This is a genomic window from Actinomadura sp. NAK00032 (assembly GCF_013364275.1).
Classification (GTDB): domain Bacteria; phylum Actinomycetota; class Actinomycetes; order Streptosporangiales; family Streptosporangiaceae; genus Spirillospora.
The window spans coordinates 6215760-7138505 of the sequence record NZ_CP054932.1 but is presented as its reverse complement, the minus strand read 5'-3'; the positions used below and the strand labels follow the sequence as shown (position 1 = coordinate 7138505).

Annotated in this window: 771 protein-coding genes, 9 tRNA genes, 3 rRNA genes, 1 other RNA gene and 9 pseudogenes (2 of these 793 running past the window's edge); 428 read left to right on the top strand and 365 right to left on the bottom strand. The window is 72.8% G+C overall.

Translation table 11 applies throughout. The annotated features are described in order from the left end of the window. The 3 genes from HUT06_RS32585 to HUT06_RS32575 form a co-directional block, all read right to left on the bottom strand. Positions 1-204 carry the 5' portion of a hypothetical protein gene (locus tag HUT06_RS32585; RefSeq protein WP_254715499.1) on the bottom strand. Its footprint begins 129 nt before the window's first position, so the window shows 204 of its 333 coding nt (coding positions 1-204); its start codon is at positions 202-204; the stop codon falls past the left edge of the window. Positions 205-310: 106 nt separating this feature from the next. Continuing rightward, positions 311-958 carry a response regulator transcription factor gene (locus HUT06_RS32580; protein WP_176199202.1) on the bottom strand — a complete coding sequence of 216 codons (648 nt, stop codon included), beginning with the start codon at positions 956-958 and terminating at the stop codon, positions 311-313. Between the two features lie 13 nt (positions 959-971). Continuing rightward, entirely contained in the window at positions 972-2174 is a 1203-nt protein-coding gene (locus HUT06_RS32575) for a sensor histidine kinase (protein ID WP_254715498.1), read from the bottom strand. 301 nt (positions 2175-2475) lie between these two features. On the opposite strand from HUT06_RS32575, the gene HUT06_RS32570 reads away from it, so the two are divergent. Then, positions 2476-2682, top strand: a complete 207-nt coding sequence (locus tag HUT06_RS32570; protein ID WP_176199201.1) for a hypothetical protein — start codon at positions 2476-2478, stop codon at positions 2680-2682. A 143-nt stretch (positions 2683-2825) separates the two neighbouring features. Next, positions 2826-3617, top strand: a complete 792-nt coding sequence (locus tag HUT06_RS32565; RefSeq protein ID WP_176201778.1) for a methyltransferase domain-containing protein — start codon at positions 2826-2828, stop codon at positions 3615-3617. A 12-nt stretch (positions 3618-3629) separates the two neighbouring features. Here HUT06_RS32565 and HUT06_RS32560 read toward each other — a convergent pair whose 3' ends face one another. The 4 genes from HUT06_RS32560 to HUT06_RS32545 form a co-directional block, all read right to left on the bottom strand. Further along, on the bottom strand, positions 3630-5285 hold the full coding sequence (locus HUT06_RS32560; RefSeq protein WP_176199200.1) for an acetolactate synthase large subunit: 1656 nt from the start codon (positions 5283-5285) through the stop codon (positions 3630-3632). A gap of 141 nt (positions 5286-5426) precedes the next feature. Continuing rightward, positions 5427-6446 (bottom strand): LLM class F420-dependent oxidoreductase, encoded by a 1020-nt coding sequence (locus HUT06_RS32555; protein WP_176199199.1) that lies wholly within the window; start codon positions 6444-6446, stop codon positions 5427-5429. A gap of 144 nt (positions 6447-6590) precedes the next feature. Next, positions 6591-6791 (bottom strand): DUF397 domain-containing protein, encoded by a 201-nt coding sequence (locus tag HUT06_RS32550; protein WP_176199198.1) that lies wholly within the window; start codon positions 6789-6791, stop codon positions 6591-6593. Beyond that, positions 6788-7633 (bottom strand): helix-turn-helix transcriptional regulator, encoded by an 846-nt coding sequence (locus HUT06_RS32545; protein WP_176199197.1) that lies wholly within the window; start codon positions 7631-7633, stop codon positions 6788-6790. The genes HUT06_RS32550 and HUT06_RS32545 overlap by 4 nt, the downstream gene beginning before the upstream one ends. Positions 7634-7826: 193 nt before the next feature. Between HUT06_RS32545 and HUT06_RS32540 the strand changes: the two genes are divergently transcribed. Continuing rightward, positions 7827-8381, top strand: a complete 555-nt coding sequence (locus HUT06_RS32540) for an ATP-binding protein (protein WP_254715497.1) — start codon at positions 7827-7829, stop codon at positions 8379-8381. A gap of 49 nt (positions 8382-8430) precedes the next feature. Here the strand turns inward: HUT06_RS32540 and HUT06_RS32535 are convergent, their stop codons facing one another. Then, the gene (locus HUT06_RS32535; protein WP_176199196.1) at positions 8431-9027 is read right to left on the bottom strand and encodes a TetR/AcrR family transcriptional regulator; all 597 of its coding nucleotides are present in this window, start codon (positions 9025-9027) and stop codon (positions 8431-8433) included. A gap of 60 nt (positions 9028-9087) precedes the next feature. Between HUT06_RS32535 and HUT06_RS32530 the strand changes: the two genes are divergently transcribed. The 19 genes from HUT06_RS32530 (at position 9088) to HUT06_RS32440 (ending at position 30953) form a co-directional block, all read left to right on the top strand. Further along, the gene (locus HUT06_RS32530; protein ID WP_176199195.1) at positions 9088-9723 is read left to right on the top strand and encodes a GNAT family N-acetyltransferase; all 636 of its coding nucleotides are present in this window, start codon (positions 9088-9090) and stop codon (positions 9721-9723) included. After that, on the top strand, positions 9720-10226 hold the full coding sequence (locus tag HUT06_RS32525; RefSeq protein ID WP_176199194.1) for a hypothetical protein: 507 nt from the start codon (positions 9720-9722) through the stop codon (positions 10224-10226). Before HUT06_RS32530 ends, HUT06_RS32525 begins: the two co-directional genes overlap by 4 nt. 64 nt (positions 10227-10290) lie before the next feature. Further along, positions 10291-11577: a precorrin-6y C5,15-methyltransferase (decarboxylating) subunit CbiE gene (gene cbiE, locus HUT06_RS32520; RefSeq protein WP_176199193.1), complete on the top strand. Its 1287-nt coding sequence runs from the start codon at positions 10291-10293 to the stop codon at positions 11575-11577. Between the two features lie 52 nt (positions 11578-11629). Continuing rightward, positions 11630-12226, top strand: a complete 597-nt coding sequence (locus HUT06_RS32515) for a precorrin-8X methylmutase (RefSeq protein WP_176199192.1) — start codon at positions 11630-11632, stop codon at positions 12224-12226. After that, complete coding sequence (gene cobC, locus HUT06_RS32510) at positions 12223-13248, top strand: Rv2231c family pyridoxal phosphate-dependent protein CobC (RefSeq protein ID WP_176199191.1); 1026 nt, start codon at positions 12223-12225, stop codon at positions 13246-13248. The genes HUT06_RS32515 and cobC overlap by 4 nt, the downstream gene beginning before the upstream one ends. A 16-nt stretch (positions 13249-13264) precedes the next feature. Beyond that, positions 13265-14365 (top strand): nicotinate-nucleotide--dimethylbenzimidazole phosphoribosyltransferase, encoded by a 1101-nt coding sequence (gene cobT, locus HUT06_RS32505; protein ID WP_176199190.1) that lies wholly within the window; start codon positions 13265-13267, stop codon positions 14363-14365. A gap of 185 nt (positions 14366-14550) precedes the next feature. Then, complete coding sequence (gene cobA, locus HUT06_RS32500; protein WP_254715496.1) at positions 14551-15789, top strand: uroporphyrinogen-III C-methyltransferase; 1239 nt, start codon at positions 14551-14553, stop codon at positions 15787-15789. After that, the gene (locus HUT06_RS32495; RefSeq protein ID WP_254715495.1) at positions 15786-17729 is read left to right on the top strand and encodes a dynamin family protein; all 1944 of its coding nucleotides are present in this window, start codon (positions 15786-15788) and stop codon (positions 17727-17729) included. The genes cobA and HUT06_RS32495 overlap by 4 nt, the downstream gene beginning before the upstream one ends. After that, positions 17726-19444 carry a GTPase family protein gene (locus HUT06_RS32490; protein WP_176199188.1) on the top strand — a complete coding sequence of 573 codons (1719 nt, stop codon included), beginning with the start codon at positions 17726-17728 and terminating at the stop codon, positions 19442-19444. The genes HUT06_RS32495 and HUT06_RS32490 overlap by 4 nt, the downstream gene beginning before the upstream one ends. 85 nt (positions 19445-19529) lie before the next feature. Then, complete coding sequence (locus tag HUT06_RS32485) at positions 19530-19994, top strand: single-stranded DNA-binding protein (protein ID WP_176199187.1); 465 nt, start codon at positions 19530-19532, stop codon at positions 19992-19994. A gap of 439 nt (positions 19995-20433) precedes the next feature. Next, positions 20434-21723 carry a GGDEF domain-containing protein gene (locus HUT06_RS32480; protein ID WP_176199186.1) on the top strand — a complete coding sequence of 430 codons (1290 nt, stop codon included), beginning with the start codon at positions 20434-20436 and terminating at the stop codon, positions 21721-21723. 66 nt (positions 21724-21789) lie between these two features. Further along, positions 21790-23454, top strand: a complete 1665-nt coding sequence (gene ettA / locus HUT06_RS32475; protein ID WP_176199185.1) for an energy-dependent translational throttle protein EttA — start codon at positions 21790-21792, stop codon at positions 23452-23454. 750 nt (positions 23455-24204) lie between these two features. Next, a complete protein-coding gene (locus HUT06_RS32470) occupies positions 24205-24681 on the top strand; it encodes an RNA polymerase sigma factor (protein WP_176199184.1) in 477 nt (158 codons plus the stop codon). Next, entirely contained in the window at positions 24678-25316 is a 639-nt protein-coding gene (locus tag HUT06_RS32465; protein WP_176199183.1) for a hypothetical protein, read from the top strand. Before HUT06_RS32470 ends, HUT06_RS32465 begins: the two co-directional genes overlap by 4 nt. 101 nt (positions 25317-25417) lie before the next feature. After that, positions 25418-26929: an aldehyde dehydrogenase (NADP(+)) gene (locus tag HUT06_RS32460; protein ID WP_217711556.1), complete on the top strand. Its 1512-nt coding sequence runs from the start codon at positions 25418-25420 to the stop codon at positions 26927-26929. Next, positions 26926-28254, top strand: a complete 1329-nt coding sequence (locus HUT06_RS32455) for an enolase C-terminal domain-like protein (protein WP_176199182.1) — start codon at positions 26926-26928, stop codon at positions 28252-28254. Before HUT06_RS32460 ends, HUT06_RS32455 begins: the two co-directional genes overlap by 4 nt. 55 nt (positions 28255-28309) lie before the next feature. Beyond that, positions 28310-28741: a thioesterase family protein gene (locus HUT06_RS32450; protein ID WP_176199181.1), complete on the top strand. Its 432-nt coding sequence runs from the start codon at positions 28310-28312 to the stop codon at positions 28739-28741. Next, positions 28738-29331: a GNAT family N-acetyltransferase gene (locus HUT06_RS32445; protein WP_176199180.1), complete on the top strand. Its 594-nt coding sequence runs from the start codon at positions 28738-28740 to the stop codon at positions 29329-29331. The genes HUT06_RS32450 and HUT06_RS32445 overlap by 4 nt, the downstream gene beginning before the upstream one ends. 197 nt (positions 29332-29528) lie before the next feature. Beyond that, positions 29529-30953 carry a S28 family serine protease gene (locus HUT06_RS32440; RefSeq protein ID WP_176199179.1) on the top strand — a complete coding sequence of 475 codons (1425 nt, stop codon included), beginning with the start codon at positions 29529-29531 and terminating at the stop codon, positions 30951-30953. Positions 30954-31049: 96 nt separating this feature from the next. On the opposite strand, the gene HUT06_RS32435 is transcribed toward HUT06_RS32440, so the two are convergent. The 4 genes from HUT06_RS32435 to HUT06_RS32420 all read right to left on the bottom strand — a co-directional run bounded on the left by HUT06_RS32435 (position 31050) and on the right by HUT06_RS32420 (position 34733). After that, positions 31050-32633, bottom strand: a complete 1584-nt coding sequence (locus HUT06_RS32435) for a glycoside hydrolase family 13 protein (RefSeq protein ID WP_176199178.1) — start codon at positions 32631-32633, stop codon at positions 31050-31052. A gap of 67 nt (positions 32634-32700) precedes the next feature. Next, complete coding sequence (locus HUT06_RS32430) at positions 32701-33084, bottom strand: globin (RefSeq protein WP_176199177.1); 384 nt, start codon at positions 33082-33084, stop codon at positions 32701-32703. Between the two features lie 49 nt (positions 33085-33133). Then, complete coding sequence (locus tag HUT06_RS32425; RefSeq protein WP_176199176.1) at positions 33134-34195, bottom strand: mechanosensitive ion channel family protein; 1062 nt, start codon at positions 34193-34195, stop codon at positions 33134-33136. A gap of 232 nt (positions 34196-34427) precedes the next feature. Continuing rightward, positions 34428-34733, bottom strand: a complete 306-nt coding sequence (locus HUT06_RS32420) for a hypothetical protein (RefSeq protein WP_254715494.1) — start codon at positions 34731-34733, stop codon at positions 34428-34430. Between the two features lie 380 nt (positions 34734-35113). Between HUT06_RS32420 and HUT06_RS45345 the strand changes: the two genes are divergently transcribed. Both HUT06_RS45345 and HUT06_RS32410 read left to right on the top strand, forming a co-directional pair. Beyond that, on the top strand, positions 35114-36748 hold the full coding sequence (locus HUT06_RS45345; protein WP_302931852.1) for an XRE family transcriptional regulator: 1635 nt from the start codon (positions 35114-35116) through the stop codon (positions 36746-36748). A gap of 6 nt (positions 36749-36754) precedes the next feature. Beyond that, entirely contained in the window at positions 36755-37345 is a 591-nt protein-coding gene (locus tag HUT06_RS32410; protein WP_176199175.1) for a GNAT family N-acetyltransferase, read from the top strand. Between the two features lie 34 nt (positions 37346-37379). Here HUT06_RS32410 and HUT06_RS32405 read toward each other — a convergent pair whose 3' ends face one another. Both HUT06_RS32405 and HUT06_RS32400 read right to left on the bottom strand, forming a co-directional pair. Next, positions 37380-38150 (bottom strand): class I SAM-dependent methyltransferase, encoded by a 771-nt coding sequence (locus HUT06_RS32405; protein WP_176199174.1) that lies wholly within the window; start codon positions 38148-38150, stop codon positions 37380-37382. Then, positions 38147-40246: a prolyl oligopeptidase family protein gene (locus HUT06_RS32400; RefSeq protein ID WP_176199173.1), complete on the bottom strand. Its 2100-nt coding sequence runs from the start codon at positions 40244-40246 to the stop codon at positions 38147-38149. Before HUT06_RS32400 ends, HUT06_RS32405 begins: the two co-directional genes overlap by 4 nt. Before the next feature lie 300 nt (positions 40247-40546). Between HUT06_RS32400 and HUT06_RS32395 the strand changes: the two genes are divergently transcribed. Continuing rightward, positions 40547-41056, top strand: a complete 510-nt coding sequence (locus HUT06_RS32395) for an HNH endonuclease (protein ID WP_176199172.1) — start codon at positions 40547-40549, stop codon at positions 41054-41056. Positions 41057-41111: 55 nt separating this feature from the next. Then, positions 41112-41330, top strand: coding sequence for a zinc ribbon domain-containing protein (locus HUT06_RS32390; protein ID WP_138635566.1), 219 nt, complete (start codon positions 41112-41114; stop codon positions 41328-41330). On the opposite strand, the gene HUT06_RS32385 is transcribed toward HUT06_RS32390, so the two are convergent. From HUT06_RS32385 to HUT06_RS32375, 3 genes are all read right to left on the bottom strand, one after another. Next, entirely contained in the window at positions 41327-41674 is a 348-nt protein-coding gene (locus tag HUT06_RS32385) for a DUF1330 domain-containing protein (RefSeq protein WP_176199171.1), read from the bottom strand. The genes HUT06_RS32390 and HUT06_RS32385 overlap by 4 nt on opposite strands. A gap of 123 nt (positions 41675-41797) precedes the next feature. Beyond that, positions 41798-43663, bottom strand: a complete 1866-nt coding sequence (gene ilvD / locus HUT06_RS32380) for a dihydroxy-acid dehydratase (protein ID WP_176199170.1) — start codon at positions 43661-43663, stop codon at positions 41798-41800. A gap of 267 nt (positions 43664-43930) precedes the next feature. Further along, entirely contained in the window at positions 43931-44785 is an 855-nt protein-coding gene (locus tag HUT06_RS32375; protein WP_176199169.1) for a nuclease-related domain-containing protein, read from the bottom strand. A 225-nt stretch (positions 44786-45010) separates the two neighbouring features. On the opposite strand from HUT06_RS32375, the gene HUT06_RS32370 reads away from it, so the two are divergent. Together HUT06_RS32370 and malQ are read left to right on the top strand one after the other, a co-directional pair. Then, on the top strand, positions 45011-46435 hold the full coding sequence (locus tag HUT06_RS32370) for an amidase (RefSeq protein WP_176199168.1): 1425 nt from the start codon (positions 45011-45013) through the stop codon (positions 46433-46435). Positions 46436-46463: 28 nt separating this feature from the next. Then, the gene (malQ, locus tag HUT06_RS32365; RefSeq protein ID WP_176199167.1) at positions 46464-48464 is read left to right on the top strand and encodes a 4-alpha-glucanotransferase; all 2001 of its coding nucleotides are present in this window, start codon (positions 46464-46466) and stop codon (positions 48462-48464) included. On the opposite strand, the gene HUT06_RS32360 is transcribed toward malQ, so the two are convergent. Together HUT06_RS32360 and pepN are read right to left on the bottom strand one after the other, a co-directional pair. Continuing rightward, positions 48425-49420 carry a hypothetical protein gene (locus HUT06_RS32360; protein WP_176199166.1) on the bottom strand — a complete coding sequence of 332 codons (996 nt, stop codon included), beginning with the start codon at positions 49418-49420 and terminating at the stop codon, positions 48425-48427. The two genes, malQ and HUT06_RS32360, sit on opposite strands and share 40 nt — an antisense overlap. Before the next feature lie 120 nt (positions 49421-49540). After that, a complete protein-coding gene (gene pepN / locus HUT06_RS32355) occupies positions 49541-52075 on the bottom strand; it encodes an aminopeptidase N (RefSeq protein WP_176199165.1) in 2535 nt (844 codons plus the stop codon). A gap of 177 nt (positions 52076-52252) precedes the next feature. Between pepN and HUT06_RS32350 the strand changes: the two genes are divergently transcribed. From HUT06_RS32350 to HUT06_RS32320, 8 genes are all read left to right on the top strand, one after another. Continuing rightward, positions 52253-52867: a DsbA family protein gene (locus tag HUT06_RS32350; protein ID WP_176199164.1), complete on the top strand. Its 615-nt coding sequence runs from the start codon at positions 52253-52255 to the stop codon at positions 52865-52867. Positions 52868-52995: 128 nt separating this feature from the next. Beyond that, positions 52996-53712 carry an energy-coupling factor ABC transporter permease gene (locus tag HUT06_RS32345; protein WP_217711555.1) on the top strand — a complete coding sequence of 239 codons (717 nt, stop codon included), beginning with the start codon at positions 52996-52998 and terminating at the stop codon, positions 53710-53712. Positions 53713-53725: 13 nt separating this feature from the next. Beyond that, complete coding sequence (locus HUT06_RS44100; RefSeq protein WP_217711554.1) at positions 53726-54079, top strand: PDGLE domain-containing protein; 354 nt, start codon at positions 53726-53728, stop codon at positions 54077-54079. After that, positions 54079-54843, top strand: coding sequence for a cobalt ECF transporter T component CbiQ (gene cbiQ, locus HUT06_RS32340; protein ID WP_176199163.1), 765 nt, complete (start codon positions 54079-54081; stop codon positions 54841-54843). The genes HUT06_RS44100 and cbiQ overlap by 1 nt, the downstream gene beginning before the upstream one ends. Further along, complete coding sequence (locus HUT06_RS32335; protein WP_176199162.1) at positions 54840-55592, top strand: energy-coupling factor ABC transporter ATP-binding protein; 753 nt, start codon at positions 54840-54842, stop codon at positions 55590-55592. The genes cbiQ and HUT06_RS32335 overlap by 4 nt, the downstream gene beginning before the upstream one ends. Positions 55593-55712: 120 nt before the next feature. Then, positions 55713-56672 carry an ATP-binding protein gene (locus HUT06_RS32330; protein WP_176199161.1) on the top strand — a complete coding sequence of 320 codons (960 nt, stop codon included), beginning with the start codon at positions 55713-55715 and terminating at the stop codon, positions 56670-56672. A 46-nt stretch (positions 56673-56718) separates the two neighbouring features. Continuing rightward, on the top strand, positions 56719-57741 hold the full coding sequence (locus tag HUT06_RS32325; protein WP_176199160.1) for a hypothetical protein: 1023 nt from the start codon (positions 56719-56721) through the stop codon (positions 57739-57741). A 67-nt stretch (positions 57742-57808) separates the two neighbouring features. After that, the gene (locus HUT06_RS32320; RefSeq protein ID WP_176199159.1) at positions 57809-58285 is read left to right on the top strand and encodes a ribose-5-phosphate isomerase; all 477 of its coding nucleotides are present in this window, start codon (positions 57809-57811) and stop codon (positions 58283-58285) included. Between the two features lie 74 nt (positions 58286-58359). On the opposite strand, the gene HUT06_RS32315 is transcribed toward HUT06_RS32320, so the two are convergent. Then, positions 58360-58599, bottom strand: coding sequence for a hypothetical protein (locus HUT06_RS32315; RefSeq protein WP_176199158.1), 240 nt, complete (start codon positions 58597-58599; stop codon positions 58360-58362). Between the two features lie 191 nt (positions 58600-58790). On the opposite strand from HUT06_RS32315, the gene HUT06_RS32310 reads away from it, so the two are divergent. Then, on the top strand, positions 58791-59909 hold the full coding sequence (locus HUT06_RS32310; RefSeq protein ID WP_176199157.1) for a PP2C family protein-serine/threonine phosphatase: 1119 nt from the start codon (positions 58791-58793) through the stop codon (positions 59907-59909). Positions 59910-59913: 4 nt separating this feature from the next. Here the strand turns inward: HUT06_RS32310 and HUT06_RS32305 are convergent, their stop codons facing one another. Next, positions 59914-61116: a serine/threonine-protein kinase gene (locus HUT06_RS32305; RefSeq protein WP_176199156.1), complete on the bottom strand. Its 1203-nt coding sequence runs from the start codon at positions 61114-61116 to the stop codon at positions 59914-59916. A 390-nt stretch (positions 61117-61506) separates the two neighbouring features. Here HUT06_RS32305 and HUT06_RS32300 point away from each other — a divergent pair, with 390 nt between their 5' ends. Next, complete coding sequence (locus HUT06_RS32300) at positions 61507-62871, top strand: HAMP domain-containing sensor histidine kinase (RefSeq protein WP_176199155.1); 1365 nt, start codon at positions 61507-61509, stop codon at positions 62869-62871. A 3-nt stretch (positions 62872-62874) separates the two neighbouring features. Here HUT06_RS32300 and HUT06_RS32295 read toward each other — a convergent pair whose 3' ends face one another. Beyond that, a complete protein-coding gene (locus HUT06_RS32295) occupies positions 62875-64299 on the bottom strand; it encodes an amidase (protein WP_254715493.1) in 1425 nt (474 codons plus the stop codon). A gap of 102 nt (positions 64300-64401) precedes the next feature. Here HUT06_RS32295 and HUT06_RS32290 point away from each other — a divergent pair, with 102 nt between their 5' ends. The 5 genes from HUT06_RS32290 (at position 64402) to HUT06_RS32270 (ending at position 70477) form a co-directional block, all read left to right on the top strand. Next, on the top strand, positions 64402-65865 hold the full coding sequence (locus HUT06_RS32290) for an acetyl-CoA carboxylase carboxyltransferase subunit alpha/beta (RefSeq protein ID WP_254715492.1): 1464 nt from the start codon (positions 64402-64404) through the stop codon (positions 65863-65865). 34 nt (positions 65866-65899) lie between these two features. Continuing rightward, on the top strand, positions 65900-66637 hold the full coding sequence (locus HUT06_RS32285) for a type 1 glutamine amidotransferase (RefSeq protein WP_176199152.1): 738 nt from the start codon (positions 65900-65902) through the stop codon (positions 66635-66637). Then, positions 66606-67223 carry a class I SAM-dependent methyltransferase gene (locus tag HUT06_RS32280; protein WP_176199151.1) on the top strand — a complete coding sequence of 206 codons (618 nt, stop codon included), beginning with the start codon at positions 66606-66608 and terminating at the stop codon, positions 67221-67223. The genes HUT06_RS32285 and HUT06_RS32280 overlap by 32 nt, the downstream gene beginning before the upstream one ends. A gap of 54 nt (positions 67224-67277) precedes the next feature. Beyond that, complete coding sequence (gene sigJ / locus HUT06_RS32275) at positions 67278-68183, top strand: RNA polymerase sigma factor SigJ (RefSeq protein WP_176199150.1); 906 nt, start codon at positions 67278-67280, stop codon at positions 68181-68183. Positions 68184-68299: 116 nt separating this feature from the next. Then, a complete protein-coding gene (locus HUT06_RS32270; protein ID WP_176199149.1) occupies positions 68300-70477 on the top strand; it encodes an MMPL family transporter in 2178 nt (725 codons plus the stop codon). Positions 70478-70485: 8 nt separating this feature from the next. On the opposite strand, the gene HUT06_RS32265 is transcribed toward HUT06_RS32270, so the two are convergent. Continuing rightward, positions 70486-70764, bottom strand: a complete 279-nt coding sequence (locus HUT06_RS32265; RefSeq protein WP_176199148.1) for a hypothetical protein — start codon at positions 70762-70764, stop codon at positions 70486-70488. Between the two features lie 583 nt (positions 70765-71347). Here HUT06_RS32265 and HUT06_RS32260 point away from each other — a divergent pair. From HUT06_RS32260 to HUT06_RS32240, 5 genes are all read left to right on the top strand, one after another. Continuing rightward, the gene (locus tag HUT06_RS32260) at positions 71348-71758 is read left to right on the top strand and encodes a hypothetical protein (RefSeq protein ID WP_176199147.1); all 411 of its coding nucleotides are present in this window, start codon (positions 71348-71350) and stop codon (positions 71756-71758) included. A gap of 93 nt (positions 71759-71851) precedes the next feature. Next, positions 71852-72280: a hypothetical protein gene (locus tag HUT06_RS32255; RefSeq protein ID WP_176199146.1), complete on the top strand. Its 429-nt coding sequence runs from the start codon at positions 71852-71854 to the stop codon at positions 72278-72280. A 77-nt stretch (positions 72281-72357) separates the two neighbouring features. After that, positions 72358-73158 carry an SAM-dependent methyltransferase gene (locus tag HUT06_RS32250; RefSeq protein ID WP_217711553.1) on the top strand — a complete coding sequence of 267 codons (801 nt, stop codon included), beginning with the start codon at positions 72358-72360 and terminating at the stop codon, positions 73156-73158. Between the two features lie 107 nt (positions 73159-73265). Further along, positions 73266-73877, top strand: coding sequence for a hypothetical protein (locus HUT06_RS32245; RefSeq protein WP_176199145.1), 612 nt, complete (start codon positions 73266-73268; stop codon positions 73875-73877). Between the two features lie 54 nt (positions 73878-73931). Continuing rightward, the gene (locus tag HUT06_RS32240) at positions 73932-74981 is read left to right on the top strand and encodes an alpha/beta hydrolase (RefSeq protein WP_217711552.1); all 1050 of its coding nucleotides are present in this window, start codon (positions 73932-73934) and stop codon (positions 74979-74981) included. Here HUT06_RS32240 and HUT06_RS32235 read toward each other — a convergent pair. Then, positions 74978-76405: an aldehyde dehydrogenase family protein gene (locus HUT06_RS32235; RefSeq protein ID WP_176199144.1), complete on the bottom strand. Its 1428-nt coding sequence runs from the start codon at positions 76403-76405 to the stop codon at positions 74978-74980. The two genes, HUT06_RS32240 and HUT06_RS32235, sit on opposite strands and share 4 nt — an antisense overlap. 4 nt (positions 76406-76409) lie before the next feature. Beyond that, positions 76410-77915 (bottom strand): PucR family transcriptional regulator, encoded by a 1506-nt coding sequence (locus HUT06_RS32230; protein ID WP_176199143.1) that lies wholly within the window; start codon positions 77913-77915, stop codon positions 76410-76412. A gap of 91 nt (positions 77916-78006) precedes the next feature. Here HUT06_RS32230 and gabT point away from each other — a divergent pair, with 91 nt between their 5' ends. Beyond that, on the top strand, positions 78007-79380 hold the full coding sequence (gene gabT / locus HUT06_RS32225) for a 4-aminobutyrate--2-oxoglutarate transaminase (RefSeq protein WP_176199142.1): 1374 nt from the start codon (positions 78007-78009) through the stop codon (positions 79378-79380). A gap of 37 nt (positions 79381-79417) precedes the next feature. On the opposite strand, the gene HUT06_RS32220 is transcribed toward gabT, so the two are convergent. The 3 genes from HUT06_RS32220 to HUT06_RS32210 all read right to left on the bottom strand — a co-directional run bounded on the left by HUT06_RS32220 (position 79418) and on the right by HUT06_RS32210 (position 82558). Then, positions 79418-80404, bottom strand: coding sequence for an LLM class flavin-dependent oxidoreductase (locus HUT06_RS32220; protein ID WP_176199141.1), 987 nt, complete (start codon positions 80402-80404; stop codon positions 79418-79420). A 55-nt stretch (positions 80405-80459) separates the two neighbouring features. Beyond that, a complete protein-coding gene (locus tag HUT06_RS32215) occupies positions 80460-80768 on the bottom strand; it encodes a hypothetical protein (protein WP_176199140.1) in 309 nt (102 codons plus the stop codon). 101 nt (positions 80769-80869) lie between these two features. Next, a complete protein-coding gene (locus tag HUT06_RS32210; protein ID WP_176199139.1) occupies positions 80870-82558 on the bottom strand; it encodes an ExeM/NucH family extracellular endonuclease in 1689 nt (562 codons plus the stop codon). 184 nt (positions 82559-82742) lie between these two features. On the opposite strand from HUT06_RS32210, the gene HUT06_RS32205 reads away from it, so the two are divergent. Then, positions 82743-83537: an IPT/TIG domain-containing protein gene (locus tag HUT06_RS32205; protein WP_176199138.1), complete on the top strand. Its 795-nt coding sequence runs from the start codon at positions 82743-82745 to the stop codon at positions 83535-83537. Between the two features lie 3 nt (positions 83538-83540). Here HUT06_RS32205 and HUT06_RS32200 read toward each other — a convergent pair whose 3' ends face one another. Beyond that, positions 83541-84983 carry a hypothetical protein gene (locus tag HUT06_RS32200; protein ID WP_176199137.1) on the bottom strand — a complete coding sequence of 481 codons (1443 nt, stop codon included), beginning with the start codon at positions 84981-84983 and terminating at the stop codon, positions 83541-83543. Positions 84984-85155: 172 nt separating this feature from the next. Between HUT06_RS32200 and HUT06_RS32195 the strand changes: the two genes are divergently transcribed. Further along, positions 85156-85725 (top strand): hypothetical protein, encoded by a 570-nt coding sequence (locus HUT06_RS32195; protein ID WP_176199136.1) that lies wholly within the window; start codon positions 85156-85158, stop codon positions 85723-85725. Between the two features lie 13 nt (positions 85726-85738). On the opposite strand, the gene HUT06_RS32190 is transcribed toward HUT06_RS32195, so the two are convergent. Continuing rightward, entirely contained in the window at positions 85739-86923 is a 1185-nt protein-coding gene (locus tag HUT06_RS32190; protein ID WP_176199135.1) for an MFS transporter, read from the bottom strand. 206 nt (positions 86924-87129) lie between these two features. Here HUT06_RS32190 and HUT06_RS32185 point away from each other — a divergent pair, with 206 nt between their 5' ends. The 3 genes from HUT06_RS32185 (at position 87130) to HUT06_RS32175 (ending at position 91248) form a co-directional block, all read left to right on the top strand. Beyond that, the gene (locus tag HUT06_RS32185) at positions 87130-88416 is read left to right on the top strand and encodes a lipase family protein (protein WP_176199134.1); all 1287 of its coding nucleotides are present in this window, start codon (positions 87130-87132) and stop codon (positions 88414-88416) included. Positions 88417-88513: 97 nt separating this feature from the next. Continuing rightward, entirely contained in the window at positions 88514-89491 is a 978-nt protein-coding gene (locus HUT06_RS32180) for an acyl-CoA desaturase (protein ID WP_176199133.1), read from the top strand. After that, positions 89488-91248, top strand: a complete 1761-nt coding sequence (locus HUT06_RS32175) for a fatty acyl-AMP ligase (RefSeq protein ID WP_176199132.1) — start codon at positions 89488-89490, stop codon at positions 91246-91248. Before HUT06_RS32180 ends, HUT06_RS32175 begins: the two co-directional genes overlap by 4 nt. Positions 91249-91251: 3 nt before the next feature. On the opposite strand, the gene HUT06_RS32170 is transcribed toward HUT06_RS32175, so the two are convergent. Continuing rightward, a complete protein-coding gene (locus HUT06_RS32170) occupies positions 91252-92496 on the bottom strand; it encodes a CdaR family transcriptional regulator (protein ID WP_254715491.1) in 1245 nt (414 codons plus the stop codon). 195 nt (positions 92497-92691) lie between these two features. Here HUT06_RS32170 and selA point away from each other — a divergent pair, with 195 nt between their 5' ends. From selA to selD, 3 genes are read left to right on the top strand one after another with little or no spacing between them, the layout of a single operon-like run. Continuing rightward, positions 92692-94008 (top strand): L-seryl-tRNA(Sec) selenium transferase, encoded by a 1317-nt coding sequence (gene selA / locus HUT06_RS32165; protein WP_176199131.1) that lies wholly within the window; start codon positions 92692-92694, stop codon positions 94006-94008. Continuing rightward, the gene (locus HUT06_RS32160; protein WP_176199130.1) at positions 94005-95771 is read left to right on the top strand and encodes a SelB C-terminal domain-containing protein; all 1767 of its coding nucleotides are present in this window, start codon (positions 94005-94007) and stop codon (positions 95769-95771) included. Before selA ends, HUT06_RS32160 begins: the two co-directional genes overlap by 4 nt. Further along, positions 95768-96775 carry a selenide, water dikinase SelD gene (gene selD / locus HUT06_RS32155; RefSeq protein ID WP_176199129.1) on the top strand — a complete coding sequence of 336 codons (1008 nt, stop codon included), beginning with the start codon at positions 95768-95770 and terminating at the stop codon, positions 96773-96775. The genes HUT06_RS32160 and selD overlap by 4 nt, the downstream gene beginning before the upstream one ends. A gap of 9 nt (positions 96776-96784) precedes the next feature. Here the strand turns inward: selD and fdh are convergent, their stop codons facing one another. From fdh to HUT06_RS32135, 3 genes are all read right to left on the bottom strand, one after another. Further along, the gene (fdh, locus tag HUT06_RS32150) at positions 96785-100036 is read right to left on the bottom strand and encodes a formate dehydrogenase (protein ID WP_254715490.1); all 3252 of its coding nucleotides are present in this window, start codon (positions 100034-100036) and stop codon (positions 96785-96787) included. 128 nt (positions 100037-100164) lie between these two features. Continuing rightward, positions 100165-100920 (bottom strand): evbL, encoded by a 756-nt coding sequence (locus HUT06_RS32140; protein WP_176199127.1) that lies wholly within the window; start codon positions 100918-100920, stop codon positions 100165-100167. A 41-nt stretch (positions 100921-100961) separates the two neighbouring features. Further along, positions 100962-102068 (bottom strand): Lrp/AsnC family transcriptional regulator, encoded by a 1107-nt coding sequence (locus HUT06_RS32135; protein WP_176199126.1) that lies wholly within the window; start codon positions 102066-102068, stop codon positions 100962-100964. 70 nt (positions 102069-102138) lie between these two features. Between HUT06_RS32135 and HUT06_RS32130 the strand changes: the two genes are divergently transcribed. The 6 genes from HUT06_RS32130 to araB all read left to right on the top strand — a co-directional run bounded on the left by HUT06_RS32130 (position 102139) and on the right by araB (position 109789). Next, on the top strand, positions 102139-103344 hold the full coding sequence (locus tag HUT06_RS32130; protein ID WP_176199125.1) for a M20 family metallopeptidase: 1206 nt from the start codon (positions 102139-102141) through the stop codon (positions 103342-103344). After that, positions 103341-104750 (top strand): MFS transporter, encoded by a 1410-nt coding sequence (locus HUT06_RS32125; RefSeq protein WP_176199124.1) that lies wholly within the window; start codon positions 103341-103343, stop codon positions 104748-104750. The genes HUT06_RS32130 and HUT06_RS32125 overlap by 4 nt, the downstream gene beginning before the upstream one ends. Before the next feature lie 107 nt (positions 104751-104857). After that, the gene (locus HUT06_RS32120; protein WP_254715489.1) at positions 104858-105910 is read left to right on the top strand and encodes a LacI family DNA-binding transcriptional regulator; all 1053 of its coding nucleotides are present in this window, start codon (positions 104858-104860) and stop codon (positions 105908-105910) included. 66 nt (positions 105911-105976) lie between these two features. Further along, positions 105977-106648 (top strand): L-ribulose-5-phosphate 4-epimerase, encoded by a 672-nt coding sequence (locus HUT06_RS32115; protein ID WP_176199123.1) that lies wholly within the window; start codon positions 105977-105979, stop codon positions 106646-106648. Further along, positions 106645-108141: an L-arabinose isomerase gene (gene araA / locus HUT06_RS32110; RefSeq protein WP_176199122.1), complete on the top strand. Its 1497-nt coding sequence runs from the start codon at positions 106645-106647 to the stop codon at positions 108139-108141. Before HUT06_RS32115 ends, araA begins: the two co-directional genes overlap by 4 nt. A gap of 19 nt (positions 108142-108160) precedes the next feature. Further along, positions 108161-109789 (top strand): ribulokinase, encoded by a 1629-nt coding sequence (gene araB / locus HUT06_RS32105; protein ID WP_176199121.1) that lies wholly within the window; start codon positions 108161-108163, stop codon positions 109787-109789. Positions 109790-109794: 5 nt separating this feature from the next. Here the strand turns inward: araB and HUT06_RS32100 are convergent, their stop codons facing one another. Together HUT06_RS32100 and HUT06_RS32095 are read right to left on the bottom strand one after the other, a co-directional pair. Further along, positions 109795-110766 (bottom strand): hypothetical protein, encoded by a 972-nt coding sequence (locus HUT06_RS32100; RefSeq protein WP_176199120.1) that lies wholly within the window; start codon positions 110764-110766, stop codon positions 109795-109797. A gap of 28 nt (positions 110767-110794) precedes the next feature. Beyond that, positions 110795-111337: a VOC family protein gene (locus HUT06_RS32095; protein ID WP_176199119.1), complete on the bottom strand. Its 543-nt coding sequence runs from the start codon at positions 111335-111337 to the stop codon at positions 110795-110797. 57 nt (positions 111338-111394) lie between these two features. On the opposite strand from HUT06_RS32095, the gene HUT06_RS32090 reads away from it, so the two are divergent. Next, on the top strand, positions 111395-112021 hold the full coding sequence (locus tag HUT06_RS32090) for a TetR/AcrR family transcriptional regulator (RefSeq protein WP_176199118.1): 627 nt from the start codon (positions 111395-111397) through the stop codon (positions 112019-112021). 14 nt (positions 112022-112035) lie between these two features. On the opposite strand, the gene HUT06_RS32085 is transcribed toward HUT06_RS32090, so the two are convergent. From HUT06_RS32085 to HUT06_RS32040, 10 genes are all read right to left on the bottom strand, one after another. Continuing rightward, the gene (locus HUT06_RS32085) at positions 112036-113043 is read right to left on the bottom strand and encodes a LacI family DNA-binding transcriptional regulator (RefSeq protein WP_176199117.1); all 1008 of its coding nucleotides are present in this window, start codon (positions 113041-113043) and stop codon (positions 112036-112038) included. 44 nt (positions 113044-113087) lie between these two features. Further along, a complete protein-coding gene (gene mmsB, locus HUT06_RS32080; protein ID WP_176199116.1) occupies positions 113088-114329 on the bottom strand; it encodes a multiple monosaccharide ABC transporter permease in 1242 nt (413 codons plus the stop codon). Beyond that, entirely contained in the window at positions 114326-115876 is a 1551-nt protein-coding gene (gene mmsA / locus HUT06_RS32075) for a multiple monosaccharide ABC transporter ATP-binding protein (protein ID WP_176199115.1), read from the bottom strand. The genes mmsB and mmsA overlap by 4 nt, the downstream gene beginning before the upstream one ends. 64 nt (positions 115877-115940) lie before the next feature. Beyond that, positions 115941-117071 (bottom strand): multiple monosaccharide ABC transporter substrate-binding protein, encoded by a 1131-nt coding sequence (chvE, locus tag HUT06_RS32070; protein ID WP_254715488.1) that lies wholly within the window; start codon positions 117069-117071, stop codon positions 115941-115943. 178 nt (positions 117072-117249) lie between these two features. After that, complete coding sequence (locus HUT06_RS32065; RefSeq protein WP_176199114.1) at positions 117250-117420, bottom strand: hypothetical protein; 171 nt, start codon at positions 117418-117420, stop codon at positions 117250-117252. Positions 117421-117451: 31 nt separating this feature from the next. Further along, on the bottom strand, positions 117452-117805 hold the full coding sequence (locus tag HUT06_RS32060; protein WP_176199113.1) for a PRC-barrel domain-containing protein: 354 nt from the start codon (positions 117803-117805) through the stop codon (positions 117452-117454). A 63-nt stretch (positions 117806-117868) separates the two neighbouring features. Next, entirely contained in the window at positions 117869-119065 is a 1197-nt protein-coding gene (locus HUT06_RS32055; protein ID WP_176199112.1) for a TIGR04053 family radical SAM/SPASM domain-containing protein, read from the bottom strand. After that, positions 119062-120483 (bottom strand): nitronate monooxygenase, encoded by a 1422-nt coding sequence (locus HUT06_RS32050; RefSeq protein WP_176199111.1) that lies wholly within the window; start codon positions 120481-120483, stop codon positions 119062-119064. The genes HUT06_RS32055 and HUT06_RS32050 overlap by 4 nt, the downstream gene beginning before the upstream one ends. After that, positions 120476-120973, bottom strand: coding sequence for a hemerythrin domain-containing protein (locus HUT06_RS32045; protein WP_176199110.1), 498 nt, complete (start codon positions 120971-120973; stop codon positions 120476-120478). Before HUT06_RS32045 ends, HUT06_RS32050 begins: the two co-directional genes overlap by 8 nt. A gap of 28 nt (positions 120974-121001) precedes the next feature. After that, on the bottom strand, positions 121002-121970 hold the full coding sequence (locus HUT06_RS32040) for a hypothetical protein (protein WP_176199109.1): 969 nt from the start codon (positions 121968-121970) through the stop codon (positions 121002-121004). 188 nt (positions 121971-122158) lie between these two features. Here HUT06_RS32040 and HUT06_RS32035 point away from each other — a divergent pair, with 188 nt between their 5' ends. Then, complete coding sequence (locus tag HUT06_RS32035) at positions 122159-123496, top strand: multicopper oxidase domain-containing protein (protein ID WP_176199108.1); 1338 nt, start codon at positions 122159-122161, stop codon at positions 123494-123496. Beyond that, positions 123493-123927, top strand: a complete 435-nt coding sequence (locus tag HUT06_RS32030; protein WP_176199107.1) for a hypothetical protein — start codon at positions 123493-123495, stop codon at positions 123925-123927. Before HUT06_RS32035 ends, HUT06_RS32030 begins: the two co-directional genes overlap by 4 nt. Positions 123928-123951: 24 nt before the next feature. On the opposite strand, the gene HUT06_RS32025 is transcribed toward HUT06_RS32030, so the two are convergent. Both HUT06_RS32025 and HUT06_RS32020 read right to left on the bottom strand, forming a co-directional pair. Continuing rightward, positions 123952-126564 carry an HAD-IC family P-type ATPase gene (locus HUT06_RS32025; protein WP_176199106.1) on the bottom strand — a complete coding sequence of 871 codons (2613 nt, stop codon included), beginning with the start codon at positions 126562-126564 and terminating at the stop codon, positions 123952-123954. 156 nt (positions 126565-126720) lie between these two features. Further along, positions 126721-127392: a response regulator transcription factor gene (locus HUT06_RS32020; protein ID WP_176199105.1), complete on the bottom strand. Its 672-nt coding sequence runs from the start codon at positions 127390-127392 to the stop codon at positions 126721-126723. 202 nt (positions 127393-127594) lie between these two features. On the opposite strand from HUT06_RS32020, the gene HUT06_RS32015 reads away from it, so the two are divergent. Beyond that, positions 127595-128071: a cyclic nucleotide-binding domain-containing protein gene (locus tag HUT06_RS32015; RefSeq protein WP_217711551.1), complete on the top strand. Its 477-nt coding sequence runs from the start codon at positions 127595-127597 to the stop codon at positions 128069-128071. Positions 128072-128107: 36 nt separating this feature from the next. On the opposite strand, the gene HUT06_RS32010 is transcribed toward HUT06_RS32015, so the two are convergent. The 5 genes from HUT06_RS32010 to HUT06_RS31990 form a co-directional block, all read right to left on the bottom strand. Further along, positions 128108-129157 carry an NAD(P)-dependent alcohol dehydrogenase gene (locus HUT06_RS32010; RefSeq protein ID WP_176199103.1) on the bottom strand — a complete coding sequence of 350 codons (1050 nt, stop codon included), beginning with the start codon at positions 129155-129157 and terminating at the stop codon, positions 128108-128110. Between the two features lie 59 nt (positions 129158-129216). Further along, positions 129217-130371 (bottom strand): hypothetical protein, encoded by a 1155-nt coding sequence (locus HUT06_RS32005; RefSeq protein ID WP_176199102.1) that lies wholly within the window; start codon positions 130369-130371, stop codon positions 129217-129219. After that, positions 130368-131336, bottom strand: coding sequence for a DUF916 domain-containing protein (locus HUT06_RS32000; RefSeq protein ID WP_176199101.1), 969 nt, complete (start codon positions 131334-131336; stop codon positions 130368-130370). Before HUT06_RS32000 ends, HUT06_RS32005 begins: the two co-directional genes overlap by 4 nt. Positions 131337-131392: 56 nt before the next feature. After that, the gene (locus HUT06_RS31995; protein ID WP_176199100.1) at positions 131393-132397 is read right to left on the bottom strand and encodes a hypothetical protein; all 1005 of its coding nucleotides are present in this window, start codon (positions 132395-132397) and stop codon (positions 131393-131395) included. 114 nt (positions 132398-132511) lie between these two features. Then, entirely contained in the window at positions 132512-133282 is a 771-nt protein-coding gene (locus HUT06_RS31990) for a hypothetical protein (protein WP_176199099.1), read from the bottom strand. A 127-nt stretch (positions 133283-133409) separates the two neighbouring features. On the opposite strand from HUT06_RS31990, the gene HUT06_RS31985 reads away from it, so the two are divergent. The 8 genes from HUT06_RS31985 to HUT06_RS31955 all read left to right on the top strand — a co-directional run bounded on the left by HUT06_RS31985 (position 133410) and on the right by HUT06_RS31955 (position 143005). Further along, positions 133410-134030 (top strand): hypothetical protein, encoded by a 621-nt coding sequence (locus tag HUT06_RS31985; protein ID WP_176199098.1) that lies wholly within the window; start codon positions 133410-133412, stop codon positions 134028-134030. Continuing rightward, entirely contained in the window at positions 134027-135064 is a 1038-nt protein-coding gene (locus tag HUT06_RS31980; RefSeq protein ID WP_176199097.1) for a hemin ABC transporter substrate-binding protein, read from the top strand. Before HUT06_RS31985 ends, HUT06_RS31980 begins: the two co-directional genes overlap by 4 nt. Next, positions 135061-136155: an iron ABC transporter permease gene (locus tag HUT06_RS31975; protein WP_176199096.1), complete on the top strand. Its 1095-nt coding sequence runs from the start codon at positions 135061-135063 to the stop codon at positions 136153-136155. Before HUT06_RS31980 ends, HUT06_RS31975 begins: the two co-directional genes overlap by 4 nt. Then, a complete protein-coding gene (locus tag HUT06_RS31970; RefSeq protein ID WP_176199095.1) occupies positions 136152-137000 on the top strand; it encodes a heme ABC transporter ATP-binding protein in 849 nt (282 codons plus the stop codon). The genes HUT06_RS31975 and HUT06_RS31970 overlap by 4 nt, the downstream gene beginning before the upstream one ends. Next, positions 136997-137668 (top strand): heme oxygenase (biliverdin-producing), encoded by a 672-nt coding sequence (locus HUT06_RS31965; RefSeq protein WP_176199094.1) that lies wholly within the window; start codon positions 136997-136999, stop codon positions 137666-137668. Before HUT06_RS31970 ends, HUT06_RS31965 begins: the two co-directional genes overlap by 4 nt. A gap of 20 nt (positions 137669-137688) precedes the next feature. Continuing rightward, positions 137689-137817, top strand: coding sequence for a putative leader peptide (locus tag HUT06_RS45700; RefSeq protein ID WP_368406996.1), 129 nt, complete (start codon positions 137689-137691; stop codon positions 137815-137817). Positions 137818-137839: 22 nt separating this feature from the next. After that, on the top strand, positions 137840-138343 hold the full coding sequence (locus HUT06_RS31960; protein ID WP_176199093.1) for a cysteine dioxygenase family protein: 504 nt from the start codon (positions 137840-137842) through the stop codon (positions 138341-138343). A 126-nt stretch (positions 138344-138469) separates the two neighbouring features. Then, entirely contained in the window at positions 138470-143005 is a 4536-nt protein-coding gene (locus HUT06_RS31955) for a cation-translocating P-type ATPase (protein ID WP_176199092.1), read from the top strand. Between the two features lie 8 nt (positions 143006-143013). Here HUT06_RS31955 and HUT06_RS31950 read toward each other — a convergent pair whose 3' ends face one another. Beyond that, positions 143014-143970 (bottom strand): YafY family protein, encoded by a 957-nt coding sequence (locus tag HUT06_RS31950; protein WP_176199091.1) that lies wholly within the window; start codon positions 143968-143970, stop codon positions 143014-143016. 61 nt (positions 143971-144031) lie between these two features. Here HUT06_RS31950 and HUT06_RS31945 point away from each other — a divergent pair, with 61 nt between their 5' ends. Beyond that, complete coding sequence (locus HUT06_RS31945; protein ID WP_176199090.1) at positions 144032-144568, top strand: DinB family protein; 537 nt, start codon at positions 144032-144034, stop codon at positions 144566-144568. Beyond that, entirely contained in the window at positions 144568-145005 is a 438-nt protein-coding gene (locus HUT06_RS31940; RefSeq protein ID WP_176199089.1) for a VOC family protein, read from the top strand. The genes HUT06_RS31945 and HUT06_RS31940 overlap by 1 nt, the downstream gene beginning before the upstream one ends. Before the next feature lie 12 nt (positions 145006-145017). Here the strand turns inward: HUT06_RS31940 and HUT06_RS31935 are convergent, their stop codons facing one another. Further along, on the bottom strand, positions 145018-145602 hold the full coding sequence (locus HUT06_RS31935; RefSeq protein WP_176199088.1) for a DsbA family protein: 585 nt from the start codon (positions 145600-145602) through the stop codon (positions 145018-145020). A 113-nt stretch (positions 145603-145715) separates the two neighbouring features. Between HUT06_RS31935 and HUT06_RS31930 the strand changes: the two genes are divergently transcribed. Further along, entirely contained in the window at positions 145716-146306 is a 591-nt protein-coding gene (locus tag HUT06_RS31930; RefSeq protein ID WP_176199087.1) for a TetR/AcrR family transcriptional regulator, read from the top strand. Between the two features lie 24 nt (positions 146307-146330). On the opposite strand, the gene HUT06_RS31925 is transcribed toward HUT06_RS31930, so the two are convergent. The 6 genes from HUT06_RS31925 to HUT06_RS31900 form a co-directional block, all read right to left on the bottom strand. After that, positions 146331-147332: a proline racemase family protein gene (locus tag HUT06_RS31925; protein ID WP_176199086.1), complete on the bottom strand. Its 1002-nt coding sequence runs from the start codon at positions 147330-147332 to the stop codon at positions 146331-146333. After that, positions 147332-148282, bottom strand: a complete 951-nt coding sequence (locus HUT06_RS31920; RefSeq protein WP_176199085.1) for a dihydrodipicolinate synthase family protein — start codon at positions 148280-148282, stop codon at positions 147332-147334. The genes HUT06_RS31925 and HUT06_RS31920 overlap by 1 nt, the downstream gene beginning before the upstream one ends. Then, positions 148279-149706: an NAD(P)/FAD-dependent oxidoreductase gene (locus HUT06_RS31915; RefSeq protein ID WP_176199084.1), complete on the bottom strand. Its 1428-nt coding sequence runs from the start codon at positions 149704-149706 to the stop codon at positions 148279-148281. Before HUT06_RS31915 ends, HUT06_RS31920 begins: the two co-directional genes overlap by 4 nt. Then, a complete protein-coding gene (locus tag HUT06_RS31910; protein WP_176199083.1) occupies positions 149703-150017 on the bottom strand; it encodes a (2Fe-2S)-binding protein in 315 nt (104 codons plus the stop codon). Before HUT06_RS31910 ends, HUT06_RS31915 begins: the two co-directional genes overlap by 4 nt. Beyond that, positions 150014-151174, bottom strand: coding sequence for an FAD-binding oxidoreductase (locus HUT06_RS31905; RefSeq protein ID WP_217711550.1), 1161 nt, complete (start codon positions 151172-151174; stop codon positions 150014-150016). The genes HUT06_RS31910 and HUT06_RS31905 overlap by 4 nt, the downstream gene beginning before the upstream one ends. A gap of 87 nt (positions 151175-151261) precedes the next feature. Beyond that, on the bottom strand, positions 151262-151873 hold the full coding sequence (locus tag HUT06_RS31900; RefSeq protein ID WP_176199081.1) for a helix-turn-helix domain-containing protein: 612 nt from the start codon (positions 151871-151873) through the stop codon (positions 151262-151264). Positions 151874-151999: 126 nt separating this feature from the next. On the opposite strand from HUT06_RS31900, the gene HUT06_RS31895 reads away from it, so the two are divergent. Next, complete coding sequence (locus tag HUT06_RS31895) at positions 152000-152665, top strand: GntR family transcriptional regulator (protein WP_176199080.1); 666 nt, start codon at positions 152000-152002, stop codon at positions 152663-152665. Between the two features lie 17 nt (positions 152666-152682). Here HUT06_RS31895 and HUT06_RS31890 read toward each other — a convergent pair whose 3' ends face one another. Further along, positions 152683-153240: an ATP-binding protein gene (locus HUT06_RS31890; protein WP_176199079.1), complete on the bottom strand. Its 558-nt coding sequence runs from the start codon at positions 153238-153240 to the stop codon at positions 152683-152685. 179 nt (positions 153241-153419) lie between these two features. Between HUT06_RS31890 and HUT06_RS31885 the strand changes: the two genes are divergently transcribed. The 3 genes from HUT06_RS31885 (at position 153420) to HUT06_RS31875 (ending at position 156535) form a co-directional block, all read left to right on the top strand. Next, complete coding sequence (locus tag HUT06_RS31885) at positions 153420-154376, top strand: LysR family transcriptional regulator (RefSeq protein WP_176199078.1); 957 nt, start codon at positions 153420-153422, stop codon at positions 154374-154376. Between the two features lie 68 nt (positions 154377-154444). Next, positions 154445-155113, top strand: coding sequence for a GntR family transcriptional regulator (locus HUT06_RS31880; RefSeq protein ID WP_176199077.1), 669 nt, complete (start codon positions 154445-154447; stop codon positions 155111-155113). A gap of 150 nt (positions 155114-155263) precedes the next feature. Beyond that, positions 155264-156535 (top strand): S1 family peptidase, encoded by a 1272-nt coding sequence (locus HUT06_RS31875; protein WP_176199076.1) that lies wholly within the window; start codon positions 155264-155266, stop codon positions 156533-156535. A gap of 58 nt (positions 156536-156593) precedes the next feature. On the opposite strand, the gene HUT06_RS31870 is transcribed toward HUT06_RS31875, so the two are convergent. After that, complete coding sequence (locus HUT06_RS31870) at positions 156594-158087, bottom strand: aminopeptidase P family protein (RefSeq protein WP_176199075.1); 1494 nt, start codon at positions 158085-158087, stop codon at positions 156594-156596. Positions 158088-158203: 116 nt separating this feature from the next. Between HUT06_RS31870 and HUT06_RS31865 the strand changes: the two genes are divergently transcribed. The 5 genes from HUT06_RS31865 to HUT06_RS31845 are packed head-to-tail and all read left to right on the top strand — an operon-like array spanning position 158204 to position 163725. Next, positions 158204-159868: an ABC transporter substrate-binding protein gene (locus HUT06_RS31865; protein WP_176199074.1), complete on the top strand. Its 1665-nt coding sequence runs from the start codon at positions 158204-158206 to the stop codon at positions 159866-159868. Further along, the gene (locus tag HUT06_RS31860; RefSeq protein ID WP_176199073.1) at positions 159868-160815 is read left to right on the top strand and encodes an ABC transporter permease; all 948 of its coding nucleotides are present in this window, start codon (positions 159868-159870) and stop codon (positions 160813-160815) included. Before HUT06_RS31865 ends, HUT06_RS31860 begins: the two co-directional genes overlap by 1 nt. Further along, positions 160812-161801 carry an ABC transporter permease gene (locus tag HUT06_RS31855; protein ID WP_176199072.1) on the top strand — a complete coding sequence of 330 codons (990 nt, stop codon included), beginning with the start codon at positions 160812-160814 and terminating at the stop codon, positions 161799-161801. Before HUT06_RS31860 ends, HUT06_RS31855 begins: the two co-directional genes overlap by 4 nt. Further along, the gene (locus tag HUT06_RS31850) at positions 161798-162766 is read left to right on the top strand and encodes an ABC transporter ATP-binding protein (protein ID WP_176199071.1); all 969 of its coding nucleotides are present in this window, start codon (positions 161798-161800) and stop codon (positions 162764-162766) included. The genes HUT06_RS31855 and HUT06_RS31850 overlap by 4 nt, the downstream gene beginning before the upstream one ends. Continuing rightward, positions 162763-163725, top strand: coding sequence for an ABC transporter ATP-binding protein (locus HUT06_RS31845; RefSeq protein WP_176199070.1), 963 nt, complete (start codon positions 162763-162765; stop codon positions 163723-163725). The genes HUT06_RS31850 and HUT06_RS31845 overlap by 4 nt, the downstream gene beginning before the upstream one ends. A 68-nt stretch (positions 163726-163793) precedes the next feature. On the opposite strand, the gene HUT06_RS31840 is transcribed toward HUT06_RS31845, so the two are convergent. Continuing rightward, complete coding sequence (locus tag HUT06_RS31840) at positions 163794-166277, bottom strand: collagenase (RefSeq protein ID WP_176199069.1); 2484 nt, start codon at positions 166275-166277, stop codon at positions 163794-163796. Positions 166278-166656: 379 nt separating this feature from the next. Here HUT06_RS31840 and HUT06_RS31835 point away from each other — a divergent pair, with 379 nt between their 5' ends. Continuing rightward, positions 166657-167181, top strand: coding sequence for a pyridoxamine 5'-phosphate oxidase family protein (locus HUT06_RS31835; RefSeq protein WP_176199068.1), 525 nt, complete (start codon positions 166657-166659; stop codon positions 167179-167181). A 34-nt stretch (positions 167182-167215) separates the two neighbouring features. Here the strand turns inward: HUT06_RS31835 and rox are convergent, their stop codons facing one another. Both rox and HUT06_RS31825 read right to left on the bottom strand, forming a co-directional pair. Next, positions 167216-168700 (bottom strand): rifampin monooxygenase, encoded by a 1485-nt coding sequence (gene rox, locus HUT06_RS31830; RefSeq protein WP_176199067.1) that lies wholly within the window; start codon positions 168698-168700, stop codon positions 167216-167218. Positions 168701-168909: 209 nt separating this feature from the next. Next, on the bottom strand, positions 168910-169599 hold the full coding sequence (locus tag HUT06_RS31825; protein ID WP_176199066.1) for a pentapeptide repeat-containing protein: 690 nt from the start codon (positions 169597-169599) through the stop codon (positions 168910-168912). Between the two features lie 45 nt (positions 169600-169644). On the opposite strand from HUT06_RS31825, the gene HUT06_RS31820 reads away from it, so the two are divergent. From HUT06_RS31820 to HUT06_RS31810, 3 genes are all read left to right on the top strand, one after another. Next, on the top strand, positions 169645-170880 hold the full coding sequence (locus tag HUT06_RS31820) for an epoxide hydrolase family protein (protein ID WP_176199065.1): 1236 nt from the start codon (positions 169645-169647) through the stop codon (positions 170878-170880). Between the two features lie 42 nt (positions 170881-170922). Then, positions 170923-171255 carry a hypothetical protein gene (locus HUT06_RS31815; protein ID WP_176199064.1) on the top strand — a complete coding sequence of 111 codons (333 nt, stop codon included), beginning with the start codon at positions 170923-170925 and terminating at the stop codon, positions 171253-171255. 307 nt (positions 171256-171562) lie between these two features. After that, positions 171563-173197, top strand: coding sequence for a ubiquinol-cytochrome c reductase cytochrome b subunit (locus tag HUT06_RS31810; protein ID WP_254715487.1), 1635 nt, complete (start codon positions 171563-171565; stop codon positions 173195-173197). Here the strand turns inward: HUT06_RS31810 and HUT06_RS31805 are convergent. Continuing rightward, on the bottom strand, positions 173181-174218 hold the full coding sequence (locus HUT06_RS31805; RefSeq protein WP_254715486.1) for an SDR family NAD(P)-dependent oxidoreductase: 1038 nt from the start codon (positions 174216-174218) through the stop codon (positions 173181-173183). The genes HUT06_RS31810 and HUT06_RS31805 overlap by 17 nt on opposite strands. Positions 174219-174302: 84 nt before the next feature. Between HUT06_RS31805 and HUT06_RS31800 the strand changes: the two genes are divergently transcribed. Beyond that, a complete protein-coding gene (locus HUT06_RS31800; protein WP_176199063.1) occupies positions 174303-175235 on the top strand; it encodes an AraC family transcriptional regulator in 933 nt (310 codons plus the stop codon). A gap of 10 nt (positions 175236-175245) precedes the next feature. Here HUT06_RS31800 and HUT06_RS31795 read toward each other — a convergent pair whose 3' ends face one another. The 4 genes from HUT06_RS31795 to HUT06_RS31780 all read right to left on the bottom strand — a co-directional run bounded on the left by HUT06_RS31795 (position 175246) and on the right by HUT06_RS31780 (position 179308). Further along, positions 175246-175782 carry a hypothetical protein gene (locus tag HUT06_RS31795; protein WP_176199062.1) on the bottom strand — a complete coding sequence of 179 codons (537 nt, stop codon included), beginning with the start codon at positions 175780-175782 and terminating at the stop codon, positions 175246-175248. A gap of 147 nt (positions 175783-175929) precedes the next feature. Then, positions 175930-176469: a GNAT family N-acetyltransferase gene (locus tag HUT06_RS31790; RefSeq protein ID WP_176199061.1), complete on the bottom strand. Its 540-nt coding sequence runs from the start codon at positions 176467-176469 to the stop codon at positions 175930-175932. A 293-nt stretch (positions 176470-176762) separates the two neighbouring features. Then, on the bottom strand, positions 176763-177632 hold the full coding sequence (locus HUT06_RS31785) for a discoidin domain-containing protein (RefSeq protein WP_176199060.1): 870 nt from the start codon (positions 177630-177632) through the stop codon (positions 176763-176765). Further along, complete coding sequence (locus HUT06_RS31780; protein WP_217711549.1) at positions 177629-179308, bottom strand: alkaline phosphatase; 1680 nt, start codon at positions 179306-179308, stop codon at positions 177629-177631. The genes HUT06_RS31785 and HUT06_RS31780 overlap by 4 nt, the downstream gene beginning before the upstream one ends. A 433-nt stretch (positions 179309-179741) precedes the next feature. Between HUT06_RS31780 and HUT06_RS31775 the strand changes: the two genes are divergently transcribed. Further along, positions 179742-180929 (top strand): GDSL-type esterase/lipase family protein, encoded by a 1188-nt coding sequence (locus tag HUT06_RS31775; RefSeq protein WP_176199059.1) that lies wholly within the window; start codon positions 179742-179744, stop codon positions 180927-180929. A 297-nt stretch (positions 180930-181226) separates the two neighbouring features. On the opposite strand, the gene HUT06_RS31770 is transcribed toward HUT06_RS31775, so the two are convergent. Further along, positions 181227-181616 (bottom strand): ATP-binding protein, encoded by a 390-nt coding sequence (locus HUT06_RS31770; RefSeq protein ID WP_176199058.1) that lies wholly within the window; start codon positions 181614-181616, stop codon positions 181227-181229. Positions 181617-181722: 106 nt separating this feature from the next. Between HUT06_RS31770 and HUT06_RS31765 the strand changes: the two genes are divergently transcribed. The 4 genes from HUT06_RS31765 (at position 181723) to HUT06_RS44880 (ending at position 184809) form a co-directional block, all read left to right on the top strand. Beyond that, positions 181723-182535: a helix-turn-helix transcriptional regulator gene (locus tag HUT06_RS31765; protein ID WP_176199057.1), complete on the top strand. Its 813-nt coding sequence runs from the start codon at positions 181723-181725 to the stop codon at positions 182533-182535. After that, positions 182532-182723: a DUF397 domain-containing protein gene (locus tag HUT06_RS31760; RefSeq protein ID WP_176199056.1), complete on the top strand. Its 192-nt coding sequence runs from the start codon at positions 182532-182534 to the stop codon at positions 182721-182723. The genes HUT06_RS31765 and HUT06_RS31760 overlap by 4 nt, the downstream gene beginning before the upstream one ends. Before the next feature lie 523 nt (positions 182724-183246). Next, on the top strand, positions 183247-183750 hold the full coding sequence (locus HUT06_RS31755) for a SigE family RNA polymerase sigma factor (protein WP_176199055.1): 504 nt from the start codon (positions 183247-183249) through the stop codon (positions 183748-183750). 3 nt (positions 183751-183753) lie between these two features. Continuing rightward, positions 183754-184809: a hypothetical protein gene (locus HUT06_RS44880; protein WP_254715485.1), complete on the top strand. Its 1056-nt coding sequence runs from the start codon at positions 183754-183756 to the stop codon at positions 184807-184809. A gap of 112 nt (positions 184810-184921) precedes the next feature. On the opposite strand, the pseudogene HUT06_RS45695 reads toward HUT06_RS44880, so the two are convergent. Both HUT06_RS45695 and HUT06_RS31745 read right to left on the bottom strand, forming a co-directional pair. After that, a pseudogene (locus HUT06_RS45695) lies at positions 184922-185101 on the bottom strand (transposase); the annotation flags it as partial. A gap of 264 nt (positions 185102-185365) precedes the next feature. Further along, a complete protein-coding gene (locus HUT06_RS31745) occupies positions 185366-185533 on the bottom strand; it encodes a hypothetical protein (protein ID WP_176199053.1) in 168 nt (55 codons plus the stop codon). On the opposite strand from HUT06_RS31745, the gene HUT06_RS31740 reads away from it, so the two are divergent. From HUT06_RS31740 to HUT06_RS31720, 5 genes are all read left to right on the top strand, one after another. After that, entirely contained in the window at positions 185534-185731 is a 198-nt protein-coding gene (locus HUT06_RS31740; RefSeq protein WP_217711548.1) for a hypothetical protein, read from the top strand. A 266-nt stretch (positions 185732-185997) separates the two neighbouring features. Then, positions 185998-186375 (top strand): MmcQ/YjbR family DNA-binding protein, encoded by a 378-nt coding sequence (locus HUT06_RS31735; RefSeq protein WP_176199052.1) that lies wholly within the window; start codon positions 185998-186000, stop codon positions 186373-186375. A 7-nt stretch (positions 186376-186382) separates the two neighbouring features. Further along, positions 186383-186751, top strand: coding sequence for an MmcQ/YjbR family DNA-binding protein (locus tag HUT06_RS31730; RefSeq protein ID WP_176199051.1), 369 nt, complete (start codon positions 186383-186385; stop codon positions 186749-186751). Positions 186752-186820: 69 nt separating this feature from the next. Beyond that, positions 186821-187237: a PPOX class F420-dependent oxidoreductase gene (locus HUT06_RS31725; protein WP_254715484.1), complete on the top strand. Its 417-nt coding sequence runs from the start codon at positions 186821-186823 to the stop codon at positions 187235-187237. Positions 187238-187826: 589 nt separating this feature from the next. Next, on the top strand, positions 187827-190109 hold the full coding sequence (locus tag HUT06_RS31720; protein WP_254715483.1) for a M20/M25/M40 family metallo-hydrolase: 2283 nt from the start codon (positions 187827-187829) through the stop codon (positions 190107-190109). A gap of 23 nt (positions 190110-190132) precedes the next feature. Here the strand turns inward: HUT06_RS31720 and HUT06_RS31715 are convergent, their stop codons facing one another. From HUT06_RS31715 to HUT06_RS45690, 6 genes and pseudogenes are all read right to left on the bottom strand, one after another. Then, entirely contained in the window at positions 190133-190591 is a 459-nt protein-coding gene (locus tag HUT06_RS31715) for a VOC family protein (protein ID WP_217711547.1), read from the bottom strand. Between the two features lie 72 nt (positions 190592-190663). Continuing rightward, the gene (locus tag HUT06_RS31710; protein ID WP_176199049.1) at positions 190664-190933 is read right to left on the bottom strand and encodes an ATP-binding protein; all 270 of its coding nucleotides are present in this window, start codon (positions 190931-190933) and stop codon (positions 190664-190666) included. Between the two features lie 574 nt (positions 190934-191507). Further along, positions 191508-191578, bottom strand: a tRNA-Gly gene (locus HUT06_RS31705). A 94-nt stretch (positions 191579-191672) separates the two neighbouring features. Then, a tRNA-Pro gene (locus HUT06_RS31700) sits at positions 191673-191746 on the bottom strand. A 63-nt stretch (positions 191747-191809) separates the two neighbouring features. Further along, positions 191810-193858 (bottom strand): alanine--tRNA ligase, encoded by a 2049-nt coding sequence (alaS, locus tag HUT06_RS31695; RefSeq protein ID WP_217711546.1) that lies wholly within the window; start codon positions 193856-193858, stop codon positions 191810-191812. 26 nt (positions 193859-193884) lie between these two features. Continuing rightward, positions 193885-194406: pseudogene (locus HUT06_RS45690) on the bottom strand (alanine--tRNA ligase-related protein); the annotation flags it as partial. Positions 194407-194609: 203 nt separating this feature from the next. Here HUT06_RS45690 and HUT06_RS31690 point away from each other — a divergent pair. After that, positions 194610-195077, top strand: coding sequence for a hypothetical protein (locus HUT06_RS31690; RefSeq protein ID WP_176199048.1), 468 nt, complete (start codon positions 194610-194612; stop codon positions 195075-195077). Here HUT06_RS31690 and HUT06_RS31685 read toward each other — a convergent pair. After that, a complete protein-coding gene (locus tag HUT06_RS31685; protein ID WP_176199047.1) occupies positions 195011-195409 on the bottom strand; it encodes a helix-turn-helix domain-containing protein in 399 nt (132 codons plus the stop codon). The genes HUT06_RS31690 and HUT06_RS31685 overlap by 67 nt on opposite strands. Before the next feature lie 120 nt (positions 195410-195529). On the opposite strand from HUT06_RS31685, the gene HUT06_RS31680 reads away from it, so the two are divergent. Next, positions 195530-196111 (top strand): YceI family protein, encoded by a 582-nt coding sequence (locus HUT06_RS31680; RefSeq protein WP_176199046.1) that lies wholly within the window; start codon positions 195530-195532, stop codon positions 196109-196111. An 8-nt stretch (positions 196112-196119) separates the two neighbouring features. Here HUT06_RS31680 and HUT06_RS31675 read toward each other — a convergent pair whose 3' ends face one another. After that, positions 196120-196806, bottom strand: a complete 687-nt coding sequence (locus HUT06_RS31675) for an HAD family hydrolase (protein ID WP_176199045.1) — start codon at positions 196804-196806, stop codon at positions 196120-196122. Beyond that, the gene (locus tag HUT06_RS31670) at positions 196806-197411 is read right to left on the bottom strand and encodes a TetR family transcriptional regulator (RefSeq protein ID WP_176199044.1); all 606 of its coding nucleotides are present in this window, start codon (positions 197409-197411) and stop codon (positions 196806-196808) included. The genes HUT06_RS31675 and HUT06_RS31670 overlap by 1 nt, the downstream gene beginning before the upstream one ends. Positions 197412-197493: 82 nt before the next feature. On the opposite strand from HUT06_RS31670, the gene HUT06_RS31665 reads away from it, so the two are divergent. After that, the gene (locus tag HUT06_RS31665) at positions 197494-198291 is read left to right on the top strand and encodes an SDR family NAD(P)-dependent oxidoreductase (RefSeq protein ID WP_217711545.1); all 798 of its coding nucleotides are present in this window, start codon (positions 197494-197496) and stop codon (positions 198289-198291) included. Between the two features lie 132 nt (positions 198292-198423). Here HUT06_RS31665 and HUT06_RS31660 read toward each other — a convergent pair whose 3' ends face one another. Both HUT06_RS31660 and HUT06_RS31655 read right to left on the bottom strand, forming a co-directional pair. Continuing rightward, positions 198424-200256 carry a glycosyl hydrolase family 18 protein gene (locus HUT06_RS31660; RefSeq protein WP_176199042.1) on the bottom strand — a complete coding sequence of 611 codons (1833 nt, stop codon included), beginning with the start codon at positions 200254-200256 and terminating at the stop codon, positions 198424-198426. Between the two features lie 233 nt (positions 200257-200489). Beyond that, positions 200490-201005 carry a MarR family winged helix-turn-helix transcriptional regulator gene (locus HUT06_RS31655; RefSeq protein ID WP_254715482.1) on the bottom strand — a complete coding sequence of 172 codons (516 nt, stop codon included), beginning with the start codon at positions 201003-201005 and terminating at the stop codon, positions 200490-200492. A gap of 62 nt (positions 201006-201067) precedes the next feature. On the opposite strand from HUT06_RS31655, the gene HUT06_RS31650 reads away from it, so the two are divergent. Beyond that, the gene (locus HUT06_RS31650; protein ID WP_176199041.1) at positions 201068-201484 is read left to right on the top strand and encodes a cupin domain-containing protein; all 417 of its coding nucleotides are present in this window, start codon (positions 201068-201070) and stop codon (positions 201482-201484) included. Positions 201485-201515: 31 nt separating this feature from the next. Here HUT06_RS31650 and HUT06_RS31645 read toward each other — a convergent pair whose 3' ends face one another. Beyond that, complete coding sequence (locus HUT06_RS31645; protein WP_176199040.1) at positions 201516-202160, bottom strand: response regulator transcription factor; 645 nt, start codon at positions 202158-202160, stop codon at positions 201516-201518. Then, a complete protein-coding gene (locus HUT06_RS31640) occupies positions 202112-203419 on the bottom strand; it encodes a sensor domain-containing protein (RefSeq protein ID WP_254715481.1) in 1308 nt (435 codons plus the stop codon). The genes HUT06_RS31645 and HUT06_RS31640 overlap by 49 nt, the downstream gene beginning before the upstream one ends. A 263-nt stretch (positions 203420-203682) precedes the next feature. Between HUT06_RS31640 and HUT06_RS31635 the strand changes: the two genes are divergently transcribed. Continuing rightward, positions 203683-206196, top strand: a complete 2514-nt coding sequence (locus tag HUT06_RS31635; RefSeq protein ID WP_176199039.1) for a Tex family protein — start codon at positions 203683-203685, stop codon at positions 206194-206196. Between the two features lie 89 nt (positions 206197-206285). Here the strand turns inward: HUT06_RS31635 and HUT06_RS31630 are convergent, their stop codons facing one another. Then, positions 206286-207482 carry a DMT family transporter gene (locus HUT06_RS31630; RefSeq protein WP_176199038.1) on the bottom strand — a complete coding sequence of 399 codons (1197 nt, stop codon included), beginning with the start codon at positions 207480-207482 and terminating at the stop codon, positions 206286-206288. A gap of 228 nt (positions 207483-207710) precedes the next feature. On the opposite strand from HUT06_RS31630, the gene tig reads away from it, so the two are divergent. The 4 genes from tig (at position 207711) to clpX (ending at position 212276) form a co-directional block, all read left to right on the top strand. Then, positions 207711-209195, top strand: a complete 1485-nt coding sequence (tig, locus tag HUT06_RS31625) for a trigger factor (RefSeq protein ID WP_176199037.1) — start codon at positions 207711-207713, stop codon at positions 209193-209195. A 289-nt stretch (positions 209196-209484) separates the two neighbouring features. Then, positions 209485-210117: a ClpP family protease gene (locus HUT06_RS31620; protein ID WP_176201759.1), complete on the top strand. Its 633-nt coding sequence runs from the start codon at positions 209485-209487 to the stop codon at positions 210115-210117. Positions 210118-210201: 84 nt separating this feature from the next. After that, a complete protein-coding gene (locus HUT06_RS31615) occupies positions 210202-210828 on the top strand; it encodes an ATP-dependent Clp protease proteolytic subunit (protein WP_176201758.1) in 627 nt (208 codons plus the stop codon). 173 nt (positions 210829-211001) lie between these two features. Next, entirely contained in the window at positions 211002-212276 is a 1275-nt protein-coding gene (gene clpX / locus HUT06_RS31610) for an ATP-dependent Clp protease ATP-binding subunit ClpX (RefSeq protein WP_089329243.1), read from the top strand. Positions 212277-212441: 165 nt separating this feature from the next. Here clpX and HUT06_RS31605 read toward each other — a convergent pair whose 3' ends face one another. The 3 genes from HUT06_RS31605 to HUT06_RS31595 form a co-directional block, all read right to left on the bottom strand. Further along, positions 212442-213098 (bottom strand): response regulator transcription factor, encoded by a 657-nt coding sequence (locus HUT06_RS31605; RefSeq protein WP_176199036.1) that lies wholly within the window; start codon positions 213096-213098, stop codon positions 212442-212444. Then, entirely contained in the window at positions 213099-213896 is a 798-nt protein-coding gene (locus HUT06_RS31600) for a sensor histidine kinase (protein ID WP_176199035.1), read from the bottom strand. 132 nt (positions 213897-214028) lie between these two features. Beyond that, positions 214029-214700 (bottom strand): hypothetical protein, encoded by a 672-nt coding sequence (locus HUT06_RS31595; protein WP_176199034.1) that lies wholly within the window; start codon positions 214698-214700, stop codon positions 214029-214031. A gap of 475 nt (positions 214701-215175) precedes the next feature. Between HUT06_RS31595 and HUT06_RS31590 the strand changes: the two genes are divergently transcribed. Next, positions 215176-217797 (top strand): valine--tRNA ligase, encoded by a 2622-nt coding sequence (locus HUT06_RS31590; RefSeq protein WP_176199033.1) that lies wholly within the window; start codon positions 215176-215178, stop codon positions 217795-217797. Between the two features lie 159 nt (positions 217798-217956). Next, positions 217957-218883: a hypothetical protein gene (locus HUT06_RS31585; protein ID WP_176199032.1), complete on the top strand. Its 927-nt coding sequence runs from the start codon at positions 217957-217959 to the stop codon at positions 218881-218883. On the opposite strand, the gene HUT06_RS31580 is transcribed toward HUT06_RS31585, so the two are convergent. Further along, entirely contained in the window at positions 218855-220057 is a 1203-nt protein-coding gene (locus HUT06_RS31580; RefSeq protein WP_176199031.1) for a hypothetical protein, read from the bottom strand. The genes HUT06_RS31585 and HUT06_RS31580 overlap by 29 nt on opposite strands. A 105-nt stretch (positions 220058-220162) precedes the next feature. On the opposite strand from HUT06_RS31580, the gene HUT06_RS31575 reads away from it, so the two are divergent. From HUT06_RS31575 to HUT06_RS31490, 18 genes are all read left to right on the top strand, one after another. Beyond that, positions 220163-221536 carry a folylpolyglutamate synthase/dihydrofolate synthase family protein gene (locus HUT06_RS31575; RefSeq protein ID WP_176201757.1) on the top strand — a complete coding sequence of 458 codons (1374 nt, stop codon included), beginning with the start codon at positions 220163-220165 and terminating at the stop codon, positions 221534-221536. Further along, positions 221533-221877 (top strand): DUF4233 domain-containing protein, encoded by a 345-nt coding sequence (locus HUT06_RS31570; protein ID WP_176199030.1) that lies wholly within the window; start codon positions 221533-221535, stop codon positions 221875-221877. The genes HUT06_RS31575 and HUT06_RS31570 overlap by 4 nt, the downstream gene beginning before the upstream one ends. Positions 221878-222005: 128 nt before the next feature. Further along, positions 222006-223502: a hypothetical protein gene (locus tag HUT06_RS31565; protein WP_176199029.1), complete on the top strand. Its 1497-nt coding sequence runs from the start codon at positions 222006-222008 to the stop codon at positions 223500-223502. A gap of 47 nt (positions 223503-223549) precedes the next feature. Beyond that, positions 223550-223960 (top strand): nucleoside-diphosphate kinase, encoded by a 411-nt coding sequence (gene ndk, locus HUT06_RS31560; protein WP_176199028.1) that lies wholly within the window; start codon positions 223550-223552, stop codon positions 223958-223960. 196 nt (positions 223961-224156) lie between these two features. Continuing rightward, the gene (locus HUT06_RS31555; RefSeq protein ID WP_067794123.1) at positions 224157-225191 is read left to right on the top strand and encodes a rod shape-determining protein; all 1035 of its coding nucleotides are present in this window, start codon (positions 224157-224159) and stop codon (positions 225189-225191) included. A gap of 83 nt (positions 225192-225274) precedes the next feature. Beyond that, complete coding sequence (gene mreC / locus HUT06_RS31550; protein WP_176199027.1) at positions 225275-226282, top strand: rod shape-determining protein MreC; 1008 nt, start codon at positions 225275-225277, stop codon at positions 226280-226282. 3 nt (positions 226283-226285) lie between these two features. Continuing rightward, positions 226286-226885: a rod shape-determining protein MreD gene (gene mreD, locus HUT06_RS31545; RefSeq protein WP_138641146.1), complete on the top strand. Its 600-nt coding sequence runs from the start codon at positions 226286-226288 to the stop codon at positions 226883-226885. Next, positions 226882-228954: a penicillin-binding protein 2 gene (gene mrdA / locus HUT06_RS31540; RefSeq protein WP_176199026.1), complete on the top strand. Its 2073-nt coding sequence runs from the start codon at positions 226882-226884 to the stop codon at positions 228952-228954. The genes mreD and mrdA overlap by 4 nt, the downstream gene beginning before the upstream one ends. Further along, positions 228951-230135 carry a rod shape-determining protein RodA gene (gene rodA, locus HUT06_RS31535; RefSeq protein WP_176199025.1) on the top strand — a complete coding sequence of 395 codons (1185 nt, stop codon included), beginning with the start codon at positions 228951-228953 and terminating at the stop codon, positions 230133-230135. The genes mrdA and rodA overlap by 4 nt, the downstream gene beginning before the upstream one ends. 61 nt (positions 230136-230196) lie before the next feature. Further along, positions 230197-232119 carry a TIGR03960 family B12-binding radical SAM protein gene (locus tag HUT06_RS31530; RefSeq protein ID WP_176199024.1) on the top strand — a complete coding sequence of 641 codons (1923 nt, stop codon included), beginning with the start codon at positions 230197-230199 and terminating at the stop codon, positions 232117-232119. Between the two features lie 236 nt (positions 232120-232355). Continuing rightward, on the top strand, positions 232356-233213 hold the full coding sequence (locus HUT06_RS31525) for a TIGR03936 family radical SAM-associated protein (RefSeq protein ID WP_176199023.1): 858 nt from the start codon (positions 232356-232358) through the stop codon (positions 233211-233213). Positions 233214-233420: 207 nt separating this feature from the next. Next, entirely contained in the window at positions 233421-236663 is a 3243-nt protein-coding gene (locus tag HUT06_RS31520; RefSeq protein ID WP_176199022.1) for a ribonuclease E/G, read from the top strand. 291 nt (positions 236664-236954) lie between these two features. Next, positions 236955-237269, top strand: a complete 315-nt coding sequence (gene rplU / locus HUT06_RS31515) for a 50S ribosomal protein L21 (protein ID WP_176199021.1) — start codon at positions 236955-236957, stop codon at positions 237267-237269. A 14-nt stretch (positions 237270-237283) separates the two neighbouring features. Next, positions 237284-237541, top strand: coding sequence for a 50S ribosomal protein L27 (rpmA, locus tag HUT06_RS31510; protein WP_138638714.1), 258 nt, complete (start codon positions 237284-237286; stop codon positions 237539-237541). Positions 237542-237633: 92 nt separating this feature from the next. Next, on the top strand, positions 237634-239031 hold the full coding sequence (gene obgE, locus HUT06_RS31505; RefSeq protein ID WP_176199020.1) for a GTPase ObgE: 1398 nt from the start codon (positions 237634-237636) through the stop codon (positions 239029-239031). Positions 239032-239050: 19 nt separating this feature from the next. Next, positions 239051-240157: a glutamate 5-kinase gene (gene proB / locus HUT06_RS31500; protein ID WP_217711544.1), complete on the top strand. Its 1107-nt coding sequence runs from the start codon at positions 239051-239053 to the stop codon at positions 240155-240157. Positions 240158-240212: 55 nt separating this feature from the next. Then, positions 240213-241475 carry a glutamate-5-semialdehyde dehydrogenase gene (locus tag HUT06_RS31495; protein ID WP_176199019.1) on the top strand — a complete coding sequence of 421 codons (1263 nt, stop codon included), beginning with the start codon at positions 240213-240215 and terminating at the stop codon, positions 241473-241475. A gap of 64 nt (positions 241476-241539) precedes the next feature. Next, positions 241540-243294 carry a TIGR03767 family metallophosphoesterase gene (locus HUT06_RS31490; RefSeq protein WP_176199018.1) on the top strand — a complete coding sequence of 585 codons (1755 nt, stop codon included), beginning with the start codon at positions 241540-241542 and terminating at the stop codon, positions 243292-243294. A 42-nt stretch (positions 243295-243336) separates the two neighbouring features. Here the strand turns inward: HUT06_RS31490 and HUT06_RS31485 are convergent, their stop codons facing one another. Continuing rightward, complete coding sequence (locus HUT06_RS31485; protein WP_176199017.1) at positions 243337-244368, bottom strand: M48 family metallopeptidase; 1032 nt, start codon at positions 244366-244368, stop codon at positions 243337-243339. Between the two features lie 139 nt (positions 244369-244507). On the opposite strand from HUT06_RS31485, the pseudogene HUT06_RS31480 reads away from it, so the two are divergent. The 9 genes and pseudogenes from HUT06_RS31480 to HUT06_RS31440 all read left to right on the top strand — a co-directional run. Beyond that, positions 244508-245571: pseudogene (locus HUT06_RS31480) on the top strand (RNA-guided endonuclease InsQ/TnpB family protein); the annotation flags it as partial. Positions 245572-245687: 116 nt separating this feature from the next. Next, the gene (locus tag HUT06_RS31475; RefSeq protein ID WP_217711543.1) at positions 245688-246974 is read left to right on the top strand and encodes a phenylacetate--CoA ligase family protein; all 1287 of its coding nucleotides are present in this window, start codon (positions 245688-245690) and stop codon (positions 246972-246974) included. 53 nt (positions 246975-247027) lie between these two features. Beyond that, positions 247028-247615, top strand: coding sequence for a nicotinate-nucleotide adenylyltransferase (nadD, locus tag HUT06_RS31470; RefSeq protein WP_176199015.1), 588 nt, complete (start codon positions 247028-247030; stop codon positions 247613-247615). A 316-nt stretch (positions 247616-247931) separates the two neighbouring features. Then, positions 247932-248339: a ribosome silencing factor gene (rsfS, locus tag HUT06_RS31465; protein WP_176199014.1), complete on the top strand. Its 408-nt coding sequence runs from the start codon at positions 247932-247934 to the stop codon at positions 248337-248339. Further along, complete coding sequence (locus HUT06_RS31460; RefSeq protein ID WP_176199013.1) at positions 248332-248991, top strand: histidine phosphatase family protein; 660 nt, start codon at positions 248332-248334, stop codon at positions 248989-248991. The genes rsfS and HUT06_RS31460 overlap by 8 nt, the downstream gene beginning before the upstream one ends. A gap of 78 nt (positions 248992-249069) precedes the next feature. Then, positions 249070-249142: transfer RNA gene (locus HUT06_RS31455), tRNA-Ala, on the top strand. Between the two features lie 286 nt (positions 249143-249428). Then, positions 249429-249620, top strand: a complete 192-nt coding sequence (locus HUT06_RS31450; protein WP_217711542.1) for a hypothetical protein — start codon at positions 249429-249431, stop codon at positions 249618-249620. A 113-nt stretch (positions 249621-249733) separates the two neighbouring features. After that, positions 249734-250195: a hypothetical protein gene (locus HUT06_RS31445; RefSeq protein WP_176199011.1), complete on the top strand. Its 462-nt coding sequence runs from the start codon at positions 249734-249736 to the stop codon at positions 250193-250195. A gap of 81 nt (positions 250196-250276) precedes the next feature. Continuing rightward, positions 250277-250349, top strand: a tRNA-Ala gene (locus tag HUT06_RS31440). Positions 250350-250398: 49 nt separating this feature from the next. On the opposite strand, the gene HUT06_RS31435 is transcribed toward HUT06_RS31440, so the two are convergent. From HUT06_RS31435 to HUT06_RS31420, 4 genes are read right to left on the bottom strand one after another with little or no spacing between them, the layout of a single operon-like run. After that, the gene (locus HUT06_RS31435) at positions 250399-251508 is read right to left on the bottom strand and encodes a Vms1/Ankzf1 family peptidyl-tRNA hydrolase (protein ID WP_176199010.1); all 1110 of its coding nucleotides are present in this window, start codon (positions 251506-251508) and stop codon (positions 250399-250401) included. Between the two features lie 47 nt (positions 251509-251555). Next, entirely contained in the window at positions 251556-252065 is a 510-nt protein-coding gene (locus HUT06_RS31430) for a DUF1360 domain-containing protein (protein WP_176199009.1), read from the bottom strand. Then, positions 252062-252421, bottom strand: a complete 360-nt coding sequence (locus tag HUT06_RS31425; RefSeq protein ID WP_176199008.1) for a VOC family protein — start codon at positions 252419-252421, stop codon at positions 252062-252064. The genes HUT06_RS31430 and HUT06_RS31425 overlap by 4 nt, the downstream gene beginning before the upstream one ends. Further along, positions 252422-252679 (bottom strand): Rho termination factor, encoded by a 258-nt coding sequence (locus tag HUT06_RS31420; RefSeq protein ID WP_176199007.1) that lies wholly within the window; start codon positions 252677-252679, stop codon positions 252422-252424. A gap of 65 nt (positions 252680-252744) precedes the next feature. On the opposite strand from HUT06_RS31420, the gene HUT06_RS31415 reads away from it, so the two are divergent. Continuing rightward, on the top strand, positions 252745-255984 hold the full coding sequence (locus tag HUT06_RS31415; RefSeq protein ID WP_176199006.1) for a BTAD domain-containing putative transcriptional regulator: 3240 nt from the start codon (positions 252745-252747) through the stop codon (positions 255982-255984). A 111-nt stretch (positions 255985-256095) separates the two neighbouring features. Here HUT06_RS31415 and HUT06_RS31410 read toward each other — a convergent pair whose 3' ends face one another. Together HUT06_RS31410 and HUT06_RS31405 are read right to left on the bottom strand one after the other, a co-directional pair. Continuing rightward, positions 256096-256920 carry an ABC transporter permease gene (locus HUT06_RS31410; RefSeq protein ID WP_254715480.1) on the bottom strand — a complete coding sequence of 275 codons (825 nt, stop codon included), beginning with the start codon at positions 256918-256920 and terminating at the stop codon, positions 256096-256098. Then, complete coding sequence (locus HUT06_RS31405; protein ID WP_176199005.1) at positions 256917-257888, bottom strand: ATP-binding cassette domain-containing protein; 972 nt, start codon at positions 257886-257888, stop codon at positions 256917-256919. Before HUT06_RS31405 ends, HUT06_RS31410 begins: the two co-directional genes overlap by 4 nt. 857 nt (positions 257889-258745) lie before the next feature. Here HUT06_RS31405 and HUT06_RS31400 point away from each other — a divergent pair. From HUT06_RS31400 to rrf, 3 genes are all read left to right on the top strand, one after another. Then, a 16S ribosomal RNA gene (locus HUT06_RS31400) occupies positions 258746-260264 on the top strand. 403 nt (positions 260265-260667) lie between these two features. Beyond that, positions 260668-263771: ribosomal RNA gene (locus tag HUT06_RS31395) — 23S ribosomal RNA — on the top strand. 159 nt (positions 263772-263930) lie between these two features. Then, positions 263931-264047, top strand: a 5S ribosomal RNA gene (gene rrf / locus HUT06_RS31390). Together the 16S, 23S and 5S rRNA genes form the textbook arrangement of a ribosomal RNA operon. Before the next feature lie 48 nt (positions 264048-264095). On the opposite strand, the gene HUT06_RS31385 is transcribed toward rrf, so the two are convergent. Next, the gene (locus tag HUT06_RS31385) at positions 264096-264911 is read right to left on the bottom strand and encodes a phosphotransferase family protein (protein WP_176199004.1); all 816 of its coding nucleotides are present in this window, start codon (positions 264909-264911) and stop codon (positions 264096-264098) included. Positions 264912-265086: 175 nt separating this feature from the next. Between HUT06_RS31385 and HUT06_RS31380 the strand changes: the two genes are divergently transcribed. Together HUT06_RS31380 and HUT06_RS31375 are read left to right on the top strand one after the other, a co-directional pair. After that, positions 265087-265296, top strand: coding sequence for a DUF397 domain-containing protein (locus HUT06_RS31380; RefSeq protein ID WP_176199003.1), 210 nt, complete (start codon positions 265087-265089; stop codon positions 265294-265296). A 281-nt stretch (positions 265297-265577) separates the two neighbouring features. Next, positions 265578-265928 (top strand): hypothetical protein, encoded by a 351-nt coding sequence (locus tag HUT06_RS31375; protein WP_176199002.1) that lies wholly within the window; start codon positions 265578-265580, stop codon positions 265926-265928. Positions 265929-265934: 6 nt separating this feature from the next. Here the strand turns inward: HUT06_RS31375 and HUT06_RS31370 are convergent, their stop codons facing one another. Further along, positions 265935-266426, bottom strand: coding sequence for a DUF523 domain-containing protein (locus HUT06_RS31370; RefSeq protein ID WP_176199001.1), 492 nt, complete (start codon positions 266424-266426; stop codon positions 265935-265937). Positions 266427-266548: 122 nt separating this feature from the next. Here HUT06_RS31370 and HUT06_RS31365 point away from each other — a divergent pair, with 122 nt between their 5' ends. Continuing rightward, positions 266549-267769, top strand: coding sequence for a PP2C family protein-serine/threonine phosphatase (locus tag HUT06_RS31365; RefSeq protein WP_176199000.1), 1221 nt, complete (start codon positions 266549-266551; stop codon positions 267767-267769). Positions 267770-267782: 13 nt separating this feature from the next. Here HUT06_RS31365 and HUT06_RS31360 read toward each other — a convergent pair whose 3' ends face one another. The 4 genes from HUT06_RS31360 to HUT06_RS31345 all read right to left on the bottom strand — a co-directional run bounded on the left by HUT06_RS31360 (position 267783) and on the right by HUT06_RS31345 (position 272080). Next, on the bottom strand, positions 267783-268601 hold the full coding sequence (locus HUT06_RS31360) for an SDR family oxidoreductase (protein ID WP_176198999.1): 819 nt from the start codon (positions 268599-268601) through the stop codon (positions 267783-267785). Positions 268602-268734: 133 nt separating this feature from the next. Continuing rightward, positions 268735-270276, bottom strand: a complete 1542-nt coding sequence (locus HUT06_RS31355) for an NAD(P)/FAD-dependent oxidoreductase (protein WP_176198998.1) — start codon at positions 270274-270276, stop codon at positions 268735-268737. A gap of 2 nt (positions 270277-270278) precedes the next feature. Continuing rightward, positions 270279-271280, bottom strand: a complete 1002-nt coding sequence (locus tag HUT06_RS31350) for a diiron oxygenase (RefSeq protein WP_176198997.1) — start codon at positions 271278-271280, stop codon at positions 270279-270281. Between the two features lie 95 nt (positions 271281-271375). Beyond that, a complete protein-coding gene (locus HUT06_RS31345; protein WP_254715479.1) occupies positions 271376-272080 on the bottom strand; it encodes a TetR/AcrR family transcriptional regulator in 705 nt (234 codons plus the stop codon). A gap of 229 nt (positions 272081-272309) precedes the next feature. Here HUT06_RS31345 and HUT06_RS31340 point away from each other — a divergent pair, with 229 nt between their 5' ends. The 3 genes from HUT06_RS31340 to HUT06_RS31330 all read left to right on the top strand — a co-directional run bounded on the left by HUT06_RS31340 (position 272310) and on the right by HUT06_RS31330 (position 276876). Further along, positions 272310-273080, top strand: a complete 771-nt coding sequence (locus HUT06_RS31340) for an ABC transporter ATP-binding protein (protein ID WP_217711541.1) — start codon at positions 272310-272312, stop codon at positions 273078-273080. Then, on the top strand, positions 273077-275587 hold the full coding sequence (locus tag HUT06_RS31335; RefSeq protein WP_176198995.1) for an ABC transporter permease: 2511 nt from the start codon (positions 273077-273079) through the stop codon (positions 275585-275587). Before HUT06_RS31340 ends, HUT06_RS31335 begins: the two co-directional genes overlap by 4 nt. Positions 275588-275664: 77 nt before the next feature. Beyond that, complete coding sequence (locus HUT06_RS31330) at positions 275665-276876, top strand: pyridoxal phosphate-dependent aminotransferase (RefSeq protein ID WP_176198994.1); 1212 nt, start codon at positions 275665-275667, stop codon at positions 276874-276876. 21 nt (positions 276877-276897) lie between these two features. Here the strand turns inward: HUT06_RS31330 and HUT06_RS31325 are convergent, their stop codons facing one another. Continuing rightward, positions 276898-278943: an ATP-dependent DNA helicase gene (locus HUT06_RS31325; protein WP_176201752.1), complete on the bottom strand. Its 2046-nt coding sequence runs from the start codon at positions 278941-278943 to the stop codon at positions 276898-276900. 154 nt (positions 278944-279097) lie between these two features. Between HUT06_RS31325 and HUT06_RS31320 the strand changes: the two genes are divergently transcribed. Beyond that, on the top strand, positions 279098-280057 hold the full coding sequence (locus tag HUT06_RS31320; RefSeq protein ID WP_176198993.1) for a DUF4192 domain-containing protein: 960 nt from the start codon (positions 279098-279100) through the stop codon (positions 280055-280057). 182 nt (positions 280058-280239) lie between these two features. Here the strand turns inward: HUT06_RS31320 and HUT06_RS31315 are convergent, their stop codons facing one another. Further along, complete coding sequence (locus HUT06_RS31315) at positions 280240-280611, bottom strand: hypothetical protein (protein WP_176198992.1); 372 nt, start codon at positions 280609-280611, stop codon at positions 280240-280242. Between the two features lie 150 nt (positions 280612-280761). On the opposite strand from HUT06_RS31315, the gene HUT06_RS31310 reads away from it, so the two are divergent. The 4 genes from HUT06_RS31310 (at position 280762) to HUT06_RS31295 (ending at position 285040) form a co-directional block, all read left to right on the top strand. Continuing rightward, positions 280762-281583: a polysaccharide deacetylase family protein gene (locus HUT06_RS31310; protein WP_217711540.1), complete on the top strand. Its 822-nt coding sequence runs from the start codon at positions 280762-280764 to the stop codon at positions 281581-281583. A gap of 35 nt (positions 281584-281618) precedes the next feature. Continuing rightward, positions 281619-282128, top strand: coding sequence for a DUF1707 and DUF4870 domain-containing protein (locus HUT06_RS31305; protein WP_176198991.1), 510 nt, complete (start codon positions 281619-281621; stop codon positions 282126-282128). A gap of 197 nt (positions 282129-282325) precedes the next feature. After that, positions 282326-283693, top strand: coding sequence for an FAD-binding oxidoreductase (locus HUT06_RS31300; protein ID WP_176198990.1), 1368 nt, complete (start codon positions 282326-282328; stop codon positions 283691-283693). A gap of 81 nt (positions 283694-283774) precedes the next feature. Then, entirely contained in the window at positions 283775-285040 is a 1266-nt protein-coding gene (locus HUT06_RS31295; RefSeq protein ID WP_176198989.1) for a cyclopropane-fatty-acyl-phospholipid synthase family protein, read from the top strand. A gap of 91 nt (positions 285041-285131) precedes the next feature. On the opposite strand, the gene HUT06_RS31290 is transcribed toward HUT06_RS31295, so the two are convergent. Beyond that, on the bottom strand, positions 285132-285626 hold the full coding sequence (locus HUT06_RS31290; protein ID WP_176198988.1) for a cupin domain-containing protein: 495 nt from the start codon (positions 285624-285626) through the stop codon (positions 285132-285134). A gap of 241 nt (positions 285627-285867) precedes the next feature. Then, positions 285868-286242, bottom strand: coding sequence for a DUF4267 domain-containing protein (locus HUT06_RS31285; RefSeq protein WP_176198987.1), 375 nt, complete (start codon positions 286240-286242; stop codon positions 285868-285870). Between the two features lie 89 nt (positions 286243-286331). Here HUT06_RS31285 and HUT06_RS31280 point away from each other — a divergent pair, with 89 nt between their 5' ends. Next, on the top strand, positions 286332-286904 hold the full coding sequence (locus tag HUT06_RS31280) for a TetR/AcrR family transcriptional regulator (protein ID WP_176198986.1): 573 nt from the start codon (positions 286332-286334) through the stop codon (positions 286902-286904). A gap of 98 nt (positions 286905-287002) precedes the next feature. Further along, positions 287003-288010, top strand: coding sequence for an ATP-dependent DNA ligase (locus HUT06_RS31275; RefSeq protein ID WP_254715478.1), 1008 nt, complete (start codon positions 287003-287005; stop codon positions 288008-288010). Between the two features lie 76 nt (positions 288011-288086). Here the strand turns inward: HUT06_RS31275 and HUT06_RS31270 are convergent, their stop codons facing one another. After that, positions 288087-289106 carry an aldo/keto reductase gene (locus tag HUT06_RS31270; protein WP_176198985.1) on the bottom strand — a complete coding sequence of 340 codons (1020 nt, stop codon included), beginning with the start codon at positions 289104-289106 and terminating at the stop codon, positions 288087-288089. A 246-nt stretch (positions 289107-289352) separates the two neighbouring features. Here HUT06_RS31270 and HUT06_RS31265 point away from each other — a divergent pair, with 246 nt between their 5' ends. Further along, a complete protein-coding gene (locus HUT06_RS31265) occupies positions 289353-289868 on the top strand; it encodes a TetR/AcrR family transcriptional regulator (protein WP_254715816.1) in 516 nt (171 codons plus the stop codon). A gap of 116 nt (positions 289869-289984) precedes the next feature. Next, positions 289985-291553 carry a GMC family oxidoreductase gene (locus tag HUT06_RS31260; RefSeq protein WP_176198984.1) on the top strand — a complete coding sequence of 523 codons (1569 nt, stop codon included), beginning with the start codon at positions 289985-289987 and terminating at the stop codon, positions 291551-291553. Here HUT06_RS31260 and HUT06_RS31255 read toward each other — a convergent pair. Continuing rightward, a complete protein-coding gene (locus HUT06_RS31255; RefSeq protein ID WP_176198983.1) occupies positions 291522-292400 on the bottom strand; it encodes an alpha/beta fold hydrolase in 879 nt (292 codons plus the stop codon). The two genes, HUT06_RS31260 and HUT06_RS31255, sit on opposite strands and share 32 nt — an antisense overlap. Before the next feature lie 163 nt (positions 292401-292563). Here HUT06_RS31255 and HUT06_RS31250 point away from each other — a divergent pair, with 163 nt between their 5' ends. Further along, entirely contained in the window at positions 292564-293955 is a 1392-nt protein-coding gene (locus HUT06_RS31250) for an aspartate aminotransferase family protein (protein WP_176198982.1), read from the top strand. Between the two features lie 149 nt (positions 293956-294104). After that, a complete protein-coding gene (locus HUT06_RS31245) occupies positions 294105-295352 on the top strand; it encodes a cytochrome P450 (protein ID WP_176198981.1) in 1248 nt (415 codons plus the stop codon). Positions 295353-295437: 85 nt separating this feature from the next. On the opposite strand, the gene HUT06_RS31240 is transcribed toward HUT06_RS31245, so the two are convergent. Then, positions 295438-296982 (bottom strand): long-chain fatty acid--CoA ligase, encoded by a 1545-nt coding sequence (locus tag HUT06_RS31240; protein WP_176198980.1) that lies wholly within the window; start codon positions 296980-296982, stop codon positions 295438-295440. 336 nt (positions 296983-297318) lie between these two features. Here HUT06_RS31240 and leuS point away from each other — a divergent pair, with 336 nt between their 5' ends. Then, on the top strand, positions 297319-299787 hold the full coding sequence (leuS, locus tag HUT06_RS31235) for a leucine--tRNA ligase (RefSeq protein ID WP_176198979.1): 2469 nt from the start codon (positions 297319-297321) through the stop codon (positions 299785-299787). A 180-nt stretch (positions 299788-299967) separates the two neighbouring features. Here the strand turns inward: leuS and lexA are convergent, their stop codons facing one another. Next, a complete protein-coding gene (lexA, locus tag HUT06_RS31230) occupies positions 299968-300669 on the bottom strand; it encodes a transcriptional repressor LexA (RefSeq protein ID WP_176198978.1) in 702 nt (233 codons plus the stop codon). Positions 300670-300826: 157 nt separating this feature from the next. On the opposite strand from lexA, the gene HUT06_RS31225 reads away from it, so the two are divergent. The 5 genes from HUT06_RS31225 to HUT06_RS31205 all read left to right on the top strand — a co-directional run bounded on the left by HUT06_RS31225 (position 300827) and on the right by HUT06_RS31205 (position 307100). Further along, the gene (locus HUT06_RS31225; RefSeq protein WP_176198977.1) at positions 300827-301177 is read left to right on the top strand and encodes a LysM domain-containing protein; all 351 of its coding nucleotides are present in this window, start codon (positions 300827-300829) and stop codon (positions 301175-301177) included. Between the two features lie 365 nt (positions 301178-301542). Further along, positions 301543-302016, top strand: coding sequence for a transcriptional regulator NrdR (gene nrdR, locus HUT06_RS31220; RefSeq protein ID WP_089327490.1), 474 nt, complete (start codon positions 301543-301545; stop codon positions 302014-302016). A 118-nt stretch (positions 302017-302134) separates the two neighbouring features. Then, positions 302135-304945 (top strand): vitamin B12-dependent ribonucleotide reductase, encoded by a 2811-nt coding sequence (locus HUT06_RS31215; protein WP_176198976.1) that lies wholly within the window; start codon positions 302135-302137, stop codon positions 304943-304945. Between the two features lie 192 nt (positions 304946-305137). Next, complete coding sequence (gene sigJ / locus HUT06_RS31210) at positions 305138-306079, top strand: RNA polymerase sigma factor SigJ (protein WP_176198975.1); 942 nt, start codon at positions 305138-305140, stop codon at positions 306077-306079. Between the two features lie 85 nt (positions 306080-306164). Continuing rightward, positions 306165-307100, top strand: coding sequence for an NAD(P)-dependent oxidoreductase (locus tag HUT06_RS31205; protein WP_176198974.1), 936 nt, complete (start codon positions 306165-306167; stop codon positions 307098-307100). Between the two features lie 42 nt (positions 307101-307142). On the opposite strand, the gene HUT06_RS44095 is transcribed toward HUT06_RS31205, so the two are convergent. Continuing rightward, positions 307143-307871 carry a DoxX family protein gene (locus tag HUT06_RS44095; RefSeq protein WP_217711539.1) on the bottom strand — a complete coding sequence of 243 codons (729 nt, stop codon included), beginning with the start codon at positions 307869-307871 and terminating at the stop codon, positions 307143-307145. Positions 307872-308003: 132 nt separating this feature from the next. Here HUT06_RS44095 and HUT06_RS31195 point away from each other — a divergent pair, with 132 nt between their 5' ends. Continuing rightward, positions 308004-308465, top strand: coding sequence for an OsmC family protein (locus HUT06_RS31195; RefSeq protein ID WP_176198973.1), 462 nt, complete (start codon positions 308004-308006; stop codon positions 308463-308465). A gap of 40 nt (positions 308466-308505) precedes the next feature. On the opposite strand, the gene HUT06_RS31190 is transcribed toward HUT06_RS31195, so the two are convergent. Then, positions 308506-309471 carry a pirin family protein gene (locus tag HUT06_RS31190; RefSeq protein WP_176198972.1) on the bottom strand — a complete coding sequence of 322 codons (966 nt, stop codon included), beginning with the start codon at positions 309469-309471 and terminating at the stop codon, positions 308506-308508. Between the two features lie 104 nt (positions 309472-309575). On the opposite strand from HUT06_RS31190, the gene HUT06_RS31185 reads away from it, so the two are divergent. The 3 genes from HUT06_RS31185 to HUT06_RS31175 all read left to right on the top strand — a co-directional run bounded on the left by HUT06_RS31185 (position 309576) and on the right by HUT06_RS31175 (position 313078). After that, a complete protein-coding gene (locus HUT06_RS31185) occupies positions 309576-310625 on the top strand; it encodes a biotin/lipoate A/B protein ligase family protein (protein WP_176198971.1) in 1050 nt (349 codons plus the stop codon). Between the two features lie 120 nt (positions 310626-310745). After that, positions 310746-312221 (top strand): TerD family protein, encoded by a 1476-nt coding sequence (locus HUT06_RS31180; RefSeq protein ID WP_176198970.1) that lies wholly within the window; start codon positions 310746-310748, stop codon positions 312219-312221. A gap of 197 nt (positions 312222-312418) precedes the next feature. Further along, on the top strand, positions 312419-313078 hold the full coding sequence (locus tag HUT06_RS31175) for a nitroreductase family protein (protein WP_176198969.1): 660 nt from the start codon (positions 312419-312421) through the stop codon (positions 313076-313078). A gap of 7 nt (positions 313079-313085) precedes the next feature. On the opposite strand, the gene HUT06_RS31170 is transcribed toward HUT06_RS31175, so the two are convergent. The 3 genes from HUT06_RS31170 to HUT06_RS31160 all read right to left on the bottom strand — a co-directional run bounded on the left by HUT06_RS31170 (position 313086) and on the right by HUT06_RS31160 (position 315503). Further along, on the bottom strand, positions 313086-313718 hold the full coding sequence (locus HUT06_RS31170; RefSeq protein ID WP_176198968.1) for an endonuclease: 633 nt from the start codon (positions 313716-313718) through the stop codon (positions 313086-313088). Positions 313719-313802: 84 nt separating this feature from the next. Next, entirely contained in the window at positions 313803-314498 is a 696-nt protein-coding gene (locus HUT06_RS31165; RefSeq protein ID WP_254715815.1) for a ribonuclease HII, read from the bottom strand. A 96-nt stretch (positions 314499-314594) separates the two neighbouring features. Next, positions 314595-315503 carry a haloalkane dehalogenase gene (locus HUT06_RS31160; RefSeq protein ID WP_176198967.1) on the bottom strand — a complete coding sequence of 303 codons (909 nt, stop codon included), beginning with the start codon at positions 315501-315503 and terminating at the stop codon, positions 314595-314597. A gap of 233 nt (positions 315504-315736) precedes the next feature. On the opposite strand from HUT06_RS31160, the gene HUT06_RS31155 reads away from it, so the two are divergent. Genes HUT06_RS31155 through HUT06_RS31145 form a run of 3 tightly spaced genes read left to right on the top strand, consistent with a single transcriptional unit; the run spans position 315737 to position 320202 of the window. Further along, complete coding sequence (locus HUT06_RS31155) at positions 315737-318328, top strand: AAA family ATPase (RefSeq protein ID WP_176198966.1); 2592 nt, start codon at positions 315737-315739, stop codon at positions 318326-318328. Positions 318329-318372: 44 nt separating this feature from the next. Beyond that, on the top strand, positions 318373-319458 hold the full coding sequence (locus HUT06_RS31150) for a winged helix DNA-binding domain-containing protein (RefSeq protein ID WP_176198965.1): 1086 nt from the start codon (positions 318373-318375) through the stop codon (positions 319456-319458). Between the two features lie 48 nt (positions 319459-319506). Further along, positions 319507-320202 carry a histidine phosphatase family protein gene (locus HUT06_RS31145; RefSeq protein ID WP_176198964.1) on the top strand — a complete coding sequence of 232 codons (696 nt, stop codon included), beginning with the start codon at positions 319507-319509 and terminating at the stop codon, positions 320200-320202. A gap of 26 nt (positions 320203-320228) precedes the next feature. Here the strand turns inward: HUT06_RS31145 and HUT06_RS31140 are convergent, their stop codons facing one another. The 10 genes from HUT06_RS31140 to HUT06_RS31095 all read right to left on the bottom strand — a co-directional run bounded on the left by HUT06_RS31140 (position 320229) and on the right by HUT06_RS31095 (position 330335). After that, positions 320229-321077 (bottom strand): biotin-dependent carboxyltransferase family protein, encoded by an 849-nt coding sequence (locus HUT06_RS31140; RefSeq protein WP_176198963.1) that lies wholly within the window; start codon positions 321075-321077, stop codon positions 320229-320231. A 19-nt stretch (positions 321078-321096) separates the two neighbouring features. Next, positions 321097-321711, bottom strand: coding sequence for a 5-oxoprolinase subunit PxpB (gene pxpB / locus HUT06_RS31135; protein ID WP_176198962.1), 615 nt, complete (start codon positions 321709-321711; stop codon positions 321097-321099). Next, positions 321708-322460: a LamB/YcsF family protein gene (locus HUT06_RS31130; protein ID WP_176198961.1), complete on the bottom strand. Its 753-nt coding sequence runs from the start codon at positions 322458-322460 to the stop codon at positions 321708-321710. The genes pxpB and HUT06_RS31130 overlap by 4 nt, the downstream gene beginning before the upstream one ends. Positions 322461-322516: 56 nt before the next feature. Further along, positions 322517-322885 carry a hypothetical protein gene (locus HUT06_RS31125; RefSeq protein ID WP_176198960.1) on the bottom strand — a complete coding sequence of 123 codons (369 nt, stop codon included), beginning with the start codon at positions 322883-322885 and terminating at the stop codon, positions 322517-322519. Beyond that, positions 322882-324909 carry an SseB family protein gene (locus HUT06_RS31120; protein ID WP_176198959.1) on the bottom strand — a complete coding sequence of 676 codons (2028 nt, stop codon included), beginning with the start codon at positions 324907-324909 and terminating at the stop codon, positions 322882-322884. The genes HUT06_RS31125 and HUT06_RS31120 overlap by 4 nt, the downstream gene beginning before the upstream one ends. A 63-nt stretch (positions 324910-324972) precedes the next feature. Next, positions 324973-326640: an SseB family protein gene (locus HUT06_RS44875; protein WP_254715477.1), complete on the bottom strand. Its 1668-nt coding sequence runs from the start codon at positions 326638-326640 to the stop codon at positions 324973-324975. Between the two features lie 107 nt (positions 326641-326747). Further along, entirely contained in the window at positions 326748-328292 is a 1545-nt protein-coding gene (locus HUT06_RS31110) for a hypothetical protein (RefSeq protein WP_176201747.1), read from the bottom strand. Between the two features lie 176 nt (positions 328293-328468). After that, positions 328469-328717, bottom strand: a complete 249-nt coding sequence (locus HUT06_RS31105) for a hypothetical protein (protein WP_176198958.1) — start codon at positions 328715-328717, stop codon at positions 328469-328471. Positions 328718-328903: 186 nt separating this feature from the next. Next, positions 328904-329644, bottom strand: a complete 741-nt coding sequence (locus HUT06_RS31100; RefSeq protein ID WP_176198957.1) for a cytochrome b/b6 domain-containing protein — start codon at positions 329642-329644, stop codon at positions 328904-328906. Then, positions 329631-330335 carry a molybdopterin-dependent oxidoreductase gene (locus HUT06_RS31095; RefSeq protein ID WP_217711538.1) on the bottom strand — a complete coding sequence of 235 codons (705 nt, stop codon included), beginning with the start codon at positions 330333-330335 and terminating at the stop codon, positions 329631-329633. The genes HUT06_RS31100 and HUT06_RS31095 overlap by 14 nt, the downstream gene beginning before the upstream one ends. 94 nt (positions 330336-330429) lie before the next feature. Between HUT06_RS31095 and HUT06_RS31090 the strand changes: the two genes are divergently transcribed. The 3 genes from HUT06_RS31090 (at position 330430) to HUT06_RS31080 (ending at position 335428) form a co-directional block, all read left to right on the top strand. Then, positions 330430-331011, top strand: coding sequence for an HhH-GPD-type base excision DNA repair protein (locus HUT06_RS31090; RefSeq protein ID WP_176198956.1), 582 nt, complete (start codon positions 330430-330432; stop codon positions 331009-331011). A 349-nt stretch (positions 331012-331360) separates the two neighbouring features. Further along, positions 331361-333517, top strand: a complete 2157-nt coding sequence (locus HUT06_RS31085) for a SpoIIE family protein phosphatase (protein WP_176198955.1) — start codon at positions 331361-331363, stop codon at positions 333515-333517. A gap of 252 nt (positions 333518-333769) precedes the next feature. Continuing rightward, positions 333770-335428, top strand: coding sequence for an RNA polymerase sigma factor (locus HUT06_RS31080; RefSeq protein ID WP_176198954.1), 1659 nt, complete (start codon positions 333770-333772; stop codon positions 335426-335428). A gap of 113 nt (positions 335429-335541) precedes the next feature. Here HUT06_RS31080 and yaaA read toward each other — a convergent pair whose 3' ends face one another. After that, complete coding sequence (yaaA, locus tag HUT06_RS31075) at positions 335542-336285, bottom strand: YaaA family protein (protein WP_176198953.1); 744 nt, start codon at positions 336283-336285, stop codon at positions 335542-335544. Between the two features lie 47 nt (positions 336286-336332). Between yaaA and HUT06_RS31070 the strand changes: the two genes are divergently transcribed. Continuing rightward, positions 336333-337049 carry a GNAT family N-acetyltransferase gene (locus HUT06_RS31070; RefSeq protein WP_254715476.1) on the top strand — a complete coding sequence of 239 codons (717 nt, stop codon included), beginning with the start codon at positions 336333-336335 and terminating at the stop codon, positions 337047-337049. 181 nt (positions 337050-337230) lie between these two features. Here the strand turns inward: HUT06_RS31070 and HUT06_RS31065 are convergent, their stop codons facing one another. The 3 genes from HUT06_RS31065 to HUT06_RS31055 all read right to left on the bottom strand — a co-directional run bounded on the left by HUT06_RS31065 (position 337231) and on the right by HUT06_RS31055 (position 339553). Next, positions 337231-337461 (bottom strand): hypothetical protein, encoded by a 231-nt coding sequence (locus HUT06_RS31065; RefSeq protein WP_176198952.1) that lies wholly within the window; start codon positions 337459-337461, stop codon positions 337231-337233. 119 nt (positions 337462-337580) lie between these two features. Next, on the bottom strand, positions 337581-338654 hold the full coding sequence (locus HUT06_RS31060; protein ID WP_217711537.1) for an ABC transporter permease: 1074 nt from the start codon (positions 338652-338654) through the stop codon (positions 337581-337583). Then, the gene (locus HUT06_RS31055) at positions 338651-339553 is read right to left on the bottom strand and encodes an ABC transporter ATP-binding protein (RefSeq protein ID WP_176198951.1); all 903 of its coding nucleotides are present in this window, start codon (positions 339551-339553) and stop codon (positions 338651-338653) included. Before HUT06_RS31055 ends, HUT06_RS31060 begins: the two co-directional genes overlap by 4 nt. A gap of 247 nt (positions 339554-339800) precedes the next feature. Here HUT06_RS31055 and HUT06_RS31050 point away from each other — a divergent pair, with 247 nt between their 5' ends. From HUT06_RS31050 to HUT06_RS31030, 5 genes are all read left to right on the top strand, one after another. Further along, a complete protein-coding gene (locus tag HUT06_RS31050; RefSeq protein ID WP_176198950.1) occupies positions 339801-341891 on the top strand; it encodes a type IIA DNA topoisomerase subunit B in 2091 nt (696 codons plus the stop codon). Between the two features lie 271 nt (positions 341892-342162). Continuing rightward, on the top strand, positions 342163-343299 hold the full coding sequence (locus HUT06_RS31045; RefSeq protein ID WP_217711536.1) for a sensor histidine kinase: 1137 nt from the start codon (positions 342163-342165) through the stop codon (positions 343297-343299). An 11-nt stretch (positions 343300-343310) separates the two neighbouring features. Then, positions 343311-343955, top strand: coding sequence for a response regulator transcription factor (locus HUT06_RS31040; RefSeq protein ID WP_217711535.1), 645 nt, complete (start codon positions 343311-343313; stop codon positions 343953-343955). Between the two features lie 74 nt (positions 343956-344029). Beyond that, positions 344030-344371: a hypothetical protein gene (locus tag HUT06_RS31035; RefSeq protein WP_176198948.1), complete on the top strand. Its 342-nt coding sequence runs from the start codon at positions 344030-344032 to the stop codon at positions 344369-344371. 92 nt (positions 344372-344463) lie between these two features. Beyond that, entirely contained in the window at positions 344464-344826 is a 363-nt protein-coding gene (locus tag HUT06_RS31030) for a nuclear transport factor 2 family protein (RefSeq protein WP_176198947.1), read from the top strand. Between the two features lie 23 nt (positions 344827-344849). Here the strand turns inward: HUT06_RS31030 and HUT06_RS31025 are convergent, their stop codons facing one another. Then, a complete protein-coding gene (locus HUT06_RS31025; RefSeq protein WP_217711534.1) occupies positions 344850-345413 on the bottom strand; it encodes a TetR/AcrR family transcriptional regulator in 564 nt (187 codons plus the stop codon). After that, entirely contained in the window at positions 345406-346245 is an 840-nt protein-coding gene (locus HUT06_RS31020) for an alpha/beta fold hydrolase (RefSeq protein WP_176198946.1), read from the bottom strand. Before HUT06_RS31020 ends, HUT06_RS31025 begins: the two co-directional genes overlap by 8 nt. A gap of 151 nt (positions 346246-346396) precedes the next feature. Between HUT06_RS31020 and HUT06_RS31015 the strand changes: the two genes are divergently transcribed. Then, the gene (locus HUT06_RS31015; protein ID WP_176198945.1) at positions 346397-346942 is read left to right on the top strand and encodes a flavoprotein; all 546 of its coding nucleotides are present in this window, start codon (positions 346397-346399) and stop codon (positions 346940-346942) included. A gap of 111 nt (positions 346943-347053) precedes the next feature. Continuing rightward, the gene (locus HUT06_RS31010; RefSeq protein WP_217711533.1) at positions 347054-348343 is read left to right on the top strand and encodes an RNA-guided endonuclease TnpB family protein; all 1290 of its coding nucleotides are present in this window, start codon (positions 347054-347056) and stop codon (positions 348341-348343) included. A gap of 24 nt (positions 348344-348367) precedes the next feature. Here the strand turns inward: HUT06_RS31010 and HUT06_RS45340 are convergent, their stop codons facing one another. The 4 genes and pseudogenes from HUT06_RS45340 to HUT06_RS30995 all read right to left on the bottom strand — a co-directional run bounded on the left by HUT06_RS45340 (position 348368) and on the right by HUT06_RS30995 (position 350158). Continuing rightward, positions 348368-348496: a hypothetical protein gene (locus HUT06_RS45340; protein WP_302931898.1), complete on the bottom strand. Its 129-nt coding sequence runs from the start codon at positions 348494-348496 to the stop codon at positions 348368-348370. A 77-nt stretch (positions 348497-348573) separates the two neighbouring features. Further along, positions 348574-348777: pseudogene (locus tag HUT06_RS44870) on the bottom strand (SDR family NAD(P)-dependent oxidoreductase); the annotation flags it as partial. Further along, positions 348774-349733 (bottom strand): alpha/beta fold hydrolase, encoded by a 960-nt coding sequence (locus HUT06_RS31000; protein ID WP_176198943.1) that lies wholly within the window; start codon positions 349731-349733, stop codon positions 348774-348776. The pseudogene HUT06_RS44870 and the gene HUT06_RS31000, both read right to left, overlap by 4 nt. 71 nt (positions 349734-349804) lie before the next feature. After that, positions 349805-350158 carry a hypothetical protein gene (locus tag HUT06_RS30995; RefSeq protein ID WP_217711532.1) on the bottom strand — a complete coding sequence of 118 codons (354 nt, stop codon included), beginning with the start codon at positions 350156-350158 and terminating at the stop codon, positions 349805-349807. A gap of 178 nt (positions 350159-350336) precedes the next feature. On the opposite strand from HUT06_RS30995, the gene HUT06_RS30990 reads away from it, so the two are divergent. Further along, the gene (locus HUT06_RS30990) at positions 350337-350747 is read left to right on the top strand and encodes a DUF4259 domain-containing protein (protein ID WP_176198942.1); all 411 of its coding nucleotides are present in this window, start codon (positions 350337-350339) and stop codon (positions 350745-350747) included. A 33-nt stretch (positions 350748-350780) separates the two neighbouring features. Here HUT06_RS30990 and HUT06_RS30985 read toward each other — a convergent pair whose 3' ends face one another. Both HUT06_RS30985 and HUT06_RS30980 read right to left on the bottom strand, forming a co-directional pair. Continuing rightward, entirely contained in the window at positions 350781-350984 is a 204-nt protein-coding gene (locus tag HUT06_RS30985; RefSeq protein WP_176198941.1) for a DUF397 domain-containing protein, read from the bottom strand. Further along, a complete protein-coding gene (locus HUT06_RS30980) occupies positions 350974-351882 on the bottom strand; it encodes a helix-turn-helix transcriptional regulator (RefSeq protein WP_176198940.1) in 909 nt (302 codons plus the stop codon). The genes HUT06_RS30985 and HUT06_RS30980 overlap by 11 nt, the downstream gene beginning before the upstream one ends. Before the next feature lie 183 nt (positions 351883-352065). On the opposite strand from HUT06_RS30980, the gene HUT06_RS30975 reads away from it, so the two are divergent. Then, a complete protein-coding gene (locus HUT06_RS30975) occupies positions 352066-352842 on the top strand; it encodes an ATP-binding protein (protein WP_302931849.1) in 777 nt (258 codons plus the stop codon). A 40-nt stretch (positions 352843-352882) separates the two neighbouring features. Here HUT06_RS30975 and HUT06_RS30970 read toward each other — a convergent pair whose 3' ends face one another. Continuing rightward, on the bottom strand, positions 352883-355372 hold the full coding sequence (locus tag HUT06_RS30970) for a DNA topoisomerase (ATP-hydrolyzing) subunit A (RefSeq protein WP_176198938.1): 2490 nt from the start codon (positions 355370-355372) through the stop codon (positions 352883-352885). A 148-nt stretch (positions 355373-355520) separates the two neighbouring features. Between HUT06_RS30970 and HUT06_RS30965 the strand changes: the two genes are divergently transcribed. The 5 genes from HUT06_RS30965 to HUT06_RS30945 all read left to right on the top strand — a co-directional run bounded on the left by HUT06_RS30965 (position 355521) and on the right by HUT06_RS30945 (position 360574). Further along, on the top strand, positions 355521-356684 hold the full coding sequence (locus tag HUT06_RS30965; protein WP_217711531.1) for a lactate 2-monooxygenase: 1164 nt from the start codon (positions 355521-355523) through the stop codon (positions 356682-356684). Positions 356685-356749: 65 nt separating this feature from the next. Continuing rightward, positions 356750-358030: an alpha-amylase family glycosyl hydrolase gene (locus HUT06_RS30960; RefSeq protein ID WP_176198936.1), complete on the top strand. Its 1281-nt coding sequence runs from the start codon at positions 356750-356752 to the stop codon at positions 358028-358030. 91 nt (positions 358031-358121) lie between these two features. Next, positions 358122-358784, top strand: a complete 663-nt coding sequence (locus HUT06_RS30955; RefSeq protein ID WP_176198935.1) for an ABC transporter ATP-binding protein — start codon at positions 358122-358124, stop codon at positions 358782-358784. A 57-nt stretch (positions 358785-358841) separates the two neighbouring features. Beyond that, positions 358842-359972 carry a sensor histidine kinase gene (locus HUT06_RS30950; protein ID WP_176198934.1) on the top strand — a complete coding sequence of 377 codons (1131 nt, stop codon included), beginning with the start codon at positions 358842-358844 and terminating at the stop codon, positions 359970-359972. Beyond that, positions 359969-360574, top strand: a complete 606-nt coding sequence (locus HUT06_RS30945; RefSeq protein ID WP_176198933.1) for a DNA-binding response regulator — start codon at positions 359969-359971, stop codon at positions 360572-360574. The genes HUT06_RS30950 and HUT06_RS30945 overlap by 4 nt, the downstream gene beginning before the upstream one ends. 10 nt (positions 360575-360584) lie before the next feature. Here HUT06_RS30945 and HUT06_RS30940 read toward each other — a convergent pair whose 3' ends face one another. The 5 genes from HUT06_RS30940 to HUT06_RS30920 all read right to left on the bottom strand — a co-directional run bounded on the left by HUT06_RS30940 (position 360585) and on the right by HUT06_RS30920 (position 363945). Beyond that, on the bottom strand, positions 360585-361274 hold the full coding sequence (locus HUT06_RS30940) for a class I SAM-dependent methyltransferase (protein ID WP_176198932.1): 690 nt from the start codon (positions 361272-361274) through the stop codon (positions 360585-360587). Between the two features lie 39 nt (positions 361275-361313). Further along, entirely contained in the window at positions 361314-362063 is a 750-nt protein-coding gene (locus HUT06_RS30935; RefSeq protein ID WP_176198931.1) for an SDR family NAD(P)-dependent oxidoreductase, read from the bottom strand. 80 nt (positions 362064-362143) lie between these two features. Then, positions 362144-362725 (bottom strand): TetR/AcrR family transcriptional regulator, encoded by a 582-nt coding sequence (locus HUT06_RS30930; RefSeq protein ID WP_176198930.1) that lies wholly within the window; start codon positions 362723-362725, stop codon positions 362144-362146. Between the two features lie 39 nt (positions 362726-362764). Continuing rightward, positions 362765-363334 carry a hypothetical protein gene (locus HUT06_RS30925; RefSeq protein ID WP_176198929.1) on the bottom strand — a complete coding sequence of 190 codons (570 nt, stop codon included), beginning with the start codon at positions 363332-363334 and terminating at the stop codon, positions 362765-362767. A gap of 95 nt (positions 363335-363429) precedes the next feature. Continuing rightward, the gene (locus HUT06_RS30920; RefSeq protein ID WP_176198928.1) at positions 363430-363945 is read right to left on the bottom strand and encodes a hypothetical protein; all 516 of its coding nucleotides are present in this window, start codon (positions 363943-363945) and stop codon (positions 363430-363432) included. Between the two features lie 185 nt (positions 363946-364130). Between HUT06_RS30920 and HUT06_RS30915 the strand changes: the two genes are divergently transcribed. The 12 genes from HUT06_RS30915 to HUT06_RS30860 all read left to right on the top strand — a co-directional run bounded on the left by HUT06_RS30915 (position 364131) and on the right by HUT06_RS30860 (position 375983). Next, positions 364131-365378 (top strand): sensor histidine kinase, encoded by a 1248-nt coding sequence (locus HUT06_RS30915; protein WP_176198927.1) that lies wholly within the window; start codon positions 364131-364133, stop codon positions 365376-365378. Next, on the top strand, positions 365366-366013 hold the full coding sequence (locus HUT06_RS30910; RefSeq protein WP_176198926.1) for a response regulator transcription factor: 648 nt from the start codon (positions 365366-365368) through the stop codon (positions 366011-366013). Before HUT06_RS30915 ends, HUT06_RS30910 begins: the two co-directional genes overlap by 13 nt. Then, entirely contained in the window at positions 366010-366819 is an 810-nt protein-coding gene (locus tag HUT06_RS30905; RefSeq protein WP_176198925.1) for a DUF4097 family beta strand repeat-containing protein, read from the top strand. Before HUT06_RS30910 ends, HUT06_RS30905 begins: the two co-directional genes overlap by 4 nt. A gap of 483 nt (positions 366820-367302) precedes the next feature. After that, complete coding sequence (locus tag HUT06_RS30900) at positions 367303-368376, top strand: methionine ABC transporter ATP-binding protein (protein ID WP_176198924.1); 1074 nt, start codon at positions 367303-367305, stop codon at positions 368374-368376. Continuing rightward, on the top strand, positions 368373-369029 hold the full coding sequence (locus HUT06_RS30895; protein WP_176198923.1) for a methionine ABC transporter permease: 657 nt from the start codon (positions 368373-368375) through the stop codon (positions 369027-369029). Before HUT06_RS30900 ends, HUT06_RS30895 begins: the two co-directional genes overlap by 4 nt. 20 nt (positions 369030-369049) lie before the next feature. Beyond that, the gene (locus HUT06_RS30890) at positions 369050-369865 is read left to right on the top strand and encodes a MetQ/NlpA family ABC transporter substrate-binding protein (RefSeq protein WP_176198922.1); all 816 of its coding nucleotides are present in this window, start codon (positions 369050-369052) and stop codon (positions 369863-369865) included. 144 nt (positions 369866-370009) lie between these two features. Continuing rightward, complete coding sequence (locus tag HUT06_RS30885; protein WP_176198921.1) at positions 370010-370975, top strand: STM4015 family protein; 966 nt, start codon at positions 370010-370012, stop codon at positions 370973-370975. Beyond that, on the top strand, positions 370972-371955 hold the full coding sequence (locus HUT06_RS30880) for an STM4015 family protein (RefSeq protein ID WP_176198920.1): 984 nt from the start codon (positions 370972-370974) through the stop codon (positions 371953-371955). Before HUT06_RS30885 ends, HUT06_RS30880 begins: the two co-directional genes overlap by 4 nt. Beyond that, positions 371952-373031, top strand: a complete 1080-nt coding sequence (locus tag HUT06_RS30875) for an STM4014 family protein (protein WP_176198919.1) — start codon at positions 371952-371954, stop codon at positions 373029-373031. The genes HUT06_RS30880 and HUT06_RS30875 overlap by 4 nt, the downstream gene beginning before the upstream one ends. A gap of 29 nt (positions 373032-373060) precedes the next feature. Further along, complete coding sequence (locus tag HUT06_RS30870) at positions 373061-373852, top strand: STM4013/SEN3800 family hydrolase (RefSeq protein ID WP_176201739.1); 792 nt, start codon at positions 373061-373063, stop codon at positions 373850-373852. Beyond that, complete coding sequence (locus HUT06_RS30865) at positions 373849-375129, top strand: STM4012 family radical SAM protein (protein WP_254715475.1); 1281 nt, start codon at positions 373849-373851, stop codon at positions 375127-375129. The genes HUT06_RS30870 and HUT06_RS30865 overlap by 4 nt, the downstream gene beginning before the upstream one ends. Beyond that, on the top strand, positions 375129-375983 hold the full coding sequence (locus HUT06_RS30860) for an STM4011 family radical SAM protein (protein WP_176198918.1): 855 nt from the start codon (positions 375129-375131) through the stop codon (positions 375981-375983). Before HUT06_RS30865 ends, HUT06_RS30860 begins: the two co-directional genes overlap by 1 nt. A gap of 53 nt (positions 375984-376036) precedes the next feature. Here HUT06_RS30860 and HUT06_RS30855 read toward each other — a convergent pair whose 3' ends face one another. Genes HUT06_RS30855 through HUT06_RS30845 form a run of 3 tightly spaced genes read right to left on the bottom strand, consistent with a single transcriptional unit; the run spans position 376037 to position 378933 of the window. Continuing rightward, a complete protein-coding gene (locus HUT06_RS30855) occupies positions 376037-377188 on the bottom strand; it encodes a DUF6745 domain-containing protein (RefSeq protein ID WP_176198917.1) in 1152 nt (383 codons plus the stop codon). 9 nt (positions 377189-377197) lie between these two features. Then, positions 377198-377524: a hypothetical protein gene (locus HUT06_RS30850; protein WP_176198916.1), complete on the bottom strand. Its 327-nt coding sequence runs from the start codon at positions 377522-377524 to the stop codon at positions 377198-377200. Positions 377525-377562: 38 nt separating this feature from the next. Next, positions 377563-378933, bottom strand: a complete 1371-nt coding sequence (locus HUT06_RS30845) for a threonine/serine exporter ThrE family protein (RefSeq protein WP_254715474.1) — start codon at positions 378931-378933, stop codon at positions 377563-377565. Positions 378934-379087: 154 nt separating this feature from the next. Here HUT06_RS30845 and HUT06_RS30840 point away from each other — a divergent pair, with 154 nt between their 5' ends. Next, on the top strand, positions 379088-381181 hold the full coding sequence (locus HUT06_RS30840) for an ATP-dependent DNA helicase RecQ (RefSeq protein ID WP_176198915.1): 2094 nt from the start codon (positions 379088-379090) through the stop codon (positions 381179-381181). 392 nt (positions 381182-381573) lie between these two features. Here the strand turns inward: HUT06_RS30840 and HUT06_RS30835 are convergent, their stop codons facing one another. Further along, positions 381574-382236, bottom strand: coding sequence for a TetR/AcrR family transcriptional regulator (locus HUT06_RS30835; protein WP_176198914.1), 663 nt, complete (start codon positions 382234-382236; stop codon positions 381574-381576). A gap of 63 nt (positions 382237-382299) precedes the next feature. Here HUT06_RS30835 and HUT06_RS30830 point away from each other — a divergent pair, with 63 nt between their 5' ends. Beyond that, positions 382300-382965: a methyltransferase domain-containing protein gene (locus tag HUT06_RS30830; RefSeq protein WP_176198913.1), complete on the top strand. Its 666-nt coding sequence runs from the start codon at positions 382300-382302 to the stop codon at positions 382963-382965. A gap of 26 nt (positions 382966-382991) precedes the next feature. On the opposite strand, the gene HUT06_RS30825 is transcribed toward HUT06_RS30830, so the two are convergent. Next, positions 382992-383339: a hypothetical protein gene (locus HUT06_RS30825; protein WP_176198912.1), complete on the bottom strand. Its 348-nt coding sequence runs from the start codon at positions 383337-383339 to the stop codon at positions 382992-382994. A gap of 303 nt (positions 383340-383642) precedes the next feature. Between HUT06_RS30825 and HUT06_RS30820 the strand changes: the two genes are divergently transcribed. Further along, on the top strand, positions 383643-385151 hold the full coding sequence (locus tag HUT06_RS30820; RefSeq protein ID WP_176198911.1) for an alpha/beta fold hydrolase: 1509 nt from the start codon (positions 383643-383645) through the stop codon (positions 385149-385151). On the opposite strand, the gene HUT06_RS30815 is transcribed toward HUT06_RS30820, so the two are convergent. Both HUT06_RS30815 and HUT06_RS30810 read right to left on the bottom strand, forming a co-directional pair. Further along, positions 385139-385639 (bottom strand): pyridoxamine 5'-phosphate oxidase family protein, encoded by a 501-nt coding sequence (locus HUT06_RS30815; RefSeq protein ID WP_176198910.1) that lies wholly within the window; start codon positions 385637-385639, stop codon positions 385139-385141. The two genes, HUT06_RS30820 and HUT06_RS30815, sit on opposite strands and share 13 nt — an antisense overlap. A 1-nt stretch (position 385640) precedes the next feature. Continuing rightward, positions 385641-386726 (bottom strand): serine hydrolase, encoded by a 1086-nt coding sequence (locus HUT06_RS30810; RefSeq protein WP_176198909.1) that lies wholly within the window; start codon positions 386724-386726, stop codon positions 385641-385643. 651 nt (positions 386727-387377) lie between these two features. Here HUT06_RS30810 and HUT06_RS30805 point away from each other — a divergent pair. Then, the gene (locus tag HUT06_RS30805; protein WP_217711530.1) at positions 387378-388403 is read left to right on the top strand and encodes a LysR family transcriptional regulator; all 1026 of its coding nucleotides are present in this window, start codon (positions 387378-387380) and stop codon (positions 388401-388403) included. Positions 388404-388448: 45 nt separating this feature from the next. Here HUT06_RS30805 and HUT06_RS30800 read toward each other — a convergent pair whose 3' ends face one another. Further along, a complete protein-coding gene (locus tag HUT06_RS30800) occupies positions 388449-389372 on the bottom strand; it encodes a carbohydrate kinase family protein (protein ID WP_176198908.1) in 924 nt (307 codons plus the stop codon). Between the two features lie 168 nt (positions 389373-389540). Between HUT06_RS30800 and HUT06_RS30795 the strand changes: the two genes are divergently transcribed. Beyond that, positions 389541-391979: a GNAT family N-acetyltransferase gene (locus HUT06_RS30795; protein ID WP_176198907.1), complete on the top strand. Its 2439-nt coding sequence runs from the start codon at positions 389541-389543 to the stop codon at positions 391977-391979. Positions 391980-391992: 13 nt separating this feature from the next. Here the strand turns inward: HUT06_RS30795 and HUT06_RS30790 are convergent, their stop codons facing one another. Next, on the bottom strand, positions 391993-392310 hold the full coding sequence (locus tag HUT06_RS30790; protein WP_176198906.1) for a hypothetical protein: 318 nt from the start codon (positions 392308-392310) through the stop codon (positions 391993-391995). An 86-nt stretch (positions 392311-392396) separates the two neighbouring features. Here HUT06_RS30790 and HUT06_RS30785 point away from each other — a divergent pair, with 86 nt between their 5' ends. The 3 genes from HUT06_RS30785 (at position 392397) to HUT06_RS30775 (ending at position 394992) form a co-directional block, all read left to right on the top strand. Continuing rightward, on the top strand, positions 392397-392978 hold the full coding sequence (locus HUT06_RS30785) for a DUF5998 family protein (RefSeq protein ID WP_089327551.1): 582 nt from the start codon (positions 392397-392399) through the stop codon (positions 392976-392978). After that, positions 392978-394090, top strand: coding sequence for an alkaline phosphatase family protein (locus HUT06_RS30780; protein ID WP_176198905.1), 1113 nt, complete (start codon positions 392978-392980; stop codon positions 394088-394090). The genes HUT06_RS30785 and HUT06_RS30780 overlap by 1 nt, the downstream gene beginning before the upstream one ends. A 71-nt stretch (positions 394091-394161) precedes the next feature. Beyond that, entirely contained in the window at positions 394162-394992 is an 831-nt protein-coding gene (locus HUT06_RS30775) for a sulfurtransferase (RefSeq protein WP_254715473.1), read from the top strand. Positions 394993-395027: 35 nt separating this feature from the next. On the opposite strand, the gene HUT06_RS30770 is transcribed toward HUT06_RS30775, so the two are convergent. Genes HUT06_RS30770 through HUT06_RS30755 form a run of 4 tightly spaced genes read right to left on the bottom strand, consistent with a single transcriptional unit; the run spans position 395028 to position 399028 of the window. Further along, positions 395028-397535 (bottom strand): CHAT domain-containing protein, encoded by a 2508-nt coding sequence (locus HUT06_RS30770; RefSeq protein ID WP_254715472.1) that lies wholly within the window; start codon positions 397533-397535, stop codon positions 395028-395030. Beyond that, complete coding sequence (locus HUT06_RS30765) at positions 397532-397981, bottom strand: hypothetical protein (protein WP_176198903.1); 450 nt, start codon at positions 397979-397981, stop codon at positions 397532-397534. Before HUT06_RS30765 ends, HUT06_RS30770 begins: the two co-directional genes overlap by 4 nt. After that, positions 397978-398502: an RNA polymerase sigma factor gene (locus HUT06_RS30760; RefSeq protein ID WP_176198902.1), complete on the bottom strand. Its 525-nt coding sequence runs from the start codon at positions 398500-398502 to the stop codon at positions 397978-397980. The genes HUT06_RS30765 and HUT06_RS30760 overlap by 4 nt, the downstream gene beginning before the upstream one ends. Next, a complete protein-coding gene (locus HUT06_RS30755; protein WP_176198901.1) occupies positions 398492-399028 on the bottom strand; it encodes a hypothetical protein in 537 nt (178 codons plus the stop codon). Before HUT06_RS30755 ends, HUT06_RS30760 begins: the two co-directional genes overlap by 11 nt. Positions 399029-399362: 334 nt before the next feature. Here HUT06_RS30755 and HUT06_RS30750 point away from each other — a divergent pair, with 334 nt between their 5' ends. Then, positions 399363-399857, top strand: coding sequence for a DUF3145 domain-containing protein (locus HUT06_RS30750; protein WP_163057090.1), 495 nt, complete (start codon positions 399363-399365; stop codon positions 399855-399857). A gap of 203 nt (positions 399858-400060) precedes the next feature. Here the strand turns inward: HUT06_RS30750 and HUT06_RS30745 are convergent, their stop codons facing one another. The 10 genes from HUT06_RS30745 to HUT06_RS30700 form a co-directional block, all read right to left on the bottom strand. Then, the gene (locus tag HUT06_RS30745) at positions 400061-401368 is read right to left on the bottom strand and encodes a beta-ketoacyl synthase (protein ID WP_176198900.1); all 1308 of its coding nucleotides are present in this window, start codon (positions 401366-401368) and stop codon (positions 400061-400063) included. 84 nt (positions 401369-401452) lie between these two features. Beyond that, the gene (locus tag HUT06_RS30740) at positions 401453-401704 is read right to left on the bottom strand and encodes an acyl carrier protein (RefSeq protein WP_138637210.1); all 252 of its coding nucleotides are present in this window, start codon (positions 401702-401704) and stop codon (positions 401453-401455) included. A 56-nt stretch (positions 401705-401760) separates the two neighbouring features. Further along, entirely contained in the window at positions 401761-402729 is a 969-nt protein-coding gene (locus HUT06_RS30735) for a beta-ketoacyl-ACP synthase III (protein WP_176198899.1), read from the bottom strand. Beyond that, positions 402726-403640 carry an ACP S-malonyltransferase gene (locus tag HUT06_RS30730; RefSeq protein ID WP_176201735.1) on the bottom strand — a complete coding sequence of 305 codons (915 nt, stop codon included), beginning with the start codon at positions 403638-403640 and terminating at the stop codon, positions 402726-402728. The genes HUT06_RS30735 and HUT06_RS30730 overlap by 4 nt, the downstream gene beginning before the upstream one ends. 137 nt (positions 403641-403777) lie before the next feature. After that, positions 403778-404959 (bottom strand): CdaR family transcriptional regulator, encoded by a 1182-nt coding sequence (locus HUT06_RS30725; RefSeq protein WP_254715471.1) that lies wholly within the window; start codon positions 404957-404959, stop codon positions 403778-403780. Positions 404960-405012: 53 nt separating this feature from the next. Then, positions 405013-406080 (bottom strand): alpha/beta hydrolase, encoded by a 1068-nt coding sequence (locus HUT06_RS30720; protein ID WP_176198898.1) that lies wholly within the window; start codon positions 406078-406080, stop codon positions 405013-405015. Continuing rightward, positions 406074-407249, bottom strand: coding sequence for an acyltransferase (locus tag HUT06_RS30715; protein ID WP_176198897.1), 1176 nt, complete (start codon positions 407247-407249; stop codon positions 406074-406076). Before HUT06_RS30715 ends, HUT06_RS30720 begins: the two co-directional genes overlap by 7 nt. After that, entirely contained in the window at positions 407242-408189 is a 948-nt protein-coding gene (locus HUT06_RS30710; RefSeq protein WP_176198896.1) for an alpha/beta hydrolase, read from the bottom strand. Before HUT06_RS30710 ends, HUT06_RS30715 begins: the two co-directional genes overlap by 8 nt. Before the next feature lie 132 nt (positions 408190-408321). Next, positions 408322-408987, bottom strand: a complete 666-nt coding sequence (locus tag HUT06_RS30705; protein WP_176198895.1) for a response regulator transcription factor — start codon at positions 408985-408987, stop codon at positions 408322-408324. Then, positions 408984-410285 carry a sensor histidine kinase gene (locus HUT06_RS30700; RefSeq protein ID WP_176198894.1) on the bottom strand — a complete coding sequence of 434 codons (1302 nt, stop codon included), beginning with the start codon at positions 410283-410285 and terminating at the stop codon, positions 408984-408986. Before HUT06_RS30700 ends, HUT06_RS30705 begins: the two co-directional genes overlap by 4 nt. 84 nt (positions 410286-410369) lie before the next feature. Between HUT06_RS30700 and HUT06_RS30695 the strand changes: the two genes are divergently transcribed. Next, the gene (locus HUT06_RS30695; RefSeq protein WP_217711529.1) at positions 410370-411398 is read left to right on the top strand and encodes a PHP domain-containing protein; all 1029 of its coding nucleotides are present in this window, start codon (positions 410370-410372) and stop codon (positions 411396-411398) included. 21 nt (positions 411399-411419) lie between these two features. Here HUT06_RS30695 and HUT06_RS30690 read toward each other — a convergent pair whose 3' ends face one another. Beyond that, positions 411420-412052: a hypothetical protein gene (locus HUT06_RS30690; protein ID WP_176198892.1), complete on the bottom strand. Its 633-nt coding sequence runs from the start codon at positions 412050-412052 to the stop codon at positions 411420-411422. 178 nt (positions 412053-412230) lie between these two features. Here HUT06_RS30690 and HUT06_RS30685 point away from each other — a divergent pair, with 178 nt between their 5' ends. Beyond that, on the top strand, positions 412231-413082 hold the full coding sequence (locus tag HUT06_RS30685) for a helix-turn-helix transcriptional regulator (RefSeq protein ID WP_176198891.1): 852 nt from the start codon (positions 412231-412233) through the stop codon (positions 413080-413082). Between the two features lie 19 nt (positions 413083-413101). Further along, the gene (locus HUT06_RS30680; protein WP_176198890.1) at positions 413102-413317 is read left to right on the top strand and encodes a DUF397 domain-containing protein; all 216 of its coding nucleotides are present in this window, start codon (positions 413102-413104) and stop codon (positions 413315-413317) included. Between the two features lie 3 nt (positions 413318-413320). Here HUT06_RS30680 and HUT06_RS30675 read toward each other — a convergent pair whose 3' ends face one another. Beyond that, on the bottom strand, positions 413321-414334 hold the full coding sequence (locus HUT06_RS30675; RefSeq protein WP_176198889.1) for a PHB depolymerase family esterase: 1014 nt from the start codon (positions 414332-414334) through the stop codon (positions 413321-413323). 26 nt (positions 414335-414360) lie between these two features. Continuing rightward, positions 414361-415677 (bottom strand): tannase/feruloyl esterase family alpha/beta hydrolase, encoded by a 1317-nt coding sequence (locus HUT06_RS30670; RefSeq protein ID WP_176198888.1) that lies wholly within the window; start codon positions 415675-415677, stop codon positions 414361-414363. Positions 415678-415936: 259 nt separating this feature from the next. Between HUT06_RS30670 and HUT06_RS30665 the strand changes: the two genes are divergently transcribed. The 5 genes from HUT06_RS30665 to HUT06_RS30645 are packed head-to-tail and all read left to right on the top strand — an operon-like array spanning position 415937 to position 420494. Beyond that, entirely contained in the window at positions 415937-416710 is a 774-nt protein-coding gene (locus HUT06_RS30665; RefSeq protein ID WP_176198887.1) for an ABC transporter ATP-binding protein, read from the top strand. Next, positions 416697-417389 carry an ABC transporter ATP-binding protein gene (locus HUT06_RS30660; RefSeq protein WP_176198886.1) on the top strand — a complete coding sequence of 231 codons (693 nt, stop codon included), beginning with the start codon at positions 416697-416699 and terminating at the stop codon, positions 417387-417389. The genes HUT06_RS30665 and HUT06_RS30660 overlap by 14 nt, the downstream gene beginning before the upstream one ends. 10 nt (positions 417390-417399) lie before the next feature. Then, entirely contained in the window at positions 417400-418638 is a 1239-nt protein-coding gene (locus HUT06_RS30655) for an ABC transporter substrate-binding protein (protein WP_176198885.1), read from the top strand. Between the two features lie 12 nt (positions 418639-418650). Then, entirely contained in the window at positions 418651-419511 is an 861-nt protein-coding gene (locus HUT06_RS30650) for a branched-chain amino acid ABC transporter permease (RefSeq protein WP_176198884.1), read from the top strand. After that, positions 419508-420494 (top strand): branched-chain amino acid ABC transporter permease, encoded by a 987-nt coding sequence (locus HUT06_RS30645; protein ID WP_217711528.1) that lies wholly within the window; start codon positions 419508-419510, stop codon positions 420492-420494. The genes HUT06_RS30650 and HUT06_RS30645 overlap by 4 nt, the downstream gene beginning before the upstream one ends. 46 nt (positions 420495-420540) lie before the next feature. Here HUT06_RS30645 and HUT06_RS30640 read toward each other — a convergent pair whose 3' ends face one another. Then, positions 420541-422424 (bottom strand): GAF domain-containing protein, encoded by a 1884-nt coding sequence (locus HUT06_RS30640; RefSeq protein WP_254715469.1) that lies wholly within the window; start codon positions 422422-422424, stop codon positions 420541-420543. Between the two features lie 11 nt (positions 422425-422435). Then, entirely contained in the window at positions 422436-423224 is a 789-nt protein-coding gene (locus HUT06_RS30635; protein ID WP_176198882.1) for a 3-hydroxybutyrate dehydrogenase, read from the bottom strand. A gap of 178 nt (positions 423225-423402) precedes the next feature. Here HUT06_RS30635 and HUT06_RS30630 point away from each other — a divergent pair, with 178 nt between their 5' ends. From HUT06_RS30630 to HUT06_RS30615, 4 genes are all read left to right on the top strand, one after another. Next, positions 423403-424353 carry an alpha/beta fold hydrolase gene (locus HUT06_RS30630; protein WP_176198881.1) on the top strand — a complete coding sequence of 317 codons (951 nt, stop codon included), beginning with the start codon at positions 423403-423405 and terminating at the stop codon, positions 424351-424353. Positions 424354-424381: 28 nt separating this feature from the next. Further along, a complete protein-coding gene (locus HUT06_RS30625; RefSeq protein ID WP_176198880.1) occupies positions 424382-426313 on the top strand; it encodes a WD40 repeat domain-containing serine/threonine protein kinase in 1932 nt (643 codons plus the stop codon). Continuing rightward, positions 426313-428100, top strand: a complete 1788-nt coding sequence (locus HUT06_RS30620; RefSeq protein ID WP_176198879.1) for a WD40 repeat domain-containing serine/threonine protein kinase — start codon at positions 426313-426315, stop codon at positions 428098-428100. Before HUT06_RS30625 ends, HUT06_RS30620 begins: the two co-directional genes overlap by 1 nt. An 81-nt stretch (positions 428101-428181) precedes the next feature. Beyond that, complete coding sequence (locus tag HUT06_RS30615; RefSeq protein WP_176198878.1) at positions 428182-428889, top strand: YafY family protein; 708 nt, start codon at positions 428182-428184, stop codon at positions 428887-428889. Between the two features lie 39 nt (positions 428890-428928). On the opposite strand, the gene HUT06_RS30610 is transcribed toward HUT06_RS30615, so the two are convergent. Continuing rightward, positions 428929-429615 (bottom strand): TetR family transcriptional regulator, encoded by a 687-nt coding sequence (locus HUT06_RS30610; protein WP_176198877.1) that lies wholly within the window; start codon positions 429613-429615, stop codon positions 428929-428931. A 121-nt stretch (positions 429616-429736) separates the two neighbouring features. Here HUT06_RS30610 and HUT06_RS30605 point away from each other — a divergent pair, with 121 nt between their 5' ends. From HUT06_RS30605 to HUT06_RS30585, 5 genes are all read left to right on the top strand, one after another. Continuing rightward, positions 429737-430717: an aldo/keto reductase gene (locus HUT06_RS30605; protein ID WP_176198876.1), complete on the top strand. Its 981-nt coding sequence runs from the start codon at positions 429737-429739 to the stop codon at positions 430715-430717. A 93-nt stretch (positions 430718-430810) separates the two neighbouring features. Next, complete coding sequence (locus tag HUT06_RS30600) at positions 430811-431176, top strand: VOC family protein (RefSeq protein ID WP_217711527.1); 366 nt, start codon at positions 430811-430813, stop codon at positions 431174-431176. A 192-nt stretch (positions 431177-431368) separates the two neighbouring features. Further along, positions 431369-432676, top strand: a complete 1308-nt coding sequence (locus tag HUT06_RS30595) for an aspartyl protease family protein (RefSeq protein WP_176198875.1) — start codon at positions 431369-431371, stop codon at positions 432674-432676. A gap of 1011 nt (positions 432677-433687) precedes the next feature. Continuing rightward, a complete protein-coding gene (locus tag HUT06_RS30590) occupies positions 433688-434941 on the top strand; it encodes an IS4 family transposase (RefSeq protein WP_176198874.1) in 1254 nt (417 codons plus the stop codon). Between the two features lie 468 nt (positions 434942-435409). Continuing rightward, positions 435410-436654, top strand: a complete 1245-nt coding sequence (locus HUT06_RS30585) for an HNH endonuclease signature motif containing protein (protein ID WP_176198873.1) — start codon at positions 435410-435412, stop codon at positions 436652-436654. 1064 nt (positions 436655-437718) lie between these two features. Here the strand turns inward: HUT06_RS30585 and HUT06_RS30580 are convergent. After that, positions 437719-438144: a MarR family winged helix-turn-helix transcriptional regulator gene (locus HUT06_RS30580; RefSeq protein ID WP_176198872.1), complete on the bottom strand. Its 426-nt coding sequence runs from the start codon at positions 438142-438144 to the stop codon at positions 437719-437721. A 103-nt stretch (positions 438145-438247) separates the two neighbouring features. On the opposite strand from HUT06_RS30580, the gene HUT06_RS30575 reads away from it, so the two are divergent. Continuing rightward, the gene (locus HUT06_RS30575; RefSeq protein WP_176198871.1) at positions 438248-439666 is read left to right on the top strand and encodes an MFS transporter; all 1419 of its coding nucleotides are present in this window, start codon (positions 438248-438250) and stop codon (positions 439664-439666) included. 13 nt (positions 439667-439679) lie between these two features. Here the strand turns inward: HUT06_RS30575 and HUT06_RS30570 are convergent, their stop codons facing one another. The 4 genes from HUT06_RS30570 to HUT06_RS30560 all read right to left on the bottom strand — a co-directional run bounded on the left by HUT06_RS30570 (position 439680) and on the right by HUT06_RS30560 (position 442132). Continuing rightward, on the bottom strand, positions 439680-440129 hold the full coding sequence (locus tag HUT06_RS30570; protein WP_176198870.1) for a substrate-binding domain-containing protein: 450 nt from the start codon (positions 440127-440129) through the stop codon (positions 439680-439682). Then, positions 440130-440255 (bottom strand): hypothetical protein, encoded by a 126-nt coding sequence (locus HUT06_RS45335; protein ID WP_302931846.1) that lies wholly within the window; start codon positions 440253-440255, stop codon positions 440130-440132. 312 nt (positions 440256-440567) lie between these two features. After that, the gene (locus HUT06_RS30565; protein ID WP_176198869.1) at positions 440568-441407 is read right to left on the bottom strand and encodes a hypothetical protein; all 840 of its coding nucleotides are present in this window, start codon (positions 441405-441407) and stop codon (positions 440568-440570) included. Next, on the bottom strand, positions 441401-442132 hold the full coding sequence (locus HUT06_RS30560) for a MerR family transcriptional regulator (RefSeq protein WP_176198868.1): 732 nt from the start codon (positions 442130-442132) through the stop codon (positions 441401-441403). Before HUT06_RS30560 ends, HUT06_RS30565 begins: the two co-directional genes overlap by 7 nt. 660 nt (positions 442133-442792) lie before the next feature. On the opposite strand from HUT06_RS30560, the gene HUT06_RS30555 reads away from it, so the two are divergent. Beyond that, complete coding sequence (locus HUT06_RS30555) at positions 442793-443167, top strand: VOC family protein (RefSeq protein ID WP_176198867.1); 375 nt, start codon at positions 442793-442795, stop codon at positions 443165-443167. Positions 443168-443368: 201 nt separating this feature from the next. Here the strand turns inward: HUT06_RS30555 and aceE are convergent, their stop codons facing one another. Beyond that, positions 443369-446149, bottom strand: a complete 2781-nt coding sequence (gene aceE / locus HUT06_RS30550) for a pyruvate dehydrogenase (acetyl-transferring), homodimeric type (protein WP_176198866.1) — start codon at positions 446147-446149, stop codon at positions 443369-443371. A 295-nt stretch (positions 446150-446444) separates the two neighbouring features. On the opposite strand from aceE, the gene HUT06_RS30545 reads away from it, so the two are divergent. From HUT06_RS30545 to HUT06_RS30520, 6 genes are all read left to right on the top strand, one after another. After that, positions 446445-446642, top strand: coding sequence for a DUF1918 domain-containing protein (locus HUT06_RS30545; RefSeq protein ID WP_176198865.1), 198 nt, complete (start codon positions 446445-446447; stop codon positions 446640-446642). Positions 446643-446715: 73 nt separating this feature from the next. After that, positions 446716-447123: a YjbQ family protein gene (locus tag HUT06_RS30540; protein ID WP_176198864.1), complete on the top strand. Its 408-nt coding sequence runs from the start codon at positions 446716-446718 to the stop codon at positions 447121-447123. Positions 447124-447332: 209 nt separating this feature from the next. Then, on the top strand, positions 447333-447761 hold the full coding sequence (locus tag HUT06_RS30535; RefSeq protein WP_176198863.1) for a DUF3052 domain-containing protein: 429 nt from the start codon (positions 447333-447335) through the stop codon (positions 447759-447761). A gap of 102 nt (positions 447762-447863) precedes the next feature. Beyond that, complete coding sequence (locus HUT06_RS30530) at positions 447864-448328, top strand: peroxiredoxin (protein WP_176201731.1); 465 nt, start codon at positions 447864-447866, stop codon at positions 448326-448328. 71 nt (positions 448329-448399) lie between these two features. Next, positions 448400-448783, top strand: coding sequence for a hypothetical protein (locus HUT06_RS30525; protein ID WP_176198862.1), 384 nt, complete (start codon positions 448400-448402; stop codon positions 448781-448783). Positions 448784-448930: 147 nt separating this feature from the next. Beyond that, positions 448931-449989, top strand: coding sequence for an ion channel (locus HUT06_RS30520; protein WP_176198861.1), 1059 nt, complete (start codon positions 448931-448933; stop codon positions 449987-449989). Between the two features lie 142 nt (positions 449990-450131). Here the strand turns inward: HUT06_RS30520 and HUT06_RS30515 are convergent, their stop codons facing one another. Continuing rightward, a complete protein-coding gene (locus HUT06_RS30515; RefSeq protein ID WP_176198860.1) occupies positions 450132-451082 on the bottom strand; it encodes a phosphoribulokinase in 951 nt (316 codons plus the stop codon). Between the two features lie 192 nt (positions 451083-451274). Here HUT06_RS30515 and HUT06_RS30510 point away from each other — a divergent pair, with 192 nt between their 5' ends. Together HUT06_RS30510 and HUT06_RS30505 are read left to right on the top strand one after the other, a co-directional pair. After that, positions 451275-451931, top strand: a complete 657-nt coding sequence (locus tag HUT06_RS30510; RefSeq protein ID WP_176198859.1) for a response regulator transcription factor — start codon at positions 451275-451277, stop codon at positions 451929-451931. After that, the gene (locus HUT06_RS30505; RefSeq protein ID WP_176198858.1) at positions 451928-453112 is read left to right on the top strand and encodes a sensor histidine kinase; all 1185 of its coding nucleotides are present in this window, start codon (positions 451928-451930) and stop codon (positions 453110-453112) included. The genes HUT06_RS30510 and HUT06_RS30505 overlap by 4 nt, the downstream gene beginning before the upstream one ends. Here HUT06_RS30505 and HUT06_RS30500 read toward each other — a convergent pair. Next, positions 453084-454280: a trans-acting enoyl reductase family protein gene (locus HUT06_RS30500; RefSeq protein ID WP_176198857.1), complete on the bottom strand. Its 1197-nt coding sequence runs from the start codon at positions 454278-454280 to the stop codon at positions 453084-453086. The genes HUT06_RS30505 and HUT06_RS30500 overlap by 29 nt on opposite strands. Positions 454281-454404: 124 nt before the next feature. Here HUT06_RS30500 and HUT06_RS30495 point away from each other — a divergent pair, with 124 nt between their 5' ends. After that, entirely contained in the window at positions 454405-454581 is a 177-nt protein-coding gene (locus HUT06_RS30495; protein ID WP_176198856.1) for a hypothetical protein, read from the top strand. Here HUT06_RS30495 and HUT06_RS30490 read toward each other — a convergent pair. Then, the gene (locus HUT06_RS30490) at positions 454538-455452 is read right to left on the bottom strand and encodes a LysR substrate-binding domain-containing protein (RefSeq protein WP_176198855.1); all 915 of its coding nucleotides are present in this window, start codon (positions 455450-455452) and stop codon (positions 454538-454540) included. The two genes, HUT06_RS30495 and HUT06_RS30490, sit on opposite strands and share 44 nt — an antisense overlap. Before the next feature lie 250 nt (positions 455453-455702). On the opposite strand from HUT06_RS30490, the gene HUT06_RS30485 reads away from it, so the two are divergent. The 8 genes from HUT06_RS30485 to HUT06_RS30450 all read left to right on the top strand — a co-directional run bounded on the left by HUT06_RS30485 (position 455703) and on the right by HUT06_RS30450 (position 461950). Continuing rightward, the gene (locus tag HUT06_RS30485) at positions 455703-457136 is read left to right on the top strand and encodes a form I ribulose bisphosphate carboxylase large subunit (protein ID WP_176198854.1); all 1434 of its coding nucleotides are present in this window, start codon (positions 455703-455705) and stop codon (positions 457134-457136) included. Next, entirely contained in the window at positions 457136-457585 is a 450-nt protein-coding gene (locus HUT06_RS30480) for a ribulose bisphosphate carboxylase small subunit (protein WP_176198853.1), read from the top strand. The genes HUT06_RS30485 and HUT06_RS30480 overlap by 1 nt, the downstream gene beginning before the upstream one ends. Further along, a complete protein-coding gene (gene cbbX / locus HUT06_RS30475; protein WP_254715468.1) occupies positions 457582-458562 on the top strand; it encodes a CbbX protein in 981 nt (326 codons plus the stop codon). The genes HUT06_RS30480 and cbbX overlap by 4 nt, the downstream gene beginning before the upstream one ends. 79 nt (positions 458563-458641) lie before the next feature. Beyond that, on the top strand, positions 458642-459550 hold the full coding sequence (locus HUT06_RS30470; RefSeq protein WP_217711526.1) for a PAC2 family protein: 909 nt from the start codon (positions 458642-458644) through the stop codon (positions 459548-459550). 53 nt (positions 459551-459603) lie between these two features. Beyond that, positions 459604-460023, top strand: a complete 420-nt coding sequence (locus HUT06_RS30465) for a CBS domain-containing protein (RefSeq protein WP_176198851.1) — start codon at positions 459604-459606, stop codon at positions 460021-460023. Beyond that, positions 460020-460655: a dienelactone hydrolase family protein gene (locus tag HUT06_RS30460; protein WP_176198850.1), complete on the top strand. Its 636-nt coding sequence runs from the start codon at positions 460020-460022 to the stop codon at positions 460653-460655. Before HUT06_RS30465 ends, HUT06_RS30460 begins: the two co-directional genes overlap by 4 nt. Further along, positions 460655-461818, top strand: a complete 1164-nt coding sequence (locus HUT06_RS30455; protein ID WP_176198849.1) for a geranylgeranyl reductase family protein — start codon at positions 460655-460657, stop codon at positions 461816-461818. Before HUT06_RS30460 ends, HUT06_RS30455 begins: the two co-directional genes overlap by 1 nt. A 57-nt stretch (positions 461819-461875) precedes the next feature. Next, positions 461876-461950 (top strand) — tRNA-Val (locus HUT06_RS30450). A 46-nt stretch (positions 461951-461996) separates the two neighbouring features. On the opposite strand, the gene HUT06_RS30445 is transcribed toward HUT06_RS30450, so the two are convergent. The 3 genes from HUT06_RS30445 to HUT06_RS30435 all read right to left on the bottom strand — a co-directional run bounded on the left by HUT06_RS30445 (position 461997) and on the right by HUT06_RS30435 (position 464493). Beyond that, positions 461997-462164, bottom strand: a complete 168-nt coding sequence (locus tag HUT06_RS30445; protein WP_176198848.1) for a site-specific integrase — start codon at positions 462162-462164, stop codon at positions 461997-461999. Between the two features lie 1316 nt (positions 462165-463480). After that, positions 463481-463741, bottom strand: a complete 261-nt coding sequence (locus tag HUT06_RS30440) for a hypothetical protein (protein WP_176198847.1) — start codon at positions 463739-463741, stop codon at positions 463481-463483. 65 nt (positions 463742-463806) lie between these two features. Further along, positions 463807-464493 (bottom strand): DUF899 family protein, encoded by a 687-nt coding sequence (locus HUT06_RS30435; RefSeq protein WP_176198846.1) that lies wholly within the window; start codon positions 464491-464493, stop codon positions 463807-463809. A 92-nt stretch (positions 464494-464585) separates the two neighbouring features. On the opposite strand from HUT06_RS30435, the gene HUT06_RS30430 reads away from it, so the two are divergent. Next, positions 464586-464972 carry a VOC family protein gene (locus HUT06_RS30430; RefSeq protein ID WP_176198845.1) on the top strand — a complete coding sequence of 129 codons (387 nt, stop codon included), beginning with the start codon at positions 464586-464588 and terminating at the stop codon, positions 464970-464972. A gap of 46 nt (positions 464973-465018) precedes the next feature. Here HUT06_RS30430 and HUT06_RS30425 read toward each other — a convergent pair whose 3' ends face one another. Further along, positions 465019-466392, bottom strand: a complete 1374-nt coding sequence (locus tag HUT06_RS30425; RefSeq protein WP_217711525.1) for a S9 family peptidase — start codon at positions 466390-466392, stop codon at positions 465019-465021. Positions 466393-466455: 63 nt separating this feature from the next. Between HUT06_RS30425 and HUT06_RS30420 the strand changes: the two genes are divergently transcribed. Continuing rightward, positions 466456-467397: a DUF5937 family protein gene (locus HUT06_RS30420; RefSeq protein ID WP_176198844.1), complete on the top strand. Its 942-nt coding sequence runs from the start codon at positions 466456-466458 to the stop codon at positions 467395-467397. A gap of 60 nt (positions 467398-467457) precedes the next feature. Here the strand turns inward: HUT06_RS30420 and HUT06_RS30415 are convergent, their stop codons facing one another. Continuing rightward, positions 467458-468522, bottom strand: coding sequence for a nitrous oxide reductase family maturation protein NosD (locus HUT06_RS30415; RefSeq protein ID WP_176198843.1), 1065 nt, complete (start codon positions 468520-468522; stop codon positions 467458-467460). 351 nt (positions 468523-468873) lie between these two features. Here HUT06_RS30415 and glnII point away from each other — a divergent pair, with 351 nt between their 5' ends. After that, entirely contained in the window at positions 468874-469887 is a 1014-nt protein-coding gene (glnII, locus tag HUT06_RS30410) for a glutamine synthetase (RefSeq protein WP_176198842.1), read from the top strand. A gap of 241 nt (positions 469888-470128) precedes the next feature. Next, a complete protein-coding gene (locus HUT06_RS30405; protein WP_176198841.1) occupies positions 470129-470752 on the top strand; it encodes a hypothetical protein in 624 nt (207 codons plus the stop codon). Positions 470753-470755: 3 nt separating this feature from the next. Here the strand turns inward: HUT06_RS30405 and HUT06_RS30400 are convergent, their stop codons facing one another. Then, entirely contained in the window at positions 470756-471577 is an 822-nt protein-coding gene (locus HUT06_RS30400) for a hypothetical protein (protein WP_176198840.1), read from the bottom strand. A gap of 339 nt (positions 471578-471916) precedes the next feature. On the opposite strand from HUT06_RS30400, the gene HUT06_RS30395 reads away from it, so the two are divergent. The 5 genes from HUT06_RS30395 (at position 471917) to HUT06_RS30375 (ending at position 485236) form a co-directional block, all read left to right on the top strand. After that, complete coding sequence (locus HUT06_RS30395; RefSeq protein WP_176198839.1) at positions 471917-472948, top strand: alpha/beta fold hydrolase; 1032 nt, start codon at positions 471917-471919, stop codon at positions 472946-472948. A gap of 220 nt (positions 472949-473168) precedes the next feature. Next, a complete protein-coding gene (locus HUT06_RS30390) occupies positions 473169-478910 on the top strand; it encodes a beta-ketoacyl synthase N-terminal-like domain-containing protein (RefSeq protein WP_176198838.1) in 5742 nt (1913 codons plus the stop codon). Further along, a complete protein-coding gene (locus tag HUT06_RS30385) occupies positions 478907-483184 on the top strand; it encodes a beta-ketoacyl synthase N-terminal-like domain-containing protein (protein WP_176198837.1) in 4278 nt (1425 codons plus the stop codon). The genes HUT06_RS30390 and HUT06_RS30385 overlap by 4 nt, the downstream gene beginning before the upstream one ends. Then, positions 483181-484410: a glycosyltransferase gene (locus tag HUT06_RS30380; RefSeq protein ID WP_176198836.1), complete on the top strand. Its 1230-nt coding sequence runs from the start codon at positions 483181-483183 to the stop codon at positions 484408-484410. Before HUT06_RS30385 ends, HUT06_RS30380 begins: the two co-directional genes overlap by 4 nt. Positions 484411-484498: 88 nt before the next feature. Beyond that, complete coding sequence (locus HUT06_RS30375; protein WP_176198835.1) at positions 484499-485236, top strand: maleylpyruvate isomerase family mycothiol-dependent enzyme; 738 nt, start codon at positions 484499-484501, stop codon at positions 485234-485236. Between the two features lie 27 nt (positions 485237-485263). On the opposite strand, the gene HUT06_RS30370 is transcribed toward HUT06_RS30375, so the two are convergent. Together HUT06_RS30370 and HUT06_RS30365 are read right to left on the bottom strand one after the other, a co-directional pair. Beyond that, positions 485264-485917: a DUF1361 domain-containing protein gene (locus tag HUT06_RS30370; protein ID WP_176198834.1), complete on the bottom strand. Its 654-nt coding sequence runs from the start codon at positions 485915-485917 to the stop codon at positions 485264-485266. Continuing rightward, the gene (locus HUT06_RS30365) at positions 485904-488714 is read right to left on the bottom strand and encodes an ATP-binding protein (protein ID WP_176198833.1); all 2811 of its coding nucleotides are present in this window, start codon (positions 488712-488714) and stop codon (positions 485904-485906) included. Before HUT06_RS30365 ends, HUT06_RS30370 begins: the two co-directional genes overlap by 14 nt. A gap of 203 nt (positions 488715-488917) precedes the next feature. On the opposite strand from HUT06_RS30365, the gene HUT06_RS30360 reads away from it, so the two are divergent. Then, positions 488918-491062, top strand: a complete 2145-nt coding sequence (locus tag HUT06_RS30360; protein ID WP_176198832.1) for a hypothetical protein — start codon at positions 488918-488920, stop codon at positions 491060-491062. Here the strand turns inward: HUT06_RS30360 and HUT06_RS44090 are convergent, their stop codons facing one another. From HUT06_RS44090 to HUT06_RS30340, 5 genes and pseudogenes are all read right to left on the bottom strand, one after another. Continuing rightward, the gene (locus HUT06_RS44090; protein ID WP_217711908.1) at positions 491063-491821 is read right to left on the bottom strand and encodes a M48 family metalloprotease; all 759 of its coding nucleotides are present in this window, start codon (positions 491819-491821) and stop codon (positions 491063-491065) included. A gap of 705 nt (positions 491822-492526) precedes the next feature. After that, positions 492527-492622 (bottom strand): annotated as a pseudogene (locus tag HUT06_RS45685) (DUF2510 domain-containing protein); the annotation flags it as partial. 71 nt (positions 492623-492693) lie between these two features. Beyond that, complete coding sequence (locus HUT06_RS30350) at positions 492694-493092, bottom strand: hypothetical protein (RefSeq protein ID WP_089330424.1); 399 nt, start codon at positions 493090-493092, stop codon at positions 492694-492696. A 49-nt stretch (positions 493093-493141) separates the two neighbouring features. Beyond that, complete coding sequence (locus tag HUT06_RS30345) at positions 493142-493486, bottom strand: DUF6191 domain-containing protein (protein WP_176198830.1); 345 nt, start codon at positions 493484-493486, stop codon at positions 493142-493144. A 51-nt stretch (positions 493487-493537) separates the two neighbouring features. Continuing rightward, entirely contained in the window at positions 493538-494053 is a 516-nt protein-coding gene (locus HUT06_RS30340; RefSeq protein ID WP_176198829.1) for a pyridoxamine 5'-phosphate oxidase family protein, read from the bottom strand. 113 nt (positions 494054-494166) lie between these two features. On the opposite strand from HUT06_RS30340, the gene HUT06_RS30335 reads away from it, so the two are divergent. The 4 genes from HUT06_RS30335 to rnpB all read left to right on the top strand — a co-directional run bounded on the left by HUT06_RS30335 (position 494167) and on the right by rnpB (position 497346). Next, the gene (locus tag HUT06_RS30335) at positions 494167-494988 is read left to right on the top strand and encodes a Nif3-like dinuclear metal center hexameric protein (protein ID WP_176198828.1); all 822 of its coding nucleotides are present in this window, start codon (positions 494167-494169) and stop codon (positions 494986-494988) included. Further along, on the top strand, positions 494985-495728 hold the full coding sequence (locus tag HUT06_RS44080) for a zinc ribbon domain-containing protein (protein WP_217711524.1): 744 nt from the start codon (positions 494985-494987) through the stop codon (positions 495726-495728). Before HUT06_RS30335 ends, HUT06_RS44080 begins: the two co-directional genes overlap by 4 nt. After that, entirely contained in the window at positions 495725-496873 is a 1149-nt protein-coding gene (locus HUT06_RS30330; RefSeq protein ID WP_254715467.1) for a bifunctional RNase H/acid phosphatase, read from the top strand. The genes HUT06_RS44080 and HUT06_RS30330 overlap by 4 nt, the downstream gene beginning before the upstream one ends. A gap of 76 nt (positions 496874-496949) precedes the next feature. Continuing rightward, an RNA gene (rnpB, locus tag HUT06_RS30325) (RNase P RNA component class A) lies at positions 496950-497346 on the top strand. A 7-nt stretch (positions 497347-497353) separates the two neighbouring features. Here rnpB and HUT06_RS30320 read toward each other — a convergent pair. Both HUT06_RS30320 and HUT06_RS30315 read right to left on the bottom strand, forming a co-directional pair. Further along, positions 497354-499048 (bottom strand): exo-alpha-sialidase, encoded by a 1695-nt coding sequence (locus HUT06_RS30320; protein WP_176198826.1) that lies wholly within the window; start codon positions 499046-499048, stop codon positions 497354-497356. 85 nt (positions 499049-499133) lie between these two features. After that, positions 499134-499856 carry a FadR/GntR family transcriptional regulator gene (locus HUT06_RS30315; RefSeq protein ID WP_176198825.1) on the bottom strand — a complete coding sequence of 241 codons (723 nt, stop codon included), beginning with the start codon at positions 499854-499856 and terminating at the stop codon, positions 499134-499136. A gap of 150 nt (positions 499857-500006) precedes the next feature. Between HUT06_RS30315 and HUT06_RS30310 the strand changes: the two genes are divergently transcribed. From HUT06_RS30310 to HUT06_RS30280, 7 genes are all read left to right on the top strand, one after another. After that, the gene (locus HUT06_RS30310) at positions 500007-501602 is read left to right on the top strand and encodes an ABC transporter substrate-binding protein (protein ID WP_176198824.1); all 1596 of its coding nucleotides are present in this window, start codon (positions 500007-500009) and stop codon (positions 501600-501602) included. A gap of 63 nt (positions 501603-501665) precedes the next feature. After that, a complete protein-coding gene (locus HUT06_RS30305; protein ID WP_176198823.1) occupies positions 501666-502625 on the top strand; it encodes an ABC transporter permease in 960 nt (319 codons plus the stop codon). Further along, positions 502622-504583, top strand: a complete 1962-nt coding sequence (locus HUT06_RS30300; RefSeq protein WP_176198822.1) for a dipeptide/oligopeptide/nickel ABC transporter permease/ATP-binding protein — start codon at positions 502622-502624, stop codon at positions 504581-504583. The genes HUT06_RS30305 and HUT06_RS30300 overlap by 4 nt, the downstream gene beginning before the upstream one ends. Continuing rightward, a complete protein-coding gene (locus HUT06_RS30295; RefSeq protein ID WP_176198821.1) occupies positions 504580-505596 on the top strand; it encodes an ABC transporter ATP-binding protein in 1017 nt (338 codons plus the stop codon). The genes HUT06_RS30300 and HUT06_RS30295 overlap by 4 nt, the downstream gene beginning before the upstream one ends. After that, positions 505593-506531 carry a dihydrodipicolinate synthase family protein gene (locus HUT06_RS30290; protein WP_176198820.1) on the top strand — a complete coding sequence of 313 codons (939 nt, stop codon included), beginning with the start codon at positions 505593-505595 and terminating at the stop codon, positions 506529-506531. Before HUT06_RS30295 ends, HUT06_RS30290 begins: the two co-directional genes overlap by 4 nt. Beyond that, on the top strand, positions 506528-507388 hold the full coding sequence (locus tag HUT06_RS30285) for an ROK family protein (protein WP_176198819.1): 861 nt from the start codon (positions 506528-506530) through the stop codon (positions 507386-507388). The genes HUT06_RS30290 and HUT06_RS30285 overlap by 4 nt, the downstream gene beginning before the upstream one ends. Continuing rightward, entirely contained in the window at positions 507385-508074 is a 690-nt protein-coding gene (locus tag HUT06_RS30280) for a putative N-acetylmannosamine-6-phosphate 2-epimerase (protein ID WP_176198818.1), read from the top strand. The genes HUT06_RS30285 and HUT06_RS30280 overlap by 4 nt, the downstream gene beginning before the upstream one ends. On the opposite strand, the gene HUT06_RS30275 is transcribed toward HUT06_RS30280, so the two are convergent. Continuing rightward, positions 508032-509027 carry an alpha/beta hydrolase gene (locus tag HUT06_RS30275; RefSeq protein WP_176198817.1) on the bottom strand — a complete coding sequence of 332 codons (996 nt, stop codon included), beginning with the start codon at positions 509025-509027 and terminating at the stop codon, positions 508032-508034. The two genes, HUT06_RS30280 and HUT06_RS30275, sit on opposite strands and share 43 nt — an antisense overlap. A gap of 207 nt (positions 509028-509234) precedes the next feature. Here HUT06_RS30275 and HUT06_RS30270 point away from each other — a divergent pair, with 207 nt between their 5' ends. Beyond that, complete coding sequence (locus tag HUT06_RS30270; protein WP_176198816.1) at positions 509235-509435, top strand: hypothetical protein; 201 nt, start codon at positions 509235-509237, stop codon at positions 509433-509435. A gap of 137 nt (positions 509436-509572) precedes the next feature. On the opposite strand, the gene HUT06_RS30265 is transcribed toward HUT06_RS30270, so the two are convergent. The 3 genes from HUT06_RS30265 to HUT06_RS30255 form a co-directional block, all read right to left on the bottom strand. Continuing rightward, a complete protein-coding gene (locus HUT06_RS30265; protein WP_176198815.1) occupies positions 509573-511813 on the bottom strand; it encodes a SulP family inorganic anion transporter in 2241 nt (746 codons plus the stop codon). A 303-nt stretch (positions 511814-512116) separates the two neighbouring features. Continuing rightward, the gene (locus tag HUT06_RS30260) at positions 512117-513904 is read right to left on the bottom strand and encodes a hypothetical protein (RefSeq protein WP_176198814.1); all 1788 of its coding nucleotides are present in this window, start codon (positions 513902-513904) and stop codon (positions 512117-512119) included. Positions 513905-514172: 268 nt separating this feature from the next. Further along, a complete protein-coding gene (locus tag HUT06_RS30255; RefSeq protein WP_254715466.1) occupies positions 514173-514757 on the bottom strand; it encodes a YbhB/YbcL family Raf kinase inhibitor-like protein in 585 nt (194 codons plus the stop codon). A 391-nt stretch (positions 514758-515148) separates the two neighbouring features. On the opposite strand from HUT06_RS30255, the gene HUT06_RS30250 reads away from it, so the two are divergent. Further along, positions 515149-516552 (top strand): NAD(P)/FAD-dependent oxidoreductase, encoded by a 1404-nt coding sequence (locus HUT06_RS30250; RefSeq protein WP_176198813.1) that lies wholly within the window; start codon positions 515149-515151, stop codon positions 516550-516552. Between the two features lie 74 nt (positions 516553-516626). After that, complete coding sequence (locus HUT06_RS30245; protein ID WP_176198812.1) at positions 516627-519812, top strand: BTAD domain-containing putative transcriptional regulator; 3186 nt, start codon at positions 516627-516629, stop codon at positions 519810-519812. A gap of 62 nt (positions 519813-519874) precedes the next feature. Here the strand turns inward: HUT06_RS30245 and HUT06_RS30240 are convergent, their stop codons facing one another. Both HUT06_RS30240 and HUT06_RS30235 read right to left on the bottom strand, forming a co-directional pair. Next, entirely contained in the window at positions 519875-520684 is an 810-nt protein-coding gene (locus HUT06_RS30240; protein WP_176198811.1) for an ABC transporter permease, read from the bottom strand. After that, positions 520681-521673 carry an ATP-binding cassette domain-containing protein gene (locus tag HUT06_RS30235; RefSeq protein ID WP_176198810.1) on the bottom strand — a complete coding sequence of 331 codons (993 nt, stop codon included), beginning with the start codon at positions 521671-521673 and terminating at the stop codon, positions 520681-520683. Before HUT06_RS30235 ends, HUT06_RS30240 begins: the two co-directional genes overlap by 4 nt. A 258-nt stretch (positions 521674-521931) precedes the next feature. On the opposite strand from HUT06_RS30235, the gene HUT06_RS30230 reads away from it, so the two are divergent. Together HUT06_RS30230 and HUT06_RS30225 are read left to right on the top strand one after the other, a co-directional pair. Next, a complete protein-coding gene (locus HUT06_RS30230) occupies positions 521932-522492 on the top strand; it encodes a PH domain-containing protein (RefSeq protein WP_176198809.1) in 561 nt (186 codons plus the stop codon). Beyond that, a complete protein-coding gene (locus HUT06_RS30225; protein ID WP_176198808.1) occupies positions 522489-523928 on the top strand; it encodes a PH domain-containing protein in 1440 nt (479 codons plus the stop codon). Before HUT06_RS30230 ends, HUT06_RS30225 begins: the two co-directional genes overlap by 4 nt. On the opposite strand, the gene sepH is transcribed toward HUT06_RS30225, so the two are convergent. Beyond that, positions 523900-525600 (bottom strand): septation protein SepH, encoded by a 1701-nt coding sequence (sepH, locus tag HUT06_RS30220; RefSeq protein WP_176198807.1) that lies wholly within the window; start codon positions 525598-525600, stop codon positions 523900-523902. The two genes, HUT06_RS30225 and sepH, sit on opposite strands and share 29 nt — an antisense overlap. 408 nt (positions 525601-526008) lie before the next feature. Here sepH and HUT06_RS30215 point away from each other — a divergent pair, with 408 nt between their 5' ends. Then, positions 526009-526998 carry a hypothetical protein gene (locus tag HUT06_RS30215; protein WP_176198806.1) on the top strand — a complete coding sequence of 330 codons (990 nt, stop codon included), beginning with the start codon at positions 526009-526011 and terminating at the stop codon, positions 526996-526998. Here the strand turns inward: HUT06_RS30215 and HUT06_RS30210 are convergent. Continuing rightward, the gene (locus HUT06_RS30210) at positions 526995-528305 is read right to left on the bottom strand and encodes a D-arabinono-1,4-lactone oxidase (protein ID WP_176198805.1); all 1311 of its coding nucleotides are present in this window, start codon (positions 528303-528305) and stop codon (positions 526995-526997) included. The genes HUT06_RS30215 and HUT06_RS30210 overlap by 4 nt on opposite strands. 138 nt (positions 528306-528443) lie before the next feature. Between HUT06_RS30210 and HUT06_RS45330 the strand changes: the two genes are divergently transcribed. From HUT06_RS45330 to HUT06_RS30195, 3 genes are read left to right on the top strand one after another with little or no spacing between them, the layout of a single operon-like run. Continuing rightward, positions 528444-529733 (top strand): lytic transglycosylase domain-containing protein, encoded by a 1290-nt coding sequence (locus tag HUT06_RS45330; protein ID WP_302931842.1) that lies wholly within the window; start codon positions 528444-528446, stop codon positions 529731-529733. A 42-nt stretch (positions 529734-529775) separates the two neighbouring features. After that, positions 529776-530684 carry a ferrochelatase gene (locus HUT06_RS30200; RefSeq protein WP_176198804.1) on the top strand — a complete coding sequence of 303 codons (909 nt, stop codon included), beginning with the start codon at positions 529776-529778 and terminating at the stop codon, positions 530682-530684. Beyond that, positions 530681-531490: an inositol monophosphatase family protein gene (locus HUT06_RS30195; RefSeq protein WP_176198803.1), complete on the top strand. Its 810-nt coding sequence runs from the start codon at positions 530681-530683 to the stop codon at positions 531488-531490. Before HUT06_RS30200 ends, HUT06_RS30195 begins: the two co-directional genes overlap by 4 nt. A gap of 113 nt (positions 531491-531603) precedes the next feature. Here HUT06_RS30195 and HUT06_RS30190 read toward each other — a convergent pair whose 3' ends face one another. Then, on the bottom strand, positions 531604-531780 hold the full coding sequence (locus HUT06_RS30190; protein WP_171068827.1) for a hypothetical protein: 177 nt from the start codon (positions 531778-531780) through the stop codon (positions 531604-531606). A gap of 209 nt (positions 531781-531989) precedes the next feature. Between HUT06_RS30190 and HUT06_RS30185 the strand changes: the two genes are divergently transcribed. Together HUT06_RS30185 and HUT06_RS30180 are read left to right on the top strand one after the other, a co-directional pair. Continuing rightward, positions 531990-532643, top strand: coding sequence for a response regulator transcription factor (locus HUT06_RS30185; RefSeq protein WP_176198802.1), 654 nt, complete (start codon positions 531990-531992; stop codon positions 532641-532643). Further along, positions 532640-534037: a cell wall metabolism sensor histidine kinase WalK gene (locus tag HUT06_RS30180; protein WP_254715465.1), complete on the top strand. Its 1398-nt coding sequence runs from the start codon at positions 532640-532642 to the stop codon at positions 534035-534037. Before HUT06_RS30185 ends, HUT06_RS30180 begins: the two co-directional genes overlap by 4 nt. 79 nt (positions 534038-534116) lie before the next feature. Here the strand turns inward: HUT06_RS30180 and HUT06_RS30175 are convergent, their stop codons facing one another. Then, positions 534117-535772 carry a serine/threonine-protein kinase gene (locus HUT06_RS30175; RefSeq protein WP_176198801.1) on the bottom strand — a complete coding sequence of 552 codons (1656 nt, stop codon included), beginning with the start codon at positions 535770-535772 and terminating at the stop codon, positions 534117-534119. A 525-nt stretch (positions 535773-536297) separates the two neighbouring features. Here HUT06_RS30175 and HUT06_RS30170 point away from each other — a divergent pair. Together HUT06_RS30170 and HUT06_RS30165 are read left to right on the top strand one after the other, a co-directional pair. Then, entirely contained in the window at positions 536298-536594 is a 297-nt protein-coding gene (locus HUT06_RS30170; RefSeq protein WP_067893074.1) for a DUF4193 domain-containing protein, read from the top strand. 17 nt (positions 536595-536611) lie between these two features. Next, on the top strand, positions 536612-537427 hold the full coding sequence (locus tag HUT06_RS30165) for a hypothetical protein (RefSeq protein WP_254715464.1): 816 nt from the start codon (positions 536612-536614) through the stop codon (positions 537425-537427). 79 nt (positions 537428-537506) lie between these two features. Here HUT06_RS30165 and HUT06_RS30160 read toward each other — a convergent pair whose 3' ends face one another. Further along, positions 537507-537794, bottom strand: coding sequence for a DUF4235 domain-containing protein (locus HUT06_RS30160; protein ID WP_176198800.1), 288 nt, complete (start codon positions 537792-537794; stop codon positions 537507-537509). A 120-nt stretch (positions 537795-537914) separates the two neighbouring features. On the opposite strand from HUT06_RS30160, the gene valS reads away from it, so the two are divergent. Further along, entirely contained in the window at positions 537915-540443 is a 2529-nt protein-coding gene (valS, locus tag HUT06_RS30155) for a valine--tRNA ligase (RefSeq protein WP_176198799.1), read from the top strand. Positions 540444-540492: 49 nt separating this feature from the next. Here the strand turns inward: valS and HUT06_RS30150 are convergent, their stop codons facing one another. From HUT06_RS30150 to HUT06_RS30110, 9 genes are all read right to left on the bottom strand, one after another. Then, positions 540493-541779 (bottom strand): cytochrome P450, encoded by a 1287-nt coding sequence (locus tag HUT06_RS30150; protein WP_254715463.1) that lies wholly within the window; start codon positions 541777-541779, stop codon positions 540493-540495. A 112-nt stretch (positions 541780-541891) separates the two neighbouring features. Further along, entirely contained in the window at positions 541892-542581 is a 690-nt protein-coding gene (locus HUT06_RS30145; RefSeq protein WP_176198798.1) for a YidC/Oxa1 family membrane protein insertase, read from the bottom strand. A gap of 47 nt (positions 542582-542628) precedes the next feature. Beyond that, positions 542629-542928, bottom strand: coding sequence for a DUF6412 domain-containing protein (locus HUT06_RS30140; RefSeq protein WP_176198797.1), 300 nt, complete (start codon positions 542926-542928; stop codon positions 542629-542631). Positions 542929-543015: 87 nt separating this feature from the next. After that, positions 543016-543570, bottom strand: a complete 555-nt coding sequence (locus tag HUT06_RS30135; RefSeq protein WP_217711523.1) for a hypothetical protein — start codon at positions 543568-543570, stop codon at positions 543016-543018. Between the two features lie 18 nt (positions 543571-543588). Then, positions 543589-543756: a hypothetical protein gene (locus HUT06_RS30130; RefSeq protein WP_176198796.1), complete on the bottom strand. Its 168-nt coding sequence runs from the start codon at positions 543754-543756 to the stop codon at positions 543589-543591. Next, on the bottom strand, positions 543744-544298 hold the full coding sequence (locus tag HUT06_RS30125) for a hypothetical protein (protein ID WP_176198795.1): 555 nt from the start codon (positions 544296-544298) through the stop codon (positions 543744-543746). The genes HUT06_RS30130 and HUT06_RS30125 overlap by 13 nt, the downstream gene beginning before the upstream one ends. Continuing rightward, positions 544295-544756, bottom strand: coding sequence for a hypothetical protein (locus HUT06_RS30120; RefSeq protein WP_138633699.1), 462 nt, complete (start codon positions 544754-544756; stop codon positions 544295-544297). The genes HUT06_RS30125 and HUT06_RS30120 overlap by 4 nt, the downstream gene beginning before the upstream one ends. After that, positions 544753-545274 carry a MauE/DoxX family redox-associated membrane protein gene (locus HUT06_RS30115; RefSeq protein ID WP_176198794.1) on the bottom strand — a complete coding sequence of 174 codons (522 nt, stop codon included), beginning with the start codon at positions 545272-545274 and terminating at the stop codon, positions 544753-544755. Before HUT06_RS30115 ends, HUT06_RS30120 begins: the two co-directional genes overlap by 4 nt. Next, a complete protein-coding gene (locus HUT06_RS30110; protein WP_176198793.1) occupies positions 545271-545969 on the bottom strand; it encodes a hypothetical protein in 699 nt (232 codons plus the stop codon). Before HUT06_RS30110 ends, HUT06_RS30115 begins: the two co-directional genes overlap by 4 nt. Positions 545970-546134: 165 nt before the next feature. Between HUT06_RS30110 and dut the strand changes: the two genes are divergently transcribed. Then, positions 546135-546626, top strand: a complete 492-nt coding sequence (gene dut, locus HUT06_RS30105) for a dUTP diphosphatase (protein ID WP_138633705.1) — start codon at positions 546135-546137, stop codon at positions 546624-546626. 3 nt (positions 546627-546629) lie between these two features. Next, positions 546630-547445: a DUF3710 domain-containing protein gene (locus HUT06_RS30100; RefSeq protein ID WP_176198792.1), complete on the top strand. Its 816-nt coding sequence runs from the start codon at positions 546630-546632 to the stop codon at positions 547443-547445. A gap of 244 nt (positions 547446-547689) precedes the next feature. Here the strand turns inward: HUT06_RS30100 and HUT06_RS30095 are convergent, their stop codons facing one another. Further along, the gene (locus HUT06_RS30095) at positions 547690-548385 is read right to left on the bottom strand and encodes a PIG-L deacetylase family protein (RefSeq protein WP_176198791.1); all 696 of its coding nucleotides are present in this window, start codon (positions 548383-548385) and stop codon (positions 547690-547692) included. 77 nt (positions 548386-548462) lie between these two features. Here HUT06_RS30095 and HUT06_RS30090 point away from each other — a divergent pair, with 77 nt between their 5' ends. Continuing rightward, entirely contained in the window at positions 548463-548810 is a 348-nt protein-coding gene (locus tag HUT06_RS30090) for an SdpI family protein (RefSeq protein ID WP_176198790.1), read from the top strand. A 10-nt stretch (positions 548811-548820) separates the two neighbouring features. On the opposite strand, the gene HUT06_RS30085 is transcribed toward HUT06_RS30090, so the two are convergent. Then, entirely contained in the window at positions 548821-550101 is a 1281-nt protein-coding gene (locus HUT06_RS30085; RefSeq protein ID WP_176198789.1) for an ArsB/NhaD family transporter, read from the bottom strand. Positions 550102-550332: 231 nt separating this feature from the next. Here HUT06_RS30085 and HUT06_RS30080 point away from each other — a divergent pair, with 231 nt between their 5' ends. The 4 genes from HUT06_RS30080 (at position 550333) to HUT06_RS30065 (ending at position 553762) form a co-directional block, all read left to right on the top strand. Continuing rightward, complete coding sequence (locus tag HUT06_RS30080; protein WP_176198788.1) at positions 550333-551130, top strand: ABC transporter ATP-binding protein; 798 nt, start codon at positions 550333-550335, stop codon at positions 551128-551130. A 1-nt stretch (position 551131) separates the two neighbouring features. After that, complete coding sequence (locus HUT06_RS30075) at positions 551132-552490, top strand: FtsX-like permease family protein (RefSeq protein ID WP_176198787.1); 1359 nt, start codon at positions 551132-551134, stop codon at positions 552488-552490. 125 nt (positions 552491-552615) lie between these two features. After that, positions 552616-553038, top strand: coding sequence for an OB-fold nucleic acid binding domain-containing protein (locus tag HUT06_RS30070; protein WP_176198786.1), 423 nt, complete (start codon positions 552616-552618; stop codon positions 553036-553038). 46 nt (positions 553039-553084) lie between these two features. Further along, positions 553085-553762: a DUF3159 domain-containing protein gene (locus HUT06_RS30065; protein ID WP_254715462.1), complete on the top strand. Its 678-nt coding sequence runs from the start codon at positions 553085-553087 to the stop codon at positions 553760-553762. A gap of 45 nt (positions 553763-553807) precedes the next feature. Here HUT06_RS30065 and HUT06_RS30060 read toward each other — a convergent pair whose 3' ends face one another. Then, positions 553808-554467, bottom strand: coding sequence for a TrkA family potassium uptake protein (locus tag HUT06_RS30060; protein ID WP_176198785.1), 660 nt, complete (start codon positions 554465-554467; stop codon positions 553808-553810). Continuing rightward, positions 554467-555132 (bottom strand): TrkA family potassium uptake protein, encoded by a 666-nt coding sequence (locus HUT06_RS30055; protein WP_176198784.1) that lies wholly within the window; start codon positions 555130-555132, stop codon positions 554467-554469. Before HUT06_RS30055 ends, HUT06_RS30060 begins: the two co-directional genes overlap by 1 nt. A 226-nt stretch (positions 555133-555358) precedes the next feature. Between HUT06_RS30055 and HUT06_RS30050 the strand changes: the two genes are divergently transcribed. The 3 genes from HUT06_RS30050 to HUT06_RS30040 are packed head-to-tail and all read left to right on the top strand — an operon-like array spanning position 555359 to position 559936. Continuing rightward, complete coding sequence (locus tag HUT06_RS30050; protein ID WP_176198783.1) at positions 555359-557392, top strand: APC family permease; 2034 nt, start codon at positions 555359-555361, stop codon at positions 557390-557392. Then, complete coding sequence (locus tag HUT06_RS30045; RefSeq protein WP_176201721.1) at positions 557382-558722, top strand: class I SAM-dependent RNA methyltransferase; 1341 nt, start codon at positions 557382-557384, stop codon at positions 558720-558722. Before HUT06_RS30050 ends, HUT06_RS30045 begins: the two co-directional genes overlap by 11 nt. A gap of 35 nt (positions 558723-558757) precedes the next feature. Next, a complete protein-coding gene (locus HUT06_RS30040; RefSeq protein ID WP_176198782.1) occupies positions 558758-559936 on the top strand; it encodes a GNAT family N-acetyltransferase in 1179 nt (392 codons plus the stop codon). A gap of 24 nt (positions 559937-559960) precedes the next feature. Here the strand turns inward: HUT06_RS30040 and HUT06_RS30035 are convergent, their stop codons facing one another. Beyond that, positions 559961-560986 (bottom strand): glycoside hydrolase domain-containing protein, encoded by a 1026-nt coding sequence (locus HUT06_RS30035; RefSeq protein WP_176198781.1) that lies wholly within the window; start codon positions 560984-560986, stop codon positions 559961-559963. Positions 560987-561231: 245 nt separating this feature from the next. On the opposite strand from HUT06_RS30035, the gene HUT06_RS30030 reads away from it, so the two are divergent. Together HUT06_RS30030 and HUT06_RS30025 are read left to right on the top strand one after the other, a co-directional pair. Further along, positions 561232-562170, top strand: coding sequence for a CARDB domain-containing protein (locus tag HUT06_RS30030; RefSeq protein ID WP_176198780.1), 939 nt, complete (start codon positions 561232-561234; stop codon positions 562168-562170). 60 nt (positions 562171-562230) lie between these two features. Further along, a complete protein-coding gene (locus tag HUT06_RS30025; RefSeq protein WP_176198779.1) occupies positions 562231-563157 on the top strand; it encodes an LLM class F420-dependent oxidoreductase in 927 nt (308 codons plus the stop codon). A 57-nt stretch (positions 563158-563214) separates the two neighbouring features. Here HUT06_RS30025 and HUT06_RS30020 read toward each other — a convergent pair whose 3' ends face one another. Continuing rightward, positions 563215-564921, bottom strand: a complete 1707-nt coding sequence (locus tag HUT06_RS30020) for an MFS transporter (RefSeq protein ID WP_217711522.1) — start codon at positions 564919-564921, stop codon at positions 563215-563217. Between the two features lie 171 nt (positions 564922-565092). Between HUT06_RS30020 and HUT06_RS30015 the strand changes: the two genes are divergently transcribed. Then, positions 565093-565827 carry a TetR/AcrR family transcriptional regulator C-terminal domain-containing protein gene (locus HUT06_RS30015; RefSeq protein WP_176198777.1) on the top strand — a complete coding sequence of 245 codons (735 nt, stop codon included), beginning with the start codon at positions 565093-565095 and terminating at the stop codon, positions 565825-565827. A 27-nt stretch (positions 565828-565854) separates the two neighbouring features. Here the strand turns inward: HUT06_RS30015 and HUT06_RS30010 are convergent, their stop codons facing one another. Next, positions 565855-566685 (bottom strand): TIGR02452 family protein, encoded by an 831-nt coding sequence (locus tag HUT06_RS30010; protein WP_176198776.1) that lies wholly within the window; start codon positions 566683-566685, stop codon positions 565855-565857. A gap of 65 nt (positions 566686-566750) precedes the next feature. On the opposite strand from HUT06_RS30010, the gene HUT06_RS30005 reads away from it, so the two are divergent. Further along, on the top strand, positions 566751-568175 hold the full coding sequence (locus tag HUT06_RS30005) for a 3' terminal RNA ribose 2'-O-methyltransferase Hen1 (protein WP_176198775.1): 1425 nt from the start codon (positions 566751-566753) through the stop codon (positions 568173-568175). Beyond that, complete coding sequence (locus tag HUT06_RS30000; RefSeq protein WP_176198774.1) at positions 568172-570718, top strand: polynucleotide kinase-phosphatase; 2547 nt, start codon at positions 568172-568174, stop codon at positions 570716-570718. The genes HUT06_RS30005 and HUT06_RS30000 overlap by 4 nt, the downstream gene beginning before the upstream one ends. A gap of 57 nt (positions 570719-570775) precedes the next feature. Here HUT06_RS30000 and HUT06_RS29995 read toward each other — a convergent pair whose 3' ends face one another. From HUT06_RS29995 to HUT06_RS29980, 4 genes are all read right to left on the bottom strand, one after another. Continuing rightward, entirely contained in the window at positions 570776-571048 is a 273-nt protein-coding gene (locus HUT06_RS29995; RefSeq protein WP_176198773.1) for a zf-TFIIB domain-containing protein, read from the bottom strand. A gap of 67 nt (positions 571049-571115) precedes the next feature. After that, positions 571116-571877: a phosphotransferase family protein gene (locus tag HUT06_RS29990; RefSeq protein ID WP_217711521.1), complete on the bottom strand. Its 762-nt coding sequence runs from the start codon at positions 571875-571877 to the stop codon at positions 571116-571118. Between the two features lie 161 nt (positions 571878-572038). After that, positions 572039-573748: an AMP-binding protein gene (locus HUT06_RS29985; RefSeq protein WP_254715460.1), complete on the bottom strand. Its 1710-nt coding sequence runs from the start codon at positions 573746-573748 to the stop codon at positions 572039-572041. 67 nt (positions 573749-573815) lie between these two features. Continuing rightward, a complete protein-coding gene (locus HUT06_RS29980) occupies positions 573816-574307 on the bottom strand; it encodes an Lrp/AsnC family transcriptional regulator (RefSeq protein ID WP_176198770.1) in 492 nt (163 codons plus the stop codon). A gap of 105 nt (positions 574308-574412) precedes the next feature. On the opposite strand from HUT06_RS29980, the gene HUT06_RS29975 reads away from it, so the two are divergent. From HUT06_RS29975 to HUT06_RS29940, 8 genes are all read left to right on the top strand, one after another. Next, entirely contained in the window at positions 574413-575561 is a 1149-nt protein-coding gene (locus HUT06_RS29975) for an MFS transporter (RefSeq protein WP_176198769.1), read from the top strand. A 309-nt stretch (positions 575562-575870) separates the two neighbouring features. Further along, positions 575871-576992, top strand: a complete 1122-nt coding sequence (gene manA / locus HUT06_RS29970; protein WP_368407041.1) for a mannose-6-phosphate isomerase, class I — start codon at positions 575871-575873, stop codon at positions 576990-576992. After that, complete coding sequence (locus tag HUT06_RS29965; RefSeq protein ID WP_176198768.1) at positions 576989-577924, top strand: ROK family protein; 936 nt, start codon at positions 576989-576991, stop codon at positions 577922-577924. Before manA ends, HUT06_RS29965 begins: the two co-directional genes overlap by 4 nt. 51 nt (positions 577925-577975) lie before the next feature. Continuing rightward, complete coding sequence (locus HUT06_RS29960; RefSeq protein WP_254715459.1) at positions 577976-578239, top strand: sigma factor-like helix-turn-helix DNA-binding protein; 264 nt, start codon at positions 577976-577978, stop codon at positions 578237-578239. Between the two features lie 192 nt (positions 578240-578431). After that, a tRNA-Ser gene (locus tag HUT06_RS29955) sits at positions 578432-578516 on the top strand. Between the two features lies 1 nt (position 578517). Next, positions 578518-578590 (top strand) — tRNA-Met (locus HUT06_RS29950). 11 nt (positions 578591-578601) lie between these two features. Further along, positions 578602-578674, top strand: a tRNA-Arg gene (locus tag HUT06_RS29945). Positions 578675-578676: 2 nt separating this feature from the next. Then, positions 578677-578748: transfer RNA gene (locus tag HUT06_RS29940), tRNA-His, on the top strand. A 40-nt stretch (positions 578749-578788) separates the two neighbouring features. Here HUT06_RS29940 and HUT06_RS29935 read toward each other — a convergent pair. After that, complete coding sequence (locus tag HUT06_RS29935) at positions 578789-583870, bottom strand: type I polyketide synthase (protein ID WP_217711520.1); 5082 nt, start codon at positions 583868-583870, stop codon at positions 578789-578791. Between HUT06_RS29935 and HUT06_RS29930 the strand changes: the two are divergent. From HUT06_RS29930 to HUT06_RS29920, 3 genes and pseudogenes are all read left to right on the top strand, one after another. Continuing rightward, a pseudogene (locus HUT06_RS29930) lies at positions 583848-584327 on the top strand (2,3-dihydroxybenzoate-AMP ligase); the annotation flags it as partial. The gene HUT06_RS29935 and the pseudogene HUT06_RS29930 overlap by 23 nt on opposite strands. A 143-nt stretch (positions 584328-584470) precedes the next feature. Beyond that, entirely contained in the window at positions 584471-585769 is a 1299-nt protein-coding gene (locus HUT06_RS29925) for a wax ester/triacylglycerol synthase domain-containing protein (RefSeq protein WP_176198766.1), read from the top strand. 55 nt (positions 585770-585824) lie between these two features. Further along, positions 585825-586430 carry a class I SAM-dependent methyltransferase gene (locus HUT06_RS29920; RefSeq protein WP_176198765.1) on the top strand — a complete coding sequence of 202 codons (606 nt, stop codon included), beginning with the start codon at positions 585825-585827 and terminating at the stop codon, positions 586428-586430. Positions 586431-586453: 23 nt separating this feature from the next. On the opposite strand, the gene HUT06_RS29915 is transcribed toward HUT06_RS29920, so the two are convergent. Next, a complete protein-coding gene (locus tag HUT06_RS29915) occupies positions 586454-587800 on the bottom strand; it encodes a cytochrome P450 (protein WP_176198764.1) in 1347 nt (448 codons plus the stop codon). A gap of 291 nt (positions 587801-588091) precedes the next feature. Between HUT06_RS29915 and HUT06_RS29910 the strand changes: the two genes are divergently transcribed. The 4 genes from HUT06_RS29910 (at position 588092) to HUT06_RS29895 (ending at position 591864) form a co-directional block, all read left to right on the top strand. Then, on the top strand, positions 588092-589936 hold the full coding sequence (locus tag HUT06_RS29910) for a glycoside hydrolase family 3 protein (protein ID WP_254715458.1): 1845 nt from the start codon (positions 588092-588094) through the stop codon (positions 589934-589936). Positions 589937-590027: 91 nt separating this feature from the next. Further along, entirely contained in the window at positions 590028-591161 is a 1134-nt protein-coding gene (locus tag HUT06_RS29905) for an ROK family transcriptional regulator (protein ID WP_217711519.1), read from the top strand. A 116-nt stretch (positions 591162-591277) separates the two neighbouring features. Further along, positions 591278-591586 carry a hypothetical protein gene (locus HUT06_RS29900; protein WP_176198763.1) on the top strand — a complete coding sequence of 103 codons (309 nt, stop codon included), beginning with the start codon at positions 591278-591280 and terminating at the stop codon, positions 591584-591586. Then, a complete protein-coding gene (locus HUT06_RS29895; protein WP_176198762.1) occupies positions 591583-591864 on the top strand; it encodes a hypothetical protein in 282 nt (93 codons plus the stop codon). Before HUT06_RS29900 ends, HUT06_RS29895 begins: the two co-directional genes overlap by 4 nt. Positions 591865-591915: 51 nt before the next feature. On the opposite strand, the gene HUT06_RS29890 is transcribed toward HUT06_RS29895, so the two are convergent. The 10 genes from HUT06_RS29890 to pdhA form a co-directional block, all read right to left on the bottom strand. Continuing rightward, complete coding sequence (locus HUT06_RS29890) at positions 591916-593025, bottom strand: AAA family ATPase (RefSeq protein ID WP_176198761.1); 1110 nt, start codon at positions 593023-593025, stop codon at positions 591916-591918. After that, positions 593022-593672, bottom strand: coding sequence for a nicotinamide riboside transporter PnuC (gene pnuC / locus HUT06_RS29885; protein WP_176198760.1), 651 nt, complete (start codon positions 593670-593672; stop codon positions 593022-593024). Before pnuC ends, HUT06_RS29890 begins: the two co-directional genes overlap by 4 nt. 38 nt (positions 593673-593710) lie before the next feature. Then, complete coding sequence (locus tag HUT06_RS29880) at positions 593711-594436, bottom strand: anti-sigma factor (RefSeq protein ID WP_176198759.1); 726 nt, start codon at positions 594434-594436, stop codon at positions 593711-593713. Then, positions 594433-595023, bottom strand: a complete 591-nt coding sequence (gene sigK / locus HUT06_RS29875) for an ECF RNA polymerase sigma factor SigK (protein ID WP_217711518.1) — start codon at positions 595021-595023, stop codon at positions 594433-594435. Before sigK ends, HUT06_RS29880 begins: the two co-directional genes overlap by 4 nt. Before the next feature lie 65 nt (positions 595024-595088). Further along, on the bottom strand, positions 595089-596441 hold the full coding sequence (locus tag HUT06_RS29870) for a nickel transporter (RefSeq protein WP_176198757.1): 1353 nt from the start codon (positions 596439-596441) through the stop codon (positions 595089-595091). After that, positions 596438-597751 (bottom strand): lipopolysaccharide assembly protein LapB, encoded by a 1314-nt coding sequence (locus HUT06_RS29865; RefSeq protein ID WP_176198756.1) that lies wholly within the window; start codon positions 597749-597751, stop codon positions 596438-596440. The genes HUT06_RS29870 and HUT06_RS29865 overlap by 4 nt, the downstream gene beginning before the upstream one ends. After that, positions 597751-599301, bottom strand: coding sequence for a DUF4331 domain-containing protein (locus HUT06_RS29860; protein WP_176198755.1), 1551 nt, complete (start codon positions 599299-599301; stop codon positions 597751-597753). The genes HUT06_RS29865 and HUT06_RS29860 overlap by 1 nt, the downstream gene beginning before the upstream one ends. Positions 599302-599534: 233 nt before the next feature. Next, positions 599535-600818, bottom strand: a complete 1284-nt coding sequence (locus HUT06_RS29855; protein WP_176198754.1) for a dihydrolipoamide acetyltransferase family protein — start codon at positions 600816-600818, stop codon at positions 599535-599537. Then, on the bottom strand, positions 600815-601831 hold the full coding sequence (locus HUT06_RS29850; protein WP_176198753.1) for an alpha-ketoacid dehydrogenase subunit beta: 1017 nt from the start codon (positions 601829-601831) through the stop codon (positions 600815-600817). The genes HUT06_RS29855 and HUT06_RS29850 overlap by 4 nt, the downstream gene beginning before the upstream one ends. 11 nt (positions 601832-601842) lie before the next feature. Continuing rightward, the gene (gene pdhA, locus HUT06_RS29845; protein WP_176198752.1) at positions 601843-602958 is read right to left on the bottom strand and encodes a pyruvate dehydrogenase (acetyl-transferring) E1 component subunit alpha; all 1116 of its coding nucleotides are present in this window, start codon (positions 602956-602958) and stop codon (positions 601843-601845) included. A 150-nt stretch (positions 602959-603108) separates the two neighbouring features. Here pdhA and HUT06_RS29840 point away from each other — a divergent pair, with 150 nt between their 5' ends. Next, positions 603109-603741 carry a GntR family transcriptional regulator gene (locus tag HUT06_RS29840; RefSeq protein WP_254715457.1) on the top strand — a complete coding sequence of 211 codons (633 nt, stop codon included), beginning with the start codon at positions 603109-603111 and terminating at the stop codon, positions 603739-603741. A gap of 53 nt (positions 603742-603794) precedes the next feature. On the opposite strand, the gene HUT06_RS29835 is transcribed toward HUT06_RS29840, so the two are convergent. After that, complete coding sequence (locus HUT06_RS29835; protein ID WP_176198750.1) at positions 603795-604484, bottom strand: GntR family transcriptional regulator; 690 nt, start codon at positions 604482-604484, stop codon at positions 603795-603797. 131 nt (positions 604485-604615) lie between these two features. Here HUT06_RS29835 and HUT06_RS29830 point away from each other — a divergent pair, with 131 nt between their 5' ends. The 14 genes from HUT06_RS29830 to HUT06_RS29765 all read left to right on the top strand — a co-directional run bounded on the left by HUT06_RS29830 (position 604616) and on the right by HUT06_RS29765 (position 624706). After that, a complete protein-coding gene (locus tag HUT06_RS29830) occupies positions 604616-605845 on the top strand; it encodes an NRAMP family divalent metal transporter (RefSeq protein WP_176198749.1) in 1230 nt (409 codons plus the stop codon). Between the two features lie 3 nt (positions 605846-605848). Further along, a complete protein-coding gene (locus HUT06_RS29825; protein WP_176198748.1) occupies positions 605849-606457 on the top strand; it encodes an allophanate hydrolase subunit 1 in 609 nt (202 codons plus the stop codon). Then, positions 606454-607374 carry a biotin-dependent carboxyltransferase family protein gene (locus HUT06_RS29820; RefSeq protein ID WP_176198747.1) on the top strand — a complete coding sequence of 307 codons (921 nt, stop codon included), beginning with the start codon at positions 606454-606456 and terminating at the stop codon, positions 607372-607374. The genes HUT06_RS29825 and HUT06_RS29820 overlap by 4 nt, the downstream gene beginning before the upstream one ends. Then, positions 607371-608162 (top strand): putative hydro-lyase, encoded by a 792-nt coding sequence (locus HUT06_RS29815; protein ID WP_176198746.1) that lies wholly within the window; start codon positions 607371-607373, stop codon positions 608160-608162. Before HUT06_RS29820 ends, HUT06_RS29815 begins: the two co-directional genes overlap by 4 nt. Before the next feature lie 39 nt (positions 608163-608201). Beyond that, positions 608202-609542, top strand: coding sequence for a cellulose binding domain-containing protein (locus tag HUT06_RS29810; protein ID WP_176198745.1), 1341 nt, complete (start codon positions 608202-608204; stop codon positions 609540-609542). A 194-nt stretch (positions 609543-609736) separates the two neighbouring features. Then, positions 609737-611023, top strand: coding sequence for an ABC transporter substrate-binding protein (locus HUT06_RS29805; RefSeq protein ID WP_176198744.1), 1287 nt, complete (start codon positions 609737-609739; stop codon positions 611021-611023). After that, positions 611020-611934 carry a carbohydrate ABC transporter permease gene (locus tag HUT06_RS29800; protein WP_254715456.1) on the top strand — a complete coding sequence of 305 codons (915 nt, stop codon included), beginning with the start codon at positions 611020-611022 and terminating at the stop codon, positions 611932-611934. The genes HUT06_RS29805 and HUT06_RS29800 overlap by 4 nt, the downstream gene beginning before the upstream one ends. After that, positions 611931-612821, top strand: coding sequence for a carbohydrate ABC transporter permease (locus tag HUT06_RS29795; protein ID WP_254715455.1), 891 nt, complete (start codon positions 611931-611933; stop codon positions 612819-612821). The genes HUT06_RS29800 and HUT06_RS29795 overlap by 4 nt, the downstream gene beginning before the upstream one ends. Continuing rightward, positions 612821-615109 (top strand): alpha-xylosidase, encoded by a 2289-nt coding sequence (gene yicI, locus HUT06_RS29790; RefSeq protein ID WP_176198743.1) that lies wholly within the window; start codon positions 612821-612823, stop codon positions 615107-615109. The genes HUT06_RS29795 and yicI overlap by 1 nt, the downstream gene beginning before the upstream one ends. Further along, positions 615109-616476: a GH1 family beta-glucosidase gene (locus HUT06_RS29785; RefSeq protein ID WP_176198742.1), complete on the top strand. Its 1368-nt coding sequence runs from the start codon at positions 615109-615111 to the stop codon at positions 616474-616476. The genes yicI and HUT06_RS29785 overlap by 1 nt, the downstream gene beginning before the upstream one ends. Before the next feature lie 41 nt (positions 616477-616517). Next, a complete protein-coding gene (locus HUT06_RS29780; protein WP_176198741.1) occupies positions 616518-617747 on the top strand; it encodes an MFS transporter in 1230 nt (409 codons plus the stop codon). Beyond that, entirely contained in the window at positions 617731-618738 is a 1008-nt protein-coding gene (locus tag HUT06_RS29775; protein WP_176198740.1) for a LacI family DNA-binding transcriptional regulator, read from the top strand. Before HUT06_RS29780 ends, HUT06_RS29775 begins: the two co-directional genes overlap by 17 nt. An 88-nt stretch (positions 618739-618826) precedes the next feature. Further along, positions 618827-621817 carry a glycoside hydrolase family 3 protein gene (locus tag HUT06_RS29770; RefSeq protein WP_217711517.1) on the top strand — a complete coding sequence of 997 codons (2991 nt, stop codon included), beginning with the start codon at positions 618827-618829 and terminating at the stop codon, positions 621815-621817. A 60-nt stretch (positions 621818-621877) separates the two neighbouring features. Further along, the gene (locus tag HUT06_RS29765; RefSeq protein ID WP_176198739.1) at positions 621878-624706 is read left to right on the top strand and encodes a beta-galactosidase; all 2829 of its coding nucleotides are present in this window, start codon (positions 621878-621880) and stop codon (positions 624704-624706) included. A 43-nt stretch (positions 624707-624749) separates the two neighbouring features. On the opposite strand, the gene HUT06_RS29760 is transcribed toward HUT06_RS29765, so the two are convergent. Then, the gene (locus HUT06_RS29760) at positions 624750-625220 is read right to left on the bottom strand and encodes a nuclear transport factor 2 family protein (RefSeq protein ID WP_176198738.1); all 471 of its coding nucleotides are present in this window, start codon (positions 625218-625220) and stop codon (positions 624750-624752) included. A 288-nt stretch (positions 625221-625508) separates the two neighbouring features. Between HUT06_RS29760 and HUT06_RS29755 the strand changes: the two genes are divergently transcribed. After that, positions 625509-625904 carry an SSI family serine proteinase inhibitor gene (locus HUT06_RS29755; RefSeq protein ID WP_217711516.1) on the top strand — a complete coding sequence of 132 codons (396 nt, stop codon included), beginning with the start codon at positions 625509-625511 and terminating at the stop codon, positions 625902-625904. Between the two features lie 73 nt (positions 625905-625977). After that, positions 625978-626301, top strand: a complete 324-nt coding sequence (locus tag HUT06_RS29750) for a hypothetical protein (RefSeq protein WP_176198736.1) — start codon at positions 625978-625980, stop codon at positions 626299-626301. Positions 626302-626328: 27 nt separating this feature from the next. On the opposite strand, the gene HUT06_RS29745 is transcribed toward HUT06_RS29750, so the two are convergent. The 11 genes from HUT06_RS29745 to HUT06_RS29695 all read right to left on the bottom strand — a co-directional run bounded on the left by HUT06_RS29745 (position 626329) and on the right by HUT06_RS29695 (position 638704). After that, complete coding sequence (locus HUT06_RS29745) at positions 626329-626811, bottom strand: nucleoside deaminase (protein ID WP_176198735.1); 483 nt, start codon at positions 626809-626811, stop codon at positions 626329-626331. 14 nt (positions 626812-626825) lie between these two features. Then, complete coding sequence (locus HUT06_RS29740) at positions 626826-627836, bottom strand: LacI family DNA-binding transcriptional regulator (protein WP_176198734.1); 1011 nt, start codon at positions 627834-627836, stop codon at positions 626826-626828. A 40-nt stretch (positions 627837-627876) separates the two neighbouring features. Next, a complete protein-coding gene (locus tag HUT06_RS29735; RefSeq protein WP_176198733.1) occupies positions 627877-629301 on the bottom strand; it encodes a GH1 family beta-glucosidase in 1425 nt (474 codons plus the stop codon). Next, positions 629298-630197, bottom strand: a complete 900-nt coding sequence (locus HUT06_RS29730; RefSeq protein ID WP_254715454.1) for a carbohydrate ABC transporter permease — start codon at positions 630195-630197, stop codon at positions 629298-629300. Before HUT06_RS29730 ends, HUT06_RS29735 begins: the two co-directional genes overlap by 4 nt. Then, positions 630194-631183, bottom strand: coding sequence for a carbohydrate ABC transporter permease (locus HUT06_RS29725; protein ID WP_176198732.1), 990 nt, complete (start codon positions 631181-631183; stop codon positions 630194-630196). Before HUT06_RS29725 ends, HUT06_RS29730 begins: the two co-directional genes overlap by 4 nt. A 120-nt stretch (positions 631184-631303) precedes the next feature. Further along, positions 631304-632599, bottom strand: coding sequence for an ABC transporter substrate-binding protein (locus HUT06_RS29720; protein WP_254715453.1), 1296 nt, complete (start codon positions 632597-632599; stop codon positions 631304-631306). A gap of 210 nt (positions 632600-632809) precedes the next feature. Then, the gene (locus tag HUT06_RS29715; RefSeq protein ID WP_176198730.1) at positions 632810-633856 is read right to left on the bottom strand and encodes a LacI family DNA-binding transcriptional regulator; all 1047 of its coding nucleotides are present in this window, start codon (positions 633854-633856) and stop codon (positions 632810-632812) included. Positions 633857-633866: 10 nt separating this feature from the next. After that, positions 633867-635495, bottom strand: coding sequence for a glycoside hydrolase family 13 protein (locus tag HUT06_RS29710; protein WP_217711515.1), 1629 nt, complete (start codon positions 635493-635495; stop codon positions 633867-633869). 82 nt (positions 635496-635577) lie between these two features. Next, positions 635578-636402, bottom strand: a complete 825-nt coding sequence (locus HUT06_RS29705; protein ID WP_176198728.1) for a carbohydrate ABC transporter permease — start codon at positions 636400-636402, stop codon at positions 635578-635580. Then, complete coding sequence (locus HUT06_RS29700) at positions 636399-637394, bottom strand: carbohydrate ABC transporter permease (RefSeq protein ID WP_176198727.1); 996 nt, start codon at positions 637392-637394, stop codon at positions 636399-636401. Before HUT06_RS29700 ends, HUT06_RS29705 begins: the two co-directional genes overlap by 4 nt. Then, entirely contained in the window at positions 637391-638704 is a 1314-nt protein-coding gene (locus HUT06_RS29695) for an ABC transporter substrate-binding protein (protein ID WP_176198726.1), read from the bottom strand. Before HUT06_RS29695 ends, HUT06_RS29700 begins: the two co-directional genes overlap by 4 nt. 206 nt (positions 638705-638910) lie before the next feature. On the opposite strand from HUT06_RS29695, the gene HUT06_RS29690 reads away from it, so the two are divergent. The 9 genes and pseudogenes from HUT06_RS29690 to HUT06_RS29650 form a co-directional block, all read left to right on the top strand. Further along, the gene (locus HUT06_RS29690; protein ID WP_254715452.1) at positions 638911-639612 is read left to right on the top strand and encodes a nucleotidyltransferase domain-containing protein; all 702 of its coding nucleotides are present in this window, start codon (positions 638911-638913) and stop codon (positions 639610-639612) included. Next, the gene (locus HUT06_RS29685) at positions 639609-640355 is read left to right on the top strand and encodes a nucleotidyltransferase domain-containing protein (RefSeq protein ID WP_217711514.1); all 747 of its coding nucleotides are present in this window, start codon (positions 639609-639611) and stop codon (positions 640353-640355) included. The genes HUT06_RS29690 and HUT06_RS29685 overlap by 4 nt, the downstream gene beginning before the upstream one ends. A gap of 113 nt (positions 640356-640468) precedes the next feature. Beyond that, positions 640469-641128 carry a GTP cyclohydrolase II gene (gene ribA, locus HUT06_RS29680; protein ID WP_176198725.1) on the top strand — a complete coding sequence of 220 codons (660 nt, stop codon included), beginning with the start codon at positions 640469-640471 and terminating at the stop codon, positions 641126-641128. After that, positions 641128-641979 (top strand): CDP-alcohol phosphatidyltransferase family protein, encoded by an 852-nt coding sequence (locus HUT06_RS29675; RefSeq protein ID WP_254715451.1) that lies wholly within the window; start codon positions 641128-641130, stop codon positions 641977-641979. Before ribA ends, HUT06_RS29675 begins: the two co-directional genes overlap by 1 nt. Beyond that, the gene (locus HUT06_RS29670; RefSeq protein WP_176198724.1) at positions 641936-642907 is read left to right on the top strand and encodes a zinc-binding alcohol dehydrogenase; all 972 of its coding nucleotides are present in this window, start codon (positions 641936-641938) and stop codon (positions 642905-642907) included. The genes HUT06_RS29675 and HUT06_RS29670 overlap by 44 nt, the downstream gene beginning before the upstream one ends. Positions 642908-642917: 10 nt before the next feature. Next, entirely contained in the window at positions 642918-643316 is a 399-nt protein-coding gene (locus tag HUT06_RS29665) for a 6-carboxytetrahydropterin synthase (RefSeq protein ID WP_176198723.1), read from the top strand. Beyond that, positions 643313-644392 carry a glycosyltransferase family 4 protein gene (locus HUT06_RS29660; RefSeq protein WP_176198722.1) on the top strand — a complete coding sequence of 360 codons (1080 nt, stop codon included), beginning with the start codon at positions 643313-643315 and terminating at the stop codon, positions 644390-644392. The genes HUT06_RS29665 and HUT06_RS29660 overlap by 4 nt, the downstream gene beginning before the upstream one ends. Next, on the top strand, positions 644385-645230 hold the full coding sequence (locus HUT06_RS29655; RefSeq protein WP_176198721.1) for an SAM-dependent methyltransferase: 846 nt from the start codon (positions 644385-644387) through the stop codon (positions 645228-645230). Before HUT06_RS29660 ends, HUT06_RS29655 begins: the two co-directional genes overlap by 8 nt. Before the next feature lie 83 nt (positions 645231-645313). Beyond that, positions 645314-645991 (top strand): annotated as a pseudogene (locus HUT06_RS29650) (lysylphosphatidylglycerol synthase transmembrane domain-containing protein); the annotation flags it as partial. A gap of 3 nt (positions 645992-645994) precedes the next feature. Here the strand turns inward: HUT06_RS29650 and HUT06_RS29645 are convergent. Together HUT06_RS29645 and HUT06_RS44860 are read right to left on the bottom strand one after the other, a co-directional pair. Continuing rightward, positions 645995-646759 (bottom strand): creatininase family protein, encoded by a 765-nt coding sequence (locus HUT06_RS29645; protein WP_176198720.1) that lies wholly within the window; start codon positions 646757-646759, stop codon positions 645995-645997. A gap of 49 nt (positions 646760-646808) precedes the next feature. Further along, a pseudogene (locus HUT06_RS44860) lies at positions 646809-647345 on the bottom strand (phosphatase PAP2 family protein); the annotation flags it as partial. Positions 647346-647627: 282 nt separating this feature from the next. On the opposite strand from HUT06_RS44860, the gene HUT06_RS29640 reads away from it, so the two are divergent. The 4 genes from HUT06_RS29640 (at position 647628) to HUT06_RS29625 (ending at position 650645) form a co-directional block, all read left to right on the top strand. Beyond that, on the top strand, positions 647628-648191 hold the full coding sequence (locus HUT06_RS29640; RefSeq protein WP_176198719.1) for a DUF1349 domain-containing protein: 564 nt from the start codon (positions 647628-647630) through the stop codon (positions 648189-648191). A 56-nt stretch (positions 648192-648247) separates the two neighbouring features. Further along, positions 648248-649210: an alpha/beta hydrolase gene (locus tag HUT06_RS29635; RefSeq protein WP_176198718.1), complete on the top strand. Its 963-nt coding sequence runs from the start codon at positions 648248-648250 to the stop codon at positions 649208-649210. 102 nt (positions 649211-649312) lie between these two features. Then, on the top strand, positions 649313-649816 hold the full coding sequence (locus HUT06_RS29630) for a hypothetical protein (RefSeq protein WP_176198717.1): 504 nt from the start codon (positions 649313-649315) through the stop codon (positions 649814-649816). A gap of 124 nt (positions 649817-649940) precedes the next feature. Beyond that, positions 649941-650645: a DUF4234 domain-containing protein gene (locus HUT06_RS29625; RefSeq protein WP_176198716.1), complete on the top strand. Its 705-nt coding sequence runs from the start codon at positions 649941-649943 to the stop codon at positions 650643-650645. 105 nt (positions 650646-650750) lie between these two features. On the opposite strand, the gene HUT06_RS29620 is transcribed toward HUT06_RS29625, so the two are convergent. Together HUT06_RS29620 and HUT06_RS29615 are read right to left on the bottom strand one after the other, a co-directional pair. Further along, positions 650751-651374 (bottom strand): hypothetical protein, encoded by a 624-nt coding sequence (locus HUT06_RS29620; protein WP_176198715.1) that lies wholly within the window; start codon positions 651372-651374, stop codon positions 650751-650753. A 131-nt stretch (positions 651375-651505) separates the two neighbouring features. Then, positions 651506-651943 carry an ATP-binding protein gene (locus tag HUT06_RS29615; RefSeq protein WP_176198714.1) on the bottom strand — a complete coding sequence of 146 codons (438 nt, stop codon included), beginning with the start codon at positions 651941-651943 and terminating at the stop codon, positions 651506-651508. 99 nt (positions 651944-652042) lie between these two features. Here HUT06_RS29615 and HUT06_RS29610 point away from each other — a divergent pair, with 99 nt between their 5' ends. Genes HUT06_RS29610 through HUT06_RS29600 form a run of 3 tightly spaced genes read left to right on the top strand, consistent with a single transcriptional unit; the run spans position 652043 to position 653739 of the window. Beyond that, on the top strand, positions 652043-652855 hold the full coding sequence (locus tag HUT06_RS29610; RefSeq protein WP_176198713.1) for a helix-turn-helix transcriptional regulator: 813 nt from the start codon (positions 652043-652045) through the stop codon (positions 652853-652855). Further along, complete coding sequence (locus HUT06_RS29605) at positions 652852-653052, top strand: DUF397 domain-containing protein (protein WP_176198712.1); 201 nt, start codon at positions 652852-652854, stop codon at positions 653050-653052. Before HUT06_RS29610 ends, HUT06_RS29605 begins: the two co-directional genes overlap by 4 nt. A gap of 45 nt (positions 653053-653097) precedes the next feature. After that, positions 653098-653739: a signal protein gene (locus tag HUT06_RS29600; RefSeq protein WP_217711513.1), complete on the top strand. Its 642-nt coding sequence runs from the start codon at positions 653098-653100 to the stop codon at positions 653737-653739. Between the two features lie 27 nt (positions 653740-653766). On the opposite strand, the gene HUT06_RS29595 is transcribed toward HUT06_RS29600, so the two are convergent. Beyond that, complete coding sequence (locus HUT06_RS29595; protein ID WP_176198711.1) at positions 653767-654378, bottom strand: phosphotransferase; 612 nt, start codon at positions 654376-654378, stop codon at positions 653767-653769. A gap of 119 nt (positions 654379-654497) precedes the next feature. Then, on the bottom strand, positions 654498-654701 hold the full coding sequence (locus HUT06_RS29590) for a tautomerase family protein (RefSeq protein WP_176198710.1): 204 nt from the start codon (positions 654699-654701) through the stop codon (positions 654498-654500). A 76-nt stretch (positions 654702-654777) separates the two neighbouring features. On the opposite strand from HUT06_RS29590, the gene HUT06_RS29585 reads away from it, so the two are divergent. The 3 genes from HUT06_RS29585 (at position 654778) to HUT06_RS29575 (ending at position 657202) form a co-directional block, all read left to right on the top strand. Beyond that, positions 654778-655602: a J domain-containing protein gene (locus HUT06_RS29585; RefSeq protein ID WP_176198709.1), complete on the top strand. Its 825-nt coding sequence runs from the start codon at positions 654778-654780 to the stop codon at positions 655600-655602. A gap of 34 nt (positions 655603-655636) precedes the next feature. Then, a complete protein-coding gene (locus HUT06_RS29580; protein ID WP_176198708.1) occupies positions 655637-656152 on the top strand; it encodes a hypothetical protein in 516 nt (171 codons plus the stop codon). A 186-nt stretch (positions 656153-656338) separates the two neighbouring features. After that, complete coding sequence (locus tag HUT06_RS29575; protein ID WP_176198707.1) at positions 656339-657202, top strand: J domain-containing protein; 864 nt, start codon at positions 656339-656341, stop codon at positions 657200-657202. Here HUT06_RS29575 and HUT06_RS29570 read toward each other — a convergent pair. From HUT06_RS29570 to HUT06_RS29560, 3 genes are all read right to left on the bottom strand, one after another. Continuing rightward, positions 657179-657796, bottom strand: coding sequence for a hypothetical protein (locus tag HUT06_RS29570; protein WP_176198706.1), 618 nt, complete (start codon positions 657794-657796; stop codon positions 657179-657181). The two genes, HUT06_RS29575 and HUT06_RS29570, sit on opposite strands and share 24 nt — an antisense overlap. A gap of 279 nt (positions 657797-658075) precedes the next feature. Further along, entirely contained in the window at positions 658076-658558 is a 483-nt protein-coding gene (locus tag HUT06_RS29565; protein WP_217711512.1) for a J domain-containing protein, read from the bottom strand. Between the two features lie 4 nt (positions 658559-658562). Further along, a complete protein-coding gene (locus HUT06_RS29560; protein ID WP_176198705.1) occupies positions 658563-659273 on the bottom strand; it encodes a hypothetical protein in 711 nt (236 codons plus the stop codon). 220 nt (positions 659274-659493) lie between these two features. Here HUT06_RS29560 and HUT06_RS29555 point away from each other — a divergent pair, with 220 nt between their 5' ends. Continuing rightward, positions 659494-660846, top strand: a complete 1353-nt coding sequence (locus tag HUT06_RS29555; RefSeq protein ID WP_176198704.1) for a hypothetical protein — start codon at positions 659494-659496, stop codon at positions 660844-660846. 10 nt (positions 660847-660856) lie between these two features. Here the strand turns inward: HUT06_RS29555 and HUT06_RS29550 are convergent, their stop codons facing one another. Then, positions 660857-661975: an ROK family transcriptional regulator gene (locus HUT06_RS29550; RefSeq protein WP_176198703.1), complete on the bottom strand. Its 1119-nt coding sequence runs from the start codon at positions 661973-661975 to the stop codon at positions 660857-660859. Between the two features lie 148 nt (positions 661976-662123). Here HUT06_RS29550 and edd point away from each other — a divergent pair, with 148 nt between their 5' ends. Genes edd through HUT06_RS29530 form a run of 4 tightly spaced genes read left to right on the top strand, consistent with a single transcriptional unit; the run spans position 662124 to position 666011 of the window. Beyond that, positions 662124-663935, top strand: coding sequence for a phosphogluconate dehydratase (gene edd / locus HUT06_RS29545; RefSeq protein ID WP_176198702.1), 1812 nt, complete (start codon positions 662124-662126; stop codon positions 663933-663935). Positions 663936-663985: 50 nt separating this feature from the next. After that, positions 663986-664960: a glucokinase gene (gene glk, locus HUT06_RS29540; protein WP_176198701.1), complete on the top strand. Its 975-nt coding sequence runs from the start codon at positions 663986-663988 to the stop codon at positions 664958-664960. Further along, positions 664957-665577 (top strand): bifunctional 4-hydroxy-2-oxoglutarate aldolase/2-dehydro-3-deoxy-phosphogluconate aldolase, encoded by a 621-nt coding sequence (gene eda / locus HUT06_RS29535; protein ID WP_176198700.1) that lies wholly within the window; start codon positions 664957-664959, stop codon positions 665575-665577. Before glk ends, eda begins: the two co-directional genes overlap by 4 nt. Positions 665578-665627: 50 nt before the next feature. Next, positions 665628-666011: a PPOX class F420-dependent oxidoreductase gene (locus HUT06_RS29530; protein ID WP_176198699.1), complete on the top strand. Its 384-nt coding sequence runs from the start codon at positions 665628-665630 to the stop codon at positions 666009-666011. Here the strand turns inward: HUT06_RS29530 and HUT06_RS29525 are convergent. Then, a complete protein-coding gene (locus HUT06_RS29525; RefSeq protein ID WP_176198698.1) occupies positions 666008-666172 on the bottom strand; it encodes a hypothetical protein in 165 nt (54 codons plus the stop codon). The genes HUT06_RS29530 and HUT06_RS29525 overlap by 4 nt on opposite strands. A 73-nt stretch (positions 666173-666245) precedes the next feature. Here HUT06_RS29525 and HUT06_RS29520 point away from each other — a divergent pair, with 73 nt between their 5' ends. Beyond that, positions 666246-667181, top strand: coding sequence for a LysR family transcriptional regulator (locus HUT06_RS29520; RefSeq protein WP_217711511.1), 936 nt, complete (start codon positions 666246-666248; stop codon positions 667179-667181). A 29-nt stretch (positions 667182-667210) separates the two neighbouring features. Here the strand turns inward: HUT06_RS29520 and HUT06_RS29515 are convergent, their stop codons facing one another. Both HUT06_RS29515 and HUT06_RS29510 read right to left on the bottom strand, forming a co-directional pair. Continuing rightward, positions 667211-667741: a DUF1707 domain-containing protein gene (locus HUT06_RS29515; protein ID WP_176198697.1), complete on the bottom strand. Its 531-nt coding sequence runs from the start codon at positions 667739-667741 to the stop codon at positions 667211-667213. Positions 667742-667743: 2 nt separating this feature from the next. Further along, on the bottom strand, positions 667744-668424 hold the full coding sequence (locus HUT06_RS29510; protein ID WP_176198696.1) for a PadR family transcriptional regulator: 681 nt from the start codon (positions 668422-668424) through the stop codon (positions 667744-667746). A gap of 214 nt (positions 668425-668638) precedes the next feature. Here HUT06_RS29510 and HUT06_RS29505 point away from each other — a divergent pair, with 214 nt between their 5' ends. Further along, positions 668639-670627 carry a phosphatase PAP2 family protein gene (locus tag HUT06_RS29505; protein ID WP_176198695.1) on the top strand — a complete coding sequence of 663 codons (1989 nt, stop codon included), beginning with the start codon at positions 668639-668641 and terminating at the stop codon, positions 670625-670627. A 31-nt stretch (positions 670628-670658) separates the two neighbouring features. On the opposite strand, the gene hpnH is transcribed toward HUT06_RS29505, so the two are convergent. The 6 genes from hpnH to hpnC are packed head-to-tail and all read right to left on the bottom strand — an operon-like array spanning position 670659 to position 677817. Next, entirely contained in the window at positions 670659-671663 is a 1005-nt protein-coding gene (gene hpnH / locus HUT06_RS29500; RefSeq protein WP_176198694.1) for an adenosyl-hopene transferase HpnH, read from the bottom strand. After that, positions 671663-673612: a squalene--hopene cyclase gene (gene shc, locus HUT06_RS29495; protein ID WP_176198693.1), complete on the bottom strand. Its 1950-nt coding sequence runs from the start codon at positions 673610-673612 to the stop codon at positions 671663-671665. The genes hpnH and shc overlap by 1 nt, the downstream gene beginning before the upstream one ends. A 17-nt stretch (positions 673613-673629) precedes the next feature. After that, the gene (locus HUT06_RS29490) at positions 673630-674640 is read right to left on the bottom strand and encodes a polyprenyl synthetase family protein (RefSeq protein ID WP_176198692.1); all 1011 of its coding nucleotides are present in this window, start codon (positions 674638-674640) and stop codon (positions 673630-673632) included. Then, positions 674637-676043 (bottom strand): hydroxysqualene dehydroxylase HpnE, encoded by a 1407-nt coding sequence (gene hpnE, locus HUT06_RS29485; RefSeq protein WP_254715450.1) that lies wholly within the window; start codon positions 676041-676043, stop codon positions 674637-674639. Before hpnE ends, HUT06_RS29490 begins: the two co-directional genes overlap by 4 nt. After that, positions 676040-676957: a squalene/phytoene synthase family protein gene (locus tag HUT06_RS29480; RefSeq protein WP_176198691.1), complete on the bottom strand. Its 918-nt coding sequence runs from the start codon at positions 676955-676957 to the stop codon at positions 676040-676042. Before HUT06_RS29480 ends, hpnE begins: the two co-directional genes overlap by 4 nt. Further along, a complete protein-coding gene (gene hpnC, locus HUT06_RS29475) occupies positions 676954-677817 on the bottom strand; it encodes a squalene synthase HpnC (RefSeq protein WP_176198690.1) in 864 nt (287 codons plus the stop codon). The genes HUT06_RS29480 and hpnC overlap by 4 nt, the downstream gene beginning before the upstream one ends. Positions 677818-677984: 167 nt before the next feature. Between hpnC and HUT06_RS29470 the strand changes: the two genes are divergently transcribed. Continuing rightward, positions 677985-678968: a DUF2804 domain-containing protein gene (locus HUT06_RS29470; protein WP_176198689.1), complete on the top strand. Its 984-nt coding sequence runs from the start codon at positions 677985-677987 to the stop codon at positions 678966-678968. Here HUT06_RS29470 and HUT06_RS29465 read toward each other — a convergent pair. Beyond that, positions 678931-680721 carry a glycoside hydrolase family 2 protein gene (locus HUT06_RS29465; protein ID WP_176198688.1) on the bottom strand — a complete coding sequence of 597 codons (1791 nt, stop codon included), beginning with the start codon at positions 680719-680721 and terminating at the stop codon, positions 678931-678933. The two genes, HUT06_RS29470 and HUT06_RS29465, sit on opposite strands and share 38 nt — an antisense overlap. Further along, entirely contained in the window at positions 680718-682028 is a 1311-nt protein-coding gene (locus HUT06_RS29460; protein ID WP_254715449.1) for an MFS transporter, read from the bottom strand. Before HUT06_RS29460 ends, HUT06_RS29465 begins: the two co-directional genes overlap by 4 nt. Positions 682029-682185: 157 nt before the next feature. Between HUT06_RS29460 and HUT06_RS29455 the strand changes: the two genes are divergently transcribed. Continuing rightward, entirely contained in the window at positions 682186-683769 is a 1584-nt protein-coding gene (locus tag HUT06_RS29455) for a carboxylesterase/lipase family protein (protein ID WP_217711510.1), read from the top strand. A 12-nt stretch (positions 683770-683781) separates the two neighbouring features. Here the strand turns inward: HUT06_RS29455 and HUT06_RS29450 are convergent, their stop codons facing one another. Beyond that, positions 683782-684078, bottom strand: a complete 297-nt coding sequence (locus HUT06_RS29450; protein WP_217711509.1) for a DUF1905 domain-containing protein — start codon at positions 684076-684078, stop codon at positions 683782-683784. A gap of 157 nt (positions 684079-684235) precedes the next feature. Then, positions 684236-684979, bottom strand: coding sequence for a hypothetical protein (locus tag HUT06_RS29445; RefSeq protein WP_176198685.1), 744 nt, complete (start codon positions 684977-684979; stop codon positions 684236-684238). Positions 684980-685234: 255 nt separating this feature from the next. On the opposite strand from HUT06_RS29445, the gene acnA reads away from it, so the two are divergent. After that, complete coding sequence (gene acnA, locus HUT06_RS29440) at positions 685235-688000, top strand: aconitate hydratase AcnA (RefSeq protein WP_302931841.1); 2766 nt, start codon at positions 685235-685237, stop codon at positions 687998-688000. A gap of 51 nt (positions 688001-688051) precedes the next feature. On the opposite strand, the gene HUT06_RS29435 is transcribed toward acnA, so the two are convergent. Further along, on the bottom strand, positions 688052-688672 hold the full coding sequence (locus HUT06_RS29435; protein ID WP_217711508.1) for a LysE family translocator: 621 nt from the start codon (positions 688670-688672) through the stop codon (positions 688052-688054). 46 nt (positions 688673-688718) lie between these two features. Here HUT06_RS29435 and HUT06_RS29430 point away from each other — a divergent pair, with 46 nt between their 5' ends. From HUT06_RS29430 to mug, 3 genes are read left to right on the top strand one after another with little or no spacing between them, the layout of a single operon-like run. Further along, a complete protein-coding gene (locus HUT06_RS29430; protein WP_176198682.1) occupies positions 688719-689648 on the top strand; it encodes an aldo/keto reductase in 930 nt (309 codons plus the stop codon). Between the two features lie 35 nt (positions 689649-689683). After that, positions 689684-690403 carry a sulfite exporter TauE/SafE family protein gene (locus tag HUT06_RS29425; protein WP_176198681.1) on the top strand — a complete coding sequence of 240 codons (720 nt, stop codon included), beginning with the start codon at positions 689684-689686 and terminating at the stop codon, positions 690401-690403. Further along, positions 690403-690966: a G/U mismatch-specific DNA glycosylase gene (gene mug / locus HUT06_RS29420; protein ID WP_176198680.1), complete on the top strand. Its 564-nt coding sequence runs from the start codon at positions 690403-690405 to the stop codon at positions 690964-690966. The genes HUT06_RS29425 and mug overlap by 1 nt, the downstream gene beginning before the upstream one ends. Here the strand turns inward: mug and HUT06_RS29415 are convergent. From HUT06_RS29415 to idi, 6 genes are all read right to left on the bottom strand, one after another. Further along, positions 690953-691606 (bottom strand): Uma2 family endonuclease, encoded by a 654-nt coding sequence (locus tag HUT06_RS29415; protein WP_254715448.1) that lies wholly within the window; start codon positions 691604-691606, stop codon positions 690953-690955. The genes mug and HUT06_RS29415 overlap by 14 nt on opposite strands. 91 nt (positions 691607-691697) lie before the next feature. Further along, complete coding sequence (locus HUT06_RS29410; protein WP_254715447.1) at positions 691698-692126, bottom strand: hypothetical protein; 429 nt, start codon at positions 692124-692126, stop codon at positions 691698-691700. A gap of 250 nt (positions 692127-692376) precedes the next feature. Next, the gene (locus tag HUT06_RS29405; protein ID WP_176198677.1) at positions 692377-693228 is read right to left on the bottom strand and encodes a carbohydrate ABC transporter permease; all 852 of its coding nucleotides are present in this window, start codon (positions 693226-693228) and stop codon (positions 692377-692379) included. After that, a complete protein-coding gene (locus HUT06_RS29400; protein WP_254715446.1) occupies positions 693225-694190 on the bottom strand; it encodes a carbohydrate ABC transporter permease in 966 nt (321 codons plus the stop codon). Before HUT06_RS29400 ends, HUT06_RS29405 begins: the two co-directional genes overlap by 4 nt. Beyond that, positions 694187-695494 (bottom strand): ABC transporter substrate-binding protein, encoded by a 1308-nt coding sequence (locus tag HUT06_RS29395; RefSeq protein WP_254715445.1) that lies wholly within the window; start codon positions 695492-695494, stop codon positions 694187-694189. The genes HUT06_RS29400 and HUT06_RS29395 overlap by 4 nt, the downstream gene beginning before the upstream one ends. A gap of 143 nt (positions 695495-695637) precedes the next feature. Further along, positions 695638-696216, bottom strand: coding sequence for an isopentenyl-diphosphate Delta-isomerase (gene idi / locus HUT06_RS29390; protein WP_176198676.1), 579 nt, complete (start codon positions 696214-696216; stop codon positions 695638-695640). A gap of 150 nt (positions 696217-696366) precedes the next feature. Here idi and dxs point away from each other — a divergent pair, with 150 nt between their 5' ends. After that, positions 696367-698322 (top strand): 1-deoxy-D-xylulose-5-phosphate synthase, encoded by a 1956-nt coding sequence (dxs, locus tag HUT06_RS29385; protein ID WP_176198675.1) that lies wholly within the window; start codon positions 696367-696369, stop codon positions 698320-698322. Between the two features lie 10 nt (positions 698323-698332). Here dxs and HUT06_RS29380 read toward each other — a convergent pair whose 3' ends face one another. The 7 genes and pseudogenes from HUT06_RS29380 to HUT06_RS29350 all read right to left on the bottom strand — a co-directional run bounded on the left by HUT06_RS29380 (position 698333) and on the right by HUT06_RS29350 (position 707100). Continuing rightward, the gene (locus HUT06_RS29380; protein WP_176198674.1) at positions 698333-698698 is read right to left on the bottom strand and encodes a hypothetical protein; all 366 of its coding nucleotides are present in this window, start codon (positions 698696-698698) and stop codon (positions 698333-698335) included. An 82-nt stretch (positions 698699-698780) separates the two neighbouring features. Further along, positions 698781-700139 carry an FAD-dependent oxidoreductase gene (locus tag HUT06_RS29375; RefSeq protein ID WP_176198673.1) on the bottom strand — a complete coding sequence of 453 codons (1359 nt, stop codon included), beginning with the start codon at positions 700137-700139 and terminating at the stop codon, positions 698781-698783. A gap of 56 nt (positions 700140-700195) precedes the next feature. Next, a pseudogene (locus tag HUT06_RS29370) lies at positions 700196-700993 on the bottom strand (SAM-dependent methyltransferase). 70 nt (positions 700994-701063) lie between these two features. Beyond that, the gene (locus HUT06_RS29365) at positions 701064-702548 is read right to left on the bottom strand and encodes an amino acid permease (protein ID WP_176198672.1); all 1485 of its coding nucleotides are present in this window, start codon (positions 702546-702548) and stop codon (positions 701064-701066) included. 218 nt (positions 702549-702766) lie between these two features. Beyond that, a complete protein-coding gene (locus HUT06_RS29360; RefSeq protein ID WP_176198671.1) occupies positions 702767-704854 on the bottom strand; it encodes a 3-hydroxyacyl-CoA dehydrogenase NAD-binding domain-containing protein in 2088 nt (695 codons plus the stop codon). Beyond that, positions 704851-706053, bottom strand: a complete 1203-nt coding sequence (locus HUT06_RS29355; RefSeq protein ID WP_176198670.1) for a thiolase family protein — start codon at positions 706051-706053, stop codon at positions 704851-704853. Before HUT06_RS29355 ends, HUT06_RS29360 begins: the two co-directional genes overlap by 4 nt. A gap of 189 nt (positions 706054-706242) precedes the next feature. Next, a complete protein-coding gene (locus HUT06_RS29350; protein WP_176198669.1) occupies positions 706243-707100 on the bottom strand; it encodes a cyclopropane-fatty-acyl-phospholipid synthase family protein in 858 nt (285 codons plus the stop codon). A 305-nt stretch (positions 707101-707405) separates the two neighbouring features. Between HUT06_RS29350 and HUT06_RS29345 the strand changes: the two genes are divergently transcribed. After that, positions 707406-708254: an AfsR/SARP family transcriptional regulator gene (locus tag HUT06_RS29345; protein ID WP_176198668.1), complete on the top strand. Its 849-nt coding sequence runs from the start codon at positions 707406-707408 to the stop codon at positions 708252-708254. A gap of 74 nt (positions 708255-708328) precedes the next feature. Here HUT06_RS29345 and rfbA read toward each other — a convergent pair whose 3' ends face one another. Genes rfbA through HUT06_RS44855 form a run of 3 tightly spaced genes read right to left on the bottom strand, consistent with a single transcriptional unit; the run spans position 708329 to position 710903 of the window. Next, a complete protein-coding gene (rfbA, locus tag HUT06_RS29340; protein WP_176198667.1) occupies positions 708329-709213 on the bottom strand; it encodes a glucose-1-phosphate thymidylyltransferase RfbA in 885 nt (294 codons plus the stop codon). Further along, positions 709210-710670, bottom strand: a complete 1461-nt coding sequence (locus HUT06_RS29335) for an NDP-hexose 2,3-dehydratase family protein (RefSeq protein ID WP_176198666.1) — start codon at positions 710668-710670, stop codon at positions 709210-709212. The genes rfbA and HUT06_RS29335 overlap by 4 nt, the downstream gene beginning before the upstream one ends. Then, the gene (locus HUT06_RS44855; RefSeq protein ID WP_176198665.1) at positions 710667-710903 is read right to left on the bottom strand and encodes a DUF5988 family protein; all 237 of its coding nucleotides are present in this window, start codon (positions 710901-710903) and stop codon (positions 710667-710669) included. The genes HUT06_RS29335 and HUT06_RS44855 overlap by 4 nt, the downstream gene beginning before the upstream one ends. 511 nt (positions 710904-711414) lie before the next feature. Between HUT06_RS44855 and HUT06_RS29325 the strand changes: the two genes are divergently transcribed. The 3 genes from HUT06_RS29325 (at position 711415) to HUT06_RS29315 (ending at position 715357) form a co-directional block, all read left to right on the top strand. After that, positions 711415-712230: a helix-turn-helix domain-containing protein gene (locus HUT06_RS29325; protein WP_176198664.1), complete on the top strand. Its 816-nt coding sequence runs from the start codon at positions 711415-711417 to the stop codon at positions 712228-712230. 179 nt (positions 712231-712409) lie between these two features. Next, positions 712410-713792 (top strand): hypothetical protein, encoded by a 1383-nt coding sequence (locus HUT06_RS29320; protein ID WP_176198663.1) that lies wholly within the window; start codon positions 712410-712412, stop codon positions 713790-713792. Between the two features lie 173 nt (positions 713793-713965). Further along, positions 713966-715357, top strand: coding sequence for an NDP-hexose 2,3-dehydratase family protein (locus HUT06_RS29315; protein ID WP_176198662.1), 1392 nt, complete (start codon positions 713966-713968; stop codon positions 715355-715357). A 71-nt stretch (positions 715358-715428) separates the two neighbouring features. Here the strand turns inward: HUT06_RS29315 and HUT06_RS29310 are convergent, their stop codons facing one another. The 3 genes from HUT06_RS29310 to accD are packed head-to-tail and all read right to left on the bottom strand — an operon-like array spanning position 715429 to position 719133. Further along, positions 715429-716793, bottom strand: a complete 1365-nt coding sequence (locus HUT06_RS29310; RefSeq protein WP_176198661.1) for an acetyl/propionyl/methylcrotonyl-CoA carboxylase subunit alpha — start codon at positions 716791-716793, stop codon at positions 715429-715431. Positions 716794-716797: 4 nt separating this feature from the next. Continuing rightward, entirely contained in the window at positions 716798-717349 is a 552-nt protein-coding gene (locus HUT06_RS29305) for an acetyl-CoA carboxylase biotin carboxyl carrier protein subunit (protein WP_176198660.1), read from the bottom strand. Next, complete coding sequence (accD, locus tag HUT06_RS29300; protein ID WP_176198659.1) at positions 717349-719133, bottom strand: acetyl-CoA carboxylase, carboxyltransferase subunit beta; 1785 nt, start codon at positions 719131-719133, stop codon at positions 717349-717351. Before accD ends, HUT06_RS29305 begins: the two co-directional genes overlap by 1 nt. Positions 719134-719456: 323 nt before the next feature. On the opposite strand from accD, the gene HUT06_RS29295 reads away from it, so the two are divergent. From HUT06_RS29295 to HUT06_RS29255, 9 genes are all read left to right on the top strand, one after another. Then, positions 719457-721448, top strand: coding sequence for a BTAD domain-containing putative transcriptional regulator (locus HUT06_RS29295; protein WP_176198658.1), 1992 nt, complete (start codon positions 719457-719459; stop codon positions 721446-721448). Between the two features lie 321 nt (positions 721449-721769). Further along, a complete protein-coding gene (locus tag HUT06_RS29290) occupies positions 721770-723044 on the top strand; it encodes an NAD(P)/FAD-dependent oxidoreductase (protein WP_176198657.1) in 1275 nt (424 codons plus the stop codon). A gap of 91 nt (positions 723045-723135) precedes the next feature. After that, the gene (locus HUT06_RS29285; protein ID WP_217711506.1) at positions 723136-724380 is read left to right on the top strand and encodes a cation:proton antiporter; all 1245 of its coding nucleotides are present in this window, start codon (positions 723136-723138) and stop codon (positions 724378-724380) included. Positions 724381-724439: 59 nt separating this feature from the next. Then, a complete protein-coding gene (locus HUT06_RS29280) occupies positions 724440-726110 on the top strand; it encodes an NAD(P)/FAD-dependent oxidoreductase (protein ID WP_217711505.1) in 1671 nt (556 codons plus the stop codon). Between the two features lie 44 nt (positions 726111-726154). Beyond that, positions 726155-732415, top strand: a complete 6261-nt coding sequence (locus tag HUT06_RS29275; RefSeq protein ID WP_176198655.1) for a type I polyketide synthase — start codon at positions 726155-726157, stop codon at positions 732413-732415. A gap of 18 nt (positions 732416-732433) precedes the next feature. After that, a complete protein-coding gene (locus tag HUT06_RS29270) occupies positions 732434-741526 on the top strand; it encodes a type I polyketide synthase (RefSeq protein WP_176198654.1) in 9093 nt (3030 codons plus the stop codon). Beyond that, complete coding sequence (locus tag HUT06_RS29265) at positions 741513-743966, top strand: beta-ketoacyl synthase N-terminal-like domain-containing protein (RefSeq protein ID WP_176198653.1); 2454 nt, start codon at positions 741513-741515, stop codon at positions 743964-743966. The genes HUT06_RS29270 and HUT06_RS29265 overlap by 14 nt, the downstream gene beginning before the upstream one ends. Continuing rightward, entirely contained in the window at positions 743963-744763 is an 801-nt protein-coding gene (locus tag HUT06_RS29260; RefSeq protein ID WP_176198652.1) for a thioesterase II family protein, read from the top strand. The genes HUT06_RS29265 and HUT06_RS29260 overlap by 4 nt, the downstream gene beginning before the upstream one ends. Before the next feature lie 31 nt (positions 744764-744794). Further along, positions 744795-745349 carry a flavin reductase family protein gene (locus HUT06_RS29255; RefSeq protein ID WP_176198651.1) on the top strand — a complete coding sequence of 185 codons (555 nt, stop codon included), beginning with the start codon at positions 744795-744797 and terminating at the stop codon, positions 745347-745349. An 87-nt stretch (positions 745350-745436) separates the two neighbouring features. Here the strand turns inward: HUT06_RS29255 and HUT06_RS29250 are convergent, their stop codons facing one another. Further along, the gene (locus HUT06_RS29250; protein WP_176198650.1) at positions 745437-746198 is read right to left on the bottom strand and encodes a helix-turn-helix transcriptional regulator; all 762 of its coding nucleotides are present in this window, start codon (positions 746196-746198) and stop codon (positions 745437-745439) included. A 682-nt stretch (positions 746199-746880) separates the two neighbouring features. On the opposite strand from HUT06_RS29250, the gene HUT06_RS29245 reads away from it, so the two are divergent. Then, positions 746881-747651, top strand: coding sequence for a YcnI family protein (locus HUT06_RS29245; protein ID WP_176198649.1), 771 nt, complete (start codon positions 746881-746883; stop codon positions 747649-747651). Between the two features lie 55 nt (positions 747652-747706). Here HUT06_RS29245 and HUT06_RS29240 read toward each other — a convergent pair whose 3' ends face one another. From HUT06_RS29240 to HUT06_RS29190, 11 genes are all read right to left on the bottom strand, one after another. Continuing rightward, positions 747707-751729, bottom strand: coding sequence for a non-ribosomal peptide synthetase (locus tag HUT06_RS29240; protein WP_176198648.1), 4023 nt, complete (start codon positions 751727-751729; stop codon positions 747707-747709). Further along, entirely contained in the window at positions 751726-752556 is an 831-nt protein-coding gene (locus tag HUT06_RS29235; RefSeq protein WP_176198647.1) for a thioesterase II family protein, read from the bottom strand. Before HUT06_RS29235 ends, HUT06_RS29240 begins: the two co-directional genes overlap by 4 nt. Continuing rightward, entirely contained in the window at positions 752544-754091 is a 1548-nt protein-coding gene (locus tag HUT06_RS29230; protein WP_176198646.1) for a GMC family oxidoreductase, read from the bottom strand. Before HUT06_RS29230 ends, HUT06_RS29235 begins: the two co-directional genes overlap by 13 nt. Beyond that, on the bottom strand, positions 754088-758707 hold the full coding sequence (locus HUT06_RS29225) for a non-ribosomal peptide synthetase (RefSeq protein WP_176198645.1): 4620 nt from the start codon (positions 758705-758707) through the stop codon (positions 754088-754090). Before HUT06_RS29225 ends, HUT06_RS29230 begins: the two co-directional genes overlap by 4 nt. A gap of 52 nt (positions 758708-758759) precedes the next feature. After that, entirely contained in the window at positions 758760-762938 is a 4179-nt protein-coding gene (locus HUT06_RS29220; RefSeq protein WP_176198644.1) for a non-ribosomal peptide synthetase, read from the bottom strand. Positions 762939-762995: 57 nt separating this feature from the next. After that, positions 762996-773765 (bottom strand): type I polyketide synthase, encoded by a 10770-nt coding sequence (locus tag HUT06_RS29215; protein ID WP_176198643.1) that lies wholly within the window; start codon positions 773763-773765, stop codon positions 762996-762998. Next, entirely contained in the window at positions 773765-785536 is an 11772-nt protein-coding gene (locus tag HUT06_RS29210) for a type I polyketide synthase (protein WP_176198642.1), read from the bottom strand. The genes HUT06_RS29215 and HUT06_RS29210 overlap by 1 nt, the downstream gene beginning before the upstream one ends. 20 nt (positions 785537-785556) lie before the next feature. Beyond that, on the bottom strand, positions 785557-791133 hold the full coding sequence (locus HUT06_RS29205) for a type I polyketide synthase (protein WP_176198641.1): 5577 nt from the start codon (positions 791131-791133) through the stop codon (positions 785557-785559). Positions 791134-791169: 36 nt separating this feature from the next. After that, positions 791170-805002, bottom strand: a complete 13833-nt coding sequence (locus HUT06_RS29200; RefSeq protein WP_176198640.1) for a type I polyketide synthase — start codon at positions 805000-805002, stop codon at positions 791170-791172. Positions 805003-805378: 376 nt separating this feature from the next. Beyond that, positions 805379-806212: a methyltransferase domain-containing protein gene (locus HUT06_RS29195; protein ID WP_176198639.1), complete on the bottom strand. Its 834-nt coding sequence runs from the start codon at positions 806210-806212 to the stop codon at positions 805379-805381. Between the two features lie 79 nt (positions 806213-806291). Beyond that, a complete protein-coding gene (locus HUT06_RS29190; protein ID WP_176198638.1) occupies positions 806292-807545 on the bottom strand; it encodes a cytochrome P450 in 1254 nt (417 codons plus the stop codon). 198 nt (positions 807546-807743) lie between these two features. On the opposite strand from HUT06_RS29190, the gene HUT06_RS29185 reads away from it, so the two are divergent. Then, positions 807744-810953, top strand: a complete 3210-nt coding sequence (locus HUT06_RS29185; protein WP_176198637.1) for a BTAD domain-containing putative transcriptional regulator — start codon at positions 807744-807746, stop codon at positions 810951-810953. Here the strand turns inward: HUT06_RS29185 and HUT06_RS29180 are convergent. Continuing rightward, the gene (locus HUT06_RS29180) at positions 810939-812237 is read right to left on the bottom strand and encodes an activator-dependent family glycosyltransferase (protein WP_176198636.1); all 1299 of its coding nucleotides are present in this window, start codon (positions 812235-812237) and stop codon (positions 810939-810941) included. The genes HUT06_RS29185 and HUT06_RS29180 overlap by 15 nt on opposite strands. A 17-nt stretch (positions 812238-812254) precedes the next feature. Next, a complete protein-coding gene (locus HUT06_RS29175) occupies positions 812255-813448 on the bottom strand; it encodes a cytochrome P450 (RefSeq protein ID WP_176198635.1) in 1194 nt (397 codons plus the stop codon). A 181-nt stretch (positions 813449-813629) separates the two neighbouring features. Here HUT06_RS29175 and HUT06_RS29170 point away from each other — a divergent pair, with 181 nt between their 5' ends. From HUT06_RS29170 to HUT06_RS29160, 3 genes are all read left to right on the top strand, one after another. Continuing rightward, positions 813630-814577 carry an alpha/beta fold hydrolase gene (locus tag HUT06_RS29170; RefSeq protein ID WP_176198634.1) on the top strand — a complete coding sequence of 316 codons (948 nt, stop codon included), beginning with the start codon at positions 813630-813632 and terminating at the stop codon, positions 814575-814577. Between the two features lie 123 nt (positions 814578-814700). Beyond that, positions 814701-815621 carry an ABC transporter ATP-binding protein gene (locus HUT06_RS29165; protein WP_176198633.1) on the top strand — a complete coding sequence of 307 codons (921 nt, stop codon included), beginning with the start codon at positions 814701-814703 and terminating at the stop codon, positions 815619-815621. Next, positions 815618-817300, top strand: a complete 1683-nt coding sequence (locus tag HUT06_RS29160) for an ABC transporter permease (protein WP_176198632.1) — start codon at positions 815618-815620, stop codon at positions 817298-817300. Before HUT06_RS29165 ends, HUT06_RS29160 begins: the two co-directional genes overlap by 4 nt. 1 nt (position 817301) lies before the next feature. Here the strand turns inward: HUT06_RS29160 and HUT06_RS29155 are convergent, their stop codons facing one another. The 3 genes from HUT06_RS29155 to HUT06_RS29145 are packed head-to-tail and all read right to left on the bottom strand — an operon-like array spanning position 817302 to position 820897. After that, complete coding sequence (locus tag HUT06_RS29155) at positions 817302-818135, bottom strand: class I SAM-dependent methyltransferase (protein ID WP_176198631.1); 834 nt, start codon at positions 818133-818135, stop codon at positions 817302-817304. Between the two features lie 46 nt (positions 818136-818181). After that, entirely contained in the window at positions 818182-819567 is a 1386-nt protein-coding gene (locus tag HUT06_RS29150) for an FAD-binding oxidoreductase (RefSeq protein ID WP_176198630.1), read from the bottom strand. 31 nt (positions 819568-819598) lie between these two features. Beyond that, positions 819599-820897, bottom strand: a complete 1299-nt coding sequence (locus HUT06_RS29145) for an activator-dependent family glycosyltransferase (RefSeq protein ID WP_176198629.1) — start codon at positions 820895-820897, stop codon at positions 819599-819601. A gap of 158 nt (positions 820898-821055) precedes the next feature. On the opposite strand from HUT06_RS29145, the gene HUT06_RS29140 reads away from it, so the two are divergent. Next, complete coding sequence (locus HUT06_RS29140; RefSeq protein ID WP_176198628.1) at positions 821056-822024, top strand: ATP-binding cassette domain-containing protein; 969 nt, start codon at positions 821056-821058, stop codon at positions 822022-822024. Further along, positions 822021-822869 (top strand): ABC transporter permease, encoded by an 849-nt coding sequence (locus HUT06_RS29135; protein WP_176198627.1) that lies wholly within the window; start codon positions 822021-822023, stop codon positions 822867-822869. The genes HUT06_RS29140 and HUT06_RS29135 overlap by 4 nt, the downstream gene beginning before the upstream one ends. Before the next feature lie 61 nt (positions 822870-822930). On the opposite strand, the gene HUT06_RS29130 is transcribed toward HUT06_RS29135, so the two are convergent. From HUT06_RS29130 to HUT06_RS29115, 4 genes are read right to left on the bottom strand one after another with little or no spacing between them, the layout of a single operon-like run. Continuing rightward, entirely contained in the window at positions 822931-824175 is a 1245-nt protein-coding gene (locus HUT06_RS29130; protein WP_176198626.1) for a class I SAM-dependent methyltransferase, read from the bottom strand. 41 nt (positions 824176-824216) lie between these two features. Continuing rightward, positions 824217-825347: a DegT/DnrJ/EryC1/StrS aminotransferase family protein gene (locus tag HUT06_RS29125; protein WP_176198625.1), complete on the bottom strand. Its 1131-nt coding sequence runs from the start codon at positions 825345-825347 to the stop codon at positions 824217-824219. Next, the gene (locus HUT06_RS29120) at positions 825344-826633 is read right to left on the bottom strand and encodes an acyl-CoA dehydrogenase family protein (RefSeq protein WP_176198624.1); all 1290 of its coding nucleotides are present in this window, start codon (positions 826631-826633) and stop codon (positions 825344-825346) included. Before HUT06_RS29120 ends, HUT06_RS29125 begins: the two co-directional genes overlap by 4 nt. 29 nt (positions 826634-826662) lie before the next feature. After that, positions 826663-827073 carry a nuclear transport factor 2 family protein gene (locus HUT06_RS29115; RefSeq protein WP_176198623.1) on the bottom strand — a complete coding sequence of 137 codons (411 nt, stop codon included), beginning with the start codon at positions 827071-827073 and terminating at the stop codon, positions 826663-826665. Positions 827074-827480: 407 nt separating this feature from the next. Between HUT06_RS29115 and HUT06_RS29110 the strand changes: the two genes are divergently transcribed. The 3 genes from HUT06_RS29110 (at position 827481) to HUT06_RS29100 (ending at position 829154) form a co-directional block, all read left to right on the top strand. Next, positions 827481-827762, top strand: a complete 282-nt coding sequence (locus HUT06_RS29110) for a hypothetical protein (RefSeq protein ID WP_176198622.1) — start codon at positions 827481-827483, stop codon at positions 827760-827762. 103 nt (positions 827763-827865) lie between these two features. Further along, on the top strand, positions 827866-828393 hold the full coding sequence (locus HUT06_RS29105; protein ID WP_254715444.1) for a MarR family winged helix-turn-helix transcriptional regulator: 528 nt from the start codon (positions 827866-827868) through the stop codon (positions 828391-828393). Between the two features lie 110 nt (positions 828394-828503). Further along, positions 828504-829154, top strand: coding sequence for a TetR/AcrR family transcriptional regulator (locus tag HUT06_RS29100; RefSeq protein ID WP_176198621.1), 651 nt, complete (start codon positions 828504-828506; stop codon positions 829152-829154). A 22-nt stretch (positions 829155-829176) separates the two neighbouring features. Here HUT06_RS29100 and rfbB read toward each other — a convergent pair whose 3' ends face one another. Then, positions 829177-830163: a dTDP-glucose 4,6-dehydratase gene (rfbB, locus tag HUT06_RS29095; RefSeq protein ID WP_176198620.1), complete on the bottom strand. Its 987-nt coding sequence runs from the start codon at positions 830161-830163 to the stop codon at positions 829177-829179. A 172-nt stretch (positions 830164-830335) separates the two neighbouring features. On the opposite strand from rfbB, the gene HUT06_RS29090 reads away from it, so the two are divergent. Further along, entirely contained in the window at positions 830336-832120 is a 1785-nt protein-coding gene (locus HUT06_RS29090; protein WP_368406995.1) for an AMP-binding protein, read from the top strand. Here the strand turns inward: HUT06_RS29090 and HUT06_RS29085 are convergent. From HUT06_RS29085 to HUT06_RS29075, 3 genes are read right to left on the bottom strand one after another with little or no spacing between them, the layout of a single operon-like run. Next, a complete protein-coding gene (locus tag HUT06_RS29085) occupies positions 832047-833258 on the bottom strand; it encodes a cell wall metabolism sensor histidine kinase WalK (protein ID WP_254715443.1) in 1212 nt (403 codons plus the stop codon). The genes HUT06_RS29090 and HUT06_RS29085 overlap by 74 nt on opposite strands. Then, positions 833255-833917, bottom strand: coding sequence for a response regulator transcription factor (locus HUT06_RS29080; protein WP_138638225.1), 663 nt, complete (start codon positions 833915-833917; stop codon positions 833255-833257). Before HUT06_RS29080 ends, HUT06_RS29085 begins: the two co-directional genes overlap by 4 nt. Positions 833918-833958: 41 nt before the next feature. Beyond that, positions 833959-834789, bottom strand: a complete 831-nt coding sequence (locus HUT06_RS29075) for an RNA polymerase sigma factor (RefSeq protein ID WP_176198619.1) — start codon at positions 834787-834789, stop codon at positions 833959-833961. 182 nt (positions 834790-834971) lie between these two features. On the opposite strand from HUT06_RS29075, the gene HUT06_RS29070 reads away from it, so the two are divergent. The 5 genes from HUT06_RS29070 (at position 834972) to HUT06_RS29050 (ending at position 838849) form a co-directional block, all read left to right on the top strand. Further along, a complete protein-coding gene (locus tag HUT06_RS29070; RefSeq protein ID WP_176198618.1) occupies positions 834972-835487 on the top strand; it encodes a hypothetical protein in 516 nt (171 codons plus the stop codon). Further along, entirely contained in the window at positions 835484-836515 is a 1032-nt protein-coding gene (locus tag HUT06_RS29065) for a peptidoglycan-binding protein (RefSeq protein ID WP_302931840.1), read from the top strand. Before HUT06_RS29070 ends, HUT06_RS29065 begins: the two co-directional genes overlap by 4 nt. Further along, positions 836512-837219 carry an ABC transporter ATP-binding protein gene (locus tag HUT06_RS29060; RefSeq protein ID WP_176198617.1) on the top strand — a complete coding sequence of 236 codons (708 nt, stop codon included), beginning with the start codon at positions 836512-836514 and terminating at the stop codon, positions 837217-837219. Before HUT06_RS29065 ends, HUT06_RS29060 begins: the two co-directional genes overlap by 4 nt. Then, positions 837216-838409: an ABC transporter permease gene (locus HUT06_RS29055; protein WP_176198616.1), complete on the top strand. Its 1194-nt coding sequence runs from the start codon at positions 837216-837218 to the stop codon at positions 838407-838409. Before HUT06_RS29060 ends, HUT06_RS29055 begins: the two co-directional genes overlap by 4 nt. Positions 838410-838486: 77 nt before the next feature. Further along, positions 838487-838849 carry a hypothetical protein gene (locus HUT06_RS29050; RefSeq protein WP_176198615.1) on the top strand — a complete coding sequence of 121 codons (363 nt, stop codon included), beginning with the start codon at positions 838487-838489 and terminating at the stop codon, positions 838847-838849. 32 nt (positions 838850-838881) lie between these two features. Here the strand turns inward: HUT06_RS29050 and efeU are convergent, their stop codons facing one another. From efeU to HUT06_RS29030, 4 genes are all read right to left on the bottom strand, one after another. Then, positions 838882-839742 carry an iron uptake transporter permease EfeU gene (gene efeU / locus HUT06_RS29045; RefSeq protein ID WP_176198614.1) on the bottom strand — a complete coding sequence of 287 codons (861 nt, stop codon included), beginning with the start codon at positions 839740-839742 and terminating at the stop codon, positions 838882-838884. A gap of 117 nt (positions 839743-839859) precedes the next feature. After that, entirely contained in the window at positions 839860-841065 is a 1206-nt protein-coding gene (locus HUT06_RS29040; RefSeq protein ID WP_176201696.1) for a ribonuclease D, read from the bottom strand. A 256-nt stretch (positions 841066-841321) separates the two neighbouring features. Continuing rightward, positions 841322-841888: a DUF3000 domain-containing protein gene (locus HUT06_RS29035; protein WP_176198613.1), complete on the bottom strand. Its 567-nt coding sequence runs from the start codon at positions 841886-841888 to the stop codon at positions 841322-841324. Between the two features lie 154 nt (positions 841889-842042). Then, the gene (locus HUT06_RS29030) at positions 842043-842276 is read right to left on the bottom strand and encodes a hypothetical protein (RefSeq protein ID WP_176198612.1); all 234 of its coding nucleotides are present in this window, start codon (positions 842274-842276) and stop codon (positions 842043-842045) included. Between the two features lie 229 nt (positions 842277-842505). On the opposite strand from HUT06_RS29030, the gene hemE reads away from it, so the two are divergent. Beyond that, positions 842506-843519, top strand: coding sequence for a uroporphyrinogen decarboxylase (hemE, locus tag HUT06_RS29025; protein ID WP_302931889.1), 1014 nt, complete (start codon positions 842506-842508; stop codon positions 843517-843519). Here hemE and HUT06_RS29020 read toward each other — a convergent pair. From HUT06_RS29020 to HUT06_RS29010, 3 genes are all read right to left on the bottom strand, one after another. Next, the gene (locus HUT06_RS29020; protein WP_176198610.1) at positions 843516-844514 is read right to left on the bottom strand and encodes a DUF4349 domain-containing protein; all 999 of its coding nucleotides are present in this window, start codon (positions 844512-844514) and stop codon (positions 843516-843518) included. The two genes, hemE and HUT06_RS29020, sit on opposite strands and share 4 nt — an antisense overlap. Positions 844515-844632: 118 nt before the next feature. Then, on the bottom strand, positions 844633-845748 hold the full coding sequence (locus HUT06_RS29015) for a hypothetical protein (protein ID WP_176198609.1): 1116 nt from the start codon (positions 845746-845748) through the stop codon (positions 844633-844635). A 15-nt stretch (positions 845749-845763) separates the two neighbouring features. Beyond that, positions 845764-846867: a hypothetical protein gene (locus tag HUT06_RS29010; RefSeq protein WP_176198608.1), complete on the bottom strand. Its 1104-nt coding sequence runs from the start codon at positions 846865-846867 to the stop codon at positions 845764-845766. 151 nt (positions 846868-847018) lie between these two features. Between HUT06_RS29010 and hemG the strand changes: the two genes are divergently transcribed. Together hemG and hemQ are read left to right on the top strand one after the other, a co-directional pair. Further along, positions 847019-848491: a protoporphyrinogen oxidase gene (hemG, locus tag HUT06_RS29005; RefSeq protein WP_176198607.1), complete on the top strand. Its 1473-nt coding sequence runs from the start codon at positions 847019-847021 to the stop codon at positions 848489-848491. Beyond that, on the top strand, positions 848448-849146 hold the full coding sequence (gene hemQ, locus HUT06_RS29000) for a hydrogen peroxide-dependent heme synthase (RefSeq protein WP_176198606.1): 699 nt from the start codon (positions 848448-848450) through the stop codon (positions 849144-849146). Before hemG ends, hemQ begins: the two co-directional genes overlap by 44 nt. 45 nt (positions 849147-849191) lie before the next feature. Here hemQ and HUT06_RS28995 read toward each other — a convergent pair whose 3' ends face one another. After that, positions 849192-849746 (bottom strand): TIGR04222 domain-containing membrane protein, encoded by a 555-nt coding sequence (locus tag HUT06_RS28995; protein WP_254715442.1) that lies wholly within the window; start codon positions 849744-849746, stop codon positions 849192-849194. Between the two features lie 38 nt (positions 849747-849784). Continuing rightward, on the bottom strand, positions 849785-850186 hold the full coding sequence (msrB, locus tag HUT06_RS28990; protein ID WP_176198605.1) for a peptide-methionine (R)-S-oxide reductase MsrB: 402 nt from the start codon (positions 850184-850186) through the stop codon (positions 849785-849787). 65 nt (positions 850187-850251) lie between these two features. Between msrB and HUT06_RS28985 the strand changes: the two genes are divergently transcribed. Together HUT06_RS28985 and HUT06_RS28980 are read left to right on the top strand one after the other, a co-directional pair. Beyond that, positions 850252-851337: a DNA polymerase domain-containing protein gene (locus HUT06_RS28985; protein WP_176198604.1), complete on the top strand. Its 1086-nt coding sequence runs from the start codon at positions 850252-850254 to the stop codon at positions 851335-851337. Positions 851338-851409: 72 nt separating this feature from the next. Next, positions 851410-852177, top strand: a complete 768-nt coding sequence (locus HUT06_RS28980) for an MBL fold metallo-hydrolase (protein WP_176198603.1) — start codon at positions 851410-851412, stop codon at positions 852175-852177. A 45-nt stretch (positions 852178-852222) separates the two neighbouring features. Here HUT06_RS28980 and HUT06_RS28975 read toward each other — a convergent pair whose 3' ends face one another. Beyond that, positions 852223-854163, bottom strand: a complete 1941-nt coding sequence (locus HUT06_RS28975; RefSeq protein WP_176198602.1) for a Xaa-Pro dipeptidyl-peptidase — start codon at positions 854161-854163, stop codon at positions 852223-852225. Positions 854164-854376: 213 nt separating this feature from the next. Here HUT06_RS28975 and HUT06_RS28970 point away from each other — a divergent pair, with 213 nt between their 5' ends. Continuing rightward, positions 854377-854604, top strand: coding sequence for a DUF4236 domain-containing protein (locus HUT06_RS28970; RefSeq protein WP_368406994.1), 228 nt, complete (start codon positions 854377-854379; stop codon positions 854602-854604). On the opposite strand, the gene leuA is transcribed toward HUT06_RS28970, so the two are convergent. Then, entirely contained in the window at positions 854601-856349 is a 1749-nt protein-coding gene (gene leuA, locus HUT06_RS28965; protein WP_217711504.1) for a 2-isopropylmalate synthase, read from the bottom strand. The two genes, HUT06_RS28970 and leuA, sit on opposite strands and share 4 nt — an antisense overlap. Positions 856350-856544: 195 nt before the next feature. Here leuA and HUT06_RS28960 point away from each other — a divergent pair, with 195 nt between their 5' ends. Next, positions 856545-857240, top strand: coding sequence for a FadR/GntR family transcriptional regulator (locus tag HUT06_RS28960; RefSeq protein WP_176198601.1), 696 nt, complete (start codon positions 856545-856547; stop codon positions 857238-857240). Here HUT06_RS28960 and HUT06_RS28955 read toward each other — a convergent pair. Further along, positions 857223-859613: an ATP-binding domain-containing protein gene (locus HUT06_RS28955; protein ID WP_176198600.1), complete on the bottom strand. Its 2391-nt coding sequence runs from the start codon at positions 859611-859613 to the stop codon at positions 857223-857225. The two genes, HUT06_RS28960 and HUT06_RS28955, sit on opposite strands and share 18 nt — an antisense overlap. A gap of 219 nt (positions 859614-859832) precedes the next feature. Between HUT06_RS28955 and HUT06_RS28950 the strand changes: the two genes are divergently transcribed. After that, positions 859833-861518, top strand: a complete 1686-nt coding sequence (locus HUT06_RS28950; RefSeq protein WP_176198599.1) for an alkaline phosphatase — start codon at positions 859833-859835, stop codon at positions 861516-861518. A 48-nt stretch (positions 861519-861566) separates the two neighbouring features. Here HUT06_RS28950 and HUT06_RS28945 read toward each other — a convergent pair whose 3' ends face one another. Further along, on the bottom strand, positions 861567-862658 hold the full coding sequence (locus tag HUT06_RS28945) for an ATP-dependent DNA ligase (RefSeq protein ID WP_176198598.1): 1092 nt from the start codon (positions 862656-862658) through the stop codon (positions 861567-861569). A 64-nt stretch (positions 862659-862722) separates the two neighbouring features. Between HUT06_RS28945 and HUT06_RS28940 the strand changes: the two genes are divergently transcribed. After that, entirely contained in the window at positions 862723-863421 is a 699-nt protein-coding gene (locus tag HUT06_RS28940) for a dihydrofolate reductase family protein (RefSeq protein WP_176198597.1), read from the top strand. Here HUT06_RS28940 and HUT06_RS28935 read toward each other — a convergent pair. Then, positions 863403-864122, bottom strand: a complete 720-nt coding sequence (locus HUT06_RS28935) for a pyrimidine reductase family protein (protein ID WP_176198596.1) — start codon at positions 864120-864122, stop codon at positions 863403-863405. The genes HUT06_RS28940 and HUT06_RS28935 overlap by 19 nt on opposite strands. Before the next feature lie 149 nt (positions 864123-864271). Here HUT06_RS28935 and HUT06_RS28930 point away from each other — a divergent pair, with 149 nt between their 5' ends. Continuing rightward, positions 864272-864673 carry a hypothetical protein gene (locus HUT06_RS28930; RefSeq protein WP_176198595.1) on the top strand — a complete coding sequence of 134 codons (402 nt, stop codon included), beginning with the start codon at positions 864272-864274 and terminating at the stop codon, positions 864671-864673. Positions 864674-864685: 12 nt separating this feature from the next. Here HUT06_RS28930 and glgX read toward each other — a convergent pair whose 3' ends face one another. The 3 genes from glgX to HUT06_RS28915 all read right to left on the bottom strand — a co-directional run bounded on the left by glgX (position 864686) and on the right by HUT06_RS28915 (position 868127). Next, positions 864686-866779: a glycogen debranching protein GlgX gene (gene glgX / locus HUT06_RS28925; protein WP_176198594.1), complete on the bottom strand. Its 2094-nt coding sequence runs from the start codon at positions 866777-866779 to the stop codon at positions 864686-864688. 188 nt (positions 866780-866967) lie between these two features. Next, on the bottom strand, positions 866968-867540 hold the full coding sequence (locus HUT06_RS28920; protein ID WP_176198593.1) for a GNAT family N-acetyltransferase: 573 nt from the start codon (positions 867538-867540) through the stop codon (positions 866968-866970). Between the two features lie 38 nt (positions 867541-867578). Continuing rightward, positions 867579-868127 (bottom strand): DUF4262 domain-containing protein, encoded by a 549-nt coding sequence (locus HUT06_RS28915; RefSeq protein WP_176198592.1) that lies wholly within the window; start codon positions 868125-868127, stop codon positions 867579-867581. 102 nt (positions 868128-868229) lie between these two features. On the opposite strand from HUT06_RS28915, the gene HUT06_RS28910 reads away from it, so the two are divergent. Then, the gene (locus HUT06_RS28910) at positions 868230-869024 is read left to right on the top strand and encodes a DeoR/GlpR family DNA-binding transcription regulator (RefSeq protein ID WP_176198591.1); all 795 of its coding nucleotides are present in this window, start codon (positions 868230-868232) and stop codon (positions 869022-869024) included. Between the two features lie 452 nt (positions 869025-869476). Here HUT06_RS28910 and HUT06_RS28905 read toward each other — a convergent pair whose 3' ends face one another. Further along, positions 869477-870547 (bottom strand): DUF2776 family protein, encoded by a 1071-nt coding sequence (locus HUT06_RS28905; protein WP_176198590.1) that lies wholly within the window; start codon positions 870545-870547, stop codon positions 869477-869479. A 368-nt stretch (positions 870548-870915) separates the two neighbouring features. Between HUT06_RS28905 and msrA the strand changes: the two genes are divergently transcribed. The 4 genes from msrA to HUT06_RS28885 all read left to right on the top strand — a co-directional run bounded on the left by msrA (position 870916) and on the right by HUT06_RS28885 (position 874356). Further along, entirely contained in the window at positions 870916-871425 is a 510-nt protein-coding gene (gene msrA, locus HUT06_RS28900) for a peptide-methionine (S)-S-oxide reductase MsrA (protein ID WP_176198589.1), read from the top strand. Positions 871426-871582: 157 nt separating this feature from the next. Then, complete coding sequence (locus tag HUT06_RS28895) at positions 871583-872134, top strand: TetR/AcrR family transcriptional regulator (RefSeq protein WP_176198588.1); 552 nt, start codon at positions 871583-871585, stop codon at positions 872132-872134. Next, positions 872131-873663: an MFS transporter gene (locus HUT06_RS28890; RefSeq protein ID WP_176198587.1), complete on the top strand. Its 1533-nt coding sequence runs from the start codon at positions 872131-872133 to the stop codon at positions 873661-873663. Before HUT06_RS28895 ends, HUT06_RS28890 begins: the two co-directional genes overlap by 4 nt. Positions 873664-873765: 102 nt before the next feature. Further along, positions 873766-874356, top strand: a complete 591-nt coding sequence (locus HUT06_RS28885) for a TetR/AcrR family transcriptional regulator (protein ID WP_176198586.1) — start codon at positions 873766-873768, stop codon at positions 874354-874356. A gap of 42 nt (positions 874357-874398) precedes the next feature. Here HUT06_RS28885 and HUT06_RS28880 read toward each other — a convergent pair whose 3' ends face one another. Then, positions 874399-874860 carry a MerR family transcriptional regulator gene (locus tag HUT06_RS28880; RefSeq protein ID WP_176198585.1) on the bottom strand — a complete coding sequence of 154 codons (462 nt, stop codon included), beginning with the start codon at positions 874858-874860 and terminating at the stop codon, positions 874399-874401. A 38-nt stretch (positions 874861-874898) separates the two neighbouring features. On the opposite strand from HUT06_RS28880, the gene HUT06_RS28875 reads away from it, so the two are divergent. Then, positions 874899-875543: a class I SAM-dependent methyltransferase gene (locus tag HUT06_RS28875; RefSeq protein WP_176198584.1), complete on the top strand. Its 645-nt coding sequence runs from the start codon at positions 874899-874901 to the stop codon at positions 875541-875543. 11 nt (positions 875544-875554) lie between these two features. On the opposite strand, the gene HUT06_RS28870 is transcribed toward HUT06_RS28875, so the two are convergent. Continuing rightward, the gene (locus HUT06_RS28870; protein ID WP_254715441.1) at positions 875555-877060 is read right to left on the bottom strand and encodes an SDR family oxidoreductase; all 1506 of its coding nucleotides are present in this window, start codon (positions 877058-877060) and stop codon (positions 875555-875557) included. A 245-nt stretch (positions 877061-877305) separates the two neighbouring features. Between HUT06_RS28870 and HUT06_RS28865 the strand changes: the two genes are divergently transcribed. After that, positions 877306-878304, top strand: coding sequence for a DUF523 and DUF1722 domain-containing protein (locus HUT06_RS28865; protein ID WP_254715440.1), 999 nt, complete (start codon positions 877306-877308; stop codon positions 878302-878304). 128 nt (positions 878305-878432) lie between these two features. Then, positions 878433-880016 carry a thiamine pyrophosphate-dependent enzyme gene (locus HUT06_RS28860; RefSeq protein ID WP_217711503.1) on the top strand — a complete coding sequence of 528 codons (1584 nt, stop codon included), beginning with the start codon at positions 878433-878435 and terminating at the stop codon, positions 880014-880016. A gap of 318 nt (positions 880017-880334) precedes the next feature. Here the strand turns inward: HUT06_RS28860 and HUT06_RS28855 are convergent, their stop codons facing one another. Then, complete coding sequence (locus HUT06_RS28855) at positions 880335-881138, bottom strand: NAD(P)H-dependent oxidoreductase (RefSeq protein ID WP_176198583.1); 804 nt, start codon at positions 881136-881138, stop codon at positions 880335-880337. A 140-nt stretch (positions 881139-881278) separates the two neighbouring features. Between HUT06_RS28855 and HUT06_RS28850 the strand changes: the two genes are divergently transcribed. Beyond that, on the top strand, positions 881279-882124 hold the full coding sequence (locus tag HUT06_RS28850; protein ID WP_176198582.1) for a helix-turn-helix transcriptional regulator: 846 nt from the start codon (positions 881279-881281) through the stop codon (positions 882122-882124). 481 nt (positions 882125-882605) lie between these two features. On the opposite strand, the gene HUT06_RS28845 is transcribed toward HUT06_RS28850, so the two are convergent. Both HUT06_RS28845 and HUT06_RS28840 read right to left on the bottom strand, forming a co-directional pair. Continuing rightward, positions 882606-883205 (bottom strand): superoxide dismutase, encoded by a 600-nt coding sequence (locus HUT06_RS28845; RefSeq protein ID WP_176198581.1) that lies wholly within the window; start codon positions 883203-883205, stop codon positions 882606-882608. Positions 883206-883477: 272 nt separating this feature from the next. Then, the gene (locus tag HUT06_RS28840) at positions 883478-883684 is read right to left on the bottom strand and encodes a hypothetical protein (protein WP_176198580.1); all 207 of its coding nucleotides are present in this window, start codon (positions 883682-883684) and stop codon (positions 883478-883480) included. Between the two features lie 518 nt (positions 883685-884202). Between HUT06_RS28840 and HUT06_RS28835 the strand changes: the two genes are divergently transcribed. From HUT06_RS28835 to HUT06_RS28815, 5 genes are all read left to right on the top strand, one after another. Beyond that, positions 884203-887394 carry a DUF6603 domain-containing protein gene (locus tag HUT06_RS28835; RefSeq protein WP_176198579.1) on the top strand — a complete coding sequence of 1064 codons (3192 nt, stop codon included), beginning with the start codon at positions 884203-884205 and terminating at the stop codon, positions 887392-887394. Continuing rightward, on the top strand, positions 887391-889802 hold the full coding sequence (locus tag HUT06_RS28830; RefSeq protein ID WP_176198578.1) for a hypothetical protein: 2412 nt from the start codon (positions 887391-887393) through the stop codon (positions 889800-889802). Before HUT06_RS28835 ends, HUT06_RS28830 begins: the two co-directional genes overlap by 4 nt. 89 nt (positions 889803-889891) lie before the next feature. Continuing rightward, positions 889892-893608: a hypothetical protein gene (locus HUT06_RS28825; protein ID WP_176198577.1), complete on the top strand. Its 3717-nt coding sequence runs from the start codon at positions 889892-889894 to the stop codon at positions 893606-893608. A gap of 23 nt (positions 893609-893631) precedes the next feature. Continuing rightward, positions 893632-894873: a hypothetical protein gene (locus HUT06_RS28820; protein WP_176198576.1), complete on the top strand. Its 1242-nt coding sequence runs from the start codon at positions 893632-893634 to the stop codon at positions 894871-894873. 287 nt (positions 894874-895160) lie between these two features. Continuing rightward, on the top strand, positions 895161-895334 hold the full coding sequence (locus HUT06_RS28815) for an SET domain-containing protein (protein WP_176198575.1): 174 nt from the start codon (positions 895161-895163) through the stop codon (positions 895332-895334). Between the two features lie 183 nt (positions 895335-895517). Here the strand turns inward: HUT06_RS28815 and HUT06_RS28810 are convergent, their stop codons facing one another. From HUT06_RS28810 to HUT06_RS28795, 4 genes are read right to left on the bottom strand one after another with little or no spacing between them, the layout of a single operon-like run. Then, entirely contained in the window at positions 895518-895811 is a 294-nt protein-coding gene (locus tag HUT06_RS28810) for a DUF1330 domain-containing protein (protein ID WP_176198574.1), read from the bottom strand. A gap of 33 nt (positions 895812-895844) precedes the next feature. After that, on the bottom strand, positions 895845-897233 hold the full coding sequence (locus HUT06_RS28805; protein WP_217711502.1) for an MFS transporter: 1389 nt from the start codon (positions 897231-897233) through the stop codon (positions 895845-895847). Positions 897234-897274: 41 nt separating this feature from the next. Next, positions 897275-897733, bottom strand: coding sequence for a MarR family winged helix-turn-helix transcriptional regulator (locus HUT06_RS28800; protein ID WP_254715439.1), 459 nt, complete (start codon positions 897731-897733; stop codon positions 897275-897277). Positions 897734-897757: 24 nt separating this feature from the next. Further along, a complete protein-coding gene (locus HUT06_RS28795; RefSeq protein ID WP_176198572.1) occupies positions 897758-897943 on the bottom strand; it encodes a hypothetical protein in 186 nt (61 codons plus the stop codon). On the opposite strand from HUT06_RS28795, the gene HUT06_RS28790 reads away from it, so the two are divergent. The 3 genes from HUT06_RS28790 (at position 897859) to HUT06_RS28780 (ending at position 899946) form a co-directional block, all read left to right on the top strand. Further along, the gene (locus HUT06_RS28790) at positions 897859-898656 is read left to right on the top strand and encodes an amidohydrolase family protein (protein ID WP_302931838.1); all 798 of its coding nucleotides are present in this window, start codon (positions 897859-897861) and stop codon (positions 898654-898656) included. The two genes, HUT06_RS28795 and HUT06_RS28790, sit on opposite strands and share 85 nt — an antisense overlap. Before the next feature lie 16 nt (positions 898657-898672). Then, positions 898673-899071, top strand: coding sequence for a RidA family protein (locus HUT06_RS28785; protein WP_176198570.1), 399 nt, complete (start codon positions 898673-898675; stop codon positions 899069-899071). A gap of 335 nt (positions 899072-899406) precedes the next feature. After that, the gene (locus HUT06_RS28780; protein ID WP_176198569.1) at positions 899407-899946 is read left to right on the top strand and encodes a nitroreductase family protein; all 540 of its coding nucleotides are present in this window, start codon (positions 899407-899409) and stop codon (positions 899944-899946) included. Between the two features lie 167 nt (positions 899947-900113). On the opposite strand, the gene HUT06_RS28775 is transcribed toward HUT06_RS28780, so the two are convergent. The 5 genes from HUT06_RS28775 to HUT06_RS28755 all read right to left on the bottom strand — a co-directional run bounded on the left by HUT06_RS28775 (position 900114) and on the right by HUT06_RS28755 (position 904068). After that, on the bottom strand, positions 900114-900422 hold the full coding sequence (locus HUT06_RS28775) for a hypothetical protein (RefSeq protein WP_176198568.1): 309 nt from the start codon (positions 900420-900422) through the stop codon (positions 900114-900116). Positions 900423-900535: 113 nt separating this feature from the next. Continuing rightward, on the bottom strand, positions 900536-900862 hold the full coding sequence (locus HUT06_RS28770) for a hypothetical protein (protein WP_217711501.1): 327 nt from the start codon (positions 900860-900862) through the stop codon (positions 900536-900538). Between the two features lie 21 nt (positions 900863-900883). Then, on the bottom strand, positions 900884-901327 hold the full coding sequence (locus HUT06_RS28765) for a VOC family protein (protein WP_176198567.1): 444 nt from the start codon (positions 901325-901327) through the stop codon (positions 900884-900886). A 372-nt stretch (positions 901328-901699) separates the two neighbouring features. Further along, positions 901700-902068, bottom strand: a complete 369-nt coding sequence (locus HUT06_RS28760; protein WP_176198566.1) for a hypothetical protein — start codon at positions 902066-902068, stop codon at positions 901700-901702. Between the two features lie 1208 nt (positions 902069-903276). Beyond that, positions 903277-904068: a hypothetical protein gene (locus HUT06_RS28755; RefSeq protein ID WP_217711500.1), complete on the bottom strand. Its 792-nt coding sequence runs from the start codon at positions 904066-904068 to the stop codon at positions 903277-903279. A 243-nt stretch (positions 904069-904311) separates the two neighbouring features. Here HUT06_RS28755 and HUT06_RS28750 point away from each other — a divergent pair, with 243 nt between their 5' ends. Together HUT06_RS28750 and HUT06_RS28745 are read left to right on the top strand one after the other, a co-directional pair. Then, positions 904312-905538, top strand: a complete 1227-nt coding sequence (locus HUT06_RS28750; RefSeq protein ID WP_176198565.1) for a histidine kinase — start codon at positions 904312-904314, stop codon at positions 905536-905538. 52 nt (positions 905539-905590) lie between these two features. Continuing rightward, on the top strand, positions 905591-906253 hold the full coding sequence (locus HUT06_RS28745) for a response regulator transcription factor (RefSeq protein ID WP_176198564.1): 663 nt from the start codon (positions 905591-905593) through the stop codon (positions 906251-906253). A gap of 317 nt (positions 906254-906570) precedes the next feature. Here HUT06_RS28745 and HUT06_RS28740 read toward each other — a convergent pair whose 3' ends face one another. Next, positions 906571-908151: a hypothetical protein gene (locus tag HUT06_RS28740; RefSeq protein ID WP_176198563.1), complete on the bottom strand. Its 1581-nt coding sequence runs from the start codon at positions 908149-908151 to the stop codon at positions 906571-906573. 454 nt (positions 908152-908605) lie between these two features. Between HUT06_RS28740 and HUT06_RS28735 the strand changes: the two genes are divergently transcribed. Continuing rightward, on the top strand, positions 908606-909319 hold the full coding sequence (locus tag HUT06_RS28735) for an SMI1/KNR4 family protein (protein WP_176198562.1): 714 nt from the start codon (positions 908606-908608) through the stop codon (positions 909317-909319). A gap of 91 nt (positions 909320-909410) precedes the next feature. Beyond that, the gene (locus HUT06_RS28730) at positions 909411-909785 is read left to right on the top strand and encodes a hypothetical protein (RefSeq protein ID WP_176198561.1); all 375 of its coding nucleotides are present in this window, start codon (positions 909411-909413) and stop codon (positions 909783-909785) included. Positions 909786-910247: 462 nt separating this feature from the next. Here the strand turns inward: HUT06_RS28730 and HUT06_RS28725 are convergent, their stop codons facing one another. After that, positions 910248-911876, bottom strand: coding sequence for an acyl-CoA dehydrogenase family protein (locus HUT06_RS28725; RefSeq protein WP_176198560.1), 1629 nt, complete (start codon positions 911874-911876; stop codon positions 910248-910250). 142 nt (positions 911877-912018) lie between these two features. Between HUT06_RS28725 and HUT06_RS28720 the strand changes: the two genes are divergently transcribed. Next, a complete protein-coding gene (locus HUT06_RS28720) occupies positions 912019-912720 on the top strand; it encodes a DUF1707 domain-containing protein (protein ID WP_176198559.1) in 702 nt (233 codons plus the stop codon). A gap of 6 nt (positions 912721-912726) precedes the next feature. Here the strand turns inward: HUT06_RS28720 and HUT06_RS28715 are convergent, their stop codons facing one another. The 5 genes from HUT06_RS28715 to HUT06_RS28695 form a co-directional block, all read right to left on the bottom strand. Continuing rightward, the gene (locus tag HUT06_RS28715; protein ID WP_176198558.1) at positions 912727-912942 is read right to left on the bottom strand and encodes a hypothetical protein; all 216 of its coding nucleotides are present in this window, start codon (positions 912940-912942) and stop codon (positions 912727-912729) included. A gap of 37 nt (positions 912943-912979) precedes the next feature. Next, on the bottom strand, positions 912980-913714 hold the full coding sequence (locus HUT06_RS28710; RefSeq protein ID WP_176201688.1) for a sirohydrochlorin chelatase: 735 nt from the start codon (positions 913712-913714) through the stop codon (positions 912980-912982). An 11-nt stretch (positions 913715-913725) separates the two neighbouring features. Next, positions 913726-914436, bottom strand: a complete 711-nt coding sequence (locus tag HUT06_RS28705; protein ID WP_176198557.1) for a phosphoadenylyl-sulfate reductase — start codon at positions 914434-914436, stop codon at positions 913726-913728. 227 nt (positions 914437-914663) lie between these two features. Then, positions 914664-916316, bottom strand: a complete 1653-nt coding sequence (locus HUT06_RS28700; protein WP_302931837.1) for a nitrite/sulfite reductase — start codon at positions 916314-916316, stop codon at positions 914664-914666. A gap of 299 nt (positions 916317-916615) precedes the next feature. After that, positions 916616-916786: a hypothetical protein gene (locus tag HUT06_RS28695; protein ID WP_176198555.1), complete on the bottom strand. Its 171-nt coding sequence runs from the start codon at positions 916784-916786 to the stop codon at positions 916616-916618. Between the two features lie 341 nt (positions 916787-917127). On the opposite strand from HUT06_RS28695, the gene HUT06_RS28690 reads away from it, so the two are divergent. From HUT06_RS28690 to HUT06_RS28680, 3 genes are read left to right on the top strand one after another with little or no spacing between them, the layout of a single operon-like run. Further along, positions 917128-918192 (top strand): YihY/virulence factor BrkB family protein, encoded by a 1065-nt coding sequence (locus tag HUT06_RS28690; RefSeq protein ID WP_254715438.1) that lies wholly within the window; start codon positions 917128-917130, stop codon positions 918190-918192. Positions 918193-918219: 27 nt separating this feature from the next. Further along, entirely contained in the window at positions 918220-919206 is a 987-nt protein-coding gene (locus HUT06_RS28685; protein WP_176198553.1) for a phosphotriesterase, read from the top strand. Between the two features lie 58 nt (positions 919207-919264). Then, positions 919265-920023, top strand: coding sequence for a phosphoribosyltransferase (locus HUT06_RS28680; RefSeq protein ID WP_254715437.1), 759 nt, complete (start codon positions 919265-919267; stop codon positions 920021-920023). 267 nt (positions 920024-920290) lie between these two features. On the opposite strand, the gene HUT06_RS28675 is transcribed toward HUT06_RS28680, so the two are convergent. The 3 genes from HUT06_RS28675 to HUT06_RS28665 all read right to left on the bottom strand — a co-directional run. After that, positions 920291-920587, bottom strand: coding sequence for a WhiB family transcriptional regulator (locus HUT06_RS28675; RefSeq protein ID WP_021600082.1), 297 nt, complete (start codon positions 920585-920587; stop codon positions 920291-920293). Positions 920588-920770: 183 nt separating this feature from the next. Beyond that, positions 920771-921601 (bottom strand): sucrase ferredoxin, encoded by an 831-nt coding sequence (locus tag HUT06_RS28670; RefSeq protein ID WP_368406993.1) that lies wholly within the window; start codon positions 921599-921601, stop codon positions 920771-920773. A 209-nt stretch (positions 921602-921810) separates the two neighbouring features. Continuing rightward, on the bottom strand, positions 921811-922746 hold the 3' portion of the coding sequence (locus tag HUT06_RS28665; RefSeq protein ID WP_176198551.1) for a glycerol-3-phosphate dehydrogenase/oxidase. It continues 618 nt past the right edge of the window; the window shows 936 of its 1554 coding nt (coding positions 619-1554); its start codon lies off the right edge, out of view; the stop codon is at positions 921811-921813.

The following is a 922746-nucleotide window of genomic DNA, read 5'->3' as shown; positions in this document are numbered from 1 at the left end:
CCCCCACCACTCGGCGGCCAGCGCGATCGTCGCGTGCAGCGAGCCGAAGCCGATCAGCGAGAAGAGCAGGACGACGCCCGCCGGGGTCGCGGTGTGCGCGAACAGCGCCGGGCCCCGGGCCGGGCCGCGCAGGCCGCGGCGCAGCCCCGCGAGGACGGCGCCCCAGCCGGCGGCGCACAGCGCCCAGACGACGAGGACGGCCACGGGCAGCCCGTTCAGCGATTCCGGTGCCAGTGCGGTGTTCCTTCCCCGATCGTCCCCGTCCGCGTCCCCGCGGCGCCTGCTCGTGGCGCCTTCCTGCGGCGCGCGGTCAGACCATGAGGCCCGTCTCCCAGGCCCAGGCGGCCGTCTCCACCCGGTTGCGGGTGCCGAGCTTGCGGTGGACGCTCCCGAGGTGGGTCTTGACCGTGGACAGCGACACGAACAGCTCCCCGGCGATCTCCTCGTTCGTCCGCCCGCGCGCGACCCGCTTCACCACGTCCAGCTCCCGGTCGGTGAGCGGCTCGCGGGGCGGCGCGGCGGCCGGGCGGGGCCGCGCCAGCCGCTCCAGCAGCCGCACGGTGATGGACGGCGACACCAGCGACCCGCCGCTCGCCGCCGCGCGGACCGCCTCCACCAGCAGCGCGGGGCCGCTGTCCTTCAGCAGGAACCCGACCGCGCCGCCGCGCAGCGCCCCGTACACGTACTCGTCCATGTCGAACGTCGTGACGATCACCACGCGGAGCGGGTCGGGGACGCCCGGCCCGGCCAGCGCGCGGGTCGCCGCCAGCCCGTCCATCACCGGCATCCGGATGTCGACCAGGGACACGTCGGGACGGAGCCGGCGGGCCAGCGCGACGGCCGCGGCGCCGTCGGCGGCCTCCCCGACCACCGCCATGTCGGGCTGCGAGTCGACGATCATCCGGAACCCGGTCCGGACCATCTCCTGGTCGTCGGCGACGAGTACGCGGAGGGTCACCCGGCCGATTCTGTCAGCTCCCGCCGGGCGGCCGCTCCCCGGCCGGGAGCAGCGCGACGACCTCCCAGCCGCCCCCGGGCGCCGGGCCCGCGCGCAGCCGCCCGCCCGCCGCGCCGACCCGCTCCGCCAGCCCGGTGAGCCCGAACCCGCCGGACGGCAGCCGCCGGCCGCGACCGCGCCCGTCGTCGCGCACCGCGACCTCGACGTCGCCGCCGGCCCGCTCGAGCGTGACCCGCACGGTCGCGGCGTCGGCGGCGTGCTTGCGGATGTTGGTCAGCGCCTCCTGCACCACCCGGTGCGCCGACGCCGCGACCTCCGGCGGCAGCGTGCCGAGGCCGGGCGCGAGCGTCAGCGTCGCCGGCGGGTGGGTGAACCCGGCGACGAGGTCGCGGAGCTGCCCGAGGTCGCCGACGGGCCGGGTGGCGGCGCCGCCGTCCGGGAGGGCGTCGCCGTCCGGCGCGTTGACGTTCTGCGCGTCCCGCAGCAGGCCGACCATGCGGCGCATCGAGGTCAGCGCCTCGGTGCCGGCCTTCTCGATGCCGCCGAACATGCGGTCCAGGTCCTCCGGCGACTGGCCCGCGCCCGCCTGCGCCGCGAACCGCGCCGCCTGCGCCTGGACGACGATGCCCGTCACGTGGTGGGCGACGAAGTCGTGCAGGTCGCGGGCCAGCTCCAGCCGCTCGTCCCGGCGGGCCGCCGCCAGCGACCGGGACCGCCGGGCGTCCAGCGCCCGCAGGTACAGGCCGATGCCGAGCGCGATCGACACGGTGATGCCGAGCGGCGCGCTGACCAGCGCACCGGCGACCGCCGACCAGCGCAGCGGCGTCGCCAGGACCGCGGCGCCGAGCAGCGCCGCCAGCGGGACGAGGTGCTCGCGGCGCGCCGTCCGCGTCGACCGGGCGAGGACGATCAGCAGCCCGCCGATCTCCGCGGACACGCTCGGCGCGGTGTAGTCGGGACGGACCGCCAGCCCGAGGTACAGGGTGCTGAACACCGACAGCGCGCCGACCGCGATCGCCCACGCGACGACCCGGCCGGCCACGGCCGCGTAGCTGACGACGACCGCGACGGCCAGCAGCCACAGGTTGGGGGCGTTCCGCGCCATCGAGACCAGGCAGCCCAGCAGGAACAGCCCCGCGAACCCCAGGTACGCGGCGCGCATCAGGCAGCCGCCCACCGAGTGGATGCGGTCCAGCGGTGTCGCTACGTCGCTCACGGTGATGCAGGGTACGGCCTGCCGGGGACCCCCGGATCGGCCGTTCGGCTGATCCGGGGGCCGGCCGCGCTCCCGGCCGGCCGTCGCGCTCTGTGATCATCGGCCCGTCCCGCCGCCGGGCCGCTCGAATAAAGGTTCGAGAATGTCAGAGGTGCGCCGTAGCGTTGACCTTGTGATTTGGGAGACACCTGGGAACAGGTGTCGAACCGAGTGGCTTGTAACGACGTACCTAGGGGTATGTGACTGACGGTGGCACCCGCACAGGCGCGGGTGCCGCCGGGTCAAGGAAGGGGTGTTGGCAGTGAGCGCAGCGACCGGCACGTTCCATCTCTCCCACCCGCGGCTTGACGGGCCCGCCGAGCGGACCGTCGTCGAGCCGTGGCTCACCGAGCTCTCCCATGCGACGCTGAACGCCTACGCCGACACCGCGCCCCCGTTGGCCGTGGTCGAGGCCCTGCCCCTGCGTCCGCAGCCCGCGCCGGCCCGCCGCGTCGCCGTGGCGGCCTGACAGGAACCACTCGGAAGGGGATCGGGCACCGCCCGATCCCCTTTTCCGCGCCTGCTGCTCATCTCATATATTGATACACAGTTCTCAAAGTATGAGAAGCGGGCGTACCGTGAGGGACACCCGAGGACAGAGAGGTGATCCCGATGCCGGCCTACACCCATGGCCACCACGAGAGCGTCCTGAGCTCCCACCAGTGGCGCACGGTCGAGAACTCCGCCGCCTACCTGATCGAGCACCTGCGCCCTGGGCTGTCGGTCCTGGACGTCGGCTGCGGCCCCGGCACGATCACCGCCGGCCTGGCCGGACGCGTGGCCCCCGGCCGCGTCGTCGCCGCCGACGCCGCCGAGTCCGTGCTGGACGAGGCCCGCAAGAGCACCGCCGGCCTGGCCAACGTCGAGTTCGCGGTGGCCGACGTCCACGCGCTGGACTACCCCGACGGCACCTTCGACGTCGTCCACGCCCACCAGGTGCTGCAGCACGTCGCCGACCCCGTCCAGGCCCTGCGCGAGATGCGTCGCGTCACCCGCCCCGGCGGCGTCGTCGCCGCGCGCGACGCCGACTTCGGCGCCATGGTCTGGTACCCGGACCCGCCCGGCATGGACGCCTGGCTGCCCGTCTACTACCAGGTGGCGCGCGGCAACGGCGGCGAGCCCGACGCGGGCCGCCGCCTGGTGTCCTGGGCCCGCGCCGCCGGCTTCACCGACGTCACCGCGTCCGCCTCGTCGTGGTGCTACGCCACCCCCGAGGAGCGCGAATGGTGGAGCGAGTCCTGGGGCGGCCGCATGATCAGGTCCGCGGTGGCCGACCACGCCGTCGCCGGCGGCCACGCGACCCGCGACGACCTCGACCGCGTCTACGCGGGCTGGAAGGCCTGGGCCGCCGCCGACGACGGCTGGTTCTCCGTCACCCACGGCGAGGTGATCTGCCGCGCCTGACCCCGCCGGTGCCTAGAACGGGTCGGTGAGGTCGCCCAGCTTGTCGGTCAGCCGCAGGTTGTGGGAGTAGTCGACGGGGACGGTGACGACGGAGACGGCGTCCTCGGCCAGGGCCTTGCGGAGGGTGGGGAGCAGCTCGTCCGCGGACTCCACGCGGTACCCGGTGGCGCCGAAGCTCTCCGCGTACTTCACGAAGTCGGGGTTGCCGAACGTGATGTGGGAGCTGCGGCCGAGTTCCAGGTCCATCTTCCAGCCGATCAGGCCGTAGGCGGAGTCGTCCCAGATCAGCACCGTGATCGGGATGTTCTCCCGGACGGCGGTCTCCAGCTCCTGGGAGTTCATCAGGAACGCGCCGTCGCCGGTCGCGGCCAGCACGCGGCGATCGGGGCGAGCGAGCTTGGCGGCGATCGCGCCCGGCACGGCGAAGCCCATCGACGACAGGCCGTTGGAGACCAGCAGCGTGTTCGGCTCGTAGGTCGGGTACATGCGGGCCATCCACATCTTCACCGCGCCGGTGTCGGCGAGGACGATGTCCTCGCGGCCCATGGCGGCGCGGATGTCGGCGACGACGCGGCGCGGCGACAGCGGGTGGCCGCCCTCGGCGGCGCCCTCGGCCAGCTCCCGGCGGAGCATCTCCCGGATCCTGCGCCCGGTCTCGTGGTTGTCGAAGCGGCGGTGGACGGAGTCGGCGAGCGCGTACAGCGAGCGGGAGATGTCGCCCTGGACGCCGACCTCGACCGGGTAGTGGTCGTCGACCTCGGCGGGGAACTGGTGGATGTGGATGATCTTCTTGTCGGCGGCCGGGTTGACCTTGACCGGGTCGAACTCCTGGAGCTCGTAGCCGACGGCGATCAGGACGTCCGCCTCGTCGAAGCCGAAGTTGACGTAGTCGTGCCGCATGAAGCCGACCGCGCCGAGCGCGTTGCGGTGGTCGTCGGGGAAGACGCCCTTGCCGTTGAACGTGGTCGCGACCGGCAGGCCGAGGTGCTCGGAGAAGTAGACCAGGGCGTCGCCCGCGCCGGCGCGGGTGGCGCCGTGCCCGGCGAGGACGACCGGCCGCCGGGCGAGCGCGAGCACGTCGGCGGCGCGGGCGATCTGGGACGGCGACGGCTCCTGCGTCCGGACGGTGTTCACCGGCAGCGGCGCGAGGCCCGGGTCGACCTTCGCCGCCTCGACGTCCTCGGGGATGGCGAGGTAGACGGCGCCGGGCCGCTCGGTCTGCGCGGTCTTGAACGCCTTGCGCACCATCTCCGGCAGCGCCTCGGCGCGCGGCGCCAGCTCCGCCCACTTGGTGATCGGCCGGAACAGCGACACCAGGTCGATGATCTGGTGCGACTCCTTGTAGATGCGGTCCAGGCCGACCTGCGCGGAGATCGCCACGACGGGAGTGCTGTTGGTGGTGGCGTCCGCGACGCCGAGCTGCAGGTTGATCGCGCCGGGGCCGAGGGTCGCGGACGCCACCCCGGCCCGGCCGGTGAGGCGCCCGTAGATCTCCGCCATGAACGCGGCGCCCTGCTCGTGCCGGACCAGGACATAGCGGATCGACGAGTCGTTCAGGGCGTTGACGAAGTGGATGTTCTCCTCGCCCGGGATCCCGAAGACGTACTCGACCCCCTCCGCTTCGAGGGTCCTGACGAGCAGCCGGGCGGCGTCCTCCTGCGTGGACATCGTGTGTCCCATCTCCAGTCCGCGAATCGTGGTGCGTGTCTTCGAGTGCATCCGGTGCAGCACCCGGAGACATGCCTCCATTCCGCCTGGTGATGTGCAGTTGATCTCGTCAAGAAACGGCGTCTGCCGGCGGCCGTTTTGTCAGGAGTCGGCCAGGTCCTTGATGGCGCGCAGGGTCGGCTCGTCCTTCACACCGGCGATCAGCAGGGTGGTGACGGGGCTGTCGCGCCAGAGTTGGAGCCGCTCCTTGATCCGGCCGATCGGGCCGAGCAGCGAGATGGCGTCGGCCAACTCGTCCGGCACGGCCTTGATCGCCTCGTCGCGGCGGCCGGACAGGAACAGCTCCTGGACGCGCTCGGCCTGCTCCGCGTAGCCGAGCCGGCCGATCAGGTCGAGGTGGAAGTTGCGGTCCTTGGCGCCCATGCCGCCGATGTAGAACGCGAGCGGGATCTTGGCGAACTCCAGCGCGGAGGCGAGGTCGTCGGTGACGATCGTGGTGACGGTCGCGGCGATCTCGAAGCCGTCCGGGCGGTGCGCGAGCGAGGCGCCGAAGACGGAGTCGATCTGCTCCGGGTCGACGAACAGCGGCAGCCAGCCCTGCGCGACCTCGGTGGACAGCGCGACGTTCTTCGGCCCCTCGGCGCCCAGGTAGACGGGGATCTCCGGGCGGAGGGGGTGCACGATCGACTTCAGCGGCTTGCCGAGCCCGGCGCCGCCGGGGTGGGGCAGCGGGTAGTGCGGGCCCTCGCTGGTCACGGGTGCGTCGCGGCGCCACACCTGGCGGACGATGTCGAGGTACTCGCGGGTGCGGGCGAGCGGCTTGGGGAACGGCTGCCCGTACCAGCCCTCCACGACCTGCGGGCCGGACGCGCCGAGGCCGAGGATCACCCGCCCGCCCGACAAGGCGTCCAGGGTGAGCGCGTGCATCGCGGTGGCCGCCGGGGTGCGCGCCGACATCTGCACGACGGCGGTGCCGAGCTTGATCCGGGACGTGCGGGCGGCGTACCAGGCCAGCGGGGTGAACGCGTCCGAGCCGTACGCCTCGGCGGTGAACACCGAGTCGTAGCCGCAGCGCTCGGCGGCCAGCACCGTCTCGGTCTGGTCGTCGGGGTCGCGCTGCCAGTAGCCGACGTTGATGCCGAGCTTGAGTTCCGCGGTCACGTTCACCCTCCGGTTGTCGACGCACCGCGATAGTAGAACACGTTCTAGTTTCTCCGGAAGGGGGCCGGTGGGTCGAGGGCCGGCGGCCGGACACGCCCGGGGGCCGCGGCGGGCGCCTCGCCCACCGCGGCCCCCGGCCGCTCGCTAGCTCTCCTTGATCGCGTCCAGCAGGCCCCGCCAGGCGGACGGCGTCAGCACCAGGGCCGGTCCGGCGGGGTCCTTGGAGTCGCGCACCGCGCGGAGGGTGCGGGTCAGTGGCGCCACCTCGACGCACTGGTCGCCGCTTCCGCTGCGGGACGACTTGCGCCAGACGGCGCCGGTGAGTTCGCGCTGCAGGTTGGTCACGGGCTGCTCCTTGCTGCCTCGGCTATGAGGTGCGCGGAATCCTCGGGGGACAGGGCGGCCGCCTCGATCCGATCGAAGCGGTCCCTATGCTTCGCTATTTCCTCGGCGCTCTCAAGGTAAACGTCACCCATAGTGCCCTCGACGTAGGCGATATCGGGGTCTGCGGGGTCTGGATACGACAATATGGTGAAACGTCCGTCAAGGCCCGCATGTGCCGCTGCTGTGTACGGAAGTACCTGAATCGTCACGCTTGGGTGGGTCTGTGTGATGGCGACGAGCGCCTCCAGCTGGGCCCGCATCACCTCCGCGCCGCCGATCGGGCGGTGCAGCACCGCCTCGTCGAAGATGACCTGGAAGCGGGGCGCCTCGGCGCGGTCCAGCAGTGCCTGCCGGATCTTGCGGGCGGCGATGCGGCGCTCGATGTCCTCCTGGGCGGGCAGCAGCCGGCCCGCCGTGATCACGGCGCGCGAGTACGGCTCGGTCTGCAGCAGCCCGTGCACGAGCTGCGGGTCCCAGGTGCGGATGTGGGACGCCTCGTCCTCCAGCGCGACGTAGCTGCCGGCGAAGACGTCCTGGTAGGCGGTCCACCAGCCGCGCTGGCCCGCCTGCCGGGCGAGGGTGATGAGCGCGTCGCGGTCCGGGCTCGGGACCCCGTAGAGGTCGAGGATGTCGGCGATGTCGCCGGGCTTCGGGCGGGTCTGGCTGGTCTCGAGGCGGGAGACGGTGGCGCGCGACCAGTCCAGCCGGTCCGCCACCTCCTGCAGGGTCAGGCCCTGCTTCTCGCGCAGCTTGCGGAGCTCCCGCGCGAGGCGGCGGCCACGGACGGTGGGGCGGTAAGTCATGGGAGTGGAGTCTTGCGACTCTCGCCGCCCGTCACAACGCGATTGGCGAACCCCGCGCCCGGTGCCGGGCAATTCCCTGAAGACGCTTGCGATCGTGAGAATCTCACGAGAGTCTGGGATCCGTGACCGCCCGAAGACCGACAGTGACGGCGGGCGGTCGCGTGCCCGGGCACCTTGACCCACGGGAGGACCCGTGAAGAGCACGCCGGCCGAGCCTACGGCGGACGCCATCACCGACCCCTTGACCATCACCGAGGCCGAGAGCCCGCCCCGCGCCGCGCGGGACGGCGACATCGCGCGCGACGACGACGCGGGCGACGGCATGCCCGGCTGGGTGTGGGCCCTGCCGGGCGGTCCCGGCTGCGCCGGGCACGCCCGCCGCGTCCTGCGCGACGCGCTCGGCTCGCTCGGTGTGCCGCCGGACGCCGTCGCCGACGCGCTGCTCATGGTCAGCGAGCTGGCGACCAACGCCTACCAGCACGCGGGCGGGCACGGCCCCCACGAGCTGTGGCTCTACCAGGGCGGCGGCCGGGCGCGGGAGATCCGCTGCGCGGTCTTCGACGCGTTCGCCGACGCCGCGCTGCCCGGCTACTCCTGGACGTCCGGCGACTGCGGGCGCGGGCTCAGCATCGTCCGGGAGCTGTCCGGCGGGCGCTGGGGGCTGCGGCGCACGCTCTCCCGGCTGGGGCCGTCCGTGCGCGGCAAGGCCGTCTGGTTCGCCGTCCCCGGCGCGGCCTTCTCGTCCTGAGCCCGCCTGGGCCGCCTGCCCGGGGCGCCCCCCTTGAGCGCGCCCGGGGTCAGTCCTTCTCCAGGGCGGGGCCGATGTCGCTGACCAGCGCCAGCAGCGACCGGGAGAGCAGCGTGTGCACCTGCTCGCGGTCGAGCTTCTTCTCCTGCAGCCACTGCCGCGTCGCCGCGTCCACCAGCCCGGAGTAGACGCGCAGGACGGCCCGCAGCGTCTCGGTCGGCTCCGGCACCCGCAGGACGGCGAGCATGTGCTCGACCGCCTCGTCCTTGAACCGGTTGACGATCCGCAGGAGCTCGGGATCCTGGCCGAAGCCCTCGGCGTCCAGCGCCGCGAACCAGGTGGTCGCGTTCCGCTCGGCGGTGTCCAGGAACAGGTTCACCAGCAGCTCGACGGACTCGGGCAGCGTCAGCCGGTCGTCCGGCGGCGGGGCCTGCATCGCGGCGGACGCCGTCAGCCCCTGGACGACCTTCAGGAACAGCTCGCGCTTCGTCCCGAAGTAGTAGTGGATCAGGCCGCGCTGCACGCCGGTCTCCCGGGCGATCGCGGCCGTGGACACCTCGGCGTACGGCAGCTCGGTGAACATCCGCCGGGCGACGGCCAGGATCTGGGCACGCCGTTCGTCCGGGGACAGGCGCTGGTAGCTCACCGTGGCAGCCTATTCTGTGCGGGCGGCCCGCGCCGTGCGGGCGGCGTGAGGGGAGCGCGCGTGAACGGCTTCGAGGAGACCGTGCGCCTCGCCGGCGAGCGGCTCGTCCTCCGCCCGTTCGGCCTGGACGACGCCGCGGCGCTGATCGAGGTGATCCGCGCCGGGGAGGACTGGCTGCCGCCCAACTTCCCGAGCGTCCTCGAGGCCGAGCCCATCGCCTGGTTCCTCCAGGAGGGCGTCCACAACGTTCAGCATCTGGGTCTGGGAATCCATCTCGCGGTGACAGAGCGGTGCTCCGGTGACCTTATCGGCACGATCGGGCTGTTCAAGGTGGAGTGGACGCAGCTGACGTGCGAGGTCGGTTACGGGACGCGGCCGAGCGCGCGCGGGCGCGGCCACGCGACCGAGGCGCTCGGCCTGGTCACCGACTGGGCGCTGCGCGACTGCGGGCTGTTCCGCGTGGAGCTGCGGGCGATGGTCACCAACCACGCCTCGGTCCGCGTCGCGGAGAAGGCCGGATACCTGCGCGAGGGCGTCGCGCGCGGCGCCGAGCGCGACGCGGACGGCGTCAACCGGGACATGATCGTGTTCAGCCGGATCGCGACCGATCCGCCGCCACCCGGCGCGCCGCGGCCGCATCCGGACGGCGCCTCCGCGAGGCTCGGCGCCGACGACGAGGAGGGACGGCACCAGTGACCGCGACGGATCGGACGCTCGTGATGTACGGGGAGGGCGCGCGCGAGGCGGCCCATCGGATGCTCCCGAAGCTGCCGGCGGAGCGGTTCGCCCCGGTCGGCGCGGGGCCGCAGGCGGTCCGCGACGCGGTCGGGACGGCGGTCAAGGAGGGGCTCGCGCAGGTCGTCCTGGTCGCGGGCCTGGGCGAGCAGATCGCCGTGCTGGGCGGCATGACGGGCCTGCTGGAGTCGGTCACGCTCGACATGGACTGCGGGGTCGCGCTGGCCGGGGAGGTGTCGCGGGCGGCGACGCCGCGCGACGTGTACGCGCTCTGGGAGGCGGCCGGCAAGCTCGGGCCGTGCGGGCGGGAAGTGTGCCGCCGGACGGCCGGTGAGCTGGAGCGCGTCGCCGCCGAGGCCGCCGGCGCGCGGGCCGGGTCTGACGCGCCGGTCGCGGCGCAGGTGGTCCTGGTGGACGCGGCGGGCGAGCGCATGGTCGGCATGTACGGGCGGATGGCCCGCTAGACCGGCCCGGCAGGGATCGGTTCGGTAGGGGATCGGCTCGGTAGGGGATTGGCAGGGCAGGGCGATGCTTACGGTCGTCGGCCGCGACGGTTCGCCGCTTTGCGGCGCGGCCGTGGCGGCCTTGGAGAGTGCTGCGCTGGTGGTGGGCGAGGCTCGCCTGCTGGACGGCCTGCCGTTGCCGCCGGACGCCCGCAAGGTCGCCGCCGACGACGTGGCCGCGGCCTTGCGAAAGGTCTTGGACGAGGCCGATGCCGGCGATCAGGACGTCGTGCTCGTCGTGGACGGGGACCCGGGCTACTTCGGCATTGTCCGCGAACTCCTCGAACAGGGGCACGCGCCTGAAGCCATTCCTGCGACGCCCCTGGTGGCGCGGGCGTTCGCCCAGGCGGGGCTGCCCTGGGAGGACGCTGTCGTCGTCTCCGCCAGAGGCGGGCACCTCAGGCAGGCGGTGAACGCCTGCCGAGCCCATCCGAAGGTGGCCGTGCTGACCGGGCCTGGTGCAGGGCCTGCGGAACTGGCGCGCGCGCTGTTCCCGGTGACGCCGCGTTCGTTCGTGGTCTGCGAAGACCTGGGCGGGCCTGGGGAGCGGGTCGTGTACGTCCGTCCTGCTGAGGCCACCACGCGTCCGTGGAACAGCCCTGATGTGGTGCTCGTCCTGGACAACCGGCACGCCCTCGGTGAAACGGGCTGGGCTTCCGGGCCTCCGCGTACGCCCGCCGGGTGGGCGCTGCCTGCGGACGCCTTCGGCGACGGATCCGGTCTGGGCCCGGAGGTCCGGGCGTTCGTGCTGGCGAAGCTAGGGCCGGGCCTGGGCGACATGGTGTGGGACGTGGAGTCGGGCGACGGCTCGGTGGGCATCGAGTGCGCGCGCTTCGGCGCCGCCGTGGTCGCCCTGGACCGCGACTACGCGGCGTGCGAGCGCGTCCGGCGGAACGTGCGCCTGCACGGGGTCAAGGTGGCGATGGCGTCCGGGGACGTCGGGTCCGCCGCAGGCCACCTGCCCAGGCCAGACGCCGTGTTCCTCGGGCCGGGCGTGTTCTCCGGGCGGGGCGGGGCGGAGGCCGTCCGGGCGTGCGCCGCGCTGAGTCCGTCCCGTGTCGTCGCCGTGCCCGCGCTCGCCGACGTTCAGGTCATACTGGACATCCTGGATGAGCACGGCTTCACCTCCGGCGCCGTCCAGCTCCAGGCGGCCCGGCTGACCCCACCGGAGCGGCCGGGAGATCCGGTGGCCGTCGTCTGGGGGGAGCGGGACGTCCCGGCCCCGGCGCGGCGGGCGCCCCGGACGGACCGTCCCATCGAGACGATCCCCGCGCCGCCCGACGAGCCGGACATACCGCCCGGCGTGGCGTGAAACCCTGGTACCCCGTCCGGAAGCAGGCATCCGGAGCACTGGAGGAGCGCAGTTGACCGTCCGTCAGCCCCACCCGATCGAGGTCCGGTCGTACGAGATCCTGCGGTCCCGCGTCGACCTGTCGCCGATGCCGCCGCTGTGGCGCGCCGTCGCCGAGCGGGTGATCCACGCCACCGCCGACCTGGAGTACGCGGTGGACCTGCTGACCCGGGAGGAGCACCTGGCCCAGGGCTGGGCCGCGCTGCGCGGCGGGGCGCCGATCGTCACCGACGAGGGCATGGTCGCCGCCGGGATCACCGCGCGCGAGACGATCTGCCACGCCGCCGACCCGGCCGCCGCCCGGATGGCGCGCGCCGCCGGCATCCCGCGCTCCGCCGCCGCCGTCCGGCTGTCCTACTCCGAGGTCGGGCCGGGCGCGGTCTGGGTGGTCGGCTCCGCCCCCGAGGCGATCTTCGAGATCATCGCCCGCCGGGTCGACCCGGCGCTGGTCATCGGCATGCCGGTGGGGTTCGTCGGCGCCTGCGAGGCCAAGGAGGCGCTGCGCGCCAGCGGGCTGCCGCAGCTCAGCAACGTCTCGGAGAAGGGCGGCTCCGCGGTCGCGGCGGCCGCCGTCAACGCCCTGCTCTACCACGAGGCGGCCCGCGCATGAGCGCCGCGTACGAGGTCGATCTGCGCCACCACGGCGACGCGGAGGTCGGCGGCGGGCTCGCCGACTTCGCCGTCAACGTCCGCACGGGCATGCCCCCCGCGTGGCTGGCCGAGCGCATCCGGGACTCCGTCGCGGACCTCGCCGCCTACCCCGACCCGCGCCCGGCCCGCCGGGCGGTCGCGCGGCGGCACGGCAGGTCCGTCGAGGAGGTGCTGCTCACCGCCGGGGCCGCGGAGGCGTTCGTGCTGCTCGCGCGGGTCCTCGCGCCCCGCCGGGCGGTGGTGGTGCACCCGCAGTTCACCGAGCCCGAGGCCGCGCTGCGCGCCGCCGGGCACGAGGTGGAGCGGGTGATCCTCAGCAAGGACTTCACCCTCGACCCCGGGCTCGTCCCCGAGGACGCCGACCTCGTGGTGGTCGGCAACCCGACCAACCCCACGTCGGTCCTGCACCCGGCGGACGCCGTCGCCGCCCTCGCCAGGCCCGGCCGGACGGTCGTCGTCGACGAGGCGTTCATGGACGTCGTCCCAGGCGAACCGGAGTCCCTCGCAAGCCGGCTCCCTACAGGCGTCGTGGTCATCCGGTCCCTGACCAAGACTTGGGGGCTCGCCGGGCTCCGCGCAGGCTACGTCCTGGCCGACCCCCACCTGGTGGGACGGCTCGCAGAAGCACAGCCACTCTGGGCGGTGTCCACCCCTGCGCTCGTCGCCGTCGAAGCCTGCTCGTCGCCGGAGGCCGTCGCCGAAGCCGAGGCATGGGCCGTCCAACTCGGCGAAGAACGCGACCGGCTGGCCGCGGAGCTGACCGGACGCGGCCTGTACGTCGTCCCGGAAGCGCGCGCGTCGTTCCTGTGCCTGTGCGTGCCGGACGCCCTCGGCATCAGGGCGCTGCTAAGGCAACGCGGCTACGCCGTCAGGCGCGGCGACACCTTCCCAGGGCTCGGCTCGGACTGGCTGCGCATCGCCGTCCGCGACCGTCCGTCCAACGACCGGCTGCTCGACGTGCTGGGCGAACTCGGCATATAACCGCAGAGAGGACGCTGTGAACCTGATCGACGAGACCATCGCCGCCATCGCCCCGCTGGACGAGGCGGCCGTCCGGGACGCCCGCGAGCACCAGGCGCGGCTCACCAAGCCGCCCGGGTCGCTCGGCGTCCTGGAGGAGGTGTCGGTCAGGCTCGCCGGGCTGGCCGGGCGGTGCCCGCCGCCGCTGCCCGAACCCGCCGCCGTCGCGGTGTTCGCCGCCGACCACGGCGTCCACGCGCAGGGCGTCACCCCGTGGCCGCAAGAGGTCACCGCGCAGATGGTGGCCAACTTCCTGGCCGGCGGCGCCGTGGTCAACGCGTTCGCCGCCCAGGTCGGCGCCCGCGTCAGCGTGGTCGACGTCGGCGTCGCCGCCGAGCTGGACGCCGCCCCCGGCCTGCTCCGCCGCAAGATCGCGCCCGGCACCGCCGACATGACGGCCGGGCCCGCGATGACCCCCGACCAGACCCGCCGCGCCGTCGAGACCGGCATCGGCGTGGCGCGCGCGCTGGTCGCCGAGGGCGCGCGGTGCCTGATCACCGGGGACATGGGGATCGCCAACACCACCGCGTCCGCCGCGCTGATCGCCGCGTTCACCGGCCTCCCGCCCGAGGACGTCACCGGCCGCGGCACCGGCATCGACGACGCCACCCACGCGCACAAGGTCGCGGTCGTCCGCGCCGCCCTGGACCGGCACGGCCTCGCGCCCGGCCACGGCACGGCGCCGCTGGACGTCCTCGCCGCCGTCGGCGGGCTGGAGCACGCCGCGCTCGCCGGGTTCGTCCTCGGCGCGGCCGCGCTGCGCGTCCCGGTCGTCCTCGACGGGGTGATCGCGGGCGCCGCCGCGCTGGCCGCCGCCGCGCTGTGCCCGGACGCCCTCGCCGGGTGCGTCGCCGGGCACCGCTCGGCCGAGCCCGGCCACGCCGCCGCCGTCGCCGCCCTCGGCCTGCGGTCGCTGGTCGACCTGGAGCTGCGGCTCGGCGAGGGGACCGGCGCCCTGCTGGCGTTGCCGCTGGTCCAGGGCGCGGTGCGGGTCCTGCACGAGGTCGCCACGTTCGACTCCGCCGGCGTCAGCGAGAAGCCCGGCGCGGCCGGGGACGACGTCCCCGCGGGGCCGTAGCGGCGTGATCAACGGTTGAGTCACGCTCGGCTATCGACTGGGCGGAGCCCCTCTGCATGGACTCCATATCCCGAGTACCTTTATTCAACAAAGGAACTTGCCGGTCACCGTCGTCCGCAAGCGTCGCCCACGTCGAACGAACCGCACGTCAGCCGCCCACCGCACCCGACCGAGAGAACCATCACGTGCCCCCGTACCTGCTAGGCCTGCGACTCGGCGGGCGACGCGTCCTCGTCGTCGGCGGGGGCCGGGTCGCCCAGCGCCGCGTGCCCGCGCTGCTGGACGCGGGCGCCGCGGTCGTCCTCGTGTCGCCGCACGTCACCGCCACCCTCGAAGGGCTCGCCGAACGCGGCCGGATCACCTGGCATCAGCGGCCCTACAAGCGCGGCGACTGCGCCGGCGCCTGGCTCGTGCAGGCCGTCACCGACGACGCGGCGGTCAACGGGGACGTGGTCGCCGAGGCCGACGCCAAGCGGATCTGGGCGGTGCGGGCCGACGACGCCGAGTCGTCCCCGGCCTGGACGCCCGCCAGCGGGCACGCGGGCGACGCGACCGTGGGGGTGCTGCTCGGCGGCGACCCCCGCCGCGCCGCGGGCATCCGCGACGCCGTGGTGGAGGGGCTGCGCGACGGCGCCCTGGAATCCCGGCACTCCCGGCGCAAGCCCGCCGGCGTCGCGCTCGTCGGCGGCGGCCCCGGCGACCCCGGGCTGATCACCGTGCGCGGGCGGCAGCTGCTCGCCATGGCCGACGTCGTCGTCACCGACCGGCTCGCCCCCGGCGGCCTGCTGGACGAGCTGGCCGCCGACGTCGAGGTGATCGACGCGGCGAAGATCCCCTACGGCCGCACCGTCACCCAGGACCGCATCAACGAGTACCTCGTCGAGCACGCGCGGGCCGGGCGCTTCGTCGTCCGGCTGAAGGGCGGCGACCCGTTCGTGTTCGGGCGCGGCGGCGAGGAGGCCCTGTACTGCGCCCGCCACGGCGTGCCCGTCACGGTCGTCCCCGGCATCACCAGCGCGGTCGCCGTGCCGTCCGCCGCGGGCATCCCGGTCACCCACCGGGGGGTGTCGCAGGAGTTCCACGTCGTCTCCGCGCACGTCCCGCCGGACCACCCCGACTCCACCGTCGACTGGGCCGGGCTGGGGCGCGCGCGGGGCACGATCGTCCTGCTCATGGCGGTGGAGCGGATGGCGCTCATCGCAGCGGCCCTCATGCGCTATGGTCGATCGTCCGACACGCCGGTGGCCGTGGTACAGGACGGCACGCTCCCCGCCCAGCGGTCGCTGACGGCGACGCTGGGCACGGTGGCCGGCGCGATGGCCGACGCCGAGGTCAGGCCCCCGGCGATCGTGGTGGTCGGCGACGTGGTCACCGTGGCACGAGAGATCGACATGATTCGAGCGGACATGGGACGGGATCCGTGACACCCCCGGCAGAGCGAAGCGCGGTCCACGACGAGGAGGCCGCCGGCCAGGGACGCGGAATCGAGGACTCCGCGCCCGACAACGCCGTGCCCGAGAAGGACGCCGTGCCCGACAAGGACGCCCCCGAGACCCCAGAGCCCCCCACGACCCCCGCCGCCCCCGAAGCCGACGCACTGGAGCAGGTCGCCCCGCCCGCCAGGGCGAAGGGCAAGGGCCGCCGCCGCGCCGCCCCCCGGACCGGCGGCGGGACGGTCCGGCAGGGCGAGCTGATCCGCGCCCTGACCGCGCTCCGCGCGCAGCTCGGCGCGTTCGACCTGCTGCTGGACGTCCCCGGCGTCGAGGAGGCCCGCGAGGCCCGCGACGAGCTGCGCGGCCAGCTGGAGGACTACGTCCTCCCGCGCATCCAGGCCGCCGGCGCGCCGCTGCTGGTGGTCCTCGGCGGATCGACCGGCGCCGGCAAGTCCACCCTGGTCAACACGCTCGTCGGCGCCCGTGTGAGCGCCACCGGCGTGCTGCGCCCCACCACCAGCAGCCCCATCCTCGTCTGCCACCCCGACCACACGGAGTGGTTCATGGAGGGGCCGATGCTGCCCGGCATGGGACGCGTGCGCGGCCCCGCGCCCGACGCCATCGCCGGCGACCAGCTGGTCATCATCGGCAGCGACGTCCTGCCGCCCGGCCTCGCCCTGCTCGACAGCCCCGACTTCGACTCCGTCTTCGAGGACCACTACGAGTTCGCCACCAAGTTGATGGCCGCCGCCGACCTGTGGCTGTGCGTCACCACCGCCGCCCGGTACGCCGACGCCCAGGTGTGGCAGATGCTCCAGCGCGCCAAGGAGAACGGCGCCACGATCGGCGTCGTGCTGTCCCGGGTCCCCGACGGCGCCGGCGCCGAGGTCGTCGAGCACTTCGGCGAGATGCTGGACGAGCACGAGGTCGGCGACGCGCAGCGCTTCACCATCCCCGAGACCCGCATCGAGAACAGCCGGCTCCCCGAGGAGACCGTCGAGGACATCCGCGGCTGGCTGACCGGCGTCGCCGAGGACGCCGAGGACCGCGAGATCGTCATCAGCGACACCCTCGCCGCCGTCCTGGACAGCCTCCGCACCCGCGTCCCCGAGGTCGCCCGGCACGTCGAGGCGCAGGTCGGGCAGCGCGCCGAGCTGGCCCGCGAGGTCGAGGCCGGCTACGGCACCGCCCTCGCCGAACTGGACGAGGCCACCCGCAACGGCTCCCTGCTGCGCGGCGAGGTCCTCGCCCGCTGGCAGGACTTCGCCGGCACCGGCGACCTGCTGAAGGCCCTGCACGTCCAGCGGTCCCGGCGCGGCCGGGCCGCGGGCCGCCGGGCGGGGCGCCGCAGCCCGGCCCGCGTCCGGGCGCTCAAGGCCGCGCTGCGCAGCGGGCTCGAATCGCTGATCATGTCGTCCGCCGAGCACGGGGCCGAGCAGGTCCTCGCCCGCTGGCGCGACCACCCCGCCGGGCGGCAGGTCCTCGCCGGGACCGACGCCGACCTCGCCCACGTCTCCCCGGAGCTGTCGCGGCGCGTCACCCGGGCCGTCAGCTCCTGGCAGGACCACGTCCAGGAGCTGATCCGCACCGAGGGCGTCACCAAGCGCTCGGTCGCGAAGCTGGTCTCGTTCGACACCGAGGCCGTCTCGCTCGTCCTGATGATCGGCCTGCTCGGCTACGGCACGTCCGACGTGGCCGTCGAGGGCGGCAACAGCGCCGTCCCGCAGCGGCTGCTGAAGGCGCTGTTCGGCGCCGAGTCGCTGCGCGGCATGGGCGCCAAGGCCCGCGCCGACCTGCGCAGCCGCATCGGGATGCTGTTCGACGAGGAGGCCATCAGGTTCGGGCAGGTGCTCGACTCCGCGGGCATCCCCGACGAGACCGTCCCCGTCCAGCTGTACCAGGCCACCTACAACCTCGAGGTCGCCCGATGACCACCTCGGCCCTCCCCGCGAACTCGCCGGCCGGCACCGGCGGGATCCCGCTCGCCGACGCGGCCGGGCCGGCCCCCGCCGCGCCCGCGCCCGCGCCCGCCGGGCCGCCCGCGCTGGTGGACCGGCTCAACGCCCTCGACCGGCTCGTCCAGAGCGGGTTCGGGCGGCTCGACCAGCCCGTCCTGGACGACACGGGCGCGCTGCTCGACCGGGCCGGGCAGCGGCTGCGGCTGTCGGGCGACCACACCGTGGTGACCCTCGCCGGCGGCACCGGCAGCGGCAAGTCCTCCCTGTTCAACGCGATCTGCGGGCTCGAACTCTCACCCACCGGCATGCGCCGCCCGATGACGTCCAAGGCCCACTCCTGCGTCTGGGGGCTGGACGGCGCCGGGCCGCTGCTCGACTGGCTCGACGTCGACAAGCGGCACCGCTACGCCCGCGCCAGCGCCCTCGACCTGGAGCGCGCCGACGCCGGCATGCAGGGCCTCGTGCTGATCGACCTGCCCGACCACGACTCCATCCAGGCCGTGCACCGCGCCGAGGTCGACCGGTTCGTCACCATCGCCGACCTGCTGGTCTGGGTCGTCGACCCGCAGAAGTACGCCGACGCCGCCCTGCACCGCAACTACATCGTCCCGTTCGCCCGGCACACCGGCGTCACGCTGATCGTCCTCAACCAGGTCGACCGGCTCGCCCCGCACGAGATCGACGACTGCGTCGCCGACCTGCGCCGCCTCCTGGAGGCCGAGGGCCTCGCCGACCCCCGCATCGTGACCACGTCCGCGGTCGCCGCCGACGGCGTGCACGGGTTCCGGGACGTCCTCATCGACACCGTCGCCGCGCGCCGCGCCCGCACCGAGCGCCTGTCCGCCGACGTCGACCGGGTCGCCGAGCGGTTCACCGCCTACCGCCTCGACGCCGAGCCGCCGACCACCGTCGACGAGGGCCGCCGCACCGAGTTGATCCAGGCCTTCACCGACGCCGCCGGCGCGCCCGCCGTCGCCGAGGCGATGGAGAGCGCCTACGAACTGCGCGCCGCCGACTTCGTCGGCTGGCCCGTCACCGCCATGATCGCCCGCCTGCGCTCCGACCCGCTGCGCCGGATGCGGCTCACCGAGCTGCGCGAGGAGCTCCGCAACGCCTTCACCGGCCCGGTCGGCGCCCAGCAGGGCGACGTGGACAACGCGCTCCAGAGCGTCACCGAGGGCCTGACCCCCGACCTCCCCACCCACTGGGGGCGCTCCGTCCGGGCTGCGGCCCGCGCCCACGCCACCGAGATCCCCGAGGCGCTCGGCGAGTCGCTGAAGGCGGCACTGCCCAGCTTCAACACGGTTCCGCGCTGGTGGTGGCTGGTGAAGACCTGGCAGTACTTCTTGATCCTGGTCGCCGTCCTCAGTGTGGTCTGGATCGGCTTCCTCGTCGCCTACGGGCTGCTGGGCGCCGGCGGCGACGACCCGTCCGGCCTCATCGGCCAGGCGGGCCTGATCCCCTACGTGGCCGTCCTGGTCGTGTGCACGCTCGGCATGGGCTGGCTCACGGCGTCCGCGTGCCGCAACCTGGTCGCGCTGTCGTCCGCCAAACACGGCGAGAAGATGGAGCACCACATGCGGCAGGGCATCGAGCACGTCGCGTTCGAGAAGGTCATCGAGCCCATCGAGGACGACCTGGACGTCTACGCCCGCTTCCGCAAGGACGTGGACGTCGCCCTCGGCTGAGTTATCCACAGTTCCGCGAGGCGCTGCCCGCCGCGCGGCCGCCGCGCCACCGTTGACTCGTAAACCGAGAACAACGGAGGACGCAGTGAACGAGGCACACGTCACCATCACCGGCTGGGTCGCCGCCGAACCGCACTACGCCGTCACCGCGAACGGAACCCCCTACCTCTCCCTGCGCGTCGGCTGCACGCCCCGCCGCTTCGACCGCCAGACCAACCAGTGGCAGGACGACGACTCCCTCTTCGTGACCGTCAACTGCTGGCGCAACCTCGCCGAGAACGTCAACGCGTCCGAACTGCAGCGCGGCACCCCCGTCCTGCTCACCGGCCGCCTGCGCATCCGGCAGTACGAACGCGCCGACCAGTGGCGCTTCTCCGCCGAGGTGGAGGCCCTCACCCTCGGCCCCGACCTGAACCGGGGCACCGTCGACTACCGCCCCGCCCAGCGCAGCGGCCCCCTCACCGACGAAGACCGCCAGCTGGCCCGCGAGGCCGCCGACCAATGGGCCCTGACAGCCCCCACCGACGAGGAAGAACCCAAAGCCGCCTGACCCCCGCCCGCCGGTCGGGCCTCAGCCGGCTCGCCGCGCCGGTTCCGGGTTCCGGTGGACGCTCGGGCATGTGCCGCGCAGTCGTTCGAACGCCACGCTCAGGGCGTAGCCGTTGGCGTATCCCACGGGCTCGGGACGCGTGGTTCGGCGCCGCCAGCGCCTTTGCGGGGTTCGGCTGGGGGGAGCGGGGGCGTGGCCGGCGTGGTCGCCGGTCGGCGCCCCCGCGCCGTCGGGGTTTTGCGGCCTGGTCAGATCCAGGAAATGCCGCGCATGACGATTTCCCCCTCAGGATGTGCTGAGCACCGCGATTCCGCGGGCCCTGATGCCGGTGCCCGGAACGGTCACCCGCATGTGCCTTCCCGAACGTACCTGTTTCACGCCCGTTCCGCACACGTTGCAACTATCGTGTTACACAACGTGATGCGCGTAAGGGGGAAGGATGACGGCAGTGCAGTCGTCCGCCGAGGACCATGGTGGGGAGCTGGCCGGCAAGCCCGGGCGCCGGGTACGACCGGGGCGTCCGTCCCTGCTCGTGGTCTACGTGCCGGTGGTCGTCGCCGTCCACCTCGGGCTCGTCGTCGCCGGGCTGGTGGAGACCCCGTACCGGGGCGGCGACCTGGTGACGTTCGCGGCCCTGCTGGCGTGCGGGGCCATGTGCATCGAGGCGACCCGGCGGCTCGGCATGCCGGCCGGTGTCGCGCGCGACCTGCTGTCGGCGTGGTGGCTGCCGGTGGCGCTGCTGCTGCCGCCGCTGTACGCGCTGCTGCTTCCCGTGCCGCTGCAGGCGCTGCTGCAGTTCCGGGTGCGCCGCACGCTGATCTACCGGCGGGCGATCGTCGCCGGTGCGCTCGGCATCGCCGGGGCGTGCGCGTCCGAGGTGTTCCACCTGGTGGTGCCCGAACCGCTGGAGGGGGCGCCCGAGTGGGTCGTCGAGTCGTACCCGGGCATCCCGGCGGCCGTCGGCTGCGCGGCGCTGTTCACCGTGGTGAACACGGCGATCGTCGCGGTCGCGGCGCACGCGGCGAACCCCGAGAGCCGCTGGCGGGACGTCCTGTGGAACCGCGAGAGCCTGCTGCTGGACGTGGTCGAGCTCTGCGTGGGCGTCATCGTGGCGATCACCAGCGCCCTGTCGCTGGGGCTGCTCCTGCTGGCGCTGCCCCCCGTGATGCTGCTGCAGCGCAGCATGATGCACCAGCAGCTCCAGGCCGCCGCGCGGACGGACGCGAAGACGGGCCTGCTGAACGCGTCGGCCTGGCAGCGGGAGGCCGACACCGAGCTGTCCAGGGCGCAGCGCACCCACGACGCCGTCGCCCTGCTCCTGATCGACATCGACCATTTCAAGCGGGTCAACGACACCCACGGCCACCTGATCGGCGACCAGGTGCTGGTGGGGGTTGCGAGCACCCTGTGCCACCAGCTGCGCGACTACGACGTGGTGGGGAGGTTCGGCGGCGAGGAGTTCGTGGTGCTGCTGCCGGGCGCCGACACCGTGGAGGCGTGCCGGGTCGCGGAGCGGCTCCGCGGCCGGGTCCGCCGGCTCGCGGTGCCGGCCGAGGAGGGCACGGTCACGGTCACGGTCTCCGTGGGCGTCGCCCTCTTCCGCACCCACGGCCAAGACCTTCTGGAGCTGCTCGCCGCCGCCGATCTGGCCCTGTACCGCGCCAAGTCGTCCGGCCGCGACCGCGTCTGCCTCCCCGCACTGGAGGGGCCCAAGGCAGCGGGCGGCTGAGCCCGCCCGGGGCGGTCGGCGCCGGAGGGCGACGAAGCGGTCCCAGGACCCTCTAGGCTTGAGGATATGGCCGAGTACATCTACACGATGCAGCGTGTGCGCAAGGCACATGGCGACAAGGTCGTCCTCGACGACGTCACCCTGCATTTCCTTCCGGGCGCGAAGATCGGCGTCCTGGGGCCGAACGGCACCGGTAAGTCGACGCTGCTGCGGATGATGGCCGGTCTGGAACAGCCCTCCAACGGCGACGCGCGCCTGATGCCGGGGTTCACCGTCGGCATGCTCCAGCAGGAGCCGCCGCTGAACGAGGAGAAGGACGTCCTCGGGAACGTGCAGGAGGGCGTCGCCGAGACCAAGGCGATGGTCGACCGGTTCAACGAGATCGCCGAGAAGATGGCGACGGACTACTCCGACGCGCTGATGGAGGAGATGGGCAAGCTCCAGGAGCAGCTCGACCACCGCAACGCGTGGGACCTCGACAGCCAGCTCGAGCAGGCGATGGACGCGCTGCGCTGCCCGCCGCCGGACGCCGACGTCACCAAGCTGTCGGGCGGTGAGCGCCGGCGCGTCGCGCTGTGCAAGCTCCTGCTCGAAGCGCCCGACCTGCTGCTGCTGGACGAGCCCACCAACCACCTGGACGCCGAGAGCGTGCAGTGGCTGGAGCAGTTCCTCGCCAAGTACGAGGGCACCGTCCTGGCCGTCACGCACGACCGGTACTTCCTCGACAACGTCGCCACCTGGATTCTCGAGCTCGACCGGGGCCGCTGCTACCCCTACGAGGGCAACTACTCCGTCTACCTGGAGAAGAAGGCCGAGCGCCTCAAGGTCGAGGGCAACAAGGACGCCAAGCGCAAGAAGCGCCTGGAGGACGAGCTGGAGTGGGTCCGCTCGAACCCGAAGGCGCGGCAGACCAAGAGCAAGGCCCGCCTGGAGCGCTACGAGGAGATGGCGGCGGAGGCCGCCAAGACCCGCAAGCTGGACTTCGAGGAGATCCAGATCCCGCCGGGCCCGCGCCTCGGCAACACGGTCATCGTGGCCGACAAGCTCACCAAGGGCTTCGAGGACCGGCTGCTGATGGACGACCTGTCGTTCAACCTGCCCCCGAACGGCATCGTCGGCGTCATCGGCCCGAACGGCGTCGGCAAGACGACGCTCTTCCGCATGATCGTCGGCGAGGAGCAGCCGGACGCCGGCACGCTGCGGCTCGGCGAGACCGTCAAGGTCTCCTATGTCGACCAGGGCCGCGGCGGCATCGACCCCAAGAAGACGGTGTGGCAGGTCGTCTCGGACGGTCTGGACCACATCAACGTCGGCCAGGTCGAGATGCCGTCCCGCGCCTACGTCGCGGCGTTCGGGTTCAAGGGCCCCGACCAGCAGAAGCCCGCGGGCGTCCTGTCGGGTGGCGAGCGCAACCGCCTTAACCTGGCGCTGACCCTCAAGCTGGGCGGTAACGTCCTGCTGCTGGACGAGCCGACCAACGACCTGGACACCGAGACCCTGTCCAGCCTGGAGAACGCGCTGCTCGAATTCCCCGGCTGCGCCGTGATCACCTCGCACGACCGGTGGTTCCTGGACCGCATCGCCACCCACATCCTCGCGTGGGAGGAGGGCTCGAACTGGTTCTGGTTCGAGGGCAACTTCGCCGACTACGAGAAGAACAAGATCGAGCGCCTGGGCGCGGACGCCGCCCGCCCCCACCGGGTGACGCACCGCAAGCTCACCCGCGACTGACCCACCGCACCACGCCCGACGGCCGCGCGGACACCTTCACCGGTGCCGCGCGGCCGTTCGGCTTTCCGCCCAGCCGACCCGTCCGGCGACGCGGTGGCGGTCAGGGCCGCGTCGTCGAGGCCGATCGGGCCGGTGCGATCGCAGCGACGTCCGGGGCGACCGCGACGGCCGCAACGGAGCCGACGCTGTTCCCGACCTCGCTGCCGACCGAGCGGCGTGAGGGAGGCCGTCCAGGTGCACGCCCGGCGGCGCGAACCGCTCGATTCGGGCCGCGAGCTTTTCGCGCACCTGGCGTTCGGCGGTGGCATGCACTGCTGCCTGGGGGCGGGCCTGGGCGCGTATGGAGGTGGGCGAAGCGCCGCCTCGCGTCTTCACGTGGTTCCCGTGCATGGCCTTGTCGGCTACGGCCGGTGGGAATCCGGGGCCTTCCACGCCCCCATAGAACTCCAGGTCTCCCGTCTGGTTGACACTTTCGAATTTGGTTCGTGGTGGTGTTGGGTGAATGTCTGTTTTGGACATCGGGCCATTCTTGGTGATCTTTGTCGGGAGTGTTGGTGCAGGTGGAGGGCGAGATGCAGTGACCTAGTGGTCATTGATGTTTTTGATCACTGAGCTCGGGATCGTGGCGGGGGATGTTGGGGATTGTGAGCCCTGGTGGCGCTTTTATGCGTAAGACTGGGGTGAAAGCAGTTCCTGTGTGCCGCAAAGGAGATTCGTGGACGGGTCAACGATGACGGGGCGGGCGGCGCGATGAACGCGGAGCGGGAGTCGCTGACGTCGTTCCCCGCGTTCCACCGGCACTGGGCGCCGCTGCTCACCGGGTACCTGCGGGCGCAGACGGCGGACGGGCGCTGGGTCGAGGACGTCGCGCGGGAGAGCATGCTCGCCGCGCGGTGCGGCTGGGGCGAGCTGGTCACCTGCGAGAAGCCGGGCGTCTGGCTGTTCCGGATCGCGACGACCCTGCTGCGCCGCTGGCAGGCGAAGGCGCGCGAGCAGTGCACGTCGCTGGACGAGATGGCCGGCGCCGAGCCGGACGGCCTGATGGCGGCGGTGCGGAGCCTGCCGCGCCGGCAGCGGGAGGCCGTCGCGCTGCGCTGCCTGCTGGAGTTCCCGATGCCGGACGTCGCGGAGATCCTGGACGAGAGCGAGGCCGCCGCCGCGGTGCATGTGGAGCGGGCGCGGCGGCGGCTGGCGGGGCGGGTGCGGCCGGCGGAGGTCGACGCGTGACCCTGGACGGTGCCCTCGCCGCCGCGGCGTCCGCGATCGCGGGCATGCCCGAGGCCGAGTTCGCCGTCGGGCTCGCGGAGGTGGAGGAGGAGTACCGGCGGCGCGACGACATCGCGCGGGCGCGGCACGCGGCGTTCGTCGCGTCGCTGCAGCTCGACCGGGCCGCGTACGAGCTGGGCTGCCGCCACGAGGCGGACGGCGACCTGGCGGAGGCCGCCCGCTGGTTCCGGGTCGCGGCCGGCGGCGACCACGCCGACGCCGCGCTGCGGCTCGGCCGGACGCTCGACCGGCTCGCCGGGGCCTGCGGCCGCGCGGAGCTGCACCTGGTGACCGAGGCGGCGCAGGCGTACGCGGAGGCCTATGCCGCCGGCTATCCCGAGGCCGCCGACCGGATCGACGAGATGCTGGCCGGGTTCGCGGGCCGCCGGGAGCTGCCGCGCGAGCCCCCGGAGCGCTGTACCCACGTTCGCGAGCTGGCGCCGCCGAACGAGGTGCTCAGCGACGAGCGGATCCGCGAGCTGAGCCGTCATGCCGCGCGGTGCATCACCTGCCTGGCCGACTTCGTCGCCCTGCTGAAGAGCGCCTCGGCCGCGCTTCCGTCCGGCACGGTGACCGATCCGTTCGCCCAGGATTGATGCTCCGAGTGCATCGAACAATGCGTTTTTCGTGTTGGACAGGTATCGTTCCCGTCTCCTAGGGTCCGTTTTGACGTGACCTGACGGAGGAGGACGGACCCTTGGCGCAGCTCACCGGACGCATGGTGATCGGCTTCGACCGCGTCGCCGGCACGGGGCGGGCGATCACCGCCGTCGACCCCCGCACCGGTGAGGACCTCGATCCCGAGTACCGCTACGGCGACCAGGCCGACGTGGAGCGCGCCTGCGCCCTGGCGGAGCAGGCCTTCGACGCCTACCGCGCGACGACGGCCGAGCAGCGCGCCGCCTTCCTGGAGTCGATCGCGGGCAGGCTCGACGCCCTCGCCGGCGACCTCGTCCAGCGCGCGATGTCCGAGACGGGCCTCCCCGAAGCGCGGCTGACCGGCGAGGTCGGCCGCACCACCGGCCAGCTCCGGCTCTTCGCCGCCGACCTGCGCGCCACCGCCGCGCCCGGCTCCCTGGACGGCCTCCGCGAAGGCGACCGGCCGACGCTGAGCACCGACCCGGCGGGCGAGGGCGGGCCCGAGATCCGGCAGGGGAGGATGCCGCTGGGGCCGGTCGCCGTGTTCGGGGCCAGCAACTTCCCGTTCGCGTTCTCGGTGGCGGGCGGCGACACCGCGTCCGCGCTGGCGGCGGGCTGCCCGGTCGTCGTGAAGGCGCACGACGCGCACCCGGGGACGTGCGAGCTGGTCGGGACGGCGGTGTCGGAGGCCGTCCGGGAGGCGGGGCTGCCCGAGGGCGTGTTCTCGATGCTCTACGGCGACGGGCCCACGCTCGGCATCGCGCTGGTCACCGACCCGCGCGTGCGGGCGGTCGGGTTCACCGGGTCGCGGAAGGCGGGGCTGGCGATCGCGCGGGCGGCGGCGGGCCGTCCCGTCCCGATCCCGGTCTACGCGGAGATGAGCAGCGTCAACCCGGTGTTCCTGCTGCCGGACGCCCTGGCCGCGCGCGCCGGCGAGCTGGCCGAGGGGTTCGCGGGGTCGGTGACGCTCGGCGCCGGCCAGTTCTGCACCAATCCCGGGCTGGTCTTCGCGGTGCGGGGGACGGACCTCGACGCGTTCCTGGACGCGGCGGCCAAGGCGATCGAGGCCGACCCGGGGGCGCCGATGCTCACCCCGGGCATCGCCCGCGCCTACGCCGACGGCGTCGCACGGCTCGAACGGCATCCGGACGTGGAGGTCATCGCCCGCGGCCGGGAGCCGGACGCGGCGGCCGGCTGCCGCGCCGCGCTGGCGACGGTGGACGCCGCCGACTTCGGCCCCGACCTCCAGGAGGAGGTCTTCGGCGCCTGCTCGCTGGTGGTCCGCTGCGACGACCTCGACCAGGTCGTCGACGTGGCGCGGGGCCTGGAGGGCCAGCTGACCGCGACGATCCACGGCGCCGGGGACGACGCGGCGCGGCTGCTGCCGGTCGTCGAGCGGCTGGCCGGCCGGATCGTGTGGGACGGCTGGCCGACCGGGGTCAGGGTCGGGCACGCGATGGTCCACGGCGGCCCGTACCCGGCGACGTCCGACGCGCGCACGACGTCGGTGGGCAGCCTCGCCATCGAGCGGTTCCAGCGGCCGATCGCCTACCAGGGGGCGCCCCGATGAGCACGCCGGTCGTCACCGGCATGCGGGTCGTGCCCGTCGCGGGCCACGACAGCATGCTGCTCAACCTGGGCGGGGCGCACGGCCCGTTCTTCACGCGGAACGTGCTGCTGCTGACCGACTCGTCCGGCAGCACGGGCGTCGGGGAGGTGCCGGGCGGCGAGGGCATCCGCAAGACGCTGGAGGACGCCCGGGAGCTGATCACCGGCAGGCCCGTCGGCCGCTCGGACGAGATCCTGAACTCCGTCCGGGCCGCGTTCGGGCACCTGGACGCGGGCGGGCGCGGCCCGCTGACGCACGACACGCGGATCACCGTCCACGCGCTGGCCGCGATCGAGTCGGCGCTGCTCGACCTGTTGGGGCGGTTCCTCGGCGTGCCGGTGGCTGCGCTGCTCGGCGACGGCGTCCAGCGCAGCTCCATCCCGATGCTCGGCTACCTGTTCTACATCGGCGACCGGAACAAGACGGACCTTCCCTACCAGGAGCCCCCGAAGGACGCGGACGGCTGGCTCCGGCTGCGGCACGAGGAGGCGCTGACGCCGGACGCGATCGTCCGGCAGGCGGAGGCCGCGCAGGAGCGGTACGGGTTCGCCGACTTCAAGCTCAAGGGCGGCGTGCTGCGGCCCGACGAGGAGGCGGAGGCGGTGCGGGCGCTCGCCGAGCGGTTCCCGGACGCCCGCATCAACCTCGACCCGAACGGCGCCTGGTCGCTCCAGGAGGCCGTCCGGATCGGCAACGGTCTCAAGGACGTCCTCGCCTACGCCGAGGACCCGTGCGGCGCCGAACTGGGCTATTCGGGACGCGAGACGATGGCGGAGTTCCGCCGCGCGACCGGCCTGCGCACCGCCACCAACATGATCGCGACCGACTGGCGAGAGCTGGGCCACGCGATCCGGCTGGACGCGGTCGACATCCCGCTCGCCGACCCGCACTTCTGGACGATGCGCGGCTCGGTGCGGGTGGCGCAGCTCTGCCAGGCGTGGGGCCTGACCTGGGGTTCGCACTCCAACAACCACTTCGACGTGTCGCTGGCGATGTTCACCCACGTCGCCGCCGCCGCGCCCGGCGAGATCACCGCGATCGACACGCACTGGATCTGGCAGGACGGCCAGCGCCTCACCAGGGACCCGCTCCGCATCGCGGACGGCCGCGTCGGCCTGCCGGACGCACCGGGCCTCGGCGTCGAGATCGACGAGGAGCGGCTGGAGGAGGCGCACCGGCGCTACGTCCGGCACGGGCTCGGCGACCGGGACGACGAGGCGGCGATGCGGTACCTGGTCCCGGGCTGGACGTTCGACCGCAAGCGCCCCTGCCTCGTCAGGGGCTGAATCGGCTGCGGGTAACATCGGGCCGACCCCGGTTCCCCGATCCCCAGGCGAGGACATGCAGCGGACGCCTACGGCCGAGTACCGGCACGTCTACGAGTTCAACATCCGGTTCGGCGACATCGACTCCCAGGGCCATGTGAACAACGTCAAGTTCCTCGGCTACCTGGAGGACGCCCGGCTGGAGATGTTCCACGGCGATCCGGTGCGCAAGGGCGAGGAGCCCGTGCGCGGCATGGTGATCTCGCGGCACGAGATCGACTACCGGCTGCCGCTGCTGCCGACCGTCTACCCGATCCGGGTGGAGACCTGGGTGACCGAGGCCCGCGCCGCCTCGTTCAAGCTCGGCTACGAGGTGCGCGACGACGAGAACGTGTACGCGGTGGCGACCTCGACGCTCGTCGCGTTCGACGTGGAGGCGAACCGGCTGCGGCGCTTCACGCCGCAGGAGCGCGAGTTCATCGGACGCTACGTGGTGCCGGGCGCATGACCGCGCTGGCCGGCCCGCCGCCCGCGCTGGACCGACCCCAGCCCGGCGTGCGGCTGCGCGTCGTCCAGATGGCGGACGCCGAGGCGCTCGCCGCGCTGTGCCGGGACAACCGCGAGTACCTGCGCCCGTGGGAGCCGGAGCGGGACGACGCGTACTTCACGGTCGACGGCCAGCGCGACAACACGCACGACCTCATCGAGGCGTACGCGGTGGGGGAGATGTGGCCCGGCCTGATCCTGGTCGACGGCGAGATCGCCGGACGGATCACGCTCAACAACGTCCTGCGCGGCCCGCTCCAGAGCTGCTTCGTGGGCTACTGGGTGGCGCGCGCGCACGCCGGCCACGGTGTCGCCACAGAGGCGCTGAGGCAGGCCCTGGACGTGGCGTTCGGCGCGCTGCGCCTGCACCGCGTCGAAGCCTTTACGCGGGTCGACAACCATGCGTCCCAGCGCGTCCTGTGCAACAACGGCTTCACGGCCGTGGGGACGGCCCGCCGCCACATCCACCTGGACGGGCGCTGGCACGACGAGCACCTCTTCGAACGCCTGGCCCCGTGGGACGACGGGGTGTCCCTCACGCCGCCCGCGTGACCCTCTGAGCGCCCCTCCGCGTGACCCCGCGTGCGTGGTGTTCTGTCCTGGCGCGCCCGGTGACAACCGAGCCGTCACGGATAGGTAACAAGCACCACAGCAATCCGTTTTAGGGCCTCTTCTCCCTCTAGTGTCGCGACGCGAATGTGGAGAACCCACGTGAAAGGGGCACAATGCGGCGCGTCTCACAAGGAGCGATGGCACTGCTGCTCGCCGCCGGAATGACCGGGGCGGGCGCCACTGCGGCGCAGGCGGCGATCACCACGCAGGCGGGCACCGCGCAGGTGGGCACCGCGCAGGCGGGTGCGGCCCAGGCCGGCGACATTCTGGCCCAGCTCAAGGCCATTCGCGGAATGCGGGTGACGGAGAAGGACTCGACGATTCCCGGGGTCCGCTGGTTCTGGCTCGAATACCGCCAGCCCGTCGACCACCGCAAGCCCTGGGGCCAGTGGTTCGAGCAGCGCATCATGCTGCAGCACAAGTCGGCGGACAAGCCCATGGTGCTCTACACCAGCGGCTACGACACTCCCGAGGTGATGTTCACGGCCGAGCCCACGGCCCTGGTGGACGGCAACCAGATCTCGGTCGAGTACCGCTACTTCACCCCGTCCCGCCCCGAGCCGACCGACTGGTCCAAGGACAACATCTGGCAGGCCGCCACCGACGAGCACCGGCTCATCCGCGCGCTCAAGACCATCTACAAGGGCAAGTGGATCTCGACCGGCGCCAGCAAGGGCGGCATGACGGCCGTCTACCACAAGCGCTTCTACCCGGGTGATGTCGACGGCAGCGTCGTGTACGTCGCGCCCAACGACGTCGACAACAACGACGACCGCGCCTACGACGCGTTCTTCCGGACCGTCGGGGACGACCCCGAGTGCCGCGCCCACGTCAAGGCGCTCGCGCGCGAGTTCCTCAAGCGCCGCCCCGCCATGCTCCAGCGCTTCAAGGCCGCCGCCGACGAGCAGGGCCTGACCTTCACCATCCTGCGCACGATGGACCGCGCGTTCGAGAACTCGGTGATGGACTACGAGTGGGCGTTCTGGCAGTACAGCCTGCAGTCCGACTGCCCGTCGCTGCCGTCGGTGGACGCCTCCGACGACGAGATCTACAAGACGCTCGACACCATCTCCGGGCTGTCGTTCTACAGCGACCAGGGGCTCGCCCCGTACATTCCGTACTACTACCAGGCGGGCACCCAGCTCGGCTGGCCGTCGCCCAAGTTCAAGCACCTGCGGCCCCTGCTGCGCTACGAGGAGAGCTACCAGCCGCGCACCTACGTCCCGCGCGACATCCCGATGCGGTTCGACCGGGGCCGCGCCATGCGCGACATCGACCGCTGGGTGCGGCACAACTCGAACCACATGCTCTTCCTGTACGGCTCCAACGACCCGTGGGGCGCCGAGCCGTTCACCCTGGGACGGGGCAGCCGCGACTCGGCCGTCTACGTCGCGCCCGGCCTGAACCACAGCGCCCGCCTCATCGCCAAGCTGCCCGCCGGCGAGCAGGCCGCGGCGGTCGCGGACGTCAAGCGCTGGGCCGGCGTCGAGTCGCAGGCCCGGACCTTCCAGGCGGTGCCGCCCGCCGACGACCCGCTCCAGATCCAGCGCCCGCCGATGTGACCGGCCCTTTCCGCCGGTGAAGGCCCGCGGTGTGCCGGTCCGTGCTCTGATCCCTGGCACGGCCCGGCACACCGCGTTCTTCGTCCTCCGGGCTTCTCAGACCGTCCGGAGCCAGGCGGCGGTGTTGCCGGGGAGCAGGTCGCCGTAGAGCGGGGTGCTCGTCAGGAGCGGGGTTCCCGGCGGGAGCCGCACCGGATTCTCGCCGCAGTTGAGCGCGCACGTGAGCGGGCCGCGCCGGAAGTAGAGCGCGCCGCCGGGGGAGTCGAGCCACTCCAGGTCCTCGGGCAGGTCGTTCGCCAGGCGGCGGCGCAGCGCCAGCGCCTCCCGGTACCACCGCAGCATGGAGGACGGATCCGGCACCTGCGCCTCCGCCGTCATCGACGCCCACTCAGGCGGCATCGGCAGCCACGGCCGGACGCCCGCGGGGGAGAACCCGAACGGCTCGGCCCGGCCCGACCAGGGCAGCGGGACCCGGCAGCCGTCCCGTCCGGCGAGTTCCCCGTTGGTGCGCTCGAAGATCGGGTCTTGCCGGGCCTCATCGGGGAGGTCCGTCACCTCGGGCAGCCCCAGTTCCTCGCCTTGGTACAGGTAGGCCGACCCTGGGAGCGACAAGAGCAGCAGTAGCGCCGCCTTGGCTCGCGCACGCTCGATGCCGGGGATGCCCTCCGGCCGCTCGTAACGCGTCATGTGGCGGATCGAGTCGTGACTGGACAGCACCCACGTGGGAGCGGCCCCGGTAGGCGCGACGGCCTTCAACGCGGCGTCTATCACGTCGCGGAAGGCCGTCGCCGACCACGGAGCCAGTTGCAGGTCGAACTGGAACACCTGGTGCAGTTCGTCTGGACGCAGATAGAGCGCGAGGTCTTCGGGGCCGTCCGTCCACACCTCGCCTATGGCCATGCGGTCGCCGCCGTACCCGTCCAGGATCTGCCGCCAGCGGCGATACACCTCGTGGACCTCGGGACGGCTGTAGATCGGGCCGTTCGAGACGCGGCGGTCCCGTCCGGCGAGGTCGCAGAAGGACTCGTCCTTGAACAGGCCGGCGGCGACGTCGATGCGGAAGCCGTCCACGCCCCGGTCGAGCCAGAAGCGCAGGACGTCCTCGAACTCGTGCCGGACCTCCGGGTTGCGCCAGTTGAAGTCCGGCTGCTCGCGCGCGTACAGGTGCAGGTACCACTCGCCGCCGCCGGCTCCGTCGTCCACTCGCGTCCAGGCCGGGCCGCCGAACGCGGACGGCCAGTCGTTGGGCGGCTGCTCCTCGCCGGGACGCTCCCCCGGCCGGCCGGGACGGAAGATGTAGCGCGCGCGCTCAGGGGATCCCGGGGGCGCGGCGAGCGCCTCCTGGAACCAGGGGTGCCGGTCGGACGAGTGGTTGGGGACGATGTCGACGATCAGCCGCATCCCGTGCGCGTGCACGTCGGCGACCAGCGCGTCGAAGTCGTCCAGCGTGCCGAACCGGGGGTCGACGTCGCGGTAGTCGGCGACGTCGTAGCCGCCGTCCGCCAGCGGGGAGCGGTAGAAGGGGGTGAGCCACAGCGCGTCCACGCCGAGGTCGCGCAGATGGCCGAGCCGGGACCGGATCCCCTGGAGGTCGCCTTCACCGTTCCCGTCGGCGTCGGCGAAGCTGCGGACGTAGATCTCGTACACGACGGCGTTGCGCCACCACGGGATTCGCGTCATACACCGCGATCTACCCGATTACCCCGCAGCGGTCACGCGCGGCCGCGACACGGCCGCGCCCGGCCGGTCACGTGGGCGTGTTCACCAGGCTCCGCGCCGCCATCGTGAAGTAGTCCCAGAGCTGCTTCTCCAGCGGCTCGGGCAACTCCAGCTCCTCCACCGCGGCCCGCATGTGCGCCAGCCACCGGTCGCGCTGGGCCTCGTCGATGACGAACGGCACGTGCCGCATGCGCAGCCGCGGATGCCCGCGCCGCTGGCTGTAGGTATTGGGGCCGCCCCAGTACTGGATCAGGAACAGCCGCAGCCGCTCCTCGGCGGGGCCGAGATCCTCCTCCGGGTACATCGGCCGGAGCTCGGGGTCCTCGGCGACGCCCTGGTAGAAGCGGTGCACCAGCCGGTGGAAGGTCGCCTCACCGCCGACCGCCTCGTAGAAAGTCACCTGTTCAGCCATAGCGGTCCCCACCCTATGTGAGATGCGTCCCGATCCTCACCTTGATCGCTTACGGCGCCGGGGTGGCCACCGTGACGCCCGCCTCATCGAACGAGCGCTTGACGCGTTCGCGCAGCTCGCGGGCGATGTCGCCCTGCTTGCCGGGAGCGGTCTTCAGCACCACGCGGATCACGATCGCGTCCCCCGCGAGGGCCTGCACGCCCCACACCGACGGCTGCTCCAGGACGAGGTCCTTCCAGGACGTGTCGGCGGCCATCTCGTCGGCGGTGGCCTGGAGGATCTCCTTGACCTTCTCGGTGTCCTCGTGGATGTCGACCGGGATGTCGAGGACGGCCCGCCCCCAGTTCTGCGACTCGTTGCCGACCTTCTTGATCTCGCCGTTCGGGACGTACCAGACGACGCCGTTGACGTCCCGCATCCGGGTGACCCGCAGCGTGACGGCCTCGACCGTCCCCTTCGCGGTGCCCACGTCGATGAAGTCGCCGACGCCGTACTGGTCCTCCAGCAGCATGAACAGCCCGGCGAGCAGGTCCTTGACGATGTTCTGCGCGCCGAACCCGACCGCGACGCCGATCACGCTGGCGCTGGCCAGGATGGGCGCCAGGTTCAGGCCGAGCGAGCCGAGGATGCTGAACAGCGCCGTCCCCATGATCAGGACGGACGCGATCGAGCGCAGCACCGAGCCGAGCGTCTGCGCGCGCTGGGCGCGCCGCTTGTTCAGCAGGGCGGGGCTGCCCTCGAAGACCGTCCGGGCCCGCTCGCGGGCCCGCTCGGACATCGTCCCCTCGGCCATCCGCAGCGTCACCTTGGTGATCATGCGGTGCGCGATGTTCTTCACGATCAGCGCGACCACGAAGGTGATGATGATCAGCAGCAGTGTGGTGAGCGGCTTGTCGAGCCACGTGGCGAAGAACTTGGTGAAGTCGGTGTTGTGCGAGACGTTCCAGACCAGCCGGCACGCCGTGGTCGGGTCGGGGGCGCCGCAGGCCGACTCCGGGGACCCCTTGTCGGCCCAGGGGAGCAGCGGCTCGCCGCCGGGCGCGGCCAGCGGCCCGGCGAGCGGCGATGCGGCGAGCGACGGCGCGGCAAGAGACGACGCGGCGAATGACATGGTGCAGACCCTCCCCGGCCAATTGTGGTGCCTCGGCACCTCACTGTGGACCCGCGGCGGGCAACGAGCCGATCGTAGGGGACGTTTCCGACCGGTTCGTACGCCGCCGGACGAGGTGCCGCCGGGGCGGAGCCCGGGGGGCACGGCCGGGGAGGGGCTGATCGGGCGAACGTGTCCCGCGGCCGGCGGCTGCCGCGCCGTTCCGGCCGCGGACCGCGGGACACGCCCGGTCTCAGGGGCGGGAGCCCACCTCCCGGGAGAGCGGCTGCAGGACGTGCGCCAGCTTCATCGCGGCGCCGCCGACGTCGTCCACCCGGTGCATGCGCTCGCCCCAGGACCACCAGAAGTAGTGGTCCTTGGTCTCGGGGGCCGGCGCGCAGGTCACGTCCTCGGCGAGGCTCGCCGCCTCCGGGTTCACCACCCGCAGGAAGGCCGGCCCCGAGCGGGTGCGGACGACACGGGCGACCAGGCCCTGCGTGTCGAGTTCGTGCTCCAGTTCCTCGAGGTAGCCGACGCGTCTGTCGCTGACCACCTTCACACCCCCTCCATGGGCGAGCGCCGGGCTTGACCGGACAGGGGCGGATGATCGACTCTCTGGATCCGTCCGGTCACTCGCGGCGAGAATTGCAACTCTCACACTGGCGGGTCAAGGGGGCGACCGTCCGGCGAAGTACCGGATTACCCCACCTCAGAGGAAGGGCGCCCTACTGCGGAGGAAGAATCTCTACCCACGGGGGGTGAGGCGTCCTCCGGCCGCTGCTTCTTCCGTGAAACCGCTTGGCGGCCAATGTGACGGGGGTTACGCTGCGTGCGCGAAAGATTATCTGTCGTGGCCATCTAGTGACCGGTCGCCGTGGCAGGGACGACCGCCCTCCCCCCGGGGGAACGGCGTCCCGGCACGACGGTGAGGAGGCCGGAGTGTCGGATCCCCCCCGGAAAGAGACGGAAGTCGCCCGCCGGATCCGCGCGCACGCTCTGGCCCGGGGCCAGGGCCCGGTCCAGATCGCGCAGGAGATCCACGAGCAGTGCGGGCCGCTGTTCGGCACCAGCCGGGTGAAGGCGCACCGCCTCGCCCACGGTGTCGCGCTGTCCGACATCGTGGCGCAGGTCAGGGCGCTGTACGAGGTCGACGGCAAGCCGCCGCCCCGGCTCGGGGAGACGCTGCTGTCGGCCTACGAGAGCGGGTACAAGCGGCCCGGTCCCGAGTACCTGCACTACCTGTGCGCCGTCTACCGGGTGGAGCCCGACGCGCTCGACTACCAGAGCCCCTGCATCTGCGGCCGCGGCCACGCGGCCCGCACGGGGGCTCCGAGCGTCCCCCCGCCGCGCGCCCCGGAGCGGCGCGCGGCATCCGACCCCGACGCGCTCGTCGGGGCGATCGTCCCCAGGGGCGAGGAGCGTCCCTGGGTCACCGTCAACGACGTACGGGGCCCCGACCGCGCCGAAGGCCCCCTGACCATTGATGTGGGAGAGGAGGACATCGTGCTTCGTAGGACCCTTCTGCAACTTCTGGCCGGAGCGGGCGTGGCGCTCGACGGTCAGTTCCTTGGGGCCGTCGACAACCTGCGCCGCAGGATGGACGACACCCTGGTCGGCGCGACCGTCTCGCCGACCATGCTCGACCAGTGGGAGGAGACGACCTACGGCTACGGCCGGCAGTACCAGGCGACCCCCTCGCTGCGGATGCTCTGCGACGTCCTGCTGGACTTCAGCGAGGTGCGGCGCATGTGCGACAAGCGGCAGCCGGTGGAACTGCAGGAGCGGCTGTGCCGGATCGCGGCGCAGCTGTCCGGGCTGTCCGGGCTGATCATGATCAACCTGGGCGACCACCGGCTGGCCCGCTCGTTCTTCCGCACCGCGCGCACCGCCGCCGACGAGACCGGCGACCGGCAGCTGCGCGCCTGGGTGACCGTCCGCGAGTCCCTCGTGCCGATGTACTACGGCGACCCGCGCGAGGCGCTGCACCTGGCCCGCAAGGCCCAGGACCTCGCCGGCCGCACGCCCGGCGTCGCCGCCGCCATGGCCCCCGCCGTGGAGGCCCGCGCGCTCGGCATGCTCGCGCTGCGCGGCCGCGGCGACGCCGCCCCGAGCGCCCGCCGCGCCCTGGTCCGGGGGCGCTCGGTGTTCGACCAGTTGTCCAAGACCGACACCGGCGACCTGGTGTTCGGGTTCACCGACCGGCAGATGGCCTTCTACGAGGGCGACACGTTCACCAACCTCGGCGACCACAAGCACGGCGACGAGGTACTGAGCCACGCCCTCACCCTCTACTCGCCCACCGACCGCGTCGACCTGACCCTGGTGCGCCTCGACCGCGCGATGTGCAAGCTGCACGCCGGCCATCCCGACGCCGCGCTGGTGGCCGGCCGGGAGGCCATCCTCGACCTGCCCGCCGACCACCGCAGCGACATCCTGGTGCACCGTGCTCGCCAGATCGGCGCGGCCGTCTCGGCCAAGCACGGCGAGATCGCCTCGCTGAAGGACTTCTACGAGGCGCTCTCGGGCACCTCGGTCAAGAGTCCCGTCACCGCGCCGCCGGCGGAGCAGGTCTGACCGGGCATGGGCAGCACCTTCTCGCAGGGCCACCTCGTCCGGCTGGAGGACGAGCCGCCCGTCTGGCGGTTCGGCGACCTGCGCATCCGCCGCTACCACGCGGCCGACCACGGCACCGTCCTGGCGCTGCACCGCGAGGGCCTCGCCCAGGTCGGCCTGCGGCCCGGTGACGGCGTCTACTACGACCACGACTTCTTCCGGATGGAGGACATCTACCTCCGCAACGACGGCGAGTTCCTCGTCGGCGAGCTCGGCGCCCGGATCGTCGCGATGGGCGGCCTGCGCCGCGCCGACCTCATCCCCGGCGGCCACGCCCGCGCGTTCGGCGGCTACGCCCCCGGCGCCCGCGAGCTGAACGCCGTCGAGATGGTGCGCCTGCGCGTCCTGCCGGCCGTCCAGCGCCGCGGCTACGGCGCCGCGGTCGTGCGGGCCCTGGAGGAGCGCGCAGCCGAGTACGGCTACCGCGTCCTGCGCGCCGACACCACCGAGCTCCAGGCCCCCGCGCTGGCCCTCTACCGCAGGTTCGGCTGGCGCGAGACCCGCCGCGAGACCATCGGCGGCATCGTCAACATCTACATCGAGAAACCGCTCCGCTGACCCCCGTGCCCCTCCTGGCCCGCGCCGCCGCGGGTCAGGGGAGGCGGGCGGCGAGCATCTGCATCAGCGGGTAGCGGTGCCGGCGGACGCCGGTGAAGCCGCGGGCGGTGAGCGCGCGGGTCATCTCGCGGTCGCCGAAGACCGTGAAGCCCGTGGCGCGGCGGATCAGCTCGCCCGCGATGCGGGCGCTCGGCAGCGGGACGGGCCGCCGGGAGGTGAGGATGACGAGCCGGCCGCCGGGCCGCAGGACGCGGGCCATGCCGTCCAGCGCCCGCCACGGGTCGTCGAACAGGTAGAGCGCGCCGAAGCAGCAGACGGCGTCGAACACGCCGTCGCGGAACGGGAGGCCGACGGCGTCGCCGCGCACGTAGTCGATGCGGGCGTCGTCGAGGTGGGGCTCGGGGGTGTCGCGGACGGCCTGCGCCAGCATGGTCTCGGACGCGTCCAGGCCGACGACCAGCCCGTCGCGGCCGACGCCCTCGGCGAGGGCGCGGGTGACGTTGCCGGGGCCGCACGCCACGTCCAGCACCGTCGCCGCCGGGCGGCCGGTGAGGCCGAGCCACTCGCGGGCCGTCGCGTGCTCGGCGGCGGTGTCGGGGCCGAGCGGCCAGCCCTTGGCGAGGTTGAAGCCGATCGGCCGCCACACCTTCTCGTAGATGCGCGGCAGGAACGTCGACTCCATCGCCGACTGGGCCAGTGACGGCTTCGCCGGCGGGCCGAGCAGGTCGAGGTAGCCGGCCGACGTGTCGGGCTCCGCCGGCGGCTCGCGCAGGAGGTCGAGGACCGTGGTGGTCTGCACCGTCATCCCGCTATTAGACCATGAGTCAATTCGCCGAAGGACAGCCCGGTCCGCGCGGCCATGAACGTCAGCGTGTCGGTCATCAGGTCGGCCGAGCGGCTCACCGAGCGGGCGGCGTGCCCCACCTCCGCCTCGTTGCGCAGCAGGACCGGCGCGTCCGACGCGGTGGCGTACTGCAGCGCCGCGCACAGCTTGCGGGCGTGCAGCGGGTCCACGCGGGTGTCGCTGCCGAACGTCGTGAACAGCACGGCCGGGTACGCGGTGCCCGCGTGGACGTGGTGGTACGGGGAGTAGCCGATGAGCCAGCCGAACTCCTCGGGGTCGTCCGCCGTCCCGTACTCGTCGTTCCAGGTCTGGCCGAGGCCGAACCGCTCGTAGCGCACCATGTCGAGCAGCGGCGCCGAGCAGACCACCGCCCGGTACAGGTCGGGGCGCTGGGTGAGGGCCGCGCCGACGAGCAGGCCGCCGTTGGAGCCGCCCGAGATCGCGAGCTGCGCGGGCGTGGTCAGGCCGTCGGCGATCAGCTTCTCGGCGGCGGCGTGGAAGTCGTCGAACACGTTCTGCTTGCGCTCCCGCATGCCCGCGCGGTGCCACTCCTCGCCCTCCTCGGACCCGCCGCGCAGGTTGGCGACCGCGTACACGCCGCCCGCCTCCACCCAGGCCAGGATGCTCGCCGAGTAGGACGGGGTGAGCGAGATGTTGAAGCCGCCGTACCCGTAGAGGACCGCCGGGCGCGGGCCGGACAGCCCGGGACGGGACGCGACCAGCATCCGCACCTGCGTGCCGTCCCGCGAGGTGTAGACCACCTGGCGCGTCTCGATCTCGGGGACCTCGACCGCACCCGGCGCCGAGGCCCACAGCGTGGTCTCGGCGGTGCGCGCGTCGTAGCGCATCACCGAGGACGGGGTGGTGTTGTCGGTGTAGCCGAACCACGCCTCGTGCCCGCCCTCGGGCCGCTCGACGATCCCGCCGATCGAGCCGAGGCCCGGCGTCGGAACGGTGCCGATCCGCTCGCCGGTCGCCAGGTCGTGGACGGTGATCTCGCTGATCGCGTGCCGCGTCCACCCGGCCAGCAGGACGGGCCGCTCCAGGCCGTCGAGGATCGCGAAGTCGGTGAGGACGGCCTCCGGGTCCTCCGGGAGGAGGTCTTGCCAGTGCTCGTAGGACGGGTCGGCCGGGTCGGCGACGCAGAGCCGGGAGCGGGGCGCGTCCCGGTCGGTGAAGATGTAGGCGCGGCCGTCGCGTCCGACGTGCAGGCCGGTGCCGGCGTCGACGCCCTCCTGCACGGGCCGCAGCGCCGGCGCCTCCGGGGGCGAGGCCGACAGGTCGGCGATCCACAGGTCGTTGCGGGGCGCCGTGCCCTGCGACGACGAGACCGTCAGCCAGCGCCCGTCGCGGCTGACGCCGGCCCCGTAGTAGTTGGTCTTGTCCCGGCCCGCGCCGAAGATCAGCACGTCGTCGGCGTCGGGGTCGGTGCCGACCCGGTGGAGGTAGAGGCGCCGGTGGTACTGCTCCTCGCCGTCCGGGACCTCGTGCGCGGGCAGCCGCCGCGCGTAGTAGTACGCCTCGCCGCCCGGCAGCCACGCGACGGCGGAGTACCGCGCCCGCTCGATCGGCCCCTCGACCCGCTCGCCGGTCGCGACGTCGATGACGTACAGCAGGGACTCCTCGTCCCCGCCGGTGGAGACCTTGTAGGCGAGGCGGCGGCCCTCCTTGTCCGGCTGCCAGCCGTCGAGCGTCGTCGTGCCGTCCGGGTCGAGCGCCATCGGGTCGACGAGGACGCGCTCGGCGCCATCCGGGCCCGCCGTGTAGAGGACGGGGTGCTCCTGCCCCGCGCCGCGGCGGGTGAAGAACCGCCGCTCGCCCCGCCACACGGGGGAGCCGACGCTTCCCGCGCCGAGCAGCTCGCCGAGCCGCGCGCGCAGTGCGTCGCGGCCCGGCAGCGCGTCCACGACCTTGTGGAAGAGCCGGTCCTGCGCGGCGAGCCACTCCGTGGTGTCGGCGCTGTCGGCGTCCTCCAGCCACCGGTACGGGTCGGCGACACGGTGGCCGTGGATGTCCTCGACGATGTCCTGGCGCTGCGCGGGCGGATACGGCGTCATGGATGCACTGTATTTGCCCGCCGGGGCTGCCCGCCCGGCCACTCCCCACTGGCCTGGAGGCGGGTCCGCGTTCGTTCCGGCGCACGCTGGGGGATTATTGGGGTAGCGGACGGGCTCCCTCAGACGCCACACTGATGAAGGTCGGTTCGCCCCTGGGGAGGTTCTCATGGCGAGAGCGCAGGAACCGGAGACGATAATCGGGCCTCGGTCCGGGGCGCGGTCGACCGCGCCCGCCGAGGCGACACACCCGCCGAACCCGCCGAATCCGGCGGCCCCGCCGACCCCGGCGGAGGCCGTCTGATGCGACAGGTCCTGCTCCTGAACGCGACGTACGAACCACTCACCACGCTGCCGCTGCGGCGGGCGGTCTGCCTCGTGCTCCGGGAGAAGGCCGAGATCGTCCATCACGACACCACGGGCGCGGTGCTGCATTCGGCCACGATGGCGGTCGAGGTGCCGTCGGTGATCCGGCTGCGCCGCTACGTGCGCATCCCGTTCCGCACCCGCGTGCCCCTGACCCGGGCCGCGCTGATGCGCCGCGACAACTTCCGCTGCGTCTACTGCGGGCGCCGCGCCGAGACCATCGACCACGTCCATCCGCGCAGCCGCGGCGGCAAGCACGTGTGGGAGAACTGCGTCGCCTCCTGCATGACCTGCAACCACCGCAAAGCCGACCGGCTGCTGTCGGAGATCGGCTGGACGCTCCCCGTGCCGCCCGCCGTGCCGCGCGGCGCGCACTGGCGGCTCATCGGCCTCGTCCAGGACGGCGACCCCCAGTGGGCCGCCTACGTCTCCGAACCGGCGGCCTGACCGGCGGCCCGCCGCGCGGCGGCCCCGCTCCCCGGCGACCACGTATCCTGGGGCCGTGCCTCGCTATGACTACCGCTGCCGCGCGTGCGGATCGACCTTCGAGGTCTCCCGCCCGATGATCAACGCGTCCGACCCGGCCCCGTGCCCGGACGGCCACGACGACACGGTCAAGCTGCTGTCCACGGTCGCCGTCACCGGCACCTCCCGCGGCACGGCGCCGCCGCCCAAGCCCGCCGGCGGAGGCGGCTGCTGCGGCGGAGGCTGCTGCTCCTAGCCGTGCTGGGCGGCGCGCATCGCCCGCCCGGTCGCCGCGGGGTCGTAGCCCGGCGGGACGCCCGGCAGCAGCACGGCGGTGCCCGGGACGTGGTCGGTGCGCATGGGGAGGATCGCCTGGTAGGCGTCCGACTCGTACCAGCCGCGCGCCCTGTCCATGTCGGGGAACGCGATCAGGACGTAGCCGCCCTCGACCGTCCCCTCCACTACCTCGGGGTTCGCGCCGTGCACGAGGAAGCGGCCGCCGAACGGGTCCATGGTGTCCTGGATGCGCTCGATATAGGTGAACACGTCGTCGTGCAGCGGCGGCTGCGGGCGCAGGTGGGCGAGGGCGTAGGCGGTCATCGCTGACTCCTTCGGCGGTGGGCGCCGGGCTGGTCTCGCCCGGCATCCACCACTGTGCCGGAGCCGGGGAACGGGAGCGATTACCCGCCAGGTAATGCGCCGCGCCCCCGCCCCCCGCCTCGCTCAGCTGTTGGGGAGGCGGTCGAGCTGCGAGACGTCGCGGGCGGCGCCGGTCGAGGCGGACGTCGCCATCGCGGCGTAGGCGCGCAGCGCGGCGCTGACCGGGCGGTCGCGGTCGCGGGGCCGGTAGCCGCCGAGGTCGGCGAGCAGCTTCTCGCGGCGGATCTCCAGCTCGTCCGCCGGGACGTCCAGCTCCAGGACGCGGTTCGGGATGTCGATGACGACGCGGTCGCCGTCCTCGACGAGGGCGATGATCCCGCCGCCCGCCGCCTCCGGGGAGGCGTGCCCGATGGACAGCCCGGACGTCCCGCCGGAGAACCGGCCGTCGGTGATCAGCGCGCACGCCTTGCCGAGCCCGCGGCCCTTGAGGAAGCTCGTCGGGTACAGCATCTCCTGCATGCCGGGCCCGCCCTTCGGGCCCTCGTAGCGGATCACGACGACGTCACCGGGCGTGACCCGGCCGGCGAGGATGCCCTCGACGGCGTCGTCCTGCGACTCGAAGACGACGGCCGGGCCGGTGAAGGTCCACAGCTCCTCCTCGACGCCGGCGGTCTTCACGATCGCGCCGTCGGGGGCGATGTTGCCGCGCAGGACGGCGAGCCCGCCGTCGGCGGTGTAGGCGTGCTCGACGGAGCGGATGCAGCCGTTCTCGCGGTCGAGGTCGAGGGTCTCCCAGCGGGCGCTCTGCGAGAAGGCCGAGGTGCTGCGGACGCCGCCGGGCGCCGCGTGGAACATCTCGACGGCCTCGGGCAGGACGCCGGGGGAGCGGACGTCCCACTTGGCGACGAACTCCTCCAGCGACGCGGAGTGGATCGAGTGCGCGGAGCCGTGCAGCAGCCCGCCCCGGTGCAGCTCGCCGAGCAGGGCGGGGATGCCGCCGGCGCGGTGGCAGTCCTCGACGTGGTACTTGGCGGTCGCCGGGGCCAGCTTGCAGATGCACGGGACGCGGCGCGACACCGCGTCGATCTCGGAAAGCCCGAACTCGGCGCGCGCCTCGGTGGCGGCGGCGAGCAGGTGCAGGATCGTGTTGGTCGAGCCGCCCATCGCGACGTCCAGCACCATGGCGTTCTCGAACGCCTCGGGGGTGGCGATGTTCAGCGGCAGGACGGACTCGTCGTCGCCGTCGTAGTACCGCTTGGCGATCTCGACGACGGTGCGGCCGGCGTCCTCGTAGAGGCGGCGGCGGGCGGTGTGGGTGGCGAGGACGGTGCCGTTGCCGGGCAGCGCCAGCCCGATCGCCTCGGTGAGGCAGTTCATCGAGTTCGCCGTGAACATGCCGGAGCAGGACCCGCAGGTCGGGCAGGCGGACTCCTCCATCTCCAGCAGCTTGTCGTCGGCGATCGAGACGTCCGCGGAGGCGATCATCGGGTCGATCAGGTCGAGCTTGTTGCCGCCCATGACGCCCTCGACCGGCTTGCCGGCCTCCATCGGGCCGCCGGAGACGAACACGGTCGGGATGTTCAGCCGCAGCGCCGCCAGCAGCATGCCCGGGGTGATCTTGTCGCAGTTGGAGACGCAGATGAGGGCGTCGGCGCAGTGCGCGTTGACCATGTACTCGACGGCGTCGGCGATCAGCTCGCGGGACGGCAGCGAGTACAGCATGCCGCCGTGGCCCATCGCGATGCCGTCGTCCACGGCGATGGTGTTGAACTCGCGGGGCACGCCGCCGGCCTCGCGGACCGCGCCCGCGACGACCTTGCCGACCTCGTCCAGGTGGACGTGGCCCGGCACGAACTGGGTGAAGCTGTTGGCCACCGCGACGATCGGCTTGCCGAAGTCCTCGCGTTCGACGCCGCTGGCGCGCATGAGGGCGCGGGCGCCCGCCATGTTCCTGCCGTGCGTGACCGTGCGTGACCTGAGCGGTGGCATCGTGACCTCTCCAAACCTGTGGCGTGCGGGACGACGGGCCGCGCGTGGTTCGGCGTGGCGGGGCGGGTCGCCTTCTGGAAGCGTGCTCGCAGCGGCGGATCGCGGCGCTGCCGCCGGCTCAGCGGAGGTCGCGCGCGGGCCGGCCCGTGACCACCGATGCTACCAACCGGGGAGCGGGCATGAGAAAAGCCGGGACGCGGACGTCCCGGCGGGCTCGCCGTCGAGCCTCTGGGGCGGGCGGCCCGGGGAAGCAGGCCGCCCTCGGCCTCAGTCGGGGTACTTCGGCGGCAGGGCCTTCTCCGCCGCCTGGAAGATGCGCTGCACGTCGCCGTCGGTGAGGATCTTCGGACGGCGCCGCAGGTAGGCGCGGGCCCGGTTGCCGGCGTAGACGTCGACGTCGCGCACCCGCATGACCTTCCACGGGATGGACGGCCCGTAGATCGCCACGGAGGCCTGCACCGGGACCTCGAAGCCGACCCGCTCGGCGAGGATGCTGCTGGCCATCTGGGCCTCCCAGCGCGCCTCGTCCAGCCGGTCCTTCTTGTTGAAGGGGCCGTGGAAGAGCTTGAGGTGGGACATGGTGCGCACGGGGAGGCGCTTGTCCCACTTCTCGGAGTCGATGGCGTAGACGCCGCTCGGCCCGATCACGAGGTGGTCGATCCGCCCGTCGCTGACGCCGTCGTCGTCGCGGGGGACGGCCCGCGCGTGCAGCACGAGGTACCCGTTGCGCTGCAGGGACTTCAGCTGCTTCTCGGTGCGCCGTTCGGCGGCCGAGGACTTCTGCCAGGCGGTGACGGAGGAGCTCCGGCGGGACGTGCGGACGACGTCGCCGACGACCACCAGCACCGCGACGGCGACGCCCAGCCGCCAGCTCGACAGGACCATGACGGCGGCGCCCGCGACGACGGCCGCGCCGGCCCGCCACGCCCAGCGGCGGATCCGGGGGTCGTCGAGCGGCGCCGCGGCGGTGCGCTCGCCCTCCTCCGGGCGCTCGGTCACCGGCGCCGGGTGATAGTGCTCACGCGCTTGCTCCGACCGTGCCTCCACCGGCCGCGACTCCTCGGACTCGGCCCGGGGCTGGCCCCGGGCGCCCTGCGTGTTGCCCCGCTCCGTGATCGCCATGAGTGACGCTCCGTATTCCTTTCCCCTCGGGGGCATGATCCTCCGTGCGCAGAGTAATCATCCGGCCGGTCGGCGACTAGTCATGCGGGGTTAATAGTTTTGTCGCCCTCGGGACAGTGAGTAACTTACGCGACGGACGGGTAGGCCGATACTCTTCTCCTTCCTCCGCCTTTACGTCCCTGCCCTCTTTGATGCCCGCGCACACGGCGTCTAGCGTTCCGATTCGTGACACAAACCCATGACCTGAGCGCCACCCAGATGGCCGCCGCCGTGCGCACGAGGGAAGTATCCCCGGTCGAGCTCGCCGACCACTATCTGGCCCGTATCGACCGGCTGAACGAGCAGGTCGGCGCCTACGTGACCGTGACCGCCGACCGCGCCCGCGAGGAGGCCCGCCGCGCCGAGAAGGCGGTGCTGGAGGCGGCCGACCCGGCGGACCTGCCGCCGCTGCACGGCGTGCCGGTCCCGATCAAGGACCTGAACATGGTCAACGGCGTCCGGATGACGTTCGGCTCGGCGGTGTACGCCGACCTGACCGGGTTCGCCGACGACCATGTGGTCACCAAGCTGGCGCAAGCGGGGTCCGTGCTGCTGGGCAAGACGACGACGCCCGAGTTCGGGCTGCCCTGCTATACGGAGGGTGACGTCGCGCCCCCGGCCCGCACGCCCTGGGACCTCACCCGGTCGGCGGGCGGCTCGTCGGGCGGCGCGGCGGCGGCGGTCGCGTCCGGGCTGGCGCCGATCGCGCAGGGCAGCGACGGCGGCGGCTCGATCCGGATCCCGAGCAGCGCCTGCGGCCTGTTCGGGATCAAGCCGACCCGCGGCCGGGTGTCGGCGGGGCCGATCGTCCCCGACCTGTTCGGGCTGTCGACCAACGGCCCCATCGCCCGGACCGTCCGTGACGCGGCCCTCATGCTGGACCTGATGGCCGGCCACATGCCGGGCGACCTGTACCGGGCGCCGCAGGCCGACGGGCCGTTCCTGGCGCACGCCGACCGGGCGCCGGGCCGGCTGCGCATCGCGCGGAGCATGCAGCCCCCGGTGCCGGGCGTCGAGGTCCACCCCGACTGCGCCGCCGCCTACGAGGACGCTTCGGCGCTGCTGGAGGAGCTGGGCCACGAGGTCGTCGACCTGCCGGAGGTGCTCGGCGCCGACCTGCTCCCGCACTTCGCGACGCTGTGGGGCGTGATGGCGACGATGACGCCCGTCCCGGAGGGGAGCGAGCACCTGCTCCAGCCGCTGAGCCGCTGGCTGCGCGGGCTCGGCGAGGCCACCACGGCGCCGCAGCTGATGCAGTCGCACGCCGCGCTGCAGGGCGCGCTGCGCGCCGCGTTCCCGATCACGGACGGGTTCGACGCCATCCTGCACCCGACGCTCGCGTCGCCGCCCGTCCCCGTCGGCCACTTCCACGGGCAGGAGCCGGAGGAGAACTTCCGGCGGCAGACCAACTTCACCCCGTTCACGGCCGTCTACAACGTCTCGGGGCAGCCGGCGGTGAACGTCCCGCTGCACTGGAACGACGAGGGGCTGCCCATCGGGGTCATGCTGGCCGGGCGGCTCGGCGGCGAGGGCACGCTGATCTCGCTGTCCGCGCAGCTGGAGGAGGCCCGCCCCTGGATCGGGCGCACGCCGGAGATCTGGACGGCGTGACGGCGCCCGCACCGGGCATGGTGCAGGCGTGGGCGACGACGAACTGATCAGGCTGGCCGGGCACCACGGCGTCGCGACGCGGTACGCCGACTGGCGCGGCCGGGAGGCGGCGGTCGCGCCGGACACGCTCGTCGCCGTCCTGGCGGCGCTCGGAGTGGACGCCTCCACCCCGGGCGCCGCCAGGGCGGGGCTGGAACGCGTGCGGGCCCCCGCGCGGAGGCTGCCGCCGGTCGTGGTCGTCCGCCACGGCGACGGCCCGCCGGACTTCCCGGGCGCGAGCGTCGAACTGGCGACCGGCGAGACCGTCCCGCCGACGGCGCGGCTGCCGCTCGGCTGGCACCGGCTGCACGCCGGTGCCGAGAGCGCGCCGCTGCTGGTGGCGCCGCGCCGGCTGCGCACCCCCGACCGGGTGTGGGGGCTCACCGTCCAGCTGTACTCGGTGCGCTCCCGCGCGTCGTGGGGGATCGGCGACCTGCGCGACCTGGCCGACCTCGCCGCGTGGAGCGGCCGCGCGCGGGGCGCCGGATTCGCGCTGATCAACCCGCTGCACGCGGCCGAGCCCGTCCCGCCGGTCGGCGCGTCCCCGTACTCGCCGATGAGCCGCCGCTTCACCGCCCCCATCTACCTGCGCGTCGAGGACCTCCCCGAGTACGCGGCGCTGCCGCCCGAGGACCGCGCGGGCCTGCGCGCGCTCGCCGAACCGCTGCGCATCCCCGGCGGCGCCATCGACCGCGACGCCGTCTGGTCGGCCAAGCTCCAGGCGCTCGAACTGCTGCACCGAGTCCCGCGCGGCACCGCGGCCCAGCGCGGCTACGACGCGTTCCGCGCCCGCGAGGGCCGGGCCCTCACCGCGTTCGCGACCTGGTGCGCGCTCACCGAGAAGCACGGCCCCGACTGGCGCCGCTGGCCCGCGGAACTCCACGACGCCGGCGGCCGGGCCGTCGCCGACGAGGCGGCCCGGCTCGCCCCGCGCGTCGACTTCCACGCCTGGCTGCAATGGCGCCTGGACGGCCAGCTGGCGGCCGCCCAGCGGGCCGCGTCCGACGCCGGGATGCCGGTCGGGATCGTCCACGACCTGGCGGTCGGGGTCGCGCACGGCAGCGCCGACACCTGGATCCACCGCGACCTGTTCGCGCCCGGCATGAGCGTCGGGGCGCCGCCGGACGAGTTCAACCAGCGCGGCCAGGACTGGGGCCAGCCGCCCTGGCACCCGCACCGCCTCGCCGGCGCCGCCTACGCCCCGTTCCGGGAGATGCTCGCCGCCGCGTTCCGGCACGGCGGCGGGCTGCGCCTCGACCACGCGATGCAGCTGTCGCGCCTGTGGTGGGTGCCCGAAGGCGGGTCACCGGCCGACGGCACCTACGTCCGCTACGACCGGGACGCGCTCCTCGGCTGCCTGGCCTGGGAGGCCGAGCGGGCGGGCGCCGTCGTGGTCGGCGAGGACCTCGGCACCGTCGAACCCGACTTCCGGGACGACCTGGCCGACCGCGGCATGCTCGGCACGTCCCTCCTCTGGTTCGAGCGCGACGCCGCGGGACGTCCCAAGCCCCCGGCCGAGTGGCGCGAGCTGTCCCTGGCCACGGTCGGCACCCACGACATGCCGCCCATCACCGGCTTCGTGCACGGCGACCACATCGCGCTCCGCGACCGCCTCGGCCTGCTGACGCGGCCCCGCGCCGAAGAGGAGGCCGACCACCGCCGCCAGCTGGCCGACTGGCTGGCGCTCCTCCACGAGGACGGCCTGCTGCCCGCGCCCGCCGCCGAGGTCATGCAGGCCCTCGCGGAAGGCGCGACCACCTACGACCAGCAGATCGTGGACGCCCTGCACGCCTTCCTCGCCCGCACCCCGGCCCGCCTCAGGGGGATCTCGTTGGCGGACGCCGTCGGCGAGCGCCGCACCCAGAACCAGCCGGGCACCACCGACGAGTACCCCAACTGGCGTGTACCGCTGGCAGGCTCCGACGGCCTGCCCGTCCTCCTGGAGGACCTTCAGGAGAGCGCAGACGCGATGCGCTTCGTCACGTCGTAAAGGAGCGTGTCGGGGCGCAGATCGGTCGCGGCGATGGCGGAGAACAGTTCGGGCAGGCCGCGCAGGGGGTAGGAGCCGCCGACGTCCGCCAGCGCCTTGTGCCCCAGCGGATGGCGTGAAAGCGACTTGCGCGCGCGCGTCCACGCCGCCTGGACCTCCTCCGGCGACGGGACGCCGAACCCGTGGCCGACCGGCGCCGCATGGCGGAGCTTCACCAGCGCCCCGTCGGTGAACTCCACGGCGAGCGTGCACCGCTCGGTGAGGTCGGCGCGGACCGGGTCGTCCAGGCGCGTCATGACCGAGCAGGGCGTCCGGCAGCGGGCCGCGCAGTCGCCCAGCGCGGACGCCACCTGGCTGTGCTGCCGGTCGAGGTAGGCGCGCCAGCCGGGCCCCGGCTCCTTCGCGACGCGGAGCGTCCGCTCGCAGGCGGAGCGCTCCGGCCGGGTGTGGTCGCACATCCGCGGCGCGCCGGGCTCCACCGGCACCCCGAACCGGCTGCCCGCGCCGGTCACCGAGGCGCCGATGAGGGCCGGGTCGCCGGCGTGGCCGAGGACGGGCTCCCAGGCCAGCATCGGCAGGTACTCGGCGGCGATGTGGACGGCGGCGACCAGCGCGGCCATGTCGCGGCGCCGCCAGCGGATCTCGATGACCTCCAGCAGGAGGGAGTACGCGGGGCGCAGGCTGGCGAGGGCGCCGCGCGGGCGCTCCCGGGGCGCCTGCGGCATCCGGCTGGCGCGGGCCCGGTCCAGCAGGTCGGCCGGGACCTCGCCGGCCGCCTCCGGCATGCCGAAGTCCTCGGCGTCCAGGTCGAGGACGCGCTGGCCGAACGCGCACAGCGCCGCGACCGCCGCCGAGCCGCCGCCCGCCGCCGGCCCGCCCTGCGCGACCAGCGCCTCCAGGTCGCCGAACGCGTAGCGCCGAGCGAGCGCCGCCAGCACGTCCCTGGCCGTCTCCATCTCACCGTCCTCCAGCCCGGAAATCCCCCGCCCCGTGACCGTGCAACGATCCCACGGTCACGGGGCGGGTGGACAGCCTCAGGCGGACAGCCTCAGGTGGACAGCCTCAGGCGGACGGGCTCAGGCGGACGCCGCGTCCTTCGCGCGGGCGCGCAGCGCGCGGGCGACGCCGTCGCGGCCCTCCGACAGCAGCCGGGCGAGGGCCGCCGGCGGGTGCTGCTCGGCGATGTAGGCCTCGGTCCGGTCAATGGTGGACTGCTCGATCACCAGGAACGGGTAGGCGACCTCGGCGAACGTCTGCGACATGTCGCTCGTCCACTCCTTCCACACCCGGCCGACCTCGGCGAAGTACCGGTCGACGTAGGGCAGGAGCAGTTCGGCCTGGTCGGGCTCGACGAACCCGCCGAGCGTCGACCGGTAGACGGCGTTCGGCAGCTCGCCCGACACGATCCGCTCCCACGCGGACGCCTTCGCCGCCGTGGTCGGGATCGCGGCCTTGCAGGCGGCGGCGTGCCGCTCGCCCGCGGCGGTGCGGTCCCGCTCGTGCTCGGCGTCGATCTCGGCCTCGCCCGCCCGCCCGGTGACGACGAGGCGGCGCAGCAGCGCCCAGCGCAGGTCGGTGTCGACCGTGAGGCCGACGAGCTTCTGCGAGCCGTCCAGCAGGCCCTGGACGAACGCCAGGTGCTCGTCGGACACGGCCGACGCGGTGAACGCCTGCGTGTAGGCGAGCTGGAGGTCCGAGCCGGGCTCGGCCTCGCGCGCCAGGTCGGCGAGCGTGCCGGCGAGCAGGGCGAGGCCCTCCGTGCGCCACGCCGGGTCGGCGTACTGCTGGACGGCGGTGCGCGCCTGCCGCAGCAGCGTCTGCGTGACCGAGATGTCGGTGACGCCGCGGATGCCCTTGGCGACGAGCCGGACGTAGTCGCGGGTGGCCATCTCGGCGTCGCGGGTCATGTCCCACGCCGCCGACCAGCACAGCGCGCGCGGCAGGCTCTCCCTGATGTCGCCGATGTGCTCGATGAGCGTCTTCTGGGAGTGCTCGTCCAGCCGGATCTTGGCGTAGGTGAGGTCGTCGTCGTTGACCAGGACGAGGTCGGGCCGCTTCTGGCCGACGAGCTGCGGGACCTCGGTGCGGGCGCCGACCACGTCCAGCTCGACCCGCTCGCGCCGCACGAGGCCGTCGGCAGTGCGGTCGTACAGCCCGATCGCGAGGCGGTGCGAACGCAGCGTCGGGTAGTCGGCCTTGGCCTCCTGCAGAACGGTGAACGACGTGAAGTTGCCGTCGCCGTCCAGCTCGTACTCGGGCCGCATCGTGTTGACGCCGGCCGTCTCCAGCCACTCCTTCGACCAGGACGCGAGGTCGCGGCCGGAGGTCTCCTCAAGCGCGCCCAGCAGGTCCGCCAGGACGGTGTTGCCCCACGCGTGGCGGTCGAAGTACCGGCGGACGCCCTCCAGGAAGTTGTCGAGGCCGACATAGGCCACGAGCTGCTTCAGGACGGACGCGCCCTTGGCGTAGGTGATGCCGTCGAAGTTGACCTCCACCGCGCGGATGTCGGGGATGTCGGCGGAGATCGGGTGCGTGGACGGCAGCTGGTCCTGCCGGTACGCCCACGCCTTCTCCAGGTTCGCGAACGTCGTCCACGACCCCGTCCACTTGGTGGCCTCGGCCTGGCACAGGACGCTCATGTACGTGGCGAACGACTCGTTCAGCCACAGGTCGTCCCACCAGCGCATGGTCACGAGGTCGCCGAACCACATGTGCGCCATCTCGTGCAGGATCGTCTCGGCGCGGCGCTCGTAGGCGGCGTCGGTGACCCGCGACCGGAAGACGTAGTCCTCCAGGAACGTCACGGCGCCCGCGTTCTCCATCGCGCCCGCGTTGAACTCGGGCACGAACAGCTGGTCGTACTTGGTGAACGGGTACGGGCGGCCGAAGACCTTCTCGAAGTAGGCGAAGCCCTGGCGGGTCACGTCCACGATGGCGGGGGCGTCCAGGTGCTCGGCCAGCGACGACCGGCAGTACACGCCGAGGGGGATGACGGTGCCGTCCTCGCGGCGGTACTCGTCCCGGACGACGTGGTACGGCCCGGCGATGAGCGCGGTGATGTAGGTGGAGATCTGCGGCGTCGGCAGGAAGTGCCACGTGCCGCCCTCCGCCGACTCGGCGGGCTCGTTGGTGACGACCTCCCAGTCCTGCGGCGCCTTCACGGTCAGCTCGAAGGTCGCCTTGAGGTCGGGCTGGTCGAAGCAGGTGAACATGCGGTGCGCGTCGGCCGTCTCGAACTGGCTGTAGAGGTACACGCCGTCGTCCACGGGGTCGACGAACCGGTGCAGGCCCTCGCCCGACCGCGAGTACTCGCAGTCGGCGACGACGCGCAGCTCGTTCTCCGCGGCGAGGCCGGGCAACGGCACGCGCCCCTGCCCGGCGTCATAGGACGAGGGGTCGAGGGCCTTGCCGTTCAGCGTGACCTCCCGCACGACGGCGCCGTGCAGGTCGATGAACGTGGACGCGCCCGTCTCGGCGCTGCCGAACCTGACCACAGTGGTGGACGCGAACCGCTCCGCGCCCGTCGTGAGGTCCAGTTCCACCGTGTACGACTCGACGGTGAGCAGCCGGGCCCGTTCCCGCGCCTCGTCGCGCGTGAGGTTGCCTGCCACATGTACTCCTTGGTCGGCTTAATCGCTTGGTGAAGTCATGTCTACCAACCGGACGCCGTCCCGGTCCGCCCGCCACGGCCTAGAGGGGGGCTTCGATAGCCTCCCCCCGCCGGGAATCGGGGAGGGGATGCCCTGGTTGTCGCGTAAAGCAGTTCTTTCACGCTCTAGGAGACGACGTTGGCTGAGAACGCACCCACACCGGTGGACTTCTGGTTCGACCCGCTGTGCCCTTGGGCGTGGATCACGTCCCGCTGGATCCTGGAAGTGGAGAAGCTGCGCCCGATCGAGGTGCGCTGGCACGTGATGAGCCTGGCCGTCCTCAACGAGGACAAGGACATCCCGGAGGACTACCGGCGGATGCTCGCCGACGCGTGGGGCCCGGTGCGCGTGTGCATCGCCGCCGAGCAGAAGTACGGGCCGGAGGTGCTCGGCCGCCTCTACACCGAGATGGGCACGCGCCGCCACCACGAGCGGCAGACGCTCGACCGCGCGTTCGCCGAGGCGGCGCTGACCGCGGCCGGCCTGGACCCGGCGCTCGCGGACGCCGCCGACTCCACCGCCTACGACGAGGCCCTGCGCGCGTCCCACAAGGACGGCATCGACCGCGTCGGCCAGGAGGTCGGCACGCCCGTCATCGAGGTCGAGGGCAGCGCCTTCTTCGGCCCGGTCGTCACCCCGATCCCGCGCGGCGAGGCGGCAGTCAAACTCTGGGACGGCGTCGTCGCCGTCGCGAGCACGCCCGGCTTCTTCGAACTCAAGCGAACGAGGACGGTCGACCCGATTTTCGACTGACCGGGGCCGGAACCCGGCGGGGTTGCCCGCGAGTGACAGCCGCCTTGCTATTGCGACCGTATTGCAACTACTAGGTGTGTGCCGTCAAACTGGGCCTATCGCTCGCAACAGGTAGGACGGTGGGAGACGTGCACGTACCGGACGGTTTCATCGATGCTCCGGTGTCCGTCGCGACCGGCGCGGTCGCGGTGGCCGGGGTCGCGGTGGCGCTGCGCGGCGCCCGGCGGGAGCTGGACGACCGGACCGCGCCGCTCGCCGGCCTGACCGCCGCGTTCGTGTTCGCGGCGCAGATGCTGAACTTCCCGGTCGCGTCCGGGACGAGCGGCCATCTGCTCGGCGGCACGCTCGCGGCGATCCTCGTCGGGCCCTACACCGGGGTGCTGTGCGTCTCGGTCGTCCTGCTGATGCAGGCGCTGCTGTTCGCGGACGGCGGCCTCACCGCGCTCGGCACCAACATCACCACGATGGCGCTCGTCACGGTCGTCGTGGGGTACGGGCTGTTCCGGTTGCTGCTGCGCGTGCTGCCCGAGTCGCGGACGTCGGTGTCGGTGTCGGCGTTCATCGCCGCCGTCGTGTCCGTGCCCGCCGCCGCCGTCGCCTTCACCGCGATCTACGCGGTCGGCGGGACGGCGGACGTGTCGATCGGCAAGGTCGCCACCGCGATGATCGGCGTGCACGTGCTCATCGGCATCGGCGAGGCGCTGATCACCGCGGTGACCGTGTCGAGCGTGCTCGCCGTCCGCCCCGACCTCGTGTACGGGGCGCGCGGGCTGCTGAAGCCGCTGGAACTGCGCACCGGCGCCGAGCAGGGGGCGGACGGCCCGGCCGAGCCGTCCCGCGCCTGAGAGGGGAACTCACATGACCACCAAGCGCTTCTTCGCCGGGTTCCTGCTCGTCTCGCTCGTCCTCGCGGGCATCGTCAGCTACTACGCCTCCGCCAGTCCCGACGGCCTGGAGAAGGTCGCCGAGGACAAGGGCATCAGCGCCAAGGAGAAGGACCACTCGCTCAAGGACTCCCCGTTCGGCGACTACGGGGTGAAGGGCATCGAGAACGCGCGGCTGTCCGGCGGGCTGTCGGGAGTGGTCGGCGTCGGCGCCGTCCTGCTCGTCGGCGGCGGGCTGTTCTGGGCCGTCCGGCGGCGCGGCGCGCCCGCCGCCCGCGACGCCGGTCGGGACGAGGCCGCGCCGTCCGAGCCGGCGCGGAAGGGCTGATGGGCGCCGGGCACGCGCACCGGCTCTACCTGCCGGGCACGTCGCCGGTGCACCGGCTGCCGCCGCAGTGCAAGCTCGTCGCCGTCCTGGCGTTCGTGCTGCTCGTCGTCGCCACGCCGCGCGAGCGCATCTGGGCGTTCGGCGTCTACGCGCTGCTGCTCGCCGCCGTGGCCGCCGCCGCCCGCGTGCCGTTCCGGACGGTGGCGCGGCGCGTCGTCATCGAGGTGCCGTTCGTCGCGTTCGCCTTCCTCATGCCGTTCGTCGCGGAGGGCGAGAAGGTCGCCGTGCTGGGGCTGCGGCTGAGCGAGAGCGGGCTGTGGGGGGCCTGGAACATCCTCGCCAAGGGCACCCTCGGCGTCGTCGCGTCGATCCTGCTGGCCGCGACCACCGAGCCGAGGCTGCTGCTGCTCGGCATCGAGCGGCTGCGGATGCCGCAGCTCATCACGCAGATCGCCACGTTCATGCTGCGCTACGGCGACGTCGTCACCGCGGAACTGGGCCGGATGAGGACGGCCCGCGCGTCGCGCGGCTTCGAGGCGCGCGACATCCGCGCGACGGGCGTGCTCGCCAAGTCGGTGGGCGCGCTGTTCCTGCGCTCCTACGAGCGGGGCGAGCGCGTCCACCTGGCCATGCTGAGCCGCGGCTACGACGGCCGGATGCCCGTCCTGCACGACGTCGGCGCGACCACCGCGCAGTGGAGCGCCGCCGCCGCGCTGCCGCTGGCCGCGGCGCTCGTCGCGCTGGCTGCTTGGATGGTGCCATGACCCCGTCCCTTGAGGTGAAGGGCCTGGCGTACGCCTACCCCGACGGCACGCAGGCCCTGTTCGGCGTCGACCTGACGATCGGGCGCGGCGAGCGCGTCGCGCTGCTCGGGCCGAACGGCGCCGGGAAGACCACGCTCGTCCTGCACCTGAACGGGATCCTGCACGGCGGCCTGGGCGAGGTCAGGGTCGGCGGCCTCGCGGTCGACCCGAAGGACAAGAAGGCGCTGCGGGAGATCCGGCGCCGCGTCGGCATCGTCTTCCAGGACCCCGACGACCAGCTGTTCATGCCGACCGTCCGGGAGGACGTCGCGTTCGGGCCCGCCAACCTCGGCATGCGCGGCACCGAACTGGACGGCCGCGTCACGGCCGCCCTGGAGCGCGTCGGCATGGCGCACGCCGCCGACCGGCCGCCGCAGCACCTCAGCTTCGGCCAGCGCCGCCGCGTCGCCGTCGCGACCGTGCTGGCGATGGAACCGGAGATCCTGGTGCTGGACGAGCCGTCCTCGAACCTGGACCCGGCGAGCCGCCGGGAGCTGGCCGAGATCCTGCTGAGCCTGGACGTGACGGTCCTGATGGTCACGCACGACCTGCCGTACGCGGCGGAGCTGTGCCCGCGCTCGGTCATCCTGTCCGGCGGCGTCATCGCGGCCGACCGCCCCACCCGCGACCTCCTCGTGGACGCGGACGAACTCGCCGCGCACCGCCTCGAGCTCCCCTTCGGCTTCGACCCGGCCGCCGCGCTCCGCTGACCGGGGTTCGTTCATCGGTTACGGCCTGTTCGGCCGTTCCGCTTGCCTCACCGCCCGCCCTTCGCAAGACTCGGTTGTGACGACACTGGTAACGGTTTTCATACCCGAAATGAGGCATTCGTGAAGGTTGCGTTCGTCGGCAAGGGCGGCAGCGGCAAGACCACCCTGTCGTCGCTGTTCGTCCGGCACCTGGCCGGGCGCGGGCTGCCGGTGGTGGCCATCGACGCCGACATCAACCAGCACCTCGGGGTCGCGCTCGGCCTGGACGAGGCCCGCGCCGCCAAGATCCCGGCGCTCGGCGACCGGCTCACCGAGATCAAGGAGCATCTGCGCGGCGGCAACCCGCGCATCTCCTCCGCCGCCGCGATGGCCAAGACCACTCCGCCCGGCGCCGGGTCGCGGCTGCTGCGGTTCCGCGGCGACGACCCGGTCCACGAGGCCGGGCAGGAGGTGGACGGCGTCACGCTGCTGGCCACCGGCCCGTTCAACGACGACGATCTCGGCGTGGCCTGCTACCACTCCAAGACCGGCGCGGTGGAGCTCTACCTCAACCACCTCGTGGACGGGCCGGGCGAGTACGTCGTCGTCGACATGACCGCCGGCGCCGACACGTTCGCGTCCGGGCTGTTCACGCGGTTCGACCTGATGTTCCTGGTCGCCGAGCCCACCCGCAAGGGCGTCGGCGTCTACCGGCAGTACACCGAGTACGCCCGCGACTACGACGTCGCCATCCGCGTCGTCGGCAACAAGGTCCAGTCCGAGGACGACGTCGCCTACCTGCGCGAGCACGTCGGCGACGACCTGCTGACGTGGCTCGGCCAGTCCGCGGCCGTCCGGGCGCTGGAGCAGGGCCGGCACGGCGTCGCGCTGGAGGACGGCAACACCGCCGCGCTCGACCGCATGCGCGCCGAGGTCGACGGCCGCGCCCAGGACTGGGCGAAGTTCCGCCGCCAGGGCGTGGAGTTCCACGTGAAGAACGCGCGGAGCTGGGCCAGCCGGGCGGCCGGGGAGGACCTCGAGGCGCAGGTCGACCCCGGCTTCCGCTTCCCCGCCGAGGCACCGGGCGCCTACGCGGGGTGACGCCGGGCCTACCGCCGCGCCGCGATCGGCACTAACCTAGCCCGCCATGACGATGCGGCGGATGCTGGTCATGGCGGGCGGCGCGGTGGTTCCCATCGCCCTCATCTCGATCCTCCTCGGCAACCAGTGGGTGGTCGACGCGATCAACGAGACCGGGATCCACTACGACGAGGGGATCGCGCCGCCGCTGTACTGGCTGCTCTATCCGAGCTGGCGGCTGACCGCCGGGGACGCCACCTGGAAGTTCCTGGTGGCGGTCGACCTCGGCACGATCCTGTTCTTCGTCCTGCTGATCCTGCTCGCCGTGGCGGGCGCCCGCGCCGTCGACCCGCAGCGCGGCGCGCTCGGCGCGGCGGTGACCGGCTGGTGGGCCACGGTCGTCGCGGGCGGCGTGGCCGGGCTGTTCGACGGGATCCTGATCAACTGGGCGCTGGACCTGCCGGACGGCGCCGGCCCCAACGTGTTCAACTCGGTGACGCACGGCGCGTCCTTCGGGTTCGGCTACGGCTGGCTCGCCGGGCTCGGCATGCTGCTGGGCTTCGTCATGTCGCGCGGACGCGGCGCGGGGGCGCAGCAGCAGCCCGGCGGCCCGTACGCGCAGCAGCAGGCCGGCCCGTACGCCCAGCAGCCCTACGGTCAGCCGATGGCGCCCATGCAGCAGCAGCCCATGCAGCAGCCGATGCAGCAGCAGGCCGCGCCGTACGTCCCGCCGCAGGGGCAGCCGCAGCAGCCCTGGGGCGGCGTCCCGCAGCAGCCCATGCAGCAGTACCCGCAGCAGCAGGCCCCGCAGCCGTACGGGGCGGCGCCGATGCCGCCGCAGCCGCCCGCCCAGCAGCCGCCGCAGGCCCAGCAGCCGTCCGTCCCGCAGCAGCCGTCCGCGCCGCCGCCCGAGCAGGCCGCTCCGGCCGAGCAGGCGCCTCCGGCGGCCGCCGAGGCACCGGCCGAGCCCGAGCAGGACGCCCCCAAGGACACGCCTGAGAAGGCGTCCGACGACGCGGCCGACTCCGACGACCTGAACCTCGCCGACCGGACGATCGTCGACCGCAAGCGGGACGGCGGCGACTCCTGACCCGGCGGCTGACCCGGCGGCCCGACCCGGGCGCGGGCACCGCGCGGCGGCCTGCGAGAATTTCCGCATGCGCGTGTTTCTTGGATCCGACCATGCCGGCTTCGAGCTGAAGGAGCACCTGGTCTCCTGGCTGAAGCAGAACGGGCACGAGGCCGTCGACTGCGGCGCGTTCGTGTACGACGCCGTGGACGACTACCCGCCGTTCGTCCTGCGCGCCGCCGAGCGGACGGTCGCGGAGCCGGGGACGCTCGGCATCGTCATCGGCGGCTCCGGCAACGGCGAGGCGATCGCGGCCAACAAGGTCAAGGGCGTCCGCGCCGCGCTGGTCTGGAGCGAGGACACCGCGACCCTCGCCCGCGAGCACAACGACGCCAACGTCATCGCGCTGGGCGCCCGCCAGCACGACCCGGCCACCGCGACCCGGTTCGTCGAGCTGTTCCTCGGCACGGCCTACTCCAAGGAGCCGCGCCACACCCGCCGCATCAGGATGCTCGGCGCCTACGAGCACACGGGCGAACTCCCCCCGCTCCCGCGCGAGGGCTGACACCCGCGTCCCGCGCCCGAGCGGACGCCGCGCGCCGCGCGAGGGCCGGGGCCGGCGTCCCGAGGGGGCGCCGGTCAGCGGCCGTTCTCGGGCGGGCGCCCGTTCTCGGACGGGCGGCGGGCGGCGGCGCCGCGCTTGCCCTGGCGGCGCCGCTCGTTCTTGGCGGCCTTCGTGCGCCGGGCGGGTTCGGCGGGCTTGCCGGGGCCCGGCCCGGCCGCTGCGGGCGGCGGTTCCGCGCCCTCGGGGCGGGGGCTCGAGACGTCCCGCGCCCGCATCGCCGCGTCGATCGTGATCCGCATGCCGGGCTGGACCATGCGCCCGCTCCTCTCGCCGCGGCCCCGCGCTGACGGGGCCCCGCCATCACCGGGACCCTGCCACCACCGGGGCACCATGTGTCCCCGGGGTGACACATACCCAGATAAAACCGTCGTGGACCGTTACAAGGAGTCACCGGTGCCCCGGATACCGACCGTCCGGGGTGATTGCTCGATACAGTGCCGGAGTCATGCTTCAACGACTGGTGCAGCTGCTGCCGCCGCGGGTGCGGGCCGTCCTGCGGCGGATCCCGCTGCTCGTGGCGCTCTACCGGTGGGCCAGGCAGGGCAAGCTGACCCGGGAGCGGTACGTCTTCGCGGTGCTCGCGGCCGGCGCGATCGCGATCGGCCTCGCCACCACCAGTGACTCGCGCGGGCTGGCCCCGTCCGGCGCGCTGGTGCTGATCGTGCTCGGCGGCGGGCTGCTGCTGAAGGTGCGCAGCCTGCTCGCGCTGCTCGGCGTCGTCGTCGCCATGGTGACCTACAACGCCTGGCAGGACGTGGCCGCCATCGGCCCCGGCATGATCGCCACGCTGACCATCACCGCGGTGCTCGCGCTCACCCTGGCCCGGACGCGGCAGCAGCTCGGCGTGCAGGGCCTGCGCGGCGACTCGATGCTGCTGGAGCTGCGCGACCGGCTGCGGCGGCAGGGCGAGATGCCCGAGCTGCCGGACGGCTGGTCCTCGCAGGTCGTGATGCTGCAGGCCGGCGGGTCCTCGTTCGGCGGCGACTTCGTCGTCTCGTCCTGCGACGACGGCCGGCTGGAGGTCGCGCTCGTCGACGTGTCCGGGAAGGGCACCGACGCGGGGACCCGGGCGCTGATGCTGTCGGGCGCGTTCGGCGGCCTCCTTGGATCGGTCCAGACCGACCGCTTCCTGCCCGCCTGCAACGCCTACCTGCAGCGCCAGCGCTGGGACGAGGGGTTCGTCACGGCCGTGCACGTCGTCGTCGACCTGAAGTCGGGGGAGTACACGGTCGAGTCGGCGGGGCACCCGCCGGCGGTGCAGTTCGACGCCAGCCGCGGCGACTGGCGGGTCAGCTCCGCCAAGGGCGTCGTGCTCGGCGTCGTGCCCGACCTGAACTGCGTCCCGGAGCGGGGCACGCTGCGGCCGGGCGACGCGCTCCTGCTCTACACCGACGGGCTGGTGGAGTCGCCCGGCAGCGATCTGGACGCCGGCATCGACCGGCTGCTCGGGGAGGCGGAGCGGCTCGTCCCGCAGGGGTTCGGCAGCGGCGCGCGGGAACTGGTCGAGCGGATGGCGGCGGCCCGCGACGACGACTGCGCGCTCGTGCTGATCTGGCGTACCTGACCGCTCAGCCGCGCTTGTGGCGTCCGGCGTGCCTGCCCTTGTGCCCGCCGTGCCGCGCCTTGTGCTTCGCCCTGTGCGTCGCCTTGTGCGTCCTCGCCGGGACGCTCGTCGTCGCCGGCGTCGACCGGACGTGGGGTGACGGCGCGGCCGGTGCGTCGCCCCGGCCCTGCGCGAGCCCCGCGATGATGGCGCCGACCAGGACGGTGCCCGCGGCGGCGCCGACACCCGCCAGGAACCGGGTCCGGGTGGACGGCGCGGTATCGGCCATGCCGGGCGGCGTGAACTCCCTGGTGTCGGCCCCGGCCCGGTCCGCCGGACGGGACCGGCCCGCCGGGGCGGGCGTGCGGCGCGGGCGCGGCGGCGGGCCCGCGTCCGGCCAGCCGCCGACGTGCGGCTGCGCCTGCGGCTGCTCGACGAGGGCGAGCAGCAGGTCGGACGCCGTGGGACGGGCGGCGGGGTCGGGCGCGAGCGCGGCCCGGACGGCCGGGACGAGCGGCTCCGGCAGCCCGTCCAGGTCGGGCTCCCCGGTGCGCAGCGTCGCGGGGTCGCCGCCGATCGGCATCTGGCCGGTCCCGGCGTGGGCGATGAGGCAGCCCCAGGCGAAGATGTCGGCGGCCGGGGTCGCGGGCCCGCCGACGAGCACCTCGGGCGCCATCCAGCCGGGGGTGCCGAGCACCTGCCCGGACGGTCCGGGCGCGGCCGCCGAGTCCGGCCCGCTGGCGATGCCGAAGTCGATGACGCGGCAGCCCGACAGCGTCAGCATCACGTTGGCGGGCTTGAGGTCGCGGTGCACGAGCCCGGCGGCGTGGATCGCGGCGAGCGCGGACGCGACGCCGACGGCGACGCCGTGCAGGTCGGCGGGCGGCAGCGGCCCGTCGTGGACGAGCCGGTCGTGCAGCGAGACGCCGCCGACGTAGTCGGTGACGAGGTAGGGCCGCCCGTCCTCCTCGCCGTGCGCGAGGACCCGCGCGGTGCAGAACGACGCGACCCGGCTCGCGAGGTACGCCTCGTCCTTGAACCTGCGGCGGTAGACGGGGTCGACGGCGAGATGCGGATGGATCGTCTTCACCGCGACGCGGCCCCCGGACTCGGGGTCGGCGCCGAGGTAGACCGTTCCCATGCCGCCCGACCCGAGCCGGCCGAGCAGCGGATGCCCGGCGACCTGGCGCGGGTCGGCGGGTTCGAGCGGCCTGATGTCTCCGTCCATGCGATGTACCCGGCCCCCCTCAGGTTTCCTCGCTCCCTCAGGTGTCTCGGGTCCGTCCATCCCCGTTCGAAGGCAGATTATGGCCCCTTCCAGCAGGAAGTACGGAAACGTGATCGTCATGTCGATGTAGCACCGCGTGCACCGGAGGCGTGCAGAGTAGAGGGAAGACGGTGCCCGCGCGGACGGCTCCCCAGGGGTGGGAGGCGCCGTCCGCGCGGGCGCCGGTCCCGCTCCGCGGTGAGGTTTCGCCGCGGACCGGCCAGGTAAGAACCACTTCTGCGTCAACCCCCCGGCGCCGGGACGCGGCGCGTACGGCGGCCAGGTCGCGGTCCGGCACGCCCCGCTCGCGGTCCGGCACGGACCACGAGCCGCGAGGGGGAGGGGCGCCGGGTGCGGAGACTCGGGGGCTGGCTGTCGCCGTCGCGCTGGTCGGTGCGCACCCGCGTGAGCGCCATCGCCACCCTCATCGTGGGGCTGCTCATGGTCGTCGGCGTCGTGCTCTTCTACCAGGCCGTGCGGTACACGGTGTTCCAGGGGCTGCGGGAGCGGGGCGGCTTCGTCGCCGCCGACCTCGCCACCATCGTCCGCACGAGCGACCCGCGCGGCACCCTGCACGTCAGCGACCCCGACTTCACGCTCCTGCAGATCGTGAGCGGCGAGGGCGGCGTCCTCGCGGCGAGCGAGTCCATGCGCGGACGCGGCCCGCTGCGGGTGCCGGCCCCGCCGGTGCCGGGCCGCCGCGAGTACAGCACCGTCGAGATGCGCGGCAAGGGCGGCGTCTACTTCGTCGCCGAGCGGCTGCGGACCCCCGATGGCGAGCGGATCCTCTACGCCGGCGCGCCCATCACCGAGTTCACCCGGTACCGGGGGCTGTTCACGGCGCTGCTCGCGCTGTCGGTGCTCGTCGCGACCGCCGCGGTCGGCTGGGTCGTGTCGCTGGCGGTGCGGCGGGCGCTGCGGCCGGTGCGGGTGATGAGCGCGGAGCTGGCGGAGATCACCGGCGGCGAGCACGACCGGCGGGTCAGCGTGCCGAGCCCGAACGACGAGGTGTCCGACCTCGCGGAGTCGGTCAACGTGACGCTGAACCGGCTGGCGGACGTCATGGCCCGGCAGCGCGCGTTCGTCGCGGACGTCTCGCACGAGCTGCGCAGCCCGCTGACCGGGCTGCGCGCCCAGCTGGAGGTCGCGCTGGAGCATCCCGAGGACGAGGACTGGCCCGCGGTCGCGCGGGCGGCGCTCCGGGACGCGGGCCGGCTGCAGGGCATCGTCAGCGACCTGCTCATCATGGCGAAGCTCGGCGCCGGCGTGCAGGTCGAGCGGGAGCGGGTCGACCTCGGCGCGCTGGTGCGGGGCGAGGCGGGCGGCCGGTCGCGGCGGGTCCCGGTGGAGGTCGACACCGCCGAGGGCGTCGTGGTGCGGGCCGCCCCGCACCACCTGGTGCGGGTGCTGACGAACCTGCTCGACAACGCCGAGCGGCACGCGCGGTCGCGGGTACGGGTGACGGTGGCGGCGGACGGGCCGGACGCCGTGCTGGAGGTCCGCGACGACGGCGCGGGCATCCCCCCGGCGGATCGCGAGCGCGTCTTCCGGCGGTTCCAGCGGCTGCCCGAGGCCCGGGCGCGCGACGCCACCGGCACCGGGCTCGGCCTGACGATCTCCCGCGACATCGCCCGCGCGCACGACGGCACGCTCGTCGCCGCCGACAGCGACGAGGGCGCCCGGTTCGTGCTGCGGATCCCGCTGGCCGAGCCGTAGCCGCTACGCGAGCGGCGGCCGGCGCGCCGCGTGCCGGGTCGCCTGCTCGAACGCGTGCCCGAGCCGCAGGACGTCGAGGTCGGCGCGGTGCGGGCCGACGATCTGCAGCCCGACCGGCAGCCCGCCGGGCCCGGCCGAGGTGAACCCGGCGGGCACCGACAGCGCGGGGCAGCCGGTCGCCGAGACGAGGAAGCAGGAGCGCATCCACTCCAGGTAGTCGGGCATGGGCCGCCCCGCGACCTCGTCCGGGTACTCCAGACCGGCGTCGAACGGCGGTACCTGGCTGACCGGCAGGAGCAGCGCGTCGTACCGCTCGAAGAACTCCCGGACGCGGTGGAACAGCGCGGTGTGCAGCATCTCGGCCCGTCCGAGGTCGGCGCCGGTGAGGGACCGCCCGGCCTCGATGTTCGCCGCGAGGGACGGCTTGAAGTCGGCGGGCCGCTCGTCCAGCAGGGGGCGCAGGGCGATGTCCCAGTGCCAGGCCCGCAGCGTCCGGAACGCCTCGTCGGCGCCGGAGAGGTCGGGGCAGGCCTCCTCGACCGCGCAGCCCAGCTCCTCGAACACCTTCACGGCGGGTTCGAGGACGGCGGTGACGGCCGGGTCGACGGGGACCGTCCCGCCGAGGTCGGGGGACCAGGCGACGCGGAGCCCGGCGGGGTCCCGGTCGAGCGGCCCGGCGAACGCCGCGCCGGGCGTGTCCAGCGCGATGGGGCTGCGCGGGTCGGGGCCGGCGAGCACCGACAGCAGCAGCGCCGCGTCGGCGACCTCGCGGGCCATCGGGCCCTGGACGCTCATCGTCGACCAGCCCGCCGGCACCGGCCACGACGGCACCCGGCCGGGCGACGGGCGGAACCCGACGACGTTGCAGAACGACGCCGGGTTGCGCAGCGAGCCGCCCATGTCGCTGCCGTCGGCGAGCGGATGCATCCCGCACGCGAGCGCCGCCGCCGCGCCGCCGCTGCTGCCGCCCGCCGCGCGGGAGAGGTCGTAGGGGTTTCGGGTCAGCCCGAAGACCGGGTTGAAGGTGTGCGACCCGGCGGCGAACTCCGGCACGTTCGTCTTGCCGAGCGTGATGGCGCCGGCGGCGCGCATGCGCTCGACGACCAGCTCGTCCCGGTCCGGCACGTGGTCGGCGAAGATCGGCGACCCGGAGGTGGTGCGGACGCCGGCGGTGGCGTGCGTGTCCTTGTGGGCGACGGGCAGGCCGTGCAGGGGGCCGGGCGGTGCCCCGCCGGCGAGCCGCTCGTCGGCGTCGCGGGCATGCTCCGTCGCCCGCTCGGCGACCAGCGTGACGATGGCGTTGACCTGCGGGTTCGTCCGCTCGATCCGGTCGAGGTGGGCTTGCAGGACCTCCCGTGCCGACAGCTCGCGGGCGCGGATCCGGCGCGCCAGCTCGCGGGCGGGCGCGAAGCAGATCTCCTCGGACACGTGGCCTCCCCTTCCGCCGGGTTCCTCCCAGTGTCCACCCCCGGATGCCGGATGGCCCGCCCCTGCGGTCATGATGCTGGGAAGACCGAGGGAAGGGGCCGCGTGACGGAACGTGTCGGCGCCCGCGAGCTGCTGCGCCGCGTGCTGGACGGCGGCTGGACGTCCTGGGACGCGCCGCCCGCCGCCGCGCCCCCGCCCGGCTCGCGCTACGCCCGGGACCTCGCCGCCGCCCGCGAGCGCAGCGGCGGCGACGAGGCCGTCCGTACCGGGGAGGGGCTGCTGGGCGGCCGCCGGGTGGCGTTCGTCGTGTCGGAGTTCGGCTTCCTCGCCGGCTCGATCGGCCGCGCCACCGCCGACCGGATCGTCGCCGCCGTCGAGCGCGCCACCGCCGAGCGGCTGCCGCTGCTCGCCGCGCCGGCCTCGGGCGGCACCCGCATGCAGGAGGGGACGGCCGCGTTCGTGCAGATGGCGCGTATCACCGCGGCCGTCGCGGCGCACCGCGCCGCCGGGCTGCCGTACCTGGTCTACCTGCGCCATCCCACGACCGGCGGGGTGTTCGCCTCGTGGGGGTCGCTCGGCCACGTGACGGCCGCCGAGCCCGGCGCGCTGATCGGCTTCCTCGGCCCGCGCGTGTACGAGGGCCTGCACGGCGAGCCGTTCCCGCCCGGCGTGCAGGTCGCCGAGAACCTCGCCGCCAAGGGGCTGCTGGACGCCGTGGTCGGCATCGACGACCTCGCGGAGGTGGCGTCGCGGGCGCTGAACGTCCTGTGCGGCCGGCCGCCGTCGGCGCCGGTGCCCCCGCCCTCTGCCGGGCCGCCGCCGGACGGGACGGCGTGGGACGCGATCGAGCGGTCCCGCCGCCCCGGCCGCCCGGGCGTCCGCGAACTGCTCCGGCACGGCGCCGCCGACGTCACGCTCCTGTCGGGCACCGGGCAGGGCGAGGCCGACCCCGGCCTCATGCTCGCCCTCGCCCGGTTCGGCGCGGCGCCGTGCGTCCTGGTCGGCCAGGACCGGCGCAGCCAGCGCACCGGCCACCCGCTCGGCCCGGCCGGGCTGCGGGTCGCGCGGCGCGGCATGCGGCTCGCCGCCCAGCTCGGCCTGCCGCTGGTGACCGTGGTCGACACGCCGGGCGCCGTGCTGTCGGCGGACGCGGAGGAGGGCGGCCTCGCCGGCGAGATCGCCCGCTGCCTCGCCGACCTGATCACGCTGCCCGCGCCGACCCTGTGCCTGCTGCTCGGCGAGGGGACGGGCGGCGCCGCGCTGGCGCTGCTGCCCGCCGACCGCGTCCTGGTGGCCCGGCACGGGTGGCTGGCCCCGCTTCCGCCCGAGGGCGCGTCGGTGATCGTCCACCGGACTCCGGAGCGCGCGGCGGAGATGGCGGAGACGCAGGGCGTCCGCGCGGCGGACCTGCTGCGCGACGGCACCGCCGACGTCCTGGTCGACGAGCGCCCGGACGCCGCCGACGAGCCGGAGGCGTTCTGCCGCCGCGCCGCCGCCGCGATCGAGTCGGGGCTGTCCGGCCTGGCACCGGGCGGGCCCGCCGCCCGCCAGGCCCGTTACCGGTGACCTGTCCGGGGAAGTACCCGGAGGGGAGGTTCCGTTGCGCGCCCTGCTCATCCAGCACGATCACGTGGCCCGGCCGGGGCCGGTCGGCGAGCGGCTGGCCGCCCGCGGGTACGACATCACCGAACTCCCCGTGGTGCCCGCCGCCCGGCGGTCGTCCCCGGACGTGCGCTGCGCGTTCCCCGACCCGCTCGGCTGGGACCTGATCGTCCCCATGGGCGGCCCCTGGTCGGTGGACGATCCGCGGGTGGCGTCATGGCTCGTCCCCGAACTCGACCTGCTCGCCACGGCCCATGCCGCGGGCGTCCCGGTGCTCGGCATCTGCTTCGGCGGGCAGGCGCTGGCGACCGCCCTCGGCGGCGGCGTCGAGCGCGCCCCGCGCACCGAGGCCGGCTGGGTGGCGGTCGAGACCGACGACCCGTCGCTCGTCGCGCCGGGGCCGTGGTTCCAGCTCCACCGCGACCGCTGGCGGCCGCCGCCGGGCGCCGCCGAGATCGCCCGCACCTCCGTCGGCCCGCAGGCGTTCGTCGCGGGCCGCTCGATGGGCCTGCAGTTCCATCCCGAGATCACCGCGGCCGGGTTCGCGCTGTGGCTGGCGGACGGCGCGGGCGCGCTCATGCGGGCCGCGGGCGCCGACCCCGGCGCGGTCATGGCCGAGGTCGTGCGCGCCGAGCCGGACGCGGCCCGCCGCACCCGCTCGCTCGTCGACGCGTTCCTCGACCGGGCCGCTAGGGTCGAACCTCATGACGGAGACCGACACCCGAACGGCCTATGACGCCGTTGCCACCCTTTACGCCGACATGTTCAGCGACTCTCTCGACGGCCTCCCTCTCGAGCGCGCGATGCTCACCGCCTTCGCGGACCTCGTCCGCGGCAAGGGCCCGGTCGCCGAACTGGGCTGCGGCCCCGGCCACGTGACCGCGTTCCTGCACTCCCTCGGCCTGGACGCCTCCGGCCTCGACCTGTCGCCCGCCATGATCGCGCGGGCCCGCGCCGACCACCCCCACCTGAGCTTCGCCGAGGGCACCATGACGGCCCTCGACCTCCCGGACGGCGGACTCGCGGGCGCCCTCGCCTGGTACTCGATCATCCACCTGGAGCCCGCCGAGGTCCCGCGCGCCTTCGCCGAGTTCCACCGCGTCCTGGCCCCCGGCGGGCACCTGCTCCTCGGCTTCCAGTCCGGCGGCGGGCAGGAGCCGGAGGGCTTCGACCACAAGGTCGTCCGGGCCTACCGCTGGCCGATCGACGCCGTCGCCGACGCCGGCCGCCGCGCGGGCCTGACCGAGGTCGCCCGCATGCTGCGCGCCCGCACCGAGATCGAGCGCTTCCCCGCCGGCAGCCTGCTCCTCCGCAAGGACTAACCGCCTTTCCGGGCGTGGATGTCACACTTCGGGAGGCCGCGTCGTCCTCGGGGCATGAGAGTCGCAGGTATCGGTGGGAGCGGGGGCCCGGCGGAGGATCTGGCACGCGCTTTCCAGCAGGAGAGGGCCCGGCTGCTGCGCGTCGCCTACGCCACGACCGGCTCGGTCGCCGAGGCGGAGGACTGCGTCCAGGAGGCGTGGCTGCGGCTGCGCGTGCTGGACGACCCGTCCGAGATCCGCGACCTGCGGGGCTGGCTGATCAGGACCGTCGGGCGGCTGGCGCTGGACGCGCTCGGCACCGCGCGGGCGCGGCGCGAGCGCTACGTCGGCACCTGGCTGCCCGAGCCGCTGGTCGCGGACACCGGCGCGGACCCGGCCGAGCGGGTCACCCTCGACGAGTCGGTGAGCATGGCGCTGCTGCTGGTGCTGGAGAGCCTGTCACCGGCCGAGCGCGCGGCGTTCCTGCTGCACGACGTGTTCTCGATGACCTTCGAGGAGGTCGCGGAGGTCGTCGGCCGGACGCCCGCGGCCGTCCGGCAGCTGGCCTCCCGCGCCCGCCGGCACGTCGCCGCGGGCCGGCCGCGGTTCCCGCCCACCCCGCAGGAGCAGCGCGCGCTGGTGGAGGCGTTCGCCGCCGCGTGCCAGGGCGGCGACCTCGCGGCGCTCACCCGGCTGCTCGACCCGGACGTGGTGTACCGCGGCGACGGCGGCGGAAAGGTCAGCGCCGTTTCCGGCGAGGTGCTCGGCGCCGGGCAGGTCGCGCGCCTGCTGCTGGCGTTCACCTGCGCCGCGCGGTTCGACGTCCGCGTCGTCACCGTCAACGGCATGCCGGGCCTGATCGTGCGGGCCGCGGACGCCGTGCTCTCGGTCGCCTCCATCACCGTGGACGACGGCCGGGTCACCGCGGTCGACGTGATCCGCAACCCCGACAAGCTCGCCTACGTCCCCGTCCCCGACTGACGATCCGAATCCGCTGAGGCTCCGGCCGCCGCACACGCGGCCGGGCCCCTGTCACCGCACCCTCGTGCGATCACTCAACGCATTCACATTGATTCAATCTGTGATGGGAAGGTCTCATGACATTCACCGAGGAACGGCGGCCGACGGCGCCCGCGCCCCCGGCAGGAGTGTTCGGCCGGGTCGCCGCCTTCGCGCACCGCCGCCGCTGGCTCGTCCTGATCCTGTGGACCGCCGTGCTGGCCGGGATCTGGGGAGCCGCGTCCCTCAGCGGCGACGACTACCACCAGGACTACGCGCTGCCGGGGACCGAGTCGCAGCGCGCGGCCGACCTGCTCACCGCGCACGGGTCCGGCCGCGCGGGCGACACCGTGCAGATCGTCCTGCACCGCGACGCCGGCCTGACCGACCCGGCCACCCGCGCCCGCGTGACCGGCATGCTCGACAGGGTCGCCGCGCTCCCGGTGATCGCGCGGGTCCACGCCCCGTACGCGGACGCGTCCGCGATCGCGCCCGGCGGCACCACCGGCTACGCCACCGCGATGCTCACGGTCCCCGGCAAGGAGGTGACCCGCGCCGACGCCGAGGAGCTCCTGGACACCGCGCGGACCGCCGCGGGCGACGGCCTCCGGGTCGAGCTCGGCGGCGAGCCCGCCCGGCTGCTCGCCACGGGCCAGGGCGGGCTGGCCGAGGGCGTCGGCATCCTCGCGGCACTGGTGATCCTGGTGGTGATGTTCGGTACCGCGGTCGCCGCGGGCCTGCCGATCCTGACCGCGGTGTTCGCCGTCGGCTCGACGCTCGGCGCGATCATTCTGGCCTCGCACCTGTTCACGATCGCCGAGTGGACGCCGTACGTGATGATGCTCGTCGGGCTCGGCGTCGGCATCGACTACGCGCTGCTGGTCTTCGCCCGCTACCGCGCCGAACTGGTCAACGGCGCCACCTCCCAGCGCGCCACCACGACGGCGCTGGACCTGGCGGGCCGCTCGGTGTTCTTCGCCGGCTGCACCGTGATCCTCGCGCTGCTCGGCCTGGTCGCCCTCGGCCTCGGGGCGCTGCGCGGCATGGCGCTGTCGGTCGCGCTGACCGTCCTCGCCACCATGATCGCCTCACTCACCCTGCTGCCCGCCCTGCTCGGCGTCTTCGGCCGCCGCTTCGCCCGCGTCTTCCCCGCCCGCGCCGCCCGCCGCGCGGCCCGCGGCCGCGCCGAGGAGGGCGCGCTGTGGCGCCGCGTCGGCACCGCCGTGCAGCGCCGGCCCGTCGCCGCCCTGCTCGCCGGCGGCGTCCTGCTCGGCGCCCTGGCCGCACCGGCCCTCGGCATGCGGCTCGGCTTCGCCGACGCCGGCAACGACGCCCCCGACAGCACCAGCCGCAAGGCCTACGACCTGCTGGCGGACGGCTTCGGCCCCGGGTTCAACGGCCCGCTGATGCTCGTCGCCGACGGCGGCCGGGACGGCGCGGCGCAGGCGGCCGCCGCCGCGTCCCGCGCCCTCACCGGCACCTCCGGCGTCCGCGCCGCGGCCGCGCCCGTGCCGTCCGCCGACCGGCAGATCGCCACCGTCCTCGTGTACCCGACGACGTCACCGCAGGCGAAGGAGACCTCCGACCTGGTCTCGCGGCTGCGCGGCGACGTCCTGCCGCGACTGGAGGCGCAGACCGGAGCGCGGTACGCCATCGGCGGGACGACGGCCGCCGCCGAGGACTACGCGGCCAAGGTCGCCGACCGCATGCCGCTGTTCGTCGCCCTCGTCGTCGGCCTGTCGCTGCTCCTGCTCATGATGGTGTTCCGGTCGGTGCTCATCCCGCTCAAGGCGGCCCTGCTGAACCTGCTCAGCATCGGCGCGGCGCTGGGCGCGATGACGCTGGTGTTCCAGCACGGCCTGTTCGGCGTCGAACCCGCCCCCATCGAGGCGTACCTGCCGGTGATGGTGTTCGCCGTGGTCTTCGGCCTGTCCATGGACTACGAGATCTTCCTGGTCTCCAGGATGCGCGAGGAGTGGCGGCGCACCGGCGACGCGGCGCACGCCGTCCGCGAAGGGCTCGCCCACACCGGCTCGGTCATCACCGCCGCCGGCGCCATCATGGTCGTCGTCTTCGGCGCCTTCATGCTGAGCCCCGAGCGGCTGCTGCAGCAGACCGGCTTCGGCATGGCGGTCGCCGTCTTCGTGGACGCCGTCATCATCCGCTGCCTGCTCGTCCCCGCGGCGATGCGCCTGCTCGGCCGCCGCGCCTGGTGGCTCCCGCGGCCCCTGGCCCGGATGCTGCCCGAAGTGCGGATCGAGAAGCACGGGACCTGACCTCGCCACTAGCCCTCGTCGTCCGGGGGAGTGCGGTCGCCTGACGGACCGCGGGGCCGGGCCGCCTCGGCGGAACCCGCCCCGCGGTTCCAGGGACGCGACCGGCGCAGCCGCCGCCTGCCGCGATGGCCGCGCGGCATGAACGACGCGACGACCACGGCGGCTCCCAGCGCCGCGAACAGCGCGAGCACGCCGGTGGTGAGGAGGTGCAGCCGGCACGCCGGCGCGGCATTCCCGCACGGGGGGTCCGGCACGCTCGCGGAAGGCACCGGGGTGTCGTCGGCCATGTCGTTCGCTTTCCTGCTCGTGGGGGCGCCTTCGCTCTCACGTCACAGTTTGTCACAGCACGGCCACCCTGTGCATCGTGGTAATCCCGTACCGGGCCCCGGCTCCCCGCGCATGGCCGGTCTCGCGCTCGCGCCGATGCGCGAATGGACGCGGCTCTTATGCCAATTTTTCGATGCCGTGTCAAGGCAGTCTTATCTGTCCGCTGCGATGTGGGCGCTTGTGGTCGTCCAGAGCCCTTGCGTATTCGATTCGGCTGGGCTGCATCGCCTTCGCTTTTGCGCGGATATCAGCCGTGCGGAGCCGGTGAGTTGCTTGCTGTGATCGTTTGGGTGATGGCGATTAGGACGGGACGCGTTGCGCGCTATGTTCGGGTTTACTGGTTTGTGGTGTGATCTGGGGTCATGGAGGGCTGGGCGATGTGGGGGTCTTCCTGGGAACATCCCCGCGGCGGTCGCGTGCGGTGCCGGGTCGCGATGGTGGGCGGATACGTCGGGGCGGCCGTCGGCGGTGCATTCGGCGGCCGGCTGGGCCGGCGGTTCTACGGTGGTCAGACTGGAATGAGACTACTTCGGCGGAGATGAGATGGGCGCTGCGGCGACACCGGTGGAACCCCTGTCGTGGTGGGTCGCCGCGATCTGCTTCGGCATGTGCTTCATCGGATTCTTCCTTCGCTTCGCGTATCGCAGGAAAGGTCGTTTCGCGGAGACCTGGCTGCGCCACCAGTACTTCAATGAAAATCTGTCGCCAGTCATCAGATGCGCGCCGCTGAATCTGGTGCCGACGTCCAGTGTCTTCGCCTTGTGGGGAGTGGTGGCGGTGCTGAGCCATCTTCCTGGCAATGACTTCACTGATTACGGTATCGCCATCCTCGCGGTCCTGTCGGCGATTGCCGCCGCCATCGCCGTCAAGCGGCATCTGAGCGGCTATCCGGACCGGGTCAAGCCACGATGGCTGCTGGACGAAGAGCGTAAGCGAAAGATCTCGATGGAATGATCGATCGCGTGGCCGCCGTTTTCGTGTGGTGTGCGCGACCCGTGTGGAAGGGGGGCGATAACAGTGCCCGATGGGGGCATGGTGGCGTGCGAAGTGAGTGCGTGTCCTGGTCGGCTGGCCGCAGAGGCGCAGGTCGAGCCCGTGTCGTGGTGGGTCGCGGTGTTGTGCTTCGCCATGTTCGCCCTCGCGTTCTACGGGTATTTCGCCTACCGGCGGTACGGCCGTCTCAGCAGGTCGTGGCTGCGGTACAACTACTTCAATGAGAACGTGCCGGGGATGATCAGGTACGCGCCGTTGAACATGCTCCCCATCGCGAGTGTGTTCGGCCTCTGGGGGTTGATCGCGGTGGTGAGCCACCTTCCCGAGAACGACGTCACGTATTGGATTTCGGCCGTCCTCGTCGTCCTGTCGCTGATCGCGGCCGTCATCGCCGTCACGCGGCACCTCGCCGGTTACTCGGACGAGAGGAAACCGCAGTGGCTCATCGACGAGGAGCGCAAGCGCAACATTCCCGCCGAATGAACTGATCCGAGCGGGGCGGGAGCGGAGCGGCGGTATCCGCTAGATTGGCGGAAAAACGACGATCCGGAGGTGCCGCCGTGGGTGACAGGCCGCAGATCGACACGAGCGTTCCGCATTCGGCGCGGGTGTGGAACTACCTGCTCGGCGGGAAGGACAACTACGAGGTCGACCAGCAGGCGGCCGAGCAGTTCCGCGGCATGTTCCCGCAGATCGTCGACGTGGCCCGCGCCGACCGGGCGTTCCTCGGACGGTCCGTCCGGTACCTGGCGGGCGAGGCCGGGGTGCGGCAGTTCCTCGACATCGGCACCGGGCTGCCGACGATGGACAACACCCATGAGGTCGCCCAGCGCGTCGCCCCGGACGCGCGGATCGTCTACGTGGACAACGACCCCCTCGTGCTGACCCACGCGCGGGCCCTGCTCAGCAGCAGCCCGCAGGGCGCCTGCGACTACCTCCACGCCGATCTGCGCGAACCGGGCGACATCCTGGAGAAGGCCGCCGCGACGCTCGACTTCGGGAAGCCGGTCGCGATCATGCTGCTGGGCATCATGCACTTCGTCCACGACGACGACGAGGCCCGCCGGCTGCTCGGGGTGCTGCTGGACGCCGTCCCGTCCGGGAGCCATGTGGCCATGACGCACTCCACCCTCGACTTCGACCAGGGGGAGACGGCTCAAGCGGAGGCCCAGGACGACTGGAACGAGAAGTCGGCCAACCCGATGGTGCCGCGCACGCGCGCGGCGATCACCCGGTTCTTCGACGGCCTGGAGCTCCTGGAGCCGGGCGTGGTCTCCATGTCGCGCTGGCGTCCCGAGCACACGCCCTGGGGCCGGCCCGACGAGGTGCCCGGGTACGCCGCCGTGGCGCGCAAGCCCTGATTCACCCGAGCGGGGGAGGCGGATCGCGCCGGCGGGGGATCGGTGCCGGCGGCCGCGGCTGTGATCGTGGTGTCCCGGAGCAGGGAGCGCCATGAGAGGAGACCGCGATGACGGTCATGACCATATCGCCGGCCGAGCGGGTCCGGGCCGGGTGGCGGAGCGCGCATGACGCGGTCGACGGGGTCCCGCGGTGGGCGCGGATCGCCGCGCTGGCCATCCCGTTCACCGTGCTGCCCGCGGGGCTGTGGCGGGTCGCGGCGTTCGCGCTGCACCTGCCGATCATCGACGGGGACGGCCTGGGGCCGGGGGACGGCCGGGGCGACCTCCCGGGCTGGCTGCCCATGGAGGCCTACGTCGTGGTGCTGTCGCTGGTGTCGGAGCTGATCGCCTTCACCGCCGTGGGGCTGATCGCGCGGTGGGGCGAGGTCTTCCCCCGGTGGGTGCCGGGGCTGCGGGGGCGGCGGGTGCCGACGATGGCCGCGGTGATCCCCGCGTCGGTCGGCGCGGCGGTGCTGACCGTGCTGTGGACGGTGTCCGTGGTCAACTGCCTGGTGTTCCAGAAGACCATTCAGGGGCGCCCGCTGCCGGACGGCTTCCCCATCCACTTCAACAGCTGGGAAGGGGTGCTCGGCGTCCTCTCCTACGCGCCGCTGCTGGCGTGGGGGCCGCTGCTCGCCGCCGTCACCGTCGCGTACTACCGGCGACGCGCCCTCGCCTAGCGGGAACCCGCCCGAGTACGGTATGCGGCATTTCCCCCCGCGTTGGAGGTTTGTGTGGCCTCGTTGGTCGAGATGGTGCCGCCGTCGGTGTCCGGTCGGATGCTGCGAGGCGTCTTCGCGTTGCCGGAACCCGTGAAGCGGCTGATCGTCGGGGCGCCGGTGCGCCGGGACGGGCAGGAGCTGGCGCTGGACGCGCAGCTGCTGCTGATGATGATGCGGCTGGACGGTGAGCGGCGGCTGGCCGGCGGGTCCGTCGCGGACGCGCGGGCCGGCCTCGCCCGGACGAAGCCGCTGCTGCCGGGGATGCCCGCGCGGCCGGTGCGCACGCGGGCGGTCGACGCGGGCGGGGTGCCGTCCCGGCTCTACACGCCGAAGGCCCTCCCGGACGGGTCGCCGCTGCTCGTCTTCTACCACGGCGGCGGCTGGGTCATCGGCGACCTCGACACGCACGACACGGTGTGCCGGTACCTGGCGGTGCACGCCGAGGTGCGGGTGCTGTCGGTGGACTACCGGCTCGCCCCCGAGCACCCCTACCCGGCCGCGCCGGACGACGCGCTCACCGCCTACGCGTACGCCGTCGGGCACGCCGCGGAGCTGGGCGCCGACCCCGGGGCGATCGCGGTCGGCGGCGACAGCGCGGGCGGCAACCTCGCGGCGGTCGTCGGGCTGCTCGCGGAGCGCACACCCGACTTCGCGCTGCTGTTCTACCCGGCGACCGACCTGTCCGACCGGCGGCGGTCGCGGACGCTGTTCGCGGAGGGGTTCTACCTGACCGACGCCGACATGACGTGGTTCGGCGACCACTACTGCCCGCAGGAGCGGCGCGCCGAGGTGAAGGCGTCGCCGCTGCTCGCCGACGACCTGAGCGGGTTCCCGCCCGCCTACATCGCGACGGCGGGCTTCGACCCGCTGCGGGACGAGGGCGAGGAGTTCGCGAAGCGGCTGGACAAGCACGGGGCGCGGGTCGCGCTGCGCCGCCAGGACGACCTCTTCCACGGTTTCGCGAACACCTGGTCGCTGGGCGGGCGGGCCCGAGAGGCGCTGTCGGAGGCGGCCGGGGCCCTGCGCACCGGGCTGTACGCGGGGCCCCGGGACCGGGACTAGAGGGGCAGGCCCGTCAGGATCATGACCTTCTCCTCGGTGTAGTCGGCCATCGCCGACCGCAGCCCCTCCCGGCCGACGCCGGAGTCCTTCACGCCGCCGTAGGGCATCTGGTCGGCGCGGTAGGAGGGGACGTCGCCGATCACGACGCCGCCGACGTCGAGCTCGCGGTGCGCGCGGAACGCGATGTCGAGGCTGCGCGTGAACACGCCCGCCTGGAGGCCGAACTTGGAGTCGTTGACGAGCGCGAACGCCTCGTCGACGCCGTCCACCGGCTGGACGAGCATGACCGGGCCGAAGACCTCCTCGCGGGACACCTTGGCGTCGGCGGGGACGCCGGCGAGGACGGTCGGGGCGTAGGCGGCGCCCTCGCGGGTGCCGCCGGTCAGCACCTTGGCGCCCGCCGCGACGGCCTCGTCCACCCAGGACTCGACGCGCTCGGCGGCCTCCCGGCTGACGAGCGGGCCGACCTGCGTCTTGTCGTCCCACGGGTCGCCGGTGACGAGCGAGGCGACGGTGTCGACCAGCTTCGGCACGAACTCCTCGTACACGGACCGGTCGACGTAGACGCGCTGGACGGCGATGCAGCTCTGCCCGGCCTGGTAGTTGGCGAACAGCCCGATGCGCTTGGCGGCCCAGTCGAGGTCGGCGTCCGGCAGGACGACGGCCGCGCCGTTGCCGCCGAGTTCGAGGGTGACGTGCTTGCGCGGCGCCCGGTCGTTGATCGCCCAGCCGACCGGCACCGAGCCGGTGAACGACACGATCGGCAGCCGCGGGTCGTCGACCAGGCCGGACGCGCGGTCGTTCGGCACCGTCAGGATCGAGAACATCCCGGCGGGCAGGTCGGTCTCGGCGAGCAGCTCGCCGAGCAGCAGCGCCGACAGCGGCGTGGCGGGCGCCGGCTTGAGCACGATCGGGGTGCCCGCCGCGATCGCCGGGGCGATCTTGTGCGCGGCGAGGTTCAGCGGGAAGTTGAACGGCGAGATGCCGAGCACCGGGCCGCGCGGCACGCGGGTGATGTAGGCCATCCGGCCCTCGGCGGCCGGGTCGGTGTCGAGCCGCTGGGTGGTGGCGCTGAAGCGGCGGGCCTCCTCGGCGGCGAACCGGAACGTCGAGATCGCGCGGGTCACCTCGCCGCGCGCCCACAGCAGCGGCTTGCCGTTCTCGGCGGTGATCAGCCGGGCGATCTCCTCGGCCCGCTCGGCGATCCGCGCGGACACGTGCGCGAGCGCCTCGGCCCGCACGTGCAGCGGCAGCGCCGCCGCCTCCCGGCGGACCGCGTCCGCGGCGGCGATCGCCTCCTCCACCTGCGCGGGCGTCGGGACGGCCGCCGTCCCGACCACGCGGCCGTCGTAGGGGTGCGTCACGGTCAGCTCGCCGTCACCGGTCTCGGGCCGGCCGGCCAGCCAGAATGGGGTCGCGTTCATGCGTTCACGCTATCTCCGGCAGGCCCGAATGGGAGTCTCCACGATGTCCAATCCGGTCGCCTCGACTGGACGTGACGGCGAGCGCGATCCACAGTTCGGCGCGGACGGCCGGGTCGTCCGGGTCGCGTCCCAGGAGCTCGGCGGCCTTGCGCATCCGCGCGCGGAGGGTGTGCCGGTGGACGCCCAGCGCGCGCGCCGCCGCCTCCCCCTGCCCGTTGGCCGCGACATAGGCCCGGACGGTCTCCACCAGCTCCTCCTTCCGCAGCGGCGCGAGAAGCGTGTCGGCGAAGGCGCGGGCGACGGCCGGGTCGAGGAGGCCGAGGACGCCCTGCCCGGGCAGGTCGGCGTAGCGGAGCACGTCCCTCCCGGTCTGCCGCGCCGCCGCCAGCGCCTCCTCGGCCTCCCGGAGGGCCGCCGCCAGATCCCCGGACGCCGGGGTGCCGACGCCGACCGGGCCGGTGCCGGCGAGCAGCGCCTCGACCGTCCCGGACAGCTCGTCGGGGACGATGACGGCGACGTGCCCGTCCAGCGGCACCGCCGGGCAGCGCGTCCCCGCCGGGTCGGACTCCAGCGCGTCCAGGACGGCGGTGCCGCCCGCGCAGGCCAGCACCCGCACCGGCCCGCGCGGCACCGCGGGCCCGTCGCCGGGCCGCCCGAGCAGCAGCGCGGCGAGGGAGGCGCGCAGGTCGCGGCCGGTGCGCGGCCCCTCCGACTGGAGCGTCAGCAGGGCGACGGCCGCGCCGACGAGCGTGTGCGCGGCGGGCGGCAGCGGCGCGCCGGTGCCCACCGCGAGGAACCCGCGCGGGCGCCCGCCGAGCCCGATCCGCTGCACGGCGATGTGGTCGTCCCGGTCGGACAGCGCGAGGCTCGCCGCCGGACCGCCCCGCGCCGGACCGCCCGCCGGATCGCCCTTGGCGGGACGGCGCCGCAGCCGCGCCAGCTCGGGCGCGAGCGCGCCGGCCCGGTCGCGGGCGCCCGCCGGTTCGGCGTGCCGGACGGCCCCGGACGCCTCCAGCAGCAGCGCCCAGCCGCCGAGCAGCCGCGCCAGCCGGGTGACGACCGCGCCGGGCCCGGTGAGCGCCGCGCGGGTCAGCTCCCGCTGGCCCTGGTACGCGCGGGTGACGTCCTCGTACCATTCGGCGGCGAGCATCCGCGACACCGCCTTGCCGACGGCGATGAACGGGGTGGGGCGCGGCACCTCCAGCAGCGCGAGCCCCTGGCCGCGGGCGGCCGCGAGCAGCTCCGCCGGGACGCTCTCGTGGATCACCCCGACCGCGAACCCGAGCCCGGCGACGCCCCGCCCGACCAGCCGGGACACGTACCCGGCGGCGTTCGCCGGGGTCAGCCGCATGCCGGTGGTGAGGACGAGCTCGCCGCCCTCCAGGAACGGGGTCGGGTCCTCCAGCTCGCTGACCGCGACCCACACGACGGGCGCGTCCGGCAGCGGCCCGGTGCGCGACCGCAGGCCGAGCTGCGGGAGGGCGGCCACGGCGGCCAGCGTGGGCGGCATGTCAATCCCTGTGCAAAGTGTCTACCTCGCCGGACGGATTTCGCCGTCCCGTACGGTTCATCGTAGGCGGCTCCCGGCTTATGTTCAGGCCATGACCAGCCAGGACTCCGCCCTCGGCGCGACCGGGGCGAGCGGCGGCGCGCCGCCGCAGGAACGCCGCGTGCTGACCGAGATCCCCGGGCCGCGCTCCCGTGAACTGCAGGAACGGCGCACCGCGGCGGTGCCGCCCGGCGTCGGCAGCGTGCTGCCGGTGTACGTGGCGGACGCGGGCGGCGGGGTGATCGTCGACGTCGACGGCAACTCGCTGATCGACTTCGGCTCCGGCATCGCGGTGACGGGCGTCGGCAACGCCAACCCGCGCGTCGCCGCGCGGGTGAAGGCGCAGGCCGACCGGTTCACCCACACCTGCTTCATGGTCGCGCCCTACGAGTCGTATGTGGCGGTGTGCGAGAACCTCAACCGGATCACGCCCGGCACCCACGAGAAGCGGTCGTTCCTGGTGAACAGCGGCGCGGAGGCCGTGGAGAACGCCGTCAAGATCGCCCGGTACGCGACCGGGCGGGACGCGGTCGTCGTGTTCGACCACGGCTACCACGGCCGGACGCTGCTGACGATGACGCTCACCGCGAAGAACATGCCGTACAAGCAGGGGTTCGGCCCGTTCGCGCCCGAGGTCTACCGGATGCCGCTCGCCTACCCGTTCCGCTGGCCGACCGGCCCGGAGAACTGCGGCCCGGAGGCGGCGGCGCAGGCCATCGACCAGATCACCAAGCAGATCGGCGCGACGAACGTCGCGGCGCTGCTGATCGAGCCGATCCAGGGCGAGGGCGGGTTCATCGAGCCCGCGCCGGGCTTCCTGCCGGCGCTCGCCGAGTTCTGCCGCGCCAACGGCGTGCTGTTCATCGCCGACGAGGTGCAGACGGGCTTCGCCCGCACCGGCGACATGTTCGCCTGCGAGCACGAGGGGATCGTCCCCGACCTGGTCGCGACCGCGAAGGGCATCGCGGGCGGGCTGCCGCTCGCCGCCGTCACCGGCCGCGCCGACATCATGGACAAGGTGCACGGCGGCGGGCTCGGCGGCACCTACGGCGGCAACCCGCTCGCCTGCGAGGCGGCCCTGGCCGTGCTCGCCGAGATCGAGGACGGCAAGCTCACCGAGCGCGCCCGCCGGATCGGCGAGACCATGCTGCCCCGGCTGCGGGAGCTGGCCGCGCGGCATCCCGCGATCGGGGACGTGCGCGGCCGCGGCGCGATGGTCGCGATCGAGCTGGTGCGGCCGGGCACGAAGGACCCCGACCCCGACCTCACCGCGCGGGTCGCGCGGCGCTGCCACGAGCGGGGCCTGCTCGTCCTGACGACCGGGACGTACGGGAACGTGCTGCGCTTCCTGCCGCCGCTCGTCATCCCCGAGGAGCTGCTCGCCGAGGGCCTGGACGTGCTGGCGGAGGCGTTCGCCGAGGAGTGAGGGGGCGGCTCGGCGCCGGGCCGCCCCCTGCCCGGCGTCAGGCCGCGAAGCTCTCCTTGTAGAGGTCGGCGACGATGTCGTACGAGCGCAGCCGGTCGGCGTGGTCGAACACCTGCGTCACGACCATGACCTCGTCGACGCCCGACCGCTCGATCAGCGCGTCCAGCTGCGCGCGGACGGTCTCCGGCGCGCCCATGACCTGGTCGCCGAGCCGCGCGTCGATCATCTGCCGCTCCAGCGGCGTGTACGGGTGCGCGGCGGTCTCCGCGGGCGTCGGCAGCGGCCCCGGCCGGCCCTGCCGCAGCCGCAGGAACCCCAGCGCCTGCGGCGCCGCCAGCTCCCGCGCCCGCTCGTCGCTGTCGGCGGCGGTGACCGACACGCCGATCATCGAGTACGGCTCCCGCAGCGCGCCGGGGCGGAACGAGTCGCGGTACAGCGTCAGCGCCGGGACGGTGTTCTCGGCGCTGAAGTGGTGCGCGAACGCGAACGGCAGCCCGAGCAGCCCGGCGAGGCGGGCGCTGTAGCCGCTGGAGCCGAGCAGCCAGATCGGCGGCTCGTTCCCGGCGGCGGGCGTCACCGTGCTCTCGGCGCCGAAGTACTCGCGCAGCTCGATGACCTGCTCGGGGAAGTCGTCCACCGACAGCGCGTCGGGGGAGCGGCGCAGCGCCAGCGCGGTCGCCTGGTCGGTGCCGGGCGCGCGGCCGAGGCCGAGGTCGATGCGCCCCGGGTAGAGCGCCTCCAGCGTCCCGAACTGCTCGGCGACGACCATCGGCGCGTGGTTCGGCAGCATGATGCCGCCCGACCCGACCCGCATCGCGGTCGTGGCCGCCGCGACCTGCCCGATCAGCACGGCCGTCGCCGAACTGGCGATGCCGGGCATCGCGTGGTGCTCGGCGAGCCAGTACCGGTGGTAGCCGAGCCGCTCGGCGTGCCGGGCCAGGTCGAGGGTGTTGCGCAGCGCCTGGCCGGACGTGGAGCCGCTGACGACGGGGGCGAGATCGAGGACGGAGAAGCGCACGGTCATACCGTGTGCCAACCCGCCGGACGGCGGTCCTCTTCCCGCCGGTGCGGGAAGAGGGCTACGACAGCAACTGGTACGCGGCGACCAGCACGGCGATCACCGCCCCGATCGCGACGGGGATCCCGATGCAGAGCCACGACCAGGTCACGAGCGCGCGGGCGCGCGCCGGGTTCTCGGCGAACCGGGTCTCGGCGCGGGTGTAGAGCAGCGCGGCGACCACGGCCAGCGGAAAGAACGCCAGCATCGTGAAGGTTCCGAGGATGAAGGCGGCGGTCTGCCCGACCCGGGTGTACGTCCCGTCCGGGCCGATGCCGAAGGCGAGTGAGGGGGCGGGCGAGGGGGCGGCGATGGGGGCGGTTGCGGTCATCTCTGCGCACCGATCACTAGGACTGTGACGTGGATCATACGCGTGGTGACCGCCGGACGCGAGAGGCCGGCCGCCGGTTTCTGGCGGCCGGCCAACAAGCGTCAGCGCAGGTTCAGTCCCAGGAGGACGGGGTCGTGGTCGGACGAGCGGAACGCGTCCGGCCGGTAGAACCTCGCCGGGTTGTACTCGGTGTTGTAGTCGAGGAACACCGGCTCGTCGCTGTTGATGTGCCAGATCGTCGCGCCCGTCACGCGGCGCGACAGGGACCGTCCGGCCAGCGCGTGGTCGAGCTCGCCCGACTGGCCGTCGAACACGTAGCTGTAGCGGTCGGCGGGGCGGACGAAGCGCTGCGTCTGCGAGGCGAGCCCGGCCTTGGCGAGCACCTTCACCGGGTCCTCGGCGCCGTAGGCGTTGAGGTCGCCGACGACGAGCGGGTTCGGCATGCCGCCCGCCAGCTCCGCGATGGCCTTCGCCTGGGCGACGCGGCGGGCGTTGTAGCAGCCCTGCCCGTCGCCCTGGTCCTGGTCGGGGCCGGTGGCGCCGCCGCAGCCCTTCGACTTGAAGTGGTTGACGATCATCGTGAACGCCGTCCCGCCGGACGCCGGGCGGAACGTCTGGACGAGCGGCGGCCGGTCGAAGACCGGGTCCTGCGACGACCGCGCCGCGCCGGCCGGCGCGACCTTCGCCGGCTTGTAGATGAGCGCGACGTGGATCTCGTCCGTCCCGGGGTAGGGATGCCGCACCCACGCGTACGTCCCGGCCCCGGCCCGCTGGTTCAGCCGGTCGACGAGCGCCTTCACCGCGGTGTCGCCGTTGTTCTCGACCTCCATGAGGCCGACGACGTCGGCGTCCAGGCCGGTGAGCGCGGCGGTCAGCTTGGCGAGCTGCCGCTCCTGCTCGGCGGCGGTGTCCGCGCCGCGCTTGTCGAGCGTGGTGAACCAGTTGAGCGTGTTGAAGCTCGCCACGCGCACGTCGCCGCCCACGTGCCGGGGCTTCTTGGGCGCCTGGTTGGTGTTGGCGAAACGCGCCGTCTTCGTCGGCTCCAGGCGGTACTCCCCGAACCCGTAGTCGAGGACGCCGGTGAGCCCGTTCACCGAGTCGCCGATGCGCAGGACGCGCGGGTCGGTGTACGGGATCGCTTCCGGGTTCTGGACGTTCGACCCGTCGTCGACGAGCAGCTTGCGCGCGTCGTTCGCGGCCTGGGTGGAGCCGTGCCCGCCGGTCGGCTGGAAGAGCCGGCCGCCCGCCGACACGGTGACCTGGCCGTACCGTCCGAGCTGGTAGACCTCGGTGGCGGTGAGCCGCTGCCCGAACCGCAGCAGCATGCCCTCGTACCGCTCCAGCGTGGCGCCGTCCCGCAGCGGGAGGCTCACCCGGGCCGGCGCCACGCGGCCGGTGCCGCACACGTCCACCGCGGACACGGGCGACAGCTCGGTCAGCCCGTTGTACTCGACGGCCTTGCCGGAGACGAGGACGCGGTCGCCGACCGACACCTCCCGCGTGGAGTAGACGAAGAGCCCGTCGGAGGTGCGCGGGTCCCGGTCGGGCGTCGGGTCCTGCACGAAGAAGCCCTTGAGCTGGTCGGGCCGCTGGAAGTCGGCCGTGACGACGCCCTCGACCCGGACGGTCCGCCCGGCGACGGGGCTCGCGTCGCCGCCGCCCTGGACGTCGGCGATCTGGTGGTCGGCGGGAGTGCCGCAGGTGGGCGGCTCCGCCGCGGCGGCGGCCGGCACGCCGGCGGCGAGGCCGGCGGCCAGCACGGTCGCGAATGCTGCTGCTGTTCGGCGCATGGCGGGAGAGTAGGGCTCGGCTTCGGCGAGTCGGCGAAGCGTTAATGAATACTCCATCAATTTGCAACGGATTGTCCTAATCATGGGCACCGCTCGACCCGGCCTTTGCGAACGCGCCCGTTTGCGAAACGGTCCGCACGCCAGAAGGGATAACCGGCTGGAGCAGTCGAGCCGAAGGAGAGAAGTGGCCGAGTCGCCGGTCGGATCCCAGTACGCCCGCACCCGGGACGTCCTCGCGGTGGCGGCCGTCCTCCTCGCGTTCACGGCGGTGCTGGTGGTCGTGCTCGTCCAGGCGTGGCCGCCCGCCCCGGTGACCGCGCCGGACGGGCGCACCGAGATCCCCGTGCGCAGCACGACCGTCCGCCTGCCGGGCTGGTCGCCGTCCCTGTCGCGGGAGGCGAGCCTGTTCGTGGTGGTGATGACCGCCGGCGCGCTCGGCGGCGTGGTGCACGTGCTGCGGTCGTTCTACTGGTACGTCGGGAACCGGGCGCTGCGCCGGAGCTGGCTGATGATGTACCTGCTCCTCCCGTTCGTCGGGGCGCTGTTCGCGCTGATCGTCTATCTGGTGCTGCGCGGCGGCCTGACCTCCCCGGCGGGCGGCGCCGCCGACATCAACCCCTACGGGATGGCGGCGATCGCCGCGCTCGTCGGACTGTTCTCCCGGGAGACCGCCGAGAAGCTGCGCACCGTCTTCGGGACGCTCCTCGCGCCGGCGCCGCCCGGCCGCGACCAGGCCCTCGCGCCGCGCATCACCCTGGTCGAGCCGGTGAGCGGCCCGCCGGGCACCGCGGTGACCGTCCACGGCAGCGGGCTGGCGGCCGCGACGGGCGCCCGCTTCGGGCCCGCCCGCGCCCCCGTCACCGACGTGACCGACACGCGGTTGCGGACGACCGTCCCGACGGGCGCGGCCTCCGGCTGCCTCATCGTCTACACCCCGGCGGGCGGCACCGCGAGCCCGGAGCCGTTCACCGTCGAGTGACGGCTACTCCTCGTCGCGCCAGTGGGCGTGCCAGGCCTCGTAGGCGGCGCCGGGGAAGACCCGGGGCAGTTCCGAGGTGGGCAGGCGGCCCAGCTCGGCGCCCGTCCGCGCGACCCCGAACTGCCGGTCGCTGGCGTAGGCGGTGCGGTCGAGGCTCTCCGGCCCCGCGACCAGGCAGGTGTAGCGGGGGCCGGGCAGGTCGGCGTCGGGGATCGCGGCGCCGACCGCGAGGCTGTTGGACACCGTCACCCAGGCGCCCAGCTCGGTGATCTGCCGCTCGGCGCCCTGGTCCTCCCACCGGTACTCCAGGATCGGCTTGGAGAAGATCGGGACGAGCAGGTGCGACACCCCGCAGGCCAGCAGCTCCCGGTCCCAGCGGATCGAGCGGCCGAGGTCCTCGCAGATCAGCACGGCGAGCCGGCCGAGCGAGGAGTCGAGCACGCTGACCTTGCGGCCGGGCCGCAGGTGCTCGGCGGCGGTGCCGGCGTCCGGCGCGTCGGGCAGCCGCCAGAGCCGCACCTGCGCCGGGTCGAGCGTGAACCCGGACAGCTTGTCCTGGACGAGCAGCTCCCGGCCCGTCCAGCGGTCGAGCAGGACGGCGCGGTTCGGCGGCGGGTCGCCGCCGCCGAGCGGGCCGGTGCCGAGCATGAGGAAGCGCAGCGGGCGGTCGCGCGCGGCGGTGTCGAACGCGACCTCCTTCCAGTGCTCCAGCAGCGCGTCCGACAGCGACGCCTCCGGCATCACGGCGAGCTGCGCGCCGGACTCGTCCAGCCGCCGGACGATCGCCTTGATGCGGCTGCGCAGGCCGGAGGAGTCCATCGGGCGGAGCCGGTAGACGGTGCCGCCGCCCCGCTCGGCGAACTCGATCTCGACGTCGTCGTAGGTCTCCAGCACCGGCGCGCACCCGACCGCGACCGGCTCGTCCCGGTTGAAGTGCGGGTCGTGCACGGTGGGCAGGACGCTGTGGTCGATCATGTCCCACTCGCGCTTCGGGACGCGGTGCACGCCGAAGAACTCCGCCTTCGACCGCAGCCCGCGCGGCCGGCCGGGGAAGGCGCAGCGGGGCAGCAGCGCGCCGGTCGTGGCGGGCCCGTTGAACTTGCCCTCGGTGAGGTAGGTGACGAGCACGCCGGCCAGCGCGGGCGCCCCGTGGAAGGGGGCGTACGGATTGGCGTGCGCGAGCGCCATGTCGAGGCCGAGCAGGAGGGTGAACCGCCCGAGGTCCCCGCGCTCGAGGATGATCTCCGCGGTGGCCGCGGGATCGAGGGCGCCGTTCTCCAGCACGGTCTCGGCGATCTCGTTCGCGCGGCTTCGCACCCGCTCGTTCTCGTACCAGCGCGTTGCCGTCCAGCCCTGGAAGACGTCGTCGGGCATCGAGTCGTAGAGCTGGACGAAGAGATCAGCTGGATCGGCCGGATAGACGGCTGCGGCCAACTGACCCGTCATAGGCGCCCCCGGGGGGATTGACAGGCACGGTCACGGCTGGTGGCTCGATGGTAACCCTCCTGAGCTCGCCAGACCGTGTCCTCTGCAACAGAGAGTCGCGTCACTTGACATTCACTTGGCATGCCCGCACGCTGGAGGTGTCCGGTGCTGCTCGTCGATCTAGGAGTGAGCCGTGCACACCACCGACAGCGATCCCGCCCCCGCCGCCCACGACCGCCGCGCCGAGATCCGGCGCCTCCTCGACGCGATGGAGCACGCCAAGATCATCAGCGACGGGCACTTCTCGGCGCTCGGCATGCTGATCACCGACGCGTCGCTGAGCGCGGACGAGCCGGCGCTGACCGAATGCCAGGACGGCCTCCAGTGGCTGCACCGGCACTACCTCGACGTCGACCGCCTCGACGCCGCGCAGCGCGAGCAGCGCGGCCGCATCCTCGGGCTGATCGACGTCGTGCACTGGGCGCTGAAGCGGCTCCCGTCCGGCCTCCAGCTCGCGTTGCAGCCCGACGGGTACGCGGCGCGCTTCCTCGTCGCGGTGTCCCGCCGGCAGGGCCTGTCGAACCAGCAGCTCGCCGCCGAGCTCGGCACCGACGAGACCGAGATCAGCCGGGTCGGCCGCAGGCTGCTGTCGGCCGGCGTCGTGTGGCGCCGCAAGGAGTGGCGCCACAACGCCTGGGACCTCACCCCCAGGGGGCGCCACTACCTGGAGACCTCCGGCCTCCTGCCCGCGAACCCCGGTTAGGGGCGGGCTCCGGTCAGGAGCGGCGGGCCAGCGGCAGCGCGAGCAGCATCACGGCGGCCGTCAGCCCGAAGGCCAGCGGGTAGCCGGTCTGCGCGACGGCGGCGCCGAAGGCCGCGCCGCCCGCGCCCATGCCCCCGTCGTAGCCGATGTTCCACAGCGCGCTGACCGTCCCGTAGGCCGACGCGGGCGCCCGCTCGTACATCATCGACAGGCTCGCGTTCTGCGTGACGCCGAAGCCCGCGCCGAACACGGCCATCGCGGCGAACACGGCGGCCGGGTGCGGGACGAGGACGAGCAGCGCCATGCCCGCCCCCGAGACGGCCAGCGCGGGCGGCAGCAGCCGCGCGGCGCCGTGCCGGTCGCTGACGCGGCCCGCCCACCAGCGCGCGGCCGTGGTCGCGGCCGGCTGGACGAACAGCGCCGCCGCCGCGACGCCCCCGTTCGGCACCGCCTCCGGCAGGAACGTGATCAGGATGCCCGCCGCCATCGCGGTCGCGGCGAACGCGGCGGCCGGGCGGAGCAGCGCCGGCGACCGCAGCCCCGCGACGACCCCCAGCGGCCGCTGCGCCGAGGGCGCCGCCGAGGGCGCGGACGGCGCGGCGAGCCCGCGCGGGACGCCGGGCAGCACCGCCAGCGTGACGAGCGAGACGACCGCGCTGGCGAGGAACACCGGCTCGTAGCCGACCCGGTCGGCGAGCCACACCCCGAGCGGGAGCGCGAGCACCGCCGGTGCCCCGGCGGTGATGCCGAACAGGCCGAGCGCCTCGCCGCGCCGCTCCGCCGGGGCGAGCGCCGCCACCAGCGCGTTCGGGACGACCACCGCCACGCCGAAGCCGAGCCCGCGCACCAGGCTCGCGCCGACCACCATCGGCAGCCCGGAGGACAGCGGCAGCGCGAGCGTCGGCAGCGCGAGCAGCAGCGTGCCGACCGCGAACACCGCCCGGTACCCGAACCGGGTGAGCAGCCGGGGGAGGGCGAGTTCGGCGAGCACCGTCGTCAGCATCAGCGCCCCGGTGGCGAGGCCCGCGCCCGCCTGCCCGGCCCCGCCGTCCACCGCGTACATCGGGACGACCGACATCAGCAGGAAGACGCCCGTCAGGCTCGTGAAGGTCGCCGCGAACAGCACCGCAAGCGGCCGCGTGACCAGGCGCGGACGGGCGCCGCCGCTGCGCTCGGCGCCCCGGAGTGACTCGCTCATCAACCCGACATTAGGCGACCGATCGGACCAGCCCGGTCGCCGAGCGGAGCTCGTCCGTTGGATGGTGGTGGGTGGGGGCTGGAGGACGGTTTGGGTTCGTTGCTAAGAACGGGGGGCGACCCTGTGAGGAGACTTCATTCCGCGCGCGGAGCGTGATCGGCACAGTCGTCAGCATTCGGTTTCCAGTCCCATCCCCTGGAGCGAGAATGCGCCTCCGTACCCTCTTCAGCACCGCCGTGCTCGGCGCGGCGCTGGCGGTGCCCGTCGCCGCGCCGCCCGCACTGGCCGCCCCGGAGAGGGCCGCGCCGCCGGGGTGCGACGCCACCGACGCCGAGATCTACGCGGCGCCGCCGGCCGCGGTCACCGGGAACCCGGGCGACCTGCTCGCCTGCCGCCCGGCGAAGCTGACGAACATCCCCGGTGACGTCCCGATGAAGGCGTGGAAGGTCCGCTACGTCTCGACCGACGTCAAGGGCGCGAAGAACGTGGTGACGGGGACGGTCGCGGTCCCCGACGCCGCCTGGACGAAGGGCGGCTCGCGCCCGACCGTCGCGTTCAACCCCGGCACGCTCGGCTCCGGCCTGCAGTGCGCGTTCTCCAAGCAACTCGCCGGGCAGTTCGTCGACATGTACGAGGGCGCGAACCTGACCCTGTTCCTCAAGGCCGGGTTCGCGGTCGCCGCCACCGACGGGGTCGGGTACCTCAACGGGCAGGTCCACACGTACATGATCGGCGCGAACGCGGGGCACGCGCTGCTCGACGCCGTCCGGACGTCCCGGCGGATCCCCGGCGGGACGCTCGCCGCCGACGGCAAGGTCGGCATCTCCGGCTACTCCGAGGGCGGCGCCGCCGCGCTGTGGGGCGCGCAGCTCGCCGCGTCCTACGCGCCCGAGCTGGACGTGGCCGGCGCGGCGGCGGGCGGCGTGCCCGGCGACCTGAAGCTGACCGCCGAGCAGCTGAACGGGAGCTTCTTCGCGGGCTTCCTCGCCGACGCGCTCGTCGGCCTGAACGCCGCCTACCCGGAGATGCCGTTCACCGAGCTGATGAACGACAAGGGCGCGCAGGCCATCGAGGACGTGAAGTCCAACTGCCTGTACGGGACGCTCGCGGTGTTCCTCGGCGCCCGCATCGAGAACTTCTCCAAGGACAGGCTGAGCCTGGAGCAGCTCTACGCGCTCAAGGGCCCGGACGGCACCACCTGGGGCGAGATCGTCGACCGGCAGAAGCTCGGCGTGGACATCGGCACCCCCGCCTCCGCCGCCAAGTACAAGATCGGCTTCCCGGTCTTCCAGTACCGCGGCTGGCTGGAGGAGATCATCCCGCACGAGACCGAGGACGCCACCCGCCAGGCGTACTGCACGGCCGGCATCAACACCACCTGGAAGAACACCTACCCGACCGAGCACCTGTCGACCGACTGGGGCGCCGCCGGGGACGTGACGAACTTCCTCGGCGACCGGTTCGAGGGCAAGCCGGTCACGGGCAACTGCTGACCCTCCCCCCGCCCGCGGGCCGGGCCGCCGGGACGACCGGCGGCCCGGACCCCGTGAGCGGGGCTCCCCGCACGCCTCACCACTAAGGAGTCCGAACATGACAGCGGGTGTCGCCGACGCCGGCAGCCGAACCCCGCAGCCCGACATCTCGGGCACGGTCCCGTTGCCCGAGCGCGTCGCGGTCGTGGTGTTCGTGGTCGCGCCGATCCTCGGGCTGCTGGCGGCCGTCCCCTTCCTGTGGGGATGGGGCCTCGGCTGGACGGACGTCGCCATCTTCGCCTTCCTCTATCCGCTCAACGCCCTCGGCGTCACGGTCGGCTACCACCGGCACTTCACGCACGGCGGCTTCAAGGCCAGGCGGTGGCTGCGGATCGCGCTCGCGATCCTCGGCGGGCAGGCCATGCAGGGGTCGGTCGTCCGGTGGGTCGCCGACCACCGCCGCCACCACAAGTACTCCGACCAGGAGGGCGACCCGCACTCGCCGTGGGCCTACGGGCCGGGCGTGTGGGGCCTCACCAAGGGCCTGTACCACGCGCACATGGGCTGGCTGTTCAGCAAGGACCGCACGTCCCGCAGCAAGTACGCGCCCGACCTGCTCAAGGACCGGGACATCCGGTTCCTGTCCCTGGACCCCGTGTACGCCGTCATCGTCCTGTCGACGTTCCTCGTCCCGATGGGCCTCGGTGCGCTGCTCACCCAGTCCTGGCACGGCGCTCTCACCGCGCTGTTCTGGGCGGGCCTGATGCGGGTGTTCGTCGGCGAGCACGTGACGTTCTCGATCAACTCGATCTGCCACGTGTTCGGCAGGGAGGACTTCAAGACCCGCGACAAGGCCCGCAACGTGTGGTGGCTGGCGATCCCGTCGTTCGGGGAGTCCTGGCACAACCTGCACCACGCCGACCCGACCTGCGCGCGGCACGGCGTCCTGAAGGGCCAGATCGACATCAGCGCCCGCGTCATCTGGCTGTTCGAGCGGCTCGGCTGGGTCTGGGACGTCCGCTGGCCCGACCACGAGCGCCTCGCCGCCCGCCGCACCACCGCCGACAGCGCCACCGCCAACGGAGAAGCAGCATGACCGACGTCCCCGAACTCGACCGGACCCCGCTGATCGAGCGGCTCGCCCGGTTCGCCAAGGACTTCCCCGGCGACCGCGCGTACACGTTCATGGACTACATGACCGACCCGGACGGCGTCGCCACCGATGTCACCTGGGGCGAGCTGGACCGGCGCGCCCGCTCCGTCGCCGCCGCCATCCGCCGCGCCGCCGAGCCCGGCGCCCGGGTGGCGCTGCTCGCCCCGCAGGACCTGCACTACGTGACGGGGTTCCTCGGCGCGATGTACGCCCGCGCCATCGGCGTCCCGCTGTTCTCCCCGGACCTGCCCGGCCACGGCGACCGGCTGCTCGCCGTCTACCGGGACGCCGAGCCGGACGTCGTGCTCACCACGCGCGCGTCGCTGCCGCACGTCGAGGCGTTCCTGGCGGGCGAGGGGGTGCGCGCGCCGAAGGAGGTCATCGTCACCGACGAGGTGGACCCGGCGCTCGACTGGGCGCCGGAGCCGACCGACCCCGGCGACGTCGCCTACCTGCAGTACACCTCCGGCTCGACCCGGACCCCGGCCGGCGTCATCATCACGCACGGGAACTTCGCGACCAACGCCGAGCAGCTGTGGCGGACGTTCGAGGGCATCCCGCGCGAGTCGTCCGGCGTGAACTGGCTGCCGGTGTTCCACGACATGGGCCTGGTCACCACGGTGGCGCTGCCGCTCGTCTACGGGAACCCGGGCGTCATCATGGACCCGGTGGCGTTCATCATGCGCCCCGTCCGCTGGCTGGAGCTGCTCAGCGCGCAGAAGCACGCGTTCACCGGCGGCCCCAACTTCGCCTACGAGTACCTCACCGCGCAGGTCACCGAGGAGGAGAAGCAGAAGCTCGACCTCAGCGGCGTGCAGGTGTTCATGAACGGCGCGGAGCCGATCCGGGAGAGCACCCTCACCGGCTTCTACGAGGCGTTCAAGGACTGCGGGCTGCGGCCCGAGGCGCAGGTGTGCGCCTACGGCCTGGCCGAGGCGACCGTGTACGTGTCGGCGTCGTCGCGGTTCCGGACGCCGACCCGGGTGGCGTTCGACCACGAGCGGCTCCGCCGCGGCACCGCCGAGCCCTGCGACGCCGGCGCGCCCGGCGCGATCCAGCTGATCGCGTGCGGGACGTCCTACGGCCAGCACGTCGCCATCGTCGACCCCGCGACCGGGGTCCGGCTCGCGGACGGCTCCGTCGGCGAGATCTGGGTGCACGGCCCGAACGTCGCGGCCGGCTACTGGGGACGGCCCGAGGCGACCAGGGAGACGTTCGAGGCGGAGCTGTCCGGCACGGTCGGGGACCTGCCGCGCGGGCCGTGGCTGCGCACCGGCGACCTCGGCGTCCGGCACGGCGGCGAGCTGTTCGTCACCGGCCGGATCAAGGACCTGGTCATCGTGGACGGCCGCAACCACTACCCGCAGGACATCGAGTTCACCGTGTCCGGCGCGCACAAGGCGATCCGCCGCGAGTACACCTGCGCGGTGTCGGTCGAGACCGGCGACACCGAGGGCCTCGTCGTGATCGCCGAGCGGAACCGGCGGGTCCCGGTCGCGCTGCTGGACCCGGCGGACGCGGCGCGCGCGGTGCGGGCGGCGGTGAAGCAGCAGCACGACCTCCGCGTCCACGACTTCGTGCTGATCGAGCCGGGCGGCCTGCTCCGCACCAGCAGCGGCAAGATCGCCCGGTCGGCCTGCCGCCGCGCCTACCTCGACGGCACGCTGCCGGTCACCCGGACCCCCGCCGGGAGGGAGTGACGCTCACGCCTGCTCCCCGTCCGGGGCGTCCCGCAGCCAGACGGGGAGCAGCAGCATCAGCTCCAGCCGGATCGCCGGGTCCTCGATGTCGTAGTCGAACAGCTCGTGGAGCTGCGCCAGCCGGTACCGGACGGTCTGCGGGTGCACGCACAGCGCCTCGGCGGCGTCCGTCGCGTTGAAGCCGTGCTTGAGGCACTCCAGCAGCGTCGCGGCGAGCCGGGAGCCGCGGTGCGCGCCGACCGCGGCGAGCGGGGCCAGCCGCCGCCGCGCCGCCGCCTCGGCGAGCGTCCAGCCCTCCTGGAGCAGCAGGCCGGGCACGTGCTGGTCGGCGTGCACCAGCGTCCCGGGGGCGGCCGGGGTGAGCCGGCCGTCCGCCATCAGGTCGAGGGCGCGGTGCGCCCAGTGCAGCGACACGCCGGCCTGCGCGGTCGGCACCGACGGCCCGACCGCGCCGGTCCAGCCGCCGAGCGGCGCGGTGAGCCGGCCGGTGCCGCCGGGGCGGTCCGGGTCCGGCATGACCAGGCACGGCCGGCCCCGGTCCAGGCCGCTCAGCAGCAGCGGCGGCAGCCCCGCCGGGCCCTCGCCGCCGCTGCCGGGGCGCGGCAGCAGCACGATCACCGCGAGCCGCTCGGGCAGCGCCCAGCCGGCGAGGTTCGCCTGCTCGGCGAGGACGTCCGCCGGGGCGGGCGGGTCCGACAGCAGCAGGCTCAGCAGCCGGCCGCGCCGCTGCTCGCGCTCGCCCGCCGCCTTCTCCCGCGCCCGCGCGTAGCCCTGCGCGGCGGCGGACGCCAGCAGGTCCAGGTAGGCGAAGTTCACCTCGGTCAGCGAGATCGCCAGCTCGCGCGGCTTCTGCAGCCGGTCGGCCTCCCGCGACAGGTACCGCCACGCCGTCCGCGACGCGACCCGCAGCGCGTTCTGCAGGTGCTCCAGGGAGCGGCCCTCCATCGCCTCCCCGTACCCGATGTCGAAGAAGACCTGGTGGACCTCCTTCCAGGACGCGTCCGGGTCGGCGATCAGCTGGATGAAGTGCTCCATCCCGCGCATCACCGCGACCCGCATCACCTCGGTGTAGACGGGGTCGTCGGGCCGGGCGTACTCGGGGACGTTGCGGAGCACGCCCTCCACCATGGTGTCGACGAGGGCGGACAGGTGCGGGCGCAGCCACCGCGCCTCCTCGCGCGGTACGTCCCGCCAGGGCTCACCGGACAGGCCGCCTGCCGCCGCGGACCTCTCGTGCAGCTCGGTCAAAGCGTCACCTCCGTCAGCGGACACCAGGGCCGCCAGGCTAAGTAACCCGCGTCACACATGACACTCACACCGTTGACAATGCCCCCGGGGCCGTTGTCATCGGCGGCGCAATCGGCGGGCCGGTTCCGGGCGCGGCGCGGCGCCCGTTTCGGTGCGATGCTGGACGGGTAGCGCTCTGCATCGGAGGTGCGCCTGATGGATCGTGCGGCCGTGCCCGCCGGGCAGGACGGGCGGCGGCGGATCGCCCGCACCGATGTGCTGCTCGCCGACCCGCGGCTCGCCGCGGCGGCCGGCCGGCTCGGGCGCGGGGTGGTCAAGGCGGCGGTCGTCGGGGCGCAGCGGCGGGCCCGCGCGGGCGAGATCCCGCCGGACGCGGTGGCCGACACCGCGGTCGGGTCACTGCCGCCGACCGCGTCGGGCCTGCGCCCCGTCATCAACGCGACCGGCGTGCTGCTGCACACCAACCTCGGGCGGGCACCGCTGTCGGACGCGGCCCGCGAGGCCGTGGCCGTGGCGTCGGGCGCCACCGACGTGGAACTGGACCTGGAGACCGGGCGGCGGGCCGGGCGGGGCCGGTCCGTGCTGGCGGCGCTGCTGGAGCGGGTGCCGCAGGCGGAGGCCGCGCACGTCGTCAACAACGGCGCGGCGGCGCTCGTGCTGGCCGCGACCGCGCTCGCGCCCGGCCGGGAGATCGTCATCAGCCGCGGCGAGATGGTGGAGATCGGCGACGGCTTCCGGATCCCCGAGCTGCTCGCCGCGACGGGCGCGCGGCTGCGGGAGGTCGGCACCACCAACCGCACCTCGCCGGACGACTACGCGGCGGCGGTCGGCGAGCGGACCGGGTTCATCCTGAAGGTGCACCCGTCCAACTTCCGGATCGAGGGGTTCACCCGGAGCGCCGGCGTCGCCGAGCTGACCGGGCTCGGCGTCCCGGTCGTCGCCGACATCGGCTCCGGCCTGCTCGCGCCCGAACCGCTGCTGCCGGACGAGCCCGACGCCGCGTCCATGCTCAAGGCGGGCGCGCACCTCGTCACGGCCAGCGGCGACAAGCTGCTCGGCGGGCCGCAGTGCGGGCTCGTCCTCGGGCGGGACGACCTGGTCCGCACGCTGGCCCGCCATCCGCTGGCGCGGGCGCTGCGCGTCGACAAGATGACGCTCGCCGCGCTGGAGGCGACCGTCCGGGGGCCGCGCACCCCGACCGAGCAGGCGCTGCGCGCCGACGCCGCCGCGCTGCGGGAGCGGGCCGAGCGGCTCGCCGCCCGCCTGCGGGACGCCGGGATCGACGCGGTGCCCGTGGAGAGCGACGCGGCCGTCGGGGGCGGCGGCGCGCCCGGCGTCGTGCTGCCGAGCGCGGCGGTCGCGCTGCCGGAGCCCTTCGCGGCCCGGCTGCGGCGCGGCGTCCCCGCCGTGATGGGCCGGGTCGAGGACGGGCGGTGCCTGCTCGACCTGCGCGCCGTGCCCCCGGACGAGGACGACGCCGTGGCCGAGGCGGTCCGGGCGGCGGCGCGATGACGCACGTCGTCGCGACCGCCGGGCACGTCGACCACGGCAAGTCCACGCTCGTCCGCGCCCTCACCGGGATGGAGCCCGACCGGCTGGAGGAGGAGCGCCGCCGCGGCCTGACGATCGAGCTGGGCTTCGCCTGGACGACCCTCCCCGGCGGCGACCGGCTCGCGTTCGTGGACGTCCCCGGTCACGAGCGGCTCGTCACCACGATGCTCGCCGGTGTCGGGCCCGCCCCGGCCGTCCTGTTCGTGGTGGCCGCCGACCAGGGCTGGCAGCGGCAGTCGGAGGAGCACCTCGCGGTGCTCGACGCGCTCGGCGTCCGCCACGGCCTCCTCGCCGTCACGCGCAGCGACCTCGCCGGCGACGGACTGGCCGAGCTGGCGCGCGACGAGGCCCTCGCGCACATCGCGGGCACCTCGCTCGGCGCGGTCGAGTCCGTCATGGTCAGCGGCGCCACCGGCGAGGGCCTGGACGAGCTGCGCGCTGCGCTGGAACGGCTCACCGCGTCCCTCCCGGCCCCCGACCTGGACGCCGACGTGCGGCTCTGGACCGACCGGATCTTCACCATCCGGGGCCGGGGCACTGTCGTGACCGGGACGCTCGGCGCCGGGACGATCAACGTCGGCGACCGCCTCGCCATCGGCGGCGACCTGGTGCGCGTGCGCGGCCTGCAGAGCCTCAAGGAAGACCACGACGGCATCGGCGCCGTCGCCCGCGTCGCCGTCAACCTGCACGGGAACGTCCGGCGGGCCGGCCGCGGCGACGCCCTGCTGACCCCCGGACGCTGGCTCACCGCCGACGTCGTCGACGTGCGGCTGCGCGGCGAACCGGCCGGCGACCTGCCGCGCGAGCTGACCCTGCACGTCGGGTCGGCGGCGGTGCCGGTCCACGTGCGGCCGCTCGGCGCCGACACCGCGCGGCTCGCGCTGCGCCGGCCGCTGCCGCTGCGGGTCGGCGACGTCGCGCTGCTCCGCGACCCCGGCGCCCACCGCGTCCCCGCCGGGGTCACCGTGCTGGACGTCCGCCCGGAGCCGTTCCGGCGGCGCGGCGCGGCGGCGGCGCGGGCCCGCGAACTCGCCGCGATCAGCGGGCGGCCCGACGGCGCCGGCGAGCTCCGCCGCCGGCGCCTGATCACGCGGGCCGAACTGGCCGCGATGGGCGTGCCCGCCCCGTCCGAACCCGTCGCGGGGGACTGGCTCGCCGACCCCGACCACTGGGAGGACCTCCGCAAGCGCCTCATCACCGCCGTCGAGGAGCACGCCGCCGCGCACCCGACCGACCCCGGGCTGCCCGCCGACGCCGCCCGCCGCGCCCTCGGCCTGCCCGACCGCGCCCTCGTCGAGGCCCTCGCCGACGGGCTGCACCAGCGCGACGGCCGGATCTACGGGCGGGCCACCGCGCCGGAGCTGCCGCCGCCCGTGCGGGCGGCCGTCGACGCCGTCCGCCGCGACCTGGCCGAGGCGCCGTTCCAGGCCCCCGACGCCGGCCGGCTCGCCGACCTCGGCCTCACCCCCAAGATGCTCGCCGCCGCCGCGGCGGCCGGCGCGCTGCTGAAGGTCGGCGGCGGCATCGTGCTGCTGCCCGGCGACGACGCCCGCGCCGCCGCGCTCCTCGCGGGCCTCGGCGGCCCGTTCACGCTGAGCGAGGCGCGCCGCGCGCTCGGCACCACCCGCCGTGTCGCCGTCCCGCTCCTGGAGCACCTCGACGCGGCGGGCTACACCACCCGGGTGGACGACCTCCGGCGGCGCTGTACGGAGAGGACGACATGACCGAGACGGCGAAGCGGCTGACGCAGTACGCGCACGGCGGAGGCTGCGCCTGCAAGATCCCGCCCGGCGAGCTGGAGGACGTCGTCGCGGGCCTGACCACCGCCCCCGAGGCCCCCAACGGCGAACTGATCATCGGGCTGGACACCGGCGACGACGCCGCCGTCGTCCGGCTGCCCGGCTCGCGCGGCGGGCTCGCCGCCGTCGCCACCGCCGACTTCTTCACCCCGGTCGTCGACGACCCCTATGACTGGGGGCGGATCGCCGCCGCCAACGCCCTGTCCGACGTGTACGCCGTCGGCGGCCGCCCGCTCGTCGCGGTGAACCTGCTCGCCTGGCCCCGCGGCGTCCTGCCGTTCGAGCTGGCGCGCGAGGTGCTGCGCGGCGGCCTGGACGTCGCCGCCGAGGCGGGCTGCCATGTCGGCGGCGGCCACAGCGTCGACGACCCCGAACCGAAGTACGGCATGGCCGTCACCGGCGTCGCCGACCCCGCCGCCCTGCTGCGCAACGACACCGGCAAGCCCGGCCTGCCGCTCACCCTGACCAAGCCGCTCGGCGTCGGGGTGCTCAACAACCGGCACAAGGCGACCGGGGAGGTCTTCCCGCACGCCGTCGCGGCGATGGCCGCGCTGAACCGGGACGCCTCCGCCGCCGCGCTCGACGCGGGCGCGACCTGCGCCACCGACGTGACCGGCTTCGGGCTGCTCGGGCACCTCTACAAGCTGGCCCGCGCGTCCGGCGTCACCGCCGTGGTCGACGCCGCCGCCGTCCCGTACCTGGACGGCGCCCGCGAGTCGCTGCGCGCCGGGTACGTCAGCGGCGGCACCCGCCGCAACCTCGACTGGGTCGCCCCGCACACCGACTTCCGCGACCTTCCCGAAGAGGACCGCCTCCTGCTCGCCGACGCGCAGACCTCCGGCGGCCTGCTCGTCGCGGGCGAGATCCCCGGCGAGCCGGTCATCGGCGAACTGGTCCCGGCGGGCGAGCACCCGCTGGTCGTCCGCTAGGCCCCGCCGCTAGACCTCGGTGCCCGTCTCGTCGGTGATGCCCGCCTCCTCCTGGTAGCGGCGCACCAGCTCGCCCGCGGCGGCGCCGCGCGGGCGGCGGCCCGGCCGGATGTCGACCGACAGCGCCTTCGCCTCCTGGATGTGGGTGTTCGGGTCCAGGGACAGGTGCAGCAGCTCGTTCGCGGCGTCGCCGGTGCTGTAGCCGTTCGGCCCCCAGTGGTAGGGCAGGCCGATCTGGTGCATCGTCCGGCCGTCCACGACGAGGGGCTGCATCCGCTCGGTGACCAGGACGCGGGCCTCGACGGCGGCGCGCGGGCTGACGATCGTCGCCCAGCCGCCGTGCTCCAGCCCCCGCTCGGCCGCGAGCTCCGGCGACACCTCGCAGAAGAACTCCGGCTGCAGCTCCGCCAGGTACGGCTGCCACCGCGACATGCCGCCCGCCGTGTGGTGCTCGGTGAGCCGGTACGTCGTCGCGACGTAGGGGTACACGGCCGCGCCCGGCGAGCCGTCGCTCGGCGCGTACCGGTTGTCGGGGTGCGGCGGCAGCAGCTGCCGGACGGGGTTGCGCTGCTGCCCGTACAGCGGGTTCGTGAACGGCGACTCCTGCGGCTCGTAGTGCGTCGGCAGCGGGCCGTCCGTCAGCCCCGCCGGGACGAACAGCCACGCCTTCCCGTCCGCCTGCATGATGAACGGGTCGTCGCCGGCGAGCGCGTCCGGGCCGGTCGCGTCGCGGGGCGGCTTGTAGTCGGGCGGCCGGTCGGCGACGAAGTCGGGCACGTCATGGCCCGTCCACTTGCCCTCTTCGGCGTCCCACCAGACGTAGGCCTTGCGGTCGCTCCACGGGTTGCCGTCCTTGTCGGCGGACGCCCGGTTGTACAGGATCCGGCGGTTCGACGGCCATGCCCAGCCCCACTCGGGCGCGACCCAGTGCTGGTCCTTGCCGGGCTTGCGGCGGGCCGTCTGGTTGACGCCGTCGGCGTAGCAGCCGCAGTAGATCCAGCAGCCGCACCGGGTGGACCCGTCGTCCTTCAGCTGCGTGTAGGACGACAGCGGGTTCCCGTCGGCGTCGAAGCCGTTGACCTCGGCGAGCACCGCCTCGGCGTCCGGCTCCTCGATGTCGCCCTTGGTCGGGTAGTCCCACGTCAGGTCGAGGACCGGCCGGTTCATCTCCTCGTCCGACCCGGCGAGCTTCTCCCGGATGATGCGGCCGAGGTGGTAGGTGAACCACAGGTCGCTGCGCGCGTCGCCGGGCGGCTCCACCGCCTGGTGGTGCCACTGGAGCATCCGCTGCGTGTTGGTGAAGCTGCCGTCCTTCTCGGTGTGCGCGGCGGCGGGCAGGAAGAACACCTCGGTGCCGATGTCCTCGGTGCGCATCTCGCCCGACTCGATCTCCGGGCCGTCCTTCCACCAGGTCGCCGACTCGATCAGCGAGAAGTCCCTGACGACGAGCCAGTCCAGGTTCGCCATCCCGAGCCGCTGGATCTTGGCGTTGGCGGACCCGACCGTGGGGTTCTCGCCCATCAGGAAGTAGCCCTTGCACACGCCGTCGATCTGCGCCATCGCCGTCTCGTAGGTGCTGTGCGAGCCGGTCAGCCGCGGCAGGTAGTCGAAGCAGTAGTCGTTGTCCTCGGTCGCCGCGTCGCCCCAGTACGACTTCAGCAGGCTCACGGCGTAGGCGCGCATGTTGCCCCAGAAGCCCTTGCGCGCCGACTCGGCCTGGACGAACGAGTCCAGGTCCTCGTTGCTGTGCGCGTGCGGCATCGGGATGTAGCCGGGCAGCAGGTTGAACAGCGTCGGGATGTCCGTCGAGCCCTGGATGGACGCGTGGCCGCGCAGCGCCAGGATGCCGCCGCCGGGCCGCCCGATGTTGCCGAGCAGGCTCTGCAGGACCGCCGCCGTCCGGATGTACTGGACGCCGACCGTGTGCTGCGTCCAGCCCACCGCGTAGACGAACGCGGACGTCCGGTCGCGGCCCGAGTTCTCGGTGAGCATCTCGCAGACCTTGCGGAACTGCTCCTGCGGGACGCCGCAGATCCGCTCGACCATCTCCGGCGTGTAGCGCGCGTAGTGCCGCTTGAGCACCTGGAAGACGCAGCGCGGATGCTCCAGGTGCGGGTCCCGCTCGGGGTCGCCCTCGCCGATCGCCGCGCCGCCGGAACCGTGCGCCTCGCCGCGCCCCGCCTCCGCGACGGAGTTGACGCGTTCGTCGTAGGCCATGTCGCGCTCGCCGGCCGCCGACTGGACCTCCATGCCCTCGTACTGCCACGTCGTGTGGTCGTAGCTGCGCGTCTCCGGGTTCAGCCCGGAGAACACGCCGTCGAGGTCCTCGGTGTCGCGGAACTCCTCCGTCAGGATCACCGGCGCGTTGGTGTACGCGACGACGTAGTCACGGAAGTACTTGTCGTTCTCCAGGACGTAGTTGACGATCCCGCCGAGGAACGCGATGTCGCTGCCCGCCCGCAACGGGACGTGCAGGTCCGACAGGGCGCTGGTCCGGGTGAACCGCGGGTCGACGTGGATGACCGTCGCGCCGCGCGCCTTCGCCTCCATCACCCACTGGAACCCCACCGGATGGCACTCGGCCATGTTGGAGCCCTGGATGACGATGCAGTCGGAGTTCTGCAGGTCCTGCTGGAAGGTGGTCGCGCCGCCTCGTCCGAACGTGGTTCCCAGACTGGGAACGGTGGAGGAGTGTCAAACGCGCGCCTGGTTCTCGATCTGCACCGCGCCGAGCGCGGTGAACAGCTTCTTGATCAGGTAGTTCTCCTCGTTGTCGAGCGTGGCGCCGCCGAGGCTCGCGACCCCGAGCGTGCGCCGCACCCGCACCCCGTCCTGCTCCCACTGCCAGCCGTGCCGGCGCGCCTCGATCACCCGGTCGGCGATCATGTCCATCGCCGTGTCGAGGTCGAGGTGCTCCCAGTCGGTGCCGCCCGGTCGCCGGTACAGCACCCGGTGCTCGCGGGCCGACCCGGTGGTCAGCTGGAGGGTCGCCGAGCCCTTCGGGCACAGCCGCCCCCGGCTGACCGGCGAGTCGGGGTCGCCCTCGACCTGGGTGACCTTGCCGCCCGTGACGTACACGTCCTGCCCGCAGCCGACCGCGCAGTACGGGCAGACGGACTTCACGACCCGGTCGGCGGTGTTCACCCGCGCCTTGATCCGGTCGGACCCCGCGCTCTTCGCCGCGGCTCCGCGCCCGAGCGGGTCGTCCCCGGTGAACTGGCGGTAGACGGGCCACGACCCGATCCAGGTACGAACGCCCACGTCACACCACCCCTTCAGCTCGGCGCGCCGTCCACCTACCCGCCGCCCGGCCGGCGAAACAGTGCGCCGTCAGGACACCGCGGAGCGAGTGGCCGCCGCACCGCGTCTCGTCCCTTCCCGACAGACCGTCAGGGGAGGACGGCCGCGCCCGCCTTCGCCACCAGGCCCGCGAACTCGGCGCGCTCGGCCGGCGACAGCGCCCGCTCGTACACGGCGGCGGAGAGCCGGTCGGTGATCTCCTCGGCCTCGGCCAGCCGGGGCTTCAGCGCGGTGCAGTCGGGGAACTCGCCCCGCCAGCCGCAGAACTTGGCCTTGCCCTCGCCCTCGTTGGTCAGGACGGCCTCCAGCGGCGTCAGGCCGACCGCCGTCGTCGCGACCAGGTGCATCCCGCCGCGCAGCTCGCGCAGGACCTGGAACACCTGCACCAGGCGGCCGGGGCCGGGCTCGGGCAGCGGCTCGGCGCGCCAGCCGCAGAACAGCGGCAGGCCCGCGCCGTCGGCCGCGTTCGCGACCCGCTCGGCCAGCTCGCACAGGCGCGGGTCGGCGGGGACGCGCTCCTCGGCCCAGGCCGTGAACGCCCGCGTGTACCGCCGCGCGGCCTCCCGCGCCCCGGCGACCGCGACGCCCTCGTCCCACATGGCCCGGACGACCCCCGGCTCGAAGAAGCCCAGCGCGGACCACACCACGCCGCCGTCGGCGTCCCCGAGCACCCCGCCGCGCCCGGCGAAGTAGAACGCGAACGGGTTGGCGTACCCGAGCTCCTTGCCGCGCTCGGAGACGGACGGGTCCAGCATCCAGGTCGAGCCGATGTCGTGGATGGTCTTGTCGGCGGCGCGCGCGGTCTCGGCGGCGCTCAGCTCCGGCAGTTCCGTCAGATCCGTCATGTGGGGGGCTCCTCGGGTTCGGGCGACCGGTAAGCGGGAGATTACCCGCCGGCCGGAGGGCCGGGGAGGGCAGGGGCGCGGTGCGGGCCGGTGCGCAGCCGGGCGACGAGCGCCGCCAGCTCGGTCTCGGTGCCGGGGTCGTCCCACGTCCAGAACGGGACGGTCCGCAGGTACCGGCCGCGCGGGTCGAGCAACTGGCCCGCCAGCTTCAACTGCCACAGCGCCACCGCCCGGTCGGTCACGGCCAGCCGCGGGAACCGGCGCCGCAGCGCGGCCTCGAACGACTGCACGTGCTCCACCGAGCGCAGCCACACGGCGAACAGGACGTTGTGCGGGCCCGACAGCGACGCGCACATGCGGGTCTCCCGCATCCCCGCGAGCTGCCCGGCGACCTGGGCCACCTCGTCCGGCGGCGTGGTCGCCCACAGGTAGACCGTGACCGGCCAGCCGGACGCCGACCGGGCGACCTCGCACCGATACACCAGCGCGCCGCCCCGGTGCAGCCGGGCGAGCCGCCGCCGGACGGTCGTCGGGCTGAGCCCGGTGCCCTCGGCCAGCCGCGCGACCGGCTGCCGGCAGTCCCGCACCAGCAGCCGCACCAGCTCCTCGTCCTCGGGCCGCAGCGCCCAGTCGCCGGTGGCGCGCGCGGGGTCGCCGACCAGCAGGTCCCGCTGGGTCTGGTCGAGGCGGTCCAGCCGCCAGCGGCTGCCCTCGGCGTGCAGGGTCGTGGCGAGCTGCGTGCGGGTCGCGGTGACGCCGGGCAGCCGGCCGACCCGGAACCCCACGTACCGGGCCAGCTCCGCGTTGTCGCGCAGCACCACGGTCATGATCAGGTCGCGCCCGCCGGTGACATGCTCCAGGTTGAACACGTGCGGGTCCTCGGCGAGTTCGGCGGCCACCGCGTGCAGCCGGCCGGGCGCGCAGTCGACCTCGATGAACGCGACCACCGGCGTCATCCAGTCGACCGCGACCGGGAAGCACGTCAGCCAGGCCAGGCCGGACGCGGTCAGCCGCGCCCAGCGGCGGGCGGCGGTGGAGGCGTCCACCCCGAGGGCGGCGCCGATGCGCCGCCAGTCGGCGCGCGGCGCGGTCTGCAGCGCGGTGACGAGCAGGTGGTCCAGTTCGTCCAGCGCGGCTGATTCCTGCATTCGATCACGCTCTTACGGCGGATACCGGCATGTCACCGGCAGCGAAAGGTGCAATCCGCACCATACCTCCATGTCCCTCTGTGACGACGCCGCCGACCTGCGGCACGAGCTGACCGAGCTGCGCCGCGCCCTGCACCGCGAGCCGGAGACCGGCCTGGACCTGCCGCGCACGCAGGAGAAGGTCCTCGCCGCGCTGGACGGCCTGCCCCTGGAGATCAGCACCGGCAAGGGCCTGTCCTCGGTGACCGCCGTGTTGCGCGGTGGAAAGCCCGGTGGAGAGCGCCGCCCGGCGGTGCTGCTGCGCGCCGACATGGACGCCCTGCCCGTCCAGGAGGACACCGGTCTCGACTACGGCTCGCGGATCCCCGGGCGCATGCACGCCTGCGGCCACGACCTGCACGTCGCCGGGCTGGTCGGCGCGGCCCGGCTGCTCGCCGCCCGCCGGGCGGAGCTGCCGGGCGACGTCGTGCTGATGTTCCAGCCCGGCGAGGAGGGCATGGGCGGCGCCAAGATCATGGTGGACGAGGGCGTGCTGGACGCGGCCGGCGAGCGGGTCGCCGCCGCCTACGCCCTGCACGTCTTCTCCACCGCCCTGCCGCGCGGCATGGTCGTCACCCGCCCCGGCCCGATGATGGCCGCCAGCGACGAGGCGCACGTGGTGATCCGCGGCCGGGGCGGGCACGGCTCCTCGCCGCACGGCGCCAAGGACCCGGTCCCCGCGCTCGGCGCGATGATCACCGCGCTGCAGACGATGGTCACCCGCGACCTGGACGTCTTCGACCCCGCCGTCGTCACGGTCGGGTCCGCGCACGCCGGGACGGCCGCGAACGTCATCCCCGAGACGGCCGAGCTGACCGCCACGGTCCGGTCGTTCTCCGAGGACGCCCACGGCCGGGTGCGCGCCGGGTTCGAGCGGGTCGTGCACGGCATCGCCGCCGCCCACGGCGTGACCGCCGAGGTCGACTACCGGGAGCAGTACCCGGTCACCGTCAACACCCCGGACGAGGCGGAGTTCGCGCTCGGTACGGCCCGCGACGTCTTCGGCGGCGACCGCGTCCTGGAGGCGCCGCGCCCGGTCGCCGGCTCGGAGGACTTCTCGTTCGTCCTCCGGCAGGTCCCCGGCGCGTTCGTCTGCCTCGGCGCCTGCCCGCCCGACCGCGACCTCGCGACCGCGCCGATGAACCACTCGCCGCAGGCCGTCTACGACGACGCCGTCCTGCCGGACGCCGCCGCCCTCCTCGCCGAGCTCGCCGTCCGCCGCCTGGAGGCCGAATGACGACCACGGCGCCCGGGGACGAGAAGTCCCCGCCCGTCGCGTCGGTCACGGCCGTCGTCGGGCTGCTCGTCCTGTTCGAGGTGGTGAGCGGGTTCCTGCAGGCCGGCATCGCGCCCGTGCTGCCCGGCATCGGGGACGAGTGGGGCGTGTCGGACTCCGCGCTGACCTGGGTGATCGCCGTCCAGCTGCTGTCGGCGGCGGTGTCGCTGCCCGCGTTCGGGCGGCTCGGCGACCTGTACGGGCACCGCCGCATGCTCCGGATCGCGCTCGTGTCGGTCGCGGTGGGCTCCATCCTGGTCGCGTTCGCGCCGTCCTTCGGCGTCCTGCTCGCCGGCCGGTTCCTGCAGGGCCCGCTGGCGGCGCTGCTGCCGCTGGAGATCTCCCTCGTCCGCGACCGGCTCCCGGTGGAACTCGCCCGCTCGGCGATCGCCCGGCTCGTCGGCGCGCTCACCCTCGGCGGGCTGCTCGGCGGGCTCGGCATGGGGATCGCGGACAAGGCGTTCGGCGACGTCCGGCTCGCGCTGGGCGTGCCCGCCGTGCTCACGCTGGTCTGCGTGGCGGTGTCGTTCGTCGCCATCCCCGAGTCGGCGCGCCGCGCCGCCGGGCGGGTGGACTGGCCCGGCGTCGCGCTCCTCGGCCTCGCCGTCGTGGCCGTCCTGGCCGGGGTGTCCGGCGCGGCGGACGGCGGCTGGCTGTCCGGGACGACCCTCGTCCCCGTCCTGGCGGGCCTGGCGCTGCTGGCGGCCTGGGTCGTGGTCGAGCTGCGGACCGCCGAGCCGCTGGTCGACCTGCGCGCCATGGCCGGACGGCACGTCGCGCCCTACTACTTCGCCTCCTTCGCGTTCGGCGTCGTCTACTTCGGGAGCCAGTCGCCGAACTCGACCTTCTACGCGACCGACCCGGACGAGGCCGGCTACGGGTTCGGGCTGTCGTCGCTGTCGATCGCGCTGGCGATGCTGCCCGCGATGCTCGTCAGCGTCGTCGCGTCGGCGTCCACCGCCGTCGTCGCCCGCAAGATCGGCTACCGCAACGCGCTGATCGGCTCGTTCCTGCTGGTGGCGGCCGGGTTCGCCGCCTTCGCCGCGGCGCACGACGTGCTGTGGGTGGTGGTCGCCGAGCTGACCGTGCTGGCCGCCGGGATGGGCGTGGCGCTCGGCGCGATGCCGACCGTGATCGCGGAGGCGTCCGACCCGTCCCGCACCGGCGTGTCCACCGCCGTCTACAACAACGTCAAGACCGTCGGCGGGGCGGTCGCTGGCGGGATGTTCGGGACGCTGCTCGCCGCCCCGGCGGGGTCCGACGACCCGGCCGAGAGCGGGTACGCGGCCGTCTGGCTGGTCGGCGCCGGCTTCGCGCTGCTGGCCGCCGTGCTCGCGCTCGCCGCGCGGGGGCGCGCGGCGGACTGACGGCCCGGCCGCGGGCGCCCCGCCGGCGCGGGGCGCCCGCTGTTGACATTCGGGGGAGTTAGCGCAAACATTCGGGGCGTAGCGATGGCTCGGCTCGGGGAGGCGATGTGGCCGCCGAATCACCGGAGGCGCCCGACGGCCGGCGGCTGGCGGTGATGGAGGACGTGGCCGCGATGGCCGGCGTCTCGGCGATGACCGTGTCGCGGGTGCTGAACACGCCCGAAAAGGTGCGCCCGCAGACGCGCGCCCGGGTGATGGCGGCGGTCCAGGCGCTGGACTACCGGCCGAACTCGGCGGCGCGGGTCCTCGCGACCGGCCGCTCCGGAGTGCTCGGCGTGGTCAGCTTCGACACCACCCTGTACGGCCCGGCGTCCACGGTGTTCAGCATCGAGCAGGCCGCCCGCGAGCACGGCTACAACGTCAGCATCGTCAGCCTCAGCTCGCTGAACCGCCGCTCGATCGGCGAGGGCGTGGAGCGGCTGCGCGCCCAGTCCGCGGACGGGATCATGGTCGTCGCGCCGCACGAGTCGGCCGCCGACGGGCTGAAGGAGCTGCCGTCCGACACCCCGCTGGTCGCGGTCGGCGCCGGCGGCGACGTGCCGTTCCCCGTCGTCGCGGTCGACCACCGGGCCGGCGCGGAGCGCGCCGTCCGGCACCTGCTCAGCCTCGGCCACGAGACCGTCGCGCACCTGGCCGGCCCCGCCGACTGGGTGGACGCGAGCGGCCGCACCGACGGCTGGCGCGCCGCGCTGGAGGCCGCCGGGCGCGAGGTCCCGGCCGCGTCACCGGGCGACTGGAGCGCCCGGTCCGGCTACGAGCTCGGCCGCCGGATCGCCGCCGACCCGCAGGTCACCGCCGTGTTCGCGGCCAACGACGCGATGGCGCTCGGGCTGCTGCGGGCGCTGCGCGAGGCCGGCCGCGACGTGCCCGGCGAGGTGAGCGTCGTCGGCTTCGACGACGTGCCCGAGGCCGCCTACTTCCCGCCGCCGCTCACCACCGTCCGGCAGAACTTCGCCGAGGTGGGGCGGCGCGCGTTCGGCCTGCTGCTCGACCGGGTCGAGGGCGGCGCCCGGCCGGCCCCCGCCCCGGACGGGACGCACCGCGTCGTCGAACCCGAACTCGTCGTGCGGGAGAGCACCGGGGTGCGCCGCCGCAGCTGACTTCCGTCCGTCCCCGCGAGTCCCCGTCGGCAGCCCGTTGATGTTAGCGCTAACAAAGGAGCGGACATGAGAGAGCCGGAGACCGCCGCGCTCCGCACCGAGCTCACCGTCCTCCACCGGATGCTCGTCGAGGGCGGGCTGGTCGTCTGGACCGCCGGGAACGTGTCCGCCCGGGTGAGCGGCGACGCCTTCCTCATCAAGCCGAGCGGCGTCCCCTACGCGGACCTGACCCCGGACGCGATGGTGCTGTGCGACCTGGAGGGCGAGCCCCTCGGCGAGTCGCCGCTCAAGCCGTCGAGCGACGTGTTCGCCCACGCCTACGTGTACCGGCACCGCCCGGACGTCGGCGGAGTCGTGCACACCCACTCCACCTACGCCACCGCGTGGGCGGCGCGCGACGAGCCGATCCCGTGCGTGCTGACCGCGATGGCGGACGAGTTCGGCGGCGAGATCCCGGTGGGCCCGTTCGCGCTCATCGGCGGCGACGACATCGGCCGCGGCATCGTCGAGACGCTCGCCGGGCACCGCAGCCCCGCCGTCCTCATGCGCAACCACGGCGTGTTCACGATCGGCGCCGACGCCCGCGCCGCGGTGAAGGCGGCCGTGATGTGCGAGGACGCCGCCCGCACCGTCCACCTGTCCCGCCAGCTCGGCGAGCCGCTGCCGATGGACGCGGGCGACATCGACCGGTTGTACGACCGCTACCAGAACGTCTACGGGCAGAGGGGCCGACCATGAGCTTTCCGAACCGCGAGATCTGGTTCCTCACCGGCAGCCAGGCCCTGTACGGCGACGACACCCTGCGCCAGGTCGCCGAGCAGTCCGGCGCGATCGCCGCGCGGCTCGGCGAGGCGCTGCCGGTCGCGCTGCGCTGGCGGCCGGTGCTGACCGACGCCGACGCCATCCGCCGGACCTGCCTGGACGCGAGCGCCGACGACTCCTGCGTCGGCGTCATCGCCTGGATGCACACCTTCTCCCCGGCGAAGATGTGGATCGCCGGGCTGGACGCCCTCACCAAGCCGCTGCTGCACCTGCACACGCAGGCGAACGTCGAGCTGCCCTGGCACTCGATCGACATGGACTTCATGAACCTGAACCAGGCCGCGCACGGCGACCGGGAGTTCGGCTACATCCAGTCGCGGCTCGGCGTCGCCCGCAAGACCGTCGCCGGGCACGTCTCCGACCCGGCGGTGGGCGCCCGCGTCGCGGCGTGGGCGCGGGCGGCGGCCGCGCACCACGAGCTGCGCACGCTCAGGCTGGCCCGGTTCGGCGACAACATGCGGGACGTCGCCGTCACCGAGGGCGACAAGGTCGAGGCGCAGCTCAGATTCGGCGTCTCGGTCAACACCTACGGCGTGAACGACCTGGTCGGCGTGGTGGACGGTGTCTCCGACGACGGCGTCACCGAGCTGGTGAAGGAGTACGAGGAGCGGTACGACGTCGTCCCGGCACTGCGCGCGGGCGGCGACCGGCACGATGCGCTGCGCTACGGCGCCCGGATCGAGCTGGGCCTGCGGACGTTCCTCGACGAGGGCGGCTTCAAGGCGTTCACGACGAACTTCGAGGACCTCGGCGGGCTGCGGCAGCTGCCCGGCCTCGCCGTGCAGCGGCTGATGGCCGACGGCTACGGCTTCGGCGGCGAGGGCGACTGGAAGACCGCGACGCTGCTGCGCACGCTGAAGACCGCCGCGGCCGGGCTGCCCGGCGGCACCTCGTTCATGGAGGACTACACCTACCACCTGGAGCCCGGCAACGAGCTGATCCTCGGCGCGCACATGCTGGAGGTCTGCCCGTCCGTCGCGGCCGGGCGGCCGTCGCTGGAGATCCACCCGCTGTCCATCGGCGGGCGCGAGGACCCGGTGCGGCTGGTGTTCGACGCCGCGCCCGGCCCCGCCGTCGTGGTCGGCCTCGCCGACATGGGCGACCGGTTCCGGCTCGTCGCCAACGAGATCGAGGTCGTCGCGCCGCCGGAGCCGCTGCCGATGCTGCCGGTCGCGCGCGCGGTCTGGCGCCCGCAGCCGGACCTGCGCACCTCCACGGAGGCCTGGCTGACCGCAGGGGCGCCGCACCACACGGTCCTGTCGGCCGCGCTCGGCACCGAGGTGCTGGACGACCTCGCCGAGATGGCCGGGGTCGAGCTGCTGACCATCGACGCCGGCACCACGATGCGCCAGTTCACCAAGGAGATCCGCTGGAACCAGGCGTACCATCGCCTGGCCCTCGGCTTGTGACGACCACAGGAGGAGCCCTATGAGCGCGGACGAGCGGTACGTCGTCGGGGTCGACTTCGGCACGCTGTCGGGGCGGGCGGTCGTCGTCCGCGTCCGGGACGGCGCCGAACTCGGCGACGGCGTCCACGAGTACGGCCACGGGGTGATCGACGCGGCGCTGCCGTCCGGCGCCGCCCTCCCGCCGGACTGGGCGCTCCAGGCGCCGGCGGACTGGGTGGACGTGCTGCGCTTCGCCGTCCCGAAGGCGCTGGCCGTCGCGGGCGTCCCGGCGTCGCGGGTCATCGGCATCGGCACCGACTTCACCGCGTGCACCGTCCTGCCGGCGACGGCCGACGGGACGCCCCTCTGCGAGCGCCATCCCGACCGCCCGCACGCGTGGCCGAAGCTGTGGAAGCACCACGCCGCGCAGCCGCAGGCCGACCGGATCAACGCGCTGGCCGCCGAGCGCGGCGAGCCGTGGCTGCGCCGCTACGGCGGCAAGATCTCCTCCGAGTGGGAGTTCGCGAAGGCCCTGCAGCTCCTCGACGAGGACCCGGAGCTGTACGCGGAGGCCGACCGCTGGATCGAGGCCGCCGACTGGATCGTCTGGCGGCTCACCGGCGCCGAGTCGCGCAACATCTGCACGGCCGGCTACAAGGGCATCTACCAGGACGGCCGCTACCCGTCCGCCGGGTTCCTCGCCGCGCTCGACCCCGGCTTCGCCGACTTCCCCGCCAAGCTCGGCCACGACCTGGCCCCGCTCGGCGGCCGCGCCGGGACGCTCACGGCGGAGGCCGCCGGCTGGACGGGCCTGCCCGCGGGCATCGCGGTCGCGGTCGGGAACGTCGACGCGCACGTCACCGCCGCCGCGGCCGACGCCGTCCGCCCCGGCCAGATGGTCGCCATCATGGGCACCTCCACCTGCCACGTCATGGCGTCGGACGCGCTCGCCGAGGTCCCCGGCATGTGCGGCGTCGTCGCCGACGGCATCGTGCCGGGCCTGTGGGGCTACGAGGCCGGGCAGTCCGGCGTCGGCGACATCTTCGCCTGGTTCGTCGACAACTGCGTGCCCGCCTACTACAACCAGGTCGCCGCCGCCGAGGGGCGGACCGTCCACGAGCACCTCACCGCCCTGGCCGCGGCCCAGCCGGTCGGACGGCACGGGCTCGTCGCGCTCGACTGGCACAGCGGCAACCGCTCCGTGCTGGTCGACCACGACCTGTCCGGCCTGATCGTCGGCCAGACGCTCGCCACCCGGCCCGAGGACGTCTACCGCGCGCTGATCGAGGCCACCGCGTTCGGCGCCCGGATGATCGTGGAGACGTTCGAGGCGGCCGGCGTCCCCGTCGAGGAGCTGGTCGTCGCGGGCGGGCTGATGAAGAACGCCTTCCTGATGCAGGTGTACGCCGACGTGCTGCGCCGCCCGCTGTCGCTGATCGGCTCGGCGCAGGGCCCGGCGCTCGGCGCCGCGATCCACGCCGCCGTCGCCGCCGGAGCCCACCCCGACATCACCGCGGCCGCCGCCGCGATGGGACGGCGCGTCCCGGCCGCCTACGTGCCCGACCGGGCCCGCGCCGACGCCTACGACGACCTGTACGCGATCTACCGCAGCCTGCACGACCACTTCGCCGACGGCGAGATCATGCACCGCCTCCGCGCGCTGCGTTGACCCGCTCACTGCGTTCGAGCGGAGCCGGGCAGGAGGTAGCTGGTCGTGTCGGTGCGGCCTGATGCCAGGCCGACGGCGCCGACCTCGACCGTTCCGGGCGGCGAAGCGCGCAGAAGCCGGTATTCGAAGCTTCCGTCGTCCGCGGCGGTGAGCCGGTACCGGCTTCGCGCGCCCTGCGGCCAGGTGTAGGTCAGCTCGACGGTCTCGCCGGGCTTGAACCCGGTGCCCTTGATCGGGCAGGCCGCGCCGTCGGTCGGGTTCGCGCACGCGGTCAGGCTCACCGGCCCGGTGACCTCCCCGCCGTCCGTCCGCCCGCTGCTCAGCGCGACCTCGGTGGCCGGTCCGGGGAGGTTCTGGTGGATCACCAGCCGGGCGGTGCCGGCGCTACCCGTCCGCCTGGTGACGGTGATCTGGCAGGGGTCGCTGTGGACGGCGAGGGTCTGGTGCTCGCAGCCGGTGTGGCCGTAGGCAGCGGCGGCGGGTCCCCGGAGTTCGATCGCGCCGATCCGCAGCGGCAGGGTCCCGGCGTTGGACACGCGCACCGTCCCCTCGCATGCCGTCCCCGTGTCGTCGCAGTCCAGTTCCAGCGGTGCGGGCTCCGCCTTGATGTGCAGGCCGGTCCTGGTGGGGTTGCCGCTGAACTCGCCGAGGCCGCCCTTGCCGCCGACCGGGGGAAGCGGCAGGTGCGGGACGGTGCGCCCGGTGGCGCTGTCGACGATGGTGAACCCGCCGTAGGTGACGGCCAGCGCGACGATGGTGATCATCAGGCCGGCGCCGATGCGCAGCCGGTGCAGCCGGCCGACGGTGGCGATCATCGGCGCGAGCGCCGCGCCCCCGGCGGCGGCGGCCATCCGGGTGGCGGGCGACAGGTCGAGCGAGGTGGTGATCAGTGTGCCGACGATCGAGCAGCAGAGCGCACCGAGCATCGCCGGCAGGACCGGGCCGGGGCCGCCCCGGCGCTGTCGCGGACCGGCCACGAGGGTTCCTCCGTCGCCGCCGGGGGCGTTACGGCCGGTCATCTGACCTGCTGCTCCGGGCCGTGCCGGGCTCATCGGTGCCGCGCGCCGCGTGGGCGCGCCTGCGCTCGGCCTCGGTGCCGATCGGGTCGTCCACCACCAGGGGCGTGCCGTCGGCGGGAATCGGGGTGTGGTGCCCGGTGGTGTAGAAGCGGACCTCGTGCCCGTCGGGGTCGTGCGTGCCGGGCAGGATCCAGCCGATGGTGGCGAAGTGGACCCCGGCGTGCTCTTCGCCGAGCGCGGTGAGCCGGGCGGCCAGCCGTTCGAGCTCCGCCCGGCCCGGCACGCCGATCGCGAAGTAGTCGAAGCCGCTCGCCCGCCGGGCGCGTTCGGAATCGAGGACGAATCCGATCATCGGCCCGCCGTCCGGGTGGGCCATGGTGATCCCGGTCGTCCGGCCGTTCCCGGTGAACTCGATCACCGTCACGTAGCCGAGCCGGGAGGCGTACCACGAGCGTGAGCGCTCGATATCACCGACCGGTAACTTCAGGTGGTGCACGCCGTCCAGAGCAGGAGTGTCGTCGTTGTTCATGGAGTTCTTCCCCTCTAATTGCAGTACCACTGCATCATTACAGTTAGACTGCATCGAATGAACGAGCCTGTCAAGGGACTTCGCGCCGCCCGGGTGGCCGAGACCGAACGGCGCATCCTCCGGGCCGCGCGGGCGCTGTTCGTCCGCGACGGCTACCACGCGACGACGCTGACCGCGGTCGCGGACCACGCCGGGGTCGGGCACCGGACCGTCTACGTCCGGTTCGGCACCAAGGCGGCGCTGCTGCGGCACGCGGTCGACGTGGCCGTGGCGGGGGACACCGCGGACCGCGCGGTCGCCGAGAGAAACTGGTACCAGTCGGCCCTCACCGGCCCGGCTCTCGCCGACCGGATCGAGGCGCTGGTCGACGGGACCGCCGGCCTGATGGAACGCGCCGGTGACCTGTTCGACGTGGTGCTCCAGGCCCAGGCCACGGAGCCCGAGCTGGCGGAGGCCTTCCGGGCCGGCCGCGCCGACACCCGCGAGCTGCTGCGCCGCTTCGTCCGGAGCGCCCGCGCCGACGGCCTGCTCACCGAGACGCCAGACCCGGAGTGGCAGGAGGAGACGGTGGCGCTGGCGGGGCAGGCGGAGACCTACCTGCTACTGCGGCGCACTACGGGATGGGCACCCGCGCAATACCGCGACTGGCTGCACCGCACCCTGGTGCAGGTGCTGACAGCGTAGGGACGCCCCTGGGGTCAACGGGCCGGGGCGGTGCTCCGCCGGATGATCAGGTTGCTGGGGACCAGTTTCGGCGCGTCCGCCTCGCTCCCGGTCAGCTGCGCGATCAGCAGTTCCACGCAGTGCCGCCCGAGGGCGGTGAAGTCCTGCCGGACGGTGGTGAGCGGCGGGGTGAGGAACGCCGCCTCCGGGATGTCGTCGAACCCGATGACGCTGACGTCGTCGGGGACCCGGCGCCCGCTCTCGTGGATCGCCCACAGCAACCCGAGCGCGATCTGGTCGTTGCCCGCGAACACCGCCGTGACGCCCGGGTCGGCGGCGAGCACCCGGCCCCGCTCGTAGCCGGACCTGGCGCTCCAGTCGCCGGGCGCGCAGTCGGGGACGGCGGCGCCCGCCTCGGTCAGCGCGTCCCGCCAGCCGCGGGTGCGCTCGGTCGCCTCCGACCAGTCGTCCGGCCCCGGCAGGTGGTGCACCGTCCGGTGCCCGAGGCCGAGCAGGTACCGGGTCGCCTCCATGGGCGCCAGGTAGTGGTCGGCCGACACCGTCGGCACGGCGGCCGGCGGCCCGAGCAGCACCGTCGGCAGGTCGCCGGGCAGGTGCCGCAGCGCCTCGTCCGGCGGGACGTGCCCGGGGATCATGATGATGCCGTCCACGCCCTGGTCGCGGAACCGGTCGACCGCCCCCGCGACCGCGCCGTGGCCCGGCGACTCCAGGCTCGCGACGCTGGTGAAGAACTCGGCGGCGCGGGCGGTCCGCTCGATCGCCGCGATGATCGACGCGGGGCCGAACAGCGCGGTGTCGAAGCTGACGACGCCGAGCGTGCGGGACCGGCCGGTGGCGAGGGCCCGCGCCGCCGCGTTGGGCCGGAAGTCCAGCTGCGCGGCGGCGGCGAGCACCCGGTCGCGGGTCTTCGGGCTGACCATCGGATGGTTCTTGAACACCCGCGACACGGTCTGGTGGGAGACCCCGGCGAGCCGGGCGACGTCGCGGAGCCCGGGCCGGGCCGGTGGTGGCGTGGCGGTCATGTCACCTCGGAACCTACCGCGTCCGCCGTCCCCGGGCGGCCCGCTCAGCGCGACGTCCCGGCGCGCCGCTTCGCCCAGATGTCGAACGCGACCGCCGCCAGCAGCACCAGCCCCTTGATCAGCATCACCCGCTCGCTCGGCGCGCCGAGCAGCGACATGCCGTTGTTGATCACGCCCATGATCAGGCCGCCGGTGATCGCGCCGACCACCTTGCCGACCCCGCCCTGCACGGCCGCGCCGCCGATGAACGCCGCCGCGATCGCGTCCAGCTCGAACATGTTCCCGGCCGTCGGGCCCGCCTGGTTGAGCCGTCCCGCGAACACGATCCCGGCGACGGCCGACAGCACGCCCATGTTGACGAACAGCCAGAACGACACCGACTTCACCTTGATGCCGGACAGCCGCGCCGCGAGCGGGTTGCCGCCGAGCGCGTACACGTGCCGGCCGAACACGGCCCGGTTCATCACCAGCGTGGAGCCGAGCACCAGCACGCCCAGCAGGACGAGCACCCACGGCATGTTCTTGAACCGGGCGAGCTGCACGGCCATGAACATGACGACCACGACGGCGAGGGCGTTGCGCAGCGCGAACACGGGAAGCGGCTCGACCTGCTGCCCGTAGCCGATGCGGCCCTGCCGGTTCCGCCACCCGAGCGCCACGTACCCGCCGACCAGGGCCAGCGCGACCAGCAGCGTGAACAGGTCGGCGCCGCCGAGCGGCCCGAGCCCGATGTTGCCGAGGTAGCCGGCCAGGAAGCCGTTCGCGATCGTCCGCACCTCGTCCGGGAACGGCCCGATGCCCTGGTTGCCGAGGATGGTGAGCGTCAGCGCCCGGAACACCAGCATCCCGGCCAGCGTCACGATGAACGCCGGTATCTCGAAGTAGGCGATCCAGTACCCCTGCCACGCGCCGATCGCCGCGCCGGCGAGCAGCGTCAGCAGGATCGCGAGCGGCCACGGCACGTCGTGCTCGACCATCAGCACCGCCGCGATCGCGCCCGTCACCGCGACCACCGACCCCACCGACAGGTCGATGTGCCCGCCGATGATGATCAGGATCATCCCGATCGCCAGGATCAGGATGTAGGAGTTCTGCACGATGATGTTGGAGATGTTCTGCGGGGACAGCAGCTGCCCGTCGGTGAGCACCGCGAACAGCGCCACGATCAGGGCGAACGCGATGTAGATCCCGCTCTGCCGCAGATTGACCGGCAGACTCCGCCCCGGCTTGGGCCGCTCCGCCGGCGGCGGTTCCACGGCCTTTCCGGCCGACGCGACGCTGCTCATGCTGTGGTCTCCTCGATCTGCTGGGTCTGCCGGGTCATGAATTGCATGAGGCGTTCCGGGGTGGCTTCGGCGCGGGTGACCTCGCCGGTGATGCGGCCCTCCGCCATCGCGTACAGGCGGTCGCAGATCCCGATCAGCTCCGGCAGCTCGGACGAGATCACCAGGACGGCGCGGCCCTGGTCGGCCAGCCGGTTGATGATCGAGTAGATCTCGTACTTGGCGCCCACGTCGATGCCGCGGGTGGGCTCGTCCAGGATCAGCACGTCCGCGTCCGTGAAGATCCACTTGGACAGGACGACCTTCTGCTGGTTGCCGCCGCTCAGCTGCCCGGCCGGGGTGAGCACGCTCGGCGTCTTGATGTTCATCTCGGTGCGGAACCGCTCGGCGGTCGCGTACTCGCGGCCCGCGTCCACCCAGCCGGCCCTCGCGAGGCCGCGGAGCCCGGCGGCGGAGATGTTCCGCTTGACGTCCTCGATGAGGTTGAGGCCGTAGGTCTTGCGGTCCTCGGTCGCGTAGGCGAGCCCGTGCCGGATCGCGTCGGTGACCGTGCGGACCGAGACCTCCGCGCCGTCCTTGTAGATCCGGCCGCTGATGCCGGTGCCGTAGCTGCGGCCGAACACGCTCATCGCGAGTTCGGTGCGGCCCGCGCCCATCAGGCCCGCGAGCCCGACGATCTCGCCGCGGCGCAGGGTGAGGGAGGCGCGGTCCACCACGACGCGGCCGTGCTGGGTGGGGGAGTGGACGGTCCAGTCCTCGATCCGCAGCACCTCCTCGCCGATCGCGGGGACGCGGTCGGGGAACCGGTGGCGCAGGTCCCGGCCGACCATCCCGGCGATGATGCGGTCCTCGGACACGTCGCCGGCCATGTCGAGCGTCTCGATGGTGCGGCCGTCCCGCAGGATGGTGGTGGAGTCGGCGATCGCGCGGATCTCGTTCAGCTTGTGGGAGATGATCACGCAGGTGATGCCCTCGTCCCGCAGCCCGCGCAGCAGGTCGAGCAGGTGCGCGGAGTCGGCGTCGTTCAGCGCGGCGGTCGGCTCGTCCAGGATGAGCAGCTTGACCCGCTTCGACAGCGCCTTGGCGATCTCCACGAGCTGCTGCTTGCCGACGCCGAGGTCCATCGCCGGCGTCACCGGGTTCTCGCGCAGCCCGACCCGCTCCAGCAGCCGCGCCGCGTCGGCGTTCGTCCGGTTCCAGTCGATCAGCCCGAGCCGGCCGCGGCGCTCGTTGCCGAGGTAGATGTTCTCGGCGATCGACAGGTACGGGCTGAGCGCCAGCTCCTGGTGGATGATGACGATCCCGTGCTGCTCGCTGTCGCGGATGCCGGAGAACCGGCAGGCCGCGCCCTCGAACTCGATCTCGCCGGTGTAGTCGCCGTGCGGGTGCACCCCGGACAGCACCTTCATCAGCGTCGACTTCCCGGCCCCGTTCTCGCCGCAGATCGCGTGGATCTCGCCGCGCCGCACCTCCAGGTTCACGTCCTGGAGGGCGGTGACCGCGGGGAAGGTCTTGGTGATGCCGCGCATCCGCAGTATCGCGTCCGTCATGGTCCTCCTCGCGGACGGGCGGGCGCCGCCCCGGGGGAGGTGCCGGGGGGCGCCCGCCCCGCCGTCACCCCAGTTGGGCCTCGGTGTAGTAGCCGGTCTCGATGAGCTCCTTCTTGTAGTTGCCCTTGTTCACGATGACCGGGTTGAGCAGGAAGGACGGCACGACCTTCACGCCGTTGTCGTAGTCCTTGACGTTGTTCACCTCGGGCTTGCCGCCCTTCAGCACGGCGTCCGCCATCTTCACGGTGACCGCGGCGAGCTGCCGGGTGTCCTTGTAGACGGTGGAGTACTGCTCGCCCGCGATGATCGACTTGACCGAGGCGACCTCGGCGTCCTGGCCGGTCACGATCGGGTAGGGCTGGCCGGGCGTGCCGTAGCCGTTGGACTTCAGCGCCGACAGGATGCCGATGGACAGGCCGTCGTAGGGGGACAGGACGCCGTTCACCTTCGTCCCGCCGCCGTAGTGGCGGGTGAGGAGGTCCTCCATGCGCTTCTGCGCGCGCTCGGCCTCCCAGCGCAGCGTGGCGATCGTCTTGAAGTCGGTCTGGCCGCTCTTGACGACGAGGGCCTTCTTGTCGAGGTACGGCTTCAGGGTGTCCATGGCGCCGTTGTAGAAGTACGACGAGTTGTTGTCGTCGGGCGAGCCGGCGAAGACCTCGATGTTGAACGGGCCCTTGGCGGTGCCCTCCGAGCCGTCCGCCTTCTTCAGCCCGAGGCCGATGAGCAGGGACGTCGCCTGGAGGACGCCGACCTTGTAGTTGTCGAAGGTGGCGTAGTAGTCGACGTTCGGGGAGTTGCGGATCAGCCGGTCGTAGGAGATGACCGGGACGCCCTTGTCGGCCGCCTTCTGCAGCTGCGTGGTGAGCGCCGTGCCGTCGATGGAGGCGATCACCAGCACCCGGGCGCCCTTGGTGATCTGGTTGTCGATCTGGTTGGCCTGGGTGGGGATGTCGTTCTCGGCGTACTGGAGGTCGACCTTGTAGCCGAGCTGCTCCAGCTGCTTCTTCAGGTTGTCGCCGTCGTGGATCCAGCGCTCGGACGATCGGGTCGGCATCGTGACGCCGACGAGCGCGCCCGCCGCCGGCTTCTTGTCGGCCTTCTCCTTGTCGACGGTCTTCTGCGTCGAGCCGCACGCGGTCATGCCGAGCGCGAGGCCGAGGCCCAGCGCCAGGCTGACGAGCTTCCTGTGCTTCACGTCTCACCTCGGGGGTGGTGCCGGTGTCCCGGACACAGTGTTACCGGTCACACTGCCATGTCAAGAGCCCCCCGTGGGCCGCGTCACAACCGTGACCCGGTTGTTGTTATCGCAAACATTCGCCGCCGCGCTCCCACGCGGCGGCGCCTGCGGAGCCGGTGTGCCCGTCCGTGCCCAGCTAGCGGGTCGGGCGGGAGCTGCGCCGGTGCCCCATCCGGATGCCGCTCAGCACCAGGTTGATCAGGAACAGCACGATCCCGATGATCAGCAGGTAGAACAGGCCCTTCACGACGACGCCGATGATGCCCAGCGCCACCGCGACGAGCAGGATGAACAGGAACAGGGCCACGGTGCGATCCCTCCTGGACGCGGGCCGGCGCTCAGCGGCGCGCGAGCCGGCGCTCGTCCGGCGCGGCCTCGTAGGCCAGCTCGTAGTGGGCGAAGACCGCGCCCTCGTCGGCGGCGAGCAGCTCGCCGTCGGTGTCGATCGCGGGCGCGTTCTTGATCTGCTTCTTCGGGTGGGCGACCCGGACGTGGTCCGGCCCGAGCGTCGCCCCGTCGAGCGGCGCGAACACCAGCCGCTGCCGCGTCGGCATGCCCGTCTTGACGGTGGCGAAGGCCGGCTGGTCGGTGAGCGTGTCGACGTAGACGGCCTCCAGCTCGCCGACCTTGCTCCCGGACTCGTCGACCACGGCCCGGCCGCGCCATTCGCGGATGTCCTCGACTTGGAACATGTCCCTTGCCCAGCCTTCTGGATCGGATGCCTTCTGTCAGGTCATCTACCCAGCTCACGGCGGTTATGTCCGGTGCGCCCCCTGGATCGGGAGGCCGTGGGCGGCGAGGTCGTCCCGGTAGGGGAACGACCCGGGCTCGTAGGAGCACCAGGGCTCGGCCGCGTACGGGTCGCCGGACACCGCGAGGGCGCGCGAGCGGGAGCCGCCGCAGATCGTCCGGAACTCGCAGGCGCCGCACTTCCCGGTCAGGTTAGCGGTGTCGCGCAGGCCGGTGAACAGCGGCGAGTCCCGGTAGATCCCGGGCAGCGGCTCCCGCCGGACGTCGCCCGCCGCGGCGGGCAGGAACCCGCTCGGGTGGACGGTCCCCCGGTGCGAGACGAACACGAACCCGCGCGCCGAGCCGACGTCCATCGGCGGGCGCCGGGCGCGCCGCACCGGCAGGTCCAGGTCGGCCAGCCGCCGCCGCAGCGTCTCGTACAGCGGGCCCAGGCCCAGCACGGCCGCGTGGTCGGCGCCGTGCCGCGCCAGGATCTCCCGCTGGACGGCGATCCGCCGGAAGTGGTGGGCCTCGGTCGTGCGGGCGGGGACGTGGGCGCCCGCGTCGTAGACGAAGTTGAGGACGTCCTCCACCTGGTGCGGGTCCAGGCCCGGCAGCAGCCTGCCGCGCCCGGTCGGGACGAGCAGGAACGCGCTCCACGTCAGCGCGCCCATCTCCCGCACCAGCCGCACGATCTCCGGCAGGTCGGTGAGGTTGTGCCCGGCGACGGTGGTGTTGATCTGCACCTTCAGGCCGAGGTCGCGGGCGGCGCGCCAGGCGTCCAGCGTCCAGCCGTAGACGCCCGGCGTGGCGCGGAACGCGTCGTGGATCCGCGCGGTCGACCCGTCCAGGCTCAGCGAGATCGCCCGCGCGCCCGCGTCCCGCAGGCCGGTGAGGCCCGCCTCGGTGAGCGTCGGCGTGCCGGACGGGGACACCGCGACCGGCAGCCCGAGCCGGGTCCCGTGCCGGACGAGGTCGAACAGGTCGGGGCGCTGGAACGGGTCGCCGCCGGTGATGACGAACACCGGCGGCGGCTGCCCGAACGAGGCGACCTGCGCCATCAGCCCGCACGCCTCGGCCGTGGTCAGCTCGCCGGGATCGCGGTCGGGCCGGGCCTCGGCGCGGCAGTGCCGGCACGCCAGCGGGCACGCCCGGGTGGCCTCCCAGATCACGATGAACGGCCGGTCAGCGGGGTCGTGGCGGGGCACGCGGATCTGCTTCATCGGCCGAGCAGGTAGTCGACGGCGTCGGCGGCGGAGTAGTCGGCTCCGGCCGCCCGGACGAGGCCGGGCAGGAAGCCGAGGTCCTGGCCGAGGGTGAGCAGCGGCGGCTCGGCGTAGCCGTCCGGCCGGTGCTGGCCCCGGCCGGTGTTCGCGACGAGCCCGTTGCACAGGCAGCGGCGGCCGGCGGTGTCCCCGGCGTCGCCGCCCTTGCGGACGTAGGCGTCGACCGGTTCGGCGGGGCAGCGGTAGCCGACCGCGCCGTCCGCCTTGAGGTAGGGGGTCCGCAGGTAGCTCAGGTCGCACAGCCGGGGGCGCGCCGCGTACACCTCCGGTTCGGAGAGCGTGCCCGGCAGCTCGGCGACCTTGAACGGGAACCCGGTCGAGGACGCGCGGGGGTCGTTGCGCACCCGGAGCGTGCCGTCCAGCGCCCGCCCGATGAGCCGGCGCCGCAGCTCCGGATCGAGGCCGGACTCCCGGCACAGCGCGAACACGCTGCCGGCCTGGACGCCCGCCGCGCCGGCGGAGCGCGCCTCGTCCGGCGCGCCGGGCCGGGCGTGCCCGCCCGCGAGCCAGAACGGCAGGCCGAGCGCGGCGACCTTCGCGGGGTCGATCCGGTCCCGCTTCCCGTAGACGGGCTCGCCGCCCTCGTCGAGGCGCAGCCGCCCGCGCGGCGGCGCGCTGTGCCCGCCCGCGACCGCCGCCTCCAGCACGAACCCGTCCGGGCGGGTCGCGGGCGACCGGTGCAGGTACAGCGCGAGGACGGGCGACGACACGATCGCCAGGAACCGCGGCCGGGCCGCCGCCGCCGTCCCCGGCGCGGCGAGCGACGCCGGGTCGAACGCGAACGGGCGGCCCTCGTCGGCGCCCGCGACGTCCACCGTGACCTTTCCCGGCGACCCGGCGGCCAGCGCGTCCAGCAGCGCGGGGATCTCGCTCGGGATGCCCGCGCCCATCAGGACGTAGTCCGCGCCCGCCAGCATCGCCCCGTACGCGGCGGCCGGGGTGGCGAGCTGGATCTTCTCCAGGTAGTTGACGCCGACCGGGCCGCCGTGCCCCTGCTTGGCGAGCCACACCTCGGCGAAGTTCCCGGCGACGGTCAGCTCGTCGCGGGTCCGGTTCGGGCGCAGGCCGAGCTTCGGCACCGGCCGGAACCGCCGCCCCGGCTCGATCCCGCCGGGCACGAAGTAGCGCTCCAGGACCCGCTCGGCCACCCCCGGCAGCGGCAGGTGGGCGAGCGCGCGGCGCAGGTGGCCGCCCTCGTCGCCGGTCTGCAGGCCGCGCGCGAGGAGGGCGTCCAGCGCGACCCCGGACACCACGCCGAGCTGCCCGGTCCGCGCGACGGCGCGCGCCAGCCGCCAGCCCGAGACGCCCGCGCCCATGCCGCCCTGGATGATGCGCGGCGCGGCCGGCTCAGACATTGCGGGCCCGCGCGGTCGCGGCCCACGTCAGCAGGTCCAGCCCGGCGGCGCGCGCGTTCCGCCGCGTCTCCAGGATGGAGCCGACCGTGGCCTCGGGGAGGGTCTCCACCATGATCGACAGCCCGTCGCAGTCGCTGACGTGCGGCAGGATCCGCCGGGCCAGCTCGATCCCGCGCTCGGCCTGCCGGGGCGTCAGCCGGTCGTGCTCGGTGAGAACGTACAGCCGCCGGACGGTGCGGATCGCGCCGTCGTGGTCGGTGAGCAGCTTCGCCACGTACTCGGCGCCGAACACGGCGACGAGCTGCGGGTACATCGACTCCTCCTCGTACCGGAAATGGGGCCCGGTGGCGGCGTCGACGGCGACGACCAGCTCGCGCGCCCGCTCGGTGTCCCGCAGCCGGAACGCCTCCACCAGGTCGAGCAGCAGGTCGCGGACACCGCGGTGCTCCGCACGGAACACCTTGGTGAACTCGTTGACGAGTGTGGGCATCGTTCGCCTTTCTCGGTGCGGTCGCGGATCAGACGCGTTCCAGGACTTCCGGGAACGGCCGGCGCGGCGTGCCGGGCACGGGCCGCCCGTAGCCGAACCGGATGACCGCCTGGATGTGCCCGTGCGGGCTGGGCCCGGACGTCGCGGGGCCGCGCCCGTCCAGGAGCTGGGTGAGCATCGACGCCGACACGCCGCGCCGCGCGGCGGTCAGCAGGACCCGCTGCAGGGCCTGCCCGGCCAGCAGCCAGTCCCGGGGGCCGTCGCCGCGGGTGAGCAGCACGCCGAGCTGGGGCCGCGCGGCGAAGTCGTCGGCCGTCCGCCCGGCGGCCGGCCCGGACAGGCCGAAGTCGCGCAGCGGCAGGCCGCGCCCGCTCGGCCGCGGCCCGAAGGCGTACCAGGGGACGCCGTCGCCGCGGGTGCGGCCCGGCGTCCAGCCGGCCAGCTCGGCGCGGTAGGCGGGGTCGGCGGTGAGCCGCGCGTCCGCCGCGGCGATCAGGCTGAGCAGGTACGCCGTCGTCTGCGGGCCGGGCAGGGCGAGCATCGCCCCCTCCTCCTGCGCGGCGGCCAGCAGTTCGTCCCGGACGACCTGCGGCACCCGCCGCTTGCCGAACGGTCCGCGGTTGGTGCGCCGGTGCGGGATGGTCGCGTACAGCTCGGACTGGCCCGGCGACGGCATCGTCGCGTCCACCGCCCGGACGGACGCCAGCAGCGCCGGATGCCGTCCGGGGTCGGGGAACCGCTCGATCAGCGGGCGGTGCCCGGTCGACCGGATCGCCAGCCGCAGGTTGAGCAGCGCGGCGCCGCAGCTGATGTGCAGGGCCCGGCCGCCGGGGTCGATGACCGGCAGCGCGCGGCCGGGGTCCGCGTGCAGTTCCAGGACCGACGCGTCCCGGTCGAGCCGGAAGAGCCAGGGCTGGGTGTTGTGCACCGACGGCGCCGCGATGGCCGCGGTGACCAGTCGGCGCACTCCGACGTGCGTCGCGAACGGATGGGGCATGACGCACCTCCACATGCCGGCGCTGTGCCCTTCCAGGCTTTCGGCGCGGGGCGGTGCGGCCCCAGGGCCGAAGGTCCCGCGAGGCGGGGGACCAAGGACGGTCCGTCCGGGGCCGTCGCACGGGCGGGCCTTTCGGTCCGGGCCGGCGGGACCTTGGACCCTCTCGCGCCGCGCGCTCGGCCGCGACCGTGGAACGCGTGAACCTTTCGCGCGGCGCGCGGCCATCGCCGCCGGTCGCCGGTGTCCTGGTCGGCTGCCTTCTGACCGCCTTGGCGGTGGTGTTCGCGACGAGCGGCCGGACCGACTCGCCCGCCCGCACCGTCACCGCGTCGGGGACGCGTGTGGTGGAGGTGACGTTGGCGAACATGCGCATCCGGCCGGGGACGATCGAGGCCGCGCCGGGTGCGCGGTTGGTGTTGCGGGTGACGAACAGGGATGCGATGCGGCATGACCTGCGTCTGGCGTCGGGTCAGGCGACTCCGATGCTGGATCGGGGGGAGTCGGCGACGCTGACGGTGCCGCCGCTGAAGGGGGCGGTTGACGGCTGGTGCACGGTTGCGGGCCATCGTGCCGCCGGGATGACGATGCGGATCAAGCCGACCGGCGGGCACCAGGCGCACGCGCCGTCGATGAACCATCAGGCGATGGGCACCGGCGGGCTCGACCTGTCCGCCCAGCCCTCAGCGGGCTGGGCCCCCTACGACGCCGCGCTCAAGCCCGCCCGCGGGGTGAGGGAGCACCGGGTGGAGTTGCGTGCCGGGGACCGGGAGTTGGAGGTCGCGCCCGGGGTGCGGCAGACGATGTGGACGTTCGGCGGCAGTGTCCCGGGTCCGGTGTTGCGCGGCAGGGTCGGGGACGTGTTCGTGATCACCCTGGTCAACGACACCACCATGGGCCATGGCATCGACTTCCACGCGGGCAGCCTGGCCCCGGACGTGCCGATGCGCACGATCGGGCCGGGGGAGCGGTTGACGTACCGGTTCACCGCCGAGCGTGCGGGGGCGTGGCTGTATCACTGCTCGACCATGCCGATGCTGCAGCACATCGCCAACGGGATGTACGGCGCGGTCATCATCGACCCGCCCGATCTGCCGGCGGTCGACCGTGAGTACGTCTTGGTCCAGGGCGAGTTGTACGTGGGCGTGCCCGGCTCGCAGGATCAGGTGGCCAAGATGCGCGAAGGCCGTCCGGACGCGTGGATGTTCAACGGCACCGCCGCCGGCTACGACCATGCTCCGCTGACCGCTCGTACCGGTGACCGCGTCCGCGTGTGGGTGGTGGACGCCGGACCGTCGTCCGGCACCGCGTTCCACATCGTCGGCGCCCAGTTCGACACCCTCTACAAAGAGGGTGCCTACCGACTCCGCAAGGGGGACCCGGGCGGCGCGCAGATCCTCGATCTGGCACCGGGCCAGGGCGGGTTCGTCGAGACCGTCGTCCCCGAAGCGGGCCACTATCCCTTCGTCGACCACGACATGCGCCACGGCGAAACCGGCGCCCACGGAATCCTGAAGGTGACCCCATGACCTGGTGGTCCGTCATCCGCTTCCTGCACGTCTCGGGGGCCGCGCTGTGGGTGGGCGGGCAGCTCACCATCTCCCTGGTCCTGCTGCCGCTCGCCCGCCGGAAGCTCGCCGCCGGGCAGTACACCGGGATGGCGCGGGAGGTCGGCCGCCGGTTCGGGATCTTCACCGGGGCGGTCTTCCTGCCGGTGCAGATCACCACCGGCGTGGCGATGGCCTGGCACAAGGGCGTCACCTGGGCCTCGCTCGCCGAGCCCGGCTACGGCCGCATCCTGGCCGCCAAGCTGCTGCTGTTCGGCGCCGTCGTCGCCGTCGCGGGCGTGCACGGCTGGGCCAGCTCCCGGCACCCGTCCTTCGCCCGGTCCATGGCGATCGCCTCGCTCGTCGGCTCCGTCGGCATCGTCCTCATGGCGACCGCCCTGCCCAGCACCTGATGGAGGATGCGCGAGGCCACCGGCTCAGCGGGGCCGCTGGGCGAGCTTGAGCGCCTCCACCACCAGGTAGGAGATGACGGCGATGACCGCGATGCGCGCCCAGGCGGCGGCGTCGAGAGGCGCGGAGTCGAACACGTCGTTCATGAAGGGCGTGTAGGTGTAGAGCGCCTGGAGCGCGGCGAGGGCGACGACGCTGACGGCGACCCACGGGTTGCGGCGGACGCCCCGCCACAGCAGCGGCCGGTCCAGGGACAGGCAGTTGAACATGTAGGTCAGCAGCGTCAGCGCGAACACGTTGACGACGATCGTCTGCGCGACCTCCGGGGAGGCGCCGTGGCCGCGTTCCCAGTGCTGGAGCCCGAACGAGCCGGCCAGCAGGATCGCCGAGACCAGCAGGATCCGCGTGGTCATCGCGCGGGTGAGCAGCGGCAGCGCCGGGTCGCGCGGCGGGCGGCTCATGATGTGCTCGTCCTTCGGCTCGACGGCGAACGGCAGGCCGAGGACGAGCACCGCGGTCATGTTCAGCCACAGCACCTGGAGCGGCAGGATCGGCAGCGCGGTCCCGGCGAGGATCGCCGCGACGAGGACGAGCCCGAGCCCGATGTTGGACGGCAGCGCCCACACGATGAACTTCACCAGGTTGTCGAAGACGCCGCGCCCCTCCTCGACGGCCTGCTCGATGGAGGCGAAGTCGTCGCCGGTCAGCACCATGTCGGCGGACTCCTTGGCGGCGTCGGTGCCGCTGCGGCCCATCGCCACGCCGATGTCGGCCTGCTTGAGCGCGGGCGCGTCGTTGACGCCGTCGCCGGTCATCGCGATGACGTGCCCGGAGCTCTGCAGCGCCTGGACGAGGCGGAGCTTCTGCTCGGGGGAGACGCGGGCGAAGACCGTGGTCGCCCGGACCCGTTCGGGGGAGACGTCCCCGGTCAGCTCGGCGCCGGTCATGACCTCGCCCGCCAGCCCGACGCGGGCGCCGATGGCGGCGGCGGTCGCCGCGTGGTCGCCGGTGATCATCTTGACCTGGATGCCGGCGCCGTGGCAGGTCCGGACGGCGTCGGCGGCCTCCTCGCGCGGCGGGTCCAGCATGGCCTGCAGGCCGAGGAACGTCAGCCGGGGCAGCCCGTCCAGCGTGTCGCCGCGCCCTCGGGCGAACGCCAGCACGCGCAGGGCCTCGCCGCCGTAGGCCTCGGCGCGGGCGATGACGGCGTCCGGGTCCAGCGGGACGGGCGCGCCGTCGGGCCCGGCGGCGTCGTCGCACAGCTGGAGGACCCGTTCGAGCTGGCCCTTGACGTAGATGGTGCCGTCCTCGTGGAGCGTCGCCATGTAGCGGCGCTCGGAGCTGAACGGGAGCGTCGCCGTCCGCTCCGGGACCCGGTCGAGCCCGGCCTTGGCGGCGCTGGTGAGCAGGGCGCCCTCGGTGGGGTCGCCGGTGATCCGCCAGCCGCCGTCGGTCTCGGCGAGCCGCGCGTCGTTGCAGCCGAGCCCCGCCAGCAGCGTCTCCCTGAGCGCCGGATGGCCGGCGGCGTCGACCGGCCGGCCGTCCCGCTCGACCGTGCCGTGCGGCGCGTAGCCGGTGCCGGTGAGGGTGTAGTCGAGCCCGCCCGCGCTGATCGCGGTGACGGTCATCTGGTTCTGGGTGAGCGTGCCGGTCTTGTCGGTGCAGATGACGGTGGTGCCGCCGAGCGTCTCCACGGCGGGCAGGTGCCGGACGATCGCGCCGCGCCGCACCATCCGGGCGACGCCGAGCGCCAGCGTGATCGTCACGACGGCGGGCAGGCCCTCGGGGATCGCGCCGACGGCGAGCGCGACCGCCGCGGTCAGCATCTCGGTCGCACCCCGGCCGCGCAGGACTCCGATCGCGAAGGTGACGGCGGCCAGCACCAGGATCGCGACCGTCACCACCCGGCTGAACTGGGCGATCTTGCGGGTGAGCGGGGTCTGTACCGCCGCCGTGCTCTGCACCAGCCGGTTGATGCCGCCGAGTTCGGTGTCCGCGCCGGTCGCCACGACGAGTCCGGCGCCCCGGCCCGCGGTCACCAGCGTGCCGGAGAACGCCATCGCGGCCCGGTCGGCGAGCGCGACCTCCGGCAGCTCCGCCGGGTCCTTGGCGACCGGCGCCGACTCGCCGGTCAGCGCCGACTCGTCCACCGCCAGCTCGTCGGTGCGCAGCAGCCGCAGGTCGGCCGGGACCTTGTCGCCGGCCTCCAGCACGACCAGGTCGCCGCGGACCAGGTCGGCCGCCGGGACCTTGACCGGCGCGCCGTCCCGGACGGCGACCGCCGTCGTGCGCGCCATCGCGGCGAGCGCGGTCAGCGCCTTCTCCGCCCGCGACTCCTGGACGAACCCGACCACGGCGTTCACGACCACCACGCCGAGGATCACCAGCGCGTCCACGTGCTCGCCGAGCAGCGCGGTCACGGCCGCCGCCGCGAGCAGCACGTAGATCAGCGGGCTGTTGAACTGGAGCAGGAACCGCGCCACCGGCCCGCGCCCGCGCGCGGCCGGCAGTGTGTTGGGCCCCTCCCGCTCCAGCCGGGCCGCCGCCTCGGCCGCGGCCAGCCCGCGGGACGCGTCGCCGCCGAGGTCGCGCACGACGTCCTCGGCGGGTCTGCGGTAAGGCGCGAGAGCCGTCGTCATCCCCAACCTCCTGTCACCCCCGAGCCCGCGCCGCCTCCGGCGAGCCGGTGCGGGCTCGCAGGGGCGATGGTCCCGCGAATCTCCCGCTTCATGCCCCCGGGCGTGCCGCTGACGCCCGCGCGGCCGGGGACGTGCGGGGCCGGGGCGGAAGATCAGCTAGATGTGCGAGTCCCGGCGGTCGGCCTTGAGCTGGGCGGCGAGCGCGGCGGCCTGGGTGCGGCGGCTCATGCCGAGCTTGGCGAAGATGCTGGAGATGTAGTTCTTGACGGTCTTCTCGGCGAGGAAGAGCCGCTCGCCGATCTGCCGGTTGGTGAGGCCCTCGCCGATCAGGTCGAAGATGTGGCGCTCCTGGTCGGTCAGGGCCCTGAGCGGGTCCTGCTTCTCCTGCCGGTCGCGCAGCCGCTGGAGCATGCGGGCGGTGGAGCGGGGGTCCAGGAGGGACTGGCCGGTGGCGACGGTGCGGACGGCGCCGACGAGGTCGGAGCCGTGGATCTGCTTGAGGACGTACCCGGCGGCGCCCGCCATGACGGCCTCGAACAGGGCGTCCTCGTCGTCGAACGAGGTCAGCATGAGGCAGGCCAGGTCGGGCAGCCGGGAGCGGATCTCGCGGCAGACGGTGACGCCGTCGCCGTCGGGGAGCCGCACGTCCAGGACGGCGACGTCGGGGCGCGCGGCGGGGATGCGGGCGAGCGCGTGGTCGGCGGTGCCGGCCTCGCCGACGATCTCGATGTCGTCCTCGGCCGACAGCAGCGCCGCGACCCCGCGGCGGACGACCTCGTGGTCGTCCAGCAGGAACACCCGGATCGTCCCGGCGGCCTCACCGCTCATGGCCCCGCCCTTCGCCTCATCGCTGACAGAACGGACGCTACCCGCGCCCGCGCGGTGGCGCGACCGCCGGACGTCCCGCCGCCATGGGACCAAGGTCCCGGACCGGCGGAGGTCCCGCGGGCAAGGGCCTTTCGGCCCTGTGGCGGGGGTCACCCGCTGCGCTGGGATGGGGGGACGGACCACACATGATCGGGGGCGAACCGTGAGCATCCTTACGGCGGCCGACCTCGCGCGGGAGCCCTTCCTGCACGGGATGCGCGGCGCCGACCTGGCCAGGCTGGCGACCGCGGCCCGGCCCGCCGCGATCCCGGCGGGGCGGCGGATCATCGCCGAGGGCGGGCCCGCCGAGCGGTTCTGGCTGATCCGCGACGGCGAGGCGGCGCTCGACCTGCGCGTGCCCGGCCGCGGGACGGTCGTCGTCGACACCTCCGGGCCCGGCTCGGTGCTGGGCTGGTCCTGGCTGTTCCACCCGTACCGGTGGCGCTTCGGCGCGACGGCGGTCACCGGTGTCGAGGCCGTCGAGTTCGACGGGCGGCTGGTGCGCACGCTGTGCGCGGTCGACCCCGCGCTCGGCTACGAGCTGACCCGCCGCTTCACCGAACTCGCCGTCGACCGGCTCCAGGCGGTGCGGCTGCGGCTCCTGGAGGCCGCCTCCGCCGCGCCCGCGCCGCACCCGTGACCCGCGCCGCACCCGTGACGCGCGCGGGCCGTCGCGTCAGCCGGGCACGATCACGGCGCGGCCCTCCAGCCGGCCCGCCTCCATGTCGCGGTAGGCGTCGAGCGCCCGGTCCAGCGGGAACTCGGTGACGTCGGGCCGCAGCAGCCCCCGCGCCGCCAGGTCGAGGACCTCCGCCAGCTCCGGCCGCGTCCCCCAGTAGGTCGTCTGGAACGACACCTCGTAGGGGACGGAGAAGAACGACACCGGCAGCGTGCCGCCGCCGATGCCGACGATCGTCACGTCGCCGAGCATCCGCGCCGACGCGGCGGCGATCGCGAGCGTCGCGTCCACGCCGACGAAGTCGAGCACCACGTCCGCGCCGCGCCCGCCGGTCGCCTCCCGCACGGCGTCCGCCGTGCCGCCGCCGGACGGGAGGGCGAGGTCGGCGCCGTGCGCCATCGCGCGCTCCCGGGCCTCCTCCCGCGTGTCGACGGCGATGACCCGGGCGGCGGTGGTGGCCTTGAGGACCTGCACCCCCAGGTGGCCGAGCCCGCCCGTCCCGATCACGACCGCGGTCGCGCCCGGCGGCAGCTTCGCCCACGACCGCCGGACGGCGTGGTACGGGGTGAGCCCGGCGTCGGTCAGCGGCGCCGCCGCCACCGGGTCGAGGCCGTCCGGCAGCGGCAGGAGGAACCGCGCGGCGGGGACGAGCAGGTACTCGGCCATGCCGCCGTCGAGGCCGAGCCCGCCGCCGCCTCCGGGCACCGGCGCCTCCGCCGGGTTCTCGCAGTAGTCCTCCGCCCCGATCTGGCAGCGCGGGCAGATCCCGCAGCCCCACGGCCCGTACACGGCCACCGGCCGGCCCACGTCGAGCCCGCGCACGCCGTCGCCGACGGCGTGCACCCACCCGGCGTTCTCATGGCCGAGGGTGAACGGCGGCCCCCACGGCAGCGTCGCGCCGTCGAAGTCGCGCATGAGGTGCAGGTCCGAATGGCAGGCCCCCGCGCCCCCGACCTTGACGACGACCTGGCCCGGCCCCGGCTCCGGCTCGGCGACCTCGACCAGCTCCGGATCGGACTTCCACTCCAGCAACCGAAGTGCGCGCATGATCCCTCCCTGAAATGCCCCGTCCCACCCCGCATACCCCGAAACCGGGATGCGTTGCGCTAAGTGGGCAGGCTGGAGGGCGGGCCGGTGCCGGCGCGAGGGGTGAGGCGGGCGTCCTCGTCCTGCGCGCCGGCCGGGGCGGGGAGCAGCAGGGCGGGCAACGGGATGCCGAGGAACGTGCTCACCGCCTCCAGCGTGTCCGCGTCGAACGAGCAGGCGGGCGTGGCCGGGGGCAGGTCGGCGGCCGTGTACGGGCGGCCGGTGGCGACGGTGAGGGCGTCGGCCAGCGCTTCGGGCGTGTGGCCGCGCGCCCGCGTCCACCAGGCGATGTTGGCGGCCACGTTCTCGTTCATGCCGCGCGGCTGGCGGGCGGCGGAGGCCGGGCGGGGGCGGGGTCTCCGGCGGCGGGCGGCCAGGGGCAGCGGGACGAGCAGCGCGCCGAGCAGCGGCAGCGCCCACGGGTAGCCGGCGGTGTGCGCGGTGAACGCGATCGGCTCGTCCAGCCCGCCGATCTCGCCGCGCACGGTGTAGCGGCCGAACGCCGGCGCGCCCAGCGTGAACGGGATGTCGTACGTGCGCTCCTGGCCCGGGTCGAGCGTGCCCAGCGCGGGCGCGGTGACCAGGTCGGCGGGGTCGGGACCGCGTCCCATGGTCAGCGAGAGCGGGACGTCGGTGAGGGGTGTCGTGCCCTCGTTGCGCAGGGTGACGCGGAGGGTGCGGTCGGCGGCGCCGCCGAGCCAGCCGTCCAGGAGGCCGCCGCCGCGTACCGAGACGGCGGTCGCGGACAGCCGGCGGGTCCCGCCCGCTGCCGACGCGGCGGGACGTTCGGCGGCCGACAGCGTCGGCACGCCCGCCACCTTGATCGGGACGGTCCGGGCCGCGCCGCCGGTGACGGGCCGCACCGCGATGACGCAGGGGCAGCCGACCGGCGGCTTGGCGACGTTGAGCATCACGGCGGTGGCCTTGCCCTCGCCCGCGTAGGTGCTGGCGGACGCCGCCACCGCGCAGTCGGCGGTGCCGCGCCGCGCCTGGTTGCCGCACAGTTCGACGAGGAGGTTGCCCGGTGCGAAGCCGGTCAGGCGCACGGTCACGGTCTGGCCCGGCTTGACCGCCGTCCGGTCGAGGCCGATCGCGGGTTCCGCGTGGGCGGGAGTGGCGAGCAGCGGCACCGACGCGGCGGCGGCGAGGGCGGCGGCGAACCTGAGCGTTCTCATCGGGCGCTCCTCGGACGTCGGCGCCGCGCGTACACGGCCCCGGCGGCGAGCACGGCGACGGCGCCCGCGATCAGCCACGGAACGTGCCACAGCGACGCCTTGCGGGCCACCGGCCGTGCGGCGACCGGCCTGCCGGTCTGCGGGTCGGTCGGCGAGAGCCTGACCGAGGCGGCCAGCCGTCCCGCCGGCGGGACGCCGCCGATCCGCTCCGTGAAGGTGTAGCTGCCGCCGGGCAGCAGTTCGGGGATGCCGCGGGAGACCTGCTCCCCGAGCGGCAGCCCGAACGGCCCCTGCGCGCCGATCCTGGCCAGCGCGGTCATCCGCAGGTTCCCGGTGTTGCGGACGGTGTAGGTGACGTCCATCCGGCCGTTGCCGACGAGCGGCGCGTCGTACCCGGTGCGCAGCGCGGTGACCTGGAGGGCGGGCGCGAGCGCCCCGGCGGCCCGCAGGTAGACGCGCGCCGCGACCCGCCGGTCGACGTTGACGCGCTGCCCCCGCGCGGTGGTCCGCTGCTCGGTGACGGACGCGACGATGCCGCCGCCGTGGTCGCCCGGCGTGGCGTCGTGCGGCACCTTGAGCGTGAACGGCACCTGCACCGTCCTGCCCGCCTTGACCGTGTACGAGCCGCGCTCGATCGTCACCCACGTCCCGACGCCGGTCGGGGTGCGGTCGGCGGTGAGCAGGCCGAACGAGCCGTCGGCGGTGGTGAAGGCGTCGGTGGCGTACACCCGGAACGTCCGGGCGCGGTCGCTCAGGTTGGAGATCGACACCTTGTCCCGGACGGTCTGCCCGGGGGAGAGCGAGTAGCCGAAGTAGTCGCGCCCGCTGGGGCCCTTCGGCCCGGCGGGCCGCACCGCCCAGGCCATGGCGCCCGGGTCGCCCGGGGCGGCCGCGGCCGGCGCGGGCGGGATGAGGAGGACGGCCGTCAGGACGGCACCGCCCGCGAGGGCGGCCTTGCTGGTCATGGTGGGCTCCGCGGGTGGGGGTGGCGCCGCGGCGGGGCGCGGCGCCACCGGACGGGTCAGGACAGGGTCAGCGTGAGCGTGCCGGTGTACGAACCGGGGGTGACGCCGGCCGGCACGAGCAGGTCGAGCCCGGCGCCGGCCTCGAAGACGCCGCCGCTGGCCCCGGCCGCGGACGTGGCCAGGGTCTGCGCGGTGCCCAGGCCGCGGACCCGCGGTCCGGGGGCGACGGCCGCGCCGGAGCCGTCCTCGACGACCGCGGCGCTCGGCGTCCACGCCAGGTTCGCCGCCGGGATGGTGCCGCCCTCGGCCGAGGACAGGTCGCTCATCTGGCCGACGAGGTTCCAGCCCGCGTCGGTGCCGCGCGCGTCGGTGACGGTGGCCTTGTGCAGCGCGCCGGTGGCGCTGCCGCCGGGCGCGGCGTCGGTCAGCGCCACGTCGGTGCCGGCCATCGACATGCTGAGGGCGCCGGTCCGGGTGACGTCGGCGGTGATGCGCTGGTCGCCCGTGCCGCCGCCCGGCTCACCGGTGCCGGGGTCCCCGCCGCCCGGGTCCGGGTCCGGGTTCTCGCCGCCGGTGAAGGTGACCGGCGTCGCGGTGTCCTGGCTGCGGTCGGGCGACCCGTGGGCGGCGAGCGTCAGGATGTAGCACTGGGTGGTGAGGCAGTCGACCTTGTTGCCGTCGCCGTCGGTGTACTGGGCCTTGACGCCGGTCAGGGTCAGGTCGAAGGTGCCGTCGGCGTTCATCTTCGCCTGCCCGGAACTGCCGGACGCGTTCTTGTGCACCCACTTGGTGGCCTGGAACGCGTTGGCGTTCAGGTACCAGTCGGCGCCCTTCTTCGGGCCGAACGCCACATAAACGCCGAAGCCGTTGTTCTTGTCCGGGTCGAACCCGGCGCCGGTGACGCGGATGTCCTGGCCCGCCGGATCGGCGCCGGTCGTCGGCGTCACGGTCGTGGACGGTCCGGCGGCGAGCGCGGGCGCCGCCGCGAGGCCGAGCCCGAGGACGGCGGCCGCGCCGAGGACGGCGGTCCGGCGCGACGTCCGACCGAGGGGGGATCTCATGGATTCTCCTAGCGAGGAGGGGACACCGGCGCGAGCGCGCCGGAGACGGTGGCCGCCGGGCCGGGCGGCACGGCGGGGGCGGGTCCGGAGGAGGCGGGTCCGGAGGAGGCGGGATCAGCGGCGGCGGGCGAGGCGCCGCACCGCGAGCGCGGCGGCGGCGACGGCGCCGACCGCGAGCCAGAACGGCCATGGCGACCGCGCGGGAGCTCCGGCGGCCGTGACGCGGTACGGCTCGACGGCGAGCGGTGTCGCCGATCCGGCCGGGGACGCCTGCGGCGCGGCCCCGGCGGCGGTGGGGGAGGAGGAAGCGGCGGTGCTCGCCGTGGTGTTCGGGGCCGCGGTCGTCCTGCCGCTCGGCGCGGCGGCCGGGCTGGAGGCGCCACCGCCGGGGGCCGTCCCGCCGGAGGGGCGGGAGGCGCGGAACGACACCGGGACGAAGGCGTCCTGGCTGCGGTCCGGCACGCCATGGGCGGCGAAGGCCATCACGTAGCAGCCGGTCGCGGCGCAGTCCACGGCGCGCCCGTCGCCGTCGGTGTACTTCGCCTTCACCCTGAGCGTCACCGTGAACGTCCCGGCGGCGGACATCCGGGCCTGCCCGGCGCCGCTGCCGCCCCGGTGCACCCATACCGCCGACGCGAACGCGTTGGCGTTGCGGTGGAAGTCGCCTCGGCGCGGCCCGAAGACCACGTACACGCCGAACCCGTTGTTGCGGGCGGCGTCGAAGCCGGAGCCCGCGACCGTCACCTGCTGCCCGCCCGGAGCGAGGTTCGCCGTCGGGGAGACGCGCAGCGACGCCGCGTGCGCCGGGGGCGCGACCGCGACGAGGCCGGCGCCCGCCGCGGCGACCGCGACGACCGGACCGAGGATGCGCTGACACCGGCTCACGCTGACGACTCCTGTTAGGTAAGGCTTGCCTAATGAAAGTTAGGTAAGGCTAAGTTAAGGTAATGATCCGCTCGGCGTAAAGAGGCAGAACGCCGGGTCAGCACGGCAACGGCATTGGGACGGACGAATGAGACCGCTGCGCACCCCCCTCCTGCTCGGTGCCCTGGGACTGGCCGCATGGACCGGAACGGCGGCGGCCCACGCCGACGCCGGCTCGGCCACCGGCGCCCGGGGCCAGACCCTCACGGTGTCCAAGACGTCGGGCCTGAAGGCCGGCGGCGAGACGGTCACCGTCAGCGGCAAGGGCTTCGACACCCGCAAGGGCGTCTACGTCGCCTTCTGCAAGGACAACGGGCCCGGCAAGGCGCCGAGCCCGTGCGGCGGAGGCGCCGACACGACGGGCTCCACCGGCGCGTCCCACTGGATCTCCGACAACCCGCCCCCGTACGGGCGGGACCTCGCCGTGCGCTACGGGACCGGCGGCACGTTCAGCGTCACCCTGAACGTCGCGGCGCGGCTCTCCGCCACCGTGGACTGCGCGGAGACTCGGTGCGTGGTCGCCAGCCGCGCCGACCACACCCGGACGGCGGACCGCACGCAGGACGTCCGCGTCCCCGTCTCCTTCGACGGCGGCGGGACGCCCGCGGCGGTGTGGGCGGGCGGTGCCGGAGCGGCGGCCGTCGTCGTGGGAGGCGGAGCGGTGCTCGTGCTGCGCCGCCGCCGGAGCGCCGCGGAGCACGCGAGGTGAACGTCGCCAGACCGCGCCTTCTCGGCGCGTCCGCCGTCGTCCTGGCGGGGCTGCTGCTGAGCGGCTGCGCCGCCGGCACGGCCGCGTCCAGGACCACCGCCGCCGACCCGGCGGCGACCTGCGGGCCGTCCACGGTCGAGGTCGCCCGCGACGTGAAGCCGATCGGCCCCGCGCCCGAGCCGAGGCTGCCCGTGACGGTGCGGTCGGCGGACGGCCGGGACGTCACCGTCCGCAGCGCCGACCGCGTCCTCGCGCTCAACATGTACGGGTCGCTCGCCGAGATCGTCTACAGCCTCGGCCTCGGCGACCGCATGGTCGGCCGGGACGCCTCCACCACGTTCGGCGGCGCCGCGCACCTGCCGCTGGTGACCACGAACGGCCACGACCTGTCGGCCGAGGCCATCCTGCGCCTGGACCCGAGCGTCGTCATCGCCGACGCCGGGATCGGGCCGCCCGAGGCGATGGACCAGCTCCGCGCGGCCGGCGTCCCCGTCGTCCTCGTCGGCGACGACCAGACGCTGCCCGCGATCGGTGAGCACGTCACGGCGGTGGCCGCCGCGCTGGGCGTCCCGGCGGCGGGCAAGGCCCTGCGCGCCCGCATCGACGAGGAGATCGAGGCCGGCCGCGCTGCGGCGGCGGAATCGGCCGCGCCGCTGCGCGTCGCGTTCCTCTACCTGCGCGGCACCGCCGGGGTCTACCTCATCGGCGGCAAGGGCGCCGGCTCCGACGCGCTGATCGAGGCGATCGGCGCGACCGACGCCGGAACCGCCGCCGGGCTGTCCGGGTTCCGGCCGCTGACCAGCGAGGGCATGATCAACGCCGCGCCCGACGTGATCCTCGTCCTGACCAAGGGGCTGGCGTCGGTCGGCGGCGTGCGCGGCCTGGTCGGGCTGCCCGGCATCGCGCAGACGCCCGCCGGGCGCGACAGGCGGGTCGTGGACGCCGACGACGGGAGCCTGCTCACGTTCGGCCCCCGCACCGGCGCGACCATCAAGGCGCTGGCCGCCGCCGTCCACCGGCCGTGCGCGCCATGACCGCCGTCCAGGAGAAGGCCGCCCCTCCGGCGGCGGCCAGTGGGGGGAAGCGCCCGGCGCGGCTGCGCGGGACGCTGCTGATCGGCGGGCTGGCCGCCGCGCTCGTGGCGGCGGTCATCGCGGGCGCGAGCCTCGGGCAGGTCGGCATCCCGCCCGCCGAGGTGCTCGGCTCCATCGCGCACCGGCTCGGGCTCGACCTCGGGCCGGTGCCGTCGGGACCGCAGGGCGACAACGCGCTGTGGGTCGTCCGCTTCCCCCGCGTCGCGCTCGCCGTCGTCACCGGCGCGGCGCTCGGCTGCGGCGGCGCGATGATGCAGGGCGTCTTCGGCAACCCGCTCGCCGAGCCCGGCGTCATCGGGGTGTCGTCGGGCGCCGCGACCGGCGCCGCCGCCGTGATCGTGTTCGGGCTGACCGCGTTCGGCGGCTGGACGGTCGTCCTCGCCGCGTTCGCCGGCGGGCTCGCGACGACGCTGCTGGTGTACGCGGTGTCGCGGGCGGGCGGCCGTACCGAGGTCGTCACGCTGCTGCTCACCGGCATCGCGGTCAACGCCGTCACCTCCGCCGCGCTCGGCCTGCTGATGTTCGCCTCCGGCAACGACGCGCTGCGCGCCATCACGTCCTGGCAGCTCGGCAGCCTCGCGTCCGCGACCTGGCCCGCCGTGGCGGCCGTCGCGCCGTGCGCCGCGGCGGGCATCGCCATCGCCTGCGCGTGCGCCCGCCGGCTGGACGTCCTCGCGCTCGGCGAGCGGTCCGCGCGGCAGCTCGGCGTGGACGTGGAGCGGCTGCGCTTCACGGGCATCGCGGTCATCGCGCTCACCACCTCGGCGGCCGTGGCGTTCAGCGGGATCATCGCGTTCATCGGCCTGGTCGTCCCGCACCTGGTGCGGATGGCGGCGGGCCCGGGCCACCGCGTCCTGATCCCGGCGTCCGCGCTCGGCGGCGCGGTGCTCGTCGTCGTCGCCGACGTGGTGGCCCGGACGTCCATCGCCTACCAGGAGCTCCCGCTCGGCGTGCTGACGTCGCTGGTCGGTGGCCCGTTCTTCTTCTGGCTGCTGCGCCGGACCCGGACCCGCGCCGGAGGCTGGCAGTGATCGCCCTGCGCCGCCGGACGCGCCTCCCCGGGCCGTCCGAGCCGGGCTCGGTGGCGCTCGCCGCGCACGGCGTCACCGTCAGGCGGGGCGCCCGGACCGTCCTGGACGGCGTCGACCTGGAGGTCCGGCACGGCGAGACCCTCCTCCTCGTGGGCCCGAACGGCGCGGGGAAGTCGACGCTGCTGTCGGCGCTGGCCGGCGACCTGCGCCCGTCGGCCGGGCGGGTCGCGCTCCACGGCCGTCCGCTCGACGCGTGGACGCCCCGCGAGCAGGCCATGCGCCGGGCCACGCTGCCGCAGCACCACGCCCTCGCGTTCGCGTTCACCGTCGCCGAGGTCGTCCGCATGGGCCGCAGCCCCTGGGCGGGCACCGAACTGGAGGACGAGGACGACGCCGCCGTGGCACGCGCCATGCGCGACGCGGACGTGGCCGAGTTCGCCGACCGTCCGTTCCCCGCCCTGTCGGGCGGCGAGCAGGCGCGGGCGGCGCTCGCCCGCGTGCTGGCCCAGCGCGCCGGGACGCTGCTGCTCGACGAGCCGACCGCCGCCCTCGACATCCGGCACCAGGAGCAGGTGTTCGCCCTGCTCCGCGGCGAGGCGGCGCGAGGGCGCGCCGTCATCGCCGTCGTCCACGACCTGGACCTGGCCGCCGCCTACGCCGACCGCGTCGCGGTGCTGGCGCACGGCCGGATCGCGGCCTGCGGGCCGCCCCCGCACGTCCTGACGACCGCGCTGCTCAGCGAGGTCTACCGGCACGACATCGAGGTCATGCCCCATCCCCGTACGGCCCGCCCGGTGGTGCTGCCGCACCGCCCGCCGGCACCCGACCGCAAGGAAACGACATGACACAGACCCTTGAGCGCTTCTCGGCCCGCCTCCGCACGGCCACCCGCCCCGACCACGGCGGCACCGAGCAGACCGCGTACATGACCGCCCTGCTGGACGGGCGGCTCACCCGCGACCAGTACGCCGCCCTCATCGGGCAGCTGCACTCCGTCTACGACGTCCTGGAAGAGGCCGCCGACCGGATGCGCGCCGACGAGGTCGCGCGCCGGTTCGACTTCCCGGTGCTCCGCCGCCGCGCCGCGCTCCAGGCCGACCTGGCGTTCTACTACGGACCGGACTGGGCGGCGCGCGTCCGCCCCAACGACGCGACCCGCCGCTACTGCGACCGCCTGCGCGAGGTGTGCTTCGACTGGCCCGCCGGGTTCGTCGCCCACCACTACACCCGCTACCTCGGCGACCTGTCCGGCGGCCAGGTCATCGGCGCGCGGGTCGCGCGGACCTACGGGCTCGCCGGTGCGGACGGCGTCCGCTTCTACCGCTTCGACGACCGGCCGAAGGCGCTCAAGGACCGCTACCGGACCCTGCTCGACGCGGCGCCGTGGGACGAGGCCGAGCAGGACCGCGTCATCGGCGAGGTCCGCGTCGCCTACCGGCTCAACGCCGGCCTGGCCGCCGCCCTGGACGGGGAGCTGCCGGCCGCCTCGCAGATTCCCGGTAATTCCCGTTGACTTAGTAGGGAATTGCGGCCATGCTGGTCGGCATGCACGCACGGACCTCTTCTCTGTGGACGCGGCCGCACGTCGATCTGGGCCGTCTGGCGAGCGCGCTGTGTCGCCCCGCCGCGCCGCTCGGCGGCGCAGCGCAGCGGCACCCGTGAACCAGGAGAGGAACCCGGCAGGATGACGACGAGCACGAGCGCCCCGGCGGCGGGCGCACCGGCGACGGGCGCACCGGCGACGGGCGCACCGGCGACGGCGGAGGGCACGCTGGCCGAGACGGCGGCGGCGCTGGCGCGCAACAGCGGTGAATGGCTGGCGCGGGTGCGGTTCGACCCGCAGGGGCGCTGGTACGAGCGCCTCCACCGCGACGGCGACCGGGAGATCTGGCTGATCAGCTGGCTCCCCGGCCAGAGCACCGGCCTGCACGACCACGGCGGCTCGCGCGGCGCGTTCGCGGTCGCGCTGGGCGCGCTGGAGGAGTCCGACCCGGGCGCGGTGCGCACGCTGGCGCCGGGCGAGGTCCGCGCGTTCGGGCCCGACTACGTGCACGAGGTGCGCAACACCTCGGCCGCCCCGGCGGTCAGCGTGCACGCCTACTCCCCGCCGCTGGCCGCGATGAACCGCTACGACCTCGTCGGCGGCCGACCGGTGCTGCGCGACACCGAGGAGGCCGGCCGCTGGTGAGGGCCGCCTCTCCGGGGGGTGGCCCCGGGGAGGCGGCCGTTTGCGGTGCCCCCGGCGGGGTACTCGCCGTGCCTGGCCGGTCGCGGTTTCGGCAGGGGGAGGAAACGGTCGGTGGGGATTCCGGGGATGTCCCTGGCCAGGACGGTGCTTTCCATACCGAACGCGGCGTCGCGGACGGCCGTGCGCGGTGCCGCCGCCGGAGTGCGGACCACCGTGCGCGCCGGCGCCGGAGCCCTGGGCTCGGTCGCCACCCTCGCCGCGGGCGGCCCCCGGCGCCGCGTCTGGGCGCACGGCGGCCGGGCGCACATCCAGGCCAACGGCCTGTCGGGCGGCGGCCCGCGCCACCGGCGGTACACCGGTGCGCTGACGAGCGCGCTGCGGAACCTGGACGGCGTCGACTGGGCGGAGGTCAACGCGGTCGCGGGGAACGTCCTCATCACCTACGCGCAGGGCGCGGTCGACGTGGACACCCTGGTCGAGACCGTCCGGTCCGTCGAGGAGGCGCACGGCGCCACCCGCTTCGACGAGGAGGCGCACTTCCGCCGGCCCGACGACGACATGGCGCGGGCGTCGGCGGTGAGCGCGCTCGCCGCCGACTGCGCCGGGGTCGCCGCCGCCGTCCTCGGCAGGCTGCTCGTCCTGCCGCCGGTGCCCGCCCCGGTCCGCGCGGCGGTGACGCTCGCCGAGACCGTCCCGAGCCTGCGGACCGCGCTGGAGCACCGGCTCGGCGTGCTGCGCGCCGACGCCCTGCTGGGCGTCGCGACCGCCGCCGTCCACGGCGCCGGGCAGGGGATCGCGCCGCCGGTCACCGACGCCGTGCACCGCGTCTTCCAGCTCTACGAGTTCCGCGCGCACCGCGAGGCGTGGCGGCTCCGCGAGCCGCAGCTGGCGGTGCCGGGCCGGCAGCCGCACGAGTGCGGCACCCCCGCCGAGCGGCCGCGCCCCCTCCCGGACGGGCCGGTGGAGCGGGCGTCGCGGCGCACCGCGCTGGCCCAGCTGCTCGGCTCCGGCGGCGTCCTGGCGGGCACCCGCGACGCGTCCGCCGCCGCCGAGGTGCTGCTGGCGACCGTGCCCAAGGCGGCCCGGCTCGGCCGGGAGGCGTTCGCGGCGGTGCTCGGCCGCGACCTCGCGCGGCGCGGCGTGGTCGTCCTCGACCCGGGCGCGCTGCGCCGCCTCGACCGGGTCAGCGCGGTCGTCCTCGACTCCGCGGCGCTGTGCGACGGCGAGCTGCGGCTGCTCTCCGCGGTCTCCACGAGCGCCGCACTGGACGACGCGGACGTGTGGCGCGCGGCCGGCGAGGTGCTCGCCGGCCACGGCCGCGCCGCGCTGGAGGGGCCCGGCCCGTGGCCGGGCGCGGGACGGCGGCTCGCACGGGCGCCGGACGCGCCGTCCGGCGGCCCCGGCGACCCGGACGGCATCACCCTCGACCTCCTCGACGACCGGGGCGAGCGGTGCGGCCGGGTCCGGGTCGGCACCTCGCTGGACCGGCTGGCCGAAGGGCTGCTGGCGGCGGCGCACCGGGCCGCCGACGTGGTCGTGCTGACCGAGCACGCGAGCACTCGGGAGCTGCTGGCCTGGGGCGACGACTCCCCGGTGGCCGCCGAGGACCTGGCGCGCTCGGTCGAGGCGCTGCAGCGCGACGGCCATGTGGTGCTGGCCTTCTCCAGCGGCCGGAGCGAGGCCCTGGACGCGGCGGACGTGGGCGTCGGCGTCCTGCGCGGCCACGGCCTGGCCGACTGGCGCGCCGACCTCGTCTGCGGCCCCGGGCTGGCGGAGGCGTGGCGGCTGCTGGACGCCGTCCCGGCGGCGCGGCGCGCGAGCGAGCGCTCGGCGCAGCTCGCGCTGAGCGCGTCCGCGCTGGGCGCGCTGCTGATCGCGGGACGGCCCCGGCGCCCCGCCCGCCGGGGGCCGCTCAGCCGGATCACCGGCACCTGGCGGGACGTCCCGCCCGTGCACGCCGCCGCGCTGTCGGCGATGTTCGCCAACGCGGTCGGCGCCCGGCGGCTGAACCACCGGCCGCTGCCGCCGCCCGTCGTCCGCGACGCCTGGCACGCCCTCACGGCGGCGGAGGCCTACCGGCGGCTCACCCCCGTCGCCGACGGGGACGAGGCCGGCGGGCCCGGACTCGCCGAGGCGCCGGTGCTGCGCCGCGCGGCCGGGCCGCTGCGCACGGGCCTGCGCCTCGCCGCGGCCGTCCGGCAGGAGCTCGACGACCCGCTCACCCCCATCCTCGCGCTCGGCGCGGCGGCCTCCGCCGTCGTCGGGTCCAGCGTGGACGCGGCCCTGGTCGCGGGCGTCATGACCGGCAACGCGTTCATCGGCGGCGCGCAGCGGATGCGGGCCGAGCGCGCCCTCGGCGAGCTGATGCTGGGCCAGCAGGTCCACGCCCGCCGGGTGCCCGCCGCCGCGCTGGAGACCGTGCGCGGCCCGGACGGCTTCGCCCGGCTCGGGACCGCCGGCGGCGACCGCGTCGCGGCCGCCGGCCTGCGCACCGGCGACGTGATCCTGCTGCGTTCGGAGGACGTCGTCCCGGCGGACGCCCGGCTGCTGCACGCCGAGTCGCTGGAGGTGGACGAGGCCACGCTCACCGGCGAGTCCGTCCCCGTCGACAAGGGCACCGAGCCGTGCCCCGGCGCCGAGCCCGCCGACCGGCACTGCATGGTCTACGAGGGCACGGTCGTCGTCGCGGGCGAGGCCGCCGCCGTGGTGGTCGCCACCTCCGACGCCACCGAGACCGGACGGGCCGCCGCGCTCGCCGGCGCCGCCGACACCTCCGCCAGCATGCAGACGCGGCTGGCCGAGCTCACCCACCAGGCCCTGCCCGCGACCGCGCTCGGCGGCGCGGCCGTCACGGTGCTCGGGATGCTGCGCGGGCTGCCGCTGCGCAGCGCGCTCGGGTCCGGCGTGGCGGTCGCCGTCGCCGCCGTCCCGGAGGGGCTGCCGCTGGTCGCCACCGTCTCGCAGCTCGCCGCCGCGCGGCGGCTGTCGCGGCTCGGCGTGCTCGTCCGCTCCACCCGCGCGCTGGAGGCGCTCGGCCGGGTGGACACCCTGTGCTTCGACAAGACCGGCACGCTCACCGAGGGCAGGCTCCGGCTCGTCCGCGCCGCCGGGCCCGCCCGCGCGCTGCCGCTCACCGGCGACGACGCGCGGCGCGTCCTGCGGGTCGCCGCGCGCGCGTGCCCGCCGCCCGGCGGCCGGACCGCCCCGCACGCCACCGACCGGGCCGTCCTCGAACGGGCCCGCGGCCTGCCGCCCGACCGGCGGTGGCGGCTGGAGGAGGAGCTGCCCTTCGAGACCACCCGCGGGTTCTCCGCCTCGCTCGGCCGCGACGGCGACCGGTGGCTCATCGCCGTCAAGGGCGCGCCCGAGGTGCTGCTGGCCAAGTGCAGCCGGCTCGACGGGGAGGGCGGCCGGCTCACCGCGTCCCGGCGCCGCGCCGCCGCCGGGACGGTGCGGCGGCTGGCGGGGGAGGGGCTGCGCGTGCTCGCGATCGCCGAGCGGCCCGTCGCCGACGCCGGCGAGGTGCGCGGCGACATCGCCGACCACGTCGCCGACCTGACGCTGCTCGGCTTCATCGGCATCGCGGACCCGCCGCGCCCCACCGCCGAGGAGGCCGTGCACCGGCTGCACGAGGCCGGCGTCCGGGTCACCATGATCACCGGCGACCATCCGGCGACCGCCGCGGCCGTCGCCGCCGAACTCGGCATCCCGGGCGCCGGCGAGGTCGTCACCGGCGCCGAGCTGGACGCCATGCCCGCCGGGGAGCGCCGCCGGGCCGTCCAGCGGGCCGCCGTCTTCGCCCGCGTCACCCCCGCCCACAAGGTGCGCATCGTCAAGGACCTGCGCCGGGCCGGCCGGGTCGTCGCGATGACCGGGGACGGCGCGAACGACGCCGCCGCGATCCGCCGCGCCGACGTCGGCATCGCGGTGGCCGGGCGCAGCTCCGGCGCCGCCCGCGACGCCGCCGACCTCGTCCTCACCGCGCCCGACACCGCGCTGATCCTGGACGCGCTGCGCGAGGGCCGCGCGCTGTGGCACAGCGTCCGCGACGCCGCCGCGATCCTCGTCGGCGGCAACGCGGGCGAGGTCGCCTTCACCGTCCTCGGCACGGCGCTCGGCGGGAACGCCCCGCTCAGCACCCGCCAGCTCCTGGTGGTGAACATGCTGACCGACATGCTGCCGTCACTCGCCGTGGCGATCACCCCGGCCGACCCGCGGCCCGCCGCCGAGGTCCCGCTCGGCACCGCGCCCGTGCGCGGGTTCACCGGCCAGGACATGGGCCGGGTGCTGGCCGTGCGCGGCACCGCCACCGCGGCCGCCGCCCTCGCGTCCTGGCACACCGGGCGGCTCACGGGGCTCGTCCCCGGCGGCCGCCGCCGCGCCTCCACCATGGGCCTCGCCGCGCTCGTCGGCGCCCAGCTCGGCCAGACCCTCATCGCCCGCTGGCACAGCCCGCTGCTGCTGGCCACCTGCGCCGTCTCGGCCGCCGCGCTGTTCGGCATCGTCGAGACGCCGGGCATCAGCCAGTTCTTCGGCTGCACCCCGCTCGGGCCGGGCGCCTGGACGGTCGTGACGCTGTCGGCGGCGGCCGCGACCCTCGGCGCCGCCGTGGCGCCCCGGCTGCTGCCACCCGGGGACGGGTGGCAGGCCGCGCCGGAATGACGGGCTGCTCAGCCCCGGGCCATCGCGCCGAGGCGGCCGGCGAGCCGGGCGGCGGCCTCGCGCAGCTCCGGCGGCTCCAGCACCTGCGCCTCGAACCCCAGCCGGGCCACGTGCACGGCGAGCCAGTCCAGGTCGTCGCCTCCGACGACGAGGACGCACCAGCCGTCGCGGTCGTCCTCGACCCGCCCCACCTGCGGCGGTATCAGCTCCCGCACCCGGCCGGGCGGGGCGTGCAGCCGCACCCGGGCCAGGTACCGGTACGGCGCCTCGGCCACGGCCCGCTGCACGAAGGCGGCCGGATCCGGATGCTCCCGCGCCCGGAAGTGCCAGGTCGTCGCCACCGCCTCGCGCATCCGGTCCAGCCGGAAGGTGCGCCAGTCGGCGCGGTCGACGTCCCAGGCCATCAGGTACCAGCGGCGGCCGGTGGCGACCATCCGCACCGGCTCCACCGTCCGCTCCCGGTCGGCGCCGCCGCGCCCCGCGTAGCGGAACCGCACCCGCACGGCGTCGCGGCACGCCCGCGCGAGCGTCACCAGCAGCTCCGGATCGACCTCGACGCCCGGCGCGGCGAGGGTGTCGGTGGCGCCGTGCACCGCCCGCACCTCCGCGCGCAGCCGGGGCGGCATCACCTGGTCCAGCTTGGTGAGCGCGCGCAGCGCCGCCTCGCCCGACCCGGCGACCGTGCCGCCGGACGCCATCCGCAGCGACACCGCCGTGGCGATCGCCTCCTCGTCGTCCAGCAGCAGCGGCGGCAGCCGGGTGCCCGCGCCGAGCCGGTAGCCGCCGCCGACGCCCGCCGCCGCGCGCACCGGGTAGCCGAGGGCGCGCAGCCGCTCCACGTCCCGCCGCACCGAGCGGTCGGTCACCCCGAGCTCGCCGGCCAGCTCGGCGGCGGTCCAGGACGGCCGCCGCTGCAGCAGCCCCAGCAGCCGCAGCACGCGCTCGGTCGTCGCCTCCACCGCCATCCGCGCATCGTCCCACAGATCGCGGAACGAACCTGTCCGCTATTGCCGCCAAGCTGGAGCCATGACCGACCAGACCACGAACTCCCTGCTCCGGGAGCAGCTCACCTGGCACTGGGACCACCAGCTGCGCGACCGCCTGGACGGGCTCACCGACGACGAGTACTTCTGGGAGCCGGTGCCCGGCTGCTGGACCGTCCGCCCCGGCGGCGACCCGCCGATCGACTTCGCGTTCCCGCAGCCCGATCCGCCGCCGTTCACCACGATCGCCTGGCGGCTCGCGCACGTCATCGTCGGCGTCCTCGCGATGCGCGGCGCCGCCCACTTCGGCCGGGCGCCCGTCGACTACGGGTCGTTCCCGTACGCCGCGACCGCCGCCGAGGCGCTGCACCAGCTCGACACCGAGTACGCCGCGTGGCTGGACGGCGTCGAGTCGCTCGGCGAGTCCGGCCTCGCCCGCCCCTGCGGCCCGGCGGAGGGCCCGTACGCCGAGTACCCCATGGCGACGCTCGTCCTGCACATCAACCGCGAGATGATCCACCATCTTGCCGAGGTGTGCCTGCTCCGCGACCTGTACCTGCACCAGAAAGAGGCGAGCTGATGGCCCGCGACGTCCAGATCACCTTCGACTGCGCCGACCCCGCCGCCCTCGCGGCGTTCTGGGCCGAGGCCCTCGGCTACCGGCTGCAGGACCCGCCCGGCGGCTTCGCCACCTGGGACGACGCCCTGGAGGCCATGGGCGTGCCGCCCGCGAACCGCAACGACGCCTCGGCGGTGCTCGACCCGGGCGGCGCCGGCCCCCGGCTGTTCTTCCAGCGCGTCCCCGAACCGAAGCGGGTCAAGAACCGCGTCCACCTCGACGTCCGCGCCGCCCCGGGGCTCCAGGGCGACGACCGGATGGCCGCCCTCGAAGCCGAGGCCGACCGCCTGGTCTCCCACGGCGCCGCCCGCCTCGAACGCCACGACCCGGCCCCGCCGCTCGGCGCCGGCCACATCGTCATGGCCGACCCCGAGGGCAACGAGTTCTGCCTCGACTGACCGGGGCGCCGGTCACTCGCGGACGGCCGACTCGTGCTCGGTCCGCTCGGCGACCCAGCCGGCCGGCAGGCGGGCGGCGGTGCGCACCGCCTGCCTCAGCTCGTTCCGCAGTGCCGCGAGCGACACCGCCCCGACGAGGACGGTGCCGTCCGGGAACCGGAAGACCGGTACGCGCGGTCCGCGCTCAACGGGGCGCTCGCCGTCCCTCGGCCATCGCCAGGGGACGCCGGTCTCGGACGCCAGGCTCCGCAGCACCCCCGCGTCGGCGATGTCCAGACCATCGGTGAAGTAGGCCCGGTACAGGCGGGCGGCCATGTCCTCGGCCTCGCCGTACACGGCCGCCAGTGCGATGAGCCGGTGGGCCTGGAAGGTGTCGGCGGGCACGATCCGGTCGAGACGCATCACCAGGCCCTCGGCCGCGGCCGCGCGCGCGATCCGGTCGGCGGACTGCGGCCTTTGCGGCCGTCCCGCGTACGGCCGGAAGACCACCTCCAGGTCACCGCCGCCGGCCCGGTGCTCCTCGGCGGCCCGCCGGAAGCGGGCGTACCCGAGCGCCGACCGGACACAGGCGATGTCGTGGGTGATCTCAACCTTCATGACGGTTTCCCTCGCAGGCGGCACGGATCGTTCCGTGCCGCCTCAGGATGCCGTGCGCCGTCCCGCCGAGTCAATACGGAACGTTCCGTTCCGCCCGACGCTATGCTGTCCGCATGTCGCCCCGACGTCCCGAGCGCCGCAGCGAAGAGGCCGCCAACGCCGTGATCCAGGCCGCCACGGACCTGTGCCGGGAGGTCGGGTACCGCAGGCTCAGCATCGAGGGCATCGCCGCCCGCGCCGGCGTCGGCAAGAACACGATCTACCGCTGGTGGCCGTCCAAGGCGGCGGTGCTGCTGGACGGGCTGCTGTCCATCTGGAAGGGGGACGCGACCTTCCCCGACACCGGCGACGTCGTCGCCGACATCAAGGCGCAGATCGCCGCCGCCTCCCGCGTCCTCGGCGACCCGGAGGCCGTCCCCCACTACCGCGCGCTGATCGGCGAGGCCCAGCACGACCCGGAGATCCACCGGGCCCTCTGGGACAACCTGCTCGGCCACCTGGCGGCGGCCGCCGCCGAGCGCATCAGGACGGCGCAGCGCGCGGGCCAGATCCGCGCCGACGCCGACCCCGACCTCGTCACCGAACTGCTCTACGGCGCCGTCTACTACCGGCGCCTGCTCACCCCGCGCGTGGCGGACACCGATCACATCAACGCGGTCGTCGACCTGGCCTTCGCGGGCTTGGCCCCGCCCGCCACCGGCTAGCGCCCGGGGCGCCGCGGCCTCGCCTCAGAGGACGAAGCCCTCGGGGAAGGGGTCGGCGGGGTCGAGCAGGTAGGTGGCGGTGCCGGTGATCCAGGCGCGTCCGGTGAACTCGGGCACGACGGCGGGGACCCCGGCGACGTCGGCGGTGCCCACCAGCCGCCCGGTGAAGCGCGTGCCGATGAACGACTCGTTGACGAAGTCGGTGTGCAGCGGCAGCTCGCCGCGCGCGTGGAGCTGCGCCATGCGGGCGGACGTCCCCGTGCCGCACGGCGACCGGTCGAACCAGCCGGGATGGATCGCCATGGCGTTGCGCGAGTGCCGCGCCGTGGACCCGGGCGCGAGGAACTGGACGTGCTTGCACCCCGCGATCAGCGGGTCGGCCGGATGGACGGGCGGATCGGCGTCGTTGATCGCCGCCATCACCGCCAGCCCCGCCTTGAGGATGTCGCCCTTGCGGGCCCGGTCGAACGGCAGCCCGAGCGGCGCCAGGTCGGTGATGGCGTAGAAGTTGCCGCCGTAGGCCAGGTCGTAGCGGACGTCGCCGAAGCCGGGCACCGCCACCACCGCGTCCCGCCGGAGCGCGAACGAGGCGACGTTGCGGAGCGTGACGTGCTCCGCGACGCCGTCGCGCACGGCGACCCGCGCCTCGACGAGCCCCGCCGGGGTGTCCAGCCGGACGACCGTCTCCGGCTCGGTGACCGGGACCATCCCGGTCTCGACCAGGACGGTCGCGACGCCGATGGTGCCGTGCCCGCACATCGGCAGGAAGCCGCTGACCTCGACGTAGACGACGCCCCAGTCCGCGTCCGGCCGGGCCGGGGGCTGCAGGATCGCGCCGCTCATCGCGGAGTGGCCGCGCGGCTCGTCCACCAGGAAGCGGCGCAGCCCGTCCAGGTGCCGGACGGCGTGGTCGCGGCGCGCGGCCATGGTCGCGCCGGGGATCGGCGGCACGCCGCCGGTGACGACGCGGGTCGGCATCCCCTCGGTGTGCGAGTCGACGGCGCTGATCGACCGGACGGAGCGCATCAGGCGGCCCCGTCGAGCAGCGCGGTGACGGTCTCGTCCCGCAGCGCGGCGATGGCGCGGTCCATGTCGGCGGTGACGGCGGCGCGCTGCGCGGCGCCGAGCGGGCCGCGCGGCGGGCGGCACGGCCCGCCGTATCGGCCGACCTGGTCCATGCCGAGCTTGATGGCCTGGACGAACTCGGTCCGCGAGTCCCACCGGAACGCGGCCACCAGCGGCTCGTACAGGGCGCGCGCCTCCGCCAGTCTCCCGGCCGAGGCCAGCTCGTACAGCCGGGCGGACGCGGCCGGGAACACGTTCGGGAAGCCGGCGAACCAGCCGGTCGCGCCCATCAGCAGCGACTCCAGCACCACGTCGTCGGCGCCCGCGACGACCTCCAGCCCCGGCGCGGCCTCCTTGATCTCCAGGACGCGGCGGACGTCGCCGGAGAACTCCTTCACCGCCACGACGCCGTCGATCCGCGCGATCTCGCCGAGCAGGGCGGGGGACAGGTCGACCTTGGTGTCGATCGGGTTGTTGTAGACCATGACCGGCAGCCCGACCGACGCGACGGCCTCGTAGTGCGCGACGATCTCGGCGGGGTTGGCCCGGTAGAGGGTCGGCGGCAGGCACAGCACGCCGTCCGCGCCGTCCTCGGCGGCGACCTCCGCCCAGTGCTTGGCCTGGTGGGAGCCGGGGCCGTGCACGCCGGCGACCACGACCCCGTCGCCGCCGACGGCCTCGACGGCGGTGCGCGCGACGCGGCGCCGCTCCTCGTCCGTGAGCGCCGAGTACTCGCCCAGGGACCCGTTCGGGCCGACGCCCCGGCAGCCGCTCGCGACGAGCCAGCGGCAGTGCTCGGCATAGGCGTCGTAGTCGACGGCGAGTCCGGCGGGGGCGGCGGCGTCCGCGCGGTAGGGCAGCGCCGCGGCGACGATCACGCCGCCGAGGCTCCGGAGCTCCGTGTCGCTCATCGAGCGCTCTCCTCCTGGTCAGTGGTGCCGGTGGGAGGATTCGCGAGTTCGCCCAGGCGGATCGGCTGGGCGATGGGCCGGTGGTGCGGGTTCGCCGCGTCCACCAGGCCGGACAGGAGTTCGGTGACCGCGGGGCCGCAGACGCGCGCCTGGCACGGGCCGAGGCCGGCGCGCGTGCCGAGCTTGACGGCGCGGGCCGACGCCCCCGCCGGGTCGCGGGCCGCGTCGAGCAGGTCGCCGTACCGGGCGTCCTCGCAGCGGCAGACGACCGTGCCGGGCCGCAGCCAGCCGCGCCAGGCCGCGCCGACCGGGTGCGCGGCGGCGAGGCGGGCGGCGAACGCCCGGCCCCGGTCGCGCCGGCGGCGCGCCGCCGCCGCGACGGGGGAGTCCGAAGCGCCGCCGCCCGCGGCCCACCCGGCGAGCAGCCCTTCGGTACGGGCGGCCTGGGCGCCGGCGATCCCGGTGATCTCACCGGCGGCGTACACGCCGGCCACGGTGGTGCGCTGGTCGCCGTCCACCTCGACGGACCCGCCGCCGTTCCGCAGCCGGCAGCCCGCCGCGACGGGGAGTTCGAGTTGCGGGCTGAACCCGTGGGTGACGCACAGCGCGTCCACCGTGACGGTCTTCTCGGTGCCGGGGACCACCGACCAGTCGGGACGCAGCCGCGCGGTGACCGCCTCCTCCACCCGCCCGTCGCCCCTCGCCTCGATCACGGCGCGGCCCGTCCGGTAGGGGACGCGGTGCCGGGCCAGCAGCGCGGCGTACCCGGCGAGCTCCGCCGCCTTCCCGGTCTCGGACGCCAGCTCCCGGGGACGGCGCGTCCAGCCGCGCGCGACCGTCGCCGCCGGGCCGGCCTCCAGCACCGCCCGGACGGCCGACCCCGCCTCCAGCAGCGACGCGGCGACCGGCAGCAGGAACGGCCCGGTCCCGGCGATCAGCACATGGCCGCCGACCGCGACCCGCTCGCCCTTCGCCAGCGCCTGCGCCGCCCCGGCGGAGTGGACGCCGGGCAGCTCCCAGCCGGGGAACGGCAGCACGCGGTCATGGGCGCCCGGCGCGAGCACGAGCGCGTCGGGCCGCAGCACCCGGCGCTCCCGCCCCATCGCGTCGGCCTCGCCCCGCAGCACATGGACGTGCGGCGCGCCCTCTCCTTCGCGCTCCAGCGACCAGACCGTGCTCTCCGGCCACCAGTCGCAGCGCGCGTGCCCGAGCACGTGGTCGCGGAGCCGCACGAACCCGCGCCAGCCGTGGTGCAGCCGGCCGGGGTCGGCGGCGGCGTAGGCGTCCGGGAGCATCCGGTGGTACTGGCCGCCCGGGTTCTCGGCGGCGTCGAGCAGCGTCACCCGCGCCCCGGCGCGCAGCGCGCCCGCCGCCGCGGCGAGGCCCGCCGGACCGGCGCCGACGACCGCGACGTGCCGGGTCACCGGGCCTCCCGCCCGGCGCGGGACTGGGTGGCGACGGCGTCGCCGTCGCGGGCCCGGCGGCGGCAGGCCCGCACGTCGCGGACGCCGTTGACGGTGACCAGGCAGTCGAAGCACGCGCCGATGCCGCAGAAGACGCCGCGCGGGGTTCCCGACGGGCTCTCCCGCCAGGCCGTGCGGCCGGCCGCCATCAGCACCCCGGCGATCGTCTGGCCGGCGATGCCGGTGAGCGGCACGCCGTCCACGGTGATGTGCAGCGGGACGTCGCGGCGCCCGGTCGCGTCGCGGTCCGCGCGTACGAGTCGCGGGCTCATCCAGGTGCTCCTTCCGGCCTGACGGCGGGCCGGTCGACGCGGAACGGCTCCGCACCGGCCTCGGGCTCGCGGCCGAGCAGCAGGTCGCGCAGGACGGCGGCCGTCCCGGCGGCGAGCCCGATGCCGGCGCCCTCGTGCCCGGTGGCGTGCCACAGCCCGGCCAGGGCAGGGTCGGCGCCGATCACCGGGAGGTGGTCGGCCACGTAGGGGCGGAACCCGCCGTAGGCGCGCATCACCGGCACGCCGGCCAGCGACGGGAACAGCCGCAGCGCCTTGCCGGCGATCACCGACAGCACGCCGGGGCGCGTCCGGTCGTCGAACCCGACCCGGCGGCGCGACGAGCCGAGCAGGATCGTCCCCGCGCGGGTGGACTCCACCACCGCCGAGGATTGCAGCTCCCCGTCGCCGCTGCCGACCGCGCCCACGTAGTCGGCGTCGTAGACCTTGTGGAAGACGGTCGGCGGCTGCGGCGCGGTGACCAGGACCTCCCCGCGGCGGGGCCGCACGTCCAGCCGGACGCCGAGCCGCGCGGCGACCTCGCCCGACCAGGGCCCGGCCGCGTTGACGAACGCGTCGCCCTCGACCGTCCCGGACGGGGTCCGCACGCCGGTCAACCGGCCGCCGCGCGTGACGGCGCCGAGGACCTCGCAGCCGGTGCGCAGCTCCGCGCCGAGCCGGACGGCGTGCGCGAGCAGCGCGGTAGCCGCGCCGGTGGGCTGCACCTGGGCGTCCTCGGGGTAGTGGACGGCGGCGGTCACGTCGGTGGTGAGGTGCGGTTCGGCAGCGGCGAGGGCGGCGGCGTCCAGCTCCCGCGCGTCGACGCCGGCGGCGCGCTGGCCGGCGGCGAACCCGCGCAGCGCCTCGGCGCCCGCGTCGGTGGTGGCGACGACGATGCCGCCTTTGGGATCCCATTCCGCGCCCTCGGCACCGGGGAGCCCGGCGAGGACCGCGGGCCACAGCCGCCGGGACAGCCGCGCCAGCTCCAGCTCGGGGCCGGGCGGCTTGTCGGACACCAGGACGTTGCCCTCGCCGTGCGCGGTGGTCGCGGCGGCGGGCCGGCCCCGCTCCAGGACGGTGACCGCGCAGCCGGCCAGGGCCAGCTCACGGGCGCAGGCGGCGCCGATCATCCCGGCGCCCACCACCACGACCCGCGTCATCACGGCTCCCATTGTTCGATAAACCGAACGATTGCGAGCGTACGTCGGCGCCGCGCGGGATGTCAACGGCCCGGCGGCGGCGGATCGTCAGGGCGTGTCGGAGCGGTGCGGCGGCTGCGCGGACGCGGAGTGAACCCGCTGGTCGGCGTCGTACTGCAGGAGCAGGACCGAGCGGACGGGGCCGTCCAGCGCGGCATAGGAGTGCGGGAGGCGGGCGTCGAAGCTCACGTAGTCGCCGGGGCCCAGTTCGACGTCCTGGTCGTCCACCCGAACGGCGAGCCGCCCGTCCTGGACGACCGTGTGCTCGGTGCCCACATGGCCCAGCGAGTCCTGCCGCCGGCCGGCCCGGAACCGCTGGTCGTACACCTCGAACAGGGCCCCGCCGGAGGCGATCCCGCGCAGCGGCCGCAGGTCGACGCCCTCGCCGCGCAGCACCTCCACGTCCGCCGCGCGCACCACGGTGAGACCGGCCGGCTGCTGCCCGTCGAGCAGTTCGGAGATGGGCACCTCCAGCACGCGCGCCAGGCTGAACACCGTCTCGATGGTGGGGTTGCCGGCGCCCGCCTCCAGCTGCGAGAGCGTCGCCTTGCCGATCTTCGAGCGGCGGGACAGCTCGGACAGCGACAGGCCGTGCTCCAGGCGCGCGCGCCGCAGGTTGCCCGCCAGCACGTCCCGCACCGATTCCCCTGACGCGCTCACGCTCCCGGCCGCCCCTCACTAGCGTTCGTTTTAACGAACAGCCAGTGTAGCGCCGCGACGACCGTCAGGTGCGAGTGCAATACTACATGTCACTACCGCCCGGCCCGGAGGGGAGACCCCGCCGCGATGCTGAACCTGCCGTCCCTCGGCCCGCGCAAGAGCGTGCGGGTGCAGATCGCCCACGCGCTGCGGGCCGCGATCGTCAGCGGCGAGATGCGGCCGGGCACGGTCTACTCGGCCCCGGCGATCGCCGACCGGTTCGGGGTGTCCCCGACGCCGGTCCGGGAGGCGATGATCGACCTGGCCCGCGAGGGGCTGGTCGGCGTCGTCCGCAACAAGGGGTTCCGGGTCACCGAGCTGTCCGACCGGGAGCTGGACGAGATCACCGAGGTGCGGGCGCTGGTCGAGGTCCCCGCCGCCGTCCGGGTCGCGGAGTCCGGCCGCGCCGCCGAGGTCCGCGCGCTGCGGCCGCTCGCCGAGGCGATCGTCCGGGCCGCCGGGGAGCGGGACGTCCTCGCCTACATCGAGGCCGACCACCACTTCCATCTCGCCCTGCTCGGGCTCGGCGGCAACTCCCACCTCGTCCGGCTGGTGAGCGAGCTGCGGTACAGGTCGCGGCTCTACGGCGTCCCGCGGCTGGCGGAGCGCGGCGAACTGGAGCCGTCCGCCCGCGAGCACGAGGAACTCCTCGACGCGGTGGCGGACGGCGACGCGGCGCGCACGGAGGCGCTGATGCACCACCACCTGCGCCACATCCGCGGCATCTGGGCCGACCGCCCCGAGCGCCGCTGACCCGGCCCGCCGCCGGCTCAGCGGAGCCCGCGCGACGGCGCGCCGGACTCCTGGAGGATCAGGAACCTCAGCGGCAGGGGGACGGCGACGTAGACCGCCTTGCCCGAGACCGGGTCCCGGCCGGGCGCGGCGTACCCGCCGAGCTTGGCGCGGCCGGGATGCACGCCCCAGCGCCCGCCGATCTCCGCAGTCAGCGCGCTGACCAGCGCGAGCCCGCGGCCCCGGCAGGCGTCGGACGGCTCGACCGGACCCGCGGGAAGCGCGGCGGGCCCGCGCCAGGGGCCGGCGTCGAACACCGTGAACGTGACATGGGGCCGGTTCCGCCGGCCGATCCGGGCCCACAGTTCCGCGCTCCACCGGTCGCCGTGCAGGACGGCGTTCGCCGCGAGCTCGGAAATGATCGTGCGGACGTCGTCCGTCACGGACGCGGAAAGACCCAGTTCGGCGGCGAGGCGCCCGGCGATGGCCCGCGCTTGCGCCGCCGCCGTCGGATCGGGCGGCAGCGGCCAGGCGGGAAAGGCGCTCCCTGACCGGGCGGGCTCCGTTCCGGAGGTCCGCGAGTTGTGCGTCATCATGATCGCTTTCCCTGGGGCGTACCGGCCCGGCGCGGGCCGGGCCGCCGGAAGGGGGAGGCGGTGAGGAGGCCCCCTCCCGGCGGCGGGGAAACGGGGTGGCTCCCTTCTGCCGGAGAGGTACCGGAAGTATTGCCGCAGGCCCGGAAGGGCGGGCATCAGCTGGTGCATAATTTCCGGCTATGGATCTCGATATCGGTCATCTGCGCATGGTCTGCGCGATGGCGGAGACGGGAAGCGTCACCCGGGCCGCGGCGCGGATGGGGGTGTCGCAGCCCGCCATGTCGAGCCAGCTCCGCCGGGTCGAGGAGATCGTCGGCGGGCGGCTGTTCGAGCGCAGCCGCGCGGGCCTGGAGCCGACGGCGCTGGGGCGGCAGGTCGTCGCCCGGGCGCGGACCGTGCTCGCGGAGCTGGACACCCTGTTCGGCGAGCTGCCCGCGGCGGCGGAGCCCGGCGCGGGCCTCGCGCTCGGCTGCGTGCACCTCGCCTGCGTCGGCAGCATCGTCGAGCGGGTCGGCGAGGAACTGCCCGGCCGGGAGGTCTCGCTGCGCATCGAGCCGTCCTCGGCGCTGCTCGGCGACGCCCTCAACCGGGGCCGGCTCGACGCCGCGCTGCTCGGGGTCATGGAGGGCTTCGACGTCGCGCTGACCGCCCCGGTGGTCAGCCGCACGCTGGTGCCCCGCTACCCGATCTTCGTCGCGCTCGCCGCGGACCACCGGCTGGCCGGGCGGGACGAGATCGACCTGGTGGACCTGAAGGACGAGTCCTGGATCGGCCCGCCGGGCGCCGACGACGGCTCGCTGGCCTCGCTGCGCGCGTCCTGCCGCGCCGCCGGCTTCGAGCCCGTCGTGCGCTACGAGGCGCCGAGCGGCGCCGCCTGCCCGCTGGTCGCGGCCGGGCACGGGGTGCGGCTGGTGGATCCGTCGTGGCCGCCGCAGCCCGGCACGGTGGTCCGGCCGCTGGCGGGGGAGCCGCAGGTCGCCAAGCTGATCGTGGCCTGGCGCCGGGACCGGCTGAGCGACGCGGGCGCCGCGGCCCTCTACCGGGGCCTCGCCGCCGCCTTCGTGGAGCACGCCGACCGCCATCCGGCGTTCGGCGCCTGGTGGCACGCCCATCCGCACGTTCACCCGCTGCTGTGAGCACGGCGCCTGCGCTGCGGCTTCGCCCGCGTGGAACGGTATTCTGATCGCGGGCGAGGAGGAGGCATATGGATACGGTGGCCGACGCCGTGGGCGGACTTCCGGACCTCGGCGGCCACACCAGCCTCCGCGGACAGGTGGCCGAGGCGCTGCGCGGCGCGCTCGCCAGCGGTGCGCTGCGGTCGGGCGTCGTCTACTCCGCGCCCACGCTGGCCGAGGAGTTCGGCATCTCCGCCACGCCCGTCCGCGAAGCCATGATCGACCTCGTCCGGGACGGGCTGTTCGAGGCCGTGCGCAACCGCGGCTTCCGGGTGGTCCCGCTGTCGGACCGCGACCTCGCCGAGCTGACTGAGATCCGGGAGATGGTCGAGGTCCCCGCGGTCGTGCGGCTGGCCGGCGCCGTGCCCGCGGAGGCCCGCGCGCGGCTGCGCGGCATCGCCGGGGAGGCCGCGGAGGCGGCGGCGCACGGCGACCCCCTCCGCTTCCTGGACGCCGACCGCCGGTTCCACACCGCGCTGCTCGAACTCACCGGCAACCGGACCCTCGTCCGGACGGTCCTCGACCTGCGCAGCCGGTCCCGCATGCACGGGCTCGTCAGGCCCGCGGCGGCGGCCGAGCTGGCGGCGTCGGCCGACGAGCACCTCCGGCTGCTGGACGCCCTGGTCGCCGGCGACGCCGAGCGCGCCCGGGACATCATGACCCGGCACCTCGACCACGTCCGGAACGCGGCCACCTGACCCCACCCGCCTGATCCCGCACATTCCGATCTGACTCGGCCCCCTTGGCAGGAGCCATTTTACATTTTACAGTGCAATTTCACATTGCACAGCGGACGCCACGGCACCGGGCCGTGGCACTCCCCCCGGTCCGCGAAGGAGGAACCCCGGATGGTCCGCCACAAGCGCAGCCGCGCCGCCCTGGCCCTGGCCCTGGCCGCCGCGCTGTCCGCGACCGCGCTCACCGCACCGGCCCGCGCCGGTGCGGCGGGCGACCGCGGCGCGCCCCCCGCCCCGTCCCCCCGTACCGGCTCCCAGGTACACACCCAGAAGGAGGCCGAGCAGGCACTCATCACGCAGCTCACGAAGGACCACGGCATCTCCGCCGCCGAGGCGCGGCGGCGCGCCGACCGGCAGCCCGCCCAGCTGAAGCTCGCAGCCCGGATACAGAAGGACCTCGGCGCCGCCTACGGCGGAGCCTGGATCGACCAGGCGCACGGTGGCCGGCTCACCGTCGGCGTGACCGCCGGCTCGGCGGCGCCCAAGGCGCGTGCCGCCGCCAAGGCGTCCGGCATGGGCGACACCGCAACGACCACCGTCCGGTACGGCTTCGCCCACCTGCAGAAGGTGTCGGACGCGCTGGCCAAGCGGATCGCCAAGGCCAACAAGGGTGCCCGTAACGGACTCCAGAGCGGCATCGTCACCTCCCGCAACACGGTGAAGCTGGGCGGCGTGCGCGGCGCCGCTCTCACCCGCGCCCAGAAGGACGTGCTGAGCTGGGCGAAACGCGAGTTCGGCGCGGCCGTGGAGGTCTCCGCGTACGCGCACCGGTCGGTGCCCCGGTACTGCTACGACGACTACGCGTGCGACCCGCCGCTGCGCTCCGGGCTGGCGATCTTCACCGGCGGGGCGCGATGCACCAGCGCGTTCACCGCGTACTCGGGCGGCAGGTACTACATGCTCACCGCCGGCCACTGCGCCGAGCTCGGTTACTGGTGGGACGTGTCCACCTACAGCTACGGCTACCAGAATGTCGGGGGCGTCGCCGACTACACGTTCGGCTGGTACGGCGACTCCGCGATCGTGTCGGTCGGCGACCCCGGCTGGTGGCAGCCGCGCGGCTGGGTGCTCTACGAGACGCCCGTCCACGGCAGCGAGGCCGACTACGTCGGCGGATACGTCTGCAAGCAGGGCTCGACGACCGGCTACACCTGCGGAACGGTCACCGAGGTCGACGCCACCGTGTCCTACCCGAACCGGACGCTCTCCGGCATGACCTGGAGCACGGCGTGCGACGGTCCGGGCGACAGCGGCAGCGGCGTCTTCTACGGCAACTACGCCCACGGCATCCTCAGCGGCGGGCCGAACTCGGGGTGCGGCATGATCCACGAACCGATCGGACGGGCCCTGTCCACCTGGGGCGTGTCACTGCTCAGCGGCTGACACCGTCCGGACACCGTGCCGCACCCGCCGCCGGGTGCGGCACGGCCTTTCGGCGCGCTCAGCCGGCGAGCGACTGCAGCCAGATCTCGATCTCCTCGGGATGGCGCGGCAGCTCGGCGGACATCAGCCGCGCCCCGCTCTCGGTGACGACCACGTCGTCCTCGATGCGGACGCCGATGCCGCGCAGCTCCGGGGGCAGGGTGAGGTCGTCCGGCTGCAGGTAGAGGCCCGGTTCGACGGTGAGGACGTGCCCGGGGCGCAGCTCCGCGTCGAGGTATTGGGAGGCGCGCGCCGCCGCGCAGTCGTGCACGTCCATGCCGAGCATGTGCCCGCTGCTGCACAGCGTGTACCGGCGGTAGACGCCCGACTCGGGGTCGAGCGCCTCCTCCGCGCTGCGCAGCACGCCCCACTCCTGCAAGCCCTCGGCTATGACGCGCATCGCGGCCAGGTGGAAGTCGCGGAAGCGGGCGCCGGGGCGCACCGCCGCCAAGCCCGCCTCCTGGGCGTGGTAGACGAGGTCGTAGACCTGCCGCTGGCGCGGGGTGAACCAGCCGCTGACCGGGATCGTGCGGGTGACGTCGGCGGTGTAGAGGGTGTCGGTCTCCACGCCCGCGTCGAGCAGGAGCATCTCCCCGAGTCGCAGCGTGCCGTCGTTGCGCGTCCAGTGCAGGACGCACGCGTGCGCACCGGACGCGGCGATCGTCTCGTAGCCGACGCCGTTGCCCTCCATCCGGGCGACGCGCTCGAACGTCCCCTCCACCCAGCGCTCGCCGCGCGGCATCCCGGTCGCCCGGGGGAGCGCGGCGGCGACCGCGGTGAAGGCCGACACGGTGTGGTCGACGGCGGCCTGGAGCTGCGCGACCTCCCATTCGTCCTTGATGAGGCGGAGCTCGGCGGCGGAGGCGGCGAACTCGCGGTCGAGCTCCGGGTCCCGGACCGGGACCGCCGCGTCGACCGCCGGGTCCACGCCCCGGATCACCCGGGCGGGGCGCGGCCCGCGGAGCGCGCCGGCGAGGTCGTCCAGCGGCGCGCAGGCGAGGCCGAGCCGCTCCTCGGTCTCGGCGAGGGCGGCGCGGCGGCCGACCCAGAACTCCCCGTGCCGGCGGTCCCGGTAGAAGCCGCCGTCGCCGCGCGGCGACCGGGGCCGGTGGTAGAGGACGGCGTCGTGCCCGGCGGCGGTGGGCTCCAGCACCAGGACGGCGCCGGTCCCGGTGTCCGCCCCGGTGTCGCCGGACAGGTGCGCGTAGGCGGTGTGCGGACGGTAGCGGTGGTCGCAGTCGTTGCTGCGCACCTTCGGCGGCCCGGCGGGCAGGACGAGGCGCTCGCCGGGGAAGAGGGCCGAGAGCGCGGCGCGCCGCTTGTCCGCGTAGGCCGCGACCGGCAGCCGTGCGGCGGGCGGCTTCTCGGCGGCGGCCCAGTCGCGGGTCATGAAGGAGGCGAGCGCGGCGGATACGGGCAGGTCATGGCTGCCCGTGGCGAACCGGTCGGTGAGGCTGGCGGTGAGGCTGGCGGTGGGGCTGGCGGTGGGGCTGGCGGTGGGGTGGTCGTCCATGTCGGCCGTGTCCTCCGTGTGCGGTCCCGGATGTGGAGATTCGATAACGGGCCTTGTGGTGCAATTGTACTGTACTATTTTATATGGCACTCCGCCCGACGATGTACGGAGATGCCATGAGACGTCCGGTAAGGACCTGTTTCGCCCTCGCCCTCTCGCTGGCCGTCGCCGGCGGCGCGTCCGCCGCCTGCGGCTCGGGCGGCGACGGGGCCGCGGCCGAGACCGGGGGCACGCTCACCGTCCTGTTCAACGAGGACTTCGCCCATCTGGACCCGCAGCGCAACTACGTGATGTTCGCGATGGACTTCGGCACCCGGCTGCTCTACCGGACGCTGACGACCTACGCCGCGAAGCCCGGCCAGGCGGGCACCGAGGTCGTCCCGGACCTCGCGACCGGCACCGGCACCACGGCCGACAACGGCAGGACCTGGACGTTCCACCTCAAGCCCGGCCTGAAGTTCGAGGACGGCTCGCCCATCACGAGCGCGGACGTGAAGTACGGCGTGGAGCGGTCCTTCGCCCCCGACCTGCCGGAGGGTCCCGGGTACGCCAGGACGATGCTCGCGGGCGGCGACCGGTACAAGGGCCCCTACCAGGACAAGGGCGGCCTCGCCTCCATCAGGACCCCGGACGCCCGGACCATCGTGTTCCAGCTGAAGGAACCGTCCATGGACTGGCCGAAGATCACGACGCTGCCGACGTTCGCGCCCGTCCCCAAGGCCAAGGACACCGGCGTCAACTTCGACAGGCGGCCCTTCTCGTCCGGCCCCTACAAGGTGGAGTCCTACGACCGGGGCAAGAGACTGGCGCTGGTCAGGAACCCGCACTGGAGCAAGGCGACCGACGGCGTCCGGCAGGCCAACCCCGACCGGATCGTCGTGGAGGAGGGCATCGCGCAGCCCACCATCGACCAGCGGCTGATCGCCGACCAGGGCAAGGACCAGCGGGCCGTCACCCTCTACAGCGTCGCCCCGGCCAGCATGCCCCGCATCCTGACCCGCCCGGACGTCAAGAAGCGGTTCGTCAGCGCGACCAGCCTGTGCACCCGGTTCCTGGCGATGAACACCTCCAAGCCCCCGTTCGACGACCCGAAGGTGCGGCAGGCGATGCAGTTCGCGGTCGACAAGGAGGCCTACCGCACCGCGCACGGCGGCAGCGGCGTCGGCGAACTCGCCGGCTCCTACCTGCCGCCCGCCATGACCGGCGGGCGGGCCCAGGACGTCTACAAGGCCCCGCCCACCGGCGACCCGGCCAAGGCCCGGCAACTGCTCGCCGCCGCCGGCGAGAGCGCGGGCCTGTCGGTCCGCCTGACCACGACCAGCACCGAGCAGGGCAAGGCCGAGGCCGAGGCCGTCCAGCAGGCGCTCGCGCGGGCGGGCGTGAAGGTCCAGATCAACTCCGTCGCGAAGAGCGTCTACTACGACGCCATCGGCGACATCGAGAAGGAGGACGAGCTGGTCTTCTACGGCTGGTGCGCCGACTACCCGTCCGCCGGCTCGTTCATCCCGCCGATCTTCGACGGCCGCACCATCGCGCCGAAGGGCAACACCGTCGTCTCCCAGCTCGACGACAAGGGGATCAACGCGAAGATCGACGCGGCCGTGCAGGCGAACGACCCCGCCCGGTGGCAGGCGCTCGACCGCGACCTGATGGGGCTGTCGCCGATGGTCCCGCTGATCCACGACAAGCTGCCGCTGCTGCACGGCTCCAAGGTCACCGGCGCGTTCGGCCACCCCATCTGGGAGGGCGAGCTCGACTTCGCCGTCCTCGGGGTGAAGTAGTGGCCGTCCCGTCCCTCACCGAGGCGGCGGGCGGCGCGCCGGCGCCCGCCGGCCGGTCGCCCTGGCGGCTGGCCGGCGGGCGGCTGCGCCGCGACCCCGCCGCCCTCGCCGGCCTCGCGATCATCGCGCTGTTCGTGCTGATGGCACTCGCCGCCCCGCTGCTCACCGCGCTGACCGGGCACGGCCCGAACGAGTTCCACCCCGAGAAGATCGACAAGGCGCTCGCCGGGGCGCCCCGGGGCGCGTTCGGCGGCATCGACGGCGACTTCTGGCTGGGCGTCGAGCCCGGCACCGGACGCGACGTGTTCAGCCGCATGGTCTACGGCGCCCGCGTCTCGCTGCTGATCTCCGTCGCGGCGACCTGCGTGTCCACCGTCGCCGGCACCGTCCTCGGGCTCGCCGCCGGGTTCGCCGGCGGCCGGGTCGACGCGCTGATCAGCCGCACCATGGACCTCGTCCTGTCCTTCCCCCACCTCATCTTCATGATCGCCCTGGTGTCGGTGCTGCCGGAGGCGAACCGGATGCTGGAGCTGGTGTTCGTCATGGGCTTCTTCGGCTGGCCCTACATCGGGCGGATCGTGCGCGGGCAGGCGCTCTCGCTGCGCCACCGGGAGTTCGTGGACGCCGCCCGCGCCACCGGCATGCCGCGCACGCGGATCGTGTTCCGCGAGGTGCTGCCGAACCTGCTGGCACCGGTCCTCGTCTACGCGACGCTCACCATCCCGATCAACATCGGCACCGAGGCGGCGCTGTCGTTCCTCGGCATCGGCGTCCGGCCGCCGGACGCGTCCTGGGGGCAGATGATGGCCAAGGCGATCGACTGGTACCAGGTCGACCCGACGTTCTTCGTGGTGCCCGGCGTGTGCCTGCTGCTGACCGTGCTCGCGTTCACGCTGCTCGGCGACGCGTTCCGGGACGCCCTCGACCCGCGGGAGGCCGGCCGGTGATCCGCTACCTCGCGCTGCGCCTGGCCGGCGTCGCGGGCGTGCTGCTCGTCATCTGCGCGGTCACGTTCACGATCTTCTACGTGTTCCCCGCCGACCCGGCGCTCCAGGCGTGCGGGAAGTCGTGCACGCCGGAGCGGCTCGCGATGCTGCACCACCAGATGGGCCTGGACCGGCCGCTGTGGCGCCAGTTCACCGACTACCTCGCCGGGATCTTCGCCGGACGGACGTACGGGTCGGGGCCCCTGGCCGTCCAGTGCCACTTCCCGTGCCTCGGGTTCTCCTACCAGAACAACATGCCGGTCTGGGACCTGATGATGCAGCGGCTCCCCACGACCCTGTCCATCGGGATCGGCGCCGCCGTCCTGTGGCTCGCGGGCGGCGTCGGCGTCGGGGTCGTGTCCGCGCTGCGCAAGGACACCCTGCTCGACCGGACGCTGATGGTCGGCACGCTCACCGCCGCGTCCCTGCCGATCTACTTCACGGCGATGGCGCTGACCGTCCTGGTCGTCCAGCTCGGCGGCCTGCTGCCCTACTCCAGCTATGTGCCGATCGCCGACGACCCCGTCGGCTGGGCGCGCAACCTCGTCCTGCCCTGGGTGGCGCTCGCGCTGCTGTACGCGGCCATGTACGCGCGCATGTCGCGGGCGTCGATGGTGGAGACGATGGCCGAGCCCTACATCCGGACGGCCCGCGCCAAGGGCCTGCCCGAACGGACCGTCGTCGCCAAGCACGGCCTGCGGGCCGGGCTCACCCCCGTCCTCACCGTGTTCGGCATGGACCTCGGCGCGCTGCTCGGCGGCGCCGTGATCACCGAGAGCGTGTTCGGGCTGCCCGGCGTCGGCCGGCTCACGATCGACTCGATCGACAAGTCCGACCAGCCGGTCGTGATGGGCGTCGCGCTGCTGGCCGCGTTCTTCATCACCTTCGCCAACCTCGCCGTCGACCTCCTCTACGCCGCGATCGATCCCCAGGTGAGGTACGCATGACGCCGCTGACCGTCCGGGACCTCGTCGTCGAGTTCCCGACCCCGCGGGGGCCGGTGCGCGCGGTGGACGGCCTGTCGTTCACCGTCGGCGCGGGCCGCACCCTCGGCATCGTCGGCGAGTCCGGGTCCGGCAAGTCCGTGACCAGCCTCGCCGTCATGGGGCTGCACGACCGGGCCCGGGTGACCGGGTCGATCGACGTCGCCGGCACCGAGGTCGTCGGCGCCGGCCGGGAGCGAATCCGGGCGCTGCGCGGCCGCCGGATCGCGATGATCTTCCAGGACCCGCTGACCTCGCTGCACCCGCACTACCGGGTCGGCGAGCAGATCGCCGAGGCGCGCCGGCTGCACTTCGGCGAGTCCCGCCGCGCGGCGCACGCGCACGCCGTCCGGCTGCTCGGCGACGTCGGCATCCCCGACCCGGGAACGCGCGCCGGCGACCACCCGCACCAGTTCTCCGGCGGCATGCGCCAGCGCGTCATGATCGCGATGGCGTTGGCCTGCGAGCCGGAGCTGCTGATCGCCGACGAGCCGACGACCGCGCTGGACGTGACCGTGCAGGCGCAGATCCTGGAGCTGATCGCGCGGATCCAGCGCGAGCGCGGCCTCGCCGTCCTGATGATCACGCACGATCTCGGGGTGGTCGCGCGGGTCGCCGACGACGTCCTGGTCATGTACGCGGGACGGGCCGTGGAGCGCGCGGCTGCCGGTGCGCTGTTCGCCGCGCCCCGGCACCCCTACACCCGCGGCCTGCTCGGCTCGCTGCCCCGGCTGACCGGGCCGCCCGGCGAGCTGGTCCCGATCCCGGGCGCCCCGCCGTCGCCGTCGCGTCCGCCGGCGGGGTGCCCGTTCCATCCGCGGTGCCCGGAGCGGATCGCGGTGTGCGAGACCGACCGCCCGGCGCTCCGGGGCGCGCCGCACCCGGCGGCCTGCCATCTGCTGACGATCGGAGAGGAGGTGGCGGGATGACGCCGCTGCTCAGCCTGGACGGGCTGACGAAGACGTTCCCCACCCGGCGCGGCACCGTCCGCGCGGTGGACGGCATCGACCTTCAGGTGCGCGCCGGGGAGGCGCTCGGGCTGGTCGGCGAGTCCGGCTGCGGCAAGTCCACGACCGGGCGGATGCTCGTCCGGCTGCTGGACCCGACCGCCGGGCGGATCACCTTCGACGGGCGCGACATCACCGGGCTGTCGCAGCGGCGGATGCGCCCGCTCCGCCGCGACCTCCAGATCATCTTCCAGGACCCGTTCGCGTCGCTGAACCCCCGGCACACCGTCGGCTCCATCGTCGCCGCGCCGCTGCGCGCGCAGGGCGAGGACGACCCCGCCTCGCGGGTGCGGGAGATGCTGGAGTTCGTCGGCCTCGGCGCCGAGCACGCCGACCGGTACCCGCACGAGTTCTCCGGCGGGCAGGCGCAGCGGATCGGGATCGCGCGGGCGCTGGTCACCGGTCCCCGCCTGGTCGTCGCGGACGAGCCGGTGTCGGCGCTGGACGTGTCGATCCAGGCCCAGATCGTCAACCTGCTGGCCGGGCTCCGGCGGCGCCTCGGCCTGGCGTACGTGTTCATCGCGCACGACCTCGCCGTGGTGCGGCACGTGTGCGACCGGATCGCCGTGATGTACCTCGGCCGGATCGTCGAGATCGCCGACCGCGACGCGCTCTACGGCGCCCCGGCGCACCCCTACACCCGGGCGCTGCTGTCGGCGATCCCGCTGCCCGACCCGGTGGCGGAGCGGACGCGGGAGCGCATCGTGCTGCGCGGCGACCCGCCGAGCCCGTCCGCGCCTCCGCCGGGCTGCGCCTTCCACCCCCGGTGCTTCAAGGCGCAGGACCGCTGCCGGGTCGAGCGCCCGCCCCTCGCCCCGCTGGACGGGGCCGCCGGGCGCGCGGCGGCCTGCCACTTCCCGGAGCTGGGCCCCTTCGCCTGACCGGGTCACGACACGAAGCCGGGGCCGGACCTTCGCGGTCCGGCCCCGGCCTTCTAGCCGCTGCGAGGTCAGTACTCGACCTTCACGGCCGCGCCGCTGAACGCCTCCTTCCCGTACAGGCTGACGTAGTTGTAGCCGGCCGGCGGGTCGGCGATGGTGAGCGTCTCGCCGTTCCCGGCGCCGGTGGAGCGCTGGTTGTAGGACGACGGCGTCGCCCAGCTGCCGGAGCTGTAGTAGAGGTCGCCGTCACCCGTCCCGCCCGAGGACGTGATGGTGATCGACCGGGTGCCGGACGGGATGTAGAGGTAGAGGTAGGCGGTGCCGCCCTTGGCCGCCGACAGGTTGCCGCGCTGGCAGTTCCGGTCGAGCTGCCGGATGTCGGACCCGGTGCACTCGGGGGTCGTCCCGCCGCCCCCGGCCGACACGGAGATCCGCTGGGACGTGGTGCCGGTGGCCCCGGCGTCGTCGGTCACCGTCAGGGACACGGTGTACGTGCCGTCCGCCCCGAAGGTGTGGGACGGGTCGGCCGCCGTGGACGTGGCGCCGTCGCCGAAGTCCCAGCGCCGGGACGCGATCGTCCCGTCGGTGTCGGTGGACTGGTCGGTGAAGGCGACCGCCAGGCCGTTCGCGGAGTAGGCGAACCGCGCGGACGGCGCCTGGTTGCCGCCGCCCCCGCCGCCTGCGCACGCGCCGGCCGCGCACGCGGCGAGCCACGTCCGCCAGTCGCTGTCGTAGCGGCCGCCGATCGTGCTGGTCAGGAACGAGCGGGCAGCGTTCCAGTTGCCCGTCCGGTAGTAGCCGAGCACGGTGGAGATGTCGCCGGGATGCTTCTCGAACATGTACCGCACCGCCAGGTAGCCCCAGTAGTAGATGCGGGTCGTGTCATGGCTGTAGGTGGTGTCCCAGAGCGTGCTCAGTGCGTAGGTGCCCTTGGCGGCCTCAGCGATGGCCGAGTCGTTGGTCACCTTCCGGTACGAGTAGGAGACGTATTCGGCGAACCCCTCGATCCACCAGATCGTCGGCGTGGCGACGTTCGCGTTGAAGTCGCCGTACATGTCGAAGCGGCCGTCGAGGTAGTGCGTGTACTCGTGGTTGAGGTTCCAGATCTCGAACTTCGGGCGCACCCATTCGGCCTCGTAGGCGATGAACCGCGGCTGGTTCCCGGAGGCGGCCGGGTCCCCTTCCAGGTACATCCCGCCGTTGTTGGTGTCGATGCCGAACATCGCGCCCGCGTACGTCTGGTAGTCGGTGCTGGAATCGAAGACGCAGACCTCGATCGTGGTGTTGCCGTCGTTGGCGACGGGCTTGTTCCCGTCCTTGACGAGGCCGTGGAAGTAGGCGTCCTGGTTCAGCAGGCTCGCGCAGGTGTCCGACAGCTGGGACGCGGTCATGTCCTGCGCCCGGATCTTGATGCTGGAACTGCACGAGTGCGTGATGGTCAGGACGTTCTGGGCGAGCCGCTGCTGCAGGTTGCAGGTGTCATAGTAAGAGCAGTTCGCCTTGTCGTAGGAGTCGGTCATCTCGGCGATGCCGACCCACAGGGGAGCGGTCTTGCCGGTCATCGCGCTCTTGCCGAGCAGCCCCTTGGCCAGCGGCCTGACCTTGCCCAGCAGCGGGGAATGCTGCAGGAACCGGGCCATCTCCCGTCCCGCGTTGGACGCCAGGTAGCTGCGGTCGGTACCGAGCAGACCGAGATGGTTCGCCGCGAAGGAGTTCAACGTGTCGAGAACACTCGGATCCGACTGGACCGCCGTGACGAACTCCGGAACCTGGTGGCCGCGGAACAGCACCGTGTACACGTTGTTGACGGCGTTGAGCATCCACCACGACGCGTCGTAGGAACTGTTGTAGCCGTTCAGGAGCCGCTTCACCACGTAGATGTAGCGGGCGTTCTCCTGCGCGCTGTCGATGAGCGTGACCGCCTCGGCGAGGACCTCGCCGTTCGCGTCACTGACCGTCGACGACTTCGCATTGCCGAAATAGGCGTCCAGGCCGGACTGAATAGCGGTCTTCAGCGACTGGCCGTAACTCCCCACGGTCGAGGGGTTGTACCACTGCACGTAGTACCCGGCGCGCAGGTACAGGACGAGCTGCGCGGTACCGGTGCTGTTGTCGCCCGGATAGTAGACGCCGTTGTCGCGCAGCGCGTACGCGATCGTCGTCATCTGCGACTCGCGGAACGCGTAGTAGGCGTCCCCGCCGGTCAGGCTGAACAGCGAGTTGATGCAGTCGGTCGTCGAGGACTCGACCTGCTGGACGAGCGCGCTCCCGGAACGGCTCGTGAACTCGCTCGGACTGCAGGCGGCGGCCTTCAGCCCCTTCTTCGCCGCGCTGGACGGCCGCCGATGCTTTGTCGCCTTCGCGTCGTGGCTCTTGAGCGCGTCCTTCTCCGCCGCCAGCGGCGGCCGGTCCTTCACCGGCAGCGGCGACTTCTGCGGGTGCCGTGCCACGTCACCGCCGGTGACGGGTGGCGGCTTCGGCGCGGCGACCGCGGGCGCGGCCAGGAACGTCGTCCCGAGGACGACCGCCAGCGACGCCAGCAGGCATCGCATGGCTCTGCTTCTGTTTCTCACGGGGGTTTTCCCTCCGGGGGTGGACCGTCCGGCGCCGATGCCGGACGGATTCGCAGGGGACTCCGGGGCCCAATTCCCGGAGGCTCGGAAAAGCGTGCGCCCGCAGTGTCCGAACCAGACCCGCCGTGTGGTCATACGCAGATCCATCGGACTGCGTTATGGAGCACCCACCTCGGCACTCCCGGCGGCACCCGCGTCCGCAGGCCACCGGTCGCCGGCCATCGGCCGCCGAAGAAACCTGCCAGGAGATGTCAGGTTTTGCCGCCAGGATGGGTTTCACCGGCCGCCGTCACGCGCAGATGCGGACCGGAGCCCACGCACGACCCACGAACGAGCACACTCAGAGAGAAGGACCTCGATGTACGAAACGCCCGCGGACCTTGACGAACTGCAGGCCCTCCTGGACGCCTCCCGCTCCCGCTCGACCCCGCATCTCCGCTCGATCATCAACGCGGAGCGCGCGGTGACCGCGGACCGGCTCACCAAGGTCCTCACCGGCATGTGCGTCCTGGCCCTGTCGACGGTGACGGCGAAGGGCGAGCCGCGCATCAGCGCCGTGGACGGGCACTTCCTGCACGGCAGATGGCACTTCGGCACCGACCCCGACGCCGCCAAGGCCCGCCACCTCGCCGCCCGTCCCGCCGTCAGCGCCGCCCATCTGCGAGGCGAGGACCTGGGCGTGTTCACGCACGGCACGGTGGAGGTCCTCAATCCCCGGGGCGGCGAGCCCGCCGCGGACTGGCCCGAAGTGCTCGCCCACCTCAAGGACTTCTACAGCGCCGATGCCTTCGACTGGGACGAGGTCGTCTACTACCGACTCCGCCCGCACTGGATGGTCGCCTACGCCCCCGACACCGCCGAACCGGCGGAGTCGGGGGCGTAGACCGACATCAGCGGGGGGCGGGGCTCAGACGGGATCAGCTGGCGGGTTCGCCGAACCAGCGCGAAAGGTGGCCGTCCAGGTCTTGCTGGTCGTCGCCGATCCAGGCGACGTGACCGTCCGGACGTAGCAGCACGCACGGAGCGTCCAATTCCGCACCGGGATCCGCGAGGTGGTCGACCCGGTCCGACCAGCCGCCGGCGGTCAGGCGCTCGGTGCGGTCCAGCAGCAGACCGCGGCCGCGATGAAGCCGGCCGTAGAGGTTGCCCTGCTTCAGGCCGATGTCGCGCAGGCGGCGTCCGAGCAGGTCGGGGCCCTCGCCGAAGTCGTAGCGGATGCCGATCGCGCTGATCTTCTCGGTCAGGTGCCGGTTCACCTCGTCGAGGTCCATCAGCTCGGCGAGCAGCCTGCGCACGGCCCGCGGGCCCGGTCCGGCGGACATCAGCTCCGTCTGCGCACGGGTGTTGTCCAGCACTTGCTCGGCGATCGGACGGCGTTCGGCGTGGTAGGTGTCGAGCAGTGTCTCCGGCGCCCAGCCGCGGATCTGCGCGGCGAGCTTCCAGCCGAGGTTGAAGGCGTCCTGAACACCGAGGTTGAGGCCCTGACCGCCGGCCGGCGGGTGGATGTGCGCCGCGTCGCCGGCCAGCAGGACCCGGCCGACCCGGTAGCGCTCGGCCAGCCGGGTGGCGTCGCCGAAGCGCGACAGCCAGCGGGGGGAGTGCACGCCGAAGTCGGTCCCGGCGATGGCGCGCAGGCCGCGCTTGAAGTCTTCGAGCGTGGGCTCCGCTCGATCGCCGGCCTCCGCGGCGGGGACCACGACGCGATAGGCCTTCCCGCCGAAGGGGCCGAGGCTGAAGGCCTGATGGGTGGCGCGGACTTCGGCCACCTTGGCGGCGATCTCCTCCTGCGGCGCACCGACCTCCATCTCGCCCATCAGCGTCTCGTTCCGCGAGGGCTCGCCGGGGAAGCCGACGCCGAGCAGTTTGCGCACCGTGCTGCGCGCGCCGTCGCAGCCGACGAGGTAACGCGACCGCAGCCGTTCACCATCGGCCAGCTCGACGGTCACCCCCTCGCCGTCCTGCTCGAGACCGGCCACCGCGCAGCCGTGCCGGACCTGCGCACCCAGCTCGACCGCGCGCTCTTCGAGCAGCCGATCGATGACCGGCTGCGGGATGCCCAGCAGGAAGGCGTACGCGGAGTCCAGATCCTTGGGCGCGGGTTTGGCGATGGCGGCGAAATAGGCGCCGGCCGGACGCCGTCTTCCGTGTTCGAGGACGCGCTCCAGCAGCCCGCGCATCGCCAGCAGTTCGAGACTGCGGATGTGCAGGCTCACGACACGGACGAACGACCCCGGCTCGGTCTCCTTCTCCAGGACGAGTACCCGCACATCGTGCAGCCGCAGTTCGGCGGCCAGCATCGCGCCGGTCGGCCCGCACCCGGCGATGATGACGTCGTAGGCGAAGGGTTCGCGATCGACCGTGCCGTCCGAGGACGTCCCGGCGGTGGGTTGCGAGGAATGCATGGGGTGTTGCCTTTCGGGAGTGCCTGGTGTGTCGAGGCGCTCCCGGCGAGACCCCTACGTCAATCGCCCGACCATGACGACGAGGGGAGCACCCACATCGATACAGCGTTCATGGGGCTCACCTCCTCGGCAGTGTCACGGCCACCCGCAAGCTACAAGCCCGCGCGCTACCTCGTCCACTCCTTTACCGACCGCCTGCGGTGCCCACGTCAGTCGATCGTGATGCCCAGCGCGGCGGCGAGCTGGTCGAGGAGGGCGGTGGCGTCCGCCCGCGACATGATCGCGCCTTCCAGTGAGCCGATCCCGCCGATCCCGGACAGGTCGCAGCCGGAGAAGCGGACCTGGGCCAGCTGAGCCGCGGAGAACTGCGCCCCGGTGAGGTCGCAGCGTTCGAACTGGACCCGCGTCAACTCGCTGTTCTGGAAGTTCGCCTCGGACAGGTTGCAGTCGCGGAACACCACCTCGCGCAGCTGGGCGAACCGGAACGAGGCCAGGTTGGCGCGGCAGCCGGTGAACAGCACCTCGCGCAGCGCGCCGTCGTCCAGCCGCATCCCGGTCATCCGGCAGTCCAGGACGGCCGCGGTGGTGACGTGGGAGTCCAGGAGCCGCAGGTTGGCCAGGTCGCATCCGGTCAGCTCGGCGTCGGTGATCTCGGCCCGGGCCAGCGATCCCGCCACCGTGGTGCCCGTGAAACGGCACCGCTCGACCTCGGCGTTCTCGGTCTCGGCGCCGGTCACCCGCTCGGGGCCGTAGGCCAGCGACAGGTACTTCCCATCGTGGGCCAGCTCCCGGTCGGCCGGGGACGCCGGGGACAGACTGGCCGGAAGCCGGGGCGGTCGGGGGTCGCGGAGCGGCGTGACACGGTGCACGCGCCGGGCGCTGCGGGTACGGGCTGGCATGGCCGCGACGTTACCGGCTCCCACCGGACCGGAAAGAATCACGCCATGAGCACAGCGCGCACCTTTCCGCTTGAGTCCACTCCGATCCATGTGCCCGACGAGGCCCTCGATGATCTGCGCGCCCGGCTGGTCTTGACCCGCCCGCCACTGGACGAGGCGAACGAGGACTGGTCCTACGGCGTCCCCGACGACCATCTCCGCGGACTGGTCGCCTACTGGCGGGACGAATACGACTGGCGCAAGGCCGAGGCCGCCATCAACGCCTATGAGCACTACCAGGTCGGCGTCGCCGGCGTCCCGGTGCACTTCATGCGCAAGCCGGGCCGCGGCCCCCGCCCGATCCCGCTGATCCTCACCCACGGCTGGCCCTGGACGTTCTGGCACTGGTCGAAGGTGATCGACCCGCTCGCCGACCCGGCCGCGTCCGGCGGCGACCCCGCCGACGCGTTCGACGTCATCGTGCCGTCCCTCCCGGGCTTCGGTTTCCCCGGCCCGCTCACCGGCTTCCCGGACGTCAACTTCTGGAAGGTCGCCGACCTCTGGCACACCCTGATGACCGAGACGCTGGGATACGAGAGGTACGCCGCCGGGGGCTGCGACATCGGCGGGATCGTCTCCAGCCAGCTCGGCCACAAGTACGCCGGCGAGCTGTACGGCGTCCACATCGGCTCCGGGCTGCCGCTCGACTTCTTCAACGGCCCCCGCGCCTGGGACTTCGCCCGGAACCGCCCCCTCACCGACGACCAGCCCGCCGACGTCCGCGCCCGCATCATCGAGCTGGACCACCGCTCGGCGTCCCACCTCGCCGTGCACACGCTCGACGGCGCGACCCTGGCCCACGGGCTGAGCGACTCGCCCGCCGGACTGCTCGCCTGGCTACTCGAGCGCTGGAACGCCTGGAGCGACAACGGCGGCGACGTCGAGTCCGTCTTCACCAGGGACGACCTGCTCACCCACGCCACGATCTACTGGGTGAACAACTCCATCGGCACCTCGATGCGCTACTACGCCAACGCCAACCGCTACCCCTGGGCCCCTGCCCACGACCGCACCCCGGTCGTCCAGGCCCCGGTCGGCCTCACCTTCGTCACGTACGAGAACCCGCCCGGCATCCACACCGCCGACGAGCGCGTCCAGGCGTTCAAGACCGGCCCCCAGGCCGCTTGGTTCAACCACGTCAACGTCAACGCGCACGACCACGGCGGCCACTTCATCCCCTGGGAGAACCCCGAAGCCTGGGTCACCGACCTGCGCCGCACCTTCCACACCCGCAGGCCCTGAACCCCACCCGAGTCATATTGCGTGGGGGCAGAAGGAGAACCCGTGAATGACGATGTGGGCCGCGCCGCAGAAGTGGTCGAGTACCTCCGTCAGCGGCTCTCGGCCGAGAATCTCTCGGCGACCTTCGAGTTTCCGCTCTACGAGCATCCCTGCGGCGTGGACGTCGAGTTTTCTGCCGGGGGAGGCTCCTTGCTGGAAATAAGCGCGGCGGTCCGCGAAGTGAAGGTCCTGGACGTGACTGACTTTGCGTTGACCGTCACGGAGCTCGGGGACTATGTCGTGATGCGTGCGCGCGGGATGTCGTGCAGGGACGCGCTGAAGGTTCTCAATGAGAAGCCGCGTCGAACGCGATGGTGGCGGCGCGCGTCATCCTGATGCGGGTTGAGGCCCTGCTCGGCCACGGTCCGGCCCGGCAGGGGCGACGGCGGACGGGGCGGTACTGCTTCGTGGGATGTGTGTTTCCTCTGCGGACGCGCTGAGTTGTCACATCCCGAGGGACCTACCTGGTCATCTCTTGCTGAGAGCCAATGATCCCTGAAAAGGACCGAATCCGTATGCGAGTCATCACTCTTCGAAGTTGTGCGGCCGGTCTCGCCGTGCCGTCCGTGACGGACATGCCCTCCCTGCACTCGGCCGAGAGCGGTGCCATCGTGCGGGCGCGTGCCGCAGGCGGGAGGTTCCCGTGGTAGCCGACCAGAAGGGGCGCAGGCCGCCGACGGCCGTCGTGGGCGCGGCGGGCGCGATCGACGAGCGGTTCGGGGGGATGGCATGGGTCCGGAGGTCGATGCGCAAGGCGTTCCCCGACCACTGGAGCTTTCTGCTCGGTGAGATCGCGCTGTACGCGTTCGTCGTCGTCCTCGTGACCGGGGTGTTCCTCACCCTGTTCTTCGTGCCGAGCATGGAGGAGGTCGTCTACGACGGGTCGTACACCAAACTGCGGGGCGTCGAGATGAGCAAGGCGTACGAGTCCGCCCTGCGCATCTCCTTCGACGTGCGCGGCGGGCTGCTCGTCCGCCAGATCCATCACTGGGCGACGCTCCTGTTCATCGGGGCCATCCTCCTCCACCTGCTCCGCCATTTCTTCACCGGTTCGTACCGCAAGCCCCGCGAGCTGAACTGGCTGGTCGGAGTCGTGCTGTTCATGCTGGTGATGGTGAACGGGCTGCTCGGTTACTCGCTCCCCGACGACCTGCTGTCGGGCACCGGCCTGCGGATTCTCGAGGGCGTCCTGCTGAGCGTCCCCCTCGTCGGCTCGTACGCGCAGATGTTCCTGTTCGGCGGCGAGTTCCCGGGCGACATGATCATCTCTCGGCTGTACGTCGTCCACGTCCTGCTGATCCCCGGCCTGCTGGCCGCGCTGATCCCGCTGCACGGGGTGGTGATGACCTGGCGGGTGATGCACACGACCTTCCCCGGCAAGCGCGCCACCAACAAGACGCAGTACGGCGACCCGTTCTACCCGGTCTTCATCGCCAAGACCACCGCGTGGTTCCTCTGGATCGTCGCCACGTGCGTCATTCTCGCCACGTTCTTCCAGATCAACCCGATCTGGCTGTACGGCCCCTACGACCCGGGCGCGATCAGTTCCGGCTCGCAGCCCGACTGGTACATGGGCTGGCTGGAGGGCGCGCTGCGGATGATGCCCGGCTGGGAATGGAACGTGATGGGGCACACCTTCGCGCTCGGCGTGCTCATCCCCGCCCTGGGCGTCCCCGGCGTCCTGTTCACCGGGCTGGCCCTCTACCCGTTCCTGGAGCGCTGGGTGACCGGCGACCGCCAGGTCCACAACCTGCTGGACCGCCCCCGCGACGTCCCCGCCCGCACCGGTCTCGGCGTGGCCGCGATCGTCTGGTTCGGCACGCTGTGGGCCGCCGGCGGAAACGACGTCATCGCGAACACCTTCCACATCCCGCTCTACTGGACGACCTGGTTCTTCCGCGTCACCTTCATCCTCGGCCCGGTCCTGGCGTACGCCGTCACCTACCGGATCTGCCTCGGCCTGCAGTCGCGCGACCGCGCGCTGGTCGAGCACGGGGTGGAGACCGGCGTCATCGTCCGCTCTCCCGACGGCCGGTACTCCGAGGTCGAGCGGCGTCTGACCCCGGAGGAGGCCGCTCCCATCACCGACGAACGCCCGCCTCCGGCCATCGTCCTCACCCGCCCTGAGCACAACGGAGTCCCGTCCCCCGAAAGCCGCCCCGTACTCGGCAGGCTCCGCCTGGCGCTCAACCGCCACTACACCGCCGACCTGGCCAAGCCCTCCAACGGCCACCAAGCCCAGAAACAAAAGGCGATGGAACCTACCGCTCGCGAATAGCCGGGGAGGAGGCGGACGAGCGGCCGGCGTTTCGAGGTACGGCCGTCTCGATGGCGTTGGTGGCGAACGTCCAGAGCCGGTCCGCGGCCTCCGGGTCGAGCGCGTGGGCGGCGACGGCCCCGTTGGGCTCCTCGTCTCCCGTCGCGGGCCGGATCTCCTGGTTGTCCTCGAAGTAGCGTCCGCTGATGCCGTCGAGCAGGGGCGAGGCCGCGAGCAGCACGGAGGTCGCCGCTCCTTGGGCGGGGGTCTTGTAATGGGGCGGCTGGACGAGGTCGCCCGCCTCGTCCAGCACGCCGAAGCCGCGCATCTCGTCATCGCTGAGATGGCGTTGCAGCTTGGTCAGGATGAAACCCGGGTTGAGCGCGTTGGCGGTGATCCCGTCCTCGCCCCAGCGCTGGGCGACACCCACGGCGTGCAGGCCCATCGCGGTCTTCGACTGGCCGTAGGCCGACCACGGGTCGTACGGGCGCCGCTCGAAATGCGGGTCGTCGAAGACGAACGGCGAGTAGAGGTTCGCCCCGGAGCCGACCAGCACGATGCGGGACGAGCCCGCAGCCTTGAGATTGCCGTGCAGGCCGTCGGCAAGGGCGAAATGGCCGAGGTAGTTGGTCGCCAGTTGCATCTCCCAGCCGTAGGAGGTGAGCCGCCGAGCCGGAAGCGCCATGATCCCCGCGTTGGCCACCAGCGCGTCGAGCGGCCCCCGCCACGCGTCGGCGAAGGCGGCGACCGACTTCAGGCCGGCCAGATCGATCGCCGCCGCCCTGACCTCGCCCGCCCCGGGCACGGCCGCCAGTTCGTCGATGAGCGCCCCGGCCTGGGCGGGGTCGCGGGTGGCGACGGTGACCTCGGCCCCCGCGCGGGCGAGCGCGCGGACCGTCTCGCTGCCGAGGCCGGACGCCCCACCGGTGACGATCATGCGCCGGCCGGTGAGGTCGACCCCGTCGAGGATCTCGGCGCCGGTGGCGCGCGGGCCGAAGGGAGTGGTGAGACGCTCTCGCGTCCTGTGCGTTGTCCTGTCCACGAATCCTCAACGTACGGGCCGAGAACTGGACTCACTATGATCGAACGTCCGGATTCCTTTAGCGAGCGTCCAGGGAGGCCGGGGATGGATCCCTTGGAGGACGTCCTGGCGCTGCTCGGCGCCACCAGCCGCATCTCCACGTCCCTCGCCGCCGGCGGTAGCTGGGCGATCGAGTTCGGCCCCCCGGCCGGAGTGAAGTTCAACTCCGTCCGGCGAGGTCGATGCCACCTGAGAATCGAGGGCCGGGACGCTCCGTACGACCTTGAGCCGGGCGACTGCTTCCTGCTGACCCGACCGCGGCCGTTCACGCTCTTCAGCGATCCCGCGGCGGTTCCGGCGGCGGCGGGACCGATCTTCCGCGCGGCCGTCGACGGGGTGGCGCGCGCCGGCGACGGCGACGACGTCTTCATGATCGGTGGTGCCTTCTCGTTCGGCGATCGGGCGCGCACCCTGCTGCTCGACGACCTGCCGCCCGTCGTCCACGTCCCGGCGGCGGCCGAGGAGGCGGCCGGCGTCCGGTGGGCGATCGGTCAGATCGACACCGAACTGCGGCACCGGCGGCTCGGTTCGACGCTCGTCGCCGAGCACCTCGCCCTCGTCATGCTGATCCAGGTCCTTCGGGTCCACCTCATGCGGGACGCTCCGCACACGTCGGGCTGGCTGGCCGGCACCAGCGACCCCGTGGTCTCCGTGGCGCTGCGGCGGATCCACCTGCGCCCCGCGCATCCGTGGACGGTGGAAGAACTCGCCCGGGCGGCCGGTGTCTCCCGTTCGACAATGGCGGCGCGCTTCGGGAGCACCGTCGGCATGGGCCCATTGGAATACCTCACCGATTGGCGGATCGAACTCGCCGCCGACCGCCTCCGGCGCGGTGACGGCACTGTCGCCACCATTGCCCGCGAGGTCGGATACGGCTCCGAAAGCGCGTTCAGCGTGGCGTTCAAACGGGTCATCGGCATATCTCCGGGCGCCTACCGCCGAAAGCCGAAGCCCCCGCCCGTCGCCGTCAGCGGATGAGGGCTTCGCCCTACCGACGCTTTGCACCGGGGCCGATGCGGACGGGACGGATCTCGGCGAACAGGGTCAGTTCGACGGGACGAAGCCGCCGCCGTGCCTCGCGCGGCCACCACAGGGCGGCCGACGCGAACACCGTCTGCAGGACGATCTTGAGGTAGGGGGCACCGGTGCGCGCGTTCGGCACCTGGGTGCAGGTTCCCGACAGCGCCGTCCGCGTGTCCCGGTGTCCGAGGGCGAGCGTGCCCCGTCCCTCCAGGCCGTGCGGCCGCGTCTCGGTCGGCCGCAGGCCCGATGCCTCCCAGGACAGGCTGGACGGGGACCGCCCCCACCGCCGGGCCGAAAGCGCGTGCTCGGGCAGGTCGAGGTCGAGGGTGAAGCCCGACAGCAGCCCGGAGGGGCCCAGCACGAACGACCCCTCCAGGTCCGCCGACCGGAAGATCGGTTCGACGCCGCTCGGGGTGACCATCGACAGCACGGCCTCGCCGGCGGCGCCTTCGATCGACCATGAATCAGGGTCGGAATAGTAGTTTCCCGGCAGCGCGTCCATCTCGGCTCCCCATCCTCGTCACCGGCGGGTGAAGGCCGGCTCGGCTTTAAGGAAGACAGGCCCGGGGCCGCAGATGTGACATCGCGTCGCCTCTTGCGCGCCGATATCCTGCGTTCAGGTGATGAGTCCTTGCAGGACGCGATGGCGCTACAGGCCATCCGCCTCGAGGTCGCCGGGGCGCAACCGGTATTCCTGGAGCCGCAGCCCGTAGTACTTCTCGGTCTCGCCGACCCACTCCATGCCGATCCGTTCGACGGTCGCGGCGGCGCGCTCGTTCGCCGGCCGGACGAGCGCGATCACCTCCTCCAGCCCTTGCGTGAACGCCCACCGCGCCAGGGCCGTCCCGGCCTCGGTGGCATAGCCGTTGCGCCACGCCGTGGGCCGGAGCTGCCATCCCATCTCGTACGCCTCGTCCGGCGGCAGCGGCAGCAGCGTCGCGCCCCCGACCAGGTCCCCGGTCTCCCGGTTCTCGATGGCCCAGCGGCCGCCGGGGACGACCATGCGCGCGCCTTCGGCGATCCACCGCTCCATCAAGGAGCGCATGCCGGCGACGTCGGCCACCCTGTCCATGGCCGGGCTGAGCCAGCGCGTGACCTCGGCGCTGCCGTAGATGTCAAGCGCCGCCTCGGCGTCGTCCACGTCCCACGGCCGCAGGACGAGCCGCTCGGAAACCAGTTGATGCGTCATCTCGTATCCTCCGATGAAGCAGGTGTGCTGAGCAGCATGCGTACCCTCGGCACGACCACTGCCACCCATTCGGGGGCAAAGGCGGCGCGCGTCCTCGCCCACCCCCTGGGGCGAGGACGCGTCCCCGCTGACTGACACCGATCACCTTCCCGGTTCACTCGGCGGGACGGACCAGGGTGCTCACCGGCCGATTCCCTGGGCGCCCAGCGTCCCCGGACAGGTGATCGCAGGTGTCGCGAACGAGTGTGCAGCCTGGTCTCAACAGAACGGACAAGAGCAACTCGTCCCGTTCCTTACGAGCCCTGGTAGACCTCCAGCTCGATGATGCGGGAGTAGTCGCCGCTGTTGGACGCCAGTGCGGCGATGCGCACGGCCGTGGTGGAGACCGCCGGATCGAGCGGTATTTCCAACCGGCCCGCGGTGTTGCCGCGGACGCTCGACACCGTCGTCCACTCACCGCCCTTGCCGGGCACCTGGACGTCGAAGTCCCGCAGGCCGTAGCGGGCGGCGGGGTAGCGCGCGGAGTTCAGCGTGTACAGGACGACCCGGTCGACCGGCTGCGAGCCGCCGAACTCGACCGTGTAGGTGTCTGGGAAAACGGCGCGCGTGCCGTCGTTCCAGCCGGTCAGCGTGGACCAGTCCTCGGAGTCGGTGTTGGCGTCGACGCCGCCGCAGACGCGGAAGTTGCCGTGCGTGGACGAGGCGCTGACGGGGCCGCCGAGAGCGAGGTTGGCGCCCGGTCCCGACGGCTTCGGCGTGACCGTGACGGCCGCCTGCTGCTCAGGCCCCCGCGGCCCCAGCCGCAGGGACACCTCATGCGTCCCACCGGCGGAGCCGAGCGGCGCGGAGACCTGCGCCCGGACGACGACGTCGCGGTTCGGCGGCACGTAGGTCGAGATGACGTCATGCGAGGTGAGGAGCGGGCGCTCCGGCGCGATGAACACGTCGACGTACTCGCCCTCGGAGCCGGAGTTGGCGAGTTCGATCACCAGCGGCCTGCCTCCGCAGGGTGCGGCGAGCACGTCCAGCGCCCCGGACCGCACCGTCATCGTGACCGACCCGCGCCCCGGCCTGGCGGCGGAGGCCGTGCCCGCGTACACGGCGACACCGGCGACCGCCGTGAGCGATACGGCCAGCAGTGCGATGATCTTGCGAACGCTCACGTGCGGTTCCCCTTCAGCGGCTCGGGAGGGTCGACTTCGGAGGCGGACAGGTAGCTCTTGCCGCGTGCCGTGCTCTTGGAGTCGGCCTGTAGGCCGGGCCTGCCGTCCTCTACGGCGAAGCTCGCGCGGGTGAACACGGGCGCGCCGCGTTCCCGGACATACGGGACGACCCGGTAGGACGCGTTCCAGGTGTCCGGTGTGACGTGGAACGTCATGTATCCGCGCTGCCCGTTGTAGAAGCGGATGTGGTCGTTGGCCGCGAGGAACTGCGAGCCGTACTCGTCCATGTCCGCCCCGTCCCTGCCGGATGAGATGGACGACCCGAGGAACTCCGTCGCGATCGTGGGGGAGGCGGGGTCGTCGAAGTCCCGCTTGACGTTCGCGGCCATGCTGCGGTGGAAGTCGCCCGACAGCACGATCGGGTTGCGGACGTTCCGCTCGGCGATCCCGTTCAGCAGCCGGTCGCGGGAGGGCTTGTAGCCGTCCCACAGGTCCATCCCGAACGCCTGCCCGGGATCGGTGTTGAAGTCGACCTGCGACAGCATCACCTGCTGTGCCAGAACGTTCCACTTCGCTACGGAACGTCCAAGGCCGTCCAGCAGCCATGACTCCTGGGCGTCGCCGAGCATCGTCCGGGACGGATCCAGTCGCTGGTCGCAGTCGGTCTTCAGGCCGTCGCCGCACGCCTGGTCACTGCGGTACTGGCGGGTGTCCAGGACGCTGAACTCCAGCAGCCGGCCGAAGGTGAACCGGCGGTACAGCGGCATGTTCTGGCCGGCCGGCTCCAGCGCCCGCAGCGGCATGTGCTCCCAGTACGCCCGGTAGGCGTTGGCGCGGCGGACGAGGAAGTCCTCCGGCGGCGCCGACGGATGGGCGAGGTCGGCGTAGTTGTCGACCACCTCGTGGTCGTCCCAGGTGACGATCCACGGCGCCATGGCGTGCGCGGCCTGCAGTTCCGGATCGAGTTTGTAGAGCGCGTACCGGTCGCGATACTCCGACAGGTGAACGGTGGGGGTGTGGAACTTGTCCGGCACCGGTGTGTCCGGCCTGCCGCCATTGGTCTGCACGCCGAATTCGTACAGGTAGTCGCCCAGATGAACGACCAGGTCGAGGTCCTCCTCGGCCAGGTGACCGTACGCGGTGTAGTAACCGTCGAACCATGCCTGGCACGACACCATTCCGAAGGCGAAGGCATTCGCCGTCGTCCCGGGCGCGGGAGCGGTCTTGGTCCGTCCGGTCGGTGAGATCTCGTTGCCCGCCTTGAACCGGTAGAAGTACTCCCGCCCGGGGCGCAGGCCGCGCACATCGACGTGGACCGAGTGCGCGTACTCGGGCCTGGCGGTCGCCGTCCCCTGCCGGACCACCCGGCGGAACCTCGCGTCCTCGGCGACCTGCCACCGGACGGGGACGCGGTGCGGCTCCATCCCGCCCAGCGAGGCCAGCGGTTCCGGCGCCAGCCGCGTCCACAGGACGACCGAGTCGGGCAACGGGTCGCCGGACGCGATGCCGAGGCTGAACGGATCGTTCTTGAACCGGGACACCTCACGGGTCGGGCCCGACGGCTCCGCCTGCAACGGCCCGAACGCCAGCGCCAGCGCGCCGATCCCGGAGTACCCCAGGAATCGCCGCCTGCCCGGATCGCTCAGAGCAGGCCCGGGTTCTACGTCTCTGCTCACCTGCACGCTTCCCTTCCCGTCCGCCGTCCCCACGCAGAACTGAGTCCATATCAGGATCGCCTGCGATCTCGACGTTAAAATAACGCCAAACTTGATAAATGTCTCCCCCTGTTTAACACTCGGGACGACCGCAAGGGCTGAAGCCTCCCGCCCCAGCCCAGGACGCACCCGACGCCAAGGCGCCCTGACCGGCGTGAACACTGAGGCCGGCGTGAACGGCCCGCCGATCGAGCCGCCGGTGGCCCCATGCGCATGCCTCCCTCGTCCCGCCCCATTTCGCTGGGAGATGGCGGTGATGTCCTGGCGAGCGATCCACAGTGCGATGTCCGGGCCGTCAGAAAGCACTCCCCGCTCAGCCAATCCCGCTGTCATCACACTGTGTAATCATCAGGTCGCGAAGCGTTCGCCGAATCTCGCCTGGGAGGTTCCATTCATGACCAAAGGCAACAAGCGTCCTGGATTCGCCATACTCGCCACCGCCGGGATGCTGGCCGCCTACTCGGCCTGGGCGCCGCAGGCCAGAGCCGCGGACGAGGCGCCCCTCAAGCAGCAGGCCGAGCCGGTGGCGGTGTCGCTGGGAGACAGCTTCATCTCCGGCGAGGCGGGCCGCTGGTGGGGCAACGGCGACCTCGCCGCCGCGGCGTTCTGCACCCGAGGCGGAACCGACCGCGCCGCCTACCGCTTCGCCGGCATCTGCCGCTATGACCCGAAGCGCGTCTACGACGGCACGGCGGTCGATCCCCAACGGCCTCGCGCCACCGGATGCCATCGCTCGGACGTGGCCGAGATAAACGGCACCCGGCAGGTCGCGCTCACACCGGTCAATCTGGCCTGCTCGGGAGCCGAGACCAAGCACGTCCTCAGCGAGCCTTACAAGGAGAACAAGGAGTCGCAGTCGCGGCTACTGCAAACACTGGCCGCGACTCACCAGGTGAAATTGATCGTGGTGTCGATCGGCGGCAACGACCTGAACGTGTCGGACGCCCTGCGCCACTGCACCGATCAGTACATGAACAGCAGGCCATCGTGCGCCGCCACCGGCGAGGGGGACCGCCTCCTCGCCCAACTGCCGCAGGTCGCCACGAACGTCGGAAAAGTGATCGACAAGATCCGCGAGGTGATGAACGCGGCCGGAACGCCCTCCGACGGCTACAAGCTGATCGTGCAGTCCTACCCCTCTCCGGTACCGACCAGCGCCAAGGTGCGAGACATCTTCCCCGAGGCCGGGGGCGGCAAGACCAAGCGGACACTCGTCGGCGGCTGCCCGCTGTGGAACGCCGACTTCGACCTCATGCACGACACGCTGACACCCGCGATCGACGCAATGCTGAAGAAGGTCGCCGCCGAAAAGAACGTGACTTTCCTCAGCATGATCCACGCGCTGGACGGCCACGCCCTCTGCGAGAACGGCACCCGCCAGGCAGGTCCGACGGAAGACGCGAGCAAACTGGGCGGTCAGATGGAATGGGTGCGCTTCGGCACCGCCGGAATGAAGATCAGCCAGGGCTACCAGCAGGAGTCACTGCACCCCAACGCCTTCGCCCAGCAGTCCCAGGGCCGCTGCCTGGCCGCCGCCTATCAGAACCCCTCGCTCACCCAAACCTGCACCAGCGCAAGCTGACCCCCGCCTCATCAAGCGCCCAGTCGATCGCGAGAGGAATCGTCCGACAGTGAGGAGGCGTCCTCCGCCGGCCCGCGTGAGCGTGGGCCGGCGGTGCCCCTCTTTATCCGACACGACGCCTGCCCGCCCAGCATGAAGGGAAGCGTGGCCCCGCCTCTCCGCTCCGGGGGTGAAACAGAGAGGCGGGGCGGACGGTGACGAGCGACGGCCCGAACATCCCAGCCAGGAGCCGTGCATCACCGCCGGGAAAGAGGAACCACCCCTGAGCCCGTCCCACGGGGTCATCCCTCTGGACGTTCAGAGGGCGCACCTGGCCCAAACGATCTTTCCGCCTTCCGCGATCGGTCGGGTTCCCCAGTCGTCCACGACTCGCGACATCAACAGCAGGCCCCGCCCCGAGGTCGCCTCGAAGTCCTCCGGGCCGACCACCGGAAGTCCGTCCCCCTGGTCCCACACCTCGATCATCACGAGGTCGGGGCGGACGTCGCGGAAGACGCGGAGGATGATCTGACCCTCGCCGTGCCGCCAGGCGTTGGTCACCAACTCGCACACCACCAGACGCGCCATGAAGTCGTCCGCGGAGCCCCACTCCCGGAACAGAGTGGCAAGGAAATCCCTCGCCAACGCCGGCGCGTTTTCGTTGGGTTCAAGAAGAAGAGTCGGGATTTCTGGGGCAGGTACGGACATATTGGTACGACCTTCGGAACGTTGCCGGTTACTTCGAGTACAAGCGTGCTCGCTCTCGGCTACGCTCGCTACGTTCCGGAAGCATCCGCAACAAACGGGAGAGGCCATGCTCGCGCGGGAGTCGCTCGACCCGTCAAGATCGATCTGGCATTTCGTGGCGTTCCACCTGCGCCGCTATCGCAAAGCGCACGGGATGTCAGGGCAGGCTCTCGGTGACCTGCTTGACTGTGACCGTTCGACTGTTTCCCGGTACGAGTCCAACACGCTCAAGCTCAAGCGGGAGCACGCGGAGATCATCGACCGCGTGTGCAACACGGAAGGCATGTTCACGGCCTTGGTCGGGTTCGCCGCGCGTGCCGACGAGGGCAACTGGCTGCTGGAACTCGCCGAGTTGGAGGCTCGCTCATCAAGGATCAGGATGTGGGAGTCATCAGTCATCCCAGGGCTGTTCCAGACGCCGGACTACGCGCGTGCCGCACTGAGCGCCGGAACTGCGGAGGACCTCGAAGCGGCCCTTGAGCGGCGGCTGGCGCGGCAGGCCGCCGTGTTCGGCAAGACGAAGCCACCGCGAGTGACGGCCCTTCTCAGCTGGGTGGGGGTATCGCAAATCGTGGGCGGTCTGGACGTCATGCGCGGCCAACTCACTCGGCTGATAGAGCTGAGCGACCTTCCCTTCGTCAGTATCCGGATAGTGGAGAACAACGCGGGTGCGCATCCGGGCCTCGACGGCCCTTTCGTTCTCCTCACGGTCGGGGACCGGGACCTCGCCTACACCGAAGCGGCGACGCGTGGCTGCTTCCTCATGGACCCGTTCGATGTACAAGAAGTGGCAGTAAGGTACGACTTGATGAGCGACATAGCCGCCCCGGTCGGCCCAAGTCGGGCCATCCTGGAGGCTGAACTGGAGAAGTACACATGACCCAGTGGCGCAAGTCGAGCCGCAGCGGTACAGGCGGTCAGTCCAACTGCGTGGAGGTTGCGAATCTCTCTGGTGATGTCGGCGTGCGTGACAGCAAGGACCTGAGCGGTCCCCGCATCACCCTCCCGGTCGAGCGCTTCCGCAGTCTGGCCGCTGACATCAAGCGCGGAGCACACGACCTACCCTGACGCCCCATCCTGCGCGTTAGGACGAGAGCCCCTGAGCCGAGCTATGGCCGGGGGCTCTTGAGGTGCGTCAGGGGCCGGCGTCACGGCCTCGCCCTGCCGGAACTGCGGAGCATAGATGCTTACTCAGCGGCTCAGCCTGTGTCGGACGCACTCCGTCTGGGCCGATGCTGGGCAGCGCCACCGCCGTGAATGTTCGCCTTCTTCGGTCCTGAGGTCGTGAGGCAGACGGCGAACAGCCCACCAACTCAACCGCAGTTGAGATCAAATACGCTGGTCAAGCCCGGTCGGCATCCCCTCCGCCAGCCGAGACGGAACGCGATGACACCGCCGACGTGATAAGGCTCTGAGTTCGTGCACGCGCATGAGTGGGCGCCGAAGGGCCGCGCCCCGTTTGCGTAGGTGGGCCGTTCGAATGGCGTAGCTCCAGAACCGGCACCTTGACGTGGAACAGACTCCCCTTGCCGGGCAACCATTTCGGGGGGCCAGCCGGTAGATGTCGGCGAGAGATCTACTGGGAGGTCGAATGCGGGAGCGACCGGACTACGCGGCGTACGTGACGGAGCGGTCGCCGCGGCTGCTCAGAACGGCCTATCTGCTGTGCCGCGACTGGGCGCAGGCGGAGGACCTGCTGCAGACGGCGCTGGTCAAGGCGTGGCGCTCGTGGCGGCGGATCGAGGACAACCCCGATCCGTACGTCTACCGGATCCTGGTCAACACGCACGCGTCGTGGGCGAAGCGACACTGGCGCGGCGAGCGGCCCACGGAACGGCTCCCGGACGGCCTCGACCCGGCGGACGGCATCGGCGCCGCTGAGGACAAGGCAGTCCTGTGGGCGGCGCTCGGCCGGCTTCCACACCGGCAGCGCGCCACGCTGGTGCTGCGCTTCTTCGAGGACCTGTCGGAGCCGCAGGTCGCCGAGGTGCTCGGCTGCTCGGTCGGAACCGTGAAGAGCCAGACCAGCAAGGCCCTCACCAAGCTCCGGATCGATCCGGGCGTCCTGGCCGCCGTACCGCAGGGAGGGGAGTGACCGATGGCACGCGAACTGAAGGACCTGACCGAGGTCATGGAGGCCGAGAGCGCTCGCGGCGTTCCGTCACCGGATCTGCTGGACGGCGTCCGCCGCCGGGTCCGGCGCGGCAACCGGCTGCGCGCCGCCGCCGGGGCCTTGGGCGTGGTGCTGATGGCGGGGGCGGCCTTCGGGGTCGTCCAGCAGCAGGACGGCGACGCCCGCGACCGGCACGCGCTCGCACCGACGATGACCGGCGTCGTCAACCAGGACTTCCAGAGGTCCGCGAGGCGGGACGGCATGCAGCCGCTGCAGGAGGTCGGCTTCTCAAAACTTCGGGCCAAGGGACGGTTCACCATCACGCCGACCGGGCCGTTCATCAACATCACCCTCCGGTGCTCCGGCGATTTCATGGTCTACCAGCAGCGGGAGAACGGTGCCTTCAGCGGCGGCGGCTGCAGCAAGGGCTCACCCGACGACAACTCCGCCTGGGTCTCCAAGGTCACGCCGGGCGTGCCGATCACCCTCGAGGTCGTGGCTCTCCCGCTGAAGGACACCAGTGCACAGGACCCGAACACGTTGAGTTCGATGACCGGCATCGACCGGTACCTGAACAGCCACGAGCCGACGTCGGGCAACTGGAGCGTCCGCGTCTACAGCGGCCAGTGCAACACAGACCGCTGCTCCAGGTTGACCCGTCCCCCGACGCAGCCGAAACAACTTGCGGTGACCGGGCTGAAGCGGTTGGCGTGGGTCACCGGTAGCGCCGACGGCCGGTCCCGGACGGTGCCGCTCAACGAGCCGGGGAAGTCGATGCGGATTCGGTTGACGTGCGTGGACGGCGCGGCGGTGGCGGTCGTCCGGACCGGCGGGCAGGCCAAGGTAGTCGACTGTGAGATCGCCGAATCCACGGGCATCACCTGGGACCAGCACGTCGAAGCCGGGACGAACGGAATCAAGATCGCCGTGCTGCCCGCCGAGGCGGGCAAGGTGCACGGCACCAGCGACGCCGCGCTGGCAAAACTGATGAAGAGCGCGGAGCCGGCGGGAAAGTGGACACTGGAGGTCTACGCCCGCTGAGCCCCGCCAGCACCGCCGGCTGACGGTCGGCCACCACCGGACCTCGGCGGTGGCCGACCGCCACCGGACCGCGAAGCGGCACAGAAGTGCGGCGGGTCAGGTAGTCCTTGGTCTGCGGGTCGCAGCGTTTCAATGTGAGCGCGATGTGGTGCAGGGCACGGTTCAGGGCTCGGTCGCCGTGGGGGGTGAGGCGATGCCGGACGTTCCGTCCGCTGCTGGGCTGTCCGAGTCGTCGGTGTAGGTGTCGCTGAACAGGCGGGGGCCGGCGCGGGCGCCGGGCCCGCGTGTGCATGCGCATGGTCGATCAGGTGGGCGTCGGAGGCGGCGAGGGCGGTGTCCAGTTCGGCGTCGGTGGGCTCGTTCTCCGGCGGGACGGGATCGTCCGAGGTGGTCATCGCCCTAACGTGCCTGGTCATGACTGTGGATTTCCTCAACCGAGCAGTGGCCCGCTATCGCCGGTTGTGACCTGCGGTGTCGGTGGCCGAACTCGGGCAGCGGCTCCGATGTCCGGTCGCCGGTCCGGCGGGTTTGTGATGGCGAGGGTTGGGGCGCTTCATCAGGTGATCGGTTGGCTGGTGAGCAGGGGCCGGACCTTGGTGAGCATCAGGTCGAGGAACTGGTCGGGGCGGACGGAAGGAGGCGAAGTGGCTCGCGTCCTGGATGAGGCCAACGCCACCAGGTCTTCCTCCTGATCGCCGGGCAGGTACGCAACCTTGCCCAGCAAGTGGCCGACTTCGACGAGGACCACAACCGCGAATGGGGCCGCCTGACCACCGAACTGCTCAACCGCCACAGCGATCGCTTCCCCGCCTTGACCAAGGTGATCGCCGACGGCGCATTCACCTCCACGGAGCTCGATCCACTCGACTTCGGCCTTGATCGCATCCTCGACGGCGTCCAAGCGCTCATCGACCGCGCTTAGCTGTACTCGGCCATCGGGTTGGTGACACGCCTGGGCCGTAGTACGAGCATGCCGCTTGACCTGGACGGACGAGGTTTTCGGCAGGGACGGCGTCCTTTACGCGCACATGGCCGTTCCCCGCGCGGATGCGCCAACAGCCGGGTATGGGGCTGAAAGGCGGATGAGATGCCTGTTGAAGCGCTCAGTGATGGGGTTGGGACGACGGCGGGCAGTGAGCGTGCCGACGCCGCGCGCTCGTACTCGCGACCGCAGAGGAGGTTGCCGCGTTGCACGGGAAGGCTCTGCAGGCCACGGCGCAGAAGCGGGCTGAGGAGTTGCCGGCGACCACGCTGTATTCCTTCGAGCCCGGTTGGGAAGCCGCCAGGGTCGTGGACAAATGGTTCATGTTGGTGACCGAAGTGCCCGGCCGGCCGGTGGTGATCTTGAAGTCGCGTCCGGACGACGCCCAGGCCTTGTGCGAGGCGTATACGGACATCACTCCCGGGTATCACATGAACAAGCGGCACTGGATCACGCTGTCTCCGGGCGACTCGATCGACAAGAGACTGGTGGAGGAGCTGGTCACCGAGTCCTACCGGCTGGTGGTCGCCAATCTGCCCAAGTCGCGCCGGCCGGTCGACCCGGCGCGGTTCGGCACCGGGTGAGCCGGCCATGCCCCTCACCGGCGATCGACTTCAGCGTCTGGCCCGCAGCACGGCCGGCGAGCTTCCCGGCGTCAGTCACGGACGGCCGTTCACCGACAAGCTGGACGTCTACAAGGTGGCGGGAAAGGTCTTCCTCATCGTCACCGACGACCCGCACGAGCAGATCATCACCGTGAAGACCGAGCCCGAGTACGCGCGGTCGCTGCGGCGACGGCACGAATCGATCACGGTGGGCCGGTACCTGAACAAGAAGCACTGGATCTCCCTGGCCGCGGGCCAGGAGATCACCGCCACGCTGGTCAAGGACCTGGTCGCAGAGTCCTATGACCTGGTCGCAGCGTCGGTGCCCGCCCACCGCCGCCCCGGGTCGGGATGAGCGGCCACTGACCTGCTGGGCGGTACCCGCCTCGGGGCGCACCGAAAGAAGAGGAGTCCGATGCACACCATGTCGACACAGGAGTGGCACGAGTTCGTCACGCGCGGCGCACGCACGGGGAAGTTCTCCACGGTCGGACCCGACGGCACGCCGCACATCACTCCCGTGTGGTACGTCTTCGACGGCGAAACGTTCGCGTTCACCACCAACGGCCAAGCGGCGAAGACACGCAACCTGCGGCGTGATCCGCGTGCGGCACTGTGCGTCGACGACGACGCCCCGCCCTTCGCCTACGTCGAGGCCCGCGGCGAAGTGACCTTGAGCGAGGACCTGGACGAGTTGGTCGATGTCGCCACCCGGGCCGGTGCCCGGTACGCGGGCCCGGACCAGGCCGAGGAACTCGGCAAGCGCAACGGAGTACCCGGCGAGGTCGTCGTCCGGCTCCGCCCCGCAAAGGTGATCGCCTACGCCGGGATCACCGAATAGAGCACCCGCACCCGATCACCGGCGTCGCGCCAAGACCGTCGGCAAGGTCCGTCGCGCCCTCCGGAGGTTCCTACCTGGCGTATCTCAGACGACCCGCGCCCATGTGCTCACCGACGAGGCGCGAAACGACGTACATGGCGTTCGTGCAGGAACTGGGCATCTCATGCGTCATTGCCGGGGGCGACGAGCTGGACTTGGAGCTGCTGCCGGACGAGTTCGCCTCGCTGTTCGGGATCGAGACGCCGATGCTCGTCGGCGGAGGCGTCCTGAACTGGTCGTTCATCCCAGGCCGGTCCGTGCGACGAGCTGAGCGTGGTCATTGTCCCGGCCGCGGACGGCTCCTCTGCGACCCCCGGCGCGCATGCAGCCGCCACGGTCGACCATCGGTGCCGCAACAGAGCAGGCGGGACGTTCGCAGTCATCCGCCGATCCGAACGGCACATCGAGTCGCAGGCGAAGGGCGGACATCGCCGCCGGTTCGATCCGCACCTTGAAGTGTTCAACGTGAACAGGGGTGCGGAAAACCGCAGCCCGACGGGGTTGCGCGCCCCATTCCGGGCCTGTGCCGGCGGGCCTAGCGTCGGGCTGCGTGACGGAGAGATTGTTCGACGCATCACGCCGTGTACTCGCCGGCGTTCTCGGATTGCTGGCCCTCGGCGTGGTCATGTTCGCCGCGGCGGTGGCGGACGGCCCACCGCGCCCGCTGCCCGTGGACGCTCGGGCGGACGAGTTCAGTGCCGCGCGAGCCCTCGGCCATCTCAGCCGGTTCGCCACCGAGCCGCGGCCGATCGGTAGTGCGGCGAGCGCGAGGACACGCGACTACCTCGTCGAGCGCCTGCGGGCCGAAGGGTTCGGCGTGCAGGTGCAGCGTGCGGTCGGGGCCTCCTCGGGGGTGGGGCTGGCGGCGTTCGGGCGGGTGGAGAACGTGGTCGCCACGCTGCCGGGCAGCGACCCCACCGGGACGATCATGCTGGCCGCGCACTACGACTCCGCGGCGATGGGGCCCGGCGCCTCCGACGACGGTGCGGCCGTGGCCGCGATCCTGGAGACGGCCCGCGCGCTACGGGAGCGCGGCCCGCTGCGCAACGACCTGGTCCTGCTGCTGTCCGACGGGGAGGAGGACGGCGTGCTCGGCGCCGAGGCGTTCGTCCGGGAGCATCCGCTCGGCCGCGCCAAGGGCGTGCTCCTCAACTTCGAAGCGCGCGGGGCGGGCGGGCCCACCCTGATGTTCGAGACGACCCGGAACAATGCCCGGCTGGTCAGCGCGTTCGCGGACGCGGCCCCGAGGCCGCACGGTGACTCCTCGATGGTCGAGCTGTACCGGATGCTGCCGAACAACACCGACTTCACCCCGCTGTCCGAAGCCGGGTTCCGCGGCATGAACTTCGCCTGGATCCAGCGCGGTTCCCACTACCACACGGCCACGGACTCGATCGCAAACCTCGATCGGGGCAGCCTCCAGCACCAGGGCGCCACCATGCTCGCCCTCACCCGCACACTCGGGAACACCGATCTGGCCGACCTGGACGATCGGGGCGACGCGACCTACTTCCGGCTGCCCGGGGTGATGGTGACCTACCCGGGGGCGCTGGTGCCGGTCCTGACCGTCCTGTCGGTCCTGGCGTTCGGCGGGCTGGTCGCGGCGGTGCGGAAACGGCGGCTCGCGAGCCTGCCGCGCATGCTGCTCGCCGCGGTGTCCGCGGTGCTGCCGCTGGTGCTGACGGCCATACTGGCGCAGGTGCTGTGGAGCGTCCTTGCGGGCGTGCGGCCCGACTACGACACGATGGGCGGCCTGCTGCACCGGCCGGTGCCCTACCGGGCCGCCGTCGCCGCGCTGGCCGTGCTCGCGCTGTCCCTGTGGTACGTCCCGCTGCGCCGGAGGCTCGGCCCGGCTGCGCTCGCGGTCGGCGCGCTCGCCTGGCCGACGGGTTTGGGCGTCCTGCTCACGTGGGTCGCGCCGGGCGCCGCGTTCCTGTGCACGCTGCCCGCTCTGGCGTGCGCGCTGGGCGGTCTCGGTGCCGTCCTGCTGCCGCGCGGGCGATTTGCGGCGCTGGTGCTCGGGCTCGTCGTCCCCGGGTTGCTGTTGCCCGCATGGGCGCAGGTGGCCTTCGACGGCATGGGGCTCGCGCTGGCGGGCGTGCCCGCACTGGCGCTGGCACTGTTCGGGCTGACGCTGCTTCCCCTCGCCGAACTCGTTCTACCCGAGCGGCGGGCCGCGCTCGCCGTGCCGTCGGCCCTCGCGCTCGCCGTCGCGCTGGCCGTGACCGGGCTGGCCGTCGATACCTACGACCAGACGCGCCCGCGCCGCACCCACCTGGCCTACGTGATGAACGCCGACAGCGGCACCGCGCACTGGGTGAGCGGTGACGCGGATCCCGGTTCCTGGACCCGGCGGTACGTGTCCGGCCACGACCAGGGCGGGCTTCCGCCCGGATACGCGCGCAGCCTGCGGTGGACGGGTCCGGCTCAGCCGATGCGGGCGGCCGAACCCAGTGTCCAGATCGTCTCCCGCGACGGCGACCTCTTCCGGCTGCAGGTGAGGGTCGGACGCGGCGCCCGCTCGGTGACGCTGCGCTTCGACCGTCCGATCACCGAGGCGTCAGCGGCCGTAGCGGGTTCCAAGCCCGCACACGTGGCGGTCGACGGGACACGGCGCAAGACCTGGCCGGGCGAGGTCCGCTTCCGCGGCCTCCCCGCCGGCGGCGCCTCGATCAGCGTGCGGGTACCGGGCGGCCGGCGGCTCACCGCGATCGCGGAGACGACCGGTCTCACGACCGTGCCCGGCTTCGTGCCGCCGCCGCGCGATCTGGTGCCCTCCACGCGTGAGGACGGCGACCTGACCGCCGTGACCCGCACCTACAACCTGCGGTAAAGCGCTTGCCGACCGCCCGCGCGCTAGGGCATGTTCCGAGAGTCCGGGTTGCCGTGGCCAGTGGTTGATGGCGTCGATGTGGTGCGTGGCCGATGGGCCCGGACATCCACAGGGCGACCATCGGGGTCGCGCACCGTCATCGTCCATTGAGTGGGGAGTGTCTCGATCTGTCCGACCGGCCACCCGGCGTCCTGTATCTGTTCGCGAAGCTCACAAAGCTGCGCGTGTGTGCCAACACGCAGTCCCCAGCCCGCCCGGCCCAGTGGATCGAGATCAGTGGTGGGGGCGGTGGCGGTTTCGACGATCATCAGGTGGTCGGCCCCGCCGACATCGATGACCGCGACCCGAGGATCGACAGAGGTCGCAGCGCGCTCGAACGCGAGCGTGGCTCCGAGCAACTCCGTGTAGTACGTCACGAGCCGGTCGATGTCGGTCGTGGATAGCGTCAGATGGTTGATTCCGTGCAGTTCGAGCATGGTCATCCGAGCGTAGTGCAGCCGCTTGACGTGGCCGCAGTGGGCCGATGGTGCTCCCCGCGCTGCCAGCGAAGGTTTTCAGTCTGCCGGTTCCGACAGGGGCAGACGCAGCACCATGCAGGTGCCGTTCGGACGGTCGGCGATGCGCGGACTGCCGTGATGAGCCTGGGCGACCTGGCGGGCGATCGGCAAGCCCAGACCGGTCCCGGCCGGGTCGGCGCGGCGAGTCGGATTCTCGATGTCGTGCAGGGCGCGGCCGAGTTGGTGAGCACTCTCTTCGACAGGGTTGTAGGACGTCACCAGCATCCCGTCGGAGGGCAGGTTCGGGTGAGTCAGAGCCTGCGCCACTGTTGTGAACGCTTTCGGTCTCCTTCGCGTTGCCGGCCTTCGGTGTTCACCTCTTGCTCGTCCGATGCGGAGGCCGGGTGGGTGCAGCTCCGCCAGGTCAGGGCGGAAAACCAGGTCAGAGTCCGAGCGAGATGCTGGACCGCGCCGGCGGGGGAGTACGGCGCAGGTGGAGGCGACGTGGCTCGATCTGTTGTCCCAGAGGGCGATGAGCGCGTGGCGATCCTCGTCGAAGGCCTACGCGGTCACAGTTCCCCTTGTGTCCTTTGATGGCCTCTTGCGCGATGCCAGGGCGTGGGGCGGAGGGTGACGAGGTTCGTCCTTCTCGTCGCCGCCCGTGCCCGCTGCTCGGCGACGAGCCGGAGGGCCCCGAACGTGGACGATCTGTCCGTGATGTCCAGTCCGCTGAGGGCGAGGCGGTGTCCAATCGGCGGACCGAAGGAGTGCTATGCGGTGCCGGTCCGGATGACGGGATCACCATGATCACGGACAGGTGCAGTGATAGAACCAGTGATAGAAAATCTTGGAGTCACTCCAAGATCACCGTTATATGGCCTCTGACCTGGGGAGATGGGAGAGCGGGCGACGGGAATCGAACCCGCGTAGCCAGTTTGGAAGACTGGGGCTCTACCATTGAGCTACGCCCGCGGGCGGATGGAGAGCCCTTGGGGTCTCGATCGCCAAACCGTAGCGTACAGGGTTTCGGGGACGGGTGTTGACGGTGGTCGGACGGTCTCCCCGGTCGGGCTGGCGGGATTCGAACCCACGACCCCTGGCACCCAAAGCCAGTGCGCTACCAAACTGCGCTACAGCCCGCGCATCACCGCTGATCGCGATGACGGGGAGAAGTCTAGTCCTGATCGGACCCCGGTCGCTCGCCTAGCCGAGGAGGGCGCGGGCGTCGGCCGCCGCCGTGGCGATGGCCTGCGGGAGGTTCTCGGGGTTGCGGCCGCCCGCGTTCGCGATCCTGCCCTTGCCGCCGGCGCCGCCGCCCAGCCGTTGCGCGGCGCGGGTCAGGAGGTCGCGTGCGGTGATGTCGAGGTCCGTGCCCACTGCGGCGACCAGTGCGGCCTTGCCGCCGGTGGCGGTGCCCAAGATCACTATGCCGCGCGGGGTGAGGACGTCGGTCGCGATGGTGCGGAGGTCGGTGGGGGTCAGGTCGGGGATCGTCTGGGCCAGGAGCCAGCCGTTGGGGTGGAGTTCCTTTCGTGGGGATAGGCGCTGGGCTTGGTTGCGGAGGTTCGTGGTGTGGAGGGTCTCTAGTTCGCGCTGGGTCTCCGCGAGGGTTTCCAGTCGCTGGCGGAGGCGGTCTGGTGCTTCGTTGGGGTGGACGTTCAGGAGTGTTGCCAGTTCGTTCAGGAGGTGCGTTTGGTGGTCGTAGTGGCGCAGGGCATCGGGGCCGGTGAGTGCCTCTATCCGGCGCAGGCCTGTGCCGATGGACGATTCGCCGACGATGTGGACGGGGCCCGCCTGCGAGCCGTGGCCGACGTGGGTGCCGCCGCATAGTTCGCGGGACGCGTCGCCGATGTCCACGACGCGGACGTCGTCGTTGTACTTCTCGCCGAACATCGCCAGTGCTCCTGCCTTCTCTGCGGCGGAGCGGCTTGTTTCCCAGACGTGTACTTCCGGGTCGTCCAGGAGGTAGTCGTTGACGAGGGTCTGGACGGGGACGGGGTCGACGGGGGAGAAGTGCGCGAAGTCGAAGCGCAGGCGGCCGGGTTCCACGCGGGAGCCGCGCTGGGTCGCGTGGTCGCCGAGGAGGCGGCGCAGCATCGCGTGCAGCACGTGGGTCGCGCTGTGGGAGCGCGCGGTGGCCGCGCGGCGGTCGCCGTCGATGGACGCCTCGGCCTCGTCGCCGGGGCGTAGCTCGCCGTTCACGATGCGGACGGTGTGGACGTGGAGGCCGTCGAGGCCGAGTCGGGTATCGAGGACGTGGAGGGTCGCGTCCGGGGTGCGGATCGTTCCGGTGTCGCCGACCTGGCCGCCTGATTCCGCGTAGAACGGGCTGCGAGTCAGGATCACGTCGAGTTCGGCGCCCTCGTGAGCGATCGGGAGTTCGCCGGTGGGGCCGAGGAGCGTGGCGATGCGTGTTTCCGCTGTTTCGGTGTGGTGGCCTACGAAGTCCGTGAGGCCGTGGCGTGCGGTGACGCGGCGGTAGAGGTCCTGGCGGGCGACCGCGTCGCCCTTGCGGTCCCGGCCGGCCTGGTGCGCCTGGCGGCGCTGCCGGTCGAGGAGCTCGGCGAACTCGTCCTCGTCGACGGTGAGGCCCGCGGAGCGCGCCGCGTCGATGGTCAGGTCGATCGGGAAGCCGTAGGTGTCGTGCAGTTCGAACGCCGTGCGGCCGGAGATGGTGGACGTCGCGCGGGTGATCGCCGTGTCGAGGAGGCGGCCGCCCTGGCGGAGCGTGCGGTCGAACGCCTCCTCTTCGGAGGTGACCACCTGGCGGATGAGGTCCGACTGCGGTGCCAGCTCCTGGTAGTTGCCGACGACGCTGGACGTCAGGTCCGGGAGCGCGAGGTCGATGCCGAGGCGGCGGGCGTGCCTGATCGCGCGGCGCATCAGGCGGCGCAGGACGTAGCCGCGGCCGTCGCGGGCGGGCAGGACGCCGTCCGCGATGAGGAACGCGATCGAGCGGGAGTGCTCGGTGACGACGCGGAAGGAGGTCGAGTCGTCGCTTCCGTCGCGGCCGGGGTAGGTGCGTCCCGACATTTCCTGGACGAGGCGGAGGGTCGGCGAAAGGAGGTCGGTTTCGCAGACGGTGTCGACGTCCTGCAATATCGCGGCGAGGCGGTCGAGGCCGAGGCCGGTGTCGATGTTCCGCGCCGGGAGTTCGCCCAGGATCGGGTAATCGTCCTTACCCGATCCTTCGCCGCGGAGGTTCTGCATGAAGACCAGGTTCCAGAGTTCCTGGTAGCGCTCGCCGTCCACCGCCGGGCCGCCTTCGCGGCCGAAGGACGGGCCCGGTCGTAGTGGAGTTCAGCGGACGGTCCGCACGGGCCGGGTATGCCCATCGACCAGTAGTTGTCCTCCATGCCCAGTCGCTGGATGCGGCCGGAGGGGACGCCGATGCGCCGCCAGAGGCGGTGTGCTTCGTCGTCGTCCCGGTACACGGTGACCCACAGGCGTTCCGGGTCGAGGTCGTAGTGGCGTGTGAAGAGTTCCCACGCCCAGGCGATCGCGTCTTCTTTGAAGTAGTCGCCGAAGGAGAAGTTGCCGAGCATTTCGAAGAACGTCGCGTGCCGCGTGGTGCGGCCCACGTTCTCGATGTCGGACGTGCGCGCGCACTTCTGCACGGACACCGCGCGGGGATGCTCCGGCGCGGTCTCGCCGAGGAAGTACGGCTTGAACTGGTTCATGCCCGCGTTCGTCAGCAGCAGCGTCGGATCGGACGGGACGAGCGGGCTCGACGGCACGACGCGGTGGTCGCGTTCCTGGAAGAAGTCGAGAAAGGTCGCGCGGATGTCAGCAGAGCGCATGGGACGGCCTCACGAGGTCGATGGGATGACTGCGCACACCGCCGAGCCGGGCCGGGCACGACTGCTCGTCCCCCAGCTCGGCGCGGCTAGCTCGCCGTCCCACCTCGTGAATGACCATCGCCGCCCAACGTACCTCCGCGGCCGGGGCGGTGGCACATGGATTTTCGGGTGCGGTGAGCGGCGGCCGATCCTACGGTGGCGCTATGTACGCCTATGTGGGGCCGCCGGAGTTGCTTCAGCACGTCCGTCCCGGAACGGCGGGTGAGCCCGTCGGTTCGGCCGCGGACGTCGAAGCGCAGGACGAGCCTTTCACCTTTGTGGTGACTCTCGACGGGCTCCTGCGCATCGCCCCGCGCCGCAGTGAGCATGTGGTGTGCGCCGGCGGACGCGACGTCCTGGCCGCCGGTGAGATCGCCTTCGACGGTGCGGTGGTCACCGAGGTCAGCAACCAGTCGACCGGATATTGCCCGGGGGAGGAATCCTGGCCCGCGGTCGCCGCCGCGCTGGACCGCGCCGGGTTCCAGCGGCCCGAGGGTTTCACGGCCTTGTTCGTCTTCCGGCATTGCGCCGAATGCCGGGAGTTGAATGTCGTGAAAGACGAGTACTACGTCTGCGTGTTCTGCGACGCGGACCTCACAAGGGACGCCTCCGTGGCGGCGCGGGCGTCGTAGTCGGCGCGGGCGCTGTCGATCTGGTCGATGTGGGCCGACGCCCACATGACGAGGGTCTCGGCCGCGTCCATCAGGGTGGCGCCCATCGGGGTGAGGGAGTACTCCACGCGTGGCGGTACGACCGGGTACACGGTCCGCGTGACGATGCCGTCGCGTTCCAGGCCGCGCAGCGTGACGGTGAGCATCCGCTGGCTGATGCCCTCGATCTCGCGCTTGAGTTCGGTGAAGCGCTTGGTCCCCTCGCCGAGCAGCGCGATCACCTGCAGCGACCACTTGTCGCCGACCCGGTCGAGGATCTCGCGGGCCCGGCAGTGCACCGGGTTGTGCTCCATGGTTCCCTCCAGGTGACCGGGGCAGAAAAAAGTGCCTTCTTGTGCCGAGCCCGAAGTCTCCGCACGATGGAAGCGGTTACCGATCGGAACCGCCTTACCATCCATAACTTAGGAGACACCATGACCGCCGAACTTGTCGAGGTCCCCGACTACATCGCCGGCACCTGGGCCATCGACCCCCTGCACTCCGGCGTCGGCTTCACGATCAGGCACCTGATGGTCAGCAAGGTCCGCGGCCGGTTCGGGACGTTCGCGGGGACGATCGTCACGGGCGACGACCCCCTCGGCTCCTCGGTGACCGCGACCATCGACCTCTCCTCGGTCGACACCGGCAACGCCACGCGGGACGAGCACGTCCGCTCAGCCGACTTCCTGGACACCGCGAAGTACCCCGAGATGACCTACCGGTCCACCGGTGTGCGCAGGGACGGCGACGGCTTCGTCCTGGACGGCGAGCTCACGCTGCGCGGCCTGACCAGGCAGGTCCCGCTGAAGCTGGAGATCGAGGGGTTCGGCCCGGACCCGTTCCGGGAGGACGACCCGTTCAAGGGCGCCCGCGCCGGGTTCACCGCGACGGGCGAGATCAGCCGGCTGGAGTTCGGGGTCGGCGACACCGCCAAGGTCCCGGGCGGCAGCGGGCTCGGGCTGGGGGAGAAGGTCCAGATCATCCTGGAGATCGAGGCCGTCCTGCAGACCGGCTGACCCCCGCGTCAGCGGTCGCCGAGCAGCCGGGGAAGCGCCTCCAGCGTCGTGATGCGCGGGACGGGCGGCTCACTCGGCGCGGGGCCGCCGGAGCGGTCGAGCCACACGCCCGTGAGCCCGGCCGCTGCGGCGCCCTGCGCGTCCGTGACGAGCCGGTCCCCGACGTGGGCGGCGCACTCCGGGGCGACGCCGAGGCCCACACAGGCCGTCCGGAAGATCCCGGCGTCCGGCTTGGCGGAGCCCGCCTCGCTGGAGGCCACGACGTACGGCAGGACGTCCGCCAGGCCGATCGCGCCGATCTTCCTGCGCTGCTGCCGGGCGTCCCCGTTCGTGATCACGCCGAGCCGCAGGCCGCGCGCCGCCAGGACGTCCAGGACGCGCCGGGCCTCGGGGAACGGGCGCCACGCCGCCTCGTACAGCGCCACGTACCGGACGAGCCACGCGTCGGCGCGGGCGTCGTCCCAGTCGCCGAGCCCCAGTTCCAGGGCGAGCCGGAGGATCCGGGCGCGGCGCTGGCCGGTGAAGTCCAGCTCGCCCGCCAGGTACCGGTTCACGGCCTCCTCGGTCAGCTCGTGCCAGCGCCGGACGAGCCACCCCTCGTCCACGTCCGGGAACAGGCGGGCGACCGCCTCGCCCGCGGCGCCGTCGTGGTCGAGGAGGGTCCCGTCGAGGTCGAACAGCGCCGCGCTGATCATCACGCGGTCCCGCCGGAGCCGTGTGCTTCGGCGAGGACGCGGGCGGCCTCCAGGACCGCCGTGCGGCGGCGTGCCAGGGCGGCGGCCTCGTCGTCCTCGTCCAGGATCAGCCGCCGCAGCTGCGGGACGGCGAAGCTCCACGCGATGAGGCCGAAGACGGTGAACATCAGGTCCCTGGCCTCCGGGGACCCGGCGCCCGGCTCCGTGCGGCCGCCGGCGGCGCCGGCGAAGCGGTCGGCCTTGCGCCGGAACGCCTCGCGCCGCTCGTCCTCGCCCTGGACCTCGCCCCGCGTCTCCAGGGCCTCCCAGAGCAGCAGCCTGATCAGCTCCGGATGCTCCCGGTACCAGTCGAAGAGCCGGCCCACGGACTCGGTCAGCCGGCCGGGGTCGATCTCGGTCGTCTTGCCGATCTCCTCCATCGCGCCCCGCACCACGGCGCCGAACAGCTTCTCCTTGCCGCCGAAGTAGAGGTAGATGGCCTGCTTGTTGGCCCGCGCCTCGGTGGCGATGCGCTCGATCCGGGCGCCCGCGAGCCCGCGCGCGGCGAACTCGGCTGTGGCGGCCTCGAAGATCCGCCGGCGGGTCGCCTCGGCGTCGTAGCTCATGCCCGAATTAAACCATCCGGTTGACTTGGGACCGGCCGCGGGTCCATTCTAAAACAACCGGATGGTTTATTTAGGAGGAGCCATGACCACGACCACCGCACCCGTCCCCGTCCGCTCGCCGCTCCCGTGGAGCCTGGCCGGACGGACGGCGGTGATCCTCGGCGGCAGCTCGGGCATCGGCCTGGCCGCCGCCGGCCTGCTCGCCTCGGTCGGCGCGCACGTCCTGCTCGTCGGCCGCGACAAGGAGCGGCTGGAGTCCGCCGTCGCCCGCGTGACCGAGGCCGGCACGGACGCCGCCGCCGAGGTGCGCGGGGTGCCCGCCGATGTCACCGACGGCGACGCGATGGAAGAGGTCTTCGCACGAGCCGGCTCCGTCGACCACGTCCTGATGACGGCCGGATACCCGTCGGGAATCGGCCCCGTCACCGAGCTCGGCCGGGACGAGGCGCGGGCCGCCGTCGCGGCTCCGGCGGGGGCGGTGCTCGACATCGTGCGCGCCGCCGTCCCCCGCATGGAGCCGGGCGGCTCGATCACGCTCAGCTCGGGCGTCCTCGTGGCCCGCCCGCGCTCCGGCATGGCCGCGCCGGTCGCGGCGGCCGGCGCAGTGGAGACGCTCGCCCGTGCGCTGGCCGTCGAGCTGGCGCCAGTCCGCCTGCGGGCCAACGCGATCCGGTACGGCGCCATCGACACGCCCCTGCTGCGCAGCCGCTACGGGGCCACCGGCGCGGGTGACGCGGCGATGGCCGAGGCGGGCGCCGCCATGCCGCTCGGGCGGTTCGGGACGGCCGAGGAGGCCGCCTCCGCCGCCGTGTTCCTGATGGCCAACCCCTACATGAGCGGCGAGGTCCTCGCGGTGGACGGCGGTCAGTCCCTCGCCTGAACCCGGCCACAAGAAGAAGGAGGCGGGCCCCCGACCGGCGTCCGTCTGGTCGGGGGCCCGATGTCTCGGCCTGCTGAGGGGGCTGGGAGTACCCCTTCCTGCGAACAGCTCAGCCGAGACGGCTCATCGCGCTCAGCCGAGTCCGCCGCGCATCGCGGCGATCAGCTCGCCGTTCGCGGTGTCGCCGCTGAGCTCCCAGAAGAAGGCGCCCGCCAGGCCCTGGTCCTTGGCGAAGGACATCTTCCCCCGGATGGTGGACGGGGTGTCGTAGCTCCACCACTCGCTGCCGCACTTGGCGTAGGCGGTGCCGGCGACGGTGCCGGTGGCGGGGCACTTGCCCTTGAGGACCTTGTAGTCCTCGATGCCGGCCTCGTAGGTGCCGGGCGCGGCGCCGGTGGCGGTGCCGCCGGGTTCGGACTGGGTGACGCCCGTCCAGCCGCGGCCGTAGAAGCCGATGCCGAGCAGCAGCTTGCTCGCCGGGACGCCCTTGGCCCTGAGCTTGGCGATGGTGTCGGTGGAGTTGAACCCGGCGTGCGGGATGCCCGGGTAGGACGTGAGCGGCGAGTGCGGCGCCGTCGGTCCCTTGGCGTCCCAGGCGCCGAAGTAGTCGTAGGTCATCGGGTTGTACCAGTCGACGTACTGGGCGGCGCCCGCGTAGTCGGTGACGTCCATCTTGCCGCCGTCGCCGGCGTCGGCGGTGATCGCGGCCGTCACGAGGTTGCCGGACCCGAACTTGGCCCGCACCGCGCCCATCAGCCTCTTGAACGCGTCCGGCCCGCTGGTGTCGCAGGTCAGGCCGCAGGCGTTGGGGTACTCCCAGTCGATGTCGATGCCGTCGAACACGTCCGCCCAGCGCGGGTCCTCGACCAGGTTGTAGCAGGACTCGGCGAACGCGGCCGGGTTCTGCGCGGCCTGGGTGAACCCGCCGGACCACGTCCAGCCGCCGAACGACCAGAGGATCTTCAGGTTCGGGTGCAGCTTCTTCAGCTTGCGGAGCTGGTTGAAGCTGCCGCGCAGCGGCTGGTCCCAGGTGTCGGCGACGCCGTCGACGCTCTGGTCGGCGGTGTAGGCCTTCTCGTAGTCGGCGTAGGAGTCGCCGATCGCGCACCGGCCGCCGGTGACGTTGCCGAACGCGTAGTTGATGTGGGTCAGCTTGTCGGCGGAGCCGCTCGTCTCGATGTTCTTGACGTGGTAGTTCCGCTGGTAGACGCCCCACTCGGCGAAGTAGCCGATGACCTTGTCGCCGGCGCCGGGGTTGCCGCCGCCGCCGTCGTCGGTGGTGACCGACACGGAGGCCGACGCGGGGGAGGTGTTCCCGGCGGCGTCCGAGGCCTTGACGGTGAAGGTGTAGGCGGTCTTGGCGGACAGCCCGCCGACGGTGGTGCTGGTGCCGGTCGTCGACGCGGCCTTGGTGCTGCCGTTGTAGACGTCGTAGCCCTTCACGCCGACGTTGTCGGTCGACGCGGTCCACGACAGCGTCACGCTGGTGGCGGTCTTGCCGGTGACCGTGAGGCCGGACGGGGCGGTCGGGGCCTCGGTGTCGTCGCCGGGGGTGCCCGTGCCGTCGCAGGACGCGCCGTTGACCGTGCAGTTGGTGAACCACCCGGAGCCGCTGCCGCCGAACCCGAAGCTGGCGCTGGCACCGGCCGCGATGGTGCCGTTCCAGCCCGCGTTGGTGAAGGTGTAGTGGTTCCCGGAGACGGTCTTCGTCGCGTTCCAGACGTTGCCGACGGACGTCCCGGACGGCATGTCCGCTTCGAGCTTCCAGCCGGTGACGGCCGCGCCGGTCCCGTTGGTGATGGTGCAGGTCCCGTCGAAGCCGGTGCCCCAGTCGGAACCCTTCTTGCAGGTGGCGGTGACGGTCCCCGCCGACGACGCCGGAGGCGCCGTGAGCAGGGCGGTGGCCACCGCCAGTGTCGCTGCGCCGGCGAGCGCGATGGCCCGCCGTCCGCCCGGTCTTGACATGATTCTCCGTTCGGTCCGGCCCCCGAATCAAACAGGAATCCCCGCTCAATTCTTAGGAAAGTTTCCTAAGAATTGGGAGGATGGTAACCGGGCGGAACGGCGCGTTCAAGGGCCTGCGGCAAGCCCGCGGGCCCCGCCGCGAGTGGTCTAAGCGACTGCCTGGACCCGTACGGTCACCGAGCGCGAAAAAGTTCAGCCGGCGAAGTCCGGCGGTGCGGTCGGGGCGGCGACGTTCAGGCGGTTCCGAACCAGCCGGGCATGTCGAGCCGCCACAGGTCGGCGGGGGTCATCCGGCGCAGGTCGTGCTCCAGCGCCCGGACCCGGTCCGCGCCGAGCGCCCGCACCCAGTCGGCGCGGATCCGCTCGAAGGCCAGCGCGGAGCGGTCGAGCGAGTCGATCCCGCGCGCGGTCAGCCGGACGATCTTGCGCCGGGCGTCCCGCGGGTCGGTGCCGCGCTCGACGTACCCGGCCCGCTCCAGCGACTTCACCATCTTCCCCGCGGCCTGCTTGGACACCCCGAGCCGGTGGCCGAGCTCCACGGCCGTCGTGCCGTCAGGGCCGATGGCCTGGAAGACGAAGCCGTGCATCGGGCGCAGTTCGGGATGCCCCTCGCGCGCCAGTTCGGCGTGCACCTCGTCGACGATCACGCGGAAGGCGAGGAAGAGCCGCAGTGGAAGCTCGAAGCCGGGCGCGTCCTGGAGCCCGCCGTCACCGGCCATGCCGTCACGCGCCGTGCCGTCACTTGACATAAAAGACAACCTCGTTGACTATAAGGACAACCATGTTGTCTAACCCTAGGGGATCGGGACCCATGACGCTCATCCGCGACGCCGACGGCCGCCGCACCGAGACGCCGAACGGCACCATGACCACGTTCGCGACGCCCACCCAGGGCGGCACCGAGGGCATCGCCGTCTGGCGCGTCGACATGCTCCCCGGCAGGACCGGCCCGCTGCACGCCTTCGACACCGAGCAGGTGTGGACGTTCCTGGACGGCGCCGCGACCATCGACCTCGACGGCCGCAGGCTGGAGGCCGGGCCGGGCGACACGCTCGTCCTCGCGCCCGACGTGCCCCGGCAGATGACGACCGGCGACACCGGATTCACCGCGGTCGTCGCCGCCCACGCCGGCTGCCTCGCCTACGACCCCGACGAGGTCGTGGACGACACCAAGTGCGCGATCGCGCCCCAGGGCACCGAGCGGCTCGTCCCGCCGTGGGCCCAGTAGCCCGGCCCGCTAGCCCGCCCGGCGGAGGGGCTCAGGCGCCCAGGTAGGCGAGGACCGCCAGCACCCGGCGGTTGTCGTCCTCGGACTGCGGCAGCCCGAGCTTGCCGAAGATGTTGTTGGTGTGCTTGCTGATCGCCTTCTCGGTGACGAACAGCTTCGCGGCGATGGCGGCGTTCGAGCGCCCCTCCGCCATCAGCCCGAGCACCTCGCGCTCGCGGGGGGTCAGCTGCTGCAGCGGCTCCTCGCGGGCGTGCCGGGTGAGCAGCTGGGCCACCACGTCCGGGTCGAGGGCGGTGCCGCCGTCCGCGACCCGGCGCACCGCCTCCACGAACACCTTGACGTCCGAGACGCGGTCCTTCAGCAGGTAGCCGATGCCGCCGCTGCTGTCGGACAGCAGTTCCCGCGCGTACAGCTGCTCCACGTGCTGCGACAGCACCAGCACCGGCAGGCCGGGGATCTCCTTGCGGGCCTCCAGCGCCGCCCGCAGCCCCTCGTCGGTGAACGTCGGCGGGAGCCGGACGTCCACCACCGCGACGTCCGGGCGGTGCGCGGTCAGCGCCCGCCGCAGCGACGGCCCGTTGTCGACCGCCTCGACGACCTCGAAGCCGAACGCGCCGAGCAGGCGGATCAGCCCGTCCCGGAGGAGGGCGAGATCTTCGGCGATGACAACGCGCACGGCAGCTCCATGGTGACGACGGTCGGCCCGCCGGGCGGGCTCGTCACCGCCATCGTCCCATCGAACGCGGCGAGCCTGCGCTCGATACCGCGCATCCCGCTGCCGGCGGCGGGGTCGGCGCCGCCCGTCCCGTCGTCCCCGATGATCATCAGCAGCCGGCCGCCGGAGTGCTCGATCTGGATCCAGGCCCGCCGCGCGCCGGAGTGCTTGACGACGTTGGCGAGCATCTCCGCGACCGCGAAGTAGGCCGCCGACTCGACCGGCGCCTCCGCGCGTCCCGGCAGGTCGACGTGGACGTCCACGGGCAGCGGCAGGGTCAGCGCCAGCGCCCGCACCGCCCCGTCCAGGCCGCGCTCGGCCAGCACCGGCGGGTGGATGCCGCGCACCAGGTCGCGCAGCTCCGTCAGCGCCGTCCCGCTCGCCTCCCGCGCCTCGGCGAGGAGCTGCTGCGCGGTCTCCGGGTCGTGCTTCATCATCTCCTCGGCGAGGCCGATGTTCATGCTCAGCGCGACCAGCCGGGCCTGCGCGCCGTCGTGCAGGTCCCGCTCGATGCGGCGCAGCTCGGCGGCGGAGGCGTCCACGGTCTCCGCCCGCGTCTCGGTCAGCCGCCGCACGCGCTCGGCCAGCGCGCTCCGCGTCGGCGCCAGCAGCGACCGGCCGAACAGCGCGTGCGCCTTCAGGAGCGCCCCGCCCGCCGGGACCGAGAGCACCAGCAGCAGGGCGCCACCGATGATCGTCCCCGCGTACCCGACCACGCCGAAGTCGTTGAGCATCCAGAACGGGCCCCAGCCGTAGTCCGCCAGCAGCGCGACCCACCACGCCACGAACACGCCCTCCAGCCCGTACACGGTCAGGCCCCCGGCCAGCACCCCGAGGACGAGCGCGACCGGCACGTTCAGCAGCGACCACAGCAGGTCCCGCCACGTCGCCGGGTCGCCGAGCACCCACTTCAGGCGCCCGATCGGACCGGACGCCCCGGCCGGTTCCGGCCGGTACGGCTCCGGGATCGGCACGCCCTGCCAGTCCGCGGCCAGGGTCCGCTGCAGATTCGCCACCGCCCGGATCGCCAGCAGCACCGGCGGCGCCAGCACGATCCCGACGCCCAGCGGGATGAAGGCGATCGCCAGCACCGCGAGGATGAACAGCGGGAGGTTCGCCGCGTAGGCCAGCACGATCTGGGCCACCGCGCGCAGGACGTTGAGGAACGTCCCGCGGGCGAGCCCGCCCAGCCGGTCGATGAGGCGATTCCTGCCGTCCACCCGTCCTCCAAGGGTTCCAAGGTCATGGGGAGCGCGCCGCGGCGGCTCCCGGTCCCACCATTGTGTCGCCGGACGCCGCGCGGCCCAGTGGGCCTAGGCCCCCGAACCGGGGCGGATCATGGAGGAGTTAGGCCTACCCTCTGGCGGAGTGAGCGGGACGGCCGGTCGCCGACCGGTCCGTCATTCGAGCGGTGACAAGACAACCGGCCCCGTTCCCTGGACAATGCACAGGCGACACCCAGGGGAGAAAGCGAATCCAAGCTGTGACAGCGACCATCAGCCAGACGTCCACCGGCCAGACCACGCCGACCATCACCCAGCGCATCGCCGAGGAGATCGGCGTCCGCGAGGGGCAGGTGCGGGTCGCGGTGGACCTGCTCGACGGCGGGGCGACCGTCCCGTTCATCGCCCGGTACCGCAAGGAGGCCACCGGAACGCTCGACGACGCGCAGCTCCGCGCCCTGGAGGAGCGGCTGCGCTACCTGCGCGAGCTGGACGAGCGGCGCGCCGCCATCCTGGAGTCGGTCGAGTCGCAGGGCAAGCTCACCGACGAGCTCCGCGCCCAGATCATGGCCGCCGAGTCCAAGGCCCGGCTGGAGGACATCTACCTCCCGTACAAGCCGAAGCGGCGCACCAAGGCGCAGATCGCCCGCGAGGCCGGCCTCGAACCGCTCGCCGAGCTGCTGCTGGACGACCCGTCCCGCGACCCGCGCGCCGAGGCCGCCTCCTACGTCGACGCCGAGAAGGGCGTCGCGGACGAGGCCGCCGCGCTGGAGGGCGCCCGCGCGATCCTCGTCGAGCGCTTCGCCGAGGACGCCGACCTCATCGGCGCGCTGCGCGAGCGCATGTGGAACCAGGGCCGGATGGTCTCCCGCGTCCGCGAGGGGAAGCAGGAGAGCGGCGCCAAGTTCTCCGACTACTTCGAGTTCGCCGAGCCGTTCGCCAAGCTGCCCTCGCACCGCGTCCTCGCGCTCCTGCGCGGCGAGAAGGAGGAGGTCCTCGACCTCGACCTGGAGCCCGAGGAGGCCGACGACTCCGCGCCGCGCAGCTCCTTCGAGGCGGAGATCGCGCGCCGGTTCCAGATCTCCGACCAGGGCCGGCCGGGCGACCCGTGGCTGGCCGACGCCGTCCGCTGGGCCTGGCGCACCCGGATCCTCGTCCACCTCGGCATCGACCTGCGCACCCGGCTGCGGCAGGAGGCCGAGGACGAGGCGGTCCGGGTGTTCGCCGCCAACCTGCGCGACCTGCTGCTCGCCGCGCCCGCCGGCACCCGCGCCACCATGGGCCTGGACCCGGGCCTGCGCACCGGCGTCAAGGTCGCCGTCGTGGACGCCACCGGCAAGGTCACCGCGACCGACACGATCTACCCGCACGAGCCGCGCCGCAAGTGGGACGAGTCGATCGAGACGCTCGCGCGGCTCGCCCGCGAGCACCAGGTCGACCTGGTCTCGATCGGCAACGGCACGGCGTCCCGGGAGACCGACAAGCTCGCCGCCGAGCTGATCGCCCGGCACCCCGACCTCAAGCTCACCAAGATCATGGTGTCGGAGGCGGGCGCGTCGGTGTACTCGGCGTCGGAGTACGCGGGCCGCGAGCTGCCCGGCATGGACGTCTCGCTGCGCGGCGCGGTGTCCATCGCCCGCCGCCTGCAGGACCCGCTCGCCGAGCTGGTCAAGATCGACCCGAAGTCGATCGGCGTCGGCCAGTACCAGCACGACATCTCCGAGGTGAAGCTGTCCCGCTCGCTGGACGCCGTCGTCGAGGACTGCGTGAACGCCGTCGGGGTGGACGTCAACACCGCGTCCGCGCCGCTGCTCACCCGCGTGTCCGGCATCGGCGAGGGCCTGGCGGAGAACATCGTCGCCCACCGCGACGCCAACGGGCCGTTCCGCGGCCGCTCCGGGCTGAAGGAGGTGCCGCGCCTCGGGCCGAAGGCATTCGAGCAGTGCGCGGGCTTCCTGCGCATCCCCGGCGGCGACGACCCGCTGGACGCCTCCAGCGTGCACCCGGAGGCCTACCCGGTCGTCCGCCGGATCCTGGAGGCGGCCGGGAACGACGTCAAGGGCCTCATCGGCAACACCGCCGCGCTGCGCGCGCTCAAGCCCGGCGACTTCGTCGACGAGACGTTCGGGCTGCCGACCGTCACCGACATCCTCGCCGAGCTGGAGAAGCCCGGCCGCGACCCGCGCCCGGCGTTCAAGACCGCCGTGTTCAAGGAGGGCGTCGACAAGATCTCCGACCTCGAACCGGGGATGCTGCTGGAGGGCGTCGTCACCAACGTCGCCGCGTTCGGCGCGTTCGTCGACGTCGGCGTCCACCAGGACGGGCTCGTGCACATCTCCGCGATGTCCGACAAGTTCGTCGAGGATCCGCGCGACGTCGCCAAGCCCGGCGACATCGTCCGCGTGAAGGTCCTGGACGTCGACCTGCCGCGCAAGCGCATCTCGCTCACCCTCCGCCTGGACGACGAGCCCGGTGGCGGCAAGCAGGCCGGCGGCAAGTCCGGTGGTGGCAGGCAGGCCGCCGGCAAGCAGGGCGGCGGCCGGCAGGGCGGGCCGCGCCAGGGCCGTGACCAGCAGGGCGACGGCGGCGGGCGGCAGAACCGCGGCGGCCAGAACCAGCGCGGCGGCGGGCGCGGCGGCCAGCCCCGGGGCAACCAGGGCGGCCGCGGCGGCCAGCCGCGCGGCGGCCAGGGAGGCGGCGGCGCCATGGCCGACGCCCTGCGCCGGGCCGGCCTCGACAAGGGCCTCCCGGGCGGCGACTCCAAGCGCCGCTGAGACGAACCGGTCCCCGGCCCCTCAGCGGGGGCCGGGGGCCGTCGTTGTCCGGAACAGGCCGATCCGCCGGGGGCGGGTCGGTCGCGTGGTCACTCGCTGAAGCCGCGCCAGCGCCCGTCCGACCCGGTCTCGGTCGGGCTCTGCGGACGGATCGGCCGGCGCGGCGGGGCCGCCTCGCGCGGGGCTCCCTCGCGCGGGGCCGGCGCCTCCGGGTGTTCGTATCCCTCCGGGGGGTTGTAGGGCCCCTGGCCGAGCGGGTCCTGCGCGTAGGCGGAGCGCGGCGGCGGCACCGGAGCCCCGTACACCTCGCCGAGCCGCGGCCCGCCCAGCACCGGCCCGCCGACGGCCGTCCCGCCGAACGGGTCGCGAGCGGCGGCCATGTCGTCCGGGGCTCCGGCCTCGCCGGACGCCTCCGCCGGCTCCTCCTCGACCGGCCGGTGCCGGGGGAACTGCAGGACGGCGATCGCGCCCAGCGCCAGCGCGCCGAGCCGCATCGCCGAGCGGGCGGCGTCCTGCGGCCACGGCTCCCCGTACATGAACGAGCCCATGGCCAGGAGGTAGGACTTGGCGGCCACCGTCATGACCGTCGCCACGATCGAGACCCGGCAGCGCTGGAACGCCATCACCATGATCCCGAATCCGATGGCGGCCGCCACCACGGTCAGGTAGGGCCACGGCGTCGCGAGGATGCCGGCGTCGGCGGCGTGCGGGTCGTCGCTCCACCCCTTGATCGCCAGTTCGGCGGTGCCGACCGGGAAGCCGGCGCTCAGCCCGTAGGCGATGCCGGTGACCGGGCGCGCGTGCCGGCCGTCCGGCCGGTGGTCGCCGAGCACGAGGATGAGCACCGGCACCACCACCGCCGGGGCCACCACGACCGCGATCTTCCACAGCGGGGCGTCCGCCGAGCCGATCGGCTCGTCCCCGCTGAGGGACGCGGTCAGCAGCAGGATCGCCGCGCCGGTCAGCAGCAGGCTCAGCCATTCGCGCGCGGTGAGCCGCTCGCCGAAGAACACCAGCGCGATCAGCAGCAGCGGGACGATGCCGGACATGAAGATCGGCACGGCGGTGGACAGCGGCAGGTTGCGCAGTGCGATGATCTGCAGGGTCAGCCCGCCGAGCACGACCGCGAGCGCGATCAGGAAGATCCAGTTGCTCACGATCGTCCAGATCATGTGCGGGATGCGGTTGCCCCGGAGCGCGGGCATCCGGTCCGCCGCCAGCTTGAACACGGCGAACCCGAGGTAGTAGAGACCGGTCGCACTGAAGGCCGCGGCTATCCCGTTCATCCCGGACGAGTATGGGGGTTCCGGGCACTTATGTCACTGCCTGTGCGGCATCGTTGACAGGTGTTCGCCGCCGTTGCGGGCGTCCGATGTCCGCAGCCGGCGCCGTGACCCCATACACTTGAGCGCGCGAAGGCGCGGAGCCGGCTCTCGGCGTGCCCGCGCCCCTCGAGTTGAGCACGCGTCGAACGCCGCGGCCGAGACAGCGCCCGATCAAGGAGACCAACCCCAGTGAAGACCGATGTCGAGGAGCTGACCCCCACCCGGGTCAAGCTCACCGTCGAGGTTCCGTTCGACGAGCTCAAGCCGAACCTCGACAAGGCGTACAAGGAGATCTCGCAGCAGGTGCGGATCAAGGGCTTCCGGCCCGGCAAGGTCCCCGCCCCGCTGATCGACAAGTACGTCGGCCGGGGTGCGGTCCTGCAGGAGGCCGTCAACGACGCCCTTCCGGAGCTGTACGGCCGCGCCGTCGAGGAGACCGAGATCTTCGTGCTCGGCCAGCCCGACGTCGAGGTGACCGAGCTGGACGACGGCGCCCAGTTCGCGTTCACCGCCGAGGTCGACATCCGGCCGAAGTTCGAGGTGCCCGACTACGACGGCCTCGAGGTCGTGGTGGACGACGCCGAGGTCACCGACGAGCAGGTCGAGGAGACGCTCGGCAACCTGCGCGAGCGGTTCGCCTCGCTCACCAATGCCGAGCGCGCCGCCGAGGAGGGCGACTTCGCCTCCATCGACCTGGTCGCCCGGATTGACGGCGAGGAGATCGAGGACGCCTCCACCACCGGCTACTCCTACGAGGTCGGCAGCAACTCCGCCATCGAGGGGCTGGACGAGGCGCTGACCGGCCTGGCCGCCGGCGAGGACAAGACGTTCACCGGCACCCTGGTCGGCGGCGAGCACGCCGGCGACGAGGCCGAGATCACCGTCACGGTGCAGAGCGTCAAGGTCAAGAACCTGCCCGACCTGGACGACGAGTTCGCCCAGCTCGCCAGCGAGTTCGACACCATCGAGGAGCTGCGCGGCGACGTCCGCGCCCGGCTCGGCCGGCAGGTGAAGCTGCAGCAGCTGTCCGAGGCGCGCGACAAGGCCCTCGAGGCGCTGCTGGAGAAGGTCGACATCCCGCTGCCCGAGAAGGTGGTGGAGGAGGAGATCGGCCGCCGCAACCAGCAGCTGGAGCAGCAGCTCCAGATGGCCGGCATGACCAAGGAGGACTACCTCAAGGACGAGGAGAAGTCCGCCGAGGAGTTCGACACCGAGGTCGCCGACGCCGCCCGCCTCGCGGTCAAGGGCGGGTTCGTCCTCGACCAGCTCGCCGTCCAGGAGGAGCTGGGCGTCGAGAACGAGGAGCTGAGCGAGTACGTCGTCACGCAGGCGATGCAGATGGGCGTGCAGCCCCAGCAGCTCGCCGAGTACCTGACGCAGAACAACCAGCTCCCGGCGATCGTCTCCGAGGTGCTGCGCAGCAAGGCGCTGAACCTCGTCGTCGAGCACGTCACCGTCAAGGACGAGTCGGGCAACGAGATCGACGTCGAGGCCGTGCAGCGCGAGCTGAACGGCGAGACGGGCGAGACCGTCCAGGCCGAGGAGGAGGGCGAGGACGCCCCCGCCGCGGACGCCGCCGACGAGGCCCCCGCGCAGACCGCTGAGGCCGCCGCTGAGGAGGCCCCGGCCGCCGAGGCTCAGGACGAGAAGGACGCCAAGGACAAGGACGCCTGAGGCTTCTGACGGCTTCGCCCCGCCACGGGGGAGGCCGCACGCCTCCGGGACGTCCCCGGCGCGCCGCGGACACGCCCCGCACCCGACCACCGGGTGCGGGGCGTGTCCCGTTCCGGCCGGGCCGGGGCGCCGCGTTGGCGAAGATCGTCCGGAACGCGCGGGACATCCGGCCGCACGCGGGTACGCCCCTGGCGAAAAGGCGGCCCCCCGGGCTTAAGCGGGCCCGGTGGCGCGTTAATGTCCAAGCATCCGAACCGATTGAAAAGGACCGGAGGAACACCCGGTGAGCATGCCTCCGACTTTCGACGAGTCGTCGCGGATCCAGGCGCGGGTCGCCGAGGCGCCCCAGCTGCCTCTCGGCGACCAGCTGTTCCAGTGGCTGCTGCGCGAGCGGATCGTCTTCCTCGGCCAGCAGGTCGACGACGACATCGCCAACCGCATCTGCGGCCAGCTCCTGCTGCTGTCCGCCCAGGACGGGCGCCGCGACATCACGCTCTACATCAACTCGCCAGGTGGCTCCGTCACCGCGGGAATGGCGATCTACGACATCATGCAGTACGTCCCGAACGACATCGTCACGGTGGGCATGGGCCTCGCCGCGTCGATGGGGCAGTTCCTGCTGTGCGCGGGCACCCAAGGCAAGCGCTACGCCCTGCCGCACGCCCGGATCATGATGCACCAGCCGTCGGGCGGCATCGGCGGCACGGCCTCCGACATCAAGATCCAGGCCGAGCAGATGCTCTACGTGAAGAAGACGCTCGCCGAGAAGATCGCCGAGCACACGGGTCAGGCGCTCGACCAGATCGAGCGCGACTCCGACCGCGACCGCTGGTTCACCGCCGACGAGGCCAAGGACTACGGGTTCGTCGACCACGTGGTGCTCAGCGCCAACCAGGTGCCCTCCGAGGGCCCCGTCTCCTGACGACCTGACCACTGATCGGAGGCCCCTATGAGCGACCTGTACCGTCCCGGTTTCGCCGATATCGTCCGGCCGGGCGCCGGCCCGATGCCGGTCGACAACCGCTACATCATTCCGTCGTTCGTCGAGCGCACCACGTACGGGGTCAAGGAGATGAACCCGTACAACAAGCTGTTCGAGGAGCGCATCATCTTCCTCGGCGTGCAGATCGACGACGCGTCCGCGAACGACGTGATGGCCCAGCTGATCACGCTGGAGTCCATCGACCCGGACCGCGACATCAGCATCTACATCAACTCGCCGGGCGGGTCGTTCACCGCCATGACGGCGATCTACGACACGATGCAGTTCGTCAAGCCGGACATCCAGACGGTCTGCATCGGGCAGGCCGCCTCCGCCGCCGCGGTGCTGCTCGCGGCCGGCACGCCCGGCAAGCGGGCCGCGCTGCCCAACTCGCGGATACTGATCCACCAGCCCGCGACCGAGGGCACCTACGGGCAGTCCAGCGACATCGAGATCCAGGCCCGCGAGATCATGCGGATCCGCGAGCTGCTGGAGAGCATCCTGGCCGAGCACAGCGGCCGGAGCATCGAGGAAGTGCGCCGCGACATCGAGCGCGACAAGATCCTGACGGCGGACGAGGCCAAGGACTACGGCCTCATCGACGACGTCTTCGCCAGCAGGAAGCGGAAAGCCGAGGTAGTGTCGTCCTGAGACGGCACACGGACGGGAGAGTCCCCGAGCCCGGGCGCCACACTTCCGGGCGAGGGGCTTTCCAAGTCCATCGGAGGCGGTAACGTCGAGTCCAACGTCGAGAGCCTTCGGGACGCAACCGAGCTGCGCCGCATCCTCCAAGGCGGGCGGCCCCACGAAAAGGAGACAGTTGGGTGGCACGCATCGGCGACGGTGGTGACCTGCTCAAGTGCTCGTTCTGCGGGAAGAGCCAGAAGCAGGTCAAGAAGCTCATCGCGGGTCCGGGCGTGTACATCTGCGACGAGTGCATCGATCTCTGCAACGAGATCATCGAGGAGGAGCTCTCCGAGACCTCCGACCTCAAGTGGGACAACCTGCCCAAGCCGCGGGAGATCTACGAGTTCCTCGACTCCTACGTGATCGGGCAGGAGACGGCGAAGAAGGCGCTCTCCGTCGCCGTCTACAACCACTACAAGCGGATCCAGTCGGGCGACACCGGCAGGGACGACCCGGTCGAGATCGGCAAGTCGAACATCCTGCTGCTCGGCCCCACCGGATCCGGCAAGACGCTACTCGCGCAGACGCTCGCCAAACTCCTCAACGTCCCGTTCGCGATCGCGGACGCCACGGCGCTGACGGAGGCCGGATACGTCGGGGAGGACGTCGAGAACATCCTCCTCAAACTGATCCAGGCGGCCGACTACGACGTGAAGAAGGCCGAGACCGGGATCATCTACATCGACGAGGTCGACAAGGTCGCGCGCAAGAGCGAGAACCCGTCGATCACGCGGGACGTCTCGGGTGAGGGCGTCCAGCAGGCGCTGCTGAAGATCCTGGAGGGCACCACCGCGAGCGTCCCGCCGCAGGGCGGCCGCAAGCACCCGCACCAGGAGTTCATCCAGATCGACACCACGAACGTGCTGTTCATCTGCGGTGGCGCCTTCGCCGGGCTGGAGAAGATCGTCGAGTCCCGGGTCGGCAAGCAGGGCATGGGCTTCGGCGCGCAGATCCGCTCCAAGTCCGACTTCGAGGAGTCGTCGGCCGTGCTCGGCGACGTGATGCCGGAGGACCTGCTGAAGTTCGGGATGATCCCCGAGTTCATCGGCCGGCTCCCGGTGATCACCTCCGTGCACAACCTGGACCGCGAGGCCCTGATCAACATCCTCACCGAGCCGAAGAACGCGCTGGTCCGCCAGTACCACCGCCTCTTCGAGCTCGACGGGGTCGACCTGGAGTTCACCGACGACGCCCTGGAGGCGATCGCCGACCAGGCCATCCTGCGCGGCACCGGCGCCCGCGGCCTGCGCGCCATCATGGAGGAGGTCCTCCTCTCCGTGATGTACGAGGTCCCGAGCCGCCAGGACGTCGCGCGCGTCGTGATCACCCGGGAGGCCGTGCTGGAGCACGTCAACCCGACCCTCGTCCCGCGCGACCGCCCCAAGCGCGAGCCGCGCGAGAAGAGCGCGTAGGACGAGCGAGAGACACCCGGAACGCCCCCGGCCACCGGCCGGGGGCCGTTCCGCTTTCCAGGGGGGCGGACGGCCCGGAACGGGACGCGCGCACGCCGGGAAAGCAGCCCGACGGCCGCGTCTCACGGCATGAAGGCGCCCCGGCCCGCCGGCGGGGGCGCGGGGTCAGCGCGGGGTGGACTCGCCGAGCCCGGCCTCGCGGGCCAGGACGATGGCCTGGGCGCGGTCGGCGACGTGCAGCTTCATGAAGATGTTCGAGACGTGGTTGCGGACGGTCTTCTGGCTGAGGAAGAGCGTCGCGGCGATCTCGGCGTTGCTGCGGGCCTGCGCGATCAGTTCGAGGACCTCCCGCTCCCGCTCGGTCAGCTCCGGGAACGCGGCCTGCCGCGGGTCGGGCATGTCGGTGAAGTAGGTGAGCACGCGGCGCGCGATCTCCGGGCCGTAGATGGCCTCGCCCGCCGCGACCGCCCGGACGGCGCGCGCGATCTCCTCGGCGCCCGACTCCTTCAGCAGGTAGCCGCGGGCGCCGGCGCGCATCGCCGCGAACACCGAGTCGTCGTCGCGGAACATGGTGAGCACCAGGACGCCGATGCGCGGGCTCGTGCGGGTGATGGTGCGGGTGGCCTCGATGCCGTTGCCGCCGGGCATGTGCAGGTCCATCACGACGACGTCCGGTTGCAGCTCGGCCGCCATCCGCACGGCCTCCGGCCCGTTCTCGGCCTCGCCGACGACCTCGACGCCCAGCGCCTGCAGGAGGCCCTTCAGGCCCTGCCGGAACACCGGGTGGTCGTCGGTGATGAGGACCCGGATGGTCTCCGACATCTACGCCCGCTTTCTCCCGACCGAGGGACGTTGATGATACCCGGCGGCGCTCTCCGCGGCGCCGAGCGGCAGCCGGACCGCGACGAGGGTGCCGCCGCCGCTGCGGGAGGTGATCTCGCAGCTGCCGCCGACCTCGGCGGCCCACTCCCGCATCGCGGCCAGGCCCCGGGCGGGCCGCGGTCCGCCGCCGCGCGCGGCGTCGGGCAGGCCGGGGCCGCTGTCGGCCACCACCAGCCGCAGGTCGGCGTCCCGCTTCAGCCGGACGGACGCGCAGCTCGCCGGCGCGTGCAGCCGGACGTTCGTCAGCGCCTCCTGCGCGATGCGGTACGCGGCCACCTCCACCGCGGCGGGCAGCCCGGCGGGCTCGCCGTCGAACCGGACGTCGACCCGCTCGCAGCAGCCGTCCGCGAACGACTCGATGGCGGCGACGAGGCCGAGGTCGTCCAGCGCGGGCGGCCGCAGCCCGTGCGCGAGGTCGCGGATCTCGCCGACGGCGCTGGCCAGCCGGTCCCGGACGTCGGCGAGCAGCGGGTCGGCCCGCTCCGGCTCGCAGGCGAGCGTGATGCGGGCGGCGTCCAGCGACATGGCGAGGCTGGCGAGGGTCGGCCCGAGCCCGTCGTGCAGGTCGTGCCGCAGCCGCCGCCGCTCCTCCTCCCGGCTGGCGAGGATCCGCTCCCGGGAGCGCTGCAGGTCCGCGGTGAGCCGGCGGAGGTGAGGGATGGTCGCGGCACGTGCCGCCACGGCCCCCGCTGTGAACGCGCCGGCCAGCACGGCGGCGCGTGCCAGTACCGCTCGCATCCCGTCCCTCTCTCTCCGCCCGGTGTCGCGGACCTCAGGCCACCACCTTTTCGGGCGGGGCGACCCGGTGTCAGGTGACCTGTGTCCCGACCTCGGCGGGAAAACGCTCTCAGCCGGCGGCGCGGGGGCGGCTCAGTCCTCCACGTCCGCGCGGATGTCGCGCATCGTGTCCTGGACGTCCTTGTGCCGGTCGTGCTCGTCGTCGATGGCGATGCGGGTGATGATCGCGAACGTGGTCCGCGTCGACCACGAGGCGAAGAAGGTCGTCGAGCTGGTGGTGCCCGTCGGCCCCTGCGTCTGGGCGTACACGTTCGTCCCCAGCGCGACGCCGTCGCCGCCGGCGTCCTGGCTCTTGAAGGTGCTGACGCGGTAGGTGGTGCCGCCCGAGTCCCGGAACTCCGCCGAGAAGGCGCCGTTCACGGCGATCTCGGGGTCCTTCAGCTTGTGGTCGCCGTTGACGCCGACGAACAGGTACTTCTCGCCGCCGTTGCCGTAGACCGCGCTCACGGTGCTGCGGACCTTCCAGTCGGTGCCGGCGGCGTAGATGATATCGGTCAGCTTGTCGACGGCTTTCCGGGTGCCCGATTCGGCCGGGTAGTCACGGCTCAGCCCGTCCGCGACGGCCGGGGTGGACAGCGTGTGCGAGGTGCGCACGAAGTAGATCGCGTACCCGCCCACGCCCAGCAGCACGACCAGGGCCGCGGCCCCGATCAGGATGGCGAGCGCCTTCCCGCCGCCCTTGCGGCGCGGCGGCCCATAGGGCGCCCCCGGAAAGGGCCCGCCGGGCGGCACGGGCCCACCCATCCGCCCACCGGGCGGAAAGGGCCCACCGGGCCCGACCGGCCCACCGGGCGGAACGCCCCCGCCTGGCGGAATACCGCCGCCAGGGGGAACGCCCCCGCCGGGTGGAATGCCGCCGCCGGGGGGAATGCCCCTGCCGGGGGGAATGCCGCCGCCTGGGGGGAGTGCTCCGCCGGGCGGGACCGGGGCGCCCGGTCGGGCGGGGGCGGCCGGAGGCGCCGGGGTGCCGGGAGGCGGGGGGACGGGCCCGCCGGGCGGGACCGCGCCGCCGTGCGCGGGCGGAGGCTGGTGCGGCGCGGGCCGGCCGTGAGGGGTGCCGCCGGGCGGGGGAGGGGGGTTCCAACCGCTCAACTTGAGTCCTTTCCAGGAGCCGGAACGGCGAGGCGGCTCGGCGGGGTGCTCGCCGGTGCCGATTGTCGCGCACCGGTGCCCGTCCCCGGGGCGCCTCACCCCTTGCGTCCCCGTAGAATCGTCAGCCGTGACACAGCCCAGCAGTGAGCGCGGCCAGGGGGCCGCCGCGGACGTCGACCTGCCCACCCAGTACCGACCGGCCGATGTCGAGGGCCGGCTCTACGAGCGGTGGGTATCGGCGGGGCTGTTCACCGCCGATCCCGGGCGGGCGCCGGAGCGTCCCGCGTACTCGATCGTGATCCCGCCGCCGAACGTCACCGGTTCGCTGCACATGGGGCACGCCCTCGACCACTCCATCCAGGACACCCTCGTCCGGCGGCGCCGCATGCAGGGTCACGAGGCGGTGTGGGTGCCGGGCATGGACCACGCCGGCATCGCCACCCAGAACGTGGTGGAGCGCGAGCTGGCCAAGGAGGGCCTGTCGCGGCACGACCTCGGCCGCGAGGCGTTCGTCGACCGGGTCTGGCGGTGGAAGGCCGAGTCCGGCGGCCGCATCCTCGGCCAGATGCGCCGGCTCGGCGACAGCGTCGACTGGACGCGCGAGGCGTTCACGATGGACGACGACCGCGCCCGCGCCGTCCGGACGATCTTCAAGCGGCTGTTCGACGACGGCCTGATCTACCGCGCCGAGCGCATCATCAACTGGTGCCCGCGCTGCCTGACCGCCCTGTCCGACATCGAGGTCGAGCACGAGGAGGTCGACGGCGAGCTGGTCTCGATCCGGTACGGCTCCGGCGCCGACGAGCTGGTCGTCGCGACCACCCGGGCGGAGACGATGCTCGGCGACACCGCCGTGGCCGTCCACCCGGACGACGAGCGCTACGCGCACATGGTCGGGCGCGAGATCGAGCTGCCGCTGACCGGCCGCCGCATCCCGGTCGTCGCCGACGCGCACGTCGACCCCGAGTTCGGGACGGGCGCGGTCAAGGTGACCCCGGCGCACGACCCGAACGACTTCGAGATCGGCCGCCGCCACGACCTGCCGTCGATGTCGGTGATGGACGAGCGCGGCGTCGTCACCGCGCCCGGCCCGTTCGAGGGCCTCGACCGGTTCGAGGCGCGCCCGGCGGTCGTCGCGGCGCTGCGCGAGCAGGGCCGGATCGTCGAGGAGGTCCGCCCCTACAAGCACTCGGTCGGGCACTGCCAGCGCTGCGCGACGGTCGTCGAGCCGCGCGTGTCGCTGCAGTGGTTCGTGAAGGTGGAGTCGCTGGCGCGGGCCGCCGGCGACGCCGTCCGCGACGGCCGCGTGGCGATCCACCCGCCGGAGATGGCGTCCCGCTACTTCGAGTGGGTCGACAACATGCACGACTGGTGCATCAGCCGGCAGCTGTGGTGGGGGCACCGCATCCCCGTCTGGTACGGGCCGGACGGCGAGGTCGCGTGCCCGGGCCCGGACGAGGAGCCGCCCGCCGGCTGGACGCAGGACGGCGACGTCCTCGACACCTGGTTCTCCTCCGCGCTGTGGCCGTTCTCCACGCTCGGCTGGCCGGACAAGACGCCCGAGCTGGAGCGGTTCTACCCGACATCCGTGCTGGTGACGGGCTACGACATCCTGTTCTTCTGGGTCGCCCGCATGATGATGTTCGGCCTGTACGCGATGGACGGCGTCCAGCCGTTCCACACCATCGCCCTGCACGGGATGGTCCGCGACCAGCACGGCAAGAAGATGTCCAAGTCGTTCGGGAACGTCATCGACCCGCTCGACTGGGTGGACGCCTACGGCGCCGACGCGACCCGCTTCACCCTGCTGCGCGGCGCGAACCCGGGCGGCGACGTCCCGGTGGCCGAGCAGTGGGCGCAGGGCTCGCGCAACTTCTGCAACAAGCTGTGGAACGCGACGCGGTTCGCGCTCATCAACGGCGCGCACGTCCGCGGCGACATGCCCGCCGAGGTGACGACCGTCGACGCGTGGATCCTCTCGCGCCTCCAGACGGTCATCGCCGAGGTCGACGAGCACCTGGAGTCCTACGACTTCGCGAAGGCGTGCGAGGCGCTCTACCACTTCGCGTGGGACGAGGTCTGCGACTGGTACGTCGAGCTGGCCAAGGTGCAGCTCGCCGACGAGCGGGCCGAGGCGACGCGGCGCGTCCTCGGCGAGGTCCTCGACAAGCTGCTGCGGCTGCTGCACCCGGTCATCCCGTTCGTGACCGAGGAGCTGTGGACGTCCCTGACCGGCGGTGGCACGATCGTCACCGCGCCGTGGCCGGCCGCCGAGCCCGCCCGCGCCGACAAGGCCGCCGAGGCCGAGATCGAGTCGCTGCAGCGGCTCGTCACGGAGGTCCGCCGGTTCCGCTCCGACCAGGGCCTGAAGCCGGGCCAGCGGGTCGCGGCGGCGCTGGAGTGGGACGGGTCGCCGCTGGCCGCGCACGAGGAGGGCGTCCGCGCGCTGCTGCGCCTCACCGCGCCGGGCGACGGGTTCGCCGCGACCGCGTCGCTGCCCGCCGAGGGCGTCACGGTACGGCTCGACACCGCCGGCGCGATCGACGTGGCCGCCGAGCGCAAGCGCCTGGAGAAGGACCTCGCCGCCGCCCGCAAGGAGGTCGAGCAGGCCGAGCGCAAGCTCGGCAACGAGGCGTTCATGGCGAAGGCGCCCGAGGCCGTCGTCGCCAAGAACCGGGACCGGCTCGCCCAGGCGGGGGCCGACATCGCCCGGCTGGAGTCGCAGCTGGCGGCGCTGCCCGCGGGCTGACGCGCCGGCCACGGAAGCGAACGGACGCGACCCCGCGAACCGTCGGCGCGGCGGGCCCGCCGCCGTTACGATCCGGGTGGGCCTGCGGGCTTTAGGCGGTACGTGAATCTCGGGAGTGTAATGGCGGAATCACCCCCTCATTCCGGCATTCCGGACTACTTGTCCGGTGATGAGACGGGCGCGGGCGGAGCCGCGCAGGGGGGCGCCGAGGCGGCGCCCTGGGGCGGGAAGCGCCCGTGGTGGTCGGCCGAATCCGGCGGGACGGGCCCGCTGCCGTCGCTGGGCGGCACGGGCGGGCACCCGATGGTGGGCGGCTCGGGCGCGTTCCCGCGCGTCGGCACCGGCGGGCAGCGCGTGGTCGGCACCGGTGGCCACCCCGCGGTGGGCACCGGCGGGCATCCCGTCGTCGGCACCGGCGGTCACCCGGTGGTCAGGGACGGCACGGGCCCGCTGCCGCCCCTGCCCGCCGCACCGGCGCCCGCGCGGCGGCGGCGCGTCCCCCGGCTGCTGCTCGTCGGCGGCGCCGCCGCGGTCGCGGCGGTCGCGCTGATGGCCGGGGCGCTGGCGTTCCGGACGGGCGGCGGCGACGCCCAGGACACGCCCACGGCGGCGCTCCCCGCGTCCACGAAGGTGATCACGGCGGGCGCTGCGGCCGGCGGGCTGCACAGGGACGCGCTGACGGCGCCGAAGGCGAGCGCGGCGTACCCGTTCATCGCGGGCGCCGTCGAGGCGGGCGGCGTCCCGGCCGCGAAGCAGGGCACCGCCGTCTACACCGCGGAGCCGGTGCGGAAGCTGAACGTCCTGTTCATGGGCGGGACGGGCGCGGTCGGCGACCCGGCGGCGTTCCTGCGCAAGGCGCGCCCCACCACGTTCATCCAGGGCCAGGACACCGCGCCGGGCGGCAAGGGCGCGAAGGCGTTCTGCGGCACGTTCGCCGTCTTGGCCGAGACCCACACGTACTGCGCGTGGGCGACCAGGGACTCCTACGGCATCGTCGCGGCGAACCGCGCGACGGTGCACCCGCAGTTCCCGCTGATGACCGACGTGATGCGGCGCATCAGGAAGGACGTCGAGAGGCCGAAGTGACGAAGAGCCGCTCGGTGTCGGCGCCGAGCACGTCCAGGACGTGCCCGGTGAAGTAGCCAGTGCCGAGGACGGCGACGCGGTGCCCGAGCGTCGCCAGCGACTCCGGCGTGATCGCGCCGGAGTCGACGACGTCCCAGTGGTCCGGCAGCGGGCGGGTGAAGCGCAGGTGCGGCAGCGGCAGCCGGACGAACGTCACGGGCAGGTCGCCCAGCGCGGCGACGGCGCCGTCGAGGTCCTTGTGGTCGGGGAGGCAGACGACGGCGTGGTCGACCGTCCCCCAGGCGTTCCGCGCGGCGGCCAGCGCGGCGGAGATCCCGGCGCCGTCGATGGCGGCGTCGACGAGCACCTCCGTGGCTGACCCCGGCACCGCGTGCCGGGACGCCCGGCCGGGCAGGACGACCGACGCCAGCACCTCGCGGAGCCGCGCGGCGGGGGGCTCGGCCGCGCCCGGCAGGCGGCGGGCGGCGGCGACGCCGAGTTCGGCGGCGGCGACGCCGAGCCCGGCGGGCAGCAGTTCGCCGGGCAGCCCCGCGTCGCCGGGTCCGACGACCTCCACGCCCCGCAGCACCTCGGCGACCTGCGCGGACTGCGGCGCCGACAGGACGATCGTCCCCGGCGCCGCCACACCGAGCTTCTCCCGGGCGATCTCGGCCTCGGTGTCCCCGAGGACGCCGGCGTGCTCCAGGAAGACCGGCGTGATCGCGGCGACGTCCGGCGGGAACAGGGCGACCTCGTCCGACCGCCCGCCCATGCCGGCCTCCAGGACGAGCGCGTCCGCGCCCGCCCGGCGCGCGTGCAGGACGCCGGCGAGGAGGAAGAGCCCGGACGGCGAGAGGTACCCGTCCGAGGGCGGCGGGAGCGCGCCGATGGCCGTGTCGAGGGCGTCCGCGAGAATGGCCAGTTCCCCGCTGGAAACGGCGCGTCCGTTAATCCGGATCCGGTCGCGATTGGTGCGCAGGCCGGGGCTCGTGACGGTGCACACGCGAAAGCCGGCGGCGGCGAGAAAGGCCGACGCATAAGTCGCCGCCGTGCCCTTCCCCTTGGAGCCGACGACCGCCAGGACGGGCGCGGCCGGGCCCAGGACGCCCAGGGCGCCGGCGAGGGCGCGGGCCCGCCCGACGTCGCGGGTCTCGCCCGGAGCGCGGCGCTCCCATTCCCGGAAGAACACGTCCACACCTCCAGTGTGGGCCCGGACGGAGCGTCGCGCGCCGCCGAGTAGGCTCAGACCGTGAGTGAGCGAACCGAACCGGCCGGCTACCGGGCGACCGTCGCCGCGATCATGGCGCGCGGGGTCGAGTGGGAGATCGACCCCACCCTGGACCGCGTCCGCGATCTGGTCGACGTCCTGGGGGAGCCGCACCGCGCGTACCCGGTGATCCACATCGCCGGGACGAACGGCAAGACCAGCACCGCCCGGCTCGTCGAGTCGCTGCTCCGCGAGCGCGGGCTGCGCACCGGCCTCTACACCAGCCCCGAGCTGACCACGCTGCGCGAGCGCATCGCGATCGACGGGGAGCCGATCAGCGAGGAGCGGTTCGTCGCGGCCTTCGACGACGTCCTGCCCTATGTCGAGCTGGTCGACGGCAAGCACGCGTCCCGGCTGTCGTTCTTCGAGGTGCTGACCGCGATGGCGTTCGCCGCGTTCGCGGACGCGCCGGTCGACGTCGCCGTGGTCGAGACCGGCATGGGCGGCGCCTGGGACGCCACGAACGTCGCGGACGGCGTGGTCGCCGTGATCACCCCGATCGGGCTCGACCACACCCGCTACCTCGGCGACACCCTGGAGGAGATCGCCGGCGAGAAGGCCGGGATCATCAAGCCGGGCGCGGTCGCGGTGCTGGCGCAGCAGCCGGTCGAGGCGGCCGAGGTGCTGCTGCGCCGGGTCGCGGAGATCGGCGCGACCGCCGCGCGCGAGGGCATCGAGTACGGGGTGCTGAGCCGCGACGTCGCGGTCGGCGGCCAGCAGCTCCGGCTCCAGGGCCTGCACGGCGTCTACGACGAGATCTTCCTGCCGCTGTTCGGCGAGCACCAGGCGGGCAACGCCGCGACGGCCCTGGCCGCCGTGGAGGCGTTCGCGGGCGGCGCGCCGACCCGGGGCGAGGCCAACCTGGAGGCCGCGACCCGCATCGCGGCCGGCGAGCCCTACCTCGGCGGCGAGGAGGGCCAGCTCGACCCGGCGCTGGTGCGCGGCGGCTTCGCCCAGTCGGCCTCGCCGGGCCGGCTGGAGGTCGCGCGGACGGGCCCGACCGTCCTGCTGGACGCCGCGCACAACCCGGCCGGGATGGCGGCGACCGTCCAGACGGTCACCGAGTCGTTCGGCTTCACCCGGCTCGCCGGGGTGCTCGCGATCTCCGCCGACAAGGACGTCGCGGGCGTGCTCGACCAGCTCGAACCCGTGCTGACCGAGCTGGTGGTGACCCGCAACTCCTCGCCCCGCTCGATGCCGCCCGAGGAGCTGGCCGAGCTCGCCGAGGGCATCTTCGGCCCCGAGCGCGTCCATGTCGCCGAGCGGCTGGACGACGCGATCGACCGGGCGATCGGCATCGCCGAGGAGACCGGCGAGTACCGGGGCGCCGGGGTGCTGATCACCGGGTCGGTGGTCACCGCGGGCGACGCCCGCACACTGCTGCGCGTGGCGGAGGGACGCTCATGAGCACCCAGGTCGCGGACAACCCGGCGCGCCGGCTCTTCGCCACCGTGCTGGCCTGCGAGGCGATCGTGATCGCGCTGGCGATCCCGGTGGCCGTGGCGGTGCTGGACGTGGACGGCGCGCTCGCCGGCGGCGTCTGCGGGACCCTCGCGCTCGCCTGCCTGGTGATGGCCGGGCTGCTGCGCCGCCCGTGGGCGATCCCGGCGGGCACCGTGCTGCAGGTGCTGCTCATCGCGACCGGGTTCATGGTGCCGGTCATGTTCTTCCTCGGTGTCGTTTTCGGGGCACTCTGGTGGACGGCCATTTGGCTGGGACGCAAGGCGGCGAACGCGCAGCCGCGCTAAGTTCTGCGGGGACGGCAGCCACTCATCCCGCCGAATACCGCGAATTCTATTTATCGTCCCAATTTGGACATCCTTCCCTTTGTGGAAATGCGCGCCGCGGCGGATGACGACCTCCGAAGGAGCAGGCCGTGTCCGGCAGCGCAGCGTCCGGCGACCCGGTGTCCAGCGACCCCGTGTCCGGCGACGCGACACACCCGCCTCCCGCCCCGCGCCCGCCGGCGGAGCACCCCGGCGAGCGCGCGGCGCGCCGCCGTCTCGCGGGGCTCGGCGCGCTGCTGCTGACCGGCACCGCGCTGCCCGCCGCCGTGCTGACCGTGCCCGACGCGACCGCGGGCGTCCTGCCCGCCGCGATGGGCGACCTCGGCCTCGGCGACGCGGGCGCCTCCCGGCTGCTGCACGTCACCGGGCTCTCGCTGCCCGCGCTGCTGCTGGCCGTGCCGCCCGCCGCCGCGGCCGCCCGCCGGTTCCCCGCCTGGGCCGTCCTCGCGACCGGCCTGGCCCTGCTGCTGGCCGGTCTCGGCGCCGCCCGCGCGGCCCCGTCCCTGCCGCTGATCGGCCTGGCCCGGACGGTCCAGGGTGCCGGCGCCGGCATCGTCCTGCCCGCCTCGCTCGTGCTCGTCTGGGAGCACCGCGACCGTCGCCTCACCGCCACCTGGGCGGGCGTCCTCGCGGGCATGCTCGTCCTGGCCATGCCGCTCGCGCTGGTGACCGCCCCCGGCCCGGCCGCAGGCGAAGCCTGGCGCACCGCCCTCGCACCCTTCCCCTGGTTCGCGCTCGTCGCCGTGAGCGCCGCACTGCTGCGCCCCCTCCTGCGCGGCCGCGTCCCATGGGCCCTCCCCGCCGGCGGCTACGGCGAGCGCAGCCTGCTCCTGCTGCCGCTGGCCCCGGCGGCCGGTTTCGGGTTCCTCGCCGTCGCCGCCGCCCGCGAATGGTCGCCCGGCGCGCGGGTCGTGCTCGCGGGCCTCGCCGTGCCCGCCCTCCTCGGCCTCGCGGCCGCCGCCGGGCGCCGCGCCCCGGCGGGCAGCCCGCACGGCTGCGCGATCGCCATGATCGCCGTCGGCCTGCTCGGCTACCCGGTCGCCGCGCCGCTGGCCGGCATCGCCGCCGCCCACACCCGCGGCGACGGCGTGCCGGTGCTCCCGTTCGCCGCGGGAGCCGCCGCGGCCCTGGCGGGCGCGCTCGCCGCGACCCGCGCGCCCGCCCGCGGCGCGGTGCCCGCCGGGTTCCTGCTGCTCATCCTGGCGCTGCCGCTCGGCGTCGCCGCCGGCGCGGGCGCGGGGCCCGGCGGCCAGTGGGCGCTGCTGGCCCCGCTGCTCCCGCTCGGCGCCGGCGCCGGGCTGGCCCTCGCCGCCTCGCTGCGCGGCGCTGCGCCCGGCGCGGCGCTGTTCGGCCTGTCGCTGTGCTTCCCCGCCGCGCTCGCCGGGCAGCTCTGCGTCCTGTCCCTGCAGGCGTCGCGGCTGGACCGGGCGCGCCCGGCGACGGGCGCCGGGCAGGTCCGCGCCCTGCTGGCCGGCTACCACGACTGGCTCATCGCCGCCGGAATGGCGGCCGTGCTGCTCGCCGCCGCCACCGCCGCGCTGACGGCGCGCCGCCGTAATGCCGCTTCCGGCCCGCGAGCCGGGTAGTATTCGCGCGCTTACCGAAACCGAAAATTCCGCAAGGAGAACCACTCGTGTCCGAGCGCACTCTCGTCCTGGTCAAGCCCGACGGCGTCCGCCGCGGGGTCGTCGGCGAGGTCATCTCCCGGATCGAGCGCAAGGGCCTGAAGCTCGTCGCGCTGGAACTGCGCACCCTCGCCCGAGAGACCGCCGAGTCCCACTATGAGGAGCACGCGAGCAAGCCGTTCTTCGGCGAGCTGGTCGAGTTCATCACCGGCGGCCCGCTCGTCGCCATGGTCGTCGAAGGCCACCGCGCGATCGAGGCGTTCCGCTCGCTGGCCGGCGCCACCGACCCGGTCAGCGCCACCCCCGGCACCATCCGCGGCGACTTCGCCCTGGAGATCGGCGCGAACATCGTGCACGGCTCCGACTCCACCTACTCCGCCGAGCGGGAGATCAAGCTCTTCTTCCCCGAACTCGGGTGACACGCGCCCGCGAGGGCGCCGTTCGAGCGCGGGCCGGATCTTCCGGCCCGCGTCTTCTTTAGCGAAAACCGAGCTGGTCAGGACGCGTTTTTTCCGCGACGCGCGGCGGCGGGGTGACTGCCCGCGGACGGGGGCGCACGTTACGATGGACGCGCCGCTATACACGCCCGTCAATCATGAAGGGCTCCCTTTCTTCATGGGTAACAAGCTGTCGTTTCTTGGCCGGGACATGGCCGTCGATCTTGGTACCGCCAACACACTGGTGTACGTGCGCGGGCGTGGCATCGTCCTGAACGAACCCTCCGTGGTGGCGATCAATACCAACACCGGAAAGATCGTCGCGGTGGGCATCGAGGCGAAGCGGATGATCGGCCGCACGCCCGGCAACATCGTGGCCGTCCGCCCGCTGAAGGACGGCGTCATCGCCGACTTCGACGTCACCGAGCGCATGCTGCGCTACTTCATCCAGAAGGTCCACAAGCGTCGGCACTTCGCCAAGCCGCGGATCGTGGTGGCCGTGCCGAGCGGGATCACCGGCGTGGAGCAGCGCGCGGTGAAGGAGGCCGGCTACCAGGCCGGCGCCCGCCGCGTGTACATCATCGAGGAGCCGATGGCCGCCGCGATCGGCGCCGGGCTGCCCGTCTACGAGCCGACCGGCAACATGGTCGTCGACATAGGGGGCGGCACCACCGAGGTCGCGATCATCTCGCTCGGCGGCATCGTCACCAGCCAGTCCGTCCGCGTCGGCGGCGACGAACTCGACCAGGCGGTGATCTCCTTCTCCAAGAAGGAATACTCGCTGATGCTCGGGGAACGGACCGCCGAGGAGATCAAGATGGCCATCGGCTCGGCCTATCCCGGCGGCGACGAGGAGCCGCACGCCGAGATCCGGGGCCGCGACCTCGTGAGCGGGCTGCCGAAGACCGTCGTGATCTCCGCCGAAGAGGTGCGGCGGGCGATCGAGGAACCGGTCAACGCCGTGGTGGACGCGGTGAAGACCACGCTGGACAAGTGCCCGCCCGAGCTGTCGGGCGACATCATGGACCGCGGGATCGCGCTCACCGGCGGCGGCGCGCTGCTGAAGAACCTCGACGAGCGGCTCCGCGAGGAGACCGGGATGCCCATCCACCTGGTGGACAACCCGCTCGACTCGGTGGTGCTCGGCACCGGCAAGTGCGTGGAGGACTTCGAGTCGCTCCGCCAGGTCCTCGTGCCGGAGCCGCGGCATTGATCGGACGGGTCCGCCCGCCGTAGGACGGGTCCGCCCGCCACAGGCAGTGCACCCGGGGGACTGAGGAAACCGGAGGTCGGTGCGTGAAGGACACCCGGCGCACCCGCATGGTGCTCGGCGGGCTGCTCGTCGTGGCGCTCACGATGATCACCGTGGACTACCGCGGCGGCGCGCATTCGCCGCTGCGCGGGCTGCGCGACCTGGGCGCGAGCGTGTTCGGCCCGGTCGAGCGCGCGTCCGCGGCCGTCGTCCGCCCGGTGGGCGACACCTTCGACACGATCACCGACGCGCCCGGCGAGCGGCACCGCGCCGACGAGCTGGCGCGGCAGAACCAGCGGCTGCGCGAGCAGCTGCGCTCCGCCAAGCTCGACAAGGAGCGGTCCGCGCAGCTGCAGAAGCTGCTCGGCACCGCCGGGATGGGCGGCTACACGATCCACGCCGCGCAGGTGATCTCCGCCGGGCAGGGCTTCGAGGACACCGTCACCATCGACGTCGGCGGCCGCAGCGGCATCAAGCCCGACATGACCGTGATCAGCGCCGCCGGGCTCGTCGGCCGCGTCACCCGGGTCGGGCCCGCGACCTCGACCGTGCTGCTCGCCACCGACCAGACCTCCTCCATCGGCTCCCGGCTGGAGGCGTCCAAGGAGATCGGCATCACCCAGGGCCGGGGCCGCCGCGGCCTCGGCGGAGGCGGCGCCACGCCGCTGCGCTTCCAACTGCTGGACGCCGCCGCGCCGATCCACGTCGGCCAGCGGATCGTGACGCTCGGGTCGCAGGGCCAGCGCCCGTACGTGCCCGGCGTCCCGATCGGCGAGGTCGCCCGCATCGAGAAGTCCACCAGCGGGCTGACCCGCACCGCCTACGTCCGGCCGTTCGTGAAGTTCACCAGCCTGGACGTCGTCGCCGTCGTGGTCGCCCCGCCGAAGACCGACCCGCGGGACGCCGTGCTCCCGCCCAAGCCGAAACCGCCGGCCACCCCTGCCCCCAGCAAGAGCCCGAAGGCGACCAAGAGCCCCAAGGCGCGCGAGAGCGGCGACGCGCGGCCGAGCGGCTCCGCGAGCCCGTCCACAGAACCGAGCGCGGGGGACTGAACGTTGCTGAACCCACCCGAGGCGTCGCCGGCCGGCCGCAGCGCGGTGGCCGCGGTGGTGATCGCCGTGACGCTGATCCTGCAGGTGTCGGTGGCGAACCGGCTGCCGCTGCCCGGCGGCGTGCAGCCCGACCTGGTGCTGCTGGCCGTCGTGGCGCTGGCGCTCGTCGCCGGGTCGATGACCGGCATGGTCACCGGGTTCCTGGCCGGCCTCGCCGCCGACATCATCCCGCCCGCCGACCACACCATCGGCCGCTACGCGCTCGTCTACTGCCTCATCGGCTACCTGTGCGGCGTCGCGTCCGCCGAGATGGACCGCCAGTCCGTCGTCCCGTTCTTCGCCGTCGCCGCGGGCGCCCTCGCCGGGACCGTGCTGTACGCGGCCACCGGGATGATCCTCGGCGACCCGCGCGCCGAGTGGGGGACCGTGTCGCGGATGGTGCCGCTGCAGGTCCTGTACGACATCATCGCCAGTCCGTTCGTCGTCTGGGCGGTGCTGCGCGCCACCCGGCGCTACGAGAGCGGCGAGCGGTCGCGCGGCGACGGCCTCGCCGTGCCCGCCGCCCGGTACCGCGCGATGTCCGGGCGGGGCGGGGCCCTGTGAACCCCAGGACCCACTTCCGCCTCGTCGTCCTGTACGTGCTCGTCGGCGCGCTGCTGCTCGTCCTGGTCGGACGCATGTGGACGCTCCAGGTGCTGGAAGGCGAGCACTACCAGGGCATCGCCGCCCAGAACCGCACCCGCGACATCGTCGTCCCCGCCGTCCGCGGCGTGATCATGGACGACCGGGGCAAGCCGCTCGTCCGCAACCGCAGCGCGCTCGTCGTGTCGGTCAACCGCACCACGCTGTCGCGGCAGGAGGACGGCGGCGAGGCCGTCCTGAAGCGGCTCGCCGCCGTCCTCGGCACCAGCTACGACGAGATGTCCAAGCGGATCCGGCTGTGCGCGCCGAACGTCAAGCGGCCGTGCTGGCCCGGCTCCCCGTACCAGCCGATCCCCGTCGAGGACCACGTCGACCCCAAGCGCGCCCTCCAGATCATGGAGCGGCAGGAGGACTTCCCCGGCGTCACCGCGCAGATCCAGGCCGTCCGCGAGTACCCGGAGCCGGACGGGGCGAGCGCCGCGCAGGTCCTCGGCTACCTCCAGCCCGTCACGCAGGAGGAGCTGGACAAGCGCAAGGGCCTGAAGGTCACCGGGTACAGCGGCGTCGACCTCGTCGGGCGCGCCGGGCTGGAGGCGCAGTACGACGCGGTGCTGCGCGGCGAGCCCGGGTACCGCCGGGTCCTCGTCGACAGCCAGGGGCGCGTCACCGGCCTCGCCGAGGAGCAGCCGGCGGTGGCCGGCAACAACCTCGTCACCAGCATCGACGCCGGGGTGCAGGGCGCGGCCGAGAAGGCGCTCAAGCACGCGATCGACAACGCGCGCAAGGGCGGCCACCCGGCCGACGCCGGCGCCGCGGTCGTGATGGACGTCCGCACCGGCCGGATGGTCGCGATGGCCAGCTACCCGACCTACGACCCGTCGATCTGGACCGGCGGCATCTCGCAGGAGAAGTACGACGCGCTGCTCGGCAAGAAGAACGGCGAGCCGCTGATCTCCCGGGTCACCCAGGGGCAGTTCGCGCCCGGCTCCACGTTCAAGATCTCCTCGGTGGCCGCCGCCGTGAAGGAGGGGGCCAGCCTGAAGGGCATCTACCCGTGCCCCGGCTCCTACAACGTCGGCAACCGCCCGTTCACCAACGCCGGAGGCACCGGGTACGGCCCGATGACGCTGCACACCGCGCTGGTGAAGTCGTGCGACACGATCTTCTACCGGTTCGCCTACCTGGAGTGGCAGCGCGACGGCGGCATGCACCCGAAGAAGAACGTCACCGACTCGATGGTGGACATGGCCCGCGAGTACGGCTTCGGGACCAGGACCGGCATCGACCTGCCCAGCGAGAGCAGCGGCCGCATCCCGGACCGCAAGTGGAAGAAGGACTACTGGGAGGCCACCAAGGCCGCCAACTGCAAGGGCGCCAAGGAGGGCTACCCCCAGGTCGCGAAGACCGACCCGGCGCGCGCCGCCTACCTCAAGGCGGTCGCGACGGAGAACTGCACCGAGGGATACGTGTGGCGCCCCGGTGACGCGGCGAACTTCTCGGTCGGCCAGGGCAACGTCCTGGTGACGCCGCTGCAACTGGTCCGCGCGTACGCGGCGGTCGCCAACGGCGGCAAGCTGGTGGTGCCGCGGCTCGGGGTCGCGGTCGTGCGGCCGGACGGCACGGTCGTCCGCCGGATCGAGGCCCCGGAGCCGGAGAGGCTGCCGGTCGACACCAAGGTGCTGAAGTACATCCGCGCGGCGCTCGGCGACGTGACCAAGGAGGGCACCGCGGCGGGCGCGTTCAACGGGTTCGACTTCAAGCGCGTCGACGTGGGCGGCAAGACCGGTACCGCGGAGGTCTACGGCAAGCAGGACTCCTCCTGGTTCGCCTCGTTCGGCCCGGTGAAGGACCCGCGCTTCGCGGTCGTCGCGATGGTCTCGCAGGGTGGCTTCGGCGCCTCGACGTCCGCCCCGGCCGTCCGGGAGATCTGGGAGGCCATGTACGGGACGAAGGACAGGAAGCCGCTGCTCAAGGACGGCAAGCTCCCGTCCGAGCTGCCGAAGACGCCGGGCTCGGGAGCCGCCCCGTGATCACCGGTTCCGGCGTCGGGAGCGTCGAGGCGTACGCGGCGCGGCGGACGTGGCAGGCCCGCGTGGCCGGGCTGCGCCGGCTCGACTGGCCGCTGTTCGTCGCCGTGCTCGCGCTGTCGCTGGTGGGCGCGCTGCTGGTGCGCTCGGCGACGTTCCACCTGCTCACCGAGCAGGGCAAGGACCCCGAGAGCTTCCTCAAGCGGCACGTGCTGAACCTGCTCATCGGGTTCGTGCTCGGCGGCGTCGTCACCGTCCTGGACTACCGGCTCCTGCGCGCCTACGTCCCCATCCTGTACGGGGTGGCGTGCGTCGGGCTGCTCGTCGTGCTGACCCCGCTCGGCTCGACGATCAACGGGTCGCACTCGTGGATCGTGCTCGGCGGCGGGTTCCAGGTGCAGCCGTCGGAGTTCGCGAAGGTCGGGCTCGTGGTGCTGCTCGCGATGATCCTCGGCGAGCCGCGGGACGGCGAGATCGGCCCGGGCCGCCGGGACGTGCTGCTCGCGCTCGTCCTCGCCGGGGTGCCCGGGGTGCTGATCATGCTCCAGCCGGACCTCGGCACCACGCTGGTGTTCATCGCGGTCGTGCTCGGCATGCTGGCGATCTCCGGGGCGCAGAAGCGCTGGCTGTTCGGGCTCGTCGGCGGCGGGCTCGCCGCGGCCGTCGCCGTGTTCTTCTTCGGGCTGCTGGAGGACTACCAGATCGACCGGTTCACCGCCTTCCTGAACCCCGAGGCCGACCCGCGCGGCGCCGGCTACAACGCCCAGCAGGCCCGGATCGCGATCGGGTCGGGCGGCGTGTTCGGCAAGGGCCTGTTCCACGGCGAGCAGACCGGCGGCCACTTCGTCCCCGAGCAGCAGACCGACTTCATCTTCACGGTCGCGGGGGAGGAGCTCGGCTTCGTCGGCGCCGCGATCATCGTCGCGCTGCTCGGCGTGGTGCTGTGGCGCGGGCTGCGCATCGCCACCCAGGCCGCCGACCTGTTCGGCACGCTCGTGGCGACCGGCGTCGTGTGCTGGCTCGGGTTCCAGGCGTTCGAGAACATCGGGATGACGATCGGGATCATGCCGATCACCGGGCTGCCGCTGCCGTTCGTGTCCTACGGCGGCTCCGCCACCTTCGCCAACATGATCGCCTTCGGGCTGCTGCAGGCGGTCCACGTGCGCCGCCGCGCGTTCGATTAGCCGGCCGCCACCGCGTAGGCTGGACGCTCATCCCCACGTCCCCAGCACGGAGGATTCCGTCATGCCGGTCGAGTCGCTCTTCCCGCGCCTGGAGCCGCTGCTCCCGAGCGTGCAGAAGCCGATTCAGTACGTTGGCGGCGAGCTGAACTCCCAGCTCAAGGACTGGGACGAGGCGGACGTCCGCTGGGCGCTGATGTACCCCGACGCCTACGAGGTCGGGCAGCCGAACCAGGGCGTCCAGATCCTCTACGAGATCCTGAACGAGCGCGACGGCGTGCTCGCGGAGCGGACCTACTCGGTCTGGCCCGACATGGAGGCCGTCATGCGCGAGCACGGCATCCCGCAGTTCACGGTGGACGCGCACCGCCCGGTCGCCGCGTTCGACGTGCTCGGCGTGTCGTTCTCCACCGAGCTCGGCTACACCAACCTGCTCACGGCGCTCGACCTCGCCGGCGTCCCGCTGGAGGCCGCCGACCGCGCCGACGGCCACCCGATCGTGATCGCGGGCGGGCACGCGGCGTTCAACCCCGAGCCGATCGCCGACTTCGTCGACGCCGCCGTGCTCGGCGACGGCGAGGAGATCGCGCTCGGCATCACCGAGATCATCCGCGAGTGGAAGACCGAGGGCGCGCCCGGCGGGCGGGACGAGCTGCTCATGCGGCTCGCCGCGACCGGCGGCGTGTACGTGCCCCGCTTCTACGACGTGACCTACCTGCCCGACGGCCGCATCCAGCGGGTCGCGCCGAACCGGCCGGGCGTCCCGTGGCGGATCGAGAAGCACACCGTCATGGACCTCGACCAGTGGCCCTACCCGAAGAAGCCGCTCGTCCCGCTCGCCGAGACCGTGCACGAGCGGTTCAGCGTGGAGATCTTCCGCGGCTGCACCCGCGGCTGCCGGTTCTGCCAGGCCGGGATGATCACCCGCCCGGTGCGGGAGCGGTCGATCACCACGATCGGCAACATGGTGGAGCAGGGCCTGCGGGAGTCCGGCTTCCAGGAGGTCGGGCTGCTCAGCCTGTCCAGCGCCGACCACAGCGAGATCGGCGACGTCGCCAAGGGCCTCGCCGACCGCTACCAGGGCACCAACACCTCGCTGTCGCTGCCGTCCACCCGGGTGGACGCCTTCAACATCACGCTCGCCAACGAGTTCTCCCGCGGCGGCCGGCGCTCCGGCCTGACGTTCGCGCCGGAGGGCGGCTCCGAGCGGATGCGCAAGGTGATCAACAAGATGGTCACCGAGGACGACCTGATCCGCACCGTCAGCACCGCCTACGAGAACGGCTGGCGGCAGGTGAAGCTGTACTTCATGTGCGGTCTCCCCACCGAGGAGGACGAGGACGTCCTCGCGATCGCCGGCATGGCCAAGCGCGTCATCCAGGCCGGGCGGGAGGCCACCGGCCGCAAGGACATCCGCTGCACCGTGTCCATCGGCGGTTTCGTGCCCAAGCCGCACACGCCGTTCCAGTGGGCCGCGCAGTGCGACCACGAGACCGTCGACCGGCGCCTGCACGCCCTCAAGGACGCCCTGCGCGGCGACAAGGAGTACGGCCGCGCCATCGGCCTGCGCTACCACGACGGGCAGCCGTCCATCGTCGAGGGCCTGCTGTCGCGCGGCGACCGGCGGGTCGGCAAGGTCATCCGCGCCGTCTGGGAGGACGGCGGCCGCTTCGACGGCTGGAGCGAGCACTTCTCCTACGAGCGCTGGACGTCCTGCGCCGAGCGGGTCCTCGCCGGCGAGCCCGTCGACCTGGCCTGGTACACCGTCCGCGAGCGCGACGAGGTCGAGGTCCTGCCCTGGGACCACCTCGACGCCGGGCTCGACCGCGAGTGGCTCTGGCAGGACTGGCAGGACGCCGTCGACGAGACCGAGGTCGAGGACTGCCGCTGGACGCCCTGCTACGACTGCGGCGTGTGCCCCACGATGGGCACCGAGATCCAGATCGGCCCCACCGGCAAGAAGCTGCTGCCGCTCTCCGTGGTCTGAGGGCCCCGGCGGTCTGGGGGGGCGCGGTCTGAAGGGCCCGGTGGTCTGAGCTCCCGTGCGGCGACCCGCGCGGGAGTCCAGGTGTCCGGAAGCGGTTGCGGGATCGCCCTGAGCAGCGGCGGTCCGGGCCTTGCGGCACCCGCGCTTGGCCGAACGATGCTCGGGGACCCGTACTCTATAGGGAGACCTAGTTTTTCGACTCGACCCGAGTAGGAAGGACCAGAACCCTGGCACCCATGCCGGAGGGTCCGGCGCCGGCCCCCGTGACCCAGCGACTGCGCGTCCGCTACGCCAAGCGGGGCAGGCTGCGGTTCACGAGCCACCGCGACATTTCCCGGGCCGTGGAACGCGCCGTCAGGCGCGCCGGGATCCCTGTCGCGTACAGCGGCGGATTCACCCCCCACCCGAAGATCTCGTACGCGGGTGCGGCGGCGACAGGGGTGGCCAGTGAGGCCGAATACCTCGAAATCGGGCTCACCGAGACCCGCGACCCTGCGCGGGTCCGGGCCGATCTCGACGCGGCCCTGCCCCCCGGGCTCGACATCGTCGATGTCGTGCCGGTCCGGGCGGGCCGCGGCGACGCACCCGTCAAGCCGGGCGCGTTCGCCGATCGGCTCCAGGCGTCCGAATGGCGGATCAGGCTGGACGGCGTGCCCGCGGGCGACGCCGCGGCCGCCGTGGCCGCCTTCATGGCCGCCCCGGTCATCGAGGTGGAACGCCTCACGAAGAAGGGACGGCGCCGTTTCGACGTGCGCGCCGCCGTGTCCGCCTGCGAGCTGGACCGGCGCGCCGCGGAGGCGGCGGATGCCCCTTGTGCCATACTTCGAATGGTTGTTCGGCATTCCACACCGGCCGTACGACCCGACGACATCCTCACCGGACTGCGCCAGGTCGCCGACCTCGCGCCGCCGTCACCACCGCTGGTGACCAGGCTGGCGCAGGGGCCCCTCGACGCGGACACCGGTGGCCTCGCGGATCCCCTGGATCCCGACCGGGAGACCGGCCTGCCGTCCGGCGACGACGCCGAGACGGCCCGCGGCCACGCGCGGCCGCAGCCCGGGGACACCGCGAGCGCGGATGCCGTCAGCGCCTGACCGGGGGACCGAAGCCGTGGGAGCACGGAACCGGTTCCGCAGGGTACGGCTGGCGCGCCCCCGACGACTTCGTCGTCGCGGCCGGACCACCGTCCGGCCATGACGACGCCGATGACTGACGAGGTGCTCCCGCGCGGCGCACCGCACCGATCCGCCCCCGGGCGGGACGGGCGGACGCGCCCGGGAGCCTGACGGGAGATTGCCCGGATGCTTGAGAACGAAGTCGATTCGGCCGCGGCCGACGGCACCGACGAAGAGACGACCGAGACCGCGAGCGGCGCGAACGGGAGTACGGCGGAGCAGGGCTCGGGGGTGACCTCGCGCCCGCGCCGGGCGAGCCGGCCCGCCGGCCCGCCGCCCGAGGTGGACGACGCCCCCGCGCAGCCCCCCGCCGCCGAGGCCGAGGAAGCCGAGACCGAGGAAGAGGCGGAGGCCGAGGCCGCGGAGCCCGCGGTCGCGGAGGCCGCGCCCGAGGTCGCGCGCGAGCCGGAAGCCGAGCCCGAGACCGCGGAGCCGGCCGCCGCGGAGGCGCCCGAGCCGCCGAAGCGCGCCACCCGGACCCGCAGCCGCGCCCGCACCGCGAAGGCCGCCGCCGAGACGCCCGCGCCCGTCCCCATGACGGGCGCCGAGACCTCCCCCGAGACCTCCCCCGAGCCCGAGGCGGACGCCGCGGAGACCCCCGCCCCCCGCACGCGCACCCGCGCCCGCCGCCGCCCGGCCGCGGCCGCCGAGCAGGCCGCCGAGTCGGCCGCCGCGCCCGCCGTCCCGCCGGTGCCGGAGATCCCCGCCGTGCCGGTCGCGGGCGCCGAGGTGCCCCCCGAGCAGGTGTCGGAGACCGAGCCCGCGAGCGGCGTCGGCATCCCCGGCGTCACGTTCCAGCCCCCCATGGTCGTCTTCCAGCCGCCGCAGCCGAAGGCCGAGGCCCCCGCCCGTCCGAAGGACGAGCCGGAGCAGGCGCCCGCCGAGCGCGACACCGGCGACCACGACCACGACGCCGGTGACCACGAGCACGGCCCGGCCGACGAGGACGACTCCGAGGACCGCCCGTCCCGCCGGCGCCGCCGCCGCGGCGGCCGGGGCCGCGGCCGGGGCAAGGACGGCGCCGACGACGAGGCGCAGACCGAGGAGCCCGAGGCCGAGGAGCCCGCCAAGGAGGAGCAGCCCAAGTCCGGCAGGCCCAAGAGTACGAGGTCCGGCAAGGCCGCCAAGAAGGACGCCGCCAAGAAGGACGCCGACAAGGAGCCCAAGGCGGAGGAGGCCGAGCAGGAGGCCGCCGACGACGAGGACGACGGCGACGCCCAGTCCGGCACCAGCCGCCGCCGGCGCCGCCGCAGGCGCCGCTCCGGCACCGACGGCGAGAACGGCGCCGACGTCGACGACCCGCCGAACACGGTCGTGCACGTTCGCACCGCCCGCGAGGAGCGCGCCGCCGCCGAGGACGAGGTCCGCTCGGTGCGGGGCTCGACCCGGCTGGAGGCCAAGAAGCAGCGCCGCCGCGAGGGCCGCGAGCAGGGCCGCCGCCGCCCGCCGGTGATCACCGAGGCGGAGTTCCTGGCCCGCCGCGAGTCGGTCGAGCGCGTCATGGTGGTGCGACAGGAGGGCGAGCGCACCCAGATCGCCGTCCTGGAGGACGACGTCCTCGTCGAGCACTACGTCAACCGCGCCACGCACCAGTCGTACGTGGGCAACGTCTACCTGGGCAAGGTCCAGAACGTCCTGCCGTCGATGGAGGCGGCGTTCGTCGACATCGGCAAGGGCCGCAACGCCGTCCTGTACGCGGGCGAGGTCAACTGGGACGCCTCCGGGCTGGAGGGCCAGCCGCGCCGCATCGAGTCGGCGCTGAAGTCGGGCCAGTCGGTGCTCGTCCAGGTCACCAAGGACCCGCTCGGCCACAAGGGCGCCCGGCTCACCAGCCAGGTCTCGCTGCCCGGCCGCTACCTCGTGTACGTGCCGGACGGCTCGATGACCGGCATCAGCCGCAAGCTCCCCGACAAGGAGCGCAGCCGCCTCAAGTCGATCCTGAAGAAGGTCATGCCGGAGAACGCCGGCGTGATCGTCCGCACCGCCGCCGAGGGCGCCACGGAGGAGGAGCTCTCCCGCGACGTGTCGCGCCTGGCGGCCCAGTGGGAGAGCATCCAGAAGAAGGTGAAGACGGCCTCGGCGCCGTCGCTGCTCTACGGCGAGCCCGACCTGACGATCCGGGTCGTCCGCGACATCTTCAACGAGGACTTCTCCAAGCTGGTCGTGTCCGGCGCCGAGGCGTGGGACACCGTCTCCGAGTACGTCGAGTACGTGGCGCCGCACCTCGCCGACCGCGTCGAGCGCTGGACGGGCGACCAGGACGCCCTGTCGGCGTTCCGCATCGACGAGCAGATCGCCAAGGCGCTCGACCGCAAGGTGTGGCTGCCGTCCGGCGGCTCGCTGGTGATCGACAAGACCGAGGCCATGACGGTCATCGACGTCAACACCGGCAAGTTCACCGGGCAGGGCGGCAACCTGGAGGAGACCGTCACCCGCAACAACCTGGAGGCGGCCGAGGAGATCGTCCGCCAGCTCCGGCTCCGCGACGTCGGCGGCATCGTCGTGATCGACTTCATCGACATGGTGCTGGAGAGCAACCGGGACCTGGTGCTGCGCCGCCTCGTCGAGTGCCTGTCGCGGGACCGTACCAAGCACCAGGTCGCCGAGGTCACCTCGCTGGGCCTGGTCCAGATGACCCGCAAGCGGGTCGGCCAGGGCCTGCTGGAGGCGTTCTCGGAGACCTGCGAGTCCTGCAACGGGCGCGGCATCCACGTCCACCTGACGCCGGTCGAGCCCAAGCCGGACAAGACGGCCGGCAAGGAGAGCGGCCGCCGCCGCAAGCGCAAGGGCGAGGTCGAGAAGGCCGTCGAGGAGAAGCTGGCCCAGCACGACGCCAAGCCGAAGGAGCAGGCGGCCGAGCCGGAGCCCGCGCCCGCGCCCGCCGCGGAGGCCAAGGCCGCGCCGGCCCGGTCCCGGCCGAAGAAGTCGGGCCCGGCGAAGCGTCCGGCGGGCCCGCCGCCCGAGATCGACGAGTCCCCGGCCCAGGCCGCCGTGGAGGCCGCCGACGCCGCCGAGGAGGCCGCGGGCACCGCCCCCGGCACCCTGGACTCCGCCGAGCCCGTCCCGGTGACCGCGAACGGCGCCGAGCCGGCAGGCACCGAGGCGTCCGGCACCGAGGCGTCCGGCACTGAGGCGTCCGGCACCGAGCTGAACGGCGCGGGCCCGGTCGCGGCGGACGCCGCGGCGGCCGAGTCCAACGGCTCCGCGCCGGCCGAGGTCGCGCCCGCCGAGGCCGCGCCCGCCGAGGCCGCGCCCGCCGAGGCCGAGGCCGGCGGCGAGCCCGAGCCGGAGGCCGAGCCGGCCGCCCGCCGGCGCCGCACCCGGCGCCCCCGCGCCACCGCCGACGTCGGCGAGTCCGCGGACGACTGACGAGGGCCGGACGCCCTGGCCGCACGCGTTCGCGTTGCGGTCAGGGCATCCGGTATCCTTGTACATCGGCGCGTCGTGGGCGCGTCGCCCGAACCCGCACCACGAACCCCGTCCGGGGTCCGTTCGGTGCTCACCTCACCGATCCGGTGAGGGCAAGCAGAGAGCGCCAGGGGTCTCTCCTGGTGTGCCGCCCTCGGCCCGGTGCCGGGGGTAGGCCCCCATCCGGGGGCTGGTAAGCCACGCGCGGGACCGGTTCAGTCCGGAAGCGCGCGCAGACGAAGGGTTTCCGCGGTGTACGCGATTGTCCGCGCAGGCGGCAGGCAGGAGAAGGTCACCGTCGACGACGTGCTGACCGTCGACAAGCTGGCCGGCGAGGTCGGCTCGACCGTCACGTTCCCGGCGGTCCTCGTCGTGGACGGCGAGAACGTCGTCAGCGGCTCGGCCGACCTGGCGCGCTACGAGGTGACCGCCGAGATCCTCGGCGCGGTCAAGGGCCCGAAGATCAACATCATGCACTACCGGAACAAGACCGGGTACAAGCGGCGGATGGGCCACCGTCAGCCGTACACCGAGGTCAAGATCACCGGTATCAAGGCCGGGAAGTAAGGGAGAGCGGTCTCATGGCACACAAGAAGGGCGCATCGTCCAGCCGTAACGGTCGCGACTCCAACGCCCAGCGGCTCGGTGTGAAGCGCTTCGGCGGCCAGGTCGTCAACGCGGGCGAGATCATCGTCCGGCAGCGCGGCACCCACTTCCACCCCGGCCCGGGCGTCGGCCGCGGCGGCGACGACACGCTGTTCGCGCTGGTCGCGGGCTCGGTGCAGTTCCGCCGGTACCGCGGGCGCAACGCGGTGAGCATCGTCCCGCCGGCGGAATAGTCCGCCTGGGTTCCAGACGTTTCGAAAGGGGCGGACCGTTCGACGGTCCGCCCCTTCGCCTTTTTCACGAGGTTTCACCGAGGAGAGTCACCGTGGCCGCAGGAGCGGGATCGGGCGCGCAGTTCGTCGACCGGGTGGTGGTCCACGTCGCGGCGGGCGCCGGCGGCAACGGCTGCGCCTCGATCCACCGGGAGAAGTTCAAGCCGCTCGGCGGGCCGGACGGCGCGAACGGCGGCCGCGGCGGCGACGTCGTCCTCGTCGTCGACTCCAACGCCGCGAGCCTGCTGGAGTACCACCGGCGCCCGCACCGCAAGGCCGGGAACGGCAAGCAGGGCCAGGGCAGCATGCGGACCGGCGCGGACGGCGGCGACGTGATCCTTTCCGTCCCGGACGGCACGGTCGTCAAGGAGGGCGACCGGGTGCTGGCCGACCTGGTCGGCGAGGGCACCCGGTACGTGGTCGCGAAGGGCGGCCACGGCGGCCTCGGCAACGCGGCGCTGGCGTCCGCCAAGCGCAAGGCGCCCGGGTTCGCGCTGCTCGGCGAGCCGGGCGAGGCCCGGGACGTGGTGCTGGAGCTGAAGAGCGTCGCCGACGTCGCGCTCGTCGGGTTCCCGAGCGCGGGCAAGTCGTCGCTGATCGCCGCGCTGTCGGCCGCCAAGCCGAAGATCGCCGACTACCCCTTCACGACGCTGATCCCGAACCTCGGCGTGGTCAGCGCCGGCGACACGACGTTCACGGTCGCGGACGTGCCGGGCCTGATCGAGGGCGCCAGCGAGGGCCGCGGCCTCGGCCTGGACTTCCTGCGCCACATCGAGCGCTCGTCCACCCTCGCGCACGTGCTCGACTGCGCGACGATGGAGCCGAACCGCGACCCGCTCAGCGACTTCGAGGTCATCGAGCGCGAGTTGCGGGCCTACGACCGGGTGCTCGGCGACCGGCCGCTGTCGGACCGGCCCCGCGTCGTGGTGCTGAACAAGATCGACGTCCCCGACGGCCGCGACCTCGCCGAGATGGTCCGGCCCGAGTTCGAGGCGCGCGGGCTGAAGGTGTTCGAGGTGTCGGCGGCGACGCACGAGGGGCTGCGGGAGCTGTCGTTCGCGATGGCGGCGATGGTCGCGCAGTACCGCGCGTCGCTGCCGCCGGCGGAGCCGACCCGCATCGTGATCCGGCCGGAGCCGGTCGGCGGCGACACCGACTTCGAGGTCAAGGACCTCGGCGACAACACCTACCTGATCACCGGGACGAAACCCGTCCGGTGGCTGCGGCAGACCGACTTCGCCAACGAGGAGGCCGTCGGCTACCTCGCCGACCGGCTCGCCCGGCTCGGCGTGGAGGACGCGCTCGCCGAGGCGGGCGCCGACGCGGGCGCCACGGTCCTGATCGGCACCGCCGACGACTCGATCGTGTTCGACTGGGAGCCGGACGTCCCCGCCGGCGAGGCCGCCATGGGCCCGCGCGGCACCGACCGCCGCCTGGACGGCTGGTCGTGAACCGGGAGGTGCGGGAGTCGTGAGCGACCGCGAGGAGATCGCCAAGGCGCGCCGGATCGTGGTGAAGGCGGGGTCGTCGTCGCTGACGACCCAGCGCGGCACGATCGACGCGAACCGCATCGACGCGCTGGTGGACGTCCTCGCCGCGCGTCGCGCCGACGGCACCGAGATCGTGTTCGTGTCGTCCGGCGCGATCGCGGCCGGGCTCGGCCCGCTCGGGCTGACCCGCCGCCCCGGGGACCTCGCGACCCAGCAGGCGGCGGCGAGCGTCGGGCAGGGCCTGCTGTTCGCCCGCTACACCTCGTCCTTCGCCCGGTACGGGCTGACGGTCGGGCAGGTGCTGCTCACCGCCGACGACATGATGCGCCGCTCGCACCACCGCAACGCGCAGCGCACGCTGGGGCAGCTCCTCGCGCTAGGGATCCTGCCGATCGTGAACGAGAACGACACCGTCGCCACCGACGAGATCCGGTTCGGCGACAACGACCGGCTCGCGGCGCTCGTCGCGCACCTGATCCGCGCGGACGCGCTGGTCCTGCTGTCGGACGTCGACGCCCTCTACACCGGCGACCCGCGCCAGCCCGGCGCCCGCCGCGTCGACGACGTCCGCGGGCCGGACGACCTGAAGGACGTGAAGCTCGGCCGGTCCGGGCGCGTCGGGACGGGCGGCATGGTCACCAAGGTGGAGGCGGCCCGCATCGCGGGCATCCCGGTGGTGCTGACCAACGCCGCGTCCGCCGCGCACGCGCTCGCCGGCGACCGGGTCGGCACGCTGTTCCACCCGGCCGAGGGCCGCCGCATGTCGACGCGGAACCTGTGGCTCGCGCACGCCACCACCGGCCAGGGCCGCGTCACGCTGGACGCGGGCGCCGTGGAGGCGGTGGTGCGGCGCCGCAAGTCGCTGCTCCCGGCCGGTGTGACGGGGGTGGACGGCGACTTCGCCGCCGGCGACCCGGTCGACCTGTGCGACCCCGAGGGCCGCGTCGTCGCGCGCGGGCTGGTGAACTACGACGCGTCCGAGATCCCGGAGCTGATGGGGCGCTCGACGCGCTGGCTGGCCCGGGAGCTGGGCGCGGGATACGAACGCGAGATAATCCACCGCGATCATCTGGTGATCTTGGACTGACCGCAGGCTTGGGGGGCGTCCCCCCCCAGCACGACTCGAACGAGGGAGCGTTGTGATGGGCGACGGCGAGCGCGAGGAGTTCCTGCGGGTGGCGCGGCGCGCCAGGGACGCGGCGGCCGGGCTGGCGCCGCTGCCGCGGGCGGCGAAGGACGCGGCCCTGCACCGGATCGCGGACGCGCTGGTCGCCGCGGCCCCGGAGATCGTGAAGGCGAACGAGGTCGATGTCGCGCGGGCGCGCGAGAACGGCACCTCCGAGTACATGGTCGACCGGCTGAGCCTGTCGCAGGCGCGGATCGCCGCGATCGCCGAGGCGGTCCGGCAGGTCGCCGCGCTGCCCGACCCGGTGGGGGAGACGGTGCGCGGGAACGTGCTGCCGAACGGCCTGGAGCTGCGGCAGGTGCGGGTGCCGCTCGGCGTCGTCGGGATGATCTACGAGGGCCGCCCGAACGTCACGGTGGACGCCGCGGCGCTGTGCCTGAAGAGCGGGAACGTGGCGATGCTGCGCGGCTCGTCGTCCGCGCACGACTCGAACACGGTGCTGGTCCAGGTGATGCAGGGCGCGCTCGCCGACACCGAGGTCCCCGCCGACGCGGTGCAGCTGGTGCCGGGGACGTCCCGCGAGTCGGTGAAGCACCTGATGCGGGCGCGCGGCCTGGTGGACGTGCTGATCCCGCGCGGCGGCGCGTCGCTGATCAACTCGGTGGTGGAGGAGTCGACCGTCCCCGTGATCGAGACGGGCGTCGGGAACTGCGCCGTCTACGTGGACGCCGCCGCCGACGTGGACATGGCCGTCGAGATCCTGCTGAACGCCAAGACGCAGCGCCCGTCGGTGTGCAACGCGGCGGAGACCTTCCTGGTGCACGCCGACATCGCCGACACGTTCGTCCCGCGCGCGCTTGAGGCGCTCAAGGGCGCCGGGGTCACCGTCCACGGTGACGACCGCATCCGCTCCTACAGCGGCGACGTCGTGGAGGCCGGCGAGGACGACTGGTACGCCGAGTACCTGTCGCTGGACATCGCCGCCCGCGTGGTCGACTCCCTGGAGGACGCGGTCGCGCACATCCGGACGTACGGGTCGGGGCACACCGAGGCGATCGTGACGGCGTCCCAGCCGGCCGCGAAGCGCTTCGTGTCGCTCGTCGACTCGGCCGCCGTGATGGTGAACGCCTCGACGCGCTTCACCGACGGCGAGGAGTTCGGCTTCGGCGCGGAGATCGGCATCTCGACGCAGAAGCTGCACGCGCGCGGCCCGATGGGGCTGCCGGAGCTGACGTCCACGAAGTACGTGGTGACCGGTGAGGGCCACACCCGCGGCTGACCCGTCCAAGTTGTGACGTTTTTGCCATTGATGTCACGTTGAGGCTGTGGTCTGATTCACGATTGTGACTCGTGAGTACAGCCGCCGCCGCGTGCTGAAGGGCGCCGCCCTCGGCGCGGGCATCGCCTCGACCGGGCTGGCCGCGTTCCCCGCGCGTCCCGCCGCCGCTGCCGCGCCCGCCCTCGCCGGCCCCGCCGCCGGCACCACCCTCGACCGCACGTACGTGCTCGGCGCGGCGGGCGCCGGCGGCTACCGGCCGGTGATCACCGGGCCGGGGGAGCCGCACCTGCTGCGCCGCGACCTCGGCGGCACCGCCGCCGCCCGGCGCGCCGCGACCCGCCGCGGCGTCCTGGCGTTCGGGCACCTCACCGACGTGCACGTCATCGACGCGCAGTCCCCGGCCCGGGTCGAGTTCATCGACCGGATCCGGGACCTGGTGGGCGGCTTCCCCGAGGGCGGATGGCGGCCCCAGGAGATCCTGTCCACGCAGGTCGCCGAGGCGATGGTGCAGGCGGTGAACGGGGTCGGCCGCGGCCCGGCGACCGGCCTCGGGCTGGCGTTCACCATCAACACCGGCGACGCCGCCGACAACGTCCAGTACAACGAGATCCGCTGGATCATCGACCTGCTGGACGGCGGCCGCGTCCGCCCCGACTCCGGCGACCCGAACCGGTACGAGGGCGTCATGGACTGGACGTCCTACGACCGGGCGTACTGGCACCCCGAGGGCGCGCCGCCCGGCGCCCAGCCCGACGTGGGGTACGCCAAGTACGGCTTCCCGCGCGTGCGGGGGCTGATCGACGCCGCCCGCCGGCCGTTCCAGGCGACCGGGCTGACCATGCCGTGGCTCGCCGCGTTCGGCAACCACGACGGCCTCATCCAGGGCAACCTGCCGGTGAACCCGCTGGTCTCCGGCCTCGCCACCGGCGGCATCAAGATCGGCGCCCCGGCGGACGACGGCCAGGCCGAGCGGCTCGCCCGCATGATCAAGAACGCCGACGCCGCGGAACTCGTCCGGCTCAGCCGCGAGCAGGGCGGCGCGGGCGGCCTGTTCCGCCCCGTGACGCCCGACTGGAACCGGCGGATGCTGTCGCGCCGGGAGGTCGTCGCCGAGCACTTCACGACCTCGGCGTCCCTGCGCGGCCACGGCTTCACCACCGCCAACCTCCTGGAGGGGACGGCCTACTACGCCTTCGACCAGGGCGTGGTGCGCGGCCTCGTCCTCGACACCGTCAACCCGAACGGCTACTCCGAGGGCTCCCTCGACAAGAAGCAGTTCGCCTGGCTGGAGGCGCAGCTCAAGGCGGGCAGCAGCCGCTACTACTCCGAGGACGGCACGGTCGTGAAGAGCAACGTGAAGGACCGGCTCTTCGTGCTGTTCAGCCACCACCCGATCGGCTCGCTGGAGAACCCGCTCGGCGGCGACCGCGTCCTGGGCGACGAAGTGCGGGCGCTGCTCCTGCGCTACCCGAACGTCATCCTGTGGGTGAACGGCCACACGCACCGCAACCAGGTCATCCCGCACGCCCGCGAGGGCTCGGGAGGGTTCTGGGAGGTGAACACGGCCGCGCACATCGACTTCCCGCAGCAGAGCCGCATCATCGAACTCGCCGACAACGGCGACGGCACCCTGTCGGTCTTCGCGACGATCCTCGACTCCGCCGGGCCGGCCTCCTACGGCGGCCGCCTCACCGACCCCGTCCGGCTGGCGTCGCTGTCGCGCGAGCTGGCGGGCAACGACTGGCAGGACCGCGACTCCGACCGCCGCGGCGAGACCGCCGACCGCAACGTCGAACTGCTCGTCCCGGCCCCGTTCTGAGAGGAGGGCCGCCGCGTCCGTGTCGCGGCGGCCCAAGCCCGGCTACCGGCCCGTCGGCCCGTTGTCGCGGCGGGTGATCCGGTCGAACAGCCCGCCGGCGGCGCCCGCCGCCGCGTCCGCCACGTCGCGGACCTTGCCCACGAACGGGTCGGCGGTCCGCTCCCACGACTCCCGGTAGGAGCGCGCCGCGTCCTTGATCTCGTTCCGGACGGACGCGCTCTCGTCCTCGTCCCGGCGCGGGTAGTCCCCGGCGAGGATCCGCTCGTACTCGCCGCCGCGCGCCCACCGGTCGATCTCGGCGAACCGGATCACCGCGAACGGGTGCGACTGCCCGAGCAGGTTCAGGAACTTCAGGATCCCGTCCCGCACATCGCCGGCCGCGTCGTACTCGCGCGCCTGCTGCAGGAACGCCTCCGCGCTCATCTCGCCGAGCCGGACCCCGCCCGCGAGCTTCATGTTGACCCGCTTCGCCGCGTCCACGTCCTGCCCGGCGAGCAGCCCCGCCCGGTCCGAGGACAGCTCCGCCTTGCGGAACCACTCCCGCAGCCCGATGATGATCGCCGCGATGCCGACGTTGCCGAGCGGCAGCCACGCCAGCCGCGACCCGAGCTGCAGCAGGATCTGCATCATCGTCTGGTAGACCGCGTGCCCGGACAGGATGTGCCCGACCTCGTGCCCGATGACGAACCGCAGCTCCTCGTCGTCCAGCAGGTCGATCAGCCCGGTGTTCAGCACGATGAACGGGTGGTCGGAGCCGAGCGCCATCGCGTTCGGCGTCGGGTCCTGCCGGACGAACAGCTCCGGCACCTCCGGCATGTCCAGGATGTAGCAGGCGTCGCGCACCATGTCGTGGATGTGGCGGAACTGGTCCTCACCGACCCGCACCGTCCCGCCGAGGAACATCAGCCGCAGCGACCGCTCGTTGATCAGCCCCGACATCTTGCGGAGCACGACGTCGAACCCCGAGAGCGAACGCAGCGCCACCAGCGCCGATCGGTCCGCCGGGTGCTCATAGGCCCGGGAACTGATCCCCGGGAACCGCGTCCGCGCTCGATCCGGTGTGTTCTCCGTCATGTCTGACCTCCTGAAGGGTGCGAAGCCCGGTCTGCGGGCGGGCCGGGCCCGGCGGCGGCGCCGTGCCACCGCGGCTCCGGACGAGAGAGAACGGGGAAACGGCCTGTTCTCGATCATATGTTCGGATAGTGTGCGACTCGTGACGCAGCGTGTCCAGAAGACCTTCCGATACCGCTTCTACCCGACGTCGGAGCAGGCCGAGCAGTTGGGCCGCACTTTCGGCTGTGTACGTCTGGTCTACAACATGGCCCTGGAGGCACGCATCCGGGCTCTCCAGGACGGGCGTCCGCTGACCTATGGCGAAACGTCCGCGTTGCTCACCGCCTGGAAGAAGAAGGACGAGCTCTCCTTCTTGAGGGACGTCTCGTGCGTGCCGCTGCAACAGGCGCTGCGTCATCTGCAGACAGCCGCCGGCAATTTCCTTGCCGGACGAGCCAGGCGACCGCGGTTCGAATCGCGCAGGCGATCCCGTGCGTCTGCCGAGTCCACGCGATCGGCCTTCACGTACTGCGACGGCCGACTGAACCTGGCCAAGATGAGGTCGCCGTTGCGGATCGTGTGGTCGCGTCCGTTGCCGGAGGGGGCGGAGCCCTCCACGGTGACGGTGTCGCGAGATGCCGCCGACCGGTGGTTCGTCCGCCTTCTGTGCCATGTCACCGTGCGGCCCTTGCCGCCGACACAGCGTGCGCTGTCCAGAAAGCAGCCCGGGTCGGCCAACCATGCCAAGGCCAGGCTCCGGCTGGCCCGGGTCCACGCCCACATCGCCGATCGGCGGCGTGATCACTTGCACAAGCTCACGACTCGTCTCGTCCGCGAGAACCAAGCGGTCGTCATCGAGGATCTCAACGTCGGCGGAATGGTCCGCAATCATCGTCTCGCTCGCGCCATCGCGGACGCCGCCTGGCGAGAAACGAGGTCGATGCTTGAGTGCAAATGCGCCTGGTACGGACGTGAGTTGATCGTCGTGGACCGCTGGTTCCCCTCGTCCGAACGCTGCTCGTCCTGCGGCACCGTTCGGCAGGACATGCCTTTGGACGTGCGCAAATGGACGTGCGGATGCGGAGCGGAACACGATCGGGACGTCAACGCGGCCCGTAACATCCTCGCCGTCGGGCTGGCGGAGAGGCGAAACGCCTGTGGAGCCGATATCAGACCTCAACGGGAGACTTCTTTCCGAGCGGGCGATCGGCGATGAAGCAGGAATCTCCCTTCAACAGAGGAGAAGCCAAGTCTGGCATGGTAGTTCCGACGAACGGTCGGGCGGCAGGGTTCCACGCCGGGGACCGCCTGCCGGGTCCGGCCGCGCCCGGGAGGCAGCCATGTTCGACCCCAAGGCCGAGGCGATGTCGGTGGACGAGCGGGCCGCGCTGCAGCGGCACCGGCTGTGGGGGCTGGTCGACCGGCTCCTCGCCGCCGGCGGCGTGCAGGGTCGCCGGCTGAAGGACGCCGGCGTCACCGGCGGCTCCGACGTGACGCTCGCCGGCCTCCGCGACCTGCCGTTCACCACCAAGCAGGACCTCTGGGACGGCTACCCGTTCGGGATGCTCGCCGTCCCGCGGGACCAGGTCGCCGCCGTGCACGGCTCCAGCGGGACGCGCGGGCGCCCGACCCTCGTCGCCTACACCAGGGGCGACCTCGACCTGTGGGCGGCGATGTGCGCGCGCTCCCTGTCGTGCGCCGGGGCGTCGCCCGGGAGCATCGTCCACAACGCCTACGGGTACGGGCTGTTCACCGGCGGCATCGGCATCCACCAGGGCGCCGTCGCGCTCGGCGCGACCGTCGTGCCGATGTCGGGCGGCATGACCGACCGGCAGGTGCGGATGCTCGCCGACCTGCGCGCCGACATCCTGACCTGCACCCCCGCGTACGCGCTGCGGCTCGGCGAGGCCGTCGCCGAGGCCGGCGTCGAGCTCCCCGCGCTGACGGCCGGGCTGTTCGGCGCCGAGCCCTGGTCGGAGGAGCTGCGCGCCGCCATCGAGGCCGTCCTGCCGATCAAGGCGATGGACGTCTACGGCCTGTCCGAGGTCATCGGGCCCGGCGTCGCCACCGAGTGCCTCGAACAGGACGGCCTGCACGTCAACGAGGACCACTTCATCGTCGAGGCCGTCGACCCGGCCACCGGCGAACCCGTCGCCGACGGCACGCCCGGCGAACTCGTCTTCACCACCCCGACCAAGCAGGCGCTGCCGCTGCTGCGGTACCGGACCGGCGACATCGCGTCCCTGACGCGCGGCGAATGCGCCTGCGGCCGGACCCTCGTCCGGATGAGCAAGGTCCTCGGACGGGTGGACGACATGATCGTCGTGCGGGGCGTGAACGTGTACCCGAGCGAGGTCGAGCGGGTCCTGCTCGGCTCCGGGCTCGTCCGGCCGCACTACCAGCTCGTCGTCGACCGGCGCAGCCCGTCCGCGCGGCTCCTCGTCGCCTGCGAGGCCCTGTCCGGCGACCCGGGGGCCGACCTCGTCCACGCGCTGCGCGAGACGCTCGGGCTCGCCGCCGAGGTGTTCGTGCTGCCCGGCGGCACCGTGCCGCGAACCGAGGTCGGCAAGGCCGTCCGCGTCGTGACCTGGGACGACGGCCACCCGCCGATCCCCGGCCTGAGCTGACGCCGGGGGGCCGGACGTTCCGGGCACCGGCCCGGCTGGCTATTCTCGTCGCCATGACGCAAAAGCGGCGGCTGGGTGTGATGGGCGGCACCTTCGACCCCATCCACCACGGGCACCTCGTGGCCGCGAGCGAGGTCGCGCACTTCTTCTCGCTCGACGAGGTCGTGTTCGTGCCCACCGGCCTCTCGTCCCACAAGGAGGGCCGCGACGTCACCCCCGCCGAGGACCGCTACCTCATGGCCGTCATCGCGACCGCGTCCAACCCGCGCTTCTCCGTCAGCCGCATCGACATCGACCGGCCCGGCCCCACCTACACGGTCGACACCCTCCGCGAGATGCGCGACATCCAGGGCCCCGGCACCGACCTGTTCTTCATCACCGGCGCCGACGCGCTGGAGAAGATGCTCACCTGGCACGACACCGACGAGTTGTTCGAACTCGCCCACTTCATCGGCGTCACCCGCCCCGGCCACCGCCTCGCCGACCCCGGCCTCCCCAACGGGCGCGTCTCCCTCATGGAGGTACCGGCCCTGTCCATCTCCTCCACCGAATGCCGCGAACGCGTCCAGGCAGGCGAACCGATCTGGTACCTGGTCCCAGACGGCATAGTCCAATACATAAACAAACGGAGCTTGTACTAGTTGTGTTATCCGAGGGGCGTGGCGCCTACCCGGCCCACCCCCTCGCGGGGTTTGAGCCTCTCCACGTGGGGTTGAACCCCAGCCCCCCGACCCACGGGTCGGGCGGCCGGAGGGCGCTCCAGCGCCCGGAGGCCGCCCGGCCCGCCGGTCGAGAGGCCGTTTCCCGAGACGCGCCAGCGGCTCGTGAAACGGCCTCTCGACCGTGACGGGGGTTCCAGGGGGTCGCCCCCCTGGGTAAACAGAGAGTACTGATGTCCGTGGCACGTGAGAGGGTGTCAACGGAGACGACCCCTACAGGGAGGATCGCGAGCGCATCGTGACCGCATCCGAGAGGGCGGCAGAGCTCGTCCGGATCGCCGCCGAGGCGGCGGGCGACAAGCTGGCCGACGACATTCTTGCCTACGACGTGAGCGAGCAGCTCGTCATCACCGACGCGTTCGTGCTCTGCTCCGCCCCCAGCGACCGGCAGGTCCGCGCCATCGTGGACGAAGTCGAAAGGCGCCTGCGCGAAGAGGCGGACGCCAAGCCCGTCCGGCGCGAGGGCGAGCGTGAGGGCAGGTGGGTCCTGCTGGACTACGCCGACATCATCGTGCACATCCAGCACGAAGAGGACCGCATGTACTACGCCCTCGAACGCCTGTGGAAAGACTGCCCCCTCATGGACCTGCCGGAGGACGTGACCGCCCACCAGCGCGCCCGTGCCGTCGGGAGCCCGAGTGAGTGACACCCGCACCCGCGAGCCCGGCAAACGGCGGCTCGTCCTGTGGCGGCACGGCCAGACCGCGTGGAACGTCGAACGCCGCTTCCAGGGCAAGACCGACATCCCGCTCGACGAGACCGGCGTCCAGCAGGCCCAGCGCGCCGCCCGGCTCCTCGCCGGGCTGCGCCCCACCGCCCTGCTCGCCTCACCGCTGCGCCGCGCCGCCGACACCGCCCAGGCCCTCGCCGACATCACCGGACTCCCCGTCCGCTACGACCGGGACCTCATCGAGCGCGACGGCGGCGCCTGGGAGGGCCTCACCTCCCGCGAGATCCGCGAGCGCTACCCGGCCGAGCACGCCGCCTGGCAGCCGCCCGGCGGGGAGACCAGCGCCCAGGTCGCCAAGCGCGTCGGCGCCGCCCTCGAACGCGCCCTCGACGAGCTGCCGCCCACCGGCCAGCTCGTCGTCGCCTCGCACGGCGCCGCCCTGCGCCTCGGCATGTCCCACCTCCTCGGGCTCCCCGAGGAGACCTGGGAGCGGCTCGGCGGCCTGTCCAACTGCTGCTGGTCCGTCATCACCGAGATGCGCGACGGCGGCTGGCGGCTTGCCGAGCACAACGCCGGCACCCTGCCCGAACCCGTCCTCAGCGACGACCGTCCCGACGCCGGCACCTGACCGGCAAACGATTCGAGAGCAGCCCCGTCCGTCCTATACACTGACGGGGCGCTGCGGGATGAACGTCCACGCAGCGGCGGGGCTATGGCGCAGTTGGTAGCGCGCCTCCATGGCATGGAGGAGGTCTGGGGTTCGAATCCCCATAGCTCCACTCGGAGTTGGGAGTGGTGTGGTCGGAGCTTTGCTCCTTTCCCGCCACTCCTTCGTCGTTTTGTCCGGGGGGCGACCCCCGGGCCCCCGATGTGGGGGGCTCCGCCCCCCACGCCCCCTTGCCGGTCGCGGTCTGCGGTCGTCCACCGCTTGCTTGGGTGCCCCTTGGCTCTTGGTTGGGGCCGTCTGGCGAATGGGAGGGTGCTGGACGGCCTGAGCATGGGGGGCGGGATGGTTTCATGCGGGGTATGGGAAGACATCGCAGGGGGGCGAAGCGAGAGGTCACCGTGGCCGACCTCATCGACGAACTGCGCCGGTTCGAGCCGGGGACGCAGGTGCGGCTGGCGGTCCAGCCGCGGATGCCGCAGGAGCACGCCGTGGGGGGCGTCGCGGAGGCGGACGGCATGGTGTGGATCGGCGACGGCGGGCACCGCGGGTACGCGCCCGACGAGGTCGCCGAGCGGCTCGGGTGGAGCTGACGCAAAGCCTTCGCCATGGCGGCGGCTACCTTTGCTCCGGCCGCGCTTCGCACTGTCGATCATGCGGGAACAGCCAATGACGTGGCGATGCATGATCGAGAGGGTTGACCCCAATGAGAACCCCGAAGCTCGGGCTGCTGCCCGCCGCGGTCGCGGCGGCGGCCGTCACGGCGGTGGCCGTGCCGGCGTCCGCGGCGGAGGCGCCGCCGCCCGTCCCGCGGACCTACACCCTGAACGACTGCCCCGAGGCGCTGAACTTCCTGACGTCGCTGCTCAACTCGCTGCTGAAGAGCCCCGACCTCACCAGGGCCGTGTGCACGACGAGGGCCGAGCAGAACTCGCAGGACGCGCCGGGTGCAGCGGACGGGTGGGACACCAAGGGCACCGAGGGCGCGGAGGGCGCGGAGGGGGCGGAGACCGCGCCGGTCGAGGGCACCTACACCGCTCCGGACGGGCGCACCGCCGCCCAGGACGACGCCAAGCTCCTCGGCCTCGTGGAAATGCCCAAAAGCCTCACCGTCACGGTGCCGACCCTCGACGAGGGCACGTACACCTACACGGCCGGCGGCCGCTGACCCTCACGGGCCGCGGAGGGGCGTCCTTCGCGGCCCGTGTCTCAACCGCTCCCAGCGTGCACTAAGCTTTTCCTCGACCGAGGGGCTATGGCGCAGTTGGTAGCGCGCCTCCATGGCATGGAGGAGGTCTGGGGTTCGAATCCCCATAGCTCCACGCTCGGCTTCGGAGTGGTCGGCCTGCGGGCCGCCACTCCTTCGTCGTTTCAGGCGGGGGTCGTGGTGTAGCGCAGGACGGCGCCCACGGGCTGGTCCGGAGCCTGGTCGTTGGACGGCACGACGACCAGTTCGCTGTCGGTGGCCGCTGCGGCGCGCACCAGGGCCGCGTCCGCGCGGTCCGCCCGGGGGTCGGTGATGCCGAACTCCTCGCGGAGCTCCTCGGCGGTGGCGGCCACCTGGATCGGGTCGGGGCCGATCCACAGCCGGTCGTCCGAGTCGGTGTCGTCCATGAGGAGCAGCGTCTCCACCTGGCCGTGCCGGAGCGCCTGCGTCGTCGCGGGCAGGCCCGACACCGCGCGCTCGCCGTTGGCGAGTTCGCGGTCGAAGCGCTCGGCGACGGTCATGACGCGTTCGGCCGTCTTCAGCTTGAGGAGGCGGTTCAGCTCCTCGTCCAGCTCCGGGTCGTTGATGCCGGTGTTCTTGTCCGCCTCGACGGTGTGCTCCAGGACGCTCTCCGACACCTCCTCCAGGACGGCGTTGCGGGCCCGGATGTCGCCGGCGATCACGACGGCCTCGGCGCGGCAGCGGTCGGCGGCGCGGTCGATCTCGTGGGCGACCTTCTTGGCGTTGATCTTCCAGGTGTTCTCCGAGGAGCGCTGGTACCGGGACTGGTTCCAGTCGCCGGCCTTCACCTTGCGGATGGGGAACTCCTCGTCCCCCCGCACGTCGATGTGCTCGTGCCTGCCGTCGGCGCCGACGCAGTCGATCGCGCCGCCGCGCCGGTCGACGACGGCCACCAGATGCGGGAACTGCTCGCCGCGTTCGGCCAGGTACGGCAGGACGTCCGGGAGCGGCGCGAGGGTCGCGCGGGTGATGCGGGGCGGGTGGGGGAGGCGCTCGCGGTGCACGACCTCGCCGTCGGCCGCGAAGACCACGATGCCCTCGGAGCGGCGCATCGCCAGCTCCTCCTCGATGGTCCGCGCGATCGCGCGGAGGGTGGCCTTGGGGGTGTTCTGGTCCTCCAGTTCCGCGCGCAGCGCCCGCCACCGCAGCTCCGCGGCCTTGGCCGCGTCCTCGGTCGTCCGGGTCAGGTCGGCGTAGACCGACGCGTAGGGGCCCGGACGTTCATACAGCGTCTTGAGGAATGCCAGATCCATGGGACGGCCGTACCCGTTGCAGCTGGGACAAACGTAAAGAAGTCCGGTCAGCCCTCAGCCGACTGCTGGAGGCGCGCGTAGGCGAGCTGCAGCCAGTCCGAGCCGGCGACCGCCGTCATGGTGACGCCCGCGAGACGGGTGGCCTCCGGGGCGAACACCAGGCCCGCCGCGTAGGCCGTCGCGACCCACTGGGCCGTGCAGAACGGGCAGGTGATCAGCTCCCCGACGGCGTGCCGGACGCCCCTGCCGCGCACCTCCTCCGCGACCTCGGACGGCCCGGCCGTCCCCGAGTAGCGGGTGAAGGGGGCGCGCAGCGGGCTCGTCACCGGGTCCTTGGCGATCAGCCGCGCGACCTTGTGCGTCGTGACCGTCATCAGCGCCAGGTCGGCGGCGCCGATGGCCGGCGGACGGTCGCGCAGCCGGCGGCCGATCAACGCCATCGCCGCCGTCGTGAGCGCGTACACGCCGAGCGTGCCGAGGTAGGAGCCGAGCGGGCGGTCCGCCCCGGCGGCGTACTCCTCCTTCTGCTTGCGCGCGGTGTCGACGACCGCGTTCATCGCTTCTCCTTCCGGGGGTCGACGATCAGGCAGAACTCGTTGCCCTGCGGGTCGGCGAGCACCGTGGTCGGCCAGCCGTCGTCCACGAAGGGCCCGCGGACGACGGTGGCGCCGAGCCCGGTGACGCGGGCGAGTTCCGCGCCCATGTCGGTGACGCGGAGGTCCGGGTGCATGCGGTTCTTGCCGGACTTCGGCTCGGGGACGCGCTGCAGCAGGATCATCGGGCCCCGCCCGGACGGGGCCGTCAGGTGGACGTACGGGGGGTCGTATCCGCCGCGGTCGTAGCCGAGGGCGGCGGCCCAGAAGTCGGCGAGCGCGTCGGGGTCGCGGCAGTCCAGCACGAAGACGAGTTCCATCTAGTGGTCGCGCAGCGCCTTGACCAGCTCCGACTTGTTCATCGAGGAGCGGCCCTGGATGCCGATCTCGCGGGCGCGGCCGAGCAGTTCGTCCTTCGTCCAGTCGTCGTAGGAGGGGTTCTTGCCGCCCTTGCGGCCGACGTTCTTCTTGCCGCGGTTCGCGGAGGCGTTCGCGATCCGCGCGGCCTTCTCCTTGCTCTCGCCCCGGTCGCGCAGCTTCTGGTACGTCTTCTCGTCCTTGATCTGTGCTCTAGGCATACGGAACGACTACCCGACACACGAAGTCCACACATCGGCGAGAATGGCACCCGGAAAGGGGACTCGTGCGCATCGGCATCCTGGGCCCGCTCGACGTGCGGGACGAGGCCGCCCGGCCCGTCGAGGTCGGCGGCCGGCGGCTGCGCGCCCTGCTCGTCCGGCTGGCCGCCGAGGGCGGTCGGCCCGTGTCCGCCGAGCGGCTGCTGGACGACCTGTGGGAGGGCGCCCCGCCCGGCGGCAACGCACTGCAGGCGCTCGTCTCCCGGCTGCGCGGCGTCGCCGGCCGGGACGTCGTCGAGCACGGGCCGGCCGGCTACCGGCTCGGCATCGACCCGGCGGAGGTCGACGCGGTCGCGTTCGAGCGCGGCGCCGCGGCGGCCCGCGCCGAGGGCGACCCGGCGCGGCGGGCGGCCGCGCTGCGGGCCGCGCTCGCGCTGTGGCGGGGCCCCGCCCTCGCCGACGTCGCCGACGCCGACTTCGCGTACCCGCTCGCCGCGCGGCTGGAGGAGCTGCGGGTCGCCGCCGTCGAGGACCGCGTCGAAGCGGAACTCGCCGCCGGCCTGCCCGTCCCGCCGGCCGCCGAGCTGGAGCCGCTCGCCGCCGCCAACCCGCTCCGCGAACGGCTGCGCGGGCAGCTCATGCGCGCGCTGTGCGCGGCGGGGCGGCAGGCCGAGGCGCTGGAGGTGTACGAGGAGACGCGGCGCGCGCTCGCCGACCGGCTCGGCGTCGACCCGTCCCCGGAGCTGGCCGCCGTCCACCTGTCGATCCTGCGGCGGGAAGCACCGGCTGCCGAGCCCGCGCCCGCCGCCGTCCCGGCCGTCCCCGCCGCCGCGCCCGCCCCCCGCACCAACCTGCCCGCGCAGCTCACCAGCTTCGTCGGCCGGGAGGAGGAGTCGCGGCGGGTCGGCAAGCTGCTCCGCGAGACCCGGCTCGTCACGCTCACCGGCCCCGGCGGCGCCGGCAAGACGCGGCTGGCCGGTGAGAGCGCCGCCGCGCTCGTCGACGAGATGCCGGACGGCGCCTGGTTCGTCCCGCTCGCCCCGGTCAGTGAACCCGGCGACGCCGTGCAGGCCGTGCTGTCGGCGCTCGGCGTCCCCGAGACCGTCCGGCCGGGCGAGACGCGGATGGCCGTGCGGCCCGTCGAGCGGCTCACCGACTTCCTCGCCGCCAAGCGGATGCTCATCGTGCTCGACAACTGCGAGCACCTCATCGACGCGGTCGCGCGGCTCGTCGACCACGTCCTCGCGCAGGCGCAGGGCGTCCGGATCCTCGCGACGAGCCGCGAACCCCTCGGCATCACCGGCGAGTCGCTGTGCCCCGTCCCGTCGCTGCCGCTGCCGGACGAGGACGCCGCCGACCCGGCCGCCGCGCTCGGCTACGCGTCGGTCCGGCTGTTCGCCGACCGCGCCGGCGCCGTCCGCCCCGGCTTCGCCGTCGACGCCGGCACCGCCGCCGACGTCGTCGCGATCTGCCGGGCGCTCGACGGCATCCCGCTCGCGATCGAGCTGGCCGCCGCCCGGCTGCGCTCCCTCACGCCCGGCCAGGTCGCGGCCCGGCTCGGCGACCGGTTCCGGCTGCTGGCCGGCGGCAGCCGCACCGCGCTGCCCCGGCACCGCACGCTGCGCGCCGTCGTCGACTGGAGCTGGGACCTGCTGGACGACGCCGAGCGCACCGTCCTGCGCCGGCTCTCCGTCTTCGCCGGCGGCGCCACCCCCGAGAGCGCCGGGCACGTGTGCGGCCTGGACGCCCCCGACGCCCCCGACCCGCACGACGTCATCGACGTCATCGCCGCCCTGGTCGACAAGTCGCTGGTGATGGCGGACGGCGACGCCGAGGTCCGCTACCGGCTGCTGGAGACCGTCCGCGTGTACGCGGGGGAGCGGCTGGAGCAGTCCGGCGAGGCCCGGCGCGTCCGGGACGCGCACGCCGGCTACCTCGTCGGCTTCGCCGAGCGCGCCGAGCCGGAGCTGCGCCGCCACGACCAGCTGCGCTGGGCCGAGCGGATCTCCGCCGAACGCGGCAACATCGCGGCGGCGTTCCGCCACGTGACCGAGACCGGCGACGTCGAGACCGGGCTGCGGCTGCTTGCGGCCCTGGTGTTCTTCTTCATCCTGCGCGACATGGAGACGGAGGCGGGCGGCTGGGCGGTCGCCGTGCACGCGATGGCCGGCGACACCCCGCCCCCCGGCCTGGAGGAGGAGCACGCGCTCTGCGTCATCTCGTCCCGCCTCATCACCGAGATGAAGAAGGAGGCCGGCCCGACAAGGGAGGCGCTGAACACCGCCCTGGAGGAGATCGCCTCCGTCATCCCCGACAGGCCGACGCATCCCATCCTGGCCCTCGCCCAGTGCGCGGCCAGCATCTTCAGCGGCGACATGGAGACGATGCGACGGCGCCTGAACGACATCGACGACCATCCCGACCCGTGGCTCCGCGCCATCGTCCGCGTCTGCCTCGGGCACATGGCGATCCACACCGGGGAGATCGACGAGGCGGCCGCGGAGACCGCCGACGGCTACGCGCGGTTCCGGGAGATGGGCGACCGGTTCGGGATGATCGTCGCGCTGAGCGGGATGATGCAGGTCGCGCTGGCGCGCGGCGAGGCGGCCGAGGCCATCCGGCTCGGCGAGGAGGCGCACGGCTACGCCACCGCCCAGGTCAGCCCGGAGCAGGGCGCGGGGATCCTCATCCAGCTCGCCCGTGCGCGCGCCCGCCAGGGCGACGTCGAGGGCGCCCGCGCGGACCTCGACCGCGCCGTGGAGCAGACCGAGCGGGTCGGCGAGTTCGCCGAAGCGGCCGGCGCCTCCCTGCAACTGTGCGAGCTGTCCCTGCACGAAGGCGACCGGGACGCCGCACGCGCCCACGCCGAGCGCGCGCACAAGTGGGTCGAGGCGCGCGGCCACCGGCCCGACTTCGTGCAGACCGCCCGCCGGACCCACAGCCGCCTCGGCTGCCTCGCCGAGGAGGACGGCGACCTCGACCAGGCACGGCGCCGGCACTCCGAGGCGTTCCGCGACCTGCACGACGACGTCCTCATGGGCAACCCGACCGTGGCGTCGCTCATCGAGGGGCTGGCCGCCTACGCCGCCGCGCGCGGCGTCTTCGTCCGCGCCGCCGAACTGCTCGGCACCGCGCACACCCTGAACGGCTACCGCGACGACACCTCCTACGAGATCCGCCGGACGCTGCCCGCGGTGACCGGCGCCCTCGGCGACGACGCCTTTGCCGCCGCCTACGAGCGCGGCCGCCTGGTCACCCGCCAGGACGTCTTCGAGCAGAGCGCCGACCTCGTCGCGTCCATCTGAGTCGCGTCCATCTGACGGCCGCAGCCGGCCGCAGCCGGCCACCCCGGGGGACGCGTGCGCGCGCCATCCGGGGAGTGGTCCGGGGATGGCGCGCGCAGTGGTGGACGGGCGTCAGGCCCGCCGCGAGTACATGCGCATGGCGAGCGGGAACGTCGCCAGGGTGATCCCCGCCGCCCACGCGAGCGTGTACCAGACGTGGTTCCCGACCGGGCCGCCCACGGTCAGCGCCCGCACCGACGCGGCCAGGTGGGTGACCGGGTTGATGTCCGTCCACGCCTGCAGCCATCCCGGCATCGTGGCCGTGTTCGGGACGAGGATGTTGCTGCCGAACGTCAGCGGCATCACCCAGAGGAAGGACAGGCCCTGGACCGTGTCCGGCGACGGCGCGATCAGGCCGACCAGCACCGAGAACCAGCACACGGCCAGGTAGAACACGTACGCCAGCGCGAACGCCGCCACCACCGACAGCGGGTCGGTGTGGAACCGGAAGCCGAGGACCGACCCGAAGCCCACCAGCATCGTCATCACGGTGACGAACCGCGCCGTGTCCCCGAGGACCGTCCCGATGAGCGGCGCCGAACGGGCGATCGGCAGACTGCGGAACCGGTCGAACACGCCCTTGTGGATGTCCTCGTTCAGCGCCGTCCCGACGCCCATCGTCGCGAACATCGTCATCATCGCGACGAGGCCCGGCAGCAGCTCCTGCAGGTAGGCGTGCGTTCCGCCCGCCACCGCGCCGCCGAACACGTAGAGGAACAGCACCAGGAACACGATCGGCATGAGCGTCGTGTCCAGCAGCTTCTCCGGCGAGTGCCGCAACTGGGCGAGGTTGCGCCACGCCAGAGTCAGGCCGTGCCGCAGCGTCCGCCGCGGGCTGACGCGCGCGGGCGGCTCGGCCGCCGCGCGCGGCCGGGAGTCGACGGTCATCGTGGTCATGCCACGCTCCTTTCGAGTTCGAGGCCGGCCTCTTCGGCGAGGTGGCCGGTGAGTGTGAGGAACACCTCGTCGAGGCTCGGCATCCGCAGCGCCAGCTCGGCCGCCGTGATGGACGCCTCGTCCAGCCGCCGCACCAGCGCGGACAGCAGCCCGGGATCGTTCACCGGCGCCGTGACGAGCCCCGTCGCCTCCTGCACCTCGGGGCGCTCGCCGGTCAGCTCGGCCACGATCGCGGCGAGCTGGCCGGCGCGGTACGGCTCGGCCGCCCGCACCGCGAGCGTCTGCCGTCCGATCCGCCCCTTCAGCTCGTCGGACGTCCCCTCGGCGATGACCCGGCCGTGGTCGAACACCGCGATCCGGTCGGCGAGGGCGTCGGCCTCCTCCAGGTACTGCGTGGTCAGCAGCACCGTCGCGCCGTCGGCCACCACGGTCCGGACCGTCTCCCACACCTCGTTGCGGGCACGCGGGTCCAGCCCGGTCGTCGGCTCGTCCAGGAAGATGACCTCGGGATGGTTGATCAGGCTCGCCGCCAGGTCGAGCCGCCGGCGCATACCTCCCGAGTAGGTCTTCACGGCACGCGACGCGGCGTCGGTGAGCCGGAAGCGGTCGAGCAGCTGCCGGGCCCGCGCCTTCGCCTCCCGCCGGCCGAAGTCCAGCAGCCGCGCGATCATCACCAGGTTCTCGGTACCGGTCAGCTCCTCGTCCACCGACGCGTACTGCCCGGTCAACCCGATCTTCGCCCGGACGCGCGCGGCGTCCCCCGCCACGTCGTAGCCGCACACCTCGGCCCGTCCGGCATCCGGCTTGAGCAGCGTCGCCAGTACGCGGACGGCGGTGGTCTTGCCCGCGCCGTTGGGCCCGAGCACGCCGAGCACCGTGCCGCGGCGCGCCGCGATGTCCACACCGTCCAGCGCCTTCGTATCGCCGAATGTCTTGCGCAGCCCCTCTGCGCGGATCACTTCGTCCATCGGTCCTGCCTTTCGCCATGCGTCATCTGTGACGGTGACCACGGTGGGGGACGGCGCTGACGCGGCGCCGACATCGGCGCCCTGACACTGACGCGGCACTGACACGGGACTGATGTCGCCGCCGTGAACCCCAGGTGACCTGCGGGTTTCGTGCTTCGGCAGGAGGTGGAGTGCAGGCGGCCTCGGCTGAGTCCGGCGGCACGCGGGCGGCGGAGGGCGCGCAAAGCCCTTGTAGGCGGCGCGTTCAGCGGGTCGTGTCGATTTGACGGGGTGTCCGGGGCTGCCTAATGTCTGTCGTGCCCCAAGGGGATGCGGGACGCCGAGAGGCGGACGGCCCCGGGGGAAGCCGAAAGAGGAAAACGGTTCGCGGCTTGCTTCGAACCGAGGTACTCTCGAGTGGCAAGCCCGGACGGGATGCAGGACGCCGCGAGGTGGCCGGCCCGCAGGGCGACTCCTACGGATCGATCGTCGCCAGGCTCAGTGCCTGGGGGTGAGTCGTCGCCGCGGGGGGACTGGGAAGCCTCCGACCGTCAAAAAGATCTTCGCGGATCGACTTGACAGCGGGAGCGGAACAGGTAAGTTAGAAGGGTTGCCCCGGAGCCGGGGTCCGCGAGAGCGGGGTTCGGCGCGGTGGGTGTCCGTTTCTTGAGAACTCAACAGCGTGTTAAAAGCCAGTGCCTTTATCGGCTCGGTGCTCTCTTCGGGGAGTCCGGGTCGCCCCGTCGCCGTCAGCCCTTCCGGGTTGATGGTGGGGATTTCTTTGAGGCAATGCGCGACTCTTCGGAGTTGTGCTTTTGCTGGGATTTTCTTCGAGGTTTGGCCGGCTGGGGTTCGCCCCCCGGTTGGTCGTTTGGACCTTAATGGAGAGTTTGATCCTGGCTCAGGACGAACGCTGGCGGCGTGCTTAACACATGCAAGTCGAGCGGAAAGGCCCCTTCGGGGGTACTCGAGCGGCGAACGGGTGAGTAACACGTGAGCAACCTGCCCCTGACTCTGGGATAAGCCCGGGAAACTGGGTCTAATACCGGATATGACCGGCCTTCGCATGGAGTGCCGGTGGAAAGTTTTTCGGTTGGGGATGGGCTCGCGGCCTATCAGCTTGTTGGTGGGGTGATGGCCTACCAAGGCGACGACGGGTAACCGGCCTGAGAGGGCGACCGGTCACACTGGGACTGAGACACGGCCCAGACTCCTACGGGAGGCAGCAGTGGGGAATATTGCGCAATGGGCGGAAGCCTGACGCAGCGACGCCGCGTGGGGGATGACGGCCTTCGGGTTGTAAACCTCTTTCAGCAGGGACGAAGCTAACGTGACGGTACCTGCAGAAGAAGCGCCGGCTAACTACGTGCCAGCAGCCGCGGTAATACGTAGGGCGCAAGCGTTGTCCGGAATTATTGGGCGTAAAGAGCTCGTAGGCGGTTTGTCGCGTCTGTCGTGAAAGCCCACGGCTTAACCGTGGGTCTGCGGTGGATACGGGCAGACTAGAGGCAGGTAGGGGAGAATGGAATTCCCGGTGTAGCGGTGAAATGCGCAGATATCGGGAGGAACACCGGTGGCGAAGGCGGTTCTCTGGGCCTGTACTGACGCTGAGGAGCGAAAGCGTGGGGAGCGAACAGGATTAGATACCCTGGTAGTCCACGCCGTAAACGTTGGGCGCTAGGTGTGGGGTTCTTCCACGGATTCCGCGCCGTAGCTAACGCATTAAGCGCCCCGCCTGGGGAGTACGGCCGCAAGGCTAAAACTCAAAGGAATTGACGGGGGCCCGCACAAGCGGCGGAGCATGTTGCTTAATTCGACGCAACGCGAAGAACCTTACCAAGGCTTGACATCGCCGGAAATCCCGCAGAGATGCGGGGTCCTTTTTGGGCCGGTGACAGGTGGTGCATGGCTGTCGTCAGCTCGTGTCGTGAGATGTTGGGTTAAGTCCCGCAACGAGCGCAACCCTCGTTCCATGTTGCCAGCACGTAGTGGTGGGGACTCATGGGAGACCGCCGGGGTCAACTCGGAGGAAGGTGGGGATGACGTCAAGTCATCATGCCCCTTATGTCTTGGGCTGCAAACATGCTACAATGGCCGGTACAGAGGGCTGCGATACCGTGAGGTGGAGCGAATCCCTTAAAGCCGGTCTCAGTTCGGATCGAAGTCTGCAACTCGACTTCGTGAAGTCGGAGTCGCTAGTAATCGCAGATCAGCAACGCTGCGGTGAATACGTTCCCGGGCCTTGTACACACCGCCCGTCACGTCACGAAAGTCGGCAACACCCGAAGCCCGTGGCCCAACCAGCAATGGGGGGAGCGGTCGAAGGTGGGGCCGGCGATTGGGACGAAGTCGTAACAAGGTAGCCGTACCGGAAGGTGCGGCTGGATCACCTCCTTTCTAAGGAGCACACAACTGGCCGGGGCTGCTTCCTCTCGGGGAAGGCTCAGGTCGGTGGCTACTGTTGACAGCGAGTGTCTGTCAGGTGGCTGCTCATAGATGTGGAGCACTGGCTACTCAGCTCACCGCCCGTGTGAGCCGGCAAGTACCGCCCCTTCGGGGGAGTGGGAACGACGGTTTCGGGTGGGTGGGGGGTTGGACACGCTGTTGGGTCCTGAGGAAACGGGCTTTGCCCGGTGACCTCGGACTGCGGGACCAGACGCCGCTTCGCTCGCAATGAGCGTGGCGGCGCTGGTGGGCCCGGTTGTTTTTTGAGAACTGCACAGTGGACGCGAGCATCTCTGGCGAGAATGCGGTCTTTGGATCGTGTTCTTGTCTGCGATTTGTTTTGATCGTTTTGTGTGTTCAAGTTTTTAAGGGCATACGGTGGATGCCTTGGCATCAGGAGCCGATGAAGGACGTGGGAGCCTGCGATATGCCTCGGGGAGTCGGCAACCAGACTTTGATCCGGGGATTTCCGAATGGGGAAACCTGGCACCCGTCATGGGGTGTCGCCGCCTGCTGAATGTATAGGCAGGTTGGTGGGAACGCGGGGAAGTGAAACATCTCAGTACCCGCAGGAAGAGAAAACAATAGTGATTCCGTGAGTAGTGGTGAGCGAAAGCGGATTAGCCTAAACCGTGCGCGTGTGATAGCCGGCAGGTGTTGCGTGTGCGGGGTTGTGGGACCATCCTGATCTAGCTGCCGCTGGGTCGAAGAGTTACAAAATATCGTGGTAGTCGAACGGCATGGGAAGGCCGACCGTAGACGGTGAGAGTCCGGTAGACGAAACTGCGGTGTCTCTTGGGTGTGTTCCCGAGTAGCACGGGGCCCGTGAAATCCCGTGTGAATCTGCCACGACCACGTGGTAAGGCTGAATACTTCCTGGTGACCGATAGCGGACCAGTACCGTGAGGGAAAGGTGAAAAGTGCCCCGGTGAGGGGTCGTGAAATAGTACCTGAAACCGTGTGCCTACAAGCCGTCAGAGCGTCCTCAGGAGCTTGCTCCTGTTCGTGATGGCGTGCCTTTTGAAGAATGAGCCTGCGAGTTATGGTGTGTGGCGAGGTTAACCGGTGGCGGGTAGCCGTAGCGAAAGCGAGTCTGAATAGGGCGTTTGAGTCGCATGCTGTAGACCCGAAGCGGGGTGATCTAGCCATGGGCAGGGTGAAGCGCCGGTAAGACGGTGTGGAGGCCCGAACCCACCAGGGTTGAAAACCTGGGGGATGACCTGTGGTTAGGGGTGAAAGGCCAATCAAACTCCGTGATAGCTGGTTCTCCCCGAAATGCATTTAGGTGCAGCGTCGCGTGTTTCTTGCCGGAGGTAGAGCTACTGGATGGCTGATGGGCCCTACAAGGTTACTGACGTCAGCCAAACTCCGAATGCCGGTAAGTGAGAGCGTGGCAGTGAGACTGCGGGGGATAAGCTTCGTAGTCGAGAGGGAAACAGCCCAGATCATCGGCTAAGGCCCCTAAGCGTGTGCTAAGTGGGAAAGGATGTGGAGTTGCTGTGACAACCAGGAGGTTGGCTTAGAAGCAGCCATCCTTGAAAGAGTGCGTAATAGCTCACTGGTCAAGTGATTCCGCGCCGACAATGTAGCGGGGCTCAAGCACACCGCCGAAGCCGTGGCATTGACACGTTTGTGTTGATGGGTAGGGGAGCGTCCTGTAGCCGGTGAAGCCGCCGAGTGATCGAGTGGTGGAGGCTGCGGGAGTGAGAATGCAGGCATGAGTAGCGAGTCACACGTGAGAAACGTGTGCGCCGGATGACCAAGGGTTCCTGGGGCAGGCTAATCCGCCCAGGGTAAGTCGGGACCTAAGGCGAGGCCGACAGGCGTAGTCGATGGACAACGGGTTGATATTCCCGTACCCGCTGGTATGCGCCAACGCTGAACCCTCTGATGCTAAGACCCCGAATCCTGGTTGGGGCCTTCGGGCTTCTTCTGGGCCTAGCGGTCGACCCGAGGGGGTAGTAGGTGAGTGATGGGGTGACGCAGGAGGGTAGCTCAGCCCGGGCGATGGTTGTCCCGGGGTAAGGCTGTAGGGAGAGAGACAGGTAAATCCGTCTCTCGTGAATCCTGAGAGCTGATGCCGAGCCGTTTTAGGTGAAGTGAGTGATCCCATGCTGTCGAGAAAAGCCTCTAGCGAGTGTACTGGCGGCCCGTACCCTAAACCGACTCAGGTGGTCAGGTAGAGAATACCAAGGCGATCGGGTGAACTGTGGTTAAGGAACTCGGCAAATTGCCCCCGTAACTTTGGGAGAAGGGGGGCCTCGTCCGGTGAAGGAACGTGCTTCCGGAGCTGGGTGGGGTCGCAGAGGCCAGGGGGAAGCGACTGTTTACTAAAAACACAGGTCCGTGCGAAGTCGTAAGACGCTGTATACGGACTGACGCCTGCCCGGTGCCGGAACGTTAAGAGGACCGGTTAGATCTCTTCGGGGGTCGAAGCTGAGAATCTAAGCGCCGGTAAACGGCGGTGGTAACTATAACCATCCTAAGGTAGCGAAATTCCTTGTCGGGTAAGTTCCGACCTGCACGAATGGCGTAACGACTTCCCCGCTGTCTCAACCACAGGCCCGGCGAAATTGCAGTACGAGTAAAGATGCTCGTTTCGCGCAGCAGGACGGAAAGACCCCGGGACCTTCACTATAGCTTGGCATTGGCGCTTGGAGCGTCTTGTGTAGGATAGGTGGGAGACTGTGAAGCCGGCACGCCAGTGTCGGTGGAGTCGTTGGTGAAATACCACTCTGGTCGTTTTGAGCGTCTAACCCGCACCCGTGTATCCGGGTGGGGGACAGTGCCTGGTGGGTAGTTTAACTGGGGCGGTTGCCTCCTAAAGTGTAACGGAGGCGCCCAAAGGTTCCCTCAGCCTGGTTGGCAATCAGGTGGCGAGTGTAAGGGCACAAGGGAGCTTGACTGTGAGACGGACGTGTCGAGCAGGTGCGAAAGCAGGGCCTAGTGATCCGGCACCTACGTGTGGAAGTGGTGTCGCTCAACGGCTAAAAGGTACCCCGGGGATAACAGGCTGATCTTCCCCAAGAGTCCATATCGACGGGATGGTTTGGCACCTCGATGTCGGCTCGTCGCATCCTGGGGCTGGAGTAGGTCCCAAGGGTTGGGCTGTTCGCCCATTAAAGCGGCACGCGAGCTGGGTTTAGAACGTCGCGAGACAGTTCGGTCCCTATCCGCTGCGCGCGTAGGAGAATTGTGAGGGTCTGTCCCTAGTACGAGAGGACCGGGACGGACGGACCTCTGGTGTGCCAGTTGTCCCGCCAGGGGCACGGCTGGTTGGCTACGTTCGGTCGGGATAACCGCTGAAAGCATCTAAGCGGGAAGCCTTCCTCGAGATGAGTTCTCCCACTCCTTTGTGGGTGTAAGGCCCCCGGTAGACGACCGGGTTGATAGGCCGGAGATGGAAGCGCGGTAACGTGTGGAGTCGACCGGTACTAATAGGCCGAGTGGCTTGAACACACTGAACGTTCAAAGCGAGTCGCTGCTACGAGATTTTGTTCGCGTCCCTGTGTGGTTCTCAGGAAACAACCTGGAACCGCAGCACATAACTGAAGTATTCTGAGCCTGCCGGCTTGGACGTTGATTTGCTCACCCGTGTGCGGGTGGTGCGTTGAGACGTTCGGTGGTTTTGGCGAAGGGGAAACACCCGGTCCCATCCCGAACCCGGAAGTTAAGCCCTTCAGCGCCGATGGTACTGCATGGGAGACTGTGTGGGAGAGTAGGACGCCGCCGGACACATATTGCAGGAAGGCCCCGCCGTCACCGGCGGGGCCTTTCTCATTTCTAGCCCAGCAGTTCCAGGACTCTCGTCGCCTGGGAGATCAGGACGGGGGAGCCGTCCGTTGATCGGCCTTGGCCGCTGCCAAGGATCCGGAGCAGCCAGAAGAACGCGTGCAGGCGCCGGCAGTCCGCGAACCTCGAAGAGCCATGTTCCTCTGGCGCCACGTGCTCCAGTGCTCGGACGACGGCGGTGCCGCCGCGCTGCCGTACCGAGATGTGCTCGATCATCTCCGCCAGCTCGTAGGCGCGGTCGCTGCGGCCGGAGTACTCGAAATCGACCAGGCGCGCCTCGGAGCCGTCCCACAGGTAATTGGCCAGATTCCCATCCCCGGTTCCGAACACCGGCGTCCCCGGCTGGGAGAGGCGGGCGGCCAGATCAGGCCGTTGGAGCCACTGCGATCCCGCTGCCAGCGCCTTGGCGGCCAAGGGTGAGGCGTCGCCGCTCGATGCCTCAACGCACCATTCCGTCACCTGCTGGAGCAGCTCGGCCGGCCGGCCCGCGCGGGGTGGAAGCTCGGCCAGGGCCGTCCGTGGAATCGCCTCCTGGACATGGACGACGGTGCGTGCGACGGCGGCGGCATGCTCCGTGCCGACAGGGTCGGGCAGAGGCAGCCCAGGCAGGCGGGACATCACGACCACGGGAAGGACGGCGGAGAGGTCGGCGGACACTGGCGTGGGCGCTGTCCCGGGGGCGTGCTCGTCGAGGAGCTGCAAAGCAGTCCACTCCCGCTCCGGTTGCCGGTACTCCCATGACCGGTAGCGCTTGACCACCAGCTCCGTTCCGATCTCGAGCAGATGCGTGGTCGACTGGTCGCTCATGCCGTCCCCTTCGAGGCCGGGCCCAGGCTCCTCGCCCGCCGAGCGCGGCAGCCCGGACGGCGTGGTTTAAGTGACCCATCGGTCATACCGTTGATCAGCTTCGGGATGTCCTAAACCCGCTCTTCTGAATGGTTTGTTTAATGAGGGTAGGGGGTTCGGCAACCAGGGAGGGTCAATGGATCGGGTTCGTGCGGCGCGCGACGGCGCCACGTGGCGCAAGAGCTCCTGGAGCAACGGTTCGAGCAACTGTGTCGAGGTCGCTCACCTGCGTCCCGGCATCGGGATCCGGGACAGCAAGGCACCGGCCGGGGCCGTACTCGTCCTCGATGCGGAGCATTGGGCGACGTTCCTTTCGGCGGTCAAGGCGCGGCTGAACGCGACCTGAGCCGACTGGGAAGGCGGTAAGTCACCAGACGGGCGGCCCGGGGCATCGGCCGGGAAAGCGAATCCGGCCCTCCTCGTAATGGTCGTCGGTCGGTGCTCTTTGGCCCGGTGGTGATGCCTGCGGTATGTGGATGCCAGGTGCTCAGGCGAGCGCGTTGAAGACGGCTTCGGGGGCGCGTCCCGTCTCGTGTCGAGGTTCCTGGCGGTGTCGGCGATGTCGTCGGGCTTCAGGGGCCGTACCGCCATGTCGCCCAGACCGCCGGGCTGGGACGTGATCATCCGGTGGATGTCGCCTCGCTCGATGAGACCGCCGATCATCAGGGTCCCTGCGCAGACGCCGCGGTCGGCCAGGCCCGCGTGCTGGGTGACGGCATAGCTGCGGAGGGCGGCCGCGGAGACGGCCAGGCTGCCGAGCATCGGCATCGGCACGACCGAGCTGAGGCCGCCGGCGAACAGCGGCGCGCTCGTCCCGCGGAGGTCGCCGAGCGGTCCCTGGCCGACCTGGACCCGTGGAACGGGTTCGTCGCCTACGTCGAGGGGCTCTTCGAACTGCAGGCGCGGGACCGCGGGCTGAACGACGTGCGCGCCCGGCGGCTCCCCGACGACCAGGCCGTCGAGCAAGAGGCCGGCTGAGGCGGGTCAGGCTTCCAGTGTTGCCAGGTGGGCCTGGACGGCTTCCAGGTCGTTCTCGCTGAAGACGTCGATGCCGGCGCGCTGGAGCAGAGCGGTCGTCACGCCCGTGCCGGGGTGGTGCGCGCCCGTGAAGGTGCCGTTGTAGATCCGGTGGCTGCCGCAGGAGGGGCTGCCCTCCTTGAGCAGGGCGACGCGGGCGCCGGAGCGGCGGGCGGTGTCCAGGGCGAGGCGGGCGCCGCGGAGGAACTCCTCGGTCACGTCTTCGCCGGCGTCGGTGAGGATGCGGGCCGTGCCGTCGAGGACGTCGGCCCCGTCGCCGCCGACGATCTCGGCGGGTGGCCGCGGCACGGGCAGGCCGCCCGATACTTCGGGGCAGAAGGGGACGAGGCGGCCTTCAGTCCGCCACTGGTGGAAGAGGTCGTCCCCGACCGGCTTGGCCGCGCCGTCGTAGCGGACGCGCCGCCCCGCGAGGCACGAGCTGACCAGGATGCGTTCCATGGCGTCCAGCCTATGCCGGAGCCGTAGCGAAACGCTTCGCCATGATCTGCGTCACCTTTTGGATCGGTCCGCGGACCTCGGGTAATAGTTGCAGAACGTCAACTAACGAACATACGGGTGCAATGTTGGAGAACTCAGCGGGCACCGGGGACCGGGCCGCCCGCGAGCTGGAGCGGATCCGGGCGATCACCGATGAGGCGTTCGCCCTGATGGACGTGGACGAGTTCCTCGATGCGCTGCTCGACCGGCTGCGCCGGGTCCTGGACGTCGACACCGCCGTCGTGCTGCTGCTCGACCGGCAGCGGCGGTTTCTCGTGGCGGCGGCCGCGAAGGGCATCGAGGAGGAGGTCAGCCAGGCGGCGTACGTCCCGGTGGGGCAGGGGTTCGCCGGACGGGTCGCCGCGGAGCGGCGGGCCGTGTACATCCCGGACGTGCCGACCGGCGGCGTGTTCAATCCGCTGCTCGTGCAGCGGGGGCTGCGGTCCCTGCTCGGCGTGCCGCTCATCGGCGGCGGCACGCTGGTCGGCGTCCTGCACGTCGGTACGCTCATCCCGCGCCGGTTCACCGAGGACGAGACCGAGTTGCTGCGGCTCGCGGCCTCGCGCGCCGCGATGGCCGTGCAGTCGCTGACGAGCCGCGCCGAACGCGCCGGTGCCCGGGAGTTGCAGCGCAGCCTCGTACCGGCCGCGCTCCCCGACATCCCCGGCGCGGAGCTGACCGCGCGCTACCGGCCGGGCAAGGCCAGTGTCGGCGGGGACTGGTACGACGTGTTCACGCTCCCGTCCGGCGAGATCGGCATCGTGATGGGGGACGTGGCGGGGCACGGCCTCGGCGCCGCCGTCGTGATGGGGCGGATGCGCAGCGCGCTGCGGGCGTACGCGCTGGAGAGCACCGACCCGGCCGAGGTGCTGCGCAGGCTCGACCGGAAGATGCAGCACTTCGAGCCCGACGCGACGGCGACCGTGCTGTACGGCGTGTTCGACCCCGGCCTGCGGCGGGTGCTGCTGTCGTCGGCCGGGCACTGCCCGCCCGTCCTCGCGCTGCCCGGCGAGGCCGCGCGGCCCGTCGAGGCGAAGCCGGACGTGCTCATCGGCTTCGGGGACGACATGCCCCGCGAGACGATGGCCCTCGACCTCCCGCCGGGGGCGCTGCTGTGCTTCTACACCGACGGGCTGATCGAGCGGCGTGACGCGTCCCTGAACACCGGGATCGAGCGGTTGTGCCGCGCGGTGTCCGCGGGCCCGCCCGAGGACGTCGGCGCCGCGGTGATGGCGGCGCTGATCGGCCGCGAGCAGGCCGAGGACGATGTCGCGCTGCTGGTCATCCGCCGGTCGCCCGAGTGAGGGCGGGCCCGGGTCACTTCCCGGCGCGGATCCGGCCGACGGCGATCTGGGCGACGCGGACGGCGGCGCCCGGGTTGAGGCGGACGCCGCGCCAGGCGAGCCGGCCGTGCGCGGGCGCGACGATGAGCGCCTGGTTCTTCGCGACGCCGCGCATGATGTCGCGGGCCAGCTTCTCCGCCGTGTAGAGGCGCGGGGACGCCTTGGCGATGTCGCCGGTCGCGTCGCCGCTGAGCGCCGTCTCGGGCAGGTCCGGGTTGACGTTGTGCAGCAGCGGGGTGTCGACGAAGGACGGGCAGACGACGCTGACCTTGACGCCGCGTCCGGCGGCCTCGGCGCGCAGGCCGAGGGAGAGGCCGACGACGGCGTGCTTGGTGGCGGTGTAGGGGATGCCGATCGGCATCGGGACGAGCCCCGCCAGCGACGCGGTGTTCACGATGTGGCCGGAGCCCTGCTCCAGCATGATCGGGTAGGCGGCGTGGACGCCGTGGACGACGCCCTTGAGGTTGATGTCGATCGCGCGGTTCCAGTGGTCGAGGGTGAGCTCCTCGGCCAGCCCGCCGATCGCGATGCCGGCGTTGTTGAACACCAGGTCCAGCCGGCCGTGCTCGGCCTTGACGCTCTTGTACAGGTCGGCGACGGCGACGGCGTCGGTGACGTCGAGGGCGGCGGAGGACGCCTTGCCCCTGCCGAGGGTGTTCAGCTTCTCGGCGACCTTCGCCGCGCCGTCGGCGTTGATGTCGCTGACGAGGACGGTGTCGCCGCGCGCCACCAGGGACGTGGCGATCGCACGGCCGATGCCGGAGGCGCCTCCGGTCACGATCGCGATGCTCATTGCGCGCTCCGCTCGATGAACCGCGGGCCCGGGCCGGATGGGGAGTGGCCCCGGCCCGCGGTGGCTAATTGGATTTGATGTTCAATTACGGGGGATTGTAGAGGGCGGGCGGTGCCCGCCGATACTCGCGCCGCTACAAAGCGGGGGCGGCCCGCTCGTCCCGGCGCCCGCTGTCCCGCTCGATCTGGAAGTCGTCCGGGTCGAGCCGGCGGGTCCGCAGCCAGAAGTTCAGCGTGGACGCCGGCCACGCGGCCCGGTTGACGCCGGCGCGGTCGAGGTACCAGCTGTCGCAGCCGCCGGAGACCCAGACGGCCCCCTCCGACTTGCGCTGCACCCACTGGTTGAACCGGTCCTGGGCGGACGGCTTCACCGAGATCCGCGCGCCGCCCGCCGCGTCCAGCATCGCCAGCGCCCGCAGCACGTAGCGGACCTGCGCCTCGATGATGAAGATCATCGAGTTGTGGCCGAGCCCGGAGTTGGGCCCGAGCAGCAGGAACAGGTTCGGGAAGCCCGCGACCGCGACGCCGAGGTGCGCCTCGATGCCGTCCTTCCAGGCGTCCTGGATCTTCAGCCCGCGGCGGCCGACGATGTGCGCGCCCTCCATCGCGTCGGTGACATGGAAGCCGGTGCCGAAGATGATCGCGTCGACCTCGTGCTCGCGGCCGTCCCGCGTGACGATCGAGTGCTCGCGGACCTCGGCGATGCCCTCGGTGGTCAGCTCCACGTTGGGCCGCATCAGCGCCGGGTAGTAGTCGCTCGACACCAGCGTCCGCTTGCAGCCCATCGTGTAGTCGGGGGTGAGCTTGCGGCGCAGGTCCCGGTCGGGGACCTGGCGGGCGAGATGCCACCGGGCGAGGGAGCCGGCCGCCTTGAGCAGGCTCGGGTTCTTGAACCCGAGGACGAAGCTCTCCTGCATCAGGTAAATGCCGTTGCGGTAGCCGCGCTGGACGAGCGGGACGCGCCGGAACAGGGCCCGCTCCACCGCGGTGACCGGCCGGTCGGGCTTCGGGATGATCCACGGCGGCGTCCGCTGGAACACCGTCAGGTGCCGGACCCGCTTCGCGATCTGCGGGACGAACTGGATCGCGGACGCGCCCGTCCCGATCACCGCGACGCGCTTGCCGGCCAGGTCGTAGGAGTGGTCCCACTGCGCGGAGTGGAACGTCGTCCCCTCGAAGGAGGCGAGACCCGGCAGGTCGGGGATGCTCGGGTGGTGCAGCGGGCCCATGCCCGCGACGAGCGACCGCCCCCGGACGATCTCGTCGCCGTTGACGGTCACCCGCCAGGTGTCGGTGGCGTCGTCGTACTCCGCCCCGGTCGCCTCGGCGTTGAACCGGATGTGCTGCGCCAGCTCGTACTTGTCGGTGATGTCCTTGATGTACTGCAGCAGCTCCGCCTGCTTCGGGAACATCCGCGACCAGTCGGCCTTGGGCTCGAAGGAGTAGGAGTACAGCAGCGACATGATGTCGCACGCGCAGCCGGGGTAGGTGTTCTCCCGCCACGTCCCGCCGACCTCGTCCGCCTTCTCCAGGATGACGAAGTCGTGCACGCCGGCCTTCTTCAGCCCGATCGCCATGCCGAGGCCGGAGAAGCCCGTGCCGACGATGACGACCTTGTACGGGCCGCCCGGCCCCGCCGCCGGCGTCACCACGGCGGGGTCCCGCACCGCCGCCATCGTCAGGCGGCCTTGCCGGATCCGACGGCGCGGCGCTGCTTGGGCTCGTCCCAGATGCCGAACGCCTTCCACACCCGCTTGTTCAGCGGGTCGATCACCTTCAGCTCGGCCATCAGGTCGCGGATCTTGCCGACCGAGTTGGAGATCTCCGCCTGCGACGCCTCGTTGCGGTAGGCGGCGCGGACGACGTCCTTCGGGATGTTGAAGTGCCGCACCATCGGCCCGGGCGGGGACAGCATGATCCGCGCCATCACGCCGAGCACGACGGGGGTGGCCAGGCCGAGGATCCGGCGGCGCGCCGGGTGCATGTTCGGCACCCGGTGCTTGAGGTAGTGCCGGGCGAACGAGATGTGCCGGGCCTCCTCCGCGATGTGGATCTTCATGATCGTCTCTTCGAGCGGGTGCTTGATGTGCCCGCCCTTGAGGGACTTGCGCTGGACGTAGTCGATCGGGTCCTCGCCGCCGAGCACGAACACGAAGAACATCTCGGTGCTGACCAGCGGGATCCACGGCGCGGCCTGCGCGATGAGGCTGAGCGAGCGCGGCATGCCGCGGATCGGCATCTTCGTCCGGTTCACGAACTCCTGGAACATCATCCCGTGGTGACATTCCTCGGTCGTCTCGTGGTAGACGTACCGGAACTCGGGGCGGCCGTTCGGCAGCCGGTAGGCGTAGTTGAGCAGCCCGCGCTTCAGCAGGTTCTCGAACTGGAGCCCGATCTTCATCGCGGTGGCGACGCGCCACAGCCCGATCTGCGCCTGGATCTCCGGCGGCTGCGCCTGGTACCAGGCCGTCTCGCCGAGCCGGTCGAACGGCGGCAGGACCCAGCGCGGGTCGGTCTTGTCGACGACGAACTCGGGGTCGTCCCAGGGGATGTCGGCGTAGGCCTCCCAGTGCTTGTCGACCGACGCCTTGTTCAGGCGGTCGATGACGCCCAGGTACGACTTCTTGTCCTTGACCTGCTCGCGGACCTCGTCGGCGAGTTCGGTGGGGGCTTTCGGCATGTGAGGCGCTCCCTCGGGGTGCTGCGGCCGGCGCGTACCGATCGCGGGCCGGCGGTGGTGCTGGGGGTGGTGTCGGGGGGTGTCGGCTGAGTGGGTCACACGGATTGCTGCGCGGACGCCTTTTCGGGGGTGTCGGGCATGGGCGCGCCCGACGGCGCCCCCTGCTGCGGGACGATCAGCTGCGCGACGTCCTTGACCTGGCGCAGCACCGCGGCCTGGTGGCCTTCGGCGTCGTCGTCCAGTGCGTGCTGTATGGAGAGCCCGACGAACATCGCGAACAGGGCGCGCAGCATCGTCGGGGCGAAGTCGGGGGGCAGCGTGTTCTGCGGGAACAGCCGCTCGAACGTCTCCAGGATCACCTGGAGGATCCGCTCGTTCAGGTCGATGCACAGCGGCCGCAGCTCGTCGTCGGTGCGGGCCGCCACGGCCAGCTCAATGAGGGCCTTGGCGGGACGGCCCCGGAACACCTCCCACAGCAGGTCGAGGGCGCCCGAGACGTTGCGCCGCTCGGCGGGGAGGACGGCGAACGCCGTCTCGTACGCCAGGCGCTGCGCCTCCAGCAGGTGCTCCAGCGCCGCCGCGACGAGGACCATCTTCGTCGGGTAGTGGTGCTGCTGCGCGCCGCGCGAGACCCCGGCGCGGCGGGCCACCTCCGTGGTGGACGTTCCGGACCAGCCGAGGTCGACCAGGCACTCCATGGTCGCCTCCAGGAGCCGGGCCCGGGTGCGCGCCCGGCGTTCCTCCTGCGTACGGCGGCTGGAGGAGCCGTGGCGGTGCCGTCGGCGGCTGCTTACTGCCATGGCTCGACGGTACGAGCGCGGATACAAGCAAGCAAGCCTGCATGTATGTTGCCCACATCACAATTGGACATCGTGTCTTATTGATCTTCGTGAGGGGTGCGGGGCCCGCGGCGCGGCCCAGTACCGCGGCGGACGTAGCCGAAGCGGGGCCGGGTGCGTCCGGGGGAGCAGCGCGGGTGCCTCTCCTCGCCCGACGACGGGCGGCATGGCGCGCGGCCACGATCCCGGCATGGGAAACGCAGCAGAGGCAAGACGAACGGTCAGCGAAGTCGGCGGCGGCGCCCGGACCGAGCACCTCGGCAAGGTGTACGGGTCCGGCGACATGGCGGTGCGCGCGCTCGACGACGTCACCATCGAGTTCCCGGACGGCCGGTTCACCGCCATCATGGGCCCGTCCGGCGCCGGCAAGTCCACGCTCATGCACTGCGTGGCCGGGCTGGAGGACGCGACGTCCGGCAAGGTCTACGTGGGCGGCCAGGAGCTCGGGGCGCTGTCGGACCGGCGGCTCACCAGGCTCCGCCGCGAGCGCATCGGGTTCGTGTTCCAGGCGTTCAACCTGATCCCGACCCTCACGGCGCGCGACAACATCCTGCTCCCGCTCACGCTGGCGGGCACGAGCCCGGACGGGGAGTGGCTCGACACCGTCGTCCGCGTCCTGAAGCTGGGGGACAGGCTCTCGCACCGGCCCGCGGAGATGTCGGGCGGGCAGCAGCAGCGCGTCGCGCTGGCGCGCGCGCTCGTCACCCGCCCGCAGATCGTGTTCGCGGACGAGCCGACCGGCAACCTCGACTCCCGCACCGGCGCCGAGGTCCTGGCGCTGCTCCGCAACGCCGTGGACGACCTCGGCCAGACCGTCGCGATGGTCACCCACGACCCGGTCGCCGCCGGGCACGCCGACGCGGTCGTGTTCCTCGCCGACGGCCGCATCGTCGACGTCATGGACGCCCCCACGCCCGACCGGGTGCTGGACCGCATGCGAGGGCTGGGAGACCACTCATGACCGGGCTCGTGTTCAAGGAACTGTGGGGACGCAAGCGCCGGCTGGTCGGCTCCCTGGTGGCGGTCTTCCTCGGCGTGACGTTCCTTACCGGAACGCTCGTCCTCGGCGACACGCTCGCGGCGAGCATCGACGGCTACTTCTCCAAGGCGTACGGCAGCACGGACGTGACCGTGCGGAACGCGACCAAGGTGAGCGACGCGCCGTGGGGCGCGCGCGGGGAGATCGACGCGTCCGTTGTGGACAAGGTGCGCCAGGTGGACGGCGTCGCCAACGCCGAGCCCACCATCCAGGGGTCGGGGCAGCTGCTCGCCAAGGACGGCACCACGATCCAGTCGCGCGGCCCCCGGACGGCCGGCAACTGGGTGACCGACCCTGAACTCAACCCGTACCACCTCGTTTCCGGACGGGCGCCGCGCGCGCCCGACGAGGTCGTCGTCAACAAGATGTTCGCCGACCAGGGAGACCTCAAGGTCGGCGACCGGACGGCGGTGCTCACGCCGCGGAAGGTCCCGGTGACCGTCGTCGGCATCAGCAAGTTCGGTGACGAGGACGCGTTCGGCGAGACGTCGTTCACGGCGTTCTCGCTGGAAGGCGCCCGGCAGTACGTCGCGATGGGGACCGACCGCGTCGGCGGCGTCGCCGTCCGCGCCGAGGACGGCGTGAGCCAGGCGGAACTGGCCTCCCGCATCAAGCCGGTCCTGCCCGCCGGGGTGGAGGCGGTCACCAACAAGGCGCAGGTCGAGGAGGGCATGAGCCTCGTCGAGAGCGGCTTCCTGCGCATCTTCCGGATCGTCCTGGCCGCGTTCGGCGGGGTCGCGCTGCTCGTCGCCGCGTTCTCCATCCACAACACCTTCGCGATCACGATGGCGCAGCGGACCCGCGAGTCGGCGCTGCTGCGCGCCCTCGGCGCCGGCCGCCGGCAGGTCGTCGCGATCGTCGGCTTCGAGGCCCTCGTCGTCGGCGGCGCCGCCACCCTCGCCGGGCTCGCCGGCGGGCTCGGCTTCGCGGCGCTGCTCCGGTGGCTGTTCATGGAGTTCCGGATCGGGATCGCGATGGAGGGCCTGTCCGTCGCCGCCACCACGATCCTCATCGCGGTGCCCGTCGGCCTGGTGGTCACCCTGGTCGCGGCGCTCGGGCCCGCGCTGAAGGCGTCCCGGACACCGCCGCTGGCGGCGCTGCGCGAGGTCGCGGCCGAGGCGTCCCGGCCGTCGGACACCCGGATCATCGTCGGCGGCGTCTTCGCCGCCGTCGCCGCCGGGACCGTCGTGTTCGGCGCGGTCACCGGGCAGATGGCGATGGCGGCCGCGGGCGCGGTGGTCACCGTCGCCGCGATGGTCGTGCTCGGGCCGGTCGCCGCCCGCCCGGTCGCGGCCCTCATCGGCGGTCCGGCCGCGCGGCTGCGCGGCGTGCCGGGCCGGCTCGCCCGCGACAACGCCTCCCGCAGCCCGGCCCGCACCGCCGGGGCCGCGACCGCGCTGATGATCGGCGTCGGCGTCGTCTCGCTGATGACCGTGTTCATCGGGTCGCTGGGCGCGTCCCTGGAGAACAGCGTCGCCGGGTCGTTCAAGGGGGCGCTCGTCGTCAACGCCGGCAACAACGAGACCGGCGGGTTCAGCACCCGGCTCGTCCAGGACGCCGCGCGGCTGCCGGAGGTCCGGGAGATCGCCGGGGCCGGGACCGGCAGCATGCGGGTGGACGGCGACCCGTCGACCGTCAGCGTCGCCGACCCGGCCGCCCTCGGCCGCGTCCTCGACCTGGACGTCACCCAGGGCGCCATGAAGGACGCCGGTACGTTCGCGGTGTCGAAGAGCGTCGCCGACGACAAGGGCTGGCGTGCCGGGTCGCAGGTGGACGTGACGTTCGCCGACGGCGCGTCCCAACGGCTCACCGTAGGCGCCGTCTACGAGAACACCGACCTGACCGGCGACTACCTCGTGCCGCGCACTGTTTGGGACGCCCACACCAGGCAGCCCTTGGACACGAGGGCGTTCGTCGAACTGCGCCCAGGAGCGTCGGCTGCCGCCGCCACCCGCGCCCTCACCCGGCTGAGTGCGGCCTACGGCGCCCCTGAGGTCCAGACGCGGGACGACTTCGTCGCCTCGCAGACGGAGGAGCAGCAAGGGTTCATCACCGTCGTCTACGGGATGCTGATCCTCGCCATCGTCGTCGCTCTGCTCGGCATCGCCAACACCCTGTCGCTCGCCGTCCACGAACGGACCCGCGAACTCGGGCTGCTGCGCGCGGTCGGCGCGACCCGGCCGCAGATCCGGTCGATGGTCCGGTGGGAGTCGCTGATCGTCGCGCTGTTCGGCACCGCCGGTGGGATCGGGCTCGGGCTGTTCCTCGGCTGGGGGCTGGGCAGCGCGCTCGGCAACCCGTTCGCCCCGCCCGCCGTCCAGCTGGCGGTCATCGCGCTGGTCGGCGCGGTCGCGGGGGCGCTCGCCGCGATCCGGCCCGCGCGCCGCGCGGCGCGGCTGGCGATCCTGTCCGCGATCTCCGCCCCGTGACGCGCGCCGTCCCCGTTCCTCCCGCCACACCGGGGGGAACGGGGATTGCGGGCGCTTGCCGCGGATATGGTAAGTCCATGCAGGTCAACCAGTCGGGGAAGCTCACCAACGTCTGCTACGACATCCGCGGGCCCGTGCTCAAGCGCGCCAAGCAGTTGGAGGCCCAGGGCAACAACATCCTCAAGCTGCACATCGGCAACCCGGCCCCGTTCGGGTTCGAGGCCCCGCCCGAGCTGCTCCAGGACATGGTCCGCAACCTGCCGGACGCGCACGGCTACAGCGACTCCAAGGGCATCCTCCCCGCGCGCCGCGCCATCGTGCAGCGCTTCGAGGACAACGGCGTCGCCGACATCGACGTCGAGGACGTCTACCTCGGCAACGGCGTGTCCGAGCTGATCGTCATGACCCTGCAGGCGCTGCTCAACGACGGCGACGAAGTCCTCATCCCCACGCCCGACTACCCGCTGTGGACCGCCGCGGTCTCGCTCTGCGGCGGCACGCCCGTCCACTACCTGTGCGACGAGGACGACGGCTGGCAGCCGAGCCTGGACGACATCGAGGCCAAGATCGGCGACCGCACCCGCGCGATCGTCATCATCAACCCGAACAACCCGACCGGGGCCGTCTACTCGCGCGAGGTCCTCGCCCGGGTCGTCGAGGTCGCCCGCCGCCGCAACCTGCTGGTCTTCGCCGACGAGATCTACGACCGGATCCTCTACGACGAGGCCGAGCACGTCCCGATCGCCTCGCTCGCCCCCGACCTGCTGTGCCTCACCTTCGGCGGGCTGTCGAAGAACTACCGGGTCGCCGGGTTCCGGTCCGGCTGGGTCGTGCTGTCCGGGCCGAAGGAGCACGCCGAGTCCTACATCGAGGGCCTGGACATCCTCGCCAACATGCGGCTGTGCCCGAACGTCCCCGGCCAGCACGCCATCCAGGCCGCGCTCGGCGGCTACCAGAGCATCGACGACCTCGTCCTGCCGACCGGCCGCCTCGGCGAGCAGCGCGACCGCGCCTGGAAGCTGCTGAACGACCTGCCCGGCGTGTCCTGCGTCAAGCCGCAGGGCGCCCTCTACGTCTTCCCCCGGCTGGACCCGGAGATGTACCCGATCGAGGACGACATGCGCTTCGCCCTCGACCTGCTCGAACAGCAGAAGCTGCTCATCGTGCAGGGGACGGGCTTCAACTGGCCGGCCACCGACCACTTCCGCGTCGTCACGCTCCAGTACGCCGACGACCTGGAGGACGCCGTCGGCCGCATCGGCGACTTCCTCGCCGGCTACCGCCGCTGAGTCACTGCGCGCGCCGCTGAGTCACTGCGCGGCGGCCGCGTCCAGGCGGCGCAGCGCGCCGCGGACCACGTCCGGGTCGGTCGTCGCCCAGAACGGCGGCAGCGAGTTCTTCAGGAAGCCGCCGTACCTGGCCGTGGCGAGCCGCGGGTCGAGGACGGCGACGACGCCGCGGTCGTCCATCGACCGCAGCAGCCGGCCCGCGCCCTGCGCGAGCAGCAGCGCGGCGTGCGTCGCGGCGACCGCCATGAACCCGTTGCCGCCGCGCGCCGCGACCGCCCGCGACCGCGCCGACGACACCGGGTCGTCCGGGCGCGGGAACGGGATGCGGTCCATGATGACGAGCTGCAGCGACGGGCCGGGGACGTCCACGCCCTGCCACAGCGACAGGGTGCCGAACAGGCACGTCCGCTCGTCCTCGGCGAACTGCTTCACCAGCAGGGAGGTCGAGTCCTCGCCCTGGCAGAGCAGGGGGTGGGACAGGTGGTCCTTCAGCTCGTCGGCGGCCTGCCGCGCCGCCCGCATCGAGGAGAACAGGCCCAGCGTGCGCCCGCCCGCCGCCTCGATCAGCTCGGTGATCTCCGTCAGGTAGGCGTCGGCGAGACCGTCCCGCCCCGGCTGCGGCAGGTGCCGCGCGACGTACAGGATGCCGGCCTTCCCGTGGTCGAATGGCGAACCCGCGTCGAGCCCGGACCACACGACCTCGGTCTGCTCGCCCTTCTCCGTCGCGGTCTGCGCGAGCCCTTCCGCGGCGGTCTTGGCGTCCCGCGGCGCCTTCTCGTCCAGCGGCGGCAGGCCCCACTGCCTGGCGAGCGGCTCGAACGACCCGCCGAGCGTCAGCGTCGCCGACGTCAGGATCGCGGTGCGCCGCTCGAACAGCGTCGCCCGCAGCAGGCCGCCGACCCCGATCGGCGCCACGTGCAGCGCCGGCGGACGCTTCGGGCGCCCGTCCGGGACGAACGGCTTCTCCACCCACACCACGTCGAAGCGCTCGGCCATCTCGGGCTGGAACGCCTCCAGCATCCGCACGGCCGTGTCATGCAGGTCTTCCAGCGACGACCGCGCGGCCTTGCGCGCGGCCATGTCACCGGGATCCGACTCCTTCTTGTCCGGGCCGAGCGCCGTGACGCACGCGTGCGCGGCGTCCCGCACCACCGCGATGGTGTTGCCCAGAGCGCTCGGTAGGACGTCCATACGCCCCTGGGGCAGATCCTCCAGAAGGACGCCGAGCCCCTCCGCCGCCTCTTTCAACCGGTCGGCGACGGCCTCCTCGATCAGGCGCCCGCACCGCCGCGCCGCCGTCTCGACCCCGGCCCCGCTCAGGTCGCCCGTGGCGACCGACGTGACCCGGTCGACCAGCTCGTGCGCCTCGTCCACGACGACCACGTCGTGCTCGGGCAGGACCTGGAACTCCTCCAGGGCGTCGATGGCCAGCAGCGCGTGGTTGGTGACCACGATGTGCGCCTCACCGGCCTCCGCCCTGGCCAGCTCGGCGAAGCACTCCGTGCCCTGCGGGCACCGCTGGGCGCCCAGGCACTCCTTCGCGGTGACGGCCACCTGCCGCCACGCCTGCTCGCTCACCCCGGGGACCAGCTCGTCCCGGTCGCCGGTGCGGGTCTCGTCCGCCCACTCGTTCAGCCGCTTGACCTGGCGGCCCAGCGTCGACAGCTGCTGCGGGTCGAACAGGCTCGGCCCGTCCTCCTCCTCGGGGACGCCCGTCTGCACCCGGTGCAGGCACAGGTAGTTGCGGCGCCCCTTCAGGATCGCGAACTTCAGCTCCGTGCCCAGCATGGGCCCCAGGGCCTCCGCCAGCCGGGGCAGGTCGCGGTCGACGAGCTGCCGCTGCAGCGCGATCGTCGCGGTCGACACCACCACCGTCGTCTGCTTCTCCACCGCGTACCGGATCGCGGGCACGAGGTAGGCGAGCGACTTGCCGGTGCCGGTGCCCGCCTGCGCGGCGAGGTGCTCGCCGGAGTCGATCGCCTTCTCCACCGCCCGCGCCATCTCCACCTGGCCTGGGCGCTCGGCACCCCCGATGGACGCGACGGCCGCGGCGAGCAGGGTCGCCATGTCCGGAATCTGGGTATCGCTGGCGTTCAGCAGATCAGGGGCGGGCACGCCGCCCAACGCTACCGCCCCCGGCGGACACCCACGTCCGCCCGGAGTTATCCACATCCCGCGGATCCGCCGCGCGCCGTCGCCGCCCGCTGCGAACGTCGACGGCATGGCACCTCTCGTGATCCGCACCGCCCATGACGCCATCGCCGCCGTCCCGTACCTGCTCGGCTTCCACCCGTCCCGGAGCCTCGTCGTGATCGGCTTCGAGGGCGGTCGCGGCATATGCGCGATACGGCTCGATTTACCGGCCGCCGACGACGGCCGGGCGGCCGCCGTCCTCGCCGCCAACGGCTACGCGCGCTCCCTCCTGCTCGGCTACGGCCCCGCCGCCGAGGTCGAGGCCGCCGCCACCCCGATGCGCGCGGCACTCGCCTCGGCCGGCGTGCCCGCCGCCGAGGCGATCCGCGTCGCCGCCGGCCGCTGGTGGTCGCTCACCTGCCGCGACGCCTGCTGCCCGCCCGAAGGGACCCCGTACGACATCTCCGCCACCACCGTCGCCGCCCAGGCGACCTACGCCGGCCACGTCGCGCTCGCCGACCGCGACGAACTCGTCCGCTCCGTCCAGCCCTTCGACGGCCCCGCCCGCGCCGCCATGCGCGGCGCCACCGCGCGGGCCGAACGCCGCCGCGCCCGCACCCGCTCCACGGAGGATGACCTCGCGCGCCTGCTCGCCCTGCTCGACCACGCCCGCGCCAGCCCCACCGACGACGACGTCGCCTGGCTCGGCCTCCTGCTCACCGACCTGCGCTTCCGGGACGAGGCATGGATACGCATCGACGAGGACGCCCCCGCCGCCGACATCGCCTTCTGGCGCGACGTCCTCCGCCGCGTCGAGGAGCGGTACGCCCCGGCCCCCGCGTCCCTCCTGGCCTTCGCCGCCTACACCGCCGGCGACGGCGGCCTCGCCAACGTCGCCCTCCAGCGCGCGCTGGCCGCCGACCCCGCCTACTCGATGGCCGTCATCCTCCGCGAGGTCATCAACGCCGGCATCCCACCCTCCCAACTCCCCCTGCGCATGACCCCCGCTGAACTAGCCGCCGCCTACAAGAACAAAGAGGCCGGCTAACACCATGTTGCCGGGCCCCACCCAACCCAACGCCACTGCCCGCGTCACCGCACACGCGCAGGGCGTGCCATGTGCCCGTGCGACGAACGGGCCGGCGCCGTGGTCTTGTTCTCATCCAACGAGCGATACCGCGTCACCGCGCACGCGCAGCGGGCGCCGGGTGTTCGCGTGGTGGTGGGGGGTTAGGGGGCTACGGCTTGGCCGGGGGTGCCGGGGTCTATGCGGCGGTCGGGGTTGCGGGCGTTCCAGGCGCGCATGCGGGGCGGGTAGCCGACGATCTGGACGTCGTAGATGGGGAGGCCGAGGTCGCGGGCCACCTTGCCGATGACCTTGGGGGAGCCGACGCGGCGGCGGGTCCACTCGCCGTCGTGGGCGACGGCCACGGCGGTGGTGTCGGTGGCGAAGGTCTCGGGCTCGACGAAGAACTCGACGCCGCGGCGGGAGCGCGCGAAGGCGATCAGGGCCTCGATGTCGGTGTCGGTCGCCTCGCGGTCCAGCCGCGTCACCGTGGACCCGCGGTTCTTGCGGATCCCGAACCGGTCCCGGAACCTCATCGCCCACCCCGTCCTCTGGTCGCGGATGCGGTGTACGACGATAACGACATTCCGGGTGCGCGGGTTCCCGACACAGCGGCGGAATGCCCGGCTGGCAAGGGCTTGAGCCCTAGACTGGCTGATCTTGGGGGAACGTCAGCGGGGGTGTTGATGGGCGGGCTGGAGCTTGTCCGGCGGGGGGCGGCGGGCGTGCTCGCGGCCGCGGTCTGCGGGTGGCTCAGCTCGCTCGGCGGGGGCCCGGCGGAGGTCGGGCTCACCGCCGCGCGGAGCGAGGCCCCGGCCGCGAGACCGAAGCCGAAACCGAAGCCACCGCCGCCGCCTCCGGACTGCGCGCGGGTCAAGTGCGTGGCGCTGACGTTCGACGACGGGCCGGCCGCCAGCACGGAGGAGCTGCTGGACGTCCTCGCCGCGCGCAAGGTGCGGGCGACGTTCTTCGTGGTGGGGGAGAACGTCGTTCAGCACCCGGAGCTGGTGCGGCGCGAGCACGAGGCCGGGCACGAGATCGGCGACCACAGCTACACGCACGCCGACCTCGGGACGGCCTCCAAGAAGACGGTGATGTCGGAGCTGACCCGGACGCAGGAGGCCGTCCGCCGCGCGTCGGGGGTCACGCCGGTGCTGCTGCGCCCGCCGTACGGGTCGATGTCGAAGCGGCTCACGAAGATCGCGCGGGAGCAGGGCCTCGCGCAGGTGCTGTGGACCGTCGATCCGCTGGACTGGCAGCACCGCGACAGCGAGTACGTCGAGAAGCGGGTGCTGAAGGCGGTCAAGCCCGGCTACGTGGTGCTGATGCACGACATCCATCCGACGACGGTGAAGGCCGTCCCGCGGATCATCGACCGGCTGGCCGCCGAGGGGTATGTGTTCGTGACCGTGTCGGAGCTGTACGGCGGGCGGCTCGTCCCGGGGAAGGAGTACGGCCGGACCGGGCGGCCGATGGCCGATTCAGGGGCGGCTCAGGGTCATCCCTGATGGTCCGCGGGCGCCGGCGCGCCCAGCATGGAGGTATGGACAGCAGCTACGCGGTGGGGGATCTGCGGGTCTCGGACGCCGAGCGCGAGTCGGCCATCCAGCGGCTCCAGGCCGCCTACGCCGAGGGACGGCTCGACGAGGACGAGTTCGACATGCGCGTCCAGCTGGCGATCACGTCGAAGACGCGCGGCCAGCTGGGCGGCGTCACGCGCGACCTGGAGCCGGTGCGGGCCGCGCCGGTCGCCGAGGCCGTCACGGGGGAGGACCGGATGCTCGCGGCGGCGGCCCACGCCGTGGCGGTGCCGACGCTGTTCGTCGGGCCGCTGGTGCTGATGCTGGTGAGCGGCAAGCGGTCGGAGTTCGTCCGGCGGCAGGCGGCGGAGGCGGTCAACTTCCAGGTGACGCTGCTGCTGCTCACGATCGTCACGTTCGGCCTCGGCGGGGTCGTGTACGCGGTCGCGTGGGTGCTGTCGGCGATCGCCGCGGTGTACGCGCTGACCGGTGGGACGTTCCGCTATCCGTGGATCCTGCGCCTGGTCAAGTGACCGGGGTTTGTCGGCATGCGCCTCCGGGGAAAGGTTGACGTGGCCGCCCTGTAGCGGTTTCCGTCGCCTCCAGGAGACGAAACGACCGATGTGTACGCCGACGGGGTTATTCCCCTCTCGACCTGTGACACCTGCAACGTCCGAATTATGTGGACGATGCATGGGATGATCGATTTACTAGGTCAGGGAGGGGTTAGATGACGGAGCTTGCGGTCAAGGGCGACCACCAGCGGGCGGTGGATGCGCTCAAGAGGTCCTACGAGGCGATCCCGAAGGGGACGCCGGTACGGCTGGCGAAGCGGACCTCGAACCTGTTCCGGTGGCGCGACCCCTCGGCGGCGCCCGGCCTGGACGTGTCCGGGTTCGACAAGGTGCTGAGCGTCGACGCGCGGGAGCGCACGGCGCAGGTCCAGGGGATGACGACCTACGAGGACCTCGTCGACGCGACGCTGCCGCACGGGCTGATGCCGACGGTCGTCCCGCAGCTCAAGACGATCACGCTGGGCGGGGCGGTCACGGGGCTCGGCATCGAGTCGACGTCGTTCCGCGACGGGCTGCCGCACGAGGGCGTCCTGGAGATGGAGGTCCTCACCGGGGACGGCGAGATCGTCACGGCGACGCGCGACAACGAGCACTCCGACCTGTTCTTCGGGTTCCCGAACTCCTACGGGACGCTCGGCTACACGCTCCGGCTGAAGATCGAGCTGCGGCCGGTCAGCCCGTACGTCCGGCTCCGGCACCTGCGGTTCACCGACGCGGCCGAGCTGGCCAAGGCGATGGGCGAGATCACCGAGTCGGGGACGTTCGAGGGCGAGTCCGTCGACTTCCTGGACGGGACGTACTTCAGCCCCGGCGAGCAGTACATCACGCTCGGCTTCTTCGCCGACTCGGCGCCGTACACCTCCGACTACACCGGCCAGCAGATCTACTACCGGTCCATCCAGGAGCGGTCGGTCGACTTCCTGACGGTCCGCGACTACATCTGGCGCTGGGACACCGACTGGTTCTGGTGCTCGGGCGCGTTCGGCGTGCAGAACCCGACGGTCCGGCGGCTGTGGCCCGACAAGTACAAGCGCTCCGACGTGTACCGCAAGCTGGTCGCCTACGACCGGCGGTACCACATCATCGCGCGCGCGGAGCGCTGGCGGGGGCTGCGCCCGCGCGAGGACGTCATCCAGGACATCGAGGTGCCGGTGGAGCGGCTGCCCGAGTTCCTGGAGTTCTTCCACGACAAGGTCGGCATGAGCCCCGTCTGGCTGTGCCCGCTGCGCGCGAAGGAGCGGTGGCCGCTGTACCCGCTGGAGACCGGCCGCCCGTACGTGAACGTCGGCTTCTGGGGGACGGTCCGCATCCCGCCCGGCCAGATCCCCGAGTACCACAACCGGCTCATCGAGCGGAAGGTCGCGGCCCTGGAGGGGCACAAGTCCCTCTACTCGACGGCCTTCTACGGCCGCGACGAGTTCTGGCGGTACTACGACGGGGAGACCTACCGGCGGCTCAAGGGGCGCTACGACCCCGGCGAGCGGCTGCTGGACCTCTATGACAAGTGCGTGCGCGGACGCTGACATGCGCCCGCCGTATCGGGGGAGCCCACGGGGCCGACGGCCGGCAGGCCGGGTCCGGGCGGAGAGACAGGAGGGATCACCATGACGCTGGCCAGGGTCTTCGAGCGGCTCGCCGGGGCTGAGGCGCCAGTGGAGTTCACGGCGTACGACGGATCGCGGGCGGGGGTGCCCGGCGCCGACATCCGGTTCGACGTCCGTTCGCCGTACGCGGTGTCGTACCTGCTGCGCTCACCGGGTGCGCTGGGCCTCGCCCGCGCCTACGTCACCGGGATGATCGACGTCGACGGCGACATGATCGAGGCGCTGACGACGATGCAGCAGGTGCTGAGCGAGGTGACGCCGCGCGACAAGACGCGGATCGCCGGCTCGGTCATGCGGGACCCGCTGCTGCGCGGCGCGGTCTCGCGCCGGCTGGACCCGCCGCCGCAGGAGGCGCCGTTCAGCCGGATCCCGTCGTGGCTGCGGCATTCCAAGCGGCGGGACGCGAAGGCCATCTCGCACCACTACGACGTCTCCAACACCTTCTACGAGTGGGTGCTCGGCCCCTCCATGGCGTACACGTGCGCGTGCTACCCGCACGAGAACGCGACGCTGGAGGAGGCGCAGTTCAACAAGCACGACCTGGTCGCGAAGAAGATCGCGCTGAAGCCGGGGATGCGGCTGCTGGACGTGGGCTGCGGCTGGGGCGGCATGGTGATGCACGCCGCGAAGGAGTACGGCGTCAAGGCGCTCGGCGTCACGCTGTCCAAGCAGCAGGCCGAGTGGGCGCAGAAGGCGATCGCCGACCGGGGCCTGTCCGACCTCGCCGAGGTCCGGCACATGGACTACCGCGACGTGACGGAGACCGGCTTCGACGCGATCAGCTCCATCGGCCTCACCGAGCACATCGGCAAGGCGAACCTGCCGTCGTACTTCTCGTTCCTCTACGGGAAGCTGCGCAAGGGCGGCCGGATGCTGAACCACACCATCACGCGTCCGGACAACACGGCCCCGTCCCGCAAGGAGAACGGGTTCATCAACCGGTACGTCTTCCCGGACGGTGAGCTGGAGGGCCCCGGCTACGTCCAGATGCAGATGAACGACGCGGGCTTCGAGATCCGGCACCAGGAGAACCTGCGCGAGCACTACGCCCGCACGCTGACCGGCTGGTGCCGCAACCTGGACGAGCACTGGGACGAGGCCGTCGCCGAGGTGGGCGAGGGCACCGCGCGGGTGTGGCGCGTCTACATGGCGGGCTGCGTGCTCGGCTTCAACCAGAACTGGATCCAGCTGCACCAGACGCTCGGCGTCAAGGTCCACGACGACGGCGCGAGCAACATGCCGCTGCGCCCCGACTGGGGATCGTGACGGCGGCCCTGCTCCCGCCAGTGTGACGAGCCGACCGGGCGTTCTCGGTCGGCTCGTCGGCGTCCGGGGCGCGTGACGCGCGGCGGGCGCGTCACGCGCGGGCGGCGTCCCAGGCGGCGCTGCCGAGGAAGTAGGTGTCGTAGAGCTCCTGGACGTCCAGGAGGCTCTCGGGCGGCACCTTGCCGTAGGCGATGCGCTCCAGGTGCCGGAAGTACTCGAACCGCTCGACGCCCGGCGTGATGACGATGAGGATGTCGGCGTCCTCGCCGGGCGCGGCGGCGAAGGCGTGCGCGAGGCCGGGCGGGACGACGACCAGGTCGCCGCGTTCGGCGGTGACGACCTGCTCGCCGGACAGCAGCTGCGCGGTGCCCTCCAGCATGTAGAACAGCTCGGCGGAGCCGTCGTGGCGGTGCGGCTTGGCGCCGTCCGCGCCGCCGGTCAGCGTGACGCGCTGGGTGGACAGGGCACCGCCGGTCGAGCTGCTGTCGGCCAGCAGCCGGATGGTGGTGGGTGCCCGTCCGATGACCTCGGCCTCGGCGGAGCGGACGATGACGGACGAGTCGAAGTCCGGCGAGATCAGCGACATGGTTCCTCCTGGGTTCGGAACGCTTCGGGACGGTAGGGCATGTTCGGTCGGGGCCGGTGGTGCCCTTACCGGCCGCCGCGGCGCCGGCGGTGCGCCGCGGCCGGGACGGGTGGCACCGCGCGGCCAGGCGATGCGGTTGTCATATCAGCCGGCGAGGACGAGGTCGGCTCCATCCGGACTCGGGACGGCTCCCGTTGGGGACCGGGGACCGGTCGGCGGGTGCTCGTCCGCAAGGCCGGTGTCAGGCGGCGAAGAGCAGGGCGGCGCTGATGAGCACGATCACGGCGGTCGCGAAGTGGATGCCGAACGCGGTGGCCTTGGTGCCGCCGTGGCGCAGGACGATCAGGGTGTCGCCGAGGGGCGCGACCGCGACGACCAGCATGTACCAGCCGGCGGCGTGGGCGCCGGCGAAGGCGATGAGGGCGAGGCCGAGGAGGCCGAAGGTGAGGTCGCGCACGCCCTTGATCGTCAGGTAGGCGTCGGCGCCGCTGCCGGGCTCGGCGGGGACGCCGTAGCCGGCGGCGGCCGCGTGCGGTGCGTAGAGGAAGCGCGCGCCGATGAAGGTGACGAACAGGGCGAGCACGGTCGCGAGGCCGTAGGCGATGGGGGCGAGCATCGGTGTCTCCAGGTGCTAGCAGTGCTAGGAACGAGATCGAAGCTAGCACAAGCATTGGCAGATTGGCTAGCACTGCTAGAATCACTCCCATGTCAATCCAGACGCGCCGGGAGCGCGAGCGGGCGGAGCGGGAGCGGCTGATCGTCACGGCCGCGCGGGAGCTGGCCGAGGCCGAGGGCTGGGACGCGGTGACCACGCGGCGGCTCGCCGCGGAGATCGAGTACAGCCAGCCCGTCCTCTACAGCCACTTCAAGGGCAAGGACGCGATCATGGCGGCCGTCGCGGTCGAGGGGTGCGCCGAGCTGGCCGCCGACCTGCGCGGGGTCCGCGAGGCGGCCGCCGATCCCGCCGCGGCCCTCGCGGCCGTCGCCCGCGCCTACGCCGGGTTCGCCGACCGCAGGCCCGCCCTCTACGACGCGATGTTCGTCCTCGCCGTCGACCTGCCGTTCGCGACCCCCGAGGCTCCGCCCGCGCTGAAGGAGGCGTTCGGCGAGCTGCGCGAGACCGTCCGGCCGTTCGCCGGCGAGGACGAGCCCGAGACCCTCACCGAGACGTTCTGGAGCGCGCTGCACGGCCTGGTCTCCCTGATGCGCAACGGCCGCATGCGCCGCGAGCACCACGAGCAGCGCCTCGCCGTCCTGATCCGGCGCTTCTCGAACTGACCTCCCGGCGGTCAACATTCGTCCTGCCGCGATATCGCCGCAGGTCAGTGCGGGTAGGGCGTGGTCAAAGGACCAGCGAGCGCGGGGGACGGGAGGCCATGCACATCCGGTCCCCGGTGAAGCCGATGCTGACCGTGACGGTCGACCGCGTCCCGCCGCCGCAGGCGTGCCCGGGCGGCTGCCGCTACGAGCCGAAGTTCGACGGGTTCCGCGCGGTCGCGATGGTGGACGAGGACGGCGCCGTGCAGCTGTGGTCCCGCCGCCGGGTGCGGTTCAACGACGCGTTCCCCGAGATCGCGGCGGCCGCCGGCGCCGCGTTCGCGCCCGGCACGGTGGTGGACGGCGAGATCGTCCGCTGGGGACCGGACGGCCGCCTCGACTTCGGCGCGCTGCAGCGCCGGCACGTCGCCGGCCGCCGCCGGGCCGAACTCGCCCGCGACGAGCCCTGCCACTACGTCGTGTTCGACGTCCTCGAATCGGGCGGCGCGGACCTGCGCCCGCGGCCGCTGCGCGAGCGGCGGGACGTCCTGGAGGCCCTGCTCGGCGGTGCGCCGCCCGGTGCGCGCGTGATCGGCACGCCGCAGACCTCCGACGTCGAGGAGGCCCTGCTGTGGTTCGAGGCGCTGGCCGAGCAGGGCATCGAGGGCCTGGTCGTGAAGGACGCCGACGCCCCCTACCAGGAGGGCCGGCGCCGCTGGTGGAAGGTGAAGCGGCGGATCACCGCCGAGGCGGTGGTCGGGGGGGTGACCGGCACGCGGCAGGCGCCCGAGTCGCTGATCCTCGGCCGCTACGACGCGGAGGGCCGGCTCCGCGTCGTGGCGCGGACGACGCCGCTGGCGCCCGCCGCCCGGACCGTCCTCGGCGGCGTCCTGCGGCATGCCGAGCCCGACCATCCGTGGCCGCCGGAACTGCCCGCCGGGTTCGCCGGCGGGCTGTACGGCTCCCATCCGCCGATCCGCTACGTGCGGACCGAGCCGGAGGTCGTCGTGGAGTTCAGCGGGGACGCCGCGGTGGAGGGCGGCCGGTGGCGGCACGCCGTCCGCTACCACCGCATCCGGACCGACCTGCCGCCCTCCGAGGTCCCGGAGTTCGGCGCCCCCGCCTGACCGGCCCGGCCGGGCGAGGCGCCGATACTAACCGGAACATGGTTCCGACATGATCCGGAACAACGCGCGCGATGCCTCAGCGGCGGCGCAGGGACGGGTCGAGCAGGGCGGGCGGGGTGTCGAACTTCTCGTGCGCCGCGAGGTCGGTGCCGGGGGCGACGATCGCGTCGATCGCGTCCAGGACGTCGGCGGGCAGCACGGTGTCGGCGGCGGCGAGCTGCGAGTGCAGGTGGTCCAGCGTGCGGGGCCCGATGAGCGCGCTGGTCACGGCCGGATGCGCGGTCACGAAGCCGAGCGCGAGCTGGATCATCGTCAGCCCGGCCTCGTCGGCGACCGCCGCGAGCCGCTCGACCGCGTCCAGCCTGGCCTGGTTGGCGGGGATGGACAGGTCGAACCGCTCCGGCATCAGCGCCGAGCGGCGGGTGTCGGCCGCCCGCCCCGCGCGGACCGCGCCGGTCAGCCACCCCGAGGCCAGCGGGCTCCACGCCAGCACGCCGAGGCCGTACTGCTCGGTCACGGGCAGCACGTCCGCCTCGATCCCGCGCTGCAGGATCGAGTAGCTGGGCTGCTCGGTCGTGTAGCGGCTCAGGCCGCCGGCGCGCGCCGCCCACTCCGCCTGGACGATCCGGTACGCGGGGTACGTCGAGGAGCCGAAGTAGCGGATCTTCCCCGCGCGCTGCAGGTCGGTCAGGGCCGACAGCGTCTCCTCGTCACTGGTCGAGGGGTCCCACCGGTGGATCTGGTAGAGGTCGACATGGTCGACGCCGAGGCGGCGCAGGCTGTTGTCCAGCTCGGTGGCCAGCCAGCGGCGCGAGGCGCCGCGCTGGTTGCGCTCGTCGCTCATGGGCAGGCCCGCCTTCGTGGCGAGCACGATGTCGTCGCGGCGCCCGGCGATGGCCTTGCCGACCATCTCCTCCGACTCGCCGCGGCCGTACATGTCGGCGGTGTCGATGAGGTTGACGCCCGCCTCCAGCGCGGCGTCCACGATGGCGGTGGCCTCGTCCTGCGGGGTGTCGCCGATCGCCCCGAAGTTCATCGCGCCGAGCGCCAGCGAGCTGACCTGCACGCCGGTGCGGCCCAAGGTGCGGTACTGCATGGACGGTCTCCTTCAGAGGTGGATGCGCATGACCGGTGCTCCGCTCTGGCATCATGGAGTCAAAGCGGAACCGTGTTCCTGAACAATACGGAACATGGTTCCGCATTGCAAACGCGAGCTGTGGAGGGACGCGTGGTGAACGACGGCGGCGAGAGCGGCGAGAGCGGCGAGGGTGGCGAGGGCGGCGAGAACGCGCGGGACGCGGCCCCGTCCAAGCGCAAGGACGCGCGGCGCAACCGGGAGGCCCTGCTCAACGCGGCCGCGGCGGTCTTCGTCGCGTCCGGGGTGGACGCGCCGGTGCGCGACATCGCGGCCAAGGCCGGCGTCGGGGTGGGGACGATCTACCGTCACTTCCCGACGCGGGCGGACCTCATCATCGCCGTCTACCGGCACCAGGTCGAAGCCTGCGCCGAGGCGGGGCCCACCCTGCTCGCCAGTTGCCCGACCCCGTACGCCGCGCTGGGGCGCTGGATCAACCTGTTCGTCGACTTCCTGGTCACCAAGCACGGGCTCGCCGCCGTGCTGCGGGCCGACGACCCGGGCTTCGGCGCGCTGCACGACTACTTCCTCGACCGGCTCGTCCCCGTGTGCGGCCACCTGCTCCAGGCCGCCGCCGGCGCGGGCGAGATCCGCTCCGACGTGGACGCCCTCGAACTCATGCGCGGCGTCGGGAACCTCTGCATCGGCGCCGACTCCGATCCCCGCTACGACGCGCGCCGGCTGGTCGGCTTCCTCATCGCGGGCCTGCGCCGGCCGGAGTGACGCGGCCCGCCGGGGCCGATGGGCGGGACCGCCGGGGCCATGGACGCGACCGGCCCCCGGTGGTAAGCAAGCACTGACGGGCCGGTGTCGCGGCCCGGCGGAGTGCGGAGGCCCTCATGGACTACGACTACGTCATCGTCGGAGCCGGATCCGCGGGCTGCGCCCTGGCCGCGCGGCTGTCGGAGGACCCGTCCGTCACCGTCGCCCTGCTGGAGGCCGGCGGCCCGGACGACAAGAGCGAGATCCATGTCCCGGCCGCCTTCGCCAAGCTCTTCAAGACCGAGTACGACTGGGACTTCAGCACCGCCAAGCAGACCGAGATGGACGGGCGGGAGCTGTACTGGCCGCGCGGCCGGATGCTCGGCGGGTCGTCCTCGCTCAACGCGATGATGTGGGTGCGCGGCCACCGCGCCGACTTCGACGGCTGGGACGTGCCCGGCTGGTCGTACGCCGACGTCGAGCCGTACTTCAAGCGCGCCGAGGGACGGGTCGGCAGCAACGAGGGCGGCGTGTACGGGACGTCCGGGCCCGTCACGATCTCCGAGCAGCGCAGCCCGAACGCCTCGACCCGCGCGTTCCTCGACGCGTGCGCCGCCGCCGGGCTGACCCGGCTGCCCGAACTGAACGGCCCGTCCAACGAGGGCTACGCGCAGACGCCGGTCAGCCAGCGGCGCGGCCGGCGGTGCAGCGCCGCCGACGCCTACCTGCGCCCCGCCCGCAGGCGCCCGAACCTGTCGGTCGTCACCGGCGCGCCGGTGACGAAGATCCTGATCGAGGACGGCCGCGCGACCGGCGTCCAGTACGGTGCCGAGCGCGTCACCGCCCGCCGCGAGGTCGTGCTGTCGGCGGGCGCGATCGGCTCGCCGCACCTGCTGCTGCTCTCCGGGATCGGCGACCCCGACCAGCTGCGCGGCGCCGGCGTCGAGCCCGTCCTGGAGCGGCCGGAGGTCGGCCGCCACCTCCAGGACCACCTGTCGGTCGGCGTCGTGCGGCACTGCCCGAAGAAGGTCACGCTCGCGGGCGCGGAGTCGCTGCCGAACATCGTCCGGTACCTGGTCGCCCGGCGCGGGCCGTTCACCTCCAACGTCGGCGAGGCGGTCGTGTTCCTCCGCAGCGATCCGGCGCAGCCCGCGCCCGACCTGGAGCTGGTCTTCGCGCCGGCGCCGTACGTGGCGCACGGCCTCACCCCGCCGACCGAGCACGGCGTGACGCTCGGCGTCGTCCTGCTGCGGCCCGAGTCGGCGGGGCGGATCACGCTCGCGTCCGCCGACCCGGCCGCGCCGCCGGCGATCGACCCGGCCTACCTCACCGGCGAGAGCGACCTGCGCCGCCTGGTCCACGGGCTCAAGTACGCCGACGAGCTGATGTCGGGCGACGCGCTCAAGCCCTACGTCGGCGCGCCCATGGACCCCTACGTCGGGCCGGACGACGATGAGGCCCTCGCCCGCTACGTCCGGGGGCACGCCGAGACGCTGTACCACCCGACCGGCACCTGCCGCATGGGCACCGACGACGACGCCGTGGTCGACCCGCAGCTGCGCGTCCGCGGTGTCGACGGCCTGCGCGTCGCGGACGTCTCGATCCTCCCGGAGATCACCCGCGGCCACACCAACGCCCCCGCCATCATGATCGGCGAGCGCGCCGCCGACCTGGTCAGGACAGCCAGCCGAGGATCCGCGCGTTGACCTCGTCCGGCCGGTCGAGCTGGAGGAAGTGGCCGGCCGCCGCAACGGATTCGGCGCGCGAGCCGGGCGGGAGGGCCGCGCGGACGGCGCCGAGGTCGACGACGTCGGCGCCGAGGCAGCCGTCGTCGGCGCCGTGCAGGTAGAGGACGGGCACCTCGCCGATGGCGGAGGCCGCCTCCTGCTCGGCGGCGTACCGCTCGATGAGCTTGGACGGGTCGAGCATGGCGCGGTAGTAGCCGATCGCCGCCTCGGCGTTGGCCGGGGTGGCGAGGCACTCCATGACGTGGTCGACGTCCGCCGTGCGGTCGCGGCCGTCCGCGGGTGACCAGTCGCGCCACAGGCCCTCGATGAACGCGCGGTTCAGCGCCGGCTCCGCGAGCGGCGTCTGGAAGACGAAGATGTAGAACGAGCGCTTGAGCTGTTCGTAGTCGAAGAACGCGGTGGTCATCACCGACATCGGCGGGACGGACAGGGCGACGGCCTTCCGCCACCGGCCGGGCGCGACGTTCGCGGCGCCGTAGGCGGTGAAGGCGCCCCAGTCGTGGCCGATGACGACGGCGTCCGGGCCGCCGCCGAGGGCCTCGTGCAGGGCGACGGCGTCGGCGGCCAGCGCGCCGGTCTGGAAGGCGCCGTCCTCCGGGACGGACGTGGGCGCGTAGCCGCGCATGAACGGCGCCACGGCGCGGTGCCCGGCGGCGGCCAGTTCGGGCATGAGGTGCCGCCAGGTGTGCGCCGAGTCGGGGAAGCCGTGCAGGAGCAGGGCCAGGGGGCCGTCCTGCGGGCCGGCCGCCAGGTAGCCGAAGTCGAGCCCGTTCGCCGTGACCGATCCGGTCGTGATGTCGCTCATGTGCCGCCTCCTCGGTTCGCGGCGCACGCTACCGGGCGGCTGGGCGACCCCGACGATCAGGCCACGCATCCTTCGGATATCGGCGTATCGCTATCTATTTACAGCGGATTCCGTACTCACTTAGCATCATGACAACGGGATCAATCGCATCAGAGGGAACGTGATGACGGAGCCGGACGTGACGAGCGAGCAGCACGACGCGATGCAGAGGGCGGCGCGCGACCATCTGTGGATGCACTTCGCGCGCCACTCGGGGTCCCAGGGCGGCGCCGAGATCCCGATGATCGTCCGGGGGGACGGCCCCTACGTGTACGACTCGGCCGGCCGCCGCTACCTGGACGGGCTGTCCGGGCTGTTCACCGTCCAGGCCGGGCACGGGCGCGAGGAGCTGGCGCAGGCCGCCGCCAAGCAGGCCGCCGAGCTGGCCTACTTCCCGATCTGGTCGTACGCGCACCCGAAGGCCGTCGAGCTGGCCGAGCGGCTCGCCGCCCTCGCGCCCGGCGACCTGAACCGCGTCTTCTTCACCACCGGCGGCGGCGACGCCGTGGAGAGCGCGTGGAAGCTCGCCAAGCAGTACTTCAAGATGACCGGCAGGCCCGCCAAGCACAAGGTCATCAGCCGCGCGGTCGCCTACCACGGCACCCCGCACGGCGCCCTGTCGCTGACCGGGCTGCCCGGCCTGAAGTCCCCGTTCGAGCCGCTCGTGCCGAGCGCGTTCCGGGTGCCGAACACCAACATCTACCGGGCCGCCGAGCACCGCGACGACCCCGAGGCGTTCGGCCGGTGGGCCGCCGACCGGATCGAGGAGGCCATCGAGTTCGAGGGCCCCGAGACCGTCGCCGCCGTGTTCCTGGAGCCGGTGCAGAACTCGGGCGGCTGCTTCCCGCCGCCGCCCGGCTACTTCCGGCGCGTCCGCGAGATCTGCGACCGGCACGACGTGCTGCTGGTGTCGGACGAGGTCATCTGCGCGTTCGGCCGGCTGGGCACGATGTTCGGCGCGCAGCGCTTCGGCTTCACGCCCGACATCATCACCTTCGCCAAGGGGGTGACCTCGGGGTACGCACCGCTCGGCGGCATGCTCGTCGCCGACCGCCTGTTCGAGCCGTTCCGGCACGGGACGGAGATGTTCGCGCACGGCTACACCTTCGGCGGGCACCCGGTGGCGGCGGCCGTGGCGCTGGCCAACCTCGACCTGTTCGAGCGCGAGGACCTGAACGGCCACGTCATGCGCAACCGGGACGCGTTCCGCGCCACGCTGGAGCGCCTGCGCGACCTGCCGATCGTCGGGGACGTCCGCGGCGACGGCTACTTCTACGGCATCGAGCTGGTGAAGGACGGGGACACCCGCGAGACGTTCGACGACGACGAGTGCGAGCGGCTGCTGCGCGGCTTCCTCGACAAGGCGCTGTACGAGGCGGGCCTGTACTGCCGCGCCGACGACCGCGGCGACCCCGTCGTGCAGCTGGCGCCGCCGCTGGTCTGCGACCAGTCCCACTTCGACGAGATCGAGCAGATCCTGCGGTCGGTGCTCACGCGGGCGTGGGCGCGGATGTGAGCGCGATGCCGGGTCGGGCGGGCGGGCCGGGCCCGGCGCGGCTAGTGTGAGGCGGGTCACCGCGCCGATCAGTGTGCGCTCGCCGCTTTACTTTGAGAGGCTGCCTGTAAACCGAATCTGGTTCGGAACGCGATGAGGTGGTGGGCAGCGTGCTCAAGGTCGAGGACATCAACCTGACCGACTGGGAGTTCTGGCGGCGGCCGCACGAGGACCGGCACGAGGCGTTCAAGGCCCTGCGCTGGCATCCCGAGCTGGTCCGCTTCGAGGAACCCGACATCATCATCGCGCCGCGCGGCCCCGGATACTACGCGCTGACCCGGCACGCCGACATCGTCGAGGCGTCCCGCCGCCCGCAGGACTTCTGCTCCGGCAAGGGCGCCATCAGCATCCCGGACATGCCGGGCGACATGCACGAGTACTTCGGCTCGATGATCAGCATGGACGACCCGCGGCACGCCAAGATCCGGCGCATCGTCTCCCGGGCGTTCTCCCCGCGCATGATCCAGCGGTTCGAGGACCAGGTCGAGCGCGTCGCCGGGGAGATCGTGGCGAACGTGGCCGCGGGCGGCGGCACCGGCGACTTCGTCGCCGACGTCGCGGCCCGGCTCCCGCTCAAGATCATCTGCGACATGATGGGCATCGGCGAGGAGCACTACACGACCGTCCTGGACGCCACGAACGTCATCCTCGCCGGCAACGACTCGGAGTTCCTGCCCTCGGAGAACGCCGAGGAGATGGCGATGGCGCTGCTCGGCGCCGGCGAGACGCTCAAGGGCATCGTCGAGGAACTCGGCCGGCGGCGCCGCGAGAACCCCACCGACGACCTGACGTCCGCGCTGGTGAACGCCAACGTCGACGGCGAGTCGCTCAGCGACCAGGAGCTCGGCTCGTTCTTCATCCTGCTGGTGGTCGCCGGCAACGAGACCACCCGCAACGCCATCGCGCACGGCCTCGACCTGTTCACCCGCAACCCCGACCAGCGGACCCTGCTCACCGCGGACTTCGACGGCCGCGTCGCGGGCGCGATCGAGGAGATCGTCCGGTACGTGTCGCCGGTCATCTGGATGCGCCGCACCGCCACCCGCGACACCGTCCTCAACGAGCACGAGATCAAGGAGGGCGACAAGCTCGTCCTCTACTACTGGTCCGGCAACCGGGACGAGTCCGTCTTCGCCGAGCCGGAGAAGTTCGACATCCTGCGCGACCCGAACCCGCACATCGGGTTCGGCGGGCCCGGGCCGCACTTCTGCCTCGGCGCGCACCTGGCCAGGCGCGAGATCACCGTGATGTTCCGCGAGCTGCTGCGCCGGACGCCGGAGATCCGCGCGACCGCCGAGCCCGCCCGGCTGGAGTCCAACTTCATCAACGGGATCAAGCGCCTGCCCTACACGTTCTGAGCCGCCCGCGCCCCTCCCGGGACGACGCCCCGGGGCCTCGGTGCGCGCTGAGGCGCCGCGCCGAGGCCACCGGCCCGCCGGGCGGTCAGCGCAGCTCGCGCTTGAGGATCTTGCCGGTGGCGGTCATCGGCAGCTCGTCGCGGAACTCCACGATCCGCGGGTACTTGTAGTTGGCGAACTGCTCCTTGCCCCACGCGACCAGCTCGTCCTCGGTCACGGCGGCGCCGGGCGTGCGGATCACGTACGCCTTGATCTCCTCGCCGTGCGAGGGGTGCTCGACGCCCACGACCGCGGCCAGCGACACGTCCGGGTGCGTCATCAGCACCTCTTCCAGCTCCCGCGGGTACACGTTGTACCCGCCGCGGATGATCATGTCCTTGGAGCGGTCGATGATGTAGTAGTAGCCCTCGTCGTCGCGGCGGGCCACGTCGCCGGTGCGGAACCAGCCGTCCTTGATCGAGGCGTCGGTCGCGTCGGGCCGGCCGTAGTAGCCCTTCATGATGTTGTGCCCCCGGATGGCGATCTCGCCGGGCCCCTCGCCCTCGATCTCCTTCCAATCGTCGTCGATCAGCTTCATCTCGACGCCCCACACGGGCAGGCCGATCGAGCCGGGCTTGGTCGGGCGGTCGGGGCGGTTGAACGACGCCACCGGCGACGTCTCGGAGAGGCCGTAGCCCTCCAGGACGTCCACGTCGAACTTCTCCTTGATCCCCTTGAGCACCTCCATCGGCAGCGCCGACCCGCCCGACACCGCGACCCGCAGGTTCTCCTTGATCGTCGCGATGTCCGCGGCGGCGGTGTCGTCGGTCAGCAGGCCCCAGTACATCGTCGGGACGCCCGCGAAGATGTTCACCTTCTCCTTGACCATCAGCTCGACGGCCTGCTCGGCGTCGAACCGCGCCTGCATGACGAGGGTCGCGCGGCGGTAGAAGCCGACGTTCATCACGCACGTCTGCCCGAAGATGTGGAACAGCGGCAGCGTCACCAGGGAGGTGTCGTGCAGCGTCCGGTAGAAGAGCGTGTCGTCCACCATGGCGTTGGACAGCAGGTTGCTGTGCGTCAGCTCCGCGCCCTTGGGCTGCCCGGTCGTCCCGCTGGTGTAGATGATGACGGCGGTGTCGTCCGGGCCCGTCTGCGCGGTGTCGAACGTGCCCGGCTGACCGGCGAGCGCGGCCCAGAACAGCTCCGCGCCCTCGATCGGGGACTCGGTCGCCGCCGGGTTCGCGGGCAGCAGGAAGAAGTGCTCGCACCCCTCCGCCTGCGCGAAGCCGGCGTGGCCCATCTCGCCGAGCGGCAGCTCCGGCGTGCCCTCGAAGCAGAAGAACGCCTTCGCGTCCGAGTCGCCGAGGTGGTAGGCGATCTCGCGCGGCTTGAGCAGCACGTTCAGCGGGACGACCACCGCGCCCGCCTTGAGCGCCCCGAAGTACACCATCGGGAAGTACGGCAGGTTCGGGCTGGACAGCGCCACCTTGTCGCCCGGTCCGATGCCGCGCGACCGCAGCAGGTTGGCGACCTGGTTCGCGACCGAGTCGATGAACGCGTAGGAGAGCCGTAGGTCGCCGAAGACGACGGCCTCCCGTTCGGGCGTCTCCCTGGCGGCGTCCTCCAGCAGCACGGACAGGTTGAGCATGGCACTCCTCGCGCGAAAGGTGACCGGCCGGTTAGTTACCGACGAGTCTACGAACGGTTCCGCACATCCTGCTGTACCGGGGCGGGAGAAGGCCACCTCTTCCGGCGCTTTGACGTGCCATTTCGTTCTTGTCCCGCTTCTACCGTCCGCGCCGGTGCCTTAACCACCGGCGGGAGGGCTTGCGGCTGCGCTACTCTTGATGTATGTCAGCCAGGCTGCTCCTCGAAGGACCACGTTGACGCACTGACGTCAGCGTGGTGGCCCCTCCTGTGCGAGGGGCCGTTTCATGTCGGCGGACGGCCCAGGACCCTGAAGGACGAAGCGGAGTCTGTAAGCGTGAGCAGCGACGAGCAATACGACCCACGGGCGGTTCAGGACAAGTGGCAGGCCCGCTGGGCGGAGCTCGACCCGTTCGCGGCCGATGAGAAGGACACCGCCAGCGAGCGCCGCTACGCGCTGGACATGTTCCCCTACCCCAGCGGCGACCTGCACATGGGGCACGCCGAGGCGTTCGCCATCGGCGACGTCCCCGCGCGCTACTGGTTCCAGCGCGGCTACAACGTCCTGCACCCCATCGGCTGGGACTCCTTCGGCCTGCCCGCCGAGAACGCCGCCATCAAGCGCGACTCGCACCCCGCCGAGTGGACCTACGCCAACATCGAGACGCAGGCCGCCTCCTTCCAGCGGTACGCGCCGTCCTTCGACTGGACGCGCCGCCTGCACACCTCCGACCCCGAGTACTACAAGTGGACGCAGTGGCTGTTCCTGCGCTTCTACGAGCGGGGCCTGGCCTACCGCAAGGGCGGCCACGTCAACTGGTGCCCGAAGGACCAGACCGTCCTGGCCAACGAGCAGGTCGTCGGCGGGCACTGCGAGCGCTGCGGCGCGCTGGTCGAAAAGCGCGTGCTGACCCAGTGGTACTTCAAGATCACCGACTACGCCGACCGGCTGCTGGACGACATGGCGCAACTGGAGGGCAAGTGGCCCGAGCGCGTCCTGCTGATGCAGCGCAACTGGATCGGCCGCTCCACCGGCGCCGACGTCGACTTCGCCGTCGAGGGCCGCGACGAGCCCGTCACCGTCTACACCACGCGTCCCGACACCCTGTTCGGCGCCACGTTCATGGTGGTCGCCGCCGACGCGCCGCTGGCCGAGGAGGTCTGCCACCCCGACCACCGGGCCGCGTTCGAGGCCTACCGCGAGGAGGTCTCGCGGGAGAGCGAGATCGAGCGGCTGTCCACCGAGCGCGAGAAGACCGGCGTGTTCCTGGGCCGCTACGCGGTCAACCCGGTCAACGGCGAGCGGCTGCCCGTCTGGGCGTCCGACTACGTGCTGGCCGAGTACGGCCACGGCGCGATCATGGCCGTCCCGGCGCACGACCAGCGCGACCTGGACTTCGCGCTGAAGTTCGGCCTGCCCGTCCGCGTCGTCGTCGAGACCGGGCTGGACGACCCCGCCGAGACCGGCGTCGCCACCCCCGGCGACGGCGCGATCGTCAACTCCGGGCCGATCGACGGGCTGGGCAAGGCCGACGGCATCGCCCGCATCATCGAGGTCCTGGAGGAGCGCGGCACCGGCCGCGGGTCGGTCAACTTCCGGCTGCGCGACTGGCTGGTCTCCCGGCAGCGGTTCTGGGGCTGCCCGATCCCGATCATCCACTGCGAGGCGTGCGGGGAGGTCCCCGTCCCGGACGAGCAGCTGCCGGTGCGGCTGCCCGAGGGCCTGCGCGGCGCCGACCTGGCGCCCAAGGGCACCTCGCCGCTGGCCGCCGCGTCCGACTGGGTCAACACCGACTGCCCCAAGTGCGGCGGCGCCGCGACGCGTGACACCGACACCATGGACACGTTCGTCGACTCGTCCTGGTACTACTTCCGCTACTGCTCGCCCGGCTACGAGGGCGGCCCGTTCGACGTCGAGCAGGTCCGCCGGTGGATGCCGGTCGACCAGTACACCGGTGGTGTCGAGCACGCCATCCTGCACCTGCTGTACAGCCGCTTCTTCACCAAGGTCCTGTACGACATGGGCATGATCGAGTTCACCGAGCCGTTCCGCCGGCTGCTGAACCAGGGCCAGGTGATCAACCAGGGCAAGGCGATGTCGAAGTCGCTGGGCAACGGCGTCGACCTGGGCGAGCAGATCGGCGAGTACGGGGTGGACGTCGTCCGGCTGGCGATCCTGTTCTCCGGCCCGCCCGAGGACGACATCGACTGGGCCGACGTGTCCCCGCACGGGATGTCGAAGTTCCTGTCGCGTGTGCACCGCATCGCCGCCGAGGTCGCGTCCGCGCCGGGCGCCGACCCCGCGACCGGCGACACGGCGCTGCGCCGCGTCACGGCGCGCACCGTCGACGAGGCCACCACGCTGGTCGAGACGGAGCGGTTCAACGTCGCGATCGCGCGGATCATGGAGCTGGTCACCGCGACCCGCAAGGCCATCGACTCCGGGCCCGGCGCCGCCGACCCGGCCGTCCGCGAGGCCGCCGAGACGATCGCGGTCCTGCTGTCGCTGTTCGCGCCCTACACCGCCGACGAGGCGTGGGAGCTGTTGGGCCGCACCGCCCCGGTGATCCGGGCCGGCTGGCCGGCCGCCGACCCGGCGCTGCTGGTGGAGGAGTCGGTCACCTGCGTCGTGCAGATCGCCGGCAAGGTCCGCGACCGGCTGGAGGTGCCGCCCGGCATCGCCGAGGAGGAGCTGGAGCGCCGCGCGCTGGCCTCCGCCAAGGTCCAGGACGCGCTGGGCGGGGCCGAGATCATGAAGATCATCGTCCGCGCGCCCAAGATCGTCAACATCGTTCCCAAGCGCTGACCACCGCCCCGCGCCCCCGGCCTGCGGGGGCGCGGGCCAGGTCGGCCCCTGCGTCCGGACGTGCCGCCCCAGCCCGGCCGGACGCGCGGGCGGGGCGGTGTGCCGGCGGATACGAGCCCCATGCCGCGGCGAGCATGCCGATAGGCCGCCGGAGAGCCTCCGGCGACCGTCTCGCCGACGCTACATCTTGCGGAGGACGGCGACGACGCGGCCCAGAACGGACGCCTCGTCGCCGGGGATCGGCTCGTAGGCGGGGTTCTGCGGCATCAGCCAGATGTGGCCGTCGTCGCGCCGCTTGAAGGTCTTGACCGTGGCCTCGCCGTCGATCATGGCGGCCACGATGTCGCCCTGCTCGGCCACCGGCTGCTGCCGGACGACGACCCAGTCACCGTCCGCGATCGCGGCGTCGATCATCGAGTCACCGGTGACCTTCAGCAGGAAGTGCGTGCCCTCGCCGACGAGCTGCTTCGGCAGCGTGAACACGTCCTCGACGGACTCCTCGGCGAGGATCGGGCCACCGGCGGCGATCCGGCCGACGAGCGGCACGTAGGCGGGCGCGGGCTGCGCCGTGGCCGGCTGCCCTCCCGCGGCCTCGTAGGCCTCCTCGTCGGTGCGCACCGGCGTCGCCCCGGGCACCCGCACCTCGACGGCGCGCGGGCGGTTCGGGTCGCGGCGCAGGAAGCCCTTGCGCTGCAGCGAGCGGAGCTGGTGCGACACGCTGGAGGTGCTGGTCAGCCCCACGGCCTCGCCGATCTCGCGCATCGACGGCGGGTAGCCGCGGCGCTGGACCGAGTCGCGGATCACCTCCAGCACCATGCGCTGCCGCTGCGTCAGGCCCGTCTCGTCCATCGGCCCGTCGGGCAGGTCCCGGACCTTGCTCATCGCTCGTCGCCTCCCGGGCGCCTCGATCGGTCACTCCTTGTCATGAACGCTATCGCGTCCCGGCCTAATGATCAAACAATTGTTCGAAGATGTACTCGCTTTTTCCGGCCGCCGCCTGATAGAACATCGTACAGGTGTTCGATCGAAAATTCATTCGATGACGAGGAGGGGAGAGATGTCCGGTTCGCTGCACGGTGACCGCCCCCCGATCCGCCTGACCCGCCGCGGCCGCGCCGTTCTGGTGGGCTTCGCCGCCGCCGTCACCCTCGTCGCCCTCTGGCTCACCGTCGGCCCCGGCGCCTTCGCCGGCGCCGGCGGGCACGGCGGTCCGTCCGGCCCGGCCCGAACCGTCGTCGTCGAGCCCGGTGACACGCTGTGGGGCATCGCGTCCGCCGCCGACCCGGGCACCGACCCGCGCCTGACCGTCGACCGCATCATGGACCTGAACGGCCTGCGCGGCGACCCCGTCGTCCACCCCGGCCAGGAGATCCGCCTCCCCGCCGGCTGACACCCCGCCCGGCCGCCTGGGGTGACGAGCCCTCCGGAGGGCGCGTCGGGGGCGTGGCGGGGCCCGGGGCGGCTACCTGCCCGGACGTCCGGCGGGGCGGGGGTTTCGGGGCCACAGGGCCTCCGACCAGGCGTTCTGTGATCATCGCGGACGCTGGGTGACGACACGCCCGGGTGGAAAATGGGGAGCCGCGAGGTGACCTGCGCGGACGTGCCGGATGTGACGAGCGAGGCTCCCGATCAGGTTGCGAAGGCCTGCGTCGAGCCGTACGGTTGACCACAACATCTAGTAGTCACATCGATGTAGTTCCCTATATATGGCGCTCACATCGAGGTAACTCGTTTACGTCAGGGAGGGGATCGAGCGTGCACTGCCCGTTCTGCCGCAACCCTGACACCAAAGTGATCGACAGCCGTTCCACCGATGACGGGGCCGCCATTAGGCGGCGCCGGTCGTGCGCGGAATGCGGCAAGCGATTCACCACGCAGGAGAATGTGCTCGTCATGGTGGCCAAGCGCAGCGGGGTCACCGAGCCGTTCTCCCGGGAAAAGATCATCGCCGGGGTGCGCAGGGCCTGCCAGGGCCGCCCGGTCGACGAGGATGCGCTCGCGAAGCTGGGGCAGCGGGTCGAAGAGGCGATCAGATCGTCCGGATCCGCGGAAATCCCCTCGCACGAGGTCGGCCTCGCGATTCTGGGGCCGCTGCGTGAACTCGACGAAGTCGCGTATCTGCGATTCGCCTCGGTCTATCGGAGCTTCGAGTCGCTGGACGACTTCGCCAAGGAGATCGAAGCACTGCGGAAGGCCGGTTCCTCGGGGGAGCCCGGCCCGCCCCGGTAGGGGCGGTCACGGCGTCCACAAAGCACAGTGAAAGCGCCTCCGCGCGGGCATGGTCCGTGCGGTGGCGGGGTTGTTCCTGAACAGGGTCCGGCGGGAGGGCCCGAGAAGGGGGAAGGTCATGACGGAGACGGTGAGCGGCTCGGCGGCGCGGCGCGGCAAGGGGGGCCGCAAAGGGCTGAAGGTCGAGCGCATCTTCACCACGCCCGGCGTGCACCCGTACGACGAGATGCGCTGGGAACGTCGTGACGTCGTCATGACCAACTGGCGCGACGGCTCGGTGAACTTCGAGCAGCGCGGCGTCGAGTTCCCCGACTTCTGGTCGCTGAACGCGGTCAACATCGTCACGTCCAAGTACTTCCGCGGCGCGGTCGGCACCCCGCAGCGGGAGTGGAGCCTGAAGCAGCTCGTCGACCGGGTCGTGCGCGGCTATGTGGAGACCGGCCTGCGGGAGGGCTACTTCGCCTCCGAGGAGGACGCCGAGGTCTTCGACCACGAGCTGAAGTACGCGCTGGTCCACCAGCTCTTCAGCTTCAACTCGCCGGTCTGGTTCAACGTGGGCACCAAGTCCCCGCAGCAGGTGAGCGCGTGCTTCATCCTGTCGGTGGACGACACGATGGAGTCCATCCTCGACTGGTACAAGGAAGAGGGCGTCATCTTCAAGGGCGGCTCCGGCGCCGGCCTGAACCTGTCCCGCATCCGCTCCAGCAAGGAGCTGCTCTCCTCCGGCGGCACCGCCAGCGGCCCCGTCTCCTTCATGCGCGGCGCCGACGCCTCCGCCGGGACGATCAAGTCCGGGGGCGCGACCCGCCGCGCCGCGAAGATGGTCGTGCTGGACGTCGACCACCCCGACATCGAGGAGTTCATCGAGACCAAGGCGCGCGAGGAGGACAAGATCCGCGCGCTGCGGGACGCCGGGTTCGACATGGACCTCGGCGGCAAGGACATCGGCTCCGTCCAGTACCAGAACGCCAACAACTCCGTCCGCGTCTCCGACGAGTTCATGCAGGCCGTCGAGTCCGGCGGCGAGTTCGGGCTGCGCGCCCGGATGTCCGGCGAGGTCGTCTCGACCGTCCGGGCCAAGGAGCTGTTCCGGCTGATGGCCAAGGCGGCGTGGGAGTGCGCCGACCCCGGCATCCAGTACGACGACACGATCAACGACTGGCACACCAACCCCGAGACGGGCCGCATCACCGCGTCCAACCCGTGCTCGGAGTACATGAGCCTGGACAACTCGTCCTGCAACCTCGCCAGCATCAACCTGCTGAAGTTCCTCACCGAGGCGGGCACGTTCGACGTCGCGAAGTTCGTGAAGCTCACCGAGCTGATCATCACGGCGATGGACATCTCGATCACGTTCGCCGACTTCCCGACCGAGAAGATCGCCGAGACGACCCGCGACTACCGGCAGCTCGGCATCGGCTACGCCAACCTCGGCGCGCTGCTGATGGCGACCGGGCACGCCTACGACTCCGAGGGCGGCCGCTCCCTCGCCGCGGCGATCACGTCGCTGATGACGGGCGTCGCCTACCGCCGGTCCGCCGAGATCGCCGGCGTCGTCGGCCCGTACGCCGGCTACGCCCGCAACTCCGAGGCGCACAAGCGCGTCATGCGCAAGCACGCCGCCGCCAACGACGGCATCCGCACGCTGGACGAGATGGACAAGGCGATCCACGCCGCCGCCGCCAAGCAGTGGGCGGACTGCCTGAAGGCCGGCGAGAAGCACGGCTACCGCAACGCCCAGGCCAGCCTCCTCGCGCCGACCGGCACGATCGGCCTGATGATGGACTGCGACACCACCGGCATCGAGCCCGACCTCGCGCTGATGAAGTTCAAGAAGCTCGTCGGCGGCGGGTCCATGCAGATCGTCAACCACACGGTGCCGCGCGCCCTGGAGAAGCTCGGCTACCAGCAGGAGCAGATCGAGGCGATCGTCGAGTACATCGCCGAGCACGGCCACGTGGTGGACGCGCCCGGCCTGCGCCCCGAGCACTACGAGGTGTTCGACTGCGCGATGGGCGAGCGCGCGATCAGCCCGATGGGGCACGTCCGGATGATGGCGGCCGTCCAGCCGTTCCTGTCCGGCGCGATCTCCAAGACGGTCAACATGCCGGAGCAGGCCACCATCGAGGACATCGAGAAGGTGTACTTCGAGGGCTGGCGCCTCGGCCTGAAGGCCCTCGCGATCTACCGCGACAACTGCAAGGTCGGCCAGCCGCTGTCGGCCGCCGGCAAGAAGGACAAGGACAAGGCGGAGCCGGCCGAGGCGCTGGCGCCGCGCCCGGTGCGGCGGCGGCTGCCGAAGCAGCGCCCCGCGACCGTCACCCGGTTCTCCGTCGCCGGCGCCGAGGGCTACATGACGGCCTCGTCCTACCCGGACGACGGCGTCGGCGAGGTCTTCCTCAAGCTCGGCAAGCAGGGCTCCACGCTCGCCGGCGTGATGGACGCCTTCTCCATGGCGATCTCCATCAGCCTGCAGTACGGCGTCCCGCTGGAGACGTGGGTGGAGAAGTTCACCAACATGCGGTTCGAGCCGGCCGGGATGACCGACGACCCCGACATCCGCATGGCGACCTCGGTGATGGACTACATCTTCCGCCGCCTGGCGCTGGACCACCTCCCCTACGAGGAGCGCGCGGGCCTCGGCATCTTCACCGCCGACGAGCGCGCGATGCAGGCCAACGGCGAGGACCCGGCGGCCCTGCACGCCGAGGACGAGGTCGACCACGAGTCGCTCGCCCAGTCCGCCGCGATCACCCGTCCGGCCGCGCCGGCCCCGGCCGCCGAGGCGCACTCGTCGGTCGAGGCGATCGAGAGCCGCCAGGGCCGCACGGCCGACGCCCCGCTCTGCCTCACCTGCGGGACGAAGATGCGCCCGGCCGGCAGCTGCTACGTCTGCGAAGGCTGCGGCTCCACCAGCGGCTGCAGCTGACACGAGCGGGCTGTGGTTCGCTGAGCGGCTCGGTCCGATCGGCTTCGGCCGGACCACCGGGCTGAACCAGTAGAGGCGAAAGGGGAACCGGCCAGGGCCGGTTCCCCTTTCGGCATGGCAAGGGTGAGGGTTCGGCCTGCTCTGTCGTCTTTGTGCCGGTGTCCACGTTGGTGCGAAGACTACGATCAGCGCATGCCCTTGACGGTGGATGACGTCGACCGGTTCGAACTGGCGAGGCCTCGGCTGGAGGCCATCGCCTACCGCCTCCTCGGCTCCGCGGACGAGGCGCAGGACGTCGTCCAGGAGACGTTCTTGCGCTGGCAGGCCGCCGATGTCGACCGCGTCGAGGTTCCCGAGGCCTGGCTGACGAAGGTACTCACCAACCTGTGCCTCAACCAGCTCGCCTCCGCGCGGGCGCGCCGCGAGACCTACGTGGGGCAATGGCTCCCCGAGCCGCTGCTCGCGGGCGACCTGATGCTCGGCCCGGCCGACACCGCCGAGCAGCGCGAATCGGTGTCCTACGCGGTCCTCACCCTCATGGAGCGCCTGTCTCCCAACGAACGGGCCGTCTACGTGCTGCGGGAGGCCTTCGACTACCCGCACCGGGAGATCGCCCAGATCCTCGACATCACCGAGGCCGCCAGCCAGCAGATCCTTCACCGGGCCAAGAAGCACGTCGCGGACGGCAAGGCCCGCAGGGAGATCGACGAGGCCGCCGCCCATCGGATCGTCGAGGAGTTCCTCGCGGCCGCGACCAGCGGCCGGACCGGTGAGCTTGTACGCCTGCTCACCAAGGACTCCATCGCCATCGGCGACGGCGGGGGGAAGGTCCCGGCACGCGCCAAGGCGTTCGAGGGAGCCGCCGCGGTCGCGACGTTCGTGCGCGGCCTCTTCAAGCCCGCCGAGGCCAAGCGCGCCATCGTCGGCGGCTCGTCCGAGTTGTACGCCTGGACAGCCAATGGCGAACCCGCCGTCGTGGGCGTCGTGGAAGGCCGGGTCGTCGCCGTCATGTGCCTGGAGGTAACAACCGAGGGCATCATCGCCTGCCGAACCCAGGCGAACCCCGACAAGCTCGAACGCGCGACCGAGCAATGGGCGGCGGCCGACCACGGGGAGCCTCTGCTCATGGTGTGACGCACGCCACAACTGACTCCTGTCAGCGATCGGCGGCCCATCCGGTTCAAGGGACGAACCCGAACCGGAGAGCAAGGGAGCTGACATGAGAGTGCTGGTGGCAGGAGCGACCGGAGCGATGGGCAAGCAGTTGGTGCCGCGTCTGATCGGTGCGGGGCACGAGGTCTTCGCCATGACGAGGAACGAGTCGAGCAAGGCCGGGCTGTCGGAGCTGGGCGCGGTGCCGGTCGTCGCCGACGCGCTCGATCGCGGCCGGGTCGAGGCGGCCGTGCGCCAGGCGAGGCCCGATGTGATCGTGCATCAGCTGACCGCCATCGGGCACGTCGACACCCGCCATTTCGATCGCAGTTTCGCCGCCACCGACCGGCTGCGGATCGAGGGCACCGACAACCTCCTCGCGGCGGGGCGCGCGGCAGGCGTGCGGCGGTTCGTGGCGGCGAGCAACGGTGCGTTCACCTATGCCCGGACGGGCGGGCCGGTGAAGAGCGAAGAAGACCGGCTGGACCCGTCACCGGTCAGCCGGATGGCCCCGATGATCGCCGCGGTCGGGCACCTGGAGAGGGCCGTGCTGGCTGCCGACTGGACCGAGGGGATCGTGTTGCGCTACGGCGCCTTCTACGGCCCCGGCACCTCCATGGCGCCGGGCTCCGATCAGTTCGAGATGATCCGCAAGCGCAAGTTCCCGGTCGTCGGCGACGGCGCCGGGGTGTGGTCGTTCGTGCACATCGCCGACGCCGCCGAGGCCACGGTCGCGGCGGTGGAGAACGGCGGCGGCGGTGTCTACAACATCGTCGACGACGACCCCGCCCCGGTCGCCGAATGGCTGCCGGAACTGGCGGCGATGCTGGGCGCCAAGAAGCCGATGCGCGTACCGCGGTTCATCGGGCGGCTGGCCGCGGGGGAGGCCGGCGTCGTGCTCATGACCGAACTGCGCGGAGCGTCCAACGCCAAGGCCAAGCGCGAACTGGGCTGGCACCCGGCGCACCCGAGCTGGCGGCAGGGCCTCCAGGGTGCGATGTGACGTGGCGGCTGACCGAGGAGAAGCGGGGGAGCCCGGCTCAGGTCAGGGGGACGTCTTGTCGTCGCCCGCGGGCTTGATCGGCTGGGTCGTCGAGGCGCGGCGGCGGTGGGACGCCTTGCGGCGGCCCGCCACCAGGACGTCGTCGGCGGGGTCGTCGGCCGGCTTGTCCTGGGGCGCCGCGGGCTCCGGCGCGGGCGTCCCGGGCGCGGACGAGGGCGCGGCGGGCGGCTCGGAGGCGCGGGGCTTCGGGGCGCGGCGGGGCTTCTTCGGGGGCTTCAGTTCGGCCTCGCGCAGCGATTCCACGAAGCTCGCGGCGTCGTCCTCGGCCTCGTCGGAGGCGGCGCCGCGCAGGCGCCTGCCGATGATCCACTGGTCGAGGGTGAGGCGGCCGCCGCCGCCCGCGGCGAACAGCAGGCCGGCCATGCCGAGGGCGAGGACGAGTTCGTAGCCGTTCCGGACGGCGCCCTCGTCCACCATGAACAGGCCCTGGTCGGCGTGGACGAAGAGGAACGCGCCCGCCATGTCGAGGAACAGCAGGGCGCCGGTGACCGGCAGGCCCAGCCCGACGATCAGCGCGGCCCCGCCGAGGAGCTCGACGAACGCGGAGTACACGGCGGCGGCGGTGGGCAGCGGCACGCCGAGGCCGTCGAACGTGCGGCCGGTCGCGGTGATGCCCGCTTCGATCTTCTGCCAGCCGTGCGCCATGAACACGATGCCCACGCCGAGCCGCGCGAGGGCTGCCACGACGTCGTAGAGCGGCCGAGTGCGCATGCCGTCGACTCCTTAGACACGGGGATGGGCCCGGTTTGCCGCAGAGTATGACGGCATGCCGCGAGATATCGCGAACGGTGCAGGTGAGACGATCACGGGCAGGACGCGGATCCGATGGAGCGGGAGGCCGGGATGAAGAGCCACGAGTACGAGGTGTCGGTGACGTGGACGGGCAACACCGGGTCCGGGACGAGTTCGTACCGCGCCTACGAGCGGGCACACGACGTCCAGGCGGAGGGCAAGCCGCCGCTCCCGGGGAGTGCCGACCCCGCCTTCCGGGGGGACCCGTCGCAGTGGAACCCGGAGGAACTGCTCGTCGCCTCTCTCGCGCAGTGCCACATGCTGTGGTTCCTCCACCTGTGCGCCGTGGAGAAGCTCGTGGTGACCGCCTACGAGGACCGTCCGCACGGCACGATGACCGAGACGCAGGACGGCGGTGGACGGTTCACCGAGGTCGTCCTGCGTCCCCGGGCGGTCCTGGCCGACCCCGGGCAGGCCGGACGGGCCGCCGAGCTGCACGAGCGCGCCCATGAGCTGTGCTTCATCGCGAACTCGGTCAACTTCCCCGTCCGGCACGAGCCGGAGTTCGGGTAGCGCGCGGAGCGGCCGGGCCCGTTGGAGCGGCCGGGGCCGCTCAGCGGGTGCGGCCGCGCGGCTTCAGGCGGGTCGGGGGCATGGCGGGGGCCGGCAGCCGGTCGCCGTGGTAGCCCTCGACCGTGCCGAACCGGTCGCCGGTCATCCAGTCCTCCCGCGCCCGGGCGATCTCCTCGCCGGCGCGCGCGACGAAGTTCCACCACATCACGAGCTTCTCCTCGAACGGCTCGCCGCCGAGCAGCACGAACGAGCCCGCCTCGTCGGCGCGGACCCGCAGCTCGCGGCGCCCGCAACCGAGGTAGAGCATGGACCCGGGCTCCAGCCGCTCGCTGTCGACGTCGAGCCGGCCGGACATGGTGAGCGCCGCGTACTCGAAGTCCGGGTCGACCGGTATGCGCACGTCGGCGCCGTCGTCCAGGGTGATGTCCGCGCCCATGATGGGGGTGAACGTCGTTCCGGGGGAGGCGGCGCCGTCGAGTTCGCCCAGCAGGACCCTGGCCGTGAAACCGGGCGCGGTCACCTCGGGGAGGTCGGCGTGGTACTCCCACGTGGGGTCGGTGTGCCGGTGCCCGTCCGGTAGCGCGACCCACAGCTGAGCGCCGTGCAGGATCGGCGAGTGCGCGCGCGGGGACTCCTCCGAGTGCGCGATGGCCCGGCCGGCCGTCATCAGGCCGAGCTGCTTCGGACGGACCGTCTGCAGGCTGCCGAGGCTGTCGCGGTGCAGTACCTCACCGCCGTGGAGCCAGCTCACCGTCTGCAGCCCGATGTGCGGGTGCGGCGGCACCTGCATGCCGGGCTCGTCGGTGATGTCGTCCGGCCCATAGTGGTCGACGAAGCACCACGCGCCCACCATGCGCCGCCCCAGGCTGGGCAGCAGCCGGCGGACGACCGTGCTCTCGCCCAGCGGAACCCGCCTCGGCGGCAGCAGCTCGTGCACGGGCCGCGCCGTCACCTCGTCGCGCCCACCGGTCTGCACCGGCTTAGGCCGGACATCGAGATTGCTCACCGGAACCGTCCCCTCCCCGCAAAGCGTCCCTTAACGATGCCCTATGCCCCGCGCGGTCGAACCTATGGAATGGGGTACCAGTGCACCGGGTTCTCCTCTATGTGATGCACGGTGAGTACAAGGTCCCCGGCGGCAAGCTCGTGGTCGCCGATGTCGATGTCGTTGACGGGCTTCTGCGCGCCCCCAGGATCAGCGGCGATTTCTTCCTCGAACCGGACGAGGCCCTGGACGCGATAAACGACGTCCTGGACGGGCTGCCCGCCGGGCTGGACGCCAGGGCGATCGGTGTCCGCGTCCAGGCGGGGCTTCCGCGCGACACGGTGATGCTGGGCCTCACCGCGGAGGCCGTGGGCATCGCGGTGCGGCGCGCGGTGGCGCGGGCGTCCGACTGGCGCGACCACGACTGGCGGCTGATCCACGAACCGCCGCAGGAGCCCGCCCTGCACATGGCGATCGACCAGGTGCTCGCCGAGGAGGTCGGCGCGGGCCGCCGCCCGCCGACGCTGCGGGTGTGGGAGTGGGCGTCGCCCGCCGTGGTCATCGGCAGCTTCCAGTCGCTGCGCAACGAGGTCGACGCGGAGGCGGCGCGGGAACACGGGGTGGACGTGGTGCGCCGCATCAGCGGCGGCGGCGCGATGTTCATCGAGCCCGGCAACACCATCACCTACTCGGTGTACGCGCCGGAGACGCTGGTGGCGGGCATGTCGTTCGCGGAGAGCTACGCCTTCCTGGACGACTGGGTGCTGGGCGCGCTCGGCGAACTCGGCATCAAGGCCTGGTACCAGCCGCTGAACGACATCACGTCCGACAACGGCAAGATCGCCGGCGCGGCGCAGAAGCGGCTCGTGTCCGGCGCGGTACTGCACCACGTGACGATGGCCTACGACATCGACGCCGAGAAGATGCTGCGGGTGCTGCGGATCGGCCGGGAGAAGGTGTCCGACAAGGGCATCGCCAGCGCGGTGAAGCGGGTGGACCCGCTGCGGCGGCAGACCGGCCTGCCCCGCGAGGAGATCATCGACCGCATGATCGCGCACTTCCGGGGCCGGTACGGGCTGTCCGACGACCGGGTCGGCGAGGACGAGATGCGGCTGGCCCGCAAGTACGTCACCGACAAGTTCGCCACCCCCGAGTGGACGGCGCGCGTGCCCTGACGCGGTACGCGTCGGGCGGAACCTGGGGGCCTCGCCGTGCGTCCTCCTCTCAGGGCAGGTCGCGGGGCTGATGCGGCACGCCATAGGTTGGTCACCGTCGGCCGATGATGAGGAGCGTTCATGTCGATGCAGAAGGGTGCCAACACCGCGGTGCCCGTCCCCGCGGTGCGGGTCGAGCTGGGCTGGCAGGCCGGTCCCGGCGTGCCGGACGCGGACGCGTCGGCGCTTCTGGTGACCGAGAGCGGCCGCGTCCGCTCCGATGACGACTTCGTGTTCTACAACCAGCCGTCGCACGCCTCCGGCGCCGTCCGGCACGACGGCAAGCAGCAGGGCCCGACGGTGCTGGACGTCCTGTCGGTCGACCTGAACCGGGTCGAGCCCGCCATCGACAAGATCGTCATCGCGGCGTCCTCCGACGGCGGCACGTTCGGCCAGTTCCAGGGCCTGTACGTGCGCGTCGTGGACGCGGCGGGCGGCGCGGAGGTCGCCCGGTTCGACAGCCAGGGCGCGACCTCGGAGACGGCGTTCGTCCTCGGCGAGCTGTACCGGCGGCAGGGCGCGTGGAAGTTCCGCGCGGTCGGCCAGGGCTACGACTCGGGTCTCGGCGGCCTGGCCACCGACTACGGCATCTCGGTCGACGACCCCGGCCAGGCGGCGCCCCCGCCCCCGGCCCCGCCCCAGCCTGCCCAGCCGCAGGCACCGGCGCAGCCGCAGTACGCGCCCCCGCCGCCCCCGCCCGGCGGCCAGTACGTCCCGCCTCCGCCGCCCGGTGGCCAGTACACGCCGCCCCCTCCCGGGCAGTACGCGCCACCCCCGCCTCCTGGGCAGTACGCGCCGCCTCCGCCTCCACCTGCCCCGGGCCAGTACGCGCCCCCGCCTCCGCCGGGAGGCCAGTACGCGCCGCCTCCGCCCGGCCAGTACGCGCCTCCGCCCCCGCCTGCCGGGGCGGCGCCGCAGCAGCAGGGCGGCAAGATCTCCCTGACGAAGAACGCGCCGTCGGTGTCGCTCACCAAGCACGGTGCTACCGGCGGCCACATGCGCGTCAACCTCAACTGGACCGCTCGTGAGGGCGTCGCCAAGGGACGCCTGGGAAAGCGCCGCCGCGGCGTCGACCTCGACCTCGACCTGTGCTGCCTCTGGGAGCTGCAGGACGGCCGCAAGGGCATCATCCACGCGATCGGCGACATGGGCGCTCTGGAGCGCGCGCCGTTCATCAAGCTCGACAAGGACGACCGCACCGGCGCCATCGAGTCGGGCGAGAACCTCCACATCAACCTCGACCACACCAAGGACTTCAAGCGCATCCTGGTGTTCGCCGAGATCTACGACGGCGCCGACGACTTCCGCGGCCTGGACGCCATCGCCACGCTGTTCCCGGTGGGCGCCCCGCCGATCGACATGCGGATGGACGACTGCGTGGACGCCTCCCGCGACGCCGTCCTGGCGCTCATCGAGAACGTCAACGGCGAGCTGGTCGTCCGCCGCGAGGGACGCTTCATCCTGCCGCCGCCCGGCCGCCCGCGCTGGGGCAAGATGGCCGTCGACCAGGCCTACGCCTGGAACCTTGAGTGGGTGGCGTCACGCGGTAAGGACTGACCGGCGGCTGGAGCGGAGCTCCAGCGGAGCGGAAGACGCCGGTCAGTCGCTCTTTTCGGGGGGTGTGGGGGGTCGTCCCCCCACAAGGACACCGAGCTCATCCCCCTGCGGGGAGCGCATGTGGTCGGAACGGGCCCGGAACGTTGGCTGATGCTGCCGATTGTGCCGGGCCCGCCGGCGGCGGTAGGAACGATCACATGAGCACTCAGCCCTATCCGGTCGTCCCCGCACCCCGCTTCGACGTCCCGGCGGTGGAGGCGGCGCGGCGCGCCGAGGCGTTCGCCGACACCATGGCGCTGCGCCGCACGGTGCGGGACTTCTCCGCGCGCCCGGTGCCGCCGGACGTCGTCGAGCACGCGATCCGTGCCGCGGCGACGGCGCCGAGCGGCGCGAACCTGCAGCCGTGGCGGTTCGTCGTCATCACCGACGCCGAGCGCAAGAAGCGGCTCAGGGAGGCGGCCGAGCGGGAGGAGCGCGAGTTCTACGAGCGGCGCGCCTCCCAGGAGTGGCTGGACGCGCTGGCCCCGCTGGGCACCGACTGGCGCAAACCGTTCCTGGAGGACGCGCCGGCGGTCATCGTCGTCTTCGAAGTGCACAAGGGCCCGGACACGCCCCGCCCGTACTACGTGAAAGAGTCCGTCGGCATCGCGGTGGGTTTCCTCTTGGCCGGGCTCCACCAGGCGGGGCTGGCGACCCTCACGCATACGCCGAGCCCCATGCGGTTCTTGAACGAGGTGTGCGAGCGCCCGCTGGAGGAGCGCGCGTACGTCGTGATCCCCGTCGGCTACCCGGCGGACGACGCGATGGTGCCCGACATCACCCGCAAGCCGGTGGACGAGGTCATCGTGCGCCTCTGACCGCCCCTCACGCGGCCTTGACGTGGTCCGCGAGCTTCTTGTCGTGGGCGACGCGTACCAGGGCGGCGGTGAAACGGGCCAGGTCCTTGTCGGTGACCTTGTCGGCGAGCTCGCCGGGGTCGGTGGGCAGCCCGATCCGTTCGGCGCCCTTCTTCACCTGGTCGTCGATGTGGGGGCGCAGCCACGGCCAGATGGCCTGGGCCTCGCGGCAGAAGATGTCCACGCCCGTCGGGCCGACCCCCGGGAACTCCTGGAGCAGGTCGGCGGCCTTCTCGGGGTCGCGCTCGGCCTCGATGGCGAGGCGCCGCAGATCGCCCTTGTACTTGTCCTGGACCAGGTCGGCGGTGTCGCCGAGGCGGGACGCGGTGCTCTCGTCGTAGCGGACGTAGTGGCCGCGTCCGAGCGCGTCCACCCGGTCCTGCCACGACAGCCGGGCCATCCCGCGGGCGGTTCCGCCGCCGGCCGCGAACAGTTCGCGGGCGGCGGAGACCGCGATCTCGGACGAGATGCGCGCGCTCAGCAGGTTGGCCAGGACGAGCAGCTTGAACAGCGCGGCCGGCTGGTCCTTCAGCGTGATGCCCGCCTCGTCGGCGAACGTCCGGCCGGACTCGTGCAGCAGGTTCTTCACAACGGCATCCATGGCATGTACCTCCCGTGGATGGCGCTTACCCGGCCGGACGGGTCTGACTCCTGGACGGTGCCCGTGCAGGGGTGCGTACAGGCGTCACAAAAGGCTGAGCTGGCCTTCCCCCGCGAGCGGGTCACGGTGCTTCTTCAGATGCCGCCAGCGCGGGAGGTCGTCCAGGTACGACCACGACATCCGGTGGTGCGGTGTGGGGCCGTGCTCCTCCAGCGCCTTCTGATGGACGGGTGACGGGTATCCCGCACTGTCGGCGAACCCGTAACCGGGGAACTCGCCGTCCAGCTCTGCCATCAGCCGGTCACGGTGGACCTTCGCCAGGACGGATGCAGCCGCGACCGTCACCGACCTTTGGTCGGCCTTGACCTCGCACCGGACCCGCCAGGGGCGTCCCAGGAAGTCGTGCTTGCCGTCGAGGAGGATGACGTCGGGCCGGACCGGCAGCGACTCCAGCGCGCGGACGGCGGCGCGCCGCAGCGCCTCGGTCATGCCGACCTCGTCGATCTCCTCGGGAGGCGACGCGCCGATCGCGTGTCCCTTGAGCCAGCCCGGCAGGAGTCCGGCGAACGACTCGCGGTGCGCCCCGGTGAGCAGCTTCGAGTCGGTCAGCGCGATGGTCTTCTTGCCGCGGCCCGGCACGACCGGCGGCGGGCTCAGGTCGGTGATGGCGGCGCACACCACGACGGGGCCCGCCCAGGCCCCGCGTCCGACCTCGTCCACACCAGCGATCGTGAGCGGCCCGTCCTTGCCGGACGGCGCGGCGCAGAGCTCGTCCTCGATCTCGTAGCCCGCGACGCGCGGGATCCCGCGCGGGCCGCCGCCGGGGGCGGGGTCGAATCCGGGCAGGGCGCCGGTGGGGTCGGTCAAGGAGGCTCCTCAGGAACGCATGAACGCCGCGATCGCGTGGCCGAGCCGTTCCCCGTCGTCCTCCTGGAGGAAGTGGCCCGCGCCGTCGATCGTAGGGTGCTCGACGCCCCGCGCGCCCGGAACCAGCTGCTTGAACAGCGGCGCCATCGCCCCGGTGATGGGGTCCTTGTCGCTGAAGGCCACCAGGAACGGCTTGTCCCACGCGCGCAGGACGTCCCACGCGTCGCGGTTTGGCTGCGCCTCAGGGTCGTCTGGCTCGGCCGGGACGAGGGCGGGCATGGCGCGCGGTCCCGCCTTGTACGACTCGTCCGGGAACGGCGCGTCGTAGGCGGCGCGTACGTCGTCGGCCAGCGCGGTGCGGCAGCCGGCGGCGATGTTGCGGGCGATGTCGAATTCGGGTGCGGTGCGGACGGATTGCCGGAATTTCAGCCATGTCTCCGGCATCGGGAAGTCGCCCGTGGGGAGCCCGGTGTTGGCGACGACGACTCGGGAGAAGCGGTCCTGGTGGGCGGTCACCAGGCGCAGGCCGATGAGGCCGCCCCAGTCCTGCCCGACGAGGGTCACGTCCCGGAGGCCGAGGGCGTCGAACACCAGCGCGCGCGTCCACTCGATATGCCGGGCGTAGGTGTGGTCGGTCATCTCGGCGGGCTTGTCGGAGCGGCCGAAACCGACCAGGTCGGGCACGACCACGCGCAGCCCTGCGTCCGCCAAGACCCGCATGACGCGGCGGTAGAGGAACGACCAGCTCGGCTCACCGTGCAGGCACAGCACCACGGGACCGTCGGACGGGCCTGCCTCGACGTAGGCCATCCGCAGGGTTCCGTCACCGTCCTGGGCCGGGACGTCCGCGTAGCGGGGTCCATAAGGAAAGTCGGGGAGGTGCGTGAAGCGTTCGTCTGGCGTGCGCAGGATCCGCATGGGCCTCATCATGGCAGCGCTGTCGCGGCGGGTTCTGCGGTAGGCGCGCCCTGGGACGTTACGTATTCGGCCGGTGTCGGCTGAAGAATTCGACCTGCACTTTTTGGACAGTACAAATGTCCTGGTCTCGGGATCGAGGCGCGTCTGGCCGCGCCCAGGCAGACCGTACGAGAGCCAACGTTCCCCGCACGGGGAGTCCCGTTCCGGGCGGTCCTGCGCTTTACTCGCTCTTGATGGCTTTGTTCGGCAGGTCCCGCTCCCGCCCGGCGAAGGACGCCGCGGCGCGGGATCTTTTCGAGCGCCTGCGAGTGCGCTACTTCCAGGTCACCCCCGGACTGCGGTTCCTGGGCGGGCTGCTGCTGATGGCGATGGTCCTGGCGGGCACCGTCCTGCTGAAGGGGCCGGTCCTGGGCGTGGCGGTGGGCGCGATCGTCCTGCTGGTCGTCGTCCACCTGACGCTGCGTTCGCCTACGGGCATGGCTGTCGTCGCGGTCATCGCGTCCTGGCTCGCGCTGTTGGTGCCCTTGGGCAGGCTCTATCCGGACGGTGAGCACCCGTCCTATCTGAGCCCCACGCTGCTTCTGGCGGTGCTCGCCGTCCCCGTCGCGGTGGTCGCGTTCCGCCTGCGCGGATACACGCCCTGGCGCACGACCCTGCTCACCCTGGCCGCCGCAGGGGCGGTGACGGCGGCGGTCGCCCAGCCGCTGCCGGAGGCGAGCGCGGCGCCCGGCTGGGCCGCCGCCCTGGCCGTCCTGGCCTACCGCTGGGACCGGGCCCGCCGCACGGTGCCCGCCGAGGCGTACGAGACCGGCTGGGTGCAGGAACAGGCGGGCTCGGAGGGCGACGCGATGCCGCCGGCCCCGCGCAAGAACCCGCCCACTTCGTCCGCGCCGGACAAGCCTGACAAGCCCGACAAGCTCGACAGGTCCGACAAGAAGGACCGCCCGAGCAAGCCCGACCGGCGCGCTCCGGCCGACGACCCCGCCGAAGCCGCGCAGGCGGCCGCACAGGCCGCCGCACAAGCCGCCGAGGCCGCGCCGGCCCCGCAGCGGCAGCCGCCGCCGGAGCGCCGCACGGACGCCGCGCCGGACATCTCCGTCGCCGACGCGCTCGCCGAGCTGGAGAACATGATCGGGCTGGAGCCGGTCAAGCGGCAGGTCCGCTCCATCGCCGCGTCCATCGAGGCGGCGCATCTGCGGGCCGCCGCGGGCGTCCCCACCGAGAAGCCCATGCGGCACTTCGTCTTCGTCGGCCCGCCGGGCACGGGCAAGACGACCGTCGCGCGCGTCCTCGCCAAGATCTTCTACGCGTTCGGGCTGCTGCCCGAGCCCGCCCTGGTCGAGGCCCAGCGCGCCGACCTCGTCGGCGAGTTCCTCGGCGCCACGGCGCTCAAGACCAACCGGCTCGTCGACTCCGCCCTGGGCGGCGTCCTGTTCATCGACGAGGCGTACGGGCTGGTCAACTCCGCCGAGGGGCAGCCCGACCGGTTCGGCGACGAGGCCGTCCAGACGCTCCTCAAGCGGGCCGAGGACGACCGCGACAACCTCGTCGTCATCCTCGCCGGATACGACGCGCAGATGGCCGAGTTCCTCGACTCCAACCCCGGCCTGGCCTCGCGCTTCGGCACGCGCGTGCACTTCCCGTCCTACCGGCCGTCCGAGCTGCTGCAGATCGCCGGCTACCACACCGGGCTCCGCGAGGACCGGCTCGACCCGGAGGCCCGGCGGCGGCTCGCCGCGCGCTTCGAGGAGGTCGAGCGGCGCGGCATCATCGACGAACTGGGCAACGGGCGGTTCGTCCGGTCGCTGACGGAGGCGGCGGCGCGCGCGCGGGACGTCCGCGTGGTCGACGCGGCCTCCGCGTCCGGCGGGCCCGCCCAGCCCAGCGCCGACGACCTGGTCACCCTGCGCGCCGAGGACGTCGAGACCGCGTTCGCCGAGGTCACCGAGCGGTACCGCGGCTACGCCGAGACGCCCACGCTGGACGAGGCGCTCGGCTCCCTCGACGCGATGATCGGGCTCGAACCGGTGAAGCGGCAGGTCCGGGAGATCGCCGCCCAGCTCCAGGTGGCCCGGATGCGGCAGGAGCAGGGCCTCCTCACCCGCCCGCCGACCCGCCACTTCGTCTTCACCGGCCCGCCCGGGACCGGCAAGACCACCGTCGCGCGCGTGCTCGGCCGCATCTTCGCCGCCGCCGGGCTCCTCGCCCGCCCCGAGGTGGTCGAGGCCCAGCGCGCCGACCTCGTCGGCGAGCACCTCGGCGCCACGGCGCTCAAGACGAACAAGGTCGTCGACTCGGCGCTCGGCGGGGTCCTGTTCGTCGACGAGGCGTACGCGCTGAGCAACCCGGGCTACGGCGGCGGCGACGCGTTCGGCGCGGAGGCCGTGCAGACCCTGCTCAAGCGCGCCGAGGACGACCGCGACCGGCTCGTCGTCGTCCTCGCCGGCTACGACGCCGACATGGACCGGTTCCTCGCGTCCAACCCGGGGCTCGCCTCGCGGTTCGACGTGCGCGTGGAGTTCCCCTCCTACGGGCCGGACGAGCTGCTCCGTATCGCCCAGCTCGTCGCCGACCAGGGCGGCGACCGCTGGGACGACGGCGCCCTGGACGACCTCGCCCTCGTCTTCCAGCGCGTCTGCGGCACGGGCCGGATCGACGAGTTCGGCAACGGGCGCTTCGCCCGCTCCATCTACGAGAAGGCGTGCGCGTGCCGGGCGCTGCGGGCGGCGGAGCTCGGCGACCGCGCCACCGCCGACGACCTCACGCTCCTGACGCCGGGCGACGTGCGCAGCGCGTTCGCCGACCTCGCCCACCGGCTGGCCTGAGGTGGGCGGACGATTGTGTCCGCGGCCTGCGATGTAATCGGGGCATGACAGCGGTGACGTGGGCGCAGGTTCTCGCCTGGCGGATGCGGCGGCAGTACATCGAGCCCCAGGGCGAGGCGTCGGCGGTGGACGTCGCGCGTCGGCTTGCGGGCGTGCAGGCGCAGGTGGCGTCGGCTGCGGAACTCGCTGTCGCGGTGCGACAGCGGAACCCTGAACGAGGAGCTGTGGCCAAGGCCCTCCTGGAGGAGCGGACGCTCGTCAAGACGTGGGCCATGCGCGGCACCCTGCATCTCCTGCCCGCCGATGTGGCCGCCGCCTACCTCGCGTTGTGCTCCACTACCCGCCATTGGGAGAAGCCCAGTTGGCAGAAGACTTTCGGTGCCACGCCCGCCGACCTGGAGGCTCTCGCAGAGGCGGCCACCGCCGCGCTGGGCGGCGGTGAGGTGCTGACACGGGAGGAACTCACCCAAGTCGTTGTCGAGAAGACCGGTTCACGGCATCTCGCCGAGGTACTGGGGTCGGGCTGGGGTGTACTGCTCAAACCCTTGGCGTGGTGGGGCGTGCTGTGCCACGGCCCGGCGCAGGGCACGCGCGTCACGTTCACCGCACCGGAGAGGTGGCTGCCCGGCTGGACGGGCCTTCCGCCGTTGGACGAAGCCGCCCGGACCGTCGTCCACGCCTACCTCGCCGCGCACGGGCCCGCCACCCCGGACATGTTCGACAACTGGCTGATGCGCAAGGCGAGCCGCAAGAAGGACGTCAAGAGCTGGTTCGCGGCAGCGGAAGACGGCCTGTCCACGGTGGAGGTGGACGGCGTCCAGATGTACGTACTGGCGGAGCACCGCGACGAACTGCTCGCCACCGAGCCCACCACGTCGGTCCGGCTGCTGGGTGCGTTCGACCAGTACGTCCTAGGGGCGGGGACAGGGGCGACGTACCTCGTCCCTGCCGAGCATCGCGGCAAGGTGAGCCGCACGGCCGGCTGGATCTCCCCGGTGGTTCTGCACGGGGGACGCGTGGCGGGCGTCTGGGAGGTGCGGGACGGCGACGTGGCCGTGACGGCGTTCGAGGACGTCCCGCCTGGGCCGCTCAAGGAGGAGATCGACCGCGTGGGTCCGCTGGTCTCCTGACGGGGCCGGGCGCGGGGTGCGCTGCGACGATCGTCTAGGGTGCCGAACGTGGACGAGCGGGAGGAGCCGGTCGAGTACCGGCAGACGCGGTACAAGGCGCCGGACGGCGCGACCGAGATTCTTCTGGTCAGGCACGGTGCGTCGGCGCCGGCACGCGTCGACCGGTCGTTCCCGCTCGTGGACGGCCACGCCGACCCCGAACTGGCACCCGAAGGGCGTGAGCAGGCCGAGCGCGTCGGCGACCGCCTCGCGGAGGAGAAGCTCGACGCCCTCTACGTGACGTCACTGCGCCGCACGGCGGAGACCGCGGCGCCCCTGGCGCGCCGCCTCGGCCTGGAGCCGCGCGTCGAGGCGGGCCTGCGCGAGGTCTACCTCGGGGAGTGGGAGGGCGGCCTGTTCCGCCAGAAGGTCGCCCAGAACGACCCGGTGGCGCAGCGCATGTTCGCCGAGGAGCGCTGGGACGTCATCCCCGGCGCGGAATCCGCCGCCGGCTTCGCGGCGCGCGTCGAGGAGAGCCTCACCCGGCTCGCGGCGGCGCACGCCGGCGGCCGGATCGCGGTGTTCACCCACGGCGGCGTGATCGCGCAGGCGCTCGCCGCCGCGACCGGCGCCCGCCCGTTCGCGTTCCTCGCCCCCGACAACGCGTCGATCTCCCTGCTGGTGCGCATCGGCGACCTGGCGTCCGTACGCGGCTTCAACGACGTCTCCCACCTGGACTGGTCCGCCCCGGCCCCGCTGACCTGACCCTTGGTTTTCGGCCCGGAGGCGGCCTAGCGGCGGAAGCGGACCTGCTGGCCCGGACGGAGTTGAGCCGCGTCCGGCACGGCGTCCGAGGCGAGCACCGCGATCACCGGGTAGCCGCCGGTGGGCGGATGGTCGGCCAGGAAGATGATGGGCAGCCCGCTGGGCGGCACCTGGACCGCCCCCGTGACCATCCCCTCGCTGCCCAGTTCGCCGTCGCGCGCGCGGACGAGGGGACGGCCGTCCAACCGGACCCCCACGCGGTTGCTGTCGGGCGACACCGTGTAGGGCGTGGACGTGAGCGTGGCCAGTGCGTCATCGGTGAACCAGTCGTCGCGCGGGCCGGGCGATACCCGGAGCACGGGTGTGTCCGGCATGGCCGGTGCGGGAGCGACGTCCACGCCGATGTCGGAGAGACCCTCGGCGGGGCCGACCGGTAGTTGGTCGCCCGGCGAAAGCGGGGCCGGGCCCAGGCCGGACAGAAGGTCGGTCGACCGGCTCCCAAGGACCCGATCGACCACGACACCACCACGCACGGCGAGATAGCTGCGGAGCCCGGACGAAGGCGGGCCGATCTCAACGGTTCCCCCGTCCGGGACGAAGCACGGTGCGTTCGTCCCATGGGCGCGGTCGCCGACAAGGACGGGTGCAGGGGCGCCCGCTACCGCGATCCAGGCGCGCCTGTGGAAGCGCAGTGCCGCACCGCCGAAGGTCAGTTCGACGCCCGCCGCCCCCTCGGGATTGCCGACGAGCCGGTTTGCGAGCCGCAGCGCGCGCTCGTCGGCCGCCCCGGACCGCGGGACGCCGAGGTGGGCGCGGCCAGGACGGCCGAGATCCTGCACGGTCGCCAGCGGACCGGGCCGCACGACCTCGATCAAGAGCGCTCCTCGGGCTCGGTCAAGAACGCTCCTCGGGGACGAAGCGGACGCGCGTGCCCGGCCGGAGCAGCGAGGGCGGGTCGCGCGTGACGTCCCACAGCCGCAGCCCGCTGCGCCCGAGCAGCCGCCACCCGCCCGGCGACCGGGACGGGTAGACCGCCGCGTACGGCCCCGCGATCGCCACCGACCCGGCGGGGACCGCCGTCCGCGGCGACTCGCGGCGCGCCACGTGCAGCGCCGGGTCGAGGCCCGTCAGGTAGCCGAAGCCGGGCGAGAAGCCGAGGTAGGCGACCGTGTAGGCGCCCCCGGAATGCCGCCGGACGACCTCCTCGCGCGACAGCCCGGTGAGGCGGGCGACCTCGTCGAGGTCCTCGCCGTCGTAGACCACGGGGATCTCCACCGGTGCGGCGCCGCCCTCCACGTCGTCGGGCAGCGGCAGTCGCGGGAGGCGTGCGGCGAGGCGTTCCAGGTCGGCCGAGGGGGCGGTGACCACGAGGACGGTCTGCTCGCCGGGAACGACGTCCACGACGCCCGGCGGCGGGTCGTCCCGGAGGGCGGCGTTGAGGCGGTGGGCCGTGGCCAGGTCGCCGGTCTCCACGAGCAGGGCCGCGTCACCCGCCCGCAGCACCTTCACGCGAACGGCTCCAGCGCGACGCCCGCGCCGGACAGCGCCGACCGGACGGACCGTGCGAGGGACACCGCCCCCGGTGTGTCACCGTGCACGCAGATGGAACGGGCCTTGAGGGAGACCTCACTGCCGTCGACCGCGACGACGGTGCCGTCCACGGCCATCCTGACCGCGCGCTGCACGACCGCCTCCTCCTCATGGACGACGGCACCCGGCTCACGGCGCGACACCAGCCCGCCGGACGGTGTGTAGGCGCGGTCGGCGAAGCACTCCGCGACCACGGTCAGCCCGTCGGCGACCCCGTGCACCGCAGAGCCGGGGAGGGTCAGCAGCGGCAGCGACGGGTCGTAGGCCCGGACGGCCTCCGCCACCGCACCCGCCTGCACGGGGTCGCGGCTGACGCGGTTGTAGAGCGCTCCGTGGGGCTTCACGTAGGCCACACGCCCGCCTTCCGCGCGCGCGATGCCGTCCAAGGCGGCGATCTGGTACAGCACCTCGGCGGTCAGTTCGGGCGCGGCCACGTCCATCTCGCGGCGCCCGAAACCGGCCAGATCCCGGTACGACACCTGCGCGCCGATCCTCACCCCGCGCGCCACGGCGGCGGCGCACACCCGCCGCATGATCAGCGGATCGCCCGCATGGAACCCGCACGCCACGTTCGCACTCGTGATCACGTCGAGCAGCGCCAGGTCGTCGCCCAGCTCCCAGATGCCGAACCCCTCGCCGAGGTCGGCGTTGATGTCGATGACCGCCATGTCCAAAGACCTACCACCGATCCCGCGTCACTGACCGAGCGCACCCGCCCCGGGGCTCAGGCGGTCTCCTCGTGCAGGTCCTCGACCTCGTGCCTGGACGCCCACGCCTGGTACACGCCGCGGTCGAACAGCTCCAGGCCGAGGCCCTCCGCCACGGGAGCCTTACCGCCGCAGTACTCCACCCGGAGCCAGCCCTCATGCTCGCCTAGCACCACGAAGGGTTCACCGCGCCACGTGCAGTGCGTGGTCACGTACTGCAGGCGGTCGACATCCGCCAGGGGCACCACCTGGACGAACCGGTCCGGCGAGACCTGGCGGAAGCCGTCCGCGTGCCGGGCGGCGTACAGCCGCACCTGCTCGCCGTCGGGGCTGGCCTCGTACTCGCCGCCGCGCCAGCCCGCGTAGAACCCGTGCCGGATGCTCATCCCCGTCCTCCCGGCAGCTTCACCAGCCACCTGCGCAGATCGGCGTCGTACCCCGCGACCAGCGTCTCGGCCCCGCGCGCGTCGAGCCGGTACAGCCCGGCGCCGTGCGGGAGCCGCTGGCTCTCGATCTTGAACTCCGGGATGGCCGGGCCCTCGCCCGGCGCGTACCCCGACCCGGGGAACGGCGCCCGCTCGATCACCCAGCCGCCCGGGATGATGCCCATGCTCCACTCGTCGATCCCGCCCAGCGGGCGCCGGAACAGCGCCGGCCGCACCGCCGGCCACCGGATCACGAAGACCTGCTCGTCCGCGTGCGTGAAGGGCGACCCCTCGTACACCAGCCCGAGCGCCCGGATCATCGCGGCGGGGGACCGGATCTCCCGCACGTCCTGCAGGCGGTGGACGTAACCGGCGACAAGGTCGTAGCCGCCCTCCAGGTAGTGCTGCACATGCTCGGGCCGCACCACCTTCTGCATCACCACCACTTGGGACGGAGCGTCGCGGCGCGCGTCATCGCCGCTCTGTGCTGCGGCAGGGGTCTCTTCCCGCTCAGGGGTGGGCTTTTGCTTGGGGGCGGGTTTGTCCCGACGGCCCTTGCCCTGGCCGTAGAGCGGCGCGACCGGGAGGCCATGCGGATCGCTCGGCGTTTCCCGAGGCGGCGTTTCCCGTGGCGGCGTTTCCCGCGCCGGCGGTACCGGTGCGGCGGGCGGAGGCGGCGGTGGGGCGGCCGCCGCGGGGCGCGGGGGGTGCGCGGGCGCCGGAGGACGCGGAGCCGGGGGCGCCGGCGGGGCGGGCGGCGGCGGAGGGGCCGCCGTCGGAGCGGCCGCCGGGGCCGGCGCGGCGGGGGCCGGAGTCGGTGCGGTGGGGGTCGGAGGCGGTGCGGCGGGGGCCGGAGGCCGGGCCGCGCGGACGGGCGGCCGTGGCGGGACACCGGCGCGGGGCGGGCCTGTGGGCGCCTCTGGCGGCACGGCGGACGCCGCCGGTGCCTGCGGACGGCTCCGCGCCGGTTCGGGGCTCTGCGGCGGCTTGGCGGTCTGCGGCCGCAGGGGACGGATGTCGGTGCGGGTGTCGGTGCCGGACGGCGCGGCGTCGCGGGCCCGGCGGCGGGACGACGGCCCCGCGACGTGGACGTCCGTGGGCGCCGGCGGCGTCGGGGCGGCGGGCCTGCGCGGCTCCTCCGGCTCGAGAAGCGCCTTGGCGTCCAGGTAGCAGGCACTGGGCAGGCCGGGGTTCACGGCCAGCTGCCACTCGGGATGCGGCCAGCGGCGGGCGAGCTCGGCCAGCGTCGCCTCGCGGTGGTGGACGGCCTGGCCCTGCAGGGAGCGGTCCATGGCGCCGGGCGAGGTGAACGCCAGCACGAACGTGCCGTCCCCGAACTGGGCCGTGGCGAACTGGTGCTCGCCCGCGCCCGGCTCACCCGGCGCGGGCAGGTAGAGGGTCGCGCGCGCGAGGAGCTCCAGGTAGCCGTGCTGGTCGCCGCGTTCCCTGGCGTCGGTGAGGGCGTCCTCCAGGGCGGAACCGGACGGCCGCGCGGCACGGGCGGCGGACGCGGCCCGCCGGGCCTCGTCCTCGGGGACGGCCAGCGGGATGCCGAGGCCGGGCAGTGCCAGCGGCCCGCCCTCCGGCCCGGCCTTGCTCGCCTGGTAGACCAGCTCGAGCGGGGACTCGATGCCGTACACGTCGCGGAAGGCGGCCACCATCTGCCCGGCCAGGAGCGCGCACGCCTCCACGTGCTCGGCCGAGGCGCGGCCGCCGCGGTCGCGCCAGGTGTGGCGGTCCCACCAGTTCTTGCGCTCCTCCCCGGCCGGGGACTCCCAGCCGAGCGCGCTGAGGCGCCGCTCCTGCCGCGGGGCCAGCGGGCGGGGCAGGAACGCACTGCCGACGGCCTCCGCGTCCAGCACGCCCTCGGAGCGCATCGCCTGCACGTAGGGCAGCCCGCTCGGCCCCTGCACGATGAGGAACGACTTGACCGGCAGCCGTGAAAGCTCCAGCGTCAGCCGTTTGGCGAAGTCGTTCCAGTCCACTCGGGATCCACTTTCACGTCCGCGGGGCGAGGATGCCGTACTCGACGGTAGCCGAACGGTGAGTCACTCGGTCCAGGGTGCCGGAACGGCGTCGGCCCTTACCTGAGTCCAGACGCCGCCTATGGCGTCGTACACCGCGAGCGGTGTCTCGTCACCGTCACTGGACGTCCGCCAGAGCCGGGTGCCGTGGGGCAGCCGCATGGGGGCGCCCGCAGGCCGCCTCTCGGGGGAGGAAGGCGTGTTCGGCGCCCGGTTCGCGGGTTGAGCGGGCTGAGCGGACTGCACGGGCTGCTCGGGGGCAGGCCGGGGCGCCGGCGGCGGATCGCTGCGCGGCTGGTCCTGGGGCCGCTGCTCCGCGGGCGGCTGAGCGTCCGGTGCCCGGTCGTCGGACGGCCTGTCCGCGGGGATGTCCGCGGGCTTGTCGGACGGCCTGTCCGCGGGCTTGTCGGTCGGTGCGCCGAGGGGAGGCGCGGCGGCCGGTGCCGGTTCGCGCGCCTCGGGCTCGGCCGTGCCCGCCGCCAGTGCCGCCCGCAGGTCGTCCACCGTGTACGGGTCGATCGCCGTGTGCGAGTCGTCGTAGGAGTCGTGCCGGCCGTCCGCACCGGGCAGGTCGGGGACGGAACCGTTCAGACTGGGAACGGAGCCGTTCACCTCCGGGGCCGAGCCGTTCAGCCCTGGGGCCGTGCCCCCGGCGACGGGGTTCGGCCCGGAGAGCGCGTTGGGATCGACCCTCCCGTACGGATTGGACGCCTCCTCCGGCCCTGCCGCCGCAGGAGGCTCCTCCGGGCCGCCGCTCAGCCGGACGAGGGCTGACGAGTCGAGCAGCACCTCGCTGGGCAGCCCCCAGTTGATCGCCACGCGCCACGCTGGATCCGGCCAGCCGGAGGCCAGCCGCGCGAACGTGGTGCGCCGGTACAGCCCGGGGTGGCGGTCGCCGGTGCGCGCGAGGGCGCCCGGCGAGGTGAACACGGTGACGTGGGTGTCGCCGCCGATGGCGATGGTGGGGAACTCGGCGCGGTCGGGGTCCTCCACGGCGGAGGCGGTCGCGGGGAGCACGAGGTCGGCGCTCTCCAGCAGCCTGAAGTAGGTGGTGTTGTCACCGTTCGCCTTGGCCTCGGCCAGACGGGGCTCCAGCAGGTCGGCCTCCGCACCCGGCAGCCCGTCCGTCGGCAGCGGCATCGGCGTCCCCGCCGGGGGAGGACCGGCCGGCTGCACGCCGGCCTCGGGCAGGACCCCGCCGGACGCGGCGCGCCGCTTGCTCACCCTGGACGGGTCGGCGACGTCGATACCGAACCCGACGAGTTCGATGAGCCCGGTCCCGTGCCGATGGAACGATTCGTACACCAGGTCGGACGGGCGCCGGACGCCCTGGACGTCGCGCAGGGCCGTGACCATCACGTCGGCCAGCCGCGAGTAGTCGCCGTCCGTCACGCCGAGCATCCCGCCGGGGGCGCCGGCCTCGGGCAGCTCCGTCCACCAGTTGCGCGGCGCGGGGTCGGCGGGCGGGCGCCAGCCCGCGTCGCTCATGACCTCCTCGTCGGCCACCGTGAGCAGCAGCGGCCCGTCGAGGAAGTTGTTGCTCACGGCCTCGGCGTAGAGCCGGTCGGGCTCGCGCATGGCCTGGACGTAGTGACGGCTCTCCTCCCGCTCGCGCACGATGAGGATCGTGTCGCGCTCGAGCCCCGCCAGCTCACGTCCCAGCCGCCGGGCGAACTCGGACCACTCCAACAAGATCACTCCCTACGGCCGGGGGCCGGCCCCCGGGCCCCGGAGACCCCGCGAGACCATGCCCGGGTCCCGATGATTGTCGTCGGGGACGCCGCGCGCAAACCGGGAGTTCACTCGGGCGGGGGTTCGTGACGAAGCACACGCAGCGCGTCGCGGAGCGCCTCCGGGGCGTGCCCGAAGCGGTCGAGGACGTCGATGAGCCGGTGCAGGATCTCGTGCCGTTCGTAGCCGACGTCCAGCAGCGCCTGGGCGGTCGTCCACAGCTGCGGGGGCCGGCCGTCCCACAGCCGCGCGGCGAGGCGCTCGTGCGCGTCGAGGTGGGCCTCGTCGGCGCCGGGATGCTCGAACTCCAGGATCGCGCGCCGGTCCTCCGGATCGGCCGGATCGAGTTTCGACAGGTCGATGAACCCGTGCCGGCCCGACCGCCGGTGGGTGCCCGACAGGAACGGCATGGCGAACGCCCGGCGGGGCAGCGCCTCCAGGTCGCCGTCGGGCAGCAGCCGCTCGACGAGGTCGCGGTCGAGGCCGAACGCGGCCGGGTCGCGGTAGGCGTCGGCGAACTTCGCGGTGGCGTCCCAGAGTGCGTCCAGCGTGGCCCTGATGCCCTCCTCTGGAAGACCCGTGCGCCGCCCCGCCCACCGGACCCAGGCGGCCAGCACGTGCGGGACAGCCTCTTGTTCCGAGGGGGACAGCAGAACCTTCCTCGGCAGCCAGTCGAGGAGGAACATCTCGCATTTGACGGGGGAGACCCGCAGCGGCCGGCCGAAGTCGTGGGTGCAGCCGTAGTCGATGATCCGGTCCGCGCACTTGCTCGCGGCGGAGAGGTCGGACAGCTCCTCCGCCTCGTCCGAGGCGAGGAACCGGGCCGCGATCGTGGCGCGCCTGTCCCGCCCGTACACCGGCGGCTGGGGCAGCCGCCCGCCGGGCGGCAGGATGTCCACGCGCGCGCGGACGAACGCGTGGTAGGTGCCGAATGTGTCGTTCACCGGCGGGTCGTCGAGGTCGTTGGTGAGCTCCAGGGCGCTGCGCAGCAGCGCCGCGGTGTCGCGGAGGTCGAGCTCCTCGAACCGCATCAGCGGGTTCTCGCGGCCGTCGCGGCGGCACCGGTCCAGGAGCGCGTCGACCCGGGAGGAGACCCAGGCGTCCCTGACCATGCCGCTCACCGGCGGCACCGCCGGCGCCGCCGGGACGGCGCGGGCGAACGGGTCGCCGGACGGCCGGACGGCCCCGGCCTTGGTGCGGTCGACCACGATGACCAGGGCGTGCCGCTCGGTGCCGCCGTAGGTGTAGGTGCAGACGACGGAGTCCTGGTCGCCGTAGACGTCCCGGGAGACGAAGCACCCCTCCGGCTGCACCATTCCCACGCGGTCGGCCCATCCCGGCCGCGCGACGCCGCCGGCCATCAGCTCCAGCGCCGCGCGCTCGGCCTTGGCCGCCTGCCGGGGCGTGCCCAGGTAGGCCATCCCGGTCAGCAGGGCCAGCGCGGCGGGCGTGGCGGCGGCCCTGGCATGGTCGACCAGCGCCTCGCCGAGGACCTCCTCGACGTCGCCGTCCGGGAGCCGGTGCCCCCACCAGGAACCGAGGATCTCGCTGACGATCAGCTCCGCGTCCAGGGGGCTGCGCACGGCGAGGAGCTCGCGCGCGTGCTGCAGCATGCCGTCGAAAATGGCCGAGACCTCGTCCGGGGGATTGTGGCCGTCCCGGGCCGGGTCCCCGGAGGAGCGGTTGCGGCTGCGGGGACTCACCCTCCTAGCCTCTCAGATCGCGCGCGCACGATGGCCGGGACACGGCCGAATACCGGGGGGATCCGCGCCTTTCGCGCGCGAGCCGCTCAGCCGTCCGCCCCTCCGGCCTGGCCGCGCCCGGACGGCGGCTCCGACTTCAGGACCCCGGTGAGATGCTCGCGCGCCATTCGCTCCACTCTGTCGGGCGTGGCGTCCAGTCCCAGGTGGTCCATGCATGCCCGGACGTCGTCCACGCACCGCCGGACCGCGTCCGAGGGGAAGGTGGTGAACTCGTCACAGAGGCGCCGTGCGAGCGCTTCGCGTGTCTCGATTTGGTGATCGGTCAGTGCAGGCATCTTGCGCACACCTCCGCGCACGGGGTTCCGGCAGGCGGGGACGCCGCCGGCTGAGGCGAGGCGCGGCACGGACCGGCCCCGGCGGGGGGATTCCGTGGAAACCCCGCCTCGATGTCCCATTCCAGCGCTTTAACGGGAAGAGTCAAGACATGCCGGGGGCGGCGTTCGGCAAATTCTGGACGGCCCTCAGGTGCCGCCCCGGTGCCGCCCGTGCGTTCCGGCGCCGTGCGTTCCGGAGCCGCGCGGCTCGGTGCTGTGCGGCTCGCCAGGCGCCTCACTGTCGCCCCAGGCGGCGTGGTGGCGCGCTGCCCAGCGGCGGTCCACCCGCCCGGTCAGCATCCCGGTGAGCGCGTCACGATCCCGCAGCGCCTCCCACAAGTGCCCGGCCGTCACCACGACGACGGCGAGGAAGAGCCAGTCGTGGACGAACGTGGCCCCCGTCCGCCACCGGTCACCCCACGGGTCGGGGAACGTCATGATCTCGCCGGTGCCGAGCATGACGAGGATCGCGCCCGCGGTGAACGCCGCGTTGAGCTTCTGCCCGGCGTTGAACTTGCCCACCGGCAGGATCCCCCGCCCGCCCTGCACGGCCCTGCGGTCGCCGCGTCTGAGCCATTCCCAGTCGTGCGGGGCGAACCTGTTCAACCGTCCGAGGTCGGCCCTGAACGCACGTGACAGCAAGCCCAGCACGATGGGCACGGGCAGCGCGAACCCGCACCACACGTGGACGGTCTTGACCATCTCCCTGCGGCCCACCAGCGTCGACAGGACCGGCAGATAGAGCAGCGCGGCGGTCAGCAGGCAGACGAGCATCAGGAGTGCGGTCACATGGTGGATCGATCGCTCCGCCCGCGTGAACCGCAGCAGCCAACGCGACGCACCCGCCTCCCGGACCTCCTCGTGCCCGCGCGTGTCATGTCGGTGCATCGTTACGTCCGTTCGACCGTCCGACCCAGGCGTCCACGTCGTAACCGAGGTTCTCCCAGTAGCCGGGCTCCACCCTGTTGGTCAGTTCGATGCCGCCGAGCCATTTCAGCGACTTGTAGCCGTACATGGGCGCCACGTAGAGGCGGGTGGGGCCGCCGTGATCGTGGGTTACCGGCTTGCCGTCCATCTGCGTCGCCACCAGGACGTCCCTGCGCCGTGCCTGTTCCAGCGTCAGCGACTCGGTGTAGACGCCGTCGAACGACGTGAACCGCACGGCGCGCGCCTGCGGTGACACGCCGACCGCGTCCAGCAGGTCGGGCAGGGCGACTCCCACCCAATGCACATCCGGCACCCGCCAGCCCGTCACGCACTGGAAATCGCGGTCGATGACCGTTTGGGGAAGCCGCGCCAGATCGGCCAGCCGGAACGCCTGGGGCTTGGCGACGAGGCCACTAACGGTCACGCGGTGGGTCGCCGCGCTGTGCCGCTTCACACCGTCCGTGACGGAGTAGTAGCGGAAACCGCCTGCGGCCGGCAGGACGTCCCCGATCGGGCCGACCGGTGCCAGCGTCCGGCTCACCTTGTCCTGGACGGACGCTCCCACGGCGACTCCCGCGACGCCGATGCCGAGCATCCCCAGCACGACCCGCCGCCCGACCGGGCTGCCCTGTGTCCGCTCATGCTCACTCACCACTTCATTCGAGCACCGTGCGGCCGCACCCACCAGGGCCGCGCCGCGCCCGTAAGACTTCTGACAGATCTCAGGGCCGCCCTAAGCTGGTGCCATGGCCACGAAGGTTCAACTCGCACAGCGTCCAGAAGCCGACGAGCTGCTCGGACGCAGCCCGCTGGCGGCGCTGGTGGGCATGCTGCTCGACCAGCAGATCCCGATGGAGTGGGCCTTCTCCGGCCCCTACACCATCACGCAGCGGCTCGGTTCGGACGACCTGGACGCGCACGAGATCGCCGCCTACGACCCGGAGCGGTTCGCCGCGGTGCTGTCGGAGAAGCCCGCCGTCCACCGCTACCCCGGCTCGATGGCCAAGCGCGTCCAGCAGCTGTGCCAGTACCTCGTGGAGAACTACGACGGGGACGCCGAGAAGGTGTGGAAGGGCGTCGACAGCGGCAAGGAGCTGTACAAGCGACTGAACGGCCTGCCGGGGTTCGGCAAGCAGAAGGCGCAGATCTTCCTGGCGCTGCTGGGCAAGCAGTACGGCGTCCGGCCGGAGGGCTGGCGCGAGGCCGCCGGCGCCTACGGCGAGGAGGGCTCGCACCGCTCCGTCGCCGACATCACGGGACCGGAGTCCCTGGCCCAGGTGAGGGCCTTCAAGCAGGAGCAGAAGGCCGCCGCCAAAGCCGCCAAGTAGCCGCGCAGTGCCAAGTAGCCGCGCAGCGGGGCGGCGAGCCGGAGACACACCCGGACTGGGGAAGTTGACGCGCGGTGACGCCGGAGGGTCGTAACATTCCCTACTCGCCGTCCGGACGGGCCGCCCCGCGCGTCCCGTACAGCGGTGTCCGAATCCGGTGCGTTCGTCCGGGACCGAAGGGACAACGATGTTCAGCAGGGGTTCCGTACACGCCGAACCATCGGGATGATGAATACCTGACTCCGACCGGTGTTGTGATGGAGGCGGGAGCGCTAGCCTGCTCCCATTCACTCATAGTGATGAAAACTTGCCGCGCGGTACGGGACCCTCTGGGGCGGAGGTGTTGTCCATGAGCACCGAGACGTCCGTTCCGCATCCCCGCGTCTCAGGGGTGGAGGGCAGGCCCATGGATGCGTCCGATGCCGCGCTGTACGCGACCTTGCTGAAGGAAGGCCCCGGCGGGCTGGCGTTCTTCGACCGCGACCTGCGCTGCCGCAAGGCCAACGACGCCCTGGCGGCGCTGCTCGGCGTGCCGCTGCGCGAGCTTCTGCAGCACAGACCGTCCGAGGTGCTGCCCGAGGCGCTTGCCGCGGCGTTCGAGACGGCGCTGCGGAAGGTGGTCGACGAGGACCGCCCGGTCAGCGATCTGGACCTCGTGGTTCCGGCCGGCGAGGCTCCCGGCGGCTCCGCGCCCGACCCGGCGCCCGGTGCCGCGCCCGGTGTCGCCACGGCCGTCGAGGAGCGCATCCTGGCCTGCACGTGGCTGCCCGCCAGGGACGCCGAGGGCACCCAGACGGGCGTCGTCCTCACCGCGCTGGACGTGACTGAGCGTCGCCGGTCCGAGGAGGTCATCCGCCGCAAGGAGCAGCGCTACCGCTCGCTCGTGGAGGCCAGCGCCCAGGTGGTGTGGGTCGCCGCCCCGGCGGGCGGCGTGATCGACGACGCGCCCGAGTGGCGCGCCATCACCGGGCAGACGCCGGACGACTACGCCGTCGGCGGCTGGCTGTCGGTGGTGCACCCCGAGGACCGACCCCGCATCGAGTCCGCCTGGCAGGAGTGCGTCGAGGAGAACCGTGTCTTCGAGACCAACTACCGCATCCGCACCAAGAGCGGTACGTATCGGCACTTCGACGTCCGGGCCGTGCCGATCTGGCAGGGCGACACGGTCATCGAGTGGGTCGGCGCCAACACCGACGTGACCGGCCAGCGCGAGGCCGAGGAGATGCGCGGCAGGCTGACCGAGCAGCTGTCGGCGGCCGCGCTGCGCACCGCGCGCCTGCAGCAGGCCACCTCGATGCTGGCCGAGGCCCTGACGGTCTCCCAGGTCGTCCAGGTCATCACCGAGGTCGGACGGTCCGCCATAGGCGCCGACTACTCCGCCGTGGCACTGCTGGACGACGACAAGTTGCGCCTCAGCATCGTTACGCCGTCCCAGCCGGGCTCGGAGGGCGAGACCAGCCCCGCCTCCCGCGACGACATCAAGGTCAGCGACCAGACCGTGATGTCGGTGGCCGTGCGGGAGAGCCGGCCGTTCCTGGCCGAGCACCCCGACAGCCTGCGCCTGCAGCTCGGGCACGGTGAGCGCGACCTGTTCGCCCAGCACACCGAGGAACGCGCCTGGGTGGGCCTGCCGCTGCTGGCCGCGGGCGCTCCGATCGGCGCGCTCCGCTTCTCGTTCACCCGGCCCAGGGAGATCACCGAGGAGGAGCGGGTCTTCCTGGAGGCCCTCGCCGGCCAGTGCGCCCTCGCCGTCGAGCGGGCCCTGCTGTTCGAGCGCGAGCACCGCACCGCCGAGGAGCTCCAGCGCAGCCTCCTGCCCAGCGACCTCCCGCAGCTGCCCAGCATGGTGCTGGCGGCCCGCTACAACCCCGCGACGCGCCACGTCCAGGTCGGCGGCGACTGGTACGACGTGTTCCGGCTGCCCGACCGCCGGCTCGCCGTCGCCGTCGGCGACGTCATGGGCAAGGGCGTGCTCGCCGCGGCCGGAATGGGACGCGTCCGCAACGCCCTGCGCGCGCTCGCGCTGAACGACCCGCGCCCCGCCGCGGTCCTGGCCGGCCTCGACCGGCTGTTCAGCGCCACCGAGGACGAGGAGCAGTTCACCACGGTCGCGTACGTCGTCATCGACCCCGAGAGCGGGCAGGGCGAATTCAGCAACGCGGGCCACCCGCCGCCCCTGCTGATCTCCCACGATTCGCCCGCGCGCGTCAGTTCGCTGGAGCCCGGCACGCCCCTCGGCTGGCCCAGCCAGCGGCAGCAGACAAGTTTTTCCATCGAGACCGGCAACACTGTGGTGTTCTATTCCGATGGACTTGTGGAGAACCGTAGGCGTGGGGTGGACGCCGGGCTGGACGAGCTTGTCGCCGTGGCCGCGGACGCCCCACCTGAAGTGGTAGGAGATCCCGAGAGACTCGTCGACTTCCTGGTCGATCGGATGCTTGCCGGATACGAGCAGGTGGACGATGTGACCGTGCTCGCCCTGCACGTCCCGCCCGAGCCCGCGTGAAAACCGCCTGAGACCGCGTCAAGACGGAGTAGCACGTTCGAAGGACCGTCCCGCGCCCTCTAAGGTGGAGTGTTACCGGGTAGGACTCCAGGGCGGAATGCGCAGCAGTGCCAGAATGCTTGACCCAGACAGAGCGGGTACGCTGCGGTCCCGCACCGGTGGTCCGCTCCGTGTGTGGTCCCACCCAGTGTGAGGCCGGGCCCGTCAGGGCACTTGGGTCAACCAAGCCACACGTTCGTTCGAGAGGTATTTGTGTCGCCTGCTAGCTCGACCTCGAAAGCGTCGGATCTGCACGATCACGTCATCGCGCAACTGATCGAGCGTGGACGGTCCCAGGGTTACCTCGAAGCCGACGACGTACGCCGTACGTTCGAGGAGGCCGACATCCCCGTGTCGAAGGCCTCCAGCATTTTGCGGAGCCTCAGCAAGGAGGGTGTGACCGTCATGGTGAGCGCTGCCGACTCAGCGGCGCCCAAGCGTCCGCGCAAGCGCGCGGCGCAGGCGGCGCGCAAGCCCAGGACCGCCGCCGCCGCGAAGGAGCAGCCCGACACGGTGACCGCCGTCGTCGGCGACGACGCGCCGGAGGAGGCCGCCGCCGAGCCGCGCCCGGCCGCCGCCAAGCCGGCGCCCAAGAAGCCCGCGCCCCCCAAGGGCGCCAAGACGAAGAAGGCCGCGCCCGCCAAGAAGGCCGCCGCCGCCGTCAAGGGCGCGCCCGTCAAGGCCGCGCCGGCCAAGAAGGGCGAGGGCCCCGAGGCCGACGACGAGGTCGAGGTCGACCTCGACGAGGACCTCGCCGACCTCGACGTCGAGCTGGAGGACGACACGGCCGCCGAGGTCGAGGAGCCCGAGGCCGACGAGGAGGAGGCCCCGGCGGCGCCCGCCGCCAAGGCCGCCCCCGCCGGGAAGGGCGCCGAGGGCGCCACCCCGTCCGAGGAGGAGGGCTTCACCCTCGGCGACGACGACGAGGACGCGCCCGCCCAGCAGATCGCCGCCGCCGGCGCCACCGCCGACCCGGTGAAGGACTACCTCAAGCAGATCGGCAAGGTCCCGCTGCTCAACGCCGAGCAGGAGGTGGAGCTCGCCAAGCGCATCGAGGCCGGGCTCTTCGCCGAGGAGCGCCTCGCCGTGTCCGCCGCCGCGATGTCCGAGGAGGACCTCGAGGACTTCGAGTGGATCGCCGAGGACGGCCGCCGCGCCAAGAACCACCTCCTGGAGGCCAACCTCCGCCTGGTGGTGTCGCTGGCCAAGCGCTACACGGGGCGCGGCATGCTGTTCCTGGACCTCATCCAGGAGGGCAACCTCGGCCTGATCCGCGCCGTCGAGAAGTTCGACTACACCAAGGGCTACAAGTTCTCCACGTACGCCACCTGGTGGATCCGGCAGGCGATCACCCGCGCGATGGCCGACCAGGCCCGCACCATCCGCATCCCGGTGCACATGGTCGAGGTCATCAACAAGCTGGCCCGCGTGCAGCGCCAGATGCTCCAGGACCTGGGCCGCGAGCCCACCCCGGAGGAGCTGGCCAAGGAGCTCGACATGACCCCGGAGAAGGTCGTCGAGGTCCAGAAGTACGGCCGCGAGCCCATCTCGCTGCACACCCCGCTGGGCGAGGACGGCGACAGCGAGTTCGGCGACCTCATCGAGGACTCCGAGGCGATCGTCCCCGCCGACGCGGTCAGCTTCACGCTGCTGCAGGAGCAGCTCCACTCCGTCCTGGACACGCTCAGCGAGCGCGAGGCCGGCGTGGTGTCGATGCGGTTCGGCCTCACCGACGGCCAGCCGAAGACCCTGGACGAGATCGGCAAGGTGTACGGGGTGACCCGGGAGCGCATCCGGCAGATCGAGTCCAAGACCATGTCGAAGCTGCGGCACCCGTCCCGGTCCCAGGTCCTGCGCGACTACCTGGACTGACGTTCGACCCGGGATTCGACCTGAGATGAGCAGGGCCTCGCGCGCACGCGCGGGGCCCTGCTCTCGTCATGCCGGTGGAACGGGCGCGTCGACCGCCTGCTCCCGCCGGTGCGTCAGTCGTGCAGGACCACGTCCAGGTCGGTGCCGTTCAGCTCGGCGGTGTGGCCGAGGTCGGCGACGGCCTTCAGGAGCTCCTCCGGGGTGCGCGGCGCGGCGCCCGCCTTGAGGAGGTCGTGGGCGATCTTCCCGCGGGTCGCCTTGGCCATGTGGCTGACGACGGTCCGCTTGGGGACGCCGCCGGTGACGCGCTCCCGGAACACGCGGACGGCGACGGCCGGCTGCGGCGCCTTCCACGCCGACGCGTACGGGCCGGAGCGCATGTCCACGATCAGGTCGTCCTCCAGCCGCAGCGCCTTGCTCATCGCCGGGCGCCACAGCGTCCCCAGACGGCCCGTGGGCGGCAGGGACACGCCCATGGCCAGCCGATAGGGCGGGACCCGGTCCGTGAGCCTCAGCGCCCCCCACAGGCCCGAGAAGACGATGATCTGCGCGGCGGCCGCGTCGGGGTCCAGGCCGGGGAGGTCGAGGTTGTCGTAGAGGACGCCGGTGTAGAGCCGCGCGGCGGGGAGCGTGGGCGCCTCCCGCAGCGCCTTGTTCCGGGCCAGCGCCTCGTCCGCCTGGCCGGCCGGGAGCCCGAGCACGTCGGCGGCGTCTCGCCGCTTGCACGCCCTGGTGAGGCCCGCGAGGACGCGCTTGCGCGTCGGGGTGAGCCCGGGGAAGCTCAGCGAGGCCAGGTCGAGGGGCGGACCGTCCCCGTCGGTAGCCTTCTTCTCCGACGGCGGCAGCAGGATGTGCACGATCCCCCCGAAAGCGGTGACAGGTGGCGCGGTCTCTGGAGACCCGGTTGGGCGAGCTCGTCGCTGAGGCGTGGCCCGCGCCGTCCAGCCAGGATATTGGCGGCTGGACGCTGCGCCACGCCGAAGGCGTGACCAAGCGGGCCAACTCCGTCCTGCCCCTGGGAGATCCAGGGGACGTGGACCGGGCCGTGGCCGAGGCTGAGCGCTTCTATGGCGCGCTGGGGCTTGCGACCGTGTTCTCGGTGGACGCCCAGGCACGCCCTGAGGGGCTCGACGGGTTTCTGGAGAGACGAGGTTACGAGCTGGTCGATCCGACGATCGCGATGGTCGCCGACCTGGCCGACCCACCCGCTGCCTACGAACGGGATGGGGTCGAGGTCATGGAGGCGCCGTCGCGGGAGTGGCTCGACCTGTGGTGGTCGGTGGACGGCCGGTACGACCACCAGCTGCCGATGGCGGAGAAGATCCTGACCGGTGTACGCGCCGGATACGCGTCCCTGGACGGCCTCGCCGTCGGACGTGGCGTCCCGCAGGGGGAGTGGTTCGGCGTCTACGCCATGGCCGTCGCGCAGGAGGCGCGCAGGAGGGGCCTGGGGCGACGCGTGCTGCGGGCCCTCCTCGGATGGGGGCGCGAGCAGGGGTGCGAGCGGGCGTACCTGGTCGTCGTGGAGCGGAACGCGCCGGCGAGGGCGATGTACGAGGCGGAGGGGTTCGTTCCTGCGGGTGGCTATCACTATCGAGTGAAGAATGTCACTCCAGGGTGAGAACCATGTAGATGGAGTGATCCGGCTCATGGTCAGAGCCAATTTCACTACACTATGTGATCGCTTAATTACTCTCTGAAGTCAACGCCTCATTGCCGCTCCACGGGGCACTGAAGGGTGAAATGCGAACGGCGGCCACCATTGCCGGTGACCGCCGTCCCTGGGGTTTCTATGGGGAGATCTACCGCTCCTCGGTGGACGCGGTGGCCGGGGTTTCGTTGAGCCGATCGGTCTCGTCCTGTATGTCGGCCCCGTTGGCTCGCAGCGCCTCTGAGTACTTGCGTCCGTGGTGGGCGCAGAACAGAAGGTCGCCGCCGCCTACAAGAACAGCACGGACGTAGGCCTGGGCGCCGCAGCGGTCGCATCGGTCGGCGACGGTCAGCGGCTTGGTTGGGGCAAGGGCTCCAGTCACGGCACCTTCCTCATGCTCGGGGTCGGTACTTAGGACAACATCTAACCCGACGCTGGCGTTCCCAACCTGGTTCTCCGTACGCCCACAGCAGAATGGCCCAATAAGTGACCGAGGTCACATTAGGCGTCGTCCCACCGGAACAGGCGCACGGCGATCAGCGCGCCGACCACCGCAACCCCCAGTAGAACGGCGATTTGCGGCAGTGCAGACGACGGACCCAGCCCGCGTCCCATCACGTTGAGCATCCCTTCGTTGAGATACCTCAGCGGGAAGACGTAGGACAGCGTCTTCAACCAGCCCGGTGACGCGTCCAGCGGGAAGAAGGACCCGCCGAGGAACGCCATGGGCAGGACGACGAGCTGTGTCAGCACTTGGGCGGTCTCCTGCGTCTTGGCCCACGCCCCGATCAGCATCCCGATCGACAGGAAGGCCAGTGCGCCCGCCATGACCATCGGGATGGCCATCCACCAGGCCCCGTTGAGCTGCAGCCCGAATACCGGCAGCTGCGCCACCAGCACGAACAAGGCGAACTGCACGAGCGCGATGGCGAGGCTGACCACGACACGCGCGGCGAACACGGTGGGTATCGGGGCAGGCGAGAGCTGGAGCCGGCGCAAGATGCCCTTGGTCCGCCACGTCACCAGCGTCTGGGACGCCGCGAAGACGCCCGCCGATGCCAGCGCCCAGCCGAGCAGGCTCGGCGTGAAGAACTGGATGGCCTTGAGCGAGTCGTCCTCCACCTGCTGTGCGGCCATCGTGTAGGCGGGCGGCCTGCCGGTCGCCGCCTGGTTCGCCGACTGGACGATCGAGTCCATCAGGCCCCGCACCGTCCCCGACTTGACCTGGTCGGTGGCCGAGTAGTGCACCACCAGTTCGTTGCCGCGCTGCTCCACGACGGCGTCCGCGTCGCCCTTCTCCACCTTGCGCAGCGCGTCGGCGCGATCGGACGTCCTGGTGACCTTCAGGACCTTGGCGAGCTCCTCGGCCCCCTGCGTGACGGCGCCGTCCAGGATCGGTGCCTTGCCGACCTCCAGAACCGTGACCTTCGACGTCGTCTGGTGACCGAAGATGCCACCGAAGACGACCAGGAACATCAGGGGGAACAGCACGGTGAAGAACAGCGCGGTCCGGTCCCGCCTGAAGCCGAGGAACATCGCCCGGGACAGGCTCTTGAAGCTCTGGTAAGTGCTCACGCCCGGTACTCCCGTCCGGTGAGGTCCAAGAAGACGTCCTCAAGGGTGGCGCCGCGGATCTGGATGCCGTCCAGGGCGTTCTTGGCCGCCATGGCCGCGACCACGGCTGACGGGTCCCGCGTGGAGATGGTCAGCGAGACGCCGTCGTCGGCGGTCTCGTCCGCGCCCGGCAGGAGGCGGGCGTCGTCCACGCCGAGCGTGCCGCTGGCCACGGTGATGCGCGCGGGGGCGTCCAGGCCGCGCACCAGCACCACCGGCGGGCCGAGCCGCAGGATCCTGCCCGCGTCCATGATGGCGACGCGGTCGCAGAGGCTCTCGGCCTCGTCCATGTAGTGCGTGGTCAGCACGACCGTGCGGCCCGCGGTGTTGATCTGGCGGAGCAGGTCCCAGAGGTTGCGGCGGGCCTGCGGGTCCAGGGCGGCGGTGGGCTCGTCCAGGAAAACCAGTTCCGGGTCGTGCACGAGCGCGCACGCGATGGACAGGCGCTGCGCCTGCCCGCCCGACAGCTTCTCCACCCGGACCTCGGCCTTGTCGGCCAGCCCCACCAGCTCCATCATCGCGTCGGCCTTCGCGGCGGGGACGCCGTAGAGGGAGCCGAACGTCTGCAGCTGCTCGCGGGTGGTCAGCCGCTCGAAGAACGACGACGCCTGCAGTTGGACGCCGATCCTCGGCAGCAGCTTCGGATTGCGCGGCCACGGGGAGAGCCCGAGCACCGAGACGTCCCCGCCGTCCGCCTCGCGCAGCCCCTCGATGATCTCCAGCGTCGTCGTCTTGCCCGCGCCGTTCGGGCCGAGGATGCCGAAGAACTCGCCCTCCTGGACCCCGAACGTCACCCCGTCCACGGCCCGGACGTCCCCGTAGCGTTTACGGAGGCCCGTGGCCTCGATCGTTTGCACCATGCGAGGACAGTAAGGATCGGAGTGTCTCCCGCACACCCACCTAAAGGTGGACGTTAAGGTCTAGAAGTGGAGGGCGGGGCACGCCCGGCGAGCCGCGCCGCGGCCGCGCGGCGAGCCGCCCGGGGGACCGGCGCGCGACCACGGCCGGGACGCACGGAACGCCCGCGGCGGCGAGCCTCCGGCCGCACTGTCGGTGCCCGGGGGTACCCTGCTGCCGACCGTCCTACCCCCGAGGAGCGCACGCACGTTGACCGCCGCGACCGCCGAAGCGACAACCGAAGACCCGCACGGCTACTCCGCCCGGCACCTGTCGGTGCTGGAGGGGCTGGAGGCCGTCCGGAAACGGCCCGGCATGTACGTCGGGTCGACCGACAGCAGGGGCCTCGCCCACTGCCTGTGGGAGATCGTCGACAACTGCGTCGACGAGGCCCTCGCCGGCTACTGCACCCACATCAGCGTGGTGCTCCACGCCGACGGGTCCTTCGAGGTGGGCGACAACGGCCGCGGCATCCCCGTCGACCTGGAGCCCAAGACGGGGCTGCCGGGCGTCGAACTGGTCATGACGCGGCTGCACGCGGGCGGCAAGTTCGGCGGCGTCTCCTACACCGCGTCCGGCGGGCTCCACGGCGTGGGGGCGTCCGTGGTCAACGCCCTCTCGGCGCGGCTGGACGTCGAGGTCGACCGCGACGGGCACACCCACGCGATCAGCTTCCGGCGCGGCCTGCCCGGCGAGTTCGCCGACGAGGGGCGGCCCAACGCCCGGTTCAAGAAGAAGTCGGGGCTGCGGCAGGTCCGCAAGGTCGCCAAGAAGACCACCGGTACCCGTGTCCGCTTCTGGCCCGACCTCCAGATCTTCCTGAAGGACGCCACCGTCGAGCAGGACCTCGTCCTCGACCGGATGCGGCAGACCGCGTTCCTCATCCCCGGCCTCACCATCGACGTCCGCGACGAGCGCGGCGAGGAGGTCGTCGACGAGACGTTCCGGTTCGACGGCGGCATCAGCGAGTTCTGCACCTACCTGGCCAAGGACGCCCCGCTCATCGACGTGCTGCGGCTGCGCGGCCGCGGCCACTTCACCGAGACCGTCCCCGTCCTGGACGACCAGGGCCACCTGACCCCCACCGACGTCGAGCGCGACCTCGAGGTCGACATCGCGCTGCGCTGGGGCACCGGCTACGACACGATCACCAAGTCGTTCGTGAACGTGATCGCCACCCCGAAGGGCGGCACCCACGTCCGCGGCTTCGACCGCGCCGTGCTCAAGGTGCTCAACGAGCAGCTCCGCGCCACCAAGCTGCTCAAGAACGGTGACGAGGACGTCATCAAGGAGGACGTCCTGGAGGGCCTCACCGCGGTGGTGACCGTCCGGCTGCCGGAGCCGCAGTTCGAGGGCCAGACCAAGGAGGTCCTCGGCACGTCCGCGGCCACCCGCATCGTGTCCCAGGTCATGCTGCGCGAGCTGCGCGCGGTGTTCGAGAACCCGTCGCGCGGGCAGAAGCAGCCGCTCCGGGCCGTCCTGGAGAAGGTCGTCGGCGCGGCCAAGACCCGCATCGCCGCCCGCACCCAGCGCGACAACCAGCGGCGCAAGAACGCCCTGGAGAACTCGGCGCTGCCGGCCAAGCTCGTCGACTGCCGCACCACCGACGACCGCAGCGAGCTGTTCATCGTCGAGGGCGACTCGGCGCTCGGCACCGCCAAGCTCGCCCGCAACTCCGAGTTCCAGGCGCTGCTGCCGATCCGCGGCAAGATCCTCAACGTGCAGAAGGCGTCCGTCGCGGACGTGCTGAAGAACGCCGAGTGCGCCGCGATCATCCAGGTGCTCGGCGCCGGTTCGGGCCGCACCTTCGACGTGGACGCGGCCCGCTACGGCCGCGTCGTGGTCCTCGCCGACGCCGATGTGGACGGCGCGCACATCCGCACCCTGCTGCTCACGCTCTTCCACCGCTACATGCGGCCGATGCTGGAGGCCGGGCGGGTGTTCTCCGCCGTCCCGCCGCTGCACCGCATCGAGCTGATCAAGCCGAAGAAGGGCCAGGACAAGTACATCTACACCTACTCCGACGCCGAGCTGCGCAAGCGGCTCGTCGAGCTGGAGCGCAAGGGCCAGCGCTGGAAGGAGCCGATCCAGCGGTACAAGGGCCTCGGTGAGATGGACGCCGACCAGCTCGCGGAGACCACGCTCGACCCCCGGCACCGGGTGCTGCGGCGCGTCCGCATCGAGGACGCGGAGGAGGCGGCGAAGGTGTTCGAGCTGCTGATGGGCAGCGAGGTCGCGCCGCGCCGCGCGTTCATCACCGCCGGCGCCACCGAGCTCGACGTCGAGCGCATCGACGCCTGACCGGCCGCAGTGGCGGGGGTGTTCCGATGGTGGACGGCCCCGTCACGGCGAGGCGTTGCTCCCCGAGGCCGCCCGGGCCATACGCGGCCAGGTTCCGGCGGCTCCACCCGGAGGTGGAGAGCGTGACTCCAGCCCTGCGCCGATCCGCGCGGGAGCCGCGGGTCCCTAGCGTCGGGGTCATGAACACGCTCGACCACGTCCCTCCCGGCCCCGTGCCGCCGGCGCTCGGCACGGGCCGTCCCGCCCGGTTCGCACGGGTTAACGTCGGATCGTGAACGGCAAGGTGATCTCACGAGAGCGGCTCGTCCGGCTGCTGATCATCGGCATGCTCGCGACGTGGGGCCTGATCGCGTACATCCGGGGGCTGCTGCACGGGGACCCTGCTCCGGCGCTGCACGGCGAGGGCCTGGCCCTGGTCGTCCTGAACGCCGTGATGTTCGCCCTCCTGGGGGCCGGGCTCGTCCTGGATCGCCGCGACCGCGCGCGCCGGCGGAGAACGGGGATCGTCCTCCTGCTGCTGTCGGTGGTGGCGGGGATGGCGCTGTACGCGATCGCGCCGCACGCCGGCGGCGGGTTCTTCTTCTGCATGGCCGGCCTGTGGGGGCTTCTCCTGCGGCTGCCGCTGCCGTGGGGCATCACGGTGAGCGGGCTGACGATCGCCGCGATCGCCGCGCTGGGCGAGGCGTTCCGCTCGGGCGGGGCCGACCTCGGCCTGATGTCGGCGTTCGCCGGCCTCACGCTCGGCGCCGTCGCCAGCCGCCAGGGCGCCGCCGCGCAGGAGGCCGGCCGGCGTGCCGAGGCCGCCAACGCCGTCCTCGCCGAACGGTCGCACATCGCCCGCGAGATCCACGACATCCTCGCGCACTCGCTGTCGGCGCAGATCGTCCACTTGGAGGGGGCGAGGCTGCTCCTCTCGCGGGACGGCGACCGTGTCCAGGCCTTGGACCGCGTAGAGCGCGCACGGAACCTCGCCCGCTCCGGTCTGGAGGAGACAAGACGCGCCCTCGCCGCCCTCCGCGGGGAGATACCAGAGCCCAAAGAGGTGCTGGCCGAACTGGCCGAGGAGTTCTACGCGAGCACAGGCCGTCCTTGCGACGTGCAAGTGACCGGTGTACCGCGCGAACTGTCACCCCAAGCCGGCCTGGCGGTCGTCCGCACCGCCCAGGAGGCGCTCACGAACGTCCGCAAACACGCACCCGGTGCGCACGCAAAGGTCACCCTGCGCTACCTGCCCGACAAGGTGGAACTCGAAGTGACCGACAGCGGCGGCACCGAATCGGTCATCGAGCTGGGCGGCGGCGGATACGGCCTCGTCGGCATGCGGGAGCGTGCCGAACTGATCGATGGCACCCTGGACACCGGCCCGGACGGCAAGGGGTTCCGTGTGGCCCTCCAGGTTCCGGCGTGACGGGAGACGCGGTGAGCACGAGAATCCTGATCGTCGACGACCAGACCGTGGTCCGCGAGGGCCTCGTCCTGCTCCTCGAACTGCTCCCCGGCATCGAGGTCGCCGGCGCCTGCGGCGACGGCGAGCAGGCGGTCGCCCTGGTCGGCGAACTGCGGCCCGACGTCGTCCTGATGGACCTGCGGATGCCGCGCATGGACGGCGTCGAGGCGACCCGCCGCATCAAGGAGGCCCATCCCGAGGTCGGGATCGTCGTCCTCACCACCTACGCCGACGACGACTCGATCTTCGCCGCGCTGCGCGCCGGCGCCCGCGGCTACCTCACCAAGGACGCCGGCGCCGACGAGATCGCCCGCGCCGTCGACGCCGTCCGCGGCGGCGCGTCGCAGCTCGACCCGGCCGTCCAGCGCCGCCTGGTCGAGGCCGTCGCCGCCGGCGAGCGCCCCCGCCGCGGCGGCCTCCCCGACGGCCTGACCCGCCGCGAGGCCGAGGTCCTCACCCTGATCGCCCAGGGCCGCTCCAACGCCGAGATCGCGGGCGACCTGTTCATCTCCGAGGCCACCGTCAAGACCCACATCAACAACCTGTTCGCCAAGGCGAACCTCCGCGACCGCGCCCAGGCCGTCACCTACGCCTACCGGAACGGCCTCACCGGCTGATCCTCGGTCATCGTCCGGCAAGGCATCGGTCAAACCCGGCACCGGCGTGTCGCCGCGCCCCCACGATGAGGACCGTGCTCAGAACCTGCATGATCGCGGACTACCTGCGCCCATACGCGCAATGGCGCATCGACCGCCCCGGCCCCCGCAACGCCCGCGCCGCGATCGGCCTCATCGACGCGGCCGCCTACGTGGCGCACCTGGACGACAGCTCCCGCGTCATCGTCCGGATGGCCATCGCCGGCTGCTTCGCCCTGGGCCGCTTCAACCCGGGCGTCGAGGGCGAGGAGATCATCCGCGGGTGGCACCACGACGACACCACCGGCGGCCCGGCCGACCTCTTGGAGGCCCTCGCCGCCTCCGCCGAACGCGGCCTGCAGCCCCGCCCCGCCGAAGCGGAAAGCACGCCGGCGTAACTCGATCACCTGTGATTCCGCCGCTGTCATTCGCCGCTGTAATTACATCGGCACCCTCGGGCTGCCAAGCGGACGCTTGGTAGACTCCGCGCATGCCGTCCCAGGAACACATGAAGCAGGCGCTCCAGACCTACGTCGACGCCTTCAACGCCGGCGACGTCGCGACCGTCACCGGCCTCTACGCCGACGACGCCGTCATCGAGGACCCGGTCGGCCACCCCGAGATCACCGGCCGCGCCGCCATCGAGGAGTTCTACACCAACGCCGTCGCCAGCGGCGCCAAGCTCACCCTGGACGCCCCCATCCGCGGCTCCCACGGCACCCGCGCCGCGATGGCCTTCACCATCGACGTCCCCGGCATGCGCGTCCGCGCCATCGACGTCATGACCTTCAACGCGGACGGCAAGATCGCCCGCATGGACGCCCACTGGGGCCCCGACGACATCGAAACCTGACCCCGCGCCCGGCATGGGCGTTGTCAGAGCGCGCGGAGGCCTCGGTCGGCGAAGGCGATCAGCCATGCGAAGCTCTCGTCGATGTCGGTGCTCCATTGGAAGCCGTTGTTCGCTTCCAATGTGGCGAAGCCGTGGCAGAGGCTGCGGAGCATGCGGAGGGCGTGGTTCACGGCGGCCTTCTCGATCTCGTAGCCGCGCAGGACGGCCGAGAACGCGCTGAGCAGCCGCTGCCCCTCGGTGGCCAGCGGATCGTCCGGCCCGGACGGTTCGGCGCCTATCGTCGCGGCGTACCGGCCGGGGTGCGCGACGACGAAGGCGCGGAAGGCACGCGCCGCGGCCGCCAGGGCATCGCGGCCCGCGTATCCCTGGACCGCGCCGCCGACGGCGTCGGCCGCCTCGCCCAGCGCCAGTACCGCGATGCGCCGGTTGAGGTCTTCCTGGCCCTTCACGTGCTTGTACAAGGACGGGGTGCGCACGCCCAGCCGCTCAGCGAGCATGCCCATCGTGACGTTGGCGAGGCCGACCTCGTCGGCGAGGGCGGCGCCGGCCGCGACCACGGCCGCCGCGTCCAGTCCGGCCCTAGGCACGGGAGCCGCCCGCGGCGAGGAAGCCGAGCACGAGCGAGGCGACCTGGTCGGGGAACTGGTCGTGCGGGTAGTGCCCGGCGCCGTCGATCATCTCCAGGCGGCCGAGGCCGGACGGCAGGTCCTCGACGATCGCGGTGCCCTCGGCGTGCGGGTCGGCCCAGTCGGGGTCGAGCGTCCCCATCACGACCAGGACCGGGCAGCGGACGTTGCCGAGCTGCTCGCCGGCGTCGGTCGGAGCGCTGCGGCCCATGGCCTGCATGGCCTTCATCCGGCCCGGCTCGCGCAGCAGGGACTCGATCCGGCCGAGCCGCTCGGCCCAGTCGGCCGGCTTCTGGCCGGGGTAGGCCACGTCGAGGTAGGCGCGCCACCTCGGCAGGCTGCCGAACATGGCCGTGCCGAGCAGCCGCAGCATGCCGCGCCGGTAGCGCTTCACCGTCACCATGCCGCCGAGGCTGACCGACTGCTTGCGGGTGAAGGGCGCCAGCTCGACGACGGCGGTGACCAGCGAGGGCTCCAGGGCCGCGGCGATGGTGGCGGCGCCGCCGGAGACCGAGTGGCCGATGATGACGGCGGGGCCACCGAGGTGGCGGATCACGGCGAGCAGGTCGCCGGCGATGGCGGTGCGGCTCCAGTCCGCCCAGTCGACGCTGGACTCGCCGCAGCCGCGCAGGTCGACCGCGGCGACCCGGTGGCCGGCCTCGACCAGCGACGGGATCACGGCGCGGAAGGCGTCGCGGCTGTCGCCCATCCCGTGCGCGAGGACGATCAGCGGGCCGTCCCCCGTCACCTCGTAAGCGATCGTCCCGCCGTCGACGTTCAGGTACTCGGTCATGGCTTCCTCCGTTGGCTAAGCTCGTTAGCTAAAAGCTAATCTCATTAGCCAACCCTGTCAAGCGGAGACCATCGGCACTGGTCACGGCATCCGCCAGCCCGTCCGGCCGTCCCTCAGGGCCTGCGCGGTATCGCCATGGCAGGGTGGGGGAGTGGCCAAAGACCCGGTGCTCTACCTGATCGCCTGCGGCGGGCGGCCCGCCGCCGAACTCCCGCCCTTCGTCGAGGGACTCCAAGGAGACGGGTGGACGGTCTGCGTGGTCGCCACGCCGTCCGGCACGAAGTTCCTGGACGCCGACCGGCTGGCGGAGCTGACGGGTTTTCCCGTCCGGTCCCAGTACAAGCGGCCTGACGAGCCCGACGTCCTGCCGCCCGCCGACGCGTTCGCCGTGGTGCCGGCGACGTTCAACACCATCAACAAGTGGGCGCACGGGATCAGCGACACCCTGGCACTCGGCCTGCTCAACGAGGGTGTCGGGGCGGGGCATCCCATTGTCGCGGCACCGTGGCCCAACGAGGCGCTCGCGCGCCATCCCGTCTTCGTCCGCAGCATCGCCGAACTGCGCGACTGGGGCGTCACCGTCCTGCTGGACGCGCCCCGGCTGCCGACCCCAGATTCAGGCGACGACCTCAGGGGCGCCTTCCCGTGGACCGAGGTTCAGCAGACCCTCGCCGAGCTTCGCTCCCGCCTGAGCTGAGGCTGAACGGCTAGGGGGTGACCTCGGCGTCTGCGGCGTAGGCCGCGTCGCGACGGGCCTCGAACGCGGCGAGCCGCTCACGCAGCGCGGACGTCACCAGACACCTACAGTGTGGATGCCCGGCCCTTGTGTGCGGGGAGGGAACGCGGCACCGTGCGACACGGTGACCGTCCGGGTTTTGTCGGTGGCTCTCGGTATGTTGCGGGCATGTCCCGGTACCGGCTGTGCCCGAGCCCTGCCCAGGAGGTGGGGTTGCTGGAGCACTGCTCGCATGCCCGGTACGTGTGGAACCTGGCCGTGGAACAGCACGCGTGGTGGACACCCCGACGCGGCTCCGCCCCGGGATTCGCGGTGCAATGCCGCCAGTTGACCGAGGCCCGTGCCGCGAATCCGTGGCTGGCGGCCGGGTCGATCATCGTGCAGCAGCAGGCGCTCAAGGACTTCGCGCAGGCTATGAGCAACTTCTTCGGCGGCACGCACCGGCGTCCCACCTGGCGCAAAGCCGGACTGCACGAGGGGTTCCGGATCGTCGCGGTCAAACCGGGGGACGTGCGGCGCCTGTCCCGCCGTACCGGTGAGGTGCGGGTCCCGAAGGTGGGTTGGGTTCGATTCCGGTGGTCCAGGGCCGTGCCCGACGGGGTGAAGTCGTTCCGGGTGGCCCGCGACCGGGCCGGGCGGTGGCATGTCGCGTTCGCGCACGTGCCCGACCCGGTGCCCGCGCCCGGCAACGGTGAAGCCGTCGGCGTCGACCGGGGCGTGGCGGTGTCCGCCGCGTTGTCGACCGGGGAGACCCGCGCCGTGCCGGGCCTGACCGATGCCGAGACCTTGCGGCTGAACCGGCTGCTGCGTCGTCTGGCCCGCGCCCGCCGGGGGTCGAACCGCCGCACCCGCGTCAAGGCCGCCATCGCCCGGCTCCGCGCCCGAGAGACCGACCGCCGCAAGGATTGGGTGGAGAAGACCTCGACCGATCTGGCGCGCCGCTTCGACGTGATCGCGGTCGAGGACCTCAACGTGCGGGGCATGACCCGCTCCGCCAAGGGCACGATCGACGCCCCTGGCACGAACGTCCGGCAGAAGGCCGGTCTCAACCGCTCGATCCTGGCCAACGGTTGGGCCCGGCTCGCCGCCCGACTCGAAGAAAAAGCACCCGGACGCGTCGTCCGGGTGAACCCGGCGTACACGTCGCAGACCTGCAACACCTGCGGGCATCGCGCCCCGGACAACCGTGAGAGCCAAGCGGTGTTCCGGTGCGTCGCCTGCGGGCATCGGGTCAACGCCGACGTCAACGCCGCACGCAACATCCGAGACACCGCCGTGGGGCGCACGGTGACCGCGCGGGGAGGCGGGGCGTTGGCCCGGCCGGCGAACCGCGAACCTCAACCCGCTCTCCGCTCTGTCTAGCGGACGGGTTGGAATCCCCCGCCTTCAGACGGGGGAGGACGTCAAGTTCTCGTAGGCGTCGGAGTTGGAGTTGAGCGGCAGCCGCAGCGGCGGGTTGTCGGAGGGCGCGGCCTCGATCGTCGCGTGCGCGACGCCGGACTGGCTGGCGGGCATGTCCTCGACCGGTGGGGGAGGTTCGAGATGACCACGTCGATCTGCCCGAGATCGGCGAACGCCCTGCCGACCACCGTGTCGAGTTGAGCGGTGTCGGTGACGTCGAGCCGGTGCCGCCACAGCCGGTCGCCGTACTCGGCGGCCGGGTTGTCCAGCTGCTCGGGCCTTCGCAGAGTCGCGGCTACTCGGTCTCCACCGGCGAGGAACTGCTCAGTGAGTTCGCGCCCGATGCCGGGCGAAGCGCCGGTGATGAGCCAGGTCTTCGAACCGTGTGACGTCATTTATCAAGCTTCCAACGGTTGGAGCCCCAGTCCTCCCCGGGACCCGTCCGGCATATGGAGCTGAACGACTCAGAAGCCATCCCTTGCACGAATTGAGAATCCCCGCCACCACGACTGCCCCTCGTGTGATCGAGAATCAACCGTCCGACGGCCTCCCAATCGGCGCGGTCGAGCCCGTGACCGGCGCCCTTGAGCGGCACAAAGTCGGCGCCTGGAATCTCCTCGGCCAAGGCCACGCCGTGCTCCAACGGGAACAAGGGATCGGCTGTGCCGTGAATGACGAGAGTGGGCGCCGTTATCGATGACAGCGGCCCCCAGCGGCGATCGTCCTCGGGGATCGCGTTGTGGTTCTGGACCGCGCTGATGTCGCGGGCCCGCTCGACGTCGCGGCGAACCAGATCTTGAACCTCGGCCTCGTCCGGCGGACGTTCGGTGCCGGCGAGCATCAACTGGTAGCCGACGAGGTAGTCGATCACCGACGCGAAATCGGACCAGTCGACCCGCGCGGTCGAGACGAAGCGTCCGAACTCCTCGGTCGGCGGCGGCAGTTCGCGACCCCCTGGCACCGCGCGGGAGGTGCTGATGAGGACCAGCGAGAGAACGCGCCGGGGATGGTCGAGCGCAAGCAACTGCCCGAACGCGCCGCCCGCAGAGACCCCCACCACATGCGCGGCGGGAATGCCATAGGCGTCGAGCACACGCATGGCATCGTCGACGAGATCAGAGCCCGTGTACCCGGGACGGCCCACGTCGTACGTGGTGGAGCGCCCTGTGTCCCGGTGGTCGTAGCGGATGACGAAGCGTCCGCCCTCCGCGAGCCGTCGACAGAAACCCTCGTCCCACCAGAGCATCGACGCACCGATCCCCATGATGAGCAGGATGGGCGCGTCCCCCGGATCTCCGAAGGACTCCGTGCAGATCTCGACGCCGTCCACCGCGACCATCTGTTCCGCCATCTGCCGCGCCTCCTCAACTCGGAAGAGCATGTACCCCGGCACGCTAACGGCACCGTCCGACACTCTCCGCGTCAGAGATCCACGGCCCAGGCGAGAGCTTGGTCGACCGACCGACGGGTGAGGCCCGTCGAAGGCTCAGTGGTGATGAGCAGGGTGGGCTCGGGACGGCCGCCGGCCCACGCGTGAGCCTGCGGGGTGTGGAGGTCATCGATCCAGACGGCGGGCCGGTGCCGGGCCAACCGGTCGACCCGCGGAACCTTGTCGCTGGGGTGGTAAGGGATGGACGGCATGTCGAGGACGGGAAGCGGCGCGATGCCGAGCAAGGGCGCCAATAGCCGGTTGGCATCGTGGTTCCAAGACGTCGCCCAGGTGACGTCGTAAACGCGAACGAGTTCGCTGATCCAGATGCCGTGCTGCGGGTTCACCAGGACGGGTTCGTCGTCTTCAGGGAACAGATCATGTTCGGTGTAACCGGCCGGCGACGGCTGTAGCCGTAGGGGTTGAGAACCCCGTCGACGTCGAGGAGGAGCAGCGGACGCGTCACGCTGAAAATGATGCCCGCGATCCGGATAAGGTGCTCTTCTCCCCGACCTGGAGGATGAAATGGGCACTTGGGACGCCAGTCCGTTCGGCAGCGACCAGGCCGCCGACTTCGCAGGGGACCTGGACGAGTTGGCCTTGGAAGAGCGCCCGTCGGCGATCCGAGAAGCCCTGGAGGCCGTGACCCGCGAGGCCGCCGTTGTGGACAGTTTTGAAGGCGTGCTGGCAGTCGCCGCAGCCGCCCTGGTAGCGGCGCAGTGCCCCGGCGGCCAGCCTGTTGACCCGATTTACGGTCCGGAGGAGCGGATTCCGGAACTGCCCGTCGACCTGCGCCCTCTCGCGGTGAAGGCCTTGGATCGGGTGGTCGGCCCCGACTCGGAGCTGGAGCAGCTCTGGGACGAAAGCGGCGGCGCGGAAGAATGGCGAGCGGAGATCGCCCGACTCCGCCTAGCCCTTTCCACCCAGCCGAACTGATCCCACAGTCACTGCACGCCTTAACCCTCCACGTCAGCGGAGGTCGTGGGTGCCTGTCTTGACGGCCTGGAGGAAGGTCGTCCAAGCGTCGGGGGTGAAGGTGAGGACGGGGCCGGTCGGGTCCTTGGAGTCGCGTATCGCGCGCGTATCCTTGACCTGGGCGGCCTCCACGCAATCTGCTCCCTGTGCTGAACGGGAGCTCTTACGCCATACGGTCTTGCCGTCTTTAGTGCTCATCGACACCAATATGCCGCTTTCGGTGCAGCTTGGCCAGGTCGGAGATCATGGTGAGTGACTCATCGACCCCGAGAGCCGCCATCGCCAGTTGATTGAACGCGAGCGAGTAGGTGTGAACCTGCGTATCGTCATCGACGTAAAGCGCGCTGGTCAATCCGTCGATGTAGACGATGTCGGGCATGTGGTGTTCGGGGAAGTCCATATGGACGAAGGCGCCGGTGGTCGCTGGGTGGGCGCCTGCGTGGAAGGGGAGCACCTGAATCATCACGGTGGGATGCTCAGAGAGACTGAGCAGGTGATCGCACTGCCTGGCCATCACGGCCGGGCTGCCGATCACGCGCCTGACAGCCGCCTCATCGATGATCGACCATACGCGGAGCGGTTCTGGCTCTCGGCGCGTGAGGAGTGCCTGCCGTGTTCTACGGACTTCCACGCGGCGGTCAACTTCTGAGAGCGGTGCGAACTGCATCAGGCCCACTCGGATGATCTCGTGGGCATACTCCTCGGTCTGCAGAAGTCCGTTGATCATCAGGGCGTTGTAGCAGCGTAGGGACCTGGCTTCGGACTCCAGTTCGATGTAGGCCGCGTAGTCGGTATGGATCGTGTCGGCGTAGGCGTCCCACCAGCCGCGTTGCCGTGCCGTCCGGGTCAGGGCCAGTAGTGCTCCGCGCTTTTCGGGCGTCACGCCGTAGAGGTCGCACAGCTGGTTCACGTCCGACGTCTTGATCCCCTGGGCCGCCGTCTCGATGCGGGACAGCTTGGGAGTGGACCAGCGTCCTTCACTCGCTGCTTGTAGCTCCGCGACGACCTGGTCCAGTCGCATGGTCGATCGTTCGCGGAGACGGCGCAGTTCGGCGGCGAGCTTGCGCTCTCGGATCGTCGGACGGCGTTCAGGCATGTACTGAGTGTGCCGCGTCCGCTACGCCCGTGGTGCGGATTCTCCAAGATCAGTCGAACGCTGAGATGGAATTTTTCGTTTCTGGTTGCGATCACTCGATGCTGGAGAGCACGATGCGTCCCAAGGGCAACCACGGAGAGTGTCTATCTGGTTGCGGGTCGTGGAGAAGGTGAGGTGTCGGACATGTCCAGCGCCGGTGGGGTGGTTCGGGCGGGTGGGTGTGCGGTTTGGGCGTTGCCGCCGGAGGCTCGGTGTGCCGGGGTGGCGCGGGAGGTCGTGCGGGAGACGCTCGGGGCGCTGCGGTTGCCCGACGGGATGGTGGACGACGCGGAGACGATGGTCTCCGAGCTGGCCACCAACGTGTTCGTACACGCGTTGGGCGGGCGGCCGCTCCCGACCATGCCGACGGCGGGGTTGCCGGAGGTGCAGATCTACGTGCGGAAGCAGGGGACACAGGTCGTGGTGCGGGTCTTCGACTCTGCGGCCTGGTGCGGGACAGTGCCGGACGGGGCGAACCTGCGTCCGCCGCCCGAGGCCGAGGGCGGACGCGGGCTTGAGCTCGTGAACGCCCTGGCCGTCGAGAACCGGGGACGGTGGGGTGCGCATCGGAGCCGGTCGCAGCTGGGCTCTGCGCCGGTGTCGGGGAAAGTCGTGTACTTCGCGCTGCCCGTGACGGTGGCGTGGTCCCCGCCTCGGCGGGACTGCCTTGAGGCGGCTCGCGAACTGCGGCGACTGCTGGACGCGCGGGGGATCCGGCCAGTGCAGTTGGGCCAAGGGTGGCAGATGGCGGTTCTCTCGGTGCGGGCCGAGATCACGGTGTGGGTGCGGGACGAGACGTTCTTCGTCACGCTGCCGGGTGGCGATGGCGCCTGCCATCCGGTCGGTGACGTTGTCGAGGTGGCGGAGGAGATCGTCAGGTGCAACGAGGATCTCAACGCCCGGGTGCGGCCGGGAGCGTGAAGAGGGAGAGGCCCCGGGGTGGGCCCGGGGCCTCTTCGCATCACTCTTCGGGGGTTTCCTCTTCGGCCGGGGCCGGGCCTATCGGGCCGCTGATGGAGACGATGGGGCTGTCCAGAGCTTCGCCGGAGCCGTCTCGGCGGCCCAGCGTGACGTTCAGCATCGCCGGCTTGCCGTTGGCCGCGGCGGCCCGCAGGGGTGTCGGGGCCGCCCACGCCTGGAGGAGGACGTCCTCGCCCTTCAGGAAGCGGTGCGCCCGGACGCCGCCCGTCGCGCGGCCCTTGGACGGGAAGTCGGCGAAGTCGGCCAGTTTGATCGCGCCCGTCTGGGTGCCGGGGAGCGCCGACGAGGAGCCCGAGATCGTGATGACCCGGGCCTCGCGGGACGGGTCCATGGCGCCGAACCAGAGGACGCTCGCCCCCGCGCCCAGCTTGATGCCCGCCATTCCGCCGGCAGCCCGGCCCTGGGGACGGACGAGGGACGCGGCGAAGTGCAGCAGCTGGGCGTCGTTCGTGATGAAGACCAGGTGCTGGTCCTCGGAGAGGAGCTGGACGGCGCCGACCACCCGGTCGCCGTCCTTCAGGCCGATGACCTCGAACTCGTCGCGGTTCGCCGGGAAGTCGGGGACCACTCGCTTGACGACGCCCTGCGCCGTGCCCAGCGCGAGGCCGCCTCCCTCCTCGGAGACGGAGGCTATGCCCACGACCGTTTCGTTCGGTTCCAGGTCGACGTATTCGGCCACCGGGGCTCCGCCCGCCAGGGACGGGGGCGTCGCCGACGGGGGCAGGGTCGGGAGGTCCAGGACGTCGATGCGGATCATCCGGCCCAGCGACGTCACCGCGCCCACCTGGCCGCGGGCCGTCGCCGGGACCACCGAGGTCAGCACGTCGTGCTGGGCGCGGGGGCCGCTGTCGGGCAGGGGCGACGCGTCGTGCGTGCGGGCCAGCAGGCCCGTGGACGACAGCAGCACCGTGCACGGGTCGTCCGCCACTTCGAGGGGGACGGCCGCGGCGGCGGTGTGGCCCGAGGATTCGAGGAGGATCGTCCGGCGGGGCGTGGAGAACTCCTTGGCGACGTCGCCGAGCTCCCTGGAGACCACGCCGCGGAGCTTGCGCTCCGACTCCAGGATCGCGGTCAGCTTGGCGATCTCCTTGGCGAGCTGCTCCTTCTCCTTCTCCAGCTCGAGCCGGTCGTAGCGGGTGAGGCGGCGGAGCGGGGTGTCCAGGATGTACTGCGCCTGGATCTCCGACAGCTCGAAGATCTGCATGAGGCGCTGCTTGGCCTGGGCGGCGTCGTCGCTCTGCCGGATGACCTGGATGACCTCGTCGATGTTCAGCAGCGCCACGAGCAGGCCGTCCACCAGGTGGAGGCGGTCCTCGCGCTTCTTGCGGCGGAACATCGAGCGCCGCCGGACGACCTCGATGCGGTGGTCGACGTAGACCTGCAGCATGTCGCGGAGGCCGAGCGTGCGGGGCTGGCCGTCGACCAGGGCGACGTTGTTGATGCCGAACGTCTCCTCCATCGGCGTGAGCCGGTAGAGGTCGGCGAGGACGGCCTCCGGGTTGAAGCCGTTCTTGATCTCGATCACCAGGCGGAGGCCGACATTGCGGTCGGTGAGGTCCTTCAGGTCCGAGATGCCCTGGATCTTCTTGGCGTTGACCAGTTCCTTGATCTTGGCCTTGACGCGCTCGGGCCCGACGGCGTACGGGAGTTCGCTGACGACGATGCCCTTGCGGCGGGCCGTGACGTTCTCGATGGAGACGGTGGCGCGGGTGCGGAACGTCCCCCGGCCGCGCTCGTAGGCGTCGCGGATCCCGTCCAGGCCGACGATCTTGCCGCCGGTGGGCAGGTCGGGGCCGGGGACGAAGCGCATCAGGTCTTCGAGGGTGGCGTCGGGGTGGTCGATCAGGTGCCGGGCCGCCGAGATGACCTCGCCGAGGTTGTGCGGCGCCATGTTCGTGGCCATGCCGACCGCGATACCGGACGCGCCGTTCACCAGCAGGTTCGGGAACGCGGCCGGCAGCACCTCCGGCTCCTGCTCCTGCCCGTCGTAGTTGGGGCGGAAGTCGACCGTGTCCTCGTCGATCGAGGCGACCATCAGCATCGCCTCGCGGGACATGCGGGCCTCGGTGTACCGCATGGCGGCGGGCATGTCGTCGCCGCCGAGCGAGCCGAAGTTGCCGTGGCCGTCCACGAGCGGCATCCGCATCGCCCAGGGCTGCGCCATCCGCACCATCGCGTCGTAGATGGCGCTGTCGCCGTGCGGGTGCAGCTTGCCCATGACCTCCCCGACGACGCGGGCGCACTTGACGTGGCCGCGGTCGGGGCGCAGGCCCATCTCGTTCATCGAGTACAGGATCCGGCGCTGGACGGGCTTCATGCCGTCGCGCGCGTCGGGGAGCGCCCGCTGGTAGATGACCGAGTAGGCGTACTCGAGGAAACTGCCGCGCATCTCGTCGGAGACATCGACGTCGACGATGTTCTCTTCAAAGTCGGGCGGAGGTGGAGGGGCTTGGGATCCGCGTCGTGCCATGCCCCACATTGTGGCCGGTCCCGGGGACATCTTTCGCCCGCCCCACCGGGTGTGGCGCCGAACTCGGCGGATCTATGCCGTTCCGTCACCTTGCCGAACCTGGCATCTTGAGGACCGACGGTACCGATATCCCCAGGTGGAGGTTCCTTTGAGCGGGCTGGCCGACTTCCAGAACTCGATCTATCTGCAGGGGCTCGGTGACGTCGTCCCGACGCTGCCGACCGATCTGACGAAGCTGGAGGGCCTCGCGGAGCGCGCGCTGTCGGCGCAGGCGTTCGGCTACGTGGCGGGGTCGGCGGGCAGCGAGGCGACGGCGCGCGCCAACCGGGCGGCCTTCGACCGGTGGCGGATCGTGCCGCGCATGCTGCGGGACGTCGCCGACCGGGACCTGTCGGTGGAGGTGCTGGGGACCGCGATGCCCTCGCCGGTGCTGCTCGCGCCCATCGGCGTCCAATCGATCTTCCATCCGGAGGGTGAGCTGGCAGTGGCGCGGGCGGCGGCGGCCGAGGGGGTGCCGATGGTGCTGAGCACGGCGTCCTCGTACTCCATCGAGGACGTGGCCGAGGCCAACGGTGATGGACCCCGCTGGTACCAGCTGTACTGGCCCAAGGACAGGGAGCTTGCGGTCAGCTTCCTAGAGCGGGCCAAGGCCGCCGGCTACACGGCCCTTGTCGTCACCCTCGACACGTTCACGCTGGCGTGGCGCCCGCGCGATCTGAACCAGGCGTACCTGCCGTTCCTGCGCGGGATCGGTGTCGCGAACTATTTCAGTGACCCTGTCTTCCAGAAGGCCGTGGGCGGGCCCATCACGAAGGAGAACCGCGACATGGCGATCCTGCACTGGGTCGCCAACTTCGGGAACCCCAGCCTGACGTGGGACGACCTCATCTTCCTGCGCGACCATTGGGACGGGCCCATCGCGCTGAAGGGCATCCAGCATCCCGACGACGCGCGCCAGGCCGTGGACGCCGGCATGGACGCCGTCATCGTCTCCAACCATGGCGGACGCCAGGTGGACGGGGCCATCGCCTCACTGGACGCACTCCCGGGCGTGGTCGAGGCCGTCCACGACCAGGCGACCGTGCTGTTCGACAGCGGGATCCGGACCGGAGCGGACATCGCCAAGGCGCTGGCACTCGGCGCCAAGGCCGTCCTGGTCGCGCGTCCGTACGCCTATGGGCTGGGCCTCGCCGGTCAGGCGGGAGTTCAGCACGTACTGCGCTGCCTCCAGGCCGAACTGGAGCTGACCATGGCGCTCTCTGGAATCAAGACTCTGGACGGGCTGACTCCGGACATTCTTGTGCGCGCGTGACCCGCACGGAACGCGCGCAGGCCCGCATGGGCGGGTGGGACGCTCTCTCCGGGTAAGGGACGGGCATGCGCTGGTCCGATCACGCCATCTGGTGGCATGCCTACCCGCTCGGATTCGTCGGTGCCGAGCGGGACGCCCTCCCCGCCGGAACGCCCCCGACGCCCAGGCTCGCGAGGTTCGGCGGCTGGCTCGACCACCTCGTCGGGCTCGGCTGCAACGGGCTCGCGCTCGGTCCCGTGTTCGCGTCCGAGACCCATGGCTACGACACCGTCGACCACTACCGGGTCGACCCCAGGCTCGGCGGCGAGGACGACCTGCGGCGGCTCATCGACGACGCCTCCCAGAAGGGCGTCAGGATCCTGTTCGACGGTGTCTTCAACCATGTCGGGCGCGGCTTCGAACCCTTCGCCGACGTCTCGGCGAAGGGTGACGCGTCCCGGTACCGGAAGTGGTTCCACCCGGATCTGCGCACGTTCGAGGGCCACGACCGGCTGGTCACGCTGAACCACGCCGAACCCGAGGTCGCCGACTACGTCACCGACGTCATGACCCACTGGCTCGAGCGCGGCATAGACGGCTGGCGTCTCGACGCCGCCTACGCCGTTCCGCCGGAGTTCTGGCGGACGGTCACAGACCGCGTCCGCGCGCGCTTCCCCGACGCCTGGTTCGTCGGCGAGGTCATCCACGGCGACTACATCCGCCTGGTGCAAGACACCGGATTCGACTCCGTCACCCAGTACGAACTCTGGAAGGCCATCTGGAGCTCGCTCAACGACGGCAACTTCTTCGAGCTGGCCCATGCGCTCGACCGGCACAACACGATGCTCGGTAGGTTCGCCCCGCAGACCTTCCTCGGCAACCACGACGTGACCCGCATCGCCAGCCGCCTGAACCGGGAAGAGCACCGGGAACACGCGCTCGTCATCCTGCTGACGGTCGGTGGTGTTCCGTCCATCTACGCGGGTGATGAGTTCGGTTACGAAGGCGTGAAAGAGGAACGGCCAGGCGGGGACGACGCCATACGGCCGGCCTTCCCGGAACGTCCCGACGAGACGCCCGGCTACGGCGCCTCCTACCACCGCCTACACCAGCATCTGATCGGACTAAGACGACGTCACCCGTGGCTGGTCCGAGCCGAAACCACGGTCGCCACCTTGACCAACACGGTTCTCTCCTACACAGTGGGGCACGGCGCAGAGCGGCTCGCGGTCGTCCTCAACCTGGACGGCGAGCCCGCCAAGGTTGAACTGCCCGCCGCAGACTGGACGTGCGTGGCCGGTGAAGCGAGCTTCACCGCCGATGGCGTCACCGTCCCGCCGACCGGATGGGCGATCGCCGAACCCTGACATTTGTCATGGGTCACCCCTGCGAACCTCATGACCGTCTCCTGACGTCCGTGACTGCACGCCCGCGCCACCGGCGGCCAGCATGGATGCCATGAAGGCACCTGTGATCGAGGTACGCGACCTGGACTTGAACGAGGCCGTGCGAAACGTCTCGTTCACCGTGGCCGAAGGCGAGGTCTACGCGCTGCTGGGCCGCTACGGCTCCGGCAAGACCACCCTCTTGGAGATGCTCGCCGGCCTGCGCCGTCCCACGAGCGGAACCGTCCGCCTCTACGGCGCCGACCCCTACACCGACCGCGACTCCGCGCGCGCTGGGGCGGTGTGGCGTGACGGCGGCCTGTTCCCAGGGCTGACCGTCGCCGAGGTCATCGACACCTGGCGGCGCTGGACCCTCGACCCGCTCACCCGCGACGAGGCCCTGCGCCTGGCCCGCCTCACCCACCTCGCCGACGTCCCCTTCGAGCGGCTGACCCCCGGCCGGCGGCGCATGCTCGACATCGCGCTGGCCCTGGTGGGACGGTCCGACGTGCTGTTCCTCGACGAGCCGACCGCCGGGCTCGACGCCGCCGCGGCCCGCGAGGTGTGGTCCGTCCTGCTCATGCTCGCCGCGGACGGGGTCAGCGCGGTGATCACGACCCGCGACCCGGACGAGGCGTGCCGCGCCGACCGGGTCGGGATCCTGGACGACGGCTGCCTCGTCACCGGCCGCGACGCCGCCCGGCTCCAGTGCCCCCCGGCCGGCCGCGCCGCCTGACCGGCCGCCGCCCCGCGCTCCCGGACGACCCCCGTGCCGGCCGCATACGCTGGGCGCGTGCAGCCCGCCCTCCCGCGTCCCACCGTCATCGCCGCGATCATCGTGGGGATGACGGTGATGACGCTGGCCGGGTTCCTGGCGCCCGCGCTCTGGTACGAGATCACCGAGCGCCGGGAGGCGGGCCGCCTGCTGCTCGCCCTCACCGGCACCGGCGCCGCGTACGTCCTGTACGCCCGGCTCCTGTGGCAGAACCTGATGCGCCGCACCGCGCCCGCCCACCGGGTCGGGCTGGCCGCGATCGCGCTGATCAGCTGGGCGATGCCGCTGCTGCTCGGCATCGACCGGGGGTGGGGCAACGCGCTGCTCGTCCCGGCCGGGCTGATCGCGATCGTGCTGCCCGTCCGGGAGGCGATCGGCGCGGCCGTGGCGGCGACCGTGCTCACCCCCGTCTACGGCGTGCTGCTCGGGCTGCCCGCCCTGGCCGTCCTGTACGAGGTCGCCGCGGTCCCGCTCGGCGCCTTCTCCGGGTACGTCACGGTCTGGCTGTTCCACGTCGTCCAGGAGCTGCGGGAGGCGCGCGCCGAGCTGGCGCGGTCCGCGGTGGGGGAGGAGCGGCTCCGCTTCGCCCGCGACCTGCACGACGTCCTCGGGCACAGCCTCCAGGCGGTCGCGCTGCGCGCCGAGGTCGCCGAACGGTTCGTGGAACGCGACGACGGGCGCGTCCGCAAGGAGCTGACCGAGATCCAGACCATGGCCCGGGACGCCGTCCGCGACGTCCGGGAGGTCGTCCGCGGCTACCGGGCCACGTCCCTGCGCACCGAGCTGGACGGCATGTCCGCCGTGCTGCGCGCCGCCGGGATCCGCTGCGAACGCCCCGACGTGTCCCCGGCGCTGCCGCCGCACGTCCATGAGCCGCTCGGCTGGGTCGCCCGCGAGGCCACCACCAACCTCCTGCGGCACTCCAGCGCCACCTGGTGCGAGATCACCGTCCGGGCGGGCCGCGACCGCGTCGAGGTGGAGATCGTCAACGACGGCGCCGGGCGCCGCGCCGGCGACGCCGGCAGCGGCCTGGCCGGGCTCGCCGAGCGGATCACCGCCGCCGGCGGCGAGTTCGCCGCCGGCCCCGCCGGGGACGGGACGTTCCGGGTGGCGGCCGCCGTCCCCGCCGCGCCGGAGGAGGCGCCATGATCCGCGTGCTGCTCGCCGACGACCACCTGCTGATCAGGGAGGCGCTCGTCCTGCTGCTGGAGACCGAGGACGGCATCGAGGTCGCCGCCGACGTCGGCCGCGGCGACGAGGCCGTCGACCGGGCCCTCGCCCTGAAGCCCGACGTCGCCGTCCTCGACATCGACATGCCGGGACTGGACGGGCTCGCCGCCGCCGAGCGGCTCTCCCGCGACCTGCCGTCCTGCCGGCTGGTGATCGTGACCGCGCACGGCCGGCCGGGCAACCTGCGCCGCGCCATGGCCGCCGGGGTCCGCGGCTTCCTCGGCAAGGACGCGCCCGGCCGGCGGCTCGCCGAGGTCATCCGGCAGGTCGCCGCCGGCGCCCGCTACATCGACCCGCAGCTCGCCGCCGACGCCCTCGCCGCCGAGGAGTGCCCGCTCACCCCGCGCGAGCTGGACGCCCTCCGCGCCGCCGCCGGCGGCGCCCCCGTCGCGCGCATCGCCCGCGACCTCGGCCTGTCGGAGGGGACCGTCCGCAACTACCTGTCCGCCGCCGTCACCAAGCTCGGTGCGGGCAACCGCCACGCCGCCGCCCGCGCCGCCCAGGACCGCGGCTGGCTATGAGCGCAGAGGGTCAGCGGCGCGCGACCACCAGGGAGCCGCGCTTCGTCACCGGCAGGGGCGTGTCCAGGTGGGCGGCGGCCTCGGCGGCCTGGGGGCGGGGCACGCGGCGGGCGATCAGGTAGTCGCGGATCGCGGCGCGGTCGGGGAGCGTGATCAGCGGGGCGTCCCAGCGCTCCACCTCGACCTCGCCGAAGACCTCGCAGACCCGGTCGGGGGCGTCCTCGGCGTCGAACGGGGTGGGTTCGGGGCGCCAGACGGGCGACAGTTCGGGGCTGTCGTTCCGGCAGATCGCGGAGACGAGCAGCATCCCGCCGGGGGCGAGGACGCGGCGTGCCTCGCGCAGGGCGGGCCCTGGGTCGTCCAGGTGGTAGAGCATGTTCACGGCCACGGCGGCGTCGAACGTCCCGTCCCGGAACGGCAGCCGCAGCGCGTCGCCGCGCACGCACGGCCGGGGGTGGGCGCGCAGCAGGGCGGCGGACGCGTCCAGGCCCACGAGCCGGAGCGGCGCCGGACGGGGGAGGGCGGCGCTGAGGGCGCCCTCCCCGCAGCCGATGTCCAGGACGAGGGACGCGCCGGTGTTGACCAGCTTCATGGCGACGTGGTCGTGCAGGCTCCGCGCCCCGATCAGGTACTTCCTGGTGACCCTGCCGGCGAGACGGAAGCGCTCCGGGTCGGAGTCGTAGTCGGGTGTGAGGGCCATGCCTTGAGTGTGCCCTGTGAGCCGTCCCGAAAAGCGTTGTCAGGCGGTGACACCGCCGTCGATGACGAGGTCGTGGCCGACCACGTGGGTTGAGGCGTCCGACGCCAGCCACAGGACGGTCGAAGCCACTTCGGACGTGTCCGCCACACGCCCCGCTGGGACGGACGCACTCATCCGGGCCGCGCGCTCGGTTTCGCTCTCACCCGGTAGCAGTGACATGGGGGTGTCGCTTGCCCCGGGACTGACGGCGTTGATGCGGACGCCATCGCCGATGTGGTCGAGCGCTGCGGTGCGGGTCAGGATGCTGACCGCGGCCTTGGACGCCGCGTACGCCGCCATGCCGGGGAGCCGGCGATGCGCCCCGATGTTGGACGCGACGTTCACGATCGTCCCGCCGCCGTGGGCGCGCATGTGGGCGATCTCGTGCTTCATCGACAGGAAGACGCCGGTCAGGTTGACCGCCATGACGTCGTCCCAGGCGGCGGGGTCGATGTCGGCGACGGGTCCGGCCGCGCCGAGGATCCCGGCGTTGTTGACCGCGACGTGCAGGCCGCCGTGCCGGGCGACCACCGTCTCGACCATCCGGGCGGCGGACGCGGGGTCGGCCACGTCGGCGACCACGTGGTCGGCCGTGCCGGGCCCGATCTCCTTGACGGCGTCGGCGAGCGCGGTCACGTCGCGTCCGGCGAGGACGACCGTGGCGCCCTCGGCGGCGAAGGCGCGCGCGGTGGCGCGGCCGATGCCGCGCGAGCCGCCGGTGATGAGGACGGTCGTGCCGTGGAAGGTCATGACGGCTCCTACTTTCTAGATCGATCGGTCTTGAATAAACCCATGCAGAACCCACGGCCAGAGCCGGGGCGGGGCGGCGGTCAGTCGAACAGGGACAGCGCCTCGCGCGTCGCGTCCCGGAGGCGGCCGTCGTCGGCGGGCGCGCGGCCGAGGACCCGCATGCCCTGGAACAGGACGAGCAGGAGGCGGGCCAGCGAGCGCGGGTCCTTCTCCGGCGGCAGCTCCCCCTGGGCCCGCGCGCGCATGAGCGCCGACGTCAGGGACGCCTCCAGGAACGACCAGCTCGCCTCGACCAGCCGTGCCGCGTCCGGGTCCCGGGCGGCCAGCTCGACCGCCGTGTTCACCACCAGGCACCCGCGCCGCGGCCGGTCGCGGGCCGCGTCCGCCGCGTAGCGCTCGATCAGCGCCCGCACCGCCGGCAGCACGGGGCCCGGCTGGGCGAGCGCCTCGGCGATCTTGGGGTCGGTCTCCTGGAGGTAGCGTTCCAGCGCCTTCAGGAACAGCTCGTGCTTACCGCCGAACGTGCCGTAGATGCTGGCGCGGGCGATCCCGAGGTGCTCCACGAGGTCGGCCATGGACGTCGCCTCGTAGCCGCGCTCCCAGAACAGGTCGAGGGCGCGCCGCAGGGCGGCGTCCGGGTCGAACTCCTTCGTCCGTGCCATGGCAGGACGATAACCCGTTCAAGACCGAACGGTCAAATATCAGCCCTGCGGGCGGGACGCGACGGCCGGGCGGTCCAGGTCCATGGCGTCCAGCACCGCGCCGTCCGCGGCGAGGGCCTCCACGACCGGGCCCCGGCGGGCGCCCCACACGACGACGACGTGCCCGTGCTCGGGGACGTCCAGGATCCGGCTGCCGACCCGGACCCGCGCCACCTCCGCCGACGCCCGCAGCCGCGCCTCGTGCACCCACTTGGCGCCCCACGGCAGCAGCCGGTTGGAGTTGCGGACGCTGCGCCCCGACCCGTACTTCAGCAGGTGGCGGCCCATCATCTCGCCGGACGAGCGGCGCGCCAGGGGCTCGGCGGGCGCGAACCCGCCGGCACCGCCCAGCTCCCGCCACTCGCCGTCGCGCTTGTGGAACGTCCAACCCTCGACGAACGCCGACGTGTCGCCCCACTGGTGGAGGAAGGTGACGACGGCGACGTCGCCGTCCATGTCGAGTCCGAGCGGAAGGAAGTCCCGTCCCTCCTCGAAGGCGGCGGGAGCGGGGACGGGCAGGCCGTCCCGGAGGAGCCGCATGCACTCCTCGTGCACCTCGTGGTCGTTCATGTTCGGGGACCTCTGATCATGCAGGCAGGGCGAGGGGCCCTCCCGCGAGAGGGCCCCGACATGGCACTCACTCTAGAGGTCCGGCTCGTCTGGTTTCACCCGTCTGGCGCACTCCCGTTCAGGCTTTGCCGATCACTGTTCACCGATTCGTCGATCATGGCTCCACGCTGCGTGTACGACCGTGCGGCGAGGGCCGCGCACAGGGCCGCCAGTGGAAGTTCCAGCCCGGCCGCGAGCGCGATCGCCGACGCGCGCGCGGCACCGGGCGTGGCGGTCGTCACGTCGAACCACGCGTCCGCCGCCAGCAGGGCCGCGGCCACGGCGGCGCCGAGCCCGTACCGGGGATCGCGGCGGACGAACAGCACGCCCGTGCCCAGGAGGGCGGCGGCCTCCATCGCGTCCAGCCCGACCCAGGCCGCCGACCAGTTCGACACCGTCGTGGTGGACGGCATCGTCGTCGCGAGCACCCACATCCAGGGGACCAGTGCGGCCGCGCCCCCGATGAAGCCCCATCCCACCCATCGCCCCTCCAGGGCACGCCCTACATCGCGAACTGGCCGGCGCCGGAAGGAGACCTTGGACGAGACAGGGCGGGAGACGGCGGTGACCATGCGGCACTCCTAGAGGACGGTGATCCGGTGCGGCATCCGCGCTCCGGGACGCCCCGGTCACAGCCTTGCCGCGGTGCCCGGCGCGGTCAGTGGCACCGCCATCCGACTTGGGGTGGCACTAGGTTCACCCCCGTCCTCCGGTCTGGTTCATGGTGGCGGACGAACCAGGCCAATACGGTTGCCGCATGGCATCCATCTCCGCGGTCGCCCGTGCCCGCGTGCACGCGCCGTGGACGGCGGCGGCGTGGCGCGACACCGTGTTCGTCGCCTCCGGGGTGCCGCTGCAGGCCGCCGGATGGCTGGTCCCGGGCTCGGTCTGGGCCGTCTGGGCGCCCGTGGACGTCGTACCGGTCCTCGTCCTGACCGCCGCGACGATCGCCTTCCCGCTGCTCGCGCTGCGCCTGTTGACGGCGTGGCAGCGGGAGCGCTGCTGGGCCGTGCTCGGCCTGGACATTCCACCCATGCCGAACCTGGCCGACGGGCGCCCGTGGGATCCGCTCCGCGATCTGCGCTCGCCCGAGGTGTGGCGGAAGCTGCAGTACCACCTGGTCGCGGCGCCGCCGCTCGCGCTCGGCGGACTCGCCGTGATCATGATGTGGGCGATGGGCGCCGTCCTCGCCGCCGTGCCCCTCTACGCGTGGGCGCTGCCCGACGCCGGCCTGTTCGGCGACCCGGTCAAAACGGGTGCGCTCGGCGTCCTGCTCCTCGCGGCGGCGCCCTGGGCGGCGGCGGGCGTGCGGCGGCTGGACGCCCGCGCCGCCGCCGGGCTGCTCGGCCCCGACCGCGCGGAGGAGCTGCGGCGCCGCGTCGAGGACCTGGCCGAGAAGCGCGCCAGCGTGGTCGACGCCGCCGACCTCGAACGCCGCCGCATCGAACGGGACCTGCACGACGGCGCCCAGCAGCGCCTCGTGTCCCTCGCGCTGAACCTCGGCCTGGCCCGCGAGACCCTGACCGGCGTCCCGGACGACGCCATGCGGGTGATCGTCGAGGCGCACGAGGAGGCCAAGGAGGCCCTCGCCGAGCTGCGCACGCTGATCCGCGGCCTGCACCCGCCCGTGCTGGAGGACCGCGGCCTGGACGCCGCGCTGTCCGGCGTCGCCGCCCGCGTGCCGCTGCCCGTCCGGCTGCGGGTCGAGGTGGAGCCGCGCGCCTCCTCCACCGTCGAGGCCGTCGCGTACTTCGTCGTGTCCGAGGCCCTCACCAACGTCGTCCGGCACGCCCGCGCGGCCGAAGTCGACGTCGAGGTCGTCCGCCGGGGCGACGTGCTGCGGGTGACGGTCCGCGACGACGGCGCGGGCGGCGCCGACCCGTCCGCCGGGACGGGCCTGACCGGGCTCGCGCGCCGCGTCCGGTCGGTGGACGGCGCGTTCCGCATCACCAGCCCCGGCGGGGGCCCGACGACCGTCACCGTGGAGCTGCCGTGCGCGTTGTGATCGCCGAGGACTCCGTCCTGCTCAGGGCCGGGCTGATCAAGCTGCTGGAGACCGCCGGGTTCGAGGTCGCGGCGGCCGTCGGCGAGGCCGAGGGGCTGCTCGCCGCCGTCCGCGCGCACCGCCCCGACGCGGCGATCGTGGACGTCCGGATGCCGCCCGGCTTCACCGACGAGGGCGTCCGCGCGGCTCTGGTCATGCGGCGGGAGGCGCCGGAGGTCGCCGTGCTGCTGCTGTCGCAGTACGTCGAGGAGCGCTACGCCGCCGACCTGCTGTCGAGCGGCGCCGGCGGCATCGGCTACCTGCTCAAGGACCGGGTCGCGGACGTGTCGGTCTTCCTGGACGCGCTGCGCCGGGTCGCCGCCGGCGGCACCGCGCTGGACCCCGAGGTCGTCTCGCAGCTGCTGCTGCGCAGGCACACCGACCCGCTCGGCCGGCTCACCCCGCGCGAGCGGGAGGTCCTGGCCGTCATGGCGGAGGGCCGCTCCAACGCGGGCATCGCCGCGGCGCTGGTGGTCAGCGAGAGCGCGGTCGCCAAGCACATCAACAGCATCTTCGCCAAGCTCGACCTGCCGCACGCCGAGGGCGACCACCGGCGCGTCCTCGCCGTGCTGCGCTTCCTGGACGGCGACACATGACCGCCGGGACGGGCGAGGCGCTCGGCGCGGGGCGGCCCCGCCGGCGCGGCGTGTGGATCGCGCTGGCGGTCGCGACCGCGCTGGTCGTGGTGACGCCCGCCCTGCTCTCGCTGGTCGGGCGGGCCGTCCGGCAGACCGCGGTGTCGGTCACCCCCTACCACCACGCGATCAGGGAGCTGCGCCTCGACCTGGACGGCGCCGCCGTCTCCGTCGGCCCCGGCCCGGACGGCGAGGCCCGCGTCTACAAGACGCTCCGCTGGGGCCTGGAGAGGCCCGGCGTCACCGAAACGCTCGTGGAGGACGTGCTGTTCGTGACGTTCCGCTGCGGTGGCTCGGACGTGCTCGGCGGCTGCGGCGCCGACATCGACGTCCGGGTCCCGGCGGGGACGCGCGTGTCGGCGGTGTCCGGATCCGGGGAGATCGACGTGCGGGGCCTGACCGGTGACCTCGACCTGCGCACCGGGTCCGGCGAGATCGGCGTCGCCGGGGTGCGCGGCCGGCTGCGGCTGGAGGCCCGGTCCGGTGCGATCACCGGGACCGGGCTGGCCGCGGCCAAGACGCTGGCGCGGGTGTCGTCCGGCGCCCTCGACCTGCGCTACGCCGAGCCGCCGGACGCCGTGGAGGCGTCCGCCGGGTCGGGCACGGCGAAGATCATCGTGCCGCCGGGGTCGCGCTACCGCGTCCGGGCCGGGACGGGTTCGGGCAGTACCCACCTCAACCCCGCCGTCGTCGACGAGGGCGCCGCGCGGTCGATCTCCGTCCACAGCGGCTCCGGCACCGCCTATCTCGACTACCGCGACGAGTAGCGCGAACGTCCCGGCGGGCGCCCGCCACGCAGCGCGACGGATATCACACCCGCCGGATTTGCGGTCACTGGTGTGAAGCCGGTTAACTGCTGACATGTCCTCCGTACGCCCGTGCCGTGAGCACCGCCCGCCGATGCGGCGGGCCATGCGGCGTACGTGTTGCCGGCGAATGTGTGGCCGCTGAGGGCCCCTGCCGTCCTGCGCCTCGCGCCCCGAAGCGAGCCTGTCCGCCACACCCCTGAGTCGCGCATGTTCTTCGAACGCCATCTGCTGAGCCACGCCCCGTTCCCGCCCGGCCGCTCTTAGGCGCTTCCTTCGTAAGCGCTCGTAGGCGCTCGCAGGCGCTCTCCCTGAGCCTTCGCGCGCCGCGCATGCCGCACGCCGTATGTCGGGCCGTGCCGCTTGCGCTCGCCCGCGTCCGCCCGCCGTCCCGCTGACCGCCGCCGCTCGTCCGGCGTCCCGTGCCCGCATGGATGTTTTCCTGTGATCCAGATCGAGAAACTTCGAAAAAGCTACCGCGACCGCGGCCGCGAGGTGATCGCCGTCGACGGGGTCGATCTGACCGTCGCCGAGGGCGAGGTCTTCGGCGTCCTCGGCCGCAGCGGCGCCGGCAAGAGCACCCTGCTGCGCTGCGTCAACCTGCTGGAGCGCCCGGACGAGGGCCGCGTCGTCGTCGGCGGGCAGGACCTGCTCGCGCTGCGCGGCGGGAGCCTGCGCCGGGCCCGGCAGGGCATCGGCATGATCCACCAGCACTTCGGCCTGCTCGGCAGCCGGACCGTCGCCGGGAACGTCGCGTTCCCGCTGGAGGTCATGGGCGTCCCGCGCGCGGAGCGGGCCCGGCGCGTCGCCGAGCTGCTGGACCTGGTCGGGCTCCAGGAGCACGCGAGGGCCTACCCGGCGCAGATCTCCGGCGGGCAGAAGCAGCGCGTCGGCATCGCCCGCGCCCTCGCCGGCCGCCCGAAGGTGCTCCTGTCGGACGAGGCGACGTCCGCGCTCGATCCGGAGACCACCGCGTCCATCCTGGAGCTGCTGCGCGACCTCAACCGGCGGCTCGGCCTCACCGTCCTGCTGATCACCCACGAGATGGACGTCGTGAAGCGCATCTGCGACTCGGCCGCGGTCATGCGCGACGGCCGGATCACCGAGTCGGGCCCGGTCACCCGGCTGCTCGCGCGGCCCGGCTCGGAGCTGGCCCGGGACCTGTTCCCGCTGCCGCCGGCCGAGCCCCGCGACGGCCGGACGCTCGTCGAGGTCACCTTCACCGGCGGCGCCACCGACGAGCCGTTCGTGTCGGCGCTGGCCCGCAAGTACTCGCTGGACGTCAACATCCTCGGCGGCGCCGTCGAGACGGTCGGCGGCGAGCGCGTCGGCCGCCTCCAGCTCGAACTGCCCGGCGACCCCGCGGCGAACGCCGCCCAGCTCGCCTTCCTCCGCGAGTCGGGCCTGACCGTCGACGTCAAGCACGCCGCCGACCCCGCCACCAGCCCCGGCGGCGCCGCCACCCCGCCCGGCGGCGCCGGCCGGGCCGCCGACGAGAACCGGGAGGACGCCCGATGACCTGGGACGAGGTCGCTCCGCTGCTGTGGCCCGCCACGGTGGACACCCTCTACATGACCGGCGTCGCCACGCTGTTCACCGTCGTGCTCGGGCTGCCGCTCGGCGTGCTGCTGGTCGTGACCGAGCGCGGCGGGCTGCTGCCCGCCCGGCCCGTGAACCGGGCCCTCGGCGTGGTCGTCGACATCGGCCGCTCGCTGCCGTTCCTGATCCTGATGGTGGCGATCATCCCGTTCACCCGGGTGGTCGTCGGCACCAGCATCGGCAACGCCGCCGCGATCGTCCCGCTGACGATCGGCGCCATCCCGTTCTACGCGCGGCTCGTCGAGATCGCGCTGCGCGAGGTCGACCCCGGCGTGCTCGCGGCGGCGGACGCCATGGGCGCCACCCGCCGGGAGATCGTCGGCAAGGTCCTGCTGCGCGAGGCGCGCCCCGGCCTCGTGTCGGGCCTGACCGTCACCGTCATCGCGCTCATCGGCTACACGGCCATGGCCGGGACGGTCGGCGGCGGCGGGCTCGGCAACCTCGCCGTCGTCTACGGCTACGAGCGCTTCGAGACCAAGGTCATGGTCGCGACCGTGGTGCTGCTCGTCGTCCTGGTCCTGCTCATCCAGGCCGCGGGGGACCTCGTCGCCCGCCGCCTGACCCACCGCTAACCCACAGAAAGGCACTCGTCGTGCTTCGCAAGCTCACTGTCGCGCTGGCCTCCGTCGGTCTCCTCGTGGGGCTGACCGCCTGCGGCTCCTCGGAGGCGTCGGACGATCCGGACGCCCCGCTGAAGGTCGCGGTCAACCCCGTCCCGCACGGCGACATCCTGACCTACGTCAAGGACGATCTGGCCGCCAAGGCCGGGCTGAAGGTCGAGATCGTGGAGTTCAGCGACTACCAGCAGCCGAACACCGCGCTGAAGGAGAAGCAGGTCACCGCGAACTACTTCCAGCACGTGCCGTTCATGGAGGAGTTCGAGAAGCAGTCGGGGACGGAGCTGACGTTCGTCGCGCCCGTCCACCTGGAGCCGCTCGGCGTCTACTCCAAGAAGGTGAAGAACCTCCAGGACGTCCCGCAGGGCGCCGAGGTCGCCGTCCCGAACGACCCGGCCAACGAGGGGCGCGCGCTGAAGCTGCTCGCCGACAACGGACTGATCACCCTGAAGCCGGACGCGCCGACGACCGCGACCCCGCGCGACATCGCGACCAACCCCAAGAAGCTGAAGTTCACGCCGGTCAAGGCCGCGCAGCTGCCCCGGTCGCTGGACGACGTCGCCCTGTCGGTCATCAACGGCAACTACGCCATCGAGGCCGGGCTGTCGCCGAACAAGGAGGCGCTCGCCGCCGAGAAGGCCGAGGGCAACCCGTACGCCAACGGCATCGTGACGCTGCCGGAGAACAAGGACGACGCCCGCGTGAAGAAGCTCGTCCAGCTGCTGCAGGGCCCCGAGGTCAAGAAGTTCGTCGAGGACAAGTACAAGGGGTCGGTGCTGATCGCCTCCTGACGCTCGTGACGGGCGCCCCCGCGGCGGGGGCGCCCTCCGCCGGGGCCTGGGCCGGGGCGCTCGGCCCGACCCTCGTCGGAAATCCCGCGGTTTGTCCGCCGGTCCTGATAGGACATGGGCCGAACGAACTCGCGAAGGGGACCCATGGGCGTTTATCAGCACCTCGAGGAATACGCCGGCCTGCCGGTGGCCACGTTCAACAACGAGACCGAAGCGGGCAAGGACGGGAACGCCGCCACCGACCCGGTCACCGGGGAGGAGTACCCGGCGGCGGGCGAGGCCGCCTGGTACGTCGGGACGATCTTCGACGAGGAGGACTTCGCCGACGTCTTCGCGCGGTTCCTGCAGACGGTCGACACGGCCGAGATCACCGCGCTGATCGTCGGCTACTGGGGCGCGGACTACGACTCCGGCGCCGCCGACCCGGTCGACCTGCTCACCAAGGCCGCCGCGTCCTTCCCGAAGCTGCGGGCGCTGTTCCTCGGCGACATCACCGGCGAGGAGGCGGAGATCTCCTGGATCGAGCACTCCGACATCACGCCGCTGTTCACCGCGTTCCCGAACCTGGAGCGGTTCGAGGTGCGCGGCGCGCAGGGCCTCGCCCTCGACCCGGTCAAGAGCGACCGGCTCAAGGTGCTGCGGTTCGAGTCGGGCGGGCTCCCGGCCGCGATCGTCCGCGCCGTGGGCGCGAGCGAGCTGCCGAACCTGGAGCACCTCGACCTGTGGCTCGGCGAGGACAACTACGGCGGCGACGCCACGGCCGCCGACCTCGCGCCGCTGCTCGGCGGCGAGCGGCTGCCCGCGCTGCGCCACCTCGGCCTGGAGGACAGCGAGATCCAGGACGAGATCGCCGCGGCCGTCGCGGGCGCGCCCGTCGTGGCGCGCCTGGAGTCGCTCAGCCTCGCCATGGGCGTCCTCACCGACCGGGGCGCCGAGGCGCTGCTGGCCGGGCAGCCGCTCACCCACCTGCGCAAGCTGGACCTGCACCACCACTTCCTGTCGGACGCGATGATCGAGCGCGTGAAGGCCGCGCTGCCCGGTGTCGAGGTCGACCTGGACGAGCAGGAGAAGCCGGACGGCGACTGGCATTACATCGCGGTGTCGGAATGATCGAGGAGCGCCTCTCGACGTTCGCCGGGCTCCCCGTCCACGCGTTCGACGGGGACCCGGAGGGCGGGCCGCTCCCCGCCGCCGGAGAGGTCGCCTGGGGGATCTACCACCACATCCACGACAACGGCGTGTGGGGCGCGGAGGTCCCCGAGAACTTCGACCGCTTCCTCCGGGAGGTCGACACGGCGCGGGTCACGCACCTCGTCATCGGCTTCTGGGGGTTCGACTGCGGCGAGTTCGATCCGGTGGAGCGGCTGGTGGCCGCCGCCGACCGGCTGCCGCGCCTGCGGGCGCTGTTCCTCGGCGACATCCGCGACTGGGACCTGCACCTCTCGTGGATCAGGCACACCGACGTCTCGCCGCTGTTCGCGGCGTTTCCGGAGCTGGAGCACTTCGAGGTCCGCGGCTCCGACGGGCTGCGGCTCGCGCCGCTGGACGGCCGCGCGGGCGCCCGGCTGCGGACGCTGCGGTTCGAGGCGGTCATGCTGCCCGCCGAGATCGTCCGGGCGGTGACCGAGAGCGAGCTGCCGGGGCTGCGGCACCTCGACCTGTGGCTGGGCGGCGGCGACCGGCCGGACTGGCTCGCCTCCCTCGACGACCTCGCGCCGATCCTCGCGGGGGAGCGGCTGCCCGCGCTGCGCCACCTCGGCCTGGAGAACGCCGGCGCCCACGACCGGATCGCCGAGGCCGTGGCGGACGCGCCCGTCGTCGAGCGGCTGGAGTCGCTGAGCCTCGCGCTCGGCACGCTCACCGACGCGGGCGCGGAGGCGCTGCTGGCCGGCCGCCCGCTCGGCCACCTCGCCGACCTCGACCTGCACCACCACTACCTGACCGAGGAGATGGGCGCGCGGGTGCGGGAGGCGCTGCCGGGCGTCCGGGTGAACCTGGACGATCCGCAGGGGTTCCCCGAGTGGCTGAAGCCCCAGTGGAGCCGGCTCGGGCTCGACATGAGCGGCTCCTACATCTCGGTCGCCGAATGAGCCTCGTCGTCGTGGGGACGCCCGGCGACCGGCGCCCCGCACTGCTCGCGGCGGTGTGCCGGTCCGCCGGGCTGCCCGAACCGCGCCTCGTGCCGTGGGTGGACGTCCTGCGCGGCGTCCCGCTCGGCCTGGCCGCGGGCGACCTGCTGCGCATCGACTCGCCCGGCGAGGACCGCGAGACCGACGCGCTGCTGCGCGGCCCCGGCGAACCGGCCCGGGTAGAGGGCGGCGCCCGCTGGTACCGGACGTTCACGGCGGCGCTGCGGCGGATGTCCGGGGAGGTGTCGGCGGCCGGCGGCCGCCTGCTCGGCGACGTCGAGGAGATCGCGGTCATGTTCGACAAGCGGCGGTCGCACGCCCGCATGCTGGCGGCGGGGGTGCCCGTCCCGGCCGCGCTGACGGACGTCTCCGGCTACGCGGCGCTGCGGTCCCGGATGGACGAGGCGGGGGAGCGGCGCGTGTTCGTCAAGCCCGCGCACGGCTCGTCCGCGTCCGGGGTGGTGGCGCTGCAGACCGCGCCACCGGACCGGATCAGGGCCGTGACCTCGGCGTCCATGGCGGACGGGCGGCTGCTCAACTCGTTGCGCGTCCGCTCGTACGAGACCGAGGAGGAGGTCGCGGCGCTCATCGACCTGCTCGCGCCGGACGGCCTGCACGTCGAGCGGTGGCTGCCCAAGGCCACGATCAACGGCCGCGTGTTCGACCTGCGGGTCGTCGTCATCGGCGGCGAACCCACGCACGCGGTCGTCCGGACGAGCCGCACACCGATGACCAACCTGCATCTGGGCGGCTCCAGGGGTGACCTGGGAGCCGTGCAGCGTGCACTGGGCGAGGCCGGATGGAGGCGGGCGCTCGACGTGTGCGCGCGGGCCGCATCCTGTTTCCCGGGCAGCCCGATGGTCGGCGTTGACCTGCTCGTAGGGATGGGCATGAGGCGGTTCACCGTCTGCGAGGTGAACGCGTTCGGCGACCTGCTTCCCGGGCTGACCGGCCTGCCCGGTGGTCCCGCCGAGGGGCTCGACACGTACGCCGCCCAGGTCGCTCTACTCCAGGACGCGGCGGGGGCCACGGCGTGACGGATACGGGTATGGGCGTGTCCCGCGACATGAACGCCATCGTCGGCACTCACGATCTGCTGCTGGTGACTCTCGACACCCTGCGCTACGACGTGGCCGCCGAACTGGCGGCGGCAGGGGAGACGCCTACGCTCGCCGGGCTGCTCCCAGGGGGCCGCTGGGAGCGCCGCCACACGCCGGGCAGTTTCACCTATGCGGCGCACGCCGCGATGCTGGCCGGGTTCATGCCGACCCCTGCGTCCCCTGGGCCGCACCCGCGCCTCTTCGCGGGGGCGTTCCCGGGCAGCGAGACCACCGCGCCACACACGTGGACGTTCGACGCCGCCGACCTGCCGTCCGGGCTCGCCGCAGCCGGCTACCACACCGTCTGCGTGGGCGGCGTCGGGTTCTTCAACAAGCTGACGCCGCTCGGGTCGGCGCTGCCGGCGCTGTTCGCCGAGAGCCACTGGGAGCCCGCGTTCGGCGTGACCGACCCCGAGGCCCTGCCCAACCAGATCGACCGCGTCGCCGAGACCATGGCGCGGCTGCCGGCCGACCGGCGGCTGTTCCTGCTGATGAACGTCGCGTCGCTGCACCAGCCCAACTGGTTCTACCTGCCCGGCGCCACCCGGGACGACGGCGACACGCGCGCCAGCCACGCCGCCGCCCTCCGCCATGTCGACGCCCACATCGGACGCCTCTTCGCGCTGATGCGCCGCCCCTGCCTCGTCATCGTCTGCTCCGACCACGGAACGGCCTACGGCGAGGACGGCCACACCGGGCACCGCATCGGCCACGAGGTCGTCTGGACCGTTCCGTACGGGGAGTTCGTTCTACCGTGAAGCCTTACCAGGGATACGTGTACGCGTACCCGCACAAGACCGCCTACCGTCCGCTGAACCCGTCGCCTCCGCTGCGCGGCGTGTGGGCGGGGGAGCCGCTCGACTCGCTCTTCCTGTACCTCCACGTGCCCTTCTGCGAGATGCGGTGCGGCTTCTGCAACCTCTTCACCCGAACGGGCGCGCCCGAAGAACTGACCGGCGCCTACCTGGACGCCCTCGACCGTCAGGCGACCGCCGTACTGGACGCCCTGGACGGCCCTGCCTTCGCCACGGCCGCGTTCGGCGGCGGCACACCGACCTACCTCACCGCCCCGGAGCTGGAGCGCCTCTGCGACATCGCCGGACGCTTCAAGGGCTTCGGGTCGGCCCCGCTCGGCGTGGAGACGTCCCCGGCCACCGCCACCACCGACCGGCTGACCGTCCTCGCCGAACGCGGAACGACCCGCATCTCCATCGGCGTGCAGAGCTTCCTGGACGAGGAGGCGCGCGCGGCCGTCCGGCCCCAGAAGCGCGCCGAGGTGGAGGCCGCGCTGGACCGCATCAGGGCCGTGGGCTTCCCGACCCTCAACATCGACCTCATCTACGGCATCGACGGCCAGACGCCCGCGACATGGCTGCACTCCCTGAACGCCGCTCTCGCCTGGCGTCCAGAGGAGGTCTACCTGTATCCCCTCTACGTCCGTCCGCTGACGGGTCTGGGACGCCGCGCCCAAGACTGGGACGACCAGCGCCTCACCCTGTACGGCATCGGCCGAGACCACCTTCTTGCCGAAGGCTACGAGCAGGTGTCGATGCGCATGTTCCGGCTACGCGGAGACACCGGCAACGGCACCGAGTACTGCTGCCAGACGGACGGCATGGTCGGGCTCGGCTGCGGAGCCCGCTCCTACACCTCCCGCCTGCACTACTCGTTCGAGTACGCGGTGGGCGCCGGCCAGGTGCGCTCCATCATCGACTCCTACGTGAGCGAGACCGACTTCAGCACCGCCCGTGTCGGGTTCACCTTGGACGGCGACGAGCAACGTCGCCGCCATCTGCTCCAGTCCCTGCTCCAGACCGCCGGAGTCGACAGGGCCGCGTACCGCGCGCGCTTCGACACCGACCCACTGGACGACTTCGCGGCCGATTTCGCATCGTTCGGTGAGCGCGGATGGCTGGAGACGTCCGACACCACGGTGCGGCTCACACCGGAAGGGCTCGCCTACTCCGACGCCATCGGCCCCGCTCTCTTCTCGTCCGGCGTGCAGGGCCTCATGGACTCCTACGAGGCGCGCTGATGGGGCGGCACCTCACGATCCTCTACCGGGGGCCGCTCGCGAGCTGCGACTACGACTGCCCGTACTGCCCCTTCGCCAAGCGCCGCGACACACCGGACCAGTTGCGCGCCGACCGCGCAGCCCTCGAACGCTTCACGGAATGGGTCGCCGGCTGCGGGCACCCCGTCTCCGTCCTGTTCACGCCCTGGGGGGAGGGCCTGGTGCGCTCCTGGTACCGGCAGGCGCTCACCACGCTGAGCCATCTCCCGCACGTCGAACGGGTCGCGATCCAGACCAACCTCAGCCACCGCGTGTCGTGGACGGCCGACGCCGACCTCACCCGGCTCGCGCTCTGGGCGACCTACCATCCCGGCCAGGTTCCCTATGAGCGCTTCCTAGGGAAGTGCCGGGACCTGGCGGAGCGCGGCGTCCGGTACAGCGTCGGCATCGTCGGGCAGCCCGAACACCTCGACGCCGCCCGCCGCCTGCGCGCCGACCTGCCCACCGGCACCTACCTGTGGGTCAACGCCGCCGAGGGCCGCGCCTACGACGACGCCGAAGCCGCCTCCTGGGCCGAGATCGACCCGCTCTTCCCGCTCAGCCGCCGCCCGCACGCCAGCCGCGGCCTCCCCTGCCGCACAGGGGACACGGTGGTGTCCGTAGACGGTGACGGCACAGTGCGCCGCTGCCACTTCGTCCCGGCCGTGCTGGGCAACCTGTACGACGGCACGTTCCGGGACGCGCTGGCCCCGCGCCCGTGCCCGCTCGACGTCTGCGACTGCCACATCGGCTACGTCCACCTGGAGCCACTGGGCCTCTACGACACCTTCGCCGGCGGCGTCCTGGAACGGATCCCGGCCCTGCTGGAACGGTGAGGACGGGCGTCCCTTGGTGACTGGGGAAGTGCGACCAAGGGACGCCCGCGGGCTCAGGTCTGCTTCTCAGGGTGGTAGTCGGCCTCGTCCACACCGAACGTCCAGGCGACGCCCGCGCGCGCCGTGCTGGTGCCGGGCGGGACGCGCAGATAGTAGGTGCGGTACGTCCCGTCCGGTTCGGGCGTGGAATTGACCACCTCGACCATGACCACCGGCTCGTCGCCGGGCAGCTCGATGGACCACAGGACGCCCGTCTCGTCCTGGTGCAGGGGACGCGCGCCCGTCTCGGCCAGGTAGCGGTCGTATCCGAAGACCTCCAGCATGACCCGGCGCAGCTCGGCGTTCGCCTCGGAGGAGATGCGGTCGGCCGTCAGCCCCGCCAGCGAGGCCACGAAATCGGGCGGGATCGGCATGCCGCGCCAGGCGTGCAGCGCGAACCCGTCCGGGTAGGCGAGGGCGGGGCCGTCACCGCGGTGCAGCCGGCCGGGCTCGTCGCGGTGCAGCTCGCTCGGGCGTTCCGACAGGATCACCAGCCGCTCGTAGGGCCACCACCAGCCCGCCGTACGGGCGACCTCGGCGAGGCCCGCCAGGGGCCCGTCCAGGCGTCCGAGCGACTCGAACAGCGCCAGCCACGGCGCGTCGTGCTGGCCCAGTACGGCGTCGAGAGTGGCGGCGCGCAGCAGGGACGCCACCTGCTCCTCGTCGGGGGCGGGGAGCCGGTTCCCGGCCGCGAGCGAACGGGCATGGGCCTGCTCGCCGACGGCGGCGCGCACCCGCGTGACCAGCGACTGGACCTGGTCCCACAGGAGGCCGCCCGTCTCGGCCCACGTGCGCGGCCACTGCTCCGGCCCCTGTTCGGAGCAGGCCGCCGCACGCATCGCCTCCCAGGGGCGGGTGCGGACGTCCGCGAGGACGCTCCCGCCCGCCGGCCCTTCACCGAGGTCGGTGCGGGCCTGCTCGACCAGCCCGTCCAGCCCCGCCGCCTTCAGCGCGTCGCCGTGCCCCGCGATGACGGCCGCCGCGACGGCGCCGCGCGCGGGGGAGGGGACCCACACGTACCGTTCAGGGGCGGGCAGGCCCGCGGAGGCGTAGGCGGAGGCGACCCCGGCCTCGGCCAGCGCACGGTCTGCGGAGCCGGTGCCGAACGCCGCCGCCTGCCAGTCGCCGACCACGAAATGGGCCTCGCGCAAGGTTCCGGTGACCATCCCGCCCCCTCAGTCCGCCACGACGCGCACGGCGCCGGGCACGTACTCGCGCTGGCGGACCACCCGGTACCACCCCTTGGGCAGCGTGATCGCAGCGTGCTCCTCATGTACCAGCCGCCCGCCGGACGGCAGGTGCAGATGGTCCGGGGCGAGCGGATCGGGGGTGCGCAGCAGCGAGCCCGGGGCGGTCAGCGCGTGCGCGTGCCCGGTGGCCTCGCCGAGGGCCAGCACCATGCGTCCCCGGCCGTCGCGCGGAGCGGGCGGCAGGTCGCGCGCGGACTGCGGGACCGCCTCCTCGGGCACGGGCAGGATCAGGATGTCTCCCTGTCGGTACATGCCGCGAACGTAACGTCCGCCACCGACAGAACGAGGGCTCAGAAACCGCGCGTGCGGCGGGCCGCGGGACGGGCCCACCGTCCGGACGCGCCGAGGCCGACGCGCTGGAACGCGCGGACCAGCTCACCACCGAGGTTCACGCCGGCGCCCAAGGCCAGCGCCACGGACACCGCCCCGATGAGGCTCAGCACACCGGTGTTCGGCGAGCCCGTGTTGAGCTCCACCATGCTGCGGTAGAGCGCGGTCCCGGGCAGCAGAGGGCCGATGGCCGGGACCACGTAGGGCATGACGGGTTGCTGGTTTCTTCGAGCAAGCCAGTTCGCCGCCACACCGACGACAGTGGCGGCCACCGCCGCCGCCAGCACCGGGGGAATGCTCCATCCGCGCGACAGGACGTACAGCACCCAGATGAGCGCTCCGCCCAGGGCCGCCGCCAGCAGGACCTCCTTGGGCGCCGCAAGGGACACCGCGAACGTCACGGAGATGGCCGCGGCCGCGATCACCGCGACCGGCCGCAGCTCCGCCGCCGGCGTGGGCAGGTGTTTGACGTCGATCGGCACGTCCAGGTTGACCGCGAGGTAGACGACCGCGCCGAGCCCGGCGACGATCGCCGCGATCATGAAGAAGACCTCCAGCACCCGCGCCCCGGCGCTCACCAGGTCGCCGGTGATGCCGTCCTGGATGCTGGCGACCAGCGGGCGTCCCGGCAGCAGCGCCAGGATCGCGCCCGTGACGATCGTGGAGGCGTCCTTCGGGCTGCCGAGGGCCACCACGATGACCGCGGCGCCCGCCCCGATCGCGGCGGCCACCGTCAGCTGGAAGAACTCCGCGATGCCGCGCCGCGCCAGCGCCGCGGCCGTGCGGTCACCGAGCACCGTGGCGATGAACGCGGTCGTCGCCACGAGCGGCCCGCCGCCGGACAGCACACTGCCCGACGCGGCGATGAGCCCCAGCGACACGACGATCAGCCACGCCGGATACGGAGGACGCCCCCTTTTGATCTCCGCGAGGCGCTTGTGGGCATCCTCCAGCTCCAACATTCCGATGGACGCGTCCTGGACGAGTTGATGCAGCGCCGTGAGGCGCCAGTAGGCCGGGGTACGGCGCCGGATGGCCCGCGTCCCCGTCACCGGAGGCGCTCCCAAGCCCGGGTGGGCCGACACCAGAAGGCTCGTCAGCGTGACTTGGACCTCGCACCGGGGAAGCTCATAGGCGACCGCCAGGCTGAGCATCGCCTCGTTGACGCGCTCGGTGGTCTCACCGCTCGCCAGCAGCAGTTCACCGACACGCAGGACGAGGTCGACGGCACGCGGGTCGACGGTCTCTCCAGGCTCTTCCTCAGGCGGTTCCGGGGGATGCCCGTCCATCAGGACCTGCCAGGTCCGCCGCAAACGTTCAGCAGCGCGCATTTCCCCCGCTCGTGCCCCTTCCCTGCCCCGTCACCCGATCTTGACTGGCAGGCTACCCACGCACTCGCGGCTGCAACGCTGCGGCTCCCACCCACCTTTTCCACAGAACGCGTTTCTGGTGCGGTGTCTTCCGCGGCGCTGGTACCAAGGACACATGAGCACTTCAGACGGCCTCCGGGACGATGCCGAGCGCTGCCTGCGCGCCCTCGCCGGCGATCACGCGCGGCTCCGCGACGACCAGTGGACGGCGATCAGCGCGCTCGTCGTCGACCGGCGCCGCGCCCTGGTCGTGCAGCGCACCGGGTGGGGCAAGTCGGCCGTGTACTTCGTCGCGACCCGGCTGCTCCGCGAGCGCGGCGCCGGCCCCACCGTGATCGTCTCGCCGCTGCTGGCGCTGATGCGCAACCAGATCGAGGCCGCCGACCGGGCCGGCATCCACGCCCGCACGATCAACTCGTCCAACACCGGCGACTGGGAGCAGATCTTCGCCGAGGTCGAGGCGGGCGCGGTCGACGTGCTGCTCGTCAGCCCCGAGCGGCTCAACAACCCCGACTTCCGCGACCTCGTCCTGCCCAAGCTCGCCGCCGGGGCCGGCCTCGTCGTGGTCGACGAGGCGCACTGCATCTCCGACTGGGGCCACGACTTCCGCCCCGACTACCGGCGGCTGCGCACCCTGCTCGCCGAGCTGCCGCCCGGCATCCCCGTCCTCGCCACCACCGCGACCGCCAACGCCCGTGTCACCCAGGACGTCGCCGAGCAGCTCGCCGGCGACGACGCCCTCGTCCTGCGCGGCCCGCTGGAACGCGAGTCGCTGCACCTCGCCGTCGCCGCGCTCCCCACCGCCGAGCAGCGCATCGCCTGGCTCGGCGAGCACCTCGCCGACCTGCCCGGCTCCGGCATCATCTACACGCTCACCGTCGCCGCCGCCCACGAGATCACCGGCTACCTCCGCGACCGGGGCCACGAGGTCGCCGCCTACTCCGGCCAGACCGAGCAGGCCGAACGCCTTCAGGCCGAGCAGGACCTCCAGGACAACAAGCTCAAGGCCCTCGTCGCGACCAGCGCCCTCGGCATGGGCTTCGACAAGCCCGACCTCGGCTTCATCGTCCACATGGGCGCGCCGCAGTCCCCGGTGGCCTACTACCAGCAGATCGGCCGCGCCGGCCGCGGCGTCGACCGCGCCGAGGTCATCCTCCTCCCCGGCCGGGAGGACCGCGACATCTGGGCCTACTTCGCCAGCCTGGCGTTCCCCCCGGAGCAGACGGTCCGCACCACCCTGGAGGTCCTCGACTCGACCGACCGCCCGCTGTCCACCGGCGCCCTCGAACCGATGGTCGACCTCACCCGGGCGCGCCTGGAGATGATGCTCAAGGTCCTCGACGTGGACGGCGCGGCCCGCCGCGTCAAGGGCGGTTGGACGTCCACCGGCCGCCCCTGGACCTACGACCGCGAACGCTACGAGCGCGTCACCGCCGAACGCCGCCGCGAGCAGCAGGCGATGCTCGACTACATCGCCACCACGGGCTGCCGCGAGGAGTACCTGCGCCGCCAGCTCGACGACCCGGCCGCCGCCCCCTGCGGCCGCTGCGACAACTGCACCGGCCGCCACTGGCCCACCGATGTCGCCCAGGACAGCGCGACCCGCGCCCGCGACCGCCTGCACCGACCCGGCGTCGACATCGCCCCCCGCCGCATGTGGCCCACCGGTGTCAAGGACGACCTCGGCGTCTCCGGCCGCATCAAGCCCGACCTCCAGGCCGAGACGGGCCGCGCCCTCGGCCGCCTCACCGACATCGGCTGGGGCAACCGCCTCCGCGACCTGTTCGCCGCGGACGACACCGACGTCCCCGCCGACCTGGTGGACGCCGTCGTCAAGGTCCTCGCCGCCTGGGACTGGGCCACCCGCCCCACCGGCGTCGTCACGATCGGCTCCCGCTCCCGCCCGCGCCTGGTCACCACGTTCGGCCGCCGCATAGCCGAGATAGGCCGCCTCCCGTACCTGGGCGAACTGGCCCCCGCCGGCGACCCCGGCCCCCGCCGCCACAACAGCGCCCAACGCCTCCACCAGGTCTGGCAGAGCCTGACCGTCCCGGCCCCCCTCGCCGAGGCCCTCCAAACCAACCCCGGCCACATCCTCCTGGTGGACGACCGCATAGAAACAGGCTGGACCATGACCGTCGCCACCCGCCTCCTCAAGGAGGCAGGCGCCCAATCAACCTTCCCCCTAACCCTCGCCACCCCCAGCTGACCACCGCTCCCCGCCCGAAGCAGCGTGCCGCCCCGCACGGCGCGGCACCCCGAGCGCGACGGCCAGCCGAGACCCGGCGCCGGCGCGACCCGACCGGCCATGCACGACAACACGTCCGCCGCCTCGCTCCCCGACCCCTATCCAGTCGGGAGCGAGCTGCGGAGTTTCCGGTCGGGGCTCATTGCCGCCGGCGCCGAAAGCCTCGAGCACGTGCCCGGCGAATTCGGATACTTGGGGGTGCGGGTCGCGAGTCAGGTTTTCTACGAGCTCCAGAGCAGTGCGATGAACCCGCATGTCTTGGCCCACGGGTCTACGGGTCCATGTGCGTCGCCTGCTCGGCGCGCGGCTTCCCAGGGAACCTGTAATCACGGGGTTTGTGGGGCGTGGTCGTCCTAGCTGCGGCTGTCCGGGCCTGTCGCAGGGGCGTTGGTGCAGAGTTGGGTGGTCAGGGTGGCGCAGGCCCACTCTTCCCACTCGTCCGGTGACCAGCCGCGGTCCTGGACGAAGAGCAGGTACAGCTGTGGGCTGAGCAGCCCGAACAGCAGGTCGGCGGCCGTCGCCACGGAGACGTCGGGACGGGCGTCGGGCTTGCCGGTCAGCGCCTCGGCCGCGGCGTGCTGCACGGTGAAGCGCGGATCGGGGCCGTCGGGCCATTGCGCGGCGATCTGCGGGTCGGTGGCCGCCGCGGCCGCGATCAGCGGCATGATCGGGGCCACCCGGCCCAGGATCTCGCGGGTGCCGCGGACGTGCGCGCGCAGCTGGCCGGCCGCGGTGGGCGCGGCGCAGGCGGCGCGGAACCACTCCCGGTCCATGGTGGCCACCGGTTCGGTGTCACCGGCGATGGACGAGTCGACGACGTCCTTGAACAGCGTGCGCTTGTTGCCGAAGACGAAGTAGATCGTCTGCACGGCCACGCCGCCCCGGTCGGCGATCTCCTGCAGGCTCGTCGCCCCGTAGCCCTGGGCGAGGAACAGCTCCCGCGCCGCCTGGATGACTTTCTCGCGGGTGCGGCGTGAGCGCTCGGCCCGCTTGTCCGGCCGCTTGACGGTGTCCATGTCGCGAGTCTATATCTAGAGTTCAACACTAGAGATGCACTCTAGTTACTCTAGGAGGAAGCGATGGACCAGCCGAACACCGCTCAGCGACCGGACCCGGACCATGTCCGCACGGAGCACGACCAAGAGGAGGCCGTCCGCCGCGAACTGGAGGGCTACTACCGGGCCGGCAAGCCGCCGTGGGACACCGAAGTGACGCCGCCGGAGCTGGTCGCCCTGGTGGAGGGGGACAGCGCGCTGCCACCCGGCCGCGCCCTCGAACTCGGCTGCGGCACCGGGACCAACGCCACATATCTCGCCCGGCACGGCTGGGACGTCGTTGCCGTCGATCTGATCGACCGGGCCGTCGACCAGGCCCGCGCCAAGGCCGCCGCGACCGGGGCGGCGGTACGGGTGCTGTGCGGGGACGCCACCCGGCTCGATGACCTGGACGTCCCCGGCCCCTACGACCTGTTCTTCGACCTGAGCTGCTACTGCGGCATCCCGCCGCACCGCCGCGACGCCTACGCCGCCGGACTCACCCACCGCGCCGCCCCCGGCGCACGGCTGCTGATGTTCGGGTACGGCCCCGAGGCGTTCGACGACCCGATCTCCGGCGTCACCGCCGAGGAGTTGCGCACCAGGTTCGCCGGCTGGGACCTGGTCGACACCACACCCGGTACGAATCCGGTGCCCACCTTCTGGTTCACACTGCGCCACCACGAAACCGCCCCAAACGGGTTCGAGTGAGGCGGTCGGCGTCGGTGTGATGGGCTTCAGGCGTGGTGGGCTTCGCGCTCCGTCAGCCTGGCCCTGCGTCGGCGCGCGTATACGACTGCCGCGATCAGTAGCACCGCACTGCCTGCCAGGCAGGCACGCGCGAGTTGCTCGGGCCCTGAGCGGGCCTCCTCGCATTTGGCCTCCGCCACCTCCGCCAGCGCCATCATGGCGCCCGTCGGGTCGGAGAGGACGTCTTCGTCTTCGGTGGGGTGGACGGGCTGGAACGCCGACCCGCAGTCGGCGATGCCGAACCCGGCATCGGCGTGGACGGGCCGGAACCCGATCCCGAGTGCCAGGACCAGCGCCGCCACAGTGGCGAGAAGGAGTACCCGTGCGACGATCACGCCCGCATTGTCCGGCCGAACCGGTCCGGGCGGCGCGCCTGCGGCCGGAACGGGCCACCGGGGACGGACATCAGGGGCGCTCGCCCGCCTCGATGGCCGGGACTTGGGTGAAAGCCCGCGAAGCCGGTGCCCCGGCCACCTGGTACTGCCGCTGGCCCGTGCGCTCGGTGGCGCGGGCGACGGCGAGGCGTTCGCGTGTGGGACGGGCTCTAGGGGTGGTGCCGTCTCCCTCTCAGGTGTGGGGTGCGGGATACCCGTGCAGGACGATGCGTGGCCGATCCCGTGCCGTTCAGGCTTTCGTGCATGAAGTTGATCTCCAAGAGCAGCGGCCTGCTGGTGGCCGGGCTCGCCGCGGTGGTGGCGGGCGGGTTGGTCGCCGTGCCGACGGGACGTGCCGGGACGATGCAGAAGGCGTCGGCCGAGTGCGTTCCCGTGTCGGGTGCGGTGTGCGGGACGGTGCGGGTGCCCCTGGTGCGGGCCCGTCCCGGCCTGGGGGACATCACCGTGGCCTACGCGTTGATCAAGCACCGAGATACGGGTCGGCCCGCCAAGGGGACCGTGACGATCAACCCCGGCGGCCCCGGCGACTCCGCGATCGCGTCCGCCTCCGCGTATGCCCGGATGTTCGGCGGTCTGCTGAAGGACCATGACCTGCTGCTCGTCGATCCGCGCGGGGTCAACCGCTCCGATCCGGTCGGCTGCGGCGCACTCGGTTCGCTGCCCGCGACACGTGAGGCGTTCGTGCGGGCGGTCGGCGAGTGCGGGCAGAGGCTGGGCGCTGCGGCGCGCGGCTACACCTCGGCCGAGACCGCCGATGACATCGACGCCGTCCGGGCCGAGCTGGGAATCGAGCGGCTGGACCTGCTCGGGGAGTCCTACGGCACCTACCTGATGACGGTCTACGCGAAACGGCACCCCGAGCGGGTGCGCTCGGTCGTGCTCTCCAGCGCCTACCCGCTCGCCGTGGACATGTGGGGACGTCCCAACGTGCGGGCCGCGCGCCGGGCGCTGCGACTGGTCTGCGAACGCAGTGCCGGCGCCTGCGACGGCGACCAGGTGCTTCGCGACACCGCGCGGCTCGCCCGGCGGCTGCGAACCCGTCCCGTCCCCTACACGCTGGGCGGGCAGCGGCGGCGGATCGACGACACCGCGCTGGCCTCCATCGTCTACGGGCTGGCCAAAACGGCACCCGCGGGCATCGGCGACGTCCCCGCGATGGTCCGCGGCGCGCTGCGCTCCGACAACACGTTGCTGATCGAGGCCGCCCAGAAGACGGCCCCGCTGAGCGGGTCCTCACTGCGTCAGGACGACCCCCAGCCCTTCAACCCCGAACTGGCCGCGACCGTGGTCTGCAACGACTACCCGACGCTGTGGAACCGCACAGCGGCGCTCCCGGCCCGGCTCCGGCAGTTCGCGGCCCGACGTGCCGCACTGCCCGAGCGGGACTACTGGCCGTTCGGCAAGCGGGCCTGGACCAGCATGAGCTACGACCAGGGCAACACCTGCGTCCGCTGGCCCGACCGCCACGGCACGGGCCAGCCGACCGGCGGGCCGTTCCCCGACGTCCCCGTCCTGGTGACCTCCGGCGACCTGGACGCCAACACTCCGACCGAGACGGGCCGGCAGGCCGCGCGCCAGTTCCGCCGCGCCGCGGTCGTGGAGGTGCCCAACGTCGGCCACGTGCCCGAACACGAGCCCAGCGGCTGCGTGGCCGCCGTCCAGACGGGATTCATCCGCGACCTGCGCGTTCCCGACACCTCCTGCCTGGCCGATATTCCTCCCGCCCCAGTACGCGACGGTCAGGGGGCGTAGCGGGTCTGGGTGAAGGTGCCCTTGGTGAAGGCGAGGATCTTGGTCGGCTTCACGGCCAGGACGAGGGCCTCGCCGCCGTTGTGGACGAACCCGGTGTCGGCCACCTGGTACTGCCACTGGCCGGTCCACTTGGTGGCCCAGACGGCGGCGAGGCGTTCGAGGGTGGGACGGTCGGTGACGCGCCGGGCCTCGCCTTCGACCATGACGTCGAGGCCCTGCGTCCAGTCGTTGCAGCCGGTGGTGAGGACGACCTGGGGGTTGTGCGAGAGGTTCACCGCCTTCTGCTCCTCCGGGCCCGTGCCGAAGTGGAGGGCGTCGTCGAGCCAGACCGCCACCAGGGGCGTCACGTGCGGGCGGCCGTCGGCGCGGACGGTCGTGATCCAGAAGAGCTGCGCGGTTTCGAGGGCCTTGCGGACGGTGGCCCAGGGGGTCGCCTGGGCGGCGGGGTCGCTGAAGCGTTCGTCGAGGTGGGGCGTCGGATCCTGCATGTCACTCGCTCCGATCGAAGGTGTCGCGGATGATGTGGTCGATGTGCGTCAGCGCCGTCAGGTCGGGGGTGAAGCGGTTGCGCATCACCGCGACGGCCACGCCCGTGCCGATGTCGGCGTAGGCGGCCGAGCCGTTCATGCCCGGCATGCCGAACGTCGATCCGGGGCGGGGGCGGGCGGGACGGTAGTCGCTGAACCCGAACGCCCAGGTCGCCGGCGTGTTCATGACCTGGTCCATGCCGTCGACGTGGACGGCCGCCATGTCGGTCAGGCGGGCGGGGGAGACCAGGTCGACGCCGTCGGCGTGGCCCAGGAGGCCGGCGTAGACGCGGGCCGCCCCACGGGCCGTCATCGTGCCGGCGGACGGGATGTCCGAGGTGAGCACGTCCGGGCGGTTGGCGTATGCGGCGCCGGGTCTGATCCCCGGTGGGAGGGACTGGTCGTCCGGATCCGGCTCGGCTGGCGGTTCCGCCGGCGGTTCCTGGTGGGCGACGCGGGGCAGGTGCGCGGCGGGGACTCCGAAGTGCACGTCGTCCTCGACGTGGAGCGGCCGCGTGACGGCCTCGTGCAGCCACCACGTGAGGGTGCGTCCGGTGGCGCGGCGTACGGTCTCGCCGAGCAGGAACCCGAACGTCTGCGCGTGGTAGCCGAAGCGGGTGCCCGGCTCCCACCAGGGTTCGGACGCGGCGAGCACCGCGCACATGTGGTCCCAGTCGCACAGGTCCGCGACCGTGGTGTCGTACGGGGGCGCGGGCACGCCTGCGGTGTGCAGCAGGACGTGGCGGAGCGTCGTCTCGCCCTTGCCGTGGGCGGCGAACTCCGGCCAGACGTCGGCCAGACGCATGTCGTAGGTGAGTTCGCCTCGTTCTACGAGCACGTGAGCCACCGCGGACGCCATGCCCTTGGCCGTAGAGGCGGCGTAGAAGAGCGTGTCGGGCGTTACCGCGTGCCTAGGGGTGGCCCTGCCGGCGACCACGTCGGCGACAGTACGTCCGTTATGGATGACCGCGACCTGTAGGCCCACCTCGGCACCGGACGCCATCAGGTCATCGGCCGCGGCCTGGAGGCGCTCCTGGAGGGACGTCATCGGACCCTCACGTCTGCCACGGGCGTGTCGTAGTGCGGGGGACTGGCGGGCGCTTCGCGGGGCATGTGCCGGCTCCCTCCGGTCGGTTCGGACGCCGCGGTCCTCGCGGCGTCCATACAGACCTTCGTGCCCCCGCTGATTCATCGGTGCCCGGACGGTCGAAGGCGACCGATTCTCCGGCCCGGGAACGGCGGCCGGGCGCTCCGCACCGTTCGGCCGGGGCCGTCGCGGCCGGGGCCGTCGCGGGCGGGGCGCGCGCGGTGGGCGGGTGATCGTGGGCCGCCCGCGCGCCCCCGTGGGCGCGGGCGGGACGATCGGACCGGCCCGTGCGCGCGGCCCCGCGCACGGACCGGCGTCCGGCCCCGGCGCCGCGGCGGAGAAGTGCCGCGGCGAACGGGAGTCGGGTCGCCGGGCGGCGGCCCCGGTGGCCGGCACCACCGGGGCGCGCCCGGAACGCCGCCGCCCGCTCGGACGGAGGGCGGCGGCGAGGAGCGGCTCGAACGAAAGTGTCCTAGAGGTCAGAAAACTCTGTCCAGCTGTTTGCAAGAACATCTTTAGATAAGTTCAGTGGGAAATGTCATCAGTTCCCGGTCAGTTGGCCGCGTGGACATTTGCCGCCGGGCGGCCGAACAGGTAGTAATGTCCCTCACCGTGTCACCGACCCTCGATGCCCTCCTGGACGGTCCGTCCGGGCTGCTCGACATGACGTTCGACCAGCTGCGGACGCTCCTGGTGGTGCACGAGACCGGGTCCGCGCTGCGGGCCGCGCGGCTGCTGGGGCGCGAGCAGTCCAGCGTCCAGAAGCAGCTCGACATCCTGAACCGCAACAGCCAGAACCTCTGCGGCGAGGTGCTGACGGTCCGCCAGGGGCGCGGCAAGGACTTCCTGTTCACCCCCACCGGCGAGGCCACCGTCGAGCTGGCGCGCATGACGTTCGACAGATGGCTGGAGTCCATTCATCTGAGCCGGCGCCGGCTCGGGCGGATGCTGACCGTGGGCACCACGGAGTTCACCCTGCCGATCGTGTCCCGGGCCTGGAACCGGGTGTCGGAGGAGTTCCGGCAGCGCGAGGTGGAGTTCAAGGTCGCCCACGTCCGTACGAAGGACGTGTGGTCGCGGCTGGAGAACCGGCAGGTCGACCTCGTCTGCGGGAGCATCGTCAGCACCCCCGAGGGCGATCTGCGGCTGCGGGAGTACGAGGTCATCGAGTACGCGCGGGGCCAGGCGCTGCTGCTGACCAACCTGCCGGACAGCGAGCTGCCGGACGGGCCCGTCGCGACCAGCGCGCTCGGGCGCGTCCCGCTGGTGGTCCCGCCGGCCGGGCTGGTCGCCGACCTGCTCGCCACCTGGTACGGGCCGAACTACCGCGACCGCCTCAACGTCGTCGCCGACATCGACGACGTCCACTACGGGCTGTCGCTGCTGCGCTCCGGGTTCGTCCGCGGCTGCATGATCGTCACCGGGTCGATCGGGCGGGGCATGGCCGCGCAGGACGATCCCGACGCGGTGCCGCTGCGCGCCATCGGGCTGCACGACGACCTGGAACCCAAGGCCGAGCTGATGACGGGCGCGTTCGTCCGCCGCGCCGACCTGGAGCGCTACGGGCCGGGGCATCCCCTCAACCGGCTCTGGGCGGCCGTCAAGGAGGACGTCCGCACCTACACCCCGCTCGCCTGAACAGCGCGACGAGGCGGGGCGCGGGCGCCACTCGGTCCGCGGGTGCTACTTGATCTGGTTGTCGACCACGTCGAGGGTCGGGCGGGCGCCGAGGTGCTTCATCGCGCGGGCCGCGAGCCGGCAGCCGGCGGTGAGCGCGTCGGCCGGCTGCTTGCCGTCCAGCCAGGGCGGCACGAACCCGGCGACGAACGCGTCCCCGGCACCGGTGCCGTCGACGACCTTCTCGACGGGCTCGGCGGCGACCGTGACGGGCTCGGGCCGGCCGTTGGTGTACCAGAGGGCGCCGTCGGCGCCGTTCTTGATGACGACCTGCGGGTACCAGGCGGTCAGCACCTTGGCGGCCTGCTCCGGCGTGTCGCGGCCGGTGAGGATCTCGGCCTCCTTGGCGTTGACGACCAGCAGGCGCGCGCCCTGCGTCCACTCCAGGAAGGGCTCGGCGCCCATCCGCTTGAGCGGGGAGGACGAGCCGCCGTCCACCGAGACGGACATCTGCGCCTTGCGGGCGAGGTCCAGGGTGTGGATGGCGGCCTTCCGGGAGCCCTCGTTGATCAGCGAGTAGCCGGACAGGTGCAGGTGCGTGCCCTGGTTGAACAGGTCCTTGCAGCGCTCGATGTCCTCGGGGAGGAGCGCGCCGTTGGCACCGGGATCGGACAGCATCGTCCGGTCGCCCTTGTGCGTGACCATCACCACGCACGTGCCGGTGGGACGCTCCTGGTCCATGACGAGGCGGGCGTCGACGCCGTACCCCATCATCTCCATGTCCCGGTTCCGGCCCGCGATGTCGGAGCCGCGGCGGCCGACGAACGCGACCTCGACCCCTTCCAGGGCGAGCCAGGCGGCCACGTTGGCGCCGGAGCCACCCCCGTGGGTCGTTACAGCGGCGGGCGTGTCGCTCCCCTTGGAAAGGGGATAGGCGGCACGCGCCACGGTGTCTGTCATGAGATCGCCGACCACGACCACGCGCGTCATGGAGTCATCACCTCGATCAACACGGCCCGCGCGAGCGGCAATTCTGGACGTGTGCTCGACCGTAACAGCTCCGGAGCCCCGATAAGGTCTCGAACGCGCAGCGAAACGCGGGGAAGACCGTTTTTCCCGGCGCGGGCCCAGGAGCGTCCGTGCCTTACCCTCGGGTACGTGACCGAGCGTTACCCGGATCAGTGGGAGGCCGACGTCGTGCTCAGCGACGGCGGGACGGCCCACCTGCGTCCCATCCGGCCCGATGACGCCGAGCTTTTGCGCTCCTTCCACGAGCGGCTGTCCCCGGAGTCGATCTACTACCGGTTCTTCTCGCCGCGCCCGCACCTGTCGGACCGCGACGTCGAACATTTCACGACCGTCGACCACGACCGGCGTGTCGCGCTGATCGCCACGATCGCGGGGGTGATGGTGGCGGTCGTCCGCTATGACCGGCTCAGCGACCGGCCGGAGACCGCGGAGGTCGCGTTCCTCGTGGAGGACGCGCACCAGGGCCGCGGCCTCGGCGCGGTGCTGCTGGAGCACATCGCGGCGGCGGCGCGGGAGCGCGGCGTGCGCAGGTTCGTGGCGAGCGTGCTGCCCGACAACCGCCGGATGACGCGGGTGTTCCGGGAGGCGGGCTACCAGGCGGAGCAGCGGTTCGAGGAGGGCGTGATCGAGCTCGTCCTCGACCTGGAGCCGACCGACACCTCGCTGGAGGTCATGACGGCCCGCGAGCACCGGGCCGAGTCGCGGTCGATCCAGCGGCTGCTGTTCCCGGGGTCGGTGGCGGTCATCGGGGCGAGCCGCGCGGAGCACAGCGTGGGGCAGACCGTCCTGCGGAACCTGCTGTCCGGTGACTTCAGCGGGCCGGTGTACCCGGTGCATCCGACGGCGGTCGCCGTGGCGGGGGTGCGCGCGTACGCGTCCGTCCTGGACATCCCGGACGATGTGGATCTCGCGGTCGTCGCCGTCCGTGCCGACACCGTCCACGAGGTCGTGGAGCAGTGCGCGGCCAAGGGCGTGCGGGGCCTGGTCGTGGTCTCGTCCGGCTTCGGTGAGGTCGGCGAGGAAGGGCGCGCCAACCAGAAGGAACTCGTCAGCCTCGCGCGCGCGTATGGAATGCGTGTCGTGGGCCCCAACTGCCTGGGGATCGCCAACACCGACACTGACGTGCGGCTCAACGCGACCCTGGCGCCGACCATGCCGGGACGCGGGCCGGTCGGTTTCTTCTCCCAATCCGGTGCGCTCGGCATCGCCATCTTGCAGCGGACGGCCGAACGCGGCCTCGGCCTGTCCACCTTCGTGTCCGCGGGCAACAGGGCGGACGTCTCCGGCAACGACCTCATGCAGTACTGGGAGGAGGACCCGGCGACCAAGGCCGTCCTGCTGTACCTGGAGTCGCTGGGCAACCCCCGCAAGTTCGCGCGGCTGGCGCGCAGGCTGGGCCGCCGCAAGCCGATCGTCGCGGTGAAGAGCGGCCGCAGCACCCAGGGCGTCCCGCTGGGGCACGCGGCGCGCGCGCTCACGCTGCCCGACCACGCGGTCAGCGCGCTGTTCGAGCAGGCCGGCGTCATCCGGGTCGAGGACCTCGCCGAGCTGTTCGACGTCGCGCAGGTGCTGGCCTACCAGCCCCTCCCCGCCGGGGACCGCATCGCGATCATCGACAACTCCAACTCGCTCGGGCTGCTCGCGCAGGACGAGGCGGTGGCGCTCGGGCTGCAGGTCAGGCCGCGCATCGACCTCGGCCCCGGCGCGGACGCCGACGACTACGAGGCCGCCCTCGCCGCCGCGCTCGCCGACGACACGGTGGACGCGGTCGTGGCGCTGTTCACCCCGCCGACGATCGGCGGCTACGACGTGCGCGTCCCGGAGAAGATGCTCCGGCTCGCCGCCGGCGCCGGCAAGCCCGTCGTCGCGACCTACCTGGGCACCGAGGGCATGCCCGCCGACCTGCGCGTCCCCGGCCCGGACGGGATGCCCGCCGAGGGCTCGGTGCCGTCCTACACCTCGCCGGAGGACGCCGTCCGCGCGCTCGCCTACGTGATCCGGTACGCGCAGTGGCGGCGGCGCCCCGCCGGCCGCATGCCGGTGTTCGAGGACGTCGACCGCGACCGCGCCCGCGTGCTCGTCGCGGACTGGCTCGGCGACGGCGGCCCGGTGGACGTCCCGGCCGAGAAGGCGGCGGAGCTGCTCGCCTGCTACGGCATCGACGTCGCCGAAGGCGGGGACGGGGTGCCGACCCGCGTCGTCGTCCGCGAGGACCGCTCGTTCGGCGCGCTCATCTCGTTCGGCATCGCCGACGAGACCGCCGAGCTGCTCGACGACCGCGCCTACCGGCTGTCCCCGCTCGCGGACGTGGACGCCGCCGAGATGATCCGCGCGATCCGCACGGCGCCGCTGCTGCTCGGCCACCGGGGCGCCGAACCCGTGGACGTCAAGGCCCTCGAACAGCTGCTGCTGCGCGCGTCGCGGCTCGGCTACGACCTCCCCGAGGTGGCGCGCCTGGAGCTGGACCCCGTCATGGTGGACGGCCGCGGCGTCACGGTGCGCGCGGTGAGGCTGACGCTGGAGCGCCCCCTCGGCCCCCGCGCCGAGATGGGCCCCCGCCGCCTGTGAGTGCGAGCCGCGATCAGCCCGGCGGGCCGGGCGGGCGCGGTTCCGGGGTCGGCGGGACGGGGTCGGGCTCCGGCCCCGGCGGGATCGGCTCGGGCGGCGGCGCGGGCGGCGTCGGCTCCGGCGCCGGGCCGGGCGGTGTGGGCTCCGGCGGCGGCCCCGGCGGGACCGGTTCGGGCGACGGACCCGGCGGGACGGGCCCGGGCGGCCGCGGCGGCGGGCCCGGATAGGGGCCGGGCGGCGGTTCGGGAGGCACCGGCGGCTCCGGCGTGGGGGCCGGGTCCGGGGTGGGCGGCGGCACCGGCGGCGGGGTCGGCAGTGGATGCTCGTCCATGCCCCCCACCTACCCCGCGGGCGCGCGAATGACCGCGCGCCGGGCCGTCATGTGCGCGGCCGCCACGGACAGGGCAGGATGGGGCCATGAGGGAAACCCGAGCGACCGCAAGCGGGTTGCGCACGGCGATCGAGCGCAGCGGTTACTACCCGGCCCTGGTCGCGGACGCGGTCGAGTCGGCCGTCGGCGACGAGCCCGTCGTCGCCTACGTCGTGCACCACGAGGCGACCTTCGACCCCGCGATGGAGGTGCGGCGGCACGTCACGGTGCTCGTGCTGTCCGCGACCCGGCTGCTGGTGTGCCACACCGACGAGCACCCGCCCGGCGAGGGGATGGCCCAGCCGCACGCGTCCACCACCACCGAGGCCGTCAAGCTGGAACGCGTCCAGTCGGTCGCGGTGACCCGCGTCGTCCCGGACCCCGCGTCCTACGTGCCGGGCGTCCCGCCCACCGAGGTCGTGCTGACCATCGGCTGGGGCGCGATCGCGCACATCGACCTCGAACCCGCCACGTGCGGCGACGAGAACTGCGAGGCCGACCACGGCTACACCGGCAGCGTCACCGCCGACGACCTGTCCCTGCGAGTCAGCGAGGCCGCCGACGGCGCCGACGCGGTCACCCAGGTCCTGGCGTTCGCGGAGGAGCTCTCGGCGGCGACCGCTCGGTGATGGAGGTTCCGGTACCTCGGTACGGGGCGGGGGCGCTCGCCGATCTTCCCGGGTCGGTGCTGGCGGCGCTCGGCGTCCCCGGCGCGGTGAACGTGCTGGGGCTGCCCGAGCTGCCGCGCGCGTGCGTCCTGCTCGTGGACGGGCTCGGCTGGGAGCAGCTCAGGGCGCATCCGGACGAGGCCCCCTTCCTGAACGCGATGGACGGCGGCCCGATCACGGCCGGGTTCCCGGCGACGACGGTCACCAGCCTGGCCTCGCTGGCGACGGGTGCGCCGCCCGGCGGGCACGGGCTGCTGGGGCTGCAGGTCGCGGTGCCCGGCACCGGCCGGCTGCTGAACTGCCTGCACTGGAAGGACGACGACCCGGATCCGGCGGTGTTCCAGCCGGTCCCGACCGCGTACGAGCGGGCGGCGGCGGACGGCGTCGAGGTCGGCTACGTCTCGCTGCGCCAGCACAAGCGGTCGGGGCTGAGCCGCGCGACCGCCCGCGGCGCCGAGTACCTATCCGCCGAGGGCCTGGGGCAGCTCGTCGGGCGCGCCGAGGCGGCGCTGCGCCGCGGTGAGCGCGCCTACGTCACCGCGTACCACGCAGACCTCGACGGCACCGGCCACCGCTTCGGGGTCGGGTCCGCCGACTGGCGGCACCAGCTGCGGTTCGTGGACGTGCTCGTCCAGCAGATCGCGGCGGTGCTGCCGCCCGGCACGGCCCTGTACGTGACGGCCGACCACGGCATGGTCGACCCGTCCGAGCGCGTGGACGTCGACACCGTCCCCGAGCTGCGGGACGGCGTCGCGCTCCTCGGCGGGGACGCCCGCGCCCGCTACGTCTACAGCGAGCCCGGCGCCCACGACGACGTCCTCGCCGCCTGGACGGCCGTGCTCGGCGACCGCGCCTGGGTCGTCCCGCGCGAGCGGGCCGTGGCGGACGGCTGGTTCGGCCCCCTGGGCGACGGCATGCGCGAGCGCATCGGCGACGTGATCGCCGTCCCGTACTCCGACCTCGCGATCGTCGCGTCCGAGCGGGAACCGTGGCTGAACCGGATGGTCGGCATGCACGGCTCCCTCGTCCCGGCGGAGCAGCTCGTGCCGCTGCTCGCCACGTCCCGTCCCTGACACCCAGCGGATATGAGATGAACCAGGATTCGCCCCTCCCTAATCAGGGCATTTACGCGCAAACTGGCCGTGTGCACCCTCTCATCGAAGTGCCCGCGCTGGACCGGCTGCTCCGGCGGCAGGCGCCCGTGGTCCTGCTGGACGTCCGATGGCATCTGGCGGGTCCGCCGGGGATCGAGTCCTACCGCAAGGGGCACCTGCCCGGTGCCGCGTTCGTCGACCTCGACCGCGATGTGGCGGGCCCGCCCGGGAGCGCCGGGCGGCACCCCCTGCCCGAGCCCGCCGTCTTCGAGGCGGCCATGCGCCGCGCCGGCGTGTCGCACGACAGCCTGGTCGTGGTGTACGACGATGCCGACTCCACCTCCGCCGCCCGCGTCTGGTGGTCGCTGCGCTACTTCGGGCACGACCGGGTGCGGGTCCTGGACGGCGGCTACCGCGCCTGGACGGAGGCGGGCCACCGGCTGAGCACGGCCGACCCCGAGGTGAAGCCGGGCGACTTCATCGCCAACCCGGGCCGACTGCCCGTGCTCGACGCGGAGGGCGCCGCCGAGCTGGCGAAGGCCGGGGTCCTGCTCGACGCCCGCGCCGCCGAGCGGTACCGCGGCGAGCAGGAGCCGATCGACCCGGTCGCCGGTCACATTCCGGGGGCCAGGAACGCTCCCACGTCCGGGAACGTCGGCGTGGACGGCCGTTTCCTGCCGCCCGGGCTGCTGCGCGAGCGGTTCGCCCAACTCGGCGCCACCGACGCCCTCGACGTCGGCGCCTACTGCGGCTCCGGGGTGACCGCCGCCCACGAGATCCTCGCCCTCAACCTCGCCGGCATCCCCGCCGCCCTCTACGTCGGCTCCTGGTCGGACTGGGTGAGCGACCCGTCCAACCCCGTCGCGACCGGCGACGCCTGACCCTGCCCCCACCGGCCCCGTCACCCCGCGCCCCGTCACCCCGCGCCCATCGCCAGGAAGCCGGTGGTGGCCGGGGTGCGGGGGAGCGCGGCGAGGGCCTCGGAGGGGCGGCGGCCGGACGCCACGGCGGCGTGGAAGGCCGCCATGAACTCCGGGGTCGCCTCGTCGCGGACGGGCGCGACGCTGGCGATCACCGTGGCGGTGCCGAGGGCGAGGAGCGCGCCGGCCATGCCGAGGACCGCGTCGCCCTCCCCGGCGCGGCCGATGTCGCAAGCCGACAGCACGACCAGGTGCGGCGGAGCGGCCAGCTCGTCGAGGTCGTGCACCATCAGCGGGCCGTCGGCGAGGCGCAGCCGCGAGAACAGGGCGTTGCCCTCGCGGAACTCGCCGTGGGCGGCGATGTGGGCGAGGCATGCGCCGTCCAGAGCGTCCCGGACGGTCTCCGCGCGCGCTTGCGCACCCATCAGGACGCGCGCCTGCGGGTGGAGTCGCTGGAGCGCGGCGACCTCCCGCTCGGCGTGGTGCAGATCAGGGCCCGCGACGAGAACGGTGTGCCCAGCGGGAGGGGCCGCCGCCTGGGCCTGGAGCCAGGCCCTCGCGGACGGGACGACCGTGAAGGGCCGTCCGACCAGTGACGGCAGCGCCGCCCACGGCAGGCCATGCAGGGCGCCGGTCGGTGCGACGACGAGCTCGCGGTCGCCGAGGACGGGGCTCAGCGGGCCGAGCACGAGCCGGTCGAGGCGCTCCGCCGCGCCGGTGAGGGTCGCGAGGGCCTGCGGGTCGTCCCGCTCGGCGAGGCGGCGCGCGGCGAAGCGGAGGAGGCCGGTCTCGCGGCCGACGCCGTCGCACGGCCCCAGGAGGTGGCGGTGCGGCGGGCCGTCCGCGACGGTGACGGCGTGCAGTTCGCCACCGGCCTCGACCAGCTCGACGAGGACCCGGCCGCCGAGCGCCGCGGCGATCTCGGCGGCATCGGCGGTGCGGGGCGGCGCGGCGCCGGACGGGCGGCGCCGCGTCCGCGACCGGATCCGCGCCTCCAGCGCCACCATGTCCGGCGCGAGCACGGACGGCCCGCCGCCGCGCGCGGTGTCGGCCGTGTGGTCGGTGCTCAGCGCGCGGAGGGCGGCCAGCGCGGCGGCGCGCTCGGGATCGGCGGGCGGGCGGACCCGGACCGGGCGCGCGATCGCCCGGCGCCGCTCCTCGACGGCGAGCAGCTCCTCCGCCGAACGGGCCAGGCCGAGGCCCAGCCCCGCCAGCTCGGCGGCGAACCCCGCCGCGCGGGCGCGCAGGTCGAGCGCGCCGAGCACCTCCGCGTGCTCCTCGGTCACCCGCAGCCCCGCGTCGACGGCGGCCACGGCGCCCTCATGGTCGTGCCGGGCGGCGCGTTCGAGGGCCAGGGCGTGCCAGGCGGCGATCTGGCTGGACGCACGGCCGCGCGAACGCCCGACGGAGGACAGCAGGTGCCCGGCGGGCCTGCCCAGCTCCAGCGCCACCCGTGCCGCCACGATGCGGGCCTCGTCGGCGGCGTCGGCCCAGCCGCCGCCCTCCAGCCGCTCGGCCGTCGCCGCCGCCGAACGGAGCAGGACCGGGGAGCGTTCACCGGACGCCCATCTGGCCCTGAGCAAGGCGTGCTCGGCCAGCAGCATCCATCCCGTGCGCTCCTGCTCGGCGAACATGGTGCGGGCGTGCTCGGCCGCGGCGGTGGCGTCCTCCGGGTTGCCGTCGGCGAGTTCGGCGTGGGCGAGGAGCAGGAAACCGTCCGCGACATCGCACCCGTAGCCGTTCGCCATGGCCGCGTCCAAGGCGGCGGTCAGGACGGGACGTGCCTCATCCGGCAGACCCGCCATGATGAGGGTCTCCGCCTGGTCGAAGCGGCACTGCGCCAGACGTTCACCGGTCAGGCCCGGTTCGGCCTCTGCGAAGAGGCGAAGCGCGCGCGGGGCGTCCCCACGTCGCGACACGGCGAAGGCCAGATTGCCCTTCGACATGGCCGTCTGATGACGCAGCCCAGCCGCCTCGCCCACGGCGACGGCCTCCGCCAGGGCCTCTTCAGCGCCGTCGTAGTCACCGCGAAAGGCGCACGCCAGACCCAGGTTCGTGAGGAGGCCGTTCAGCGCGGCAGGGTCATGCCCTTCGCGTAACCGGGGCAGGGCGGCCTCAGCGACCGCGTGGGCCTCGTCCAGCCGTCCGGCGCGGGCCAGGGCGCATGCCTGGTTCGCGGCAAGCCTGTCCGCGTCACGGCCGCGCAGAACGGGTCGCGCCTCATCGGCCTGGGCGAGGGCCTGGGTGACGTCACCGCGCGCTGTGAGCAGGCCGACGAGGTTCATCCGCACCTGCGCGGCCGCATAGCCCTCGGCGAGGCGCAGGGCGCGCTCCAGGCAGGCGATGCCCTCGTCCAGCCGCCCCAGCTCCTTGGCCGCCAGCCCGGCGACCCGCAACGCGAGGACGCCGCCGCCCGCGTCGAGCAGTTCGCGCGCCCGCGCCGACGCGGTCGCCGGGTCCATCGCCGCCATCGCCAGCAGGGCGCTCTCGTCCCGCCCCGTCACAGGTCGATCCAGCTCGTCACGATCGAGGAGCCGTCCTCCAGCCGGAACACGAGGCTGACCAGCCCCTCCGGGACGCGCGGAACGCAGAACAGCCCGGCCGGCTCGGTCCGCGCGCTGATCCCGCCCGGCGGCAGGTCACGGTGCCGGACCTCGACGAGGGCCGGCGCGGACGGGACGAGCCGTCCGGTGATCTCCCGCTCCCGGCCGTGCTCGGCCACCTCGATCTCCACCTCCCGGCCGGGGCAGGCGAACGTCACCTCCCGGCCCGGCCCGCCGCGCACCCCGGCCGCCGCCCGGCCGCTGCGGTCGTGCGCCGGCTCCGCCAGCACCGCCGCGGGGAGCCGCCACGCGATCGACGCGCGCGCCGCCGCCAGCACGTCCGCCGGCACGGGGTCCAGGACCTCGAAGGCGTCCCGGACCCCGGACATCAGCTCGTCGTCGTTCACGGGACGAGCCTCCGCAGCGCGTCCAGGCAGCGCGCCCGGGTCGGCGCCACACTGCCGACCGGGATGCCGAGCGCGGCGGCCAGCTCCGCGTGGCTCGGCGCCAGCGCGAACAGCCGCAGCAGCGTCCGGCAGCGGCGCGGCAGCGTGTCGAGCGCGGTGCCGACCCGGCCGAGCCGGTCGCGGTCGGCGACGACCCGCTCGGGGCCCGGCTCCGGCCGCCGGGGCGCCGGCACCAGCGGCACGTCGCGGCTCCTGCGCCGCACCAGCCGCAGGCTCTCGTTCCGCGCCGTGGTGGCCAGCCAGCAGCCGGTGGCCGCCGGGTCCCGCAACCCGTCGATCCGCTCCACCAGCCGCAGCCACGTCGTCTGCACCACGTCGCCCGCGTCGGCGTCGTTCAACCCGTGCGAGCGGGCGATCGACCACAGCAGCGCGCTGTGCAACTCGACCAGCCGGGCCCACGCGTCACCGTCGCCGCCGCGCGCCCGGACCACCAGCTCGTCCGTTCCGTCCTTATGGGCCACCGAAGTCTCCTCCCGAGGCCCCCCGCTTATTGCTGACCCTATGCCATCGAACGCTGACTGTCAGTATCGTTTTGCGAGTCGATGACGACGCCCAGGTGTCGAGGATCGCGACCGTCACCTCCCGTCGGGCCGGGACGGCCTCCGGCGCCGGCACGGGCGCGGCCGGACGGGGCAGGTCGGCGGGCCCGCTCCACCACATCGGCTGACCGAGGACGAGGTGGTTCGGCGCCGCGCTCAGCCGCCGGGACCGCGCGCCCCGGCCGGGCCCGCCCGCCGCCAGCATCGCCGCGACCTCGCACACGTCCACCTTCGCGGGGGCGCGCAGCCGCAGCCGGGAGACGCCGCGCTCGTCCTGCCGCGCGTCGGACCAGCGGCGCAGGAGGTCCTCGGCGGCGCCGGCGTCCCGCCCGGCGACGAGGATCTCGTCCCGCCGGATCAGCGCCGGGCGGCCCGGCAGCGGCTCCACCACCACCGCGTCGGGATGCCGCGCGAGCATCCGCTCGATCCGCGCCTGCTGGTCGAACATCCGTCCTCGCCTCCGCCTTGGCCGTCGCTCCGCGCTCATGCTGCCGGATCGGCGACGTACCGTCACGGGAAACGAACGGAAAGTGCCCGCCGTCGAGGGGGTGCGGCCGGCCTTGCCGGGTTGCGTGCTTTCGTCGCGGACCGTCCTCCGAGGGCCTACCCTTGTCGCTCGGACCCGGTGAACGGCGCGCATCGCGTGGTCAAGCGTTCGATAAACAAGGAACTCACGGTGGTGCCAGACGGGCCGATGATGCACAATGAGGGACGCGGACGCCGACTTGGGACGTACGAGGCCGTAGGGGAAGACGAGCCTCGGTACAGATCCAGGAGGTCCGGTGACCGCACGTGGCGTCTTTTACGTCCACTCCGCGCCGCCTGCGCTGAGCCCGCACATCGAGTGGGCCGCCGCAGGTGTTCTCGGTGTGCCCGTTTCCCTTGAGTGGGCTGATCAGGCGGCCGCGCCGGGAACGCTGCGCGCGGAGCTGCATTGGGAGGGCAGGCCCGGCACCGCCGCGGGCATCACCTCGGCGCTGCGCAATTGGAAGCTCGTGCGGTTCGAGGCCACCGAGGACCCCACGCCCGGGACCGACGGCGTCCGGTTCAGCTTCACCCCGTCCCTCGGGGTCTTCTCCGGCGTCATCGGTGCCAACGGCGACATCCTCGTCCCCGAGGACCGGCTCCGCTCCGTCATGGCCAACGCGGCGGTCGGCAAGACCACGCTGGAGCACGAGCTCGACCGCCTCCTCGGCACGCCGTGGGACAACGAGCTGGAGCCCTTCCGCCGGGCCGGCGACGGCGCCCCCGTCCGCTGGCTGCACGCCGCCGTCTGAGCCCCGCCGGCCCGCGCGCCGCAGCCCGGCGCGGGGCCGGCCGGAGCGTGCCCGCCCCGCAACGCGCACGCCCCGCCGCGCCCCGCTGACGAACGGCGGGCCGACGACGGCCGCCGCCGGGCGGCGCCGGCCGAGCGCACGGCATGAGAAACGGCCCGGTGAGCCATGAGGCTCGCCGGGCCGTCGCTCGTCGTGCGTGCGGGTCAGAGGGCGCGCTGGAAGGCGACCGAGACGTTGTGGCCGCCGAAGCCGAACGAGTTGTTCAGCGCCGCCGCCGGGCCGTCGGAGATCTTGCGCGGCTCGTCCCGGACGATGTCCAGGTCGGCCTCGTCGTCGAGCTCCTCCAGGTTGGCGACGAAGGGGATCAGCCCCTCCTTCAGCGCGAGGACGGTGAACACCGACTCCAGCGCGCCGGCGCCGCCGAGCAGGTGCCCGGTCATCGACTTGGTGGCGGTGACGGCCACCTGGCGGGCGGCGTCCTCGCCGAGGCCCGCCTTGATGGAGGCGAGCTCGGCCACGTCGCCGGCCGGGGTGGAGGTGGCGTGCGCGTTGATGTGCACGATGTCGGCCGGCTCCAGCCCGGCGTCCTTCAGCGCGCGCTGCATCGCCTTGGCCTGCCCGGCGCCGCTCGGGTCCGGCAGGACGATGTCGTAGGCGTCGCCGGAGTAGCCGCAGCCAGCCGCGATGCCGTGGACGCGGGCGCCGCGGGCGCGGGCGTGCTCCTCCGACTCCAGGATCAGCACCGCGGCGCCCTCGCCGAGGACGAACCCGTCGCGGTTCTTGTCGTAGGGGCGGGACGCGCGCTCCGGCGCCTCGTTGCGGGTCGACATCGCGCGCATGGCGCCGAACGAGGCCATCTGCAACGGGTGTATGCACGACTCGGTGCCGCCGCAGATCACCACGTCGGCGCGGCCCGCGCGGATCATGTCGATGGCGTAGCCGACGGCCTCGCCGCTGGACGCGCAGGCGCTGACCAGGGCGTGCGAGCCGGCCATCGCGCCGAACTCGATGCCGACGTGCCCGGAGGCGCCGTTCGGCATCAGCATCGGGACGGTGAAGGGCGAGACCCGCGACCAGCCCTTCTCGCGGTAGACGTCGTAGCTGTTGAGCGCGGTGTGCAGGCCGCCGATACCGCTGGAGAACACGACGCCGAGGCGCTCGCCGTCGACGGTGTAGCCGCCGTCCACGCCGGCCTTCTCCATGCCCTTCTGCGGCTTGCCGCCGGCGGACGGCGCGAACCCGGCGTCGGCCCAGGCCTCGCGCGCGGAGATCAGCGCGATCGCCTGGTTGCGGTCGAGGCGGCGCATCGCCTGCTTCGGCAGGACCTCGTCCGGCTGGACCTTCAGCGTCGCCGCGAACTGGACCGGTAGCCGGTCGACGTCCTCCCAGTCCAGTTTCCGGACCCCGGACTCTCCGGCGAGCAGGGCGGACCAGGTCGACGGCAGGTCTCCGCCGAGTGGGGTCGTTGCACCGAGACCGGTCACCACGACCCTGGTCTGGCTCTTGCTCATACTGGATGCTCCTTGCGGACTGGGAGGGGAGAAGGGCGGGCGCGCCGCCTACCGGCCGGGCCGGCGGCGCGCCGTCCCGAGGTACTAGCTCTGCAGGTTCTGGACGAAGTTGACGACGTCCTTGACCGTCTTCAGGTTGCGCAGCTCGTCGTCGGGGATCTCGACGCCGAACTGGTCCTGCGCGGCCACGGCGATCTCCACCATCGACAGCGAGTCGATGTCGAGGTCGTCGATGAAGTTCTTCTCGGGGGTCACCTCGGCCTTGTCGATGCCGACGATGTCGTCGATGATCTCGGCGAGGCCGGTGAGGATCTGCTCTTCGGTGGCGACTGCCATGGTTCTGCGTTCTCCTTCGGTGGGTTGGTCCAGGCCCTGCGGGCAGGCGCGACGGCCTACGGGATCTGGATGACTTGGGCAGCGTAGGACAGTCCGGCTCCGAACCCGACAAGCAGGGCCGGGGCGCCGGACGGCACGTCGCCGCGTTCGATCATGCGGGAGAGCGCCAGCGGGATGGAGGCGCCCGAGGTGTTGCCGGACTGGACGATGTCGTCGGCCACGACGGCGTTGGTCGCCTTCACCTTGCGGGCGATGGCCTGGATGATGCGCAGGTTGGCCTGGTGCGGGACGACGGCGGCGAGGTCCTCCGGCTTGACCCCGGCGCGCTCGCAGGCCTGCAGCGCGATGGGGGCGATGGCGGTGGTGGCCCAGCGGAACACCGCCTGGCCCTCCTGCCGGATGAACGAGTGCCGGTCGTCGATGATGATCTTGTCGTACTGGTCGCCGGCGCTGCCCCACACCACCGGGCCGATGCCGGGGGAGTCGCTGCCGGTGACGACCGCGGCGCCGGCGCCGTCCGCGAAGATGATGCAGGTGGAGCGGTCGGTCCAGTCGATCCACTGGGACATCTTCTCGGAGCCGATGACCAGCACGTTGCGGGCGCTGCCCGCCTGGACGGCGGCGCTCGCGGTCGCGAGGGCGTAGCAGAACCCGGCGCAGGCGGCGTTGAGGTCGAACGCGCCGGGCGCGTCGATGCCGAGGCGGTGCGCGACGAGCGCGGCGTGGCTCGGCATCGGCGACTCCGCCGAGCAGGTCGCGAGGATCACCAGGTCGATGTCGGACGGGTCGAGGCCGCTGCCGGCGAGGGCCTTGCCGCCCGCGTGCACGGCGAGCTCGACGATGCCCTCGTCGTCGCCGGCGATGCGCCGCTCGGCGATGCCGACGCGGCTGCGGATCCACTCGTCGTTGGTGTCGACGGTCTCGGCCAGCTCGTCGTTGGTGACGATGCGGGCCGGCCGGTAGTCGCCGAAGGCGAGGACGCGGGCGCCGGCGGTCGGCGCGGGGATCGTGAGCCCGGCGGTCATGACGCGTCCGCCTTGATCAGCTCGCGGGCCTTGTCGAGGTCGTCGGGTGACTTGAGGGCGACCAGCGGGACTCCCTTCAGCTCGCGCCGGGCGAGACCGGTGAGCGTCCCGGCGGGCGGCAGCTCGATGATGCCGGTGACGCCGATCCCGCGCATCGTCTCCATGCACGCGTCCCAGCGGACGGGCGCGCTGACCTGGTCGACGAGCCGGGCCACGAAGTCGCCGCCGGCGGTGACGGCGGCGCCGTCGCGGTTCTGCAGCAGCGTGGTGCGCGGGTCGGCGGCGCGCACGCCGGCGGTGAGGCGGCGGAGCGCGTCGACGGCGGGCTCCATGTGCTCGGTGTGGAACGCGCCCGCGACCGACAGCGGCCGCAGCCGCGCCTTGGCGGGCGGCTCGTCGGCGAACGTCGCGAGCCGCTCCATCGTCCCGGCGGCGACGATCTGGCCGGCGCCGTTGACGTTCGCGGGGGTGAGCCCGTGCTTGTCGATGGAGGCGAGCACCTCGTCGGTGTCGCCGCCGAGCACCGCGGTCATCCCGGTCTCGGTGACGGCGGCGGCCTCGGCCATCGCCCTGCCCCGCTCCCGGACGAGCACCAGCGCGGTCTCCGGCGTCAGCACCCCGGCGATCGCTGCGGCGGCCAGCTCGCCGACGCTGTGCCCGGCGACGGCGCCCGGGACGGCGTCCTCGTAGAGCACCTCGTAGGCGGCGAGCGCGGCGGCGACCAGCAGCGGCTGGGCCACGGCGGTGTCGCGGATCTCCTCGGCGTCCGCCTCCGTCCCGTACCTGACCAGGTCGAGCCCCGTGACGGCCGACCACCAGGCGAGACGGTCGGCGACTCCGGGTATCTCTAGCCATGGCTGCAGGAAGCCGGGGGTCTGGGCGCCCTGGCCGGGCGATGCGAGGAGAATCACAGCGTCCAGCATTCCGTCAATGTCCGCTGACCTCGATACCGATCAGCACGAACTTTGGTCGGACCCCTTTGTACGACCCCTACAACCCCTGAGGCGCGTCCGGCGGGTCGGGGTCGGCCGGGGAGGCCCGCCGGAGGTCAGCCGTGGGCGGAGCGCGTCCCGAACCGGCCGAGGACCAGGGCGATGCGGAGGGTGAAGGCGTTGCGGCCGTCGGTGGGCGCCAGCCCGGTCAGCTCGGTGACGCGGCGGAGCCGGTACCGGACGGTGTTGGGATGGACGAACAGCAGCCGCGCGGTGGCCTCCAGCGACGAGCCCTGTTCGAGGTAGGTGGTGAGCGTGTCGAGCAGGGGCGCGCCGGCGGCGAGCATCGGGTTGTAGACGCTGTCCACCAGGTAGCGGCGCGCGTCGTCGTCGCCGTCCAGGGCGCGTTCGGGCAGTAGCTCGGTCGCGTGGACGGGACGGGGCGCGTCGGGCCAGCCGGCGGCGGCGCGCAGGCCGGCGACGGCGGCCTGCGCGGAGTGGGTGGACTCGTAGAGGTCGGCGACCTGCGGGCCGACGACGACCGGCCCGGGGCCGCACTTGGCGGCGATGGGGCGGGCCGCTTCGACGGGGTCGATCTCACCGCCGACGATGACGATGACGCGGTGCCCCTGCACGCCCGCGAGCACGTCGGCGCGCGCGCGGCGCGCGGCCAGCTGCATCTGGTCGATGGTGACCTCGGGCTCTTCGTCCTCCGGGGTGAACCCCGCGATGACGGTGACGGGCTTGGACGTCCAGCCGAGGGCGGCGGCCCACGAGTGCATGCCGTCGTCGACCTCGCCGCGCAGCACCGCGTTGACGACGAGGGCCTCCAGCCGGGCGTCCCAGGCGGCGCGCGTCTCGGCGGCGCGCGCGTAGACCTGGGCCGCGCCGAACGCCACGTCGCGGGTGTAGCGGAGGATGGCCTCGCGGAGCTGGGCCTCGCCGCCGGGGACGGCCAGCTCGTCCAGCCGGGTCTCCACCACCTCGATGATGACGCGGATCATGTCGATGGTGTGGTGCAGCTTGATGGAGCGCAGCAGCTCGCGGGGCGCGGTGCCGAACACCTCCCCGGCGATGGCCGGGCGCGTCTTCTCGTCGTTCTTGAACCACTCGACGAACGCGGCGATGCCCGCCTGCGCGACGAGCCCGATCCAGGACCGCTGGTCGGCCGGCATGCGCCGGAACCAGGGGAGCTGCTCCTCCATGCTCGCCAGCGCCGCGGTGCCGAACGTCCCCATCGCCTTCTCCAGGCGCTGGGTGGTCTGCTCGCGGATTTCGGCCTCGTTCGCGGTGTCCACCACCCCAGGGTGCCACTACACCGGTGATGGCCCGTCCCCGAGGGCCGGGCGTGTCAGCCGTGCGTCACCTCGGACGCGCGCCCGAGCGCGATGTCGGTGAGGTTGCGCAGCGACGCCGAGCCGGGGGCGAGGTAGTCGCTGTGCCCGCCGGATCCGGCGTCGAAGACCCGTGCGCCGAACTCGGGGGAGACCGGGTCGGGGCCGAGGCCGATGCCGAGGAAGCGCACGTGGGGGACGTCTTCCATCCAGTCGGTCGTGCCGCGCCCCGCCCAGACACGGGCGGTGCTGCTCAGTTTGGAGGCCGACCAAGCCGATGTTCCCGGACTGCCGTAGAGGGCGATGTCGGTGACGTGCCGCCAGGACGTGCTCTTGGGAGCGTCCAATGCCGCACGGCCGCACACAACCGAGCCGTAGCTGTGGCAGAGCAGACCCACGGTCGCGCTGGGGTTGACCCGGTGCAGGCCCTTCACGAAGTGGTGCAGCTTGCCGGCGCCTTCGTCGGCCCGGTCGTCGGTGAGGACGTCGCTGCTGAACGTCTTGGGCGCCGCGTATCCGAGCCAGGCGACGACCGCCAGCTCCGGGTTCGGCGACATGGAGCGGGCCTGCGCGTAGACGGCGCGCGCGCCGCCGCCGGGCGTCGACCACGGTTTGCCGCCGCGCGTGTCGAACGCGGACAGCGTGGTGTCGGCGCCGGGGACGATGACCGCGATCCGCCGCGCCCTGGTGAGGTCGCCGACGACCTCGATGGCGCGCCCGCCGCCGCGCGGGTCGAAGTAGAGGAAGCGGCGTCCGGGCTGGAGGAACGCGCCGAGCGCCTTGCCGCGGTCGGTGTCGCCGACCGACTGCGCCGTCTTGAGCGCCTCCTCGATGGCGCCGCGTTCGGCGGCGTACCGGACGTCCAGCGTCGAGGGCGCCAGCTCGGGGACGCGGACGGGCGCGGCGTAGGGGTCGGCGTGCCCGGTCCCGGCCGTCGTCAGCATGATCACGCCGATGGACGCGGCGCCCGCCAGGGCCCTGCGCAGCCGCCGCGAGCGCGGCCGCCGGACGTGCGTCCCCGGCGGCCGCCGGACGTGGGACCCCGGCATCGTGGCGTTCGGCGGCATCGTGCGTATGTCTACCATCCAGGGTCGGTGCGGCGGCGCGGCCCCCGTTCGAACCGGCCGGTCAGGGCGTGCAGCGCGGCCAGCGCGACCGCGAAGGCGGCCAGCCACGGCAGCCGCTCCATGATCCATTCCGGGCGGCCGGGTGCCGTGTGCACCCCTTGCAGGTTACCCAACGTGAGCAGCGTCACCGCGGTGACGGCCATCAGCGCGGTCTGGTGCCACAGGAAGACCGTCATCGCCGAGCGGCCCGACGCGTCCAGGAGCGACCGCACCCGGGCGTGTCGCGTCCAGCGGGTGAGGGGTCCGTGCAGCAGCACCGCGAGGCCGGTCTGGGCGAGGCCGAACGCGACGGCCGCGAGCGTCGGCGGGCTCAAGTTGGAGACCGCGGCGCCCGGCACGCCGACCATGCTCGCCGGGTACCCGGCGAGCAGCACGAGCAGCGCGGTCGCCGCCGCGCCGCCGCCCAGCAGGGCGAGCCCGGCGCGGCGGGTGCGCAGCGCGCCGCGTGCCCAGCCGATGCCGAGGTAGAACGGCAGGAGCCAGGCGGTGAGGACGGTGGCCCAGCCCGTCCACCCGGGCGTGTCGAGCGCGAAGCGGCCGAGGTCGATCGCGGCGGTCGCCGCGACGAGGGCCGCGGCGCCGCGCGGCCCGAACCGGTCCCAGGCGGCCGCGATCAGCGGGCCGCACGCCGTCAGCACCACGTACACGCCGAGGAACCACAGCGGGCTGAGGACCAGCTCGATCATCGTCCGGACGGTGCCGGAGGAGAACCCCGCCCACCGCAGGGCGGCGGCGGCCGGGATCCACGCGAGGGCCAGGACGGGCAGGGGCCGCGCGAACCGGGTCAGGCGCCGCTTCATCAGCGCCCCCCACGGCTCGCCAGGACGCCGCGACTTCGCCGCCGAGTAACCGCCCACCAGGAAGAACACGGCGAGCGTCTGGAAGACCCAGGAGATCGGGGCGAGGTAGGGCATCGTCTTCAGCGGGCTGGTGACGTGCAGGTCGCGCCCCGAGGGGTCCGCGACGAACGCGGTGACCAGCCAGTGGCCGATGACGACGCCCAGGATCGCGACCACGCGCAGCGCGTCCACCGCATGGTCGCGCTCCGGCGCCGAGCCGGGACGGCCGCCCGCCTCCCACGCTCGCGTGTCATGCGGCCGTATGTCCAGGGGGCGTGTGTCAAGCATGGGTGACCTCCGCGGTGCGGCCGAGGGCGATGAGGGCGAGGTTGCGGAGTGCGCGCGACCCGGGCTTGAGGTAGGCGCTGTGCGGGCCGGTGCCGGCGTCGAAGCGGAGGGCGCCGAAGCGCGGCGAGACGGGGTCGGTGCCGAAGCCGAGCCCGGCGAAGCGGACGTTGGGCACGTAGCGCATCCAGTCGCCCTTGGCGCGGCCCGCCCACACGCGCGCGGGCGTACCGAGGTCGGAGGCCCTGTCCACGGTCGCGCCGGGACTGCCGTAGAGCGCGATGTCGTCCACGGGCAGCGGCGCGAGGCGCGGGGCGGCCTTCGCGCAGACCACCGAGCCGTAGCTGTGGCAGAGCAGGGCGAACCGGGCGTCCCCGTTCACCTGGTGCACACCGGCGAGGAAGCGCTCCAGCCCGCGCGCGCCGTCCTCGGCCCGGCGGCCCGTAAGGACGGTGGTGCTCAGCGTGGAGGGTGAGTCGTAGCCGAGCCAGGCGATGACCGCGAACCGCGAGTGCGGAGCGCCCGCGCGGGCCTCCTGGTAGAGGGCTCGGGTGCCGCCGCCGACGAACTTGGGCGAGTCGTAGTTGGCCAGCGTGTTGTCCGCGCCGGGCACGACGACGGCGATCCGGTCGGCGTGCTCCAGGTCGCCGACGACTTCGACAGCCCGTCCGGAGCCGCGCGGGTCGAAGGCAAGGAACCGCCTGCCCGAGGCGAGGAAGGCGGACAGCGCGTGCGCCCGGTCCTTATCGTGGACGCGCTTCGCCGTGGCCAGCGCCCGTCCTATGTCCCGCTCGGTGCTCTGGTAGCGGGCGGTCAGGGCCGGCGCAGAGAGCGCGGGCGCCGGCCCAGGGGCGGCGTACGGATCGGCGGGCCCCGCCGCCGGGGCCGCCGAGCCCGCCGCGAGCAGCGACACGGCGGCGAGGGACTGGCGCACACCCGGCATCGGGCCCGTCCTTCCTGGTCAGTGGTTCGCAGCACTGATCAGGACGGTAGAAATCGGGCACCCGGCCGGGGATCAACCGGCGGAGTGGTCTTGCGGTGTGCCACCGCGGTCTGACGGCATGCCCCGCGGGTATCAGTCGCCGGGCCGGACGAGCCCCACCTCGTAGGCGTAGACGATCGCCTGCGGGCGGTCCCGCAGCCCCAGCTTCATCAGGATCCGCCCGAAATGGGTCTTGACGGTCTGCTCCGCGAGGACGAGCTTCGCGGCGATCTCCCCGTTCGACAGTCCCCGCGCCACCAGCGCCAGGACCTCCGTCTCCCGCTCGGTCAGCTCGTCCAGCCGCTTGCGGGACGGCGCGCGCGGCCCGCCGAGCCGGGAGAACTCCGCGATCAGCCGCCGGGTGACCGACGGCGACAGCAGCGCGTCGCCCGCCGCGACGACCCGCACCGCGTCCGCCAGCTCGGTCGCGGACGCGTCCTTCAGCAGGAACCCGCTGGCCCCCGCCCGCAGCGCCGCGTAGACGTAGTCGTCCAGGTCGAACGTCGTCAGCATGAGGACCTTCGGGACGTCGCCGGACGCCCCGGACAGGAGCCGGCGGGTCGCCTCCAGGCCGTCCATCACCGGCATGCGGACGTCCATCAGCACCACGTCCGGGGCCAGCTCGGCGATGCGCCGCAGCCCCTCCTCGCCGTTCACCGCCTCGCCGGCGACCTCGATGTCCGGCTGGGCGTTCAGCAGCACGCCGAACCCGGCGCGCACCATGCCCTGGTCGTCGACGATCACGACCCGGATCGTCACGTCGTCTCCCGCGCCTTCAGCGGCAGCGTGGCGGTCACGGCGAATCCTCCCTCGGCGGTGGGGCGGGCGGTCAGCTCGCCGCCCAGCGCGGCGGCCCGCTCCCGCATCCCCGCCAGCCCGTGGCCGCCGCCCGGCAGCGGCGTGCCGGGGAGCTGGCCGGCGGCGGGCGGGCCGTTCACCACGCCGAGCCACACTAGACCGTCATCTCGGGACACTTCGATGTCCACCCGGGAACCGGGCGCGTGCCGCATCGCGTTGCTCAGCGCCTCCTGCATGATCCGGTACGCGCTGAGGCCCACGCCCGGCGGCAGCCCGGCGAGGTCGCCCGCCAGCCGCGTCTCGACCCGCAGGCCCGCGCCGCGCGCGTTGCCGACCAGCTCGCCGAGCCGGTCGAGGCCCGGCTGCGGGGCGGTCTCGGCGCCGTCCTCGGCGCGCAGCACGCCGAGGATCCGGCGCAGCTCGGTCAGCGCGTCCAGCGCGGTCGCGCGGATCTCGGCGAGGTCCCGCCGGGTCTCGTCCGGGACGTCCGTGACCTTGTACGGCGCCGCCTCCGCCTGGATCGCGATCATCGACATGTGGTGCGCGACGACGTCGTGCAGCTCCCGCGCGATCCGCTGCCGCTCGGTCAGCACCGCCTCGGCGTCCCGGTGCCGCCGCTCCTGCTCGGCCAGCTCCCGCCGCGACGTCCGCCGCACCCGGACGGCGTAGCCGACCGTCAGCGGCAGCAGGAGCAGCACCGACGCCCCCGGAGCCGTTTCCGGGTCCTTGATCCACACACCGGCGAACGACAGCAGCGCGACGCCCAGCGCGACGTCCCGCGAGCAGCGCACCGTCACCGTGTAGACGCACATGAGCGCGGCGAACGCGCCGCCCTCGGTGTAGGCGATGTCTGGCGGCCACGGGCTCAGGGCGAGCAGCATCGTCGCCGCGAAGCTCATCCGCCACGCGGCCAGCGGATGCCGGTCGCGCAGCGCCAGCGGCGCGGTCACCAGCACCGCGATCAGCAGGACCGTGCCGTCGCCGGGGTAGCCGGCCTGCTCGGTGCGCATGGGCTCGCGCAGCATCGAGGCCGTCCCGTTGGCCATCAGGAACGTGACGAAGAGCCAGAACAGGTTCAGGACCAGCCCGTACGGCAGCCGGCCGATGCCGAGGAACCGCGTCCACCGCAGGCCCGCCGGCCAGGGCCGGTCGAGCGGCGGCGCGGGCTCGGCCCGTCCGGTCACCGCGGCGGCCAGGATCCCGTCCCGCAGCACCGCGCGCAGGAGGCCCCGCGCGTTTCCCGTCTCGTCCCCGGCCATGACGACCAGGTTAGGTAGCGGACGGCCGTAGCGGATGCGACCACGGTGGGACACGTCCCGTAATACCTGGGTACGGTGCGAGACGTGGAGCCCGTCGAAGCGCTGCGCCGCATCGCGTTCCTGCTGGAGCGCGCCCACGAGCCGACCTACCGCGTGCGGGCGTTCCGCACGGCCGCCGACCTCGCCGGGCGGACGCCCCCGGACGAGCTGGCCGGCCGCGCCCGCGACGGGACGCTGACCGCCCTTCCCGGCATCGGCAAGGTCACCGCGCTGGTGATCGAGGAGGCGCTGCGCGGCGAGACCCCCGTCTACCTGCGCCGCCTGGAGGCGACCGAGGGGCAGCCCCTCGACGAGGCCGCCGCCGCGCTCCGCGCCGCGCTGAAGGGGGACCTGCACACCCACAGCGACTGGTCGGACGGCGGCTCGCCCATCCGGGAGATGGCCGAGACGGCGCGCGGCCTCGGGCACGCGTACCTCGCGCTGACCGACCACTCACCGCGCCTCAAGGTGGCCAACGGCCTGTCCGCCGACCGCCTCCGCCGCCAGCTCGACGCCGTCGCGTCGCTGAACGAGGAGCTGGCGCCGTTCCGCGTCCTCACCGGGATCGAGGTCGACATCCTGGAGGACGGCACCCTCGACCAGGACCCCGACCTGCTCGAACGCCTCGACGTCGTCGTCGCCAGCGTCCACTCCAAGCTCCGCATGGACCGGGTGGCCATGACGAAGCGCATGGTCGCCGCGATCGCGAACCCGCGGGTGAACGTCCTCGGCCACTGCACCGGGCGCATCGTGAAAGCCGGCGGCAAGCGCGGCGGCCTGCGCCCCGAGTCGGAGTTCGACGCCGCTCTCGTCTTCGACGCGTGCGCCGCCTACGACGTCGCCGTCGAGATCAACTCCCGTCCTGAGCGGCTCGACCCGCCGAAGCGCCTGCTGCGCGTCGCCGTCGAGGCGGGCTGCCGCTTCTCGATCGACTCCGACGCCCACGCGCCGGGCCAGCTCGACTGGCAGCCCTTCGGCTGCGAGCGCGCCGCCCGGTGCGGGGTGGAGGCGTCCCAGCTCGTCAACGCCCTTTCCGCCGACGAGCTGGTCGATTGGACGCGTGCCGAACTGTGACCGGTCAGCGCGGTTCGCCGCTCAGCGCGGTTCGCGGTGCAGGTACGCCGGAAACACCGCGCCCTTGGCGGTGATCTCCACCGGATGGAACTCCTTCGGGTCCAGTCCCTCGAACTCGGTCTCGACGAGGTCCTGGTAGAGGGAGGACGAGACGATCAGCGCCATGTCGCGGCCCGGATCGGTGCGCAGCTCCTCCCGCAGCTCCTCGGAGTCGAGCAGCCGGGCGACGACGATCGGCGCCCGCCCCACCGCGCCGAACAGGCCGTCGGACAGCGGGCCGTGGTGCATCGACACCCGCAGCCTGACCGGCGGCGTCCGCCCGCGGTTGACCCTGGCGATCGCGTCGGCGAGCGCGCGCGGATAGGACACGATCACGCGCAGGGCGTCGGTGTCGGAGGGCAGGATCGCCATCTCGCCGTCCCCGCCGACCTGCCGCAGCCAGCTGCGCCGGTCGAGCCCGGCCTCGGCCGCCGCGGTCTCCAGCACCTCGTGCAGGTCGCGCTGGGTGCGCATCTGCTGCGCCGCGCTCAGCCTGCTGAACCCTTCGATGTCGACCGCGATGAGGAAGTGATACGTCAGCCGATCGGCCACCGGTGCGGTGAACGGCGTCTCCGAGGGAGCCGACGCCGTGGAGTTCGTCGCTGCGCTGCCCATCCGCTACCCCGGCGCGCGACCTGCTGCTCGTGTTACCCCGGCTCGCATCACACCCCTGCCTTCGATCGTGGCCGACGCGCCCACTGCCCCTCTTCCATCTTGCGTGCCGAGCGCTGCTCGTGCAAGTTTGCATGTAGCCTTTCTTGCACGAGTGCACGAAACTTCTCAGAGGTGAGGCATGGCGGTCCAGCAGTCGCCCTCGGTGCGGGCCCGGCAGCTCGGCCGCGAGCTGCGCGGCCTGCGCACCCGGGCCGGAGTGACGATCGACCAGGTCGCGGCGGAGATGAACTGGTCGACGGCCAAGGTCTCGCGCATCGAGACCGCCTACACGCTGATCACCGTCGCGGACCTGAACCGGCTCCTCGCCTTCTACGGCGTGGACGAGCCGACCGCGGAGCGCTACAAGAAACTGGCGCGGGCGGCACGCCAGCGCGGCTGGTGGGAGTCCTACGGCGACACGCTGCTGAAGCCCTACGCCGCCTTCATCGGCCTGGAGGCGGACGCCAAGGCGATGTACTGCTACAACATCGCGATCGTCCACGGGCTGCTGCAGACGCCCGACTACGCGCGGGCGACCGCGAGTTCGGTCATCCCCGCGCTCCCGCCCGGGGAGATCGACCGGATCGTCGAGGTCCGGATGAAGCGCCAGTCCCGGCTGCACTCGTTCGACCCGATCGAGCTGGTGGCCGTGCTGGACGAGGGCGTGCTCCGGCGGCGGATCGCGGACGTCGCGGTGATGCGCGGCCAACTGGCGCACCTCCTGGACGTCTCCGCGCTCCCGAACGTGCAGATCCGTGTCATTCCGCTAGAGCGCGGTTACGCCCGCGGATTGGGCGACTTCGCGCTGCTGAAGTTCCAGGAGCCGGCCTATCCCGAGGTGGTGTACATCGAGCAGATGGCTGGTAGCCTTATCGTTGAGGACGAAGCACAGGTCTTCACTTATTCGACTGCATTCGACCGCATTTGCGGCCTTGCGCTCGATGTCGATGAAACTCTTGGGCTGATCTCCCGCATTGCGGAAGACTTTTAGTAGAAGCGACTATTCCCGAATGACGATGACGTCCGGCGGTGCCGCACTTTCCTGGCGTAAGAGCACCCACAGCAGTTCCGGGAGCGACTGCGTGGAGCTCGCCCTTGCGTCCCCGGGCCGCGCCGCGGTCCTCGTGCGCGACTCCAAGTTCCCCGGCGGGGCCGTGTTCCGTTTCGGGAACGCGGAGTTCGCCGCGTTCCTGTTCCGGGTGAAACGCGGCGAACTCGATCTCTGAGCGTCAGCCGCCCAGGGCGCGGACCATGCGCATGATGGTCTCGATCTGCTTGCCGCCCTTCATGTCGTAGGCGGTGTCGCCGCCGTAGCCCCACCAGTTCCAGCAGCCCTGCGGGTTTCCGCCCGTCCAGCTCGACGCGGTGGCCTGCGGGTACAGCACGATCGTGGTGTTGGTGTCGGCGTATTCGTTGAGGTACGTCTTCGTCGCGAACGTGGTGCCGATGAGGCCGCGGCCCTGCTGGCATCCGTGCAGCGCGACCATCAGCCGGCACGTGGTCGATTCGCACGCGGCCGGAATGTAGGCGAATCCTTTGGCGTCCATGCTGATGGACGAGGCGCTGCCGTTCGGCGCGTAGGCGTTCTGGTCGAACTCCATGAGCGTTCCGCCCGGTGCCGGCGCGGACGGCGCCACGCTTCCGTAGAGGTGCGCGAGCATCGCGCCCTCAGGGTCGTCGCCGCATGTGTTGATGTAGGGCGTGTAGGTCGCCGAGCACGGATTGGGGCCGATGGGGCTCACCCACGCGTGCCCGGCCGGGGAGGTCTTGCTGTAGGAGACGGCGGCCCCGAAATCGCGGTGGAAACCGGCGAGCCCGTCGTTCACCGACTGCTTGACCGTCGTGTCGTTCGTCCCGTGGTAGATCCAGACGGGATGCCCGGCCAGGTTCGCCACGGGGTCGATGCGTCCCTGGGCCGCCCGGTCGCGGGCCGTACGCTCCAATTCCGCGGGGTTGTCGTCGTACAGGTCGTTCATGCAGGCGAGTTGCGCGGTGACCACGCTTCCCCGCGCGCAGTGGTACGGGCCGGCGCTGAATATGCCGGCCCCTTTGAACGTCCCCGAGTAGGCGACGTGGAGTTGGTCCGCCATGTATCCGCCGGACGAGATCCCGCTGACGTAGGAGGCGCTGATCGCGTGCTGGGGAAGCGTTCCGGGGAGCGGCGCGGCGGCCGCGGACGGGGTGGCGGTGGCCGCGGTGAGGGCGAGTGCCGCGGCGGCGGTGAGGATCGGGGTGGATTTCATGACACGAGACCTCCTCGGTTCTGGTGTCAGGTGAGGGAGCAGGTGTTGACCAGGTCGCCGGACGCGGGGCGGGGAAGCGTCGCGCTCTTCGGCGGCGGCGTGCCGTTCCGCGTCCAGGATTCGAGGGCCGTGAAGGCGGTGCGCATGCAGGGGAGGAGGGGGCGGAGCCGGTCGGGATAGGTGTCGTAGAGCCCGTCGACGTGGTTGGCGGCCTCCAGGCGGTAGTAGCGGTACGGGGCCTTTCCGCGGGCGCGGACGAGTTTCGCGTAGACGTCGGAGTCGGTGCCGATCGGCAGGAGCGTGTCGTAGGTTCCCTGGAGGGTGATCAGGGGTTTGCGGATCCGGCCGGTGAGGGATATCCGAGCCACCGCGCGGTGCACTTCCTTCGGGCGGGAGGCGTAGTCGTACTCGGCTTCCGGCCCCGTGTAGGCGGGGTCGAATTCCTCGCGGTAGATGCGCTGGGTGAGTTCCCAGTAGACCTGGTCGTGGAACGGCCAGAGGAATTCCGAACCGGGTGCCAGGCCCGCCTTCAGCAGCGCCTTGTGGGCGGACGGGTCACCGGTCGCCGCATAGGACGGGTAGGCCCGCAGGATGGACGGGAGATAGGTGAACAGGTTGGGGCCGTCGGCGCGCCAGAGCGTGCCTTCGGCGTCGATGCCGCCGTCGTAGAGTTCCGGCCGGTTCTCCAACTGCCAGCGGACGAGGTAGCCGCCGTTGGAGATGCCCGCCGCGTAGGTGCGGCCGGGCGAGCGGCCGTAGCGTTTCGCGACGGCCTTCTTCGCGGCGCGGGTGAGCTGGGTCAGGCGGTGGCTCCATTCGGCGACGGCTTCGCCGGGGCGGCGGCCGTCCTTGGAGAACTCCAGGCCGCTGTTGCCCTTGTCGGTCGCGGCGTAGGCGTAGCCCTTGCCGAGCGCCCAGTCGGAAATGGTGACGTCGTTGGCGTACTGGCGGCGGTTGCCGGGAGAGCCCGCGACGACGAGGCCGCCGTTCCAGCGGTCGGGCAGCCGGATGACGAACTGCGCGTCGTGGTTCCAGCCGTGGTTGGTGTTGAAGGCGGAGTCGTCCGGGAAATAGCCGTCCAGCTGGATGCCGGGGACGCCGGCCGGGTTGCGCGTCCCGGCGGCGTGCAGGCCGGCGAAGTCGGCGGGGACGGTGTGCCCGGACTCGACCGTTCCGGCGGTGGTGAGGTCGTCCAGGCGGGCCGACACCAGCTTCTCGGCGCCCGGAACGGTGAGCGCGCGCTCGCGCGCCTGGCCGGGCGCGGCGTGGGCGGGTGCGGCGAGGGCCGCGACCAGGGCGCCGGCGGCGAGGCCGGCGGTCAGGGCGGCGGTGCGGACGGGCATTCCGGCTCCTCGGATCGGCGTCAGGTGCCCGCCATGGTGGGCGCCCGCTGTGACCGCGACCACGTGGCCCGCCCACATATCGGCGGATGCCGCCATGTGCGGGGCGCGCTGACCTGCGCGTGATGTGGATCACAGCCGTATCGGCCGGTCCGAATATGGGGGCCGCTCACATGGTCCGGCCCGCGGGCGCGACCTAGCGTTCCCGGTCACGAGGGCCCGGTGTGTCTCGGGTCACCTTAGACGAGCTTGAGGAGGGCGCATGGGCGATCCCGTCCCGCAGGCCCCGGTTTTGGAGGCGCGGGGTCTGGTCCGGGAGTTCCGCGGTTTCCGGGCCGTGGACGGTGTGGACCTGGATGTGGGGGAGGGGTCCGTGCACGCGCTGGTGGGGCCGAACGGTGCGGGCAAGACGACGTTGTTCAATCTGCTGACGGGGTTTTTGAAGCCGAGCGCGGGCAGTGTGCGGCTGGGGCGGCATGAGCTTGCGGGGCGGAGTCCGGAGGCGATCACCCGGCTCGGTGTGGCGCGCTCGTTCCAGATCACCAGCCTGTTCGCCGAGCTGACCCCGCGGCAGCACGTGGAGCTGGCGCTGGCCGGGCGGAGCGGCCTCGGCTGGCGGTTCTGGCGGTCGGACGCGGCGCTCGCCCGCTACTCCGACCGCGCCGCCGAGCTGCTCGCCCAGGTCGGGCTGGGCGAGCAGGCGGACGTCGCGGCGGGCGCGCTGGCCTACGGCCGCAAGCGGGCCCTCGAACTCGCGCTGGCCCTCGCGCTCGACCCCAAGGTCCTGCTGCTGGACGAGCCGACCGCCGGCATGGGCGTCGAGGACGTCGGCCGGACGGTCGAGCTCATCAAGAAAGTCCGGGCCGGCCGGACGGTGGTTCTGGTCGAGCACAACATGAGCGTGGTGGCGAGCCTGGCGGACCGGGTGACGGTGCTTCAGCACGGTCAGGTCCTGGTGGAAGGGCCGTATGCCGAGATTCGTCATGACCCGCGTGTGGTCACTGCCTATCTGGGGGACTCCCATGCTGCGCGTTGACGGACTGTCGGCCTGGTACGGCGAGGCGCGAGCCCTGCGTGATGTGTCCCTGCACGTTGACAAGGGCGAGATCGTGACGCTCGTCGGACGCAACGGCGCTGGCAAGACCACCCTGCTGCGCTCGCTCATGGGTCTCCATAAAGGGACGTCCGGAACGGTCCGATTCCTGGACGAGGACATCTCCGCCCTGAGCCCGCACAAGCGCGCGCGCCTCGGTCTTGGTTACGTGCCGGACGACCGTGGCATCTTCGCCACGCTCTCGGTGGAAGAGAACCTCACGCTGCCGCCGCGCATGGGCTCGGACCCGTGGTCGCTGGAGCGGGTGTACGAGACGTTCCCGCGGTTGAAGGAGCGGCGGCGGTTCCCCGGGACGAAGTTGTCGGGCGGTGAGCAGCAGATGCTCGCGCTGGCGCGGGTGCTGCGGACGGGCGCGCGGCTGCTGCTGTGCGACGAGCCGACCGAGGGCCTGTCGCCGCTGATCGTCCAGCAGATCGGCGACATCCTCCGCGAGGTCAAGGCCGCCGGGGTGACCGTCCTGCTGATCGAGCAGAACGTGCACTTCGCCGCCACCGTCGCCGACCGCCACCACCTCCTGGCCGAGGGCCGGATCGTCGAGTCCATGGACAACGACGAGGTCCGCGCCCGTGAAGACGAACTCCTCCAGTACCTCGGAATCTAGGGAGACCCCCATGAAAGTTTTGGGACGTTCGGCCGCGATCGCGACCGCCGGAGCGCTGCTGGCCGGCTGCGCGGGCGGACCCGGCGGGGGCGGGGGCAAGATCAGCGACGACAAGATCGTCCTGGCGGTGCTGACCGACCAGTCCGGCGTCTACGCCGACCTGTCGGGCAAGAACGCCGTCGAGGCGGTGAAGATGGCCGTCGCCGACTTCAAGGCCAAGTACGGCGACAAGGCCGTCAGCAAGGACATCGAGGTGGTCTCCGCCGACCACCAGAACAAGCCGGAGATCGCCAACTCCAAGGCGCAGGAGCTCTACGACCGGCAGAAGGCCGACCTGATCGTGGACGTCCCGACGTCGTCGGCCGCGCTCGCCGTCGCGACCGTCGCGAAGAACAAGAAGAAGGTGTTCATCGACGTCGGCGGCGCGACGACGGAGCTGGAGGGCAAGCAGTGCAACAAGTACACCTTCCACTACGGCTACAACAGCTACATGCTCGCCCACGGGACGGGCACTGAGGTCACCAAGGACGGCGCCAAGAACTGGTACATCGTCTACCCGGACTACGCGTTCGGCCAGGACATGCAGAAGACGTTCACGGCGGCCGTGAAGGGCGCGGGCGGAACGGTCGTGAAGAGCGACCCGACGCCGTTCCCGAACGACAACTTCTCCACGTTCCTGCTGAAGGCGCCCGACCTCGACCCCAAGCCGCAGGTGCTCGGCGCCATGCAGGCCGGTGGTGACCTGGTCAACCTGGTGAAGCAGTACAACGAGTACAAGCTCCGCGACAAGGGCGTGGGTCTCGCGGTGGGGCTGATGTTCCTGACCGACATCCACTCCCTCGGCCCGGACGCCCTCGCGGGGACGTACTTCACCGACTTCTGGTACTGGAACGCCAACGCGGGCAACCGCGCGTGGGCCGACAAGTTCAAGGCCAAGACGGGCGCCCGTCCGACGGCCGTCCACGCGGGCGACTACTCGGCGGCGCTGCAGTACCTGGAGGCCGTGCAGCGCGGCGGCACCGACAAGTCCGACGACGTGGTGAAGCAGCTCGAAGGCCACAAGGTCAACGACGTGTTCACCTCCACCGGCACGGTCCGCGCCGAGGACCACCTGCTCGTCCACGACGCCTACATCGCGCAGGTGAAGCCGTCCGCCGAGGTCAAGGAGCCGTGGGACTACGAGAAGATCGTCAAAACGATCCCGGCCGCCGAGGCGTTCCAGCAGCCCGACGCCGCCTGCTCCCTCTGAGGCGGGTCCGACGTGCTGCAACAGGCGTTCAACGGCCTGGTGGGCGGGGCGTTCTACGCCCTGCTCGCCCTCGGCCTGGCCGTCATCTTCGGAATGCTCGGCGTCGTCAACTTCGCGCATGGCGCGTTCTACATGCTGGGCGCGTTCGGGGCGTTCATCGCGCTGGACTCGCTCGGCCTGAACTTCTGGCTGGCGCTGCCGCTCGTCCCCGTCGTCCTGGGCGTGCTGGGTGTGGTGCTGGAGCGGTTGTTCATCCGGCGGCTGGCGCCGCTGGATCCGCTCTACAACTTCCTGTTCACGTTCGGGCTGGCGCTCATCTTGCAGGACCTGGTGAAACGGCAGTACGGCGTGCAGTCGCAGCCTTACCCGAGGCCGTCCGCGCTGGACGGATCGATCAACCTGGGGCTGTTCACCTATCCCGCCTACCAGGTGTTCGTCTTGGCCGTATCCGTGCTGGTGTGCGGCGCGGTGTGGGTGGTGCTGACCCGTACCCGGGTGGGGATGATCGTGCGTGCGGCGACCGAGAAGCCGGAGTTGTCGCGGGCGCTGGGCATCGATGTGGGCCGGTGGGTGACGCCGGTGTTCGGGTTCGGGATCGCGCTGGCCGGGTTCGCCGGGGTGCTGGCCGCGCCGATGCGCGCGGTGAACCCGCTGATGGGGTCCGATCTGATCATCACCGTGTTCGCGGTGGTGGTGATCGGCGGGCTGGGGTCGGTGTTCGGGTCGGTCGCGGCCGGGTTCGCGGTCGGGCTGGTGTCGGCGCTGGGCAACTACTACGTCCCGTCGCTGTCGCAGACGCTGGTGTTCATCCTGATGGCCGCCGTGCTGCTGTGGCGCCCGGCCGGCCTGTTCGGACGCGAGGAGGCGCTGTGATCCTCTCCAAGCTCGCCGGACGGCCCGTCCTGCTCGCGGCCGGGCTGCTGGCGGCGCTCGCGCTGCCCTGGTTCATCTACCCGCCGGTCGCGCTCGACATCGCCTGCTGGGCGCTGTTCGCCGCCGCCGTCGACCTCCTGCTCGGCTTCACCGGCCTGCTCTCGTTCGGCCACGCCGCCTTCTGGGGCGGCTCCGCCTACGCGACCGGCCTGATCGCCCTGCACTCCGGACTGCCGTTCCCTGTGGCCGTCCTGGGCGGGGCTGCTTTCGCCGGTGTCCTCGCCGTCCCGATCGGATTCCTATCGGTGCGGCTACGCGGAATCTACTTCGCGATGGTCACCTTGGCCTTCGCGCAGATGGTCTACTTCGTCTCCAACCAGTGGCGGGACGCGACGGGCGGGGAGAACGGCCTGCAAGGCATCCCCAGGGAGTTCTTCGGCGTCGACCTGTCCGACCCGTTCTTCTTCTACTACGCCGCCTTGCCGTTCATCTTGGTGGGAATGTTCGTGGCTTGGCGGATCGTCAGGTCGCCGTTCGGACGGGTGCTGGTGTCCATCCGCGACAACCCGAACCGGGCGCGCGCCCTCGGGTACAGCATCGACCGCTACAAGCTGCTGGCGTTCGTTCTGTCGGCGGTCCTGTCGGGCCTGGCCGGCGGCCTGTTCACCATCGGCCACGGCTTCGCGTCCCTGCAGGGCGTCTACTGGACGACGTCCGGGCAGGCCGTGATGATGGTCGTCCTCGGCGGCATCGGCACCCTGTGGGGCGGCGCGATCGGCGCCGCGCTCGTCGTGGAGCTGAACGACTACCTGGCCACCGCCGGGTTCGAGGAGACCGGGATCATCACCGGTTCGATCTTCATCCTGGTCGTGCTGCTGTTCCGGCGCGGCGTCTGGGGCACCGCGCGCGACCTGATCGCCGCCCGCACGAACCGCGAGCGCCCTGCGCCCGAACCCGTCCCCAAGGTGGACGCCTCCGTCTGACCCGGCGATGCGCCGCCCCTCGCCCTGGGGGCGGCGCATCGCCGTTTCAGCGTGAGAGGCGGTGCAGGCGCAGCGCCAACTGGAGCTCCAGGGCGCGCTCGGGGGACTGCCAGTCCTCGCCGAGGAGGCGGGCGACGCGGTCGAGGCGCTGGCTCACGGTGTTGACGTGGATGTGCAGGCGCTCCGCCGTCCGCGACAGGTTCCCGCCCGTCCCGAAGTACGCCTCAAGGGTCTGGACGAGGGCCGTGCCGCGCCGCTCGTCGTAGTCGAGGACGGGCCCGAGCGCGCCCGCGAGGAAGCCCGTCACGTCCCGGTCGTCGCCGATGAGCAGGCCGACGAAGCCGAGCTCGGACGCGCCGGCGCCGTCGCCGCGGCGGCCGAGGGCGAGCAGCGCGTCGGCGCAGCGCTGCGCCTCCCGGTGCGCGGCCGCGACCTCCGCGGGCCCGCGCACCGGGCCGGCCGCGCCGACCGTCGCGGGGCCGCCGAGCGAGCCGCCCAGCTCCTTCGCCACCCGGCGCGCCGCCTCGCCGGGGCGGTCGCCCGGCAGCAGCAGCACGACCTCCTCCACGCGGGAGGCGGCGAGGCCGTGCTCGACGGCCGCGAAGGACGACGCCCAGAACGCCGCTCGCTGCCGGTGCTCGCGGGACTCGTACTTCGCGCACAGCACGACGTGCGGGGCGCTCAGGTCGACGTTCACGCGCCGGGCGCGGGCGGTCAGGGCCTCGACGCCGGTGCGGCGGCCGGAGAGCAGGTCGTCCAGCAGCTCGCCGCGCACCCGCCCCTCCGCCTCGGTGACGCTGCGCTGGAACAGCAGCAGCAGCGCGGTGACGAGCGCCGCGCGCTCCAGGATTCGCTGGTCGGCGTCGTCGACCTCGTCGGCCGTGCGCAGGACGAGCGTCCCGAGCATCTCGTCACCGGTCGACACCGACGCGATCCACAGGTCACCGCGCCGGACCGTCCGGCCCTGCGCGCGCGCAGAGTGCGCCGAGGCCGACACCCCGGACAGCTCCTCATCGCTGAGGCCGCCCGAGTCGAGGCCCGTCGTCGCCAGCCGCCGGCCGTCCGCGTCCAGGACGTACAGGGTGCCGCTCAGCAGTTCGGTCACGACCGCGCCGACGTCTTCCACGCCACCGCCACGCACGACGACGGCCGTCATGCGGTCGTGCGCGCGCGCCGCCCGTTCCACGGCCGCGCTGCGCGCCTTGACCTCCTCGTTGGCGACGCTCAGCTCGTCCAGGGCGGTCCGGGTCTCGTCCAGGAGGCGCGCGTTGTCGATGGCGATCGCGGCATGCGCGGCCAGCGAACCCAGGAGCGCCACCTCTTCCTGGTCGAACGGACGCTCGCTGCGGTTCGCGGCCGTCAGCACGCCGATGACGCGGCTGCCCAGCCGCATCGGCACGCCCAGGATGGCGACCAGGCCCTCTTCAGTGACCGCGTCGTCGATGTATCCGCGGTGCTGGAACTGCCCGTCCCCCAGGTAGTGGGCGCTGTTGTAGGGCATCGCCGTCTGCGCCACCAGGCCGACCAGTCCGGTGCCCATCGGCAGCCGCAGCCGCCGGAACGCCGCCGACACCGACCCGTCCGTCACCCGCATGAATGTGTCGCCGCGCTCGTCGTCGTTCAGCGTCAGGTAGGCGATGTCCGCGTTCAGCAGCCGCCGCGCGCGCCGCGTGATCGCCTCCAGCACGGCGTCGAGGTCGCGCAGCCCGGCGAGGTCGCCGGCGGTGTCGAACAGCGCCGCCAGCTCCGCCTCCCGCCGGGCGTGCCGCCGCATGATCATCCGGACCCGGAGCGCCGCCAGCTTGGCCGCCTCCAGCTCCGCCAGGACGGCCGGCGGCGCGCCGTCCGCCCGCGCCTGGACGAGGGGCCCCTCGAACTCCACGGGGGACGCCTCGCGGGCCAGTAGTTCGAGGAAGTCGCCGCAGGACATACGGGCCATTGTCAATGGGCCGTCCAGCCACCGTCGAGGGCGAGGGACGCGCCGGTCACCATGGCGGCGGGCGGCGAGCACAGGTAGGCGACCAGCTCCGCGACCTCCTCGGGCTCGATCAGCCGCTTCACGGCCGCGTGCTCGAGCAGTACCCGCTCGACGACCTCGCCCTCGGGTATGCCGTGCGCGCGCGCCTGGTCGGCTATCTGCCCCTCCACCAGCGGGGTTCGGACGAAGGCCGGGTTCACGCAGTTGGACGTCACGCCGTACGCGGCACCCTCCAAGGCGATCACCTTGGACAGCCCCTCAAGCCCGTGTTTGGCCGTCACATAGGCCGACTTGTAGGGCGAGGCCCGCAGCCCATGTACGGACGAGATGTTGACGATGCGCCCCCAGCCCCGCTCGTACATGCCGGGCAGTGCGTCCCGGACCAGCCGGAACGGCGCCTCCACCATCAGCCGCAGGATCCGCGTGAACATCTCCGGCGGGAACTCGTGGACGGGAGCCACAAGCTGGATGCCCGCGTTGTTGACCAGGATGTCGACATCGGACGCCAGACCGCCGATGGCGTCCACATCCGCGAGGTCGGCGTACAGCGGGACGCCGCCGATCTCGGCCGCCGTCCGCTCCGCCGCCGCCCCGTCCAGATCGGCCACCACCACCGCGGCGCCCGCCGCCGCCAGCCGCCGCGCGCACGCCCGGCCGATGCCGCCCGCGCCGCCGGTGACCAGTGCGCGCCGCCCCGCCAGATCCAGCGTCCCCGAACTCCCCGCGGCGGGCCGCGGTGTCACGCTCGTCATGCGCCGAACCTACGGAGCGCGACCCCCGCCGTCCCATGTGGCGCACGCACACAATCCACCGCCGGACGGTATGGGCGCGCCGCATCCACATCGTGTCCGCCGTCCGGCACACAGGCCCTGGACGGGTGGGGCTACCGTTGGGCCCGCACGGTCCCGCCCACGCCGCGAGGGGTCACCGATGACCGAGATCACGCATCGCTTCGTCCAGTCCGAGAGCGGCCTGCGCATGCACGTCGCCGAGGCGGGCGAGGGGCCGCTCGTCCTGCTCCTGCACGGCTTCCCCGAGTGCTGGTACTCCTGGCGGCACCAGCTCACCGCGCTCGCCGAGGCCGGGTACCACGCGGTCGCCCCCGACCAGCGCGGCTACGCCCGCACCGGCGGCCCCGCCGAGGCGGACCAGTACACGATCCTGCACCTGGCGGGCGACGCGGTCGGGCTCATCGACGCCCTCGGCGCGGACCGGGCCGTCGTCGCGGGCCACGACTGGGGCGCGCCCGTCGCGTGGGCCGTCGCGCAGATGCGCCCGGACAAGGTGCGCGGCGTGATCGGCATGTCCGTCCCGCACCGCCCCCGTTCCAGCAGGCCGCCGGTCGAGTCGATGCGCCGCCTGTTCGGCGAGGGCTTCTATATGGTGCGCTTCCAGGAGCCGGACGCCCCGGAGGCCGACCTCGACCGCGACCGGGCCGCCACGTTCCGCCGGATGCTGGTCGGGATGTCCGGCGACGGGCCCACTCCCGCGCTGGTCGCTCCCGAGGGCGGCGGCTTCCTCGACGCGATCCCCGAGCCGGAGAAGCTGCCCGGCTGGCTCACCGCCGCCGACATCGCGACCTACGTCGAGGAGTACGCCGGGAGCGGCTTCACCGGCCCGGTCAACTGGTACCGCAACCTGGACCGCAACTGGGAGCTGACCACCGCCTGGCACCGCGCCCCCATCGGCCCGCCCGCGCTCTACATCGCCGGCGACCGCGACATCGTCGCCGTCGGCGCGCGGAACGTCATCGACTCCATGACCGACTTCGTCCCGAACCTGCGCGACACCGTCTGGCTGGCCGGATGCGGCCACTGGACGCAGCAGGAACGCCCCGCCGAGGTCAACGAGGCCATGCTCGCGTTCTTGGGCGCCCTCTAAGCGCGCACTGCGCGACACGGGAGTCCCCTTGGAAGCGCTGCGCGACGGCGACCCCCGCCAGATAGGCCCGTACCGGGTGGAGGGACGGCTGGGCGCCGGGGGCATGGGCGAGGTGTTCCTCGGTGTGTCCCCGGGCGGTCGGCGCGTTGCGGTGAAGGTGATCCGTGCCGAGCACTCAGCGCGCCCGGAGTTCCGGGTGCGGTTCGCGCGTGAGGTCGACGCGGCCCGCAAGGTGGGCGGCTTCTACACGGCGCAGGTCGTGGACGCCGACCCGGACGCGCCTGAACCGTGGATGGCGACGGCCTATATCCCGGGGGCGTCACTGCGGGATGTCGCCCCACTGCCTCCCGGAGAGGTCGCCCGGCTCGGCGCGGCACTGGCCGAGGGGCTGGCGGCGATCCACGCGAGCGGGCTGGTGCACCGCGACCTCAAGCCCGGCAACGTGATCATGTCGCCGGACGGTCCCCGCATCATCGACTTCGGCATCGCCCGCGACGTCGGCGCGGGGACGCTCACCGCCGACGGCGCGGTCCTCGGCACGTACGCCTACATGGCGCCCGAGCAGGTGCGGGGCGAGCCGTCCGGGCCGCCCGCCGACGTGTTCGCGCTGGGCTGCGTGCTGGCCTTCGCCGCGACCGGGCGCAGCCCGTTCGACGCCGCGACGATCCCGGCGATCGTGCACCGCGTCCTCCACGAGCCGCCCCTGCTGGACGGGCTGGCGGGGCCGCTGCGCCCGCTGGTGGCGTCCTGCCTGGCCAAGGAGCCGGCCGATCGTCCGTCCACGGACCGGATCCTCGCCCACCTGGCCGACCCGGACGCCGCGCCACTGGCGGTCTCGACATCCCCGTCGGACCCGGACGCCGACCGCACGGAGGAGCGCGGCACGACGCCGTTCACCCGCGTCGCGGACGCCGTCCTGCCCGCCGCCGGGATTCCGCGCCGGACGGTGCTCGCCGGAGCGGTGGCGGCGACGGCGGCAGCCGTGGGAGTACCCGCGTTCCTGCTCACCCGGGGCGGGGAGCGGCCCCAGGCGGCGGCGTCCGCCGACACGCTGCGGCCGCCCACCATGACGCTCGCCAAGGACGGGCAACCGGTGGCGGACGTGGCGTTCAGCCCGAACGGCAAGATCCTGGCCTGTGGGACACCGGGGGAGACCGTGCTCCTGTGGGACCCTGTCGCAGGCCACGTCATCCACGAATTGCGCACTTCCGCAGGGACGGCCGCAGTGGCGTTCAGCCCAGACGGAAGGTTCCTGGCCACCGGCCACACGAACGCCACCGTCCGCCTATGGGACGTTGAGTCGGCGGACACACGCCCGCCCCGCCCGTTGCGAACCCTCCGCGCCAAGGACGTTCAGGTCAACGCTTTAGCGTTCAGCCCAGACACCCGGACCCTCGCCGGGCCGAGCCGGCTCTGGGACACCGCCACCGGACGCGTCCTTGGCGACCTATCCGGTGCTGAAGGCGTGGCCGCCATGGTGTTCAGCCCGGACGGCCGCCGGGTCATGGCCGGTATGGACGGTTTCCAGGGCCGCGCCGAGCCGGGCTCCGTCCGGGTGTGGGACGCGCGTACGCGCACCCTGGTCGCCCACATCGCCGACCAGGCAACGAAGACGAGTTCACTGGCCCTCACCCCGGACGGCCGAACTCTCGTCACCGCAGGGGGCGGCGCCGCGATCCGGCTGTGGGACGCCGCTCGGATCCGCATCACAGGCGTCCTCAACTCCGACCGCGCCGGGGACGTCACCGAGGTGGCCGTCAGCGCGGACGGCGCCGTGCTGGCCGCCGCCGGCGCCGACCTCACGATCCGCCTGTGGGACCTGGCGACCCGCCGGGTGACGGCCACACTCGCCGCGACCGGCCCGGTCAGAGGGCTCGCGCTCTCCCCGGACGGCCGAACCGTCGCGGGCGGCAGCGAACGTCGAGGGCAGACCGCCGTGAACCTCTGGAGCCTGCGCTGATGGACCCCCTGCGCGACGGCGACCCCCGCCAGATCGGCCCATACCGGCTAGAAGGGCGCCTGGGCGCGGGCGGCATGGGCGAGGTGTTCCTCGGCGTGTCCCCGGGCGGCCGGCGCGTCGCGGTCAAGGTCATCCGGTCAGAGCACCTGGCGCGCCCGGAGTTCCGGGTGCGGTTCACGCGCGAGGTCGACGCGGCCCGCAAGGTGGGCGGCTTCTACACCGCGCAGGTCGTGGACGCCGACCCGGACGCGTCCGAGCCATGGATGGCGACCGCCTACATCCCCGGCCCGTCCCTGCGCGAGGCGGCACCGCTGGACGTCGCCGCCGTCCGCGCGCTCGGTGCCGCGCTGGCCGAGGGGCTGGCGGCGATCCACGCGAGCGGGCTGGTGCACCGCGACCTCAAGCCCGGCAACGTGATCATGTCGCCGGACGGTCCCCGCATCATCGACTTCGGCATCGCCCGCGCGGCCGGCGCCACCGCGCTGACGTCCACCGGCGCGGTCGTCGGCACGTACGCGTTCATGTCGCCCGAGCAGGTCCGCGCGGACACGGCGGGCCCGGCGTCGGACGTGTTCTCCCTCGGCTGCGTCCTGGCGTTCGCCGCGACCGGACGCGGGCCGTTCGACGCCGCCAACGTGCCGGGGATCGTCCACCGGATCGTCAGCGCTCCGCCCGACCTGACCGGCGTGCCCGCCGAGTTGCGGCCCGCGATCGAGGCGTGCCTGGCCAAGGAACCGGAGCGGCGGCCGTCGCCCGCCGAGGCGGCCCGGTTGCTCGCGACCCCGCCCGGTCGGCCGGGACGCCGCACCGTCCTGGCCGGGGGAGCGGCGGCGGGCGTCGCGGCGGTCCTCGGCGTCCCCGCGCTGCTGTGGCGGTGGACCGGTGAGGACGCCCTGCCCCTGAAGAACCCCCGACCGGTCGTGCTCGCAGGCGGGCCCGTCGCGACGTTCCAGCTCGCCTTCACCCCGGATTCGAAGACACTGGTCTGCGCGGGGACCGGGCAGATCTGGCGGTGGATCGTCGCGACCGGCCGCGGAGCCCCGCACGAGCTGGGCGACGAGGGCGCCGACCAGCTCACCGCGCTCAGCGGGGACGGCCGGCTGGTGGCGACGCTGCGCGGCAACGACCCGGTCCAGCTCTGGGACGCCGCCACCGGCGCCCGCGTCCGGACGATCATGCCCGTGGGCAGGACGTTCACCAAGGCGCTCAGCGCGGACGGCCGGACGCTGGCCACCGTCGGAGCCAACGGCATCGAACTCTGGGACACCGCGACCGGGCGCCGCACCGGCGCGTTCGCGCCGAGCGGCGGCGGCACCCTGCGGCTGGTGTTCGACGCGGCCGGCGACAAGATCGCCGCCATCGGGGGCCGCGGCGAGATCCAGATCCACGACCTGCGGGCGGACCGGGACCTTCGCACATCCGGACGGGTCAACGTGCTGTTCACTTTCGCCCCGGACGGCCGAACCGCCGCAACAGACGTCGTGGACGACACGGACAAATGGACGATCCGCATCCTGGACGTGCCATCCGGGAAGCAGCGCCGCGCCCTGCGAGGACACGAGGGAACCGTGCAGGCCCTGGCGTTCAGCCCCGACGGCCGCGTCCTGGCCAGCGCTGCCCAGGACGGGACGATCCGGCTCTGGGACACCCGTACCGGCGACCAGTTCATGTCCCTGGACTGGGAGAGGTCGGACGGAACGACCCTCGCGTTCAGCCGGAGCGGCCGTCTGCTCGCCGCCGGAGCAGGCAGCGCCAACGGAAAGGTAAGCCTCTGGCGCTTCGCCTAGCGTCCTTCGCTTGGCGCCCTTCTTCTGGCGCCCTTCTCCTGGCTGTAGGGAAATGTCAGACCCGGCGCGTACGTTCGGCGCGTGAACCGCACCGACCGCTTGTACGCCATGGTGGAGGAGCTGCGCGCCTGCGCGCCGCGCCGCCTCGCCGCGCGCGAACTGGCCGCGCGGTACGAGGTGAGCGTCCGGACGATCGAGCGCGATATCAGCGCGCTCCAGCAGGCCGGTGTGCCGATCTTCGCGGACGTCGGCCGGGGCGGCGGCTACACCCTCGACAAGAGCCGCACACTGCCGCCGCTGAACTTCACCCCCGCCGAGGCCGTCGCCGTCGCGATCACCCTCTCCCGAGCGGGCGGCTCACCGTACTCCCGCGCCGCCCGCACCGCCCTGCACAAGATCGTCGCGGCGATGTCGGCGGACGACGGCGCCTCGGCCCGCGAGCTGGCCGCCCGCATTCGGTTCCTGGCCCCCGCCGGGAACGACGACCCGGCGTCCGTGCCGGCCGTGCTGGAGGAGGCCGTCCTGGCCCGCCGGGTGGTCCGCCTCACCTACGTCGACCGGGCGGGCACCGAGACCGAGCGCGACGTCGAGCCCGTCACGTTCACCGCGTCCGGCAAGGGCTGGTACCTGACCGCCTGGTGCCGGATGCGGGGCGGCTGCCGCGTGTTCCGCACCGACCGCGTCCGCCGCGCGGCCCTCCTGGAGGAGACCGCCCCCGACCGCAGCAGCGAGGCCATGCACAGCGACATCCCCGCGGACTACGTCGTCCGCCCCCTGGAGTTCGTCTGAGCCGCGTCTGAGCCGAGTCTGAGCCGCGTCTGGGAGAGGTCAGGAGCGGGGCTTCGGCGGGAAGAGCGCGGCGACGGCGCGGATCACGGCGGCGCGGCGTGCGCCGAGCGTGGGGTCGGCGGCGGCCTGGTCGGCGACGGCGGCCAGGGTGGCCTGGTCGAGCCAGGTGTGGGCGAGCTGGGAGACCACCGCCATGACGTCGACCGGATCCCACGAGGGGTCCAGGTCGCCCGCCTCCTGGGCGCGGCGGATGGTCGCGACCTTGCCGAGAACGGCGTCCCGATAAGGGCTGCCGGCGGGCGCGGGGCCGGGGTCGGAGGCAGGGGCGGACGCGGGGCCGGGGCCGGGCGCGGAGGTGGAGCCGGACGCGGAGGCGGGGGCGGGCGCGGGTGCGGGAGCGGGAGCGGGGGCCAGCTCCAGCCGACCCCAGGCGATGAACCGGTACCGATCCGGGTGAGCGGTGAAGTAGTCGAACAGCTGTCCCGCGTAGGCCGGCAGGTCGGCCGGGTCCAGATGGACGGCATCGGCCGCGGCGGCGAGTTCGGCGGCGGCCACGTGCTCGTACAGCTTCTCCTTGCTCCGGAAGTAGGCGTAGATGCGTTCCTTGCTGGTGCGGGCGGCCTTGGCGATCCGGTCGACGCGCGCCCCGGCGATCCCGTGCCGGGCGAACTCGTCGCGGGCGGCGGCGACGATCCGGTCCTGGGTCGAGTCGGCGGTGCTGGCCATGCCCTCAGCCTAGCCAACCGAACCGTTCGGTTTGATTCCCTCGTCCGGGTGAGTAGTGTGGTTCAGGGCCATACCGAACGGTTTGGTTCGTTCTTTGCGGTTACGTCAGGGAGGGTTGGTCATGCAGAAGCGCACTCTGGGCCGTCAAGGGCTGGTCACCTCGGCGATCGGCTACGGCACGATGGGCCTGACGATGGCCTACGGCCCCGGCGACGAGCAGGAGGGGATCGCCGCCATCCGGCGCGCCTACGAGCTGGGCGTGACCTTCTTCGACACCGCCGAGCTCTACGGCCTGGGCACCGGCTCCAACGAGATCCTCGTCGGCAGGGCGGTCAAGGACTTCCGCGACGAGGTGGTCCTGGCGACCAAGTTCGGCTTCGAACTGTCCGGCGGGAGGGTCTCCGGCCTCAACAGCCGCCCGGACAACATCCGCGAGGTCGCCGACAACAGCCTGCGCTACCTGGGCGTCGACCACATCGACGTGCTCTACCAGCACCGCGTCGACCCGGACGTTCCGATCGAGGACGTCGCCGGCACCGTCAAGGAGCTGATCGAGGCGGGCAAGGTGAAGTACTTCGGGCTGAGCGAGGCGGGCCCGCAGACCATCCGCCGCGCGCACGCCGTCCAGCCCGTCTCCGTCCTCCAGACCGAGTACTCGCTGTTCGAACGCGATGTGGAGCAGCTGTTCCCGGTGCTGCGCGAACTCGGCATCGGGTTCGTGTCCTACTCCCCGCTCGGACGCGGCTTCATCACCGGCACCGCCAAGCCCGCCGGATCCTACGACCCGACCGACATGCGCAACGGCGACCCCCGCTGGCAGCCGGGCAACTTCGAGAAGAACCTGGCGGCCGTCCAGCAGCTCACCGAACTGGCCGCCGCCAAGGACGCGACGGTCTCCCAGCTGGCGCTGGCCTGGGTCCTGGCCCAGGGCGAGGACATCGTCCCGATCCCCGGCACGCGCAGCCCCGCACGGGTCGAGGAGAACAACGCCGCCGCCGACCTGACCCTCACGCAGAGCGACCTGGACGCCATCGCCAAGATCCTGCCGACCGGCGGCTTCGGCGCCCGCTACGCCGAACAGTCGCTCCCCACCTGGGTCTGACCCGCACTCGACACTCAGCCGGCAACCCCGACACAGGGTTGTCGCGCCCTCCGTACACCCTCGGTTCCACAACACCGACACGGAGGACACATCATGGGCATTCCCGCGTACAACACCGTCGCCTGGTTCCAGATCGGCACCGACGCGCCGGACGAGGCCCGCCGCTTCTACGGCGACATGTTCGGCTGGCGCTTCGCGGACGACGCGGCCGACGGAGGCTATGAGCTGATCACCTATCCGGGCGCCGAGGCGCCGAGCGGCGGCCTGACCAGCCAGGGCGACAACCACGCCGTCTTCTTCGTCCTGGTCGAAGACGTCGACGCCACCTGCGCCGAGGCCGAGCGCCACGGCGGCAAGGTCGCCGTCCCGCCCGTGACCGCCGAGAGCGGCCTGCGCTTCGCTCAGGTGGAAGACCCGTCGGGCAACCGCTTCGGCGTCTTCAGGGAACCGGCTGCCTGACCGCCCCGATGACCGCGGACTGATCGAGGCGGCGCCGCTAACCGAAACAACGGGACGTATCGCGGGCGTATAGAAAAACGCATACGCCACCGCAACAGTCTCCCGTCTTCCCTGGAGGCGCGGACCGCAGCAGCGGTCCGCGCCGGGGGAACGCGCCCCGGTTTCGGAGGGTGAGCGCAAAAGGAGAAGGCCGTGGCCGCCGACGGAAAATGGGACCGACGCGACCTGTTGCGGGGCGCGGCCGTGGCGGCCGGCGCCGCCGCGACCGCGCCACTGCTGGGCACAGCGCACGCCGACGCCGGTAGCGCGGACGCGTTGTTCAAAGCCGGGAAGTTCGAGCAGGCAGGCCGCGCGTACGAGGACATCCTGAGAACAGATCCCGCGAACCTGCATGCGGCGCGCCGGCGCGGCTACGTCGGGCTACTGGCCAACAAGTTCCCCGACGCGGAAAAGTACCTGAGGATGGCCCTCGGCCTGGCGCCCGACGACAAGGAGACCAACTGGCTGCTGGGTGACTGCTACATCCGGCAGGACAAGCTCTCCCTCTCCGTGCCGCACTGGCGAGCGGCCGGCGAGAAGGGCTACGCCGAATGGTTCGCGGCGGTCCGCGGCAGGCCGTATCAGATCCACGGCGACATCGGCCGTGTGCCGTGGCTGCAGATGGACCCGGTACCGCTGGTGGAGGCCTCGCTCAACGGCGGCCCGCCGAAGCGCCTCACGTTCTATACCGGCGCCCCGAATCTGAACTTGACCGCGACGGCGGCCAAGGAGGCCGGACTGAGCCCCGTCTACAAGGAGAAGAGCGAGTTCGAAGGCCTCACCATATGGGTGTACTACGGGGTGCTGGACTCCCTCGAACTGGGCGGCATCGAACTGCGGAACGTCCCGGTCGGCTGGTCGTCGACGGAGTCGGGCAAGAATGTCGGCACCGGCAGCGACGGCATGATCGGCACGTGGGTCTTCTACCACCTGCTGACCACCTTCGACTACGCGGGCCGCTCGCTGATCCTGCGCCGTCCAACCCCCGAAGCCGTGAGAAAGGTACGCGCGGACGCCGCACGGGTGGGCGCCAAGCCGCTGCCGCTATGGCTGTCCCGCGACCACGACGTCAACAGCATCGGCAGCATCGCCGGCTCCGGCCCCCGGGTGATGGGCGTGAACTTCGGCGGAGACAGCGGCGCGACCGTCGCAGGAATGCCCGGAGAGGTGGCCGCGCAGTTGGGCATCCGCACCGACTACGACCGCCCGTTCGAGACCTTCGCCCACAGCCACGCGACCACCACCTACCCCTGCTACCCGAAGGTGCTCCGCCTCGGCGACGCCGTCGCCGAAGAGGTCTTCTGCGAAATGGACCCGAACATGCCGGTCAACGTCCCCTGGCCCTACGGACCGGGCTTCGACACGATCGGCCACTTTGCCCACTGCTTCTTCAAACCCTTCAACATCACACTCGACTTCACCCGTATGACCCTCTACATCGCCCGCGGCAAGGCCACCTGACCGAGGCGGGCAGTGAGCCGGGCCGCCCGACGACGCAACTGACCACGGCGGCAGCCCCCGAAAAGGACCGACGCCCAACAGGCAGGCGTCCTCACCACGGCCGGGTGATGGGCGCCGACGCGGGGACCATCACCGGCCACAACGTCGGGGCCTACATCTTTGGCTCAAGCGGGCCAATGACAACACCACCGCCACCGACCTGTCCCTCACCCATGGGGACCGGACCTGGAAGCCGTCTGCGCCGAAACAGAGCCGGCGCGGCGGCAAGATCATCGTACCCTGGTGACCGCCGCGAGTGGCCTACGCTTCGCCTACCTGCAAGACCAGCAGGCGCCACCCAACTAAGTGATGTGAGGCGTTCGAGGGAGAGGTGGCTGACGGATGAGCTCTCGGCGGCGCTCTCCCTGCTGCGGATGCCGAGATAGCCGTTGACGTCGGCAACCTCGGTACGATCGCCCGACGGGCGGAAATATGTCTGAAGTGCAGCGTATACCTGTTCCGTCACCCACTTCTCGATGCGAGTCGACCGTCGACACGGCCGAGCATTCTCGCTGCGGAGTTGCGTGAAGTAGAAAGGGGGCCGGGGCGAGAACTGGGAGCACTTGCCCCGCAAGGATCGGCTCGGAGATGCGTTTCTCTGGCCCCTGCGAGCACAACGACGGCGCCCCCGCGATGTCAACCCGCTTGTGGTACTCCGGCATGCGGTCGGGCTCACCCAGAACCAGGTCGCCAGCCGCTACGACCGCCTTTAGTGTGCTGAAGTATCTCGATTGGCCTGTTCTGTGTTCGTGGAATTGTGGTGGGGGCGGCGCTGCGTACGGGGCCGCCCCTCCAAAGTCAAGGGCGCCTTCGGCGTCGCTTCGCGATGGGACTCCGTCCCGCCCTTGACTCAATGCCACTTAGTTAGTGCTGGTGCGTCGGCTTCTTCGCATATCCACAGGGTGGTTTGTGGATTAGTTCATTTTTGGGTTTTCGTGGACGTGGAAGTAGCGGTCGATCTACCGTGCGACGATGGATGAGGCTGCTGCGCGTGGTTCGGGTTCGGCTGGTGTGCTGGTAGATCAGATCGGTATCGGGGTTTTGACGCGCTTGGTGCCGCGTGAGCTGGTGGATGAGGTGATCGCCGCTGCCGGACGCCGGGAAAAGCGGGTGCGGCTGCTGCCTGCGCGTGTCGTGGTCTATTTCGTCATGGCGATGACGTTGTTCCATGCGGACGCGTATGAGGAAGTGATACGTAAGCTGGTGCAGGGCCTGCGCGGGTTGCGGATCTGGCGGAACGAGTGGGTGGTGCCGTCGTCCGGTGCGTTGACCCAGGCACGTCGGCGGCTTGGGGCCGAGGTGATGCGTGATCTGTTCTTCCGTGTCGCGGTTCCCTGTGCCCGGCGGTCGACCCAGGGCGCGTGGCTGGGGCGGTGGCGGCTGATGGCCCTTGACGGCTTCGACATCGAAGTGCCCGACAGCGCCGCGAACGCCGAACGTTTCGGGTATGCGGGGAAGAAAAAGGACGAGAAAGGCGTGTTCCCCAAAGTGCTGGTGGTCGGGCTGGCCGAATGCGGCACCCACGCCATCGTCGGAGCGGAGTTCGGTGCGCAGCACGATACCGAGATCGCGCTGGCGACCCGGCTGCTGGGCTCGGGGATCGTGGCCGAGGACATGCTGGTCATCGGCGACCGGGGCATGTACGGCAACGAACATCTGCAACGGATCAGAGATGCTGGAGCGGACGCGTTGCTGCGCGCCAAAATCAATGTTCTGCTTCCGGTCATCAAATGGCTCCCCGATGGGTCTTATCTGTCATATTCGGCGAACCGCAGAGCCCGCACCGCCGCGTCCAAACGCTTGGCGGCCGGGACTATGGAACTGACCGAACTTCCCGGCCTGTACGTCCGGGTCGTGGAATATGAAGTGACCAACCGTGGAGAGGATGAACTGTTCACCCTCGTCACCACCATCCTTGACCCCCTGGACGCGCCCGCGACAGAACTCGCCGCCGCTTACCATGAGCGGTGGGAGATCGAAGCGGCCATCGGCGAGATGAAAACGCACCAGAAGGGCGCCGGAGCGTTGTTGCGCTCGAAGTCACCCGAGATGGTCGAGCAGGAACTGTGGGGGATGCTGCTGACATACTACGGCGTCCGGCACCTCATGGCCGAGGCCGCGGATCAAGCGGAATTGGATCCAGACCGGTTGTCGTTCATCCGCTCACTTCGCATCGTCCGCCGGCAGGTAGGAGGCCCGGCGGATTTTTCCCCCACCGCACCTTGAGCGCGCGACCGCCGACACCATCGCCGAGATAGTCGAACGACCGAACCCGCCACGGCGTCTACGAAGCTATCCACGCGTTACCAAACGCCAGCGGTACACGTCCTACCGAGTCAAACGACCCGCAGACAGCTGCACCTATCACACGGAAGAACCCGCCATCAAGATTCTGGGTTCCGCAGCCTAACTAAGTGGCATCGACCCTTGACTTCGGAGCCTCTGCGGCCCCTGAGTGCAGCTTTCGTCGGGCAGGCTCCGCCTGCCCTCTGCCCGACGCGCCGCCCCCACCCCAACCAGAACCACCAACCGAAAACACGCAACGACAACACCCGGCAGGGCAACGAAATCGAAATGCCCGAAATGAGCCTTTGCAAATAACGGACACTCACTGATCAACAAGACTCGAAAAGAATCATGGAAGAATTCCGGCCCGAAAGGGTGAAAGGGTGCCCGGCCGGATATCATGGGGGTATGAGTTCAATCGCGGTCGACCTCGATGAGGCGTCCACCATGGAATTGGTGGACGCGGCATCGGTGATCGCCGCCGAACTCGCCTCCCGTGCTGCGCCCGATTCGGCGGCGGTGTGCATGGATCTCGTCGAGACTCTCGCCGCCGCCGGTGATCTACAGGAGGCCGCCCTGGCCGGGTTCATCACCGTGGTGGACGGCGCGCGGGAGGTGCAGCGGTGGGGTTTCCCGTCCACCCGTTCCTGGCTGCGGTCCCGCCTCGGTATGCGTGAAGCCCGCGCCAAGGAGCGCCTCACGCTGGCCCGGCACCGCGACCGCGTCCCCGAGACCACCGCGCGCTGGACCGGCGGCCACCTCTCCCACGGCTACGCCGCCACCATCGCCGACGCAGTCACCCGCCTCGACGACCACGACTGCGGCCGGGCCGAGACGATCCTGCTGGGCATGGTCGACCAGGGCTTCTCCGCCGGGAAAGTCGCCTCGTTCGGTAAGCGGATCCGCGAGGTCATCGCCGAACGCGACGGCACCGAGCAGGCCCCCGAAGACGTGACGCGCGGGTATGAGCGGTCGTGGATCGACTCGACCCGCTCCCTGGACGGCGGCCGCTACATCAAGGGCTGGCTCAACGCCGAAGACGCCGCGATCTGGGACGGCACGCTCGGCCCGCTGGCCAAGCCCGCCGGGACCGACGACCACCGCGACCTGTCGGAGCGGATGGCAGCCGCACTCACCAGCGTGCTGTCGGGCGGGCACAAGGCCACCCGCGTCACCGTGATCTGCGACCTGGACACCCTCACCGGCGCCACCACCCCCGCGAGGCTGACCGACGGTACCGCGATCCCGGCACAGCAGGCCCGACGGATCGCGCTGGCCGCCGGAGTGTCACCGCTGCTGCTCGGTGGCGGGAACACTCCGCTGTATCTGGGGCATCGGGTGCGGTTCGCCACCGGTGCTCAGCGCCGGGTCCTGGAGACCTTGTATCCGACGTGCGCGGTGCTGGGGTGCGAGGTGCCCGGGACGCTGTGCGAGGTCGACCACGTCCACGGCTGGGCCCTCGGCCACAGCCCCACCGACATCGACCAACTCACCCTCACCTGCGGATGGCACAACCGCTACAAACACACCCACCCCCACCACCTCCACATCACCACAAGACCCGACGGCCGCTACACCTACCGCCTCCACCCACCCGGAATCAGAACCCTGCCCCAACCCGGCCGCCCACCACCCTGGCCCCAGGCCGCATGAACCCACGCCCACCCCCACACCCATGCCCACGCCCTAGGTCAGACCCGGCTGCTCCTTCGGCGCGGGCCTGGCCGGGGGCCGTGGCCCAACCCGGCCGCCTACCGTGCCGGTCGAGGTCGCGTGGCCGCAAGTCCCGCACTGAACCGACCGCTCCGCCCATGCGTGGCCTGACGGCGCCCGCACCACGATCACCCACCACCTGAGCCCCAGGCCGCATGATGACCACATGCCCACGGCCCAGGCACGGCCGCCCCGTCTGCCTGGGGCCTGAGCTGCGTAAGTCCAGCCTGGCTGCCTGCCGCGCAAGTTCGGGGTCGTGTGATCGCAGACCTGCGCTCGCACTGACCGCTCCACCGACGCGGGACCCACAAGCACATTCGCGCCTATCATCCGGCGCCGTGCCCAGGCCGCAGGACAGCACCCACGGCCCAGGCCTAGCTGCTCTCTCGGCGCGGGCCTGGGCGGGGGGCCGTGGGCACAGCCTGGCTGCCAGCTGTGCCGGTTCAAAGTTGCGTGCGTGGCCGTAGGTTCGCGCCGGCGCCGATCGCTTCCGCCCATGCGGGGCCCGACGGCGCTCTCGCCCTGCGCGTCGGCCATCCCGGCTACAGGGCTGCATGATTACGAGGCCACAGCCTGGACCAGGCCGCTCCGTCGGTGCGGGCTTGAGGTTCGTGGGCTCAGCGTGGCGGCGTGTTGTGCAGGTTCAAGGTTGCGTGGTCGTGGGTCCACGCCCGCATCGATTGCTTTGCCCATGTGGGCCTGCTGGTGCCTGCGCTCCGGCTGTCCGCCGCCCTGGCCGTAGGCCGCGTGATCAGCGGCAAGCCTCAGATCTGGCCGTCCCGCCGGTGTGGGCTTTGGGTATGTGGCCTCCGTTTGGTCGCCCAACGTGCAGTTCAAGGTCGTGTGGCCGCAGGCTCGCGCTCGCGCTGACCGCTCCACCGACGCGGGGCCCGACGGCGCCCTCGCCCCGGGGCTAGCCGTCCTGGCTTCTGGTCCCATGAGTTTGCGAGGCCGGGGCGTCGTGGTGGACGGCGGAGGGCGGGAGCCGTGGGCGGGGCGTGCGCTCAGAAAAGGTTGTTGGTCTTTTCCAGGTAGCCCGCGATCAGGTCGAGCTGGTCGTCGGTGTAGTCGGCGTTGACCTTTTCCAGGTGGCTGACGTACTCGGCGTACCGGTCGACCAGTGGCCGGACCTTCGTCACGTCGAGTTCGAGTCGCGCGCTGCGGCGGTCGGCGGGGTCCGGGACGCGGCGCAGGTATCCGGCGCGCTCCAAGCGGTCGATGGTGCGGCTGACGGTGCTGGTGGAGATGCCGGTGGCGTCGCTGAGCTGCTTGGCGTTGCGGATGTCGTCGCGAAGCATGAGCAGGTGCAGGGCCTGGGTGTCGGTGACCATCAGCCCCGCCTCCTTGGCGATGCGGTCGTTGCCGAGCACCGCGTTGACCAACGACACCTGGAACGCGCGCTGGATCCGCTCGGCGTGCGAACTCGCCATCGAACAACCCCCTTGGCAATGTAGTCCCATCATGGGATAGTTTCAGTACGGGACTAACCCATGATGGGAAAGTCGCACTCCGATTGTAGGTGGAGGTGGCTCGATGGACAGCGCAGGACGAGGCCGGACGGCGGCAGTGGTGGTACTGCTGCTGGCCTCCTTCATGGATCTGATGGACAACACCATCGTCAACGTCGCCCTCCCGTCGATGGAGCGCTCGCTGCACACGACCGCGGCGCAGCTGGAGTGGGTCGTGTCGGGCTACGTGCTCGCCTTCGCCGCCATGCTGATCGCGGGTGGGCGACTGGGCGACATGGTCGGCCGCCGAACCGTCTTCGTCGTCGGCACGGCCGGGTTCACGCTGGCGTCACTGTGGGCCGGGCTCTCCACCTCGGGTGCCGAGCTGGTCGCAGTGCGGATCGCGCAGGGGCTGTTCGCCGGGGCGATGGTTCCGCAGGTGCTCGGCACCGTGCAGGCCCTGTATCCGCCTGAGAAGCGTGCGGGCGTGTACGGGATCGCGGGAGCGGTCACCGGTGTGGCGGCAGTCGCGGGGCCGCTGCTCGGCGGCGCGTTCGTGTCCGGCGACGTGTTCGGCCTCGGCTGGCGGGCGATCTTCCTGGTCAACGTCCCGGTCGGTGTCCTCGTGCTGATCGGCGCGCTCGCGCTGGTGCCGCAGACGAAGGCCGATCACCCGCTGTCCCTGCACGTCCTCGGGACGGTGCTCGCCGCCGGAGGCGTGGTGGCCCTGGTCTATCCGCTGATCGAGGGCCGCCAGGCGGGATGGCCCTGGTGGACGGTGCTCCTGTTCGTCCTCGCGCCGGTCCTGCTCGCCGCGTTCGTCCTCCATGAACGCGGTCGCGCCCGCGGCGGACACGCCCTCCTGCTGCCGCTCCGCCTGTTCGCCGACCGGGGTTTCAGCGCCGGACTGATCGTCCAGCTCTCCTTCCAGGCCAGCGTGATCGGGTTCCTGTTCGTGCTGAGCATCACCGTGCAGTCGGGCTTCGGCTTCTCCGCCTGGCGGGCCGGGCTCGTCGTCCTGCCGTTCAGCATCGCGGCCGCGTTCACCAGCGGGGCCGCCGCCGCCCTGGTGGCCAAGGCCGGCAAGGCGCTGGTCGGCCTCGGGGCACTGCTGCAGGCGATCGGAACCGGATGGTCGATCGAGGTCGTCGCAGGAGGCTCCCACCCGACGGTGGCCGGGCTCATCGGGCCGATGGCCGTCGCCGGTGCGGGGCTGGGCCTGGTGGTGGTCCCGCTGACCGATGTCGTCCTGGCCGCGGTCCCCACGGACGACGCCGGGTCCGCCTCCGGCACCCTGTCGACATTCCAGCAGGTCGGCGGCGCACTCGGCATCGCGATCGTCGGGACGGTGTTCTTCGACTCGGTCACGTCCGGCCGCGATCTGGGCGATGCCTTCGGCGTGGCCGCATGGCTCGTGGTCGGCCTCGGCCTGCTCGCCGCCTTCGCCGCCCTCCTGCTGCCCCACGCCAGGCCGACCCCCGCCGTGCCGAGCACCGGCGACTGACCGGCCGCGACCGTCAGGACGACTCGCGGACGATCAGGCGGGTCTCGCAGATGACGGGCGTGTCCGCCACGGGTCTGCCGTGGATCCGGTCGAGCAGCAGCTCAGCGGACCGGCGGCCCATCGCCTCAGTGGGCTGGTGAACGGTCCTGGGCTCCGGGTGGGAACGCGGATCCGCGCCCGCCTCCGCGTCCCCGACGATCGCGACATCGTCGGGGACGCGCCGCCCCCGCCGCTCCATCTCCCGTCCCCCGGCGGACACGCTGAAGTCGCCATGGCCCGCCGGCTCCCGGCCGCCGGGCAGGGCCTCCCGGTAACCGGCCAGGCGATCGGCGCCGACGGTGGTGTCCGGCGGTCCGGCGGTCCGGCGGTCCGGCGGTCCGGCGATCGTGGCGATGCGGCGGCGGCCCTGCTCGACGAGGTACTCGACGGCGCGCCGCGTTCCGCCCCGGTTGTCGGCGTCCACCTAGACGGGCAGGGCGGCGCCGGAGTCGTGCGGTCGGCCCCCGAGGACGACGGGAATGCCGTAGAGCGCCAGCAGGCCGGGGAGCGGGTCGTCACGGAGCAGCGACACCAGGAGGACGCCGTCCACGCGCTGCGCGCGCGCAGAGCGTCGGCGAGGTCCGCGCGACCGGAGTCAGACTGCGTGAACGTCAGCGTGGGCGTCATGTCGGCCGCGGCGACGGCCGAGCCCATCCCGCGCACGATGCGCCCGAAGTAGGGCTCCTCGAAACGGCGTCCCCGTTGACCACGCGGGACACGGTGCCGCGGCCCGCCTTCGCCAGCGCGGCGACCTGCTCGAGTGTGGGACGGCGATCGATCACCCGTCATGGGTACTGCGTGAGGCTGCGGCAGCGCCACACCGAGCCGGGGCGGTCGGGTGAGTGGGCGGATGGCGGCGCGGTCATCCCCCTACCTGCCCCGGGACGGCCGGACGGGCCTCCACGAGCATGGACGGATCGTCGGCGAAGAACCGGACCGTCCGGACATCGGCCCGTCCGCCGAGGGGCCGGACGACCCTGATCGGCTCGCGCAACTCGACCACCACGTTCGTCTGGGACGCCACCGCCACCGCGAGCCGGTCGTCCAGCACCTTGACCATGCCGCTCTCGTTGTAGTTCCGGACGACCCGCAGCGAGGAGATCTGCGCACGCGGGATGCGCAGGTCGAAGAACGCCCCGTACCGGACGCGCAGTTCGTCGTCCGACAACACGTGCGGCCGGGTGACGCACGCCGCGATGACCGCCAGCACGATCAGGATCGAGTACAGATCGATCACCAGGAAGGCCGCCCGCAACCCCTCGGGCGCGTCGACGGCCCGCAGCAGCAGCTCCACGCCCACGACCTCGACGACCATCGCGAAGAGGAACCCCGCCTGAAGGCCGAGCTGCGCGCCCGCGTACGGAACGCCGACCGCACCCTGCGGCACCCCGTGCCTGCGACGCGCGACGAGCAGCACCAGGCTGACCATGCCCTTCGCGTCGAACGCCACGATCCTGCGCAGCCTCTCGGGCACGAGAAGCCGGACGCTCCGGAGGGCGGCCGGCCAGTCGGCGCCGTCCCGCCGCGCCTCGACGACGAGTCGTCCCGCGGCGACGACCTGCAGCAGAAGCATGGCCGCCACGACCGCCTTCACGACCGCGACCACCGGACCGGGCACCGGGACACCCGACGCGGCCAGCACCAAGACGACCAGCTCGGCGGGCGCCGCCACGAACAGCGCGGCGCGGGCGACCCTCAGCATGCCCGCTCCTTGAGAATCGCCACCAGCAGCCGGAACACCTCGCGCTGGGCGGGCGACATCTCCTCCAGCCACGCGGCGTCCAGCCGCTGCCGCGCCATCAGCGCCGCCATCTCCGCCGGGATCTGGTCGGCGAGGTCCTCGGCGATCTCGGCGACGCGCGGATCGTCCGGCGGCGCGTCCGCGATCTCGTCCAGCCGCGCGTAGGTCTCGGCGATGCGCTCGCGCGCCTCGGGCCCCGTGAAGGACCGCATCATCCCCGCGAACCGGGCCCGCTCCCCCTCCCCGACCGCCGTGTCGACGAGCGCGAGCAGTTCCCGGTCGAACTCGCCGAACTTCGACCCGCGCGGCAGGTCGCGCAGGACGTCCGCCATCTCGGGCGAGACGGCCGAATCAGGCCGCAGCTCCGCCTCCTCCAGCAACGCGGCGAGCCGGACCCGCCGCGCCCCGATGGCCTCCTGCTGCCGGGCCAGGTCGGCGTCGAGTTCGAGCAGCACCTCACGCAGATCGCGCCCGCGCTCATCGGCGAGGACGTCCCGTATCTCGTCCAGCGACAGCCCGAGCTCCACGAGCCTCCGCACCCGCGCGAGCGCCACCGCGTCACGCAGCCGGTACTCCCGATAGCCGTTCGCCAGCCGCTCGGGCTCCGGCAGCAGGCCGAGCTGGTGGTAGTGCCGCACAGTCCTGGTCGAGACACCGACCAGGGCGGCGAGTTCACCGATTCGCATGGCCCCATTACAAACGTTGACGCAACGTCAAGGTCAACCACGCCAACGTCCCGTCGGCGATCCGCCCGCCCCCAAGGCGGTGGCTATCGAGGCGGGCACGGCCAACGACCACGCAACCTGACCTTGCACGACAGGCCACCACGCTAAGCCCACGCCCCAAGCCCACACCAACGGGCCAGCCAGCCCTGGGACGCGGCGTGTGATCACGCGGCTTGCGGCCAGGGCGGCCAGCACCCAGAGCGAGGGCGCCGTCTCAGGTTTCCGTAGGCAGAGCATCCGGTGCAGGCGCGGACCTGCGGCCACGCGACTTTGAACCTGCACAGGCAGCCACGCTCGGGCCGCGAACCTCAACCCGCACCCACGAGGCAGCCGGGCCTGGCCGTGGGTGTGTACGCCTCCCACCGGACACCAAGATCAGCCGGCGGGTGAGATCCCCCAGCGAGAGACGAACGCGGCGAAGTCCCGGCGGGTGGCCGAGGGCGGGCGCCGGCTCCAGATTGTGGACGCACTGGCGGAGGCCTGGGGGTTCCGGACGGACGGCTACCGCACCATCGTGTGGGCGCGGTTCCGTTCGCCGTGCGGAATCCTGCCGGCAAACACCGACAGGGGGTTGTCGCAAGGCTCCGGGACGCTCGTGGCAGCGTTCGAAGGAGGAGATCGATGAGCGTTCCCGCGTTCAACACCGTCACGTGGTTCCAGGTCGGCACCGACGCGCCGGAGGAGGCCCGCCGCTTCTACGGCGACATGTTCGGCTGGCAGTTCGCGCTCGACCCGGACGCCGACGGCTACGACCTGGTCAGGTACCCGGGCGCCGACGCGCCGAGCGGCGGCATCTCGCATGAGCCGGACGCCTCCCGCAACCACGCGATGTTCCTGGTCCTGGTGGAGGACGTCGAGGCCGCCTGCGAGCGGACGGTGAAGTACGGCGGCAAGGTCGCCATGCCCGCGCTGACCACGGCCAACGGCCTCAAGTTCGCCTACCTGCAGGACACGTCCGGCAACACGTTCGGCGTCTTCACGCCCCCGGCCGGCTGACCTGGGAAACGCGAAGGGCCCCGAGGTGAACCCTCGGGGCCCTTCCGGTCATGGCGGCCTACACCTCCGCGATCACCGTCCTTGGTCGGACATCAACCCGCGCACACGGGCCGTGCGGCCGGAGGGCGCCCAGGGCCCAGCGCCCGGAGGCCGCGCGGTCCGCCGACCGTGACGGGGGTTCCAGGGGTCGCCCCCTGGGAGTCACGCGTCTCCGCCGGTGTTGCTTTCGCGGCTGCCTACTCCGCCTGCGAAGACTTCGCTCACCTCGGCGTTCAGGCGGTAGTGGGCGATGGCCTGGGGGAGGGTCTCCGGCTTGATGTCGCCGTGCCTTGCCAGCCTCGTCAGGACCGCCAGGACGATCGACGCGGCGTCCACGTGGAAGAAGCGGCGGGCGGCGGCGCGGGTGTCGGAGAAGCCGAACCCGTCGGTGCCCAGGGACGTGAAGTCGCCGTGCACCCACGGGGCGATCTGGTCGGGTACGGCGCGGGTGAAGTCCGACACCGCGACGATCGGCCCGGCGACGTTGTCGAGCGTGCGGGTGACGTACGGGACGTGCTGCTCGGCCTCGGGGTTGAGCAGGTTCCACTCGTCGCAGGCGCGGGCCTCGCGGGCCAGTTCGTTCCACGAGGTGGCCGACCACACGTCCGCGGCGACGCCCCAGTCCTCGGCGAGGAGGCGCTGGGCCTCCAGCGCCCAGCGGCCGCCGACGCCCGATGCCAGGATGTTCGCGCGCGGGGCCTCGGCGTTGCCCGACTCTGCCGCCCGGTAGCGGTACAGGCCCTTGAGGAGGCCGTCGACGTCGAGGTCCTCCGGCTCGGCGGGCTGCTGGTACGGCTCGTTGTAGACGGTGAGGTAGTAGAAGACGTCCTCGCCGTCCGGGTGTTCGTCGGACGACCCGTACATGCGGCGCAGGGCGTCCCGCACGATGTGGCCGAGTTCGAAGCCCCACGTCGGGTCGTAGTGGACGCAGGCCGGGTTGGACGCGGCGAGCAGCGGGCTGTGGCCGTCGGCGTGCTGGAGGCCCTCACCGGTGAGGGTGGTGCGGCCGGCGGTGGCGCCGAGCAGGAACCCGCGGCCCATCTGGTCGCCGAGCGCCCACATCTGGTCGCCGGTCCGCTGGAACCCGAACATCGAGTAGAAGATGTAGACGGGGATCATGTGCTCGCCGTGGGTGGCGTACGCGGTGCCCGCGGCGATGGTGGACGCCATCGAGCCGGCCTCGCTGATGCCCTCGTGGAGCATCTGGCCGCTTTCGGCCTCCTTGTAGGAGAGGAGGAGTTTGCGGTCGACGGCCTCGTAGGTCTGCCCGTGCGGCGAGTAGATCTTGGACGTGGGGAACAGCGAGTCCATGCCGAACGTGCGGTACTCGTCCGGGGCGATCGGGACGAACCGGGCGCCGATGTTCTCGTCCTTGATCAGGTCCTTGAGCAGCCGGACGAACGCCATGGTGGTGGCGACGTTCTGCTTGCCGGAGCCCTTCTTCATCTCGCTGTAGACCGGGTCGCCCGGCAGTTTGAGCGGCTTGGCGCGGACGACGCGCTTCGGCAGGAAGCCGCCGAGGGCGGCGCGGCGCTCGCGCATGTACTGGATCTCGTCGGAGTCCTCGCCCGGGTGGTAGTAGGGCGGCAGCGGCTCCTCCAGCGCCGAGTCGGGGATGTCCAGGTAGAGCCGGTCCCGGAACTCCTTCAGCTCGGCCTTGGTGAGCTTCTTCATCTGGTGGGTGGCGTTGCGGGCCTCGAAGTCGGAGCCGAGCGTCCAGCCCTTGATCGTGTGCGCGAGGATCACGGTCGGCTGGCCGACGTGCTCGCGGGCCGCCTTGAACGCCGCGTACACCTTGCGGTAGTCGTGCCCGCCGCGCGACAGCTTGCGCAGCTCGTCGTCCGACAGGTGCTGGACGATCCGGCGCAGCCGCGGGTCGGCGCCGAAGAACTTCTCCCGGATGTACTCGCCGGACTCGACGCTGAACGTCTGGAACTGGCCGTCCGGGGTCGTGTTCATCTGGTTGACCAGCACGCCGTCGACGTCCTGTGCGAGCAGCGGGTCCCAGTCGCGGCCCCAGATGACCTTGATGACGTTCCAGCCGGCGCCGCGGAAGAACGACTCCAGCTCCTGGATGATCTTGCCGTTGCCGCGCACCGGGCCGTCGAGTTGCTGCAGGTTGCAGTTGACGACGAAGGTGAGGTTGTCGAGCTCCTCGCGGGCGGCGAGGCCGATGGCGCCGAGCGACTCCGGCTCGCCCATCTCGCCGTCGCCGAGGAACGCCCACACGTGCGAGCGGGACGTGTCCTTGATCTTGCGGTTGTAGAGGTAGCGGTTGAACCGCGCCTGGTACACCGAGTCGATCGCGGTCAGGCCCATGGACACCGTGGGGAACTCCCAGAAGTCCGGCATGAGCCGCGGGTGCGGGTAGGACGAGAGGCCGCCGCCCGGGTGCGAGTGCTCCTGCCGGAACCCGTCCAGCCTGCCCTCGGGGAGGCGTCCCTCCAGGAAGGCGCGGGCGTAGATGCCGGGGGCCGCGTGCCCCTGGAAGAACACCTGGTCGCCGGACTCGCCGTGGTCCTTGCCGCGGAAGAAGTGGTTGAAGCCGACCTCGTAGAGGGAGGCGGCGGAGGCGTAGGTGGCGATGTGCCCGCCGACGCCGAGTTCGGGGCGGTTGGCGCGCGAGACCATGATCGCCGCGTTCCACCGGATGTAGGCGCGGATGCGCCGTTCCACGTGCTCGTCGCCGGGGAACCAGGGTTCGTGCTCCGGCGGGATGGTGTTGATGAAGTCGGTGCTGCGCAGGCCGGGCACGCCGACCTGCAGCTCGCGGGCCCGCTCCAGGAGGCGGAGCATGACGTACCGCGCCCTGCCGCGGCCCGCGGTCTTGATGACCGTGTCCAGCGACTCCAGCCACTCCCGGGTCTCGTCCGGGTTGATGTCGGGCAGCTGGCTCGGCAGGCCGTCGCTGATGATCGAGAAGCGTTGACGTCCGGAAGCCACGGGGTCCCCTCTGTCCTTACCGTCTTTGCTGGTGAGACCCATGGCCGCCGCTCGGGAGGCCACCGGTCCCCGGCAGACTGTCGGTCGCTCGTCTGGTGATCCCATCGTCGCCGTTCAGGACGGCTAACGCATCTCTACCAACGGGTAACCATGCTGCCCCTGAGGACGTCTTTTTCCCGTCCCGGCGGGTTGCCCCCGCCGGGGTGCGGGGAACGAATGAAGCTGAGAGGAAGGACTCGCCACACGCCCGGCACGGTCCGTCCCGGCGGCGGACGCACGAGCTTGGGAGAACGCCATGAAGGCACACATCGGAGACCGGCTGCACGTCCACGGCAGGAACGTGGGGAACCCCGACCAGCTCGGCGAGATCGTCGAGGTACGGGGCGCGGACGGCGGCCCGCCGTACGTGGTCAGGTTCCCCGACGGCCGCGAGAGCCTCATCTTCCCGGGGCCGGACTCGGTCGTCGAGTCACGGGAGCACATTTCGCACTGACAGGGCCGCAGACCGGTGAGATCCGCGCGGGCGCGGACGCGTCCGGTGCCGCGGATGGGGTAGACACGGGACCATGGAGAGCACCGTGGTCCGGGTGGCCACCGGTACGAGCGAGACCGTGCACGACATCACGGCCGAATGCGAGCGGTTCGCCGCGGCGGCGGGCGGTGACGGGCTGCTGCACGTCTTCGTCCCGCACGCGACCGCCGGCGTGGCGATCCTGGAGCTGGGCGCGGGCAGCGACGACGACCTGCTGGCCGCCCTGGGCGACCTGCTGCCGGCGGACGACCGCTGGCGGCACGCGCACGGCTCGCGGGGGCACGGGCGGTCGCACGTGCTGCCCGCCCTCGTCCCGCCGTACGCGACCCTGCCGGTCGTGGGCGGGCGCCTCGCCCTCGGGACGTGGCAGTCGGTGGCCGTCGTCGACCTCAACGTGGACAACCCCGACCGGCAGGTCCGCTTGTCCTTCCTGAAGGGATGAGCCTTCCCGAAGTGATGAGAAGGTCCCCGGGAAACGGGGAATCGGGCCAATGAGGCGACCAAAAGCCCGGAAGACACTTGCGCTGGAGGCCCTCACTTGTGTGGACTGTCCCGCAAACACCGCACAGGTGCGGGCGGGCCACCCGTCCCGGGGGGCCGGAATCGAGAGTGCACGGCACCGTGCGGACTGACGACAATGGGAGGACTTTCGTGAGCGCGACCGCGGGTCAGGCGCAGTCTGAGCGCAGCCTGGCCGAACGGCTCGGCCTGAAGGCGGGCCAGGTGGTGCAGGAGATCGGCTTCGACGACGACGTCGACGAGGAGCTTCGTCGCTCCGTCGAAGAACTCACGGGGAACGAACTGCTCGACGAGGACTACGAGGACGTGGTCGACATCGTGCTGCTGTGGTGGCGCGAGGAGGACGGCGACCTGTTCGAGGGCCTGACCGACGCGATGGTCCCGCTCACCAGCGGCGGCAACATCTGGCTGCTGACGCCCAAGGCGGGGCGGGACGGGCACGTGGAGCCCAGCGACATCGGCGAGGCCGCGCAGACGGCCGGGCTCTCGCAGACCAGCAGCATCAGCGCGGCCAAGGAGTGGTCGGGCACGCGGCTGGTCGCGCCCAAGGTCCGCAAGTAGCCGGGGCGGTAGGACTTGTCGGTCAACGCGGACGGCACGGGCGCGAGCCCGGGCGCCGTCGACGTGGGCGGCGCGGACTCGGGCAGCCGGGAAGCGGGCGGCGTGGAAGTGGGCGCGCAGGCGCCCGACTTCGAGCTCGCGGACCAGCACGGCACCCCCGTGCGGCTGTCGGGCTTCCGCGGCGAGCGGAACGTCGTCCTCGTGTTCTATCCGCTGGCGTTCAGCGGTGTGTGCACGGGGGAGCTGACCCGGCTCAGGGACGAGTTCAGGGACGCGGGCGACGGCGCGGGCGGGAGCGGCGCGCAGCTGCTCGCCGTCTCGGTCGACTCGATGTTCGCCCTGCGCGCCTGGTCGGACCAGGAGAGGTTCTGGTTCCCGCTGCTGTCGGACTTCTGGCCGCACGGCGGCACGGCGCGGCGCTACGGCGTCTTCGACGAGGCCAAGGGCCTGGCGCTGCGCGGCACCTTCATCATCGACACCGAGGGCGTGGTCCGGTGGCGGGTCGTGAACGCGATCCCGGACGCGCGCGACATCGACGAGTACCGCGAGGCGCTCGCCGGGCTCTGAGCAGACGGACCGGTCCCGGCCCGGCCGAAGCGGGCCTGGCCGGAACCGGTCCCGGCACCTCTGGAGGTGTGATGCCCTGCTACCGCTGCGGGGCGCGGCAGACCGACCCCGTGCGCGGCGCGAGCCCGTGGAAGCGCGGTGTCAAGGCGGAGCGCCAGGTGCTGGTCTGCCCGAGCTGCCAGGCCGCCCGCGACTGGGCGGACGACCTGGACCGCTGCTCCGAGTGCGGGTCGGCGGCCCTGGTGTGCCGGCTCGGCGAGGTCGAGTGCCGCGGCTGCGGGCACACCCGTCCCGCCGTGCGGGACGAGCCCGGGGACGCCGGTCTGGTGCCCGCCGGTGCCGACCGTGCCGCCGGGACGGGTGGCGCGGGCGCCGACAGGCCGTCCGACGGCGGCCTGTCGGAGGAGGTGGCGGCCGCACTGTCCCGCGTCCTGAAGCGGGGCCCGGCCGGCTGACCGCGCGTCCGGCGCGTCCGGCGCGTCCGGCGCGTCCGGCGCGTCCGGCGTGGCCGGTGGCCGGTGGCCGCGTCCGGTCGTCGGCGCGCCCGGACTGTGACCGGTTTGCGCTTGACGTGGGGATTTGTCCGCTGCCACGCTGCGCGGATGCCGATCGTGCTGATGCGCCTGGTCACGCGGATCACCGGGCGGAGCTGGCGGGCGCCCGCGCTGGTGCTGCTCGCGGCCTTCGTGGTGGGCTGGCTGCTCATCGCGGTGTTCGAGGAGCCCGGCGCCGACATCAAGAAGCCGCACGAGTACCTCTGGTACTTCCTGGTCAGCGGCACCACCACCGGCTACGGGGATCTGGCCCCGGCCACCGCGGGCGGCCGGATCGGCGGCGTGATCATCATCGTCGCCGGGCTCACCGCGGGCCTGGTGATGTTCGCCGAGCTGACGCTCTGGATGGGGAAGGGCAGGACCATGCGGGCCAACGGCCAGGCGCGGCTGCACAAGCGCGACCATGTGGCGGTCATCGGCTACGAGCGCGAGGCGATGCGCGCGATCACCGGCCAGCTGCGCGCCGACCCCGCGTACGCCAAGACGCCCGTCGTCGCGCTGTTCTGGCCGGAGGAGCTGGCGGGCGAGAACCCCGACCCCGACCTGTACGACGTGGTCGCCAACGACGGCACCGCCTACGAGCGGGCGTGCCTGGAGAAGGCCCGCACCGTGCTCGTGGTCGGCCGGTCCGACGACGAGACCGTCCGCGTCATGCTCGGCGTGTCGGCCTACCTGCGGCGGCACGGGGAGCCGCCCGTCCACATGCTGGCCGGGCTGCGCGACGGCGGCCGCCGCGCCGAGATCACCGAGGCGCTGCACCTGGTCAGCGCCGACATCGAGCCGGTCGACATCGACGACCCGGCCGTGGTGGCGGACGCGATCCGCAACCCCGGAGTCGCCGCGATCCACCACAACCTCGCCAGCACGCTCGACTCCGACGGCACCCTCTACCGGGTGGACGTCCCCGAGGACGCCGGCGAGTGGTCCCGCGTGGACGTGGCGATCTTCCTGCTGCGGCGGGGCAGCACGCTGCTCGCGGTCGGCGAGTCGCACCGCCCGAACGCCCGGTTCCGGCTCACGTCCGCGCCGGACGAGCGGATCCGGGGCGGCCAGTCGCTCGCGGTGGTCGCGCCTGACCGCCCGGTCATCGCCTGGGCCGAGATCTGACGAGTGCCGGGAGGGCGCCGGCGCGCCCGCGTGGGCGCCCTCCCGGCGGCCGCCTGCGCGCGGCCCGGGGCACAGGTCCAAAGCCCCGGGGCCTCCCCGCGCGCACGCGGAGCCGCACGCCGCCGTCCGCCGCCGCGCCGCGCTAGGCGGCCTGGCGGTGGTCGGCGTCGAGCAGGTGGTAGAGCAGCAGGAGCTGGGTGATCGCGAGCGGGTCGCTGGTCCCGGTGTCGCCGAGGCGGCCGAGCGCGTCCGGATCGGGGAGCGCGGTGCCCGCGCGCGGCCCGAGCCGCTCCCAGATGGCCTTCTTGACGACCTGCGACTCCTCCGGCGAGACGTAGCCGTGGACGTGCAGGGCGTCGACCGGGCGGCCGTCGGTGTCGCGGTGCAGCCGCAGGTGCAGGGCGGTCTCGGTGTCGCCGGCGCCGCCGTCCAGGACGTCCGCCAGCTCCGGGTGGTCGATCGTCGGGCGCAGCAGCAGTTCGGCGGACAGCGGGGTGCCGGGCGGGTCGAGGCGCCCGGCGACGGGCGCGAACCGGACGACGATGTCGGCGTGCTTGCGCTGCGGCCGGATGTAGGCGGCGCTCTCCGGCTCGCGCCGGGCCAGCTCCGCCATGACCTGCTCGGGGCTGTAGCCGCGCTTCTCGCAGTCGCGGCGGACCTTCCAGGAGTGGCGCAGCGGCTCGGGCGGGTCCAGGTAGACGGTGATGTCGAAGCAGGCCCGCGCCATCCGGGTGTGCAGCGGCAGCAGGCCCTCGACGATCACGAAGTCGCGGGGCTCGACCAGTTCCGGCCGGACGAGCTCGCCCGTGGCGTGGTCGTAGACCGGCTTGAGGATCGGCTCGCCCATCGACAGCAGCTGGAGGTGCTGCTCCATGACGTCGATGTGGTTGCAGTCGGGGTGCAGCGCCGTGAACGGCTTGCCCGCCCGCTCGGCGCGGTCGTAGCGGTGGTAGTCGTCCACGCAGACCGCGGTCATCCGGTCGGCCCCGAGACACTGCACAAGCCCCCTGGTCAGCGTCGTCTTGCCCGCCGCGCTGTCGCCCGCGATCGCGAGCATGACGGGGCGGCGGCCCGCTCCGCGCGCCCGGAGCATATGCACGATCCGATGGGGCACCTGGCTCCTCCGTCCTGCGGAATTCAATTTTCGTACAGGAGAGTACGGGGCGGGGCGGGCGGGCGCGTCCCCCAATCAGGTGAGGCCGGGGGTGAATCGCCGGAGGGAGCCTCCGGACCGGCGCGCGCCGAGGGCTACTGGTGAGTAGCTTCCGGTTGTTATCGTGCCGGGATGGGAGTCCCCGTACGCGTCGTCCTGGTGGACGACCACGAGATGATCCTCGCCGGGCTGCAGGCCATGCTGGCCGGGTTCGCCGGCCGGGTGCGCGTCGTCGGGCAGGCGGGGACGGGGGACGAGGCGGCCCGGCTGGTGACCGCGCTGCGCCCCGACGTCGTCCTGCTGGACGTGCGGCTCGGCCCCGAGAGCGGCCTCGACCTGTGCCGGGTGATCACCGGCCGCGTCCCGGAGGCGCGGGTGGTGTTCCTGTCGGTCTACGACGACGAGCAGTACGTCTTCGAGGCGCTGCGCGCCGGGGCCGGCGGCTACCTCCTCAAGCGGGTGGACGGCCCCGAGCTGGTCCGCCGGCTGGAGGAGGTCGCGCGGGGCGAGACGGTCATCGACCCGACGCTCGCCGGGCGGATGGCGGTCACCGCCGCCCGGCTGACCCGCGGCGAGTTCTGGCCGGGCGCCAACCGCGGCCTCACCCAGCGCGAGAGCGAGGTGCTGTCGCTGCTGGTCGGCGGCCTGTCGAACAAGGCGATCGCGGCGCGGCTGGTGCTCAGCGAGGAGACCGTGAAGAGCCACCTGCGCGCCCTCTACCGCAAGCTGGAGGTGACCGACCGGTCGGCGGCGATCGCGGTCGCGCTGCGCGAGGGGCTGTTCCGGTGACGTCCCCGCTGGAACTGCTCGCCGGGCGCGGCGCCGACCTGCTCGTCCGCGTCGTCGCGGCGGCCTGCTCCGACCGCGAGCTGCCCCGGATGGCCGACGAGCTGGCCTGCCTGGTGGTGCGGTCGGCGCGGGCGCTGACGTTCTGCGACGTGTACGTGCTGGACGAGGAGGAGCGCGCCCTCGAATGGGCGGGCCCGCCCGTCCCGCTGGGGGAGGGCGACGCCGGCTGGGTCGCCGCGCACGGCCGGGCGCGCCCGCACGCCGACGGGCGCGGCGCCGCGATCCCGGTGCCCGGCGACGGCCGCGTGATCGCGGTCGTGGACGTCCGGGCGGCCGGGCCCGTCCCGCCCGAGGACCTCGCGCTCGCCACCGCGCTCGCCGGGCTGTTCGCGCCGGTGCTGTCGTCCTGCCGCCGGCTGCGCAGCGCCCGCGAGCGCGAGCACGCGGCGGAGCGGTTCGCCGAGCGGGCCGTCGAGGCGCAGGAGGCGGAGCGGTCCCGGCTGAGCCGGGAGATCCACGACGGCCTGGCGCAGCGGCTCGCCAGCCTCGGCTTCCACCTGTCGGCCGCCGAGCGGGCACTGCCCGAGCACCACCCGGAGGGGCTGGCGCAGATCATGATGGCGCGGCGGCTGTGCGAGCTGGCCGCGGCCGAGACCCGCGCGGCGATCGGGGGGCTGCGGCCGCCCGTGCTGGACGACCTCGGCCTGTCGGCGGCGCTCGCCACCCTCGCCCGGGAGGCCGGCGACGGCCCGGGGCCGTCCGGCGCGCTCGACGTCACGGTGACCGTCGAGGGCGAGCTGGATAACGAACTGCCCGACCACGTGCAGACCGCGCTCTACCGGATCGCGCAGGAGGCCGTCGGCAACGCGTTGCGGCACGCGTCCGCGAGCTGCGTCGACCTGCTGCTGGAGCACTCCGCCGACCGCGTCCGGCTGCGGGTCGCCGACGACGGGACGGGGTTCTCCGTCCGGGACGTGTTCGCGCAGGGCCTCGTCAAAGGGGTGCGGCCGGACTGCTACGGGCTGCGCGGCATGCGCGAGCGCGCCGAGCTGCTCGGCGGGCGGGTCGCGGTGACGAGCAGGCCGGGCGCCGGGACGATCGTCGAGGCCGTCATCCCGATCCCCGGGCGCCGAGGGGCCGCCGCCGACGGGGTCACCGCTCGTCCAGCACCCGGAAGGTGATGCCGGCCCCGACGAGCCGCCCGATCAGCGCGTCCCCCATCGCCGCCGCCGTGGTGACCTGCCCGGACGTCGCGGGCAGGTCGTCGTGCGCCAGGCACAGCGCCGACTCGGCGAGCATCTTGGCCGTCTCGCCGTAGCCGGGGTCGCCGCCCGCGACCTCGGTGACCACGCGCTTCCCGCCGCCCTCGCCGGCGAACTTCACGCTGAACCAGTTGCGGGCGCGGCGCTCCGGGGACGGCCCCTCGCCGGGCGTCGCGAAGCGGAGCAGCGCCTTGCGGGCCGGGGGCACGGCGGCGACCGCGGTCAGGCCGCCGAAGCCCGCAGCGATCCCGGCGGCCGTCGCGAGATGCCGGACGGCGAGGTAGTGGCCGTAGGAGAAGTCGGGGCCGTAGCGGTCGAGCGCCGCCGCCGACCGGGTGACGATCTGCGGGTCGATGGTGGGCAGCGGCAGCGTCCAGCCGTCCCCGACGCGGGCCCTGGGCGCGGGGGACCGCGAGATCCGCACCCGGCGCCCGGCGGGCGGCTCCTCCACCCGGCGGCGCTCGCGCTCGGCGCGCAGCATCCCGGCCGGGTCGCCGAAGATGCCGATCGCCGAGTGCAGGGTGCCGCCGGACGCCGACCCCTGCACCCGCAGGAACCCCTCGATGTGCAGCGGGACGCCCTCGGGGAGCTGCTTGACCGTGAAGTAGGCGCCGAGGTCGTGCGGAATGGAGTCGAACCCGCACGCGTGGACGATGCGCGCCCCGCTGTCCACCGCCTGCCGGTGGTACTTGACGTACATGCGGTCGACGAAGGTGGGCTCGCCGGTGAGGTCGACATAGTCGGTTCCGGCGCGCGCGCACGCCGCGACCAGGGGCTCGCCGTACTTGACGTAGGGGCCGACCGTGGTGATGACGACCCGCGCCGCGTCCGCGATGGCCTCGATCGAGGCGGCGTCGGTGGTGTCGGCGTGGAGCAGCTCCAGCTCGGCGCACGCCGGGTCGATCTTCGTCAGCCGGTCGCGGACCGCCTCCAGCTTGGCCCGGTCGCGTCCGGCGAGGGCCCAGCGCGTCCCCGGCCGGGCGGTGGCGGCCAGGTACTCGGCGGTCAGCCCGCCGGTGAAGCCGGTGGCGCCGAACAGGACGATGTCGTACGCGCGGGCGGAGTCGTGCGGGCGGTCGGCGGTCATGGTGGCCCCTCTCACTGTTCCGAATGCGATTCTGTCCCGTCCGGGTGCTCCCATGTGGTGCGGACGGCCATTGTGAGCGACCGCACTCCTCTAGGGTTGCTCCGGTGATCCGGATGGTGGTGTCGTGACCGCGCTGGCCGCGGCGATGGACGTCGTCGCCGCGGGCTTCCTGGCGTTCTTCGTGTACCTGCTGACGCGCGCCGGGGCGGCCCAGGGCAACGAGGGCGGACGTCCGGTCGCGATGGTGCTGATCTCGATCAGCCTGTGCCTGCTGTCGGTGCCGCTGTGGGCCCTGCCCTAGCGGGGCCGGCGGGCCGCCAGCCGGGCGCGTCCAGCAGGTGCCGGACGAACAGCAGCGTCGTCGGCGTCGGCGGCGCGCCCGCGACGGCGTGCCAGGGCCGGTCGAGCGGCATCCCCGGCGCGCCGACCACCGCCAGGCGGCCGGCCTCCAGCTCGGCGCCGACCGCGTCCCGCGACACCAGCGCGACCCCCAGCCCGGCCGCCGCGCCCGCGATGACCGCGCCGTTCGAGCCGAGCACCAGCCGCGGCGGCGCCACCTCGCGCTCGGCCAGGTAGGCCTCCGCCGTCGCCCGCGTCCCCGAGCCGGGCTCCCGCATCACCCAGGGCGTGCGGGCCAGCGCGAACCCGGCGGCGATGTCCGGCGCGCCGACCACGACCAGCTCGTTCGGGCGCCTGGCCAGCACCGTCGCCGCCGCCTCGGCCGGCGGGCGGCCCGCCAGCACCAGATCGGCCTCGTGCGCGGCGAGGCTGCTCCACACCTGGCGGCGCGACCCCACCTCCAGCGCCAGCTCCACGTCCGGCCAGCGCGCCCGGAACGAGGCGAGCAGGCCGGGCAGCAGCTCGTCGGCGGCCGTCGTCACCGCCGCCAGCCGCAGCGGCCCCCGCCCCGGATCGGCCGCGCCGCGCGCCGCCGCCCGGCCCTCCTCCAGCAGCCCGAGCACCTGCCGCGCGTACCCGGCGTAGACGGCCCCGGCGGGCGTCAGCCGCACGCCCCGGCCCTCCTTCCGGACGAGCGGCACGCCGAGATCGCGGGTGAGTGCGGCGACCGCCGCCGACACCGCCGACTCGGTCACGTACAGCCGCCGCGCCGCCGCCCGCACCGACCCGGTGTCGGCGACCGCGACGAGGCTCCGCAGCCGCGCCTCCGTCACGCCCGGCCTCCTGACTCTGGCGAAGCCCGCCCGGGGACGTCCCCTCGGACGTGCTCGTTCAAGTAAATGCTTGATGGTCACCGTAGAACACTTGATGGACATTGCAAGTGTCGGGCGGTCAAGCTGCGAAGCGTCACGGTTCCACGTGGACCGGGACGCGGCGCACCGCCCCACGTCCCCTGGACATGCCGTCCTTCACCGGGGCGGCGCGCCGCGTCCCGGCTGATCTTCCAGCGGAGGAGAGCGGCGAATGAGCGCGGGCAGATGGTCGGCGGGCGTGATCCCCTACGCCGAGATGGGCTACTGGCGTCCGGACTACGAGCCGAAGGACAGCGACATCCTCGCCGCCTTCCGGATCACGCCGCAGCCGGGCGTGCCGCCGGAGGAGGCCGGCGCCGCCGTCGCGGGCGAGTCGTCCACCGCGACCTGGACGGTCGTGTGGACGGACCGGCTCACGTCCTACGAGAACTACCAGGGCAAGTGCTACAAGGTGGAGCCCGTCCCCGGGCAGGAGAACCAGTTCATCGCCTACATCGCCTACGACCTCGACCTGTTCGAGGAGGGTTCGATCGCGAACCTGACATCGTCCATCATCGGCAACGTCTTCGGGTTCAAGGCGCTGAAGGCCCTCCGCCTGGAGGACATGCGGATCCCGACCCACTACGTCAAGACGTTCCAGGGGCCGGCGCACGGCATCGTCATGGAGCGCGAGTATCTGGGCAAGTTCGGCCGTCCGCTACTGGGCGCGACCGTCAAGCCCAAGCTCGGCCTGTCGGCGCGCAACTACGGACGCGTCGTCTACGAGGCCCTGCGCGGCGGCCTGGACTTCACCAAGGACGACGAGAACATCAACTCCCAGCCGTTCATGCGCTGGCGCGACCGCTTCCTCTATTGCATGGAGGGCGTCAACCGGGCGCAGGCCGCCACGGGCGAGGTGAAGGGCCACTACCTCAACGTCACCGCCGCCACGATGGAGGACATGTACGAGCGCGCCGAGTTCGCCAGGGACCTCGGCAGCGTCATCGTGATGATCGACCTGACCATCGGCTACACGGCGATCCAGTCGATGGCCAAGTGGGCGCGTAGGAACGGCGTCATCCTGCACCTGCACCGCGCAGGGCACTCCACTTACACGCGCCAGAAGTCGCATGGCGTGAACTTCCGCGTCATCGCCAAATGGATGCGGCTGGCCGGCGTCGACCACATCCACGCGGGGACGGTCGTCGGCAAGCTCGAAGGCGACCCGAACAGCGTCCGCGGCTACTACGACACCCTCCGCCTGGACACGGTGGAGGCCGACCCCATGAAGGGCCTGTACTTCGACCAGGAGTGGGCGTCGATGCCCGGCACGATGCCCGTCGCGTCCGGCGGCATCCACGCCGGGCAGATGCACCAGCTCCTGCACTACCTGGGCGAGGACTCCATCCTCCAGTTCGGCGGCGGGACGATCGGCCACCCGATGGGCATCGCCGCCGGCGCCACCGCCAACCGCGTCGCGCTCGAAGCGATGATCAAGGCGCGGAACGAGGGCCGCGACTACCTCGCCGAGGGCCCCGACATCCTGCGCGCCGCCGCCAAGCAGAGCCGCGAACTCGACATCGCCCTGTCCACCTGGGGCGACATCACCTTCACGTACGAATCCACCGACACGCCCGACGTCGTCGAGACCCCTGTGAGCGTCTGATGCGGATCACCCAAGGCACCTTCTCGTACCTGCCCGACCTCACCGACGCCGACATCGCGGCGCAGATCGGCTACGCCCTCGGCCAGGGCTGGCCCTGCTCGGTCGAGTTCACCGACGACCCGCACCCGCGCAACTCCTACTGGGAGATGTGGGGCCTGCCGATGTTCGACCTCACCGACCCCGCCGGCGTCCTGTACGAGGTCAACGAGTGCCGCAGGGCGTACCCGAACCACTACATCAGGCTGAACGCCTACGACGCGCGCTACGGGCGGCAGACCACCGCGGTCCAGTTCATCGTGCAGCGTCCCGCCGAGGAGCCCGGCTTCCGGCTGGACCGGACGGAGGCGTCCGACCGGCGCGTCCAGTACGCGCTGCACCCCTACGCCCTCGACCGGCCCGAGGGCGACCGCTACGGGCCCGATGGCGAGCGCGACGGGGCGGGGCGTTGAGCGAACGCCCCGGCTTCGGGATGCGCCACGGCGGCTCCCCGGTGGACCCTTCCCAAGCTCCCGCCACCGGGGAGCCGCCCCCTCCCGAGCCGCATGCTCCCGAGCCGCTGCCGCCGGACGCCCGCGTCGACCTCGCCAAGGAGCGCGCCGACTCGCAGGTCGACTCCGTCCTGGACGCTCTCGACGCCGAACTCGTCGGCCTCGCCCCGGTCAAGACCCGCATCCGGGAGATCGCGGCGCTGCTGCTCGTCGACCGCGTCCGGGCCCGGTTCGGCATCGACTCCGGGCGCCCCAACCTGCACATGTGCTTCACCGGCAGCCCCGGGACGGGCAAGACCTCCGTCGCCGTCCGGCTCGCCGAACTGCTGCACCGCCTCGGCTACGTCCGCCGCGGCCACCTCGTCTCCGTCACCCGCGACGACCTGGTCGGCCAGTACGTCGGGCACACCGCGCCCAAGACCAAGGAGGTCCTGAAGCGGGCGATGGGCGGTGTGCTGTTCATCGACGAGGCGTACTACCTGTACCGGGCCGAGAACGAGCGCGACTACGGCCAGGAGGCCATCGAGATCCTCCTCCAGGTCATGGAGAACCAGCGGGACGACCTCGTCGTCGTGCTCGCCGGCTACAAGGACCGCATGGACTCCTTCTTCGCGTCCAACCCCGGCATGAGCTCCCGCATCGCCCACCACATCGACTTCCCCGACTACGAGCTGGGAGAACTGGAGGCCATCGGCCACCTGATGACCGAGCGCGAGGGCTACGCGCTGGCCCCCGAGACCGAGCCGGTCTTCCGCGACTACCTGGCCCGGCGCCGCGAGCAGCCGCGCTTCGCCAACGCCCGGTCCGTCCGGAACGCCATCGAACGGGCCCGGCTCCGGCACGCCAACCGCCTCCTCGGGCGAAGCGGCGAAATCGGGCGCGACGACCTCACCACCCTCCACCCGGAAGACTTCAAGGCCAGCCGCGTCTTTCGGTGACCCGTGTCACGCCCGAACCGGGGATGAGCCTCCGCATGTCCTAATGTTGGCCCTAAGACATGTAGAGGTGGGGGAGAAGTTGCTTAACCCAGAGGATCTGTACGAGCTTGACGCCGACCTGCCGGAGATGACGGGTCCGGTGCTGCTGCACAGCCTCGACGGCTTCGTGGACGCCGGATCCACCGGGCAGCTCGTGCGCGAGCACCTCCTGGAAACCCTCGAGCACCGCGTCATCGCCCGCTTCGACGTCGACTCGCTGATCGACTACCGGGCCCGCCGGCCGCCGATGACCTTCGACCGGGACCACTGGGCCTCCTACGACGCGCCCGAGCTGGTCGTCCGGCTGCTGCACGACGAGGCCGGGAGCCCCTTCCTGATGCTGTCGGGGCCCGAGCCCGACCGGCTCTGGGAGGGCTTCACCTCGTCCGTCGTGCACCTGGTGAAGAAGCTCGGCGTCGGCCTCGTCGTCGGTTTCCACGGCATCCCGATGGGCGTCCCGCACACCCGCCCGGTCGGTACCACCGCGCACGCCACCCGCCCCGAGCTGGTCACCCGCAACTCCTGGTTCGACAAGGTCCAGGTGCCCGGCAGCGCCGCCGGCCTGCTGGAGCTGCGGCTCGGCGAGGGCGGCCACGACGCCGTCGGGTTCGCCGTGCACGTCCCGCACTACCTGGCCCAGTCCGCCTACCCGGCCGCCGCCGTCGCCGCGCTGGAGGCCATCGTCTCCAGCACCGGCCTGGAGCTGCCCGCCGACCGGCTCCGCGACGCGGCCGCCGCCACCGACGCCGACATCGCCGAGCAGGTCGACGGCAACGACGAGGTCGAGAAGGTCGTCCGGGCCCTGGAGCAGCAGTACGACGCGTTCGCCGGCGCCGCCGAACGCGACAGCCTCCTCGCCGAGTCGCAGGACATGCCCACCGCCGACGAGCTCGGCGCCCAGTTCGAGCGGTTCCTCGCCGAGCAGGACGGGCCCGACTCCGCCGGCTAGACATATCCCGTCCGCCGCTGGGTAGGCGAGCGCCCGAGAGGGGAGGTTCGCTCATGGCCCAGAAGGTGAACGAGGTGATGACGCCGGTGCCCGTGGCGGTGCCCCCGGACACGTCCCTGACCGAGGTCGGGGATCTCATGCGCCGGCACGGGATAGGCGACGTCCTCGTCGTCCACGAGGGGCGGCTGCGCGGCCTGGTCACCGACCGCGACATCGTGATCCGCGCCGTCGCCGCGCAGCGCGACATGTCCGGCACGCGCGTCGCCGACATCTGCAGCACGAACCTGATCACGGTCGCCCCCGGCGAGGACGCCGACGCGGCCGTGCGGCTGATGCGCGACCACGCCGTCCGGCGGATCCCCGTCGTGGACGGTGACCGGCCGATCGGCATGGTGTCCATCGGGGACCTCGCCGTCCAGCGGGACGAGCACTCGGCCCTCGCCGACATCAGCGCCGAACCGCCGAACACGTGATCACGCTGAAGCTGCGGGACGCCGAACTCGACGGCGACCTGTGGATCCCGGACGGCGCCACCGGCGTCGTCCTGTTCGCGCACGGCAGCGGCAGCTCCCGGCTCAGCCCCCGCAACCGCGCCGTCGCCGACGGCCTCAACGCCGCGGGCCTCGGCACCCTCCTCATCGACCTGCTCACCCGGCACGAGGACGAGGTCGACCGCGTCACCGCCGCGCTCCGCTTCGACATCGAGCTGCTGACCCTCCGCCTCATCGGCGCGATCGACCGGCTCACCGAGGGCCTGGAATCGGCCCCGCACACCGCCGGCCTCCCCATCGGCCTGTTCGGCGCCAGCACCGGCGCCGCCGCCGCCCTCGCCGCCGCGGCGGCCCGCCCCCGCATCGGCGCGGTCGTCTCCCGCGGCGGCCGCCCCGACCTCGCCGGCCCGTCCCTGCCCCGCGTCCGGCCGCCCGTCCTGCTGATCGTCGGCGGCCGGGACCCGGAGGTCATCAAGCTGAACGAGCAGGCGCACGAAAGCCTCGAGAACTCCGAAATCCACATCGTGTCCGGCGCGACCCACCTCTTCGAGGAGCCCGGAGCCCTGGAAGAGGTCACCACCCAGGCCGCTGACTGGTTCAATCGACACCTGTGATGCGCGATGTCATCGTGGTCGGAGCCGGCCCAGCCGGAACCTCCGCCGCCTACCACCTCGCCAAGGCCGGCCTGGACGTCCTGATCCTGGAGAAGACGTCCTTCCCTCGCGAAAAGGTCTGCGGCGACGGCCTGACCCCCCGCGCCGTCGACGAGCTCCGCGCCCTGGACCTGGACCTCTCCTCCTGGTACCGCACCGAGGGCGTCCGCCTGATCGCCTCGGGCCGCACCTTGGAGATCCCCTGGCCGTCCGGCCACGGCCTGACCCGCACCCGCACCGACCTGGACGAGCTCCTGGCCCGCAACGCCGTGGCCGCCGGCGCGACCCTCCAGGAGAACACCAGGGTCACCGCCCCCCTCGAAGACCAGAACCGTATAACCGGCGTCCGCACCTCAACCGCCACCCACAAAGCCCGCCTGGTCATAGCCGCAGACGGCGCCTCCTCCCGCCTCTCCGTGGCCCTGGGCCTGCACCCCCGCCGCGACCGCCCCATCGGCATCGCGGGCCGCCGCTACTTCCGCAGCCCCCGCCACGAAGACGCCCACCTGGAGATCTGGCTGGACCTGGCCCCCGCCGGCTACGGCTGGGTCTTCGGCATGGGCGACGGCACCTGCAACGTGGGCGTGGCGCTCCTCCGCACCCGACACCCCGACTACCACCGCCTGCTGACCCGCTGGCTGGACCGCCTCCCCGCCGCCTGGGGCTTCACCGACACCAACGCCACAGGCCCCCTACGCGGCGCGGCCCTTCCCATGGGCTACACCCGCCGCCCCCACTACCTCCCCGGCCTCCTCCTGGCCGGCGACTCCGGCGGCATGGTCAACCCGTTCAGCGGCGAAGGCATCGCGTACTCCCTGGAAGCAGGCCGCATAGCCGCCGAAACCATCATCAAGGCCCACCGAACAACCTCCCCCGACCGAACCCTCCAGACCTACCCCTCCGCCATCCGCCACGCCAACGGCCGCCCCTTCACCATGGCCCGAGCCTTCACCCGCGCCCTGGACAACCCCCACCTCATGCGCCTGGCAACCCGCCACGGCCTCTCGTACCCCACCCTCATGCGCCTGGCCCTGACCCTCACAGGCAGCCTGCCCCCCGCCTCCCCGAAAACCGCCACCGACCACCTGGCCACAGCCCTGACCCGCCTCACCCCACCCTCCTGACCCCGGATACCGTTTCGCGATCCCCCCCACGAACCGGGTACGCTTTCCCGGCAACACGGGCGCGTAGCTCAGGGGTAGAGCACTCGCCTTACAAGCGAGGAGTCGGCGGTTCGAAACCGTCCGCGCCCACCAGCGAAAAGACCCTGTTCCCGATCATGGGAACAGGGTCTTCGTGCCATTAGCCGCCGAGCGTGAGCGACCTGGCCGCCGTCCGGTGCTGGTAGATCATCGCGGCCCGGCCGCTGTCATGGCCCATCCGCTCCATGAGGTCGCGGAGCGTCGCGCCGGACTCGGCCGCGAACGTGTTCCCGATGTGGGGGAGGTCGTGAAAGTGCAGGTTCGGCACACCGAGCTTGGTCGCGGTCTCGCCCCACTTGGTAGCGCGCCGGAAGTTCGCCCGCCGCAGGAGGCCCCCCGCGCTTGCCCGTGAAGATCAGCGCGCCATCCTCGGCCCCGGTGAAGTTGCCGAGATGTCGCCGCAGGTCCGGGATGATCGCTCGGGGGAGTGCCACGGTGCGGAGGCCGGCCCGTGACTTGGGCGGCCCGATGATCAGTTCACCGGTGTCCAACTCGACCTGCGCTTGCCGAACGGTGACCGTTTCGGCGTAGAGGTCAAGTGGTGGCCGCGCATACTGCCGACACCGCACCGTCCGCCAGTCGCCGACGGTCACAGGGGCCGCGCCGCCGCCCCAGTACTCTGACCCCCAGTGGAGACCGGTCTGAGCACCCATACGGGTCCGCGGCTCAAGGAGGGTGGGTACGGAACCTCTCCCGGATACGTCCCGGAGCAGGCAGAATCCCGTGACCCCACCCTCCCTCCGGTCTCGGCCTAACGCTCAGCCAGTAGCCGGGTAGGAGGAGGCGACCCGGCAAGACCCCGAAATGAACGCCTCCAGCGGGGGCACTCCGGCTCCGGGAAGCACGAGGCGTGTCCGTGACGGTCGTCTAGGGCTAAGGGGGTGCCTGTGTTTCCCGACTGCCGTCCGCCATGGGCGCGCCGCGCCATTTGTCATTGGCTGGGGGAGTTGTCGCGCGTGGCGCCCGCCTTATGAAGTGCGGTATGGGCGCGGAAGCGAATGCGAGCGCACCGACGGCGCTCCTCATCGGGGGTGGCATCGGTGCACACGCAGCGAGCCGCCAACCACTCCAGATCCTCCGGACTCAGCCATACGGCCACCCGGCCCAGGTGCGCCTCCCGTTCGGGATCAGTCGGCTCTGGTGGTCTCGGCATGCCGCGAGCCTAGAACACTTGGCAGACAGGAGTGCCTCTGGCCGTGCGCTCCGGATCCGGTCGGCGGGAGCGGTGTGCGGTGCGAGAGGACGCGTCGCCTCGGACGGGCGGTCGAAGCCCTGGTCGGCGTTGCTCGGCGGGTGATCACGGCGCCTTGTGAACGAGGAGTCGGTGGTTCGAGACCGTTCGTCCCCGCGTGGAAAGACCTGTTCTCGTGGCGTTGGAATGTCGTAGGTGGTTAATACGCTGCGTGTGCGCGGCCGATCTCGGGGGCATCCAGCACTGTAGGGCGCCCAGTCTCCCTGGTTTTGTACGAGGGTGGCCTTGTCTGAGAGCAAGGACCTAATCTGCGGCCAGGCCAAGTTGAGGGGCCAAGGCAAGCCCGACTGGATCGGCCGCGCGAACCCTTTTCGGGGTGGTCCTTGAGCGTTCTACGGCCAGGTGCCCCACTTGGGGGTGGAGTCCGTCTCTGCCTGGTATTGCTGTGTCTTGGTGACGCATTGGGGGCAGACCGGCTCGTCGGTGGATCTGGCGACGGCTTCTGGGGTTGCCTGGCGTAGTGAGCCCAGCACCGTCAGGCCCGGTGGCATGCCGGTTTCCGGGTCGATGAGGATCGTCGGGACGTTCCGGGGGTCGAACTCGAAGGCTCGTTTGCAGGCGATGCATGTGCCCGTGCTCTTCTCGTCCGCCACCCGGTTCGCCTCCGACTGCGTGCCCGCAGTTCATCACTACCTCGGTACATCGGCGAGTAACGCCGTCAGGCGGGTGGGCCGTAGGTGGCGGCTATTGTTTCGGAGCCGGGCCAGCGGCTGTAGGTGGGGGACTGCGGCCAGCCTTCGGGGGAGTCCTGCCATTCCTCCTGGCGCCCGTACGGGAGGATGTCGATCAGGGCGAAGGTGTGGCTCAGCTGCTCGGTGCCTCGGCCGTTGGTGTGCCAGGTGCGGTAGACGGTGTCGCCGTCGCGGAGGAAGACGTTGACGGCGAAGCCGCCGCCGGGTGGGGCGCCGACGTCGGTGCCGAAGGGGCTGTCGGCGGTGGAGTACCAGGTCATCTGGTTGCCGGTGCGGTGTTTGTAAGCGAGGGCGTCGTTGATGGGGCCCTGGGTGACGATGACGAACCTGGCGTCGTAGGCGTCCAGGAACTCCAGGCGGGTGAACTGCGAGGTGAAACCGGTGCAGCCCGGGCACTGCCAGGTCTCGCCGGGGAACCACATGTGGTTGTAGACGATCAGCTGGGACCTGCCCTCGAAGATATCGGCCAGGCTCACCGGGCCCTTCTCGCCTTCCAGGGTGTACTCGGGCATCTCGACCATCGGCATCCGGCGGCGCTGGGCGGCGATCGCGTCGAGCTCGCGGGTCGCGGCCTTCTCGCGAGCGCGCAGCTCGTCGAGGTGGCGTTGCCAGGTCGCGGTGTCGACGACGGGTGGTAGCGCTGAGTCCGTCATGGGCTCCTCCGAGGTTCGCGGCTCGTGGTCTGTGGAGGTTGACCACGCTCGTCCGTCGAACTCATCGCCGGTCGGTCGATTACTGTCGGCGGGTGCGGATCGAGCTGATCACGATCGTGGTGGACGACTATGACCAGGCCATCGCGTTCTTCACCCGTGCGCTGGGGTTCGAGCTCGTCGAGGACTCGCCGGCGGTGACCAACGATGGGCGGGCCAAGCGGTGGGTCGTGGTGCGGCCGCCCGGGGGTGGAAGCGGGATCTTGCTGGCTCGGGCCGATGGGGAGCGGCAGGCGGGTGTGGTCGGTGAGCAGGCTGGCGGGCGGGTCGGGTTCTTTCTGCGGGTGGACGATTTCGACGCCGCGTATGAACGTATGGCGGCTGCCGGGGTCGAGTTCGTGGGGTTGCCGCGGAGTGAGGAGTACGGGCGGGTTGTGGTGTTTCTTGATGTCGCCGGGAATCGCTGGGACCTGCTCGGGTGAAGACCCCCTGTTCCGTCGGGAACAGGGGGTCATGCCCCCGCGGTGGCTATCGGAGGTAGGGGGACGGGTGGTGGCGGGTGAAGGACGGCGCCGACGGGTGCAGGCCCGGTTCTGGGTCTATGTCGAAGACGGTCTGGGTGGCCGGGGCTAGCTCGGCTGCGGAGCTGTTCAGGGCTGTGGGACGGGTGGTGGGCCAGTGACCCGTGTTCATGCGGGTCAGGAGGGTTTGGAGGGTTGTTATCTCCTCGGACGCAGTGAAGGTGCAGTGGTAGCCGCGGTCCACGTAGAGCTGCTTCAGGTTGGACGGGTTGCCGGACCGGTGGACCAGGGCGGCGTACCGGCGCTGGTTCTCCGGTGGGACGCTGCCGTCCTGTGTTGAGTGCAAGGTGACCACTGGCCAGGGCGTCCGGCCGGTGGGGGTGCCGTAGCGGTTCAAGTAGCGGACGGCGGCTGGGTCGGCCTTGATGCGCGGGCCCGCGTTCAGGCGGGCGAGGTCCTTGCCCAGGCTCAGGCCCGCTTCCCGGTACGCCTTCTTGACCAAGGCCTTCTGGGACGAGCGCGCGAAGAGCGCGCGGTAGTTCACGCCGGTGTTCCAGGACGGGTTGCCGCCCGCGCGGCTCTCGATGTCCGTGCGGTTCAGGCCCCAGAACGCGCCCCGGTCATAGGCGGAGTAGTAGTACTGGTGCTGGATCTGGCCTGTGGTCGTCTCGGGGGCGGGGGCCCGGGAGGCGTAGCGGCCGGGGATGTCGGCGAGGGCGGCTGAGAGAGCCAGGCGGGCGCGGCCCGCAGGGGTGTTCAGCGCGGAGGTGAGGGCGCCTCGGGCGTTGGACGTGTTCGCCTGAGGGTCCTTGATGTGCACCAGGTCCAGGTTCGGCGCTAGGAGCGTTTTGATCGCGTAGTTCGCGTCCAGGGCGCTGTTGAAGTGGCCCGTCGTACCGCCGACTACGCCGCAGAGGGACGCGACGCCGGTGAAGCGGCCGGGGTTGCGTTCCGCTAGGAGGACCGAGGTCAGGCCACCGGCGGACGCGCCTGCGGAGATGGTGCGCTTGGGTTTGCCCACGTTTCTGGTGAACCAGTTGAGGAGGGCCATCTGGTCTTTAAGGCCGGACTCGACGACGCCCCAGCCCTGTGCTGTGCGGTACTGGGAGGCCGCCAAGGCGTAGCCGTGGTCGAGCAGCCACTGCTCTGTGGCCGGGTGGTTCGTGAGCGCGATCTCCGACGGGGGCGGGAACTCCAGGCCGTAGGCGCCGTGGCTCCACAGCAGCAGCGTCCCGTTCCAGCGGCTCGGTATCTCGACGCGGTAGGGGACGCCGTCGATGTCGCCCTGCCGGACGTCGGCGTGCGCCGGTGGGGCGGCGGTGACCAGGGCTGCCAGGAGCATGAAAGGGGCGGTGCGGCAGAACACGCGGAGTCCGTTCATGGCCGCACCTTCCATGAGGCGCCGACCCGGGCGCAATGATTTCGGAAATGGCTAAAATGTCGCATGCTGCGGCTCTGGCTCGACTATGAGGACCTCGTCCGGGTCCGGGTCACTCCCGGTCTTTCGCCGCTCGCTCAGACGCTTCTCAGCGTCCAGGCCCCGCGCTCGCGGCGGCGTCCAGGGCTCACCGGATCGTCGCGGCTGCTGCTCGACCTGGTGCCGCCCGGACGCTGGGTCCCCGACTTCCTGACGCCGTACACGGGTGTGCCGGGGCTCGAATCGGAGCTGGACGCCGTCGCCTCGACGCCCGTCCGGCGGATCCGTGCCGAACTGGAGCGGTCGTGCGGGCCGCGTCCGGCATCGTGGCTGCGCCACCTGGCGGCGGGGGAGCGGGAGGCGATGCGGACGCTGGTCTGCGGGCTGCGTGACCTGCACCGGGTCGCGCTCGCGGACCAATGGGCGGAGCTCGGTGCGCACCTGCGGGCCGAGGCGGCGGGTCACGCCCGGACGATGGCCCGGGACGGGATCGGCGGGCTGCTGGGGAGCCTGCACCCGGGTGTCCGCTGGACGTCCCCGGTGCTGGAGATCGAGACGCTGCGCGACGGGGACGTCCATCTGCAGGGCCGGGGGCTGCTGCTCGTGCCCTCGCCGTTCGTCACGGGGCCGCGCGTCCTGGTCGGCGGGGACGGTCCGGCGACCGTGGTGGTCCCCGCGCCGCCGCCGGCCGGCGGGACGGGCCTCGACCCGCTGCCGCAGGTGTTCGGGCGGACGCGTGCGGCCGTGCTCCGGTCGGTCGCGGACGGGGAGGTCACGACGGGGGCGCTGGCCGTACGGCTCGGGGTCAGCGCGGCGTCCGCGTCCCAGCACGCGACGGCTCTGCGCGGCGCCGGGCTCATCACCAGCGAGCGCCGGGGCAAGACGGTGCATCACGCGCTGACACCGCTCGGGGAGCGGGTCCTGCGGGGCGGCGCCTCATGGCCGGCCGCGCGGGGGGCGTCCAGATGACCCCGGGACCTGGAGAAGACCCCGGGCAGGGACGGGGTCTTCTCCAGGCCGGCGGTCAGGTCAGCAGAGGCCGCGCGGGTTCGAGGTGCGGCACTTGTTGTGCCGGAAGCGGTTGGTCTTGCTGCCGCTCTTGTTCACCAGGTCGTACGGCCGGTTGCGGAAGGCGCGGTTCGCCTGGATCAGGTTGAACCGGGCGGGACGGGCCGAGCCGTGCTCCGGGGCCACGCCCGGGAAGAGGACGATGCCGCCGGAGTAGGGCAGCCTGCCCCGGTTGTCCTTCACGATGTTCTTCGCGATGGTGTTGTGCTCGCCGCCGAAGAGCAGGACGCCGGTGCCGCCGAACGGCGGGACGGGGCCGTGCGCGGCGCACGACCGGTTGTTCTTGGCGACCTTGTTCTTCCAGACCTTGTTGTGGCCCTGACCGCCCTTCTGGCCGTCGTCGACCAGCGCGACGCCGACGCAGTTGCGGGTGATCTCGTTGTCGTGGACGTCCACGTGGTGGGCGTGCCGGACGAGCACGCCGAGGGTGTTGCCCGACGTGTGGTTGTGGGCGACCTCGGTCCCGTGGGCGTTGGTGATGTCACCGACGTACAGGCCGGCGTCCGCGGAGTTGTCGAGGGTCCAGTTCCAGACGAACTGGCCGCGCGTGGAGCGGTACTCCGCGATGCCGTACTCGCCGTTCTTCTTCGCCAGGACGGCCAGGACCGTCAGGCGGTCGGTGTACATGCCGTGGACACCGCTGCCCTTGAAGCCGTGCACGGTCAGGTTGCGGATCGTCACGCCCTTGACCGGGTGCTTCGACCGGCCGATCACGCAGATCCCCATGCCGGGCGCCTTGGCCTTGGCGCAGTGGTCGTGGCGGCCCGGGCGCAGGATCGTCTTGTTGCCCTCCCCCCGGATGGTGAGGCGCTTGCGGACGAGGACGCCGCCCTCGTAGTACCCCGCCTTGAGCCGGATGGTGTCGCCGGGCCTGGCCCGGTCGACGGCCCTCTGGATCGAGTGACCGGGCGGCACGACGTGCGTGCGCCCGGTCGTACGGCCGTCCGCCTGGCCGGCCGCCGCCGGCGAGGCGAGCCCCGCCAGCACGACGGCCGCGCCGACCGAGGCCGCGAATATTTGCCTCATCCCTTTTTCTCCCGTTCTGTTTTCCTTGGTAAGGAATGCGTCAGGGCACCTGCCGGGACGGCATTCCTCGATCATCTTGGAACGGGCGGCGTAATCGGCGGATGGGAGAGGGGTAAACAGTCGGCGGGCTTTGCGGCAAAACCGCCGGGCGGTGCGAAACGGCGGAATCGGCGCGCGCGCCGCAGGCGGCGGGCCCCGGCGGGCGCGGGGGGTGGGGTGTGACGAAGGTCTCGGCAGGTCACGGTCGCGTGTTACATGCCGTTCACAAACGGGCAACAGGTGTGAAATGCCCGGTTGGCACGTTTCTAGGGCCGAACCCGTGAGGTCAGGCGGAGACGAAGGGGACCCACGTTGAGCTACAAGGCCGAGTACATCTGGATCGACGGCACCGAGCCGACCGCGCGCCTGCGGTCGAAGACGAGGATCCTCGCCGACGGCGCCGATCTGCCGGACTGGGGGTTCGACGGGTCCAGCACCAACCAGGCCCCGGGCGACCACTCGGACTGCGTGCTGAAGCCGGTCTTCTCCTGTCCCGACCCCATCCGGGGCGGCGACAGCATCCTCGTCCTGTGCGAGGTCTACCTCGTGGACGGGACGCCCCACGAGACCAACACCCGGGCCAAGCTGCGCCCGGTCGCCGAGCAGTACGCGGCGCAGGACTCCTGGTACGGGATCGAGCAGGAGTACACCTTCTTCAAGGACGGCCGCCCGCTCGGCTTCCCCGAGCGCGGCTACCCGGCCCCGCAGGGCTTCTACTACTGCGGCGTGGGCTCCGACGAGGTGTTCGGGCGCGACATCGTCGAGCGGCACATGGACGCGTGCCTGGACGCCGGCCTGAAGATCTCCGGGATCAACGCGGAGGTCATGCCGGGCCAGTGGGAGTTCCAGATCGGCCCGGCCGGGCCCCTCGAGGTCGGCGACCACATGTGGATCGCCCGGTGGCTGCTGTACCGCATCGCCGAGGACTTCGACGTGTCCGCGACCCTCGACCCGAAGCCGGTGGAGGGCGACTGGAACGGCGCCGGCGCGCACACGAACTTCTCGACCAAGGCCATGCGCGAGGGCTACGACGCGATCATCACGGCGTGCGAGGCGCTCGCCGAGAAGGCGGACGAGCACGTCGCGAACTACGGCGCCGACATCGAGCGCCGGCTGACCGGGATGCACGAGACGGCCGCGTGGAGCACGTTCAGCTACGGCGTGTCGGACCGCGGCGCCTCGGTGCGCATCCCGTGGCAGGTCGAGGTGGACAAGAAGGGCTACATCGAGGACCGCCGTCCGAACGCCAACGTCGACCCGTACGTGGTGGCGCGGCTGATCACCGCCACCTGCTGCGCGGCGCTGGAGAAGGCCGGCCAGGTCTGACCGGACGGGCGGCCGGGCGGGCCGGGCGGTGACCCGGTGACCTGGCGAAACGGCGATCCCCCGGGCGACGGCGCGCCCGGGGGATCGCCGTTTCCACGGCCGAGAAACGCCGTTTCCGTGGCCGGGGCCGCCGTTGCGCGGTGCCGGGCGCGTGGCCAAACATCTGCAAATTGTGGCTCTTGGGGGCGTTCCCCCCTCGGTGCCGGGTAGCACGTCTACGTTCGCACCCGGGGGAGGGAACATGCCCGACTCGCCATCGGGGCGGTACTCCGGCGGCCTGCCCGGCAGGAGCACCGGACGCCCCGCGCCACGGCCCTGGGAACGGTCGTTCCGGTGCCCGTCGACGGCGCGGCGCCGCCCGCCGGAGGCGCCGCCGCGGCGCTACGAGGACTTCGTCGCCCTGCACGAGGAGATCGCCTCCGGGCCGCCGCTGCGCCCGCTGTGGTGGACGGGGATCTCCGCGTCCCTGGTCGGCGGCGGCCTCGCGTTCGCCGCGGTGATGGCGCTGCGCACCATGTTCGGCGTGGAGGTCCCGGTGTTCGCGGGCACGCACACCCCGGCGGCGCCGGCCGCGACCAGCTACGGGCTGTGCGCGGCGGCGGCGACGGTCCAGGCGACCGCGCTGATGCACCTGCTCCTCGCGACGGCGGCGCGTCCCGTCCGGGCGTTCGCGTGCATCGGCGCGATCGCCGTCGTCGTGCTGACGATCCTGCCGCTGACGATGCGCGGCCCGCTGGACGCGGCGCTCGCGACCGCCGGCCTCAACCTGATCGGCGGGGCGTCCGTGGTCGTGCTGCTGTCGGCGGTGGTGGCGGCCGCCCGGCAGTTCCCCTGGGACGGCCCCTTCAAGCGCGGTCGGCGGTGACGGTCAGCCGCGGCCGACGGTGATCGTCAGCGGGCCGGGCGCGGCCGAGGAGGCCACCCGCACGTGCCGCAGCCGCCGCCACACGCGCACGTCCACCGGCTCCCCGGCGGCGAGCAGCCGCAGCTCGCGGTGCATCCCGGAGAAGCCGAGGCACAGCGAGGCGTCCCAGGCCCCGCGCGGCAGCGGATCGTCGACGAACGTCCGCGACACCGGCACCGCGGCGGTGTAGCAGAGCCGGCCGGGCCGCTCCTCCAGCATGGCGATCACCTCGAACGTGCGCTCCGAGCGCCGCTCGGACAGGACCAGCGTCCCCGAGACCGGCATGCTGATCTCCCGCAGGTCGAGATGGCCGGCGACGACGATCTCCCGGCGCGCGGCGTTCCAGTGCGTCATGTCGGCGCGGGCCGACCCGGCGGCGTGCGGGCGGCCGCCGACGTCGACCGCGAGGGCGCCCGCGCGGTCGAAGTAGGCGATGACCGCGGCGGACCCGGGCAGGAACAGCCGCCGCGGCGACGCGTCCAGCCCGGGGGCGTGGCGGAGCGGGAGGACGGTGCGCCCGTCCGGGCCGCCGATCGCCAGCCGCGCGTCCCACAGCCCGCCGGGCAGCGGGTCGCCGTTCGTGATCGCCGCGACGTCCACCCGGGCCTCGAAGGCGACGGCGCCGTCGCGGGCCGCGGCGGTGGCCGGCACCCGCACCACCCCGCCCTCCTCGCGGTCGCGCAGCACCAGTTCGACCTCGGGCACGGGGCCGCCGGGCCCGAGCAGGCCGGCGAGGCGCAGCACCGACCCCGTCCAGCCGACCTCCGTCAGGTGCGGTTCCGGCATCGCCACTCCCGCCTCGTCCGTGCTCGCCGCCGTCCCCCTACCCGTCCCCCGGATGGCGCGGCCGAACCGGCGGGACGGGCGCGGGGGCGGCCCGCACGGGGTCCGGGCCGCCTCCCGACGCCACGGACTGTGACCGTCATTATGCGCGATGTCGCCGCGCCGCGCGAGATTCTCACGAGGCCACCTCCGGCCCCGGTGTCAAGCCGAATTCACGCAGGATTAACAGCCCCATGTTCCCGGTGCGCGGTGACCAGTGTAGAAATGGCATGGACGGGGCGGGGCCGCCTTGGGCCAAAGCGCTCCGGCCGGCATCGCCGAATGCGGATGGATAATGACGAAATGATCCTTTCCCCGCGAGGTCTGCGCGACGCGGCGTCCACCGCCCTGCGGCTGGCGGTCGCCGGGCGGGTCGCCGATCTGCGCCCGATGCCGGCGGAGACCGTCGCCGACGGGCCGGGCCGGACGGTGTCCCGGTACCGGCCGCCGGAGGGGGTGGTGCCGGCCGGGCCGCCGGTGCTGCTCGTCCCGCCGCCGGCCGTGCCGGCGCAGTGCTTCGACCTGCGCCGCGGGTGCAGCCTCGCCGAGCACAGCGTCCGCGCGGGCCGCCTCAGCTACCTGCTCGACCCCGGGACGGCCCGGTCCGGTGACGCTGACCTGGGCGTCCAGGGCTGGGTCCGGGACGTGCTGCCGGGCGCGGTCCGGGCGGTGAGCCGGGACGCGGGCGGCCAGCCGGTGCAGCTCGTCGGCTGGTGCCTGGGCGGGATCCTCGCGCTGCTGGCCGCCGCCGACGACCCCGCGCTGCCGATCGCGTCGGTCGCGGCGGTCGCCGCGCCGGTGGACGCGGGCGCGGCGCGGCTCGCCGAGCGGTACGCCGAGCGGTGCGCCGAAGAGCGCGCCGGCCTGGATCGCCACCTGCTCCGCCAATTCAGCGTGCTGACCCACCTCGGCAATGCCGATTTCCTCGCGCAGATCGAGGCGATGGATCATTTCCGGCATTTGGCGATCGCCCATCCGGGTGGTGCCGCGCGGCGCATTTACCGGTCCCTTCTCGGTGAGGGCGCGCTGCCGCGTGGCGAGGTGCCGATCGGCGGGCGGCGGGTGGATCTCGGACGCGTCGGCGTGCCGGTGCTGGCCATCGCGGGCCGCGGCGACCTCGCCGCGCCGGTCCGGGGCGTCCGGTCCCTCGCGGGGCTGCTGTGCGGGGCGCCGCAGGTGCGGGTCGAGGTCGCGCCCGGCGGCCATCTCGGCGTGCTGACCGGCCGCGCGGCCAGGTCGACGACGTGGCGGCACCTCGACCGGTGGCTCGACGAGGGCATCGTCCGGCACGGCATCCGCGCGCCGCGCGCCGCCCGCGCCGCGCTGACCGTCTGACCCCGCCCTTTCGCGGGCCGTCCGGCCGGAACCATCGCCCGATCGTGCGCATCGCGGGTCTTCCGCACACCAAGGGACGTTCCAATCTCCTTTGCGGCGGCGCCATCAACACGCCCGCAGGTGTGTCGCCTTGGTGATCGAACTGTCGCCGACCGTAATGTGGCGCACCGTTGTAGCCGCAGAAGGACGTCGGGGGGCACTGCATGTCGGGGGGCACTGCATGACGTCGGACACGGGCGAGTACGGCGCGGCGCGGGGAGCGCGGGCACCCGTGGAGATCATCGGGGTCGCCCCGCCCGGCCGTCCCCATCTCGCCGTGGCCGTGGCGCGCGCGGGCGGGACGGGCGTCCTGGCCCTCGGCCACGACCGGGCGCCCGCGCTCGCCGCGCTGGCCGACGTCCGCCGCTGGTGGGCGGGCCCGTTCGGCGTCCGCGTCCCGGCGGGGTGCACGGTGCGCCCGGCCGACGTCCCGGCCGAGGCGGGCACCGTCATCACGGACGCCTCCGCGCTGCGGTCGGACGACTGGCTCGACATCGCCGGGTTCGCCCGCGGCCGCCGCCTGCTGATCGAGGTCGCGGACCCGGCGGAGGCCGCCGACGCCGTCCGCGTCGGACGCGGCCTGACCGACGAGGTCGGGATCATCGCGCGCGACGCCGGGCACCCCGCCGGGCCGTCCCTGTTCATGCTGCTTCAGCGGCTGCTGGCCGACGCCGACGCGAACGTCCCGGTTCTCGCCGGCGGCGGCCTCGGACCGCACGCGGCGGCCGCGGCGGTCGCCGGGGGCGCGGCCGGCGTCGTCCTCGACGAGCAGCTCGCACTCGTCCGCGAGATGGACCTGACCGGCCCCGCTCCCGCCGGCGTCGCCCGCGTGGCAGTGGCACTCGCCGGCCGGTACAAGACGGCCGGGGGAGTGGTCCAGGCCGTCCGCGCGGAGGTCGTCCGGCACATCCGGGCCGCCGTCCGCGCCGAGCCGCTGGCCCCGCGCCCCGAACCGGTCGCCGTGCAGGGGCCGATGGCGCAGGTCAGCGACGGGTCGGCGTTCGCGGGCGCGGTCGCGCAGGACGGCGGCCTGCCGTTCCTCGCGCTCGGCCCGCTGGACGGCGCGCGGGCGCGGGCGCTGCTGCGCGAGACCGCCGACCGGCTCGGCGGCCGGCCCTGGGGCGCCGGCCTGCTGGAGGGGACGCCGCCGGAGCTGCGCGCCGAGCAGCTCGCCGCGATCGGCGACGCCCGCCCCCCGTACGCGATCATCGGCGGCGGGAGCCCGGCGGAGGCCGCGGCCCTGGAGGCCGCCGGAACCGCCGCGTATCTGCCCGTCCCGTCGCCCGGACCGCTCGGCCGCCTGCTCGACGAGGGCGCGCGCAGGTTCGTCTTCGCGGGCGGCGAGTGCGGCGGCCAGACCGGTCCGCACGCGAGCCTCGCGCTCTGGGACGCGCAGGTCGAGCGGCTGCTGGCGTTCGCCCGCGGCGGCGGCGACGCCGCGGAGCTGTCGGTGATGTTCGCGGGCGGCGTGCACGACGCGCGGTCCGCCGCGATGGCCGCCGCGATGGCCGGGCCGCTGGCCGAGCGCGGCGCCGACGTCCGCGTCCTGATGGGCACCGCGTACCTGTTCACGCCGGAGGCGGTCGCGGCGGGCGCGATCCTGCCCGGCTACCAGGACGTCGCGCTCGCCTGCACGGAGACCGTCCTGCTGGAGACGGCCCCCGGGCAGGCGGCCCGCTGCGCCCGCACCCCCTACACCGAGACGTTCGAGCAGACCCGCCGCGAGCTGGAGCAGGCCGGGACGCCGCCGCGGGAGGTGCGGCGGCGCCTGGAGAAGCTGAACCTCGGGCGGCTGCACCTCGCCAGCCGGGGCCTGCGGCTCGACACCCCGGTCGGCGCAGCCCGGCAGCGGGAGGAGGGCCTGTACGCGATGGGGCAGGCGGCGGCGCTGCGGTTCGCCCCGGTCGGGATCGCCGCCCTGCACGAGCAGGTCACGACCGGCGCCACCGGCTTCCTGGCGGCGCGGGCCGCCGCCCTCGGCATCGGGCCGCGCGACGCGCCCCGGGCCGCGCCGCGCCCGGCCGACATCGCGGTCATCGGCATCGGCTGCGTCTTCCCCGGCGCCCCCGGCGCCGACCGGTACTGGGCGAACGTCGTCGCCGGCGCCGCGCAGGCCGGCGACGGGACGCCGTCGAAGTGGGGCGGGCTCGTCCCCGACATCCCGTTCGACGCGGACGCGCACGGCATCGACCCCGGCGAGATCGGCGGCATCGACCCGATGCACCTGCTGTCGGTGGAGGTCGCGGCCCGCGCGCTGCGGGACGCCGGTTACGCCGACCGCCCGTTCGACCGGCCGGCGACCTCGGTGTTCTTCGCCGCCGAGGGCGGCGGGGACCTCGCCGCCGGCTACGCGCTCCGCGCGATCCTCCCGTCCTACCTCGGCGAGCTGCCGCCCGGCCTGGACGAGCAGCTCCCGCGCCCGGCGGGGGAGACCCTCGACGGCGTCCGCACCGGCGCGGTCGCCGGCTGGATCGCCGGCCGGCTCGGCCTCGGCGGGACGGCCTGCGCCGTCGGGGCGACGTCCCTCGCGGCCCTCGACGCCGCCTGCAAGGACCTCGCCGCGGGCTCCAGCGCCATGGTGCTGTGCGGGGGCGCCGACCTGCGCGACGGCGTCCTCGACCGGCTGCTGCCCGCGTCCGGGGACGGCGGGGAGGGCGTCGTGCTCGGCGAGGGCGTCGCGTGCGTCGTCCTCAAGCGCCTGGCGGACGCCGAACGCGACGGCGACCGGATCTACGCGGTGGTCAAGTCGGTCGCCGGGGCCGGCGGGCGGCGCCGGGCCATGGACCGCGCCCACGAGCGCGCGGGCGTCGCCCGCTCGTCGGTCGGGCAGGTCGCGCTCGGGTCGGTTTCGGCGCAGATCGGGCACACCAGGTGCGCGGCCGGCCTCGCCGGGCTCATCAAGACCGCGTACGCGCTGCACACCGGCGTGCTGCCCGGGGACGGCGGCGGCGGTGCCCGGCCGTGGGCGGTCCGCCCCGCCGAGCGGTTCGCCGGGGTCGGCGGGTCCGGGGTCGGCGGTGCGCACTTCCACGCCGTCCTCGCGGGCTACGAGGGCGCTCCCGAGCCGGTGTCGGGCCTCGCCGAATGGCCCGCCGAGCTGTTCCTGATCCGGGGGGACGACCACGCCGCCGCGCGCGCCGCGGCCGACCGGCTGGCGCGCCTGGCCGAGGGCGCGCCCCGGATGCGCGACCTCGCCCGCACCGCCGCCTCCCTGGACGGCCCGGTGCAGGCAGCCTTCGTCGCCACCGGGCCGGACGACCTGCGCGCCAAGCTCGCGCTCGCCGCGCGACTCCGCCCGGCGCCGGGCATCCACATCGCGGCCGGGGTCCCGGGCCAGGTCGCGTTCCTGTTCCCCGACGCGGACGACGCCCACGCACCGGGGGCGGCCGCCGGCCTCTTCGTCGCCTTCCCCCGGCTCCAGCGCCTGCTGCGCCTCGCCGGCGGGGACACGGGCGCAGCCGTCGCGGGCCTGGCCGTCCACCGGCTGCTGACCGCCGTCGGCGTCCACCCCGACCTCGCCGCCGGGCAGGGCCGCGGCGAACTCGCCGCGCTCTGCGCCGCCGGCGCCATCGACGACACCGACATGGTCGAGATCGGCGCGGACCCGTCCCGGGGCGGCCTCCTCGGCCGCGACCTGCGCTCGCCCGCGTTCCCCGTCTGGGCGGCCGCGACCGGCCGCCCCTACGAGACGGAGCCGTCCGAGCTGGCGGCGGTCCCGTCCCCGCCCGTCCCCGCCGCCGCGCGGATCGAGGCGATGTACGACGCCGGCGCCCGGACCTTCGTGGTGGCCGGGCACGCCCTCGCCGACCTCGTCGGCACCAGCCTCGGCGAGCGCCCGCACACCGCGGTGAGCTGCGCCGCCCCCGGCGAGAACGGACTGGTGACGCTGCTGCGCGCGCTCGCCGGACTGGCCGCCGCCGGCGTCCCGGTCGACCCGCTCCCGCTGTTCGCCGGACGCGGCGCCCGCCTCCTCACCGGCGTGCCCGCCGCGCCCGGCTGGATCGTCGGCGGTCACTCCGTCCGCACCGCGGACGGCGACCACCCGGACGGCGCCCTCCGCCCGCCCCGGCGCGTCCCGGGCCCCGCCCCGGCCGACACGGCGGTGCTGGAGTACCTGCGCACGAGCCGGGAGATCCTGGCCGCCCAGCGGGACGTCGTCCTGCGCCACCTGACGGCCCCCGTCCCCGCGTCCCGCCCGGCCCCGGCCGACGACACGCCGGCCCGCCCCCGGACCAGCGCGCACGTCCGCACGGCCGCCCTCTCCGGCGGCCCCGCCACCCCGCCACCACGCTCCCATGCGGCGCCGGACACCTCTGCGGACGCTTCCACGTCCGCAATACCGCCCACGCCAACGACTCACCCAGACGCACAACCGCCACCCATGCCCGAGGGCCCGCCCGTACTTCCGGTGCTGCCCCAGCCCGAGGCAGCACCACCGTCCGCGCCTGCCGGTTCACCCGCGCCCGCGACGCCGTCTGCGCCCGCGCCTCGGCCGGACGTGTCGCCGCTTGTGCCGGGAGGCTCGTCTGCGGCTGCGGTGTCGCCGTCGGATGTGGCTGGGGGTTCGCTCGCGCCGTCGCCGTCCGCGTCAGTGCCCCGGCCCGATGGGGCGTCGGCGGCGGTGGAGGTGGGTGTGCCGCGGATGCGGCGGGTGGATACGCAGGTTTGGCCGCGGCCCGGGGGGCGGGTCGCTCGGCAGGTGGTGCGGCGCGTGCCGCGGGTCGTGGATCTCGATCCGCTGCCGGCGCCGCCGGATTCGGGGGCGGTCCTCGCCGGGCGGCGGTTCCTGCTTGTGGACGACGGCTGCGGCATCGCCCTCGAACTGGGCGACCTGCTCGAACGCCACGGGGCGCAGGTGCGGACGCCGACGGACGTCGACGGGCCGTGCGACGGGCTCGTCCATCTGGCGGCGCTGCGGCCGGGTGCGGCGAGCGTGCTGCCCGGGGCGTTCGCGGGGATCCGGCGGGCCCTGGACGGCGGGCTGCGGTGGCTCGTCCTCGCGAGCGGGGCCGGAGGGACGTTCGGGCACCGGTTCCGGGGCGGCGGCGTCGGTGACCCGGCGCCCGGCGCGGGGCTGCGCGGCCTGGCCCGGACGGTCGCCGAGGAGCATCCCGAGGCGCTCGTGCGGGCGGTCGACATGGACACCAAGGAGACGCCGCGGGCGATCGCCCAGCGCGTCATGGCGGAGCTGCTGACCGCCGAGGCGCCGGTCGTGGTGGGGCATGAGAACGGCCTGCGGCACGGGCTGGAACTGCTGCCGGCGGAGCCGCTCGGCGACGGCCCGGCCCTGGACCTCGGGCGGGACGGGGTCGTCCTGCTGACGGGGGCCGAACACGAGGTCACCGTGCGCGTGGCCCTGGAGCTGGCCCGGACGAGCGGCTGCCACATCGAGCTGGTGGGCGGCGCGGCGGAGGAGAATCTGCGGCTGGGCGACCTGCGCGAGCGTGCGGCGTCCGTCCGGTACCACGTGGTGGACGACCCGCAGGCCGTCCGGCGCGTCGTCGAGGACGTCCACCTCACCCATCGGCGCCTCGACGGCGTCGTCCACGGCGCCGCGCTCCCGGGGGCGGCCGATTCACCGGAGCGGGCCTACCAGGTGAAGGTGGACGGTGCGGTGGCGCTGGTCCAGGCGGTGCGGCCGGACGTCGGGTTCCTCGCCGTCCTGTGCGGCCTCGCCGGGGTGACCGGCGAGCGCGGCCGGGCGGGGGACGCGGCGGCGGACGACGCGTGCGGCACGCTCGCGCACGTGTGGCGCGGGCGGCTGCGGGGGCGGGTGCTCGCCGCCTCCCTCGGGCCGTGGGCGGTCGACGGCGCGGAGCCGTCCGGCGCCCCGCTCGATCCGGAGGCCGGCGCGCGGGCGCTGGTGCGCGAGATCGCGCACGGCGACGAGACGCACGTGGTGCTGACCGGGGACGTCCGGTGAGCGAGGACCGGGTGCCGATCGCGATCGTCGGCGCGGGGGCGGTTTTCCCCGGCGCCGGGTCGGCCGCCGAGCTGTGGCGCAACGTGCTGGCCGGCTTCGACGCGATCACCGAGGTGCCGCCCGGCCGCTGGGACCCCGCGCTCTACTACGACCCCGACGCCTACGGCCGCGCCCCGGAGAGCGACCGGTTCTACTGCCGGCGCGGCGGGTTCGTCGACGACGTGGCCACCTTCGACCCGGCCCGGTTCGGGATCGCGCCGGCGGCGGTGCCGGGCATGGAGCCCGACCAGCTGCTCGCGCTGCGCACCGCCGGGGACGCGATCGCGGACGCGGGCGGCGGCGACCGGCTGCCCGACCGGTCCCGGATCGGCGTGGTCGTCGGGCGCGGCGGCTACCTCGCGCCGGGCGCGGCCCGCCACGACCAGCGGGTCAGGACGTCCCACCAGGTCGCCGGGATCCTCGCCGAGCTGGTGCCCGAGCTCGGGCGGCCGCGGCTGGAGGAGATCCGCCGCGCGTTCTGCGACCGGCTCGGCCCGGACGGCCCGGACGCGTCCGCCGGACTGGTGCCGAGCCTCGCCGCGTCCCGCATCGCCGCCTCGTTCGACCTGCGCGGCCCCGCCTACACCTTGGACGCGGCGTGCGCGTCGGCGCTGATGGCGATCGAGCACGCCGTGCGGGCGCTGCGCAGCGGGCAGGCCGACGCGATGCTGGCGGGGGCCGTGCACCACGCGCACCACGCCGCCGTGTGGAGCGTGTTCAGCCGGCTGCGCGCGCTGAGCCCGAGCGAGACGATCCGCCCGTTCGACCGGTCCGCCGACGGGACGCTCCTCGCCGAGGGCACCGGGATGGTGCTGCTCAAGCGGCTCCCCGACGCCGAGCGGGACGGCGACCGGATCCACGCCGTGGTCCTCGGCGCCGGGTCGTCCAGCGACGGACGCGCCGGCGGGGGCATGAGCCCGCTGGTGGACGGGCAGGTCCTCGCGGTCGAGCGCGCCTGGCGGGACGCCGGCCTGGACCCGGCGGAGCCCGGCGCGGTCGGGCTCGTCGAGGCGCACGGCACCGGGTCCCCGGCGGGCGACGAGGCGGAGCTGGCGACGCTGCGCCGCGTGCTCGGCGCGGACGGCCCGCCGGTCGGGCTCGGCACCGTCAAGTCGATGATCGGGCACGCGATGCCCGCCGCCGGGATCGCCGGGCTGATCAAGGCGGCGTTCGCGCTGCGCGACGGGGTGCTGCCGCCGACGCTGCACGCGGACGACCCGCATCCGGCGCTGGCGGACGGCCGGCTCCGGCTCGTCCGGGAGGCCGCCGAGTGGGAGCGGCGCGGCGGGCCGCGCCGGGCCGTGGTCAACGCGTTCGGGTTCGGCGGCGTCAACGCGCACCTGGTGCTGCAGGAGCCGCCGCAGGCCGCCGCGCGGCGGGCCCGGCGGCGCAGGGTCGCCGCGCCGGGGGACGGCGAGGCGGTGCTGCGCCTCGCCGCGCGCACCCCCGAGGAGCTGGCCGAGGCGCTGAACGTCCCCGACGAGGACCTCCTCGCGCGGGACTGCGGAGACGTCCCCGACCTGCCGTGCCGGCTCGCGATCGTCGGCCCGACGCCGCGCCGGCTCGACCTGGCGCGCGCCGTCGTCCAGCGCGGGACGGCCTGGCGGGGCCGCAGCGACGTGTGGTTCGCACCGCGCCCGCTGCTCGCCGGCGGCGGGCGGCTGGCGTTCCTGTTCCCCGGCTTCGAACCGGCCTTCGACCCGCGCGTGGACGACGTCGCCGAGCACTTCGGCCTGCCGTCCCCCGACCTGACCGGCCGCGCCGACCTGCTCGGCCGCGCCGCCGACGCCATGGCCGTCGGGCGGCTGCTGGCCGCCGCGCTCGCCGAGCTGGGCATCGAACCGGACGTCGTCGCGGGGCACGGCCTCGGCGAGTGGACGGCGATGGCCGCCGCCGGGATGTGCGACGCGGCCGCGCTCGTCCGCGACCTCGACGGCACCGCCGGGCCCGACGCCGTGTACGCGGTGCTCGGGTGCGGGGCGGCGCAGGCGGAGGAGGCCGCGGCCTCCGTGTCCGGGAGCTCCGTGTCCGGGGCCTCCGTGTCCGGGGCCTCCGTGTCCGGGGTCTTCGTCAGCCATGACAACTGCCCGCACCAGTCGGTGGTCTGCGGTCCGGAGGCGGCGGTACGCGAGGTCCTCGGGCGGCTCGCGTCCGAGGGCGTGCTCGGGCAGGAGCTGCCGTTCCGGGCGGGGTTCCACACCCCGCTGGCGGAGGCGTCGGAGAAGCAGGTCCGGCACTCGCTGGAGGGCCTGGAGATCCGCCCGCCGCGCGTCCCGCTGTGGTCGGCGTGCACGGCGGCGCCGTTCCCCCGCGCGGCGGACGAGGTCCGCGACCTCGCCGTCCGGCACCTGCGCGAACCCGTGCGGTTCAGCGAGCTGGTCGAGGAGCTGTACGGGACGGCGCACGTGCGGGCGTTCGTCCAGGTCGGGCCCGGCGGGCTGCCGGGGTTCGTCGCCGACCGGCTCGGCGACCGCGAGCACCTGGCGATGGCCGTGAACGTGCCGAAACGGGACGGGATGGCGCAGCTGCGCCGGGTCGTCGCGGCGCTGTGGGCGGAGGGCTACGGCGCGTCGCCGCCGCCCGCGCCGGCCACCGGCATGCGGCTCGACCTCGGGACGCCGCTGGTCAGGCTGGACGGGGCGGTGGAGCCGATCCGCCCGGCACCGGGCGTGCCGGCGCTGCCCGCCGACGACCCCGTGCTCGCGGAACTGGAGGCGCTGCTCAACGACGCGGCGACCGGGGCGCAGTCGGTCCTGGAGGCGCTCGGCGCCGGGCCGCCGGCGCCGGTCGCGGCGGGCGAGGCGTCCCCGGCGGGCGCCGAGCTGAGCGTCTCCCGGGTCTTCTCCGTCGAGGCGATGCCGTTCCTGGCCGACCACTGCCTGGTCGCGCAGGCGCCCGGCTGGCCGGAGATGTCGGACCGGCTGCCGATGGTCCCGCTGGCGACGCTGGCCGAGGTGATGGCCGGCGCCGCGCGCGAACTGCTGCCCGACATGGTCGTCGTCGGGTTCGAGAACGTCCGCTCCATCCGGTGGGTCGTCGCCGCGCCGCCGACGACCGCCGACATCCGCGCCTACCTCGTCGACGACGGCGACCGCGTGCGCAGGGTGAAGGTCGATGTCCCCGGCTACGCGGACGGGACGGTCCTGCTCGCCGAGCACTACCCGCTGCCGCCTGTTCCCGACCGCACGCCGCTCACCATCGAGGGCCCGCCCATCGTCACCGCAGAGCGGCTATACGAAGAACGCTGGATGTTCCACGGCCCGCTCTACCGCGGCATCAGCGAGATCACGGCTCTGGCAGAGGACGGTGTGCACGCCGTCCTCACCGCACTGCCCACGCCGGGCGCGCTCCTGGACAGCGCAGGGCAGCTCTGCGCCCACTGGATCCAGGTGTACGGCGACACCAACCAGACGGTGTTCCCGGTGGGGATCGAACGGGTCCTGCTGTACGGGCCCGTGCCGTCCCCTGGAGAGCGCCTGGAGACGACCATCTGGAACCAGTCCCTCACCGACACGACGATGCGCTGCTCGGCGGAGATGCTCCACGAGAACGGCACGGTGTGGGGACGCATCGACGGATGGACCACCCACCGCTTCTACACCGACGAAGCGCTCTGGCGGATGAAGTTCACCCCGGAGGTGTCGGGAACGGGGGAGCCCCAGCCGGGCGGCTGGACCGTGGCCCGCAAGCGCTGGGACGGCACCGCGTCCCGCGACCTCCTCATGCGCCAGTACCTCGGCGCGGGGGAGCGCGCCGAGTACGAGGCCCTCCCGCCGGTCGCGCAGGGGCCGTGGCTGCTCGGACGCATCGCCGCCAAGGACGCCGTAAGGGACCACCTCTGGCGCAACGGCCACGGGCCCCTGTTCCCGGCCGAACTGACCGTCCATGAAGGGCCGACCGTGACCGGGCCCTTCGAGGAACCCCTGACCGTTTCGATCGCCTCAGCCGCCGAACTGGGCGTCGCCCTGGTGCGGCCCGGGCACGACCAAGCCGGCATCGGGCTCGCCGTGAACGAGAACAACGCGCGGGTACGCGCCGCCAAGCAGGCGGTGCTGCAGTCGATGAGCGCGGCGGCGGACGGCTCCGAACTGGTCGTGACCGTCGCGGACGCCGAACGGCTCCTCATCGCCGCCGGCGGGACGGTCACCACGGTGGCGACACGCGAACTCGACGGGCACGTCATCGCCTGGACGACCGCGTCCGGCGGACCCGACATGGAGGAGAGCCGAGCATGACCCAGCGCCGCGCGAGCGCCCGCCGCGTCCAGGTCCCGTCCATCCTCGGGGACCCGGGCATCCAGCGGGCGCGCACACCCGAGCGCCGCTTCCTGTTCGCGATGCCGCCGCTGGCGGGCCACGTCGCCCCGGCGGCGGCGGTCGCCGCCGAACTCGGCCGGCGCGGCCACAAGGTCGCCTGGGTGGGGCACCGCCCGTCCCTGGAGGCCCTGCTGCGGCCCGGCTCCCGCATCTTCTCCGCCGCCGGCGACGAATGCACGGCGCTGCGGGACCGCTGGCTGGAGCGGCGCGGCCTCGACGCGCTCCGCCTGCTGTGGGACGACTTCCTCGTCCCGCTCGGCGACGCGATGATGCCGGGCGTCGAGAAGGCCGCCGACCGCTTCCGCCCGGACGCGGTGGTCGCCGACCAGTTCGTGCTGGCCGCGCCGGTCGCGGCCCGGCACCGCGAGATCCCGTGGGCGACCTCGGCGGCCTCGCCCGCCGAGTTCACCCGCCCGCTCGCCGCCATGCCGCAGGCCGAGGAGGAGGTCCGCGACCGCATCGGCGGCTTCCAGCTCGACCACGGCATCGAGGACCTCATCGACCTGCGCTTCTCCGACCACCTCACGCTGGTGTTCGCCACCTCCGCGCTCGTCGGCGACACCTCGTTCTTCCCGGACCACTTCGCGTTCGTCGGCCCCGCGCCGGGACGCTCCGCGCCGTGCGCGTTCCCGTGGGAGTGGCTGGACGGCCGGCCCGCCGTCCTGGTCTCCCTGGGCCGGATCGGCGGGCCGTCCGCGACCGGGTTCCTGCGGGCCGCCGCCGAGGCCGTCCGCGGCCTGGACGTGCAGGCCGTCATCGAGGCGCCGCCGGGGATCGTGCCCGAGCCGCCGCCGAACGTCCTCGTCCGCGAGCGGGTGCCACGCGGCAGGCTCCTCGAACGGCTCGCCGCCGTCGTCTGCCACGGCGGCCACGCGACGGTGTGCGCGTCGCTCGCGCAGGGCCGCCCGCTGGTGGTGGCGCCGGTGCGGGCCGACCAGCCCGTCCTCGCGCGCCGGGTGGAGGCCGCCGGCGCGGGCGTCACCGTCGGTTTCGAGGACGCGCGGCCGGACGAGCTGCGCGCGGCGCTCGCGGCCGTGCTGGCGGACGGCGGCCCGCACCGCGCCGCCGCCGAGGCCGCCCGCGACACCTTCGCCTCCGCCGGAGGCGCCGCCGCGGCCGCCGACCGGCTGGAGAAGCTGGCCTGACCGAAGGGAGCCGGGGCGGCCTCCTCCGGAAGCTCGCCTGACCGACTGTGGACGGGCGGACCGAATTTCGTTCGGTTATCGTGGCGGGATGGCGGACGTCTTCGATGACCTGACCGCGGAGTTCCGGCAGCTGGACGCGATGCTGGCGGCGCTGGCCCCCGAGCAGTGGGCCCGGCCGTCCGACGCCGAGGGCTGGACCGTCTCCGACGTCGTCCTGCACCTCGCGCAGACCAACGAAGTGATCAGCGACCCGTCGGCCGGGGAGGCCACCGCCTTCCTGTCGCCCGACGCCGCCAAGACCGTGGACGGCGTCGTCGCCGACATGGTCGCCGCCGAGCGCGGCACGGCGCCGGCCGACCTGCTGGCGCGCTGGCGCAAGGCGGCCTTCGCCGCCGCCGACTTCCTGCGCGCGCAGCCGCCGGGCACGCGGCTGTCCTGGGTGCGGACGCCGCTGTCCCCGCGCACGCTCGCCACGACGAGGATCGCCGAGCACTGGGCCCACGCCCAGGACATCGCCCTCCCGCTGGGCGTCCCCTACCCCGACACAGACCGGATCCGGCACATCGCATGGCTCGCCCACCGCACGCTGCCCTACGCCTTCTCCGTTGAAGGGCTCCCGGACGCGCCCGTCTTCTGCGACCTCAACGCGCCGGACGGGACGCACTGGACGTTCGGCGACCCGGCCGCGCCGTCCCGCATCACGGGTCCGGCCGCCGAGTTCTGCCGCGTCGGAGCCCGCCGCCTCACCCCGGAGCAGACCGCGCTGACCGCCGAGGGCCCGCACGCCGCCGACGCCCTCCGCGTCCTGCGCAACTACGCGGCCTGAGCCGCCGAGCCGGGAGTCGGGCAGGGGTCAGGACGTGCGCGTCGCCCGGAGCCGCCGGGCGCTCTTCAGCGTGGCGTCGAACGAGGCTTCGGCGATGGCCTTCGTCATGAAATGGCACATCCAGGTGACCAGGAAGACCGCCAGGATCAGGACCGGCGCCCACGTCCAGGTCAGCTGGACGACGATCCGCTCGATGGTGGCGTGCGGGTCCACGACCGGTTCCCAGCTGTTCAGCCGGGCCCAGCGGCCGAGGAAGACGCCGATCGCGCAGAGCGCGTGCGCGCCGACGGTGACGCGGCCGTTCCACGCGCCGAGGCCGAGCCGGGTGAGGTGGCGCGTCGCGGCGGACAGCGCCAGGTAGTACGCGAGGAATCCGGAGCCGACGAGCACCGCGTAGACGGGGAGGACGGCCGTGACGACCGGGCCGCCGCGGTCGGCGAGCAGCATGTCGTTGCGGAGATGCACCAGGTCGGTGACGACATAGGGGGCGTTCGGCAGGAACAGCACGAACAGCACGAGCCCCGCCCACCAGAACGGCGACCGGGACACGCGGTGGCCGCGGAAGAGCAGGAAGGCCAGGCCGACCGGGATCCAGGCCAGGAACGTGTTCCAGCCCATCCACCAGGCATCGCGGCGGAGGACGTCGATAAGGTTCGGCGCGACCTGCTCAAGGATCCCCATGGCTCCATGGTGCATGAGCGGCCTTCTCTTCGCCCGAGCTGAACGATCCGAGAATGCCGTCGGCGTTGCGCAGGGGTGCGGCGGCCTCGCGTAGACGGTCATCCCAATCGGCGTCCGTACGCACCGCTCCTACCGCGTTCTCAACGGTTTGACCCGTGCCCCAGAGCGCGAGGGCGCGCGCGTCCAGGTTGCGCTGGTCGCGGTCCCACCAGGCTGTGACGGCGTTGAGTTGGTCGGCGAGAGTGCCACCGGGAATGGTCCGCTTGTAGCGGGCCTCCCATTCGCTGCTAAGGCGGTGACGAGCGCCGCCAGGGTCCATCTTGTGCGCCTGCTGCAGTTCTTCTAGGACGAGGCACCACCGGTAAGGAGCCGCGAAGTAGACGGCTTCGTCTTCGGCGCACGCGCTGCCGTTGAGGGACGCCACCATATGGGCGGCCAGCGCGCCTGGCGCGGTACGGGACGCGACGGCGGCGTCCACCGCATGGGAGACGGCGCAGTCGGCGAGCCGCCGGGGCAGGCCGTCCAGCACCGACGGGTCGAGGCCCGGCGCGCCCCAGCCCGTCAGGTGCGCGGCGGCGGACAGCTCCGCCCACAGCACCAGTTCCGGACGCTCGGCCACGGCGCGCTGGGCGGTGCGCATGTCGCGCAGCGTGCAGGGGGAGTCGCGGCAGTCGGCTCCGCACGTCCCGCTCCGGGGCGTCACCAGGACGCCCGGCGACGCGAGCGGTACGGGCCTGTCCGGACGCTCCAGCCGGGAGCCGTCCGGGACGCGCACCAGGTGCGGGAAGTCCATGCCGTCGGTGAACACCGCGCCCTCGCCCGGTGTGAGCGTGACCAGGAACTGCGACTGCGCCTCGGTGATGTTCATGGTCGCGCCGACCGCGTCCCGGTCGTCCCGCGCGGGCAGCCGGTGCACGATCTTCACGGCGGTGTTCTTGAGGACGTCCGGGACGAGCTTGGACGGGATCTGCTCCGCCACGACGAGGCCCTCGCCGTAGGCGCGGATCTCCGCCAGCAGGCTCGCGAACGTCTCCACGGCGTGCGCCGCCGGGCCCGCCTGCTCGCTGCGCCGCAGCAGCCGGTGCGCCTCCTCGAACACCGTCAGGTGCCGCAGGCCCGCCGGACCGCCGCCGCCCTGCCGCAGCCGCAGGTGCTCCACCAGCCGGACCAGGACGGTGCCCATCAGGAACGCCTTGTCGCGGTCGTCGCCGACGTCCTCGATCTCGAAGACGACGTTGCGGGCGAGCAGCGCGTCGAAGTCGATCGGGTGGCCGCCCTCGAAGAACCGCCCGGTCGTGCCGAGCCGCAGGCTGGACAGCCGCACCCGGATGAACCCGCGCACGTTGTCGGTGATCTCCTGCCCGTAGCCGATGTCGGTGACGACCTGCTCGGCGACGGCCTGGAGGTCGGCGAGCGTCGGGTAGCGCGGCGACGTCCCCGGCACGGCGGGCTCGCCGAGCGCGAGGTCCCAGCCGAGCCGCTCGTAGCAGCGGGTCAGCGCCGCCGACAGGACCTGCGGGAACGGCTCGTCGGCCTCGAACGCGGCGAGGAACAGCGCCCGGACGAGGTCGGCGTGGGTCTGCAGCGGGAACGGCCGTCCGTCCGGGCCGAGGGCCGGTTCGAGCGGGTTGATCCCGGCCGCGATCGCCTCCGCGTCGCCCGGCCGGATCGCCACGACCTCCGCGCCCGTTCCCGCCGCGGCCAGCCGGGACGCCATCGCCCGGTACTCCGCCTTCGCCGGCTCGACCACCAGCCACGGCAGCCCCGCCGCCGACGCGGCGGTCAGCAGCGACCGGATCGTCTGCGACTTGCCGGAGCCCGTCGCGCCGCACACGAACGTGTGCCGGTTCAGGCTGGGCAGCGGCAGCGACAGCGGCCCGACCTCACGGCGGTCGCGGTCCAGGACCCGCCCCAGCGGGACGCCCTCGGCGGCGGACCCGTCCGCCGACTCGGGCGTCACGTCGAACTCCGGCCGCATCACGAACCGGACCCCGGCGACCTCCCGGACGGGCGGCCGCGCCAGCGCCGCCACCAACTGCGTGCTCGCCTCGAACGGCCCGTCCGCGCCCGGGACCAGCGCGTACGGCAGCCCGGTCAGGTCCGCCGACGCGCACACCAGCGCCGCCACCCGCGCGGCCGCCGCCGGCGTCGCCGCCCCGGCCGCCAGCCGCACCCGCCACAGCCCGGACGTCGCCGCCCGCCGCAGCTCGCGGTGCCGCCGCTCCATCCGGACGGCGGCGACCGACTCCTCCGGCGACAGCTCCGCCATCGACCGGGCGCGCTGCTGCCGGTCGGCGAGGTCGTCGGCGAGGCGCCCGGCCTCGGACGCGGCCACCGGTTCGGCCACCAGCAGCCAGGCGAACGGCTGCGTCCAGACCGAGAGCAGACCGTCCTCCAGGGACGGCCTGGCGGGCTCCTCGCGGGCCGGGTCGTCGGCGAGCAGGCCGTCGGCGATGCCGCCGATGCCGACCCAGTGCGGCATCGCGGCCGCGGCGGCGCCGCCCGGCAGCAGCACGCCGCGCCCGCCCGCGGGCAGGCTCAGCGTCGCCGCGCTGCCGTCCCGGTCGGCGATCAGCCCGGACCCGCCGACGAGCACCTCGGTGGGCCCGAACGCCGCCACCCGCCGCCAGCCGACCAGCACCGGCTCGCCGCCCGCGTGGTAGGCCGACACCAGTGCGGCGAGCCGCTGGTCACGCCACTCGTCCCGGCCGTCCGCCCGGTCCGGGCGCGGCACCTCCAGCAGCCTGCACACCGGCAGGCCGCGCACCGCGTCCCATATCTCCGCCGCCCCCGCCATGGGCAGTCAGGCTATTGAGCAAGAGTGTCGTTGTGAAGGCCGATTTGCTCCGGAGGGCCTGACAAGTTCCGTGTCAATCTGCTTGGGTTGTTCGCGCATCGCCGTGCTCGCCCTGCTCCCCGGGCCCACCGTGCCCACCGCGCTCGCCGCGGTCCGGAGGCGTGGCGGCCCGGCACCCGAGAGCAGAGCGGGGGTTCGGCGTCGTGAGGGGTGAACCGGTCGATCACGGGGGGCCGCTGTCGCGCCGCGAGCGGCTGTTCACCCCCGACCCCCGCATCGGATGGGTGTTCCGGGACCGCTGGTGGTTCCTCACCCCGTTCCCGGACGCGCCGCCGCGGCAGCAGGCGCTGCCGGACTACCTGGCCCGCCGCGTCGCCCAGACCGAGGCCGCCGCCCGGCACCGGGTGAGCCGGACGCTCCCGGTCAGCGCCGCCATAGCGGGCGTTCTGGTGCTGTTCGCCGCCATCGCCGCCGGTCTGTCCACGAGCTTCACTGTTGCCCTGCTACTGCTCGCCGTCATCGCGGTGACCCCCGGCGTGGTGCTGACGCGGTGGGCCGTCCAACAACGGGACGGCGCGCGCAAGGCCTACGAACTGGCGCAGAAGCAGATCACCGGCGGCTACCACGAGCAGGCGCGGCACTGGCAGGCGCGTAAGCAGGCCCACGAAGCCGCAGAGCGCGCGCGGCTCGACGAACTGCCCGAGTGGGGCGCCGCCCCGCGCCCCGGCCGCCGCCTGGACGTCTTCGGCGGGACGCTGTGGGCGTGGGAGGCGCTGCTCACCACCTATGGGACGTCCACCCTCGCCGTCCAGCCGCTGCTGGTGCTCGACCTGTCCCGGGAGGTCGTCAGCCGCGAACTGGCCGAACTGTCCCGGGCCGCCTGGATGGGGGTGGACGAGCAGCTGCTGCCCAGCCGCCAAGCCTCCTCCACCCTGCTCGGCGACATGTCGCCGCAGGAACTCGTCGACGCGATCGTGGAGTCCATGCACGGCGGCGGTCCCGACGCCGCCCGCGCCGAACGCAGCATGGACGACCGCATCCTCACCAAGGTGTGCGGCGCCCTCGGCGGCGACATCACCCTCGCCCGGATCGCCGCGGCCCTCCGCGTCCTGATGGGCGAGCCCGACGACGGTGACGCCCTGACCCGCGACGAGCGGCGGCGCATCGGCACCGAGCTGTTCACCGTGGAGTACCGCCGCCAGGCCCACGCGAACCTGTCGCGGATCGAGTCGTACGTCCACCCCCTGGAGGACCTCGGCACGGAGCCGTCCACCGCGGGCCCGGGCTACCTGACCTGCATCGCGCTCGACAGCCAGGCCCGCAACGTCCGGTCCGAGCTGCTCACCGACCTGATCGTCCAGTGGGTCACGCACCGGATCACCGCGTCCTGGGAGGCGACGCCCGCCCTCGTGGTCGCCGGCGCGGACGAGCTGGCCCGCCGCCATGTGGAGCGGCTCTCGGACGCCTGCGAGCGGCGCGGCGTCCCGCTGACCCTGCTGTTCCGGCGGCTGCGCGAGACGTCCGCCGAGCTGATCGGCGGCGGCGCCGTCGCGTTCATGCGCCTCGGCAACCACGAGGACGCCGCGCGCGCCGCCGACTTCATCGGCCGCGACCACAGGTTCGTCCTGTCGCAGATCACGAAGAACGTCGGCGGGAACGAGTCGCACACCTCCACCGACACCCGCGGCGAGGGCGACTCGGAGACCCGCAGCACCAGCAGCACGACCGGCTCGTCCCGCAACTGGGGGACGTCCAGCTCCGCCGGCGTCACCCACTCGGGCGGCGAGATGTTCGGGCTGTTCCCCGACCGCTCCACCTCCAGCCAGCGCGGCCGGAACCGGGGCGGCGCCACCAGCCGCAGCGACACCGAGGGCACCGCCGTCGCCACCACGCGCAACTGGTCGGCCGCCTCGTCCTATGCCGAGGGCACCAACTGGAGCGACGCGGACACCAGCCAGCGCGTCTACGAGTACGTCGTCGAGCCCGTCACCCTCCAGCACCTCCCGGACCACGCGCTGCTGCTCGTCCAATCGGCGCCCGGCGGCGGACGCACGGTCACCCCCGTCGAGTGCGACCCGGCGATCATCACGCTGGACCGCGTCACCACCGGCCCCCTCCCGGACCCGCCCGCCCCGCGCGCCATCCCCGCCCCCACCGCCCTGACAAGGCAGCCCCCGCAGTGGGCCGCCCCGCCCCCGCAATGGGCGACACCCCCGACACCCCCACCCCCACGCGCACCCCTACCACCAGACCCCGGCCCGCCCCCGCGCTCGGGGCCCCCGCGCAACCCCGGCGCGCCGCCGGGCCGCGACCAGGGACCGCCACCCCTCTTCGGCGGCCGGGCCTGATCACCCGAGCCGCCGCCGCAACCCCTGCGCCCGCCGGACGAGGGGGAGCGGCAACGCATCCGCGGCCTTCTCGATGCGCTCCTCCACCACCGCGACCAGCTCGGTACCGAACCCGAGCCGCACCGCCGCCGCGTCCGCCCGTGCCTCCCCGCGCGCGTCCAGGACCCGCGCGCCCAACGCCGCCGCATGAGCGACGCCTGCCGGCAGGGCCACCACCACCGTGACCGCGGTGGCCAGCACCCCCAGCACGAGCACCGGCACGAAACCGATCGGCCGATGCCACTTCACGGCCCGCTTCCACATGGGCGCGACCGGCGCCCACACCTTGCGCAGCATCCACAGCAGCGCCCGGCTCGGCATCGTGACCTGCGCGTGCACGAACGCCGGAACCGCCCGCCACCCCATCAGATGCCCCAGCTCATGCGCGAGGACGGCCTCCAGCCGCCCCGGCGGCAGCGAACGCGCCGACGCCGACGTCACCGCCACCGTCCGGCCGAACGGCACGCAGGCGTTCAGCTCGTCCGACTCGACGACCACCACCCGGTACCCGCCCACCCCGGCCCGCCGCTGGACGTCCCGCCACGCCTGCTCCACCCGCTCGTCCCGGCGCGGCTCCCGGTACCCGTACACGCGTCCCGCCCCGAGCGGCGCCAGCAGCACCAGCCCCCACACGGCGACGACCACGACCACCCCCCAGACCGGCCACACCGACTGCACCCCGAACGCGACCCCCGCGACGAGAACACCCTCAGCCGCCACGACCGCCGCAACCGGGACCCCGCCCCGCCCGGCCGACTCCCGTCCAGGCGGCAGATAACGCCCCGTCTCGGGAACGTGCCATCCCCGCCCGGCACCCGCCACCCCGGTGCCCTCAGTACCGACCACCCCATCCGACACCCCCCGCCCCTCACGGGCAGGTGCCGGCACAGCCGCTCCCGCCGGCGCCTGCTCACCCCGGTAAAGCGCGCCAGGCGGCCCCGCAATAACCGGCGGCGGCCCGCTGTACTGATACCCGCGCCCGGCAGACTGCGCCCCCGCCGCAGCTTGCTCGTCCTGGTAAGGCGGCGGTGCGCCAACGGGTCCGGCGGTGGAAGGCGGCCCACTGTGGTGCGTGTGAGCGGTGGGAGGTGCTTCCGCCGGGGGCTGTGCACCCCGTTGCGGTGGGGCGGGTGGTTTCGGTGTGGGGGAGCGCTGCGGCGCTGTTGAAGTGCCGTCCAGCGGCGGGTTGGTGCTTGTTGAGGTCGGCCCAGCGTCCCGGGACGCGGGAGGCTGTGCGGGTGCCAGGGGGCGTGCAGGGGGCGTGGCCTGTTGCGGCGTGCGGGGTTCCGGTGGCCTCGATGCGGGTGTGGACGGTGGTGCGGCTGCGGTGGGTTGTGGCGGGTCAGGTGCCTCAGCGGCGGTGGGCGTGGGAGGCGTGTGGGGTTCGGGGGTGGGGGGTGCCTGGCGGTGGCGGGTGCGGGGTTTGTAGGGGCGTGACTGGGGGGTCCAGGTTTGTCCGTCCCAGTAGCGTTCGCGGCCCATCCACTCTGGATCTGGGTACCACCCAGGTGGTGTGCTCACCGGAAACCCGCCTCCCCGTCAGGAACAGAGCAAAGGCTTGCGCACCCCGCGACAGGGAGTCAACGGGATCGTCACAGCTTGGGGGTGAAGGGGCGGCGGTGGGCCGGGTCGTCGGGGTCGGCGAGGCCGCGCAGGGCCGTCTCGACGAGTTCCACGGCGCGCAGGACGGCGACGAGGCGGGCGCCCTCGCGGCGGTAGGCCTCCAGGACGGACTCGACGCCGTGCGGCGGGACGAGGTCGCCGAGGTCGACGCGGGCGGTGCGGAAGCCCTCGCGGGCCGCCTCGACGGACGCGGCCACGTGCTGGCGGGCCATCCGGGCGAGGGTGATCGGGTAGCGGCGCAGGACGCCGTAGCGGCGGTACTCGGGCGGGACGAGCTCGAGCAGCCAGCCGAGGGCGGTGTCCTCGAAGCGGTCGGTGCCCGGTGGATGCACCTGCGAGGGCCAGCCGGGCGGGACGTAGGTGCTCACGAGGGCAGGATAACGTGTATTCGAACCTATGTTCGAGAGGATTCGGGCACTATTCGTGCGGCGGGGTGCGCCGGATCCGGATCTTGCCCGAGTCCAGGTCGTCGCGCGTGCTGCCGTCCCCGGCCTGCTCGTGGTCGTCCTGACGCAGCACCTTCTGCCGCTGCTGCTCCTCGACCTTGACCTTCTTGGAGCCCTCGAACGCGGACGCGAGGTCCTCGAACAGGCCGCCGCCGGAGCTCGCGCCGGTCTCGCCGTCGCCGCGGATGGCCCCCATCAGGGACGACTTGCCCGTCCCCTCGCGGGGCCACTCCACGGTCTCCGGTTCGGCCGCCTCCGGGCGGTTGCCCATCGGACGGCCCTTGACGCGCTTGCGGCGCCGAAAGGGTGACTTCACACAGTCTCCAACGCGATGAGTCTCCAGATTGATCCCAGCGGACGTTCAGGTTCAGAACGACCACCGGGTGGGAGACCCGGTGAAATCTCCCTGGCGGAGCCCGAACACCGATTGTGGGCGCACCGCGACGGTGGCGTTCACCTCGGGGTCCAGGAAATCGACACGATAGCGGGTCGCGTACTTGGAGTTGACCAGGTCGATGAACCGCTGGAGGTCCTTCTGCTCGGTGAGGATCTCGGCCCGCCCCTCGATGACGACGGGGTTCTCGGCCTCCTCGGTGGTCACCACGACCTGCGGGTTCGCCCGCAGGTTCACCATCTTGCGGGACGGGACGGCGCTGCTGAACAGCAGGGCATCACCCGACCAGGCACCCCATACGGGCATGGCGTGCGGGCGTCCGTCCGGCCGGACCGTGCACACCCAGAAGTTGCGCGCGGCGCGCAGCCGCTCCACGGCCCACGACCACGGCAGCAGACCGCTTCCCTCGTCCGGCCCCTGGATGCCGTAGCCGGGCATGTACGGGCGTTCGGCAGTGGGCTCCGGTTCCGCGGCGCCGGCAGCCGACATGGCGTTCTCCCTTCCATCGTGCACTGTCCCGTCCATATCGTTACAGACCGCGCCACCCCGCGGTGACGCTCGGTGGCTCGTTGGGAGCGGCTCGGCGCGGTAGCCTGCGGGACGTGCGCCTATCCCATGTCATCACGGTTCTGGAGGAGCTTTACCCGCCCGCGTGGGCGGAGTCCTGGGACGCCGTCGGGCTGGTCTGCGGAGACCCCGATCAGGAGGTCGGCCGGGTCCTGTTCGCCGTCGACCCCGTCGCCGCCGTGATCGACGAGGCGCTGGAGTGGGACGCCGACCTGGTGGTCACGCACCATCCGCTGCTGCTGCGCGGCGTGCACTCGGTCGCCGCCACCACCCCCAAGGGCCGGCTGATCCACCGGATGATCACCAGCGGGCTGGCGCTGCACACCGCGCACACCAACGCCGACCGGGCCGATCCCGGCGTCTCGGACGCGCTGGCGCGGGCCGTCGGCCTGACCGGCGCGCTGCGCCCGATGGTCCCCGCCGACGACGACCCGCGCCGCGGCCTCGGCCGGATCGGGGAGCTGGCCGAGCCCCTCACGCTGCGGGAGTTCACCCGGCGGGCCGCCGTCGGCCTGCCGTCCACCGCCTGGGGCGTCCGCGCGGCGGGCGACCCGGACGCGGTCGTGCGCACCGTCGCCGTCTGCGGCGGCTCCGGCGACTCCCTCCTCGGCACCGCGCGCGCCGCTGGTGTCGACGCCTACCTCACCGCCGACCTGCGGCACCACCCCGCGTCGGAGTTCGCCGAGCACGGCGGCCCCGCCCTGGTGGACGCCGCGCACTGGGCGACCGAATGGCCGTGGCTGGCCGACGCCGAACGCCGGCTCGCCGCGGCCACCCCCGAAGCGGGCAAGTTGGAGACCAGGGTGTCCACGCTCGTCACCGACGCGTGGCGCCTTCACGAAGAAGGAGCACTGTGAAAGCCGCACCGCAAGCCCAGCTTCGACTGCTCGACCTGCAGGAGCTCGACAGCTCGCTGGACCGGCTGGCGCACCGCCGCCGGACGCTGCCCGAGCTGGCGGACATCGAGCGGCTGGAGGGGCGACTCACCGAGCTGCGCGACGCGATCGTCGCGGCCGAGACCGAGGTCGGCGACCTGCAGCGCGAGCAGCGGAAGGCCGAGCAGGACGTCGACCAGGTCCGCACCCGCGCCGACCGCGACCAGAAGCGGCTCGACTCCGGCCAGGTGACGTCCGCGAAGGACCTCAGCAGCCTGCAGGCGGAGATCGAGTCGCTGCAGCGCCGCCAGTCCGACCTGGAGGAGGTCGTGCTGGAGATCATGGAGCGGACGGAGGAGGCCGAGGGGCGCGTCGCAGCGCTGCGCGCCGACCAGTCCGCCGCGCAGGAGGAGCTGGCCGGGCTCACCGAGCGCCGCGACGGCGCGCAGCGGGAGATCGACGAGGAGTCGGGGACCACCAGCACCGCGCGTACCGCCGTCGCCAAGGACGTCCCGGACGACCTGCTCGGCCTCTACGAGAAGCTGCGCGGCCAGTTCGGCGGCGTGGGCGCGGCCAAGCTGTTCCGCGGCGCGTGCCAGGGCTGCCACCTGGCGCTGAACACCGTCGATCTGAACAACATCAGGGCCGCGGCGGAGGACGAGGTCGTCCGCTGCGAGGAGTGCCGCCGCATCCTGATCCGCACGCCCGAGTCGGGCCTGTGAGCGCAGTTGCCGGGGGGCGTGGGGGGTCGTCCCCCCACAGGGGCGCGAGCGCTCGCAAGCTGATCGTCGAGGCGGACGGGGGCTCGCGCGGCAACCCGGGGCCCGCCGGGTACGGGGCCCTCGTCCGGGACGCGCTGACCGGCGAGGTCCTCGCCGAGGTGGCGGAGTCGATCGGGCACGCCACCAACAACGTCGCCGAGTACCGGGGCCTGATCGCCGGGCTGGCGGCGGCGGGGGACCTCGACCCGTCCGCCCGCGTCGAGGTCCGGATGGACTCCAAGCTCGTGGTGGAGCAGATGTCCGGCCGCTGGAAGATCAAGCACCCGGACATGATCCCGCTGGCGCTGCGCGCGAAGGAGTTGGCCGCGGGGCTCGGCTCGGTGTCCTACGGCTGGATCCCGCGCAACCGGAACGCGCACGCCGACCGGCTGGCGAACGAGGCCATGGACGCCGCCGCCCGCGGCGAGCACTGGACCCGCAAGGTCGAGGAGTCGCCGGGGGAGCCGGAGCCGCCGCCCCGCCCGCCCTCGTCCGCCCCGATGACCACGGTCCTGCTGCGCCACGGCGAGACGCCGCTGTCGGTCGAGAAGCGCTTCGCGGGGATCGGCGACGTGCCGCTCACCCCGAACGGCCTCGCGCAGGCCCGCGCCGCCGCGCTCGCGCTGAAGGACCGCGGGCTCGACGCGATCGTCACCTCGCCCCTGGCCCGCTGCCGCGACACGGCCGCCGAGGCCGCCGCCGTCACCGGGCTGGACGTCCGCGTCGAGGACGGCTTCCGGGAGACCGACTTCGGCGAGTGGGAGGGCCTCACGTTCGCCGAGGCGGGCAAGGGGTGGCCCGCCGAGATGAGGGCGTGGCTGGCCGACCCCGAAGCGGCGCCGCCGGGCGGGGAGAGCTTCGCCCAGGTGTCCCGCCGCGTCCGGACCGCCCTGGACAAGCTCAAGGTCCGCTACCGCGAGCAGACCGTCCTGGTGGTCTCGCACGTCACGCCCATCAAGCTCCTGGTGAAGGACGCCCTGGGCGCGCCCATGTCGTCCCTCTACCGGATGCACCTGGACGTGGCGGCGCTGTCGTCCATCGACTGGTACGCCGACGGCCCCGCGACACTGCGCACGTACAACGACGTGCACCACCTCCCCTCCTGACCCACGGGCGCGGTGACCACCAAGAGCCGGGGAGCAGGGGGCCCGCCCGACCCGCTAACCTCTTACGTACGGCGGACGAGCCGGCCGGGCGGCCGCGTCGGGGAGCGATCCCCGTCGAGGAAAGTCCGGGCTCCACAGGGCAGGGTGGTCGGTAACGCCGACCCGGGGTGACCCGCGGGACAGTGCCACAGAAAGCAAACCGCCACCGGTCCGCCGGTGGTAAGGGTGAAACGGTGAGGTAAGAGCTCACCAGCGCCCACGGTGACGTGGGCGGCTCGGTAAACCCCACCCGGAGCAAGGTCAAGAAGGGGCCCCGCAAGAGGCCCCGCGCAGGTGCCCGAGGGCGGCCCGCCCGAGCCTGCGGGTAGACCGCTGGAGGCCGTCGGCAACGGCGGCCCGAGATGGATGGCCGTCACCCGCCGCCCCGCGAGGGACGGCGGGCACAGAACCCGGCTTACAGGCCGACTCGTCCGCCCCTGCTCAGGATTCGAGCCAGGGGAGGGTGGTGCGGGTGAAGATTATGCCGCCCGTGTCGCCTATCTCGTAGAGGGTGCCTATCGAGCCGTCCGCCAGGACGGCCATGGTGGAGTAGCCGGCGGCGCCGGGCTTGATGAGGGCCTGGTGGGGCCAGGTCGCGCTGTCGTCGCGGCTGACGCGGACGGTGAGGTCGGTGCGGGACGTGGCGGCGTTGTTGCTGTGCAGCGCCGTGGTCGTCAGGGACGGGTTGCCCGGAGTCGGGCGCAGGTAGGAGATCTCGTCGCCGTTGCAGCCCGGGTCGATGAGGCCGCTGTTCCAGGACGTCCCGAAGGGCGAGGTGACGTCGGGGGCGGTGGCGTACCAGCGGTCGCCGCCGCCGTTGGAGCGCATGTTCTGGGCGACGCGGCCGGTGCCGCGCTGGATCGCCTTGCTCTCGTTGACGCCGGTGCCGGCAGTCGTGCCGTTGTGCCAGGTGGCGCCGTGGTCGTCGGAGTAGATGTTGGACGCGTGGTCGCCGGAGGCGTCGCGGTAGACGATCGGCTGGACGAGGCGTCCCGAGGCGAGTTGGATGCCGTGGCCCGAGGAGGCGAACATGCCCGCCCAGGTCGGCTTGCGGACGTGCGGGTTGAGGTCGACCGGGGCGCTCCAGGTGGCGCCGTCGTCGGTCGAGGTGACGTAGCGGATGTGGGTGTTGGTGGTGGAGGTCGCGGAGGTGTCGCCGGCGGTGGAGCCCCAGTAGCCGACGCCCGGTTTGGGGGCGTAGGTGAAGAAGCAGAAGATCGTGCCGGTGGCGCGGTCGACGAGGAGGCTCGGGTCGCCGTAGCCCTCGGAGGCGGTGGGGGCCTTGGCGATGATCTTCGGGTGGGTGAAGGTGGCGCCGCCGTCGGTGCTGCGGGTCATCGCGATCTGGATGTTGTTGGTGCCGCCGCCGAGGTCGTAGCTGCCGTCCACGCGGGCGTCCATCGTGGCGATCACCGTGCCGTTGTTGGAGACGGCGAGGGCCGGGATGCGGACCGATTTGGCGGCCTTGCCCAGGCCGTCGATGACCGTGGACGTGGTCAGGACGGTCTGCGCGTTCATCCCCGGCCTGCCGGAGCCGACGCCGCAGCCGGACGTGCCCGAGACCGTGTCGCTCCAGGAGCCGGAGGTGACGTTGAAGGTGTACGGGGTGCCGTCCGGGACCGTCCAGTAGAGGCCGTCGTGGCCGGAGCCGGCGGGGACGGTGACGGTCCAGGGGGAGTAGGGGCGGCCCGGCCAGGCGACGGTGAAGGTGCGGGACGCGGGGGAGTCGTTGGCCAGGATGAGGCGCAGCCGGTGCGGGCTGCCGCAGTCCATGGCGGCGCGGACGCTGAGCGCGTCGGAGCAGTCGAGCGTGCCGCTGTCGGTCTGGTCGAAGCCCTGAGGGGTCGTGGTGCGGAACGTGTAGGCGGTGCCGGACGGCCGGGTGAAGTGGAAGTGGGCGCTGTCGCCGGCGGCGACCTGGGCGGTCCAGGTGCCGACGCCGGGCCAGGTCAGGGTGAAGGTGGTGGCGGCGGAGGTCCGGTTGACGACGGTCTCCTGGATGCGGCCGGACGTGCAGTCGGTCGTCACGGCGGCGGACTGGGCGACGGCGGCGTGCGCGGACGGGACGGCGGCGGCGGACGCGAGGACGGTGAGCGCGGCGGTCAGGCCCGCGGCGAAGCGGGGGGACGGGGGCATGGCCTCAACCCTCTCAGTAGGACATGGGATGTAGGATGTCCTTCACGACGGGAAGCTAGACCGGGGCGCCGGGGGCGTCAACCCCTCAGTTCGCCTGCTCCAGCCGGTCGCGGATGCCGCGGAAGTGGGCCGCCATCGCCGTCGCGGCGGCCGCCTTGTCGCCGGCGCGCAGCGCCTCGAAGATGTCGCGGTGCCGCTGCGCGACGTCGGCGGCCTCCTGCTCGACGGGGGCCAGGTCGTGCTGGAGCGTGCGGTACACGTCCCAGAACGCGCCGAGGAGCTGGTTGACGATCGGGTTGGCGAGCGGCCGGTAGAGCAGCTCGTGGAAGCGGCGGTCGGTCTCGGGGGTGACGAAGCCCGCCGCGGCCTCCTCGCCCATCCGGCGCATGGTCTCGTCGAGCTCGGGGTCGCCGGCGGTGAGGCCGCGGTCGATGACCTGCTCGACGAGGCCGCGTTCGAGCACCTCGCGGACGTCCACCAGGTGCGCGAGGTCGTCGCGGCCCTGCCGCTTGGACATGCGGGCGTGGAAGGTCAGCTCGTCGACCAGCGCGCCGAGCGACATGGTGCCCACGTACATGCCGAAGCCGTGCCTGATCTCGACGATGCCGACGGCCTGCAGCGCCTTGAGCGCCTCGCGCAGCGAGTTGCGGCTGACGTCCAGCTCGTCCACCAGCTCGAACTCGGTGGGCATCGGGTCGCCCACCGCGAGGCCGCGCTCCAGGATCAGCTGCTTGATCCGCTGCTGCACCTCCTCGGTCCGGCTGCTGCGGCCGCGCGTGGCGCGGCCCCGGGCCCGAGCTGCGGTCATCGGCTCCCCCAATCGTCCGCGGTCCGGCACTTGACCTCGCCGGTGCCGACGCCTACCGTACACCGACGAACGACGTTGGATGTCCTACCTCCCCCGCGACCTGCGCGGGAGCTAGTCTGCACCCCCACCCCTCCCCTCTCAGGAGACGACGTGACCGATCTCCAGCCAGGCCGCGGCCTGCACCGCCGCGACTTCCTGCGCTACACCGGACTGCTCGGCGCGGCGGCGACGATCAGCGCCGGCCTGGCCGCGTGCGGCGGCCCCTCGTCCACCGGGTCCGGCGGATCCGGCGGGTCCAAGGACACCATCCAGGCCGCGCTGGCCTACGCGCTGTCGGGCGGCTTCGACCCGATGACGGCCTCCAGCGCCGTCGCCGTGGCCGCGAACCTCCACGTCCTGGAGTCGCTGGTCGACCTCGACCCGATCACCCGCAAGCCCTACAACGCGCTCGCCAAGGCCGATCCCGAGAAGGTGGACGACACCACCTACCGGGTCGCGCTGCGCGACGGCGCGAAGTTCCACGACGGTTCCGCGGTCACCGCCGACGACGTCGTGTTCAGCTTCGAGCGCGTCCTGGACGAGAAGAACGCGTCGCTGTTCATCCAGTTCCTCCCGTTCCTGGACGGGGTGAAGAAGGTCGACGCGAGCACCGTCGAGTTCAAGCTCAAGTACGCGTTCGCGCTGTTCGCCGAGCGGCTGTCGGTCGTCAAGGTCGTGCCGAAGAAGCTCGTCGAGGCCGACCAGAAGAAGTTCGACTCGCTGCCGGTCGGGTCGGGCCCGTACAAGCTGGCCTCGGCGAGCGCCACCGACGGCCTGACGTTCGCCAAGTCCGACGGCTACAACGGCCCGCGCCCGGCGAAGGTCCAGAAGATGACCTGGCTGCTGCTGGCCGAGCCGTCCACCCGCGTCACCGCGCTCCAGTCGGGCCGCGTCCAGGCGATCGAGGCCGTCCCGTACCTGAACGCCGAGGCGCTGGGCAAGGCCAAGGCCGTCCAGTCGGTGCAGAGCTTCGGCCTGCTGTTCCTGATGTTCAACTGCAAGCAGAAGCCGTTCGACGACGTGCGGGTCCGGCAGGCGCTGCACTACGCGCTCGACACCGACAAGCTGATCAAGACGGCGCTGCTCGGCAACGCCGCCGCCGCGACCAGCTTCCTGCCCGTCGGCCACCCCGACTACGCCAAGGCGTCCACCGTCTACGGGTACGACCCGGCCAAGGCCAAGAAGCTGCTGTCGGAGGCCGGCGTCAGCGGCCTGAAGGTCGAACTGGTCACCACCGACACCGACTTCGTCAAGGACTGCGCGCCGCTGATCAAGCAGAGCTGGGACGCGGTCGGCGTCTCCACCACGCTCAACGTGGGCCAGTCCGGCGGGCAGTACTCCAACCGCATCGACACCGGCAAGTACCAGGTCATGGCGGCGCCCGGCGACCCGTCGGTGTTCGGCAACGACTGCGACCTGCTGATGCGCTGGTTCTACGTCGGCACGTGGCCCGAGCACCGCAGCTACAACGCCGGCACGGCCGAGGCCAAGAAGGTCGTGAGCCTGCTGGACGAGGCGGCGCGCGAGGCCGACGAGGCCGCCCGCCGCGGGCTGTGGAAGCAGGCCATCGACATCGTCGCCGAGCAGGCCGCGCTGTACCCGATCTTCCACCGCAAGCTCGTCACCGGCTGGGACCGCGAGGGGCTGCCCGGGTTCCGGCCCATGGCGACCACGGGACTGTCGTTCCTGGACGTCGGACGCGCCTGACCCCCGGCGCCCGACCTCCACCGCGCCTGCCCTCCACTCTGCCGGACAGAACGGACGCCGCCCATGGCAACGATCCTGCGCATGACGGCGGGACGGCTGCTGACCCTCATCCCGATGGTGCTGGGGATCACGCTGTTCGTCTTCGTCGTGCTGCGCTTCTCACCGAACGACCCCGCCTACAACGCGCTCGGCGAGGGGGCCACGCCGGAGGCGCGGCACGCGTACGCGGTGGAGCACGGGCTCACCGACCCGCTGCCCGTCCGCTATGTCCGGTTCATCGGCGATCTGGTGCGCGGTGACCTCGGCGTCACCGCGCCGCCGAGCCGGTCCGTGACGGACGCGATCGGCACGGCGTTCCCGCTGACGCTGCAGCTCACCGTCCTCGCGGTGGTGCTCGGCGCGCTGTTCGCGGTGCTCCTCGGCGTCACCGCGGCGCTGTTCCGGGACCGCTGGCCGGACCAGGCCATCCGGGTGCTGTCGATGGCCGGCGTCGCGATGCCGTCGTTCTGGCTCGGCATCCTGCTGATCCAGTGGTTCGCGCTGCGGCTCGGCTGGTTCCCGACGGGCGGGTACGTCAACCCGGCCGACTCGGTGGGCGGCTGGCTGCGCAGCCTCGCCCTGCCCGCGATCGCGATCGCGTTCCCGGTGGGGTCGCTGCTCGCCCGGGTGGTGCGCACCGCGATGGTCGAGGAGCTCGACCGCGACTACGTGCGCACCGCCGTCGGCGGCGGCCTGCCGCGCGTGGTCGTGGTCGGGCGCAACGTCCTGCGCAACGCGCTGATCACCCCGCTGACCGTGCTCGGCCTGCAGATCGGCTACCTGCTGAGCGGCGCCGTCGTGGTCGAGGCGATCTTCGGGCTGCCCGGCCTCGGCACGCTGATCATGCAGGGCGTCACCGCCGGCGACCCCGCCCTCGTGCAGGGCGTCGTGCTCGGCATCGCACTGACGTTCCTGGTGGTCAACCTGCTGGTGGACGTCCTGTACCTGTTCGCGAACCCGCGGCTGAGGGGAGCCACCCGATGAGCGCGACGCTGCTCCGGAGACCGCTCGGGGCGCTGCGGCGGCTGCGGCCCGCGTCCCGGATCGCGCTGGGCGTGCTGCTGGTGATCGTCGCGGCCGGGCTCGCCGCGCCGCTGATCGCCCAGCACGACCCGCTGACCACCGGCATCGCGAGCCAGGCACCGTCCGGCGAGCACTGGTTCGGCACCGACCGGGTCGGCCGGGACGTGTTCTCCCGCGTCCTGTACGGGGCCCGCTGGTCCCTGGCGATCGGCCTCGGCGCGACGCTGCTCGCCCTGGCCGCCGGCGCGCTGCTCGGCTCCCTGGCCGCCACCACCCACCGCGTCGTCGACGAGATCATCATGCGCTGCCTGGACGTCGTCATGGCGTTCCCGGCGGTCGCGCTCGCCGCCGTGCTCGTCACCGTGTTCGGCAAGAGCCTGCCCGTGCTGATCTTCACGATCGCGTTCCTGTACGTCCCGCAGATCGCGCGGGTGGTGCGGGCCAACGTGCTCGCGCAGTACGGCGAGGACTACGTCGCCGCCGAGCGGGTCATCGGCGCCGGACGCGCGCACATCCTGCGCCGCCACGTCGTGGTCAACTGCGCGGCGCCGATCCTGGTGTTCTGCACGATCGTCGTCGCCAACGCCATCGTGTTCGAGGCGAGCCTGTCGTTCATCGGCGCCGGCGTGCAGGACCCCGACCCGTCGTGGGGCAGCGTCATCGCCTACGGCAAGTCGCTCGTCCTGGCGGGCGGCTGGTGGGCCACGTTCTTCCCCGGCCTGTTCATCCTGGTCACGGTGCTGGTGCTGAACGTCCTGTCCGAGGGCGTGTCGGACGCGTGGGCCGCGCCCACCGCCCGCACCGCCACCGAGCCCGACGAGGTACCTGAAGCGGACGCGGTGCCCGCCGAGCGGCCGGCGATCACGGCCGAGCCGCGCGGCGCCGCGGACCTGCGCGAGGCGGGCCGCCGCCTCGCCGGCCGGGCCCGTCCCCTCCCCGAGGGCGAGCCGCTGCTGCGCGTCGAGGACCTCACCATCGGGTTCCCCGACCGCTACGGCGACCTCGACGTCGTCGACGGGGTGTCGCTGGACGTCCGCCCCGGCGAGGTCGTCGGGCTGGTCGGCGAGAGCGGCTGCGGCAAGAGCCTCACCAGCCTCGCGATCATGGGCCTGGAGCCGCGCGGCGCGCGGATCGGCGGCCGGCTGCTGTTCGACGGCCGCGACCTGCGCGCCCTGCCCGCCCGCGAGCGGCGCCGGCTGCTCGGCCACGACATGGCGATGATCTACCAGGACGCGCTGTCGTCGCTGAACCCGGCGATGACGATCCGCGCCCAGCTCCGCCAGCTCACCCGGCGCGGCGGCACCCGCACCCCCGCCGAGCTGCTCGACCTCGTCGGCCTCGACCCGGACCGGACGCTGCGCGCCTACCCGCACGAGCTGTCCGGCGGCCAGCGGCAGCGGGTGCTGATCGCGATGGCGCTGTCGCGGGACCCGCGGCTCGTCGTCGCCGACGAGCCGACCACCGCCCTCGACGTCACCGTCCAGGCCGCGGTCATGCGGCTGCTGCTGCGGCTGCGCGAGGAGCTCGGCTTCGCGCTGATCCTCGTCTCGCACGACCTGGCGCTCGTCGCCGACGTCACCGACCGGGTCGTGGTCATGTACGGCGGGCAGGTCGCCGAGACCGGCGCCACGCCCGACCTGGTCGCCGCGTCCCGGCACCACTACGCGCGCGGGCTGCTCGGCGCCGTCCTGTCGCTGGAGGCCGCCGAGGGGCGCCCCGTGCAGATCCCCGGCGTGGTGCCGGCGCCGGCGCACTTCCCGGCGGGCTGCCGGTTCGCCGACCGCTGCGCCGCCGCGACCGACCTGTGCGCGACGGTCCGGCCGGCACCCTCCGGCGATCCGCACCGGCACGCCTACGCGTGCCACCACCCGATCGGCGCGCCCGCCGATGTCCCGGCCAAGGCGGGAGAGCCGCGATGAACACCCCGGTCATGGAGCTGCGCGACGTCCACGTCCGGCTGCCCGTCCGCGGCGGCAACCCGTTGCGGCGCGCCGCCGTGCACGCGCTGACCGGCGCCGACCTCGCGATCGGGCGCGGCGAGACGGTCGGGATCGTCGGCGAGTCCGGCTGCGGCAAGTCCACGCTCGCGAAGGTGCTCGTCGGGCTGACCCGCCCCACGGCCGGCACCGTGCTGTTCGAGGGCGGCGACCTCGGCGCGCTGCCCCGCCGCGAGCGCGCCGCCCGGATCGGCGCGTCCGTCGGCATGGTCTTCCAGGACCCCTCGACCGCGCTCAACCGGCGCCTGCCCGTCCGGACGATCCTGCGCGACCCTCTCGACGTGCACCGGCGCGGCACCCCCGCCGAGCGGGACGCGCGCGTCCGCGAGCTGATGTCGCTGGTCGGGCTGCCGCCGCAGCTCGCCGGCGCGCTGCCCGGCCAGCTGTCGGGCGGGCAGCGGCAGCGCGTCGCGATCGCCCGCGCGCTCGCGCTGGAACCGGCGCTGCTCGTCGCGGACGAGCCGACCTCCGCCCTCGACGTGTCCGTCCGGGCGCAGATCCTCAACCTGATGCTCGACCTGAAGGACCGGCTCGGGCTGTCGATGGTGTTCGTCTCGCACGACATCCAGACGGTCCGGCGCATGTCCGACCGCGTCGTCACCATGTACCTCGGCCGGATCGTCGAGGAGGCCCCCGCCGCCGTCGTCGCGGCCGCCGAGACCCGCCACCCGTACACGCGGGCGCTGCTGTCGGCGACGCCGAGCCTGCTCGACCCGATGGAGCCGATCCGGCTGGACGGGCCCGTCCCGTCCGCCGTGCACCCGCCGAGCGGCTGCCCGTTCCGCACCCGCTGCTGGCGCGCGACCGCCGAGTGCGGGGAGGCCATGCCCGCCGTCACGCCCGGCCCCGAAACCGGGCACCGGTACCGGTGCCTGCACCCGGTCACCGGCCCGTCCGACCTCGCCCTGTCCACCGTTTCCCAGGAGATTCCGTGACCCCCGCTCCCACCGGCCCCCTCACCGGGGTCGTCCCGCCCGTCTGCACCCCGCTGACCCCCGACCTGGAGGTGGACGTCCCGTCGCTGGAGCGGCTCGTCGACCACCTCGTCGGCGCCGGCGTCGACGGGCTCTTCGTGCTCGGCTCCACCAGCGAGGTCGCGTTCCTGCCGGACGCGCACCGGCGCACCGTCCTGGAGACGGTCGTCAAGCACGTCGCCGGCCGGGTGCCCGTCCTCGGCGGCGCCATCGACATGACCACGCTGCGGGTGATCGAGCACGCCCGGACCGCGGCGGAGGTCGGCTGCGACGGGGTGGTCGCCACCGCCCCCTTCTACACGCGCACCCACCCCGCCGAGATCGAGCGGCACCTGCGCGACACCGCCGCCGCCGTCCCGGTGCCCGTCTACGCCTACGACCTGCCGGTCTCGGTGCACACCAAGCTGGACGGCGGCATGCTGCTGCGCCTCGCGTCCGAGGGCGTCCTCGCCGGCGTGAAGGACTCCAGCGGCGACGACGGCGCCATGCGCACCCTGATGCTCGCCCTCCGCGACGCCGGCGCGGACCGCTTCAGCGTCCTGACCGGCGCCGAACTGACCGTGGACGCGGCCTTCGCGATGGGCGTGCACGGCGTCGTACCGGGCCTCGGCAACGTCGACCCGGCGGGCTACGTCCGGCTCCGCCGGCACTGCCTGGACGGCCGCTGGGACGAGGCCCGCACCGAGCAGGAGCGCCTGCTGCGCCTGTTCGACATCGTCAACGCGGGCGCCCCCGCCCGCATGGGCCGCGGCTCGTCCGCCCTCGGCTCCTTCAAGGCGGCCCTGCACCTGCTGGGCATCATCGACCATCCCGTCACGGCCCCACCCCAGATCCCCCTGAACGAACCGGAGACCGCCCACATCCGCACTCGCCTCGCCACCGCCGGCCTCCTATGACCACCCCCCACACGCCCCCGGCGGCGGGGGAGGTGTTCGCGGCGGTCGACATCGGGGGGACGAAGATCGCTGCGGCCCTCGTGGACGCCGGGGGAACGGTCCAATGGCGGGGGCGGGTGGCGACGCCTCGGACGGGCGGGGAGGACGTTCTCGCGGCGGTGGTGCGGCTGCTGGACGAGGTCGGCGATGCTCCCGTGCGGGCGCTCGGTGTCGGGGCGCCCGGCGTCATCGACCCCGGGACCGGGCGGGTCGCGTCCGCCACCGAGGTCCTGCCCGGCTGGGCGGGGACGCCCGTGCGGGACGCGCTGGCCGAGCGGACGGGGCTGCCCGTCGCCGTGGTGAACGACGTCCGCGCCATGGCCTACGGCGAGGCGCGGGCCGGAGCCGGGGCCGGGTACCACCGCGTGCTGCACGTGTCCGTGGGGACGGGGGTCGGCGGCGCGCTGACCACCGGCGGGCGGCTGGAGCACGGCGCGCACGGCACCGCCGGGGAGATGGCGCACCTGCTCGTCCCCGAGCGGGGGCCGGTGCCGTGCGGGTGCGGGCGGCGCGACCACCTGGAGGCGGTCGTGTCCGGTCCGGCCATCGCGGCCGCCGGGGACGTCCCGCACGCCGGGGCCGTGCTGGGCCGCGCCCTGGCGGGCCTCCTCGCCGTCCTCGACCCGGACGCCGTGGTGGTCGGCGGCGGCGTCGCGCAGAGCGGCGCCCCGTTCCTGGACGCGGTGGCCGCCGCGTTCCGGGCGGAGGCGCTGCCGCCGCTGCGCGCGACGCCGATCGTCCCCGCCCGCCTCGGTACCGACGCGCCGCTCGTCGGCGCCGCACTGCTCGCCATGTCCGCGCAAGGGAGCCGCCGATGACCCCCGAGTCCTTCACCGCCGCCGTCGCCGGACGGCTGATCGTGTCGTGCCAGGCGGGGGAGGGGCATCCGCTGCGCGACACCGGCGCCGTCGTCCGGATGGCCCGTGCCGCCGCCGGCGGGGGCGCCGCCGCGATCCGCTGCGGCGGGGTCGGCGGCGTCCCCGATGTCGCCGCCGTCGCCGCCGCCGTGGACGTCCCCGTCATCGGCCTCACCAAGGACGGGGCGGACGGGGTGTTCATCACCCCGACGGTCGCGGCGGCCCGCGCGGTCGCGGCGGCCGGCGCGCAGGTCGTCGCCGCCGACGCCACGTTCCGGCCGCGCCCGGACGGACGTCCGCTCGCCGCGTCGATCGGGGCCGTCCACGAGGCGGGCGCGCTGTTCATGGCGGACGTGTCGTCCCTGGACGAGGGCGTCGCCGCCGCCGAGGCCGGTGCCGACGCCATCGCGACCACCCTCGCCGGCTACACCGACCCCGGGCCGCCTCCGGAAGGCCCGGACGTGGACCTCGTCCGCGCGCTGCGCGAGGCCCTGCCGGAGGCGCTGATCGTCGCCGAGGGCCGCTACCACTCGCCGGCCGCGGCGGCGTCCGCGATCGGGGCGGGCGCCACCTGCGTCGTCGTCGGCACCGCGATCACCGACCCTCAGTGGATCACCGCGCGGTTCGCCGCCGCCGTGTCGCCCTGACCCGTCGTGAGCAGCCCGCGCAGGTCGGCGGCGGCCTGCCGGGCGGCCCGCTCCGCGGTCGCGGAGACGCCGCCGAGTCCGAAGAACCCGTGGTTGAGCGTCGGCCACTCGCGGTGGACGACCGGCACGCCCGCCTCCCGCAGGGCCGCCGCGTAGGCGTCGCCCTCGTCCCGCAGCACGTCGTACCCCGCCGTGTGGACGGCGGCCGGCGCGACGCCCGCGAGGTCGGCCGCGCGCAGCGGCGACACCCGCCAGTCCTCCCCGCCGCCGGACGGGGCGTAGAGCTCGGCGAACCAGCGCATGCCCGCCAGCGTGAGCCCGTACCCCTCCGCCCGCTCGGCCCGGGACGCGTAGCGGGCGTTCACAGCGGCGTCGGCGTACCCGCCGAGGACGTCGGTGACCGGGACGATCAGCAGCTGCGCGGCGAGCGGCACCCCTTGGTCGCGGCAGGCGATCGCGACGGACGCGGCGAGCTGGCCGCCGGCGCTGTCGCCCGCGACGGCCGTCCGCCCGGGGGCCGCCGCGGCGACGTGCAGGGTCGCGGCCAGGCAGTCGTCGAAGGCCGCCGGGTACGGATGCTCGGGCGCCAGCCGGTAGTCGACGCCGACGACGGTCGAGCCGGTCTCGACGGCGAGCCGCCGCATGTGCTGCAGGTGCGTGTCGACGTCGCCGGCGATCCAGCCGCCGCCGTGGAAGAACAGCACGGTCGCGTCGGTGAAGCGGGTCGCGGGCTCGATCACTCGGACGGGCACGGGCCCTGCGGCCGTCTCCAGCACCGTGTCGCGCTCCGCCGCCGGGACCGGCGGGTCCGCGAGCAGCCCGCGCGACCGCTCGTTCACGGCCCGCGCGTGGATCCGGGCGCCCGCGACGGACGCGTCGGCGGCCGTCGGATCTTGGGCGCGCCGCCGGAGCCACTCGGCGATGTCAGGGTCGAAGCCGGTTCCGTCGGACATGCGCCACCTTTCCCCGTCAATTGGACATCGGACATCCTATGTCCAGCGGGACGGGGCGGGCGAGCGTGCTGCGCCTAGAGACTCCCGGGAATCGGGTCACCGGACACAGAAAGGATGAAACGCGGCGCATACCTTCCAAGTAGAGCCGATCGCCGTGGACGGCGACGGCGGCGGGGCCGGTGCTGGGCCCCGTGGAGAGGAGCGCTGATGATCGCCATCGTGTTCGTGGCCCTCGCGTTCGCCGGGCTGCTCGGGGGCCTTGTGTACCTGTGGGACTTCTCCCGCGCCAGCCGGCGCGACGCGCTGTTCCTGCCGGCCTCCGACGGCCGCGCGCGCCGCGCGCGCCGGGTGGCCGGAATGTACGTCCGAGACTACGCGCGCCCCGACGACGAGCTCGTCGGGCGCTGATCGAAGACCGCCGGGCCGGCGCGTGCCGGGCCCGGCGGTCCGGCCACGGGCCCGCCCGTCGGGGTGGCGGAGCCGGTGGGCGGTGTGCGGGCCGTCCGGACGGGGGCGGCCCGCACACCATGAGCCGTCACCCCGCGTCAGGTCAGGGTCCGCGAGCCCGGCGTCTCCGGGACCGCGTCCGGGACGCGGGCGAACGTGCCGGCGGCGCGGTCGAGGATCTCGACGTTCGCCGACGACAGGTCCAGGTACAGCCCGACCAGCTCGATCTCGCCGGCCTCGACCCGCTCCCGGAGCGCCGGGTAGGTCAGCAGGTTGTCGAGCTGCTGCATCACGTTGATCTTGCAGAGCCGGGTGAGCGGGGGCTCGTCCCAGCCGTCGGGGTCGGTGGACAGGAAGCGGGCCAGGCTGTGGTTGCCGTGCCGCAGCCAGCGCGACAGCCCGGTCAGGTGCTCCACCTCGGTGCCGCCGGCGAGCAGCGCGGCCATCGCGCCGCAGTTGGAGTGCCCGCAGATCGTGATCGTCCGGATGTCGAGGACGCTGGTGGCGTACTCGACGGTGGCCGACACCGAGTCGTCGGGCGTCTGGGTCCCGTACCGGGGCACCAGGGCGCCGACGTTGCGGTTGATGAACAGGTCGCCGGGGCCGCTCGCGGTGATGATGTTCGGCACGACGCGCGAGTCCACGCAGGTGATGAAGAGGTGCTGCGGTTTCTGCTTCATCGCCAGCTCGGACATGATCGGCCGGACGAGCGGTGCGGTGCTGTCGTGGTAGTCGCGGATGCCGTTCAGCAGCACGGTCGCGGGGGACGTCTCCGGCGCGTCGAGCTCGGCCTCGGAGCGGCGCCGCCGGTTCGCCCAGGGCGCCCACCAGCGGGCCGGCGGGGCTGCCTTACGCGGCTGAGTCATATCACCTGTCACCGCTCTTTCATACCAAGCCTCGTGAACCTCGTCGATGTCGACCCTGCCCCCTTGGCGTTCGTGCGCGAGCCGCCACTGGTGGATCGCGTCGAACGCGGCGTGGTCCATGAAGTCGACGTTGAGGTCCAGGTCGACGCTGGAACCGGCCGGGATCTCCCGCAGCGCCCGCGTCACCCGTGGGACGCCGAGGAAGGTGAACGTCCCCTCGACGACGACGTGCCGCCGGGGCGGGACGGGCCCGTCGCCGGGCACGGGCACGAGCTCCTCCGTCCGGACCGACAGCCGCGTCAGCCGGCGCAGCGCCATCACCGCGATGATCCCGACGCCGACCAGGACGCCCTGGCCGAGCCCCAGCAGCACGACGCCGGCGAGGGTGCCGAAGTAGGCGGGCGCCTCCCGGTGGTGCCGCAGGTCGCGGACGCGGTCGAGGTCGGTCAGCCGGATCCCGAGCATGATCAGCAGCGCGGCGAGCGCGGCCAGCGGGACCAGTTCGATGAGCGGCGCGCAGCACAGCACGAGGACGAGCACCCACACGCCGTGCAGCACGGGCGACAGCCGGGTGCGGCCGCCGGCCTCCATGTTGGCCGTGCTGCGGACGATCACTCCGGCCACCGGGAGCCCGCCGAGCAGCCCGGACACGGCGTTCGCGGCGCCCTGGGCGCGCAGCTCCCGGTCGAGGTCGGAGGGCGGGACCCCCTCCGGCCGGACGCGGTCGACCGCCACGGTGCACAGCAGGGACGCGACGCCCGCGACGAGCGCGACGGACACGACGGCCCCGGCGATCCCGAGTGGCGTGCCGTGCGGCATCACGGGGGCGCTCCACCCGCCGAACGGCGAGTCGGGCAGGTCGACGCGCGGCACCGGCAGCCCGAGGCCCCAGGCGGCGGTGGTGGCGAGGGCGACGGCCGGCAGCGGGGCGGGGACCAGCCGCAGCGGCCCCACCCGCGGCAGCCGCCCCCACAGGACCAGGACCAGCACGGTCAGCCCGGCCACCAGCGCCGGGGGCAGGTCCGGCCGCATCAGCTGGTCGGGCAGCTCCCGCAGGTTGGCGACCGCGGACTGCTGCGGCCCGCCGCCGAGCACGACGTGCACCTGGCCGAGGACGATGACGACGCCGACCCCGGCGAGCATCCCGTGCACGACGGCGGGGGAGACGGCGAGCGCGGCCCGCGCGAGCCGCCCCGCGCCGAGGACGAGCTGCAGCAGCCCGCCCAGCATGGTGATCGTGCAGGTGGCGCGCCAGCCGTAGGTCTGCACGAGCTCGGCCACCAGCACGGTGAGGCCGGCGGCCGGGCCGCTCACCTGGAGCGGCGAGCCGCCGAGCAGCCCGGCGACGATCCCGCCGACCGCCGCGGTGAGCAGCCCGGTCGCGACCGGCGCGCCGGACGCCACCGCGATGCCCAGCGACAGCGGGACCGCGACGAGGAAGACGACGAATGAGGCGAGCAGATCCCGCCGCATAACGGACACGTTGCGTGTCTTTGAAGTCACACGCTGTATATAAGCATGATTAGCGGGCCTACACGCGGACACAACACCCGCGCCGCGCCCCGGATTCAAGATCCCGCCACCAGCGCCGCCAGCCCGCCGGCCGCACACCCGCACCCATGCGCCGACATGCCCGACACCTGGCCGTGAATAGCCGGTGGTGCGGGTGGGGCGGGACGCGCTGAGGGCCGCCGGAAAGTCCGGCGGCCCTCAGTGTGGTCGGTGCGTGTGGTCAGTGCGTGTGGTCGGTGCGCGTGTGGTCGGTGCGCGCTGCCCTCAGCGGCGGTAGTTCTCCCAGTCGTCGACGGGCTGGCGGTTGCCGTACGGGGGGCCGTCGTTCTGCTGGCCGCCCTGGTAGCCGCCCTGCTGCTGCTGCGAGTTGCCGTAGTAGCCGGAGCCGTACGCCTGGGTGGCGTTCGGGTCGGCGTAGCCGCCCTGGCCGCCCTGGTCGTGCGGTGCGGCCAGCGGGTCGCCGTTGTAGCTGCTGCCGCTGAAGTCGCCGTAGACGCCGCCCGAGGAGCCGCCGGAGCCCAGTGGGTCGTCGTAGCGGTTCTCGCCGTAGGCGGGGGCCGTCGGGTAGCCGTCGCTCTGCTGGCCCTGGCCGTAGCCGCCGGGCGCCGCGGACAGGCCCGGGTCGTAGCCGCCGGTGCTCTGGCCGCCGGACGGCCACGGGCCGGTGTTCCCCGTGTTCGCGGGGGGCTGGTTCGCCCCGAAGGAGCCGGTGCCGAGCGGGTCGCCGAGCGGGTCGTTCAGCGAGCCGCCGCCGTAGGAGCCGCCCGGGTCGGACGCGGACGGCGGGCCCGCCGTCCGCTGGCGGTCGGTCTGGATGCGCTGGAGCAGCTCGTCCACCGTCGGGAGCTTGTGCCCGTCGGTGTCGGAGCCGCCGTGCGCGGCCGGAGCCGGAGCCGGGGCGGGCGCCGGAGCCGGCGGGGCCGCCGGGAGCGGGGGCGGCGGGGCCGCGGGCTCCTCGGGGCGGCCGAGCGGCAGCCCGAGCGGGTCGGACACGCGCGGGTCGCCGCCGCGCGGAGCGCCGGGGCCGAGCGGCATGTCGTAGTCGGGCCGGGCGGCGGGCGGCGGGCCGGCGGCCGGGCGCCCGCCGAGCGGGTCGGAGCCGTAGTCGCCGTAGGACGGCTCGCGGGAGCCGTACTGGGGCTGCTCGGGGACGCCGTACTGCTCCTGGCCGCCGTAGGACGGCTCACCGCCGCCGTAAGAGGGCTCGCCGCCGCCGTAAGAGGGCTCGCCGCCGTAGGAGGGCTCGCCGGGGCCGTAGTCGGCGGCGGCGCCGTAGGCGGGCTGCGGTTCCTGGCCGCCGTACACCGGCTGGTCGGGCATGCCCGGGCCGCCGTAGGGCGGCTGCTGCGGGGCGCCGGGGCCGGCGAGGTCGGCGGGGAGCGGGTCGAGCGCCGTCGCGCCGGGGTCGCTGCCGAACTGCGCGCCGGCCGGGAACCCGCCGGGGGCCTGCTGCGGGCCGGTGCCCGGCCCGCCGGGGTGGCCGAGGCCGTTGAGGATGGTGCCGTCGGCGCCCATCGAGACGGGCTGGGTGAGCTGGGGCTGCTCGGCGGGGGGCTGCTCGGGCGGGGGGGCCTGCGCGTTCAGCGGGTCGGCGGCGGGGTCGTGCTCGGGGTGCTCGCCCTGCTGGTCGCGGTCGTGCTGCCAGGGGAACTTGGGCTTGTCGAAGGTGATCGTCGCCCAGTAGTCGTCGTCCTCCATCTCGTCCGACGCCGAGCCGCTCGGGGCGGGGGGCGGCGGGGACGGGGCGGCGGTGGGCGCGGCGAGCGGCCCGCCGGCGACGCGGCGGTCCGGACCGGGCTCGGGCGCGCGGTCGTAGCCGCCGTCGTAGCCCTCGTCGTAGCCGTCGTTGTAGCCGGGGCCGTAGTCGTCCTGGCCGCCCTGCTGCTCGTGCGGCGGCGGGACTCCGCGGCGGCCGCGCGGCTGCTGCGGCTCGTCGTCCATCCAGTCGTCGTCGTCGCGTCCGGCCCTGCTGGCCCGCAGGCCCAAGGCCACGAGGACGACCACCAGGACCACGACCACAATGAGGCCGAAGACCACGATGTAAGAAGTCATGCCACCACCCAATGCCTTGGCCCAGCGGGAGTCGCCGGCGCGGACCGCGGGTCCGTCCCGATTGTCGCAAGCGTCCGGATCGTCACGGGCGGCCGCCGACGCGGCTCAGTCCGATTCTGTCCGACCGCTATGACCGTTGTCACACCCTTCGCGCACATTTACCCTCACACGGCGTGCGCCGATCGGCCAACTCCGCCGATCCGCGCACCCCTGTCGGCTCCGGCCCCCCGAGGGGTCCGCGTTGACCCTGTGCTCGCAGGCTCCACGGTCAACGCGCCTGCTCGCCGCCGAAGTTCCCGATGATCCGCCCGCGGCCGATGGTGTGCTCGGCGATGGCGGGGAGCGAGTCCTTCAGTGCGGCGCCGTTCTGGAACGGTGCCGGATCGTCCAGCGCGTAGATGGTGAACCGGTACCGATGCTCTTCTCCCTTGGGCGGGCAGGGTGGCGCGTAGCCCGCCTTCTTGTCCGTGGTCAACCCTTCGACGGTCCTGTCCAGCTGGGCGCCCTCGACGATCTCGTTCACCGTCCCGTCGATGCCCGCGATGACCCAGTGGACGTAGGCGCCGCCGGAGGCGTCCGGGTCGTCCGCCACGATCGCGAACGACTTGGTTCCGGGCGGGCCCGACCACCGGAGCGGCGGGGTCTTGCCCTGTCCGCCAGGGTACGTCTTGCAGCCGTACCGCGGGGGCAAGTCGCCGCCATCGTGGAAGGCCGGGCTGGTCACGGTGAACCACTCCGACAGTTCGGCGCTCTTGTTCTGCGGCTGGCCGATCAGGCCGCAGCCGCCCAGGACCGCGGTGAGGGCGAGGGCGCCCGCCGCGGCCGCCGTCGGACGCCGGTGTCTGCTCATCATCGATACGCTCCCGGGCGAGATCGTACGCCGCGCACCGCCGGGCCGCCGTCGTGTCGGTCCCGCATCTCGGCCGTGCGCGTTCCCGCCGCCGGCGCCCCCTTCCTCGTCCGCCCCAACCTTAGGGCTTCCGCCGGGGTGGAGCGGGCGGTTCGGCGCGCCGTTCGCCGGGCCCTCCGGCCGGTGGCCGGGTGACGTCGATCATGCGTGTTCTGTCCCGCTCCATCCGGTTATTTGCGAAGGAGTGGCGGGTTTCACACCCGAGTTAGGCCCTTGGTTTACCGGAACGGGAAGTTCTGGGGTTCTTTCCTGGTTCTGGATTGGTGCAAGGCACGTTCCATCGGCTAGCTTGTGAATGTCTTCACAAGCCGACCGTGATCATAGGAGGGCCGCAATGGCCAGGACCGCCGAGGAGACCTCTGGCGCTCCCCACATCCTCATCGTGGGTGGCGGCTATGTGGGCATGTACACCGCGCTGCGTCTGCAGAAGAAGCTCAAGCGAGAGCTGAGACGCGGCGAGGTCAAGGTCACCGTCGTTGACCCGAACTCGTACATGACGTACCAGCCGTTCCTCCCCGAGGCCGCCGCCGGGAACATCTCCCCGCGGCACGTCGTCGTCCCGCTGCGCCGGGTGCTGCCCAAGTGCACCGTCCGCAAAGCGCGTGTCACCGAGCTGAACCACGACGAGGGCTGGGCGATCGTCCAGCCGCTGGCCGGGCCGCCGGAGCGGATCTCCTACGACTACCTGGTCATGGCCGCGGGCGCGGTGCCGCGGCTGCTGCCCATCCCCGGGCTCGCCGAGCACGGCATCAGCCTCAAGACCGTCGGCGAGGCCATCCACCTGCGCAACCACGTGCTGGAGCAGCTGGAGATCGCCGAGTCCACCGACGACGTCGAGCTGCGCCGCAAGGCGCTGACCTTCGTGTTCGTCGGCGGCGGGTTCGCCGGCGTCGAGGCCGTCGCCGAGCTGGAGGACATGACCCGCGACGCGACCAAGTACATGCGCAAGGTCACCCCGCAGGACCTGCGCTTCATGCTGGTCGAGGCGACCGACCGCATCCTGCCCGAGGTCGGCCCCGACATGGGCAAGTGGACCGCCGAGCAGCTGCGCGGCCGCGGCATCGCGGTGAAGATGAAGACCTACCTGCAGTCCGCGGTCGACGGCCAGATCGAGCTGTCGGACGGCAGCAGCTTCCCGGCCGGGACGCTGGTGTGGAACGCGGGCGTCAAGCCGTCGCCGGTCGTCCGGCACGGCGACCTGCCGCTGGACGAGCGGGGCCGCGTCAAGGGCACCGAGTACCTCACCATCGAGGGCCTGGTGCGGGCGTTCACCGCCGGCGACAACGCCGCCATCCCGGACCTGACGCAGGAGGGCATGTTCTGCCCGCCGAACGCGCAGCACGCCGTCCGGCAGGCCAAGCTGCTCGGCGACAACATCGTCCGGTCGCTGCGCGGCAAGACCCTGAAGCCCTACGTGCACGGCAACCTCGGCGCCGTCGCGGGCCTCGGCCTCCACAAGGGCGTCGCCAACCCGATGGGCTTCAAGCTCAAGGGCTGGCCGGCGTGGTTCTTCCACCGCAGCTACCACGGCGCGATGGTGCCGACCTTCAACCGCAAGATCCGCGTCATCGCGGACTGGACGCTCGCGCTGTTCCTCAAGCGCGAGACCGTCTCCCTCGCCACCATCGAGCAGCCGCGCGCCGACTTCGAGCTCGCGGCCCTCGACGAGGCCAGGGCGAAGGCCCGGGCCGCCGAGGGCAAGGCGGCCGAGAACGAGGCCGCCGAGTCCGCGGCCTGAGCCGCGCCCCCCGACGCCCCGGCAGGTCCCCGCGACCGGCCGGGGCGTCGCGCGTCCTGGGGGAGAATCGCTCCGTGCGAATCGGGATCCTGGGGCCGCTGCAGGTGCTCGCGGACGGCGGCGCGCCGGTGCCGGTCGGGGGCGCCCGGCTGCGCGCGCTGCTGACGCTGCTCGCGACCGAGCCCGGCGCGGCCGTCCCCACCGAGCGGATCATCGACGCGCTCTGGGAGGACGCGGTCCCGGCCGGCGCGCCGAACGCGCTGCAGTCCCTGGTGTCGCGGCTGCGCGCCGCGATCGGGCGGGACGCGGTCGAGTCGCCGCCCGGCGCGTACCGGCTCGCCGTGCCGCCCGAGTCCGTCGACGCGCACGAGTTCGAGGCGCGGGTGCGCGCCGCCCGCCGCGCCGCCGATCCGGCCGGCCGGTCGGCCGGGCTCCGCGCGGCGCTGGCCCTGTGGCGGGGGCCCGCGCTCGCGGGCGCCGCCGGGCTCCGGTTCGCGGACGCGCCCACGGCCCGCCTGGACGCGCTGCGCCGCGCCGCGCTGGAGGAGCGGCTGGACGCCGACCTCGCCCTCGGCCGCCACGCCGAGGCGATCCCCGAGCTGCAGGCGCTGGCGGCGGACGACCCGCTCCGCGAGCCGGTGACCGCCCTGCTGATGCGCGCCCTCTACGCCGCCGGGCGCCAGGCCGACGCGCTCGCCCGCTACCAGGAGGCCAGGCGCGCCCTGGGGGAGGGGCTCGGCGTCGACCCGTCCCCCGAGCTGGAGGCCGTCCACCTGGCGGTGCTCCGGCAGGACCCGTCCCTGCTTCCGGAGACCGCCCCGGCGCCGCCGCCCGTGCCCGCCGCGCGCGAGGGAGGGCTGCCCGCCCGGCTGACGAGCTTCATCGGCCGCACCGCCGACCTCGGACGGGTGGACGGTCTGCTGGCGCGGGCGCGGCTCGTCACGCTGACCGGGCCCGGCGGGTCCGGCAAGACCCGCCTCGCGCTGGAGGCCGCCGAGCGGGTCGCGGACCGCGCGCCCGACGGCGTCCGGCTCATCTCGCTGGCCCCGGTGACCGACCCGGCCGAGGTCCCGGCCGCCGCCGCCACCGCGCTCGGGCTCCGCGAGATGGCGCCGATCGGCGCGCCCGCGCCGGCCCCGGACCCGGTCGGCCGGCTCGTCTGCGCGCTGTCGGCGCGGCGGCTCCTGCTGGTCCTGGACAACTGCGAGCACGTCCTGGACGCCGCCGCGCGGCTCGCCGGGACCGTCCTGGAGCACTGCCCCGGCGTGCGGATCCTCGCGACGAGCCGGGAACCGCTCGGCATCACCGGCGAGACGCTCTGGCCGGTCGAGCCGCTGGAGGCGCCGCCGCCGGACGCGGGCCCCGACGAGGCCGCCGGGTCCGCGGCCGTCCGGCTGTTCGCCGACCGCGCCGCGGCCGTCTCGCCCGGCTTCGCGGTCACCGCCGCCACCGCCGGGCCGGTCGTGCGGATCTGCCGGGCCCTGGACGGGATGCCGCTGGCGATCGAGCTGGCCGCCGCGCGGCTGCGCGCGATGACGCCCGGGCAGGTCGCCGACCGGCTGGACGACCGGTTCCGGCTGCTCGCCGCGGGCAGCCGCACCGCCATGCCGCGGCACCGGACGCTGCGCGGCGTCGTCGAGTGGAGCTGGGACCTGCTGGACGGGCCCGAGCGGACGCTGTGGCGCCGCCTCGCCGTCTTCCCCGGCGGCGCGACCGTGGCGAGCGCGGAGGCGGTGTGCGCGGGGCCCGGCCTCGACCGCGGCGACGTCCTGGACGTCCTCACCGCGCTGGTCGACAAGTCGCTGCTGGCCGTCGCCGGGCCCGAGCCCCGGTACCGGATGCTGGAGACGATCCGCGCCTACAGCCTCGAACGCCTCGCCGAGTCCGGCGAGGAGGCCGCGGTCCGGCGCGCGCACGCCGAGTACTTCACCGGGCTCGCCGAGGAGGCCGAGCCGCACCTGTACCGCGCCGGCCAGCTGCCGTGGCTGCGGCGCCTCACCGCCGAGTCCGGCAACACCTCCGCCGCGCTGCGCTGGACGATCTCCGCCGGGGACGCGCCGCTCGCCCTGCGGCTCTGCGCGGCGCTCGGCTGGTACTGGTTCCTGCACGGCCGGCTCGCCGACGCCGCCGCCGAGCTGGAGGAGATCCTGGCCCTGCCGGGCGTCCCGGAGGACCGGACGACCGCGCGTGCGCTCGCGCTCGGCGCCCTGGCGTCGCTGGACGAGCAGCGCGGCGGCGACCGCGTCCCGGGCTGGCTCGCCCGCGCCCGGCGCATCTGCGGCGGGCTCGACCGCGCGTCCCTGCACCCCGTGCTGCGGCTGATGCTGGAGACGGGCCAGCTGTACGTGGTCGGCTGGGACGACGTGCCGAGCCTGGGCAACGACGTCCTGCTGACCGATCCCGACCCGTGGGTGCGGGGCATCGGCCACTTCGTGCGCGGCCAGATCGCGCACAACTTCGGCCGGGTCGGCGGGATCGAGGACGACTTCGCCAAGGCGCTCGCCGCGTTCCGCGAGTGCGGCGACCGGTGGGGCCTGTCGTTCACGCTCACGGCGCAGGCGGAGATCCTCGGCCGCGGCGGCGACCACTCCGGCGCCGCCGCGCTGTACGAGGAGGCGCTGCGGCTGGACGCGGAGCTGGGCGGCGGCACCGCCGGGCTGCAGCACGTCCGCATCAAGCTGGCGAACGAGCTCGACCTGATGGGGGAGCGGGACCGGGCCGTCGCCCTGCTCCACGCCGCGATGCGCGATCCGGGCGCCGTGCGCGGGCTGGAGGAGACGGCCGCGCTCCACTACCGGCTCGGGGAGATCGCCCGCCGCTCCGGCGACACGGCCGAGGCCCTGCGCCGCCTGGAGCATGCCGACGCCCTCACCGAGGATCTGCCTGGCGCGCCGCACTTCCGTGCCATGGTCCTCTGCGCGCGCGCCCAGCTGGACATGGCCCTCGACTCCATGGACGAGGGCACCGCGCGCCTGGACGAAGCGCTGCGCAACGCCGTCCAGGCGCAGGACTACCCGATCGTGTCGCACGTCCTGGCGGGCCAGGCCGAACGGGCCCGCCTCCTCGGCGACCCCGTTCGCGCCGCCGAGCTGCTCGGCACCGCCGACGCCCTGCGCGGGACGCGGGACCTCTCTCTCGCCGACGCCCTCGACATCGAGGCGGCCACCCGCGCCGACCTCGGCGGGGAGGCGTTCACCGCCGCCTACGACCGCGGCCGGACCCGCACGTTCCAGGACGTCCTCCGCGACTTCGCCCTGTAGCGGCCCGCCGGCGCGGTTCCGGGGCGCCCCGGCCGGGGCGCCCCGGAGCGGTCATGCCGCGGTCAGGCCCGCCGCTTGAACGCGCGGAGCGACAGCGGAGCGAAGACCACGGAGATCGCGGCACCCCAGGCCAGGGCGATCAGGGCGTGTTCGAGGACGGGGCCGCCGACCAGCAGCCCGCGCATGGCCTGCACGAGCTGCGTCACCGGGCTGTTGTCCATGACGAAGGCCACCGGGCCGGGGATGCCCTCGGTGTTCGGGATGAACGCGGTGCTGAGGAAGCTCAGCGGGAAGATCACCACGAACCCGAAGATCTGCACCTTCTCCGGCTCGTTCACCTTCATCGCGATGTAGACCGACGTCCAGGAGAACAGCACCGCGAACGCCAGCAGCAGCAGGAACGCGGCGACCAGCGCGATCACGTTCGTCTCGATGCGGAAGCCGATGGCGAAGCCGACCAGCAGCAGGATCAGCATCGACCACGCCTGCTTGGCGGTGTCGGCGATGATCCGCCCGACCAGCGGGGCGCTGCGCGCGATCGGCAGGCTCCGGAACCGGTCGAACACCCCCTTGGTGATGTCGGTGTTCAGCCCGAAACCGGTGCTCATCCCGGCGAACAGCGCGTTCTGCGCGATGATGCCGGGGATCACGACCGGCAGGTACGCCTCGACGCTGCCGGCCATCGCCGGGCCGAACACGTAGGCGAACAGCAGCACGAACATGATGGGCTGGATGGACAGGTCCAGCAGCTCCATCGGGTTGTGCTTGATCTGGACCAGGTTGCGCCAGGCCAGGGTCGCGGTGTTGCGCAGGGCCGTGGCCGGCGCGACCCGCTTGGTCAGGTCCCGCGGCGCGAGTGACGCAGTGGTCATGCGGACGCACTCTCCTTGTCGGCCGACTGCGCGAGCCGGTCGGCCTCGGCGTCGATGTCGTCGGTGTGGTGGCCGGTGAGGGCGAAGAACACCTCGTCCAGGCTGGACTTGCGCAGCGACAGCTCGCCGACGGCGACGCCGGCGTCGTCGAGGCGGCGGACCACCGCGGGCATCAGCTGCGGGTCGGTGATCGGCGCGCTGATCAGGCCGTCGCGCACCTCGGGGACGGCCTCGGCCAGCTCCCCGACGATCGCCGCGACCCGGTCGCCGTCGGCCGCCTGGACCGGGCGCACCTCCAGGACCTGGCCGCCGACCTGCGACTTCAGCATGTCGGACGTGCCGTGCGCGATGACCTGGCCGCGGTCGATGACGATGATGTCGTCGGCGAGCTGGTCGGCCTCCTCCAGGTACTGGGTGGTCAGCAGCACGGTGACGCCGTCGTCGGTGAGGCCGCGCACGATGTCCCACAGGCCGTTGCGGCTGCGCGGGTCGAGGCCCGTGGTCGGCTCGTCCAGGAACAGGATCTGCGGGTCGCCGACCAGGCTCGCCGCCAGGTCGAGGCGGCGCCGCATCCCGCCCGAGTAGGTCTTCGCCGCGCGCTCGGCGGCGTCGGTGAGCTGGAACCGCTCCAGCAGTTCGGCGGCCCGCGCCCGGGCGGCCCTGCGCGGGATGCCGAGCAGCCGCCCGATCAGGATCAGGTTCTCGGTGCCGGTGAGCATCTCGTCGACCCCGGCGTACTGGCCGGTCAGGCCGATGAGCTGGCGCACCTTGTGCGCGTCCCGCAGCACGTCGAACCCGCCGACCCGGGCGGTGCCGCCGGTCGGCTCGATGAGCGTGGCGAGGATGCGGGTCATCGTCGTCTTGCCGGCGCCGTTCGGCCCCAGCACCCCGAGGACCGTCCCCGCCTCCGCGGTGAGCGAGACGCCGGCCAGCGCCCGGGTCTCGCCGAACCGCTTCTCCAGGCCCTCTGCCTGGATCGCGTAGGTCATGTGATCTCCTGGAACTCGTCTGCCGGACGTCTATGCCCGCCGACCGGGAAGCCAGCCAAACTATGCGTTGTCCGGGGTGGTGTGCATTCGTTTTTTTCGCCGCCCACGGCAAGGCTGCGCGGCTGTGCGAGACGCGCCCACAACATCGCATGTGCCACTGACAGAACGTCGCGAGCGGCGCGATCGTGCCGACGCCTCCGGCGGTTCGCGGCCGCCGAACCGGCTGGAGGATGCCTCCGGCGTTCTAAACTCGGCGGTGTGACGACGGTCCGGCGCGGTCACCACTCGGACGGCGGGGGCCCGCACCCGCCGCGCTTGCGGCCGCCCGAGCACCGGGTCTCGCCCCGCGCCATCGCGCACTGGGCCATCGAGTCCCTGCTGCTGTGGGGGCTGGCGTTCGGCCTCGCCCTCGGCGTGGCCGCCTGGGCCGGCGACTCCGGCTGGGACGGGATGCCCGGCTGGCTGTCCGGCCGCGTCGGCTGGCTGCCCTACCTCATCGGAGCCGCCGGGCTGCTGATGGTGACCGTCGCCCCCGTCTGGCGCTACCGCGTCCACCGCTGGGAGGTCAGCGCCGACGTCGTCTACACCCGCACGGGCTGGTTCAGCCGCGAGTGGCTGCTCGTGCCGGTCGGGCGCATCCAGACCGTCGACAGCAAGCAGGGGTGGCTCGAACGGCTGCTGGGGCTCGCCACCATCGAGGTCAACACGGCCTCGCACACCGGCTCGTCCGAGGTGTCCGGGCTGCCGGTGGCCGTGGCGACCCGCCTCGCCGAGGACCTCGCGCACCGCGCGCACGACCTCCGCGACGACGCGACGTGAACGTGCGGCTGCATCCGCTCACCTTCGTCGTCGGAGCCGTCCGCGAACTCCTCGCGCTGCTCGCCGCCGGCGCGACGGGCCTGCTCGTCGGCGGCCTGTCCACGGCGTTCTACTTCACGCTGGTCGGGCTGCTGCTCGGCCTGGCCTTCCACGTCGCCGACTGGGTGACGTTCACCTACGTCCTGCACGACGACCGGATCGAACTGCGCCGCACGCTGATCGGGCGGTCGGTCAAGAGCATCCCCCGCGACCGCATCCGCGGCGTCGACATCAGCGCGAACCTGCCGCACCGTCTGCTCGGCCTGGCCATCGTCCACATCGACGCCGGGGCCGACGGCGGCGAGGGCGAGCTCAACGCGGTCTCCCGCCAGGAGGCGGACCGGCTCCGCCGCGTCCTGCTGGCCCGCGACGCCGAGGCCCCGCCGCGCCGCGTCCTGGCCCGGATGCGGCGCCGCTGGTACGTGTACGCCCCGCTCAGCGGCGCCTACCTGCTGACCCCGTTCGCGGTGGCGGGCAGCCTCCTCGGCACTCTCTACAACCTCGGGGACGACCTCGGCCTCATCACCCGGGAGCGGGTGGAGAGCGTCGGGCACGACGTGGTCGGCCTGCCCACCGCGCTCGTGCTCGTGCTGGTCATCCTCGTGCTGGTCCTCATGCCGGTGATGTCGGTGCTCGCGTTCACCCTCTTCAACTGGGACTTCACCGTCCACGAGCGGGACGGCTCCATCGTGGCCGAGCGCGGCCTGGCGACCCGCCGCAGCGTCTCCCTCGAACGCCGCCGGCTGCGCGGCGTGGAGCTGACCGACAACCCGTTCGAGCGGCTCGCCGGGGTGACCCGGCTCGGCGCCCTCATCACCGGCCTCGGCGACGCCGCGCACCGGGGGCGGCTGCTGCCCGCGGCGCCGCGCGCGGTCGCCGAGACGCTCGCCGCCCGGGTCGTCGGCGCCGTCCCCGGGCCGCTGACCGCCCACCCGCCGGCCGCCCGGGGCCGCCGCGTCGTCCGCGCCGCCGCGCCGCCGGCGGGGGTCGCCGTCCTCGCCGTGCTGGCGGGGCAGCCGTGGGTCGCCTACCTGTGCGCCGGGCTGGCCGTCCTCGCGGTGCCCCTCGGCCTGGACCGCTACCGCCAGCTCGGCCACGCCAGCGACGGCGAGCGCCTCACCGTCCGGTCGGGCTCGCTGCGGCGCCGCCAGGTCGTCGTCGAGCACGGGGCCGTGATCGGGTGGCGCGTCCGCCGCACCCTGTTCCAGCGGCGGCTCGGCCTCGCCACGCTCTTCGCCGCCGTCGGCGCGGGCGACGGCGGCTACTCCTCGACGGACATGCGGGAGGCGGACGCCGTGGCCCTGGCCGCCGCGATCACCCCCGAGTGGGTGACCCCGTTCCTGGCCGCGCCGCCCGCCGCCGCGCCGGCTACTCGGGGCGCCGCGCCCCGAACATGATCTCGTCCCAGGACGGGACGGACGCGCGCTTGCCCTTGGCCTTGCGCCGCCGCGCCGGCCGCTGGGCCGCCCCGCCGTCGGCCGCCGCGGCGGGCGAGCCGGTGGCGGGCTTGTCCTGGGCGGCGGCGGGCATGGTGGGCCGGGTCGCCGGCTTCTTCTTGGCCGGCGCCCGCGGCGGCTGCCGCGGCGCCGGGGGCTTCTTCGGCTGCGCGGGCTCGGAGGCCGCGGGCGCGGCCGCCTCCGGCTCGGGGGCCTCGTCCGCCGGGACCTCCCGCGCCGGGGCCGGCGCCGGACGGCGCTCCTCCGGGGCCTCGGCCGCCGGGGCCGCCGCCGCGACCTGCGGCTCGGGCTCCGGTTCCGCCGCCTGCTCGACTTCCTCGGCCGCTTCGGGCTCGACCGCGTCCGCCTGGCCCGCCTCGTCCGCCTCGTCGGTCTCGTGGACGGCCTCCGGGGCCTCCTCGGCCGGTTCGGCCGCCGCGACCGGCTCCTCCTCCGGGGCCGGGGCCGGGGCGGCGGCGGGCGCGGCGGCCTCGTCCGCGTCCCGGGCCTCGGCGGGCTCGTCCTCGTGCGGCTCGGACGCTGCGGCGTCCTCCACGAGTTCCGCCTCGGCCGCCTGCTCGGCGGGCTCGTGCTCCTCGTCCGGCTCGGCGACCGCATCGGCCTGCTCCGGCCGGCCGGATCCGGTCTCTTCGCGCGCGGGGGCGGCGGCGGGCGCCTCCGCGGCCTCGGCGTCGCGCGGCTCGCCCGCCTCGGCCTCGACCTCGTCCCGCGGCGGGACGGCGGCCGGCGCCGGAGCGGTGCGCTCGCGCGGCTCGGGCCGCCGGGGCGGCTCGCCGGGGCGGGCGGCGGGCGGCGCGGCGGCCTCGCGCAGGGGCGCCTCGGCGGCCTCCCGGAACGCGGGCCGCGGGTCGATCATGCGGCCGCGCTCGATGATGTACTCGCGGGGCTCGGCGGCGCGCAGCGGCCCGGCGGGGCCGGGCTGCTCGGGCTCGGCGGGCAGGCCGCGCGGGGCGTCGCGGTCGCCGCCGACGACCTTCATCGCCGGCCGGCGCGGGACGAGCGGCGTCACGGTGTCGGAGAGCGCGTCGTCGTCGTCCCACTCCACGGAGGTGAGCCGCGCGGCGATCTCGTCCAGCGGGGAGACGTGCCGGCGGCGCGGGTCGAAGGTCCACTCGGCGGCGTGCGGGCGGCCGCCCTCGAAGAAGGACAGCCGGACGCGCCAGGTGCCGTCCTCGCACTTCCAGGAGTCCCACTCGACCTCTTCCAGGTCGACGCCGCCGCGGCCGAGCCGCTCCTCGACGGTCTCGCCGAGCGGCGGGCCGGGGGTGGACTCGCCCGGCCGGCGCACGGTGACCCGCTGCGCCTGCTGGGCCATGTACTCGCGTTCCTGCAGGACCGGTCCCTCGAACCAGCGGACGCGCTCGACCGGGATCCCCGCCGACTCGGCGATCTCCTCGGCGGTCTCACCGGACCGGATGCGGGCCTGGATCTCCTTGGGGCGCAAGGGACTCTCCACTTCGATCTCGAACTGGCCGAGGCGGGAGAAGTGCCCACGGACCGCTGCGCGGAGCCGGTCGTCGACGGGCAGGGTGAACCGGGTGCCTCGGCCCGCGGTGGCCAGGACGAGGTACGTACCGTCCTCGCTGACCGCGACGAGGCGCAGCTCCTGCATGCGTGTCCTTCCTGCCCTGTCTTGACGGCACGGAGGACCCCGGACCGGTCGACCGTGCTGTCACGGTCGGCCGCCCGATGCCCACCGAGGGCGCATGCGTGCCCTTTCCCCCGGGTTCCCGAGTCTCTCTTCCCGGACACGCCTGCTGCCAGCACCGTACCCGGCATGTCCGAACATCGCCGCTCTCGAAGCCCTCTTCACGAGGTCGAAGAGGGCACCTGACCAAGCTTGCCGGGGACGCGGAGGGCGGGGGGTCGCCATGCCTGAATCTTGTGCATCCTTTTCCACACTCTGCCTGACGTCCCGGTCCGGTTCCAGGGGCGGACGTTGCGAGCGTCACGTCTTGGGGAGGAACACGTAGATCGTCTGGTTAGTTTCATTCTGGGGGATTTCTGGTGAGGAACAGGGGTGAGTGGAGGCATGCCGCGCAAGCTGCCGGATCTCAGCACGACGCAGCTGATCGCGAGCGCGGTGGCGACGGCGGTCGCCGCCTTCGGGGCGTCCTATCTGGGCGTGTACGGGACGATCATCGGTGCCGCGCTGATGAGCGTGATCTCGACGGCCGGGTCGGCCGTCGGCAAGCACTACCTCGACCAGGGCCGCGAGCAGATCAAGGAGCTGACGCACCAGCAGTCGGCCGTGCGGCGCCGGACGGCGGCCGAGGGCGCGGCGGGCGAGGCGACGAGCGCGGACCCGACGCGGACGGCGGTGTGGTCCGGGGACCCGAACGCGACGCGGCTCGACCTCCCGCTCCCCGGTGATCCGAACGCCACCCGGTTCGATCCCGGCGGCGACCCGAACGCCACGCGCCTCGACGCCGGCGCCGGGCGCCCGGACCCCAGCGCCACGCACCTGGATCCGGCCCGGGCCGTCGCGGGTTCGCTCGCCGCGGAGGCCGGTGAGGACGCCGTCCGCCACGCCGCGCGCCGCACGGCGTGGCAGAGCACGGTCGAGTGGGCCAAGGCGCACTGGGTGAAGCTGGCGGTCTCCTCGGCGGCGGTGTTCGTCGCCGTGATCGGCGTGATCACGGTGGTCGAGGCATCCACCGGCACGCCCATCGGCCGCGGCGACAAGGGGCTGACGGTCACCAACGTGCTGCGCGGCGGCGAGGGCGGCGGGCAGCCGGACGGCACGCCGTCGCAGAGCCCGTCCGTCCAGCCGACCGAGTCGGGCGGCGCGACGCCGAGCGGCGAGCCGACGGGCGAGGCGCCCTCCACCGAGGCGCCGGGCACGACCGAGCCGGAGCCGACGGACCGGCCGACCGAGGAGCGGCCGAGCGAGCAGCCGACTACGACCGCGCCGACGACCCCGGCCCCGACCACGCCGGACACGCCGGCCCCGACCGGGGGCCAGCAGGACGGCGGCGGCGCGGAGGCGCCGCAGACCCCGGCCGGCTAGTCGCCGAAGACCTGCCGCGTGTAGGGGTTGGCGAAGCGGCGGTCCGGGTCCAGCTCGTCGCGCAGGGCGCGGAAGTCGGCGAACCGCGGGTAGACCTTCTCCAGGTAGGACGCGTCGCGCGTGTGGAGCTTGCCCCAGTGCGGACGGCCGCCGGCCGTGGTCAGCAGGTCCTCGACGCCGCGGAAGTAGTCCTCGTGCGCGTCGCGGTGGTAGACGTGCACGGCGATGAACGCGCTCCGCCGCCCGTGCGCCATCGACAGCCAGGCGTCCTCCTCGGGGAGCAGCCGGACCTCGATCGGGAAGCTGATCCGCCAGTCGCGCCTCGCGAACAGGGCGCGGAGCTCGCGCAGCGCGGGGACGAGCTCCTCGCGCGGGATCGCGTACTCCTGCTCTTTGAAGCGGACCGTCCGGGGGCTCGTGAAGACCTTGTAGGACGTGTCGCTGTAGGTGCGGGCACCGAGCGCCCTGGCGGAGACGCGGTTCACGGACGGCGCCGTGGCGGGCGCCAGGTGCGTCACCTGGTTGATGGCGCCGAAGACCGTGTTCGACAGGAACTGGTCGTCGAGCCAGTACCGGAACTTCGACAGCGGCTCCGGCGGGCCCTCGACGCGGTTGTTGCGCTTGGTCAGGCACCCCTCGGTGTGCGGGAACCAGTAGAACTCGAAGTGCTCGTTGGCGGCGTCGAACTCGTCCACGCGCGCGAGGACCTCGTCCCACTTCATCGGCTGCTCCTGCGCGCGCAGGACGAACGCCGGGACGGTCCGCCAGGTGATGGCGGTGACGACGCCGAGCGCGCCGAGGCCCGCGCGGGCGGCGTCGAACAGGTCGGGCCGCTCGTCGGGCGAGCACGTCACGGTGGAGCCGTCGGCGAGGACCATCTCCAGCGCGGCGACCTGGGAGGCGAGCCCCGCGGCGTCCCTGCCGGTGCCGTGCGTGGCGGTCTGGAGGGCGCCGGCGACGGTCTGCTCCTGGATGTCGCCCATGTTCGCCAGCGCGAGGCCGTGCTCGTCCAGGACGCGGTTGAGCGTGTGCAGCGGCAGCCCCGCCTCGACGGTGACGAGCCCGGTGGCGGTGTCGACCGAGCGGACCGCCGTGAGCGCCGTGGGGCGCAGCAGGACGCCCTCGGCGACGGCGGCGCCGGTGAAGGAGTGTCCTGTGCCGGTCATGCGGACGGTGAGGCCGTCGCCTGCCGCCGACCGCACCGCGTCGGCCACGTCGCCGGCGGTGCGCGGCGTCACCACGCGCTGCGGCGTGGCCTGCTGGTTTCCCGCCCAGTTCTGCCATTTGCGGGGGTTCTCGGGGGACATGGGGCGACTCTACTCGGCGAACGATCGTGAGGAAAGTTCATGTTTTTGAGCCGGGCGGATGGGGGAACCGGCGATAACGTACGATCCGGTAACCAACAGCGGGGTAACCGTCCGTAGCCAGACTCGTTGGGACATGTTGTGGCTTCTCCACCAGCATCACGCACCGGCCCCGTCCCGGGACCGTCCGGCGACGGTGGCGATGGTGAGGCGCCCGCCGCCCGCCCGCCGGGCACCCGGCCGGACGCGGCGCGCCCGCGGCCGGAGAAGAAGCGCCGCGATCCGCGCGGCGGCGCCCGCCCGCGGCGGCCCCGCCGGTCGCTGCCGTTCCTCATCGGCGGGATCGCCGTGCTCGCCATCGCCAGCACCTCCGGCGGCGTCTACGCGGCGCTGACCACCGACGACGCGGAGCCCGCCGCCGCGGGCACGCCGCCGAGCGTCCCGCCGGGCGCCGCCGGCGACCCGGTCAACGTGGCCACCGGCGGCCAGGTCGCCCCGCTGCGCCGGGTCGTGCCGCCGGACGTCCTCGCGGTCGGCACGGCCTCGATCCCCGCCGCCAAGATCAAGCGGATCGCGAAGCTGGGCCAGGTCAAGGACGTGACGGCGGTCGCGGGCGGAGCCGTGCAGCTCCAGGGCCGCCAGGTGAACGCGTTCGCCGTCGACCCGTCCTCGTTCCGGTCCTGGACGCCGCCCGCCACCGCCAAGAAGACCGAGCTGTGGGAGGCGCTCGCCGGCGGCAGGTTCGTGGTGTCCCCGGCCGCCGCCGAGCAGCTCCAGCTGACCAGGGGCTACCAGTACCCGGTGGTGGGGCGGACGATGCCGAACCTCACGATGGGCGGCTCCGGGCCCCTCGGGCTGCCCGGCATCGACCTGCTGGTCGGGAAGAAGTCGGGCGGCGAGATGGGGCTCGTCCCGAACGTCGCGATCCTGGTCAACGCGCCCGGGGTGGACCCGGCCAAGGTCGTCCGGGCCGTCACCAAGGTGCTCGGCCCCGGCACGAACGTGCTCAACCTGCACGAGAGCAAGTACGAGTCGTCGTCCGGCGGCGGCCGCTCGTCCAGCTACCTGGACCTCTACAAGAAGGCGGCCACCACCTGCCCGGGCCTGTCGTGGACGGTCCTCGCCGCGATCGGCCAGGTGGAGAGCGACCACGGCCGCAACGCCGGCCGCTCCAGCGCGGGCGCGCTCGGCCCGATGCAGTTCATGCCCGCGACGTGGAAGGCGTACGGGGTGGACGGCGACGGCGACGGCAAGGCCGACATCATGAACCCGTTCGACGCCATCCCCGGCGCGGCCAAGTACCTGTGCGCCAACGGCGCGGGGCGCGGCGGCAAGCAGCTCTACCGCGCGGTGTGGCACTACAACCACGCCGACTGGTACGTGCAGAAGGTCCTGAACCTCGCCAAGGCGTACGCGGCCAGGTATGACTGACCCCACGTCCCGAGCCCCGGCCGGGCTGGTTGGATGGAAGGCATGACCTCGTACGACGCGCTGCTACTGCTGTCCTTCGGGGGCCCCGAGGGCCGCGAGGACGTCATCCCGTTCCTGGAGAACGTGACCCGCGGCCGCAACATCCCCAGGGAGCGCCTGGAAGAGGTGGGGGAGCACTACTACCTCTTCGGCGGGGTCAGCCCGATCAACCAGCTGTGCCGCGACCTCAAGGCCGCCATCGAGGCCGACTTCGCGGCCCACGGCGTGGACCTGCCCGTCTACTGGGGCAACCGGAACTGGACCCCCTACCTCGCCGACACCGTCCGGCAGATGAAGGCGGACGGGGTCCGGCGCGCCGCCGCGTTCGTCACCTCGGCCTACAGCGGCTACTCGACGAACGACCAGTACCTCAATGACATCGCGCGCGCGCGTGAAGAGGTCCCGGGCGCCCCCGAGATCGACAAGCTCCCCGTGTACTGCGACAGGCCGGGCTTCATCGACCCCTTCGTGGACGCGGCCAAGGACGCCCTCAGCGGCCTCCCGGACGGCGCCCGCCTGGTCTTCACCGCGCACAGCGTGCCCCTGTCCCAGCCCAACCGCGAGCTGTACGTCGCCGAACTGGAGCGGGTCTCGCGGACGGTCGCCGACCGGGCGGCCCCCGGAGCGCCCTGGGACCTCGTCTACCAGAGCCGGAGCGGCCCGCCGAGCCAGCCGTGGCTGGAGCCGCAGATCACCGACCACCTGGGGAAGCTGCACGGCGAGGGCGTCCGCGCCGTCGCGGTCGTGCCGGTCGGGTTCGTCTCCGACCACATGGAGGTCAAGTACGACCTCGACGTGGAGGCCGCCGACCTGGCCGCCGAGCTGGGGCTCGCGTTCGCGCGCGCCGCCACGCCCGGCACCGACCCGCGCTTCGCCGCCCTGCCCCGCGACCTTCTGGGAGAGACCCTGTGAGCCTGGCCGAGGACCTGCTGGAGCTGGCCGCCGAGACCGCGCGCGAGGTCGGCCGGATGCTGGTCGACAAGCGCCCCGCGGGCGGCCCGGACGTCGTGCAGACCAAGTCGTCCCCGACCGACGTCGTCACCCAGATGGACCGCGCCGCCGAGCAGCTGATCATCGAGCGGATCCGGGCGGCCCGTCCCGACGACGCGTTCCTCGGCGAGGAGGGCGGCACCCGTGCCGGGGGCAGCGGCGTCCGGTGGGTGGTCGACCCGATCGACGGCACCGTGAACTACCTCTACGACCTGCCCGACTGGGCGGTCAGCATCGCCGCCGAGGTGGACGGCGCGGCCGTCGCCGGGGCGGTGGAGATGCCGCGCCGCGGCGAGTCCTACACGGCGGTGCGCGGCGGCGGCGCCCTGCTGCACACCGCGGCCGGCACGCGCGAGCTGCGCGTCAACGCGCAGGTGCCGCTGGCGCGGGCGCTGGTCGCCACGGGCTTCGGCTACGACGCCGGGCGGCGCGCCCGGCAGGCGCAGGTCCTCACCGGGGTGCTGCCGAACGTCCGCGACATCCGGCGCGGCGGCTCCTGCTGCGTCGACCTGTGCTCGCTCGCGGCGGGACGGGTCGACGCCTACTACGAGCGCGGCGTCCAGGCGTGGGACATCGCCGCCGGGGCGCTGATCGTCCAGGAGGCGGGCGGGCGCGTCGAGGGGCTGGACGGGGCGCCGGCGAGCCCGGAGCTGACCATGGCGGCCGGACCGGGCACGTTCGAGGCCCTGCACGCCCTGCTGGCGCCGCTCGGCCCCACGCGCGACTGAGCGGCGGGGAGCGGGGCTCGGCGAACGGGCCGCACGGACAGTGAGAAGCCCGGGACGGTCGGGTCCCGGGCTTCTCGACTACGGGGTCGCGCCGCCTGGAGTGGTGCGGCGGGTCAATCGCAGCGGGGTGCTTCGACGCCGATGTCGTTGTTCGCTGCGATCCGGCGCAGTTCGCTGATCTCCTCCTGACGGATGTCTGCCAGGTAGGTGTCGCCCTCTGCGTGGGCGGTGCGCAGCGACGCGTACGCGTCGTCGAGCCGCTGCTGGATCATGCGTGACAACTCGCCCATGGGCCTCCTCCCGGATCGTTTCCATGCCCTACCCAGACCTAAGCTGAAAGCAAACCTGTTCGCGGATGCAATTTTCGCGGATTCTTGCGTCCGTTCGGCCACCGCCCGGCATACGCCGAGTTGAACGCCTGTTTACGAGCGTCTTACGGCGTCCGTGGCATACCTGGGAGCCGGAGACCGGGCCCCGCGCCCGGCCAGGAGGGGGACTTGTGCGTGTTCTAGTCGTCGAGGACGAGCGGGTGCTCGCCGACGCGATCGCCACCGGCCTGCGCAGGCAGACGCTGGCCGTGGACGTGGCCTACGACGGCGCCGGCGCGCTGGAGCGGGCCGGCGTCAACGAGTACGACGTGATCGTGCTCGACCGCGACCTGCCCAAGGTCCACGGCGACGACGTCTGCAAGCAGCTCGTCTCGCAGCGCTACCCGGCGCGGATCATCATGCTGACCGCGGCGGGCGAGCTGGACGACCGGGTCGAGGGCCTGTCCATCGGCGCCGACGACTACCTCGCCAAGCCGTTCGCGTTCGCCGAGCTGATCGCCCGGGTGCGGGCGCTCGGCCGGCGCGCCGCGGCGCCGCTGCCGCCCGTCCTGGAGCGCGCCGGGATCACCCTCGACCCGGCCCGCCGCGAGGTCTCCCGGGACGGCCGCCCGGTCGAGCTGACCCGCAAGGAGTTCGCCGTCCTGGAGGTGCTGCTCAGCGCGGACGGCGCGGTCGTCAGCTCCGAGCAGCTGCTGGAGAAGGCGTGGGACGAGCACATCGACCCGTTCACCAACGTCGTCCGGGTCACGATGATGACACTGCGCAAGAAGCTCGGTGACCCACCGGTGATCGAGACCGTGCCCGGCGTGGGGTACCGGCTGTGACCGCACCACGTCCCGGCCCGTCCGAACCCGGAGCGACCGCGGCGCCGTCCGGCGGCGGCGACGCGCGTCCGGACGCCGCGCGGGACACCGGCGCGCAGGCCACCCAGCCGACGGCCGTCCACGGCGGCGGCCAGCCCGGCGGCGGCCAGCCCGGCGGCGCGCAGGGCGGCGGGCAGGGCGGCGAGGGCGGCCGGCGCGGCGGCCGGTGGCGGCGCCCCGGCCCGCAGCAGTTCCCGCCGCCGCCCCCGGCCGCGAAGGGCATGTGGCGCGCCGACGGCACCCCGGTGACCGCGCTGCCGAACCGGATGAGCGTGCGGCTGCGCCTCACCCTGCTGTACGGGCTGCTGTTCTTCATGGCCGGCGCGCTGCTGCTGTTCGTCATGTCGTTCCTGATGGCCAACATCCTCAGCAACGTCAAGGTGATCGGCTACGGCCTCACCGACGCCGCGGCCGCCGAGTTGCAGCGCCAGTTCGTCGAGCAGACGATGAAGCAGCTGGTCGGCCGGTCGCTGCTCGCGCTCGGCGGGGTCGGCGTCATCACCCTGGTGCTCGGCTGGTTCGTCGCCGACCGGGCGCTCAGCCCGCTGCAGCGGGTCACCACGACCGCGCGCCGGCTGTCGGAGAGCACGCTGCACGAGCGCATCGCGCTGGAGGGCCCGGAAGACGAGATCAAGGAGCTGGCCGACACCTTCGACGCGATGCTGGAGCGGCTCGGCCAGGCCTTCGACTCCCAGCGCCGGTTCGTCGCGAACGCCTCGCACGAGCTGCGCACCCCGCTCGCGATCAACCGGACGCTGCTGGAGGTGGCGCTCGGCGACCCCGAGGCGTCGGAGGACCTGCGCACCGTCGGCCGGACGCTGCTGGCCACCAACGCCCGGCACGAGCGGCTCATCGAGGGCCTGCTGCTGCTCGCCCGCAGCGAGCGGGAGCTGACCGCGCGCACCCCGGTCGACATGGCCGAGGTGGCGGCGGCCGTGCTGGAGCAGTCCAGCCGCCGCGAGCACGACAACGACGTGGCCGTCCACCCGGAGCTGACGCAGGGCACGGCGCTCGGCGACCCGGTGCTGCTGGAGCACCTGGTGTCGAACCTCGTCGAGAACGCGATCAAGCACAACGAGGCCGAGGGCGGCGAGCTGTGGATCCGCACCGGCATGCTCGACGGCTACGCCACCGTCCAGGTGGAGAACACCGGGCCCGTGGTACCCGCCTATGAGGTGGAGCGGCTGTTCGAGCCGTTCCGGCGGCTGAACGCCGACCGCGTCGAGTCGTCCAAGGGCGCGGGCCTCGGCCTGTCGATCGTCCGGTCGGTGGTGCTCGCGCACCGCGGCGCCGTGTACGCGGCGCCCCGCCCCGGCGGCGGGCTGATCGTCACCGTCCGACTCCCGCCGGGCTGACGAGCGAACGCCCCGGCCGGCCCTCGGGGGCCCGGCCGGGGCGCGGTCGCCTCCAGCGGTCGGTTGTTCTAGGCGGCGGTCACCTCGAGACGGTCCCGTACGCACCGGGGCTGGAGGCGTAGCGGCTCTGCCGCCACTCCCACCGCAGCGTGGTGCCGCTGGAGGACGGGATGAAGGTGATGTACCCGGGGGCGCACTCCTTCTCGTCCATCCCCGCCATCGGGGTCTCCCGGTACATGACCTTGCCGTCGTCGTCGGACAGCAGGGACAGGCGCGTGTAGCACTTGTCCTGGGCGCCGGACGGGTAGGTGTAGGTCGCGACCCCGGTCGTGTAGATCAGCGAGAACTTGACCTCGAACTCGGTGTGCCCCGCGCCGGCGCCGGGCTGCTTCCCGTCGCCGGTGTAGTTGCCCACCAGCCCGCCCGTCGCGCGCGGCGTCGGGGTGTCGTCGTCCGGCGGCGTGTAGGTGCTCGTCGGGTACGTCGTGGGGTACGGGTCCGGGTCGTCCTCGCTGTTGGCTCCGATGATCGCCAGCACCACGACCACCAGGATCACGATCAGCGCCAGCGCGCCGCAGCCGATCGCGATGATCGGCCCGGCCGAGGAGGACTGCTTGGGCGGCGGCCCGTAGCCCGGTCTCGGCGGCATCGGCGGCTGCATCTGCGGGCGCGGAGGCTGCGGCGGCGCGCCCTGGTACATCGGCATCGGCGGCGGCGTGATCGGCTGCGGCGGGGGCGTGTTCGGGCCCGCCATCGCGCCCTGGTGCATCGGCATCGGCGGCGGGGTGATCTGCGGCTGCGGCCGGTGCTGCGGCGCGGGCGGCACCGGGGGCGGCGGCGGCAGCTGCGAGGCGATCCGGGTGCCCTGGTTGAGCAGGTCCTCCTGCCCGGCGCCCTGCCCGGCGGGCGCGGCGCCGACGGCCCCGAGCAGGTTGAGCAGCAGCTGCGGGGCGGGCGGGCGCAGGCCCGCGTCCTTGGACAGGCAGCGGCCGATCAGGTCCCGCAGCGGGCCCGGGGGCAGCGCCGACAGGTCCGGGTCCTCGTTGAGGATCCGGTTGATGATGACGGGCAGCGTGTCGGCCTCGAACGGCGACTGCCCGGTGGCGGCGAACACCATGGTCGCGCCCCAGGCGAAGATGTCGACCGCCGGGGTGAGCGGCGCGCCGGTCAGCTGCTCGGGCGCCAGGTAGCCGGGCGTGCCGACCACCATGCCGGTCGCGGTGACGGCGCTCTCCTGCGAGTTGACCGTCCGGGCGATGCCGAAGTCGACGACGCGGGGGCCGTCGGAGGCCAGCATGACGTTGTTCGGCTTGAAGTCGCGGTGCACGATCCCGGCCTCGTGGATCGCCGCGAGCGCGGTCGCCGTGCCGATCGCGAGCCGTTCCAGCTCGGCGGCGCTGCGCGGCCCGTCGTGCGCGACCACGTCGTGCAGGGACGGCCCGTCGATGAACTCGCTGACGACGTAGGGCTGGTCGCCCTGGACGTCGGCCTCCAGCACGCGGGCCGTGCAGAAGGGCTCGACCTTCTGCGCCGCACTCACCTCGCGGGTGAACCGGGCACGCGCGGCCGGATCGTTGGCCATCTGCGCGTGCAGCAGCTTGACCGCGACGTACTCTCCTCCAGGGGCCTTGCCCAGGAAGACGGCGCCCTGGCCCCCGGCGCCCAGCCGTCCGATGACCTCGTACTGTCCGAGTGCCCTAGGATCGCCCGGCTCCAGCGGAGCGGCATCCGGCATCTGACCCTCCATTGACCCGCAGTGATGTCCGCGACATTGTGCGCCGGACCCACCGCGGGCCCCGTTCCGGCGTCCGAACCGCGGCACCGGGGTGAAACCTCCGCAGGGGGCCCGCCCCCAACCTCAGGCGGGCACGATATCGCGTTAGTTCAGACGTTTCACCGATCGGTCTGGTTCGGTCTCGCGGCGGCCGGGTCAGGCCGCGGCGGCGGCGGGGCGCCGCGCGGGGGCGGCCGGCGCGCGCAACGCCGCCGGGACCGATATGATCCCCGCCGCCGCGGGTACTCCGGCAGGTGCCCCGGCCCGGTAGCGGGACGTCCAGATCCGCCGGTTATGTGATGGAAGACACAGTACGAGGAAAGATCCGGGTGACTGGTGTCACTCGTGGGAACGGTCGCGCCTCGTGTGTCGCAGGTCACCAACCGTGACAGAATTTCCCGCCCGGATCGGGCACAAGAACGGCCCCTTGAGCGTTAGATCCGCGCGACGGGGCGCATAAAGCACTGAGGGGGATGGAGATAGAAGATGGCGACCGACTACGACAGCCCACGCAAGACCGACGACGATCTCAGCGAGGACAGCCTCCAGGAGCTCCAGGCCCGGCGGGCCGACAAGGCCGCCAGCATCATCGACGAGGACCTGGACGCCGGTGAGGTCGCCGAGCTGCCCGGTGCCGACCTGTCCAACGAGGAGCTCACCTTCCGGGTGGTTCCGCGGCAGGCGGACGAGTTCACCTGCACGCGCTGCTTCCTGGTGCACCACCGCAGCCAGCTGGCCACCGAGAAGAACGGCCAGCCGATCTGCCGCGAGTGCGCCGCCTGACCGGGAGTGGCCGCCGGGTGACGGGAGAGATCGAAAGGCGTGATGACGAGGTGGAGCCGGCGCGCGGCGACGGCTCCACGGAACTCGGTGAGCTGATCGGACGGCTCACCGCCGACGAGGACATGGACCGCGAGACCCGCGGCCGCCTGCTCGGGCGGCTGGCCGCACTGCTCGGCCGGAACGCCCGCAAGGTGGGGGCCGCGGGGATCGGGCGCGGCAAGTGGCTCGGTGACCTGCTCGTCGAGGCCGCGCCGCACATCACCATCCGCGACCTGGAGACGCTGCAGGCGCACCACCACGGGCTGATGGGGGAGGCGCTCGCCGACCGGCTCGTCAAGGTGGCGAGCAACGGCACGACCGCCGTCGGCGCGGCCGGCGGCGCGCTGGCCGCAGTGGAGTTCACCGCCCCGCCGCTGCTGCTGACGGCGCCCGCCCAGCTCGCCGCCGAGACGCTCGTCGTCGCGGCCATCGAGGTCAAGATGATCGCCGAACTGCACGAGGTGTACGGCGTGCGCGTCCAGGGCACCGGCACCGCCCGCGGCGCGGCGTTCGTCACGTCCTGGGCCCGGCAGCGCGGCGTCAACCCCCTGGAGGCCGGGTCGCTCACCAGCGCGCTCGGCACCGCCGCCAAGTCGGCCCTGCGCAAGCGGATGCTGCGCACCTTCGGCCGCAGCATGAGCACCATGGGCCCGTTCCTCACCGGTGCGGCGGCGGGCGCCGCCCTCAACCGGTCCGCGACGAAGGCCCTGGCGCTGAAGGTCCGCAACGACCTGCGCGGGGCCGCCGGGATCACGCCCCCGCTTCCGGGATCCCACCACAAGCCGCTGCGCTGACCGCCCCGGCCGGCCGCGCCCCGGCGCCCCGGTCGGCGGGACGTTCCAGGGGGTCGCCCCCCTGGAACGGCGCGGGTCGTCAGGCGTCGACCTTCAGATGGGCCGGCAGCTCACCGGTGCCCTTGGCGTACTGGTGCGCCACGGCGCGGGTGGCGAGCAGGCGGGCCAGCTCCATGCCGACGCCCATCACCACGGCCCAGCCGACGGCCTCCATCAGGTCGACGTCCGGGGACTCGGGATTGGTCGGCGGCTCCTTGCCGGTGCTCTTCTTCCAGATCATCGTGATGGTCTTCTTCGCGACGAACCCGCCCGCGAACGCCGCGGCACCGGCCATCACCCGCCACCCGATATCGCCCTTATCCGCCATATTCGTCCTCCACTCGTCTGTCGTCTCCGACGCTACCGGAACGGTCCGCCCCGGGCGGTGGAGGCGATCAGCGCCGGTCAATCGGCATGCGGCTCCCGCCGATGTCAATACCATTGGCTCATGACAGAGCAGCCGCGTACTCCGCACGTCCCGCCGAAGCCCTCCCTGGACGGACTCGAGGACAAATGGGTACGCGTCTGGGAGGACGAGGGCGTCTACCGCTTCGACCGCACCCGGCCGCGCGGCGAGGTCTACTCGATCGACACCCCGCCGCCCACCGTGAGCGGTTCCCTCCACGTCGGCCACGTCTTCTCCTACACCCACACCGACACCGTCGCGCGGTTCCACCGCATGCGCGGTCGGGCGGTCTTCTACCCGATGGGCTGGGACGATAACGGCCTGCCGACCGAGCGCCGGGTGCAGAACCATTTCGGCGTCCGGTGCGATCCGTCGCTTCCCTACGACCCCGATTTCGCGCCGCCGGCCAAGCCCGACCCCAAACGCCAGCAGCCGGTCTCGCGGCGCAACTTCATCGAGCTGTGCGAACGGCTCACCGAGGTCGACGAGAAGGCGTTCGAGGAGATGTGGCGCCAGGTCGGCCTGTCGGTCGACTGGAACCACCTCTACACCACCATCGGGGACGTGTCCCGCACGGCGTCGCAGCGCGCGTTCCTGCGCAACCTGGCGCGCGGCGAGGCCTACGTCTCCGAGGCGCCGACGCTGTGGGACGTGACGTTCCGCACGGCCGTCGCGCAGGCCGAGCTGGAGGACCGCGAGCACCCCGGCGCGTTCTACCGGATCCGGTTCCACGGCGACGAGCGCCCGGTCTACATCGAGACGACGCGGCCGGAACTGCTGCCCGCGTGCGTCGCGCTGGTCGCGCACCCCGACGACGAGCGTTACCGGGAGCTGTTCGGCACGACCGTCCGCACGCCGCTGTTCGGCGTCGAGGTCCCGGTCCTGGCGCATCGCCTCGCCGAGCCCGACAAGGGCTCCGGCATCGCGATGATCTGCACGTTCGGCGACGTCACGGACGTCACCTGGTGGCGCGAGCTCGCCCTGCCGACCCGCGCGATCGTCGACTGGGACGGCCGTCTGGCCGCCGACCCGCCCGCGGGCGTCGCCGCGGAGCCGTACGCGGAGCTGGCCGGCAAGACGGTCTTCTCGGCGAAGGAGCGTGTCGCCGAGATGCTCCGCGACTCCGGCGATCTCGACGGCGAGCCGCGCAAGATCAGCCGTCCGGTGAAGTTCTACGAGAAGGGCAGCAAGCCCCTGGAGATCGTCACCACCCGGCAGTGGTACATCCGCAACGGCGGCCGCGACGAGGGCGTCCGCGCGGAGCTGCTGGCGCGCGGGCGCGAGCTGGCGTGGCACCCCGGCTACATGCGGGCCCGCTACGAGAACTGGGTCGAGGGCCTGAACGGCGACTGGCTGATCTCCCGGCAGCGGTTCTTCGGCGTGCCGATCCCCGTCTGGTACCCGCTGGACGCCGCCGGCGAGCCGCGCTACGACGCGCCGATCGTCCCCGCCGAGGACGCGCTGCCCGTCGACCCGTCCTCGGACGTCCCGCCGGGCTACACCGCCGGGCAGCGCGGCGAGCCGGGCGGCTTCATCGGCGACCCCGACGTGATGGACACCTGGGCGACGTCGTCGCTGACCCCGCAGATCGCGGGCGGCTGGGAGCGCGACGCCGACCTGTTCGGCCGCGTCTTCCCCTACGACCTGCGGCCGCAGGCGCACGACATCATCCGGACGTGGCTGTTCTCCACGGTCGTCCGCGCGCACCTGGAGCACGGCTCGCTGCCGTGGACGGGCACCGCGCTGTCGGGGTGGATCCTCGACCCCGACCGCAAGAAGATGTCGAAGTCCAAGGGCAACGTCGTCACCCCGATCGACCTGCTGCGCGAGTACGGCTCCGACGCCGTCCGCTACTGGGCGGCGAGCGGGCGGCCCGGCACCGACACCGCGTTCGACACCGGCCAGATCAAGGTCGGCCGGCGCCTCGCCATCAAGATCCTCAACGCGTCGAAGTTCGTGCTGGGCCTGGGCGAGGTCGAGGCGGGCGCCTCCGTCACCGAGCCGCTCGACCGGGCGATGCTGGCGGCGCTGTCCGGCGTCGTCCAGGACGCGACCGATGCGTTCGAGGGCTACGACTACACGCGGGCGCTGGAGCGCACCGAGCGGTTCTTCTGGGAGTTCTGCGACGACTACCTGGAGCTGGTGAAGGCCCGCGCGTACGGCGACGGCCCGGCGGCGCAGTCGGCGCGGGCGGCGCTGCGCACGGCCCTGTCGGTGCTGCTGCGGCTGTTCGCGCCCGTCCTGCCGTTCGTGACCGAGGAGGTCTGGTCGTGGTGGCGGCACGGATCGGTGCACGCGGCGGCCTGGCCGGCGGCCGCCGAGCTGCCGGCGGGCGGCGACCCGGCCGTCCTCGCCGCGACGGGCGCGGCGCTCCGCCAGGTCCGCAAGGCCAAGTCCGAGGCGAAGGCGTCGATGCGCGCCGACGTGTCGCGCGCCGTCGTCCGGGGCGCGGAGGTGGCGCACATCGCCCGGCCGGACCTCGCGGCGGCGGGGCGGATCGCCGACCTGACGCTGGAGGCCGCCCCGGCCGAGCTGACCGTCGACGTCGAACTCGCCCCCGCCGCCACCTAGCCCCCGCCGCCTAGGCCCTGCCCTGCACGTTCTGACGCCGCGCCCGGCGTCAGAACGTGCAGGGCAGGTGCTTGATCCCGTTGATGAAGCTGGAGAAGAGCCGGTCCGGCTCGCCGGTGGCGCGGATGTCCGGGACGCGCGTGAACAGCTCGCGGAACATCACCGTGATCTCGCGGCGGGCGAGGTTCGCGCCGAGGCAGAAGTGCGGGCCGGGGCCGCCGAACCCGACGTGCGGGTTGGGGGAGCGGGTGATGTCGAAGGCGTCCGGGTCCGCGAAGACGGCCTCGTCGCGGTTGGCCGAGTTGTAGAAGAGCAGGACCTTGTCGCCTTCGCGGTACTGGTGGCCGTTCATCACGTGGTCGCGGGTCAGCGTCCGGCGGAACTGGATGACCGGCGTCGCCATCCGGACGATCTCCTCGACCGCGCCCGGCATGCGCGCGTCGAAGTCCTCCAGCAGCAGCGCGCGCTGCTCGGGGTTGTCGGTGAACAGCTTGAGGCCGTGCGACATCGCGTTCCGCGTCGTCTCGTTCCCGGCCACCACGAGCAGGATGAAGAACGAGCCGATCTCCTGGTCGGTGAGGCGCTCCCCGTCCACCTCGGCCGCGATCAGCGCGGACACCAGGTCGTCGCCGGGCCGGCGGCGCCGCAGCCGGGCCAGCTTCATCGCCAGGTGGTTCAGCTCGAACCCGGCCGTCAGCACCTTGAGCAGCCCGTACAGCGCGCCGAGCCGGGTGATGCCGTCGCGGCTGTAGTCCTTGCCGCCGCTGTACTCGGGGTCGCCGAGGCCGAGGATGATGTTCGTCCGCTCGTACACCATCGGCCGGACGTGCTGGGGGATGCCCATCATGTCGCAGATGACCTGGAGCGGGAGCCGCGCCGCGACGTCGGTGACGAAGTCGGCCGAGCCCTTGGCGACCAGGTCGTCCACGATCCGCGTCGCGGCGGACTGCAGGTCGGCCTCCATCTTCTCCAGCACCCGGGGGGTGAACGCCCGCGACACGATCTTGCGGATCTTGGCGTGCCGCGGGTCGTCCATGTTGATCATCGAGCCGAAGTAGCGGGCCAGGTAGCCGGGCAGGTCGGCGATGCTGTTGGAGCACGGCTCGCTGCTGAAGACGTGCGGCGACCGGCTGGCCTCCACGACGTCCGCGTGCCTGGTCAGCGCGTAGAAGCCGGGGCCCTGCCGGACGAACGGCAGCTTCAGCTCCTGGAAGAACGCCGGATGCTCGCGCTGCCGCAGTGCCGCGAACTCGGCCATCCGCCGCTCCGGGGGCAGCGCCCAGAAGGGCAGGTCGGCAACGCTCAGCCGACCGGTGTCCGGCGCCGTCGTCGTCACTGCGCACCGTCCGTCACCGCACCGTCCGTCACCGCGCACCGTCCTCGTCCATCGCCCAGAACCTGATTCGGTTTACATCGAACCGAGCGACCGGCGGCCCGTCAAGGCCCCCTCAGGCGGCCGCGACGACCCTCCGCTGCAGCACGGCGCGCTCCGCCGCGGTCCACGCGCCCGACACCAGCAGGTACAGCCCCGCCGCGAGCGGGACGAACGCCGCGAAGACCACCGTCCCGAACGGCAGCACCCGCGCGACCGCGCCCATCGGCCCCTCGGCCGTGACCCGCCGCGACGACCACACCGCGACCGCGCCCAGCAGGACGAACAACCCGACGAACACCAGCGACGGCGGCGCGAGCAGCCCGCCGCCGAGGACGCCGATCCAGTTCTGCCCCAGCGGCGCGGCGAGCAGCGTGTGGGCCAGCAGGGCGTTCTGGTGCCCCGCCACGGTCGCCGACATGAACAGCCGGTACATGACCATGAAGAACGGGATCTGCGCGAACATCGGCAGGCACCCCGCGACGGGCGACGCGCCCTCCGTCTCGTACAGCGCGGCCATCTCCCGCCGCAGCCGCTCGGGGTTCTTGCCGTGCTTGCTCTGCAGCGCCTGGACCTTGGGCATCAGCCGCGCCCGCGCGCGCTCGCCCTTGGCCGCCGCGACGGCGAGCGGGACGAGGAGCAGCCGCACGGCCATGGTGAACAGCACGATCGCCAGCGCCGTGGCGGACCCGCCGGCGGACGGCTCCAGGCCGTCGGCCAGTCCGGAGACGAGGGCATGGGCGATCGAGACGGGAACATCGAACATGGGAGGACCTTCCGGAACGAGAGGGATCGGATGCGTTCCGGCCGCGCTCAGGCGGCCGCGATCGCCGTTCCGGGCGCTCTCGGACGCGGGCGTCCCGCCGCGTCGGGGTCGCGCTGCGGCAGGAAGGCCGTGCGCAGCGTCCGCTCGCGCAGGGTCGTGCGCACCCGCGCCAGTACCGCCCGCTGCCCCCGCCGCGCCGCACGGAACCGCACGGCCGCGAGCACCAGCAGCCCCGCGACGGTCAGCGAGCCCAGCGCCACCAGCACCGACTGCCCCGGCGCCGTCCCCGCCCACTCGGCCACGGCGAACCCCCGCAACGCGAGGAACACCACCAGCGACCAGAGCATGCACAGACCTTCCCGTACGGACGTACGCCTCAGTCTCTCACCAATCAGCCGCAGTCACCGCCTCGGTTGCGGCCAGGGACCGGAGTGTCACAGGAGGAGAAGCGTGAGAGCGGCGACGAACACGGTGGCCGTGACGGTCTTCGTGAGGGGCATTCGGGTGGCTATCGCGCTGTCCCGTTGGGTGTCTTGCGCCAAGTAGGTGAGGGCGGCGCTGAGGGCGCGGCCCAGGCCGAAGGCCGCGCCGGTGAGGAGAGTCAGCGGGAGGGAGAGGCCGGCCAGGAGGAGCGTCAGGGCCAGGACGTACGGGGCCGTCGCGGGGACGTAAGTGCGGACGCCGGTGCCCAGTTCGAAGCCGAACTGGAGGGTGCCCCGGCGCAGGCGCGTCTGGAGGACGTCCGGCGGGATCTGGCGGGCGTTCTGCGGGAGGGGAAAACGGAGCAGGCCGAACTCGCGTACTGCGCCGAGCGCGGCGGCGGCCAGGATCACGGACGTCCGCACGGAGGCCGGGATCGGCGCGGCGAGGCCGGTCAGCAGGTAGATCACCGCGGCGCTGAGGGTGCCTCCGAGCAGGAGCCCGAAGGTGAAGACGGCCAGGACCTCGCCCTGCCGTACCGGGGCCCGCCAACCTGGCGAGAACAGCACCGATTCGCTGTTGCGCGTTCAGACGCTGCCCGACAGCGAAAACCCGGCGAGCGCGCCGATCGACGACCAGCACAGGACAGCGGCGTCCAGGGCGGCGGCGGAGACCGCGAGGAGGGCGAGGGCGGCGACGGGCAGCAGCGGGTCGGCCAGGCCCCGCCGCAGCCGCCCTGCGGTCAGTTCTTGCACGCCGTCGCTTTCCGGCAGATGGTCTTGTACCAGTTGCCCTTCTTCGACTTCTTCCACCCGTCGTGGCAGCGCCAGGTGACGCCCTTCTTGCAACTGCCGCAGCTCTTGGAGTAGGCCCAGAGCCAGCCGTCGTAGCCGCCGCCGTAGCACTGGTTGGGGCGCAGCTTGTAACGGCCGGGGTCGGAGACGCCCGACTTGTGGAAGCCCTTGTACTTGCCGCTCGTCCGGCAGCACCAGCTGCACACGTAACTCGGCCCGCAGCCGGGGGAGCAGTTGTGGTTCGCCGCGTACGACGGGCAGCGCGGGTAGATGTCGTAGTAGCCGACCAGCTGGAAGCCGGAGGAGAGCGCCTCCCGGGCGGGCGGGAAGACGCCGAGCGCCTTCAGCCCGGCGGTGGCGCCCGCCGCGGCGAGGCCGGTCAGCAGGCTGCGCCGGGCGGGTCGGAATCTCGGCTCGTCGCGGGGGACGGGCCGCCGCCGGACGCGCTCGGCCCCGGCGGGACGCGGCCCGCGCAGCGGGGGAATGTCCTCGAGCTCGATCATCGCGCCGCCTCCAGGGCCAGCTCGCGGAGGGCCTCGGGCGAGCCCACCGGCTCGGCGGCCCGCACCCGGCCGTCCGCGCCGACGAGCACGGCGAACGGGGTGGCGGGCACGCGGTAGTCGGCGAACAGGCCGTCCTGCTCGCCGGTGAGGACGGTCGCGCCCGGCGGCGGCCCGGGGTCGGGCGGCGGCCCCGCGAAGATCGCGTGCAGCGGCCGGTCCAGCGCGCCGGCGGCGGCCAGCACGTCGGTGCAGACGCCGCAGTCGCGGTCCAGGAAGAGCAGCAGGCCCGGCCCGAGCCGGTCGAAGGCGGGCGCGGCCGTGCCCGGCGCCGGGCCCAGCCCGGCCGAGGGGGCGCCCTGGCCGAGGGCGTGGACCTGCCGGACGAGACCGGCGACGACCAGGGCGAGCAGCAGGATCGCGACCCACGACAGCAGCAGCGCGCTGTTCTGGAAGCTCATGCGGCCGTCCTCCTCTCCGTGAGCATCGCGCGGGGCAGTGTCCACAGGAGAACCGCGAACGCCGCCCCCGCCGCGACCGTGATGGACACCTCGTAGGTGGTCGGCGCGGCCGGGAGGCCGAGCACCGCGCCGGCGAGGGCGAGCAGGCAGAGCGCGGCGGCGCGCCCGGCGATCCAGCCGGTCATCGGCGTGCCCTCGCCCGCGCACCCGCACGGCACGCCTTGGCGGGTGCGGGACACGTGCGCCGCGTAGAGCGCGTACAGGGCCAGCAGGACGGCCGCCGCCCCGCAGGACGCCCGCAGCGGGCCGTCCAGCCAGAGCAGCAGCGCCACGGCGCCCGCCGCGCCGGTCAGCGCCTCCGCGGCGATCACCAAGGCCGCGACCGGAGCGGCGGCGGCGCGCGGGAGCACGCGGTGGGCGCGCAGCGCGGCGGTGAGCGCGCCGGGACGGGCGGCCTGGCCGGACGCCGACGCCAGGAGCACGAGCGAGACCGCGACCCCGGCGAGCGGGCCGGTCACCGGACCGCCTCGACCGCCAGCCCGGCGAGCCGCCGGGGGACCTCGCGCACCCGGTCCTCCTCGGGCAGGACGGTCACCAGCAGCGATCTCAGCGCCAGCAGGAAGTAGGGGCCCTGGCCCTCGACGGTGTCCTGGAACAGCTCGCCGCCCGCGACCCGGGCGCCGCGCCAGGGCGGCAGCCGGCGGCGCGTGCCCGCCGTCAGCGGCGTGATCTCCAGCAGGCCGAGGCCCGGGACCTCCTTGACCATCTCGGCCGGTTCGGCGCGCCGCGCGCGGCCGCGCGGCACGGCGACGATGCCGTCCTCGTGCTCGGTGAGCCGGACGGTGCCGAAGAACGCCACCGCGTCCGCCGGGCGCCCGTGGTACAGGTGGGTGAACACCGCGTGCCGGCGGCCCTCCCACACGGCCGCGAGGACGGGGTCGCGCTGCCCGGTGTCGGGGTCGCGGGTCTCGGCCCGGCCGACCCGCAGCCGCCCGCCCTGGAGCCGGAACTCCTGCTCGAAGCGCGCGACGCCGATGTCCTCGGCCCAGCCGAGCGCGTCCGCGCGGGTGCCGCCGGAGATCTCGTGGAGCCGGCCGCGGTCGGCGATCCGCGCCACCGACGTGCACGGGCGCCCGAGGTCGTGGGCGCCGCCGAGCCGGACCCGCACGCCGTCCAGCGAACGGTGGGTGACCTCGCGTTTCGCCGAGCCCATGCCGCCCCCTTCCTGCGGGACGCACGCCCCACAGAAGCACCGCGGGTAACAGGGGTGACGCTACGCGTGATCTGCCGCTTCGGGGATAAACCTTCCGGAAGTGGTCACGGCCGGGGAACAGATAGGGTCGGGTGGTCCTCCGGCAGGTACGTTGAGGTGGAGCCCGTGAGCAAGGTCGATGTGCTGATCAAGCGGCTGGATCCCGAGCTGCCCCTGCCGGCCTACGCGCATCCGGGCGACGCGGGCGCCGATCTGGTCGCGGCCGTGGACGTCGAGCTGGCGCCGGGGGAGCGCGCCGTCGTCCCGACGGGCGTCGCGATCGCGCTGCCGGACGGCTACGCCGCTTTCATTCACCCGCGGTCCGGATTGGGCGCTAGGTTGGGAGTGACCATTGTCAACGCACCCGGTACGGTCGATGCCGGCTATCGGGGTGAGATCAAGGTGACCCTGCTGAACACCGACCCCCGCGCCGCGGTGACGCTGCGGCGCGGAGACCGCATCGCGCAGATGGTCGTGCAGCGGGTGGAGCGGGCGGTGTTCCACGAGGTCGCCGACCTTCCCGGAGCGGCGCGCGGAACCGGCGGGTTCGGGTCCACGGGCGGATTCGGCGCCACGCGCGTTTTCGGGAACAATGAGCACAGTCGAGAAGGAGCGTGAGTCGTGGCTTTTGGACGTCGCCGGCAGGCCGAGGAGCCCGAGAAGGGGCCCGAGGCGACCGAGGAGCCGGCGGAGACCGCCGAGGAGGAGGCTCCCGCCGAGGCGCAGTCGGCCGAGGGCGGCCCGTGGGACTCCGAGGACTCCTTCCCCGAACTGCAGCGGCTTGACTTCGGCTCCCTGCAGATCCCGGTCGCGCCGGGGCTGGGCTTCCAGGTGAACTTCGAGGCCACCCAGGTGGACGAGGAGGGCAACCCCCTCGACGGGCGGCCCGTCGCCGTGCTGGTGCAGTACGAGGAGAGCGCCATGCAGCTCCAGGTGTTCGCGGCGCCGAAGCGCAGCGGCATCTGGGACGACGTGCGGCGCGAGACCGCCAAGGACATCCAGGAGGAGGCCCAGGGCCAGATCCAGGAGGGCGAGGGGCCGTTCGGTCCCGAGCTGCTGGCGATGGTCCCGGCGGCGCTCACCGAGGAGGTCCTCGCGGAGATGCCGCAGGAGGTCCGCGAGCAGATCCCGGCCGAGTTCGTCGAGCAGGGCTGGGCGCCGCAGATCATCCGCTTCCTCGGCGTGGACGGCCCCCGCTGGTTCCTGCAGGCCGTGGTGCAGGGCGCCGCGATCGAGGACGAGGAGCAGTGGCAGGTCCTGGAGGACGTGCTGCGCGGCGTCGTCGTGGTCCGCGGCGACGCGCCGATGCCCCCCCGCGACCTGCTGGAGCTGCAGATCCCCAAGGAGTTCAGCGAGGCCGGGCAGGACGGCGAGGAGGAGGCCGTGGAGACCTTCGACCCGTTCGAGCGCGGCCCCGAGATCACCGAGGTGCGCTGACCTGCGGCATCCTTGCCGCGGCCCGCGAACGCTGGCCCGCCCGCACCGCACGCCTTTTCGGACGTGCGGCCGGGCGGGTTTCGCCTTCTGCGGCCCCGGCCGATCCCTTGCCTCGCGGGCCCGCGCGGGTGGTCAATCGGGGCATGTCGAAGAAGACGCGCAAGCGCAGGGCACGCAAGCGGGGCAAGCACAACAAGGGCAAGCGGCCCAACGCCCGGCACTGACGGGCCCCGCCCGGACGGGCTCAGATCATCTCGAACGCCATCGCGTGCTCGACGCCGGCCTCCCGCCCGGCCGGCTCGGCGATGCCGGTGAGGAACTCCGCGGCGTCGAAGTCCGCGTCGAGGTTGGAGAAGTAGACCTCGTGCGCGCGCAGCGAGTCGATCCCGGTCTGCAGGTGCCCGGTGACGTCCACGTAGTGCGTGGGCTGCGGCGACCCGCTGAACAGCGCGAACCGGACGCCCTGCCACGGCTCCAGCCCGAGGTCGCGGAACACCCACCGGTTGGCGGCGTCGCGGACGGCGTCCGCGACGGCCAGCCCGAGCACCCGGTGGTCGGCCATGTTGAACCCGCCGCCGGGGAAGCCCTCCCGGAAGTTGACCGACAGCACCACCTCGGGCCGGTGCCGGCGGATCGCGCTCGCGAGCGCGCGCCGCAGCGGCAGCCCGTACTCCAGCATGCCGTCCGGCATGTCGAGGAACTCGACGGTGCCGACGCCGACCCGGCGCGCCGCCTCGATCTGCTCCGCGGTGCGCACCCGCCGGACCTCCTCGGGGTCCATCGAGTCGATCCCGGCCTCGCCGCGGGTGGCGAGCACCTCCGTCACCGTCTTGCCCTGCGCGGTCCACTTGGCGATCGCCGTCGAACACCCGTACTCCAGGTCGTCCGGGTGCGCGACGATCGTCAGGGCCCGTTCCCAGTCCTCAGGTACCACGTCCATCCCCTCATCCTGGCCGATCACCGGGCCGGCCCGCGAAGGGGGCATCATGGGCGTACTGGCGAAAGGGGCGCGGAACGTTGGCCATCACCGGGATCATCCTCATCGCGTCGGGCGTGCTCGTCGCCGTGGTCGGCAGGCTCGGCGCCACGGGACGGATCCAGCGCAACGGCCTGATCGGGATCCGGACGAGGCGGAGCATGGCCGACGACGAGTCGTGGCTGGTCGTGCACCGGCGGGCGCAGCCGTGGATGCACGCGTCCGGGGCGTCGCTGATCGCCACCGGAGCCGTCGCGATCGCGACCGGCTCCAACGAGCCGGTCGCCGCCGTGACGACCCTGGTCGGCGTCGTCGCGTGCGCGTTGTTCGCCGTGGCGGGGACCGCCGCCGGGCACCGGGAACTGGCCCGGCGCGACCTGCCGAAGTAGGACGGCGGCGCTACAGGTAGCGGAGCCACAGGTACGGCGTGGCGAGGGCGACCGTCACGAGGGTGACGACGAGCCCGTAGCGGGTGAACCGCCAGAAGCTGATCGGGGTGCCGTTGCGGGCGGCGATGCCCAGCACGACGACGTTCGCGCTGGCGCCGATGGCGGTGGCGTTGCCGCCGAGGTCGGCGCCGAGGGCGAGCGCCCACCACAGGACGTTCCCCTGGTCGCCCGGGTGCTGCTGGACGAGGTCGGCGACGATCGGGCTCATCGTGGCGACGTAGGGGATGTTGTCCACGATCGCCGACAGCACCGCGGACGCCCACAGCAGCAGCATCGCCGCGAACCCGAGGCGGCCCTCGGTGGCGTCGGCGGCGGCCTTGGAGACGTCGCCGATGACGCCGGTCTCGACGAGCCCGCCGACCATCACGAACAGCCCGGCGAAGAACACCAGGGTGGGCCATTCGACCTCGCTGAGCGCCTCCTCGGTGGTCACCCTGGTCGCGGCGACGAGCAGGCCCGCGCCGAGCAGCGCCACCACGGACGGCTCGTAGTGCAGCACGGGGTGCAGCACGAACGCGGCGATCACGATCGCCAGGACGGTGAGCCCCTGCGCGAGCAGCCGCCGGTCGGTGATGGCCTCCCGCTCCTCCAGCGCCATGACCTCGGCCGCGAGGTCGGGGTCGTAGCGGAACTCCGCGCGGAACAGCCACCGGCACAGCAGGCAGAACACGACGACCAGCACCACCACCAGCGGGGCCAGGTGGACGAGGAAGTCGTTGAACGACAGCCCGGCCCGGCTGGCGATGATGATGTTGGGCGGGTCGCCGACGAGGGTGGCGGTGCCGCCGATGTTGGACGCCATGACCTCGGCGATCAGGTACGGCTCGGGCCGCAGCGCGAGCCGCTCGCAGACGAGGAACGTGACGGGCGCGATCAGCAGGACGGTGGTGACGTTGTCCAGCAGCGCGGACGCCGCCGCCGTCAGCACGACCAGCATGACCATCAGCCGGTAGGGGCGTCCCCGCGCGCGCTTGGCGGCCCAGATCGCGACGAACTCGAACACGCCGGTGCGCCGCAGCACCGAGACGATCACCATCATGCCGAGCAGCAGGAAGATGACGTTCCAGTCGATCCCGGACTCGGAGGAGAAGAAGGCGCCCTCGGCGTCGGTGATGTGCAGCAGCAGCATCAGGCCGGCGCCGCCGAGCGCGACCGCCGTCCGGTGCACCTTCTCCGACGCGATAAGAACGTAGGCGCAGACGAAGATGGCGATCGCGGCGGTGGCCTGCACTGAGCCTCCCGGTCGGGCGTACGGCTGACGGACCTGCCGACCAGACTTCCCGGCGCACCGGAGGCGACTCTAGCGGGCGGCGCGTGCCGGGGGCGAAACCGCCGTCCCGGCGATGGTGGGGTTTTGCCTACCCCGATCGGCGTGCTGGACCCATCCCCGGCCGCGTCCGCGGTCCGTAATTTCGTTCCCGAGGCGCTCCGCGAGGGGGCGCCGGGCGGAGGTAAGGGAACGATGTTCGGACGAGGCGGGACCGCGCCGGCGGCCCAGGTGCCCGGTGAGGCGCTCCGGCTTGACGGCGTGCGCAAGGTCTACGGCGCCGAGGGCAATCAGGTGGTGGCGCTGGACGGCGTGTCGCTGTCGCTGCCGGCCGGGTCGTTCACCGCGGTGATGGGCCCGTCGGGGTCGGGCAAGAGCACGCTGCTGCAGTGCGCGGCGGGCCTGGACCGTCCCACCGAGGGCCGGGTCTTCGTGGACGGCGCGGAGCTGACCGACGGCGGCGAGGCCGCGCTCACCAAGTTCCGGCGGCGGCGGATCGGCTTCATCTTCCAGCAGTTCAACCTGCTGCCGACCCTGGACGTGATGCAGAACGCGGTGCTGCCGCTGAAGCTCGCGGGCCGCAAGGTCGACAAGGCGCGGGCGCGGGCCGTCCTGGAGAAGGTGGGGCTCGGCGACCGGCTGGACCACCTGCCGGCGGAGCTGTCGGGCGGCCAGCAGCAGCGGGTGGCGATCGCGCGGGCGCTGGTGACCGAGCCGCGGGTGGTGTTCGCCGACGAGCCGACCGGCGCGCTCGACACCCGCAGCGCGCGCGCCGTGCTGGGGCTGCTCCAGGAGTCGGTGCGGGCGTTCGGGCAGACTGTCGTGATGGTCACCCACGACCCGGTCGCCGCGTCGTTCGCCGGCTCCGTGCTGTACCTGGCGGACGGGCGGATCGTCGGCCACCAGACCGCGCCGACCGCCGAGTCGGTCGCGGAGCGGATGACGCACCTGGCCGACGAGGTCGAGCGGCAGCGCGCGATGGCGGGGGCCTGACATGTTCGGACTGGCACTGCGGTCGCTGCGCAAGCGCACGAGCGCGTTCACGGCGAGCTTCCTCGCGATGTTCCTCGGCGCCATCATGATCATGGCGTTCGCCTCGATGCTCGACACGGCGGAGGCGAGCGGCGCGACCGGCGACGCCCGCGAGACGCTGGTCACGATGGCGACCGTCGTCGGCGGCTGGGGGCTGCTGCTGGTGGTCTTCGCGGTCACCTCGACGCTGACCCTGTCGGTCCGGCAGCGGGCGACGGAGATCGCGCTGCTCAAGAGCGTCGGCGCCACCCCGGCGCAGCTCGCCCGCATGATCGTCGGCGAGGCGGCGGGGCTGGCGCTGGCGGCGGCGCTGCTCGCGGTCGTCCCCGCGATCGGGGCCGGCCGGGCGCTGCTCGGGCTGCTGCACGACACCGACCAGGTGCCGGCGGGGGTCGGCCACCACTTCGGCGCCGCCGCGCTGTCGATGGGGATCGGCGTCACGCTGGTCTCCGCGGTCGCCGCCGCGCTGATCACCGCGCGGCGCGCCGTCCGCGTCCGGGTCGCGGAGTCGATGGCCGCGGCCGCGGCCGACGACGCGCGGCTGAGCAAGAAGCGGATCGTGTTCGCGGTGCTGTTCCTGCTGCTCGCCGTCAACGAGGCGGTCATCACCGTCACGGTGATGGACGGCAAGGGCAGCGACGCGATGGCGACGTCCGGGCAGGCCGACATCTTCGCCGGGATCGGGCTGGCGCTGCTGGCCCCGGCGATCATGCGCCGGGTGGCGGTCCTCGCGGCCGGCCCGCTGCGGATGCTCGGCGGCGCGGCCGGGGACCTCGCGGCGGCCACGATGCGCCGCCGGACGTGCGCCCTGGCGTCCGCGGTCACGCCGGTCGTGCTGTTCGTCGGGACGGCCGTCGGCACCCTGTACCTCCAGGCCACCGAGAACGCGGCGATGGACGCCTCCGGGCTCGCCAAGACGGCCGAGCAGAAGAGCATCGAGACGCTCAACTTCGTCGTCATCGGCATGGTGGTGCTGTTCACCGCGATCATGCTGGTCAACACGCTGGTCGCGGCGACCGCGCACCGGCGCCGCGAGTTCGGCCAGACCCGGCTCGCCGGCGCCACCCCGCGCCAGCTGCTCGGCGCGGTGGCGCTGGAGTCGGTGGTGCTGACCGTCACCGGCGTGCTTCTCGGGACGGTCGCGGCGGTCTTCACGATCGTCCCGTTCGGCCTGGCGCGCCGCGACTCGGCCGTCCCGGACGGCGACGTGCGGACCTACCTCGCGGTCGCCGCCCTCGCCGCCGTCCTGACCGGCGTCACGGCCTACGGCGCGACCCGCCGCACGTTTCGCGTCCCGGCCGTGGAGGCCGCCCTCCGCTGACGGCCCCGCCGACGGCCCGCCCGACGGCCCCGCGTGCGCGCCCATCCGGCCCGGATGGGCGCGCACGCGCGTCCGGGGCACCGGCGGGGGGTCGATTCGTCCGCTGATGTCATACGCTTCGAGGTATGGACGAGGTTTCGGCCGGCACGCCGCCCCAGGCGGACCCCGAGGGGCACGAGCGCGGCAGGGGCGGTCTGCGGCGCTTCCTGCGGCGGATGGCGGCCGGCAAGGCCGAACTCGAGGCCGAGGAACTGCAGAAGACCACCGGCGACGAGGGCGCGACGCCGATCACCGAGTGCGGCGCGCGCACGCGCAACTGCGTGGCGGGTACGCTACGTACCGTGACCCTGCGGCCGCGGGGCGGCGCGCCCGCGCTGGAGGCCGAGCTCTACGACGGCACCGACGTGATCAGCCTGGTCTGGCTCGGCCGCCGCAAGATCGCCGGCATCGACCCGGGCCGCCGGCTGCGCGCCGAGGGGCTGGTCAGCGTGCAGGACGGGCGCAAGGTCATGTTCAATCCGCGATACGAGCTGCGCGGCGGCTCGTGACGGCCGTCCCCGGGCGGCCGGGAGGGCAGAGGGGCGCAGTGGCAGCGTGAGCGAGACGACAGCCGGCAGCGGGCGGGAGACCGCCGCGCACGACACCGTCGAGGCGGCCGTGCGCGCCCAGCTCACCAAGGCGCTCGGCGGCGTCCGCGGCATGCTGGAGGCCGCCGTCCCCACGATCGCGTTCACCGGCACCTACGTCGTGGCCGAGAACATCAAGCTCGCCGTCGGGGCCGGGATCGGCGCGGCGGTGGTGCTGCTGGCCGTCCGGATCGCGCAGCGCTCCAGCCCGCAGTTCGTGCTGAACAGCCTCGTCGGCATCGCCATCGCCGCGTTCTTCGCGCTGCGCTCGGGCAAGGCCGAGGACGCCTTCCTGCCCGGCATCATCCTCAACGCCGGCTACGCCGCCGCGATGATCTTCTCGATCGCGGTGCGGTGGCCCGTCGTGGGGTTCATCATCGGCTCGGTCACCGGCGACCCGACCGCCTGGCGGCGCGACCCCGGCATCGTGAGGCTGTGCTCGCGGCTCACCTGGCTGCTGGTGCTGCCCTGCGCGGCGCGCGTCGCCGTCCAGTACCCGATCTATCTCGCCGACGGCGACCAGAGCGGGCTGCTCGGCACCGCCAAGATCGTGATGGGCTGGCCGCTGCAGGTCGCCGCGCTGGCGGCGATGGTGTGGCTGCTCGCCCGCGGCCGCACCCCGATCGAACGCGAAGAACCCGCCTGACCGAAACGGCCGGGCGGGTCCTCAGCGGAGGTCTCGGCGAAGGGCTCAGCGCCCGCCGAGCAGTTCGGCGAGCTCGTCCTCGACGTCCTGGCTGGCCACGAACATCAGCTCGTCGCCCGGCTCCAGGGTGTCGTCGGACGAGGGCACCAGCACCCGGCCCTCCCGCAGGATCGCCACGAGCGCGGTGTCGCGCGGCCACTCCACCGACCCGACCCGCTGCCCGCCGAGCGGCGCGTCGTCCGGCAGCGTCAGCTCGACCAGGTTGGCCTCGCCCTGCCGGAACGTCATCAGCCGGACGAGGTCGCCGACGCTGACGGCCTCCTCCACCAGCGCCGACAGCAGCCGCGGCGTGGACACCGCGACGTCCACGCCCCACGACTCGTTGAACAGCCACTCGTTGTTCGGGTGGTTGATCCGCGCCACCACGCGCGGTACCCCGTACTCGGTCTTCGCCAGCAGCGACACCACGAGGTTGACCTTGTCGTCGCCGGAGGAGGCGACCACGACCTGGCAGCGCTCCAGCGCCGCGTCGTCCAGCGAGGCGATCTCGCACGCGTCGGCCAGCAGCCACTCCGCGCGCGGCACCATCTCCACCTTGATGGCCTTGGGGCTCTTGTCGATCAGGAGCACCTCGTGCCCGTTCTCCAGCAGCTCCTGGGCGATGGAGCGGCCCACCGCGCCGGCCCCGGCGATCGCGACCCGCATCAGGCGTCCTCCCCGTTCCGCGCCGCGACGGCGGCGTTCACCCGCTCCAGATCGTCGGCGCTCGCCATGATGTGCACGATGTCGCCGTCCTGGATCACCGTGTCCCGGTCGGGGACGAGGGCCTCGCCCATCCGCGACAGGAACGCCACCCGGGTGCCCGCGTGCTCCTCCAGCGCGCCGACCTTCGCACCGACCCACAGGTGCCCGGAGTCCAGCTCGGCGAGGACGACCGCGCCGGTCGGGTCGCGCCACAGCGGCTCGGCGCCCTCCGGCAGCAGCCGGCGCAGGATCTGGTCGGCCGTCCAGCGGACCGTCGCGACCGTGGGGATGCCGAGGCGCTGGTAGACCTCCGCGCGGCGCGGGTCGTAGATCCGGGCCACCACGTTGTCGACGCCGAACGTCTCGCGCGCCACCCGGGCGGAGATGATGTTGGAGTTGTCGCCGCTGCTGACGGCCACGAACGCGGCCGCCCGCTCGATGCCCGCCTCGGCGATCACATCGCGGTCGAATCCGAACCCGGTGATGCGGCGGCCCCGGAACCCGCTGCGCAGCCGGCGGAACGCCTCCGGATTCTGGTCGATGATGGCCACCGAATGGCCCTTGTCCTCCAGGATGTGGGCGAGCGTCGAGCCGACCCGCCCGCATCCCATGATCACGATATGCACGGCCGTTCCCTCTTCCGTCCAGGGGGACGCTCCCCCTGTACCCCCGCGCGGGTGCACGGCATTCGTCGCTGCGCCGCCGACGCCGTGCCGCACCCGAGGACGGTTGTCCGAAAATGCTCCCTGCCGGGCTGCAAACCTACACATCCCCCCAGGCGAGTACTACCCAACCAGGTCTCCGGCCGGGCGCGGAAAACGGTGTCATCGGCGCGGGCTAGGCTCTCCTTTCGTGTCAAGGGTTCCGGACCTCGCGAAGCGGCTGCTGCTGGGCCGCGCGCTGAGCAGTTCACAGCAGCACGAGCAGCTGCTGAAGAAGCGGATCGCGCTGCCGGTCTTCGCCAGCGACGCCCTGTCCTCGGTGGCCTACGCCCCGCAGGAGATCCTGCTCGCGCTCGGTGCGGGCGGTCTCGTGATGTACCACTACACCCCCTGGGTGGCCGCGGCCGTGGTGGTGATCCTGCTGACCGTGGTCGCGTCCTACCGGCAGAACGTCCGGGCCTACCAGAGCGGCGGCGGCGACTTCGAGGTCGCCACCACCAACCTCGGCAGCAACTGGGGCGTGCTCGTCGCGAGCGCGCTGCTCGTCGACTACACCCTCACCGTCGCGGTGTCGGTCTCCTCCGGCGTGGAGAACCTCGGCGCGCTGCTGACGTTCATGCAGCCGCACGAGGTCGCGGTGGCGATCGGCATCGTCGTCGCGCTCACCATCGGCAACCTGCGCGGCATCAAGGAGGCCGGGATCGCGTTCGCGATCCCCACCTACCTGTTCATGTTCGCGGTGTTCAGCATGCTGGCGTGGGGCCTGATCCGGCTGGTCGCGGGCGCCGAGCTGCAGGCGGAGACCGCGCACCTGGAGGTCCGCGGCGACGAGACCGACATCGCCGGGTTCGCGCTGGTCTTCCTGCTGCTGCGGGCGTTCTCGTCCGGCTGCGCCGCGCTGACCGGGGTGGAGGCGATCAGCAACGGGGTCCCGGCGTTCCGCAAGCCCAAGGGCGAGAACGCCGCCCGCACGCTGCTGGCGCTCGGGCTCGTCGCGATGACGATGTTCGGCGGGGTGGTCGCGTTCGCGTTCATCACCGACGTCCGGTTCACCGACCTCGGCCAGGACAGCAAGCTCGTCGACCCGGCCACCGGGGAGGTGATCGAGCACGCCGACCCGGTGATCGCGCAGGTCGCGCACACCGTGTTCAGCAACTTCACCCCGGGCTTCGCGCTGGTCACCGCGATGACCGCGCTGATCCTGTTCCTCGCCGCCAACACCGCGTTCAACGGGTTCCCGGTGCTCGCCTCGGTGCTCGCCCAGAACCGGTACCTGCCGCGCCAGCTGCACACCCGCGGCGACCGGCTCGCCTACAGCAACGGCATCATCATCCTCGCCACCATGGCGGGGCTGCTGATCTACGCCTACGACGCGTCCGTCAGCCGGCTGATCCCGCTCTACACCGTCGGCGTCTTCGTGTCGTTCACCGTCAGCCAGGTCGGCATGGTGCGGCACTGGAACCGGCTGCTCGCCGCCGAGCAGGACGCCGCGCAGCGCCGCCGGATGAAGACCTCCCGCGGCATCAACGCGTTCGGCGCCACCCTCACCGGCATCGTCCTCGTCGTCGTGCTGATCACCAAGTTCGCGCTCGGCGCCTACATCGTGTGCATCGCGATGCCGCTGCTGTTCCTGCTGATGAAGGCGATCCGGCGGCACTACGACCGGATCGCCGAGGAGCTCGTGCCCTCCGGCGAGGACGTCGCGCTGCCCGCCCGCAACCACGGCATCGTGCTCGTCTCGAAGATCCACAAGCCGACGCTGCGGGCACTGGCCTACGCCCGCGCCACCCGGCCGTCCACGCTGGAGGCGGTGACCGTCGCGGTGGACGCCGAGGAGTCCCGGCGCCTCCAGGAGGAGTGGGACGCCCTCGACATCCCCGTCCCGCTGAAGATCCTCGACTCGCCGTACCGGGAGATCACCCGTCCCGTCCTCGCCTACGTCAAGAGCGTCCGGCGGCGCAGCCCCCGCGACGTGGTGACCGTGTTCATTCCCGAGTACGTCGTCGGGCACTGGTGGGAGCAGTTGCTGCACAACCAGAGCGCGCTGCGGCTGAAGGGGCGGCTGCTGTTCCAGCCGGGCGTCATGGTGACCAGCGTCGCGTGGCAGCTGCAGTCGTCGGACCGGCTGAAGGGGCGGGTCGAGCCGCCCGGGCCCGGGGCGTCCCGGCGCCCGCCGCGGACCGGGGCGCGCCCCGGTGCCGGTAGTGTTTCGGATCGTGACTGAACTCGAACCCGACGTCCTCGAACTGGAGGTCGGCAACGTCGCCAACGGCGGATTCTGCGTCGCCCGGCACGAGGGCCGGGTGGTCTTCGTCCGGCACGCCCTGCCCGGCGAACGGGTGCGGGCCCGCGTCACCGACCGGACCAAGAACTTCCTGCGCGCCGACGCCGTGGAGATCATCGAGGCGTCCCCGGACCGCGTCCAGCCGCCCTGCCCGTTCGCCGGGCCGGGCCGCTGCGGCGGCTGCGACTGGCAGCACGCCTCGCTGCCCGCCCAGCGGGCGCTCAAGGCGGCCGTGGTGCAGGAGCAGCTCCAGCGCCTCGCCGGCATCACCCGCACGGTGACGGTCGAAGAGGTCCCCTACCCGGTCGACTCCGAGGTCGCGCCGCCGCCCGGCCTGGGCTGGCGCACCCGCGTGCAGTTCGCCGTCGCGTCCGGCACCGTCGGGCTGCGCAGGCACCGCTCGCACGACATCGAGCCGATCGACGAGTGCCTGATCGCCCACCCGGGCGTCGAGGCGATGGGCATCGAGCACAAGCGCTGGCCGGGGGCGTCCGGCGTCGAGGGCATCGTCTCCGCCACCACCGGCGACCGCCTGGTCGTGCTGCGCGGCCGCGACCGCCGCAAGATCAAGGTGCCGCGGCTGGACGTGCCGGTCCGGCTAGTGCGCGGCAAGCCGGAGCCGGGCGCCAACCTGCCGTACGTCCGCGAGGAGGTCTCCGGGCGGCTGTTCCAGGTGAGCGGCAGCGGCTTCTGGCAGGTCCACCCGGGCGCGGCGCAGCTGCTCGCCGACGCCGTGCTGGACGCCCTCGAACCCAAGCCCGGCGACATCGCCCTCGACCTGTACTGCGGCGTCGGCCTGTTCGCCGGCGTGCTCGCCGACCGGATCGGCCCGGACGGCCTCGTCGTCGGCGTCGAGGCGGACGGGCAGGCCGTCCGCGACGCCCGCTTCAACCTGCGCGACCTGCCGAACGTGTCGATCGAGCGCGGCCCCGTCGAGGAGGTCGTCGCCGACCTGGAGTTCGGCCGCGCGTCCAGCGGCTCCCGCACGCAGAACAAGCGCGGCGGCGGCCACCACCGGGGCGAGCGCGTCCGGCGCGCCGACGTCGTCGTCCTCGACCCGCCGCGCACCGGCGCGGGCCGCGACGTCGTCGAGCACATCACCCGGCTCGCCGGCCGCAAGATCGCCTATGTGTCCTGCGACCCGGCGACGCTGGCCCGCGACCTCGGCTATTTCAGCGAGCGCGGCTGGACGTTGGAGGGCCTGCGCGCCTTCGACGCCTTCCCGATGACCCAGCACGTGGAGTGCCTCGCGACGCTGGTGCGGGGCTGAGAAAACCCGTTGCGGCCCCGGCATACGGTGGATCCATGATCGAGATCAGGGACCTTCCGGAGGCGGACGTCGACCGCATGGTCGACCTGGCCGGCCTGGCCTTCCACATCCGCATCGACGATCCGGAGAAGGAGCGCTGGAAGCCGCGCCGCGCCGAGCGCGTCGGGGCCTACGACGACGGCGTCCTGGTGGGGCAGCTCGGCGCGCTCCCGATGCGCTTCGCCGCGCCGGGCGCGCTCCTCGACTCCTCGGCGGTCACGTTCGTGGGCGTGCTGCCGACCCACCGCCGCCGGGGGATCCTCTCCTCCCTCATGGACCGCATGCAGGCCGACGCCATCGCCGCCCGGCGGCCCGTCGCCGTGCTGTGGGCGTCCGAGGGCGCGATCTACGGCCGCTACGGCTTCGGGCTCGCCACGCGCGCGATCGGCCTGGAGGTCGACTCGTCCCGCCCGCTGGCCCTCCGGACGGCGCCCGACGAGCGCCCGCTCCGCCTGATCGACGCCGCGTCCGCGCCGGAGGCGCTCGACGCGATCCACCGCCGCGGCCTGTCCGCCCGGCCGGGCGGGCTCGTCCGCGACCCCGAATGGTGGATGCGCGCCATCCTGCGCGCGGAGGACACCGAGGCCCCCGGGTACACCGAGCCGCGCGTCGTCGCCCACCCCGCCGGCTACGCCGTCTACCGCGCCCACGGGAACAGGACGGTCAGGGTCGTCGACCTCGTGGCCGACACGCCCCAGGCCGAGGCCGCGCTCTGGCGGTACCTGGCGTCGATCGACCTGACGTCCCGCGTCCACGCGCCGAACCGCCCGGTGGACGACCTGCTCCCGTACATGGCCGCCGACCCCGACCAGGTGTCGGTCAAGGAGAACTACGGCGCGCTGTGGCTGCGCCTCATCGACGTCCCGGCCGCGCTCCGCGCCCGCTCGTGGGCCACTGAGGACTCCTTCGTCCTGGAGGTCGCGGACGACCGGATCCCCGCCAACGCGGGCCGCTGGCGCCTCACCACCGGTGCGGCCCCGGCCTGCGAACCGGCCGCGGACTCACCCGACCTCGCCATGACCGCCGCCGACCTGGCCTCCGTCTACCTGGGCGGCACCAGCCCGAGCACCCTGGCCAGGGTCGGCGCGATCACCGAGCACGCGGAGGGCGCCGCCGCGCGGCTGGCCGCCGCGCTCGCCGTCCCGCTGGCTCCGTACATCAACGACGAGTTCTGATCCGGGCGGCCGCCGCCGGCGGGGTCACCGCCAGAAGAGGGCCTTCGCGGTGCCGCTCTGGAGGGTCGCCGGGGCGGTGCCGTGCTGGACGATCTGCACGCGCACCCGGTGCCCCGTGCCGACCACGTCGGCGGCGGTCCCGTAGAACACGTAGGTCGTGTCGCCGGCGGAGACGAAGTCCTGGACGGGCCCGGCCTCGTACTCGCCCGTGTCGGCGGCCTCGACCTCGATGGCGCGGGCCTGCAGCAGGGTGCCCGCGGGGACGCCCCGCACGGTCGCGGCGACGGAGAGGCTGTAGCGGGCGGAGCCGTTGAGCAGGTCGGGGCCGCCCTTGTCGGCGTGCTGGTGCTCGGAGTCGGAGTACTCGTGGGCCCAGTCGACGGTCGTCCACCGGCCGGGCGCGAGCCGCTGGCCCGCGGCGGCGCCCACGGACACGTAGTCGGGGACGTCGCCGCCCGAGGGGGCGGTGCCGACGCGCCACTGCCCGTAGTCGCCCTTCACGGCGCGGTCGTAGTCGACGCCGACCCCGTTGATCTTGTGGTCGTTGGAGTACTGCTGGAGCTGCGCGCGGCCGTCCCAGCGGCCGCCGGACCAGGCGTACGTCTGCCAGCCGTAGGTGATCTTCCCGGCGTCGAAGGCGCGCTTCGTCGGGCCGTAGCCGGCGTAGAGGCCGACGCGGTCGCGGCCGATGACGCTCGCGGCGCCGTCCAGGTAGGCGTTGATCTCGTCCTGCTGGGAGGCGGCGGCGTCCCAGTCGGCGGCGAAGTAGATCGGACGGCCGTCCGGCATGCCGCATTCCCTGGCCTGCGCGGCGGCGTCCCTGGCGTCCGCGACGCCCGCCGAGCGCCCGGCGAGGGGGCGCTTGGCGGTGGTCTCCCAGACGACCACCAGCCAGATGCCCGCTTCGGACAGGTCGTCGGCCTCGGCGCGGGTCAGGTTCTTGCCGCTCGTGTCGTGCGACAGGTAGCGGCACGCGAACTTCGCCCCGGCGCGCTTCAGCGCGGCGGTACCGGGGCGTCCCCACGCGTAGTCGACACCGAAGACTGCCATGTCAGCTCCATGGGTCGGGGGTCGGTCCCGGCCGATTCAACAGCGTCCGCCGCGAAGATCGCAGCACATTCGGCAGGTTCGCAGCTCAGCGGGCATGCCCTGGTGGCCCGGCGGACAGGGTCCGGCGGACGGGGCCGGCGGACGGGTCCGGCGGCGACACGCCGACACGGCGCTAGGCGGGTGGTGCCCGGCTCGCTAGAACGGACGTGTCCGCAAAGAATCCGCAGGCCACGGGGGGTCTCAACATGGTCTGGACACTGAAGGGGCGAGGGCTGGCGCTGCTGGCCGCCGCGCCGCTGCTGGCGGCGGCGCCGGCGGTGGCGCACGCCGACGGGCCCGGCCCGCACGGGCACAAGGGGGACAAGGGGAGCACGTCCAAACCGGCTCCCAAGCACAAGCACAAGCACAAGCACAAGGCTCCCAAGCACAAGCACAAAGCCCCGAAGCACAAGCCCAAGGCGCACGCGGTGGCGCTCCGCATGAAGAGCCCGAAGAAGTCCGTCGTGCCCGGACGCACCTACACGTGGACGTTCACGGTGGCCGCCAAGGGCAAGGGCAAGCACGGCAAGGCGGCGTTCAAGACGACGCTGCCGAAGTCGCTGGCGTACGTGTCCGGTGAGAAGCACTGCAAGGCCGCCGGGCAGAAGGTCTTCTGCCGCCTCGGCACCCTGGAGAAGGGGGAGAAGGCCACCGGCACGATCCGGGCGAAGGTCACCAAGCGGGCGAAGCCGGGGGCGAAGATCAGGCCGCGCGGGACGGCGGTGTGGGGCCGCGACCATGTCACCCGCCGCTTCCCGGCCGTCCGCGTCGCGCGGACCGCCGACCTGGCGCTGTCGGAGAAGGCTCCGGCGACGGCCCGGGCGGGCGCGGAGATCCCGTACACGCTGCGGATCCGCAACCTCGGCCCGGCCGCGGCCGACAGTGTGACGCTGGAGACGCGGGGCCCGATCAAGCTGGTCGACCGCGACACCGCCTGCGTCCCGCGCGGCCGGTCCTACCTGTGCGCGGTCGGCGGGCTCCAGGCCGGCGAGGCGCGGACGCTGCGCTTCACGGCGGTGCCGCGCGGCAACGTGCGGGCGGGGACGGTGCTGAAGGCGTCCTGGCGGGCGAGCTCGCCGGTCCTCGACACCGACCGGGCGAACAACGCCGCCGTCGTCCGGACGAAGATCACCAAGCGGCGCTGACGGCCGCCGGCGCGGCACCCGGTGGCGCGACCAGGGCCGGACGGGTACCAGGATGGAGTCATGCGTCTTCGGATCTTCACTGAGCCCCAGCAGGGGGCGAGCTATGACACGCAGCTGGCGGTCGCCAAGGCGGCCGAGGACCTCGGCTTCGACGCGTTCTTCCGGTCCGACCACTTCGTCAAGATGGGCGACGTCACCGGCGAGCCGGGCCCGACCGACTCGTGGGTCACGCTGGGCGCGCTGGCCCGCGAGACGAGCCGGATCCGGCTCGGCACGCTGGTGACGGCGGCGACGTTCCGGTACCCGGGACCGCTCGCCATCGCGGTCGCGCAGGTCGACCAGATGAGCGGCGGGCGGGTCGACCTCGGGCTCGGGACGGGCTGGTTCGACCAGGAGCACACCGCCTACGGCATCCCGTTCCCGAGCCTGGGGGAGCGGTTCGAGCGGCTGGAGGAGCAGCTCGAGATCCTCACCGGGCTGTGGGGGACGCCCGCCGGCGAGACGTACTCGTTCAGCGGCGCCCACTACACGCTGGCCGACTCGCCCGCGCTGCCGAAGCCGGCGCGGGCGGGCGGCCCGCCGATCATCATCGGCGGGGCCGGGGCGAAGCGGACGCCGCGGCTCGCGGTCCGCTACGCCGACGAGTACAACGTCCCGTTCCACCAGGTGCGGGAGACCGGGGAGGCGTTCGACCGGGTCCGCGCGGCGAGCGCCGAGGCGGGCCGGACGAAGCCGATGGTCTACTCCGCCGCGCAGGTCGTCTGCTGCGGCCGGGACGAGGCCGAGCTGCAGCGCCGCGCCGACGCCATCGGGCGGCAGGTCTCCGAGCTGCGCGACAACGGCCTGGCCGGGACGCCCGGCGAGCTGGTCGACAAGATCGGCCGGTTCGCGGAGCTGGGCGCCGAGTGCCTCTACCTGCAGGTCCTCGACATGCACGACCTGGACCACCTGGAGCTGCTGGCCGCGGAGGTCATGAGCAAGGTCTGACGCGCCGGAAAGCCCGCGGCCGGGGGGCGTCCCCCGGCCGCGGGCCTCGTGTTCCCGTCAGGCGGTCTGCTCCTCCGGACGGGCGTGCATCGGCAGCAGGAACGTCGCCAGGAAGGTGAGGCCGAGCATCCCGACCTCGACCCACAGGGTGATCTTCATGGCGTCGCTGAAGCCCGTCTTGGCCGAGTGCTCGCCGGCCAGCGCGACGGCCTTCCGCACGGCGGGCGCCGACTGCGGCGCGGCGGCGATCGCGGCCCGCACGTCGTCCTCCAGCCGCAGGCAGGACGCGGGGACGGCGGCGGAGTCCTTGGCGGTGGCGCGGTCGTGGCCGCAGTCGCGCAGGCCGGCCACGACCCGGTCCTGCACCGGGGCGGGGACGGACGCGGCCGCGAGGTCGCGGCGCAGCGCGGGCGCGCCGTCGTCGGCGGCGCTCGCCACGTGCCCGCCGAGCAGGCCGAAGAAGACCGTGCCGAGGACGGCGGCGCCGAGCGCGCTGCCGAGCTGCTGGACGGCGGTGAGCGTGCCGCCCGCCGACCCGGTCTCCTCCGGCTCGACGCCGGCGAGCACGGTGTCGAAGAACGGCGCCATCAGCATGCCCATGCCGAGGCCGGTCACCGTCAGGGCGGGGACGAGCTGCCAGGGCGTGACGTCGATCCCCGCCTGCTGGAGCGTGGCGTAGGTCGCGGCGATGCCGCCGGCCATGATGACGGTGCCCGCGTGGATGACCGTCCGGCCGAAGCGCTGCACGGCCTGCGCGACGCCGAACCCGATGATGATGCCGGCCGACCAGGGGATCTGCGCGAGGCCCGCCTTGAGCGGGGAGTACCCGAGCCCCATCTGGAAGAACAGTGCCAGCACCAGGCCGAGGCCCGCCATCCCGGAGAAGAACACCAGGCCGACGACCAGGCCGCCGGTGAAGCCGCGCTTGCGGAACAGGCTCGGCACGATCAGCGGGTCGCCGCCGGCGCGCTGCTTGCGGGACTCGTACCAGGCGAACACGCCCCAGAGGAGCAGGGACGCGGCCATCATCAGGAACGTCCAGAGCGGCCAGTCGTGCTCGCGGCCCTGGACGATCGGGTAGACCAGCAGGCCGGCGGCGACGGACGCCAGCACGGCGCCGGGCAGGTCGAGCCGGGACGCGTGCTCGGCGCGCCCCGCGGGCAGGAACTTCAGCCCGGCCAGCACGGCCGCGATGCCGAGCGGCAGGTTGATCAGGAAGATCATCCGCCAGCCGGTGCCGAAGAAGTCGGCGTCGATCAGCCAGCCGGCCAGTACCGGGCCGCCGACCGAGGACAGCCCCATCACCGGGCCGAACAGCCCGAACGCGGCGCCCATCTCCTTGGCGGAGAACATCTGCTTGATCATTCCGATGCCCTGCGGCAGCATCATCGCGCCGAACAGGCCCTGCACGACGCGGGCGCCGACCAGCATCCCGGGGGACACGGCCACGCCGCACAGCAGCGAGCCGACCGTGAAGCCGGCCGCGCCGATGAGGAACATCCGCCTGCGGCCGTAGAGGTCGCCGAGGCGGCCGCCGGTGATGAGGCCGACCGCCATCGCCAGGGTGTAGCCGGCGGCGAGCCACTGGATGGTGGCGGCGGACCCGCCCAGCTCGGCGCGGATCGTGGGCGCCGCGATGTTGGTGATCAGCGCGTCCAGCATGTCCATGATCTCGCCGGCGAGGATCACGAACAGGGCGACCCAGCGCCAGCGGTAGCCGGCCTCCTCGGTGCCCTTGGCGGGGGACGTCAGTGTCTGTGTCATGGTCGTCTCCATCGAGGGGAACAACGTTCGTAATGACGAACACTGTTCTACGAAAGGAACGGCGTTCGTGTCAAGTACGATGTTCGGGTAAGCGACTTTCTCTCGCCAAGAGAGAAGATATATCGCGTATCGCGATTGTCAAGATGTATCGCGAGATTGGGAGGTCTCGACGTGGCCAGCGCAGCGCTGCCGACGCCGCCCGGACGCAAGCCCCGCAGGACGGGGCCGCCGCGCCGGCCGCTCACCCAGGAGGCCGTCGTCGAGACGGCGATCCGCGTCCTGGACGCGGAGGGGCTGGAGGCGGTCACCATGCGCCGCATCGCGCAGGAGCTGGGCACCGGGCCCGCGTCCCTCTACGCCCACGTCTCCGGCAAGGAGGAGCTGCGCGAGCTGATGCTCGACCGGATCGCCACCGAGATCCGGCTGCCCGTCGCCGACCCGGCGCGCTGGCAGGAGCAGCTCAAGGAGCTGGCGCGCGAGATCCGCCGCGTCTACACCTCGCACCGCGACATCGCGATGGTCTCGATCGGGCTCGTCCCCACCGGCCCCCACCTCCTGGACGTCGCCGAGGCGCAGATCGCCCTCATGCTGGCCGGCGGCGTCCCGAAGGAGATCGCGGCGATCGCCGTCGACACCCTCGGCATGTTCCTCGACGCCGACGCCATCGAGGACACCGTCTACATCGCGAAGACGCCGGAGGGCGCGGACCCGTGGGAGCACATGCGGGCCTACCTCGGACAGGTCCAGGAGTACTTCGCCGCCCTGCCGCCCGAGCGCTACCCCCACCTGGTCGGCATGGTGGACGAGCTCACCGGGGAGAGCGGCGACGGGCGGTTCGAGTTCGGGCTGGACCTGCTCGTCCGGGGCATCGCGTCCTACGCCGAGGGCGGGAAGCGCCCCGGCTAGGCCCGGCCAGACTCGGGCAAGGCCCGGCTAGGCGGCGAAGACCTGCTCGAACGCGGCCTGCCTGGGGGAGCCCTGCGCGGTGTCCCACACCGCGAAGACGACGTGCTCGAACCGTCCGGCGAACTCGCCGCCGGGGCGCAGCGGCTCGGCGAACGCCCGCGCCACCTCGGCCGGGTCGTTGCGGAACACGCCGCAGCCCCACGCGCCGAGGACCAGCCGCCCGTGCCCGCGCGCGAGCGCGACGGCGAGCACCTTGCGGGCCCGCAGCCGGAGCACGGCGGGGATCCGCTCCGCCGCCGCGCCGTCCCGGATCGCGCCGCGGTTCGGGGCCGGGGACGTCAGGAACGCGACGCCGTACGGCTCGTCGAGCAGCCGCCCGGCGTCGTCCCGGAACACCGGCACGCCGGGCGAGTAGATCATGTGGTCGCTGTAGAGGAGGTCGCGCTGCTCGCGGTGGAAGTCGTAGAACTCCCTGGCCGACAGCAGCGACGTGTAGAGGCCGGACGAGCGCGCCAGCCCCTCCTCCTGGGCGTGCGCCCCGTTGAGGAAACCGCCGCCCGGGTTCTTCGCCGACGCGAAGTTGAGCGCGAGCGGGTCCGTTCCGCCGCCGCACAGCCGGCGCGCGGCGGCGAGCGTCGTCTCGCCGGTCACCTCGATCCGCGTCGCCTCGGTGCCGCCTTCGGGCAGCCGGGCGAGAAGGGCGTCCAGTTCCTGCGGCCGGTACAGGACGGTGCCCTCGACGGCGCGGGCGAGGCCGTCAGCGATCGGGACGGTGCGGCCGGAGGGCGCCGTGTAGTCGCCGCGTTCGAGGATGGCCACGGTCTCCTGCGCGGTCATCCGGCGCGGGTGTCTGCTCATATCGCGCCGCATTCTTCCGGAAAAAAGAATGCGAATCACCTGGTTATGTCCGCCACACTGAGCGCGTGCTTCTGACGATCACCACGACCATGGACCAGGCGACCGACCTGGGCTACCTCCTGCACAAGCATCCCGGGCGGGTGCAGCGCTTCGAGCAGTCCTTCGGCACGGCGCACGTCTTCTACCCCGACGCCGGCGACCGGCGCTGCACGGCGGCGCTGCTGCTGGACGTCGACCCGGTCAAGCTCGTGCGGACGCGCGGCAGAGGCACGCCGGACTTCTCCCTCGGCCAGTACGTGAACGACCGCCCCTACGCGGCGTCGTCGCTGCTCGCGTCCGCCATGGCCGGCGTCTTCCGCACCGCGATGCGCGGCCGGTGCGACGCCCGTCCCGAACTGGCGGGGTCGCCGATCCCGCTGGAGATCGTCCTGCCGGCGCTGCCGTGCCGGGGCGGTCCGGAGCAGGCCGAGCGGTTCTTCGCGCCGCTGGGCTGGGACGTGTCGGCGGTGCCCGTCCCGCTCGACCCGGAGTTCGCCGAGTGGGGCGACTCCCGGTACGTGACGCTCACGCTGACCGGGACGCTGCGGCTCGCCGACGCGCTCAACCAGCTGTACGTGCTGCTGCCCGTCCTGGACGACGCCAAGCACTACTGGCTCGCGCCCGACGAGGTCGACAAGCTCATCCGGGCGGGGGAGGGCTGGCTCGCCGCGCATCCCGACCGCGGCGCCATCACCCGGCGCTACCTGGCGAACCGGCGCGCGCTCGTCCGCACCGCGCTGGGCCGCCTCGCCGACACCGAGGACGCCGCCGACGAGGAGCTCGACCCCGTGCACGTCGAGGAGGAGCAGCCGCCCGAGGTGGAGGAGGAGAAGACGGTCTCGCTCGCGGAGCACCGCCTCCAGTCGGTCGTGCGGGCGCTGCGCGACGAGAACGCCCGGCGCGTCATCGACCTCGGCTGCGGCTCGGGGAAGCTGCTGGCGCTGCTCGCCAAGGACGACTTCTTCAGCGAGATCTCCGGGACGGACGTCTCGCACCGCGCGCTGAGCCACGCCTGGCGGCGGCTGCGCTGGGACGACCGGCCGCGCCCGCACCACGGCGACCGGTCCGGCCGCGTCCGGGACGTGTTCCAGGGCGCGCTCACCTACGCCGACGAGCGGTTCGCCGGCTACGAGGCGGCGGTGCTGATGGAGGTCATCGAGCACGTCGACCCGCCCCGGCTCGGCGCCGTCGAGCGGGTGGTGTTCGGGCACGCCGCGCCCCGCGTGGTCGTCGTCACGACTCCGAACGCCGAGCACAACGTCCGCTACGAGGGCCTCGCGCCGGGCGCGATGCGCCACTCCGACCACCGCTTCGAATGGACGCGGGCCGAGTTCCGCGCCTGGGCGGACCGGGTCGCCGCCGCGCACGGCTACCGCGTCCGCCACGTGCCCGTGGGCGACGACGACCCCGAGGTCGGCGCGCCCACCCAGATGGGGGTGTTCACCCGATGACCGAGATCAGGATCCCGGCGGCGGGGCTCGTCGTGCTGGTCGGCGTGACCGGGTCCGGCAAGTCGCACTTCGCGCGCAGGCACTTCGCTCCGACGCAGGTGGTGTCGTCCGACTTCTGCCGCGGCGTCGTGTCCGACGACGAGAACGACCAGTCCGCGAGCGGCGACGCGTTCGACCTGCTCCACTACATCGTGGCCAAGCGGCTGCGGCGCGGGCTGCTGACCGTGGTGGACGCGACGAACGTGCAGACCAAGGCGCGCGAGGCGCTGCTGCGGATCGCCAAGGACCACGACGTCATGTCGGCCGCGATCGTCCTGGACGTGCCGGAGAGCCTCGCCGCCGAGCGGAACGCGACCCGGCCCGACCGGAACCTGCCGCCGCACGTGATCCCGCGCCAGCGCCGCGAGCTGCGGCGCGGGATGCGCGACCTGGCCCGCACGTTCCGCCGCCACTACGTGCTGACCGGCGCCGAGGAGATCGACGCCGCGACGGTCGTCCGCGAGAAGGCGTGGAACGACAAGCGGGAGGTGACCGGCCCGTTCGACATCGTCGGCGACGTGCACGGCTGCCGCGCGGAGCTGGAGGACCTCCTCGCCGGCCTCGGCTACGAGATCGAGCGGGACGCGCGGGGGCGGCCCGTCGGCGCGAACCACCCCGGCGGGCGCACCGTGGTCTTCGTCGGCGACCTCGTCGACCGCGGCCCCGACTCGCCGGGCGTGGTGCGCCTGGTCATGGGCATGGTCGCCGCCGGCGACGCGCTGTGCGTCTCGGGCAACCACGAGGCGAAGCTCGTCCGTGCTCTGCGCGGGCGCAAGGTGCGGGTGGCGCACGGCCTGGAGAACTCCCTGGAGCAGTTCGCCGCCGAGGACGACGACTTCCGCGAAAGCGCGCTGGAGTTCATGGACGGACTCATCAGCCACTACATGCTGGACGACGGCCGTCTGGTCGTGGCCCACGCCGGGCTCAAGGAGGCCTACCACGGGCGGGCGTCCGGAAGGGTTCGCTCGTTCGCGCTCTACGGCGACACCACAGGGGAGACCGACGAGTACGGGCTGCCCGTCCGGTATCCGTGGGCGCGCGACTACCGGGGCAAGGCCATGGTCGTGTACGGGCACACCCCCGTCCCCGAGGCGGAGTGGGTCAACAACACCATCTGCCTGGACACCGGTGCCGTGTTCGGCGGGAAGCTGACCGCGCTGCGCTATCCGGAGCGTGAGCTGGTGTCGGTTCCGGCCCGGCAGGTCTGGTACGAGCCGACGCGTCCCCTGGAGGCCCCGGCCGCGGGCGGTTCGCGGGAGAACGACGTCCTCAACATCGGCGACGTCCTCGGCAACGAGGGGGTCGAGACCCGCCTCATGGGCCGCGTCGCCGTCCGCGAGGAGAACGCGATGGCCGCGCTGGAGGTGATGAGCCGGTTCGCGGTGGACCCGCGCTGGCTCGTCTACCTGCCGCCCACCATGGCGCCCGCCGACACCTCGCCGCTGCCCGGGTACCTGGAGCACCCGGCCGAGGCCCTCGCCGCCTACCGGGGCAAGGGCGTCGCCCGGGTCGTGTGCGAGGAGAAGCACATGGGCTCGCGCGCCGTGGCCGTCGTCTGCCGCGACGCCGCCGTGGCCGCCGAGCGCTTCGGCGTGGCGGACGGGACGACCGGCGCCGTCTACACCCGCACCGGGCGCTCGTTCTTCCGCGACCCGTCCCGCACGGCCGAAGTGCTGGACCGGCTGCGCGCCGCGATCGGCGCCGCCGGGCTCTGGGACGAGCTGGACACCGGATGGCTCGTCATCGACGGCGAGCTGATGCCGTGGTCGGCGAAGGCCATGGAGCTCATCCGCACGCAGTACGCGGCGACCGGTGCGGCGGCCCGCGCGGCCCTGCCGATGGCAGCCGACGCTCTCGCGCGCGCGGAGGCACGCGGGCTCGACCTCGGCGGCCTGCGCGAGCACATCGACCGGCGCGCCGCCAACGCGTCCCGCTTCAGGGACGCCTACGCGCGGTACTGCTGGACGACGGACGGCCTGACCGGGCTGCAGTTCGCGCCGTTCCAGATCCTCGCGGGGGAAGGCCGCTCCTGGGCGGACGCCCGCGACCACGAGTGGCACATGGCCGCGGCGGGACGGCTCGCGGAAGGCGACGCGACCGGGCTCATCAAGCGGACCGCCTCGGTGACCGCGGACCTGGAGTCGCCGGAGTCGGAGACCGCCGTCACCGAATGGTGGGAGAAGCTCACCGCCGCCGGCGGCGAGGGCATGGTCGTCAAGCCGCTCGGGCCGGTCCCGGACGGGGTGAAGATCCAGCCCGGCATCAAGTGCCGGGGGCCGGAGTACCTGCGGATCATCTACGGGCCCGACTACCGCGAGCCGGCGAACCTCGACCGGCTGCGCCGCAGGTCGCTCGGCCGGAAGCGGTCGCTGGCGATGCGCGAGCACGCGCTCGGCACCGAGGCGCTCGCCCGGCTCGCCGCCGGGGAGCCGCTGTGGCGCGTCCACCAGGCGGTCTTCGCCGTGCTGGCGCTGGAGTCCGAGCCCGTCGACCCGCGCCTGTAGTCCGGCCGCGCACGCGTACGGCCCGCCTCCGCGAGGGGCGGGCCGTACGGGATCGCGTCAGGTCGAGAACAGCATGTGGAAGACGCTGCCGTGGTGGGGGCGGTGGTGCCCGCCGTGGTGATGGTGGTGCACCGACGCCGCCGGCGCGCCCCACCCCGGTGCCGCGGCGGCGGGCGGCGGCGGGGCCGCGCGGTACTGCGACTCCATCTGGCTCAGGGCCTCCAGCTCGCCGTAGTCGAGGAAGATGCCCCGGCAGCTGTCACATTGCTCGATGTGGACGCCGCTGCGGGTGTAGGTCCGCATCACGCCACGACACTTAGGGCAGTGCATCGCCTTGTCGTCCTTCCGGTATGGATCCCCAGGTAGAGGCTAAATGTAGGGCAGGTTTCGCGCCACGTCATGCCGCGTCCCCCGCCGCGGATATTCTCACGCAGGCGTCGATCATCGCCTGCTCCGGCCCGTCCAGGGCTCGATCATCCCTCCCCGCCGATATGACGCACGTGGCGGCAATCTGGATCGCGAGACTTCGGGCGGGTATGTCCAGGCTGGTCCAGGGGTCACCTTGCGCGGGGACAGCCGGGCCGCCGGCCGCCGTGTAGGCGCCCAGGAACCGCTCCCACTCGTCCGGGTGCAGGACGCCTGCGGAGTAGAGCGCGGCGGGGCGGGCGAGGTCCCACGCCGGGTCGCCTCTGCCCAGGTCCTCGATGTCGATGAGCCGCCAGTGGCCGTCCCGGGCGCGGACCATCTGGCCCAGGTGCCAGTCCCCGTGGATGAGGCGCTCCGTGCACGCCGGTGGCTCGTCCTCCACGCCGCGTATCCAGCCGGGAAGGGTGACGAACGCGCGCTTCACCGCGTCTTCGGCGGGACCTTCGCCGAGCTGCGAGACGAGGCGCGCCACACGGGTCGGACGCCCCCACGACGGTGCTTCTGCCGGGACGCTCTCCGCGTGTAGCGCCGCCAGAAGCCGGGCGCCTTCCTCCCAGGGGAGTTCCTGGCTCGGGTCGACCGGGTCGCCGTAGGCGGCGATCGTGACCGTCCGGCCGTCCACGGTTAGGGGCGCCCCCATCGGCCCCAGGAGAATGCCAGGGAGCGTGGCCGCCAGCCGGATCCGCTCCAGGAACGGGGCACCGTGCTCTCGGTCGGCCTGATGCGCCTTCACCACGACCTCACCGACGCGCACTACGAGAACGCCGTGCCGGTCGTACAACGTCTCCGGTGGCGCGCTGTCGGATGCTGCGGCGGCGGGGGCCGAAGCGCGCCCGATCTCAACGAGCCGGGGGAAGAGCCCGGATTGGACGGTCTCGGTCTGCACCCGCCCAGTCAACCACTCTGCGCCGCGCCGCTCTGCCCTTGCGCGGAGGCGGCGAACTCGTCCCGCAGCCGCTGCCGGACGACCTTTCCCAGCAGATTCCTGGGCAGTTCCGTGCGCGGCAGGAACTCCGACGGAACCTTGTAGTGCGACAGATAGCGTTTGCAGTGCCGCCGCAGCTCGTCTGAGGAGAAAAGGTAGGCGGGGTGCTCCACCACGTGCGCGATGATGCGCTCCCCGCGCCGGGCGTCCGGCACGCCGACCACGGCGCAGTCGTAGACGGCGGGATGGCGGCGCAGCACCTTCTCCACCTCGGTCGGGAACACGGTGAAGCCGCTCACCTTCATCATGTCCCGCATGCGCTCCAGGATGGTGATGAAACCGTCCTCGTCCATGACGGCGATGTCACCGGTGCGCAGCCAGCCCTTCGACAGGGTCTGCGCGGTCGCGAGCGGGGCGTTCCAGTAGCCGGCGAAGACCTGCGGGCCGCGCACGACCAGCTCGCCCGGCTCGCCGGGCGGCAGCACCCGTGTCGGTTCGTCCTCGGCGACCACGACGGCGTCGGTCATCGGCAGCGGGAGCCCGACCGTCAGGTTGCGGGCGGTGCCGTCGAGGGGGTTGCCGGTGACGGCCGGGGACGCCTCGGTGAGCCCGTAGCAGTTGATCAGGCCCTGCGCGCCGGTCCGCTCCAGCCGGTCGATCGTGCGCTGCGTCAGGCCCATCGCGCCGGAGATGAAGATGCGCAGCGACCGCAGGTCCGCCGGCCGGAACCGGGGGCTGTCGAGCACCTGCTCGTACAGCGTCGGCACGCCCGGGAAGATCGTCGGCCGGTACTTGCGGATCGCGCGCACCACCCGGTCGCCGTCGTAGCGCGGCAGCAGCACCACCGCGCCCGCCGTCATCACCGGCGCGACCAGGCAGCTCATCAGCCCGAACGAGTGGAACAGCGGCAGCACCGCCAGCGTCACGTCCGCGCCGGGGCGCCCGCCGAGGTCCCACGCGTGCTGCTGGCAGGCGTTCGCGACGAGGTTGCGGTGCGTCAGCATCGCGCCCTTCGGACGGCCCTCCGTCCCGCCGGTGTACTGGATCGCCGCCAGGTGCCGCGCCGGGTCCAGGGGCAGCTGCCGGACGTGTCGCCGCGGCGGCCGCTGCAGCTCCCGGAACGCGACGACGCCCGGATCGTCCGGCACGTCCGCCGTGATGGCCGCGCGGCGCCGCTGCATCTGCACCAGCGGCAGCCGCAGCGCGGGCCGCCGGGGCGCGGGCAGGAAGTCGACGAGGGACGTCACGACGATGTGGTCGAGCCGCAGCCGGGACCGCACGGCCCGCACCGTCGCGAAGGACCGGTCCAGCACGACGGCGACCCGCGCGCCGCAGTCGGCGAGCTGCCGCAGCATCTCCTCCTCGGTGTACAGCGGGTTGTGCTGGACGGCGATGGCGCCGCGGCGCAGCACCCCGTAGAACGCGATGACCATCTGCGGGCAGTTCGGCAGGATCAGCGCCACCCGGTCGCCGGGCTGCACGCCGAGCCGGTGCAGGCCGTCGGCGAACCGGTCCACCGCCTCGCGCAGCTCCCGGTAGCAGAGCCGCCGGCCGAAGAAGATCAGGGCGGGCTTGCGCGGGTACCGGTCCGCGGCATCGTCGAGGAAGCGTGTGACGGGGATGTCCGGGATATCGAGTTCACCGGGGACACCGGCCGGATACCTCCGTCGCCAGGGCATGGAACGCAGTGACGAGTGCCACATAGCGCACGATTCAACCATTTCTCCGGCGTCCGCGCGGGACGGGCTACCGGGTCCAGCCGTCGGAGGCGGTGACCGTCCGGGCGCCCGGGACCGGCGGCTCGACGGCGCGCCCCTCGAAGGCGGTCGACAGGACGATGTGCGAGTTCATCTCGCCGTGCTCGCCGAGCCGCTCCAGCAGCCCCTCCAGATGCGGCATCGACCCGACCCGCACCTTGAGCATCGAGCACCAGCTGCCGCTCAGCTTGTGCACCTCGGTGACCTCCGGCAGGTCCTCCGCGGCGGTCGTCTTCAGCAGGCAGCGGCCGAGGGCGCAGCGCATCTGCACGAACGCCGTGAGCGGCTGCCCGACCCGCGCCGGGTCGACCCGCGCCGCGTACCCGGTGATCACGCCGGACTCCTCCAGCCGCCGCACCCGCTCCGCGACCGCCGGGGCGGAGAGGTTGACCAGCCCCGCCAGCCGGTTGAACGACAGGCGCCCGTCCCGCTGCAACTCGGCGAGGATCCGCCAGTCGGTCTGGTCCAGTTCCCGGTCCATGTGCAAAGCCCTTCCGCCGAAACTCCTCACAAACTAGAAGCGGAAGCCGCCGATCACCAGCGATCGCCCATTCTCCTGAGAGATCGGCCTTCATAGCGTTACGGGATGGCGAAACGCACCGGACCGATGGCGGCCCTCTGCTCGGGCACCGCCCTGATGAACGCCTCCATGGCGGTGGCGAGCGCCACGGGCACCCTCGTCGCCGGCGACCGGCTCGGCACCGGCTGGGGCGGCGTCCCCGGCACCGCCGGCATCGTCGGGACGGGCATCGGCGCGCTCCTGCTGACCCGGCTGACCCGCCGGCTCGGCCGCCGCGCCGCCTTCGTCCTCGGCTACGCCGCCGCGGCGGCCGGCGCCTGCCTGGCCGCCGCCGCGGTCGCCGGCGGCGACATCGCCGGGCTGTGCGCCGGCATGCTCCTGCTCGGCCTCGGCAACGCGGGCGCCCAGCTGTCCCGCTACGCGGCCGCCGACCAGTACCCGGCCGGGCGGCGCGGCTTCGCCATCGGGCTCGTCGTGTGGTCGGCCGCCGCCGGCGCCGTCGGCGGCCCGCTGCTGCTCGACCCGTCCGGCGCCCTCGCCGGCGGCGCCGGGCTTCCCGCGCTGACCGGCCCGTTCCTCCTCGCCGTCCTCACCTGCGGGGTCGCCGCCGCCGCCGCGACCGGCATCCCGCGCGGACGGCCGGGCGGCCCCGCGCGTCCGGTGCCGTTGCGCGGGCTGATCCGGACCCCGGCCGCGCGGTCCGCGCTGACGGCGATGGTGACGGCGCAGGTCGTGATGGTCGCCGTCATGACCGCGGCCCCGCTCGACATGCACATGCACGGCGACGGCCTGGACGCCGTCGGGATGACCCTGTCCGCGCACACGCTGGGGATGTTCGCGCTGTCACCCGTGACGGGCCGCCTGTTCGACCGCTTCGGCGCCCGTCCCGTGATCATCGGCGGGCTGCTCACCCTGGCGCTGTCCACCGCGCTCGCGGCCGTCGCGACCGGCTCCGTGGGACGTCCCGCGGCGCTGTTCCTGCTCGGCTACGGCTGGAACCTGTGCTTCGTCGGCGGCAGCGGCCGACTCGCCCGCGACCTCCCCGAGGCGGACCGCCCGCACGTCGAGGGCGCCGTCGACGCCGCCGTCTGGACCATCGCCGCCGCCGCGAGCCTGGCCTCCACCGCCGTCCTGTCGGCCGGCGGCTACGCCGTCCTGGCCTGGGCGTCCTGCGCGGCGGCCCTGCTCATCACCCTCGCCCAGCTGCGGCGCTAGCTCAGATGCGGCCCGTGCCGTGGCACACGTTGCATCGCTCGTGGGTGGCGGTGCTGGTCCCGGTCCCGTTGCAGCCGGGGCACGACCGCGTCGCCGGCTTGTTGTGCTTGCCCACGTCCACCACCTCCCCGGCGCTCATCCTAGAGGGTCGGGCCCGCCGGACGCCGTCCCCGACCATCAGTTCGAGTGGGGGCCCGCCGGAGGTTCACCGGACGGCCCAGTGCCCGCCCGTCCCCGGCGCTTGTACGCTGTCCTCACGAGCGCCGACCTCCCGACTTGGCGCACCGAGTAAGGAGAACGCGCGGGTTGGTGCCGCTGCCGCTGTCCACCGTGATCCGGCCCTACGACTGGGGGTCGCGCACCGCGTTGCCGGAGCTGCTCGGTACCGAGCCGACCGGGCGCCCGCAGGCCGAACTGTGGGCGGGCGCGCATCCGGCCGCCCCCTCGTCGGTGGACGGGACGCCGCTCAACGTCCTCATCGAACGCGACCCGGCCGGGATGCTCGGCGCGCCCTCGCTGGCCCGCTTCGGCCCGACACTGCCCTACCTGCTCAAGGTGCTGGCGGTCGAGAAACCGCTCTCCCTCCAGGTGCACCCCACCACCGCGCAGGCGGAGGCGGGCTTCGCCGCCGAAGAGGCGCGCGGCATCCCGATCGGCGACCCCGCCCGCACCTACAAGGACCCTTTCCACAAGCCCGAGATGGTCTGCGCCCTCACCGACTTCCACGGCCTCTGCGGCTTCCGCGAGCCGACCGCGACGGCGGCCCTCCTCGACGGCCTCGCCGTCCCCGCCCTGCGCCCCTGGGCGGAGACGCTCCGCACTGAACCGCCCGCCCAGGCCCTCCGCACCGTCCTCACCGAGATGCTGGACGCGGGCTCCGCCCCGGCCCTCGCAGCGGTCGAACCCGCCCTCACCGGCGTCTACGCCGACATCGCCCGCGCCCACCCCGGCGACCCCGGCGTCCTCGCCGCGCTCCTGCTCAACCACGTCGAGCTGAAGCCCGGCGAGGCCCTCTTCCTCGACGCCGGAGTCCCGCACTCCTACCTGGGAGGCCTCGCGATCGAGGTCATGGCGAACTCCGACAACGTCCTGCGCTGCGGCCTCACCGGCAAGCACGTGGACGTCCCCGAACTGATGCGCGTCGTCGAGTTCGCGCCGTCCGCCCCGGCCAGGGTCGAGCCCGCCGGCGACCGCTACCGCCCCGGCGCCGACGAGTTCACCCTCGTCCGCCACGACCTCGCCGCCCCGGCCGACCTGCCCACCGGCCTGCCCCAGACCCTCCTCTGCCTCGAAGGCGAAGCGACGCTCACCACCACCCGCGCCCTGACCCTCGCCCGCGGCGAGGCCGCGTTCGTCCCCGCCGCCGCCCCCGCCGTCCACCTCACCGGAAAAGGCACGCTCTACCGCGTCCTCCCGGGGATCGGCTCATGACCGTCCTCGCCCTCGACATCGGCGGCACCAAGTTCGCCGTCGCCCGCGTCGACCCCTCCGGAACGCTCCTCGACCGCGCCGAGCACCCCGTCGGCCAGTCGCCCACCGCCACCCTCCGCGGCCTCGTCGCCGACTTCGCCGACCCGTCCGTCACCGGCGTCGGCATCGGCTCGGCGGGCCCGATCGACACCGCCGCCGGCACCGTCAGCCCCATCAACATCCCGCGCTGGCGCGGCTACCCCCTCGTCGCCGCCGTCCAGCGCCTCGTCCCCGGCGTCCCGGTCTCCCTCGCGGGCGACGCCCAGTGCATGGCCCTCGGCGAATGGTGGCGCGGCGGCCACGGCGCCCCGTCCCTGCTCGGCATCGTCGTGTCGACCGGCGTCGGCGGCGGCCTCATCCTCGACGGCCGCCCTTGGACGGGCCGCACCGGCAACGCCGGCCACATCGGCCACGTCCTCGTCGACGACCAGGGCGAACCCTGCGTGTGCGGCGCCCGCGGCTGCCTGGAGACGGTCGCCGGCGGCCCCAGCATGGTCCGCTGGGCGCTCGCCCAGGGCTGGACCCTCGCGACCGGCCGCCCCGACGCCAAGGCCCTCGCCACCGCCGCCCGCGACGGCGCCCGCGTCCCCCTCGCCGCCTTCCAGCGCGCCGCCGCCGCCCTCGCCACCGCCATCCTCGGCACCGCCGCCGTCCTGGACGTCCGCGACGTCGTCATCGGCGGCGGCGTCGCCGCCTCCGGCGACCTCCTCCTCGACCCCCTCCGCAAGGCCCTCGCCGAACACGCCGGCATGCCCCACCTCCGCGACCTGAATGTCACCGCCACCACCCTCGACCGAGACGCCGGCCTCTACGGCGCCGCCGCCCTCGCCCTCCTGTCCTCCAACACCCCCCTCCAGCCAACCCCCCAAACCCCACCCTCAACGCTTCCTTAACGCGGGCATAAGGGGCGGGCGGTTGGGGTGGTGGGGTGCGAGGTTCGTGGCGTGGCACTGCGAATGGGCAAGAACACCGGTTCGGCCGGCCCCGGTACGGCGGGGCGGCGGGTGCGCCCTGCGGTGGTCGCCCGGGCCTTCCAGGCGCTGCCGTCGGCGCATCGCGAGATCCTCACCGAGACGGTCTTCCGGGACCGGTCGGTCAACGAGGCCGCCGCCTCGCTGGGGGTGCCGGTCGACGTGGTCAAGGTTCGCGTCTACCACGCGCTCCGTGCGTTGAGCGCGGCGCTGGACGCGACCAGATCCGCCGTTTGACGGCGGTTAAATGGGTTGCCGGGCGGGAATCGCCGCGGCAGCATGGGTGTTGCACCGAACGAGACCAGGAGGAGCGGGAAATGCGTCGCCATCGAATGCACAGCAGCCTTTCCGGTCTCGGGAGCCGCCGAGGGACGTGACCCGTTCCGACGTTGACCGCCCGCAGGCCGCGGGCGGTCTTTTTGTTTTCCCGGAGGGTTGGCCGAGTGGGAAGGCAGCGGCTTGCTAAGCCGTGGTCAGGGGCGACCCTGCGCGAGTTCGAGTCTCGCACCCTCCGCGCCAGGTGAGGATGCTGGTGTGTCCGGCGGATTCATATCCCGCTGCAGGCAGGTTCGATTCCTGCACCTGGTACGTAACAACACGTCTCCGTGGCGCAGTGGAGAGCGCGCCGGGTTGCGGACCCGGAGGTCGCAGGTTCGATTCCTGCCGGAGACACGGCCTTCGTGGTGTAGTGGTCTGCACGCCAGGTTGTGGTCCTGGAGGTGTCGGTTCGATCCCGATCGGGGGCCCTTCGCCTTTTGCATGTGCTGCTCCTTTCCGAGCGGGCGGTCAATCGCCGTCCTGAGGGGCGAGTTGCTGCTCGAGGTAGGTGATCAGCGCGCGGGCGGTGGGCTGCTCCCACAGCAGGGTCGGGGGGAGTTCGACGCCGTAGGAGCGGGTCAGCCGGGCGCGGAGTCGGACGGTCATGACCGAGTCCAGCCCCATCTCGGCCAGCGGCCGTCGCTGGTCGATCTCGGCGGGATCCATTTTCAGTTCGGCGGCGATCTGGGCGCAGACGTCGGCGGGCAGGTCCTCCGAGCGGACGGGTGCGGAGGTCGTTTCGGGAATGTCGTCGGTGACGGGCAACTGGCTCAGGACCACCGCGGGCGCGGGCGTGGGGATCACGCGTGCGATGGCGAGGTGGGAGGAGTCGAGGCGCTCGGCCAGGCGCCAGGCCTCGAACGCCTCCGTGGCCGAGATCGCGTCGAGGCCGCGCGCGTTGGCCTCGGCCAGGCCGGCGCTGTTGGACTCCGACATTCCCATGTCTCGCCAGGTCATCCAGCCCAGGCTGATCGCGTCGGGGCGGTGGGTCGCCAGGGCGTCGAGGAAGGAGTTGGCGGCGGCGTAGGCGGCCTGGCCCGTGATGCGGGTGTACTGCCCGCTGGAGGAGAACAGGCAGAAGAAGTCCAGGGTGCCGGGCGGGAAGAGGTCGTGCAGAACCATCGCTCCGTCGGCCTTGGGCCGCATGACCTCGGCGAGGGCGGACTCGTCGAGATCGATGAGCCGGGTGTCCCGGACGACGCCGGCGGCGTGCACGATGCCGCGCACCGGCGGCATGTCCAGTGCGGCGGGGTCGAGCGCGGCGGCGGCCTGGTCGGCATCGGCGATGTCGCAGGCGACCACGCGGACCATCACGCCGAGTGCCTCCAGCGCGCGTACCGAGTCGATCCGCCGCAGGACGGCGGCGTCGGTGACCGCGTCCCATTCGCGGCGGGGCGGCAGTCCCCGGCGGCCGAGGAGCACCAGCCGGCGGGCGCCGCGGCCGGCGAGCCAGTGGGCGACCTCCAGGCCGAGCGCGCCCAGGCCACCGGTGATCAGGTAGGTGGAGTCGGGACGGTAGACGGTGGCGGGCCGGCTCGGGTTCCGCTGGACCGGGGCCAGGCGAGCGGTGCGGACGGCGTCGGGCGTCAGGGCGATGACGTCCTGGTCCGCGCCGGTGCGGAGCACGTCGAGGAGCCGCTCGCCGGTGGGCTCGCCTTCGACGTCGATGATGCCGCCCCAGATGTCGGGGTGCTCGCCGGCGATGATGCGGGCCATCCCGGGGACGGACGCGTGCGCCAGTTCGCGGCCGTCGCGCACGCCGCGGGTGAGGGACCACAGCGCCACCGGGCAGGGCAGCCCGTGCAGTTCCTGCGCGGTGCGGGCGAGGGCCAGAGCGTTGCGCCGGGCCGCGGCGTGCGGGGACTCGCCGGGGTCGGGCGGTGCCGCGGGCACCAGCACGGTGCCCGGGCGCAGGGCGACCGCCTCCTGCGGCGTCTCCGCGTGCAGGCAGTCCACGCCGGCCCGGGCCAGCCAGTCGCGGTCGGCCGGGTGCGCGCCGACCACGACGATGGGGATGAGAATCTCTTGGAACGTTCCATAATCAAGTGGCACCCAGGTGAGCTCATGGACGAGCCGCTGCGGCGGGGCGAACGCGCCGGGCGGGCCGTCGAGCAGGTCGAAGCGCAGGCCGCCGATACGGGCGAGGACGCGGGTGCTCTCGTCGGCGATGGAGACATCGATCCGGTCGCCGTTGAGGCGCGCGTGGACGAGGGCGCGGTGGGGCGGCTCGCCCTCGACACCGGCCGCGGCGATGTGCGCCGGCATCCGCAGCGATTCGTCGTCGGGCAGCAGCAGCGGAGTCATGGTCAGGGCGCCGTCCAGCAGCGGTGCCCAGCTCGAGCCCGCCGGCGCGGTGAGGGTGGCGATGAGCTCACCGTCGCCCCGGTGCAGTTCCTCGACGGTCCAGCTGAATCCGTAGCCGCCGATTCCGCGGCGGCGGAAGAGTTCCTCGATCCTGTCCCACGGCCACTGCTCGGCGCACCTCGCCCGCAGCGCCTCGGGATCGTCCGGCCAGTCCGCCGGGGCCTCGTGCGGGACGACGGTCGCGGTCGTGTGGGTGATCCAGCCCTTCTCGTCGCCGCCCGAGTCCTCGGTCAGCCGGGTGCACAGCCGCAGGTGGTCGTCCTGCTGGATCACCTGGACGGCGCGGGGCGCGGTGACGGCCACCGGGATCCGCAGGTCGACGTCCGCGAGCGCCGCGCCTCCCGCGGTGAAGAAGGTGTTGAGCAGCACGGCCGCCGGGACGATCTCGATGTCGTGCACCGGGTGGCTGTCCGGGTAGGGGCGGCGGTCGTAGTCGAGGTGGGTCTGCCACAGCCGCGTCGGCGAACTGCCGTTCACCGTCGTCCGCGCACCGAGCAGGGTGTGGCCGGCGGGGTCGTGGCCGCCGCCCTGCGCCGCGCGGCCGGTCACCGCCGGCCAGAACGGCCGCCGCTGCCAGGCCATGGTCGGCAGGTCCAGCAGCGGGCCGTCGGGGTACAGCGCCGACCAGTCGATCCGGGCGCCCCGGCAGTGCAGCTCGCCGAGGCTGCCCAGCAGCGTTTCGAGCTCGGGGCGGCCGCGGCGGAGGCTGCACACCGCGGCGCCCTCCTCGACGTCGAGGTCCTCCAGGATCTCGCTGATGGAATGGCTCACCACGGGGTGGCTGGACACCTCCACGAACAGCCGGTGCCCGTCGGCGACGGCCGCCTCGATCGCGTCGGCGAAGCGGACGGGTTCACGCAGCATCGCCGTCCAGTAGGCGTCGTCCCGGTCGGCGGCCGAGCGCGGGTCCTCGGTCACCGAGCTGTACATCGGGACCGCGGGCGGCGCGCAGTCGAGCTCTCGGGCGGCGGCCCGGACGTCGTCGATCAGGGGTCCCATGTACGGGCTGTGGAAGGGGATGTCCGTTCCCACGTGCCGGACGGTGATCCCCTCCTCGGCGCACTCGGCCTCCATCGTGCGCAGGGCCTCGGCGCTTCCGGAGACCACCGACCAGTTGGGGGCGGCGTTGACGGCCGCGACCAGGTCGTCGCGGTCGATCAGGCGCTTGCTCGCCTGTTCGAAGGGCAGCGCGACCATGGCCATGCCGCCGTGCCCGGCGGCGCGCCGGACCACCTGCGACCGGCGGCAGGCGAACCGCGCGGCCTGCGTCCGGTCCAGGGCGCCGGCCACCACCGCGGCCGCGATCTCGCCGACGGAGTGCCCGACGATCGCGCCGGGACGCAGCCCGCGCGTCCGCCACAGGTCGGCCAGGGCGACCTGCATGGCGAAGGTGATGGCCTGCACGCGGGCGGCGGAGGACCAGTCCCCCTCCATGATCGCCTCGCGAGCCGAGTAGCCGAGCTCCTCCCGGTACACCGGTTCCAGCTCGTCGATCGCGGCGGCGAACACCGGCTCCTCGGCCAGCAGTTCGCGGCCCATGCCGTCCCATTGGGCGCCGTGCCCCGAGAACACCCAGACGGGGTCGACCTGGGCGTCCTGGCTGAGCGCGCGGAACGGTTCCGGAGCGCCCAGCCGTTCCGCGAGCTGCGCGGTGCCGGCGGCCACGACCGTCGAGCGGTAGGCCAGATGGGACCGGTGCCGGGCGAGGGTACGGCCGATCGAGGCCGCCGGGGTGTCGGGATGGGCGGCGATCCAGTCGGCCAGCCGGGCGGCCTGGGCCTGCACGCCCGCCTCCGACATCGACGACAGCGGGAAGACATGGGGGCCGGCGGCGGCCTCGTCGGCCGCGCGGGGCGCGGCGGACGGGGAACCGGAGGACCGGGCGCCCGAACGACGGGTTCTCGGGGGCGGGACGCTGGAGGGCGGGGCCTGCTCCAGGATCACGTGGGCGATGGTGCCGCCGACCCCGAAGCTGGACACCGCCGCCCGCGCGGGACCGTCCTCGTCGGGCCACGGGGTCAGCGCGGGCACCACCTTCAGGCCGCACCGGTCCCAATCCACGGAGCCGGACGGCTCGCTGTGCAGGCTCGCCGCTATCTCCCGGTGCCGCAGGCACAGCACTGCCTTGATGACCCCGGCGATCCCCGCGGCGGCCTCCAGGTGGCCGATGTTCGGCTTGACCGAACCGATCAGGCAGGGCCGCTCCGCCGGACGGCCGGTCCCGAAGAAGGCGGCCAGCGCGTTCGCCTCGACCGGGTCGCCCGCGGGCGTCCCGGTGCCGTGCGTCTCGACGTAGCCGACACTGGCCGGGGAGACGCCGCTCCGCTCGTACACGTGACGCAGCATGCGCTCCTGGGCGGCGCCGTTGGGCGCCATCATGTCCTCGCCGGTCCCGTCGTGGAAGACGCCTCCGCCGCGGACGAGCGCGAGCACCGGGTCACCGTCGCGCTGCGCGTCGGTGAGGCGTTTGAGGATCACCACGCCGACGCCCTCGCCGCGCCCGTACCCGTCGGCGGCGGCGTCGAAGCTCTTGCTCCGGCCGTCGGCGGCGGTGGCGCCGGCCGCGTTCAGGACGATCTGGATGCCGGGAGCGGCCATCACGTTGGCGCCGCCGGTGACGGCCAGGTCGACCTCCCCCCGCCACAGGTGCTGGCATGCCATGTGCAGGGCGGTGAGCGAACCGGCGCAGGCGGTGTCGACGGCCAGGCTCGACCCGTGCAGGTCCAGCGCGTGGGACAGCCGGTTGGCCAGGCCGAACATGTAGGTCCCGTTGAGCGCCCAGGCCTCCAGCCGGGGCAGGTCCTCCATCAGCCGGTCGCCGTAGTCGTGGGAGTTGCCCGCCATGAAGACCCCGGTGTCGGTGCCCCGCAGCGACCGCGGCGGGATGCCGGCGCGTTCCAGGGCCTCCCAGCAGGTCTCCAGGAGCATCCGCTGCTGCGGGTCGATCGACAGCGCCTCGCGTGGCGAGATGCCGAAGAAGGCGGCGTCGAAACCGGCGATGTCGGCGAGGTAGCCCGCCGGGCGCAGCGTGCGGCGCACGGCGGCGGCGGTCTCGGGGTCGCCGGCGACGTAGGGCGCCCAGCGTTCGGGCGGGGCTTCCCCGATCCCGTCGCGGCCCTCGGCCAGCAGCGTCCACGACGCCGGCGGCGCCGACGTCGCTCCCGGCCAGGTCGGAGAGCTCCTCACCCGCGGCCCGTACACGCTGCGCGGCTACTACCGCGCCGCCGAGCACAACGCCCGTTCCTTCACCGGCGACGGCTTCTACCGCACCGGCGACCTGGTGCGCGTCCTGCCCTCGGGGCACGTCGTCGTGGAGGGGAGGAAGAAGGACCAGATCAACCGGGGCGCCGAGAAGGTGGCGGCCCCCGAGGTGGAGAAACACCTCCTCACGCACCCGGCGGTGCTCGACGCCGCCGTGGTCGGCCTTCCCGACCCGATCACGGGGGAGCGGAGCTGCGCGGTCCTCATCCTGCGTCCCACCCATGCGGACAAGGCGCCGACGCTGCGCGACATCAGGAACTTCCTGCGCGACCGCGGGCTGGCCTCCTACAAGTACCCCGACCAGATGGAGCGGGTCGAAATGCTTCCCCGCACCGCCGTCGGAAAGGTCGACAAAGCACAACTGACCGCGCGGTTCTCCTAGCCTTCGGCGAGCGGCGTACTTTGACCGCCCGCTGCCCCCCGCCTGACCTTCGTCGCTCTGGGAAGTATTAGCATCACGGAGAGTGACAATGGGGCATGGCTTCAGGAAAGGGGACAAGAATGCGACTGCCATCTTCACGCCGTGTGCCGCCCGGAACGGTGCCGCTCAACCCCGTTGACAAGGTCCTCAAGTACGTGGACGAACATGAGGACATCTCCATGGCCACCGGTGGAATCCTCGTGGTGAAGGGTGCCGCTCCCGACCTGGCCGCGCTGCGGGACCATGTCGGGAACCGGCTGAACCAGGCTCCCGTCCTGACGTTCCGGCTGGACAGGGCCCATGGGGGGTGGAGGCGGCAGGACCCCGGCGTCGACCTCCGGCACCACGTCGGCGAACGGGTGCTGGAGCCCGGCGACGACCCGATGGCCGCGATCTTCGATCTGCCGGACCTGTCTCTCAGGCGTCCGCTGTGGGACCTCACCCTCCTGCGCGGACACGAACCCGACGAGTACCTGGTCTGCTACCGGACCCACCACATGTTCCAGGACGGCTCGTCCCTGTTCGCGACGATCGAAGCCTTGTTCGGCCGCCGGCGGCTGCCCCTGCCCTCCGTGCCGGGCCCGGACGGCGGCGGCCCGCTCCGCGGGCGCGGACGGCGTGCGGGCGCGCGGGAGTCCGCGGCCCGCGCTTCACGAATGGTCAAGTCGGTCCTGACCGATCCGGGGTTCCCGCTGCGGCGCCGCACCCCGTGGCTGCCCAACCGGCAACCGTTCACCGGGGAATGCCTCCTTCGTGCCATCGACCTGGACATCAGGCAGCTGCAGGACGTCGCCCGGGCCGCCGAGGCCACCGTCAACCAGGTGTGCCTGGCGACCCTCACCGGCGCGTTCCGCATGTGGACCCCGCGGGAATGGCAGGCGCCGCACGGCCGGCGGGACCTCACCATCTGGGTCCCGGTCAACCTCCGGCCGCCCGACCGCGCCGGAGCCCTGAGCAATTCCGTGGGCGTGCTCCCGGTGACGCTGGCGTGCGGCCGATCCTCTCCCCGCGAGCATCTGGGCCAGGTCATGGAGCAGACCAGTGGGCAGCGGATCCAGGCCTACCGCGACCGCGGGCGGGCGCTCGCGGGCATTCCCTCCCCGGTGGCCAGGAGGATCATCTATCGCTACCTTGATCCCGGCCTCATCAACGCATGCGTCTCGACGCTCCGGGTGGCGCCGCGGCTGTCCGTTCTCGGCGACCCCGTGCGCACCGTGCTCGCGATCCCGGCGATGACGCCGATCCAGCGCCTCATCGTGGCGATCGTCCAGTACGAGACCTCGGTGACCGTCTGCATGCTCGCCGAGAAGTCCCTCGCCGCCGATGACTCTCCCACGACTCCCGATCACCTGGGAAAGCTCTGCGGTGAAGCCTTGGCCGACCTGCACAGGGCCTACACCTGACCAAGGAATAGACCTGACCAAGGAATACACCTGGCCAAGGAAGGCGGACGAGCCGATGGACAAGGTGGAGACCGCGTTCATGAACAGCCCCGTGCGGCGGGCGATGCAACGCCGGCTCGCGCTGCCGCTGATGCGGCGGTTCGGCGGCCCGCTCCCCGAGGGGGGCCGGGTGCTGGAGATCGGATGCGGGTCCGGCTACGGGTCCCAGCTCCTGCTGGAAGAGTGGGGAGCGGGCCACGTGGACGCCGTCGACCTGGATCCGGCGATGGTGCGGCGGGCCCGGCGGCGGCTGGCGCCCCACCGCGGCCGGGTGCGGGTCGGGATCGCCGACGTCACCGACCTCAGCGCCCTGGTACCCGCGGACGGAGAGTACGACGCGGTCGTCGACTTCGGCATCCTGCACCATGTCCCCGACTGGCAGGCGGCCGTGCGGGAAGTGGCCCGCGTCCTCAGACCGGGCGGCACGTTCTACTTCGAGGAGCTCACCAAGCAGGGGCTCGACCGGCCGCACCTGCGGCACAACCGCTCCCATCCCACCGAGAACCGCTTCACCGGCTCCCAGCTCGTCGAAGAGATCGATGCCCAGGGCTTGACGGTGCTGGGTCATCGCGACCCGTTCTTCGGGGACATGATCTACGGCGGATCCCGGCGGGACGGCTGACGGGAGTACGGGCCCGCGGACCCTCAGACGGCCGAGAGATGGACGGGCAGCCCGTCCTTCGGCACGAGGGAGGTCATGCGGATCGGCCACCGGCCGTTCGCGGGAATGCTCCAGCGGTGGTTGAGCAGGATCTGGTGCAGGATGCTTTTGAAATGCATGTCCGCGAAGTGCGAGCCGATGCATTTATGGGCACCGCCGCCGAAGGGCGTCAAAGCGTACTTGTGCACCCGGTCCTCGTAGCGCGGTGCGGAAAAGCGGTCGGGATCGAACCGTTCCGGGTCGGTCCAGTACGCGGGCATGCGGTGATTGGTGAGCGGGGGTACGATCACCAGCGATCCGGACGGAATGTAATGGCCGAGGATCTGGGTGTCCCTGATGGCCCGGCGAGGCAGCATTGAGGGCGACGTCACCAGCCGGAGCGCCTCCTTCATCACCAGTCCGGCAGCGGGAAGCGATTCCAGGTCGTCGAACTCCAGGGTGGGTTTGCCGAGCGCCAGCGACTCCTCCCGCAGCCGCTCCTGCCACGCCGGGGACGCGCCGAGGTGATAGGCCGCCATGGCGAGCGTGGTGGCGGTGGCGTCGTGCGCCGCCTGCAACATGAAGATCATGTGGTTGACGACGTCCTCGTCGGTGAACGCGCGCCCGTCGTCGGTCTCGGCCCGGGAGAGCATGGCGAACAGGTCGTCGCCTCCGCCGCGGCGCTTGGCGGCCAGGTGCCGGCGCATGTACTCCTCCAGTCTCCCGCGAGCCTGGAGGCCCTTGTGCCACCGCAGCCCCGGCACCGGAAACCGCACGATGGCCCCGCCGGCGGCGATGGTCTCGTTGAGGGCCCTGATGACCCGGACGGCTTCGGGCCGCTCCACCCGGACGCCCATGAAGACGTCGAGGACGCAGGTGAGCGCGAGCACCTTGAGGTGGTCGTGCATCCGGAAGCCGCGGCCGTGCTCCCACGCCTGGACGTCGCGTCTGATGCCGGGTGCCAGCGCGCTCGTGTACGAGCGCAGCCGGTCGCGGGTGAACGCCCGCTGCATGATCCGCCGGTGCTGGAGATGCTCCTCGAAGTCCAGGCGGGTGAGGCCGCGGCGGAAGAACGGGCCCAGGAACTCCTGCCAGGCGGGCCCGTGGGCGAAGACCCCTTCGCGGTCGACCAGGACCGCCTCGGCGGCCTCCGGCCCGTGCACGACCACGGCCCGCCTGCCGAACAGCCATGTCCACGTGACCGGGCCGAACTCCCGGTACTGGTCGCGAGTGACCGCGAAGGGCCGCCGTATGAACCGCACGGTGTTCCCGACGAACGGAAGGCCGGGCTGCCCGCGCACCGGTTCGAGGCCGCTGCCTTCCGGTGGCGCAGCGAGAATCCTGACTGCCATGAGCCCTCCCCAGGGAACCTGGAGTCCATTTGTGCCGTGCTCGGCGCATCCCTTTTCCCTCATTCGCGATGAGGTGCTACGGACCCTGTTTCCGTGGTTCGAGTGGTCATGTTGATCAATGTGTAGATCGTAGGAAAACTCTCGATCCCGGCCCGCATGCGGGGCCGCGGTCGGGGCAACGGCGGTTTGTTCCTGGTCGGGGTTATTTGTCCTGGCGGTGACCGCCAGATATTGCCCATGCGCGGGCAGTCGGTTGCGTTGCGTTTGATCAACCCTGGAAAAGCTTTCCGCATGCGCACCTCCCTGAAAGCGATGCGGTCCCGGCTCCTCGCGTTCGGCGCGCTGGCGGCGCTGGCGCTCGTCGGCTACGGCGGGCCCGTGCGGGCGGAGCCGGGGCCCGCCCCCTACCTGGACCCGCACCTGTCCGTCCAGGACCGGGTCGCCGACCTGCTCGACCGGATGAGCCTGGCGGACAAGCTCGGCCAGATGACGCAGCCGGAGCGCAGATACGTCACCCCGGACGAGGTCACCCGGTACCGGATCGGGTCGGTGCTGTCCAGCGGCGGGTCGGCGCCCGAGCCGAACACGCCGGAGAGCTGGGCCGACATGTACGACGGGTTCCAGCGGGCCGCGCTCGCCGCGCCGCTGCGCGTCCCGCTCATGTACGGCGTGGACGCGGTGCACGGGAACAACAACATGGTCGGCGCGACGATCTTCCCGCACAACATCGGGCTCGGCGCGACCCGCGATCCCGCGCTGGTCCGCGCGATCGGCGCCGCGACAGCGGCGGAGATGGCGGGGACGGGCGTCGACTGGGACTTCGCCCCGTGCGTCTGCGTCGCCCGCGACGACCGGTGGGGGCGGACGTACGAGTCGTTCGGCGAGGTGCCCGAGCTGGCGACGATGATGACGACGGTCATCGACGGGCTGCAAGGGGACGAGCTGGGCGGCCCCACGTCGGTGCTGGCGACGGCCAAGCACTACGTGGGGGACGGCGGCACCGAGGGCGGCGACGACCGGGGCGACGTGCGGCTGCCGGAGAAGGAGCTGCGCGCGGTGCACCTGCCGCCGTTCCAGGCGGCGGTGAAGCGCGGCGTCGGCTCGGTGATGATCTCCTACAGCTCGTGGAACGGGCTGAAGATGCACCAGAACAAGTACCTCATCACGGACGTGCTGAAGGGCGAGTTGGGCTTCGGCGGGTTCGTGGTGTCGGACTACAACGGCATCGACGAGATCGACGGCAAGCCCGGCTTCACCAAGGACGAGGTCGCCGCGGCGATCAACGCCGGCATCGACATGGTCATGGTGCCGACCGAGTGGCGCCGCTTCATCGACTACCTGCGGGACGAGGTGAAGAACGGCGACGTCCCGATGGAGCGCATCGACGACGCGAACCGCCGCATCCTGACCAAGAAGTTCGAGCTGGGCCTGTTCGAGCAGCCCATGGCGGACCGGTCATACCTGAAGACGGTCGGCAGCGCCGCGCACCGCGCGCTGGCGCGGCGGGCGGTCGCCGAGTCGCAGGTGCTGCTGAAGAACGACGACGACGTCCTCCCGCTGGACGACGACGACAAGGTGTTCGTCGCGGGCCGCAGCGCGGACGACATCGGCATGCAGTCCGGCGGCTGGACGATCACCTGGCAGGGCAAGCCGGGCCCGATCACCCCGGGCACGACGATCCTGGACGGCATCCGCAAGGCCGCCGACCCGGACGCGACCGTCACCTACAGCAAGGACGGCACCGGCATCGACCCGTCCTACGACGCGGCGATCGCCGTGGTGGGCGAGACACCGTACGCGGAGTACCACGGCGACCGGACGGACGGCCTCGGCCTGGACGACGCCGACCTGAAGACCATCGACCGGCTGCGCGGCGCCGGCGTCCCGGTGATCGTGGTGCTGGTGTCGGGCCGTCCGCTGGACGTCGCCGAGGACCTGCCGAAATGGGACGCGCTGGTCGCGGCGTGGCTGCCGGGCACCGAGGGGCGGGGCGTCGCCGACGTCCTGTACGGCGACGCCGACCCGCGCGGGAAGCTCCCGGTGACGTGGATGCGCGGCGGCGACCAGGAGCCCATCAACCGGGGCGACGGCAAGAAGCCCCTCTTCCCGTTCGGCTACGGCCTGACCTATGGCTAGCCGGGGACTCGATCATCCCCGGTGACCTGGCTATCCTTGGCGCAGCCGCGCGCCGGGCGGTCGCGCGCGCCGATCGCCGTCGAGAGGTGCCGTGTCGCAACATCCGCTGCACGGGGGAGACCCCTCGGTGCTCCGCCGCCTCAACTCGGCCGCGACCCTGCGGGCGCTGCGCGACGGCGGCGAGGCGACGCTGTCGGAGCTGGCGGCACGGGTCGGGCTGTCGCGGCCGACGACCGAGGGCGTGCTGGGCGAGCTGATCCGCCGCGGCCTGGCCGCCGAGGACGCGCCGCGCCCCGGCACCGGGATCGGCCGTCCCGCGCGCCGGTACCGGTTCCGCGCCGAGGCGGGGCACGCGCTCGGCATCGACATCCGCGCGCACCGGGTGCGGCTGCTCGTCGCCGACCTCACCGGCGAGGTCGTCGGCGGCCGCAGCACCGCGCTCGACCCGCGGGCCCCGGCGGGGGAGCGGATCGCGGCGGTGCGCGCCGCGGTCACGGCGTTCCTCGGCGCGGTGCGGGTCGGCCGGCGGTCGCTGTGGGCGGTCGCCGCCGGCACCCCCGGCGTCGTCGCCCCGGACGGGACGGTCACGTCCTGCACGGTGCCGCCGGGCTGGGCGGGCGTCCGGCTGGCCCGCGAGCTGGGCCGCTCCTTCCCCTGCCCCGTCCTCGTGGAGAACGACGCCAACCTCGCCGCGCTGGCCGAGCGGTGGCGCGGCGCCGCCCGCGCCGCCGACGACGTCGTGTGCGTGTACGCCGCGCTGGACGCCGGGGCGGGCGCGCTGATCGGCGGGCGGCTGCACCGGGGCCGCCGCGGCGCCGCCGGGGAGATCGGCATGCTGCCCGAGCTGGGGCTGCGCGACACCGCCGCGGCGCTGGCGGGGGAGCCGTCCCTCGACCGGGCCGTGCGGGTGCTGGACGCGGCGGCGGCCGGCGACGAGGCGGCGCAGGCGCTGGTGAACGCGCTCGCCGCCCGGATGGCCCGGGGCGTCGCGGCGATGGCCCTCGCGCTCGACCCGGAGATGATCGTCGTGGCGGGGCCGCTCGCCGGGGCCTGCGGCCCGCTGGTCGCCGAGCTGCGCCGGCAGGTCCGGCCGCTGTGCCTCGCCCCCGTCCGGGTCGAGGGCTCCCGGCTGGGGGACGAGGCGGTGGGCCTCGGCGCCGTCCGCCTCGCCCTCGACCGCATCGACGAGGACCTCTTCCGCCTCGACCGCCGCGCCGCGACGTAGCCGGAGACGGACGCGCTGCGCGAAAGGGTCCTCGGTCCTGTCGGGGGGAGGTTGTAGGGTCCCGGGTGTACGGGCGAGCGGGGCCGGACGAGACGGGCGGGAGCGTCAGGAGCGGCATGAGCGCACAACCGGTGGACCCCCTCCTCCCGGGCCAGGTCCACCGGGTCCCGCGGACGGTCGCGGGCATCAGGGAGTGGCTGCCCGAAGGACAGCGCGCCGAGTTCCTCGAAGAGGTCCTGGCGGCCAAGGAGGAGGACGAGTACCAGAACGTCATGGACGGCTGGTGGGCCGAGGCGCACTTCGCCCAGATCCCCGACCGGGAGGAGCGCCGCGCCGAGGCGATCGCGGAGATGAGGGCGGGGAAGAAGACCTCGCTGGACGAGCTCCGGGCGCGCTGGCGGCTGCGAAGCGATGCCGCGGAGTGACGGCCGCCAAGGCCGGCTGGACGGTCTTCTGCTCGGAGTCGGTATGTGACGTCATGGAGTCCAAGCCCGCGCTGAGGGAGTTCTTCGTCGAGTTCTTCTGCGACTTCGCTGCGAAGGCCGGGACGGCGGTCGACCTGGGCCTCGCCCCTCCGGGCAGACCGCAGGCCGAGCCGGGCGTCTACAGCCTCCTCGTCGAGAGTTCCGGCATCTTCATCGAGTACGCGGTGATGGCCGACATCAAGGAGTTTCTGATCTCGAAGATGCTCTACAGCTGTTGAGCCGAGCCGAGCCGAGCCGAGCCAGCCGAGCCGAGCCGGGGCAGGGGCCGGCTAGGGCTTCAGTGGTTCGCTGAAGGTCCAGCCCTTGGTGAGCAAGGCGTCGGTCGCCGCGACGGCGGCGGCCAGGCGGTGTTCGTGGGAGCCCGTCACGGTGATGTGCGGCAGGTCTCGTTTCTCGAGTTCTTCCTGGAAGCGGCCCGACATCCACGACCGGATCGTCTCGCCGTCGCGCCAGCCGTCCTGCTCGAACGGGACGCCCTCCGGCGACGTCAGGATCCACAGGTGGTGCGGGACGCGTTCGTGGACGGCCTCCACCTCCGGCGCCCGGGTCCCGAGGTAGCGCTCGTGCCAGACGCAGGTCGCGAACGCGTCGGTGTCGCAGACCAGCAGCGGTGAGCCCGACCGGGCCGCCGCGTCCTCCAGGGCCGCGTGGCGTTCGGCGATCTCGGTGAACTCGGCCGTCTCCCAGGTCAGCTCGTCCAGCCACAGCGCCGGGTCGCCGGCGGCGCGGCGGGCGGCGGCCAGCTTCTCCTCGGTGAACGTCCGGCCGTACTCGGGCACCCACCGGGTCGCGGCCCACACCCCGCCCCGCTCGGCGTAGTGCGCGGCGAGCGCGCGGGCGAGCGTCGTCGTGCCGGTCGACTCGGCGCCGACCACCACGACCCGCCGCGCCAGGTGCGCCCGGACGGGCGGCGACAGGAACTCCCAGTGCGCCGCCGGGTCGGCGCGGACGGCGGTGCCGCTGACCGGGAAGCGGTCGCGCGGCGGGTCGACCGGGACGTGGACGGCGGAGAAGCGCTCCGCCAGCTCGGGCCCGTACGCCTCGGAGCTGAACACCGCGTCGACCGGCGGGACGTGCACGCCGAGCCCGGACCGCATCGCGAGCCCGGCCCGGAACGCGACGACGTGCGCCGACCAGATCTCGTCCGAGCCGTAGTCGATCTCCGCGTCGTCCACCACGGGGAAGACCTCGACGTGCGGCTGCCGGTGCGCCTCGCGCAGCCACGCCGTCCGCAGCGCGAGCGGGACGCTCTCCACGCTGGACGCGGCGACGACCACGCTGACCCGGTCGCACGCCGCCGCCGCGGTGTCGATCAGGTGCCGGTGGCCGGCGTGCGGCGGGTAGAACTTGCCGATCACGAGCCCGTGCGCGTACCTCACGCCGCCGCGACCGCCGGTTCCGCCGCGCGGGCGCGCAGGTCGCGGCGCCAGGCCAGCAGCCCGGACACGCACAATGCCAGGAAGACGACGTACAGCGCGCTGGTGAGCTTGAGGTCCTTGTGGAAGTAGAGCGGGATGTAGACGAGGTCGGCGGTGATCCACAGCCACCACGACTCCAGCAGCTTCCGCGACTGCCCGTAGGTCGCCATGAGCGAGATCGCGGTGGTGAGGGCGTCCCAGAACGGCACGGTCGAGTCGGTCCACGCCGACAGCGCCCAGGTCAGCAGGGCGGTTCCGGCGGCGCCCGCCGCGAGGAGCGCCGCCCACTCGGCCCGCCGGGTGCGCCGCACCGGGAGCGCGTCCCGGCCGTCGCCGCCGTACAGCCACACCCACCACCCGTACAGCTGGAGCGCGACGTAGACGACCTGGAGCCCGGAGTCGGCGTAGAGGCCGCCGTCCAGGAACACCAGCCCGAGCAGGATCACGTTGGCGATGCCGATCGGCCAGTTCAGGATGTTCTGGCGGACGACGAGCCACACGTTCACCGCGCCGGTCGCGAAACCGAGCAGCTCCGCCCACGTGGTGGGGACGGACCCGAGGTGGAACGCGGGCTCCAGCAGCGGACCCAGCGGAACGTGCACCGACATGCCCGCAATGATCACATATCGCGGGGCGGCGACGCAGGTCAGGCAGGGCTCAGCAGGACGAGCGGCTCCGTGGTCGGGCGCGCGGAGCCGCCGGCGGGCTCGACGGTGACGCCGAGCCTGTCGGAGGGCCGCCACGTCCCGGCGACGACCGGACCCTTGCGGTCGGCGGGCAGCAGGCCCGCCGAGCGCGGGCCCGCCGGGTCGATCAGCCACAGCTGGTACGCCTTCGACGGCGGCAGCGCCCGCAGCCCGGACGCCGAGACGACCACCCGTCCCCGCAGCGCGGACGCGACGATCGTGACCGTCCCGCCCCCGGCGGCGCGGCCCGTCGCCGCGCGCGCGTCCGGCGCGGACAGTACCGACGCGACCTCCCGGTACGCGGCCTCCGTCCGCTCCACCCGGTGCCGCTCGCGGATCACCGCGCCCACGGACGCGGCCGTCACCAGGCAGGCGGCGGCCGCCAGCCCGGCGACGGCCGCGCGCCGCCACCGCCGCGCCGTGCGCGGGGCGGCGGCCCGGCCCGGCGGGGCGGGCGGGAGCTGCCGGACGTCCCGGACCGCCGCCAGCACCCGGCCGCGCAGCGCCGCCGGGGGAGCCTCGGCCGCGGCCATGGCGAGCCGGGCCGTGGTCTCCCGGAACTCGCGCAGCTCGGTCGCGCACGCCTCGCAGCCGGCGAGGTGCGCCTCGAACAGCCGCCGCTCCGCCGCGTCGTCGATCGCGTCGAGCGCGTACGCGCCGGCGAGGGCGTGCGGATCGTCGCTCATCCCGCCACCCCCAGGCAGTCGCGCAGCCGGATGATGCCGTCGCGCATCCGCGTCCGCACCGTGTTGGGCGGCGCCCCGACCAGGGCGGCGACCTCGCGGTAGCTGTGCCCGCCGTAGTAGGCCAGCGTCACCGACTCGCGCTGCAGCCGCGTCAGCGTCCGCAGGCAGCGCCGCACCCGCTCGTGCTCCAGCCGCGTCTCGACCCGCTCGACCACCGGGTCGGCCGGCCCGGCGCCCGTTCCCGCGCGGGCCGCCCGCGCCTCGCGCTCGCCCGCGGCCTGCTCGCGCCGCACCCGGTCCACGGCCCGGCGGTGCGCGATCGTCGCGATCCACGCCATGGCGCCGCCGCGCGCGGGGTCGTAGCGGGCCGCGGACCGCCACACCTCGATCATCGCCTCCTGCGCCACCTCCTCCGCCATCGCCGGGTCGCGGACGACCCGCCGCGCCAGCCCGAACACCACCGGCGCCGCCACCTCGTACAGCAGCTCGAACGCGCGCTCGTCACCGCGCGCAACCCGGCCGAGCAGCACGTCCGCGTCGTGCGCGGGCACCGTGCCGCCGCCCGGCGGTCCCGTCTCCGCCGGCATGCCGCGCTCCCCTCGGTGGCCCGTCCGTCCGGCGCCGCGGACCGGGCGCCGCCTCGGACCGGACGTCATGGGACGAGTCCGCGCAGCGTCAGCCCCAGCCCGAGGAGGACGACCGCCGCGGACGTCCCTACCGGCATCATTCCGGTCGGAAGCCGCGGCCGCATGGCCGGAATGCGCCGCAGCAGCGCGCGTCCGGAGCCGGCGACGAGGACGCCCACCCCCGCGAGCGCGGCGGCGAGGCCGAGACCGTAGGCGAGGACGAGCACGACCCCGAACCACGCCCGCCCGATCGCCGCGCCGCCGACCAGCACCACCACGGCGGACGGGCTCGGCACCATGCCGCCCGCCAGCCCCATGAGCACGACCCCGCCCCGCCGCGAGTGCCCGTGCCCATGGTGATGGTGGTGGTGATGGGGATGCCGGCGGTTGCGGAGGGCGCGGCGCAGCAGCACGATTCCCGCCGCCGTCACGAGCACGCCGCCCGCCGCGCCGAGCCAGGAGAACAGCGCGTCCGGCGCGAGGACCGTCCCGGTCGTCACGAGCACGCCGAGCGCCAGCACCCCGGCGGTATGGGTGAGGGCGACCGTGAGGCCGAGCGCGAGGACGTCCCGCGCCCGCCGCCGCCCGTCCCCGATCGCGTGCGCCGCCATGATCGTCTTCCCGTGGCCGGGCGCGAGCGCGTGCAGCGCGCCGAGCAGCAGCGCGATCAGGAAGGCGAGCGCGGCGAACCCGGGCGTGAGGTCGCGCCGGGCGACCAGGGACGTGAACCGCTGGGTGAGCCCGTCCGCGCCGCGCGGCAGCAGCCGCTCCGGGCCGCCGCCGGACGCGGGGGCGGCGAGCGGCGGCCCGCCCGGCCGGACGGCGAGCGCCGCCGACCGCCGGTCCAGCGGCGAGGCGAGCCGGTCGGCGGGGTAGGCGGTGAGGCGGCGGCTGGCGGACGCCCCCGGCACGTCGGACGCGGTCAGCGTCATCCGGTCGCCCCGCGCGGTGATCTCCCGCCAGCCGGTCCGGCCGTCCGCCCCGCCGTCCCGGAAGGTGATCGCCCCGGCCCCGGCGGGCGCGGTGACGCGGCATTCGAGGCGCAGCGTCGGCAACCCGGCCTGCCCGCGCGGCGCGGTCGCGGACGCCGCCGCCACGGACGCGGGCACGGCGCGGCCGTCCACCGTGATCCGCATGGACGACGCGGCCCGCCGGCAGGCCCCCGCCGCCCAGGCGGACAGCTCGGCGGCGGACGGGCGGCCGTCGCCGTCGGCGTCCACCTCCGGCATGGCCTGCGCGGCGGGGATCTCCGCGAGGTCCTCGACGTGGTCGACGCGCAGCTCGTGCGGGGCCGCGACGAGCCCGTCGTAGCGGTTGACGGAGAAGTCGCCCAGCGGGTGCGCCGCCAGCAGCCCGGCGGCGAGCACGGCGGCGATCACGGCGCGCCTCCCAGGTCGTCCAACGCGGCCCCGGCCCGCGGCGCCCACAGCGGGGAGAACCGCGGGTTGAGGCGCAGCGCCGCGGCCAGGTCGCGCCGCGCGGCCGTGCGCTTCCCGGCCGCCTTCTCGATCACGCCGAGGTGGAAACGGAACATCGCGCCGCGGTATCCCGTCGCGGTCGCCTGCCGGGCGTAGCGCAGCGCCTCGGCGTCACGTCCGTTGACGTGCAGGGCCCAGGCCAGCGCGTCCGCCGCGTGCACGCTGCACTGCCGCACGCCGGGCCCCGGGCAGCGCCGCTCGTACTCGGCACGCGCCGCCCGGAGCGCCGTCTTCGGATCGCCGTGGTCGGCCGCCGCCAGTGCGGTCTCCAGATCGGCGGCGACGCCGTTCGCCTTGGCGATCCGCGTCCACGCCGCCGCGACCGCGTACTGGCGCTCGGCCTCGTCGCGCCGTCCCGCCGACTCCAGCAGCTCGCCGTACTCGGTCAGGTGGCGCGGCAGCGGCAGCCGCCGGACGGTCTCGGCCCGGTCGGCGAGCGCGCCCGCGACGTCGCCCCGCGCGGCCCGGACGCGGGCGCGCCCGTCCAGGGCGGGCAGGTGGCCGGGCGACACGCGCAGCGCCTCGGCGTACTCGCGGCCCGCCCGCCCGAGGTCGCCGTCGTTCCAGGCCAGCTCGCCGAGCTGCGCCGCGATGTAGGCGAGGTCGCCGCGCTCGGTCGCCGACGCGCGCGCCAGCTCCAGCACGCGCCGCGCCTCCCGCACCTCACCGCGCAGCTCCCGCACGTACGCCAGCCGCGTGAACACCGGGACGCCGGGACGGACGGAGTCGGCGCGCCGGGCGGCGGCCAGGGCCTGGTCGTAGCGGCCCAGCTCGACCAGCGCGTCCACCCGGACGGCGGCCGCCCGCTGCCCGTACGGGTTCGCCGCGAGCGCCCGGTCCGCGTGCCGCAGCGCGCCGTGGAAGTCGTGGCGGGCCGCCGCCAGCGCGCCCAGCCCGGCGAGCGCGCCGTCGTTTCCGGGCGCCTCCCGCAGGGAGCGCCGCAGCACGTCGTCCGCCTTCGGGTAGTAGGCCGGGTCGCCGGTCACCCTGGCCTGCTCGACGTACGCGACGCCCAGCGCGGCCCAGCCCGACGCGTCGCGCGGCTGCTCCCGGAGCCGCGCCTGCAACCCGGCGATGCCGGAGCCCGGGGCCCCGGCCGGCCGGGCGGAGGCGGCGGGCGCCCCGGACGGGCGGCCGAGCACGACCGCCGATCCGAGCGTCAGCGCGGCGACCAGCCCGGCGGCCGAGACCCCGGCGATGAGGGGGCGCATCAGTTCCCGTGCCGTCCCGTCGCGGGACGGCGGCGCCGCCACCACAGCAGCCCGCCGGCCAGCGCGAACCCGCCGGCGGCCGACAGCGCCGCGACCGGCAGCGCGGACAGCGGCCCGCCGTCGCCGTCCGGCGCGTCCTCGACCGCGCCGGCGTTGAGGAGGTTCACCTGCTCGCCGTCCTTCGTCGCGGACGCGCCGGACGCCCGCGCGCCCGGCTTGGCGGCGCCGCGCACGTCCGAGCCCGAATGCGGCTGCGCGACGTACGGGAACGCCTTGCCGAACCCGACGTCGTTGGCGTTGACGGCGTCGCCCAGGTCGTTCTTCGTGCCGAGCAGCTCGCCCTCGACGGCCTGGAGCTCGATGTCGACGACGTCGTCGGTGAGCCGGCGGCCGTTCGGGAAGCCCGCCTTGTCGCCGCCGAGCACGCCGAGCCGGTCCGGCTTCGCGACCGGCCTGATGGCGGTGTTGAGCCGCAGCAGCTCGGCCGGCCGGACCCGCGCCGGCTTGTTCAGCCCCGGCACGCCGGTCAGGAACGCCTGGACGAGGTCCTGGCGCGGCCCGGGCGGCGCCGGGATCTTGTAGATCTTCTCGATCAGCTTCGGCAGCTCCGGATCGGTGACGAACCCGGCGAACCGCGCGTCCTGCCACGGCGTGGACGCGTTGAACGCGTCCTTCTTGCCGCGCGGGATGACGACCTCGTTCACCAGCGGGCTCCCGAGCCGCGACACCTGCGCGTACTCCCCGGACGCCGTGAGCCGCGACACCGTCGAGTTCACCCCGATCACGGGGTCGTTCCCCTTGACCAGGTGCCGCGTCGGCACCTGCACGGCGATGGTGTTCACGTTGTATCCCCGCAGGGTGTCGTTCCCGACCTCCTTGAGGTTCGCCCCGTAGAGGAGGTCGAAGACGCGCAGGTCGAGGAAGAACGAGTCGTCGGCCTGCCCGGCGAACGTCGTCACCCCGTTCCCCGCCGCCCTGACCGCCTGCGCCCGCAGGCCCGCGTAGTCCGGCATGGACGCCTTGCCCACGTTGGACGGCGCGACCGGCGCGTGCCCGGCGATGTCCCGGACGCTGTGCACGTTGCCGTCCACGCGCCGGATCAGCGTCAGGTCGTAGGTCTGGGTGAAGTTGAGGTCCGGGTCGTCGAGGCTGGTCACCGGCCCGGTGTTGTAGAGGAACGTGTTCGCGTTCTTCAGCCGGTCGTGGAACCGGAACCGGTAGGTGAGGTCGGGCAGCGAGTCGCCGTCGTTGTCGATGTTCAGGTCGTAGCGGGCGTCGCGCGCGAACTTGAAGAAGTTCGGTCCGCCGGCCGGGTCCTGGAACGGGAGGAAGTTGGCGATCAGCGTCGTCGTGTCCGGCCTGTCCGGGCTGACGAACGCGTACACGTCGGTGTTGTCGTACTGCGGCTGCCCGGAGATGAGCGGCGCCTCGCGGTGGCTGGACGCGGTGCCCGGCCTCGGTGCGAGCCCGGCGGACGCGCTCGCCAGCAGCAGGCCCCCGGCGGCTGCCAGCGCGGCCGCCCGCGCCCTGGACGTCTGGAGTGTCGGCATCGTGAACCCCTGCCCGGCCCCGGATGCCCGCCGCGGCGGCGCCGGTCCGTCGGCGCTGGGCTAGGTGTGCCGCGACGCCGGATCGACCGGTCTCTTCGCCATGCCCGCCCCTCCTTCGCGCGCCGCCCCCGGCGTGATCGGTCCCGCGCGCGGGCTGGCCGGATGCGGCCACCGCCGAACCGCGAAGGGCCTCCCGCCGACCGGCGGGAGGCCCTTCAACGGCGTGCCGCGCGCTACGCGACGATCAGCAGCGGGTTCTGCAGGAGTTCGGCCAGGCGGGCGAGGAACTGCGCGGCCGTCGCGCCGTCGGTGGCCCGGTGGTCGACCGAGAGCGTCACCGCCAGGCGCTTGCCGGGCACGACCTCGCCGTCCCGGACGACGGGCTCGTCCCGCACGGCGCCGACCGCGAGGATCGCCGCCTCCGGCGGGTTGATCACCGCGGAGAACGAGCTGACGCCGAACATGCCGAGGTTGCTGACGCTGAACGTGCCGCCGCTCATCTCGTCGAGCTTGAGCTTGCCCTCGCGGGCCCTGCCGGCCAGCTCGCGGCTCTCCGCGCCGATCTGGGAGACGCTCTTGCGGTCGGCGTCCTTGACGACCGGGACGACGAGGCCGTCCTCCACGGCGACGGCGATGCCGACGTGGATCCGCTTGTGGAAGAGCAGGTTCTCCTCGGTGTAGGAGACGTTCACCGCCGGGTGCTCGCGCAGCGCGGTCGCGACCGCCTTCACGATCAGGTCGTTCACGCTGACCTTGGCCGGGGCGAGCGCCTCGTTCAGGGTCTTGCGGAACGCCAGCAGCGCCTCGGCGTCCACCTCGCGGTTGAGGTAGAAGTGCGGGGCGTCGCGCTTGCTCTCGGTCAGCCGCTTGGCCGCGACCTTGCGGAAGCGGTTCAGCGGGACGGCCTCGACGTCCTCGTCCGCCGCGCGCGCCTGGGGGGCGGGCGCCGGCGCCGGGGCGGCGGGAGCGGCGGGCGCGGCGGCGGCCGGGGCCTCGGCCGTGCCCCCGGCGCGGATCGCGGCCTCGATGTCGGCGCGGACGATGCGCCCGCCCGGACCCGACCCCGACAGCGTCGCGAGGTCGATGCCGTGGTCGCGGGCCAGCCGGCGCGCCAGCGGCGACGACGGCGGGCGCGTCCCCGCCGAGCGCTCCGGCGCCCGCGCGGGCGCGGCGGCCGGGGCCGGCGCGGCGGGTGCCGGCTCCGGCTCGGCCTCGGGCGCGGCGGCCTCGGGCTTCGGCTCGGGCTCCGGTTTCGCCTCCGGCTCAGCCGGCTTGGCGCCCCCCGCCGGGGCGATCCGGGCGATCGGCGCGCCGATCGCGGCGGTCTCGCCGTCGGGGACCAGGATCTCCTCCAGCACGCCGGCCTCGTAGGCCTCGTACTCCATGACCGCCTTGTCGGTCTCGATGTCGACGAGGACGTCGCCGACCGCGACCTCGTCTCCCGGCTGCTTCTGCCAGGAGCTGATGACGCCCTCCTCCATGGTGTCGGAGAGGCGGGGCATGAGGATCTCGGTCATGAAACGTTCTCCAGAACCGGGCGGCCGGTCGCGCGGAGCGTGTCGCGGACGGCGGTGAGCAGGGACTCGGCGGACGGCAGCGCCGCCGACTCCAGGGACTTGGCGTAGGGGAGGGGCACCTCGGCCATCGCGACGCGGCGGACCGGGGCGTCCAGCCAGTCGAACGCGCCCTCCTGGATGGTCGCGGCGATCTCCGCGCCGATGCCGTAGGTGAGCCAGTCGTCCTCGGCGACGACCGCGCAGCCGGTCTTGCGGACGGAGTCGACGATGGTCTGCCGGTCGAGCGGGCGCAGGCTGCGCAGGTCGACGACCTCCGCGGACACGCCCTCGGCGGCGAGCTTCTCGGCGACCTCGCCGGCCACCCGCGCCATCCGCGAGTAGCCGATGAGCGTGATGTCGGTGCCCTCCCGGGTGACGCCGGCGCGGCCGATCTCGGCCGGCTCGACGTCCTCGATCGCGTCGGGGATCTCGCCCTTGGTGTTGTAGAGGGCGAGGTTCTCCAGGAACAGCACCGGGTCGTCGTCGCGGATCGCGGCCTTCAGCATCGCCGACGCCTCGGCGGGCGTGGACGGCGCGACGACCTTCAGCCCGGGGATGAACGAGTAGAACAGCTCGACGTTCTGCGAGTGGGTGGCGCCGAGCTGCTGCCCGCCGCCGCCCGGCGTGCGGATCACCATCGGGACGCTGGTCTGCCCGCCGAACATGCCGTAGATCTTCGCGGCGTGGTTGACGATCTGGTCCAGCGCCAGCAGCGAGAAGTTGATCGTCATGATCTCCACGACGGGGCGCAGGCCGAGCATCGCGGCGCCGATCGCGGCGCCGACGAAGCCCTCCTCGGCGATCGGGGTGTCGCGGACCCGCTTCGGCCCGAACTCCTTCAGCAGCCCTTCGGTGATCTTGTAGGAGCCCTCGAAGAGCCCGATCTCCTCGCCCATCAGCAGGACGTTGTCGTCCCGCAGCATCTCGGCGCGGAGGGTGTCCCGGAGGGCCTGGCGGTAGGTCACGGTTGCCATGGGGGTGCCTCTCAGGAACGGAATACGGGGTCGGCGGGGAACCGGCGGAGGTCGCCCGGGACCGGGGTGGCGTAGGTGTAGTCGAACAGCGTGGAGATGTCGGGAGCGGGGCTCTCGTCGGCGAACGCGGCGGCCTCGTCGATCTCGGCGGTGACCTCGGCGTCGAGGCGGTCGCGGTCGTCGTGGGAGAGGATCCCGGCCTCCTCCAGGTCCAGCGCCATCTTGGCCAGGGGGTCGGCGGCCTTCAGGGCCTCCTTCTCCTCCTTGGTCCGGTAGCGGGCCGGGTCGACGACCGAGTGGCCCTTGAGCCGGGGGCTGAGGGCCTCCAGCAGGTAGGGCCTGCTCTCGGCGCGGGCGCGCTCGACGGCGGTCCGCGCGGCGTCGCGCACCGCGACGACGTCGGCGCCGTCCACCCGGGCGCTCTCCATCCGGTAGGCCGCGCCGCGCTTGTAGAGCTCGGGCTCGGCTGAGGAGTTCTCCACGGTGGTGCCCATACCCAGGCCGTTGTTGATCACAACGAAGACGATGGGGAGGTCCCACAGGCCGGCGATGTTCAGCGACTCGTGGAACGCGCCGATCGCGGCCGTCCCGTCGCCCATCTGGCACATGACGACCTCGTCGCCGCCCTTGTAGGAGACGGCGAGCGCGGCGCCCGTCGCGAGCGGCAGCTGGCCGCCGACGATGCCGTACCCGCCGAGCAGCCGGGTCTCGACGTCGAACAGGTGCATCGACCCGCCCCAGCCCTTGGACACGCCGGTGGAGCGCCCGTACAGCTCGGCCATGACGCGGTCGGCCCCGATGCCCTTGGCGATCGCGTAGCCGTGCTCGCGGTAGTTGGTGAACAGGTAGTCGGTGGGGCGCAGCGCGGCCATCAGCCCGACGACCGTCGCCTCCTCGCCGAGGTTCAGATGGCAGTACCCGCCGATCTTCGCCTCGGTGTAGGCGCGGGCGGCGCGCTCCTCGAACCGCCTGATCAGCAGCATCTGCCGGTAGTAGCCGACGAGCGTCTCGGCGTCCTCCACCGGGACGGATCCGTTCGGCGGCGGCGCGGCGGACTTCGGCCCGGCGGCCTTGGCGCCGCGCGTGCTCCGGCCCCGCGCCGGAGCGGCCTTGGCGGTCTCAGCCATCGGCGACCTTCCTCTATCCGGGGTAGCGCCGTAGGATCGCCACGACACTCCCGATCATCATTGATCTATGATCGATCATATTCCACGCGGTCAGGATTCGCCTACCCCATCACGAGGTACTTACCCATCGTGGCGCTACGATCGAGTTTCGTGAACACGCCCGCCCAGCTGCTGCGCACCGGACTCGCCGACCAGATCCGGGAGTTCATCGTGGAGGGCATCAGCGCGGGCCGCTGGGAGCCGGGCGAGCGCATCGTCGAACGCCGGATCGCCACCGAGCTCGGGGTGAGCCAGGGCCCGGTCCGCGAGGCGCTCCGCCAGCTGGAGGCGCAGCGGCTGATCGAGTCGCTGCCGAACCGCGGCGCCCGCGTGCGCGACTTCACCGAGCGCGACCTCGCCGAGATCTTCCCGGTGCGCGCCGGGCTGGAGCGGACGGCCGTCGAGCTGGCCCTGCCCCGCCTGGCCGGCTGCGTCGACGCCCTGGAGGAGCACAACGAGCGGCTGGCCGAGGCCGCGCGGGCCGGCGATCTGCAGGCCCAGATGCGGCTCAGCATCGCCTTCCACCGCGAGATCGTCGAGACGGCCCAGAACCGGCTGCTCGTCTCGGTCTGGGAGGGGCTCGGCATCGAGCTGTGGACGACGCTGTCGCTGCGCCTGCACCACACGGAGATCTACTCCAAGTCGGCCGAGCACGCCGAGCTGATCGAGGCGTTCCGGCGCGGCGACCCCGAGGCGCCGCAGCTCCTGCACGACCACGTCATGAACTACTCGCCGGCCTCGTGAGCCGCTCGCCGGCGTCGTGAGCCCCGCCCGCGGGGGCGCTCACTCCTGGGCGCTCACTCCTGCGCGCGGTAGGCCTTGGTGAGCTGCGCCTCGGCGTCGTCGAGGTAGGAGCGCAGCTCCCGCTCGGCCGCCGCGGCGTCGCCCCGCGCGATCAGGTCGTACATGCGCCGGTTGCGGGCGAGGTACGGCTCGTGGAACTCGCGCGGCGAGCCCATCTCGTGGAAGACGAGCCGCATCTCGGCCAGCAGGTGCCGGGTCATCTCGTCCACCCGCGGGCTGCCCACCAGCGCGGCGAGGGCCTGGTGGAAGCGGATGTCGGCGGTGCCCACGTCCGGCCAGCGGCCCGCGGCGGCGGCGCGCTCGCCGTCCAGCACGGCGGCCTCCAGCCGGGCGAGCGCCGCGGGCGGGGCCTCGGGCGCGCACCGGACGCCCTCGCACTCCAGGATGCGCCGGACCCGGTACAGGTCGGCGAGGCCGTCGGCGGTGACGCGGCGTACGAACACGCCGCGGTTGAACTCGTGCACGAGCAGCCGCTCCTGGACGAGCAGCCGGAACGCCTCCCGCATCGTGTTGCGGGACACCTTGACGGCGCGGCACAGGTCCTCTTCGGGGAGCCGCGCGCCGGGCACGAGCCGGCCGTCGGTGATCTGGTCGCGGAGCAGGTCGGCGACCCGCGCCGCGGTGCTCGACCGGTCCAGGCCGTGCCGGGCCGCCGCGATCTCGTCGAGCCAGGTCTCCGCCATCGACCGCCCTCCCCGCATGCGTGGGGGCAAGCGTATCCCATCGGCCGGAAAATCTCTCAACAAGGGGATTGCTGGATTGTTGAACAATCTCTACCCTGACGGAAAGCCGACACCCGAGAAGGGTCACCCCCATGACGGACCGGACCGCCCTGGACACCCCACCGGCACCACCCGCCTCGTCCCGCCGCGGCGCGCTGCTCGGCGCCATGTTCCTGATGGCCACCAGCGCCATCGGACCCGGTTTCATCACCCAGACCACCGTGTTCACCGCCAAGCTCGGCGCCGCGTTCGCGTTCGCGATCGTCGTGTCCGTGCTGGTGGACATCGCGATCCAGCTGAACGTGTGGCGCGTCGTCGGCGTCTCCGGAATGCGCGCCCAGGAGCTCGGCAACCGCGTCCTGCCCGGCGCTGGCTACGGCCTCGCCGCCCTCGACGTGTTCGGCGGGCTGGTCTTCAACATCGGCAACATCGCCGGCACCGCGCTCGGGCTGAACGCGCTGCTCGGCCTGGACGTCAAGATCGGCGGCGGGCTGTCCGCGCTGGTCGCCATCGGGATCTTCCTGAGCCGCCGCGCGGGCGTCGCGATGGACCGCATCGTCGTCGTGCTCGGCGCCGCGATGATCCTGCTGACGCTGTACGTGGCGTTCGTGTCCGACCCGCCGCTCGGGGACGCGCTGAAGCAGAGCGTCGCGCCCGAGACCGTCGACTTCCTCGTCATCACCACCCTGATCGGCGGGACGGTCGGCGGCTACATCACCTACGCGGGCGCGCACCGCATGATCGAGTCCGGGCTCACCGGCAAGGAGAACGTCCGGGAGATCAACCGCAGCGCCGTCACCGGCATCCTCGTCACCGGCGTCATGCGGGTGCTGCTGTTCCTCGCCGTCCTCGGCGTCGTCGCCGGCGGCGTCACCCTCGCCAAGGAGAACGCCCCCGCGTCGGCGTTCGAGCACGCGGCGGGCGAGGCCGGGCTGCGCGTCTTCGGCCTGATCATGTGGTCGGCCGCGATCACCTCGGTGATCGGCGCGTCCTACACCTCGGTGTCGTTCCTCGTCTCGTTCTCCTCGTTCGTCGAGCGGTACCGCAACCGGCTGGTCGTGGCGTTCATCCTGGTCTCCGCGGCCATCTACCTGGCGATCGGCACCGCCCCGGCCAAGCTGCTCGTCCTCGCGGGCGCCCTCAACGGGCTCATCCTGCCGTTCGGGCTCGCGGTGCTGCTGTGGGCCGCCGGCCGCCGCCGCGACCTGCTCGGCGGCTACCGGTACCCGGTCTGGCTGCTGGTCCTCGGCGGCGCCGCCTGGCTGCTCTCGCTCTACCTGGGCTGGAACTCGCTGTCCGAACTCGACGACCTCTGGAGCTGACGGGTGCGGATCATCCCGAGCGGCGACGCCGCGCTGCTGGTCGAACTGCCGGACCTCGCGGCCATGCTGGGCCTGTACGCGGCGCTCGCCGCGTCCCCGCCGCCCGGCGTCGCCGACGTCGTCCCGGCGGCCCGCACGCTGACGCTGCCGCTCGACCCGTCCGCCGACCCGGCCGCGGTCGCCGCCGCCGTGCGCGCCGTCCGGCCGGCCCCGGCGGGCGGCGGCGCCGGGGCCGTCGAGATCCCCGTCGTCTACGACGGCGCGGACCTCGCCGAGGTCGCCGGCCGCACCGGCCTCACCCCGGCCGAGGTCGTCGCCGCGCACACCGGCACCCCGTGGCGGGTCGCGTTCACCGGGTTCGCGCCCGGCTTCGGGTACCTGGAGGGCGGCGACCCGCGGCTGGACGTCCCGCGCCGCGCCGTGCCCCGCGTCCGCGTCCCGGCGGGCGCGGTCGGCCTCGCCGGGCGGTTCAGCGGGGTCTACCCCGCCGAATCGCCGGGCGGCTGGCAGCTCATCGGGCGCACGGAGGCCGTCCTCTGGGACCTGGACCGCGACCCGCCCGCCCTGCTCCGCCCCGGAATCTCGGTCCGCTTCGTCGCGCGGGAACCATGAAGCGCGGCCTGGACGTTCTCGACACAGGGCCCCTGGCGACAGTCCAGGACATGGGCCGACCGGGTCACGCGGCGCTCGGCGTGGGGGTGTCGGGCGCCGCGGACCCGGTTTCCCTGCGCCTCGCCAACCGCGCAGTCGGCAACCCCGGCGGCGCGGCGGCGATCGAGGTCACCCTCGGCGGGCTGCGCGTCCGCTGCCGGGGCGGGGTCTTCGCCGCCGTCACCGGAGCGCCCGCCCCGCTGCTGGTGGACGGCCGCCCCGAAGCGCCCTACACGGTGCTCCACCTGCCCGACGGCGCCGAACTCCGGATGGGCGCCCCGCCCGCCGGGCTGCGCAGCTACCTGGCGGTGCGCGGCGGGATCGCCGTCCCGCCCGTCCTCGGGTCCCGCGCCACCGACACCCTCGCCGGCCTCGGCCCCGCCCCGCTCAAGCCCGGCGACCTGCTGCCCGTCGGCCCGCCGCCTCGCGAGGCGCCGCTGCTGGACGTCCTGCCCGTCCGCCCGCCCGCCACGGGCGACGTCGAGCTGCGCGCCGTCCCCGGCCCGCGCGCCGACTGGTTCGCCCCCGGCGCGCTCGACGTGCTCTTCACCGCCGCCTACACCGCCACCAGCGACATCGACCGCGTGGGCATGCGCCTCGACGGGCCCGGCCTGCCCCGCGCCGGACGCGGCGAGCTGCCCAGCGAGGGGACGGTCACCGGGGCGCTGCAGGTCCCGCCGTCCGGGCGGCCTGTGCTGTTCCTCGCCGACCACCCGCTCACCGGCGGGTATCCCGTCATCGCGGTGGTCGCGTCCGCCGACATCGGGCGCGCCGCCCAGATCCGCCCCGGGCAGCGGCTCCGCTTCCGGCCGCATCCCGTCCCGCACCTCGGAGCACCGCACCTCGGAGCACCGCACCTCGGAAAGGACCGACCATGACCGCACCGCTCGACCCGGGCGCGCTCAGCCCGGACCAGGCCAGGGCGCTGTTCCGGGCCGGACTGCGCGTCCCCACCTCCGGCTGGTGCGCCGGCTGGACGCAGGCGAACCTGATCAGCGTGCCCCGCGCGGACGCCTACGACCTGCTGCTGTTCGCGCAGCGCAACCCCAAGCCGTGCCCGGTGCTCGACGTCACCGAGCCCGGCGCGACCTCGGCCGGGCTGTTCGCCGGCGACCTGCGCACCGACCTGCTCGGCTACGTCGTCTACGAGCACGGTGAACCGGTCGCCGAGGTCACCGACGTGACCGGGTACTGGCGCGACGACCTCGTCTCGTTCCTCATCGGCTGCAGCTTCACCTTCGAGGACGCGCTCCGCGAGGCGGGCGTCCCCGTCCGGCACATCGAGCAGAACCGCAACGTCCCGATGTACCGGACGAACCGGATGTGCCGCCGCGCCGGGGAGTTCGGCGGGCCGCTCGTCGTCTCGATGCGCCCCGTCCCGGCCGCGCAGGTCGCCGACGCCGTCCGGGTGACGGCGCGGTACCCGTCCGTCCACGGCGCGCCCGTGCACGTGGGCGATCCGGTCGAACTCGGCATCGACGACCTGGACGCGCCCGACTTCGGCGACCCGGTCGAGATCCGGGTGGACGAGATCCCGGTGTTCTGGGCGTGCGGCGTGACCCCGCAGGCGGCGGTGATGGCATCCCGGCCCAAGCTCGCCATCGGGCACGCGCCCGGCCACATGGCGATCACCGACGCCCGCGACAGCCGGTACCTCGTGCCCTGAACCGCACCCGGTGCCCTGAACCCGGCATAAGCTTCCCCCATGCCCGAGACCGTCGCCCCGGGCGACCGCCTGGGGGAGCGCTACCGCCTCGACCACCCCGTCGGCGCCGGCGGCATGGCGACCGTCTGGCGCGCCGTCGACCTGGTGCTCGACCGCGCCGTCGCCGTCAAGGTGCCCAATGAGGGTCGGCCCGAGGAGTTCACGCGGCGGCTCCGCCGGGAGGCGAAGGCCGCGGCGGGCCTCACCCACCCCAGCATCACGGGCGTCTACGACTACGGCGAGCACGAGACCGGCCCGGAGGGTTCCGGCGGCCCGCCCGGTCGGACCGGCCGCATCCCCTACGTGGTCATGGAGCTGCTGGACGGGGAGACCCTGGCGGCGCGGCTGGCACGCGGCCCGCTGCCCTGGCGGGAGGCCGCCGGGATCTGCGCGCGCGTCGCCGACGCGCTGGCCGCCGCCCACGCCGCCGGCGTCGTCCACCGCGACATCAAGCCCGCGAACGTGTTCCTCACGCCGGTCGGCGTCAAGGTCCTGGACTTCGGCATCGCGTTCACCGGCCCGTCCACGGCGGGCGGCCCGGTCCTCGGCACGCCCGCCTACGTCGCGCCCGAACTCCTGCGCGGGGCCGCCCCGACCCCGGCCGCCGACATCTACTCGCTGGGCGTCGTCCTGAACGAGTGCCTGCGCGGAGCCTCGGCGGTCCCCGGCGAGGTCGGCGCCCTCGCGCGCGACTGCCTCGGCGACGATCCCGGAGCCCGTCCCACCGCGAAGGAGGCGGCGCACGTCCTGGCCGCGGCGTCGGGCGTCCAACTGGCGCGGGTTCCGGAGGCGCCGCCGCCGTCCCCGTCCGGCGACACCGTGCCCCGGCAGCCGACCCGGGTGCTGGACGAGCCGCCCGCCGGCGACCCTCCGGCGGGGGCGTCCGCGCGCAAGCCGCTCATCATCGCCGGGGCCGTGGCGGGCGGGATCGCCCTGGTCGCCGTGCTGCTGGCGGCGCTCGCGCCCGACTCGTCCCGCGAGAGCGCCGCGTCGCCGTCCACCGGCCCGTCCCGCCCGGCGGCCGCCGCGTGCTCGGTGTCCTACCGGGTGGACGGCACCTGGCCGCAGGGCTTCCAGGCGACCGTGCGCATCACGAACCTGGGGGACGGCGCCATCGACGGCTGGCGGCTCGGCTTCGCGTTCCCCGACGGCCAGGCGATCACGCAGCTGTGGAACGGCAGCCAGGTGCAGGACGGCCCGTCCGTCACGGTGACGGCGGCGGACTGGAACCGTTCGATCCCGCCGGACGGCACGGCCGAGTTCGGGTTCATCGGCCGCCGGGACGGCGGCAACGCGGCGCCCGCCCGGTTCACCCTCAACGGCGGCGAGTGCGGCGGCTGAGCGCTGCTCATGGGAGCGCTCCCAGAATGTTCCCGCAGGTCACGCCGTATCCGGCCGAATTGAGGACCGGCGACCTATTGTGTCCGTCCGCGCCGAGGGCTTAGCATCCCGGCAATCGAAGCGCTTCGACACATCGACGCTCGACTCGGCCCGGACCCGGCCCCCGCCGGCATCCCACCCCCCGGAGGATTCCCATGTTCAAGGCAGGCAGGAGCGCGGCGGTGCTCGCCGCCCTTGCCGCGGCGGCGCTGTCGCTCACCGCGTGCGGCGGTGACGACGACGGCGGCTCCGGCGGCAAGGAGTTGAAGCTCTGGCATTACGAGGCCCCGGACAGCGCCATGGGCAAGGCGTGGAACGAGGCCATCAAGGAGTTCGAGGCCACGCACCCCGGCGTCAAGGTGACGTTCGAGGAGAAGGGCTTCGAGCAGATCCAGAAGACCGCGCCGATGGTCCTGAACTCCAAGGACGCCCCGGACCTGATGGAGTACAACAAGGGCAACGCGACCGCCGGCCTCCTCTCCAAGCAGGGCCTGCTCACCGACCTCACGCCCGAGGTCACCAAGCGCGGCTGGGACAAGCTGATCAGCCCCAACGTCCAGGTCACCGCCAAGTACGACGCCAAGGGCACGATGGGCGGCGACAAGTGGTTCGGCGTCCCCAACTACGCCGAGTATGTCCAGGTTTACTACAACAAGGACCTGTTCAAGAAGAACGGGGTCGAGATCCCGACGACGTTCGCCGAACTCACCGCAGCGATGGACAAGTTCGTCGCGAAGGGCGTCACACCGCTGACCAACGCGGGCGCCGAGTACATGGCCCACCAGTTCGTCTACCAGCTCGCCCTGGACAAGGCCGACAAGAGCTGGGTGGACGCCTACCAGCGCTACACCGGCAAGGTCGACTTCCACGACGCCGCCTGGACCGCCGGGGCCACCACCTTCGCCGACTGGGTGAAGAAGGGCTACATCGCCAAGAACTCCGTCAGCCTCAAGGCCGAGGACGCGGGCGTCGCCTTCATGAGCGGCAAGTTCCCGATGATGTTCTCCGGCAGCTGGTGGTTCGGCCGCGTCGCCGCCGAGGCCAAGTTCGACTGGGAGACCGCCGTGTGGCCCGGCGCGAAGATGACGCTCGGCTCCGGCGGCAACCTGTGGGTCGTCCCGAAGGGCTCGGAGAACAAGCAGCTCGCCTACGACTTCATCGACATCACGATGAAGAAGAAGGTGCAGAACATCCTCGGCAACGCGGGCGGCATCCCGGTCGCGGCCGACCCGTCCGCGATCACCGAGCCGAAGGCCAAGAAGCTCATCGACGACTTCAACGGCCTCGCGCGGTCCGACGGCCTCGCCTACTACCCGGACTGGCCCGTCGCCGGCTTCTACGACGTGTGGGTGTCCCAGACGCAGAAACTCATGAACGGCGAGTCGCCGAGCAAGGCCCTGGACGGCGTCCAGAAGTCCTACGAGGATGGTCTGCCGAAGTGACGGCGCAGGGCCGCGGCCGGTGGCGGGAGCAGTGGGGCTACGTGCCCTACCTGCTCCCCGGCCTGCTCCTCTTCACCGCCGTCATCGGCGTGCCGTTCCTGATGAACATCGGGACGAGCTTCACCGAGTGGACGGGCGTCGGCACCCCGAAGTGGGTCGGGCTCGCCAACTACCGGGAGCTGGTCCGGGACGCCGACTTCTGGGCGTCCTTCGGGCACAACGCGCTCGTGATCCTCGGGATGGCGGTCGTCCCGACGCTGATCGGGCTGGTGCTGGCCTCGGCCCTGACCGACCTGATCGACCGGCACTTCGGGGCGCGGACCGCGAGCGTCCTGCGCGCCTGCGTCTACCTGCCGCAGGTCCTGCCCATCGTCATCGCGGGCGTCGTGTGGAGCTGGCTGCTGGCCCCCGAGAACGGCGCGGTGAACGCGCTGCTGGACGCGGTCGGCCTCGGCTCCCTCGCGCACGACTGGCTGGGCGACCCGGCGACCGCGCTGTGGAGCGTCCTCGGCGTGATGGTGTGGATCCAGATCGGGTTCCCGCTGGTCATCTTCATGTCGGGCCTGCAGCGGGTCGACCCGTCGCTGTACGAGGCGGCGGAGATCGACGGCGCCACCTGGCTGCGCCGCTTCTGGCACATCACGATCCCGCAGATCCGGCCGGAGATCTTCGTGGTGCTGCTCTGGACGACGATCGCCGCGCTGAAGGCGTTCTCGCAGATCTTCGTGCTCACCAAGGGCGGCCCGGGCGGCGCGACCAACGTGCCCGCGTACTACTCCTGGGTCCACTTCTTCGAGAAGTCGGAGGTGGGCTACGGCTCGGCGATCGCGACCGTCCTCACGCTCGTTATCGTCGCGCTGACCGTGGTCTTCCTGCGCATGCAGTCACGTGAACTGGGGGAAGAGCGGTGACCGCGACTCTGACCAAGAAGGCCGGGGCGCCGCCGCGCGGCACCCGGGGCACCGGGCACCGCCGCCGCAGGGGGCCGTCCGCCTACGCGGTGCTGGTGGCGCTGACCGCCTTCGCCGGCATCATGCTGATCCCGTTCGTCGTGGTGGTCTTCAACGCGCTGAAGACGCCGCAGGAGTACTCCTCATCGGGGCCGCTGTCGCCGCCGGACGGCATCAACCTGGACGCCGTCCGCGCGTTCTGGGAGCGCACCGACTTCGGGAACGTCCTGCTCAACAGCGTGCTGATCAGCGGCTCCGTCGCCGTCCTCGCCGTCCTGCTGTCGGTGCTGAACGCCTACGCGCTCGGCATCGGCCGCATCAAGGGCCGGATGTGGGTCCTGGTCCTGCTGCTCATGGCGAACACGGTGCCGCAGGAGGCGCTCGTCTACCCGCTGTACTACCTGTCCAAGCAGGTCGGCCTGTACGACACCAAGCTCAGCGTGATCATCGTGTTCACGGTGATCCAGGCGGCGTTCGGCACCTACCTGCTGTCGTCGGTGCTGTCGGCGTTCCCGCGCCCGCTGCTGGAGGCCGCCCGGATCGACGGCGCGGGCCGCTGGCAGATCCTCTGGCGCGTGGTCGTCCCGGTGGTGCGCCCGACGCTGTCGGTGCTGCTCGTCTTCTTCTTCGTGTGGACCTGGAACGAGTTCCTGATCCCCATGACCTTCCTGATCTCCAACGAGAACCAGACGGTCTCGGTCGCGCTCGGCGTGCTGCAGGGGCAGCGCCTCATGGACGCCACCATGTCCAGCGCCGCGTCGCTGCTCGGCCTCCTCCCGACCGTCGTCTTCTTCCTCATCTTCCAGCGCACTCTCTCGCGCGGACTTACGGCAGGGGCCATTAAGTAATGAAGTTCAGTGACGGCTACTGGATGATGCGCGAGGATGTGCGGGCGTTTCATCCGGTGGAGGTCCTCGACGTCGACGCGGGGGCGGGCTCCTTCACGGTGTACGCGCCCGTCGAGCGGATCCGGCACCGGGGGGACCTGCTCAAGGGCCCGGTGGTGACGGTGACCTGCGAGGCGCCGATGCCGGACGTCATCGGGGTCACGCTCACCCATTTCGCGGGGGAGCGGCGGCGCGGGCCGGAGTTCGAGCTGGCCACCGCTCCGGGCGGTGAGGTCGCGGTCGACGCGGAGGCGGCGACGCTGACGTCCGGGGCGCTGTCGGTACGGGTGGGGCGCGGTGAGGGGTGGAGCGTCGACTTCCTGGCGGGCGGGCGGCGGCTGACCGGCAGCTCTCCCAAGGCGCAGGCCGTCATCGACACCGATGACGGGCGGCATTACGTCCGGGAGCAGCTCGACCTCGGCGTCGACCATTTCGTCTACGGGCTCGGGGAGCGGTTCGGGCCGCTGGTGAAGAACGGCCAGTCGGTGGACGTGTGGAACGCCGACGGCGGGACGGCCAGCGAGCAGGCGTACAAGAACGTGCCGTTCTACCTGACGAACGCCGGATACGGCGTGTTCGTCGACCATCCGGGGCGCGTCTCTTTCGAGGTGGCGTCGGAGGCGGTCGCGCGGACGCAGTTCAGCGTCGAGGGCCAGTCGATGCGGTACTTCGTCATCTACGGGCCGTCGCCTAAGGAGATCCTGCGCAAGTACACCGCGCTGACCGGGCGGCCCGCGCGGCTTCCGGAATGGTCGTTCGGGCTGTGGCTGTCGACGTCGTTCACCACGTCCTATGACGAGGAGACCGTCTCGTCGTTCATCGACGGGATGGCGGAGCGCGACCTGCCGCTCAGCGTGTTCCATTTCGACTGCTTCTGGATGCGCGAGTTCCAGTGGTGCGACTTCGAATGGGACCCGCGCGTCTTCCCCGACCCGCCGGGCATGCTGCGGCGGCTGCGGGACCGGGGCCTGCGGATCTGCGTGTGGATCAACCCCTACATCGGCCAGCGCTCGCCGCTGTTCGAGGAGGGCCGGTCGCGGGGCTACCTGCTCACGCGCCCGGACGGGGACGTGTGGCAGTGGGACAAGTGGCAGCCCGGCCTGGCGGTGGTCGACTTCACCAATCCCGAGGCGCGGGAATGGTACGCGGGCAAGCTCGAAGCGCTCATGGACATGGGCGTCGACTGCTTCAAGACCGACTTCGGGGAGCGCATCCCGACCGATGTCGTCTACCACGACGGCTCGGACCCGGAGCGGGCGCACAACTACTACACCTATCTGTACAACCAGACGGTCTTCGATCTGCTCCGCAAGAAGCGGGGCGAGGGCGAGGCGGTGGTGTTCGCCCGGTCCGCGACGGTCGGCGGGCAGCAGTTCCCGGTGCACTGGGGCGGCGACTGCGAATCGACGTTCGAGGCGATGGGGGAGAGCCTGCGCGGCGGTCTTTCCCTGGGCGCGTCGGGATTCGGCTATTGGAGCCACGACATCGGCGGCTTCGAGGGCACGCCCGATCCGGCGCTGTTCAAGCGGTGGATCGCGTTCGGGATGCTGTCCTCGCACAGCCGCCTGCACGGCAGCCACTCCTACCGGGTGCCGTGGCTGTTCGACGAGGAGTCGGTGGACGTCCTGCGCGAGTTCACCCGGTTGAAGATGCGGCTGATGCCGTACCTGGCCGGCGCGGCGCGGCAGGCGTCCGGGGAGGGCCTGCCGATGATGCGGGCGATGGTCCTGGAGTTCCCGGACGATCCCGCCTGCACGCACCTGGAGCGCCAGTACATGCTCGGCGACGACCTGCTCGTGGCGCCGGTGTTCTCGTCCGACGGTGACGTCTCCTACTACGTGCCGGGGGGTGTGTGGACGCACTACCTGACGGGTGAACGGGTCGAAGGCGGCCGGTGGGTCCGCGAACACCACGGCTTCGACAGCGTGCCGCTGCTCGTCCGGCCGGGTGCGGTCATCCCGGAGGGCGCGGTCCACGACCGTCCCGACTACGACCACGCGGACGGCGTCACGCTGCGCGTCTACGAGCCGTCCGACGGCACCACGGTCACCCAGGTGGGCGACGCCGCCTTCACGACCGTGAAAAACGGTGAAAACGTGCGCGTGACCGGCGAGGGAGCCTGGAACGTCCTTCTCGTCAACGCGCGCGTAGCGGCCGTAGAGGGCGGCGAGTCTTCGCACCATCCACACGGTGTTCTCATCAAGGCGACCGGTGACGAGCTGGTCATCACTCTGGCAGAGGAGAGCTGATGGGGTTCCCGCAAGGGTTCCTGTGGGGCGCGGCCACCGCCGCCTACCAGATCGAGGGGGCGGCTCAGGAGGACGGCCGGGCGCCGTCCATCTGGGACACCTTCAGCCACACGCCGGGCAAGGTGCTCGACGGCGACACCGGTGACGTGGCCACCGACCACTACCACCGGTGGGAGGAGGACATCGCGACGATGGCCGCCCTCGGCATCGGCGCCTACCGGTTCTCGATCTCCTGGTCGCGCGTCCTGCCGGACGGCACGCCCAACCAGAAGGGCCTCGACTTCTACTCCCGCCTGGTCGACGAGCTGCTCCGGCACGACATCGCTCCCGTCGCGACGCTCTACCACTGGGACCTGCCGCAGGAGCTGGAGGACGCGGGAGGCTGGCCGGCGCGCGACACGGCCCGCCGGTTCGGCGACTACGCCGAGCGGATCGGCCGCGTCCTCGGCGACCGCGTCCACACCTGGACGACGCTGAACGAGCCGTGGTGCTCGGCGTTCCTCGGCTACGCGTCCGGCGTGCACGCCCCCGGCCGCACCGACCCGGCGGACGCGCTCGCCGCCGCCCACCACCTCAACCTCGCGCACGGCCTCGCGGTGCGGGCGCTGCGCGGCGTGACCCCGCCGTCCGCGCGGCACTCGGTGACGCTCAACCTGCACCACCTGCGCGGCGACGCCGAGGCCGTCCGGCAGGTGGACGCGGTCTCCAACCGCGTGTTCCTGGACCCGATGCTGGGCAGGGGCTACCCCGCCGACCTGCTGGACGACACGTCCTCCCTGACCGACTGGAGCTTCGTCCACGACGGGGACGAGGCCATCATCGCCGCGCCCCTGGACGTCCTGGGCGTGAACTACTACTCGCCCACGCTCGTCCGGGTGTGGGACGGGACGTCCCCGCGCGCACACGCGGACGGCCACCGGCAGGGCGCGGCGTCGCCGTTCCCCGGCTGCGACCGCGTCGAGTTCGCCGAGCAGCCCGGCCCCTACACGGCGATGGGCTGGCCCATCGACGCGAGCGGCATGGAGGAGCTGCTGCTGCGGCTCCAACGCGAGTACCCCGACACCCCGCTGATGGTCACCGAGAACGGCGCCGCCTTCGACGACACGGTGGAGGACGGCCGCGTCCGCGACGAGCGGCGCATCGCCTACCTGCGCGACCACATCGCCGCCGTGGAGCGCGCCTGCGCGGCCGGCGCCGACGTGCGCGGCTACTTCGCCTGGTCGCTGCTCGACAACTTCGAATGGGCGTACGGCTACTCCAAGCGGTTCGGCCTCGTCCGCGTCGACTACCCGACCGGGCGGCGCACCTGGAAGGACAGCGCGCACTGGTACCGGGACACGATCGCGACGCACCGCGGGAGCGCCTGACGATGGAGCGGGAGCACCCGGTGGGGGAGAGGGAGCGCCCGATGGCGGGACGGGCGGGGGCGGCCGTCGCGGCGCTGGCCCTCGCCGCGTTCTGCTTCGGCACGACCGAGAACCTCCCGATCGGGCTGCTCCCGCTCATCGCCGGCGACCTGGACGTCTCCGCCTCCGCCGTCGGCCTGCTCGTCACCGGCTACGGCATCGTGGTCGCGGTCGTCTCCGTCCCGCTCGTCAGGATGACGGTCCGGATGGGGCGCCGCCCGCTGCTGACCGGCGTGATGGCCCTGTTCATCGTGATGAGCTTCGCGGCGGCGGCCGCGCCCGGCTACGGCACGCTGTTCGGCACCCGGCTGGTGACCGCGCTCGGGCAGGCGGTGTTCTGGCCGGTCGCCGTGGTCGCCGCCGCCGGGCTGATGCCGCCGGAGGCGCGGGGCCGCGCGGGCGCCTACGTGTTCGCGGGCGGGTCGATGGCCATCGTCCTCGGCGTCCCCGCCGGGACGTGGCTCGGCCGGGCCGTCGGGTGGCGGGCGTCGTTCGCCGCCCTCGGCGTGCTGTGCCTGGTGTCCCTGGTCGCGATCGCGGTCCTGCTGCCGGGCGGGAAGACGACCGGCCGCGACCCGGTCCCGGCGTCCGCGCCGGACGCCCGCCGCTTCCGGCTGCTGGTCGTCACGATCATGTTGCTGATCGGCGGGTTCTTCACCGCCTTCACCTACATCACCGAGTTCCTGACGCGGGTGAGCGGCTTCTCCGGCGCCGCCATCAGCCCGCTGCTGCTGGTGAACGGCGTCGCCGACATCGCGGGAGTGGTCATCGCCGGGATCGTGGTGGACCGCGGGCCGCGCGCGCTGGCCGCCGGCTCCGCGGCGGTGCTGGCCATCGCCATGCTCGGCCTGTTCGCGTTCGGCACGGCGGCGGTCCCCGCGGTGGCCATGCTGGTCCTGCTGGGCATCGGGATCCCCGGCGCGGCGACGGCCTTCCAGGCCCGCGTGATGGAGTCGGCGCCGGGCGACACCGACATCGCCTCGGCGTGGACGTCCGCCGCGTTCAACGTCGGGATCGCCGGCGGCGCCCTGCTCGGCGGCGCGCTGCTGCCGCTGACCGGGGTGCGCGGGACGCCGCTCGCGGGCGCGGCGGTGGCGGCCGCCGCCCTCGCGGTGATCGTGCTCGACCGGCCGCCGCGCGCTCGCGCTCCGGCCGTGCCTCACACGGCTAGCATCATTCGCACTCTGCACCCCTCCGAGGACGACGGGACGGTCCGTGGTCAAGATCACTGATGTGGCGCGGCACGCGGGCGTGTCGCCGAGCACGGTCTCCTACGTGCTGAGCGGGAAGCGCTCGATCTCCGAGGAGACCCGGCGGCGCGTCCGGGAGAGCATCCGCGAGCTCGGCTACCGGCCGCACGCGGGCGCCCGCGCGCTCGCCAGCAGCCGCTCCAACGTGCTCGCGCTGATGATCCCGCTGCGCTCCGGCATCGCGGTGCCCGTCGTCATGCGGTTCGCCGTGTCGGTGGTGACCGCGGCGCGGCGGCACGACCACGACGTCCTGCTGCTCACCCAGGAGGAGGGCGAGGACGGCCTGCGCCGCGTCGCCGACAGCGCGCTCGTCGACGCGCTGATCGTGATGGACGTGCAGATGAAGGACCCGCGGCTGCCGCTGCTGCGCTCCCTGGACCGGCCGAGCGTGCTCATCGGCTTCCCCGCCGACGCCGAGGACCTGACCTGCATCGACCTCGACTTCCACGCCGCCGGCGCGGTCTGCGTCGAGCACCTGGCCGGGCTCGGCCACCGGGAGATCGCGCTGATCGGGTCGCCGCCCGAGGTGTACGAGCGCCAGACCGGCTACGCGCAGCGGGTCGCGGACGGGTTCGCCGCCGCCGTCCGCGAGCACGGCCTGACCGGCGAGGTCCACCCGTGCGAGGCGACCGCGGACGCCGCCCGCGAACTGGTCGCGCGGCTGCTCGCCGAGCGTCCCGGGCTGACCGGCGTCCTCGTCCACAACGAGCCGGTCGTCGGCCCGGTGGTGCGGGCGCTGCGCGCGGCGGGCAGGCGCGTCCCCGAGGACGTGTCCGTCGTCGCGATGGCGCCGGACGAGATGGCCGAGCACGCCGAGCCGCCGCTGTCGTCGGTGGCGATCCCCGCCGAGGAGGTCGGCGGGCGCGCCGTCGAGCTGCTGATGGCCAAGCTCGACGGCGCGCCCGTCCCGGCCGCGACCCTGCTCCCGCCCACCCTGACCCGGCGCGCCAGCAGCGCGCCCGCCGCTCGCTGACCGACGAGAAGGAGGAGAAGGGCCCGCCCGCGGCCCGTTATCGAAGCGCTTCGACACACCGCTCGGGGGACGTCCAGAAGGAGAATCGGTGAACAGACCCCATCGAAACCCCCGCTCCGCAGGCCGGCGCAGCCGGTCGCTGACCCTCGTCCTCGCCGCCGTGCTGGCGGCCCCCGTCGCGTGGACGGCGCCCGCCGCCGCCCGCGAGGCGGCCTACCCGTTCCGCGACTCGGGCCTGTCGGTGGACGCCCGGGTGGACGACCTGCTCGGCCGGCTCACCCTCGACGAGAAGGTCTCCCTGCTGCACCAGTACCAGCCCGCGATCCCGCGGCTCGGCATCGGCCGGTTCAAGACCGGCACCGAGGCGCTGCACGGCGTCGCCTGGTCGACCGACGTCCACAACAACGGGGCCGTCGTGACCGCCAAGGGCACGGTGTTCCCGCAGTCGGTCGGGCTCGGCGCCACCTGGGACCCCGCGCTGCTGAAGAAGATCGGCTCGGCCGTCGGCGACGAGGCCCGCGGCTACAACAGCGAGAACCCCGACGTGTGGGGCCTGCAACTGTGGGCGCCGGTCGTCAACCTGCTCCGCGACCCGCGCTGGGGCCGCAACGAGGAGGGCTACTCCGAGGACCCGCTGCTCACCGGCCTGCTCGCCACCGCCTACGGGCACGGCATGCAGGGCGACGACCCGGACCACCTCAAGGCCGCGCCCGTGCTCAAGCACTACATGGCCAACAACAACGAGATCCGCCGCGACCAGACGTCGTCCAGCCTGCGGCCCCGCGTGCTGAAGGAGTACGACGAGGTCCCGTTCAAGATCCCGCTCAGCCAGGACGCCGCGACCGGCATCATGACGTCGTACAACCTGGTCAACGGCCGTCCCGCGACGGTCACCCCGGACGCCGGCGGCCTCGTCCGGTCCTGGAGCGACCGGACGCTGTTCAACGTCACCGACGCCGGCGGGCCGAACAACCTCGTCAACTCCCAGAAGTACTTCCCCGACCTCGCCACGGCGGACGCGGCGGTCGTCAAGGCGGGCGTGGACAGCTTCACCACCGACGACACCAACTCCTCCATCACCGTCAACGCGATCAAGGACGCACTGGCGCGCGGGCTGCTCGCCGAGGCCGACGTCGACCGCGCGGTGGGCCACATCCTCAGCGTCCGGGTGCGGCTCGGCGAGTTCGACCCGGGCGGCGGCCCCTACGGCAAGATCACCAAAGAGGCGGTGGACAGCCCCGCGCACCGCGCGCTCGCCCGCAAGGCCGCGGCCGAGCAGATGGTGCTGCTGAAGAACCAGCGCAAGGCGCTGCCGCTGTCGTCCGGGAAGGTCGCGGTCGTCGGCCCGCTCTCCGACACGCTCTACACCGACTGGTACTCCGGTTCCCTGCCGTACGAGGTCACGCCGCTGGACGGCATCAAGAAGCGCGCGTCGGCCGTCACCTCCAGCGAGGGCGTCGACCGGATCGCGCTGAAGGACGTGAAGACCGGCAAGTACGTCGCGGGCGGGACGGGCTCCGGCGCCGTCCTGAAGACCGGCCCGGCGTCGGCGTCCGACCCGGCGGCGCAGTTCGACGTGTTCGACTGGGGCCAGGGCGTGGTGACGCTGCGCAGCGCCGCCAACGGCAAGACGGTCGGCCGCTACAACTGGGGTGACACGTTCGCCAACGACCAGGCCCAGCCGAACGGCTGGTTCGTCCAGCAGATGTTCAAGCTGGAGAAGCAGGACGACGGCGACCACCTGCTCCGCTACGCCGGCTACGAGAAGGCCTACGACTGGGCCGACCCGGCCAAGACGTACGTGAAGGCGCAGGACGACGGCACCCTCGTCCTCACCACCAAGGACGACGCCGGACGGTTCGCCAAGGACGTCGTCAGCAGCGGCGTCGACGCGGCCGTCAAGGCGGCGACCGCCGCCGACACCGCCGTCGTCGTGGTCGGCAGCATGCCGTTCATCAACGGCCGCGAGGACCACGACCGGACGACGATGACTCTCGCGGAAGGGCAGTCGGAACTCATCAAGGCCGTCCGCAAGGCCAACCCGAACACGGTCGTCGTGGTGGAGAACAGCTACCCGACGACCCTCACCTGGGAGCAGGAGAACGTCCCGGCGATCCTGTGGACGAGCCACGCGGGCGCCGAAACGGGCAATGCCCTGGCGTCCATCCTGTTCGGCGACGAGAGCCCGTCCGGGAAGCTTCCGCAGACCTGGTACCGGTCTGAGGCGCAACTGCCGGACATTCTCGACTACGACATCATCAAGTCGGACCGGACGTACCAGTACTTCAAGGGGAAGCCGCTCTACCCGTTCGGGTATGGGCTCTCCTACACCACGTTCCGGTACGGCAAGCCGCGGCTCAGCAGCCATTCCTTGGGAAGCGACGGAACGGTCACCGTCACCGTGCCCGTCACCAACACGGGTAAGAAGGCCGGGGACGAAGTCGTCCAGCTCTACACGCACCAGCGGACGTCTCGGGTCAAGCAGCCCCTGCAGAAGCTGCGCGCCTTCGACAAGGTCCACGTCGCTCCCGGAAAGACGGTGACGGCGAAACTCCGGCTGGACGCCTCGGACCTCGCGATCTGGGACGTCACCCGCAACAAGTGGACGGTCGAGAGGTCGAAGCAGGACCTGCTGATCGGCTCCTCGTCCGCCGACATCCGGCAGCACACGATGCTCAACGTGCGCGGCGAGCGCATTCCCGACCGGGACCTCTCCAAGGTGACCCGCGCCGCCGACTTCGACGACCAGAACGGCATCGAGCTGGTCGACGAAACGAAGGTGAAGGGTGACGCGGTCGCGGGCGCGGCGAACTCCTGGCTGAAGTTCGCGGACGCCGACCTGGGCCGCTCCACGGGCACGATTACCGCGCGTGTGGCGGGCGCGTCGGCGACCACGATTCAGGTCCGCTTGGACGGTCCTGACGGGCCGGTCGCCGGAACGCTGAACGTGCCTTCCACGGGCGGCAAGTACACCTACAAGGAGATCAGCGCCGAACTGCGGAACGTCCGCGGTGACCACGACGTGTATCTGGTCTTCAACGGCGAGGCCCGCCTGAGCACCTTCTCCCTCACCCGATGAATCCTCGGCCCGCCCCGGCGTCGCCCGGGGCGGGCCGGTCCGCTGCAAAGGACGCCATCCATGCGTGCCAACAGCAAACCCACCGCCATCATCACCGCCGTCCTCACCGCCGCCGCGCTCCTCATGGCCCCGGCTCCCAGCCACCCCGCCCAAGCCGAAACGCACAATGTCGGATACGACCGCTACTCGCTCACGGTGGACGGTCAACGCGTCCTGCTGTGGGCGGGCGAATTCCACTACTTCCGGCTCCCGAGCCCGGCCCTCTGGCGGGACGTCCTGGAGAAGATCAAGGCCGCCGGATTCAACGGCGTCTCCCTCTACTTCGACTGGGCCTACCATTCAGCGGCTCCCGGGAAATACGACTTCACCGGCGTCAGGGACGTCGACCGGCTCCTGCGCCTGACCGACGAACTCGGCCTCTACGTCGTCGCGCGCCCCGGCCCGTACATCAACGCCGAAACGACCGGCGGCGGCCTTCCCGCCTGGCTGAAGACCGTCCCCGGCCGCGCCCGCTCAAGCGACCCGAACTACACCGCCGCCTACCGGGACTGGCTCGCCCACATCGACCCGATCATCGCGAAGCACCAGGTCACGCGCGGCGGGTCGGTCATTGTCTACAACGCCGAGAACGAGTACGCCGCGAACACCGACCCGGCCTACATGGAGGACATCCAGCGCCAGGCTCGCGCCCACGGAATCGACGTCCCCATCTCGCACAACCAATGCTGCGACGCCTCATGGACGCCGACCTGGGCGACCGGTCAGGGCGCCGTCCAGATCCCCGGGGTCGACGACTATCCGCAGGCGTTCGAATGCCGGGAGCCCGACGTCTGGGGAACCTGGGGCGAGGGCGTGACCGAACGCCTCAGTCCCGATGCGCCCGCGTATGCCGCCGAATACCAGGCCGGTGCCATCGACGCCGGCCGCGCCGGCTACGACAAGTGCCGCGAACTCACCGGCCCGAAGTTCATGAAGGTCTACTACAAGTCGAACCTCATCACCTCGGGCGCCACGATGTTCGGCTATTACATGGCCTTCGGCGGCACGAACTGGGGGCGGCTCGCGCAGCCGAACGACGTCTACACGTCCTACGACTACGGCGCCCCCATCACCGAGAACCGGCAGCTCACCGCCAATTACGACGAGTTCAAGCGCCAGGGCCTCTTCGTCACCACCGTCGAACCGCTCGCCAAGACCGACCCCGCCGAGGCGCCCGCGTCCGCTAATCCGGCCGTCCGCACCGAGGCCCGCGCCAACCCCGACACCGGAACGCAGTTCGTCCTCGTCCGGCACGCCGACCGGAAAACCGACGACGACCAATCAGCGAACCTCACCTGGAACACCCCGGACGGCACTTACACCCTGCCCGTGAACCTCAAGGGCCGGGACGCGAAAGTGCTCGTCGCCGGCTACGACATGGGCGGCCAGCGCCTCGCCGCGACGACCTCCGAACTCCTCACCCACACCACCGCCGGGAAGCGGGACACCGCCGTCCTCTACGGGACGGAGGGAAGCGCGGGAACGACCATCCTGCGGTACGACTCGCGCCCTGAAGTCGAAGTCCTGAACGGCTCGGTGAAGTCGACCTACTCCGGCGACGGCGAACTCAGACTCGACTACGAGCACCAAGGTCTGGCCCGCGTCCGGATAACCGGCGGCGGACGCGCGCCTCTCCTGCTCCTCATCGGCACGGACGCGGAGGCCGCCAAGTTCTGGCGCTCCGGCGAAACCCTCGTCCGTGGCACCGACCTGGTCCGTTCCGCACAGGTCAGGAACGGCACGGCGGTGATACGAGCCGACCTGGCCAAGGCGGGCGACATCGAGGTGTTCGGCTCGGCCAGCCGCATGACGCTCAACGGAAAGCACATCCGAGCCCGCACAACGTCCAGCGGCACACTCCTGGCGCATGCCAAGGGCCCGCGACCCGTCAAACTCCCATCCCTCAAGCACTGGCACGCCAAGCAGGGCGCACCCGAGACGTCCCCTGATTTCGACGACTCGTCATGGAAGGTCGCCGACCACACCACCACGGCCGGCCCGATCAAACCGAAGAGCCCGCCCGTCCTCTACGCCGACGACTACGGCTTCCACCACGGCCACGTCTGGTATCGCGGCCACTTCACCGCGACCGGCTCCGAGAAGACCGTCAACCTGAACGCCATCACCGGAAAGCACGGCGTCTACCAGGTCTGGCTGAACGGCCACTACCTAGGTTCGGCGGCCGGCGGCGAGCAGAAGGACGCCGACGCGCCCATCAACGAGAACCCGGGGCCCGGCAGCTTCACCGTCCCCGCCGGCCTCCTCCAGAAGGGGCAGAAGGCCGTCCTGTCCGTCCTGGTCGAGAACATGGGACACAACGACGACTGGACGGCCGACGACCACCGCCACAAGCAGCCCCGCGGCCTGGTCGGCGCCGAGATCACCACCAACCCGGTCACCTGGCGCATCCAGGGGACCCGCGCCGAGGACCCGGTGCGCGGCCCCCTGAGCACGGGCGGTCTCTACGGGGAGCGGGAAGGCTGGCACCTGCCGTCCGCCCGCACCGGGTCATGGCCGTCCGGCGCCCCGACGGCCACCGTCCAGCCGGGCGTCCACTGGTACAGCACGAGCGCCCGCCTGGCGATCCCTGAGGACCAGGACGTCCCCGTGACCCTGCACTTCGACAAGGGTGCGGGCGATTACCGGACGCTCATCTTCGTCAACGGCTGGAACATGGGGGAGTACGTCAACGGTGAGATCCAGCAGGACTTCACCCTCCCCGACGGGATCCTGCACCCCGGCGGGCGCAACACCGTCACCCTCGCCGTGGTCGCGGCGGGCGCGTCCCGCCCCGGCGGCGTCTCGCTGAAGGCCGCGGCGAACCTGAGAGGAGGCGTCCCCGCCCCCTGATCACCGACAGGTGAGACCCCCGGCCCCCCTCCAGGCCGGGGTCTCACCCGTCCTGGCCGGGACGGACGTCGCGCGGCAGGCGGTCCGGCCGGCGCAGGTGATGCGTGACGTCACCGGCCAGGTCCATGGTGATGCGGCGTTCGGCGAAGCGCCACCGGCCGTCATGGCGCTCGAAGGTGTCGCTGTAGGTGCCGCAGGCGATGGGCTGGAGGGCGAGGCCGGGGGCGGCCTGGAGGACGGTGTAGTACGCCTTCGACGTGGCCGTGCCCGCGTCCTCGTCCACCTCGATCGCGACGTTCGTGGTGATGTGCTTGGTGCGGAGGGTGCCGTCCTCGTGCACGATCACCGTCTTCTCGAACATGCGGGCTATCGCCTCGCCGCCGCGCAGGGTCCCGCCGCTGCCGGTGAAGGCGGCGTCGGCGAACAGGTCGCGGATGCCCGCGAAGTCGGCGTTGTCCACGCACTCGGCGTAGCGGTAGATCAGGTTGGCGATGTCCTGGTGAGCGCACGGCATGGTCCATCATCGGCGCGCCGCGCGCCCGGCCCGGTGCCGCCTCCCGGTGAGCGGGACGGCCCGGATATCACATGTCCCGGTCAATTCGTCGCCAACCGGTATTGCACGAATGGGCAGACTTGATTTAAGTGTGAACCGGTGGCCAGGTTGGGACTTGAAGTGCCCTTGTTCGGGGCAGTTTGTGGCAATTAATGTCTGGATGCGGCGGGGACGTCACCGCAATCCGGTGTCCCGGCCGGCCCAATGCCGCAGATCGCGGCGGGCGAATCCAGGGAGGAAGACATGCACATGTCGCGTGCCCGTCACCGGTGGGCCGCCGTGCTGGCGGGAATGGCGGTCCTCGCGCCGGCCGCACCCGCGCGGGCGGCCGGACCGGCCGGACCCGTCGGCTCCTACATGCTCACGCTGGTGCACGAGACGGGCCCCAGGATCGAGCGGAGCCTGTACTGCGACCCGGACGGCGGGACGCTCATCGACGCGTCCCGTGCCTGTGACCAGCTGAGACCCGTCCACGGCAGGATCGAGCGCATCCCCGCGCGAGCGGGCGCCTGCACGCTGCAGCACGCGCCGGTCCGCGTGATCGCCCGCGGCAGCTGGAACGGCCGGCCCCGCAACTTCGCGCGGACCTACCCCAACCAGTGCGTCGCCGTGCGCGACACCGGCGGAATCCTTTTCGGCGGCTGACACCACGGACCGCGGGCCGCCGGAATGGGGAAGCGGGGTGCTGTCCGGCGGCCCGCATGAAAAGGAGATGCCGATGCTCGCCTTCATTGGGCCGGACGTACTGGTCACCTACGAACGGACCGGCGGATTCGCCGGAATCCGGGAGCGGGTGACCGTCGACAATTCGGGCGCGGCCCTCGTCAACGGCAAAAAGACCGCGCTGGACGACGGAGAAATGCGCGGCCTGCGGGACGCGCTGCGGCAGATCGTCACCACCGACTCCTCCGAGGCGGGCTGCCGGGTGGCCGACCACTTCACCTACACCCTCACCTACCGCGGCGAGCGGGCCGTGCGGTGCTGGCTGCCGTCGGACTGGCGCGCCGCCGTCGAACGGCTGGAGGCGCTCACCCGGCGGTGATGGGAACCGGGTGAGCCGTCGCCGCCCTCAGGCGCGGGCGCGGGTGTGCAACGCGCGCATGGCCGCCTCGAGGGCGGCGACCGGGCCGTCCACCGGCAGGCCCGGCACGACCTCCTGCACCGGGATCGCCGCGACCGGCCCGGACGGCACGCCCAGCTCCGCGCGCAGCGCGCCGAGCTGGGCCGACGACATGATGTACACGATGCGGCCGAGGCCCACCCAGCCGTGCGCGGCCGAGCACATCGGGCAGTGCTCCCCGGAGGTGTAGACGGTCGCCGCCGCGCGCTCCCCGGGTGCCATGTTCGCCGCCGCCCAGCGGGCGATCTCGAACTCGGGGTGCCGGGTGTGGTCGCCGCCCGCGACCCGGTTGCGGTCCTCGAACAGGACCTCTCCGGCGGCGGACACCAGCACCGACCCGAAGGGCTCGTCGCGGGCGTCCAGGGCCTCGGCGGCCAGCTCCACGCAGCGGTTCAGATGGCGCAGCTCAGCCGCGTTCGGTTCGTAGCCCATCGGACGATCCTAGATCACGCCGACTCGCGGAGTACCAGGTGAGGCTGCAGGATGACCACCGGCTCGTCGACCGTCTCGCCGCCGATCCGCGACACCAGCAGCCGCGCCATCTCCACGCCCATCTCCTCCAGCGACTGGTGGACGGTGCTGAGCGGCGGGTCGGCGAGCGCCGCCGCCGAGGAGTCGTCGAACCCGATCACCGCGACGTCGTCGGGGATGCGCCGGCCGCGCCGGTGCAGGATGCGCAGCGCGCCGAACGCCATCGGGTCGCTCGCCGCGAACACCGCGTCCAGCGCCGGCTCGCGGGCCAGCAGCCGGTCGGCGGCGGCGATGGCGCTGGCCTCCCCGAAGTCGCCGTACTCGACGTACTCGGGCAGGCCCGCGTCGGCGAGCGCCTCCCGGTAGCCGGCCAGCCGGTCGATGCCCACCCCCATGTCCTGCGGGCCGGCGATCGTCGCGATGTGCCGCCGGCCGCCCGCGATCAGGTGGCCGACGGCCTCGCGGGCGCCGCTGCGGTTGTCGACGTCGACGTAGCTGACCGGCGACAGGCCGGGCGGGCAGCCGCCGAGGACGGTCGGCACGCCGTTGGCCTCCAGCTTGGCGGGCAGCGGGTCCTCGGCGTGCAGGGAGGTGAGGAGCACCCCGTCCACGTGCTGGGTGGTGAGGTACTCCTCCAGCCGGCCGTACTCGGCGGGGGAGCGGGCGAGGGCGAGCAGCAGCTGCAGCCCGGTGTCGCCGAGCCCGTTGCTGATGCCGCGGATGATGCCGGCGAAGTACGGCTCGCCGAACAGCCGCTGGTCCGACTCGGCGACGACGAGCGCCACCGTGTCGGTGCGGCGGGTGACGAGCGTGCGGGCCGCGCGGTTCGGCACGTAGCCGAGCTCCTCGATCGCCCGCAGCACCGCCTCGCGCGCCTGCGGGCTGACCCGCGGCGAGCCGTTGACCACGCGCGACACCGTGCCGCGGCCCACCCCGGCGCGCGCCGCCACCTCTTCCAATGTCGGACGCGTGCTCCTGCCCGTCATCCGGCCCCCTTCGTCTCCGTACCGTCCGCCGACCCCCGGGTCAGGCCCGTCCGGGCAGCCCGCCCCGCCGGATCACCCCGGCGTACCAGCGCGCGCTGTCCTTGGGCACGCGGCGCTGCGTGGCGTAGTCGACGTGCACCAGCCCGAAACGCTTCGAATAGCCCCAAGCCCATTCGAAATTATCCAGCAGCGACCAGGTGAAGTAGCCGTTCAGCGGAACGCCTTCGGAAATGGCGTCGTGGCACGCGCGCAGGTGCGCGTCGAGGTAGGCGATGCGGCCCGCGTCTTGGACCGTGCCAGCGCCGTCAAGGGTCTCGTCGTAGCCCGCGCCGTTCTCGGTGATGTAGAGCGGGAGGGACGGGTATTCGCGGTGCAGCCGGGTCAGCACCTCGTGCAGGCCGCGCTCGTCGATCTCCCAGCCCATCCCGGTGACGGGGCGCCCCGCCGGGACGAACCGGACGTGGTCGCTGCCCACCCAGGGGGAGTGGGTCGAGAACGGCGACGACGCGGTCTGCGCCGCCTCGCCGGGCGTGCCGGCGACGGTGTGCCGCGAGTAGTAGTTGATGCCGAGCTGGTCGATCGGCCGGCTGATGACGGCCAGGTCGGCGTCCGGCGGGGTGAACCCGAACCGCTCGGTGTCGGCGAGGACGTCGTCGGGGTAGCGGCCGAGCAGCAGCGGGTCGAGGAACAGCCGGTTCTGCAGCCCGTCGATGCGGCGCGCCGCGTCCACGTCCTCGGGTGCGTCCGTCGCCGGGGACACCGCGTACAGGTTGACGGCCGCGCCGAACTTGTTGTCGGGGTTCTTCGCCCGCATCGCGTCCACCGCGAGGCCGTGGCCGAGCAGCAGGTGGTGCGCGGCCAGCAGCGACGCGGCGGCGTCGCGGCGCCCGGGCGCGTGCTCCCCGGAGGCGTAGCCGAGGAACGCCGCGCACCACGGCTCGTTCACCGTCGTCCAGTGGCGGACGCGGTCGCCGAGCGCGTCGTGCACGTGCGCGGCGTACTCGGCGAACCGGTGCGCGGTCTCCCGCTCGGGCCAGCCGCCCTTGTCCTCCAGCGGCTGCGGGAGGTCCCAGTGGTAGAGCGTCGGCCACGGCTCGATGCCGGCCTCCAGCAGCGTGTCGACCAGCCGCCGGTAGAAGTCGACGCCCTCGGAGTTGAAGGTCCCGGCCCCGGTCGGCTGCACCCGGGGCCAGGAGATCGAGAACCGGTACGCGGTGAGGCCGAGGCTCGACATGAGCGCGACGTCCTCGCGGAACCGGTGGTAGTGGTCGACGGCGACGTCGCCGTTCTCGCCGTTGAGCACCTTGCCCGGCGTGCGGCAGAAGGTGTCCCAGATGGACGGCCCGCGCCCGCCCTCCCCGGCGGCCCCCTCGATCTGGTAGGCGGCGGTGGCGGCCCCCCAGCGGAACCCGGTCGGGAACGGAGCGGCGGGAGCCGCGCTGGTGTCGTCCTGTAGGGAGGTCACGCCTTCACAGCACCTTCCATGATTCCGCCGATGATCTGGCGGCCGAAAATGATGAACACGATGAGGAGCGGCAGGATGGCCACGCTGGTCCCGGCGAACATGAGCGTGTAGTCCTTGAAGTACGCGTTCGCGAGGTTGTTGATGGACAGCTGCACCGTGGGGTTGTCGGGCTGCAGCACCGCGAGCGGCCACATGAACTCGTTCCAGGTCTGCATGAACGTGAACAGGCCGAGGACGCCGGCGGCGGGGCGCAGCGCGGGCAGCACGACGCGCCAGTAGATGCCGAACGTGGTGCACCCGTCGACGCGGGCCGCCTCGATCAGCTCGTCCGGGACGGCCTGGTCGGCGTACTGCCGCATCATGAACACGCCGAACCCGGTGACCAGGAACGGGACGATGACCGCCTGCAGCTGGCCCGTCCAGCCCAGCTTCACCATGATCATGTAGAGCGGGATGATGCCCATCTGGACCGGGATCATCATCGTCGCGATGATGGTGAGCAGCAGCGCGCTCTTGCCGCGGAAGCGCAGCTTGGCGAACGCGAAGCCGGCCAGCGAGGCGAAGAACACCGTGGAGATCGTCACCGCGGCGGAGGCGAGCGCGGAGTTCAGCAGGCCCTTGGCGAAGTAGGCCTCGGGGTTGTCGAACAGCCGGCCGACGTTGTCGGGGCCGTGCGCGCCGGGCAGCAGCGGCGGCGGGACGTCGGCGACCACGCTGTTGGTGCGGGTCGCGACGATGATCATCCAGTAGATCGGGAAGATCGACAGCACCAGCGCGACGATCAGCGTGAGGTAGGTCAGCGGGCTCGCGTTCCACATGCCGCGGAACCGGCCGGGCCGCGCGGCGGCGTGCTTGGCGTCCGGCCGTCCGCCGGGCCCTGCGAGGAGCGTGGTCACTTGGTGCCTCCCGTACGCCGCACGGCCAGGAAGTTGATCAGGGAGAACACGATGATCATCACGAACAGCGCCCAGGCGACGGTCGCGCCGTAGCCGTACCGGTCATGGCCGAACGCGTTGTCGTACATGTACATCGTGATCGTCTGGAACTGGTGCATCGGGCCGCCGTCCATCTTGTTCGGCGTGCCGACGCTGAACAGGACGGGCTCGGTGAACAGCTGCAGCCCGCCGATCGTCGAGATGATCACCGTGAAGATGATCGTGGGCCGCAGCATCGGCACCGTGATCTGCCAGAACTGCCGGATCCTGGAGGCGCCGTCGATCGCGGCGGCCTCGTACAGGTCCTTCGGGATCGCCTGCATGGCGGCCAGGTAGATCAGCGCGTTGTAGCCGGTCCAGCGCCAGTCGACCATCATCGCGATGGCGATCCAGGACCAGCCGCGGCTGCTCGACCAGTGGATCGGGTCGATGCCGACCAGCCCGATCACCCAGTTGATCATGCCCCAGTTGGTGTCGAACATCTGGGTGAACACGATCGCGACGGCGGCGGTCGAGGTGACCAGCGGGGCGACCATGCCGATCCGGAACATGGTGGGCAGCCGCATCCGCCGGTTCAGCGCGTTGGCGACCAGCAGCGCGATCAGCAGCTGCGGGATGGTCGAGACGGCGAAGATGCCGAGGGTGTTGACCGTCGCGTGCCAGAAGTCGGCGTCGGTCAGCAGGTAGTCGTAGTTGTCGAGCCCGATGAACTTGCGCGTGCCCGACGCCAGCTCCCAGTCGTGCAGGGAGACCCACAGGGTGTAGACGAGCGGGAACGCGCCGAAGATCAGGAAGACGATGTAGAACGGCGAGATGAAGGCATACGGGGCGCCCTTCACATCGAGCCGGGCCAGCCGCGTCCGCCAGGTGCGGGCGGGCCGCGGGCGGGCCTTCGCCGGCGGGGGCGGCGGCGGGCCGTTCCGGCTGGGGCGCAGATCGGTGGTCATCGTCGTGCGCCTCCTTTCCGAGGACGGGACGGAGCGGGGAGAGCGGAGAGGGGAACGGCGGCGGCGCCGGCGGGGAGGTATCGGCGCGGCGCCGCCGCCGTGGTCACGGGTCGCCGGGGGTTACCTGGCGGCCTTCTTGGCCTCCTCCACCGACTTCGCCCAGGCGTCGGCGGGCTTCTGCTTGCCCTGGCCCACGGAGATCAGGACGTTCTCGACCGCGGCCCGCACGTCCTCGTTCTTCGGCCCGAGGTGGACCGGCTTCACGCCGGCCGCCAGCTCACCGAAGATCTTGCCGACCGGGGCGTCGCCGAAGTAGGCGCTCTTCGCCCCCGCGACGGCCGGGTCCTGCGCGGCCTGCGGCGAGGACGGGAAGACGTTCGCGGCCTTGTAGGCGGCCACCTGGCCCTCGGGCGAGGTCAGGAACTTGGCCAGCTCGGCGGCGGCCTTCGCGTGCTTGGTCTGCTTGGGCACGGCGAGCCATGAGCCGCCCCAGTAGCCGGCGCCGCCCGGGGTCTTGGCGACGTCCCACTTGCCCTTGCCGAAGTCGCCGGAGAACTCCTCGATGCCCCCGAGCATCCAGGACGGGCACGGCAGCGCGGCGAAGGTGTCCCGCTTGAGGGCGGTCTGCCACGGCGGGGTGAAGATGGACATGTCCGCGGTGAGCTTGTTCTCCGCGAACTTCAGCGACGTGTCGAACGCCTGCTTGACGGCGGGGTTGCTGTCGTAGACGAGGTTGTCGCTCTTGTCGAAGAAGCTGTAGCCGGGCCCGTTGCCGGCGTTCTGCAGGACGGTGGCGCGGAACACGGCGGTCGGCCCGTCCAGCCACTTGGTGCCGGGCACCTTCTCCTGGAACTTCTTGCCGGTCTCCAGGAACTGGTCCCAGGTGGCCCAGAGCTCGCCGACCTTGTCGCGCTCGGTGGGCAGGCCGGCCTTCTTGAACAGGTCCTTGCGGTAGCACATGGCCAGCGGGCCGATGTCGGTGCCGAGGCCGATGAGCTGCTTGCCGTCGGGGGTGAGGCCCATCTGCCACTTCCACGGCAGGAAGTTCTTCTCCAGGTCCTTGCCGCCGTGGTCGAAGAGGTTGACGAACTTCGTCTTCTGCTGCATGTAGAGCGGGAGGATGCCCTCCTCCAGCATGACGACGTCGCCCGCGCCGCTGCCGGTGGCCATCCACTGCTGGATGCGCGGCTTGTACTCGTCCAGCGTGGAGACCTTGCGCTGCTTGATCTTGACGTTCGGGTGGGACTGCTCGTACTGCTTGTAGAGCGCGTCGTAGCCCGGCTCACCGAAGACGTCGACGGTGAGCTCGACCGGCCCGCTGTCGGAGCCTCCCTCGTCGTTGTCGTCGCCGCCGCACGCGACGGCGAGGCCGCCGACGAGTACCGCCGCCATCGCCGTACTCAGTCCGCGCCGCATGATGGCCCTCATGGCGGACCCCTCTCAGGTTGTGTCTTGCAGTGGTGTGGGAGCGCTCCCACGAAGGAAAGACCGTGACGGGGCTCACTGTCAATGCGCCGAAACATAACCGTTACAACAACCTGTCCGCCGGGCCAGGGTGGTCAGGCCCCGCCCGACGGCCGGTCAGACACCGGTCAGGCGCCGGTCGGCAGGCCCCGACCAGGCCGGTCAGCCCTCCTGGACGGGCGAGAGCCGGGCCGGCGCCGGAGCCGGCGCCGTGGACCGCCGGACGACCAGCTCCGGCCGGTAGAGCAGCTCCGTCCGGGGCGCGCGGTCGCCGCGGATCTCGTCCAGGACGGTGCTCACCGCGGCCATCGACATCTCCCGCACCGCCTGCCGGACGGTCGTCAGCGGCGGGTCGAGGTAGGCGGTCAGGAGCGAGTCGTCCATGCCGGTGACGGACACGTCCTCGGGCACCTGCAGCCCCCGCGCCCGCGCCGCCCGGATCGCGCCGAGCGCCATGATGTCGTTGCCCCCGCAGATCGCCGTGCACCCCGCGTCCAGCAGCTTGGACGCCGCCGCCTGCCCGCCCTCCACCGTGTACATGGTGTTGACGATCAGCTCGTCGATCTCGGCCGCCGAGAGCCCGGTGTGCGCGGCCATCCCGCGCCGGAACCCCTCGGTCTTGCGCCGCGTCGGCACGTACACGTCCTGGCCGATCGCGAGCCCGATCCGGCGGTGGCCCATGGCGGCCAGGTGCGCGACGATCGCCTCCAGCGACGCCACGTCGTCGTTCGAGATGTACGGCGCGTCGATGTCGGGCCGGTACCCGTTCACCAGCACGATCGGGAGCGCCTGCTCCAGCAGCCGCGCGTACCGCGCCCGGTCGGAGTTGGCGTTGGCGTGCAGGCCGTTGACGAAGATGATCCCGGCGACGCCGCGCTCCAGCAGCATCTCGATGTAGTCGTCCTCGGCCACGCCGCCCGGCGCCTGCGAGCACAGCACCGCCATGTACCCGTGCCGGGCGAGCGCGCTCTCGATGACCTCGGCGAACGCCGGGAAGATCGGGTTGGTCAGCTCGGGGATGATCAGCCCGATCAGCCCGGCCCGCCGCTGGCGCAGCTTGGCCGGGCGCTCGTAGCCGAGCACGTCCAGGGCGGTCAGCACCGCCTGGCGCGTGGTCGGGGACACGCCCGGCTTGCCGTTGAGCACGCGGCTCACCGTCGCCTCGCTCACCCCGGCGTGCGCCGCGATGTCCGCCAGGCGTGTCGTCATGGGTTTCAAACTAGCCCTCCTCGACTTCCCACCACAGGGCGGTGTCCGGGGGCAGGTCCAGGTGGCCGCCCTCCAGCCGGACCGGTCCGCTCGCGAGGAGCGGCGTGCCGCGCGCGGGGAGCCGCACCGTCCCGCCGCCCGTGTTGACCGCGCACCCGAGCCGCCTCCCCCCGCTGTCCCGGACGAAGACAAGTGTGCCGGTTGGGGCCGGTTCCCAGCGCAGTCCGCCGTCGCCGAGGGCGGGGTGCTCGCGGCGCAGGCGCAGTGCCTCGCGGTAGAGGGCGAGCGTGGAACCGGGGTCGGCGCTCTGCGCGGCCACGGTGAGGTCGCGCCAGTCCGCCGGGATCGGCAGCCAGGACGCGGGGCCCGCGCCGAACCCGAACGGGGGCTCCTCGCCCTCCCACGGCAGCGGGACGCGGCAGCCGTCGCGGCCGGCGCCCTCGCCGCGCAGCCGCTGCGGGTCCTGCTGGAACTCCTCCGGCAGGTCCAGGACCTCCGGCAGGCCCAGCTCCTCGCCCTGGTAGACGTAGGACGAGCCGGGCAGCGCGAGCGTGAGCAGCGCCGCCGCGCGGGCGCGCCGCAGCCCCGCCTCGCCGCCGCCGTACCGGGTGACGTGCCGCTTCACGTCGTGGTTGGACAGCACCCAGGTCGCGGGCGCGCCCACCTCGGCGGCGGTGCGGATCGACTCCTCGATCACCTCGCGCAGCGGCGCGGCGTCCCACGGCGCGGTCAGGTAGTGGAAGTTGAACGCCTGGTGCAGTTCGTCCGGGCGGGTGTAGTGGGCGAGCCGCTGCGGCGTGGGCGCCCACGCCTCGGCGACGGCGATCCGCTCGCCGCCGTAGGAGTCGAGCAGGCGCCGCCACTCGCGGTGGATGTCGTGCACCGGGTCCTGGTCGAAGTAGGGCAGGACGGCCGTGCCGAGCATCTCGACCTGGTTCGGGTGGCCGACGTCCGGCAGCCCCGGGGCCTTGGCCATGCCGTGCGCGACGTCCACGCGGAAGCCGTCCACGCCGAGGTCGAGCCAGAACCTCAGGATGTCCGCGAACTCGGCGCGGACCTCGGGGTTCTCCCAGTCCAGGTCGGGCTGCTCGGGCGCGAACAGGTGCAGGTACCACTGGCCGTCCGGCAGCCGGGTCCAGGCGGGGCCGCCGAACACCGACTCCCAGTCGTTGGGCGGCTCGGCGCCGTCTGGGCCGCGCCCGTCGCGGAAGATGTAGCGGGCGCGCTCCGGGGAGCCCGGGGGCGCGGCGACCGCGGCCCGGAACCAGGCGTGCCGGTCGGAGGTGTGGTTGGGCACGACGTCCACGATGATCCGCAGGCCGTGCGCGTGCGCGTCGGCGATCAGCCCGCGGGCGTCGGCGAGGGTGCCGAACAGCGGGTCGACGTCGCGGTAGTCGGCCACGTCGTAGCCGAAGTCGGCCATCGGCGAGACGTAGAACGGGGTCAGCCACAGCGCGTCCACGCCGAGTCCGGCGAGGTAGGGGAGCCGGGAGCGGACGCCGGGCAGGTCGCCGACGCCGTCGCCGTTCGAGTCGGCGAAGCTGCGCACGTACACCTGGTAGATGACGGCGTCGCGCCACCAGCGGGTGCCCTCCTCCTCCGGGTGGGAGGCGTGGACGAGCAGGGTGTCCTGGGTCATGAACATCCTTCGGATCGGGAGCCTGCGAGGTGCGGGTGCGGGTGCGGGTGCGGGTTCGGGTGCGTATGCGGACGGGGGTGCGTCACTTGACGCCGCCGGCGGTGAGGCCGGCGACGATGCGGCGCTGGAAGACCAGCACCACGGCGATGAGCGGGACGGTCACGATCACCCCGGCCGCCATCTGGGTGCCGAACGGCTGGTCGAACCCGGAGACGCCGGTGAACTTGGAGATCGCGACCGTGGCGGTCTGCATCTCCTTCTTGTTGACCATGGACAGCGCGATGAGGAACTCGTTCCACGCGGCGATGAACGTCAGGATCGCCGTGGTGAACACCCCGGGCGCCGCCAGCGGGACGATGATCTTGCGGAACGCCTGGCCGCGGGTGCAGCCGTCCACCATCGCGGCCTGCTCCAGCTCGAACGGCAGCTGCCGGAAGAACGCCGTCAGCAGCCACACCGACAGCGGCAGCGCGAACCCGAGGCTGGGCAGCACCATGGCCTGGTAGGTGTTGATCCACTTGATGTCGGTGAAGAGCTTCAGCAAGGGGACCAGCTGCGAGATTCCCGGGAACATCGTGGTCGCGACGATCAGCCCGAGCACCGCGTTCTTGAACCGGAAGTCGAGCCTGGCCAGCGCGTAGGCGGTGAACGTGCCGATCAGCAGGGTCAGCACGGTGGTGAGGCCGGCCACGATGAGGCTGTTCAGCAGCGCCCTGCCGAACCCGTTGCCGCCGGAGAAGACCGCGGAGAAGTTCTCCCACGACCAGCGGGACGGCACGACCGAGTTGTCGAACTGGTCCTGCGGGCGGCGGAACGCCGAGATCGTCATCCAGTAGAACGGGGCGAGGCAGTACACCGCCACCGCCGCGAACCCGAGATAGGACAGCAGCCGCTTGGCCTGGGTCATGCCGCCTTCCTCCGCTCACGCTTGGTCTGCCGGCGGGCCTCGCCGATGATGTCGGCGCCGAGCAGCTTGACGAACAGGTACGCGATCAGCGCGATGTAGAGGAACAGGATCGTCGCGTACGCCGCGGCCGACCCGTAGCGCAGGTTGGACGCCTCGAACCAGGCGATCATCGTCAGCGTCTCCACCGACTTCTGGTTGACGCCGATCAGCACGGCGGGCAGGTCGAACATGCGCAGCACGTCCAGCATGCGGAACAGCACGGCGACCAGCAGTGCGGGCTTCACCAGCGGAAGCGTGATGCGGAAGAACTGCTGGACGGGCCCGGCGCCGTCCACCCGGGCCGCCTCGTAGACGTCCCGGGGGATCATCTGCAGCCCGGCGAGGACGAGCAGCCCGATGAACGGGGAGGTCTTCCACACCTCGGCGATGACGACGGCCGCCTTCGCGGGGAACCCGTCGGCGGTCCACAGGATCTGCTCGCGCAGCAGGGCGTTCGCGGCGCCGTCCGCCTGGAAGATCCAGCGCCACAGCAGCCCGGAGATCGCGGTGGGGATCGCCCACGGCACGAGGATGCTGGCGCGCACGATCGCCCGCCCCTTGAACGCCTGGTGCATGATCAGCGCCATCGCGACGCCGATCAGCGTCTCCAGCACCACCGTGGTCAGGGTGAAGAACGTGGTGTTGGAGAAGGCGTTCCAGAACGCGTCGGCCCGGTCGCCCTGGAAGATCGCGGTGTAGTTGTCCAGGCCGACGAACCGGTCGCCCTCGACGACGAACCCCTGCGCGTCCAGGCCCTCGCCGCGCGCGTACAGCGACTCGCGGAACCCCGCGAGGACGGGGTACCCGATGACCAGCGCGAGCACCAGCAGCGTCGGGGACAGCAGCAGCGCGGCGAGGCGCCTGGTCCCCTGCACGTCGCGCCCGCGCCTGCGGGCGGCGCCCGCCGCGGGGGTTCCCGCGGCGGACGGCGTCTCGGTGGCGGCCGTGTTCACTGCGCGGTCAGCGGCTGGAGCTTGGCCTGCAGGTCCGTCAGGGCCTGGTCGACGGGCTTCTTGCCGGTCACCGCGTCGTACATCTCGCCCTGGATCGCGGCGGTCACGTCGCCGTACTTCACCGCGACCGGGCGCGGCTTGGCGTTCGCGATGGCCTGCTTCAGGACGGGCAGGTAGGGGAACTTCTTCACCATCTCGGGGTCGTCGTACAGCGCGGCGACCGTCGGGGCCTGCGAGGTGGCGAGCAGGTTGGCGCGCTGCGACTGCTCACCGGTCAGGTACCGGATGAAGTCGAGCGAGGACGCCTTGTTCTTGGCGAACGCGGAGATCGCGAGGTTGTGGCCGCCGAGGTTGGCGACGCCGGGGCCGTTCGGGCCGGGCAGCGGCGCGACCGCGAACTTGCCCGCGACCTTGGACGAGCCGTCCTTCTGGTCGGCCAGCGCGTACTGGTAGGGCCACTGGCGCTGGAAGACGAGCTTGCCGGACTGGAAGTAGCGGCGCCCGCCCTCGGTGTCGAGGGTGACGGCCTCCTTCGGCATGTGCTCCTTCTTGGCCTTCACGAGGAACTCGACGCCCTGCTCGGCCTGCGGGGTGTTGAGCGTCGGCTTGCCGTCCGCGCCGATGATCGAGCCGCCGGCGCTGCCGATCGCCTCGACCGCGCTGATCGTCAGGCTCTCGGTCTTGTTGACCTCGGTGAAGAAGCAGTCGATGCCCTTGGCCTCGGGCAGCTTCTCGACCTTGGCGCAGGCGTCCCACATCTCGGCGTAGGTCTTCGGCGGCGCGGAGATCCCGGCCTTCTTCAGCAGGTCCTCGCGGTAGTAGAGCATCCCGGCGTCGGACGTGGACGGCACGGCGTACAGCCGGTCCCGGTACTGCCCGGTGGTGATCGTCGCGGGCAGCATCTTCGACAGGTCGACCTGGCTCTTGGGGATCTCGGTGAGCCAGCGGTTGGCGGCGAACTCGGCGGTCCACACCACGTCGAGGTTGAGCACCGAGTAGGCGTCGGACTTGGTGGTGGCGTTCTGGATCATCTGCTGCCGCTGGTCGTTCGGCTCGTCCGGCAGCTCGATGATCCGGACCTGCTCCTTCGGGTGCTCGGCGTTCCAGCCGTCCACCTGCTTCTGCAGGTAGCCCGAGCGGTCCTTGCCGGTCACGAAGGTGATGGGGCCGCGGCCCTGCAGGCTCGCCTCGCTCGTGCCGCCCTTCGCGCCGCCGTCGTCGCCGCCGCAGGCGGTGAGCGAGAGCGCGAGGCCGGCGCAGACGAGGGCGCCCGCCAGGGGGGCGCCGCCGATCCGGGGGGTGCGCCGCATGGTGTCCTCCTTCGCGGGGACGTGCCGCGCCGGGCCGTCGTCCCGCAGGTCAAGAGATTGGGGCTGGACCGGGACGTTAGCAACGTGTTGCAGAGAGGTAAACCTCTTGCAGAAATTTTCAGCAAGTCCGTGGCCGATCTGTAACCGTTTACAGCGGCCGGACAATCCGCTCGACACCCGCGCGGGCGCTGCGCGAGGCTGCCTCCGTGACGAATCCCGACCCCGGCGCGGCGCTGGACCTGGTGCGCGACCACACGATCCTGTCCGTGGTGACCGGCTCGCGAGCCTACGGCCTGGCGACGAGTGGAAGTGACGTCGACCGGCGCGGCGTCTACGCGGCCCCGGCCCCGCTGTTCTGGGGTTTCACCAAGCCGCCGACCCACCTGGACGGCCCGCTGCCCGAGCAGTTCTCGTGGGAGCTGGAGCGGTTCTGCGAGCTGGCGCTGGGCGCGAACCCGACCGTCCTGGAGTGCCTCTGGTCGCCGATCGTGGAACGCGTCACACCGGTCGGCGAGGAGCTGCTGGCCGTCCGGCCGGCCTTCCTGTCCCGGCACGCGCACCGCACGTTCCTCCGCTACGCCGAGGCCCAGTTCCGCAAGCTGGAAGGCGACTTGCGCAACGGCGGCGCGCCCCGCTGGAAGCACGTCATGCACATGCTGCGGCTGCTGGAGAGCGGCCTGCACCTCGTCCGGCACGGCGAGCCGCGGGTGGACGTCGGCGACCTGCGCGACCGCCTCCTCGCCGTCCGCCGCGGCGAGGTCGGCTGGCCCGAGGTCGAGGCGTGGCGCGCCTCCCTCACCGCCGGCATCGACGCCGCCATGCCCCGCACCCCGCTACCGCCCGAACCCGACCGCGCCGCGGTCGAGGACCTGCTGATCTCCGTCCGCCGCAGGAGCGTGAACTGGTGAGACTCCCCGAGGGCATGCTCGCCCGCCTGGCCGCCGAGCACCCCTACCCCCGCGCGTTCCTCACGGTCAGCGGCGCGCACCTGTACGGCTTCCCCTCCGAGGACTCCGACATCGACCTGCGCGGCGCCCACCTGCTGCCGCTGGAGGAGCTCGTCGGCCTGGAGAAGGGCGAGGAGACCGTCACGCTGATGTGGGACCACGCGGGCGTGGAGGCCGACGCCGTCACGCACGACCTGGCGAAGTTCTGCACGCTGCTCCTGCGGCGCAACGGCTACGTTCTGGAGCAGGTCATGTCCCCGCTGGTCGTGACCACCTCGGCCGTGCACGCCGAGCTGAAGTCGCTGGTCCCCGGGCTGGTCACGTCCAACCACGCGCACCACTACCTGGGGTTCGCGCGGACGCAGTGGGCGCTGTTCGAGAAGGCGCGCGAGCTGAAGCCGCTGCTCTACACGTTCCGGGTGCTGCTGACGGGCGTCCACCTGATGCGGACGGGCGAGGTCGAGGCCGACCTGACCCGGCTCGCCGGGGACGGGCCCGCCTACCTGCCGGAGCTGGTCGAGGCCAAGCGCGCCGCCGAGCACGGCGCGCTGCCGGCGGACGCGCCCGCACCGTCGCGGCTCCGGGACGACGTCGCGGCGCTCACCGCCCGGCTGGAGGACGAGCGCGGCGCCACCGGCCTGCCGGAAGTCCCCGCGAACCGCCGTGCCCTTCACGAGTTGGTGGTCCGCGCGCGCCTAGGCTGAACCCTGCGGAGCCTCCCCTGCGTGCCACCGGTTGTACGGACCGTTTTGGGACGCAACCACCGGGTGCGGTCGCCACGTACCAGAGGTGATTGCGGAGCCGAGGAAGGGGAGCGATGCGCGAACAGGGCATCGACCAGAAGGACATCGCGGAGGCGGATCTCAGGACCCGGCGGGGCGTGTTCCGCGCCGTCGCCTTCCGGGACCCCGTCGACGGGCACGAGCACATGGCGCTGGTGCGGGGCGACGTCCGGGGGCGCGCGGACGTGCTGGTCCGGATGCACTCCGAGTGCATGACGGGCGACATCTTCGGCGCGACCCGCTGCGAGTGCGGGGACCAGCTCGGCTCGGCGCTGGACGCGATCGTCCGGGAGGGCGCGGGCGTCCTGGTCTACCTGCGCGGCCACGAGGGGCGCGGGATCGGCCTCGTCGCGAAGGTCCGCACCCACGTCCTGCAGGACGACCAGGGCCTGGACACCGTCGACTCCGCCACCGCCATCGGGCTGCCGGTGGACGTCCGCGACTACGGCCCGGCCGCGCGGATCCTGCGGCACCTCGGCGTCCGGTCGGTGCGGCTGATGTCGAACAACCCGGACAAGGTCAGCGCGCTGGAGTCCTACGGCGTCGCCGTCGCGGCGCGGGTGCCGCTGCTCGTCCCCGTCAGCGACGACAACGTCCGCTACCTCACCGCCAAGCGCGACCGGCTCGGGCACGACCTGCCGCAGCTGGACGCCCCCGCCGTCCTCGACACGGCTCCGGTCAGCGAGGTGCGCTGATGACGCGGCCGATGACGTTGACGCGCCCGGCGGCGCCCGTGCGCCTAACGCTCGCGCCGCCGCGCCGGCCCCGGCTGACCCGGGGGCCGGAGCTGGCGCTCGCGGCGGCGGCGCAGCTGGCGCTGCTCGCGGTGCTCCGCCCCGGCCACGCGGGCCTGGCCGTGGGCGGCGGATACGCGCTGGCCGCGTGGGCGCTGCTCGCGCGGGCGTTCCGGCGGCGGCGCGCGCTCGGGCCGGCCGACCACGTGACGCTGGCCAGGGTCGTGCTGACCGGGGGTGTGGCGGCCCTGGTGGCGGGGCATCTGACCGGTGGCGGGCACACGTTCGCGCTGGTCGCGGCCGCGTCGGTGGCGCTCGTCCTGGACGGGGTGGACGGGCGGGTCGCCCGGCGCACCGGCACGGCGTCCAGGCTCGGCGCGCGGTTCGACATGGAGACCGACGCCTTCCTGGTGCTGGTGCTGAGCGTGCAGGTCGCCTGGTCGGCGGGGCCGTGGGTGCTCGCGATCGGCGCGATGCGGTACGCGTTCGGCGCGGCGGCCTGGGCGGCGCCGTGGCTGCGCGCCGACCTGCGGCCGAGCGTCGCGCGCAAGGCGGTCGCCGTGGTGCAGGGCGTGGTGCTGGTGGTGGCCGCGGCGGGCGTCGTCCCGCACGCGGGGCTGCTCGTGGCGGCGGCGCTGGCGCTGCTGGTGTGGTCGTTCGGACGGGACGTGCGGTGGCTGTTCGCGCGGCGCGACCGGCGGGCGGCCGGGCCGGCGGGCGCGGCGGACGTGCTGGACGCGGCGGGTGCGACTCGGGGGAGGAGCGGGGATGGAGCGCGACGCGCGCGCCTTCTGGATCCTGTCGCCCGGTAAGGGGGAGATCCGCGATGCCGTCCTGCCGGAGCCGGGGCCAGGGGAGGTGCTGGTCCGGACGCTGTTCTCGGGCGTGAGCCGGGGCACGGAGGCGATCGTGTTCCGCGGCGGCGTCCCGCCGAACCAGCACGCGGTCATGCGGGCGCCGTTCCAGGACGGGACGTTCCCGGGCCCGGTCAAGTACGGCTACCTCAACGTCGGCGTGGTCGAGGAGGGCCCCGCCGAGCTGGCCGGCCGCACCGTGTTCTGCCTCTACCCGCACCAGACCCGGTACGTCGTCCCGGCGGGCGCGGTCACGCCCGTCCCGGACGGGGTGCCGCCGGAGCGGGCGGTCCTGGCGGGGACGGTCGAGACCGCCGTGAACGCGCTGTGGGACGCGGCGCCGCTGGTCGGTGACCGGATCGCCGTGGTCGGCGCGGGGATGGTCGGCTGCTCGGTCGCCGGGGTCCTCGCCGGGTTCCCCGGGTGCCGCGTCGAGCTGGTCGACACCGACCCGTCCCGCTTCGCCGTCGCGGAGGCGCTCGGCGTGGACTTCGCCACGCCGGAGCGGGCGGCGGGCGGCTGCGACCTCGTCGTCCACGCGAGCGCGACGGAGGCGGGGCTGGCCCGGTCGCTGGAGCTGCTCGCCCCGGACGGGCAGGTCGTCGAGCTGAGCTGGTACGGCGACCGGAAGGTCAGCGTGCCGCTGGGGGAGTTCTTCCACTCGCGGCGGCTGACCGTGCGGGGCAGCCAGGTCGGCGCGGTGCCGCCGGCCCGGCGGGCGAGCCGGAGCTTCGCCGACCGGCTGGCGCTCGCGCTGCGGCTGCTGGCGAACCCCGCGTTCGACGCGCTGGTCACGGGGGAGAGCACCTTCGCGGAGCTGCCGCGGATCATGCCCGCGCTGGCGGCCGGGCGGCTGCCCGCCCTGTGCCATCGGATCGTCTACTGAGGAGGGCTTCTTGTTCGGTATCACCGTCCGCGACCACGTGATGATCGCGCACAGCTTCCGCGGCGAGGTGTTCGGGCCCGCGCAGCGGCTGCACGGCGCGACCTACGTGGTGGACGCGACGTTCCGCCGGGCCGACCTGGACTCCGACGGGCTCGTCGTCGACATCGGCCTCGCCACCCGCGCGCTCGGCGAGGTCCTGGGCGGGCTGAACTACCGCAACCTGGACGACGAGCCGGATTTCGCCGGGGTGAACACCTCGACCGAGTTCCTCGCCAAGGTCATCGCCGACCGGCTCGCCGACCGCGTCCACGCGGGCGCGCTCGGCGAGAACGCCCGCGGCCTGTCCGGCATCGCGGTGGCGCTGCACGAGTCGCACGTCGCCTGGGCCAGTTACGAGCGGGAGCTATGACCGCGGCGGAGATCCCGTTCGTCGTCCCGGGCGGCATCGACGACGAGACCGCCCCGAGCGGCGGCAACCGGTACGACCGGCGGGTGGCGGACGAGCTGGCGGCGTCGGGGCGGCCCGTCCGGCTGCTGCCGGTGCCGGGGTCGTGGCCGCGCCCCGGCGAGCAGGCGCGGAGCGCGCTCGCCCGCTCCCTCGCCGCGCTCCCGGACGGCAGCGTCGTGCTGCTGGACGGCCTGGTGGCGTGCGGAGTGCCGGACATCGTCGTCCCGGAGGCCGGCCGCCTGCGGCCGGCGGTCCTGGTACACCTCCCCTTGGCGGACGAACCCGGACAGGACGACCTCAACGCGGGCGAACGCAAGGTCCTGGAGGCGGCGGCCGCGGTCGTCGCGACCAGCCCGTGGGCGAAGGACCACCTCGTCGCCCACCACGGCCTCGACCCGTCCCGCGTCCACGCCGTCCCGCCCGGCACCGACCCCGCGCCGCTCGCGTCCGGCACCGACGGCGCGACCCGCCTGCTGTGCGTGGCGTCGGTGACCCCGCGCAAGGGCCACGACGTCCTGGTGGAGGCCCTCGCCCCCCTCGCGCACCTGCCGTGGCACTGCGAATGCGCCGGCCCCCTGGACCGCGACCCCGGCCACGTGACGCGGCTGCGCCGGCTGATCGGCCGGCACCGGCTCGCCGACCGGGTCGAGCTCGCCGGGCCCCTCACCGGCAAGCGGCTGGACGACGCCTACGCCGCCGCCGACGTGCTCGTCCTCGCGTCCCGCGCCGAGCCGTTCGGCATGGTGGTGACCGAGGCGCTCGCGCGCGGCGTCCCCGTCATCGCGACGTCGGCGGACGGCGTCCCCGACGCGCTCGGCTGGGACCCGACCGGGGCCGTCCCCGGCCTGCTCGTCCCGCCCGGCGACCCCGCCGCACTCGCCACGGCACTGCGCCGCTGGCTCGTCGACCCCGAGCTGCGGGGCCGGCTGCGCGCCGCCGCCCGGCTGCGCCGCACCATGCTGCCGGGCTGGGACGACACCGCCCGCCGCATGGCCACCGTCCTATCCCGGATGCGCAGGGAGGCGCGCCATGATTGAGGGGACCGAAGGCACCGACACGAGATCGTCCGGGGACGCGGCGAGCGCGTACGCGCCGTCGTGGCTGGCGCTGCGGGAGGAGGCCGACGCCGCCGCACGGGCCGGGGAGCTGCTGGTCCCGCTCCGCGCGGCGCTCCCGCCGGACGGGCCGCTGGTCATCTGGGACCTCGGCTGCGGCACCGGCTCCGTCGGCCGCTGGCTGTCGGGGCGGCTGCGCGGCCCGCAGCACTGGATCCTGCACGACCGGGACCCGGCGCTGCTCGACCTCGCCCGCGCCAACGCCTACGTCACCGCCGACGGGCTGCCCGCGACGATCGAGACGCGCGCCGGCGCCATCGCCGAACTGCGCGCCTGCGACCTGGTCGGCGCGTCGCTCGTCACCGCGTCCGCGCTGCTGGACGTGCTCACCGCCGCCGAGGTCGAGGCGGTCGCGGCGGCGGCCGGCTGCCCGGCGCTGCTCACCCTGTCGGTCGTCGGCCGCGTCCGGCTCATCCCGTCCGAGCCGCTCGACGCCGAGTACGCCGCCGCGTTCGACGCCCACCAGCGGCGCGGCGGGCTGCTCGGACCCGACGCCGTCACCGCCGCGACCAGGGCGTTCGGGCGGCGCGGCGCCACCGTCACGACCCGTCCGAGCCCGTGGCGGCTCGGCCCCGGCCAGGCCGCGCTGATCGCCGAGTGGCTGCGCGGCTGGGTCGGCGCCGCCGTCGAGCAGAACCCGGACCTGGCCCCGTTCGCGGACGACTACCTGAGCCGCCGCCTCGCCGCCTGCGCGGAGGGCGGGCTCACCGTCGAGGTCCAGCACCTGGACCTGCTCGCCATCCCCGGAGGGGCGTCTTGAGGAACCTGTGGCCGTGGGGCCGCCTGCTCATCGGGCTCGGCATCCTCGGCGCGCTGCTGTGGTGGCACAGCACGGACGCCTTCGTGGCGGCGCTCCGTGCCATCGACCCCGCCTCCGTGGCCGTCGCCCTCGCCATCGGTCTGCTGACCACGACGCTCAGCGCGGCCCGCTGGTGGCTGGTCGCGCGACGTGTCGGCCTGCACCTGCCCATGGCCGGCGCCATCACGGACTACTACCGGGCCCAGTTCCTCAACGCGGTGCTGCCCGCCGGTGTTCTGGGGGACGTCCACAGGGCGGTGAGCCACGGCCACCGGTCGGGTGACGTCGCCCGTGGAGTGCGGGCCGTTTTCCTTGAACGGACCGCCGGTCAGGGCGTCGCCATCGTCGCGGGTGTCGCGGCCCTGTTCGTCCACCCGGCCTTGCTGTCGGCGATGGCTCCGGCCCTCATTCCCATTGGGGTCGTCCTTGTACTGCTCCTTGTCCTGGGCCGCTGGAAGCACCCGGCCCTTGCATCCACGTTCGCCGACCTGCGCGCCGCCGCGCGCGCTTGGCCCGGCATCGTCGCGCTGTCGGTCGCGGCACTGGCGGGGCACCTGGCGCTGTTCGTCGTCGCGGCCCGCCTGGCCGGCGCGACCGCACCGCTCGGCCGGCTGGTCCCGCTCCTGCTGCTGGCGCTGCTGGTGATGGTGCTGCCGATCAACGTCGGCGGCTGGGGGCCGCGCGAGGCCGTCCTCGCCCTGGCGTTCGGCGCCGCCGGGCTCGGCTCAGCGCAGGGCCTGACCGTGTCCGTCGTCTACGGGGTGCTGAGCTTCGTCGCGTGCCTGCCCGGCGCCGCGGCCCTGCTGGTGAAGCACCGCGAGGACGTCCCCGAACGCCGCGACAAGGCTCCGCAGCGCGTCCCGGCCCTTGCCGGCGCGGGCCAGTGAGGGCCGCCCGATGACGCCGGACTCGGTGTAGGCGGCCATCCCGGCCGTCAGGAGGTGCCGCCGGTCGTCGGCCAGATGGTCGGCGGTGCCGTACCCGTCCCTGAGCAGCTCCGGGTGGGCGTGCAGCAGGATCGACGTCTCCAGCTCCCCGGCGTGCATGTCGCTCTCGCCGGACGTCTCGACGCCCGCCGCGCGCCGCGCGTCCTCCCAGTCGTCGAAACCGGGGAACAGCGCCATGTCGCCGTGCGCCTCCTGCACGACGTTGCCCAGGACGTAGTTGCCGCCGTGCCCGCTGACCAGCACGAGCTTCGGCACCCCGGCCCGGCGCAGCGACTCGGCGACGTCCCGCACCACCGCGTGGAGGGTCGCCGCCGAGATGCTCACCGTCCCGGGCCAGCCGGCGTGCTCATGCGAGCACGAGATCGTCACGGGCGGGAGCGTCCGTACCGGATGGGTCGTCGCGATCTCCGCCGCCAGCGTGCACGCGATCACCGTGTCCGTCGCCAGCGGGAGGAACGGGCCGTGCTGCTCGAAGCTCCCCACCGGCAACAGGGCCACGGGGACGTCCGGCACCTCGGTACTCGTGTGCGTCGGCAGCAGCATGCCCCCCACCCTGCCGCACCCGCCCCGCGACGGAAACCAGCGCCATGGCGCCGGCGAGCAGGAGGGCGGCGACGATCCCGTCCGTCCAGTAGTGGTTCGCGGTCACGACCACCACGAATACCGTGGCCGGCGCGTGCAGCGCGACCACCCACCGCCACGGGCTCCGCGACACCCGGACCACCGCGACCGCCACCAGCAGCGCCCACCCGATGTGCAGCGAGGGCATCGCCGCGTACTGGTTGGCGATCCCGTCAGCCGCCGCCGGGTAGGCGGACGGCCCCACGGTCAGCATCGTGTCGACGGCCCCGATGCCCGCCAGCCGGGGCGGCGCGAGCGGGAAGAGCATGTGCACCGCGAGCCCCGCCGCCGTCATCACCACCAACTCGTTGCGCACCCTCGCATAGGACGACCGGTGCCGGACGAAAAGCCAGATCAGCAGCAGTGCCGTCCCGGGGAAGTGCACGCTCACGTAGTAGACGTTGGCGAGGAACGCGGTGTGGTCCCAGCCGAGCGCCCACTGCTGGACGTCCACCTCGTTCGGCAGCCACGACCGCTCGAACCGCCACAACCACTCCGCGTTCGCCATCGCCTCGGCGGGGCCCTGCTCGATCAGCGTCCGGCCCCACTTGTAGAACGCGAACAGGACCACCAGGAGCCCGGCCTCGGTGAGCAGCGGCCGTGCCTTCCCCCGCATCGCCCCTAGTGCCGCGGTGCCCGCCATGTTGCCCTCCCCGTGCCGGTCTTCTGGTGCCATCACAACCTTCGCGTCCGACACTTCGGCGGGCACTGGGCCCAGCACCATGAAAACCGGAGGAAAGGTCCAGGGCCGGAGGTGGAGTTAACCCCACCCCTCCCGTAGGTTCGGGGCGTGATCACCGGCGAATGGCTCAACCCGCCCCCGGCCGCCGTCGAGGACGGCGGCGCGCTGCTCGTCACCGCCGCGAAGGGCGGCGACTTCTGGCGGACGACGTCCTACGGCTACGACCGCGACGGCGGCCACGCCCTGCTGACGCCGCTCGGCCCCGAGGCGGCGATCGAGGTGTCGTTCGTCGCCGACTACGACCACCAGTTCGACCAGGCGGGCCTGCTCGTGCGCCTGGACGAGGAGACCTGGATCAAGGCGGGCGTCGAGTACTGCGACGGCGCCCTGCAACTGGGCGCCGTGGTAACCCGCGAGGTCTCCGACTGGTCGTCGGCGCCCGTCCCGTGGCACGGCCGCGAGGTGACGATCCGGGCCAGCCGCTCGGGCGACGCCGTGACGATCCGGGCCCGCGCGGGCGACGACCCCTGGCAGCTGATCCGGCTCGCCCCGTTCCCCTCGGGGGTGGCGGCGACGGCGGGCCCCTACTGCTGCGCCCCCGAACGCGAGGGCCTGACCGTGCGCTTCACCGGCGTGACCGCGGGCCCGCCCGACGCGGCCCTCCATCCGTAGGCACCCAAGCACTTACTTGGTAAGCTCCCGTTCCGACGTGACGGGAGGAACGGGACATGGCGGTCGCACCGGTCATCGAGGAACGCGCGGGATGCGGCCGGGGAGCGCGGCTCGCCGCCCGGTTCATGCACAGGTTCATGCGTCCGCTCGTCGAACGCCTCCCGTGGACCCCGCGCGCCCTCCGCTTCGCCCCGCTGATCGACCTCGGCGCGGCCCTCCTGCTGCCGCCGCGCGGCACGAGGGTCACCAAGGTGCGGGGGCTCGGCTGCGGAGCCGAATGGGTCCGCGGCCCCGGCGTGTCCATGGGCTCCCGGCAGGCGATCCTGTACTTCCACGGCGGCGGCTTCGTCGCCTGCGGCCTGCGCACCCACCGCCGCATGATCGCCCGCATCTCCCAGGCCGCCGGCATGCCCGTCCTGTCGGTCGCCTACCGGATGCAGCCGCGCGTCCCGATCCAGACGTCCATCGACGACTGCGTCGACGCCTACCGCCTGCTCCTGAAGACCCGCGACCCGGGCGACATCGTCGTCGCGGGCGACTCCGCGGGCGGCTACCTGGCCTTCATGGCGCCGCTGCACGCCCTCCGCGCGGGCCTGCCCGGTCCCGCCGGGATCGCGGCCCTGTCGCCCTTCGCCGACCTGGACATCGCCCCGAAGATCGCGCACGCCAACGCGGCCCTCGACCCGTTCATCCCGGCGCACCGGATGTGGGACATGGTCCACATGTGCTTCCCGGACGCCGAGCCGACCGACCCGTGGCTCTCCCCGGTGCACGCCGACCTCGGCGGCCTGCCGCCCGTCCTCATCCAGGCAGGAGCGATCGAGGTCATCCTCGCCGACGCCGAACTGATGGCCGAACGCCTGGGCGCCGCCGGCGTCCCCTGCACGCTCCAGGTCTGGGAGGGCCAGGTCCACGTCTTCCAGGTCTTCGCCGACATCTCCCGCGAGGGCCTGGTCGCCATCAAGGAGATCGGCGCCTTCGCCCGCCGCGCCACCACCGCCGAGGCCCGGGCCGCCTGACCTCCGTGTCGCACGCTTTGCCGTTTTTGGGTGCTTCGTCTCCCTGCCCTTAGCGCGGCGCATGCGACGCTCGAAAGCGCGCACCGACCGCATGGAGGGCCGATGAAGGCGCTGCTGAACTCGCTGAACGAGCCCGAGATGGCCCTCGTCCGGGAGACCGGGACCGCCGAGCTCACCCGCCTGGACGAGGACGACCTCGCGGACCTGCACACGCGGATCCGCCGGGCCCGCGACAAGTACAGCAAGCAGTACCGGCGCACCGCCAGCGCGCGCGTCGAGGAGTACGGCGGGCGCGGCAAGGCCCGTCCGAAGAACCAGCGCAACGCCCAGAAGGCCGAGGTGTTCGAGGACGCCCTGGCCCGCGTGAGCTGGTACCTGTCCAGGGCCGCCCGCCGCAGCGCGGCCGAGTTGAAGGCCGAACGCATCGCCGCCGCCAACCCGTCCGGCACGCCCCCGCCCCAGCCCGGCGCTCCGCGATCGGAGTCGATGACGTCCCAGACCACCCGCCGCCGCAGACCGACGAGCAACGACCCGGCCCTGAACCGCCGCCACGCCGCCACCCGGGCCAAGGGCACCCGCCGCCAGGCCCGCCGCGACGCCCGCTGACCCTAGGCGACCGCCCGGGCCAGGCGTATCGTAAGCAGAAGCGCGGACGGCCTGAGAACCGCCGCACACGATTGTGGTACGTCGCCGCTCCCTTGAACATCTCCGTTCGCAGGGAGAAGGGGCCATGGGACAACCACTGCCAGCCGTCCAGAAGGTCGACCGCTACGTCCACGAGAGGCGTGCCACCGACCAGAGGCTCGTCGACTGGGCCATCTACATGTTCTTGCTCTCGTGGGTGACACTCGGCATCTACACCGTGGTGGTCTTCTACCGCCGGCTGAAGCGCACGGATCTCTTCCGTGACCGGCGATACCACTACTACGGCGCCGTCATCGAGGCCACGAGGCAGTACGCCGAGCAGAGCGGCCGCGACGGCGAGGACATGAAGCAGCTGGACGACCTCCGGCGCTACGTCAAGGAACGCTTCGAGGACGAGCACAGGCCGGTCAACGCGGGTCTGTCCGTCTTCCTCTCCTTCATCACCCTCGGGATCTACGGCCTCTACGCCTACTACCGCACAATGCGGTTCTGGTGGGAGATCCAGCTCACCGAAGAGGACTTCACCGACAGCCTCAGCGACGTCTGGCTGCGGCTCGGGATCGTCCAGTACCGCGTGACCTACGAGCCCGTCCCGGATCTGCGACGAGGCTTCGGGACGCATCTCCTGCTGACGATCGTCACCCTCGGGATCTACGGGTTCGTCTGGGACTACCAGCTCCACACCGACCCGGAGAAGATGTACCCGGAGGTGCACTCAACGGAGGACACGGTCCTCACCGCCCTCCGCCACGCCGAGACGGCCCCGCACAGCGGCCTGGCGGCAGCCTGAGACAGCGACCAGCGCGCTGCTCGCACCGCATTGGCACGCGAGTGCGAGCAGCGCGGGTGAGCTGGCATCGTCCCGCACTGACCAGTGAAAAGACCGCCCTGGCTTTCAGGAACTGGTGGCCGCACGCCGTTGCTTGACGAAGCTGCCCCGGCAGTGCGTGCAGCAGAACCTGAAGATCTCCCCGTCCACTTCCGCGGTGACAGGAGAGTCCGCCGGGATGATCGCGCCGCAGGTGGGATCGATGGCCATCCCCGGTGGGACCTGTTCGCCCGTCCCCGTCTTCGCCTGCTCCATCATCTCTTGGATGTCGGCGGTTCGGCGCACCTGTCCGTCCAGGCCGTAACCGCCCTCCGGGACGCCGGCCACCTGCACCAGCACCTGCGGCTCACGCGACTCTCCGTCGAATCCCGACGCCGTTTTCACCAGTTCCCGCGTGGCTCTCTCGATGAGGTGCTCGCTCATCTCCTTGGCCCACGCTCCCACCTGGATCCGCACCACGCAGCACGGCGGGGCCTCCTCGCCCGGCACTCCGGCACCCGTGATCCAGATGTCCGGCCGTCGGACGGTGACATGGGTGAGAGATCCGAACCAGGCGAGCACGCCTGGATCCGTGTGGTGAACGCCGTCACCGTCGGAGAGGAGCCGCTCGGCCGTGAGAGAGGAGGCCAAGGCGCGGCACTCGGCTTCGGTGAACGCTTGCTTGGCAACGAGAAGTTCAACGAACAGCATCTCTGCGCCCTTTCCAGGGTTGCTGTGGGGGACGGTAGGAGTGATACGTACGCCTCCAGGAAAACATACAGTACCCCCGTAGGGTTCACTGGCTCCCACGCCGCCTTCCCGGGGATCACCGGCGAAACCGCCTACCGCCGTAGGGCCTTCTCGGGGACGGGCATGATCGCCCAGACGATCTTTCCCTCGCCCGTGGCGGACGGGCGGACGCCGGTGTCCTGGGCGTAGGCGGCGATGATCGCGAGACCGCGCCCGCTCAGGGCGTCCAGCCCGGCGGCCGAGGCGCACGGAAGCTCGGGGGAGGGGTCCCAGCACTCGAGCACCGGGGCGCCGTCGCTCAACGCGACCCGGATCCTGAGCAGCCGCCCGCGCGCCGCCTCCACGGCATTCGTCACGATTTCGCTCATAACGACCACGGAGTCGTCGATCAGCTCACGCTCGCAGCCCCAATTGAGCAGGGCATGCCGGACGAGTTCACGCGCGAGCGAGACCGAACAGTCCACTCCGAGCAGCGTCATCCGAATTTCGCCCGATTCCGGCATTTCGACTACCGGCACTTGATCGTTCATATCCGCCGTCCTGGTTTTCCGGTGATTCCTTGCCCAGGATGCGTGAGGTGTGTTTACCCTGTGATGGATTGGAATCCATGGAATACGCTGGAGGTCGGAGTGAGTGTTCGTGAGACCATCGACCCGAACTCGTCACTTTGGGCTTGGCTGGCGTTTGACCTGTGGTTTTACCGAACTCGGCGGGGTCTGTCTTTGGCGCAGACCGCCCAGATCGTCCGGGTGGCGCGCGGCACTGTATCCAACTGGGAAGCAGGCAGGCTTCGTCCAGCTGACCAGTACCTGATCCTGCTGGACGAGGCGTGGGACACTGGGGGCCATTTTCAACGGCTCCGCCACTACGCGATCACCGGACATGACCCGGACTGGTTCAAGCAGTACATGCAGTACGAATCGGGCGCGAGGGTAATTAAGATCTACCACGGGAAATCCGTGCCGGTCCCCGTGCAGACACCCGATTATGCGCGTGCGCTGTTGCTCTCCGGAGGGCAGGCGCTGCAAAGTGATCGAGAGGTGGAAGCACGTCGCAGGCGCCAGGAGATCCTCGCCAAGGCGGACCCGCCGTATGTGTGGATCATCCTCGACGAAGACGTGGTGGACCGTCCGATCGGAGGTCCGCAGATCATGAAGGAGCAGCTCGACCACCTGCTCGAGGTCGATGAACTGCCGCATGTGTCCGTACGCGTCATCTTGAGGTCGGTGGGTGCCCACCCCGGGCTGGACGGCGCCTTTCAGCTCCTCGACCTGGGGGGACGGCAAGTCTCTTACGCCGGTGCACAGTTGGCCGGGCGCTTCATCGAGGCTAGTGACGAAGTCGGCGCTCTCGCGATACAGTTCGATCAACTTGGGGCATTGGCCCTATCTCGCGATGATTCGCGTAAGTTGCTCGGAAAGGTGCGGGAGAGATACCTGTGATCGAATGGCGCAAGAGTTCCCGGAGCGGTGGCGTCAACGACAATGCATGCGTTGAGCTGGCCAGGCTTGACGGCGCAATAGGCGTGCGTGACTCGAAGGACCCAGCCGGCGGTCACCTCGGGCTCAGCAGCCGGGAGTTCTCTCAACTGGTCACGCGCATCAAGCATGGTGCTCTCGCCCTACGCGCCGGCGACTGAACGGCTCCTCGCGGCTGGGAGATCGGGTTGCGCTAATCTGCGGCGATGATTCGTGGGCGAGTTGTGGTTTCGCTGGTTGTGTTAGGGCTGGTCGCCGGGTGTGCTGAGGCGAACCCGGACGACGATGTCGCGGCGTCGGTCGAGGCGGAAGCGGCCACGGAGGGCGGGACGCCTTCGCCGAGCGCGTCCGCAGCACTGCAGCCCGGAGAAGTGCAGGGGACCTGGTGGAGTTGGGCTGCCGGTGCGCCGTCGGGGCGCAATCCCGTGGAGGACACGACGGGTGAGTTCTGCGCGGCCGGGCAGCCTGCGGGCCTCTGGCTCCTGGCCGGGACGTTCGGCGGGGCCGTGTCGCGTCGCTGCGAGGTACCGGCGGGCCGGACGATCGTCGCGCCGGTCGTCAATCAGCGGGGCTCCGAGCAGGAGTGCGCGGAGTTCATGCGGAGCGCCGCAGGAAGCATCACCCTGGACGGGAAGAACGTGCCCTTGAAGCGGTGGTCGCCGACACCCATCACGATCGTCGGGGTCGCCGGTAACCCGGCCAGCGACGAGGGGGTCGTCCAGGCGTACGGTTGCGGGCTTTGGGGCGTCATCCCGCCGCTGGCGGCCGGCCAGCACAAACTCGCCATCCGCGGCAGCAGCGGCGACTTCCGTACAGCCGCCGACTACAAGTTGACCGTGTCCGGCTAACCGCAGCGCCGAAGGACGCCGTCGTCTTCAGTCTCCCAATCTGTAGGCCGCCCACTGCTTGGTCAAGGTCGCGTGCTCGGTGACCCAGTCCGCGGAATGGGTCTTGCTGTTCGCCCGCCACTTCTCGGCGAGAACCCGAGAGAACAGGTCGATGTGCGACCCGTCGGCTTCGCCCCACGAAGCGAACTGCGAGACCCACTCGTCAGCTTCGCGAGGGCTGTGGCCGGCCTTGAGCAACCACGGGATCAGAAGGCCCAACTCGACCCATGCTCGGCCCCGGGAGACGAACGCCCAGTCGACCACGCAGACACGCCCGTCCGGCGTGATGATCAAGTTGTCCTCGTTGAGGTCGGTGTGGAGCAGTGCCGAGCCGGCCATGGGGGAGACGTCCTCAGCCACCGATCGCCAGCGGCGCTCGACCACCATCCGGACCACGTCCGGGCAGGGAGTGCTCTGGATCGCCGGGATGGTCTTGGCGAGCACGGCCAAGTCCGGCGAGCCGGGAGCGAAGTCGGCACGTCGGCCGCCGACGTGCTCGAATCCGAGGACGATCCAATCCCCGACCTCGGCTTGGAACCGGAGCCGGGGAGCGAATTGCGCGACGTACGGGTTGACGGCCGCCTCACGACGTAGCGACATGCCCTCGGGCCCGTCCCTGTCCGCGAGTTTCCGGGCGGCCTTGACGAAGATCGAGCGCTGCCTGCGCCAGGAGGCGGTTCAGTGAGGGTCGGTCACATCGCCGCGCCCGCACGCGGCGGTCACTTGTCGGCGACGAGCCTGCCGGCCCTGCCGCGGCTGTCGGCGGGCACTTCCTGGATCCAGAGATCGACCGTCGCGGCCGGCAGCCCGTAGGCGTCGGCGAACGCCTTGGTGATCTGCTCGACCAGCTCGCGCTTGTCCTCATGACGAGCCGTCCGGTAATGGACACATGCGCGCAGCCGAACTCGGGTGCACTCGGCCATATTCTGATCAAGACAGGTCAAAGGCACCCGCGTCCGCCCATAAAGCGACGGACTGCGGGCGGAGCGGCGGGCAACAGTGCGCGGGGACTTCGCCGAACTGGACGGGCACGACGCCTACGAACTGCTGGGCATCACCCCAAACGCGTCCCCGGAAGAGATCAAACGGGCGCACCTCACGCTCGTCCGCAGGCATCACCCAGACCAATTCCAAGACGCCCGCGCCAAGGCAGAAGGCGCCGAACACACCCGCCTCATCAACGCGGCCCGCGACGTCCTCCTCGACCACCGCGCGAGCTACGACGCCGCCCGCCGCCCCCCGGAGCCCGAGGAGATCATCGAAGACCCCTGGGACACCGCCACGGCGGGCGCACCCCGCCCTGGCCCCTGGACGACCACCGCCCCCGGACCTCCGCACCGCTACCACCCGCCCGGCCCGCGCCACGAGGTCGGCTCCAAACTCCGCCTCGGCTGCACGATCGCCGTCCTCACGGGCTTGTCCTCGCTCCTGAGCACGGCCGTGGTCGTTGTCCTGCGCCCCGACGGGCCGGCCGCCGAAACGACCGTGCGGGCCGACTTGGCGGGCACGTGGACGGGCACCGTCAAGGACCACTACGGCAACCGCGCGACATGGACCGTCGAACTGACCCTTGAAGAGGGCGAGAAGGTCGGCAGAGTGCGATACCCGCACGCCAGATGCACAGGAAAGGCCGTGCCCGTCTCCTACGCCGGGAAGTCCCTCATTATCCGAACAGACTTTCCGGACGAACAATCCAGGTGCGACGCCGGCAACATCACCCTGACCCGCCGCAAGGACGGCAGAGCCGACATCGTCTACTACGCCCCCAACCAGCGAACCAAGAAGACAACCGGCACCCTCCGCCGCACAGGAAAAAGGCCGTAGCACGATAGCTCACAGAGTCGGTGTACTTACCTCCATGACCACCGCACTAGAGCTCAGGCGGTTGCTGGCCCCCCTCCTGTCAACTTCCGAATGCCACCTGCGTATCGCAGTCGGTGACGACCCTCTTGTCTCCCCAGCGCACCTGCTGCACGCCGTGGTGTCCGCGCCGGACATGCCCCGTGGCAATTTCCCAGCTCAATCATGGCCACCCACGGTGGAACAGGTGGACAAGGGCCTGGAGCCACTTGTCCACTCCGACGACCAAATCCTCGCCCTGCTGGTCGCCGCCTGCACCGAGGACCTGGCCTATGCGGTCCAAGTCGGACCATGGACATCAGACGCTGCCCAACCGCTCCTGCGGCAAGCCATGCACCTACTGGGGCGGGCCGACTGGTGGTCCAACTGCACCTTGCCTTCATCCTGCTTCGACGACGGCGACTTTTTCGACGGCGTTGAGCGGGATCCCGTCACCGACCACACCTTCGACAGCGCACTCATCGGCATCGGCGAGCAAGCCACCATCACTTTCCTGGCATTCGCCGAAGACTGACCCCAGACCGGTGACGAACCGGGAACTGCGCTGAACAGGGGAACCGAACGGCTCGTCACACTTGCGGCCAACCTGCGGGATGAGCACCGTCCGGTCATGGTCACGCCGTGCACGGCCCGGTGGGGCCGCGCTCGGCCACTAGTCTGTTCGCGTCATGTCGAGGCATGGTCAGAGGGGACAGCGCGCGTGCGCGGGAAGTTCGCCGAACTGGACGGGCACGACGCCTACGAATTGCTGGGCATCACCTCGGGCGCGTCCCCGGAGGAGATCAAGCGGGCGCACATCACGCTCGTCCGCAAGCACCACCCCGACCAGTTCCAGGACGCCCGCGCCAAGGCAGAAGGCGCCGAACGTACCCGCCTCATCAACGCCGCGCGTGACGTCCTCCTCAATCACCGCGCGAGCTACGACGTCCGGAACGAAGCTCCCGAGGAGGTCTCCGAGGAGGAGGCCGACGACCCCTGGGCCACGGCGGCGGCCGGACGTCCCGGCAGCGCGCCCCCGCCACCGCGCAGACCGCCGCCTCCCCCGCACCGCCGGATGCCCCCGCCGCCCGTGTACGGGATGGACCCGACCTGGCCGCCGACCGTCCGTTCGCCGCGCCAGGCCTCAATCGTGGGCAGGATCGGGATCGTCCTCGCCATCGTGTGGGTTTGCACCGCCGTGGTGATCGGTGCCTCCAAAGTGGTGTCGTTCGTGTCCGGGCCTTCGCCGAAGGCGGCCGTGCCCGCCCGGTTCGCCGGCACCTGGACGGGGACGGTCAAGGACCTGCCGCGAAGGAAGGGCGACGATGGCTGGTACGCGGAGTTGACGCTGCACCGGGGAAAGCAGAACGGCGAGGTCCGCTACCTCCACGGCCGATGCGCCGGCATCGCCGTCCCGCTTTCGGTGAGCGGTGAGACCCTGGTCATCGACACGGTCTTCCCGGACGAGCAGTCCGGCTGCGACGTGGGCGACATCCATATCACCGCACGCGGCGAAGGCAAGGCCGCAATCACGCTCCATTCGTCCGGCGAGAAGACCGCCTCAGGCCTCCTCGACCGTGCCTGACCCGCTTTCGATCGCTCGATGCCAGGCCGCCATGCCCGCGAATCCGGGGATCAGGCTCAACTGCTCCGGCCGGTAGATGAGGCGCGCCATCGCGACGGCGAGCCACGGCACGCCCGGTCCCCGTAACTGGACCGGCTCGCAGTCCGGGAACGTCAGCAGCAGGCGAAAATGGTCTGGCGTCGGCAGGAACTCGCTGAGCCCCCCGTGCCAGAACGACAGCGGCCCGACCCGAGCGACGATCATCAGCCGTTCACTCGTCAGGAAGACCCGCGCGATCTGATGCTCCCGCCATTGAGCCGCCGCGAGCGCGTTCGCACGGTTCCGCGCGATCGCGTTGCCGGCGGCGTTGACGGCGAGCGCCCCGAGTATGAACCCCGCCGAACCGAACGCGACGACGGATTGATGCTGATAACTCACATCCATGGCGTAGAAGCGGGAGTATTCGAGCGGGAGCTCCGCATACGCGTGCTCGCCTTCCCGCAGCCGCATGGAAACGTACGGCATCGGCTCCAGCTCCCCGCCGGTGACGACATGCCGGAACAGGTCACCCCCGGCCAGCAGGCCCTGCTGGTGCTCAACCGGTCCCCACGCCATGCCCCGTCCCACAATGCCGCCGATACGCAACCCCGAGCCCGCCGAAGACTACCGCCACAGCCCGTTCGGGGGTGAGTACACGCCGAAGCACCGCACCCACCCCTGAGCGGTCGCCGTGCACGCGCCCGGCATCGGGCGCTACGCCTCCAGCCAGAGGGCCGCAAAGACGACCGCGTCCGCCGCGGCGCTCAGTCCGCCGGCCTCAACCGAAAGGGGCGGCAAACGCAGGCACTACCCCCTGCGGGCGTCGCCCCTGGACGGCCCAGGCGGTGCGTGCGGTCAGGACATCGCGATGACGAACGCGATGATGATGATCGCCCAGCAGGCGGCGACGAAGTACAGGTAGCGCACTTCGAATCTGGTGAGGCCTCGCTTGGCCGGAGCGGAGGAATGGTGCACATGCCTGACGCCGGACGGGGAGGCCCAGGGGTCCGGTCGCGGCATGCCTGCCGCAGCCGTGCTCCACGGGTCGGGCGGGGCGTCCCCGGGGTCTTCGGTGATCTCCTCGTCGGACGGCTCCGGGGGGCGGCGGGCGGCATCGTAGGAGGCGCGGCGGTTGAGGAGGACGTCGCGGGCGGCGTTGACGAGGCGGAGGCGCTCCTCCGCCGCGGCCTTGGCCGGCGGGTCGGCGACCCGGTCGGGATGGTGGGCCCCCGCCAGCCTCCGCCAGGCCCGCTGGACCTGGTCCGGCGAGGCGTCCGGCGGGACGCCGAGGACCTCGTAGGCGTCGTTGCCGTCCAGTTCGCCGAAGCCGGCCGGCACCGGGTCAGCGGCCTATCCGGCGGGCGACCGAGGCGCGGTAGCAGGTCAGGGACCAGTGCGCGGTGGCGTCGTTGTGCCCGGCCGGGACGATCTTGGTGCCGGTCGTGAACGTCACGTCCTTCGCGCCGGCGAGGTAGAGCACCAACGCATCGAGCCGGTGGTCGAAGCCCTCGTAGTACCAGTTCTCGCGCAGCACCTTGCGCGCGGAGGCGAACGGTGCCTGCAGCAGTTCCTGGGCCTGCGGCGGAAGGTTCCCGAGGACGCCCTTGGCCGCCGGGCCGAGGCCGATGTCCGGCGGCGCGCCGCCGGACGACGGCGCGCCGCCCGTGGACGGCGGCGGGCGGTGGTCCACCTGGACATGCCGGAGCGAGCCGGGCGCGAACTGGAACGCGGTGATCGCGTACACCGGGCGGTGCTCGGTGTTCACCCGCGGTTCGGCGATGGACAGCCCGGCCTCGCCCAGCGTCACGGCGTAGCAGCGTCCGTCGCCGCTCGACTCGTCCTCCCTGGCGAACCAGTCGATGGGGGCGCCGGACAGTTCGGCGAGGCGCTGCCGGGTGCGCTCTCCGATCGTCGGCCAGCATTCCTCGCGGAGCCGCCCGCCGCCGAGCCCCATCTCGCCCGGCCGGTGGACGGGAGCGGCGCGCGGCACGGCCACCCCGCCGTCCCGCCGGGCCTCGGGACTGCTGGAACCGTACGGGACGATCGACCCCATGCGCGCACCCTTCCGGCCATTCAATTGCGATCCCGGGTCAGTTTAGTGGCGGGCGCACCGGCCGGACGGTGACGCGTCGTTGATCGTTACCTTACGGTGCCGCCCGCCGGCGCGGTCGTCGCTATGGTTCTCGATCATGTTGCGATGGAGCCGGCGGACGGAATCGATTCTGTGGACGGCCGCGGTCGCGCTGAGTGCGGTCCCTCTCGCTCTCGACGCCGTGTACGCGCTGCTCGGGCAGAGCCAGAAAAGGTACGCCTTCGGCGTCGGTCTTCCCCTTGGTCAGTGCACGGCCTGGTTACACCAAACGGACGTGACGCAGGTTCCGGGGTTTCTGAAGGTCAGTGCCGAGCCTTATCTGGTCGTTGTTCCGGCGTTTCTGTTATGGCTGGTGACAAAGCGGCGGGCGGCGGGCTGGGTGGCCCTGGCCATTCTGGCGCCGGTGTTACTCGCCCATCCGCTGATGTTCGGGTATGACGTGGCCCGATGGGGGCAGGCGTGCACCGACCTGTGGCTCACGCCCTGGCCCGGCCGGCAGATCGCATGGTGGACGGGCCGCCTCGTGCTCGTCGCCCTCCTGCTGGCGGCGGTCTACCGTCCGGGGCGCCGGATGGTGCGCGCGGTGTCCGGTGTCCTGGTGGCCGGGCTCGTGCTCGGCGCCGCCGGCGACCAGCGGGCGCCGCAGCCGGTAATGGCCGGTCCGCAGGACTGCCCCAGGGCGCCATTCCCGGCCCCGCAAGGCTCGGAAACCCTGGTGCGTATGGTCAAGAGCATGTCGGAACGGGAAAGGTACCTCGCCTATCTGTGCTCCGTCCGAGGCCGCCCCCCGTACCCGTCCTGGAACAGCCCGGCCCCGAAGGACCCGTTGTCCGATGGCGTCCTGCTGGATATGGGAAGGCGCGCCTGTCTCGGTGAGAAGCCGACACCGCAGACGGATCTCGGACGCCATGGCGTGCACTGGCCGTCCGTGCACGAAATGGCCTACTTGTGCCCCAGGCGGGCGGCGACGCAATTGCGCGAGCAGGAGCGGAAGTCGGCGGCGATGGACGCCCGGTACGACCGGGAGCGAGCGCAGACGAGGGCGTATTGCAAGCGCGCCGTGCCGAAGGGGCCGAAGCCCGTCGCCCAGGCCACGGACGTCATGTCGGGCGGCGAGAGCGGCAGCTATTTCTTCGGGAGCGCGGGCGACTCCTTCGACGCGGCGCTCAAGAACGGGCTGGTCGCGAGCGACGGCCGCTCCGTCACCGTGATCACGGGAACGCAGGGTCCGCTGTGTATGACCGTCCGCGCCTACCGGAAGGCGCCGCCGCTCGCGCTGAAGGGCTGGGACCAGGTCGCCGAGGTGGGGTTCGACAGCCCGGACGGACGCTCCACGGTCGGTTCGATGAGCGGCCCGAGCGACTTCCCGGCCGTCACCGCCGCCGGCCCGGGGCCCTACCGCGTCCGCGTGTACGTCCGCGGCCGCGGCGAACCCGAGGCGTTCTTCCCGGAGATGCCCGCCGAGGAGCACCTCTTGGTCGTCTTCCCCGGCAAATCAAAGAAACCGAAGTCCTACAAGAACGGCGAACGCTGACCGCCCCCGCTCAGGCGGTGTCGATGGCTTCGGGGGAGAGGATGTTGTCCAGGACCATTGCCGCGCAGCCCTTCAGGCCTGCCTGCTCGCCCAGGCGGCTCGGTTCTATGCGCAGGGTGCGGGTCGCGAGGGCCGTGGAGCGCTGGTAGACGGTTTCGCGGAGGCCCGCGATCAGGGGCTCGTCGGCGCCGACCAGGTCGCCGCCGAGGACGACCACGGCGGGGTTCAGCAGGTTGACGGCGGTCGCGACGACCTCGCCGATGCGGCGGCCGGCGTCGCGGAGGAGGGCGACGGTGGCGGGGTCGCCGGAGCGGGCCAGCGCGGCGAGGGCGGGGAGGTCGTCGGCGGGGGAGCGGGCCAGCAGGGCGGTGCCGCCGGCGATGGCCTCGACGCAGTTGACGTTGCCGCAGCGGCAGGGCGCGTCGAGGGGCGACGGCACGGGGACGTGGCCGATCTCGCCGGCCGCGCCGAGGGCGCCGCGCTGGATGCGGCCGCCCGCGATGACGGCCGCTCCGATGCCGGTGGAGACCTTGACGAACAGCAGGTCGTCGACGCCGGGGTGGGCCTGGTGCTCGCCGAGCGCGGCGGCGTTCACCTCGTTGTCGAGGTAGGCGGGGACGCCGAAGCGGTCGGCGATCGGCGCGCCGATCTCGACGGCGTCCCAGCGGCCGGCGGCGTGCTCGACGGCGTCGGGGACGCCGAGGCCGACGCCCCGGATCGACGCCTCGTCGACGCCGGAGGCGGCGAGGAGGGACGTCCACTCGGCGAGCAGGCGGGGGAGCGTCTTGCCGGGGGACGTCTCGGCCGGCGGCCCGTCTGCGCGGGCGAGGATCGTCCCGGCGAGGTCGCAGACGGCGAGCTGGCCGCGCGACTGGCCGAGGTTGGCGACCAGGACGGCCCCGCCGGCGGCGTTGAACTCCAGCCGGGCCGGGGGGCGCCCGCCGGTGGACGGCCCGGTGGTGCGCTCGACCACGAGGCCGCGGGCGATGAGGGCGGCCACCCGGGACGCCACGGCGGGACGCGACAGCCCGGTGATGCGGCCCAGGTCGGCGCGGGTGGCGACGCCGTCCTCGCGGATCAGGCTCAGCATGTCGCCGGCCGTGGAGGGACGGGAGACGGGGCGGGGCATCCGGTCAGTCAAGCACGCGGGAGTTCGGGGCGTCTAGTTGGCGCAAGATACCGACTTTTGTCATCTGAAGTTCATAAGTGGGGTTGAAGGGATGACCTATGTCCCGCTAACTTGGCGCTCGAGAGTTCCCCCTGGTCTGGAGCGTCCTATGCCCGTACATCCCGTGCTGGAGGCAGTGACCCGGCGCGTCGCCGAACGGAGCGCCGGCACGCGCGGCGCGTACCTGAGCCGGATCCGCGACGCACGGACGGAGGGTCCGGTGCGCGGCGGCATGGGCTGCGCGAACCTCGCGCACGGGTTCGCGGCGTGCGGCGTGCAGGACAAGCTGTGGCTCCGCGGCGACGTCACGCCGAACATCGCGATCGTGTCGGCGTACAACGACATGCTGTCGGCGCACCAGCCGCTCCAGGACTACCCGGACATCCTGAAGGGCGCGATCCGCGCGGCGGGCGGGACGGCGCAGTTCGCCGGGGGCGTGCCCGCGATGTGCGACGGCATCACGCAGGGCCGCGCCGGCATGGAGCTGTCGCTGTTCAGCCGGGACGTGGTGGCGATGGCGACGGCGGTGGCGCTGTCGCACGACATGTTCGACGGCGCGCTGCTGCTCGGCGTGTGCGACAAGATCGTGCCGGGGCTGGTGATCGGCGCGCTGTCGTTCGGGCACCTGCCGGTGATCCTGGTGCCGGCCGGGCCGATGGCGTCCGGGCTGCCGAACGGGGAGAAGGCGAAGGTCCGCAAGCGGTACGCGGCGGGCGAGATCGGCCGCGACCAGCTCCTCGCCGCGGAGGCCGCGTCCTACCACTCGCCCGGCACGTGCACCTTCTACGGGACGGCGAACTCCAACCAGCTGCTCATGGAGGTCATGGGCCTGCACCTGCCGGGCGCGAGCTTCGTCCCGCCGGGCACGAAGCTGCGGGACGCGCTGACCGAGGCCGCCGGGCGCCGCATCCTGAAGCTGACGGACCTGGCCGAGGAGTACACGCCGATCGGCGAGCTGCTGGACGAGCGCGCGTTCGTCAACGGCGTCGTCGCCCTGCTCGCCACGGGCGGCTCCACCAACCACACGCTGCACCTGGTCGCGATGGCCGCGGCGGCGGGCATCGAGCTGACCTGGGACGACTTCGACGAACTGTCCAAGGTGACGCCGCTGCTCACCCGCCTCTACCCGAACGGCACCGCCGATGTGAACCACTTCCACGCGGCGGGCGGCACCGCGTTCCTCATCGGCGAGCTGATCGACGCCGGGCTGCTGCACGAGGACGCGCGGACGGTCGGCGGCGCCACCCTCGCCGCGTACCGGAACGTTCCCGAGTACGCGGCGGGCAAGGCCGAGTGGCGGAGCGGCGTCGCCGAGTCGGGCGACACGAACGTGCTGCGCCCGGTCGCGGACCCGTTCGACACCCACGGCGGCCTGCACACCGTGCGCGGCAACCTGGGGCGCGCGGTCATCAAGGTGTCGGCCGTGAAGCCGGAGCACCGGACGATCGAGGCGCCCGCGCGCGTGTTCGACTCGCAGGAGCGGCTCCAGGAGGCGTTCGCCGCCGGGGAGCTCGACCGGGACGTGGTCGCCGTCGTCCGCAACCAGGGGCCGCGCGCGAACGGGATGCCGGAGCTGCACCGGCTCACCCCGCCGCTGTCGGTCCTGCAGGACCGCGGCCACCGGGTCGCCCTCGTCACGGACGGTCGTATGTCGGGCGCCTCTGGGGCGGTGCCCGCCGCGATCCACGTGTCGCCGGAGGCGGCCGCGGGCGGGCCGCTCGCCCGCGTCCGCGACGGCGACATCGTCCGGCTCGACGCGGACGCCGGCGTCCTGGAGGTCCTGGTCCCGGACGAGGAGTTCGCCGCCCGCGAGCCCGCCGCCGCGGCGTCCGGCCAGACCTACGGCACGGGACGCGAGCTGTTCCAGTCTTTCCGCAACGCCGTTGGTCCGGCTGAGCGCGGCGCCGGAGTGTTCGTATGAGCGCAGCGAACCGGGGGGAGTGGGGGGTCGTCCCCCCGCGGGAGGCACGTATGAGCGGGGTGTGGCTGGTCGCGGACGTCGGGGGGACGAACGCGCGGTTCGCCCTGCTGGACGGCCCGGACGGCGTCCCGTCCGAGGTGCGGTCGCTGCCCACCGCCGACCACCCGGGGCTCGCCGAGGCGGCCGCCGCGTATCTCGGCGCGGTCGGGGTGCGGCCGTCGGCCGCGTGCCTGGCGGTGGCGGGGCCCGTCGCCGGCGGGACGTACCACCTGACCAACGCGGGCTGGCCGCGCGGCAGCGTGGAGCAGGTGCGCGCCCACCTCGGCGTGCCGCACCTCGACGTGATCAACGACTTCGAGGCGCTCGCGCTGTCCCTCCCGCGCCTCGGCCCGGACGACCTGGTCGCCGTCGGCGGGCGGACCCCCGGCCCGGCCACCGGTACGGCGGCGCTCGCGGTGGTCGGTCCCGGCACGGGGCTCGGCGTCGCGGGGCTCGTCCCGACGCCGCACGGCTGGGTGCCGGTGCCCGGCGAGGGCGGGCAGGTCGAGGTCCCGGCCGCGACCGACCGGGAGATCGAGGTGGCCCGGCTGCTGCGCGCCGAGAAGGGTGCGGCGACCGCCGAGTACCTGCTGTCCGGGGCCGGGCTCGCGCGCGTCCACCGGTACCTGGAGGTGCTCGACGGCGTGCCCGTGGCGGGCCTCACCGCGCAGCAGATCACCGAGCGCCGCGACGACCCGCGCTGCGTCGAGGCGCTGGAGATGTTCTGCGCGCTGCTCGGCTCGCTCGCCGGGAACGCCGCCCTCACCCTCGGCGCCCGCGGGGGCGTCTACCTCGGCGGCGGGATCCTGCCGCGCATCGTGGACGTCCTGCACGGCAGCGCGTTCCGCGCCCGCTTCGAGGGGAAGCCCCCCGTCGAGGACTACGTGCGCGCCATCCCGACCGCCCTCATCGTCCACCCCGGCCCGGCCCTGGTCGGCGCCGCCGTCCGGCTCGCGCAGAGCCTGCCCGACATGGAGCCCGCATGATCGCCGAAGACCTGCTCGACCTCGCCCCCGTCATCCCGGTCGTGGTGCTGGAGGACGCCGGGGCCGCCGTCCCGCTCGCCCGCGCCCTGGTCGAGGGCGGGCTCCCGGTGATCGAGGTGACGCTGCGCACCCCGGCCGCGCTGGAGGCGATCACCCGGATCGCCGCCGAGGTCCCGGACGCCGTGGTCGGCGCGGGCACCGTCGTGCGGCCCGAGGACGCCGAGCGGTCGGCCGCCGCCGGGGCGCGGTTCCTGGTCAGCCCCGGCTGCACGCCCCGCCTCCAGGCGGCGATGGTCGCGACGGGCCTGCCGTTCCTGCCGGGCGTCGCGACCGCGTCGGAGGCGATCGCGCTGCTGGAGGGCGGGATCACGGCGATGAAGTTCTTCCCCGCCGAGGCCGCCGGCGGCACCGCCTACCTGAAGTCGCTCGCCGGGCCGCTCCCGCAGATCCGGTTCTGCCCGACCGGCGGGGTCGGCCCGGGGAACGCCGCGGAATACCTGGCGCTGAAGAACGTCGGCTGCGTCGGCGGCTCCTGGCTGACCCCGGCGGACGCCCTCCGCGACGGCGACTGGGACCGCGTCCGCAAGCTCGCCGCCGAGGCGGCCGCCCTGCGGTGATGTCACGGCGGTGATGTCACGCTTGAGGCGGGTAGTCCCGTCTCAAGGGCATGAACACCACAGAGACGCTTGAGAGCCTGAAGAAGCAGCGGACCGTCCTGCTGACGTCCTACCGCAAGGACGGCACACCGGTGGGGACGCCCGTCAACGTCGTCGTGCGCGGCGGCCACGCCTACTTCCGCACCTACGACAAGGCGGTCAAGACGAAGCGGCTGGCGCGCAATCCCGAGGTGGAGATCGCGCCGAGCACCTTCCGGGGCGAGGTCACCGGCCCGGCGGTGCACGGCCGCGTCCGGTTGCTCAGCGAGGAGGAGTCGCTGCCGATCCGGCGGCTGCTGGCCCGCAAGCACCCGTTCCTGCAGGGGTTCGCGGTGCCGTTCTTCCACCGGCTGAAGCACTACCGGACGCTCCACTACGAGGTGACCCTCGGCTAGCGGCGGCCGCCGGCGGCGTGCGGGCACGGGCCGGCGGTCAGCCGCGGGGCGTCCCCGTGCGGGACGAGGTCCATCCGCAGCCGGCCGCAGGAGCAGCGGGTCCAGAGGACGACGCCTTCACTGGTGAGGTGGCGGGACACGAGGGTGCTGTTCTGCGTCATGGCAGCAGTCTGCAACCGGCCGAACGTTGCCGTCCATTTCAGATTTCCTCAGTGAATCGTGCAATATGGTTTCATGATTGATCTGCGGCGGCTGCACATGCTCCGGCTCGTCCACCAGTACGGGACGGTCACGTCCGCGGCGGAGGCGCTGCACCTCACCCCGTCGGCGGTGTCCCACCAGCTGCGCGAGCTGGCGCGGGAGCTGAAGGTGCCGCTGCTGGAGCCGCAGGGCCGCAAGGTCAGGCTGACCCCGGCCGCGCACCTGCTGATCGGGCACGCGGACGGGCTGCTGGCGAGCTGGGAGGAGGCCCTCGCCGAGCTGGAGTCGCACCGCGCCGGCGCCGCCGGGCCGCTGCGCATGTGCGGGTTCACGACGGCGGTGGGCGGGCTCGTCGCCCCCGCCGCCGGCGCCCTGATGCGCGCCGACCCGGACCTCACGGTCGAGGTCCGCGAGTGCGACACCGAGGAGGCCCTCGGCCTGCTCGCCGCCGGGGAGACCGACATCGCGGTCATCGAGCCCACCCCGGAGGCGCCGCCGCCCGGCGACCCGCGCTTCGACCGCGAACCGCTGCTGGAGGAGGCGCTCGACCTCATCGTCCCGGCCGGCCACCCGCTCGCGCTCCGGCCGCACGGCGACACGCGGCTGGAGGAGGCGGCCGGGGAGACGTGGATCAGCGTCGCGCCCGAGGTCTGCGTCCACCACCAGCAGGTCATCGCCTACTGCGCCGCCGCCGGGTTCACGCCCCGGTTCGCGCACCACGCCACCAGCTGGTCGGTGATCTGGTCGCTCGTCGCGCACGGCCTCGGGGTGTCGCTGGTGCCGCGGCTGGCGGACGGGCCGTCCGACCAGCCGGTCGTGCGGGTCCCGCTGACCGGCGACGGCGTGCCGAAGCGGCGGGTGCTGACCTGCGTGCGCCGCGGCAGCCGCGAGCACCCGCTGATCGGCCGCGGCCTGCGCGCCCTCCGCGACGCCGTCCCCGGACGGTGCGCCCCGCCCGCCGCCGCCTGAGCCGGCCGGCGGGGGCGGGGCCCGGCGCCCTAGGCGCGCGGGGACCGGTGGTGGTGCCGGCGCACGCCGAAGGCCAGCAGCGCTGCGCGGATCACCCAGATCGCCAGCGCGATCTGGAGGACGACCAGGATCCCCGTGCCCGGCCCGGCGGTGAAGGCGAGCACCAGGAACACCGCGAGCAGCAGCGGGAACGCCGGGAAGTGCGGCCCGTGCCGGTGGCGGGCGGCCAGGTGCCGGTGATGGCGCTGCCATGCCGGGTGCCCCGGGCCGCCGAACACCGCCGGGCCGGCGAGCGTCCCCGGCCCGCCGAAGAACGGGCCGGGGAAGGCCAAGGGGGCGCCGTGGCCCGGGGCCTTCTCGGGTTCGGGGAGGCCGGTCGGCGCCGGCAGGTCCTTGACCAGGGTGCGCAGGTCGCCGCGCGTCTTGGCGGTCAGCGCGGTGTCCAGCCGCTCGTCCATCTCGCCGCGGTCCAGCCGGCCGGCGGCGAAGTGGTCGTGCAGGGCGACCATGACCGCGTCGCGCTCGGCGTCGCCGACGCGGATCTCGTCGTGGCGTGCCATCTCTACTCCCCGCCCGCGGCCGTCGGCCCCGGGTCGTCGCCGGGCGTGCCGTCCGTGTCGTCCGCGGCGCCGTCCCGGGCGTCGAGGTCGTCGGCCAGGACGCGGTACAGGCCGCGGCGGGCCTCCGCGAGCACGTCCGTGGCCTGGGCGACCTGGGCGGACGACCCGGAGTGGACGATCTGCATCACCGCGGCCCCCGTCTGCGCGGCCTGCTTGAACAGCTCGGGGACGCCCTCGCCGAAGTCGGGCGTCATCTCCGCCCACGGCTCGGCGAGCCGGTCGGCGTTCTCCTCGGTGTAGGCGCGGCCCTCGTCGGTCAGGCGGAAGGTGCGGCGGCCGCCGCTCTCGTCGCCGGCGATCAGGCCCTCGTCGGCGAGCTGCTGGAGCGCCGGGTAGACCGCGCCGGGGCTCGGCTTCCACGCGCCGCCGCTGCGCTCGTTGATCTCCTGGATGATCTGGTAGCCGTTGCGCGGCTCCTCGGCCAGCAGCACGAGGATCGCCGCGCGGACGTTCCCCTTGCGCGCCTTGCCGCCCCGGCCCCACGGGCCGCCGCGCCCGCGCGCCCACGGCGGGCGCGGTCCGGGCCCGTGGCCGCCGAACGGGCCGGGCCCCCACGGGGCGCCGCCGAACAGCGCGCCGAAGTTCGGGAAGTCACCGCGCCCCCAGGGGCCGTGTCCGTGCATGTGTCCCATGTTCTGACACCACCTTCTGAGATCACTCTCTGATCCCTCGCGATACGACAACGATATATCGAAGACGTTTCGCTGAGCCAGTGGGTTCCCGGACATTCCGTAGCGCGGGCAGGCTTTCGCCGAGGGCGAACCGGGCATGATCCCCGATACCGGCCACTGCCGTCTGATTCCGCGAATCTTGGGTACCACCCGGCCGAGGGGGACGATGGGCACACACGAGGCGGTGACCGCGCCCGGCGCGGTCGGCACGCCGGACGCCGCGGCCACCCGGCCCCGCGCCAGGACCGAGCTGCTGCTCGGCCTGGCGCTCTTCCTCGTGTACTCGCTGGTCACGATGCTGCCGGAGCAGGCCAGGACGGGTCCCGCCCGCGAGCACGGGGAGATGCTCTTCCGGCTGGAGCGGGCCCTGCACCTCGACATCGAACCCGCCCTCAACGGGTGGCTGGCCGACCAGTCGGTCCTGCGGCTGCTCGCCAACTACGAGTACGCGGTCACCTACATCGCGAGCGCGCTGGCGCTGCTCGTCTGGTTATTCCTGCGCCACCCCGACCGCTACCGGACGGCCCGCAACGCCTTCGTCATGCTCAACCTCGCGGCGCTGGCCTGCTTCGCCCTCTATCCGGTGATGCCGCCGCGGCTGATGCCCGACCTCGGGTTCGTCGACACCGTCACCGAGGGCGGCACCTGGGGGTCGTGGGGCTCCCCGATGGTCAAGCACGCCGACCAGCTCGCGGCCGTCCCGTCCCTGCACATGGGCTGGACGCTGTGGGTCGGCGTCGAGCTCGCCCGCGTGAAGGCGAAGCGGTGGGTGCAGTGGTTGAACCTCGGTCACATCCTCCTTACGCTCTACGTCATCCTGGCGACCGCGAACCACTTCATCGTGGACGCGGTGGCCGCCGTCCCCTTCGTGGTGGTCTCCGTGTACATCGCCGAGCGCATCGCGCACCCGCACCGGTCGTCCGCCCGCATCCAAGGGCCGGACGCCTTCTTCCTGTCCGTGGAGACGCCCGCCGCGCCGCAGCAGGCCGGCGGCGTCATCATGCTCGACACCTCGCGAAGCGAGGTCGGGCGCGACGACCTCGTCCGGGTCATCCGGGAGCGGCTGGACGGGCTGCCCCGCTTCCGGCAGCGGCTCGTCCGGCGCGGCCGGTGGCGCCGCCCCGTCTGGCGCGACCACGACCCGGTCGACTGGGAGTGGCACGTCGCCGAACGGGAGGTCGACGGCATGGCCGGCCTGCGCGCGGCCGTCGCCGAGGTCCAGGCGGAGCGGCTGCCGCTCGACAGGCCGCCCTGGCGGATGGTCGTGATGAAGGGCGCCGAGCCCGGCCGCACCGCCGTCGTGTACCTGATGCACCACGTCGTCGCCGACGGCGTCGGGATCGTCGCGCAGGCGATGTACCTGATGGAGCCGCCGCCCGACAACCTCGGCGCCGAGTTCCCGCGCAAGCCGCTGCAGAAGGCGGTCGCCACCGCGGTCGGGCTCGGGCAGCTCGCCTCCGCCGTGACCAGGCCGGAGCCGCTGCCCGCCGCCGGGACGTCCGAGCGCCGCTTCGGCAGCATGTCGCTCCGGCTCGCGCAGGTGCGGGACGTGGGCCGCCGCTACGACGCCCGCGTGACCGACGTGGTGCTGTGCGCGGTCGCGGGCGCGCTGAACCGGGTCGTCAGCGAGGACGACGGGCGCCCCGACACCTGCCGCGTCGCCGTGCCGCTCATGATGCGGCCGCCCGGCAGCGCGATGGTCGGCAACCACACCACGGCCGTCATGGTCGACCTGCCGATCGGGAAGATGGCCGAGGCCGACCGCCTCGCCCTGATCGCCGAACGCAGCCGGGTGCTGCGGTCCGGCACCCGCGCGCAGGCCGCCTGGTTCGTGATGTGGCAGGCGGGCCGCGTCATGCCGGCGCCGCTGCACGCCCGGTTCGCCCGGATGTCCTACAGCGGGCGCTTCCTCCAGGGCACCGTGTCGAGCCTCCCCGGCCCCGACAAGCCACTGCGGCTGGCGGGCGCGCCGCTCACCGCCGTGTACCCGATCGTCCCGCTGGCTCCGGGCGCGCCGCTCGCGATCGCCGCGCTCGGCGTCGACCGCGAGCTGTGCTTCGGCCTGTCCGTCGACCCCGGCCTGGCGGACGACGCCGACGCGCTGATGGACGCCGTCCGCGACGTCATCGAGGAGCTGCGCGACGGCCCGGAGTGACGATGCCCCGGAGTAGCGCGGGCTCCCCGCGTCACACGCTGCGCACCGCGCGCAGCGACTCCTTCAGCGAGCCCATCGTCGCGAACACCGCCGTCGGCTCGTAGCCGCAGTGCGCCATGCAGTTCGCGCACCGGTCGTCGCGGCCCCGGCCGTAGGCGTCCCAGTCGGTGGTGTCGAGCAGCTCCTGGTAGGTGTCGCAGTAGCCGTCGTCCATCAGGTAGCAGGGCCGCTGCCAGCCCTTCAGCGAGTACGACGGGATCGCCCACGCCGTGCAGGAGAAGTCGGCCTTGCCCTCCAGGAAGTCCAGGAACAGCGGCGAGTGGTTGAACCGCCAGCGCCGCCGCCGGCCGTCCGCGAACGCCTTCGCGAACAGGCTCCGGGTCTCCTGGACGCCGAGGAAGTGCTCCTGGTCGGGCGCCTTCTCGTAGGCGTACGCGGGCGAGATCATCATCTGGTCGACGCCCAGGTCGTCGTTCAGGTAGTCGAGGACGTCGATGACCGTCTGCGGAGTGTCGGTGTTGAACACGGTCGTGTTCGTCGTGACCCGGAACCCGCGCTCCTGGCACATCCGGACCGCCTCGACCGCCTGGTCGAACACGCCCTCCTTGCAGACGGACGCGTCGTGCCGCTCGCGCAGCCCGTCGATGTGCACCGCCCACGCGAAGTACCGCGACGGGCGGAACTGGTCGATCTTCTTCGGGATCAGCGCCGCGTTCGTGCACAGGAACACGTACCGCCGCATCCTGACCAGCTCGGCGACCAGCTCGCCGATCCTCGGGTGCATCAGCGGCTCGCCGCCCGCGATCGACACCATCGGCGCCCCGCACTCGCGGACCGCCGCGAGCGCCTGCTCGACCGGCATCCGCTGCTTGAGCACGTCCGCCGGATGCTGGATCTTCCCGCAGCCCGCGCAGGCCAGGTTGCACGCGTACAGCGGCTCCAGCTCCATGATCAGCGGGTACTTCGCGCGCCCGGCCAGCTTGTTGCGCAGGACGTACCCGCCGACGCGCAGGCTCTGCCGCAGTGGCATCGCCATCAGAACGCCTCCTTCGACCCGCCGCCGGGCCCGCCGGGCGCGGCGGCGCCGGCACCCAGGTACCGGCCGAGCGCGGACAGCGGGAACACCAGCCGGTACAGGTGGTAGTTGATGTAGAAGTCGCCGGGGAACCCGGTGCCGGTGAAGTGGTCCTCGTCCCACGTCCCGTCCGGGCGCTGGTGCTCGGCGAGCCAGCGGATCCCGCGCTCGACGGCCGGGCCGCGCTCGCCGGCGGCCAGCAGCGCCAGCAGCGCCCACGCCGTCTGCGACGCGGTCGAGACCCCGTGCCCGGCCCACGACCGGTCCCGGTAGGAGCGCAGGTCCTCGCCCCAGCCGCCGTCGTCGCGCTGGTGGCGCTCCAGCCAGCCGACCGCGTCCCGGACCGCCGGCTTCTGCGGCCGGACGCCCGCCGCGATCAGCGCCGGGACGACGGCGCCCGTCCCGTACACGTGGTTGGCGCCCCACCGGCCGAACCACGACCCGTCGGGCTCCTGCGCCTTCAGCAGCCACACCACGGCCCGCTTGGCGAGCAGCGAGTCGGCCATGCCCCGGTGCGCGAGCGCCTCCACGACGTGCGCGGTGACGTCGGCGGACGGCGGGTCGATGACCTCGCCGAAGTCGCAGAACGGCAGCCTGCGGCACAGCGCCCGGGTGTTGTCGGCGTCGAACGCGGCGAACCCGCCGTCCCGCGACACCATCCCGGCCATCCAGCGGACGCCCCGCTCGATCGCCGGTTCGGCCCGGGGATGCCGGACGCGGTCCAGCGCGATCACGGCCTCGGCGGTGTCGTCCACGTCGGGGTAGACGTCGTTGTCGAACTCGAACGCCCAGCCGCCCGGCGGCAGGCCGGGGCGCCGCACCGACCAGTCGCCCGGTCCTCGCACCTCCTCGCCGAGCACCCACTCGGCGGCCCGCTCCAGCGCCGGGTGCCCGGCGGGCAGGCCCGCGTCGGCGAGCGCGTTCATCGCGAGGACGGTGTCCCAGACGGGGGACTGGCACGCCTCAAGGCGGCGCCCCCTCTCGTCCCGGATCGTGAACCGTTCGAGCCCGTCCAGGCCGCGCTGGACGACCGGGTGGTCGAGGCCGTAGCCGAGCAGGTGCAGCGCGATCAGCGAGTACACCCACGGCGGCTGGATGCCGCCCCACGACCCGTCCCGCTCCTGCCGCGCGATGATCCACTCACCGGCGCGCCGCAGCGCCGCCTCCCGCACGCCCTTCAGCGGGCGCCGCCGGGGGGCGTGCCGCTGGTACACGTGCAGGGCCCTGTCGAGCGCTCCGAACGCCTCGCCCCAGCCGGGCAGGCCGCGCCGCCTCCGCCGCGGGACGTCGTAGTCGGGGACGAGCTCGTCCAGCCCGAACGGCAGCGGCCGGACGGGGCGCAGCGCCCCCACCACCGTCAGCGGGACGATCGTCTGCCGCGCCCAGCACGCGAAGTCGTACACGTTCAGCGGGAACCAGCGCGGCAGGAACATCATCTCCGGCGGGACCACCGGCAGCTCGTCCCACGGCCAGCGGCCGAACATCGCCAGCCAGAACCGGGTGAACACGCGCGTCGCCGGGACGCCGCCCCCGCTGCGGATGTAGGCGGCGGCGCGGACCATGTGGCCCGCGTCCGGCAGGTCGCCGGCGAGCCGCAGCGCCACGTACGCCTCGACGGTCGTGGACAGGTCCGGCGGGCCGTCGTGGAAGTTCGCCCACGTCCCGTCGGGGGCCTGCTGCGAACGGATCCAGCGGGCCGCCTCGCAGGTGTCCTCGTCGGTGCGGATGCCGAGGAACTCGCGCAGCAGCAGGTCCTCGGCGTCCATCGTGACGTTGGTCTGCAGCTCGCCCTTCCACCAGCCCTGCGGGGACTGGAGCAGCAGCAGGTGGTCGCGGGCGGCGTCCAGCGCCTCGGCGGCCGTCCGGGTCGCGGCGGCCGCCGGTGTCTGCGGTGTTTCCAGCGTTGTCATCGGTGATCCCGGATCTCTCAGTGGTCCCGGCGGGTGACGAAGTCGGCGATGCGGAGGAACTCGGTGCGGGCGGAGTCCGGCATCCGGACCGACAGCAGGTGCTCGGCGGCGCGCTGGACGCGGCTCTCGGCCTCGATCTCGGCCCACGCGCGCCCGCCCGCCGCCTCGACCAGCGCGGCGGCCCGCGCCAGGTCCTCCTCCGGCGGCTCGGGCCGCACGTACAGCTCGGCGAGCCGGGCTCCCTCCGGCGTGCCGGAGTTCAGCGCCGCCACCACCGGCAGCGACATCTTGCGGGACCGCAGGTCCGACATGGCCGGCTTCCCGGTGGTCGCGGGATCGCCCCAGATGCCGAGCAGGTCGTCGGCGAGCTGGAACGCGACGCCGAGGTCGGTGCCGAACGCCTCCAGCGCCGCCGCGAGCGGCTCGGGCGCGTCGTCCAGGACGGCGCCGATCGAGCAGGAGCACGCCAGCAGCGCGGCGGTCTTGTCGGACGCCATGGCGACGCACTCGTCCACGCCGACCTGGCGGCGGGTCTCGAAGTCCATGTCGAGCGACTGGCCGGCGATGAGGCGGCGGGTGGCGGTGGACAGCGCGCGCGCCGCCCGCGCCGAGCCCTGCCCCGGCGCCTCCAGCAGGACCTCGCCGGCGAGGGCGAGGAGCGCGTCACCGGTGAGGATCGCGGACGCCTCGCCGAACACCGTCCACGCCGCCGGGCGGTGCCTGCGCGTGCGGTCGCCGTCCATGATGTCGTCGTGCAGGAGCGAGAACGCGTGGACCAGCTCCACCGCGACTGCGCCCGGCAGGGCGCTCTCCGGCGGCGCCACCGCGGCGCGGGCCGACAGCAGCGCGAGCGCGGGGCGCAGCGCCTTGCCCGCGGGCGCCTTGCGCGGATGCCCCTCCTCGTCCGTCCAGCCCAGGTGGTAGGCCGCGACGCGGTAGGTGCGCGGATCGAGCCGGCCGACGGCGGCGCGCAGCGCCCCGTCGACCAGCTCGCGGACATCGGTCATCGAGACCGGAACTGCGGTCACCGGCCCCTCACCTCCTCCAGGTGGCGACGGATCGGGATCGGCTGGAGGTCGGCGGGCACGCGCGCCGCGCGGTCCGGCAGGCCGGTCCGGTCCGGCAGGCCGGCCAGGTGGCGGCGGACCAGCCGCGCGGCGGTCAGGCCGCTGCGCACCGCGCCCTCCATCGTGTCGGGCCAGCCCGTGTCGGTCCACGCGCCGGCCAGGAACAGCCCCGGCGCGCGCGTGACCGCGCCCGGCCGGGCCGCCGCGGTGCCGGGCCGCTGCCGGAACGTCGCCCGCCGCTCCCGCGTCACGAACAGCTCCCGGACGGCGGCGCCGCGCGCGGCCGGCAGCAGCCGCCGCAGCTCCGGGACGAACCGGGCGCGCAGCTCGGCGGTCGGCAGGTCGACCCAGCGGTCGGCGGCCGACAGCGACACCGCCAGGTACTGGCCGCGGCGCAGCCCGCTGACCGCCGTCCGGTCGAACACCCACTGGACGGGCGAGGCGACGGCGGCGGCGAACGGCGCGTCCATGACCTTCCGGTCGTAGACGACGTGCACGTTCACGATCGGGCTGGCGTCCAGCTCCGGCCAGCGCAGCGGGTCCGGCAGCGCCTGCGCGGGCAGCAGCCGCGCCGCCGCCTCGTGCGGCACCGCCATGATCACCGCGTCGGCGGCGATCGGCACGCCGTCCACCACCACCTTCGGGTCGGTGGTGACGGCCTCGACCTTCGCCTTCAGCCGGACGGTGCCGCCCATCTCCGCGATGCGCCGCAGTGCCGGGCCGCCGTGCAGCTCCTCCAGCGGGACGAGCGGCACCCCGATGTCGGCGGCGTCGGCGCGGCTCAGCAGCGCCCGCCTGCACACCATCGCGGACAGGCCGAGCGCCGCCTCGTCCACCTCGGCGTTGAGCGCGGCGGTGATGAACAGCCCCCACAGTGCGTTGCGCGCCCACGTCCGCTGCCCGTGCTCGGCCAGCCACGTGCCCGCCGCCATCGTGTCGAGCGCGGGGTCGGCGGGGTCCAGCCGGCCCAGCGCCAGCGCGGCGCGCACCGCCCGCGCCCGGTCGGCGGGCGCCAGCGGCGAGTACCGGGCCAGCGCGGGCACCAGGTGCAGCGGGCTCGGCAGGTTCGCCCGCCGCAGCCGCGCCGCGTTCGCGCCCGGCCGCAGGACGGGGACGTCGAAGCGCTCCTGCACCTCCACCAGGTGGTCGGCGCGCAGCCTGCGCAGCAGCCCCTGGTACGCGGTGCAGCAGCGCAGGAACACGTGCTGCCCGTTGTCGACGCTCAGCTCGCCCCGCGCGAACGAGTGCGTCGCCCCGCCCAGCCACGGCCGGGACTCCACGAGCGTGACCGGCACGCCCGCCTCCTGCAGCGCGATGGCGGCGCTGATGCCCGCGAGCCCGCCGCCCACGATGACCACGCTCACCGCTCCACCCCCGACAGCGCGCGCGCCGCCACGACGGCCTTCTGCCAGGTCGGCAGCGAGACCCGTCTGTCCAGCGCGATCGCCGGGTGCGCCGCGATGCTCTCCAGCAGCCGCCGGTAGATGCCGGCCATCGCCGCCGTGCACGCGGCGCTGCGCCGGTCCAGCAGCGGCAGCAGCCGCAGCCCCTCCGCGTACCAGGCCCGCGCGCGCTCCGCCTGGAAGCCGACCAGCTTGTTCAGCCGCCACGGCGGGTCGATGAAGGCGCCCGACTCGTCCAGCTCCAGCGTGCAGCCGAACCGGACCAGGTCCTCCTTCGGGATGTAGGTGCGCCCGGCCAGCCGGTCCTCGCGCAGGTCGCGCAGGATGTTGGTGAGCTGCAGCGCCACGCCGAGCGAGTCGGCGAGGCCCTCCGCCCGCTGCCGGCCGTCCGACCCGAACACCCCGAGCGACAGCCGCCCGACCGTCCCCGCGACCCGCTGGCAGTACCGCAGCAGGTCGTCGAAGGTGTCGTAGTCGGCGCCGCGCACGTCGTTCTCGCAGCCGTCGATCAGCTCGTCGAACGCGGCGAGCGGGATCGGGTAGCGGCCCGCCGCGTCCGCCAGCGCGGTCAGCACCGGATGCCCCTCCAGCGCCCGGACGTCCGCGCGGCGCCGCACCACCTCCTCGACGGTCAGCAGCCGCTGCCGCGACCGGTCCAGCAGGTCGAGCCGCACGCACGCCGGCTCCGGGCCGTCCCCGATGTCGTCGATGCCGCGCGCGAACGCGTAGATCGCGCTCATCGCGCGCCGCTTCGGCGCGGGCATCAGCCGGATCCCGTAGGAGAAGTTGCGGGCCTCCTCGCGCACCACGCGCTCGCAGTGCCGGTAGGCCTCCACCACCCGCTCGGAACCCTCGCACGTCTCCGAAACCGTCATCGCACACTCCCTCTGAGAACCCGCGCCCAGCCGGCGGGCAGCGCGGCGTGCCGCGGGCGCAGCTGCCGGGCGAGGACGTCGTAGCGCCCGCGCGCCAGCGCCGCCAGCGCCGCGCGGCCCCCGGCGACGTAGCCGGCGACCGCGATCCGCGCCCATCCGGTCAGGCCCGCCATGAGCGGCGGCGCGCCCCGGTCCAGCAGCTCCGCCGCGCGGCCCGCCTGGAGCGCCAGCACGCCGCGCAGCCGCGTCGGCGTCGTCTCGCGGGCCAGGTCCTCCTCGGCGCAGCCGAAGCGGCGCAGGTCCGCGGTGGGCAGGTAGATCCGCCCGTCCCGGTAGTCCTGGCCGGCGTCCTGGCAGTGCTCGACGACCTGCAGCGCGGTGCACACGTCGTCGGACGCCGCCTCCAGCGCCGGCCGGTGCGCGCGGAACAGGTGCAGGACGATGCGGCCCACCGGCGCGGCCGACAGCGCGCAGTACCCGGCCAGGTCATCGAACGTCTCGTAGCGGTGGACGACCTGGTCCTGCCGGTTGGCCCGGACCAGGTCGCGGAACGGCGCCTCCGGGATCCGGTGCGCGTGCACCGCCCCCGCCAGCCGCCTTAACTGCGGCAGGTTCGGCGTCCGCCCGGCGAACACGCGGTCCAGGTCGTCGTCCACGAGGTCGAGGAGCTTGGCCCGCTGCTCGGGCGGCGCCTCGTCGCCGATGTCGTCGACGAGCCGCGCGTAACCGTAGACGGCCCGCAGGCCGGCCCGGTGCCGGGCGGGCAGCAGCCGCGCGGCCACCGGGAAGTTCTCCCGGGCCGCGAGCCGGTCCAGCGCGCGATCGTGCTCCGCGGCGCTCCAGAGCGGTTCAATGATCACCTTGGAGAGATCGACCGGGACGGCACGAGAGAAACTCTGGCCAAGGTATGGACTTATTTAAACGCTGCGCGGTGTGCCCTGGACCGTTGCAGGGGGCGCGGCGCCGCCGCCATTGAACAGGGCGTTCCCCGGCGGGCGCCCGGCCCGGTGATCAGTAGGCTCGGGGAATGGCGACCCACGAACGCGAGATCACCGCACCCGTCGACCTGTGCCTGCCGGACGGCCGGCTGAACCCCGACGCGGTCGGCTGGACGCGGCGCCCCCTGCACCGCGCGAACCTGCGCGGATGGGGCCGGGTGAAGCGCTGGGAGTACTGGGGGATCGTCACGCCGAGGCACATCATCGGCCTGGTGGCCTCCTCGCTCGACTACGCCGGGGTGCACGGCGTGTGGGTGCTCGACCGCGAGACCGGCGAGGAGACCGCGAAGGACGCGGTGGTGCCGTTCGCGCGCGGCGCCGTGTTCCCCGACCGCAGCGGCGAGGGCGAGGCGTCCGTGCGCGGCGGGGGAGCGGCGGTCGGCGTCCGGCAGCGCCCGTCGGGGTCGCGGGTGCGGGCGCTGGTGCCGGGCCTGGTCGACCTCGACGTCGAGGTCCCGCTGCCGGACGGGCACGAGTCGCTCGGCGTGGTGATCCCGTGGGGGCCGAGGCGCTTCCAGTACACGGTGAAGGACGTCGGGCGGCCCGTGCGGGGGCGGCTCGCGCTGCCGTCGGGGGAGCACGAGATCGGCGAGGGCGCCTTCGCCGTCCTCGACCACGGGCGCGGCAAGTGGCCGTACCGGATGACGTGGAACTGGGCCGCGGCGAGCGGGCCCGGCCTCGCGCTGCAGTTCGGCGGCAAGTGGACCGACGGCACCGGCATGACGGAGAACGCCGTGTTCGTCGACGGCCGGCTCCACAAGATCGGCGAGGAGCTGGCCTGGAGCTACGACACCTCCGACTGGACGCGCCCCTGGACCATCACCGGCAAGCGGGTCGAGGTCGAGTTCCGCCCCTTCCACGAGAAGGTCGCGCGCACCGAGCTCGGCGTCGTCGGCACCGAGACCCACCAGTGCTTCGGCCACTTCACCGGGCGCGTGCAGGCCGACGACGGCGCGTGGATCGGCGTCGACGGCCTCACCGGGTGGGCGGAGGAGGCCCGCCAGCGCTGGTGACCGCCCCGCCGGCCGCGCCGGTCAGGCGCGCGTTCACCGAACGCACCAGGTCCTCGGGGAGCTTGCACACCTCGCGGTCGTAGGTGAGGAGGCCGTTCAGCTCGTCCTCCACGTCCGACAGCTGCGTGTAGACGGTGGCGCTGAGCCCGCGCGGCACCGCCGGGGCGATCTGCCGCGCGTGCAGCCGCGCGAACGCGGCGCCGAGCCGGTCGGCGGAGTCGTAGCGCTTGTAGCCGAAGTCCTCGTCGTTGAAGGCGTGGCCGTCCACCCGCAGGTTGTATCCGCCGTATTCGGACAGGACGAGCACGCGGTGGTCCGCGCGGCGCGGGACGCGGAACTTGCGGAAGTACACGTGCAGGCTGCGCAGGTCGCCGGCGCCCTGGTCGTGCCATCCGCTGGCGTGGTCGATGGTCCGCGTCGGGTCGAGCGCCCGCACCTCGGCGGCGATGTCCGCCGCGTCGAACTGGCCCCAGCCCTCGTTGAACGGGACCCAGACGGCGATGCTCACCACGTTGCGCAGGTGCTCGATCGTGTCCCGCGTCTCCTCGCGGAAGCGCGCGCGGGAGCCGGGGTCGTCGCGCCGGAAACGCTTGTGCCTGCGGTCGTCGAGGCGCAGCGGCAGCACGGCCGGAGCCGTGACGACCTCCGGACGATACGGGCCGCCGCCGTTCACCATGTCCTGCCACACGAGCATGCCGAGCCGGTCGCAGTGGTAGTACCAGCGCAGCGGCTCCACCTTGATGTGCTTGCGGAGCATCGTGAAGCCGAGCCGCTTCATCGTCGCGATGTCGTGCACCAGCGCCTCGTCGGACGGCGCCGTGTACATGCCGTCCGGCCAGTAGCCCTGGTCCAGGACGCCGGCGTGGAAGTACGGGCGCCCGTTCAGCAGCAGCCGGGGCACGCCCGCCTCGTCCGGGCCGACGCCGAACGACCGCATCCCGACATAGCTCTCGACACGGTCGGTGCCGAGTTCGACGGTGATGTCGTAGAGGAAGGGGTCTTCGGGGCTCCAGGGGCGGACGTCCGGAATGTCGATCCGGACCGGTTCGCCCGCCGGCGCCTCGGCGCGGGCGACGACCTCGCCGCCGGCGCCGATCTCGATCCGGGCCGCGTCGCGGGTGCTCGCGTGCACCGTGACCTCGACGCACGCGTCGTCCAGATGCGGGACGAGCGTCAGCCACTCGACGTGCACCTCCGGCACGCACTCGATCCACACCGTCTGCCAGATGCCGGACTGGGCCGTGTACCAGATGCCGCCCCGCTTGAGGCTCTGCTTGCCCCAGCCCCGGTCACCGGCGTCCGAGGGGTCCTCGACCTCCACCACCAGGCTGCCGGCGCCGTCCTCCAGGAGGTCGGTGATGTCGAAGGAGAACGGGAGGTAGCCGCCCTCGTGCCGGCCCGCCTCCCGGCCGTTGACCGTCACCCGGCACGTCTGGTCGACGGCCCCGAAATGCAGCAGGACCCGGTGCCCTTCGGGGTGGAACCCCTCCGGCAGCCGGACGTCCCGCCGGTACCAGAGCGTCTCGTGGGGGAGCAGTTGCCGGCCGACCCCCGACAGCGGCGACTCGGGCGAGAACGGGACGATGATCTCGCCGTCGTACTCTCGCGGCCCCTCCGGAGCGGTGTCGTCGAAGGAGTACTCCCAGCGCCCGTTGAGGCTGAGGTGGCTGCCGCGGACGAGCTGCGGCCGCGGATACTCCGGCAGCACCGCGTCCGGGTCCAGCGTCGTGCCCCACCTGGTGAGCAGTGTCATCCCACGGCCTCCTCGTCCGGCGTCCGCGCGTCCCGGCGGCGCAGCGCCAGCACCGGCGGGACGATCAGCACCAGGACCGCGGCGGCCGCCAGGAAGATGGCGGGCGTCGGGACGTGCTTGAGCACGCCCAGGTCCTCGTAGCGCTCGTCCGCGCCCTTGATGACGGCGGCGCCGAGGGACGGTCCGATGATCATAGGGATGAGGATGGCGAACACCATCCGCAGGCCCTGCACGTGCCCCGCCCGCCCCGGCGGCGTGTAGTCCCGGACGAGCGCGCCGACCGGGGCCAGCACCAGCATGAACCCCGACATCAGCACCAGCCCCGCCCCGATCACCGGGACCATGCCGCGCGCGAGCGGCATCAGCAGCAGCCCCGCCGCGTACACCGCGACCGCGGGCGCGAGGAACCGCGCCTTCCCGATCCGGTCGATGACCCGCCCGGCCAGCACGCTGACCGCCGACGCGCCGGTCAGCACGACGGCGAGCACCAGCGCGTAGCCGTCGATGTCCAGGTACCGCTCCAAATAGATGATCAGGTAGGGCAGGAAGACCTGCGTGGAGATCCCCCACACGCACCAGGCGGACAGCGCCAGGTACAGCCCGGGGTTCGCGCGCATCGCCGACGGCCGCAGCCCGTGCACGAGCGCGCCGAGGTAGCCGCCCTCCTGCCGCTCCACCGGGCGGTCCCGGACGAACGCCCAGGCCAGGACCCCCGCCACCGCGATGATCACCCCGATGACGAGGAAGAACAGCGACCACTGGCTGTCCCGCGTCATCCAGTCGAACCCGCCGAAGACCACCAGCATCGACATCAGCGGCATCACGGCCAGGACGGACTCGACGCGTCCCCGGTTCTGCGTCCGGGTCACGTCCGTCACCCACGCCTGGAAGCTCGCGTCGTTGGCGCCCGACCCGAGGAACGACATCACGCAGTCGAGGACGACGACGGTGACCACTGCGACCACGACCGCGTCCGCGAACGGCGCGACCTGCGCGACCGTGTCCACGCTGACCAGCCCGAACGCCGCCGTGGACAGCCCCCACACCACGTATCCGGCGGCGATGAAGGCGCGCCTGCGGCCCAGCCGGTCCGACAGCGCGCCGATCGCCAGCGTCGCGGCGGTCGCCGCCACCGCGCTCGCCGCGACCATCGCCGCGATCACGTCGGGGTTCCCGCTGATCGTGTCGTAGACGAACACGTTCAGGTACATGTTCTCGACGGTCCAGGCGAGCTGCCCGACGAAGCCGAGCAGGACCAGCATGGTCCAGAGCCGCCGCCCGAGCGGCGCGTTGTCACCCGTTGTCACGCACGAACAGTACAAGGAGCACTTACTGGACGTCCTGCGCCGGACCGCTTGCATCCGCCCGGGAACCGGGTTCTCATGTGATCTCAGGCACAAGATCGGAGTCGGAGGACCGGGGGGATCGGGGGCGTCCGACGAACGCCGCATGAAAGGGGGCCCTGTGAGGCTCATCGCCATCCCACTGCTCGCGTCCGCCCTCGCCCTGACCGGGGCGGTCCCGGCCGCGGCCCAGCAGGGCGGACGGGACCCGTCCGCCGTCGTCCGCACCGACCTCGGCCCGGTGCGGGGCCAGTTAGCGGACGGTTACCGGCTCTTCCAGGGCATCCCGTTCGCCGCGCCGCCGACCGGGAGCCTGCGCTGGAGGGCGCCGCAGCCGGCGCGCCCGTGGCAGGGCGTCTACGACGCGACCGCACCGCGCGACCAGTGCGCGCAACTCCCCGCGCCCTACGGCGGCCCGACGTCCTACGCCGAGGACTGCCTCTACCTGAACGTCACCACACCGGACAGTGCGCGCCGCCACCGGCGCGGCCTGCCCGTCATGGTGTGGGTGCACGGCGGCGGCAACGTGACCGGCGCCGGAAGCATCTACAACGCCGCCAAGCTCGCCACGCGCGGCGACGTCGTCGTGGTCACCGTCAACTACCGCCTCGGCCCGTTCGGCTGGCTCGCGCACCAGGGCCTGGAGACCGGCGCCGACCGCCGCTACCAGGCCGGCAACTACGGCCTGCTCGACCAGCAGGCGGCCCTGCGCTGGGTGCGGCGCAACGCCGCGGCCTTCGGCGGCGACCCCCGCAACGTGACGCTGTTCGGCGAGTCCGCCGGCGCCCAGGACGCCTGCGCCAACCTCGCCTCGCCCACCGCGGCGGGCCTGTTCCACAAGGTCATCGCGCAGAGCTTCACCTGCACGGCGCCGGCGCGCACCGAGGCGTCGGCCGAAGGCGAGGGAGCGGCGCTCGCGGCGGCCGTGGGCTGCGACAAGGGCTCGCCCGCCGCCGACACCGCGTGCCTGCGCGCGGTGCCCGTGAAGACGCTGCTGGAGACCTTCGAGGCCAAGGGCCTGAACGTGGGCCCCGTCGCGGGCGGCGACCGGGTCCTGCCGCGTCAGCCCGAGCAGGCGATCGCCCAGGGCAGCTTCAACCGGATGCCCGTGATGCACGGCAACACCCTGGACGAGATGCGCCTGTTCGTCTCGCTCTCCTTCCCGCAGCCCATCACCGCGGCCCAGTACGAGGACATCATCCGCTCCAGCTACGGCGCCGCCGCCGACGCGGTACTGGCGCGCTACCCGGCGTCGGCCTACTCCGACCCCAGGCTCGCACTGGCCGCTGTGCAGACGGACTCCAACGAAGTGCTCTCGCCCTGTGCGCACCAGGACGCGTTCCGGCGGCTCAAGCGGGCCGGCGTCCCCGTGTACGCGTACCAGTTCGCCGACCGCGCGGCTCCTCCGATCCTCGACGTGCCCGGCTTCGAGGAGGGCGCCGCGCACGCCAGTGAGCTGACGTACCTGTTCCCGGGCCTGCTCGGAGACCTGAACCCGGAACAGACCCGCCTCTCCGACGCCATGGTCGGCTACTGGACGTCCTTCGCCCGCGACGGCAGGCCGCAGGCGCGCCGCACCCCGCACTGGCCGCGCTTCCGCTCGCCGGACGACGTCCTGTCCCTCGCGCCCGGCAACGGCGGCATCCACCCGACCGACACCGCCGAGAACGGCAACTGCTCCTTCTGGAGCGGCCTCGGATCCTGACCCGCCGACCGGCTAGCCGAGGCGCTCGGCGAGGTGGACGGTGACCTCGTCACCGACGTCCTTGCCGAGCGCCCGGCGGATCTCCGCCTTCACGGCCAGCTTGTGGTTGCCGTCACCGAGCGCCATGAACGAGCCCTGGAACGGCTGCCCGTCGATGGTGCCCTTGACCTTGACGAGCCCGCGTGTCTGGAAGAACTCCGCCGACTCGGGCCAGATGACGTACGTCCACCCGCCCTTGGCGGAACTCTTCTGCAGGCGGGCCGTGAACTCCGTGTCGAGCTTCATGGTCTTGGGCTGAGCAGTGGTCATCTGACGTCCCCTCCGGGTGCTCGCGCTCTCATATTCGTTCCGTCCTACTGGGGCAGACCGTCCTGGTCGGTTGGACTCATCGGTGCCCGAAGCGCCATGTGCGTGTTTCCGAGCCGCGGCCAGTCCGGTGCGGTCAGGCGGCCCACCACGGGGACGTTCACCAGTCGAGGAGCAGGCCGTAGCCCTCTTCGGCCGCCTCCTCCATCCAGCGGAGCGTTTCGTCCGGGGAATCGTCGTCCAGGAACTCGCTGAAGGACGGCGGTTGCGTCACGTGGACCTTCTGGTTGGCGGGCACGCGCCGATTCCACTCCCGAGCGAGGCCGGCGTAGGGCGCGGCGTCGATGTGGCGGGCCGCGCAGGCCGCGCCCCAGCGTGGGGCTGGGCTCACGGTGGGAACCGGCCGGGACAGGATGCGTTCCCGTACGTCCACCAGTTCAGGGCGGACGGCCCACGCGTTCGTGCGGGAGACCGCGTTCAAGGCCCGCTGCCGGAGCGATGCCCACTCGTCGGTGAGGCGTCGGCCAGTCGAGTAGGCGTGCCAGGCGCGCAGGTACGGCCGGTGCCCGCCGTCCCGGACCTCCTCGACGTGGGTCCGCCACCGCCGGAGGTGCGAGGCCAGCTCGTCCGGCGGGAAGCTCCGGTACATGGCGAAGCGCCATTCGGCGGGTAGTAGAGGGGTGAGGACGAGCGCGTTCACCCGGTGCGAGTTCCCGGCGCCGGTGTCGACGTCCACCAGGCCGGTGATGTCGGGGCCGTCGGCGGGCTCGGGCATGTCCAGGTGGCCGAACTCGTCGGGGAACCAGCTTCCGGACGCGGCGAACGCCGCCCGCTGGGCTCGCACGGCCGCCCCGAAGGCGTCCGCGTCGCGGCGGGGGCGCATGCGGTACCAGTCGACGCCCATGCCGCCGCATCGTAGGGTGCAAGTAGCTTGATGTCGAGATAAATTGGGGATAGCTTGACGTCAAGAGAAATCCGGCGGAAGTTAGGCTGCCCTGGTTGCCGGTCATGTCCGCGACTAGGGCAGGATCAAGGTAGACGAGACCACCCGTCCCGCCGCTTCGGGCCGGCCCAGGGGACGGGGAGTACTGAAGATCAAGACGAGCGCCGCGCGCTCATGTCCCGGACCGGACGCGCGGTGGCGACGGAGGAGGAGTCCGTGTCCGCGAACAGCTTCGGCAGCCTTGACAAGCTGCAGGTTGGCGACAAGTCGTACGACATCTATCGGCTGGACGCCGTCGAGGGCGCGGCCCGTCTCCCGTACAGCCTGAAGGTGCTGCTGGAGAACCTGCTGCGCACCGAGGACGGCGCGAACGTCACCGCCGAGCACATCCGCGCGCTCGCGCAGTGGGACTCCCAGGCCCAGCCGAGCAAGGAGATCCAGTTCACCCCCGCCCGGGTGATCATGCAGGACTTCACCGGCGTGCCCTGCGTCGTCGACCTCGCCACCATGCGCGAGGCCGTGCGCGACCTCGGCGGCGACCCCACGAAGATCAACCCGCTCGCGCCGGCCGAGATGGTGATCGACCACTCGGTGATCGTCGACTACTTCGGGACGCCGCAGGCGTTCGAGCGCAACGTGGAGCGCGAGTACGAGCGCAACAAGGAGCGCTACCAGTTCCTGCGCTGGGGGCAGACGGCGTTCGACGAGTTCAAGGTCGTCCCGCCGGGCACCGGCATCGTCCACCAGGTGAACATCGAGCACCTGGCGCGCGTGGTGTTCGACCGCAACGGCACCGCCTACCCCGACACCTGCGTCGGCACCGACTCGCACACCACGATGGAGAACGGCATCGGCGTGCTCGGCTGGGGCGTCGGCGGCATCGAGGCGGAGGCCGCGATGCTCGGCCAGCCGATCTCGATGCTCATCCCGCGCGTCGTCGGCTTCAAGCTGACCGGCGAGCTGCCCGCCGGGACGACCGCGACCGACCTCGTGCTGACCATCACCGAGATGCTCCGCGAGCACGGCGTCGTCGGCAAGTTCGTCGAGTTCTACGGCGAGGGCGTGCACGCGCTGCCGCTGGCCAACCGCGCCACGATCGGCAACATGAGCCCCGAGTTCGGCTCCACCTGCGCGATCTTCCCGATCGACGACGAGACGCTGAAGTACCTGCGGCTCACCGGCCGCGACGAGGAGCAGATCGCGCTCGTCGAGGCGTACGCCAAGGCGCAGGGCCTGTGGCTCGACCCGTCCGTGGAGCCCGACTTCTCCGAGTACATGGAGCTGGACCTCGGCACGGTCGTCCCGTCGCTGGCCGGCCCGAAGCGCCCGCAGGACCGCATCGCCCTCTCCAACGCCAAGGCGACCTGGCGCCGCGACGTGCAGAACTACGTCGAGAGCGTCCTCGGCGCGCTGGACGAGGCCTCCAACGAGAGCTTCCCGGCCTCCGACACCCCGGCGATCACGCAGGAGACCGCGGGCGACAAGCCCCGGCACGTCGACGCCAACGGGTCCGGCCGGCCGCACAAGCGCGTCGCGGTGAAGCTGGACGACGGCACCGAGTTCGAGCTCGACCACGGGCACGTGGCCGTCGCCGCCATCACCTCCTGCACCAACACCTCCAACCCGTACGTGATGATCGGCGCGGCGCTGCTGGCCAAGAACGCCGTCGACAAGGGCCTCACCCGCAAGCCCTGGGTGAAGACCTCGCTCGCGCCCGGCTCGCAGGTCGTCACCGACTACTACGAGCGCGCCGGCCTCACCCCGTACCTCGACAAGATCGGCTTCAACCTCGTCGGGTACGGCTGCACCACCTGCATCGGCAACACCGGCCCGCTGCAGCCGGAGATCTCCAAGGCCGTCAACGACAACGACCTGGCGGTCACCGCGGTGCTGTCCGGCAACCGCAACTTCGAGGGCCGCATCAGCCCCGACGTGAAGATGAACTACCTGGCGTCGCCGCCGCTGGTCATCGCCTACGCGCTGGCCGGGACGATGGACATCGACATCCTCAACGACCCGATCGCCGAGGGCACCGACGGCCCGGTGTACCTGCGCGACATCTGGCCCGCGCCCGAAGAGGTCGCCTCGATCGTCGAGTCGTCCATCGGGCAGGAGATGTTCACCGAGAGCTACGCCGACGTCTTCAAGGGCGACGAGCGCTGGACCGGCCTCGACATCCCGACCGGCGACCTGTTCGAGTGGGAGGCCTCGTCGACCTACGTCCGCAAGGCCCCCTACTTCGACGGCATGGGCGCCGAGCCGGAGCCGGTCACCGACATCCACGGCGCCCGCGTGCTGGCGAAGCTGGGCGACTCGGTCACCACCGACCACATCTCCCCGGCCGGGGCCATCAAGGTCGGCACCCCCGCCGCGCAGTACCTCCAGGACAACGGCGTCGAGATCAAGGACTTCAACTCCTACGGCTCGCGCCGCGGCAACCACGAGGTCATGATCCGCGGGACGTTCGCCAACATCCGGCTCCGCAACCAGCTGCTGGACGGCGTCGAGGGCGGCTACACCCGCGACTTCACCCGGGACGGCTCGCCGCAGGCGTTCATCTACGACGCCTCGCGCAACTACATCGAGCGCGAGATCCCGCTCGTGGTCATCGCGGGCAAGGAGTACGGCTCCGGCTCGTCGCGCGACTGGGCGGCCAAGGGCACCGCGCTGCTCGGCGTCCGCGCCGTCATCGCCGAGTCCTACGAGCGCATCCACCGCTCGAACCTGATCGGCCTCGGCGTCCTGCCGCTGCAGTTCAAGGACGGCGAGTCCGCCGAGTCGCTCGGGCTGACCGGCACCGAGACCTTCGACATCACCGGCGTCACCGCGCTCAACGAGGGCGGCGTCCCCGAGGAGGTCACGGTCAAGGCCGACGGCAAGGAGTTCGCCGCCACCGTCCGCATCGACACCCCCGGCGAGGCGGACTACTACCGCAACGGCGGCATCCTGCAGTACGTCCTGCGCAACCTCATCCGCAAGTAACCCGCACCACCGCGACGGGCCGCTCCCACCAGGGGGCGGCCCGTTCCGCGTTCAGTGGTCGACGGCGAGGCGGAGGCCGAAGCCGATGAAGGCCGCGCCGGTCAGTTGCTGGAGGCGGCGCTTCACGGCGGGGCGGGACAGGGTCCGGCGGGCGGCCGCGGCCGCGCCGACCAGGAGGGCGAGCCACAGCAGGCTCTCGGCGGCGTGGATGACCGCGAACAGCATGCTCGTCCAGAACACCGAGGCGCCGTCCGGGACGAACTGCGGCAGCAGGCTCATGTAGAAGGCGCCGACCTTGGGGTTCAGCAGGTTCGTGGTGAGGCCCGTGCGGAAGGCGGTGAGGCCGGACGTCCGCGCCTCAGCGGGTTCGGCGGTGTCCGGCGTCCGGCGGCGGGCGGCCCAGAGGGCGCGCGCGCCGAGCCACAGGAGGTAGCAGGCGCCGGCGACGCGCAGGACGTCGAAGGCCAGGCGGGACGCGGCGAGCAGCGCGGTCAGCCCGACGGCGCTCGCGAGGGCCCAGCACATCAGCCCCGTCACCACCCCGGCGGACGCGAGGAGGCCGGTGCGGCGCCCGGCGGCCACGGTGCTGCGCAGGACGAGCATCGTGTCGACGCCCGGCATGATGGTCAGGAGCGCGGCCATGGCGGCGAAGGCGAGACAGGCGGTCGGCACTGGGTAATGATCCCCCGGTGACTCCGAAGGGACAAGAAGGCTGAACATGAACAAAATCGGTGAACTGGACGTCTTCCCGCTCTGCCTGGGCGGCAACGTCTTCGGGTGGACGGCCGGCAAGGAGCGCTCGTTCGAGATCCTGGACGCCTACGCGGCGGCCGGCGGCAACTTCGTCGACACCTCCGACTCCTACATGGCGTCCGCGCCCGGCAACAGGGGCGGCGAGTCCGAGACGATCATCGGGGAGTGGGCGCAGGCGCGCGGCAACCGCGACGACATCGTCATCGCGACCAAGGTGGGCCGCCATCCCGAGCGCCGGGGCCTCGCCCCGGCGAACATCAAGGCCGCCGCCGACGACTCGCTGCGGCGGCTCCGCACCGACCGCATCGACCTGTACTACACGCACTTCGACGACCCGTCCGTCCCCGTCGAGGACATCATGACGGCGCTGGACGAGCTGGTCACCGCCGGCAAGGTCCGGCAGATCGCGGTGTCGAACATCGAGCCCGACCGGCTCGAGGCCTCGCTGGCGTTCAGCGAGCGCGAGGGCACCGCCCGGTACACCGCCATCCAGCCGCACTACAACCTCGTGTCCCGCGACACCTACGAGGGGCCGCGCCGCGACCTCGCCGAACGGCACGGGCTGGCCGCCGTCCCGTACTACGGCCTCGCCTCCGGCTTCCTGACCGGCAAGTACCGGCCCGGCGCCAAGGTGGACAGCGTGCGCGCCGGCAGCGCCGCCGAGCACCTGGAGAGCGAGCGCGGGCAGCGCGTGCTGGCGGCGCTCGACATCGTCGCCGGGGAGCAGGGCGCCGCCGTCGCGACCGTCGCGCTGGCCTGGCTCGCCGCGCAGCCGACCGTCGCCGCGCCCATCGCCAGCGCCCGCACCCTCGACCAGCTGCCGCCGCTCGTCGAGGCGGCCCGCACGACCCTCACCGACGACCAGCTCAAACGCCTCACCGAGGCCTCCGCCTGAGCCCGCGGGCCGGCCGGGAGGTAGCGTCGGCGGGCGTGCCCCCTCTCGACTTCCTCCTGATCGGCGGGCTGGCCGCGCTGGCCGGCGCGATCGTGCAGGGCAGCGTCGGCCTCGGCGTCGGCCTGGTCGCGACCCCGGTCGTGACGCTGCTGTACCCGTCGCTGATGCCGGGCTCGATCCTGGTCGTCGCCTTCGTCCTCCCGCTCGCCACGCTCGCGCGGGAGGTCGGGCACGTCGACTCGCGGGGGCTCGGCTGGGCGTTCGGCGGCCGGCTCGCCGGGACGCCGTTCGGGGTGTGGCTCGTCGCCGCCGTCCCCGCTCGCGCCCTCGGCGTCGTGATCGGCACCGTCGTCCTCGCCGCGCTCGCGATGACGGCCGGGTCGCGGGTGGTGCCGCGCAACCGCCGGACGCTCGCCGCCGCCGGGGTCGTCTCGGGCATGACCGGGACCGCCTCCAGCATCGGCGGCCCGCCGATGGCGCTGCTCTACCAGCGCGAGAGCGGCCCCCGCGTGCGCGCGACGCTCGCGCTGTACTTCGCCGGCGGCGCGCTGCTGTCCCTGGCCGTCCTCGGCGCCGCCGGGCACCTGCCCGTCAGGCAGGTCGTCGCGGGCGTTGCGCTGCTGCCGTTCGTCCTCGCGGGCTTCCTCGTCGCCGGGCCGCTGCGCCGCCGCCTGGACGCCGGACGGCTCCGGCTGGCGCTGCTCATCGTCGTCGGGACGTCCGCGGTGGTGCTGATCGTCCGTAATCTGGTCTGATGCGTCCCACGAAGGCCGACCTGGCGGCCGCCCGCGACCGGGTCATCCCCGACGTCCTGCCGCCGGACGGCGGGACGCTCCGCGTGCTGTTCAGCGGCATCAACCCGGGCCTGTACTCCGGCGCGACCGGATACCACTTCGCGCGCCCCGGCAACCGCTTCTGGCCGGCGCTGCACCGCTCGGGCTTCACCGACCGCCTCCTGGACCCGTCCGAGCAGGACCTGCTGCCCGGCTACGGCCTCGGCATCACGAACCTGGCGCACCGCACCACGGCCCGCGCCGACGAGCTGACCGACACCGAACTCCGCGAGGGCGGGCTGCGCCTGCACGCGCTCGTCGAACGCCACCGCCCCGCTTACCTGGCGGTCGCCGGCGTCACCGCCTACCGCACGGCCTTCGGCCGCCCCCGCACGCGGATAGGCCCGCAGGACGAGCAGTTCGGCCCCGCGAGGCTCTGGGTCCTCCCGAACCCGAGCGGCCTGAACGCGAGCTGGCCGCTCGACCGCATCGCCGCCGAGTTCGCCCGCCTCCGCGAAGCCGCCGAGGCCCTCAGATGTCCGTGAGGTGCTTGGGGCGTTGTCTGAGGACCTCCGGGTCGAACCGGACGGTGAACGGCTTGTCGGCGGCTATCTCGACTTGCAGGGTGTCCCCGGCCTTCGCCGCCTGGTCGAGCCGGTAGGCGCCGGCCTTCTTTCCGCTGGGCCCGGTCTCCCCGTCGGCCAGCACGAAGATCTGGACGACGGGTTCGGGTGTGTAGTCGACCAGCCAGTACTGAGGGATCCCCATCGCCGCGTACTCCTGGGGCTTGCGGAAGCGGTCCCTGCCCTCGCTTCCGCTCCGCGGCGAGACGACCTCCACTACGAGGAGCAGGTCCTGGCCCGGAATGGTGGTCCGGCACTCGCCGTCGAACCACGATTCGGCGATATCGCCGGGGACCGCGATCACATCGGGCTTGCGGACGCCCGCGGCCGTGCTGATCTCCCAGTCCCCGCCTCGATCGACGTATATGTCGGCGCCGGCCTGTGCCGCGGCGGCCTCGATGAGTTCGTGCAGCCTCCGGTAGGCGATGTTGTGCAGTGGGTTCGGAGACAACTCGACCAGCCACCCGTCCTCGAGTTCAAGGCCTCGGCCTTCGTCCTCTCGGGCGTGCAGGTCCTCCACCGTGTACGGGCCAAGCCCGCCATGATCATGCGCGATGCTCACGTGCCGCTCCCGTTGGTGGCATGACGAATCCATGCAGGGACTACGTTACCCCGCCCGACTTCGACGACCTAGGGTAGTGGCTCTTTTACTCTCAGTTGGCACTGTTGAGAGATGCGGTGGCGAACATGGTGTCGACCTCGTTGAGCAGGCTGGGGGTCGGCTGCCAGAGGTCGGTGCGGCCGAGGGCCACGATGGGGCGGGGGAGGGGGCGGATGCCCGTGAGGTGCCAGTGGTGGTGGCCGCGCTCCGCCCAGGGGCCGCAGTCGCAGGCGGCGCCGCGGGTCGCCGCCGAGCAGACGTCGTCGAGGTCGGCGACGGCGATGACGGCGCCGATGGTGGCGAGCGGGTCGCGCGGGTCCCAGCCGGCGGCCCGGATCAGCGGCGAGTCGCACGCCTTCAGGTCGACGCGCATGGAGGCGTGGATGAGGAGGGGGCCGCGGTAGGCGGTGGGCAGGCTCTGGTTCGAGACGGACTTGCCGCCGCGCGCGATCGCGAACGCCCAGGGCTGCTGAACACTCATCGCCTGCACGCGGCCACCTCCATCACTCGCCCGGTCTCCGTCGACCCGGGATCGCCGAGGCTCCGGCGGGACGCCGGTATGCCGCGCGACGATGCCCGAGAGGCTAGGCGCATCTCGGCAGAATTGCCAACGGAGCGGTCGAAAGGGTTGATGTCCGTCACGGGACGGCTGCCGGGCCGTTCGATTCCCATGCGGATCTCCTTCGATCATCCATGTGACGCCTGAGGCGGGTGTGGGGTTGACAAATTTGTCACCCCTTTAGTGCCCCCGCCATTAGGCCGCGCATGAAGAACCGTCCGAGCAGCAGATACACCAGCAGGGTCGGCAGCGACGCCAGGAGCGCCGAGGCCATCTGCTGGTTGTACTGGACGGCGACCGCGCCCGAGCCCGCGGTGTTGTTCAGCATCACCGTGACCGGCCAGCTGTCGGGGGCACCGAGGAACACCGCGAACAGGAAGTCGTTCCACATCGAGGTGAACTGCCAGATCAGCGTCACCGCGAACGCGGGCGCCGACACCGGCAGCACCACCGACCAGTACGTGCGCAGCATGCCGGCGCCGTCCACGCGGGACGCCTCGATCAGCTCGTCCGGAATCGTGACGTAGTAGTTCCGGAAGATGAGCGTGCAGATCGGGATGCCGTACACGACGTGCGCGAGGACCAGGCCGCGGATCGTCCCCGACAGCTCCATGTCCGTCAGCAGGCCCGCCAGCGGGATCATGACCGCCTGGTAGGGGATGAACATGCCGAACAGGAACAGCGTGAAGACGACGTCCGCGCCCGGGAACCGCCACTTGGACAGCACGTAGCCGTTCAGCGAGCCCAGCACCGCCGAGATCAGCGAACCGGACACGGCGATCTTGACGCTGTTCTCCAGGCCGGGCTTCAGGGTGTCCCAGGCCGCGCCCCAGCCGGAGGTGCTCCAGTGGCTCGGCAGGCTCCACGCGCTGCTCGGGTCGGCCTCGTCCAGCGGCTTGAAGCTCGTGACCACCAGCACGTAGACCGGGATGAGGAACAGCAGCACGAACGCCAGCAGGACGGCCAGCTTCACCGCCTGCACGGCGCCGGACGAGCGGCGGCCCGGCGCGCCCACGGCGGTCATCGGGTCCGCTCCGAGCGCACCGACCAGACCAGGTACGGGATCACCAGCACCGCGACCGCGACCAGCATGTAGGTGGCGATGGTGGCGCCGTTGGCCGGGTCGTGCCGGTCGAAGATCTCCACGTAGGTGGCGATCGCCGGCACATAGGTGATGATCTGCTTGCCCGCGATCGCCATGATCAGGTCGAACACCTTCAGCGAGATGTGCCCGAGGATGATCAGCGCGGACAGCGTCACCGGCCGGAGCTGCGGGAACACCACGTACCGGTACACCTTCCACTCGGACGCGCCGTCCACCCGCGCCGCCTCCCGCAGGTCCTCCGGGACGCTGCGGAACCCGGCCAGGTACAGGGCCATGACGTACCCGGACATCTGCCAGATGGCGGGGAGGGCCATCGCCGCCATTCCCCAGTCGGGGTTCTGCCACCAGCTGTTCGACAGGAACCCGAGATGGAGCTTGTCGAACAGCTGGTTGAAGCCGACGGCGCGCTGCGGCGGCGCCGGGTTCATCAGCCACCGCCACACCACGCCGCTCGCGATGAACGACACCGCCATCGGGAACAGGTACACGACGCGGAAGCCCGCCTCCGCGCGGATGCCCTTGTCCATGAGGAACGCCAGGAACGCGCCGAGCACCAGGGCGCCGACGACGAACACGGCCGTGAACAGCAGCGCGTGCTTCACCGCGCCCGGCCAGCTCGGCTGGTCCCACAGGTCGACGAAGTTCCTGCCCTTGTCGAACCCGTACTCGGAGACCTCGTCGTGCTTGCCGCTCAGCGCGACCCGGGTGTTCCAGAACAGCAGCCCGTAGACGAACAGGCCGATCGCGACGATGGACGGCGAGACCAGCAGCAGCCCCGGCAGCCATCGGCGGGCGCGCCTGAGGAACGACGGGCGATGCTCCTCGGACGCGCCCCGGCGGCCGGGGTCCGCTGCTTTCAGGCCCTCTTCCGAGGCCGTCACTGTCCGCTGTTCTTGGCCGCGCTCACCAGCCCCTGCTGGAGCTTGGCCACGTCCCGGTTCTGCAGGAACAGGCCGATCGCGGTGTCGATGTCGGTGTGCCACTTGTTGTTGGCGTTCACGCCGTGCCAGAACGAGCCCGCGAGCTTGGTCTGCGGGTTGTTCCACTCCTCGAACGCCGTCTGCAGGTAGCCGGTGTAGAGGCTCTTGTCGGCGTCCTTACGGGCGGGGATGGAGCCCTTCTTCGGGTTGAAGAGGTCCTGGCCCTCCTTGCTGGACACCTCCTTCAGCCACGCCTCCGCGCCCGCGCGGTGCGGCGCGCCCTTGGGCAGGGTGAAGCTGTCCGACAGCCACATGTAGGTGCCCGCGGTGCCCGGCGCCGGCGCGAACTTGAAGTCGGTGTCGAGCTTCTTGCCGAGCCCGTTCGGGGCGGTGCCGACGAAGTACCCGTACGCCCAGTCGCCCATGATGTTGAACGCGGCCTTGTCGTCCACGACGGCCTTCGCGGCGCCCTGCCAGTCGGTGGACGCGGCCTCCAGCGTCGTGTACTTCATGATCTCGCCGAACTCGTTCAGCGCCTTGGTGACCGCGGGGCTGCTCCAGTCCGCGCCCGGCTTCCACAGCGCGTTGTAGGCGTCGGTGCCGAGGCTGCCGAGCAGGACGTTCTCCAGCAGGTGGTCGGCCGTCCACTGCGCGCCGAGCGACAGCGGCACCTTCTTCGTCTTGTCCTTGACGGCCTTCAGCGCGGTGATGAACTCGGGGATCGACTTCGGCGGGCCGGCGACCCCGGCGTCCTTCAGGATGTCCGGGTTGTACCAGAGCACGTTGGACCGGTGGATGTTCACCGGCACCGAGTAGATGTGCCCCTTGTAGGTGATCTGGTCGAGGAGCTGCTGCGGGTAGACCGACTTCAGGTTGTTCTGCTGGTAGAAGTCGTCCAGCGGCTCGATCTGCCCGGCCTTGATGTAGTCGAGCAGCTCGGCGCCCGCGTGGCCCTGGAAGGAGTCCGGCGGCTTGCGGTTCTGCAGCCGGCTCGCCAGGACGGCCTTGGCCTGCGTGCCCGAGCCGCCGGCGATGGCCGCGTTGACGAACTTGGTACCGGGATTCTTCTTCTCGAAGTCGGCCTGCATGGCCTTCAGCCCGTCGGCCTCGCCTGGACCGGTCCACCAGGAGAAGACCTCGACCTCGGACTTGTCGTTGTTCGATCCGCCGCCGTCGTCGCCGCCGCAGCCCGACATGGCGAGGGCACCGGTCATCGCCACGGCCGCGAACACCGTCCAGCGGCGCCGGAAAGCACGTACTCGCATCGTCCGTCCCTTCGGTTACCCCGGGGAGGCCAGCGTCCGTTCGGACGCGCGCACCGGTCAACACGTGGGACGGAAAAGTGATCAAGAGGTGATGCGCGACGAAACGGGCGTCGTGCGGGCCCTCGGACGGTCCGCCGGACGCCCTACCAGGGAAGGGCCGGCGGCAGGTCGGCCGGCCCCGCGTCCGGCCAGTCGAGCGGGGCGCCGAGCGGCGCCAGCTCGGCGAGCTGCAACCGGTACCAGGGCGAGGACTCGGGGCGCCCGGCGAGGTCGAGGCACTGCTGCCACGTCCACCACTCGGCCGCCTCCACCTCGGCGGGGTTCGGCCGCAGCGGCCCGCCCGCCGGGACGACGGCGCGCACGACCGGGCACCGCTCGTGCTCGACGGTCCCGTCCGCGGCGACGGCCCGGTACTGGAACCGGGGCAGCGCGGACGTCAGCGCCGCCTCCGGCATGCCGAGCTCGTCGCGCAGCCGCCGCAGGACCGCGTCGCGCAGCTTCTCGCCGGGGCCGGGATGGCCGCAGCAGCTGCCCGTCCAGACCCCGGGGAAGGTGCGCTTGTCCAGGGCGCGCCGAGTGATCAGGACACGACCCTCCGTATCCACCACATAGCAGGAGAAAGCCAGGTGGTAGGGCGTGCGTTCGTGGTGGCTGGAGCTCTTCGGAGCGGTTCCGACGGCTTCGTCATCCGCGTTGAGCAGCACGATCTCTTCGACGGCCATGCTCTACTCCTACCCCATCCCTGCCGCGGGGGTCAGTCTTTTCGCACCCGCCGCGCGGGCGGGGTGCGGCGCGCCGCGGGCGAACCGGGATTAAACTCGGAACGGCCCGAGCGAGGGGAGACCCGATCCCCGACGGAGGAGTTGAAACGAGTGAGCCTGCTGGAGTCGATCACAGGTCCCGACGACCTCAAACGACTGGACGGCGGTCAGCTGCCTCGGCTCGCGGAGGAGATCCGCGAGTTCCTCGTCCAGGCGGTCTCCAAGACCGGCGGGCATCTGGGGCCCAACCTGGGCGCGGTCGAGCTGACGATCGCGCTGCACCGCGTCTTCGACTCGCCGCACGACAAGATCCTCTTCGACACGGGGCACCAGGCCTACGTGCACAAGATGCTCACCGGGCGGCACGACTTCGAGCTGCTGCGCAAGCGCGGCGGCCTGTCCGGCTACCCGAGCCGGGCCGAGTCCGAGCACGACATCATCGAGAACTCGCACGCCTCGACGGCGCTGTCCTACGCCGACGGGTTCGCCAAGGCGTTCCAGCTGCGCGGCGAGGACGACCGCGCCGTGATCGCCGTCGTCGGTGACGGCGCGCTGACCGGCGGCATGTGCTGGGAGGCGCTCAACAACATCGCCGCCGGCGTCGACCGCCCGGTCATCATCGTCGTCAACGACAACGGCCGGTCCTACTCGCCCACCATCGGCGGCCTCGCGTCCCACCTCGCCGACCTGCGCGTCACCCAGGGCTACGAGAACGCGCTCGACCTCATCAAGAAGACGGTGCCGCGGGCGCCCGTCGTCGGCACGGTCGCCTACGAGGCGCTGCACGGCATCAAGAAGGGCCTCAAGGACGTCCTGCAGCCGCAGGCCATGTTCGAGGACCTCGGCATGAAGTACGTCGGCCCGATCGACGGCCACGACGAGGACGCCGTCGAGCGCGCCCTGCGCCGCGCCCGCGGGTTCGGCCGCCCGGTCATCGTGCACTGCATCACGACCAAGGGCCGCGGCTACGCCCCCGCCGAGAACGACACCGAGGACTGCATGCACGGCGGCGGCGCGTTCGACCCCGCCACCGGCAAGTTCGTCACCAAGAAGACCGGCCCCGCCTGGACGAAGATCTTCGGCGAGGAGATGGTCGCGATCGGCGGGGAGCGCCGCGACGTCGTCGGCGTCACGGCCGCGATGCTCCACCCGACCGGGCTCGCGCCCTTCGCCGAGGCCTTCCCGGGCCGCGTCTTCGACGTCGGCATCGCCGAGCAGCACGCCGTCACCTCCGCCACCGGGCTCGCCATGGGCGGGCTGCACCCGGTCGTGGCGGTGTACGCGACGTTCCTGAACCGCGCGTTCGACCAGGTCCTGATGGACGCGGCGCTGCACCGGCAGCCGGTCACGTTCGCGTTGGACCGCTCCGGGGTGACCGGCGACGACGGCGCCAGCCACAACGGCATGTGGGACATGTCGATCCTGCAGCTCGTGCCGGGCCTGCGCGTCGCCGTCCCGCGCGACGGGGCGCGGCTGCGCGAGCTGCTGCGCGAGTGCGTCGCCGTCTCCGACGGGCCGACCGCGATCCGCTACCCCAAGGGCCCGGCGGCCGACGACATCGAGGCGATCGACCGGGCCGGCGGGATGGACGTGCTCGCCCGCCACGACGGCTCCAACGGCACCCGCGTCCTGCTGGTCGCGGCGGGCTCGATGGCGACGCCCGCGGTGGAGGCCGCCGCGCTGATCGCCGCGCAGGGCATCGGCGTCACCGTCGTCGACCCGCGCTGGGTGAAGCCGCTCGACCCGGCGCTGCTCGACCTCGCCCGCGACCACGCGCTCGTCGCCGTCGCCGAGGACAACGGCCGCACCGGCGCCGTCGGCGACGCCGTCGCCCGGCTGCTGCGCGACGCCGAGGCCGACGTCCCGATCCGCACGTTCGGCATCCCGCAGGAGTTCCTCGACCACGCCTCGCGCGGCGAGATCCTCGCCGACATCGGCCTGACGCCGCAGGCGCTCGCCCGCGACATCACCGAGTCGGTGGCCCGCATCACCTCCACCGAGGCCGAGACCGCCGAGGCGTCGAAGGCGTCCGAGGCGGCGTCCGAGAGCTCGAAGGACAAGCCCTGACCGGCGGGCGCTAGACCCCGTCGGCCGACAGCAGCTGCCAGAAGTGGGTGATGGACGCGGCGGACGTGCCGAGTTCGCGTCCCGAGTACGTCCATCGCCCGCGCAGCCGCCACGGGCGGCCCGCCCCGTCCTGGACGAACACCTGCAGCGGGAAGCAGGCGTCGTGCGCGCGGATCACCCCGGCCGGGTCGACCGAGGGCGCGAGCCGGGGGCGGCCCTCGCAGCGCACGCCCATGACGGACGTGCGCGGGTCTTGGCGCAGGAGTCCCTGTGTCAGGTCGTACACGAGTACGGACACGTAGTCCGGGCCCAGCCACCTGAGGTCGGGGACCGTCTCGGGTGGGGGGAACCCGTACAGTTCTGGACCGCCGGTCACACGCCGCACCGTAGCGCCCGGGTCACATGCCCGTCACTACTTTCCCGGTGGGAATTCGCGCGCGGCCGGATGCGGCGGGCGGTCAGTCGCCGCCGCGGCAGGCGGACGTCATCGCCTCCCACCGGGCCAGCTTGACCCGTTCGCCCCGGTCGAGGCTGCGCGCGAGCGCGATCTCGGCGGCGTCGAGGTTCAGCCAGTCGGTGTAGGTGACGACGGGCAGCCCGCGCGACTCCAGCAGCTCCTCGATGGTGTGCTTGCGCTCGGGCTCGGTGCCGGCGAGGTCGGCCAGCAGGTTGCGGACGGTCTCGGCGGCGTCGGACTTGTTGGTGCCGACGACCCCGGACGGCCCGCGCTTGATCCACCCGGCGACGTACTCGCGGGGGATCTGCGCGCCGTCCGGGCCGATGATCCGGCCGCCGTCGTTCGGGACGACGTAGGAGCGCTCGTCGAACGGGACGCCGGCGAGAGGGACGCTCTGGTAGCCGACCGACCGCAGCACCAGGCCGACGGGCAGCGTCTCGAACTCGCCGGTGCCGGTGACGCGGCCCGACTCCTCCAGCCGGGTCCGCTCCAGCTTCAGGCCCTCGACGCGGTCGGTGCCGATGATCTCGGCGGGCGCGCGCCAGAACCGGACGTCGATGGAGCGGGGGCGGTCGGCGGCGGGCTCGCCCGTCCAGCCGTTGAGGACCTTGACGTTGCCGCCCGTCTTGCGGTCGCTCGCGGCCAGCTCGGCGCTCGCCGGGTCGAGCTCCATGTCCTCGGGGCGGACGTGGATGCTCGCGCTGGGCAGCTCGCCCAGCTCGCGGGCCTCCTTGGTGGTGAACTTCGCCTGCGCGGGGCCGCGCCGCCCGATCATGTGGATCCGCTTGACCCGGCTGCGCGACAGCGCCTCGATGACCTGCTCGGGGACGTCGGTGTCGCGCAGCTCGTCCGCGGTCTTGGCGAGGATGCGGACGACGTCGACGGCGACGTTGCCGACGCCGACCACCGCGACCTCCTCCACGGACAGGTCGAACTCGTGGTCGGCGGCGTCGGGGTGCCCGCAGTACCAGTTGACGAAGTCGGTGGCGGCGACGCTGCCGGGCAGCTCCTCGCCGGGGATGCGCAGCTGCCGGTCGACCATCGCGCCGGTCGCGTAGACGACGGCGTCGTAGCAGCCGAGCAGGTCGGCGCGGGTGATGTCGCGGCCCAGTTCGACGCAGCCGAAGAACCGGACGGCCGGGTTCTCCAGGACCCGCTGCAGGTACTTGGCGATCGACTTGATCGACGTGTGGTCGGGTGCGACGCCGTAGCGGACCAGCCCGTACGGGGTCGGCAGCCGGTCGAAGACGTCCACCCGGACGTCGCCGTCGGCCTGCTTGACGAGGGCCTCGGCGGCGTAGATCCCCGCCGGACCGGATCCGATCACCGCGACGAGCACTGGAGAAGCCATGCGGGTCATTGTGCCTACCCGGCGCGGGAAATGACACCGTGACCCCTGTCACGAGCCCCGGCGCGTCACGGCTTGCGCGCGACCCCCGCCCACATGGGCACTTCGCGCGGCTCGTCCGAGCCGTCCCCGTCCGGCCGCCATTGCGGCGGTGAGACGAGCCCCGGCTCGACGAGGTCGAGGCCGTCGATGAGCGCCATCACCTCGTCGTGGTCGCGCGGGCGCGCCTTCTGGACGGCGTTCTCGTTCCACATCTTGAACGCCTCCCGCACCTGCGGGCCGCCGAGTTCGGCGGTGGCGTGGGTGAACGCCAGCCAGCTCCCGGACGGGACGGCGTCCAGCAGCCGCCACAGGATCGCGCGGGCGTCGCCGGCGTCGGTGACGAAGTGCATGAGGCTCATCAGCGTGATGCCGACCGGGCGGCCGAGGTCCAGGGTGGCGGCCGCGTCGGCGAGGATCCGGCCGGGCTCGCGCAGGTCGGCGTCCAGGTAGGCGGTGGCGCCGGACGGGCCGGAGCTGAGCAGCGCGCGGGCGTGCGCGAGGACGACCGGGTCGTTGTCGGCGTACACGACGCGGGCGCCGGGCAGGACGGCCTGTGCGACCTAGTGGACGTTCGGCTCCGTCGGCAGCCCGGTGCCGATGTCGAGGAACTGGTCGACGCCCTGCTCGGCGAGGAACGCCACCGAGCGCCGCATGAACGTGCGGTCGGCGCGCACCATCGCGACGACGTGCGGGTTCGCCGCGGCGATCTGCTCGCCGAGCTCGCGGTCGACCTCGTAGTTGTCCTTGCCGCCGAGCCAGTAGTCCCAGACCCGGGCCGAGTGCGGCCTGGTCGAGTCGATCCGGTCCGAGAGCTCGCCTGCCATGTGCCGTCACCGTCCGTGGGGGGTCGCGGTCGCCCGTCCCGGAGATCGTATGGCGGAATGCGGCGGGTTCTCAGGACTTGGCGGAGATTTCCTCCGCGCGGCCCACCCGGCTGTGCCGGTACCCGTAGAGCCCGTAGAGGACGACGCCGATCACCATCCAGGCCAGGAACCGCAGCCACGTGTCCACCGGCAGGTTGATCATCACGAACAGGCAGCCGAGCACCGACAGGATCGGGATGACCGGGACCCACGGCGTGCGGAACGCGCGGGGCAGGTCGGGCCGGGTGCGCCGCAGCACCACCACGGCGATCGAGACGACGAGGAACGCGAACAGGGTGCCGATGTTGACCAGCTCGGCGAGCTTGGCGAGCGGGATGAACCCGGCGAGGACCGCGACCACGGCGCCCATCATGATCGTCGAGCGGTAGGGGGTGCCGAACCGCGGGTGGACGGCGGACAGCCACGGCGGCATGAGGCCGTCCCGCCCCATCGCGAAGAAGATGCGGCTCTGGCCGAGCAGCAGGATCAGCACGACGCTGGTGAGGCCGATGACGGCGCCGACGTCGATGATGGTGGCGAACACCGGGTGCCCGACGGACTTGAACGCGTCGGCGAGCGGCGCGGCGGTGCTCAGCTCGCTGTAGTGCTGCATGCCGGCGACGACGGTCGACACGGCGGCGTACAGGACCGCGGTGATGACGAGGGACCCGATGAGCCCGATGGGCACGTCCCGCTGCGGGTTGCGGGCCTCCTCGGCGGCGGTGGCGACGATGTCGAAGCCGATGTAGGCGAAGAACACGATCGCGATGGCGGCGAAGATGCCGAGCCAGCCGAAGCTGGTCGGGGTGAAGCCGAACAGCACCTGCATGAGCGGCTGGGTGAGGCCGCTGCCCTCCGGGGTCGGCTTCGAGGGCGGGATGAACGGCTCGTAGTTGGAGCCCTTGACGAAGAACAGCCCCGCGAAGATCACCAGCAGCACGATCGACACCTTGACCGCCACGACCACCGCGTTCACCCGCGAGGAGATCTTGATGCCGAGCACGAGCAGCGCGGTCACCACGACCACGAGGGCGATGGCGGGGACGTTCACCGTGCCGCCCTCGCCCGGCGGGGCCGCCAGCGACGCGGGGATCGTGACGCCGATGTCGTCCAGCAGCGAGGCGAAGTAGCCGGACCAGCCGACCGACACCACGGCCGCGCCGAGCGCCATCTCCAGGATGAGGTCCCAGCCGATGATCCACGCCGGGAACTCCCCGATGGTGGCGTAGGAGAAGGTGTAGGCGGAGCCCGCGACCGGGACGGTGGAGGCGAACTCGGCGTAGCAGAGCGCCGCGAGCCCGCACACGACCGCGGCGAGGATGAACGACAGCGCGACCGCGGGACCGGCCTTGTCCCGGGCGACCTGCCCGGTGAGCACGAAGATGCCGGTCCCGATGATCACGCCGACGCCGAAGACGGTGAGGTCGAGCGCCGACAGGGCCCGCCGCAGGCGGTGCGCCGGCTCCTCGGTGTCCCGGATCGACTGCTCGACCGACTTCGTGCGCAGCAGGTTCATCCTCGCCGCCCTCCGCCTCGCCTCGTGCTCGTCGCGGCCGCCGCCGTCCGGCACGGGCGTCCGGTGCGGCCGTTGGCCGTATGCCCATATGTGCGCGGGTTATGATCAGCCGAAACGCGAGCACGCCCGTGACGTGCGGGAATGCCGGGAAAGAGGCGTTCCGAACGCGGCTCGGAACGCCCCTTTCCGGGAGAGGGCGGCGGGGTGGCGGCCCGGGGTCAGGCGGGCAGCGAGGCGACCCCCGGCTCCAGGAACCGGCGGCCGGTCACCCGCTCGGCGACGCCCGACCGGTCCAGGTACGGGGTGATGCCGCCGAGGTGGAACGGCCAGCCGGCGCCGAGGATCATGCACAGGTCGATGTCCTGCGGGGCCGCGACGACGCCCTCGTCCAGCATCACGCGGATCTCGTCGGCGAGTGCGGCCAGCGCCCGGTCGAGCACCTGCTCCTCGGTGGACGGGGTCGTCCCGCCCGCGAAGATCTCCACGACCTCGGGGTCGAGGGAGAAGTCCGGCCGGTAGACGCCGGTCTTGCCGGCCGCGACCATCGTCGCGAGGTTGCCCGACAGCGGGAACCGGTCCGGGAACGCGCCGTGCAGGGTCTCGTTGACGTGCAGCGCGATCGCCGGGCCGACCAGCCCCATCAGCACGAACGGCGGCATCGGCAGCCCGAGCGGCGCGGCGGCGCGCTCGGCGACCTCGATCGGGGTGCCCTCGTCCACCGCCTTGACGATCTCGGCGAGCAGCCGCAGCAGGACGCGGTTGACCACGAACGCCGGGGCGTCCTCGACCAGCACGCACGACTTCTTCAGCGCCTTGCCGGTCGCGAACGCGGTGGCGAGCGCGGCGTCGCCGGTCCGCTCGCCCCGGACGATCTCCAGCAGCGGCAGCACCGCGACGGGGTTGAAGAAGTGGAAGCCGACGACCCGCTCGGGGTGCGCCAGCCCGGACGCCATCTCGGTGACCGACAGCGAGGAGGTGTTGGTCGCGAGGACGCACTCGGCGGAGACGTACTCCTCCACCTCGGCGAACACCTTCTGCTTGACCGACATCTCCTCGAACACGGCCTCGATGACGAAGTCGGCGTCGGCGAACGCGTCCTTGGTCAGCGAGCCGGTGATGAGCGCCTTGAGGCGGTTCGCCTTGTCGGGGGTGACGCGGCCCTTGCCGAGCAGCTTGTCGATCTCGCCGTGCGCGTAGCCGACGCCCTTGTCCAGGCGCTCCTGGTCGAGGTCGGTCAGCACGACCGGCACCTCCAGGCGGCGCGCGAACAGCAGCGCGAGCTGCGAGGCCATCAGGCCCGCGCCGACGACGCCGACCTTGGTGACCGGGCGGGCGAGGGCCTTGTCCGGTGCCCCGGCGGGCCTCTTCGCACGCTTCTGGGTGAGGTCGAACGCGTACAGGCCGGCGCGCAGCTCGTCGCTCATGATGAGGTCGGCCAGTGCCTCGTCCTCGGCGGCGAAGCCCTCGTCGCGGGTACGGTCCTTGGCGGCGGCGACGAGGTCGAGGGCGCGCGTGTAGGACGGGGCGGCGCCGTGCAGCTTGCCGTCCACGTTCCAGCGGGCCATCGCGACCGCGTCGTCCCACGCCTTGCCCTTGTCGACCTCGGGCCGGGTGACGGTGATGTCGCCGTTGAGGACGCGGGCCGTCCAGGCGAGCGACTCCTCCAGGAAGTCGGCCGCGTCGAAGAGGGCGTCCGCGATGCCCAGCTCGTACGCCTGCGCGCCCTTCAGCGTCCGGTTCTGCGCGAGCGGGTTCTCGATGACGACCTTGAGCGCCTTCTCCGCGCCGATCAGGTTCGGCAGCAGGTACGTGCCGCCCCAGCCGGGCACCAGGCCGAGGAACGCCTCGGGCAGCGCGAACGCCGGGACCCCGGCGGAGATCGTCCGGTACGTGCAGTGCAGGCCGATCTCGACGCCGCCGCCCATCGCCGCGCCGTTGTAGTAGGCGAACGACGGGACGTCCAACTCGCCGAGCCGGCGGAACACGTCGTGCCCCAGCCTGCCGATGGACCGGGCGTCCTCCCGGTTCGCGATGAGCGGGACGCCCTTCAGGTCGGCGCCGACCGCGAAGATGAACGGCTTGCCGGTGACGCCGACGGCCGCGATGTCGTCGCGCCCGGCGATCGTGTCGATGGCCGCGTTCAGCTCGGCGAGGCCGTTGGGGCCGAACGTGTTGGGCTTGGTGTGGTCGAAGCCGTTGTCCAGTGTGATGAGCGCGAGCGTGCCCGCCGCGTAGGGCAGCGTCACATCCCGTACGTGCGCGTGCGTCACGACTTCGTCGCCGAAGACTTCCCCGAGAGTGCTCACTTGTCGTCCCCCCAGCCCACGTTCTCCCAGAGCACCGTTCCGCCCATGCCCATGCCCACACACATCGTGGTCAGTCCGTAGCGGACGTCCGTACGCTCCTCGAACTGGCGGGCGAGCTGGTTCATCAGCCGGACGCCGGACGAGGCGAGCGGGTGGCCGAGCGCGATCGCGCCGCCCCACGGGTTCACCCTGGGGTCGTCGTCGGCGATCTTGAAGTGCTCCAGGAACGCCAGCACCTGGACGGCGAACGCCTCGTTGATCTCGATGAGGCCGATGTCGTCCATGGTCAGCGCGTTGCGGGCGAGGAGCTTCTCGGTCGCGGGGACGGGCCCGACGCCCATCACCTCCGGCTCGACGCCGGCGAACGAGAAGTCGACCAGGCGCATCCGCGGCGTGAGGCCGAGCTCGCGGGCGACGTCCTCGGCGGCGAGCAGGCACGCGGTGGCGCCGTCGTTCAGCCCGGCGGCGTTCCCGGGCGTGACGTTGCCGTGCACCCGGAACGGCGTCTTCAGCTTGGCGAGGTCGTCCAGCGTGGTGCCGGGGCGCGGCGGCTCGTCCTCGGTCGCGAGCCCCCACCCCTTCTCGGCGGAGCGGACCGCGGTGGGCACGAGGTCCGGCTGGATCTTCCCGGCGGCGTAGGCGGCGGCGACCTTCTGCTGGCTGCGCACGGCGTAGGCGTCCGCGCGCTCCTTGGTGATGCCGGGGAACCGGTCGTGCAGGTTCTCCGCCGTCGAGCCCATGACCAGGGCGGACGGGTCGACGAGCCGGTCGGCGAGGAACCGCGGGTTCGGGTCGACGCCCTCGCCCATCGGGTGCCGGCCCATGTGCTCGACGCCGCCGGCGATGGCGACGTCGTAGGAGCCGAACGAGATCCCGGCGCCGGAGGTGGTCACGGCGGTCATCGCGCCCGCGCACATCCGGTCGATCGCGTAGCCGGGCACGCTCTTGGGCAGCCCGGCCAGCACGGCGGCGGACCGCCCGATGGTCAGGCCCTGGTCGCCGGTCTGGGTGGTGGCGGCGATCGCGACCTCGTCCACCCGCTCGGGCGGGAGGGACGGGTTGCGGCGCATCAGCTCGCGGATCGCGCGGACGACCATGTCGTCGGCGCGAGTCTGCGCGTACAGCCCCTTGGGGCCGGCCTTGCCGAACGGGGTGCGGACGCCGTCGACGAACACGACGTCGCGTGCGGTGCGAGGCACGGGTCGTCCTCCCTGCGGTGGGCGGTGAAGGATGGTCTCGGTGGCGTCGAGCCTCGTGCCGCCCCTGCCTGGACGACGGCACGAGTGCCCGCGACAGCGATGCTACTCGCTGGTAACCATCAATACTACTCGTCAGTAACCACTGACGAGCGCCACCGCCGGACGCGCCCCCTCAGCGAGGCCCGCCCCTCACTCGCCGGGGCGGTGCGCCACCACCAGCAGGTAGCCGAGCTCCCAGACCTCGGCGAGGGCGCCGAGATCCAGCTGGTACGCAGGGTCGTCGGCGTGCAGCTCCTCGATCTCCGGCGACACCTGCCGCTTGTGCCGCGCCGCCTCGCGCATCGTCCTGCCCATCACGTTCTCGCTGATGTCGACGATCTCGTCGACCAGCAGCCCCGCGCTCCGGATCAGCCCGGGGTACTCGTCGATGGTGACGGGGGGGCCGAGCAGCGTCTCGCGGTAGTAGGCGTCCACGGGCGCCCTCTTGTGCTCCGGGATGGGAGCCCGCTCGAAGATGTCGGTCACCAGCACCCGGCCGCCCGGCCGGACCACCCGCGCCATCTCGCCCAGGACCTGGGCGCGGTCCGGCATGTGGATGATGGACTCCAGGGCCCACGCGGCGTCGAAGGAGTCCGCCGTGTAGGGCAGCCGCATGGCGTCCGCGTGCTCGAAGCGCACCCGGTCGGCGAGCCCCTCGTCCGCGGCCAGCCGGTTGGCCAGCTTGACCTGCTCCTGGCTGACCGTCACACCGGTGACGTCCGCGCCGGTGGCCTGGGCGAGGCGCACGCCGGGGCCGCCGAGGCCGCAGCCGACGTCCAGCAGGCGCTCGCCCGCGCCGACCCGTACCTTGCCGATCATGACCTCGGTCATCCGCGCGGCCGCCTGGCGCAGGGTGGCGGCGTCCTCGGGCGAGTCCCAGTACCCGAAGTGCATGGTGGCGTTGGCCTCGGGGCCGACCATCACCGCGAGCTGCGCGAACCGGTCGTAGAAGAGACCGACCTCGCTCGGCTCCGGGATCTCGGTCCGTTCGGACGTTCCCTCACTCACCTGTGACCACCTCTACCGGTAGGTGCCGCCCCCGGGACGCAAGCGCGCAGAACCAGGAGGCGTGCGGATGGAACGGCGGCGGTGGCCGATCCCGCTCCGCGGGGCGAGCCGGGCAGCCAGCCTCAGCGTGACACCGGGAATCGGGCCCCTCAACTCCTGAATTGCACTCGCGTCGGCCGGGGCGAAACGCGGAAGGCCGCGCAATCTGAGCGGTGACAGCACGTTGAGCTGCGGTGCACGCTTGGCCCAGCGGGGTGATCGTGTTCCAAGATGTCACAGCCGCGCCGCCCATGAAGGGGACGCAGATGGTGCGCTTCAAGCTTCTCGGCAGTCTGGAGATAAACAACGGCGGACGCACGTGCGCGATCACTCCGCCGAAGGTGCGCCAGGTTCTCGCACTGCTGCTGGTGCGGACCGGCAAGCTCGTCCAGGTCGACTCGGTCATCGAGGAGCTCTGGGCGGACGCGCCGCCCCGCCGCGCCTCCAACACCGTGCAGACCTACGTCTACCAGCTCCGGAAGATCATCGACCAGGAGGGGCTCGCGCCGGCGGGCCGCGAACTGCTGTTCACCCAGCCGTTCGGCTACCAGCTCCAGATCGAGCCGGGCCAGCTCGACGTCTGCGTGTTCGAGGCGGAGGTGGCGGAGGGGCGCCGGATGCTGGACGCCGGCCGGCCCGAACTCGCCTCCCAGCGGCTGCGGCAGGCCCTGGACCTGTGGACCGGGCCCCCGCTGGCCGACGTCGTCCAGGGGAGCCTCCTCGGCACCCACGCCCTGCACCTGCAGGAGCTGCGGATGCGGGCCCTGGAGCTGCGGATCCAGACCGACGTCCAGCTCGGCCGCGACCGCGACCTGATCGGCGAGCTGCGCTCTCTGGTGGCCCGGTACCCGCTGCACGAGTGGTTCCACGGGCAGCTCATCGGCACGCTCGCCCGCGCCGGGCGGAGGGCCGAGGCGCTGGCGGCCTACGGTGAGCTGCGGGCCCTGCTGGACGAGGAGCTGGGGCTCGACCCGTCGCCCGAGCTGCAGCGCATCCACCAGGAGATGCTGACGCCCGCGTCCGGGTCCTCGCCCGTGCTCTGGACCGAGGACTTCGCGCTCCCCGACTTCGGGCGCTCTCCGGCGCTGGCCAACGGATCCCAGCGGGGACGCTGACCGCCGGGACCGCCGAGGCTCCTGAGGCCCCTGAGCGTGGGCGTGGCCCCTCCCCGTCACGCGGCCCCTCCCCGTCAGGGGCAGACCTTCACGCCCTCCTTGGCGATCGCCATGACGTACTGGCCGTAGGCGGAGCCGGCGAGTTCGGCCCCGAGCTGATGGCATTCGTCGGCGCTGATGAAGCCCTTCCGCAGCGCGATCTCCTCGATGCACGCCACCTTCACGCCCTGGCGCTCTTCGATCGCCCACACGTACTGGCCGGCCTGGAAGAGCGCCTCCGGCGTCCCGGTGTCGAACCAGACGAATCCCCGGCCGAGGTTGACCAGCCGCGCCCGCCCGCGCTCCAGGTAGGCCCGGTTGACGTCGGTGATCTCCAGCTCTCCGCGCGGGGACGGCTTCAGCCCGCGGGCGATGTCGACGACACCGCCGTCGTAGAAGTACAGGCCGGTGACCACATGGTTGGAGCGGGGACGCTCGGGCTTCTCCTCGATCGAGACCAGCCGGCCCCGCTCGTCGGTCTCCAGGACGCCGTAGCGCTCGGGGTCGTTGACCGGGTGGCCGAACAGCACGCACCCGTCGACGTCCTCGCTGTTGTCGGTCAGCAGGTCCACGAACGAGTTGCCGTGGAAGATGTTGTCCCCGAGGACCAGCGCCACGGGCCCGTCGCCGATGTGGTCCGCGCCGATGAGGAGGGCGTCCGCCAGCCCGCGCGGCTCGTCCTGCGCGGCGTAGCGGATGCGGAGCCCCAGCCGGGAGCCGTCGCCGAGCAGGCGCCGGAACAGCGGCAGGTCGACGGGCGTGGAGATGATGAGGATGTCCCGCACGCCGGCGAGCATGAGCACCGACAGCGGGTAGTAGACCATCGGCTTGCCGCAGACGGGGAAGAGCTGCTTGGAGACCGCGAGGCTGGCGGGGTGCAGCCGCGATCCGGTGCCGCCGGCGAGGATGATGCCCTTCATCGCGGGGCTCCGGCGGCCGGTGTCAGGCTCTGCATGCAGGCCAGCAGGCTGCGGGCCTCGACGTTGAGGTAGTGGCCGTGCCGCACGAGGTCGCCGAGCTGGTGCAGCGCCAGCCAGCGGAATCCGGGCGACTCCGCGGCGGCGTCCGGCCGGGTCTCGACGATGAGGCACCGGTTGCGGGCGTGGAAGAACCGGCCGCCCTCCTCCGACAGGACGGTGTCGAACCTGACCCGGTCGGGGCGGGCCCGCAGCACCTCGTCCAGGAACCGGGGGCGCGCCGCCGCGGGGAGGTGCGCGTGGTTCGCCGGCGTGGCCTGGACGGTCGGCGCCAGCTCGATCACGTCCACGAACCCGGGCTGCGCCGACGCCCGCATCAGCACGTGGAGGACGCCGCCGATCGAGCAGACGAGGAAGGCGATGACGCCCGTCGCCACCGGCCGGATCATCGGCTGGGACCAGTGCGCGACCTCGCGCCCCTCCGCGCGGACCCGCACCCCGATGACCTCGAAGTAGCGGCCGCTGCCGTGGGCGACGGCCGCGGCGGTCCGCCGCCAGCCCGCTACCTGGCCGAGCGGGACCAGCCTGGCGCGCATGTCCGTCATCGTCCGGACCTCGGTGATCCAGCTCAGCACCTCCGTGGTCGCGTGGAGGGAGCCCGCGCCCGGATCGAGCGAGCGGAGCAGGGCGGAGTGGAAGGGGTCGGTGCCGGGGACGTCGAGCAGGGCCGTCAGGTCGGCGCCGGCGGTGGGGAGGCATCCGAGCACCGTGCGGCTGTCCATGTTGACGGTGTCGTCGACGTGCAGCAGGGCGTGGACCTGGCCCAGCGTCAGCCAGCGGAAGCCGTCCAGGACCTCGACGTCGTCGGTGGTCTCCACGACCATGTTGCGGTTGCGCTTGCGGAAGAACCAGGAGCCCTGCTCCGACTGCCGCACGTCCACGATGACGTTGTGCCGCGAGGCGTGCCGGAAGTAGTCGAGGTAGGGGACCGGCCTGCCCTGGTGCACCCGCGTGTAGTTGCTGCGGGTCGCCTGCACGGTGGGGGACAGTTGGAGCCCGTTCGCGTTGCCCGGCTCGGCCTTGGCCTGCATCAGCAGGTGCAGGACGCCGTCGAACTCCTTGGCCAGGATCCCGAGGATCCCCACCTCCGGCTGGTGGATGACCGGCTGGCTCCAGGACTCGACGGGGAGTCCGGGGGCCCGCACCTCCATGCCCTCGACGGTGAAGAACCGCCCGCTCGCGTGGCCGATCGTGCCGGTCGCCGGGTCCTCCCGCCACTGGGCCATGCCGTCCAGCGGGACCCGTTCCACCGCCATCCGGAACCGCTCGGCGCACCCCGCCAGCCAGGCCGGCGTGCCGGCGCGCCCGGCGGCCAGCGCGGAGACGGCCAGCCGCCGCTGGACGGAGGCGCCGTCGCGGCGGGGGAGGAGGGAGGGCGCCGGCCGGCGCGTGGCCGTCACTCGGCGATCTTTGTTCGCATGGTCCAGTGGAAGGCCACCGGACGGGAGGGATCGATCCGCGGCTCGCGCACGATCTCGAAGTGCTCGTAACCGTTGCGGTGCAGGACCTTGATCTTGGTCTCCGCCGCCGGGGTCCGCACGGTCCGCGCGACCTGGGGGATGTCGGCCGGCCCGCCGATGAGCACTGCCTCGACGGTGTCGCCATGGGAGGTGAGCCGATCCGTTCTGTCCATCGGAGTTCCGCTCCAATCGGGACTGCTCGTGCCTGCGTATTTCCCGTTGGATCTGCGTCAGCGCGACGTTGCGACGGTTCCTGCGGACCATCTCAACGGCCCACTGATGGACCCTCTGCGAACCATTGTGTGGTCAACCGGGCCACCGGACATCTCCAAAATTGCCTTCGTTTCGCGGAACGCCTTGCGAGTGCTCGTGATCGTATCGGAATACGATGCGCCGACGCGGTCGCTTCGTCGGCTTTTCCGCAGGTCCCAGGGGGTGTGGTGATCATTGGAAAGGCATCTCTTCCCTATCTCGTTTCGGTGAAGAGCTTATGTCGAGATAGGGGCATCCGAAACCGGAATCATTGAATCTCATTAAGAATTGGGCCACCCTGGGGTGGCCGGCCGGATGTCCGCTCTTATGTCGGTCTACAGGCCGTCTCGATGCCGAGGCGGTGGCACTTGACCGTTCCACTCGGTTCGGCTTTCACTGGGGATCTTCACGATGCGACACCAAGGGGGCCTGGTGCGGCAGGAGATCGGCGATGTCGTCGAACTGATGCGTGCGCGATATCACGAGGACCTCACACTGGAGGAGCTGGCCGCCGCGGTCAGTCTCACTCCCGGGTATTTATCGCGGCTGTTCTGCCGGGAGACCGGTTACCCGCCAACGCGTTTTCTCTGCGGAGTGAGACTGGAAGTCGCGCGGCAGAAACTGCTCTGTACGGAGGAGAGTGTCGCCGATATCGCGGTGCAGGTCGGATGTGCGAGTCTCGGCACATTCACATCGCGATTCACCCGGACGGTGGGAATCTCGCCGGGACGGTACCGGCGCGCCGCCCGGCTCGGCAACGGCGCCGACGGCTTCGCCGGCGACCACGGCGACCTGCCCTGCACGCACGGTTCGATCCTGGTCTCGCTCCGCTCCACGGCGCTCTCCCCGGCCAGGGACTTCGTCGTGCGGGCCGTGCCGACCTCGCTCGTCCTCGGCGGACCGGTGCAGCCCTGCGTCGTCGAGGACCCGGACGGCACATCGCACATCGCCCATGTCTCTCCGGGCCGGTGGATGATCACCGTCAAGACGCACGGGGACAGCGGCCGCACGCCGGTGCTGGCGGCCATCCTCGGCCCGGTCCACGTCGTTCCCGGCGCCGCCGTGCCGGTCGAACTCGATCTCGAGAGGCTGCCGGAGGGGAGCATCCCGCACTGCGTGGGGCCGCTGCCCGACCGCGTCCGGCGGGGGCCGCTGGCCAGGAGCGACTTCTCCCGCTCGATGGGCGTGCACGGGCTCGCCTGCCGCGGCCCCGCCGCGGACGCCGCCGCGGCCCGGCAGCCCTCGTGACGGCGCGGCGGCGGGAACCGGTCCGCAGTCGCGCAACGAGGGAGAAGACACCCGCTCCCGCGCGCTCAAGAATCCTCATGGGGGCGGTGGACGGCGGCGGGACGTCCGGGACCCCCGGAGGCGCCCTGGACGAGGACGAGCCGGTCCAGCGCGAACTGGAACCGAGGCGAGGAGGGGCCGTGCGCCCAGTCGGTGAACACGCGGTTGTCGTCGGCGGCTCGATCGGCGGCCTGGCGGCCGCCCGCGTGCTGTCCGACAGGTTCGAGCGGGTCACCGTCATCGACCGCGACACGTTGCCCGCCGCGCCCCGCACGCGCCGCGGGGTGCCGCAGGGCGGGCACGCGCACGCGCTGCTCATCAGCGGGCGGATGAAGCTGGAGGAGCTGTTCCCGGGCCTGACCGCGGAGCTGATCGACGGCGGAGCCGTCCCGTTCGACCCGGGGCACGACCTGCTCTTCTACCAGATGGGCGCGCTCCGGACGCGGTTCCGCAGCGGGATGCTCGGGATCAGCCTCAGCCGCGCCTACCTGGAGATGTCGGTCCGCCGGCGCGTGGCGGACCTGCCCAACGTCGAGATCCGGGACCGCACCGCGGTCGGCGGGCTGCTCGGCGTCGCCGGCCGGGTGACGGGCGTCGCGCTCGACGACGGGGACCGGATCCCGGCGGACCTCGTGGTCGACGCGACCGGGCGGAGCGCGACGCGGAGCGAGCGGTGGCTCGCGGACCTGGAGTGCCCCGCCCCCGAGGTCACGACGGTCAAGATCGACGTCGGGTACACCACGCGGCTGCTGCGGCGCGGCCCGGACGACGCCCTCGGCGCGGACGGCGGCCTCCTCTTCCTGATGTCGTGCGTCCCGCCGGGGGACAAGCGCGCCGCCGCGGCGTTCGCCATCGAGGGCGACCGGTGGATGGTCACCCTCGGCGGCTGGCACCGCGCGCACGCGCCCGTCGACCCGGAGGGGTTCGCGGCGTTCGCGGCGGGCCTGCCGGACCCGCACATGGCCGACCTGCTGGCCAGGTCCGAGCCGGTGGACGACCGGGACGCGCACCGCTTCACCTACCCCGCCGCGCGCCGCCGCTACTTCGAGCGGCTGCGGCGCCTGCCCGCCGGCTACGTGGCGCTCGGCGACGCGATCTGCAGTTTCAATCCCCTCTACGGCCAGGGAATGACCGTGGCGACCCTGGAGGCGGAGGAATTGGGCCGGTGCCTGGACCGGTTCGGCGCCCCGACCGCGGAGATGGCGCGCCGGTACTACCGGGCCTGCGGAAAGACGATCGACACGCCGTGGCAGCTGTCGACGGCGAGCGACTTCATGTTCCCCGAGACGGTCGGTCCCCGGCCGTTCGGGACCGCGCTGCTCAACCGCTACGTGCGCCGCGTCATGCTGGCCAGCCACGTGTCCGTGCCCGCGCACCTGGTGATGCTGGAAGTGCAGCACCTGCTGGCCAGGCCCAGCGCGATCATGCGTCCGGCGACGATGGTCCGGTCGCTGCGGGCGGCCCGGCGCTCGCCGGCGCTGCGGTCCGCCCCGGCGCGCGGCGCCGACGTCCCGGTCCGCTGAGCGGCGCCCCCGCCCCGGCGCGGCGCGTGCCGCTGCGGGCGGTCCCCGCCATTCCGGAAAAGGCGCGCGGCAATTTGGGAGATGACCCGGAGAAGGCGCCTTTCTAGGCTGAGGATACGTCGTTCGACAACGACCGGACGAGCCGTCGGAAGAGCCCTGGAAAGGAATTCGCAGTGGAGAGCACAGCGCCAGCGCCCGCAGACCAGGTGACCGACGAGGACGTCCGCGCGTGGCTGGCGGCGACCGCCGAGCGGATCCCGGTGCGGGTGAAGGAGGTCGCGCTCGACGCGCTCGACGGCTGGGGGGCGGACCCCGCGACCGGGGCCATCTCCCCTCGCGACGGCGGATTCTTCACCGTCGAGGCAATGGAGAAGCACGCCACCGTGCACGGCTCCATCTCGCACACCAACTACCCGATCATCGTCCAGCCGGACATGGGCACCCTGGGGATCCTGATGAAGGACCTCGGCGGGGTCCCGCACGTGCTGATGCAGGCGAAGGTGGAACCGGGCAACGCCGCCGGGGCGCAGCTCGGCCCGACGGTCCAGGCGACCTGGAGCAACCGGGACCGGGAGGTCCCGTACCTGGCCTACTTCACCGACCCCGGCGACCGCCGGATCATCGCGGACGTCCGGCAGTCCGAGCAGGGGTCGTGGTTCTTCCGCAAGCGCAACCGGAACGTGATCGTCGAGGTCGAGGAGGACGTCGAGGTCCTCGACGGCTACCGCTGGCTGCCGCTCCGGCAGGTCTACGCCCTGCTCGCCGAGGGCGACACCGTGAACACCAGCGCGTGCTCGGTGCTGTCGTGCCTGCCCTTCTCCGTCCTGGGCGCGGCGGGGGCGGCGACCGGCGACGCGGGAGGCGACGCCGGCGCGGGCTTCCGGTCGGCGCTGCTGCGTTCCTGCGAGCCCGGCGCCCCGGCGCGGCACGGCACGACCGAGATCCTCAGCTGGCTCAGCCGGGCGCGCACCTACGGCGACATGAACGTCGAGCGCATCCACCTCAAGGACGCTGGCATGTGGCACGTCTCCGAGGGGCGCCTCACCCACCGGCAGTTCCAGTTCTTCGAGATCGTCGGCGCGGACATCGACCTCGGCGGCGACCGCTGGACCCAGCCGATGATCCGCACCGCGGCGGACGGCCTGGTGGTCTTCCTCGTCAGGAACATCGGCGGGGTCCTGCACGTCCTGGTCAACTCCGTCTTCGAGGGCGGCTACGTGGACGTCGCCGAGCTCGGCCCGAGCCTGCAGTGCGTCCCGTCCTTCTACGACGAGCTGCCGCCCGACGCCTACCCGCGCTTCCTCAAGGAGCTGAAGGAGGCCGACCCGGCGCAGATCCACTTCGAGACCAAGGTGACCGACCAGGCGGACATCTTCCAGGCCGCCAGCAGCCGCTACGTCATCATGGAGACCGATCTGGAGCTGGAGGGCTCGGGCGACGGCTACGGCGACTTCCGCTGGGTGACGGTCGGCCAGCTCGCGGAGCTGAACCGGCACAGCCACTACCTCAACCAGCAGTCCCGGAACCTGCTCTGCTGCCTGCAGTCCATGTGCGTCTCGGACTGACCCCCCCCGCGAAGGGCGCGCCGGGCGGCCACCGCCCGGCGCGCCTCGCATTGCGTGTGCGGCCGCCTGCTCTAATGAACCGGGCGCGGATCCGGGGGAGGCGCGAGCGCGAGGGAGGTGTCGTGTTCCGCGTCCTGGAAGCGCGGATCGGCGATCAGCCGCTCCAGGAAGCCGGCGGTGGTGCGCACTCCGGGGCCGGAGATCCGGCATTCGCCGAGCACGGCGGCCATCCGGCGCAGCGCCCGGTCGCGGTCGGGCGCCCAGACGACGAGCTTGGCCAGCAGCGAGTCGTAGGCGGCCGGAACCCGGTACCCGGGGAAGCCGTGCGTGTCGGCGCGGACGAAGGGGCCGCCCGGGAGCCGGAACTCGGTGAGCAGGCCCGGCGCGGGCGCGAAGCCCCGGTCGGGGTCCTCGGCGTTGATCCGGCACTCGATGGCGGCGCCGCGGGGCTCCACGTCCTCCGGGCCGAGCGCGAGTTCCCGGCCGGCCGCGATCCGGAACTGCTCCGCGACGATGTCCACGCCGGTGACCATCTCGGTCACCGGGTGCTCGACCTGGATGCGGCAGTTGGTCTCCAGGTAGGCGAACGAGCCGTCGGGCGAGACCAGGAACTCGAACGTCGCCGCGCCGACGCAGCCCGCCGCCCGCGCGCCGGCCACCGCCGCCTCGGACATGCGCTCGGCGAGCCCGCCGGGCAGCCGCGGGGCGGGGGCCTCCTCGATGAGCTTCTGGCGGCGGCGCTGGACCGAGCAGTCACGGGTCCCGAGGGGCAGGACGTTGCCGTGCGCGTCGCAGAGCAGCTGCACCTCGACGTGGCGGGCCGAGCCGAGGTGGCGTTCGAGGTAGACGCGGTCGTCGCCGAACAGCGCCTGCGCGTCGGCCCGGATCCGCCGCCAGGCGGCCGGCAGGTCCGCGGCCTCGCGCACGACCGCCATCGCGTTCCCGCCGCCCCCGGCCGCGGCCTTGAGGATCACCGGGTACCCGATCGCGTCCGCCGCCGCCCGCGCCGCCGCCACACTCTCCAGCGGCGCCGCCGAGCCGGGCAGCAGCGGCAGGCCCGCCTCGGCCATCAGGGCGCGTGCGGCGATCTTGTCGCCGAAGACCTCCAGCACCGGCGCGGGCGAACCGACGAAGGTGATGCCGTTCTCCGCGCACACCGCGGCCAGGTCGGCGTCCTCGGAGAGGAACCCGTACCCGGGGTGGAGCGCATCGGCGCCGGTGCGCCGGGCCGCCTCGATGAGCGCGGGGATGTTCAGGTAGCTGCGCCGGGCGGAGGCGGGGCCGATCTGCACGCTCTCGTCGGCCAGCCGCACCACGGCCGAGTCCCGGTCCTCGGTGGAGTGCACGGCGACCACCCGCAGCCCGAGCTCGCGGCAGGTCCGCGCCACCCGGAGCGCGATCTCGCCCCGGTTCGCGATGAGCACGGTCGAGAACACGGGGTCAGCCCCCGGCGGCGTCGGTGAGGACGGCGTCTGTGCGGGCGGCGTCGGTGAGGACCAGGAGCGGCTCGCCGTACTCGATCTCGGCGCCGTCGCCGGCCACGATCTCGACCACCCGGCCCGCGCGGTCGGCCTCCACGGGGAGCATCAGCTTCATCACCTCGACGATGCCGACCTGCTGCCCGGCGGCGACGGTGTCGCCCACGCTCACGAAGGGCGCGGCGTCCGGTTCGGGCGCCTGGTAGAAGACGCCGACCGACGGGGCGAGGATCGGGAACCGCCCGTCCTCGGCCGCCGCCGGCGCGGCGGCCATGGCGCCGGCCGCGCCGCCGGGCGCCGCCGGGGCCGTGCGGCCCGCACCGTCCGGCGGCCATTCCAGCTCCACCGCCACGGCGCCGGCGCGCAGCCGCAGCGACGCGGGCGGATGGGGGACTCCCGACAGCAGCCGCGCGGCGTTGTCCCGGACGGCCTCGATCAGCTCGATCAGGTCGGTTCCGCTCGCCGAGCTGCGGTCTCGGTCGCGCTGGGCGACGGCGTCCGCGGTAAGCGTCATCAGTGCCTCTCTTCGGGATCTGCCGGCGCGGCAGGGGGGATCGAACGGGCGGCGGGAGCGGCGGGCGGCGGCATCGCGAACCGCCGGTACCGGGCCAGCCGTTCGGCGAGCAGGCGGCCGGGCGGCCGGTCCGCCAGCTCCCGCAGGGTCGCGCGCACCGCCTCGCCGATGCGCGCGGCGGTGGCCCGGGGCGCGTCCTCGACGCCGCCCGCGGGCTCGGGGACGACCGCGTCCACCACGCCGAGCCGCAGCAGTTCGCGGGCGTCGAGCCGCAGCGCCGCCGCCGCCTCGGGCGCGGCGGCGGGATCCTGCCAGAGGATCGCGGCGCAGCCCTCCGGGCTGATGACGGAGTAGACGGCGTCGGCCAGCATGAGCACGCGGTCGGCGACGGCCAGCGCCAGGGCGCCGCCGCTGCCGCCCTCGCCGGTGATCACGGTGACGATCGGCACCGGGAGCCGGGCCATCAGCCGCAGGTTGGCCGCTATCGCCGCCGCCTGGTGCCGCTCCTCGGCCTCGACGCCGGGATGGGCGCCGGGCGTGTCGACGAACGTGAGCACCGGCAGCCCCAGCTTGCCGGCGAGCCGCATCAGCCGCGCCGCCTTGCGGTAGCCGGCGGGCGAGGACATGCCGAAGTCGTTCCGGGCGAGCTCCTGCGGGGTGTGCCCCTTCTGGTTGCCGACCACCAGCACGGCCCGGCCCTCGAACACCCCCACGCCGCCGACGATGGCGGAGCAGTCGTCGGAGAGCCGGTCGCCGTGCAGTTCCTCGAAGTCGGCCACCAGGTGGGGCAGCAGGTCCCGCAGCGTCGGGCGCTTCAGCGAACGGGCGCGGCGGACGGTCTCCCAGGGCGGGCGCTCCGGGAGCAGGCCGAAGTCGGTGACGAGGGCCGGCGCGCCGGGCTCGCCGGGCGCACCGGACGACGGGGCGGACGCCGGGTGCGGGACCGGGCCGGAGCCGTCCGCCGGGGGAGCGGCGGCCCGTCCGGCGGCCAGCACCCGCGACAGCGTCCCGCGCAGCTCGGCGCGCGGCGCGACGATGTCGACGCCGCCGTGTTCGAGCAGGTGCTCGGCGGTCTGGAAACCCGGCGGCAGGGTCTGCCGGATGGTCTGCGCGATGACGCGCGGACCGGCGAAGCCCAGCCGGGCGCCGGGCTCGGCGATGATGACGTCGGCGAGCGTGGCGTAGGACGCGGCGACGCCGCCGTACGTCGGGTCGGTGATCAGCGACAGGGTGAGGACCCCCGCCTCGTCGAGCATGGCCAGCGCCGCGCTGGTCCGGGCGAGCTGCATGAGGGAGATCGCCCCCTCCTGCATCCGCGCGCCGCCGGACGCGGTGACGAGGAGCAGCGGCACCCGCTCGGCGCACGCCGTCTCGGCGGCGAGGCAGATCCGGTCGCCCACCCCCGCGCCGAGGCTGCCGCCCATGAACCGGAAGTCCATGACGGCGGCGACCACCGGGTGGCCGTCGATCGTCCCGCGCACGCAGATGGCGGCCTCGTCCAGGCCGGTGGCCGCGCGGGCCTCCCGGAGCCGGTCCGGGTAGGGCCTGCTGTCGCGGAAGCCGAGCGGGTCGGCGGTGCCGACCGGGGGGCCGAAGCGGACGGCGCTCCCCGGATCCAGCAGCTGCTCCACCCGGTCCGCGGCGCTCAGCGGGGCGTGCCGCCCGCACTCGGGGCACACCCCCAGGCGGCGTGCGACCTGCCGGGCATGGCTGAGGGTCCGGCAGCGGCGGCAGACGATCCAGTCCGCCCGGCCGGAACCCGAGGCTCTCTGGGCAAGGGCCACGGCCGAACCTCTTCCTCGTCGGGCCTGCGAGCCGACACGGCTCGGCGGCGTCCCGTCTCTCCGGCGTCGCCGCCAAGCCCATGCTCGGATCCTCCGGAACCCCTGTCACCGCTTAGATTGCTCCGCGCCCCGGCCCGGACCCGCCCATGCCCTCTGACGTGCCGTCCTGGCACCGGGTCTTGACCGAGCGCAATCTGGGCGGTGACAGCGGGCGTGCCGACGCGGAGGCTGGCTGGGTCCGCAGCGGTGGGTCCAGGTGCGCGTTCTCAGCGGCGCCGGCGTGCTCATCCCGTGCTCAGACCCGACTTCGGAGGTGATCGACCATGCCAGAGGCGGAGCGATCGGTGCGGCTGGAGCTGCTCGGCCGGATGCGGGTCTGGCGGGACGAGACCGAGGTGACGCCCGGGCCGCCCAAGCAGCGGGCCGTGCTGGGCCTGCTGGCCGGCCGGGTGAACGAGGTCGTGGAGATCGAGGAGATCATCGACGCCGTCTGGGGCGACACGGTCCCGGCGACCGCCAGCAACAGCGTCCACACCTACATCGCCGGCCTGCGCAAGGTGCTGGAGCCCAGGCGCGGCCGGCGGGACACGGGCGAGGTGCTGGTCTCCACGGGCGGCGGCTACAGCCTGTGCGTCCCGCCGGAGAACATCGACGTCGAGCGGTTCATGGAGCTGCTGGCGGACGCCCGCCGGTCGCTGGCGGGCGGGCTGCCCGCGGCGGCGCTCCGCGAGTTCGACGCGGCGCTCGGCCTGTGGCGGGGGGAGGCGTACACGAGCGTCCCCGGCCCGTTCGCCGAGACCGAGCGCGCCCACCTGTTCGAGCTGCGGATGACGGCGACCGAGGAATGGGCCGGGCTGATGCTGGAGGTGGGCCGGCACCCCGAGCTCGCGGCGGTGCTGACCGCGTCCGTCGCCAAGCACCCGCTCCGGGAGCGGCTGCGCTGGCTGCTCATGCTGGCGCTGTACCGGTGCGGCAGGCAGGCGCGGGCGCTGGAGGTGTACCGCGAGACGCGGGAACTGCTCATCCAGGAGCTCGGCATCGAGCCGGGGCCCGACCTGCGCACGCTGCACGAGCAGATCCTCGCGGGCAGCCCGGAGCTGCTCGCGCCGGTGGCGGGCGGGGCGCCGGCGCTCGGACGGCCGGGGCCGCGGGACGGCGGCCTCGGCGAGTTCGTGGCGCTGCGCCCGGCGCAGCTCCCCCCGAAGGCCCGCGGGTTCACCGGCCGGACGGCGGAGCTCGGCGCGCTGCGGGCGATCATCGACGAGGGGATGGCCCAGCCCGGGAACAAGCCGCCGCTGGTGGTGATCGACGGGGTCGCCGGGAGCGGCAAGACCGCGCTGGCCCTCACGGTCGGGCACGAGTTCATCGACCGGTTCCCGGACGGCCAGCTGTTCATCGACCTCGGCGGCTTCAGCCCGGGGCGCCGCCCGCTGGACGCCGCGGAGGCGCTCGGCTCGCTGCTGCTCAGCCTCGGGGTGAGCCGCAGGCACGTGCCCGCCGAGCTGGAGGGGCGCACGGCGCTGTACCGGAGCCTCCTGCACGACCGGCGGGTGCTGATCGTCCTCGACGACGCGCTCGAACCCGAGCAGCTGCGGCCCCTGGTCCCCGGCGGGCCCGCCTGCGTCCTGATCACCAGCAGGCGGCGGCAGAGCGGCTTCGTGGCGCGGGACGGGGCGCACCGCGTCGAGGTGGCCCCGCTGGAGCTGGACGAGTCGATCAGCCTGCTCACCTACCTGATCGGCGCGGAGCGGGTGGACGGGCAGCGCGAGGACACGGTCCGCATCGCCGAGATGTGCGGGCACCTCCCGCTCGCCCTGCGGCTCGCCGCCGAGCAGCTCACCGCCCACCCCCGGATGCGGTTCGCCGAACTGGTCGAGCGCTACACCCCGAAGAACAGCAGGCTCGACCGGCTCGCGGTGGAGAACGACCCCGAGGCGACGCTGCGGTCGGTCTTCGGGGCCTCGTACCGGGCGCTGGACGCCGAGCCCGCCCGCATGTTCCGGCTGCTGGGCGCGTACGGCGCGCCCGTGTTCTGCGTGTCCGAGGCCGCGGCGCTGGCCGGGCTGCCGTGGGGCTCCGCCCGGCGGGTGCTGGAGAACCTCGCCGACAACCATCTACTGGACGCCGAAGGCCGCGACAACTACCGTTTCCATACGCTGATCGGCACGTACGCCGCCGAGTGCTCGCGGCAGGAACCGGAACGCCGCCGAAATGAGGCGCTGCGCAGGGTGCTCCGCTACCAACGGGCCAGGAATGGCTTCTTCGGCGGCGCCGAGAGCATTCTCGACATTGACCACCCGGCGGCCCGGATCTAGCCGTCCGCCAGGCTTTTCCGTGCCGTGGCCGGCGGTCCGCCGACCGCTCCTAACCCCTGCTCAGCCCGCCTTCGGCGCCGGATCGCGGCGGCCGGCGGGCGCGGCGCGCCCGGATGGGTGACGCTTTCACTGTTGTGCCCCGCCGCCTTTATGTCATCTCCCATATTGCGGGTCATTTGTGCTTAGAGGGTGTCCAGCGGGCGTGCAGACTTTCTCTAGTGCCGACGGGGCAGAATGGCATGGTATCGATCGGTCCGGTCCTCGGAACCGGGGCTCGCGGATGGTTCGATCAAGCCGTATCCGGATTAGTGGAAGGTCGGCATGTCGTCCAATCTCTTCGGGATTCCTGACCAATTCGACGTCGTGGTGATCGGCGGCGGCCCCGCCGGCGCCACCACCGCCGGCCTGCTCGCCAAGAACGGGCGCCGGGTCCTCATCCTCGACCGGGAGCGCTTCCCGCGCTACCACATCGGAGAGTCCCTCATCCCCGCGGTCATGGGGCCCATGGAGGAGCTCGGGCTCACCGAGCGCATGGACGCCCGCGGCTTCGAGCGCAAGTACGGCGGGACGCTCGTGTGGGGCAACGACCAGGTCCCGTGGAACTTCTCGTTCATCAAGGGCGGCCCGTACGCGTACTCCTACCACACCCGCCGCGCGGACTTCGACACGCTGATCCTCGACCGGGCCCGCGAGCTGGGCGCCTACGTCCTGGAGGAGGCGACGGTCAAGGAGCCCATCCTGGACGACTCCGGCCGCGTCACCGGCGTGCGCTACACGGTCCAGGGCGAGAAGCAGGTCCACGAGGCGCGCGCCTCCATGGTGGTGGACGCCTCCGGGCAGGCCCGCGTCCTCAGCCGGCGCTTCTCCGAGATCACCTGGCACGACGAGCTCCGCAACGTTGCCGTCTGGACCTACTTCGACGGCTGCGACCGGCTGCCTGGCGACGAGTGGACGAACATCCTCATCGAGGGCCTGGACGAGGGCTGGTTCTGGGCCATCCCCATCGACAAGGACCGGCAGAGCGTCGGCTACGTGACGCGCGCCGAGCACGCCGGCAAGACCGACCAGTCGCTGCAGGAGCTGTTCGCCGAGCAGCGGGAGCGCACGACCAAGCTCAAGCACCTGCTGCGCGACGCCCGCCAGTCCGGCGGCTTCCGGAGCGCCCGCGACTGGTCGTACACCTCCCACACCTTCCACGGCGACGGCTGGGTGCTCGTGGGCGACTCGGCGGCGTTCGTCGACCCGCTCTTCTCGACCGGCGTCGCGCTGGCGACGCTGGCCGCCAGCACGCTGGCGAAGATCCTCGGCCCGGTCCTGGACCACCCCGAGATCGAGGGCGCCGCGCTGGACCGGTACGCCGGCGCCTACCGCTCCTTCTTCGACGAGATCAGGACCTTCGTCGAGCGGTTCTACGACCGCACGAAGTACGAGGAGTTCTACTACAGCCTCGCCCAGGAGCTCGTCGACCCGGAGAAGAAGAACGAGCCGTCCAAGGACTTCGTGCAGCTGGTCTCCGGGCTGAGCGGCAAGCACGAGATGTTCCAGATCCAGCTGGACGACCTGCTCGCCGAAGGCGCGGTGGAGGCCGCGTCCTGATCGTCCGCCCAGCCGGTGCCCGTGCGCAGCCGCCCGTTCGAGCAGAAGTGAGTGGGGCCGTCCGCCAGTGACCAGCCATCAGGTGCAGCTGTTGTTCGCGGATCTCGCGTTGATCCTCGTGCTCGCCCGCGGGCTCGGGGCGCTGGCGACGCGCGTGGGGCAGCCCGCGGTGGTCGGCGAGATCATCGCGGGCATCCTGCTCGGCCCCACGCTGCTGAGCGACGGGCTCTCCCGGGCGCTGTTCCCGGCGGAGGTCCAGTCGGTGCTCGCCGGGATCGCGGACCTCGGCCTCGCGCTGTTCATGTTCGCCGTCGGCCTCGAGGTGGACACGGGCTCGCTGCGGGGCCGGGGGCGGACGGCCGCCGGCGCGATCGTCGGGGCGACCCTCGTCCCCTTCGCCCTCGGGGTCGGCCTGGGGTTCCACCTGCTGCGGGTGCACCCCGTGGAGGGGAGCCCCTCGGCCGCGTTCGTGGTGTTCGCCGGGCTGGCCGTCTCGGTGACGGCCTTCCCGGTGCTCGCCAGGATCCTGGAGGACCGCGGGCTGTTCGCCACGCCGCTGGGAGGCCTGGCGCTGGCGGTGGCCGCGATCGTCGACGTCGCGGCGTGGGTGGCGCTCGCGGCCGTCCAGGCCATGGTGGGCGGCGCGGCGGCGCTGTGGCGGGCGGGTCTGTTCGTCTGCTACGCGGCCCTGCTCTTCCTCGTCGTCAGGCCGCTGCTGCGCAGGTTCCTGGAGGGCGGCAGGGCGGGCGGACCACTGACCCCGTGGACCTTCGCGGTGCTCCTCAGCGGCACGCTGCTGTCGGCCGTCGCGACCCAGGCCATGGGGATGCACCTGATCATGGGTGCGTTCCTGTTCGGGCTGATCATGCCGCGGGGCGGTGGTCCAGCCCTGCGGGCCGACGTCGAGGACCGCCTCGGCCAGCTCACCGCGGTGCTGCTGCCGGTGTACTTCGTGGTGGCCGGCCTGCGCATCGACCTGGCCTCGCTGGACGTCTCCGACCTCTGGCTGCTGTGCCTGATCATGGCCGTGGCCGTGGCGGGCAAGGTCGGTGGGACCTACCTGGGGCTGCGCACCCAGGGGATGCCGGCGCGGCCCTCGGCCGCGATCGCCGCGCTGATGAACACGCGGGGGCTCACCGGGCCGGTCGTCCTCGGCGTCGGCCTGGAGCTCGGCCTGCTGGACGACGCGCTCTACTCGCTGATGGTCGTCATGACGCTGCTGACGACGCTGATGACCGGGCCCCTCCTGGCGCTGACCCTCCGCGGGCGGGCGGACGAGCCCGCGGCGGGCGCGGGCGCCCGCGAGCCGACGGGACGGACCGCGGTGCCGCCCTGAAGCGGGCACGCCGCCGCCACAGAGAACGGACGGGTCGCCTCCGGCCCAAGAAGCGAAGGGTGAGACAAGTGCAGCCGAACACCAGCGCGCACCGGCGTGCCGAACATTTCGACGTGGCGATCCTGGGCAGCGGCATGGCGGGCGGCATGCTCGGCGCCGTCCTGGCCCGCAACGGCGTCAGCGTGCTGCTGCTCGACGCGGGCGTGCATCCGCGGTTCGCCGTGGGCGAGTCGACCATTCCCTACACCTCCGGCATGACCCGGCTCATCGCCGACCGCTACCGGGTGCCGGAGATCATGCCGCTGTCGAGCTTCAAGGGCATCACGCGGCGCGTCTCGGCCAACTGCGGCAGGAAGCAGAACTTCGGGTTCGTCTACCACCGGGAAGGGCGGGCGCAGAACCCGGAGGAGATCAACCAGCTGGTCGTCCCGGCGGCCCTGCGGACCGAGACCCACCTGTTCCGGCAGGACATCGACGCCTACCTGTTCCAGGTGGCGGTCAAGTACGGCGCGACCCCCCGCCTGAACACCAGGATCGAGGACATCGAGATCGACCCGGACTCCGGGGCGGTGCTCCGGGGCGCGCGGGGCGAGGAGTTCCGCGCCTCGTACGTGGTCGACGGCAGCGGCTTCCGCTCGCCGCTGGCGGAGAAGTTCGAGCTGCGGGAGACCCCCACCAGGGCGCGCACCCACACCCGCACGATCTTCACCCACATGATCGGGGTGACGCCGTTCGACGACGCGCCCGCGGCCAAGCGCCACGACCAGCCGAACCCGTGGCACAACGGCACACTGCACCACGTCTTCGACGGCGGCTGGCTCTGGGTGATCCCGTTCGACAACCACCCGGGGGCCATCAACAAGCTCTGCAGCGTCGGGTTGACCTTCGACCCGAGGGTCCATCCCAAGGACGACGGCGTCCCCCCGGAACAGGAGTTCAACGCCTTCCTGGAACGGTTCCCGCAGATCGCGCACCAGTTCAAGGAGGCCAAGGCCGTCCGGCCCTGGGTCTCCACGGGCCGGCTGCAGTACTCGGCCAAGCAGGTGGTGGGGGAGCGGTACTGCCTCACCTCCCACGCGGCGGGGTTCATCGACGCCCTGTACTCCCGCGGCCTCACCAACACCCTCGAACTCGTCAACGCCCTCGGCTGGCGCCTGATCGCGGCCTCCCGGGACGGGAACTGGTCGCTGGAGCGGTTCGGGTACCTGGAGGCGCTGCAGCAGGGGCTCTTCGACTTCCACGACGACCTCGTCTTCAGCTCGTTCGTCGGCTTCGGCGACTACGAGCTGTGGAACGCGGCGTGCCGCACCTGGATGCTCGGCACGATGCTCGGCAACGTCATGCTCGAGGACGCCTACTACCGGTTCGCCAAGACCGGTGACGAGTCGGTCTTCCTGGAACTGGAGAACAGCAAGCACCCGGGCTCGCCGCTGCCGGTCAGCGCCGGGTTCAACGAGCTGGGGATCGCCACCCGCGAACTGTGCGAGTCGGTGCGGGAGGGCACGGTGACCGCGGACGCCGCCGCCGCGCGGATCCTCCGCCACATCAAGGACGCCGACTACATCGCCCCCGCGTTCCGGCTCGGCGAGCGCGACACCCGCTGCTTCAACATGACCCCGCTGAAGATGGCGAAGAACGCCGTCTGGTGCCGCAGGCAGGCCCCTCCCGAGATGGGACCGCGCATGATCCGCGCCAGCAAGGGCCTCGTCCGCATGCGCTTCCGCGAGTAGCGCCGACCGCCCACACCCCCCGCAACAGCACGAGAAGGCAGCGCATGGACCACAACGCAGCACACGACCCGGAGAAGCTGATCGCCGTCGTCGGCATGGCGGGCAGGTTCCCCGGTGCGCCGGACATCGACGGGCTCTGGACCCTGCTGATGGACGGGCGTGACGCGATCGGCCCGGTCCCGCCCGAGCGGTGGGACGCCACCGCGCCGCTGGACCCCGAGCGGGAGATCCAGGCGGTCGGCGGGTTCATCGACGGCGTCGACCGCTTCGACGCCGCGTTCTTCGGCGTCTCGCCGCGCGAGGCGCAGGTCCTCGATCCGCAGCAGCGGCTGCTGATGGAGCTGACCTGGCGGGCGCTGGAGGACGCGGGGCAGCCCGCCGCCGCGCTCGGCGGATCCAGGACGGGCGTCTACATCGGCTGCTCCTGGCACGACTACGAGCTGCTGCGCATCGCCCGCGGGGTGCGGCCCACGCCGCACAGCCTGGTGGGCAACGCCCTCGACGTGATCGCCGCCCGCCTGTCGTACTTCTTCGGGCTGCGCGGCCCGAGCCTGACGGTCGAGACGGGCTGCTCGTCCTCCCTCGTCGCCCTGCACCTCGCCGGCCAGGCGCTGCGCGACGGGGAGATCGACGCCGCGGTGGTCGGCGGCGCCAACCTGATGCTGGACCCCCATGTGACCGTGGGGCTGACCCACTTCGGGGGCCTGTCGCCGGACGGGCGCTGCGCCGCCTTCTCCGCCGCCGCCAACGGCTTCGTCCGCGGTGAGGGCGTCGCCGCGCTGTACGTGAAGACGCTGCGGCGCGCGCTCGACGACGGCGACCGCATCCACGGCGTCATCGCCCGGACCGTGGTGAACAACGACGGCGGGGGCGACAGCCTGGTGACCCCGAGCCGCGAGGGCCAGGAGGACCTGCTGACCCGCGCCTACCTCGACGGCGACCTGCCCTACCAGGCGCTGGCCTACCTGGAGGCGCACGGCACCGGAACGGGCCGCGGCGACCCGATCGAGGCCACCGCGATCGGGCGGGTGCTCGGCGCCGGGCGGGACGCCGGGCCGCTGCCGATCGGCTCGATCAAGACCAACATCGGGCATCTGGAGGCGTGCGCGGGGCTGGCGGGGCTGGTCAAGGTGCTGCTGGCGCTCCGGCACCGGGTGGTGCCGCCGAGCCTGCACTCCGCCGAGCTCAACCCCCGGATCCCGTTCGAGGACGTCAACGTGCGGGTGGTCCGGGAGCCGCTCGAACTGCCGGCCGGCGGCCCCCTCTACATGGGGGTCAACTCGTTCGGCTGGGGCGGCACCAACGCCCATGTGGTCGTGCGCAGCGCCCCGCAGGCGTGCGAGACCCCGGCGGCGTCCGCCGGGACGCCGACGGGCCTCCCGGCGATCGTCCCGCTGTCGGCCAAGGAGCGGCCGGTGCTCGCCGAACGGGCACGCGAGCTCGGCGAGTTCGTCGCCTCGACGCCGACCGGGGCGGACGACCTGCAGGCGGCCCTCGGGCCCCGGCGCGACCACTTCCCGGAGCGCGCGGGGATCGTCGCCGCCGGCGGCGACGACCTCCGGAGCGCGCTGGCCGCGCTGGCCGCGGGACCGGAGGCGGCCGAGGAGCACCCGGCCGTGGCGACGGGCCGGGCGGTCCCCCGGGGGCGGACGGCGTTCGTCTTCCCCGGCCAGGGCTCGCAGTGGAGCGGGATGGGCCGCGCCCTGTTCGCCGAGAGCCCGCCGTTCGCCGCGACCGTCGAGCGCTGCGCCGAGGCGCTCCGCCCGCACGTCGCCTGGGACCCGCTCGCCGTGTTCACCGGCGAGTCGGGCGACGAGTGGATGACCAGGATCGACATGCTCCAGCCGACGCTGTGGACGATGGCGCTGGGCCTGGCCGAGGTGTGGCGGGGGGCCGGGGTGGAACCCGACGTCGTGCTCGGCCACAGCCAGGGCGAGATCACCGCCGCCACGCTGGCGGGCGTCCTGTCGTACGAGGACGCCGCCCTGGTGATGGCGCGCCGGAGCGCGATCGCGCGCCGGACGTCCGGTCGCGGCCGGATGCTCGCCGTCGACCTCGACCGGGCGGCGGCGCAGGCCGCTCTGGAGGGGTTCGAGGACAGCGTGTCCCTCGCCGTCCACAACGGCCCCAGCTCGTGCGTGCTGTCGGGCGACGAGGAGGCCGTGCTGGTCCTCAAGGAGGTGCTGGAGGCGGACGGCGTCTACTGCCGGCTCGTGAACGTCGACTACGCCTCGCACAGCCCGCAGATGGACCCGCTGCGCGCGGACCTGCTCGCCGAGCTGGCGCCCGCGGTGCCGCGCCCCGGCTCCGTGGAACTGATGTCCACGGTCTCGTGCCGGCGGCTGGACGGGCCGGAGATGGACGCGGAGTACTGGGCGGAGAACCTGCGCCGGCCGGTGCTCTTCGCCGACGCCATGGGCGTCCTGCTGGACGAGGGCGTCACCCACGTGGTGGAGATCAGCCCGCATCCCGTGCTGGTGCCGGCCGTCGAGCAGCTGGCCGGGGGCCGCCCGGGCCGGGTGGCGGTGCTGCCCACGCTCCGCCGCGACCGCGGCACGGCCGCCGACTTCGGCATGGCGGTGGCCGGGGCCTACGCGGCCGGGCTCGAACCCTTCGGCGGTTCCCCCCGCCCCGGAGCGAGCCGGCCGGCCGTGCCCGGCTACCCGCTGCGCGGCGACCGCCACTGGGCCGAGGAGCGGCCCCGCGGCTCCGGAGCGAACCGCGGATTCGAGGCGCCGCTGGTGCCGGCCCCCGGCGACCCCGGCGCGCGGCACGCCGCCATGGACCTGTCACTGGTGGACCTCCCCTGGCTCGCCGACCACCGGGTGTACGGGACGGCCGTGCTCCCGGCGGCGGCGATGCTGAGCCTCATGGTGAACGCGGCCCGCGCCCGCCGGGGCTCGCCGCCGGGCGTACTGGAGGACGTCGCCTTCCACAAGGAGGTGGCGCTGGCCGGCGACCCGCTCCCGTTCACCGTGGAATGGCGCGACGACGTCGGCGAGGGCGGGGCCTGCCGGCTCCTGTCGCTTCCCGGCGGGGCGGCGTCGTGGGCGGTGAACGCCACCGGGCGGACCGGCGGCCGGACGAGCGACCACGCGGCGCCCCGCTTTCCCGAGTGGCACGACGGCGTCGAACCCGTCCCTCCCGGCGACTTCTACGCGCGGTGCGAGCGCCGGCAGCTCGGCTACGGCCCGGCCTTCCAGACGCTCCAGGGGCTCCATGTGCATCCGGAGGCGCGGGAGGCCGTGGCCGAGCTGGTGCTGCCGGAGAACCTGCACGCGTCCGCCAGGTCCCATGTCCTGCACCCGGCGCTGTGGGACGGTGCGCTCCAGGTCTCGCTGGCCCTCTCGGAGGAGGACGGGGCCCTGCTGCCGACGTCCGTGGAACGGATCGTCCTTTTCGCCGGGGCCGGTGAAGGCGACGGCGCCCGGGTGACCACCGCGTGGTCCCACGCCGAGCGCCGCGCGGACGGCCGCATGGACGTCAGCGTGTTCGGTGCGGACCGCACCCCGCTGATGACCGTCCAAGGACTGGCCCTGCGGCCCCTGCCGGCCGCCGGGGGCGCGCACGACGACGACCGGCTGCACCGGGTGCAGTGGGTCGAGGCCGCCCCCGACGAGGGCGCCCCGCCCGCAGGCGATCCGGCCGGGCGGCGCTGGGCGGTCCTCGGCGAGCCGGCGGGCGCGGCCGTCGAGCTGTCGCGGGCCGCGGCGGCGCTCGGGATCGATGTCGTCCACGCGTCGCCGAATGACATCGACGCGGTCCTGGCCTCCGCCGCGACCGGCGACGCCGGGCCGGTGGACGCGGTGGTGTTCACGGCCCCGCCGCAGGAGGCCGGGATCGAGGCGCAGCGATCGGGGATCGACGCCCTCACCTCGGTCGTCCGGGCCTGCGCGGGACACGACCTGCCGCCAGCCCTGGCCGTCGTCACCGCGCTCGCGCAGGCGGGCGGCTCCGCGGGCGAGACCGACCCGGGCTCGGCGCTCTACTGGGGCTACGCGCGGGTGCTGCGGCGCGAGCACGGCGAGCTGGCGGCCCGGCTGATCGACACCGATCCGGACGATCCGGGCTGGGCGGCGGCCTGCGCGGCCGAGCTGCTCCGCGACGACGGCGACGACCAGGTCGTCCTGCGCGCCGGGCGGCGCGCGGTGGCCCGGCTGGCACGGGGCCCGGCCGACGAGGACCCGCCGGAGCGGTGGCCCGTGCCGGGCACCCGCCCGCAGCCGTTCCGGATCGAGTCCGCCGGCGCGCCCGGCCGGCCCCGGTGCGTCCCCCTCGACCGGGTCCCGCCGGGACCGGGCGAGGTGGAGATCGAGGTCGGCGCCTGCGCGCCCGCCCCGCCCGGGGGCCTCACCGGGTTCGCGGGCCGGGTCGCCGCGGTCGGCCCGGACGTCACCGGCCTGGAACCCGGTGACCGGGTCGCGGCGTGCGCGGCGGGACCGCCCGCCACCCACGTCACCGTGCGGGCCGGGCACCTGCGCAGCGTCCCCGACCGGCTCGCGGACGACGAGGCCGCGGCGCTCCCCGCGGCGCTGACGACCGCGTGGCACGCGCTGGCCGACCTCGCCGGCCTCGAACCGGGCGAGAGCGTGCTGGTCCACGTCCAGGACGGCGGCGCCGGCCTCGCCCTCGTCCAGGTGGCCCTCGCCCTCGGCGGCCGGGTCATCGCGACGGTGGAGAGCCGGGACCAGCGCGACCAGGTCGTGCGGCTCGGCGCGGGCGACGTCCTGGACCGCGCAGGCCGGTCCTGGGCGGACCGCGCGCGTGCCCTCAGCGGCGGCGGCGTGGACGTCCTGGTCAACCACGCGGGCGGCCCGGTCCTGCGCCTCGGGCTGGAGGCGCTCGCGGACGGCGGCCGGTTCGTCGACCTCGCCCGGCCGCAGGCCGATCCCGGCTCCATCGCGCTCGAGTCCCTGGGCTCCGGGGCGGTCTTCGCGGTCGCCGACATCGCGGGCCTGGCCCGGCGGCGGCCGGCGCGCGTCGCCAAGCTGCTGGGGGAGGTCTGGGAACTGGTCGAGAAGGGGACCCTCCGGCCTCCGGCCGTCCACCGGTGCACCTTCGCCGAGTTCGCGCGGGAGACCGGCGCGGCGGAGGACGCGGCGGCCCGGCGGGCCGCCCAGACCGTGGTGGCCGAGCCCGGCACCGTGGAACGGGTGGCCGCGGTGCCGATGCCGGGCGGGTCGTTCCGTGCGGACGGCACCTACCTGATCACCGGCGGGCTCGGCGGGCTCGGCCTGTCGCTCGCCGAGCACCTGGCCTCCCGCGGGGCCGGCGCGCTCGTCCTGGCCGGGCGGTCGGCGCCCGGCGCCGAGGCCGAGGCGCGGCTCGCCGCGCTCCGGGACGGCGGGACGCGGGTGGAGACCCTCCGATGCGACGTCAGCGAGGCGGACGCCCTCCGGCGGAGCCTGGACTCGGTGCGCGACGGGCTCCCGCCGCTGCGCGGCGTCGTGCACGCGGCGGGCGTGCTGGCGGACGCCACGATCGCCAACCTCACCCCGGACCTCCTCCGCCAGACCCTCGCGCCCAAGGTCGACGGCGCCCTGAACGTGGAGGCGGCCACCGCCGAGGACCCGCTCGACCTCTTCGTGCTGTTCTCCTCCGCCGCCGGCCTGATCGGCAACCCCGGCCAGGCCGCCTACGCGGCGGCCAACGCCTACCTCGACGCCTTCGCGCTGCGCAGGCGCGGCCGCGGGCTCCCGGCGCTGAGCGTCCAGTGGGGCCCGTTCACCGAGGCCGGGCTCGCCGCGCGGGACCAGCGGCGGGGCGACCGCCTGGAGGAGCGCGGGATGAGCGGGATCGCCCCGCGCGAGGCGTGGCCGGCCCTCGCGCGGCTGCTCGCCGGCGACGAGCCGGTGATCGGCTACGTCCCCGTCGACCTGCGCCGCTGGTTCGACTCCTATCCGGAGATCGCCTCGCTGAAGAGCTGGGAACGGCTGTACTCGGCCGCGGCGCGCGGCGGGGAGTCCGGCCCCGCCGGCGGGGCCTTCCTCGCGCGTCTGCTGGAGGCGCCGGAGGACGGCCGCGCCGCCATCGTCGAGGAGAAGGTCCGCGAGCTGTCCGGACGCGTCCTCGGCGCCGACCCCGGGCGGATCGGGGCGGAGACCCCGTTCAAGTCGCTGGGGCTCGACTCGCTGATGAGCCTCGAACTGCGCAACCGACTCGAAGCGGCCTTCGGTCTCCGGCTCTCACCGACGCTGCTGTGGACCTACGGCAACCCCGCCGCCCTGGCCGGCGCGCTGCGCGAGCGGCTCACCGGCCCCGCGGACCCGGCCGCCCCCACCTCCGCGCAGCACGCGCGGGCCTGACCGCAAGGAACGGAGGCCATGGAAGACAACGGCACCGCGGCCGGGAAGCGGACACCGCTCACCCGGGCGCTCGCGACGATCCGAGAGCTGCGCCGCCGCCTGGAGGAACGCGAGGGCGGCGGACCCGTCGCCGTCGTCGGGATCGGCCTGCGGCTGCCCGGCGGGATCGGCGGCCTCGACGGCTACTGGCGGATGCTGGCCGAGGGCCGCGACCTGGTGGGCCCGATGCCGGCCGCGCGCAAGGAGCCGTTCGCCGAGGACTGGAAGGGCCTGCCGCAACGCGGCGGCTTCCTCGACGACGTGCTCGGCTTCGACGCGGGCTTCTTCGGCATCAGCCCCCGCGAGGCGCGGCACCTGGACCCCCAGCACCGCCTCCTCCTGGAGGTCGCGTGGGAGGCCCTGGAGGACGCCGCGCTGCCCGCCGACGCGGCCGCCGCGGCACGGACCGGCTTCTACCTCGGCATCATGTGGCAGGACTACCGCGACTGGCTCGCCGGGGAACCGGACGCGTACTGGACGACGGGGAACGGCCACAACTTCGCCGCCGGGCGCATCGCGCACGCGCTGGGGCTCACCGGGCCCACGCTCGCGGTCGACACGGCCTGCTCGTCGTCCCTGGTGGCCGTGCATCTGGCCGTGCAGGCGCTGCGGCGCGGCGAGTGCGAGGTGGCGCTCGCCGCCGGGGCCAACCTGATCCTCTCCCCGCGGTCCATGCGCCTGGTGGCGCAGACCCGGTCGCTGGCGCCCGACGGGCGCTGCAAGAGCTTCGACGCCCGCGCCAACGGGTTCACGCGCGGCGAGGGGTGCGGTGTCGTCGTCCTCAAACGGCTGGACCACGCCCTGCGGGACGGCGACCGGGTGCACGCCGTCATCCGCGGCTCCGCCCTCAACCAGGACGGACGCGCGGGCGGCTTCACCGCGCCGAACGTCCTGTCGCAGGTGTCCCTCATCGAGACGGCGCTCGCCGAGGCGGGCCTGGAGCCGGCCGACATCGGGTACGTCGAGGCGCACGGCACCGGCACCTCGCTCGGCGACCCCATCGAGATGGAGGCGCTGGCCACGGCGCTGGGCCGCCGCAACGGCGGCCGGCCGCTCGCGGTCGGCGCGCTCAAGACCAACGTCGGGCACCTGGAGTCGGCGGCCGGCGTGGCCGGGCTGGTGAAGGCCGTGCTCAGCCTGCGCGAGCGGCGGTTCCCGCCGCTGGTGCACTTCCGGACCCTGAACCCGAGGATCGACCTGTCGGGCACCGGCATCGCCGTCCCGGCGGAGCTCACCGACTGGGACCCGGCGGCGGGCACCCACGCGGCGGTCAGCTCGTTCGGCATGAGCGGGACCAACGCCCACATCATCCTCGCCGGTCCGGACGAGCCGGGTCTCGCCGAACGGCCCGCGCCGGAACCGGACGGCGCGCCCGCCGGCGGCTTCGAGATCTCCGCGAAGACCGACACGGCCCTGCGCGCGCTCGCGGACCGGTACGCCACGGCGCTGGACGGGCTGGATCCCGTCCGCTACGCCGCGTTCGCCCACACCGCCACCTTCGGCCGGACCCGGCTCGACGTCCGCGCCCGGATCGAGGCCGCCGACCCGGGCACGGCGTCCCGGCGGCTGCGGGCACTGGCGGCGGGCACGGAACCGGCCGGCGTGACCGTCGTCCGGGGCGCCGCCGGCGGCGCCCCGGACGACGGCGCCGGCGCGCCCACCGCGCGGCAGGTGGCCGACCTGCCGTTCTACCCGTGGCAGCGCACACGCTACGCGCCCGAATCGGCGAGCGCCGCGCACGCCGTCGCGCAGCCGGCCGCGCGGCCCGCCGCCGCACCGGCCGTCGCACCGGCCGCCTCTGAGGCGGCCCTGCCCGAGACGCACCGGCTCGTCTGGCGGCCTGTCGAGGCACCGGCGGACGCGACGGGCGTGTCCTGGGTCATCGCCGGAGACGACGTCGAGCTGATGACGCTCCTGATCGGCGCGGCGGCGCACGGCGGCGCGCCGGGCACCGTGCTCGGCCCGGACGCGCTCGCGCCCGCGGCGGCCGACGCCGGCTGGGAGCACCGGCCGCTGCCCGCCGGCTCCGACGCCTGGTCGGGCTTCTGGGCCGGGCACCGCGCGGAGGAGAGCCTCGCCCTGCTCCTCGTGCCGGCCCCGTCCCCGAACGGCGGCGACGCGGCGGACGACGACGTCGAGGCGGCGGCCGGGATGTGCGCCGCCGTCACCGCGGCCGTCCACGGCCTGAGCGCCCGCGACGGCGACGGGCCGGGCCGGGCGCGGGCGTTCGTCACCACCCGGGGAGCCCGCCGCGTCGATGACGACGACCGGGTCGACGACCTCCGGCACGGGCCGCTGCACGGACTGGCCCCGGTGATGGGCCTGGAGTTCGGCGCGGTGTGGGGCGGCATCGTCGACCTCCCCGCCGACCCGGGACCCGACGACGCCGGGGCCCTGCTGCGCTTCGTCGCGGCAGAGACCGCCCGGGGGCCCGGTGCCGCGGCCGAAGACCTGGCGGCGGTGCGCCGGGGACGGATCCTGGGCGCCCGCCTGAGCGCCGTCCCCGGACACGCGCCGCAGCTGACGATCAGGGACGACGCCGCCTACGTCGTGACGGGAGCCCTCGGCGCCGTGGGCCGGGAGCTGGTCACCGACCTCGTGCGGCGCGGAGCCCGCCACCTGCTGCTGATCGGCCGCCGCCCGGAGGACGACCTCGGCGCCGAGGCGGCGGGCCTGCTGGCGGAGCTGCGCGGCCGGGACGTCTCGGTGGCCTACCGGGGCGGCGGCTGCGACACGCCGGAGGCGCTGGCCGCGGCCTGCGCGCCCCTCGCGGACATGCCGGCCGTGCGAGGCGTGATCCACGCGGCCGGGAGCCTGGACCGGTCACCGGCGCGCGACACCGGTGCCGGGCGGTTCGCCGCCGCGCTCCGGAACAAGTACGCCGCCGCGCGGTCGCTGCACCGGGCGGCGGAGCGGTGGCCGCTGGACTTCTTCGTCCTGGTCTCGTCCGTCTCGGCCGTGTGGGGCACCGAAGGCTACGCGGCCTACTCGGCGGCGAACGGCGGGCTGGACGCGCTCGCCGCGCACCGCCGGTCCCGCGGGCTGCCGGCGACCAGCATCGCCTATGGTCCGTGGGCGCTCGACGGCCTCGGTATGGCCGACGAGGAGTCCCTGGACCGGTACGCGCGGGTGGGAGTCGGGGCGCTCACCGCCGAGCGCGGGTGCGCCGCCCTCACCGAGCGGGCGCCGGACGCCTCGGGCCATGTCGTGAGCTGCCCGCTCGACCTGCCGCGGCTGGACCGCGTGATGTCCAGCCTCCGGCCGCGCGCGCTCTTCGGCGGCGGCGACGGCGACGGCGGCGGGGCGCCGGTGGCCGCGGAACTGGCCGCGCTCCCGGAGCGGGCCCGCGAACCGGCCGCCCGCTCCCACGTGCGGCGGCTGGTGGCGGCCCAGCTCGGCCACGACGACCCGCGGGCCGTCGACGAGGGCACCGGCTTCTTCGAGCTGGGCCTCGACTCGATCATGGCGGCGGACCTGGTCGCGGCCCTGGCGGCGGACTTCGGCGCCGACCTCGCCGCCGCCGACGTCTTCGACCACCCGACGACCGCCGAGCTCGCCGGCCACCTCCTCGAACGGTGGCGCGCGGACTCCGGCCCGCGCCCCGCCCGGCCCCGCCGGGACGCACCGGCGCGGCGGACGCGTCCGGCGGCGCTCCCCGCGCCGGGGAGCGGCTCCACCGCCGAGCGCGGCGACGGGACGGGCGAGCCCGTCGCGATCGTCGGCATGGCGGGGCGCTTCCCGGGAGCGGACTCCGTGGAGGCGCTGTGGGAGCTGCTCCGCGACGGCCGCGACGGGGTCGGGCCCGTGCCGCCCGGACGCTGGGACGGGCCGCCGACCGACCGGACGGGACCCGACGGAGAACCCCTCCTCACCACCGACCAGGGCGGCTTCCTCCAGGACGTCGACCGGTTCGACGCCGCCTTCTTCGGCCTCCCCGCACGCGAGGCCGACGCCCTGGACCCGCAGCAGCGCCTGCTGCTGGAGTCCGCATGGCACGCGCTGGAGGACGCCGGCACCGACCCCCGGAGCCTGCGGCGCTCGCGCACCGGCGTGTTCGTCGGGATCAGCTACTCCGACTACGCCCGGGTGCTGGCCCGGGACGGGCTGGAGCACGTCGACGCCTACTACGGCACCGGCACCGCCCTGAACGCCGCGGCGGGCCGCATCTCGTTCACGCTCGGCCTGAACGGGCCGGCGATCGCCGTGGACACGGCCTGCTCGTCGTCCCTGGTCGCGCTGCACCTGGCCGTCCGCTCGCTGCGCTCCGGCGAGAGCACCGCCGCGCTGGCCGGGGGAGTCAACCTGCTGCTCGACCCGACCTCGTCGGTGGCCGTCAGCCGCGCGCACATGCTGTCCCCCGACGGGCGCTGCCGGACGTTCTCGGCCGACGCCAACGGGTTCGTGCGCGCGGAGGGCTGCGGCGTCGTCGTCCTCAAGCGGCTGGCCGACGCCCGCCGCGACGGCGACCGGGTGCTGGCCGTGGTCCGCGGCAGCGCCGTCAACCAGGACGGAGCGTCCTCGGGGCTGACGGCGCCCAGCGGAAGGGCCCAGGAGGAGATGCTCCGGGCCGCGCTGGCCGACGCCGGCCTGCCGGGCTCGGCGGTCTCCTACCTGGAGGCGCACGGCACCGGCACCGCCCTGGGCGACCCGATCGAGCTCGGCGCGGCCTGGCGGGTCCTCGGCCCCGGCCGCGCCGCCGGCCCGCCGCTGCGGGTGGGGTCGGTCAAGAGCAACGTCGGGCACTGCGAGTCCGCGGCCGGGATCGTGGCCGTGATCAAGACGGTGCTCGCCCTGCGCCACGGGCTGATCCCGGCGAACCTCCACTTCGCCGAGCCCAACCCGCAGGTCGCCTGGGCGGACATGGACGTCGAGGTCGTGGCGGACCCGGCGCCCTGGCCCGCCGGGGACGGCGTGCGGGTGGCGGGCGTCTCGGGCTTCGGCTTCACCGGGACCAACGCCCACGTGCTCCTCGCCGACCCCGGCGACCACCCCGGACCCGCCCCGGCCGGGACGCCCCCCGGCGCGGCCCCGGCCATGCTGGTGCCGCTGTCGGCCCCGGACCCCGACGGGCTCGCGCGCCTGTCGGCGGCCTGGCGGGAGCGGCTCGCGGAGGCCGCCGAAGAGGACCTGCCGGGCCTCGCCGCCGCCGCGGGCGCCGGACGCGCCCACTTCCCGTACCGCCGGGCCCTGCTCGGCAAGTCCCGGGAGCAGCTCGTGGCCGCGCTGGACGGGCCCGCGCCCGCCGAACCCGTCCCGGACGCGCCGCGGATCGCCTTCCTCTTCTCCGGCCAGGGCAGCCAGTACTTCGGCATGGGCCGGGACCTGTACGAGACCGAGCCGGTCTTCCGCGACGTGTTCGACGACTGCGACCGGGCGCTGGCGCCGTCCATCGGCGCCTCGCTCACCGAGCTGACCCTGTACGGCGACGACCCGGACGTCGTCAACGAGACACGGGTGACCCAGCCGGCGCTCGTCGCGCTGGAGCTCGCGCTCGCCGCGCTGTGGGAGTCCTGGGGCGTCGTCCCGGCGGCGGTGATGGGGCACAGCGTCGGCGAGATCGCCGCCGCGGTGCACGCGGGGGTGATGGACCGCCCCACCGGGCTGACGCTGATCGCCGAGCGGGCCCGGCTCATGCAGGGCACCGAGCGCGGCGGCATGCTCGCGATCGTCGCGGCGGAGCCGGACGCCGCGGCCTGGGCCGCCGAGCACGGGCTGGACCTCGCCGCGGTCAACGGACCCGAGGCCGTCGTGCTGTCGGGGCCGCCGGACGCCATCGGCGACCTGGCCGCGCGCCTCAAGGAGCAGCGGGTGCGCCACCGCCGGCTCAGCGTCTCGCACGCCTTCCACTCCCGGCTGCTGGACCCGGCCCTCGCCGAGCTGTCCGACGTGCTGAAGCCGCTGGAGTTCCACGACCCCGAGGTGCCGATCGTCTCCAACCTCACCGGCCGCGTCGCGGAACCGGGCGAGTTCGACGCCGGCTACTGGACGCGCCACGCCCGGCGGCCGGTCCGGTTCCACGACGGCGTCCTGCGGCTGCGGGACCTGGACGTGGACCTCTGCCTGGAGATCGGCCCGGACCGGACGCTGGTCAACCTCGTCCGGGCCGCCGGCCTGGCGCCGCCCGGCGGCGTCGCGGGCTCGCTGCGGCGCGGCGCGCCCGACCACGACGCGCTGCTCGCGGCGGCCGCGACCCTCTACGCGCTGGGCCGGGACCTCCGGTGGGACCGGGTGCAGGCCGCGACCGCCGGGGCCCGGGCCGGCGCCCCGCGCTACCCGTTCGCGAGGACCCGCCACTGGCCGTCCGGCCCGGACGCGGCGCGGGCCCCCGCCTCGGAACGGCCCGCGGACGGGCCCCCGTGGGGCACGGAGATCCGGTCCCCGGCGCTGCGCGGCCGGGTGTTCCGGACCGAGCGCAGCACCGCGTTCCCGGCCCACCTCACCGACCACCGGCTCTTCGGGACGGTCTCGGTCCCCGGCGCCTCGCAGCTCGCCACCGTCCTGTCGGCGCTCGGCGCGCGGCGGGAGCCGGTCCTCCTCGAAGACCTGCACTTCCCGCGCGCGCTGGTCCTCCGGGACGGCGAACGCTACGAACTGCAGATCATCGAGGCCGAGCAGGACGGCGCGCGGACCGTGAGCGTGCAGAGCCTCGTCGACCCCGAGCACGGCCGCTGGCTGGAGCACCTGGCCGCGCGGGTGGCGCCGCCGGCCGCCGGCGGCGCCACCCGCGCCGCGCCCGACCCGGACGCGTTCATCGATTCGGCCGACCGCCGGCTGTCCGGAGAGGTCTTCTACCGGCACCTGCGCGGCCTCGGCTACCAGCTCGGGCCGTCCTTCCGGTGGATCCGCGACGCCTGGATCCGCGGCGACGAGGCGCTGATCCGCTACGCCGAGCCCGCCGTGATGAACGAGGACCCGGCCGACTACCAGATCCACCCGGGACTCCTCGACTCCTGCCTGCAGAGCAGCGTCAGCTTCGCCGTCGGCGACGCGGACGAGGTGCGGGAGGCCGATCACCTGCCGATCCCGTTCGCCGCCGGCGCGGTGGCGTTCCCCGGACGGCCCGCCCCCGGCTCCGGCCTGTGGGGGCATGTGCGCGCCGTCCGCCGCGACGGGCCGTCCGCAGGGCTCATGCAGGTCCGGACGGCCGACGTGCACCTGTTCGACGACACGGGGGCGACCGTCCTCGCCGTCGACGGCTTCCGGTTCAGGCCGGCGCCGCGCCCGCTGCTGGAGAGCTCCCTGCGCGGCGACGCCTGGCACGCCTACGAACTGCGGTGGGACGAGTGGGACCCGCGGGTGCCGGACGCCGGGGCGCTGGAGATCGCCGTCCTTGGCGGCGCCGCCGCACCGGCCGTCGGAGAGGATCTGGAGCGGCGCGGACACCGGGTCGTCCACCTGGACCCCGGGAACCTGCCCGGGACCGCGGCCGACCTCATCGTGGACGCCCGCCTCGCCTCCCCGGCGGTCCGAGGCACCCCGGCGGACGCGTTCCGCGACCTGGAGGCGCTCGCCGGGGCACTGCGCGCGGCACCGCGCCGCATCCCCTACGCCGTCCTGTGCGCGGGCGACGGGGAGGACGGCGCCGAGGCGGCGCCGGTCCGCGAGGCGGCCTGGGGGCTGCTGGCCTCCCTTGAGGAGGAGGAGCACGATCGGCGGCTCCTGCGCTTCACCCTCGCGCCCGGCTGGGACCCGGCGGCGCTGTCCGCGCTGCTGGCCGGCGCGGCCGGCGAGGAGTTCCCGGAGACGCGCGTCACCGTGGGCGCGGGCGGCGCGCGGGTCGCACGACTGGCGCCGGTCTCCCGGTGGAGCGTCCCGGAGGGCGCGGAGCACCGGCCGGAGGGGGAGCGCGCCGCGCTGATCACCGGTGGGCTCGGCGCGCTGGGCCTCAGCGTCGCCGGGATGCTCGCCGCCCGCGGCGTCACCGACCTCACCCTGATGTCCCGCTCCGCACCCGGCGAGACCGCGCGCCGGGTCCTGGACGAGCTGGCCGCCGGCGGCGCGCGCGTCACCGTCCTGAACGGCGACGTCACCGACCCGGCCGACTGCGCCCGCGCGGTGGCCTCGGCCGGGGAGCGCGCACCGCTCTCCCTGGCGCTGCACCTGGCGGGCGTCACCGACGACCGGCCCTTCGAGGAGCTGACGAGCGAGTCGTTCGCGACGGTGTTCGCGGCCAAGGCGCACGGCGCGGAGAACCTGGCCGCGGCGCTGCGCGGGATCCCGCTGGAGGCGTTCGTGCTGTTCTCCTCCGCGTCGGCCGTGCTCGGGACCGCCGGCCAGACCGCCTACGCGGCCGCCAACGGCTATCTCGGCGGCCTCGCCCGCCGGCTGCGCGCGGCCGGACTGCCGGCCGTCGCCGTCGACTGGGGGCCGTGGGTCCCGGCGGGCGGGGGCGGCCTGGCCGCGGCCGGGGCCGCGGCCCCGGCCGTCGAGGCCGCCGGGTTCCGCCCGCTCGGCGACGACGAGGCCGCGGAGCTGCTCGACCTCGCGCTGGCCAGGCGCCGGTCGCGCCTCATCGCGATGGCGGTGGACGCCGAGCGCGCCGCCCGGCCGCCGCACGGCCGGTCGAGAGCCGCCCTCTTCGGGGCGGCCGCGCCCGCCGGCGGGGCGCGCTCCGACCGGTCCGGGCGTACGCGCGGACGGCTGCGCGCCGAGCTGGACGCCCTCGATCCGGCCGAGCGGGGCGACCGGCTCCGGGCGGCGGTGCGCGAACTGGTGGGCGAGGCGCTCGGCGACCCGACCGCCGTCCAGGACGAGACGGGCTTCACCGACCTCGGACTGGACTCGATCATGGTCATCGACCTCCGCTCGCGCCTCGCCCTGTCCGTCGGCGCGGAGCTGCCCGCCACGGTCGCGCTCGACCATCCGACGATCGCCCGGCTCGCCGGGCACGTCCTCGGCCTGCTGTACCCGGAGCCCGAGCCCGCGGCGGAGCCGGAGCCGGAACCGGAGCCGGTCCCCGGGCCGGAACCCGCGGGCGACCCGGTCGAGGAGCTGTCGTTCGAGGAGCTCGTCCGCGCCGTCGAGGCCGATCTGGAAGCAGGAGCCGAGGGAGGACAGCATGGAGGCCGCTGAGATCCGCACACTGATGGAGGAGCAGCTCGCGCTGTCGCGGCGGCTGCGCGCGCGCATCCGGGCACTGGAGGACGAGCGCAGGGCCCCGCTCGCCGTGGTCGGCATGGGGCTCAGGCTGCCGGGCGGCCTCCGGACCCCGGGGCAGTACTGGGACTTCCTGCGCGGCGAGGGCACCGCCTTGACGGCGATCCCCGAGGACAGGCCGGGGCTGCGCGAGGTGCACGACCCCGTGGTCGGCAGACCGGGGCGGTCCTACGTCGACCGGGCCGGGTTCGTCGACGACATCGCGGCGTTCGACGCGGACTTCTTCGGGATCTCGCACCGCGAGGCCAAGCTCCTCGACCCCCAGCAGCGCATGCTGCTGGAGGTCGCGTGGGAGGCCATGGAGCGCGCCGGGATCCCGGTGCGGCGCTCGGACCGGCTGGACGTCGGGGTCTACCTGGGCATGATGGCCTCCGAGTACCTGGAGCGCCTGGAAGACCGGTCGGACACGACGCGGATCGACCCCTACTACACGACCGGGGGAGGGTTGTGCTTCGCCGCGGGCCGCATCAGCCACGTGATGGGCTTCTCCGGCCCCGTGGTGAGCGCGGATACCGCCTGCTCGTCCTCCATGACCGCGCTGCACCTCGCCGTGCGGGCGCTCCGCGGCCGGGAGTGCCGCTACGCGCTGGTGTGCGGCTCCAACCTGATCCTCTCCGCGAACCTGATGGTGTCGCTGTGCCAGACCCGCGCGCTGTCCCCGGAGGGGCGGTCGAAGTCGTTCCTGGCCGCCGCGGACGGCTACGGCCGCGGCGAGGGCGTCGGCGCGCTGGTGCTGATGCGGCTGGACGAGGCCGAACGGGAGGGCCGCCCGGTCCTGGCCGTCGTGCGCGGGACCGCGGTCAACCACGACGGCGCGGCATCGAGCCTGACCGCCCCCAACGGCCCCGCGCAGGAGGAGGTGATCGGCGCGGCGCTGAAGGACGCGGGAGTGGAGGCGGCCGACATCGGCTGGATCGAGGCCCACGGGACCGGGACCCCGCTCGGCGACCCGATCGAGGTGGGAGCGCTCGACGGCGCGCTCGGAGCCGCCGTCCGCGAGCGCGGGGTCCCGCTGGCGCTGGGCAGCGTCAAGTCGAGGCTGGGCCATCTGGAGGCGGCGTCGGGGATCGCGGCCCTGATCAAGACGGTGCTGGTGCTCCAGCACGGCGTGATGCCCGCGGCCCGCGACGAGGACGACGGCGAACTCAACCCGCGCATCCCCTGGGACCGGATCGGGTTCACCGTCCCCGCGCGGAACCACCCCTGGCCGAGCGGGCTGCGCCGGAGGGTGGCCGGAGTCAACTCCTTCGGCATGAGCGGCACCAACGTGCACGCGGTCCTGGAGGCGTACACGCCCGCCGGCCGGGGCGCGGACGAGCCGGCGGGGGCGTCCTCCCGGCCCGAGCTGCTGACCCTCTCGGCGAAGTCACCGCAGGCCCTGGCCGAGCTGGCGGACGACGTCGTGTCGCAGCTGAAGTCGGCCGACCCGGCGGCACTCGGCTCCCTCTGCCACACCCTGCGGGCCGGGCGGGCGGGGTTCCCGTACCGCGTGGCCGTCACCGGGACGACGGCGACCGAGCTCGCCGAGCGGCTGGCGGCGGCGGCCGGCGGGCCCGCGGCGCGCGAGCCCGCCGCCCCGGTCCGGTCGCTGACCCTGCGCGGCGAGCTGGACTCGGCCGCCATCGCCGCGGGGACCGCCGCGCTGGCCGGCGCCTTCCCGGCGATGTTCCCCGCGGGAAGCGAGCAGGACCCGGCGGGCGAACGGCTCGCGCGGGCGATCGGCAGGTTCGGCCTTCCGCTGCGGCCCCGCCCGGCGGGCGGAGCGTCCGGCGTCAGGCCCGGCGCGTCGCTGGAGTGGGCCACGGACGGTGCTCTGCGGTCGTGCCCGCTGATCGGCGACGACCCCGCCGACGCGGAGAGGCTCCTTCTGGAGGCGCTGGCGACGCTCTACACCGACGGCGCGGACCTGAGGCTGGAGCCGGTCCGCGCCCCCGGCGCGCGCACTCTCCCCGACCTGCCGACCTACCCGTTCCGCCGCACCCGGTTCTGGATCGGCGAGCCCCCCATGGGCGCGGGAGCGGGCGCACGCGGGAACGGGACGGCCGCGCACGGCGGTGCGGAGGGGACCGTGAAGGCCCCTCCGCCCGGTGACGGGGACGGGGTGCGCGCCTTCCTGATGGCGCGGCTCAAGGACGTCCTCCAGTCACCGGAGGACCTGGATCCCGAGGCCTCGCTGCAGGAGGCCGGCGCCGACTCGTTCATCACCACCCTGTTCATCACCAAGGTCGAGGAGCACTACGACCTGGGCCTGCCGCCCGAGGACCTGCACATCGAGATCCCGCTGGCAGAGCTGATCGCCATGCTCGCCGACACGATCGCCGCAACTGCGGCGGACCGGACGGAGCGCAGCGCATGACGGCCATGGTGCGTCCCAGGGCGGTGCCCCGTCCGGCACTGCGCCTGATCGTCTTCCACCACGCGGGAGGCTCGTCGGCCGCCTACATGCCGCTTGCACGCGCCTTGCCCGGCGGCTGGGAGCTGCTGCTCCTCGATCTGCCCGGACGAGGCCGCGGCCATCGCGCCAGTCCCCTGACGGAGATGCCGTCGCTCGTGGCGGCCACCGCGGACGCGGTACTGGAGTGGGCGGGACCGCCGGTCGCGCTCTTCGGGCACAGCCTCGGGGCGATCGTCGCCCTGGAGACCGCCCGCCGCCTGGAGGCGCGCGGTGTCACGCCCCTGTGGGTGGGCGTGTCGGGGCGTCCCGCGCCGGAGTGCCCCGTGGACGAGGCGCGCCCCCTCTGCGAACTGCCCGACCGGGAGCTGATCGGAGCGCTGGCCCGCTTTGGCGGGATCCCCGCAGAGCTCGACGAGCTGCCCGAGTTCCGCGACCGGTTCGTCCGGCTCGTGCGCGCCGACCTGCGAGCGCTGGACTCCTACGTCCCGCAGGAGCGGCGCAGGCCGCTGGACGCGCCGCTGACCGCCTTCGGCGCCGTCGACGACGAGTTGGCGCCGGCGGACACCGTCGAGCCCTGGAGCCGGGAGACCGCCGGCGGCTTCCGGGCGCGCATGTTCACCGGTGGCCATTTCCATTTCCTCGGCCGCTCCTTCGCCGGCTTCGCGAAGGTCCTCGTCGAAGAGGTCGGGCGTGCGGTGGACGCCGCGGCGGGGACCGGGCCCGGCCGGGAGAGGTCCGGGCCGCTGTACATCCGGTGAGCCGCCGGCCGATCCAGTGGAGGTAATCGTCATGACGTCGGCGTCGCGCGTGGACATACGCCCGCTCTGGGCGGGCTTCCCCACGGGAGTGGCGGTCGTCACCGCGCTGGCGGCCGACGGCCGCCCCTGGGGGATGACGTGCACGTCCCTGTGCAGCGTCTCGCTCGACCCTCCGCTGCTCCTGGTGTGCCTACGGTGCGGGAGCCCGACCCTGGAGGCGATCCAGGGCACCGGCGGCTTCGCCGTCAATCTCCTGCACGACCGGGCGCGCCCCACGTCCGACCTCTTCGCCTCCGGCGTGCCGGATCGCTTCGACCGCGTCACCTGGACGCTCGGCCCCGGCATGGCCGGGCCGCGCCTGATCGGCGCCGCCCACACCGTGGCGGACTGCGCGGTCGTCGAGGACCGCACGGTGGGCGACCACAACGTGGTGATGGGCAGGGTCCTCGCGGTGACCCGGCTCGCCCCGCAGCGGCCGCTGCTGTACGGGCTGCGCCGCTACTCGTCCTGGCCCGAGCCCGCAGCGGACGCCGACGCCGGGCCGTTCCCGCGCGGCCTGTCGCAGGTGTTCGAGGGACTGGGATAGCGCTCCGGGCGGCGCCGCCACGGTGGGCGCAGTGAAAACCCCGGGGTCGGCGTCCCCGGGGCTACCGCGTCGTGGCGGCCGCCGTCGTCAGGCGACGGTCGCGAACGGTTCCAAGCTGGGCAGCGCGAGCAGGATCGGCGGGCGGGCCCAGCCCAGCGGCCGCAGCGTCAGGTCGACGCGCGTCGTGGAGCCCGGGCCGAGGACGACCGGGCCCACGGTGGCGCCCAGCACCGGCGGGTCGGCGGCGTGGTCCAGCAGGGGCGCGGCCGGGGCGCAGGAGCTGTTCGCCACCGCGTGCACGAACCACGTGCCCGCGGGAACGCCCGTCAGCGTGAACGGCTCCCCGTGGCCGATGACGTCCCAGGAGACGGCCGGGCCCTGCACGATCGCCGACTCGAAGACGCCCACGTATATCTTCGAATGCAATTCGCCTTCGGCGTGCGCACGGCCGGCCACGGCGGCCCCCTGGCCGACCCCGGCCGCGCGCGGACGGCAGCCGGCGCGGGCGGTGCTCGGAACGCTCCATCCCTGCCGCGTCAGGCGGCGGTACTCGGTGGGCGACAGGCCGACGGACTTGGTGAACCGCCGCGTGAAGGTACCGGTACTGCTATAGCCGACCTGCGCCGAGATATCGGCGACATTGAGGGACGATGTCAGCAGCAGCCGTTTCGCCTCCTGCAGCCGCACGGCGCCGAGAAAGCGCCCCGGGGTCACTCCGGTGACCCGGCTGAATAGTCGGAGGAAGTGGAATTTACTGACCATTGCGTCTTCGGCGAGTTCGTCCAGATAAAGAGGTTCGCCATGACGTTGATAAATTGTTTCGACAGCGCGTCTCACGAGATGCTCCACGTCGCACCCTCCTGGTGATCGATTCGTTCGGGCGAATGGCGCCGGTGGCCTCCCCGGCCGGCCCGGGGCGCTTCCGGGCCGCCGATCGCGAGCCAAGCCCTCCTCTTCCTGTGCCGTCGTGGCCGTCGCTGGAAGCGGGTGCCGCCCCCGTAGCGGCACCGCGACGCGATAAAGAGGTGCAAATAACTGCGGAAATTCAATGAATTCAAACATTGAAAACCCACACTCGTGATACTCGCCCATGCGGCTCGGCGCTGTCTTCTCCATGGTTGCCTGACAGAACTACCTGACTTCAGGTAAAGGAAGTCAAAGGTGCCTCTAGTCACACAGTGTGGCGAGTTATGCGTTGCTGGTGATGGGCGTTTTACGGGCTGCCGGCCAAGTGAAAATAAAAGGGCATGCAGAATTAACCGGAAGGTCCCCATGGAGCCATTTCGGCCATGCTGGGGACGGTCCGCTCGGGCCTGCGCGCGGATATTCGCCCGTCGGGCGCTGCGCAGCCGGTTGCCGGCGGCCGGCCCGATCATGTGGCACCAAGGGTGCCGCGCCGGTCTGGCAGACCGCGCACGAACCGCCTACAGGGGACGCACACGGGCCTGACCGCGCCTTCATCGAGGCCTGAGAGAGGCGAGAGAGGCCGCTTCTACCGTCGGGGCACGATCCGTCATCCCTAGGAGAGGCAATGGTCCGTACTTCATCCCGCCTGGTCGTGTCGCTGCTCTGCGCGATCGTCCTCGTCGTGACCGGCGCGCTCGCCGCCGCCGCGCACGTCGTGCTACGGCCGGGCAGCGCGACGCAGGGCGCCTTCACCAAGCTGACGTTCCACGTCCCCAACGAGCAGGACACCTCCAGCACCGTGAAGGTGAAGGTGGTCTTCCCCGACGCGCGGGCCGAGCTCATCCCCGCCGCGGTCGCCCAGACCAAGACCGGCTGGAAGATCAAGATCAACAAGGTCCGGCTGGACGAGCCGGTCATCGTCGAGGGCCACGAGATCTGGGAGGTCGTGCGCTCGATCACCTGGACCGCCGTGGCGGGCACCGCCAAGATCGGTCCGGACCAGTTCGACGAGGTGTCGGTGTACGGCGGCCCGCTGCCGAGCGTCGGCAAGATCTACTTCAAGGCGTACCAGTACCAGAGCGACGGCCAGGTGGTGGCCTGGGACCAGATCCCCAGCGACAGTGATCCGCACCCGGCCCACCCGGCGCCCGCGCTGACGCTGACCCCGCCCAGCGGCGGGACCGCCCAGAAGTCCGGCATGGTCGGCGCCGGGTTCGCGGGGGACACCGCCGTGCGCCTGACGGCGGCGGCGGAGAACACCCCCGCGGAGCGGGACGAGTCGCCGTCCATGCTCGCGGCGTCCCTGTCGGTCGCGATCCTGCTGGCCGGCGGCATGGGCGTCGGTCTGCTGGCCGGCCGGCGGCGGTGGGCGCGCACGCGCGGGAACGACGCCTGAGACCCGAAGATCCCGCGGCCGGGAGGCTCGGCCGCGGGATCGTCGCCACCGGCCGTCAGCCGGTGGACGCGGGCTCGCGCGCGGCCCACGCGCGCAGGCGTTCGGCGAGGCCGGGCTGCCGCTCGGGCGAGATCATCGAGAAGTGGTCGCCGGGAGCGGTCTCGGTCTCGATCCCGGGGCACACCGAACGCCACGCGGGCACGGTGTCGGGACGCCCGGTCTCGTCGGCCGCGACGAAGAGCAGCACGGGCTGGTCCAGCCGCCCCGGCCGGTAGGCCGCCAGCAGCGCCAGTTCGTGCTCCTGCACACGCTTCATGCGCTCGTAGCCCGCCTCGTCGATGTCACCGGGCAGCAGGCCGTGCGCGACGGCGGCGTCCCGGGCGACGGCGGTCAGCTCACCGGGGGCCGCCGCCCGTATCGCCGCGACCGCGTCCGGCGGCGGGTCGCCGAGCCGCAGCGTGCGCAGGAAGCCGATGTGCCGGTCGGCGTCGGTGAGCGGCAGGTGGATGTCCCTGATCTCGGTGTCGAACATGGCGATCCTGCACGCGTGGCCCTTGGCCGCGAGCTGGCGGCCGACCTCGTAGGCGATGGATCCGCCCATCGACGCGCCCCCCAGGAGATACGGGCCCCGCGGCCGGTGCCGCAGCAGCTCCTCCCGGTACGCCGCCGCCAGCGTCTCCAGGTCCGGCGCGAAGGCCGCCTCCGAGTCGTCGACGAGCGGCCGGCTCTGGAAGGCGCGCACCGGGCCCGGCCATGCCCGGGCCAGCGGCCGGTACGGCGACACCGCGCCTCCCAGCACATGGAACAGGAACAGCTCCTCCCCGCTGCCCTCGGCGAGGCCCACCAGGCAGGAGATCTCGGGCCCGCCGCCCGCCAGCAGGCCGGCGAGCCCGCGCACCGTCGCCGCCTCGAAGACCCGGCCCATCGGGATGTCGACGCCCGTCTCGACGCGGATCCGGTTGACCAGCCGCAGGGCGAGCAGCGAGTTCCCGCCCAGGTCGAAGAAGTTGTCGTCGGGACCCACGGAGGGGATCTCCAGCAGCTCGGCGCACAGGCCCCCCAGCCGTTCCATGAGCGCGGGGTCGGCGCCGCCGGCGCCGCCAGGGTCGCCGGGGTCGCGGCCGGCGCGGTCGGCGGCGCCGGCGTCGAGCCCGGGCAGGGCCAGCGCGGCGGCGTGGTCGACCTTGCCGTTCGGCGTGAGCGGCAGCCTCTCCACCACGTGGACGCGGGCCGGGACCATGTACCGGGGCAGCCGCGCCTCCAGGTGGGCGGAGATCGCGGCCTGGCCGGGCACCCGGCCCGGCTCCGGCACGAGCAGCGCCACCAGCCGCTTCCCGCCGGGGGCCCGGTCGACGCAGACCACGCACTCCCGCACGTCCGGGTGGGTGCGGGCCGCGGCCTCGACCTCGCCCGGCTCCACCCGGAAGCCCTGGATCTTGACCTGCCGGTCCTCCCGGCCGAGGAACTCGATCGTGCCGTCCGGCCAGTACCGGCCGAGGTCGCCGGTCCGGTAGAGGCGCTCGCCGGTCTCGGGATGGTGGACGAACCGCTCCTCGGTGCGCTTCTCGTCCCGCCAGTACCCGCGCGCGAGGCCGAGGCCGCCGATGTAGATCTCCCCGGTCGCCCAGGGAGGGCGCACGTCCAGCCGGTGGTCGAGCACCTTCATGGTCTGGTTCGTCAGCGGCCCGCCGTAGGGGATGCTCTGCCAGTCCGGGTCGACCTCGCCGACGTCGTAGACGTTCGACCAGATCGACGCCTCGGTCGCGCCGCCCATGGCGAGCACGCGCGCTCCGGGCCACAGCGCGCGCATCCGGCCGGGCAGCGGGGTCGGGATCCAGTCGCCGCTGAGCAGGAACGCGCGCAGCGGCGGCAGGCCCAGCTCGGGACGCTGCTCGGCGACCTCGACGATCATCTCGGCCAGGGCCGGCACGGAGTTCCACACGGTGATCCCGTGCTCGCGGGCGGTGGCCGTCCAGCCGAGCGGGTCGGGGCGGGCGGTGGCGCCGGGGAGCACGAGGGCGCCGCCGGCGGCCAGCGTCCCGAACACGTCCCAGACCGACAGGTCGAAGCTGAGCGAGGAGATGCCGAAGACGCGGTCGGCCGGTCCGAGGGAGATCCGCCGGTTGACGTCCGCGATGGTGTTGAGCGCGGCGCGGTGCTCGATCACCACGCCCTTGGGCCGCCCGGTCGATCCCGAGGTGTAGATGATGTAGGCCGGGTCGTTCTCGTCGCCGTCGGCGGGCGGCGGTTCGGCGCCGGCGCGCACCTCGTCCACGTGCATCTCGTCCACGTGCAGCGCGGGGACGTCCTCGGGGCGGTCCGCCGGGGTGCGGTGCGACTGCCGGAGCACGACGCGGGCGGCGCACTCCTCGACCATCAGCCTGATGCGCTCGGCGGGCAGGTCCGCGTCCACCGGGCAGTACACCGCGCCCGCCCGCAGCACGCCGAGCACGGCGACCACCTGCTCCCAGCCCTTGGCCATGACCACGGGCACGACGTGCCCGCGGCGGACGCCCCGGGCGTGGAGCTCGTGCGCGACCGCGGCGGACGCCCGTTCGAGCTCCCGGTAGGTCAGCGTGCGCCCGGCGGCGGTGAGCGCGACCGCGCCGGGCCGGGCCCGGGCCTGGCGCAGGAAGCCGTCCTCCAGCCGGCCCGCGGGGGCCGGGGCGGCGGTGTCGTTCGCGGCGGCGACCACGGCGCGGTGCTCGGGCGGCACCGGGTCGGGCGCGGTGCCGGCGCCGTCCGGGCCGGCCAGGGCCGCCAGCATGCGCCGGTAGCAGTCCACCACGGCGGCGGGCAGGCCCGGCGGGAAGGCCTCCTCGACGAAGTCGATGTTGGTGGAGATCCCGCCCTCCCTGCCGTCCCTGATCTGGTTGTCGACGAGGACCTGCGGGGTGTGCTGGACGCGCTCGACCAGCCGGAAGGCGGGCCGTCCGGCGGGCATGCTGTCGTAGCCGGGCCCCTGGTTGTTGGTGAAGACGTAGGGGAACGCGGCGCGCTGCGTCCAGCCGTTGCGCTTGGCCATCTCGCGGCTGACGCGCACGGCGGTGACGTCCTTGTTGGCCATGTCGCGCCAGAGCCTGCGCTGCAGCCGCTGCGCCCGCGCCCAGAAGTCCTCGTCGTGCCGCAGGTCGACCTCCAGCGGCAGCGTCGCGCTGCGCTGCCCGACGACCTCGTGCCCGCCCGGGCGGTACGCCAGGTCGTACTGGTGGACGAAGTTCAGGCAGAAGTGGGGACTGGCGGCCCACGCCCCGAGCGCCTCGGCGAACACGTGCAGCAGGGCCGTGCTGGGCAGCACCCGGTGCTTGCGGAAGTTGGCGCAGAACCGCCGCCACTGGGCGTCGTTCAGATGGGTGGTCCGGCCGGTGAAGGAGACCGCGTCGATGCTGCTCGCCTGGCGGGCCAGCGGGAGCGCCGGCGCCTCGGGCAGCGTGTCGAGGCGGTCCTCCCAGTAGGCCCACTGCTTGCGGAACTCCTCGTCGTCCTCGCGCGCCAGGCGGGACAGCCGCCACTCGCGGAAGGTCTCCTGGACGGGCGGCAGCACGGCCTCGGGGTCCTTGTAGTACTCCATCCAGTCGGTCGCCACCGTGCGCATGCTCGAACCGTCGAGCAGGATCAGGCTCATCCGCAGGTGCAGCCGCACCCGGTGCGGCCGGACGCGGCTCACGACGACCTCGAAGAGCGGCCACCCCGCCGGGTCCAGGCCGGCCCCGCACATCCGGTCCCGGATCTGCCGGATCGACGCCTCCTGCCGGTCCCGGTCCAGGTCGGTGAGGTCGATGACCGGCACGTGGACGTGCGGGGTCTCCTCGATCCCCATGACCCGCTGGCCGCCCTCCTTGAGCATCACCGTCCGGAGGTGCTCGTGCCGCTCGACCACCTTGTTGACCGCGTACTCGGCCCGTGCGGGGTCGAAGCCGACCGCCTCGGCCTCCAGGTAGTAGTTCTGCCGCCCCCCGAGTTCGAAGACCTGGCTCCGGCCCACCATGTACGCGGACTGCAGGTCGGTCAGCGGGAACCGGTCGGGGAGAACGGGGCCGCCGCCGGCGGGCGGAACGGCCGGCTCTGTCGTCGTCACTGCTTCCTCCCATTCGCTTCGCGGACGTCCGCGGGGCGCGGCACCGGAAGGTCCCGCCCGATCACGGGCACGACCCGCTCCGGCATGTCGTGCAAGAAGAAATGACCGCCGTCGAACGTCCGCACGACGCATCCCGCGGAGGTGTGGCGGCGCCACGCCCGCAGGTCGTCGGCCGTCGTCTCGGCGTCGGCGTCGCCGCCGAACACCGAGACCGGGCACTCCAGCGGGGGGCCGGGCCGGTGGCGGTAGGTCTCCACGACCGCGAAGTCGGCCCGGATGGAGGGCGCGAGCGGCGCGATGACGGCGGGGTCCAGGAACTCGCGCGGGGTGCCGCCGAGTTCGCGGAGCCGGGCCAGCAGGTCGGGCAGCGGGGCGTCGTGGACCGGCGAGCGCTTGGCCGGGACGTCGGGGGCCGCGCGGCCCGAGACCAGGAGCCGGGCGGGTTCGCCGAGGCCGCGGCGGCGGAGTTCGCGGCACACCTCGAACGCCAGGAGCGCGCCCATGCTGTGGCCGAACCAGGCGTGCGGCCGGTCCAGCATCGGCGCGATCTCGCCGACGAGGCGCGTGACGATGTCGTCGGCCCGGGTGAGCGGCGCCTCGCGGAACCGGGCCTCCCGGCCGGGCAGCCGGACCGCCACCAGCTCCACGTCCGGGGGCAGGTGCCGCGCCCAGGGGCGGTAGACGGACGCGCCGCCCCCGGCGTGCGGCAGGCAGAACAGCCGGAGCCGGGGGGCGGGGACGCGGTTCCAGCGCACCGTCCACGGGGCCGCCGCCGTGCCGGTCCCCGGCGGGCCGGCCCCGGCCGGCGCCGTGGTCAGGCCATCCATGTCGCGATCCTTTCGCCGAGCATGAGGCAGGTCAGCGCGGGCGGCGCGCTGACCGGCGAGGGCATCACCGAGGCGTCGCACACCGCGAGCCCCTCGATCTGGTGGACCCGGCACCGCTCGTCCACCACCGCGAGCCCGTCGCCGCCCATCCGGGCGGTCCCCGAGGCGTGGAAGAGCGGGGTGACCCACCGCTTGAGCGCTCTCGCGAGCAGGGCGTCGTCGTGGACCATCCGCTCGGTCCAGATGATCGGCCGGCCCAGGAACCCGCTCATCTCCCCGGAGCGCAGGAGCGACCAGGCCGTCCGCACTCCGCGCATCAGCCGCGCGGTGTCGCCGGGCTCGGCGCACAGCCCGAGGACCAGGTCCGGCGGCCGGCCGGGCTCCGGGCCGGCGGCGTGCACCAGGCCGCGCGACTCCGGGGCGAGCAGCACGGCGGAGACCATGGCGGCGATCCGCCCGCCCAGCATGGGGCCGACCCGGGGCACGTCGGCGGTGGTGACGTTGGAGGCGAGGAAGATCCCGAGGTCGGGGGCGCCGCCGGGGCCCGGCGGCCGGGCCATCACCTCGTACCAGGGCAGCCCCGCCCGGCAGACCCCCGGCAGCGGGGTCGCCAGGATCGGCACGGCCGGGTGGTCGCGGAGGCCGCGCCCCACCCCCGGCAGGTCGACGAGCGGCTCGATCCCCGCCGCGGCCAGCCGGCGGGGGTCGCCGATGCCCGAACGCTGCAGGATCAGCGGCGTGCCGACCCCGCCGGCGGCGAGCGTGACGCGCCCGGCGGGCACGAACCGGGGCCCGCCGGGCGCGACCGCCTCGACCCCGGTGACGCGCCCGCCCGCCAGCCGCACCCGTACCGCCTCGGTCCGGTCCCACACGGCCAGGTTCGGGCGGCTCCGGGCGGCGGCCAGATGCGTCACGTCCGGCGACATCCTGCGGTCGCCGAGTTCGTTGCGCGGGATGCGGCCGGCCCCGGTCGGGCGCGTGCCGTTGAGGTCGCCGAGCCCGGCGATGCCGAGCCCGCCGCAGGCCCGCAGGAAGGCCGCGGCGAGCGGGCTCAGCGCCGCGGGGTCGGTGCGCCGGATCGGCACCGGCCCGTCCAGGCCGTGGACCTCGTCCTTGTAGTCGGCGTCGGACTCGACCCGGATGTAGTGCGGCAGGACGCGGTCCCACGACCATGCGGGGTTGCCCGCGGCGGCCCACCGCTCGAAGTCGGCGGGGAGGCCGCGCAGCGCGATGGCGCCGTTCACCGCCGCGGTGCCGCCCACGGTCCGGCCGAGGGGGTAGGGGCAGTCGGCGGCGGCGTCGGGATCGATCCGGGCCGAGTAGTCCCAGTGCCTCCCGGTCAGCACCGGGATCCCCGACCTGTCCTCCGCCGCGCCGGATCCGGCGCCGCCGGATCCGGCTCCGGCCTCCAGGAGCAGGACCCGCCGCCCGGGGTCCTCGGACAGCCGCGCGGCGAGCACGGCGCCGGCCGTGCCCGCGCCGACGACCACCTCGTCCCACGGGCCCGCCTCGGCGGCGGAGTCCGGGGCGCTCACGGGGCCGCGATCCGCTCGCGCACGGCGGTCGCGAGCTCGCCGATCGTGGGGTTGTCGAACAGCAGCTCCAGGCCCTCCTCGGCGGTCACCTCGAGTCCCGCCTCGTCCCGGAGCCGGTCGATGATGCTGACCGCGTGCAGGGAGTCGGCGCCCAGCTCGAAGAAGCTGTCCTCGACGCCGAAGTCCTCGTGCCCGAGCGCGTCGCTCCAGATCCCGAAGAGCGTGCGCTCCATGTCGTCGCGCGGGGCGACCAGGTCCGCTGCGGACTCCTGGTCCCACGGCAGGGGCAGCGCCGACGGGTCGACCTTGCCGTTGGCGCTGAGCGGGAGCCGGTCGACGAACACGTAGTGGCGCGGCACCATGTACTCGGGGAGGAGCTCCGCCAGGCCGCCGCGCAGCCGGCCCGCGTCCGGCCGCGGCCGTCCGGCGGGCGCCAGCGCGGCCAGCACGTGCTGGACGTGGACGTCCACGACCGCCGGCCCGTCGGGGATCGAGCCGAAGCGCGCGAACCCGGCCGCGCCGGCGAGGTCCCGCCACCGCGGCACCGGCAGCAGCGGCCCCTCGCCGTCCCCGTGGCCCTTCGCGAGGCCCTCCAGGAAACCGACGGTCACGAGCTGCTGGAGCGAGTTCTCCGTGCCCTCGATGAGCAGGAGCAGGCCGCCGGGCGCGAGCACCGAGCGCAGGTGCCGCAGGCTCTGGTCCAGGTCGGCGGCGTCGTGCATCACGTTGGCGGCGATGACGAGGTCGACGGAGCCGGGGGCGACGCCCTGGTCGCCGGGCGGGCGGTCGATGTCGAAGACCGCGTAGTCGACGAAGCCCCGGTCCCCGAACCGCGCCCTGGCGCGCTGGCAGAAGTACTTGGAGACGTCGGTGAACGAGTAGCGGACGCCTTCGGCCGGCAGTTCCGCGAAGACCTCCGCGGCGGTCGCGCCCGTGCCCGCCCCCACTTCGAGGATCCGCACCGTCCGCTCGTCGCCCGCGGCCGCCCGCCGGCAGAACGCGCCCGCCGCCTTGGCCGCGATCCGGTTCTGCAGCCGCGAGACCGGGTTGCCGGAGTAGAGCGCGTCGGTCACCGCGGAGTCGCCGCCGGGCAGCAGCAGGCTGAGCGGGCTGACCTCGCCGCGAAGCAGCTCCTCTTGCCGCTCGGCGCATGCGGAGAAGTAACCGAGCAGGGCCCGCTCGCCGTCCCCCGCCTCGATGGCGTCCAGCCCCTCGCGGACGGTCCGGTCGAGTTCCTCCGCGTCCAGGGGCCGCTCGCAGCGGAACTCCCCGGCGGATCCGGTGCCCGCCAGGTATCCCTCGGCCGCGAGCACCGCCATCCACCGTTCGACGAGGTCGCCGTACACGGGCTTGATGCCGTGGCGCCCGACGATGTCCGCGCTCGTCGCCGCCTCCCCGGCGCTCCGGAAGAGCCCCAGGCGGGCGAGGGTCCGGGCCATCACCGGCGGGCACAGCCGCTCCACGGCACGCCAGACCTCCCGGTACCGGGACAGGTCGGCGTCGAGTTCGGCGGCGACCCGGGCGAGTTCGGTGTTCCCGGCGGCGACGGCCGCGTCCCAGCCGCCCTGGACGGGCGCACCGTCCAGGGCGGGCGCGTCGCCGCCGCCGGCCGCGGTGCCCGCCCCCTCACCGCGATCCGGGGGGACCACGTACGCGACGAGCTGCCGCCGGCCGGTCCGCGGCTCGGCCCGCACGGTCACGACCGACTCGCCGACGTCCGGGCGCCGCTCCAGCGCGGCGTTGATCTCGCCGAGTTCGATCCGGTAGCCGTTGATCTTGACCTGGTGGTCCTCCCGGCCGAGGAACTCGATGTCGCCGCCGGGCAGGTACCGTCCGAGGTCGCCCGTCCGGTAGAGGCGCTCTCCCGTCTCCGGATGGGTCACGAACCGCTCGGCCGTGCGCTCGGGGTCGGCCCAGTAGCCGCGCGCCACCCCGGCGCCGCCGATGAGGATCTCGCCGGTGCTCCACACCGGCCGCGGGCGGAACCCGCCGTCGAGGACGTGGAGCGTCTGGCCGCGCAGCGGCTTGCCGTACGGGATGCTGCTCCACTCCGCGGGCACCTCGCCGATCGGGTAGCAGACCGACCAGATCGACGCCTCGGTGGCGCCGCCCAGGCTGACCACCTCGGCGCGGGGGTGCAGCGCGCGGACCGCGTCCGGCAGGGACACCGGGATCCAGTCCCCGCTGAGCAGGGCGAGCCGCAGCGTGGAGTCGGCGGCGCCGTCCGTCCGGACCTGGGCGTCCGTCCACGCCTGCATCAGCGCCGGGACCGAGTTCCACACCGTCACCCCGTGCCGCCGCACGAGCTCGGTCCAGTGGGACGGGTCGTGGTGCCGGTCGGGGGCGGGCATCACCACGGCGCCGCCGGCGGCCAGCGTCCCGAACACGTCGTAGACCGACAGGTCGAAGCTCAGCGCCGACAGGGCCAGCACCCGGTCGGCGGGGCCGACCCGGAACCGCCGGTTGATCTCGGCGACGGTGCCGACGGCGCCGCGGTGGTCGATCATGACGCCCTTCGGGCGGCCCGTGGACCCCGAAGTGAAGATCACGTACGCCAGGTCGCCGGGCGCGGGCGGCTCCGGCAGCGGGCCGGCGCCGGCCGCCCGGACCTCGGCGTCCGCGAACGTGACCACCCGCACGCCGGGCGGCCAGCCGAGCGCGTCCCGCAGCCGGGGCGTGGTGACGACGATCCCGACCGCGCCCTGCTCCAGCAGGTCCGCGCGCCGCGCCTCGGGCCACTGCGGGTCGATCGGCAGGTAGGCGGCTCCGGACGCGGTGACGCCGACGACGCCGGCGACCTGCTCCCAGCCCTTGTCCATGACCACGCCGACGAGGGTGTTGGGGACGGCGCCCAGCTCCCGCAGCCGCCGGGCCAGCCGGCGGCCGCTCGCGACGATCTCCGCGTAGGTGTGCTCGCCCGCGGAGTCGACGACGGCCGTCGCGCCGGGGGTGCGGGCGGCCCGGGCCTCGACGAGCCCGCACAGGGTGGCGTCCGCCTCGGGAACGGCGTGGCCGGGGCCGCCCGCGGTGGCCGGCGCGGGCGCGTTGGCGCGCCGGCGCTCGTCGGCCTGCCAGGCCGGCAGCGCGGCGAGCGGGCCGGGCCGCTCCCACGCGTCCTCGTCCGCGGCGAGCCGGTCGAGCAGCGCGTTGTACACGGCGAACATGTCGTCGAGCAGGCCAGCGGGGAAGAGGCCGTCGACGGTGTCCCAGTTGTAGGCCAGCTCCCCGTCCTCCTCGGACACCTGGTGGTCCAGCCACACCTGCGGCGTCTGGGTCAGGCCGTGCACCTGCTCGCCGAAGAACCTGATGCCCTCCGACGGGTCGTGGTCGGGCGTGCCGAAGACCAGGGCGCTGGTGAACACGATCGGCATGGCGGCGGTGGGGCCGCTGCCGAGGCGCCGGCTCCGCTCCCGCTGGACCCGCACACCGCTGTAGGCGAGATGCTCCATGTCGCGCATCAGCTGCCGCTGGACCCGCCCGGCGCGTCCGGCGAACGACGCCTCCGCGTCGTCGCGGACCTCCAGCATCGTCAGCGTCGTGAAGTCGCCGATGACACGGTCGATCTGCGGGTGGGCCGGCGGCCGGTTGAACAGGGTCAGGTTGAGGGTGAAGTCGGGCTGCGCGGACCACTGCCGGAGCACCTCGGCGAACGCGCTCATCAGCACGGCCGACGGGGTGACGCCGTGCGCCCGCGCGGTCCGCTTGACGGCCGTCCACCGCTCCTCGGGGAGGCGGGCCGCGCGGCGGGTGAACCGCGTGTGCGCGAGCTGCGCGGGCCGGGTCGCCAGCGGGAGCGCCGGGGCGGGCGGAAGCGTCTCCAGCCGGTCCAGCCAGTACTCCTCGGCGCGCTTGTAGCGGTCGCCCTCCCGGGCCCGCTCCTCGCCGAGGACGAAGTCGCGGTAGGACAGCTCCAGCGGCTCGGGCGTCCAGCCGGGCTCCTCGTAGAACCGCCGCCAGTCCTGGAACAGCAGGTAGAGGCTGAGCCCGTCGAGGATCATGATGTCGAAGCTGAAGAACAGCCGGAGCCTGCCCGGGCCCGTCGCGACGGCCCGGATGTCGAACAGCGGCCAGGCGTCGGCGGCCGGCGCCCGGTGGTCCATCTCGGCGCGGAGCGCCGCGGTCACCTCGTCCCGCCGGGCGGGGGAGAGGTCCGCCGCGTCGGTGACCCGGATCTCGTAGGCGGGGACGTCGCGCAGCACCCGCTGGCGGCCGTCCGGCTGCACGACGGCGCGGAGCATGTCGTGCCGGTCGATCACCTTGCGCAGGCTCGCGTTCAGCCGCGCGGCGTCGAGGCCCTCGGCGTCCAGTTCGAAGTACAGGTGCGTGGAGACGCCGCCGAGCTCGACCGCCGAACCGCGCCCGACCCAGTACGCGTGCTGGATGTCGGTGAGCGGGAACGGCTCGTACCGCTCCTCGGGCCGCGGCGCGATCTCGGGCGGCGCCTCCTCCGACTCGCCGCGCCGCAGCAGGTCCAGCAGTTCGTCCCGGCTCGCCCGCAGGCTCGCCCGCAGTTCCGGGGTCAGGGAACCGGTGGGCGCGAGCACGTCCAGGCGCCCGTCGGTGACGCGCAGCTTGATGCCGCGCCGATGCAGTTCGTTGAGCAGGTCCTGCGCCATGAGGTCTCCTTCGTCGGGTCGCCCGGGGCCGGTGCGCCCGGCCGGCCGCGCGTCATCTCCGGTTGAACTCGGCCGCGACGGCTGATCCCGCGCGCGGATCGGTGAGCAGGGTGTGGTGGGTGCCGGGCAGGGCGGCGGTGTCCACGGCCCCGCGGGTCAGCCGCGCCCAGCCCCAGTCGGGCGAGGCGCCGCACGGGTGGTCGGCGAACTCGCTCGCGGTCCCGTCCTGCGCGCGCAGCACGGTGACGTCGGCCGCGATCACGGGCGCCCGGTAGGAGTTGCAGGCCCGCACGACGCCGCGGAACACCGCCAGCGTGGCGAGGAGGTCGGCGGCGGAGAGGTCGGGCGCGGCCAGGCCCTGCTCGCCCGCCAGGGCCAGGAGCCGCGCCCAGGTCTCGTCGTCGGTGGCACCGCGCACCGGGGCGTCCGCCGGGACGAGGGCCGGGTCGAAGCCGCCGCCGAGGTCCTCCAGGAACCACAGCGCCAGCCGGTCCTCGTCGACCTCGCGCGGCGCGAGGGGGGCCGGCGCGTCGATGACGACGAGCCGGTCCACGGTCTCGCCGAGGCTCTCCAGGCGGTGCGCCATCGCGAAGGCGATCACCGCTCCCGAGGACCAGCCGCCGAGCAGGTGGGGCCCCCGCGGCCGTTCCTCCAGGAGCGCGCGGACGTAGAGGTCCGCCAGCTCCTCGACGCTCTCCGGCGGCGTGCGGCCGTCGGCCGGGCCGGGCGCCTGGAAGCCGACGCTCGGCCGGTCGAGCGATTCGGCGAGGCGCTGGTAGCAGAGCACGCCGCCGCCCGCCGGATGCACCAGGCTCCACGGGGTGCCGTCCCCGCGCGTGTTCAGCCTGACCAGCGGCGACCATGCGGCCTCGGCCGCCTCCAGGTAGGCGGCGAGGCCCGCGATCGTGCCCCGTTCCAGCATCGTGCCCAGCGGGATCCGGCGGCCGAGGCGCTCGGCGACCTGCGCGATCACGCGCAGCGCCGCGAACGACTGCCCGCCCAGCTCGAAGAAGTCGTCGTCGACGCCGATCGGCCGGCCGGTGTCGAGCAGCGACTCCCAGATCTCGGCCAGCACGGCCTCGGTGCGGTTGCGCGGCGCCGTGTAGAGGCGTTCGGCGCCGGCCTCCGCGCGGCCCATGCCGTCCAGCGCGCGCCGGTCGAGCTTGCCGTTGCCGGTCAGGGGGAGGGCGTCGAGCACGGTGACGCGGTGCGGGACCATGTAGCCCGGCAGCCGTTCGGCGAGCCCGGCCCGCAGCGCCTCCGGCTCGGGCGGATCCGCGCCGTCCGCGCCGACGACGAACGCGGCGAGCTGACGTCCGGCGCCCCCCGAGGAGCGCGCCACGACGGCCGCCTGCCGGACCCGGGGATCGTCCAGCAGGCGGTGCTCGATCTCGCCCGGCTCGACCCGGAACCCCTGGATCTTGACCTGGAAGTCGGCGCGCCCCAGGAACTCGATGTCGCCGTTCGGCAGGTACCTGCCGAGGTCGCCGGTGCGGTAGAGCCGCTCGCCGGTCCGGGGGTGGGCGATGAACGCGGCCCGCGTCCGCTCCGGGTCGCCGAGGTAGCCCAGCGCCACCCCGGCCCCGCCGATGTGGAGGTGGCCGGTGACCCAGGCCGGGGCGTCCCTGCCCTGGTCGTCGAGCACATGCCAGGTCTGCCCGGCCAGCGGCCGGCCGTAGGGGATGCTCGTCCAGCCGGGATCGACCTCGGTGATGGGGTGGTGGATCGACCAGATCGACGCCTCGGTCGCGCCGCCGAGGCTGATCACCGACGCGCCGGGCGCGACCCGCCGTATCCGGTCGGGGAGGTCGACGGGGATCCAGTCGCCGCTGAGCAGCACCGTCCGCAGGGCCGGGAACCGGGCGCCCGCGGCGTCGGCCTCCTCGACCAGGAGCTGCATGAGGGCGGGCACCGAGTTCCAGACGGTGACGCCGTGCGCCCGCATCAGCTCGATCCACGACGCCGGGTCCGGCCGGCCCTCCGGCGGCAGCACCAGGGTCGCGCCCGCCGCGAGGGAGCCGAAGACGTCGTAGACGGAGAGGTCGAAGCAGAGCGAGGAGACGCCGAACACCACGTCGTCCGCGCCGATGCCGAACCGGGCGTTGATGTCGGCCACGGTGTTGAGCGGGCCCCGGTGGTCCAGCATCGCGCCCTTCGGCCTGCCGGTGGACCCCGAGGTGTAGATGACGTAGGCGAGGTCCTCGGGCTTCCGCGCCGCGCCCGGCTCCGCGTCGTCCGGGGCGGGCCCGTCCGCGCCGGGCTCGTCCGCGGCGAGGACCGGCACGTCCGCGACGGACGCGAGCCGGGTGCGGCCGGCCGCGTCGGTGATGACGGCGGCGGCGGCCGTGTCGGTGAGCAGGTAGGCGATCCGGTCCTCGGGCCAGGCCGGGTCGATCGGCACGTACGCGGCGCCCGCGGTCAGCGCCGCCAGCACCGCGACCATCTGGGCGTGGCCCTTGGGCAGCGCGACGGCCACGAGGTCGCCGGGCCGCGCGCCCGCCTCCCGCAACCGCGCGGCCAGCCGGCGGACCCGGTCGTGGAGCCCGGCGAACGTGATCTCGCCCGCCGCGTCGATCACGGCGGGCGCGTCCGGCCGCTCGGCCGCCTGCCGCGGCAGGGCGTCGTGCAGCAGCCCGGGCGCCGCCGCCGGGGCCGACCCGTTCAGCGCCGCGCGCCGCTCCGCCTGGTCCGCGGGGAGCAGCGCGGGCGCGGCCCGCTCCCACGCCGCGTCGTCCTCGGCGAGACGGGTGACCAGCGCCCGGTAGCCCGCGGACATCGCGTCGATCAGGCCGTCCGGGAACGCCGCCTCGATGACGTCCCAGATCACCCAGAGCCGGCCGTCGCGCAGCTCCCAGAACTCGGTGTCCAGGAGCGTCTGCGGCGTCTCCAGCATGGAGTGGAACGGCCGGATCGTCGGCCCCACGAACAGGGCGCTGCCGACCGCGAACGGGCAGAGCGCCCGGCCGGGGGTCCGGCGCACCCGGTTGAGCTCCTGGAGCACGCTCGCCCCGCTCCAGTGCGCCTGCGCCACGTCCGCCATCACCTGCGCCTGCAACCGCCTGGCCCTGGCGGTGAAGGACTCGTCGTGCCGCCAGTCGACCTCCAGCGGGTACAGCGAGGCGAACTGGCCGAGGATCTCCCAGCTCTCCGGGTGCAGCGGCAGCCGGTGCGTGATCATGTTGTTGAGCAGGAAGTGCCGCGAGCCGCTCCAGTACGCGAGGACCTCGGCGTGCGCGCCGAGCAGCGCGTTGGTCAGCGTCAGGCCGCGCGCCTCCGCCCTGCCCTTGAACGCGCTCCACAGCTCCGGCTCCAGCAGCAGCTCGCGCCGGTACAGCATCGACCGGCCCCGGTGCGCCGTGCCGGAGACGAGCGGGACGTCGGGCGCGTCGGGCAGGCCGGCCATGCGGTCGCGCCAGTACTTCTTGGAGGCCAGGCCCAGCGGCGAGTCCTCCAGCCGTTCGAGCGCCAGCACCTGGTCGCGGAAACTCAGCTCGAGTTCGGGCAGCGGCCGGTCCGGGTGCTCGTAGTAGTGCATCGCGTCATTGATCAGCCGGGTGCCGCTCGGCGCGTCGGTGAAGACGTTGTTGTTGTTCCAGTGGAGGCGGGCGCGCCCCTCGCCGTACAGGCAGATGTGCGGGTGCAGCCACGGCCAGCGGTCGTGCGGCGGCTCCTCGCGCTGCAGCCGCGCCCGGACGCGGTCCAGGTGGGCCCGCGCCTCCGCGTCGGGGAGGCCCCGCAGGTCTGACACCGTGACGGTGACCGGCCCCGGGTCGCGCACCGTCTGCACCCTCATGTCGTCCCGGACGACCACGATGCTGTCGCGCTGCCGCTGGATCGCCCTGTTCAGCGCCTCCTCGTAGCGGACCGGGTCCAGCTCGTCGAAGTCGAACTCCATGTACTGGTGCGGGCGGACGTGGTACTCGAAGCCCTCCTGCCCGCCCATGAGGAACGACATCTGCAGGTCGGGGGGAGTGAACGGCTCGTACAGGTGCTCCCTGTCCGGGACGATCCGCGGCAGCTCCGCGGTGTCCGGGCCGCCGCCGCTCGTCTGCGCCAGCCATTCGAGCAGCTCGGTCTTGTGCCGGGCCAGGGCGCCGCGCAGTTCGGCGGAGAGCCGCCCGCGGGGCGCCGTCACCTCGATCCGGTCCCGGCCGACCAGCTTCAGCCGCACGTCGGCGGCGGCCAGGTCCGCGAGCAGCGACGAGACGGTGCGGGCTTGGGGGTCGCCCATGTCAGCTCTCCTTCCGCGGGCGCGCCGCCCGGCCGGGCGGCGGCGGAGCAGGGGTGTTCACAGCGTCAGGACCTCGATGTCCGCCGACTCGTCCGCGTCCTCGCCGGCGGACATGACGTTCCGCACGGCGAGCTGGCGGCAGATGGTCTCCGCGATCTCCAGCGCGGTGCCGCCGCCGAGCAGCAGATCGGCCGGGACGTCGGACGCGAAGTCCGCCTGGAGCCACTGCCGGAGCCTGACGGTCGACAGGGAGTCGAGGCCGAGCATGTTGAGGTGCGTGCGGGCGAACCCGGCCGCCGCCTGCTCGCGTTCGGCGCCGGCCATCCCGAGGACCATCGCCACCCGGTCCAGCAGCTCGCCGAGCACGGCGTCGCGGGCGGCCTCGGGGTCCTTGAGCGACAGCGCCATCAGCTCCTCCAGCCGCTCCTGATCCAGCGGCCCGGCCCCGCCCGGGTCGGCGGGCAGGACGTCCGCGAGCAGCGTGTAGGGCGACGCGGCCGGTGCGGCCGCCGCGTACCGGGTCCAGTCGACCGCGGCGAGGCCCACGTGCGGCGCGGCGCCGGACGGCAGGTCGGCCAGCGCGCGGAGCGCGAGTTCGGTCGGCAGCGGCTCGATCCCCGACGCCTCCAGCCGCTCGCCCAGTTCCCGGCGCGCCACCATGCCCGTCTCCGCCCACGGCCCCCAGCTCACGCTGACGGCGGGCAGGCCCTCGTGCCGCCGGAGCGCGGCGAGCGCGTCCATGAAGGCGTTGCCGGCGATGTAGTTCGCCTGCCCCGCCGAGCCGATGAGCGAGGCCAGCGACGAGAACAGCACGAAGAAGTCGAGACCGTCCCCGCGGGTCTGGCGGTGCAGGTGCCAGGCTCCCCGCGCCTTCGGGTCCATGACGGCCTCGAAGCGCCTCCGGTCGAGTTCCGTCAGCAGGCCGTCGTCCGTCACCCCGGCGGCGTGGACGACGCCCCGCAGCGGCGGCAGGTCCCGGCGGACGGACGCCAGCAGGTCCGCGACGCCGTCCGCGTCGGCGAGGTCTGCCTTGCGCAACTCGACCCGGACGCCCCTGGCGCGCAGGTCCGCGACCGGTGCCGGCGTCTCGTCGGGGAGCGTGCGGCCAGCGAGGACCAGCGAACACGCCCCCGCGTCGGCGAGCCGCCCGGCGACCGCGAGCCCGAGCCCGCCCAGCCCGCCGGTGATGAGGTAGGTCGCGTCGCCGCGGACCTCCAGCATGCGGTCGCGGGCCGCCGACGACGGCGTCCGGGCGAGGCGCGCCTCGAACCAGCGTCCGTTCCGCACGGCCAGATGGCCCGAGCCCGCGAGCGCCGCGGCGCGCCTGAGCAGGGTCCCGACCGGCGGCGCCGGTTCCGCGGGGTCCAGGTCCAGCTGCACGCACTTGATCGCGGGGTGTTCCGCGACGACCGCTCTGGCCGCCGCCGTCCAGACGGCCTGGGCGGGGTCCGGCGGGCCGTCCTGGCCCCGGGGTGCCACCGCTCCGGCGGAGCAGACGATGACCGGCGGGAGGGCGTCGGCGAAGCCGCGCAGGACGTGCCTCAGCACGGTGAAGCCGCGCCGTGCCAGCCGGTAGGCCGCATCGGGGCGGTCGTCGTCGAGCGGACGGCCATCGGCCGCGCCGCCCTGGATGATCAGCCCGCCGACCGGCGTTCCCTCGTCGCGCAGGGCGCGGACCGCGCGCTCGACCGCGTCCCCGAGCCCGTCCTCGCTCCCGTTCTCGGTGCCGTCCTCGTGCAGGAGGATCGCGGTCTCGCCGAGGTCGGCGAGCTGGTCGCACCAGTCCTGGGCACGGTGGCGGTCGATGCCGAAGACCAGCCAGGGACCGGCCGCCCGGACGGCGTCGCCGGCGTCCGTCCGGCCGGTGAAGGGCCGCCACTCGATCGTGTAGGGGCGCGGCCGCGTGCCGGACAGGCCGGCGAGCGCGGCGGCCGGGACGCGGCGGAGCCGGAGGCCCGCCAGCTCCGCCAGGACCGCCCCGGCCTGCGAGAACACCTCCAGATCCAGCACGCGGTCACCGGAGTCCCGCGCCTCCCGCAGGCGCATGCGGCACAGGACGCGGGCGGGCAGCGCACCTCGCGCGCGGACGCGGTCGACGGCCGCGGGGAGCCACAGCGCGTCGTCGTCGGCGGCGAACGCGGCACCGACGTGCAGGCAGGAGTCCAGGACACGCGGGTCCAGGATCCAGGCCCCGTCGCCGTCCGCCGCGCTCTCGCACTCGACCAGGCCGAACGCGGTGTCACCGTCGCGCGACAGCTCCCGGAGCCCGCGGTACGCGGGACCGTGCTCCACACCGGCGGCGCGGAAGCGCTCGTACACGGCGTCCGCGGCCTCGGCGCTCATGCGGGGCCGGACGTCGGCGATGTCGAAGTCGATGTCGGTGCCGAAGTCCTCGGCGGCGCCGGCGGCATCCACCGTCACGTGCTCGGTCCACGCCGTCCGCGGTGCTCCTTCGGTGCGGCTGAAGCACCGCAGCGCGCGGGACTCGCCGGAGGAGTCGACGACCGTCTGCGTCGCGAGCGGCAGCTCCTCGGCGAAGTGCAGGAAAGTGTGGAACTCGACGCCGTCGAGCGCCCATGCCCGCGCATCGGACCCGGCTGCTTCACGCAGCCCGGACAAGGCCCAGTCGATCATCGCCGCAGCGGGGACGACCGGAGTCCCCATCAGCCGGTGATCGCTCAAGAACAGGGAATCGCCGGATTCGACCGCGCCCGTGAACCACTGCCTTTGTGCATCCGCGAGATCTACTTCTGTGCCGAGCAGGGGATGCGAAGCCGAATTGTTCGGAGTTTGCGTCGGCGCGCCATTGCTCTTTGGTGTGTGGAGCCAGTGGGTGTGGTGTTGGAAGGGGTAGGTGGGGAGGGGTGGTGTGGGTGTGTTGTGTGTGGGTGTGTTGTGTGTGGGTGTTTTGGTGGGGGGTGTTTTGGTGGTGGGTGGGTTGGTGTGGGGTGGGTGGGTGGTGTGGTGGTGGGTGTGGAGTTGGTTGAGGGTGTGGTGGAGGTTGTGGGTGTTGTTGTGGTGTTTGTGGAGGGTGGTGATGGTGTGGGTGTTGGGTTGGGTGAGGGTTTGGTGGGTGGGTGGGGTGAGGGTGGGGTGTGGTCCGATTTCGAGGTAGGTGGTGGTGTGGTGGTTTTGGAGGTGTTCGATGGTTTGTTGCCAGTGGGTGGTGTGGGTGAGGTGGTTGGTCCAGTAGGTGGGGTTGGTGAGTTGTTGGGTGGTGGCTTGTTGGCCGGTTCGGGTGGAGATGATGGGGGTGTGGGGTGGGTGGTAGGTGAGTTGTTGGGTGGTGTGGTGGAGTTGGGGGAGGAGGGGTTTGAGGAGGGGGGAGTGGAAGGGGTGGGAGACGTTGAGTCGGGTGGTTTTGTGGCCGTGTTGGTGGAGGAGTTGGGTGATGTGTTGGAGGGTGTGGTGGTCGCCGGAGATGGTGGTGTTGGTGGGTGAGTTGATGGCGGCGATGTTGATGGTGGGGTGGTTGTGGGGGTCGATGTTCAGGTGGGTTTTGAGGAGGTGGGTGAGGTGGTGGTGGTTTGTGTTGGTGGCGTACATGGTGCCGCTGTGGGGGCCGGTGGTGGGGTGGGTGTTGGTGAGGTGGGCGCGGGTGGTGATGAGGGTGGCGGTGTCGGTGAGGTCCAGGACGCCGGCGAGGTGGGCGGCGGTGATTTCTCCGATGGAGTGTCCGGCGAGGTAGTGGGGGGTGATGTTGTGGTGGGTGAGGGTGTGGTGGAGGGCGGTTTGGATGGCGAAGATGGCGGGTTGTGTGTAGAGGGTGGTGTTGAGGAGTTGGGCTTGGGGTGTGTGGGGTGGTGCGAAGAGGATGGTGTGGAGTGGTTGGGGGAGGTGGGGGTCGAGGTGGGTGATGGTGTGGTCGAGGTGGTGGGCGAAGTGGGGGTTGGTGTTGTAGAGGTGGTGGCTCATTTGTGGCCATTGGGAGCCTTGGCCGGTGTAGAGGAATGCGAGTTTCCCGTTGGGGTCCAGGTCGGGTGGTGTGACGGTGAGTCCGGGTGCGGGCTGCCCGGACGCCACACCTTCCAGTCCGGCGCGCAGGTGCTCGATGGTTGTTCCGGTGATGGCGGCGCGGTGGTGGAAGATGCTGGTGCGGTGTTGCAGTTGGTGGGCGATGGCCAGGGCCGTGAGTTCGGGGTGCCGGTCGAGGTGGTCGAGGAGTTGGTGTGCTTGGGTGCGGAGTGCTTCGGGGGTTTTGGCTGACAGGCGCCAGTCGAGTTGTGGTGGTTCGGTTTCGGTGATGGATACTTCGATGAGTTCGGCTGCGGGTGGTTGTTCGAGGATGAGGTGGGCGTTGGTGCCGCTGATCCCGAAGGAGGAGACGGCGGCTCGTCGGGGACGGTCGAGTTCCGGCCACGGCCGCGCCTCAGTAAGAAGTTCGACGGTTCCCGAATCCCAGGTGATGTGGGGAGAGGGCTTGTCGACGTGAAGGGTTTGCGGCAGGTATCCGTGATTGATCGCCTGGACCATCTTTATGACGCCTGCGACGCCGGCGGCGGCTTGGGTATGGCCGATATTCGATTTGAGAGACCCCAGATAGAGGGGTTGATTATCAGAGCGGTTTTCGCCGTAGGTGGCGAGGAGGGCGTTGGCCTCTATGGGGTCGCCGAGTGCTGTTCCCGTGCCGTGTGCTTCGACGGCGTCGATCTGGTCGGGGGTGAGGTGTGCTTTGGTGAGCGCTTGGCGGATGACGCGCTCTTGCGAGGGGCCGTTGGGTGCGGTGAGGCCGTTGGAGGCGCCGTCCTGGTTGATCGCCGATCCGCGGATCACGGCCAGGATGTGGCGGCCGTTGCGTTGCGCGTCGGAGAGCCGTTCCAGCAGGACGAGGCCGGCGCCTTCGGCGCCGACGGTGCCGTCGGCTGTGGCGGCGAAGGGTTTGCAGCGGCCGTCGGGGGCGAGGCCGCGTTGGCGGCTGAACTCGATGAACAGTCCTGGTGTCGACATGACGGTGACGCCGCCGGCGAGTGCGAGGTCGCATTCGCCGCCGCGCAATGCCTGTGCGGCCAGATGCAGGGCGACCAGCGACGAGGAACACGCGGTGTCGACTGTCACCGCCGGACCCTGAAGCCCCAGCGAGTAGGAGACGCGACCGGAGATCACACTGGCCGCACTCCCATTGCCGATGTACCCCTCGTACTCTGCGGGCAGATCGTTGAGGCGGGTGGCGTAGTCGTTGTACATGACGCCGGTGTAGACGCCGGTGGCGGTGTCCTTGAGGGTGGTGGGGTCGATGCCGGCGCGTTCGATGGTCTCCCAGGCGACTTCGAGGAGGAGTCGCTGTTGCGGGTCCATGGCGGTGGCTTCGCGGGGTGAGATCCCGAAGAACGCGGCGTCGAACTGGTCGGCGTCGTGGAGGAATCCGCCCTCGCGCGCATACGACTTGCCGGGCGCGTCCGGGTCGGGGTCGAAGAGGGCGTCCAGATCCCACCCACGGTTCTCAGGGAACGGAGTGATGGCGTCCGCGCCGTCGGCCACCAAGTCCCAGAGTTGCTCGGGGGACGACACCCCGCCGGGGTAGCGGCACCCCATCGCCACGATCGCGATCGGCTCATCGACCGGACCGCGGACGAGGCCTGCTGTGTGCGCGGCCTTTTCGCCTTGGAGCCGCTGACAGAGGTAGGAGACCAGCGCCTGCGGTGTGGGGTGGTCGAAGACGAGGGTGGTGGGCAGCCGCACGTCGGTCGCTGCGGCGAGCCGGTTGCGAAGTTGGAGCGAGGTCAGCGAGTCGAACCCCAGATCCTTGAAGTTCTCGGTGAGCGCGACGGCGTTCGGATCGGTGTGGCCCAGAACATCCGCGATGTTCGCGCGCACCAGGTCCAGGAGCGACTGCTCCAGTTCCGGACCGGCGAGACCGGCGAGACCGGTGAGCCGCCGGGAGGCTTGGGAGCCCGGGCCGTCGGCGCGGCCGGTGACATGGCCCGGGGCGAGGGCCCGAAGCAGAGGGTGCCGTTCCCCGTGCCTGCGGATGGTCCGGGTGTTGATCTCGGCGGGGACGAGAGCCGGACCGCGATGGGCGAGTGCCCTGTCGAACAGCTTGAGCGCCCGGTCGGGCGTCAGGGGGATGAGGCCGGTGCGGGCGATCCGTGCACGGTCGTCCTCGGTGAGGTGGCCGGTCATGCCGCTGGGCTGGTCCCAGAGTCCCCACGCGAGACTGATGGCCGGAAGACCCTGCGAATGGCGGTGGTGGGCGAGCGCGTCCAGGAAGGCGTTGGCCGCCGCGTAGTTCCCCTGCCCGGGAGAGCCGATGGTTCCGGCGAGTGAGGAGAACAGGACGAACGCACCGAGATTCTTGTCCTTGGTGAGTTCGTGCAGGTGCCAGGCACCATCGAGCTTGGGACGCAGCACCGCCTCCAGCGCCCTGGGGGTCAGCTCGGAGACCGTGCTGTCGTCGAGGACGCCTGCGGCGTGGACGACCGCGGTGAGCGGGTGTTCGGCGGGGACGGCGTCGATCAGGGCGGTGAGCGCTTCGGCGTCGGCGATGTCGCAGGCGGCGATGGTGACGTCCGCCCCCAGGCCGGCGAGTTCCGCCCGCAACTCGGCGGCTTCGGGGGCGTCGGGCCCGGACCGGCTGGTGAGCAGGAGCCGCCGCGTGCCGTGATGTCCGGTGAGGTGCCGGGCGATGGCGGCGCCGAGCGTTCCGGTGCCGCCGGTGATCAGGACAGTGCCGTCCGCGCAGAAGGGGCCAGGATGGTGACGGCCGTCTTCGTCGCCGGTGGAAGTTCTGGTGAGGCGCGGCACGAACAGGCGGCCGTCGCGAAGGGCCAGCTGCGGTTCTCCGGTGGCCACTGCGGTCGAGATCGCGGTGGAGGATTTCGGGTGCCCGTCGAGATCGATCAGCGTGAAGCGGTCCGGATGTTCGAGTTGGGCGGTGCGGACCAGACCCCAGATCACGGCATCGGCCGGATCGTCGACTGCGTCCTCCGCTCGAACCGCGACCGACCGGTGGGTGAGGATGACCAGCCGCGAGGCGTCTGCCTGGTCCAGGGACAGCCAGGCTCGCAGCGCGCTCAGCACCTCATGCGCGGCGTAGTGTCCGGCGGCGGGAACGCTCTCGGACCTACCGGTGGACGGCGTCCAGACCACCACTTCGGGTAGTGATGACCCGCCATCGGCGGCGGCTTTCAACGCGTCGAGATCCGTGTGGTGGGCCTCGTCCGGCGAAGGCCCGGCCGGGCTGTCGGCCTTCAGCTCCTGCCACTCCACCCGGAACAGCGAGCCGCGCTGGTCCGCGTTCGCGGAGAGCTGCGCCTCGGTCACCGGAAGCAGAGCGAGGTCTCCGATCGCCGCGATGACCCGCCCCCGGATGTCGGAGGCGGTGATGCGGTACCGGCCGTCTTCGGTGGGTTGGAGGTGCGCGCGGAGGGTGGTGGTTCCGGCGGTGTGGAGGGTGACGTTCTGCCAGGTGAAGGGGAGCCTGAGCTGCTCGTCCGTGGAGCCGGTGAGAGCGAGGGGGTGGAGTGCGGCGTCGAGAAGTGCGGGGTGGATGCCGTATCCGGTGGTGGCGGTGTCGTCGGGGAGGACGGCCTCGGCGTAGAGGTCGTCGCCGTTCCGCCAGGCTCGGGTGAGGCCCTGGAAGGTGGGACCGTAGTCGTAGCCGCGCTCGGCGAGGCCGCCATAGAAGCCGGTCAGATCGATGGGCACCGCATTTTGCGGTGGCCAGTTCTCACCGTGGGGGGCCACGGCATCGGCCGACGCTGAGAGCGTCCCGCTGGCATGGCGCGTCCAGTCGGTGGTATCGCCGTGCCTGGTCGGCCGCGAGTGGACGCTGATGGTGCGCCGGTCGTCGTTGTTCGGCGGTCCGACGGTGACCTGAAGATCGACGCCGCCGTTCTCGGGCAGGCACAGCGGGCTTTCGAGGACGAGTTCCTCGACGTGCGGAACGCCGGTGCGGTTTCCGGCATGCAGTGCGAGCTCAACGAACGCCGCGCCGGGGACCAGAACGATGTCGTGGACGGCGTGCTCGGCCAGCCAAGGGTGCGTGCGCAAGGAGAGGCCGCCCGTGAACAGGCAGGCGCCCGTTGCGGAGATCTCCGTGACCGCGCCGAGAAGGGCGTGCTCTGCGGACTCCAGTCCCAAGGCTCGCGTGTCGCCGCCGGCGGGTGACATGTCGAGCCAGTGGGTGTGGTGTTGGAAGGGGTAGGTGGGGAGCGGCGCGGTCTCGGGGTTGTGTGGCGTGTAGAGGGGCGCGTAGTTGGTGGTGTGGAGTTGTGCGGTGTTGTTGAGGAAGTGGGTGTGGGGTGGGTGGTCGCGGTGGAGGGTCGCGATGGCGTGGGCGTCGGGGTGGGTGTGTTGGATGGCGGGGACGAGGATGGGATGCGGGCTGATTTCGATGTAGGTGGCGGGGGCGTTGTCGCTGAGGTTTTTGAGGGTGGTTTCGAATTGGACGGTGTTGCGGAGGTTGGTGTGCCAGTACTCGGCGGTCAGGGCTGTTGTGTCGTGTTGTTGGCCGGTGACGGTTGAGTGGAAGGGGGTGGTGGCGGTGGTGGGGGTGATGTCGGTGAGGTTGTGGAGGATTTGGGTTTTGAGGGTGTCGACGTGGGGTGAGTGTGAGGCGTAGTCGACGGGGATGGGCCGCGCGTCGATGTCGTGGTTCTTGTAGTGGTCGATCAGTTGGTGGATGGCGTCTGGTGTGCCGCTGACGGTGGTGCTGTGCGGGCTGTTGATGGAGGCGATGTAGGCGTGGTCGGGGAGGTTTTTTTCGACCTCGTGGGCGGGTTGGGGGATGTGGGCCATGGCGCCGGTGCCGGCGAGTGTGGTGAGGGCTTTGGCGCGCAGCGCGACGGTTTTGGCGGCGTCGTCGAGTGTGAGCGCTCCGGCGATGTGGGCGGCTGCGATTTCGCCTTGGGAGTGGCCGATGACGGCGTCGGGGTGGATGCCGTGGGATTGCCAGAGGCGGGCGAGTGCGGTCATCACGGCGAACAGCGCCGGTTGCACGACGTCGACCCGGTCGAGATCTGGCGCGCCGTCTCGTTGGTGGAGCAGGTCGAGCAGGGACCAGTCGGTGAAGGGGGCCAGTGCGTCGTGGCAGGCCTGGATGTGGTCGGCGAACACCGGTGAGGTCTGGAGGAGTTCGGTGGCCATGCCGGGCCACTGCGATCCCTGACCGGGGAACACAAAAACGATCTTGTTGTCCCCGTCAGTGGCGGCAGGGGGTGTGAGCGTTAGTCCTGGTGCGGTCTGGCCGGTGGCGAGTGCGTGCAGGCCGTTACGGAGGTCGTCCAGTCGTGTTCCGGTGATGACGGCGCGGTGGGGGAGGGCGGCGCGGGCGGTGGCCAGGGTGTATCCGACATCGACCGGGTCGAGGTCGGGGTGACGGTCCAAATGCTGCAAAAGCCGTTGAGCCTGCGCGCGTAGGGCGTCTGGGGTCTTGGCTGACAGCGGCCAGGCAAGCGCGGGCGCCGGCACTCCTGACCTGGCCTGGGCGGGTTCGGCTGCCGGTGCCGGAGCTTGTTCGAGGATGAGATGGGCGTTGGTACCGCTGACCCCGAAGGACGAGACGGCGGCACGGCGCGGCCGGTCGACCTCCGGCCATGGCTGAGCCTCGGTGAGCAGGGAGACGGTACCGGCTTCCCAGTCCACTTCTGGATTGCCCTCGCGGACGTGCAGGGTCTGGGGAAGGAGACCGTGGTTGATGGCCTGGACCATCTTGATGACCCCGGCGACCCCGGACGCGGCCTGCGTGTGCCCGATGTTGGACTTGATCGAGCCCAGGTAGAGCGGCTGGTCCTGTGTGTGTCGGGTCCCGTAGGTCGCGAACAGCGCGTTGGCCTCGATCGGGTCGCCCAGCGCGGTGCCCGTCCCGTGGGCTTCGACCGCGTCGATCTGGTCGGGTGAGAGCCGGGCATGGGCCAGGGCATCGTTGATGACGCGTTCCTGCGACGGACCATGGGGTGCGGTGAGGCCGTTGCTGGCGCCGTCCTGGTTGACCGCCGAACTCCTGATCACGGCCAGGATCGGGTGACCGTGCTTGCGGGCGTCCGACAGCCGTTCCAGCAGAAGCAGGCCGACGCCCTCCGACCATCCCGTGCCGTCGGCCGAGGCGGCGAAGGACTTGCAGCGGCCATCGGCCGCCAGCCCCCGCTGGCGGCTGAACTCGACGAACAGGCCCGGCGTGGACATGACGGCGGCACCGCCGGCGAGAGCGAGGTCGCATTCACCGGTGCGCAGGGAGTGGGCGGCCAGGTGCATCGCCACCAGAGAGGAGGAGCAGGCGGTGTCCACCGTGACCGCGGGCCCCTGCAGGCCCAGGGTGAAGGAGACCCGGCCGGACGCCACGCTCGTGGCCTTGCCGGTCATGAGGTAGCCGCCGTAGTTCTCCGGCGCTTGGTGCAGGTGGGGGCCGTAGGGCTGGAAGACGACGCCGGTGAAGACTCCCGTCCGGCTTCGCTTGAGAGAAGGGGGTGCGATGCCGGCGCGTTCGATGGTTTCCCAGGCGACTTCGAGGAGGAGCCGTTGCTGGGGGTCCATGGCGGTGGCTTCGCGGGGCGAGATCCCGAAGAAGGCGGCGTCGAACTGGTCGGCGTCGTGCAGGAACCCGCCCTCTCGCGCATACGACTTGCCGGGCGCGTCCGGGTCGGGATCGAAGAGGGCGTCCAGATCCCAGCCGCGGTTCTCAGGGAACGGGGTGATGGCGTCCCGGCCCTGCTCGACCAGTTCCCACAGGTCCTCCGGGGACGAGACTCCGCCGGGGTAGCGGCATCCCATCGCCACGATCGCGATCGGCTCGCGGGCGCGCTCCTCCACCTCGTGGAGCCGTTCGCGGGTCTCCTGAAGGTCGGCCGTGACCCGCTTGAGGTACTCGAAGAGCTTTTCCTCGTTGGCCATCACTTGCTCCCCTCGGCCTTGTCGCCGTGGTCGTTGTCGTTCATGCCGCGATCGATGAGCGCGAAGAGGTCCTCGGGCCGGCTCGTGGCCAGGATGGTGCGGGTCATGCCGGGGCCCGGCGGCTCCTGCCCGGACAGCCGCCGCAGCAGGCCGTCGAGGCGGGCGCGGAGGTCGCCGGGGAGCCCGCCGATGTCGAGCCCGCCGGCGAGACCCGCCTCCAACCGGTCGAGTTCGGCGAGCAGCGCCGCGCCGGGAGGCGGCGGTTCGGGGACGAGTCGCGAACGCAGATACCCGGCGAGTTCGTCCGGCGTCGGATGGTCGAAGACGAGCGTCGCCGGCAGGCGCGTGCCGGTCGCGGTGCCCAGCCGGTTGCGCAGCTCGACCGCGGTCAGCGAGTCCAGCCCGAGCTCCTTGAACGTGCTCCCGCGGCCGATGTCCGTCGCGTGGTGTCCGAGGACCGCGGCGACCTGGCCGCGCACGGTCTCCAGGAGGAGTTCGTCCTGCTCGTCCGGCGCAAGGGACGCCAGGCGCATTCGCAGGTCGGGGGGCGGCTGATACGCGGCGGCGGCCGACTGCTTCCGGCCGCCCCGCACCAGCCCCTGGAGCAGCGGGGGGATCGTGCCGTTCGCGGCCGCAACCCCGAGCGCCCGGACGCTGATGGCGGCGGGAACGAGCGTGGGGCCGGGGTGGTCGAGCGCGGCGTCGAAGAGCCGGAGGGCCTGGTCCGTGGGAAGCGGGCTCAGCCCGTTGCGGGCGAGCCGCGCGTGGTCGGTCTCCGTGAGATGGGACGTCATTCCCCCGGACTGCTGCCAGAGTCCCCAGGCGAGGCTGACGGCGGGCAGCCCCCGGGTGCGCCGGCTGTGGGCGAGGCCGTCCAGGACGGCGTTCGCGGCGGCGTAGTTGCCCTGCCCCGGGGAGCCCAGGGTTCCGGCGATCGAGGAGAACAGGACGAACGCGCTGATGTCCAGGTCCTTGGTGAGCTCGTGCAGGTGCCAGGCCGCGTCGGCCTTCGGACCGAGCACGGTGTCGAGCCGGTCGCCGGTGAGGTCGGTGAGGACGGTGTCGTCGATGACGCCCGCCGCGTGGACGACGGCGGTGAGCGGACGCTCCGCCGGGATGGAGGCGATCAGATCGGCGAGCGCGGCCGGGTCGGCGGTGTCGCAGGCGGCGACGGTCGCGTCGGCGCCCCGGTCGGCGAGCTCGCCGAGGAGCCCGGGGACTCCTTCCGCCTCCGGGCCGGAGCGGCCGGCGAGCAGGAGATGCCGCGCGCCGTGGTGTTCGGCCAGATGGCGGGCGACGGTCGAGCCGAGGCTCCCGGTGCCGCCGGTGATCAGAACGGTGCCGTTGGGATCCAGCGGGGCCGGGACGGTCAGGACCACCTTGCCGATGTGCCGGGCCTGACCGAGGTGGCGGAGCGCTCGGCCCGCGTGCCGGATGTCCCAGGCCTCGATCGGTGGCGGGACGAGCGAGCCGTCCTCGAACAGCGGGGCCAGCGCGGCGAGCATCTCGCTGATGCGCCGGGGAGGCGTCTCGTGCAGGTCGAACACGTGGTACGCGACGCCCGGATGCTCGTCCTCGACCCGCGCGGGGTCCCGGACATCGGTCTTGCCCATCTCGATGAACCGGCCCCCGGGACCGAGCAGCCGGAGGGAGGCGTCAGTGAACTCGTTGGCGAGGGAGTTGAGGACGACGTCCACACCGCGTTCGCCGACCAGGCCGCGGAACCGCGCCTCGAAGCCGAGCGTGCGGGAGGACGCGCAGCGCGCTTCGTCGATCCCCTGCTCCGCCAGCGCGTGCCACTTCTCGGGGGAGGCGGTGGCGAGCACGTCCACACCCCAGAGCCGGGCGAGCTGGAGTGCCGCCGAGCCGACCCCGCCCGTCGCGGCATGGACGAGCAGCGTTTCGCCCTGTCGCAGCTCTGCCAGCTCCTTGAGCCCCTGGTAGGCGGTCAGGAACACCACGGGCACCGCGGCCGCCTGGGCGAACGACCATCCCGCGGGGACGCGGGTGACGAGCCGGCGGTCGGTGACCGCCAGCGGGCCGACGCCGTCCTGGAACAGGCCCATCACGCGGTCTCCGGGCGCCAGGTCCCTCACATCGGGCGCGGCCTCCATGACGACACCGGCGGCTTCGCCGCCCACGCCCGTGCGGTCGTTCACCATGCCAAGGCCGGTGAGCGCGTCCCTGAAGTTGAGGCCCGCCGCGCGGATCGCGACGCGGATCTGCCCGGGCGCCAGCGGAGCCTCCGCGTCCGGCCAGGAAGCCGCCACGAGATCGTCGAGCGTGCCCGGCGTGCGGTTCTCCAGCCGCCAGGGAACCGGCCCGGCGGGCAGGTCGAGACCCGTGCCGGGTTCGGTCGTGCCGATCCTGGGGACGAGTAGACGCCCGCGCCGGACGGCGACCTGCGGTTCCGCGCTCGCCAGCGCGGCGCCCATGGCGCCGATCGATGCGGGGGCGCGGTCGACGTCGATGATCGTCACGCGTCCGGGATGCTCGATCTGCGCTGTGCGGGCCAGCCCCCAGACCGTCGCCTGGGCCAGATCGTCGACGCCTTCGTCGAGGCCCGTGGCGACCGCGCCCATCGTCAGGAGGACGAGACGGCGCCCGGCGTGGCGGTCGCCGCCGAGCCACGTGCGCAGCGCACCGAGTGTCTCCTTGGCGACGCCGTGCACGGCCGCCGGAACGCCGCCGGCCGAGGACCGCGGGCACCACAGCAGCGTCAGTTCCGGCAGCGGCTCCTCGGCGTCGACGGCCTTGCCGAGCGAGGCCAGATCCGGGTGCACCTGCGCCGCAGCTTCCGCGAGCCCCCGCGCCGCGCCGTCACCGTGGCCGCCGACGAACGCATAGGACGGCCACGGGCCTTCCGGGTCAGGATCCGCAAGTACCTGCCAGGTCAGCTCGAACATGGTCTCGCGGCGAGCGCCCCCCGCCGAGCGGAGCCGTTCCGGCGCGATCGGACGCACGTTGAGCGCGCCGACGAAGAGAACAGGCCTGCCTTCGGCATCGGTGGCGGTGATGTGGACCTGGTCGTCGGCGGTGGGGTGGAGGTGTGCGCGGAGGGTGGTGGCGCCGGTGGTGTGGAGGGTGACGTTCTGCCAGCTGAAGGGGAGCTTGATGGGGTCGGCGGCGGCCTGGGCGAGTCCGAGGGGGTGGAGTGCGGCGTCGAGGAGTGCGGGGTGGAGGCCGTATCCGGTGGTGTCGGTGCCGTCGGGGAGGGTGATCTCGGCGTAGAGGTCGTCGCCGTGTCGCCAGGCGCGGGTGAGGCCGCGGAACGCCGGGCCGAAGTGGTAGCCGCGTTCGGCCAGGTCGTCGTACGCACCGGTGAGATCGATCGGCGCGGCGGCCGCCGGTGGCCATTCGGACGGCGGCGACGGCGGGGGAGCCGGGGCCGGAGAGCCGGACAGGGCACCGACCGCGTGCCGCACCCACGCGGTGCCGTCTTCGCCGTCGACGGGCCTGGTGTGGACGGCGATGGTCCGCCGCCCGTCGTCATCCGCGGGCTCGACCGTGATCTGGAGATGCAGGGAGCCTTCGTCAGGGATGACCAACGGGCTTTCCAGCGTCAGCTCTTCGATGTGCGGAGCGCCGGTGTGAGCGCCTGCGTGCAACGCCATTTCGACAAGCCCGCTGCCGGGGACCAGTACCGAATCGACGATCGCGTGGTCGTTGAACCAAGGCTGTGAGCTGAGCGAGATCTTGCCGGTGAAAAGGACCGCGCCGGAATTCGATATCTCGGTGGCCGCCGCCAGGATCGGATGGCCCGTTGTGTTGAGTCCGAGGCTTTCAGCGTCTTTATTGTGGTTGTTTGTGTGGAGCCAGTGGGTGTGGTGTTGGAAGGGGTAGGTGGGGAGGGGTGGTGTGGGTGTGTTGTGTGTGGGTGTTTTGGTGGGGGGTGTTTTGGTGGTGGGTGGGTTGGTGTGGGGTGGGTGGGTGGTGTGGTGGTGGGTGTGGAGTTGGTTGAGGGTGTGGTGGAGGTTGTGGGTGTTGTTGTGGTGTTTGTGGAGGGTGGTGATGGTGTGGGTGTTGGGTTGGGTGAGGGTTTGGTGGGTGGGTGGGGTGAGGGTGGGGTGTGGTCCGATTTCGAGGTAGGTGGTGGTGTGGTGGTTTTGGAGGTGTTCGATGGTTTGTTGCCAGTGGGTGGTGTGGGTGAGGTGGTTGGTCCAGTAGGTGGGGTTGGTGAGTTGTTGGGTGGTGGCTTGTTGGCCGGTTCGGGTGGAGATGATGGGGGTGTGGGGTGGGTGGTAGGTGAGTTGTTGGGTGGTGTGGTGGAGTTGGGGGAGGAGGGGTTTGAGGAGGGGGGAGTGGAAGGGGTGGGAGACGTTGAGTCGGGTGGTTTTGTGGCCGTGTTGGTGGAGGAGTTGGGTGATGTGGTGGAGGGTGTGGTGGTCGCCGGAGATGGTGGTGTTGGTGGGTGAGTTGATGGCGGCGATGTTGATGGTGGGGTGGTTGTTGGGGTCGATGTTCAGGTGGGTTTTGAGGAGGTGGGTGAGGTGGTGGTGGTTTGTGTTGGTGGCGTACATGGTGCCGCTGTGGGGGCCGGTGGTGGGGTGGGTGTTGGTGAGGTGGGCGCGGGTGGTGATGAGGGTGGCGGTGTCGGTGAGGTCCAGGACGCCGGCGAGGTGGGCGGCGGTGATTTCTCCGATGGAGTGTCCGGCGAGGTAGTGGGGGGTGATGTTGTGGTGGGTGAGGGTGTGGTGGAGGGCGGTTTGGATGGCGAAGATGGCGGGTTGTGTGTAGAGGGTGGTGTTGAGGAGTTGGGCTTGGGGTGTGTGGGGTGGTGCGAAGAGGATGGTGTGGAGTGGTTGGGGGAGGTGGGGGTCGAGGTGGGTGATGGTGTGGTCGAGGTGGTGGGCGAAGTGGGGGTTGGTGTTGTAGAGGTGGTGGCTCATTTGTGGCCATTGGGAGCCTTGGCCGGTGTAGAGGAATGCGAGTTTCCCGTTGGGGTCCAGGTCGGGTGGTGTGACGGTGAGTCCGGGTGCGGGCTGCCCGGACGCCACACCTTCCAGTCCGGCGCGCAGGTGCTCGATGGTTGTTCCGGTGATGGCGGCGCGGTGGTGGAAGATGCTGGTGCGGTGTTGCAGTTGGTGGGCGATGGCCAGGGCCGTGAGTTCGGGGTGCCGGTCGAGGTGGTCGAGGAGTTGGTGTGCTTGGGTGCGGAGTGCTTCGGGGGTTTTGGCTGACAGGCGCCAGTCGAGTTGTGGTGGTTCGGTTTCGGTGATGGATACTTCGATGAGTTCTGCTGCGGGTGGTTGTTCGAGGATGAGGTGGGCGTTGGTGCCGCTGATCCCGAAGGAGGAAACGGCGGCTCGCCGAGGACGATCGAGCTCGGGCCACGGCCGCGCATCGGTGAGCAATGAAAGTGTGCCCGTGCTCCAGTCGACCTCCGGATTTCCTTCCTCTGCATGAAGGGATTGAGGTAGGTATCCGTGATTGATCGCCTGGACCATCTTTATGACGCCTGCGACGCCGGCGGCGGCTTGGGTATGGCCGATATTCGATTTGATCGAGCCGAGATAGAGCGGCTGGTCGCGGTCATGACCGTAGGTGGCGAGGAGGGCGTTGGCCTCGATGGGGTCGCCTAGGGCGGTGCCGGTGCCGTGTGCTTCGACGGCGTCGATCTGGTCGGGGGTGAGGTGTGCTTTGGTGAGCGCTTGGCGGATGACGCGTTCCTGGGAGGGGCCGTTGGGTGCGGTGAGGCCGTTGGAGGCGCCGTCCTGGTTGATCGCCGATCCGCGGATTATGGCCAGGATGTGGCGGCCGTTGCGTTGCGCGTCGGAGAGCCGTTCCAGCAGGACGAGGCCGGCGCCTTCGGCGCCGACGGTGCCGTCGGCTGTGGCGGAGAAGGGTTTGCAGCGGCCGTCGAGGGCGAGGCCTCGTTGGCGGCTGAACTCGATGAACAGTCCTGGTGTCGACATGACCGTGACGCCGCCGGCGAGTGCGAGGTCGCATTCGCCGCCGCGCAATGCCTGTGCGGCCAGATGCAGGGCGACCAGCGACGACGAACACGCGGTGTCGACCGTCACCGCCGGGCCCTGAAGCCCCAGCGAGTAGGAGACGCGACCGGAGATCACACTGGCCGCACTCCCATTGCCGATATGTCCTTCGTAACCTTCGGGCGGTTGGAGAAGACGAGCGCCGTAGTCGTGATACATGGCGCCTGCGAAGACTCCGGTCCGGCTCGCTTGGAGGCTGGTGGGGTCGATGCCGGCGCGTTCGATGGTCTCCCAGGCGACTTCGAGGAGGAGCCGTTGCTGGGGGTCCATGGCGGTGGCTTCGCGGGGCGAGATGCCGAAGAACGCGGCGTCGAACTGGTCGGCGTCGTGGAGGAACCCGCCCTCGCGCGCATACGACTTCCCTGAGGCATCGGGGTCGGGATCGAAGAGGGCATCTAGATCCCAGCCGCGATTGTCGGGGAACGGGGTGATGGCGTCCCGGCCCTGCTTCACCAGCGTCCAAAGGTCTTCGGGTGAGGAGACCTCGCCCGGGAACCGGCACCCCATGCTGACGATGGCTATCGGCTCATCGGGTGCGGCGGAGGTGGCGGGCGCGGCGCTGGTCCCGCGCTCCCCGTGCAGCCGCTGGTGGAGGTGGAGAGCCAGGGCTTCGGGTGTCGGATGATCGAACACCAGCGTGGCGGGCAGTCGCAGGCCGGTCGCCTCGGCGAGCCGGTTGCGGATCTGTATGGCGGTCAGCGAGTCGATCCCGAGATCCTTGAAGGCGTGCGCGGTCTCGACGTGTTCGGGACGCTCATGACCCAAGACCGCTGCGGTGGTGGCCCGCACCAGCTCGTGGAGGCCCTCCTGGTCGAGGACGGGCGAGCCAGGTTCATGCGCTGCGGGACGTGCGGCGGCGCGTTGCCTCTGGAGTTTCCTGATGTTGATGTTGGCGGGGACCAGCACGGGTTCGGCCTCGGCCAGAGCGAGGGCGCTGTCGAAGAGACCGAGAGCCTGGTCGTCGGTGAGCGGGGCCAGACCGGACCGGGCCATGAGGTGGTGGTCTGTCCCGGTCAGGTGAGCGGTCATGCCGCTCGCCCGACTCCAGAGTCCCCAGGCGAGACTGACCGCGGGCAGGCCCAGGACGCGGCGATGGCGTGCGAGCCCGTCCAAGAAGGCGTTGGCCGCCGCATAGTTCCCCTGCCCGGGAGAGCCGAGAGTCCCGGCCAACGAGGAGAACAGGACGAACGCACCGAGGTCCTTGTCCTTGGTGAGCTCGTGCAGATGCCACGCCGCGTCGACCTTGGGAGTGAGCACACGATCGACCTGAGCGGGGTCGAGGGCGGTGACGGTGGCATCGTCGATCGTCCCTGCCGCGTGGACGACGGCCGTGAGGGGATGCTCGGCCGGGATCCCGTCGAACAGCGCGGCGAGCGCGTCACGGTCTGATGCGTCGCAGGCGGCGATGGTGACCGATACGCCCAGTGCGGCGAGCTCGGCCTCCAGCGCGCCGGCCTCCGGAGCGTCGGGGCCGGAACGGCTGGCGAGCAGAAGGCGACGCACGCCGTGTACCTCGGCCAGGTGCCGGGCGACGGTGGCGCCCAGTGTGCCGGTCCCCCCGGTGACCAGGACGGTGCCCTCCGGATCGAGCCCGCGGACCTGCCCGCCCTCGTCGGAGCGGACTTGGACGAGGCGCGGGGCCGAGACCTGTCCCTTGCGGATCGCCAGCTCCGGCTCGTCCGTGCGGAGCGCCAGGCGCAGCGAGGCGAACGAGGCGCGGTCATCGTCGATGTCGATGAGGACGATGCGGCCTGGGTGCTCTGCCTGGGTGCTGCGGACCAGGCCGCGGGCCGCGACCTGAGCGAGATCGTGGATCACGTCGTCCGGCCCGGTGGCCACCGCTCCGCGCGTGACGATCACTAGCTGCTGATCGGCCGACCGGTCCTCGGACAGGAACTCCTGAAGGAACGCCAAGGTCTGGTGCACCACACGCCGGGTCTCTCCCACGGTGTCGGCGTCGGAGGTCCGCGGGCACGGCCAGACCACGAGGTCGGACGCAGGAGCAGGGCCATCGAGGGCGGAGGTGAGAGCCGCAAGGTCGGGGACCCGCATCGCGGCGGCGGCGTCACCCGGACCGAACGGCTCGGTCTCCTGCGCGCCGACCAGAACGTAAGAGCGGGCCTGCGCTGACGTGGGACCGAGCTGGAAAGGCTCCCAAAGTCGCTTGAACAGAGGCCCCTGCCGGCTGTCGGCGTGTATCGAAAGCTCGGCCGACTCGATAGGCCGGGTGCCGAGCAGGCCGACGGTGACAACGGGCCGATCCTGTACGTCGGTGACGGTGATCCGGTATCGGCCGTCCCCAGTGGTCCGCAGGTGCGCCCGGACAGCGGTGGCTTCGGTGGCCCCCAGGGAGACGTCCCGCCACACGAACGGCAGTTGGACCTGCTCGTCACCGGCGGCAGCCGGGATCAGCACATGGAGAACGGCGTCGAGGAGTGCGGGATGGACACCGTACCCCGTGGTGTCGGTGTCGTCGGGGAGGACGGCCTCGGCGTAGAGATCGTCGCCGTTCTGCCAGGCTCGGGTGAGGCCCTGGAAGGTCGGACCGTAGTCGTAGCCGCGCTCGGCGAGCCGGTCATAGAGACCTGTGAGGTCGCGGGCCGTCGAACCTGCGGGGGGTGACGAGTCGGCCGCGGACGCATCGGCAAGCGCCCGTCGCGTGAGCGCGCCGAACGCATGCTGTGTCCAAGGCGCCTGACCATCGGCGGTGACCGGACGCGAGTGGACGCTGATGGCACTTCGGCCATCGTCATCGTGTGGTTCGACGGTCACCTGAAGGTCGACGGCGCCCTCTTCGGGCAGGCACAGCGGACTCTGAAGGGTGAGCTCCTCGATGTGCGGCAGGCCCGCCCGCTCGCCGCAGTGCAGTGCGAGGTCGACGAACGCGGTTCCGGGGAACAGGACGGTGTCGTGCACCGCATGGTCGGCCAGCCAAGGATGAGTCCGGAGCGAGACGCGGCCCGAGAACAGGACGACGCCGCTGTTCGAAATCTCGGTGACCGCGCCGAGGAGAGCGTGGTCCGGAGATTCGAGTCCCAGATCACCAGCGTCACTGATCTCGCGTTCTGTGTGGAGCCAGTGGGTGTGGTGTTGGAAGGGGTAGGTGGGCAGGGGTGTGGTGTGGGGGTTGTGTGGTGTGTAGAGGGGTGTGTAGTTGGTGGTGTGGAGTTGTGCGGTGTTGTTGAGGAAGTGGGTGTGGGGTGGGTGGTCGCGGTGGAGAGTCGCGACGGCGTGGGCGTCGGGGTGGGTGTGTTGGATTGCGGGGGTGAGGATTGGGTGGGGGCTGATTTCGATGTAGGTGGTGTGGTTGTCGTGAATGTTGTTGAGGGTGGTTTCGAATTGGACGGTGTTGCGGAGGTTGGTGTGCCAGTACTCGGCGGTCAGGGCTTGGGTGTCGAGTTGTTGGCCGGTGACGGTTGAGTGGAAGGGGGTGGTGGCGGTGGTGGGGGTGATGCCGGCGAGGTCGTGGAGGATCTGGGTTTTGAGGGTGTCGACGTGGGGTGAGTGTGAGGCGTAGTCGACGGGGATGGGTCGCGCGTCGATGTCGTGGTTCTTGTAGTGGTCGATCAATTGGTGGATGGCGTCTGGCTCACCGCTGACGGTGGTGCTGTGGGGGCTGTTGATGACCGCGATGGTCACGCCCTGGGGGAGGTTCTTTTCGACTTGGTGGGCGGGTTGGGGGATGTGGGCCATGGCGCCGGTGCCGGCGAGTGTGGTGAGGGCTTTGGCGCGCAGGGCGACGGTTTTGGCGGCGTCGTGGAGGGTGAGGGCTCCGGCGATGTAGGCGGCTGCGATCTCGCCTTGGGAGTGGCCGATGACGGCGTCGGGGTGGATGCCGTGGGATTGCCAGAGGCGGGCGAGTGCGGTCATGACGGCGAACAGTGCCGGTTGGACGACGTCGACCCGGTTCAGGTCGGGTGCGTTGTCTCGTTGGTGGAGCAGGTCGAGTAGGGACCAGTCGGTGAAGGGTGCGAGTGCGTTGTGGCAGGCCTGGATGTGGTCGGCGAACACCGGTGAGGTCTGGAGGAGTTCGGTGGCCATGCCGGGCCATTGCGATCCCTGGCCGGGGAAGACGAAGACGATCTTGTTGTCGCCGGAGGCTGGCGGTGTGAGCGTCAGTCCCGGTGATGTCTGCCCGGCGGCAAGTGCGTGCAGGCCGTTACGGAACTCGTCCAGTCCGGTTCCGGTGATAACGACGCGGTGGGGGAGGGCGGCGCGGGCGGTGGCCAGGGTGTATCCGACATCGACGGGGTTGAGGTCGGGGTGACGGTCCAGGTGGTCCAGCAACCGTTGAGCCTGCGCGCGGAGCGCTTCGGGAGTTTTCGCAGACAGCGGCCAGGCAAGCGCGTGCGCGGCTATCGCCGCACTGGCTTGTGTGCGGGCGGGTTCGGTCTCGATCGCGGGGGCTTGTTCGAGGATGAGGTGGGCGTTGGTTCCGCTGACTCCGAAGGAGGAGACGGCGGCACGGCGGGGCCGGTCGACCTTCGGCCACGGCTGTGCCTCGGTAAGCAGTGCGACGGACCCCGAGTCCCAGTTGATGTGGGGGGAGGGCTCGTTGACGTGCAGGGTCTGGGGAAGGAGACCGTGGTTGATGGCCTGGACCATCTTGATGACCCCGGCGACGCCTGCCGCAGCCTGCGTGTGCCCGATGTTGGACTTGAGGGAGCCCAGGTGAAGCGGCTGGTCGCGGCGCCGACCGTAGGTGGCGAGCAGAGCGTTGGCCTCGATCGGATCACCGAGTGAGGTTCCCGTGCCGTGGGCCTCGACCGCATCGATCTGGTCGATGGTGAGTTCGGCATTGGCTAGAGCCCGCCGGATGACGCGTTCCTGTGAGGGGCCGTTGGGTGCGGTGAGGCCGTTGCTGGCGCCGTCCTGGTTGACCGCCGAACCCTTGATCACGGCAAGGACGTGACGGCCGTGACGCTGAGCGTCCGACAGCCGTTCCAGCAGCACCAGGCCGACGCCCTCCGACCATCCCGTGCCGTCGGCCGAGGCGGCGAAGGACTTGCAGCGGCCGTCGGCCGCCAGTCCGCGCTGCCGACTGAACTCCAGGAACGTGTTCGGCGTCGACATGACGGTGACTCCGCCCGCGAGCGCCAAGTCGCATTCACCGGTGCGCAGGGAGTGGGCGGCCAGGTGCATCGCCACCAGAGAGGAGGAGCAGGCGGTGTCCACCGTGACCGCAGGGCCTTGCAGCCCCAGGGTGAACGAGACCCGGCCAGACGCGACGCTGCCCGCGCTGCCATTACCGATGTGCCCCTCATAACCACGAGGCGGTTGGGGGAAGCGCGACCCGTAGTCGTGATACATGACGCCGGTGTAGACGCCGGTGGCAGTGTCCTTGAGGGTGGTGGGGTCGATGCCGGCGCGTTCGATGGTCTCCCAGGCGACTTCGAGGAGGAGTCGCTGCTGGGGGTCCATGGCGGTGGCTTCGCGGGGTGAGATCCCGAAGAACGCGGCGTCGAACTGGTCGGCGTCGTGCAGGAATCCGCCCTCGCGCGCATACGACTTCCCCAAGGCATCGGGGTCGGGGTCGAAGAGGGCGTCCAGATCCCACCCACGGTTCTCGGGGAACGGGGTGATGGCGTCCCGGCCCTGCTCGACCAGCTCCCACAACCCCTCGGGCGACGACACTCCGCCGGGGTAGCGGCACCCCATCGCCACGATCGCGATCGGCTCCCGGGCGCGCTCCTCCACCTCGCGCAGTCGTTGCCGGGTTTCGCGAAGATCAAGGGTCGCCCGCTTGAGATACTCGCGGAACCTGTCATCGGTCGTCATCGTCGCAAGTCCCTCTTCGGTCAGTTGGGTCCGCGGAGCTCGTTCTCCAGAAGCGTGAAGAGCTCTTCGTCCGTCGCGAGGTCCGGTTCGCCGGTCTGCTGGTCCGTCGTGCGTTCGTTCAGGCGGCTGTTCCACGCTCTGAGCAGATCCTTGATCCGCAGGGCGACCTCGAAGTGCTGGGCGTCATCGACGACGGCCTCCGACGTCATCTCGCGGAGCCGGTCGAGTTCGGTGAGCAGGGCCGTTCCGGCGTCGGCCGGTTCCGGCGAGAGCTGCTCGTGAAGGTGGTCGGCGAGCGCCGCCGGCGTCGGGTGATCGAAGATGAGGGTCGCCGGCAGCCGGAGGCCGACGGTCGTGCCGAGCTGGTTGCGGAGCTCGACCGCCGTCAGCGAGTCCAGACCGAGCTCCTTGAACGAGCTGCCGGCGCTGAACGTCTCGCCGGCCGGGTGGCCGAGAACCACCGCCGTGACGCTGCAGACCAACCGGACGAGCTGCTCGTGTGACAGCTCGGCCGGAGCCGCGGCCGGCGTTGCGGCTCGCCTTCCCCCGGTCGGCAGCAGACCCCGCAGCAGCGGATGGGGATTTCGCGCCTGCGGATTCAAGCGGGCGGCGATCACAGCGGGAAGGTTCTGCGCGAGTGCCGTGTCGAAGAGCCTGAGTGCATGCTCCGTGGGAATCGGGTCGACCCCCAGCCGTGCGGCGCGAGCGTGGTCGGCGCTGGAGAAACGCTCTGTCATTCCAGTGGGCTGCTGCCAGAGACCCCATACGAGGCTGGTGGCCGGAAGCCCTTGGCCGTGGCGGTGATGCGCCAGCCCGTCGAGGAAGGCGTTGGCGGCTGCGTAGTTCGCCTGACCGGGGGACCCCAAGGTCCCGGCGAGAGAAGAGAAAAGGACGAAGTGAGCGAGATCCTCGTCCTTGGTGAGCTCGTGCAGGTGCCAGGCCGCGTCGGCCTTGGAGGCGAGGACGGTGTCCATCCGCTCGGGGGTGAGTTCCGTCAGCACGGAGTCGTCGATCACACCGGCGGCGTGCACGACACCGGTGAGCGGACGCTCTGCTGGAACCGAGGCCAGGAGGTCTGCCAGCGCGCTCGGATCAGAGACGTCGCAGGAGACGACCTCGGCGTGAGCGCCGAGTCCGGTGAGCTCGACTTGGAGATCGCCTGCGCCCGCTGCTTGCGGCCCGGAGCGGCTGGCGAGCAGGAGGTGCCGCACGCCGTGGTGGCCGGCGAGGTGCCGCGCGACGATGGCGCCGAGGCTCCCGGTGCCGCCGGTGACCAGGACGGTTCCCGCCTCAGCGAACGCTGACGGGCTGGGACCCTCGCCGGTCCGCCGCGTCCTCGTGGCCTCGGGGGCGAGCAGCTCCCCATCGCGGACGGCGAGCTGGGCGTGGCAGCTGCCGAGCGCCACCGGGATCGCGGCGAGGCTCTCCCGGGTCCGGTCGAGATCGAGCACGATGAACCGGTCGGGGTGCTCGGTCTGAGCCGTGCGCATCAGCCCCCACACCGCGGCCTGGGCGACGCTCTCCACCGCGTCGTCCACACCTGCGGAGACGGCACCACGGGTGATCACGACCAGGCGGCAGGGGTCCAGCCGGTCCTCGTCCAGCCATGCCTGGACCAGCTCCAGAACCTCATGAACGAGCCTCCGCGCGTCGGCGGGAGCCCGGTCCGCGTCATCGGGACAGACCCACGCGGCGAACGCGGGGACAGGTGTCCCGGCCTCGACGGCCGCCACGAGACCGGCAACGTCGTCGTGCCGGCCGGCGCGTACGCTCTCTGGCAGATCAACGGGCGGCTGCGCGTCGCGGCTGCCGATGAGGACGCACACCGACTCGGCTTGAGAGGCCGGTCGCGCCTGAACGTTCCACTCCAACAGATAGGACGGGCTCTGCTGCCCCGCGTTGAGCTGTTCGCGGTGGACGGGACGCAGGAGCAGGGTTCCGACGTCCGCCACGGGCCGGCCTTCGGTGTCGGTGGCGGTGATGTGGACCTGGTCGTCGGCGGTGGGGTGGAGGTGTGCGCGGAGGGTGGTGGCGCCGGTGGTGTGGAGGGTGACGTTCTGCCAGGTGAAGGGGAGCTTGATCTGCTCGTCTGTGGAGCCGGTGAGAGCGAGGGGGTGGAGTGCGGCGTCGAGGAGTGCTGGGTGGAGGCCGTATCCGGTGGTGTCGGTGCCGTCGGGGAGGGTGATCTCGGCGTAGAGGTCGTCGCCGTGTCGCCAGGCGCGGGTGAGGCCCTGGAAGGTGGGACCGTAGTCGTAGCCGCGCTCGGCCAGAGCGTCGTAGAAGCCGGTGAGGTCGACGGGAGCCGCTCCGCGCGGCGGCCAGTCGCCCTGGGCCGCGGAGGTCGTGATGTCCGGTGGCGCCGCGAGCGTGCCGGCCGCGTGACGGACCCAGGACGGGTTCTCCCTCGCGTCGGCGGGCCGGGAGTGAATGGTGATCGTCCGCCGCCCGTCGTCCTCGACGGGCTTGACTTCGACCTGCAGGTGAACAGATCCCTCGTCCGGGACGATCACCGGGTTTTCGAGCGTCAACTCCTCGACGCAAGGCGTTTCGGTCTGAAGTCCGGCGTGAAGGGCGAGATCGACGAGCCCGGTCCCGGGAACGAGAACGACGCCGTGAACGGCATGTTCTGCCAACCACGGGTGCGTGCGGAGTGAAATTCGCCCGGTGAGGATAAGCGCGCCACTTCCGGATACCTCAATGGTCGCCCCGAGTAGGGCATGTTCGGCGTCAGCCTGCCCGATTTCTGCTGGGTCTCCGTTGTGGTTGTTTGTGTGGAGCCAGTGGGTGTGGTGTTGGAAGGGGTAGGTGGGGAGGGGTGGTGTGGGTGTGTTGTGTGTGGGTGTGTTGTGTGTGGGTGTTTTGGTGGGGGGTGTTTTGGTGGTGGGTGGGTTGGTGTGGGGTGGGTGGGTGGTGTGGTGGTGGGTGTGGAGTTGGTTGAGGGTGTGGTGGAGGTTGTGGGTGTTGTTGTGGTGTTTGTGGAGGGTGGTGATGGTGTGGGTGTTGGGTTGGGTGAGGGTTTGGTGGGTGGGTGGGGTGAGGGTGGGGTGTGGTCCGATTTCGAGGTAGGTGGTGGTGTGGTGGTTTTGGAGGTGTTCGATGGTTTGTTGCCAGTGGGTGGTGTGGGTGAGGTGGTTGGTCCAGTAGGTGGGGTTGGTGAGTTGTTGGGTGGTGGCTTGTTGGCCGGTTCGGGTGGAGATGATGGGGGTGTGGGGTGGGTGGTAGGTGAGTTGTTGGGTGGTGTGGTGGAGTTGGGGGAGGAGGGGTTTGAGGAGGGGGGAGTGGAAGGGGTGGGAGACGTTGAGTCGGGTGGTTTTGTGGCCGTGTTGGTGGAGGAGTTGGGTGATGTGTTGGAGGGTGTGGTGGTCGCCGGAGATGGTGGTGTTGGTGGGTGAGTTGATGGCGGCGATGTTGATGGTGGGGTGGTTGTGGGGGTCGATGTTCAGGTGGGTTTTGAGGAGGTGGGTGAGGTGGTGGTGGTTTGTGTTGGTGGCGTACATGGTGCCGCTGTGGGGGCCGGTGGTGGGGTGGGTGTTGGTGAGGTGGGCGCGGGTGGTGATGAGGGTGGCGGTGTCGGTGAGGTCCAGGACGCCGGCGAGGTGGGCGGCGGTGATTTCTCCGATGGAGTGTCCGGCGAGGTAGTGGGGGGTGATGTTGTGGTGGGTGAGGGTGTGGTGGAGGGCGGTTTGGATGGCGAAGATGGCGGGTTGTGTGTAGAGGGTGGTGTTGAGGAGTTGGGCTTGGGGTGTGTGGGGTGGTGCGAAGAGGATGGTGTGGAGTGGTTGGGGGAGGTGGGGGTCGAGGTGGGTGATGGTGTGGTCGAGGTGGTGGGCGAAGTGGGGGTTGGTGTTGTAGAGGTGGTGGCTCATTTGTGGCCATTGGGAGCCTTGGCCGGTGTAGAGGAATGCGAGTTTCCCGTTGGGGTCCAGGTCGGGTGGTGTGACGGTGAGTCCGGGTGCGGGCTGCCCGGACGCCACACCTTCCAGTCCGGCGCGCAGGTGCTCGATGGTTGTTCCGGTGATGGCGGCGCGGTGGTGGAAGATGCTGGTGCGGTGTTGCAGTTGGTGGGCGATGGCCAGGGCCGTGAGTTCGGGGTGCCGGTCGAGGTGGTCGAGGAGTTGGTGTGCTTGGGTGCGGAGTGCTTCGGGGGTTTTGGCTGACAGGCGCCAGTCGAGTTGTGGTGGTTCGGTTTCGGTGATGGATACTTCGATGAGTTCGGCTGCGGGTGGTTGTTCGAGGATGAGGTGGGCGTTGGTGCCGCTGATCCCGAAGGAGGAGACGGCGGCTCGTCGGGGACGGTCGAGTTCCGGCCACGGCCGCGCCTCAGTAAGAAGTTCGACGGCGCCCGAAGTCCAGTTGATATGGGGGGAAGGCTCGTCGATATGAAGGGTCTTGGGGAGGCGGCCGTGGTTGATGGCCTCGACCATTTTGATGACGCCGCCGATTCCGGCCGCCGCCTGTGCGTGGCCGATATTCGATTTCAGAGAGCCGAGATAGAGCGGCTGGTCGCGGTCATGACCGTAGGTGGCGAGGAGGGCGTTGGCCTCGATCGGGTCGCCGAGCGCCGTGCCAGTTCCGTGTGCTTCGACGATGTCGATGTCGCTGGTGGTGAGCCGCGCATTGGTCAGGGCTTGGCGGATGACGCGTTCCTGGGAGGGGCCGTTGGGGGCGGTGAGGCCGTTGGAGGCGCCGTCCTGGTTGATCGCCGATCCGCGGATCACGGCCAGGATGTGGCGGCCGTTGCGCTGAGCGTCCGACAACCGTTCCAGCAGCACCAGACCGACGCCTTCGGCACCGACCGTGCCGTCGGCTGAAGCGGCGAAGGACTTGCAGCGGCCATCTGGAGCCAGGCCGCGTTGCCTGCTGAAACCGATGAACATGCCGGGCGTCGTCATGACGGTGACGCCGCCGGCGAGTGCGAGGTCGCATTCGCCGCCGCGCAGCGCCTGCGCGGCCAGATGCAGGGCGACCAGCGACGACGAGCACGCGGTGTCGACCGTCACCGCCGGACCCTGAAGCCCCAGGGAGTAAGAGAGCCTGCCCGACGCGACGCTGCTTCCGTTCGTCGTCAGTAGATAGCCCTCGTATGCGCCGAGATCTTGAGGTCGTGGCACGCTGTAGCTGTAGGAGATCGCGCCGGTGTAGACGCCCGTGGAGGTGTCTTTGAGGGTGGTGGGGTCGATGCCGGCGCGTTCGATGGTTTCCCAGGCGACTTCGAGGAGGAGTCGCTGTTGCGGGTCCATGGCGGTGGCTTCGCGGGGTGAGATCCCGAAGAAGGCGGCGTCGAACTGGTCGGCGTCGTGGAGGAATCCGCCCTCGCGCGCATACGACTTGCCGGGCGCGTCCGGGTCGGGGTCGAAGAGGGCGTCCAGATCCCAGCCGCGGTTCTCGGGGAACGGAGTGATGGCGTCCTGGCCTTGCTCGACCAGCTCCCACAACCCCTCGGGCGACGACACTCCGCCGGGGTAGCGGCACCCCATCGCCACGATCGCGATCGGCTCCCGGGCGCGCTCCTCCACCTCGCGTAGGCGCTGCCGGGCCTGGCGCAGATCTGAGGTCGCCCGCTTCAGGTATGACCTGAGCTTCTCTTCGCTCTGCATTGCCTCAACCCCTCGGAATCCGCGAAATCAGTCGCCTTAATCGAGATCGGTGCTCTCGAGCTCGTTGTCCAGAGCTTCGAAGAGCTCCTCGTCCGTGGCGGACGCGAGTTCTCCCGGCGCATCACCGTTGGTCGGCGGGTGTGCGCGACCGCGCCTTCGGAGCAGGTTCTCGAGACGGATGGTGACGCCGGTCCATTGCTCGTCATCGAGATCGAGCAGGTCCAATGCGGACTCGAGCTTGTCGACCGCCTCGGTGAGCGTCCGGTCGGATCCTCCGTCGTCGGCAGGGACGAGCCGGATTCGCAGGTAGTCGGTGAGCGCGCCCGGATTCGGATGGTCGAACACCAGCGTCGCGGGCAGACTGAGCCCGGTGGCCGAACTGAGCCGGTTGCGCAACTGGACCGCGGTCAGCGAATCGATTCCGAGGTCCTTGAACGCCTGGTCGGTTCCGATCGCGTCGGAGTCGGCGTGATTCAGCACGGCGGCAGTGGTGCTGCGGACCAGGCTCAGCAGGGTTTCCTGTCTCTCTGTCTCGTTCTGCTGGAGCAGACGCTCCGCCAGGCCGTGGGAGGAATCGGAAGAACGCGTGGACGAACTGCCGTCGGCTGAAGCGCGACGTGGTGACGGTCTGGCCAGGCCGCGCAGGACGGCGGGCAGGGTGCCTGCATCGACCTGCGGGCTCAGCGCCGCGCTGTCGATGTGCGCCGGGACGACGACGGCGCGGCGGGTCCTCAGAGCGGCGTCGAACAGGGCCAGGGACTGGGCGGCGGACAAGGGGATGAAGCCCAGCCGGGTCATCCGTTCCACAGCGGAGTCGTTGATCTGCCTGCGCAGGTCGCTGTCCTCTTCCCAAAGCCCCCAGGCGAGGCTGGTGGCGGGCCGCCCACGGGAGCGGCGGTGGTGAGCGAGCGCGTCGAGGAAGGCATTGCCCGCGGCGTAGTTCGCCTGACCCGCGATGCCGATGGAGCCGGCGAGTGAAGAGAACAGGATGAAGCTCTTCAGAGCCATGCCCTCGGTGAGACGGTCCAGGTTCCATGCGGCGTCGACCTTGGGACGCAGGACCGCCGACAGTTGATCGGGCCTGAGGGAGGCAAGGGGCGCGATGTCCAGCGTGCCCGCGGAGTGGACGATCGCGGTGAGGGGGCGCTCGTCCGGTACGGAGGCCAGGGTGCTCGCAAGATCATCGGCATCGGCGGTGTCGCAGGCGCGGATGACGACCTGCGCGCCGAGCTCCGTGAGCTCGGATTCGAGCTGGGCGGCACCCGCCGCGTTGGCTCCCGAGCGGCTGACGAGCAGCAGGTGACGGGCGCCGTACCCGGTGACGAGGTGACGCGCGATGCGCGCCCCCAGGCCACCCGTACCCCCGGTGATCAGTACCGTCCCGCGCGGATCGAGCAGCTCCGGTTCGTCGTCGGAGGACGTCTGGGCCGTCGACCTCGCCATCCGGGGAACGAGCGTGCGTCCCCTGCGGACGGCCAGCTGAGGCTCCCCCGTGGCGAGGGAGTTCGCCAAGGACGCGGAGGAGATGTCCTGATCGAGGTCGATGAGAGTGACGCGGTCGGGGTGTTCGGTCTGTGCGGTGCGCACGAGTCCCCAGATCGCGGCCTGAGTGAGATCGGTGATCTCCTCGTCCGGCAGCGCCGCGACGGCACCTCGCGTCACCACGACCAGCCGGCCGGTGGAGAAGAGTTCGTCGGCCAGCCAGTCCTGAAGGAGGCGCAGCACTTGGAGGGACGTCTCGTGGGCGGCCGCCGCGATGTCGGTGTCGGTGTCGGCACGACGGGAGGCCGGCGCGAACAGGACGGTATGAGGCGCGTCCTCCTTGCCATCGGCGACCTCGCGGCGCAGGGCGGCGAGGTCGGCCACGCTCCGCGCATTCAGGCCGGGCCGACCTTCACCGATCACCACCCATGACGACGGCGCTGCCGACGCTCCCAGGAAGGCCGCGTCTTGCGAGGAAGCCGACGTCCATTGCAGCTCGAACAAGTGCTTCGTGCCGCTGACGCTGATGGGGGAGAACGGCTTCGACGGGCGCAGAGTCAAGGACTCGATGGTGACCACGGGCCGGCCCGCCGAGTCGAAGGCGGTGACGGCGACCCGGTGTTCGCCCAAGTCGTGGATGTGGACGCGAAGCCTCGTCGCGCCAGTGGCATCGAGGGAAACGCCGCCGAAGGAGAACGGCATGTACGTCTCGCCCTGGCCGCCGCCGCCGTCCGCCGGAAGCGCGGCGAAGGCGATCTGGTGAAGCGCGGCGTCCAGGAGGGCGGGATGAATGCCGTATCCGGTGGTCTCGACCCCGTCGGGAAGGACGATCTCGGCGTAGTGGTCATTGCCGTTTTGCCAGGCGTGGGTGACGCCTTGGAAGGCGGGCCCGTACCGGTAGCCGCGTTCGTTCAGCCGTTCATACATGTCGGACGCGCTGATCCGAGAAGCGCCTGGTGGCGGCCACGGCACGTTCTGGGGGACCTTGCCGGCGAGATGCGGCGTCAGCGTTCCGGTTGCGTGGCGTGTCCACGTGGTCGTATCCGGATCGCCGGCCGGGCGCGAGTGGATGGCGAGCGCGCGTCGCCCGCTGCCGCCGGGAGGTTCGACAGTGATCTGAAGGTCAACGGCGCCCTGCTCGGGCAGATGCAGCGGGGCCTCGAGGGTGAGTTCCTCGATGTCGGGAGCACCGGTGTGGCCGCCGGCATGAAACGCGAGATCGATGAGCGCGGTACCGGGGAGCAGGACGTGTCCGTGGACCGCGTGATCGGCCAGCCACGAGTGGGTGCTGAGAGAAATCTGGCTCGTGAAAAGCGTAGTCCCCGTGCTCGGCATCTGGACGATGGCGCCTAGGAGTGCGTGATCCGCACCTTCCTGACCGATCACCGAAGGGTCGCCCTTTGACCGTGGTGCATGAAGCCAGTGGGTCCGGTGCTGGAAGGGATAGGTGGGGAGCGGCGCGGTCTTGGGGTCGTGTGGCGTGTAGAGGGGTGTGTAGTTGGTGGTGTGGAGTTGTGCGGTGTTGTTGAGGTAGTGGGTGTGGGGTGGGTGGTCGCGGTGGAGGGTTGGGATGGCGTGGGCGTCGGGGTGGGTGTGTTGGATGGCGGGGGTGAGGATCGGATGCGGGCTGATTTCGATGTAGGTGGTGTGGTTGTCGTGGATGTTGTTGAGGGCGGCGTGGAATTGGACGGTGTTGCGGAGGTTGGTGTGCCAGTACTCGGCGGTGAGGTGGGTGGTGTCGTGTTGTTGGCCTGTGACGGTTGAGTGGAAGGGGGTGGTGGCGGTGGTGGGGGTGATGTCGGTGAGGTCGTGGAGGATCTGGGTTTTGAGGGTGTCGACGTGGGGTGAGTGTGAGGCGTAGTCGACGGGGATGGGTCGCGCGTCGATGTCGTGGTTCTTGTAGTGGTCGATCAACTGCTGGATGGCGTCCGCCGCACCGCTGACGGTGGTGCTGTGCGGGCTGTTGATCGAGGCGATGTAGGCGTGGTCGGGGAGGTTCTGCTCAACCTCGTGGGCGGGTTGGGGGATGTGGGCCATGGCGCCGGTGCCGGCGAGTGTGGTGAGGGCTTTGGCGCGCAGGGCGACGGTTTTGGCGGCGTCGTGGAGGGTGAGGGCTCCGGCGATGTGGGCGGCTGCGATTTCGCCTTGGGAGTGGCCGATGACGGCGTCGGGGTGGATGCCGTGGGATTGCCAGAGGCGGGCGAGTGCGGTCATCACGGCGAACAGTGCCGGTTGGACGACGTCGACCCGGTTCAGGTCGGGTGCGTTGTCTCGTTGGTGGAGCAGGTCGAGTAGGGACCAGTCGGTGAAGGGGGCGAGTGCGTCGTGGCAGGCCTGGATGTGGTCGGCGAACACCGGTGAGGTCTGGAGGAGTTCGGTGGCCATGCCGGGCCACTGCGATCCCTGACCGGGGAAGACGAAGACGATCTTGTTGTCGCCGGAGGCTGGCGGTGTGAGCGTTAGTCCTGGTGCGGTCTGGCCGGTGGCGAGTGCGTGCAGGCCGTTACGGAGGTCGTCCAGTCGTGTTCCGGTGATGACGGCGCGGTGGGTGAGGGCGGCGCGGGCGGTGGCCAGGGTGTATCCGACATCGACGGGGTTGAGGTCGGTGTGACGGTCCAGGTGGTCGAGCAACCGTTGGGCTTGTGCGCGGAGCGCTTCGGGGGTCTTGGCTGACAGCGGCCAGGCGAGCGCGGGTGTGTTGCCGGCGGCCGTCGCTGCGGTCCTTGAAGGCTCGATCGCGGGGGCTTGTTCGAGGATGAGGTGGGCGTTGGTTCCGCTGATGCCGAAGGACGAGACGGCGGCTCGCCGGGGCCGGTCGACTTCCGGCCAGGGCTGAGCCTCGGTGAGCAGGGAGACGGTTCCCGGATCCCAGCCGACGTGGGGGGAGGGCTCGTCGACGTGCAGGGTCTGCGGAAGGAGACCGTGGTTGATGGCCTGCACCATCTTGATGACCCCGGCGACACCTGCCGCAGCCTGCGTGTGCCCGATGTTCGATTTGATCGAGCCCAGGTAGAGCGGCTGGTCCTGTGTGTGTCGGGTCCCGTAGGTCGCGAACAGCGCGTTGGCCTCGATCGGGTCGCCCAGCGCGGTTCCCGTCCCGTGGGCTTCGACGGCGTCCACGTCGCCGGGTTCGAGTCGGGCCCCGGCGAGGGCTTGCCGGATGACGCGTTCCTGTGAGGGGCCGTTGGGCGCGGTGAGGCCGTTGCTGGCACCGTCCTGATTGACCGCCGAACCCTTGATCACGGCCAAGACGTGACGGCCGTGGCGCCGAGCGTCCGACAGCCGTTCCAGCAGCACAAGGCCGACGCCTTCGGCGCCCGCGAAGCCGTCCGCCGCTGCGGAGAAAGGCTTACATCGGCCATCGAAGGCGAGGCCGCGTTGCCTGCTGAACTCAACGAACATGCTGGGGGAGGACATGACGGTGACACCGCCGGCCAAGGCCAGATCGCATTCACCGGTGCGGATGGCCTGCACGGCAAGGTGAAGTGCGACGAGCGAGGATGAGCAGGCGGTGTCGACGCTCACCGCAGGCCCCTGCAGACCCAGGATGAAGGAGACACGGCCCGACGCGACGCTGCCCGCGCTGCCGTTGCCGAGATGCCCTTCGAGATCGTGCGGAGCCTGGCGGAGACGGCTGGCGTAGTCGTTGTACATGACGCCGGTGTAGACGCCGGTGGAGGTGTCTTTGAGGGTGGTGGGGTCGATGCCGGCGCGTTCGATGGTTTCCCAGGCGACTTCGAGGAGGAGTCGCTGTTGCGGGTCCATGGCGGTGGCTTCGCGGGGTGAGATCCCGAAGAAGGCGGCGTCGAACTGGTCGGCGTCGTGCAGGAACCCGCCCTCGCGCGCATACGACTTGCCGGGCGCGTCCGGGTCGGGGTCGAAGAGGGCGTCCAGATCCCAGTCGCGGTTCTCCGGGAACGGGGTGATGGCGTCCCGGCCCTGCTCGACCAGCTCCCACAACCCCTCGGGCGACGACACTCCGCCGGGGTAGCGGCATCCCATCGCCACGATCGCGATCGGCTCATCGGCCGACTCCCGGCGGCTCTCTGCCGGAGCCTCTGCCGGCTCTCCTGCCACCAGCCGATGCAGGTGAGCACTGAGGGCCGCCGGGGTGGGGTGGTCGAAGATCAGCGTGGCGGGCAGGCGCAGTCCCGTCACGTCAGCGAGTCGGTTGCGGATCTGGATCGCGGTAAGGGAATCGAACCCGAGTTCCTTGAAAGTGCTCCCCGCTTCGACGGCTTCGGAATTCGGATAGCCGAGAACGGACGCGGCGCTGGCGCGTACCAATGCCGTGAATTCCTCCGCCGAAGAGGGACGGGCGGGGACGGTGCCGGAGGTTTCCGGACGCTGCTCACGGAGCGCCTTGATGTCCAGCTTGGCGGGAATGAGCGAGGCGCCGGGGTGGGCGAGGGCGGTGTCGAAGAGCTGGAGGGCCTGCCGGGTGGTCAGCGGGCTGAGCCCCGCGCGGGTGAGCCGCGTGTGGTCGCCGTCCCTGAGATGGCGGGTCATTCCACTCGCCTGATCCCAGAGTCCCCACGCGAGGCTGGTGGCGGGAAGGCCCAGGGCGCGCCGGTGGTGTGCGAGGGCGTCGAGGAAGGCGTTGGCGGCGGCGTAGTTGCCCTGGCCAGCAGAGCCGAGGACGCCGACGACCGACGAGAACAGGATGAAGGTCTTGAGATTCTCGTCCTTGGTCAGGTCGTGCAGGTGCCGGGCGGCATCGGCCTTGGGCGCCAGGACCCTGCCGACCTGGTCGCCGCTCAACGAGGCGAGGGTGCCGTCGTCGAGGACCCCCGCCGTGTGGATGACCGCGGTGAGGGGATGCCCGGTGGGAACCGCTTCCAGAAGGTGGGCCAGCGCCTCCCGCCGGGTGATGTCGCAGGCCGCGATGACCACGTCGGCGCCCTTGTCGGCGAGCTCGGTACGCAGTTCGGCGGCGCCCGGTGCGTGGAGCCCGGAACGGCTGGCGAGCAGGAGATGGCGAACACCGTGCTCGGCGACGAGGTGACGGGCGATGATCGCGCCCAGCGTTCCGGTGCCTCCCGTGATCAGGACGGTCCCGTCAGGGTCGAACGCCGCCGGAGCATGCTGCTCACTCGACGGTGCCGTCCGTGCGATGTGGGGAGCACGGAGTTCGCCGCGCCGCAGTGCCAGTTGAGGAAGGCCGCTGGCGAGAGCGGCGGGCAGCGCGGTCAGGCTGGCGGGATCGTCGTCCACGTCGACCAGCACGAAACGATCCGGGTGCTCGGTCTGGGCGGTGCGCACCAGCCCCCACACCGCTCCGAGAGACGGCACGTCGATGACGTCGTCGATGTCGGCGGGTATGGCCTGACGACTCAGGACGACCAGCCGCGACGAACGCAGCCGGTCGTCCTCGATCCAGGTTTTCAACAGGTCCAGAACGTCCTCGACGAGGGTGCGCGTGTGGGCCGGGACATCGGACGTCGATGGGACCGGACAGCGCCAGAGGACGAACGCCGGTACTGGAGCCCCGGCGTCGATCGCCCGGAGCAGGCTGGACAGGTCGGGGTGGTGATCCTCGGCGGCGGCCGCCGGCTCGGAGTCGTCGCCGACCAGCGTGTACGTCGGGAGCGGCCCCCGTGAAGCCTGGACGGGCGTGGTCCTCCATTCCTGCTGGAAGAGGAAGCGGCTGCTCGTGGTGTTCCACGAGGTAAGGCGCTTCGAAGGAATGGGGCGAAGTGTCACGGTGCCCACGGTCATGACCACATTGCCGTCGGGGTCATGCGCCGTGATCGCGGCCTTGTTCTGCCGGGAGCCGAGTTCGACACGTAGGGCGGACGCCCCGATGGCATGGAGCGAGACGTTCCGCCAGGCGAACGGGAGCTGGATCGACTCGTCCTCGCCCTGCGCGTCGGGGAGAAGCGTGTGCAGGGCGGCGTCGAGGAGCGCCGGATGGATGCCGTACCCGGTGGTGTCGGTGGCGCCGGGAAGGGCCACCTCGGCGTAGCTGCCGTCGGGGCCGTGCCATGCGCGCTTGACGCCCTGGAACACGGGACCGTACTGGTACCCCTGCTCGTCCAGCCGGGAGTAGAAGTCGGCGAGGTCGATGGGGGAGGCGCTCGGCGGCGGCCACTGTCCCGCCCCCTCCTCCTCCCTAGAGGAGACCGGGAGCGGAGTGAGGCTGCCCGTGGCGTGCCGGGCCCAGGGAACTGCGGCATCGGCGGCGACCGGACGTGAGTGGACGCTGATGGCCCGTCGGCCGTCGTCGTCGGCGGGTTCGACGGTCACCTGGAGGTCGACGCCACCCTGGTCGGGCAGGAGCAGGGGAGTTTCGAGCGTTAGCTCCTCGACGTGCGGCAGGCCGGCCTGCTTCCCGGCATGGAGCGCGAGTTCGACGAACGCGGCGCCCGGAAGCAGGACGGTGTCGTGCACCGCGTGGTCGGCGAGCCAGGGAAGGTCCTGTGCCGACAGGCGGCCAGTGAAGAGGAGAGCTCCTGAGCCGGGGAGTTCTGTTTCGGTCTTGAGAAGCTCATGCCCGCTGGAGCCGAGCCCGAGGCTCTCGGCACTAGTGCCGCGTTTTGTGTGGAGCCAGTGGGTGTGGCGTTGAAAGGGATAGGTGGGGAGGGGCGTCGTCTCGGGGTTGTGTGGTGTGTAGAGGGGCGCGTAGTCGGTTGCGTGGAGTTGTGCGGTGTTGTTGAGGAAGTGGGTGTGGGGTGGGTGGTCGCGGTGGAGGGTTGCGACGGCGTGGGCGTCGGGGTGGGTGTGTTGGATGGCGGGGACGAGGATCGGGTGGGGGCTGATTTCGATGTAGGTCGTGTGGTCGTCGTGGACGTTGTTGAGGGTGGTTTCGAATTGGACGGTGTTGCGGAGGTTGGTGTGCCAGTAGTCGGCGGTCAGGGCTTTTGTGTCGAGTTGTTGGCTGGTGACGGTTGAGTGGAAGGGGGTGGTGGCGGTGGTGGGGGTGATGTCGGTGAGGTCGTGGAGGATTTGGGTTTTGAGGGTGTCGACGTGGGGTGAGTGTGAGGCGTAGTCGACGGGGATGGGTCGCGCGTCGATGTCGTGGTTCTTGTAGTGGTCGATCAACTGGTGGATGGCGTCTGGCCCACCGCTGACGGTGGTGCTGTGGGGGCTGTTGATGACCGCGATGGTCACGCCTTGGGGGAGGTTCTTTTCGACTTGGTGGGCGGGTTGGGGGATGTGGGCCATGGCGCCGGTGCCGGCGAGTGTGGTGAGGGCTTTGGCGCGCAGCGCGACGGTTTTGGCGGCGTCGTGGAGGGTGAGGGCTCCGGCGATGTAGGCGGCTGCGATCTCTCCCTGGGAGTGGCCGATGACGGCGTCGGGGTGGATGCCGTGGGATTGCCAGAGGCGGGCGAGTGCGGTCATGACGGCGAACAGTGCCGGTTGGACGACGTCGACCCGGTTCAGGTCGGGTGCGTTGTCTCGTTGGTGGAGCAGGTCGAGTAGGGACCAGTCGGTGAAGGGTGCGAGTGCGTTGTGGCAGGCCTGGATGTGGTCGGCGAACACCGGTGAGCTTTGGAGGAGTTCGGTGGCCATGCCGGGCCATTGCGATCCCTGGCCGGGGAAGACGAAGACGACCTTTCCTGGGGTGGGGGGAGGTGTGAGCGTCAGTCCCGGTGCTGTCTGGCCGGTGGCGAGTGCGTGCAGGCCGGCGCGGAAGTCGTCCAGTGCTGTTCCGGTGATGACGGCGCGGTGGGGAAGGGCGGCACGTGCGGTGGCCAGGGTGAATCCGACATCGACCGGGCTGAGGTCGGGGTGACGGTCCAAGTGGTCGAGCAACCGTTGGGCTTGGGCGCGGAGGGCTTCGGGGGTTTTCGCAGAGAGCGGCCAGGCGAGTGCAGGTGTGCTGCCGGCGGCCGTCGCTGCGGTCCTTGAAGGTTCGATCGCGGGGGCTTGTTCGAGGATGAGGTGGGCGTTGGTGCCGCTGACTCCGAAGGACGAGACGGCGGCACGGCGGGGCCGGTCGACCTTCGGCCACGGCTGAGCCTCGGTAAGCAGTGCGACGGACCCCGAGTCCCAGTTGATGTGGGGGGAGGGCTCGTTGACGTGCAGGGTCTGGGGAAGGAGACCGTGGTTGATGGCCTGGACCATCTTGATGACCCCGGCGACGCCTGCCGCAGCCTGCGTGTGCCCGATGTTGGACTTGAGGGAGCCCAGGTGAAGCGGCTGGTCGCGGCGCCGACCGTAGGTGGCGAGCAGAGCGTTGGCCTCGATCGGATCACCCAGCGCGGTGCCCGTCCCGTGGGCTTCGACGGCGTCCACATCGCCGGGTTCGAGTCGGGCCCCGGCGAGAGCTTGCCGGATGACGCGTTCCTGTGAGGGGCCGTTAGGTGCGGTGAGGCCGTTGCTGGCACCGTCCTGGTTGACCGCCGAACCCTTGATCACGGCAAGGACGTGACGGCCGTGGCGCCGAGCGTCCGACAACCGTTCCACCAACAGCATGCCGACGCCCTCGCCCCAGGCGGTGCCGTCGGCGCCGGCGGAGAAGGGCTTGCAGCGACCGTCGGCCGCCAACCCCCGCTGCCGGCTGAACTCGACGAACATGCCGGGTGTGGACATGACGGTGACGCCACCGGCCAAGGCCAGGTCGCATTCACCGGTGCGCAGGGAGTGGGCGGCCAGATGGAGTGCGACCAGGGATGACGAGCACGCGGTGTCGACCGTCAACGCCGGGCCCTGGAGTCCGAGCACATAGGAGATGCGACCGGAGGCCACGCTATTGGTGGTCCCGGTCAGCACATAACCCGCGAACTCCTCCGAGGCCTCGTGCTGGGGCGGCCCGTAGCCCTGCGGCATCATGCCTGCGAAGACTCCGGTCCGGCTCGTACGAAGGCTGGTGGGGTTGATGCCGGCGCGTTCGATGGTCTCCCAGGCGACTTCGAGCAGCAGCCGCTGTTGCGGGTCCATGGCGGTGGCTTCCCGGGGCGAGATCCCGAAGAACGCGGCGTCGAACTGGTCGGCGTCGTGCAGGAACCCGCCCTCGCGCGCATACGACTTCCCGGGCGCGTCCGGATCGGGATCGAAAAGGGCATCCAGATCCCAGCCGCGGTTCTCAGGGAACGGGGTGATGGCGTCCCGGCCCTGCTCGACCAGCTCCCACAGGTCCTCCGGCGACGACACTCCGCCCGGGTAGCGGCACCCCATCGCCACGATCGCCACCGGTTCATCGGCCGCGTGACCGCTCGGGGCAGCGCCGGTGACCTCGCCGTCCGGCCGGCCGGTGGCGACCGCGGACAGATGCCGCGACAGGTCGGCCGGAGTCGGATGGTCGAAGGTGAGGGTGGTGGGGAGGGCCATGCCCGTCGACTCGGTCAGCCGGTCCCGGAGCTCGACGGCCGCCATGGAGTCGAAACCGAGCTGCTTGAACGTGCGGGCCGGGTCGATCGCGTCAGGCGCGGCATGTCCGAGGACGAGTGCGGTGTCCAGCCGGACGGTCTCGAAGAGCGCGCGGTCCCGTTCGGCGTCGCTCAGCCCGGCGAACCGCGCCACCGGATCGGTCGAGGGGGAAGGCGCACCATCCTGCTCCTCACCGAGCGCCCCGGCGACGCCGTCATCGTCCTGGACCTGCTCCGCCGGAACAGGAACCGGAGCCGAAGCCGGAGCGTGAGCCGGAGCCGGAGCGTCGATCCAGTGGCGTTTCCGCTGGAAGGGATAGGTCGGGAGCCGCAGCCCCTTCAGGGCGCGCAGGTCCTCGGCCCCCCGGCCGGTGCCTTGGACGGACTCCCAGCGCACCGGGTCGCCGTGCACGTGCAGCCCACACAGGGCGGTCACGAAGGTGCGGACTTCGGGTCGGTTGCGGCGCAGGGCCGGGATCGTCGCCACCCGCGTCTTCCCGGTCGGGTTCCCGCTACCGGCGAGGCTCGTCGCGGCGAGGCCGCTGAGCACGGCGTCCGGGCCGATCTCGAGGAAGTCCGTGGCCCCCTGCCGCCGCAGGCATCGGACGCCGTCCATGAACCGCACCGTGTGGCGGGCGTGGTCCATCCAGTAGGCGGGGTCGGTGAGCTGCTCGGTGGTGGCGAGCCGACCGGTGAGGTCGGAGACGATGGGCGTCCGCGGCGGCCGGAACGTCAGGCGGCGCAGGACCCGGCCGAACTCCTCCAGCATGGGATCCATGTGCGCGGAGTGGAAGGCGTGGCTGACCCGCAGCACCTTCGCCTTGCGCCCGCTGCCCTTCCACGCCCCGACCGCGTCGAGGACGGCGGACCGGTCCCCGGAGATCGCGGCGGCGTGGGGGCTGTTCACGGCGGCGACTCCGAAACGACCGCCATACTCTTCCGCCAGCGCGCGCGCCTCGTCCTCGGTGGCGTCGAGCGAGGCCATCGCTCCCGTCGCGGGGAGGGCCTGCATAGCCTGGCCGCGGGCGGCGACCATGGTGCAGGCGTCGGCGAGCGACAGCACGCCGGCCGTGTGCGCGGCGGCGATGGCGCCGATGGAGTGGCCGATGAGGAGGTCGGGAACGGCGCCGCACGACGCGAGCAACCGGTGGAGCGCCACTTCGAGCGCGAACAGCGTCGCCTGCGTGTACGCGGTCTGGTCGAGCAGTGCCGCCTCGTCGTCGTCCTGGGAGGAGAACATCACCGGACGCAGCGGACGGTCGAACCGCGGGTCGAGGTGGTCGAGGACCTCGTCCAGCGCGTCGGCGAACACCGGGAACGCCGCGTACAGTCCGGCGCCCATTCCGGGCCGCTGGCTGCCCTGGCCGCTGAACAGGAAGGCGGTGCGCCCGGCGGTGCCGGCCAGGCCGGACACGACGTTGGGCCGTCCCCGCCCCCTGGCCAGGGAGTCGAGGCCGTCGAGGAGCTCGGCGCGGTCGGCGCCGGTGACGACGGCCCGGTGCTCGAACAGGGTGCGCGTCCCCGCGAGGGCGAGGCCCACGTCCACCGGGTCCAGTTCGGGGGACTCCCGCAGGCGCTCCGCCAGCCGCGCGCTCTGGGCCCGCAGCGCGGCCCGGCCGTGCCCGGAGATCGGCAGGGCGAGCAGGGCCGGCGCCGGCCGGTCTCCGGCCTGCGCACCGGCCGCGGGCGCCGGCGTGTCCGCCGGCGCCTGCGCGTCCGCGGGCGCCTGCGCCACGATGACGTGGCAGTTGGTTCCGCCCATTCCGAAGGAGCTGACCCCCGCGACGAGGGGCCGCTCCCGGTCCGGCCAGGGGCCGGGCGAGGTCTGCACGCGCAGGCCGAGCCGGTCGAGCGGGACGCGCGGATGGGGCGATTCGAAGTTGAGGCTGGCGGGCAGGGTCCGGTGCTTGAGCGCGAGGACGACCTTGAGGAGGCCGGCGATGCCCGCGGCGCCTTCGAGGTGCCCGATGTTGGTCTTGACCGAGCCCACGCGCAGCGGGGCGCCGCGAACCGCCGCCCGCTCCGCCGCCCGCTCCGCCGCCCGCTCCGCCGCCCGCTCCGGCGCGGCCTCGTCCTCCCCCGGGGCGTTGCCCAGCGCCGCTCCCAGCGCCGCCGCCTCGATGGGATCCCCGACCCTCGTGCCCGTGCCGTGCAGCTCGACGTACTGGACCTCCGACCGTCCGACGCCGGCCCGCAGGCGCGCCTCCTCGATGACGGCGGCCTGCGCCGCCGCGCTCGGCACGGTGAGGCCGTCGGTGGCGCCGTCGTTGTTGACGGCGGTCCCGCGGATGACGCCGTGGACGGGGTCGCCGTCGGCGATGGCGCGGTCCAGGGGCTTGAGCAGCACGGCCCCGCCGCCCTCGCCGCGGACGAAGCCGTTGGCGCGGGAGTCGAAGACGAAGCAGCGGCCGTCCGGGGACAGGCCGCCGAACCTGAAGGCGCTCACGGAGCCGGCCGGGTCCAGGATGAGGTTCACCCCGCCCGCCAGCGCGAGCTCCGACTCCCCCTTGGCCAGGCTCTCGCAGGCGAGGTGGACGGCGACGAGCGAGGACGACTGGCCGGTGTCGACGGTGAGGCTGGGGCCGGTCAGCCCGAGCGCGTGCGACACCCTGTTCGCGACCATGCCGCGGTGCAGGCCCGTCATGCTGTGCCGCGTGATCGCGGCGGTCCCCCGGCGGTGGACGAGCCGCGCGTAGTCGTCCCAGATCGCTCCCGCGAACACGCCGACCCGGTGCCCGGCCACCGCGCCGGGGACGGTGCCGGAGTCCTCCAGCGCCTCCCACGACAGTTCGAGCATGAGCCGCTGCTGCGGATCCATCGCGGCGGCCTCGCGCGGGGAGATCCCGAAGAACTCGGCGTCGAAGAGGTCGACGCGGTCGAGGAAGGCCCCGTGTCCGGTGCCGGGAAGGGGGCTCGCCGCGGACGGCCCGGCGGGGGCCGGCTCCGTGCCCCACCGGTCGGAGGGGACCCGTCCGACGGCGCTGCCGCCCGCCCGGAGGAGCCGCCAGAAAGCGTCCGGGTCCGCGGCCCGCGGAAGGCGGCAGGCCAGGCCGATAATGGCGATTCCATGGTCCATTGCAGTTGGCCTATTCCATTGATGACAGGATCCGAATCGAGCTGGTTCCGGCACTGGAATGAGTCATCGAGGAGCATCCGCGGGGCGGCCGGTTCGACTCTGTCGAGAGTGCGGCGCGGCGCGTCTGATTGTCTTCGCCCAGATTGCCGTGTTCGAGACAAGGGCCCGGTGCGTTCAACGGGGGCCTTCGCGGAAATCGCCGGCGCCGGGGCATGCCGAAATGCCCCTGGACGCTGGGGGCGCAGGGGAGGAGCCGGGCGTCACCGGCAGCGGAAGGCCGGGCCCGCCCCGCACGCCTCCCGCGGGACGCTCGCCGGTGGGCGGCGCGGCGCCGGCGCGGGGGAGGGGCGTGCGGGGGGAGCCCGGCGGCCGGACGCTAGGGAAGGGTGCCGCTGAGGACCCAGGCGGGGGTCCGCATGACGACGCCGTCGGCGGTCTCGAAGGGGCGCAGCGCGTCGATGCACGCCTGCCGGGCGCGGCCGGCCGCCTCCTCGCTCACCTGGGAGAGGCTGATGCGCATCGGCGTCCAGTTCAGCAGGAACCCGGCGACGTCCTCGGCGTCCTTGCCCCACGACCTGGACTCGATGACGTGGGGGAACGCCACGTCGGTGAACCCCGCGTCCGCCATGATGCCGCCCATGCGCTCCGGGTCGGCCATGGGGTTCTCCTTGGGCTCCTTGACCCAGGGCAGCGCGAGCTGCTCCTGGATGGCGCCGAAGACCAGCGGCCAGTCGGTCTGCGTGACGTCGCCGTGCACGATGGCCGACAGCCGGCCCCCGGGCCGCATGGTGCGCGCGATGTTGACCATCGCGGCGTGCGGGTCGTCGAAGAACGTCAGCCCGAACCTGCTGATGACGACGTCGAAGTCCCGCTCGGCGAACGGGTGGACCTGCGCGTCGCCCTCGGCGAACTCGACGTTGGACACGCCCTCGGCCGCCGCGAGGGCGCGCGCACGCTCCAGCATCGGGGCGGAGATGTCGAAGCCCACGGCGTGGCCCTTGAACGCGCGCCGCGCGGCGAGCCGGCTGGTCTGCCCGTTGCCGCAGCCGATGTCGAGCACCCGGTCGCCGGGGGTGATCGCGGCCTTGGTGAACATGTGGTCGTTGAACGCGCTGTTGAGGTGATCCCAGCGTTCGTGCTCCTCGGCCCAGAACACGCCTTCGTCACCGTTCCAGTGATCTGCCATGGCGGCGTTGACTTTCGTCCCCATTGGACGCTCCTTCGGATGGTCGGCAGGTGATGGCGAACGCCGGACGGCCGTGCGGCGCTCGTGGCGGCGGTCCGGGCCGTTACGGCCCGAGGGTGACGGGGATCCGCTCGAACCCCCGCAGGCCGAGGCCGGGGCGGCGCCGCGGCGCGTCGGCCAGGGCGACGGAGGGGTGGCGCGAGAGGAGCCGCTCCAGGAAGACCTGGACTTCCAGGCGCGCCAGCCCGGCGCCGAGGCAGAAGTGGATCCCGGCCGCGAACGACAGGTGGGCGTTGTCGGTGCGGCGGATGTCGAAGGTGTCGGGATCGTCGAACCGCGCGGGGTCGTAGTTGCCGGCGGCGAGCATGATGGTCACGGTCTGGCCGGGCCGGAGTTCGGCGCCCGCGAAGGAGACCGGTTCCAGGACGGTCCGGGCGTCGAACTGGACGGGGGAGTCGTACCGGAGGACCTCCTCGACCGCGCCGGGGATCAGGGCGGGGTCGGCGCGCAGCGCGTCCAGCGCGGCCGGGTGGCCGAGCAGGGTGTGCAGGGTGTTGGCGAGCAGGTGGCCGGTGGTCTCGATCCCGGCGCCCAGCAGGAGCAGCGCGGTCGCCACCGTCTCGGCCTCGTCGAGGCTCTCCTGGGCGCGGGCCCCGACCAGGCGGCTGAGCAGGTCGTCCGCGGGGTGGTCGCGCTTGTGGGCGAGCAGCTCGGTGAAGTACGCGGCGAGCTGCGACTCGGCGGTGATGGCGCGGCCGAGCGTGTCCGCGTCGGCGGTCGGCTCCACCATGGCGGCGAGCGCGGCCACCTTCGCGCCGAACCCGGACCGGTCCCGCTCGGGGACGCCGAGCAGGTCCCCGACGACCCCGGCCGGGAGCCGCTGCGCGAAGCCCGCCATGAAGTCGGCGCCGGGCTCGGCGGCGAGGCCGTCGAGCAGCGCGTCGACGCGCGCGGTCACCGCGGGCCGCAGGTTCTCGATGTGGCGTCCGGTGAACGCGGAGCTGACCACGCGCCGCAGCCGACTGTGGTCGGGCGGGTTCGCGAACGACATGCTGCGCTCCAGCCGGTCCATCAGCTCGCGCAGGCGGTCCTCCGGGATGGGCCTGAGCCGGAACCCCTGGATCTCGTTGCCCTTGCCCAGCGACCGGTGCCGCAGGGCCGCGTCGCAGTCGGCGTGCCGGGTCAGCACCAGGGTGCCGTCGGAGGTGATCAGGGCGGGGGCCCGGCCGCGCAGCTCGTGGTATCCGGCGTACGGGTCCTCGTTCACCGGGTCCATCATGATCTGCTGGAACAGCCGTTCGGCCGCGGGGTCCGTGCGGGCCACCGTCGTCGGGGCCTCGGGGGGAGCGTCGGTCATCGATGATCCTTCCCAGCGAGCGCGGTCGGCCCACAGCGTTCTGATGCGAGACATCTCTGTGCCGGATATGAAGAGAATGCGGCGAGCTTTCGGTGTTGTCTTCGCCTTGATTGCTCGGCTCCTGACGACAAGTACTGAAGAGCCGGTAACGCATGCCGAAACTGGGCAGCCCCCGCCGCCGATGGCAGACTGTCGACCATGCGCGTGGGCATCCTGGGGACACTCGAAGTGGTGATCGACGAGGAGAGGACTCAGGTCGGAGGCTCCCGTCTGCGTGCCGTGCTGGTCCGGCTGGCGCTGGAGGCCGGGCGGGTGGTGACGGTGGAGTCGCTCGCCGAGGCGATCTGGTGGACCGATGTGCCCTCGGACCCGGTGAACGCCCTGCACACGCTGGTGTCGCGGCTGCGCCGGGCGCTGAAGGGCGCCTCCGAGCTGCGCTGGAGCCAGGGCGGCTACTGCCTGGACGTCCCCGTCGACGCCGTCGACGCGCTCCGCTTCGAGCGGCTCGCGCTCGAGGGGCGGCGCGCCCTGGCGGAGGGCCGGGCCGCGGCCGCCGCGTCGCACCTGCGGGAGGCGCTCGCGCTGTGGCGGGGCGAGCCGCTGTCGGGGACGGCGCAGACCCCGTACGTCGAGGCGGCCGCGGGGCGGCTGCGGGAGCTGCGGCTCGCCGCGATCGAGGACCGGGTCGACGCCGGGCTGCTGAGCGGGACGGGCGGCACCGACGTCGTCGCCGAGCTGGGCGAGCTCATCGCGGCCCACCCCCTGCGGGAACGCCTGCGCGGCCTGCACATCAGGGCGCTGCGCGACTCCGGCCGGCGGGCCGAGGCGCTCGCCGCCTACGAGGAGTTCCGCGGCTTCCTCGCCAACGAGCTGGGCACCGACCCCGGGCAGGGGCTGCAGGACATCCACCTGTCGGCACTGCGCGGCGGCGCCGACCGCGAGCAGCCCGCCGAGTGGCCCGGCCGCGCCGCCGGGTCGCGCACGAGCCTGTGGAAGGGCCTGACGAGCTTCGTCGGCCGGGAGAAGGAGCTCGGCCAGATCGCGGCCGACCTCACCGAGGGCCGCCTGGTGACGCTCACCGGTCCCGGCGGGGCGGGCAAGACCCGCCTCGCGACCACCTTCGCCGGCCGGGTCGCCGACGGCTACGCCGACGGGGTCTGGCTGGTGGAGCTCGCCAAGCTCGACGACCCGCGGGACGTGCCCGGCGCCGTCATCGGGGTCCTCGGCCTGCGCGAGGGGATGCTCGACGGCGCGGAGGGGCCGCGCGACGCCGTCACCCGCCTGGCCGACGTCCTGTCCGACGCCGAGGCGATGCTCGTCCTCGACAACTGCGAGCACCTCATCGACGCGGTCGCGCGGCTGGTGGAGGACCTGCTCGGCCGCTGCCCCAGCCTGCGCGTCCTGGCGACGAGCCGCGAGCCGCTCGGCATCGGCGGGGAGATGCTGTGCCCCGTGAACCCGCTGCTGGTGCCCGAGCCCGGCGCCCCGACGGCCGCGTTGCTGGAGACCCCGTCGATACGCCTCTTCCTCGACCGGGTCGCGGCGGTGCGTCCGGATCTGGCCGTCGGCGCGGACGTGGTGGAGACCGTCGCCGAGATCTGCCGGCGGCTGGACGGGCTGCCGCTCGCCATGGAGCTCGCCGCCGCCCGCCTGCGCGCGCTGCCGCTCGGGGAGCTGGCCCGGCGCCTGGACGAGCGGTTCCTGCTGCTGACCGGGGGCAGCAGGACGGCGCTGCCCCGGCACCAGACGCTCCGCGCCGTCGTCGACTGGAGCTGGGAGCTGCTCGACGCCGAGGAGCGCCGGTTCTTCCAGCGGCTCGCGGTGTTCCCCGCCACGATCACCCCCGCCGGAGCCGACCGCGTCGCCGCGCCGCCCGGGCACGTCCTCGACGCGCTGCACGCCCTGGTCGACAAGTCGCTGCTCCAGGTGGTGGACGGGCACGACGCCCGCTACCGGATGCTGGAGACCATCCGCGAGTACGGGCTCGAACGACTGGAGAAGGCCGGGGAGCGCGACGAGGCCAGGGCCGCGCACGCGGCGTTCTTCCTGGAGTTCGCCGAGCGGGCCGAGCCCCACCTGCGCGGCCGCGACCAGCCGCGGTGGCTCTCCGCGCTCACCGCGGAGCACGACAACCTGATCGCCGCCCTCAACTTCGCGTGCGAGAGCGGCGACGCGGCGACGGCCGTGCGGCTCGCCGCCGCGCTCGGGTTCTTCTGGACCGTGCAGGGCGACCACGCCGAGGCGAGCCGCCGGCTGCGCCGGGCCCTGGACGTCCCCGGCGAGGCGCCGGAGGTCGCCTGGGCGACCGCCGTGGCCCTGCACCTGTTCAACCTGGTCCTCTCCGAAGGCCCCCGCAGGCCCCAGTTCGTCACCGACGCGATGCGCCGGCGGATCCGCGAGGCGCGCCGCGCCGACGGCCACCCGATGCTCGTCCTCGCCGAGGTCCTGCTGGCGCTGCTCGACAACGACCTCGGCGGCGGGCTCGCCGTCACCGCCGAGCCCGACCGGTCGCTCGACCCCTGGACCGGCGCCATGGCGCGCCTCGTGCGGTCGTTCCTGCTCGCCAACAGCGGCGACATGGAGGGGATGCGCCGGGAGCTCGAGACGGCCGTCGAGAAGTTCCGGGTCGTGGGCGAGCGCTGGGGGCTGGCGATGGCGCTGACCTTCCTGGGCGGGTCCCAGACCGCGCTGGGCGCCGGCGGGGAGGCCGTCCGGGTCCTGGAGGAGTCGATCCGGCTGATGCGCGAGCTCGGCACCGCCGACGAGGCGTTCCAGCAGCGGATCTGGCTCGCGGAGGCGCGCATCCAGACCGGGGACCTGGAACGTGCCCGCGCCGACCTGCTCGAAGCGGCCGAGGGCCGCAACCTGCGCCTGTCGGCCCGCGCCACGGCCCTCATCCGCAAGTCGCTGTGCGACCTCGCGCTGGACGTCGGCGACCTGGCCGACGCCCAGCGGCACCTCGCCGTGGCGGCCCGGAGCCTCGACCTCGCGCCGAGCAAGGACACCCTGATGGTCGCGATGCTGGAGTCGGTCTGCGGCAGGGTGGCCGCCGCCACCGGCGACCTGGCGGGCGCGCAGCGCTACCTCGCCGAGGCGCTCCGGCTCGCCCGCGACGTGGCCGACCTGCCGCTGGTCGCCGCCGTCGGCATCGGCATCGCCCGGCTGCAGCTGAGGCGGGGCAGGCCCGAGCAGGCCGCCGAGATCCTCGGCGCGTGCCACGTCCTGCACGGGGCCCCGGGCTCCTTCGGCCGCGACGACGCCCGCCTCGCCGACAAGCTCCGCGACGCCCTGGGCGCGGACGCGTTCGACACCGCCTACGGCAAGGGCGCCGCCCTCGAGCAGCCGGGCGCGCTCGCGCTGCTCGACACGTCGTGCCTGCTCCCGGAGCGCGCGTCAGGCGCCCGGTGAGCGGTGCTCGGCCGTCAGCTCTTCGAGCAGCGGCACGACCCGGGTCGGAGCGGGCGCGCCCAGCACCTCCCCGCGCAGCCGCCGCGCGGACTCGGCGAACGACGGCTCCGCCAGAAGCCGCGCCACGCGCTCCCGCAGCAGCCGCGGGTCGAACCGCTCCATGGGCGGCAGGTGCAGCCCGGCGCCGTACTCCTGGACGAGGCGCGCCTTGTGCACCGTGTCCCACTGCCCCTCGGGGACGATGAGCTGCGGGACGCCGTGCAGGAACGCGGTCCCGAGCGCGTCGTGGCCGCCGGCGTGCACCACGGCCGAGCAGGTCGGCAGCAGCGCGTCCAGGGGGGCGGTGTCCTCCACCCGGACGTTCTCCGGCAGCTCGCCCAGGCCCTTCTGCTGCTCGGCGTCCAGGACCACGACGACCTCGGTGCCGAGCCCCGCGACGGCCGAGACGAGCCCCTCGGCGGTCGCGTCCGGGCCCCACATCCGCTGGAGGGACGGTTCCCCGAGCACGCACACGCGGCCGCTCTCCGGCGGCGGTTCGTGCAGCCAGCGGGGCACGGACGACCTCCCCGTGTACGGCATGTGCCGCACCGGCACGTAGTGCAGGGGCACCGGCAGCCTCAGCGATGGCGGCGTCGGGTCGATCGTCCAGTGCCCCACCACCGCGTCCTCGGCGAAGGAGGCGCCGTGGCGGGCGAGATGGCCGTCGAGCCAGTCGCGGAGCGGATCGGTCCGCTCCCCGGCCGGGCGCCGCGCGCCGGCCTCGGCGAAGCGGGCCCGCATGTTCCCCAGCATGTCCAGTCCGAGGATCATGCGCGCGTGGGCCGCGCCGCACGCCCGCGCGGCGACCGAGCCGGCGAACGTGAAGGTGTCCCAGACGACCAGGTCGGGCCGCCAGCCGCGGCAGAACCCGACGAGGTCGTCGACCGTGGCGGCGGGGGAGGCGTTCGCGAAGACGACCGGGGTCATCGTCCCGAAGACCTTCACCATGGACTCCCAGGTGAGCTTCTCGGGCCGCACCTCGCTCATGTCCGGCGGGCCCCCGCCGGGACCGCCCGCCCGCGGGCCCTGCGCCGCAAGCTTCGCGGCGATCTCCCGCATGCGGGCCTCCAGATGGAGCGGCTCGCCCACCGGGACCGCCGTCAGCCCCGCGGCGGTGATGGCGTCGGCCAGGTCCGGCTGGCTCGCGACCCTGACCTCGTGGCCCGCGGCGCGCAGGGCCCACGCCATCGACACGAGACCGTTCAGATGGCTCACCGACGCGAACGTCGTGAACAGCACGCGCATGGATGTCCTCCTCGGTGTCACCAGGCCACGGGCAGGCTCAGGGGGGCCCGCAGGAGCAGGCCGCTGCGCCACTCGACCTCGTCCGGCGCGACGTCCAGGCGCAGGTCCGGCACCGCCCGCGTCAGCGTCTCCAGCGCCACCTGCAGCTCGTGCCGCGCGAGGTTCGCTCCGGCGCAGTAGTGCGCTCCCTGGCCGAACGTCAGGTGCGGGCAGTGGCCGCGGCGCACGTCGAAGCGCTCCGGATCGTCGAAGACCTCCGGGTCGCGGTTCGCCGAGGCCATCGAGGGCATGACGGCCTGGCCCGCGCGCACGGTCCCCGACGGCAGCTCCACGTCCTTGGTCGCCATTCGCAGGAGCCCGCCGTCGCCGGGCATCCCGTAGCGGAGCAGCTCCTCCACGGCGGTCGGGATGATCTCCGGCTCGTCGCGCAGCACCCGGTACTGGTCGGTGGTCAGCAGGCTCAGCACGCCGCGCGCCAGCACGCTCGCCGTCGTCTCGTACCCGGCCATGATCAGCATCACCGTCAGGTGGACCAGCTCCGCCTCGCTGAGCCGCTCCCCCTCGTCATGCGCGCTGATCAGCGCGTCGATCAGCGCGTCGCCGTCCCGGCCGCGGCGCCCGTCGATCAGGTCGCGGACGTATCCGGAGAACTCCGTCGCCGCGGCGACGCGCTCCTCCACCGTGAACGCGGTGCTCGAAATGATCATGTCGGTCCAGGTCCGGAACCGCTCCCGGTCGGCCGGCGGGACGCCGAGCAGCTCGCACATGATCTGGATCGGCAGCGGCAGCGTGAACGCCGCGATGAGGTCGGCCGGGGGGCCCGCGGCGACCAGGTCGCCGGTCAGCCGCTCGGTGATCGCGACGATCTTCGGATGCCAGGTCTTGACATGGCGCGGGCTGAAGATGTCGCTCAGGATGCGGCGGATCCGGGTGTGCCGGGGCGGGTCCATGTTGGTGAGCGCGTTGGGGTCCTCGCCGAACTCCTCGCCCGGCAGGATCCGCGGCGCGTCCGGCGCGAGCAGCGCCGCCCGGCTGAACGCGGGATTGGTCAGCACGGCGTGCACGTCCGCGTAGCGGACGGCCAGCACCGCCTCGTCGCCGCTCGGCATCATGACGGGCGCGAGCGGGGACTCCCGCCTGCGTTCGGCGAACTCCGGCGGAGGCGACCCGTCCGGCCGCGCGGCGAAGATCCCCTCATCCTGCTGCGTCATCTCACGGCACCTTTCGACGCTTACCGCTGTTCCAGTGAGTGTGTGCTGCCGAGAAGCCGCGGGGGAAGTTTCCAAATTGCTCTCCTGAGAACCGGGACGCCCGCCCCATTTCTCCTTGAGTGGTCCTTCAGCGCGCTGTGGTAAATCGGCGGAGTCGACGAGTGACCAGGAGGGCGGCACGGTGGAGATCACCCATCGCTTTGTCAGGGTGAACGGAATTCGGCTGCATATCGCGGAGGCGGGGACCGGGCCGCTGGTCCTGCTGATCCACGGTTTTCCGGAGTGCTGGTATTCGTGGCGGCACCAGCTGACCGCGCTGGCGCGGGCGGGATACCACGTGGTCGCGCCCGACCAACGCGGATACGCGCGCAGCGACCGGCCGGCGAACGTCGAGGACTACACGATCATGCATCTGGTCGGCGACGTCGTCGGGATCCTCGACGCGCTCGGCGAGGAGCGCGCGGTGGTCGCCGGCCACGACTGGGGCGGCGGCGTCGCCTGGCACACGGCGCTGCTCCGGCCCGACCGCGTGCGCGGCGTGATCGGGCTGAGCATCCCCTACCTGCCCCGGACGCCCGCCCCCATGACCCCGCTCATGCGGGTCGGCCTGGGGGACGGGTACTACATGCTCTACTTCCAGAAGCCGGGCGTCGCCGACGCCGAACTCTCCCGCGACCTCTACGACACGTTCCGCCGCGTCCTGTACGCGCCGTCCGGGGACGGGCCGCAGGGCGGTTCCATGGTCGTGCCCGAAGGCGGCGGCTTCCTGGACCTGTGCCCGGACCCGGAGAAGCTGCCCCCCTGGCTCACCGAGGAGGACATCGACGTCTACGTGACCGAGTTCGCGGAGGCGGGCTTCACCGGCGGGCTGAACTGGTACCGCAACCTCGACCGGAACTGGGCCCTCACCGCCCCGTGGCACGGCGTCCCGGTGCGGGCCCCGGCGCTCTACATCGTCGGCGACCGGGACATGACCCTCGGCATGCTGCCGGCCGAGCCGGTGTCAGCCCGGGCGGTGCCCGACCTGCGCGAGATGGTGATGCTGCCGGGATGCGGGCACTGGACCCAGCAGGAGCGCCCCGACGAGGTCAACGACGCGATGCTGCGGTTCGTGGGCTCCCTTGACTGAGCCGCCCGCCGCGCCGCCCGCCGCGCCGCCCGCCGCGCCGCCCGTCCCGCCGCCGGGCGATGCGGGAGGACTGCCAGCCGTCTGTAGGCGCGATGCCAGTGGCGGTTGGCAGGCTGCGCGGTCATGAACTACGCGTTCCAGACCGAGGGCCTGGTCAAGCGCTTCGGCGCGACCACCGCGCTCGCAGGCATCGACCTCGGCGTCCAGGCCGGAGAAGTGCACGGCTTCCTGGGGCCCAACGGGGCGGGCAAGAGCACCACGATCCGGGTGCTGCTGGGCCTGCTGCGGGCCGACGCCGGATCCGTCCGGCTGCTGGACGGCGACCCGTGGCGGGACGCCACGCGGCTGCACCGGCGGCTCGCCTACGTGCCGGGAGACGTCAGCCTGTGGCCGAACATCTCCGGCGGCGAGATCATCGACCTGCTCGGCCGGCTGCGCGGCGGTCTCGACACCGCCCGCCGCGACGACCTGCTCGAGCGGTTCGAACTCGACCCGCGCAAGAAGGCGCGGACCTACTCCAAGGGCAACCGGCAGAAGGTCGCGCTGGTCGCGGCGCTCGCCTCGCGGGTCGAGCTGCTGATCCTCGACGAGCCCACCTCGGGCCTGGACCCGCTCATGGCGGAGGTCTTCAAGGACTGCGTGGCCGAGGAGCGCCGCGCGGGCCGCACCGTCTTCCTGGCCAGCCACATCCTCGCCGAGGTCGAGCAGCTCTGCGAGCGGATCACCATCATCCGGGAGGGCGGCATCGTCGAGACGGGAACGCTCGACGAGCTCCGGCACCTTACCCGGACCCGCGTCCGGGTGCTGCTCGGCCGTCCGCCGGGCACGGCGGAGCCCCTCGACCTGCCCGGCGCCCACGAGGTCGCCGTCGCGGACGGCTGGCTGTCGTGCCAGGTCGAGTCCGGCCGGATCGGGGCGGTGCTGGAGCGCCTGGCGCCGTACGACATCCGCGAGCTGGTCAGCCAGCCGCCCTCGCTGGAGGAGATGTTCCTGCGCCACTACCGGTCCGGGGCGGCGGCGCCGAGCGCGGGGGCGGCGCTGTGACCGCCCGGGCGCCGGCCGCCGCCCCGCCGAGCCGGGCCGCCGGGCGCCGCGGGCGCCGCGGTCCCGACATCGCCGGCTGCGGCGCGCTCACCCGCATGATGCTGCGGCGCGACCGCATCCGCCTCGCCGTCTGGCCGCTGCTGACGCTCGGCATCCTGGCCTCGCTGGTCAACGGGGTGACCGGTGGTTACCAGGAGGCGGCCGAGCGGCGGACGTACGCCGAGAACCTCGGGGACAGCGCCGCGGCGGCCGCCTTCAGCGGCCCGCTCTACCGGCTGACCGAGCTCGGGGGCATCGTCGTCGCCGAGTCGCTCACCATCGTCATGTTCGCGGTGGCGCTCGCCGGCCTGCTGCTGGCCGTGCGGTACACCCGGGCGGAGGAGGAGACGGGCCGGGCCGAGCTCGTCTCGTCCGCGGCGGTGGGCCGGCAGGGCCGGCTGGCGACCGCGCTGCTGGTGGCGGGCGGCCTCGGCCTGCTCGCCGGGCTGCTCGCGGCCGTCCTGACCGCCGCGTTCGGGCTGCCGGCGGCCGGCTGCGTCGCCTACGGACTGGCCGTCACGCTCGTCGGCTGGCTCTTCGTCGGGGTCGGCGTGCTGTTCGCGCAGGTCTTCGAGCACTCGCGGACGGCGATCGGAGCCTCCGCCGGCGTGTTCGGCGCGTCGATCGTGCTCCGCGCCATCGGCGACGCGAGCCTGGTCGCCGACCCGCAGAGCCCGCTGCGGCACCTGTCCTGGGCGTCCCCGTTCGGCTGGGCGTTCCAGGTCCGCCCGTTCGCCGGGGAGCGCTGGTGGGTGCTGCTCCTGCCGTTCGCCTGCGCGGTCCTGGCCGTCGCGGCCGCCGCGGCCCTGGGCGTCCGCCGCGACGTGGGTGCGGGCCTGATCCCGGCGCGGCCCGGCCGCGCCACCGCCACCGGCCGGTTCGGCACCGCGTGGGCGCTGGCCTGGCGGCTGCAGCGCGGCGCGATGATCGGCTGGGGGATCGGCGTCGCGCTGTTCGCGGTCGCGTTCGGCTCGTTCGCCATCGAGATGGAGGACATGGCCGAGCCGGGCAGCGACTCCGCCGAACTGCTCGCGCGGCTCGGCGGCTCGGCGTCGCCCGCCGACGGCTGGATCGCCTGGACGCTGAGCATCGCGGGCATGGTCACGGCCGTCTACGCGGTCTCCGCCGTGCAGCGCCTGCGCGCGGAGGAGGACGCGCTCCGCACGGACATGGTGCTGGCCGGGGCCGTCCGGAGGGGGCGGTGGTCCGCCGCCCACCTGGCGGCCGCGGCCCTCGGCGTCGCGGCCATCATGATCGCCGCGGGGCTCCTGACGGGGCTGGTCTACGGGCTGCGCGCCGGCGACCTGGGCGGGCAGCTCCCCCGGGTGCTGGGAGGCGCCCTGGTCCAGGTCCCGGCCGCGCTGCTGACGGCGGCGGCGGCCTACGCCGTCCACGCCTACCTCCCGCGCCTCACCTCCGCGATGTGGGCGCTGGCGATCGGTGCCGTGCTGCTCACCGAGCTGGGCTCCAGCCTGAAACTGCACCAGGCCGTGCTCGACCTCTCGCCGTTCACCCACACGCCGAAGGCGCCGGGCGGGCCGGTCGACGCCGCGCCGCTGCTGTGGTTCGCGGGCTGCGCGGCCGTGCTGGTGGCCGCGGCGGCGTACCGGCTCCGCCGGCGCGACATCGGGGTGTTCTGAGTCAGGGGCGGACTGCGGTGGTCAGCCAGGCCGGCGTGGTCATGCGGACGCCGTCGGGCCGTTCGAACGGGCGGAACGCCCCCGCGACGGCCCGGCGGACCTCCGCCGCCGCCTCGGGTTCGAGGCCCTGGAGGATCTGGTGGATCCGGCCGTAGGAGAGCATGAAGTCGGCGGCGTCCTCGGCGTCGGTGCCCCAGACGCTCACCTGGACGACCTCGTGCGTCGACACCCGGGTGAACCCGGCCCCGTCGAGCACCCGGGCGATGCCCTCCGGATCGGTGAACCCGTCGCTGGGCGTCGGCTCGCCCATGAGCGGCACGGGCAGGTTCGCCATCATGTGGGTGAAGACCTTCAGCCAGTCCCCGTCGCGGTAGTCGCCGACGCTCAGCGAGGCCAGCCGGGCGCCCGGGCGCAGCGCCCGGGCGATGTTCGTCATCGCGGTCACCGGCTCGGAGAAGAAGGTGAGCGCGAACCTGCTGACGGCCACGTCGAAGGCGGCGTCGGGGAACGGGTGCACCTGCGCGTCGCCGTGCACGAAGCGCGCGTTGGACAGGCCCTCCGCGGCGGCCTTGGCCCGCGCCGTCGCCAGCATGGCGGTGGACAGGTCGATGCCCACCGCCTCGGCCGCGGTCCGCCGGGCGGCGAGCCGCGTCGTCTGGCCGTTGCCGCACCCGATGTCGAGGACGCGGTCCTGCGGCCCGATGTCGGCGGCGGCGAAGAGGTCGGCGTTGAAGACGCCGTTCACCCGGTCCCAGCGGTCCGGCTGCGCGGCGTGCCGAAGGCCGTCGTGGCCGTTCCACGACTCGGCCTGGGCGGTGTTGGCGATCTCGGTCATGACGGCCTCCTTGCCGGCGGAAGCGGTGCGTGCGCGGCGGGCGCCCTCACCGCGCGGGCGGGATGTTGTGGTTGCCCGCGAAGACGTTGTCGGGGTCGTACGCGCGCTTCACCTCGGTCAGCCGCCGGTGGTCGGCGGCGGTGTAGGCGGTCGCGGTCACGTCCGGGTCCTCGAGGAAGTTCAGGAAGGCGCCGCCGGTGAGGTGCGGCCGCAGGGCCGACACGAGCGTGTCGATGGCGGACCTGGCCTCGGTGATCTGCTCCCTGCCCGCGGCGGGGGCGCTGCCCGTGATGATCGAGAACGGCACGTCGCGGTGGCCGACGGGCCCGGCGCCCGGCTCCGGCCGCGCCATCGCGCCGCCCCAGTAGCGCAGCTCGACCGCCGCCACCGGCCCGTCCGCCATGACCGCGTCCACGCAGACGCCGGCCAGCTCGCCGGGCAGGTCCCGGGCCAGGTCGATGCTGCTCTCGACGAGCATCGGCGGCGGCGGCGGACCGAAGATCTCCGTGGTCATGTCCGCGCACGGCATCGTCCGCAGCGGGTACATGATCGGTTCCCCGGCGGCCGCGCGCAGCGGGGCGAGAAGGCGTTCGGCCTCGTCGGCGTCGCCGGCGTGGACGACCCGCAGGCCGAGCGCGCGCATGCCCCGCATCGGCTCGGGGAGCTGCGGGGAGTCCGGCATCTTGAGCAGGACCAGCGCCGTGCTCAGGTCGTCCGGCTGGCCGGGGGCCCACTCGCGGTAGCGGGCGATCGCCTGCTCGGCCCGCCCGATGTCGAACATCGCCATGCCGCCGTAGACGTGGGTGAGCGGGTACAGCCGGAACTCCATGGAGGTCACGATCCCGAAGTTGCCGCCCCCGCCGCGCAGCGCCCAGAACAGGTCGGGGTTCTCCTCGGCGTCGGCCGCCAGCACCTTGCCCTCCGCGGTCACGACCTCGGCGCGCACCACGCTGTCGGCCGCGAACCCGTGCCGGCGCGACAGCAGGCTCGCGCCGCCGCCGAGGGTGTACCCGACGACGCCCACCGACAGCGCCGTCCCCGACAGCGGCATCAGGCCGTGCGGGGCCGCCGCCGCGAGGACGTCGCCCCAGGTCGCCCCGGCCCCGACCCGCGCGGTCCGGCGCTCCGGGTCGACCTCGACGCCGGTCATGGCGCCGGTCCGGAGCATGAGGCCGCCCTCGTAGGAGCGGATGGTCCCGTGCCCGGTCGCCTGGACGACCAGCGGCAGCCCGCCCTCGCGGGCGGCGAGCAGGATGTCGCGCACGTCGCCCGCACCGGTCGCCTCGGCCACCAGGGCCGGGCTGACCTCGGTGAGCCTGCGCCAGGGCAGGCGGGCGTCGTCGTAGCCGTCGTCGCCGGCGCGGTGGACGGCGCCGCCGATCGTGTCGCGCAGCCGGGCGGCGATGCCGGCGATGTCGTGGGGTCGGCTCATGGTCTCCCTTTCCCGTCGGTCGCGGCGGCGCTCAGCCGGCCTGGGCGCGGTGCGCGGCGGTGAGCGCCTCGAGCGAGGGCACGATCTCGTTGGGGGCGGGCATGGCGAGGGTCTCGCGGCGCAGGTCCCGCGCGGCCCGCGCGAACGACGGCTCGTCCACCAGCCGGGCGACGAGGCGCGCGAACTCCTTGGGCTCGATGCTCCGGGGGTCCTCGACGGCGAGCCCGAAGCCGCCGTCCTCGGCGCGCCGCGCGAGGTGGGCGGTGTCCCACTGCCCCTCGGGGACGATCAGCTGGGGGACGGCGCAGGACACGGCCGTCGCGAACGTCTTGACACCGCCGTGGTGGATGATCGCCGAGGAGTCCGGCAGCACGGCGCTCAGCGGCACGAAGTCGACCAGCCGCACGTTGCCGGGCAGGCCGCCGAGCGCCTCGCGCTGGTCGGCGCTGAGGGCGGCGACCACCTCGACGTCGAGGTCGGCGACGGCGGCGAGCATGTCGCCGAGCCGGGAGACGCCGCCCCACATGTCGCGGTAGGACAGCCCGAGCGTGAGGCACACCCGCTTGCGGCGCGGCGGCTCGCGCAGCCAGTCCGGCACGACGGACCGGCCGTTGTAGGGGACGAACCGGGCCGGCACGTAGTGCAGCGGGACCGGCAGGCTCAGCGAGCGGGGCGTGGGGGTGATCGTCCACTGCCCGACCGCGACCTCGTCGTCGAACGTGGCGCCGTGCCGTTCCAGGCGGTCCGCCAGCCAGTCCCTGAGCGGGTCCTCGCGCTCGGCGGCGGGCCGCCGGTCGCGGTCGGCGACGAAGCGGGTCCGCATGGCGCCCATCAGGTCGAGTCCGGCGATCAGCCGCGCGTGGGCGGCGCCGCAGGCGCGCGCCGCGATCGCCCCGGCGAAGGTGAAGGTGTCCCACACCACCAGGTCGGGCCGCCAGTGGCGGGCGAATCCGACCAGGTCGTCGATCATGGCGTCCGGCGAGCAGTTCTGGAAGACGAATGGCGTCATCGTGCCGAATACCTTCAGCATGTACTCCCGGGTGAGTTTCTCCGGGCGCAACTCGTTCATATCGAGGCCGGCGTCGCCCGCGTTTTGCGGTTCCATGACATTTTCCTGGTCGAGGTTCTCGTTGATCTCCTGGACCTGCTGGGCGAGGTCGTGCGACTCGCCCACCGGAACCGCGGTGAGCCCGGTCGAGGTGATGGCGTCGACCAGATCGGGCTGGCTGGCGACCCGCACCTCGTGCCCCGCGGTCTGCAGCGCCCATGCCGTCGTGACCATGTTCTGCAGATGGCTGGGGGCGGCGAATGTCACGAACAGAACGCGCATCTGGACTCCTTGCACCGGTGGCGAGGCATGTGCCGACGAAGTTTAGAAGGGCGCGCTGAGGGCCTGCTGAAGGATGAATTGAGGGCCCGCATTGAAGCGGATTCCGCTGCAAGCGTTCTGTAGGCGATCTGCCAGCAACGGCTGTCACGCTCGGCGGCATGACCTATGCGTTTCAAACCGAGGGCCTGGTCAAGAGATTCGGTGAGACCACCGCGCTCGCGGGAGTCGACCTCGCGGCGCGGCCCGGAAGCGTGCTCGGCGTGCTCGGCCCCAACGGGGCGGGCAAGACGACGGCCGTGCGCATTCTGGCCACGCTCCTGCAACCGGACGAGGGCCGGGCGATGGCGTGCGGATACGACGTCGTCCGGGATGCCGCGCGGGTGCGCGAACTGATCGGCCTCACCGGCCAGTACGCCTCGGTGGACGAGGACCTCACCGGGCTGGAGAACCTCGCGCTGATCGGCCAGCTGCTCAACCTCCGCCGAAAGGAGTCCCAGGCACGCGCCGCGCGGATGCTCGAACGGTTCGAGCTCTCCGACGCTGGCGGGCAGAAGGTCGGCACCTACTCCGGCGGGATGCGGCGCCGCCTCGACCTGGCCGCGAGCCTCATCGGCCGGCCGGCCGTCATCTACCTCGATGAGCCGACGACCGGCCTGGACCCCGGCAAGCGCGGGGACGTGTGGCGGATGATCCGGTCGATGACCGACGGCGGCGGGGCCGTGCTGCTGACCACGCAGTACCTGGAGGAGGCCGACGCGCTGGCCGACGACATCGTGGTCATCGACCACGGCCAGGTCATCGCGCGCGGGACCGCCGCGGAGCTGAAGGCGCTCGTCGGGGGCCAGACCATCTCCGTGCGGCCGAAGGACGCCGAGCGGCTGGAGGAGGTCGCCGCCATCATCGGCAGGGTGGCCGGCCGCCGGGCCGAGGCCCATGGCCGGGACGTCGTGACCGTCCAGGTGGACGGTGACGCGGAGCTCAACCGGACCGTCCGCGAGCTGGAGGCGGCGGGCATCGGCGTGACCGAGCTCGCGCTGCGGCTGCCGAGCCTGGACGAGGTGTTCTTCACGCTCACCGGCCGCAGCTCGGCCAAGCAGGAGGACGACGACGAGGAGGAACCGGCATGAGCGAGACCACGTCCGAGACCACGTCCGCGGTCGCCCCGGCCGGAGAGGACGCCCGCGTCCGCCACGAGGCGCCGCCGCACCGCCGGTACGCGCTCCTGTGGCACAGCCTCGCGCTGGCCCGGCGCAACCTGATCAAGATCAAGCGGAACCCGATCAGCATCAGCGACGCGGTCATCGCGCCGGTCACCTTCCTGCTGATCTTCGTCTACATGTTCGGCGGCGCCGTCTCCGGCTCCACGCACGCCTACCTGCAGCGGACGCTGCCCGCGATCCTGGTGCTGTCGGCGATCATGGCGGGCATGATCGCCACCGGCGTCAACCTGTCCCTGGACATCAAGAAGGGCATCTTCGACCGGTTCCGCAGCCTGCCCATCAGCCGCTCGGCCCCGCTGATCGGCTCGGTGCTGGCCGACGTGGTGCGCTACCTCGTCTCCATTGTCACGCTGCTGCTGTTCGGCTACCTGCTGGGGTTCCGGATCGAGACCGATCCGCTCTCGGCGCTCGCGGCGGGGCTGCTGACCATCGTCTTCGGCATGAGCCTGAGCTGGCTCTGGGTCCTGCTGGGCATGGTCATCAAGGAGACCGCCTCCGTGCAGACCATCGTCGCGCTCAGCATCTTCCCCCTGGCCTTCGGCACCGACATGGTCGCGCCCACCGAGACGCTGCCGGGCTGGCTGCAGGCGTGGGCGAAGATCAACCCCGTCGGCCACACCATGGAGGCGTGCCGCGGCCTGCTCATCGGCGGCGAGGTGGCGGGGCCGGTGACCAGGTCCCTGCTGTGGTCCGCGGGCCTGGTCGTGGTGTTCGCGCCGCTCGCGGTGCTGGCCTACCGCCGCCGGACCTGAGCCGACGTGCCGGATCCGGTCCCGGCCGGATCCGGCACGCCCGCGCGCGGCGTGTCCCCGGTCAGACCAGGTGCACGTCGGGCACGTACAGGATCCAGCGCCCGCCGGCGGCCGTGAACTCCTGCTCCTTGGCCATGATCTCCTCGGCGTGGTTCCAGGCGAAGAGCAGCGCGTAGTCCGGGTAGGGGTCGCGGAAGGCGGTCGGAGGCCGGACCGGGATGTGCCGCCCGGGCGTCAGCCGGTGCTGCTTGGCGGGGGTCGTGTCGCACACGAACGGGACGAGGTCGGGCCCGATCCCGCAGAAGTTCGTCACCGTGGCGCTCTTGGCCGTCGCGCCGTACCCGGCCACGGTGGCCCCCTCGGCCCGCAGGCCGCGCAGCAGGCCGACGAGGTCGTCCCGGATCCGTCCCACGTTCGCCGCGAACCCGAGCAGGGCCGACGGTTCGGTCAGCCGCTGCCGGCGCTCCGCGGCGAGCAGCGTCCGCACGGCCTCCGACGGCGTGCGGGCGCCCGCCCGGGCGAGGGTGTACCGCACCTCGCCGCCGTGGACGGCGAGCCGCTCGACGTCGACCAGCTCGAAGCCGAACGCCGCGGCCATCAGGTGCACGGAGGACGCCGAGAACAGGAAGAAGTGCTCGTCGTAGATCTGGTCGAAGCTCGACTTGGCGACGATGTCGCCGAGGTAGGGGTCCTCGAAGACGAACACGCCGTCCGGTGCCAGGAGCGCGTCGGCGCCCTCGAAGACCGACGGCATGTACGGGATGTGGCACAGGGTGTTCGCCGCGTAGACGACGTCGGCCGCGCCCTCGGCCGCGCGGACCTCCGCCGCCGTGGCGCCCCCGAAGAAGTCGGTCCGCACCCGCACGCCCTTGGCGGCGGCCAGCCGGGCGACGCCCGAGGAGGGCTCGAAGCCCAGATGGCGCACGCCCGCGTCCTTGATCGTCTCCAGCATGATGCCGTCGTTGCAGCCCATCTCCACGATGAACGGGTCGGGGCGGGTGAGCTCGGTGGCGAGGAACCGGCGGGCGACGCCCGTGAAGTGCTCCCGCATCACCGACGACCCCGACGAGTGGTAGGGGTAGTCGGCGTGGAACATCAGGTCGCGGGGCACCTCGTCGACGAGCTGGACCATCGTGCACGACCCGCAGCGCCCGACGGCGAGCCGGTAGAAGAACTCCGCGCCGTCGTCGGCCGGGTCGCGGAAGCGGTCGGACAGCGGCTGGCGGCCGAGGTCCAGGAACTCCTCGACGCCTGCCCCGCAGACGCGGCAGCCGGCGGGCGCGGACACGTCGGCACGATCGGTCATGGTCGGGCTCCTTTGCGGGTGAGGCGTGTCCGTCCCGGCCGTCAGAGCGCGGCCAGCACCTCGCGCAGCGCGTCGATCACCGTGTCCTGGAGGTCTGCGGACAGGGACGGGTACATGGGCAGCGAGAAGATCTCGCCGGCGAGCCGCTCGGTGACCGGCAGCGCGCCCTCGGCGTAGCCGAGCTTCGCGAACCCGCTCATGGTGTGCACGGGCCACGGGTAGCTGATGTTCAGCGCGATGTCGTAGGCCTTCAGGCGCTCGATGATCTCGTCGCGGCGCGGGTGGCGCGCGACGTACACGTAGTAGACGTGCTCGTTCCCCGGGGCCGTCGACGGCAGCGTCAGCCCGCCGGGGCCGGTGAGGTCGCCGAGCCCCTCCTCGTAGCGCCGCGCGACCTCCCGGCGCCGCGCGATGTAGGCGTCGAGGCGGCGGAGCTTGCGGCGGAGGATCTCGGCCTGCACCTCGTCGAGACGCGAGTTGTGCCCCGGCGTCCGGACGACGTAGTACTTCTCCGCCATCCCGTAGTAGCGCAGCCGGCGCAGGTTCGCGTCGGTGTCCGCGTCGTCGGTGATGACGGCGCCGGCGTCGCCGTAGGCCCCGAGCACCTTGGTCGGGTAGAACGAGAAGGCCGCCGCGTCGCCCATCGTCCCGGCCGTCCGGCCGTGGTGGCGGGCGCCGTGCGCCTGCGCGCAGTCCTCCAGGATGTGCAGGCCGTGCTCGGCGGCCAGCCGTTCGAGCGGGGCCATGTCCACGCACTGCCCGTAGAGGTGCACCGGGAGCAGGGCCTTCGTGAGGGGCGTGATCGCGTCCGCCACCTGGGAGGTGTCCATGAGGTGGTCGCCCTCGTTCACGTCCACGAAGACCGGCGTCGCGCCGGCGGCGTCGATGGCCACGACCGTGGGGGCCGCGGTGTTGGACACCGTGATCACCTCGGCGCCGGGGCCGACCCCCAGCGCCTGGAGGCCGAGCAGGACGGCGTTGGTGCCGTTGTCGACGCCGGTGCAGTGGGCGACCCCGTGGTACTCGGCGAACTCGGCTTCGAACCCCCGGACGCTCTGGCCGAGCACCAGCTGACCCGACTCGAACACGGTCGCGACGGCGTCGAGCAGGTCGGCCTTCTCGTCCTCGTACTCCGCCAGGTAGTCCCACACCCGGGTGGTCGTGCGGCTCACGGCGCCACCTCCGCGTCTCCGGCTCCGCCGTTCCGCCCGGGCCGCGCCGCCCAGGTGCTCATGTAGTTGTTGTCCCGGTCGATGCCCAGCGCCTGGGCGCTCAGGAAGTCGACCCCGTCGACGTAGGTGTAGGGCTGCATGAACCCGCCCGCCCGCACGTCGCGGTAGAGCCGGCCGAGCTCGTGGGACGCGGTGTACGCGGCGCCGCCGACCAGGGTCAGGCAGTCGCTGACGACCATCGGCGCGAGCTGGTTGACCAGCATCTTGGCGCACTGGAAGGACCGCATCATCCTGCGGCCGCGCTCGGAGCGGTCGCCGTCGAGGTCGGCGCCGGCGCCGTCGGCCGTCGCCAGCGCCGCGCCCGCGGCCGCGCGCAGCGCGTAGAGCCGCGCGTCGATCTCCGCGAGGAGCGTGCGGGTCGCGCCGCCGGGCGCCGCGGAGCGGCGTCCGACGGCCGCGACGGTGCTGTCGCGGGCGGCCTGGGCGACCCCGGCGTAGATGCCCAGCATGGCGACCGAGCTGACCGTCTGCCCGGCGAGCACGGCGTCGTTCCGTGCGCCCACCGGATCGCGGACGAGCACGTCCCCCGCGGGCACGGGGCAGTCGTCGAAGACGACGTCGACGGTGCCGGAGGCCCGCATCCCGAGGCCGTCCCAGTTGTCGAGCACCGCCAGCCCGCGGGTGCCGCGGGTGACGACGGGGGAGACCAGCCGGGGAGGTTCGCCGGGCACGTCGGTCTGCGCGTTGATGACGAAGTGCGTGCCGATCGGGCCCATGCTGACCAGGGTCTTGCGGCCGGAGAGCAGCCAGCCGCCCGAGCCGTCGGGCGACAGCGTCGTCACCACCGAGTGGTGGTCCCTGATGCCGCTGCACACGACCGCCTCGCCGGCCGCCATGAGCCGCAGCAGCCGTTCGGCCAGCGCCGCGGCCCGCCGGTCCCCGTGCCGCCATTCGAAGCCGAGGGTGAGCCCCCGGCTGAACTGCATGTGCAGGGCCAGCGCGGTCGACGCGTCCGCCTTGGCCACCTCCAGGAGCGCGACCGCGGCGTCGTACAGCCGGTCGACGCCGAGGCCGCCCAGCCGGGCGGGCACGGTCGCGCCCATCAGCCCGGTCTTGCGGAACGCGTCGAAGGTGTCGACGGGAAAGGCGCCCTCGCGGTCGTTGCCGGCGGCCGCCGCGCGGATCCGCGGCAGGTGCTCGGCGAGCCGGTCGAGCAGCGCGCGGCCCGGCGCCGTGACGGGCTCCTCGAGTGCCGCCGCGTACTGGAGCGGGGCTCGTGTGGCCATGGCGATCCTCACACCCTTCCCGGCGGCGGTCAGGCTCGGGTGCCGGTCGCCTCGAACGCCTCGACGATGCCGACGGTGTCCGAGATGCCTTCGCAGTGCACGACTTTCCCGTCCCGGAAGGTCCAGAAATGAACGAAACGCACGTTGAATTCGCCGCCGGATTCGCGGAACCGGCCGGTCCAGTCGCCGAAGGCGGCCGCCCAGTCGCCGTCGACGCGGATGGCCTCGACCTCGAACCGCGTCGCCTCCAGCATTTCCACCGCGCCCTGGAAATACCGGGCGGGGCCGTCCGGTCCCGTGTAGTGACCGGTCGACCAGGGAAGCGACGTCGGGGTCAGGATCTCGGCGGCCGGGTCGAAGAGCTTGGGGAGCAATTCGACGTCGGCGGAGTTGAGCCCCTTGTAGAGTTGCTCGACCACGGCCCTCAGCTGCTCGGCCATAGGCCCCCTCCTGGCTGGTGAGTGAATCGGCGCGGGCCTTTCCACTATCCACTCCCGGTCGGCCGCCCTCACCTCCCAGATTGCTCGATCCAATTCGACGCGGACTCTTCTTCCGGCACCGAAGTTTTGCGACGATAAAGCCGTGTGCGAGAAGATCGCGGTGGTCACCGGCGCGACCTCGGGGATCGGCGGGGAGAGCCGGCCCGGACGGGCAGGACCTCATGATCGCGACCAGCCGCCCCGGCCCGTTCCCGCTGACCGACCTGCTGCTCGAGTGAGGACGGGTGAACGCCGCGTCATGAACCGCGCACAGACCCCCCGCATGGCCGTACGCCGCATGTGCGCGATCTGTAGGAGCGGGGCGGGACCCTGGCCCAATGACTTCTGCCGCTACGGGAAAGCCCGTCATGACCGTCACCCGATTCCGCAGCGCCACGGACGATTCCGAAGAGATCAGGGCGCGGCACGCCGCGCTCGTGTCCGCGCTCCGCGCCGTCGCCTCAGGACTCGACGAGACCTGGCTCGGCCGGACCGGCGACGAGGGCTGGATCAGCATCTGGCGCTGGGAGTCGCCGGAGCTCCTGCGCGCGGCCCAGGGGCTGGCGCAGGAGCTTCCGGAGACCCGGGAGGCGTTCGCGGTGGTCGGCGATGTCACGGGCGAGGAGGTGGAACTGCTCGACGAGTCCTGAGCGCCGGACACCGCCGCACGAGGCCGCTCGGCCGGGCGCTCGCCGCCCGGCCGGGTACGCGCGGCCCGCAGGGTTCCGGTGGTGGGAAGGCGAGGAGGGCGTCGTGAGCGCGGAAGCAGACCAACGGCCGGAAGCGGACGACAGACCCCCGGACACCGGGGTCGACCAGTGCGGCATCGACGAGATGACCATGGCGCTGCTGACGGCGTCCCGCCTGCTGGTCGCCGTCTCCGCGCGGTCGATCGCGGCGGTCGAGGAGACGATCACCCTGCCGCAGTTCCGGATGCTCGTCGTGCTGTCCTCGCAGGGGCCGTCGAAGCTGGTGGCCCTCGCCGAGAAGCTCCACGTCAACCCCTCGACCGCGATGCGGATGACCGACCGGCTGGTCGCCGCGGGGCTGGTCGACCGCCGGGCGAGCCCGCACAGCAGGCGCGAGGTGCGCATCCAGCTCACCGACGCCGGGCGCGACGTCGTGGACACCGTCACGGTGCGCCGCCGCGACGAGCTGGCCGCGATCGTCGCGCGGATGCCGGCCGGGGAGCGGCACGCCCTGGTCGCCGCGCTGCGGGCCTTCACGGCGGCCGGAGCGGAGCCGCCGGCGACCACCCCCATCCCGCTCGGCTGGGCCTGACGCCGGGGCGCCCGGCGGCCCGGACCGCTTCGACCTGCATCATTGCACCATGCAAAGTTGTGAGTTAGCTTGTGCGGAGCAATGTGCCAATCGGCCGATCTGGAGGCGCGATGGCGATGGTCAAACCGCCGGGCGGGAACCGGGCGCGACTTCTCGAGGCGGCCGTCGAGCTGATGGCCGAGGGCGGCTGGTACGCGGTCACCTCCGACGTGGTCGCGGAACGGGCGGAGGCCAGCGAGGCGCTGGTCGCCTACTACTTCGGAACGCTGGACGATCTCCGCCGGGCGGCGATCGCGCACACGCTGGAGAGCGAGCTCGAAGCGCCGGTGCTCGCCATCCTGCAGGCCGAGAACGCGCTGGACGGGCTGGTCGTGGCGATCGCGGGCCTGGCCGCCGAGGGGCCGTCCGTCGGGCAGCGCGTCCTCGTCGAGTCGATGGCGCAGGGGCTGCGCGACAACGCCCTGCGCGCGCAGACCGCCGCGCAGTTCCAGACCTTCCGCGATCTGCTGGCCGACCGGCTCACCGAGGACCAGGCCGGCGGGCTCGTGCGCGCCGACGCGACGCCCGGAGCCCTGGCCGACCTGTTCGCGGCGCTGATAGACGGCCTGCTCCTGCACCGGCTGGCCGACCCGAAGTTCGACGCGGCGCGTCCCGCGATCGCGCTCGCCGAACTCCTGCGCCGCGGGCCGTGCGCCGTCGACGGCGACTTCCGCGGCGACCGCCGGCCGACCGGCTACTACGCCGGCAGCCTCATGGGTTAGCCCCGGCGTCCAGGGCCGGCGTTCAGGCGGCCGCCGAGGCGAGGCGCTCCTTCAGCGGCTCCCACCACGCCCGGTTCTCGGCGTACCAGCGGACGGTCTCCGCCAGCCCGTCGTCGAACGCGACGCGGGGTGCGTAGCCCAGCGCGCGGAGCCTCCGGTCGTCGAGCGAGTAGCGGCGGTCGTGGCCCTTGCGGTCGGGTACGCGTTCCACCCGCGACCAGTCGGCGCCCACGGCGCCGAGGAGGCGCCGGGTCAGCTCGGCGTTCGCCAGCTCGGCGGTTCCGGCGATGTGGTAGACCTCCCCGGGCTCTCCGTGTTCGATCGCGGTCTGGATGCCCCGGCAGTGGTCCGCCACGTGGATCCAGTCGCGGACGTTGGCGCCGTCCCCGTAGAGCGGAACGGTGCGCCCGTCCAGCAGGTTCGTGATGAACAGCGGGATGACCTTTTCGGGGAACTGGTGGGGCCCGTAATTGTTGCCGCAGCGGGTGATGGACACCGGCAGCCCGTGGGTCCGGGCGTAGGCGCGGGCGAGCATGTCCCCGCCGGCCTTCGCCGCGGAGTACGGCGAGTTGGGCGCCAGCGGGGCCCGCTCATCCCAGGAGCCGGTGTCGATGCTGCCGTACACCTCGTCCGTCGAGACCTGGACCACGCGTCCGACTCCGGCGCCGAGACAGGCCTCCATCAGGGTGTGGACGCCCTGGACGTTCGTGCGCACGAAACTCTCGGCGGCCTGGATCGAACGGTCGACATGCGTCTCGGCGGCGAAATTCACCACCACGTCGTGACCGGGCACGACACGCGACAGCAGATCCGCGTCGCAGATGTCCCCGCGCACGAAACGGAAGCCGCCCTCGACCGGGGCGAGATTGGCGAGGTTCCCCGCGTAGGTGAGCTTGTCGAGCACCGTGACTTCGGCGTCGTGCCGGCCGCCGTACGCGCCGGACAGCAACTCCCGCACATAGCACGAGCCGATGAAACCGGCACCGCCCGCGACCAGAATTCGTTTCACGGTTGCTCCTGACCTGTCGAGCGATCGGGGCCCGGGAAAAGGCGAACACCCGCTTCGAGCGTAGCGCCCGCGGCGCGCGAGGGGACTTCGAGATTGCGGTGGTCGTCCGCGCCGCGGCGGTGCCCTTGTTCGGCCTCTGGCGGGTGAGTACCGTGACGTGGGAGGAGGCACGGTGACGCACGCGAGGCCCGCGTACCGGCCGGGGATGCGCCGGCGGATCGGCCATATCCGCGATCTCACCGCCCTCCTGCTGCGCACCGGCCTGCTCTTCGGCGGCGGCCCCCGCCGCCTCGCCCGCCAGCTCGGCACGCTGCGGCACTGGGGCACCACGCTCGCCGGGCTCGTCGCCGCGTCCGCCGCCCGGTCCCCGTCGCGGCCCGCGCTCATCGACGACGAGGGCGTGCTCACCTTCGCCGAACTCGACGAGCGGGCCGCCCGCCTCGCCGCCGCGCTGCCCCTGCACGGCCCCCGCCCCCGCGTCGGCGTGCTGTGCCGCAACCACCGGGGCATGGCGCTGACGCTCGTCGCCTGCTCCCGGCGCGGCGCCGAGGTCGTGCTGCTCAACACCGGGTTCGGCAGCGGCCAGATCCGCGCCGTGCTCGGCGAGCTGCGCCCCGCCCTCATCGTCGCCGACGCCGAGTTCGCGCCGCTGCTGGCCGGCCTCCCCATCGCGCTGCGCCGCACCGTGCTGTGGGCCGACCGCCGCCCGCCCGCCGGCATGCCGCTCGCCGCGCCCGTCCCGCTCGCGACGGCGCCGCCCCCGCCGCGTCCCGCCGCCGACCCCGCGCCCTACCCCGCCGCCGGACCGAGCATCGGCGAGCTCATCGCCTCGGTGGACGCCGCCGCCGCGGCGGCCGGGCCGCCGCAGATCCAGAGCCGCACCATCATGCTCAGCTCCGGCACCACCGGCCGCCCCAAGGGCGCCCGCCGCCCGCCCCGGCCGGGCCTGTGGCCGCTCGCCTCGATGACGTCCCGGATCCCGCTGCGCGCCCGGCAGACGATGATCGTCGAGGCGCCGCTGTTCCACACCTGGGGCTACGCCGCGCTGCAGATGGCGTGGGCGCTGCGGGCGCCGGTCGTCCTGCACCGCCGCTTCGACCCCGAGCAGACGCTGCGCGCCGTCACCGCGCACCGCGACGCCACCGTGTTCGCCGTCCCCGTCATGTGCCAGCGCATCCTGGAGCTGGCCCCGCAGGTCCGCGCCCGCTACGACACGTCCTCGCTGCGGATCTTCGCACTGAGCGGCGCCGCGCTGTCCGGCGACCTCGCCACCCGGTTCATGGACGCCTTCGGCGACCGGCTCTACAACGTCTACGGCTCCACCGAGGTGTCCTGGGTGTCCATCGCCACCCCGCGCGACCTGCGGCTCGACCCGCGCACCGCCGGGCGGCCGCCGCGCAACACCGCGCTCGCCATCCTCGACGCCGGCGGCCGCCGGGTCGGCCGCTCCACCCGCGGCCAGATCTTCGCCGCCAACGAGCTGCTGTTCGAGGGGTACACCGGCGGCGAGCCGATGGAGGTCCGCGACGGCCTGCTCGCCACCGGCGACCTCGGCCACATCGACCACCGCGGGCTGCTGTTCGTGGACGGCCGCGGCGACGGGATCGTGGTGTCCGGCGGCGAGAACATCGTCCCCCACGACGTGGAGGAGGCGCTGCTGCGGCTCCCCGAGGTCCAGGAGGCCGCGGTGACCGGCGTCCCCGACGAGGCGTGGGGGCAGCGGCTCGCCGCCTACATCGTGCTCCGCCCGGGCGCGTCGCTCGACGCCGCCGCCGTCCGCGACTACGTGCACGCCCAGGTCGCCCGGTACGCGGTGCCCCGCGACGTGCACTTCATCCCCGAGCTGCCGCGCAACGCCACCGGCAAGGTCGTGCACCGCTGGCTCAGCGCCCGCCCAGAGCGGCAGCTTCCGGAGGGGCATGTGGAATGGCCGCGGCCGCGGGCAGCCGGACGGTGACCGACAGCCCGCCGTCCGCGCGCGGCACGGCCTCCACCGCGCCGCCGTGCGCGCGCACCACCGCCCGCACGATCGACAGGCCGAGGCCCGCGCCGTCCCGCGACCCCGTCCGGTCGGCGCGCAGCCGCCGGAACGGCTCGAAGATCGCCGCGGCCTCGTAGGCCGGGACGGGCGGCCCGGTGTTGACCACCCGCAGGAACGCCGCGCCGTCCCGGGTGCCCGTGCGGACCCACACCCGGCCGTCCGGCACGTTGTACTTCACCGCGTTCTCCAGCAGGTTCACCGCGCACCGCTCCAGCAGGACCGGATCACCGGACACGGCCGCCGGGGCGAGCCTCGCCTCCACGTCCACCGCGGGGTCGCCGAGCTGGTCGAGCGCGCTGCGGACCACGTCCGGCAGCGGGCACCCGGTCCGGACGGCCGGCTCCCGCTCGGACTTGGCGAGCAGCAGCAGCCCCTCGATGAGCCGCTCGTGGCGGGCGGTGTTGCCGAGCAGCACCTCCGCGAGCGCCTTGGTCTCCGGCGGGTTGCGCCGGCTCGCCAGCGCGACCTCCAGCACCGTCCGGTTGATCGTCAGCGGCGTGCGCAGCTCGTGCGAGGCGTTCGCGACGAACCGGCGCTGCGCGTCGAACGCGCGGTTCAGCCGGTCCAGCATCCGGTCGAAGGTGTCGGCCAGGTCCTTGATCTCGTCCTGCGGGCCGTCCAGCGCGATCCGCTCGTGCATGGTGCTCTCCGACAGCCGCCGCGCCGTCGCCGTCACCGTGTGCAGCGGGCGCAGCATCCGCCCGGCCACCACGTACCCGATCACCACGGCCAGGACGCCGAGCACCAGCATCGTGACCAGCGAGCTCTGCAGCAGCTGCTCCAGGACGTCCCGCTTCTGCTGCGCCAGCTGCCGGTCGGCGTCCGCCTTCAGCGCCGTCAGCTGGCTGAGGTCCCCGTTCAGCGCCACGGACCGCAGCCGCACGACCGTGTCCGCGTCGAGGTCGCCGCGCCCGGAGAACCGGTCGTCCATCGTCCGGACGGTCAGCAGGTAGGTGACCGCGACCAGCACCGCCGACGTCACCAGGAACAGCGACCCGTACACCAGCGTCAGCCGCGTCCGCACGCTCAGCCGCTGCACGCCCAGCGCCTTCACCGCGCCTCCAGCCGGTACCCGGCGCCGGTCACCGTCTCGATCACCGGCGGCTGCCCGAGCTTGCGGCGCAGCGTCGCCATCGTGACCCGGACGATGTTGCTGAACGGGTCGATGTTCTCGTCCCACGCCCGCTCCAGCAGCCGCTCGGCGCTCACCACCCCGCCCTCGGCGCGCATCAGCTCCTCCAGCACGGCGAACTCCTTCCTGGTCAGCCGCAGCTCCCGGCCGTCCCGCGCCACCCTGCGCCGGTGCGGGTCGAGCCGGATGCCGCGCCGCTCCAGCACCGGCGGCACCGGCGGCCCCGACCTGCGCGCCAGCGCCCGCACCCGCGCGACCAGCTCGCTGAACACGAACGGCTTCGGCAGGTAGTCGTCGGCACCGAGCGTCAGCCCGTCCACCCGGTCGCCGACGTCGCCCGCCGCCGTCAGCATCAGGATCCGGCCGCGGCTCCGCCGCTCCACCAGCTCCCGGCACACGTCGTCGCCGTGCACCGTCGGCAGGTCCCGGTCGAGGACGACCACGTCGTACTCGGTGTAGGACGCGAGCTCCAGCGCGTCGTCGCCGTCGTACACGACGTCGACGGCCATGGCCTCCTCGCGCAGCCCCTCGGCGATGGCGTCCGCGAGCACCCGCTCGTCCTCGACGATCAGAACACGCATCCCCCGAGCATCCCGCCCCGGGGGTTAAACCCCGATAAGCCTCAGCGCCGCCAGCACGTGTACGTCACGGTGGCCGTGCCGCCCGGCGCGAAGGAGACCGTCCCGCTGCCGCGCCCGCCGATGTAGCACAGCACCGTCGGCCGCACGGTCACCGCCACCGACGCGGACCGGCCCGCCTTGAGCGTCCCGCTTCCGCCCGCGCTGACCCGCCCGGCCCTGTCCCGCACCGACGCCACCGACCACCGCACGGTGCCGCCCACCGCCGTCAGTCGGATGTGGCAGCGCGCCGGCACCCCGGCCGCCCGCACTCCGCGGCACCCCGAGTCGTCCACCGACAGCCGCCCCGGCCCGCTCGGCGCCTTCCGCGTCCGCTGCGGCTCGGCGGCCTTCCTCGTCGGCTCCGGTTCGTCCTTCTCCTTGACCTCGTCCTCGGACGCCGGAGCGGGCGCCGCCGAAGGCGCCGGGGACTCGGGCGTGGTCATGGCCGCCGGCGGCGCCGCCGAGGGCTTCGGCTCCGGTTCCGCGGAGTCGAACAGCGCGAGCATCCCGCCGGTCAGCGCGACCGCGGCCGCCGCGCCCCCGATCACCACCAGCCCCCGCTTCCGCCTCGGCGCGCTCCGGCACCGGTCGCGCACCAGCTCGTACAGCCAGTCCCGGAAGGCCCCCGCGTCCGGCACATCGGTGCCCCGCAGCCCGACCAGCGCCTCCCGGACGGCCTCCACCGCGCGCTCCTGGTCGCCGAGCAGCCCCTCCGCGTACCTGATCAGCTCGGGCCCGTACACGTTGTAGACATGCCCGACCGCCCCCGGCCGCTGCGCCTGCAGCGCCTCGACGAGCCGGAAATCCTCATTCAACGGCGGCGCACTGGACACGCCGGGATTATGACCGACCGAGCACTATCCGTAGTGTGCACCGATCCCAAACTCCGCCACCCCCATTTATCACCCACCCACGAACCCCCCGCTCCCGGCCCAACGCGGCTAATGCGGGTTTAACCCCTTCGTCGGTCTCATGGCTTCTTGCTGGGGTGAAGGGCCCTGGCGGAGAGGGAGTCATGGGGATTCGGGTGTGGGCCGCTGGGCTGGCGGTGCCGCTGGTTGTGGGGCTGGCGGCGTGCGGGGGTGAGGACGGCGGCGGGGTGGCTACCGCTGGGGGAGCGGCGGCGAAGGCGTCCGCGTCGGCGTCGGCGAGCGCTTCGCTGTCGCCGGAGGACGCGCGGCTGAAGTTCGCGCAGTGCATGCGGGAGAACGGGGTGGACGTCCCCGATCCGGGCGCGGCGGACGAGAAGGCGACGCGGTTCGGCAAGGGGACCGACCGCAAGAAGCTGGAGGGCGCGCTGGAGAAGTGCCGGCAGTGGCTGCAGGCGGGCGGGAAGATGCCCGACCTCAAGGACCCCGAGGTGCGCGACCAGTACGTCAAGTTCGCGCAGTGCATGCGCGAGCACGGGGTGGACGTCCCCGACCCCGGACCCGACGGGCAGCTCGTGTTCCCGAAGGGGGACTTGGATCTCGGCGCACTGGAGAAGGCGCGGGACGCGTGCAGGGCCGACCTGCCGGGGGCCGGGCGGTGAGGCGCGCGGTCGCGGGCGGGGTCGCCGCCGCGGTGGTGGCCGGCGGCGGGGGCGCGCTGGCCTGGACGACGGGCGGCGGCGAGGCGCGGGGCGCGCCGACGGCCCTGAGCACCGCCGTCGTGACCCGCGGGGATCTCGTCGACACCGAGAAGGTGGACGGCAAGCTCACCTACGCCGACGTCCGGGAGGTGTGGAGCGGGGTGTCCGGTGTCGTGACGTGGGCGCCGGAGCAGGGCGCGACGGTCAAGCGGGGCGGGACGCTGCTGAAGGTGGCGGGCGAGCCGGTCACGCTGATGTACGGCGGAAGCCCCATGTACCGGACGCTGCGCAACGGCGCGTCGGGCAAGGACGTCCGGCAGCTCGAAGAGAACCTGCGGGCGCTCGGGTACGGCGCCATGACGGTGGACCGCGCGTTCACCGGCGCGACGGAGGCCGCGGTGGAGGAGTGGCAGGACGATCGCGGCCTGGAGGTGACCGGCGCCGTCGATCCGAGGCAGGTCGTCTTCCTGGACGGGGCCGTGCGGGTCCGGGACGTGAAGGCGCCCGAGGGCAAGCGCGTCGGGCAGGGGCAGCCCGTCCTGACGGTGGCCGGGACGAGACGCGTCGTCCATGTCGATCTGGACGCCGACAAGCAGGACCTCGCCGAGGAGGGTGCCGCGGTCATGGTGGAGCTGCCCGGCGGAGAGACCGTCAAGGGGAAGATCACCGAGGTGAGCCGGGTCGCGCAGAGCACCGGGACGGGCCAGGACAAGAAGACCACGGTCGGCGTCGACATCTCGATCGGCGGCGCCGGCACGGGACGGCTCGACGAGGCCCCGGTCGGCGTCGAGCTGGAGAGCGAGCGGCGCGAGGACGTCCTGTCGGTGCCGGTCGAGGCGCTGCTGGCGCTGCGGGAGGGCGGCTTCGGCGTGGAGACCGCCGACCGGCGGCTCGTGCCCGTGCGGGTCGGCGCGTTCGGCGGCGGGCGGGTCGAGATCAGCGGAGACGGCGTGCGCGCGGGCATGAAGGTCGGGGTGCCGGCCGAATGAGCATGGTGGAGACGGGCGATCCCATCGTCGAGCTGACCGGGGTCACCAAGGAGTACGCGGGCGGCGTCGCGGCGCTGAAGGGCGTCGACCTGCGGATCGCGCCGGGGGAGCTGGTCGCGATCGCCGGGCCGTCCGGGTCGGGCAAGTCGACGCTGCTGCACATGGTCGGGACGCTGGACCGGCCGACCGGGGGACGGGTGCGGGTCGCCGGGCACGAGGTCGCCGGCCTCGGCGACCGGGAGCTGTCGGCGCTGCGGGCCCGGCACATCGGGTTCGTGTTCCAGCAGTTCCACCTGGCGGCGGGCGTGACCGCGCTGGACAACGTCGCCGACGGGCTGCTGTACGGCGGCGCCGCGCTGGGAGAGCGGCGGGAGCGGGCGCGGGCCGCGCTCTGCCGCGTCGGGCTCGGGCACCGGACCGGGCACCGGCCGCACGAGCTGTCCGGCGGCGAGCAGCAGCGGGTCGCGGTGGCGCGGGCCGTCGCGGGCGAACCGGATCTGCTGCTCGCCGACGAGCCCACCGGCAACCTCGACTCGGCGGCGGGCGCCGAGGTGCTCGCCCTGCTGGACGAGCTGCACCGGGCCGGCACCACCGTCGCGATCATCACCCACGACGCGGAGGTCGCGGACGCCGCGCCGCGCCGGGTCCGGGTCCGGGACGGGCTGATCGTCGCCGACGAGCGCGCGAAGGGGGCCCGGCGGTGAGGGCGGCGCTCACGCCCGCGCGGCTGCGCCCCGGCGACGTGCTGCGCGTCGGGCTCGCCGGGCTGCGGGCCCGCCCGGCGCGGGCCGTGCTGTCCGCGCTCGGCATCGCGATCGGGATCGCGACCATGGTCGCGGTCATCGGGATCTCCTCGTCCGGCAAGGAGGACCTGCTGCGGCGGCTCGACCGGCTCGGCACCAACCTGCTCACCGCCAAGCCCGGCGACACCCTGTTCGGCGGCGAGGCCCAGTTGCCCGAGTCGGCGCCGGAGATGGTGCGGCGGATCGGGCCGGTCACGGAGGTCGGCGCGACCGGGTCCGTGGACGCCACCGTCCGGCGGACCGACAAGATCCCGGCGGAGGTCACCCAGGGCATCGCCGTGCAGGCCGCCACGACCGGGCTGCTCGGCACGCTCGGCGCGGAGACCGCCAGTGGGACCTGGCTGAACGCCGGCACCGCCCGCTACCCGGGCGTCGTGCTCGGCGCGGAGGCGGGGCGCCGCCTCGGCATGGACCGGGCGGGCGGACGGGTGTGGATCGGCGGCCGCTGGTTCACCGTCCTCGGCGTGCTGCGGCCCGCCGAACTCGCCCCGGAGATCGACCGCTCCGCCCTCGTCGGCTGGGAGTCGGCCCGCCGCCACCTGGCCTTCGACGGGCACCCGACCACGGTCTACGAGCGGTCGACGGACGCGTCGGTGAACGACGTCCGGGCCGTCCTGGCCCGCACGGTCAACCCCGAGCGTCCCGAGGAGGTCCAGGTCAGCCGCCCCTCGGACGCGCTGGAGGCCAAGGCCGCGGCGACCGGCGCGTTCACCGGGCTGCTGCTCGGGCTCGGCGCGGTCGCGCTGCTGGTCGGCGGGGTCGGCGTCGCCAACACGATGGTGATCTCGGTGCTGGAGCGGCGCCGCGAGATCGGGCTGCGCCGCTCCCTCGGCGCCACCCGCGGGCAGGTGCGCGTCCAGTTCCTCGCCGAGTCGCTGCTGCTGTCGGTGTCCGGCGGCGCGGCCGGGACGGTCCTCGGCGCGGCCGTGACCGCCGGGTTCGCGCTGTGGAAGGGATGGCCGCCCGTCGTGCCGGCGTGGGCGCTCGGCGGGGCGCTCGCCGCGACGCTGGTGATCGGCACGGCCGCCGGGCTGTACCCGGCGGTGCGGGCCGCGCGGCTGCCGCCGACGGCCGCGCTCGCGTCGGTCTGACTCTGGCCACGCCGCGCCGGGCCGGTGCATGATTGGGGAATCGCCGTGTTCCGCCCCGGGGGAGGTGCCTCGCAGCCATGCCGGTGACACGCCCGCTCCGTGAGCGCTGCCGCGAGTTCCTCGGGATCGACGGGGAGATCCGCTACATCTTCCCCGCGATGGCCTACGGCGGCGGCGCCGGGTTCATCTTCGTCGTCACCGACGACCAGGTCGCCGTGATCACCACCGGCCCGCTCAGCCGCAGCACCCCGAAGACGGTCTGGGGCAGCTACCCGCGCGGCACCCGGATCGGGCCGGTGGAGACCGGCGCCGGCGCGTCGTTCGAGTTCGCCGGCGCCGTGTTCGAGGTGGACGACGAGTACGTGCCGGTCGTGAACGCCGCCGACGCCGAGATCTTCGACCGCGACAGCCTGCCCCGCGACCCGCTCCCCGACCTCTAGACCCGACCTCTGGACCTGACCTCTGGAGACGTCTAGGAGGTCGCCGGCTCGGTGGTCGGCGCCGGCGCCGGGCGCGGCGTCGACGGGTTCCGCAGGAACAGCGCCATCACCGGCACCAGGTACGCCGCCCACATGGCCAGCTGCAGCCAGGTGATCTGCGGGGTGACGTTCAGGACGCCCTGGAACACCGTCTGCATCCAGTCGCCCGCCGTGCCGAACTTGGCGAAGAACAGGTGCGGCTCCAGCGCGACGGCGTTCAGGCCGGGGAAGACCTCGGCTTCTTGCAGGTCGTGGAAGCCGTAGCCGAACACGCCCGCGGCGACGACGATGAGCGCGGCGCCCGTCCAGGTGAAGAACCGCCGCAGGTTGATCTTCAGGCCGCCGCGGTAGAGCAGGTAGCCGAGCGCGATCGCGACCGCGAGTCCGAGCACCGCGCCGATGATCGGCTGGGTGGAGCCCTCCGAGGAGTTGGAGATGTTCGTCCACAGGAACAGGGCCGTCTCCAGGCCCTCGCGGCCCACGGCGAGGAACGCGACGGCGGCGAGGGCGAGCGGCCCGACGTCCAGTGCGCCCTCCAGCCTGCCCTCCAGCTCCGCCTTCATGAACCGGGCGGTCTTGCGCATCCAGAAGACCATCCAGGTGACCAGGCCCACCGCGACGATCGACAGGATGCCGCCGAACAGTTCCTGCGTCTTGAACTGCATCTCCGAGGACGCGGCGGTCAGCGCGATGCCGAACGCGAACGCCAGCACGACGGCGGCGCCGATCCCCGTCCACACGGGGAACAGGGCCCGGCGGTTGCCGGTCTTCACCAGATAGGCGATGAGGATGCTCACGACCAGCGCGGCCTCGAGCCCCTCGCGCAGTCCGATGAGGAAGTTGCCCAGTAGCATCGCCGCACTCCTCGGGAAGGCACAGGTCTTTTAGGCAAAGCTAACCTAAGCAGTCTGCGCCCGCGCGCCCGCCCCCGGCAAGAGGCCGTGGCCCGGGGTTCAAGCCGGGGGCGGGGCTCAGAGCTCCCCTTTGGCCTCCAGCCGCAGGAACGCCTTGGCGATCGGCTGGGCGGTCAGCTCGATCTGCCAGCTCCGGGCGCCGAGGTCGCGGAGCGCGGCGCCGATCGCCGACGGCGACGACTCCGCGGGCGGCGTCCACGCCAGCCGCCGGACGGAGTCGGGCTGGACGAGGTTCTCCGACGGCATCGAGTGCTCGTCGGCGAGCGAGGCGACGACGGCGCGGGCGGCGGTGAGCCGCTTGGCGGCCTCCGGGTCGCGGTCGGCCCAGCGGTGCGCGGGCGGCGGCCCGTCGCCGGGGAGGTTGGACTCCGGCAGCGCCCGGTCGGACAGGTCGCGGGCGCGGGCGACGGCGCGCAGCCACGCCGACTGGTGCCGGCGGGCGCCGCGCCCCCGCATGGTGGCCAGGGCCTGCAGCTCGGCGGGGGTCTTCGGCGCCTGCTGCGCCAGCTCGATGATCGCGGCGTCCTGCAGCACCCGGCCGGGGGACAGGTCGCGCTCCTGGGCGATCTTGTCGCGCGCCGTCCACACCTCGCGGACGGTGGCGAGCGCCCGCCGGTTGCGCACCCGGTGGATGCCGGACGTGCGGCGCCACGGGTCGGGGCGCGGCGGCTTCGGCGGCGTCGCGAGGATGGCGGCGAACTCCTCCAGCGCCCACTCCAGCTTGCCGGCTGCGGCCAGCTCCTCCTGGAGGGCGTCGCGCAGCTCGACCAGCAGCTCGACGTCGAGCGCGGCGTAGCGGAGCCAGTCCTCGGGGAGGGGGCGGGTGGACCAGTCGGCCGCCGAGTAGCCCTTCTCCAGCACGAAGCCAAGCACGTTCTCGACCATGGAGCCGAGCCCGACCCGCGGGTAGCCGAGCAGCCGCCCGGCCAGCTCGGTGTCGAACAGCCGGCGCGGGACGAGCCCGACCTCGGCCAGGCACGGCAGGTCCTGGTTGGCGGCGTGCAGCACCAGCTCGGCGTCGGCGAGCGCCGCGTCCAGCCCGGACAGGTCGGGGCAGGCGATCGGGTCGATCAGCGCGGTGCCGGCGCCCGCGCGGCGCAGCTGGATCAGGTAGGCGCGCTGCCCGTACCGGTAGCCGGAGGCCCGCTCGGCGTCGACCGCGACCGGGCCGGTCCCCGCGGCGAACGCCGCGACGACGCGGTCGAGCCCGGCGGCCGTGGCCACCACGGGCGGGACGCCCTCGCGCGGTTCCAGCAGGGGGATCGCCGGGGGACCGGTGTCGTCCTCCGCGCTCTGCCGGGCCTGCCCCGCCTCCGGCTGCTCCGGAACGGTCCCGGGCCGCTGGTCGACGGCCGTCTCCTCCGCACCGGACTCCCCTTGGGGGCCGGTGGCGCGCGTTTCGGACACTCCCACTGCTTCCGTGTTCTCCCCCGCCGCCTGCTCGATGCCAGATCCGATTCCGGACGCTGTGCTCACGCCCCCTACCGTACGTCTTTCAACCGCCTGGGCAGCCCCCCGGTCAACCCCCTTCGCCGCCCGGCCGGTCGGGCAGTGCGGCGACCCCGGTCGGGGGCAGCCCCGCCGTGGTGCACATCACCTCGCACCAGGCCGCGACATGGCCGGCGAGGTCGTCCCCGGTCGGCGACCACGAGGCGCGCAGCTCCAGCTCGGTGGTGGACGGCTCGCCCTGCTTGTCGCCGAAGCTCTCCGACACCGCGCGGGTGATCGTCCCGGACACGTTCGCGTACCCGGCGGGCTCCAGCGCCTCGAGCAGCCAGTCCCAGGCGACGGAGCCGATCAGCTCGTCGGCGGCGATGTCGGGCTCCAGGTCGGCGCGGATGTAGGCGACGACGCGGAACCCGTTCGTCCAGCCGGATCTGCCCTCCGGGTCGTACAGGACGATGAGCCGCCCGGTGGCGACCTCGGTGTCGTCGTCGCGGTAGACGCTGCCGGACATGGCCGCCGCGTAGGGCGCGAGCCGCTGCGGGGCGGGCATGTCCTCCAGGTCGAGCTCCGGCCGGACGGCGGGGCCGTCGAGGAACGCGCGGAGCGTGTCGACGGCCCGCTGGAAGGCAGGTGGGTTCATGGATGGACCGGCCTGGTCGCGGGGAGGTGGCGGAGCGCCGCGGGGCGGCGCGGGACGGTGCTGCCGGGGCGGCGCCCCGGCGCGCGCGGCGACGGGGGGACGCGGAGGGGAAACGGGCACGGCACAGGTGGTTTCGTCTCGGGGGCCGGGCCGGTCAGGCCACGGCCCGCGCGGTGGCGGCGCCGCCGGGCGCCCGGACGGTCGCGGGATCGGGTGCGGGGACGGGCGCGGGACCGGTCGCGCGGGGCGCGGCGGTCACCGGCGGCAGACCGACCAGGATGGCCGTGCCGCACTCGGTGCACGCCCGCTCGGGGCACTCCGCGCCGTGCCCGTCGGGACACGGCGGCTGCTCGAACACGCGTTCATCACCGCAGGTGGAGCAGTACAAGGGGGAACCTCCCTCGGCTATGACACGCATCACGTTCGCACGCGCCGGTGACAGAATGCGGGACTTCGCTCGGCGTGTCCGGAAGTTCGTTTCGCCCCCGGCGCCGCCCCGGTGCCTTCCCACCTGGGTTTCATGGGACCATCGCAACGTGACCGCTGACGCTGCCCGTTCGAACGACGACTCCGCGCACTCGCCCGGCGACGGCGCCCTCGCGGAGAGCCCCTTCCTGCTGGCCTGCCGCCGGCGGCCGGTGCCGCACACGCCCGTGTGGTTCATGCGGCAGGCGGGCCGCTCCCTGCCGGAGTACCTGCGGGTGCGCGAGGGCGTGCCGATGCTGGAGTCCTGCACCCGCCCCGACATGATCGTGGAGATCACGATGCAGCCCGTGCGCCGCTACGCGGTGGACGCGGCGATCTTCTTCAGCGACATCATGGTGCCGCTGAAGGCGATCGGCGTCGACCTCGACATCAAGCCGGGCGTCGGGCCGGTCATCGCCGACCCGGTCCGGTCGGCGGACGACCTCGGCAGGCTGCGCCCCCTCACGCCGGACGACGTCCCGTACGTGACCGAGGCCGTGCGGGGGCTGGTCGGCGAACTGGGCTCGACGCCGCTGATCGGGTTCGCCGGCGGGCCGTTCACGCTCGCCTCGTACCTGATCGAGGGCGGGCCGTCCAAGAACCACGAGCGCACCAAGGCCATGATGTACGGCGAGCCGGAGCTATGGGCGCGCCTCATGGACCGCCTGGCCGACCTCACGATCGCGTTCCTGAAGTTGCAGGTCGCGGCCGGGGCGAGCGCCGTGCAGGTGTTCGACTCGTGGGTCGGCGCGGTCGCCGCGCAGGACTACCGCGAGTCCGTGCTGCCCCACACCCGTCGCATCTTCGCCGAGGTCGAGCCGCTCGGCGTGCCGCGCATCCACTTCGGCGTCGGGACGGGCGAGCTGCTCGGCCCGATGGGCGAGGCCGGGGCCGACGTCGTCGGCGTCGACTGGCGCGTCCCGCTGGACGAGGCCGTCAGCCGGGTCGAGCCGGGCAAGGCCCTGCAGGGCAACCTCGACCCGGCGATCCTGTTCGCGCCGTGGGAGACCGTGGAGCGCCGCGCCCGCGATGTCCTGGCCCGGGGCCGCACCGCCGAGGGCCACATCTTCAACCTGGGCCACGGCGTCCTGCCGTCCACCGACCCGGACGTGCTGGCCCGCCTCGCGGACCTCGTCCACGAGGCGAGCAGCGACGGCCGGGGCTAGGCGGGCGGGGGCGGCGGCTGCTGCGACGCCCCCTGGCCGGCGGCTGCCCGCTCCGGGGCCGGCTGCGGCGCGGGCGCCGGGGGCGGCACGGGCCGGCGGCGGCCGCCGAGCAGCCCGCCGAACCGGGCGCGGAGCCGGTGCCGCAGCAGGAACAGCGGCACGCCGATCACGGCGGCGGCGAGCAGGAACGGCAGCAGCCAGCCGAGGACGACGGCGAGGCCGCCGACGAACGCGGTGAACGCGTCCCAGCCGTTCTGCAGGCCGCCCACGAACCCGCCGCGCTCGTCGTCGTCCTTCTTCGGCGCGGTGCCCTTGGTGACCAGCGTCAGCGTGACGGTCGCGTACCGGGTGCGGTGCTTGAGCGAGTTCAGCCGGGCCTGCATGGCCTCCAGGTCCGCCTCGCGCTCGGCGATCTCCTGCTCGACCTGGATGACCTCGCCGACGGAGTTCGCGCGGCCGAGCAGCTTGCGGAACGACTCCAGGGTGGCCTTCGCCGACCGGACGCGGGCGTCGACGTCGGCGACCTCGCCGGTGACGTCCTCGGCCTCCTGGGAGAGCGAGAGCCGGGTGCCGAGCTGCGTGCCGAGCCGGTTCAGCACGTCCGCGTAGCGGTCGGCGGGGATCTTCAGCGTGATCTCCGAGCGGGGCGGCTCGCTGGAGCTCGACTCCTGCTCGACGTAGCCGCCGGCCGACTCCGCCATCTGCTTGGCCTTGGCGGCGGAGTCCGCCACGTCGCCGGCGCGCACCCGCAGGCGCGCCGTGTGGACGACCTCCCGCCCGGTCGGCAGCGGCGCACGCGCGCCCTTCGCCGTGCCCTGGCGCCCGGTGTTGCCGGCGGTGCCCTTCTCGGCCCGGGACGGCGCCGCGGGCGCCGCCGCGCCGCCCCGGTCCACGGCCTCCGATGAGCCGGAGTCGCCGCCGCCCCCGCATGCGGCCAGGACCCCGGCCAGCAGCAGGACGACCAGTGCGAATGTGACGTTCCTGACGTTCCGCATGGGCTTTGGACGAGGTGACGCGGGTCACCGTTCCGGAGGCCGCATCACGAAAGGGCCACGAAGCGGCCACGCCGATCACGGCCCGGCTCCCGCGCGGGCCGTGATCGGGCGGGCGGCGTCAGCCGTCGGTGAGCACGACCGGGCCGCCGATGACCCCGGTCCCGAGCGTCCACAGGGCGCCGGTGCCGGGGACGACGGCCAGTGCCCTCGCCTTGAAGTCGATCCGGTTCGGGACGGCGGTGGTCGGGACCCGTTCCCACGTCCCGCCGCTGTAGCGGATCAGGCCGGGCTTGGCGGGCTCGTCCTTGGAGTGGCCGAGGGCCCACAGCGTCCCGTTCTCGCCCTTGACGATCCGGGTGAGCGCGTCCAGTCCGGGGGGAACGGCCGTGTCCGTCCAGGAGGTGCCGTCCCAGTGCAGGATGACGGGTGTGGCCGGGGACTGGTAGCGGCTTCCGACGGCCCAGACGTCCGACGGGGACAAGGCGATCATGTCGAGGAGGGTCACGGCCTCCACGGGCGGCTGCCGGACCGGGACGCGCTGCCACGTCCGCCCGTCCCAGTGGCTCGCCACGAGCTCCGTCTCGGTGATCGTGGCGGCGCCGAGCACCCAGATGTCATCGGCCGCCCGGATGGAGGAGACGTGCTGGTACACGTCCGGCCGCGCGGCGACGTGGGCCCAGGTCGTGCCCGTCCAGCGGTAGATGTCGGCGGCGGTGGTGAGCCAGATCCCGGAGTCGTCGGCCTGCAGTGCGGCGCCGCCGTCCGCGGCGGTCGCCGGGAGCGCCACCTCGGTGAAGCCGGAGCCGGTGAAGTGCGCCATGTAGGGCTCGGACCCGCCCGTGCCGAGGTACCTGGTCCCGTTGATCCACACGTCCTCGGGGCCGAGCGCGTCCACGTCCTCGATACGGCCGTCGCTGCGCAGGTTCGGCAGGTCGTACTCGACCCAGGCGCCGTTCTGCCAGCGCCGCACGACCGGATTGCCCGGGATGGTCTTGCCGTCGACGGGACCCGTGGGGATGTACCACTCGCCTTGGTGGCCGGAGATCCAGACGCTGTCGGACGAGGCCGCGGCGATGTCCGACAGGGTGTTGCTCGGCCAGAAGAACGGCAGCGCCACCGTCCTGAAGTCGCCGCGGGCCGCGGCCGCGGCGGGGGACGCGAGCCCCGCCGCGGTGAGCCCCGCAGCGATGAGCAGCGCCGCGGCGGCGGCCGGGGGAGCCTTCCAGGAGATCATTTCGTCGGCCTCCGATCAGCCGTCGGTGAGGAGCGCGGGGCCGCCGATGTTCACGGACCCGAGCGTCCAGAGGGCGCCGGTGCCGGGGACGACCGCGAGGGCGGTCGCGTAGATGTTGCTGCGGTTCGGCACGGCGGTGGTCGCGACCCGCTCCCACGTCCCGCCGCTGTAGCGGATCAGGCCGGGCTTGGCGGGCTCGTCGAGGTTGTGCCCGAGCGCCCACAGCGTGCCGTCCTCGCCCTTGACGATCCGGGTGAGCGCGTTGAGGCCGGGCGGCGGCGCGATGCTGCTCCAGGCGGTGCCGTCCCAGCGCACCAGGACGGGCGAGGCGGGGGACGTGTGGTAGCTGGTGCCGACGGCCCAGGCCTCGGTGGGGGAGACGGCCACCATGTCGGTGATGCCGTTGATGCCTTCGGGCGGCTGGTCCACCGGGACCTGCGTCCAGGACTGCCCGTCCCAGTGGTACGCCTCAAGCGTCCGGTCGTACTGGCCGGGGGTGCTGAGGACCCAGATGTCGTCGTCGGCCCGGATGGTGAACTGGCGCAGGTAGACGTTCGGGAGGGTGGTGACGTGCGTCCACGTGCCGCCCGTCCGGCGGTAGACGCCGCTGTCCACGGTCACCCAGACGCCGTCCGCGCTCGCGTCGACGGTCAGGGTCTTGGACGCGGCCGGCAGGGCCACCTCCTCGAACCGCGAGCCGGTGAAGTGGCCCAGGTAGGGGCCGCGCGCCCCGGTCGTCCCGTCGCCGAGCCTGGTGCCGCCGATCCACACGTCCTCGGGGGCGACGGCGTCCACGTCGGTGATCGAGGCGTGCTCGGGCAGGTTCTGCAGGTCGTACTCGACCCAGCCGCCGTTCTTCCAGCGCCGCACGACCGGATTGCCGGGGATGGTCTTGCTGGTGAAGGGGCCCGTGGGGATGACGACCTCGCCCTGGAGCCCGCTGATCCAGACGCTGTCGGGCGAGGCGGCGTCGACGTCGTAGAGGTAGTTGTTCGGCCAGAAGAACGGCAGGGAGACCGGTCTGAAGTCGCCGCGGGTCGCGGCGGCGGCCGGGGACGTGAGCCCGGCGGCCAGCAGGAGCGCCGCGGCGCCGGCCAGTGGAGCCTTCCAGGAGATCATGCGTGCCAGTATCCACTGGCAGAGTGTTGGAGATCTTGTCACTTTCTCGACAAAAAGGGAGCCGGTGGCGGCCCGTGAACCGCCGGTGTGACACGCGCCGCTCCGGCCGCCCCGGTGCGCGATCCGGCGGACCGTCTGGAAGGCTGGAGGCATGACCACGTCCCATGCCGTTGTCGTCGGGGGCGGCATCGCGGGCCTCACCGCCGCCTGGATGCTCGCCCGGGACGGCGTGCGGGTGACCGTGCTCGAGGGCTCCCCTCAGATCGGCGGCAAGCTGCGCGTCAGCGAGATCGCCGGCGTCCCGGTGGACGAGGGCGCCGAGTCGATGCTGGCCCGCCGCCCCGAGGGCCTGGACCTCGTGCGCGGCCTCGGCCGCGCCGCCGACCTGGTGAACCCCGGCACCGCCTCCTCGGCCATCCTCAGCCGCGGCGCGCTGCGCCGCATCCCGTCCGGGCAGGTCATGGGCGTCCCGTCCGACCTGCGGGCGCTGGCCGCCGCGCAGGTGCTCTCGCCGGCCGGGCTCGCGCGCGTCCCGCTCGACCTCGTGCTGCCGGAGACGCCGCGCGGCGGGGACGTGTCCGTCGCCGCCTACATCGGCGCCCGCGTCGGCCGCGAGGTCGTCGACCGGCTCGTCGAGCCCCTCCTCGGCGGCGTGTACGCGGGCCGGGCCGAGCTGCTGTCGTTCGAGGCCACGCTGCCGGCCGTCGCCGCCGCCGCGCGCGGCCACCGGTCGCTGATCAGCGCCGTCCAGGGCATCCGGAAGGCCGCGCCCGCCGACGCCGGCCCGGTGTTCGCCACGCTGCCGGACGGCCTCGGCACCCTGCCGCACCTCGTCGCCGACGGCATCACCGCCGCCGGCGGGACGGTCCGCACCGGCGCGACCGTCCGCGAGCTGCGCCGCCGCGAGGACGGCTGGCGGCTCACCGTCGGCCCGACCCGCGACCCCGAGTACCTGGACGCCGACGCCGTCGTGGTCGCGGTCCCGGCCGCGCCCGCGTCCCGGCTGCTGGAACCGGACGTGCCCGCCGCCGCGCGGCAGCTCGCCGGCATCGAGTACGCCAGCATGGCGATCATCACGCTGGCCTACCGCCCCACCGCGTTCCCGCGGCTGCCGAAGGGCAGCGGCTACCTCGTCCCGGGCGTGGAGAGCGACACCGAGCGCGGCGGCCGGGGGGTCAAGGCCGTGACGTTCAGCTCGGTGAAATGGCCCCATCTGCGCGACCGCGACCCCGGCGTCATCGCGGTGCGCTGCTCCATCGGGCGGCTCGGCGAGGAGCGCACGCTCCAGCGGCCCGACGAGGAGCTGGCCGCCGCCGCCATGGCCGAGCTCGCCGCGACGTGCGGCGTCACCGAGCTGCCCGCCGAGACCCGGGTGACCCGGTGGGGCGGCGGCCTCCCGCAGTACAACGTGGGCCACGCCGACCGCGTGGCCAAGGTCCGGGCCGCGGTCGCCGGAACGCCGGGGCTGGCCGTCGCCGGCGCCGCCTACGACGGGCTCGGCATCCCCGCGTGCATCGCCTCGGCGCGCGCGGCGGCGACCCGGGTGCTGGACCATCTGCGCAGTCGAGAAGGAGTGGAACATGGCCGATCAGGCGGGCAAGCCGAAGGCACGCGAACTCAATAACGTCATCCGCTACACGATGTGGTCGGTCTTCCGGGTCGCGAAGCCCGGCACGCTCGGCGAGCGGGACGCCGCCGAGGTGCAGGACCTGCTGGACCAGGCCGCCCAGAAGGACGTCACCACCCGCGGCGCCTACGACGTCGCCGGGCTGCGCGCGGACGCCGACTACATGTTCTGGTGGCACGCGCCGACGTCCGACGACCTACAGGAGGTCTACACCCGGTTCCGCCGGACGGCGCTGGGCCGCGCGAGCGAGCCGGTCTGGTCGCAGATGGCGCTGCACCGCCCGGCCGAGTTCAACAAGAGCCACATCCCCGCGTTCCTCGCCGACGAGCAGCCGCGCGACTACGTGTGCGTGTACCCGTTCGTGCGGTCCTACGAGTGGTACCTGCTGCCGGACGACGAGCGCCGGGCGATGCTCGCCGAGCACGGCAGGATGGCGCGCGACTACCCCGACGTCCGGGCCAACACGGTCTCGGCGTTCGCGCTCGGCGACTACGAGTGGATGCTGGCGTTCGAGGCCGACGAGCTGCACCGCATCGTCGACCTGATGCGCCACCTGCGCGGCGCGAAGGCGCGGCTGTACACCCGCGAGGAGATCCCGTTCTACACCGGCCGCCGCAAGCAGGTCGCCGACCTGGTCGCCGGCCTGGCCTGATCCGGCCGCAGGCGCGGGCGGGCGCGGCGCGGCGGCCGGTGGGCGCTAGAAGTCCGAGCCGCCGCCGAACCCGGCGTCGTACTGCCGGTCGGGCAGCCCGCTGGCCTCCAGGTTCCGGTGGCCGCGCCGCCGGCGGCGGCCGACCGCGACCGGCTCCGGGTCGGCGGCCTCCAGGACCTCCCGCATCCAGGCGTCCTCGAGACCGGCGGGGCCGTGCAGGGCGAGCAGCTCCGGCGGGGTCTCGACGGGCTCCTCGGCGAGCAGCAGGCGCAGCGCCCGGCCCTGCCGGGTCGGGCGGCGCCGCCGCCGGCCGCGCATCAGCCCCGTCTCGCGCATGGCCTCGCCGACGGCGTCCACCTCCGGCGACGCGGCGACCGCCGCGATCACCCGGCCGAGCGGGCGCCCGGCGGCCGGGATCTCGTCGAGCACCGCCGCCTGGACCGGGTCGGCGTCCCCGTCGCGCAGCAGCACCTCCACCCGGTGCGTCCCGCGGAAGATCCGGATGCGCCCCTGGTCGCGCAGCAGGAGCACCGCGACCTGCGCGACCCGGGTCGGCCCCCCGCAGAGGATGGCTGTCGTGTAGTGGTCGAACTCGTCCATGCGACGTCCCAGTGCGGGGGGAGGGGGTGAGCGGCCCGCTACTCGGCGGGTTCGAGGGTCAGCGAGACCGAGTTGATGCAGTAGCGGTCGTCGGTGGGGGTGTCGTAGCCCTCACCGTGGAAGACGTGCCCGAGGTGGGAGTCGCACACCGCGCAGCGCACCTCGGTGCGGACCATGCCGAGCGTGCGGTCCTCGATCAGGGTGACCTTGTCGGACTCGGCGGGCTCGTAGAACGACGGCCAGCCGCAGTGGCTCTCGAACTTGGTCTCCGACCGGAACAGCTCCGTCCCGCAGGCGCGGCACCGGTACACGCCGACCGTCTTGGTGTCGGTGTACTCGCCGGTGAAGGGCTTCTCCGTGCCGGCCTCCCGCAGCACGCGGTACTCATCGGGGCTGAGCTGGGCCCGCCACTCGTCCTCGCTCTTGCGGATCTTCTCCATGCCTTCGACGGTACCCGGCGGGGACGTTCCGGAGGACTGTCGTGCACGTGGGTTAACGTGCAGTCATGGCCTCGCCCTTCATCGAGATCCCGGTCGGGGATCGGCTCGTCAAGGTGACCAATCCCGACAAGGTCTACTTCCCGGAGCACGGCTACACCAAGCGGCAGCTGGTGGAGTACTACCTGGCCGTCGGCGACGGCATCCTGCGCGCGACCCGCGACCGCCCGACGACCCTGGAGCGGTGGCCGGCGGGGGTCTTCGAGGGCGCCAAGATGGCCACCCGCGAAGACTACGCGCGCGGCCAGGCCGGCATGGGCGCGGGCAAGTCCGACGCCTTCTACCAGAAGCGCATCCCCAAGGGCGCGCCCGACTGGGTGCGGACGGCGCGCATCGCCTTCCCGAGCGGGCGCTCCGCAGACGAGGTGTGCCCGACCGAGCCCGCCGTGATCGCCTGGGCGGCCAACCTCGGCACGCTGACGTTCCACCCGTGGCCCGTCCGCAAGGGCGACGTCGACCACCCCGACGAGCTGCGCATCGACCTCGACCCGCAGCCCGGCACCGACTTCTCCGACGCCGTCCGGGTGGCGCTCGGCCCGGCCCGCGAGCTGCTGGACGAGCTGGGCTACACCGGCTATGTCAAGACGTCCGGGAAGGCGGGCGTGCACATCTACGTCCGGATCGAGCCCCGCTGGACGTTCACCGAGGTCCGCCGCGCCGCGCTCGCCTTCGCCCGCGAGGTCGAGCGCCGCAGCCCGTCCGAGGTCACCACTCGGTGGTGGAAGGAGGAGCGCGGCGAGCAGATCTTCATCGACTTCAACCAGAACGCCCGCGACCGGACGATCGCCTCGGCCTACAGCGTGCGCCCGGCCCCGCACGCCCCGGTCTCGGCGCCGCTGACCTGGGACGAGCTGGCCGACGCCGACCCGCACGACTTCACCATCGCGACGATGCCGGCCCGGTTCGCCGAGCTGGGCGACCTGCACGCGTCCATCGACGACGCGTCCTTCTCCCTCGACGGCCTCCTCGACCTCGCCGACCGCGACGAGAAGGACCACGGCCTCGGCGACATGCCGTATCCACCGAACTATCCCAAGATGCCCGGCGAGCCGAAGCGCGTGCAGCCCAGCAAGGACACCGATAATCGCGCCTGACCGGCGGGAATGCGCGGTGCCGCGCGATGATTGGAACCGAGCACAAGGCTGATCGATCCGAAGGGCGGCACCATGTCCTCGCTGAACGTCCGGTACCTCGGCGGCCCGACCGCGATCCTGGAGATCGGGGGTGTGCGGCTGCTGACGGACCCGACGTTCGACCCGCCGGGCGACCATCCCGTCGGCGACCGGGCGCTGACCAAGACCATCGGCGCCGTCGTCGGCCGGGACGAGGTCGGGCCGGTCGACGCGGTGCTGCTCTCCCACGACCAGCATCCCGACAACCTCGATGCCGGCGGCCGCGCCTACCTGGGCGGCGTCCCGCTGACCCTCACGACCGAGGCCGCCGCCGAGCGGCTCGGCGGCACCGCCCGCGCGCTGCTGAACTGGGCGCACGCCGACCTGCCCCGCCCCGGCGGCGGGACGCTCCGCGTCACCGGCGTCCCCGCCCAGCACGGCCCGGACGGCACCGAGCACATCACCGGCCCGGTCACGGGGTTCGTCCTGTCCGGCGAGGGGCTGCCGACCGTGTACGTCAGCGGCGACAACGCCTCCCTCGACGTCGTCCGCGCCATCGCCGGCCGGTTCGCGCCGGTCGACGTCGCGGTGATCTTCGCGGGGGCGGTGCGGACGCCGCTGATCGACGACTACCTGACGCTGACCAGCGACGGCGCCGCCGAGGCCGCCGCCATCCTCGGCGCCGCGAAGATCGTCCCGCTGCACTTCGAGGGCTGGGCGCACTTCACCCAGGGCCGCGACACCCTCGCGCCCGCGTTCGCCGGCGCGGGGCTCGGCGACCGCCTCCACCTCCTCGACCAGGGCGGCGACGTGGCGCTGTGACGGCGGGTGCGGCCCGCCGCCCGGCCGGGCGGCGGGCTGGCCCGGTCAGTAGAGCTCGCGCTCCTGGACGGGCAGGGTGACCTGCGCCGGGCCGCGCCAGGTCGCGGACCGCCGCGGCGGGGCGACGAGGGCGGCCGGGTCGTCCTCGGCGGCGACCACCGGGATGCTGATCGAGGTGCCGCGCAGGTCCACCGTGACCTCGGCGCCCGTGGGCGTCTCGGTGTTGTAGTCGGCGTCCGTCCCGGCGAGGACGAGCGCCAGGCGGTGGCCCTTCTTCAGCAGGTACTCCTGGCTGAGCGTCTCCCAGCGCACGGTGTGGTACCGGCCCGGCTCCAGCGGCCTCGGCCGGCTCAGCGAGCGGGCGTTCTGCGCGTCGAGCCAGCCGCGGGCGACCACGTTCACCGGGGACGTGACGGTCGTGACCTCGGTCTGCTTGTAGCAGGCGTCGTCGGTCGGCGTGCTCTCACCGTGGCAGTCCTCGGTGCCGAGGGTCCGGATGCCGGAGCCCGAGCCGAGGTAGTTCACCCGGGTGTCCTCGCCGTAGTCGACGAGCAGCGCCGTGAGGTTGGCGGTGGGCTTGTCCAGCTTGATCCGGAGCCGGGCCTCGGGGGTGCCGGACAGGCGCCCGGTCCGCGGCAGGGGAGCGGACACGAACGCGGCCCGGTAGGGCTGCGCGGCCGTCGGGTCGGCGACCATCGCGCTCTCGGAGTGGCCGCCGCCGCGCGGGCCGGGGGCGTCGGTGAAGGCGGCGGTCGCGCCCTTGGCCGCCCGCGTCAGGCCGAGGACGCCGTCCGGGCCGGGGCGCAGCACGATGTCGCGGGCGTCGCGGGACGGCCAGTCCCGCTGGGTGATCCACCGGTCGGGGCCGGTCTCGATGTCGGCGCGCGGCTCCCGCATGATCCCGTTGGGGATCTTCTGCAGCTCGTGGTCGAACCAGCGGTGCAGGGTCGCGACCCACGCGTCGCGCCGGGTGTCGAACGGGTCGACGTGGCCGCGCTGCGACAGCCACACCTTGCGCTGCACGCCGCGCCGCGCGAGGGCGCTCCACCACTCGGCGAACTGGTCGTCCTTGACGTTCAGGTCGTTGACGCCGTGGGCGGCGAAGATGCTCGCCCGGACCCGGGACGCGCGGGCGATCGTGCCGTCCCGGTAGTCGGCGGTCTTCCAGTAGGCGTTGTAGTTCCCGGTCGCGTCGTCCTCGCCCTCGTCCAGGCCGGCGTTGACCTCGGCGCACTTGGCGGGCGGGTCGGTGTCGACGTAGCTCGCGAGCCAGGGCTGCTCGTCCGTCCAGTACTTCACGCCGTTCATCCGGCTGTAGCCGTACCAGCTGCTGATCGCCGAGATCGGGACGATCGTCTCCAGCCCCTCGACGCCGGTCGCGGCGACGCCGTTGGCGAGCGTCCCGTCGTAGGACTTGCCGATCATGCCGGTGCGGCCGGTCGTCCAGGTCGCCTCGGCCGGGGTGCCGTCCGCCCTGAAGGCCCTGGCCCGGCCGTTGAGCCAGTCGACCACGGCCTTGCCGCCGAGGACGTCGGTGGGCCCGCCGCTGACCGGGCAGCCGTCGGAGCGGGTCGTCCCGACCATGTCCACGGCGAGGAAGGCGTACCCGCGCGGGACGAAGTAGTTGTCGTAGAACAGCGGGAACTTCACCGGGTTCCCGTCGGCGTCGTAGGTCTTCAGCTCGCTCTCGTTGCCGCGGCCCGCGTTGTCGTAGTACGGGCTCTCGTCCATGATCACCGGGACCTTGAGGCCGTGCTCGGTCTCCTTCGGCCGGATGATGTCGACGTTGACGCGGTCCTTGTCTCCGTCGCCGTCGCTGTCCACGCCGGACTCGACGTACACGTGCTCGCGGATCGCGTCCTTGTAGGAGAAGACCGGCTGGGTCACGCCGCCCTTCACCACGATCTTGGGGGACGGCTGCGCCAGTGCCGCCGCGCCGCCGCCCGCGCCCGCGAGCGCCGCACTGGTCAGCACGGCCAGCGTCATCGTCCGCCGGGTCCGTCTCAGGGGTCGCCTGGCCACCCCGCACCTCCGGGAGCTGAGAGAACGATCTCTACGCAGGCACACGCTCCTCGCCGGGCGCGGCCGGGTAAAGGGCGCTGCGCGACGAACTCCGCCCGGATTTGGTCAGCTCCTGCCCTTGCGTCCCCCGGCCCGGCCGAAACCATGGTCTCGGTCCGTCCGGGACGGGGGAGAAGGATGCTCGGTGATCCGCCGGGCATCCCCCTCCGCATGGGTTGGAGCTATCGAAAAGCAATACGGATGGGACCGTTCCGCATCAACCTGTCCAAGAAGGGCGTCGGGCACAGCGTCGGCGCGCGCGGCGCCCGCTACACGCGGTCGGCGGACGGGCGCCGCCAGGTGACGTTCCGGATCCCTGGAACGGGCCTGTCCTGGCGGCGCTCGCTCGGCCGCCGCCGCGACTAGCGTCCGGCGCGGTTCACCGCGGACAGGACGGCCTCCACCGACGCGGCCGGCACGGACGTGTCGCGCCCCGCACCCCACACGACCGCGCCGCCGACCCGGCACTCGGCGTAGGCGACGGCCATGGCGTCGCTGCCCTCCCCGGTGGACTGCTCGGTCAGGTGCAGGACGTCCACCTTGATCCCGGCGCCCGCCAGCGCGTCGGTGAGCGCGTCGATCGGCCCGTTGCCCGCGCCGGTGTACTCGCGCTCGCGGCCGTCCACGCGGACGGCGCCGGTGAAGTCGTGCCGCGCCGGGCCGGTGCTGGAGGTGCGCCAGCCGACCAGCGACACCGGGCCGTCCGGCCGCAGGTACTCGGCGCGGAACAGCTCCCACAGCTCGGCGGCCGTGATCTCCGCGCCGCTGCCGTCGGTCGCCCGCTGCACGACCCGGGAGAACTCGATCTGCAGGCGGCGCGGCAGGTCGAGCCCGTAGCCGGTGCGCAGCAGGTAGGAGACGCCGCCCTTGCCGGACTGGCTGTTGACCCGGATGACCGCCTCGTACCCGCGGCCGACGTCGGCGGGGTCGATCGGCAGGTACGGGACGTCCCACGGCAGCCGGCCCGGCGGCACGCCCGCCTCCGCCGCGAGCCGCGCGTGCCGGGCCATGCCCTTGCCGATCGCGTCCTGGTGCGTCCCGGAGAACGCCGTGTAGACCAGGTCGCCCGCGTACGGGTGCCGCTCGTGGACGGGCAGCCGGTTGCAGAACTCGACCGTCCGGCGGATCTCGTCGATGTCGGAGAAGTCGATCCGCGGGTCGACGCCCTGCGCGTGCAGGTTCAGCGCGAGCGTGACCAGGTCGACGTTGCCCGTCCGCTCGCCGTTGCCGAACAGGCAGCCCTCGACCCGCTGCGCGCCCGCCAGTACCGCCAGCTCGGCGCAGGCCACGCCCGTCCCGCGGTCGTTGTGGGGATGGACCGACAGGATCACCGCGTCCCTGCGCGCCAGGTGCCGGTGCATGTACTCGATCTGGTCGGCGTACACGTTCGGGGTGGCGATCTCGACCGTGGCCGGCAGGTTCAGGATCACCGGGCGGTCGGGGGAGGCGTCCCACCGCGCGGTGACCGCGTCGCACACCTCCAGCGCGTAGTCGGGCTCGGTGAAGTTGAACGTCTCGGGGGAGAACTCGAACCGCACGCCCGGCCGGGCGAGCCGCGCCACGTCGGCCGCGCCGTCCAGGATCAGCCGCTTCGCCCCGTCGCGTCCGGTGCCGAGCACGACGTCCCGCCACACCGGGCCCGTCGCCGTGTACAGGTGGACGACCGCACGGGGCAGCCCCTCGATGGACGCGAACGTCCGCTCGATCAGCTCCGTGCGCGCCGGTATGAAGACCACGGGCGTCACATCGTCCGGAATCCCCGCCTCGGCCAGGTGCCGGACGAAGTCGAAGTCGGTCTGGCTGGCCGACGGGTAGCCGACCTCGATCTCCTTGAAGCCCATCGCCACGAACAGGTCGAACATCCGGCGCTTGCGCGCGGTGTCCATGGGCTCGGCCAGGGCCTGGTTGCCGTCCCGCAGGTCGACGGGCACCCACAGCGGCGCCTCCTGGACGCGCGCCGACGGCCAGGCGCGCTCGACCTCGGGCACGGGCGAGGGCACCCGCTCGTGGACGGACCGGTAGCGGTGGAACGGCATGGAGCTGCCGCGCTGCGGATTCCAGAACGGCCCGCTCACCGGGCCGGAGGGGGTGCGCAGGGTCGGGAAGGTCATGGGGCGTTGTCCTCACGATCGCCGGGACGACCAGCAGCACCGGACCCCGCGGCGGGGTGCCGGTCGGATCAGGCCCCGCCGCGGCGACCGAGGAGAAGCACCCGCCACGACATGACCGCCACCCCATCACACCTCAGCTCCTCAGACAAGCTGAGTGCAAGCTATCCTGATCGCCCGCCCACCAGGAGGAACCCCATGCCGCTCGGCCCGCTCCGGCCCAGCCCGCTCGTCGAGCAGGCCGCCCAGCGCCTCCGCGACCAGATCGCGGACGGCTCCTGGCCGGTCGGGACGAAGCTGCCGGGCGAGACGACGCTCGCCAGGGAGCTCGGCGTCGGCCGCTCCACCGTCCGCGAGGCCCTGCGCGCCCTCGCCGGCGCCGGCCTCGTCCAGGCCCGGCAGGGCGCCGGCGTGTTCGTCATCGCGGCCGAGCCGGACGAGGACTGGCCCGCCCGGCTGCGCCGCGCCTCCGTCGCCGACGTCTACGAGATCCGCATGATGCTGGAGGTCCGCGCCGCCGAACTGGCCGCCGAGCGCCGCACCGGCGCCGACCTCGCGGCCCTCGACGCGGCCCTCGCCGCCCGCGACGCGGCCTTCGCCGGCCCCTCCACCGAGGCGTTCATCGACGCCGACATCGCCCTGCACACCGCCGTCGTGGCCGCCGCGCACAACCCGGTCCTCGCCGACCTGTTCGCCGGGTTCGTCCCCGTCCTGCGCGACGGCCTCCTCGATCTCGTGGCCCTGCTCGACGTCCGCGCCTCCGACACCGCCCACGGCCGCGCCGCCCACGCGGCCCTGGTCGACGCCGTCCGCACCGGCGACCCCGCGGCCGCCGGCGAGATCATCAAGACCGAGCTCGCCCAGACCCTCCGGGCCCTACTCCAGGGAGGCTAGGAGCGGCGGCAGGTCGTTGGCGTGGACGATCGTCAGGCGGCGGGTGGCCCTGGTCAGGGCGACGTAGAGGTCCTGGCCGCCCTTGGGGGACTCGGTGACGATGCCGGCCGGGTCGACGACGACGACGGAGTCGAACTCCAGGCCCTTGGCCTCCTCGGCGGTGAGGACGACGACCGGGGAGTCGAGGGCCTCCGGGGTGGCGCCGACGGCGGCGTCCGGGAGGGCCTCCAGGACGGCGGCGTGGCGGGCGCCTGAGGCGATGACGGCGAGGCGGCCCTCGGCGGACGCGTCGTCGGTGACGAGGGCCAGCTCCGCGGCGACGAGGGAGGGCAGCTCCGCGACCGGGAGGGCGAGCGCGGCGGGCGGCGGGCCGTCGTCGCGGACCGGCTCGGGCGGCGTCTGGCCCGGGTCGACGGCGGCCAGGACGCCGGCCGCCACCCGCATGATCGCGGCCGGGGTCCGGTAGTTGACGAGGAGGCGCTGCTCCCGCCAGCGGCCCGGGACGTAGCGGTCGAGCATCTGGCCCCAGGTGGCGGCGCCGGCGGCGCTGCCGGTCTGGGCGATGTCGCCGACGACGGTGAGGGAGCGGGTCGGGACGCGGCGCATCACGGTGCGCCAGGCCATCTCGGAGAGCTCCTGCGCCTCGTCGACGATCACGTGGCCGTAGGCCCACTGGCGGTCGGCGAGGGCGCGCTGCGCGGTGGTGAGCGGCGGGCCGCCGTCGTGGTGGCGGTCGGCCAGCTCGCTCGCGGAGAGCACGTCGCGGGCCGAGAGCAGGTTCGAGGTGCCGACGGACTCGATGACCTCGCGGGCGTAGCGCTCCTCCTCGGCCCGCGCCGCGGCCGCCGCGCGCTCCCGGGCCCGCTCGGCGGAGTCGTCCTTGCCCAGGTACTCGGCGGCCTCGTCGAGGAGGGGGACGTCGGAGACGGTCCAGGGGGAGCCGGCCGGGCGGTGCAGAGGCGCGCAGTCCATGCCGGCCTGGGCGCCCACGCGGGCGAGGGCGCCGGGGTCGGCGTAGAGGTCGCTCAGGAGCCGCTGCGGGGTCAGTTCGGGCCAGAGTTCGTGCAGGGCCCTCTTGACGACCGGGTTCTGCCAGAGTTCCTCCTTGGCGAGGCGGAGGTCCGTCTCGTCCAGGAGAGGTTCGTCTTCGGCCTCGTCGATGAGTTCCTGGAGCCAGCCGGGCATGCCGCCGGCCTTCGCCATCTCCTCCAGGGGCTCGTCCATGAGGCGGTCGTACTGCTCGGCCCGGTTGACGGCGAGCGCCTCCAGCATGTCGTGGACGAAGCGCCGCCGCTGGATGTTGTGCGGGTGGCGCAGCGCGCGGGCCCGGTCGCGGATCTGCTCGCACTTCTCGGCGTCCACGACGACGGTGAAGTCGTCGATGTCGAGGCGGAGGCCGCCGGCGGGCACGCGCTGCCGGTCCTGGACGGCCGCCCGGACGAAGTCGGCCATGCGGTGGTCGCCCTTGATGACGGCGACTTCGGGAGTGTCCCTGGCCGTCGCCTTGACGCCGGGGTAGAGCTCGCCGACCGTGGCCAGGGCGACGTCGGTCTCGCCCAGGCCGGGCAGGACCTGCTCGATGTAGCGCAGGAACGTGGCGTTCGGGCCGACGACGAGCACTCCCCGCCGTTCGAGGACGTCCCGGTGCGTGTAGAGCAGGTACGCGGCGCGGTGCAGGGCGGCGACCGTCTTGCCGGTGCCGGGGCCGCCCTGGACGACGAGCACGCCCTGCAGGCCGGAGCGGATGACCTGGTCCTGCTCCTCCTGGATGGTCGCGACCACGTCGCTCATCCGGCCCGTCCGGCCGCGGCGCAGGGTGGCGAGCAGCGCGGCCTCGCCGACGACGGCGCGCCGCTCCGGCTCGGTCAGCCCCTCCAGGTCGAAGACCTCGTCGTCCAGCCGGACGACCTCCCGCTGCCGCAGGTGCAGGTGGCGGCGGCGCGCGAGGGTGCCGGGGGCGCCCGGCGTGGCGGTGTAGAACGGCCGTGCCGCGGCGGCGCGCCAGTCGATCAGGATGGGCTCGTGGTCGGCGTCGCGGAGCCCGATGCGCCCGATGTAGAACGTGTCGCCGGGGCCGTCGGCGTCGCCCCGGTGGTCGATGCGGCCGAAGCACAGGGCGTTCTCGACCGCGCTCAGCCGGGTGAGGCGGCGGGCCGCCTCGTCGGTCGCGACCGCGCTCTCGACCCGCGCCTGGAACGCGGCGCCGCCGCCCGCCGCCGGCCCGTCGCGCAGCGCGGCCTCCGCCTTCGCCCGCTCGGCGTCGAGGCGCGCGTAGACCCGGGACACCCGCGCCTGCTCGGTGCGCAGCGGCGCGTTCTCGCGGTCTTGATTTTCGCGGTCGGGGTTGACAGCGTCCGCTTGACGAAGTCCCATGCCTCGACTACACTCCTATTCATAGGATGAGGTTTTCTATGCGCAAGTCGTAAGCCGCTAGCCTAGCATCCTTGGCCGTCCCATCGGATGATCTTCTGGTTCCGGGCAAAAGATCGTCTTTGTTGGGGCAGGCGTCACCCGCGCGGTACCCCGCGGTCACCGATCTTCGTGAGGCTTTCCGGCGATCACTGCCGGAACCCTCCGAAAGGTCGCTCCTCCATGGCCGACTCCGCGCACCCGCTGAACCGGAGAACCTTCCTGGTCGCCGGCGGGCTCGCCACCGCCACCGCCGCCGCCGGACCGCTCGTCCCGGGCACCGCGCACGCCGCCGCCCCGCGCCCGCGCACCCTGCCCGGCGACCCGTTCACCCTCGGCGTCGCGTCCGGCGACCCCGACGCCGACGGGTTCGTCCTGTGGACCCGGCTCGCCCTGAACCCCCTCGCCGAGGACGGCCTCGGCGGCATGCCGTCGCGCACCGTCCCCGTCCGCTGGGAGGTCGCGGCCGACGAGCGCTTCCGCCGCGTCGTGCGGCGCGGCACCGCCGCCGCCCGCCCCGAGGCCGCGCACTCCGTGCACGTCGAGCTGAACGGCCTGCGCCCCGGACGCGACTACTGGTACCGGTTCCGCACCGGCGCGCACGTCTCCCCGGCGGGCCGGACCCGCACCACCCCGCATCCCGCCACCTACGGGCCCGCGCTGGCGATGGCGTTCGTCTCCTGCAGCCAGTTCGAGCACGGCTACTTCACCGCCTACCGGCGGCTCGCCGAGGAGCACCCCGACATCGTCCTGCACCTGGGCGACTACCAGTACGAGTACAAGAAGGGCGTCTACAACATCCCGGGCGGCAACGTCCGCGACCACGAGGGCCCCGAGACGGTCACCCTCGCGAACTACCGGCTGCGGCACGCCCAGTACAAGTCCGACCGCGACCTGCAGGCCGCGCACGAGGCGGCGCCGTGGCTCGTCGTGTTCGACGACCACGAGGTCGAGAACAACTGGGCCGACGACATCCCCGAGGCGAACTCCGACACCCCGTCCCACGAGGCGTTCCGCGCCCGCCGCGCCGCCGCGTTCAAGGCGTACTACGAGAACATGCCGCTGCGCCGGACGTCCGTCCCGAGGGGGCCGGACATCCAGATCTACCGGCGCGTCCAGTGGGGCCGGCTCGCCACCTTCCACATGCTCGACACCCGCCAGTTCCGCGACGACCAGGGCTGCGGCGACGGCTACAAGGACTGCCCCGAGGCCACCGACCCGAAGCGCTCCATCACGGGCGGCCGGCAGGAGGCGTGGCTGCTGGACGGCTTCCGCCGCTCCCGCGCGCGCTGGGACGTCCTAGGGCAGCAGGTGTTCTTCGCCCAGCGCGACAACACCGAAGGGCCCGTCAAGAAGACCTCCATGGACTCCTGGGACGGCTACGCCGCCTCCCGCGACCGCATCACCAAGGGCTGGCTGGACGCGAAGGTCCGCAACCCCGTCGTGCTCACCGGCGACGTCCACGCCCACTGGGCCAGCGACCTGAAGGCCGACTACGACGACGCCGGCTCGAAGACCGTCGGCTCGGAGCTGGTGTGCACGTCCATCACCAGCACCGGTGACGGCACGGACTCCGACCCCGCCGACCACCCCTTCCTCAAGATCAACCCGCACCTGCGCTTCTACAACAACCAGCGCGGCTACGTGATGACGACGATCGGCAAGGAGGAGATGAAGGCCGACTTCAAGACCCTGCCGACCGTCCGCACGCCGGGCGCCGAGATCTCCACCAAGGCGACGTTCGTCATCGAGGACCGCGTGCCCGGCGTCAACCAGACCTACCTGCGGCCCTTCATGTCGGCGAAGGCCACGGCGCGGCCGGACCGGGAGCTGATCGAGCAGACCATCGCCAACGAGACCCAGCCCTGACCCGGCCGCCGCCCCGGGACGCGCCCGACGCGTCCCGGGGCGGCGCGCTCAGCGGTCGACGCGCGGGCTCGTCGCCGGGCCGGAGAGGATGTCGGCCAGGTCGTAGGCGACCGGTACCTCAAGCTGCTCGTACGTGCACGATTCGGGCGTGCGGTCGGGACGCCAGTTGCGGAACCGGGCGGTGTGCCGGAACCGGTCGCCCTCCATCGCCTCGTAGGCGACCTCCACCACCAGCTCGGGACGCAGCGCCACCCAGCTGAGGTCCTTCTTGCCCGTCCAGCGCGAGACCGCGCCGGGCATCCGGTCGGCGGTCGCCTCGCTCTGGCGCGCCCACTCGCCCCACGGGTGGTCGGACAGGTCCTCCAGCCGGTAGGGCTGCAACTCCTCGACCAGCTCGGCGCGCCGCTTCATCGTGAAGGACGCCGCGACCCCGACGTGCTGGAGCTTGCCCGCGGAGTTGTAGAGCCCGAGCAGCAGCGACCCCACGATCGGCCCCGACTTGTGCCAGCGGAAGCCCGCCACCACGCAGTCGGCGGTCCGCTCGTGCTTGACCTTGAACAGGACGCGCTTGTCGGGCTCGTACACGGTGTCGCGCGGCTTGGCGATGACGCCGTCCAGCCCGGCGCCCTCGAACTCGTCGAACCAGCGCAGCGCCAGGTCGTAGGAGTCGGACGCCGGTGTCACGTGGATCGGCGCCTTCACCCCCGCGAGCGTCTCGGTGAGCCGTCGGCGGCGCTCGCCGAGCGGCACCTCCATCAGCGACTCGCCGCCGAGCGCCAGCAGGTCGAACGCCACGAACGACGCGGGCGTCTCCGCCGCCAGCAGCTTGATCCGCGACGCGGCCGGGTGGATGCGCTGCTGGAGCGCGTCGAAGTCGAGGCGCGTCCCCTTCGGCAGCACGATCTCGCCGTCCACCACGCACCGTTCGGGCAGCTCGCGCTTCACCGCCTCGACCAGCTCGGGGAAGTAGCGGGTGAGCGGCTTCTCGCCGCGGCTGGACAGCTCCACCTCGTCGCCGTCGCGGAAGACGATGCAGCGGAAGCCGTCCCATTTCGGCTCGTACAGCAGGTCGCCCTTGGGCATGGTCTTGACCGCCTTGGCCAGCATCGGCGGCAGCGGCGGGCTGATCGGCAGGTCCATCCCCCCATCCTGCGCCACGGCACCGACAGAACGACAGCCCGGGGTGTCCGATAACGTGCAGGTCATGCGCCGTTTGCTGCCGGAGCCCGCCGCCGGCGTCGACCCGTACGAGGCCTACGGCGACCTTCCCGGGCTGCGGCTCGGCATGGTCGCGAGCGTGGACGGGTCCGCCACCGACGCCGAGGGCTGGACGGACGGCCTCGGCGGCGACGCCGACTTCCGCGTCCTGCGGAGCCTGCGAGCGCTGACCGACGCGATCCTCGTGGGCGCCGGCACCGTCCGCACCGGACGCCTCGGCCCCGCCCGCCTACGCCGGGACCTGCGCGCGCGCCGCGGACGACCGCCCGCGCCCATCGTCGTGGTGAGCCGCTCCGCCGACCTCGACTGGACGCTCCCGCTGTTCACCAAGGCCGAGACACCCACCATCGTGGTGACGTCGCAAAGCGGCCGTAAGAACGTGCCGAACGGCATCCAGGTGGTCGCGGAGGGCGAGGACGGCGTCGACCTCACCGCCGCCATCACGACGCTCCGCGAAGACCTCGGCTACGAGCATCTGCTCTGCGAGGGCGGCCCCGCCCTGGCGACCGCGCTGATCCGGGCGTCACTCGTCGACGAGCTGTGCCTCAGCATCGCCCCGACCCTGCTCGGAAGCCCCCGACACACCCGCCTCTTGGACGGCCTGGAGACCGAGGTACCCCTCGACCCCACCGCCCTCTACATCGACGAGGGCGTGCTGTTCGTCCGCTACCGGCTGCGGGTGTAGCGCAGGAACAGGAACTCCTCGTCCTGGAGGGCGTGGGCGAGCTTGAGCTCCGGCGGGACGGGTACCGGCGGCCCGTTCAGGATCCGGGTCGGGTTCCCGCCGAGCAGCAGCGGGCTCAGCGTCAGGCACAGCTCGTCCAGCAGCCCGGCCGCCACCAGCTGCCCGAGCACCGACGGCCCGCCCTCGCACAGCAGCCGCCGGTGGCCGCGCTTGGCGAGCTCCCGGACGGCGACGGCGAAGTCGAGCGAGTCCTGCCCCGCGATGATGACGTCGGTGTGCTCCCGCGCCGCCGCCAGCCGGGCCGGGTCGGCGGACGCGGTGGCCAGCACCATCGTCGGCACCTCGGCCTCGGTGAAGACGGGGGCCTCGAAGTCGAGGTCGAGGCTGCGGGACACGATCGCGATCGGCGGGACGGGGGAGCGCCCCTCCCGGACGCCGCCCCAGCCCTCGCCGGGCCTGACCGGCCCGTAGCCCTCGGCGCGCACCGTCTGGGCACCGATGAGGACGACGTCGGCGAGCCCGCGCAGCAGCAGGAACAGGTGCCGGTCGGCGGCGTTGCCGAGGCCGCCGCTGCGCCCGTCGCGCTGCGCCGCCCCGTCGAGGCTGGCCACCATGTTGGCCCGCAGCCAGGTGCCGTCGGGCGGGTACGCGTAGCGCTCGGCGAGGTCGGCCTCGCCGGGCTCCGGAGACAGTGGGCGCATAGATCACCCAAGCTACTGCACGCGCCCGTTCGACCGGCCGGATGACCGGTTGTGTACCAATCCGTAGAAATCCGTCATGCCGGGAGCGTTCGGAGGTGACACTTGCCCGCGGGGGACGGGGACGAGAATTCCACAGAAGGGAGCGGGGGGTGGAGTACGCGGCGCTGTGCGCGTGGATCCTGGCCGCCGCGGCGGGCGGCTACCTGCTGGTCATCTGGTTTCTGAACGGGGGGCGCTCGACGAAGGTGACGCGGTTCCCGACCCTGGTCGTGGTGGGGCATCCGCTCGCGGCCGTGGCGGGCCTCGCCGTATGGATCGCCCACCTGGCCACCGGGAACACCGGCTACGCGTGGGCCGCGTTCGCGGTGCTGCTGGTCGTCGTGCTGCAGGGCTTCGTGCTGTTCACCCGCTGGCTCGTCGGGCGGGGCGGCCGGCACGCGCGCGGCGCGGAGCAGGCGTTCCCGTTCGCCGCGGTCGCCGTCCACGGCGCGGTGGCGGTCACCACGGTCGTGCTGGTCTTCCTGACCGCGCTCCAGGCCGCCGGCGCCTAGGGGAGCCTCCGCCTAGGGGAGCCTCCGCAGGACGAGGAGGGCGCGGTCGGTGACGGGGACGACGTCGCGGGCCTTGACCCGGGGCCGCTCGCCCACGGTGCCGGGCTCGGCGGTGTCGAGCGCGAACTCCCAGCGCTCGCCGTACTCGGCGCCGGGCAGGGTGAACTCGACCTGCTCCGACCCGGCGTTGACCAGCAGCAGGAACGAGTCGTCGCGGACGCGGCGGCCGCGCGGGTCGGGCTCGGTGATGGCGTCGCCGTTGAGGAACACGCCGAGCGACTTCGCGAAGCCGACGTTCCAGTCCTGGTCGGTCATGCTGTCGCCGGCCGGGGTGAGCCAGGCGATGTCGGCGGCGGCGCCGCTGCCCCGCCCGGTGAAGAACCGGCGCCGCCGGAACACCGGGTGGTCGTGCCGCAGCCGCGACAGGATCCGGACGAACTCCATGTCGTCGGAGTCCTCCCAGTGCACCCACGCGGTCTCGTTGTCCTGGCAGTAGGCGTTGTTGTTGCCCTTCTGCGTCCGGCCCAGCTCGTCGCCGTGGGACAGCATCGGCACGCCCTGCGACAGGAACAGCGTCGCCAGGAAGTTGCGGCGCTGCCGCGCGCGCAGTTCCAGGACGGCGGGGTCGCGGGTCGGGCCCTCGGCGCCGCAGTTCCAGGAGCGGTTGTCGTCCGTTCCGTCCCGGTTGCCCTCGCCGTTGGCCTCGTTGTGCTTGTGGTCGTAGGAGACCAGGTCGGTCAGCGTGAACCCGTCGTGGCACGTGACGAAGTTGATGGACGCGAACGGCCGCCGCGCGCTGTGCTCGTACAGGTCCGACGACCCGGTCAGGCGGGACGCGAACTCCGGCATGGTCGCGTACGACCCGCGCCAGAAGTCGCGGACGGTGTCGCGGTACTTGCCGTTCCACTCCGTCCACAGCGGCGGGAAGTTGCCGACCTGGTAGCCGCCCTCGCCGACGTCCCACGGCTCGGCGATCAGCTTCACCTGCGAGACGACCGGGTCCTGCTGGACGAGGTCGAAGAACGCGGCCAGCCGGTCGACGTCGTGCAGCTCGCGGGCCAGCGCGGAGGCGAGGTCGAACCGGAACCCGTCGACGTGCATCTCCAGGATCCAGTAGCGCAGCGAGTCCATGATGAGCTGCAGCGCGTGCGGGTTGCGGACGTTCAGCGAGTTGCCGCAGCCGGTGTAGTCGAGGTGGTAGCGCTTGTCGTCGTCGCGCAGCCGGTAGTAGGACGCGTTGTCGATGCCGCGGAACGACAGCGTCGGGCCCAGGTGGTCGCCCTCGGCGGTGTGGTTGTAGACGACGTCCAGGATGACCTCGATGCCCGCCTCGTGCAGCGCGCGGACCATCGCCTTGAACTCCAGCACCTGCTCCCCGGACTGCCCGGACGAGCTGTAGGAGTTGTGCGGCGCGAAGAACCCGATCGTGTTGTAGCCCCAGTAGTTGTCGAGACCCCGCGCCACCAGCGAGTGCTCGGGCACCGACTGGTGCACCGGCATCAGCTCCACGGCCGTCACGCCGAGGTCGAGCAGATGGTCGATCATCACCGGGTGCGCGAGGCCCGCGTACGTACCGCGCTGCTCCTCCGGGATGCCCGGATGCAGCCGGGTCAGGCCCTTCACGTGCGCCTCGTAGATGACGCTCTCGTGGTAGGGGACGCGTGGCGGCCGGTCGTCCGCCCAGTCGAAGAACGGGTTGATCACGACGTTCTTCGGCATATAGGGCGCGCTGTCGTCCTCGTTCAGCGCGTCGGGGTCGGCGAACCGGTAGGAGAACAGCGACTCGTGCCAGCGGACGCCGCCCTCCACGGCCTTGCCGTACGGGTCGAGCAGCAGCTTGGACGGGTTGCAGCGGTGCCCGTCCCGCGGGCTGAACGGCCCGTGCACCCGGTACCCGTACCGCTGGCCGGGCCCGACCCCCGGCAGGTAGCCGTGCCACACGAACCCGTCGACCTCCGGCAGCTCCCGCCGGGTCTCGGTGCCGTCGGCGTCGAACAGGCACAGCTCGACACGCCGCGCCACCTCGGAGAACAGGGCGAAATTGGTGCCCGTCCCGTCCCAGGTGGCGCCGAGCGGATAGGGGTCCCCGGGCCAGACCTCCCGCATACCGTCCCCTTCCGGCCGGTGAATCCTGATCCGTCGATTGTCGCCTACCCACCGTCCTCCAGCCCCCACCCACCACCATCCAATGGACGAGCTTCGCTCGACGTTCCCCCTCCAGCCCCCACCCACCACCATCCAATGGACGAGCTTCGCTCGACGACCCGATCACACTGTCACCTTGGCGGGAGGCGTCACCCGGGAGGGAGGCGCCAGACGAGTTCGTCGTCGCGGGTCTCGCCGGTCGTCACCATGCCGATCTTGGACGCGACGGCGGCGGAGGCGCGGTTGTCCGGGTGGACGGTCGCGACGATCTCGCCGGCCCCGTGGGCGCGGAGCCAGTCCAGCAGGGCGCGGGCGGCCTCGGTCGCGAAGCCGAACCCCTGGTAGGGCATGCCGATGACCCAGGCGACGGACGCCAGGTGCCGGGGCGGGCCCGGCGAGACCGTCGACCCGGCGGAGGCGGGGCCCACGGCGAACCCCGGCGCGGCCGGCTTGACCGTCGCCTGGACGTAGCCGACGGCCTGCCCGTCCCGGACGCGGCGGACGATCCAGTTCAGCCACCACTCCTGGTGGAACGGCGCGGGGCCCGCGACCAGGTGCGCGTAGCGGGCGCGCAACTCCTCCAGGGTGAGGGGCTCGCCGCCGATGTGGCGGTGCAGGCGGGGATCGTCCAGCACGGGCGCCATCTCGTCCGCGTGGTGGACCGCCAGCGGCTCCAGCAGGAGGCGCGGGGTCCGGATGCTCTCGGCGATCGGCCCGTACACCCGCCGATCGTACGCCGCCGGGCGGCCCCCGCCCGGTGTCAGAGGCGCCGTGTCCAGATGCCGGCCGGGTGCTGCTTCGGGTCGAGCCACAGCCACGGCTGGGCGTGCCGGAACGGCAGGTCGGTGCCGGGCTGCCAGGGGAACAGGCCGTGCCGGTTGGGCCAGACGACCTGCAGGACCGGCAGCGGCGGCTGCCGGTAGAACGCCACCGCACCGCGGAACAGGCCGTCGTACCAGCGCGGGTCGACGTCCCGGAACGCCGCCTGCTGCCCCCGGACGACGCCGTCGCGGCGCTCGCCGTCCGCCGGGACGTCGCCCTCGGCGGTCCGCCGGCCGAGCGCGTTGAGGACCTCCTCGGTCTCGTACACGTCGCCGCCGAACATCGCCAGCTCGGGCGCGCCGTGGCTGTGCCACAGGCCGATCGTGTACGCCCAGCCCGGCCCGTCGGCGTCGGGCTGCACGAGGACGACGCTCCACCCGTACTGGGTGATGTGGACGATCGTGCGCAGCTGGAAGTTGTCCAGGCGGTCCCGGTCGCCGTAGTCACGGCAGATCACGCAGGTGCACGAGGGGCGGTCGCCGGACATGACCCTCAGTTTACGATCAATCCACCCAGGGTCGGCGCCCGGGCGGGTCTGGCATCATCGACGTGCCAGCGTCACTGTCGGATCGCTCCGGGAAGGCCCTCCATGCCACGTCGTCCGGGGTTCGCCGCAGAGCGGCGCCAGCGGCTGCTGGAGATGGTCCGTGCGAACGGCGCGGTCTCCATGCGCGACCTGGCGGCCACCCTGGAGGCGTCCGAGGCGACCGTGCGCCGCGACATCCGCGCGCTGGAGGCCGAAGGACTGCTCGACCGCCGGCACGGCGGCGCGGTCGCGCCGGACGGGCTGTCCCGGGAGCCGACCTACCGGCAGAAGGCCCAGGTCGCCGCGGTGGAGAAGGCGGCGATCGCGCGGCTGGCCGCCGACCTCGTCGAGGAGGGCGACGCGATCGTGGTCGGCGCGGGCACGACCACCCGGGAACTCGCCCGCGAGCTCCTCGGCTTCGACTCGCTCACCGTCGTCACCAACTCGCTGCTCGTCGCCCAGGTGCTCGCCGAGGCGCGCGGTGTCGAGGTCGTGATGACGGGCGGCTCGCTGCGCGGGTCCATCCACGCGCTCGTCGGCGGCGCCGCCGAGCAGACCCTCGCCAGCCTGCGGGTCCGCCGGGCGTTCATCTCGGGCAACGGGCTCACCGCCGAGCGCGGCCTGTCCACGCCGAACATGCTGGTCGCGGGCGTCGACCGCGCCCTGGCGCACGCCGCCCAGGAGGTGGTCGCGCTGGTCGACCACACGAAGGTCGGGGTGGACACGATGTTCCAGACGGTCCCCGCCGACGAGATCGCGTTCCTGGTGACCGACGCCCGGGCGCCGAAGGCGGACCTGGCAGAGTTCGAGAACGCGGGCGTCGACGTCTGGGTCGCCGCCGTCCGCGACGACGCCTGACCGGATCAGTTTCCCTCACACCGTTCGGTGCTGGACCGGATTCATGGCGCCCCCTTGGCAGTCACGATGTCGTTATATGAGCGATATTGACAGGACCTGATCGAAGGTGGCTCAATGGCGGCACCACCCCGGTTCGCGAAAGCACCTCGACCATGGTCGAGCCGCTCCTCTCGTACACCTGCTGACCGCCGACCGATCCGCCTCCAGGCCGGGCGGTGGGCGCGCAGATCCCCTACCCCGGGGCCGCCCGCCGCCCTCCGGGGAACCCGCCGGGAGCGCCCGTGCCACCGTCCCCGGCCGCGGCGTGGAGATCGGGACGACGCGCCACCGTCCGCACGTGCAGAGCTGCGCCTCCCCGTTCATCCGGGCGAGCGCGGTCCGCGTGAGCGTTTTAGTTCGAAACTGCAAGAATATGACGGAGCCTTCTCGGAACCGCCTCTCGCCGGCCCGTCTCAGTCGTCCTCTGCCGCGCCGCTGGTTCCGCTCTCCAGGATGGAGACGATGGAGAACAGCGAGAAGCAGATGCAGCCGAGACCGACCAGGACGCGGGCCGAGACGATCACCGCGGGGTCGGCGGACTCGAAGAGGAACGCCGAGAGGAACAGGCAGAGCAGGGCCGTACCGACCGGGATCAGGGGGACCCGGTTCGCCAAGGGGGCATCGCGCCGCCAGACGAGCGCGAGCAGCAGCACCTTGCTGAGGATGCTCCAGCAGATGAGCCCCAGGCCGATCAGCACGTAGGCGGCGGCCAACTGGGTGGACCGGGTGTGCACGGCGATGACGATCAGAGCCCACGCGATGCCGATGGCGCCCAGCGCGGCGGCCGCCCCCGGCCACAGAGTGCGCTCGCGCCGGGTGTAGGTGTTCTGGATCTGCCGCAGGATGCTGGCCACCAGCCCGATGAGGCAGGAGCAGACGAGCGCCAGACCGCTCATCACGTGTCCGGCGGTGAACCGTCCGGCCGGGGCTCCGCCGCCCCCGCCCGCCAGCAGGACGAAGGCCCACGCCCAGGTGGCGAGGGCCGCGAGCACCGGGAGCGTCGTCAGGATCCGTACGGGGAGCGGGCCGAACGGCGCCGGCGAGCGGGGCGGTGACCCCTCGGGCAGTGCCGAGTTCTCGCTGATCAGGAGGAACCGGGTGGAGACCGTGGCGACGCAGGAGACGCACGCGCAGACCATGCCGACACCGAAGATCACATGCCCGGCGACGAAGTCGGGCGGCGACGTCTCGGGGCCGGTGCGCAGGTACAGCCCGTAACCCGTCGGGGCGCAGGTGACCGCGAACCCGAACACCGGGTAGAGCAGCCGGTCCAGCGCGGTGTACCGGCCGATGAGCTGCCTGATGATCGTGGCGGCGGTGGCGAACAGGCAGAGGCAGATGGCCGCCAGCGAGATGAGCACCAGGCCCGCGACGCGCGCGCTCGGATCGGACGCGTGCGCGAGCACGTATCCGCCCAGCCCCGCCGAGACGGCACCCATGAGCACCGGTATCGCCCGGAACAGGACGCTGATCTTATAGTTCATCAAGCCTCTGAGGAATGGTGACGTCACCGACCGTGTACCGATCACGGTTCCCTCGTCCCGAACCCGGCAAAAGAGCCTTCCGCCAAGGGTTGATCAAGTTAGCGCGAAGCAGCGCGTGGGGCAGGCGACGTACGGCGTGTTCGCGTATTGGCGTCCACTACGTAGTCGTCGCACAGGACGGTCGCGGAGGCGCCCCCGAGGCACCCTCGCCACCTTGCCGCAAGGAGGAAGAAGACAGAATCCTGAGGGCCGATCGGTCGCCGGCACGCGGAGCCTCCCCTCGGGGGCTGCTCGGCGGCACCATGGAATAAGGCCGATGCGGGGCCTGCTGTACTCACCGACGAAGGACACGAGGGGGGACGGAGAACATGGCAACCGAGAGGGCACTGCTCGCGGGCGGCTGTTTCTGGGGGATGGAAGAGCTGTTCCGCCGGGAGCCCGGGGTGGTCTCCACGCGGGTCGGCTACAGCGGGGGAGACGTGCCCAACGCCACCTACCGCGACCACGGGACGCACGCCGAGACCATCGAGGTCCTCTACGACCCCGACCAGACCGACTTCCGGGCGCTGCTGGAGTTCTTCTTCCAGATCCACGACCCCACGACCGTGGACCGGCAGGGCAACGACATCGGCACGAGCTACCGCTCCGCGATCTTCTACACCTCCGACGAGCAGCGGAAGGTCGCCGAGGACACCATCGCCGACGTCGACGCCTCCGGCCTGTGGCCGGGCAAGGTCGTCACCGAGGTGACGGCGGCCGGCGACTTCTGGGAAGCCGAGCCCGAGCACCAGGACTACCTGCAGAAGTACCCGAACGGCTACACGTGCCACTTCCCCCGCCCCGGCTGGAAGCTGCCCAAGCGGACCGCGGGAGCCTGACGGCGCGGGGGCGACGTGACCGGCCGTGAACGGTCGCCGGATCCGCGTTGCCCCCGTCCCGCGCTACGGGAGGTCTTCCCGCAAGCCATCGCGACCTCGTTGAGCTTTCGACGCGCCATATGAGACATCAGTGTCTCATATGGCATATGTTCGTCTCATGGCTGTCGATCGCGACCACGTGCTGCGCACCGCTGCGGCCCTGCTGACCCGGAAGGCCACCGCGACCATGGACGAGGTCGCGCGGGCCGCCGGGATCAGCCGGGCGACGCTGAACCGCCACTTCCCGGGGCGGGACGCGCTCATCCGCTCCCTGGAGGCGCACGGCATCGCCGAGTGCGAGGCGGCCCTGGCGGCGGCGCGCCTGGACGAGGGGCCGGCGGCCGGCGCCGTGCGCCGCCTGGTCCGCGAGATCGAGCCCTCCGCCGGCCTGCTCGCCTTCCTCTACACCGAGAACCAGCTCTTCGAGGGCGAGGAGATGAACCAGGGCTGGGCCCGCGTCGACGCCCGGCTGACCGCGCTGTTCCGGCGCGGCCAGGAGGACGGCGAGTTCCGGCTCGACCTGAGCCCGGCCTGGCTCACCGAGGCGCTCTACGGCCTGCTGGCCTCCGGCGCCTGGGCGGTGACCGAGGGCCGCGTGGCCCGCAACGACATCACCTACATGATCGTCGAACTGCTGCTCGGCGGCGCCGCCCGGAAGGAGCGACCGTGACCGGGACGCTGCGGCCGCCCGGCGCGTCCGAGGCGGTGAAGCGCCCCGGTCGCTGGGCGGCGCTCGCCGTTCTCGTCCTGGCCGTGCTGCTGGTGGCCGTCGACGTGACCGTCCTCGGCCTGGCGACCCCCTACCTCAGTGAGGACCTGCGGCCCTCCGGCACCCAGCTGCTGTGGATCGGCGACGTCTACTCCTTCGTGATCGCCGGCCTGCTGGTGTCCATGGGCAGCCTCGGCGACCGCATCGGCCGCAAGCGCATCCTGCTGATCGGCGCCACGGCCTTCGGCGCGATATCGGTGCTCAACGCCTACGCGGCGACCCCCGAACTGATGATCGCGGCTCGCGCGCTGCTCGGCGTCGCCGGCGCCACCCTGATGCCCGCCACCCTCGCCCTGATCCGCAACCTCTTCCACGACCCGCGCGAGCGCAGCCTCGCCATCGGCATCTGGGGGGCGGCCGCCTCCGCCGGCATGGCGGTCGGCCCGATCGTGGGCGGCCTGCTGCTGGAGCACTTCTGGTGGGGGTCGGTCTTCCTGATCAACCTGCCGGTGATGGCCGTCCTGGTCCTGGTCGGCGCGAGGCTGCTGCCGGAGTCGCGCAACCCCGGCGCCGGCCCGTGGGACCCGGTCAGCGTCGTGCTGTCGCTGGTCGGCATGGGCGGTGCCGTGTACGCGGTCAAGGAGGCCGCCGCGCACGGCTTCGGAGGGGGCCCGCTCGCGGCGGGCCTGCTCGGCGCCGCCGCCCTGTACGGATTCGTCCGCCGCCAGCGGGCGCTGCCGGTCCCGCTGCTGGACCTGCGGCTCTTCCGCAGCCGCGGCTTCAGCGGCGCGGTCGTGGCCGACCTGATGACCGTCCTCGGACTGTCCGGACTGGTCTTCTTCCTCTCCCAGTACCTGCAGCTGGTGCAGGGCAGGCCCCCGTTCGAGGCCGGCCTGGCCGAGCTGCCCGCCGCCGTCGGCGCGGTGGCGGCGGGGCTGGTCGCCGGGCGCGCGGCCCGGCGGCTGTCCGTCCGCGCCGTGGTGTCGGGCGGGCTGGCCGCCATCGGCCTGGCGCTCGCCGCGCTCACCGCCATCGGCGAGTCCACCGGCTACCCCCTGCTCGGCGGCGCGTTGCTGGTCGTCGGCCTCGGTGCCGGGTTCTCGTTCACCGTCACCGCCGACGTGATCCTCTCCAGCGCCCCCAAAGAGGAGGCGGGTGCCGCGTCCGCGGTGTCCGAGACGGCCTACGAACTCGGCGCCGCCCTCGGCATCGCGCTGCTCGGGTCCGTGGTGACCGGCGTCTACCGGGACTTCGCCGGGCCGCCGGGGACTCCGCCCGCCGCCCGCGAGTCGCTGGGCGGTGCCGTCGACGCCGCCGAGCAGCTGCCCCCGGAGGCCGCTTCGCAGCTCTTGGACGCCGCCCGCCAGTCCTTCGTCGACGGACTGGCCATCGCCTCCGGCGCCGGAGCGGCGGTCCTGCTGGCCGCCGCCGTCGCGGCCTGGTTCCTGCTGCGCGGACAGCGCCTCGACACCCGGCCCGAAGACCACTGAGAACGGTGGGACCGCGGACCACACCCGTGTCGGTGCGGATCGGGAAGGGGTGCTCGGGTCAACACGGCACGTGCCGTGCAGTCAGTGCGGTAGGGTGGCGGCATGACCGATCAGCGCGCCGCCCGCGCCGCCGGCCGGACCGAGGCGATCATGCGGACCGCGCTCGACCTGGCCGGCGAGTCCGGCTACGCCAAGCTCAGCATCGAGGCCGTCGCGGCCCGGGCCGGCGTCAGCAAGCACACCATCTACCGGCGCTGGCCCTCCCGGGGCCTGCTGTTCCTGGACGCGGTGCTCAGCCTCAACACCGCGGGCCTGGACCATGCCGACACCGGCGACATCGTCGCCGACCTGCGCGATGTGATGACCAGGGCCGCCGACCTCCTCGGCCGGCCCCCGTGGGGCCCGCTGTTCCGGGACCTCATCGGCGAGGCCCAGCACGACCCCGAGGTCGCCGACGCGCTCAACCGGCGGTTCATCCAGCCCCAGACCGCCGACACGGTGGCCCGCCTCCGGGCCGCGAAAGAGCAGGGGCAGATCGACCACGACGTCGACCTGGACCTCGCCATGGAGATCCTGTCGGGCCCGCTGTTCTTCCGCCTGCTGATCACCGGGGAACCTCTGACGGACGCCTATATCGACCACGTCCTCCGGGCCGTCTTCACCGGGATGGCCCCCAGATCGGGCCCCGCGTGATCGCGAGGACGAGAAGCGAGGCCGCTTATCTCGACGGCGAGGTCAGTGCGGATGGGCCTCGTCGTCAGCCGCGTCGTGAGCCGCGTCGTGGGCCTCTTGGAGAGAGGACCCCGCCAGGAGCGCCGCGGCGCCGGTGGTGAAGTTGGGGCACTCGGAGATGTCCTCGTGCGGGCAGGCCAGGCCGTGGGCGATGGCGGTGCGCGCGGCCTGGGCCTGGGCGATGCGTTGATCCAGTTCGGTGAGCTTGCGCCGGTACATCTCCCGCCGGGCGTCGCCAGGCGGCGGGCGGGACGCGAGGAACGCCTTGACCTCCCGCAGCGTGAAGCCGACGTTCTGCAGCGCCACGACCACAGCGACGAGGCCGACCGCCGTCGGCGGATACCGCCGCCGGCCTGAGACCCGGGCCGGTGCCGGCAGCAGGCCGAGTTCCTCCCAGTAGCGCAGCGCGGACGCGGCGATGCCGGTGCGTTCCGCCAGCTCCCCGATCGTCAGCTGCTCGCTCATTTGACTTCAAGCGTACTTGAAGTCGTTGACTGGCGATCATGCAGACCGCAGGTACCTCTCTCAAGCAGCGCGCGATCGGATATCTGGTGGGCCAGGCCCGCCGGCCCCGGGGCCTGGTCGGATGGGCGAACGGCTGGATGTTCGCCCTGCGCCCCTCCAACCGGCGGCGCAACCTGTGGGCGGTGTCGCTGCTGGACGTGCGGCCCACCGACCGGGTACTCGAGATCGGCTTCGGCCCCGGCATCGCCATCGCCGCGTTCGCCGGCCGCGCCACCCGGGGCGAGGTGTTCGGCATCGACCACTCGCGGGCCATGGTCCGGCACGCCGCCCGCCGCAACGCCGCCGCCGTCCGCGCCGGCCGCGTGCACCTCGCGCAGGCGTCCGTGGAGCGGCTGCCGGGCTTCGGCGATCCACTCGACGCCGTCCTGGCCGTCAACTCCGCGGGGTTCTGGCCCGATCCGGTGGAGCGGCTCCGCGAACTGCGCCGCCTGCTGCGTCCGGCGGGGCGCATCGCGCTCGTCAGCCAGCCCCGCTGCCCCGGCGCCACCAGCGACACCACCGCCCGAGCCGCCCGAGAACTCCAGGACATGCTCACCCAGGCCGGCTTCACCGACATCCAGGTCGAGACCCTCGACCTCGACCCGCCCGCCGCCTGCGTGCTCGCCACCAGCCCGGCCTCATGACCGCCGGCCGCTCATGGCGGGGGCCGCTCGGCCGCGCGGGCGATGCCGCGGCACATCGTTCCGAAGATGCGGTCGTGGAACGGCCGGAACGCCCACCAGTACGCGTGGCCGGCCAGCCCCCGCGGGTGGAACAGCGCCCGCTGCGCCAGCAGGCCGCGACCGTCCTCCTCCGACACCCTCAGCTCCAGCCAGGCCGGGCCGGGGAGCCGCATCTCGGCGCGCAGCCGCAGCAGGCGGCCCGGCTCGATCTCTTCGACACGCCAGAAGTCCACTGTCTCGCCGATGCGCAGCCGGCGCGGATCCCGGCGTCCTCGCCGCAGCCCGACCCCGCCCACCAGCCGGTCGATGACGCCCCTGGCCCGCCAGGCGGCCGGGAAGGAGTACCAGCCGCGTTCCCCGCCGATCGCCTCGACGACCTCCCACAGCCGCTCCGGCGGGGCGTCCGCCCGGCACGACCGGTCATCGGTGTAGAGACTGCCGCCGGCCCAGTCCGGATCCGTCGGCAACGGATCGCTCGGCGCCCCCGGGACGCTCGCCGATGACCAGCGCGTGGCGACATCGGCCCGCTGGACCCGGCGCAGCGCGAGCGCGACCGAGCGGTCGAAACCGGTCGGACCGTCCGGCGGAGGCGGGACGTACCGGCCGATGTCGTCCTCGCCGCACACGACCTCGTTGCGCAGCGACTCCACCAGCGGACGCGCGAGGCCGCCGGGAACCGGCGTGATGGCGCCCACCCACAGGCTCGACAACCCCGGGCTCAGCACCGGGACCGGGACGATGAGCCGCCGGCGCAGCCCGGCCACGGCGGCGTACCGGTGCATCATCTCCGCGTAGGTCAGCACGTCCGGCCCGCCGATGTCGAAGCCGCGGCTCACCTCGGCGGGCAGGTCGGCCGACGCCACCAGATAGTGCAGGACGTCCCGGATCGCGATCGGCTGGATCCGGGTGTGCACCCACCGCGGCGTGACCATCACCGGCAGCCGCTCGGTGAGGTGGCGCAGCATCTCGAACGACGCCGACCCCGAGCCGATGATCACCGCCGCGCGCAGCCACACCGCCGGGACGCCGCTGCCGAGCATGATCCGGCCGACCTCGGCGCGGGACCGCAGATGCGGCGACAGCTCCTCCTCCGGGTCCATGCCGCCGAGATAGACCAGGCGTCCCACCTGCGCGTCCCGTGCCGCCCGAGCGAAGGAGTGCGCCGCCTTCCGGTCCTTGCCGGCGAAACCGCCCGCGCCGCCGATGGCATGGACCAGGTAGTACGCGACGTCGACACCGTCCAGCGCGCGCCGGACGGCCTCCGGGTCGGCGGCGTCGGCCTGCGCGACCTCCACCCGCCCGGCCCACGGGTGGTCGCGCAGCCGCTGCGCCGAACGGGTCATGCACCGCACGCTGTAGCCGGCGTCCAGCAGCTCGGGGACCAGCCGTCCCCCGATATAGCCGCTGGCGCCCGTCACCAGGCACAAGCCCCGGTGGTTCATGACCTGCGTTACCTCCATGCGCAAGGCGACGCCCATGGCGAAGAAGACTGAGGCCCAGGCCCGCGCCCTCAAGCCGCTTGGACGCGGCCTACCCCCTCCTGACCTGCGCAAGCGCGACCGCCCGGAGCGGTGGTCGAGCACCTGGTCCTGGAGCGCGCGTGCCGTCCCCGGCGAGTTTTGCGACGGTGCTCGCGGGCATCGCGTCCGCATGACCCTGGAACAGCGCTTCCGCAGGTCAAGGCGCGCGCCACTCGCGGGCTTCGGCGGTTGAGGACCCTCCTGTGCCCTCTCTCAAGCCGCCGCCCGGTCCGGCGCCGGGGGACCGTCCGCGGCCCCGGCTGGCGGTGTCCAGTTGCCTGCTGGGCGCGCCCGTCCGCTACAACGGCGGCCACAGCCGCGACCGGTTCCTCACCGGGGCCCTCGCCGCCCACGTCGACTGGGTGCCCGTCTGCCCGGAGATCGAGATCGGCCTCGGGGCGCCCCGCCCCACCCTGCGCCTGCTCAGCGACGGGCGGATCGTCACCAAGGACCGGACCTGCGACCACACCGACGCCATGACCGGACTCGCGGACGACCGGCTTCCCGACCTCGCCGGCGTCGACGGGTACGTGTTCAAGTCACGCTCGCCGAGCTGCGGGCTGCTGAGCCTGCCGCGCTACGCGTCCGGGCGGCCGGGCGAACGCACCGACGGGCAGCCGGTCGACCGCCGGGGCCGCGGCGTGTTCGCCGCCCTCGTCACCGACGCGCTCCCGCACCTGCCCGCCGAGGAGGACGGCCGGCTCCGCGACCCCGTCCTCCGCGAGCACTTCGTCGAGCGGGTCTTCGCCCACGCGCGGCTCCGCGAACTCTTCGCCGGCGACTGGAGCCCCCGCGACCTGGTCGCCTTCCACAGCCGCCACAAGCTGCAGATCCTCTCCCACGACCCGGCCGCCTACCGGGACACCGGACGCATCGTCGCCCAGGCGGGCGCCCGGCCGCGCCAGGAACTGGAGGCCGAGTACCGCCGCGCCTTCAGCGAGGCCTTCGCCGTCCGTCCCAAACGCGGCCGCCACGCCAACGCGCTCCTCCACGTCTTCAGCCCGCTGAGCGCGCACCTCGACCCGACGCGGCGCCGCGACATCCTGGCCGCGATCGAGTCCTACCAGCGCGGCGAGGCGCCCCTCAGCGTCCCGATCGCCCTGCTGCGCCACCACGCCGAAGGCGAGCACCTCGCCTACCTGGCTCAGCAGACCTACCTCGACCCCTACCCCGCCGATCTCCTTCTCCGCCACCACATCTGATCGGCTCAGCCGAGTTCTCCGCCGCCGGCTGGGACTTCACGGTGGCGGCCGGAGTCGCCCGATGGTGGTCGTGGACGGCGGGCGCGCCGGCGGCGGACCCCGGGCATTGTCGGGGAGCGGGCGGCCGCGTGCGTGGCCACCGCCGGTCCCGGCGCGGTGCACCTGCTCAACGGGCTGTACGACGCACGGGTCGACGGTCGCCGGTCATCGCCGTCACCGGTCTGTCCTACCACGACACGATCGGCTCCCACTTCCTGCAGGATCTGCCGTCCGACCGGCTGCTGGAGGGGGCGTGCCCGTTCTCCGAACGGGTCATGGGCCCGGCCCACGCGATCACCGCGACCGACCTGGCGGTGCGGTCGGCGCTGATGAACCGCACGCCCTCCCATCTGGCGATCCCGATCGACGTCCAGTCCTGGACGATGGAGCAGGACACGGTCTCCGACAAGAACGTGCCCGGGCACGCGTCCCTGGCCGCCCAGCCGTTCACGGTGGTGCCGCCGCTAGAGCAGATCCGCCGGGCCGCCGCGGTGCTCAACGCCTGCCGGAAGGTGGCGATCTGCGCCGGTGCGGGCGCGCGCGGCGCCGGCGAGACGCTGGAGCGGGTCGCCGAGGCGCTGGGCGCGCCGATCGTCAAGGCCGGTCTCGGCAAGGACTGCGTGCCCGACGACAGCCCCTACACCACCGGCGGCATGGGGCTGATCGGCACGCGCGCCTCCCACGAGGCGTTCGAGGACTGCGACGGGTTCCTGATCGTCGGCTCGTCCACCCCGTACTACGACTTCTGGCCCGAGCCCGGGCAGGCGCGCGGGGTGCAGATCGACCTGAACGCCGACCGCATCGGCATGCGCTACCCGGTCGAAGTCGGCCTCGTCGGTCATGCCGAAGGGGTACTGGACGCGCTCCTCCCGCACCTGGAGCACAAGGCCGACCGGTCCTTCCTGGAACGGGCGCAGCGGACCTACCGCGACTGGTGGCGGCTGGTCGGCGAGCAGGCCGCCTCGTCCGGCACCCCGATGCGCCCGCAGGTGGTCACCTGGGAACTGTCCAAGGCCCTGCCCGATGACGCGATCATCACCGGCGACGCCGGAACCGTCACCGCCTGGGGCGGCCGGCTGATGCTGCGCCGGGGGATGAGCTACTCCTTCTCCGGCACCCTGTGCACCATGGGGGCCGCGCTGCCCTACGCGATCGGCGCGCAGATCGCCCATCCCGACCGGCCGGTCATCGCCTTCACCGGCGACGGCTCGCTGTCCATGGGCCTGGGCGAACTGGCCACGCTCGCCCAGTACGACCTGCCCGTCAAGGTCGTGGTGCTGCGCAACGACTCCCTGGCCCTGGAGGTGTGGGAGCAGACCGCGCTGCTCGGCAACCCCCAGCACGGGTGCGAACTGCACCCCGTCGACTTCGCCTCGGTCGCCCGAGCGTGCGGGCTGAACGCCGTCCGCCTCCTGGATCCTGCCGACGCCGCGGACGTGTTCCAGCAGGCCATGGCCGAGCCGGGGCCGTGCCTGGTCGAAGCGGTCACCGACCCCTACGAGGCGCCGTTCGGCGAAAGCCTCAAACCCGCCCACGCCGAACACATCGCCGAGGCGTTCGGCAAGGGCGAGAAGGCGGCCGGCCCCATGGCCCGCAACCTCATGCAAGAGCCCCGCGTCGCGATGTCACCCGCACTCCAGCAGCACCGCGACGCTCTCAACCGCTACCGCTGACCCAGCACGGCCTTCGAGCCGAGCGAGACGCGAGCGGCCGCATCGGCACACCCCACCCGGACCACCTCCGGCGTCCAGGATCGAAGGGGTGGCGGGGTCAGCCGGGCCAGGCCGCCATCGCCAGGTCGCCGATCCGGTCGTTGAAGGCCCGCCTGCTCGCCTCCCGCCGGTCGCGGAGTTCCCGTTTCACCTCCGCGGACGAGATTGGTCACGGCACTGATGATCATGCAGCCGGGCGGCGGGGCGGGGTCGGTGCACTCGCGCTCGACCCCAACGCCGTCGCCGCCGGTGGCCGCCGATGACCCGAAGACCGGCGTCTCACCGAGTCGAGACGGCGGGTGCGCGGCCGCGCACGTGCAGCCCGAAACCCGTGCGGCCAGCGGGCTCCAGCCCCTCCTTCAGGTGCAGGGAGGGGATCTCGTAGTCGCCGAAGTTCTGCCGCCGGAACGCGATCGGCTCGGTCGACTCCAGGGTGAGCAGGCGCTGCTCCCATGCCTTGGCGACGTCCGGGTAGTCCTCGCCGGACATCCGGTCGGTGCCGTACAGCACGAACGGCGGCAGCACCTCGATGCCCGGGTAGTAGAGGATGCCGTGCTGGATCGGGAACAGCAGATCATCGATGGGGCCGTTGATCCCGCGGGCGGCGTAATGCGACTCCGGACCGCCGGCGGTCACCGACAGCAGGGCCCTCCGGCCGGCGAGGGTCCCTTCGCCGAAGCGCTCGCCGTACCTGGTGTCGCTGTGTTCGCCGACACCGTAGGCGAAGTGGTAGGTGAACACCCGGTCCACCCAGCCCTTGAGGATCGCGGGCATCGTGTACCACCACAGCGGGAACTGAAAGATGATCGTGTCGGCCCACAGCAGCCGCTCCTGCTCGGCGAGGACGTCCGGGGTGAGCGTCCCGGCGTCGAAGGCCCGGCCCGAGTCCAGGGCGACCTTCAGCGGAGCCGAGGCGTGGGAGCCGTAGTCCGCGGCGTCCACGACCGCCTTCCAGTTCATCGCGTACAGGTCGCTCACCCGCACCTCGTGGCCGGCGCTCTCCAACGTGGACACCGCGAGGTCCCTCAGCGAGCCGTTGAGCGACTTCGGCTCCGGGTGGGCGTAGACGATCAGCGTCTTCATGGGGAGACTCCTTCGGATCGGATGCCTTCGATCCTGGACGCCGGGGCGCTCGGCGTTCAGGGACGCCTCTTCCGGCGGACGGGACTTCCTGGTAACGGCAGGACCACCTTCACCGGCGGCACCGAAGCGATAATGGAGGCATGGACGATCTTGCGGGCTTCCTCAGGACCCGGCGTTCCCGAGTCGACCCGGCAGTCGTGGGCATCCCCGCCGACAGCCGCCGCCGGGTCCAGGGGCTGCGCCGCGAAGAGGTCGCGCATCTGTCCGGAGTGAGCGTCGACTACTACGTACGCCTGGAGCAGGGCCGCGCGACCCAACCCTCAGAGCAGGTTCTCGACGCGCTCGCCCGGGTCCTGGGCCTCGACGAGACCGAACGCGGGCACCTCGACCGGCTCGCCCGGCAGCGCCGCCGCCCGAAGGCGCCGGGCGGGCGGGTCCGGCCGGAGCTGCTGCGCGTCCTCGACCTGGTCGCGGACGCACCCGCGCTGATCATGGACCACCGCCTGGACGTGCTCGCCGGGAACCGCCTCGCCCGGCTCCTCTTCGGCCGTCCGATGCCGGGCCTGAACACCGCCCGGCACATCTTCCTCGAAGAGGCCGAGCGCGGCCTTTACGCGGACTGGGAGACCTGCACCCTGGACGTGGTCGGACACCTGCGCCTGGCCGCCGGGAAATACCCCGAGGACCCCCGCCTGGCCTCGCTCATCGGAGAGCTGGCGATGGGCAGCGAGCGCTTCCGCCGCCTGTGGGCCCGTGCGGACGTGCGCGCCCGCGCACACGGGCGCAAGGCGTACCGGCACCCGTTGGTCGGCCTGCTGGAACTGCACCAGGAGAACTTCGCGCTACCGGATGGCTCGGGCATGGAGCTCTTGGTGCTGTCCGCGGCCCCCGGCAGCCCCGCCGAGGACGGGCTGCGCCTGCTCGCCGGCCTGGACACGGGCAGCGGTGACGCGCATTCCACAGGGAGCGCTCGGGCTCACCAATGAGCCGGCATTCCTCACCGGCAGTACGCCGGTGCCCTGGCCGCCGTCACCGGCCGATCTCCCATCACCTCTGATCCACCGGCTCTGCAACAGCCCGGCGACACGGCCGCCGCGGACGAGGCCGGGGGCCCGCTGCCGTCCGCGGGCGGCGGCGTGCGGGATCCGCGGAGCACTCTGGCGCCTGCGGGCTGCCCGGCATCCTGTCCCGCTGGTCACCGGTCCCCGCCGGCCAACCGCCCGAGCCCGGCAGAGATGATCAGGCGGCCTACGCCTCCCGCTGAGGACGTCCGGAAGACACCGTTGATCCGGCACACATGCGACGGCTCGGTGCGGTCGAGGTCACGTGCCGCAGGCCCTACCGGTGGCGATCCAGGCCGGGTGGTGGGGGGAGAATGCGAAGCGGCGCCCGCCGGACCCGGGGAACGTGTTCTGAGCATGATCCGGGGCCCGGTGGGCGCCGCGGTCCGCGGGGCCTGAACCGGTGTCAGGCGTTCTTGGCGGCGGTGAGGCGGGCGGCGACGTCGTTCCAGTTCACCAGGTCCCACAGTTTCTGGACGTAGTCCGGGCGCACGTTCTTGTACTGCAGGTAGTAGGCGTGCTCCCAGGCGTCGAACACCAGTAGCGGGGTGGAGCCCATGCCGACGTTGCCGTGGTGGTCGTAGACCTGCTGGATGATCAGCCGCTGCCCGAGGGGCTCCCAGCCGAGCACGCCCCAGCCCGATCCCTGGACGGTCGCGGTCGCCTGCGTGAGCTGCTTCTCGAACGCCTCGAACGAGCCGAAGTGCTCGTCGATGGCCGAGCCGAGCTCGCCGTCGGGGCGGTCGCCGCCGTCGGGGGACAGGTTGTCCCAGAAGATCGTGTGCAGGACGTGCCCGGACAGGTTGAACGCGAGCGTCTTCTCCAGGCCAACCAGGCCGCCGAGCTGGTCCTTGTCACGCGCCTCGTCCAGCTTCTCCAGCGTGTCGTTGGCGCCCTTGACGTAGGCGGCGTGGTGCTTGGCGTGGTGCAACTCCAAGATCTCGCCGGTGATGGCGGGCTCCAGGGCGGCGTAGTCATAAGGAAGGTCCGGAAGTGAGTACGTCATGCGGCCACTATTGCAAACAAGTCGCAACTGCATCAACATTGCAGCCATGGCACCCCACGAGTCGGCCTCCATCCAGGTCGGCGCATACATCGTGTGACGCGCTACCGAGGGTTCGCCCCAGGCCGGCGCTCACCAGTCGGCGCCGCGCAGACTGACCTGCCTGCTCGGCATCGTCCTTGAACCGCTCAGGCCCGTCGGCATCAGCAGCCATCCCGCGCCCCGCCGCAGTAGCACGACTTTCGACGCCCTCGATCAGGTGGCGTCGGGCGCGTTCAGCCCTGGCCTCCCGGAGCGGGCGGCCGGTCTAGGCATCGCCACTTCTTGGAATGCTTAGAGTTATCAGGCGTATGCGACATGTAGTAGCCGGGCATGGCGATCGCTGGCTGCAACGTGACGATGCGGAAGGTTGCGGGTTTATGCCGGTAGCGGAGCTGCGCGGGGATTTTGCGGATGCCGTGGGCCTGTTCGGCGGACGGCACGAGGAACAGTTTCGAGGGTGTCGAAGCAACGGGCTTGTGTCCATCGGGGGCGATATGTCGGGTTGCAGGGCCGGGGTGACATTCGTGCCCGCCCAACGATCAGACCGCCCTCGTTGTGGACGACTCATTCGTGCGGTCCGTCCAGTGCGGCACCTTTACCTGATCTGCATGGTCGCGCCGCGCGAGTTCGATCGCAAGTGATGCAGGGAAGTGCGATCTGAAACATGAGAGCGTCTCGGCGCAGCCTGCCTGAACTGTCCTGGTGAACGACCGTAGGATTTTCCGTGACACAGACTCTGACCCGGCCATCGACTATGACCATGGGAAGTCTGCAGACCTGGCTGAAGCGGCTCAGTGCGCCGGACGGGCTGGAGATTCCCGGGGGGCTTCCCGCCGAGTTGAGGGACGTTCGGGCCGCCATCGATTTGAACGTTCTCAAAGAGTGGTTTTCCAAACTCGCCAAGACGACTACCCTCATCGGAATATCGACGAACGCCAAGAAATTGGCGGATTTGTCGTTGTGCGGCACGGTTGTCGACACGAAACTGGAGTTGACCGTCCGGTTCGTCGCCGCGAGTGATGAACCCAAGGCCGCCGACCCGGTCGCCGGGGTCGTGGTGAGCCTGTCGCTGGCCGGGACGGAGAAGTTCGCGTTTCTGGCGGACGTCCTGCAGACGGTGACCCTCGACCTCGAGACGCGGATGATGGACGACGGGATGCGGCGCCGCTTGTCCGTTTCCGCGGAGTTCCAGGTCTCCAGCGACAGGACGCTGACGGCCACCGCCGAGCTGGACTCCACGGCCACCGCCAAGTCGGATTCCAAACCCACTGCCAAGACGGATTCCGAGGCGACTTCCAAGGGGGACTCCAAGGCCACCGCCGAGCTGGACTCCAAGGCCACCGCCAAGAGCTTCGAGTTCACCGTGGCGTCGTCCGACCCGATCTCGGTGGCCGAGGCGCTGCACGCGCTCGGATTCACTGAGGCGCAGTCGCCGGCGTTCCTTCCGTCGCTCACCGGCATCGTCCTGCGCTACGACGTTCCGGAGGCGGGCAAGCACCGCATCGTCGTCTACCCGGCCGGGACGGAGAAAGGGACGGTGGCGTGGGCTGCGGCGGTGCTGCCCAAGGAGGGCGAGGAGAAGAACAGGCCCGTCGTGGCCTCGGCGATGGTGCCGTTCGGCTCCAAGGCGCGGCTTTCCGAGCTGGATCTGCTGCGCGGGCAGATCCCCGCCGACAGCGATCTCCAGATCGGCCTCCAGGCCGTCTACGCCTCCCAGGACCTGAAGGTGGACCGGATCAAGGCGCTCAACGGCGCCCTGGGCAAGGCGGCGGCGCCGCTGCCGGAAACCGGAGACCTGGCGGCGGGCACCACACTGGTCGCGTGGGTGACGATCGGGGACGAGACCCACAAGATGCTGGTGCGCGAACCCGCTTCCAAGCAGTCGCGGCAGACCGGTGATGGAAAGCAGACCGGTGATGGAAAGCAGACCGGTGACGGGAAGCAGACCGGTGACGGGGAGCAGACCGGTGACGGGAAGCGGGACGAGCCCGGCGATGACGCGCAGGCGGTGCGGAAGGTCGAGCGGGCACTGGGGACGCTGCATCTGCGGCAGGTCGCGGTCCGGCTGGTGCCCGCGGGGGAGGGGCGGGCGGCAAGGCTCGTCGTGAGCCTGGACGCCGGGTTCGTCGCGGCCGGCTTCGAGTTGACGGCGACCGGCCTCGGCATGGAGATCGACCTGACCGAGGACCCCGTCGTCCGGGTGGTGCTGCGCGGCCTGGGCGTGGCGTACGAGCGGGACCCGCTGCATGTGCTGGGGATGCTCGCGTCCCGTCCCCCCGACGGCGAGTACGAGTTCGCCTACGACGGGCTGATCATGGTCAAGGCCGCCAAATGGGGGCTCATGGCCGTGGGATCCTACGCCCGTCTCAAGGAGACGGACCAGCATCCCGCCTATACCTCGCTGTTCGTCTTCGGCGCGTCGGAGGGGAAGATCGGCGGGCCGCCGCCCCTGGTGTTCACCGGGCTGGCGTTGGGCTTCGGTTACAACAGCCGGCTCACTCTGCCCGAGGCCGACGAGGTGGCCCAGTTCCCGTTCGTGCGGGCCCTGGGCGACATGGGGCAGCTGACGGGGGCCGAACCCGACCAGCCGATCAGCCCCACCGAGGTGCTGGAGAAGATCACCGGCGGCGCCGACGCCGTGGTGTCACCGGCCGCCGGCGTCCTGTGGCTCGCGGCGGGTGTGAGCGCCTCGGTCGCCGAGACCGTGGACCTGGCGGGGCTGCTGATCGTCCAGTTCAGCGACCGGGACTTCCTGGTGGCACTGCTCGGGACGATGTCGGCCGACTTCCCCACGGGCTCGGCCGAGGCTGAGAAGACGCCGCGCATCGCCCACGTCGAGCTGGGGTTCCGGGCCCTGTATGAGCACGCGAAGCGGCAGTTCTCGCTGACGGCGGCGCTGGGCGGCAACTCCTGGATCTTCCACGAGGACTGCAAGCTGACCGGCGGCGCAGCCCTGTGCGTGTGGTTCCCCGGCAGCGTCCACGAGGGCGACTTCGTGGCCACGGTCGGCGGCTACCATCCCGCCTTCAGGAAGCCCGACCACTATCCGGCGGTGCCGCGGGTGGGGCTGAGCTGGTCGGCGAGTTCCGCGGTCGCCGTCAAGGGCGAACTGTACGTCGCCGTCACTCCCGAGGCGGGCATGGTCGGCGGGCGGCTGGAGATCAGCTACGACGCCGGGGGCCTGCGCGCCTGGCTGGTGGCCCATTTCAACGTCATCGTGTGGTGGGCGCCGCTGTACTTCCACGCCGACATCGGCATCACCATCGGCGCGTCCTACACCCTGGACTGCTGGTTGTTCAGCGTGACGGTCCGGGTGGAGATCAAGGCCACGTTGCAGGTGTGGGGGCCGCCCGCCGGCGGGCGCGCGCACCTGAAGGCGGGCCCGTTCTCGGTGAGCATCGGCTTCGGCGCCGACGAGGACCGGCGCTCGCGGCAGCTGGAATGGAAGGAGTTCCAGAGCAGACAGCTGCCCGAGGCGCCGCTGACCCTGTCGGTGCTGGGCGGACTGCTCACCGATCCGGTCATGATGAAGAAGGCGGTGCCGGGGAGCTGGATCGTCTCCACGGACGGGTTCGCGTTCACGACCCGCACCGCGATCCCCGCCACGGAGGTCGGCTACAACTCCGCGCGGCAGGCGCTCGAGGACGAGCCGGAGGTCGGCGGCGTCAAGCGCCGCCGCAAGACGCACCTCGACGTGCGGCCCATGCGCTACGCAGGGGAGCCGTCGAAGCGCTCCGTCCACAACGTGTCGGTCGTGAAGGACACGCACGGTGGATACCGGGACGACGGCGAAAGGTACACCAGCGCCGACGACTGGACCGTCGTCCCCCAGTACTCGGCCGTGCCCAACGCGCTGTGGGGCAAGGTACTGGACGAGCCGCCGCGCCCTGAGGAGGCCGCGACGCGCCCCACCGAGGTCTACGCGACCGGTCTCGAAGTGCGCATTCCGGCCCCGCGGCTGGTCGGCCGCAAGGTCGACACGTCCATCGAGGCGATCCGGGAGCGGCCGTGGGCGGGACAGGTCAATCCGCTCCGGCACGCCACTGCCGAGTGCACCGCGCCGGGCGGTCCGGGCGTCTCCCGCGAGACCGCGTTCGAGGAGATGAGCAAGGTGCTCACCGGACTGGGACTGCTGGAGGTCCAGCGATGACCACGCGTCCTCTGACGTTCGCCGACAACCAGGCGCCCTCCATCGGCAGAGGCGCCTACACCATCACCGTCGCGCAGACGCTGCCGGACGACCTGCCGCTCGGCGGCGAGCCGCCGCCAGCGCCCGTCACCCAGCGGATCGAGGTGGCGGGCCTGCGCCTGCACCTTGGGGAGCAGGAGGTCCACGGCGCCTACCCGCCGGCCGGGTCCGGCGGCCCGCTGGACGCCGTGCTGCCGCACATCGCCTTCGAACGGCGCGTACTGCCCTGGGAGAACCGGCTGGACTGGAAGGCCGGCGAGGAGGAGGACCGCAAGCGCCCCTGGCTGGCGCTCCTGCTGTTCACCCGCGGCGAGATCGTCGACGACCCGGAGGCGGCCGGGCTGGCCACCGCGGGCACGGCGGGGGAACTGCTGGTCGACGCCGCGGACGTGACCGTGCCGGAGTTCTCCCCGCGACTCACCGAGGACGAGCGGGCCCAGCCGGTCCGCACCATCCGCGTCACCAGGGAGACCTTCCGCGCGGTCGCTCCGCGCGCGACCGAGGTCGCGCACCTGGCCCACGTCCGCGGCATCCTGCCCGGCGAGGCAGGGGACGACGCGACCAGGCGGGCGGCCGAGTACTCGTTCATCATGGCCAACCGCCTCCCGTCCAGGACGGGCGGCCCCTACGTCGCGCACCTGGTCTCGCTCGAAGGGCACACCGGGCGATTCGCCGACCCGAGCACGCTCACCCGCGACATCCGGCTCCTGTCCCTGTACTCGTGGACCTTCACCTCCGCGCCGCGCGGGCATGCGGGCTTCTCGGGACTGCGCGAGCAGCTGCTCCGGTCGGCGATGCCCACCGGCGCGACGGACAACTCGCGGCGGCTCCTGCTGCGCCTGCCGCAACCGGAGACGACCCGCACCGGCGAATACACCGAGCACACCCGGTACAGGCTGGCCAACGGCTTCGTCCCGGTCACCCACGACAGCGGGAAGCCGGGGGATTTCGCCTGGTACCGGGGACCTCTGGTGCCCTACGAGGTGACCGGTCCGTCCCCCGCCGACACCGAGTACGGCGTCGACGACCTCGGCTACCCGGCCGCGCACGCCCTGGGCCGCGGACTCGTCCTGGCCGACCAGGACGTCGCCGCCGCGCTGGCCGCCTACCTCGACCGCGCGCACGCCCGCCTCGCGGAGGCGTGCCGCATCATCGCGCCCCAGATCCCCGCAGCGGCGGCAGCGGGGGCCGACGGGGACGGTGCGGACCTGCGGGAGGCGGTCGTCTCGCTGTTCGGGCAGGCCGGCGACACCTGGCGCGCGGCGTTCCGGAGCGTGGTCGTGGACGGTGAGCCGGGCCAGTACCACGCTGCCGTCCTCGCCGGGGACGCCTCGGGCGCGGGCGGCCCGGCCGGTGCCGGCGCGGCCCGCGACGAGCCCGGACCCGGCGCGGGAACCGGAGCCGACCTGGTCGCGGCGCTTCGCGAGGGCGACCTCGGCTCGGCCGCCGCACCGCCCATGACCGGGCTGATGAGCGCGTTCCTGGCCGCTGACGACTCGGTCCTGGACGGCCTCGCCGCGCAGGTCACCGCCCTGGCCCCGGCGGCGGCCGGTGAGCCGGACGGCGGCGACGCCGGGGCCGCCGACGGGAGCACCGATCCGGACGAATCGACGATCGTCCAGTGGCTGGACCGGCTGCGCCGTCTGGAGCAGGTACCGTTCGACCACCTCGTGCCGCACGCGGAGATGCTGCCGGCAGAGAGCGTCCGCGTCTTCCAGGTCGACTCCGCATGGGTGGACCACCTGCTGAACGGCGTTTTCGCCGCGGCCAAGCGCTCGCGCCTCGACCGCGAGGTGCTGGAGAAGCTGCGCGACACCTACCTGAAGCAGGCCCACGCACTTCCCCGGTCCGGGATTGTGATCCGCTCGCAACTGGTCTCGGCGTACCCGGAAATGCGGGTGAGCGTCTCCGCCGAGCAGGCCGACGGCTCCGCTCCGGCGGCCGGGCAAGTGCTGCGGTGCGACCGGATCGCACCCGACGTCCTGCTGTGCCTGTTCGACGGCCTGCCCGCCAGGATCGTCCTGAACGAGCCGATGCAGGGCCTGCACATCGGCTTCCAGAGGCGCAAGGGCGCGGACGCCGAAGACGACTGGGTCAGCCTGCGCACCCTGGTGGACGTCGACGAGCTCAAGGCGGGCCAGGCATTGGCGCCCCCGGTCTGGGTCAGGGTCCCCTACCGGTCGGCCGACGGCGCTGGAGCCACCGTCATCGACTTCAACGACGGCGAATCGGCCCTGGCGACGGCCATCGCCGGGGCGCTCGACGGCAGGTTCAAGCCGGACGGCACCACGAGGCTCAGCCCTGCCCAGCTCGCTCTGCAGATGATCCAGTCACCGGAAACCGCGGCCATGACCGTCTCTTCCGGTTGACCACCGCCTTCCCCCGCCGACCGACGTCCCGCCTCCCATCGCCCGCCGGCCCGGAGACCGTCCGGGACGTGCCTGTCAAGGAGCGCCCTGTGAGCAGCCCAGAAGCCGTCATCGTGCCCGTCCGCGTCACGGCGCTGATGGTCAACGACGCCGTCCGCAATCAGGACTGGCGCCGCTGGCGCCCCGACTTCACCGGACGCGGCGACCTCGGTCCCGAACCGGATCCGCTGAGCCAGCCGGTGAGCCGTCCCGACACGGGCGTGCTGGTGCACTGGGAACTGCCGGCGGCCTTGCGCGCCGGCGCCCTGCAGCCCGACGGGACGACGGCCTACGCGGCGGTCCCCACCCGGTGGCTCGTGGTGCGCTACGGCGGCAGGACCGGCGCCGACGAGCGCTCCGCCGCCGGATGGCTGGTCCACAGTGATCATCTGAGCGACACCGAAGCCGCCGACAACTCGCCCTACGCCGTCCCGGCGTCCGCCGCCGACCCGACACCGGTTCCCAAGCGCATCGGCCGCGTCCGGCCGCTGGACGGCGATCTGTCCGAGCCCGCCGGCCTCCTGCCCGGCCCGCTCACCGCGGTCGGCCCCGGCCTGCCGACCTTCGCGACCTACCAGCCCTACAACATGGGCGTCTTCTCGATGCACGACCCCCTCACCGATCTCGCCGGCGACCCGCTGGATCTCAGCTACCTGGTCATGGGCTGGTACGGCACCGACGTGAACGATCCGCTCGCCTGCGTCACCGCCAACCCATCCGCCAAGGCCATGGAGCAGATCACCGAACGGCTCCAGCGCCTCGGCTGGGACTGCCCCGTCCCGTCGGCCCCGGTCCGCACCGTCTGCGCCGGCGCCGCCGTCGGGGTCCGCTGGGAGAAGACCGGCGTCCCGGAGCCGGACCGCGACGAGGCACCCGCCACCGAGGACGACCCGAAGAAGCGACCCGTCACCTACGGCGTCGCCGAATCCTCGGCGGACGGGATCAGCGCGCTCGCCCTCGCCCACGACACCGGCTTCTGGAAGGACCCGGGCCGGCTCCGACGGCTGCAGGCCCTCCAGTACGGGCTGCTGCACCAGCTCGACACCCGGGACGGCATGGCGGCCGTCCAACAGCGCACGCGCGAGGCCCGATTCGAGCCGGTCGCGGGCGGCTTCACCTGGGACATCACCACCCCGCCGGCGACCCAGGGCGAGGACTCGCGGCCGGTCCGGCCGCTGCCCGAGCCGGAGCGGGCATGGCTGGCGGACACCAACGAGGCCCAGCGGGCCTACGACGCCGCCGCCCGGAGGCTCGCCCGCCGCCAGGAACGGCTCTCCGAGCTGTGGTGGTACGTCCAGCGGCTCAACGCGATCATCCGGTCTCGCGGACTGGCCAGGCAGCGGGTGGTCAAGCGCCGGCTGGAGAAGCTGAAGCAGAAGGTCGATGCGGACCTGGCCTCCTTCACCGGCAAGGTCACGGCCGAGCGCGCCGCGCTGGCGCAGGCTCCGGCGCTGCTGAAGGCCGTGACGCCCGAAGACCTGGACACCGCGATCGACGCCGAGGTCAAGCGGCTCACCGGGCTGTGGAAGCGCGCCCCCGCGGGACGGCCGATCCGAACGCCTCGGCCGGTATTCCACAACGCTCGCGAGCCGGTCGTCCTCATCAAGGGCGCAAGGGCGGCCCGGCTGCTGGACGACCCCGCGGTCATCCCGTGCCGGTTGTCGGGGGAGACAGTGACCAGGGCCGGTGAGGACGCCGCCGTCACCGCCCTGCTGCCCGCGGGCTGGGCGGCGGTGGCGGACATGATCCCCGCCGGTATCCCCGAGGATCTGCCCGAGCATCTGCTGACCGAATTCGCCTCGCTGGACCGGTACCGGGCTCCGGCCACCGCCACCTTCGCCGACCAGGCGACACCCGTCGCCTGGTCCGCCGCCGACCGGCGGGTCCTCGCCGTCCGCCGCGCGACCGCGTTGTGGAAGCAGCCGTGGACTCCCCTGCTGCTGGTGTGGGAGGCGGACTACTTCGCCGTTCCCCACCACCACTATCAGGACGTCGGAAAGCCCGAACCCCGCAGGAACTGGGAGTTCGGAGACGACTTCTACCAGTGGCGCGGCGAAGGCGACGCGGCGGAGGACAAGGCCGTCCCGCGCGGCGTCTCGGGTTCCATCCTGTTGTCGGCGCACGCTGTGGACAACATCGCCGAACGCCTCCGGCACGTCGATGCCGAGGCTCCCGGGCAGAGCGAGGAGTTCCTCCACGCGGTCGGCGACCTCGCCGGGCACCTCGCCGACGCCGGCGGCGGCACCGACCTGATCTCGCAAGCCCTGGACGGCTTCACCGAGAAGCTCACCGGCCGCGAATCCCGGGTCCGCCCCCGCCCGGAGGCGGCCGTCGCCGACGTTCTCGACGGGCACCACACCTTCGCGCCCAGGGCCCTGTCCGCCGTCACCCGGGAACCGGCGGACCCCACCCGCGACGAGAACTGGGTCGCCGCGCCCCACTACGAGCCCTACCGCGCCGGCCAGTTCCGATTCAACCGCCTGTTCCTGGTCGACCGCTTCGGCCGCGGCTACGAGGTCGTCCAGACGGCCGACCGGCCCGACCAGCGTCCGGCGCCCGCCCGGGCCGCGACGGTCGTCCCCGACGCCAAGGACCCTCGCAAGCCGGGCGGTGCCGACGCGCTCGTCCACGTCGGGCGGCAGGGGTCCTGGGCGCCGCACCTGTTCCAGCTCCGGCCGCGGCTCCCGCAGCCCGCCCGACTCGGCTTCGACTTCGTGTCCCGGCTGGACGACGCACGGGTCGCGTACAGCGCCGACGCCGGCGACCAGATCAGCGCCTGGATCGTACCCAGCTACTTCGACGGGGCACTGCTGTGCATGGCGGCCGACGGCCGCCTGCTGGGGGAGCTGCGTCCCGACAAGGACGCACTGGTCTTCGAGCGGTACCACGCGGACGCCCCCGCCCTCGGGCAGGACAGCGCCGAGCATCCCCACCTCGCTCGCTTTCTCAACGGCCTCGACTCCAGGGACGACCGGGTCAGGTCGCTGGAGGACCTGATCGCCGCGGTCGAGGCCGCACGGCTGGCCATCGTCCCGGACCGCCCGTCGTCGTCGCATCCCACACTGCGGATGCTCGGCCACCCGCTCGCGCTGATGCGCGCCCGGCTCGAACTGGAGGGCGATGCCGAACCGATCGTCCCGATCCTGCCCAGCCGGCTGGCGGCCGACCCGCCCACCGCGGACTACCAGGACTACGCCTGGCCGGTCCTGCTCGGCTCGACCTCCTCGTTCGAGGACGGTCTCATCGGCTACTTCGACCAGGACGACTACACCAGGCTCTACGCCGTGGCCCCTCCGCGCAACCCGCCGGAGGGCTATGTGGCCGGACGGGACAAGGGGGCCGGCCTGGCCCTGAGGCTTGGCGACTCACGCCTGGTCACACTGCTCGCCGATCCATGGGCCGGCGTCCAGGCGAACACCCATATTCTGCCGACCGGCTACCTGCGGCCCGACATCGACTACATCTCCCATGCGCTCGCGCACATGGACGCCGTCTTCCACGTCGGCCCGGTCCTGGGGCGCCTCCAGGGCGTCACCGTCAAGCGCGGCGACGGCACCGAGACGGTCACGCGGGCATTCGGCCTTCCACTGCCGGTCGTGGAGAGCGGCGAATGGACTTGGAGGCGGGCCGACGGGACCACGATCCCCGTGACCGCCACCGACACCACCGCCCGCATCGCACCCGAAGCCCGCGCGCACCTGCGCACCGGCCTGCTGCATCTCGCCAACGGCATGACCCGACGCCACGACTCGCCCGCTCGCCCGTAACCGACTGCTCACAGGAGCCCGGCATGACCACTACCATCGCACCGCCCAGCACCGAGGCCGAAGAGCGCGTCTTCCCGTTCCGCTCCAGCATCAGCACCCACCCCGCGCCGATGACGGCCTCGGAGAGCCCCAACGCGCCGACGAAGGCGTCCTTGGACCTTCTGATCTCCAACGACGGCTTCTCCCGCGTCAAGTTCGAATCCCTGACGATCACGTTCGCCGTCGCCGGCGACGACTGGGAGGCGGACGCCCCGAGCATCCTCACCCCCGTCTGGAACAAGGTCAGCCGGCCGAAACTCGAACTGCCCCCCGGCTGGACCGAGGACACCGGCGACCAGGAACCCGGCCAGTTCACCTTCAAGCCCGCCGACAATGAGGCCGGACCGAATGACGCGCTGCGCCTGCACCTGGACGGCATCCACGTCAGCGCCATCGAGGGCATCACCGACGTCGTCATCTCCATCGAGACCCCCCGTGGCCGACCAGGATACGAAGACGCCACTCATTCGATCGGAAAGTTCCCCATCGGCTTCGAGCTGAAGAACTTCCGCGCCGATGACCCGATCGTGGAGAACGGTCGTTCGACCAAACTCGACTGGACGGTCGACGGCGACCGCAATGTGACCTACCAGCTCTTCGTCAACGGCGTGGAGAAGCATCTCGAAGGCGGTCGGATCGAACCGCCCTTCCACACCGGCCCCTTGCATACCACGACGGTCTACGAGCTCATCGCCAAGCACCAGGTCGGCAACGACTGGCTTCCCTACTCCGACTCGACCGTCGTCCAAGTCCACGGCGGCGAGATCACAGCGGCCAACGCCCTCATCGCCGGGCTGCGGCCTGCACTCCTCAAAACCCTGATCTCCTATGAGACCCAAGAGGTGATCGGCAATGGGGGCGAAGCGGCCAAGTACGAATGCAAGGGCCCCGGCGACGGTCTCGTCGTGGGCGAGTTGACGATCACCGGGGGAGAGGGGGAGCAGGCGGACCTCGAAGTGCAGTTGATCTGCCAGGGATTCGCCCCTGTCGTGGCAAGGGCATCCGCCGGCACTTGCGGCGGATGCACCAGGCAGCACATCATCATGCCAATTCCCGGCGGGGAAGTCTGCGAGGTGCGGATCCAGGCTGAGAACAGCAGCAACACCACAGGCCGGGTCAAGCTCTACTGGGTCAGCCTTTCCGGAGACAATCGTGCTCCGAGTTTCGAGCCGTTCACAGCAAATCCGACAGGGGCCGAACAGGAGCGCGACCGCCGAGCTTTCTGACGTGTCGGGCTGAGCCGGCTCACCTTCTTGGGTGCGAAAAGGGAGGGGCGCGGTGAAGCGGGCGCGGCGAATACGGTGGTGTTCTTGTCCCGCAACGGACAGGTGCGGCCGCGTCGCCGATGCCGACCGACCTGCCGACGCGAAACGCAGTTTCAGACTGTCTGCTCGGCCGGCTCACCGGCCCCGAGCCCGCGCCCTGGCCGCGTGATCGGCTGGAAGAAATGATCGAGCAGTAGGCGGCTGGGACCGAATCTGCGAAACGGCCCCAGCTCAGATGATCGTCACAGGTGCAGGCACCCCACGAGAGGCACATCGCTCCCAACGCCCGCTACCACGAGGACTTCAGCGCCGCGGTCGTCGACATCATCGCCACCCGGCAGATCAGCCCCGGCGACGAGATCACCGTCGACTACACCCGCGGCGGCACCAACCCTCTCTGGTTCCCCCTCCCGCCGGCATGACCCGAGGCCGCGATCAGCGGCGGGGTCTCCGATCCGGGGTGGGGTTGGAGGGGATGTATCGGGCTCCCCGGGAACATGGGCGTCATGTTCCCGGGGGAGTCTGACGCAACGTCACGATCGCTGATAGTCCGTGCTCAAGACGCCCGGCAGAGGCACGTCGGCGAAGATCCGCCCGGCCCTCGGTCAGTCGATGCTTTCGACGATGCGGAAGTCGCGCTCGACACCGTCGGAGAGGGCGGCCAGCGCCTCCTGGTAGGCCGCGCTCTCGCGTGCCGCGACGGCCTGCTCGAAGCTGTCGAACTCGACCAGGACGACGCGCTCGGCGATTCCGGCGTCATACGCCGCGACCTGACCGCCACGGACAATGGTCCGACCGCCCCCGGCCTTGACGGCCGGAGCGGCCAGCTTGTTGTAGGCGGCCAGCTTCTCAGGGTCTGAAATGGTGCGGTAGACGCTGACCCAGTAGCCCTTGGGCATGGAACCTCCAGTGTTGGGATGAGTGAATCTGACTTACGGGTTGGCCTCGGACGAGCGTCGGCGGGCGAGAGCGAGGCTTGCCAGCGCCGTGACCGCCATGGCGCCGATGCCGACCAGCGCCGCGGTGGTGTAGGCGCCGTCGTCGGGGAAGAGGCGGCCGGGGCCGGTGCCCGCGGCGAGGACCAGGCCGCCGATGGCACTGCCCAGGGAGTACCCGACGCTGCGGACGACGTAGTTGAAGCTCATGGCGCTCGACGTCTCGCTCTTGGGGGTGACGGCCAGGATGACGCCGGGCATCGCCGCCGAGAAGCCGCCGACGCCGAAGCCGAGCACGCCCATCGCCGCGAACAGTTCGGCGAGGTCCGACCGGGCCGCCGCGAACAGGGCGAACCCGCCGCCGACCACGACGGCGCTGCCGGCCAGGAGCAGGGGGTCGGCGATCCGGGTCCGGACCCGCGGCGTGAGCTTGCCGGCGACGAACCCCAGCACCGAGAACGGGACGAGGACCAGCCCGGCGACGAAGGTCGTCAGCCCGAAGCCGTAGCCGGCGCCGTGCGGCGTCTGCGCGTACCGGGTGACGAGCGTGAGCAGGAGGTACATGCCGATCCCGCCGACGAACATGGCGAGGTTCGCCCCGGCGACCGCCGGATGCCGCGCCGCCCGCACATCGACCAGCGGCGTCGTGCTGCGCAACTCGATGACGGCCCAGACGCAGAGCAGCACCACCGCGACGGCGGCGAGGCCCGCCGCCACGGCGAGGTGCCGGCTCCACAGATTCCGTTCGCCGGCGAGGAACAGCACCAGGACCAGCGCGGCTGCCAGGACGACCGCGCCTGCCACGTCCACGCGCGCGGAGCGGCCTTCGGGTGCTTCGGGCACGGAGCGCCACGCGGTCAGGAGGGCGGCGGCGGTGACGACCAGGCCGAGGCCGTAGGCGGCCCGTACCCCGCCGAGCTCGGCGAGCAGTGCGGCCAGCGGGTAGCCGACGCCGGCCCCGATGATCGAGACCACCGAGATCAGGGCGATCACGGCCGCGCCGCGCTCCTCGGGGAGGTGGTCCCGGGCCACGCCCATCATCAGCGCCGTCAGCCCGAGCCCGACGCCCTGGGCCGCCCTGCCTGCCAGCAGCCACGCGAACGGCAGCGGCAGGACGGTGAGCGCGCTGCCCGTGACGACGACCGCCAGCGTGACCAGGATCGCGGCCCGCCGGTGCGGACCGGCTCCGAGCCGGCCGAGGACCGGCGTGGCGACGGCGCCGCTGAGCAGCGCGACGGTCAGCGTCCACTGCGCGCTGCCGAGCGAGACGTGGAACGAGGTCGCCACGCTGGTGATGAGCGGTGCCCCGAGGCTGGCGACCGCCGCCACGACCAGGGCGATGAACATCAGGGCGGGGACCAGCAGCCGCGCCTCGGAACGCGCCACCGGGAACGGCTTCACCGCGCCCCCGCCGGGCGGGCGCCCGGTCACTGGTTCGGCGCTTCGCGGTCCTGGCTTTCGAGGTCCGCCAGATGCTGCAGCGCCGGAAGGGCCGCCACCAGCGCCTCGACCTCGTCGCCCGTGAGCTTGCCGATCAACCGCTCGAACGCCTGGACGCCCGCCTGGCGCCGCGTCCGGACATAGGAGGCGCCGGCCTCGGTCAGGCACACCAGCGTGACCCGCTTGTCGGACGCGTCGCCCCGCCGCTCGACCAGGCCGGACTCCTCCATCACCCGGACCAGGACGGTCATCGCGGGCTGGGTGACGCCTTCGACCGCGGCCAGATCGGTGATGCGTCGCGGTCCGGTCCGGTCCAGGGTGGCCAGGGTGGCGGCGGACGTCAGGCTCATGTCCCGGGGGAGGCGCCTCGCGGCCCTGGTGGCCAGGCCGTAGAGGGCTGCCCCGATGGCGGCGGACGCGCCGTCGGCGGCGTCTTGAGGACTCATGCTCGAAGCATAGCATTTTTATATTCATCGTTTATGTAAATGGTGGGCGGCCTCGGCGTGCTGATCAACGATGTGGGCGCCTTCGACGCGCGGCTCGAAGGGTTCGGCGCGATCACCGACGCCCGGTGGCAGCACACCTTCGAGGTCGACTTCTTCTCCGCCGTCCGCGCGATCCGCGCCGGCCTGCCGTCCCACCTGCTGGAACGCCAAGGGGCGATCTCCGTCCCTACCCGGCGGCCGGCGGCCGGGCCTACCCCGGGATCCTCGACCATGTCGAGCGGCTCGCCCGGCAGTACGCCGAGGAGCCTTTGGTGCGGGTCATGTTCGGTCCGCACGCCGTCTACACCTGCGGCGAGGACGTCCTGCGCGAGGTCGCCCGCAGAGCCGCGGAGAGCGGTCTGGGGATCCATGTCCATCTCTCCGAGACGGCGAACGAGGTCGCCGCGGCGTCGGCCGAGTACGGCCGGACCCCGATAGCCATGGCCGCGGCCGCCGGTCTCCTCGGCCCCTCCACGCTCGTCGCCCACGCGACAAAGGCCACCGTCGACGACATCCGCCTGCTCGCCGAAGCCGTGTCCTTGCAGCGCGGGACCGCCGAGGACGCCGGAGCCTGGGCGGTGCACGACGCACTGGCCGCCGCCACCGTGCACGTAGCCGCCGCCATCGGCTTCACCCCCGCCTCCTTGGCCCCGGGGGACGCCCGCCGACGTTCGCGACGTCTACGTCGCCGGACGTCCACTCCTACTGAACGGCGAACTGCAGACACTGGACGGGGAACGCATCCTCTGCGAGGTGCGCCGTATCGCCGCACGCCTCAACGTCCCCGGAGCGGCCTAGCCGCCCGCGTCATGACAGACAGGCAGGGCCCGCGCCGTACGTCCGACCGGCCACCCGGCTCCACCGACACCAGAACCCATGCGTGAAGAAGGAACAACGCTCATGCCGATTTCCATCACCAACCCGTCCACCCTGCACGACCCTGTCGGGTTCGGCTACAGCCACGTCGCAAGGGTGGGCTCCGGTGAACTGATGCTCATCGCCGGGCAGTACGCCTCCGACCGCGAAGGCCACGTCGTGTCCGCCGACTTCGCCGAGCAGGTCGACCAGGCACTGGCCAACCTCGGCGCGGCCCTGGAGTCGGCCGACTTGCGCTACCGGGACGTCGCCGGACTCCGCACGTTCGTCGTGGACCACGATCCCGGCAAACTGGCGGTCATCGCCGCCGCCGTCCGGCGGATCTGGGGCGACCAGCCGCCCACGCAGACACTGCTCGGTGTCGCCGCCCTCGCCCTGCCCGACATGCGGTTCGAGGTCGACGCCATCGCCGTCTGCTCATGACTCGCGGGCCGCGCCCGGCACGCTGTTTCGGCCCTCGCCCAGGTCAGGTCCGCGCCATCCGGCCCGGCTCGGTTCGCTGCGCGCCGCCGACACCCTGCACGTGGGCCACGGACACGGCCCGGTCCATCACTTCCACGCGGTCTGGTAGCACCAAGGAGGTTCATGAGGCGGGGTGATCGTCGCCGGTCGGGACGAGTGGGCGTCGGTGTTCACCGGCCTGTTGCGCGGCAGTTCTGTCGTCTGGTGGGGACCGTCGCCTCGCGGTGGTGAGCGGACCGGCGCGTGGCGTCGGGCGTCGGTGGGGGCAACCGCCACCCGCTCCCTAGGATCGGCGGATGGGCACGAGACAGCCAGGTGAGTCGTTGCAGGCGCAGGTGGCCTCGCTGCGGGCCACCCGCTGGTTCACCGACCAGCCGGTGTCCGCGAGCGAGATCATGCGGGTGCTGGAGGCGGCCCGCTGGACCGGATCGGCCCGCAACCGGCAACCGTGGAGGTTTCTCGTCGTCCGAGACCGCGATCTGCTGCGGCAGTTGAGTCTGCTCGGCGGATACGCCGCTCATCTGGCCGTCGCTCCCGTCGCCGTGGCACTCGCCGTGGATCACGCGGCGGGAGGCGAGGACGCCGAGTTCGACGCGGGGCGGGCCGCCCAGAGCCTCATGCTCGCCGCACACGGCCATGGCCTGGGAAGCTGCCCGGCCTCCTTCTTCCCCTCGTCCAATGCCGACCAGGCCGGACGCCTGTGCGAGGTAGAGGCCCCCTGGAAGGTCCGAACCGCCATCTCGCTCGGTTACCCGGCAGCGGCTCCCCAAGGCAGATCCGCCATTCCCACCGGACGTCTGCCACTGGACCGCATCACTCGCTGGATCGGCTTCTGAGCGGGGTCTTGCGTGCCATAGCGCGGAGACGGGCGCCGCACCGAACTGAGCCACCGCCCGGCCGCCCCGACATCAGTTCCCCGAAGTGCGGCACAGCACCGACCCGCCCGACACGGGCCAGCGGTCGTTGCTGAGACCCGCGGGCCCCCGGGCCGAAGCCGATGCAGTCACCGTCCCGCGCGGCGAACGGGGCCACGCTCGGCGCGCGGGGGACGTGGACCGTTAGGGGCCATCCCACCGCCTGCCCGACGGTCGGCCGGTGGCATCGAGGAGGAGGCCAGCGCCCGCGCCGCCTCCGCCGTGGCGACCGCAGCCCGGGCGCTGGCGTCGTCACCCTCACCCCTCCGGTCGATGGTCTCCAGCAAGGCCGGGCGGGTGATCGCGGCGTTGCTGACCAGGACGTCGACGCGGCCGATCCCCGTCCCGCCGCCGGTGATCAGCACGGCACGGCCCCGAAGTGTGTTCGTGCGTTCCATGATCGGGACGCTGAAGCTTGACCTCGGGGGCAAGGTCAACCCCGCGGGGCCGGTTGGCGGGCGATGTAAGCCGAGTTCTCTCGGTGAAGTGCACTTCGACCCAACCGGATCGTTCAGGTGGGGAGAGCATCGCCCGGGAAGCCGTGGCAGAGATGGACATCGCAGCGCATCATCCCGGCTTGCACGCAGGGGTCGTCGGCCATGATCTCGGCGGCTTCCTCGGCCGGCACGGTCATGATCGCGACGCCTGCCACAGTGTCGGAGGCGACCGGGCAGAGGACGGCGATCACCCCCTCGGCGCGAAGCGACACCATGCGCCGTTGATGCTCGAGCTCTACTGCATCCGCGCCGTTCATGGTTCGCTCCGGAGTCCACTGAAGGAGCGCCAGGCTGAAAGGTTTCGCGGTCGAAGCCAGCGCCTGGATCTGTTCGTCGGTCACCCTTGTGCCCACCATGTCTCCTTATTTGTGGATGCGCTCGGCCAGCGACACGATGATTCCCTCAGGTCCGCGGACGTAGGCCATCCGCCACAGGCCCTCATATTCGCCGATGCCTCCTACCAGGCCGTAGCCGTCGGCCGCAGCCTGGTCGACGGCGGCCTGCAGGTCCCCTACCTCGAAAGCGACGTTGCGCAGGCCCAGTTCGTTGGCCGGTGCGGCTGGGGGACCCGCGAGGTGGTCCGGCCGTACGAAGCTCGAAAGCTCCAACGTGGTTCCGCCTCCAGGCGGCCGCAGCATGACGATCTCGGTGGCAGCGCCGGTCATGCCGATCACCGTGTCCAAGAACTCGCCTTCGACGGCCATCTTCTGATCGGCCTCCAATCCGAGGCCGACGAAGAACGCCGTCACGGCGTCGAGGTCGGCAACGGTGATACCAACGTGGTCGAAGCGCTGTATGAAGCCCATCGTTCGCCTTCCCGTGCACCTTGAGGCCCCTGAAGCCTTCGAGCGCCCGGTTATCTGATGGCGGCCGGCCGCACGACCCAGAGCACGAACGGTACGCCACGTCCTCCCGAACGGGTGGCACGATCGGCTGATCGCGACCAGCGCCGGACCTTCCCCACGTCACCGGATAGCCGGCACCCACACCCTGGACATGGCAGGAGGGCGGCATCTGGCCGCTGAGGGAGGGCTTCAAGATCGCTGCTGGTCACCCGACTGCGTCAGAAGAGGTTGTTGCTCAGCCGTGGGGTGTCCTCAACCCATGCTTCGGCCACCGTCGACACTGAGGTAGACCGGGGTCGGGAAAGCTACCGACAGTCCGCACCGGTTGTCGGTTCAGTCGGTCAGGAAGGCTTGCATCTCCTTCTCGAGTTCGCCGTCGGGCTCAGCTGATGCGGCAGCGCTGATCCAGACCCGAAGACGGCTCGGTCGGTGCTCCGGCGGCCAGGACGTCAAGACCTGAAGCGCACGGCGCCGTGTCGGCGTTGTTCGAGCGGACAGGCAGATCCGGAGCAGCTCGACGCCGGCGCCGGGATGTTCGTCCAGGTCGTTGATGACGGCGGCCAGCGCACGATCGAGGGTGTGTTCGGGGCCGAGACCGCGGCTGACGGTGGGGGCGCTGGTGAGCACATCGAGCGGGAGGATTCGTATGCCCAGGTTGACGGTGTTTCGTGCCAGGCCGTACTCGGTCAGATGCCGCGCCACCCCGTGCAGCGGTTAGGAGATCGGCCACTTGCGTGATGGCCTCCGGTTCCGAGGCCGTGCCGAAGTGGTGGGTCCGGACGCCGTCGAGCACCACGCTCGTGATGAGGGGCCCGTCCTCGCCGTTGCGGCCCGGCGGTTCGTCGGGGAGTGGGAACCCGCCGTCCGGCCAGGGGCCGGGGCCGTGCAGTGCGTTCAGAGCGAGAGCATGGGCCAGCAGGGTGGTCCGGTCTTCGACGGTACCACGGCCCGGCTCCCACTGGCCGGGGTTCACCGACTGGGGCGCAGGACGCCCTTTCCGTAGAAGATCATGCCGCCATGATGACACTCACCCGGCAGAACCGCTAAGGAGTCAGCTCCACAAGGGGGCCCGAGCCTGATCGACCAGTCCACGAGCTCTCTGAGTTTGTACCACGAGCCGACGTCGACGGTTTTTATGGACTGGGTCAGGATCGGCTGTGGCAGGACGAAGGGAGGGCGCGATTTGCGCGGCTGTCTCTCCTGGGGAGCCATTGGCGACCCGTCGGGTCGTGGCCGCTTCACCGTTGCCCGCTGCCCCACCGACGGGCTGGTTCTGTTCCTCGGTCAGAAGGAGGCACGGACACCATTGCCGTGGCGGGCGTTAAGGGGTCGCCGCCCTACTGGAAGAAACCGGAGTGCTTTCCATCGACCGATCACCGCCTTCGCGCGTCGCGCGTCAAGCGACGGGCAGACTGATGACGCTCCGCGGTAGATGAGGATGTTTCGTTGGTTCGAGGACCGGCGGCCTCGGCAGTGGAAGCGCGCGAACGCCAGGCTTCCGATGTGGCAGTTCGCGCGTCCTACTAGTCGATCTTTCGCGGAGAAAAGGACCACGCCGCTGCTCTTGTCGCGGCGCAGCGTGTCCATAACGTCGACGAGCTTGATCGTGGTGGTGCGAGCCTGCTGGGTTCCGCCGGATACTACGGCCACGCCCCGCAAACGAGGTCCCGTGCATATCGAGACGACGGCCTCGGAGCGCGGACACTGCGCCCAGCGGCGGCCGACGTGACGTCCGCGCCGGCCATCAGCCATCCCGCCGCGGACCGTGCGGCAGCATCAAGGCGAGCGCTCGCCAGACCTGCCGCCCAGGGCGGCGAGGCCCGCTGCTGCTACCGAGAACGCCCACTGCCGCACGACCGGCGAACGCCCCAAGCGCTGCGGCGACCGCAGCCGCCTCGATGTCGTTCCCGTCATCCCTCCTCGTCGGAGGTCGATGCGTCGTCAGGACGGTCAGCTGTTCGAGCGCGCACCAGCCGTACGCCGGTCGCGAGCAGCCACACGAGCCAGGCGGCGTAGCCGGGCATCCCCACGAAGAGGAGCCGTGAGCCGTCCGCGATCGCGAGGTTGGCCGCCCCGGCGGCGAGCAGCAGGCCGCCCCCGGCCACTGCGAGCAGACGCTGCCACGACGGCGTCAGCCGGCTCGCATGCGCCGCCAGCGCGGCGCCGATGAATGTGGTGCCGAGCGCCGGCAGCGCCAACGCGAAGGCTGCTGCATGCAATCGCCAGGCGAGCTCGAACTCCGGGCTCGGCTCGGCGAGCTCGCCGGCGGACAGCACGACACCGTTCCACAGGACGGCGTAGAGCGCGAAGACTGCCGAGAGGGTCGCGCCTGCGGGCACCGCGAGGCGCGACCAGTCCGCGCCCGCACGCCCGCGGCGCTCGACGAGCCCGTGGAGACCGGTCAGGAACCCGAGCAGCAGCGGCAGGTTCAGCGCCTCCAGGCCGACCGCGATCGCGACCGCGACCCGGTGCTCCGCGTGGAAGGCGAGCACCTCCTTGATCGGGGTCCCGTAGTCCGGCGCTCCGGCCCAGACCACCACCGCGTTCTGGATCGCCACCGACGCTGCCAACGCGACCGCCGTCGCGCCCACGACCCGCTCTCGGAGCGCTCGGGTCGGGATGGGCCCCGGCGTTGCCGCTGCCGCGCTCACGGGCACGTGCAGGGATTCCAGCGCGGTGGCGGGGTCATGCGGTGATCTCATCTCTCACTCCTTCGTTGCGGTCGGATGATCGGTGCAACACCACGTCATTCGTTGGAGCCAGGAATGGTCGGAATTGGTCTCGGAGTCTTCTTCGGCGTCCGTTCCGGTGATGTGGAACAAGATGCTGGAGCGGCCGGATACGCCGCTACGAGCCCAGGTCGATGATGGTGGGCCCAAGGTCTACACCGCGGAATCGACTTTGGTCGGATGCCGTGGGGCCCGACCCGGCCGTACCCTTCGATCATGATGGTCCCGGCGGACCCGCAGGATCGGAGTCCGCAACCGGCGGGCGCGACCGGCGATGCCGACCACGGTCCGGTACGCCCGGCCGAGCGCACGACCCGCGGCCGGGTGGCCGACGCCACGTGTTTCCTGCTGGCCGTCGGCCTCACGGTGCTCGCCCTGCGCGACGGCCTCGCGCAACACATCGCACCGGTCCCGCTCACCGTCGACCTCGTCCTCGGCGGCCTGTGCAGTCTGGGGGTGTGGCTGCGCCGACGCCGGCCGGTCGGCTTGGCCGTGGCCGTGGGTCTGGTCAGCGTCTATTCGACGTCGGCGGCGGGCGCGGCGCTCGTCGCGCTGTTCACCGTCGCGGTGCACCGGCGCTTCGCGGTGGTCGCCCCGATCGTGGCCGGGTACGCGCTCGTACCGTTCCTGACGCTGCTGGTCCGGCCCGACGTCCCGGTCGGGTCCCCGTCGGAGGTCGTGCTGGGCGTCGTCTTCGGGGCCGCGGTGCTCGCCTGGGGCATGTTCGTACGGGCCCGGCGCCAGTCGCTGCGGGAGCGGGCCGGACGGGTCGAGGCCGAACAGGAACTGCGCCTCGCCGAAGCCCGCCAGGGCGAACGCAACCGGATCGCCCGGGAGATGCACGACGTGCTCGCCCACCGCCTGTCCCTGCTGAGCCTGCACGCCGGGGCGCTAGAGCTACGGCCCGACGCTCCACCCGAGGAGGTCGCCCGTGCCGCCGGGGTGGTCCGCGACAGCGCCTACCAGGCGCTGGAGGACCTTCGGGAGGTGATCGGCGTCCTCCGCACCGGTGGCGGCCGGTCCGACGTGACGCCGGAACGGCCGCAGCCCACCCTGGCCGACCTCCCTGATCTCGTCGACCAATCGCGGCGCGCCGGGATGCGGGTACGGCTCGACTGGCGGACCGACGCGCTTTCCGCCGTACCGGCCGGTGTGGGGCGCAGCGCGTACCGGATCGTGCAGGAAGGGCTGACCAACGCCCGCAAGCACGCCCCCGACGGCGAGGTGGCCGTCACCGTCCGGGCAGCCCCGGGCGACGGCCTGACCGTCGAGATCCGCAACCCGTACCCGGCCGAGACCAGCCCTGCCGGCATCCCCGGCACCGGCACCGGCCTCATCGGGCTCACCGAACGGGCCGCCCTCGCCGGCGGACGCCTCGAACACGGCCCCACCCCCGCCGGTGACTTCCGGCTCAGGGCCTGGCTACCGTGGCCTGCCCTCTGATCGCGGTCGGAACCGGCCTCCGACCCAGGTGAGCACAGACAAGGAGCCCAACGTGAACGCACCGCTGCGGGTCCTCATCGTCGACGACGACCCGCTCGTGCGGGCCGGCCTCACCATGGTCATCGGCGGCTCGCCGGACATCGCCGTGGTGGGCGAGGCCGGCGACGGAAGCGAAGTGGCCGCCGCCGTCGACGCATACGCCCCGGACGTGGTGCTGATGGACATCCGCATGCCCACCCTCGACGGCCTCGCCGCCACCGAACGACTCCGCGCCCGACCCGACCCACCCGAGGTCATCGTCCTGACCACCTTCGACGCCGACGAGTACGTCCTGCGCGCCCTGCGCGCCGGGGCCAGCGGCTTCCTGCTCAAACACACGCCACCCGCCGAGATCCTGCGCGCCATCGCGCGGGTCGCGGCCGGCGAACCCATCCTGTCGCCGACCGTCACCCGGCAGCTCATCGCCCATCTCAGCGACACCGGCGCCGCCGCCCGGCGACACCACGCCACCACCGCGCTGCATCAGCTCAGCGAACGCGAACGCGAGGTCGCCATCGCCGTCGGGCGGGGCAAGTCCAACGCCGAGATCGCGGGCGAGCTGTGCATGAGCGTGGCTACCGTGAAAGCCCACATCTCCCGCATATTCACCAAACTCGATCTCAACAACCGCACCCAGGTCGCCCTGCTCGCCCACGACGCCGGCCTCACCGGCTGACACCGGCAGCCTTCTGGCCCCTGCCCACACCCGGCGCGGGCGGGCAAGCCGACCTGCTGGCCGGAGAGCCGGCGGCAGAAGAGGGCGTTGCTCACTCAGCCGTGGGCTGTCCTCAGCTCATGCTTCGGCCACCGTCGACACTGAGGTAGACCGGGTCGGGAAAGCCATGGACAGCCGTCAGCGCTGAAGGCGATCTTGGGGTGAGTGTTCGGGGACGGTTCTGCGCGGCAAAACCCCGAAGATGGGTGCGGCACGAACCCAGAAATACCTGTCCAGGTCACAAGATTCCTGTGTTCGTGCCGCACCCGGTTGGCGGTTCAGCCGGTCAGGAAGGCTTGCATCTCTTCCTGAAGTTTGCCGTCGGGCTCAGCTGATGCGGCAGCGCTGATCCAGACACGAAGACCGCTCGGGCGGTGCTCCGGCGGCCAGGACGTCAAGATCTGGAGCGCACGGCGCCGTGTCGGCGTTGTTCGAGCGGACAGGCAGATCCGGAGCAGCTCGACGCCGGCGCCGGGATGTTCGTCCAGGTCGTTGATGACGGCGGCCAGCGCACGATCGAGGGTGTGTTCGGGTCCGAGACCGCGGCTGACGGTGGGGCCGCTGGTGAGCACATCGAGCGGGAGGACCCGCATGGCCAGGGCGATCACGGAGCCGACGGTCTCGCTGGTGGAGTGGTCGACCACCCAGCTCCAAGCATGGGCACTGGACGGATCTTGTTCCAGGTGGCGGAGCGCTTGGGCGACCACCGGCATCTCGAGACGGCCGGCACAGGACAGCGCGGTGTCGAAACCGTACGGACCGTAGTTGTGCGGATTGTTGAGGATCGCCAGCACCAGTTCGCGCCAGACTGGTCTGGCCAGCAGTTCCTCATAGCGATGTGTCAAGCGTTCGGGCTCGCCACGGGGCCAGTCGATGCCCGCGTCAGGCTGTAATGCGCACCGGTTGATGGTCAGCAGATCATCCAGCATGTCCAGCGTCGGCTCGGCTGTGGCGGCGAGTTCGGCGTAGCGGTGCATGGCGGGCACGGCGTCGTCGTAGTCGGTCATGTCCTTGGCCGGACCGCCGATGAGGGCGAGCGTGGCGAGGATGTGCCCGGCGCCTTTCAGCAGGGCCTGGTCCACCTCGGGTTCCAGGAGGGCGGTGTAGAGCTCCCCGGTCGTTGCGGCTATGTGTGCCAAGTACTCGTTCAGAATGCCATTGCGGAATCCCTCACGCAGCAGCCATGCCTTGATCTCAGGATCGTTGCTGCCTTCCAGACGCTCCACCGCATGGATCCGTCCCCAGTCCTTGACCTGCCGCGCCAGCTTATAGACGGCGTGTTGCGGGTCTGGTTGGGTTTTCACCAGGGCCACCACGGCGTACAGGGTGAGTTCCTCGAGTGCGCCGAGCAGGAGCAGCAACTCGCGGTCGCGTTCGTCTCCGCATTCCCCCAGCACCACGATGCCCAGCTTGACGGCGTTTCGTGCCGGGCCGTACTCGGTCAGATGCCGCGCCACCCCATGCAGCGGTTCACGGGGCAGATTGCGTGATCGAAGCTCTTTGACCAGGTCATCAGCTAGATCGACCGCATGCTGCCGGGCGAGGACCGCATGCAGCCGGGCCAACGATGCGGGGTCGGGGAAGGCTGACACGGCCGCTTCCAGGAGATCGGCCACTTGCGTGATGGCCTCCGGGTTCGAGGCCGTGCCGAAGTGGTGGGTCCGGACGCCGTCGAGCACCACGCTCGTGATGAGGGGCCCGTCCTCGCCGTTGCGGCCCGGCGGTTCGTCGGGGAGTGGGAACCCGCCGTCCGGCCAGGGGCCGGGGCCGTGCAGTGCGTTCAGAGCGAGAGCATGGGCCAGCAGGGTGGTCCGGTCATCGACGGGACCACGGCCCGGCTCCCACTGGCCGGGGTTCACCGACTGGGGCGCAGGACGCCCTTTCCGTAGAAGATCATGCCGCGATAATGACACTTACCCGGCAGAACCGCAAAGGAGCCAGCTCCACAACAGGACCAGAGCCTGATCGACCAGTCCACGAGCTCCCTGAGTTCGTAGCACGAGCCGACGTCGACACTCCTTACGGCCCGGGTCAGGATCGGCTGTGTGGCAGAACGAGCGGAAGGCGCGATCCGCGCGGCTGTCTCTCCTGGGGAGCCATTGGCGACCCGTCGGGTCGTGGCCGCTTCACCGTTGCCCGCTACACCACCGACGGGCTCCGCGGCATGAGCGGACGTGGCCGGCGGCGTCCGGGCTGTTCAGTGTTTCTGGACACACCCGAATGTTTCGGGGATACAACTGATGCCGAACTGTGGTGCGGGGCCTTGGACCGAGGGACCTCTCCTTTCGGCCTTCGACCTGGAGCGGATACGGCATGGCATCCATTGATGGCGCACGCACTGTCGACCAGTGGCGCCGGTACCTCGCCGAGTACAGCGCCGAGGTGTTGCGGGTCGCCCTCGAAGACGACCTGCACGAGGTCGGCGACCTGCAACGATCCGCCGGCTGGCTGGGCTTCGACGGCGCCGACGAGGGCCGGCTCGCTGCGCTCGAGCAGCGTCTGGGCATTCGCCTGCCGCAGAGCTACCGGTCGTTTCTCGCAGCGTCTGACAGGTGGCTGAACCTTGGCCCGTTCATGTGGACGATGCGTACCAGCGGTGAGGTCGGCTGGCTTCGTGACGCAGATGCCGACTTGTGGGAGGTCCTCCGCGAGAACGCCACGCCCGAGGAGAGCGCGCTTGCCGACCGTGCGCTGCTGGTCTCCGGTGACGCCGACGCCCAGTACTGGTTGCTCGACCCCGAGGACGTCTCGGCGGCCGGCGAATGGGCGGCCTACGTCTGGGCCAGCTGGTCCCCTGGCCTCGGGGACCGGTACGACTCGTTCGCCGCGCTGGTGGATGCCGAACGTGCATCCTTCGAAGACCTCAGTGGGAGCGATGGCCGTCCGGTTCACCCCGACGGAGCCGACGAGCTGGTAGCCGAAGGCCGCGAACGGGCTCTGCAGGGCGAGGTCCGCGCTGCCGCGGACGCTTTCGCGAACGCCGCCGTCAAGGCTCGGGTGCCAACGCCTACCTCGTCGTCATTCTGAACGCCTTCCTTGATCCGACACATGCGCACCACGAGATCCGCAACGGCATCCTCGCCCACCCTCACGTGATCGAGAGATCGGTCCGGAACAGGTGCGCGCCGAAGCCGTGCCGCTGTTCCTGTACCGCTCGACCCGAACCGGATCGTCGGTTGCCCCGCACCGCCAGCTCTTCGCCGCGATCCTGACCGAGGAAGAGATCGAGCAGATCGACATCTTCGTGCCAACACCGCTACCGGAACCGCCCGACTTCCAGGAGGCGCTGCACCAAGCCCGGACGCTCGTCCAAACCGGGGCCACTGACCATGCCTGGAGCGTTCTTGCGGCCGCGCTACCCCGCTGGCACTCCGACTCCCCGTACCGCATCGCGCCGGTCGTACCGCTCACCGACCCGGTGCTACGAGACCTGGTCACCCCCGAACGGGCCCGAACCATCGTGTCCACGCCACGCGGGATCAAAGGCTACTGACGTCGATTCTGGTGCCTCTACGGCATCCGGCCACGCCAGAAATGGATCGAGCACCGCGGCCGAAGAGGTGCCGCTGGAAGGCTGTGATGTACCGCCAGTGGTCGCTGGACCCTCGGTGGGCAATCGTTCGACGTTGACGGCGGGCGTTGACGAACTCGTTGATCGTGCCCTCCGACGCGGGAGCGGGAGCCATGCGCCGGCGGGTGACCCGTGGAGCGGGGGTGGACGTCCGCTCATCGGCATGTGAGGGCGACTCGGCTCGCCATAGGTCGTTGGCGATGCCTGGCAGCCGCTGGGAAGCTGCGTCTGGGCATGCTGCTTGATCTGAGCGAATGTGGCCTTCGGCAGTACGGCTTTGGCGTTACGGAGTGTAATCGGGTGTTGGGCGGTGTGAGGTTGTGCTGCATGCGGTCGGCGTGAGGCGGCGGCTTGCCGTCGGCGAGTTCGCTGCTTGAGGTGGGGTCAGCCGAGTTTGGGGGTGGTGCGGTCGATGATGGGGGCGAGGTCGAGGCCGGGCGGGAGGGTGCCGAAGGCGGTGCCCCAGTCGCCGGCCAGGCGGGTGGTGCAGAAGGCGTCGGCTACGGCCGGGTGGCCGTGCCTGACCAGGAGGGACGCCTGCAGAGCCAGGGCCATGCGCTCGACGATGCGGCGGGCGCGCAGTTCGATGGTGTCGAAGTCGCCGAGGGACGCCTTGATCTCGCGCACCGCCGCGTCGAGGCGGGGGTCGGCGCCGGCGGCGCGGTCGACCTCGGTGAAGAACGCCTCGACGGTCTGCGGCTCCTTCGCCATGGCCCGCAGGACGTCCAGGGCCGCGACGTTGCCGGAGCCCTCCCAGATGGAGTTCAGGGGGGACTCGCGGAACAGGCGCGGCATGCCGGAGTCTTCGACGTAGCCGTTGCCGCCCAGGCACTCCAGGGACTCGGCGGCGTGCGCGGGCCAGCGCTTGCAGATCCAGTACTTGCTGATGGCGAGCGCGAGGCGTTTGAACGCGGTCTCGGCGGCGTCGCCGCGGACCGAGCGGTCGGTGGCGCCGGCGAGGCGGAGCATGGTGAGGGTGGCGGCCTCGGACTCGATCGCCAGGTCGGCGAGGACGTTGCGCATCAGCGGCTGGTCGATCAGGTACCTGCCGAACGCCTTGCGGTGCGCGGCGTGGTGCGCGGCGGTGGTGACGCCGAGCCGCATGCCGGCGGCGGCGCCGATCACGCAGTCGAGCCGGGTCATGTTGACCATCTCGATGATGGTGCGGACGCCGCGGCCCTCGTCGCCGACCCGCCAGGCGACCGCGTCGGCGTACTCGACCTCGGAGGACGCGTTGGACCGGTTGCCGAGCTTGTCCTTCAGCCGCATCAGGCGCAGCGGGTTGAGGCTGCCGTCCGGCAGGACGCGGGGGACGAGGAAGCAGGTCAGGCCGCCCGGCGCCTGCGCCAGGGTGAGGAACACGTCGCACATCGGGGCGCTGGTGAACCACTTGTGGCCGACGAGGCGGTACGTGCCGTCGGCGGCGGGCGCGGCCCGCGTGGTGTTGGCGCGGACGTCCGAGCCGCCCTGCTTCTCGGTCATCGACATGCCGGCGAGCAGCGCGTTCTTGGTGAGGGGGGCGCGCAGGCCGTAGTCGTACTCGTTCTTGGCGAGGAGCGGTTCGTACTGCGCGGCCAGGTCGGGGGACTGGCGCAGCGCGGGGACGGCCGCGTACGTCATGGAGATCGGGCAGCCGTGCCCGGCGTCGACGCGCCAGGTGTAGAACTTCGCGGCCCGCGCGACGTGGGCGCCCTCGCGGGGGTCGGCCCACGCGGCGCCGTGCAGGCCGTGCGTGACCGCGACGGTCATCAACTCGTGCCAGGCGGGGTGGAACTCGACCTCGTCGATCCGGTGCCCGTACCGGTCGTGGGTGCGCAGGACGGGCGGGTTCTCGTTCGCGAGCCGGCCCCACTCCTGGGCCTCCTCGGTGCCCGCGAGGCGGCCCAGTTCGCGCACCTCGGGCTCGGCCCAGCCGGCGCCCTCGCGCGCCAGCCCGTCCAGCAGGGCGGCCTCGTCGGCCACGTCGTGCCCGGTGAGCGGGGGCACCTGGTTGACGACCTCGTGCGTGTCCACGCCAGGCAGGATACAGAACCCGGTTCGGCCACCCGGAGATGGTGCCTGTACGGTGGCGGAGAGTCCATCCTCCTGAAGTGGTGGGACGATCTCGTCCCCCCGGCGGATTGTCGTGGTGCGCCGGGGGCATACCTTCGGAATCATGAGTCAGTCCAGTCCGCAGCCTGAGCGGCCCTGCCCCAGCCGCCCGCCGGCCCGGCGGCAGGACGCCCACCCCGTGCCGGATCCGCTCGACGCCAGAAGCGCGCCCGACGCGATCCGGGCGTCCGACGCCGAGCGCGAGGCCGTCGTCGAGCGGCTGCGGGTCGCCTCCGTGGAGGGACGGCTCACCTTCGAGGAGCTGACCGAGCGCACCGAGGCCGCCTACGCGGCGGTCAGCCGCGGCGACCTCGAAGGCATCACCGCCGACCTGCCCGGCATGGGCGCCCCCGGCGCCAACCCCGCGCCGCCGCAGGTCAAGCGCAGGTTCAGCGCCGTCATGGGGGACTGCAAGGAGCGCATCGTCGGCCGCATCGACGGGCCGCTGGAGGCGGTGTCGGTGATGGGCGACGTCGAACTCGACCTGCGCGGCGCGCAGGTGCCGACCGGCGAGGTCCAGATCTCCGCGACCGCCGTGATGGGCGACGTCAAGATCATCGTGCCGGACGGCGTCAGTGTGGTGCTGGCCGGCCACAACTTCCTCGGCGACCGCAAGGTCAACGTCCGCGACCCGCACCCGGGGGCGCGCGTCCCGGTCGTCCGCGTCACCGCCACCGCGGTGATGGGCGACATCAAGATCGTCGATGACGAGCACCACGCGCCCGTCCGCCGCGCCATCACCGACTGGTGGCAGAACCGCAGGTAGCCCGCGTCAGCGGCTGTCGTCGTGCCGCTCGGCGTCCTCGACGCCCGCCTCGTCCGGCGGCAGCGTGTCGGGATGCTCGTACCGGACGCCGGGCGTGCCCGTGCCGCTGGTCTCCTCCCCGTCGGGCACCGTCCGGCCGCGGGCGTCGGAGCGCCGGTTCACCGGTGCGAAGTCGCGGTCGTGCGTCTCGCTGGGCTCGTGGCCGGGGTCGTCGCGTTCCATGGCGGCCCGCATACCCGCTCGGCGGGCCGCCGAACGTCTAGCCGGCGGCGGCCCGGCCCGCGCTCTCCAGTGCCTCGCCGTAGCGGTGGACGATCAGCTCCGCGACCTCCGGGGCCGCGCCGAGCACCGGGGAGACCGCGTCGGCGCCGGCGGCCAGGGTCTCCGTGCGGACCTTGTCGGCGAAGTAGCCCGGCGCCAGGAAGTAGGACGCCACCGCCACCCGCGGGGCGCCCGCCTCGCGCAGCGCCGCCACGGCCTCGCCCGGCTTCGGGCCGGCCGCCGACGCGTACGCGGGGACGGCGTCGCGCCACCCGCGCGCCCGCCACTCGCGGGCGAGCCGGGCGATCGTGGCGTTCGCGGACGCGTCACTGGAGCCCGCCGAGACCAGGACGACCGCCGTGTCCGGGTCGCCGGGTTCGACGCCCGTGTCCCGCAGGCGGCGCTCCAGAGCGGCCATGAGCAGCGGGTGCGGGCCCAGCGTGGCCGCCGTGCGCAGCCGCAGGCGGGAGTGCAGGGCGCGCACCCGGTTCAGGACGCCCGGGATGTCGGTCTTGCTGTGGTAGGCGGCGGTGAGCAGCAGCGGCAGCACGACGGTCGTGCCCGCACCGTCCTCCGCCAGACCGTCCAGCACCTGGTCGGGTGTGGGCGGTGCGTGGTCCAGGAACGCGGCGTGCGCGGGCACGTCCGGGCGCAGCGCCCGGACGGCGTCGAGCAGCGCGGCGACGGTCGCGGCGGCGCGGGGGTCCCTGCTCCCGTGCGCGACCGCGACCATCGGGGGAGCGCTCACAGGTGGATGCCGCACTCGGTCTTGCCCATCCCGGCCCACCGGCCGCTGCGCGGGTCCTCGCCGGGCGCGACCGGGCGGGTGCACGGCGCGCAGCCGATCGAGGGGTAGCCGTCGTAGTGCAGCGGGTTCACCAGCACCCCGTTGTCCTCGATGTAGTTGTCCATCTCCTCCTGGGACCAGTCCAGGATCGGGTTGACCTTGACCATGCCGCGCTTGCGGTCCCACTCGACGACCCTGCGGTCGCGGCGGCTCGCGGTCTCGTCCCGCCGGATGCCGCTGAACCAGGCCATGTAGCCCTCCAGCGCGCGGCCGAGCGGCTCCACCTTGCGCAGGTGGCAGCACAGGTCGGGGTTGCGGCCGAACAGCCGGGGGCCGAGCGCGGCCTCCTGCTCCTCGACCGTGCGGGACGGGGTGACGTTGATGATGTTCACCGGGTAGACGGCCTCGACCGCGTCCCGGGTGCCGATCGTCTCGGCGAAGTGGTAGCCGGTGTCGACGAACAGCACGTCGATGCCGGGCTTCACCTTCGACACCAGGTGGATCAGCGCCGCGTCCGACATGGACGAGGTGAGGCAGATGCGGTCGCCGAACGTGGCGGCGGCCCACCGGATGACCTCCAGCGTGGGCGCGCCCTCCAGGGCCGCGGCGGCGGACTCGACGATGTCCTCGAGGTCAAGGGCAGGTCTGTCGGTCTCCAGGAGGGTCACCGAGGGATCTCCTTGCTCGCGGTGCCGGGGACTCCGACACCGAGGAACTTCAACGTGAAGGATCGGACGCAGTCGGGGCAGAACCAGGAACCGGGCGCGTCATTGTGGGGGGACGACCCCCCACGCCCCCCGGGAAAGTCCTCGGGGGCACGCGGTTCCAGGTTCTCCTCACCGCAGTACGGGCAGTAGAACGGCGCCATGCGCTCGCTCATCGGGAATCCGCTCCGCTACTTCAGGTCGGCGTCGTCGGCGCGGTGCACCCAGTCGGCGAACGTCTCGCCCTCGGTGCGCTGCGCGTCGAACTTGCGGACGACCCGCTCGAGGTAGTCGGTCAGCCCGGCCGACGTGGTCTTCAGCCCGCGGACCTTCTTGCCGAACGAGGCGCCGAGCCGGCCGCCCAGATGGACCTGGAAGCCCTCGACCTGGTCGCCGTTCTCGTCCACCACCAGCTGGCCCTTGAGGCCGATGTCGGCGACCTGGACGCGGGCGCAGGAGTTCGGGCAGCCGTTGATGTTGATGGTCAGCGGCTGCTCGAAGTCGGGGAGCCGCTTCTCCAACTCGTCCATCAGGTCCATGGCGCGCTGCTTGGTGTCGACGATCGCGAGCTTGCAGTACTCGATGCCGGTGCACGCCATCATGTGCCGCCGGAACGTGGACGGCCGCGCGTGCAGGTCGTGCTCGGCGAGCGCCTCGACGAGCGCCTCGGTGTTCTCCGCCGGCACGTCCAGGATGATCATCTTCTGCTCGAGCGTCGTGCGGACCCGGCCCGAGCCGTAGCGGTCGGCCAGCTCGCCGATGGTGCCGAGCAGCTCCCCGTTCAGCCGGCCGACGCGGGGCGCGAACCCGACGTAGAAGCCGCCGCCCTGCTGCGGGTGGACGCCCAGGTGGTCGCGGTGGACGTCCGGCGCGGCGGGCTCGGGGCCGTCCGGCAGCGCGTACCCGAGGTACTCCTTCTCCAGCACCTCGCGGAACTTCGCCGCGCCCCAGTCCTTCATCAGGAACTTCAGCCGGGCGCGGCTGCGCAGCCGCCGGTAGCCGTAGTCGCGGAAGATCGAGGTAACGCCGTGCCACACCTCGTGGGCCTGCTCGGGCTTCACGAACACGCCGAGGCTCTGGGAGAACATCGGGTTGGTGGACAGCCCGCCGCCGACGTACAGCGCGTAGCCGGTCTCCCCGGCGTCGTTCACCACGCCGACGAAGGCGATGTCGTTGATCTCGTGGACGGTGCAGTGCGAGGTGCAGCCCGACAGCGCCGTCTTGTACTTGCGCGGCAGGTTGGAGAACTCGGGCGAGCCGATGTAGCGGTCGTGGATCTCGCGCAGCTGCGGCGTCGCGTCGATCACCTCGTCGGCGGCGATCCCGGCCAGCGGGCACCCGATGATCGTGCGCGGCACGTCGCCGCACGCCTCGGTGGTGTGCAGCCCGACGGCTTCGAGCGCGTCCCAGATGGCGGGGACGTCCTCGATGCCGACCCAGTGCAGCTGGATGTTGTGCCGGTTCGTGATGTCGGCGGTGCCGCGCGCGTAGTTGCGCGAGATGTCGGCGATGGTGCGCAGTTGCGGGCCGCTCAGCTGACCGCCGTCGATGCGGATCCGCATCATGAAGTAGCGGTCCTCGAGCTCCTCGTCCTCCAGCGCGCCGGTGCGGCCGCCGTCGATGCCGGGCCTGCGCTGCGTGTAGAGGCCCATCCAGCGGAACCGGCCGCGCAGGTCGGACGGGTCGATCGAGTCGAAGCCGTTCTTGGAGTAGACGTCGATGATGCGGCGGCGGACGTTCAGCCCGTCGTCGTTCTTCTTGTTCTCCTCGGTGGAGTTGAGCGGTTCGCGGTAGCCGAGGGCCCACTGGCCCTCGCCCTTCTTGCGCTTGATCGCGGGTGGCACGGCGCGCGTCCTCATCTGTGGTCGTGAGGGACGCGTAGCGCACCGGCAGCATCAGACGGCCGGCTCAACGCTGAGCAGGATCAGGTCAAAGGTGACGCCGATGCACCACGCGCCCGCTGAGCAGGGGGCGTGGTCGGGGCGTCACCGACAGATCGCGCTGCGGACGCGCAGGAAGTCCACGTGCCGGCGCTTCGCCAGCAGGGGGTCCGCAGCAGTCATACTCAGACTCTGACATGACGTCTCGCGGCCTGTCCAGCCTCGTCCGGTATACGGACACGTGAGATGTGTCATGGGGCCGGTCATCCCTGCCTCCGCCAGTTCACCCGGGGCTCGGCGTCGTCGCCGGCCGGGCGGGTGCCGGGCGCGCCGCCGCGCTCCGGCGCCGCGGGCGGGGGCCGGTGCTGGCAGTCGCACCAGGAGCCGCCACGGCATTCCTCGTGGCGGCGCTCGCGGCAGGACTGGCAGATCACACCTCCATTGTCACCGATGGATCCCGGTGCCCGGCGCCCGGCTCCGGTGCGCCCCTCCCGGTGCGCGGTTCCGGTGCGCCGTTCCGGGCGGCCTGACACGCCCGGGTACGGGCGGATGCGCCCGCCCGTGGCCGGACCGGGACGATCATGGTCCGGACGACGTTCCGCTCCGTCCAACCGGGTATGGCCAAGGACATGTACGGGGCGGCGGGCCGGTGGGGAGACGATCGGACGGGGGAGGCGAGCGCCACGCGACGCACGGGCCGGCGACGCACGCGGCGGACCACGGAAATGGGCGAGGCGGCATGTTCCGGGCGCGCGACGCTCTACGGTGGGGCGGTGTGACGACCGTCTCCGACGCCGAGGGCGTCCCCTCGGCCGGGGACTCCGACTCCGAGCGGGACCCGCGCGGCCCCGGGCCGCGGGCGCGCTCGCGGCCGCTCGCGACCGCCCGCGCGGCCCTGCGCACCGCCGCCCGCGTCTGCTGGCTCCTCGTCAAGGGCACCGCGGTCGGCGCGTTCCGGTACCGGGTGACCGGCCTCGCGGCCGAGGCCGCCTTCTTCGCGCTGCTGTCGCTGCCGCCGCTCGTGATCGGGCTGATCGGCACGATGGGCCACCTGCGCGGCCTGTTCGGCGCCGACACCGTGACCGAGATCCGCTCCTGGGTGATCCAGCAGGCCCAGACGACGCTGACGGGCCCGGCGGTCGACTCGGTCGTCATCCCGCTGATCGACGACGTGATCCGTGGCGGCAGCCCCGACATCGTGTCCGTCAGCTACCTGATCTCGCTGTGGGCGGGCTCGCGGGCGACGAACGTCTACGTCGACACGATCACCATCTCCTACGGGCTGTCCGGCGTCCGCGGGGTGATCCGCACCCGGACGCGCGCGTTCGTGCTCTACCTCATCGGGCTGCTGGTCATGCTGATCGTCATCCCGATGCTGGTGGCCGGTCCGGCGCTGGTGCGGCAGGCGCTGCCGGAGAGCGCGCCGGCGGTGCAGATCCTGTACTGGCCGGTCGTGGTGATCCTGTCGATCCTCTTCCTCGCGCTGCTCTACCACATGAGCGTCCCGGTGCGGACGGCCTGGTGGCGCGAGGTGCCCGGCGCCGTGCTGGCGCTGCTGATCTGGATCGTCGGCAGCGCGGGCCTGCGGATCTACCTGGCCGGCTCGCTGAGCGGGGTGTCGGTGTACGGGTCGCTCGCCGCCGCGATCGCGGTGCTGGCGTGGCTGTACGTGGCGGCGCTCGCGGTGCTGATCGGGGCCGCGCTGAACGCCGAGATCGACCGGCACTGGCCGAGCGGCGACACCGCCCGGGCGCGCGCCGTGCGGGAGGCGCAGGCCGACCAGGTGCCCCGGGACCAGGGGACCACAGGTAAAAACAACCCCGAACCCGGCTCTGAATAGGTTAAACATGTCGTAACCTCGCGTGGCATGACCCCTCGTGAGGAGACCCGCCGGCTGCGGACCGTGACCGGCACGATCGCGACGTCCGAGATCACCGGGCCGGTGCTCGCTCACGAGCACCTCCAACTGGACCTGCGCTGGCCCGCGCGCCCCCAGCTGGTCGAGTCCGACCCCGGCCGCTGGCTGGACGAGGAGAAGCCCGTCCAGCGGGAGCTGTCCGCGCTGCGCAAGGAGCACGGGCTCGGCCTCGTGGTCGACCTCACCTGCTCGGGCATGGGCCGCAACGCCGCCGCGCTCGCCCGGATCAGCGCCGGCGCCCGGGTCGCCGTGGTCGCCGGGACGGGCGTGTTCACCGAGCCGTTCCACCCGGCGTTCGTCCGGGAGACGCTGGCCGCCGAGACCGGCCCGGACGGCCCGACCGGCGTGGAGCGGCTCGCGGAGCGGCTGCTCGCCGAGGTCGGCTTCGGCATGGACGGCACCAACTGCCTGCCCGGTGTCATCGGCGAGATCGGCACCTGGGGCGAGTCGCCGACCGACGCCGAGGAGCTGTGCCTGCGCGCCGCCGCGCGGGCGGCCCGCTACTCCGGCCTGTCCGTGGCGACCTACGGCCGGTCCGGGCTCGCCCAGATGGAGATCCTCACCTCCGCCGGGCTGTCCCCGGACCGCGTCGCCGTCGGCCAGCAGGACCGGGTGGACGACCCCGGCCAGCACCGCAAGATCGCCGAGATGGGCGGCTACGTCTCGTTCGGCACGCTCGGCCTCGCGGGCGGCGACCCGGACGCCGTCGGCGGCCGCGTCCGGCTCGTGCTGGACCTGCTGGAGGCCGGGCACGCCGACCGGGTGCTGCTGAGCACCGGCGTCTCCCGGATGGCGCAGATCGGCCGCTACGGCGGCGCCGGCTTCGGCTACCTGTTCGAGACCTTCCTGCCCGCGCTGCGCGCCGCGGGGGCCGACGAGGCGACGCTCGGCACCATCCTGCGCGACAACCCGCTGCGGTGGCTCGCCGGTTCCTGAGCGGGCGCCTCACGGCCGCGCGAGTGGGTAGGGGACACCCCGGAAGGGGGTGGTCCCCATGTCCTGGAACATGTCCTGGAACAGATCCGCACGAGGGGACTTCCAGCGGGCGGAGACCGTCCGGCTCCCCTACACCGACCGCGCCGAGGCGGGCCGCGTGCTCGCCGAGCGCCTCGTCCCCCTGGGCCTTGAGGGGGCGGCCGTCCTCGCGCTGCCGCGCGGCGGCGTCCCCGTCGGGTACGAGGTCGCGCGGCGGCTCGGGTCCCCGCTCGACGTCCTGGTGACCCGCAAGATCGGCTATCCGCCGCAGCCGGAGCTCGGCGTCGGCGCGATCGCCGAGGGCGGCGCGCCGGTGTTCGACGGCGAGCTGCTGGCCCGGCTCGGCCTGCGCGAGGACGACCTGGCGGACACGGTGGCGGCCGAGCGCGCCGAGCTGGACCGCCGCGTCGCGGCCTACCGGCGCGGCCGCCCGCTGCCGGCGGCCGCCGGGCGCCCGGTGATCGTGGTGGACGACGGGCTGGCGACCGGCGGCACCGCCCGCGCCGCGGTGCGGGCCATGCGCGGGCGCGGGCCGTCCCGGCTGGTGCTCGCGGTGCCGGTGGGCGCCGCGGAGACCGTCCACGCGCTGGAGGCCGAGGTGGACGACATCGTCGTCCCGGCGGCGCCGTGGGAGTTCCGCGCCGTGGGCCAGTGGTACCGCGACTTCGAGCAGCTGACGGACGCCGACGTGACGGCCTGGCTGGAGCGGGCCGCGTCCGGCGCGGGCGGCACGGGCTTGCCGGGCGGCGGTGGAGACGGAGGCGGCGGGCCGGCGTGAGCCGGTCCGCCCGGCCCCCGGAATGGCGGCCGTCGAATTTCGGTGAATGGGTCACATCGCGGAGTCGTTTGCGGTAAAAGCATCCCCGATGGAATGTCGTGGGACGATGTAACCCACCTGTGATGCAGATGTGACGACCGGGCCCGACCCGGTCGGAGGGGAACCCGCCCCGGCAACGCAAACGGCCCCGCGGGGCGGGGCCGTACGTTTTCAGGTGGCATGCCGGGGATCGCGTCGGGAGCGTTCTGGGCCTGCCCGCTCGCTCGGTCAGGCGGCGTTGGCGCGGCGCATCCGGCGACGGCGCTCGGACGCGCGCTCGTCCTCGTTGAGACCGCCCCACGTGCCGTACTTCTCGGGCCGGGACACCGCGTAGTCCAGGCACTCCGTGCGGACCGGGCAGCCCATGCAGATCTGCTTGGCCTTGCGCTCGCGAATCTCGCGCTCGGGCTGGCGCTCGCCGTCGGGACCGAAGAAGAGGACGAGGTCTTCCCCCCGGCACGCCGCGGCGTCCTGCCAGCCCCAGCTGGGACGAGGGAGGTTTGCCTGCCGACGTACCTGAGCCATGGAACACCCACCTTGATTGGTTTCGAACAAAAAACGACATGGACGCTCGACGTGCTTCAGGTGACATGAGTCAGAAGCGCCGAATGTTCCAACGTCTGGAGTTGCCGCTCTGTTCCCCGTCCGGTTGCTCCGGAATCCTGGGGACGTGCGACACGGAGGCCCTCGAATGGGGCCTCAAGGAGATTACACGAGGGCCGCCTCGTTGAGAAGGGTGAGTTCCCTAACAACATAGGTTCGCAAGTTCTCGCCGCAGTCCGGGCCGCAGGGGTCGGACTGCTGGACGGCCTCCAGGGCCACCCGGTAACGGCTCTCCCGAGCGGTAACGACGGCTTCGTACCGGGTTGTTCCGGTCAGCGACTCCACGGTCACCTCGTCCACCCCGAGGACGCCGGTCCGGGCGCGGACGAAGTGCTCCGCCGCCTGCGCCGGCTCGGGCGTCCCGGCCCGGCCGCGCAGCCGGTCGAGGACGACCTCGCCGCGCAGGTAGGCGTCCACGGCCGTCACGGCCTCGGTCTCGCCGAGGTCGCCGTAGTAGAGCCCGTGGGGAAGACACACCAAATTCGCCGCAAATCGGTCGCCGCCGACATGGGTGGTTTCCCATACGCGGCGGTCGAAACGCCCGGCGAGGGCGCGGGCCAGCGGCGCCCCGGTGCGCGCGCAGCAGGCGTTGTGCCGCCCGTGCGTGCAGGCCAGCAGCACCGGCTCCGCGGTCCGGGGGCCGAGCCCCGGTGACCGGCCGGCGGCGAGCGCGGCCAGGTCGAGCGCCGCCAGCTCCGCCGGATCGGCCAGCTCGCGGCCCTCCATCCAGACCTCGCCGCCGCGCGAGAACGCGGCGTAGACCTGGAGCGGCGGGGTGGCGCGGCGGCGGCCCGGCCGCCGGATCAGCTGCGGCCGGACGCCCGCATTCTTCGCGGCGCGCACGGCCTGGCCCACCGGGTCCGTCCCGGGCAGGTCGGTGACGTTCTCGGGCCACGGACCGGGGTGCTCGACGAGCAGCCAGGCGCGCGCCTTCACGGTCGCGCTCGCCAGGCACGGGCGCTCGCCCGTGTGGCTTCCCGGGCAATGCCCGCAGCCGTTCCCCCGCGTCACTCGTCCCCCCGGCCGATCTCCAGTGGATTAGGTAAGGGTAACCTAACGGCTCCTGCCCAAACCTGGAGGGGTGTGACGGAAGGGGTGACGGAGGTCTCAGTCCTTCCTTCCCCCGGCCCTCCGTCGGCCTTTCCTCAGCGCAGGGCGGCCCGGGGGAGCAGCGCTTCGGCGGCCGGCAGCGCGGCCTCCCGGTCGGCGGCGACGAGCCCGATCCGCGTGCGGCGGTCCAGCAGGTCGCCGGCGTCCAGCGCGCCCTCGTGCCGCACGGCCCAGGCCAGCTCCGCCCCCGTCACCGGCAGGCCCGGCACGACCGGCTCCAGCAGCGCGGGGTCGTCCCGGCCGAGCGCGGCCAGCATCGGCGCCTCCGTCCCGTAGCGCTGGACGAGGCGGGACGGCGCGTCCAGCGCGTCCAGCCGGGCGCGCGGGGCGGCGCCGACCAGCGGGAGCCCGGACGTGCGGCTCGGCGCCGCGGTGAGGCCGCGGGCGCGCACCGCCGCGTCGACGGCGTCCTGCGCCATCCGCCGGTAGGTGGTGAGCTTGCCGCCGACGACCGTGACGACGCCGTCCCGCGAGGTCAGCACCGCGTGGCGGCGGGAGATGTCGGCCGTGTCGCGGCCGTGCCCGAGGTCGAGCAGGGGGCGCAGCCCGGCGAAGGCGCCGAGGACGTCCGTGCGCCGGACGGGGACGTCCAGCGCGGAGGCCAGCACGTCGAGCAGGAACCCGATCTCGCCTTCGGTGGGCTCCGGCACGTCCGGGATCGGCCCGTCCGCCGGCTCGTCGGTGAGCCCCACGTAGACGCGCCCGTCGCCCTGCGGCAGCACCAGCAGGAAGCGGGAGCTCCCGCCCGGGATCGGCACGTGCATCCCGGCGGACAGGCCGCGCAGCGCCGCGGCCCGCAGCACCAGGTGGGTGCCCCGCGACGGGCGCAGCCGCACCCCGTCCACGAGGCCGCCCGCCCAGACGCCGGCCGCGTTCAGCACCGCCCGCGCGCGGACGGTGAACTCCCGCCCGGTCAGCTCGTCGCGCACCAGCGCGCCGTCGCCCGCCACCTGGACGGCGCGGCACCGGGT

Bases quoted from the DNA above. Each gene is read 5' to 3' on its own strand.
- HUT06_RS32565 (WP_176201778.1), top strand. From the start codon at position 2,826: ATGCCGGCCTACACCCATGGCCACCACGAGAGCGTCCTGAGCTCCCAC.
- HUT06_RS32560 (WP_176199200.1), bottom strand. From the start codon at position 5,285: ATGTCCACGCAGGAGGACGCCGCCCGGCTGCTCGTCAGGACCCTCGAA.
- HUT06_RS32545 (WP_176199197.1), bottom strand. From the start codon at position 7,633: ATGACTTACCGCCCCACCGTCCGTGGCCGCCGCCTCGCGCGGGAGCTC.
- cbiE (WP_176199193.1), top strand. From the start codon at position 10,291: ATGCTTACGGTCGTCGGCCGCGACGGTTCGCCGCTTTGCGGCGCGGCC.
- cobC (WP_176199191.1), top strand. From the start codon at position 12,223: ATGAGCGCCGCGTACGAGGTCGATCTGCGCCACCACGGCGACGCGGAG.
- HUT06_RS32490 (WP_176199188.1), top strand. From the start codon at position 17,726: ATGACCACCTCGGCCCTCCCCGCGAACTCGCCGGCCGGCACCGGCGGG.
- HUT06_RS32480 (WP_176199186.1), top strand. From the start codon at position 20,434: ATGACGGCAGTGCAGTCGTCCGCCGAGGACCATGGTGGGGAGCTGGCC.
- ettA (WP_176199185.1), top strand. From the start codon at position 21,790: ATGGCCGAGTACATCTACACGATGCAGCGTGTGCGCAAGGCACATGGC.
- HUT06_RS32470 (WP_176199184.1), top strand. From the start codon at position 24,205: ATGAACGCGGAGCGGGAGTCGCTGACGTCGTTCCCCGCGTTCCACCGG.
- HUT06_RS32455 (WP_176199182.1), top strand. From the start codon at position 26,926: ATGAGCACGCCGGTCGTCACCGGCATGCGGGTCGTGCCCGTCGCGGGC.
- HUT06_RS32450 (WP_176199181.1), top strand. From the start codon at position 28,310: ATGCAGCGGACGCCTACGGCCGAGTACCGGCACGTCTACGAGTTCAAC.
- HUT06_RS32445 (WP_176199180.1), top strand. From the start codon at position 28,738: ATGACCGCGCTGGCCGGCCCGCCGCCCGCGCTGGACCGACCCCAGCCC.
- HUT06_RS32440 (WP_176199179.1), top strand. From the start codon at position 29,529: ATGGCACTGCTGCTCGCCGCCGGAATGACCGGGGCGGGCGCCACTGCG.
- HUT06_RS32435 (WP_176199178.1), bottom strand. From the start codon at position 32,633: ATGACGCGAATCCCGTGGTGGCGCAACGCCGTCGTGTACGAGATCTAC.
- HUT06_RS32430 (WP_176199177.1), bottom strand. From the start codon at position 33,084: ATGGCTGAACAGGTGACTTTCTACGAGGCGGTCGGCGGTGAGGCGACC.
- HUT06_RS32425 (WP_176199176.1), bottom strand. From the start codon at position 34,195: ATGTCATTCGCCGCGTCGTCTCTTGCCGCGCCGTCGCTCGCCGCATCG.
- HUT06_RS32410 (WP_176199175.1), top strand. From the start codon at position 36,755: ATGGGCAGCACCTTCTCGCAGGGCCACCTCGTCCGGCTGGAGGACGAG.
- HUT06_RS32405 (WP_176199174.1), bottom strand. From the start codon at position 38,150: ATGACGGTGCAGACCACCACGGTCCTCGACCTCCTGCGCGAGCCGCCG.
- HUT06_RS32400 (WP_176199173.1), bottom strand. From the start codon at position 40,246: ATGACGCCGTATCCGCCCGCGCAGCGCCAGGACATCGTCGAGGACATC.
- HUT06_RS32395 (WP_176199172.1), top strand. From the start codon at position 40,547: ATGCGACAGGTCCTGCTCCTGAACGCGACGTACGAACCACTCACCACG.
- HUT06_RS32385 (WP_176199171.1), bottom strand. From the start codon at position 41,674: ATGACCGCCTACGCCCTCGCCCACCTGCGCCCGCAGCCGCCGCTGCAC.
- ilvD (WP_176199170.1), bottom strand. From the start codon at position 43,663: ATGCCACCGCTCAGGTCACGCACGGTCACGCACGGCAGGAACATGGCG.
- HUT06_RS32375 (WP_176199169.1), bottom strand. From the start codon at position 44,785: ATGGCGATCACGGAGCGGGGCAACACGCAGGGCGCCCGGGGCCAGCCC.
- HUT06_RS32360 (WP_176199166.1), bottom strand. From the start codon at position 49,420: ATGGAGACGGCCAGGGACGTGCTGGCGGCGCTCGCTCGGCGCTACGCG.
- HUT06_RS44100 (WP_217711554.1), top strand. From the start codon at position 53,726: ATGACCACCAAGCGCTTCTTCGCCGGGTTCCTGCTCGTCTCGCTCGTC.
- cbiQ (WP_176199163.1), top strand. From the start codon at position 54,079: ATGGGCGCCGGGCACGCGCACCGGCTCTACCTGCCGGGCACGTCGCCG.
- HUT06_RS32335 (WP_176199162.1), top strand. From the start codon at position 54,840: ATGACCCCGTCCCTTGAGGTGAAGGGCCTGGCGTACGCCTACCCCGAC.
- HUT06_RS32325 (WP_176199160.1), top strand. From the start codon at position 56,719: ATGACGATGCGGCGGATGCTGGTCATGGCGGGCGGCGCGGTGGTTCCC.
- HUT06_RS32320 (WP_176199159.1), top strand. From the start codon at position 57,809: ATGCGCGTGTTTCTTGGATCCGACCATGCCGGCTTCGAGCTGAAGGAG.
- HUT06_RS32315 (WP_176199158.1), bottom strand. From the start codon at position 58,599: ATGGTCCAGCCCGGCATGCGGATCACGATCGACGCGGCGATGCGGGCG.
- HUT06_RS32310 (WP_176199157.1), top strand. From the start codon at position 58,791: ATGCTTCAACGACTGGTGCAGCTGCTGCCGCCGCGGGTGCGGGCCGTC.
- HUT06_RS32305 (WP_176199156.1), bottom strand. From the start codon at position 61,116: ATGGACGGAGACATCAGGCCGCTCGAACCCGCCGACCCGCGCCAGGTC.
- HUT06_RS32280 (WP_176199151.1), top strand. From the start codon at position 66,606: ATGACGGAGACCGACACCCGAACGGCCTATGACGCCGTTGCCACCCTT.
- sigJ (WP_176199150.1), top strand. From the start codon at position 67,278: ATGAGAGTCGCAGGTATCGGTGGGAGCGGGGGCCCGGCGGAGGATCTG.
- HUT06_RS32270 (WP_176199149.1), top strand. From the start codon at position 68,300: ATGACATTCACCGAGGAACGGCGGCCGACGGCGCCCGCGCCCCCGGCA.
- HUT06_RS32265 (WP_176199148.1), bottom strand. From the start codon at position 70,764: ATGGCCGACGACACCCCGGTGCCTTCCGCGAGCGTGCCGGACCCCCCG.
- HUT06_RS32260 (WP_176199147.1), top strand. From the start codon at position 71,348: ATGGGCGCTGCGGCGACACCGGTGGAACCCCTGTCGTGGTGGGTCGCC.
- HUT06_RS32245 (WP_176199145.1), top strand. From the start codon at position 73,266: ATGACGGTCATGACCATATCGCCGGCCGAGCGGGTCCGGGCCGGGTGG.
- HUT06_RS32235 (WP_176199144.1), bottom strand. From the start codon at position 76,405: ATGAACGCGACCCCATTCTGGCTGGCCGGCCGGCCCGAGACCGGTGAC.
- HUT06_RS32230 (WP_176199143.1), bottom strand. From the start codon at position 77,915: ATGCCGCCCACGCTGGCCGCCGTGGCCGCCCTCCCGCAGCTCGGCCTG.
- gabT (WP_176199142.1), top strand. From the start codon at position 78,007: ATGACCAGCCAGGACTCCGCCCTCGGCGCGACCGGGGCGAGCGGCGGC.
- HUT06_RS32220 (WP_176199141.1), bottom strand. From the start codon at position 80,404: ATGACCGTGCGCTTCTCCGTCCTCGATCTCGCCCCCGTCGTCAGCGGC.
- HUT06_RS32215 (WP_176199140.1), bottom strand. From the start codon at position 80,768: ATGACCGCAACCGCCCCCATCGCCGCCCCCTCGCCCGCCCCCTCACTC.
- HUT06_RS32210 (WP_176199139.1), bottom strand. From the start codon at position 82,558: ATGCGCCGAACAGCAGCAGCATTCGCGACCGTGCTGGCCGCCGGCCTC.
- HUT06_RS32200 (WP_176199137.1), bottom strand. From the start codon at position 84,983: ATGACGGGTCAGTTGGCCGCAGCCGTCTATCCGGCCGATCCAGCTGAT.
- HUT06_RS32190 (WP_176199135.1), bottom strand. From the start codon at position 86,923: ATGAGCGAGTCACTCCGGGGCGCCGAGCGCAGCGGCGGCGCCCGTCCG.
- HUT06_RS32185 (WP_176199134.1), top strand. From the start codon at position 87,130: ATGCGCCTCCGTACCCTCTTCAGCACCGCCGTGCTCGGCGCGGCGCTG.
- HUT06_RS32180 (WP_176199133.1), top strand. From the start codon at position 88,514: ATGACAGCGGGTGTCGCCGACGCCGGCAGCCGAACCCCGCAGCCCGAC.
- HUT06_RS32175 (WP_176199132.1), top strand. From the start codon at position 89,488: ATGACCGACGTCCCCGAACTCGACCGGACCCCGCTGATCGAGCGGCTC.
- selA (WP_176199131.1), top strand. From the start codon at position 92,692: ATGGATCGTGCGGCCGTGCCCGCCGGGCAGGACGGGCGGCGGCGGATC.
- HUT06_RS32160 (WP_176199130.1), top strand. From the start codon at position 94,005: ATGACGCACGTCGTCGCGACCGCCGGGCACGTCGACCACGGCAAGTCC.
- selD (WP_176199129.1), top strand. From the start codon at position 95,768: ATGACCGAGACGGCGAAGCGGCTGACGCAGTACGCGCACGGCGGAGGC.
- HUT06_RS32140 (WP_176199127.1), bottom strand. From the start codon at position 100,920: ATGACGGATCTGACGGAACTGCCGGAGCTGAGCGCCGCCGAGACCGCG.
- HUT06_RS32135 (WP_176199126.1), bottom strand. From the start codon at position 102,068: ATGCAGGAATCAGCCGCGCTGGACGAACTGGACCACCTGCTCGTCACC.
- HUT06_RS32130 (WP_176199125.1), top strand. From the start codon at position 102,139: ATGTCCCTCTGTGACGACGCCGCCGACCTGCGGCACGAGCTGACCGAG.
- HUT06_RS32125 (WP_176199124.1), top strand. From the start codon at position 103,341: ATGACGACCACGGCGCCCGGGGACGAGAAGTCCCCGCCCGTCGCGTCG.
- HUT06_RS32115 (WP_176199123.1), top strand. From the start codon at position 105,977: ATGAGAGAGCCGGAGACCGCCGCGCTCCGCACCGAGCTCACCGTCCTC.
- araA (WP_176199122.1), top strand. From the start codon at position 106,645: ATGAGCTTTCCGAACCGCGAGATCTGGTTCCTCACCGGCAGCCAGGCC.
- araB (WP_176199121.1), top strand. From the start codon at position 108,161: ATGAGCGCGGACGAGCGGTACGTCGTCGGGGTCGACTTCGGCACGCTG.
- HUT06_RS32095 (WP_176199119.1), bottom strand. From the start codon at position 111,337: ATGAACAACGACGACACTCCTGCTCTGGACGGCGTGCACCACCTGAAG.
- HUT06_RS32090 (WP_176199118.1), top strand. From the start codon at position 111,395: ATGAACGAGCCTGTCAAGGGACTTCGCGCCGCCCGGGTGGCCGAGACC.
- HUT06_RS32085 (WP_176199117.1), bottom strand. From the start codon at position 113,043: ATGACCGCCACGCCACCACCGGCCCGGCCCGGGCTCCGCGACGTCGCC.
- mmsB (WP_176199116.1), bottom strand. From the start codon at position 114,329: ATGAGCAGCGTCGCGTCGGCCGGAAAGGCCGTGGAACCGCCGCCGGCG.
- mmsA (WP_176199115.1), bottom strand. From the start codon at position 115,876: ATGACGGACGCGATACTGCGGATGCGCGGCATCACCAAGACCTTCCCC.
- HUT06_RS32060 (WP_176199113.1), bottom strand. From the start codon at position 117,805: ATGTTCCAAGTCGAGGACATCCGCGAATGGCGCGGCCGGGCCGTGGTC.
- HUT06_RS32055 (WP_176199112.1), bottom strand. From the start codon at position 119,065: ATGAAGCAGATCCGCGTGCCCCGCCACGACCCCGCTGACCGGCCGTTC.
- HUT06_RS32050 (WP_176199111.1), bottom strand. From the start codon at position 120,483: ATGTCTGAGCCGGCCGCGCCGCGCATCATCCAGGGCGGCATGGGCGCG.
- HUT06_RS32045 (WP_176199110.1), bottom strand. From the start codon at position 120,973: ATGCCCACACTCGTCAACGAGTTCACCAAGGTGTTCCGTGCGGAGCAC.
- HUT06_RS32040 (WP_176199109.1), bottom strand. From the start codon at position 121,970: ATGCCCCATCCGTTCGCGACGCACGTCGGAGTGCGCCGACTGGTCACC.
- HUT06_RS32030 (WP_176199107.1), top strand. From the start codon at position 123,493: ATGACCTGGTGGTCCGTCATCCGCTTCCTGCACGTCTCGGGGGCCGCG.
- HUT06_RS32025 (WP_176199106.1), bottom strand. From the start codon at position 126,564: ATGACGACGGCTCTCGCGCCTTACCGCAGACCCGCCGAGGACGTCGTG.
- HUT06_RS32020 (WP_176199105.1), bottom strand. From the start codon at position 127,392: ATGAGCGGTGAGGCCGCCGGGACGATCCGGGTGTTCCTGCTGGACGAC.
- HUT06_RS32010 (WP_176199103.1), bottom strand. From the start codon at position 129,157: ATGCGCGCACTTCGGTTGCTGGAGTGGAAGTCCGATCCGGAGCTGGTC.
- HUT06_RS32005 (WP_176199102.1), bottom strand. From the start codon at position 130,371: ATGAGAACGCTCAGGTTCGCCGCCGCCCTCGCCGCCGCCGCGTCGGTG.
- HUT06_RS32000 (WP_176199101.1), bottom strand. From the start codon at position 131,336: ATGACCAGCAAGGCCGCCCTCGCGGGCGGTGCCGTCCTGACGGCCGTC.
- HUT06_RS31995 (WP_176199100.1), bottom strand. From the start codon at position 132,397: ATGAGATCCCCCCTCGGTCGGACGTCGCGCCGGACCGCCGTCCTCGGC.
- HUT06_RS31985 (WP_176199098.1), top strand. From the start codon at position 133,410: ATGAGACCGCTGCGCACCCCCCTCCTGCTCGGTGCCCTGGGACTGGCC.
- HUT06_RS31975 (WP_176199096.1), top strand. From the start codon at position 135,061: ATGACCGCCGTCCAGGAGAAGGCCGCCCCTCCGGCGGCGGCCAGTGGG.
- HUT06_RS31965 (WP_176199094.1), top strand. From the start codon at position 136,997: ATGACACAGACCCTTGAGCGCTTCTCGGCCCGCCTCCGCACGGCCACC.
- HUT06_RS45700 (WP_368406996.1), top strand. From the start codon at position 137,689: ATGCTGGTCGGCATGCACGCACGGACCTCTTCTCTGTGGACGCGGCCG.
- HUT06_RS31960 (WP_176199093.1), top strand. From the start codon at position 137,840: ATGACGACGAGCACGAGCGCCCCGGCGGCGGGCGCACCGGCGACGGGC.
- HUT06_RS31955 (WP_176199092.1), top strand. From the start codon at position 138,470: ATGTCCCTGGCCAGGACGGTGCTTTCCATACCGAACGCGGCGTCGCGG.
- HUT06_RS31950 (WP_176199091.1), bottom strand. From the start codon at position 143,970: ATGGCGGTGGAGGCGACGACCGAGCGCGTGCTGCGGCTGCTGGGGCTG.
- HUT06_RS31945 (WP_176199090.1), top strand. From the start codon at position 144,032: ATGACCGACCAGACCACGAACTCCCTGCTCCGGGAGCAGCTCACCTGG.
- HUT06_RS31940 (WP_176199089.1), top strand. From the start codon at position 144,568: ATGGCCCGCGACGTCCAGATCACCTTCGACTGCGCCGACCCCGCCGCC.
- HUT06_RS31935 (WP_176199088.1), bottom strand. From the start codon at position 145,602: ATGAAGGTTGAGATCACCCACGACATCGCCTGTGTCCGGTCGGCGCTC.
- HUT06_RS31930 (WP_176199087.1), top strand. From the start codon at position 145,716: ATGTCGCCCCGACGTCCCGAGCGCCGCAGCGAAGAGGCCGCCAACGCC.
- HUT06_RS31925 (WP_176199086.1), bottom strand. From the start codon at position 147,332: ATGCGCTCCGTCCGGTCGATCAGCGCCGTCGACTCGCACACCGAGGGG.
- HUT06_RS31920 (WP_176199085.1), bottom strand. From the start codon at position 148,282: ATGAGCGACACGGAGCTCCGGAGCCTCGGCGGCGTGATCGTCGCCGCG.
- HUT06_RS31910 (WP_176199083.1), bottom strand. From the start codon at position 150,017: ATGAGCCCGCGACTCGTACGCGCGGACCGCGACGCGACCGGGCGCCGC.
- HUT06_RS31905 (WP_217711550.1), bottom strand. From the start codon at position 151,174: ATGACGCGGGTCGTGGTGGTGGGCGCCGGGATGATCGGCGCCGCCTGC.
- HUT06_RS31895 (WP_176199080.1), top strand. From the start codon at position 152,000: ATGCTGAACCTGCCGTCCCTCGGCCCGCGCAAGAGCGTGCGGGTGCAG.
- HUT06_RS31890 (WP_176199079.1), bottom strand. From the start codon at position 153,240: ATGATGACGCACAACTCGCGGACCTCCGGAACGGAGCCCGCCCGGTCA.
- HUT06_RS31885 (WP_176199078.1), top strand. From the start codon at position 153,420: ATGGATCTCGATATCGGTCATCTGCGCATGGTCTGCGCGATGGCGGAG.
- HUT06_RS31880 (WP_176199077.1), top strand. From the start codon at position 154,445: ATGGATACGGTGGCCGACGCCGTGGGCGGACTTCCGGACCTCGGCGGC.
- HUT06_RS31875 (WP_176199076.1), top strand. From the start codon at position 155,264: ATGGTCCGCCACAAGCGCAGCCGCGCCGCCCTGGCCCTGGCCCTGGCC.
- HUT06_RS31870 (WP_176199075.1), bottom strand. From the start codon at position 158,087: ATGGACGACCACCCCACCGCCAGCCCCACCGCCAGCCCCACCGCCAGC.
- HUT06_RS31865 (WP_176199074.1), top strand. From the start codon at position 158,204: ATGAGACGTCCGGTAAGGACCTGTTTCGCCCTCGCCCTCTCGCTGGCC.
- HUT06_RS31850 (WP_176199071.1), top strand. From the start codon at position 161,798: ATGACGCCGCTGACCGTCCGGGACCTCGTCGTCGAGTTCCCGACCCCG.
- HUT06_RS31845 (WP_176199070.1), top strand. From the start codon at position 162,763: ATGACGCCGCTGCTCAGCCTGGACGGGCTGACGAAGACGTTCCCCACC.
- HUT06_RS31840 (WP_176199069.1), bottom strand. From the start codon at position 166,277: ATGCGATGCCTGCTGGCGTCGCTGGCGGTCGTCCTCGGGACGACGTTC.
- HUT06_RS31835 (WP_176199068.1), top strand. From the start codon at position 166,657: ATGTACGAAACGCCCGCGGACCTTGACGAACTGCAGGCCCTCCTGGAC.
- rox (WP_176199067.1), bottom strand. From the start codon at position 168,700: ATGCATTCCTCGCAACCCACCGCCGGGACGTCCTCGGACGGCACGGTC.
- HUT06_RS31825 (WP_176199066.1), bottom strand. From the start codon at position 169,599: ATGCCAGCCCGTACCCGCAGCGCCCGGCGCGTGCACCGTGTCACGCCG.
- HUT06_RS31820 (WP_176199065.1), top strand. From the start codon at position 169,645: ATGAGCACAGCGCGCACCTTTCCGCTTGAGTCCACTCCGATCCATGTG.
- HUT06_RS31800 (WP_176199063.1), top strand. From the start codon at position 174,303: ATGGATCCCTTGGAGGACGTCCTGGCGCTGCTCGGCGCCACCAGCCGC.
- HUT06_RS31795 (WP_176199062.1), bottom strand. From the start codon at position 175,782: ATGGACGCGCTGCCGGGAAACTACTATTCCGACCCTGATTCATGGTCG.
- HUT06_RS31790 (WP_176199061.1), bottom strand. From the start codon at position 176,469: ATGACGCATCAACTGGTTTCCGAGCGGCTCGTCCTGCGGCCGTGGGAC.
- HUT06_RS31775 (WP_176199059.1), top strand. From the start codon at position 179,742: ATGACCAAAGGCAACAAGCGTCCTGGATTCGCCATACTCGCCACCGCC.
- HUT06_RS31770 (WP_176199058.1), bottom strand. From the start codon at position 181,616: ATGTCCGTACCTGCCCCAGAAATCCCGACTCTTCTTCTTGAACCCAAC.
- HUT06_RS31765 (WP_176199057.1), top strand. From the start codon at position 181,723: ATGCTCGCGCGGGAGTCGCTCGACCCGTCAAGATCGATCTGGCATTTC.
- HUT06_RS31760 (WP_176199056.1), top strand. From the start codon at position 182,532: ATGACCCAGTGGCGCAAGTCGAGCCGCAGCGGTACAGGCGGTCAGTCC.
- HUT06_RS31755 (WP_176199055.1), top strand. From the start codon at position 183,247: ATGCGGGAGCGACCGGACTACGCGGCGTACGTGACGGAGCGGTCGCCG.
- HUT06_RS44880 (WP_254715485.1), top strand. From the start codon at position 183,754: ATGGCACGCGAACTGAAGGACCTGACCGAGGTCATGGAGGCCGAGAGC.
- HUT06_RS31730 (WP_176199051.1), top strand. From the start codon at position 186,383: ATGCCCCTCACCGGCGATCGACTTCAGCGTCTGGCCCGCAGCACGGCC.
- HUT06_RS31725 (WP_254715484.1), top strand. From the start codon at position 186,821: ATGTCGACACAGGAGTGGCACGAGTTCGTCACGCGCGGCGCACGCACG.
- HUT06_RS31715 (WP_217711547.1), bottom strand. From the start codon at position 190,591: ATGACCATGCTCGAACTGCACGGAATCAACCATCTGACGCTATCCACG.
- HUT06_RS31690 (WP_176199048.1), top strand. From the start codon at position 194,610: ATGTACGCCTATGTGGGGCCGCCGGAGTTGCTTCAGCACGTCCGTCCC.
- HUT06_RS31685 (WP_176199047.1), bottom strand. From the start codon at position 195,409: ATGGAGCACAACCCGGTGCACTGCCGGGCCCGCGAGATCCTCGACCGG.
- HUT06_RS31680 (WP_176199046.1), top strand. From the start codon at position 195,530: ATGACCGCCGAACTTGTCGAGGTCCCCGACTACATCGCCGGCACCTGG.
- HUT06_RS31675 (WP_176199045.1), bottom strand. From the start codon at position 196,806: ATGATCAGCGCGGCGCTGTTCGACCTCGACGGGACCCTCCTCGACCAC.
- HUT06_RS31670 (WP_176199044.1), bottom strand. From the start codon at position 197,411: ATGAGCTACGACGCCGAGGCGACCCGCCGGCGGATCTTCGAGGCCGCC.
- HUT06_RS31665 (WP_217711545.1), top strand. From the start codon at position 197,494: ATGACCACGACCACCGCACCCGTCCCCGTCCGCTCGCCGCTCCCGTGG.
- HUT06_RS31660 (WP_176199042.1), bottom strand. From the start codon at position 200,256: ATGTCAAGACCGGGCGGACGGCGGGCCATCGCGCTCGCCGGCGCAGCG.
- HUT06_RS31655 (WP_254715482.1), bottom strand. From the start codon at position 201,005: ATGTCAAGTGACGGCACGGCGCGTGACGGCATGGCCGGTGACGGCGGG.
- HUT06_RS31650 (WP_176199041.1), top strand. From the start codon at position 201,068: ATGACGCTCATCCGCGACGCCGACGGCCGCCGCACCGAGACGCCGAAC.
- HUT06_RS31630 (WP_176199038.1), bottom strand. From the start codon at position 207,482: ATGAACGGGATAGCCGCGGCCTTCAGTGCGACCGGTCTCTACTACCTC.
- HUT06_RS31620 (WP_176201759.1), top strand. From the start codon at position 209,485: ATGCCTCCGACTTTCGACGAGTCGTCGCGGATCCAGGCGCGGGTCGCC.
- HUT06_RS31615 (WP_176201758.1), top strand. From the start codon at position 210,202: ATGCCGGTCGACAACCGCTACATCATTCCGTCGTTCGTCGAGCGCACC.
- HUT06_RS31605 (WP_176199036.1), bottom strand. From the start codon at position 213,098: ATGTCGGAGACCATCCGGGTCCTCATCACCGACGACCACCCGGTGTTC.
- HUT06_RS31600 (WP_176199035.1), bottom strand. From the start codon at position 213,896: ATGCGAGCGGTACTGGCACGCGCCGCCGTGCTGGCCGGCGCGTTCACA.
- HUT06_RS31595 (WP_176199034.1), bottom strand. From the start codon at position 214,700: ATGGGTGGGCCCGTGCCGCCCGGCGGGCCCTTTCCGGGGGCGCCCTAT.
- HUT06_RS31575 (WP_176201757.1), top strand. From the start codon at position 220,163: ATGGCGCGCGGGGTCGAGTGGGAGATCGACCCCACCCTGGACCGCGTC.
- HUT06_RS31570 (WP_176199030.1), top strand. From the start codon at position 221,533: ATGAGCACCCAGGTCGCGGACAACCCGGCGCGCCGGCTCTTCGCCACC.
- HUT06_RS31555 (WP_067794123.1), top strand. From the start codon at position 224,157: ATGGGTAACAAGCTGTCGTTTCTTGGCCGGGACATGGCCGTCGATCTT.
- HUT06_RS31530 (WP_176199024.1), top strand. From the start codon at position 230,197: ATGCCGGTCGAGTCGCTCTTCCCGCGCCTGGAGCCGCTGCTCCCGAGC.
- HUT06_RS31525 (WP_176199023.1), top strand. From the start codon at position 232,356: ATGCCGGAGGGTCCGGCGCCGGCCCCCGTGACCCAGCGACTGCGCGTC.
- HUT06_RS31520 (WP_176199022.1), top strand. From the start codon at position 233,421: ATGCTTGAGAACGAAGTCGATTCGGCCGCGGCCGACGGCACCGACGAA.
- rpmA (WP_138638714.1), top strand. From the start codon at position 237,284: ATGGCACACAAGAAGGGCGCATCGTCCAGCCGTAACGGTCGCGACTCC.
- HUT06_RS31495 (WP_176199019.1), top strand. From the start codon at position 240,213: ATGGGCGACGGCGAGCGCGAGGAGTTCCTGCGGGTGGCGCGGCGCGCC.
- HUT06_RS31485 (WP_176199017.1), bottom strand. From the start codon at position 244,368: ATGACGGAGAACACACCGGATCGAGCGCGGACGCGGTTCCCGGGGATC.
- HUT06_RS31475 (WP_217711543.1), top strand. From the start codon at position 245,688: ATGTTCGACCCCAAGGCCGAGGCGATGTCGGTGGACGAGCGGGCCGCG.
- nadD (WP_176199015.1), top strand. From the start codon at position 247,028: ATGACGCAAAAGCGGCGGCTGGGTGTGATGGGCGGCACCTTCGACCCC.
- HUT06_RS31445 (WP_176199011.1), top strand. From the start codon at position 249,734: ATGAGAACCCCGAAGCTCGGGCTGCTGCCCGCCGCGGTCGCGGCGGCG.
- HUT06_RS31435 (WP_176199010.1), bottom strand. From the start codon at position 251,508: ATGGATCTGGCATTCCTCAAGACGCTGTATGAACGTCCGGGCCCCTAC.
- HUT06_RS31430 (WP_176199009.1), bottom strand. From the start codon at position 252,065: ATGAACGCGGTCGTCGACACCGCGCGCAAGCAGAAGGAGGAGTACGCC.
- HUT06_RS31425 (WP_176199008.1), bottom strand. From the start codon at position 252,421: ATGGAACTCGTCTTCGTGCTGGACTGCCGCGACCCCGACGCGCTCGCC.
- HUT06_RS31420 (WP_176199007.1), bottom strand. From the start codon at position 252,679: ATGCCTAGAGCACAGATCAAGGACGAGAAGACGTACCAGAAGCTGCGC.
- HUT06_RS31410 (WP_254715480.1), bottom strand. From the start codon at position 256,920: ATGACCACGATGACCGTCGACTCCCGGCCGCGCGCGGCGGCCGAGCCG.
- HUT06_RS31405 (WP_176199005.1), bottom strand. From the start codon at position 257,888: ATGGACGAAGTGATCCGCGCAGAGGGGCTGCGCAAGACATTCGGCGAT.
- HUT06_RS31385 (WP_176199004.1), bottom strand. From the start codon at position 264,911: ATGAGCGACCAGTCGACCACGCATCTGCTCGAGATCGGAACGGAGCTG.
- HUT06_RS31380 (WP_176199003.1), top strand. From the start codon at position 265,087: ATGGATCGGGTTCGTGCGGCGCGCGACGGCGCCACGTGGCGCAAGAGC.
- HUT06_RS31370 (WP_176199001.1), bottom strand. From the start codon at position 266,426: ATGGAACGCATCCTGGTCAGCTCGTGCCTCGCGGGGCGGCGCGTCCGC.
- HUT06_RS31365 (WP_176199000.1), top strand. From the start codon at position 266,549: ATGTTGGAGAACTCAGCGGGCACCGGGGACCGGGCCGCCCGCGAGCTG.
- HUT06_RS31360 (WP_176198999.1), bottom strand. From the start codon at position 268,601: ATGAGCATCGCGATCGTGACCGGAGGCGCCTCCGGCATCGGCCGTGCG.
- HUT06_RS31355 (WP_176198998.1), bottom strand. From the start codon at position 270,276: ATGGCGGCGGTGCGGGACCCCGCCGTGGTGACGCCGGCGGCGGGGCCG.
- HUT06_RS31350 (WP_176198997.1), bottom strand. From the start codon at position 271,280: ATGCCGAAAGCCCCCACCGAACTCGCCGACGAGGTCCGCGAGCAGGTC.
- HUT06_RS31345 (WP_254715479.1), bottom strand. From the start codon at position 272,080: ATGGCAGTAAGCAGCCGCCGACGGCACCGCCACGGCTCCTCCAGCCGC.
- HUT06_RS31340 (WP_217711541.1), top strand. From the start codon at position 272,310: ATGGGAAACGCAGCAGAGGCAAGACGAACGGTCAGCGAAGTCGGCGGC.
- HUT06_RS31335 (WP_176198995.1), top strand. From the start codon at position 273,077: ATGACCGGGCTCGTGTTCAAGGAACTGTGGGGACGCAAGCGCCGGCTG.
- HUT06_RS31330 (WP_176198994.1), top strand. From the start codon at position 275,665: ATGCAGGTCAACCAGTCGGGGAAGCTCACCAACGTCTGCTACGACATC.
- HUT06_RS31325 (WP_176201752.1), bottom strand. From the start codon at position 278,943: ATGGCGACCCTGCTCGCCGCGGCCGTCGCGTCCATCGGGGGTGCCGAG.
- HUT06_RS31320 (WP_176198993.1), top strand. From the start codon at position 279,098: ATGGCACCTCTCGTGATCCGCACCGCCCATGACGCCATCGCCGCCGTC.
- HUT06_RS31315 (WP_176198992.1), bottom strand. From the start codon at position 280,611: ATGAGGTTCCGGGACCGGTTCGGGATCCGCAAGAACCGCGGGTCCACG.
- HUT06_RS31310 (WP_217711540.1), top strand. From the start codon at position 280,762: ATGGGCGGGCTGGAGCTTGTCCGGCGGGGGGCGGCGGGCGTGCTCGCG.
- HUT06_RS31305 (WP_176198991.1), top strand. From the start codon at position 281,619: ATGGACAGCAGCTACGCGGTGGGGGATCTGCGGGTCTCGGACGCCGAG.
- HUT06_RS31300 (WP_176198990.1), top strand. From the start codon at position 282,326: ATGACGGAGCTTGCGGTCAAGGGCGACCACCAGCGGGCGGTGGATGCG.
- HUT06_RS31295 (WP_176198989.1), top strand. From the start codon at position 283,775: ATGACGCTGGCCAGGGTCTTCGAGCGGCTCGCCGGGGCTGAGGCGCCA.
- HUT06_RS31290 (WP_176198988.1), bottom strand. From the start codon at position 285,626: ATGTCGCTGATCTCGCCGGACTTCGACTCGTCCGTCATCGTCCGCTCC.
- HUT06_RS31285 (WP_176198987.1), bottom strand. From the start codon at position 286,242: ATGCTCGCCCCCATCGCCTACGGCCTCGCGACCGTGCTCGCCCTGTTC.
- HUT06_RS31280 (WP_176198986.1), top strand. From the start codon at position 286,332: ATGTCAATCCAGACGCGCCGGGAGCGCGAGCGGGCGGAGCGGGAGCGG.
- HUT06_RS31275 (WP_254715478.1), top strand. From the start codon at position 287,003: ATGCACATCCGGTCCCCGGTGAAGCCGATGCTGACCGTGACGGTCGAC.
- HUT06_RS31270 (WP_176198985.1), bottom strand. From the start codon at position 289,106: ATGCAGTACCGCACCTTGGGCCGCACCGGCGTGCAGGTCAGCTCGCTG.
- HUT06_RS31260 (WP_176198984.1), top strand. From the start codon at position 289,985: ATGGACTACGACTACGTCATCGTCGGAGCCGGATCCGCGGGCTGCGCC.
- HUT06_RS31255 (WP_176198983.1), bottom strand. From the start codon at position 292,400: ATGAGCGACATCACGACCGGATCGGTCACGGCGAACGGGCTCGACTTC.
- HUT06_RS31250 (WP_176198982.1), top strand. From the start codon at position 292,564: ATGACGGAGCCGGACGTGACGAGCGAGCAGCACGACGCGATGCAGAGG.
- HUT06_RS31240 (WP_176198980.1), bottom strand. From the start codon at position 296,982: ATGCTCAACCTGTCCGTGCTGCTGGAGGACGCCGCCAGGGAGACGCCC.
- lexA (WP_176198978.1), bottom strand. From the start codon at position 300,669: ATGAGCAAGGTCCGGGACCTGCCCGACGGGCCGATGGACGAGACGGGC.
- HUT06_RS31225 (WP_176198977.1), top strand. From the start codon at position 300,827: ATGACGAGGAGGGGAGAGATGTCCGGTTCGCTGCACGGTGACCGCCCC.
- HUT06_RS31215 (WP_176198976.1), top strand. From the start codon at position 302,135: ATGACGGAGACGGTGAGCGGCTCGGCGGCGCGGCGCGGCAAGGGGGGC.
- sigJ (WP_176198975.1), top strand. From the start codon at position 305,138: ATGCCCTTGACGGTGGATGACGTCGACCGGTTCGAACTGGCGAGGCCT.
- HUT06_RS31205 (WP_176198974.1), top strand. From the start codon at position 306,165: ATGAGAGTGCTGGTGGCAGGAGCGACCGGAGCGATGGGCAAGCAGTTG.
- HUT06_RS44095 (WP_217711539.1), bottom strand. From the start codon at position 307,871: ATGCGCACTCGGCCGCTCTACGACGTCGTGGCAGCCCTCGCGCGGCTC.
- HUT06_RS31195 (WP_176198973.1), top strand. From the start codon at position 308,004: ATGAAGAGCCACGAGTACGAGGTGTCGGTGACGTGGACGGGCAACACC.
- HUT06_RS31185 (WP_176198971.1), top strand. From the start codon at position 309,576: ATGCACGGTGAGTACAAGGTCCCCGGCGGCAAGCTCGTGGTCGCCGAT.
- HUT06_RS31180 (WP_176198970.1), top strand. From the start codon at position 310,746: ATGTCGATGCAGAAGGGTGCCAACACCGCGGTGCCCGTCCCCGCGGTG.
- HUT06_RS31175 (WP_176198969.1), top strand. From the start codon at position 312,419: ATGAGCACTCAGCCCTATCCGGTCGTCCCCGCACCCCGCTTCGACGTC.
- HUT06_RS31170 (WP_176198968.1), bottom strand. From the start codon at position 313,718: ATGGATGCCGTTGTGAAGAACCTGCTGCACGAGTCCGGCCGGACGTTC.
- HUT06_RS31160 (WP_176198967.1), bottom strand. From the start codon at position 315,503: ATGCGGATCCTGCGCACGCCAGACGAACGCTTCACGCACCTCCCCGAC.
- HUT06_RS31155 (WP_176198966.1), top strand. From the start codon at position 315,737: ATGGCTTTGTTCGGCAGGTCCCGCTCCCGCCCGGCGAAGGACGCCGCG.
- HUT06_RS31150 (WP_176198965.1), top strand. From the start codon at position 318,373: ATGACAGCGGTGACGTGGGCGCAGGTTCTCGCCTGGCGGATGCGGCGG.
- HUT06_RS31130 (WP_176198961.1), bottom strand. From the start codon at position 322,460: ATGGCGGTCATCGACATCAACGCCGACCTCGGCGAGGGGTTCGGCATC.
- HUT06_RS31125 (WP_176198960.1), bottom strand. From the start codon at position 322,885: ATGAGCATCCGGCACGGGTTCTACGCGGGCTGGCGCGGCGGCGAGTAC.
- HUT06_RS31110 (WP_176201747.1), bottom strand. From the start codon at position 328,292: ATGCTGCAGCACGCGCGCGAGCTCCTCGCCGTGCGCAGCCCCCTGGAC.
- HUT06_RS31105 (WP_176198958.1), bottom strand. From the start codon at position 328,717: ATGCCTGCACTGACCGATCACCAAATCGAGACACGCGAAGCGCTCGCA.
- HUT06_RS31100 (WP_176198957.1), bottom strand. From the start codon at position 329,644: ATGCACCGACATGACACGCGCGGGCACGAGGAGGTCCGGGAGGCGGGT.
- HUT06_RS31090 (WP_176198956.1), top strand. From the start codon at position 330,430: ATGGCCACGAAGGTTCAACTCGCACAGCGTCCAGAAGCCGACGAGCTG.
- HUT06_RS31085 (WP_176198955.1), top strand. From the start codon at position 331,361: ATGAGCACCGAGACGTCCGTTCCGCATCCCCGCGTCTCAGGGGTGGAG.
- HUT06_RS31055 (WP_176198951.1), bottom strand. From the start codon at position 339,553: ATGGTGCAAACGATCGAGGCCACGGGCCTCCGTAAACGCTACGGGGAC.
- HUT06_RS31030 (WP_176198947.1), top strand. From the start codon at position 344,464: ATGCCGTCCCAGGAACACATGAAGCAGGCGCTCCAGACCTACGTCGAC.
- HUT06_RS31020 (WP_176198946.1), bottom strand. From the start codon at position 346,245: ATGACCGAGTACCTGAACGTCGACGGCGGGACGATCGCTTACGAGGTG.
- HUT06_RS45340 (WP_302931898.1), bottom strand. From the start codon at position 348,496: ATGCCCGCCAGCCAGTCCGGCGTCGCGCACGCGACGATCGAGGCCGCG.
- HUT06_RS31000 (WP_176198943.1), bottom strand. From the start codon at position 349,733: ATGGCGGAACAGATGGTCGCGGTGGACGGCGTCGAGATCTGCACGGAG.
- HUT06_RS30990 (WP_176198942.1), top strand. From the start codon at position 350,337: ATGGGCACTTGGGACGCCAGTCCGTTCGGCAGCGACCAGGCCGCCGAC.
- HUT06_RS30985 (WP_176198941.1), bottom strand. From the start codon at position 350,984: ATGAGCACTAAAGACGGCAAGACCGTATGGCGTAAGAGCTCCCGTTCA.
- HUT06_RS30980 (WP_176198940.1), bottom strand. From the start codon at position 351,882: ATGCCTGAACGCCGTCCGACGATCCGAGAGCGCAAGCTCGCCGCCGAA.
- HUT06_RS30975 (WP_302931849.1), top strand. From the start codon at position 352,066: ATGTCCAGCGCCGGTGGGGTGGTTCGGGCGGGTGGGTGTGCGGTTTGG.
- HUT06_RS30970 (WP_176198938.1), bottom strand. From the start codon at position 355,372: ATGGCACGACGCGGATCCCAAGCCCCTCCACCTCCGCCCGACTTTGAA.
- HUT06_RS30960 (WP_176198936.1), top strand. From the start codon at position 356,750: ATGCGCTGGTCCGATCACGCCATCTGGTGGCATGCCTACCCGCTCGGA.
- HUT06_RS30955 (WP_176198935.1), top strand. From the start codon at position 358,122: ATGAAGGCACCTGTGATCGAGGTACGCGACCTGGACTTGAACGAGGCC.
- HUT06_RS30945 (WP_176198933.1), top strand. From the start codon at position 359,969: ATGATCCGCGTGCTGCTCGCCGACGACCACCTGCTGATCAGGGAGGCG.
- HUT06_RS30940 (WP_176198932.1), bottom strand. From the start codon at position 361,274: ATGGCCCTCACACCCGACTACGACTCCGACCCGGAGCGCTTCCGTCTC.
- HUT06_RS30935 (WP_176198931.1), bottom strand. From the start codon at position 362,063: ATGACCTTCCACGGCACGACCGTCCTCATCACCGGCGGCTCGCGCGGC.
- HUT06_RS30930 (WP_176198930.1), bottom strand. From the start codon at position 362,725: ATGGCACGGACGAAGGAGTTCGACCCGGACGCCGCCCTGCGGCGCGCC.
- HUT06_RS30925 (WP_176198929.1), bottom strand. From the start codon at position 363,334: ATGAACGACCACGAGGTGCACGAGGAGTGCATGCGGCTCCTCCGGGAC.
- HUT06_RS30920 (WP_176198928.1), bottom strand. From the start codon at position 363,945: ATGGTCACCGCCGTCTCCCGCCCTGTCTCGTCCAAGGTCTCCTTCCGG.
- HUT06_RS30915 (WP_176198927.1), top strand. From the start codon at position 364,131: ATGGCATCCATCTCCGCGGTCGCCCGTGCCCGCGTGCACGCGCCGTGG.
- HUT06_RS30905 (WP_176198925.1), top strand. From the start codon at position 366,010: ATGACCGCCGGGACGGGCGAGGCGCTCGGCGCGGGGCGGCCCCGCCGG.
- HUT06_RS30895 (WP_176198923.1), top strand. From the start codon at position 368,373: ATGACCTGGGACGAGGTCGCTCCGCTGCTGTGGCCCGCCACGGTGGAC.
- HUT06_RS30885 (WP_176198921.1), top strand. From the start codon at position 370,010: ATGGGCGTTTATCAGCACCTCGAGGAATACGCCGGCCTGCCGGTGGCC.
- HUT06_RS30880 (WP_176198920.1), top strand. From the start codon at position 370,972: ATGATCGAGGAGCGCCTCTCGACGTTCGCCGGGCTCCCCGTCCACGCG.
- HUT06_RS30875 (WP_176198919.1), top strand. From the start codon at position 371,952: ATGAGCCTCGTCGTCGTGGGGACGCCCGGCGACCGGCGCCCCGCACTG.
- HUT06_RS30870 (WP_176201739.1), top strand. From the start codon at position 373,061: ATGAACGCCATCGTCGGCACTCACGATCTGCTGCTGGTGACTCTCGAC.
- HUT06_RS30860 (WP_176198918.1), top strand. From the start codon at position 375,129: ATGGGGCGGCACCTCACGATCCTCTACCGGGGGCCGCTCGCGAGCTGC.
- HUT06_RS30855 (WP_176198917.1), bottom strand. From the start codon at position 377,188: ATGGTCACCGGAACCTTGCGCGAGGCCCATTTCGTGGTCGGCGACTGG.
- HUT06_RS30850 (WP_176198916.1), bottom strand. From the start codon at position 377,524: ATGTACCGACAGGGAGACATCCTGATCCTGCCCGTGCCCGAGGAGGCG.
- HUT06_RS30845 (WP_254715474.1), bottom strand. From the start codon at position 378,933: ATGCGCGCTGCTGAACGTTTGCGGCGGACCTGGCAGGTCCTGATGGAC.
- HUT06_RS30840 (WP_176198915.1), top strand. From the start codon at position 379,088: ATGAGCACTTCAGACGGCCTCCGGGACGATGCCGAGCGCTGCCTGCGC.
- HUT06_RS30835 (WP_176198914.1), bottom strand. From the start codon at position 382,236: ATGGACACCGTCAAGCGGCCGGACAAGCGGGCCGAGCGCTCACGCCGC.
- HUT06_RS30830 (WP_176198913.1), top strand. From the start codon at position 382,300: ATGGACCAGCCGAACACCGCTCAGCGACCGGACCCGGACCATGTCCGC.
- HUT06_RS30820 (WP_176198911.1), top strand. From the start codon at position 383,643: ATGAAGTTGATCTCCAAGAGCAGCGGCCTGCTGGTGGCCGGGCTCGCC.
- HUT06_RS30815 (WP_176198910.1), bottom strand. From the start codon at position 385,639: ATGCAGGATCCGACGCCCCACCTCGACGAACGCTTCAGCGACCCCGCC.
- HUT06_RS30810 (WP_176198909.1), bottom strand. From the start codon at position 386,726: ATGACGTCCCTCCAGGAGCGCCTCCAGGCCGCGGCCGATGACCTGATG.
- HUT06_RS30800 (WP_176198908.1), bottom strand. From the start codon at position 389,372: ATGACGCGCGTGGTCGTGGTCGGCGATCTCATGACAGACACCGTGGCG.
- HUT06_RS30790 (WP_176198906.1), bottom strand. From the start codon at position 392,310: ATGGACGAGCATCCACTGCCGACCCCGCCGCCGGTGCCGCCGCCCACC.
- HUT06_RS30785 (WP_089327551.1), top strand. From the start codon at position 392,397: ATGAGGGAAACCCGAGCGACCGCAAGCGGGTTGCGCACGGCGATCGAG.
- HUT06_RS30780 (WP_176198905.1), top strand. From the start codon at position 392,978: ATGGAGGTTCCGGTACCTCGGTACGGGGCGGGGGCGCTCGCCGATCTT.
- HUT06_RS30755 (WP_176198901.1), bottom strand. From the start codon at position 399,028: ATGTTCGACCAGCAGGCGCGGATCGAGCGGATGCTCGCGCGGCATCCC.
- HUT06_RS30745 (WP_176198900.1), bottom strand. From the start codon at position 401,368: ATGAGCAAGAGCCAGACCAGGGTCGTGGTGACCGGTCTCGGTGCAACG.
- HUT06_RS30740 (WP_138637210.1), bottom strand. From the start codon at position 401,704: ATGGCAGTCGCCACCGAAGAGCAGATCCTCACCGGCCTCGCCGAGATC.
- HUT06_RS30735 (WP_176198899.1), bottom strand. From the start codon at position 402,729: ATGACCGCCGGGCTCACGATCCCCGCGCCGACCGCCGGCGCCCGCGTC.
- HUT06_RS30720 (WP_176198898.1), bottom strand. From the start codon at position 406,080: ATGGTAGACATACGCACGATGCCGCCGAACGCCACGATGCCGGGGTCC.
- HUT06_RS30715 (WP_176198897.1), bottom strand. From the start codon at position 407,249: ATGCTTGACACACGCCCCCTGGACATACGGCCGCATGACACGCGAGCG.
- HUT06_RS30710 (WP_176198896.1), bottom strand. From the start codon at position 408,189: ATGCCGGGTGTGCGCCAGTCCCTCGCCGCCGTGTCGCTGCTCGCGGCG.
- HUT06_RS30700 (WP_176198894.1), bottom strand. From the start codon at position 410,285: ATGGCCGGGGACGAGACGGGAAACGCGCGGGGCCTCCTGCGCGCGGTG.
- HUT06_RS30690 (WP_176198892.1), bottom strand. From the start codon at position 412,052: ATGGGCAGCGCAGCGACGAACTCCACGGCGTCGGCTCCCTCGGAGACG.
- HUT06_RS30685 (WP_176198891.1), top strand. From the start codon at position 412,231: ATGGCGGTCCAGCAGTCGCCCTCGGTGCGGGCCCGGCAGCTCGGCCGC.
- HUT06_RS30680 (WP_176198890.1), top strand. From the start codon at position 413,102: ATGACGATGACGTCCGGCGGTGCCGCACTTTCCTGGCGTAAGAGCACC.
- HUT06_RS30675 (WP_176198889.1), bottom strand. From the start codon at position 414,334: ATGAAATCCACCCCGATCCTCACCGCCGCCGCGGCACTCGCCCTCACC.
- HUT06_RS30670 (WP_176198888.1), bottom strand. From the start codon at position 415,677: ATGCCCGTCCGCACCGCCGCCCTGACCGCCGGCCTCGCCGCCGGCGCC.
- HUT06_RS30665 (WP_176198887.1), top strand. From the start codon at position 415,937: ATGGGCGATCCCGTCCCGCAGGCCCCGGTTTTGGAGGCGCGGGGTCTG.
- HUT06_RS30660 (WP_176198886.1), top strand. From the start codon at position 416,697: ATGCTGCGCGTTGACGGACTGTCGGCCTGGTACGGCGAGGCGCGAGCC.
- HUT06_RS30655 (WP_176198885.1), top strand. From the start codon at position 417,400: ATGAAAGTTTTGGGACGTTCGGCCGCGATCGCGACCGCCGGAGCGCTG.
- HUT06_RS30640 (WP_254715469.1), bottom strand. From the start codon at position 422,424: ATGTCCTGCGGCGACTTCCTCGAACTACTGGCCCGCGAGGCGTCCCCC.
- HUT06_RS30635 (WP_176198882.1), bottom strand. From the start codon at position 423,224: ATGACGAGCGTGACACCGCGGCCCGCCGCGGGGAGTTCGGGGACGCTG.
- HUT06_RS30630 (WP_176198881.1), top strand. From the start codon at position 423,403: ATGACCGAGATCACGCATCGCTTCGTCCAGTCCGAGAGCGGCCTGCGC.
- HUT06_RS30620 (WP_176198879.1), top strand. From the start codon at position 426,313: ATGGACCCCCTGCGCGACGGCGACCCCCGCCAGATCGGCCCATACCGG.
- HUT06_RS30610 (WP_176198877.1), bottom strand. From the start codon at position 429,615: ATGGCCAGCACCGCCGACTCGACCCAGGACCGGATCGTCGCCGCCGCC.
- HUT06_RS30605 (WP_176198876.1), top strand. From the start codon at position 429,737: ATGCAGAAGCGCACTCTGGGCCGTCAAGGGCTGGTCACCTCGGCGATC.
- HUT06_RS30600 (WP_217711527.1), top strand. From the start codon at position 430,811: ATGGGCATTCCCGCGTACAACACCGTCGCCTGGTTCCAGATCGGCACC.
- HUT06_RS30590 (WP_176198874.1), top strand. From the start codon at position 433,688: ATGGATGAGGCTGCTGCGCGTGGTTCGGGTTCGGCTGGTGTGCTGGTA.
- HUT06_RS30585 (WP_176198873.1), top strand. From the start codon at position 435,410: ATGAGTTCAATCGCGGTCGACCTCGATGAGGCGTCCACCATGGAATTG.
- HUT06_RS30580 (WP_176198872.1), bottom strand. From the start codon at position 438,144: ATGGCGAGTTCGCACGCCGAGCGGATCCAGCGCGCGTTCCAGGTGTCG.
- HUT06_RS30575 (WP_176198871.1), top strand. From the start codon at position 438,248: ATGGACAGCGCAGGACGAGGCCGGACGGCGGCAGTGGTGGTACTGCTG.
- HUT06_RS30565 (WP_176198869.1), bottom strand. From the start codon at position 441,407: ATGCTGAGGGTCGCCCGCGCCGCGCTGTTCGTGGCGGCGCCCGCCGAG.
- HUT06_RS30560 (WP_176198868.1), bottom strand. From the start codon at position 442,132: ATGCGAATCGGTGAACTCGCCGCCCTGGTCGGTGTCTCGACCAGGACT.
- HUT06_RS30555 (WP_176198867.1), top strand. From the start codon at position 442,793: ATGAGCGTTCCCGCGTTCAACACCGTCACGTGGTTCCAGGTCGGCACC.
- HUT06_RS30545 (WP_176198865.1), top strand. From the start codon at position 446,445: ATGAAGGCACACATCGGAGACCGGCTGCACGTCCACGGCAGGAACGTG.
- HUT06_RS30540 (WP_176198864.1), top strand. From the start codon at position 446,716: ATGGAGAGCACCGTGGTCCGGGTGGCCACCGGTACGAGCGAGACCGTG.
- HUT06_RS30525 (WP_176198862.1), top strand. From the start codon at position 448,400: ATGCCCTGCTACCGCTGCGGGGCGCGGCAGACCGACCCCGTGCGCGGC.
- HUT06_RS30520 (WP_176198861.1), top strand. From the start codon at position 448,931: ATGCCGATCGTGCTGATGCGCCTGGTCACGCGGATCACCGGGCGGAGC.
- HUT06_RS30515 (WP_176198860.1), bottom strand. From the start codon at position 451,082: ATGCTCCGGGCGCGCGGAGCGGGCCGCCGCCCCGTCATGCTCGCGATC.
- HUT06_RS30510 (WP_176198859.1), top strand. From the start codon at position 451,275: ATGGGAGTCCCCGTACGCGTCGTCCTGGTGGACGACCACGAGATGATC.
- HUT06_RS30500 (WP_176198857.1), bottom strand. From the start codon at position 454,280: ATGACCGCCGACCGCCCGCACGACTCCGCCCGCGCGTACGACATCGTC.
- HUT06_RS30485 (WP_176198854.1), top strand. From the start codon at position 455,703: ATGAGCGCGGGCAGATGGTCGGCGGGCGTGATCCCCTACGCCGAGATG.
- HUT06_RS30480 (WP_176198853.1), top strand. From the start codon at position 457,136: ATGCGGATCACCCAAGGCACCTTCTCGTACCTGCCCGACCTCACCGAC.
- HUT06_RS30465 (WP_176198851.1), top strand. From the start codon at position 459,604: ATGGCCCAGAAGGTGAACGAGGTGATGACGCCGGTGCCCGTGGCGGTG.
- HUT06_RS30455 (WP_176198849.1), top strand. From the start codon at position 460,655: ATGCGCGATGTCATCGTGGTCGGAGCCGGCCCAGCCGGAACCTCCGCC.
- HUT06_RS30435 (WP_176198846.1), bottom strand. From the start codon at position 464,493: ATGACGGACTCAGCGCTACCACCCGTCGTCGACACCGCGACCTGGCAA.
- HUT06_RS30425 (WP_217711525.1), bottom strand. From the start codon at position 466,392: ATGAACGGACTCCGCGTGTTCTGCCGCACCGCCCCTTTCATGCTCCTG.
- HUT06_RS30420 (WP_176198844.1), top strand. From the start codon at position 466,456: ATGCTGCGGCTCTGGCTCGACTATGAGGACCTCGTCCGGGTCCGGGTC.
- HUT06_RS30415 (WP_176198843.1), bottom strand. From the start codon at position 468,522: ATGAGGCAAATATTCGCGGCCTCGGTCGGCGCGGCCGTCGTGCTGGCG.
- HUT06_RS30405 (WP_176198841.1), top strand. From the start codon at position 470,129: ATGCCCGACTCGCCATCGGGGCGGTACTCCGGCGGCCTGCCCGGCAGG.
- HUT06_RS30400 (WP_176198840.1), bottom strand. From the start codon at position 471,577: ATGCCGGAACCGCACCTGACGGAGGTCGGCTGGACGGGGTCGGTGCTG.
- HUT06_RS30395 (WP_176198839.1), top strand. From the start codon at position 471,917: ATGATCCTTTCCCCGCGAGGTCTGCGCGACGCGGCGTCCACCGCCCTG.
- HUT06_RS30390 (WP_176198838.1), top strand. From the start codon at position 473,169: ATGACGTCGGACACGGGCGAGTACGGCGCGGCGCGGGGAGCGCGGGCA.
- HUT06_RS30380 (WP_176198836.1), top strand. From the start codon at position 483,181: ATGACCCAGCGCCGCGCGAGCGCCCGCCGCGTCCAGGTCCCGTCCATC.
- HUT06_RS30375 (WP_176198835.1), top strand. From the start codon at position 484,499: ATGGCGGACGTCTTCGATGACCTGACCGCGGAGTTCCGGCAGCTGGAC.
- HUT06_RS30370 (WP_176198834.1), bottom strand. From the start codon at position 485,917: ATGGGGATCCTTGAGCAGGTCGCGCCGAACCTTATCGACGTCCTCCGC.
- HUT06_RS30365 (WP_176198833.1), bottom strand. From the start codon at position 488,714: ATGGCGGGGGCGGCGGAGATATGGGACGCGGTGCGCGGCCTGCCGGTG.
- HUT06_RS30340 (WP_176198829.1), bottom strand. From the start codon at position 494,053: ATGTCGGCTGCCGGCGCCGCGGAACCGGAGCCCACTGCCGAACGCCCG.
- HUT06_RS30320 (WP_176198826.1), bottom strand. From the start codon at position 499,048: ATGCCCCCGTCCCCCCGCTTCGCCGCGGGCCTGACCGCCGCGCTCACC.
- HUT06_RS30315 (WP_176198825.1), bottom strand. From the start codon at position 499,856: ATGACCGCAGCTCGGGCCCGGGGCCGCGCCACGCGCGGCCGCAGCAGC.
- HUT06_RS30305 (WP_176198823.1), top strand. From the start codon at position 501,666: ATGGCAACGATCCTGCGCATGACGGCGGGACGGCTGCTGACCCTCATC.
- HUT06_RS30300 (WP_176198822.1), top strand. From the start codon at position 502,622: ATGAGCGCGACGCTGCTCCGGAGACCGCTCGGGGCGCTGCGGCGGCTG.
- HUT06_RS30295 (WP_176198821.1), top strand. From the start codon at position 504,580: ATGAACACCCCGGTCATGGAGCTGCGCGACGTCCACGTCCGGCTGCCC.
- HUT06_RS30285 (WP_176198819.1), top strand. From the start codon at position 506,528: ATGACCACCCCCCACACGCCCCCGGCGGCGGGGGAGGTGTTCGCGGCG.
- HUT06_RS30280 (WP_176198818.1), top strand. From the start codon at position 507,385: ATGACCCCCGAGTCCTTCACCGCCGCCGTCGCCGGACGGCTGATCGTG.
- HUT06_RS30275 (WP_176198817.1), bottom strand. From the start codon at position 509,027: ATGTCCGACGGAACCGGCTTCGACCCTGACATCGCCGAGTGGCTCCGG.
- HUT06_RS30270 (WP_176198816.1), top strand. From the start codon at position 509,235: ATGATCGCCATCGTGTTCGTGGCCCTCGCGTTCGCCGGGCTGCTCGGG.
- HUT06_RS30265 (WP_176198815.1), bottom strand. From the start codon at position 511,813: ATGCGGCGGGATCTGCTCGCCTCATTCGTCGTCTTCCTCGTCGCGGTC.
- HUT06_RS30260 (WP_176198814.1), bottom strand. From the start codon at position 513,904: ATGACTTCTTACATCGTGGTCTTCGGCCTCATTGTGGTCGTGGTCCTG.
- HUT06_RS30255 (WP_254715466.1), bottom strand. From the start codon at position 514,757: ATGATGAGCAGACACCGGCGTCCGACGGCGGCCGCGGCGGGCGCCCTC.
- HUT06_RS30250 (WP_176198813.1), top strand. From the start codon at position 515,149: ATGGCCAGGACCGCCGAGGAGACCTCTGGCGCTCCCCACATCCTCATC.
- HUT06_RS30240 (WP_176198811.1), bottom strand. From the start codon at position 520,684: ATGACCACTGCGTCACTCGCGCCGCGGGACCTGACCAAGCGGGTCGCG.
- HUT06_RS30235 (WP_176198810.1), bottom strand. From the start codon at position 521,673: ATGACCTACGCGATCCAGGCAGAGGGCCTGGAGAAGCGGTTCGGCGAG.
- sepH (WP_176198807.1), bottom strand. From the start codon at position 525,600: ATGCAGGAGCTGCGCCTCGTCGCGGTCAGCGAGGACGGTACGTACCTC.
- HUT06_RS30210 (WP_176198805.1), bottom strand. From the start codon at position 528,305: ATGTCCCCCGAGAACCCCCGCAAATGGCAGAACTGGGCGGGAAACCAG.
- HUT06_RS30200 (WP_176198804.1), top strand. From the start codon at position 529,776: ATGACCTCGTACGACGCGCTGCTACTGCTGTCCTTCGGGGGCCCCGAG.
- HUT06_RS30190 (WP_171068827.1), bottom strand. From the start codon at position 531,780: ATGGGCGAGTTGTCACGCATGATCCAGCAGCGGCTCGACGACGCGTAC.
- HUT06_RS30175 (WP_176198801.1), bottom strand. From the start codon at position 535,772: ATGCCGGATGCCGCTCCGCTGGAGCCGGGCGATCCTAGGGCACTCGGA.
- HUT06_RS30170 (WP_067893074.1), top strand. From the start codon at position 536,298: ATGGCGACCGACTACGACAGCCCACGCAAGACCGACGACGATCTCAGC.
- HUT06_RS30160 (WP_176198800.1), bottom strand. From the start codon at position 537,794: ATGGCGGATAAGGGCGATATCGGGTGGCGGGTGATGGCCGGTGCCGCG.
- valS (WP_176198799.1), top strand. From the start codon at position 537,915: ATGACAGAGCAGCCGCGTACTCCGCACGTCCCGCCGAAGCCCTCCCTG.
- HUT06_RS30145 (WP_176198798.1), bottom strand. From the start codon at position 542,581: ATGTTCGATGTTCCCGTCTCGATCGCCCATGCCCTCGTCTCCGGACTG.
- HUT06_RS30140 (WP_176198797.1), bottom strand. From the start codon at position 542,928: ATGCTCTGGTCGCTGGTGGTGTTCCTCGCGTTGCGGGGGTTCGCCGTG.
- HUT06_RS30125 (WP_176198795.1), bottom strand. From the start codon at position 544,298: ATGATCGAGCTCGAGGACATTCCCCCGCTGCGCGGGCCGCGTCCCGCC.
- HUT06_RS30120 (WP_138633699.1), bottom strand. From the start codon at position 544,756: ATGAGCTTCCAGAACAGCGCGCTGCTGCTGTCGTGGGTCGCGATCCTG.
- HUT06_RS30110 (WP_176198793.1), bottom strand. From the start codon at position 545,969: ATGGGCTCGGCGAAACGCGAGGTCACCCACCGTTCGCTGGACGGCGTG.
- HUT06_RS30095 (WP_176198791.1), bottom strand. From the start codon at position 548,385: ATGGACGTGGTACCTGAGGACTGGGAACGGGCCCTGACGATCGTCGCG.
- HUT06_RS30080 (WP_176198788.1), top strand. From the start codon at position 550,333: ATGTTCGGACGAGGCGGGACCGCGCCGGCGGCCCAGGTGCCCGGTGAG.
- HUT06_RS30075 (WP_176198787.1), top strand. From the start codon at position 551,132: ATGTTCGGACTGGCACTGCGGTCGCTGCGCAAGCGCACGAGCGCGTTC.
- HUT06_RS30070 (WP_176198786.1), top strand. From the start codon at position 552,616: ATGGACGAGGTTTCGGCCGGCACGCCGCCCCAGGCGGACCCCGAGGGG.
- HUT06_RS30060 (WP_176198785.1), bottom strand. From the start codon at position 554,467: ATGCGGGTCGCGATCGCCGGGGCCGGCGCGGTGGGCCGCTCCATCGCC.
- HUT06_RS30040 (WP_176198782.1), top strand. From the start codon at position 558,758: ATGATCGAGATCAGGGACCTTCCGGAGGCGGACGTCGACCGCATGGTC.
- HUT06_RS30035 (WP_176198781.1), bottom strand. From the start codon at position 560,986: ATGGCAGTCTTCGGTGTCGACTACGCGTGGGGACGCCCCGGTACCGCC.
- HUT06_RS30030 (WP_176198780.1), top strand. From the start codon at position 561,232: ATGGTCTGGACACTGAAGGGGCGAGGGCTGGCGCTGCTGGCCGCCGCG.
- HUT06_RS30025 (WP_176198779.1), top strand. From the start codon at position 562,231: ATGCGTCTTCGGATCTTCACTGAGCCCCAGCAGGGGGCGAGCTATGAC.
- HUT06_RS30020 (WP_217711522.1), bottom strand. From the start codon at position 564,921: ATGACACAGACACTGACGTCCCCCGCCAAGGGCACCGAGGAGGCCGGC.
- HUT06_RS30010 (WP_176198776.1), bottom strand. From the start codon at position 566,685: ATGAGCAGACACCCGCGCCGGATGACCGCGCAGGAGACCGTGGCCATC.
- HUT06_RS30000 (WP_176198774.1), top strand. From the start codon at position 568,172: ATGACCGAGATCAGGATCCCGGCGGCGGGGCTCGTCGTGCTGGTCGGC.
- HUT06_RS29995 (WP_176198773.1), bottom strand. From the start codon at position 571,048: ATGCACTGCCCTAAGTGTCGTGGCGTGATGCGGACCTACACCCGCAGC.
- HUT06_RS29985 (WP_254715460.1), bottom strand. From the start codon at position 573,748: ATGCCCTGGCGACGGAGGTATCCGGCCGGTGTCCCCGGTGAACTCGAT.
- HUT06_RS29980 (WP_176198770.1), bottom strand. From the start codon at position 574,307: ATGGACCGGGAACTGGACCAGACCGACTGGCGGATCCTCGCCGAGTTG.
- HUT06_RS29975 (WP_176198769.1), top strand. From the start codon at position 574,413: ATGGCGAAACGCACCGGACCGATGGCGGCCCTCTGCTCGGGCACCGCC.
- HUT06_RS29965 (WP_176198768.1), top strand. From the start codon at position 576,989: ATGACCGTCCTCGCCCTCGACATCGGCGGCACCAAGTTCGCCGTCGCC.
- HUT06_RS29920 (WP_176198765.1), top strand. From the start codon at position 585,825: ATGGACAAGGTGGAGACCGCGTTCATGAACAGCCCCGTGCGGCGGGCG.
- HUT06_RS29915 (WP_176198764.1), bottom strand. From the start codon at position 587,800: ATGGCAGTCAGGATTCTCGCTGCGCCACCGGAAGGCAGCGGCCTCGAA.
- HUT06_RS29910 (WP_254715458.1), top strand. From the start codon at position 588,092: ATGCGCACCTCCCTGAAAGCGATGCGGTCCCGGCTCCTCGCGTTCGGC.
- HUT06_RS29900 (WP_176198763.1), top strand. From the start codon at position 591,278: ATGAGCGCACAACCGGTGGACCCCCTCCTCCCGGGCCAGGTCCACCGG.
- pnuC (WP_176198760.1), bottom strand. From the start codon at position 593,672: ATGTCGGTGCACGTTCCGCTGGGTCCGCTGCTGGAGCCCGCGTTCCAC.
- HUT06_RS29880 (WP_176198759.1), bottom strand. From the start codon at position 594,436: ATGAGCGACGATCCGCACGCCCTCGCCGGCGCGTACGCGCTCGACGCG.
- sigK (WP_217711518.1), bottom strand. From the start codon at position 595,023: ATGCCGGCGGAGACGGGACCGCCGGGCGGCGGCACGGTGCCCGCGCAC.
- HUT06_RS29865 (WP_176198756.1), bottom strand. From the start codon at position 597,751: ATGCGCCCCCTCATCGCCGGGGTCTCGGCCGCCGGGCTGGTCGCCGCG.
- HUT06_RS29860 (WP_176198755.1), bottom strand. From the start codon at position 599,301: ATGCCGACACTCCAGACGTCCAGGGCGCGGGCGGCCGCGCTGGCAGCC.
- HUT06_RS29855 (WP_176198754.1), bottom strand. From the start codon at position 600,818: ATGACCGAGATCCTCATGCCCCGCCTCTCCGACACCATGGAGGAGGGC.
- HUT06_RS29850 (WP_176198753.1), bottom strand. From the start codon at position 601,831: ATGGCAACCGTGACCTACCGCCAGGCCCTCCGGGACACCCTCCGCGCC.
- pdhA (WP_176198752.1), bottom strand. From the start codon at position 602,958: ATGGCTGAGACCGCCAAGGCCGCTCCGGCGCGGGGCCGGAGCACGCGC.
- HUT06_RS29835 (WP_176198750.1), bottom strand. From the start codon at position 604,484: ATGGCGGAGACCTGGCTCGACGAGATCGCGGCGGCCCGGCACGGCCTG.
- HUT06_RS29830 (WP_176198749.1), top strand. From the start codon at position 604,616: ATGACGGACCGGACCGCCCTGGACACCCCACCGGCACCACCCGCCTCG.
- HUT06_RS29820 (WP_176198747.1), top strand. From the start codon at position 606,454: ATGAAGCGCGGCCTGGACGTTCTCGACACAGGGCCCCTGGCGACAGTC.
- HUT06_RS29815 (WP_176198746.1), top strand. From the start codon at position 607,371: ATGACCGCACCGCTCGACCCGGGCGCGCTCAGCCCGGACCAGGCCAGG.
- HUT06_RS29810 (WP_176198745.1), top strand. From the start codon at position 608,202: ATGCCCGAGACCGTCGCCCCGGGCGACCGCCTGGGGGAGCGCTACCGC.
- HUT06_RS29805 (WP_176198744.1), top strand. From the start codon at position 609,737: ATGTTCAAGGCAGGCAGGAGCGCGGCGGTGCTCGCCGCCCTTGCCGCG.
- yicI (WP_176198743.1), top strand. From the start codon at position 612,821: ATGAAGTTCAGTGACGGCTACTGGATGATGCGCGAGGATGTGCGGGCG.
- HUT06_RS29785 (WP_176198742.1), top strand. From the start codon at position 615,109: ATGGGGTTCCCGCAAGGGTTCCTGTGGGGCGCGGCCACCGCCGCCTAC.
- HUT06_RS29780 (WP_176198741.1), top strand. From the start codon at position 616,518: ATGGCGGGACGGGCGGGGGCGGCCGTCGCGGCGCTGGCCCTCGCCGCG.
- HUT06_RS29765 (WP_176198739.1), top strand. From the start codon at position 621,878: ATGCGTGCCAACAGCAAACCCACCGCCATCATCACCGCCGTCCTCACC.
- HUT06_RS29760 (WP_176198738.1), bottom strand. From the start codon at position 625,220: ATGCCGTGCGCTCACCAGGACATCGCCAACCTGATCTACCGCTACGCC.
- HUT06_RS29755 (WP_217711516.1), top strand. From the start codon at position 625,509: ATGTCGCGTGCCCGTCACCGGTGGGCCGCCGTGCTGGCGGGAATGGCG.
- HUT06_RS29750 (WP_176198736.1), top strand. From the start codon at position 625,978: ATGCTCGCCTTCATTGGGCCGGACGTACTGGTCACCTACGAACGGACC.
- HUT06_RS29745 (WP_176198735.1), bottom strand. From the start codon at position 626,811: ATGGGCTACGAACCGAACGCGGCTGAGCTGCGCCATCTGAACCGCTGC.
- HUT06_RS29740 (WP_176198734.1), bottom strand. From the start codon at position 627,836: ATGACGGGCAGGAGCACGCGTCCGACATTGGAAGAGGTGGCGGCGCGC.
- HUT06_RS29725 (WP_176198732.1), bottom strand. From the start codon at position 631,183: ATGACCACCGATCTGCGCCCCAGCCGGAACGGCCCGCCGCCGCCCCCG.
- HUT06_RS29720 (WP_254715453.1), bottom strand. From the start codon at position 632,599: ATGCGGCGCGGACTGAGTACGGCGATGGCGGCGGTACTCGTCGGCGGC.
- HUT06_RS29715 (WP_176198730.1), bottom strand. From the start codon at position 633,856: ATGACGACACGCCTGGCGGACATCGCGGCGCACGCCGGGGTGAGCGAG.
- HUT06_RS29710 (WP_217711515.1), bottom strand. From the start codon at position 635,495: ATGACCCAGGACACCCTGCTCGTCCACGCCTCCCACCCGGAGGAGGAG.
- HUT06_RS29705 (WP_176198728.1), bottom strand. From the start codon at position 636,402: ATGACCCAGGCCAAGCGGCTGCTGTCCTATCTCGGGTTCGCGGCGGTG.
- HUT06_RS29695 (WP_176198726.1), bottom strand. From the start codon at position 638,704: ATGCGGCGCACCCCCCGGATCGGCGGCGCCCCCCTGGCGGGCGCCCTC.
- ribA (WP_176198725.1), top strand. From the start codon at position 640,469: ATGCGCGAACAGGGCATCGACCAGAAGGACATCGCGGAGGCGGATCTC.
- HUT06_RS29675 (WP_254715451.1), top strand. From the start codon at position 641,128: ATGACGCGGCCGATGACGTTGACGCGCCCGGCGGCGCCCGTGCGCCTA.
- HUT06_RS29670 (WP_176198724.1), top strand. From the start codon at position 641,936: ATGGAGCGCGACGCGCGCGCCTTCTGGATCCTGTCGCCCGGTAAGGGG.
- HUT06_RS29660 (WP_176198722.1), top strand. From the start codon at position 643,313: ATGACCGCGGCGGAGATCCCGTTCGTCGTCCCGGGCGGCATCGACGAC.
- HUT06_RS29655 (WP_176198721.1), top strand. From the start codon at position 644,385: ATGATTGAGGGGACCGAAGGCACCGACACGAGATCGTCCGGGGACGCG.
- HUT06_RS29645 (WP_176198720.1), bottom strand. From the start codon at position 646,759: ATGCTGCTGCCGACGCACACGAGTACCGAGGTGCCGGACGTCCCCGTG.
- HUT06_RS29635 (WP_176198718.1), top strand. From the start codon at position 648,248: ATGGCGGTCGCACCGGTCATCGAGGAACGCGCGGGATGCGGCCGGGGA.
- HUT06_RS29630 (WP_176198717.1), top strand. From the start codon at position 649,313: ATGAAGGCGCTGCTGAACTCGCTGAACGAGCCCGAGATGGCCCTCGTC.
- HUT06_RS29625 (WP_176198716.1), top strand. From the start codon at position 649,941: ATGGGACAACCACTGCCAGCCGTCCAGAAGGTCGACCGCTACGTCCAC.
- HUT06_RS29620 (WP_176198715.1), bottom strand. From the start codon at position 651,374: ATGCTGTTCGTTGAACTTCTCGTTGCCAAGCAAGCGTTCACCGAAGCC.
- HUT06_RS29615 (WP_176198714.1), bottom strand. From the start codon at position 651,943: ATGAACGATCAAGTGCCGGTAGTCGAAATGCCGGAATCGGGCGAAATT.
- HUT06_RS29600 (WP_217711513.1), top strand. From the start codon at position 653,098: ATGATTCGTGGGCGAGTTGTGGTTTCGCTGGTTGTGTTAGGGCTGGTC.
- HUT06_RS29595 (WP_176198711.1), bottom strand. From the start codon at position 654,378: ATGTCGCTACGTCGTGAGGCGGCCGTCAACCCGTACGTCGCGCAATTC.
- HUT06_RS29590 (WP_176198710.1), bottom strand. From the start codon at position 654,701: ATGGCCGAGTGCACCCGAGTTCGGCTGCGCGCATGTGTCCATTACCGG.
- HUT06_RS29580 (WP_176198708.1), top strand. From the start codon at position 655,637: ATGACCACCGCACTAGAGCTCAGGCGGTTGCTGGCCCCCCTCCTGTCA.
- HUT06_RS29570 (WP_176198706.1), bottom strand. From the start codon at position 657,796: ATGGCGTGGGGACCGGTTGAGCACCAGCAGGGCCTGCTGGCCGGGGGT.
- HUT06_RS29560 (WP_176198705.1), bottom strand. From the start codon at position 659,273: ATGGGGTCGATCGTCCCGTACGGTTCCAGCAGTCCCGAGGCCCGGCGG.
- HUT06_RS29550 (WP_176198703.1), bottom strand. From the start codon at position 661,975: ATGCCCCGCCCCGTCTCCCGTCCCTCCACGGCCGGCGACATGCTGAGC.
- edd (WP_176198702.1), top strand. From the start codon at position 662,124: ATGCCCGTACATCCCGTGCTGGAGGCAGTGACCCGGCGCGTCGCCGAA.
- glk (WP_176198701.1), top strand. From the start codon at position 663,986: ATGAGCGGGGTGTGGCTGGTCGCGGACGTCGGGGGGACGAACGCGCGG.
- eda (WP_176198700.1), top strand. From the start codon at position 664,957: ATGATCGCCGAAGACCTGCTCGACCTCGCCCCCGTCATCCCGGTCGTG.
- HUT06_RS29530 (WP_176198699.1), top strand. From the start codon at position 665,628: ATGAACACCACAGAGACGCTTGAGAGCCTGAAGAAGCAGCGGACCGTC.
- HUT06_RS29525 (WP_176198698.1), bottom strand. From the start codon at position 666,172: ATGACGCAGAACAGCACCCTCGTGTCCCGCCACCTCACCAGTGAAGGC.
- HUT06_RS29520 (WP_217711511.1), top strand. From the start codon at position 666,246: ATGATTGATCTGCGGCGGCTGCACATGCTCCGGCTCGTCCACCAGTAC.
- HUT06_RS29515 (WP_176198697.1), bottom strand. From the start codon at position 667,741: ATGGCACGCCACGACGAGATCCGCGTCGGCGACGCCGAGCGCGACGCG.
- HUT06_RS29510 (WP_176198696.1), bottom strand. From the start codon at position 668,424: ATGCACGGACACGGCCCCTGGGGGCGCGGTGACTTCCCGAACTTCGGC.
- HUT06_RS29505 (WP_176198695.1), top strand. From the start codon at position 668,639: ATGGGCACACACGAGGCGGTGACCGCGCCCGGCGCGGTCGGCACGCCG.
- hpnH (WP_176198694.1), bottom strand. From the start codon at position 671,663: ATGGCGATGCCACTGCGGCAGAGCCTGCGCGTCGGCGGGTACGTCCTG.
- shc (WP_176198693.1), bottom strand. From the start codon at position 673,612: ATGACAACGCTGGAAACACCGCAGACACCGGCGGCCGCCGCGACCCGG.
- HUT06_RS29480 (WP_176198691.1), bottom strand. From the start codon at position 676,957: ATGACGGTTTCGGAGACGTGCGAGGGTTCCGAGCGGGTGGTGGAGGCC.
- HUT06_RS29470 (WP_176198689.1), top strand. From the start codon at position 677,985: ATGGCGACCCACGAACGCGAGATCACCGCACCCGTCGACCTGTGCCTG.
- HUT06_RS29465 (WP_176198688.1), bottom strand. From the start codon at position 680,721: ATGACACTGCTCACCAGGTGGGGCACGACGCTGGACCCGGACGCGGTG.
- HUT06_RS29450 (WP_217711509.1), bottom strand. From the start codon at position 684,078: ATGACCACTGCTCAGCCCAAGACCATGAAGCTCGACACGGAGTTCACG.
- HUT06_RS29445 (WP_176198685.1), bottom strand. From the start codon at position 684,979: ATGGGCGTCGACTGGTACCGCATGCGCCCCCGCCGCGACGCGGACGCC.
- HUT06_RS29430 (WP_176198682.1), top strand. From the start codon at position 688,719: ATGAACAAAATCGGTGAACTGGACGTCTTCCCGCTCTGCCTGGGCGGC.
- mug (WP_176198680.1), top strand. From the start codon at position 690,403: ATGCGTCCCACGAAGGCCGACCTGGCGGCCGCCCGCGACCGGGTCATC.
- HUT06_RS29410 (WP_254715447.1), bottom strand. From the start codon at position 692,126: ATGAGTGTTCAGCAGCCCTGGGCGTTCGCGATCGCGCGCGGCGGCAAG.
- HUT06_RS29405 (WP_176198677.1), bottom strand. From the start codon at position 693,228: ATGACCGCCGTGGGCGCGCCGGGCCGCCGCTCGTCCGGCGCCGTGCAG.
- HUT06_RS29395 (WP_254715445.1), bottom strand. From the start codon at position 695,494: ATGCGAGTACGTGCTTTCCGGCGCCGCTGGACGGTGTTCGCGGCCGTG.
- idi (WP_176198676.1), bottom strand. From the start codon at position 696,216: ATGGCCGTCGAAGAGATCGTGCTGCTCAACGCGGATGACGAAGCCGTC.
- HUT06_RS29375 (WP_176198673.1), bottom strand. From the start codon at position 700,139: ATGACCCGCATGGCTTCTCCAGTGCTCGTCGCGGTGATCGGATCCGGT.
- HUT06_RS29365 (WP_176198672.1), bottom strand. From the start codon at position 702,548: ATGAACCTGCTGCGCACGAAGTCGGTCGAGCAGTCGATCCGGGACACC.
- HUT06_RS29345 (WP_176198668.1), top strand. From the start codon at position 707,406: ATGGTGCGCTTCAAGCTTCTCGGCAGTCTGGAGATAAACAACGGCGGA.
- rfbA (WP_176198667.1), bottom strand. From the start codon at position 709,213: ATGAAGGGCATCATCCTCGCCGGCGGCACCGGATCGCGGCTGCACCCC.
- HUT06_RS44855 (WP_176198665.1), bottom strand. From the start codon at position 710,903: ATGGACAGAACGGATCGGCTCACCTCCCATGGCGACACCGTCGAGGCA.
- HUT06_RS29305 (WP_176198660.1), bottom strand. From the start codon at position 717,349: ATGACGCTTACCGCGGACGCCGTCGCCCAGCGCGACCGAGACCGCAGC.
- HUT06_RS29295 (WP_176198658.1), top strand. From the start codon at position 719,457: ATGCCAGAGGCGGAGCGATCGGTGCGGCTGGAGCTGCTCGGCCGGATG.
- HUT06_RS29290 (WP_176198657.1), top strand. From the start codon at position 721,770: ATGTCGTCCAATCTCTTCGGGATTCCTGACCAATTCGACGTCGTGGTG.
- HUT06_RS29275 (WP_176198655.1), top strand. From the start codon at position 726,155: ATGGACCACAACGCAGCACACGACCCGGAGAAGCTGATCGCCGTCGTC.
- HUT06_RS29270 (WP_176198654.1), top strand. From the start codon at position 732,434: ATGGAAGACAACGGCACCGCGGCCGGGAAGCGGACACCGCTCACCCGG.
- HUT06_RS29265 (WP_176198653.1), top strand. From the start codon at position 741,513: ATGGAGGCCGCTGAGATCCGCACACTGATGGAGGAGCAGCTCGCGCTG.
- HUT06_RS29260 (WP_176198652.1), top strand. From the start codon at position 743,963: ATGACGGCCATGGTGCGTCCCAGGGCGGTGCCCCGTCCGGCACTGCGC.
- HUT06_RS29255 (WP_176198651.1), top strand. From the start codon at position 744,795: ATGACGTCGGCGTCGCGCGTGGACATACGCCCGCTCTGGGCGGGCTTC.
- HUT06_RS29245 (WP_176198649.1), top strand. From the start codon at position 746,881: ATGGTCCGTACTTCATCCCGCCTGGTCGTGTCGCTGCTCTGCGCGATC.
- HUT06_RS29235 (WP_176198647.1), bottom strand. From the start codon at position 752,556: ATGGATGGCCTGACCACGGCGCCGGCCGGGGCCGGCCCGCCGGGGACC.
- HUT06_RS29225 (WP_176198645.1), bottom strand. From the start codon at position 758,707: ATGGCGCAGGACCTGCTCAACGAACTGCATCGGCGCGGCATCAAGCTG.
- HUT06_RS29220 (WP_176198644.1), bottom strand. From the start codon at position 762,938: ATGGGCGACCCCCAAGCCCGCACCGTCTCGTCGCTGCTCGCGGACCTG.
- HUT06_RS29215 (WP_176198643.1), bottom strand. From the start codon at position 773,765: ATGGCCAACGAGGAAAAGCTCTTCGAGTACCTCAAGCGGGTCACGGCC.
- HUT06_RS29210 (WP_176198642.1), bottom strand. From the start codon at position 785,536: ATGACGACCGATGACAGGTTCCGCGAGTATCTCAAGCGGGCGACCCTT.
- HUT06_RS29205 (WP_176198641.1), bottom strand. From the start codon at position 791,133: ATGCAGAGCGAAGAGAAGCTCAGGTCATACCTGAAGCGGGCGACCTCA.
- HUT06_RS29200 (WP_176198640.1), bottom strand. From the start codon at position 805,002: ATGGACCATGGAATCGCCATTATCGGCCTGGCCTGCCGCCTTCCGCGG.
- HUT06_RS29195 (WP_176198639.1), bottom strand. From the start codon at position 806,212: ATGGGGACGAAAGTCAACGCCGCCATGGCAGATCACTGGAACGGTGAC.
- HUT06_RS29190 (WP_176198638.1), bottom strand. From the start codon at position 807,545: ATGACCGACGCTCCCCCCGAGGCCCCGACGACGGTGGCCCGCACGGAC.
- HUT06_RS29185 (WP_176198637.1), top strand. From the start codon at position 807,744: ATGCGCGTGGGCATCCTGGGGACACTCGAAGTGGTGATCGACGAGGAG.
- HUT06_RS29180 (WP_176198636.1), bottom strand. From the start codon at position 812,237: ATGCGCGTGCTGTTCACGACGTTCGCGTCGGTGAGCCATCTGAACGGT.
- HUT06_RS29175 (WP_176198635.1), bottom strand. From the start codon at position 813,448: ATGACGCAGCAGGATGAGGGGATCTTCGCCGCGCGGCCGGACGGGTCG.
- HUT06_RS29165 (WP_176198633.1), top strand. From the start codon at position 814,701: ATGAACTACGCGTTCCAGACCGAGGGCCTGGTCAAGCGCTTCGGCGCG.
- HUT06_RS29155 (WP_176198631.1), bottom strand. From the start codon at position 818,135: ATGACCGAGATCGCCAACACCGCCCAGGCCGAGTCGTGGAACGGCCAC.
- HUT06_RS29150 (WP_176198630.1), bottom strand. From the start codon at position 819,567: ATGAGCCGACCCCACGACATCGCCGGCATCGCCGCCCGGCTGCGCGAC.
- HUT06_RS29145 (WP_176198629.1), bottom strand. From the start codon at position 820,897: ATGCGCGTTCTGTTCGTGACATTCGCCGCCCCCAGCCATCTGCAGAAC.
- HUT06_RS29140 (WP_176198628.1), top strand. From the start codon at position 821,056: ATGACCTATGCGTTTCAAACCGAGGGCCTGGTCAAGAGATTCGGTGAG.
- HUT06_RS29135 (WP_176198627.1), top strand. From the start codon at position 822,021: ATGAGCGAGACCACGTCCGAGACCACGTCCGCGGTCGCCCCGGCCGGA.
- HUT06_RS29130 (WP_176198626.1), bottom strand. From the start codon at position 824,175: ATGACCGATCGTGCCGACGTGTCCGCGCCCGCCGGCTGCCGCGTCTGC.
- HUT06_RS29120 (WP_176198624.1), bottom strand. From the start codon at position 826,633: ATGGCCACACGAGCCCCGCTCCAGTACGCGGCGGCACTCGAGGAGCCC.
- HUT06_RS29115 (WP_176198623.1), bottom strand. From the start codon at position 827,073: ATGGCCGAGCAGCTGAGGGCCGTGGTCGAGCAACTCTACAAGGGGCTC.
- HUT06_RS29110 (WP_176198622.1), top strand. From the start codon at position 827,481: ATGACCGTCACCCGATTCCGCAGCGCCACGGACGATTCCGAAGAGATC.
- HUT06_RS29100 (WP_176198621.1), top strand. From the start codon at position 828,504: ATGGCGATGGTCAAACCGCCGGGCGGGAACCGGGCGCGACTTCTCGAG.
- HUT06_RS29080 (WP_138638225.1), bottom strand. From the start codon at position 833,917: ATGCGTGTTCTGATCGTCGAGGACGAGCGGGTGCTCGCGGACGCCATC.
- HUT06_RS29070 (WP_176198618.1), top strand. From the start codon at position 834,972: ATGGGGATTCGGGTGTGGGCCGCTGGGCTGGCGGTGCCGCTGGTTGTG.
- HUT06_RS29060 (WP_176198617.1), top strand. From the start codon at position 836,512: ATGAGCATGGTGGAGACGGGCGATCCCATCGTCGAGCTGACCGGGGTC.
- HUT06_RS29050 (WP_176198615.1), top strand. From the start codon at position 838,487: ATGCCGGTGACACGCCCGCTCCGTGAGCGCTGCCGCGAGTTCCTCGGG.
- efeU (WP_176198614.1), bottom strand. From the start codon at position 839,742: ATGCTACTGGGCAACTTCCTCATCGGACTGCGCGAGGGGCTCGAGGCC.
- HUT06_RS29035 (WP_176198613.1), bottom strand. From the start codon at position 841,888: ATGAACCCACCTGCCTTCCAGCGGGCCGTCGACACGCTCCGCGCGTTC.
- HUT06_RS29020 (WP_176198610.1), bottom strand. From the start codon at position 844,514: ATGCGGAACGTCAGGAACGTCACATTCGCACTGGTCGTCCTGCTGCTG.
- HUT06_RS29015 (WP_176198609.1), bottom strand. From the start codon at position 845,748: ATGATCTCCTGGAAGGCTCCCCCGGCCGCCGCCGCGGCGCTGCTCATC.
- HUT06_RS29010 (WP_176198608.1), bottom strand. From the start codon at position 846,867: ATGATCTCCTGGAAGGCTCCACTGGCCGGCGCCGCGGCGCTCCTGCTG.
- hemG (WP_176198607.1), top strand. From the start codon at position 847,019: ATGACCACGTCCCATGCCGTTGTCGTCGGGGGCGGCATCGCGGGCCTC.
- hemQ (WP_176198606.1), top strand. From the start codon at position 848,448: ATGGCCGATCAGGCGGGCAAGCCGAAGGCACGCGAACTCAATAACGTC.
- HUT06_RS28995 (WP_254715442.1), bottom strand. From the start codon at position 849,746: ATGGACGAGTTCGACCACTACACGACAGCCATCCTCTGCGGGGGGCCG.
- msrB (WP_176198605.1), bottom strand. From the start codon at position 850,186: ATGGAGAAGATCCGCAAGAGCGAGGACGAGTGGCGGGCCCAGCTCAGC.
- HUT06_RS28985 (WP_176198604.1), top strand. From the start codon at position 850,252: ATGGCCTCGCCCTTCATCGAGATCCCGGTCGGGGATCGGCTCGTCAAG.
- HUT06_RS28980 (WP_176198603.1), top strand. From the start codon at position 851,410: ATGTCCTCGCTGAACGTCCGGTACCTCGGCGGCCCGACCGCGATCCTG.
- HUT06_RS28975 (WP_176198602.1), bottom strand. From the start codon at position 854,163: ATGACGCTGGCCGTGCTGACCAGTGCGGCGCTCGCGGGCGCGGGCGGC.
- HUT06_RS28970 (WP_368406994.1), top strand. From the start codon at position 854,377: ATGCTCGGTGATCCGCCGGGCATCCCCCTCCGCATGGGTTGGAGCTAT.
- leuA (WP_217711504.1), bottom strand. From the start codon at position 856,349: ATGACCTTCCCGACCCTGCGCACCCCCTCCGGCCCGGTGAGCGGGCCG.
- HUT06_RS28960 (WP_176198601.1), top strand. From the start codon at position 856,545: ATGCCGCTCGGCCCGCTCCGGCCCAGCCCGCTCGTCGAGCAGGCCGCC.
- HUT06_RS28955 (WP_176198600.1), bottom strand. From the start codon at position 859,613: ATGGGACTTCGTCAAGCGGACGCTGTCAACCCCGACCGCGAAAATCAA.
- HUT06_RS28950 (WP_176198599.1), top strand. From the start codon at position 859,833: ATGGCCGACTCCGCGCACCCGCTGAACCGGAGAACCTTCCTGGTCGCC.
- HUT06_RS28945 (WP_176198598.1), bottom strand. From the start codon at position 862,658: ATGGACCTGCCGATCAGCCCGCCGCTGCCGCCGATGCTGGCCAAGGCG.
- HUT06_RS28940 (WP_176198597.1), top strand. From the start codon at position 862,723: ATGCGCCGTTTGCTGCCGGAGCCCGCCGCCGGCGTCGACCCGTACGAG.
- HUT06_RS28935 (WP_176198596.1), bottom strand. From the start codon at position 864,122: ATGCGCCCACTGTCTCCGGAGCCCGGCGAGGCCGACCTCGCCGAGCGC.
- glgX (WP_176198594.1), bottom strand. From the start codon at position 866,779: ATGCGGGAGGTCTGGCCCGGGGACCCCTATCCGCTCGGCGCCACCTGG.
- HUT06_RS28915 (WP_176198592.1), bottom strand. From the start codon at position 868,127: ATGTCCGGCGACCGCCCCTCGTGCACCTGCGTGATCTGCCGTGACTAC.
- HUT06_RS28910 (WP_176198591.1), top strand. From the start codon at position 868,230: ATGCCACGTCGTCCGGGGTTCGCCGCAGAGCGGCGCCAGCGGCTGCTG.
- HUT06_RS28905 (WP_176198590.1), bottom strand. From the start codon at position 870,547: ATGAACTATAAGATCAGCGTCCTGTTCCGGGCGATACCGGTGCTCATG.
- msrA (WP_176198589.1), top strand. From the start codon at position 870,916: ATGGCAACCGAGAGGGCACTGCTCGCGGGCGGCTGTTTCTGGGGGATG.
- HUT06_RS28895 (WP_176198588.1), top strand. From the start codon at position 871,583: ATGGCTGTCGATCGCGACCACGTGCTGCGCACCGCTGCGGCCCTGCTG.
- HUT06_RS28885 (WP_176198586.1), top strand. From the start codon at position 873,766: ATGACCGATCAGCGCGCCGCCCGCGCCGCCGGCCGGACCGAGGCGATC.
- HUT06_RS28880 (WP_176198585.1), bottom strand. From the start codon at position 874,860: ATGAGCGAGCAGCTGACGATCGGGGAGCTGGCGGAACGCACCGGCATC.
- HUT06_RS28875 (WP_176198584.1), top strand. From the start codon at position 874,899: ATGCAGACCGCAGGTACCTCTCTCAAGCAGCGCGCGATCGGATATCTG.
- HUT06_RS28870 (WP_254715441.1), bottom strand. From the start codon at position 877,060: ATGGGCGTCGCCTTGCGCATGGAGGTAACGCAGGTCATGAACCACCGG.
- HUT06_RS28855 (WP_176198583.1), bottom strand. From the start codon at position 881,138: ATGAAGACGCTGATCGTCTACGCCCACCCGGAGCCGAAGTCGCTCAAC.
- HUT06_RS28850 (WP_176198582.1), top strand. From the start codon at position 881,279: ATGGACGATCTTGCGGGCTTCCTCAGGACCCGGCGTTCCCGAGTCGAC.
- HUT06_RS28845 (WP_176198581.1), bottom strand. From the start codon at position 883,205: ATGACGTACTCACTTCCGGACCTTCCTTATGACTACGCCGCCCTGGAG.
- HUT06_RS28830 (WP_176198578.1), top strand. From the start codon at position 887,391: ATGACCACGCGTCCTCTGACGTTCGCCGACAACCAGGCGCCCTCCATC.
- HUT06_RS28820 (WP_176198576.1), top strand. From the start codon at position 893,632: ATGACCACTACCATCGCACCGCCCAGCACCGAGGCCGAAGAGCGCGTC.
- HUT06_RS28810 (WP_176198574.1), bottom strand. From the start codon at position 895,811: ATGCCCAAGGGCTACTGGGTCAGCGTCTACCGCACCATTTCAGACCCT.
- HUT06_RS28800 (WP_254715439.1), bottom strand. From the start codon at position 897,733: ATGAGTCCTCAAGACGCCGCCGACGGCGCGTCCGCCGCCATCGGGGCA.
- HUT06_RS28785 (WP_176198570.1), top strand. From the start codon at position 898,673: ATGCCGATTTCCATCACCAACCCGTCCACCCTGCACGACCCTGTCGGG.
- HUT06_RS28780 (WP_176198569.1), top strand. From the start codon at position 899,407: ATGGGCACGAGACAGCCAGGTGAGTCGTTGCAGGCGCAGGTGGCCTCG.
- HUT06_RS28775 (WP_176198568.1), bottom strand. From the start codon at position 900,422: ATGGAACGCACGAACACACTTCGGGGCCGTGCCGTGCTGATCACCGGC.
- HUT06_RS28765 (WP_176198567.1), bottom strand. From the start codon at position 901,327: ATGGGCTTCATACAGCGCTTCGACCACGTTGGTATCACCGTTGCCGAC.
- HUT06_RS28755 (WP_217711500.1), bottom strand. From the start codon at position 904,068: ATGAGATCACCGCATGACCCCGCCACCGCGCTGGAATCCCTGCACGTG.
- HUT06_RS28750 (WP_176198565.1), top strand. From the start codon at position 904,312: ATGATGGTCCCGGCGGACCCGCAGGATCGGAGTCCGCAACCGGCGGGC.
- HUT06_RS28735 (WP_176198562.1), top strand. From the start codon at position 908,606: ATGGCATCCATTGATGGCGCACGCACTGTCGACCAGTGGCGCCGGTAC.
- HUT06_RS28720 (WP_176198559.1), top strand. From the start codon at position 912,019: ATGAGTCAGTCCAGTCCGCAGCCTGAGCGGCCCTGCCCCAGCCGCCCG.
- HUT06_RS28715 (WP_176198558.1), bottom strand. From the start codon at position 912,942: ATGGAACGCGACGACCCCGGCCACGAGCCCAGCGAGACGCACGACCGC.
- HUT06_RS28710 (WP_176201688.1), bottom strand. From the start codon at position 913,714: ATGGTCGCGGTCGCGCACGGGAGCAGGGACCCCCGCGCCGCCGCGACC.
- HUT06_RS28685 (WP_176198553.1), top strand. From the start codon at position 918,220: ATGACCCCTCGTGAGGAGACCCGCCGGCTGCGGACCGTGACCGGCACG.
- HUT06_RS28680 (WP_254715437.1), top strand. From the start codon at position 919,265: ATGTCCTGGAACATGTCCTGGAACAGATCCGCACGAGGGGACTTCCAG.
- HUT06_RS28675 (WP_021600082.1), bottom strand. From the start codon at position 920,587: ATGGCTCAGGTACGTCGGCAGGCAAACCTCCCTCGTCCCAGCTGGGGC.